The sequence below is a fragment of the Pseudomonas sp. NUPR-001 genome (assembly GCF_052147955.1).
GTDB lineage: Bacteria > Pseudomonadota > Gammaproteobacteria > Pseudomonadales > Pseudomonadaceae > Aquipseudomonas.
Genome location: NZ_CP197353.1, coordinates 4,417,024 through 5,320,000 on the forward strand (window position 1 = coordinate 4,417,024; position 902,977 = coordinate 5,320,000).

841 protein-coding genes, 7 tRNA genes, 2 rRNA genes, 19 pseudogenes and 1 riboswitch (2 of these 870 running past the window's edge) are annotated in these 902,977 nt (G+C 59.8%); of the genes and pseudogenes, 357 read left to right on the plus strand and 512 right to left on the minus strand.

The genetic code is table 11. From position 1 onward, the window contains the following. The 3 genes in view from ACP6KB_RS20125 to ACP6KB_RS20135 are tightly spaced (at most 39 nt apart) and all read left to right on the plus strand, a layout consistent with a single transcriptional unit that may run on beyond the window. A protein-coding gene (locus tag ACP6KB_RS20125; RefSeq protein ID WP_442109041.1) for a TolC family outer membrane protein crosses the window boundary here: on the plus strand, positions 1–330 show its 3' portion. It extends 1,044 nt beyond the left edge of the window; only the last 330 of its 1,374 coding nucleotides appear in the window; the start codon falls outside the window, past its left edge; it ends in the stop codon at positions 328–330. Between the two features lie 39 nt (positions 331–369). Next, positions 370–2,517: a type I secretion system permease/ATPase gene (locus ACP6KB_RS20130; protein WP_442114349.1), complete on the plus strand. Its 2,148-nt coding sequence runs from the start codon at positions 370–372 to the stop codon at positions 2,515–2,517. Positions 2,518–2,528: 11 nt separating this feature from the next. Next, entirely contained in the window at positions 2,529–3,884 is a 1,356-nt protein-coding gene (locus ACP6KB_RS20135) for an HlyD family type I secretion periplasmic adaptor subunit (RefSeq protein ID WP_442109042.1), read from the plus strand. A gap of 108 nt (positions 3,885–3,992) precedes the next feature. Here the strand turns inward: ACP6KB_RS20135 and ACP6KB_RS20140 are convergent, their stop codons facing one another. The 4 genes and pseudogenes from ACP6KB_RS20140 to ACP6KB_RS20155 form a co-directional block, all read right to left on the minus strand. Further along, positions 3,993–4,592: a tRNA-uridine aminocarboxypropyltransferase gene (locus tag ACP6KB_RS20140; RefSeq protein ID WP_442109043.1), complete on the minus strand. Its 600-nt coding sequence runs from the start codon at positions 4,590–4,592 to the stop codon at positions 3,993–3,995. Between the two features lie 77 nt (positions 4,593–4,669). Further along, positions 4,670–5,644 (minus strand): annotated as a pseudogene (locus tag ACP6KB_RS20145) (methyl-accepting chemotaxis protein); the annotation flags it as partial. 279 nt (positions 5,645–5,923) lie between these two features. Then, positions 5,924–6,274: pseudogene (locus ACP6KB_RS20150) on the minus strand (PAS domain-containing protein); the annotation flags it as partial. A gap of 96 nt (positions 6,275–6,370) precedes the next feature. Then, positions 6,371–7,264 (minus strand): LysR family transcriptional regulator, encoded by an 894-nt coding sequence (locus ACP6KB_RS20155; protein ID WP_038613562.1) that lies wholly within the window; start codon positions 7,262–7,264, stop codon positions 6,371–6,373. A gap of 224 nt (positions 7,265–7,488) precedes the next feature. Between ACP6KB_RS20155 and speB the strand changes: the two genes are divergently transcribed. Both speB and ACP6KB_RS20165 read left to right on the plus strand, forming a co-directional pair. After that, positions 7,489–8,439, plus strand: coding sequence for an agmatinase (speB, locus tag ACP6KB_RS20160; RefSeq protein ID WP_442109044.1), 951 nt, complete (start codon positions 7,489–7,491; stop codon positions 8,437–8,439). A 144-nt stretch (positions 8,440–8,583) separates the two neighbouring features. Beyond that, positions 8,584–9,963 carry a sodium:solute symporter gene (locus tag ACP6KB_RS20165; RefSeq protein WP_442109045.1) on the plus strand — a complete coding sequence of 460 codons (1,380 nt, stop codon included), beginning with the start codon at positions 8,584–8,586 and terminating at the stop codon, positions 9,961–9,963. 54 nt (positions 9,964–10,017) lie between these two features. Here ACP6KB_RS20165 and ACP6KB_RS20170 read toward each other — a convergent pair whose 3' ends face one another. After that, entirely contained in the window at positions 10,018–10,143 is a 126-nt protein-coding gene (locus ACP6KB_RS20170) for a PA1414 family protein (protein WP_256205393.1), read from the minus strand. Between the two features lie 123 nt (positions 10,144–10,266). Next, positions 10,267–11,160 (minus strand): putrescine utilization regulator PtrR, encoded by an 894-nt coding sequence (gene ptrR, locus ACP6KB_RS20175; RefSeq protein WP_442109046.1) that lies wholly within the window; start codon positions 11,158–11,160, stop codon positions 10,267–10,269. A gap of 106 nt (positions 11,161–11,266) precedes the next feature. Between ptrR and ACP6KB_RS20180 the strand changes: the two genes are divergently transcribed. Next, entirely contained in the window at positions 11,267–12,448 is a 1,182-nt protein-coding gene (locus ACP6KB_RS20180; protein WP_442109047.1) for a YbfB/YjiJ family MFS transporter, read from the plus strand. On the opposite strand, the gene ACP6KB_RS20185 is transcribed toward ACP6KB_RS20180, so the two are convergent. After that, positions 12,399–13,325 (minus strand): DMT family transporter, encoded by a 927-nt coding sequence (locus ACP6KB_RS20185; RefSeq protein ID WP_442109048.1) that lies wholly within the window; start codon positions 13,323–13,325, stop codon positions 12,399–12,401. The two genes, ACP6KB_RS20180 and ACP6KB_RS20185, sit on opposite strands and share 50 nt — an antisense overlap. Positions 13,326–13,485: 160 nt before the next feature. On the opposite strand from ACP6KB_RS20185, the gene ACP6KB_RS20190 reads away from it, so the two are divergent. Further along, positions 13,486–13,755: a hypothetical protein gene (locus tag ACP6KB_RS20190; RefSeq protein WP_442109049.1), complete on the plus strand. Its 270-nt coding sequence runs from the start codon at positions 13,486–13,488 to the stop codon at positions 13,753–13,755. 67 nt (positions 13,756–13,822) lie between these two features. Here the strand turns inward: ACP6KB_RS20190 and ACP6KB_RS20195 are convergent, their stop codons facing one another. Next, positions 13,823–15,142: a DEAD/DEAH box helicase gene (locus ACP6KB_RS20195; RefSeq protein ID WP_442109050.1), complete on the minus strand. Its 1,320-nt coding sequence runs from the start codon at positions 15,140–15,142 to the stop codon at positions 13,823–13,825. A 141-nt stretch (positions 15,143–15,283) separates the two neighbouring features. Here ACP6KB_RS20195 and ACP6KB_RS20200 point away from each other — a divergent pair, with 141 nt between their 5' ends. Next, positions 15,284–16,585: a mechanosensitive ion channel family protein gene (locus ACP6KB_RS20200; RefSeq protein ID WP_442109051.1), complete on the plus strand. Its 1,302-nt coding sequence runs from the start codon at positions 15,284–15,286 to the stop codon at positions 16,583–16,585. Here the strand turns inward: ACP6KB_RS20200 and ACP6KB_RS20205 are convergent. The 3 genes from ACP6KB_RS20205 to ACP6KB_RS20215 all read right to left on the minus strand — a co-directional run bounded on the left by ACP6KB_RS20205 (position 16,526) and on the right by ACP6KB_RS20215 (position 18,668). Continuing rightward, the gene (locus ACP6KB_RS20205) at positions 16,526–17,404 is read right to left on the minus strand and encodes a carboxylate/amino acid/amine transporter (RefSeq protein WP_442109052.1); all 879 of its coding nucleotides are present in this window, start codon (positions 17,402–17,404) and stop codon (positions 16,526–16,528) included. The genes ACP6KB_RS20200 and ACP6KB_RS20205 overlap by 60 nt on opposite strands. A 199-nt stretch (positions 17,405–17,603) precedes the next feature. Then, positions 17,604–18,203, minus strand: coding sequence for an FMN-dependent NADH-azoreductase (locus ACP6KB_RS20210; protein ID WP_442109053.1), 600 nt, complete (start codon positions 18,201–18,203; stop codon positions 17,604–17,606). 150 nt (positions 18,204–18,353) lie between these two features. After that, the gene (locus ACP6KB_RS20215; protein WP_442109054.1) at positions 18,354–18,668 is read right to left on the minus strand and encodes a 3-phosphoglycerate kinase; all 315 of its coding nucleotides are present in this window, start codon (positions 18,666–18,668) and stop codon (positions 18,354–18,356) included. A gap of 49 nt (positions 18,669–18,717) precedes the next feature. Between ACP6KB_RS20215 and ACP6KB_RS20220 the strand changes: the two genes are divergently transcribed. From ACP6KB_RS20220 to ACP6KB_RS20235, 4 genes are all read left to right on the plus strand, one after another. Next, complete coding sequence (locus ACP6KB_RS20220) at positions 18,718–19,641, plus strand: LysR family transcriptional regulator (protein WP_442109055.1); 924 nt, start codon at positions 18,718–18,720, stop codon at positions 19,639–19,641. Between the two features lie 14 nt (positions 19,642–19,655). Then, positions 19,656–20,468 carry an alpha/beta fold hydrolase gene (locus tag ACP6KB_RS20225; protein ID WP_442109056.1) on the plus strand — a complete coding sequence of 271 codons (813 nt, stop codon included), beginning with the start codon at positions 19,656–19,658 and terminating at the stop codon, positions 20,466–20,468. Continuing rightward, positions 20,462–21,019 (plus strand): peptidylprolyl isomerase, encoded by a 558-nt coding sequence (locus ACP6KB_RS20230; RefSeq protein ID WP_442109057.1) that lies wholly within the window; start codon positions 20,462–20,464, stop codon positions 21,017–21,019. The genes ACP6KB_RS20225 and ACP6KB_RS20230 overlap by 7 nt, the downstream gene beginning before the upstream one ends. 65 nt (positions 21,020–21,084) lie before the next feature. Next, positions 21,085–22,917 (plus strand): ABC transporter ATP-binding protein, encoded by a 1,833-nt coding sequence (locus ACP6KB_RS20235; RefSeq protein WP_442109058.1) that lies wholly within the window; start codon positions 21,085–21,087, stop codon positions 22,915–22,917. A 106-nt stretch (positions 22,918–23,023) separates the two neighbouring features. Here ACP6KB_RS20235 and ACP6KB_RS20240 read toward each other — a convergent pair whose 3' ends face one another. From ACP6KB_RS20240 to hrpA, 6 genes are all read right to left on the minus strand, one after another. Next, complete coding sequence (locus ACP6KB_RS20240; protein WP_442109059.1) at positions 23,024–24,148, minus strand: GNAT family N-acetyltransferase; 1,125 nt, start codon at positions 24,146–24,148, stop codon at positions 23,024–23,026. Positions 24,149–24,346: 198 nt separating this feature from the next. Next, positions 24,347–25,660: an OprO/OprP family phosphate-selective porin gene (locus ACP6KB_RS20245; RefSeq protein WP_442109060.1), complete on the minus strand. Its 1,314-nt coding sequence runs from the start codon at positions 25,658–25,660 to the stop codon at positions 24,347–24,349. A 197-nt stretch (positions 25,661–25,857) separates the two neighbouring features. Beyond that, positions 25,858–26,097, minus strand: a complete 240-nt coding sequence (locus ACP6KB_RS20250; protein WP_442109061.1) for an anti-sigma factor family protein — start codon at positions 26,095–26,097, stop codon at positions 25,858–25,860. Next, positions 26,091–26,702 (minus strand): RNA polymerase sigma factor, encoded by a 612-nt coding sequence (locus ACP6KB_RS20255; protein WP_442109062.1) that lies wholly within the window; start codon positions 26,700–26,702, stop codon positions 26,091–26,093. Before ACP6KB_RS20255 ends, ACP6KB_RS20250 begins: the two co-directional genes overlap by 7 nt. Positions 26,703–26,742: 40 nt before the next feature. Beyond that, positions 26,743–27,864, minus strand: a complete 1,122-nt coding sequence (locus tag ACP6KB_RS20260) for a beta-ketoacyl-ACP synthase III (protein ID WP_442109063.1) — start codon at positions 27,862–27,864, stop codon at positions 26,743–26,745. A 201-nt stretch (positions 27,865–28,065) separates the two neighbouring features. Further along, positions 28,066–31,971 carry an ATP-dependent RNA helicase HrpA gene (hrpA, locus tag ACP6KB_RS20265; RefSeq protein WP_442109064.1) on the minus strand — a complete coding sequence of 1,302 codons (3,906 nt, stop codon included), beginning with the start codon at positions 31,969–31,971 and terminating at the stop codon, positions 28,066–28,068. Positions 31,972–32,529: 558 nt separating this feature from the next. Here hrpA and ACP6KB_RS20270 point away from each other — a divergent pair. Both ACP6KB_RS20270 and ACP6KB_RS20275 read left to right on the plus strand, forming a co-directional pair. Beyond that, positions 32,530–33,894: a glutamine synthetase family protein gene (locus tag ACP6KB_RS20270; RefSeq protein WP_442109065.1), complete on the plus strand. Its 1,365-nt coding sequence runs from the start codon at positions 32,530–32,532 to the stop codon at positions 33,892–33,894. Positions 33,895–33,925: 31 nt separating this feature from the next. Further along, positions 33,926–35,233, plus strand: a complete 1,308-nt coding sequence (locus ACP6KB_RS20275) for an NAD(P)/FAD-dependent oxidoreductase (RefSeq protein ID WP_442109066.1) — start codon at positions 33,926–33,928, stop codon at positions 35,231–35,233. Positions 35,234–35,314: 81 nt separating this feature from the next. Here ACP6KB_RS20275 and fadD1 read toward each other — a convergent pair whose 3' ends face one another. After that, positions 35,315–37,012 (minus strand): long-chain-fatty-acid--CoA ligase FadD1, encoded by a 1,698-nt coding sequence (gene fadD1 / locus ACP6KB_RS20280; RefSeq protein ID WP_442109067.1) that lies wholly within the window; start codon positions 37,010–37,012, stop codon positions 35,315–35,317. 286 nt (positions 37,013–37,298) lie between these two features. Next, positions 37,299–38,987 carry a long-chain-fatty-acid--CoA ligase FadD2 gene (gene fadD2 / locus ACP6KB_RS20285; RefSeq protein WP_442109068.1) on the minus strand — a complete coding sequence of 563 codons (1,689 nt, stop codon included), beginning with the start codon at positions 38,985–38,987 and terminating at the stop codon, positions 37,299–37,301. Positions 38,988–39,195: 208 nt separating this feature from the next. Between fadD2 and ACP6KB_RS20290 the strand changes: the two genes are divergently transcribed. Both ACP6KB_RS20290 and ACP6KB_RS20295 read left to right on the plus strand, forming a co-directional pair. Continuing rightward, entirely contained in the window at positions 39,196–40,140 is a 945-nt protein-coding gene (locus ACP6KB_RS20290; protein WP_442109069.1) for an alpha/beta hydrolase, read from the plus strand. Positions 40,141–40,175: 35 nt separating this feature from the next. Then, complete coding sequence (locus ACP6KB_RS20295) at positions 40,176–40,646, plus strand: MaoC family dehydratase (protein WP_442109070.1); 471 nt, start codon at positions 40,176–40,178, stop codon at positions 40,644–40,646. Here ACP6KB_RS20295 and ACP6KB_RS20300 read toward each other — a convergent pair. The 7 genes from ACP6KB_RS20300 to ACP6KB_RS20330 all read right to left on the minus strand — a co-directional run bounded on the left by ACP6KB_RS20300 (position 40,643) and on the right by ACP6KB_RS20330 (position 45,867). Continuing rightward, entirely contained in the window at positions 40,643–41,884 is a 1,242-nt protein-coding gene (locus ACP6KB_RS20300) for an RNA polymerase sigma factor (RefSeq protein WP_442109071.1), read from the minus strand. The two genes, ACP6KB_RS20295 and ACP6KB_RS20300, sit on opposite strands and share 4 nt — an antisense overlap. After that, a complete protein-coding gene (locus ACP6KB_RS20305; protein ID WP_442114350.1) occupies positions 41,884–42,369 on the minus strand; it encodes an SRPBCC family protein in 486 nt (161 codons plus the stop codon). Before ACP6KB_RS20305 ends, ACP6KB_RS20300 begins: the two co-directional genes overlap by 1 nt. Positions 42,370–42,388: 19 nt before the next feature. Further along, positions 42,389–42,733: a YciI family protein gene (locus tag ACP6KB_RS20310; RefSeq protein ID WP_133217427.1), complete on the minus strand. Its 345-nt coding sequence runs from the start codon at positions 42,731–42,733 to the stop codon at positions 42,389–42,391. Between the two features lie 57 nt (positions 42,734–42,790). After that, a complete protein-coding gene (locus tag ACP6KB_RS20315; protein WP_442109072.1) occupies positions 42,791–43,225 on the minus strand; it encodes a YybH family protein in 435 nt (144 codons plus the stop codon). Positions 43,226–43,474: 249 nt separating this feature from the next. After that, positions 43,475–43,957, minus strand: coding sequence for a GyrI-like domain-containing protein (locus tag ACP6KB_RS20320; RefSeq protein WP_442109073.1), 483 nt, complete (start codon positions 43,955–43,957; stop codon positions 43,475–43,477). A gap of 215 nt (positions 43,958–44,172) precedes the next feature. After that, on the minus strand, positions 44,173–44,829 hold the full coding sequence (locus ACP6KB_RS20325; protein WP_442109074.1) for a LysE family translocator: 657 nt from the start codon (positions 44,827–44,829) through the stop codon (positions 44,173–44,175). Positions 44,830–44,913: 84 nt separating this feature from the next. Next, the gene (locus ACP6KB_RS20330; RefSeq protein WP_442109075.1) at positions 44,914–45,867 is read right to left on the minus strand and encodes a threonine dehydratase; all 954 of its coding nucleotides are present in this window, start codon (positions 45,865–45,867) and stop codon (positions 44,914–44,916) included. Between the two features lie 87 nt (positions 45,868–45,954). On the opposite strand from ACP6KB_RS20330, the gene ACP6KB_RS20335 reads away from it, so the two are divergent. The 3 genes from ACP6KB_RS20335 (at position 45,955) to ada (ending at position 49,059) form a co-directional block, all read left to right on the plus strand. After that, positions 45,955–47,301 (plus strand): aminotransferase-like domain-containing protein, encoded by a 1,347-nt coding sequence (locus ACP6KB_RS20335; RefSeq protein WP_442109076.1) that lies wholly within the window; start codon positions 45,955–45,957, stop codon positions 47,299–47,301. Then, the gene (locus ACP6KB_RS20340; protein ID WP_442109077.1) at positions 47,298–47,921 is read left to right on the plus strand and encodes a DNA-3-methyladenine glycosylase family protein; all 624 of its coding nucleotides are present in this window, start codon (positions 47,298–47,300) and stop codon (positions 47,919–47,921) included. Before ACP6KB_RS20335 ends, ACP6KB_RS20340 begins: the two co-directional genes overlap by 4 nt. 76 nt (positions 47,922–47,997) lie before the next feature. Next, a complete protein-coding gene (ada, locus tag ACP6KB_RS20345; RefSeq protein WP_442109078.1) occupies positions 47,998–49,059 on the plus strand; it encodes a bifunctional DNA-binding transcriptional regulator/O6-methylguanine-DNA methyltransferase Ada in 1,062 nt (353 codons plus the stop codon). Positions 49,060–49,088: 29 nt separating this feature from the next. Here ada and ACP6KB_RS20350 read toward each other — a convergent pair whose 3' ends face one another. Next, positions 49,089–49,346 carry a DUF2790 domain-containing protein gene (locus ACP6KB_RS20350; RefSeq protein ID WP_442109079.1) on the minus strand — a complete coding sequence of 86 codons (258 nt, stop codon included), beginning with the start codon at positions 49,344–49,346 and terminating at the stop codon, positions 49,089–49,091. 284 nt (positions 49,347–49,630) lie between these two features. Between ACP6KB_RS20350 and ACP6KB_RS20355 the strand changes: the two genes are divergently transcribed. Continuing rightward, positions 49,631–50,083, plus strand: coding sequence for a GNAT family N-acetyltransferase (locus ACP6KB_RS20355; protein WP_442109080.1), 453 nt, complete (start codon positions 49,631–49,633; stop codon positions 50,081–50,083). Here ACP6KB_RS20355 and def read toward each other — a convergent pair. The 4 genes from def to ACP6KB_RS20375 all read right to left on the minus strand — a co-directional run bounded on the left by def (position 50,035) and on the right by ACP6KB_RS20375 (position 52,420). Beyond that, on the minus strand, positions 50,035–50,574 hold the full coding sequence (def, locus tag ACP6KB_RS20360) for a peptide deformylase (RefSeq protein ID WP_442109081.1): 540 nt from the start codon (positions 50,572–50,574) through the stop codon (positions 50,035–50,037). The two genes, ACP6KB_RS20355 and def, sit on opposite strands and share 49 nt — an antisense overlap. Next, positions 50,564–51,550, minus strand: coding sequence for a YihY/virulence factor BrkB family protein (locus ACP6KB_RS20365; RefSeq protein ID WP_442109082.1), 987 nt, complete (start codon positions 51,548–51,550; stop codon positions 50,564–50,566). The genes def and ACP6KB_RS20365 overlap by 11 nt, the downstream gene beginning before the upstream one ends. A 155-nt stretch (positions 51,551–51,705) precedes the next feature. Beyond that, positions 51,706–51,885: a CsbD family protein gene (locus tag ACP6KB_RS20370; RefSeq protein WP_128322283.1), complete on the minus strand. Its 180-nt coding sequence runs from the start codon at positions 51,883–51,885 to the stop codon at positions 51,706–51,708. Positions 51,886–51,994: 109 nt separating this feature from the next. Next, positions 51,995–52,420 carry a hypothetical protein gene (locus tag ACP6KB_RS20375; protein WP_442109083.1) on the minus strand — a complete coding sequence of 142 codons (426 nt, stop codon included), beginning with the start codon at positions 52,418–52,420 and terminating at the stop codon, positions 51,995–51,997. Positions 52,421–52,584: 164 nt separating this feature from the next. On the opposite strand from ACP6KB_RS20375, the gene ACP6KB_RS20380 reads away from it, so the two are divergent. Further along, positions 52,585–52,968, plus strand: coding sequence for a hypothetical protein (locus tag ACP6KB_RS20380; protein ID WP_442109084.1), 384 nt, complete (start codon positions 52,585–52,587; stop codon positions 52,966–52,968). On the opposite strand, the gene ACP6KB_RS20385 is transcribed toward ACP6KB_RS20380, so the two are convergent. After that, complete coding sequence (locus ACP6KB_RS20385) at positions 52,969–53,805, minus strand: CvfB family protein (RefSeq protein WP_442109085.1); 837 nt, start codon at positions 53,803–53,805, stop codon at positions 52,969–52,971. A gap of 109 nt (positions 53,806–53,914) precedes the next feature. Between ACP6KB_RS20385 and ACP6KB_RS20390 the strand changes: the two genes are divergently transcribed. Further along, the gene (locus tag ACP6KB_RS20390) at positions 53,915–54,784 is read left to right on the plus strand and encodes a DUF6279 family lipoprotein (protein ID WP_442109086.1); all 870 of its coding nucleotides are present in this window, start codon (positions 53,915–53,917) and stop codon (positions 54,782–54,784) included. Positions 54,785–54,907: 123 nt separating this feature from the next. Here ACP6KB_RS20390 and aceK read toward each other — a convergent pair whose 3' ends face one another. Continuing rightward, positions 54,908–56,623 (minus strand): bifunctional isocitrate dehydrogenase kinase/phosphatase, encoded by a 1,716-nt coding sequence (gene aceK, locus ACP6KB_RS20395; RefSeq protein ID WP_442109087.1) that lies wholly within the window; start codon positions 56,621–56,623, stop codon positions 54,908–54,910. Between the two features lie 187 nt (positions 56,624–56,810). Between aceK and ACP6KB_RS20400 the strand changes: the two genes are divergently transcribed. Beyond that, positions 56,811–57,701 (plus strand): DMT family transporter, encoded by an 891-nt coding sequence (locus tag ACP6KB_RS20400; protein ID WP_442109088.1) that lies wholly within the window; start codon positions 56,811–56,813, stop codon positions 57,699–57,701. 56 nt (positions 57,702–57,757) lie between these two features. Here the strand turns inward: ACP6KB_RS20400 and ACP6KB_RS20405 are convergent, their stop codons facing one another. The 4 genes from ACP6KB_RS20405 to cysK all read right to left on the minus strand — a co-directional run bounded on the left by ACP6KB_RS20405 (position 57,758) and on the right by cysK (position 61,132). Next, positions 57,758–58,639 (minus strand): DMT family transporter, encoded by an 882-nt coding sequence (locus ACP6KB_RS20405; RefSeq protein ID WP_442109089.1) that lies wholly within the window; start codon positions 58,637–58,639, stop codon positions 57,758–57,760. A gap of 107 nt (positions 58,640–58,746) precedes the next feature. Further along, complete coding sequence (locus ACP6KB_RS20410; RefSeq protein ID WP_442109090.1) at positions 58,747–58,878, minus strand: hypothetical protein; 132 nt, start codon at positions 58,876–58,878, stop codon at positions 58,747–58,749. 181 nt (positions 58,879–59,059) lie between these two features. Beyond that, positions 59,060–59,995, minus strand: coding sequence for an aspartyl/asparaginyl beta-hydroxylase domain-containing protein (locus ACP6KB_RS20415; RefSeq protein ID WP_442109091.1), 936 nt, complete (start codon positions 59,993–59,995; stop codon positions 59,060–59,062). 162 nt (positions 59,996–60,157) lie between these two features. Further along, positions 60,158–61,132, minus strand: a complete 975-nt coding sequence (gene cysK, locus ACP6KB_RS20420) for a cysteine synthase A (protein WP_442109092.1) — start codon at positions 61,130–61,132, stop codon at positions 60,158–60,160. Between the two features lie 240 nt (positions 61,133–61,372). Here cysK and ACP6KB_RS20425 point away from each other — a divergent pair, with 240 nt between their 5' ends. Together ACP6KB_RS20425 and ACP6KB_RS20430 are read left to right on the plus strand one after the other, a co-directional pair. Further along, positions 61,373–62,218: an AAA family ATPase gene (locus tag ACP6KB_RS20425; protein ID WP_133217446.1), complete on the plus strand. Its 846-nt coding sequence runs from the start codon at positions 61,373–61,375 to the stop codon at positions 62,216–62,218. 17 nt (positions 62,219–62,235) lie between these two features. Then, positions 62,236–63,414 carry a vWA domain-containing protein gene (locus tag ACP6KB_RS20430; RefSeq protein ID WP_442109093.1) on the plus strand — a complete coding sequence of 393 codons (1,179 nt, stop codon included), beginning with the start codon at positions 62,236–62,238 and terminating at the stop codon, positions 63,412–63,414. 76 nt (positions 63,415–63,490) lie between these two features. Here the strand turns inward: ACP6KB_RS20430 and ACP6KB_RS20435 are convergent, their stop codons facing one another. The 4 genes from ACP6KB_RS20435 to ACP6KB_RS20450 are packed head-to-tail and all read right to left on the minus strand — an operon-like array spanning position 63,491 to position 67,167. Continuing rightward, positions 63,491–64,405 (minus strand): biotin-dependent carboxyltransferase family protein, encoded by a 915-nt coding sequence (locus tag ACP6KB_RS20435; RefSeq protein WP_442109094.1) that lies wholly within the window; start codon positions 64,403–64,405, stop codon positions 63,491–63,493. Next, positions 64,402–65,106 (minus strand): 5-oxoprolinase subunit PxpB, encoded by a 705-nt coding sequence (gene pxpB, locus ACP6KB_RS20440; RefSeq protein ID WP_442109095.1) that lies wholly within the window; start codon positions 65,104–65,106, stop codon positions 64,402–64,404. The genes ACP6KB_RS20435 and pxpB overlap by 4 nt, the downstream gene beginning before the upstream one ends. After that, positions 65,103–65,855 (minus strand): 5-oxoprolinase subunit PxpA, encoded by a 753-nt coding sequence (locus ACP6KB_RS20445; protein ID WP_442109096.1) that lies wholly within the window; start codon positions 65,853–65,855, stop codon positions 65,103–65,105. Before ACP6KB_RS20445 ends, pxpB begins: the two co-directional genes overlap by 4 nt. Positions 65,856–65,880: 25 nt before the next feature. Further along, positions 65,881–67,167 carry an MFS transporter gene (locus ACP6KB_RS20450; protein WP_442109097.1) on the minus strand — a complete coding sequence of 429 codons (1,287 nt, stop codon included), beginning with the start codon at positions 67,165–67,167 and terminating at the stop codon, positions 65,881–65,883. A 142-nt stretch (positions 67,168–67,309) separates the two neighbouring features. On the opposite strand from ACP6KB_RS20450, the gene ACP6KB_RS20455 reads away from it, so the two are divergent. Further along, positions 67,310–68,221 carry a LysR family transcriptional regulator gene (locus ACP6KB_RS20455; RefSeq protein WP_442109098.1) on the plus strand — a complete coding sequence of 304 codons (912 nt, stop codon included), beginning with the start codon at positions 67,310–67,312 and terminating at the stop codon, positions 68,219–68,221. On the opposite strand, the gene ACP6KB_RS20460 is transcribed toward ACP6KB_RS20455, so the two are convergent. Genes ACP6KB_RS20460 through ACP6KB_RS20470 form a run of 3 tightly spaced genes read right to left on the minus strand, consistent with a single transcriptional unit; the run spans position 68,218 to position 70,035 of the window. Beyond that, positions 68,218–68,739, minus strand: a complete 522-nt coding sequence (locus tag ACP6KB_RS20460) for a DUF2937 family protein (RefSeq protein ID WP_442109099.1) — start codon at positions 68,737–68,739, stop codon at positions 68,218–68,220. The two genes, ACP6KB_RS20455 and ACP6KB_RS20460, sit on opposite strands and share 4 nt — an antisense overlap. A gap of 10 nt (positions 68,740–68,749) precedes the next feature. Next, entirely contained in the window at positions 68,750–69,523 is a 774-nt protein-coding gene (locus ACP6KB_RS20465) for a class II glutamine amidotransferase (protein ID WP_442109100.1), read from the minus strand. A gap of 23 nt (positions 69,524–69,546) precedes the next feature. Then, positions 69,547–70,035, minus strand: coding sequence for an MFS transporter (locus ACP6KB_RS20470; RefSeq protein WP_442109101.1), 489 nt, complete (start codon positions 70,033–70,035; stop codon positions 69,547–69,549). 84 nt (positions 70,036–70,119) lie between these two features. Here ACP6KB_RS20470 and ACP6KB_RS20475 point away from each other — a divergent pair, with 84 nt between their 5' ends. Continuing rightward, on the plus strand, positions 70,120–72,171 hold the full coding sequence (locus tag ACP6KB_RS20475; protein WP_442109102.1) for a S9 family peptidase: 2,052 nt from the start codon (positions 70,120–70,122) through the stop codon (positions 72,169–72,171). Between the two features lie 87 nt (positions 72,172–72,258). Here the strand turns inward: ACP6KB_RS20475 and ACP6KB_RS20480 are convergent, their stop codons facing one another. After that, positions 72,259–72,537, minus strand: a complete 279-nt coding sequence (locus ACP6KB_RS20480; RefSeq protein ID WP_442109103.1) for a hypothetical protein — start codon at positions 72,535–72,537, stop codon at positions 72,259–72,261. A 126-nt stretch (positions 72,538–72,663) separates the two neighbouring features. Between ACP6KB_RS20480 and ACP6KB_RS20485 the strand changes: the two genes are divergently transcribed. Both ACP6KB_RS20485 and ACP6KB_RS20490 read left to right on the plus strand, forming a co-directional pair. Continuing rightward, the gene (locus ACP6KB_RS20485; protein ID WP_133217458.1) at positions 72,664–73,035 is read left to right on the plus strand and encodes a YajD family HNH nuclease; all 372 of its coding nucleotides are present in this window, start codon (positions 72,664–72,666) and stop codon (positions 73,033–73,035) included. A 72-nt stretch (positions 73,036–73,107) separates the two neighbouring features. Beyond that, positions 73,108–73,578, plus strand: a complete 471-nt coding sequence (locus ACP6KB_RS20490; RefSeq protein WP_038613734.1) for an RNA methyltransferase — start codon at positions 73,108–73,110, stop codon at positions 73,576–73,578. Between the two features lie 6 nt (positions 73,579–73,584). On the opposite strand, the gene ACP6KB_RS20495 is transcribed toward ACP6KB_RS20490, so the two are convergent. Together ACP6KB_RS20495 and ACP6KB_RS20500 are read right to left on the minus strand one after the other, a co-directional pair. After that, a complete protein-coding gene (locus ACP6KB_RS20495) occupies positions 73,585–74,799 on the minus strand; it encodes a hypothetical protein (RefSeq protein WP_442114351.1) in 1,215 nt (404 codons plus the stop codon). A gap of 54 nt (positions 74,800–74,853) precedes the next feature. After that, the gene (locus tag ACP6KB_RS20500) at positions 74,854–75,303 is read right to left on the minus strand and encodes a YcgN family cysteine cluster protein (protein ID WP_442109104.1); all 450 of its coding nucleotides are present in this window, start codon (positions 75,301–75,303) and stop codon (positions 74,854–74,856) included. Positions 75,304–75,459: 156 nt separating this feature from the next. On the opposite strand from ACP6KB_RS20500, the gene ACP6KB_RS20505 reads away from it, so the two are divergent. Next, positions 75,460–76,053: a nitroreductase family protein gene (locus ACP6KB_RS20505; RefSeq protein ID WP_442109105.1), complete on the plus strand. Its 594-nt coding sequence runs from the start codon at positions 75,460–75,462 to the stop codon at positions 76,051–76,053. Between the two features lie 75 nt (positions 76,054–76,128). Here ACP6KB_RS20505 and ACP6KB_RS20510 read toward each other — a convergent pair whose 3' ends face one another. The 5 genes from ACP6KB_RS20510 to ACP6KB_RS20530 all read right to left on the minus strand — a co-directional run bounded on the left by ACP6KB_RS20510 (position 76,129) and on the right by ACP6KB_RS20530 (position 80,830). Next, entirely contained in the window at positions 76,129–77,061 is a 933-nt protein-coding gene (locus ACP6KB_RS20510; RefSeq protein ID WP_442109106.1) for a D-2-hydroxyacid dehydrogenase, read from the minus strand. Positions 77,062–77,138: 77 nt separating this feature from the next. Beyond that, positions 77,139–77,432, minus strand: coding sequence for a YcgL domain-containing protein (locus tag ACP6KB_RS20515; RefSeq protein ID WP_115088258.1), 294 nt, complete (start codon positions 77,430–77,432; stop codon positions 77,139–77,141). Continuing rightward, the gene (rnd, locus tag ACP6KB_RS20520; protein WP_442109107.1) at positions 77,429–78,562 is read right to left on the minus strand and encodes a ribonuclease D; all 1,134 of its coding nucleotides are present in this window, start codon (positions 78,560–78,562) and stop codon (positions 77,429–77,431) included. The genes ACP6KB_RS20515 and rnd overlap by 4 nt, the downstream gene beginning before the upstream one ends. 95 nt (positions 78,563–78,657) lie before the next feature. Next, positions 78,658–80,295 carry a phosphoethanolamine transferase gene (locus ACP6KB_RS20525; RefSeq protein WP_442114352.1) on the minus strand — a complete coding sequence of 546 codons (1,638 nt, stop codon included), beginning with the start codon at positions 80,293–80,295 and terminating at the stop codon, positions 78,658–78,660. Positions 80,296–80,464: 169 nt separating this feature from the next. After that, on the minus strand, positions 80,465–80,830 hold the full coding sequence (locus ACP6KB_RS20530) for a 5-carboxymethyl-2-hydroxymuconate Delta-isomerase (protein WP_442109108.1): 366 nt from the start codon (positions 80,828–80,830) through the stop codon (positions 80,465–80,467). 115 nt (positions 80,831–80,945) lie between these two features. Here ACP6KB_RS20530 and ACP6KB_RS20535 point away from each other — a divergent pair, with 115 nt between their 5' ends. Further along, positions 80,946–81,173 carry a YdcH family protein gene (locus tag ACP6KB_RS20535; RefSeq protein ID WP_442109109.1) on the plus strand — a complete coding sequence of 76 codons (228 nt, stop codon included), beginning with the start codon at positions 80,946–80,948 and terminating at the stop codon, positions 81,171–81,173. Positions 81,174–81,254: 81 nt separating this feature from the next. On the opposite strand, the gene ACP6KB_RS20540 is transcribed toward ACP6KB_RS20535, so the two are convergent. Further along, entirely contained in the window at positions 81,255–82,058 is an 804-nt protein-coding gene (locus tag ACP6KB_RS20540) for a phytanoyl-CoA dioxygenase family protein (protein ID WP_442109110.1), read from the minus strand. Positions 82,059–82,263: 205 nt separating this feature from the next. On the opposite strand from ACP6KB_RS20540, the gene ACP6KB_RS20545 reads away from it, so the two are divergent. Then, complete coding sequence (locus ACP6KB_RS20545) at positions 82,264–83,664, plus strand: amino acid permease (RefSeq protein ID WP_442109111.1); 1,401 nt, start codon at positions 82,264–82,266, stop codon at positions 83,662–83,664. A gap of 1 nt (position 83,665) precedes the next feature. Here the strand turns inward: ACP6KB_RS20545 and ACP6KB_RS20550 are convergent, their stop codons facing one another. Together ACP6KB_RS20550 and ACP6KB_RS20555 are read right to left on the minus strand one after the other, a co-directional pair. Continuing rightward, positions 83,666–84,562 (minus strand): LysR substrate-binding domain-containing protein, encoded by an 897-nt coding sequence (locus ACP6KB_RS20550; RefSeq protein WP_442109112.1) that lies wholly within the window; start codon positions 84,560–84,562, stop codon positions 83,666–83,668. Positions 84,563–84,691: 129 nt separating this feature from the next. Beyond that, on the minus strand, positions 84,692–86,134 hold the full coding sequence (locus ACP6KB_RS20555; RefSeq protein WP_442109113.1) for an alanine/glycine:cation symporter family protein: 1,443 nt from the start codon (positions 86,132–86,134) through the stop codon (positions 84,692–84,694). A gap of 417 nt (positions 86,135–86,551) precedes the next feature. Between ACP6KB_RS20555 and ACP6KB_RS20560 the strand changes: the two genes are divergently transcribed. Further along, positions 86,552–87,886, plus strand: a complete 1,335-nt coding sequence (locus ACP6KB_RS20560) for a delta-60 repeat domain-containing protein (protein ID WP_442109114.1) — start codon at positions 86,552–86,554, stop codon at positions 87,884–87,886. Positions 87,887–87,941: 55 nt separating this feature from the next. On the opposite strand, the gene ACP6KB_RS20565 is transcribed toward ACP6KB_RS20560, so the two are convergent. From ACP6KB_RS20565 to ACP6KB_RS20590, 6 genes are all read right to left on the minus strand, one after another. Then, positions 87,942–89,315: a DUF1329 domain-containing protein gene (locus tag ACP6KB_RS20565; protein ID WP_442109115.1), complete on the minus strand. Its 1,374-nt coding sequence runs from the start codon at positions 89,313–89,315 to the stop codon at positions 87,942–87,944. Between the two features lie 49 nt (positions 89,316–89,364). Further along, the gene (locus ACP6KB_RS20570; protein ID WP_442109116.1) at positions 89,365–91,320 is read right to left on the minus strand and encodes a DUF1302 domain-containing protein; all 1,956 of its coding nucleotides are present in this window, start codon (positions 91,318–91,320) and stop codon (positions 89,365–89,367) included. A 50-nt stretch (positions 91,321–91,370) separates the two neighbouring features. Then, complete coding sequence (locus ACP6KB_RS20575) at positions 91,371–92,684, minus strand: phospholipase (RefSeq protein WP_442109117.1); 1,314 nt, start codon at positions 92,682–92,684, stop codon at positions 91,371–91,373. Between the two features lie 189 nt (positions 92,685–92,873). Further along, on the minus strand, positions 92,874–94,442 hold the full coding sequence (locus ACP6KB_RS20580) for an FGGY-family carbohydrate kinase (RefSeq protein WP_442109118.1): 1,569 nt from the start codon (positions 94,440–94,442) through the stop codon (positions 92,874–92,876). 21 nt (positions 94,443–94,463) lie between these two features. Continuing rightward, the gene (locus tag ACP6KB_RS20585) at positions 94,464–96,059 is read right to left on the minus strand and encodes a glycerol-3-phosphate dehydrogenase/oxidase (RefSeq protein ID WP_442109119.1); all 1,596 of its coding nucleotides are present in this window, start codon (positions 96,057–96,059) and stop codon (positions 94,464–94,466) included. Positions 96,060–96,063: 4 nt separating this feature from the next. Further along, positions 96,064–97,659: an FAD-binding oxidoreductase gene (locus ACP6KB_RS20590; RefSeq protein ID WP_442109120.1), complete on the minus strand. Its 1,596-nt coding sequence runs from the start codon at positions 97,657–97,659 to the stop codon at positions 96,064–96,066. A gap of 210 nt (positions 97,660–97,869) precedes the next feature. On the opposite strand from ACP6KB_RS20590, the gene gliR reads away from it, so the two are divergent. Both gliR and ACP6KB_RS20600 read left to right on the plus strand, forming a co-directional pair. Then, positions 97,870–98,895 (plus strand): AraC family transcriptional regulator GliR, encoded by a 1,026-nt coding sequence (gliR, locus tag ACP6KB_RS20595; protein ID WP_442109121.1) that lies wholly within the window; start codon positions 97,870–97,872, stop codon positions 98,893–98,895. Positions 98,896–99,040: 145 nt separating this feature from the next. Further along, entirely contained in the window at positions 99,041–99,442 is a 402-nt protein-coding gene (locus tag ACP6KB_RS20600) for an ACT domain-containing protein (protein ID WP_442109122.1), read from the plus strand. Between the two features lie 199 nt (positions 99,443–99,641). On the opposite strand, the gene ACP6KB_RS20605 is transcribed toward ACP6KB_RS20600, so the two are convergent. The 13 genes and pseudogenes from ACP6KB_RS20605 to ACP6KB_RS20665 all read right to left on the minus strand — a co-directional run bounded on the left by ACP6KB_RS20605 (position 99,642) and on the right by ACP6KB_RS20665 (position 113,277). Then, a complete protein-coding gene (locus ACP6KB_RS20605; RefSeq protein WP_442109123.1) occupies positions 99,642–100,091 on the minus strand; it encodes a DUF6386 family protein in 450 nt (149 codons plus the stop codon). A gap of 258 nt (positions 100,092–100,349) precedes the next feature. Next, positions 100,350–100,820: an SMI1/KNR4 family protein gene (locus ACP6KB_RS20610; protein WP_442109124.1), complete on the minus strand. Its 471-nt coding sequence runs from the start codon at positions 100,818–100,820 to the stop codon at positions 100,350–100,352. A gap of 14 nt (positions 100,821–100,834) precedes the next feature. Beyond that, positions 100,835–101,688 (minus strand): annotated as a pseudogene (locus tag ACP6KB_RS20615) (type IV secretion protein Rhs); the annotation flags it as partial. Positions 101,689–102,143: 455 nt separating this feature from the next. After that, positions 102,144–102,662, minus strand: coding sequence for an SMI1/KNR4 family protein (locus ACP6KB_RS20620; RefSeq protein ID WP_442109125.1), 519 nt, complete (start codon positions 102,660–102,662; stop codon positions 102,144–102,146). Between the two features lie 12 nt (positions 102,663–102,674). Further along, a complete protein-coding gene (locus ACP6KB_RS20625; RefSeq protein WP_442114353.1) occupies positions 102,675–102,989 on the minus strand; it encodes an HNH endonuclease in 315 nt (104 codons plus the stop codon). A gap of 66 nt (positions 102,990–103,055) precedes the next feature. After that, positions 103,056–104,777: pseudogene (locus ACP6KB_RS20630) on the minus strand (RHS repeat-associated core domain-containing protein); the annotation flags it as partial. Between the two features lie 15 nt (positions 104,778–104,792). Continuing rightward, positions 104,793–105,053 carry a hypothetical protein gene (locus ACP6KB_RS20635; RefSeq protein ID WP_442109126.1) on the minus strand — a complete coding sequence of 87 codons (261 nt, stop codon included), beginning with the start codon at positions 105,051–105,053 and terminating at the stop codon, positions 104,793–104,795. Continuing rightward, the gene (locus tag ACP6KB_RS20640; protein WP_442109127.1) at positions 105,040–105,552 is read right to left on the minus strand and encodes an imm11 family protein; all 513 of its coding nucleotides are present in this window, start codon (positions 105,550–105,552) and stop codon (positions 105,040–105,042) included. Before ACP6KB_RS20640 ends, ACP6KB_RS20635 begins: the two co-directional genes overlap by 14 nt. A 140-nt stretch (positions 105,553–105,692) precedes the next feature. Further along, positions 105,693–106,160, minus strand: coding sequence for a hypothetical protein (locus ACP6KB_RS20645; protein WP_442109128.1), 468 nt, complete (start codon positions 106,158–106,160; stop codon positions 105,693–105,695). Further along, positions 106,157–110,314, minus strand: a complete 4,158-nt coding sequence (locus ACP6KB_RS20650) for an RHS repeat-associated core domain-containing protein (RefSeq protein WP_442109129.1) — start codon at positions 110,312–110,314, stop codon at positions 106,157–106,159. Before ACP6KB_RS20650 ends, ACP6KB_RS20645 begins: the two co-directional genes overlap by 4 nt. Positions 110,315–110,320: 6 nt before the next feature. Beyond that, on the minus strand, positions 110,321–110,788 hold the full coding sequence (locus ACP6KB_RS20655) for a DcrB-related protein (protein WP_442109130.1): 468 nt from the start codon (positions 110,786–110,788) through the stop codon (positions 110,321–110,323). Positions 110,789–110,824: 36 nt separating this feature from the next. Next, a complete protein-coding gene (locus ACP6KB_RS20660; RefSeq protein WP_442109131.1) occupies positions 110,825–111,409 on the minus strand; it encodes a DcrB-related protein in 585 nt (194 codons plus the stop codon). A gap of 11 nt (positions 111,410–111,420) precedes the next feature. Further along, the gene (locus tag ACP6KB_RS20665; RefSeq protein ID WP_442109132.1) at positions 111,421–113,277 is read right to left on the minus strand and encodes a type VI secretion system Vgr family protein; all 1,857 of its coding nucleotides are present in this window, start codon (positions 113,275–113,277) and stop codon (positions 111,421–111,423) included. Positions 113,278–114,002: 725 nt separating this feature from the next. On the opposite strand from ACP6KB_RS20665, the gene ACP6KB_RS20670 reads away from it, so the two are divergent. From ACP6KB_RS20670 to ACP6KB_RS20795, 26 genes and pseudogenes are all read left to right on the plus strand, one after another. Beyond that, positions 114,003–115,433, plus strand: a complete 1,431-nt coding sequence (locus ACP6KB_RS20670; RefSeq protein ID WP_442109133.1) for a DUF6861 domain-containing protein — start codon at positions 114,003–114,005, stop codon at positions 115,431–115,433. Positions 115,434–115,440: 7 nt separating this feature from the next. Continuing rightward, entirely contained in the window at positions 115,441–115,737 is a 297-nt protein-coding gene (locus ACP6KB_RS20675; RefSeq protein ID WP_442109134.1) for a hypothetical protein, read from the plus strand. A gap of 134 nt (positions 115,738–115,871) precedes the next feature. Next, positions 115,872–115,925, plus strand: a pseudogene (locus ACP6KB_RS20680) (hypothetical protein); the annotation flags it as partial. A gap of 862 nt (positions 115,926–116,787) precedes the next feature. Then, positions 116,788–117,276 (plus strand): hypothetical protein, encoded by a 489-nt coding sequence (locus tag ACP6KB_RS20685; RefSeq protein WP_442109135.1) that lies wholly within the window; start codon positions 116,788–116,790, stop codon positions 117,274–117,276. Positions 117,277–117,334: 58 nt separating this feature from the next. Further along, positions 117,335–117,628 (plus strand): annotated as a pseudogene (locus tag ACP6KB_RS20690) (immunity protein Tsi6 family protein); the annotation flags it as partial. Positions 117,629–118,020: 392 nt separating this feature from the next. Continuing rightward, positions 118,021–118,329: a hypothetical protein gene (locus ACP6KB_RS20695; protein ID WP_442109136.1), complete on the plus strand. Its 309-nt coding sequence runs from the start codon at positions 118,021–118,023 to the stop codon at positions 118,327–118,329. An 84-nt stretch (positions 118,330–118,413) separates the two neighbouring features. Continuing rightward, positions 118,414–118,731: a hypothetical protein gene (locus ACP6KB_RS20700; protein ID WP_442109137.1), complete on the plus strand. Its 318-nt coding sequence runs from the start codon at positions 118,414–118,416 to the stop codon at positions 118,729–118,731. Positions 118,732–118,835: 104 nt separating this feature from the next. Further along, positions 118,836–119,396, plus strand: coding sequence for a DUF6966 domain-containing protein (locus tag ACP6KB_RS20705; RefSeq protein WP_442109138.1), 561 nt, complete (start codon positions 118,836–118,838; stop codon positions 119,394–119,396). Between the two features lie 486 nt (positions 119,397–119,882). Next, positions 119,883–120,632 (plus strand): hypothetical protein, encoded by a 750-nt coding sequence (locus tag ACP6KB_RS20710; RefSeq protein ID WP_442109139.1) that lies wholly within the window; start codon positions 119,883–119,885, stop codon positions 120,630–120,632. A 64-nt stretch (positions 120,633–120,696) separates the two neighbouring features. Then, positions 120,697–121,233 carry a type VI secretion system contractile sheath small subunit gene (gene tssB, locus ACP6KB_RS20715; protein ID WP_442109140.1) on the plus strand — a complete coding sequence of 179 codons (537 nt, stop codon included), beginning with the start codon at positions 120,697–120,699 and terminating at the stop codon, positions 121,231–121,233. A gap of 14 nt (positions 121,234–121,247) precedes the next feature. Beyond that, entirely contained in the window at positions 121,248–122,750 is a 1,503-nt protein-coding gene (tssC, locus tag ACP6KB_RS20720) for a type VI secretion system contractile sheath large subunit (protein ID WP_442109141.1), read from the plus strand. A 26-nt stretch (positions 122,751–122,776) separates the two neighbouring features. Further along, the gene (gene tssE / locus ACP6KB_RS20725) at positions 122,777–123,259 is read left to right on the plus strand and encodes a type VI secretion system baseplate subunit TssE (RefSeq protein WP_442109142.1); all 483 of its coding nucleotides are present in this window, start codon (positions 122,777–122,779) and stop codon (positions 123,257–123,259) included. Further along, on the plus strand, positions 123,259–125,079 hold the full coding sequence (tssF, locus tag ACP6KB_RS20730) for a type VI secretion system baseplate subunit TssF (RefSeq protein WP_442109143.1): 1,821 nt from the start codon (positions 123,259–123,261) through the stop codon (positions 125,077–125,079). Before tssE ends, tssF begins: the two co-directional genes overlap by 1 nt. Beyond that, positions 125,043–126,113, plus strand: coding sequence for a type VI secretion system baseplate subunit TssG (gene tssG / locus ACP6KB_RS20735; protein ID WP_442109144.1), 1,071 nt, complete (start codon positions 125,043–125,045; stop codon positions 126,111–126,113). The genes tssF and tssG overlap by 37 nt, the downstream gene beginning before the upstream one ends. Beyond that, positions 126,110–128,707: a type VI secretion system ATPase TssH gene (gene tssH, locus ACP6KB_RS20740; protein WP_442109145.1), complete on the plus strand. Its 2,598-nt coding sequence runs from the start codon at positions 126,110–126,112 to the stop codon at positions 128,705–128,707. The genes tssG and tssH overlap by 4 nt, the downstream gene beginning before the upstream one ends. A gap of 24 nt (positions 128,708–128,731) precedes the next feature. Continuing rightward, positions 128,732–129,451 (plus strand): type VI secretion system lipoprotein TssJ, encoded by a 720-nt coding sequence (tssJ, locus tag ACP6KB_RS20745; RefSeq protein ID WP_442109146.1) that lies wholly within the window; start codon positions 128,732–128,734, stop codon positions 129,449–129,451. Further along, on the plus strand, positions 129,448–130,791 hold the full coding sequence (gene tssK / locus ACP6KB_RS20750) for a type VI secretion system baseplate subunit TssK (protein ID WP_442109147.1): 1,344 nt from the start codon (positions 129,448–129,450) through the stop codon (positions 130,789–130,791). The genes tssJ and tssK overlap by 4 nt, the downstream gene beginning before the upstream one ends. Beyond that, a complete protein-coding gene (gene icmH, locus ACP6KB_RS20755) occupies positions 130,788–131,504 on the plus strand; it encodes a type IVB secretion system protein IcmH/DotU (RefSeq protein WP_442109148.1) in 717 nt (238 codons plus the stop codon). The genes tssK and icmH overlap by 4 nt, the downstream gene beginning before the upstream one ends. Before the next feature lie 30 nt (positions 131,505–131,534). Next, positions 131,535–135,344 carry a type VI secretion protein IcmF/TssM N-terminal domain-containing protein gene (locus ACP6KB_RS20760; protein ID WP_442109149.1) on the plus strand — a complete coding sequence of 1,270 codons (3,810 nt, stop codon included), beginning with the start codon at positions 131,535–131,537 and terminating at the stop codon, positions 135,342–135,344. Continuing rightward, positions 135,341–136,249 carry a type VI secretion system-associated protein TagF gene (tagF, locus tag ACP6KB_RS20765; protein ID WP_442109150.1) on the plus strand — a complete coding sequence of 303 codons (909 nt, stop codon included), beginning with the start codon at positions 135,341–135,343 and terminating at the stop codon, positions 136,247–136,249. Before ACP6KB_RS20760 ends, tagF begins: the two co-directional genes overlap by 4 nt. Then, complete coding sequence (tssM, locus tag ACP6KB_RS20770; protein WP_442109151.1) at positions 136,246–138,738, plus strand: type VI secretion system membrane subunit TssM; 2,493 nt, start codon at positions 136,246–136,248, stop codon at positions 138,736–138,738. The genes tagF and tssM overlap by 4 nt, the downstream gene beginning before the upstream one ends. 144 nt (positions 138,739–138,882) lie before the next feature. Next, positions 138,883–139,401: an Hcp family type VI secretion system effector gene (locus ACP6KB_RS20775; RefSeq protein WP_442109152.1), complete on the plus strand. Its 519-nt coding sequence runs from the start codon at positions 138,883–138,885 to the stop codon at positions 139,399–139,401. 92 nt (positions 139,402–139,493) lie between these two features. Beyond that, complete coding sequence (gene tssA / locus ACP6KB_RS20780; RefSeq protein WP_442109153.1) at positions 139,494–140,588, plus strand: type VI secretion system protein TssA; 1,095 nt, start codon at positions 139,494–139,496, stop codon at positions 140,586–140,588. A gap of 422 nt (positions 140,589–141,010) precedes the next feature. Then, complete coding sequence (locus tag ACP6KB_RS20785; protein WP_442109154.1) at positions 141,011–141,760, plus strand: hypothetical protein; 750 nt, start codon at positions 141,011–141,013, stop codon at positions 141,758–141,760. A 74-nt stretch (positions 141,761–141,834) separates the two neighbouring features. Further along, on the plus strand, positions 141,835–142,170 hold the full coding sequence (locus tag ACP6KB_RS20790; protein ID WP_442109155.1) for a hypothetical protein: 336 nt from the start codon (positions 141,835–141,837) through the stop codon (positions 142,168–142,170). Positions 142,171–142,242: 72 nt separating this feature from the next. Next, complete coding sequence (locus tag ACP6KB_RS20795) at positions 142,243–142,863, plus strand: hypothetical protein (protein ID WP_442109156.1); 621 nt, start codon at positions 142,243–142,245, stop codon at positions 142,861–142,863. A 247-nt stretch (positions 142,864–143,110) separates the two neighbouring features. Here the strand turns inward: ACP6KB_RS20795 and ACP6KB_RS20800 are convergent, their stop codons facing one another. The 19 genes and pseudogenes from ACP6KB_RS20800 to dapA all read right to left on the minus strand — a co-directional run bounded on the left by ACP6KB_RS20800 (position 143,111) and on the right by dapA (position 153,367). Then, positions 143,111–143,638: a lysis system i-spanin subunit Rz gene (locus ACP6KB_RS20800; RefSeq protein ID WP_442109157.1), complete on the minus strand. Its 528-nt coding sequence runs from the start codon at positions 143,636–143,638 to the stop codon at positions 143,111–143,113. Then, positions 143,635–144,066, minus strand: coding sequence for a lysozyme (locus ACP6KB_RS20805; protein ID WP_442109158.1), 432 nt, complete (start codon positions 144,064–144,066; stop codon positions 143,635–143,637). The genes ACP6KB_RS20800 and ACP6KB_RS20805 overlap by 4 nt, the downstream gene beginning before the upstream one ends. 61 nt (positions 144,067–144,127) lie before the next feature. After that, positions 144,128–144,415, minus strand: a complete 288-nt coding sequence (locus ACP6KB_RS20810; protein ID WP_442109159.1) for a tail fiber assembly protein — start codon at positions 144,413–144,415, stop codon at positions 144,128–144,130. 482 nt (positions 144,416–144,897) lie between these two features. Continuing rightward, the gene (locus ACP6KB_RS20815) at positions 144,898–145,383 is read right to left on the minus strand and encodes an HK97 gp10 family phage protein (protein ID WP_442109160.1); all 486 of its coding nucleotides are present in this window, start codon (positions 145,381–145,383) and stop codon (positions 144,898–144,900) included. A 3-nt stretch (positions 145,384–145,386) separates the two neighbouring features. Next, positions 145,387–145,557, minus strand: coding sequence for a hypothetical protein (locus ACP6KB_RS20820; RefSeq protein ID WP_442109161.1), 171 nt, complete (start codon positions 145,555–145,557; stop codon positions 145,387–145,389). An 8-nt stretch (positions 145,558–145,565) separates the two neighbouring features. Then, entirely contained in the window at positions 145,566–145,892 is a 327-nt protein-coding gene (locus tag ACP6KB_RS20825) for a phage head closure protein (protein WP_442109162.1), read from the minus strand. Next, the gene (locus ACP6KB_RS20830; protein ID WP_442109163.1) at positions 145,892–146,191 is read right to left on the minus strand and encodes a head-tail connector protein; all 300 of its coding nucleotides are present in this window, start codon (positions 146,189–146,191) and stop codon (positions 145,892–145,894) included. Before ACP6KB_RS20830 ends, ACP6KB_RS20825 begins: the two co-directional genes overlap by 1 nt. Next, a complete protein-coding gene (locus ACP6KB_RS20835) occupies positions 146,192–146,410 on the minus strand; it encodes a hypothetical protein (RefSeq protein WP_442109164.1) in 219 nt (72 codons plus the stop codon). Between the two features lie 76 nt (positions 146,411–146,486). Next, positions 146,487–146,963, minus strand: a pseudogene (locus ACP6KB_RS20840) (terminase large subunit domain-containing protein); the annotation flags it as partial. After that, entirely contained in the window at positions 146,960–147,493 is a 534-nt protein-coding gene (locus ACP6KB_RS20845; protein ID WP_442109165.1) for a terminase small subunit, read from the minus strand. The gene ACP6KB_RS20845 and the pseudogene ACP6KB_RS20840, both read right to left, overlap by 4 nt. A gap of 158 nt (positions 147,494–147,651) precedes the next feature. After that, positions 147,652–147,990 (minus strand): HNH endonuclease, encoded by a 339-nt coding sequence (locus tag ACP6KB_RS20850; RefSeq protein WP_442109166.1) that lies wholly within the window; start codon positions 147,988–147,990, stop codon positions 147,652–147,654. Between the two features lie 3 nt (positions 147,991–147,993). Further along, positions 147,994–148,176 (minus strand): hypothetical protein, encoded by a 183-nt coding sequence (locus ACP6KB_RS20855; RefSeq protein WP_442109167.1) that lies wholly within the window; start codon positions 148,174–148,176, stop codon positions 147,994–147,996. 131 nt (positions 148,177–148,307) lie between these two features. Next, positions 148,308–148,535, minus strand: a complete 228-nt coding sequence (locus ACP6KB_RS20860) for a hypothetical protein (RefSeq protein WP_442109168.1) — start codon at positions 148,533–148,535, stop codon at positions 148,308–148,310. Positions 148,536–148,576: 41 nt separating this feature from the next. Beyond that, positions 148,577–149,554, minus strand: a complete 978-nt coding sequence (locus ACP6KB_RS20865; protein ID WP_442109169.1) for a tyrosine-type recombinase/integrase — start codon at positions 149,552–149,554, stop codon at positions 148,577–148,579. 110 nt (positions 149,555–149,664) lie between these two features. Continuing rightward, a tRNA-Ser gene (locus ACP6KB_RS20870) sits at positions 149,665–149,754 on the minus strand. Between the two features lie 93 nt (positions 149,755–149,847). After that, complete coding sequence (purC, locus tag ACP6KB_RS20875; protein ID WP_028943109.1) at positions 149,848–150,558, minus strand: phosphoribosylaminoimidazolesuccinocarboxamide synthase; 711 nt, start codon at positions 150,556–150,558, stop codon at positions 149,848–149,850. A 29-nt stretch (positions 150,559–150,587) separates the two neighbouring features. Next, positions 150,588–151,346 carry an MBL fold metallo-hydrolase gene (locus ACP6KB_RS20880; protein WP_442109170.1) on the minus strand — a complete coding sequence of 253 codons (759 nt, stop codon included), beginning with the start codon at positions 151,344–151,346 and terminating at the stop codon, positions 150,588–150,590. Continuing rightward, complete coding sequence (gene bamC, locus ACP6KB_RS20885; RefSeq protein ID WP_442109171.1) at positions 151,347–152,462, minus strand: outer membrane protein assembly factor BamC; 1,116 nt, start codon at positions 152,460–152,462, stop codon at positions 151,347–151,349. Positions 152,463–152,479: 17 nt separating this feature from the next. Next, the gene (gene dapA, locus ACP6KB_RS20890; protein WP_442109172.1) at positions 152,480–153,367 is read right to left on the minus strand and encodes a 4-hydroxy-tetrahydrodipicolinate synthase; all 888 of its coding nucleotides are present in this window, start codon (positions 153,365–153,367) and stop codon (positions 152,480–152,482) included. 260 nt (positions 153,368–153,627) lie between these two features. On the opposite strand from dapA, the gene ACP6KB_RS20895 reads away from it, so the two are divergent. Both ACP6KB_RS20895 and ACP6KB_RS20900 read left to right on the plus strand, forming a co-directional pair. Further along, entirely contained in the window at positions 153,628–154,188 is a 561-nt protein-coding gene (locus ACP6KB_RS20895; RefSeq protein WP_442109173.1) for a glycine cleavage system protein R, read from the plus strand. Between the two features lie 11 nt (positions 154,189–154,199). Beyond that, the gene (locus tag ACP6KB_RS20900) at positions 154,200–154,673 is read left to right on the plus strand and encodes a peroxiredoxin (protein WP_442109174.1); all 474 of its coding nucleotides are present in this window, start codon (positions 154,200–154,202) and stop codon (positions 154,671–154,673) included. Positions 154,674–154,794: 121 nt separating this feature from the next. Here the strand turns inward: ACP6KB_RS20900 and ACP6KB_RS20905 are convergent, their stop codons facing one another. The 3 genes from ACP6KB_RS20905 to ACP6KB_RS20915 all read right to left on the minus strand — a co-directional run bounded on the left by ACP6KB_RS20905 (position 154,795) and on the right by ACP6KB_RS20915 (position 156,847). Beyond that, on the minus strand, positions 154,795–155,061 hold the full coding sequence (locus ACP6KB_RS20905) for a DUF3077 domain-containing protein (protein WP_442109175.1): 267 nt from the start codon (positions 155,059–155,061) through the stop codon (positions 154,795–154,797). 451 nt (positions 155,062–155,512) lie between these two features. Then, positions 155,513–156,583 (minus strand): AI-2E family transporter, encoded by a 1,071-nt coding sequence (locus tag ACP6KB_RS20910; protein ID WP_442109176.1) that lies wholly within the window; start codon positions 156,581–156,583, stop codon positions 155,513–155,515. A 24-nt stretch (positions 156,584–156,607) separates the two neighbouring features. Next, positions 156,608–156,847, minus strand: coding sequence for a sulfurtransferase TusA family protein (locus tag ACP6KB_RS20915; protein ID WP_442109177.1), 240 nt, complete (start codon positions 156,845–156,847; stop codon positions 156,608–156,610). A gap of 103 nt (positions 156,848–156,950) precedes the next feature. Here ACP6KB_RS20915 and ACP6KB_RS20920 point away from each other — a divergent pair, with 103 nt between their 5' ends. After that, positions 156,951–158,384 carry a M48 family metalloprotease gene (locus ACP6KB_RS20920; protein WP_442109178.1) on the plus strand — a complete coding sequence of 478 codons (1,434 nt, stop codon included), beginning with the start codon at positions 156,951–156,953 and terminating at the stop codon, positions 158,382–158,384. Between the two features lie 79 nt (positions 158,385–158,463). Here ACP6KB_RS20920 and nadA read toward each other — a convergent pair whose 3' ends face one another. The 4 genes from nadA to ACP6KB_RS20940 form a co-directional block, all read right to left on the minus strand. Continuing rightward, positions 158,464–159,522 (minus strand): quinolinate synthase NadA, encoded by a 1,059-nt coding sequence (nadA, locus tag ACP6KB_RS20925; RefSeq protein ID WP_442109179.1) that lies wholly within the window; start codon positions 159,520–159,522, stop codon positions 158,464–158,466. 237 nt (positions 159,523–159,759) lie between these two features. After that, a complete protein-coding gene (locus ACP6KB_RS20930) occupies positions 159,760–161,259 on the minus strand; it encodes a YdgA family protein (protein ID WP_442109180.1) in 1,500 nt (499 codons plus the stop codon). A gap of 52 nt (positions 161,260–161,311) precedes the next feature. Continuing rightward, on the minus strand, positions 161,312–162,181 hold the full coding sequence (locus ACP6KB_RS20935) for an isocitrate lyase/PEP mutase family protein (RefSeq protein WP_442109181.1): 870 nt from the start codon (positions 162,179–162,181) through the stop codon (positions 161,312–161,314). A gap of 92 nt (positions 162,182–162,273) precedes the next feature. Next, positions 162,274–163,185, minus strand: a complete 912-nt coding sequence (locus ACP6KB_RS20940; protein WP_442109182.1) for a helix-turn-helix domain-containing protein — start codon at positions 163,183–163,185, stop codon at positions 162,274–162,276. Positions 163,186–163,358: 173 nt separating this feature from the next. Here ACP6KB_RS20940 and ACP6KB_RS20945 point away from each other — a divergent pair, with 173 nt between their 5' ends. The 5 genes from ACP6KB_RS20945 (at position 163,359) to ACP6KB_RS20965 (ending at position 169,067) form a co-directional block, all read left to right on the plus strand. Continuing rightward, on the plus strand, positions 163,359–164,717 hold the full coding sequence (locus ACP6KB_RS20945; protein ID WP_442109183.1) for a glutamine synthetase family protein: 1,359 nt from the start codon (positions 163,359–163,361) through the stop codon (positions 164,715–164,717). A 50-nt stretch (positions 164,718–164,767) separates the two neighbouring features. After that, the gene (locus ACP6KB_RS20950) at positions 164,768–165,856 is read left to right on the plus strand and encodes a polyamine ABC transporter substrate-binding protein (protein ID WP_442109184.1); all 1,089 of its coding nucleotides are present in this window, start codon (positions 164,768–164,770) and stop codon (positions 165,854–165,856) included. 14 nt (positions 165,857–165,870) lie between these two features. Beyond that, positions 165,871–167,166 (plus strand): NAD(P)/FAD-dependent oxidoreductase, encoded by a 1,296-nt coding sequence (locus ACP6KB_RS20955; protein ID WP_442109185.1) that lies wholly within the window; start codon positions 165,871–165,873, stop codon positions 167,164–167,166. A 102-nt stretch (positions 167,167–167,268) separates the two neighbouring features. Next, complete coding sequence (locus ACP6KB_RS20960) at positions 167,269–167,679, plus strand: hypothetical protein (RefSeq protein ID WP_442109186.1); 411 nt, start codon at positions 167,269–167,271, stop codon at positions 167,677–167,679. A gap of 8 nt (positions 167,680–167,687) precedes the next feature. After that, positions 167,688–169,067 carry a DUF1254 domain-containing protein gene (locus ACP6KB_RS20965; RefSeq protein WP_442114354.1) on the plus strand — a complete coding sequence of 460 codons (1,380 nt, stop codon included), beginning with the start codon at positions 167,688–167,690 and terminating at the stop codon, positions 169,065–169,067. A 7-nt stretch (positions 169,068–169,074) separates the two neighbouring features. On the opposite strand, the gene ACP6KB_RS20970 is transcribed toward ACP6KB_RS20965, so the two are convergent. From ACP6KB_RS20970 to ACP6KB_RS21070, 21 genes are all read right to left on the minus strand, one after another. Beyond that, complete coding sequence (locus ACP6KB_RS20970; RefSeq protein WP_442114355.1) at positions 169,075–169,731, minus strand: peptidoglycan DD-metalloendopeptidase family protein; 657 nt, start codon at positions 169,729–169,731, stop codon at positions 169,075–169,077. Next, positions 169,709–170,386, minus strand: a complete 678-nt coding sequence (locus ACP6KB_RS20975; RefSeq protein ID WP_442114356.1) for a CatB-related O-acetyltransferase — start codon at positions 170,384–170,386, stop codon at positions 169,709–169,711. The genes ACP6KB_RS20970 and ACP6KB_RS20975 overlap by 23 nt, the downstream gene beginning before the upstream one ends. Before the next feature lie 99 nt (positions 170,387–170,485). Next, positions 170,486–171,379, minus strand: coding sequence for a glycosyltransferase family 2 protein (locus tag ACP6KB_RS20980; protein WP_442109187.1), 894 nt, complete (start codon positions 171,377–171,379; stop codon positions 170,486–170,488). 203 nt (positions 171,380–171,582) lie between these two features. Then, positions 171,583–171,658, minus strand: a tRNA-Lys gene (locus ACP6KB_RS20985). Between the two features lie 61 nt (positions 171,659–171,719). Beyond that, entirely contained in the window at positions 171,720–172,394 is a 675-nt protein-coding gene (queC, locus tag ACP6KB_RS20990) for a 7-cyano-7-deazaguanine synthase QueC (protein ID WP_442109188.1), read from the minus strand. Positions 172,395–172,408: 14 nt separating this feature from the next. Continuing rightward, positions 172,409–173,056 carry a 7-carboxy-7-deazaguanine synthase QueE gene (gene queE / locus ACP6KB_RS20995; protein WP_442109189.1) on the minus strand — a complete coding sequence of 216 codons (648 nt, stop codon included), beginning with the start codon at positions 173,054–173,056 and terminating at the stop codon, positions 172,409–172,411. 159 nt (positions 173,057–173,215) lie between these two features. Next, a complete protein-coding gene (gene ybgF, locus ACP6KB_RS21000) occupies positions 173,216–174,031 on the minus strand; it encodes a tol-pal system protein YbgF (protein ID WP_442109190.1) in 816 nt (271 codons plus the stop codon). Between the two features lie 6 nt (positions 174,032–174,037). Beyond that, positions 174,038–174,535, minus strand: coding sequence for a peptidoglycan-associated lipoprotein Pal (pal, locus tag ACP6KB_RS21005; RefSeq protein WP_028943075.1), 498 nt, complete (start codon positions 174,533–174,535; stop codon positions 174,038–174,040). A gap of 52 nt (positions 174,536–174,587) precedes the next feature. Beyond that, entirely contained in the window at positions 174,588–175,838 is a 1,251-nt protein-coding gene (tolB, locus tag ACP6KB_RS21010) for a Tol-Pal system beta propeller repeat protein TolB (RefSeq protein ID WP_442109191.1), read from the minus strand. A gap of 47 nt (positions 175,839–175,885) precedes the next feature. Next, positions 175,886–176,962, minus strand: coding sequence for a cell envelope integrity protein TolA (gene tolA, locus ACP6KB_RS21015; protein WP_442109192.1), 1,077 nt, complete (start codon positions 176,960–176,962; stop codon positions 175,886–175,888). Continuing rightward, positions 176,962–177,414 (minus strand): protein TolR, encoded by a 453-nt coding sequence (tolR, locus tag ACP6KB_RS21020; protein ID WP_065761580.1) that lies wholly within the window; start codon positions 177,412–177,414, stop codon positions 176,962–176,964. The genes tolA and tolR overlap by 1 nt, the downstream gene beginning before the upstream one ends. Before the next feature lie 14 nt (positions 177,415–177,428). Next, positions 177,429–178,124, minus strand: a complete 696-nt coding sequence (tolQ, locus tag ACP6KB_RS21025) for a protein TolQ (RefSeq protein WP_133216835.1) — start codon at positions 178,122–178,124, stop codon at positions 177,429–177,431. 2 nt (positions 178,125–178,126) lie between these two features. Continuing rightward, the gene (gene ybgC, locus ACP6KB_RS21030) at positions 178,127–178,582 is read right to left on the minus strand and encodes a tol-pal system-associated acyl-CoA thioesterase (RefSeq protein WP_442109193.1); all 456 of its coding nucleotides are present in this window, start codon (positions 178,580–178,582) and stop codon (positions 178,127–178,129) included. A 126-nt stretch (positions 178,583–178,708) separates the two neighbouring features. Further along, the gene (gene ruvB, locus ACP6KB_RS21035) at positions 178,709–179,764 is read right to left on the minus strand and encodes a Holliday junction branch migration DNA helicase RuvB (protein ID WP_442109194.1); all 1,056 of its coding nucleotides are present in this window, start codon (positions 179,762–179,764) and stop codon (positions 178,709–178,711) included. Continuing rightward, positions 179,765–180,373, minus strand: coding sequence for a Holliday junction branch migration protein RuvA (gene ruvA / locus ACP6KB_RS21040; RefSeq protein ID WP_442109195.1), 609 nt, complete (start codon positions 180,371–180,373; stop codon positions 179,765–179,767). It lies immediately after the preceding gene. 108 nt (positions 180,374–180,481) lie between these two features. Further along, on the minus strand, positions 180,482–181,006 hold the full coding sequence (gene ruvC / locus ACP6KB_RS21045; RefSeq protein ID WP_442109196.1) for a crossover junction endodeoxyribonuclease RuvC: 525 nt from the start codon (positions 181,004–181,006) through the stop codon (positions 180,482–180,484). Between the two features lie 133 nt (positions 181,007–181,139). Next, on the minus strand, positions 181,140–181,886 hold the full coding sequence (locus ACP6KB_RS21050) for a YebC/PmpR family DNA-binding transcriptional regulator (RefSeq protein ID WP_442109197.1): 747 nt from the start codon (positions 181,884–181,886) through the stop codon (positions 181,140–181,142). Positions 181,887–182,008: 122 nt separating this feature from the next. Then, positions 182,009–183,784, minus strand: a complete 1,776-nt coding sequence (aspS, locus tag ACP6KB_RS21055; RefSeq protein WP_442114357.1) for an aspartate--tRNA ligase — start codon at positions 183,782–183,784, stop codon at positions 182,009–182,011. Between the two features lie 94 nt (positions 183,785–183,878). Then, entirely contained in the window at positions 183,879–184,100 is a 222-nt protein-coding gene (locus ACP6KB_RS21060) for an FmdB family zinc ribbon protein (RefSeq protein ID WP_442109198.1), read from the minus strand. A gap of 93 nt (positions 184,101–184,193) precedes the next feature. Then, entirely contained in the window at positions 184,194–184,523 is a 330-nt protein-coding gene (locus ACP6KB_RS21065) for a ribbon-helix-helix domain-containing protein (protein ID WP_442109199.1), read from the minus strand. A gap of 244 nt (positions 184,524–184,767) precedes the next feature. Then, positions 184,768–185,241 (minus strand): Dps family protein, encoded by a 474-nt coding sequence (locus ACP6KB_RS21070; protein WP_442109200.1) that lies wholly within the window; start codon positions 185,239–185,241, stop codon positions 184,768–184,770. Positions 185,242–185,563: 322 nt separating this feature from the next. Here ACP6KB_RS21070 and ACP6KB_RS21075 point away from each other — a divergent pair, with 322 nt between their 5' ends. Continuing rightward, entirely contained in the window at positions 185,564–186,151 is a 588-nt protein-coding gene (locus tag ACP6KB_RS21075; protein WP_442109201.1) for a cold shock domain-containing protein membrane protein, read from the plus strand. A 294-nt stretch (positions 186,152–186,445) separates the two neighbouring features. Here ACP6KB_RS21075 and ACP6KB_RS21080 read toward each other — a convergent pair whose 3' ends face one another. Together ACP6KB_RS21080 and ACP6KB_RS21085 are read right to left on the minus strand one after the other, a co-directional pair. Beyond that, entirely contained in the window at positions 186,446–186,652 is a 207-nt protein-coding gene (locus ACP6KB_RS21080) for a SlyX family protein (protein ID WP_442109202.1), read from the minus strand. Between the two features lie 3 nt (positions 186,653–186,655). Then, positions 186,656–187,087: an HIT family protein gene (locus tag ACP6KB_RS21085; protein WP_442109203.1), complete on the minus strand. Its 432-nt coding sequence runs from the start codon at positions 187,085–187,087 to the stop codon at positions 186,656–186,658. Between the two features lie 802 nt (positions 187,088–187,889). Here ACP6KB_RS21085 and ACP6KB_RS21090 point away from each other — a divergent pair. The 3 genes and pseudogenes from ACP6KB_RS21090 (at position 187,890) to ACP6KB_RS21100 (ending at position 192,059) form a co-directional block, all read left to right on the plus strand. Beyond that, positions 187,890–189,201, plus strand: a pseudogene (locus ACP6KB_RS21090) (OprD family porin). A gap of 170 nt (positions 189,202–189,371) precedes the next feature. Then, the gene (locus tag ACP6KB_RS21095; RefSeq protein ID WP_442109204.1) at positions 189,372–191,087 is read left to right on the plus strand and encodes a proline--tRNA ligase; all 1,716 of its coding nucleotides are present in this window, start codon (positions 189,372–189,374) and stop codon (positions 191,085–191,087) included. A gap of 18 nt (positions 191,088–191,105) precedes the next feature. Beyond that, positions 191,106–192,059, plus strand: coding sequence for a hypothetical protein (locus ACP6KB_RS21100; protein WP_442109205.1), 954 nt, complete (start codon positions 191,106–191,108; stop codon positions 192,057–192,059). A gap of 61 nt (positions 192,060–192,120) precedes the next feature. On the opposite strand, the gene dinB is transcribed toward ACP6KB_RS21100, so the two are convergent. Then, positions 192,121–193,191, minus strand: a complete 1,071-nt coding sequence (gene dinB / locus ACP6KB_RS21105; RefSeq protein ID WP_442109206.1) for a DNA polymerase IV — start codon at positions 193,189–193,191, stop codon at positions 192,121–192,123. Positions 193,192–193,411: 220 nt separating this feature from the next. Between dinB and ACP6KB_RS21110 the strand changes: the two genes are divergently transcribed. From ACP6KB_RS21110 to ACP6KB_RS21125, 4 genes are all read left to right on the plus strand, one after another. Continuing rightward, positions 193,412–193,488: transfer RNA gene (locus ACP6KB_RS21110), tRNA-Met, on the plus strand. Between the two features lie 131 nt (positions 193,489–193,619). Beyond that, a tRNA-Met gene (locus tag ACP6KB_RS21115) sits at positions 193,620–193,696 on the plus strand. Positions 193,697–193,904: 208 nt separating this feature from the next. Then, positions 193,905–196,547 carry a bifunctional lysylphosphatidylglycerol flippase/synthetase MprF gene (gene mprF, locus ACP6KB_RS21120; protein WP_442109207.1) on the plus strand — a complete coding sequence of 881 codons (2,643 nt, stop codon included), beginning with the start codon at positions 193,905–193,907 and terminating at the stop codon, positions 196,545–196,547. Then, positions 196,547–197,842 (plus strand): virulence factor family protein, encoded by a 1,296-nt coding sequence (locus ACP6KB_RS21125; RefSeq protein WP_442109208.1) that lies wholly within the window; start codon positions 196,547–196,549, stop codon positions 197,840–197,842. Before mprF ends, ACP6KB_RS21125 begins: the two co-directional genes overlap by 1 nt. A 120-nt stretch (positions 197,843–197,962) precedes the next feature. Here the strand turns inward: ACP6KB_RS21125 and ACP6KB_RS21130 are convergent, their stop codons facing one another. Next, positions 197,963–199,861: a potassium transporter Kup gene (locus ACP6KB_RS21130; protein WP_442109209.1), complete on the minus strand. Its 1,899-nt coding sequence runs from the start codon at positions 199,859–199,861 to the stop codon at positions 197,963–197,965. Positions 199,862–200,115: 254 nt separating this feature from the next. Between ACP6KB_RS21130 and rimO the strand changes: the two genes are divergently transcribed. The 5 genes from rimO (at position 200,116) to tsaA (ending at position 204,313) form a co-directional block, all read left to right on the plus strand. Beyond that, positions 200,116–201,453 carry a 30S ribosomal protein S12 methylthiotransferase RimO gene (rimO, locus tag ACP6KB_RS21135; protein ID WP_442109210.1) on the plus strand — a complete coding sequence of 446 codons (1,338 nt, stop codon included), beginning with the start codon at positions 200,116–200,118 and terminating at the stop codon, positions 201,451–201,453. Positions 201,454–201,792: 339 nt separating this feature from the next. Further along, positions 201,793–202,263 (plus strand): GNAT family N-acetyltransferase, encoded by a 471-nt coding sequence (locus tag ACP6KB_RS21140; RefSeq protein WP_442109211.1) that lies wholly within the window; start codon positions 201,793–201,795, stop codon positions 202,261–202,263. Between the two features lie 130 nt (positions 202,264–202,393). Beyond that, positions 202,394–203,104, plus strand: coding sequence for an rRNA pseudouridine synthase (locus ACP6KB_RS21145; RefSeq protein ID WP_442109212.1), 711 nt, complete (start codon positions 202,394–202,396; stop codon positions 203,102–203,104). Positions 203,105–203,151: 47 nt separating this feature from the next. Further along, the gene (locus ACP6KB_RS21150; protein WP_442109213.1) at positions 203,152–203,613 is read left to right on the plus strand and encodes a DUF1456 family protein; all 462 of its coding nucleotides are present in this window, start codon (positions 203,152–203,154) and stop codon (positions 203,611–203,613) included. Positions 203,614–203,620: 7 nt separating this feature from the next. Then, a complete protein-coding gene (tsaA, locus tag ACP6KB_RS21155) occupies positions 203,621–204,313 on the plus strand; it encodes a tRNA (N6-threonylcarbamoyladenosine(37)-N6)-methyltransferase TrmO (protein WP_442109214.1) in 693 nt (230 codons plus the stop codon). 133 nt (positions 204,314–204,446) lie between these two features. On the opposite strand, the gene fpr is transcribed toward tsaA, so the two are convergent. Further along, positions 204,447–205,226, minus strand: coding sequence for a ferredoxin-NADP reductase (fpr, locus tag ACP6KB_RS21160; RefSeq protein WP_003222277.1), 780 nt, complete (start codon positions 205,224–205,226; stop codon positions 204,447–204,449). Between the two features lie 119 nt (positions 205,227–205,345). On the opposite strand from fpr, the gene ACP6KB_RS21165 reads away from it, so the two are divergent. Then, the gene (locus ACP6KB_RS21165; protein ID WP_442109215.1) at positions 205,346–206,272 is read left to right on the plus strand and encodes a LysR family transcriptional regulator; all 927 of its coding nucleotides are present in this window, start codon (positions 205,346–205,348) and stop codon (positions 206,270–206,272) included. On the opposite strand, the gene ACP6KB_RS21170 is transcribed toward ACP6KB_RS21165, so the two are convergent. From ACP6KB_RS21170 to ACP6KB_RS21180, 3 genes are all read right to left on the minus strand, one after another. Beyond that, on the minus strand, positions 206,269–206,634 hold the full coding sequence (locus ACP6KB_RS21170; protein WP_442109216.1) for a diacylglycerol kinase: 366 nt from the start codon (positions 206,632–206,634) through the stop codon (positions 206,269–206,271). The two genes, ACP6KB_RS21165 and ACP6KB_RS21170, sit on opposite strands and share 4 nt — an antisense overlap. Positions 206,635–206,710: 76 nt before the next feature. Then, positions 206,711–207,361 (minus strand): response regulator transcription factor ErdR, encoded by a 651-nt coding sequence (erdR, locus tag ACP6KB_RS21175; protein WP_442109217.1) that lies wholly within the window; start codon positions 207,359–207,361, stop codon positions 206,711–206,713. Between the two features lie 190 nt (positions 207,362–207,551). Next, a complete protein-coding gene (locus tag ACP6KB_RS21180) occupies positions 207,552–208,322 on the minus strand; it encodes a tRNA-uridine aminocarboxypropyltransferase (protein WP_442109218.1) in 771 nt (256 codons plus the stop codon). Positions 208,323–208,559: 237 nt separating this feature from the next. Between ACP6KB_RS21180 and ACP6KB_RS21185 the strand changes: the two genes are divergently transcribed. Continuing rightward, on the plus strand, positions 208,560–208,976 hold the full coding sequence (locus tag ACP6KB_RS21185; RefSeq protein WP_442109219.1) for a quorum-sensing-regulated virulence factor family protein: 417 nt from the start codon (positions 208,560–208,562) through the stop codon (positions 208,974–208,976). Between the two features lie 2 nt (positions 208,977–208,978). Here the strand turns inward: ACP6KB_RS21185 and ACP6KB_RS21190 are convergent, their stop codons facing one another. Next, the gene (locus ACP6KB_RS21190; RefSeq protein WP_442109220.1) at positions 208,979–209,179 is read right to left on the minus strand and encodes a hypothetical protein; all 201 of its coding nucleotides are present in this window, start codon (positions 209,177–209,179) and stop codon (positions 208,979–208,981) included. A 391-nt stretch (positions 209,180–209,570) separates the two neighbouring features. Here ACP6KB_RS21190 and ACP6KB_RS21195 point away from each other — a divergent pair, with 391 nt between their 5' ends. After that, positions 209,571–210,689 carry an LOG family protein gene (locus ACP6KB_RS21195; protein ID WP_442109221.1) on the plus strand — a complete coding sequence of 373 codons (1,119 nt, stop codon included), beginning with the start codon at positions 209,571–209,573 and terminating at the stop codon, positions 210,687–210,689. 13 nt (positions 210,690–210,702) lie between these two features. Here ACP6KB_RS21195 and recX read toward each other — a convergent pair whose 3' ends face one another. The 22 genes from recX to ACP6KB_RS21305 form a co-directional block, all read right to left on the minus strand. Further along, entirely contained in the window at positions 210,703–211,170 is a 468-nt protein-coding gene (recX, locus tag ACP6KB_RS21200) for a recombination regulator RecX (RefSeq protein WP_442109222.1), read from the minus strand. Positions 211,171–211,178: 8 nt separating this feature from the next. Continuing rightward, entirely contained in the window at positions 211,179–212,249 is a 1,071-nt protein-coding gene (gene recA, locus ACP6KB_RS21205; protein WP_442109223.1) for a recombinase RecA, read from the minus strand. Between the two features lie 103 nt (positions 212,250–212,352). Further along, positions 212,353–212,835, minus strand: coding sequence for a CinA family protein (locus ACP6KB_RS21210; RefSeq protein WP_442109224.1), 483 nt, complete (start codon positions 212,833–212,835; stop codon positions 212,353–212,355). A 60-nt stretch (positions 212,836–212,895) separates the two neighbouring features. Then, positions 212,896–213,381 carry a lysis protein gene (locus tag ACP6KB_RS21215; protein WP_442109225.1) on the minus strand — a complete coding sequence of 162 codons (486 nt, stop codon included), beginning with the start codon at positions 213,379–213,381 and terminating at the stop codon, positions 212,896–212,898. Next, positions 213,378–213,929, minus strand: a complete 552-nt coding sequence (locus ACP6KB_RS21220) for a glycoside hydrolase family 19 protein (protein ID WP_442109226.1) — start codon at positions 213,927–213,929, stop codon at positions 213,378–213,380. The genes ACP6KB_RS21215 and ACP6KB_RS21220 overlap by 4 nt, the downstream gene beginning before the upstream one ends. Positions 213,930–213,957: 28 nt before the next feature. After that, positions 213,958–214,974, minus strand: a complete 1,017-nt coding sequence (locus ACP6KB_RS21225) for a phage late control D family protein (RefSeq protein ID WP_442109227.1) — start codon at positions 214,972–214,974, stop codon at positions 213,958–213,960. 68 nt (positions 214,975–215,042) lie between these two features. Continuing rightward, positions 215,043–215,249 carry a tail protein X gene (locus tag ACP6KB_RS21230; protein WP_442109228.1) on the minus strand — a complete coding sequence of 69 codons (207 nt, stop codon included), beginning with the start codon at positions 215,247–215,249 and terminating at the stop codon, positions 215,043–215,045. Next, positions 215,224–216,069 carry a phage tail protein gene (locus tag ACP6KB_RS21235; RefSeq protein WP_442109229.1) on the minus strand — a complete coding sequence of 282 codons (846 nt, stop codon included), beginning with the start codon at positions 216,067–216,069 and terminating at the stop codon, positions 215,224–215,226. Before ACP6KB_RS21235 ends, ACP6KB_RS21230 begins: the two co-directional genes overlap by 26 nt. A gap of 9 nt (positions 216,070–216,078) precedes the next feature. Further along, on the minus strand, positions 216,079–218,154 hold the full coding sequence (locus ACP6KB_RS21240) for a hypothetical protein (RefSeq protein ID WP_442109230.1): 2,076 nt from the start codon (positions 218,152–218,154) through the stop codon (positions 216,079–216,081). A gap of 140 nt (positions 218,155–218,294) precedes the next feature. Beyond that, positions 218,295–218,597 carry a phage tail assembly protein gene (locus ACP6KB_RS21245; protein ID WP_442109231.1) on the minus strand — a complete coding sequence of 101 codons (303 nt, stop codon included), beginning with the start codon at positions 218,595–218,597 and terminating at the stop codon, positions 218,295–218,297. A 9-nt stretch (positions 218,598–218,606) separates the two neighbouring features. Further along, positions 218,607–219,116, minus strand: a complete 510-nt coding sequence (locus tag ACP6KB_RS21250) for a phage major tail tube protein (RefSeq protein ID WP_442109232.1) — start codon at positions 219,114–219,116, stop codon at positions 218,607–218,609. Positions 219,117–219,132: 16 nt separating this feature from the next. Further along, positions 219,133–220,299 carry a phage tail sheath subtilisin-like domain-containing protein gene (locus tag ACP6KB_RS21255; RefSeq protein ID WP_442109233.1) on the minus strand — a complete coding sequence of 389 codons (1,167 nt, stop codon included), beginning with the start codon at positions 220,297–220,299 and terminating at the stop codon, positions 219,133–219,135. 87 nt (positions 220,300–220,386) lie between these two features. Next, on the minus strand, positions 220,387–220,785 hold the full coding sequence (locus ACP6KB_RS21260) for a phage tail assembly chaperone (protein ID WP_442109234.1): 399 nt from the start codon (positions 220,783–220,785) through the stop codon (positions 220,387–220,389). 5 nt (positions 220,786–220,790) lie between these two features. Further along, positions 220,791–220,958 carry a hypothetical protein gene (locus tag ACP6KB_RS21265; RefSeq protein ID WP_442109235.1) on the minus strand — a complete coding sequence of 56 codons (168 nt, stop codon included), beginning with the start codon at positions 220,956–220,958 and terminating at the stop codon, positions 220,791–220,793. Between the two features lie 226 nt (positions 220,959–221,184). Beyond that, on the minus strand, positions 221,185–223,290 hold the full coding sequence (locus ACP6KB_RS21270) for a phage tail protein (RefSeq protein WP_442109236.1): 2,106 nt from the start codon (positions 223,288–223,290) through the stop codon (positions 221,185–221,187). Next, a complete protein-coding gene (locus tag ACP6KB_RS21275) occupies positions 223,290–223,892 on the minus strand; it encodes a phage tail protein I (RefSeq protein ID WP_442109237.1) in 603 nt (200 codons plus the stop codon). The genes ACP6KB_RS21270 and ACP6KB_RS21275 overlap by 1 nt, the downstream gene beginning before the upstream one ends. 1 nt (position 223,893) lies before the next feature. Beyond that, on the minus strand, positions 223,894–224,775 hold the full coding sequence (locus ACP6KB_RS21280) for a baseplate assembly protein (RefSeq protein ID WP_442109238.1): 882 nt from the start codon (positions 224,773–224,775) through the stop codon (positions 223,894–223,896). Continuing rightward, positions 224,772–225,098 (minus strand): GPW/gp25 family protein, encoded by a 327-nt coding sequence (locus ACP6KB_RS21285; protein WP_442109239.1) that lies wholly within the window; start codon positions 225,096–225,098, stop codon positions 224,772–224,774. The genes ACP6KB_RS21280 and ACP6KB_RS21285 overlap by 4 nt, the downstream gene beginning before the upstream one ends. Before the next feature lie 70 nt (positions 225,099–225,168). Continuing rightward, on the minus strand, positions 225,169–225,729 hold the full coding sequence (locus ACP6KB_RS21290) for a phage baseplate assembly protein V (protein ID WP_442109240.1): 561 nt from the start codon (positions 225,727–225,729) through the stop codon (positions 225,169–225,171). Further along, the gene (locus ACP6KB_RS21295) at positions 225,726–226,232 is read right to left on the minus strand and encodes a hypothetical protein (RefSeq protein ID WP_442109241.1); all 507 of its coding nucleotides are present in this window, start codon (positions 226,230–226,232) and stop codon (positions 225,726–225,728) included. The genes ACP6KB_RS21290 and ACP6KB_RS21295 overlap by 4 nt, the downstream gene beginning before the upstream one ends. Before the next feature lie 90 nt (positions 226,233–226,322). Further along, positions 226,323–226,676 carry a phage holin family protein gene (locus tag ACP6KB_RS21300; protein WP_442109242.1) on the minus strand — a complete coding sequence of 118 codons (354 nt, stop codon included), beginning with the start codon at positions 226,674–226,676 and terminating at the stop codon, positions 226,323–226,325. A gap of 469 nt (positions 226,677–227,145) precedes the next feature. Beyond that, positions 227,146–227,889, minus strand: a complete 744-nt coding sequence (locus tag ACP6KB_RS21305; protein WP_442109243.1) for a LexA family transcriptional regulator — start codon at positions 227,887–227,889, stop codon at positions 227,146–227,148. Between the two features lie 159 nt (positions 227,890–228,048). Here ACP6KB_RS21305 and mutS point away from each other — a divergent pair, with 159 nt between their 5' ends. Further along, a complete protein-coding gene (gene mutS, locus ACP6KB_RS21310; RefSeq protein WP_442109244.1) occupies positions 228,049–230,616 on the plus strand; it encodes a DNA mismatch repair protein MutS in 2,568 nt (855 codons plus the stop codon). Between the two features lie 140 nt (positions 230,617–230,756). Beyond that, positions 230,757–231,080: a ferredoxin FdxA gene (gene fdxA / locus ACP6KB_RS21315; protein ID WP_003252355.1), complete on the plus strand. Its 324-nt coding sequence runs from the start codon at positions 230,757–230,759 to the stop codon at positions 231,078–231,080. 1,051 nt (positions 231,081–232,131) lie between these two features. On the opposite strand, the gene rpoS is transcribed toward fdxA, so the two are convergent. The 8 genes from rpoS to ACP6KB_RS21355 all read right to left on the minus strand — a co-directional run bounded on the left by rpoS (position 232,132) and on the right by ACP6KB_RS21355 (position 239,303). Further along, the gene (rpoS, locus tag ACP6KB_RS21320; protein ID WP_442109245.1) at positions 232,132–233,139 is read right to left on the minus strand and encodes an RNA polymerase sigma factor RpoS; all 1,008 of its coding nucleotides are present in this window, start codon (positions 233,137–233,139) and stop codon (positions 232,132–232,134) included. Positions 233,140–233,246: 107 nt separating this feature from the next. After that, positions 233,247–234,134: a peptidoglycan DD-metalloendopeptidase family protein gene (locus ACP6KB_RS21325; protein ID WP_442109246.1), complete on the minus strand. Its 888-nt coding sequence runs from the start codon at positions 234,132–234,134 to the stop codon at positions 233,247–233,249. A 180-nt stretch (positions 234,135–234,314) separates the two neighbouring features. Beyond that, the gene (locus ACP6KB_RS21330) at positions 234,315–234,971 is read right to left on the minus strand and encodes a protein-L-isoaspartate(D-aspartate) O-methyltransferase (RefSeq protein ID WP_442109247.1); all 657 of its coding nucleotides are present in this window, start codon (positions 234,969–234,971) and stop codon (positions 234,315–234,317) included. Positions 234,972–234,991: 20 nt separating this feature from the next. Next, on the minus strand, positions 234,992–235,741 hold the full coding sequence (gene surE / locus ACP6KB_RS21335; protein ID WP_442109248.1) for a 5'/3'-nucleotidase SurE: 750 nt from the start codon (positions 235,739–235,741) through the stop codon (positions 234,992–234,994). Further along, positions 235,729–236,787, minus strand: coding sequence for a tRNA pseudouridine(13) synthase TruD (truD, locus tag ACP6KB_RS21340; RefSeq protein WP_442109249.1), 1,059 nt, complete (start codon positions 236,785–236,787; stop codon positions 235,729–235,731). Before truD ends, surE begins: the two co-directional genes overlap by 13 nt. Further along, on the minus strand, positions 236,784–237,257 hold the full coding sequence (ispF, locus tag ACP6KB_RS21345) for a 2-C-methyl-D-erythritol 2,4-cyclodiphosphate synthase (protein ID WP_442109250.1): 474 nt from the start codon (positions 237,255–237,257) through the stop codon (positions 236,784–236,786). Before ispF ends, truD begins: the two co-directional genes overlap by 4 nt. 76 nt (positions 237,258–237,333) lie before the next feature. After that, positions 237,334–238,182, minus strand: coding sequence for an S-formylglutathione hydrolase (fghA, locus tag ACP6KB_RS21350; RefSeq protein WP_442109251.1), 849 nt, complete (start codon positions 238,180–238,182; stop codon positions 237,334–237,336). A gap of 8 nt (positions 238,183–238,190) precedes the next feature. After that, the gene (locus ACP6KB_RS21355) at positions 238,191–239,303 is read right to left on the minus strand and encodes an S-(hydroxymethyl)glutathione dehydrogenase/class III alcohol dehydrogenase (protein ID WP_442109252.1); all 1,113 of its coding nucleotides are present in this window, start codon (positions 239,301–239,303) and stop codon (positions 238,191–238,193) included. A gap of 107 nt (positions 239,304–239,410) precedes the next feature. On the opposite strand from ACP6KB_RS21355, the gene ACP6KB_RS21360 reads away from it, so the two are divergent. Next, complete coding sequence (locus ACP6KB_RS21360) at positions 239,411–240,325, plus strand: LysR substrate-binding domain-containing protein (protein ID WP_442109253.1); 915 nt, start codon at positions 239,411–239,413, stop codon at positions 240,323–240,325. A 14-nt stretch (positions 240,326–240,339) separates the two neighbouring features. On the opposite strand, the gene ispD is transcribed toward ACP6KB_RS21360, so the two are convergent. The 23 genes from ispD to rpsB all read right to left on the minus strand — a co-directional run bounded on the left by ispD (position 240,340) and on the right by rpsB (position 266,270). Continuing rightward, a complete protein-coding gene (gene ispD / locus ACP6KB_RS21365) occupies positions 240,340–241,047 on the minus strand; it encodes a 2-C-methyl-D-erythritol 4-phosphate cytidylyltransferase (protein ID WP_442109254.1) in 708 nt (235 codons plus the stop codon). Beyond that, positions 241,044–241,322 (minus strand): cell division protein FtsB, encoded by a 279-nt coding sequence (ftsB, locus tag ACP6KB_RS21370; RefSeq protein WP_442109255.1) that lies wholly within the window; start codon positions 241,320–241,322, stop codon positions 241,044–241,046. The genes ispD and ftsB overlap by 4 nt, the downstream gene beginning before the upstream one ends. A 163-nt stretch (positions 241,323–241,485) precedes the next feature. Further along, entirely contained in the window at positions 241,486–242,775 is a 1,290-nt protein-coding gene (gene eno / locus ACP6KB_RS21375) for a phosphopyruvate hydratase (protein ID WP_442109256.1), read from the minus strand. Between the two features lie 154 nt (positions 242,776–242,929). Continuing rightward, complete coding sequence (gene kdsA / locus ACP6KB_RS21380) at positions 242,930–243,775, minus strand: 3-deoxy-8-phosphooctulonate synthase (RefSeq protein ID WP_442109257.1); 846 nt, start codon at positions 243,773–243,775, stop codon at positions 242,930–242,932. 3 nt (positions 243,776–243,778) lie between these two features. Next, entirely contained in the window at positions 243,779–245,407 is a 1,629-nt protein-coding gene (locus tag ACP6KB_RS21385) for a CTP synthase (protein ID WP_442109258.1), read from the minus strand. Positions 245,408–245,678: 271 nt separating this feature from the next. Beyond that, positions 245,679–246,974 (minus strand): tRNA lysidine(34) synthetase TilS, encoded by a 1,296-nt coding sequence (tilS, locus tag ACP6KB_RS21390; RefSeq protein ID WP_442109259.1) that lies wholly within the window; start codon positions 246,972–246,974, stop codon positions 245,679–245,681. A 71-nt stretch (positions 246,975–247,045) separates the two neighbouring features. Then, positions 247,046–247,993 (minus strand): acetyl-CoA carboxylase carboxyltransferase subunit alpha, encoded by a 948-nt coding sequence (locus ACP6KB_RS21395; RefSeq protein ID WP_442109260.1) that lies wholly within the window; start codon positions 247,991–247,993, stop codon positions 247,046–247,048. Positions 247,994–248,091: 98 nt separating this feature from the next. Then, positions 248,092–251,613: a DNA polymerase III subunit alpha gene (dnaE, locus tag ACP6KB_RS21400; protein ID WP_442109261.1), complete on the minus strand. Its 3,522-nt coding sequence runs from the start codon at positions 251,611–251,613 to the stop codon at positions 248,092–248,094. Between the two features lie 108 nt (positions 251,614–251,721). Beyond that, positions 251,722–252,351: a ribonuclease HII gene (gene rnhB / locus ACP6KB_RS21405; protein WP_442109262.1), complete on the minus strand. Its 630-nt coding sequence runs from the start codon at positions 252,349–252,351 to the stop codon at positions 251,722–251,724. Further along, the gene (lpxB, locus tag ACP6KB_RS21410; RefSeq protein WP_442109263.1) at positions 252,352–253,479 is read right to left on the minus strand and encodes a lipid-A-disaccharide synthase; all 1,128 of its coding nucleotides are present in this window, start codon (positions 253,477–253,479) and stop codon (positions 252,352–252,354) included. Between the two features lie 2 nt (positions 253,480–253,481). Continuing rightward, positions 253,482–254,258 (minus strand): acyl-ACP--UDP-N-acetylglucosamine O-acyltransferase, encoded by a 777-nt coding sequence (gene lpxA, locus ACP6KB_RS21415; protein WP_442109264.1) that lies wholly within the window; start codon positions 254,256–254,258, stop codon positions 253,482–253,484. Next, positions 254,255–254,695: a 3-hydroxyacyl-ACP dehydratase FabZ gene (fabZ, locus tag ACP6KB_RS21420; protein WP_038613986.1), complete on the minus strand. Its 441-nt coding sequence runs from the start codon at positions 254,693–254,695 to the stop codon at positions 254,255–254,257. Before fabZ ends, lpxA begins: the two co-directional genes overlap by 4 nt. 110 nt (positions 254,696–254,805) lie before the next feature. Continuing rightward, positions 254,806–255,861, minus strand: a complete 1,056-nt coding sequence (gene lpxD / locus ACP6KB_RS21425; RefSeq protein WP_442114358.1) for a UDP-3-O-(3-hydroxymyristoyl)glucosamine N-acyltransferase — start codon at positions 255,859–255,861, stop codon at positions 254,806–254,808. Between the two features lie 2 nt (positions 255,862–255,863). Further along, positions 255,864–256,367, minus strand: a complete 504-nt coding sequence (locus ACP6KB_RS21430) for an OmpH family outer membrane protein (RefSeq protein WP_038996736.1) — start codon at positions 256,365–256,367, stop codon at positions 255,864–255,866. Positions 256,368–256,411: 44 nt separating this feature from the next. Continuing rightward, positions 256,412–258,760, minus strand: a complete 2,349-nt coding sequence (gene bamA / locus ACP6KB_RS21435) for an outer membrane protein assembly factor BamA (RefSeq protein WP_442109265.1) — start codon at positions 258,758–258,760, stop codon at positions 256,412–256,414. A 74-nt stretch (positions 258,761–258,834) separates the two neighbouring features. After that, entirely contained in the window at positions 258,835–260,187 is a 1,353-nt protein-coding gene (rseP, locus tag ACP6KB_RS21440; RefSeq protein ID WP_442109266.1) for an RIP metalloprotease RseP, read from the minus strand. 42 nt (positions 260,188–260,229) lie between these two features. Further along, on the minus strand, positions 260,230–261,420 hold the full coding sequence (ispC, locus tag ACP6KB_RS21445) for a 1-deoxy-D-xylulose-5-phosphate reductoisomerase (protein ID WP_442109267.1): 1,191 nt from the start codon (positions 261,418–261,420) through the stop codon (positions 260,230–260,232). Continuing rightward, positions 261,417–262,232: a phosphatidate cytidylyltransferase gene (locus ACP6KB_RS21450; RefSeq protein WP_442109268.1), complete on the minus strand. Its 816-nt coding sequence runs from the start codon at positions 262,230–262,232 to the stop codon at positions 261,417–261,419. Before ACP6KB_RS21450 ends, ispC begins: the two co-directional genes overlap by 4 nt. Then, on the minus strand, positions 262,232–262,987 hold the full coding sequence (gene uppS, locus ACP6KB_RS21455; RefSeq protein WP_442109269.1) for a polyprenyl diphosphate synthase: 756 nt from the start codon (positions 262,985–262,987) through the stop codon (positions 262,232–262,234). The genes ACP6KB_RS21450 and uppS overlap by 1 nt, the downstream gene beginning before the upstream one ends. A gap of 17 nt (positions 262,988–263,004) precedes the next feature. Continuing rightward, positions 263,005–263,562 (minus strand): ribosome recycling factor, encoded by a 558-nt coding sequence (frr, locus tag ACP6KB_RS21460; protein ID WP_442109270.1) that lies wholly within the window; start codon positions 263,560–263,562, stop codon positions 263,005–263,007. Continuing rightward, positions 263,559–264,302, minus strand: coding sequence for a UMP kinase (pyrH, locus tag ACP6KB_RS21465; RefSeq protein ID WP_010224848.1), 744 nt, complete (start codon positions 264,300–264,302; stop codon positions 263,559–263,561). The genes frr and pyrH overlap by 4 nt, the downstream gene beginning before the upstream one ends. A 181-nt stretch (positions 264,303–264,483) precedes the next feature. Further along, positions 264,484–265,347 carry a translation elongation factor Ts gene (gene tsf, locus ACP6KB_RS21470; protein ID WP_442109271.1) on the minus strand — a complete coding sequence of 288 codons (864 nt, stop codon included), beginning with the start codon at positions 265,345–265,347 and terminating at the stop codon, positions 264,484–264,486. Between the two features lie 188 nt (positions 265,348–265,535). Beyond that, positions 265,536–266,270 (minus strand): 30S ribosomal protein S2, encoded by a 735-nt coding sequence (gene rpsB, locus ACP6KB_RS21475; protein WP_038614011.1) that lies wholly within the window; start codon positions 266,268–266,270, stop codon positions 265,536–265,538. A 456-nt stretch (positions 266,271–266,726) separates the two neighbouring features. On the opposite strand from rpsB, the gene map reads away from it, so the two are divergent. From map to dapC, 3 genes are read left to right on the plus strand one after another with little or no spacing between them, the layout of a single operon-like run. Further along, the gene (gene map / locus ACP6KB_RS21480) at positions 266,727–267,509 is read left to right on the plus strand and encodes a type I methionyl aminopeptidase (protein ID WP_128322427.1); all 783 of its coding nucleotides are present in this window, start codon (positions 266,727–266,729) and stop codon (positions 267,507–267,509) included. A 21-nt stretch (positions 267,510–267,530) separates the two neighbouring features. Next, positions 267,531–270,230 (plus strand): [protein-PII] uridylyltransferase, encoded by a 2,700-nt coding sequence (locus ACP6KB_RS21485; RefSeq protein WP_442109272.1) that lies wholly within the window; start codon positions 267,531–267,533, stop codon positions 270,228–270,230. Positions 270,231–270,252: 22 nt separating this feature from the next. Continuing rightward, positions 270,253–271,446, plus strand: a complete 1,194-nt coding sequence (gene dapC / locus ACP6KB_RS21490) for a succinyldiaminopimelate transaminase (protein ID WP_442109273.1) — start codon at positions 270,253–270,255, stop codon at positions 271,444–271,446. Between the two features lie 63 nt (positions 271,447–271,509). Here the strand turns inward: dapC and ACP6KB_RS21495 are convergent, their stop codons facing one another. Then, on the minus strand, positions 271,510–273,156 hold the full coding sequence (locus tag ACP6KB_RS21495) for a Na+/H+ antiporter (protein WP_442109274.1): 1,647 nt from the start codon (positions 273,154–273,156) through the stop codon (positions 271,510–271,512). A 231-nt stretch (positions 273,157–273,387) separates the two neighbouring features. Between ACP6KB_RS21495 and ACP6KB_RS21500 the strand changes: the two genes are divergently transcribed. Genes ACP6KB_RS21500 through ACP6KB_RS21515 form a run of 4 tightly spaced genes read left to right on the plus strand, consistent with a single transcriptional unit; the run spans position 273,388 to position 276,494 of the window. Then, the gene (locus tag ACP6KB_RS21500; RefSeq protein ID WP_442109275.1) at positions 273,388–273,750 is read left to right on the plus strand and encodes an ArsC family reductase; all 363 of its coding nucleotides are present in this window, start codon (positions 273,388–273,390) and stop codon (positions 273,748–273,750) included. A gap of 42 nt (positions 273,751–273,792) precedes the next feature. Continuing rightward, positions 273,793–274,827, plus strand: a complete 1,035-nt coding sequence (gene dapD, locus ACP6KB_RS21505; RefSeq protein ID WP_442109276.1) for a 2,3,4,5-tetrahydropyridine-2,6-dicarboxylate N-succinyltransferase — start codon at positions 273,793–273,795, stop codon at positions 274,825–274,827. 54 nt (positions 274,828–274,881) lie between these two features. Then, a complete protein-coding gene (locus ACP6KB_RS21510) occupies positions 274,882–276,087 on the plus strand; it encodes an aminotransferase class V-fold PLP-dependent enzyme (protein WP_442109277.1) in 1,206 nt (401 codons plus the stop codon). Further along, entirely contained in the window at positions 276,084–276,494 is a 411-nt protein-coding gene (locus tag ACP6KB_RS21515) for a SufE family protein (RefSeq protein WP_442109278.1), read from the plus strand. Before ACP6KB_RS21510 ends, ACP6KB_RS21515 begins: the two co-directional genes overlap by 4 nt. On the opposite strand, the gene tcdA is transcribed toward ACP6KB_RS21515, so the two are convergent. Then, the gene (tcdA, locus tag ACP6KB_RS21520) at positions 276,473–277,300 is read right to left on the minus strand and encodes a tRNA cyclic N6-threonylcarbamoyladenosine(37) synthase TcdA (RefSeq protein WP_442109279.1); all 828 of its coding nucleotides are present in this window, start codon (positions 277,298–277,300) and stop codon (positions 276,473–276,475) included. The two genes, ACP6KB_RS21515 and tcdA, sit on opposite strands and share 22 nt — an antisense overlap. A gap of 290 nt (positions 277,301–277,590) precedes the next feature. On the opposite strand from tcdA, the gene ACP6KB_RS21525 reads away from it, so the two are divergent. The 4 genes from ACP6KB_RS21525 (at position 277,591) to ACP6KB_RS21540 (ending at position 282,650) form a co-directional block, all read left to right on the plus strand. Beyond that, positions 277,591–280,179, plus strand: a complete 2,589-nt coding sequence (locus ACP6KB_RS21525) for a glycosyltransferase (protein ID WP_442109280.1) — start codon at positions 277,591–277,593, stop codon at positions 280,177–280,179. Positions 280,180–280,291: 112 nt separating this feature from the next. Further along, positions 280,292–281,443, plus strand: a complete 1,152-nt coding sequence (dapE, locus tag ACP6KB_RS21530) for a succinyl-diaminopimelate desuccinylase (protein ID WP_442109281.1) — start codon at positions 280,292–280,294, stop codon at positions 281,441–281,443. Then, on the plus strand, positions 281,443–282,255 hold the full coding sequence (locus tag ACP6KB_RS21535; protein WP_442109282.1) for a putative RNA methyltransferase: 813 nt from the start codon (positions 281,443–281,445) through the stop codon (positions 282,253–282,255). The genes dapE and ACP6KB_RS21535 overlap by 1 nt, the downstream gene beginning before the upstream one ends. Positions 282,256–282,272: 17 nt before the next feature. Then, positions 282,273–282,650: a hypothetical protein gene (locus ACP6KB_RS21540; protein WP_442109283.1), complete on the plus strand. Its 378-nt coding sequence runs from the start codon at positions 282,273–282,275 to the stop codon at positions 282,648–282,650. A gap of 87 nt (positions 282,651–282,737) precedes the next feature. Here the strand turns inward: ACP6KB_RS21540 and ACP6KB_RS21545 are convergent, their stop codons facing one another. After that, positions 282,738–282,947, minus strand: coding sequence for a cold-shock protein (locus ACP6KB_RS21545; RefSeq protein ID WP_028942973.1), 210 nt, complete (start codon positions 282,945–282,947; stop codon positions 282,738–282,740). A 221-nt stretch (positions 282,948–283,168) separates the two neighbouring features. On the opposite strand from ACP6KB_RS21545, the gene plsB reads away from it, so the two are divergent. Genes plsB through ACP6KB_RS21560 form a run of 3 tightly spaced genes read left to right on the plus strand, consistent with a single transcriptional unit; the run spans position 283,169 to position 286,787 of the window. Then, the gene (plsB, locus tag ACP6KB_RS21550) at positions 283,169–285,655 is read left to right on the plus strand and encodes a glycerol-3-phosphate 1-O-acyltransferase PlsB (protein WP_442109284.1); all 2,487 of its coding nucleotides are present in this window, start codon (positions 283,169–283,171) and stop codon (positions 285,653–285,655) included. An 11-nt stretch (positions 285,656–285,666) separates the two neighbouring features. Continuing rightward, positions 285,667–286,065 (plus strand): YbaY family lipoprotein, encoded by a 399-nt coding sequence (locus ACP6KB_RS21555; RefSeq protein ID WP_442109285.1) that lies wholly within the window; start codon positions 285,667–285,669, stop codon positions 286,063–286,065. A gap of 32 nt (positions 286,066–286,097) precedes the next feature. Then, complete coding sequence (locus tag ACP6KB_RS21560) at positions 286,098–286,787, plus strand: DUF4197 domain-containing protein (protein WP_442109286.1); 690 nt, start codon at positions 286,098–286,100, stop codon at positions 286,785–286,787. Positions 286,788–286,879: 92 nt separating this feature from the next. Here ACP6KB_RS21560 and ACP6KB_RS21565 read toward each other — a convergent pair whose 3' ends face one another. Both ACP6KB_RS21565 and ACP6KB_RS21570 read right to left on the minus strand, forming a co-directional pair. Beyond that, entirely contained in the window at positions 286,880–289,945 is a 3,066-nt protein-coding gene (locus ACP6KB_RS21565; RefSeq protein WP_442109287.1) for an efflux RND transporter permease subunit, read from the minus strand. 5 nt (positions 289,946–289,950) lie between these two features. Then, positions 289,951–291,051, minus strand: coding sequence for an efflux RND transporter periplasmic adaptor subunit (locus ACP6KB_RS21570; protein ID WP_442109288.1), 1,101 nt, complete (start codon positions 291,049–291,051; stop codon positions 289,951–289,953). A 192-nt stretch (positions 291,052–291,243) separates the two neighbouring features. Here ACP6KB_RS21570 and ACP6KB_RS21575 point away from each other — a divergent pair, with 192 nt between their 5' ends. Then, on the plus strand, positions 291,244–291,879 hold the full coding sequence (locus ACP6KB_RS21575; protein WP_442109289.1) for a TetR/AcrR family transcriptional regulator: 636 nt from the start codon (positions 291,244–291,246) through the stop codon (positions 291,877–291,879). Here the strand turns inward: ACP6KB_RS21575 and ACP6KB_RS21580 are convergent, their stop codons facing one another. Then, positions 291,880–292,662, minus strand: coding sequence for a class I SAM-dependent methyltransferase (locus ACP6KB_RS21580; protein ID WP_442109290.1), 783 nt, complete (start codon positions 292,660–292,662; stop codon positions 291,880–291,882). Positions 292,663–292,756: 94 nt separating this feature from the next. On the opposite strand from ACP6KB_RS21580, the gene ACP6KB_RS21585 reads away from it, so the two are divergent. Continuing rightward, entirely contained in the window at positions 292,757–293,377 is a 621-nt protein-coding gene (locus ACP6KB_RS21585; RefSeq protein ID WP_442109291.1) for an energy transducer TonB, read from the plus strand. 3 nt (positions 293,378–293,380) lie between these two features. Here ACP6KB_RS21585 and ACP6KB_RS21590 read toward each other — a convergent pair whose 3' ends face one another. The 7 genes from ACP6KB_RS21590 to ppc all read right to left on the minus strand — a co-directional run bounded on the left by ACP6KB_RS21590 (position 293,381) and on the right by ppc (position 300,625). After that, positions 293,381–294,076, minus strand: a complete 696-nt coding sequence (locus ACP6KB_RS21590; RefSeq protein WP_442109292.1) for an extensin-like domain-containing protein — start codon at positions 294,074–294,076, stop codon at positions 293,381–293,383. Positions 294,077–294,081: 5 nt separating this feature from the next. After that, positions 294,082–294,912 (minus strand): isocitrate lyase/PEP mutase family protein, encoded by an 831-nt coding sequence (locus tag ACP6KB_RS21595; protein WP_442109293.1) that lies wholly within the window; start codon positions 294,910–294,912, stop codon positions 294,082–294,084. A 33-nt stretch (positions 294,913–294,945) separates the two neighbouring features. Continuing rightward, positions 294,946–295,815, minus strand: coding sequence for a DUF72 domain-containing protein (locus tag ACP6KB_RS21600; protein ID WP_442109294.1), 870 nt, complete (start codon positions 295,813–295,815; stop codon positions 294,946–294,948). 3 nt (positions 295,816–295,818) lie between these two features. Next, on the minus strand, positions 295,819–296,106 hold the full coding sequence (locus tag ACP6KB_RS21605) for a hypothetical protein (protein ID WP_133216939.1): 288 nt from the start codon (positions 296,104–296,106) through the stop codon (positions 295,819–295,821). 225 nt (positions 296,107–296,331) lie between these two features. Then, positions 296,332–297,006, minus strand: coding sequence for a tRNA (adenosine(37)-N6)-threonylcarbamoyltransferase complex dimerization subunit type 1 TsaB (gene tsaB / locus ACP6KB_RS21610; protein WP_442109295.1), 675 nt, complete (start codon positions 297,004–297,006; stop codon positions 296,332–296,334). 86 nt (positions 297,007–297,092) lie between these two features. Continuing rightward, positions 297,093–297,743, minus strand: coding sequence for an adenylate kinase (gene adk / locus ACP6KB_RS21615; RefSeq protein WP_442109296.1), 651 nt, complete (start codon positions 297,741–297,743; stop codon positions 297,093–297,095). 254 nt (positions 297,744–297,997) lie between these two features. Continuing rightward, positions 297,998–300,625, minus strand: a complete 2,628-nt coding sequence (gene ppc / locus ACP6KB_RS21620; protein WP_442109297.1) for a phosphoenolpyruvate carboxylase — start codon at positions 300,623–300,625, stop codon at positions 297,998–298,000. 136 nt (positions 300,626–300,761) lie between these two features. Between ppc and ACP6KB_RS21625 the strand changes: the two genes are divergently transcribed. From ACP6KB_RS21625 to ACP6KB_RS21635, 3 genes are all read left to right on the plus strand, one after another. Beyond that, a complete protein-coding gene (locus tag ACP6KB_RS21625) occupies positions 300,762–301,106 on the plus strand; it encodes a pilin assembly protein (RefSeq protein WP_442109298.1) in 345 nt (114 codons plus the stop codon). A gap of 249 nt (positions 301,107–301,355) precedes the next feature. Continuing rightward, entirely contained in the window at positions 301,356–301,769 is a 414-nt protein-coding gene (locus ACP6KB_RS21630) for a DUF4398 domain-containing protein (RefSeq protein ID WP_442109299.1), read from the plus strand. 48 nt (positions 301,770–301,817) lie between these two features. Then, the gene (locus ACP6KB_RS21635) at positions 301,818–302,606 is read left to right on the plus strand and encodes an OmpA family protein (RefSeq protein WP_442109300.1); all 789 of its coding nucleotides are present in this window, start codon (positions 301,818–301,820) and stop codon (positions 302,604–302,606) included. A gap of 135 nt (positions 302,607–302,741) precedes the next feature. Here the strand turns inward: ACP6KB_RS21635 and ACP6KB_RS21640 are convergent, their stop codons facing one another. From ACP6KB_RS21640 to prfB, 7 genes are all read right to left on the minus strand, one after another. Beyond that, a complete protein-coding gene (locus ACP6KB_RS21640) occupies positions 302,742–303,071 on the minus strand; it encodes a hypothetical protein (RefSeq protein ID WP_442109301.1) in 330 nt (109 codons plus the stop codon). Beyond that, the gene (locus ACP6KB_RS21645; RefSeq protein ID WP_442109302.1) at positions 303,068–303,991 is read right to left on the minus strand and encodes an alpha/beta hydrolase; all 924 of its coding nucleotides are present in this window, start codon (positions 303,989–303,991) and stop codon (positions 303,068–303,070) included. The genes ACP6KB_RS21640 and ACP6KB_RS21645 overlap by 4 nt, the downstream gene beginning before the upstream one ends. After that, positions 303,963–305,240, minus strand: a complete 1,278-nt coding sequence (locus ACP6KB_RS21650) for a flavohemoglobin expression-modulating QEGLA motif protein (RefSeq protein WP_442109303.1) — start codon at positions 305,238–305,240, stop codon at positions 303,963–303,965. Before ACP6KB_RS21650 ends, ACP6KB_RS21645 begins: the two co-directional genes overlap by 29 nt. Before the next feature lie 37 nt (positions 305,241–305,277). Further along, entirely contained in the window at positions 305,278–305,823 is a 546-nt protein-coding gene (locus ACP6KB_RS21655) for a hypothetical protein (RefSeq protein WP_442109304.1), read from the minus strand. Between the two features lie 28 nt (positions 305,824–305,851). Next, positions 305,852–306,556 (minus strand): TetR/AcrR family transcriptional regulator, encoded by a 705-nt coding sequence (locus ACP6KB_RS21660; protein WP_442109305.1) that lies wholly within the window; start codon positions 306,554–306,556, stop codon positions 305,852–305,854. A 156-nt stretch (positions 306,557–306,712) separates the two neighbouring features. Next, positions 306,713–308,215 (minus strand): lysine--tRNA ligase, encoded by a 1,503-nt coding sequence (gene lysS, locus ACP6KB_RS21665; RefSeq protein ID WP_442109306.1) that lies wholly within the window; start codon positions 308,213–308,215, stop codon positions 306,713–306,715. A 93-nt stretch (positions 308,216–308,308) separates the two neighbouring features. After that, positions 308,309–309,404, minus strand: a protein-coding gene (gene prfB, locus ACP6KB_RS21670; RefSeq protein ID WP_442109307.1) for a peptide chain release factor 2 whose coding sequence is annotated in 2 segments (ribosomal slippage) — positions 308,309–309,331 and positions 309,333–309,404 — 1,095 coding nt in all. Because the reading frame shifts where the segments join, the coding sequence is not laid out codon by codon here. A 246-nt stretch (positions 309,405–309,650) separates the two neighbouring features. On the opposite strand from prfB, the gene ACP6KB_RS21675 reads away from it, so the two are divergent. Continuing rightward, positions 309,651–310,055, plus strand: a complete 405-nt coding sequence (locus ACP6KB_RS21675) for a hypothetical protein (RefSeq protein WP_442109308.1) — start codon at positions 309,651–309,653, stop codon at positions 310,053–310,055. Positions 310,056–310,144: 89 nt separating this feature from the next. On the opposite strand, the gene ACP6KB_RS21680 is transcribed toward ACP6KB_RS21675, so the two are convergent. The 8 genes from ACP6KB_RS21680 to ACP6KB_RS21715 form a co-directional block, all read right to left on the minus strand. Next, complete coding sequence (locus ACP6KB_RS21680) at positions 310,145–311,149, minus strand: diguanylate cyclase (protein ID WP_442109309.1); 1,005 nt, start codon at positions 311,147–311,149, stop codon at positions 310,145–310,147. Positions 311,150–311,200: 51 nt separating this feature from the next. Next, on the minus strand, positions 311,201–312,214 hold the full coding sequence (locus ACP6KB_RS21685) for a chemotaxis response regulator protein-glutamate methylesterase (RefSeq protein WP_442109310.1): 1,014 nt from the start codon (positions 312,212–312,214) through the stop codon (positions 311,201–311,203). Next, entirely contained in the window at positions 312,211–314,502 is a 2,292-nt protein-coding gene (locus ACP6KB_RS21690) for a hybrid sensor histidine kinase/response regulator (protein ID WP_442109311.1), read from the minus strand. The genes ACP6KB_RS21685 and ACP6KB_RS21690 overlap by 4 nt, the downstream gene beginning before the upstream one ends. After that, a complete protein-coding gene (locus tag ACP6KB_RS21695) occupies positions 314,499–315,161 on the minus strand; it encodes a chemotaxis protein CheW (RefSeq protein WP_442109312.1) in 663 nt (220 codons plus the stop codon). Before ACP6KB_RS21695 ends, ACP6KB_RS21690 begins: the two co-directional genes overlap by 4 nt. Then, positions 315,158–316,420, minus strand: coding sequence for a CheR family methyltransferase (locus tag ACP6KB_RS21700; protein WP_442109313.1), 1,263 nt, complete (start codon positions 316,418–316,420; stop codon positions 315,158–315,160). The genes ACP6KB_RS21695 and ACP6KB_RS21700 overlap by 4 nt, the downstream gene beginning before the upstream one ends. After that, positions 316,417–316,950, minus strand: a complete 534-nt coding sequence (locus ACP6KB_RS21705; RefSeq protein WP_442109314.1) for a chemotaxis protein CheW — start codon at positions 316,948–316,950, stop codon at positions 316,417–316,419. The genes ACP6KB_RS21700 and ACP6KB_RS21705 overlap by 4 nt, the downstream gene beginning before the upstream one ends. A 7-nt stretch (positions 316,951–316,957) precedes the next feature. Next, a complete protein-coding gene (locus ACP6KB_RS21710; RefSeq protein ID WP_442114359.1) occupies positions 316,958–318,520 on the minus strand; it encodes a methyl-accepting chemotaxis protein in 1,563 nt (520 codons plus the stop codon). Between the two features lie 189 nt (positions 318,521–318,709). After that, positions 318,710–319,441: a tellurite resistance TerB family protein gene (locus ACP6KB_RS21715; RefSeq protein WP_442109315.1), complete on the minus strand. Its 732-nt coding sequence runs from the start codon at positions 319,439–319,441 to the stop codon at positions 318,710–318,712. A gap of 217 nt (positions 319,442–319,658) precedes the next feature. Between ACP6KB_RS21715 and ydcS the strand changes: the two genes are divergently transcribed. From ydcS to ACP6KB_RS21745, 6 genes are all read left to right on the plus strand, one after another. Further along, on the plus strand, positions 319,659–320,810 hold the full coding sequence (ydcS, locus tag ACP6KB_RS21720) for a putative ABC transporter substrate-binding protein YdcS (protein WP_442109316.1): 1,152 nt from the start codon (positions 319,659–319,661) through the stop codon (positions 320,808–320,810). Positions 320,811–320,903: 93 nt separating this feature from the next. After that, complete coding sequence (locus ACP6KB_RS21725; protein ID WP_442109317.1) at positions 320,904–321,944, plus strand: ABC transporter ATP-binding protein; 1,041 nt, start codon at positions 320,904–320,906, stop codon at positions 321,942–321,944. Continuing rightward, positions 321,945–322,859 (plus strand): ABC transporter permease, encoded by a 915-nt coding sequence (locus ACP6KB_RS21730; RefSeq protein WP_442109318.1) that lies wholly within the window; start codon positions 321,945–321,947, stop codon positions 322,857–322,859. Further along, positions 322,849–323,655 carry an ABC transporter permease gene (locus ACP6KB_RS21735; RefSeq protein ID WP_442109319.1) on the plus strand — a complete coding sequence of 269 codons (807 nt, stop codon included), beginning with the start codon at positions 322,849–322,851 and terminating at the stop codon, positions 323,653–323,655. The genes ACP6KB_RS21730 and ACP6KB_RS21735 overlap by 11 nt, the downstream gene beginning before the upstream one ends. A gap of 18 nt (positions 323,656–323,673) precedes the next feature. After that, the gene (locus ACP6KB_RS21740) at positions 323,674–325,098 is read left to right on the plus strand and encodes a gamma-aminobutyraldehyde dehydrogenase (protein ID WP_442109320.1); all 1,425 of its coding nucleotides are present in this window, start codon (positions 323,674–323,676) and stop codon (positions 325,096–325,098) included. Between the two features lie 13 nt (positions 325,099–325,111). Beyond that, positions 325,112–326,974, plus strand: a complete 1,863-nt coding sequence (locus tag ACP6KB_RS21745; protein ID WP_442109321.1) for an NAD(P)-binding protein — start codon at positions 325,112–325,114, stop codon at positions 326,972–326,974. 95 nt (positions 326,975–327,069) lie between these two features. Here the strand turns inward: ACP6KB_RS21745 and ACP6KB_RS21750 are convergent, their stop codons facing one another. From ACP6KB_RS21750 to ACP6KB_RS21760, 3 genes are all read right to left on the minus strand, one after another. Next, on the minus strand, positions 327,070–328,176 hold the full coding sequence (locus ACP6KB_RS21750; RefSeq protein WP_442109322.1) for an NADH:flavin oxidoreductase/NADH oxidase: 1,107 nt from the start codon (positions 328,174–328,176) through the stop codon (positions 327,070–327,072). 116 nt (positions 328,177–328,292) lie between these two features. Next, entirely contained in the window at positions 328,293–330,002 is a 1,710-nt protein-coding gene (gene recJ / locus ACP6KB_RS21755) for a single-stranded-DNA-specific exonuclease RecJ (RefSeq protein ID WP_442109323.1), read from the minus strand. A 102-nt stretch (positions 330,003–330,104) separates the two neighbouring features. Further along, complete coding sequence (locus ACP6KB_RS21760) at positions 330,105–330,647, minus strand: YaeQ family protein (RefSeq protein ID WP_442109324.1); 543 nt, start codon at positions 330,645–330,647, stop codon at positions 330,105–330,107. 130 nt (positions 330,648–330,777) lie between these two features. Between ACP6KB_RS21760 and ACP6KB_RS21765 the strand changes: the two genes are divergently transcribed. Together ACP6KB_RS21765 and ACP6KB_RS21770 are read left to right on the plus strand one after the other, a co-directional pair. Further along, a complete protein-coding gene (locus tag ACP6KB_RS21765; protein ID WP_442109325.1) occupies positions 330,778–331,977 on the plus strand; it encodes a CaiB/BaiF CoA transferase family protein in 1,200 nt (399 codons plus the stop codon). A gap of 47 nt (positions 331,978–332,024) precedes the next feature. Continuing rightward, a complete protein-coding gene (locus ACP6KB_RS21770; protein ID WP_442109326.1) occupies positions 332,025–332,909 on the plus strand; it encodes a TIGR02285 family protein in 885 nt (294 codons plus the stop codon). Positions 332,910–332,975: 66 nt separating this feature from the next. Here ACP6KB_RS21770 and ACP6KB_RS21775 read toward each other — a convergent pair whose 3' ends face one another. The 5 genes from ACP6KB_RS21775 to xerD all read right to left on the minus strand — a co-directional run bounded on the left by ACP6KB_RS21775 (position 332,976) and on the right by xerD (position 339,162). Then, complete coding sequence (locus ACP6KB_RS21775; RefSeq protein WP_442109327.1) at positions 332,976–334,274, minus strand: EAL domain-containing response regulator; 1,299 nt, start codon at positions 334,272–334,274, stop codon at positions 332,976–332,978. 213 nt (positions 334,275–334,487) lie between these two features. Further along, entirely contained in the window at positions 334,488–335,897 is a 1,410-nt protein-coding gene (gene thrC, locus ACP6KB_RS21780) for a threonine synthase (protein ID WP_442109328.1), read from the minus strand. Positions 335,898–336,000: 103 nt separating this feature from the next. Beyond that, positions 336,001–337,305 (minus strand): homoserine dehydrogenase, encoded by a 1,305-nt coding sequence (locus tag ACP6KB_RS21785; protein WP_442109329.1) that lies wholly within the window; start codon positions 337,303–337,305, stop codon positions 336,001–336,003. A gap of 81 nt (positions 337,306–337,386) precedes the next feature. Continuing rightward, complete coding sequence (gene dsbC, locus ACP6KB_RS21790; RefSeq protein WP_442109330.1) at positions 337,387–338,121, minus strand: bifunctional protein-disulfide isomerase/oxidoreductase DsbC; 735 nt, start codon at positions 338,119–338,121, stop codon at positions 337,387–337,389. A gap of 144 nt (positions 338,122–338,265) precedes the next feature. Then, on the minus strand, positions 338,266–339,162 hold the full coding sequence (xerD, locus tag ACP6KB_RS21795; protein WP_442109331.1) for a site-specific tyrosine recombinase XerD: 897 nt from the start codon (positions 339,160–339,162) through the stop codon (positions 338,266–338,268). A gap of 76 nt (positions 339,163–339,238) precedes the next feature. Between xerD and ACP6KB_RS21800 the strand changes: the two genes are divergently transcribed. Next, positions 339,239–341,035 carry a cation:proton antiporter gene (locus tag ACP6KB_RS21800; protein WP_442109332.1) on the plus strand — a complete coding sequence of 599 codons (1,797 nt, stop codon included), beginning with the start codon at positions 339,239–339,241 and terminating at the stop codon, positions 341,033–341,035. A 72-nt stretch (positions 341,036–341,107) separates the two neighbouring features. Here ACP6KB_RS21800 and ACP6KB_RS21805 read toward each other — a convergent pair whose 3' ends face one another. The 6 genes from ACP6KB_RS21805 to ffh all read right to left on the minus strand — a co-directional run bounded on the left by ACP6KB_RS21805 (position 341,108) and on the right by ffh (position 345,169). Continuing rightward, on the minus strand, positions 341,108–341,515 hold the full coding sequence (locus ACP6KB_RS21805) for an acyl-CoA thioesterase (RefSeq protein WP_442109333.1): 408 nt from the start codon (positions 341,513–341,515) through the stop codon (positions 341,108–341,110). Between the two features lie 95 nt (positions 341,516–341,610). Then, on the minus strand, positions 341,611–341,961 hold the full coding sequence (gene rplS / locus ACP6KB_RS21810) for a 50S ribosomal protein L19 (RefSeq protein ID WP_010220244.1): 351 nt from the start codon (positions 341,959–341,961) through the stop codon (positions 341,611–341,613). Positions 341,962–342,003: 42 nt separating this feature from the next. Next, positions 342,004–342,756, minus strand: coding sequence for a tRNA (guanosine(37)-N1)-methyltransferase TrmD (trmD, locus tag ACP6KB_RS21815; RefSeq protein ID WP_442109334.1), 753 nt, complete (start codon positions 342,754–342,756; stop codon positions 342,004–342,006). Between the two features lie 3 nt (positions 342,757–342,759). Continuing rightward, positions 342,760–343,296 carry a ribosome maturation factor RimM gene (gene rimM, locus ACP6KB_RS21820; protein ID WP_442109335.1) on the minus strand — a complete coding sequence of 179 codons (537 nt, stop codon included), beginning with the start codon at positions 343,294–343,296 and terminating at the stop codon, positions 342,760–342,762. 5 nt (positions 343,297–343,301) lie between these two features. Continuing rightward, positions 343,302–343,553: a 30S ribosomal protein S16 gene (rpsP, locus tag ACP6KB_RS21825; protein WP_133216979.1), complete on the minus strand. Its 252-nt coding sequence runs from the start codon at positions 343,551–343,553 to the stop codon at positions 343,302–343,304. A 239-nt stretch (positions 343,554–343,792) separates the two neighbouring features. Next, positions 343,793–345,169 carry a signal recognition particle protein gene (gene ffh / locus ACP6KB_RS21830; RefSeq protein WP_442109336.1) on the minus strand — a complete coding sequence of 459 codons (1,377 nt, stop codon included), beginning with the start codon at positions 345,167–345,169 and terminating at the stop codon, positions 343,793–343,795. Between the two features lie 196 nt (positions 345,170–345,365). Between ffh and ACP6KB_RS21835 the strand changes: the two genes are divergently transcribed. From ACP6KB_RS21835 to ACP6KB_RS21845, 3 genes are all read left to right on the plus strand, one after another. Continuing rightward, positions 345,366–346,178, plus strand: coding sequence for a cytochrome C assembly family protein (locus tag ACP6KB_RS21835; RefSeq protein WP_442109337.1), 813 nt, complete (start codon positions 345,366–345,368; stop codon positions 346,176–346,178). Between the two features lie 13 nt (positions 346,179–346,191). Then, positions 346,192–347,406 carry a transporter associated domain-containing protein gene (locus tag ACP6KB_RS21840; RefSeq protein ID WP_442109338.1) on the plus strand — a complete coding sequence of 405 codons (1,215 nt, stop codon included), beginning with the start codon at positions 346,192–346,194 and terminating at the stop codon, positions 347,404–347,406. Positions 347,407–347,672: 266 nt separating this feature from the next. Further along, positions 347,673–348,977, plus strand: a complete 1,305-nt coding sequence (locus tag ACP6KB_RS21845; RefSeq protein ID WP_442109339.1) for an MFS transporter — start codon at positions 347,673–347,675, stop codon at positions 348,975–348,977. 93 nt (positions 348,978–349,070) lie between these two features. Here the strand turns inward: ACP6KB_RS21845 and purT are convergent, their stop codons facing one another. The 5 genes from purT to ACP6KB_RS21870 form a co-directional block, all read right to left on the minus strand. Further along, positions 349,071–350,252: a formate-dependent phosphoribosylglycinamide formyltransferase gene (gene purT, locus ACP6KB_RS21850; RefSeq protein ID WP_442109340.1), complete on the minus strand. Its 1,182-nt coding sequence runs from the start codon at positions 350,250–350,252 to the stop codon at positions 349,071–349,073. Between the two features lie 94 nt (positions 350,253–350,346). Next, positions 350,347–350,814, minus strand: a complete 468-nt coding sequence (locus ACP6KB_RS21855) for a VUT family protein (RefSeq protein WP_442109341.1) — start codon at positions 350,812–350,814, stop codon at positions 350,347–350,349. 63 nt (positions 350,815–350,877) lie between these two features. Next, positions 350,878–351,090, minus strand: coding sequence for a DUF1289 domain-containing protein (locus ACP6KB_RS21860; protein WP_442109342.1), 213 nt, complete (start codon positions 351,088–351,090; stop codon positions 350,878–350,880). Further along, on the minus strand, positions 351,090–351,614 hold the full coding sequence (locus ACP6KB_RS21865) for a gamma carbonic anhydrase family protein (RefSeq protein ID WP_442109343.1): 525 nt from the start codon (positions 351,612–351,614) through the stop codon (positions 351,090–351,092). The genes ACP6KB_RS21860 and ACP6KB_RS21865 overlap by 1 nt, the downstream gene beginning before the upstream one ends. A 43-nt stretch (positions 351,615–351,657) precedes the next feature. Then, the gene (locus ACP6KB_RS21870) at positions 351,658–352,257 is read right to left on the minus strand and encodes a CoA pyrophosphatase (protein WP_442109344.1); all 600 of its coding nucleotides are present in this window, start codon (positions 352,255–352,257) and stop codon (positions 351,658–351,660) included. A gap of 133 nt (positions 352,258–352,390) precedes the next feature. Here ACP6KB_RS21870 and ACP6KB_RS21875 point away from each other — a divergent pair, with 133 nt between their 5' ends. The 4 genes from ACP6KB_RS21875 to ACP6KB_RS21890 all read left to right on the plus strand — a co-directional run bounded on the left by ACP6KB_RS21875 (position 352,391) and on the right by ACP6KB_RS21890 (position 359,997). Then, positions 352,391–352,945: an NUDIX hydrolase gene (locus ACP6KB_RS21875; RefSeq protein ID WP_442109345.1), complete on the plus strand. Its 555-nt coding sequence runs from the start codon at positions 352,391–352,393 to the stop codon at positions 352,943–352,945. Positions 352,946–352,964: 19 nt separating this feature from the next. Then, the gene (locus ACP6KB_RS21880) at positions 352,965–353,522 is read left to right on the plus strand and encodes a L,D-transpeptidase family protein (protein WP_442109346.1); all 558 of its coding nucleotides are present in this window, start codon (positions 352,965–352,967) and stop codon (positions 353,520–353,522) included. Positions 353,523–353,700: 178 nt separating this feature from the next. Next, a complete protein-coding gene (locus tag ACP6KB_RS21885) occupies positions 353,701–355,422 on the plus strand; it encodes a ShlB/FhaC/HecB family hemolysin secretion/activation protein (protein ID WP_442109347.1) in 1,722 nt (573 codons plus the stop codon). Between the two features lie 30 nt (positions 355,423–355,452). Further along, positions 355,453–359,997, plus strand: coding sequence for a hemagglutinin repeat-containing protein (locus ACP6KB_RS21890; protein ID WP_442109348.1), 4,545 nt, complete (start codon positions 355,453–355,455; stop codon positions 359,995–359,997). 105 nt (positions 359,998–360,102) lie between these two features. Here the strand turns inward: ACP6KB_RS21890 and ACP6KB_RS21895 are convergent, their stop codons facing one another. Then, positions 360,103–360,414: an NGG1p interacting factor NIF3 gene (locus ACP6KB_RS21895; RefSeq protein WP_442109349.1), complete on the minus strand. Its 312-nt coding sequence runs from the start codon at positions 360,412–360,414 to the stop codon at positions 360,103–360,105. Positions 360,415–360,416: 2 nt separating this feature from the next. After that, positions 360,417–364,316, minus strand: coding sequence for a phosphoribosylformylglycinamidine synthase (purL, locus tag ACP6KB_RS21900; RefSeq protein ID WP_442109350.1), 3,900 nt, complete (start codon positions 364,314–364,316; stop codon positions 360,417–360,419). A gap of 245 nt (positions 364,317–364,561) precedes the next feature. Between purL and mltF the strand changes: the two genes are divergently transcribed. Then, positions 364,562–366,022: a membrane-bound lytic murein transglycosylase MltF gene (gene mltF, locus ACP6KB_RS21905; protein ID WP_442109351.1), complete on the plus strand. Its 1,461-nt coding sequence runs from the start codon at positions 364,562–364,564 to the stop codon at positions 366,020–366,022. Positions 366,023–366,102: 80 nt separating this feature from the next. Here mltF and tadA read toward each other — a convergent pair whose 3' ends face one another. The 4 genes from tadA to ACP6KB_RS21925 form a co-directional block, all read right to left on the minus strand. Then, positions 366,103–366,585 carry a tRNA adenosine(34) deaminase TadA gene (gene tadA, locus ACP6KB_RS21910; protein WP_442109352.1) on the minus strand — a complete coding sequence of 161 codons (483 nt, stop codon included), beginning with the start codon at positions 366,583–366,585 and terminating at the stop codon, positions 366,103–366,105. After that, a complete protein-coding gene (locus tag ACP6KB_RS21915) occupies positions 366,585–367,964 on the minus strand; it encodes a multicopper oxidase family protein (RefSeq protein ID WP_442109353.1) in 1,380 nt (459 codons plus the stop codon). Before ACP6KB_RS21915 ends, tadA begins: the two co-directional genes overlap by 1 nt. Before the next feature lie 128 nt (positions 367,965–368,092). Then, a complete protein-coding gene (locus ACP6KB_RS21920) occupies positions 368,093–369,571 on the minus strand; it encodes an APC family permease (RefSeq protein WP_442109354.1) in 1,479 nt (492 codons plus the stop codon). A gap of 55 nt (positions 369,572–369,626) precedes the next feature. Further along, on the minus strand, positions 369,627–371,120 hold the full coding sequence (locus ACP6KB_RS21925; RefSeq protein ID WP_442109355.1) for an aldehyde dehydrogenase: 1,494 nt from the start codon (positions 371,118–371,120) through the stop codon (positions 369,627–369,629). A 245-nt stretch (positions 371,121–371,365) separates the two neighbouring features. On the opposite strand from ACP6KB_RS21925, the gene ACP6KB_RS21930 reads away from it, so the two are divergent. From ACP6KB_RS21930 to ACP6KB_RS21940, 3 genes are all read left to right on the plus strand, one after another. Further along, a complete protein-coding gene (locus tag ACP6KB_RS21930) occupies positions 371,366–372,121 on the plus strand; it encodes a FadR/GntR family transcriptional regulator (protein WP_442109356.1) in 756 nt (251 codons plus the stop codon). Further along, complete coding sequence (locus ACP6KB_RS21935; RefSeq protein ID WP_442109357.1) at positions 372,118–372,843, plus strand: cache domain-containing protein; 726 nt, start codon at positions 372,118–372,120, stop codon at positions 372,841–372,843. The genes ACP6KB_RS21930 and ACP6KB_RS21935 overlap by 4 nt, the downstream gene beginning before the upstream one ends. A gap of 69 nt (positions 372,844–372,912) precedes the next feature. Then, a complete protein-coding gene (locus tag ACP6KB_RS21940; protein WP_442109358.1) occupies positions 372,913–373,398 on the plus strand; it encodes an ester cyclase in 486 nt (161 codons plus the stop codon). A gap of 93 nt (positions 373,399–373,491) precedes the next feature. Here the strand turns inward: ACP6KB_RS21940 and ACP6KB_RS21945 are convergent, their stop codons facing one another. From ACP6KB_RS21945 to ACP6KB_RS21970, 6 genes are all read right to left on the minus strand, one after another. Further along, complete coding sequence (locus tag ACP6KB_RS21945; RefSeq protein ID WP_442109359.1) at positions 373,492–376,104, minus strand: dermonecrotic toxin domain-containing protein; 2,613 nt, start codon at positions 376,102–376,104, stop codon at positions 373,492–373,494. A gap of 164 nt (positions 376,105–376,268) precedes the next feature. Then, positions 376,269–377,546, minus strand: a complete 1,278-nt coding sequence (locus tag ACP6KB_RS21950) for a DUF4303 domain-containing protein (protein ID WP_442109360.1) — start codon at positions 377,544–377,546, stop codon at positions 376,269–376,271. Between the two features lie 798 nt (positions 377,547–378,344). Beyond that, positions 378,345–379,922 (minus strand): glutamine-hydrolyzing GMP synthase, encoded by a 1,578-nt coding sequence (gene guaA, locus ACP6KB_RS21955; protein ID WP_442109361.1) that lies wholly within the window; start codon positions 379,920–379,922, stop codon positions 378,345–378,347. 126 nt (positions 379,923–380,048) lie between these two features. Beyond that, positions 380,049–381,518 (minus strand): IMP dehydrogenase, encoded by a 1,470-nt coding sequence (guaB, locus tag ACP6KB_RS21960; RefSeq protein ID WP_442109362.1) that lies wholly within the window; start codon positions 381,516–381,518, stop codon positions 380,049–380,051. A gap of 85 nt (positions 381,519–381,603) precedes the next feature. Continuing rightward, the gene (locus tag ACP6KB_RS21965; RefSeq protein ID WP_442109363.1) at positions 381,604–382,161 is read right to left on the minus strand and encodes a sugar ABC transporter ATPase; all 558 of its coding nucleotides are present in this window, start codon (positions 382,159–382,161) and stop codon (positions 381,604–381,606) included. An 18-nt stretch (positions 382,162–382,179) separates the two neighbouring features. Continuing rightward, complete coding sequence (locus ACP6KB_RS21970) at positions 382,180–382,962, minus strand: sulfite exporter TauE/SafE family protein (protein ID WP_442109364.1); 783 nt, start codon at positions 382,960–382,962, stop codon at positions 382,180–382,182. Between the two features lie 102 nt (positions 382,963–383,064). Between ACP6KB_RS21970 and ACP6KB_RS21975 the strand changes: the two genes are divergently transcribed. From ACP6KB_RS21975 to leuA, 4 genes are all read left to right on the plus strand, one after another. Then, the gene (locus tag ACP6KB_RS21975; RefSeq protein WP_442109365.1) at positions 383,065–383,946 is read left to right on the plus strand and encodes a LysR family transcriptional regulator; all 882 of its coding nucleotides are present in this window, start codon (positions 383,065–383,067) and stop codon (positions 383,944–383,946) included. A 101-nt stretch (positions 383,947–384,047) separates the two neighbouring features. Then, on the plus strand, positions 384,048–385,427 hold the full coding sequence (gene xseA / locus ACP6KB_RS21980) for an exodeoxyribonuclease VII large subunit (RefSeq protein WP_442109366.1): 1,380 nt from the start codon (positions 384,048–384,050) through the stop codon (positions 385,425–385,427). Between the two features lie 3 nt (positions 385,428–385,430). Next, positions 385,431–386,255: a peptidoglycan DD-metalloendopeptidase family protein gene (locus ACP6KB_RS21985; protein WP_442109367.1), complete on the plus strand. Its 825-nt coding sequence runs from the start codon at positions 385,431–385,433 to the stop codon at positions 386,253–386,255. 453 nt (positions 386,256–386,708) lie between these two features. Next, complete coding sequence (leuA, locus tag ACP6KB_RS21990) at positions 386,709–388,385, plus strand: 2-isopropylmalate synthase (RefSeq protein ID WP_442109368.1); 1,677 nt, start codon at positions 386,709–386,711, stop codon at positions 388,383–388,385. A gap of 81 nt (positions 388,386–388,466) precedes the next feature. Here leuA and ACP6KB_RS21995 read toward each other — a convergent pair whose 3' ends face one another. Then, complete coding sequence (locus ACP6KB_RS21995; RefSeq protein ID WP_442109369.1) at positions 388,467–388,649, minus strand: hypothetical protein; 183 nt, start codon at positions 388,647–388,649, stop codon at positions 388,467–388,469. On the opposite strand from ACP6KB_RS21995, the gene ACP6KB_RS22000 reads away from it, so the two are divergent. Genes ACP6KB_RS22000 through ACP6KB_RS22010 form a run of 3 tightly spaced genes read left to right on the plus strand, consistent with a single transcriptional unit; the run spans position 388,632 to position 392,119 of the window. After that, complete coding sequence (locus ACP6KB_RS22000; RefSeq protein ID WP_442109370.1) at positions 388,632–389,963, plus strand: hypothetical protein; 1,332 nt, start codon at positions 388,632–388,634, stop codon at positions 389,961–389,963. The genes ACP6KB_RS21995 and ACP6KB_RS22000 overlap by 18 nt on opposite strands. Positions 389,964–389,972: 9 nt before the next feature. Then, a complete protein-coding gene (locus ACP6KB_RS22005) occupies positions 389,973–391,115 on the plus strand; it encodes a merozoite surface protein 3b (protein ID WP_442109371.1) in 1,143 nt (380 codons plus the stop codon). Continuing rightward, positions 391,112–392,119 carry a DUF6384 family protein gene (locus ACP6KB_RS22010; protein ID WP_442109372.1) on the plus strand — a complete coding sequence of 336 codons (1,008 nt, stop codon included), beginning with the start codon at positions 391,112–391,114 and terminating at the stop codon, positions 392,117–392,119. The genes ACP6KB_RS22005 and ACP6KB_RS22010 overlap by 4 nt, the downstream gene beginning before the upstream one ends. A gap of 123 nt (positions 392,120–392,242) precedes the next feature. Here ACP6KB_RS22010 and ACP6KB_RS22015 read toward each other — a convergent pair whose 3' ends face one another. Genes ACP6KB_RS22015 through zwf form a run of 3 tightly spaced genes read right to left on the minus strand, consistent with a single transcriptional unit; the run spans position 392,243 to position 395,104 of the window. After that, positions 392,243–392,917: a bifunctional 4-hydroxy-2-oxoglutarate aldolase/2-dehydro-3-deoxy-phosphogluconate aldolase gene (locus ACP6KB_RS22015; RefSeq protein WP_442109373.1), complete on the minus strand. Its 675-nt coding sequence runs from the start codon at positions 392,915–392,917 to the stop codon at positions 392,243–392,245. A gap of 17 nt (positions 392,918–392,934) precedes the next feature. Further along, the gene (gene pgl / locus ACP6KB_RS22020) at positions 392,935–393,648 is read right to left on the minus strand and encodes a 6-phosphogluconolactonase (protein ID WP_442109374.1); all 714 of its coding nucleotides are present in this window, start codon (positions 393,646–393,648) and stop codon (positions 392,935–392,937) included. After that, positions 393,635–395,104 (minus strand): glucose-6-phosphate dehydrogenase, encoded by a 1,470-nt coding sequence (gene zwf, locus ACP6KB_RS22025; protein ID WP_442109375.1) that lies wholly within the window; start codon positions 395,102–395,104, stop codon positions 393,635–393,637. The genes pgl and zwf overlap by 14 nt, the downstream gene beginning before the upstream one ends. A gap of 213 nt (positions 395,105–395,317) precedes the next feature. Between zwf and hexR the strand changes: the two genes are divergently transcribed. Then, positions 395,318–396,178 carry a DNA-binding transcriptional regulator HexR gene (gene hexR, locus ACP6KB_RS22030; protein WP_174242320.1) on the plus strand — a complete coding sequence of 287 codons (861 nt, stop codon included), beginning with the start codon at positions 395,318–395,320 and terminating at the stop codon, positions 396,176–396,178. Here the strand turns inward: hexR and ACP6KB_RS22035 are convergent. From ACP6KB_RS22035 to edd, 10 genes are all read right to left on the minus strand, one after another. Next, positions 396,171–397,025: a D-hexose-6-phosphate mutarotase gene (locus ACP6KB_RS22035; protein ID WP_442109376.1), complete on the minus strand. Its 855-nt coding sequence runs from the start codon at positions 397,023–397,025 to the stop codon at positions 396,171–396,173. The two genes, hexR and ACP6KB_RS22035, sit on opposite strands and share 8 nt — an antisense overlap. A gap of 110 nt (positions 397,026–397,135) precedes the next feature. Next, the gene (locus ACP6KB_RS22040; RefSeq protein ID WP_442109377.1) at positions 397,136–398,482 is read right to left on the minus strand and encodes a carbohydrate porin; all 1,347 of its coding nucleotides are present in this window, start codon (positions 398,480–398,482) and stop codon (positions 397,136–397,138) included. Positions 398,483–398,536: 54 nt separating this feature from the next. Then, the gene (locus ACP6KB_RS22045; protein WP_442109378.1) at positions 398,537–399,691 is read right to left on the minus strand and encodes an ABC transporter ATP-binding protein; all 1,155 of its coding nucleotides are present in this window, start codon (positions 399,689–399,691) and stop codon (positions 398,537–398,539) included. Between the two features lie 6 nt (positions 399,692–399,697). Next, complete coding sequence (locus ACP6KB_RS22050; RefSeq protein WP_442109379.1) at positions 399,698–400,543, minus strand: carbohydrate ABC transporter permease; 846 nt, start codon at positions 400,541–400,543, stop codon at positions 399,698–399,700. After that, the gene (locus ACP6KB_RS22055) at positions 400,536–401,444 is read right to left on the minus strand and encodes a carbohydrate ABC transporter permease (protein WP_442109380.1); all 909 of its coding nucleotides are present in this window, start codon (positions 401,442–401,444) and stop codon (positions 400,536–400,538) included. Before ACP6KB_RS22055 ends, ACP6KB_RS22050 begins: the two co-directional genes overlap by 8 nt. A gap of 63 nt (positions 401,445–401,507) precedes the next feature. Beyond that, positions 401,508–402,770 (minus strand): ABC transporter substrate-binding protein, encoded by a 1,263-nt coding sequence (locus ACP6KB_RS22060; protein ID WP_442109381.1) that lies wholly within the window; start codon positions 402,768–402,770, stop codon positions 401,508–401,510. Positions 402,771–402,914: 144 nt separating this feature from the next. Beyond that, complete coding sequence (locus ACP6KB_RS22065; protein WP_442114360.1) at positions 402,915–404,309, minus strand: ATP-binding protein; 1,395 nt, start codon at positions 404,307–404,309, stop codon at positions 402,915–402,917. A gap of 43 nt (positions 404,310–404,352) precedes the next feature. Continuing rightward, a complete protein-coding gene (locus tag ACP6KB_RS22070; protein ID WP_442109382.1) occupies positions 404,353–405,069 on the minus strand; it encodes a response regulator in 717 nt (238 codons plus the stop codon). A 50-nt stretch (positions 405,070–405,119) separates the two neighbouring features. Further along, positions 405,120–406,100, minus strand: coding sequence for a glucokinase (locus ACP6KB_RS22075; protein WP_442109383.1), 981 nt, complete (start codon positions 406,098–406,100; stop codon positions 405,120–405,122). Further along, positions 406,097–407,923: a phosphogluconate dehydratase gene (gene edd, locus ACP6KB_RS22080; RefSeq protein WP_442109384.1), complete on the minus strand. Its 1,827-nt coding sequence runs from the start codon at positions 407,921–407,923 to the stop codon at positions 406,097–406,099. The genes ACP6KB_RS22075 and edd overlap by 4 nt, the downstream gene beginning before the upstream one ends. Positions 407,924–408,190: 267 nt before the next feature. On the opposite strand from edd, the gene gap reads away from it, so the two are divergent. The 8 genes and pseudogenes from gap (at position 408,191) to ACP6KB_RS22120 (ending at position 417,085) form a co-directional block, all read left to right on the plus strand. After that, positions 408,191–409,192, plus strand: a complete 1,002-nt coding sequence (gene gap, locus ACP6KB_RS22085; RefSeq protein ID WP_442109385.1) for a type I glyceraldehyde-3-phosphate dehydrogenase — start codon at positions 408,191–408,193, stop codon at positions 409,190–409,192. A gap of 152 nt (positions 409,193–409,344) precedes the next feature. Next, positions 409,345–409,863 (plus strand): RNA polymerase sigma factor, encoded by a 519-nt coding sequence (locus ACP6KB_RS22090; RefSeq protein ID WP_442109386.1) that lies wholly within the window; start codon positions 409,345–409,347, stop codon positions 409,861–409,863. 68 nt (positions 409,864–409,931) lie between these two features. Continuing rightward, a complete protein-coding gene (locus ACP6KB_RS22095) occupies positions 409,932–410,894 on the plus strand; it encodes a FecR family protein (protein WP_442109387.1) in 963 nt (320 codons plus the stop codon). Between the two features lie 120 nt (positions 410,895–411,014). Next, positions 411,015–413,609, plus strand: coding sequence for a TonB-dependent receptor (locus ACP6KB_RS22100; RefSeq protein WP_442109388.1), 2,595 nt, complete (start codon positions 411,015–411,017; stop codon positions 413,607–413,609). Positions 413,610–413,745: 136 nt separating this feature from the next. Next, a complete protein-coding gene (locus tag ACP6KB_RS22105; protein WP_442109389.1) occupies positions 413,746–414,360 on the plus strand; it encodes a biliverdin-producing heme oxygenase in 615 nt (204 codons plus the stop codon). A gap of 59 nt (positions 414,361–414,419) precedes the next feature. Beyond that, positions 414,420–414,845: a YbaN family protein gene (locus ACP6KB_RS22110; protein WP_442109390.1), complete on the plus strand. Its 426-nt coding sequence runs from the start codon at positions 414,420–414,422 to the stop codon at positions 414,843–414,845. A 299-nt stretch (positions 414,846–415,144) separates the two neighbouring features. After that, a pseudogene (locus ACP6KB_RS22115) lies at positions 415,145–416,227 on the plus strand (PDC sensor domain-containing protein); the annotation flags it as partial. A 102-nt stretch (positions 416,228–416,329) separates the two neighbouring features. Continuing rightward, positions 416,330–417,085 (plus strand): methyl-accepting chemotaxis protein, encoded by a 756-nt coding sequence (locus ACP6KB_RS22120; RefSeq protein ID WP_442114361.1) that lies wholly within the window; start codon positions 416,330–416,332, stop codon positions 417,083–417,085. Positions 417,086–417,207: 122 nt separating this feature from the next. Here the strand turns inward: ACP6KB_RS22120 and arcD (ACP6KB_RS22125) are convergent, their stop codons facing one another. Then, positions 417,208–418,635: an arginine-ornithine antiporter gene (gene arcD, locus ACP6KB_RS22125; protein WP_442109391.1), complete on the minus strand. Its 1,428-nt coding sequence runs from the start codon at positions 418,633–418,635 to the stop codon at positions 417,208–417,210. 440 nt (positions 418,636–419,075) lie between these two features. Between arcD (ACP6KB_RS22125) and arcD (ACP6KB_RS22130) the strand changes: the two genes are divergently transcribed. From arcD (ACP6KB_RS22130) to ACP6KB_RS22185, 12 genes are all read left to right on the plus strand, one after another. After that, on the plus strand, positions 419,076–420,503 hold the full coding sequence (gene arcD / locus ACP6KB_RS22130; protein ID WP_133217027.1) for an arginine-ornithine antiporter: 1,428 nt from the start codon (positions 419,076–419,078) through the stop codon (positions 420,501–420,503). A 31-nt stretch (positions 420,504–420,534) separates the two neighbouring features. Beyond that, the gene (arcA, locus tag ACP6KB_RS22135) at positions 420,535–421,791 is read left to right on the plus strand and encodes an arginine deiminase (protein ID WP_442109392.1); all 1,257 of its coding nucleotides are present in this window, start codon (positions 420,535–420,537) and stop codon (positions 421,789–421,791) included. Positions 421,792–421,861: 70 nt separating this feature from the next. Beyond that, complete coding sequence (locus ACP6KB_RS22140; RefSeq protein ID WP_442109393.1) at positions 421,862–422,872, plus strand: ornithine carbamoyltransferase; 1,011 nt, start codon at positions 421,862–421,864, stop codon at positions 422,870–422,872. A gap of 101 nt (positions 422,873–422,973) precedes the next feature. After that, positions 422,974–423,906: a carbamate kinase gene (arcC, locus tag ACP6KB_RS22145; protein WP_442109394.1), complete on the plus strand. Its 933-nt coding sequence runs from the start codon at positions 422,974–422,976 to the stop codon at positions 423,904–423,906. Between the two features lie 54 nt (positions 423,907–423,960). Beyond that, entirely contained in the window at positions 423,961–424,323 is a 363-nt protein-coding gene (locus ACP6KB_RS22150) for a DUF5064 family protein (RefSeq protein ID WP_442109395.1), read from the plus strand. A gap of 105 nt (positions 424,324–424,428) precedes the next feature. Then, positions 424,429–425,937, plus strand: a complete 1,509-nt coding sequence (locus ACP6KB_RS22155; protein WP_442109396.1) for a sigma-54-dependent transcriptional regulator — start codon at positions 424,429–424,431, stop codon at positions 425,935–425,937. A gap of 275 nt (positions 425,938–426,212) precedes the next feature. Further along, complete coding sequence (gene gcvH, locus ACP6KB_RS22160) at positions 426,213–426,596, plus strand: glycine cleavage system protein GcvH (RefSeq protein ID WP_442109397.1); 384 nt, start codon at positions 426,213–426,215, stop codon at positions 426,594–426,596. A 9-nt stretch (positions 426,597–426,605) separates the two neighbouring features. Next, positions 426,606–429,461 (plus strand): aminomethyl-transferring glycine dehydrogenase, encoded by a 2,856-nt coding sequence (gene gcvP, locus ACP6KB_RS22165; RefSeq protein ID WP_442109398.1) that lies wholly within the window; start codon positions 426,606–426,608, stop codon positions 429,459–429,461. A gap of 82 nt (positions 429,462–429,543) precedes the next feature. Then, positions 429,544–430,920, plus strand: a complete 1,377-nt coding sequence (locus ACP6KB_RS22170) for an L-serine ammonia-lyase (protein ID WP_442109399.1) — start codon at positions 429,544–429,546, stop codon at positions 430,918–430,920. Between the two features lie 28 nt (positions 430,921–430,948). After that, entirely contained in the window at positions 430,949–432,073 is a 1,125-nt protein-coding gene (gcvT, locus tag ACP6KB_RS22175) for a glycine cleavage system aminomethyltransferase GcvT (protein WP_442109400.1), read from the plus strand. A 350-nt stretch (positions 432,074–432,423) separates the two neighbouring features. Further along, on the plus strand, positions 432,424–432,636 hold the full coding sequence (locus ACP6KB_RS22180) for a cold-shock protein (protein WP_010220199.1): 213 nt from the start codon (positions 432,424–432,426) through the stop codon (positions 432,634–432,636). A 225-nt stretch (positions 432,637–432,861) separates the two neighbouring features. Beyond that, positions 432,862–433,347 carry an RDD family protein gene (locus ACP6KB_RS22185; RefSeq protein ID WP_442109401.1) on the plus strand — a complete coding sequence of 162 codons (486 nt, stop codon included), beginning with the start codon at positions 432,862–432,864 and terminating at the stop codon, positions 433,345–433,347. 126 nt (positions 433,348–433,473) lie between these two features. On the opposite strand, the gene lptG is transcribed toward ACP6KB_RS22185, so the two are convergent. Together lptG and lptF are read right to left on the minus strand one after the other, a co-directional pair. Next, entirely contained in the window at positions 433,474–434,535 is a 1,062-nt protein-coding gene (gene lptG, locus ACP6KB_RS22190; RefSeq protein ID WP_442109402.1) for an LPS export ABC transporter permease LptG, read from the minus strand. Further along, positions 434,528–435,643 carry an LPS export ABC transporter permease LptF gene (lptF, locus tag ACP6KB_RS22195; protein ID WP_442109403.1) on the minus strand — a complete coding sequence of 372 codons (1,116 nt, stop codon included), beginning with the start codon at positions 435,641–435,643 and terminating at the stop codon, positions 434,528–434,530. The genes lptG and lptF overlap by 8 nt, the downstream gene beginning before the upstream one ends. 286 nt (positions 435,644–435,929) lie before the next feature. On the opposite strand from lptF, the gene ACP6KB_RS22200 reads away from it, so the two are divergent. From ACP6KB_RS22200 to rlmF, 5 genes are all read left to right on the plus strand, one after another. Beyond that, the gene (locus ACP6KB_RS22200; RefSeq protein ID WP_442109404.1) at positions 435,930–437,423 is read left to right on the plus strand and encodes a leucyl aminopeptidase; all 1,494 of its coding nucleotides are present in this window, start codon (positions 435,930–435,932) and stop codon (positions 437,421–437,423) included. Positions 437,424–437,474: 51 nt separating this feature from the next. Further along, entirely contained in the window at positions 437,475–437,906 is a 432-nt protein-coding gene (locus ACP6KB_RS22205) for a DNA polymerase III subunit chi (RefSeq protein WP_442109405.1), read from the plus strand. Positions 437,907–437,908: 2 nt separating this feature from the next. After that, complete coding sequence (locus ACP6KB_RS22210; RefSeq protein ID WP_442109406.1) at positions 437,909–438,259, plus strand: DNA polymerase III subunit chi; 351 nt, start codon at positions 437,909–437,911, stop codon at positions 438,257–438,259. 165 nt (positions 438,260–438,424) lie between these two features. Beyond that, positions 438,425–441,271, plus strand: a complete 2,847-nt coding sequence (locus ACP6KB_RS22215; protein ID WP_442109407.1) for a valine--tRNA ligase — start codon at positions 438,425–438,427, stop codon at positions 441,269–441,271. A 102-nt stretch (positions 441,272–441,373) separates the two neighbouring features. After that, complete coding sequence (rlmF, locus tag ACP6KB_RS22220) at positions 441,374–442,315, plus strand: 23S rRNA (adenine(1618)-N(6))-methyltransferase RlmF (RefSeq protein WP_442109408.1); 942 nt, start codon at positions 441,374–441,376, stop codon at positions 442,313–442,315. Between the two features lie 141 nt (positions 442,316–442,456). Here rlmF and ACP6KB_RS22225 read toward each other — a convergent pair whose 3' ends face one another. After that, positions 442,457–442,738, minus strand: coding sequence for an HU family DNA-binding protein (locus ACP6KB_RS22225; RefSeq protein WP_009398256.1), 282 nt, complete (start codon positions 442,736–442,738; stop codon positions 442,457–442,459). A 409-nt stretch (positions 442,739–443,147) separates the two neighbouring features. On the opposite strand from ACP6KB_RS22225, the gene yejK reads away from it, so the two are divergent. Beyond that, complete coding sequence (gene yejK, locus ACP6KB_RS22230) at positions 443,148–444,155, plus strand: nucleoid-associated protein YejK (protein ID WP_442109409.1); 1,008 nt, start codon at positions 443,148–443,150, stop codon at positions 444,153–444,155. On the opposite strand, the gene ACP6KB_RS22235 is transcribed toward yejK, so the two are convergent. Then, positions 444,136–444,435: a GIY-YIG nuclease family protein gene (locus ACP6KB_RS22235; protein ID WP_442109410.1), complete on the minus strand. Its 300-nt coding sequence runs from the start codon at positions 444,433–444,435 to the stop codon at positions 444,136–444,138. The genes yejK and ACP6KB_RS22235 overlap by 20 nt on opposite strands. A gap of 143 nt (positions 444,436–444,578) precedes the next feature. Between ACP6KB_RS22235 and ACP6KB_RS22240 the strand changes: the two genes are divergently transcribed. After that, positions 444,579–445,358, plus strand: a complete 780-nt coding sequence (locus ACP6KB_RS22240; RefSeq protein WP_442109411.1) for a hypothetical protein — start codon at positions 444,579–444,581, stop codon at positions 445,356–445,358. 2 nt (positions 445,359–445,360) lie between these two features. Here ACP6KB_RS22240 and ACP6KB_RS22245 read toward each other — a convergent pair whose 3' ends face one another. The 3 genes from ACP6KB_RS22245 to ACP6KB_RS22255 form a co-directional block, all read right to left on the minus strand. Continuing rightward, positions 445,361–445,828, minus strand: coding sequence for a nuclear transport factor 2 family protein (locus tag ACP6KB_RS22245; protein ID WP_442109412.1), 468 nt, complete (start codon positions 445,826–445,828; stop codon positions 445,361–445,363). A gap of 75 nt (positions 445,829–445,903) precedes the next feature. After that, positions 445,904–447,184 (minus strand): CynX/NimT family MFS transporter, encoded by a 1,281-nt coding sequence (locus tag ACP6KB_RS22250; RefSeq protein ID WP_442109413.1) that lies wholly within the window; start codon positions 447,182–447,184, stop codon positions 445,904–445,906. 12 nt (positions 447,185–447,196) lie between these two features. Continuing rightward, entirely contained in the window at positions 447,197–447,856 is a 660-nt protein-coding gene (locus ACP6KB_RS22255; protein WP_442109414.1) for a FadR/GntR family transcriptional regulator, read from the minus strand. Positions 447,857–447,995: 139 nt separating this feature from the next. Here ACP6KB_RS22255 and ACP6KB_RS22260 point away from each other — a divergent pair, with 139 nt between their 5' ends. After that, positions 447,996–449,264, plus strand: coding sequence for an alkaline phosphatase family protein (locus ACP6KB_RS22260; protein ID WP_442109415.1), 1,269 nt, complete (start codon positions 447,996–447,998; stop codon positions 449,262–449,264). Here the strand turns inward: ACP6KB_RS22260 and hisC are convergent. The 10 genes from hisC to ACP6KB_RS22310 form a co-directional block, all read right to left on the minus strand. Then, on the minus strand, positions 449,212–450,258 hold the full coding sequence (gene hisC / locus ACP6KB_RS22265; RefSeq protein WP_442109416.1) for a histidinol-phosphate transaminase: 1,047 nt from the start codon (positions 450,256–450,258) through the stop codon (positions 449,212–449,214). The genes ACP6KB_RS22260 and hisC overlap by 53 nt on opposite strands. A gap of 2 nt (positions 450,259–450,260) precedes the next feature. After that, the gene (gene hisD, locus ACP6KB_RS22270) at positions 450,261–451,586 is read right to left on the minus strand and encodes a histidinol dehydrogenase (RefSeq protein ID WP_442109417.1); all 1,326 of its coding nucleotides are present in this window, start codon (positions 451,584–451,586) and stop codon (positions 450,261–450,263) included. 126 nt (positions 451,587–451,712) lie between these two features. Continuing rightward, positions 451,713–452,348, minus strand: coding sequence for an ATP phosphoribosyltransferase (hisG, locus tag ACP6KB_RS22275; protein ID WP_442109418.1), 636 nt, complete (start codon positions 452,346–452,348; stop codon positions 451,713–451,715). Between the two features lie 105 nt (positions 452,349–452,453). Beyond that, on the minus strand, positions 452,454–453,719 hold the full coding sequence (gene murA / locus ACP6KB_RS22280) for a UDP-N-acetylglucosamine 1-carboxyvinyltransferase (protein ID WP_442109419.1): 1,266 nt from the start codon (positions 453,717–453,719) through the stop codon (positions 452,454–452,456). Positions 453,720–453,743: 24 nt separating this feature from the next. Further along, positions 453,744–453,983, minus strand: a complete 240-nt coding sequence (locus ACP6KB_RS22285; RefSeq protein WP_028942843.1) for a BolA family protein — start codon at positions 453,981–453,983, stop codon at positions 453,744–453,746. Positions 453,984–454,098: 115 nt separating this feature from the next. Beyond that, complete coding sequence (locus ACP6KB_RS22290; protein WP_442109420.1) at positions 454,099–454,404, minus strand: STAS domain-containing protein; 306 nt, start codon at positions 454,402–454,404, stop codon at positions 454,099–454,101. After that, a complete protein-coding gene (locus tag ACP6KB_RS22295; RefSeq protein WP_442109421.1) occupies positions 454,401–455,039 on the minus strand; it encodes an MlaC/ttg2D family ABC transporter substrate-binding protein in 639 nt (212 codons plus the stop codon). Before ACP6KB_RS22295 ends, ACP6KB_RS22290 begins: the two co-directional genes overlap by 4 nt. Positions 455,040–455,048: 9 nt before the next feature. Further along, the gene (mlaD, locus tag ACP6KB_RS22300) at positions 455,049–455,516 is read right to left on the minus strand and encodes an outer membrane lipid asymmetry maintenance protein MlaD (protein ID WP_442109422.1); all 468 of its coding nucleotides are present in this window, start codon (positions 455,514–455,516) and stop codon (positions 455,049–455,051) included. After that, positions 455,516–456,313: a lipid asymmetry maintenance ABC transporter permease subunit MlaE gene (gene mlaE, locus ACP6KB_RS22305; RefSeq protein WP_442109423.1), complete on the minus strand. Its 798-nt coding sequence runs from the start codon at positions 456,311–456,313 to the stop codon at positions 455,516–455,518. Before mlaE ends, mlaD begins: the two co-directional genes overlap by 1 nt. Continuing rightward, entirely contained in the window at positions 456,313–457,122 is an 810-nt protein-coding gene (locus ACP6KB_RS22310) for an ATP-binding cassette domain-containing protein (RefSeq protein ID WP_442109424.1), read from the minus strand. Before ACP6KB_RS22310 ends, mlaE begins: the two co-directional genes overlap by 1 nt. Positions 457,123–457,367: 245 nt before the next feature. Here ACP6KB_RS22310 and ACP6KB_RS22315 point away from each other — a divergent pair, with 245 nt between their 5' ends. From ACP6KB_RS22315 to ACP6KB_RS22360, 10 genes are all read left to right on the plus strand, one after another. Then, a complete protein-coding gene (locus ACP6KB_RS22315; protein WP_442109425.1) occupies positions 457,368–458,342 on the plus strand; it encodes a KpsF/GutQ family sugar-phosphate isomerase in 975 nt (324 codons plus the stop codon). Next, complete coding sequence (locus ACP6KB_RS22320; RefSeq protein ID WP_442109426.1) at positions 458,343–458,867, plus strand: KdsC family phosphatase; 525 nt, start codon at positions 458,343–458,345, stop codon at positions 458,865–458,867. Positions 458,868–458,875: 8 nt separating this feature from the next. After that, positions 458,876–459,448: an LPS export ABC transporter periplasmic protein LptC gene (gene lptC / locus ACP6KB_RS22325; protein ID WP_442109427.1), complete on the plus strand. Its 573-nt coding sequence runs from the start codon at positions 458,876–458,878 to the stop codon at positions 459,446–459,448. Further along, positions 459,435–459,959, plus strand: a complete 525-nt coding sequence (lptA, locus tag ACP6KB_RS22330) for a lipopolysaccharide transport periplasmic protein LptA (protein WP_133217060.1) — start codon at positions 459,435–459,437, stop codon at positions 459,957–459,959. Before lptC ends, lptA begins: the two co-directional genes overlap by 14 nt. Then, positions 459,960–460,685, plus strand: a complete 726-nt coding sequence (gene lptB, locus ACP6KB_RS22335; protein WP_442109428.1) for an LPS export ABC transporter ATP-binding protein — start codon at positions 459,960–459,962, stop codon at positions 460,683–460,685. 179 nt (positions 460,686–460,864) lie between these two features. After that, on the plus strand, positions 460,865–462,358 hold the full coding sequence (locus tag ACP6KB_RS22340; RefSeq protein WP_442109429.1) for an RNA polymerase factor sigma-54: 1,494 nt from the start codon (positions 460,865–460,867) through the stop codon (positions 462,356–462,358). Between the two features lie 77 nt (positions 462,359–462,435). After that, complete coding sequence (gene hpf, locus ACP6KB_RS22345) at positions 462,436–462,744, plus strand: ribosome hibernation-promoting factor, HPF/YfiA family (protein ID WP_133217063.1); 309 nt, start codon at positions 462,436–462,438, stop codon at positions 462,742–462,744. 12 nt (positions 462,745–462,756) lie between these two features. Then, positions 462,757–463,221 (plus strand): PTS IIA-like nitrogen regulatory protein PtsN, encoded by a 465-nt coding sequence (gene ptsN / locus ACP6KB_RS22350; protein WP_442109430.1) that lies wholly within the window; start codon positions 462,757–462,759, stop codon positions 463,219–463,221. A 3-nt stretch (positions 463,222–463,224) separates the two neighbouring features. Beyond that, a complete protein-coding gene (gene rapZ, locus ACP6KB_RS22355) occupies positions 463,225–464,079 on the plus strand; it encodes an RNase adapter RapZ (protein ID WP_442109431.1) in 855 nt (284 codons plus the stop codon). A gap of 20 nt (positions 464,080–464,099) precedes the next feature. Next, a complete protein-coding gene (locus ACP6KB_RS22360) occupies positions 464,100–464,372 on the plus strand; it encodes an HPr family phosphocarrier protein (protein WP_442109432.1) in 273 nt (90 codons plus the stop codon). 16 nt (positions 464,373–464,388) lie between these two features. Here the strand turns inward: ACP6KB_RS22360 and ACP6KB_RS22365 are convergent, their stop codons facing one another. The 6 genes from ACP6KB_RS22365 to pmbA form a co-directional block, all read right to left on the minus strand. Continuing rightward, the gene (locus ACP6KB_RS22365; RefSeq protein ID WP_442109433.1) at positions 464,389–465,282 is read right to left on the minus strand and encodes a ZIP family metal transporter; all 894 of its coding nucleotides are present in this window, start codon (positions 465,280–465,282) and stop codon (positions 464,389–464,391) included. 11 nt (positions 465,283–465,293) lie between these two features. Further along, positions 465,294–465,905, minus strand: a complete 612-nt coding sequence (locus tag ACP6KB_RS22370) for a superoxide dismutase (protein ID WP_442109434.1) — start codon at positions 465,903–465,905, stop codon at positions 465,294–465,296. Positions 465,906–465,907: 2 nt separating this feature from the next. Next, positions 465,908–466,369 (minus strand): hypothetical protein, encoded by a 462-nt coding sequence (locus tag ACP6KB_RS22375; protein ID WP_442109435.1) that lies wholly within the window; start codon positions 466,367–466,369, stop codon positions 465,908–465,910. Positions 466,370–466,389: 20 nt separating this feature from the next. Then, entirely contained in the window at positions 466,390–467,766 is a 1,377-nt protein-coding gene (gene fumC, locus ACP6KB_RS22380; protein ID WP_442109436.1) for a class II fumarate hydratase FumC, read from the minus strand. After that, entirely contained in the window at positions 467,759–468,160 is a 402-nt protein-coding gene (locus ACP6KB_RS22385) for a FagA protein (protein ID WP_442109437.1), read from the minus strand. Before ACP6KB_RS22385 ends, fumC begins: the two co-directional genes overlap by 8 nt. 232 nt (positions 468,161–468,392) lie before the next feature. Further along, a complete protein-coding gene (gene pmbA / locus ACP6KB_RS22390) occupies positions 468,393–469,739 on the minus strand; it encodes a metalloprotease PmbA (RefSeq protein WP_442109438.1) in 1,347 nt (448 codons plus the stop codon). 108 nt (positions 469,740–469,847) lie between these two features. Here pmbA and yjgA point away from each other — a divergent pair, with 108 nt between their 5' ends. Beyond that, entirely contained in the window at positions 469,848–470,369 is a 522-nt protein-coding gene (yjgA, locus tag ACP6KB_RS22395) for a ribosome biogenesis factor YjgA (RefSeq protein WP_442109439.1), read from the plus strand. A 42-nt stretch (positions 470,370–470,411) separates the two neighbouring features. Here the strand turns inward: yjgA and tldD are convergent, their stop codons facing one another. The 8 genes from tldD to mreB form a co-directional block, all read right to left on the minus strand. Further along, positions 470,412–471,851, minus strand: a complete 1,440-nt coding sequence (gene tldD, locus ACP6KB_RS22400; protein ID WP_442109440.1) for a metalloprotease TldD — start codon at positions 471,849–471,851, stop codon at positions 470,412–470,414. A 2-nt stretch (positions 471,852–471,853) separates the two neighbouring features. Continuing rightward, positions 471,854–472,705: a carbon-nitrogen hydrolase family protein gene (locus tag ACP6KB_RS22405; RefSeq protein ID WP_442109441.1), complete on the minus strand. Its 852-nt coding sequence runs from the start codon at positions 472,703–472,705 to the stop codon at positions 471,854–471,856. A gap of 14 nt (positions 472,706–472,719) precedes the next feature. Further along, positions 472,720–476,529, minus strand: coding sequence for a YhdP family protein (locus ACP6KB_RS22410; RefSeq protein WP_442109442.1), 3,810 nt, complete (start codon positions 476,527–476,529; stop codon positions 472,720–472,722). Between the two features lie 85 nt (positions 476,530–476,614). Then, positions 476,615–478,072 (minus strand): ribonuclease G, encoded by a 1,458-nt coding sequence (rng, locus tag ACP6KB_RS22415; RefSeq protein WP_442109443.1) that lies wholly within the window; start codon positions 478,070–478,072, stop codon positions 476,615–476,617. A 76-nt stretch (positions 478,073–478,148) separates the two neighbouring features. Then, entirely contained in the window at positions 478,149–478,751 is a 603-nt protein-coding gene (locus ACP6KB_RS22420) for a Maf family protein (protein ID WP_442109444.1), read from the minus strand. A 34-nt stretch (positions 478,752–478,785) separates the two neighbouring features. Next, positions 478,786–479,274, minus strand: a complete 489-nt coding sequence (mreD, locus tag ACP6KB_RS22425) for a rod shape-determining protein MreD (RefSeq protein ID WP_442109445.1) — start codon at positions 479,272–479,274, stop codon at positions 478,786–478,788. Further along, entirely contained in the window at positions 479,274–480,305 is a 1,032-nt protein-coding gene (gene mreC, locus ACP6KB_RS22430; RefSeq protein WP_442109446.1) for a rod shape-determining protein MreC, read from the minus strand. Before mreC ends, mreD begins: the two co-directional genes overlap by 1 nt. Positions 480,306–480,505: 200 nt before the next feature. Continuing rightward, a complete protein-coding gene (gene mreB / locus ACP6KB_RS22435; RefSeq protein WP_008371426.1) occupies positions 480,506–481,543 on the minus strand; it encodes a rod shape-determining protein MreB in 1,038 nt (345 codons plus the stop codon). Positions 481,544–481,743: 200 nt separating this feature from the next. Here mreB and gatC point away from each other — a divergent pair, with 200 nt between their 5' ends. From gatC to ACP6KB_RS22465, 6 genes are all read left to right on the plus strand, one after another. Continuing rightward, positions 481,744–482,031, plus strand: coding sequence for an Asp-tRNA(Asn)/Glu-tRNA(Gln) amidotransferase subunit GatC (gene gatC / locus ACP6KB_RS22440; RefSeq protein ID WP_133216665.1), 288 nt, complete (start codon positions 481,744–481,746; stop codon positions 482,029–482,031). 16 nt (positions 482,032–482,047) lie between these two features. Continuing rightward, positions 482,048–483,499, plus strand: a complete 1,452-nt coding sequence (gatA, locus tag ACP6KB_RS22445) for an Asp-tRNA(Asn)/Glu-tRNA(Gln) amidotransferase subunit GatA (protein ID WP_442109447.1) — start codon at positions 482,048–482,050, stop codon at positions 483,497–483,499. Between the two features lie 11 nt (positions 483,500–483,510). Next, the gene (gatB, locus tag ACP6KB_RS22450) at positions 483,511–484,956 is read left to right on the plus strand and encodes an Asp-tRNA(Asn)/Glu-tRNA(Gln) amidotransferase subunit GatB (RefSeq protein WP_442109448.1); all 1,446 of its coding nucleotides are present in this window, start codon (positions 483,511–483,513) and stop codon (positions 484,954–484,956) included. Positions 484,957–485,055: 99 nt separating this feature from the next. After that, positions 485,056–485,427, plus strand: coding sequence for a septal ring lytic transglycosylase RlpA family protein (locus ACP6KB_RS22455; protein WP_442109449.1), 372 nt, complete (start codon positions 485,056–485,058; stop codon positions 485,425–485,427). Between the two features lie 62 nt (positions 485,428–485,489). Beyond that, on the plus strand, positions 485,490–486,533 hold the full coding sequence (locus tag ACP6KB_RS22460; protein WP_442109450.1) for a calcium/sodium antiporter: 1,044 nt from the start codon (positions 485,490–485,492) through the stop codon (positions 486,531–486,533). 10 nt (positions 486,534–486,543) lie between these two features. Next, positions 486,544–486,921: a carboxymuconolactone decarboxylase family protein gene (locus ACP6KB_RS22465; protein ID WP_442109451.1), complete on the plus strand. Its 378-nt coding sequence runs from the start codon at positions 486,544–486,546 to the stop codon at positions 486,919–486,921. A 21-nt stretch (positions 486,922–486,942) separates the two neighbouring features. Here ACP6KB_RS22465 and ACP6KB_RS22470 read toward each other — a convergent pair whose 3' ends face one another. The 4 genes from ACP6KB_RS22470 to ACP6KB_RS22485 form a co-directional block, all read right to left on the minus strand. Continuing rightward, positions 486,943–488,316 (minus strand): amino acid permease, encoded by a 1,374-nt coding sequence (locus tag ACP6KB_RS22470; RefSeq protein WP_442109452.1) that lies wholly within the window; start codon positions 488,314–488,316, stop codon positions 486,943–486,945. A 50-nt stretch (positions 488,317–488,366) separates the two neighbouring features. Further along, positions 488,367–489,308: an AEC family transporter gene (locus tag ACP6KB_RS22475; protein ID WP_442109453.1), complete on the minus strand. Its 942-nt coding sequence runs from the start codon at positions 489,306–489,308 to the stop codon at positions 488,367–488,369. A gap of 155 nt (positions 489,309–489,463) precedes the next feature. After that, positions 489,464–490,024 (minus strand): response regulator transcription factor, encoded by a 561-nt coding sequence (locus ACP6KB_RS22480; protein ID WP_045184713.1) that lies wholly within the window; start codon positions 490,022–490,024, stop codon positions 489,464–489,466. Beyond that, positions 490,024–491,280, minus strand: a complete 1,257-nt coding sequence (locus tag ACP6KB_RS22485; RefSeq protein ID WP_442109454.1) for an ATP-binding protein — start codon at positions 491,278–491,280, stop codon at positions 490,024–490,026. Before ACP6KB_RS22485 ends, ACP6KB_RS22480 begins: the two co-directional genes overlap by 1 nt. 202 nt (positions 491,281–491,482) lie before the next feature. On the opposite strand from ACP6KB_RS22485, the gene ACP6KB_RS22490 reads away from it, so the two are divergent. The 13 genes from ACP6KB_RS22490 to ACP6KB_RS22550 all read left to right on the plus strand — a co-directional run bounded on the left by ACP6KB_RS22490 (position 491,483) and on the right by ACP6KB_RS22550 (position 507,061). Continuing rightward, on the plus strand, positions 491,483–492,199 hold the full coding sequence (locus ACP6KB_RS22490) for an SIMPL domain-containing protein (RefSeq protein WP_442109455.1): 717 nt from the start codon (positions 491,483–491,485) through the stop codon (positions 492,197–492,199). A 317-nt stretch (positions 492,200–492,516) separates the two neighbouring features. Continuing rightward, a complete protein-coding gene (locus ACP6KB_RS22495) occupies positions 492,517–494,142 on the plus strand; it encodes an ABC transporter substrate-binding protein (RefSeq protein WP_442109456.1) in 1,626 nt (541 codons plus the stop codon). Between the two features lie 253 nt (positions 494,143–494,395). Continuing rightward, the gene (locus ACP6KB_RS22500; RefSeq protein ID WP_442109457.1) at positions 494,396–495,988 is read left to right on the plus strand and encodes an ABC transporter substrate-binding protein; all 1,593 of its coding nucleotides are present in this window, start codon (positions 494,396–494,398) and stop codon (positions 495,986–495,988) included. 221 nt (positions 495,989–496,209) lie between these two features. Beyond that, positions 496,210–497,532: an OprD family porin gene (locus ACP6KB_RS22505; protein WP_442114362.1), complete on the plus strand. Its 1,323-nt coding sequence runs from the start codon at positions 496,210–496,212 to the stop codon at positions 497,530–497,532. A 77-nt stretch (positions 497,533–497,609) separates the two neighbouring features. Next, positions 497,610–499,205 carry an ABC transporter substrate-binding protein gene (locus tag ACP6KB_RS22510; protein WP_442109458.1) on the plus strand — a complete coding sequence of 532 codons (1,596 nt, stop codon included), beginning with the start codon at positions 497,610–497,612 and terminating at the stop codon, positions 499,203–499,205. 74 nt (positions 499,206–499,279) lie between these two features. Further along, positions 499,280–500,290, plus strand: a complete 1,011-nt coding sequence (locus tag ACP6KB_RS22515) for an ABC transporter permease subunit (RefSeq protein WP_442109459.1) — start codon at positions 499,280–499,282, stop codon at positions 500,288–500,290. Between the two features lie 10 nt (positions 500,291–500,300). Continuing rightward, positions 500,301–501,230, plus strand: coding sequence for an ABC transporter permease subunit (locus ACP6KB_RS22520; RefSeq protein ID WP_442109460.1), 930 nt, complete (start codon positions 500,301–500,303; stop codon positions 501,228–501,230). Between the two features lie 10 nt (positions 501,231–501,240). Next, entirely contained in the window at positions 501,241–502,209 is a 969-nt protein-coding gene (locus ACP6KB_RS22525; RefSeq protein WP_442109461.1) for an ABC transporter ATP-binding protein, read from the plus strand. Continuing rightward, positions 502,209–503,177, plus strand: coding sequence for a peptide ABC transporter ATP-binding protein (locus ACP6KB_RS22530; protein ID WP_442109462.1), 969 nt, complete (start codon positions 502,209–502,211; stop codon positions 503,175–503,177). Before ACP6KB_RS22525 ends, ACP6KB_RS22530 begins: the two co-directional genes overlap by 1 nt. 95 nt (positions 503,178–503,272) lie before the next feature. Further along, complete coding sequence (locus ACP6KB_RS22535) at positions 503,273–504,082, plus strand: helix-turn-helix domain-containing protein (protein WP_442109463.1); 810 nt, start codon at positions 503,273–503,275, stop codon at positions 504,080–504,082. Positions 504,083–504,146: 64 nt separating this feature from the next. After that, positions 504,147–505,553, plus strand: coding sequence for an NAD(P)/FAD-dependent oxidoreductase (locus tag ACP6KB_RS22540; protein WP_442109464.1), 1,407 nt, complete (start codon positions 504,147–504,149; stop codon positions 505,551–505,553). A 32-nt stretch (positions 505,554–505,585) separates the two neighbouring features. Continuing rightward, complete coding sequence (locus tag ACP6KB_RS22545; protein WP_442109465.1) at positions 505,586–505,927, plus strand: cupin domain-containing protein; 342 nt, start codon at positions 505,586–505,588, stop codon at positions 505,925–505,927. A gap of 54 nt (positions 505,928–505,981) precedes the next feature. Beyond that, positions 505,982–507,061, plus strand: a complete 1,080-nt coding sequence (locus ACP6KB_RS22550) for a polyamine ABC transporter substrate-binding protein (RefSeq protein ID WP_442109466.1) — start codon at positions 505,982–505,984, stop codon at positions 507,059–507,061. A 71-nt stretch (positions 507,062–507,132) separates the two neighbouring features. On the opposite strand, the gene ACP6KB_RS22555 is transcribed toward ACP6KB_RS22550, so the two are convergent. After that, complete coding sequence (locus ACP6KB_RS22555; protein WP_442109467.1) at positions 507,133–508,716, minus strand: peptide chain release factor 3; 1,584 nt, start codon at positions 508,714–508,716, stop codon at positions 507,133–507,135. 331 nt (positions 508,717–509,047) lie between these two features. Between ACP6KB_RS22555 and ACP6KB_RS22560 the strand changes: the two genes are divergently transcribed. From ACP6KB_RS22560 to ACP6KB_RS22575, 4 genes are read left to right on the plus strand one after another with little or no spacing between them, the layout of a single operon-like run. Beyond that, positions 509,048–509,761, plus strand: coding sequence for an ABC transporter permease (locus tag ACP6KB_RS22560; protein WP_442109468.1), 714 nt, complete (start codon positions 509,048–509,050; stop codon positions 509,759–509,761). A 14-nt stretch (positions 509,762–509,775) separates the two neighbouring features. Next, positions 509,776–510,684, plus strand: a complete 909-nt coding sequence (locus tag ACP6KB_RS22565) for a glycine betaine ABC transporter substrate-binding protein (RefSeq protein WP_442109469.1) — start codon at positions 509,776–509,778, stop codon at positions 510,682–510,684. After that, positions 510,681–511,334: an ABC transporter permease gene (locus tag ACP6KB_RS22570; RefSeq protein ID WP_442109470.1), complete on the plus strand. Its 654-nt coding sequence runs from the start codon at positions 510,681–510,683 to the stop codon at positions 511,332–511,334. The genes ACP6KB_RS22565 and ACP6KB_RS22570 overlap by 4 nt, the downstream gene beginning before the upstream one ends. Next, a complete protein-coding gene (locus tag ACP6KB_RS22575) occupies positions 511,331–512,485 on the plus strand; it encodes an osmoprotectant ABC transporter ATP-binding protein OsmV (protein ID WP_442109471.1) in 1,155 nt (384 codons plus the stop codon). Before ACP6KB_RS22570 ends, ACP6KB_RS22575 begins: the two co-directional genes overlap by 4 nt. Positions 512,486–512,553: 68 nt before the next feature. Here ACP6KB_RS22575 and ACP6KB_RS22580 read toward each other — a convergent pair whose 3' ends face one another. The 3 genes from ACP6KB_RS22580 to ACP6KB_RS22590 form a co-directional block, all read right to left on the minus strand. Continuing rightward, positions 512,554–515,007 (minus strand): TonB-dependent siderophore receptor, encoded by a 2,454-nt coding sequence (locus tag ACP6KB_RS22580; protein ID WP_442109472.1) that lies wholly within the window; start codon positions 515,005–515,007, stop codon positions 512,554–512,556. A gap of 109 nt (positions 515,008–515,116) precedes the next feature. Further along, positions 515,117–516,097, minus strand: a complete 981-nt coding sequence (locus ACP6KB_RS22585; protein ID WP_442109473.1) for a FecR family protein — start codon at positions 516,095–516,097, stop codon at positions 515,117–515,119. A gap of 17 nt (positions 516,098–516,114) precedes the next feature. Next, positions 516,115–516,603: a sigma-70 family RNA polymerase sigma factor gene (locus tag ACP6KB_RS22590; RefSeq protein ID WP_442109474.1), complete on the minus strand. Its 489-nt coding sequence runs from the start codon at positions 516,601–516,603 to the stop codon at positions 516,115–516,117. A 660-nt stretch (positions 516,604–517,263) separates the two neighbouring features. Here ACP6KB_RS22590 and ACP6KB_RS22595 point away from each other — a divergent pair. Beyond that, entirely contained in the window at positions 517,264–518,427 is a 1,164-nt protein-coding gene (locus ACP6KB_RS22595; protein WP_442109475.1) for a type III PLP-dependent enzyme, read from the plus strand. 153 nt (positions 518,428–518,580) lie between these two features. Here ACP6KB_RS22595 and ACP6KB_RS22600 read toward each other — a convergent pair whose 3' ends face one another. Then, on the minus strand, positions 518,581–519,339 hold the full coding sequence (locus tag ACP6KB_RS22600; protein WP_442109476.1) for a tetratricopeptide repeat protein: 759 nt from the start codon (positions 519,337–519,339) through the stop codon (positions 518,581–518,583). Between the two features lie 3 nt (positions 519,340–519,342). Beyond that, a complete protein-coding gene (locus ACP6KB_RS22605) occupies positions 519,343–520,023 on the minus strand; it encodes a Fe2+-dependent dioxygenase (RefSeq protein WP_442109477.1) in 681 nt (226 codons plus the stop codon). Positions 520,024–520,241: 218 nt separating this feature from the next. Between ACP6KB_RS22605 and ACP6KB_RS22610 the strand changes: the two genes are divergently transcribed. Continuing rightward, positions 520,242–522,542: a TonB-dependent receptor gene (locus ACP6KB_RS22610; RefSeq protein WP_442109478.1), complete on the plus strand. Its 2,301-nt coding sequence runs from the start codon at positions 520,242–520,244 to the stop codon at positions 522,540–522,542. Positions 522,543–522,646: 104 nt separating this feature from the next. Next, entirely contained in the window at positions 522,647–525,199 is a 2,553-nt protein-coding gene (locus tag ACP6KB_RS22615; protein WP_442109479.1) for a PepSY domain-containing protein, read from the plus strand. Positions 525,200–525,268: 69 nt separating this feature from the next. On the opposite strand, the gene ACP6KB_RS22620 is transcribed toward ACP6KB_RS22615, so the two are convergent. From ACP6KB_RS22620 to trmJ, 21 genes are all read right to left on the minus strand, one after another. Then, on the minus strand, positions 525,269–526,060 hold the full coding sequence (locus ACP6KB_RS22620) for an amidohydrolase (RefSeq protein WP_442109480.1): 792 nt from the start codon (positions 526,058–526,060) through the stop codon (positions 525,269–525,271). Beyond that, positions 526,048–527,196, minus strand: coding sequence for a pyridoxal phosphate-dependent aminotransferase (locus tag ACP6KB_RS22625; RefSeq protein ID WP_442109481.1), 1,149 nt, complete (start codon positions 527,194–527,196; stop codon positions 526,048–526,050). The genes ACP6KB_RS22620 and ACP6KB_RS22625 overlap by 13 nt, the downstream gene beginning before the upstream one ends. A 147-nt stretch (positions 527,197–527,343) precedes the next feature. Beyond that, the gene (gene der / locus ACP6KB_RS22630; RefSeq protein ID WP_442109482.1) at positions 527,344–528,807 is read right to left on the minus strand and encodes a ribosome biogenesis GTPase Der; all 1,464 of its coding nucleotides are present in this window, start codon (positions 528,805–528,807) and stop codon (positions 527,344–527,346) included. Positions 528,808–528,923: 116 nt separating this feature from the next. Next, positions 528,924–530,066 carry an outer membrane protein assembly factor BamB gene (gene bamB / locus ACP6KB_RS22635; protein WP_442114363.1) on the minus strand — a complete coding sequence of 381 codons (1,143 nt, stop codon included), beginning with the start codon at positions 530,064–530,066 and terminating at the stop codon, positions 528,924–528,926. A 1-nt stretch (position 530,067) separates the two neighbouring features. Then, positions 530,068–530,709 carry a YfgM family protein gene (locus tag ACP6KB_RS22640; protein WP_442109484.1) on the minus strand — a complete coding sequence of 214 codons (642 nt, stop codon included), beginning with the start codon at positions 530,707–530,709 and terminating at the stop codon, positions 530,068–530,070. 39 nt (positions 530,710–530,748) lie between these two features. After that, positions 530,749–532,038, minus strand: coding sequence for a histidine--tRNA ligase (gene hisS / locus ACP6KB_RS22645; protein ID WP_442109486.1), 1,290 nt, complete (start codon positions 532,036–532,038; stop codon positions 530,749–530,751). A 24-nt stretch (positions 532,039–532,062) separates the two neighbouring features. After that, positions 532,063–533,172, minus strand: a complete 1,110-nt coding sequence (ispG, locus tag ACP6KB_RS22650; RefSeq protein WP_442109488.1) for a flavodoxin-dependent (E)-4-hydroxy-3-methylbut-2-enyl-diphosphate synthase — start codon at positions 533,170–533,172, stop codon at positions 532,063–532,065. Between the two features lie 3 nt (positions 533,173–533,175). Beyond that, on the minus strand, positions 533,176–534,216 hold the full coding sequence (locus ACP6KB_RS22655; RefSeq protein WP_442109490.1) for a RodZ domain-containing protein: 1,041 nt from the start codon (positions 534,214–534,216) through the stop codon (positions 533,176–533,178). After that, positions 534,216–534,974 carry a type IV pilus biogenesis/stability protein PilW gene (gene pilW / locus ACP6KB_RS22660; protein WP_442109492.1) on the minus strand — a complete coding sequence of 253 codons (759 nt, stop codon included), beginning with the start codon at positions 534,972–534,974 and terminating at the stop codon, positions 534,216–534,218. Before pilW ends, ACP6KB_RS22655 begins: the two co-directional genes overlap by 1 nt. A gap of 13 nt (positions 534,975–534,987) precedes the next feature. Continuing rightward, the gene (gene rlmN, locus ACP6KB_RS22665) at positions 534,988–536,133 is read right to left on the minus strand and encodes a 23S rRNA (adenine(2503)-C(2))-methyltransferase RlmN (protein ID WP_133216619.1); all 1,146 of its coding nucleotides are present in this window, start codon (positions 536,131–536,133) and stop codon (positions 534,988–534,990) included. Between the two features lie 28 nt (positions 536,134–536,161). Further along, positions 536,162–536,587 (minus strand): nucleoside-diphosphate kinase, encoded by a 426-nt coding sequence (gene ndk, locus ACP6KB_RS22670; RefSeq protein WP_128322646.1) that lies wholly within the window; start codon positions 536,585–536,587, stop codon positions 536,162–536,164. A gap of 91 nt (positions 536,588–536,678) precedes the next feature. Beyond that, complete coding sequence (gene iscX / locus ACP6KB_RS22675; RefSeq protein ID WP_028942766.1) at positions 536,679–536,879, minus strand: Fe-S cluster assembly protein IscX; 201 nt, start codon at positions 536,877–536,879, stop codon at positions 536,679–536,681. A 12-nt stretch (positions 536,880–536,891) separates the two neighbouring features. After that, complete coding sequence (fdx, locus tag ACP6KB_RS22680) at positions 536,892–537,233, minus strand: ISC system 2Fe-2S type ferredoxin (RefSeq protein ID WP_442109495.1); 342 nt, start codon at positions 537,231–537,233, stop codon at positions 536,892–536,894. A gap of 3 nt (positions 537,234–537,236) precedes the next feature. After that, complete coding sequence (gene hscA / locus ACP6KB_RS22685; RefSeq protein ID WP_442109497.1) at positions 537,237–539,099, minus strand: Fe-S protein assembly chaperone HscA; 1,863 nt, start codon at positions 539,097–539,099, stop codon at positions 537,237–537,239. A 42-nt stretch (positions 539,100–539,141) separates the two neighbouring features. Continuing rightward, complete coding sequence (hscB, locus tag ACP6KB_RS22690) at positions 539,142–539,663, minus strand: co-chaperone HscB (protein ID WP_442109499.1); 522 nt, start codon at positions 539,661–539,663, stop codon at positions 539,142–539,144. Positions 539,664–539,671: 8 nt separating this feature from the next. After that, positions 539,672–539,995, minus strand: a complete 324-nt coding sequence (iscA, locus tag ACP6KB_RS22695; protein WP_442109501.1) for an iron-sulfur cluster assembly protein IscA — start codon at positions 539,993–539,995, stop codon at positions 539,672–539,674. 28 nt (positions 539,996–540,023) lie between these two features. Continuing rightward, positions 540,024–540,410, minus strand: coding sequence for a Fe-S cluster assembly scaffold IscU (gene iscU / locus ACP6KB_RS22700; RefSeq protein WP_002552476.1), 387 nt, complete (start codon positions 540,408–540,410; stop codon positions 540,024–540,026). A 46-nt stretch (positions 540,411–540,456) separates the two neighbouring features. Next, a complete protein-coding gene (locus ACP6KB_RS22705; protein ID WP_442109503.1) occupies positions 540,457–541,671 on the minus strand; it encodes an IscS subfamily cysteine desulfurase in 1,215 nt (404 codons plus the stop codon). 42 nt (positions 541,672–541,713) lie between these two features. After that, complete coding sequence (gene iscR, locus ACP6KB_RS22710) at positions 541,714–542,205, minus strand: Fe-S cluster assembly transcriptional regulator IscR (protein WP_133216612.1); 492 nt, start codon at positions 542,203–542,205, stop codon at positions 541,714–541,716. A 153-nt stretch (positions 542,206–542,358) separates the two neighbouring features. Then, positions 542,359–543,141: a serine O-acetyltransferase gene (gene cysE / locus ACP6KB_RS22715; RefSeq protein ID WP_442109505.1), complete on the minus strand. Its 783-nt coding sequence runs from the start codon at positions 543,139–543,141 to the stop codon at positions 542,359–542,361. Then, positions 543,142–543,915 carry a tRNA (cytosine(32)/uridine(32)-2'-O)-methyltransferase TrmJ gene (gene trmJ / locus ACP6KB_RS22720; RefSeq protein ID WP_442109507.1) on the minus strand — a complete coding sequence of 258 codons (774 nt, stop codon included), beginning with the start codon at positions 543,913–543,915 and terminating at the stop codon, positions 543,142–543,144. 145 nt (positions 543,916–544,060) lie between these two features. Between trmJ and suhB the strand changes: the two genes are divergently transcribed. After that, positions 544,061–544,879: a type III secretion system regulator SuhB gene (gene suhB / locus ACP6KB_RS22725; RefSeq protein ID WP_442109509.1), complete on the plus strand. Its 819-nt coding sequence runs from the start codon at positions 544,061–544,063 to the stop codon at positions 544,877–544,879. Between the two features lie 130 nt (positions 544,880–545,009). Here the strand turns inward: suhB and ACP6KB_RS22730 are convergent, their stop codons facing one another. From ACP6KB_RS22730 to queA, 6 genes are all read right to left on the minus strand, one after another. After that, positions 545,010–545,558: a glycine zipper 2TM domain-containing protein gene (locus ACP6KB_RS22730; protein WP_442109511.1), complete on the minus strand. Its 549-nt coding sequence runs from the start codon at positions 545,556–545,558 to the stop codon at positions 545,010–545,012. Positions 545,559–545,678: 120 nt separating this feature from the next. Then, a complete protein-coding gene (gene secF, locus ACP6KB_RS22735; protein WP_442109513.1) occupies positions 545,679–546,590 on the minus strand; it encodes a protein translocase subunit SecF in 912 nt (303 codons plus the stop codon). A gap of 9 nt (positions 546,591–546,599) precedes the next feature. After that, entirely contained in the window at positions 546,600–548,465 is a 1,866-nt protein-coding gene (gene secD / locus ACP6KB_RS22740; protein ID WP_442109515.1) for a protein translocase subunit SecD, read from the minus strand. A 63-nt stretch (positions 548,466–548,528) separates the two neighbouring features. Next, complete coding sequence (gene yajC / locus ACP6KB_RS22745) at positions 548,529–548,864, minus strand: preprotein translocase subunit YajC (protein ID WP_010223473.1); 336 nt, start codon at positions 548,862–548,864, stop codon at positions 548,529–548,531. A gap of 47 nt (positions 548,865–548,911) precedes the next feature. After that, positions 548,912–550,027: a tRNA guanosine(34) transglycosylase Tgt gene (gene tgt / locus ACP6KB_RS22750; protein WP_442114364.1), complete on the minus strand. Its 1,116-nt coding sequence runs from the start codon at positions 550,025–550,027 to the stop codon at positions 548,912–548,914. A 14-nt stretch (positions 550,028–550,041) separates the two neighbouring features. After that, positions 550,042–551,091: a tRNA preQ1(34) S-adenosylmethionine ribosyltransferase-isomerase QueA gene (queA, locus tag ACP6KB_RS22755; protein WP_442109517.1), complete on the minus strand. Its 1,050-nt coding sequence runs from the start codon at positions 551,089–551,091 to the stop codon at positions 550,042–550,044. A 108-nt stretch (positions 551,092–551,199) separates the two neighbouring features. On the opposite strand from queA, the gene ACP6KB_RS22760 reads away from it, so the two are divergent. Next, positions 551,200–551,284, plus strand: a tRNA-Leu gene (locus tag ACP6KB_RS22760). A 68-nt stretch (positions 551,285–551,352) separates the two neighbouring features. Here the strand turns inward: ACP6KB_RS22760 and sodC are convergent. From sodC to ACP6KB_RS22790, 6 genes and pseudogenes are all read right to left on the minus strand, one after another. Next, the gene (sodC, locus tag ACP6KB_RS22765) at positions 551,353–551,865 is read right to left on the minus strand and encodes a superoxide dismutase [Cu-Zn] SodC (protein ID WP_442109519.1); all 513 of its coding nucleotides are present in this window, start codon (positions 551,863–551,865) and stop codon (positions 551,353–551,355) included. A gap of 842 nt (positions 551,866–552,707) precedes the next feature. Beyond that, positions 552,708–552,899, minus strand: a complete 192-nt coding sequence (locus ACP6KB_RS22770) for a YhfL family protein (protein ID WP_133216705.1) — start codon at positions 552,897–552,899, stop codon at positions 552,708–552,710. Between the two features lie 116 nt (positions 552,900–553,015). Then, the gene (locus ACP6KB_RS22775) at positions 553,016–554,140 is read right to left on the minus strand and encodes an agmatine deiminase family protein (RefSeq protein ID WP_442109521.1); all 1,125 of its coding nucleotides are present in this window, start codon (positions 554,138–554,140) and stop codon (positions 553,016–553,018) included. A 36-nt stretch (positions 554,141–554,176) separates the two neighbouring features. Beyond that, a complete protein-coding gene (locus tag ACP6KB_RS22780; RefSeq protein WP_442109523.1) occupies positions 554,177–555,280 on the minus strand; it encodes an extracellular solute-binding protein in 1,104 nt (367 codons plus the stop codon). 1 nt (position 555,281) lies between these two features. Beyond that, positions 555,282–556,190 carry an N-carbamoylputrescine amidase gene (gene aguB / locus ACP6KB_RS22785; protein ID WP_442109525.1) on the minus strand — a complete coding sequence of 303 codons (909 nt, stop codon included), beginning with the start codon at positions 556,188–556,190 and terminating at the stop codon, positions 555,282–555,284. Positions 556,191–556,194: 4 nt separating this feature from the next. Further along, positions 556,195–557,246 (minus strand): annotated as a pseudogene (locus tag ACP6KB_RS22790) (agmatine deiminase family protein). A 132-nt stretch (positions 557,247–557,378) separates the two neighbouring features. Between ACP6KB_RS22790 and ACP6KB_RS22795 the strand changes: the two are divergent. Both ACP6KB_RS22795 and ACP6KB_RS22800 read left to right on the plus strand, forming a co-directional pair. Continuing rightward, entirely contained in the window at positions 557,379–558,248 is an 870-nt protein-coding gene (locus ACP6KB_RS22795) for a LysR family transcriptional regulator (RefSeq protein WP_442109527.1), read from the plus strand. Between the two features lie 284 nt (positions 558,249–558,532). Beyond that, positions 558,533–558,769 carry a hypothetical protein gene (locus ACP6KB_RS22800; protein WP_442109529.1) on the plus strand — a complete coding sequence of 79 codons (237 nt, stop codon included), beginning with the start codon at positions 558,533–558,535 and terminating at the stop codon, positions 558,767–558,769. Positions 558,770–558,863: 94 nt separating this feature from the next. On the opposite strand, the gene ACP6KB_RS22805 is transcribed toward ACP6KB_RS22800, so the two are convergent. After that, positions 558,864–560,075 (minus strand): YeeE/YedE family protein, encoded by a 1,212-nt coding sequence (locus ACP6KB_RS22805; RefSeq protein WP_442109531.1) that lies wholly within the window; start codon positions 560,073–560,075, stop codon positions 558,864–558,866. Between the two features lie 100 nt (positions 560,076–560,175). Here ACP6KB_RS22805 and ACP6KB_RS22810 point away from each other — a divergent pair, with 100 nt between their 5' ends. Continuing rightward, on the plus strand, positions 560,176–560,652 hold the full coding sequence (locus ACP6KB_RS22810; protein ID WP_442109533.1) for a GNAT family N-acetyltransferase: 477 nt from the start codon (positions 560,176–560,178) through the stop codon (positions 560,650–560,652). Between the two features lie 11 nt (positions 560,653–560,663). On the opposite strand, the gene ACP6KB_RS22815 is transcribed toward ACP6KB_RS22810, so the two are convergent. Both ACP6KB_RS22815 and ACP6KB_RS22820 read right to left on the minus strand, forming a co-directional pair. Further along, positions 560,664–561,305, minus strand: coding sequence for a DUF1109 domain-containing protein (locus ACP6KB_RS22815; RefSeq protein WP_442114365.1), 642 nt, complete (start codon positions 561,303–561,305; stop codon positions 560,664–560,666). Beyond that, positions 561,305–561,874, minus strand: a complete 570-nt coding sequence (locus tag ACP6KB_RS22820; protein ID WP_442109535.1) for a sigma-70 family RNA polymerase sigma factor — start codon at positions 561,872–561,874, stop codon at positions 561,305–561,307. The genes ACP6KB_RS22815 and ACP6KB_RS22820 overlap by 1 nt, the downstream gene beginning before the upstream one ends. A 203-nt stretch (positions 561,875–562,077) precedes the next feature. Here ACP6KB_RS22820 and ACP6KB_RS22825 point away from each other — a divergent pair, with 203 nt between their 5' ends. The 4 genes from ACP6KB_RS22825 to ACP6KB_RS22840 are packed head-to-tail and all read left to right on the plus strand — an operon-like array spanning position 562,078 to position 564,471. Continuing rightward, positions 562,078–562,353 carry a BufA1 family periplasmic bufferin-type metallophore gene (locus ACP6KB_RS22825; protein WP_442109537.1) on the plus strand — a complete coding sequence of 92 codons (276 nt, stop codon included), beginning with the start codon at positions 562,078–562,080 and terminating at the stop codon, positions 562,351–562,353. A gap of 30 nt (positions 562,354–562,383) precedes the next feature. After that, complete coding sequence (gene bufB, locus ACP6KB_RS22830; RefSeq protein WP_442109539.1) at positions 562,384–563,217, plus strand: MNIO family bufferin maturase; 834 nt, start codon at positions 562,384–562,386, stop codon at positions 563,215–563,217. Beyond that, positions 563,214–563,960: an HvfC/BufC family peptide modification chaperone gene (locus tag ACP6KB_RS22835; RefSeq protein WP_442109541.1), complete on the plus strand. Its 747-nt coding sequence runs from the start codon at positions 563,214–563,216 to the stop codon at positions 563,958–563,960. The genes bufB and ACP6KB_RS22835 overlap by 4 nt, the downstream gene beginning before the upstream one ends. A gap of 37 nt (positions 563,961–563,997) precedes the next feature. Next, entirely contained in the window at positions 563,998–564,471 is a 474-nt protein-coding gene (locus tag ACP6KB_RS22840; protein WP_442109543.1) for a DoxX family protein, read from the plus strand. Here the strand turns inward: ACP6KB_RS22840 and phnE are convergent. The 4 genes from phnE to ACP6KB_RS22860 are packed head-to-tail and all read right to left on the minus strand — an operon-like array spanning position 564,468 to position 567,698. Further along, positions 564,468–565,235 carry a phosphonate ABC transporter, permease protein PhnE gene (gene phnE / locus ACP6KB_RS22845; protein WP_442109545.1) on the minus strand — a complete coding sequence of 256 codons (768 nt, stop codon included), beginning with the start codon at positions 565,233–565,235 and terminating at the stop codon, positions 564,468–564,470. The two genes, ACP6KB_RS22840 and phnE, sit on opposite strands and share 4 nt — an antisense overlap. Beyond that, positions 565,232–566,059 (minus strand): PhnE/PtxC family ABC transporter permease, encoded by an 828-nt coding sequence (locus ACP6KB_RS22850; protein ID WP_442109547.1) that lies wholly within the window; start codon positions 566,057–566,059, stop codon positions 565,232–565,234. The genes phnE and ACP6KB_RS22850 overlap by 4 nt, the downstream gene beginning before the upstream one ends. Continuing rightward, positions 566,053–566,847 (minus strand): phosphonate ABC transporter ATP-binding protein, encoded by a 795-nt coding sequence (locus tag ACP6KB_RS22855; protein ID WP_442109549.1) that lies wholly within the window; start codon positions 566,845–566,847, stop codon positions 566,053–566,055. The genes ACP6KB_RS22850 and ACP6KB_RS22855 overlap by 7 nt, the downstream gene beginning before the upstream one ends. Further along, entirely contained in the window at positions 566,844–567,698 is an 855-nt protein-coding gene (locus tag ACP6KB_RS22860) for a putative selenate ABC transporter substrate-binding protein (RefSeq protein ID WP_442109551.1), read from the minus strand. Before ACP6KB_RS22860 ends, ACP6KB_RS22855 begins: the two co-directional genes overlap by 4 nt. A gap of 123 nt (positions 567,699–567,821) precedes the next feature. On the opposite strand from ACP6KB_RS22860, the gene selD reads away from it, so the two are divergent. Continuing rightward, complete coding sequence (gene selD / locus ACP6KB_RS22865; RefSeq protein WP_442109553.1) at positions 567,822–568,856, plus strand: selenide, water dikinase SelD; 1,035 nt, start codon at positions 567,822–567,824, stop codon at positions 568,854–568,856. Further along, positions 568,856–569,959, plus strand: coding sequence for a tRNA 2-selenouridine(34) synthase MnmH (gene mnmH / locus ACP6KB_RS22870; RefSeq protein WP_442109555.1), 1,104 nt, complete (start codon positions 568,856–568,858; stop codon positions 569,957–569,959). Before selD ends, mnmH begins: the two co-directional genes overlap by 1 nt. A 12-nt stretch (positions 569,960–569,971) precedes the next feature. On the opposite strand, the gene ACP6KB_RS22875 is transcribed toward mnmH, so the two are convergent. After that, complete coding sequence (locus ACP6KB_RS22875; RefSeq protein ID WP_442109557.1) at positions 569,972–570,352, minus strand: lysozyme inhibitor LprI family protein; 381 nt, start codon at positions 570,350–570,352, stop codon at positions 569,972–569,974. Positions 570,353–570,414: 62 nt separating this feature from the next. After that, positions 570,415–571,317: a LysR family transcriptional regulator gene (locus ACP6KB_RS22880; RefSeq protein ID WP_442109559.1), complete on the minus strand. Its 903-nt coding sequence runs from the start codon at positions 571,315–571,317 to the stop codon at positions 570,415–570,417. Between the two features lie 89 nt (positions 571,318–571,406). On the opposite strand from ACP6KB_RS22880, the gene ACP6KB_RS22885 reads away from it, so the two are divergent. After that, positions 571,407–571,889, plus strand: a complete 483-nt coding sequence (locus tag ACP6KB_RS22885; protein WP_442109561.1) for a DMT family transporter — start codon at positions 571,407–571,409, stop codon at positions 571,887–571,889. Here the strand turns inward: ACP6KB_RS22885 and ACP6KB_RS22890 are convergent. From ACP6KB_RS22890 to ACP6KB_RS22900, 3 genes are all read right to left on the minus strand, one after another. Beyond that, entirely contained in the window at positions 571,882–572,439 is a 558-nt protein-coding gene (locus ACP6KB_RS22890) for a hypothetical protein (protein WP_442109563.1), read from the minus strand. The genes ACP6KB_RS22885 and ACP6KB_RS22890 overlap by 8 nt on opposite strands. Continuing rightward, positions 572,436–572,963 (minus strand): GNAT family N-acetyltransferase, encoded by a 528-nt coding sequence (locus ACP6KB_RS22895; RefSeq protein WP_442109565.1) that lies wholly within the window; start codon positions 572,961–572,963, stop codon positions 572,436–572,438. Before ACP6KB_RS22895 ends, ACP6KB_RS22890 begins: the two co-directional genes overlap by 4 nt. Positions 572,964–573,074: 111 nt before the next feature. Then, on the minus strand, positions 573,075–573,449 hold the full coding sequence (locus tag ACP6KB_RS22900) for a YkgJ family cysteine cluster protein (RefSeq protein ID WP_442109567.1): 375 nt from the start codon (positions 573,447–573,449) through the stop codon (positions 573,075–573,077). 188 nt (positions 573,450–573,637) lie between these two features. On the opposite strand from ACP6KB_RS22900, the gene ACP6KB_RS22905 reads away from it, so the two are divergent. After that, entirely contained in the window at positions 573,638–573,823 is a 186-nt protein-coding gene (locus ACP6KB_RS22905; RefSeq protein WP_442109569.1) for a TonB-dependent receptor domain-containing protein, read from the plus strand. A gap of 88 nt (positions 573,824–573,911) precedes the next feature. On the opposite strand, the gene alaC is transcribed toward ACP6KB_RS22905, so the two are convergent. The 8 genes from alaC to ACP6KB_RS22945 form a co-directional block, all read right to left on the minus strand. Beyond that, on the minus strand, positions 573,912–575,126 hold the full coding sequence (gene alaC, locus ACP6KB_RS22910) for an alanine transaminase (protein WP_442114366.1): 1,215 nt from the start codon (positions 575,124–575,126) through the stop codon (positions 573,912–573,914). A 144-nt stretch (positions 575,127–575,270) separates the two neighbouring features. After that, positions 575,271–576,404 carry a hypothetical protein gene (locus tag ACP6KB_RS22915; RefSeq protein WP_442109570.1) on the minus strand — a complete coding sequence of 378 codons (1,134 nt, stop codon included), beginning with the start codon at positions 576,402–576,404 and terminating at the stop codon, positions 575,271–575,273. Between the two features lie 152 nt (positions 576,405–576,556). Then, the gene (cyoE, locus tag ACP6KB_RS22920; protein WP_442109572.1) at positions 576,557–577,444 is read right to left on the minus strand and encodes a heme o synthase; all 888 of its coding nucleotides are present in this window, start codon (positions 577,442–577,444) and stop codon (positions 576,557–576,559) included. An 11-nt stretch (positions 577,445–577,455) separates the two neighbouring features. Then, a complete protein-coding gene (gene cyoD / locus ACP6KB_RS22925) occupies positions 577,456–577,788 on the minus strand; it encodes a cytochrome o ubiquinol oxidase subunit IV (RefSeq protein ID WP_442109573.1) in 333 nt (110 codons plus the stop codon). Then, positions 577,789–578,418 (minus strand): cytochrome o ubiquinol oxidase subunit III, encoded by a 630-nt coding sequence (locus ACP6KB_RS22930; protein ID WP_442109575.1) that lies wholly within the window; start codon positions 578,416–578,418, stop codon positions 577,789–577,791. Between the two features lie 3 nt (positions 578,419–578,421). After that, positions 578,422–580,440: a cytochrome o ubiquinol oxidase subunit I gene (gene cyoB / locus ACP6KB_RS22935; RefSeq protein WP_442109577.1), complete on the minus strand. Its 2,019-nt coding sequence runs from the start codon at positions 580,438–580,440 to the stop codon at positions 578,422–578,424. A 3-nt stretch (positions 580,441–580,443) separates the two neighbouring features. Beyond that, positions 580,444–581,388 (minus strand): ubiquinol oxidase subunit II, encoded by a 945-nt coding sequence (gene cyoA, locus ACP6KB_RS22940; RefSeq protein WP_442109579.1) that lies wholly within the window; start codon positions 581,386–581,388, stop codon positions 580,444–580,446. Positions 581,389–581,951: 563 nt separating this feature from the next. After that, positions 581,952–582,458: a disulfide bond formation protein B gene (locus tag ACP6KB_RS22945; RefSeq protein WP_442109581.1), complete on the minus strand. Its 507-nt coding sequence runs from the start codon at positions 582,456–582,458 to the stop codon at positions 581,952–581,954. A gap of 236 nt (positions 582,459–582,694) precedes the next feature. On the opposite strand from ACP6KB_RS22945, the pseudogene ACP6KB_RS22950 reads away from it, so the two are divergent. The 9 genes and pseudogenes from ACP6KB_RS22950 to ACP6KB_RS22990 all read left to right on the plus strand — a co-directional run. Then, positions 582,695–582,790, plus strand: a pseudogene (locus ACP6KB_RS22950) (YebG family protein); the annotation flags it as partial. 81 nt (positions 582,791–582,871) lie between these two features. Continuing rightward, positions 582,872–585,148: a hypothetical protein gene (locus tag ACP6KB_RS22955; protein WP_223123679.1), complete on the plus strand. Its 2,277-nt coding sequence runs from the start codon at positions 582,872–582,874 to the stop codon at positions 585,146–585,148. Further along, positions 585,141–587,249 carry a hypothetical protein gene (locus ACP6KB_RS22960; protein WP_191832352.1) on the plus strand — a complete coding sequence of 703 codons (2,109 nt, stop codon included), beginning with the start codon at positions 585,141–585,143 and terminating at the stop codon, positions 587,247–587,249. Before ACP6KB_RS22955 ends, ACP6KB_RS22960 begins: the two co-directional genes overlap by 8 nt. Continuing rightward, on the plus strand, positions 587,246–587,773 hold the full coding sequence (locus ACP6KB_RS22965) for a hypothetical protein (RefSeq protein WP_191832353.1): 528 nt from the start codon (positions 587,246–587,248) through the stop codon (positions 587,771–587,773). The genes ACP6KB_RS22960 and ACP6KB_RS22965 overlap by 4 nt, the downstream gene beginning before the upstream one ends. Next, on the plus strand, positions 587,757–589,115 hold the full coding sequence (locus ACP6KB_RS22970) for a tyrosine-type recombinase/integrase (protein WP_280042726.1): 1,359 nt from the start codon (positions 587,757–587,759) through the stop codon (positions 589,113–589,115). The genes ACP6KB_RS22965 and ACP6KB_RS22970 overlap by 17 nt, the downstream gene beginning before the upstream one ends. Positions 589,116–589,226: 111 nt before the next feature. Further along, entirely contained in the window at positions 589,227–589,481 is a 255-nt protein-coding gene (locus tag ACP6KB_RS22975; protein WP_191832355.1) for a YebG family protein, read from the plus strand. A gap of 910 nt (positions 589,482–590,391) precedes the next feature. Next, positions 590,392–591,066: a heavy metal response regulator transcription factor gene (locus ACP6KB_RS22980; protein WP_191832356.1), complete on the plus strand. Its 675-nt coding sequence runs from the start codon at positions 590,392–590,394 to the stop codon at positions 591,064–591,066. Then, positions 591,063–592,481, plus strand: a complete 1,419-nt coding sequence (locus tag ACP6KB_RS22985) for a heavy metal sensor histidine kinase (protein WP_191832357.1) — start codon at positions 591,063–591,065, stop codon at positions 592,479–592,481. Before ACP6KB_RS22980 ends, ACP6KB_RS22985 begins: the two co-directional genes overlap by 4 nt. A gap of 598 nt (positions 592,482–593,079) precedes the next feature. Further along, positions 593,080–593,295 (plus strand): hypothetical protein, encoded by a 216-nt coding sequence (locus ACP6KB_RS22990; protein WP_191832358.1) that lies wholly within the window; start codon positions 593,080–593,082, stop codon positions 593,293–593,295. A gap of 19 nt (positions 593,296–593,314) precedes the next feature. Here the strand turns inward: ACP6KB_RS22990 and ACP6KB_RS22995 are convergent, their stop codons facing one another. The 6 genes from ACP6KB_RS22995 to ACP6KB_RS23020 all read right to left on the minus strand — a co-directional run bounded on the left by ACP6KB_RS22995 (position 593,315) and on the right by ACP6KB_RS23020 (position 601,181). Further along, positions 593,315–593,542 carry a hypothetical protein gene (locus ACP6KB_RS22995; RefSeq protein ID WP_442109585.1) on the minus strand — a complete coding sequence of 76 codons (228 nt, stop codon included), beginning with the start codon at positions 593,540–593,542 and terminating at the stop codon, positions 593,315–593,317. A gap of 499 nt (positions 593,543–594,041) precedes the next feature. After that, positions 594,042–594,365 carry a DUF2790 domain-containing protein gene (locus tag ACP6KB_RS23000; protein WP_191832360.1) on the minus strand — a complete coding sequence of 108 codons (324 nt, stop codon included), beginning with the start codon at positions 594,363–594,365 and terminating at the stop codon, positions 594,042–594,044. Positions 594,366–594,602: 237 nt separating this feature from the next. Next, positions 594,603–597,725: an efflux RND transporter permease subunit gene (locus tag ACP6KB_RS23005; RefSeq protein WP_038614575.1), complete on the minus strand. Its 3,123-nt coding sequence runs from the start codon at positions 597,723–597,725 to the stop codon at positions 594,603–594,605. Between the two features lie 11 nt (positions 597,726–597,736). Continuing rightward, complete coding sequence (locus tag ACP6KB_RS23010; RefSeq protein ID WP_038614576.1) at positions 597,737–598,078, minus strand: P-II family nitrogen regulator; 342 nt, start codon at positions 598,076–598,078, stop codon at positions 597,737–597,739. Positions 598,079–598,092: 14 nt separating this feature from the next. Beyond that, on the minus strand, positions 598,093–599,682 hold the full coding sequence (locus tag ACP6KB_RS23015) for an efflux RND transporter periplasmic adaptor subunit (RefSeq protein WP_038614578.1): 1,590 nt from the start codon (positions 599,680–599,682) through the stop codon (positions 598,093–598,095). A 218-nt stretch (positions 599,683–599,900) separates the two neighbouring features. Then, positions 599,901–601,181: a TolC family protein gene (locus ACP6KB_RS23020; protein ID WP_191832361.1), complete on the minus strand. Its 1,281-nt coding sequence runs from the start codon at positions 601,179–601,181 to the stop codon at positions 599,901–599,903. A 399-nt stretch (positions 601,182–601,580) separates the two neighbouring features. Here ACP6KB_RS23020 and ACP6KB_RS23025 point away from each other — a divergent pair, with 399 nt between their 5' ends. From ACP6KB_RS23025 to ACP6KB_RS23035, 3 genes are all read left to right on the plus strand, one after another. Continuing rightward, the gene (locus tag ACP6KB_RS23025) at positions 601,581–602,924 is read left to right on the plus strand and encodes an OprD family porin (protein WP_038614579.1); all 1,344 of its coding nucleotides are present in this window, start codon (positions 601,581–601,583) and stop codon (positions 602,922–602,924) included. Between the two features lie 506 nt (positions 602,925–603,430). Further along, positions 603,431–604,105, plus strand: a complete 675-nt coding sequence (locus ACP6KB_RS23030; protein WP_038614581.1) for a heavy metal response regulator transcription factor — start codon at positions 603,431–603,433, stop codon at positions 604,103–604,105. Positions 604,106–604,650: 545 nt separating this feature from the next. Continuing rightward, positions 604,651–604,830 carry an ATP-binding protein gene (locus tag ACP6KB_RS23035; RefSeq protein ID WP_038614583.1) on the plus strand — a complete coding sequence of 60 codons (180 nt, stop codon included), beginning with the start codon at positions 604,651–604,653 and terminating at the stop codon, positions 604,828–604,830. Between the two features lie 4 nt (positions 604,831–604,834). Here the strand turns inward: ACP6KB_RS23035 and ACP6KB_RS23040 are convergent, their stop codons facing one another. Further along, positions 604,835–605,278 (minus strand): MerR family transcriptional regulator, encoded by a 444-nt coding sequence (locus ACP6KB_RS23040; protein ID WP_191832362.1) that lies wholly within the window; start codon positions 605,276–605,278, stop codon positions 604,835–604,837. A gap of 67 nt (positions 605,279–605,345) precedes the next feature. On the opposite strand from ACP6KB_RS23040, the gene ACP6KB_RS23045 reads away from it, so the two are divergent. The 6 genes from ACP6KB_RS23045 (at position 605,346) to chrA (ending at position 609,746) form a co-directional block, all read left to right on the plus strand. Next, positions 605,346–606,164 (plus strand): cation transporter, encoded by an 819-nt coding sequence (locus ACP6KB_RS23045; RefSeq protein ID WP_191832363.1) that lies wholly within the window; start codon positions 605,346–605,348, stop codon positions 606,162–606,164. Between the two features lie 23 nt (positions 606,165–606,187). After that, a complete protein-coding gene (locus tag ACP6KB_RS23050) occupies positions 606,188–606,622 on the plus strand; it encodes a copper chaperone PCu(A)C (RefSeq protein WP_262405544.1) in 435 nt (144 codons plus the stop codon). A gap of 9 nt (positions 606,623–606,631) precedes the next feature. Next, the gene (locus ACP6KB_RS23055; protein ID WP_038614586.1) at positions 606,632–607,066 is read left to right on the plus strand and encodes a disulfide bond formation protein B; all 435 of its coding nucleotides are present in this window, start codon (positions 606,632–606,634) and stop codon (positions 607,064–607,066) included. Next, positions 607,063–607,731, plus strand: coding sequence for a DsbA family protein (locus tag ACP6KB_RS23060; RefSeq protein ID WP_038614587.1), 669 nt, complete (start codon positions 607,063–607,065; stop codon positions 607,729–607,731). The genes ACP6KB_RS23055 and ACP6KB_RS23060 overlap by 4 nt, the downstream gene beginning before the upstream one ends. Before the next feature lie 4 nt (positions 607,732–607,735). Beyond that, entirely contained in the window at positions 607,736–608,197 is a 462-nt protein-coding gene (locus tag ACP6KB_RS23065) for a methyltransferase family protein (RefSeq protein WP_038614588.1), read from the plus strand. A 154-nt stretch (positions 608,198–608,351) separates the two neighbouring features. Beyond that, positions 608,352–609,746: a chromate efflux transporter gene (gene chrA, locus ACP6KB_RS23070; RefSeq protein WP_191832364.1), complete on the plus strand. Its 1,395-nt coding sequence runs from the start codon at positions 608,352–608,354 to the stop codon at positions 609,744–609,746. A 44-nt stretch (positions 609,747–609,790) separates the two neighbouring features. Here chrA and ACP6KB_RS23075 read toward each other — a convergent pair whose 3' ends face one another. From ACP6KB_RS23075 to ACP6KB_RS23095, 5 genes are all read right to left on the minus strand, one after another. Continuing rightward, positions 609,791–609,922 (minus strand): YHYH domain-containing protein, encoded by a 132-nt coding sequence (locus ACP6KB_RS23075; RefSeq protein WP_191832365.1) that lies wholly within the window; start codon positions 609,920–609,922, stop codon positions 609,791–609,793. A 129-nt stretch (positions 609,923–610,051) separates the two neighbouring features. Then, positions 610,052–610,792 (minus strand): TraX family protein, encoded by a 741-nt coding sequence (locus ACP6KB_RS23080; RefSeq protein ID WP_191832366.1) that lies wholly within the window; start codon positions 610,790–610,792, stop codon positions 610,052–610,054. After that, on the minus strand, positions 610,792–611,229 hold the full coding sequence (locus ACP6KB_RS23085; RefSeq protein WP_191832367.1) for a YqaA family protein: 438 nt from the start codon (positions 611,227–611,229) through the stop codon (positions 610,792–610,794). The genes ACP6KB_RS23080 and ACP6KB_RS23085 overlap by 1 nt, the downstream gene beginning before the upstream one ends. A 12-nt stretch (positions 611,230–611,241) precedes the next feature. Next, entirely contained in the window at positions 611,242–612,378 is a 1,137-nt protein-coding gene (locus ACP6KB_RS23090; RefSeq protein WP_191832368.1) for a nickel/cobalt efflux protein RcnA, read from the minus strand. Between the two features lie 7 nt (positions 612,379–612,385). Further along, positions 612,386–612,703 carry a metal-sensing transcriptional repressor gene (locus ACP6KB_RS23095; protein WP_191832369.1) on the minus strand — a complete coding sequence of 106 codons (318 nt, stop codon included), beginning with the start codon at positions 612,701–612,703 and terminating at the stop codon, positions 612,386–612,388. A 511-nt stretch (positions 612,704–613,214) separates the two neighbouring features. Between ACP6KB_RS23095 and ACP6KB_RS23100 the strand changes: the two genes are divergently transcribed. From ACP6KB_RS23100 to ACP6KB_RS23110, 3 genes are all read left to right on the plus strand, one after another. Continuing rightward, complete coding sequence (locus tag ACP6KB_RS23100; protein WP_442109594.1) at positions 613,215–613,952, plus strand: HupE/UreJ family protein; 738 nt, start codon at positions 613,215–613,217, stop codon at positions 613,950–613,952. 12 nt (positions 613,953–613,964) lie between these two features. Then, a complete protein-coding gene (locus ACP6KB_RS23105) occupies positions 613,965–614,621 on the plus strand; it encodes a transmembrane anchor protein (protein WP_191832371.1) in 657 nt (218 codons plus the stop codon). A gap of 279 nt (positions 614,622–614,900) precedes the next feature. Beyond that, the gene (locus ACP6KB_RS23110; protein WP_191832372.1) at positions 614,901–616,082 is read left to right on the plus strand and encodes a Fic family protein; all 1,182 of its coding nucleotides are present in this window, start codon (positions 614,901–614,903) and stop codon (positions 616,080–616,082) included. 232 nt (positions 616,083–616,314) lie between these two features. Here ACP6KB_RS23110 and ACP6KB_RS23115 read toward each other — a convergent pair. Next, positions 616,315–616,464 (minus strand): annotated as a pseudogene (locus ACP6KB_RS23115) (diguanylate cyclase domain-containing protein); the annotation flags it as partial. Between the two features lie 56 nt (positions 616,465–616,520). Between ACP6KB_RS23115 and ACP6KB_RS23120 the strand changes: the two are divergent. Beyond that, the gene (locus ACP6KB_RS23120; RefSeq protein WP_191832374.1) at positions 616,521–616,853 is read left to right on the plus strand and encodes a DUF2790 domain-containing protein; all 333 of its coding nucleotides are present in this window, start codon (positions 616,521–616,523) and stop codon (positions 616,851–616,853) included. 71 nt (positions 616,854–616,924) lie between these two features. Here the strand turns inward: ACP6KB_RS23120 and ACP6KB_RS23125 are convergent, their stop codons facing one another. The 7 genes from ACP6KB_RS23125 to ACP6KB_RS23155 all read right to left on the minus strand — a co-directional run bounded on the left by ACP6KB_RS23125 (position 616,925) and on the right by ACP6KB_RS23155 (position 622,401). Continuing rightward, positions 616,925–617,380 carry a DUF411 domain-containing protein gene (locus tag ACP6KB_RS23125; RefSeq protein ID WP_191832375.1) on the minus strand — a complete coding sequence of 152 codons (456 nt, stop codon included), beginning with the start codon at positions 617,378–617,380 and terminating at the stop codon, positions 616,925–616,927. Continuing rightward, positions 617,370–618,161 carry a c-type cytochrome gene (locus tag ACP6KB_RS23130; protein ID WP_280042751.1) on the minus strand — a complete coding sequence of 264 codons (792 nt, stop codon included), beginning with the start codon at positions 618,159–618,161 and terminating at the stop codon, positions 617,370–617,372. The genes ACP6KB_RS23125 and ACP6KB_RS23130 overlap by 11 nt, the downstream gene beginning before the upstream one ends. Positions 618,162–618,170: 9 nt before the next feature. After that, positions 618,171–619,250, minus strand: a complete 1,080-nt coding sequence (locus tag ACP6KB_RS23135; RefSeq protein WP_280042754.1) for a copper resistance protein B — start codon at positions 619,248–619,250, stop codon at positions 618,171–618,173. Next, on the minus strand, positions 619,240–619,569 hold the full coding sequence (locus ACP6KB_RS23140; protein WP_038614600.1) for a hypothetical protein: 330 nt from the start codon (positions 619,567–619,569) through the stop codon (positions 619,240–619,242). The genes ACP6KB_RS23135 and ACP6KB_RS23140 overlap by 11 nt, the downstream gene beginning before the upstream one ends. A 14-nt stretch (positions 619,570–619,583) precedes the next feature. Continuing rightward, positions 619,584–621,398 (minus strand): copper resistance system multicopper oxidase, encoded by a 1,815-nt coding sequence (locus ACP6KB_RS23145; protein WP_191832378.1) that lies wholly within the window; start codon positions 621,396–621,398, stop codon positions 619,584–619,586. A gap of 186 nt (positions 621,399–621,584) precedes the next feature. Beyond that, positions 621,585–621,791 carry a co-regulatory protein PtrA N-terminal domain-containing protein gene (locus ACP6KB_RS23150; RefSeq protein WP_191832379.1) on the minus strand — a complete coding sequence of 69 codons (207 nt, stop codon included), beginning with the start codon at positions 621,789–621,791 and terminating at the stop codon, positions 621,585–621,587. Positions 621,792–622,041: 250 nt separating this feature from the next. Then, positions 622,042–622,401, minus strand: a complete 360-nt coding sequence (locus ACP6KB_RS23155; RefSeq protein ID WP_191832380.1) for a co-regulatory protein PtrA N-terminal domain-containing protein — start codon at positions 622,399–622,401, stop codon at positions 622,042–622,044. A 192-nt stretch (positions 622,402–622,593) separates the two neighbouring features. Between ACP6KB_RS23155 and ACP6KB_RS23160 the strand changes: the two genes are divergently transcribed. From ACP6KB_RS23160 to ACP6KB_RS23195, 8 genes are all read left to right on the plus strand, one after another. Next, positions 622,594–623,271, plus strand: coding sequence for a heavy metal response regulator transcription factor (locus tag ACP6KB_RS23160; protein ID WP_191832381.1), 678 nt, complete (start codon positions 622,594–622,596; stop codon positions 623,269–623,271). Then, positions 623,271–624,665: a heavy metal sensor histidine kinase gene (locus ACP6KB_RS23165; RefSeq protein ID WP_280043375.1), complete on the plus strand. Its 1,395-nt coding sequence runs from the start codon at positions 623,271–623,273 to the stop codon at positions 624,663–624,665. The genes ACP6KB_RS23160 and ACP6KB_RS23165 overlap by 1 nt, the downstream gene beginning before the upstream one ends. A gap of 295 nt (positions 624,666–624,960) precedes the next feature. Then, the gene (locus ACP6KB_RS23170; RefSeq protein WP_191832382.1) at positions 624,961–625,302 is read left to right on the plus strand and encodes a hypothetical protein; all 342 of its coding nucleotides are present in this window, start codon (positions 624,961–624,963) and stop codon (positions 625,300–625,302) included. 99 nt (positions 625,303–625,401) lie between these two features. Beyond that, on the plus strand, positions 625,402–626,658 hold the full coding sequence (locus tag ACP6KB_RS23175; RefSeq protein WP_191832383.1) for a TolC family protein: 1,257 nt from the start codon (positions 625,402–625,404) through the stop codon (positions 626,656–626,658). Beyond that, the gene (locus ACP6KB_RS23180) at positions 626,655–628,139 is read left to right on the plus strand and encodes an efflux RND transporter periplasmic adaptor subunit (protein ID WP_191832384.1); all 1,485 of its coding nucleotides are present in this window, start codon (positions 626,655–626,657) and stop codon (positions 628,137–628,139) included. The genes ACP6KB_RS23175 and ACP6KB_RS23180 overlap by 4 nt, the downstream gene beginning before the upstream one ends. Next, positions 628,136–631,294: an efflux RND transporter permease subunit gene (locus ACP6KB_RS23185; RefSeq protein ID WP_191832385.1), complete on the plus strand. Its 3,159-nt coding sequence runs from the start codon at positions 628,136–628,138 to the stop codon at positions 631,292–631,294. Before ACP6KB_RS23180 ends, ACP6KB_RS23185 begins: the two co-directional genes overlap by 4 nt. After that, the gene (locus ACP6KB_RS23190; RefSeq protein WP_191832386.1) at positions 631,291–631,653 is read left to right on the plus strand and encodes a copper-binding protein; all 363 of its coding nucleotides are present in this window, start codon (positions 631,291–631,293) and stop codon (positions 631,651–631,653) included. The genes ACP6KB_RS23185 and ACP6KB_RS23190 overlap by 4 nt, the downstream gene beginning before the upstream one ends. A 261-nt stretch (positions 631,654–631,914) precedes the next feature. Further along, positions 631,915–632,124, plus strand: coding sequence for a hypothetical protein (locus ACP6KB_RS23195; RefSeq protein ID WP_262405545.1), 210 nt, complete (start codon positions 631,915–631,917; stop codon positions 632,122–632,124). Between the two features lie 29 nt (positions 632,125–632,153). Here the strand turns inward: ACP6KB_RS23195 and ACP6KB_RS23200 are convergent, their stop codons facing one another. Then, positions 632,154–632,396 carry a GDCCVxC domain-containing (seleno)protein gene (locus ACP6KB_RS23200; RefSeq protein WP_191832387.1) on the minus strand — a complete coding sequence of 81 codons (243 nt, stop codon included), beginning with the start codon at positions 632,394–632,396 and terminating at the stop codon, positions 632,154–632,156. A gap of 125 nt (positions 632,397–632,521) precedes the next feature. Between ACP6KB_RS23200 and ACP6KB_RS23205 the strand changes: the two genes are divergently transcribed. Continuing rightward, positions 632,522–633,511, plus strand: coding sequence for an arsenic resistance protein (locus ACP6KB_RS23205; RefSeq protein WP_191832388.1), 990 nt, complete (start codon positions 632,522–632,524; stop codon positions 633,509–633,511). 58 nt (positions 633,512–633,569) lie between these two features. On the opposite strand, the gene ACP6KB_RS23210 is transcribed toward ACP6KB_RS23205, so the two are convergent. After that, positions 633,570–634,661, minus strand: coding sequence for a flavin-containing monooxygenase (locus ACP6KB_RS23210; protein ID WP_191832389.1), 1,092 nt, complete (start codon positions 634,659–634,661; stop codon positions 633,570–633,572). A gap of 41 nt (positions 634,662–634,702) precedes the next feature. Next, positions 634,703–635,041 (minus strand): ArsR/SmtB family transcription factor, encoded by a 339-nt coding sequence (locus ACP6KB_RS23215; RefSeq protein ID WP_191832403.1) that lies wholly within the window; start codon positions 635,039–635,041, stop codon positions 634,703–634,705. A gap of 115 nt (positions 635,042–635,156) precedes the next feature. Between ACP6KB_RS23215 and ACP6KB_RS23220 the strand changes: the two genes are divergently transcribed. The 8 genes from ACP6KB_RS23220 to arsJ are packed head-to-tail and all read left to right on the plus strand — an operon-like array spanning position 635,157 to position 641,020. Next, positions 635,157–635,570 carry an arsenate reductase ArsC gene (locus ACP6KB_RS23220; RefSeq protein WP_191832390.1) on the plus strand — a complete coding sequence of 138 codons (414 nt, stop codon included), beginning with the start codon at positions 635,157–635,159 and terminating at the stop codon, positions 635,568–635,570. A gap of 8 nt (positions 635,571–635,578) precedes the next feature. Beyond that, the gene (locus tag ACP6KB_RS23225; RefSeq protein WP_191832391.1) at positions 635,579–635,935 is read left to right on the plus strand and encodes a metalloregulator ArsR/SmtB family transcription factor; all 357 of its coding nucleotides are present in this window, start codon (positions 635,579–635,581) and stop codon (positions 635,933–635,935) included. 19 nt (positions 635,936–635,954) lie between these two features. Then, a complete protein-coding gene (locus tag ACP6KB_RS23230; RefSeq protein WP_191832392.1) occupies positions 635,955–636,425 on the plus strand; it encodes an arsenate reductase ArsC in 471 nt (156 codons plus the stop codon). 18 nt (positions 636,426–636,443) lie between these two features. Further along, positions 636,444–637,505 carry an ACR3 family arsenite efflux transporter gene (gene arsB / locus ACP6KB_RS23235; RefSeq protein WP_191832393.1) on the plus strand — a complete coding sequence of 354 codons (1,062 nt, stop codon included), beginning with the start codon at positions 636,444–636,446 and terminating at the stop codon, positions 637,503–637,505. Positions 637,506–637,509: 4 nt separating this feature from the next. Next, a complete protein-coding gene (arsH, locus tag ACP6KB_RS23240; protein WP_191832394.1) occupies positions 637,510–638,226 on the plus strand; it encodes an arsenical resistance protein ArsH in 717 nt (238 codons plus the stop codon). 11 nt (positions 638,227–638,237) lie between these two features. Beyond that, positions 638,238–638,741, plus strand: a complete 504-nt coding sequence (locus ACP6KB_RS23245; protein ID WP_191832395.1) for a cyclin-dependent kinase inhibitor 3 family protein — start codon at positions 638,238–638,240, stop codon at positions 638,739–638,741. Between the two features lie 32 nt (positions 638,742–638,773). Further along, positions 638,774–639,778 carry an ArsJ-associated glyceraldehyde-3-phosphate dehydrogenase gene (locus tag ACP6KB_RS23250; protein WP_280042767.1) on the plus strand — a complete coding sequence of 335 codons (1,005 nt, stop codon included), beginning with the start codon at positions 638,774–638,776 and terminating at the stop codon, positions 639,776–639,778. A gap of 9 nt (positions 639,779–639,787) precedes the next feature. After that, the gene (gene arsJ / locus ACP6KB_RS23255) at positions 639,788–641,020 is read left to right on the plus strand and encodes an organoarsenical effux MFS transporter ArsJ (protein ID WP_280042769.1); all 1,233 of its coding nucleotides are present in this window, start codon (positions 639,788–639,790) and stop codon (positions 641,018–641,020) included. 24 nt (positions 641,021–641,044) lie between these two features. On the opposite strand, the pseudogene ACP6KB_RS23260 reads toward arsJ, so the two are convergent. After that, a pseudogene (locus tag ACP6KB_RS23260) lies at positions 641,045–641,388 on the minus strand (pyridine nucleotide-disulfide oxidoreductase); the annotation flags it as partial. A 294-nt stretch (positions 641,389–641,682) separates the two neighbouring features. On the opposite strand from ACP6KB_RS23260, the gene ACP6KB_RS23265 reads away from it, so the two are divergent. Next, the gene (locus ACP6KB_RS23265) at positions 641,683–643,089 is read left to right on the plus strand and encodes a Shedu immune nuclease family protein (protein WP_442109606.1); all 1,407 of its coding nucleotides are present in this window, start codon (positions 641,683–641,685) and stop codon (positions 643,087–643,089) included. 87 nt (positions 643,090–643,176) lie between these two features. Here the strand turns inward: ACP6KB_RS23265 and ACP6KB_RS23270 are convergent, their stop codons facing one another. The 6 genes from ACP6KB_RS23270 to ACP6KB_RS23295 all read right to left on the minus strand — a co-directional run bounded on the left by ACP6KB_RS23270 (position 643,177) and on the right by ACP6KB_RS23295 (position 650,072). Beyond that, positions 643,177–644,895 carry a UvrD-helicase domain-containing protein gene (locus ACP6KB_RS23270; protein WP_191833608.1) on the minus strand — a complete coding sequence of 573 codons (1,719 nt, stop codon included), beginning with the start codon at positions 644,893–644,895 and terminating at the stop codon, positions 643,177–643,179. Continuing rightward, positions 644,892–646,769, minus strand: a complete 1,878-nt coding sequence (locus ACP6KB_RS23275; protein ID WP_191833609.1) for an ATP-dependent nuclease — start codon at positions 646,767–646,769, stop codon at positions 644,892–644,894. The genes ACP6KB_RS23270 and ACP6KB_RS23275 overlap by 4 nt, the downstream gene beginning before the upstream one ends. A gap of 325 nt (positions 646,770–647,094) precedes the next feature. Next, the gene (locus ACP6KB_RS23280; RefSeq protein ID WP_191833610.1) at positions 647,095–647,283 is read right to left on the minus strand and encodes a hypothetical protein; all 189 of its coding nucleotides are present in this window, start codon (positions 647,281–647,283) and stop codon (positions 647,095–647,097) included. Between the two features lie 15 nt (positions 647,284–647,298). Beyond that, positions 647,299–647,562: an antitoxin Xre/MbcA/ParS toxin-binding domain-containing protein gene (locus tag ACP6KB_RS23285; protein ID WP_367619275.1), complete on the minus strand. Its 264-nt coding sequence runs from the start codon at positions 647,560–647,562 to the stop codon at positions 647,299–647,301. Positions 647,563–648,132: 570 nt separating this feature from the next. Then, a complete protein-coding gene (locus ACP6KB_RS23290; RefSeq protein ID WP_191833613.1) occupies positions 648,133–649,518 on the minus strand; it encodes a DEAD/DEAH box helicase in 1,386 nt (461 codons plus the stop codon). After that, complete coding sequence (locus ACP6KB_RS23295) at positions 649,515–650,072, minus strand: hypothetical protein (protein ID WP_191833614.1); 558 nt, start codon at positions 650,070–650,072, stop codon at positions 649,515–649,517. Before ACP6KB_RS23295 ends, ACP6KB_RS23290 begins: the two co-directional genes overlap by 4 nt. 105 nt (positions 650,073–650,177) lie before the next feature. On the opposite strand from ACP6KB_RS23295, the gene ACP6KB_RS23300 reads away from it, so the two are divergent. Both ACP6KB_RS23300 and ACP6KB_RS23305 read left to right on the plus strand, forming a co-directional pair. After that, positions 650,178–650,384, plus strand: a complete 207-nt coding sequence (locus tag ACP6KB_RS23300) for a helix-turn-helix domain-containing protein (RefSeq protein ID WP_038616969.1) — start codon at positions 650,178–650,180, stop codon at positions 650,382–650,384. Positions 650,385–650,868: 484 nt separating this feature from the next. After that, entirely contained in the window at positions 650,869–651,048 is a 180-nt protein-coding gene (locus ACP6KB_RS23305; RefSeq protein WP_442109610.1) for a YebG family protein, read from the plus strand. Positions 651,049–651,051: 3 nt separating this feature from the next. Here the strand turns inward: ACP6KB_RS23305 and ACP6KB_RS23310 are convergent, their stop codons facing one another. Then, positions 651,052–652,074 carry a Leu/Phe/Val dehydrogenase gene (locus tag ACP6KB_RS23310; protein ID WP_442109612.1) on the minus strand — a complete coding sequence of 341 codons (1,023 nt, stop codon included), beginning with the start codon at positions 652,072–652,074 and terminating at the stop codon, positions 651,052–651,054. A 125-nt stretch (positions 652,075–652,199) separates the two neighbouring features. Here ACP6KB_RS23310 and ACP6KB_RS23315 point away from each other — a divergent pair, with 125 nt between their 5' ends. Next, positions 652,200–653,006 (plus strand): SirB1 family protein, encoded by an 807-nt coding sequence (locus tag ACP6KB_RS23315; RefSeq protein ID WP_442109614.1) that lies wholly within the window; start codon positions 652,200–652,202, stop codon positions 653,004–653,006. A gap of 30 nt (positions 653,007–653,036) precedes the next feature. On the opposite strand, the gene maiA is transcribed toward ACP6KB_RS23315, so the two are convergent. From maiA to hmgA, 3 genes are read right to left on the minus strand one after another with little or no spacing between them, the layout of a single operon-like run. Continuing rightward, on the minus strand, positions 653,037–653,663 hold the full coding sequence (gene maiA / locus ACP6KB_RS23320; protein ID WP_442109616.1) for a maleylacetoacetate isomerase: 627 nt from the start codon (positions 653,661–653,663) through the stop codon (positions 653,037–653,039). 12 nt (positions 653,664–653,675) lie between these two features. Beyond that, positions 653,676–654,968 carry a fumarylacetoacetase gene (gene fahA / locus ACP6KB_RS23325; RefSeq protein WP_442109618.1) on the minus strand — a complete coding sequence of 431 codons (1,293 nt, stop codon included), beginning with the start codon at positions 654,966–654,968 and terminating at the stop codon, positions 653,676–653,678. Positions 654,969–654,971: 3 nt separating this feature from the next. Next, entirely contained in the window at positions 654,972–656,273 is a 1,302-nt protein-coding gene (hmgA, locus tag ACP6KB_RS23330; RefSeq protein WP_442109620.1) for a homogentisate 1,2-dioxygenase, read from the minus strand. A 173-nt stretch (positions 656,274–656,446) separates the two neighbouring features. On the opposite strand from hmgA, the gene ACP6KB_RS23335 reads away from it, so the two are divergent. Then, positions 656,447–657,232, plus strand: a complete 786-nt coding sequence (locus ACP6KB_RS23335; RefSeq protein WP_442109622.1) for an IclR family transcriptional regulator — start codon at positions 656,447–656,449, stop codon at positions 657,230–657,232. A gap of 274 nt (positions 657,233–657,506) precedes the next feature. On the opposite strand, the gene ACP6KB_RS23340 is transcribed toward ACP6KB_RS23335, so the two are convergent. The 5 genes from ACP6KB_RS23340 to ACP6KB_RS23360 all read right to left on the minus strand — a co-directional run bounded on the left by ACP6KB_RS23340 (position 657,507) and on the right by ACP6KB_RS23360 (position 661,174). Next, the gene (locus ACP6KB_RS23340) at positions 657,507–657,857 is read right to left on the minus strand and encodes a hypothetical protein (RefSeq protein WP_442109624.1); all 351 of its coding nucleotides are present in this window, start codon (positions 657,855–657,857) and stop codon (positions 657,507–657,509) included. Between the two features lie 121 nt (positions 657,858–657,978). Continuing rightward, complete coding sequence (locus ACP6KB_RS23345; RefSeq protein ID WP_442109626.1) at positions 657,979–658,890, minus strand: SDR family oxidoreductase; 912 nt, start codon at positions 658,888–658,890, stop codon at positions 657,979–657,981. Between the two features lie 129 nt (positions 658,891–659,019). After that, a complete protein-coding gene (locus ACP6KB_RS23350; RefSeq protein ID WP_442109628.1) occupies positions 659,020–659,925 on the minus strand; it encodes an alpha/beta fold hydrolase in 906 nt (301 codons plus the stop codon). 186 nt (positions 659,926–660,111) lie between these two features. After that, entirely contained in the window at positions 660,112–660,798 is a 687-nt protein-coding gene (locus tag ACP6KB_RS23355; protein ID WP_442109630.1) for an LrgB family protein, read from the minus strand. Continuing rightward, positions 660,788–661,174: a CidA/LrgA family protein gene (locus tag ACP6KB_RS23360; RefSeq protein ID WP_442109632.1), complete on the minus strand. Its 387-nt coding sequence runs from the start codon at positions 661,172–661,174 to the stop codon at positions 660,788–660,790. Before ACP6KB_RS23360 ends, ACP6KB_RS23355 begins: the two co-directional genes overlap by 11 nt. Before the next feature lie 97 nt (positions 661,175–661,271). On the opposite strand from ACP6KB_RS23360, the gene ACP6KB_RS23365 reads away from it, so the two are divergent. Continuing rightward, a complete protein-coding gene (locus tag ACP6KB_RS23365; protein WP_442109634.1) occupies positions 661,272–662,159 on the plus strand; it encodes a LysR family transcriptional regulator in 888 nt (295 codons plus the stop codon). Here the strand turns inward: ACP6KB_RS23365 and ACP6KB_RS23370 are convergent, their stop codons facing one another. After that, the gene (locus ACP6KB_RS23370; RefSeq protein ID WP_442109636.1) at positions 662,160–662,615 is read right to left on the minus strand and encodes a flavodoxin; all 456 of its coding nucleotides are present in this window, start codon (positions 662,613–662,615) and stop codon (positions 662,160–662,162) included. A gap of 140 nt (positions 662,616–662,755) precedes the next feature. On the opposite strand from ACP6KB_RS23370, the gene ACP6KB_RS23375 reads away from it, so the two are divergent. Continuing rightward, positions 662,756–663,214, plus strand: a complete 459-nt coding sequence (locus ACP6KB_RS23375; RefSeq protein ID WP_442109637.1) for a PAS domain-containing protein — start codon at positions 662,756–662,758, stop codon at positions 663,212–663,214. 71 nt (positions 663,215–663,285) lie between these two features. After that, positions 663,286–663,903 carry a hypothetical protein gene (locus tag ACP6KB_RS23380; RefSeq protein WP_442109639.1) on the plus strand — a complete coding sequence of 206 codons (618 nt, stop codon included), beginning with the start codon at positions 663,286–663,288 and terminating at the stop codon, positions 663,901–663,903. Here ACP6KB_RS23380 and ACP6KB_RS23385 read toward each other — a convergent pair. Beyond that, positions 663,888–664,838, minus strand: coding sequence for a MerR family transcriptional regulator (locus ACP6KB_RS23385; RefSeq protein WP_442109641.1), 951 nt, complete (start codon positions 664,836–664,838; stop codon positions 663,888–663,890). The genes ACP6KB_RS23380 and ACP6KB_RS23385 overlap by 16 nt on opposite strands. Before the next feature lie 225 nt (positions 664,839–665,063). Here ACP6KB_RS23385 and ACP6KB_RS23390 point away from each other — a divergent pair, with 225 nt between their 5' ends. From ACP6KB_RS23390 to ACP6KB_RS23405, 4 genes are read left to right on the plus strand one after another with little or no spacing between them, the layout of a single operon-like run. Continuing rightward, positions 665,064–665,633, plus strand: coding sequence for an antibiotic biosynthesis monooxygenase (locus ACP6KB_RS23390; protein ID WP_442109643.1), 570 nt, complete (start codon positions 665,064–665,066; stop codon positions 665,631–665,633). A gap of 56 nt (positions 665,634–665,689) precedes the next feature. Further along, complete coding sequence (folM, locus tag ACP6KB_RS23395; RefSeq protein WP_442109645.1) at positions 665,690–666,388, plus strand: dihydromonapterin reductase; 699 nt, start codon at positions 665,690–665,692, stop codon at positions 666,386–666,388. Positions 666,389–666,412: 24 nt separating this feature from the next. Then, positions 666,413–666,709, plus strand: a complete 297-nt coding sequence (locus tag ACP6KB_RS23400; RefSeq protein ID WP_442109647.1) for a DUF1244 domain-containing protein — start codon at positions 666,413–666,415, stop codon at positions 666,707–666,709. After that, positions 666,702–667,040, plus strand: coding sequence for a HopJ type III effector protein (locus ACP6KB_RS23405; RefSeq protein ID WP_442109649.1), 339 nt, complete (start codon positions 666,702–666,704; stop codon positions 667,038–667,040). The genes ACP6KB_RS23400 and ACP6KB_RS23405 overlap by 8 nt, the downstream gene beginning before the upstream one ends. Here the strand turns inward: ACP6KB_RS23405 and ACP6KB_RS23410 are convergent. The 7 genes and pseudogenes from ACP6KB_RS23410 to ACP6KB_RS23440 form a co-directional block, all read right to left on the minus strand. Continuing rightward, on the minus strand, positions 667,027–667,974 hold the full coding sequence (locus ACP6KB_RS23410) for an alpha/beta hydrolase family protein (protein ID WP_442109651.1): 948 nt from the start codon (positions 667,972–667,974) through the stop codon (positions 667,027–667,029). The two genes, ACP6KB_RS23405 and ACP6KB_RS23410, sit on opposite strands and share 14 nt — an antisense overlap. Positions 667,975–668,033: 59 nt before the next feature. Then, a complete protein-coding gene (gene fabV / locus ACP6KB_RS23415; RefSeq protein WP_442109653.1) occupies positions 668,034–669,233 on the minus strand; it encodes an enoyl-ACP reductase FabV in 1,200 nt (399 codons plus the stop codon). A 169-nt stretch (positions 669,234–669,402) separates the two neighbouring features. Next, a complete protein-coding gene (locus ACP6KB_RS23420; RefSeq protein WP_442114367.1) occupies positions 669,403–670,116 on the minus strand; it encodes a methyl-accepting chemotaxis protein in 714 nt (237 codons plus the stop codon). A gap of 141 nt (positions 670,117–670,257) precedes the next feature. Continuing rightward, positions 670,258–671,400: pseudogene (locus tag ACP6KB_RS23425) on the minus strand (HAMP domain-containing protein); the annotation flags it as partial. A gap of 266 nt (positions 671,401–671,666) precedes the next feature. Further along, a complete protein-coding gene (gene ampE, locus ACP6KB_RS23430; protein ID WP_442109655.1) occupies positions 671,667–672,500 on the minus strand; it encodes a regulatory signaling modulator protein AmpE in 834 nt (277 codons plus the stop codon). Next, positions 672,497–673,063, minus strand: a complete 567-nt coding sequence (ampD, locus tag ACP6KB_RS23435; protein ID WP_442109657.1) for a 1,6-anhydro-N-acetylmuramyl-L-alanine amidase AmpD — start codon at positions 673,061–673,063, stop codon at positions 672,497–672,499. The genes ampE and ampD overlap by 4 nt, the downstream gene beginning before the upstream one ends. Before the next feature lie 78 nt (positions 673,064–673,141). Beyond that, positions 673,142–675,328, minus strand: a complete 2,187-nt coding sequence (locus tag ACP6KB_RS23440; protein WP_442109659.1) for a DUF1631 domain-containing protein — start codon at positions 675,326–675,328, stop codon at positions 673,142–673,144. A gap of 149 nt (positions 675,329–675,477) precedes the next feature. Between ACP6KB_RS23440 and nadC the strand changes: the two genes are divergently transcribed. Continuing rightward, a complete protein-coding gene (nadC, locus tag ACP6KB_RS23445) occupies positions 675,478–676,326 on the plus strand; it encodes a carboxylating nicotinate-nucleotide diphosphorylase (protein WP_442109661.1) in 849 nt (282 codons plus the stop codon). A gap of 63 nt (positions 676,327–676,389) precedes the next feature. On the opposite strand, the gene trxB is transcribed toward nadC, so the two are convergent. Together trxB and ACP6KB_RS23455 are read right to left on the minus strand one after the other, a co-directional pair. Continuing rightward, entirely contained in the window at positions 676,390–677,346 is a 957-nt protein-coding gene (trxB, locus tag ACP6KB_RS23450; RefSeq protein WP_442109662.1) for a thioredoxin-disulfide reductase, read from the minus strand. Positions 677,347–677,480: 134 nt separating this feature from the next. After that, positions 677,481–678,080 carry a peroxiredoxin gene (locus tag ACP6KB_RS23455; protein ID WP_442109664.1) on the minus strand — a complete coding sequence of 200 codons (600 nt, stop codon included), beginning with the start codon at positions 678,078–678,080 and terminating at the stop codon, positions 677,481–677,483. A gap of 266 nt (positions 678,081–678,346) precedes the next feature. On the opposite strand from ACP6KB_RS23455, the gene cysZ reads away from it, so the two are divergent. Beyond that, positions 678,347–679,072, plus strand: a complete 726-nt coding sequence (cysZ, locus tag ACP6KB_RS23460; protein WP_442109666.1) for a sulfate transporter CysZ — start codon at positions 678,347–678,349, stop codon at positions 679,070–679,072. Between the two features lie 108 nt (positions 679,073–679,180). Here the strand turns inward: cysZ and ACP6KB_RS23465 are convergent, their stop codons facing one another. Further along, positions 679,181–680,497 carry a methyl-accepting chemotaxis protein gene (locus ACP6KB_RS23465; protein ID WP_442109668.1) on the minus strand — a complete coding sequence of 439 codons (1,317 nt, stop codon included), beginning with the start codon at positions 680,495–680,497 and terminating at the stop codon, positions 679,181–679,183. Positions 680,498–680,674: 177 nt separating this feature from the next. Between ACP6KB_RS23465 and ACP6KB_RS23470 the strand changes: the two genes are divergently transcribed. Next, positions 680,675–681,892, plus strand: a complete 1,218-nt coding sequence (locus ACP6KB_RS23470; RefSeq protein ID WP_442109670.1) for a glycosyltransferase family 4 protein — start codon at positions 680,675–680,677, stop codon at positions 681,890–681,892. Here the strand turns inward: ACP6KB_RS23470 and ACP6KB_RS23475 are convergent. The 3 genes from ACP6KB_RS23475 to ACP6KB_RS23485 form a co-directional block, all read right to left on the minus strand. Next, positions 681,861–682,964, minus strand: a complete 1,104-nt coding sequence (locus tag ACP6KB_RS23475) for an NADH:flavin oxidoreductase (RefSeq protein WP_442109672.1) — start codon at positions 682,962–682,964, stop codon at positions 681,861–681,863. The genes ACP6KB_RS23470 and ACP6KB_RS23475 overlap by 32 nt on opposite strands. Positions 682,965–683,114: 150 nt before the next feature. Next, on the minus strand, positions 683,115–683,597 hold the full coding sequence (locus ACP6KB_RS23480) for a glutathione peroxidase (RefSeq protein ID WP_442109674.1): 483 nt from the start codon (positions 683,595–683,597) through the stop codon (positions 683,115–683,117). A gap of 154 nt (positions 683,598–683,751) precedes the next feature. Next, positions 683,752–684,237, minus strand: a complete 486-nt coding sequence (locus ACP6KB_RS23485) for an FKBP-type peptidyl-prolyl cis-trans isomerase (protein WP_128322723.1) — start codon at positions 684,235–684,237, stop codon at positions 683,752–683,754. Between ACP6KB_RS23485 and ACP6KB_RS23490 the strand changes: the two are divergent. The 4 genes and pseudogenes from ACP6KB_RS23490 to ACP6KB_RS23505 form a co-directional block, all read left to right on the plus strand. Next, positions 684,206–684,322: pseudogene (locus tag ACP6KB_RS23490) on the plus strand (DUF3565 domain-containing protein); the annotation flags it as partial. The gene ACP6KB_RS23485 and the pseudogene ACP6KB_RS23490 sit on opposite strands and share 32 nt — an antisense overlap. 171 nt (positions 684,323–684,493) lie before the next feature. Beyond that, positions 684,494–686,590: a phosphate acetyltransferase gene (gene pta / locus ACP6KB_RS23495; protein WP_442109677.1), complete on the plus strand. Its 2,097-nt coding sequence runs from the start codon at positions 684,494–684,496 to the stop codon at positions 686,588–686,590. 2 nt (positions 686,591–686,592) lie between these two features. Continuing rightward, entirely contained in the window at positions 686,593–687,495 is a 903-nt protein-coding gene (locus ACP6KB_RS23500) for an acyltransferase (RefSeq protein WP_442109679.1), read from the plus strand. Positions 687,496–687,553: 58 nt separating this feature from the next. Further along, positions 687,554–688,132: a hypothetical protein gene (locus ACP6KB_RS23505; RefSeq protein WP_442109681.1), complete on the plus strand. Its 579-nt coding sequence runs from the start codon at positions 687,554–687,556 to the stop codon at positions 688,130–688,132. A gap of 164 nt (positions 688,133–688,296) precedes the next feature. Here ACP6KB_RS23505 and ACP6KB_RS23510 read toward each other — a convergent pair whose 3' ends face one another. The 15 genes from ACP6KB_RS23510 to ACP6KB_RS23580 all read right to left on the minus strand — a co-directional run bounded on the left by ACP6KB_RS23510 (position 688,297) and on the right by ACP6KB_RS23580 (position 707,256). After that, a complete protein-coding gene (locus tag ACP6KB_RS23510) occupies positions 688,297–688,992 on the minus strand; it encodes an OmpA family protein (RefSeq protein ID WP_442109682.1) in 696 nt (231 codons plus the stop codon). A 96-nt stretch (positions 688,993–689,088) separates the two neighbouring features. Beyond that, positions 689,089–689,733: an MBL fold metallo-hydrolase gene (locus ACP6KB_RS23515; RefSeq protein ID WP_442109684.1), complete on the minus strand. Its 645-nt coding sequence runs from the start codon at positions 689,731–689,733 to the stop codon at positions 689,089–689,091. 72 nt (positions 689,734–689,805) lie between these two features. Further along, a complete protein-coding gene (locus ACP6KB_RS23520) occupies positions 689,806–690,549 on the minus strand; it encodes a hypothetical protein (RefSeq protein WP_442109686.1) in 744 nt (247 codons plus the stop codon). A 76-nt stretch (positions 690,550–690,625) separates the two neighbouring features. After that, on the minus strand, positions 690,626–692,302 hold the full coding sequence (locus ACP6KB_RS23525; RefSeq protein ID WP_442109688.1) for a DUF5666 domain-containing protein: 1,677 nt from the start codon (positions 692,300–692,302) through the stop codon (positions 690,626–690,628). Beyond that, positions 692,299–693,135 carry a DUF6502 family protein gene (locus ACP6KB_RS23530; RefSeq protein ID WP_442109690.1) on the minus strand — a complete coding sequence of 279 codons (837 nt, stop codon included), beginning with the start codon at positions 693,133–693,135 and terminating at the stop codon, positions 692,299–692,301. Before ACP6KB_RS23530 ends, ACP6KB_RS23525 begins: the two co-directional genes overlap by 4 nt. 9 nt (positions 693,136–693,144) lie before the next feature. Next, a complete protein-coding gene (locus ACP6KB_RS23535; protein WP_442109692.1) occupies positions 693,145–693,831 on the minus strand; it encodes a hypothetical protein in 687 nt (228 codons plus the stop codon). 225 nt (positions 693,832–694,056) lie between these two features. Then, a complete protein-coding gene (locus tag ACP6KB_RS23540) occupies positions 694,057–694,749 on the minus strand; it encodes a sensor histidine kinase (RefSeq protein ID WP_442109694.1) in 693 nt (230 codons plus the stop codon). Next, positions 694,746–696,353 carry a response regulator gene (locus ACP6KB_RS23545; RefSeq protein ID WP_442109696.1) on the minus strand — a complete coding sequence of 536 codons (1,608 nt, stop codon included), beginning with the start codon at positions 696,351–696,353 and terminating at the stop codon, positions 694,746–694,748. The genes ACP6KB_RS23540 and ACP6KB_RS23545 overlap by 4 nt, the downstream gene beginning before the upstream one ends. A gap of 106 nt (positions 696,354–696,459) precedes the next feature. Beyond that, positions 696,460–697,539: a diguanylate cyclase domain-containing protein gene (locus ACP6KB_RS23550; RefSeq protein ID WP_442109698.1), complete on the minus strand. Its 1,080-nt coding sequence runs from the start codon at positions 697,537–697,539 to the stop codon at positions 696,460–696,462. An 80-nt stretch (positions 697,540–697,619) separates the two neighbouring features. Further along, positions 697,620–698,204, minus strand: coding sequence for an MliC family protein (locus tag ACP6KB_RS23555; protein ID WP_442109700.1), 585 nt, complete (start codon positions 698,202–698,204; stop codon positions 697,620–697,622). Between the two features lie 74 nt (positions 698,205–698,278). Beyond that, positions 698,279–701,002 (minus strand): LuxR C-terminal-related transcriptional regulator, encoded by a 2,724-nt coding sequence (locus ACP6KB_RS23560; RefSeq protein ID WP_442109702.1) that lies wholly within the window; start codon positions 701,000–701,002, stop codon positions 698,279–698,281. 205 nt (positions 701,003–701,207) lie between these two features. After that, entirely contained in the window at positions 701,208–702,572 is a 1,365-nt protein-coding gene (locus tag ACP6KB_RS23565) for a DUF1329 domain-containing protein (RefSeq protein WP_442109704.1), read from the minus strand. A 27-nt stretch (positions 702,573–702,599) separates the two neighbouring features. Then, complete coding sequence (locus ACP6KB_RS23570; RefSeq protein WP_442109706.1) at positions 702,600–704,483, minus strand: DUF1302 domain-containing protein; 1,884 nt, start codon at positions 704,481–704,483, stop codon at positions 702,600–702,602. 337 nt (positions 704,484–704,820) lie between these two features. Beyond that, the gene (locus tag ACP6KB_RS23575) at positions 704,821–706,503 is read right to left on the minus strand and encodes a fatty acid--CoA ligase (protein ID WP_442109708.1); all 1,683 of its coding nucleotides are present in this window, start codon (positions 706,501–706,503) and stop codon (positions 704,821–704,823) included. Between the two features lie 123 nt (positions 706,504–706,626). Beyond that, a complete protein-coding gene (locus ACP6KB_RS23580) occupies positions 706,627–707,256 on the minus strand; it encodes a LysE family translocator (protein ID WP_442109710.1) in 630 nt (209 codons plus the stop codon). Positions 707,257–707,482: 226 nt separating this feature from the next. On the opposite strand from ACP6KB_RS23580, the gene ACP6KB_RS23585 reads away from it, so the two are divergent. From ACP6KB_RS23585 to ACP6KB_RS23605, 5 genes are all read left to right on the plus strand, one after another. Further along, a complete protein-coding gene (locus tag ACP6KB_RS23585) occupies positions 707,483–708,061 on the plus strand; it encodes an NAD(P)H-dependent oxidoreductase (RefSeq protein ID WP_442109712.1) in 579 nt (192 codons plus the stop codon). Positions 708,062–708,072: 11 nt separating this feature from the next. Then, a complete protein-coding gene (locus ACP6KB_RS23590) occupies positions 708,073–708,444 on the plus strand; it encodes a MerR family transcriptional regulator (protein WP_442109714.1) in 372 nt (123 codons plus the stop codon). A gap of 27 nt (positions 708,445–708,471) precedes the next feature. Continuing rightward, positions 708,472–709,437 (plus strand): 2-hydroxyacid dehydrogenase, encoded by a 966-nt coding sequence (locus ACP6KB_RS23595; protein WP_442109716.1) that lies wholly within the window; start codon positions 708,472–708,474, stop codon positions 709,435–709,437. Positions 709,438–709,486: 49 nt separating this feature from the next. After that, positions 709,487–710,485, plus strand: coding sequence for a methyltransferase (locus ACP6KB_RS23600; RefSeq protein ID WP_442109718.1), 999 nt, complete (start codon positions 709,487–709,489; stop codon positions 710,483–710,485). Positions 710,486–710,523: 38 nt separating this feature from the next. Next, a riboswitch (yybP-ykoY riboswitch) is annotated at positions 710,524–710,645 on the plus strand. Positions 710,646–710,732: 87 nt separating this feature from the next. Beyond that, a complete protein-coding gene (locus tag ACP6KB_RS23605) occupies positions 710,733–711,320 on the plus strand; it encodes a TMEM165/GDT1 family protein (RefSeq protein ID WP_010225776.1) in 588 nt (195 codons plus the stop codon). A gap of 86 nt (positions 711,321–711,406) precedes the next feature. Here ACP6KB_RS23605 and ACP6KB_RS23610 read toward each other — a convergent pair whose 3' ends face one another. Then, the gene (locus ACP6KB_RS23610; protein ID WP_442109720.1) at positions 711,407–712,222 is read right to left on the minus strand and encodes a M48 family metallopeptidase; all 816 of its coding nucleotides are present in this window, start codon (positions 712,220–712,222) and stop codon (positions 711,407–711,409) included. A gap of 1,246 nt (positions 712,223–713,468) precedes the next feature. Here ACP6KB_RS23610 and ACP6KB_RS23615 point away from each other — a divergent pair. Together ACP6KB_RS23615 and ACP6KB_RS23620 are read left to right on the plus strand one after the other, a co-directional pair. Continuing rightward, positions 713,469–713,663, plus strand: a pseudogene (locus ACP6KB_RS23615) (HAMP domain-containing protein); the annotation flags it as partial. A 111-nt stretch (positions 713,664–713,774) separates the two neighbouring features. Next, on the plus strand, positions 713,775–714,518 hold the full coding sequence (locus ACP6KB_RS23620; RefSeq protein WP_442114368.1) for a methyl-accepting chemotaxis protein: 744 nt from the start codon (positions 713,775–713,777) through the stop codon (positions 714,516–714,518). 42 nt (positions 714,519–714,560) lie between these two features. On the opposite strand, the gene ACP6KB_RS23625 is transcribed toward ACP6KB_RS23620, so the two are convergent. The 3 genes from ACP6KB_RS23625 to ACP6KB_RS23635 are packed head-to-tail and all read right to left on the minus strand — an operon-like array spanning position 714,561 to position 715,640. After that, a complete protein-coding gene (locus tag ACP6KB_RS23625) occupies positions 714,561–715,184 on the minus strand; it encodes an SOS response-associated peptidase (RefSeq protein ID WP_442109722.1) in 624 nt (207 codons plus the stop codon). A gap of 13 nt (positions 715,185–715,197) precedes the next feature. Beyond that, entirely contained in the window at positions 715,198–715,458 is a 261-nt protein-coding gene (locus ACP6KB_RS23630) for a putative signal transducing protein (RefSeq protein ID WP_442109724.1), read from the minus strand. Further along, the gene (locus ACP6KB_RS23635; protein WP_134064296.1) at positions 715,458–715,640 is read right to left on the minus strand and encodes a CPXCG motif-containing cysteine-rich protein; all 183 of its coding nucleotides are present in this window, start codon (positions 715,638–715,640) and stop codon (positions 715,458–715,460) included. Before ACP6KB_RS23635 ends, ACP6KB_RS23630 begins: the two co-directional genes overlap by 1 nt. Before the next feature lie 121 nt (positions 715,641–715,761). Between ACP6KB_RS23635 and ACP6KB_RS23640 the strand changes: the two genes are divergently transcribed. After that, on the plus strand, positions 715,762–716,928 hold the full coding sequence (locus ACP6KB_RS23640; RefSeq protein ID WP_442109726.1) for a 1-acyl-sn-glycerol-3-phosphate acyltransferase: 1,167 nt from the start codon (positions 715,762–715,764) through the stop codon (positions 716,926–716,928). 72 nt (positions 716,929–717,000) lie between these two features. Here ACP6KB_RS23640 and ACP6KB_RS23645 read toward each other — a convergent pair whose 3' ends face one another. Continuing rightward, positions 717,001–717,261, minus strand: coding sequence for a hypothetical protein (locus ACP6KB_RS23645; protein WP_133212023.1), 261 nt, complete (start codon positions 717,259–717,261; stop codon positions 717,001–717,003). 149 nt (positions 717,262–717,410) lie between these two features. Then, the gene (locus ACP6KB_RS23650) at positions 717,411–717,995 is read right to left on the minus strand and encodes a YajG family lipoprotein (RefSeq protein WP_442109729.1); all 585 of its coding nucleotides are present in this window, start codon (positions 717,993–717,995) and stop codon (positions 717,411–717,413) included. Between the two features lie 176 nt (positions 717,996–718,171). On the opposite strand from ACP6KB_RS23650, the gene ACP6KB_RS23655 reads away from it, so the two are divergent. Continuing rightward, the gene (locus ACP6KB_RS23655) at positions 718,172–718,405 is read left to right on the plus strand and encodes a hypothetical protein (protein WP_442109731.1); all 234 of its coding nucleotides are present in this window, start codon (positions 718,172–718,174) and stop codon (positions 718,403–718,405) included. A 606-nt stretch (positions 718,406–719,011) separates the two neighbouring features. Further along, entirely contained in the window at positions 719,012–720,517 is a 1,506-nt protein-coding gene (gene mqo, locus ACP6KB_RS23660; protein ID WP_442109733.1) for a malate dehydrogenase (quinone), read from the plus strand. 53 nt (positions 720,518–720,570) lie between these two features. Here mqo and ACP6KB_RS23665 read toward each other — a convergent pair whose 3' ends face one another. From ACP6KB_RS23665 to ACP6KB_RS23680, 4 genes are all read right to left on the minus strand, one after another. Continuing rightward, a complete protein-coding gene (locus ACP6KB_RS23665; protein WP_133212031.1) occupies positions 720,571–720,858 on the minus strand; it encodes a PA4642 family protein in 288 nt (95 codons plus the stop codon). A 70-nt stretch (positions 720,859–720,928) separates the two neighbouring features. Further along, complete coding sequence (locus tag ACP6KB_RS23670; RefSeq protein ID WP_442109735.1) at positions 720,929–721,396, minus strand: hypothetical protein; 468 nt, start codon at positions 721,394–721,396, stop codon at positions 720,929–720,931. Positions 721,397–721,510: 114 nt separating this feature from the next. Beyond that, entirely contained in the window at positions 721,511–721,981 is a 471-nt protein-coding gene (locus ACP6KB_RS23675; protein WP_442109737.1) for a WbuC family cupin fold metalloprotein, read from the minus strand. A 4-nt stretch (positions 721,982–721,985) separates the two neighbouring features. After that, on the minus strand, positions 721,986–722,543 hold the full coding sequence (locus ACP6KB_RS23680; RefSeq protein ID WP_442109739.1) for a hypoxanthine-guanine phosphoribosyltransferase: 558 nt from the start codon (positions 722,541–722,543) through the stop codon (positions 721,986–721,988). A gap of 163 nt (positions 722,544–722,706) precedes the next feature. Here ACP6KB_RS23680 and upp point away from each other — a divergent pair, with 163 nt between their 5' ends. Together upp and ACP6KB_RS23690 are read left to right on the plus strand one after the other, a co-directional pair. Further along, positions 722,707–723,345: a uracil phosphoribosyltransferase gene (gene upp, locus ACP6KB_RS23685; RefSeq protein WP_403044306.1), complete on the plus strand. Its 639-nt coding sequence runs from the start codon at positions 722,707–722,709 to the stop codon at positions 723,343–723,345. 2 nt (positions 723,346–723,347) lie between these two features. Next, positions 723,348–724,610, plus strand: coding sequence for a uracil-xanthine permease family protein (locus ACP6KB_RS23690; protein ID WP_442109741.1), 1,263 nt, complete (start codon positions 723,348–723,350; stop codon positions 724,608–724,610). A gap of 66 nt (positions 724,611–724,676) precedes the next feature. On the opposite strand, the gene hemH is transcribed toward ACP6KB_RS23690, so the two are convergent. Together hemH and ACP6KB_RS23700 are read right to left on the minus strand one after the other, a co-directional pair. Then, the gene (gene hemH / locus ACP6KB_RS23695) at positions 724,677–725,690 is read right to left on the minus strand and encodes a ferrochelatase (RefSeq protein ID WP_442109743.1); all 1,014 of its coding nucleotides are present in this window, start codon (positions 725,688–725,690) and stop codon (positions 724,677–724,679) included. 13 nt (positions 725,691–725,703) lie between these two features. After that, positions 725,704–726,609 (minus strand): TIGR01777 family oxidoreductase, encoded by a 906-nt coding sequence (locus ACP6KB_RS23700; protein ID WP_442109745.1) that lies wholly within the window; start codon positions 726,607–726,609, stop codon positions 725,704–725,706. A 186-nt stretch (positions 726,610–726,795) separates the two neighbouring features. Here ACP6KB_RS23700 and ACP6KB_RS23705 point away from each other — a divergent pair, with 186 nt between their 5' ends. The 5 genes from ACP6KB_RS23705 (at position 726,796) to ACP6KB_RS23725 (ending at position 731,927) form a co-directional block, all read left to right on the plus strand. Then, complete coding sequence (locus ACP6KB_RS23705) at positions 726,796–727,782, plus strand: NAD(P)/FAD-dependent oxidoreductase (protein ID WP_442109747.1); 987 nt, start codon at positions 726,796–726,798, stop codon at positions 727,780–727,782. Between the two features lie 118 nt (positions 727,783–727,900). Further along, positions 727,901–728,869: a YbgA family protein gene (locus tag ACP6KB_RS23710; RefSeq protein WP_442109749.1), complete on the plus strand. Its 969-nt coding sequence runs from the start codon at positions 727,901–727,903 to the stop codon at positions 728,867–728,869. After that, on the plus strand, positions 728,859–729,755 hold the full coding sequence (locus ACP6KB_RS23715) for a MerR family transcriptional regulator (protein WP_442109751.1): 897 nt from the start codon (positions 728,859–728,861) through the stop codon (positions 729,753–729,755). Before ACP6KB_RS23710 ends, ACP6KB_RS23715 begins: the two co-directional genes overlap by 11 nt. Positions 729,756–729,784: 29 nt before the next feature. Then, complete coding sequence (phrB, locus tag ACP6KB_RS23720) at positions 729,785–731,266, plus strand: deoxyribodipyrimidine photo-lyase (RefSeq protein WP_442109753.1); 1,482 nt, start codon at positions 729,785–729,787, stop codon at positions 731,264–731,266. After that, a complete protein-coding gene (locus tag ACP6KB_RS23725; RefSeq protein WP_442109755.1) occupies positions 731,223–731,927 on the plus strand; it encodes an SDR family NAD(P)-dependent oxidoreductase in 705 nt (234 codons plus the stop codon). The genes phrB and ACP6KB_RS23725 overlap by 44 nt, the downstream gene beginning before the upstream one ends. 37 nt (positions 731,928–731,964) lie before the next feature. Here the strand turns inward: ACP6KB_RS23725 and ACP6KB_RS23730 are convergent, their stop codons facing one another. The 6 genes from ACP6KB_RS23730 to hemA form a co-directional block, all read right to left on the minus strand. Beyond that, positions 731,965–732,483, minus strand: a complete 519-nt coding sequence (locus ACP6KB_RS23730) for an acyloxyacyl hydrolase (protein WP_442109757.1) — start codon at positions 732,481–732,483, stop codon at positions 731,965–731,967. 116 nt (positions 732,484–732,599) lie between these two features. Further along, positions 732,600–733,400, minus strand: coding sequence for a glutamate racemase (gene murI, locus ACP6KB_RS23735; RefSeq protein WP_442109759.1), 801 nt, complete (start codon positions 733,398–733,400; stop codon positions 732,600–732,602). Further along, a complete protein-coding gene (locus ACP6KB_RS23740; protein WP_442109761.1) occupies positions 733,393–734,148 on the minus strand; it encodes a molybdopterin-synthase adenylyltransferase MoeB in 756 nt (251 codons plus the stop codon). The genes murI and ACP6KB_RS23740 overlap by 8 nt, the downstream gene beginning before the upstream one ends. Then, positions 734,142–734,972, minus strand: a complete 831-nt coding sequence (gene prmC, locus ACP6KB_RS23745; protein WP_442109763.1) for a peptide chain release factor N(5)-glutamine methyltransferase — start codon at positions 734,970–734,972, stop codon at positions 734,142–734,144. Before prmC ends, ACP6KB_RS23740 begins: the two co-directional genes overlap by 7 nt. After that, positions 734,973–736,055 carry a peptide chain release factor 1 gene (gene prfA, locus ACP6KB_RS23750; RefSeq protein WP_442109764.1) on the minus strand — a complete coding sequence of 361 codons (1,083 nt, stop codon included), beginning with the start codon at positions 736,053–736,055 and terminating at the stop codon, positions 734,973–734,975. It abuts the gene before it with no gap. Then, the gene (gene hemA, locus ACP6KB_RS23755; protein WP_442109766.1) at positions 736,052–737,329 is read right to left on the minus strand and encodes a glutamyl-tRNA reductase; all 1,278 of its coding nucleotides are present in this window, start codon (positions 737,327–737,329) and stop codon (positions 736,052–736,054) included. Before hemA ends, prfA begins: the two co-directional genes overlap by 4 nt. A 176-nt stretch (positions 737,330–737,505) precedes the next feature. Between hemA and ACP6KB_RS23760 the strand changes: the two genes are divergently transcribed. The 8 genes from ACP6KB_RS23760 (at position 737,506) to ychF (ending at position 744,323) form a co-directional block, all read left to right on the plus strand. Further along, positions 737,506–739,233: a tetratricopeptide repeat protein gene (locus tag ACP6KB_RS23760; protein ID WP_442109768.1), complete on the plus strand. Its 1,728-nt coding sequence runs from the start codon at positions 737,506–737,508 to the stop codon at positions 739,231–739,233. A gap of 4 nt (positions 739,234–739,237) precedes the next feature. Further along, positions 739,238–739,855, plus strand: coding sequence for a lipoprotein insertase outer membrane protein LolB (lolB, locus tag ACP6KB_RS23765; RefSeq protein ID WP_442109770.1), 618 nt, complete (start codon positions 739,238–739,240; stop codon positions 739,853–739,855). 1 nt (position 739,856) lies between these two features. Next, positions 739,857–740,702, plus strand: a complete 846-nt coding sequence (gene ispE, locus ACP6KB_RS23770; protein WP_442109772.1) for a 4-(cytidine 5'-diphospho)-2-C-methyl-D-erythritol kinase — start codon at positions 739,857–739,859, stop codon at positions 740,700–740,702. Between the two features lie 34 nt (positions 740,703–740,736). Beyond that, positions 740,737–740,811, plus strand: a tRNA-Gln gene (locus tag ACP6KB_RS23775). A gap of 47 nt (positions 740,812–740,858) precedes the next feature. Beyond that, positions 740,859–741,800: a ribose-phosphate pyrophosphokinase gene (locus ACP6KB_RS23780; protein ID WP_009405962.1), complete on the plus strand. Its 942-nt coding sequence runs from the start codon at positions 740,859–740,861 to the stop codon at positions 741,798–741,800. 140 nt (positions 741,801–741,940) lie between these two features. Then, positions 741,941–742,540, plus strand: a complete 600-nt coding sequence (locus ACP6KB_RS23785; protein ID WP_442109774.1) for a 50S ribosomal protein L25/general stress protein Ctc — start codon at positions 741,941–741,943, stop codon at positions 742,538–742,540. Between the two features lie 76 nt (positions 742,541–742,616). Continuing rightward, complete coding sequence (gene pth, locus ACP6KB_RS23790) at positions 742,617–743,201, plus strand: aminoacyl-tRNA hydrolase (RefSeq protein WP_442109776.1); 585 nt, start codon at positions 742,617–742,619, stop codon at positions 743,199–743,201. A gap of 21 nt (positions 743,202–743,222) precedes the next feature. Next, the gene (gene ychF, locus ACP6KB_RS23795; protein WP_442109778.1) at positions 743,223–744,323 is read left to right on the plus strand and encodes a redox-regulated ATPase YchF; all 1,101 of its coding nucleotides are present in this window, start codon (positions 743,223–743,225) and stop codon (positions 744,321–744,323) included. Between the two features lie 132 nt (positions 744,324–744,455). Here the strand turns inward: ychF and ACP6KB_RS23800 are convergent, their stop codons facing one another. Continuing rightward, positions 744,456–745,505 carry an AraC family transcriptional regulator gene (locus tag ACP6KB_RS23800; RefSeq protein WP_442109780.1) on the minus strand — a complete coding sequence of 350 codons (1,050 nt, stop codon included), beginning with the start codon at positions 745,503–745,505 and terminating at the stop codon, positions 744,456–744,458. A 134-nt stretch (positions 745,506–745,639) separates the two neighbouring features. Between ACP6KB_RS23800 and ACP6KB_RS23805 the strand changes: the two genes are divergently transcribed. From ACP6KB_RS23805 to ACP6KB_RS23815, 3 genes are read left to right on the plus strand one after another with little or no spacing between them, the layout of a single operon-like run. Then, on the plus strand, positions 745,640–746,329 hold the full coding sequence (locus tag ACP6KB_RS23805; RefSeq protein WP_274126685.1) for an OmpW/AlkL family protein: 690 nt from the start codon (positions 745,640–745,642) through the stop codon (positions 746,327–746,329). Positions 746,330–746,359: 30 nt separating this feature from the next. Next, positions 746,360–747,979 (plus strand): GMC family oxidoreductase, encoded by a 1,620-nt coding sequence (locus ACP6KB_RS23810; RefSeq protein WP_442109782.1) that lies wholly within the window; start codon positions 746,360–746,362, stop codon positions 747,977–747,979. A 3-nt stretch (positions 747,980–747,982) separates the two neighbouring features. After that, positions 747,983–749,410 carry a coniferyl aldehyde dehydrogenase gene (locus ACP6KB_RS23815; protein ID WP_442109783.1) on the plus strand — a complete coding sequence of 476 codons (1,428 nt, stop codon included), beginning with the start codon at positions 747,983–747,985 and terminating at the stop codon, positions 749,408–749,410. 39 nt (positions 749,411–749,449) lie between these two features. Here ACP6KB_RS23815 and ACP6KB_RS23820 read toward each other — a convergent pair whose 3' ends face one another. After that, positions 749,450–750,118 (minus strand): hypothetical protein, encoded by a 669-nt coding sequence (locus tag ACP6KB_RS23820; protein ID WP_442109785.1) that lies wholly within the window; start codon positions 750,116–750,118, stop codon positions 749,450–749,452. Positions 750,119–750,212: 94 nt separating this feature from the next. On the opposite strand from ACP6KB_RS23820, the gene ACP6KB_RS23825 reads away from it, so the two are divergent. The 6 genes from ACP6KB_RS23825 (at position 750,213) to ACP6KB_RS23850 (ending at position 759,000) form a co-directional block, all read left to right on the plus strand. Then, positions 750,213–751,967, plus strand: coding sequence for a SulP family inorganic anion transporter (locus ACP6KB_RS23825; RefSeq protein WP_442109787.1), 1,755 nt, complete (start codon positions 750,213–750,215; stop codon positions 751,965–751,967). Between the two features lie 114 nt (positions 751,968–752,081). Continuing rightward, positions 752,082–752,891 (plus strand): polyphosphate kinase 2, encoded by an 810-nt coding sequence (gene ppk2, locus ACP6KB_RS23830; RefSeq protein ID WP_442109789.1) that lies wholly within the window; start codon positions 752,082–752,084, stop codon positions 752,889–752,891. 396 nt (positions 752,892–753,287) lie between these two features. After that, the gene (gene kdgD / locus ACP6KB_RS23835; RefSeq protein ID WP_442109791.1) at positions 753,288–754,199 is read left to right on the plus strand and encodes a 5-dehydro-4-deoxyglucarate dehydratase; all 912 of its coding nucleotides are present in this window, start codon (positions 753,288–753,290) and stop codon (positions 754,197–754,199) included. Positions 754,200–754,305: 106 nt separating this feature from the next. Further along, the gene (locus ACP6KB_RS23840) at positions 754,306–755,682 is read left to right on the plus strand and encodes an MFS transporter (RefSeq protein WP_442109793.1); all 1,377 of its coding nucleotides are present in this window, start codon (positions 754,306–754,308) and stop codon (positions 755,680–755,682) included. Positions 755,683–755,751: 69 nt separating this feature from the next. Further along, the gene (garD, locus tag ACP6KB_RS23845; RefSeq protein WP_442109795.1) at positions 755,752–757,305 is read left to right on the plus strand and encodes a galactarate dehydratase; all 1,554 of its coding nucleotides are present in this window, start codon (positions 755,752–755,754) and stop codon (positions 757,303–757,305) included. A gap of 111 nt (positions 757,306–757,416) precedes the next feature. Next, positions 757,417–759,000: an aldehyde dehydrogenase (NADP(+)) gene (locus ACP6KB_RS23850; protein WP_442109797.1), complete on the plus strand. Its 1,584-nt coding sequence runs from the start codon at positions 757,417–757,419 to the stop codon at positions 758,998–759,000. A 71-nt stretch (positions 759,001–759,071) separates the two neighbouring features. Here ACP6KB_RS23850 and ACP6KB_RS23855 read toward each other — a convergent pair whose 3' ends face one another. The 3 genes from ACP6KB_RS23855 to ACP6KB_RS23865 all read right to left on the minus strand — a co-directional run bounded on the left by ACP6KB_RS23855 (position 759,072) and on the right by ACP6KB_RS23865 (position 762,607). Continuing rightward, the gene (locus ACP6KB_RS23855) at positions 759,072–759,815 is read right to left on the minus strand and encodes a FadR/GntR family transcriptional regulator (RefSeq protein ID WP_442114369.1); all 744 of its coding nucleotides are present in this window, start codon (positions 759,813–759,815) and stop codon (positions 759,072–759,074) included. A 73-nt stretch (positions 759,816–759,888) separates the two neighbouring features. Then, complete coding sequence (locus ACP6KB_RS23860) at positions 759,889–761,046, minus strand: MFS transporter (protein ID WP_442109799.1); 1,158 nt, start codon at positions 761,044–761,046, stop codon at positions 759,889–759,891. 343 nt (positions 761,047–761,389) lie between these two features. Further along, complete coding sequence (locus tag ACP6KB_RS23865; RefSeq protein ID WP_442109801.1) at positions 761,390–762,607, minus strand: MFS transporter; 1,218 nt, start codon at positions 762,605–762,607, stop codon at positions 761,390–761,392. 169 nt (positions 762,608–762,776) lie between these two features. On the opposite strand from ACP6KB_RS23865, the gene ACP6KB_RS23870 reads away from it, so the two are divergent. The 8 genes from ACP6KB_RS23870 (at position 762,777) to ACP6KB_RS23905 (ending at position 772,082) form a co-directional block, all read left to right on the plus strand. Next, a complete protein-coding gene (locus tag ACP6KB_RS23870; protein WP_442109803.1) occupies positions 762,777–763,376 on the plus strand; it encodes a FecR family protein in 600 nt (199 codons plus the stop codon). A 77-nt stretch (positions 763,377–763,453) separates the two neighbouring features. After that, positions 763,454–763,530 (plus strand) — tRNA-Met (locus ACP6KB_RS23875). A 252-nt stretch (positions 763,531–763,782) separates the two neighbouring features. Next, complete coding sequence (locus tag ACP6KB_RS23880) at positions 763,783–764,280, plus strand: RNA polymerase sigma factor (RefSeq protein WP_442109805.1); 498 nt, start codon at positions 763,783–763,785, stop codon at positions 764,278–764,280. Between the two features lie 43 nt (positions 764,281–764,323). Further along, a complete protein-coding gene (locus tag ACP6KB_RS23885; protein ID WP_442109807.1) occupies positions 764,324–765,304 on the plus strand; it encodes a FecR family protein in 981 nt (326 codons plus the stop codon). Positions 765,305–765,477: 173 nt separating this feature from the next. Further along, positions 765,478–768,564, plus strand: a complete 3,087-nt coding sequence (locus tag ACP6KB_RS23890) for a TonB-dependent receptor domain-containing protein (protein WP_442109809.1) — start codon at positions 765,478–765,480, stop codon at positions 768,562–768,564. Positions 768,565–768,747: 183 nt separating this feature from the next. Further along, positions 768,748–769,710, plus strand: a complete 963-nt coding sequence (locus tag ACP6KB_RS23895; protein ID WP_442107591.1) for an IS30-like element ISPsme1 family transposase — start codon at positions 768,748–768,750, stop codon at positions 769,708–769,710. A 16-nt stretch (positions 769,711–769,726) separates the two neighbouring features. Further along, positions 769,727–770,488, plus strand: coding sequence for a Slam-dependent surface lipoprotein (locus ACP6KB_RS23900; protein WP_442109811.1), 762 nt, complete (start codon positions 769,727–769,729; stop codon positions 770,486–770,488). 94 nt (positions 770,489–770,582) lie between these two features. Next, the gene (locus ACP6KB_RS23905) at positions 770,583–772,082 is read left to right on the plus strand and encodes a surface lipoprotein assembly modifier (protein ID WP_442109813.1); all 1,500 of its coding nucleotides are present in this window, start codon (positions 770,583–770,585) and stop codon (positions 772,080–772,082) included. A 48-nt stretch (positions 772,083–772,130) separates the two neighbouring features. Here ACP6KB_RS23905 and ACP6KB_RS23910 read toward each other — a convergent pair whose 3' ends face one another. Together ACP6KB_RS23910 and ACP6KB_RS23915 are read right to left on the minus strand one after the other, a co-directional pair. Next, entirely contained in the window at positions 772,131–773,084 is a 954-nt protein-coding gene (locus tag ACP6KB_RS23910; RefSeq protein ID WP_442109815.1) for a FecR family protein, read from the minus strand. Between the two features lies 1 nt (position 773,085). Further along, positions 773,086–773,703: a LysE family translocator gene (locus tag ACP6KB_RS23915; protein ID WP_442109817.1), complete on the minus strand. Its 618-nt coding sequence runs from the start codon at positions 773,701–773,703 to the stop codon at positions 773,086–773,088. A 169-nt stretch (positions 773,704–773,872) separates the two neighbouring features. Between ACP6KB_RS23915 and ACP6KB_RS23920 the strand changes: the two genes are divergently transcribed. Further along, positions 773,873–774,751 (plus strand): LysR substrate-binding domain-containing protein, encoded by an 879-nt coding sequence (locus ACP6KB_RS23920; protein ID WP_442109819.1) that lies wholly within the window; start codon positions 773,873–773,875, stop codon positions 774,749–774,751. Here the strand turns inward: ACP6KB_RS23920 and ACP6KB_RS23925 are convergent. Continuing rightward, entirely contained in the window at positions 774,739–775,356 is a 618-nt protein-coding gene (locus tag ACP6KB_RS23925) for a D-Ala-D-Ala carboxypeptidase family metallohydrolase (RefSeq protein WP_442109821.1), read from the minus strand. The two genes, ACP6KB_RS23920 and ACP6KB_RS23925, sit on opposite strands and share 13 nt — an antisense overlap. Positions 775,357–775,442: 86 nt before the next feature. Between ACP6KB_RS23925 and ACP6KB_RS23930 the strand changes: the two genes are divergently transcribed. Further along, a complete protein-coding gene (locus tag ACP6KB_RS23930) occupies positions 775,443–776,582 on the plus strand; it encodes a hypothetical protein (protein ID WP_442109823.1) in 1,140 nt (379 codons plus the stop codon). An 88-nt stretch (positions 776,583–776,670) separates the two neighbouring features. Here the strand turns inward: ACP6KB_RS23930 and can are convergent, their stop codons facing one another. From can to ACP6KB_RS23945, 3 genes are read right to left on the minus strand one after another with little or no spacing between them, the layout of a single operon-like run. After that, complete coding sequence (gene can / locus ACP6KB_RS23935) at positions 776,671–777,306, minus strand: carbonate dehydratase (RefSeq protein WP_442109825.1); 636 nt, start codon at positions 777,304–777,306, stop codon at positions 776,671–776,673. A 12-nt stretch (positions 777,307–777,318) separates the two neighbouring features. Continuing rightward, positions 777,319–777,771, minus strand: coding sequence for a ribosomal protein S18-alanine N-acetyltransferase (rimI, locus tag ACP6KB_RS23940; protein WP_133215307.1), 453 nt, complete (start codon positions 777,769–777,771; stop codon positions 777,319–777,321). Continuing rightward, positions 777,764–778,555: an energy transducer TonB gene (locus tag ACP6KB_RS23945; RefSeq protein WP_442109827.1), complete on the minus strand. Its 792-nt coding sequence runs from the start codon at positions 778,553–778,555 to the stop codon at positions 777,764–777,766. Before ACP6KB_RS23945 ends, rimI begins: the two co-directional genes overlap by 8 nt. A gap of 179 nt (positions 778,556–778,734) precedes the next feature. On the opposite strand from ACP6KB_RS23945, the gene mksB reads away from it, so the two are divergent. The 3 genes from mksB to mksF are packed head-to-tail and all read left to right on the plus strand — an operon-like array spanning position 778,735 to position 783,534. Further along, entirely contained in the window at positions 778,735–780,012 is a 1,278-nt protein-coding gene (mksB, locus tag ACP6KB_RS23950) for an Mks condensin complex protein MksB (RefSeq protein WP_442109829.1), read from the plus strand. Further along, a complete protein-coding gene (gene mksE / locus ACP6KB_RS23955) occupies positions 780,002–780,703 on the plus strand; it encodes an Mks condensin complex protein MksE (RefSeq protein WP_442109831.1) in 702 nt (233 codons plus the stop codon). The genes mksB and mksE overlap by 11 nt, the downstream gene beginning before the upstream one ends. Beyond that, positions 780,700–783,534 (plus strand): Mks condensin complex protein MksF, encoded by a 2,835-nt coding sequence (gene mksF / locus ACP6KB_RS23960; protein ID WP_442109833.1) that lies wholly within the window; start codon positions 780,700–780,702, stop codon positions 783,532–783,534. Before mksE ends, mksF begins: the two co-directional genes overlap by 4 nt. A 63-nt stretch (positions 783,535–783,597) precedes the next feature. On the opposite strand, the gene ACP6KB_RS23965 is transcribed toward mksF, so the two are convergent. The 5 genes from ACP6KB_RS23965 to rplU all read right to left on the minus strand — a co-directional run bounded on the left by ACP6KB_RS23965 (position 783,598) and on the right by rplU (position 787,276). Then, on the minus strand, positions 783,598–784,053 hold the full coding sequence (locus tag ACP6KB_RS23965; RefSeq protein ID WP_442109835.1) for a CreA family protein: 456 nt from the start codon (positions 784,051–784,053) through the stop codon (positions 783,598–783,600). Positions 784,054–784,063: 10 nt separating this feature from the next. Then, a complete protein-coding gene (gene proB / locus ACP6KB_RS23970) occupies positions 784,064–785,182 on the minus strand; it encodes a glutamate 5-kinase (protein WP_442109837.1) in 1,119 nt (372 codons plus the stop codon). Positions 785,183–785,257: 75 nt separating this feature from the next. Beyond that, on the minus strand, positions 785,258–786,481 hold the full coding sequence (cgtA, locus tag ACP6KB_RS23975; protein ID WP_442109839.1) for an Obg family GTPase CgtA: 1,224 nt from the start codon (positions 786,479–786,481) through the stop codon (positions 785,258–785,260). Between the two features lie 193 nt (positions 786,482–786,674). Continuing rightward, positions 786,675–786,932 carry a 50S ribosomal protein L27 gene (rpmA, locus tag ACP6KB_RS23980; protein WP_128322830.1) on the minus strand — a complete coding sequence of 86 codons (258 nt, stop codon included), beginning with the start codon at positions 786,930–786,932 and terminating at the stop codon, positions 786,675–786,677. 32 nt (positions 786,933–786,964) lie between these two features. Next, positions 786,965–787,276: a 50S ribosomal protein L21 gene (gene rplU / locus ACP6KB_RS23985; protein WP_038614793.1), complete on the minus strand. Its 312-nt coding sequence runs from the start codon at positions 787,274–787,276 to the stop codon at positions 786,965–786,967. Between the two features lie 252 nt (positions 787,277–787,528). Between rplU and ACP6KB_RS23990 the strand changes: the two genes are divergently transcribed. From ACP6KB_RS23990 to ACP6KB_RS24000, 3 genes are all read left to right on the plus strand, one after another. Continuing rightward, positions 787,529–788,497 (plus strand): polyprenyl synthetase family protein, encoded by a 969-nt coding sequence (locus tag ACP6KB_RS23990; protein WP_442109841.1) that lies wholly within the window; start codon positions 787,529–787,531, stop codon positions 788,495–788,497. A 144-nt stretch (positions 788,498–788,641) separates the two neighbouring features. Further along, positions 788,642–788,983, plus strand: coding sequence for a zinc ribbon domain-containing protein YjdM (locus ACP6KB_RS23995; protein WP_133215287.1), 342 nt, complete (start codon positions 788,642–788,644; stop codon positions 788,981–788,983). Positions 788,984–789,116: 133 nt separating this feature from the next. Next, the gene (locus ACP6KB_RS24000; RefSeq protein ID WP_442109843.1) at positions 789,117–789,359 is read left to right on the plus strand and encodes a PA4570 family protein; all 243 of its coding nucleotides are present in this window, start codon (positions 789,117–789,119) and stop codon (positions 789,357–789,359) included. Positions 789,360–789,413: 54 nt separating this feature from the next. Here the strand turns inward: ACP6KB_RS24000 and ACP6KB_RS24005 are convergent, their stop codons facing one another. The 5 genes from ACP6KB_RS24005 to ACP6KB_RS24025 form a co-directional block, all read right to left on the minus strand. Next, positions 789,414–790,031, minus strand: a complete 618-nt coding sequence (locus ACP6KB_RS24005) for an FKBP-type peptidyl-prolyl cis-trans isomerase (protein WP_442109845.1) — start codon at positions 790,029–790,031, stop codon at positions 789,414–789,416. 86 nt (positions 790,032–790,117) lie between these two features. Beyond that, the gene (locus ACP6KB_RS24010; protein WP_442109847.1) at positions 790,118–790,423 is read right to left on the minus strand and encodes a DUF6482 family protein; all 306 of its coding nucleotides are present in this window, start codon (positions 790,421–790,423) and stop codon (positions 790,118–790,120) included. Positions 790,424–790,571: 148 nt separating this feature from the next. Then, a complete protein-coding gene (locus ACP6KB_RS24015) occupies positions 790,572–791,060 on the minus strand; it encodes a TIGR00645 family protein (RefSeq protein WP_133215279.1) in 489 nt (162 codons plus the stop codon). Between the two features lie 126 nt (positions 791,061–791,186). Further along, complete coding sequence (locus ACP6KB_RS24020) at positions 791,187–791,528, minus strand: PA4575 family protein (RefSeq protein WP_442109850.1); 342 nt, start codon at positions 791,526–791,528, stop codon at positions 791,187–791,189. A 159-nt stretch (positions 791,529–791,687) separates the two neighbouring features. Next, positions 791,688–794,141, minus strand: coding sequence for a Lon protease family protein (locus ACP6KB_RS24025; protein ID WP_442109852.1), 2,454 nt, complete (start codon positions 794,139–794,141; stop codon positions 791,688–791,690). A gap of 279 nt (positions 794,142–794,420) precedes the next feature. Between ACP6KB_RS24025 and ACP6KB_RS24030 the strand changes: the two genes are divergently transcribed. The 4 genes from ACP6KB_RS24030 to ACP6KB_RS24045 all read left to right on the plus strand — a co-directional run bounded on the left by ACP6KB_RS24030 (position 794,421) and on the right by ACP6KB_RS24045 (position 797,925). After that, positions 794,421–794,909, plus strand: coding sequence for a DUF3015 domain-containing protein (locus ACP6KB_RS24030; RefSeq protein WP_442109854.1), 489 nt, complete (start codon positions 794,421–794,423; stop codon positions 794,907–794,909). 76 nt (positions 794,910–794,985) lie between these two features. Further along, on the plus strand, positions 794,986–796,839 hold the full coding sequence (locus ACP6KB_RS24035) for an Lnb N-terminal periplasmic domain-containing protein (protein WP_442109856.1): 1,854 nt from the start codon (positions 794,986–794,988) through the stop codon (positions 796,837–796,839). Between the two features lie 153 nt (positions 796,840–796,992). After that, the gene (locus ACP6KB_RS24040) at positions 796,993–797,346 is read left to right on the plus strand and encodes a hypothetical protein (protein WP_442109858.1); all 354 of its coding nucleotides are present in this window, start codon (positions 796,993–796,995) and stop codon (positions 797,344–797,346) included. Between the two features lie 81 nt (positions 797,347–797,427). Next, on the plus strand, positions 797,428–797,925 hold the full coding sequence (locus ACP6KB_RS24045) for a GreA/GreB family elongation factor (protein WP_442109860.1): 498 nt from the start codon (positions 797,428–797,430) through the stop codon (positions 797,923–797,925). Here ACP6KB_RS24045 and gdhA read toward each other — a convergent pair. Together gdhA and ettA are read right to left on the minus strand one after the other, a co-directional pair. After that, the gene (gene gdhA / locus ACP6KB_RS24050) at positions 797,922–799,259 is read right to left on the minus strand and encodes an NADP-specific glutamate dehydrogenase (RefSeq protein ID WP_442109862.1); all 1,338 of its coding nucleotides are present in this window, start codon (positions 799,257–799,259) and stop codon (positions 797,922–797,924) included. The genes ACP6KB_RS24045 and gdhA overlap by 4 nt on opposite strands. 265 nt (positions 799,260–799,524) lie before the next feature. Continuing rightward, entirely contained in the window at positions 799,525–801,216 is a 1,692-nt protein-coding gene (gene ettA, locus ACP6KB_RS24055) for an energy-dependent translational throttle protein EttA (RefSeq protein ID WP_442109864.1), read from the minus strand. 145 nt (positions 801,217–801,361) lie between these two features. On the opposite strand from ettA, the gene ACP6KB_RS24060 reads away from it, so the two are divergent. The 6 genes and pseudogenes from ACP6KB_RS24060 to ACP6KB_RS24085 all read left to right on the plus strand — a co-directional run. Beyond that, positions 801,362–802,627, plus strand: a complete 1,266-nt coding sequence (locus ACP6KB_RS24060; protein ID WP_024014373.1) for a site-specific integrase — start codon at positions 801,362–801,364, stop codon at positions 802,625–802,627. After that, on the plus strand, positions 802,624–804,213 hold the full coding sequence (locus tag ACP6KB_RS24065) for a tyrosine-type recombinase/integrase (RefSeq protein ID WP_024014374.1): 1,590 nt from the start codon (positions 802,624–802,626) through the stop codon (positions 804,211–804,213). Before ACP6KB_RS24060 ends, ACP6KB_RS24065 begins: the two co-directional genes overlap by 4 nt. Continuing rightward, a complete protein-coding gene (locus tag ACP6KB_RS24070; protein WP_024014375.1) occupies positions 804,210–806,420 on the plus strand; it encodes a hypothetical protein in 2,211 nt (736 codons plus the stop codon). The genes ACP6KB_RS24065 and ACP6KB_RS24070 overlap by 4 nt, the downstream gene beginning before the upstream one ends. Positions 806,421–806,422: 2 nt before the next feature. Then, on the plus strand, positions 806,423–806,815 hold the full coding sequence (locus ACP6KB_RS24075; RefSeq protein ID WP_024014376.1) for a hypothetical protein: 393 nt from the start codon (positions 806,423–806,425) through the stop codon (positions 806,813–806,815). A 440-nt stretch (positions 806,816–807,255) separates the two neighbouring features. Beyond that, positions 807,256–808,686 (plus strand): IS1182-like element ISPa7 family transposase, encoded by a 1,431-nt coding sequence (locus ACP6KB_RS24080; protein ID WP_023098450.1) that lies wholly within the window; start codon positions 807,256–807,258, stop codon positions 808,684–808,686. Between the two features lie 398 nt (positions 808,687–809,084). Next, positions 809,085–809,639: pseudogene (locus ACP6KB_RS24085) on the plus strand (DinB/UmuC family translesion DNA polymerase); the annotation flags it as partial. A gap of 163 nt (positions 809,640–809,802) precedes the next feature. Here ACP6KB_RS24085 and ACP6KB_RS24090 read toward each other — a convergent pair. The 10 genes from ACP6KB_RS24090 to ACP6KB_RS24135 all read right to left on the minus strand — a co-directional run bounded on the left by ACP6KB_RS24090 (position 809,803) and on the right by ACP6KB_RS24135 (position 822,008). Next, the gene (locus tag ACP6KB_RS24090) at positions 809,803–810,765 is read right to left on the minus strand and encodes an SdiA-regulated domain-containing protein (protein WP_023102015.1); all 963 of its coding nucleotides are present in this window, start codon (positions 810,763–810,765) and stop codon (positions 809,803–809,805) included. Between the two features lie 38 nt (positions 810,766–810,803). Beyond that, on the minus strand, positions 810,804–811,157 hold the full coding sequence (locus ACP6KB_RS24095) for a TraR/DksA family transcriptional regulator (protein ID WP_014597086.1): 354 nt from the start codon (positions 811,155–811,157) through the stop codon (positions 810,804–810,806). A gap of 6 nt (positions 811,158–811,163) precedes the next feature. Continuing rightward, positions 811,164–812,015 (minus strand): universal stress protein, encoded by an 852-nt coding sequence (locus ACP6KB_RS24100; protein WP_017244583.1) that lies wholly within the window; start codon positions 812,013–812,015, stop codon positions 811,164–811,166. A 13-nt stretch (positions 812,016–812,028) separates the two neighbouring features. Further along, positions 812,029–813,516 carry a SulP family inorganic anion transporter gene (locus ACP6KB_RS24105; protein ID WP_008567161.1) on the minus strand — a complete coding sequence of 496 codons (1,488 nt, stop codon included), beginning with the start codon at positions 813,514–813,516 and terminating at the stop codon, positions 812,029–812,031. A gap of 346 nt (positions 813,517–813,862) precedes the next feature. Then, positions 813,863–814,927, minus strand: coding sequence for a hypothetical protein (locus ACP6KB_RS24110; RefSeq protein WP_008567162.1), 1,065 nt, complete (start codon positions 814,925–814,927; stop codon positions 813,863–813,865). Between the two features lie 3 nt (positions 814,928–814,930). After that, complete coding sequence (locus tag ACP6KB_RS24115) at positions 814,931–815,179, minus strand: acyl carrier protein (RefSeq protein ID WP_008567163.1); 249 nt, start codon at positions 815,177–815,179, stop codon at positions 814,931–814,933. Beyond that, a complete protein-coding gene (locus ACP6KB_RS24120) occupies positions 815,176–817,077 on the minus strand; it encodes an HAD-IIIC family phosphatase (RefSeq protein ID WP_023102014.1) in 1,902 nt (633 codons plus the stop codon). Before ACP6KB_RS24120 ends, ACP6KB_RS24115 begins: the two co-directional genes overlap by 4 nt. Before the next feature lie 21 nt (positions 817,078–817,098). Then, positions 817,099–818,637 carry an MBOAT family O-acyltransferase gene (locus ACP6KB_RS24125; RefSeq protein WP_017244581.1) on the minus strand — a complete coding sequence of 513 codons (1,539 nt, stop codon included), beginning with the start codon at positions 818,635–818,637 and terminating at the stop codon, positions 817,099–817,101. 580 nt (positions 818,638–819,217) lie between these two features. After that, on the minus strand, positions 819,218–820,129 hold the full coding sequence (rfbD, locus tag ACP6KB_RS24130) for a dTDP-4-dehydrorhamnose reductase (protein WP_017244580.1): 912 nt from the start codon (positions 820,127–820,129) through the stop codon (positions 819,218–819,220). A gap of 916 nt (positions 820,130–821,045) precedes the next feature. Further along, positions 821,046–822,008 carry an IS30-like element ISPsme1 family transposase gene (locus ACP6KB_RS24135; protein WP_442107591.1) on the minus strand — a complete coding sequence of 321 codons (963 nt, stop codon included), beginning with the start codon at positions 822,006–822,008 and terminating at the stop codon, positions 821,046–821,048. A 72-nt stretch (positions 822,009–822,080) separates the two neighbouring features. Here ACP6KB_RS24135 and ACP6KB_RS24140 point away from each other — a divergent pair, with 72 nt between their 5' ends. Next, positions 822,081–822,644 (plus strand): hypothetical protein, encoded by a 564-nt coding sequence (locus ACP6KB_RS24140; protein WP_442109869.1) that lies wholly within the window; start codon positions 822,081–822,083, stop codon positions 822,642–822,644. A gap of 364 nt (positions 822,645–823,008) precedes the next feature. Here ACP6KB_RS24140 and ACP6KB_RS24145 read toward each other — a convergent pair whose 3' ends face one another. The 7 genes from ACP6KB_RS24145 to ACP6KB_RS24175 all read right to left on the minus strand — a co-directional run bounded on the left by ACP6KB_RS24145 (position 823,009) and on the right by ACP6KB_RS24175 (position 828,709). After that, on the minus strand, positions 823,009–823,617 hold the full coding sequence (locus ACP6KB_RS24145; RefSeq protein WP_023102011.1) for a cupin domain-containing protein: 609 nt from the start codon (positions 823,615–823,617) through the stop codon (positions 823,009–823,011). Positions 823,618–823,768: 151 nt separating this feature from the next. Next, positions 823,769–824,482, minus strand: a complete 714-nt coding sequence (locus tag ACP6KB_RS24150; RefSeq protein ID WP_023102010.1) for a DUF1989 domain-containing protein — start codon at positions 824,480–824,482, stop codon at positions 823,769–823,771. A 27-nt stretch (positions 824,483–824,509) separates the two neighbouring features. Then, entirely contained in the window at positions 824,510–825,742 is a 1,233-nt protein-coding gene (locus ACP6KB_RS24155) for a M20 family metallo-hydrolase (RefSeq protein WP_023102009.1), read from the minus strand. Beyond that, positions 825,739–826,545: an amino acid ABC transporter ATP-binding protein gene (locus tag ACP6KB_RS24160; RefSeq protein WP_023102008.1), complete on the minus strand. Its 807-nt coding sequence runs from the start codon at positions 826,543–826,545 to the stop codon at positions 825,739–825,741. Before ACP6KB_RS24160 ends, ACP6KB_RS24155 begins: the two co-directional genes overlap by 4 nt. 4 nt (positions 826,546–826,549) lie before the next feature. Beyond that, positions 826,550–827,185, minus strand: coding sequence for an amino acid ABC transporter permease (locus ACP6KB_RS24165; RefSeq protein WP_023102007.1), 636 nt, complete (start codon positions 827,183–827,185; stop codon positions 826,550–826,552). 11 nt (positions 827,186–827,196) lie between these two features. Continuing rightward, entirely contained in the window at positions 827,197–827,853 is a 657-nt protein-coding gene (locus ACP6KB_RS24170; RefSeq protein WP_023102006.1) for an amino acid ABC transporter permease, read from the minus strand. Between the two features lie 10 nt (positions 827,854–827,863). Beyond that, complete coding sequence (locus ACP6KB_RS24175; RefSeq protein ID WP_023102005.1) at positions 827,864–828,709, minus strand: transporter substrate-binding domain-containing protein; 846 nt, start codon at positions 828,707–828,709, stop codon at positions 827,864–827,866. A gap of 790 nt (positions 828,710–829,499) precedes the next feature. Here ACP6KB_RS24175 and ACP6KB_RS24180 point away from each other — a divergent pair. Continuing rightward, on the plus strand, positions 829,500–830,984 hold the full coding sequence (locus ACP6KB_RS24180) for a DUF1254 domain-containing protein (RefSeq protein ID WP_011911464.1): 1,485 nt from the start codon (positions 829,500–829,502) through the stop codon (positions 830,982–830,984). A 37-nt stretch (positions 830,985–831,021) separates the two neighbouring features. Here the strand turns inward: ACP6KB_RS24180 and ACP6KB_RS24185 are convergent, their stop codons facing one another. Beyond that, positions 831,022–832,062, minus strand: a complete 1,041-nt coding sequence (locus ACP6KB_RS24185; protein WP_003302555.1) for an AraC family transcriptional regulator — start codon at positions 832,060–832,062, stop codon at positions 831,022–831,024. A 173-nt stretch (positions 832,063–832,235) separates the two neighbouring features. On the opposite strand from ACP6KB_RS24185, the gene ACP6KB_RS24190 reads away from it, so the two are divergent. Next, positions 832,236–834,089, plus strand: a complete 1,854-nt coding sequence (locus tag ACP6KB_RS24190) for a DUF1302 domain-containing protein (RefSeq protein WP_003302556.1) — start codon at positions 832,236–832,238, stop codon at positions 834,087–834,089. 10 nt (positions 834,090–834,099) lie between these two features. Beyond that, positions 834,100–835,455 carry a DUF1329 domain-containing protein gene (locus ACP6KB_RS24195; RefSeq protein ID WP_036999587.1) on the plus strand — a complete coding sequence of 452 codons (1,356 nt, stop codon included), beginning with the start codon at positions 834,100–834,102 and terminating at the stop codon, positions 835,453–835,455. A 78-nt stretch (positions 835,456–835,533) separates the two neighbouring features. Here the strand turns inward: ACP6KB_RS24195 and ACP6KB_RS24200 are convergent, their stop codons facing one another. After that, entirely contained in the window at positions 835,534–836,481 is a 948-nt protein-coding gene (locus ACP6KB_RS24200; protein ID WP_003302559.1) for a LysR family transcriptional regulator, read from the minus strand. Between the two features lie 92 nt (positions 836,482–836,573). Between ACP6KB_RS24200 and ACP6KB_RS24205 the strand changes: the two genes are divergently transcribed. Next, positions 836,574–838,538 (plus strand): alkyl/aryl-sulfatase, encoded by a 1,965-nt coding sequence (locus ACP6KB_RS24205; protein WP_003302560.1) that lies wholly within the window; start codon positions 836,574–836,576, stop codon positions 838,536–838,538. A 595-nt stretch (positions 838,539–839,133) separates the two neighbouring features. On the opposite strand, the gene ACP6KB_RS24210 is transcribed toward ACP6KB_RS24205, so the two are convergent. Together ACP6KB_RS24210 and ACP6KB_RS24215 are read right to left on the minus strand one after the other, a co-directional pair. After that, positions 839,134–839,889: an inositol monophosphatase family protein gene (locus ACP6KB_RS24210; protein WP_313450970.1), complete on the minus strand. Its 756-nt coding sequence runs from the start codon at positions 839,887–839,889 to the stop codon at positions 839,134–839,136. Positions 839,890–840,076: 187 nt separating this feature from the next. Next, complete coding sequence (locus ACP6KB_RS24215) at positions 840,077–840,541, minus strand: hypothetical protein (RefSeq protein WP_125850681.1); 465 nt, start codon at positions 840,539–840,541, stop codon at positions 840,077–840,079. An 85-nt stretch (positions 840,542–840,626) separates the two neighbouring features. On the opposite strand from ACP6KB_RS24215, the gene ACP6KB_RS24220 reads away from it, so the two are divergent. The 4 genes and pseudogenes from ACP6KB_RS24220 to glyA all read left to right on the plus strand — a co-directional run bounded on the left by ACP6KB_RS24220 (position 840,627) and on the right by glyA (position 846,754). Next, on the plus strand, positions 840,627–840,938 hold the full coding sequence (locus tag ACP6KB_RS24220) for a helix-turn-helix domain-containing protein (protein ID WP_024014395.1): 312 nt from the start codon (positions 840,627–840,629) through the stop codon (positions 840,936–840,938). A 557-nt stretch (positions 840,939–841,495) separates the two neighbouring features. After that, a pseudogene (locus ACP6KB_RS24225) lies at positions 841,496–842,423 on the plus strand (diguanylate phosphodiesterase); the annotation flags it as partial. Positions 842,424–842,494: 71 nt separating this feature from the next. Further along, positions 842,495–845,323 (plus strand): annotated as a pseudogene (locus ACP6KB_RS24230) (sensor domain-containing protein); the annotation flags it as partial. 177 nt (positions 845,324–845,500) lie between these two features. Then, on the plus strand, positions 845,501–846,754 hold the full coding sequence (gene glyA, locus ACP6KB_RS24235) for a serine hydroxymethyltransferase (RefSeq protein WP_442109877.1): 1,254 nt from the start codon (positions 845,501–845,503) through the stop codon (positions 846,752–846,754). Between the two features lie 54 nt (positions 846,755–846,808). On the opposite strand, the gene yjiA is transcribed toward glyA, so the two are convergent. From yjiA to ACP6KB_RS24250, 3 genes are all read right to left on the minus strand, one after another. After that, the gene (gene yjiA, locus ACP6KB_RS24240; protein ID WP_442109879.1) at positions 846,809–847,771 is read right to left on the minus strand and encodes a GTPase; all 963 of its coding nucleotides are present in this window, start codon (positions 847,769–847,771) and stop codon (positions 846,809–846,811) included. A 103-nt stretch (positions 847,772–847,874) separates the two neighbouring features. Next, complete coding sequence (locus ACP6KB_RS24245; protein ID WP_028944033.1) at positions 847,875–848,072, minus strand: YbdD/YjiX family protein; 198 nt, start codon at positions 848,070–848,072, stop codon at positions 847,875–847,877. Between the two features lie 18 nt (positions 848,073–848,090). Then, positions 848,091–850,157, minus strand: coding sequence for a carbon starvation CstA family protein (locus tag ACP6KB_RS24250; RefSeq protein ID WP_442109881.1), 2,067 nt, complete (start codon positions 850,155–850,157; stop codon positions 848,091–848,093). A 182-nt stretch (positions 850,158–850,339) separates the two neighbouring features. Here ACP6KB_RS24250 and ACP6KB_RS24255 point away from each other — a divergent pair, with 182 nt between their 5' ends. After that, the gene (locus ACP6KB_RS24255) at positions 850,340–850,705 is read left to right on the plus strand and encodes a PilZ domain-containing protein (RefSeq protein ID WP_442109883.1); all 366 of its coding nucleotides are present in this window, start codon (positions 850,340–850,342) and stop codon (positions 850,703–850,705) included. A gap of 262 nt (positions 850,706–850,967) precedes the next feature. After that, positions 850,968–852,488, plus strand: a complete 1,521-nt coding sequence (locus ACP6KB_RS24260; protein ID WP_442109885.1) for a nucleobase:cation symporter-2 family protein — start codon at positions 850,968–850,970, stop codon at positions 852,486–852,488. 82 nt (positions 852,489–852,570) lie between these two features. Here ACP6KB_RS24260 and radA read toward each other — a convergent pair whose 3' ends face one another. Continuing rightward, complete coding sequence (gene radA / locus ACP6KB_RS24265) at positions 852,571–853,938, minus strand: DNA repair protein RadA (protein ID WP_442109887.1); 1,368 nt, start codon at positions 853,936–853,938, stop codon at positions 852,571–852,573. 174 nt (positions 853,939–854,112) lie between these two features. On the opposite strand from radA, the gene mscL reads away from it, so the two are divergent. Next, positions 854,113–854,526 carry a large-conductance mechanosensitive channel protein MscL gene (gene mscL, locus ACP6KB_RS24270; protein WP_442109889.1) on the plus strand — a complete coding sequence of 138 codons (414 nt, stop codon included), beginning with the start codon at positions 854,113–854,115 and terminating at the stop codon, positions 854,524–854,526. A 52-nt stretch (positions 854,527–854,578) separates the two neighbouring features. Here the strand turns inward: mscL and ACP6KB_RS24275 are convergent, their stop codons facing one another. After that, positions 854,579–855,355, minus strand: a complete 777-nt coding sequence (locus ACP6KB_RS24275) for a ferredoxin--NADP reductase (protein WP_442109891.1) — start codon at positions 855,353–855,355, stop codon at positions 854,579–854,581. A gap of 230 nt (positions 855,356–855,585) precedes the next feature. On the opposite strand from ACP6KB_RS24275, the gene ACP6KB_RS24280 reads away from it, so the two are divergent. After that, on the plus strand, positions 855,586–856,293 hold the full coding sequence (locus ACP6KB_RS24280; RefSeq protein WP_442109893.1) for a LuxR family transcriptional regulator: 708 nt from the start codon (positions 855,586–855,588) through the stop codon (positions 856,291–856,293). An 87-nt stretch (positions 856,294–856,380) separates the two neighbouring features. Beyond that, positions 856,381–857,505: a methyltransferase gene (locus tag ACP6KB_RS24285; protein WP_442109895.1), complete on the plus strand. Its 1,125-nt coding sequence runs from the start codon at positions 856,381–856,383 to the stop codon at positions 857,503–857,505. A 65-nt stretch (positions 857,506–857,570) separates the two neighbouring features. On the opposite strand, the gene ACP6KB_RS24290 is transcribed toward ACP6KB_RS24285, so the two are convergent. The 3 genes from ACP6KB_RS24290 to ACP6KB_RS24300 are packed head-to-tail and all read right to left on the minus strand — an operon-like array spanning position 857,571 to position 860,189. Then, positions 857,571–857,726, minus strand: coding sequence for a DUF2474 domain-containing protein (locus tag ACP6KB_RS24290; RefSeq protein WP_442109897.1), 156 nt, complete (start codon positions 857,724–857,726; stop codon positions 857,571–857,573). A 12-nt stretch (positions 857,727–857,738) separates the two neighbouring features. Next, the gene (gene cydB, locus ACP6KB_RS24295) at positions 857,739–858,746 is read right to left on the minus strand and encodes a cytochrome d ubiquinol oxidase subunit II (protein ID WP_442109899.1); all 1,008 of its coding nucleotides are present in this window, start codon (positions 858,744–858,746) and stop codon (positions 857,739–857,741) included. 3 nt (positions 858,747–858,749) lie between these two features. Next, on the minus strand, positions 858,750–860,189 hold the full coding sequence (locus ACP6KB_RS24300; protein ID WP_442109901.1) for a cytochrome ubiquinol oxidase subunit I: 1,440 nt from the start codon (positions 860,187–860,189) through the stop codon (positions 858,750–858,752). A 357-nt stretch (positions 860,190–860,546) separates the two neighbouring features. Here ACP6KB_RS24300 and ACP6KB_RS24305 point away from each other — a divergent pair, with 357 nt between their 5' ends. The 3 genes from ACP6KB_RS24305 (at position 860,547) to trmA (ending at position 864,396) form a co-directional block, all read left to right on the plus strand. Beyond that, positions 860,547–861,767 carry an MFS transporter gene (locus ACP6KB_RS24305; protein ID WP_442109903.1) on the plus strand — a complete coding sequence of 407 codons (1,221 nt, stop codon included), beginning with the start codon at positions 860,547–860,549 and terminating at the stop codon, positions 861,765–861,767. 251 nt (positions 861,768–862,018) lie between these two features. Continuing rightward, on the plus strand, positions 862,019–863,314 hold the full coding sequence (locus ACP6KB_RS24310; protein WP_442109905.1) for an NCS2 family permease: 1,296 nt from the start codon (positions 862,019–862,021) through the stop codon (positions 863,312–863,314). Next, complete coding sequence (gene trmA / locus ACP6KB_RS24315) at positions 863,311–864,396, plus strand: tRNA (uridine(54)-C5)-methyltransferase TrmA (protein WP_442109907.1); 1,086 nt, start codon at positions 863,311–863,313, stop codon at positions 864,394–864,396. Before ACP6KB_RS24310 ends, trmA begins: the two co-directional genes overlap by 4 nt. A gap of 61 nt (positions 864,397–864,457) precedes the next feature. Here trmA and ACP6KB_RS24320 read toward each other — a convergent pair whose 3' ends face one another. After that, the gene (locus ACP6KB_RS24320) at positions 864,458–865,615 is read right to left on the minus strand and encodes an alkaline phosphatase family protein (protein WP_442109909.1); all 1,158 of its coding nucleotides are present in this window, start codon (positions 865,613–865,615) and stop codon (positions 864,458–864,460) included. Between the two features lie 161 nt (positions 865,616–865,776). On the opposite strand from ACP6KB_RS24320, the gene ACP6KB_RS24325 reads away from it, so the two are divergent. Continuing rightward, complete coding sequence (locus ACP6KB_RS24325; RefSeq protein WP_442109911.1) at positions 865,777–866,640, plus strand: shikimate dehydrogenase; 864 nt, start codon at positions 865,777–865,779, stop codon at positions 866,638–866,640. A gap of 36 nt (positions 866,641–866,676) precedes the next feature. Here ACP6KB_RS24325 and ACP6KB_RS24330 read toward each other — a convergent pair whose 3' ends face one another. Together ACP6KB_RS24330 and quiC are read right to left on the minus strand one after the other, a co-directional pair. Next, positions 866,677–867,345, minus strand: a complete 669-nt coding sequence (locus ACP6KB_RS24330; RefSeq protein WP_442109913.1) for a TetR/AcrR family transcriptional regulator — start codon at positions 867,343–867,345, stop codon at positions 866,677–866,679. A 77-nt stretch (positions 867,346–867,422) separates the two neighbouring features. Beyond that, a complete protein-coding gene (quiC, locus tag ACP6KB_RS24335) occupies positions 867,423–869,327 on the minus strand; it encodes a 3-dehydroshikimate dehydratase QuiC (protein ID WP_442109915.1) in 1,905 nt (634 codons plus the stop codon). 302 nt (positions 869,328–869,629) lie between these two features. Between quiC and ACP6KB_RS24340 the strand changes: the two genes are divergently transcribed. Continuing rightward, the gene (locus ACP6KB_RS24340) at positions 869,630–870,970 is read left to right on the plus strand and encodes an MFS transporter (protein ID WP_442109917.1); all 1,341 of its coding nucleotides are present in this window, start codon (positions 869,630–869,632) and stop codon (positions 870,968–870,970) included. Here the strand turns inward: ACP6KB_RS24340 and ACP6KB_RS24345 are convergent. The 3 genes from ACP6KB_RS24345 to ACP6KB_RS24355 all read right to left on the minus strand — a co-directional run bounded on the left by ACP6KB_RS24345 (position 870,967) and on the right by ACP6KB_RS24355 (position 873,576). Beyond that, complete coding sequence (locus tag ACP6KB_RS24345) at positions 870,967–871,845, minus strand: DMT family transporter (protein ID WP_442109919.1); 879 nt, start codon at positions 871,843–871,845, stop codon at positions 870,967–870,969. The two genes, ACP6KB_RS24340 and ACP6KB_RS24345, sit on opposite strands and share 4 nt — an antisense overlap. Before the next feature lie 15 nt (positions 871,846–871,860). Then, on the minus strand, positions 871,861–872,676 hold the full coding sequence (locus tag ACP6KB_RS24350; protein ID WP_442109921.1) for a sugar phosphate isomerase/epimerase family protein: 816 nt from the start codon (positions 872,674–872,676) through the stop codon (positions 871,861–871,863). Between the two features lie 123 nt (positions 872,677–872,799). Continuing rightward, the gene (locus ACP6KB_RS24355; RefSeq protein ID WP_442109923.1) at positions 872,800–873,576 is read right to left on the minus strand and encodes an IclR family transcriptional regulator; all 777 of its coding nucleotides are present in this window, start codon (positions 873,574–873,576) and stop codon (positions 872,800–872,802) included. 178 nt (positions 873,577–873,754) lie between these two features. Here ACP6KB_RS24355 and ACP6KB_RS24360 point away from each other — a divergent pair, with 178 nt between their 5' ends. Further along, positions 873,755–875,473 (plus strand): FAD-dependent oxidoreductase, encoded by a 1,719-nt coding sequence (locus ACP6KB_RS24360; protein ID WP_442109925.1) that lies wholly within the window; start codon positions 873,755–873,757, stop codon positions 875,471–875,473. A 134-nt stretch (positions 875,474–875,607) separates the two neighbouring features. Here ACP6KB_RS24360 and pcaG read toward each other — a convergent pair whose 3' ends face one another. After that, on the minus strand, positions 875,608–876,213 hold the full coding sequence (pcaG, locus tag ACP6KB_RS24365) for a protocatechuate 3,4-dioxygenase subunit alpha (protein WP_442109927.1): 606 nt from the start codon (positions 876,211–876,213) through the stop codon (positions 875,608–875,610). Positions 876,214–876,223: 10 nt separating this feature from the next. Beyond that, on the minus strand, positions 876,224–876,943 hold the full coding sequence (gene pcaH, locus ACP6KB_RS24370) for a protocatechuate 3,4-dioxygenase subunit beta (RefSeq protein WP_442109929.1): 720 nt from the start codon (positions 876,941–876,943) through the stop codon (positions 876,224–876,226). Positions 876,944–877,143: 200 nt separating this feature from the next. Here pcaH and ypfJ point away from each other — a divergent pair, with 200 nt between their 5' ends. Together ypfJ and ACP6KB_RS24380 are read left to right on the plus strand one after the other, a co-directional pair. Further along, positions 877,144–878,025, plus strand: a complete 882-nt coding sequence (ypfJ, locus tag ACP6KB_RS24375; RefSeq protein WP_442109931.1) for a KPN_02809 family neutral zinc metallopeptidase — start codon at positions 877,144–877,146, stop codon at positions 878,023–878,025. Between the two features lie 200 nt (positions 878,026–878,225). After that, positions 878,226–880,145 (plus strand): methyl-accepting chemotaxis protein, encoded by a 1,920-nt coding sequence (locus ACP6KB_RS24380; protein ID WP_442109933.1) that lies wholly within the window; start codon positions 878,226–878,228, stop codon positions 880,143–880,145. Between the two features lie 74 nt (positions 880,146–880,219). Here ACP6KB_RS24380 and ggt read toward each other — a convergent pair whose 3' ends face one another. The 3 genes from ggt to ACP6KB_RS24395 form a co-directional block, all read right to left on the minus strand. After that, positions 880,220–881,887: a gamma-glutamyltransferase gene (gene ggt, locus ACP6KB_RS24385; protein ID WP_442109935.1), complete on the minus strand. Its 1,668-nt coding sequence runs from the start codon at positions 881,885–881,887 to the stop codon at positions 880,220–880,222. Between the two features lie 117 nt (positions 881,888–882,004). Continuing rightward, positions 882,005–882,901 (minus strand): LysR substrate-binding domain-containing protein, encoded by an 897-nt coding sequence (locus tag ACP6KB_RS24390; RefSeq protein ID WP_442109937.1) that lies wholly within the window; start codon positions 882,899–882,901, stop codon positions 882,005–882,007. Between the two features lie 67 nt (positions 882,902–882,968). Continuing rightward, complete coding sequence (locus ACP6KB_RS24395) at positions 882,969–883,559, minus strand: NAD(P)H-dependent oxidoreductase (protein ID WP_442109939.1); 591 nt, start codon at positions 883,557–883,559, stop codon at positions 882,969–882,971. A 196-nt stretch (positions 883,560–883,755) separates the two neighbouring features. Between ACP6KB_RS24395 and ACP6KB_RS24400 the strand changes: the two genes are divergently transcribed. Next, complete coding sequence (locus ACP6KB_RS24400) at positions 883,756–884,070, plus strand: putative quinol monooxygenase (protein ID WP_442109941.1); 315 nt, start codon at positions 883,756–883,758, stop codon at positions 884,068–884,070. Here the strand turns inward: ACP6KB_RS24400 and ACP6KB_RS24405 are convergent. Continuing rightward, positions 884,060–884,824, minus strand: coding sequence for a sulfite exporter TauE/SafE family protein (locus ACP6KB_RS24405; RefSeq protein ID WP_442109943.1), 765 nt, complete (start codon positions 884,822–884,824; stop codon positions 884,060–884,062). The genes ACP6KB_RS24400 and ACP6KB_RS24405 overlap by 11 nt on opposite strands. 77 nt (positions 884,825–884,901) lie before the next feature. Here ACP6KB_RS24405 and ACP6KB_RS24410 point away from each other — a divergent pair, with 77 nt between their 5' ends. After that, positions 884,902–885,807: a LysR family transcriptional regulator gene (locus ACP6KB_RS24410; RefSeq protein WP_442109945.1), complete on the plus strand. Its 906-nt coding sequence runs from the start codon at positions 884,902–884,904 to the stop codon at positions 885,805–885,807. Between the two features lie 127 nt (positions 885,808–885,934). On the opposite strand, the gene mmsB is transcribed toward ACP6KB_RS24410, so the two are convergent. Both mmsB and ACP6KB_RS24420 read right to left on the minus strand, forming a co-directional pair. Beyond that, positions 885,935–886,822 carry a 3-hydroxyisobutyrate dehydrogenase gene (gene mmsB, locus ACP6KB_RS24415; RefSeq protein ID WP_442109947.1) on the minus strand — a complete coding sequence of 296 codons (888 nt, stop codon included), beginning with the start codon at positions 886,820–886,822 and terminating at the stop codon, positions 885,935–885,937. Positions 886,823–886,833: 11 nt separating this feature from the next. After that, positions 886,834–888,360: a CoA-acylating methylmalonate-semialdehyde dehydrogenase gene (locus ACP6KB_RS24420; protein WP_442109949.1), complete on the minus strand. Its 1,527-nt coding sequence runs from the start codon at positions 888,358–888,360 to the stop codon at positions 886,834–886,836. Between the two features lie 137 nt (positions 888,361–888,497). Here ACP6KB_RS24420 and ACP6KB_RS24425 point away from each other — a divergent pair, with 137 nt between their 5' ends. Then, positions 888,498–889,445: a LysR family transcriptional regulator gene (locus ACP6KB_RS24425; RefSeq protein ID WP_442109951.1), complete on the plus strand. Its 948-nt coding sequence runs from the start codon at positions 888,498–888,500 to the stop codon at positions 889,443–889,445. Here ACP6KB_RS24425 and ACP6KB_RS24430 read toward each other — a convergent pair. From ACP6KB_RS24430 to ACP6KB_RS24465, 8 genes are all read right to left on the minus strand, one after another. After that, positions 889,442–889,942: an OmpA family protein gene (locus ACP6KB_RS24430; protein ID WP_442109953.1), complete on the minus strand. Its 501-nt coding sequence runs from the start codon at positions 889,940–889,942 to the stop codon at positions 889,442–889,444. The two genes, ACP6KB_RS24425 and ACP6KB_RS24430, sit on opposite strands and share 4 nt — an antisense overlap. Positions 889,943–889,945: 3 nt before the next feature. Then, positions 889,946–891,217 (minus strand): diguanylate cyclase domain-containing protein, encoded by a 1,272-nt coding sequence (locus ACP6KB_RS24435; protein ID WP_442109955.1) that lies wholly within the window; start codon positions 891,215–891,217, stop codon positions 889,946–889,948. Further along, positions 891,214–891,789 (minus strand): YfiR family protein, encoded by a 576-nt coding sequence (locus ACP6KB_RS24440; RefSeq protein WP_442109957.1) that lies wholly within the window; start codon positions 891,787–891,789, stop codon positions 891,214–891,216. Before ACP6KB_RS24440 ends, ACP6KB_RS24435 begins: the two co-directional genes overlap by 4 nt. 113 nt (positions 891,790–891,902) lie before the next feature. Then, a complete protein-coding gene (gene recD / locus ACP6KB_RS24445) occupies positions 891,903–893,984 on the minus strand; it encodes an exodeoxyribonuclease V subunit alpha (protein ID WP_442109959.1) in 2,082 nt (693 codons plus the stop codon). Continuing rightward, complete coding sequence (gene recB, locus ACP6KB_RS24450; RefSeq protein ID WP_442109961.1) at positions 893,981–897,661, minus strand: exodeoxyribonuclease V subunit beta; 3,681 nt, start codon at positions 897,659–897,661, stop codon at positions 893,981–893,983. Before recB ends, recD begins: the two co-directional genes overlap by 4 nt. After that, complete coding sequence (gene recC / locus ACP6KB_RS24455; RefSeq protein ID WP_442109963.1) at positions 897,658–901,137, minus strand: exodeoxyribonuclease V subunit gamma; 3,480 nt, start codon at positions 901,135–901,137, stop codon at positions 897,658–897,660. Before recC ends, recB begins: the two co-directional genes overlap by 4 nt. Before the next feature lie 206 nt (positions 901,138–901,343). After that, positions 901,344–901,459, minus strand: a 5S ribosomal RNA gene (rrf, locus tag ACP6KB_RS24460). 129 nt (positions 901,460–901,588) lie between these two features. Continuing rightward, positions 901,589–902,977, minus strand: a 23S ribosomal RNA gene (locus ACP6KB_RS24465) (it continues 1,502 nt past the right edge of the window).

Here is a 902,977-nt window from a genome sequence, read left to right on the forward strand (position 1 = left end):
CTGGCGCTGTCCTGGAACGCCATGACCAACGCCCGCAAGCAAACCCCGACGGCACGCGAATACGCCGACACCACCACCCGTGTGCGCGCGGCCTATCAGGATCAGTTCGGCCTTGGCCAGCGGACCCTGCTCGACTTGCTCGACAGTGAAAACGAGCTGTACAACGCCAATCGCCGCTACACCGAAGTGCGCTACACCGAGGAATTCTCGATGTACCGGGTGCTGGCCAACATGGGCGAATTGCTCAACAAGCAACGGATCTCACTACCGCCTGAGGCCATCGCCAAGAGCGAAGTGAGAAGCGAGGCGCGTTTGCCCGACATGCGTTAATCCCCCGACTCGCTGCAGGAGTAGGCCATTGTGACCAGCATGCAACCTGCGAGCTCGGCGGCGGATCCGCGCCTGAGTTTCGACGACCCGTTACTCGATGGACTGCTGATTCTGTGCAAGCTGCATGGGTGCACGGTCAGCCGCACCGGCCTGAGTGCCGGGCTGCCGCTGGCCCAGCAACGCCTGGGCCTTGACCTGCTGCCACGGGCCGCTGCCCGCGCCGGTTTGCAGGCGCGGGTGCTGCGCCGGGAACTGGGCGCCATTTCCGCGCTCAACCTTCCGGTGCTGCTGCTGCTCAAGGAGGGCCGCTGCGCGGTGTTGCGCCGCTGGGGCGATGACGGCAGGGCGTTGATCCTGCCGAGCGAAGCCGAAGGCGGCGAACAATGGGTCAGCCGTGAAGAGTTGGCCGAAGCCTACAGTGGCGAGGCGTTGTTCGCCCGCCCCCGGCATGAGCTCGAAGACCTCCGCACGCCGTTGATGCCACGGGTCAACGCCTGGTTTCGCGACACCCTGAAGCTGTCGCGCTGGCTGTACAGCGATGCGGTGTTGGCCAGTTTGCTGATCAACCTGCTCGGTCTGATGGTGCCGTTGTTCGTCATGCAGACCTACGACCGTGTGGTGCCCAACCAGGCCATCTCAACCCTGTGGGTATTGGTCGCCGGCTTGTTGATCGGCACCCTGTTCGAATTGATTCTGCGCGTGGTTCGCGCCCATTTGCTCGATCAGGCCGGGAAGAAAACCGACCTGATCCTCTCTGCCACCTTGTTCGAGCGCATCACCGGCATGTCGATGAAGGCGCGCCCGGCCACCGTCGGCGGCTTTGCGCAAAGCATTCATGACTTCCAGGGCTTGCGTGAGTTTCTCACCGCCGTGACCCTGACCAGCGTCATCGACCTGCCCTTCGTCGCCCTGATGCTGCTGGTGATTGGCCTGCTCGGCGGCTGGCTGGTGATCATTCCGCTGATTGCCTTCCCGCTCACCATCATTTTTGCCCTGTTGATCCAGGTGCGTCTGCGCGACACCGTACAAAAAAGCCTGGCCCTCGGAGCCGTGCGTCAGGCTTTGTTGATCGAAACCCTCGGCGGCCTGGAAACCCTCAAGGCCTGCAGTGCCGAAAGCGAGCGTCAGTACCAGTGGGAAAGCACCCATGGCGCCCTTACCCGGCTCGACGCCCATGCCCGCAACCTGTCGGCGCTGGCCACCAACGGCACCCTGTTCATCCAGCAGTTCTGCGGCATGGCCACCATCGTCGCCGGGGTCTACAGCATCATTGCCGGCAACCTCAGCGTCGGTGCGCTGGTCGCCAGCTACATGCTCGGCAGCCGGGTGCTGGCACCGCTGGGGCAAATCGCCGGGCTGATCACCCGCTACCAACAGGCGCAGCTGACCATGCGCAGCACCGACGCCCTGATGGCATTGCCGCAGGAACGCCAGGCCGGACAGCAACCGCTGGAGCGCACGCAACTGCGCGGCGCCCTGGAAGTCAGCCATGTCACCTTCCGCTATGCCGGGCAGAACGCCGCCGCGCTCAACGCAGTGAACTTCAGCGTCAAACCCGGCGAACGCATCGGCATCATCGGTCGCAGCGGCTCGGGCAAAAGTACCCTGTCGCGTCTATTGATGGGCTTTTACGAGCCGGACGAAGGGCAGATCCTGCTCGACAACCTCGACCTGCGCCAACTCGACATCGCTGACCTGCGCACGCAGATCGGCTACGTTGCCCATGATCTACCGCTACTCGCCGGTAGCCTGCGCGACAACCTCACCCTCGGTGCACGCTATGTCAGTGACGCGCGCATGCTGGAAGTCGCAGAGCTGACCGGCGTCAGCGAACTGGCACGCCAGCATCCGCAAGGTTTTGACCGCCCGGTGGGCGAACGCGGCCAGTTGCTTTCCGGTGGCCAGCGCCAGGCCGTGCTGCTGGCCCGGGCGATGCTACTGGAGCCGCCGATCATGATCCTTGACGAACCCACCAGCCACATGGACAACGCCAGCGAAGATCAGCTGCGCCAACGCCTGCATGGCTGGGTGCAGGGCAAGACCCTGCTGCTGGTGACTCACCGTACCTCGATGCTCAGCCTGGTTGACCGCCTGCTGGTGCTGGACAACGGCAAGGTGGTGGCCGACGGGCCGAAAGAAGCGGTTATCGATGCTCTGCGCAAAGGCCGGGTCGGGTCGGCCATCTAGGGGGTCCAGTCATGTCCATCAGCCAAGGCCTGCGCAGTTACTTCCAGAGTTTCGGCAAAACCGCCGAACACGACTACATGCCGGATCTGGCCGGCGCGACGTTACAGGACTCACCGCGCCTGTCGCGCGTCACCGTGTGGCTGGCAGCGGCGCTGCTGCTGGTCGCGCTGGTGTGGGCCTGGTTTGCCGTGCTCGACGAAGTGACCATGGGCGAAGGCAAGGCCATCCCCTCCAGCAAGGTGCAAGTGATCCAGAACCTGGAAGGCGGCATCGTCACCGAGATTTTTGTCCGTGAAGGGCAAGTGGTGAACAAGGGCGATACCTTGCTGCGCCTGGACGACACCCGCTTTCAGTCCAACAAAGGTGAGAGCGAGGCCGATCGCTATGCCCTCACTGCCCAGGTCGAACGCCTGTCTGCCGAGGCCGAAGGGCGCCCATTCGAGGTGTCGGAAGAGGTACGCAGCAAGGCGCCGCAAGTGGCCGAAGACGAGATGTCGCTGTATCAATCCCGGCAGCGGCGCCTGAGCAGTGAAAAGCAGACGCTCAATGAACAGCTGCGGCAGAAAACCCAGGAGCTGGCCGAGTTCCGCTCCAAGGCCGAACAATACCGCTCAGCCTTGGCCCTGCTGCAGCAGGAACTGAATATGTCGACACCGCTGGTAGGCACCGGAGCCATTTCACCGGTCGAGATCCTGCGCCTCAAGCGCAGCACCGTGGAAGCCCGTGGTTCGCTCAACGCCACCACCCTGGCGATTCCCCGGGCTGAAGCGGCGGTGGCAGAGATCAAAAGCAAAATCGAAGAGTCGGAAGCGGGATTCCGCTCGGAGGCAGCCAAGGAACTCAACGAGAAACGTACCGACCTGTCGAAGATCACCGCTTCAAGCATTGCCATCGATGACCGCGTTTCGCGTACCACGGTGGTCTCGCCCGTGCACGGCATCATCAAATTGCTCAAGGTCAACACCATTGGCGGTGTGGTTCAGCCGGGTAGCGACCTGGTGGAAATCGTACCGCTGGAAGACAACCTGCTGATCGAAGCCAAGGTCCGCCCGCAAGACGTAGCCTTCCTGCACCCGGGGCAGTCGGCGATGGTCAAGTTCAGCGCCTATGACTACACCATCTATGGCGGGCTGAAAGCCAAGCTTGAGCTGATCAGCGCCGACACCGTGACCGACGACAAGGGCAACTCGTTTTACCTGATCCAGGTGCGGACTGATAAAAACCATCTGGGCGGTGACAACAAACCCTTGCTGATCATCCCCGGCATGACTGCCACCGTGGACATCATCACCGGGCACAAAAGCGTGCTGGACTACCTGCTCAAACCGGTGCTCAAAGCGCGGACCGAAGCGATGCGTGAGCGTTGATCGATCGCCTGTGGGAGCGGGCTTGCCCCGCGATTGCGGTTTGTCAGCTACATCGCATCGCGGGGCAAGCCCGCTCCCACAAAGCCTGTAGGTTTACCCGCGAGATCGTCAGCGCAGGTGGTTGCGCTCGAAAGTCTCGCGGCCCATCGCCGCAATCTGCCCCTCGATCAGGGCTTCGAACGGCGTGAGCAAGGCATCGAAACTCAGCGGCGCCTCCAGCACATTCAACGCCTGCACCACCGCCTCCAGCGTCGACAACGCCCCTTCTGCCGGCGCTTTGCGCAAGCGATAACGCGAAGGCAGCACCTGAGCCAGGGTCACCCGTGGCAAGCCGGCCAGCAGTGGATTCACATGCAGCAACTTACTCGCTTTGCGCCACGTACCATCTGGCACCACCAACAACCACGGCCGCTCATCTGCAGCACCACTGTAAGTCATCAGCGGCTGCGCGCCCTCCCCCGGAAACAGCAAGGCACTGCGATACCCTGGCACTTCGATCAACCCAGCCAGATCCTCGAACACTTCACCCACCCGCAGCTCGCAATTACGCAAACCCAACGCCGCCAGTTTTGCGGTGTTGAGGGCGTGACGCACTTCACTGGGATGCTGCAACAGCAGCACGCGGGTACGGCTATCGAGCGAGGGGATCAGCGGGCAAAGGCAATGGGTTTGTGGGCGCAGGCAGCGCTCGCAGTGGATTCTGGACATCGGGTTCTCCTGGGCAGGCAAAGTGTGCCACAGCACCCCCGAAAAAAGCCCACTTCCCTGTGGGGAAACGAAAAGCTTCAGCGGTTGAAACGTTCGGCCAGGCTGTACAGATAGTCGGCCATGCGCTCCAGGTCCTGACTGATCTCGGCGCCCTGCTTGGCCTGCCCGGCACTGTGATCGCACAGTTGAGCAATGCGGGTGATCTGCTGATTGATATCTTCAGCCACATGGCTTTGTTGCTCGGACGCCGTGGCCATTTGCTGACTCATGCCGGTAATCCGGCTAACCGCTTGCGTGATCCCCACCAACGCCGACTGCACCGCTTCGACACGCTGCACACTTTCCCGGGAGATCTGCTCGCCTTTGCTTGCCGTCGATACCGCGCGCTGCGCCCCGTCACGCAGCGAAGCAATGATCTGATGGATTTCCTCGGTGGAGCTGCGGGTACGTTGCGCCAGCGAGCGCACTTCATCGGCCACGACGGCAAAACCACGCCCCTGCTCTCCGGCTCGCGCCGCTTCAATGGCGGCATTGAGTGCCAAAAGATTGGTTTGCTCGGCAATCGAGGTAATCACATCCACCACGCTGCCGATCGACTGGGTCTGCTCGGCCAGGGCGTTGACCGCCTGACCAATGTCGTTCACCGCATCGCTCATGCTGCCCATGGCCCGCAAGCTTTGCTGGGCCAGGTCACTGCCCTGCTGCGCCAGTTGATCGGCATCTGCCGCTGCGGTGGCGGTGTTCTGCACGTTGTGGGTAACTTCCTGAATGGTCGCCGCCATCTGCGCAATCGCCGTTGCCGACTGATCGGTCTCACTGCGCTGACGGTCGAGCATCTGTGCCTGAGCACCGGACAAATCGGACGACTGCGCCGCCCGTGACTTGACCCCGACACCAGCGTCCACCAATCGGGTCAGGGCGGTTTGCAAGCGCGCTTCTTCGCTGATGATGGCCAGGTCCAACTGCCCCTGCAGCCCGCGGTTGTCGCTGTAGGTCAGGGCCACAATCGGGCTGGTGAAGGCTTTCGGGTGCTCCGCCAGGGTGCGTTTGATCACCCGGTTCTGACGTGACTCGATCAGGTACCAGGCACTGAACAGGCTGGTCATCAGCACACCCAAGGCAGCGTACTGCGGCAACCACAGGTAACCGGCCGTCGATAGCAGCCCGGCACCGAGCAGCGGCCAGCCATGCTCGACAACCTCACCCACCCGCGCCGCCAGGGGCACTGCCGCACGCCCCTGGCGCAAGCGTGCATACAACGCCGTTGCACGGCGGATCTGCTCACGGCTCGGCACCGAACGCACCGACTCGTAACCACTGATCCGCCCGTTCTCGTAAATCGCCGTCACATAGGCGCTAACCCAGTAACAGTCGCCGTTCTTGGCCCGGTTCTTCACCACGCCCATCCATGGCTTGCCCTGCTTGATGGTCTCCCACATATGGCCGAACACCTCCGGTGGCATGTCCGGATGCCGTACCAGGTTGTGTGGCTGACCGAGCAACTCGTCGTAGGTGAAGCCGCTGATGGCGACAAACGCGTCATTGCAATAGGTGATGCGGCTGTTGAGGTCCGTGGTGGAGATCAGCCGTTGTTCGCTGGGGAAGGTTCTTTCGTGTTCAGTGACGGGCAAATTCATCCGCATAGGTGCGATACCTGCCGAAAGATGATGGGAAAGTGACATCAACGCAGTACAGGTTTAGCAGAGCATTTGCGGGAAAGTAGCCGGTTTGCCGAACAAATTTCCGGTTCTATTGACGTTTTTCAGGTGTCATTTCGGTCAGGCCGGGGTTAGCTGCGCCTTGAGCAAGTCGCGGAAGGTCTGAATCAAGGGTTCACGGCTGCGCCCACGGCGAATGATCATGGAGAACGGCGCCTGATAGCCGAAGGTTGCCGGTGACAACACGCGCAAATCGCCCTTGTCGGCCCAGGCCTGGGCATAGTGTTCTGGCAGGTAGCCGATGTAGGCGCCAGACAGCACCAGGATCAGCTGCGCCTCCATACTTTCCACGGTCGCCGCACTGTGCTTGAAACCATGGCGGGCCAGCTCGGCCTGGCTCCAGTAGCCGCGCCCGACCATGCGCTGCTGAGTAATGACCTGCTCGGGAATGCGCCGTTCATGGAACAGCGGGTGGCGGTTACTGCAGTACAACCAGTGCTGCTCGCGGTACAGCGGTTGATAGACCAGCCCGCTCATGCGCGTCGAAAACGCGCCGATGGCCAGATCCAGACGGTTGTCTTGCACGCCCAACTGCAACTCGTAGGGGCTGGAGACCGACAAGTGCAAATGCACCGCCGGGTGCTCCTGGCTGTAAGCACCAATCGCTTCGGCCAGCGGCAAGGCGCGGTCGCCTACCGTCGAGTCGATCACCCCAAGGTTCAGCGTACCGCGCAACTCGCCTTTAAGCGCCGCAGCGTATTGCTCGAAGCCGTCCATTTCAGCCAGCAGGCGCAGGGTTTCCTGGTGGAACAGTTCGCCCTTGCTGGTCAGGCTGAAGCCGCCGCGCCCGCGATGACACAGCACGATGCCCAGCGCCGCCTCCAGCTGGCTCATGTAGGTACTGATCGCTGAGGTAGACAGGTTGAGCTCGCGCTGGGCGTTAGCGAAGCCTTGATGGCGCACAACACTGACGAAAATGCGCAGAAGTTTCAGGTCAGGCAGTGCAGAGGCCATGGTTTACAGGTCCGGAAAGGCAACAGGATGGCAAAAGTCTAACCAGATCGCCGCCATTAGTTTAGAAAAATCTGAACTAAGTATTTGCCTGTAGCGATTCTTTTCACTCACTACCTTTTGCAAACTCTGCCGCAATGCACCTGCTTGCCAGCGTTTCAGGGCTTTTTATGGCCCCGCAAGACAGGTTCCAACAACTAGAACAATCGAATCGATGAGGCCCGACCGTGGACAAGATTCTGCACCAACCACTGGGCGGCAACGAAATGCCGCGCTTCGGCGGCATCGCCACCATGCTCCGTCTCCCGCACCTGCCAAGCGCCGAAGGCCTTGATGCTGCTTTCATCGGCATTCCCCTGGACATCGGCACTTCGCTGCGCTCCGGCACCCGTTTCGGGCCACGGCAGATCCGCGCCGAATCGGTAATGATCCGCCCGTACAACATGGCCACCGGTGCTGCGCCGTTCGATTCGCTGTCGGTGGCCGATATCGGTGACGTGGCGATCAACACCTTCAACCTGCTTGAAGCCGTGCGCATCATCGAAGAAGCCTACGACGAGATCCTCGAGCACAACGTCATCCCGATGACCATGGGTGGCGACCACACCATCACCCTGCCGATCCTGCGTGCGATCCACAAAAAGCACGGCAAGGTAGGCCTGGTGCACATCGATGCCCACGCTGACGTCAACGATCACATGTTCGGCGAGAAAATCGCTCACGGCACCACCTTCCGCCGCGCCGTGGAAGAAGGCCTGCTGGACTGCGACCGCGTGGTGCAGATCGGCCTGCGCGCCCAGGGCTACACCGCTGAAGACTTCAACTGGAGCCGCAAACAAGGCTTCCGTGTGGTCCAGGCTGAAGAGTGCTGGCACAAATCGCTGGAACCGCTGATGGCTGAAGTTCGCGAGAAAGTCGGTGGTGGCCCGGTGTACCTGAGCTTCGACATCGACGGTATCGACCCGGCCTGGGCCCCAGGTACCGGCACCCCGGAAATCGGCGGTCTGACCACCATCCAGGCCATGGAAATCATCCGTGGTTGCCAGGGTCTGGACCTGATCGGCTGCGACCTGGTGGAAGTCTCGCCACCTTACGACACCACCGGCAACACCTCGTTGCTCGGTGCCAACCTGCTCTACGAAATGCTCTGTGTCTTGCCGGGCGTTGCTCGCCGCTGACCGACAGGCACCAGGAGCTACAACGAGGCAGGAGCCATGATCGCCGGTGTGCACGCACAGCCGGCGAAGCAGACGAATGACCGGCGCCAGGCTTGCCTGGCGTCAGGATCGCTCTCACCATAATAAAGATAATTGGAGACACCCATGGCCTTAGACTTATTCGTTGTCTTGATCTATGCGGCCGGCATGCTCGGGCTGGGCTGGTACGGCATGCGCAAAGCAAAAACCCACGAAGACTACCTGGTAGCCGGACGTAATCTGGGCCCAAGCCTGTACATGGGCACCATGGCCGCCACCGTTCTCGGCGGCGCGTCGACGGTAGGTACGGTAAAGCTGGGCTACGTGCACGGTATCTCCGGCTTCTGGCTGTGCGCGGCCCTGGGCCTGGGCATCATTGCCCTGAACCTGTTCCTGGCCAAGCCCCTGCTGCGCTTGAAGATCTTCACCGTGACCCAAGTGCTGGAGCAGCGCTACAACCCTATGGCCCGTCAGGCCAGTGCGGTGATCATGCTGGCCTATGCGCTGATGATCGCGGTGACCTCGACCCTGGCGATCGGTACCGTACTGCAGGTGCTGTTCGACATGCAGTTCTGGGCTGCCATCCTGCTCGGCGGTGGCGTTGTCGTGGTGTACTCGACCATCGGTGGCATGTGGTCGCTGACCCTGACTGACATCGTTCAGTTCGTGATCAAGACCGTTGGCCTGATGTTTGTCCTGCTGCCAATCTGCCTGTACCGCGTCGGTGGTTGGGACGAGCTGGTCGCCAAGCTGCCAAGTGCCAGCTTCAGCCTGACCACCATCGGCTGGGACACCATCATCACCTACTTCCTGATCTACTTCTTCGGCATCCTCATCGGTCAGGACATCTGGCAGCGGGTGTTCACCGCCCGCGACGAGAAGGTCGCCAAGCGCGCCGGTACCGTTGCGGGTGTCTACTGCGTGGTCTATGGCCTGGTGTGTGCGCTGATCGGTATGGCCGCCCATGTGCTGTTGCCAGACCTTGCCAATGCCAACAATGCCTTTGCTGCGATCGTTAAGTCCGCCCTGCCAGATGGCATCCGCGGCCTGGTAATTGCTGCTGCGCTGGCTGCAATGATGTCCACTGCCAGTGCCGGTCTGCTGGCTGCTTCCACAGTGCTGACCGAAGACCTGCTGCCCAAACTGCGTGGCGGCAAGCAGTCGAGCCTGGCGGTCAACCGCCTGTTCACCCTGCTCACCGGTATTACCGTACTGGGTATTGCTCTGGTGGTTGAAGACGTGATCAGCGCCTTGACCCTGGCCTACAACCTGTTGGTCGGCGGCATGCTGGTACCGCTGATCGGTGCGATCTACTGGAAACGGGCAACCACCGCTGGCGCAATCACCAGCATGGCCCTGGGCTTTGTCACCGCCCTGGCGTTCATGGTCAAAGATGGTATGGACGCCAACACCCCGATCTACTACAGCCTGGCGATCGCCTTGGTCAGCTTTGTGGTAGTGAGCGTAATGACTCGCCGTCCGGCGGGTGCTGTGAATCTGGCCTGATTGGCCTAACGGTGGCCGTCGCATCAGCTAGATGCGGCGGCCCAAGCCAGGCGCCTAGCGACGTGGCTGGCGCTTGCGCTGCTCCTCATCGGTAGGGATCGGCACTGGCTGTAATGGCGGTGGAATCAAACCCAGAGCCGCAGCCAGGTCATGAAGCCAGTTGAACAGATTATTTCTCATAACTCCCCCTCACGGGTCAGCCTGCACGGCATTTCAGTCCTGCGATGCTTCATACAGATCATAGTCCTATGTCGTACTTTACGCATGCTCTAGGACTACAAGTTGGGTCGAAGTTGATCTTAATCAAGCGCTGACCGCCACTTGCGCCGACCGTTCAACTGTTTCCCCTTGTTGCAGGTCGATCCAGGCGCTCAGATTCGCCCCGCACATCCCTTTACGCCACATCAACCAGGTAGTGGCCAGATCAAACGGCGCTTGCAAGCGGTGCGCGGCGACACGCTCGCGACCTGGCAAGCTGTCGAGCATCGACTGCGCCATCAAGGCCACCCCCGATCCGGCGATCACACAGGCCAGCATGCTCGGGTAAGACTCGATCTCCATCACCCGCCCCATCACCGCATGATCATGTGCATACCAGGCCTCCAGGCGCATGCGGTAGGAGCAGCCCTGACGAAAGGTAAATACCGCACGCCCAGCGACATCCACAGCGCTGCGAACCGGAGGGTGATCGGGCTCGGTGATCAGCACCAGGGTTTCATCGCAGAGCGGTACACCATCCAGCCCGGCCAGGGCCAGCGGGCCGTCCACCAAAGCGGCGTCCAGGCGGCCGCTGAGCAAGCCCTCAAGCAGTTCGCCGCTGGGCGCCGCCTGAACCTGCAGGTTCACCGCCGGATAGTCCTGGTGATAACGCGCCAGCAGCGCCGGCAGGTGAATGGCGGCGGTGCTGTACATGGTGCCAAGGGCAAAATCCCCCGCCGGTTGCCCGCCCTGCACGGCAGCGAACGCTTCATCACGCAGCGCCAGCATGCGCCCGGCGTAATCGAGCAGCACCTTGCCCGCCGGCGACAGCTGCAAACGCTGACGCTCGCGGCGAAACAACTCGACGCCCAACTGCTCTTCAAGCTGACGCAAGCGCGTAGACAGGTTCGACGGTACCCGATGCAAGCGCTCGGCGGCCCGGGTGATCGAGCCCTCCTCGGCGACCGCCTGAAAAATGCGCAGTTGGCTGAGCTCCACGAGTTATTCTCCAGAACAGAACAAGTTAGTCATGATTATTCAATTTTACTGAAAGTCAATCACTCTTAGCCTGACGGTCATCGCCCACCGCCTCAGGAACATCGCCATGCCGCCGCTCATTCAACTCCTCGCCAGTGCCATTGCCCTGATGATGGCCATGGGTATCGGACGCTTCGCGCTGACCCCGCAATTGCCGCACCTGCTCAGCGAAGGTCAGATCAACCTGACCGCCGCGGGTCTGATCGCTGCGGCCAACTACCTGGGTTATTTTCTTGGTGCCCTGGATGCCATGCGCGCCCGCCGCCCGGGTCAGGTCCGCGCCCGCTTGCACGTCGGCTTGTGGCTGTGTGTGGTGCTGACCCTGGCCTCGTTCTGGGCCAATGGCTTCTGGAGTCATCTGGCCTTGCGCTTCGGTACCGGAGTGGCCAGCGCCTGGGTGCTGGTGATGCTCACCAGCCTCAGCCAGCAGGTAGCCGCGACGCACAACCGTGCCCGACTGGGCGCCATGGTGTTCGCCGGGCCTGGCGTGGGGATCATGCTCACCGGCCTGCTGGCGCTGCTCAGCAACCTGTACGGCCTGGGGTCTGCGCCCCTGTGGCTGATCTATGCCGCTACCGCCCTGTTCCTGCTGCTGGCGGCGCTGCCGTTCCTACCGCGTGTGCACGCTACAGCGCCCGGTGCCAGCCCCACTGCCGGACATGGGCCAACGAGGGAGATTGCACGTTTAGGGCTGATCTATGCGCTCTACGGAATCGGCTACATCATCCCGGCTACGTTCATGTCACAAATGGCCAGCGCACGCTTTCATGGCCAGTGGCTGGCTGACCTGTTCTGGCCAGGATTCGGATTGGCCGCCGCCGTCGGTGTCATCGTGGTCAGCCTGCGCCGAGCGCACTGGGGCAGCACCTCACGCTGGTTATTGGCGACACTGTGGTTGCAGGCTGCCGGGGTGTTCGCCTGCCTGCTGGGCAATGGCCTTGGTCTGGCCCTGGGCGTGCTGTTGTGCGGCACGCCGTTTCTGGCCTGCATGCAGCTGGTGATGCAGCGCTCGCGAGAGCTGTCGCCCCATGCCAGTCAGCGTAACACCGGTTTGCTGACCGCCTGCTTTGCTCTCGGCCAGCTCAGCGGCCCCTTGCTCGCGGCCTTGAGTAACCAGTTCGCCGCAGGCCTGCAACCGGCGCTGATGGTCGCCGGCAGCGGCCTGCTCGTGGCGGGGGCGCTGCTATGGCGCAGCCAGCCTAGCCGAGCCACTTGCGCAAGTGGCGGCGCACCCACTGCTCAGCACTAACCAGGGTAACGCCGAGCAACACCATTACCGCGCCCAGCACGAAGTTCAGGCTCAGCGGCTCATCCAGCAGCAACACACCGAAGGTCACCCCGAACAACGGGGTGATGAAAGAGAACACCGCCAGGTTCGACGCCAGGTAACGGCGCAGCAACCAGAACCAGGTCAGGTAACTGAAGAACGACACGATCAGGCCCTGGAACAGCAAGCTGCCGATCGCCAGCGTGGTGAAGTGCACCTGCGTGACCTGACCACTGAGCACCGCAATCAGCAACAGGCCGACAAAACCCACCGCCAGTTGATAGAACAGCGTCAGGGTCGCCGGTGCTTCCGACAGCCGTGAGCCGCGCACCACCACCGTGGTTGCGCCCCAGGCCAGACCGGCCAGCACGCCAAAGGCGTCGCCCAGCAACATTCGGCTGTCCATGTCGGACCATGACACACCGCCAGCGAAGGCGTAGGCAATACCGCCAAAGGCCAGCACGATACCCAGCCACTGCAATGGCCGCAGGCGCTCGCTGGGCAACAGGAAATGCAGGCCCAGGGCCGTGAATACCGGGGCGGTGTAGAGGAACACCGACATATGCGCGGCTGAAGTCAGCTTCAAGCCTTCAGCGATGAACAAGAACTCCAGGCCGAACAAGGCACCGGCCAACAGGCCGCCACGCCAGGTGTGGGCTACCTGATCCCAGCCACCGCGAAAGCACATCAGCAAGCCAACCAGCACGGCCGCCATCCCCGAGCGCAAGGCCTGTTGCATCACTGGCGCGATATCTGGCGCTGCGAGCTTGATCATCACCTGCTGAATGCCCCAGATCAGGCATAGCACCAGCATCACTTGCAGGGCGAAGGCATCGGTATTGCGACGGGTGGCGCTCATTGCCAGCACCGGCTAATGGCTAACAGCATGGAAAAATCTCGGCAGTGTGGATCCAACGGCAATTATCCACGGCGGCGGCGCTTGATTGCCAGTCTTTGTGTTTGAACTTTGCCTGCCGCCAGGGCATCAACCGCAACACCCAGTCAGCGGAGCGCTGCCGATGAAAACCCTATTGAACATTGCTGCCGCCGCCAGCCTGTTGCTGGCCCTGCCCAGTTGGGCGTGCACGCTTGAAGAGGCGACGGAGAAACGTGAAGAACTGGCCAAGGAAGTCTCGCGGCTGACGGAGCAGAATCCGCAGAAGGCCAAGGAGATCAATGATGAGTTGAAAGGCATGAAGCTGGAGAGCGCCAGCAAAGACTTGCCGGACAAGTGTCAGCTGATCAATAAACGGTTGCAGGAGCTGCGGGAAGCGCAGAAGCAGGTTTGAAGCCATCGCGGGGCAAGCCCGCTCCCACAGAGCGTTGTAGGAGCGGGCTTGCCCCGCGATTCAGGCGTTACTCAGCAGCCGGCTTACGACGCTTGAGTGGCGCCAGGCCGTCAGCACTGGCCAGCGGCGCATTCGGTTTTGGCTTGGCCGTCGGCTTGCGCTTGGCAACGACTTTCTTGTCGCCCTTCTTGTCGGTCTTTTTCTTCTTCACGCCTGCGGCCTTGCCCGACGCCTTGACCTTCTTCGGCCCGCTGTAGGTGCCTTTGACTTCCTTGATGACACGACGCTCGAAGCTCTGCTTGAGGTAGCGCTCGATGCTCGACATCAGGTTCCAGTCGCCGTGGCAAATCAGCGAAACCGCCAGGCCTTCGTTACCGGCGCGGCCAGTACGGCCGATACGGTGCACGTATTCATCACCGCTGCGTGGCATGTCGAAGTTGATCACCAGGTCCAGGCCGTCAACGTCCAGGCCACGCGCAGCGATGTCGGTTGCCACCAGCACTTTCGCGCCGCCTTGCTTCAGGCGCTCGATGGCCAGCTTGCGGTCTTTCTGGTCTTTGTCGCCGTGCAGAACGAAGGCTTTGAAGTCTTTGGCCACCAGGTGACCGTAGATGCGGTCGGCCATGACCCGGGTGTTGGTGAAGATGATCGCCTTCTGGTAGGTCTCGTTGGCCAGCAGCCACTGCACGATCTGCTCTTTGTGCTGGTTGTGGTCAGCGGTGATGATCTGCTGGCGGGTACCGTCGTTGAGCTGGCTGACGGTGTTGAGCATCAGGTGCTCAGGCTCTTTGAGGACCTTGGTGATCATGTCGCGCAGGCCTGCACCGCCGGTGGTGGCGGAGAACAGCAGGGTCTGTTCGCGGTTCGGGCACTCGCCGCACAGGCGTTCGACGTCTTCGGCAAAGCCCATGTCGAGCATGCGGTCGGCTTCGTCGAGCACCACCACCTGCACGTGCTCAAGCTTCAGGTTGCCGGCGTTCAGTTGCTCAAGCATACGGCCCGGGGTGCCAACCAGGATGTCCGGCACCTTGCGCAGCATGGCGGCCTGTTCCTTGAAGTCTTCACCGCCGGTGATCATGCCGGCCTTGATGAAGGTGAACTGGGCAAAACGCTCGATTTCCTTGAGGGTCTGCTGCGCCAGCTCACGGGTTGGCAGCAGCACCAGGGCGCGGATCTCGACACGTTTTTGCTTCAGATCGACCAGGCGGTTAAGCACCGGCAGCACGAACGCTGCGGTTTTGCCGCTACCGGTTTTCGCCGTTACCCGCAGGTCACGCCCCTGCAAAGCCAGAGGAATGGCGGCCGCCTGCACTGGAGTCGGCTCTACGAAGTTCAGTGCAGCAACGGCTTTGAGCAGGCGTTCGTGCAGGGCGAATTGGGAAAACACGGGTGTACCTCGGGCATGTGCAGAAATTCAGCCGTATAGGGTAACGTTTTCCAGCGCCTTAGCCGAATTTCTTTTGGCACTGTTGGACCTTTCCGGGCTCTAATAGTCGCTCTTTTTCACTTCGGACACGTCAACTACCGCATGGCTATTGAACAGTTCTGGCAAAACGCCCTCGATTTGTGGGGCACCCTCGACCAACATCCCGTACTGCACGCAGGCCTTGGCCTGGGCCTTCTGCTGGCCATCGCCCTGGTGCTGGGCCGGGTGGCACGCTTTCTGATCCTGCATGCTGTCAAACTACTGGCCAGACAGCCGGCACTGCACTGGGTCAACGACCTGCTGCAAAACAAGGTGTTTCATCGCCTGGCGCAAATGACGCCGTCACTGGTGGTGCAATTCGGCCTGAAACTGGTGCCGGAGCTCAACGCCACCAGCCAGCATTTCCTCGGCAACGTCGCGCTGGCCTTCACCATCCTGTTCCTGATGCTGGCGATCAGCGCCCTGCTCGATGCCCTGCTGGACATCTATGCACGCACTGAACACGCACGCACCCGCTCGATCAAAGGCTACGTACAACTGGCCAAGATGGTGCTGTACGTGTTTGGCGCGATCATCATCGTCGCCACCCTGATCGACCGCTCACCGCTGTTGCTGCTGTCGGGTCTGGGTGCAATGTCGGCGGTCATTCTGTTGGTGTACAAAGACACCCTGCTGTCGTTCGTCGCCAGCGTGCAGTTGACCAGCAACGACATGCTGCGGGTCGGCGACTGGATCGAAATGCCGCAAGTCGGTGCCGATGGCGATGTGGTGGACATCACCCTGCATACGGTCAAGGTACAGAACTTCGATAAAACCATCGTTTCCATTCCGACCTGGCGGTTGATGTCCGAGTCGTTCAAGAACTGGCGCGGCATGCAGCAGTCAGGTGGGCGACGGATCAAGCGCAGCCTGTTCATCGACGCTGGCGGCGTACGTTTTCTGAACAACGATGAAGAACAGCGCCTGAGCCAAGTGCGCCTGCTGACCGATTACATGACCCGCAAACGCAGCGAGCTCAAGGCCTGGAACGAGGCTCAAGGCAATGTCGCCGAGCTGTCGGCCAACCGTCGGCGCATGACCAACCTCGGCACCTTCCGCGCCTATGCCCTGGCTTATCTGAAGAGCCACCCGGAAATCCAGCCGAACATGACTTGCATGGTCCGCCAGATGCAGACCACCGCCCAGGGCGTGCCGCTGGAAATCTACTGCTTCACCCGCACCACCGCCTGGGGCGATTACGAACGCATCCAGGGTGACATCTTCGACTACCTGCTGGCGGTCATGCCGGAGTTCGGCCTGAGCCTGTATCAGCAGCCTAGCGGCAACGACCTGCGTGCCGGGCTGCTACCGTCGAGCCTGCCCAGCCCACAGCGGACGCTGACTGCCGAGACGACCGAGCCATAGCGAGGCGAGGATCACCGCCCCACCGATGAACAACCTGCCCAGCGGCTCGTGCTGATTCCAGATCAGCAAGTTGAGCAGCAGCCCCACTGGCACGTGCAGGTTGTTCATCACCGCCAGGGTCGCGCCGGATACCAGGCAGGCCCCCTTGTTCCACCAGTACAGGCCCAGCGCCGTCGGGCACAGCCCGAGGAACAGCAACACCAGCCATTGCACATCGGTGCTCGGCAGGTGCTGGCTGTTGCCGAATGCCAGGAACGCTGGCAATACCACCAGCAAAGCGCCCAGGTAGAAATAGCCAAAGCGCCGGTAATGCGGCAGGTCGCTGGGGTTACGAGCAATCAGATGACGGTACAGCACCTGACCGGCGGCATAGGTGAAGTTGGCCAGTTGCAGCAACAGGAAGCCGATGAAGAAGTCCGGGCTGATGCTGTCGAAGCGGATCACCGCCGCACCTGCCACGGCTACCAGGGCTGCCACCAGTGCCCAAGGGTTGAAACGCCGGTTCAGGGCGTCTTCGATCAGGGTTACGTGCAAAGGCGTGAGGATGGTGAACAGCAACACCTCCGGCACCGTCAACACCCGGAAGCTCAGGTACAGGCACACATAGGTGATGCCGTACTGCAGCGCGCCGATCAACAGCATCGAACGCATGAAGCGCGGCTCAACCTGACGCCAGCGGGTCAACGGCAAAAACACCAGGCCAGCCAGCACCACACGCGCCAGCACTGCGAAATAGCTGTCGACGTGCCCCGCCAGGTACTCGCCAATCAGGCTGAAAGAAAATGCCTGGATCAGCGCGACGATCAGTAAATAGCCCATGTTTGCCCCTTGCAGTGAAGGCGGCGACCTTAGCTTTTCACCGATCGCGGGGCAAGCCCGCTCCCACCGGGGCTGTGCTCAACCTTCGGTGGGAGCGGGCTTGCCCCGCGATTTTCAGGCATAAAAAAGCCCGGTCATGGACCGGGCAGGCACACCCAAGGGAGCAACAGGTGTCAGGCGGGAAAATTCAGTTGCTGACTCAGGCCACCGCAGCCAGTTGAGCCTTGGCGTGATTGAGGCCCTTCTCATGGAAGTCACCGCCCAGGTTCAGGCCTTCAGCGTGAATGAAGGTGACGTCATGGATACCGATAAAGGCCATCACCTGACGCAGGTACGGTTCCTGATGGTCGCTACTGGCACCTGCGTGGATACCACCGCGGGCGGTCAGGATGTAGGCCTTCTTGCCGGTCAGCAGGCCTTGCGGGCCGGTTTCGGTGTACTTGAAGGTGATGCCGGCACGCAGCACGTGGTCCAGCCAGGCTTTCAAGGTGCTCGGGATGGTGAAGTTGTACATCGGTGCAGCCAGCACCAGCACATCAGCCGCCAGCACTTCGTCAGTCAGCTCGTTGGAACGGGCCAGGGCCTGCAGTTCGTCGCCGCTGCGCTGGTCTTCAGGCTTCATCCAGCCACCGAGCAGGTTGGCGTCCAGGTGCGGCACCGGGTTGACGGCCAAGTCACGCAGGGTGATCTGGTCGCCAGGATGGGCGGCTTGCCACTGGCTGACGAAATCGCGGGTCAGTTGCCGGGAGATCGAGTCCTGCTGGCGGGCGCTGCTTTCGATAACGAGTACATGGGACATGGGGTTGCCTCCATCGGCAAATGCGGTAAGTCGATGGAGGTAAGATTAATCAGCTACTGATCGATTAAAAAGCGTAAAATCTGGGTGCAATCTATCAGTTTATTTGTTTTATTGTGGCAGTACGCTAGCCTCTACAGCACAACCCGCGACTTACTGCGGCTTGCAGTCCAGGCTGATACGCAGCTTGATGATTTCGCGGTTGAACTTGGCCGTGACGTCTTTGCTTTGCTTGGCCGGCACCTGTACCCGGCGCACCCTGGGGGCTTCCGGGCCATTGCGGAACAGTACCTTGCACTGCGCGGCCACTTCGCCGTAGTTGTTTAGGGTGATCGACCCCATGTCACGGTCAGTGTCGTACGTGGTGTAGTCGAGCTTGACGCCATCGAGCTGTTTTTCCACATCGATGGGGTACGCCAAGGCTGTGAGCGGAAGCAGGGCCAGCAGTACAGCACAACATTTCTTCATACGACGCTCTCCATGAAAGAGCGCCAGCTTAGGACAACAGGAGCCGAAGATGAAAGCGCCGCGCGTTACCCTGGATCAGTGGCGGACCCTGCAAGCAGTGGTCGACCACGGTGGTTTTGCCCAGGCGGCCGAAGCGCTGCACCGTTCGCAATCTTCGGTGAGCTACACCGTGGCGCGCATGCAGGATCAACTCGGCGTGCCATTGCTGCGCATCGACGGACGCAAGGCGGTGCTGACCGAAGCCGGTAACGTGCTGTTGCGCCGCTCCCGGCAACTGGTCAAGCAGGCCAGCCAGCTGGAAGACCTCGCCCACCATATGGAACAGGGCTGGGAGGCTGAAGTACGCCTGGTGGTCGATGCCGCTTACCCCAACGCCCGCCTGGTGCGCGCACTGAGTGCCTTCATGCCGCAAAGCCGCGGCTGTCGCGTACGCCTGCGTGAAGAAGTGCTGTCCGGGGTCGAGGAAGTCCTGCATGAAGGCATCGCTGACCTGGCCATCAGCGGTTTCAATATTTCCGGCTATCTGGGTACCGAGCTCAGTTCGGTGGAGTTCGTCGCCGTCGCCCACCCGGAGCACAGCCTGCATCGCCTGGGCCGTGAGCTGAACTTCCAGGACCTGGAAAGCCAACTGCAAGTGGTGATCCGTGACTCGGGCCGCGCCCAGCCGCGCGACGTCGGCTGGCTTGGCGCGGAACAGCGCTGGACCGTCGGCAGCCTGGCCACCGCCGCGACCTTTGTCAGCAGCGGCCTGGGCTTTGCCTGGCTGCCCCGCCACCTGATCGAGCGGGAGTTGCGCGAGGGCGTACTCAAGCCCCTGCCACTGGATCAGGGTGGCAGTCGCCATCCACTGTTCTACCTTTACTCCAACAAGGACAAACCCCTGGGCCCGGCCACGCAGATTCTTATCGAATTGTTGCGCAACTTCGATACCGCGCCGCTGGACGTGCCCTTCGCCGCCCCCGCCCAAGCCTGACAGGAATCACGCCCATGGCCTATTTCGAACATGAAGGTTGTTCGCTGCACTATGAGGAATATGGCCAGGGTGATCCGCTGGTGCTGCTGCATGGCCTGGGCTCCAGTTGCAAGGACTGGGAGATGCAGGTGCCAACACTGGCCCGGCACTACCGGGTGATTCTGCTCGACATCCGCGGCCACGGCCGCTCCGACAAACCCCGCGAGCGCTACAGTATCCAGAGCTTCAGTGCCGACCTGCTGGCACTGCTCGAACACCTGCAATGCGGCCCGGTGCACCTGGTTGGCCTGTCGATGGGCGGCATGATCGGCTTTCAGTTTGCCGTCGATCATCCTGAGTGGTTACGCAGCCTGTGCATCGTCAACAGTGCTCCTGAAGTCAAACGCCGCACCGCCCAGGACTGGATCTGGTGGGCCAAACGCTGGGCCCTGGCCCGTGCGCTCAGCCTCGAAGCCGTCGGCAAGGGCCTGGCGGCGCGCTTGTTCCCCAAACCGCAGCAGGCCGACCTGCGCCGCAAGATGGCCGAACGCTGGGCGCAAAACGACAAACGCGCCTACCTGGCCAGCTTCGATGCCATTGTCGGTTGGGGCGTGCGCGAACGTCTGGGGCAGATCCGCTGTCCTACCCTGGTTATCAGCGCCGACCAGGACTACACCCCGGTCGCCCTGAAAGAACATTACGTGCGCCTGATGCCTCAGGCGCGGCTGGCGGTCATCGAAGATTCGCGGCACGCTACACCCTTGGATCAACCCCAGGTTTTCAACCAGACGCTGCTGCAGTTTCTGGCAGCGTCCACCACCTCTCAAGGAACATTGAGCCCATGCTGAAAAAACTTCTGCTTGCCACCTGCTCGGTCGTCTTCGCCGCCAGCGTCATGGCTGCCGACAAAGCCCCCCACGTTCTGCTCGACACCAGCTTCGGCCAGATCGAAGTGGAACTCGACCCGGTCAAGGCACCGATCAGCAGCAAGAACTTTCTGGAGTACGTGGACAGCGGCTTCTACAACAACACCATTTTCCACCGTGTGATTCCTGGCTTCATGGCCCAAGGCGGTGGTTTCACCGCTGACATGCAGCAAAAGCGCACCAACGCCCCGATCAAGAACGAAGCCAGCAACGGCCTGCATAACACCCGCGGCACCCTGTCGATGGCGCGCACCTCCGACCCGAACTCGGCCACCAGCCAGTTCTTCATCAACGTGGCGGATAACGATTTCCTCAACCCCGGCCGCGATGCGGGCTATGCGGTCTTCGCCAAAGTAGTCAAAGGCATGGACGTGGTCGACCAGATCGTCAACTCGCCCACCACCGTCAAGCGCGGCATGCGCGACGTACCGGCCGACCCGGTGTACATCAAGTCGGCCAAACGCATCGACTGACCCACTGCCTCACAAGGACGTGAGCCAAGGCCTGAGGGTCTACCTGAACAGGAGTTGCCTTTTTCATGTTGTTCCGTCGTTTCGAAAAGCTGATCGATATTTTTCGTGAAGCCCCCAGCGCGTCGCCGCCCAGTACGGTATTGCCGTTCTACCTGTACTACCTGCGGCAGGTGTGGCCCAGCTTTGCTGCGCTGCTGGTGGTCGGCCTGATCGGCGCAATCATTGAAGTGGCACTGTTCAGCTACCTGAGCCGGATCATCGATCTGGCTCAGGGCACCCCTAACATCAACTTTTTCAGCGAACACGCCGGTGAACTGATCTGGATGCTGGTAGTAGCGCTGTTGCTACGCCCAGTGTTCGTTGGCCTGCACGACCTGCTGGTGCACCAGACCATCAGCCCCGGCATGACCAGCATGATCCGCTGGCAAAACCACACCTACGTGCTCAAACAGAGCCTGAATTTCTTCCAGAGCGATTTTGCCGGGCGCATTGCCCAGCGCATCATGCAAACCGGCAACTCACTGCGTGACTCGGCCGTGCAGGCGGTGGACGCACTGTGGCACGTCCTGATCTATGCCATCAGTTCGCTGGTGCTGTTTGCCGAGGCCGACTGGCGCCTGATGCTGCCGTTAATCAGCTGGATCCTCTGTTACATCGGCGCGCTGTACTACTTTGTGCCACGGGTCAAAGCCCGTGCGGTGGTGTCGTCCGATGCCCGCTCCAAACTGATGGGGCGCATCGTCGATGGCTACACCAACATCGCGACCCTCAAGTTGTTTGCCCACACCGATTTCGAACAACAGTACGCCCGCGAAGCCATCAGCGAGCAGACTGAAAAGACCCAACTGGCCTCCCGCGTGGTGACCAGCATGGACGTGGTCATCACCAGCCTCAACGGCCTGCTGATCGTCACCACCACCGGCCTGGCCCTGTGGCTGTGGAGCCAGTCGCTGATCAGCGTTGGCGCCATTGCCCTGGCCACTGGCCTGGTCATCCGCATTGTCAACATGTCCGGATGGATCATGTGGGTGGTCAACGGCATCTTCGAAAACATCGGCATGGTTCAGGACGGCCTGCAGACCATCGCCCAACCGGTGACCGTGACCGACCAGCCCAACGCCCCGGCGCTGAACGTCGAACGTGGGGCAGTGAAGTTCGAGAATGTCGGCTTTCGTTACGGCAAAGGCAGCCGCATCATCGATGGCCTCAACCTGGAGATCCGTCCCGGCGAGAAAATCGGCCTGATCGGCCCCTCGGGCGCGGGTAAATCGACCCTGGTCAACCTGCTGCTGCGCCTGTACGACCTGGAAAGCGGACGCATCCTCATCGATGGCCAGGATATCGCGCTGGTATCACAAGCCAGCCTGCGCGCGCAGATCGGCATGATCACCCAGGACACCTCGCTGCTGCATCGTTCGATCCGCGACAACCTGCTGTACGGGCGCCCCGACGCCAGCGAGGAAGCGCTGTGGGAAGCCGTGCGCCGCGCCCGCGCCGACGAATTCGTCCCGCTGCTGTCCGACGCCCAGGGGCGCACCGGTTTCGATGCCCATGTCGGAGAGCGTGGGGTCAAGCTCTCGGGCGGGCAGCGTCAGCGCATTGCCATTGCCCGGGTGCTGCTCAAGAACGCCCCGATCCTGATCATGGACGAAGCCACCTCAGCCCTGGACTCGGAAGTCGAAGCGGCGATTCAGGAAAGTTTGGAGACCCTGATGCAAGGCAAGACGGTGATCGCCATCGCCCACCGCCTGTCGACCATTGCACGCATGGATCGCCTGGTGGTGCTGGAAAAAGGCCGGATTGCCGAGATGGGCAGCCATGCCGAACTGCTCGCCCAGCAGGGCTTGTATGCACGCTTGTGGCACCACCAGACCGGCGGATTCGTGGGCATCGAATGAACCAAACTGTGGGAGCGGGCTTGCCTGTGGGAGCGGGCTTGCCCCGCGATGCGGTGTCACAGGCAGATCGCTATCGCGGGGCAAGCCCGCTCCTACAGGCAAGCCTTCAGCCTTGGCGATAGGGCAAGGCGCTGCGTGCCTCTTCGGCATAGGCCAACACCCCTGCCCGCTCTTGCTGCAGAAATTCGTCTACCGCCCGGCGCAATCCTGGATGCAGCAGATAGTGCCAAGACCGAGTAATCACCGGCTCAAAGCCACGAATCAGTTTGTGCTCGCCCTGTGCACCGGCATCAAAGCGCTGCAGCCCCTCGGCAATGGCAAAGTCCATGCCCTGATAGAAACAGGTCTCGAAGTGCAATCGATCGAACTCATCCACGCAGCCCCAATAGCGGCCATACAGGCTATCGCCACCGACCAGGCTGAACGCCATGGCAACCTCGCGCCCGCCCTGGCGCGCCATGACCACGCGGATGGCCGACGGCATGCGCTCAGCCAGCAGGCTGAAGAATGAACGCGTCAGGTACGGTGCCCGGCGACGCACCGCGTAGGTGTTGGCGTAACAGGCGAAGACAAAATCCCACTGCGCCTCGCTCAACTCATCACCGCGGTACCAGCGAAACTCGATGCCCTGCCCGGCCACTTGCTCACGCTCCTTGCGCATCTGTTTGCGCTTGCGTGAGCTGAGGCTGTCGAGAAAGTCCTGAAAATCCCGATAGCCCTGGTTGCGCCAGTGGAACTGACACCCCAGACGCTCCATCCAGCCCGCTCGCGTGCGCATGAGCGCGTCGCCTTCGGCATCGGTGAAGTTGATGTGTGCCCCCGACAGCCCTTGGCCTGCCAGGTCCTGGCTGAGCTGATCGATCAGTTCGCCAGCAGCCTGCGCGCTGCCCAACAGCCGCGAGCCTGTGACCGGCGAAAACGGCACCGCACCAAGCAGCTTGGGGTAATAGGCAATGCCGGCCCGCTCACAGGCGTCGGCCCAACCGTGATCGAACACGTACTCACCGAAGGAGTGGGTTTTCTCGTAAGCCGGCAACGCCGCCTGCACCTGCCCTGCCGCATCGGTTAGCAAGCGATGCGCGGGCGTCCAGCCAGTACGTGGGCTGACGCTGCCGCTGTCTTCCAGACTGCTGAGGAAGGCATGGCGTAAAAACGGTTGTGCACCCGGCACCAGGGCATCCCAGCTGGCAGGTGAAAGTTCGGCGAGTTTTGACAGGATTAGGCTAGGCATTGGCGCAGTCTGCCTCTTCACGCCAACGAAAAAAAGGTGCTTCACGGATTATTGGACTGAACCAGTGGGAGCGGGCTTGCCCCGCGATTGCGGGCTGCCTGCCACATCGCAATCGCGGGGCAAGCCCGCTCCTACCCGAGACAAAAAAAGCCCCGCACAGGCGGGGCTGAAGATCTAACGGATGAGGAGCGGTATGGCTTAGAACACGTACTGCGCGCGCATGACGAAGCCGTCGCCGCTGTCGTCGCCGACACTGTTTTCGGCGTTGTCGACTTTGGCTTTGACGTATACGCCGCTGAGCTTGATCGATTCGTTGGCGTACCAGTTCACACCGACGTTGTGCACCTTGGCTTCGATGTCGCTGACATCGGCGAATGCACCGTTGTCATCGTCAGTGCTCAGGTGGTCGTAGCGGTAGAACACTTCCCAGGCGCCGATCTGCTTGTTCTGCGGCTTGATCGCATCGAATTTGCCCAGCTTGTAGCCACGCGCTTCGCCGGTCAGGGTGTAGGCCAGTTGACCGTAGTAGCCAGTCGATTTGATGTCAGAGAACGCGTCGTCGTCGGCCTGAGTGTCACGCTTGATGTATTCGCCCTGTACCGAGAACGGGCCCATGGCCCATGCCGCTTCCAGGTTCCAGGCCTTGTCGGTGTCAAAAGCACCGGCAGGGGTGTTGTTGGCACCACCGAGGACCAGACGGTTACCGTTGTCACCGGCATCCTGACCACCATCGGTGCTCACCCCGCGCATGCCCAGACGGCTGCGGATGCGGCCATCGAACGCGGTGTCGGAGAGATCACGCTGGGCGTAGTTGATACCGAAGTGCAGGACGTTACCCGCTTCGTGCATCGGCGCGAAAACGCCGCGCAGGTTGAACTGCTTGGTGCTGTCGCCATCCTTGTCCTGGTTGGTGGCATCTTTGGCGAACACACCTACCGAACCGTACAGCGAGTCACCGGCGTTACCCGATGCCTGCAGACCCATGCCGCCGTTGTGCGAGTTGGTCCAGTCAACCAGGTCGTAGGCAGCGGTACGCTCTTGCGCGGTGACCCACTTGGAGCTGGTGGCTTTTTCCAGACCGAATTCAGGGTCGAAACGACCCACCTTGATCGACACTGGCTTGAAGCCGTTGTAGGCCAGCGAGGCTTCGTCGAAGTAGCCATCTTCGGAGCGGTTGTCGCCACCGGAGTTGTGCGAGAAGTCGTAAGCGATGGCGTAGGCCCAGTCGGTGTACATCACACCGCCCAGTTCCAGGTAGGCGCGGCGGAAGTAGCCAGCGTCGGCAGTGTTGCCGTTTTTGGTGTAGAAACCGTCAAAACGGCTGTAGTCCGCCTGAACACGACCGCCCAGCTTGAAGCTGAATTCCTTGTCGGTGGTAGCGACCTCGAGGCCACCTTTGGTCTTGACTACGATATCGGCGCCGTCGGTGGTCACGGTACCCGCGAAAGCCTGGGCGGTAACGGCCATGGCCAAGGCGCTGGCTGCGAAACCTGCGAAGTGCTTACGGATCATCGAAGAAGCTCCCCTACTTTATGGTCTTGATAATGTTGGAAAAACACGCGGCTTGAGCCACTTGTGCTGGGGAGGAATCTTGGCGGGGGGTTATGTCAGATCAGTGGCTTTTATATAAATGTTTTATTACAGGGGAACTTTTTTACTTCGAATACGAATAAGCAGAAAAGCCCCATTGCAGGGCCTTTCAGCGGGTTTCAGGGCTGTTTTGGCGGCTGTTGCGCGCGGGTCATGCGCTGGACGATTTCGTCAACATCGTCTACCGCAGGCTCCGGCATCGCCTTGATGGTTGCCTGAGTCAGGCGCAATTGTTTGATGAAGCGACGGCAGTTTTTACAGAACAACAAGTGCTGGCGGGCCAGCAGCTTTTCACCCAGGGCCAATTGCCCATCCAGGTAATCGCTTGAGCAGGCCACCAGTTCCTTGCAACTCAGCATTGGCCGGTCTCCTCAAAGTGTTCAAGGGTGGCAAAGACTTTCAGCCTCGCCCGGTGCAGCAGCACGCGGACATTGGAGAGCGATAGGTCGAGAAGATTACAGATCTCCTCCAGCTCCAGGCCCTGACGCTCGCGCAGCACCAGTACGCTGCTTTGCAGTTGCGACAGGCTGAGCAGGGTGTGCTCCAGGCACTCGCGCAACTCATCCTGGCTGAGCAGCGCTTCAGGCGAGTCAGTGTGCCAGGAGGAAGGCGCCAACAGCCAATGACCATCACCGGCAAAGCGCTCATCACCGACAGTGCCATGCGGGGCAGGCAAGTCATCCAGCAACACTTCGCGGCGGTTCTGCTTGTAGCGGGTTTTGGCAGCATTGGCGGTGATGGTCAGCAGCCAGGTCTTGAGGCTGGAACGCCGCTGAAAACCCGGCAGGCCGCGTACCACGGCCAACCAGGCATCCTGCACCGCTTCGTCGGCCTGACGGCTGCCAAGAATGGCGTAGGCCACCGCGCGCATGGCGCCCTGGTAGGTGTTGACCAACTCCTTGTAGGCCTGTTGATCTGCTCGCAACAGGCGCTCTAGCAGGCGCGTTTCGAAATCGGCAGACATTGCCACCTTATCCTTAGCAGGCGTTGTATTACCCGCCGATTCAGCGCTTGCGCAAAATCACGCTGCCGATCGAATAGCCAGCACCAAAGGAGCTGAGCACGCCCAGGGAACCTGCGGGCAGGTCGTCCTGATGTTTGTGCAGGGCAATCACCGAGCCGGCTGAACTGGTGTTGGCATAGCTGTCGAGAATCACCGGTGCTTCGGATTCCAGGGCGTCACGGCCGAGCAGTTTCTTGACGATCAGGTGGTTCATGCTCAGGTTGGCCTGGTGCAGCCAGAAGCGTTTGACGTCGCTGACGCTGATGCTGTTGTCGGCCAGGTGCTGGGCGATCAGCTCGGCCACCATCGGGCAAACTTCACGGAACACCTTGCGGCCTTCCTGAACGAAGAGTTTGTCGGCAGCGTCGATACCCTCTTCGGCAGCACGGTTGAGGAAGCCGAAGTTGTTGCGGATATTGTTGGAGAACTGCGTCAACAGTTTGGTGCTGACGATATCGAACTGATGCGCCGAAGTGGCGAGGTCGGCACGTTCCACCAACACGGCGGTGGCAGCATCACCAAAAATGAAATGGCTGTCACGGTCGCGGAAGTTCAGGTGGCCGGTGCAGATTTCCGGGCTGATCACCAGAATCGCGCGGGCCTGGCCCAGTTGCACGCTGTTGCAAGCCGTCTGGATACCGAAGGTGGCCGATGAGCAGGCAACGTTCATGTCGAAGCCAAAGCCGTTGATGCCCAGTGCCTGTTGCACTTCGATGGCAATCGCCGGGTACGGGCGCTGCAGGTTGGAGCAGGCGACGATCACGGCATCGACGTCGGCGGCCGTACGGCCGGCGCGTTGCAAGGCCTGCTCAGCCGCAGCGACACCCATCTGGCAGAGAATCGACGGCTCGTCGTTGGAACGCTCCGGCAAACGTGGCTTCATGCGCTGCGGATCGAGAATACCGGCTTTGTCCATGACAAAGCGACTCTTGATGCCCGAGGCTTTTTCGATGAAGGCGGCGCTGGACTCTGCCAGTGCCTGCACCTCGCCGCGCTCGATGGCCTGGGTGTTGTCAGCATTGAACTGCTTCACATAAGCGTTGAACGATTCCACCAGCTCTTCGTTGGAGATGCTGTTGGCCGGGGTGTACAGGCCGGTGCCGCTGATGACGACGTTATGCACGGTCGTTCCTCTGTTAAGGGTCGATGCCCGCCGGGCAACGGCCTGTTCGATTCGGTCAGCTAGCACGTTAGTGCCAACTTATGTGCGTACTCAACCCGCCAGCGGACGCGCTGCCGGGCACTGCATTCGGTATCGGTTGCTGCCGGCAAGATCGGCGCAGCAGCAACGAATATCGGCCAAGTGTGCCACAAGTAAAGGGCTTTAGGCTTCTACCAGACTCCACTGCTTGCTGAGTCTTTTGTCAGAAACCGGCACTTTTGTACCCAGTTGCTGAGCGAACAGCGACACCCGATATTCCTCCAGCCACCAGCGGTAGAGGGTCAGCTGCTCATCGCGCTTGCCTTCCTGGGCGTGCTTGTCTGCGCGCGCTTTAAATTGCGCCCACAGATTGCCCAGCTCACCGCTCCAGACCCGGTCCTTCTGCACCTGGCTGCCCAGCTTTTCCAGGCGCAGCTCGATGGCCTTGAGGTAGCGCGGCAGTTCCTTGAGCCACAGCCCAGGCGTTTCGCGGACAAAGCCTGGGTACACCAGGTTGCTCAGTTGCAGCTTGATGTCATTGAGGGCGACGGCCTGAGCCAGATCGATCTTGCCTTTGAAGCGCTTCTGCAAGCCGTGCCAGAGTTTGAGGATTTCCAGGGTCAGGCGGGCCAGACGCTCGGCATGCTCAGTCCAGCTACCGCGCTTGCGCTCGGCCAGCGAGGCCAGCCCAGCACCATCGCGCGGCAGGCTGCTTTCACCGTCGAGAATGCAGCTGTCGAGGCTGGCCAGGAGGATGTCTTCGACCAAGGCCTCGATTCGTCCCAGCTCGCGGTACAGCAAGCCCAGTTCGGTCAACCCCGGCAATTTGCCGCGCAGGAACTTGGCCGGCTCGGCCAGTTGTTGCAAGAGCAAACGCTGCAAGGCGCGGCGATGCTGGAACTCGGCTTCGGCCAGGGTCGAGAAGCGCCCTTCCTTGACCGTGCCGTTTTCTTCGACCAGCGCCGGGTACACCGTCATCGACAGGCCGGCAATCTTCTGCTGGGCCGTCTCGGCGACCTGGGCAAAGGCCTTGGCCTGTACCGGCTGCTGGCTTTTCTCGGTCTGTGGCACTGCCAGTGCGGCCTGGCTTGCGGCAACGAAACGTGCGGTCAATTCGGCCAGGTCGCGGCCTTCGCCGAGGAACTTGCCTTGGCCATCGACCACTTCCAGGTTCATTTTCAGGTGATTGTCCACCTGCCCCGCCGCTTCGGCCCAGGCTTCATCGCTGACTCGCGCGCCGGTCATGCGCAGCAGTTCACGGCCCAGCGCCTGCGGCAACGAGCCCTCGGCGAAAGTCATGCGCTGCAAGGCGGCCCTGACAAAGTCCGGTACCGGCACGAAATTCTTGCGCAAGGCCTTGGGCAGGTTGCGCACCAGGGCAATACATTTGGCTTCCAGCAAGCCCGGCACCAGCCACTCCAGGCGCTCGCCCGGCAAACTCGGCAACAACGGCGCCGGCACACGCACAGTCACACCGTCGCGCGGATGGTTGGGCTCAAAGTGGTAGCTGAGCGCCAGGCTCAGGTCACCCAGACGCAAGGTATCGGGATACTGCGCGGCAGTGACCTCGCTGGCCTCACGCGCCAGCACGTCTTCCTCGCGCATGATCAGCAGTTGCGGGTCTTTCTGGCTGTGGACCCGGTACCAACTGTCGAAGGTCGCAGTCTGATGAATCTCGGCGGGCAAGCGCGCTTCGTAGAAACCGTACAGGGTTTCGTCATCGGCGAGAATGTCGCGACGCCGGGCCTTGGCCTCCAGTTCGTCAAGCTGTTCGAGCAGACGGCGATTGGCGCTCAGGCACTTGGCCTTCGACTGGATTTCCCCGCCCACCAGCGCCTCACGGATAAACAGCTCCCGGGACATCACCGGATCGACCGGGCCAAAGTGCACCGGGCGACGGCCCACCACGATCAAGCCATAGAGCGTGACCTGCTCGTACGCCACCACCTGGCCGCGCCTCTTCTCCCAGTGCGGCTCGAAATGGTTTTTCTTGATCAGGTGGGTGGCCAGCGGCTCGATCCAGTCCGGCTCGATTTTCGCCACCATGCGCGCATAGAGCTTGGTGGTTTCCACCAGCTCAGCAGTCATGATCCACTGCGGGCGCTTTTTACCCAGCCCGGACGACGGGTGAACCCAGAAGCGCCGTTGACGCGCGCCCAGGTAGTCACCGTCTTCGCTCTTCTGGCCAATCTGGCTGAGCAACCCGGAGAGGATCGCCTTGTGCAGTTTCGGGTAGTCGGCCGGTTCTTTGTTGAGGCTCAACTGCAGGTCACGGCAGATCAGGCTCAGTTGCCGATGGGCATCGCGCCACTCACGCAGGCGCAGGTAGTTGAGAAAGTTCTTCCGGCACCAGTTGCGCAGCGGGCTGGCGGTCAGGGCCTGGCGTTGCTCTTCAAAACCACGCCACAGGTTGACCAGTGCAGCAAAGTCCGAGTCGCTATCTTTCCACTGCGCATGGGCCTGATCGGCCGCCTGTTGGCGCTCTGGCGGGCGCTCTCGCGGGTCTTGCACCGACAAGGCACTGGCAACGATCAACAGTTCATTGAGGCTGCCTTGCTTGGCACCTTCAAGCAGCATGCGCCCCAGTCGCGGGTCGACCGGCAAGCGCGCCAGCTGCCGCCCCAGCGGCGTGAGCTGGTTTTCCCGGTTGACCGCTGACAGCTCCTGCAGCAGGTTGAAACCGTCGCTGATGGCCTTGCCATCCGGTGGCTCAATGAAGGGGAACGCATCGATTTCACCCAGGCGCAGGTGCAGCATCTGCAGGATCACCGCCGCCAGGTTGGTTCGCAGGATCTCCGGATCGGTAAATTCAGGCCGCGCGTTGAAGTCTTCTTCGCTGTACAGGCGCACGCAGATACCCGGCTCAACCCGGCCGCATCGGCCTTTACGCTGGTTGGCACTGGCCTGGGATACCGCCTCGATCGGCAGGCGCTGAACCTTGGCGCGGTAGCTGTAGCGACTGATTCGCGCGGTACCGCTGTCGATCACGTAACGAATGCCCGGTACGGTCAACGAGGTTTCGGCAACGTTGGTCGCCAGCACCACACGGCGGCCGGGATGGGATTGGAAAATCTTCTGTTGCTCGGCCGGTGACAGGCGCGCATACAACGGCAGGATTTCGGTGTGGCGCAACTGCGCCTTGCGCAGCATTTCTGCGGCATCGCGAATCTCCCGCTCGCCGGGCAGGAACACCAGGACATCGCCCGAGCCCTTGCCTTGGCTGCGTTCGAATGCAGCGATTTCGTCGAGGGTGGCGAGAATCGCCTGGTCCACGGTCAAATCGTCTTCGACCTGATTGCCCTCTTCATCCTGCTCGCTGGTCAGCGGCCGGTACCAGGTTTCCACCGGATAGGTACGGCCAGACACTTCGATGATCGGTGCATCGTTGAAGTGTTTGGAGAAGCGCTCCAGGTCGATGGTCGCCGAGGTGATGATGACCTTGAGGTCGGGGCGCCGTGGCAGCAGGGTTTTCAGGTAGCCGAGCAAAAAGTCGATGTTCAGGCTGCGTTCATGGGCTTCGTCGACGATGATCGTGTCATAGCGCTCAAGAAAACGGTCGTGCTGGGTTTCTGCCAGGAGAATACCGTCGGTCATCAGCTTGACCAGGGTGTTGGCATCGCTCTGGTCTTCGAAACGCACCTGATACCCCACCAGCGCCCCCAGCGGTGTGCCGATTTCCTCGGCCACCCGGGTAGCGACGCTGCGTGCGGCAATCCGCCGTGGCTGGGTATGGGCAATCAGGCCATGCTGACCACGGCCAAGTTCCAGGCAAATCTTCGGCAACTGGGTGGTTTTACCCGAACCGGTTTCGCCAGCAATGATCAACACTTGATGCGCCGCCAACAGCTTCTTGATTTCGTCACGCTTGGCGGCAATCGGCAGGCTGTCGTCATAACGAATGCTCGGCACACTGGCCTTGCGCGCCGTGACTTGGGCGCAAGAGGCCTGGACCTTCTCGACCCACTGCGCCAGCTTGGCTTCGTCGGGGCGTTTGCGCAGTTCATGCAACTGCCGGCGCAGGCGATGGCGCTCGGCAATCATGGCGTGATCGAGGTTTTTCAGCAGTTGATCGATAGCGTGGTCAGTCATGGGGGCTTTTTAGTCGTGCAGGTGAGCCTGCTTTTTCATGATCGGCATAGGAAGGGTTGCGATTGTCGCAGATTTACCCCCGCTCGGCACCGCACCCGTAAAGGCCAGGTGACTGTAGGAGCGGGCTTGCCCCGCGAAGCGATGTGACAGAAAGATCGCGATCGCGGGGCAAGCCCGCTCCTACAGGCAGGGCCTGATGGATAAGCCCACCTCAAGCCCCCTTTGTTTAGCCGCCCACAACCTAAAGGTATACAAAGGCTGATTTAATGAACCTTCACTGGCGTGGGAGTATCCCGGCATGACTTCGCCCCTGTGCCTACCCCGCCCGCTATCGCGCCCTTCGTTCCCGAAGGTACGGGCCCGCTCCGGGGAAAATCCGCTGGTTCATATCATTCTCGCCTTTTGGGCCTTGTGGCACTGCCGCCATGCCCGCCCACCAGACGCCCTGCTCGCACTAGACTGAATCGAACGGCCAGTCCCTGGCCGACCCTATTTGTCATGACTGTTGCCCTTCGGCGGCTGCAGTCCTGTGCGCCTGACAGCGCGAGCGAGAGCACCATGCAATTTGCCCCCATCGAGCAAGCCCGAACGTTCCTGGCCAACAACCCTGATATCGAGATGATCGAACTGTTCATTCTCGATGCCAACGGCGTACCACGCGGCAAGCTGCTGCACCGCGAAGAGCTGCTGGCGGTGTATGAAAGCGGCCGTCCGCTGCCCAGCACCATCCTTGGCCTGACCCTGAACGGCGACGATGTGGAAAACTCAGGCCTGGTGTGGGACGTCGGCGACATCGACTGCCGTGCCTATCCGCTGGAAAACAGCCTGGTGCGCCTGCCCTGGCGGCAGATTCCCACGGCGGCAGTACAGGTCAGCATGCACCCTACAGAAGGCATGCCGGCAACCATCGCCGATCCGCGCCACCTGCTGGTCAAGGTTATCGACGCGCTTAAAGCCGAGGGTTACCACCCGGTGATGGCCTGCGAGCTGGAGTTCTACCTGCTCGACCAGAAACGCGACAGCCACGGTCGCCCGCAGGCCGCACTGGACGCCGACGGCGGGCGCCCGCGCAGCACTCAGGTGTATGGCTTGCGCGAGCTGGAACAGATCGAACCGTTCCTCGCTGACCTGTATAGCGCCTGTAAAGCCCAGGGCATTCCAGCGCGCACGGCCATCTCCGAATACGCCCCCGGCCAGGTCGAAATCACCCTGGAGCACGGCGATGCATTGCTGGCCATGGACCAGGCCGTGCGTTACAAGCGCCTGGTCAAAGGCGTAGCGCACAAGCACGGTATGCAGGCCTGCTTCATGGCCAAGCCGTTCGATCACCTGGCTGGCACCGGCATGCACATGCACGTCAGCCTGGCCGATGCCCAAGGCAATAACCTGTACGCCAGTGAAGACAAGGCCGGTACACCGCTGCTGCGGCATTCGGTCGGTGGCATGCTCAAGCACCTGCTCGACTCGCTGCTGCTGTTCTGCCCCAACGCCAACTCCTACCGCCGCTTCCAGGCCAACAGCTATGCGCCGCTGGCCCCAACCTGGGGTGTCGATAACCGCACCGTAAGCCTGCGTGTACCCGGCGGCCCGGCCAACAGCCGACATGTCGAACACCGCATCTGTGGCGCCGACGCCAACCCTTACCTGGCGGCTGCAGCGATTCTGGCCAGCCTGCACCACGGCATCCGCCAGCAGCTTGATCCCGGCGCGCCGGTGGAAGGCAATGGCTATGCCCAGGCCAAAGAACTGCTGCCTACCGACTGGCTCACCTCGCTTAAAGCGCTGGAGTCGTCGGAGTGGGCACGTGAAGCATTCGGAGAGGCCTTCCTCGGCGTGTACCTGGCAGTCAAACGCGCTGAGTACCGGCAGTTCATGGCCGAAGTTGGCGAGCAGGATTGGCGCTGGTACCTGACCCAGGCCTGATGTCTTTTTATTTTTGCGCCAAGGATTTGTTATGAACGCAGCCGCAAATACCGGCACCGCTCAACGCAGTGCCTCCTACTACACCGCCAGCCTCAATGACAGCACCGAATACCCAACGCTCAAAGGTACGGTAAAGGTCGATGTGGCGATTATCGGTGGCGGATTTACTGGCGTGGCCAGCGCCGTAGAGCTGGCCGAGCGCGGCCTGAAGGTGGCCATTGTCGAGACCAACCGCATCGGCTGGGGTGCCAGCGGACGCAACGGTGGCCAGGTCACCGGCAGCCTGTCGGGCGATGAGGCGATGCGCAAGCAGATGCGCGAAAAGCTCGGCGCAGACGTCGATGACTTCATCTGGCACCTGCGCTGGCGCGGCCATCAAATCATCGAACAGCGTGTCGAGCGCTACGGCATTGCCTGTGACCTTAAACGCGGCCACTTGCATGCCGCCATGAAAGCCTCGCACCTGCAGGAACTGCAGGCGTTCGAAGCCGAAGCACAGCGCCGCGGCATGGGTGAGCAGGTGCAGTTGCTCGACCGCAAGGCCGTGGCCGAACACCTGCAAAGCCCGCTGTACATAGGGGCGCTGAAGAACCTGCGCAACCTGCACCTGCACCCGCTCAACCTGTGCCTGGGCGAGGCGCGCGCCGCCCACAGCCTGGGCGCGCTGATCTTCGAAAACTCCGAGGTGCTGGAGATTGTCCACGGCCCGCAACCGGCCGTTGTCACCGCGCACGGTCGGGTCGAGGCCAAGCAGATTCTGTTGGCCGGTGACGTGTATCACAAGCTGGAAAAGCGTCAGCTCAAAGGCAAGATCTTCCCGGCCATGGGCGGCATTGTCACCACCGCACCGCTGGGTGAGCTGGCTGCGCAGATCAACCCCCAGGACCTGGCGGTGTATGACTGCCGCTTTGTGCTTGACTACTACCGCCTGACTGGCGATGGCCGCTTGTTGTTCGGCGGTGGTGCCAACTATTCGGGCCGTGACTCACGGGATATCGCTGGCGAATTGCGCCCCTGTATCGAGCGCACGTTCCCGGCGCTCAAGGGCGTGCCGATCGAGTTCCAGTGGAGCTGTGCCATGGGTATCGTGGTCAACCGCATTCCGCAGTTGGGCAAGCTTTCCGACAATGTCTGGTACTGCCAGGGTTATTCCGGGCACGGTATCGCCACCAGCCATATCATGGGCGAAATCATGGCCGAGGCACTGACCGGAACGCTGGAGAAGTTCGATACCTTCGCAGGCTGCAAACACATCAAGGTGCCGATGGGCGATGTGCTGGGCAACCCGTTGCTGGCGGCGGGGATGTGGTATTACCAGATGCTTGAGAAATTGCGTTAAGGCTGAAAAGCATCGCGGGGCAAGCCCGCTCCCACAGTGGATACCTGTAGGAGCGGGCTTGCCCCGCGATCATTCATTGCCTCAAGCGATCTTCTTCAGGCCCAGCTTCTTCAACTCTTCATCACGCAATTCACGACGCAGGATCTTGCCAACGTTGGTGGTTGGCAGCGCATCACGGAACTCGATGAAACGCGGCACCTTGTAGCCGGTCACATTGGCACGCATGTGGGTCATGACTTGCTCTTTGGTCAGCGTCACACCCGGCTTGGCAACGATAAACACCTTGATCACTTCGCCAGATTTTTCGTCCGGCACACCGATCGCGGCACACTGCAGCACGCCCGGCAGGGTCACCAGCACGTCCTCCAGCTCGTTGGGGTAAACGTTGAAACCCGACACCAGAATCATGTCTTTCTTGCGGTCGACAATGCGCATGTAGCCATCAGGCTGGATCAGGGCGATGTCACCGGTCTTCAACCAGCCTTCGCTGTCGAGGATCTCGGCGGTAGCTTCCTGGCGCTGCCAGTAGCCCTTCATGACCTGCGGGCCTTTCACGCACAGCTCACCAATTTCGCCCAGCGGCAGTTCGACACCGGCATCATCGATGATTTTGCACAGGGTCGAAGGAACCGGAATACCGATGGTCCCGACCTGGTTCTGCTCGGCCGGATTGACCGTTGCCACCGGGCTGGTTTCGGTCATGCCATAACCTTCACAGATGGCGCAGCCGGTGACCGCTTTCCAGCGCTCGGCAACACTCAGCTGCAAGGCCATACCACCGGAGAGGGTGATTTTCAGCGCCGAGAAATCCAGCTTGCGGAAGTTTTCGTTGTTGCACAGGGCTACGAACAAAGTGTTCAGGCCGACAAAGCCACTGAACTTCCACTTCGACAGTTCCTTGACCATCGCCGGCAAATCGCGCGGGTTGCTGATCAGGATGTTGTGGTTGCCGATCAGCATCATCGCCATGCAATGAAAGGTGAAGGCATAGATGTGATAGAGCGGCAACGGGGTGATCAGGATCTCGCAACCTTCGTTGAGGTTGGAGCCCATCAGCGCCCGGCACTGCAGCATGTTGGCCACCAGGTTGCGGTGGGTCAGCATGGCGCCCTTGGCCACACCGGTAGTACCGCCGGTGTACTGCAACACGGCAACATCGTTGCTGCCCGGGTTGGCTTCCTGCACCGGCTTGCCAGCACCTTTGCTCAATACATCATTGAACTTCAGGGCCTGCGGCAAGTGATAGGCCGGCACCATTTTCTTCACGTACTTGATCACGCTGTTGATCAACAGACGTTTTACCGGTGGCAGCATATCGGCCACTTCGGTGACAATAACGTGCTTGACTTGGGTCTTGGGCACCACCTTCTCGGCCAGGTGCGCCATGTTGGCCAGGCACACCAGTGCCTTAGCGCCGGAGTCGTTGAACTGGTGCTCCATTTCCCGCGCGGTATACAACGGGTTGGTGTTCACCACGATCAGGCCCGCACGCAGGGCACCGAACACCGCAACCGGATACTGCAACACGTTGGGCAGTTGCACGGCGATACGATCGCCGGGCTGCAGGTCTGTATGGTGCTGCAGGTAGGCGGCAAAGGCCCCCGACAACTCGTACAGCTGGCCGTAGGTGAGGGTTTTGCCCAGGTTGCTAAAGGCTGGTTTGTCAGCAAAGCGTTGGCAGGACTGTTTCAATACTGCCTGGATGTTCGGGTACTCGTCAGGGTTGATCTGCGCCGCAACCCCGACTGGGTACTTATCCTTCCAAAAATTTTCGATCATGGAAGCCCACTCCTCAAGCACCAGCGAATTCTTCACCGCAGTCGATGCGATTATTATTGATATAAGATTACGGTTTATTGCAAACCAGATCATCAAAAGCGGGCCGAGAGTAGCAGCTTTACCAAGGGTCGCCTAGAGCTAAAGCAGCCCGGATAGTCACAAAAATGACTCTTGATCAACGCGTAGTCATTTTTAGAGTAAAAAGACTAGCAGGAGCGGATTTGCCCCGCGATTGCGGGGTTGCCCGCACAATCGCATCGCGGGGCAAGCCCGCTCCTACAAGGGGTTAGGCGATGTCGCGCAGCTCGCGGCGCAGGATTTTACCGACCGCCGTCATCGGCAATGACTCACGCAAAACAATCTGTTTCGGCACTTTGTAGCCGGTGAAATTGGCCTTGCAGTAGGCTTTGAGCTCTTCCAGGCTGACCCCGCCTTCACGCGGCACCACAAACAGCTTCACCGCTTCACCGGAGCGCTCGTCCGGGATGCCGATGACCGCGCAGTTGGCCACTTGCGGGTGGCCCATGACCACTTCTTCGATCTCGTTCGGGTACACGTTAAATCCCGAAACAATAATCATGTCTTTTTTGCGGTCGACGATGCGGGTAAAGCCGTCGGGATCGATGACGGCGATATCACCGGTCTTGAACCAGCCCTCGCTGTCCAGCGCCTCGGCCGAGGCCTCCGGATGCTGCCAGTAGCCCTTCATGACCTGCGGCCCTTTGATGCACAGTTCGCCGCGCTCACCCAGCGGCTGCTCGATGCCGGCATCGTCGACGACCTTGAATGCCGTACCCGGCACCGGAATCCCCACCGTGCCCAAACGTGCCAGCTTGCCATAGGGGTTGGTACTGGCCACCGGCGAGGTTTCAGTCAAGCCATAGCCTTCGACGATGCGGCAACCGGTGAGGCTTTCCCAGCGTTCGGCGGTGGCGGTTACCAATGCCGTGCCGCCCGAATTGGTGACTTTAAGGGCAGAGAAGTCTAGGTTCTTGAACTCTGGATGATTCATCAGCGCCACGAACAAGGTGTTCAACCCCAATAGCCCGGAGAACTTCCACTTCTTCAGCTCTTTGATGAAGCCCGGAATGTCCCGCGGATTGGTGATCAGCACGTTGTGGTTGCCGGTCACCATCATGCACATGCAGTTCGCGGTAAACGCATAGATATGGTAGAGCGGCAGGGGTGCAATCATCACCTCCTGGCCCTCTTTGATCAGGCGCTGCCCATCGTCGCCATGCTGGGAAAACACTGCCAGCACCTGGAGCATGTTGGCCACCAGGTTGCCGTGGGTCAGCATCGCGCCCTTGGCCAGGCCAGTGGTGCCGCCGGTGTATTGCAGCACGGCGATGTCATCGAGGCTCAGGGCAACCTGTTTCGGTACCGTGCCACGCCCCTGGCGCAGTGCCGTCTTGAACGACACGGCCTGAGGCAGTTGGTAGTCCGGCACCATCTTTTTCACCTTGGCGACGATGGTGTTGACCAGCCAGCCTTTGGCGGCGGGCAGCATGTCGCCCATCTTCGCTTCGATGAGGAAGTCGATGCTGGTGTCGGGCAGTACTTCTTGCACCAGCTTGCCGAACATGTTCAGGTAAACCAGCGCCCGGGCCCCGGAATCCTTGAACTGGTGGCGCATTTCACGCGCGGTGTACAACGGGTTGGTGTTAACCACGATCAGCCCGGCACGCATGGCGCCGAACACCGCAATCGGGTACTGCAGCACATTGGGCATCTGCACTGCGATACGGTCGCCCGGCACCAGGTCGGTGTATTGCTGCAGGTAGGCAGCAAAGGCCGCTGAGTAACGATCCAGCTCGGCAAACGTCAGGGTGACCCCGAGGTTGGTGAAGGCCGGACGATCAGCAAATTTTTTGCACGAGCGCTCAAACACCTCGACCACAGACTTGTAAGCATTCATGTCTATGCTTGAAGGAACGCCTGCGGGGCGCTTGTCATTCCAGAAATCAGCCTGCATTTATTCTTGTCCTCATACCTTAGCCGCTCCTGCCCTCTTGCCTGCTTGGCATAGAAGGTGTTGTGCCGACGTTAGCAGGTATGAGGCATACGGCAAATACGCCAAGCGCTGTCATTAACATTGTGAATCTTGTTTGTCGCTGCCCTTCGATTGCACGCTTGGGTTATACACTGAGCTGACTTCTCATCTGTGCGCACAAGGACTCGCCATGCACCACGATGCGTTCTGGCTACCGGCCAGCGATCACTGCAGCTTGTATGTCTACCAATGGCTGCCGAGCACGCCAATCAAGGCGGTGGTGCTGCTGGCCCATGGTATGGCCGAACATGCCGGTCGCTACCAACGCCTGGGCCAGGCCCTGAGCGCGGCGGGCTTTGCCTTGCTGGCCCACGATCAGCGCGGTCATGGCCGCACTGCTGAACTGGGCACCCTTGGCCTGTTCGCCCGCCATAATGGCTGGAGCGCGGTAGTCAATGACCTGGGATTGCTCAGCCAGCACATTGGTCAGCAATTTCCTGGCACTCCGGTGTTCCTGTTTGGCCATAGCATGGGCAGCTACATCGCCCAGGCTTACCTGATGCACCATGGCGCCAGTCTGCAAGGGGCGATTCTCAGCGGCTCGAACTTCCAGCCTCCGGCGCTGTACCGCGCAGCCTGCCTGATTGCTCGCCTGGAAGCCTGGCGCCAGGGGCCACTGGGGCGCAGCGGGCTGATCGACTGGTTGTCGTTCGGCTCATTCAACAAAGCCTTCAAACCCACCCGCACGGCCTTCGACTGGCTCAGCCGCGACAGCGCCGAAGTCGATCGCTACGTGGCCGACCCGCTGTGCGGCTTTCGCTGCAGCAACCGCTTGTGGATCGATTTGCTGATGGGCCTGGAGCAAATCAGCTTGCCGGCCAACCTCAAACAGATCGATCCGAACCTGCCGATTCTGGTAATGGGCGGTGAATGTGATCCGGTCAGTGCCGGCAAGCGTCTGAAGGATCTGGCCGGTGCTTTGCGCCTGGCAGGCAATCAGCATGTGCAGTTGCAGCTTTACCCGCAAGCGCGACATGAACTGCTTAATGAAACCAACCGTGACGAGGTCACGGCCGCCGTCATCGACTGGCTGGAGCACACGTTGGCCCTGTGCCGCCCTGCCCGCAGCGAATGATGGTTGTGCCCTTGTCCCACGCAGGAACCTACTCGATGACCCAGGTCACCAACACGCCTTACGAAGCCCTTGAAGTCGGCCAGACCGCCAGTTTCAGCAAGACCGTCGAAGAACGTGACATCCAGCTGTTCGCAGCCATGTCCGGTGACCACAACCCGGTGCATCTGGATGCCGAGTTCGCCGCCAAGAGCATGTTCAAGGAGCGCATCGCTCACGGCATGTTCAGTGGCGCGCTGATCAGCGCTGCGGTGGCCTGCGAGCTGCCTGGCCCAGGCACCATTTACCTGGGTCAGCAAATGACCTTCCAGAAACCGGTGAAAATTGGTGACACCCTCACCGTGCGCCTGGAAATCCTCGAGAAGCTGCCCAAGTTCAAAGTGCGCATTGCTACCCGCGTGTTCAATCAGCACGACGAACTGGTGGTCGATGGCGAAGCGCAGATCCTGGCGCCACGCAAACAGCAAACGGTTGACCTGGTCAGCCCGCCAGCGATCAGCATTGGCTAACGCGACAACTCACTCAGGCGCCGTTCGATAAACCGCCGTTCGGCGCCTTGCAGAGTCAGACCCAGCGCCGTCTGGTAGGCATCACGCGCCTGATCCAGTCGCCCCAGTTGCCGACACAATTCGGCACGGGCGGCATGGGCCAGGTGATAGTCCTGCAACTGGCCGCGCGCCAGAATCGCCTCCACGGCCAGCAACCCCGCCAGCGGCCCGTCACGGCTGGCCAGGGCAGCGGCGCGATTGAGCTCCACCACCGGTGATGGCCAACCGCGCAACAGCACGTCATACAACCCCACGATTTCTTCCCAGTCGGTTGCTTGGGCACTGGCCGCTTCGGCATGCACGGCAGCAATCGCCGCCTGCAGGCTGTACACCCCGAAACGCTGGCTGCGCAATGCCTGTTGAACCAGCTGGCTACCCTCGGCAATCAACTGGCGGTTCCACAGGCTGCGGTCCTGTTGATCGAGCAGGATCAATTCACCGTTGGCATCACTGCGCGCGGCTTGGCGCGATGCCTGTAACAGCATCAGCGCCAACAACCCCAAGACCTCTGGGTCCGGCAGCAGTTGCTGCAGCAATCGTCCCAGGCGGATGGCTTCATCGCTGAGGTCATTGCGCATCAGCTGGTCACCCGAGGACGCCGAATAGCCCTCGTTGAAAACCAGATAAATCACACGCAAAACGTTGTCCAGACGCTCGGGCAGTTCCGCCAGCGACGGTACTTGATAAGGAATCTGCGCATCACGGATCTTGGCCTTGGCCCGTACGATACGCTGGGCAATGGTGGCCGGGCTGAGCAGGAAGGCGCGGGCGATTTCCTCGGTGGTCAGGTCGCAGACTTCTCGCAGGGTCAACGGCACCTGCGCATCATCGGCCAGCGCAGGATGACAGCACGTGAAGATCAGGCGCAGACGGTCGTCTTCCAGCTCCTCGGCTGTCACCTCATCCTCCTGTAGCGCCTCCAGCGCCATCATCAATTGCGTCTGCGAGCGATCGAAACGCGCCCGTCGCCGCAGGCCATCAATGGCTTTGAAGCGGCCGGTAGACACCAGCCAGGCGCGTGGATTAGTGGGGATGCCATCGCGTTGCCAGCGCTCGACGGCGACGAAAAACGCTTCGTGCATGGCCTCCTCGGCCAGGTCGAAATCCCCCAACAGACGAATCAGGGTCGCCAGAATCCTTCGCGACTCGTGCTTGTAGACCGACTCGACTTCGCTGCGTACCGAGTCCGCGACCGTCATCAGCCCGGCATCTGCTTGGTCACCAAGGTCACCAGACGATCCAGGCTTTCGCCCCAGCCGCGATGAAAGCCCATTTCCTCATGGGCCAGGCAATCGGTCGCGCTCCAGTGCCAGGCGCGTGCGGTGTACTGGGTTTTGCCCTTGACGTCTTCAAAGGTCACCACCGCGGTCATGAACGCCTTGTTCGACGGCACCCAGCCCGGCCCGAAGGCATCGGTGAAGACGATCCGCTCCGGGCTGACAATTTCCAGAAACACCCCCTGATTGGGGTACTCGGCACCGTCCGGAGCCTGCATCACCGTGCGAAACAAACCACCCACCCACAACTGCATTTCACACAAAGGCGTGGTCATGCCGTTGGGGCCCCACCAGCGTGCGAGCAGATCGGGTTCGGTCCAGGCCCGGAACACCTTGCTGCGCGGCGCGTCGATCAGGCGGGAAAGAAACAGCTCGTATTGCGCTGCCCCGGGTGGTTGAAAGCTCATCATGTGGTTCTCCTGCGCTTTAGGGTTGCAACTCGCGGATCGGCCTCACTTCGATGCTGCCTACCCTGGCGGCAGGAATGCCCTTGGCAATGTTCAGGGCTTCGTTCAAATCACGGGCATCTACCAGATAAAAACCCGCCAATTGCTCTTTGGTTTCGGCAAATGGCCCGTCGGTCAGGCTCATGTGCCCACCCCGCACCCGCACGGTGGTGGCGGTCTGCACCGGCTTGAGTGCTTCGGCCGCCAGCATCCGCCCGCTGCCCTGTATCGACTCGGCATAGGCCATGCATTCGGCATCGGCGGGACTGTCGGGCAGGCTGTGCAGCAGCCCTTCTTCACAATAGACCAGGCATAGGTACTTCATCGTCATCTCCAGCGCAGCGGCAAAGTGCAATTCGGCATAATGCTCAAGGTGCTCAGCTCAAGGCTTGAGCGAGAACAGCGCGGCGCCGGTCTCCATGTCGAACGGTGCCGACCAGTGCTCGTGAATGACTTTCCATTGCCCGTTGATCCGTTTGTATCCAACGCTGACGCGCATGTAGCAGCTTTTATCCTCACCGCCCTCTTCACTGGCCGGGCCGCAACGATTGAGCCAGTGCGCCAGGGCCAGCTCTGGGGTGGCATGAATCTGCAGCTGTTCCATTTCAAAGATCATGTCGCCAGGGCAATGCTCCATGCAGGCCTGCCAATGGGCCACATAGGCCGCCTTGCCTTTGAACTGCAAGGCTTTGACCGCGTCGAAGGCGACGATGTCGTCAGCGTATGGCGCGGTAATGGCCGGGATATCACGGGCGCGGACGGCAGGAATCCAGCGTTCGATCAGTTGGCGGACTTCGTTTTCGGCAGCACTGCTCATGGTCATGTCCTCATGGGGGTCGACAAAGGTCAGGCGCCGAAGCAATCAGCGCATTCACAGATGGTCGAACGACGAAGTGAGGAATCGACAGGCTCAGTAAAAGTTTTCGCTACTTTACGGAAGGCTGGTAGGAGCGGGCTTGCCCCGCGATTGCGGTCTTTCAGTTAAATCGCATCGCGGGGCAAGTCGGGTCGCCGCACCGCCGCTCCCACTGAATAGCCATTCAAGACATTTACTCCTACCTGGCTATTACCGAAGCGGCAGCCAGATTTCCATCACGCTACGGCTGTCGAACGGATCGAAATCCTCGCCGTAACGCTCGAACTCCGGGGCCTGCGCGGCTTGCTCGCCCGACGCTGGCAACCAGTCGTTCCAGATGGCCTGGAACGTCGCCTTGAGGTTGTCGAGGCTGCCGTGATGTTCGAACACCGCATAGCGCTGGGGCGCGAGGTGAACCTGCTGGAAGTCGGCAGGCAGCACTTGGCCATCGGCAACCTGCACGCCGGCAATGTAGTCGAAGTGGCCTTTACCGTCGGCGTTGCAGCACACGCCATAGGTATGCGCCCCCAGCTGGCCGGGCACCCGGCCGATGTGCGGTTCGAAACGCTGCCACAACTGAGGAATACTGCTGATCGTAGCCGCCGTGAAGCGCCCGCCGATACCGGCAATGATCAAGGCATCGGCCTGTTCAAAGCGTACGGGGTGCACTGCAGCATCAATCGGGGTCGACATATCCTTTGCCTTATTTGAACAAGGAGCCCCTCGCGGGGCTCCGGGTTGATCTCATGGGAGGAAACCACTGGCTGCCGAGCGTTTGGCACGTTTGGCGGCACGTTTTTCTTCAGCGGTTTTCATAGGTTTTTTCTTGGCCATTTTTTTCGCATCAAGACCTTTCATGTCGAAGATCCTCCGGCCTGACGGCGCCTGCACACGGGCACCCCGAGTGATTATAGACCCGCTGTGGCCGCCGGCACGGCGAGGATGAACTCGCGGTAGCCGGACACAATCACATAGACCGCGAAGTAGCCAAAAATCGCCGACGACAACAGGTAACTCCAGGTGAGCAAGCGGTTACCCAACAGCCGCCCGCCATGACTGGCAATCAAGCACAACGACACACACCACAGCACCCCGGCGGCAAAAAAGCCGGACAAAAACAGGCCGGCATCCATCAGACTGCCACCGCCGGATCGCGAAATCAGCACACCGCCGACCGCCGCGAACCAGAGGATCGAACTGGGCGACGACATCGCCAGGAAGATTCCGCGCAAAAACTCACGCCAGGACGACTCCACCACCACTTCCCCGGGTTGCACATGGCCTTCCCCGCGCCAGGCTGCCAGAAACATCTTCACCGCAAACCACACCAGCATCACCGAGCCGCCCAGCCACAGCACCCAGCGCACGGTCTCGAACTGCAGCAACACAGTCATGCCCGCCAGCGCTGCGATCGCAAACAGCAAATCGCCGACACAGGTCCCCAGGCCAAGCCAGAACCCCTGAAGGAAACCGCGCTGCATCGCCAGGGTAATCATGGCGATATTGGCGATACCAATATCCAGACACAGGGAAAGGCTGAGCAGAAATCCATTGGAAAAGGGCATGGGTATTCCATTAGCGGGCAGTGAAGACGGGCGCTATTAGAACGGGAATAACCATGGTTGTATTGGAAAAAGTTGCCCTTTGCCTTAGCCCGCCAACACCTGCGCATACCGCTGCCGATCAACATTGGCGCCACTGAGGACCACCGCCACCTTGCGCCCCTGCTGACGTTCGCGCTCCTGAAGCAATGCCGCCAGCCCCGCCGCCCCTGCGCCTTCTGCGGTGTTGTGCGTATCTTCGTGGTAGATGCGCATGGCCTGGGCGATCTCGTCATCGCTGACCCTGACGATCCGCGCGGCATGCTGGTGGATGATCTCGAAGGCTTCCGGCACCGGCATGCGGCAGGCCATGCCGTCGGCAAAGGTGTTGGCCGTGGCGGTGGTAACGATGCGGCCTTGCTCGAAACTCAAGGCAAAGGCGTCGGCGGCGCTGGACACCACACCCACGATCTCGGTCCGCAGCCCCAGCAGGTTGCGCGCCTGGATCAACCCGCAAATGCCGGAGCCCATGCCAATCGGCACATACACACAATCGAGCTCGGCCACCGCGTCGAACAGTTCCAGTGCATAGGTGGCAACCCCGCGCACCAGTTGCGGGTGGAACGACGGCACCATTTCATAGCCATGCAGTTGCGCCTGACGCGCGGCTTCTTCCCGGGACTGATCGAAATCAGCACCGTACTCGATCAGTTCAGCGCCTTGCGCGCGCATCGCCGCGTTCTTTTCTCGGGAGTTGCCTTGTGGCACCACGATAATGATCGGCAACCCGGCATTGCGCGCGGCCAGGGCCATGCTCTGCCCGTGGTTACCACGGGTGGCAGTGACCAGGCCACGCACCTGCGGCTTGTGCTCAAGCAGCCACTGCACATACAGCAGGCCGCCGCGTACTTTGAACGCACCGGTCGGCGCATGGTTTTCATGTTTGACCCACACCTCGCAGCCCAGGCGCTCGGCCAGTCGCGGCCAGGCATATTGAGCCGTGGCAGGCACATGGGCATGCACCAGGCGGGCAGCTTCACGCAGGGCACTCAGGTCGAACATGGAACACCTCGGTCGCAGTGGATTTGACCTGATCCTAGCGCCGGGCCATTGTATGGGTAAAACCTTATATTGCATGGCCAACAATAAATGTGGACCCCTACCCTCCCCGACAGCGAGCAACCGCGTTACCTGGCACTGGTCGATGCGATTGCCGACGCCATCGAGTGCGGCGACCTCAAGGTCGGTGAACGCCTGCCGCCACAACGCCGCCTGGCCTGGGCGCTCGGGCTCAATCCCAGCACCACCCAACAGGCCTACCGTGAAGCGGCGGTAAGGCACCTGGTCAGTGGCGAGGTCGGGCGCGGCACTTACGTGCTGGCCGGCAGTAAAGAAGCCACGCTGTTCCACCTCAAAGAACAAAGCGGCCCGTCGCAACTGATCGACCTGTCCACCAACGTGCCAGTGATCGATCCCCACAGCGATGACATCGAACGTACCGTGCAGACGTTGCTGCACGAGGGCGCGGTGCGCAGCCTTGAGCATTACCTGAGCGCCGACGCATTGTTGATGGCCCGTGCGCAAGGGGCGGCGTGGCTGGCCAATCGCGGCTTGCACCTGAGTGCCAGTCAGGTTCTGTTATGCGGCGGCGCGCAACAGGGGCTGTTCAGCCTGCTGCTGTCGCTGTGCCAGGCCGGTGAGCCGGTGCTGGTCGAGGCCCTGACCGCTCCCGGCATCAAAGCCGCCTGCCGCCAACTGCGCCTGCCCCTGCACGGTATCGCCCAGGACGACCAAGGCATTCTGCCAGACGACCTTGACCGGGTTGCCCGGGCAACCGGAGCGCGAGTGGTGGTGCTTACCCCGAGCCTGCAGAACCCTACCGGTGCCTGCATGGGCCGTGAACGCCAGCAGGCCGTGGCCGAGGTGGTGCGTCGGCATGGCCTGCTGCTGATCGAGGACGATGTCTATGGCGCGCTGACCGATCAACCGCCGCTGTGGCCCTTGCTGGGGCAACAGGGAATACTGATCAGCAGTTTGTCGAAAACCGTCGCAGCGGGGCTACGTCTGGGCTGGATCGTCGCTGACCCGCTGCTGCTGGCCAGGGTTGATCCGCATGCCCAGGCCACCCATTGGCAGGTATCGCCGCTGAACCTGCAGATTGCCTGCCGCTGGATCAGCGACGGCACAGCAAACCGCAGGCTGGCCTGGCAACGCGAGGAGGTTGCCCAACGCTGGCGCCTGGCGCGCAAGCTGCTGGGCAGTGAGCGGCTTTACGCCCAGCACCCTTCGCCACATATTTGGCTACGCTGCCCGCTGCCAGCCCAAACCCTGGTGCAGCGTTGCCGGGCCAATGCAGTCGAAGTGGTGCCAGTCGATGTATTTGCGGTGAAACAGAGCGAGTTGTCGGCAGTGCGCATCAGCCTTTCAGCCGCCAGCAGCCGTGCACAGTTGAAACAGGCCCTGGTGCGGGTAGCCCAGGCGATGGAGGCAACATGAGTGGTGTGTTTCGTCAGGCCGAGCAATTTCTGGCCGCCCTTGATCCACAGTGGGCCGCGCACATTCAGGCCATCGGCCCGTGCCTGCACCAACCGCGCCCGGAACGTGATCCGTACCAGGCACTGGTACGCGCCATTGCCTACCAGCAACTGCATGTGAAAGCCGGCGATGCCATTCTCGGGCGCTTTCTGGCGCTGTATCCAGGGTGTGACTTTCCCAGCCCGGAGCAAGTACTGGCGACGACACCGGAACAACTGCGCGCCTGCGGTTTTTCCGCCAACAAACTGGCCACGATCCAGGGCATCGCCAAGGCGCGCCAGCAAGGGCTGGTGCCCGACCACCAACAGGCGCTGACACTCGACGATGAGCAATTGATCGAACGCCTGGTGAGCTTGCGTGGCGTCGGCCGCTGGACCGTGGAAATGCTGCTGATCTACACCCTCGAGCGCATGGACATCCTGCCCGCCGATGACTTTGGCGTACGCGAGGGCTACCGCCGCCTGCAAGGCCTGGACGCGCAACCCAACCGCCGACAGATGATCGAGCTTGGAAATGCCTGGCGCCCCTATCGAACCATTGCCGCCTGGTACCTGTGGCGCGTGCCGAGTACACGAATTTGAACGCAAGACCCGGAGTTTCCATCGCGGCTCACTCCCCTACTCTGGACCTGTCCCTACTCACCCAGAGCATCCCGGCATGAGCCAAGACAAACCCCGCATCAGCGAAACCGACCCACGCTGGCAAGCGATCCTGGCCCGCGACGCAGCAGCCGACCAGCGCTTCGTGTATGGCGTGCGCACCACGGGTGTGTATTGCCGACCCAGCAGCAGTGCGCGGCGACCACGCATCGAGAACGTCGAGTTCTTCGACACCCCGGCACAAGCCGAAGCCGCCGGCTATCGCCCGAACAAACGGCACGCGGCAGACCAGACGCTAATGGCCGAACAACACCGGGCACAGGTCACCCGCGCCTGCCAGCTGATCGTACAGGCCGAGTCGGCCCCCAGCCTCAACCAACTGGCCGAGCAGTTGAACATGAGCCCTTATCACCTGCACCGTGTGTTCAAGGCCATCACCGGCGTCACCCCCAAGGCGTACGCTTCGGCGCATCGAGCAAGTAAAGTGCGCACACAGCTACACAGCGCCGGTAGCATTACCGATGCGCTGTACCAAGCCGGGTTCAATTCCAACAGCCGCTTTTACGAATCCAGCAATGCCCGTTTGGGCATGACCCCGGGGTCTTACCGGGCCGGAGGGGCTAACACCACGATTCGTTTTGCCATTGGCCAATGCTCTTTAGGGGCGATTCTGGTGGCGCAGAGTGACCGCGGTATCTGCGCCATTCTGCTCGTCGATGATCCGCAAGTACTCCTGGAAGATCTGCAAGACAAGTTTCCCAACGCGAACTTGCTCGGTGGCGATGCCGAGTTTGAATCGCTGGTGGCCAGAGTGGTGGGATTGATAGAACTACCGGCGGTCGATCTGGATCTACCGCTTGATTTGCGTGGCACTGCTTTTCAGGAACGGGTCTGGCAGGCCTTGCGCAGTATCCCGGCAGGCACCACCGCCAGCTACGCCGAAATTGCCCAACGGATAGGCTCGCCCAAGGCGGTGCGCGCCGTCGCTCAGGCCTGCGCCGCCAACGCCCTGGCCGTGGCCATTCCCTGCCACCGCGTGGTGCGCAGCGACGGCAACCTCTCAGGTTACCGTTGGGGCGTTGAGCGCAAGCGCCAACTGCTGGAACGTGAACGTCAGTAAAGCGCTAAGGGTTGCTCGGGCCGGGTTGATCAGCCGTTGCTGCAACCATTACCCATGGCGCGGTACTCAAGGGTATGACGCTGCCCCTGGTGGTCTTCATAGACCATGGTGGCGGGTACTACTTCACAGACATTGGGAAGCGTCGACAAACTGATCACCTTGGCAATATCCAGGTTGGTCGAGTAGTCGTATTGTTCATACACCGGCTGAGTATTGGCTGTTTTAACTTCATCAGCCAGGGCAAAAGAAGAAACACCAACAAGCGCAAGTACAAGTAAACTTTTCATAATAATAAGCCTGCAAAGCAATCAAACTAATCGATTGACTTCATTGGCCAACAGGGGCGCGGAGAAGTTGCTATATCTGACACTAGGACATAACACGAAGTACCGGTCCCGCTGCTATTTCTTGTGGGGACAAACATAGTTTACAAGTTGCCAAACACGGTTAAATCCCTGAACTTAACATTCACTGTTACCGAATCGGTAACAATCCGCCGGGATTCTCACCCTCGACAGGCGCCGTCACTGCGTGTAAAAGCCCGAGCCAGAGCCGCTGCCGGGACATTGCCATGACCACCTTACGCTACTGCCTGCTGACCGAAGCCGAACGGCCGCTGCTGAATAAATTCTACAAAAGCCAGGGTTCGTCCATGCGTGCAGCCGCTCAAGGGCAGCTTTGGGTGGCACGGGCAGAGGCAATCATCGCCGCGTTGTGCCTGAGCGCAGTACCGGGTGGCAATTGGCTGACAGGCTTATGGGTAGCGCACGATTTCCGAGGCCAGCAGATTGCCCGAGGTCTGGTCGACGCGGCGCTGCAGCGCTGCGAAGGCAGCGTCTGGCTGTTCTGCCACCCCGACCTGTTGCCCTTCTATCAACGCCTGCAGTTCGACCCTTGCACAGACATGCCTGCGATTTTGGCTGAACGCCTGGAACGCTACCAGCGCAGCAAGCGCTTGCTGGCGATGCTGCGTACTCAGTCGTCGCTGGCAGGGTCTAGCCCGGGAAACAACACGTCGGTGTAGCCGAACTTGTTGAAGTCATGGATGCGCGACGGGTACAAACGCCCGATCAAGTGATCACATTCGTGCTGCACGACGCGGGCATGAAAACCGTCGGCCAGGCGATCGATCACCTGGCCTTGCGGATCGATGCCTTCATAGCGAATGCTGCGAAAGCGCGGCACAACACCGCGCAAGCCCGGCACCGAGAGGCAGCCTTCCCAACCGTCTTCGACTTCGCTGCCTAATGGGGTGATCTGCGGATTGAGCAGGATGGTCTGCGGCACCGGCTCTGCATCCGGGTAACGCTCGCTGCGTTCGAAGCCGAAGATCACCAACTGCAAATCGACACCGATCTGCGGCGCCGCCAGGCCTACACCGCCGACGTGGCGCATGGTTTCGAACATGTCAGCAATCAGCTGCTCGAGTTCGGCGCTGCCGATCAGGTGCGCAGGTACCGGTGGCGCGATACGCAGCAGGCGTTCATCGCCCATTTTCAGAATGTCACGAATCATGGGATGTACGACTCAAGGGTTCACCTTCCGGCGTGGCCGGGTGGTCGAGCGAATGATCGCGGCCCAGCCCGGAAACATGCTTTTTATCATGATCCTCCGTCAGCTCGCCTGCTTCTTTTTCACCCGGATTTTTACCTTCAGTAGACATATGCTCGATCACCGCATTCATCTCCGCGCCTAACAACAGCACGGCAGCAGAAATATAGAAATACAGTAGCAACACAATAATCGCGCCGATACTTCCATACATCGCGTTGTAGTCTGCGAAGGTTTTTACGTAATAACCAAAGCCTAACGAGGCAACAATCCACACCACCACCGCCAGCACGGAGCCGGGGGTAATAAAGCGAAACTCCTGTTTGACGTCGGGCATCACGTAGTAGATCAAGGCGACCGCCACCATCATCAGAATGATGATCGCCGGCCAGCGCAATATCGTCCACAAGGTGACAATGAACTCCTGCATGCCAATCTGCGCGGCAATCCACTCCATCACCTGCGGCCCCAGCACCATCAGGGCGGCCGCTGCCAGCAACATTCCGGCGATACCCACGGTGTAGATGATCGACAAGGGAATGCGCTTCCACACCGGGCGGCCTTCAACCACGTCATAGGCGGCGTTCATCGCCCCCATCATCAGCCGCACACCCGCTGAGGCCGTCCACAGGGCAATGACAATACCCACCGAGAGCAAGCCGCCTTTGGACTGCTGCAATTGGTCGATCACCGGGTTGACCTGCTCCAGGGCCTGGGGCGGCAACACCAACTCCGACTGCAAGCGCAACCAGGAGAAAAAGTCCGGCAGGTGCAGAAAACCAATCAGGGCGATGAGAAACAACAGGAAGGGAAACAGCGAAAACAACATCTGGTAGGCCAATGCCGAGGCATAGGTAGACATCTCGTCATCGAGAAATTCCTTGACGGTGCGCACCAGCACGCGATGCAACGGCAAGCCGCGCAAGTCGGGGAAAATCATAGCGTCTCCTTTCGCCACTGGAGGGTCATGGCCACGGTTCCTCATTAAGGTCTGCAGTAAAGTCTAAACGACGATCAACGCAAAGTTGCTATTGATTGCTGCAGATAGCACAACGGCCACTTATCGCGGCCGTTGCGGAACTGCTCCTACATCAATCAAGGCTTTTTCACTGCATCCTTGACCTTACCGGCCACTTGCTGGGCTTCGCCTTTGATTTCCTGAGCCTTACCCTCGGCGCGCAGCCGGTCGTTGTCGGTGACCTTGCCGATGCCTTGCTTGATGTTACCAACCGCTTCGTTGGCCATGCCTTTGACTTTGTCTTTAGTGCCACTCATGGGAGTTCTCCTGAAGGGGAAAAACGGGCTGTCAGCGTTGACAGTCAGTGGACCCATGGCCGATTGGCAGAGTTTCAATTATTTTCCCGGCGGCCAACTCCCTGGCCGGTCAGCGGTTCAACGCCTGGCACTGGTTGCGCAGGTCACTGTCTTTGATGCTGCCGCAGCCGCCCTTGCCTTGCTTGGCATAGCAATAATTGCGTTGGTCACTGTCAGAGATCGATCCGCAACCGCTACCACGGGTTTCGGCGTAGCAGGCATTGCGCAGGTCAGCATCGCCGATCGAGCCACAGCCGCTGCCGCTTTGACGGGCGTAGCAGTAGTTGCGCTGATCGCTGTTGGAGATCGAGCCGCAACCACTGCCGCGGGTTTCGGCGTAACAGGCGTTGCGCAAGTCAGCATCGCGGATCGAACCACAACCACTGCCGCCTTCCCGGGCATAGCAATAATTGCGTTGGTCAGCATCGCGGATACTGCCGCAGCCGGCATAGGCATAACTGCTGAGCAGCATCAGCAGCGCTATCAAGACTTTCATGGGTAATCTTCCGTGGGGGCAGGTCAATACTGGCAACACCTTAAGATGCCATCAAATTGAGATCAAACCCTGTGTAAAGTTCCGCCCACGCGCACGCCGCTTTATGTTTGCGTGCGATCCCAGCACAATAGTCGACCTTTCAAGCGTCACCCGTAGGAACCTGCATGAAACTCGACAAACCCGCCGCCATCGCCCGTCGCAATCTGGAACTGGGAAAACCGGTACTAACCAGCGACAACACCCTGTTTGCCGTGCTCGACAACAAGCGCAGCCTGTGGTGGTTTGATGTGCCGGTGAAACTGGTATTGCGCAAAGGCGCGGCCGACTGGGTCAACCTGCTGCTGCACACGCCTGAAACTGACGAGTTGCAACATTTGAAGGTGCCGGTGAACTTCCTCAAGGCGCATCTGGAAAAAGTGGAAGTGCGCCACCCCGGCAAGCGGCGCTCCACCATCAGCCTGGCCCTGAGCGCCGACCGCGACTCGTTGCTCCAGGACCTGCGCCCGGGCGGCGAAAACCTGAACTTTGCAGGCTTTCGCCAGGCCTGATCAGAGCAGTTCGATGCGGTCAGCGTGGATGACGATGCGGCCATCCTTGTACAAGGCGCCGATGGCCTTTTTGAAGTTGCCCTTGCTGACCCCGAACATATCGCTGATCACCTGCGGGTCACTCTTGTCGCTGACCGGCAGCACGCCATTGGCGTCCTTGAGTTTGCTCAGGATCTTGTCGTTCAGGCTGCTGGCCAGCGCCTGGCCGACCGGCTGCAGGCTCAGGGCAATCTTGCCGTCGCTGCGCAGCTCCTTGATGTAGCCCTTCTCCTGCTTGCCCGAACGCAGGAACTTGAACACCTCGTTCTTGTGAATCAGGCCCCAGTGCTTGTTGTTGATGATCGCTTTGAAGCCCATAGGGGTTTCTTCGACCACCAGCAAATCGACTTCCTGGCCGGTGCTGTAGTTGGCTGGCACCTTGTCCAGATAGCGATCCAGACGCGCAGTGGCGGTGATCCGCCGCGTGCGTTTGTCCAGGTAGGCATGCACCACGCAGTACTCGCCCTGGCGCATCTGGCGCTTTTCTTCGGAGTACGGCATCAACAGGTCTTTAGGCAAGCCCCAGTCGAGGAAGATACCGATGCTGTTGATTTCCTTGACCTTGAGGCTGGCGAACTCGCCGACCTGCAGTTTGGTCTTTTCAGTGGTTGCGATCAGCTTGTCTTCACTGTCCAGGTAGACGAAGACGTTCAGCCAATCTTCGACCTCGGTGGGCGTGTCCTTGGGAATGTAGCGGTTAGGCAGGAGGATTTCGCCATCCGCGCCGCCATCCAGGTACAGGCCGAAGTCCGTGTGTTTCACGATTTGCAAACTGTTGTAACGCCCAACTAAAGCCATTTCCGGAAATCCTCATTGCGAGCCCGGCATTCTACACCCAACCGGCAAAAGGAACCGCAATGAGCCATGCTGTTCTATAAACACAAGCAAGCCACTGCAAGGATTTGCCATGTACGCCTGCCTGTCCAAGTACTTGCGCCCCTGCCTGTTTCTGCTTGTCCCGGCCCTCCTGGCCGTGGCCTGCAGCCGCATTGACCTGGCCTACCGCAACCTTGATGTGCTGGTGCCCTGGTCGCTCGACGACTACCTGAACATGAACCGCGAGCAAAAAGCCTGGCTCAACCAGCGCCTCAAACAACACCTGGCCTGGCATTGCCGCACCCAGTTGCCGGGCTATCTGACCTGGATCGATGAAGTCCGACAAATGGTCGTCAGCGGTCAGGTGACCGATCAGCAGGTACAGGCCCGCACCCAGGAGGCCAAGCAGGCCATTGCCAAAGTGGCCGACCAGGTCACGCCTTCTGCGGCGCAGTTGCTCAAGGCGATGAACGACGAGCAGGTGCGCGAGATGCGTCAGGCTTTTGCCGAAGACATCCGCGAGCGTCAGGCCAGGTTGGCCAAAACACCCTTGGCCCGCCAGGTGGAAGCGCGAGCCGAACGCATGGAGAAGCGCTTGACGCCCTGGTTGGGCGAGCTGAATACGCAGCAGCAAGTGCGGATCATGCTCTGGTCGCAAAGCCAGGGCGAACAGAGCCGTCAATCGATTGCCAACCGGGCCAACTGGCAGGCGCAGTTCAGTGCGGCCATGGATCAGCGCAACAGCGCGGCTTTCGAGCCGCGCCTGGAGCAGCTGTTAAAACACCGCGACAGCCTCTGGACCCCGGAATACCGCGTGGTCTACCAGCGCAGCGAACAGGCCGCGCAGCAGTTGCTGGTAGACCTGATGGCGCAAAGCAGCGCACAGCAGCGCCAGCACCTGGAGCTCAAGCTCAGCCAGGTGCGCAAAGACTTCAGCGAGCTGAAATGCCTGAAAAGCTAACCCACCCTCAAAAAAATGCAGACACTGTGGGAGCGGGCTTGCCCCGCGATAGCGATCTATCTGTCACATCGCTTCGCGGGGCAAGCCCGCTCCCACCGATCCTGCTTGGACAGTTGCTCCCACCTACCGCGGTTTGCGGCGGTAGGGGAAGACGTCGATCACTTTGCCGCCGCGGATCGCTTCCTGCAGGCTCTTCCAGTAATCGGCATCGTACAGCTCGCCATGCAGTTGGCTGAACAGCCGACGCTGACCGCTGTCGGCAAACAGGAACGGCGGAAACTCTTCCGGGAACACGTCATGCGGGCCGATCGAGTACCAGGGCTCACCAGACATTTCGTCTTCCGGGTAACGCGGCGGCGGGATGTAGCGGAAGTTGACCTCGGTGAGAAAACAGATTTCGTCGTAGTCATAGAACACCACCCGGCCATGGCGGGTGACGCCAAAGTTCTTCAGCAACATATCGCCGGGAAAGATATTCGCCGCCGCCAGTTGCTTGATGGCCATGCCATAGTCTTCCAGCGCTTCGCGCACCTGGGCGTCGTTGGCGTGCTCCAGGTAGAGGTTGAGCGGGGTCATGCGCCGCTCGGTCCAGCAGTGGCGCACCAGCACGGTGTCGCCCTCCACCGCCACCGTCGACGGCGCCACCTCCAGCAGCTCGGCCAGGCACTCGGGCTCGAACTTGCTCAACGGAAAGCGAAAGTCGGAAAACTCCTGGGTATCGGCCATCCGCCCAACCCGATCAACGCTTTTCACCAAACGGTACTTCTCGATCACCGTGGCCCGATCCACGCTCTTGGACGGCGAGAAGCGGTCTTTGATGATCTTGAACACCGTATTGAAGCCCGGCAGAGTAAATACGCTCATGACCATACCGCGCACACCCGGGGCCATGATGAAACGATCGTCAGTGCTGGCCAGATGGTTGATCAAAGCACGGTAAAACTCGGATTTACCATGCTTGTAGAAGCCGATCGAGGTGTACAACTCGGCGATGTGCTTGCCCGGCAGGATGCGCTTGAGAAAGCTGACAAAGTCAGCCGGTACCGGCACATCCACCATGAAATACGAACGGGTGAAGGAAAAGATGATCGACACTTCAGCTTCATCCGTGATCAACGCATCGATCTCGATGCCATGCCCCTCGCGGTGCAGCAAAGGGATCACCAGTGGCCACTGTTCATCCTGGGTATATAGGCGCCCAACCAGGTAAGCGCCCTTGTTGCGATACAGCACCGGTGAAAACAGCTCCACCGCCAGTGCCGGGTCTTTGCAGACCCAGTCCGGCAGGCTCTCGCGCAACTGCCCTTCGAGCCGCGCCAGGTCCCCTTCGAGGTCACCGTAGGCGACGTCAAAGCAATAGTCGTCGAAGATCTGCGTCAACACACTGGCCAGGCCACTTCGGGGCCGATAGGTGCGCGTTTGTGCCGCTCGCTCGTGACTGCGCAACGATGGCCTGGTGGTGTGAATGAACATCGAGCCGTCACTGATCAGGTCGTGACTGAACAGGCTGCAGAAGATCGAGTTGTACCAGGTCTCCGACAGTTCATCGTCCAGCCGTGGATCAATCAGGCCGATGTAGGCGCTTTTCACCAACGGCCACTGCGCTACATCCAGCAGCACTTCGTCCTCGAATGCCTGATGCAGCCAGCCGCTTACCTCGCTGACCTTTTCCTCATACAGATTGATACGCGCAGCCGACGCGCTCTGGGTCTGTGGCCACTGCGCTTGCTCGAAGCGGGCACGGGCGCCGATGGTGATCTGACGAAAATGCTCACGGTAATCGTCGAAACCATCGAGGATCATCCGGGCGATAGCGGCGGCCGGCCAGTGCTGGGGCATACATCAGACCTCTGCGGGAATGTCGAAGCCTGAGCTTAGCCAGTCGCCGTGAGCAGGGAAAGCCTGGCGGCACGGCGGTAATGGCCAAAATTAACGACACAGGAATTTCAACGCAAGAAAGGGAGAGAGCCTGCAATGGGTTATGGCGTAAACTCGCGCCCCGCCCCATTGGATCCAGAGCCGCCACATGAGCCCCATCGCCATCACCCGCCTGTTGATACTTGCCGCTGTGTGGGGGGCCAGTTTTCTGTTCATGCGCATCATTGCGCCGGTGCTGGGCACCATTCCCAGTGCGTTCTTTCGCGTATCGATTGCCTGTGTGGGGCTGCTGGTCATTCTCGCTCTGCTGCGGGTGCGCTGGGACTTCAACGGCAAACTCAAGGCCTGCCTGGTGCTGGGCATGATCAACTCGGGGATCCCGGCCACGCTCTATTCGGTAGCGGCCCAGGTGTTGCCGGCCGGTTATTCGGCGATTTTCAATGCCACTACGCCGCTGATGGGCGTGTTGATTGGCGCGTTGTGCTTTCGTGAGCCAATGACCCTGACCAAACTCAGCGGGATTTTCCTGGGGTTGTTCGGCGTCGGCATCCTCAGTGGCGCGGGGCCGGTGGCGTTTGACCATCAACTGCTGCAAGGCGCCCTTTCGTGCCTGGCGGCGACCACTTGCTACGGCTTTGCCGGCTTTCTGGCGCGGCGCTGGCTCGACCAGCAGGGCGGTCTCGACAGCCGACTGTCGGCGCTGGGCAGCATGATGGGGGCGACGTTGTTGCTGTTGCCGCTGTTTGCCTACAGCGTGATGACGCAACCACCGGCAAGTTGGGGCGGTTGGCAGGTGTGGCTTTCATTGTTGGGGCTGGGCCTGGTGTGCACGGCGTTTGCCTACATTCTGTATTTCCGCTTGCTCAGCGAGATCGGCCCGGTCAAAGCCAGTACGGTGACCTTTATGATTCCGGCCTTCGGGGTGCTGTGGGGCGCGTGGCTGCTGGATGAGCCGCTGTCGATGGCACACCTGTACGGTGGCGTGTTGATTGCTGTGGCGTTGTGGTTGGTGCTTAAACCCACTGCAGTGCGTGCCTGATCGCGGGGCAAGCCCGCTCCTACCGGTAGGAGCGGGCTTGTCCCGCGAAAGCGAGGTCAATCAACCTGAAGCTGTAACCCCGGCTTGCGGAACACGAACAGCAACCCGATCACGATCAGCCCCATACCCAGCACACTCAATGCCGCCAGGCGGTTACCGAAGATCAGGTAGTCCATCAGTGCCGTCACCGCTGGCACCAGGTAGAACAGGCTGGTGACATTGACCAGATTGCCACGGGCGATCAGCCGGTACAGCAGCAGGGTCGCCAGCAGCGAAACCACCAGCCCCATCCATAGCAAGGCCCCGATAAAACTGCCGGTGAACTCGACGTGCAGCGGCTGCAGCGGCGCAATCAGCGCACACATCAGCAGCCCGGCGATGTACTGCAGCGGCAAGGTTCCCATCGGGTTGCTGGTGATGCGCTTTTGCATGATCGAGCCCCAGGTCATGCTCGCCAGCGCCAGCAAGGCGAACAGCATCCCGGTCAGGGAAACGCCGCCCAGATTGATGCTCTGGTAAACCACCATGATCAGCCCGCTCAAGCCCAACCCCAAGCCGAACAGGCGACTCCAGGAACGCTGACGCTCCATCACCACCACAGTGAGGATGGGTTGCACCCCCATGACCGTGGCCATCACGCCAGGGGTAACCTGAGTGTTCAGTGCCAGCAAATAGAAGATCTGATAGGCGCCGAGCAACACACACCCGGTCGCCAGCGCCTGCCACACCGCCGCTCGCCCGCGCGGCCAGCGCAACTTGAGCAACGGCGCGAGCAGCAGCAAGCCGCACAGGGCCAGCGCCGAGCGCATCAACAGAAAGGCAAAGGGACTGGCATGGGCAAGGCCCAGCTTGGAAACGATCGCCCCGCTACTCCAGAGCAGGACGAACAGGCTGGTGGTGGCCGCCGAGGCCACGGTTTCTTTCGATAGAGCAAACATGAATGCCACCTGTAATTCGGGCAAATAAGCCGAACGGTGCCGCCCGCGCGGGGCAACTAACCGTATTCAGTAGGGTGCAAAAGTGTCGGGACGCAGCGATTGGCCGCTTAGCCCAGCACTACCACGCGACTGACAGGTGGTGGGTAGTGACTGATCATGGCCGGCTGCTGAGCCCCACGCACGACTACCACCGCGTTGGGCGCGGTAGCGAATACGGTGCTGAGTGGGGAAGCTGGCATGAGCAGGTCTTCGGTGAGGTGAAGTGGATCTGACTATAGCGGTGAGTTTATCGCGGGGCAAGCCCCCACCTGGCCTGTGGGAGCGGGCTTGCCCCGCGAACACGGGCGAAGCCCGTGCCATTCACCGCAGTGCCTGCTTCGCGGGGCAAGCCCGCTCCTACAGGAGCCCCGCGATGCTTTATCAGAACAACCAGCGGTACAACAGGTATGCCACCACCACCGCCAGCACCGGACGCAGCACCCGGTACATCTTGGGATTGGCACGCTTGAATTGCTTGACCTGGCCACTGATCACGTTGCTGAAGCGCTTGCTCCAGGCATACGCCTGGTTGATCCCGCCGACCCGTTCGTCATCGGTGTTCTGCGGCGCGGTAGCACGGCCGAGGAAGGCACTGACCTTACGGTTGATACGGGTCATCAGCGAGCTGTTGAGCGGGCGCTCGACGTCGCAGAACAGGATCACCCGCGTCGTTTCGGTTTCGTTCTTCACCCAGTGCACGTAAGTTTCATCGAACATCACGTCTTCACCGTCGCGCCAGGCATAAGGCTGACCATCAACGTAGATCCGGCAGTTGTCTGAGTTCGGCGTCGACAGGCCCAGGTGATAACGCAAGGAACCGGCAAACGGATCACGGTGCGGGTTGAGGTGACTGCCACCAGGCAGCAGCGCAAACATCGCGCCCTTGACGTTGGGGATGCTGTTGACCAGTTCCACGGTTTTCGGGCACAGCACCTCAGCCGACGGCAACGCTTTGTCGTACCACTTCAGGTAGAAACGCTTCCAGCCTTTCTTGAAGAAGGAACCGAAGCCTGCGTCGTTGTCTTTCTCGGCAGCCCGGATGTAGCCCTCATCGAACAGGTGCATGGCCTCTTCGCGAATGACTTGCCAGTTGTCCTTGAGCACGTCCAGCTCGGGAAAGCGTTCGCGGTCCAGGTATGGCTTGGATGGCACGCCAGAGAACAGGTACATCAAGGCGTTATAAGGGGCGAACAGCGCCGAGTGGTTGACGAACTGGCGCAGCATTGGCAAGCGCGCCTTGCCGCGCAGGTGTACGTACAGCGTGCTGCCGAAAAACAGCAGCAATACACCGGCCTTGGCGACAAAGGAAAAAGTCATGCATCACTCCTTGGAATTTCGATCAGGCTATCGCTGCCTGATTAATCGAGCATCATAAACTGATCCGGCCCCGGTAAAAATAACCGTTGCCAGCATTCAGTGTTAAGGATTGTGCAATAAACCCCGGCGCATTTTTTTGCGCCGGGTCAGCCTCGAAGCCCGTTACTGCAGGTTTTCCTGGTCGGTGAACAGGTCGCTGAAGAGCATGCTCGACAAGTAGCGCTCACCGGAGTCGGGCATAATCACCACGATGGTCTTGCCTTGCATTTCCGGTTTTTCTGCCAGGCGCACCGCCGCCGCCATGGCCGCACCACAGGAAATCCCGCAGAGAATCCCCTCTTCCTGCATCAAGCGCAGGGCCATGGCCTTGGACTCCTCGTCGCTGACCAGCTCGACCTGGTCGACCATGCTCAGATCAAGGTTGTTCGGCACAAAACCGGCACCGATGCCCTGGATCTTGTGCGGGCTTGGCTTGATCTCTTCACCGGCCAGCGCCTGGGTGATCACTGGCGATACCCGTGGCTCTACCGCCACCGAAAGGATCTGTTTGCCCTGGGTCTGCTTGATATAACGCGAAACGCCAGTAATGGTGCCGCCGGTGCCGACACCAGCGACCAGTACATCGACCGCGCCGTCGGTATCGTTCCAGATTTCCGGACCGGTGGTTTTTTCGTGGATCGCCGGGTTGGCCGGGTTATCGAACTGGGCCGGCATGAAGTATTTGGACAGGTCGCTGGCGACGATTTCGGCGGCCTTTTCGATGGCGCCTTTCATGCCCTTGGCAGGTTCGGTCAACACCAGTTCGGCGCCGAGGGCCTTGAGCACCTTGCGGCGTTCGATACTCATCGACGCCGGCATGGTCAGCATCAGCTTGTAACCACGGGCTGCAGCGACGAACGCCAGGCCGATGCCGGTGTTACCCGAGGTCGGCTCGACGATGGTCATGCCGGGCTTGAGCTTACCGCTGCTTTCGGCATCCCAGATCATGTTCGCGCCAATCCGGCATTTGACTGAATAGCCCGGGTTGCGCCCTTCAATCTTGGCCAGAATGGTCACCCCACGCGGGGCGATGCGGTTGATCTGAACCAGCGGCGTGTTGCCGATGGAGTGCGCATTGTCAGCAAAGATACGGCTCATGACGGGGGTCCTTTTAGCACCGGAGCAGAAAACTTCAAGGGTAAGCCTGCCTCTTGGGCGAGTCCACCCCTGACACCTTTTGCAAGGTTCTGGCCCTGACCAAGTCAGCAAGTGACGCTCCATTCAGAGACTGAATAGAGCGTCTGCGTTCCCAGTCGCCCGGAGCCCGCGTTATAGTCGCGTATAACAATTTTTCCGCCAGGGGCTGCTTACCCCGGCGCTACGGTAGAGGATCGGTTCATGAAGTTCGAAGGCACCCGCTCATACGTCGCCACAGACGACCTGAAACTGGCAGTCAACGCGGCGATCACCCTGGAGCGGCCGTTGCTGGTCAAGGGCGAACCCGGCACCGGCAAAACCATGCTCGCCGAACAGCTGGCCGAATCCTTTGGCGCCAAGCTGATTACCTGGCACATCAAATCGACCACCAAGGCCCATCAAGGCCTCTACGAGTACGATGCGGTCAGCCGCCTGCGCGATTCGCAACTGGGCGTCGACAAAGTCCATGACGTGCGCAACTACCTGAAGAAAGGCAAGCTCTGGGAAGCGTTCGAATCCGAAGAGCGGGTGATCCTGCTGATCGACGAAATCGACAAGGCCGACATCGAGTTCCCCAACGACCTGTTGCAGGAACTGGACAAGATGGAGTTCTACGTTTACGAGACCGACGAGACGATCAAGGCCAAACAGCGCCCGATCATCATCATTACCTCGAACAACGAGAAAGAACTGCCCGACGCCTTCCTGCGCCGCTGCTTCTTCCACTACATCGCCTTCCCGGACCGCGACACCCTGCAGCAGATCGTCGATGTGCACTACCCCAACATCAAGAAAGACCTGGTCAGCGAAGCGCTGGATGTGTTCTTCGATGTGCGCAAGGTGCCAGGCCTGAAGAAAAAGCCGTCCACCTCCGAGCTGGTCGACTGGCTCAAGCTGCTGATGGCCGACAACATCGGCGAAGCCGTGCTGCGTGAGCGCGATCCGACCAAAGCCATCCCGCCCCTGGCCGGTGCCCTGGTGAAAAACGAACAGGACGTGCAACTGCTTGAGCGCCTGGCGTTCATGAGCCGTCGCGGTAACCGCTGAGTCGGGAGGCAATTGCCATGCTGCTCAATCTGTTCAATGAAATGCGCGCGGCCAAGGTGCCGGTGTCGGTGCGCGAACTGCTGGATCTGCTCAATGCACTCAAGCAGCGGGTAACCTTCGCCGACATGGACGAGTTCTACTTCCTGTCGCGGGCGATCCTGGTCAAGGACGAGCGCCACTTCGACAAGTTCGACCGTGCGTTCTCCGCCTATTTCAAAGGCCTGGAGAACCTTGACCGGCATCTGGAAGCCTTGATTCCCGAAGACTGGTTGCGCAAGGAATTCGAACGTTCGCTGACCGATGAGGAGCGCGCGCAGATCCAGTCGCTCGGGGGCCTGGACAAACTGATCGAAGAGTTCAAAAAGCGCCTGGAAGAACAGAAGGAACGCCATGCCGGCGGTAACAAATGGATCGGCACCGGTGGCACCAGCCCGTTCGGCTCAGGCGGCTTCAACCCCGAAGGCATTCGTGTCGGCGATGCCGGCAAACGCCAGGGCAAAGCGGTCAAAGTCTGGGATCAGCGCGAATACAAGAACCTTGATGATCAGGTCGAACTGGGCACGCGCAACATCAAGCTGGCCCTGCGCCGCTTGCGTAAGTTTGCCCGTCAGGGGGCGGCTGAAGAGCTGGATATCGACGGCACCATCGACCACACCGCCCGCGATGCCGGCCTGCTGAACATTCAGATGCGCCCGGAGCGACGCAACAGCGTGAAATTGCTGCTGCTGTTCGACATTGGCGGTTCGATGGATGCGCACGTAAGAATCTGCGAGGAGTTGTTCTCGGCCTGCAAGACCGAGTTCAAGCACCTGGAGTACTACTACTTCCACAACTTCGTCTATGAGTCGGTGTGGAAGAACAACATGCGCCGCACCTCGGAACGCACCTCGACCATGGACCTGCTGCACAAGTACGGCGCTGACTACAAAGTGGTGTTTGTGGGCGATGCGGCCATGGCGCCTTACGAGATCACCCAACCGGGGGGGAGCGTCGAGCACTGGAACGAAGAAGCCGGCTACGTGTGGATGCAGCGTTTCATGGAGAAATACAAGAAGCTCATCTGGATCAACCCCTACCCCAAGGACACCTGGGGCTACACCGCCTCGACCAACATCGTGCGCGAGTTGGTCGAAGACCGGATGTTCCCGTTGACCTTGCGCGGCCTTGAAGAAGGCATGCGCTTCCTGTCCAAGTAACACCACCCGGTAGGAGCGGGCTTGCCCCGCGATAGCGGTGTGTCAGGCAAACCGAAATCGCGGGGCAAGCCCGCTCCTACCAGCGCTGCAGATAATCTCGATGCTGCTGCCAGGCCAGCGCCTGCACCACCGGCCTGAACCGTACCACACTCCCCGGCAACCGCTGCGCCAGCCTGGCCAGGGCCAGCGGCGTCAGCGCCCCGAGGCGCGGGTAACCACCAATGGTCTGGCGATCATTGAGCAGCACAATCGGCTGCCCATCCGGTGGCACCTGCACTGCCCCCAACGGAATCCCCTCGGAAATCATCGGCGCCCCTTGATACTGCAAGGCAGGCCCTAGCAAGCGCATGCCCATTCGATCAGCGCGGCTGTCGAGGGTCCATTCTCGGTTGAATGCCTCGAACAGGCTGGTGCCGCTAAAATCACCGATCTGCGCGCCGAGCACCAAGTCGAGCGGGCTGTCGTCACTCAGGTCTGGCCGCAGTGCCTCGGGGACGACCTGCAGTTCAGGTGCAGCCCCTCGGTACTCCAGTGTTTGCCCCTTTGCCAGCGCTGATCCCAGGCCATCGAGCCCACCCAGTTCCTCGCGCACCACACTGGCACAACTGCCCAACACCTGCGGCGCCGTGAAGCCACCCGGCGCCGCCAGATAGGCACGCGCACCCTGCAACGGCTGATTCAGGCGCAAGCGCTGGCCGCGTTTGAGGGTAAAACTGGCCCAGGGCTTGAGTGCTTCGCCGTCGATTCGCGCATCCAGATCAGCCCCCGCCAAAGCCAGGCAGCAATCCTCTTCAGCCACCAGGCTGAAGCCACCGAGGGTGACTTCCACCACCGCCGCATCGCCCGGATTGCCCAGCAGCCAGTTGGCCCAGCGCATCGACACCCAGTCCAGCGCGCCGCCCTGGGTCACGCCCAAATGGCGCACGCCAAAGCGCCCAGCATCCTGCAACAGGCACAGCGGGGTGCTGGCCTCAATCGACAAGCGGCTCATGACAACGCCTCCAGCGGGGTATCGTCGCCGCCCAGGTTGATGAAGGTGGCGTGATCCACGGCGACAAAGCGCACCCGGTCGCCCGGCTGCAACAGGCTGTAGCCATCACGCTCACGGTCGAACAGCTTGCTCGGGGTGCGCCCTATCAGGTTCCAGCCACCGGGAGACACTGCAGGATAAGCAGCGGTCTGGCGCTCGGCAATGCCGACGCTGCCGGCCGCCACACGCTTGCGCGGGGTCGCCAGGCGTGGCGCCGCCAACGCTTCTTCAACCAGGCCCATAAAGGCAAAACCCGGGGCAAAGCCCAAGGCAAACACCTGATACTCGCGTTCACTGTGGCGGCGCACGATATCGGCCACGCTGGTGCGGCAACGCTCGGCCAACAGGCTCAGTTCCGGCCCCACACTCAGGTCATACCACACCGGCACCTCATGTTGCCGCCCGCCACTGCCGTTGTCGGCTTGCAGATGCTCCAGTGCTTCGCGAACCAGTATCCGCGCCTGCTCCGGCGACAGTTGCAGCAAGTCGAAATGCACCATCACCGTGGTGTAGGACGGCACCAGATCAATCAGCCGCTCGGCGAACACCGCGCGCAAACGCTGAGCAGCAGCCAGCATCCACGGCATGTTGGCCTCATCGATGGCGTCGAACAGGCGCACCATCAGGCAGTCGATGGCCACCGTTTCAATGCGGTAGTTCATACCGCCACCAGCGCATCAAGGGCCTGGCGGATCTGCTGTACCGCTGCCACCGAACTGTCGTTATCGCCGTGCACGCACAAAGTATGGGCCTGCAGGCGCAGTTCACTGCCGTCCACGGCGATCAAGGCTTCGCCGCGGGCCAGGCGCAAGGCCTGGTCAACAATGCGCGCCGGATCATGATGCACCGCACCCGGCAGACGCCGCGACACCAGGTGACCGGCCGCATCGTAGGCGCGGTCGGCAAACGCCTCGAACCACAGGCTGACGCCGTATTCATCACCCAACGCCTGGGCAGCGCTGTTATCGGCCGTAGCCATCAGCATCAGCGGCAAGTCCCGGTCATAGCTGGCGACCGCTTCGAGCACTGCACGCAGTTTCAGCGGGTCGGCCATCATGTCGTTGTACAGCGCGCCATGGGGTTTGACGTAGGCAACCCGGGTTCCCTGGGTACGGCAGATGCCATCCAGTGCACCGATCTGGTAATGCAGCAGATCGCGAATTTCCTCGGCACTGCAAGCCATCGAACGGCGGCCGAAGCCGGCCAGGTCCTGATAGGCCGGATGGGCGCCGATGCGCACGTTGCTGGCCACAGCCAGGGCCACGGTCTTGCGCATGATGCCAGGGTCGCCGGCATGGAAACCGCAAGCGATATTGGCGCAATCGACAAAGGGCATGACCTGGGCGTCCAGGCCCATGGTCCAGCTGCCGAAACTCTCACCCATATCGCAATTCAGTAATAGGCGGCTCACGTCTGTGACTCCTTCAGGCTCGGCCTTAGTGGGCTTCAAGTTCTTTGCCGCGGGTTTCCGGCAGGCTCAACGCTGCCAGAATTACCACTCCGTAGGACACGGCGGCAAATCCGCCGATACCCAAGCTCAGTGGCACCTTCTGGCTGAGCATACCGATCAGCAGCGGGAAGAACGCCGCCAGTGCGCGGCCGATGTTGTAGCAAAAGCCCTGCCCCGAACCGCGAATACGGGTAGGGAACAGTTCAGTCAGAAACGCCCCCATGCCGCTGAAAATACCCGAGGCGAAGAAGCCCAGTGGAAAGCCCAACCACAGCATCACGCCATCGCTGACCTGCATCTGGGTGTACAACAGCACGATAATGAACGAGCCCACGGCGAACAGAATGAAGTTCTTTTTCCGGCCCAACAGGTCGGTGAGATAAGCGCTGATCACATAGCCGACATAAGAGCCGACGATCACCATGGCCAGATAGCCGCCGGTACCGAGCACGCTCAGGCCACGCTCGTTCTTGAGGAAGGTCGGCAGCCAGGAGGTGATCGCGTAGTAACCGCCCAGCGCACCGGTGGTCAGCAGCGAGGCACGAATCGTGGTGAACAGCATGCCCGGGGCAAAAATTTCATAGAAATGCGACGGCGCTTCGGTTTTTTCCGCGGCCTTGGCCTGACGGTAGATTTCCGGGTCTTTGACCAGGCGGCGCACAAAAATCACAAACACCGCTGGCACGATGCCCAGCAGGAACAGGGCACGCCAGGCATCTTCCGGCGGCAGCAGGCTGAACAGCACTGCGTAGAGAATGGCGGTCAGGCCCCAACCAATGGCCCAGCCCGACTGCACCATGCCCACGGCTTTGCCGCGATCCTTGGCGCGAATCACTTCGCCGATCAGTACCGCGCCTGCAGTCCACTCACCGCCAAAGCCGAAGCCCATCAGGGTGCGTGCGATCAACAGTTGCTCATAATTCTGGGCAAAGCCGCAAAGGAAGGTGAAAAAGGCGAACCACAGCACCGTCAGTTGCAGGGTGCGTACCCGGCCGATACGGTCGGAGAGGATGCCGGCGATCCAGCCGCCCAGCGCCGACGCGATCAGCGTGGTGGTGTGAATCAAGCCCGCTTCAGCGGTGGTGATGCCCCACAGGGCGATCAGGGTGGGGATGACGAAGCTGAGCATCTGGGTGTCCATGCCATCGAGGCCGTAGCCGATCTTGCAGCTCCAGAAGGTCCGTCGTTCCTGTTTGTTGATATTGCGGTACCAGTCAAAAGGACCGGCCACTGACCTGGATTCGACCTGTTGCTGCACGCCCGATGGGTTCATGGTTGCCTCAGCTTGTTGGTATTGTTTTAAAGGCGGCGATCTTTGTCGCAACCTGACTGTCATTTTTCGATGGGCACGTTTTGTCGTCCAACGAGAAAAACCAACGGTCTGGCATAAGAAAAATTTGATCAGTGAGTGCCGCATGAACCTCAAGTTCCTTGAAACCTTCGTCTGGGTCGCCCGGCTCAAGAGTTTTCGCCTGACCGCCGAAAAGCTCTTCACCACCCAGGCGTCGATCTCCAGCCGTATCGCTGCACTCGAAGCCGACCTTGGGGTCAAGCTGCTGCTGCGTGACTCACGCGGGGTGAGCCTGACCCCTGAGGGCAGCAAGGTCCTGGAGTACGCCGAGCAGATGCTCGACACCGCCAAAGCGCTCAAGCAATCGCTCGACAGCGACCGCGCCAAGGTCGGGCGTGTACGCCTGGGGGTGATGGACACGGTCATTCACACCTGGATGAGCCCGCTGGTCTCGGAACTGATGGAGCGCTACCCACAGGTAGAAATCGAATTGGTCGCCGATACCGCGCTCAATTTGCGCGAACAGCTGCAAAAAGGCTTTCTTGATGTGATTCTGCAAACCGACCTGCTGCGCCAGGAATCGATCCGCAGCCTGGACCTGGCGCGCTACCCGATGGGCTGGATCGTTGCCAGCCAGTCCATCTACAACCGCGACTACGCCTCGCTGGCCGAATTGGCCCGCGAGCGCATCGTGACCTTTTCGAAAAACTCCCGGCCACACCAGGAAGTCCTCAGCCTGCTACAGGCCGAAGGCGTCAGTGCACCACGTTTGAACTGTGTGAACTCGGTGGCCGCCATTACCCGCTTGTTGCGTGACGGCTTCGGCATCGGTGCCCTGCCCCCCGCACTGGTCAGCGAAGAACTGGCGCGCGGCGAACTGACCCTGCTGCCGCTGGCGCAGCAGCCGCCAAGCCTGGAACTGGTGGTGGCCTGGCAGACTGGGGTCGAACTGGTGGATGAAGTGGTAGCGCTGTGCCGCAATGTGCTTGAACGCTATGCCGCCAACGCCGGCCCTGAGCGGATCCGGCTGGTTTAGCGCCAGCTCTCCGCCACCGCTTTGCGACGGCCACCAAGCAGCACCCAGCCGATCAGCAACAGCAGGCTTTCCACCAGCAGCGCCAGCAGCAAAGCACAGCTCAAGCCCCAGGCCAGCGCCTCGGGAGCGAGCAGAATCTGGTAGCTGTAGCCTTTGAGGGTTTCCTCACGCAACTGGCTGTCGGCATTCACCAGCACATGCCAGGTCCGCTGCAGCCAAGGGCCCTGAAGAATCTGCCATTCACTTTCAAAGCGTCGATTGCGGATCAACAGGCTGTCGATGCTGTTGGCATCGCTGTTGAACACCGGATCATCGCTGCTGCGGTAATGACGCACCAAGGCCTGCAGGTCACCATTGAAGAAGCGCCGGGCGGTTGCTTCGAAGCCTTTCAGGCCTTCGCGGGACTCCAGCAAATGCGCCTCGACGCGCTGGCTGTAGTCATTGATCAGGCCAGGTACCTGCAGCCCTACCAGCAAGCCGAAGGTGAACAACAGCAACCGCAGGTAACTTCTGAACATGACCTATCCCTTAGCGTTGTCCTTGAGCGATGCACTCACCACGGCGCCACAAGGCCCATTGACCCGGTTCGTAACGCTGCCAGGTTTCGTTCTCGGTCAGCGCTTCGGTGGCGATTACCGTGACCACATCATTGGGTGTGGTTTCGGCCTGAAAGTCGACGATCATGTCGACATCCTTGAGCCGCGCCGGGCCGAAGGGCGCGCGGCGAGTGATATGCACCAGCTTGGTCGAGCAGAAGCAAAACAGCCAGTCGCCATCGCTGAGCAGGCAGTTGAACACACCCTTGCCACGGTACTCGGCACAGGCCTCAACCAGCACCGGCAGCAGCTCTTCAACCTCCACCGGCTCGGGAAACGCCTCGCGCACACGGTTGAGCAGGTCGCAGAAGGCCGCTTCGCTGTCGGTATCGCCAATCGGTCGATAGAAGCTTGCCTGACCTTTGAACTCGCCCAACTGGCCGTTATGGGCGAAGCACCAGTTGCGTCCCCACAACTCACGCACGAAGGGGTGGGTGTTGGACAGGCAGACCTTGCCAACGTTGGCCTGGCGAATATGGCCGATCACCACCTCGCTTTTGATCGGGTAGCGCTGCACCAGATTGGCCACTTCCGACTCACAGCTGGCCGCAGGGTCCTGGAACAGGCGCAAGCCGCGGCCTTCGTAGAAGCCGATACCCCAGCCATCGCGGTGCGGCCCGGTGCGTCCACCGCGCTGCATCAGCCCGGTGAAGCTGAAGACGATGTCCGTCGGCACGTTGGCACTCATGCCCAATAGTTCACACATGCTTGGCTGCTCCCGAGCAAAGACTACAAGCGCGGTTCAACCCGCGGACGGTTGCCACCCTGCGGCGCCTGGGGCGCATCGCGATAACGGTCGCGGCTGTCGGCGCTGAACGCCTCGTCGGCCACCGCCGGCCCGGCATCACGCTGTACGGCGGCTTCGGCCTGCTCGCGTCGCGCTTTGGCGCGTTTTTCCAGCGGCCAGCGCAGCACCACGAACACGCCGTACAAGGCGAATGCGATCATGCCGTACATGGCCAGGTCGGCGGCGGCACGCAAGGCGTTGTTACCGACCTTGAACAGCAGGTCGAGCGCGGTAATGGCAATGGCGGGGGCGAACTTGTCTTTGACCGGGTCGATGATGGTCGGGGTCAGCAGCAGGACTGCCATCAGCACCCGCAGCGGTTCACGCAACCAGCGCCACATCCAGCGGGTCAGGCGAAAGCCCACCGCCAGGCAACCCAGGGCAGCCAGGGCGTAGAGGCCCCAGGCGAGCAGATAGTCGTTCTCGGTCATGGTGTCCGTGGCAAGCTAAGCAAATAGACGCTTATGATAAACACATTTGAGCGCGCAGGCGCCCCCCAGCCAAGAGATCACCGCATGTCCGCAGACGCCACCGCCCCCCTCGCCCCGATTGCCCGCAAGGCCGAAGGCGCTGATCCTTATGCCTGGCTTCAGGAACGCGACAGCCCCGAAGTCATCGACTACCTGAACGCTGAAAACAGCTATCAGCAAGCGCAACTGGCCGACCAGGCCGCGCTGCGCGAACAGCTGTTCGAAGAGATCAAAGGGCGGATTCTGGAAACCGACCTGTCGCTGCCCTCGCCCTGGGGTCCTTACCTCTACTACAGCCGCACCACGGCCGGCGAAGAGTACCCGCGCCATTACCGCTGCCCACGCCCGGCGGACGACTCCAACAGCGTCGATGAAAGCCAGGAAGAACTGCTGCTGGACCCGAACCAACTGGCCAACGGCGGGTTTCTTTCGCTCGGTGCCTTCAACGTCAGCCCCGACCACCAGCGCCTGGCCTATAGCCTCGATACCAGCGGCGACGAGGTCTACACCCTGTACGTCAAAGACCTGACCAGCGGTGAAATCGAGCAACTGCCGTTCGAAGAGTGCGACGGCAGCATGACCTGGGCCAACGACAGCCAGACCCTGTTCTTCGCCACCCTCGACGACACCCACCGCCCGCACAAACTGCTGCGCCATCGCCTCGGGCGCGAAGGTAGCCAACAGGTATTCGAAGAAACCGACGGGCGTTTTTTCCTGCATTGCTACCGCGCCAGCTCCGAGCGTCAGCTGATCCTGCTGCTCAACAGCAAGACCACCAGCGAAGCCTGGGTGCTCGATGCCGAACAGCCTGACGGCGACTTCACCTGCCTGGCGGCGCGGGTCGAAGGCCATGAGTACTTCCCCGACCATGGGCAGCTTGACGGCCAATGGCGTTGGTTCATCCGCACCAACCAGGATGGCATCAACTTCGCCCTGTACCAGGCCGACAGCGAACAGGTCCCGACCCGCGCGCAATGGCAGTTGTTAGTGCCGCACCGCGATACGGTGATGCTCGAAGGCCTGAGCCTGAACGCCAGCGCCCTGTGCCTGAGCCTGCGTGAAGGCGGGCTGCCAATCATTGAAGTGCACCCGCAGGGCCTTGCGCCTTACCGGGTCGAACTGCCCGATGCGGCCTACAGCCTCTATGTGCAAGACAGCCTGGAATTTGTCAGCAGCCGCATCCGTCTGCGTTACCAGGCCCTGAACCGCCCGGCGCAGGTACGCCAACTGGAGCTGGCCGACGGCAGCCAGCAGGTGCTCAAGGAAACCCCGGTACTCGGCCCGTTCGACCCGGACGCCTACGTCAGCCAGCGCTTGTGGGCCACCGCCAGTGACGGCACCCAGGTGCCGATCAGCCTGGTGCAGCGACGCAGTGACCTGGGCAAGCCGGTGCCGCTGTACCTGTATGGCTACGGCGCCTACGGCGAAAGCCTCGACCCGTGGTTCTCGCATGCGCGCCTGAGCCTGCTCGAACGCGGCGTGGCCTTCGCCATTGCCCATGTGCGTGGCGGTGGTGAGCTGGGCGAGGCCTGGTACCGTGCCGGCAAGCAGGAGCACAAAACCAACACCTTCAACGATTTCATCGCCTGCGCCGAACACCTGATCGCCCAAGGCGTGACCCGCGCCGACCAATTGGCCATCAGCGGCGGCAGCGCGGGCGGCCTGCTGATCGGCGCGGTGCTCAACCAGCGTCCTGAACTGTTCAAGGCAGCCATTGCCGAGGTGCCGTTCGTCGACGTGCTCAACACCATGCTCGACCCGGAACTGCCGCTGACCATCACCGAATACGACGAGTGGGGCAACCCGGAAGATCCCGAGGTGTACGCGCGGATCAAGGCTTACGCGCCCTACGAGAACGTCAAAGCCCAGGCCTACCCAGCCCTGCTGGTAGTGGCGGGCTATAACGACAGCCGCGTGCAGTACTGGGAAGCGGCCAAGTGGGTGGCCAAGTTGCGCGTTACCAAGACGGACAACAACCTGTTGCTGCTGAAAACCGAAATGGATGCCGGCCACGGTGGGATGAGTGGGCGCTATCAGGGTCTGCGGGATGTGGCGCTGGAATACGGCTTCGTCTTCAAAGTGCTGGGTATCGCCTAGTGGGAGCGGGCTTGCCCCGCGATGCGGTGTACCAGACAGACCGCAATCGCGGGGCAAGCCCGCTCCCACAAGGGGTGCAAGACAGGCTTAGTCCGCTGGTGACTTGTATTTGCTGTCTTGGGGCGTCAGCCCCGGCAAAGGCTGGTCCCTGGGCGGAGCCGGTACTTTGATGGCCGGCAGCAGCGGCGAGCCCGGCTTCGCATCGCCCGCACGCGGGATGCTGCTGGGGGTAATCTGTGGGTACGGGGTCGGGGTCGCGGTGCCCGGCGCCCCCGGTACCGGGGCGATCGTTCGCGGCTGCAAATCGGCAGCCAGCACCGGCTGCAGGCAGGCAAGCATGAGGATGGCAATGGTCGAACAGCGCATGCGCAGTCTCCTTGAAACACCTCCTCACAGGCTACGCCCAAGTTCAGCGCTTTGCCTGTCCGAACAGACCATCAGCACGCTAAACTTCAGGGTATAACCGTACCAAGCCCGATAAAAGGTAATCCCATGAGTTCGTCATCCTCTGCCGCCGCCACCGCACGGCTCGACCGTATCCTCGCCGACGCCAAGCGCGACAAGGAGATGGGCTATCGCGACAAAGCGCTGAAAATGTACCCGCACGTCTGCGGCCGTTGCGCCCGCGAGTTTTCCGGCAAGCGCCTGAGCGAGCTGACCGTGCACCACCGTGACCACAACCACGACAACAACCCCCAGGACGGTTCCAACTGGGAGTTGCTGTGCCTGTACTGCCACGACAACGAGCACTCGCGCTACACCGACCAGCAGTACTTCAGCGAAGGCTCCACCAGCAGCCCGACCACCGCCAAGGCCACCCACAACCCGTTTGCAGGGCTGGCCAGCCTGCTGAAAAAGGACTGATCACAATCCCCTGCCCCACGGCGGCCGGCAAGCCCGTATAATCGCGTTCTTTTTTGCGAAGGGCCCCGGCACGTGGCGAACAAACGGTACAGCTGCATTGGTCTGTTCAACCCCAAGTCAGCGGAGAACGTCGGTTCAGTGATGCGCGCGGCGGGTTGCTACGGCGTCAACTCGGTGTTTTACACCGGCAAGCGCTATGAGCGCGCGCGCGACTTCGTCACCGACACCAAGCGCGTGCACTACGACATTCCGCTGATCGGCATCGACGACCTGCAAAAAATCATTCCGCTGGGCTGCACGCCGGTGGCGGTAGAGCTGGTCGACGGTGCCCGACCTTTGCCTGAATACACCCACCCCGACCGCGCCATCTACATCTTCGGCCCCGAAGACGGCTCGCTCGACCCGAGCGTGCGGGCCTGGTGCGAAGAAACCATCTACATTCCAACCCAGGGCTGCATGAACCTCGCCGCCACGGTCAATGTGGTGCTCTACGACCGCCTGGCCAAGGGCCTGAACACGCGCTCCGGGCCAAAGTTCAAGTAATCCGCATTAGCGCAGCAGTTTGCTCGACAACACTTCAGACTGACGCCCCAGCACACTCTCGCTGAGCTGGATGAACTCTTCGGTGCTGACGGTGCTCAGGCGCATCAGCGCACGGGTGACGTCGTCCAGCGAGCGCTGGTTGTGCGAATGCAGGCGGATTTCCCGGTCCAGTGCCTGCAGCAGCAGTACACCGCGCGCGGTCACGGCACTGTCAACCTGCTCGCCGCGCAAGCTGGTGACTTTGCCGCCACGCAGCTCAAGCCCGGCCTGCAGCGCCTGATAGCGATCGTCCGTAATACCGCCAGCACGGCGCAGCAATTCGATGGCGTAATACTCGTTGATACTCTCAGCGATCCAGTCGCTGGCCTGGCGGTCGTTGATCTGCGCAAAGACATGCACCAACTCGCGCAACAACGGGCTTGACCCGGTTTCACTGACCAGCGGCCGGCTGCTGTGCAGGTAAATCGAATGATGGCCGGCCCGCGTACCGCGCCACAGCTGATCGCGAGCCCCGACCAGCAGCAGTTTCGGCGGATTGCGCGGGAACACCGCCTGCAATTGCGGCCAAACGAAGGTCAATAGCGTCAGGTTATCCAGACGGCGCATGCCCTGCCCTTGCGGCGCGGCCACACTGACTTCGGTTTCACCCAGGCGCGCGCGCCGGGTACCGATGCTGCCAGCGACCATCCAGCCAGTGGGGCGGTCGAACAGGCGCGAGACGTTGTCGATACGAAAGCGCTGTTTACCAATACGTGGCCAAGGCGTCTCGACGCTCTTCCAGCCGCTGGGCAGTTCAAACGTCAGACGGGCCACCAGCTCGGTGCCATCCTGCTGGTCAAGGCGCGCTGGCGGCACCAGGTCATCGCCGCGAAACAATGCCCAGTCGGGGGTTATCCGGGTTTCGTAGCTGCCGTTGCCCAATCGATGAGCCAGCTTTACACGGTAGCTCAGCTCGCTCTTGCCGGGCGCCGGTTGCCACTGCCCGCGCAGGCCTTCGCCTTGCAGTTGCCATTGGCCGTCGGCCTTGAAATCGCTGTAGGCATGCTGCTTGCCCAGGTCGAAATCCAGGCTGCGCACCGCAGCGCCCTCGGCCAGGGTCAAACGCACCTCGGCCTGCTGGCTGTCGGGGAGCAGACGAACGTGATAATCCAGATTGACCTTCTTCGCCCAGGCCGGTGAGCTGGCCAACAGACCCACAGCCAACAGCCAATGGCACTGCACACGCATACAGAAACTCCTTGTTCCCCAACGCGATGTCCGGCGAGCCAGAGCGGCTCAGCCGGCGCGAAAAATCAGATGCTCTTCCCAGTCATCCTCATCGACGCTGTTCTCGCTCAACATGCGTCCAGACTGGGAAATACGCTGTTTGTGTACCTGTTCGCGGTCGCCGCACACCAAATGGTGCCAGTCAGGCAGATCCTTGCCTTCGCTGATCAGGCGATAGCCGCAGGTGGTCGGCAACCATTTGAACTGATCGGCCTTGCCGGGCGTCAGCTGGATGCAATCGGGTACCACCTTGAGTCGATTCGGGTAGTCGCTGCACTGGCAGGTGTTGAGGTCCAGAAGTTTGCAGGCGATACGGGTGTAATAGACGCTGTTGTCGTCTTCGTCTTCGAGCTTTTGCAGGCAGCACAGGCCACAGCCATCACACAGCGACTCCCATTCCTGGCGGTCGAGCTGTTCGAGGGTTTTACGCTTCCAGAAGGAATCGGCGCTGGCAATCATGTAACGGATGTCCTGTTTCAATAGAGGCGCCGCAGTGCGGCGGCGCCAGTCTAGGGCGAGTCTTGCGCCATTGCCAGACCGCTTGTCAGGGCCGACACGACACAGTAGTTTGGCCCAGGTTTTCAATTCCCCATTCCAGCTGCCAAGGAACTCGCCATGAGTGCTAATCCTCGCGTTGCCGACCACGCCATCGACGATCAATTCATCCAGCGCTGGTCGCCTCGCGCCTTCACCGCCGAACCGATCAGCGAAGCCACCCTGCTGAGCTTCCTCGAAGCCGCCCGCTGGGCGCCTTCGGCGTACAACTCGCAGCCATGGCGGTTCCTTTATGCGCGTCGCGATACGCCGAACTGGCAGCGTTACCTGGGCCTGCTCAACGAGTTCAACCGCAGCTGGGCGCAACACGCCTCGGCGCTGGTGATCGTGATCTCCAAGACCACCTTCGCCGCCCCTGGCAGCAGCGAAGAAAAACCGGCCTTGTGGCACACCTTCGACACCGGTTCTGCCTGGGGTCACCTGGCCCTGCAGGCCAGCATCAGTGGCTGGCACACCCATGGCATGGCGGGCTTCGACCAGGAACTGACCCGCAAAGCGCTGAAAATCCCTGAAGGCTACGACCTGCACGCCGTGGTCGCCGTGGGCAAGCTGGGCGACAAAGCCAGCCTGGCAGAGGCCCTGCAGGCCCGTGAAATGCCTAGCCCGCGCCGTCCGCTGAGCGAACTGGCAGCTGAGGGCGATTTCAGCTTGTAACAGCAGGTAGGAGCGGGCTTGCCCCGCGATTGCGGTGTGTCAGTGACGTTGCATCGCGGGGCAAGCCCGCTCCTACTAATAGCCCCGCAAGAAATCCACTTCCCCGCGCAATGCCTGCCCTGCTTCATACGCCCGCAGATTCTCGACAAACAGCCGCACCATCGCCGTCGGCGAGGTCGGTGCCGAGCTGTGTCCGGTCAACAGCAGGCCAAGCGCCGTCCAGAACGGATGGCGGGCCGGCAACGGCTCCTGACGACACACATCGATCACCGCCCCGGCCAGATGCCCAAGCTTCAGGGCCTCGACCAGGTCGCCGTCCACCACGGCAACACCGCGACCGGCATTGATGAACAACGCATCAGGATTGAAACGGGCAAACAGCGCAGCATCGTACAGGTCATGGGTCGCCGGGGTATCCGGCAACAGGTTGACCACATAATCAACCTCGCCCACCAGCCGCCCCAGTTCGCTGAGCGCCGCCACTTCGATAAAGGGCGCCTGCTCACGTGCCTGGCTGGCGACGCCGTACAACTTGACGCCAAAGGGCAGAAGAAACTCGGCAACGCGCTGACCGATGTCACCGGTACCGACGATCAACACCCGGCGCCCTTCCAGGCTGTGCCCGGTGCGATCATCCCACTTGCGTTCCACCTGGCTGACCAGGCGCGCCAAGACCTCACGCTCGTGCCCCAGCATGTAGGTCAGCACGTACTCGGCCATGACCTGGCCGAAGATGCCAACCGCACGGGTCAGGCGATAGTCACGTTGCAAGCCGCTGGCCAGCAACGGGGTGATCCCGGCCCAGGTCGACTGCAGCCATTGGGGCTGGTGCCCCTGGCGCAACAACGTCGCGAGCAAATCGGGCTGTCCCAGCCACACCGGGCACTGGCCAGCCTGGTCAGCCAGTTCGGCCGAGTCTCCACTGGTCAGCACCTCAAGGTCCGGGGCGGCCTCGCGCAGCAGGCGGGCGTAAAGGGCATGATCCTGTTCAGCGATCAAAACACGCATGTTCGTACAACCTTGGCAGAAACACTGAAGGCCGCCAGGCCCTGGGCCGTGGCGGTATCACAGCAAACAGGCCGGGCTCAGACCGGGTCGTTGCGACGCAGCAGCTCTTCGGGCAGGTGCTCGATGTACTCGTCTTCGGCGGGCGGCATCTGCAGGTGGTAACCCTGCTGCTCGAGGTTTTCCAGGACCTTGGCGATATCTTCGCGGGCCAGTTGGCGCTCTGGGGTGAGGACCAGGTCGAAGGCGTGCACCGGCTTGCCGAAAAATGGCAGCAACCCTTCAGGGACGCGCTCCAGGCCATCGGCCTTGAGGACGTAAAGGTACATTTCGTTCTTGCGCGGGCTCTTGTAAATCGAGCAGATACGTTTCATTGCGGTTCTCCAGCGCTGGCCAGACAGTCGAGCAGCGCTTGCCCCATACGTTCACGGCGCCAGCCGCGCAACGAATCGGGTAGTTGATAAGGCCCAGAGGGATAACCACTCTTGAGCAGCGACTCCAGGATCTTCTTGCGCAACATCAGCTCGGGAGCAATGTTCAGGCGCTCGGCCTCAGCCTGGCCAATGGCGCGCAGTTGTTTGAGCAGCGCCGAGGCTTCGATCGGCAGCGGCTCGGGCACCGCGGGCGGCCATTGCGCAGGCGGCAGGCTGGCGGCCTGCTTGATCAGTTGCAACAGGAACTCGCCATCCTGACGAATGGTGCGCGGATGCATGTCTTCGATTTTCGCCAACGCCGACAGCGAATCCGGCTGGGTTTTGGCCATTGGCCACAAAGCATTCTCACGCAAAATGCGGTTGCGTGGCAGGTCGCGGGCGCGCGCTTCCTGCTCACGCCACGCACACAGCTCGCGCAGAACCGCCAACTGTGCCCGGGAGAGTTTCCAGGCCAGTTTGGCGTCGCGGTACAGCTCACGCGGGTCGGTTTCCCGGCGCAGTTGGGCAACCAGTTCGGCGCCGTCTTCCAGCACCCAGGCGTGCTTTTCGTCCGACAGTTGCGGGCGCAGGCGCTCGTACAGTTCGGCCAGGTGTACCGCATCTTCAGCGGCGTAGCTGACTTGGGTGTCCGACAACGGCCGCTGCAGCCAGTCGGAACGCGTCTCGCCCTTGGGCAGTTCGATACCCAGCACTTCTTGTACCAGGCGCGAATAGCCCATGGAAAAGCCCAGGTTCAAATAGCCGGCGGCCAACTGGGTGTCGAACAGTGGCGTAGGCAAACTGCCAGTCAGGCGTGAGAGCACTTCAAGGTCTTCACTGCAGGCGTGCAGCACCTTGATCACGCTGGTGTCTTCCAGCAACTCGGCCAGTGGTTGCCAGTTACCGATACGCAGCGGGTCGATCAGGTAGGCACGCTCGCCGTCGCCGATCTGGATCAACCCGGCAATCGGATAAAAGGTTTCAACCCGCATGAACTCGGTGTCGACTGCCACGAAGGGCAGTTGGCGCCACTGCAGGCAGTGTTCAGCCAGGCTGCTATCGTCGCAAATCCAGTGAATATCGATGGCCACAAGGCTCTCCCACTAACAATGGCGCGCAGTATATACGGCGTAGGCCATTGCCGGTAAACCTGTGGGAGAGGTAGTCAGCCACCTCGCATAACGGGTCAGGCCCGCTTCTGAAGCGTCGGCCGGCAACGAGCGAACATGTCTAATTGTTGATCGTAGACCGCCGTACGCACCTGCAACAGACCGAGCATGGAATGGAACAGATTGTCCTGGCTCAGGGGTTGGTCACGCTCCTCGTTCAGACAATCGGTATCAACAGCGAAATCCTGGCGATAACTGTCAGAAAACCAGGCCAGCATCGGTACATGCTTCTGCTGCTCCGGCGCCAGCATATAAGGCGTGCCATGCAGGAACAGGTTGTATTCCCCCAGCGACTCGCCATGGTCAGACAGGTAAAGCATGGCGGTATCGACCTTGTCTTGCTTGCTGCGCAGGATATCAATCAGCGACGCCAGCACATGGTCGGTGTAGACCAGGGTGTTGTCGTAGGCATTGATAATGCTTTGCTCGCTGCATTGGTTCAGCGCGTTGCTCAGGCACACCGGAGTAAAACGCTCAAATTGCATCGGGTAGCGCTTGAAGTATTCCGGACCATGGCTGCCCATCTGGTGCAGCACCAACACGGTGTCTTGTTGCAAGTTGTCGATCATCGAAGCCAGTCCTTGCAACAGGATCTCGTCATGGCATTCGCTGTCGGTGCACAGCGGTGAATCCTTGGTATTGCTGACATCTTCGAATTGCACCCGGTCGCAGGTGCCCTTGCAGCCAGACTGATTGTCACGCCAATGCACACTCAGGCCGGCGCGCTGCAGTACATCAAGCAAGCCTTCCTGGCTCTTGGCCTTGCTGGCTTTGTATTCGTCACGGGTGAAACCAGAGAACATGCACGGCACCGACACCGCTGTTTCGGTACCGCAGGAGTGGAAATCACTGAACGCAATCAGCCCTTGCTCCTTGCTCAATTGCGGCGTGGTGTCACGGCTGTAGCCCAACAAACCAAAGTTCTGGGCCCGTGCGCTCTCGCCCACCACCAGTACCGTCAGCGACTTGCGGGTGTGTTGTTGCCAGGCTGGGTCACGCTGGGCGTCCTCGCCGATTTTGACAAACGGCTTGGTCGCCGTGCCGAGCTGTTCACCGACATAACCGAAAGAGGCGCCGACCACATTACTTGGCACCAGCATCAGGCGAATTTCATGATGGTTGCGAAACAGCGAAGCCAGCCCCTGATAGTTGAGCAACGCCACTACACCCAACAACGCCACGCAGGCAATACTCGCAACGAACTTACCAAACAGCTCACGGTACCAGACGCGAAATTTGATCGGTGTCTTGTACAACAACAAGGACGGCACGACACCCAACAACAAAATATAAACACCTAATTTTAACGAGAGTAAATCACGCACTTCCGCCGGATTAGTTTCAGCGGTATTTCGCAACATGCCCACATCAATCAATACACCGTATTGATTCATGAAATAAGCCGCGCCCGCACCGGCCACAAACAACACCACCAACACCGGCTTCAGCACCCGGCGAAACGCCACGAAGGTCAGCACCAGGTTGAATGCGCAGAAGATCAATACTGCAAAGGCCAGACGCAGCAGGACACCTGAGACACCAGGTTCAACAACGCTGGACAAGTGACTCCAGAGTACCGAGTTGTAGGCAACAAGCAGGTACAGACTGGCAAGCAACGTAACCCATTCGGCCCGCAGTGGTTTGATCTTCAAGATGATGCTCGCTTGGTAATTATTCGGTAAACGCGCCGTTGCAGCGCACTTCTCAGACCAAGCGAACGTTAATTAGAGCGGTATGAATTTTTTGTGAAAAAGACGCCAACATTTAGTGGGCTGGCGTCTATTTAATCATTACATTTTTTTCACATTAGTTATGCACGCAGCACTAACCCGGCAGGTGTAGTTTTGAATAAGAGTCCCGATCAATATCCAGCACCTCGACACACAGCTGGATATCCACCCCCGCCGTGCCCGGCACCTCCTCGTGGAGCACCGCCAGCAGGCTCGCTGACAATTGTCGCTTCACCTCGGCAGAGCGGCCGCTGAGGATCGCCAGCTTGATATGGGCGAAGGCCCGCGCGCTCATCGCCGTGCCCACCCGGTAATGGGCCAGCGCCACCGCACGGCTTTTGATATCCAGCTCATCGGCGAACTGACCGCTGCCAACCAGGGCATGGTTCAGGCGCAACAACAGGCGGTCGACGTCCAGCGCAGGCAGGTTTTCGCTGTATTCCACGTGTAGATGAGGCATTGCAGGGGCCTTGGGCTCAGAAATGTTGCAACAGACTACCTCAACCACGGAACCCGACAAACACGGCTATTCTCATAGTTCATGACTTCCACCCCAACCCCCGAGAGGTGAAGAAATGCCGACCAAGCACGATCTGCTCGCAGACTTGAACATCAAAAAAGATGAGTTCGACGCCAAGAAGAAAACCGATTCACGGTTAAGCGAGCTGCACGACAAGTACAACGCCATCGATGCCGAAGTGCTCAAGGCAGAATCCAGCAGCGCCAGTGATGATCAAGTCACGTTGCTGCGAAAAAAACGCCTGCTGATCAAGGACGAAATAGTGTCCCACCTGAAACCGTAACACCTGTAGGAGCGGGCTTGCCCCGCGATAGCGGTTTGTCAGGTACCACGCTATCGCGGGGCAAGCCCCCTCCTACGTGCGTCAGGGCCGGGTCCAGACGACTGGGAACCAATCTTCACGCATACGCTCGCCGGTGCTCAGGCCAATCCCCGGAAACGGTGGCGAAGTGCGCCCCGGGCGCTGAATGTAGCGCACGTCATCCCCCATAAAGCGTGTTGAAAACGCCCGCCGACGATTACTCCCAGCGTTACCGGCAGCGCCGTGCACGGTGCGAAAATCGAACACCACCGCATCCCCAGGCTCAAGCTCCGGCGAGAGAATCTCATACTCGCCGTTCTCCACATCCGGCATGTCCATGAACAGGCTTTCACCGGAGCCGGCATCGGTAGCACCATAAAAATCCTTGTTGCTGGCCCAGCTTTTCGGCCGCACTGGCTTGGGCCAACGATGCGACCCCAGCACCACGCTCAGGGTGTTGTGGCGGGTGACCGGATCCAGCGGAATCCAGTAGCTGGCGGTCTGCAGGCCATCGACACAGTAGTAGGGTAAGTCCTGGTGCCAGGGCGTCGGTTTGGAGGTGCCAGGCTCCTTGACCAGAATATGCTCATGGAACACCTGCACTTCACGCGATTGCATCAGTTCACCGGCAATCGCCGCAGCTGGAGAACGAAGCACGAAATCGGTGAAGGCCGGAATGCGCTGCCAGTTGCAATAGTCTTCAAAGAAGCGCCCGCCTTCACCGCTGCCGACGTTCTCGATGGCAAAGGCGCTGGGGTCCGCGAGATTCTGTTCGAAACCTTCACGCAAGCGCTCGATCCAGTCGCTGAATACACCGCGTAACACGATCGCTCCATCACGTTGAAACTGTTCGATATCGGCTTTCATCGGGGGCAGTCCTCTCTTGTTGTAGTGAACAAAAGTATTGGACGCCGTTCTTGGCCCGGTAAACGACACTTTGCCTATTCGCCACTATCAGCATTCTGTATGGCCCGCCTTATTGTCAGGCCCGGCAATTGGCCGGTTAATAACCCTGCCTGTCTCCTTCGGCGCCTTGCCACTGAACAATAAGAACAATGAGGAGTTACCTGGGATGAACGATCACAACACCGTCCTGCGGCGGGGTTTGAGCACCCGTCATATCCGCTTTATGGCGCTCGGTTCTGCAATTGGCACCGGGCTTTTCTATGGTTCCGCTTCGGCGATCAAACTGGCAGGGCCTTCGGTGCTGCTGGCGTACTTGATTGGCGGGGCGGCCATTTACATGATGATGCGCGCCTTGGGCGAGATGGCCGTGCGCAATCCGGTGTCGGGCTCGTTCGGCCAATACGCAAGCCAGTACCTGGGCCGCTTTCCCGGCTTTTTGACCGGTTGGAGTTATGCCTTCTCAATGCTGGTGGTGTGCCTGGCAGACGTCACCGCGTTCGGCGTTTACATGGGCTTCTGGTTCCCGGAAACACCCCGCTGGATCTGGGTATTGGGCATCGTGTTTTTCATCGGTGCCTTGAACCTGTGTAGCGTCAAAGTGTTTGGCGAACTGGAGTTCTGGCTGTCGCTGCTGAAGGTCACCGCGATTGTGTCGATGATCCTTGCCGGTGCCGCAGTGCTGATGTTCGGCATCCAGTTGGGCGGCTCGGGCGAGACAGTGGCCACGGTCAGTAACCTGTGGAGCTACGGTGGCTTCTTTCCCAATGGTGTGGGCGGCATGATCGCCTCGTTCACCGTAGTGATGTTTGCCTTCGGTGGCGTGGAGATGATCGGCATTACCGCCGGTGAAGCCCGCGACCCGCAGCGGGTCATCCCGAAAGCCATCAACTCGGTGCCGCTGCGCATTCTGCTGTTCTACGTGTTCACCCTGTTCGTGCTGATGTCGATTTACCCCTGGACCCGGATCGGCAGCGAAGGTAGCCCCTTCGTGCAGATCTTCAGCGGCCTGGGCATCGAGTCAGCGGCAACCTTGTTGAACATCGTGGTGATTTCAGCGGCGGTGTCAGCGATCAACAGCGATATTTTCAGTGCCGGACGCATGATGTACGGCATGGCCCAGAACGGCCAGGCACCGGCCAGTTTCTCTCGCCTGTCACGCTTTGGCGTACCGTGGATGACCGTGGTGGTGATGGCGATTGCCCTGTTGTTCGGGGTGCTGCTCAACTACCTGGCACCAGAAAACCTGTTCCTGATCCTGGCGGCGGTAGTGACCTTCTCGATCGTTTGGGTGTGGCTGATGATCCTGCTGTCGCAGATGGTCATGCGCCGTGGCATGCGCGCTGACGAAGTGGCCAAACTGCACTTCCCGGTGCCGCTGTGGCCGGTAGGCCCGGCTTGTGCGGCGCTGTTCATGCTGTTCATCTTCGGCGTTCTGGCCTGGTTCCCGGATACCCGCATGGCCCTGTATGTCGGTATCGGCTGGTTGTTGCTGCTATCGCTCGGCTACTGGCTGTGCCTGGCGCGCAAAGGCAAAGCCCTGGCGCCCGCGGCTGATCCGGCGAGTTAAGTCAGACCGCGAACTGCTCGCTCGCCCAGTCGAGAAACGCCTGCGCCGCCGCAGACGGGCGCATGGCGCTGGACTGGGCCAACACCACTGGCTGAGGGCTGACGCTTTCGAGCAGCGGCCGACAGGCCAGTGGTTTGCCGTCGTAACTGCAATCCCCCACCGGCCGCGTGCACGACAACGCCACGCCATAACCATGGGCGACCAGCCCGCGCTGCATCTCGAAGGTCTGGGTCAGCTGTGTTGCTGCGGGTTGCAGATCGTGGGCCCAGAACAATGAGAGGAAATACTCGCGGGTTCTGGCGATGTCTTCGAGGATCAGGCACTCGGCGGCCAGATCGACCAGCGAAACCTTCTCCTGCGACGCCAACGGGTGATCGGCAGGCAGCAGCGCATACGGCGCCAATTGCGCCAATACACGTTTCTCGATTGGTGAATCCAGGCCGACATCGTAGGTCAGTGCCAGCTCGGCCTTACCATCGCTGAGTCGGCGGTTGACTTCGGCCAGGTCGGCTTCGAACAGGGTGATGGTGACTTCGGGATAGCGCAGGCGAAAGCCGCTGAGCAGACGTGGTGCGTAGTAAGGGCCCAGGTCCTGGAAACAGATCAGGCTCAAGGCACCGCGCACAGCGGGTTGTTCCTCGCTGCGGCCACTGATTGCCGTGGCCAGGTTGAGCATCTCCCGTGCCTGCTCCAGCAGCGTGCGCCCCGTCGGGGTCAGCTCCAGGCCGCGGCTGACCTGACGGTGAAAGAGTTTTTCGCCGAGGGTCGCTTCCAGCTGCGACAACGCCAGCGACACCGAGGGTTGGGAGATGTGCTTGGCGCGCGCCGCTGCGCTGACGCTACCTTGCTCGGCAGCGGCAACGAAGTACTCCAATTGACGCAAGGTGAAACCAATCATCGCAGCGCCCCGACAGTTGCTTGCACAGTCGGGGCATTATGGCGGGTTTGCCCGCAACCCGGTAGGAGCGGGCTTGCCCCGCGATAGCGGTCCGTCTCTCACACCGCCTCGCGGGGCGAGTCCATTTAATTACACGCGTTCTTTTACCGCTTCCTGCGGCGGCTCGCTGCTGTGCGCGCTGCCCCAGATTTCTGCGTCGATCTTGCCTTCAAGCTCCGGGTAGTCCTTGGCGTTGAACTCCGGCGTACCTACCGCGTTCTGGGCAAAGTAGTCGCGGGTCAGCTTGATCACTACACCCGACAGCAAGCAGATCGCAATCAGGTTGATAGTCGCCATCAGGCCCATGGCCGCGTCAGCCGCATCGAATACGGTAGCGACACTTTCGTAAGCACCCCAGACCACCATCAACAGCGCAGCAGTACGCAGCACGGTCAGGCCCAGCCGGGTGTTCAGCTTCAGGTACACCATGGCGTTTTCGGCATAGGTGTAGTTACCAATGATGGAGGTGAAGGCAAAGAAGAAGATCGCGATGGCGATGAAGTACTGCCCAGCCCAGCCGATGTGCTCGTTCATGGCCGCCTGAGTCAGCGGCGTGCCGGTCATGTCAGGGCCAGGCACCACACCGGAAAGCAAGATCATGATGGCTGTGGCGGTGCAGATCAGCAGTGTGTCGATGAACACGCCCAACGCTTGCACAAAGCCTTGCGAGGAAGGGTGATGCGGATTGGGGGTGGCGACCGCCGCGATGTTCGGCGCCGAGCCCATGCCCGCTTCGTTGGAGAACAGCCCGCGCTTGACGCCGTTGAGCAATGCCCCGGCCACACCGCCGACTGCCGACTCAAGGCCGAAGGCGCTCTTGACGATCAGCATCAGCACGCCAGGCACTTCGCTGATGTTGGTGACGATCACGTACACCGCAACCAACAGGTAGGCGCCCGCCATGAACGGCACGATCCATTCGGCAATACGGGCAATCTTCTTGATGCCACCGAAAATCACCAACCCGGCCAGCACGGCAACCACCACGCCGGTGGTCAACTTCGGCACGCCAAACGCGCCAAGGGTGGCATCGGCAATCGAGTTGGCCTGCACCGCACCAAACACCAGGCCAAAGGCAATGATCAGGCACACCGAAAAAATCACCGCAGCCCACGGCGCATTCAGCCCCCGGGCAATGTAGAACGCCGGGCCACCGCGATACTCACCGTTGCTGTTACGGACTTTGTACAACTGCGCCAGGGTGCTTTCGGCATAGGCCGTAGCCATGCCCAACGAAGCGACCACCCACATCCAGAACACTGCGCCCGGGCCACCGAGGGTAATGGCCACGGCGACACCGGCCAGGTTACCGGTACCGACCCGCGAGGCCAGGCTGGTACACAACGCCTGGAACGGGGTAATGCCCGATGCATCATTGGCAGGTGCGCGCAGCACCGAGCGAAAGAACTCGGGCAAATGGCGAAACTGGATAAAGCCCAAGCGGACAGTGAAGAAGATACCTGCAGCCAGCAGGCCATAGATCAGAACATACCCCCAGAAGAAGGTATTAAGTGCGTTGATCACGGCGGTCATTGTCTGTTCCCAAATAAAGCGCAGGGCCGGTTAAGGGCCCTGCTCAGTCTGTAAAGCTACCGACGTCGAGAGCGACTCGGGCTTACTTAAATGTGCGAAGCCTGTAGCCAAGGCAGTAGCCCGCAGTTTCAACAACCTGTTTAGGCATCACCGGCTTGGTGACGAACGCTATCGAGCGTCAACGCCCGAATCGACCAACCTGCACGGACAGGTGAGTTGGCGATTGTGATGAAGGCCGACATGATAGCAGATCCCGTCGCCGCCATCGGCGATGAGGCATTTGCAGCGCCTCAACACCTCGTAGAAGCCGCAAGCATTAACCAACGGCAATGCTCTGGTCACCTGACATTTCTATCAGTATCGAGCAATCGCGGCAGACGGTAGCCTCGTGTTCACCCACGACTTGAGGTGATCAACATGGCCGGACAATTGGACCCTGAGTATGGCAACAATGGCGCCGCCCCAATTCCTGCAACGCCACCTCGTAATCCGGATACGGAAACCCTGCAGACACTCACCCAGTGCGTAGACGCAAACGGGGTCAGCGCATTTTGTGGATACCTCGCCGATGAACCCAGCGATGAAAACCCGCTGTTCACTCGACTGCTGGCGAACGGCGAGTGGGATGAGGTTACCGGGCATGTACCGCCAGAACCAACAGGCGATCCGAATGAGCCCGACGGCCTGTTCGCGTTTAAAACCCTGAACTCAGTTGAAATCGGCAGCGAAACTAACTACCTGACTGTTTCGGCGCCGGTCTACTTCAACTATAAGAAAGGCACTTATCTGGAATACTTTGCAGTAGGGCGCTTCGATGAAGACTTCAGAGCCGTCCCGGACTTTGGTTACAGAGGCTTTGCTTACCCACACCCAGGAGCACCTTGGGAAATTCTCAGCAACAAAATGCTACGCTCACAGTGCAGCCACTATAGTTCTACCCGCGCGCTGCTTTACTGGACCAGGCGCCCCATTGCACTTATCAACAATACAATCCGGGTGATCTATCCACAGTTCATCTCTGACATAGATGATAATGAGTCGACTTCCACCTGGATAGCACTGCTGTCGCCACAAACAGGTCAATTGGCTGCGGGGTTAGGCAACAACCGTGACAAGTACCAGATGCCACTCACTGATGCCTGGGGTGAACCGCTTGAGTTGCATCGCGCTGTTTTTCTGAATGACGGCGGTTTTCTGTTGCTGGCACGCACGCAAGACACCCGTAACGTTGTGCTGCGCCGCTACTTCGACAACGGCCTGCCCGACGAAACGTTTGCCAACGGTGAAGGTCAAGTAGTGCTTCCCAGCTCGTACAGCAAGCGCTACGGCATGGGCGTAAAAAACAATCGAGTTATCGTTTCCGAAGGGACTCAATACGATGTGGATGAACCTTCAACTGTTTACTGCTACCGCCTGGACGGTTCAATCGACGAAACCTTCAACGCCGGTGAGGCACTGAGACTTGGCAGTGGCTTAAAACTCGATCACGCACAGTTCGACGCACAAGGGCGAATTGTATTGGCAGGCACCCAGTATCTTCCGCCACCCGACAGCGCTCTGAATGTGGTGCGATTGCTACCTTCCGGTGAGCTCGACGAGACGTTCGGCGAAGGTGGATTTTATGACGGAGCCCCCTACTATGCTGCCGCCAACGACCTGTTCGTGACCGACAATAAAATACACGTGCTGTCACTGTTTCCCGTGCAAGGCGCTGCCCCCTTCTATGAAGTCATGCTGAAAATCCTTGATTGAGCCTCGGCTAGCCGTTCATCGCGGGAGGGGGCCGCGATGAACGGTGCCCTCACCTTTACCGCGTACCGCGCTGGCGCAACGCCGACGGCATGAAGTAGGCGTCTTCAGGTATCGGCTGGGAGAAGTCCACGGTTTGTGGCTCTTCGTTGTCCAGGTTCTGCACGTAGTAACGCCGCGCCTGCAAGTCATGGAACACGTCCAGCGAACTCCAGGTGGTAGGCAGGTCGTAGAAGTTTTTCAGGTAGCCCATCGACACCCGCCACAACTGCCCACGGCCGTCATACTGATCAACCAGGGCCGCCCCCCAGCTATCTTCGTCGAGAAACAGCACGCGCTTGGAGTAGATATGCCGCGCGCCACTTTTCAGCGTGCCTTCGACGACCCACACCCGGTGCAACTCATAACGAGTGTGCTTGGGGTTCAGATGCCCAGGCATGAGCAGATCGGCGTACTTCACTTCAGGGCTTGATACTTTGTAGTTGTTGTACGGAATGTAGATTTCTTTCTTGCCCACCAGCTTCCAGTCATAACGGTCTGGCGAGCCGTTGAACAGGTCGGTGTCATCCGCCGTACGCAGGCCGTCGGACGAGGCGATCGGCACGTCGTACGCCAGGTTCGGGGCGCGCCGCACACGGCGTTGACCGGCGTCGTAGATCCAGGCCTGGCGTGGGTCGGCGACCTGGTCGAGGGTCTCATGCACCAGCGTCGCGCCACCGGCCAGTCGCGCCGGGCTTTTCACGAAGGTCAGGTAGTAGAACAGGATGTTTTTCAGATCAGCAAACTGCCCGCCCGGGCGGTAGTAGTTGAACATCCCTTCCTGTTGCGAGGTCACCAGGGCGAAGCTGCCATTGCGCTGCACCGGTGCTTCAGATGCCCGCCGCACCACATAAATGCCGCGGTAGCGGGTGATATGGTTCCACAACGCCTCTACGCCATCTTTGGGGATCGGGAACGGCACACCGCCGTAGGCGTCGCTGAAGCCATTGCCGCCTTCGAGCAACTTGGCCGAGGTGGCGTTCTTGAAGGTGTTGTCGTACAGCCACTGCGGTGCTGCACCGGAACGGCGGCTAGGGTAGACCGGCATCTGGAAGGTGTCGGGGTAGCTGTTGAACAGGGCGATCTGCCCGGCACTCAACTGGTCTTTGTATTGCTCCAGATTGGCCTTGGTAATGGTGAACAACGGCTGGTCTGCGGCAAACGGGTCAACATGGTGCTTGCCCGGCACATAACCGGCCGGCGCCTGGGTGATACCGCCGTCCCAGGCGGGGATGGTGCCGGCAGCGTTACCGGCACGCTCGGCGCCCATCGGCGTCAAGGTGGTTTTCAGTTGTTCGGCCTGCTGGGGCGAAACCGCCGCCAGCGCCGTGCCAGCCGCCAGGCTCAGAACCAATGCCAGGCTGGTCTTGAGCAATCGTGGTGTGTGCAGCATAAACATTCTCCGAGTTGAAACCGAGCCTCAGGCCTTGGGGGCTGAGCGCTTACAGGAAGTACTTGAGGTTGAAGCCGACGTTGTCACGGTCGCGAATGCCGTTGTTCTGGCCACCGCCATAGAACTCGGTGTACTGCAGTTCTGCTTCGAACTTGTTCTGGTAGTTGGCCTTGACCCCGAGGCTGTACGCCTTGCGGCCCTCGATGGTGTTGCCGGCCTGGTAGCTGTTGCCCTCGAAGTCATCCTTGTAAACGATGTAGGGCGAGAGGTTGACCCCGGCGTAGACATCGTTCCAGGTGGCGTTGAGCATCGCCGTGTAGCTGTAGGAATTGCGGTTGACCTGATCCCCACGATCACCACCAGACACGTACGAGGTATTGCCGCTACCGGCGTAATAACGGCTGCTACCGTCATAGGCGGTGTAATGCAGGCTGCTGCCGCGCAAGTGCTCGGACGCCACTTCGAAGACGCCGTAGATCGAGTCAAACGACAGCCCCGGGCCGAAGCTGTAGATCGTGCCCAAGGATGCGTTGAAGGCTTCCACCCGTTCGGCGTTGTTGATCTGACTGTCGAGCTGAACCCTCTGCCCGCCGACGTTGATGGTTTGCCCGGCGGCAGCGGCAGCAGCGCCATTGGCCAGGTCGCCGATCAAATCGTTGGTGGCCGCGATGCCGATCGGCAGGTTGGGCCGGTACGCCAGCTCACCGAACACCGAGGCCTGGCCGACGGTGGTGTTGAAACTGAAGCCGTACATGCGGATGTCTTCGGCGTAACGCCGATGGGCCTGGATGTTGCCCATGACGTCGGCAGTGGCCAGACCACCCGCCAGCGCTCCGGCCTGGCTGCCCGCCACACCGGCCAGCATATTGGCCAGGGCGTTCATGTCGATGCCCTGATAACCGCCCAGATCTGCCGAGATGGTCGGTTCCTTGGCGTGGTAGTTGACCATGTACAGGCCGAACTCGGTGCTGTTGAGCTCTTCAGCGATGTAGCGGAAAGCAAAACCGAACTGGCCGTCGTTGCGGGCGTTGATGTCTTTGCCGATGGTTGCCACCTTCAGCGTATTGCCAAAGGCGGGTGTCACACCGTTGGCATACAAGCCGGTGCTGCCCAGCACCTGACGGAAGAACGGGTCGTTACCCAGGGCTTCGTAGACGTTGATGACGTTGCCGAAACCCGGCACTGGCGAGTCCAGCGCGGTGCCGCTGAAGTCGTTGTAGGCGGTGTTGCCACCATCGGCAAACAGGTCGGTCTGCGAATAGAACGTGCCGACCGGGTCGATGCGGGTTTCTTTCCAGTTGGTCTGGTAGAAGCTCTCCATCGTCAGGTTGTCGGTCAGGCCGATGTTGAAACTCACCGCCTCCACCGGCATCAGCACCTCTTTGACCTCAGCACCCGGCAAGCGGAACTTCGCCGCGTCCACCGGGTTGGTGGTGTTGATGCCGCCGCGATAGAACATGCCTTCGCCCCAGTTGAACACCTGGCGTCCCACACGCGCGGTCAACGGCATCTGCGCTACATCCCAACTGCCATAGACATAGGCGTCGAGCATCTCGATGCGGCTGCCGGCGATGTCGCGAGTCTCGTCGGTGAAATGGTCGTCGTTGGGGTAGCTCTGGCTTGGCTGCGACGGGCTGTTGTTGCGGTAGTAGTCGTTGCGTTTGTCCATCAACTGGGTGTCGTAGAACGCGGTACCGCGCATGAACACACCGTAGTTCTGGTAGTTGGCTTCCAGCTCCGAGGTGATCTTGTACACCTCGGAAACCAACCCGGTATCGAAGTTACGGTTACCGTCGTTGGTGTTGATGTCATCGTTGCTTTTGTCCCGCCCCTGCACCCGCCACAAGCGGCCGTAAGACAAGGTGGTGTCGAGCGAGCCGGTGACCTGGTTGTCGAGCAACTTGAACTCGACCGCCTGTGCCCCTTCGACGGCGAACAGCTGCAACAGCCCTGCCAGCCCTACCCCGGATATCACTGCGCCGGATTGGCGTAATCGAATCCCCATGGTGTGTTCCTCCCTTTGCAGATCTTGTTGTTTTTGTGTCTGGTCAGCGGCTACGGCGCTGCGTTGCCAACAACCGATGGCGCCAGCCCGGCTCCGACATAGATGCGGCTGTGCGCACCGAAATGCCCGAGCAAGGCAAACAGTTGCTGGTTCATTGGCGGGTGGTCGTAGTGTTCGCGCTGCAGCTGATTACCCGCACTGAAACTGCTGGTGGCCGGCGCGCTGGCCAGCCATTGACCAATGGCCTCATCGAACGCCGCCCCGGCGTCGGCCGACTGCGCGCTGACCACCTCGCGCAGGTAGTCCACTGAATACGCGGGGTAGTCGGCGTCTTGCGCGGTGTCGACATAGGCCTGGATCATCGGATGCAGCGGTTGAGCACTGCGCAGCAGGCGGGAGAGCCAGGCGGCCTGATACTTCTCCACCTCCATGTGGCGCGTGGCGGCCTGTTCGATGGCTTCGCGCTTATCGCTGTCATCGCCAGCCAGGGCCTTGCCTTCCATCAGCAGCATGCTCAGCAACCCCACCCCGGGCAGCGGTTTGGCGTGATACGGCTGGGTCAGGTCTTGGACGTGGTGCAGGCCCCAACCGAGAAAGCGGTAGCCCCAGTAAGGATGGCCAGTATCGAAGGCCAGGCGCGCCAGGCCCAGGTACTGGTAAGCGCGCCAATCTGGCCAGCTGCGCTCCAGAAAACCGGCGGCGGCATACACCACCGGGTTTTCGTGAAAAAAGCCCATATGGAACGGTGCCTGCGAGCTGTACTGGAAGCGCTCATCACCGAATGGCTGCGGGCCGAAGCCATACAGCGCCGCCACCTCACCCTGGTTGTCACTGAACAGATTGATGTCGTGACCGTAATCCGGCTCGTCGGCGGCGCTGGCCAGCACCGCCAGGGGTGCCACTTTTTCGCCATTGGCCAGGGCGATAAAACGCTGCTGATTCCAGGGTGATAGGGTCTGCTCGACCATCACCTGCTCGGCCTTGAGGTGTGTACGCTGCGGTTGGTCCTGCCCGGACAACGGCTGGATAACCATGGCCAGGTGGATCTGCGGGTTGATACGCAGGGCCATGAGAAACGCCTGACGCGGATTGCTCCCTGCTTCGGCGGGCAGTTTCAGCGCATCGGGGCGTGGCGGGTACTGGGTGAAATGCTGACGAGCGAAGCGCTCCTGTTCGTCCAGCAGTTGCACGATGGCCGGGTACTGCTGAGTGAGAAACTGCTCCAGCGGCTCGACTTCTACCAGCGGCGCATCGCGCAAAGCGGGCAGGTTCTGCAAGGCGAGATAACTGCCTACCGTATGGTTCGACCAACCCCAGGCGGACGGCGCGATGCTGCACAGCAGCAGGAGAGTTTTCAGCTTCATTGCTTTTGTTCTTATAGGAAGTGCTTGAGGGCTGAGCCTAACAACCGGCCCTGCCCCTGACACTGTCCGATGTCGCCAAAAAAACTCTCCAATAGCGCCACAAGCAGCCTCTGTGGGAGCGGGCTTGCCCCGCGAAGCGATGTACCAGACAGACCGCAATCGCGGGGCAAGCCCGCTCCTACAAAGGGCCTAGGCCGGGTAGCCGGTGATCTGCCGGATACTCTGGTACAGCGGCTTGAGCCGACGGTACATGCGCAGGTACACCTCGTTGTACAACCGCTCATACACCTGCTGCGCTTCAGGCTGCGGCTGGAACACCGCACCGACACGGGTCATCGCCGCAATCGCCGTAGAAAAGTCGGCGTACAAGCCCAGCCCCACCGCACAACAAATCGCCGCGCCCAGGCCAGAGGCTTCATACACATGCGGACGCTCTGCCGGCAGGCCGAAAATATCCGCCGTCAGTTGCATCGCCGCGTCGCTTTGCGAGCCACCACCGGCAACCCGCAAACGGTTGATCGACTGCTTCGAGCGCTTCTCGAGTTTGTCCTTGCCCTGACGCAGGGCATAGGCCAACCCTTCCAGGATCGCCCGGTAGATATGCGCACGGGTGTGCACATCGCCAAAGCCAATCATCGCGCCTTTGGCTTCCATGCCCGGCTCACGAATGCCCGGCGACCAGTAAGGTTGCAGCATCAGCCCCATGGACCCGGGCGGCACCGCATTAACCAGCTCATCGAACAGTTGCTCCGGCTCCAGCCCCTGCTCTTTGGCCTGCTGCATTTCCCGCAGACCGAACTCGTGCTTGAACCAACTGACCATCCAATAGCCGCGGTAGATCATCACTTCGCAGTTGTACTGATCCGGAATCGACGCCGGATACGGTGGAATCAACGGCACGATCTCCAGGTAGCGCGAGCGCGTCGTGGTAATCGTCGCCGTGGTGCCATAAGACAGACACACCGTAGAGGCATCCACCACCCCGGCACCCAGCACCTCACAGGCTTTATCGGCACCCGCCGCAATCAACGGAATGCCCTCGGGAATGCCGGTCACCCGGCTCGCTTCGGCACTGATGTGCCCCAGGGTTTCCCCCGGTTTGAGCAAGCTCGGCAATTGCTCCGCACGCACAGCCAGCGCCTGCCACTTCCAGTCTTTGGGCGCGGCCCAGCGCAGGCGTTTGAAATCGAATGGCAGGTAGCCGACACAGCAGCCCACCGAGTCAACGAAACGGCCGCACAGACGATGGGTGAGAAACCCCGAGAGCAGCAAAAATTTGTCGGTCGCCGCCCATACCTCTGGCTGCTGTTGGGCGATCCAGTTGGCCTCGGCCTGGGCGCGGAAATAATCCACGGTGGCCTGCGCCCCGACCAGTTTGAACAACCAGCCCCACGGTCCCTTGATCCCGCCCTCGACCTCGGCCTGACGCTGATCGAGCCAGAGAATCGCCGGGCGCAGCGCATTGCCCTGGGCGTCGACGTTGATCACCGTGCCGCGCTGGGTGGTCAGCGACACACCGGCAATCTGCGAGCGATCAACATTGGTTTGCTGCCACAGCAACTGGCAGGCTTCCCCCAGTTTGGCCCAGTAGTAATCCGGTTCCTGCTCGGCCCAGCCGGGATGAGCCGAGGTGTAGGCCTGCAGCTCGACCTTGCCCTTGCCCAACAGGTTGCCCTGCAAATCGAACAACAACGCGCGCACGCTCTGGGTGCCATTGTCGATTGCCAGCAGGTAGCGCTTGTTCTTATCGTTATCCATGGAGCTCTCTTCAAGGGGCAATCAATGTGTGGCGTCCGGCAAGCCATGATGGCGTTGCCACAGATCCCGATAGCGCTGCTCTTCCGTTTCCCAGCGTAGGTCGTCCCAGCCCAGGCGTGACTGACACAACTGGCGAATGGCCGGCAGATACGCCTGCGCCCCTTGCGCCAGCAGCAGGCCGATGCGGGTGCGGCGCAGCAACAGATCATCCAGGTGCAGCACCAGTTCGGTGTCGCAGGCCAATGCCAACTCCGCCCACAGCGTGTTGCTGGCACCGACCGTGGCGCAGCCCAGTTGCTCCAGCAACAACGCCAAGCGTGGCAGATCGCGGCCATAACGCCCGGACACGCGACGCCACTGGCTGCTGCTGAGGGCGGGAATCGGCAACGCGGGCACCGGCGCAAACACCGCCGCGCCGTCGTCGCTGAGCTCGCGCCCGAGCATCTGCGCGCACACCTTGAGCACTTCCAGCGCCTGGGGTCGGAAGGTGGTCAGCTTGCCACCGGCGAGGGTCACGCAACCGGGTTCCTGCCACAGCACATGCTCACGAGTTTCATTGGACGGGCTGCCCTGCTGCCCACCCTGCGCACTGCCGACCACCGGGCGAACACCCGACCAGGTCGACAGCACATCGCTGGCAACCACCTCGGCCTGGGGAAACTGCTGGGCACAGGCAGCCAACAGGTAATCGAGTTCTTCGCCGCTGATGCTGGCGCTGTGGTCGAGATCCTCCTGGTGATCGAGGTCGGTGGTGCCGACCACCGTGGCCCCTTCCCAGGGAAATACAAACACCGGCCGCCGGTCGCGGGCGTGTAAAAAGGTAAAAGCCTGCGCCACCGGCAAACGCCAGCCAGGCAACACCAGATGGCTGCCACGCAGCGGTCGCAATTGATGGGGCGCGTCGCTCGGGCGCAGGCGTTCGGCCCAGGCGCCGGTCGCCACCGCCAGGGCGCGGCACTGCAGTTGCAGCGACTCACCGCGCTCAATGTCTTCAACTTGTACGCCACACACCCGGCCGTTTTCACGCAGCAGTTGCTGAACACGCATGCCATTGAGCGCCAGTGCGCCATCGGCGCGTGCTTCGGCCAGCACACGCATGACCAGGCGCGCGTCGTCGGTCAGGGCATCGACAAAACAGGTGCCACCCAACAGCTTCTCTTGCTTCAACCCCGGCGCCAGAAAACTCAGCTGCTGCGCGTTGTGAAAGCGATGATTGCGCCGTCCGGCCAGGGCGTCGTACACGCTCAACAGCCCACCGAACACACGCGGCCCGGGAAAACCACCGCGGTAGTGCGGCATCAAGAAGCTCGCCGGCTCCACCAGCCCCGGCGCCTCATCGAGCAGGCGCTGGCGCTCGTGCACCGAGTCGCGGGTCAGGCGCCATTGGCCCTTGGCGATATAGCGCAAGCCGCCATGGACCATCTTCGACGATCGGCTGGAGGTGCCCCAGGCAAAGTCGCGCTGCTCCAGCAACAGGCAGCGCCAGCCACGCCGCGCGGCTTCGCGCAGAATCCCGGCGCCACTGATACCGCCACCAATGACGATCAAGTCCCAGGTTTCAGCCGCCAGGGTTGGCAGCACCTGCTGACGCCACGCGGCATTCCAGTCCTGGCTCATGCCGTCACTCCTGCAACAGGGTGCCGGGATTCAAACGCCCGGCCGGGTCGAAGTGCTGGCTGAGTACCTGCAGGGCATCCAGCGTCAATGCGCCTTTCTCGCGCAACAGGTAAGGGGCATGGTCTTTGCCCACGCCATGCTGGTGGCTGATGGTGCCGTGGTTGTCGACGATGGTCTGGCTGGCCGCATGCTTGAGTGCCTGCCAACGCGCCAGGGTCGCCGCATAACTCTCAGCCGGGCGGAACACATAGGTGGTGTAGATACTCGAGCCTTCGCCATACACGTGCGACAAATGAGTGAACACATGCACCCGCTCGCCCTCTGCGGCCAGGCCATCACGCAAGCTGCTTTCGATACGCGTGAGCAGGTTGTCGACGTTGCTCCAGTCGGTGGCCGTTTCCAGCGTGTCGACCACATAACCGGCGTTCCACAGGTTCTCGCGCAGGTAGGGAAACCGAAAGCGATTCTGTGCCCACTTCTTGCCCAGCAACGTACCAGTGAACACCCCGCCGAACGCCTTCAAATGCTTGCGCGCCTGACGCAGCGACAGGGCATTCTGCTGACGGTTGCCGGTAACGCCGAAGGTCAGCAGGCACTTCCCCGCGCCAGCACCACGCAGGGCCAGGTACTTCTCCAGCCAGGCGATCTGCTGTGGGTGCCCGGCCAGGGCCAGTTGGGTCTCGGTTTCCACCGTATTCGACAAGCGCAGCATCGACAGCGGCACACGCGCCTGGGCCAGCTCGCGGATGGCTTGCAGGGCACGCTTCCAGTCCGGCAGGAACACCCCGTAAAAACGCTCATCGGCAGGCAGCGCGCAAACCCGTACCTTGACCTCGGAAATGATCCCGAAGCGGCCCTCACTGCCAAGCACCACTTCGCGCAGGTCAGGCCCGGCGGCCGAGGCCGGAAAGCTGGCGATCTCCAGGGGGCCGGCGAAGGTTTCCAGGGTGCCGCCGGCAAACAATTGCTCGATCCGCCCATAGCGCAACGACTGCTGACCACTGGAGCGACTGGCCACCCAACCGCCCAGGGTCGACAGCTCCCACGACTGCGGAAAATGGCCAAGGGTATAACCGCGGGCGCGCAACTGGCTTTCCACTTGCGGCCCGGTGGCGCCGGGGCCAAAGGTGGCCAGCAGGCTCTGCTCGTCAAGATCGAGCAAGCGGTTCATCCGCGCCAGTGAGACCGTCAGCACCGGGCGCGTGGAAGTCGGCGGGTTGATGTGCCCGGCAACCGAGGTACCGCCACCGTAAGGAATCAGGCACAGGTTCTGCGCCTCAGCCAATGCCAGCAACTCGCGTACCTGTTCGGCACTCTGTGGAAACGCCACCGCATCGGGGTAAGTGCCCAGCCGCCCTTCACGCAACGCCAGCCAGTCCGGCAGGCTCTGGCCACGGGCATGCAGCAGGCGATCGTGGGTCTCTACGCTGTACAACGGGTGCGCGGCCAGGCGCGACGCCGGAACGCGAGCCAGGGCCGTATCCAGCGAAGCATCGGGCAACGCCGCGCCAGCCCCCACCCGCGCGGCGAGAAACCCCGCGCCCTGGGCCGGCAGCTCGACCACCGTAGTTGCATCCCCCCAGCCGTTCCAGCGTCGCATGCACGTGTCCTTTTATGGTTCTTATTTGGTTACAGTTATGGCGCCTATAGTAGCCAGTTGCTCCAAGCTGTCACGGTCGCATCCGGCCAGCCGAAGTAGCCAATTGAGCCAACCCGCACACGCCTGCAGCCATTTACTTTGGCGGCGCTTTCAACTTACCTTGCAGGGCTTACCGCTGCGCCAGCCGGCCCCGATCAAAGGAACCCGATCATGCACTCCCTCGGCTACACCTCGCTGCCGCCCCTGCTCAAGTACGTGCGTCATGCTGAACAGCTGGGCGTTGCCATTGAACCGGCGCTAGCAGTGGCCGGTTTGCAGGCCGAACACCTGAGCGACAACAGCCTGCGGCTGCCGGGCGAAGTCCACGAGCACCTGCTCGACTACTTCTGCGAACACTCCGGCGACCCGTTGTTTGGGCTCAACTCGGCGCGCTTCGTGCTGCCCAACTCCTGGAGCGTGCTGGGCTACATCACCATGAACTGCGCCACCCTGGGCGATGCCATGAACCGCATCATGCCGTTCGAGAAACTGGTTGGGGACATGGGCGTGAGCCGCGCCGAACTGCAGGGTGAGCAGGTACACCTGATCTGGAACTGCCGCCACCAGCGCCCGCGCATCCGCCGCCACCTGGTGGAAAACGTGCTGGGCTCGTGGCTGCAATATGCGCGCTGGATCGCCGACACCCAACTGTCACCGGCGGCGGTATGGCTTGAACATGCGCAGCCAGCAGACACCGAAGCGGCTCAATACGAGCAGTTCTTCGACTGCCCGGTGCTGTTCGACCAGCCCTACTCGGCACTGATTGTGCCGCTGCCCTACCTGCAACTGCCGTTGCGCCAGGCCGACGCGCACCTGCTGCGCACCCTCGAAGAACACGCCCTGAGCCTGATGGCCAGCCTGGAAGATGCGTCGCTGGAGCAACGCGTGAAAAACGTTTTGCGTCAACTGCTCAAAGAAGGCCTGCCACGCAAAGAACAAGTGGCAGAACACTTCGCCATCTCAGTACGCACCCTGCAACGCCAGTTGCACCAGGCCAACACCTCTTACCAGCAGATCCTCGACAGCCTGCGCCAGGAACTGGCCGAACACTACCTGCTGCACAGCACCTTACCGATCCAGGACATCGCCCAGTACCTGGGCTTCACCGAACCGCGCTCGTTCCACCGCACCTTCAAAAGCTGGCGCGGCATACCACCGGGCGAGTTTCGCCAGACCTACCGGGAACCGACCGGCTAAGCAAAGCGCTGCCAGCGCTAGCGCTTTTGCTACTGCAGCAGCGCGCAGACTCATCACTTTCTCTAATCAACAATTACGAGTATTCATTCAACTAATAGCGCCAGGCACGGCAGACTACCCCACTTACCTGTACTGGAGCTGATCGATGGCTGGCGAAAAATCCATATCCGCGTTACTGCAAGGCATGAGCCCTCACCTCAACCAGGGCGAATATGTGTTCTGCAGCGTTACAGACTTTTCAGGGCTTGCTCCCGAGCAGATCATCGGTAGCTTCCGCGAGCAGGAAGGCCTGACGCTGATCGTCGAACGCAGCCGCGCCGATGCACTGGGATTGAAATACGACTTCGTCGCGGCGTGGATTACCCTGACCATCCACTCGGCACTGGATGCAGTGGGATTGACCGCCGCCTTCTCTGCAGCCCTGGGCAATGCCGGGATCAGTTGCAACGTGATTGCTGCGTACTACCACGACCACGTGTTTGTGGGCGTTGATGACGCTCAGAAGGCTATGTCGGTGCTGGAGGGGTTGTCGCGGGCTGCGGGATAACCTGCCTCACACCCTACAAGCTTGCTGGCGCTACGCGCACCGGGTTGGCTATTAGTGCAGGGTGTTACTTGAACCAGTCGGGGGCTCTTCGGCCAGGGCAATTTTACTGGGGACATCAACCCTCTATAACTTTCCGCCTAGCGCCCTCTTGCAAGCAACAATCTTATATCCACTTCAGAAAGCCGCACCTCAGCAGAGGTTAAACTGTGAACCTTACCGGACTTGCAAATTCGTTATAGGACCTAGTAGAAGGCGAGAACGCCAAACAGATTGCCTCTCCTTCAACCTTGTATTTCATATAATAGCTACCTATTTCAAAATCGAGAAACACTCCTTGAATTGCATCTGACCCATCAGGCTCTAACCCCCCTCCAGTAGCATCCTCCCCTGCACCAATGAAAACGCGCCCAGAAGGAAATTTCAAATAAACACCACCAAACTCCCTAAGCAAATCCTCCTGTATCTTTACTTGATACCTACCATCTCCCCCCACATTCAAAAAAGCAATATTGCCCTCGTTCATCTCTAAAAGCTCATCAACCTGAATACTCCACCAATCACATGTATCATCTATTCGATGCTGTATTGCTTGAAGATCAAACACAACCAAAGTCGCAGTATCAGTAACCACAGAAAACCCTTGATTCATATATCACTCCAAAAATCATCTCAAAAATAACATTTCCGAATTTCCAACCAACCCACCCACCAACAATCAAATCAACAGGATTGATCCTTTACAAACCTGGGCTTTCAACTAATCTCCTTGACACTTAGGCACGCCTATCGCATACATTGAGCACCAGTATAAATGGCTGACCTTGCGGTCTTTCGCCAGGCCACTGCAACCGGTTTTTTAAGCAGATCACAACCAACTCTTTGCGCATCGAGAAACCTGACTAACCAATTATAGCTCTTTGATTGCTTGACCAACCATATCGCTAAAAAACCCTTGAAAACTATGATAAATAATATTTTTCTCTTTTGTCCGCTTGAAGGAGGGTTTCGTTTCTACTATAACAGGTTCCCCAGACTCACCGATGACCGAGGTATCTATTGAGTAAATTGGACCATACCCTGAAGCTTTAACTACAATCATCGAATCGTCTGCATCACCATCTGCACGAGCACTTTTTGTGGCAAAGGCAACACTAGGGATAGCTACTGCATCAACACCGCCCTTGGTAATCCCATAATAGGTATCACCTGCAAATGATAAGGCTCCATATTTCTTGAGAAACTCAACATATGACTCAGGAAACTTTACACCCAACGCCTTTTCGAACTCCCTTATCACTTCATCGGTTGCACCACCAGAAAATGCAGGATCCTCTCCGCTCGCATTAATTTTCAACTCCAGCTTTTCAATATAGCTCATATGCGTACCAGTTAACCCGCGAAATCGTATTGGTAATGGCGGCGTTCTAGGTTGTAGGCATGTTCCACCTGTAGCAACGTGTTAACGCCAGTGTTATGCATCTTTGAAAAGTTGTCGGCAGGCAGCATTGACGCGGACGGCCACGTTTGCGCCACATCGCGTCGTAACCAAAGCAACTGATAAGTTTCCCCTGAGTCCGATACATCTCGCGGTGCAGGTCATCACGCCCCATATCGCTAATCACTTGGCCGCCCAAGTTCAGCTGGTGCAGGTGGTCACTGCCGTGACTCGCACTTCGTCGCTGAGCCGACTGATCGTAAGCAAAGCTGTAGGTGGCGCTGTTCTCGTTGACCAACGCGGTCAGGCGCAGGGCCTTGTCGTATTCGTAACGCACCCGCTGGCCTTTGGCATCCTGCCGGCTGCTCGGCAGCCCGCGAGCGGTGCGTAGCAGGCGGGTGGTCTGGCCCTTACCGTCGGTGTGGCTGAGCACCTGGCCGTAGACGTTGTAGGCGAAGGTTTCCGCGCTGCCGTCCGGGTAGTCGATGCGCAGTACTTCGCCGTCGGGTTTGCGCTCCAGTGTGGTGGTCTGGTTCAGCGCGTCGGTGACGGCGACCAGGTGCTGGCGTTCGTCGTAGCGGTAGTAGGTACTTTTGCCCGAGCAGTCCTGATAGCGCTCGACTTGCGCCAGGGTGTTCCACCACAGGTATTTGGACTTGTAGGTCGCGTCGATGATGGTGTGCGGCAGGCCATCGTCGCCGTTGAGGTATTCGGTCAGGTTCCCCAAGGCATCGGTTTCGGCAAGCAGGTTGCCCTTGTCGTCGTAGCGCGCCTGCCAGGTGCTGCCATCCGGGTAGGTGACTTTCGTCACCAGCCGGGTCAGGTGGTGGTATTCGTAGGTGGTCTTGCGACCGAGCGGGTCGCGCTCTTCCAGCAGGCGGGCGAATTCGTCGTAGGTGAAGCTGAGCTGGTTGCCGTCCGGCAAGCTCAGGCCGACCATGTTGCCGTGTTCGTCCAATTTTATTACGAGTTGGCGGCCAGCTAGATATCAAGCCTGAGGTGGACTTTATGACAAAAAAAATGAGGCGAAAGTCGCCTCACTGAATTACTCCAATTTTTAAAGATCAGCCGCACTCGATACGTAAAAAAACATATCCAACCGCGACCATCAATCAAAAAAACCAACTTCCAGATTAACCAACCAACTTAACCCGCAAACTATACAATTAATTCCCAGCCCCACAAATTAGCGGCAGACGACGCAGGTACACTTTCCAGACTCAAGCAAATCTTGTCGCAAGCTGATTTTAACGAAACCCGTAAAAATCACGCTTCCTCAATCATAGCCACATCTCCACCAAGGGAGGAGACGAGCGTATCGAACAACCCATCAATATCTTTTGCTACCAAATACAGGTGACCACACTCACCCTGCTCTGCGATGTCATATTTATTAACTGAATCGCCCTCATGCAAGTGAGTTCGATCCCAGTAATAAACACCTTCCCGGCCGGGCTCACTTATCAGTACGTAGGGATTCCCACCCCCATCCTCGCCAATGGCAAACACGCCTTTTATGAAACTCAACTCGTCAATAAATTCACTATTGAAACTAACCAAGTCGTTACACTCCTCCTCCGGAACGACCCCGAAAAGTCGGTCAAAGCTGATAACACCCTCATCAATGGCTGGCAACGGCAATTGACCGAAATCTGGCTCAGTCAAATAAAAACCGTTCATACGCTTTAGCAACTGCCTATAGCTATCAGGCAGCACTACTTTCAGCGCAGACTCAACTGCATTTATCTCAGAATCACTTAGGCCAGCTTTATATACAATCGGCATAATTTCACCCAATTAACAAGAAGTCTTCATATTTTTGACACCACCGGAGTGGGTAAATCTGTTATGTATCTTTTTAGGGACCTCTTGCATCGTCTTCATATTTTCATGGTGATGCCAAGTGTTCTTTGAATAATCAGCCTTTCCTTTAGGTGCAAGAGCATCCGACTTACCGAAATCGCCACCAGGGTTCTTACCATGATTCCCTTTCAGGTCAGGGACATCGACCTGCTGCCGTTGATACGGTGTGAAATCCGGATGACCTTCAGGATACCTTACGATATTACCTTCCCAGTCTTGATAAACCCAAGTACGACCTTCAACTTCCATGTGAACCGACCCGCCCTTATCCAGCCATTTAGCTATATCGGGGGAGTGAGATGGCTTTGCATTCCAACCCCACGGGTCGATCCATGCAATTGGATTTACTGCATATTGATAGAGGTTTATACCTCCGGACAGACCTATTGGGTCCTGTGTGATGAAGCGGCCCGATTCAGGATCATAGAATCGGAATGTATTGTAGTGTAGACCTGTCTCTGAGTCAGAGTACTGCCCCTGAAGCCGCAAGTTCTGCTCAACTTCATTGACCGTCAGTTGTTCAATCGCGCCCCAGGAGCGATAGGTTGCCTGCCAGACAATCTCGCCCTCGCTGTCGGTCAGCTCCAGCGGCGTACCAATCTGATCAGTATGGAAGTAGTAGACCTTCTGCTCTTCCCCTTCCGCCTGATCAACCCGCGCCAACGGCGCATAGCTTCCCGGCTCATACAGGTACAAGATGCTCTGCCCAGGCGTCTCCTCGCGCAGCATCCGCAGCCCTTGCCAGAGGAAGCGTTTCTGCTCAACCTCACCGTTGAGTTCTGCCTGCTTGCCAACCCGCCGCCCCAAGCTGTCGTACCGATACCGTCCGGTACTTTCCAGCTTGCCATTGACCAGCGTCTCAGCCCGCACCAACCGGTTTTCACAGTCATAGCTAAAGCGCTGCAACTTGCTATGTCCCGAGCGCTTCTCAATCAGGTTGCCCCACGGGTCGTAGCGGTATTCCTGATCCCGCCACCGACTGATGCGGTTGTCCTTGACCTTGTCGAACTGCCGGGCATTGAAGTCCAGGCGGTTGGCGGCTGGGTCGTAGCGGAACTCTTCACTGCCAATCAACGAGCCGGTATCACGACTGTGCAATTGGCCATTGGCTTCGTACTCGTATTTGATCTCGCCGCGTAGCTTGTCCAGCGTGCGCACCAGTTCGCCTGCCGGGTCGTATTGATAGCGGCGGTGAATCGGGTTGTAGGCATGCTCCACCAGTAGCGACGTGTTAATGCCGGTGTTGTGCACCTGGGACAGCTTGTCGGCAGGCAAGGTCGAGGCAAACTGCCACGCCTTGCGCCCCATCGCGTCGTAACCAAAGCAACTGGTGAGCTTGCCCTGGGTCCGGTACACCTCGCGGTGCAGGTCATCACGCTCCATGTCGCTGATCACCTGACCGTCCAGGTTCAGTTGGTGCAGGTGGCCGCTGCCGTAGTACAGGTGGTTGACCTTGCGGCCATCCGGCAGGGTCAGTGTGGTGAGGTTGCTGAGGGGGTCGTATTCATAGGTGAGCGTGCCATCCGGGGTGACCTCTTGCGTCAGACGCCCCAGCCGGTCGTAGGCGTACTCCAACTTTTCTTCGCTAACGCCGAGTTGCTTACCGAGCCCAGTCGGTTGCCGCTCGATGCTCAGCAAGCGGTCGCCATCGTCGTACTGGAAGGTTTGCTGCGTATCGCTGTTGATCTTGGTAATCAAGCGCCCAATGCGGTCGCGTTCGAACAGGGTATGGCGCTGCGGGCGTTCGGCGTTTTCGCCGTAGCCGATCTCGTCGAGCCGGGTCAGGTGGCCGCCGTCGTTGTAGCTGAAGCGCCGGGTCAGGTTATCGACCCGCACTTCTTCACTGAGCCGATCCGACAGGTCGTAAGCAAAGCTGTAGGTGGCGTTGTTCTCGTTGACCAACGCGGTCAGGCGCAGGGCCTTGTCGTATTCGTAACGCACCCGCTGGCCCTTGGCATCCTGCCGGCTGCTCGGCAGCCCGCGGGCGGTGCGCAGCAAGCGGGTGGTCTGGCCTTTGCCGTCGGTGTGGCTGAGCACCTGGCCGTAGACGTTCTAGGCGAAGGTTTCCGCGCTGCCGTCCGGGTAGTTGATGCGCAGTACTTCACCGTCGGGTTTGCGCTCCAGTGTGGTGGTCTGGTTCAGCGCATCGGTGACGGCGACCAGGTGCTGGCGTTCGTCGTAGCGGTAGTAGGTGCTCTTGCCTGAGCAGTCCTGATAGCGCTCGACTTGCGCCAGGGTGCTCCACCACAGGTATTTGGACTTGTAGGTCGCGTCGATGATGGTGTGCGGCAAGCCAACATCATCCGACAGCATCAAATCTCACTAAAAGCTTCTTACTTTCAACCTTACGTACAAAAGTCTCCGACACAATCGGGTCAATCCATATCACGCCTTCAACAAATAAAAAATCCAGACCACCAGTCTTTAACTCATCAATACAAAGCTTTTTTATACCTCGAACCTTGTAGTCATTATCCAGCTCACCCGCCTTAACCTTATTTAAAATCATGGTTTTCCCAGAGTACTCTGACTGCTCATAGTCAAAGCATGAGACCTTCTCGTCAACATGGATAAGAAAGTACTCCTCCTCAACAGGCTTTCCGCTAAAATATTTCACTTCAGCACGAATAAAACTCGCCTCAGAATTGACTTCATTAAAAACATTTTTCAATTCTCCAGATACGAAAAATGCGCCACATGTTGTCAAAAAGAAGTCAGAGCTCAGATTGCGAACCCTCTTATCCAAGATCACCTCTATGGACAAACCTGATATAGACAAAAGCCTCCCGACTTGATAGTAATCTTCAAGCACTGGAAAAATAATACCTCACCATCAGTGTACCCTCCATCTACCACCTCATGGCACATTGAGTAATAATTCATAACACCTCCTAAACACTCAAAACCTAAAATCCCCCACGGACTAACGCCACGTCATCTACCAACAAAAACCTACCCTATAAATGACAAGACTTGCTTAGCATACTCCCCTGCCTTCGGAACCCTAGACTCTTTTAGGTATTTCTCTAAGTACCTCCCCCCTTTTTTCGCAAGCAGAAACTCTATCGCATTAGCCAACAAAAAGCCTGGGGCATAACCTAAATTTTCGCTTTCAAACTCATCATCTTCTTCATCAGGTTCTTCACCCACAGGATATTCCTGCTCTTCTGAAGCCCCGTCTAAAGCCTTATACTTTCTAATTGAATAGTCTCTTATTTCATCTGATCCAGCCTCAAATACAGCTTTAAGCTCTTCAATCGACAACCCCGATCGATCAAAAGCCGCCGCATCAAAATCACAAAACAACTCCGAAAGCTCTTCACATATAGTAATACCCACATCTTTCTTTAGTTGGGAAACTATATTCTGATAAGCCTCTGAATTGACAACGCCACTTACAACATCTGAACTAGTACTCACCAAACATTTACTCCCTTAATAACTTTTATCAAATCGTACCCAACATGGCGATACAAATCTACGGCCTCATGCTCCCACGGAGTTAGCGAAAGTAAGTTTTCTTTATCATGTACCCCGGCCCCACCAACTCGCTGCGGGATGTCATTATGATGAAGCTCCAAAGTCATTTCCTTTTTGGTCACCGCGAAGGTTTTCCTGTTCCTTACTAGAACAGTCATTTTAGGAGCTTTACCTTCCGCCATCCGAGCAAGGTTGGCAGGAGAATATGCCTGAGTAGGGGCTTTAGCCTCAGCTTTCCAGTAGTTCTTACGCGCAGTCCCCCAGCACTCCCATCCCCAAGGATCAATCCAGCCCGTTGGGCTCGGTACGTATCGATAAAGGTTGAACCCTCCATCCAATCCAATCGGATCCTGCGTTACAAACCGCCCGACCTCCGGATCGTAGTACCTGAACGTGTTGTAGTGCAGCCCCGTCTCTGAGTCAGAGTACTGCCCCTGAAACCGCAAATTCTGCTCGACTTCATTGACCGTTAGTTGCTCAATCGCGCCCCACGACCGATACGTCGCCTGCCAGACAATTTCTCCATCGCTGTCCGTCAGCTCCAGCGGCGTACCAATCTGATCAGTATGGAAGTAGTAGACCTTCTGCTCTTCTCCCTCCACCTGATCAACCCGCGCCAGCGGCGCATAGCTTCCCGGCTCATACAGGTACAGGATGCTCTGCCCGGGCGTCTCCTCGCGCAGCATCCGCAGCCCTTGCCAGAAGAAGCGTTTCTGCTCAACCTCGCCGTTGAGTTCTGCCTGCTTGCCAACCCGCCGTCCTAGGCTGTCGTACCGATAACGCCCGGTACTTTCCAGCTTGCCATTGACCAGCGTCTCAGCCCGCACCAACCGGTTTTCACAATCGTAGCTAAAGCGCTGCAGCTTGCTGTGCCCCGAGCGCTTCTCAATCAGGTTGCCCCACGGGTCGTAGCGGTATTCCTGATCCCGCCACTGCTTGATGCGGTTGTCCTTGACCTTGTCGAACTGCCGAGCATTGAAGTCCAGGCGGTTGGCGGCAGGGTCGTAGCGGAATTCTTCACTGCCAATCAATGAGCCGGTATCGCGGCTGTGTAACTGGCCATTGGCTTCGTACTCGTATTTGATCTCGCCGCGTAGCTTGTCCAGCGTGCGTACCAATTCCCCCGCAGGATCGTACTGGTAGCGCCGGTGAATCGGGTTGTAGGCATGCTCCACCAGTAGCGACGTGTTAATGCCGGTGTTGTGCACCTGTGACAGCTTGTCGGCAGGCAACGTTGACGCAAACTGCCACGCCTTACGCCCCATGGCGTCGTAACCAAAGCAACTGGTGAGCTTGCCCTGGGTCCGGTACACCTCGCGGTGCAGGTCATCACGCTCCATGTCGCTGATCACCTGACCGTCCAGGTTCAGCTGGTGCAGGTGGCCGCTGCCGTAGTACAGGTGGTTGACCTTGCGACCATCCGGCAGGGTCAATGTGGTGAGGTTGCTGAGGGGGTCGTATTCATAGGTGAGCGTGCCATCCGGGGTGACCTCTTGCGTCAGACGCCCCAGCCGGTCGTAGGCGTACTCCAACTTTTCTTCGCTAACACCGAGTTGCTTACCGAGCCCGGTCGGTTGTCGCTCGATGCTCAGCAAGCGGTCGCCGTCGTCATACTGGAAGGCCTGCTGCGCATCGCTGTTGATCTTGGTAATCAAACGACCAATGCGGTCGCGTTCGAACAGGGTATGGCGCTGCGGGCGCTCGGCGTTTTCGCCGTAGCCGATCTCGTCGAGCCGGGTCAGGTGGCCGCCGTCGTTGTAGCTGAAGCGCCGGGTCAGGTTATCGACCCGCACTTCTTCACTGAGCCGATCCGACAGGTCGTAAGCAAAGCTGTAGGTGGCGTTGTTCTCGTTGACCAGCGCGGTCAGGCGCAGGGCCTTGTCGTATTCGTAGCGCACGCGCTGGCCTTTGGCATCCTGCCGGCTGCTCGGCAAGCCGCGGGCGGTGCGCAGCAAGCGGGTGCTCTGGCCCTTGCCGTCGGTGTGGCTGAGCACCTGGCCGTAGACGTTGTAGGTGAAGTGTTCTGCTGTGCCGTCCGGGTAGTTGATGCGCAGTACTTCGCCGTCGGGTTTGCGCTCCAGTGTGGTGGTTTGCTTCAGCGCGTCGGTAACGGCGACCAGGTGCTGGCGTTCGTCGTAGCGGTAGTAGGTACTTTTGCCTGAGCAGTCCTGATAGCGCTCGACTTGCGCCAGGGTGTTCCACCACAGGTATTTGGACTTGTAGGTCGCGTCGATGATGGTGTGCGGCAAGCCGTCGTCGCTGTTGAGGTATTCGGTCAGGTTCCCCAGGGCATCGGTTTCGGCGAGCAGGTTGCCCTTGTCGTCGTAGCGCGCCTGCCAGGTGCTGCCATCCGGGTAGGTGACTTTCGTCACCAGCCGGGTCAGGTGGTGGTATTCGTAGGTGGTCTTGCGACCGAGCGGGTCGCACTCTTCCAGCAGGCGGGCGAATTCGTCGTAGGTGAAGCTGAGCTGGTTGCCGTCCGGCAAGCTCAGGCCGACCATGTTGCCGTGTTCGTCCAGGTCGATGGCGTAGCGTTCGCCACCATAGTCCCGGCTGGCAATCACGCGGTGGTCGGCGTTGTACTGCACCTGCAGCTCGCGCCCGAGCACATCAGTGGCCCAACTGCTGCGGGCGTCGAGGTCGTAGCGAAAATGGAAGTGCTCACCATCGCTGGTCCAGTGCTCCACCACGCGTGGCGCACCGCCAAGGGTTTGCCAGCGGTAGTGGCAGCCCAGGCCCAGGGCGTTGCTGTGGCTCACCATCACGTCTTCGGCGTAGCTGAAGCGCCGCACCGAATCGCCGTTGCGGTTGATCACTTCACTCAGTTGGCCGTGTGCGTCGTAGCGGTACTGGGTGAGCGTTTCAACCGGCTGGTTGTTCACCACACGCTTGATATCGGTCAGACGGCCCAGCGGGTGATCGTAATGCAGGTGCACGCGGGTGCCGCCGGTGGCGCTGATGTCGGTGAGTGTGCCGTCGGGCGTGCGGGTGAAATGCAGGAAGTGGCCGAGGGCGTTTTCGATACGCTGCAGCGGGACGTTGCGGTTGTCGTCTGGCACTTCACCGAAGTAGAAGAACAGGTTGTCGAGGGTTTGCAACAGGTAGTGACCGCCCTCGCTGCACACCAGGTACACCTGCTCGTGCGGGTTGTAGATACGCTCGCCCGGTTGCAGGGTAACGAACGGGACTTCCCGGCCCTGGTTGTCGGTAAGGTAGATGAAGCTGCCTTGGCGGCGCAGGCTCTGTTCCCAGGGCAGCACCCAGCCGCGACCGAGCACGCTGTCGACGGTGAGGTCGCTGGCGTAGAAACGCGACCATTCAATCGGCATCAGGCCGGGCAGGCTGAAGTCGATTTCATCGGGAATCAATTTGCGCCCGGTGGTGAGATCGACCGGGTTGCCGATCAGCCCGCCAATCGCCTTGCGCGCCACCGGCTCCACCACGTAGCGGCTGGCCACCTCGCCAGCAACGAAGCCTGCGGTGAACTTCAAGGCGCAGGGCATAACCGCTTTCATGCCGGCCTGGGTGCCGGCCTTGAGCAATTGAGCAATCCCCCCGGCGGCACCGGCAATGGCCATCAGCACATCCACGGTGGTGCGCAGCCATTGCGGGATTTCGTCGTCGACTGGCAGGTAGCGGTAGGTGCCGCCGCCGATGATGACGTTGTCCGAACCGCCAGAAATCGTAGCGCCGCAGGTCAGCTTGTCGCCCTTGCGCGCCGCCGCCACGCTGTTGATGAAGACGTTGGTCGAGCCTTCGGCAATCTGCACCGGCCCTGGATGCTTGTCGCAGGCGCCGATGCTTTTCTCGACGCGCGCCGCTTTACGGCTATTGATGAACACATTGGGGGAGGCAGTGGTAATCGTCCCGGAGGGGGATGAAAACAGACTGCCTATCGCCTCCCCGGCGGCAGTCAGCAAGCTGCCTCCGATGCCCGCTGCGAGGCCGGCCAGCAAGGCCACGCCAAACCCGCAAGTGAACGTGGCGATGGCCACTGTAGCCACCAGCGCAATGCCCAGGGCAGCTCCGATCAGGAACCCGCCCAGCGCGCTGGTGTGCGATATGTCGTCGCCGAACCTGGCCGCTTCGAACATGAGGAATTACTCCTGTTCGCCGTGCTCGGCACTGGTGTTGGCAGGCGTGCGCGGGGTGAAGCTGGCGAGCAGGTTGTCCCAGTCCTGATTCTGCTGGGGGCTGAAGTCGGCTTGTGCGGTGGTGGAGAAAATCAGCGCACGCCCGGGGCTGATGATGAAGGCGGCCTGGCGCTGGTACAGCGGGCGACCCTGGTTCATGTAATAGGCGTCGATCTGCACGCCAGCGATTGGCGCAGTGGCCGAAAGCGAGACCGCCTTGTTGCCCATGCGTGTGTAGCCGCGCAACTTAGAGGTCAGCATTTTGACCTGGCGATCCACATAGGCCTGCAATGTTTCGTCAGGCAGCAAGACGTCACGCGAGACAGTGATGCTCAACGGTGCAGGAACACTGGCCCCCAAGACGAACATGTTGACCGTGCGATCCTCAAAACCTGCTGGCAGCGCAATGCCGCCTTCCTGCAACGCGTAATCCATACGATGAAAATTCCTGATAGCAAAAATAGTGGGGGGTCAGCGCAGCGCGAGGTTATCGAGCATGCGGTCGAATTCAGCCAGCCACTGGCTCAAGCCCGGCTTGGTCGGGTCAATCACGCAGGAGATGTCCAGCCATTGCGCGGCGTCGCTGCCTTCGACAGGCACCAGCGTCCCGACCAGGCGCCCGTGTCGGGGCTCATGACCGGCAGCGAAGTGAAAGTCCAGCGCCTTGGCCGGGCTGCCTGCCACATGGCAGTCGCGCTGACGAATCACGCGCAGCTGTGGGTTCACTTCACGCAAGGCTTGAATTGCAGCGTCGAACAGTTGCTCCAGCGTCTGCGTGGAGCGCACATCGCGGCGGCGGATGTTGAGGGTTACCGATTCCCCTTCGTGCTCGAGGGTGGTCTGGACGTCGCGAAACCGGAAACCCACCGGAAATAGCAGATTGAAACCGCCGAAGGTAAAACCGCTGGCGACGTTCTGCAGGGCAACTGGCAGCGGTTCTGGTTCGGGCAGAGGGGCTGGTACGCTGGCTGCTTGCGCCAGCTCGGCCAGGCGACTTGCTTGCTGCTCGGCTTCGCGCCGCGCAGAAATGCGGTCGTAGATAGAGGACCTGCTCATCGTCAGCAGCCTCAGTCGTTGATCCGCACGGCGGCGCCGGTGATCTGCGTGGTGTCGGTGCTGGTGGTGGTAATGACCTTGCCTTTGATCTCGATACCTTCCGGGGTCAGCGTAATGCTGCTAGCCCCCACCTGCAGGATGATGTGCTGTTTGGCGCTGACCTGAATGAACTGGTTGTCCACCTGCAAGGTGTACGAGCCTTCCTGAACATTGACCAGCGTGTCTTTCTTGATGATTTCCTGATGCGCACCACCGACCGTGATCGTCCGGTTATTGCCCACATCATGGGTCTCATCCAGTTCGATCTCGGTGTCCATGTTCCGCTCGGCGTGCATGATGATCTGCTCGGCGCCAGACTTGTCTTCGAAGCGGAAGAAGTTCGCGGTACCGCCATCGCCTTTCATCGAGCGGGTCAGAAAACCACTCTGCGTCTTGTTCGCCGGCAGCGACCACGGCGGCGTGTTGCTGCTGTTGTACAGGCTACCCATGATCAACGGACGGTCTGGGTTACCGTCGAGAAACACCACCACGACTTCATCGCCAACCCGTGGGATCTGGATGCTGCCGAAACCGCCGCTGGCGCCGGATTGGGCGACGCGCACCCAGCATGAGCTGTGGTCGTTGAATTCGCCGTTGCGGTCCCAGTGGAACTGGATCTTCACCCGGCCCAGTTCGTCGGTGTAGATCTCTTCGCCGGGTGGGCCGACGATGATGGCTGTTTGCGGGCCAGCGATGCTCGGCTTAGGCGTGCTCAGTTGTGGACGAAACGGAATTTTCTTGCGCACGCAGATGAAGGTGTTGAAGTAGCTGGCCTGCTGGCCGCTGAGGTAGTTGTTGTGGCCTTCACTTTCCACGCGCATCAGCAAGAATTGACGGTCTTCTACGGCGCCCTGATCGTGGGAGTAGTGTTGTAGCAACTCGAAGGTGTAGCCGGGCTTCATGGCGCGGCAGTTGCTCGCGCCTTCGAACTTCTTGCCGCGCAGTTCAAGGGCTTCAATGCGCAAGCGCAACAGGGTTTCGCCTTCGTCGTAGGTGCCGTGGGTGTACTGGCCGGGGAAGTCGTAGATTTCAAAGCTCTCGACATCACCCTGCTTGTTCACACTGTTCATCGCCACCGGCAGGCGGTTGTTGGGTTGGCGGTAATCGAAGGTTTGCGTGGCCATCTTGCCGGACTGCAGCTGGCGGTTACCGCTCCACTGGGTGATGGAGTCGGCGGTCTCGGTAACCGAAGCGCTGTGGAAACGGATTTGCGGTTGCTCGGGGATATCCACCAAGGTGCTGGAGTCATCGCAGATGATCATCGTGTGACCTTCGGCGGTGTGCTCGAAGTAGTAGAACATCCCCTCTTCCTCCAGCAGCCGCTGGACGAAGTTGAAGTCAGACTCGCGGTACTGGGTGATGTAGGTATAGCGCTTCTGCGGTCGGGTCAGGCGGAACTCGTGGCGGGAAAACGCCGGGCACAGGGCGAACACCTGGGTGACCACTTCCTCGACCGTATTGCCCTGGAATATCCGGGTGTCGAAGCGGTTCTTGAGCATCGAGAACCACGGGTTGAGGGTGGCAGTGTAGCGGGCCATACCGCCGTCGCTGCCGATGCTGGCGAAGCGCGTGAGGTAACCGGTGATATAGCGTGGGCCGCCAGCTGCCAGCTCAATTTCGATGCTGACGTGCTGGCCCATCATCGACTTCAACGGCACGCCGGAGTCTTCACACACCAGCAGCAATTCGTAGTTGAATGCCCGCGACAGGCCCTCTGCGCCCTTGAAGGTTTCCAGCAGCAGTTCCTGCTCGGGGTTGGCCAGGTTGTGAAACTTGAACAGGCGGCGGTTCTGCGGCGACAGCAGCGCGGTGGCCAGGTCCATGATCATTCTAAATCTCCTTGAAAACACGGCCAGCACGCTTGCGCGATGCTCAGCTACAACTCTGATCTTGCGGGCGCATCAGGCAGGCGCGCGTCATGCGTGTAGCCTGTGGAATCATGCGACTGCCCGCTGCGCGGAAAGTGCCATCACTCACCTTGATTTAATGCGACCTGGTTCACATTCCCGAATACCAGGCGAGCAGAAAGGCCCAAAGGAGACACTGGCAAAAGCTACCCTGTCAACTCGCTGCAGCCCACATGGCACACGGGATACAGCGAAATTCAGCAGTAGCATATAGCCACCACCGACACCCTTCACCGGTTGCCCTGGGCAGCCGTGTCCCTTGCCGAATCGCCCGTGGCAGAAGGACTTAGGGGCGTGCACAACGGCGCAACACAAGGGCTTGTGCATGCGCACCAATCACGTCGAATTGCTACCTGCCGCCCGAACGAAAAATCGAAGAAAAATGTTACATAACGTGGCCTGGTTCAACTTTCTCAGCATTTTTTCGCCCTGGCCTAAAGCTTCCAAGAACGCCAGCAGTTCTGGCGCTCGCGGCTATCACTTAGACCAGACAGGCCTAGCGATATTTAATTGCCATCATTGCTGTGCAGGGTCGGCATGAGAACAATGAGCACCCGTCTGGACCTTCTCGCAAGCGCTGAGGTCTGACGCGAAATGCAGCGCAGGACGCCGAAGCGCTGCCTACTGCCATGGACAGTGAAGCGAAAATGGACCTTTTAGCCAACACCCCCAGTTGGGGAGACATCGAGCGCAACCTCGAGCAGAAATTCAGCGCACTCAACCAGAGCGTCGATAGCGGCCTGAACAGTGCCCACGAGGCCTGGGATGGTTTCAGCCGACGGGTGAGCAACGGCGCCAATCAGACCTATGGCTACCTCGGTGGCGAGCGCATCGACAACGTGCGCCAGGCCATGGCCCTGTCCTACCCGATCATTCAATACAACCTCAAGCGCAAGTGGTCCTCGATTGGCATCGAGCAGATCCTGCCGGTGCTGTTGCAACTGGTCAAAGAGGTCTCCATGATTCTCGGCGGCAGTGTAGCGGTGGGCACCCTGGCCGGTGGTGCGGCCGGTGCGTTCGCCTTTGGTGTCGGCGCGGCCCCTGGAGCCGTGGCGGGCGCCGGTATTGGCCTGCAGGTGGGTAACCTGATCCTCATGGGGCTGGGGCTGTCGGCGATTGCCGAATACTTCTACCAAGGCCTGCCAGCATGCCTGTCGACCTTGCAGCAAGGGATGGCCACCGCCTGGTTTGCCGAGGATGGCCTCAAACCTGCCGGCCTTGACCCAAGCGGCGGCTCCGCAGCGCAGGCCGAGGAGCGTGTCGAGCGCGCGGCGCGTCAACTGGCCCGCGGACAGGAGCAATTAGTGCTGCTGTTGTTGACCGCCATCGTCACCTACCTGACGCGTGGGCAGATGAAGGCCGGGGTGATGAGCAGCATGGAAAGCATTGCCACACGCAGTGCCCGTTTGCAGGCCGAGATTTCCAACAAGCAGTTGGCGGCCTGGTTGGCGAAAAACGAGCAGAAGCTGCTGACGCAGGCGGAGCTGTTGGTGAAAGAACCCACACCGCTTAATCGGACCTATCCCGAATCTGCTCCTTCGTCGCAACACGCTCCAGCCCCCCAGAAGATCGACAACACACCTTTAAATGCCATTGAACGCCCGCTGCTCGGGAAAACGACTTTGCCAGGCAGGGTAATTGGTGAGTTTGACATGGTCAGCAATCCTGGTCCTCTGGCAGAAATCAGAGGAAATCCAGCCGCAAACTTTTCTGGGGGCCGCTATCGCGCCATCGAGCTTTATGAGGATACGGTGCTTCATCGCGGCGGAGACATTAATGGGAAGTCACTAGGGCAATGGTTTACAGAAGCTCCCCCTACATCCGTTGCTCAAGTTCGGATTGACACCGCTGTCAAACCTCAATGGATTGATGGATTGACTGGTGAATTGACGGGAAGCTCACCAATTAATACCGTGTATTCGGTTAAGATTCCTGCAGGTAGCATCGTTTACGAAGGCCCCGTAGGCAACCAAGGCGGCATTTATGTCGGAGGTCAGAATATCCATCAGATTTTCGTGCAAGAACCTTGGAAAATGCCAGGCGTTGAAACGCTGGGACAGCCAACTCCATTAAAGTAAAGTCAAAATGAATAACATTAAAGCGGCAGAACTCCTGAAAGAACTTAAAGAGATTTATCACCGAGAAGGCTGCTACAGCTTCGACGGAGGTATAAACTCTACAATCAAGGCACTTTCAAACAGCGTCACTCGGAACGACCCGCATTGGGAGCGTGCAGCCTCCCTATATAGAACTATGGCCGGATCCAAGTCGGGCTTCTCAGATGTTTACGTTGACGCTGGCACTTCGCAGGAACGGGTCGCAGCCAATATCAAGCTGGACAATATTCGGCAAGATCTATGGGAGGCTTTTGAGAGGGTTTGATTGATAGTGTCGATCTCGTCGCACAGCTGAGCAGGGCTTGCGCTCGCAATCCACTCTACGGGATTCTGTTCAATAAACTCGACTAAGCAAAAGCCGTTTTTGAAGGGCGGGAGCCAGACAAATACAAGCTCCAACTCAGCATAGGCACCATCGCATCGAAGGAGTTCGAAGAAAATGATCCCGATTGAAGGACGCCTACTACGTGGCCATTCAGTCTGCTCGCGGACTCAAGATCCAATTTCCCGATTGTTTGCCCACGCGACTCCCGCCTTTCAGCTTGCCAAAGTTTTAATAATGACCACACACCAACCCTATGAATTCCACGAGCGATCCCCACTTCTATTTCGCCTCGTGGCTTTTCTTACTTGTCTATTGACCGCTACCCTAGGCTTACTATCAGCCTACTGGCTCAAGAGCGACGTACTGCCGTTACTCGGCAATCTTTTTAGAAATGCACCCATCGTGATTACGCCATACTTGGGCTTTATGCTGATCGCCATGTGCACAGCTAGCCCAATACTTGTCATAACCTCGGCATACGCATGCTGGCACGCCAAAAAATTTGATCCGCCGGCCAACACTCGACTACACCGATTTCAATACAACTCATATAAATTGACACTATGGTCAATGATCTGCATAGCGCCGGTACTGGCGATACTAGTAACACTAGCCTTGTGGGCCAAGGGATACACACCCTGTCAAAAGTTACTAATTTCCGGTTCGGCCTGGAAAGTGTATTGGGTCAACGATTCGCGATATTGCTTCAAGCCTGACTCCTATACTAGCGACAATAAGCCCTGTAAGCGCATAGGGGATAAGAATGTATGTGTCCAGTTTGATGAGTGACAATAATTACCAAGCTGCTTGTTTCGAACAGTTTGATCGTGTCTTGCTCACGTACTGCAGGGTAGCCATCAGCATCGAAGTTTCGCAGCGCACTATAATGCGACCCACCTATCGCCTGCCCGAGCCCTGACGATGGCATCGTACTCCACACAGTTGCCCCCTGGCCTTTCGCCTCTCAAGCTCAGGCTGCTAGCCGTCGGCATGATCGCCACATTCCTGCTGGTAGGCGCCATCTCGGTTTATGCGTACATCCACTACCTGTTCCCGCTGTACGGCAGACTGCTGCGCGGCGCTCCCGTCGTGGAAACCCCGTACCTCGCGTTCGGTCTGCTCATGGCGCCGCCGGCACTGGCCATCCTGCTCGTTGGCAGTACGATTTGCGCCTGGACCGGAGAAAAGTTCGACCCTGCCCCTGGTTCACGGCTGCACCGTTTCCAGACACTGATGTTCGGGGTGTCGCTGAAGACGCTGATCTATGTAGTCCCTGCCGTGATGGTTTTAACGACCGTGGCATTGCTGGCCAGGGGATATTCGCCCTGCTCGAAACTGTTGATATCAGGTTCTGCCTGGCAGCTGTTCTGGGTCAATGATGAGCGGGTATGTTTCAAGCCAGACCATTACATCAACGACAACTGGCCATGCAAGGTGATCGATGGCAAGGACGTCTGCGTTCAGGTCGATGGCCGTTGACAGCGTCGGTGGTTGAGAAACGAATAGTCGCGCTTGTACGACCAATGCCAGGTAAGCCATGAAACCCACAACGCCCCTCGACTATGTGCAGAAGGCTATCGATCTCACTGAAGAGCGGAAAAGGGTTTGCCCTCGCAATCCACTTTACGGGATGCTGCTCAATCAATTGGACTTGGTAAAAGCCGTGTTCGAAGGGCGCGAGTCAGACAAATCCAAGCTCCACCAACTCAGCATGGGCGCCATCGCAGCAAAGGAGTTCGAGGACAATGATCCCGAACTTGCCCGCGTCTTGAAGGACGCCTACTACGTGGCCATTCAGTCTGCTCGCGGCCTCAAGATCCAGCCGCCCGATCGATTGCCAACGCACAGATCCGGCCGCCCTGTGAATACTGATCGCTTGAAGCTCAAATCGCTGGCACTGCGGGCCATCCTCGACAACCTCAAGCTGCACATCCCAGCCGCCAGGCGGTTGGGTGTCGAACTGGAACCGCTGCTGGAGTTGGCTGAGCAGCAGATGATCCTGACGCCCATGGAATGGCATGAAATACCGGGTCGCTGCCTGCTCACCGAAGAAGGGCTGCAGCAGTACGCCGAGCTTGAACACGCCTTTGCAGAGTTTCGTATCGAGTTGACGGGCGGCGAGTCCCCTGTCCTGCGTCGGCTGATGGCGAACATGGGTGGAAAGCCAACGGAGGGGTAACGGGGTATGGGTGGGAAATTTACGTTATGGGCTGGGGTACTGCCATGAACCAGGATGCACTTGAATATGCCGCTATCCATCTGCGCAACCTGCTAGAGCGGTACCAGCTCCAAGAGCCTGCTGCAGCGCTCTTACTACGTGAGCTGAATGGCTTGATTGATCGCGCTTTGAGACAGGAAATTACTGCGCCTATGGAGCCGCGGGATATCCCCGGCCATCGCTACTTTACTGAAACCCCATTAGGTTCATATCGTGACCTCGAGGAGCTATACGCTTCATTTTATGTGGAGCTCATCGACGGCCGAAGTTCAAGAGCCTTTCAGATGCTACAAGCCAAAATGAATAGGCCCTGATCACTCAACGAGTGAGAGGCGTCACCTGCGTCTATCCTCGTAACGCCATGAAATTGAACTCGTCTATAGGCAAGAGGCAATTGCATGAACACTGATCGCTTGAAGCTCAAATCGCTGGCACTGCGGGCCATCCTCGACAACCTCAAGCTGCACATCCCAGCCGCCAGGCAGTTGGGTGTCGAATTGGAACCGCTGCTGGACTTGGCGGAGCAGCAAATGATCCTGACGCCCATGGAATGGCATGACATTCCGGGTCGCTACCTGTTCACCGAAGAAGGGCTGCAGCAACACGCCGAGCTTGAACACGCTTTTGCGGAGTTTCGTATCGAGTTGACGGGCGGCGAGTCTCCTACCCTGCGTCGATTGAAGGCAAGCATGGGTGAAAGGCCAACGGAGTGGTAACGGGCTGCCGGTGGGAAATTTACGTTGCGGGCTGGGGTACTGCCATGAACCTGAATGGACTTGAACACGCCACTAGGCTCTGTACAAAACTCAGGACACTCTCGATGACAACCCACCCCAGGACATTCAGCGACACCTTCACCAGCCTTGAATTCCGCTTCTCCCTGGGCAGCGAGACAAGCACCAACTGCCGTTATCTTTCCATCCCCGTCAGCAACGGCATGGTCGATTACGAGGAGCACTATGCCATCGAGGATGCACATTTCCATGCCTGGATGCGTGAGCCTTGTGCGGCGCTGCCAATGGTTATCCGCTGCCGTCGCCGGCAGATGGATCATGCGTTGTTGATGCCGCCAGGTGCCAACCGAGGGACTTCGGGTGAGCGCGGTTTCAGCGTGGTGGAAATCGCGACGATCATGGGGCGGATTGCCCAATTGCTGCGTGATGGGCATTGCCCCAGTTGGGCCAGTGGCATCGAGGATCAACGCGCACGGTTGTCGCACGAGAGTGATGAAGTGCGCAGGAGCATCTTGGGGATGTATGGCGGCATGGGGTCGATCTGCGATCTGGTGCTGTATCGCGACGGCGTGCTGTTGCGACAAGCCACCGATGAGCTGCATGAGCTATTGGGATGGCTGCATGAATGGGGCGCGAGGCTCGTTTAGCCAGCGGTATACCTGTAGGAGCGGGCTTGCCCCGCGATTGCGGTCTGTCAGTCATAGCGTATCGCGGGGCAAGCCCGCTCCTACAGAGGCTTCGGCGCGACGTATTTCGTCGCAATGCCATCACTGATTCTCCATTTGTCAAGCCCCGCCCGAGGCCTGCAATGCGACAAAAAATGAGACTCACCTCACATTTTCTTAAATAATTTCTCAGCTATTTTCTCGGCTGTTTTTCCCGCCTAAGACCCACGCCTTACAGGGCCTGCCCCAGATTTTTCGCACCCTCCGCAGACATGAGATGTCAATGAGACACCATTGCGCCCGTTCATAAAACAGGGAAAAAATCGCCGCCCTCGCTGGAACTAATTCCAGGACGAGCTGCCCTATTCGGCATTACTGGCAACACGATATTCATGTGCCAGTACCGTGCCTCAGGCTTGCGCCCGCGGCGTTTCAGGACGAACACCACGCTTCATGGATGATGTACCAATGACACAGACGTTTGACGTCGAAGCACTGATCAAACTGCGTACCCAGACGCGGGCAATCTCCGATGCGCTCAAGGCGCAGGCGGCAGATTATCTCGCCACGCTGGCACCGCTGATCCGTCCTCAAACGCTGTTCGGCGAATACCTGCAGGGCGCGCAACGCAGTAGCGGGCGCGAAACCCAGGGCCATTTTCAGTCGCTCATCGAACTCTACGAACGCATCGGCTCGGCCGCACCGTTCCAGCTGGTCAGCGCGCTGGACGTACCGCTCAACCTGATCAGCACCACCCCCGAATTGTTCCCGCTGGAATACGACAAGGTCCTCGAGCAGAGCGGCCAGGTCATCCGCATTACCAGCCCGACGCGCTGGGTGGTGGGCTTTCACGCCTTCGACCTGGCGCAGTTTCGCAACGTCATCAAAGACCCCAACCGCAGCAGCGCCGAGCTGTACCGCTTCGTGGTGCACTACCTGGTGCTGTTCTACTGCCTGAGCAAGTCGCCAGGCCTGGGCCGACTGTTCGAAGGCCTGCGCTACGGGCTGAGCTTCGAGCGCCTCAAAGGCTTTGGCGACCTGCCCTTCTGTGTCATCAGCTCGCCGGTGCGCTCGCAACTTCCTGACGACGCCGTTATCCGCAGCAGCACGCAGATTGCCGGTAACACCAGCTTCGAAGAACTGGTGGGGCGCGACAACATCATGGAAATGAATGACGACATCCGTCAGCGCCTGCTGCTGACGATCGAAGGACTGTAACGCGCAGCGCCCAGCAATGGGCCACGCAATGATTCGCAGCGAATTGCTCGCACTGGAGAACACGATGGCGAAGAAGGAAAGCACCCAGCACAAACTCGACCGCGTTCGCGCACCTCGGGTCCATATCACCTACGACGTGGACATCGGCGATGCCATCGAGAAAAAGGAACTGCCCTTTGTCGTCGGCGTGCTGGGCGACTTCTCCGGCAACCCGCTGGAACCCCTGCCCAAGCTCAAAGACCGCAAGTTCGTGTTCATCGACCGCGACAACTTCAACGGTGTGCTCAAGGGCATCAAGCCCCGCCTGACCTACCGCGTCGACAACACCCTGGCCAAGAACGGCACCCAGTTGGGCGTTGAACTGAACTTCAACAGCCTCGAAGACTTCGAGCCTCAGAACGTGGTCAAGCAGGTTGAGCCGCTGCGCAAGCTGCTGGAGGTGCGCAACAAGCTGGCTGACCTGCGCAACAAGATGGGCGGCAACGACAAGCTCGAAGAGCTGCTGATGGACGTGCTGCAGAACACCGAAAAGCTCAAGACCTTGGGCAAGGAATTCGGCCGTGAAGCCGAAGTGAACCCGTCCAGCGACGATCGCGCCTGAGCAGGAGCCTGAACATGACCGACAAACAAACCGCACCGCAAGAGGCCGGTGATCTGGTCGAAGTGGAAAACTTCGCCCCGCAACCCTCGCTGCTCGACAGCATCATTTCGCAAAGCCGCGTGGCCCGTTCCGAGACTGAACGCAGCCGCACCCGTGACCTGATTGGTGAGCTGGTGAGCCAGGTACTCGAGGGTGAAATGACCCCGAGCAAAGACCTGATCGCCGTGCTCGACGCACGCATCGCCGAGATCGATTCGATGCTCTCCGAGCAGATGAACGAGATCATGCACGCCCGTGAGTTCCAGCAGCTGGAAGCGTCCTGGCGCGGCCTGAAGTATCAGGTCGACCAGACCGAAACTAGCACCACGCTGAAAATCCACCTGCTCAATGCCTCGAAGAAAGACCTGGTACGTGACCTCAAGGCCGCCAGCGAATTCGACCAGAGCGCGCTGTTCAAGAAGGTCTACGAGGAAGAGTACGGCACCTTCGGTGGCGCACCGTTCGGCATGCTGATCGGTGACTACGAGTTCAAGCGCAGCCCCGAAGACATGTACCTGCTCGAAGAGATCTCGCATGTTGCCGCCGCGGCCCACGCGCCGTTCATTTCGGCTGCTTCGCCCGAGCTGTTCGGCTGGGACTCGTTCACCGAAATGTCTGGCCCCCGCGACCTGGCGAAGATCTTCGACACCGTCGAATACGCCAAGTGGAAGTCGTTCCGCGCCTCGGAAGACTCGCGCTACGTTGGCCTGACCTTGCCGCACGTACTCGGCCGCCTGCCCTATGGCCCGGATACCACCCCGGTGGAAGAATTCAACTTCGTTGAAAGCGTCGACGGCCGCGACCACGGTAAGTACCTGTGGATGAACGCCGCCTACGCCCTCGGCACCCGCGTTACCGATGCCTTCGCCCGCTACGGCTGGTGCGTGGCGATTCGCGGTGTCGAAGGCGGTGGTCTGGTCGAGGGCCTGCCTACCCACACCTTCAAGACCGACGACGGCGAAATCGCCCTCAAGTGCCCGACCGAAATCGCAATCACCGACCGCCGTGAAAAAGAGTTGTCGGACCTTGGCTTCATTCCGCTGGTGCACTGCAAGGGCACCGACTACGCCGCGTTCTTCGGCACCCAGTCGGCGCAAAAACAGAAGCAGTACAACACCGACATCGCCAACGCCAACGCACGCCTGTCGGCGCAACTGCAGTACATCTTCGCCACCTCGCGCATCGCCCACTACATGAAGGCGATCATGCGCGACAAGATCGGCAGCTTTGCGTCGCGCATGGATGTGGAGCGTTTCCTCAACCAGTGGCTGGCCAGCTATGTGCTGCTCGACGACACCGCCAGCCAGGAAGCCAAAGCCAAGTTCCCGCTGCGTGAAGCACGTGCCGAGGTGTTCGAGGTACCGGGCAAGCCAGGCGTGTACAAGGCCGTGACGTACCTGCGCCCGCACTACCAGCTCGACGAACTGACCGCCTCGCTGCGCCTGGTCGCCGAACTGCCGCAAGGCGCCCGCGGCTGACCGCCCCGTGTGTACAGGGATGACACATGAGTAACCAGGCCCGCCTGCTGCCCTCACTGCTCGACCGACTGCTGGACGACCGTCCGCACCAGTCGGCCGAGCCGGCAGTGCAGCGCACCTGTTCGCTGGCCGAGTACAAGGCGAGCATCGTCCGCGACCTGGAGGTGCTGGTGAACACCCGCCAGCCCCTGGTCGCCGAGGAGCTCAAGGGCTTCAGCCAACTCGGTGGTTCCATCCTTGAATACGGCATGCCCGACTTCATCAGCCGCAGCGTGCTCGACCCGCAAGATCGCCGGATCATTCAGCAACAGCTGGAGCGCGCGATCAGCACCGGCGACCGACGTTTTCGCCGGGTTCGCGTACAGCTGTTGGCCCAGCAGAACGGCCACCGCATGTTGACCTTTCGCGTGGACGCCGTGTTGCGTCTGCAAGACATCAGCCGCCAGGTGTCATTCGACGCCGTGCTGCAGGTCAACACCCAGGAATACAAAGTGCAGAACCTCAACTGATGCTCGACGAACTGCTGCCCTACTACGAAAAGGAACTGTCGCACCTGCGCTTCCTCGGCCAGGAGTTTGCTACGCAGTACCCGAAGATTGCTTCGCGGCTGCTGATCGAAGGCGACAACTGCGAAGACCCGCACACCGAGCGCCTGATCGAGGCGTTCTCGTTCCTGTCTGCACGGGTGCACAAAAAGCTCGATGACGAGTTTCCGGAAATTGTCGAGTCGTTCCTTGAGGTGCTGTACCCGCACTACCTGCGCCCTACCCCGTCGATGTCGATCGCCGAGCTGAGCCTGGGCAAGCATGAAAAGGTCACCGAGGCCTACCACGTAGCCCGTCATACCGAAATGCACGCCAATGCGGTCGAGGGCGTGGTCTGCAAGTTCCGCACCTGCTATCCGGTGGAGCTCTGGCCGATCGCCGTGCAACAGGCGTCGTTCACTGAAATGGAACGCTCGGCGTTCAACGGCCACAGCGCCGATCTGGTGGCGCGCCTGCGCATTCGCCTGGAAGCGACGGGCGATGCCCTGTTCGGCCAACTGGCGCTGGAGCGCCTGCGCTTCTTCCTCGATGGCGAAGCCACGCTGATGCTGCAGCTGTACGAGCTGCTGTTCAACAACCTGGCCAAGGCCACCTTGAGTTTCCAGGACCAAGGCCGCAACCGTGAAATTGCCCTGCCAGCCAATGCCCTCAGTGCCGTCGGCTATGGCCGCGACGAAGGCCTGGTGGACTACGCCGAGCGTTCGTTCCTGGGCTATCGGCTGCTGCATGAATACTTCACCTTCCCCGACAAATTCATGTTCTTCGACCTCAGCGGTTTTGCCCGCATTCTGCAGGGCAAGGCCATCGAGCACGTCGAGATCAATTTCTACTTTTCCGACTACGACCTCAGCGAGCGCCTGGCGCGGCTGACCCAGAACATCGGGCGTAACAACTTCAAGCTCAACTGCACACCGATCATCAATCTGTTCCGCCAGCAGGCCGAGCCGATCAAGCTCACCCACACTCAGCACGAATACCCGGTTACCCCGGACATCCGCCTGCACAATGCCGCCGAAGTGGTGTCGATCGACCGCGTGCGGCGGGTGCGCAAGCTCGGTGGTATCGACCAGGTCGGCACCTGTCAGCCGTTCTTCGAGCCGCGTGGCGAACAAGATCCGCACACCAGCTTCTGGATCGCCCGCCGCCGCAACCAGGGCGATGCCACCGCCATGAGTATCCGTGTGGTTGACCGCGACCTGGAACTGATCGACGGCAACAGCGACACCCTGAGCATCAACCTCACCTGCAGCAACCGCGATGTGCCGCTGATGCTGCCGTTCGGTGGCGAGCGTGGCGACTTCAACATTCCGGCCAATTCGGTGATCAAGGACATCCGCTGCCTGCGCAAGCCTACCGCCACGGTACGCGTGCCGCTGGGCAAGGGCCTGATCTGGCGGCTGATCGCGCACCTGTCGCTCAACCACCTGTCGTTGGTCAGCCAGGGTCGCGAAGTGCTGCTCGAACTGCTGTCGCTGTACAACTACCGCAACGTCGCAGCCATCCGTAAGCAGATCAACGGCATCAAGGCGATCAGCAGCGAACCGGTGGTGGCACGCATCGGCCACCCGCGACCGAACTTCGTCCGTGGCGTGGGCATCACCCTGACCCTGGACGAGAGTCAATTCACCGGTAGTGGCGTGTTCCTGTTTGCCATGGTGCTGGACCACTTCTTCGGCCAGTACTGCTCGATGAACAGCTTCACCCAACTGACCTTGCGCACCCAACAACGAGAAAAGAGAGTCGTCCAATGGCCAGCACGCACTGGCGATCAGCCCCTGGTCTGATCGATCAGGCCCGAGCCGAGCCGCACCGATTCGAATTCTTTCAATTGGTGCGCCTGCTCCGCCTACATTACAGCCGCACCGGGCGAATGGATCTGGCCACCCGGCCGCACGAAGATCCACTGCGCTTTCGCAGCCAACTGTCGCTGGCGTTTCCGGCCAGTGAGGTCAGTGACCTGCACTTCGAACGTGAAGGCAAAGTGTCGCCGGCCGGGCTACCGCTTTCAGAAATCCAGGTCACCTTCATGGGCCTGGTCGGGCCGTCGGGCGTGCTGCCACGGCCGTACACCGAGTTGTTGCTCGAACGCCACGTGCAGTACCGCGACGATGCCGCCCATGCGTTTCTCGACATTTTCTCGCACCGCATGACCACGCTGTTCTACGAGGCCTGGCAGAAGTACAAATTTCATATCGAGCACGAGCGCAACGGTGCTTCGGGCTTTGATGGCTACCTGCTCAACCTGGTCGGCCTGGGCCCGCGCGCGCAACAGTTGAAGTTCGAGCAGCAGCCGTCGGCGCTGCGCCGCGAACTGTTCAGCTACTTCGCCGGGCTGCTCAGCCAGAAGCCACGCAACGCGCTCAATCTCGAAGTGATGCTGGGCTTCTACTTCTCGCTGCCCGTCAAGGTCAAACAGTTCGCCGGACGCTGGCTGAACCTGCAGCCTGAACAGTGCACCCAGCTCGGCCGCAAGAACGCGCAACTGGGCCACAGTGCCGTAGCCGGTAAGCGCGTGTGGGATTACCAATCGTGCATCCGTATCGAGCTGGGCCCGTTGAGCCTGGCCGATTACCAGCGCGTGCAACCCGGTACCGAGGACTTTCGCAAGCTGGTCGAGCTGGTGCGCTTCTATATAGGTGCAGAGCTGGACTTCGAAATTGCCCCCCGCCTCAAGCGCGAGGCCGTTCCACGCGCCCAGCTGGGCCGTAGCGGCAACGTTGCCCTGGGCTGGCTGGGCTGGCTCAAACGCCCTGAGCGTGACGTAGAACCTTCGCGTTGCGCCGTCTTCCACATTCCTTACGATGGGGTCGCCTTGTGAACCTGAAGTCTCTGTTCGCCAAGCTCAACGAAACCAGCCGCACGGCCACTGAAAGCGCGGCGGCCCTGTGCCTGTCGGAACACCACTACGATGTCGAAGTGGAGCACCTGCTGCTGCAACTGCTCGACTCCAGCGACAGCGACTTGCCGCAGATTCTGCGCCATTACGAGGTGGTCGCCGAGCGCCTGCAGGCACAACTGGTGACCGCCCTGGGCACCTTCAAGAAAGGCAACAGCCGCACCCCGGCACTGTCGCCGCACATCACCCGCCTGATCGAGCACGCCTGGGTACTGGCCTCGATCGAATACGGCGTCGGCCAGGTGCGCAGCGCCCATTTGCTGCAGGCCTTGCTCGACGACGCCGAGCTGCGCCGCGTGGTGATTGCCTCGGCGCCGGAGCTGGAGAAAATCAATGTCGACGACCTGCGCCTGAACCTCACCGCCCTGGTGGAAGGCAGCGCCGAATCCAGGCTCGCCAGCCCCCTGGGCAGCCCCGCAGCGCCGGTAACCGCTAACACCAAGGCCGGAGGCAAAACCCCGGCCCTGGACCAGTACACCATCAACCTCACCCAGAGCGCCCGGGAAGGCCGAATCGACCCTGTGCTGGGGCGTGAGTTCGAAGTGCGGCAGATGGTCGACATCCTCACCCGTCGGCGCCAGAACAATCCGATTCTCACCGGCGAGGCTGGGGTCGGCAAAACGGCCGTGGTCGAAGGCCTAGCCCTGCGCATCGCCCAGGGCGACGTACCGGCCGTACTCAAGACGGTGGCCCTGCACACCCTGGACCTCGGCTTGCTGCAGGCCGGCGCCGGGGTCAAAGGCGAGTTCGAAAATCGTCTGAAGGCGGTGATCGAAGAGGTCAAACGCAGCGTGCACCCGATCATCCTGTTCATTGACGAAGCCCACACCTTGATCGGCTCCGGTGGCCAGGCCGGGCAGAACGACGCCGCCAACCTGCTCAAGCCGGCCTTGGCCCGTGGTGAGCTGCGGACCATCGCCGCCACCACCTGGGCTGAATATAAAAAGTACTTTGAAAAAGACGCCGCCCTCGCCCGCCGCTTCCAGGTGGTCAAGGTTGAAGAGCCAGACGAAGACAAAGCCATCCACATGTTGCGCGGCCTGCTCGGCAAGATGCGCGAGCACCACAAGGTGGCGGTGATGGACGAAGCGCTGGTACAAGCCGTGCGCCTGTCCAACCGTTACATCACCGGTCGCCAACTGCCCGACAAGGCGGTCAGCGTGCTCGACACCGCCTGTGCGCGCATTGCCCTGGCGCAGTCGTCGCAGCCCGGTGCGCTGGAAGACTGCCGCCGGCAGATCGACAACCTGCAGGCCGAAATCGCCGTGCTCGACCACGAAGCCGGCAAAGGTCACGACCATGCCCGCCGCCTGGGCGAACTGCAGGCCGCACTAAAAGTTGAACAGCAACACGAACAACAGCTGAACGAACAGTGGCAACAGGAGCTGGCGCTGGTCGAGCAGCTCAAGGCCCTGGACGCCGCCAACGACGCCGATGCCCAGCAGCTCAACGCCCTGCGCGCCGAGTTGAGCCGGGTGCAAGGCGACCAGCCGTTGGTCCACGCGCTGGTCGATACCGGCGCCATCGCCCAGGTGATCAGCGGCTGGACTGGCATCCCGCTGGGCAAGATGCTGCGTGATGAAATCGACACCGTGCAGCGCCTGCCAGCCCTGCTCGGCGAACGCGTGCTGGGGCAGGACCACGCCCTGCACGAGATCGGCAAGCGCATCAAGATTTCCCGCGCGCGCATGGAAGACCCGAACAAGCCTATCGGCGTGTTCCTGCTGCTCGGCCCCAGCGGCGTAGGCAAGACCGAAACTGCCCTGGCCCTGGCCGACACCTTGTACGGCGGCGAGCGCAACCTGATCACCATCAACATGTCCGAGTACCAGGAGGCCCACACCGTGTCGAGCCTAAAAGGCTCGCCACCCGGCTACGTCGGTTACGGTGAAGGCGGCGTGCTGACCGAAGCGGTACGGCGTAAGCCATACAGCGTGGTGTTGCTCGACGAGGTGGAAAAAGCCCACCCCGACGTGCTCGAACTGTTTTTCCAGGTGTTCGACAAGGGCGTGCTGGACGACGGCGAAGGCCGTGAGATCAACTTCCGCAACACGGTGATCATCCTTACCTCCAACACCGGCACCGAACGGATCATGCAGACCTGCCTGTTTGCCAACCCGTTGCCCACCCCTGAAGCCATCGTTGACGGTTTGCGCAGTGAACTGAACCAAGTGTTCAAACCGGCGTTCCTCGGTCGCCTGAGCATCGTGCCGTTCTACCCGGTGCAAGACCAGGTGCTGGAACGCATCGTCGCCCTCAAGCTCGAACGCATCGCCAAGCGCTTTGCCCGCAACCATCAGGCCGTACTCAGTTACGACGAGGCGCTGGTCAAGGCCATCGCCGAACGCTGCACCGAAGTCGACAGCGGGGCGCGCAACATCGACAACATCCTGTCGCAGACCCTGATGCCCGAACTCGCCCAGCATGTGCTCGAACGCATGGCCCAGGACACGCCAATCGAACGCCTTGTGATTGAGCTGGGCAGCGATGGCGATTTCGCCTATCGCCTGGCCTGACGAGTACCCGGAGGTTTAACCGTCATGCACCACAACCCGACCGTCCTCAAGCGCCTGATCGCCGCCGCCCTGCTGCTGACGCTTGCCGGCTGCGGCGTCACCGACCGTATCGGCAAACGCATGGAAGACAGCTGGGCGGCCGACATGCTGGCCGACAGCGAGAAAGTGATTCTGACCGCCGATGGCGGTAACCAGCTCAACCCTGATGTCGAGGGCAAGCCGTTGTCGGTGGTCATGCGCGTTTACCAGATGACCGACCTCGAACGCTTCGCCTCGGCCGACGCAGACACCCTCTGGGATGCACCGGAAAAAGCCTTGGGCAACACCCTGGTCGAAGCCCGTGAGATCACCTTGCTGCCGGGCATGGGCCAGATCGACCAGTGGCCGCTGGCCAAAAGCACCCGTTACGTCGGCGTCGCTGCGTTCTTCCGTAATGATCAGGATGCCCGCTGGAAGGTCGCCTTCGACGCCAACTCGCTGCGCAAGGACGGTATCTGGTTCTCGTCCGACGGCCTGCGGGTGCTGGTGGACGACACCACGATCACCGCCATGCGCGGCATGGATGTGCTGAACAAACCCGCCACCGCCGAACAGCTTGCCATCGCCCAGCCAAAGGCTGTGGCGCCGAGCCTTGCCGACAAAGCGCAAGACGCCGTCATCGACAAGGCCAGCGACGCCGCCGGCCAGTCAGCGCGCAACGCCATGGATTCAACCTTCAACTCTTTAGTGGATAGCGTCAAATGAGCAAGCAGAGCCGGGTGATGTGGTCAGAAGGCATGTTCCTGCTGCCCCAGCACTTCCAGTATCAGGATGAGTTCCACCAGCATCAGCTGGCCGAGGCAAGCCTGCGCAGCACCCCGTTCCACTGGGGCGTGCAAACCTTGCAGGTGGACGAAGATGCCCTGGCCAACGGCTCGCTGCAGCTCAAGCGCCTGAAGCTGGTGTTCCCCGACGGCAGCCTGTACGACGCACCGCAGCACGACCCGCTGCCGGCCGCTCGCGACCTCAAAGACCTGCTCAAGGCTAACGATCTGAAGGTCTACGCCGCACTCAAGTTGCCCGAGCCGTTTGGCCTCAACTACGTCGAGGACGGTCAGGAGCACAAGGCCTCGCGGCGCTTTCGCAAGCAGTTCGACACCCTGCCCGACCTCAACGAAGGCGAGCTGGAAAACGAAATCACCAGCCTGCGCCTGAACGTGGTGTTGCTGGTCGATGGCGACAGCCTCGATGGCTATAGCCACTGCCCGCTGGCCAAGTTAACGCGCAACAGCATGGGCGGTTTCAACCTCGACCCGCACTTTGTTCACCCTACCCTGCACCTGGGCAGCCACGAGACCCTGGCCGGTATTGGCAAGCGCCTGCTCGGTGCCCTGCAGGCCAAGAGCAAAGCCCTGTCGGGGCGCCGCCGTGAACGTGCCGACCAGATCGCCGAATTCGGCTCCAGCGACGTCACCCTGTTCTGGCTGCTCAATACCGTCAACCGCGCCCACCCGCAACTGGCTCACCTGCTGACTCACCCGCGCCTGCATCCGGAACGCCTGTACCTGTTCCTTGCCGACCTTGCCGGTGGCCTGCTGACCTTCACCCTCGACAGCCAGCTCAGTGACCTCCCCGAGTACGACCACCACGACCCGGCAGCATCGCTGGTCAAGCTCGACGAGATGATCCGAGTGATGCTCGACAACGTTGTGCCCAACCAGTGCATCGTCATCGACCTCAACCAGACCAAGCCGTCCTACTGGCAAGGCCAACTGCGCGATCCACGCCTGGCCGAGGCCGATTTCTATATTTCGGTGCACGCCGACATGCCCGGTGCCAGCCTGCTGGAACTGGTGCCGAGAGCGTTCAAGGTCGGTTCGCCGGAAGACATCGAGGTGGTGGTCAACAGCGCCATGCCCGGTGTCACCCTCAACCATGCGGCTCGCCTGCCTAACGCGATTCCGGTGCGCCTGGACAACCAGTACTTCGCCATCGAGCCGCACGGCCATGTCTATGAGCGAATGATGAGCGCCCAGAGCATCTGCTTCTATGCGCCCAGCGCCTTTACCAACCTCAAGCTCGAACTGATGGCGGTGCTCAAATGACCGAAGCCGTACTGCAGCAGGGCGCCGATTCGGCCGCCCACGACAAGCCGACCCTCAAAGCGCTGGCCCAGGATTTCATCAGCATGGCGCTGATTGTCCGCCGCGGGCGTCAGGTCACCTCGGTGCCGGCCTTCGAGGGTAGCGTCGAGCGCTTCTTCACCAACCTCGAACACGAAGCCCGCGCGGCCAACTATAGCGTCGAACAGGTCAAAGACACCCAGTACGCCCTGTGTGCATTCCTCGACGAAAGCGTGCTGCGTTCGGGCGACAACGAACTGCGTCGGCACTTCGAATTGCAACCGCTGCAGTTCCGCTACTTCGGTGTGCACCTGGCCGGTGAAGGCTTCTTCGAGAAGGTCGACGCGCTGCGGGCCGACGTCAAAGGCAACATCGACGTGCTTGAGGTCTACCACCTGTGCCTGGCCCTGGGCTTTGAGGGCAAGTTCAGCCTCGGCCAGAAAGACCAACTGCGCTACCTGGCCAACACCCTGGGCCAGGATATCGCCCGCTATCGCAAGCCACCAAAAACCCTGGCACCCGACTGGGCGCTGCCCGACCAGGTGTCACAGATGCTGCGCCACGAGGTGCCGTTGTGGGTGTACCTGGCGTTGATCGCGCTGGTCTGCGTCGCGGTGTACCTGACGCTCGACTGGCTGCTCGACAAGGACGTCGCTGCCCTCTCCGAACAAATCCGCCAGCTGTTCAGTGCCTGAGCACACCTCAGGTAGCCGAGTCAGGAAGACATGAAAACACTACTGCGTCTGTTGAAGAGTTTCTGGATTCTCCTGCCACTGTTGTGGCTGGCGAGCCTGTTGATGTGCTGGCTGCTGGCGCCACTGCTGCCGTGGTTGCACAACCATGTAGCGGAGGCCATGGCGATCATCAGCGCCTGCTTCTTGTTGCTGATCGTGTTGCGCCAGTACCAGCGTATCCGCGCCGAACACAACCTGGAAAACCTGCTGCAGATCGAGGTCGACCGCTCGTGGAATGCCACCGGTGAATTCCGTGACCAACAGGTGCTGCGCGAGCGCCTCAAGCATGCCATTACCATGCTGCGCACCGACCGCTCCACCGGTGGCGGTGGCAAGGCGGCGCTGTCTGACCTGCCGTGGTACCTGGTCATGGGTATGTCGGCTGCGGGCAAAACCTCACTGCTGACCCACTCGGGCCTGTCGGCCAGCATCGCCACGGCCAACGACAGCGAAAGCGGCACGCAGCACTGCGACTGGTACTTCAGCCCCGACGCGGTGATGATCGACACCGCCGGCCGCTACCTGCGTGACGACCAGTCGGCCAGTGAGTTCTCGGCGTTCTTGCGCATGCTGCGCAAACAGCGTGGCAAGGCCGCGATCAACGGCCTGGTGCTGGTGGTCAGCCTGCCCGAGCTGCTGGCCGCCAACAGCGATGAGCGCAATGCCCTGGCCGCGCAGCTGGTGGCGCGGGTGGAGGAGTACACCGAGTGCCTGGGCGCCAACCCGCCGATCTACCTGATGTTGAGCAAAACCGACCAGCTGCCGGGCTTCAACCAGGCGTTCGAAGGTCTCGATCTGCATGATCGCCAGCAGCCGCTGGGCATGACCTTCGGCCTGGCCGAGATTCGCAACAACGGCTTGCATGCCGTGCTCGAAACCCGCCTGAAAAACCTGCAGAGCCATATCGGCCAACACGTCGACGCGCAAATGATCGCCCTCGGTGCCGAGGCCGACAGCACCCTGGTGAACTTCCCACAGTACTTTGCCGCGCTGAGCGGCGTGCTCGAACAATTCCTCGAGCATTTCACCCGCGCCCACCGCGCCAGCGCCCCGCTCCTGCTGCGCGGCCTGTACTTCACCAGCGCAGTGCAGACCCACCAGCACCTGGGCCAGGTCTACGAAGACGCCATCGCCGAGGACTTCGCCCTGCAGGCCGCCGACGATGACGGCAGCCAGACCACTGGCAAACCCCAAGGCAACCGTAGTTACTTCATCACCGACACTTTCCGCCGGGTGATCTTCCCCGACCGCGACCTGACCCTGTACCAGTCACGCCAGAACCGCCAGGGCGCGTTCAGCCCGCTGCTGCTGGGCCTGGCCGCCGGCGCTGGTGTGTTGTTCATCGCCTGGCAGGCGCTGTCGTTCGTCAACAACCGGCAATGGCTGGACAGCCTGCGCGGGCAACTGACACACCTGGAGCAGGCCGACGACCGCGAGCAACTGCTGGCCGCCGGTAAAGGATTGCAAGTGCTGCGCCAGCAGATGGCCAGCGTCGAGGCACATCGCCTGCAAGGCGTGCCCCTGCAGCTGGGGGCTGGCCTGTACCAGGGTGAAGCGATCCACCAGGTCACCCGCAGTGCCTACCTGGAACAACTGCGCAGCCAGGCGCTGGAACCGATCTCGCGTAACCTGCAGGTGCAGATGCGGTCCTTCAACACCTTCGCCAGCGGTATCAACCAGGCGCTGGAGTTCACTCCGGCACCCGCGCCAAAACGCCGTAACGGCAAGCCGTTGGCGCCAACAGTCGCCGCCAGCGCGCAGGCAGCACTGGGCACGACCCGCATCGCTGGCTATGCCGCCAAGGTCAATCTGGCGACGGCTAACGATGCCGCTGATCTGTCGGCTACCACCGGTGGCCTGTCGCTCTCCGAAGAAATGCTCGGGCGTCTGGACGAGCAGCAAGTGGCGTCGATCATCGATGCCTACAACACCCTCAAGCTGTACCTGATGCTGACCGAACCCCAGGCGCACCCCGATCCGGCCTTCGTCGCCGCCAGCCTGCCCCAGGCCTGGGCCAGTGCCGCCAACGAAGGCACCTCGGCCGACGCCGGGGTAATCGAAGAAAATGCCCCGCTGTATGTGCAACTGCTTGAACAGGGCCAGGCCCCATCGCTGCCACGCAACGAACAGCTGATCAGCGAAACCCGGCAGAACCTCAAGTCGTTCATGCTCTCCAGCTCGCTGGTCGACCGCGAATACCTGCGCCTGCAACTCGAAGCCAGCCGCCAGTTTCCGGCACTAAGCCTCAACGACCTGGTTGCGCAGCCTGGTCGCGCGCTGCTGCACGGCTCCGCTGGCGTACCGGCGATCTACACCCGCCAGGGCTGGGAAACCTTCGTCAAACCCGAGTTGATCAAGCTGGTGTCGGGCAACCTGCGCAACGAATCCGACTGGGTGCTGGACGGCGAAGGCGGTGACGCCATCGTGCAGAAGGCCAATTTCGTGCGCGAGTTCATGACCCGCTACAAGCGCGATTACACCCAGGCCTGGTACAAGATGATCAGCAACGTTGGCGTACGCCACTTCGCTGACCTGGCCTCGGCCACCCAGCAACTAGGGCTGCTCAGCGACGTGCAAAACTCGCCGGTGAAAAACCTGCTGGCCGCGGTCAACGACAACACCCAGTGGGACCTGCCGATCAAGCGGGAAATCCCAAGCCCCGGCGCCGTCCGCGTGGATGGTTTCTGGAGCAAGGTCAGCGGCCTGTTCGACGACAAGGACACCCTGGCCACTACCGTCGCCCCGGTGTTGCCGGCAATCGACGACGGTAGCCTGGCCAAGCGCTTCGAACCGGTGTCGCGGGTGTTCGCCGCACACAACGCCGAAGGTGCTGACAGCACCATCATGGACCGCTACCTGGCGGCACTGCGCAAGCTCAAAGTGCGCATGAACAACATCCAGCGCTCGCAAGACGTGGGCAAAAGCAGCAAGCAGTTGATCAGCGAAACCCTGGAGGGCCAGCCGAGCGAAGTGACCACCGTGCGCAACTACGTGGAAACCAGCGTCGACACCAGCCAGGACGGTTTGTCGCGCTCGCTGCAGGCGCTGTTCAGCCTGCCTATTCAGTACGCCTGGGAAACCTTGCGCGACCCGGCCGGCCAACAGATTGCCAAGGCCTGGGCACAGCAGATTGCCAAGCCGTGGGAGCAGGTCATGGCGCACCGCTACCCCATCGCCAACGGCAGCCGCAACGAAGCGTCGGTCAAAGACCTGCAACGCTTCGTCGATCCCGACAGTGGCTTGTTGCCCACCTTCAAACGCAATGAAATCGGCAACCTCTCCGGCGGCGAAGGCCTGGGCCTGGGCGATGGCAAGGCAGCGGCGCTGGTCAATCCGGGCATGCTCAGAAGCATCGACAAGGCCAGCTCGGTGGGCCAGGTGATCGCCAGCTTGTCTGATCGCGACAACGGCTTCGAGATCATGCTCGATCCGTCGGCCAACTTCACCGACATCGTCTTCACCCTCGACGGTCAGGAGCAGCATTACCGCAACGGCCGCAGCAGCTGGAGCCGGTTCGCCTGGCCTGGCACCAGCAACGCACCGGGCGCACGCCTGGACGTGATCACCCTGAGCGGCGCACGCATTACCGTGTTCGACTTCCCCGGACGCTGGGGCCTGCTGCGCATGAACGAAAGCGCCCGGGTCGAAGACCTCGACGGCATCCAGCAACGCTTCAGCTGGAACACTGCCAACGGTCGGGTGAGCCTGGTGGTGCGTAACTTCGGTGGGGTCAAACTGACCGACCTGGGTGACGTCAAGGCGCTGAGCGCCCTCAACGACAGCGGCCGGGGCGTGCAATGATCGGCTGCTTCGGCAAGCTCCCGTCGAGCGCGGATTTCGTCAGCCTGCATGGCGCGGCGGAAGAAGTCTGCGAGTTCGACGCCTGGCTGCAGTCTTCGCTGGCGGCCATGCGCCACTGCGATGACTGGCAGGCGTTGTTCGACCCGCTGCCGATGTGCTTCTTCAGCTACCGCGCGCGCAGTGGCAACTGGCTGCTGGGCGGCATGCTCAGCTCGTGCGATGCCAGCGCGCGGCGCTACCCGTTTTTCATCTTCCAACTGCTCAAGGGCCAGGAAGGTGAAGCGCTGCTCAACCCGTTCACCCTGGGCGAGCTGTTCAGCGCGCAAATCAAGCCATTGCTGCACCAGGCGGTGCAAGGCTGCGAGCCTGCCACCTTGTTCGAGCGCATCAAGGCGCTGCGCCCACTACAGGCTCAGGACCTGGACCTGTTCCGCCGCGTGCATGCCAAGTTCCTCCATGACTTCAGTTTCAACGACATTGCCCGGGCGCTGCACGGCTCCTGGCCGAGTTTTGACAACGCCACGGCGCTGGCGCACCTGCAAGCAACATGGGCATCGCTGCACGGCGATTTCGACGGTGGCATCGAGCTGCCACTGCCTGCTGAGCGCGGCCTGAAGAACCCCACCGCCGACCTCTGGCTGACCTGGCTGACGCGCATGAGCGGGCGCCACGACATACCGGCGGTAAGCCTGCTGGCCGACGATTTCATGCACCCGCGGCTGTTCTGCTTCCCGTCGCGTCACACCAGCAGTGCCTATCGCCTGCTCAGTGGCAGCGCCGAGCCCCGTCAGCATCTGCAACTGCTCAGCCCGATGCCATCGGCAGCCCGCTTACACGATTACGACCGACCTCTTGAACACGTCATCGACCAGTTCGTCGATGCGCTGGATGCGACGCCTGTATGAACAAGATCAAGTACTACTGTCTGCGCTACCAACCCTACCTGCTGGGGGTGGCCTTCTTCCTGGCAATCTTCGTGGTCTGGGCTATCGGCCATGCCTTGGGTTTCGCCTCGTTGCACAGCCTGCTGGCCGGTATCGGCGTGTTCCTGCTGCTGTCGGCGGGCTATGTACTGCTGCTGTACCGCGGCGTCGGCCAGCATCACAACCTCGAAGGACTGCTGCGCGACGACGCCGACCAGGCCGTGCTCAACGCCTCACCGGCTGACCGCGAAGAAGTCAGCCTGTTGCGCGAGCGTCTGCTGCAAAGTATCGAGCGTCTGCACAGCAACAAACCGCGCGCAACGGCGGCCAAAGACGCCCTGTATGCCTTGCCCTGGTACCTGGTGATCGGCCAGCCTGCGGCGGGCAAGAGCACCATGATCCTGCAGTCGGGCCTCAACTTTCCCTACGCCGAACGCGAAGGCGCGCGGGTCGCAGGCCTGGGCGGCACGCGCAACTGTGACTGGTTCTTCAGCGCCGAAGCCGTGCTGCTGGACACCGCCGGGCGCTACATGAACAGCCCGGAAGAAGCCGGCAAGTGGCGGGGTTTTCTGCAGCTGCTGCGCCAGCACCGTCAGCGTCGGCCACTCAACGGCCTGATCGTCAGCGTCAGCATCGCCGACATCCTGCAGGGCTCGGCCGAGGATCGGGAGCGTGTGGCCAAACGCCTGCGCGAGCGCATCCAGGAAAGCTGCGCGCTGCTTGAAGTGCGCCTGCCGATTTACCTGGTGTTCACCAAGTGCGACCTGATCCCCGGCTTCACGCCGTTCTATCGCCAACTGGACGACACCGCCCGCGGCGAAGTCATGGGCAAGACTTTCTCGCACAAGGGCTATGAGCAGGCCGACTGGGGCCAGCGCTTCGGCAAGGCCATGGACGAGCTGAGCAGCTACTGGCAGCAGGTGGCGAACCAGCAACTGGTGCAGCAGGACATCCTGATCACCCGAGAGAACCACGCCGCCTATCGCTTCCCGCTGGAGCTGGCCGCGCTCAAGCCGCGCCTGCAGCAGTTCGTCGACAGCTTGCTGCGTGCCAACCCTTACCAAAATGCCGAACTGCTGCGCGGCTTCTACTTTACCGCCGCGCTAGAGGCCGACGAGGCCCAATGGGGCAGCCATGGCCAGCACGTCGCCGAGCGCTTTGCCCTTGAGCACGGCCAAGGGGCGGCAAGCAATGCCAGCCACGCAGCACCGATGTTCATCAACAGCCTGTTTCGCAAGGTGATCATTCCCGACCAGCATCTGGTGGCGCTGTACACCAGCAATCAACGCCAACGGCGGCGCAAGGCCACCTGGGTTGCCGCCGCCAGCCTGGCAGGCCTGGTGCTGTGCAGCCTGTGGGGCTGGTCGTACTTCAATAACCGCAGCACCCTGGCCAGCCTTGCCAGCGAACTGGCCCTGGCCAAGACAGAAGACAAAAACGCCAGCGGCCAGTACACCGCCTGGCACAGCCTCGATCGCCTGCGTTTCTGGAGCGAGCACTATTACCAGCAGCACCACCAGCAGGGTGTGCCGCTGCGCATGCGCCTGGGCTTGTACCAGGGCTATTCGGTGGAGCCGCTGCTGCGTGCCCGCTACTTCGCTACCCTGCAGAACGTGATGCTCAAGCCCACGGCCGACAACCTCACCCGCACCCTGTACCTGCTGACCACGCTCAAGGTTTACCAGCGCAATACCACGCAGTTGCAAGCGGTGAGCGGCATCGACAGCGTCGAGGCCGAGGCTTTGCCACACGACAACCGCGCGCAGACGATTGCCGACTTCGGCAAAGCGACCCTGGACACCTACGTGATGCTCGCGCCTGCGCAACGCGAAAAGGCTGATCCGGCGTTCCTCAAGGCGCACCTGCCCGATTACTGGTACCCGGCCATCGCCCGTCACACAGGCCAGAGCATGGCAGACGCAAGCGATGCCAGCGGTAACCAGGACTACCTGTACGCCAGCCGCCAGATCACCTTCTACAGCGACCAGATCCGCGAGCCGGACGTGCCGCGCATCCTCGACAACGCCTTCCTGATGTCCAGTACGCGCAACTACATCAACAGCCTGCAGGCCCAGTCGCTGCGCTCGATCGAGACCATCACGCTGGAGTCCGACACCCTGTTCGCGTTTGGCCGGGCCGACTTCCAGAGCCTGCGCAATGAAGGCCAGAACCAACTGAGTGCGATCGCCAGCAAACTGCTGAACACCCCCAATATCGGCAAGATCATCATCTCGGGGCATGCCGACCAACTCGGCGACAAGCAAGGCAACCTGCAGGTTTCCAAGCAACGCGCACAAACCATCCGCACTTACCTGGTCGGCAAGGGTGTACCTGCCGAACTGGTCGTCGCCCAGGGTGAGGGCAGCCGCAAGCCGCTGGTCAATTGCGATCTGCAACAACCACGAACACAACTGATCAAGTGCCTGGAGCCCAATCGCCGGGTGGAAATCGAAGTGCGCGGACTCAACTGAGGCCGCGTCGCAAGAACCGGTCGCCCGAGCCTCACCGGAGGAGGCCCGGGTGGCGGCAAGCTACCTCTGCTGGCGTGATCACAGAGGTCAAAACCAAAGGGCGCATGAGTGTCCCTTTAAATGATGTTAATGGAGAGTTTCACAATGGCTTTTGACGCGTATATCCAAATCGACGGCATCCCAGGCGAAGTACTGGATGAAAAACACAAGGACTGGATCGAAGTGCTGGGCTACGAGTACGGCGCCACCCAGGCCACCTCGGCGACCGCCAGCTCCTCGGGCGGTGCATCCTCCGAGCGCGTAGCACTGAGCGACTTCAAGATCCGCAAGGCTGTCGACAAGGCCTCGGCCAAGCTGTTCGAACACTGCTGCACCGGCAAGCACATTGCCAAACTGAAGCTCAACGTCAACCGCGCCGGTGGTGACAAAGTCACCTACCTGACCATCGACATGGAAGAAGTTGTGGTGTCGTCGGTCAAGTTCCTCGCCGGCGGCAACCAGGCCGGTGAAGACAAGGCGGTCAGCGACCTGCCAATCGAAGAAATCAGCTTCAACTTCGCCCGTATCAAAACCACCTACACCCAGCAGAACCGTACCGACGGCCAGGCTGGCGGCAACATCGTCGGCGGCTGGGACCGCACCGCGAACAAAGTTTTCGCCTAAGCGTTTGTTTGCGATGGGCCGTACACACGGCCCATACCACGCAGCGTGCCGGCCTGGCCGGCGCGCTTCCCCTCCCCTGATCAGAGTGCTTTATGCCTGAATTCCTCAATGACCTTTCGCTGGCCGAACTGACCGCGCCGATCAACGGTGGCAGCGGCGAAGACTTGAGCTTCTCCGCCTTGTTCGACCAGATCAAGGAGGCACGCCGGGCAGACCCTGACTACTTGACCCAGGGCGACTGGCAAGCCGACCTGAAGACCGCCGACTGGGAGAAGGCCATCAACCTCTCCGCCCAGGGGCTGGCGCAACAGAGCAAAGACCTGATGCTGGTGGCCTGGCTCAGCGAAGGCCTGGCCCAGCGCGAGCATTTTCAGGGCATTACCTTCGGCCTTGAACTGACCGCGCGGATCCTCGACACCTTCTGGGACACCGCCCACCCCTCACTCGAAGACGGCCTGGACGAACGGGCTGCGCGCCTGTCCTGGCTGAAAACCACCCTCACCGACATTGCCGGTGGCTTGCCCATTACCCAAGGGCAGCATTTCGGCGTGCTGCGCTATGACGAATCACGCCATGTAGAGAACCTTGCCTTGCAAAATGCCAAGGCGATGCAAAGCGCATTGGACGAGGGCAAGATCAACGCCGAGATCTTCCAGCGCTCAGTGGCACTGAGCGACACCGAACACCTGCGTACCAAGGCCCAGCAAATCGCCGCCAGCTTGCAGGCCTGCAATCACCTGCAAGCGACCACCGACCGCCTGTTCGGCCACGAAGCCCCGAGCTTCGCCAGCCTTGCCGACATGCTGGCGCGGGCCGGCCAACTGGCAGAAAAGCTGCTCAAGGACCGCGGCGTCGAACTGCACCCGGTGGCCGTGGCAACACCCGAACCCAGCGCCGCAACGCCCCCTGCCGCCGAATCAGGTGAACCGATGACCACCAGCCCCCAGGCCACCGCGCCCGCGCCAATGCGCACCACGCCACTGACCCGTGATGAAGCCTTCACCATGCTCGCGGGCATCGCCCAGTTCTTCAAACAGAGCGAACCGCAAAGCCCGGTCCCCTACCTGATCGAGCGCGCCATCAAATGGGGCAACATGCCGCTTGAAGGCTGGCTGAGTGACGTGATCAAGGACAGCAATGTAGTGGACAACATTCGTGATGTGCTGGGGACGCGCGAACAGCGATAAGGCGGCCAGAAAGCCTCGGCGGGGGCACTGGCAATTGCAACGCCAGTGCCTGGCGCACTAAATGCAGTCGCCAAAAACACAAAACCCCTGGCTTCTCGTGAGAAGTCAGGGGTTTCGCGCTTTACATGTATGGCGGAGAGATAGGGATTTGAACCCTAGGTACTGTTGCCAGTACAACGGATTTCGAATCCGTTTTAAACCTCATAAATTATTAATCTTTTTTCATCAAACTCAATAATTTCAACACCTTAAACAACACACAACACAACAGCACTCCACATAATTCGGGGGACCAATTCCCCCAAAATTCCCCCAAGATTCTTGATAGCATTTCGGCACCATATTGGCTGGACAGCGGCTTTTGCGCCGCGATCCAGCCTCGGAGCTAGCGCGAAACTCCCTGCTTTCAACAGGAATTGGAAATGGAAATTAAGAACAACCCGGTAGGACGCCTCTATGCCATTTTGCGCGAGGCCAGTGGTCACGGTGATGGGTCGCCAACTCACGCTGTTTGGCAGACAGTGCTTGGTGTGCCTAATGGGGACACTGGAGCGCTACTGAAAAGCATTGCGAATCTGATCCACCTCCAAGGCGAGGCTAAGCAAGCCTTAATTGACGGGATCCCTGGCGACCAAACCATCTATCTCGCTCCTTTTGCAAAGATTGATAATCTTTTCAAAAAAATTGACCTCACATCTAGGTGGGCTCAGCACAGACAACATCTAGACGAGGCCACTCTGAGCGCTTTGGCATTTGGGGATCACGTCCTTGAGCCTCAGTTTGGCAAGACGACCTTAAATGCTGATCTGGTAAAAACGTTCGTTGAGCAACTGGATAAACTGCTGCTGCAGTGCATTGACTCTGACCTACCCGTTGCACTAAAACGCTTCTTCAAGGATAACCTTGAGTCGCTGCGCCAGGCTCTGCTCTCTTACAAAATTTATGGAGCACAGGGAATTGAAGACGAAATAGACCGCATTTGGGGGACGATGAGCCGCCACAGTGCAGATATTAGCGATCAGGTGAATGGCTCTTCAAAAGGGCTTATGAAATCCATATTTGAGCTCATCGGCAATGTAAACAACTCGATACAAATAACAGAGACAACTCTAAAACTAGCCGGACCAGTAATTGCCCCATGGCTGCCTTTCCTGGCCTCAATCAGCTCCTAACCCAAAGCCCAGAAAATATGCCAGACAAGCAAATAACCAGCTGGCATTAAGCAGTATTGCAATGAGAATTATATATGAGACCTAGTAAATTAAAAATTACATTTGAAATACCCGATAACGAGGAACTTAGACCCTTCATAGGCGTCGATACTATGGATCTTGTAGATACCGCCATCGAGCAGGGCTTACCCGAGCAGTCAACGCTTTTGAGTCTGATCCATCAAGCTGGAGGAGAGTTTGACCTTCAATCACTTCTTGAAGAGCATGTCATGTCGTGGGAGCCAGAAAGCCGACCTGAAGCCGCAGAAGTCGTAGCCAACTGGCTAGAGTCAGTAGCTGCTGTCTTCAGGCGCGGGAGCCAGGACTTGCTATTAGAGCTAAAGCATCGCGAGCAACCCATAACGCGCTGATCGAGAACTGCTGCTTGTCCCTTTTCAGCTCAATAAATCCCCATCATCCATGGCCAGAACAACGAGAAACCAATGGACGGAGCTCAATTTTTTAAGGAACAGTATGAGGGCCTAGCAAATAGGTATGTCGGGCTGACTTCTGACATCTACCTAGTCCCGCCAGAAATAATTGGTGACGGGTCAGACCTTCTAGAGAGATATAAAGTCGAGTTCGATGAGAAGCTTTACTTTGAGGACTCTGCGATTGAGTTTGAGTCGCCATCCGAGTACGGTGCAGGCGGCGCAGGCGGCTACACTATTAACTTCCTAAAATCCGGAAAAGGCTGCAGCGCGGTTTTCATTAACGAAAACGCTCTAACCCCCGATGCTGCCGAGAATATAAAATGGCTTTGGCGATACAACGCATTGCACCATGAGCTTATGCACGCACTGGATTTCAACAGGCAAAAAAACTTCAACACTGCAGAAAGAACTATGGATCTGGTGGGCGCCGAGGCATTTGCTGACTTCAAAACATTACAGCACTTGAGTAGCAAGCTCTCCAATGGCTTCATGAAAATCGCATTAAAAGAGTACGCATCCAACTCAATAACTATGAACGAGAGGGGAGGAATACGATCAAAAATTTATGAGCGTCTCACTAAAAAAATAGACGCCAAAACAATAGAGCACTGGGCTTCAATAAGCATTTGAATTAATTCCTTGAGTGAGCTTGAAATGATCACACTCACCAAGCTAAACCTTTTAGGTGGATGGCGGTTCGCTAGCGCGAAGTCCACATTGGCAACATCCTCCGCGCCACTTCTAATTGCCCATATGCTTACTACAAGGGACAGAAAAATCAACTCACTGCCTCCCTCGAATATTAATCATTAGATGAACCGAAGAAGGCAATTGAGAGAAATTCCTGAGATCCTGACACTCTTCAGGCGGTGCAGGCTCAAGGAAGCATAGTGCGCACGTACGCTTGGCACGCTCGCAGAGCGATTAATCCTTCGTCACCGTCTCCGGTGATGACGACAATTCGTTGAGCATGCGCTGGGTCAAGTTCGCCTCGCGCGGCTCCATGAACCACGCCGCCGGCGTTGGTGGTGGCTGACACTCCACTGCCACCACTTGGGGTGGCGAGTAGGACTGACAGCCGGAGGTCAGCAGTAGCGAGGCGATCGCGCAGCAGAGAAATATTTTTCTGTGCATCACTAAATTCCTTGAAGTGGGTTTCGTCTAATGACTTGAGGCGAGCCTCAAGCACCTGCCGCCGCCCCTGCTCTCCCTTCTGCCAATCGATCACAGCCATGGCAGCAGCCTCTCGCTCCCGCTGGTAGGCCAATCCCTGGTCGGCCAATTCTTGGCGCACCTCAGCAGCGTCGAGCTGGCTCGCTCCTACGCGAATTTGCTGGGCTCCAGCGACCACCAGCAACGCCAGAACCCACCAGCACCAGCCCGGGACAAGCTTCAGCCAGTTCATGCTGCCTCCAAAAACAGCATCCGCTCGGCCTCGCGGCGCCGCACCAGCCCTGGCAGCACCTTACCGCCCGCCTTGTTCCAACGTGGGAATTGCTCGGCGGCGCCGGCGTAGTCTCCGGCATTGAGCTTGCGCAGCAGCGTCGACGACTCAAGATTGGCCGCGCCGAGGTTGTAGGTGAAGCTGAGCAAGGCATCCCACTGATTGGCGTTCAGCGGTACCGTCACCAGGCGCGAGACTTCCGGCTCGAAGCGCTGCACATCATTGAGCAGCATGCGTTCGGCCTGTTCCTTGGTGACCGACATGCCAGGCTTAACCCCACGGGTGGCGCCATAGCCGATGGTCCAGACGCCGACGGCGTCCCGATAGGCCAGCGTGCGCAGGCCCTCAAAGGACTTGATCAGGCTTAAGCCCCGTTGCGATGTACGCATTCTCTTTTCTCCAGGCAAAAATAAACCCGCTCGATGGCGGGTGCTTTGGGTGCGGTAAAAGTCAGGCCGGTGGCGCTGGCCAGTCGATTGTGTCGGGGTAGCCTGGCTGCTCAGGTACGCGAATGAGCGCGATGCGGTATTTCTTCCAGGCCTTCAGGGTATCGGCCTCAGCAGTGGTGGCCTCTTCAAGGTCCACGGCGTCCTGCAGCGGAGCAATGGCAGCATCGGCGACCCGGCGCAGGGTCAAGGCTTCTTGCTCAGCGTCCTTGACCTTCATCAGCGGCAACATGGTAGCGATCTCTTCATCACTGGCCTGCCACCAACCGACCGCGCCATATTTGGCATGCACCAGCGTGGTTCCATCGGTCCAGTGAACCGCCCTGGGCAATGCTGAGCGCAGTAGTGAGACCAGTCAGAGATGTAATGTCACTGTTTGAACCCCGCGCTGCCGCTCCGATGTTCTGGAGCAGCGTAGGCACAGAGGTAGCCCCGCCGAACAATGCCAACGTACCGCCAAAATCGTTGACGATCTGACGCAGTCGGTCCGCTGATTCCTTCACGTAACCCTGCATTGGCGCCAGACCGTAGGAGCCGCCAGCAACAGTGGCCCCCTGGTACGCAGGCAGAATGCTGAGCACCATAGCGCTGGTGATGTTAGTCACTTCGTACCAGCGGCCATCGGGCCCCTGAAGCGCATCGCCAACCCGGGCGTTCGCTGGAAAGTTGGTGCCAGTACCGGTCACCGTCGTTTGGCCGGCCGTGATCGCGACCGTGCCTGTTCTGTACCAGGGCATGGAAGATCTCCAATTTGAAAAGTGATTTAAAGGGGTTTCATTGGGCGGGAGGCAAACAGCGTGCCGGCCGGGCCGGAATATCCGGATACTTGCCGAAGAAGGTGGTGCCGTCGCTCTTATTCTTCGTATCCCGACGCCCAAGCCGATTCTTGCCGCTAAGCTTCGAACGGTCGCGATTGGTGGTATGAGTTCCGCCGACAGCGTTGATATCAGCACGGTGGTACAACTTGCCTGAGTACCCTTTGGTGCCGTACTCGATGAAGCGTAAGTAGAAGTAGCGCTGATTGTTGAGTTTGCCGCGCAGGCCAATCTCAGCATTCAGGCCGCTGGACGATACGAACGCCGTCAGCGCTGCTGCGGCATCGCCTGTGTCTTTCGGTACCAGGCTTTTCATCGTCCCCAGGATACGGTCAGCTGCCACCTGCATTGCCGGCTTTAGCTCGTTGTCCACGTTCCTGTGAATGTTGTGCAGCAGCCGACGAAGCTTGAAGTCGCCGGACATTCGAGATCGGCGAACCGCCATGGGTCACTCCTTGGCCGGCTCGGCCTTGGCTGGTTTCACGGCCTTTTCTACGACTTCCTCGGCATAGCCGCGGACAATCAAGCCTTTGCCGATATCAGCCGAGACTTCGAAGGTTTCACCCTTCGCACGGTCGCCGACGGCGCCCGAGAGCACACCCAGTGCACGGATTTTCATTGTTCACCTCATGGGTTCGGGACGCTGGAGCAGAGCAGCCGCAGCATGTCCCGTTCGTTGTTGGGCAGCGGGGCCTCGACTTTGTAGGTCTTGCCCGTGCGTTTTTCGGCTAGCCGCCAGCCGGCCTCGATGTCCGACCGAGGGCGGATGCGAATCTCGGCGCTGATCACCACCTGCAACTGCTCGGCCACAGGCGAAACCCGGCCGGTCGGAGTAGTGACCTCCGCCCAAATCTCACCCGCCTCCAGCCAAGTTTCATCAAAGCCGCCGGAGCTGTTCTGCTCCCTGTGAAGCTTGAGCACCCGGCAGCGGTGTCGCATGGGTCCGGCTCTCATCAGAAGCGTTTCCTGTACCAGAGCAGCCTTTCGACTGCGAGAGGCATGGCGGTGGCGATGGTGCCCACGGCCACGGCCTCGCGATTGGCGTACCAGTGACCGACCAGCAGCAGGACTGCCTGCTCGACATCGCTGGTCAGCCCCATTTCCTCGGGCTCAACTGGGTCTGTTTCGACCAGCTTTCGGTCGCAGTGCTGCTCGACGTGTGCCTTGGCCGCTGCGACGTAGCCGCCAATCAAGACATCTTCTTCGTCGCCGTCGACCCGCAAATGCATCTTCACGCTAAGCAGGTCGAGCATCTACTTGGCCTCTTTCGGCGCGACTGGCTTGGCTTCCTTGGGCTTGGCCAGCCGCGGCTTACCATTGGCATCGATCTCAACTGCCAGGCCCTTACCGATCAGTGTGTGAGCGTATTCGTCATCGGCTTCTTCGAAAGTCGCGCCGGCCTTGATCTTGTTGGAGTCGGCGCCCAACAGCGCGCCATTACCAACGAAGCCCCACAGAATCTTGATTTTCATGCTGCCTCCAGAAACGAAGAGGCCGGCAATGCGCCGGCCTTCGTTGGGGTTGGGTTACACGCCAGTCGGGAACCGGCCTTTGAGTGACCGTACGTAGGTGATCCTGCACCTTTAGTAGAGCGTCGAGCTCCTCATCTGCCCGCACCATGTCGCGGATCGGGATATAGGAGTTGTCAGCGATTTCCTTCGTCGGCGCCAGGATGATGAACTCACCCGAGGGCCGCCAATTCAGGATCAATGCCGTGAGCATGATTCCGGCGGCGATCGTGGACTTGCCGTTCTTCTTGCTGATCAGCAGCATGAACTCGCTGACCAGGCGCCGGCCTTCATCCGGGTCGTAGGCCCCGAAGATGGCGGCTACGAACTGATTGACCCAGTCGCGCACAGTCTCCGACATCAGCGGGCTGCCGGTGGCATCGACCATGCGGAGTGCACCGAACACATCGAGGGCTTCCTCGGCCTCGGCCGGGAACAGCGGCTTGAAGGGAATCAGGCTCTGGCGCGCAACGATGCGCTGCTCCCAATCGGGGCATGCAGTTGTCCAGTCCGTCATTTCACCGACCTCAGCGGCCCACGCCGGGCGCCGAACTTACCGGTCGAGGCCTGCTCAGCTTTGGCCTGGGCCTGGTCCTTCTTGCCGCTCTCCCCTTTGCGAGGATGCACGAATGGCATCAAGGCCTTGGCTGCATCGACGCGCAGCTTTGGCTCAGACTCCAGGTCGTTCATCACCGACAGCAGAAAGTCCTTCGGGTCGCGGTGCAGTAGCGCCTGCATAAGGTCGAAGCCGGCCGGCTCCGGGTCGTCGTGTTCGTCCTTCGCTGGGGCCGACTCGGTCGCCGTCTCAGCCTGCGGGGAGGGTTCCGGCGCATGCTTAGCTTTAACATGCGCTTTAACATCTGGCGGCATCAGACCCAGGGCGCGGAGCTTGGCCAACTCGGCCGCCACATCCTTGTCCTTAACCAGCCGAGACCCCGACGCAGACGCTGTCTTCTCCGAATAACCAGCCGCCACAGCTGCGTCCCGATTGGACGCACCTTCCCTAAGCGCAGCGATGAATGCGCGCTTTCGGGATGTTAAAGCCATTTAACAAAAGTCCTGTGGGGGAAAAAAATCTGTACGTGGGGTCGAGGGCGGTCTAGCTACATGAGAATTACTATCATTTGACCACCCCCTACCCTACCAGCACGTCAATGGCGTGCTTCGATGGCGCCTCAGCCCGCTGCGCGCCATTCTGCTGACGGTCAGCCAAGCAGGCCAGCAGCCTCCTCGGCCTGCTTCACCGAGTCGTGACAGGTCTTGCAAAGCGACTGCCAGTTAGTCTGATCCCAGAAGAGATCCTTGTCGCCGCGGTGCGCGACGATGTGGTCAACGATGTTGGCGGCAGTCGTTCGGCCTTGCCGAGCGCAGTAGACGCACAGCGGGTTGTCGCGCAGGTACTGCTCTCGGGCCTTCTGCCACTTGTAGTCGTAGCCGCGCTGGGAGCTGGTCATGCCGCTCCTCCAGCTGCCTGGTGACACCACCTTGACCCGCGAGCCTGCACTTTCCTTGATCCGAGAACCCAGCGTCTTGAGCCTAGCCATCAGTTACGCCTCAAGGGCGAGCTTGATCATCGCCATAGTCGCGCCGATCAGTGCAGCCGGCGAGCTGGCAGCGAGCGCGAGCACTTCAGCCTCGGCCTTGGCCACCTCGGCCTGCTCTTCCTTCGGCATCTCGCTGACCATGCCCTTGAGTTGGTAATACTCGGCCTTGCTACTGGCTTGGCTCATTGCGCTCTCCAGTGGTGATGCCGGCCTTCTTGGCCAGGAACTGTGTATACAAACCGAAGCCAGGACGCAAGCGGAAAGACCCGCCATCTCTACGGACTGTGGCCTAGCATGTTTTCCGCGCTGCCCGTTATTTAGTTTGCAGCCTTAGTAAAGCCGTCCTTTACCCAGATGACGATTCTGCAAACGATGAACGGGCTTAAGTACGCAGCTAACGAAATAGCCGCCGTGTATGCAAGATGATCAAGGCGCATATCTAGCCATTGAAGCGGCGTTTTACCGATGAAAAATAGCCAGCCAATAACCGCTATAAGCCCTACGACAATACATACTCTGCGAATCCCTTCCGGCAAACTAAACATCTTCACTCCTTTGATAACTTGCACTGATTTGAAAATTGAAATTAACCAAGCTTTTCGGCGAGGTCCTGCGGGCTGAGGTGGGTGTAACGCTTGAGCATTGCCAGTGTTTTGTGGCCAGTGATACTCGCGACCTCCATCATGGTGAAGCCGCGCTCGAAGAATCGACTGGTCGCCTCGTGACGAAGATCATGAAGGCGCAGCCCTTCTATTCCAGCAGCCTCACAAGCCCTGGGAAAGTAGTTGCTGATTGTGTTGAGGGCTAGATTGAAGTATCGGCCGCCGTTGATCGGCGTGGGTAGCCCCTCGAGCAGAGTGATTGCCCGAGAGGACAGCGGTACCGCCCGACGCTCACCGTTCTTCGTGTCTTCTAGGTAAGCGACCTTGCCTCGCACTTGGTCGCGGCGCAGCAGCAGCAATTCAGATCGGCGCATTGCCGTCTCTACCGCCAATTCAATGAACACCGGAAGCTGGGCATTCATCTGACCTGCAGACTTGTAGAGAGCAGTGAGCTCTGCTGGCGTTGGGCGCCGATCACGCTCCTTGCTGCCCTTCGGCATGCGGATCGCCCGGCACGGGTTGGTCAGTCCTTCAATGCCCCATTCCTTGGTGGCCACCGTGTAGAGATGGCTGATCACGGCCAGGTTGAGGCGTACTGTCGCCGTCGACTTCCCTTCCTTCAGTTCGGCATCGCGGTAGGCCGCCATGTCGCTTGAGCGGATGGCTGCCAGACCTTTGGTGGCGAGCTTGTGCTCCTTCCACTTCTTGATGCGGACCTCTTCCTGCTTGGCGCCCTTCTTGGTCGAGGTCACCTCGGACAGGTATCGGTCCAGCGCCTCGGCCAGGGTAGTGCTCTCGGCCTCGCGCATATCGACAAAGCGCGCACGCGACATATCACCTTCGATCTCGGCAGCCCAGCGCTGAGCTTCCGCCTTAGTGTCGAAGGTGGCGGAAAGAGTTGGATATCCTTTTCTGCGGATCTGGGCGCGCCAGGCGTCCCCGCGTTTCTCGTAGTAGGCCATGGCGGGGATGATAGCGGACGCTTGGGGGAATATCACCCTCCCCCAATTCCCCCAAATTTCCCCCAAACGAAAAAAGCCCCGAGGGCTATAAGCGCTCGGGGCCTTTAATATGGCGGAGAGATAGGGATTTGAACCCTAGGTACTGTTGCCAGTACAACGGATTTCGAATCCGTCCCGTTCGGCCACTCCGGCATCTCTCCAGTGGCGCGCATGATACCAGCAGTTTGCCGAAAGGCAAAGCCTGTTTGCGAAAAAAATTCGCGTGGTATCAGGCGCTTGCGTGAACTTGCCGCTTACAGCGGCACGCCCAGGCGCTTGGCAACTTCTTCGTAGGCTTCGATAACGTCGCCCAGACCCTGACGGAAGCGGTCTTTGTCCATTTTCTTGCGGGTTTCTTTGTCCCACAGGCGGCAGCCGTCCGGGCTGAACTCATCACCCAGAACGATCTCGCCGTGGAATACGCCGAACTCCAGCTTGAAGTCGACCAGCAGCAGGCCTGCGTCGTCGAACAGCTTGTTCAGCACTTCGTTGACCTTGAGCGACAGGGCTTTCATTTTTGCCAGTTGCTCAGCAGTGCCCCAACCGAAAGCCACTACGTGGGATTCGTTGATGAACGGATCGCCTTTCTCGTCGTTCTTGAGGAACAGTTCGAAGGTCGAAGGCTCGAGCTTGATGCCCTCTTCCACGCCCAGGCGCTTGACCAGGCTACCGGCGGCGTAGTTACGCACAACGCATTCAACCGGGATCATGTCGAGCTTCTTGACCAGGCACTCGTTGTCGCCCAGCAGTTTGTCGAACTGGGTAGGAATGCCGGCTTCTTCAAGCTTTTGCATGATGAAGGCGTTGAACTTGTTGTTCACCATACCCTTGCGGTCGAGCTGTTCGATACGCTTGCCGTCGAACGCCGAGGTGTCGTTGCGAAACAGCAGGATCAAGCGGTCAGCGTCGTCAGTTTTGTAAACCGACTTGGCTTTGCCGCGGTAGAGTTCTTCACGTTTTTCCATGATGGGCTCCGCTTGCTAAATAAGATGGGCTAGACGATTTCGCGCCAGTCGAGCCCGCAATCCTGGTTGGCCACTTGCAGCCAGTCCGGGTCGCACCCGAGGGTGTCGACGAAACATTGCCGGGCCAGCTGTGGCTGGTTGTTCTTGCTACTGAGGTGGGCCAGCACCAGATGCTGCAGGTTCTGCCAACCCAACTCCGACACCAGGCGCGCGGCCTGATGGTTGTTCAAATGTCCGTAGTCGCCACCCACCCGCTGCTTGAGAAACATCGGGTAAGGCCCGCGTCCGAGCAAGTCGCGACAGTGGTTGGCCTCGATCAGCAAGGCATCCAGGCCCTGGTAACGTTCCAGCAGCGCGGCGTCGTAGGAGCCAAGGTCGGTCAGTACGCCGAAACGGCGGCTGCCGTCGTCAAACACATACTGCAACGGCTCCAGCGCGTCGTGGCTGACACCCACCGCCTGGATACACAAACCACCGATCTGCAGGTGCTCATCGGCTGCCAGAAACCCTGCTGCCTCAACCGGTTTGCGCATGCCCCGCAGGGTGCCGCGGCTCAGGTAGACCGGTACATTGTAGCGCCGTGCCAGCAACCCGACCCCATGCACGTGGTCGGCATGTTCATGGGTCACCAGCACCGCACTCAACTGCTGGGCTGAAACGCCGAGCAGCGCCAGGCGCCGCTCGGTTTCGCGCAGGGAAAAGCCGCAATCAACCAGAACAAGGGTATTGTCACTGGCGATCAGCGTGCCATTTCCCTGGCTTCCACTTCCAAGTACGGCGAAGCGCACTTAACCCAGGTTGTCCTGAATCACGCTCAGCACGCGACGGGCAACATCTGCCGGGGCCACGGTGTTGATGTTCTTCTCGACAGTAACCTGGACGCTGTCACCGACCTTGCTCAGACGCACCTGGTAACGTTCGGCACGGGCTTCACGCTCTTCAGCGCTTGGCGCGCTGCCGAACAGCTTGCCGAAGAAGCCAGGCTCCTGGTCTTTGGCCTCGGCTTTTTCAGCCAGGTTGATGTAGTACAGGCCCAGGCTGCGGTTGATGTCTTCAATGCGCCATTCGCCCTGCTCCAGCGCCCGGCCCACACTGGACCAGGCACGGTCAAGGTCGGCGCCCAGGTTCAGTACCGGGTTGCCGCTGCCGTCTTCGCTCAGGGTTACGCGGCTTGGTGCGTCGAAATCACGTGCAGCGAGCAACGACACCGAACCGCCCTTCTCGGCGCTGCGGGTCATGCTGGCAAGCATTTCGTCGACCAGCATGGCGTCGACACCGGTGTTCTGCGAACTGCTCGGGAACGCCGTATCAGCCGTGCTGCCCGCCGGGCGCTCGATGCTGACGATGTAGACTTCACTGGTGTTGCGCTGAACGCCTGGCTCGATGCGCACACGGGCACGCACTTCGTTGTCACGGCTGCTCGAGGCACTGGCCAGACGATTGGCCATGGCACCGGAAAGTTCGTCAAAACGCTGCCAGGTGGTGTTGAACTCACCGGTTTGCGGACGTTCTTCAGCGATACGGAAACCGTTGTCTTCAAAGAACTGCCGGGCCACTGGCCAGACTTCGGCCGGCGAACGCTGGGCCAGTACCCAACGGCTGCTGCCGCTCTTCTGCAGGCTGAAGTCGCTGATGTCGGCGCCTGCGCTCAACGGCTGCGGACGTGGCACCTCGAACTCGCCCTTGACGTTGTCATCGGCGACGTTACGCGGGATCGGCAACAGCGGGTCAAGGCGCTTGGCGCTGCTGATGTCCGGTGGCAGCTGCATCGGCGCCTTTTGAGTGGCCTCCAGGTAGTCGCTGCCGCGGTCACGGAAGTAACCCTCTTCGCCCCACAACCAGCCACAACCGCTGGTGCTGGAGATGATCAAGGCAAGGGCGGAAAGTCCAGCCAATCGCTTCATGCGGTGTACGTCCTCAATTAATACTGCAGGCCGCACTGGCGCATCGCCTGGCGTACCGTGTCGTGACAGGATTCGCTCAGCCAGGTCAGCGGCAGGCGGATGCCTTTGTGCATCAGGCCCATTTCCACCAAAGCCCACTTCACCGGAATCGGGTTGGCTTCGATGAACAGGTCTTTGTGCAGCGGCATGAGTTTTTCGTTGATTGCGCGAGCCTTCTCGGCATTGCCCTCAAGGGCGGCCTCGCACAGATCGGCCATTTCGCGCGGGGCGACGTTGGCGGTAACAGAGATGTTGCCTTTGCCGCCCATCAGGATCAGCTCGACAGCGGTCGGATCATCGCCAGACAGCACGATGAAGTCCTTGCTCACGCCGTCAAGGATGGCCTTGGCGCGCTTGAGGTCGCCGGTGGCTTCCTTGATACCGATGATGTTCGGCACGGTGGACAGGCGGATCACCGTCTCGGCCTGCATGTCGCAGGAGGTGCGGCCGGGAACGTTGTACAGAATCTGCGGGATGTCGACGGACTCAGCGATGTGCTTGAAGTGCTGGTACAGGCCTTCCTGGGTCGGCTTGTTGTAGTACGGTACTACCAGCAAGCAGGCGTCGGCGCCAGCGCTCTTGGCGTTGCGGGTCAGGTGCACGGCTTCGGCGGTGGAGTTCGCACCGGTACCGGCGATCACCGGAATAGGCTTCTTGCTGTGCTTGACGCGCTCGACCACGTGCTTGATGACCAGGATGTGCTCTTCGACATCCAGGGTCGCGGACTCACCGGTGGTGCCGACTGCAACGATCGCATGGGTGCCGTTTTCCAGGTGGAAGTCTACAAGTTTGTCGAGGCTGTCCCAATCAAGACGCCCTTGTGCATCCATGGGTGTGACCAGTGCCACCATACTGCCCGCAATCATGAAACTGCTCCTGCCGGAAAAAGAGAGCGGTAATGGTACTGGCGCCAAAGGCCTTGCACAAGCGAAGCTGGAGGCTTGAGCATTCCCCTCGGCGGCCATTTTCGCTACCCTTCTCTCTTTGATCGGTACACAGCGGCCCGCCGGGCTGCCGACAACCTGCGCAGGCAGTGCCCAAAGCCTCGATCCTGAGCCCCGGGACCACGCCCACCCGCCATTCTGACCCGTCAGGTACCGACCGCTCATCGCTTTAGGAATGCTGCATGTCCACCCCCACCATTCGCGAACAATTCCTTGTCATCAGTGCCCTGGGCGCCAACCCCATGGAACTGACCAACATCCTGTGCCGGGCCAGTAACGACAATCGCTGCTCGGTGGTGACTTCGCGCCTGACTCGTCACGGCGAGTGCAGTGCCCTGGTGCTGCAGGTTACCGGCAGCTGGGACGCCCTGGCGCGCTTCGAGGCGGCCCTGCCGGGGCTGGCCAAGAAGCACACCTTCACCGTGAATGTGGTCAGAAGCGCCGAGCTTGAAGTGCGGCCGCTGGCCCTGCCGTACGTGGCCTATGTGAGCGCGGCCTATCGCCCGGACATCATCAATGAGCTGTGCCAGTTCTTCATCGACCACCATGTCGAGCTGGAAAACCTCACCTGCGACACCTACCAGGCCCCACAGACCGGCGGCACCATGCTCAACGCCACGTTCACCGTGACCCTGCCGGCCGGCACGCAGATCAGCTGGTTGCGTGACCAGTTCCTGGACTTTGCCGATGCCCTGAACCTGGATGCGCTGATCGAACCTTGGCGCCCACAGAACCCACTGTAAGGAAATTACCCATGGCCGTTGCACTCGATCAAGCCGTTGCCGACTTCCAGGCCCAGGCCACCAGTGGCCAGAGCGTCAGCCTGGCGCAGCTGAAGGGCAAGCAAGTGGTGCTGTACTTCTACCCCAAGGACAGCACCCCAGGCTGCACCACTGAAGGCCAGGGTTTCCGCGACCAGCATGCGGCCTTTGAAGCGGCCAACACCGTGGTGTTCGGTGTTTCACGTGACGGCATCAAGTCGCACGAGAACTTCAAGGCCAAGCAGGCGTTTCCGTTCGAGCTGATCAGCGACAAAGACGAAGCGCTGTGCCAACTGTTCGACGTGATCAAGCTGAAGAAGCTGTACGGCAAGGAATACATGGGCGTAGACCGCAGCACCTTCCTGATCGACAAGAACGGTGTGCTGCGCAAGGAATGGCGTGGGGTCAAAGTACCGGGGCATGTGGATGCGGTACTGGCTGAAGCTCAGGCCCTGAACAAGGCCTGATATTGATCGCAGCCCCCTGCTGTGGGAGCGGGCTTGCCCCGCGATAGCAGTGTGTCAGCCAGATCGCCTCGCGGGGCAAGCCCGCTCCCACCTGGAGTGTGGGCTTGCCCCGCGACAGGCCTCAACCTCTCCTCAGCCCCATGTGCACATCATCGATAATTGCCTTGGCAAACCCGCTGAGGTAATAGGCAGCCCACACCGTGCTGTCGTCTTCGTCCATAACACCAGCCATGATCAATTTGTGCACGCAGCCAAGCAAGGTTGAAGCCTGCTCCAGCGCGTAGTCACAGGGAACGCCCGGTGCAATTTGAAACAAATCGATAGGTGGCTGCTGGCTGCTGATAAAGGTTGCGATGCCAACCGTCTCAGGGCGCGATTCGTTGTTCATGCCTGCGCCCTCCGTTTCGTGGAGTGGTAAGGGCTGGTAGCAAGAGAAAGTGGTGGGTCGGGGACTAACTTTTTCATGGCGTAACTCCTAGTTCCATCAGGAGCTGCCACCTCTCCTTCTCACAGGAAAGGGTGGCAGCCGTACGCGGGGTGAGAAACCGAGGGAACATAGGAAAACTCGGCCAGACCGAAGTCTGCCCGCGCACGGCCGCCATTAACTGCATGCCGCTATATTCATCATCGGGTTCTCACGCCCGGTCGCCAAAACAGACGACCAGAGGAAATTAGCCCTGATGCACTTTCCGTACAACAGCGAAAAGGCGGCAGCGTGCGTAGGATAGTTCCGAAAGCTATCCGGGGTAATTGTTTTGATGCCGGAATTTATCGCGGGGCAAGCCCGCTCCCACCTGGAATTACTGACTCTGTGGGAGCGGGCTTGCCCCGCGATGCGGTTACAACAACGGCGCAACCACCGGCTCACGCCTCGGCCAGGCATCCAGTACGGCCTTGAACAGCGTCGCCAGCGGGATCGCAAAGAAGATCCCCCAGAAGCCCCACAGCCCGCCAAACAGCAACACCGCACAGATGATCGCCACCGGGTGCAGGCTGACCGCTTCGGAGAACAACAGTGGCACCAGTACGTTGCCATCCAGCGCCTGGATGATTGCATACACCGCCATCAGGTAGATGAACTGATCACCCCAGCCCCACTGGAACAGTGCAATCAACGTCACCGGCACTGTAACCACCACCGCACCGACATACGGCACCACCACCGACAAGCCCACCAGCAACGCCAACAGCGCCGCATAGTTGAGCCCCAGGGCAATGAAGGCGATATAGGTCGCCACCCCGCAAATCAGAATTTCGATGCCTTTGCCGCGGATGTAGTTGGCAATCTGCCGGTTCATTTCTTCCGCCACCCGGGTCATCAGCGCCCGCTCACGGGGCAGGTAACCACTGACCCAGCGCGCAATCACTTCGCGGTCTTTGAGGAAGAAGAACACCAGAATCGGCACCAGCACCAGGTAGATCATGATGTTGACCAGCAGCGGCAGGCTGGACAGCGAAAAGGTCAGCGCCCACTGGCCGAATTTGCCGATTTCGCCGCGCATGGCTTCGATGGCCTGCAGTACCTGCTCATCAGAGACCAGGTGCGGGTAGCGCTCGGGCAACAGCAGCAACAACGACTGCCACTTGCCGAGCATGCCCGGCAATTCGTTGAACAAGGTGATCAACTGATGCCAGAGCAACGGCACCAGCACCAGCAAGAACACCGCCAAGGCGCCCATGAACAGGGTGAACACCAGCCCCACTGCATAGCGGGTCGGCACCCGCAGGCGCTCCAGGGCGTTGACCAGCCCCTGCATGAGAAACGCCAGCACCATCCCGGCAAGCACCGGCGCCAGCATGCCGCCAAGCGTCAGGACCGCGGTAAACGCCAAAAACAACAACACCGCCAGCACCACTGCTTCTTCATCCGAGAAGTAGCGCTGCATCCAGTCGCGAAGCACCTTGAACATTAACAATCCTTAGGAGAGAAAAACTCAGGCTTTACGCAGCCAGTAGGTGTACACACCTGCCTCGGCTGTTTCGAGCAACAGCGTATGACCGGCCAATTTGGCAAAAGTGCGAAAGTCACGCTGCGATCCGGCATCGGTGGCCAGCACCTTGAGCACGGCGCCACTGGCCAGGCGGTTGAGTTCCATTTTTGCCTTGAGCAACGGCAACGGGCAGTTCAGGCCGCAGGCATCAAGTTCGGCGTCATACGTCGGGGTAGTGCTCATCGGGGCTCCGGGCAGGTTCGTTCAAGCTTCGTAGAATACCGCCACTGGTCGCCAACGTGTGAGCCAGCTACAGTAAGGTTCTTTGTCGACCAGAGCTTCGTGCATGAATTTACTGCGCCCCACCCTGCTGACGCTGGCCTGTTTGATGGCGCTCCCCAGCCATGCCGACGACCTGCCGTCACTTGGCGACGCCAGTTCTGCCATTGTCTCCCCACAACAGGAACACCAGCTGGGCCGCGCCTGGCTCAGCCTGCTGCGGGGCAATGTCAATCAACTGAACGATCCCCAGCTCAAGGATTATGTCGAGACCAGCGTCTATCGCCTGGCAGAAACCAGCCAGTTACAAGACCGACGCCTGGAATTCATCCTCATCGACAGCCGTGAACTCAACGCCTTCGCCGCCCCTGGCGGGATTGTCGGGGTCAACGGCGGTCTGTTCCTCAATGCCCAGACCGAAGGCGAATACGCCTCGGTACTGGCGCACGAATTGGCGCACTTGTCGCAACGCCACTTTGCCCGTGGAGTCGAGGCTCAGCAGCGTATGCAGTTGCCGATGATGGCGGCCTTGCTGGCCGGTATCGTCGCTGCGGCTGCCGGCGCCGGTGATGCCGGTATCGCCGCGATTGCCGGTACCCAGGCCGCTGCCATTCAGGAACAACGGCGCTTCTCCCGGCAGAACGAACAGGAAGCCGACCGCATCGGTATCCTTAACCTGGAGAAGGCCGGCTACGACCCGCGCAACATGCCGAGCATGTTCGAGCGCCTAATGCGGCAGTACCGCTACGATGCCAAGCCGCCTGAATTCCTCCTGACTCACCCGGTAACCGAATCGCGTATCGCCGACACCCGCAACCGCGCGGAACAAGCGCCCAAGGGCGGCACCGAAGACAGCCAGCGCTATCAGTTGATTCGCGCCCGCGTTGCACTGATCTACGAAGGCACGCCGGGCCTGGCTGCCAAGCGCTTCCGTGCCCAGCTCGATGAAAACCCGAACCTCGATTCGGCGCGCTACGGCCTGGCGATTGCGCTGATCAAAGGCGGACGCCTGAACGAAGCACGCGACGCGCTCAAGCCTTTGCTGGACAAGGCCCCCAACGACATCACCTACAACCTGGCGCAGGTTGACCTGGACATCACCAACAACCGCCTGGGCGATGCGCAGCAACGGGTTGAGCGCATGCGCTCGCTGTACCCGGCGAACTACCCGCTGCAGCAGGCGCGGATTGATCTGCTGCTCAAGCAGAACCGCCCAGCGGACGCCGAGAAAGCCCTGGATGCCTTGCTCAAGAACCGTCCGGACGACCCTGATGTTTGGTACGACGTGGCCGAGGTGCGTGGGTTGTCAGGCAATACCATTGGCCTGCACCAGGCCCGTGCCGAGTACTTTGCTTTAGTAGGCGATTATGATCAGGCGATACAGCAGCTTGACTATGCCAAGCGGCGGGCGGGCAACAACTACGTGTTGGCGTCGAAAATCGATGCGCGCCAGCGTGAGTTGCTGGAGCAGCAGCGGATGATCAAGGAAATGATGCGCTGAGGGTTTGAGAAGCATCGCGGGGCAAGCCCGCTCCCACAGTGAACACCTGTAGGAGCGGGCTTGCCCCGCGATAAATCACTCAAGCATTACCAGACAGCTTCATGCGCGCAGCCTGGGTGAAATCGAGCATGCGCTTGAGCGGCTTGATCGCCTGTGGAATCAGCGCAGGCTCCACGAAGATCTCATTGCTACCCTCACGCAGGCACTGCAAGGTGCGCTCCAGGGTGTTCATGGCCATCCACGGGCAATGCGCGCAACTGCGGCAGGCCGCGCCGTTACCGGCAGTAGGCGCCTCGATGAAGACCTTGTCAGGGCACAGCTGCTGCATCTTGTAGAAGATGCCGCGGTCGGTGGCCACGATGAAGGTTTTGTTCGGCAGGGTTTGCGCCGCAGCAATCAGCTGGCTGGTAGAACCCACGGCATCGGCCAGGTCGATGACCGACTCAGGCGATTCCGGGTGCACCAGGATCGCAGCATCGGGGTACAGGGCTTTCATGTCGGCCAGCTGGCGCGATTTGAACTCTTCGTGAACGATGCAGGCACCGTCCCACAGCAGCATGTCGGCACCGGTTTGCTTCTGGATGTAGCGCCCCAGGTGCTGGTCTGGGCCCCAGATGATCGTTTCGCCGTTGTCCATCAGGCTCTCGACGATCTCCAGTGCGCAACTGGACGTCACCACCCAGTCGGCACGGGCTTTGACCGCCGCCGAGGTGTTGGCATACACCACCACGGTACGCTCCGGGTGCTTGTCGCAGAACGCGGAAAACTCTTCTACCGGGCAACCCAGGTCGAGCGAACAGGTCGCTTCCAGGGTCGGCATCAGCACGCGTTTTTCCGGGTTGAGGATTTTCGCCGTCTCGCCCATGAAACGCACACCGGCAACGATCACCGTGCTGGCTTCGTGCTTGTTGCCGAATCGGGCCATTTCCAGCGAATCGGACACGCAGCCGCCAGTCTCCTCGGCCAGTGCCTGGATCACCGGATCACAGTAGTAATGGGCGACCAACACCGCGTTTTGCGCCTTGAGTTCGGCGGCGATGGCGGCGCGGTATTCGGCCTCTTGCTCGGGCGTCAGCGGCTTGGGCTGCTTGGCGTCGAGGTGGGCTTGGACCAAAAGGCGTTCGGAAATCTGGGTCATGATCGCTGGACCTGCAGGCGCTTGTGCGCGTAAGTCGAGTGTATCACCGAGCCCTGGCAAATCGGTTACAGGCTCTGCAGGCAAGGCGCTCAATGGCAGTGCAGGCAGAACCAAAGACCTTCTGCGGCCTCGGGTTTTTATGGGATGCCGAAGGCTACAGATAATCGGATGAATTCAAAAGGTTTTTTTAGTCAAACAAGCCCCGAGGCGACCAGACAGCCGCCCCGGAGCCGGTGATCAACCCTCAGCGCCCTGCATGGCACTGATGTTGGCCATAATGAGACTGGCGAACTGCTCGACGGTCATTTTCTGGCCGTTGAACTCCACCATGCCGTTGGCATAGTGCAGGTTGGCAAGGATATCGTTGCCCTGCACCGTGGCCATCTGGCTTTGCTGGGCAATCATGGCGACCATTTCACCAGCCTGCGACGCCTGCTGAGCCAGCACCTGCGCATCGCTCTGCCCTTGCAGGCGGGCCTGCAGCGTGGCCAGGTCACCGACCATCGGCTTGGACACCTGCAGCTTGCTCTGCAACTGAGAGATCAACTGCTTGTACAGTTCAGCTGGCGGCAGCTCCAGAGAGGAAGGCTTGTCCAGCACCACGCTCAAGCTGAAGCGGCTTTCACCGTTGGCGGTCTTGAACGAGAACTCATCCAGGGCGATTTGTGGCTTGGCCGCCAGCACTTGTTGCAGGTTGGCGGTGAACTGGGTTCTTTCCTGCTCGGTCATCGGCAACGACGGCAAGGCCTCACCTTCCAGGGCTGCCGCCTGGAACTCCGGCAGACGAGTCTGATACCAGGCAACCAGAGCCTGAATAGCCGGGATGTCGAAGTTCTTCACGCTCCAGAGCATCTGGGTCGAACCAATCGGATTGCCATCAAAGTTGATGTCACCGATTTTGTAGACCATGTTGCCGGAGAACTTGTCGCCGTCAGCGCGGTACTCGTTGTTCTGCTCCAGTTGCTTGAAGCGCAGCGCTTTTTCCTCCTGGCCAAGCAACGCACTGACCTCGCCCAGGCCCATGCTCATGGTGCCAACATAAAAACCGTACGCGCTGCGGCTCATGTCGCCGCCCAGCTTGAGGTCTTTGAGCTCCACCTTCAGCGGGGTACCGTTCGCCTCGGTCAGGTTCAGGAACAGGCTGGCCGAATCGCCAGTGAAGGTGACCTGCTCACCATTGCGAGTACCGGTGCCTTGAATCTGCAGCCCGGAGAACTTCACCTGGGTTTCGCCCGCCTCGCTCACCTGCATGGGCGGCATGATCAGGGTGCCGTCGGTTGAGCCGTCGTAACCCAGGGTGCTCTGGCCGTACAGCGGCGCAACACCACCACTGGCGGCAAACAGGCCCTCGGTGAAGGCGTCCTTTTCTACGGCAAAGTTGCTGGTGGCCATTGCTGGCATCAGCTTGAGCGACTTGACCCGAGACCAAGGAAAAGGGCCGTGCTCCATATGATCGACAAAGCTCATTTCGAAGCTTTGTAGTTCATCACCGACCATCAGGTCTTTGACCTTGAAGCGGTAATGCGCGGTACTGGTGAACAGTTGCGTGTCCAACGACGTCAGTTCCAGGGTCATGCTGCCACCCACCCCGCTCGATTGCTTGAGCTGAATGTTGGCTTGGGTCATGGCCTGTTCGAGCACGCCTGGCAATTGCTTACCGGTGTACCAGGCTCCTGCCGTCGCCACTGCGGCCACGGCAACCACGAGCCCTGAAAGTACACCCACTGTCTTCTTCATGAATTGTCCCGCTTGTCCATTTGTTAAGAGTTGTTGCAGCAAGGCCGGTGGCCTATTCGTTTACGTCCATGTACTCACGGGCCCAGACGATGTAGTCGCCCGGTACGGTGTAGGTATGGGTAAGTTCGGTGGCGCTCAGGTCCGAGGCGCTACTGGTGATCCGGCGCTGTTCGCGCAGACAGTCGTAGGTTGCTTTGATCGCCGCGAAGTAAGCGCCATGGCCGTCGACGGCAATGCGCACACCCAATTGTGCCAAACGCGCGTCATCGTGCAACTGTGGATTGCCATAGGTGACCAGCATCAAGGGCACGCTCAGGTGCTTGGCGATCTGCTCAAGGTGTTCGAAATCACGAATGCCGACCATGCACAGGGCATCGGCGCCAGCGTTCTGATAGGCCACGGTACGGGCGATCACTTCTTCAACCGGAATCAGTGCAGCGTTGGTCCGGGCGATAATCGACAGCTCCGGATCGACGCGCGCCTCCAGGGCTGCGCGAATTTTGCCAACGCCTTCGGCAATGCTGATCAGGTCGGTGGATTTGCGCCCGAACTGGGCAGGCAGCAAGGTGTCTTCGATGGTCAGCGCGGCGATACCGGCACGTTCCAGTTCAGTCACCGTGCGCATGACGTTCAGGGCGTTGCCGTAGCCATGGTCGGCGTCGGCAATCACCGGCAACTGGGCCACCCGGCCAATACGCGTGGCCTGCTCGGCGAACTCGCTGAGGGTGATCAGGGCAAAATCAGGTGCAGCCAGCACCTGCAGGGAAGCGACCGAACCACCGAGAATGCCCACCTCGAAACCCAGGTCGGCGGCGATACGTGCTGACATCGGATCAAACACGGAAGCCGTGTGGTAACAGGCGGGAGAAGCAAGGAGTTGACGAAACGCGCGACGCAGGTCTTGGTGGGAGGCTCTTGGCATGGTCTTTCCGATTTATCGACTTCATTTATTGGAGAGAACATACCACTGCAGGCCCTCTGACCGACAGCATCAGATAGCCGGCTTTTCCCTGCTCAAGTGCGCTGCTGCGTTCGTTTCAGCGTCTCACTGGGCAACTCTTTGAACAGTTGCTGGTAGCTGCTGGAGAAACGCCCCAGATGCCAGAACGACCAATGCATGGCTACTTCTGCCACGGTACTGGAACCCGCCCGACTGCCTAGCAACTCACGGCGCGCACTGTTCAGGCGGCGCAAGCGCAGCCAATGTGCCGGGGTCATGCCGGTGAACGCCTTGAACGCCTGCTGCAGTTGACGCAACGACACCCCGGCAACCTGCGCCAGCTCCAGCAAGTTAAGGGTTTCCTCTGGACAATCGGCGGCCCACTCGCCCACCCGGCGCATGATGTTGCGCTCTTCCGAACGCCGCCACAAAGCGCCACGATCCAGGCAAATGCACGCGTTATCGAGGATAAACAAGCAGTCTTCGAACAGCTGTTCAGCGAGGGCTTCGCGGCTCGGCGGATCGATCTCCTGCCCAAGACGCGTCAGGGTGCTGCTCAGCCAGCGGCCGAACAGCGCGTTCTGCGTAGAGTTGAGTGGCGCCATGAACAGACCTTCAAGGCGGCCGATGTCCAGGCGATGGCGCTGAACGAACTCGGGGCCGAACACCACCGCCACTTCCTGGTAGTTCTCCGGGGTGATCCAGATGTTGCGGCTTTCGCCATTGAGCAGGTACAGGCTGTTGTCGGTGCGGTCGAAACAGAACGCCAGGGCCCCCGGTGGCGCGCTGAAATTCTGCTCGACCCGGGTATTCATGAACTCTTCGTAAATTTCCACCCCGTGCAAGTCCAGGCAGCGCACTTGGCCTGCGAAATGCCCCGGCGACATCTGCTGGTAATGCTGAGTCCAGCTGGGCGTGGCACGCACCTGTTCGCCGACATCGGCAGTGCTGAATGCTTGTACTTGAAGCGAATTTTCCGCGCTCATGAGCTGCTCTTTACGCACTCTTTTGGTGCGTTTTGTCTTGCAGAAAGTGGATAGATGGATGTGCAAAGCTCGCCCAAGATAAACCGCAACGCGCTGCAGGGGAAGTCGTCCAGACGGCATACCGGCCTTGAACGCTGGTCCTGGCGCGTAATAAAACCAATAACGAGGTCTTTATGAATGCCCCTTTCGATCAGCTGTCTGCGTGGCTGAAAGAACACAAGATTACCGAAGTCGAGTGCGTGGTCAGTGACCTGACCGGTATCGCCCGCGGCAAAATTGCACCCACCAACAAGTTCCTGCATGAGCGAGGCATGCGCCTGCCGGAAAGTGTGTTGTTGCAAACGGTAACCGGGGATTTCGTCGACGACGATATCTACTACGACCTGCTCGATCCGGCCGATATCGACATGATCTGCCGCCCGGACTCGGCTGCGGTCTACGTGGTGCCATGGGCGCTGGAGCCCACCGCCATCGTCATCCACGACACCTTCGACAAGCAAGGCAACCCGATTGAGCTGTCGCCGCGCAACGTCCTGAAAAAGGTCCTCAAACTGTATGCCGACAAAGGCTGGCAGCCGATCGTCGCACCGGAAATGGAGTTCTACCTGACCCAACGCTGCGAAGACCCAGACTTGCCGCTGCTGGCACCACTGGGTCGCTCTGGCCGCGCCGAAAGCGGTCGGCAGTCGTTCTCCATCGATGCTGCCAACGAATTCGACCCGCTGTTCGAAGACGTCTATGACTGGTGCGAAGCCCAGGGCCTGGACCTCGACACCCTGATCCACGAAGACGGCCCGGCGCAGATGGAGATCAACTTCCGTCACGGCGACGCCCTCGACCTTGCCGACCAGATCACCGTATTCAAGCGCACCATGCGCGAAGCGGCGCTCAAGCACAACGTCACCGCCACCTTCATGGCCAAGCCCGTGGGCGATGAGCCCGGCAGCGCCATGCACCTGCACCAGAGCGTGGTCGACATCGCCACCGGCAAGCCGATCTTTGTCAACGACGACGGGCAGATGAGCGAGCTGTTCCTGCACCACATCGGCGGCCTGCAGAAGTACATCCCCAAGGTACTGCCGATGTTCGCCCCCAACGTCAACTCGTTCCGCCGCTTCCTGCCCGACACCTCGGCACCGGTAAACGTCGAATGGGGTGAAGAGAACCGCACCGTGGGCCTGCGTGTACCTACCTCAAGCCCAGAGGCGATGCGCGTGGAAAACCGCTTGCCGGGTGCCGACGCCAACCCCTACCTGGCGATTGCCGCCAGCCTGCTGTGCGGCTACCTGGGCATGGTCGAGAAGATCAACCCCAGCGCCCCGGTACAAGGCCGCGCCTATGAGCGACGCAACCTGCGCCTGCCGATCACCATCGAAGACGCCCTGGCCAACATGGAAGACTGCCCGAGCGTCGAGCAGCACCTGGGCAGCAAGTTCGTCCGTGGCTATGTCGCGGTCAAACGCGCCGAACATGAAAACTTCAAACGGGTCATCAGTTCCTGGGAGCGTGAATTCCTGCTGCTCAGCGTCTGAGCAATACCGCGTTACCCACATCGATAAAACAATTTAAAAAAGGTGTCGATATGCGTTCATTGAAAACAGTTGCAAGTGCAACCCTGGCGCTGCTGGTCAGCGCCGTGGCCCAGGCCCAGCCCAGTGTCAGCGTGTACAACTGGACCGACTATATCGGTGATACCACCCTGGCGGACTTTCAGGGCAGCACCGGTATCAAGGTCATCTATGACGTGTTCGACTCCAACGAAACCCTGGAAGGCAAGTTGCTGGCCGGTCGTACCGGCTACGACGTGGTCGTGCCTTCCAACCATTTCCTCGCGCGCCAGGTGTCTGCTGGCGCGTTCCTCAAGCTCGACCGCAAGCAATTGCCGAACTGGAAGAACCTCGACCCGGTGCTGCTAAAGGCCTTGGAAGAGAACGACGCCGGTAACCAGCACTCGGTTCCCTACCTGTGGGGCACCAACGGCATCGGTTACAACGTCGACAAGGTCAAGCAGGTGCTGGGCGTCGATCACATCGACTCGTGGGCGGTGATGTTCGAACCGGAAAACCTGAAAAAGCTCAGCAAGTGCGGCGTGTCGTTCATGGACTCGGCTGACGAGCTGTTCCCGGCGGTGCTCAACTACATGGGCATGGACCCACGCAGCAGCAACCCGGAAGACTACAAGAAGGCCGAAGCCAAGCTGCTGACCCTGCGCCCCTACATCACCTACTTCCACTCCTCGAAGTACGTCTCGGACCTGGCCAACGGCGATATCTGCGTCGCCTTCGGCTACTCCGGCGACGTGTTCCAGGCAGCCAACCGCGCCAAAGAAGCCAACAACGGCGTGAAAGTGGCCTACTCGATCCCCAAGGAAGGCAGCAACCTGTGGTTTGACCTGCTGGCCATCCCTTCCGATGCCAGCAACCCGAAAGAGGCCTACGCCTTCCTCAACTACTTGCTCGACCCCAAGGTGATCGCCAAGGTCAGTGCCACGGTCGGCTATGCCAACGCTAACCCACCGGCCAAGCAGTACATGGATGCCGAGCTGGTCAATAACCCTGAGATCTACCCGCCGCAGGAAGTGCTGGACAAGCTCTACGTATCCAACACCCCGACTCCGGCGATCATGCGCCTGATGACCCGCTCCTGGAGCAAAGTGAAGTCGAACAAATGAGCCAGGACACCGCAATGAATACTGCTGCACAACATGCCAGCTCCTACTACCGGGCATCGGTCGGTTCGATGCCCGAACACCCAGCCCTCAACGCCGATCTGATTGCCGATGTGTGCGTCATCGGCGGCGGCTTTACCGGCGTCAACACCGCCATCGAACTGGCCCAACGCGGCCTGTCGGTGATCTTGTTGGAAGCCCGGCGCATTGGCTGGGGCGCCAGCGGGCGCAACGGCGGCCAGCTGATCCGCGGCATTGGCCATGAGGTCGAAGGGTTTGCCCGCTACGTCGGCCAGGACGGCGTCAAATACCTGCAGCGCGCCGGTATCGACTCGGTCGAGGTGGTGGCCGAGCGCATTCGCGAACACAACATCGACTGCGACCTGCGCTGGGGCTTTTGTGAACTGGCCAATACACCCGCGCAATACGCGGCCTTTCGTGACGAACAACACAGCCTCGCTGCCTTGGGCTACCGGCACGAAACCCAACTGGTCAGCCCTGAGCAGATGCATGAGGTGGTCGCCTCCTCGGTGTACGCTGGCGGCCTGATTGACCGCGGCTCGGGCCACCTGCACCCGCTCAACCTGGTGCTGGGCGAAGCGCGCGTTGCCGCTTCGCTTGGCGTGAGGATTTTCGAACACAGCCCGGTGCTGGAGATCAATCATGGCAGCACCGTGCAGGTTCGCTGTGCGCACGGCAGTGTGCGCGCCGGCAGCCTGGTGCTGGGCTGCAACGCGCACCTGGAGGAACTGGAACCACGCCTGAGCGGCAAGGTGCTACCGGCCGGTAGCTACATCATTGCCACCGAGCCGCTGTCACCGGCGCTGGCCAATGAACTGATCCCGCAGAACCTGGCACTCTGCGACCAGAAAGTCGGCCTGGATTACTATCGCCTGACAGCAGACAAACGCCTGCTGTTTGGCGGTGCCTGCCATTACTCCGGGCGCGACCCGCTGGACATTGCCGCGTACATGCGCCCGAAAATGCTCAAGGTGTTCCCGCAACTGGCCAATACCCGCATCGAGTTCCAATGGGGTGGCAAGATCGGCATTACCGCCAACCGTTTCCCGCAAGTCGGCCGCCTGTCCCAGCACCCTAATGTGTACTACGCCCAAGGCTATTCCGGTCACGGTTTGAACGTCACACACTGGACCGCACGCTTGCTTGCCGAGGCCATTCATCTCGGCCACAGTCAGGGCATGGACGTCTTCAGTGCTGTACCGCACATGACCTTCCCCGGCGGCAAGGCATTGCGCTCGCCGCTATTGGCCCTGGGGATGATGTGGTACCGGCTGCGCGAAGCACTGGGCTGAGTGCAGCGATTTCTCTGCGGCCGCTTGCGAGCACCTTAATTGCAGCTATTTTCAATTAAGTTCTGGTCTCAACCGATGATCGGCTTCGGAGGGAATCGACAGATGAATACCGCTCGCTGGCGCCTGGCTCAGGGCGCACTGCTGGCTGCCCTGGCGTTAACCGTTGGCGGCTGCACCAACATTGATGCGCGCACCACCGAATACGTTGGTGCACCGCATTTTGCCCCGACCAACGCCGGCGCGGTCGAGGTGCTGCGCACCGAGCCGTTGCGCCCGCATGACCGCCTCGGCGAGATTGTCGTCGACGCCAGCGTCGAACCACCACCGCCGATTACCGAGGTCGAGCAGAAGCTGCGCGAGCAGGCTGCCAGTATCGGTGGCGACGCCGTTGTGGTGGTCTATGACCGCATCCAGCCGGTGTCCGCCTACGTCAGTGGCCCGCTGTGGGACCGCGATATTCACTCCATTGAAGGACGCAAACTCAAAGGCATTGTCATCAAGTACAGACAATGAGACGAAGACTGCTGGGCCTGCCTGTGGCGTTGCTGCTATCGATCGCCACCGCCCAGGCCGAGTTCAATGCCAGCCTCGACGAAGCCCGGCAGATCGCCAAGGAAGCCTATCTCTACGGCTTTCCCGTAGTAGAGATGTACAAGACCCTGTTCACCCAGGCCGTGGACATGGGTAGCCCAGGCTATAAAGCCCCGTTCAACCAGATTGCCAACAGCGACGAGGTGTTCGTAACGAACGACGGCGCCCCAAACCTGGACACGCGCTACTCATGGGTATGGATGGACCTGCGCAGCGAGCCCCAGGTACTGACCCTGCCGCCGATCGAAGACAACCGCTACTACTCCACGCAACTGATCGACCTCTACACACAGAACTTCGCCTACCTGGGCACCCGCAGCAGCGGCAACAAAGGCGGCCACTTCTTGATCGCCGGGCCAGCCTGGCAAGGGCCCACACCTGACGGCATCGACAAGGTGATCCACAGCGACAGCCAGATCGTCTATGCCCGCTACCGCACCCAAGTGTTCAACGAGGCAGACCTGAGCACTGTCAGGGCGATCCAGCAAGGCTACAACGTCGAAGCGTTGAGCAGCTTCCTCGATCAGTCGCCTCCTCCGATCCTGCCGGCTGTCGCGTGGATCAGGCCACAGCCCGGCATCAGCGACAGCCCGGCACTGTTCCGTTACCTGAACTTCATGATGGCCTTCGCCCCCGCGCAAGACAGCGAAAGCGAACTGCTGCAGCGCTTCAGGAAAATCGGCATCGATATCGACAAGCCGTTCGAGGAAAGCACCCTGGATGCCGAGCAATACCAGGCGCTGCAGGCGGGGATTGACGACGGCAAGGCAGCGTTTGCCGCATTCAGGAAGGACTTTATCGATACCCATAAAGTGAGTAACGCCGACCTGTTTGGCCGCGATGAACAGCTCGACAACCCGTACCTGTACCGCTATGCCGGCGCTGCACTCGAGCTATTCGGTGATTCCGTCGAAGAAGCCACACAGATGAACTACGCCAGCGATGCGCGGGGCCAGCCCCTGGATGCCGGCACATACGCCTACACCTTGCACTTTGCCAAAGGCCAATTGCCGCCCGCTCGAGCCTTCTGGTCACTGACCCTGTACGACGGCGATAGCCGACTGCCGATCGACAACCCGCTCAAGCGCTACCAGATCACCTCACGGATGCTCGATCAACTCAAACGCGATGCGGACGGCGGCCTGACCCTTTACCTGCAGCACGAAGCACCCGGGAGCAACCTGCAGAGCAACTGGCTGCCGACGCCGGACGGGCGCTTTTACGCCATGTTGCGGCTGTACATGCCTGGCCCGCAGGTTGCCAGCGGACAGTGGAAACTGCCAGCGCTGACACCTCAGAAGTTGCCGTAGCTGACCCTCAGCTGGAAGCAGGCAGCACGCTCAACGGGTCCAAGGGCTTGCCGTTCTGACGAATCTCGAAATACAGCTGCACGCGATCGGCATCCAGGTCACCCGCTTCGGCAATCTTCTGGCCCTTGCTGACGGTTTGGCCTTCCTTGACCAGCAACTTGCTGTTGTGGCCGTAGACACTGGCATGCGAGGTGCCGTGCTGAAGGATGATCAGGTTGCCGTAACCGCGGATATTGGTGGCAAACGCAACCTTGCCACCCAGACTGGCGAACACTGGCTGCCCTTGGCGAGCGGCGATACGAATGCCCTTGCTGAGTTTGTCGGCCGCCGAGTACCGGCCAATCACCGCCCCTTCCAGCGGCCACGCCCAACCACGCAAGGTCACCTTGGAGGCCGGAGCAACCGGCTTCTGTTTGCTCGCGGTGCGGGTTGCAGGGCGCGTAGTGGTTTTGGCGCCGCCAAAACGGATGGTCTGGCCAACGTTTACCGCATAAGGCGGATTGATGCCGTTGTAGCGCGCCAATTCCTTGAAATTCCAGCCATGGCGTGAGGCGATCGAATACAGGGTATCGCCACGCTTAACCTTGTAACTGCCCGCCACCACCTTGTTGGCAGAAACACTCTGGCTGGGGGGCTGAGAACTACAAGCAGATATCGCCAGCATCAGGGCGATCAGAACAATTCTGAACAAAACACCACATCCTTTCCCACACACCAGTAAGCCTGCGACCGCACATCAAGCAGAGGCAGCTGCTACGCGTTGCGCCCTTAATGTAGGCGATAAAACTGTCCAGATCGGAGCTGCACAACATTCTGGACACCGCTTTGACTTCATCCATCGGCCAGTCCCACCACGCCGCCTCCAGCAGCAAGGTGCGCACCTCTTCCTCAAAGCGCCAGCGGATCTGCTTGCAGGGGTTACCGCCGACCACCGCAAAGGGTTGCACATCACGGGTGACCATCGCCCCAGCCGCCACAATCGCGCCGTGACCAATGGTCACCCCGGAGAGGATGACTGCATTGGTGCAAATCCAGCAGTCGCTACCAATGACCACATCGCCTTTGCTCGGCGCGTAATCCTTGATGTCTTTGACTTCATCGACCATTGCCGGAAAGGGATAGGTGGTAAGCCAATCCGTGCGATGCTCACCACCCAGCAAAATCTGCACACCCGCAGCGATCGAGGTGTAGGAGCCCACCTTGAGCACCGCGTCGTCGCCAAACTCGACCACTTCGGGAATCCCGTAGGTGCCTACGCCCACGGTGTATCGCGGGTACTGCAGACGGATTTTCTCGGCCGAACGTTCAAGCTTGTCCATCGCGCGCAGTCGCTTGCGCTCTCGCCGATTCTTCAGGATGTCGAGAAGCTTCACACAGGATTCCTTGCTGGCAGCAATTTTGCTTTTATTAGAGGGGCATCAGCGGTGCAGCACCAAGCGCTTCAGGCGCCTGAACGTTGTTCGGTTGTAGTGCTTCAGCGGAATTGAACGCAACAGGCGCCAGGCGTACTTCTTGTCCGACACCACCGCGTACTTCAACGCTTTGTGCACCAACACCGCCCTGCCCTTCTCATAGCCTGGATGGGACTTGAACGGCGCCATGGCCCGCATATCGGCATCAAGCAACACCTTGAAGCGCTTCGACAGGTTATTGGGGTGACGACGGTAGCGTGTTACACATACCGGTATCTCATGCACCTCGTAACCCTTGCTGGCGATGCGCAGGGTCATCTGAAAGTCCTGAACCTTGATCGTCGGGTCGTAGAAGTTGGCAGCCTTCATGGCCTCCATGCGGTACAGCGCCCCCGGCGCGCCCATGACCACCGCCCCGCTGACAATCTCATCGAAGCTGTATTTCTTCACTTTGGTGCGGTGCTGCGTCTTGATCTCGACACCGTCACTGTCCATGTAGGAGATCAGTGCGCCCACACACCCGACCTTAGGGTGTTCGTCGAGGTAACGCGCTCTCACGCTGATCGAATGAGGCAGCATGATGTCGTCCAGATCAGGCGTTGAAACGTAAACGCCCTTGGCATGGGCCAGGCCATTGTTCAGGGTAGCGCTGACCCCTTGGTTGGCCTGGGTGAAGAGCTGAAAGTCGTAGGTCTGCTGCAACGCGCGCAGCATGGCGACACTGTTGTCGGTCGAGCCATCGTCGACGATGATTACTTCGAAGTTGCCATAGTCCTGAGCAAAAATGCTCTGCAGGGCCACCTCAAGGTACTTCTCGGCGTTGTAGCAAGGGGCGACGATCGACACCAGCGGCTGTGTAGGCGCGGCCTGGGGATCTGCGTTGATACGACCATCAGTCATTGTTGCTTCATGCCTCATGCCTGACCCGGCTAGCGGATCTGTTCCTGATTGGAGCCAAATTTGAATTGGGCACCATGATGCGTGAAGTCGGCGCCGTTGTCATGAGCTGTGCCGACCTACAGTTCAACTGCCCGAAGTTTTTAACAGTCAGAAACGACAAAGCCCGCGACCTTTTCAGGACGCGGGCTTTGACTTACAGCGTATGGTGGGTCGTGTAGGATTCGAACCTACGACCAATTGGTTAAAAGCCAACTGCTCTACCAACTGAGCTAACGACCCGTTGGATGGCGCGTATAATACTGATTTCTAACAGGAAATCAACACCCCATCGCAAAATAATTTAAAAATATCGTGTTGGGTCTTCTACACCCGCCGCTTTAAAGCCGTCGGCGCGCAGGCGGCAGCTGTCGCATTTACCGCAGGCACGGCCTTCGTCGTCGGCTTGATAGCAGGAAACCGTCAGGCTGTAATCGACGCCACGGGCAACACCGGCCTGGACGATCTGCGCCTTGCTCAAGTTTTGCAGCGGCGCCTGGATGCGAAAACCTTCGCCCTCGACACCGGCCTTGGTGGCCAGGTTGGCCATGCGCTCGAACGCCTCGACGAACTCCGGACGGCAATCAGGATAGCCCGAATAGTCCACCGCGTTGACACCGATAAAGATATCCCGCGCCTCAAGCACCTCGGCCCAGCCCAGCGCCAGGGACAGGAACACGGTGTTACGTGCTGGCACGTAAGTCACCGGGATACCCTCACTCGGCGCCTCAGGCACGTCAATACTGCTGTCGGTCAGGGCCGAACCGCCAATGCCGTCCAGGTTCAGGCCAATCACCTTGTGCTCAACCACCCCCAGGTCACGGGCAACCCGTGCAGCGGCGTCGAGCTCGGCACGATGACGCTGGCCGTAGTCGAAGCTCATGGTGTAGCAGCTGTAGCCGTCGGCCTTGGCCATGGCCACCACAGTGGCCGAGTCCAGGCCACCGGAAAGCAGAATTACCGCACGTTTCTCAGTCATTGCATTCACTCCTGTCAGCGTCCCGGCTCGTCATTCCACAGCAGCTTGTGCAGCTGCAGTTGAAAACGAACCGGCAAATTGTCGGCCACGATCCAATCGGCAAGGTCAGTTGCACTCACCTGGTGGTGGCTTGGCGAGAACAGCACTTCACCCGCTCGCTTTTCCAGGCCGTACTGAATGAGTTTGGACACCGCCCAGTCATAGTCTTCACGCGAACAAATGACGAACTTGACCTGATCATTCGGGGTCAGCAGCTCGATGTTCTCGTAACGATTACGGTGCACTTCCTCGGAACCCGGGGTTTTCAGGTCAACGACCCGACTGACCCGCGTGTCGACCTTGGAAATATCCAGCGCGCCGCTGGTTTCGAGGGAAACGTCATAGCCCGCGTCACAAAGCTGCTTGAGCAGAGGAATGGCATTGGGCTGGGCCAGCGGTTCGCCGCCGGTGACACAGACATAGCGCGGCTTGAAGCCGGCGACCTGTTCGAGGATCGAGTCGAGGGTGCGGATGCTGCCACCGCTGAAGGCGTATTCGCTGTCGCAATACTGGCAGCGCAGCGGGCAGCCGGTGAGACGGACAAATACCGTGGGCAGCCCGGCGGTACGCGTTTCACCCTGCAAAGAGTAAAAAACTTCGGTAATACGTAATGTTTCTTGCATAGTCGCCACGGGCGTAACAGCTAAACAGGCTGTCCGCCTCCGTCAGGCACCGCTGAAAACCCGTCATCGCGTAGTTTACAGCAGCGTATTTCAATAAAAGGGCGGTGATTCTAACGAAAAAACCCGCGACTAGCGCGGGTTTCTTTTGTAACGCCTGACTTAGAGCTTCTGCAGATCGCGCTGAGCCAGTTGTGCAGCGGAAGTCCCCGGGTACTGGGTAATGACTTGCTGCAGTATGCCTTTGACCCGGTCAGTGTGACCCAGGCGGCGTTCTACGTCGGCCAGCTTGTACAGCGAATCAGGCACTTTGTTGTGCTTGGGATACAGCTGGCTGACCTTGGCGAAGGCTTGACCGGCGGCTTGCAGGTCGCCCTTTGCCAGGTTCACTTCACCCAACCAGTATTGGGCGTTGCCCGCATACTGACTGTTGGGGTACTTGCGCAGGAAGGCGTTGAACGCCTGACTGGCCTTGTCGAAATCCTTGGCTTTGATCAGGTCGAAAGCTGCATCGTAATAGAGCTTTTCCTTGGCCGGATCGCCAGGTTCGCCACTTGCGGCAGGTGGCTGCGCAGCAGCGGCACCTGCAGCAGCGCCGGCGGCGGCTTCGCCACCAGCGGCAGAATTCTGTGGAGCCTCGGTTGGAGCACCGGTTCCGATACGCCGATCCAGGTCCTGATAACGCTCCAGGCTTTCCTGTTTCATGCGCGCAACATCGTTTTGCAGCTCTTCGATGATGCCTTGTTGACGCGATAGCTGATCCTGCATTTGTTGCAGCTGCAGGAACAGCTGACCCTGCGCCGAGGCAGGGGCCGTAACCCCTCCCCCGGCGTAGGCGCCGTTCGTACCATAACCCGCCGGTGGATAGCTGCTTGCGCCGCTATAGCCAGCGTTGTCATCAACAACAGGAACCTCAGCCCACGCCACGAGTGGCAGGCTGAGCGCCAGGACGGTTACAGCACGACGGCACATTCGCATATCGAATTACTTACGCAGTTCGACGCGACGGTTTTGAGCCCAGGACTGCTCGTCGTTGCCGGTAGCAACTGGACGCTCTTCGCCGTAGGAAACCAGTTCCAGTTGGGCAGGAGAAACGCCTTGCAGAACCAGGTAGCGTTGAACGGCTTTCGCACGACGCTCGCCCAGAGCCATGTTGTATTCGCGAGTACCGCGCTCGTCGGTGTTGCCTTCCAGCACGACGCGAGCGCCGTTGCCTTTCAGATCCTTGGCGTGAACGTCCAGAGCGCGCATGGCTTCTGGCTTCAGGTCCGAGCTGTCGTATTCGAAGTAGAAGGTGGTGATTGCGCGCAGAGCAGCTTCTTCGCTCAGGCTGCCGTCAACAGCGCCAGTGTTGGCACCGTAGCCAGCGTTAGGATCAACAGCGCCTTGACCAGCGTCGTCGCCGCCTTTCGAAGAGCAACCTACAGCCACGGCCATAGCCAGGGCCAGCGCAGCAAACTTACCAAACTTCAGCATTTCCATCGTGAAACTCCTAATGAACCCCAATGTGTTAAGTACAACGTAAAGCGCCGCGTCAGTTCAGGTAAGGGGACCAGGACGGTTCTCTGACTTCGCCTTGAGCGGTAGGAAGCGGGAGCCTCACGCGTCCGTTGAGAGAGACGAGCATCAAGACTCCCCGGCCCTGCTGGCGGGTGGCGTAGATTAGCATGGTGCCGTTGGGCGCAACAGTAGGAGACTCATCAAGACTTGTTTCAGAGAGAATCTTTACACTGCCGCGTTGCAAATCTTGTGCAGCCACCTTGAAGTTGGTGAAACCTTGTTGACGATGAATCATCACCAGGGTCTTTTCATCCGCCGAAAGTTTAGGGTTAGCGTTGTAGTTACCTACAAAAGTTACGCGCTCGGCACCGCCACCGGAAACATTGGTTTTATAAATCTGTGGTTTGCCGCCACGGTCGGAAGTGAAGTAGATGGTCGAGCCATCTTTACCCCAGAACGGTTCGGTGTTGATACCCGGGCCTGCGGTAACACGCGACAACTGACGCGAGCCCATGTTCATCACGTAGATGTCCGGGTTGCCGTCTTTGGACAGCACGAACGCCAGGCGCGAACCATCTGGCGACCAGGCTGGTGCACCATTGAGGCCTTCGAAGTTGGTGATCTGCTCACGACGGCCAGTATCGATGTGTTGAACGAAGATGCGCGGACGCTTCTGCTCGAACGACACATAGGCAATACGCTTGCCATCCGGCGCAAAGCGCGGCGACAGGATCGGCTCGCGCGATTGCAGCAGGGTTACCGCACGGGCACCGTCGTAGTCCGAACGTTGCAGGGTGTAACGGGTGTTGTTAGTGGAGAAACGCTCGGCCGTCACGTACAGCATACGGGTCGAGAAAGCGCCCTTGATGCCGGTCAGCTTCTCGAACGACTGGTCGGCAATGTAGTGCGACATATCGCGCAACTGATCAACCGTGCCCGAAACGCTACCGGTCAGCACTTGCTGCTCGGTGGCGACGTTGAACAGCGCGTATTGCACCTGCAGACGACCACCGGCCGGCACAATGCTGCCAACCATGACGTACTGGGCGCCCAGGGCTTTCCAGTCGCGGAAGATCACTTCGCTGGCCTGGCTCGGCTGGCTGATCATGTTCTGGCGTGGGATCGGCGAGTAATAACCAGAGTTGCGCAGGTCATTACCGATGATGTCAGCCATGTCTTCAGGCAGCACGCTACCGCCCTGCAGACCGAAGGGTACGACTGCGATAGGCGTGGCGCGATCACTGCCGCTGGTGACCAGAATGTTCTTTTCTTCTGCGACGGCCATTCCTGCTGCGCAGCAGAGAACGACCAGCAGTCCTCGAAGAAGTTTAATCACAAGGCTAGATCCTCAGGTGTGAATGTCATCTTGAATGAACGATAGGGATTGAATTCGCTCGGTTTCAAGCCCTGCATTTCGGTTAAACGGCCGATGTTCTTGACCGCGGCAACTGCCGAGCTGTCAAACGGACCATCGCCACTGGAGCGCGCTACGCTCACCGAAGTAATGGTGCCATCAGGCAGCATGCCGATCTGCAGAACCACCGTCATGTTCTTGCGTGCAGAAGGTGGACGTGCCCAGCCCTCAGCCGCCCGCGCACGGATCAGGTCGTCGAAGTCGCCGGCTACCTGGTCACCCTGCTCGTCAGCCAATGCCTGTTGCCGCTCGGTGGTGTCAGACAGCAGCTCGGCCAGGGCCTGGGCTTTCTTGTCTTCCGCCGCTTTACGGGCTGCATCCTGAGCCTTCTTCTTGGCCGCATCAGCTGCGGCTTTCTTCTTGGCGTCTTCAGCGGCCTTTTTCTTGGCCTCTTCAGCCACGGCTTTCTTCTTGGCATCCTCGGCCGCCTTCTTCTTGGCGTCCTCGGCGGCTTTTTTCTTGGCCTCTTCAGCGGCTAGCTTCTTGGCCTCTTCGTCAGCCTTTTTCTTGGCTTCCTCTTCGGCCTTCTTCTTGGCGATGTCAGCCTGTTGCTTCTCAGCGGCTTTTTTCGCCTCTTCAGCTTTCTTGGCTTCAGCCGTTTTCTTCGCCTCGTCTGCCTTCTTGGCTTCCTCGGCTTTCTTGGCTTCGGCCTCAGCGCGCGCTTCTTCAGCCTTTTGAGCGGCTTCTTCCTTCTTTTGTTCCGCAGCTTTCACCGCTTGCTGCTCGACCTTCTTCTGCTCCATCTGCTCTTCTTCGGTCTGGCGCGAAGCGGTTTTCTTCGCTTCACCCGCAATCTTCTGATTGGTCTGGGTGGTGGCCTGACTTTTCGATTTCAGCTGGTACAGGGTTGCCTGGACAATAGGCTTGGCCGGCGGCAGTTCCGGGGTAAAGGCGAAGCTGACGAACAGCATGCCGAACACCAGAACGTGCAGCGCAATGGCCCAGACGCTGGGCCAGAAATAGCTTTCCGAGGCGGATGGCTCTCGCTGTTGCATCAGGGCGCCTCGGTAATCAGGCCAACGTTACCGACACCTGCCTTCTGCAACCCGCCCATGGCACCCATGACCGCGCCGTAGTCGACGGATTTGTCGCCACGGATGAAGACCTGGGTCTGTTTGCCCTGGTCGCGCCCGGCGGCGATGATCTTGGTCACCGCGTCGGTCATTTGCGGCAAGGTCATGGCCTTGTCCATCTGCTTGTCGGTGTCGACTTCACTGCCAAGGTTCCAGTAATAGGTCTTGTCAGCCTTGATCGAAATAGTCAGGACCTGGACGTTGTTGTCCTGCGGCAAGGCTTCACTGGAAACCTTGGGCAGGTCGACCTTCACGCCCTGGTTGAGCATCGGTGCGGTCACCATGAAAATGACCAGCAGTACCAACATCACGTCGATGTAGGGCACCACGTTCATCTCGGCGACCGGCTTGCGTTTGTGGCGAACTCGGGCCATGGGCTTTTACCTGATCACTCTTCGCTGGTGTGCACTTTGCGGTGCAGGATGGCCTGGAACTCGTCGGCAAACGTGTAGTAACGGCCGATCAAGACTTCACTGCGGGCAGCGAAACGGTTGTAGGCAATTACCGCTGGAATGGCGGCGAACAGGCCGATCGCGGTAGCGATCAGTGCCTCGGCGATACCCGGGGCAACGGTGGCCAGGGTCGCTTGCTGGGCAGTGGCCAGGCCACGGAAGGAGTTCATGATGCCCCATACGGTACCGAACAGGCCGATGTACGGACTGGTGGAACCCACGGTGGCCAGGAACGGCAGGCTCTGCTCGAGCTTTTCTTCCTCACGGGAAATGGCAACGCGCATGGCGCGGCCAACACCTTCCATTACCGCGTCAGGATCAACACCTGGCTGCTGACGCAGGCGGGAGAACTCCTTGAAACCGGCACGGAAGACTTGCTCGACACCCGAATCCGGATCCGGGTTGCTACCGGCCTGACGGTACAGTTTGGACAGATCGATGCCCGACCAGAAACGCTCTTCGAAGCTGTCCAGCGCTCGACGACCGGCGCGCAGCATGGTGCTGCGCTGAAAAATCATGATCCATGACGTTACCGATGCGGCAACCAGAGCCAGCATGACCAGCTGCACCACGATGCTGGCATTGCTGACCAGGCTCCACATGGAGGTATGGTCGACGACGTTAGCTTCCACGCTTAATCTCCTGCATTTGAATGAATACCCGGCTCACCAGCCTCGGCGAAGGCCGCTCGCAGTACTGGGGGAATAGCCCGGGGTTTGAAAGTGTCGGCGCGCACACAGGCCACCAGGAACTGCCCTTCGCAGAGCAGCGTTGCATCTTTTTCGCGCCACACCTGCTGCACGAAACGCAGGCTGGCGCGATTCAACTCAAGCACTTGCGCGGTAACCCGCAACTCGTCGTCCAGCCGCGCAGGCGCGTGATAACGCGCCTCGCTGGAGTGGACCACGAACAGCAGGTTCTCCTGCGCCAATGCCGACTGGGCAAAGCCCAAGGCACGTAACCGCTCGGTGCGGGCACGTTCCATGAATTTCAGGTAGTTGACGTAATACACCACACCGCCTGCGTCAGTGTCTTCGTAATAGACCCGACAGCGATGTGCGAACGACTCAAGCCCATTTTGCGCGCGCATACTCTAGTGCTTACTCCTCAGCTTGCCAATCCGCCCCGGCAACTGTTTTTTCATCGATTATGTCGTATTGCCAGCGTGGCGCTTCCATGACTGCCGATAGGACCACGAAAACCGCAGATAAATCTGTCATTCATCGGTCTGGGCGGAAAAACCTTCGCCATTGACCGACTCGCCGAGCCGATTGGGGATGTTCAGGCCGAAATGCAGGTAGGCGTGCCGGGTCACTACACGCCCCCTTGGCGTACGCATGATGTAACCCTGCTGGATCAGATAGGGTTCAAGGACATCTTCAATAGTGTGACGCTCTTCACTGATGGCCGCCGCCAGGCTGTCGACACCGACCGGACCGCCATCGAATTTCTCGATCATGGTCAACAGCAAGCGCCGGTCCTGATGGTCGAAACCACGCTCGTCAACATCGAGCAGGTTCAGCGCCATGTCGGCAATCGACTTGGTAATCTGGCCTTTACCGCGCACCTCGGCAAAATCGCGCACGCGGCGCAGCAAGCGGTTGGCGATCCGCGGTGTGCCGCGGGCACGCCGGGCAATCTCGAAGGCGCCCTGGTCTTCAATCGGCAAACCCAGAATGCCACCGGAGCGACTGACGATGGTCGCCAGGTCTTCGGTATTGTAGAACTCCAGGCGCTGAACGATACCGAAACGGTCGCGCAACGGGTTGGTCAGCATGCCGGCCCGGGTGGTGGCGCCAACCAGGGTGAACGGTGGCAGGTCGAGCTTGATCGAACGTGCCGCCGGCCCCTCTCCGATCATGATGTCGAGCTGGAAGTCTTCCATGGCCGGGTACAGCACTTCTTCGACGACCGGCGACAATCGATGGATTTCATCGATGAACAGCACATCGTGCGGCTCAAGGTTGGTCAGCAACGCCGCCAGGTCGCCAGGACGCTCGAGGATCGGCCCCGAAGTGCTCTTGATCGACACGCCCATCTCCTGGGCGATGATGTTGGCCAGGGTGGTTTTGCCCAGCCCCGGCGGGCCGAAGATCAACGTGTGGTCCAACGATTCGCTGCGCCCACGGGCCGCCTGGATGAACAACGCCATCTGCTCACGCACCACCGGCTGACCAATGTATTCGGCCAGGCGCAACGGGCGGATCGCCCGGTCCTGAACCTCTTCACGGTCGCGCCCGCTGGCGGCTATCAGTCGATCTGCTTCAATCACTTAGATCATTCCCTTCAGGCTGCGGCGGATGAGTTCTTCGCTGCTCAAGCCCTTGGCATTGACGGCAGCCACTGCCTTGCTCGCCTCTTGAGGTTTGTAACCCAGGGAAATCAAGGCACTGACTGCATCGGTTTCGGCGCTGGAGACACTCGCAACAGGCGACGGCCCATTCGGCACCAGGGCGAACATCGCTGGCGAGGTTTCCCAAGCCTTGAAACGGTCCTTGAGTTCGACCAGCAGGCGCTCGGCAGTCTTTTTACCCACGCCAGGTACCTTGACCAGCGCCGAAGCATCCTGGGCCTGCACACAGCGTACCAGTTCGTCGACTTCCAGGCCCGACATCAATGCCAGGGCCAGTTTCGGGCCGACACCGTTGAGGCGGATCAGCTCACGAAACAGCTCGCGTTCGCGCTTTTCATAGAAGCCGTACAGTAAATGGGCGTCTTCACGCACCACCAGGTGAGTGTGCACGGTAACCGGCTCACCGACTTTCGGCAGGCGGTACAGGGTGGTCATGGGCACTTCAAGCTCATAGCCCACGCCATTGACATCGACAATCAGGTGCGGCGGCTGCTTTTCAGCCAGTGTGCCGCGCAAACGTCCAATCACGTTGCAATCCTTCCTTATGGGCGCCGGCAAATAACCGGTCAACCCTAGCAGCAAATGCAACAGCCTATGCCATTGCTCGGTCAAAATTTGTTTCAGCGCATGATGCGATCAGAGCCGCAGGCGTCCACTGCGCCGACGTGCGGTACCCAGGCCGTGAGGTATCAGGCTGGAGCGGGTATGGGCATGGCACAAGGCGATGGCCAGCGCATCGGAGGCGTCGATCTGCGGTTTTTGCGTCAACTTGAGCAGGTGCATGACCATCATCTGCACTTGTTCCTTATTCGCTCCACCTGTTCCGGCAACGGCTTGCTTGACCTGGGTTGCGCTGTACTCAGCGATTTCCAGGCCTTCCTCAATGGCCGCCACGATGGCCGCGCCACGGGCTTGGCCCAGCTTGAGCGCGGAGTCGGCATTGCGCGCCATGAACACGCGCTCGATGCCCATGGTCACCGGGCCGTATTGGCTGATGATCTCGCGCACACCGCGAAACACTATCTGCAAGCGCTCAGGCAACTCGCCACTACCCGTTCGAATGCACCCGGAAGCCACGTATTCGCAGCCACGCGCCCCTTGGCGCACCACACCGTAGCCAGTAATGCGCGAGCCAGGGTCGATGCCAAGAATCAGAGTCATATCGCCTGCATACTCATTGTAAAGACAGAAGCCGGATCCACCTGCAGGTGAATCCGGCCTTGAAAACAGCCATGTAGGAGCGGGCTTGCCCCGCGATTGCAGCAATCGCGGGGCAAGCCCGCTCCTACAGGGGTTAGCTGAGTTGTTCCATGACCGCGTCAGGGATTTCAGCGTTGGAATAGACGTTCTGCACGTCATCCAGGTCCTCGAGCATGTCGATGAGCTTGAGCACCTTTTGCGCACCGTCCAGGTCCAGCTCGGCGCTGGTGGTCGGCTGCATGACGATTTCGGCGTCTGCGGCCTTGAAACCTGCTTCTTCAAGGGCGTTACGCACAGCGTAGAAGCTGGCGAAAGAGGTGAACACATCGAAGGAGCCATCTTCATTGCTGACCACATCATCAGCATCGGCTTCCATCGCTGCCTCCATCAACGCATCTTCGTCGACCCCGGCAGCAAAGCTGATCTGACCCTTGCGCTCGAACAGGTAGGCCACAGATCCGTCGGTACCCAGGTTGCCACCACATTTGCTGAAGGCATGACGCACGGCGGCAGCAGTACGGTTGCGGTTGTCGGTCATGGCCTCGACCATGATCGCTACGCCACCTGGACCGTAACCCTCATAGCTGAGTTCTTCAACGTTATCGGCTTCGGTCGCGCCAGCACCGCGGGCAATCGCCCGGTCGATGATGTCACGACTCATGTTGGCTCCCAGCGCCTTGTCCAGCGCCAGGCGCAGCCGCGGGTTGGAGGCCGGATCGCCGCCGCCCTGTTTGGCGGCGACGGTCAGCTCACGAATCCACTTGGTGAAGATCTTGCCTCGCTTGGCGTCCTGGCGCTCTTTGCGGTGCTTGATGTTTGCCCATTTGGAATGACCAGCCATAACGCACTCCGAATCCTTTGAAACAATGCCAAGCCCCTGCCCGGCGCTAACCTGGCAGGGGCCATAAAAATCAGTACGGCTTAACGCAAAGGCGCATCCATGTGGATGCGCCCGGGGTCTACTTACTCAGCCTTGGGCTGTTCGCGCAGACGAATGTGCAACTCGCGCAGGGCCTTGGCGTCAACCAGGCCTGGGGCCTGGGTCATGACACACGCAGCACTCTGGGTTTTCGGGAAGGCGATCACTTCACGAATCGACTGAGCGCCGGTCATCAGCATGACCAGACGGTCCAGACCGAAGGCCAGGCCACCGTGCGGTGGAGCACCGAACTTCAGGGCGTCGAGCAGGAAGCCGAACTTCTCTTCCTGTTCTGCCGCTTCGATACCCAGCAGACGGAACACCGCCTGTTGCATTTCCTTGCGGTGGATACGGATCGAACCGCCACCCAGCTCGGTGCCGTTGAGCACCATGTCATAGGCACGCGACAAGGCGGTGGCTGGGTTGGCCTCCAGCTCTTGCGGGGAGCACTTCGGCGCGGTGAACGGGTGGTGCAGCGCGGTGAAGCTGCCGTCGTCGTTTTCTTCGAACATCGGGAAGTCGACAACCCACATCGGTGCCCACTCACAGGTGTGCAGATTGAAGTCGTTGCCGACCTTGATCCGCAGGGCGCCCAGCGCCTCGCTGACGATCTTGGCCTTGTCGGCGCCGAAGAACACGATGTCGCCGTCGACCGCACCAACGCGATCGAGGATCACGTTGAGGTTGGCCTCAGGGATGTTCTTGACGATTGGCGACTGCAGGCCTTCAACGCCCTTGGCGCGCTCGTTGACCTTGATGTACGCCAGGCCCTTGGCACCGTAGATGCCGACGAACTTGGTGTACTCGTCGATACGGCTGCGCGGCATGCTCGCACCGCCAGGTACGCGCAAGGCAGCAACACGGCTCTTCGGATCGTTGGCCGGGCCACTGAACACCTTGAACTCGACTTCCTTGAGCTGGTCGGCAACGTCAACCAGTTCCAGCGGAATACGCAGGTCTGGCTTGTCGGAACCGTAGCGGCGCATGGCTTCTTCGAAGGTCATGTGCGGGAATTCGCCGAATTCCAGGTCCAGGACTTCCTTGAACAGCTTGCGGATCATGTTCTCGGTCAGGCCCATGATCTCGTCTTCATTGAGGAAGCTGGTCTCAATGTCGATCTGGGTGAATTCTGGCTGGCGATCGGCACGCAGGTCTTCGTCACGGAAGCACTTGGCGATCTGGTAGTAGCGGTCGAAACCGGCCACCATCAGCAGTTGCTTGAACAGCTGTGGGGACTGCGGCAGTGCGAAGAAGCTGCCCGCATGGGTACGGCTCGGCACCAGATAGTCACGTGCACCCTCTGGCGTGGCGCGGGTGAGGATCGGCGTTTCAACATCGAGGAAGCCGTTTTCGTCGAGGTAGCGACGGATGCTCGAGGTGATGCGCGAGCGCAGACGCAGCTTCTCGGCCATTTCCGGACGACGCAGGTCGATAAAGCGATAGCGCAGGCGGGTTTCTTCGCCAACGTCGGAGTATTCGTTGAGCGGGAACGGCGGGGTTTCGGCTTCGTTGAGCACGGTCAGCTCGTAACCCAGCACTTCGATGGCACCGGAGGCCATGTTGGCGTTTACCGCGCCAGCCGGACGGGCGCGCACCTTACCGGTGATCTGCACCACGTACTCGCTGCGCACACGGTCGGCGGCAGCGAAGCTGTCAGCGCGATCCGGGTCGAAAACGACCTGTGCCATGCCTTCGCGGTCACGGATATCGAGGAAAATCACCCCGCCGTGGTCGCGGCGACGATGGACCCATCCGCAAAGGGTAATTTCCTGACCTTCCAGGCTCTCGTTCAGTTGGCCGCAATAATGGCTGCGCATCATGATGGTGGTTTCGCTTCTCGTCATTCGTGTGTTCAGTGGAGGCCTTGGCGCCACAAAGGGCTAATAGTGCAAGACCCTGCCGGTGCAATTCAACTCAGTCAGCTTTGTCGCCGCCTGCCAGGTTCTTTTTTGCACCGGTCTTGAAGTCGGTTTCGTACCACCCGGTACCGCCCAGGCGGAACCCCGGGGCAGAAATCAGCTTCTTGAGCTCGGGCTTCTGACACGCCGGGCAATCGCTCAGCGGCGCGGCGCTGATCTTCTGAAGGACTTCCATCTGGTGATCACAGGCAGCACATTGATAGTCGTACAGGGGCATAGGCGTGTCTCGTTAACCACAGCTCAAGCTGCTTCAGGCAGTAAAGAGCGGGATTATATATGGTTAAGGAGTGCTGTGCAGCCCGGCAACCGACTAGCGTGTTACCTGCGGCCCCAACAGAAAGACCACACAGACCACCCGGATCAGCCCGCTGAAATTTCTCACCCCGCCATGGCGCAGGTGTACCTCGCGATCGACGTAGGACAGCACTGCATTGACCGAGCACTGGTTGAGTTCAGCAATCCGCTCAAGGATTCGCCAGTAAACCGCCTCCAGTCGCAGACAAGTGGCAAATCCGTTCAAACGCACCGAGCGCGACATCGGCTGAGCCAGGCTCATATTGAAGCTCTCTTCGAACGGATCGAACCCTTGCTTGTCCAGCCCACCTGTCGCACGCCCGCCACGGCTCATCCATGAAGACATATAAAGCACCACGCACTCTGACTAACCAGGAAGTAACCCCGAGCAATTCTGTTCACTCAGGGACATACCCTAATAAAGCGCTGTAGTGCGGTTTGCTTCCAGCAGACCGACCCACTCTCACTGTAGGACTGCTCGACAACTTACAAGGGATCGCATAACGAAAGAACAGCTTCCCGGATAACGATAAATGCCCGGGGCAACCATCCACCCGGGCATTTATTTCAGCAGAGAATTATCCAGCTGATTATTTATCTTCGAGCAACGAGCGCAGCATCCATGCGGTCTTCTCATGCACCTGCATGCGCTGGGTCAGCAGGTCTGCAGTCGGCTCGTCACTGACCTTCTCGAGCAACGGGAAAATGCTGCGCGCCGTACGCGTCACGGCCTCCTGACCTTCGACCAGCTGCTTGATCATTTCATTGGCAGGCGGCACACCCTCTTCTTCCTTGATAGAAGACAAGCGGGCATAGATTGAATAGGCACCCGGCGCAGGAAAGCCCAAGGCACGAATACGTTCGGCAATGGAGTCGACCGCCAAGGCCAGTTCGTTGTATTGCTCTTCAAACATCAAGTGCAATGTTCGAAAGGCCGGCCCGGTGACGTTCCAGTGAAAGTTATGGGTCTTCAGATAAAGTACATAAGTATCTGACAAGAGCCGCGACAATCCATCGACAATGGACTTGCGATCCTCTTCGCTGATACCGATATCAATAGCCATGCGATTCCCCTTTCATGATGTTTGATGATCAAGCAGGTACACCCCACTGTATCAAGACTTACCAGCAACTGCAGCCTTGCAGCTGCGACACAGGGCTGCAGGTAACCAAGGCGCTGAACGCAAGCAAGCGACACACGGTTTGCCGATGATTTGAGAAGCCCAGGGGTTTGCTGTTAAATAGGCGCCGTGCCACCCCTGACGATAGTCACAACAGGGGCGCATAGGCTGACCTTATTTTTCACGTTTTTGCGCTTCTCATACCCATGCGCGCCGTGACGTCAGCTCTTCCTGTGATATGCCTTATCAATGTGAGCCAACCAACATGTTCAAGATCGTCCACCTGTTGACGGGCGCTGCAGCTTTGCTGCTGTCCTTCATACCTAGCTTAAGAACCGACGCAGTCCCGCTACTGCAGCAACCGGAAGCCGTTTACCTGGCCCTGTTCGGCTTGCTGAACCTGCTCCTCGCCCCGGTAGTGCCGCAACATTACAAAGGCGCCCGGCTACAGCTGCAACGCCTGAGCAGCGCTCTACTGGTGCTGGCTGTGGTGCTGCAAACACTGACGCTGCTTGCCCGCCCGGAACTGGGCAATTTGCCAGCACTGGGCTGCACGCTGCTGGCTGTTACCCTACATCTGGTTGCCGGCTTCCTCAAAACGGGCAGCACGCACAACCAGCACAGCCAATACGACATGAGCAACCGCGATACCGGCACGGTCAAGTGGTTCAACACGTCCAAGGGTTTCGGCTTCATCTCCCGCGATTCGGGTGATGACATCTTCGTGCACTTTCGCGCCATTCGCGGCGAAGGCCATCGCGTTCTGGTCGAAGGTCAGCGCGTTGAGTTTTCGGTCATGAACCGCGACAAAGGCCTGCAGGCCGAAGACGTGATTGCCGCCCCACGGCGCTGAAACGCTATCCATAAAAAACCGCGGCGCCTGGGCGACCGCAGTTTTTTTATGGTTCTTCACGGATTTCCGGGGCAGGATTGGCCTTGGCTTTGAGGGCTGCGAGCTTATCCAATTGCGGTGGTGCCGAGTGGAAGTGCCTGGAGGACTTGTCGCGGTGGGAGCCAGCGGTTTTGCCTCCTTTCTCCAAGAAAAAAGGCGGAAGGGGCCAGCCCAGCCACCCCTTCAAATGGATAAGCCCACAGCCCTCGAAGCCAATCCGTGAAGAACCTTTTTCATGCCTGAAGGCAACGCCACTCAATAATGAGGCGGTGGCGCCTCTTCTTCGCTGCTTTGATACTGCCCGACCATTTCCTCATAACGCTTGAGCAAAGCCGCCATCTGCAGCTGCAGACGCTCAACCGCCCGCTGCTGCTCGACCAGCACATCGTTGAGGGCCTGGATCGTATCGTCCTGAAACGCCAGGCGGCTTTCCAGCTCGGTTACCCGCGCTTCAAGTGTCATTGCTCACACCTCGACGAATCTGATGTCGTCATTATTACTGAGCACTGTTTTCAGACGCTCGCGCACGTGTGCAACCTGATCTGACTCATAAGCTACAGCAGGCTTGTTTCCCCACACCGGAGCTGGCCAGGCTGGATCGTTGCGCTTGCGCACAATGACATGCATGTGTAGTTGGCTGACTACATTACCCAGGGTTGCGACATTCATTTTGTCTGCGGCAAAACTATCTTTCAGGGTTTCGGCCAGAAAGGTGGTTTCTTTCCAGAGTTGCGCCTGATCGCTGTCACTCAATTGAAACAATTCACTGATATCTGCACGACGCGGCACCAGAATGAACCAGGGATAGTTGGCATCCTTGCTCAGCAACAGCCGACAAAGAGGAAAATCTCCCAACACAAAGGTGTCTTCTTGAAGACGTTGATCCAAATCAAACACGGAGAATCTCCTACAACTATTTAATACTTTGCCTGCGAGCCACAGCAGTGCGAATGCTGCAGGATACCGCTAACCGCCTCCCGGAGCATGACCAAAGGCGTATGTTCCGAGAAAAAACGCACCACACCGGGGCTCACCTCTGCCGCCGTCCGACAAACGGGCAGGTAACAGCCCGAAACGTAACAAAGCGCTACTTTTCGCACCAAAATGAGGCTCCCCTTGTGCGACCAGCCCCCAAAACATCCGCAAAGTACTCAGCTAGCGGCTTTAACGGTAACGACTTAACCCAAAGGACAGCTTTTTTCTTATTCCCGCCCCGCCTGCTGGTTCGAACCAAAAGATCTTAGCCCCCCGGATTTGCGGCACCGTGCAGCCTCCAGCTGCGCCCGGCGTGAAAATTTTGTGAACGGCAGCAGCTTTTGAGCACACTTTTTGCTTTCTCATTCGCCACAGTCGGCACGACACCTGCATTGAGTCGGTGAAGCGCGACAAATAACAACAGTTGCATGGGTTAACCAGGGAGTTCGGGAGTCGGGGGGTTAGATTGTTTTTGCCTACCCTTAAACCGCCTAGAGCAGCGCTGGAGTTGAACGCCCCGCAAAACCGGGACGTGATTTGCGACAGGGACATAACCGTTAGCGACATGACCGTAAAGTTACCGAAAGGTTCTTTTCCCCCATATCGCCAACAACAGTCAGCGTGATATACATTTCCGCCGACACAAAAAGAAAGAGCCGCGCCGCATAAAAAAACCAATCGGCGACGGCAGTACTCTTCCTAAAAACCAAAGGAGCAAGTCACGATGCGCGTGATGAAGTGGAGCATGATCGCCCTGGCTGTTTGTTGCAGCAGGCACCTCGCAGATGGCAATCGCCTCGTCTCAGAGTGAATCCAAGGGCTTTGTTGAAGACAGCTCGCTGAACGTTAAAACTCGCATGCTGTATTTCAGCCGCGACTTCCGTAACGTTCCTAACGATGAACAAAGCCGCGTTGAAGAGACCGGCCTGGGCTTCCTCGGCACCTTCGAGTCCGGCTTCACCCAAGGCACTGTCGGTTTCGGCGTTGACGCCATCGGCATGCTCGGCCTGAAACTGGACAGCGGCAAGGGCCGCGCTGGTACCGGTCAGTTCCCTACCGGCTCTGACGGCCGCTCCGAAGACTCCTTCTCCGAAGGCGGTGGCGCAGTCAAAATGCGCATTTCCGACACCGTCCTGAAGTACGGTACTCAGTTCACCTCCATGCCAGTACTGGCAACTGACGACAGCCGCCTGCTGCCTGAAACCGTTGAAGGTTTCTTGCTGACCAGCAAAGAAGTCAAAGGCCTGGAACTGAACGCCGGTCGCTTCACCGCACTGAACGCACAATCGCAGTCTTACCACGACAGCATTGGCGGCCTGGACGATGACCGCAACAAGAACCCTGGCCTGACCCAGGCTGACGTGGTCGGCGGTACTTACGCCTTCACCGACACCCTGAGCTCCAGTGTCTACTACTCCCACGTAGAAGATCACTTCCGCAAATGGTACGGCAACATCAACTGGGCCCTGCCGATCAACGATAACCAAGGCCTGGTGTTCGACTTCAACATCTATGACACCAAGTCCATTGGCGACAACCGCACCGGTGCGTTTGCCACCCGTGGCGGCGAGCTCGACAACACCGCATTCAGCCTGTCCGGCGCCTACAACATTGGCGCGCACACCTTCACCCTGGCCTACCAGGCGCTGAGCGGTGACGGTGACTACGCCTACGGCATCGACGGCGGCGGCTCGATCTTCCTGGCCAACTCCATCGCCCGTTCCGACTTCAACGCCGAAGACGAAAAATCCTGGCAGGCACGCTACGACCTGAACTTCGCTGAGTTCGGCGTTCCAGGCCTGACCTTCATGACCCGCTACGCCCGCGGTACCGATGCCAAGACCCGCACCACCGACGACGGTAAGGAATGGGAACGCGACATCGACATCAAGTACGTGCTGCAAGAAGGCGCAGCGAAGGACCTGAGCTTCCGCGTTCGTCAGGCCACCTACCGCTCTGGCGATGGCGTTTACTACGGATCGCCATCGATCGACGAACTGCGTCTGATCGTCGAGTACCCGCTGAGCATCCTGTAAGCCCCGGGCTTTCAGTATTCCCAGCACGAAAGAGCCCGGCACTGCCGGGCTTTTTCTTGTCTCGATTCGGGCTGACAACGCCGTCGTGCTCCGGCATCCTGTACGCCACCGAATCGCCCCCGTACAATGCGGGGTCATTTTAAGTCTTAAGCAACCGACAACGGCCTACCATGCGCACCAGTCAATATTTGCTCGCTACTCAAAAAGAAACCCCGTCCGACGCGGTCGTCATCAGCCACCAGCTCATGCTGCGGGCCGGCATGATCCGCAAGCTCGCATCCGGCCTTTACACCTGGCTGCCGATGGGCCTTCGGGTTATGCGCAAGGTCGAGACCGTGGTCCGCGAGGAAATGAACGCCGCCGGCGCCCTGGAAGTGCTGATGCCAAGCATCCAGCCTGCCGAACTGTGGCAGGAGTCTGGCCGCTGGGAGCAGTACGGCCCCGAGCTGCTGCGCCTGCAAGACCGTCATGGGCGCGATTTCTGCGTCGGCCCGACCCACGAAGAAGTGATCACCGACCTCGCCCGCAACGAGCTCAACAGCTATAAACAGCTGCCATTGAACCTGTATCAGATCCAGACCAAGTTCCGTGACGAGATCCGTCCGCGCTTTGGCCTGATGCGTGGCCGCGAATTCATCATGAAGGATGCCTACTCCTTCCATGCCGACCAGGCTTCCCTGCAGGAAACCTACGACCGCATGCACCTGGCCTACAGCAACATCTTCACCCGCCTGGGCCTGGACTTCCGCCCAGTACAAGCCGACACCGGCTCGATCGGCGGTAGCTACTCCCACGAATTCCACGTACTGGCCGAATCCGGCGAAGACGATGTGATCTTCAGCGACAGCTCCGATTACGCTGCCAACATCGAGAAGGCCGAAGCCATTCCACGGGAAACCGTGCGCCCGGCGCCAACCGAAGAGCTGCGCCTGGTCGACACGCCGAACGCCAAAACCATCGCCGAGCTGGTAGAGAACTACAGCACGCCGATCGAGAAGACCGTCAAGACCCTGATCGTGCATGCCGCCGAAGAAGGCAAGCTGGTTGCGCTTATCGTCCGTGGCGACCACGAACTGAACGAGATCAAGGCTGCCAACCTGCCAGAAGTCGCCAGCCCGCTGGTCATGGCCAGCGACCAGGAACTGCGTGACGCCATCGGCGCCGGTGCAGGCTCGCTCGGCCCGCTGAACCTGCCAATCCCTTGCATCATCGACCGTTCGGTTGCGCTGATGAGCGACTTCGGCATCGGTGCCAACATCGATGACAAGCACTATTTCGGCGTCAACTGGGAGCGCGACCTGCCAGTTCCACAAGTGGCAGACCTGCGAAATGTCGTTGAAGGCGACCCAAGCCCGGATGGTCAGGGCACGCTGGTGATCAAGCGCGGCATCGAAGTCGGGCATATCTTCCAGCTGGGCACCAAGTACAGCGAAGCACTCAAGTGCCAAGTCCTGGGCGAAAACGGCAAGCCTGTGACCCTGAGCATGGGTTGCTACGGTATCGGTGTTTCGCGCGTGGTGGCGGCTGCCATCGAGCAGAACTATGACGAAAACGGCATTATCTGGAGCGACACCCTGGCCCCATTCCAGATCGCTCTGGTACCGCTGCGCTACGAAACCGAGCAGGTGCGTGAAGCGACCGACACGCTCTATAAAGAGCTGACCACCGCTGGCTTCGAAGTACTGCTGGACGACCGTGACAAGAAAACCAGCCCGGGGATCAAGTTTGCCGACATGGAACTGATCGGTATTCCGCACCGGATCGTGGTCAGCGACCGCGGCCTGGCCGAAGGCAACCTGGAATACAAGCACCGCACAGAGCGTGACGCGCAAGCACTGCCACTGGCTGAGGCGCTGTCGTTCCTGCAAGCCCGCATTCGTCGCTAAGCCAACGCAAGAGTAATCATGTTCAAGCGAAGTACCTTTCCCCTGGGGGGCGCCGCACTGTGCGGCGCCCTGTTACTCAGCGGTTGCGCCAACCAGATGTCGCAGCGCAGCGAGCATGAGGAACGCATCGAGCGCAAGCTGCTCGAACACAGCCTGCAAGTCGATGTCGGGGACCCGAAGGTGCTCGAACTGCCGCAGCGGCGTGTGCGCATTCACGAACAGAAAAACTTCGAAGTCACCGAGTTCGAAGTTACCCGTCGTTATGACCGCTACACGCCCTACCAACCCTGGCGGGAAATCTACGAGATCCCGTTGGGGGCGGTGGCAGTGGTTGCCGGCGTTGGTGCCAATGTGGTCAATATCTTCGCGCTGGGCAACCTGCCCGACAGTGTCACGCGCGACTGGTTCAGCTACGGCGTCGACGGCCTCAACCCGTTCATGAATGCTCAGTCCAACGGTCGCGCCCAGCAAAACCTTGCCGGGATCACCGAGATTCAGAAGGACAAGCGCCAGGAATACACCAGCCTGCCGTGGAGCGACCGTCCGGTTGAAGTCAAGGCTGGCAAAATAAGCCATACCCTGACCACTGACCGCAACGGGGTGTTGCTTCTGAACCTGCTCGACAGCCCGTTCTCCGAACAGAACCTGACTCACATTGGCACGTTGCACCTGCAAGTCGCCGATGAGGACAACAATGTCCGTGGCGATGCCAGCCTGCTGATCAGCAGCACCTTGCGCAGCAAACTGGTGGAAGCCCACGACTTGATTTTTGATGACCTTGAAGACGACGAAGTCAACCAATGGGTACATCGGGTCAAGCGCTTGTCTGAGCTGGGGCTGGAAGAAGAGGCCAGCGAGCTGGAACAGAGCCTGATCGAACTCACGCGCAACGATCCTGAGTTGCAGCAGGAGTTTCTTCAGGCACTGACCAAGGATGCCGGCCGCCTGGTGGCCGATCCTGGCGTGCATTGATTGACTTATCGCGGGGCAAGCCCACTCCTACCGTAGGAGCGGGCTTGCCCCGCGATAGCATTCACACACCATCGCGACCAAACAGTTCCAACTGCTCATGACCCGCGCGTAAATCCTGCAAACGCACACCAATGCCCAGCAGCCTTACTGGCTTGCCGCCACGGGCAAATGCCTGGCTTAGCAACTGCTGGTAACTGGCAAGGTCACGCCCGGCGCCAGACTGCTCCAGGGTCGTCTGGGTAAAATCGTGAAACTTCACTTTGACGAAAGGTTTACCCGGCCGGTAGCTATCGTCGATGCGTGCCACCCGCCCTGCCAGGGAGGCCATCAGTTCCGGGAGTTTTTCCAGGCAACTGTTCAGATCAGGCAAATCGGTGTCGTAGGTATTTTCCACACTCACCGACTGACGGCGACTGTCATTGTGCACAGCACGATCATCGATCCCCCGCGCCAGCCCCCACAAACGCTCGCCAAAGCTGCCGAACTCACGGGCCAGGGCCAGGCGACTCCAATCACGTAGCTCCAGGCAAGTACTGATGCCCAGGCGCCCGAGTTTGTCCGCTGTGACCTTTCCTACGCCATGCAGCTTACTGACCGGCAGCGCGGCAACGAAGGCCTCGACTTCATTGGGGGTGATGACAAACTGACCATTGGGCTTGCGCCAGTCGCTGGCTATCTTGGCCAGGAACTTGTTCGGCGCTACGCCCGCCGAGACGGTGATGTGCAGTTGCTGGGCAACCCGACGGCGAATATCGGCAGCAATGCGTGTTGCGCTGCCAGCAAACCAGCTGCTATCCGAAACATCCAGATAGGCTTCATCCAGTGACAAAGGCTCGATCAGGTCGGTGTAGTCGCGAAAGATCGAGTGAATCTCCCGGGAGGCTTCTTTATAGGCATCCATCCGTGGCTTGACGATCAACAGATCAGGACACAGTTTCAGTGCATGCCGGGACGACATGGCTGAGCGCACACCATAGGCCCGCGCCTCATAGTTGCAGGTAGCGATGACCCCACGCCGGTCAGCCGAGCCCCCTACCGCCAACGGACGCCCCACCAGACGCGGGTCGTCACGCATTTCGATAGCCGCGTAAAAACAATCGCAATCTATATGGATGATCTTGCGCTGGGACATCTGCGGCCTAGGCCATAGCTGAAAATGGTGTAAGTAGTATCTCACCGCTGCGCACCAATACACCACTTAACACTGGATGAATATACACATTAACTGTCAGAAGGCCCCGCCCACCGGCCTCACAGGCTTCGTTGAACGCGCTAAGCATTTGAACAAAAAAGGATTTCTTCAAATGAGCGCTTGACACGACAGCGCATAACTGTAGAATTCACCTCACAGGCGCGGGATGGAGCAGCCTGGTAGCTCGTCGGGCTCATAACCCGAAGGTCGTCGGTTCAAATCCGGCTCCCGCAACCAGATTCAGAAAAGGCCACTCTTCGGAGTGGCCTTTTTCTTTGCCTGAAAAAAGGCATCGGCATAAATATATTGAAAATCAACAGTTAAGCGTTGACAGCCTGAGCAAAGGCTGTAGAATGCGCCCCATCAGACGCGGGATGGAGCAGCCTGGTAGCTCGTCGGGCTCATAACCCGAAGGTCGTCGGTTCAAATCCGGCTCCCGCAACCAAACATCGAAAAAGGCCACTTTGCAAAAAGTGGCCTTTTTTGTATCTGCGTTTCAGCCCCCCTCCTCTCAGCCCGCGCGGCAATATAAATTTTCTTTAACTATCCTCTTGGTATGCAGCGGCCCGATCATAGTGGCCATGACTTTCCATAGGGATTGGTACCTTGGCTGGATTCTTTCCTCCTGGCGTGCGCCCTTCAAGAGATGTTTGATGCGCAGCCACACACCCGACACCGAAGCTCCTGTCACTTCCGCTCTGCCCGTTGCCGCACAACGTTTGCGCTGGATTGAGCGCTTGAGCCGCTACAAGCAGCCCATCGGCCTGGCAGTGACGTTACTGCTGTTCAGCATTGCCCTGATCGCTTGTCGCCATCTGCTCAGCGAACTGGACATCTATGCTCTGCATGATTCGCTGCTCAGCGTGCCGCCCGCCTCGCTGGGCGGCGCGCTGCTGGCAACCGTGGTGGGTTTCGTTATCTTGCTGGGTTACGAGTGGTCGGCCAGTCGCTACGCAGGTGTCAAACTGCCGCCCCAGACCTTGGCCATGGGTGGTTTCAGTGCTTTTGCCATTGGTAACGCCATAGGCCTGTCACTGCTCTCCGGTGGCTCGGTGCGCTACCGGCTTTACGCGCGCCAAGGCATTGGTGCGGCAGAAGTTGCGCGCATGACCCTGTTCGCCAGCCTTTCGCTAGGCTGTGCCCTGCCACCACTGGCCGCCATGGCCACCTTGAGCAACCTGCCGGCAGCGGCAACAGCCTTGCATTTACCCCAAGCATTGCTGGCAGGCATCGCCCTGGCAGTGCTAGGCCTGGCGGCCCTGCTGGTTCACGGCCTGTACCGCCGGCGTCTGCCGGAACAGCCACAGGCCGACAACTTGCTGGTGCGGGTCGGGCGTCGCACCCTGCGCCTGCCCGGTGCACGCCTGACGGCCCTGCAACTGCTGATCACCGCTCTGGACGTGGCCGCTGCGGCAACCGTGTTGTACCTGCTGCTGCCTGAAGCGCCACCCTTTGGGGCTTTTCTTCTGGTATACCTGCTGGCCCTGGCAGCCGGGGTGTTGAGCCACGTACCCGGTGGTGTCGGGGTGTTTGAAGCGATCCTGCTGGCCGCCTTTGCCGATCAACTCGGTGCTGCGCCACTGGCTGCGGCCTTGCTGTTGTATCGCCTGATTTATGTTGTGCTGCCATTGCTCCTGGCCTGCGCCTTGTTGTTGGCCAGCGAGGCACGACGCTTTTTGCTCACCCGCCAGGCCATACGCGCAGCATCCGGACTGGCCGCCCCGGTGCTGGCGGTGCTGGTGTTTCTCTCTGGCGTCGTCCTGTTGTTCTCTGGCGCCACACCGGAAATCGACGAGCGCCTGGAGCACCTGGGTTTTCTGATTCCCCATCGCCTGATCGATGCCTCGCACTTCGGCGCCAGCCTGATCGGTGTGTTGTGCCTGCTGCTGGCCCAGGGCCTGCGCCGCCGCCTGTCTGCCGCCTGGATGCTAACCACCATCTTGCTGCTGGTCGGCGCCCTGCTCTCACTGCTCAAGGGCTTTGATTGGGAAGAGGCCAGTATTCTGACCTTCACCGCCTGCCTGCTGGCGCTGTTCCGTCGCTCCTTTTACCGCCCCAGCCGCTTGCTTGAGCTGCCGTTCTCGCCGACCTACCTGGTCGCCAGTGCCTGCGTACTCGCGGCGTCGATCTGGCTGCTGTTGTTTGCCTATCAAGACGTCCCTTACAGCCATCAGCTGTGGTGGCAGTTCACCCTGGACGCCGATGCCCCTCGCGGCTTGCGCTCTGCCCTGGGCAGCGCGATTTTGCTGGTGGTCGTCGCCCTGACATGGCTTCTGCGCACCGCACGTCCGGTCATTCACTTGCCAGGCGCCGAGGAGCTGCAACGCGCCAAACAGATCCTGCAGGCCTCGGACCAACCCGATGGCGGCCTGGCGCTAACCGGCGACAAGGCGCTGCTGTTCGATCCTGAAGATGATGCGTTTCTAATGTATGCCCACCGCGGTCGCAGCCTGGTTGCCCTGTACGACCCGATTGGCCCAGCGCAGAAACGCGCCGAGATGATCTGGCAGTTCCGCGACCTGTGTGACGTTCACCATGCCCGCCCGGTGTTCTATCAGGTGCGCGCGGAGAATCTGCCGTTCTACATGGACATCGGCCTGACCGCGATCAAGCTGGGCGAAGAGGCACGGGTCGACCTTCATCGCTTCGACCTGGAAGCCAAAGGCAAGGAAATGAAAGACCTGCGCTACACCTGGAATCGAGGCGGCCGCGATGGCCTGAGCCTGGAAGTGCATGAACCAGGACAAGCGCCACTGGAGGAGCTAAAAGCGATTTCCGATGCCTGGCTAGGTGGCAAGAACGTGCGTGAGAAAGGTTTCTCCCTCGGTCGTTTCAGCCCCGAATACCTGCAACATTTTCGCATTGCCCTGATCCGCTTCGAGGGCCGCCCGGTGGCGTTTGCCAACCTGCTGGAAACCCACAGCCGCGAACTGGCAAGCCTCGACCTGATGCGCGCCCACCCACAAGCGCCAAAGCTGACCATGGAGTTCATGATGGTCGGCCTGATCCTGCACTATAAAAGCCTGGGTTACGCCCGCTTCAGCCTGGGCATGGTGCCACTTTCCGGCTTGCAACCACGTCGTGGCGCGCCATTGACTCAACGTTTGGGCTCGATGGTGTTCCAACGTGGAGAGCAGTTGTACAACTTCCAGGGGCTGCGCCGCTTCAAAGACAAGTTCCAGCCCGACTGGGAACCCCGCTACATGGCCGTGCCGGCCGGACTCGATCCGCTGGTGGCACTGGCCGACACCGCCGCCCTGATCGCAGGCGGCCTGACCGGATTGGTGAAACGCTGATGATTCGACGCTACTGGCCGTACTTCCTGGCAACCCTGGCCCTGAGCTTGCTCGCTGCCGTTCTGGGCTTCTGGCTGTGGACCCGCCCTGCACCCGAGCCACGCCTGGAACACTTGACCCTGGGCGATGGCAGTAGCCTCACCCGCACGACGCCTGGCACCCACACCAAAGCCCACGTGGCCATCGCGGTCACTCAGGATCAAGCGCTGACCGACAAGCAACTGCTGAACCTGAGCCAAAGCGGCGAAGCACAGATCGTACAAGTCATCCTGCCACCCAGCGACTGCACCTTACAGCAAACTGCACTGAATCAGGCCCTGCAACAATTGCAGGGCCCGGCCTCCGTGGTCGCGGGTATCGGCCCAGGTGCCGCACAAGCCTGGCAGTGGTTGGCGACACAGAATGACGACAAAGCCCTGGCGATCTCGGTAGATTTCAATATCGAGCGCGCCGGCTGCGCCAGCCCTTTACCGAAGTCGGCAGCCCACGGCCACTGGAATGTGGCCTGGAACGACAACCCCGACGACGCCAGCGCAGCGTTTGTACGCGACCAAGCCAATGCCGAAACCAGCATCAGCGATTACGACATCCACCTGCCGCAAGTGCTCAAGGCGCAGCTGACCCAGGCTTTGCTGGGTGAAGAAGGCAACGCCATGAGCATCCCGGTGGTCGAGGTACCCGCCGGGCAGACCACCGATACTGTGACCCTGTTCCTCTCCGGTGATGGTGGCTGGCGTGACCTGGACCGTGATGTTGCCGGCGAGATGGCAAAACTCGGTTATCCCGTGGTCGGCATCGACACCCTGCGCTACTACTGGCAGCACAAAACACCCGAACAAAGCGCCATAGACCTCTCGGAGCTGATGCAACACTACCGTCAGAAATGGGGCACCAAACGCTTTGTGCTGACCGGCTACTCCTTCGGTGCCGACGTTCTACCGGCGATTTACAACCGCCTTCCCGAGGAAGACCAGAAGCGTATCGACGCGGTGATTCTGCTGGCCTTCGCCCGCAGTGGCAGCTTTGAGATCGAGGTCGAAGGCTGGCTGGGCAACGCTGGCAAAGAAGCGCCTACCGGACCGGAAATGGCCAGGCTACCGGCGGCGAAAGTGGTGTGTATCTACGGTGAAGAAGAAGCTGACGAAAGCGGCTGCACCGACCACACCGCCGTTGGCGAACGCCTGAAACTACCAGGCGGCCATCACTTTGACGAGAACTACCCGGCACTGGCCAAGCGCTTGATCAGCGATATCGAAACCCGCCAGGGCAAAACCAGCGTCGCCGAACAGAACTGACCCTTTATCAACTGTCTTGCACTACCTGTGGGAGCGGGCTTGCCCCGCGAACACGGGCGAAGCCCGTGCCATTCACCGCAGTGCCTGCTTAGCGGGCCAAGCCCGCCCCTGCAGAACCCGTTATATTTCAACTTGGGTGCCCAACTCGATCACCCGGTTCAACGGCAAGTTGAAGAAGCGCAAAGTACCGTTGGCATTCTTCAACAGGAACGCAAACAACATCGCCCGCCAACGCGCCATCCCCACCAGCCGCGACGGAATCACCGTCTCCCGGCTGAGGAAATAGGTAGTGCGCATCGGGCTGAAGTCCAGCCCCTCCAGATGGCATAGCTTCAACGCGGCCGGCACATCCGGTTCGTCCATGAAGCCAAAGTGCAGCAGCACGCGGTAAAACCCCTCGCCATAGGCTTCAATTTCAAACTGCTGCTGCGCCGGCACCCTCGGCATGTCTTCACTGATCACCGTCAACAGCACCACCTGGTTGTGCAGCACCTGGTTATGCAACATGTTGTGCAGCAACGCATGGGGAACGGCATCCTGCCGGGCGGTGAGGAACACCGCCGTGCCCTCGACCCGGTGCGGCGGCTGCACGCGAATACTGCTGATAAACAGTGGTAACGGCAGGCTGCCTTCATCCAGGCGCTCAACCAAAATCTGCTTACCGCGCTTCCAGGTGGTCATCAAGACAAACAAGGCGATCCCCGCCAGCACCGGAAAGGCCCCGCCCTGCACCACTTTCGGCACGTTGGCGGCAAAGAACAGGCCGTCGACAAACAGGAAGCTGAGCAGTACCGGTACCGCCAGTATCGGTGGCCACTTCCACAGCAACAGCATGACGGTCGACACCAGCAGCGTGGTCATCAGCATGGTCCCGGTCACTGCCACGCCATAGGCCGACGCAAGCGCGTCAGACGACTCGAAGGCGAGCACCAACAGGATCACGCCAACCATCAGCGCCCAGTTCACCGCGCCGATATAAATTTGCCCTTGCTCGTCATGCGAGGTGTGCTGGATTTGCATGCGTGGCACATAACCCAGCTGGATAGCCTGGCGCGTCAGCGAGAAGGCCCCGGAGATCACCGCCTGAGAGGCAATCACCGTTGCCATCGTGGACAGGCCGACCAACGGTATCAAGGCCCAACTTGGCGCCAGCAAGTAGAAAGGGTTACGCGCCGCCTCCGGGTTCTGCAAGAGCATCGCGCCCTGCCCGAAGTAGTTGAGTACCAATGCCGGCAGCACCAAGGCAAACCAGGCGCGTGCAATCGGTTTGCGGCCAAAGTGGCCCATATCGGCATACAGCGCCTCGGCCCCGGTCAAGGCCAGCACCACTGCGCCGAGAATGGCGACGCCCATACCAGGGTGAACAATGAAAAAGCGCACAGCCCACACCGGATTGAACGCTTTGAGCACTTCAGGGCTCTGGGAAATGCCATGCACGCCCAACGCCGCCAGGACCAGAAACCAGACGACCATTATCGGGCCAAACAAGGTACCAATCCGTGCAGTGCCATGCTTTTGAATCAAAAACAACCCAACCAGCACAACCAGTGCAATCGGCACAACCCAGTGGTCGATCCCGTCGAATGCCAGCCCCAGGCCTTCCACCGCTGACAACACCGAAATGGCCGGGGTGATCATGCTGTCGCCATAAAACAGCGCAGCGCCAATCAGGCCGCACACCACCATTACCGCACGCAACTTGGGGTACGGCGCTGACGCCCGCCGGGCCAGGGCGGTCAGGGCCATGGTGCCACCTTCACCCTGGTTGTCGGCACGCAGGACGAACACCACGTACTTGAACGAGACAACCCAGATCAACGACCAGAAGATCAACGCCAGGATGCCCAGCACGCCGTCATGATTGACCGGCACGCCATAATTGCCGGAAAACACTTCTTTGAGGGTATACAGGGGGCTGGTGCCGATATCACCGTAAACCACCCCGACTGCCGCCACCAGCAGGCTCAGCGGCCTGGCCGCCGAATGCCCCGATTGCGCCTGATCGCTTGCCTGAACCATCCGTCGCTCCTGCAACCAAGACCCGTGGGCCAGTAAAACGTTAAAATGCTCGCAGCCACACCACGCGCGCTTGCAGAGCCCGATGTAAACACAGGCATATCGTCGCGAAGCATAGCTTAGCGTTCGTCGCTTTTCTGCTGGTCAAGTGACTTTGCGCCCGCTAGAATTGCGCACTTTTTGATCAGAGGCGCTGCTAGCGCCCAACAGGACAGCGCGCTTGTGGCACGACTGTCCCCCTTACACCGAGGTTAGTCATGTCCACCACTCCTACGCCAACCACGCCTAAGGTCGGCTTCGTATCTCTGGGATGCCCCAAGGCCCTGGTCGATTCCGAGCGCATCCTGACCCAGCTGCGCATGGAAGGCTATGAAGTCGTGCCCACCTATCAGGACGCCGATGTGGTGGTGGTCAATACCTGCGGCTTTATCGACAGCGCCAAGGCCGAGTCCCTTGAGGTCATCGGTGAAGCCATCAAGGAAAACGGCAAAGTCATCGTTACCGGCTGCATGGGTGTCGAGGAAGGCAACATCCGCGACGTGCACCCAAGCGTGCTGGCCGTAACCGGCCCGCAGCAGTACGAACAAGTGGTTACCGCAGTGCACGAAGTGGTACCACCGCGCCAGGACCACAACCCGCTGATCGACCTGGTGCCGCCGCAAGGGGTCAAGCTGACGCCGCGCCACTACGCCTACCTGAAGATCTCCGAAGGCTGCAACCACAGCTGCAGCTTCTGCATCATTCCATCGATGCGTGGCAAACTGGTCAGCCGTCCGGTGGGCGACGTGCTGAGCGAAGCCGAGCGCCTGGTCAAGGCCGGGGTCAAGGAAATCCTGGTGATTTCCCAGGACACCAGCGCCTACGGCGTCGACGTCAAGTACAAGACCGACTTCTGGAACGGCCGTCCGGTCAAGACCCGCATGCTCGAACTGTGCGAAGCCCTGAGCAGCCTGGGTGCCTGGGTGCGCTTGCACTACGTTTACCCGTACCCGAACGTCGACGACATCATCCCGCTGATGGCCGCCGGCAAGATCCTGCCGTACCTGGACATCCCGTTCCAGCACGCCAGCCCGAAAGTGCTCAAGTCGATGAAGCGCCCTGCCTTCGAAGACCGCACCCTGGCGCGCATCAAGAAATGGCGCGAACAGTGCCCGGAGCTGATCATCCGCTCCACCTTCATCGTCGGCTTCCCAGGCGAAACCGAAGAAGACTTCCAATACCTGCTCGACTGGCTGACCGAAGCCCAGCTCGACCGCGTCGGCTGCTTCCAGTACTCGCCAGTCGAAGGCGCCCCGGCCAACGACCTGGGCCTGGATGTTGTTCCGGACGACGTCAAGCAAGAGCGCTGGGATCGTTTCATGGCCCATCAGCAGGCAATCAGCACCGCCCGCCTGCAACTGCGTATCGGCCGCGAAATCGACGTGCTGATCGACGAAGTTGAAGAAGAAGGCTCGGTAGGCCGCAGCTACTTCGACGCGCCGGAAATCGACGGTAATGTGTTCATCGATGGCAACCACGGCTTCAAGCCGGGTGACACCGTGCGCTGCCGGGTGACCGACGCCGACGAGTACGACATGTGGGCTGAACCCATCTGACCGTAGCGGTTGAAAATAGCCCTGCCGATTCTGGCGGGGCTTTTTTTTGCTTCTTCACGGAGAGCGTTGAGGGCTGTGGGCTTATCCATTTGATGGGGTGGCTGGGCTGACCCTGCCGGTGGGAGCGGGCTTGCCCCGCGATTTGCTGTATCGCACCAGATCGCGGGGCAAGCCCGCTCCCACCGCGACCAGCCCTCCAGGTGCCACCACAGCAATTGGATAAGCCCACAGCCCTCAACGCTCTCCGTGAAGAACCCAAAAAAGGATCTTTACGGAATGCCGGGGAAGAATCTTTTTTTACAACTATCGTTCTCTCAATTACCCAAGGAGAACAACGCAATGTACAGGCACAACAACGTGCAGACTCCAAGCTTCAGCGACTACCCGGAGCTGGCGCGTGTCTGGGAAGCGTCGGTGCGTGCGACCCATGATTTCCTGCCCGAAAGCTATATCTGCCTGTTGCGTGAACTGCTACTGAGCCAGTACCTCGATGCAGTGATGCTGATCTGCTGCAAGGATGCCCGCCAGCGCATCACCGGTTTTGCCGGGGTGGCCGCCGGGCGCGTGGAAATGCTGTTTATCGATCCGGCCCTGCGTGGCCAAGGCCTGGGCAAACGCCTGTTGCGTTATGCCATCGACGAACTCAATGCCGACCAGTTGGACGTTAACGAGCAAAATCCCCAGGCATTGGGTTTTTACCTGCGTCAGGGCTTCGAAGTTGTAGGACGCTCGGAAACGGATGGCATGGGCCAACCCTATCCCTTACTCCACCTAAGGCTGATTCAGGCAGAATCCGTCAAAACTGGCTGACAGAAAGCGTAATACTTTTCTGAAATGCAGTGAAATCGCAGATTAATGCCCGGACGGGCGAATGTAGCCGGGCCTGAGTGCGCCCGGACGGTTACAATAGGCATCTTTCCCTATGCCTACGGCTGTCGTCATGTCTGAACCCATTCGCCTTTCCAAACGCCTCATCGAACTGGTCGGTTGCTCCCGCCGGGAAGCAGAACTGTACATCGAAGGCGGCTGGGTCACTGTCGATGGGGCTGTGGTTGACGAACCGCAGTTCAAGGTAGCCGACCAGCGCGTCGAGCTGCTGGCCGGCGCCCGCGCCGAAGCCCTGGAACCGGTCACCCTGTTACTGCACCAACCGGCCGGGCTGGACATCGAGAGCGCCTGTCGCAGTATCACAACCAGCAACCTGTCGGCCGAGCACAGCCAGGGGCGTCGCCCACTCAAGGGGCATTTTGCCCGTTTGAGCTGCGTCGCCCCCTTGCAGGACGGCGCCAGCGGCCTGCAAGTGTTCACCCAGGATTGGCGGGTAACGCGCAAGCTCAACGCCGACCTGGCCAAGCTTGAACAGGAATATGTGGTTGAGGTCAGCGGTGAAATGATCGCCCACGGCCTGGAGCGACTTAACCGCGGGTTCACCTGGAAGGGCAACGAACTGCCGAAGATCAAAGCCAGCTGGCAAAACGAGACGCGCCTGCGCATGGTCCTGAAAAACCCGCAGCCGGGTCTGATTGCCTTGCTGTGCAGCAGCGTTGGCGTCACGCCGCTGAGCATGCGCCGGATTCGCCTGGGCGGCGTTTCCATGAGCAAGCTGCCGCTGGGCCAGTGGCGCTACCTGGCGAGCAGCGAAAGATTCTAGCAACAAGGCGCCGCCACCCGGGCAGCGCCCCGAACAGGATTGTCACCATGATTCACAACGATGTACTGCGCAGCCTGCGCTACCTGCTGGACGTCAACGACGCCAAACTGGCCGATATCATCAAGCTTACCGGCTTCAATGTCAGCACCAGCGACATTGCCGGCTACCTGAAAAAAGAGGATGAAGAAGGTTTTGTTCGCTGCCCCGACGAAGTCATTGCGCACTTTCTCGATGGCCTGGTGATGTTCAAGCGCGGCAAAGACGATAGCCGCCCTGCGCTGCCCATCGAACTGCCGGTGACCAACAACATCATCATGAAGAAACTGCGGGTAGCGTTCGAGCTGAAGGAAGACGACCTGCACGCGATCCTCAAGGCTGCCGATTTCCCGGTGTCCAAGCCAGAGCTGAGCGCTTTGTTCCGCAAAGTCGGGCATAACAACTACCGGCCCTGCGGTGACCAACTGCTGCGTAACTTCCTCAAGGGTCTGACCCTGCGGGTTCGTGGCTGAGCCGCCGATGAACTACAGCGTTGCACCGATCGGTTTTGTTCGTTCCTGCTTCAAGGAAAAGTTCGCCATCCCGCGCCAGCCTCAACTGGCGCCTGCGGCGCGTGGCGTGCTGGAGCTGCTACCGCCGTTTGACAGCGGTGATGCCGTGGCCGGGCTCGAACAGGTCAGCCATGTGTGGATCCTGTTCCTGTTTCACCAGGCCCTGGAAGACAAACCCCGGCTCAAGGTGCGCCCACCGCGCCTGGGTGGCAATACCTCCATGGGTGTGTTTGCCACCCGCGCCACCCACCGACCGAATGGCATTGGCCAGTCGGTGGTGCGCCTGGAAAAAGTAGAGGCCGGGCGCTTGTTGCTGTCGGGCATCGACTTGCTCGATGGCACCCCGGTGCTTGATATCAAGCCCTATGTGCCCTATGCCGACGCCGTCAGCACGGCGACTAACCAGATGGCCAGCGCGCCGCCTGCGCCAATTGCCGTCAGTTGGAGCGACAGCGCCCTGCCCCAGGCTTGTGAGCACGCCCAGCGCCTTGCAGAGCCGCTGGTAGAACTGATCGAACAGTGCCTGGCCCAAGACCCGCGCCCGGCGTACCAGATCCCGGCGCCGGAGCGTGTATACGGGGTGAAGTTCTGGGATGTGCAGGTGCGCTGGCACTATCCGCAGCCGGATCAGATCCGCGTGTTGGAAGTGGTGTTGGATTAGTGACCTGTAGGAGCGGGCTTGCCCCGCGATACCGGTTTGTCTGTCAGATTGCATCGCGGGGCAAGCCCGCTCCCACACCAGAGGTCAATAAAAAAAAGCAGGCCTAGGCCTGCTTTTTTTGTTTCAGCGTTGCTTACTTCTCAACGAAGGCACGCTCGATCAGGTAGTCGCCTGGCTCACGCATACGCGCCGAAATCTTCAGACCGAAGCTGTCGAGCACTTCGCTGGTTTCGTCGAGCATGCTCGGGCTACCGCAGATCATTGCACGGTCGTCCTGAGGATTGATCGGCGGCAGGCCGATGTCGCTGAACAGCTTACCGCTGCGCATCAGGTCGGTCAGACGCCCCTGGTTCTCGAACGGCTCGCGGGTAACGGTTGGGTAGTAAATCAGTTTATCGCGCAGCGCCTCACCGAAGAACTCATTCTGCGGCAGGTGCTCGGTGATGAACTCACGGTAGGCGACTTCGTTGACGTAACGCACGCCGTGAACCAGGATCACTTTTTCGAAACGCTCATAGGTTTCCGGATCTTGGATGACGCTCATGAACGGCGCCAGGCCAGTGCCGGTGCTCAGCAGGTAGAGGTGCTTGCCTGGGTTGAGGTCGTCCAGCACCAGCGTGCCGGTAGGCTTCTTGCTGATGATGATCTCATCGCCTTCCTTCAGGTGCTGCAGCTGCGAGGTCAGCGGGCCATCCGGCACCTTGATGCTGAAGAACTCCAGATGCTCTTCCCAGTTCGGGCTGGCAATCGAGTAGGCGCGCATGAGCGGGCGGCCGTTGGGCTGTTGCAGGCCGATCATCACGAACTGACCGTTCTCGAAGCGCAGACCCGGATCGCGGGTGCACTTGAAGCTGAACAGGGTGTCGTTCCAGTGGTGAACACTGAGGACACGTTCGTGGTTCATGTTGCTCATGTACGGGCTCCTGAAATAAAACGCAGCGCTAACCTAGAGCGCGATTGCGCGATAGTTTAGTGCGAGCGACAATATCTGTTAAATGAATTATCAAGATATGTCTTATCGGTTATATAGATATGCGATTTACGCTTCGTCAACTCCAGGTGTTCGTCGCCGTAGCCCAGTATCAGAGCGTCTCGCGAGCCGCAGGCATACTGGCGCTATCGCAATCGGCTGCCAGTACATCGATCACCGAACTTGAGCGCCAGTCCAGCTGCCAGCTGTTTGACCGTGCCGGTAAACGCCTGAGCCTCAACGCGCTGGGCCATCAACTGCTGCCACAGGCCGTGGCCCTTCTCGATCAGGCCAAGGAAATCGAAGATTTGCTCAACGGCAAATCCGGCTTCGGCTCCCTGGCGGTCGGCGCCACCCTGACGATTGGCAATTACCTGGCCACGCTACTGATCGGCAGTTTCATGCAGGTCCACCCGGAAAGTCAGGTCAAGCTCCATGTGCAGAACACTGCGCATATCGTGCAACAGGTCGCCCACTATGAAATTGATCTGGGTCTAATCGAAGGCGATTGCAACCATCAGGATCTTGAAGTGCAACCCTGGGTGGAAGACGAGCTGGTGGTGTTTTGTGCCCCGCAACACCCACTGGCCAGCCGCGGCCGGGCCAGCCTGGAAGAGCTCACGCACGAAGCCTGGATTCTGCGCGAGCAAGGCTCCGGTACCCGTCTGACCTTCGACCAGGCGATGCGCCACCACCGCTCCAGCCTGAACATCCGCCTGGAGCTTGAACACACCGAAGCTATCAAGCGTGCTGTGGAGTCTGGCCTGGGCATTGGCTGTATTTCACGCCTGGCACTGCGCGATGCCTTCCGGCGTGGCAGCCTGGTCGCGGTGGAAACTCCGGAGCTGGACCTCGCCCGACAGTTCTATTTCATCTGGCACAAGCAGAAGTACCAGACTTCCGCCATGCGCGAGTTTCTTGAACTGTGCCGTAACTTTACCGCCGGTGTGCGGCGTAGTGATCAGATCGTTCTGCCCAACATCGCTTAGAGCAGAATCACCGCCCACACCAGTCCGACTATCGTCAGCGCTACCATTTGGGCAGCGCTGCCCATGTCCTTGGCATTTTTCGACAATGGATGACGGTCCAGGGAGATCCGGTCGATGGCGGCCTCGATAGCCGAGTTGAGCAGTTCAACGATCAGCCCCAGCAGGCACACGGCAATCAGGATCGCCCGTTCGGCGCGGCTGACATCCAGCCAGAACGCCACGGGGATCAGCACCACATTGAGCAGCACCAGTTGGCGGAACGCCGCTTCACCGGTAAAGGCTGCGCGCAGACCGTCAAACGAGTAGCCGGCAGCATTGAAGATACGTTTGAGGCCGGTCTGGCCCTTGAAAGGCGATGACATAAAGGTCACTTCATCCACTGAAAAATGCGCAGCAGCCTAGTTTAGGTCGGGTCAAAAAAGCGTGAAGACTGTGACTTCAGCTGGAAGAAACCGATTCCAATTGTTGCAACAGCAGGGCCGCCTGAGTGCGCGTACGCACGCCAAGCTTGCGGAAAATCGCCGTCACATGGGCCTTGATGGTCGCTTCCGAGACGTTCAGCTCATAGGCAATCTGCTTGTTGAGCAACCCTTCACAGACCATGGTCAACACCCGGAACTGCTGCGGCGTGAGGCTTGCCAAGCCCTCACTGGCGGCCTTGGCCTCTGCCGAGACATCAACTTTTTCGAAAGCCTGCGGCGGCCACCAGACTTCACCGTCGAGGATCTTCTTCACCGCATCCTGAATCACTTCCAGTGAGCTGGACTTGGGAATGAAGCCACTGGCGCCAAACTCTCGCGATTTCACTACGACGGCGGCCTCTTCCTGAGCCGACACCATCACCACCGGAATTTGCGGGTATTGCCCGCGCAGCAGCACCAGGCCTGAGAAACCGTAGGCACCCGGCATGTTCAGGTCCAGCAGTACCAGGTCCCAGTCGGACTTTTCTGCGAGGTGGGTTTCCAGCTCGGCGATGCTTGCCACTTCTACCAGGCGAACATCGGGCCCCAGCCCCAGGGTTACAGCCTGACGCAGGGCACTGCGAAACAGCGGGTGGTCATCGGCAATCAGGATTTCGTACGTGGCCATTAATCTAATGATCCTGTTCTGTGCAGGCGCAGGGAGGAAGAATAGGCGCCTGGCGGGCAACTCAAGGTGTTGACGGCATAGACCGCACACCCAAAAGGCACTTCAAGGCCAGGAACAGCGATGTTTCAAGCCTTGTACATGCCCGAATCGGCGCCAAGGATGCCGAGCCAGAACCGGGTGGTCAAGTTGATTACCCGGTCAAGCCATGCACACATTGGTCGCCAGCCTGGCCATTATGACGCAATGCGCCACAAAGGAAGGTATGCAAACGCTGGTGCACGGCATCCTGCTCATCTACCGGCCACTGATGCTTGGCGCTCAGGTAGTGGGTGCTGAATACATCCAGGTAGGCATCCAGGGCTTGCGCGGCGTGCTGATCACCCGCCAGCTCCAGGCACATTGCAGCTACCTCAGCAGTGCAAAAGTGATCGTCACGCTTGGAGCGCCGCAAGCGGTAGCGCGACAACTGCTCGGGTTGCAAGCTGAGCACCGGGAAGCGATCCAGGTACGGGCTCTTGCGAAACATCTTGCGCGCTTCAGTCCAGGTCGCATCCAGCAAGATGAACAACGGTCGCTTGCCAGGCTCGCGCACCACCTCGCTGACGACCCGCTGCGGCTCGACGAACTCCCCCGGAAAAACAATGTAGGGCTGCCAGTGCGGTTGATCAAGCAAGGCTAGCAGTTGTTCATCGACAGCCGTTCGCTGCCAGCTGAACGCCGAGGTGTCGCTGATCAGGTCAGCGATCAACCAGCCGGTGTTACTCGGTTTCAACGGCTCGGTGTCGTGCATCAGCAGGCACATGGCTGAATCGGAAGGCACTTGCGGACGCCAGGCGCACAGGCAATGGCTGAAAATCACTCGGCAATGCGGGCAACGAGGCGCCCGTGATCCGCGCGCAACGAACGGTTTGACACTGCGCGCCAGGCGCTCGGCGCGCAAGCGCGATACGGCATGACTCATGGCAACAGACTGTATAGGCAAGAAAGAGAGGGCACAGCGCGAACTCGGCAAGACAAGGAAACCGCGCCAGTTTAACAGAGCCCGCTGAGCGGCAGATGGTATTTGCCGTGCAGGCTGCCTGCCGACTCCCCTATAATCCTTCCCCTGTCGTTACCTGCTGGCGCCCCGCTCTGCACGTGAGGGAACACCGTGCGCAGTTGCCGGTCAAATCGCCAGTTACCGAACCAGGAGAAATTCATGCTGCGCTTCATCGCCCCGACCTTGAGCCTTTTGCTCGCCCTGCCGCTGGCCGCCACCGCCGCTTCCAAGCAGGAATACGAACTGAGCAAAATGCTGCAGAAAGTAGCTACGGAAAGCAGTGTGGGCACGCCGCGAGCGATCAACGAGGACATTCTTGATCAGGGCTATACCGTTGAAGGCCGGCAGTTGATCAACCACCTGAGCGTACGCGCCAGCCACGCCCAGCAAATGCAGGCCAACCCGGAAAAAGTGCGCGACCAACTGGGCGCCAGCGTGTGCAAAAACACCGGCTACCGCCAATTGCTGGCCAAAGGTGCAGTGCTGACCTACCGGTTCACCGAATACAAGACCAACCGCCAGGTGGGCGAACAAGCGTTCGATGCCAAAAGCTGCGGCATCAAGCTGAGCAAATAAGCCTAGGCCAGCTCCTCGCTGTCGCGCCGCTGCTTTTCATCGGCGCGCAGTTCAGCCACCAGGGCCTGGACGTAACGTGAGTGCCGCTTGCCGCCCCCCAAGCGCCGCAGACACTCTTCTTCAAGGCTCAGGTTATTGGCCTGGGCCGAGCGCTCGAGCTGCTCAAATAGCTGGGCATCGAGCTCCAGATTAAGCCGTTGCATAATAAAGCCTCCCTGCACAACTACAGTCTCTCACGCCTCCAGTTAACCAGACCCACGCCTGGCCTGGCCCCTGACTGACGAGCGGTCTGCCTCACCTCCTCTGCTACCTCCCACAGTGAAGATCCTTTCGGCACAAATAGCCATCAACGTCTAGATTGATAGCAAGCGCCCGCCCGTTTCAGGGCTCGCACAGGGGGATGCCTGCCTACGCCTTGCCTTTGCAGGGCGGAGCAAAACGACAATGAGCCCACCACCACTGCACTAAGACCTTGCAGGTCTACTGCAATGCTCGAGGCGCACACTCGAGCCACAGCAGCCAGCGACACACGCAGTGTCGCGGCCGGACACACTAAGTTCCGGTCAGAGGTTTTGCTGCAGAAGGAGACGTTGAATGCCGTACCAACCGAACGAACTGCTGGCGAGTCACTTCAAGAACACCGGAATCGATCTGAGCAAGCTGGAAGAACAACTCAAGCAGGTTGCTCCAGACAGCCCCAACCTACCGCTGTACCGCGACATGATGCTGACAGTCCTGCGTATGGCCCAGGACGACAGCAACCGCTGGAACGCCAAAATCACCCTGCAAGCCTTACGCGAGCTGGACCACGCCTTTCGCACCCTTGAGCAGTACAAGGGGCGACGCAAGGTCACGGTGTTCGGTTCGGCACGTACCCCGATCGAACACCCGATGTATGCGTTGGCCCGTGAGCTGGGCGCCACCCTGGCGCGCTCGAACCTGATGGTGATCACCGGTGCCGGTGGTGGCATCATGGCCGCTGCGCACGAAGGGGCTGGGGTTGATCACAGCCTGGGCTTCAACATCACCCTGCCGTTCGAGCAGCATGCCAACCCCACGGTCGACGGCACGGACCGGCTGCTGCCGTTTCACTTTTTCTTTATTCGCAAACTGTTCTTCGTCAAAGAAGCCGATGCTCTGGTGCTCTGCCCAGGTGGTTTCGGCACCCTCGACGAAGCGCTGGAAGTGCTCACGTTGATCCAGACCGGCAAGAGCCCGTTGGTACCGGTTGTGTTGCTCGATTCCCCTGGCGGTAACTTCTGGCAGGACGCACTGAACTTCATTACCCGCCAATTGGAAGAGAACCGCTACATCCTGCCCAGCGACCTGAAACTGTTGCGTCTGGTGCAAAGTGCCGAAGAAGCCGTGGAAGAGATCAACCAGTTCTACAGCAACTACCACTCAAGTCGTTGGCTGAAGAACCAGTTCGTGATTCGCATGCATCATCCACTCAGCGAGGGGGCATTGCTCGACCTGCAAGAAGGCTTTGCCGACCTGCGCCTGAGCGGCCAGTACCACCAGCATGCCTATTCAGGGGAGCATCATGACGAGGCCCGGTTCAGCCACCTGACGCGCCTGACGTTCGCCTTCAATGGCCGCGACCAGGGGCGCCTGCGCGAGCTGGTGGACTTTATCAACCTCTCGGAAAACTGGGCCAAGCCTGAACCAATGCACACCACACAACGCGCCCGTGAAGCCTTGAAGGTCACCTAGCCCTGGCGTTGCGCTAATCGTCCAAGCCTCGGCCGCTCAACAGGCGGCCGACCATCTCCATGGAAAAACCACGGTAGACCAGAAAACGGGTTTGCTGTGCGCGGGCGCGCGGGTCGCCAGGCAACTGGCCAGAAAACTTGCGCTGCCAGACATCCTGCAATTGCCCTGCCCAATCCACCGCGCATTCGCGCAGGGCCTGGTCGATATCGCTGCGTTGCAGGCCGCGCTGGCTGAGTTCTTCGCGAATACGCGCCGGGCCATAGCCAGAGCGCGAGCGGTAGCTGATGAAGCTTTCCAGATAGCGGGCTTCACTGAGCAGGCCCTCTTCCGTCAAACGGTCGAGTTCCTGGTCGATCAATTCGGGGGGAGCGCCGCGCTGACGCAGTTTGCGCGTCAGCTCGACTCGACCGTGCTCGCGGCGTGCGAGCAGGTCCATGGCTGTCCGCCTTACGGCGACGGGAGTATCGAGTACGACGGACATGACAACGATCAGTAGCCAGCTTCGGCGTCGGCCAGATCGTCTTCAGGCTCAGCATTGACGGCAGCCGCTTTACCAGCCGCATCAACCGCGCCAGCGCTCAGCAGTTTGTCGCGGATCTGCTTCTCGAGGGTGGCGGCAATTTCCGGGTTCTCTTGCAGGAACTTGGCCGAGTTGGCCTTGCCCTGACCGATCTTGCTGCCCTGGTAGCTGTACCAGGCACCGGATTTTTCCAGGAAGCCGTGCAGCACGCCGAGGTCGATGATTTCGCCATTGCGGTAGATGCCCTTGCCGTACAGAATCTGGAATTCAGCCTGACGGAATGGCGGTGCCACCTTGTTCTTGACGATTTTGACGCGGGTTTCGCTACCAACCACTTCGTCGCCTTCTTTCACCGCGCCAGTACGGCGGATGTCCAGACGAACCGAGGCGTAGAACTTCAGCGCGTTACCACCGGTGGTGGTTTCCGGGCTGCCGAACATGACGCCGATCTTCATACGGATCTGGTTGATGAAGATCACCAGGCAGTTGGCGTTCTTGATGTTACCGGTGATTTTACGCAGCGCCTGGGACATCAGACGGGCTTGCAGGCCCACGTGCATGTCACCCATTTCGCCTTCGATTTCAGCCTTGGGTACCAGAGCAGCCACGGAGTCGACGATGATCACGTCAACGGCGTTGGAGCGCACCAGCATGTCGGTGATTTCCAGGGCCTGTTCGCCGGTGTCCGGCTGCGAGACCAGCAGGTCGTCGACATTGACGCCCAGCTTGCCGGCGTACTCGGGATCGAGGGCGTGCTCGGCGTCGACGAAGGCGCAGGTCGCGCCCATTTTCTGGGCTTGAGCGATCACCGACAGGGTCAGCGTGGTTTTACCGGACGACTCAGGACCGTAGATCTCGACGATACGGCCTTTTGGCAGACCGCCAATGCCCAGGGCAATGTCCAGGCCCAGGGAACCGGTGGAAATGGCCGGAATCGCCTGACGCTCGTGGTCGCCCATGCGCATGACCGCGCCTTTACCGAATTGACGCTCGATTTGCCCCAGGGCCGCAGCCAAGGCGCGCTTCTTGTTGTCGTCCATTGAAGTCCTCACGTAATCGATAGGGCCTGACGGCCAGAACACCTGTATAAGTAGCCAGTATTATTCCACAGGCTTTTGTTCCCGCCTACCCCCGATGTGCGATTTACTCTGCACCAAGCTGTAACAAGCCCTCTAGCGCGGCGATTACCGTTTGTCGGCGGACCTCATCGCGGTCACCATCAAAGTGCCTGCGCTCGCTGCTCACATGGTTGCCGTCGGCCCAGGCCAGCCACACCGTGCCCACCGGTTTTGCCGGTGAACCACCGTCTGGCCCGGCCACGCCACTGACCGCTACCGCGAAACGCGCACCGCTGGCCGCCTGGGCACCACGCACCATGGCCTCGACCACCTCCTGGCTGACCGCGCCGACCTGTCCGAACAAGCTTTCCGGCACCTGCAGTTGGCGGGTCTTCTGCTGATTGGAGTAGGTCACATAGCCGGCTTCGAACCAGGCCGAACTGCCTGGAATCCGCGTGATCGCCTCGGCAATACCGCCGCCGGTGCAGGATTCGGCCGTGGTCACCTGGGCCTTGAAGCGTCGCAGGTGTTCGCCCAAACGGGCAGATAGTGCAGTGATCGGGTCCATGGCACGCTCCTGGAAAGATTGCTGCCTACCCTACACCAGCAGGCGCTGGCCGACACAGCTTCAGTGTTGCAGCGTTTGCACATACGCCTGACAGGCACGCAGAACGATCAGTCCCAGATCTCCCCGGTCGGTGATGGCGATAATTCGTCGAGCATGCGCTGGCTCAAGTCCGGCGCGTACGGGGTCATGATCCATGCCGGTGGCGGCGGAGGTGGCTGGCACAGCGGCAACGGGGTCGGCACCCAGGAGGACTGACAGCCGCAGATCAGCAGTAGCCAGGCGGTCACGCAGACGAGCTTGAGCCTGTTGAGCATCGAGTAGCTCCTGATAATGGGATTGATCGTTGGCCTGGATCTGCTGCTCCAACACCTGACGTTGCTGACGTTCGCCAAGCTGTTGACGCGCGAGGTTTTCAGCCTGCTGCTGGCGCTCCAGAGCATGAGCCTGCGCTTGCTGCGCCAGCTGCTTGCCGTAACGCCATGCCTGCACCTGCCAGACCAGCGCGCAGACCAGCAGCACCAGCAACAGCGCTGGCAAGCGCCTCAACACAGCACTTCCCGAGCCCGCACCCAGAGCTTCAGGCGATCCTCCAGACCATTGAGCCCGCCGTTGATGTGACGGGTGATGCGGTTGAACTCCGCGCGGTCGGCCAGAGCGTTGAGCCCGCGCGAATGCCAGAACCAGGCTGCCGACTCGCACGCCCAGCGTGGCTGCTCCAGTAGCTGCGGTAAGTCCAGCAATCGTTCATCGCCAAACAGCGCCATGCTGCAGGCATGGTAGTTGTTGCGACCGGTAATCTGGATCAAGCCTCGGCCGCAATACAGCTGGCCATCGCCATCGGCCTCAGGTGTATTGCCCAGTCGCAAGGCGAGATTGCCGGTGTCATAACGCGACAGGTAGCGCTCACCGCCCAGCTCTTTGACATAACGCAACTGGCCGGACTCATGCCCGACCTGCGCCAGAAACGCCGCCACGCGTCGCGGCGAATCAATCTCCCAGCGCTGCATGGCGGCATTCAGCGCGGGTACAAAAACGCCCGCTTGCTGGCGGGCATTGGGGAAAATCGACAACAGTGTTTTTTCAGTAATGTCCATATGTACCTCCTCTGTATCGGCCATCCATTCACTTGCGCGGCTTGGTACCCTTGGCCCTGGCTTTGCCCTGCTTGCCGCCATTGCACTCGACCGTGGTCGTCCAGCCGGCGTTGCTGAACACCTGTTCCACTGACTCCACCAGGTACTCACCATCGAGCCCGGCCTTGAAACCTTTGAGATCAACGCTGCGTTCGGTAAACAGATCGGTACGCCCCGGCATTTCCAGGCGCACATTGGCAGTACTGCGATTGAGCGCTGCCAGCCGGGCTTTGGCAGCCTGCTCTGCCGACGCCTTGTCTGGGTAAAGGTGGCGGTCGGTATGCACCGGCGCTGCCCCTTGTGGTGCGTCGGCGTTTGCCAGTTCGATTACCCTGGCCTGGCCATTGCGCGGGTCTTGATGGCGGGCCTGTACGGCCTTGTATGTGCCCTTGTCCGCCAGACGAATCTGCCAATGGGTGACATCCGCGCGGCGCAGGCCGACAATCCCCAGAGCCTTGCCGTTTGCGCTGTGCCCGCCCTGGCGCGGCAGCACCAGCAAGGTGCCATTGGCGAGCTTGGCCGTGCAGTCGTATTGCTTGGCCAGGCGGGTAATGAAGTTGAAATCGGACTCATTGAACTGATCGACCCGCTGCAATCGGGTCTGCACCGGGCACGCCGGTTGCCAGCCATTGCGCGCGGCGATGTCACGCACAACCTGCAGCAATGGAACATCCTCCCAACTGCCGCTGCGTATGGTCTTGCCGGTGCCGCGCATGTCACTGGCCTTGCCCCGGATAATCACGCTATCGGGTGGCCCGGACAGCTCGACTTCATCCACGGTGTAGCGCCCCAGACGGGTCAGTGTCTGGCCGGCGTACCCCAAGTGAATTTCAATGACCGCCCCGCGCGCGGGTAACATCACGGCGCCGTCTCGGTCATCGATACGCAGCTCGAAATCGTCCGACTCCATGCCCGGTTTATCGGTTGTTCGCAGTGACAATAATCGGTCGTTGATCAACGTGGTGATGTCGTTGCCATCAGCGATGATTCGAAAAACGGGTTGCATGGCTCAGGCTCCAGAAAAGCAAACCCCGCACATGGCGGGGTTCGGTAGCGGTAAAAATGAGCAGGCCGTCAATCCCATAACTGAACCGTGGCATCACTGGCGATGGGCAATTCTGGCAGCAGAATCAGAATGCCGGCACGCAATGGTTGGGCCTGGTCAGCCAGGCCTTGGTTGGCGTTGAGCACCGCTTCGACGCTACCGTTCAGGTGCCCGTAGAAGTGCTGACACAGGGTGTCGAGTACATCCCCTTCAGAGGTTCTGCAGATCGTCGCCATAGCTCACAAACTCCAGGGTGAAACCTTGTTTACGCGGGATGCCGCCGGCCAGCAGGTAGCGCTGTTCTTCGTCGATGCTGGTCAGGCACCAATTACCCAACACCTGACCGTAGCCCGTCACCAGGCTCAACGGGCGTAACAGTCGGCCGAAGCTGCGCAGTGTCTGCAGCTGGCCAAGCCCGCCTTTGAGCGCTGGAAACACTGCGCCGCGGATGTTGATTTTTTCCTCCCCAAGACTCACTGCCTGCTGGGCAGCGCTGCGCGTCAGGCGCTCTTGCCCGACCCAGCGAAAACTGGTCTGCCGACGCAGCTCTTCGAATGCGGCGGTGTCGAGGTTGAAGTAATAAGCGGGCGACACGCCATCCAACGGTTGCAAGATCAACAGATGAGGAAAGGGTTTGACCGCCTCCGCTGCCGGGGTGACATCGGGCATAAAGCTGCCGACAGGCAAAATGTTACTCAGCGATGGATGGATCTTGCCGGCAATCTGATTGATCTTCGCCGCCGCCTTGGCGACCTGCTCGCCGAACACCTGGACCTGTCCCTGCACCTGGACCACCTTCGCCAACCCTTGGTTGTACTTGTCCACGACCTTTTGCACAGTCTTTTGTGCGGTATCAATGGCGCGCAGGGTGCGTTGCAGCTTGGCGCCAATCACCGGCCCGACATAGGGGATGGCTTCCAGATCGGCAACCACCGCCTTGATGTCGCTGACGGCACCATTCATGGGTTCCAGCACTTTGTCGATGCTATGGCGCCCATCCTCTCCGGCCTTGACCACGTGGCGCAGGGCTGACTGTAGTTGTTGCATGTAAGTCATGGGGGCTCCTTAAACGTAGACATGCGGCACGTCGGACAGTTGCCGGGAAGTCGCCATGCGCATCAGTTCCTCCAGCTCACGACGTACCATGGCTTGCAAGTTCTGCGCGAGCTGAGTGGGATCGGAAACGCTGCCTTGAACAGTGATGGGCATGTTGGGCGTGAAGGTGAATTGCTGATTAACCGCAGGTGCCGTAACGAGTTCAGGGTTCGCTTTGAGCAGCATTGGTAAGGCCTGACTCTCAGGTGCAGCGCTGGCCAGTGAACGCACCAAATCGCCCGGTCGTGCTGCAGCCAGTGCGTTATCGGTAGGCTTGTCAGCTAATGGCTGCTCACTGCTGGGCGTCACCAGGCGCTTGCCCAGCCAACCGCCAATGGCATCGCCCGCCATACCACCAAGCATGACACCAATGGACGTTCCGACCACTGGAATAACCGAGCCCACAACACCACCGATCACCGATCCCAACAAGCCGCCAGCCGCAGCACCGTAACCCTCGGCTTTTTGTTCTGCGGTACCCGCAGTCAATGCCGTGGAGATGACCCTGTCACCGGCCTCCTGAACCGCGGGGCGACGAAAGCGATTGATCAGGCTGCCAACTTTGCCAACCGATGCTGCCTGCTTACTCGGTTGAGCAGAAACAGCGCCAGCCGATGCCGGTGCGAACCCCACTCCGCTACGTCGCCTTTTTCCAGAGGGCGGGACTTTCGAAGCCTGTGAGTGAGCTTTGTTCTGCCGGTCCCGAACAGGACGAATTCGCTTCCTCTCTTGCAAGCCAGTACAACAACCGATGTCACTGGCGTTGACGACGAACACATTAAGCGGATCGTTGAACGCAAAGGCACTAGTCGGACCTGCGCTTGTCTCAGGGCTGCCCTGTACTGCCTCCTCCGGTATCGGCGAACCTTTAAACCGATGGCGTACCTTATCCAGCAGACTGCGAACGACAGTGCCGCCTTTGAGCGCCAGCAATGTCGTGCCAAGCGCTGCCACACCGACAGTCAGCCATTTGACTGCATCCGGCGCTTGGGCGAATGCGTTTGCCTTTTCTTCGACGACCCCAGCCACCCAGTCCGATAACGGCCGAACGGAATCCCCCAGGCTGAGGAGCGCGTTATCGACACCATCGGACGCTTCGCTCAAGCGCCGCTCTGAAGTGTCTCGGCGTGCCTCCATATCCGCGTCAAGGATGCTGGTAGCCCCCTCAACTTGAGGCTTCTCAAACGTTGCATCCAACTGCTGATGCTGCGCATCCGCAAGGGGAGCAGCAGCGCCCTCCCCCGACCCCTTGCGCTGGGACACTATGATCTCCAGTGCCCTTTTCAGCTCATCCGGCCCGGCTATTTTCGGGTGACTCAGCAGTTCGCTGATCAAGCGCGTAGTGTCCCCAATAGCGGCATCCTGCCCAACTGAGAACGTCGCCGCCACGGGTGCGTATTCCAGGGCTTTGTCCAGCCCCATGCCCGTGCCATACAACTGTTTGATCAACATCGCGGCCTGATTGCGTTCCATCCCGGTGTCGGTGGTGATCTTCTTCACCGCGGCAATCACGTCCTGCTCTGTCAACGAAATCTTTACGCCATCAGCCTTCACACTTGCGCCTTGCGCAGAAGACTTTTCATCCTTTGGCAGACCCGCACTGATGGTGATATCACGGATGATCTTCTGGAACTGCGCACTGATCTGAGTGGGCAACAAAGCCGCCCGCCCGTAGGTAATCGCCTGACCGACTATTGGCAGCCCCTCAAAGGCTGACAGGTTGTCCCTTTCAGGTGTTGCCTCGGTTGTTGCCGAACCGCTACTGCCCTCCTGCACCAGCACTGGCTGCGGCTTGCGCAGCGCGATCAATTGCTGTTCAAGCAGACTCAGTGTTGTGTCCAGATAAGGTCGCAACTCCGCCAATCCGCAACAGCTGCCCGCCGCTGCAGGTTTCATCTGGTCAGGCAGGCGTAATCCTTCGGCGGATATTCTTTCCAACACCTGGGTGTTTTTCTTGATCTGGTCTTCGACCCGTTTGAGCGCGATACCTATCGTGAAGATAACGGAGGCACCCAGCTCCAGTGTCGATATGAAACTCCTTACCATCTGCTCCCCCTATCGCCAGGTCACCGGCTTAATCCGTGAGCCACCAGACCATGTCGCTGAACGACATGGTCATGATTTCGGCGGCGGAAAAGTTCAGCTCTTTGGCGAGCCGCTTTGCCGCCGCTCTCTGCACGGCGGGGTCAAACCTCGTCGTCTTGCACCAGACGAAAATAACCGGCCTGCAAACGGCTGTAGTCCTTCAGGGCAAGCCCTTCCAGATCCTTGATACCGACTTCGGCCAACGAGGCGAACAGGTTCAGTTCGCGCTGTTCATCATCGTTATTGGCCGTCGATTGCGCCGCACGAATGTCACGCACCGTTGGCGCACGCAGCGACAGGCTGTCAACCTGCACGCCGTTGGCTTCGGAGCGTTTGCTCAGTGTCACGACTACACGTTCGGCACTCACGCTCAACCAGCCTGGGGTCTTGTTTGCCTGGCTCATACAGCCTCCTTACAGGCCCAGGGCCGAGCGTTGCGCGGCGAGTTGATCAACGCCATTGATGACGCGCTTCATACCCAGCGGATCAATTTCGTAAATCAGCTGACTGTCCACTTCCAACTTGTAGTAGGTCAGCGCCACGTTGTGTTTGATCTCAGCCTTGTCGCCTGCCTTCCAGTCGCCCATGTCGACTTCTTTGAGGGCTCCGCGCAGGGTCACGACGACCGGCGTGACACGCCCCTTGAGGCCTTTGAAGGCACCGCGGAAGGTACCGCTGAACGACGAGCCGTCGGCCAGGCCGAAGAACTTCAGCGACTCGCGACGCACGCCGGTGGTGACGAAACCGGCTTCCTGCTTTTCCATGCCCATGTCGAGTTCGATCGGCATGTCCATGCCGCCGACACGGTGCTCTTCCATCTTCAGGGTCAGTTTGGGCAGGGTCAGGCTGGGTACATCGCCCTGGAAGCTGACGCCATCGACGAACAGGTTCAGGTTGGCCAGGGTTTCGGGAATCATTGCCATGGTTGTTGCTCCTTGATTAAGCGGCTTGGTCGAGGACTTCGGTCAACCACTGGTTGGTGACCTCGACACGGAAATTCGGGTTTTCGGCAGGCGGCACGTCGGTGAAGCGGATGTTCCAGTACACCTTGCCCTGCTCCAGCTGGCTGGCGGTGTTGAGCTCGGCGTCGGCGAACACCTCGAAATTGATGATTGCGCCCTGGGCCTTCAGATCACGCATGAACGCCTGCAGACCTTCGGTCACGTCCTTGACGTAGGTCGCGGTGATCGATCGGTCGACTGCCCACTTGTGGCCGTAGAGGATTGCGTCCATGACGATGTCCATGGTCCGCACGCGGGTGACGAATGCCCATTTCGGATCGCTGCTCAGGGTGCGGTTGCCCCACAGGCGGTAGCCGTCATCACGAATGATGGTGGTGATGTTGGCGTTGTTGAGCAGGTTGGCCCGGCAGGTGGCGTCGCCATCCAGATACTCGATGGAGCGGCTGGTGCCGGTGAGGCCGACAAACTCTTTGTTCGATGGCGAAGCCCAGAAGCCATACTCAGTGTCGGTCCAGGCAAACAGACCGGCGACCCAGGCCGAGGCTGGTGCATCGACGGTGGCATCTGCGGTGGTGTCCCAGTACTGCACGCCTGGATCGACCAGGAACGCGCGCTTGGCGCCGAAGTTTTCGGCATAGGCAATCGCCGCTTCATCGGTGGTGTTAGGGCCATCGAGAATCGCCAGGCCACGCAGCTTGTCAGCCAGGGCTACCAGTGCGGTGCCGATTGCCAGGGTCGCGCTGTGCTTGGGTGTAACCAGCAGCCGAGGCTGAGTGTTGAAGCGGCTTTTGCCATCGAGCAGCGCCTGCAGACCGGTACGCTTACCATCGGCCAATACTCCGCCGATGATCGCCGAGGTTTGCTCGGCAGCATCCTCGAATTTGGCCACGCCACAGGCAACGATGACCGCCTTGGCGCGGCTATAGATCGCTTGGCAGGCCTTGGTGATGGCTGCATCGGCACCGAAGGCGGCGATAGCTTCACGCTCGCTGGTGATCAGCACCAGATCATTGACCTTGGCGCTGGCAGTCGGGCCTTCGGTGAAGGTGTCGACCAGACCGATGATCGAGGAAGAAGGCAGTGCGATAGTGCGCGCGCCGGTGTCGACGTTGGTAACGGTAACGCCGTGGAAGAATCCACTCATAAATAAATCTCCAGAAATGCGAAGGCCCCGCGGTGCGGGGCCTGGTGTGGTGTTGCGGAAAAGAAAACGCCCCGTGGGTGCGGGGCGTTATTGGATGTGTTCGGCTAGCCAAAGTGGCGCCGTGGGACGTAGTTCAACGTCGGGGAAATTCTGCGATTGCGGCCAGTCGCGCAGTGTCTGTAAGTAGGCCAGCAGATCCATAAATTGCTCACTGCTCAAAGTCGTTGGCCTGCTGATTTCTTGTTCGTCACGATGGCGATCTCGCAGCCACTGTCGAGACGCCAACTCACCATCACGCCACTGACGTTCAGCGGTGGCCAGCTCCGACAAGCCAGCAACCCGCTCGGAAAACACATCATTTTCGAACAGCCATCCCGGCAGAACTTCTGCCGAGCACGGCCACCATTTCAGGTCAGGATGAAAACGCCCCTCGGGGTCAATGTCCGTCACTTCCATGACGATGCCGTTTTCTACTCGTGCCCACATAATTATCACCACTGAATAAGTACGGTGCCAGCGCCACCGGCGCCGCCGTTATAGCCATAAGTGGCGCCAGATCCACCGCCACCACCGGCGCCGCCTTGGGTGCCCGGATTGTTGCCTTGTGTAGCGCGCGCGCCCGCGCCGCCGCCGGAGCCGCCCCAGGTCCCATAACTCACGTGACCGGGGCCGGTTCCCGTGTTGTAGTCCCCACCAATGCCCCCGCCGCCGGGCCCAGGCCCATTTGAAACGGAGTTGCCTACACCCATTCCGCCAGTCCCGCCGGTCGCGGAGAAGATAGTGCCGAACGACGACGTGCCACCGGATTCACCCACTCCACCAGCCACCGTAGCACCGGCACCGCCGTCGCCGACGGTAACCGTCACCGAAGAAATTCCGTCGAGGTTAACTAGTTTCTGCGCAAAGCCGCCCCCCCCCCCCCCCGCCGGACCCCATATTGGCTGTACCGGAACGCCCGCCACCACCACCGCCGCCGATCACAGTGACCCAGGCCTTTTTAACTCCCACGGGGACAGCCCAGTTGAATACACCGGCTGCTCTGTAGCCCAGCGTGCCACGAAAAGGCAGGTGCGAGTGCTGGGTAATTTCAGTCCATGTCGGCTGTACGCCGGCAGTAATTTTCACTCCCACGAACACTCTGGTAACCGCGTAAGTGTTGATGATCGCAATGAACGTTTTGTAGCCCGGGTTACTGTAACCACCACCCACCACAACCGACATTGATGTATCTCCAGTATCCGCTGGACCTCCAATACTGGCTTGAGAGTTATTCGATGAAAACGCGCGGTACAGCCCAGGCCGCAAATCGACGCTAAAGTCGGTAATTAGCGGTTGGTTGGCAGCCTCCGGTCCAAGCCCATAGGTATCGAGTAAGGCCCGGACCCGCTCAACGGTCGTGATCTGCTCCCACTTGGTCCAGACACCTTTAGCGTTACGCGTGCGCATACATGTAATCGGATCGATGGCGTTGACCAGGGAGTCCCAAAGCTGGGTGGCCATATTGCTGCTGCCACGCTCCATATGGAGCACAGTGCCATTCGGGATCTGCCCGACCCCTTGCGGGGCAGGGTATATCGGTTTCACCCCAGTGGTCTCGGCTGAAACCATGTACACGCCGTTGTCCACGAGTTCATCAATATTGCCGGTGTAGCTGAACGCCGCATTACCCAAGCCGAATCGCGCCAAGATTGCCCGAACCGTAGCCGCGTTGGCGATCTTGGTGCTGATGTCGGTACCCGTCAATGTCGGGACGGTGGGCGCTCCGGTGAGTGCCGGGCTTGCCAAAGGAGCCTTGAGGGCCAGCAAATTGGTCATCGACGTGGCAAAGTTAGGATCATTGCCGAGGGCGTCAGCCAGCTCTTTAAGAGTATCCAATGCTGCGGGCGACGATCCCACCAGCGCCGAAATAGCGGCCTGCACAAATGCGGTGTTAGCTGCCAACTGGCTGTTGTTACCCGCCGCAACGTTCGGGACACTCACCGATCCGGTGAAAGTTGGGCTCGCCAAGTTAGCTTTGAGCGCCAAGGCTTGATCAACGTGGGTTTTGGTGTAGACGTCAGTCAGACCATAACCGGCGACAGTGGTCGGATTGGTTGCCGCCACCACGCGCCCATAAGCGTCCACCGTAACGCTTCGATAGGTGCCCGCAGCAACACCGGTGCGGCCAAACGCCATTTCAAACACCAACGCCGTCACACCTAGCGTGACCGGGCCATCAGCCACCAACTGCCAGGCACTGTCGGCATTAACAGAGCCCTTCTCCACCAGCACCAGCAGGCCGGGGGTGACTTTGTCACTCGCTCCCGCATCCGCGCAACGGGTCCAGGGGCCGCCCGCAACCACTTGATACAGACCATTGTCTTTCGCAGCGGCCTGATGCTTGACCAACACCCGCGCCCCCGCCGTCAGCGCCACCCCATCGACGGTCTGCAGCCCACTCAACGTGATAGCCGCCGTGGTAGCCACCAACACCGAATGTTTGAAATCCTGCTTGGCCAGTTCCTCGGTAACCCACTCACGGGTAGCCAGTACAACGCTCGGATCAATCTTCAACTGCACATTGCTGGCGCTACTCACCACCAGGTTCATCCGCACCACTTGAGTACGGCCTGAGCCCTGACTGAGCAGCGGCTTGTAGGTCGGCGCACAGTTGGCCACCGCAACCATATCGCCATCGGCGTCGTACAACGCGATCTCACGAATCCAGCGGCCACCGACGTCTGCCGGAATCACCTGTTCAGCCACAATGATCGAGCTGTCTTTGTCGTCGACCTTGAGCTGATTGAGCGGAGCCCGGCGCCATTCATTGAGCAAGGCCCGGGCTGCGGCATCGGGCATTGGCAGCGCCGGGTTCTCGACGCCGTTCGGGTTACCGTCGCCAACGGCCATCTGGGTAATTTTCCAGGGAATACCCAACGCATCAGCGTTGGCTTGTTTCGCTGCGCCCACGTTGGTGAGCAGCGCATAGAACTGAGAAGTCTGATCGACCATTAGTAGATGTCCATATAGTCAATGGTGTGCTCTCGGCCGCCGCGCCCGATGCTGCCGGTCACTGCAATGTCTGTGGCTGCAGGCGGGTAGATGTCGAGCGTGTCGCCGTCATAGAGTGAGGTGCCCATGTACAGGGCACCGGCGGTTTCCAGGCTGATGACCAGCCCGGTCATGTGTCTGCTGACGGGCCTGGCGTCATCGATCAGCCAGGTCAGTTCCTGGTAGGTTTCGTCGCTGATGCCGGCGTCAGAGACACCAATTTTCAAGGCAAAGGTGCCAGGCACGCCTTGAGGCTGAGTCTGAAACCACTCTTCAACCTCAATCAGGTAGCCGAACGGTTCCACCACCCGGCGCAAGGCGCCGATGGTGCCTTTGTGGGCATGTACGTTGAAGGCCGAGCGAATCACCGAGCGCTTGATGCTGTCAGGCCAGGCTTCGTCCCAGCGATCCACCGACCAGGCCCAGGCCAGTTGGTGCAACAGGTGAGGTGGACAAGTGTCCGGGTTGTACAGTGCATGCAAGGGTATGTCGGTGATTTCCGCACTCGCCGCCTCGATGGCGCGCTCGAGTTCAGTGCTGTTGAGCGGGAGCAAGCTGTTCATGTCAGCCTCCTCGCGTCACGGTGATCGCTTCACACCAGGCGGCTTGCGCCAGGGTCGGGCGCAGATCGGTCCAGTCGTTCAGATCAACCCGGCTGACGCCATTGATATGCAGTTGAGCGTCTACCCCTGAGCGTGCGACTTCAACGCCCAAACGCCGCCGAGGATTGACCCAGGCCTGCAGACGGCGCTTGCACTCGGCCAGGGTAGCTTCGATTTCCGGGCCATTGCCGCTCATGTGCACCACGGCATTGATGCGGTACGGCAAGATCGCAGCGCTCTGCACCGTCAGTCGGTCTGCCACTGGTCGCACGTCGTCATCGTTTAGTGCGGCGCGCACGGTTTCCAGTAGCGCAGCCCCGGCCACGCCATTGCCCTCCAGTGCCAGCACAGTTACCACCACAACAGCAGGCGACGGGCTCTGCGCCGTAGCATCGGCCACTAAGCCAGAAGCATTGCGGGCATGCAGGATGTAGCTGTTGCGTGGCCCGGCCGTGGTCAACCCTTCGTAAACCAGTTGAATACGCTCGCGCAGCGCATCATCTTCCTCGAGCACTTGCGGGGTTGGTGGCACCGTACTCAAGTCCTGGGGCTGGACCACCAACCGCTGCAGGTGCACATTGGCCGCCAGATGGTCGAGGTCACTGCCTTGCGCATAAGCCAACAGCAGAGACTTGGCCGCATCGTTGACCCGTGCGCGATTAAGCAGCTTGCGATAAGCACCGACTTCCAACAGCTTGGTCACCGGATCGCTCTCGAGCAGTGCGTCCCAGTTGTCGCCCATATGTGAGCGAAAAGTGCTCAGGTCCTCCTGGAAGATGTCCTCGAAATCGAGGTCTTCCAGTACCTGTGGCGCGGGCAACGCCGAAAGATCCAGGCTACTCATGCCATTACCTCCAGCGTCTGGCTGTCACCCAGGTACTGCCCATTGAGCTGCAGGGTGATCTGCCCGCCAACCACCGCCAACACCCGCACCGTCTCAAGTTTCAGGCGTGGCTCCCAACGGCTGAGGGACCTGGCTACTTCGGCTTGTACCGCACTTTTCCAGCCGTCATTGACGGGCAGATCGACAAAGCGCCGCAGCGCGCTGCCATAGTCCGGGCGCATGCGGCGGCTGCTCAGCGGGGTGGTCAGAATGTCTTCAATCGATTGACGCACATGCTCGATGCCCGACAGCGAGGCACCGGTGCGGCGATTCACTCCGATCATCGGGTTACTCCTTCATTGTTCTGGACATGATTTCTCCAGGCGTAAAAAAGCCCGCATTGGCGGGCTGAGTTCAGTGCTTGTGGTTGGCGCTGTTGCCAGCGGTGTCGATGATCTTTCCCGCGCCAAGGATGTCGCCGGTTACCCGTAAAAGCCCGTTGATCTGCACCTCACCGGTCAAGGTAATGTGGGTGGCTTTGGCCTCGATGGAATTGGCGGTAACCACTGCCGAGCTGGCGCCAACCTTGAGGGTCAGGGTGCCCGTGGGCAGATCGATGGTGTAGCTGTTGGCTTGCCAGTCGTAGACCAGCGAGCCACCGTCTTCGAAACGCCACACCTCAACGTGGTCGCGGTTATCCGCGGGATCACCAGCATTGCCGTACAGGCCCGGAATAAAGGTGCCTTGAGCAGGCTCTCCGCTGGGGTTTAGTAGAACGCCTTGTTCACCGAGGCTGGGTGAGCGCCAGTGCCGCGCTTTACCTGCGGCCTGGCTGTGCCAGCGGACCCAGGCGCTGGTCCAGCCGGCACCGTCGGATACCCGTACCCTGGCAGCGGCAAGATCGACCCCAACCACCTGGCAAGGGATGATCATTGCAGCCAGCATTCGATCATGGGCGGCACTGGCGTAGCTCATGCCAAGTCCTCCGGTGACTGGTAAGCGTCTTCGTTGCCAGGACCGGTATCCGGGCTGAAAGCAAAAGCCAATGGCCCTGGCTCATCGGGCCATGGCCAGGACACAGCACCCAAGCGCACCACTTGCTGCCATTGCACCAGCCAGGTCGTCGCCGGCATTGCTACAGCGGGCACTGCGCGCACATTCGTGGCACCTTCAACAAAGTCCAACGCCCAGAACTGCTTGCGCAGCAACACGGCAAGTTCGCTTGCCAGAGTGACAGCCAGCAAGGGTGCCTGCGCACTGGCTGGGTCAACCAAGATACGGGCCTCGAAGCCTGCGCTGATGCCCGAGCGGCCATCGCCCGGATCTACGCCTGGCTCAAGGCCGGTGATGGCGAAGAGCAACGCGGGCAGGACTGTGGAGGCGTCGGCTACCGCATAAGCGCCAACCGTCTCAAGCGTCGGAATAGCGACCTTGATAGCAGCGGTAATCGCTTCATGTAATGTCGTCAGTTCGTTCATATGCCCTCCTGGGCGACAGTCGCAACGGCCAGTGTGGAGGCGCGCGGCGCAGGATTGATTGGCCAACGGTGTCACCAGGCCGCGAGCACCTCACTCCTTTGTGCCTTGTTTATGGAACTCAGAAGGCTGCGCTTCGACCCCCAAGCGCCTCGCCGCCCAACGCTCATACAAGCCGATCGCCACATCCGCCCCGGCCATCGCCGTCAGGCAACCAAAAGCACTAGCTGTCCAGATCGACATGCCGCTGGCATACAGCAGCATCACCGTGGATACGCCGCAGACCATGCAGGCCCCCGAACGTAAAAGCAGGCGGCGAAACAGCGCCCAGCCTCGGGTGCCGGCTTTGTCTGCACGCCACATTTCTCCGGAAAGGCCACCCAGCAAAGCGAGGATGATCACCAGCCAGATCGGCATTTCCAGTAACGTCTGTTGCTCGTTTGTCACTGCCCTGTCTCCTTATGCAATGGCGCATGGGATTTCGCCCATCGCCGTTGTTGTGCAACCGATTTCTCGGCATTCCAAAAAGCCCGGTTCGCCAGGCTTTTCAGTAATGCGTTGATGAACCGCCCGCCACGACTGGTGCGCTGGACCGTTCCGCTTCATGTTGTTCTTCCGACCGCGGCCGCCTGCCCGCCGGATAACTGTTTACGGTGCTTTACGCTGCACACCCGGGTCAGTTGCCAACCCTCTGAACAGTTCAGGCCTGTTCATCGCTGCCTTTGTCACTGCCGGTGTCGACCGGCTTGAGACAAAGATTATGCACTGATGCATATGCAGTCAATGCATTTATGGAAACATTTATGCATGGGAAAATGCAAATATGCATGTAGTCCTTATGCCGTAGGGCTTGCAGCACTTTTCAGCAGACGAAAAAAAACCCGCCTAAGCGGGTTTCTGATGATCTGCGGGCAGTTCAGCGAGCGTACATGCCCCACCAGAACACATGACCGAGGATGCTGATCTGCTCTTCCTGCATCTGCTGGAAGCTGTAGTCCTCGTCCGGATGTTCTTCACGATTGAAGCTGCGCAGGCGAATGCCGGTTGGCAGGCGATAGAGCTGTTTGACCCGCAACTGACCGTTGTGATTGATGGCGTACAAGTCACCATCAACGATATCGCCAATGCCGCTCTTGCCAGCGTTCACCCCAACCGTGGCGCCGTCGCGCAATACCGGCAGCATGCTGTTGCCACGCACGGTGACGCACTTGGCCTGGTCGAACTGCACGCCATTGTGACGCAGGCTGCGCTTGCCGAAGCGCAGGCTGGCTTTCTCGCTTTCTTCGATGACGAATCGTCCTGATCCTGCTGCCAACTCGACCTCGCGAAGAAACGGAATGGAAACCTCATCGTCCTCGATGGGGGTGTCGTCATCCCACAGGCTGATATCGTGCAACTCGGCATGACTGCGGGTTAGCGGAGCTTCGCGACTCTCGCCAAGCTCGACGCGGCCGCGCAGTTGATCGGTGCTCACGCCGAAGTACTCGGCGATTTTCGACACATGCTTGTCGGAAGGATCGACGATCTTCTCGCTGAGAATGCGCGACAAGGTGGATTGCGGCACGCCGGTACGCCGGTGCAACTCCGTGGGGGAGATACCGTGGCGGTCGAGCAGTGCTCTTAAGACGGAAGCTACGTTGCGTTTTTGCATAATCTGCATAATGCGGGCGCTTTATGCAAAATGCAATTGCCGATATGCAGCTGAATGCATGGACAAATGGTCACAGCGGGGGTGTTGGCCTCGGCATCCGGCGCAAAATCCCTGTAACATTGCGCGCTTGCCTTTGGTCTTAACGACGCTGCGAGCCAAGTTTCTGTAATGAGCGATCTTTCCGCACACACCCCGATGATGCAGCAGTACTGGAAGCTGAAAAACCAGCACCCGGATCAGCTGATGTTCTACCGCATGGGCGACTTCTACGAGATCTTCTATGAAGATGCGAAGAAGGCCGCAAAACTCCTGGACATTACCCTGACGGCCCGCGGGCAATCGGCGGGCCAGTCGATCCCCATGTGTGGCATTCCCTTTCACGCAGCCGAGGGCTACCTGGCCAAGCTGGTGAAGCTGGGCGAATCGGTGGTGATCTGCGAACAGGTCGGCGATCCGGCAACCAGCAAAGGCCCGGTGGAACGTCAGGTGGTGCGGATTATCACCCCCGGCACCGTCAGCGACGAAGCCTTGCTCGATGAGCGCCGCGATAACCTCATTGCCGCGGTGCTGGGTGATGAGCGTCTGTTCGGCCTGGCCGTACTGGATATCACCAGCGGCAACTTCTCTGTGCTGGAGATCAAAGGCTGGGAAAACCTGCTCGCTGAGCTTGAGCGCATCAACCCGGTGGAGTTGCTTATTCCAGACGACTGGCCACAAGGCCTGCCGGCAGAGAAACGCCGCGGCGCCCGCCGTCGTGCGCCGTGGGATTTCGACCGTGACTCGGCCCGCAAAAGCCTCTGCCAGCAGTTCGCAACCCAAGACCTCAAAGGCTTCGGTTGCGAGAAGCTGACGCTGGCGATCGGCGCCGCCGGTTGCCTGTTGGGCTACGCCAAGGAAACCCAACGCACCGCCCTGCCCCACCTGCGCAGCCTCAAGCATGAGCGCCTGGACGACACCGTAGTGCTCGACGGCGCCAGCCGCCGCAACCTTGAGCTGGATGTAAACCTGGCTGGGGGCCGCGACAACACCCTGCAGTCGGTCATCGACCGCTGCCAGACCGCCATGGGCAGCCGTTTGCTGACCCGCTGGCTGAACCGCCCATTGCGCGACCTGAAAGTGTTGCAAGCCCGGCAAGGTTCGATTCGCTGCCTGCTCGATAGCTACCGCTTTGAGAAACTGCAACCGCAGCTCAAGGAAATCGGCGACCTCGAGCGGATCCTCGCCCGTATCGGCCTGCGTAACGCCCGCCCTCGGGATCTGGCGCGCCTGCGCGACGCCCTCGGTGCGCTGCCTGAGTTGCAGAACGCCATGGCTGAGCTGGAAGCGCCACACCTGGCGCGCCTCGCCGCCATTACCGGCACCTACCCGGAATTGGCCGACCTGCTGGAAAAGGCCATCATCGACAACCCGCCAGCGGTAATCCGCGACGGCGGCGTGCTCAAGACCGGCTACGACAGCGAGCTGGACGAGCTGCTGGCGATGAGCGAGAACGCTGGCCAGTTCCTGATCGACCTGGAAGCCCGCGAGAAAGCTCGCACCGGTCTTGCCAACCTGAAAGTCGGCTACAACCGCGTGCACGGCTACTTCATCGAACTGCCCAGCAAGCAGGCCGAACAGGCACCGGCTGACTACATTCGCCGCCAGACCCTCAAGGGTGCCGAGCGGTTTATCACCCCGGAGCTGAAAACCTTCGAAGACAAGGCGCTGTCGGCCAAAAGCCGCGCCCTGGCCCGCGAGAAGATGCTCTACGACGCCCTGCTCGAGACCCTGATCGGCCACCTGGCGCCGCTGCAGGACACCGCAGCAGCCCTGGCCGAACTGGATGTACTGAGCAACCTCGCCGAGCGCGCGCTGAACCTTGACCTGAACTGCCCGTCGTTCGTCGATGAGCCGTGCATGCGCATCACCCAGGGCCGCCACCCGGTGGTCGAGCAAGTGCTGACGACGCCGTTCGTGGCCAACGACCTGGCATTGGACGACAACACCCGCATGCTGGTGATCACCGGCCCAAACATGGGCGGTAAGTCTACTTACATGCGCCAGACTGCACTGATCGTGCTGATGGCCCACATTGGCAGCTTCGTCCCGGCCGCCAGTTGCGAGTTGTCACTGGTCGATCGGATCTTCACCCGTATCGGCTCCAGCGATGACCTGGCCGGTGGGCGTTCGACCTTCATGGTCGAGATGAGCGAAACCGCCAACATCCTGCACAACGCCACCGACCGCAGCTTGGTGCTGATGGACGAAGTCGGCCGCGGTACCAGTACCTTCGACGGCCTGTCGCTGGCCTGGGCGGCGGCAGAGCGTTTGGCTCAATTGCGCGCCTACACCCTGTTTGCCACGCACTACTTCGAACTCACCGTGCTGCCGGAAAGCGAACCGCTGGTGGCCAACGTGCACCTGAACGCCACCGAACACAACGAACGGATCGTGTTCCTGCACCACGTGCTGCCAGGGCCGGCCAGCCAGAGCTACGGCCTGGCAGTGGCGCAATTGGCCGGTGTGCCGACGCCGGTGATCCAGCGTGCACGTGAGCATCTTGGCCGTCTGGAAACCGCCAGCCTGCCACATGAAATGCCTGCTGCACCCAAAGGTGCAGCTGATGTACCGCACCAAAGCGACCTGTTTGCCAGCCTGCCTCACCCAGCCATCGAGAAGCTTGGGAAGCTGGACCTGGACAACATGACGCCGCGTCAAGCTATCGAAATGCTCTATACACTAAAGACTCTGTTATAACGCGAGCCCGCACAAGCTGATAGAATCCCGCGCGGTTTGGTGGTGCTGCAGGTTACTAGCCTGGCCTGCAGCCGAAGGACCAAACCGAGCGACCCTGTCTGGATGGGTATCGCTGCCGTCGCCTGAGGAGAGAATTAGAAATGACCTTCGTCGTCACCGACAACTGCATCAAGTGCAAGTACACCGACTGCGTAGAAGTCTGTCCGGTGGACTGCTTCTACGAAGGCCCGAACTTCCTGGTCATTCACCCGGATGAGTGCATCGACTGTGCACTGTGCGAGCCTGAATGCCCTGCCCAAGCCATTTTCTCGGAAGACGAAGTGCCAAGCGGCATGGAAAACTTCATCGAGCTCAATGCCGAGCTGGCAGAGATCTGGCCAAACATCACCGAGCGTAAGGACGCCCTGCCGGACGCTGAAGAGTGGGATGGCAAGCCAGGCAAGATTGCCGACCTGGAGCGCTAAGCGCTGCGGATCAAAAAAGGCCCTTCGAGGGCCTTTTTTTATGCGGCTGTGGGAGCGGGCTTGCCCCGCGATGCAGTGTCATTGGCGAAACGCGATCGCGGGGCAAGCCCGCTCCCACCGCGACAAGCCCTCCAGTCACCTCCACTCGGTCTCCTGAAGTCGCTAAGTTACGGTTGGGGGACTTGTAGGTTTGTCGCTTGTCGCTTTGTTTTTGCATTTGCTTTGCGTGCGCGTTAGTTCAGGCGCCGCGATTTGCGACTTCAGGAGGCTGAGTGGAGGTATTGCGGAGTGAGGTGACGGGCAGGAGCCCGTCAAGCGCTTCGGGCCATGGATGGCCCGTTAGCGCGGTCCTCGCGGGAGCAATGCCGGAGCGAGGGAACCCGGAGCGCAGCGTAGGGCCGGATGCAGGAGCGAGCGGTTTGCCTACTTTTCCAAGAAAAAGTAGGCCGCCGTAAGGGCGGAAGGGTCCAGTGGTGCCACCACAGCAATTGGATAAGCTCGCAACCCTCAAAGCCAAAGCCAATCCTTTCCCGGAAATCCGTGAAAAACCCAAAAAAAAGGGGCGGTTTGACCCGCCCACATTTTTTCCGTAGTCCCTTTATTCCCTGTCATCGTCCTGATGAATCGCGTCCTGCGATGTCCTTGGCCGTCATCCTTGAAAGCCTGTGTCAGTCCGTAGACACAGTTCAGATACTAGCGACTGCAGTAATTCCGGCAACGGGCCAAAGCTCTCAAAAAGCTGCAGAAACCCAACTGCAACAAAGTAAAAATCTCTTATCTATCAAGCAGCTACAAAAAAACTCACACTGGAAACGACAACGATTTACTAGAACCTATAGCAATGGCTTACATAACGAGTAAGCAAAAGCCTACATGGAAAACAACAGTAGCAACCTCGCTGGCTGCTTTTGGCTAAACCCGGATGTTTCCGCTGCAACGACAGGACATATCCAAACCAGGACGCGTTGCCGACACAAACAAAAACGCCTCGATCATATCGAGGCGTTCTTTGCTGCAGCATGCTTACTGCCTATAGCGTGTAGCTTACCGCTTACTGAAACAACGACTCACTGGACAGGCCGTTCTTCTCAAGGATCTCGCGCAGACGCTTGAGGCCCTCGACCTGAATCTGCCGAACCCGCTCACGGGTCAGACCGATCTCCAGCCCTACATCTTCCAGGGTACTGCTTTCATGCCCGCGCAGACCGAAGCGGCGAATCACCACCTCACGCTGCTTGTCGGTCAGTTCACCCAGCCATTGGTCAATGCTCTGGGACAAGTCATCGTCCTGAAGCAGTTCGCAGGGATCGGTGGGGCGATCGTCAGTCAGGGTATCGAGCAGGGTTTTGTCTGAATCTGGCCCCAAAGACACGTCTACCGACGACACGCGCTCGTTGAGCCCCAGCATGCGCTTGACTTCACCAACGGGCTTCTCCAGCAGGCTGGCGATCTCTTCCGGGGACGGTTCGTGATCGAGCTTCTGGGTGAGTTCGCGCGCCGCGCGCAGGTAAACGTTGAGTTCCTTGACCACATGAATGGGCAAGCGGATGGTACGGGTCTGGTTCATGATCGCCCGTTCGATGGTTTGCCGGATCCACCAAGTGGCGTAGGTAGAGAAACGGAAACCACGTTCAGGGTCAAACTTCTCGACCGCACGAATCAGGCCCAGGTTGCCCTCTTCGATCAGGTCCAGCAGCGAAAGCCCGCGATTGACATAGCGCCGGGCGATTTTCACCACCAGCCGCAGGTTACTTTCGATCATGCGCTTGCGGCCGGCCGGATCACCACTTTGCGACAAGCGCGCAAAATGGACTTCTTCCTCTGGCGACAGCAAAGGCGAAAAGCCGATTTCATTGAGGTACAACTGGGTTGCATCAAGCGCCCGAGTATAATCGATGTACTTGTGCTGCTTGAGCGAAGAGCCTTGTTTAGCCCTGGTCCGAACCGAAGGTACAGCAGGTTCGTCTGACACCACATCCGTTTCCAAAACGATGCCCGTCTCCATCAGGAGCACTTCATCGTCGATGTCAAACTCCGGCACTTCTTTACTGAGAGCCATTGTTATAGTCCTTTGCTGAGTTCGAACTCAGACTCGAGCGGCGCCCAGATCCTTGGCATCGCTGGAGCCTGTCCCCTCTACGCGAGGAACAGGCCGGGTACTAGCAATCAACGACGCGGCAGGAATTGCAGCGGATCAACAGGTTTGCCCTGGCGGCGAATCTCAAAATGCAGCTTCACCCGGTCTGTGCCCGTGGAACCCATTTCGGCAATTGTCTGCCCAACTTTGACCTGCTGTCCCTCCCGAACCAAAAGCCTGCGGTTGTGACCGTAGGCACTGACGTAGGTATCGCTGTGCTTGATGATGATCAACTCGCCGTAGCCCCGCAAGCCACTTCCGGCGTAGACAACTGAACCATCAGACGCAGCAAAAACAGGCTGTCCCAAATCACCGGCGATATCAATGCCTTTATTCAAACTGCCGTTTGAAGCAAATTTTCCAATCAGTACGCCACTGGCCGGCCACCCCCAGCCACCCACTGCGCGCTCTGCGGCAGACACCTGAACCGGTGCCGGTGTGGTGGTGGCGACTACAGGCGCCGGAGCCGGTGCAGGCGTCACTGGGGTGGTCGTTACAGGCTTGGCTGGTGTGCCTGCCGGGCGCGTGGTGATGGTGGTCTTGCTCGACGGCGAGGACGAGGTGGTCACCACGGTGGTGGCGCCTCTGGCCGGCCCGTTGGTGCCGCCGTCAAAACGGATCGCCTGGCCAGGACGGATGGTGTAAGGCGCTGCAATGTTGTTGCGCGCTGCCAGGGCCTTGTAGTCCCAGCCATAGCGAAAGGCGATGGAGTAAAGGGTATCGCCAGGGCGAACGACGTACTGGCCGCTGGTGGTAGCGGGACGCTTGGGCGCCGTTGCAGTACGGTCGACCACACGAGCACCGCTGCTGGTGGACGTGCTGGAGCAACCCGACACCAGCGAACCTACGGCAAGTGCAATCAGCAGAAGCTTGAAGCTCGAATTTCCTCTGCACTGCTGAATGATTGTGTGACTCACCCGCCGCTCCCTCTCATGGTGACTGCTGTGAAAATGCAATATTGTTGCAATTATAACCGAGGGCATACGCCTTGCGGATGCCGGGCATGCGCAAAATGTGAACCCCGACCGAACAGGGTAGCCCGCCAGATAGACAGGGCAAAGCCAGAGGAATTCGCTTGCGCTGAAAAAAAGTCCTGATCAGGCCAGAGGACCGGTCAGCAACGGCACAAAACGCACAGCACCCAGTACCTGCTGCGAGAAACCATGCTCTTCACGCACGATCAGCATCAAATGCTGGGTGTCGCCTGTCGGCCCCACGGGAATGACCATGCGCCCACCCGGAGCAAGTTGGTCAAGCAATGCCTGGGGAACTTCCTGAGCCACTGCGGTGACGATGATGCCATTGTAAGGTGCCAGCGCCGGCCAACCCTCACAGCCGTCGCCCCAACGGAATACCACGTTACGCAGGTTGAGTTCGGTCAAGCGCTCCTTGGCGCGATCCTGCAGGACCTTGATGCGCTCTACCGAGAATACCCGTTCGACCAGTTGCGCGAGGATCGCCGTTTGATAACCCGACCCGGTGCCAATCTCCAGCACCTTGTCCAGCGGGCCCGCCTGTAGCAGCAGCTCACTCATGTGCGCGACCATGAACGGCTGAGAAATCGTCTGGTTGTTGCCGATCGGCAACGCGGTGTCCTCATAGGCGCGGTGTGCCAGTGCCTCATCGACGAACAGGTGCCGGGGCGTACGGCGCAGCACGTCGATGACCTTGGGGTTGGACACACCTTCTTCGATCAACCGCTGAATCAGCCGCTCACGGGTTCGCTGCGAGGTAAAACCGATACCATGGCGCATCAGATCCTCCTGTTCACGCATCAGAGCAGCCCCTCCAGCCAACCATCCAGACGCTCGAAAGCATCATTGAAGGTGCGGTCGAGCTGCAATGGTGTGATCGAAACATACCCTTGCATCACCGCATGAAAATCCGTGCCGGGGCCACCATCTTCGGCATCCCCCGCCACCGCGATCCAGTAGCCTTCCTTACCCCGTGGATTAACCACCTTGGTCGGCGCCGCAGCACGGGCGCGATGCCCCAGACGTGTGAGCTGAATGCCGCGGATATGCTCAAGCGGCAAGTTGGGAATATTCACATTGAGCACGGTTCGCGGCGGCAATTCCAGGCTCTTGTGCGCCTCGACCAGCTTACGCGCAAAGTACGCCGCCGTCGGCAGGTTGTCGGGCAGGCGCGAGAGCAGCGAGAACGCGAAGGAGGTACCACCCAGGAAGCGCCCCTCAAGGGCAGCGGCCACGGTGCCGGAATACAGCACATCGTCACCCAGGTTCGCACCCAGGTTGATCCCCGACACCACCATGTCCGGGGTCGTCTCCAGCAGACCATTGAGCCCCAGGTGCACGCAGTCGGTCGGCGTCCCGTTGAGGCTGATGTAGCCATTGGCCAAGGTTTGCGGACACAGCGGCCGGTCGAGCGTCAGCGAACTGCTGGCGCCGCTTTTGTCTTGATCCGGGGCAATGACCACACAGTCGGCATAGTCCGCCAGCGCAGCATGCAGCGCTGCAAGTCCGGGGGCGGTGACACCATCATCATTCGAAATCAGAATACGCATGGGCTGTCCGTCTGCCCTGCCGACACCAGATCAACGAGCTCGCGCACCACCACGGTGGCAAAGCATCCGGCCGGAAGGACGAATTCCAGTTGCAGAATATCAGGCTCGGGATAATGCCACGTCAGACCGCCAATGGGCAGTCGCAGGATACGACGCTCATGGCTCATGCCTGCCCGCGCCAACCATTGGCACAACGCTGCGTGCTGCTCACCGATTCGCTGTTCCAGCGCACCAGCGACACCCGCCGCAGTTGACTGCCCTTCGCCCCACAGCGGGCCGGTAGGGTGCAAGTCGAGAATAGCCAGGCGCGGATCGGAACACTCCGCCTCGCCGGCCGGAAAAAAGCTGCGGCTGTCGGTAAAGGCTAACAGGTCACCGACCTGAGCCTGCTGCCAGCTGCCATCGGCTACACGCTGTGCCAGGACCTGGTTGAACAGATAGCTGCGTGCACTTGAGAGCAGCCGTGAGCGCACATTGCGCTGCTCCGGCAAGGCCTGGCGCTCCGCCCAGTCGCGGGCATCGTGCACATTGCCACCCTCATGACCGAAGCGTTGCGCGCCAAAGTAATTGGGAACTCCCTGAGCTTTCAGTTGCTCAAGGCGGGCGTCCAGCGCCGGGTGATCGGCGTTCAGGCCGGTCAGGCGCAAGGTGAAGCCGTTGGCCGAATGCGCACCGCGCTGCAATTTGCGCGAATGGCGGGTCTGCTTGAGGATGCTCAGGGTTTCGTTTTCCGCCGCGCTCAAGTCTGGATCGGCCTTGCCCGGCAGGTGCAGGCTGAACCATTGACGGGTCAGGGCCTGGCGATCCTTGAGGCCGGCATAACTGATATTGCGCAGCGGCACACCGGCTGCACGGGCCAGGCGGCGGGCAGCTTCTTCGGTATTGAGGTCGCGTTTTTCGACCCACAACCACAGGTGCTCGCCCGTACCAGACAAAGGAATGTCGAGGACTTCGTCAACCTGAAAGTCTTCAGCGACGGCCTTGAGAATGGCGCTGCCAAGTGCCGGGCCCGATGCACGCGGGCCGAGAAGTTCCAGTTCGGTCATGCTGGCAGCAACAAGGCGACGGCGTGAACCGCAATGCCTTCTTCGCGACCGGTGAAGCCAAGCTTCTCGGTAGTGGTGGCCTTGACGTTGACCTGATCGAGCTCGACCTGCAGGTCTTCGGCAATCAATGCGCGCATGCTGTCGATATGCGGTGCCATCTTCGGCGCCTGGGCGACGATGGTGGCGTCTACGTTGCCGACCTGCCAGCCTTTGGCCTGCACGATCTTGACCACGTGACGCAGCAACACACGGCTGTCAGCGCCCTTGAACTGCGGATCGGTATCAGGGAAATGCTTGCCGATGTCGCCCAGCGCAGCGGCGCCCAGCAGCGCATCACTCAGGGCGTGCAGCAACACGTCGCCATCGGAATGGGCCAGCAGCCCGAACCTGTGCGCAATGCGCACCCCACCCAAGGTGATGAAATCGCCTTCCGCGAAGCGGTGCACATCGTAGCCGTGGCCAATACGCATAAAAAAACGCCCTGATTGAGTCAGGGCGTGATTCTACCTGCTTTGGCGAGCCTTTGGCTCATTTGTAGGGAAGCTCCTACAACAAACCCAGTGCCACCCCATGATGGCGCAGATGCTCGTCGATAAAGCTGGCAATGAAGTAGTAACTATGGTCATAACCTGGCTGCAAACGCAGCTCCAGAGGATGGCCAACTGCCTTGGCCGCCTGCAGTAACGCCTGCGGTTTTAGCTGGTTTTCCAGGAAGTCATCACGATCCCCCTGATCGATCAGCAACGGCAAGCGTTCCTGCGCCTCGGCGATCAGTACAGTGGCATCCCATTCGCGCCAGCGCGTGCGGTCTTCGCCAAGGTAGCGGGAAAACGCCTTCTGCCCCCACGGACAATCCATCGGGTTGCTGATGGGCGCGAACGCCGACACCGAGTGATAGCGCCCGGGGTTGCGCAGTGCGCACACCAGCGCGCCATGGCCGCCCATCGAGTGACCGCTGATACCACGGCGATCGGAGGCAGGGAAATGCGCCTCGACCAGCTTCGGCAGCTCTTGCACCACGTAATCATGCATGCGGTAGTGCTGAGCCCAAGGTTGCTCGCTGGCGTTCAGGTAGAAACCCGCGCCCAGGCCAAAATCCCATGCACCGTCGGGATCGCCCGGCACCTGAGGCCCACGCGGGCTGGTGTCGGGAGCCACGATGATCAGTCCCAGCTCGGCGGCGAGCTTGTGCGCGCCGGCCTTTTGCATGAAGTTCTCGTCGGTGCAGGTCAGGCCGCTGAGCCAGTACAGTACCGGTAGCTTTCCGCCCTGCTCCGCCTGCGGCGGCAGGTAGACGGCAAACACCATGTCGCAACCGAGCACTTCGGAGCGGTGCCGGTAGCGCTTGTGCCAACCACCGAAGCTCTTCTGACAGGAAATGTTTTCCAGGCTCATGGCAAACCTCAGAAGTGGATGACGCTGCGGATGCTCTTGCCTTCATGCATCAGGTCGAAAGCTTTGTTGATGTCTTCCAGGCCCATGGTGTGGGTGATGAAGGTGTCCAGCGGGATTTCGCCTTTCTCCGACATCTCCACGTAGCTTGGCAGCTCGCTGCGGCCACGTACGCCACCGAACGCCGAACCGCGCCAGACCCGGCCGGTCACCAGCTGGAACGGACGGGTAGAGATTTCTTGACCGGCGCCAGCCACACCAATGATCACCGACTCACCCCAGCCCTTGTGGCAGCACTCCAGGGCCGCGCGCATCAGTTGCACGTTGCCGACGCACTCGAAGGAGAAGTCCACTCCGCCGTCAGTGAGGTCAACGATGACTTCCTGGATCGGGCGGTCGTAGTCTTTCGGGTTGACGCAATCGGTAGCGCCGAGCTGCTTGGCGATTTCAAATTTGCTCGGATTGATGTCGACGGCAATGATGCGCGAGGCCTTGGCCTTGACCGCGCCGATGATCGCCGAAAGCCCGATGCCGCCCAGGCCGAAGACTGCCACGGTGTCGCCCGGCTTGACCTTGGCGGTATTGAGCACAGCACCGATACCGGTGGTCACACCACAGCCTAGCAGGCAGACCTTCTCCAGCGGCGCTTCTTTCTGGATCTTGGCCACGGAAATTTCCGGCAGTACGGTGTACTCGGAGAACGTCGAGGTGCCCATGTAGTGGAACAGTTGCTGGCCTTTGTAGGAGAAGCGCGTGGTGCCGTCCGGCATCAGCCCTTTGCCCTGGGTCGCACGAATCGCTTGGCACAGGTTGGTCTTGCCCGAGCGGCAGAATTTGCACTGGCCGCATTCTGGGGTGTACAGCGGAATGACATGATCACCCACCGCCACCGAGGTCACGCCCTCGCCCACCGCCTCGACAATAGCGCCGCCTTCATGGCCGAGAATCGACGGGAAGATACCTTCCGGGTCGGCACCGGAGAGGGTGTAGGCATCGGTATGGCAAACACCGCTGGCGACCACACGCAACAGCACTTCGCCCGCCTTGGGCATGGCCACATCGACTTCGACAATCTCCAGCGGTTTCTTGGCCTCGAAGGCAACGGCGGCACGGGACTTGATCATCAATCTTCTCCAGCTAAGGGGTCAGTTCAAGCTGGAAGTGTAATTCATCGCCATTTGCTTAATAATCCAGGCAAAGACAAAACATTATTGCTGTTCAGGGATAATCGATGAGTAGCCGCTGGGAAGGTATCGACGAGTTTGTCGCAGTCGCCGAATCAGGTCAGTTCACCGCGGCGGCGGAGCGCCTGGGGGTTTCGTCTTCGCACATCAGCCGCCAGATCGCCCGCCTTGAAGACCGCCTGCAGACGCGCCTGCTGTACCGCAGCACGCGCAAAGTCACTTTGAGCGAAGCCGGGCAAACCTTCCTGCAGCACTGCCAACGCCTGCAAGATGGTCGCGAGGAAGCCTTACGCGCGATGAGCGATCTGACCAGCGAACCCAAGGGCTTGTTGCGCATGACCTGCGCGGTTGCCTATGGCGAGCGCTTTATCGTGCCGCTGGTCACGCGCTTCATGGCGCTGTACCCGCAATTGCGGGTCGATATCGAACTGAGCAACCGCACCCTGGATTTGCTGCACGAAGGGATGGACCTGGCGATTCGCCTGGGCCGGTTACAGGACTCACGCCTGATTGCCACGCGCCTGGCGCCGCGCCGCATGTACCTGTGCGCTTCACCGGCGTATCTGGAGCGGTACGGTCGGCCGCACAGCGTGTCGGAGCTGGCCCGGCACAATTGCCTGATTGGCAGTTCAGATATCTGGACCCTGCAGCAGGACGGTCGGGAGCAAGGTTTGCGGGTGCAAGGCAACTGGCGCTGCAACAGCGGCCAGGCGGTACTGGATGCGGCGTTGCAGGGCGTGGGGTTGTGTCAGTTGCCCGATTACTACGTGCTTGAGCACCTGAAAACCGGGGCGTTGGTGTCGCTGCTTGAGGCGCAGCAGCCGCCTAATACGGCGGTGTGGGCGTTGTATCCGCAGCAGCGGCATTTGTCGCCGAAGGTGCGTAGGCTGGTGGATTATTTACGTGAGGGGTTGGCGGGGTTACCGGAGTATCGCGGGGCAAGCCCGCTCCCACAGGGGTGATGTAGAGCCCGCGATTACTTACGCTGACTCCAACGCTGACGCAACCACTCCAGGTCTTCCGGCCGGGTGACCTTGATGTTATCGCTACGCCCTTCGATCAACCGCGGTGATTGCCCGGCCCATTCGATCGCCGATGACTCATCGGTGATTGCCACATCCGCCACCAGGCTATCGGCCAGCGCCCGGTGCAGCGCGCCAAGGCGGAACATCTGCGGGGTATACGCCTGCCATACCGTGCTGCGATCAATGGTCTTGCTGACCCGGCCATCGGCGTTGGCACGCTTGAGCGTGTCGCGGGCCGGCACGGCCAACAGCCCACCAACTGGATCGTCCGCAAGCTCGAACAGCAAGCGGTCGAGGTCGCTGCGCGCCAGGTTCGGGCGAGCGGCGTCGTGCACCAGCACCCAGTCACTGTCGGCAGCGCCTTGGGCGTGCAGCAACAGCAAGGCGTTGAGCACCGAGTCTGCGCGCTCCTGGCCACCAGCGGCACGCTGGATGCGCGGGTCACTGGCACAGCGCAAGCCCGGCCAGTAAGGATCGTCAGCAGCAACGCTGACTACCACCCCTTTGACACAGGGATGGTCAAGAAAACAGTCGAGGCTATGCTCGAGAATGGTCTTGCCGCCCAACTGCAGGTACTGCTTGGGACGGTCGGCAGCCATGCGGGCACCAACACCCGCAGCGGGAATCACGGCCCAGAAGGCCGGCAAGGTCTGGTTCATTGGGCAAGCTGGTAGAGGGTTTCGCCCTCTTTGACCATACCCAATTCATGGCGAGCCCGTTCTTCGACGGTTTCCATACCTTTCTTCAACTCCATGACTTCTGCATCAAGCACGCGATTACGCTCCAGCAAACGCTCGTTTTCGGCGTGCTGGTCAGCAATCTGTTGCTTGAGTTCGGCGACATGGGCCAGGCTGCCATTGCCTACCCACAAACGGTACTGCAGGCCACCGAGCAGCAGGAGCAGAACGAGGAACAACCAATAGGGACTGCGCATCAGGGTATCCAGTGGAAAAAGACTGCCACCTCTGCAGGGCACTGATGGCACGAAGCCTGGCCGAAGCCAGGCTTTGTGTATTCAGACCTGCTGCAATGGCATGCAGAACACTCAGTATGGTTGTTCTGCACACCTTGGCTGCTGTCTTTTTACCATCTCTTGCTTAGCCGCGAAACTCGGCACGACCACGGTACACAGCCTTGCTGCCCAGTTGCTCTTCGATACGCAGCAGCTGGTTGTACTTGGAAACGCGGTCGGAACGGCACAGCGAACCGGTTTTGATCTGGCCAGCAGCGGTACCTACAGCGAGGTCGGCAATGGTCGAATCTTCGGTTTCGCCCGAACGGTGCGAGATGACGGCAGTGTAACCGGCAGCCTTGGCCATCTGGATGGCTTCCAGGGTTTCGGTCAGCGAGCCGATCTGGTTGAACTTGATCAGGATCGAGTTGCCGATCTGCTTGTCGATGCCTTCTTTCAAGATCTTGGTGTTGGTCACGAACAGGTCGTCACCGACCAGTTGTACCTTGGCACCGATCTTGTCGGTGAGGATCTTCCAGCCAGCCCAGTCGGACTCGTCCAGACCGTCTTCGATCGAGATGATCGGGAAACGCTCGGTCAGACCCTTCAGGTACTCGGCAAAACCTTCGGCGTCGAACGACTTGCCTTCGCCGGACAGGTTGTACTTGCCGTCTTCGTAGAATTCGCTGGCCGCGCAGTCCAGTGCCAGGGTCACGTCGGTGCCCAGCTTGTAACCAGCGTTGGCCACAGCTTCAGCGATGGCGCCCAGGGCGTCTTCGTTGGAAGCCAGGTTAGGTGCGAAACCACCTTCGTCACCTACAGCGGTGTTCAGGCCACGGGCCTTGAGCACGGCTTTGAGGTGATGGAAAATTTCGGTGCCCATGCGCAGGCCATCCGAGAAGGTCTTGGCGCCAACCGGCTGAACCATGAACTCCTGAATGTCGACGTTGTTGTCGGCGTGCTCGCCACCGTTGATGATGTTCATCATCGGAACCGGCATCGAGTACTGACCCGGGGTGCCGTTGAGGTTGGCGATGTGCGCGTACAGCGGCAAGTCCTGATCCTGTGCAGCGGCCTTGGCAGCAGCCAGCGACACGGCGAGGATGGCGTTAGCGCCCAGGTTGGCTTTGTTCTCGGTGCCGTCCAGCTCGATCATGGCGCGGTCGAGGGCTTTCTGGTCAACCGGATCTTTACCCAGCAGCAGGCTACGGATCGGGCCGTTGATGTTGGCAACAGCTTTCAGTACGCCCTTACCCATGTAACGGCTCTTGTCGCCATCACGCAGCTCCAGCGCTTCGCGCGAGCCAGTGGAAGCACCGGACGGCGCGCAGGCGCTGCCGATGATGCCGTTGTCGAGCAGCACGTCCGCTTCTACGGTAGGGTTACCACGCGAATCGAGAACTTCACGACCTTTGATGTCGACGATTTTTGCCATTGTTGTAAGCACTCCAGAATTGACGAAAACAACGCAGCTGAAAAAAATCTTTGCCGTTCGCCTGGCTGTTGAAAACGGGCAGGCCTGACGAAAGCGTGCCCCTGACCCGTGGGTCAGGGGTTGAACGAGCGGTACTTTACCGGAGAAATGAGGATTACGCGGTTTCTACCGTCGGAAAACTCTTCACCAGATCGTCCAGTTGCTTGAGCTGGGCCAGGAATGGCTCCAGTTTGTCCAGGCGCAGGGCGCATGGACCGTCGCACTTGGCGTTGTCCGGGTCAGGGTGGGCTTCAAGGAAAAGCCCGGCCAGGCCCTGGCTCAGACCGGCCTTGGCCAGGTCGGTAACCTGGGCACGGCGGCCACCGGCGGAATCGGAGCGACCACCCGGCATCTGCAGGGCGTGGGTCACGTCGAAGAACACCGGGTATTGGAACTGCTTCATGATACCGAAGCCGAGCATGTCAACCACAAGGTTGTTGTAGCCAAAGCTCGAGCCACGCTCACAGAGGATCAACTGCTCGTTACCGGCTTCCTCGCACTTGGTCAGGATGTGTTTCATTTCCTGAGGTGCGAGGAACTGGGCTTTCTTGATGTTGATCACTGCGCCCGTTTTGGCCATGGCCACCACCAGGTCGGTTTGACGCGACAGGAAGGCAGGCAACTGGATGATGTCGCACACGTCTGCCACGGCTTGCGCCTGGTGCGGCTCGTGCACATCGGTAATCACGGGCACGTTGAAGGTGCGCTTGATCTCTTCGAAGATCTTCATCCCCTCTTCCAGGCCTGGGCCACGGTAAGAGTTGATCGACGAACGGTTGGCCTTGTCGAAGCTGGCCTTGAACACGTAAGGGATACCGAGCTTCTCGGTAACCCGCACGTACTCTTCGCAGACCTTCATAGCCAGGTCACGGGACTCCAGCACGTTCATGCCGCCGAACAGAACGAACGGCTTGTCGTTGGCGATCTCGATGTTACCGACGCGGATGATCTTCTGAGTCATGTATCAGGCCTTGTTCTTTTGAGCCAATGCAGCCTTGACGAAACCGCTGAACAGCGGGTGACCGTCACGCGGCGTCGAGGTGAACTCAGGGTGGAACTGGCAAGCGACGAACCACGGATGATCCTTCGACTCGACCACTTCGACCAGCGCGCCGTCGCCGGAACGACCAGAAACCTTCAGGCCCGCTTCGACCAGCTGTGGCAGCAGTTTGTTGTTCACTTCGTAACGATGACGATGACGCTCGACGATCACGTCCTTGGCGTAGCAATCGTGGACTTTGGAGCCGCTTTCCAGCTGGCACTCCTGAGCGCCCAGACGCATGGTGCCGCCCAGGTCGGAGGCTTCGTCACGGGTCTCAACAGCGCCGGTGGCATCTTCCCACTCGGTGATCAGACCCACTACCGGGTGACCGCTGTTGCGATCGAACTCGGTGGAGTTGGCATCTTTCCAGCCCATGACGTTACGGGCGAACTCGATCACAGCGACCTGCATGCCCAGGCAGATACCCAGGTACGGAACCTTGTTCTCGCGAGCATATTGCACGGCAGTGATCTTGCCTTCGACACCGCGCAGGCCAAAGCCGCCCGGTACCAGGATCGCATCGGCACCTTCGAGCAGGCTGGTGCCCTGGTTCTCGATGTCTTCGGAGTCGATGTAACGCAGGTTGACCTTGGTACGGTTCTGGATACCGGCATGGCTCATCGCTTCGATCAGCGACTTGTAGGCGTCCAGCAGTTCCATGTACTTGCCGACCATGGCGATGGTGACTTCATGCTCAGGATTGAGCTTGGCATCAACCACCTTTTCCCACTCGGACAAGTCAGCGCCATTGCACTGCAGGCCAAAGCGCTCTACGACGAAGTCGTCCAGGCCCTGGGCGTGCAGCACGGCAGGAATCTTGTAGATGGTGTCGACGTCTTCCAGCGAAATCACCGCACGTTCTTCAACGTTGGTGAACAGGGCGATCTTGCGACGCGACGACACATCGACCGGATGGTCGGAGCGGCAGATCAGCACATCAGGCTGCAGGCCGATGGAGCGCAGCTCTTTGACCGAGTGCTGAGTCGGCTTGGTTTTGGTCTCGCCAGCGGTGGCGATGTACGGCACCAGCGTCAGGTGCATGAGCATGGCGCGCTTGGAGCCTACTTCAACGCGCAGCTGACGGATTGCTTCGAGGAACGGTTGCGACTCGATGTCACCTACAGTACCGCCGATTTCCACCAGGGCCACGTCGGCATCGCCAGCACCCTTGATGATGCGGCGCTTGATCTCGTCGGTGATGTGCGGAATGACCTGGATGGTCGCACCCAGGTAATCACCACGGCGCTCTTTGCGCAGCACGTGCTCGTAGATACGGCCGGTGGTGAAGTTGTTGTTCTGGGTCATGGTCGTGCGGATGAACCGCTCGTAGTGGCCCAGGTCCAGGTCGGTTTCGGCGCCGTCGTGGGTAACGAACACTTCACCGTGCTGGAACGGGCTCATGGTGCCCGGGTCGACGTTGATGTACGGGTCCAGCTTGAGCATGGTGACCTTGAGCCCCCGCGCCTCCAGGATGGCCGCCAATGAAGCCGAGGCAATGCCTTTCCCCAATGAAGAAACAACACCGCCCGTGACGAATATGTAGCGCGTCATGTAAAACCCTAGAAGTCTGCGTTAAAGCGGTCTGCGCCGCCGGGGAAAGCGAAGGAAGGCCGAAGCCCCCGATCACCTGCGTCAATCACAGTGCTACTTAAAAAACTGCCGCGTCTGGACAGACCGGGGGCTATAGACCCGGTACGGAGCTCGCTACACATTTTTAGAATCGCCCAGCAAAGAACTGCTTGGTAATCGGCAACTGCCGTGATTTCAGGGAAGCCACAGAAGTTGTATCAAGAAGGGAGCGTAGTCTACCGGAATGTGCCTTTCATCTCAAACCTTGCGCGCTCGTCGGTACACACCACTGCAATTGCCAGGCTCCCTGGCTCAGTTGCGGCAGGTTGGCCACTGCCAGCAACTGCTCGCCACAATAGAGCAAAGGCAGGCGGCCACGGACGAATGCCGGTAGCTGCAGCTCGTTGAGCAGGCGCTTGAGATCACGCTGGCCCCGCCCCTGAATCGTCAGGGTTTCGCCCCCCTGCCGATAGGCAATGTGCAACGCCCCCTGCGGCAACGTGCCGCTGAGGCTGACGCTGCCATTATCACTCAGCGCCAGCGGCGTAGCCGGATCGGCCCAGTGTTGCGGCGCCTGCGGCGCACTCAGCCAGGGCCCAGCCAGCCACCAGATGCGTGAGTGACTGCGATGCAGCTCGCCGTCGGTCAGACGCCATCGTGGCCGCCCGTCGGATGCTGCATCACGCAGTGCCTCCCAGCCGGCCCAATGCCGGGTATCGGGCAAACGCGTGCGTTGCGCCAGCCAGAACTGCAGGGCGTTGCGCTGACGGGCAGGCGACAACTGGCGCAGCACGTCCAGGTCCAGCGAATCGAGGCCGAGCCAGTCGAAAGGGCTCGCGGAAGCCGCCAGTGCCAGATCCTGAATTGCCAATTCATCCAGCAGGCCTTGCGCCTCACTCAAGTGCTCTGCACTTCGCGCCAGGCTTTGCGCCGCCTGCGGCCAACGGTGCAGCAGTGCCGGGAACACCTGATGACGCAGGTAGTTGCGGGAAAACTGCAGGTCGTCGTTGGACGGATCCTCAACCCACAGCAGACGCTGTGCCTGAGCATAACGCCGCAGCTCTTCGCGTGCGACGCCAAGCAGCGGCCGAACCAGCTCCCCCTGACCGAGCGGGCGCTGCTCAGGCATCGCCGCCAAGCCACGCAACCCGGCACCACGCAGCAAGCGAAACAACAGGGTTTCAGCCTGGTCTTCACGGTGCTGCCCGGTCAACAGCACTTCGCCCGGACGCAGGGCATCAGCGAAGGCCGCATAACGCGCCTCGCGGGCACCCTGCTCCAGGCTGGCACCCAGGCTGACCTTGACGTGGATGATCTGTAGTTCGATGCCAAGATCGTCGCACAGCCGCTGGCAATGGGCTGGCCAGGCATCAGCAGCCGCTTGCAGGCCGTGGTGGATGTGGATGGCGCGGATCGCAGGCAGGGGATGTTGGCGGGACAGGCTGGCCAACAGGTGCAGGAGCACTGTGGAGTCGAGGCCGCCAGAGAGGGCGACGCACCAGGCGGGGGCCTGGAGCCAGGGGGATAGTACGCGCTTGAGATCGATCATCGGTTTGCAACCGATCGCGGGGCAAGCCCACTCCCACCGTGGGAGCGGGCTTGCCCCGCGATGACCTCAAATCAGAGCCCGTAGCTCATCAGACGGTCATAACGGCGCTTGAGCAGCGCGTCGTTGTCGAACTTCTTGAGCATGTCCAGCTGCTCGATCAGATCACCACGAATGGACGCCGACATTTTAGCCGGATCACGGTGGGCACCACCCAGCGGCTCAGGGATGACCTTGTCAACGATACCCAGGCCTTTCAGGCGCTCGGCGGTAATACCCATGGCTTCGGCAGCGTCAGAGGCTTTTTCGGCAGTCTTCCACAGGATCGAAGCGCACCCTTCTGGCGAAATCACCGAGTAGGTGGAGTACTGCAGCATGTTCAACTGGTCGCATACACCAATGGCCAGCGCACCGCCGGAACCACCCTCACCGATAACGGTGGCGATGATCGGGGTTTTCAGGCGCGCCATGACCCGCAGGTTCCAGGCAATCGCTTCGCTCTGGTTACGCTCTTCAGCGTCGATACCCGGGTAAGCGCCCGGGGTGTCGATGAAGGTGAGGATTGGCATCTTGAAACGCTCAGCCATTTCCATCAGGCGGCAGGCCTTGCGGTAGCCTTCCGGACGCGGCATACCGAAGTTGCGGCGCACTTTCTCACGCACTTCACGGCCTTTCTGATGACCGATCACCATCACTGGTTTGTCATCCAGACGCGCGATACCACCGACAATCGCGGCGTCGTCAGCGAAGTGCCGATCACCGTGCAGCTCGTCGAACTCGGTGAAGATGTGGTCGATGTAGTCCAGGGTGTATGGACGACGTGGATGACGCGCCAGGCGGGCGATCTGCCAGCTGGTCAGGTTACCGAAGATGCTTTCGGTCAAGGTGCTGCTTTTGTCTTGCAGACGGGCGATTTCATCGCCGATGTTCAGCGAGTTGTCATTGCCAACCAGGCGCAGCTCTTCGATCTTGGCTTGCAGGTCAGCAATCGGCTGTTCGAAATCCAGAAAATTCGGGTTCATAGGCATCCGTCTAGGGTCTACGGCCAGGCGGCCGGCCGGTTGATCCGTTTGGCGCCCTACCTTAAGGGATCAGGCGCATTCAGGTCGAGATTAAAAATTCATCGATATTGCAAAAAGACGTTCTCACGCCCGAACTGGTCACGCAGTGCCTGAATCAGACCATCTGCCGGGTCGATTCGCCAGCTTTCACCAAACTGCAGCATCGCCCGGGCATCGCTGCCGGTGTACTCCATCGTCACCGGGCAAGCACCCCGGTGCTGGCGCAGCAGATCGCCCAACCAGTTAAGACGATCGCCCTTGAGCGCGTCGCGGTGGATTTTCAGGCGCAAGCTTTCTGCCAGGTTCGTTCGCGCATCTTCCATGCTCATGACCCGCTTGACCCGCAAGCGCAGGCCGCCGGAGAAGTCATCGTTGCTGACCTCGCCTTCGACCACCACCATGGCGTCGGTCTGCAACAAGGCCTGCGCGGCCATGAAGGCATCGGCGAACAACGAAGCCTCGATGCGGCCTGAGCGGTCATCGAGGGTGACAAAACCCATCTTGTCGCCCTTTTTGTTCTTCATCACCCGCAGGGCAATGATCATCCCGGCGACCGTCTGGGTATCGCGGGCCGGTTTCAGGTCGATGATGCGCTGGCGGGCGAAACGGCGGATCTCACCTTCATATTCGTCAATCGGGTGACCGGTCAGGTACAGGCCCAGGGTGTCTTTCTCACCCCGCAAGCGTTCCTTGAGCGTCAGTTCGCGGGCCTTGCGGTGATTGGCATAGACATCGGCATCGGCTTCAACGAACAACCCGCCAAACAAGTCGGCATGCCCGCTGTCGGCAGTGCGTGCGGTTTGTTCGGCAGACTTGATCGCTTCTTCCATGGCTGCCAGCAACACCGCGCGGTTGCGGTCGATGTTGGCCTGATAGGCCTTGAGCTCATCGTGGAAAAACGGCCCCAGGCGATCCAGGGCGCCACTGCGCACCAGCGCGTCGAGGGTGCGCTTGTTGATGCGCTTGAGGTCGACGCGCTCACAGAAATCAAACAGATCCTTGAACGGACCGCCCTGGCGCGCTTCGACAATGGCCTCTACCGGCCCCTCACCCACGCCCTTGATCGCCCCCAGGCCATAGACGATACGACCATCATCATTGACCGTGAATTTGAAGTCGGAGGTGTTTACGTCTGGCGCATCGAGGCGCAGCTTCATGCTGCGTACTTCCTCGATCAAGGTAACGACCTTGTCGGTGTTGTGCATATCCGCCGACAGTACCGCAGCCATGAACGGCGCCGGGTAGTGGGTTTTCAGCCAGGCGGTCTGGTACGACACCAGGCCATAGGCGGCGGAGTGAGATTTGTTGAAGCCGTAACCGGCGAATTTCTCTACCAGATCGAAGATGTTACCCGCAAGGTCGCCATCGATACCGTTGCTGGCACAACCCTCAATGAAGCCGCCACGCTGCTTGGCCATTTCCTCGGGCTTTTTCTTACCCATGGCCCGGCGCAGCATGTCCGCGCCACCCAGGGTATAGCCAGCCATCACCTGGGCAATCTGCATCACCTGTTCCTGATACAGGATGATGCCGTAGGTCGGCGCCAGTACCGGCTGCAGGCCGTCGTACTGGTAGTCCGGGTGCGGGTAAGCCAGCTCGGCGCGACCGTGCTTACGGTTGATGAAGTCGTCCACCATGCCCGATTGCAGCGGGCCGGGACGGAACAGTGCTACCAGTGCAATCAGGTCTTCAAGGCAGTCGGGCTTGAGCTTTTTGATCAGCTCTTTCATACCCCGCGATTCAAGCTGGAATACCGCCGTGGTTTCGGCCTTTTGCAGCAGCTCGTAGGTTTTCTTGTCATCGAGCGGGATGAAGTCGATGTTCAGGTCATCCAGGCCCTGCTTGGCCTGCTCGCGGTTGATGGTTTCCATCGCCCACTTGATGATGGTCAGGGTCCGCAGGCCGAGAAAGTCGAACTTCACCAGGCCCGCTGCCTCGACATCATCCTTGTCGAACTGGGTGACCAGGCCGCCGCCCTCTTCATCACAGGCGATCGGCGAGAAGTCGGTGAGCTTGGTCGGCGCGATAACCACACCACCGGCGTGCTTACCGGTACCACGACAGACACCCTCAAGCTTGAGGGCCATGTCCCAGATTTCCTTGGCATCCTCATCGGTCTTGAGGAAGTCGCGCAGCACTTCCTCCTGCTCGTAGGCCTTTTCCAGGGTCATGCCGACTTCGAACGGGATCATTTTCGACAGGCGATCAGCCAGGCCGTAGGACTTGCCTTGTACCCGCGCCACGTCGCGCACCACCGCCTTGGCGGCCATGGTACCGAAGGTGATGATCTGGCTGACCGCATTACGGCCATAGGCGTCGGCCACGTACTCGATGACCCGGTCGCGGCCATCCATGCAGAAGTCGACGTCGAAGTCGGGCATGGAAACCCGCTCGGGGTTGAGGAAACGTTCGAACAGCAGGTCGTAGGCCAGCGGATCGAGGTCGGTAATCTTCAATACATAAGCGACCAACGAACCGGCACCCGAACCCCGGCCCGGGCCTACCGGCACACCGTTGTTCTTGGCCCACTTGATGAAGTCCATAACGATCAGGAAGTAACCGGGGAAGCCCATCTGGATGATGATATCCAGCTCGAACTTCAAGCGATCGAGGTAAACCTGACGTTTTTCTTCGTAGTTTGGCGTGGTGTCTTTCGGCCACAACACCGCCAGACGCTCTTCCAGACCTTCATGGGAGACATGCCGCAGGTAATCGTCGATGCCCATGCCATTGGGGGTGGGGAAGTCCGGCAGGAAGTGCTTGCCCAGCTGGACCTGGATATTGCAACGCTTGGCAATTTCCACGGTGTTGGCCACGGCGTCAGGCAGATCGCTGAACAGCTCGGCCATTTCTTCCGGGCTTTTCAGGTATTGCTGATCACTGTAATTGCGCGAGCGGCGCGGGTCGTCCAGGGCGCGGCCTTCACCGATGCATACGCGGGTTTCATGGGCGTCGTAGTCCGACTGCTTGATGAAACGCACATCGTTGGTCGCCACCAAGGGCGCGTTGAGCTTGTCGGCCAGAGCCACTGCGGCATGCAGGTATTCTTCGTCACCGGCGCGGTTGGTGCGCTGCACTTCGACATAGAAGCGCTCTGGGAACATCGCCATCCAGTCTTGCAGCAAGGCCTGGGCTTCGTCGAGGTTGCCACTGAGCAACGCCATGCCGATATCGCCCTCTTTGCCCGCAGACAGGGCGATCAGGCCCTCACTGGCCGCTGGGATCCAGTCACGCTCGATAATCACCAGGCCATTACGCTGGCCTTCGACCCAGCCGCGAGAGATCAACTCGGTCAGGTTGCGATAGCCCTTTGCATCCATGGCCAGAAAGCAGATGCGTGACAGCGGCGCGTCGGGATCGGCATTGGCCAGCCACAGGTCGGCACCGCAGATCGGCTTGATCCCCGAGCCCATGGCGTTTTTGTAGAACTTGACCAGCGAACACATGTTGCTCTGATCAGTCACCGCCACCGCCGGCATGTTCATCGCGGCCAATGCCTTGGCCAGCGGCTTGATCCGCACCAGGCCATCGACCAGCGAGAATTCAGTGTGCAGGCGAAGATGAACGAAAGAAGCCGACATGATGATCCTATAGCAGCACAAAACAACAAGGCCCGGATTGTACCGGGCCTTGATGAAAACATCAGCCAGCGCGGGGTAATCCCGGCTACTGAAACTTGTCCGGGTACGTCAGCTTGCGGCGAACCCGTTACTCAGCGCCTCCCGTGCCTCCAGCGCAGCGCGCACCGGTGCGAAAGAGCGACGATGAATCGGTGTCGGCCCCAGACGCGCCAACGCCTCAAGGTGCACCGGGGTCGGATACCCCTTGTGCCCACCGATGCCATAACCCGGATAGATTAGCTCGAACGCTGCCATTTCCCGGTCACGGGTAACTTTGGCGAGGATCGAAGCGGCAGCAATCGCCGGCACCTGGCTATCCCCCTTGACCACTGGCGATGCAGGCACCGACAGCTTGGGGCAACGATTACCGTCGATCAGCGCCAGTTTCGGCGTGACATCCAGGCCTTCGACCGCGCGCTGCATGGCCAGCATAGTGGCGTGCAGAATATTCAGCTCGTCGATTTCCTCGACTTCGGCGCGGGCAATGCAGAAGCTCAGGGCTTTTTCGCAAATTTCATCAAACAGCTTTTCGCGGCGCGCCTCGGTGAGCTTCTTCGAGTCGTTAAGGCCAAGAATCGGCCGCTGCGGATCGAGAATCACCGCAGCGGTTACGACTGCGCCACACAGCGGCCCACGGCCGACTTCATCGACGCCGGCCACCAGGTCTTCGACCAGCGTGAAGTCCAGTCCCATTTGCATCTATCGGCTTTCCAGCAGGGCCAGCACCGCTTCAGCTGCCTGATTAGAGGCATCGCGGCGCAGGGTTCGGTGAATCTGATCAAAACCTTCAGTCTGCTGCACACCACCTTCGACCAGCGGCGCCAGGGTCTGGGCCAAGGCTTCAGGCGTGGCCGCTTCCTGCAACAACTCGGGCACCAGCATGCGCTGTGCCAACAGGTTCGGCAGGGACACGTAAGGGCTTTTGACCAGGCGTTTGAGAATCCAGTACGTCAGCGGCGCCAAACGGTAGGCCACCACCATAGGGCGCTTGAACAACAACGCCTCAAGGGTCGCGGTACCCGAGGCGATCAACACCGCATCGCAAGCGGCCAAAGCCTGGTGCGAGCGTCCGTCGAGCAGGGTCAAGGGCAGGTCGCGACCTTCAAGCATCTGTTCAAGTTGCGCACGACGCTCGGCATTGGCACAAGGCGTGACAAAACGCACGCCTGGTACCAATTCACGCAAGCGCTGCGCGGTATCGAGGAACAAGGCGCCCAAACGCCCCACTTCCCCGCCGCGACTGCCAGGCATCAACGCCACCAGCGGCCCGTCACTGAGCCCCAGTTGTTCACGTGCTGCCCGGCGATCAGCCTCAAGCGGAATGCTGTCAGCCAGCGGATGGCCGACAAAACGCACTGGCACACCCTTCTCTTCGTAGAACTTGGCCTCGAAGGGAAACAGCGTGAGCATCAAGTCGCAGCCTTCACGGATTTTCAGCACACGCTTCTGCCGCCAGGCCCAGACCGATGGACTGACATAGTGCACGGTCTTGATCCCGGCCTTGCGCAGGTTCAGCTCGATGTTGAGGGTAAAGTCGGGCGCATCGATACCGATGAATACGTCCGGGCGCTCCTCGATCAGGGTCTGGATCAGCAGCTTGCGGCGCTTGAGCAGCTCACGCAGGCGCCCCAGTACCTCGACCAGGCCCATCACCGCCAGGCGTTCCATGGGGAAGTAAGACACCAGGCCTTCAGCCTGCATCAACGGCCCGCCGACACCGATGAAACGCACCTGAGGATGGCGCGCCTTGAGCGCACGCATCAGTCCGGCACCGAGAATATCGCCGCTGGCCTCGCCAGCCACCAGCGCTACACAGTACTCAGCCATGATCAGCGCGTGATGCCGCGGGTAGAGTTCTGGATCGACTGGAGGAATACGTCGACTTCAGGGAACTGCGAGGCAGGCTCAGCCAGCTCGGCAATCGCTTGTTCAACAGTAAGCCCCTGACGGTAAACCACCTTGTAGGCACGACGCAGGGCGTGAATTGCCTCTTCGCTGAAACCACGACGGCGCATGCCCTCGAAGTTCATGCTGCGGGCCTCGGCGGGGTTACCGAATACCGTGACATAAGCCGGTACATCCTTGCCGATGGCGGTACCCATGCCGGAAAAGCTGTGAGCGCCGATATGGCAGAACTGATGCACCAGGGTAAAGCCGGAAAGGATTGCCCAGTCATCAACGTGCACATGCCCGGCCAACGCGGTGTTATTGACCAGAATGCAGTGGTTGCCGATGACGCTGTCATGGCCGATGTGGGCGTAGGCCATGATCAGGTTGTGATCGCCCAACGTGGTTTCCGAACGATCCTGCACGGTGCCACGGTGGATGGTGACGCCTTCACGGATGACATTGTGGTCACCGATCACCAGGCGCGTTGGCTCACCCTTGTACTTGAGGTCGGGGGTATCTTCACCTACCGAGGAAAACTGGTAGATGCGGTTGTGCCGACCGATACGGGTTGGTCCCTTGAGGATGACATGCGGACCGATGACGGTCCCCTCCCCGATCTCGACGTCCGGACCGACGATAGACCAAGGGCCTACTTCGACGCCGTCGGCAATCTTTGCCGACGGATCGATGATTGCCCGAGGGTCAATCAAACTCATAGTTTACGTTCCGCACAGATGATCTCGGCCGAGCATACCGGCTTGCCGTCGACCGAAGCCTGGCACTCGAACTTCCAGATCTGGCGCTTGCAGCTGATGAACTTGGCCTCGAGGATCAGTTGATCGCCTGGCAGCACCGGCTGACGGAAACGCAGTTTGTCGGAACCCACGAAGTAGTACAGGGTACCGTCCGCCGGTTTCACGTCGAGCATCTTGAAGCCAAGGATACCGGCCGCCTGGGCCATGGCTTCGATGATCAGCACGCCCGGCATGATCGGGTGCGCCGGGAAGTGACCATTGAAGAAAGGTTCGTTGATGCTGACATTCTTGTAGGCACGAATGCGCTGGGCCTCGACGTCCAGGTCCACTACCCGGTCCACCAGCAGGAACGGGTAACGGTGAGGCAGGTATTCGCGAATCTCGTTGATGTCCATCATTTCGGGGGGAAGCCTGTAGTAAAGATAGGGAGCGCCCGCTTTGGCCAGGCGCTCCTTTTGCAAATCAAAGAGTCAGCCTGTGGCTATTCACTCTCGATCAGGAAATGGTATCAGCCTTCTGATGAAGTCTGGCTGCCTGAGGTCACGACCTCGATACGCTTTTCCACCTGTTGAAGGCGTTTAGCCATCTCGTCTAGCTGACGTATCCGTGCAGCGCTTTTGCGCCACTCGCCCAGCGGCTGCATTGCCGTTCCGGAAGAATAAGCCCCAGGCTCGGTGATCGAGCGCGTGACCATGGTCATACCAGAAACGAAAACGCCGTCGCAGACGTCGATATGCCCCACCATGCCAACACCGCCGGCGATGGTGCAATGCTTGCCAATCTTGGTACTGCCGGAAATGCCGACACAGGCCGCCATTGCCGTGTGATCACCAATCTGTACGTTATGGGCGATCTGGATCTGGTTGTCGAGCTTGACGCCATCACCGATCCGGGTATCAGCCAGGGCACCACGGTCGACTGCAGTGTTAACACCGATTTCGACATCGTCACCGATGCTCACACCGCCGATCTGGGCAATCTTCTGCCAGACACCTTTTTCATTGGCAAAGCCGAAGCCTTCACCGCCAATGACCGCGCCAGACTGAATGACCACGCGCTTACCGATGCGCACGTCGTGGTACAGCGTAACGCGTGGGGCCAACCAGCCACCTTCACCGATCACGCAACGGGCGCCGATGAAGCACTGCGCGCCGATAGTAACGCCCGGCCCGATCTGTGCACCACTTTCGATGACCGCACCGGCACCAACGCTGGCGCTGGCATCAACCTGGGCATCGTCAGCAACCACGGCGCTGGGATGAATTCCCGCTACAGCCCTGGGCTTTGGATCAAACAGGTGAGAAACACGTGCGTAAGCAAGGTACGGGTCAGGGACGATCAGAGCGTTGCCGCTAAAACCCTCAGCATCGGCAGCCTTGAGCAGCACAGCGGCGGCATGGCTGTCACCGAGGTACTTGCGGTACTGCGGATTGGCGAGAAAGCTCAATTGACCCGGCCCGGCTTCCTGAAGGGTTGCCAGGCCAGTGATTTCCAGCTCCTCGGGGCCACTCAAGGTGGCGCCGAGGAACTCGGCCAACTGGCCGAGTTTCATGGTCACAGTCATGCTCAACGGGACTGGTTCATGCGCTCGATGACTTGGCGAGTGATGTCGTACTGAGGTTTGACATCAATCACCGCGCCACGCTCGAGCACCAGGTCGAAACCGCCCTTCTTGATCACTTCTTCAACTGCGCCATCAAGCTTTGGCTTCAGCTGCTTGAGCATTTCACGGTCAGCAACGGCCTTGGACTCGTTCAGCTCCTTGGACTGGAACTGGAAGTCACGGGCTTTCTGCTTGTATTCAAGCTCCAGACGCTCGCGCTCTGGCTGGGCCATTTTGTCGCCACCCGCACGGATACGGTCGGCAATGCCCTTGGCGCTGCTTTCCAGGTTCTTCAGCTTGGTCAGCTGTGGGCCGAATTTCTTCTCGGCATCAACGGCGTATTTCTTCGCCGCATCCGACTCCAGCAGTGCCATCTGATAGTTCAGAACGGCAACTTTCATTTCGGCGAAAGCCGGGGTTGCGATCAGGGTCGCAGCCAGTACTGCCAGTTGGGTCAACTTACGCACGATGCACTCCTACAGAATCCGATGTCGTTAGCAGAGGGCCGACCTTAGAAGGTCTGACCCAGAGAGAATTGGAACACCTGGGTATCGGCTTCGTCCGGCTTCTTCACTGGCATGGCCAGGCTGAAGCTCAACGGACCAAGCGCGGTGATCCAGGTCACACCCAGGCCGACGGAGCTGGCCAGACCCGACAGGCCGACCTTCTCGCAATCCGGCTGGGAGCCGCAGTTGGTATCGAACACGTTACCCACATCCCAGAATACCGAGGTGCGCAGCGAGCGTTGGTCCTTGACGAACGGCAGCGGGAACAACAGTTCTACACCACCCTGGACGAGGACGTTACCACCGAACGGCAGCGGATCCTGATCCGGGTCGGCGACGGTACCCGGGTTGTGACCGTCACTCGGCGTACTGCGCGGACCCAAGCTGCTGTCCTTGAAGCCACGAACCGAGTTGAAACCACCGGCATAGTAGTTCTCGTAGAACGGCAGACCCGACGTACCACCGAAACCATCACCATAGCCCAGTTCAGTGTGCAGACGCAGGGTGTAGTCGTTAGTGATTGGCTTGAACAGCTGACCACGGTAGTCGAGTTTGAAGAACGACAAGTCGCTGCCTGGGGTGGTTGCCTCAAGCACCAGGCTTTGAGAGTGACCACGGGTAGCCAGCACGCCCTTGTTCAGGGTCGACTCGGACCAACCGGCCGAAGCCTTGAAGTTCAGGTACTTGTCGCCTTCTTCTTCAACGAAATCAAAGATCTCGTCAACGGTGTACTTACCGGTTTTGATCTCGTCCTGCTGCGCCGTCAGGCCGAAGGTCAGGCGCGAGGTTTCGCTGATCGGGTAACCCACGCTGACGCCTGCACCCAGGCTGTCGACCGCATAGCTGGCAACGTCAACGTCGAGGTCGTCGTAGTCAGTGGTGCGATAGAACGCGTTGTAACCCAGGCTGACGCCATCAGCAGTCCAGTAGGGGTCAACGAAGCCGAAGTTGTAGCGACTCTGGTATTCGCTGCGGGTCAGGCCGATGGACACCTTGTTACCGGTACCGAGGAAGTTGGTCTGGCTGATCGAACCACCGAGGATCAGGCCGGCGCTCTGGGCGAAACCGACGCTGGCGGTGATCGAACCGGAGGCTTGCTCTTCAACACTGTAGTTGACGTCGACCTGGTCGTCGGTGCCCGGAACGGCCGGGGTCTCGACGTTGACTTCCTTGAAGAAGCCCAGACGCTCCAGACGGGTCTTGGACTGGTCGATCAGGTAGGTCGAAGCCCAGCCGCCTTCCATTTGACGCATTTCACGGCGCAGCACTTCGTCTTCAGACTTGGTGTTGCCACGGAAGTTGATACGGTTGACGTAGGCACGCTTGCCCGGATCGACCACGAAGGTGATGTCGACAGTGTGGTCTTCGTCGTTTGGCTGTGGCACGCCGTTGACGTTGGCGAAGGTATAGCCTTCGTTACCCAGACGACGGGTGATCAGCTCGGAAGTGGTGGTCATCACCTTACGCGAGAACACCTGGCCCGGCTGCACCAGCATCAGCGACTTGACCTGGTCTTCCGGCACCTTGAGGTCACCGGACAGTTTTACGTCACGAACGGTGTACTTCTCGCCTTCGTTGACGTTGACCGTGATGTAGACGTGTTTCTTGTCTGGCGTGATCGAAACCTGGGTGGAGGCGATGTCCATGTTGATGTAGCCGCGGTCCAGGTAGTAGGAACGCAGGCGCTCCAAGTCACCGGAAAGTTTCTCACGGGCATACTTGTCATCGTTTTTGAAGAACGACAGCCAGTTGGTGGTCTTCAGCTCGAACAGGTTGACCAGGTCTTCCTCAGGGAAGACGGTATTGCCAACTACGTTGATGTGCTGGATTGCAGCAACCGTGCCTTCGTTGATCTTGATCTTCAGACCTACGCGGTTACGTGGCTGCGGCACGACTTCGGTGTCGACCTCTGCCGAGTAGCGGCCCTGGGCAACGTACTGGCGCTGCAGTTCGTTACGCACACCTTCAAGGGTGGCGCGCTGGAAGATCTCGCCTTCGGCCAGACCCGATTGTTTCAGACCTTTCATCAGGTCTTCGGTGCTGATGGCCTTGTTGCCTTCGATTTCGATGCTGGACACCGAAGGACGCTCGACTACGGTAATAATCAGGACATTGCCGTCACGGCCCAGTTGGATGTCCTGGAAGAAACCGGTCTTGAACAGCGCACGAGTGGATTCCACCAGGCGACGGTCATCGGCCTCATCGCCGACGTTCAATGGCAAAGCACCGAAAACGCTGCCCGCGGAAACCCGCTGCAGACCATTGACGCGAATATCGGAGATGGTGAAGGACTCGGCGTGAACTTCAGCGATCATCAGTACGGCGAGAACCGCAGTTAGCAGCAGACGTTTCATGAAGTCCTTTCTTATTCCAACTGGCAATAAACGACCCGCCGCGGGACGCGGCAGGTTCGCAATTGAGCGAAGCTTTACAGTCGACCCAAATCGTTTATCAGGGCAAGCAACATCACCCCGACTACCAAACTGATACCGATCTGGACCCCCCAACCTTGCACCCGATCTGAAAGCGGACGACCACGCGCCCACTCAATCAGGTAGAACAGCAAATGCCCCCCATCCAGTACTGGAATGGGCAGCAAATTAAGAACCCCCAGGCTAATGCTCAGGTAGGCGAGGAAATTAAGGAAATCCCCAACACCTGACTGGGCTGAAGCGCCCGCCACTTTAGCAATGGTTATCGGTCCGCTCAAGTTTTTTACCGAGAGCTCGCCGAACAGCATTTTCTTCAACGATTCGAGGGTCAGCACACTCATGTTCCAAGTGCGCGAAAGCCCCTCACCTACGGCCTCCAATGGCCCATAGCTCACCTCGCGAAGCATGGCATCCGGCCACTTAACTGGCTTTACGCCAGCCCCGAGATAACCGCTGATCGACTTACCTTCACCACGTGTGGCCAGGGTCACCGGGATATCCAGGGTCGCGCCGTTACGCTCGACCTGCAGCAAGACCTTGCTGCCAGCACGGCCACGCACGGAGTCGACAACCTGCTGCCAGTCATTCAAGGCCTGACCATCAAGGCTGAGCAGGCGGTCACCGGTTTGCAGGCCAGCCGCCTTGGCGGGCCCTTTAGGGTCCAGCTCAGCGAGCACCGGCGACAGTGCCGGACGCCACAGACGCAAGCCAAGGGAGCGAATTGGGTCAGGCTCGTCCGCACCTTTGAGCCAATTATCCAGGGTCAGCACATGCGCGCTGTCGACGGTCGCGCCCTCTTCGCGCACATTGATGTGCAACTGGCCGCTCTCGCCCAGACGACGAATCAGCTGCAGGTTGACCGCCGACCAACCCGTGGTCGCCTTGCCATCAATGGAAACAATTTCCTGGCCAGCTTTCAGCCCAGCGGCCTCGGCGATACTGCCTGCCTCGACACCACCGATGACCGGACGCTCCTGTTGAGTGCCAAGCATTGCCAGCACCCAGAAGAACAGAATCGCCAGGAGAAAGTTGGCGATCGGCCCCGCCGCCACGATTGCAATGCGCTGACGCACCGACTTGCGATTGAATGATTGCTCGATCTGGTCGACCGGCACTTCACCCTCACGCTCATCGAGCATCTTGACGTAGCCACCCAGCGGAATGGCAGCCACCACGAATTCGGTACCATGACGGTCGTGCCAGCGCAGCAAAGGCGTGCCGAAACCCACGGAAAAACGCAGCACCTTGACGCCACAACGCCGGGCCACCCAGAAGTGACCGAATTCGTGAAAGGTGACCAGCACACCCAATGCCACCAGGGTGCCGATAATCATGTAGAGCGCACTCATATCTTTCTCCGAATGACGTTCAGCCCAGCCAGGTCACTGGCCTCAGCACCCGTGTTGGTTCAACCACTGCCCCGCCAACCGCCGGGCGCGCTGATCGGCAGCAAACACCGCATCGAGCGACTGCACAGCAACGACCGGCTCCTGGTCGAGTACTTGTTCGATCATACTCGCGATCTGCGGGAAACGAATGCGCCGCTGGAGAAATGCCTCCACGGCAACTTCATTGGCCGCATTGAGCATTGCCGGCGCACTGTTGCCCGCCTCGGCCGCCTGACGCGCCAGACGCAAACAAGGGAAACGTTGCTCATCAGGTGCCTGAAAGTCCAGGCGTGCAACGGCAAACAGATCGAGCGGCGCTACACCGGAATCGATGCGCTGCGGCCAGGCCAGTGCATTGGCAATCGGCGTGCGCATGTCCGGGTTACCCAGTTGTGCCAACACCGAGCCATCGACATAGTCGACCAAGGAGTGAATCACGCTCTGCGGATGCACCACCACCTCAACCTGAGCTGGACGCGCATCGAACAGCCAGCACGCCTCGATCAGCTCCAGGCCTTTGTTCATCATGCTGGCCGAATCGACCGAAATCTTGCGCCCCATGGACCAGTTGGGATGCGCACAAGCCTGCTCCGGAGTGACCTGAGCCAGCTCGGCCAAGGGTGTTTCGCGAAACGGCCCACCAGAGGCGGTCAGCAGGATACGCCGCACACCGACCTGGGACAGGCCGCGGGCGTAGTCACCCGGCAAGCATTGGAAAATCGCGTTGTGCTCGCTATCGATCGGCAACAACACTGCGCCACTGCGCTGAACCGCCTGCATGAACAGGGCGCCGGACATCACCAGCGCTTCTTTGTTAGCCAACAGCACCTTTTTGCCTGCTTCGACGGCCGCCAACGTTGGGCGCAAACCCGCCGCTCCGACAATCGCTGCCATTACGGCATCGACTTCAGGGCTTGCCGCCACTTGGCACAAACCCTCTTCGCCTTCGAGCACTTCGGTACGCGAGCCAGCCGCCGCCAGTTGCTCACGCAACTGCTGCGCCGCCTCGGCCGACGGCACCACGGCAAACACTGGCGAATGGCGCAGACACAGCGCTAGCAGCTCTTGCAGTCGCGAGTAACCACTAAGCGCGAACACCTGATAACGCTCCGGATGACGAGCGATCACATCCAGAGTGCTCAAGCCGATCGAGCCCGTGGCACCCAGTACGGTAATACGTTGCACGCTGCTCACATCACGCCCCAGTTGGCTGCCCAGAGCAGCACCGCAAACAGCGGGATGGCCGCAGTCAGGCTGTCGATACGGTCCAGAACGCCACCGTGGCCGGGCAACAGATTGCTGCTGTCCTTGATGCCGGAGCGACGCTTGAACATGCTTTCGGTCAGATCGCCGACCACCGACACCAGCACCACGACAGCAGCGCCCAACAGGCCCAGCAGCAACGCGCTGACGCTCCAGCCGCGATTGATCCCCACGACCAGGGTAATGACCAAGCTTAGCGCCAAACCACCGTAGACACCCTCCCAGCTCTTGCCAGGACTCACCTGCGGTGCCAGCTTGCGCTTGCCGAAGGCACGTCCGGAGAAGTAGGCGCCGATATCCGCACCCCAGACCAGCACCATGACCGCCATGATCAACCAGTTGCCCAACGGCCAATGCTTGAGCAGCACCAGGCCTTGCCAGGCCGGCAACAGAATCAGCAAACCGATCAGCAAACGACAGGCCACACTGGACCAGAGTTCGCTGGTACGCGGGTAGGTCAGCACCAGCCAGGTCGCTACACCCCACCACAGCACCGAAGCCCCTAGCACCCAGGGCGCCAGGTCCGGCATGAGGTAGAGCAGCATCAGCAGGCCTGCCACCACGGCGGCATAGGCTACGCGTACAACTTGCGCAACCAGACCTGCCAGGCGCGCCCACTCCCAGGCCCCCAGGGTCACCACCAGGCCGATGAACAGGGCGAAATCGCCGCCATCGAGCAGGAAGAAGCCGCCCAGGGCAATGGGCAGCAGGATCAGCGCTGTGATGATGCGTTGTTTAAGCATTAAGCACGGGCTCCAGCTTCGACCTGCTCGCTGGTTTTCCCGAAACGGCGCTGGCGCGAAGCGTAATCGGCCAGCGCAGAGCGCATGGCCTCGTGTTTGAAGTCCGGCCAGTACAGGTCGGAGAAATACAGTTCGGCGTAGGCCAGCTGCCACAACAGGAAGTTGCTGATGCGATGCTCGCCACCGGTACGAATGCACAGATCGGGCAGCGGCAGGTCGCCGGTTGCCAGGCAGGTTTGCAGGAGTTCGGGGGTAATGTCGTCCGGGCGCAGATGCCCGGCCTGAACCTCACGCGCCAGGCGCTGAGCGGCCTGGGCGATATCCCACTGGCCGCCGTAGTTGGCAGCGATCTGCAGGATGAAGCGATTACTGCCAGCGGTCAGCGCTTCGGCTTCGCGCATGGCGGCCTGCAGCTCAGGGTGAAAGCGCGAGCGATCACCGATGATGCGCAGACTGATGTTGTTGTCGTTGAGGCGCTTGGCTTCTCGGCGCAAGGCCGAGAAGAACAGCTCCATCAACGCACCGACCTCTTCGGCCGGTCGCTGCCAGTTTTCACTGGAGAAGGCGAACAGGGTCAAGACCTCGACCTTGGCCTCGGCACACACCTCGATGACCGCGCGCACTGCGTCGACACCCGCCTTGTGCCCGGCTACCCCCGGCAGCAAGCGCTTCTTCGCCCAGCGATTATTCCCATCCATGATGATCGCGACATGGCGCGGCACCGATGAGGACACACCCTGTTTGGTCTTTTCCATTAAAAAAGTCCCGACCTTTAAACGGCCATCAGGTCCTTTTCTTTCTCTTCGGTGGCCTTGGTGATCTGGGCCTCGGTATCTTTCGTCAGCTTGTCGATATCAGCGATGGCGCGACGCTCTTCGTCTTCACTGATTTCCTTGTCTTTGACCAGCTTCTTCAGTTCACCCAGAGCATCGCGGCGGATGTTGCGCACAGCAACGCGAGCGTCTTCGGCCGCACTGCGGGCCTGCTTGGTGAAGCCCTTACGGGTTTCTTCAGTCAGGGCTGGCATGGTGATCAGCAGCAACTCACCCAGGTTGGTCGGGTTGAGATTCAAACCGGCGCTCTGGATGGCCTTGTCAACGGCAGCGAGCATGTTGCGCTCGAAAGCCACGACCTGCAGGGTGCGCGAATCTTTCACGGTGACGTTGGCGACGCCGCTGATCGGGGTGTCGACACCGTAGTAAGGCACCATCACGCTTGCCAGGATGCTTGGGTGTGCCTTGCCGGTACGAATCTGGCCGAACGCATACGCCAGAGACTCCAGGGATTTCTGCATGCGCGCTTGGGCGTCTTTCTTGATTTCGTTGATCATTTTTGAACTTCCTCGATCAGAGTTCCTTCAGCGCCACCATGCACGATATTCAGCAAGGCGCCGGGCTTGTTCATGTTGAAGACGCGCAACGGCATCTTGTGGTCGCGGCACAGACAGATTGCCGTCAGGTCCATTACGCCCAGCTTGCGATCCAGCACTTCATCGTAGGTCAGATGATCGAACTTCTCGGCATGCGGGTCTTTGAATGGATCTGCAGTGTATACACCATCGACCTTGGTTGCCTTCAATACCACGTCGGCATCGATTTCGATGGCGCGCAGGCAGGCTGCGGAGTCGGTGGTAAAGAACGGGTTGCCAGTACCGGCAGCGAAGATTACAACTTCTTTGGAGTTCAGGTGGCGCATGGCTTTGCGGCGATCATAGTGATCGGTCACGCCTACCATGGAGATCGCCGACATGACGATAGCGGTGATGTTCGCGCGCTCGAGCGCATCACGCATGGCCAGGCCGTTCATTACCGTGGCCAGCATACCCATGTGGTCACCGGTAACGCGATCCATGCCAGCCGCGCTGAGCGCTGCACCACGGAACAGGTTGCCACCACCGATCACCAGGCCGACCTGAACGCCGATACCGACCAGTTGGCCGACTTCCAGCGCCATGCGATCCAGGACCTTGGGGTCGATCCCGAACTCTTCCGAGCCCATCAGGGCCTCGCCGCTAAGCTTGAGTAGAATGCGTTTATAGCGAGCTTGATAACCACTGCCCTGCTGAGCCATTGCGAATCTCTCCTGCGGCGTTTTGAAAAAATCTTGCGGGCTGTTTTCAGCCTGCGCGTAACTCTAGTGTGGCGCAGCTACTGCGCCAGCGGGAGGCAGTCTCGTAAACCACCTGCGCTTTGACAAAGAGGCTGCGCGCGTGAGCGGGCAGCCTCTTCGGGGCGACAGAAGTGAATCTGTCTTATTGCTTGGCAGCAGCCAGCTGAGCAGCAACTTCTTCAGCGAAGTTGTCAACTGGCTTCTCGATGCCTTCGCCGACTTTGAAGTAGGTGAAGGAAACGATTTCAGCACCGGCTTTCTTGGCCAGTTCGCCGACCTTGATTTCCGGGTTCATGACGAAGGCTTGCTCAACCAGGCTAGCTTCGGACAGGAACTTGGAGATACGGCCTTTGACCATGTTCTCAACGATGTTCTCTGGCTTGCCTTTGATCTTCTCTTCGTTCAGCTGCAGGAAGACGGCCTTTTCACGCTCGATGGCTTCTGGCGAAACTTCCGACGGCAGCAGGAACTCTGGGTTGCTTGCCGCTACGTGCATGGCGATTTCTTTGGCCAGCTGGACGTCGCCGCCCTTCAGGACAACCGCAACACCGATTTTGTTACCGTGCAGGTAGGTACCGACAACGTCACCTTCAACACGTACCAGACGGCGGATGTTGACGTTCTCGCCTACTTTGGCAACCAGTGCTTCACGAGCAGCTTCGCGCGAAGCGATCAGCGGAGCGGCATCGGTCAGCTTCTCGGCGAAAGCTTGTTCAACGCTTTCAGCAACGAAGTTTTTGAAGTCGTCTTGCAGAGCCAGGAAGTCGGTCTGCGAGTTCACTTCCAGCAGGACGGCAGACTTGTCGTCAGCCTTGATGGCGATGGCGCCTTCAGCAGCAACGTTACCGGCCTTTTTAGCAGCCTTGATGGCGCCCGAAGCGCGCATGTCATCAATGGCTTTTTCGATGTCGCCGCCAGCCTTGGTCAAGGCTTTCTTGCAGTCCATCATGCCTTCGCCGGTACGCTCGCGCAGTTCTTTAACCAGCGCTGCAATAATCTCTGCCATTTCAAATTCCTCTTGGATAGGTTTTCAACCATTCCACCCGATACTTGACGGGCGTTCAATTCTGTAAATCCGCTTATCAGCAGTCATGCCAGACAAGCATGCAACGGCGATACTGACAAACGGATTTCAAGGTGGCAAAAAGGGGGCCTAGCCCCCTTTTTGCGTGCCAAGTAGACGCCAGGCGTCAATTACTCAGCAGCTGGTGCCGCTTCTTCAGCGTAAACTTCGGTACCACCGGCAACGTTGTTGCGACCACGGATAACGGCGTCAGCCATCGAACCCATGTACAGCTGGATAGCGCGGATGGCGTCATCGTTACCTGGGATGATGTAGTCAACGCCTTCTGGGCTGCTGTTGGTATCGACAACGCCGATAACCGGGATGCCCAGCTTGTTGGCTTCGGTGATAGCAATGCGCTCGTGGTCAACGTCGATCACGAACAGGGCATCAGGCAGGCCGCCCATGTCCTTGATACCGCCCAGGCTGCGATCCAGTTTTTCCAGGTCGCGGGAGCGCATCAGGGCTTCTTTCTTGGTCAGCTTGGCGAAGGTGCCATCTTCGGCCTGGGTTTCCAGGTCGCGCAGACGCTTGATCGAAGCACGGATGGTTTTGTAGTTGGTCAGCATGCCGCCCAACCAGCGGTGATCGACGTACGGCGAACCGCAACGTGCTGCTTCTTCAGCAACGATCTTGCCAGCGGAACGCTTGGTGCCGACGAACAGAATCTTGTTTTTGCCCTGGGCCAGACGCTCGACGAAAGTCAGTGCGTCGTTGAACATTGGCAGGGTTTTTTCAAGGTTGATGATGTGAATCTTGTTGCGCGCGCCGAAAATGTACTTACCCATTTTCGGGTTCCAGTAACGGGTTTGGTGACCGAAGTGCACACCGGCCTTCAGCATATCGCGCATGTTGACTTGGGACATGATAGTTCCTTGATAAGTCGGGTTGGGCCTCCACGTATCCCAATGACCAACCCAGGATCCGTGGATCAAGGGCACCCAGGTCATCGTGTCGACACGTGTGTGGGTTTAAGCTTTGGGGGCTATCCCCGCAAAGCGGCGCATTTTATACCACACAAGCGCGGCAAACGGAACCCGAATTAACATCGCTGAAAGCAGCTGCCTTGAATGGCCTGGTAGGAGCGGGCTTGCCCCGCGATTGCGGCTTGCCAGCCACCTCGCTTCGCGGGGCAAGCCCGCTCCCACCCTAGAAGGTGCAAGGCAACTGCAGTGAGCAGCATTTCGTCCGTCACTGTCTTTTGCACCGCCACGCTAATCGCGCCAGAATGCCTCTATATAAAGGTTGTATCGCCGCTGCTCTGGTAGAATCCGGCCTTTCCTCAGATTATTCGCGCATTCAAGCGCCGTAGAGAGCCTGCAATGACCGTTACCATCAAAACCGCCGAAGACATCGAAAAGATGCGCGTCGCCGGCCGCCTGGCCGCCGAAGTGCTGGAGATGATCGAAGAGCACGTCAAGCCTGGCGTCACCACCGAAGAACTCGACCGCCTGTGCCACGACTATATCGTCAACGTCCAGAAGGCGATTCCCGCGCCGCTCAACTACAAAGGCTTCCCCAAGTCGATCTGTACTTCGGTCAACCACGTGGTGTGCCACGGCATCCCGGGTGACAAACCACTCAAGGACGGCGACACCCTGAACATCGACGTGACCGTGATCAAAGACGGCTATCACGGCGACACCAGCCGTATGTTCCACGTCGGTAACGTGCCGGTCTGGGCCGAGCGCCTGTCGCAGGTCACTCAGGAATGCATGTACAAGGCCATCGAGCTGGTCAAACCGGGCTGCCGCCTGGGCGACATCGGCGAAGTGATCCAGAAGCACGCAGAAAAGAACGGCTTCTCGGTGGTCCGCGAATTCTGCGGCCACGGTATCGGCAAGGTGTTCCACGAAGAGCCGCAGATTCTGCACTACGGCCGCGCCGGTACCGGCATGGAGCTCAAGGAAGGCATGACCTTCACCATCGAGCCGATGATCAACCAGGGCCGTGCCGACACCAAGGTACTGGGCGACGGCTGGACGGCCATCACCAAAGACCGCAAGCTCTCGGCGCAGTGGGAACACACACTGGTGGTAACTGCCACGGGCTACGAAATTTTCACCCTGCGTAAAGACGACACCATTCCCCGCACGTCGGCCTGATTCAAACAGGAAAGTGACTCGATGCCCCAGGTGGATCCCGAGCTGTTCGATCGCGGCCAGTTCCAGGCGGAACTGGCCCTCAAATCCAGCCCTATCGCGGCCTTCAAGAAGGCCATCCGCCAGGCGGGCGAAGTGCTCGACAAGCGCTTTCGTGAAGGCCGCGAGATCCGCCGGCTGATTGAAGACCGCGCCTGGTTCGTCGACAACATCCTGCAACAGGCCTGGAACCAGTTCGACTGGAGCGATGAGGCCGATATTGCCCTGGTGGCGACCGGCGGTTATGGCCGCGGCGAGTTGCACCCCTACTCCGACATCGACCTGCTGATCCTGCTCGACAGTGCTGATCACGAAGTATTTCGCGATTCGATCGAACGCTTGCTGACCTTGCTCTGGGACATCGGCCTGGAAGTAGGCCAGAGCGTGCGCTCGATCGACGAATGCGCCGAGCAGGCCCGCGCTGACCTGACGGTTGTCACCAACCTCATGGAAAGCCGCACCATCGCTGGCCCCGAGCGCCTGCGCCAGCGCATGTTGGAGGTCACCAGCACCGCACACATGTGGCCGAGCAAGGAATTCTTCCTGGCCAAGCGCGCCGAACAGAAGGCGCGCCACCACAAGTACAACGACACCGAATACAACCTGGAACCCAACGTCAAAGGCTCGCCCGGCGGCCTGCGCGATATCCAGACAGTACTGTGGATTGCCCGGCGCCAGTACGGCACCTTGAATCTGCACGCCTTGGCCGGTGAAGGTTTTCTGCTGGAAAGTGAAAATGCCTTGCTGGCTTCTTCCCAGGAGTTCCTGTGGAAGGTCCGCTATGCCCTGCACATGCTTGCCGGCCGCGCCGAAGACCGCCTGCTGTTCGATCATCAGCGCAGTATTGCCGCGCTGCTCGGCTTCAGTGACGAGAACCCCAAGCGCGCCATCGAGCAGTTCATGCAGCAGTACTACCGGGTGGTGATGAGCATTGCCGAGCTCAGCGACCTGATCATCCAGCATTTCGAAGAAGTCATTCTCGACGACGACACTGGCAGCACCCAGCCCCTCAACGCCCGTTTCCGACTGCACGATGGTTATATCGAGGCGGTACGGCCGAACGTGTTCAAGCGCACGCCGTTCGCCATGCTGGAAATCTTCGTGCTGATGGCCCAACACCCGGAAATCAAAGGCGTGCGTGCCGACACGATTCGCCTGCTGCGTGAACACCGGCACCTGATTGACGACGATTTCCGCAACGATATTCGCAACACCAGCCTGTTTATTGAACTGTTCAAGTGCGAAATCGGCATTCATCGCAACCTGCGGCGCATGAACCGCTACGGCATTCTGGGCCGTTATCTGCCCGAGTTCGGGCTGATTGTCGGGCAGATGCAGCACGACCTGTTCCATATCTATACCGTCGATGCGCACACCCTGAACCTGATCAAGCACCTGCGCAAATTGCAGTACACGCCGGTATCAGAGAAGTTCCCGCTGGCCAGCAAGCTCATGGGGCGCCTGCCGAAGCCCGAACTGATCTACCTGGCTGGCCTTTACCACGACATCGGCAAAGGCCGTCAGGGCGACCACTCGGAGCTGGGCGCCGTGGATGCTCAGGCGTTCTGCCTGCGCCACCAATTGCCGGTATGGGACAGCCGCCTGGTGGTCTGGCTGGTGCAAAACCACCTGGTCATGTCGACCACAGCTCAGCGCAAAGACCTTTCTGACCCACACGTGATCCATGACTTCGCCCAACAGATGGGCGACGAGACCCGTCTGGATTACCTCTACGTGCTGACCGTGGCCGACATCAACGCCACCAACCCCAGCCTGTGGAACTCCTGGCGCGCCAGCCTGTTGCGCCAGCTGTACACCGAAACCAAGCGCGCCCTGCGCCGCGGCCTGGAGAACCCACTGGATCGCGAAGAACAGATTCGCCAAACCCAGAGCGCGGCACTGGACATCCTGATCCGGGAGGGCACCGACCCGGACGATGTCGAACAGCTCTGGGCGCAGCTGGGCGATGACTACTTCTTGCGTCACACCGCCGCAGACGTAGCCTGGCACAGTGACGCCATCCTTCAGCAGCCGGCCGATGGCGGCCCGCTGGTACTGATCAAGGAAACCACCCAGCGCGAGTTTGAAGGCGGCACCCAGATCTTCATCTACGCGCCCGACCAGCACGACTTCTTCGCTGTAACCGTAGCGGCCATGGACCAGCTCAACCTGAACATCCATGACGCACGGATCATCACCTCCAGCAGCCAGTTCACCCTCGACACCTACATTGTGCTCGACAACGATGGCGGCTCGATTGGCGACAATCCGCAACGGGTCAAGGAGATCCGCGACGGCCTGACCGACGCCCTGCGCAATCCGGACGATTACCCGACCATCATCAAGCGTCGCGTACCGCGCCAGCTCAAGCACTTCACCTTTGCCCCGCAGGTCACCATTCACAACGACGCCCAGCGACCGGTCACCATCCTCGAACTCAGCGCCCCCGACCGCCCGGGCCTGCTGGCGCGGATTGGCAAGATCTTCCTGGAGTTCGACCTGTCACTGCAGAACGCCAAGATTGCCACCCTCGGCGAACGGGTCGAAGACGTGTTCTTCATCACCGATGCCGACAACCAACCGCTGTCTGACCCACAACTGTGCAGCCGCCTGCAGGATGCCATCGTCGAGCAATTACGCGTCGACCAGGCCGCAGCGACAACCGTTTCCCGCCTGACCATTTAACGTTTGACGAGACCCAGCGCCGATGAACACCGATTTGCTCCAGCTTCAGCCCTACCCGTTCGAGAAACTCCGCGCCCTGCTCGGCAGCGTCACGCCCGCCGCCGACAAACGCGCTATTGCCCTGTCGATCGGTGAGCCCAAGCATGAATCGCCAGCGTTCGTCGCCCAGGCCCTGGCCGACAACTTGCCGCAAATGGCCGTGTACCCGACCACGGTGGGCCTGCCTGCCCTGCGTCAGGCCATCACCCGCTGGTGCGAACAGCGCTTTGGCGTGCCCAGCGGCTGGCTGGATGCCGACAAACACGTGTTGCCGGTCAATGGCACCCGCGAAGCCTTGTTCGCCTTCACCCAGGCGGTGGTCAACCGCAGTGCCGACGGCCTGGTGATCAGTCCCAACCCGTTCTATCAGATCTACGAAGGCGCAGCCCTGCTGGCCGGTGCCACCCCGCACTACCTGCCATGCCTGGACAGCAACGGTTTCAACCCCGACTTCGATGCAGTCTCAGCCGACACCTGGAAGCGCTGCCAGATCCTGTTCATCTGCTCCCCGGGCAACCCCACCGGTGCCCTGGTGCCGATGGACACCCTGAAAAAGCTGATCGCCCTGGCTGACGAGCACGACTTTGTGATTGCCGCCGACGAGTGCTACAGCGAACTGTACTTCGACGAACAAAGCCCGCCACCAGGCCTGTTGAGCGCCTGCGTAGAGCTGGGACGCAGTGATTTCAAGCGTTGTGTGGTGTTCCACAGCCTGTCCAAACGCTCCAACCTGCCGGGCCTGCGCTCAGGCTTTGTTGCCGGTGATGCTGAAATCATCAAACCGTTCCTGCTGTATCGCACCTATCACGGCTGCGCCATGCCAGTGCAAACCCAGCTGGCGAGTATCGCCGCCTGGAACGACGAAGAGCACGTGCTGGCCAACCGCGACCTGTATCGCGAGAAGTTCGATGCGGTGCTGGACATTCTGGCGCCAGTACTGGATGTACAGCGCCCGGATGGCGGCTTCTACCTGTGGGCCAAGGTACCTGGCGATGATGCAGAGTTCTGCCGCGGCCTGTTTGAAACTCAGCACGTAACGGTAGTACCGGGCTCCTACCTGTCGCGCGAAGTGGATGGCGTTAACCCAGGCGCCGGGCGTGTACGTATGGCGCTGGTTGCGCCGCTGGCCGAGTGTGTCGAAGCGGCGGAGCGGATTCGCGACTACCTGAAGGCTTGAGGTCGCATCGCGGGGCAAGCCCGCTCCTACTAGTGGGAGCGGGCTTGCCCCGCGAAAACATCGCTACTTGACCTTCCCCAGATTCGCCTCACTCAGGTCCAGCTCCTCCAGCACCTGACGCACCACGTCATCCCCAACCTGATGATGGCGGTGCAGCTTATACAGCTCCAGGCGCTGGGCGCGCAGGGCACGCAGGCGCAGGCGCCGCTCCAGCAGATCCATCTGCTCCGCCAGTGCCTGGGCCTCTGCACTGTCGTTGAAACTGTCCAATTGATGCCGGTACTCTGCCATCAGACGCGCTTTCAGCTCAGCCGCCAACGCCGCCTGAGCCGCATCCGGGGTAGCGCCCGGCTCAACCAGTTCTTCAGCTTCCAGCGCGTGAATCGCCGCTTCGGCGGTCTGTCGCCAGACCTCCTTGGCCTCCTGACGCATGGCGTCATCCGGGCTTTTGCTCATCCCTCGCAGCAACAGGGGCAAGGCAATACAGGCCGAGGCCAGCGACAACAGAATCACCCCGGCCGCAATGAAAATCAGCAAGTCGCGTTCAGGAAAGGCTTCGCCCGCACTGATCAGCAACGGCACCGACATGACACCGGCCAAGGTCACCGCCCCCCGCACCCCACCGATGGTCAACAGCCAGCAGGATCGGGCATTGGGCGCCACCACCAGGTCGGCCTTGCCGCGCCAGCGACGGATCACCCCGATCAAACGCCAGATGCTCTGCACCCAGACAAAGCGCAACGCCACCAGCACGGCAAAAATCGCCACCACATCCAGGCAGCGCCAGAGCAAGGTTGGCATCAAGGTCGCCTCATGGCTGGTCACTGCCTTGATGATGTCGGGCAACTGCAAACCCAACAGCAGGAAGATCAGGCCATTGAAGCTGAACTCCAGCAACGACCAGACGCTGCGGTTGAGCAAACGTGTGCTGGTCTGGCGCGGCAACAGATCAAGCCAGCTTTGCATCATCCCCGCCGCTACGGCGGAGAGAATCCCGGAAGCGCCCAGGCGTTCGGCCAGTACGTAGGCGGCAAACGGCAACAGCAACATGAACACCACATGGGTGGCCGGGTCGTCCCAGCCACGGGCGATCATCCAGGCGCGCAGGCGCCCAACCAGCCAACTCAGGGCTACACCGGTGGCCAAACCACCGAGGGCCACCAGCACAAAAGTCACGCTGGCCTCGGCCAACGAGAACGCACCAGTGATCGCTGCAACCAAGGCAAACTTGAAGGTCACCAGGCCAGTGGCGTCGTTCATCAGCGCCTCACCTTGGAGCATGTGCATCAAGGGCGTCGGCAGGCGGTCCTGGGCAATGGCCGATACCGCCACGGCATCGGTGGGCGACAGCACTGCCGCCAGGGCAAAGGCCACGGGCAGCGGGATGCTGGGCAGAATCCAGTGAATGAAATAACCGGCACCGACCACGGTAAACAGCACCAAGCCTACGGCCAGGGTCAGAATCGGGCCACGCAAACGCCAAAGGTCACGCTTGGGCATGCGCCAGCCATCGGCGAACAGTAGCGGCGGCAAGAACAGAAACAGAAACAGCTCAGGGTCCAGGGCTACGTGAAGCCCCAGGGTCGGCCAGGCCAGCAATGCCCCGGCAGCGATCTGTACCAGCGGCAACGGCAACGGGATCACCCGCCCGACAAGTTTGGAGACACTCACCAGCATCAGCAGGATGAGAACGGTGTAGGCTGATTGCATACGGCGTGTACCCTTCGATTCAGACAGTCAACGGCGCTTCTGTTACCCGCAGGCAGGCATTGCCATTGAATCGACATAGTAGACGTTCAGGATGCGGGCGCGCCGCTGCACAAAAGTCGCAGGCGGCGTCGAAACCTGTAACACAATGCTACAAAGTACATCGGTGAGACCAACCCAACGCGGTCGACCGTGGCATAATCCTTCACCATTTTTTCCCAGGAGGGGCAAGACATGACCAAACGCGACACGCCATTGCACCTTTATGGAATCAAAGCCTGCGATACCATGAAGAAAGCCCGTACCTGGCTGGAAGATAAAGGCCTGGGTTACGACTTTCACGACTACAAAACCCAGGGTATCGACCGCCAAAGCCTGACCCGCTGGTGCGACGAGCACGGCTGGGAAATCGTGCTCAACCGCGCAGGCACCACGTTTCGCAAACTCGAAGACGCCCAGAAGGCCAACCTCGACCAGGCCAAGGCCATCGAGTTGATGCTGGCCCAACCCTCGATGATCAAGCGCCCGGTGCTCGATCTTGGCGAGCGTACGCTGGTCGGCTTCAAACCGGACCTGTACGCCGCCGCCCTGCAGTAATGCGGCGCCACGCTTTCATTCAATTTCGCAAGAGGTAACTGCATGTCCACTACCCTGTTCAGCCTGGCCTTCGGTGTCGGCACCCAGAACCGCCAAGGTGCCTGGCTGGAAGTTTTCTACGCTCAACCGCTGATCAACCCGAGCGCCGAACTGGTTGCAGCTGTAACCCCGGTGCTGGGTTACGAAGGTGGCAACCAGGCCATCGCCTTCAGCAATGCTCAGGCTGCACAGCTGGCTGATGCCCTCAAGGGTGTCGACGCCGCCCAGGCCGCCCTGCTGACCCGCCTGGCTGAAAGCAACAAACCGCTGGTTGCGACCCTGCTGGCCGAAGACGCCGCCCTGAGCTCCACCCCGGAAGCCTACCTGAAGCTGCACCTGCTCTCGCATCGCCTGGTCAAGCCTCATGGCCTGAGCCTGGCCGGCATTTTCCCGCTGCTGCCAAACGTTGCCTGGACCAGCCAGGGTGCCGTCGATCTGGCCGAACTGGCCGAACAGCAGCTGGAAGCGCGCCTCAAAGGCGAACTGCTGGAAGTGTTCTCGGTCGACAAGTTCCCGAAAATGACCGACTACGTCGTGCCTGCCGGCGTGCGTATCGCCGACAGCGCCCGTGTGCGCCTGGGCGCCTACATCGGCGAAGGCACCACCATCATGCACGAAGGCTTCGTCAACTTTAACGCTGGCACCGAAGGCCCGGGCATGATCGAAGGCCGCGTTTCGGCCGGTGTGTTCGTCGGCAAGGGCTCGGACCTGGGCGGCGGTTGCTCGACCATGGGCACCCTGTCCGGTGGCGGCAACATCGTCATCAAAGTGGGTGAAGGCTGCCTGATCGGCGCCAACGCCGGTATCGGCATTCCGCTGGGTGATCGCAACACCGTTGAAGCCGGCCTGTACATCACCGCCGGTACCAAGGTGAACCTGCTCGACGAGAACAACCAGCTGGTCAAAGTGGTCAAGGCCCGCGACCTGGCTGGTCAGACCGACCTGCTGTTCCGCCGCAACTCGCTCAACGGCGCGGTGGAGTGCAAAACCCACAAGTCGGCGATCGAGCTGAACGAAGCGCTGCACGCCCACAACTAAGTGGTACCATCGGGTCTGGCCTACCGCCAGGCCCGATATTCAGGTCCGATCATCATGTTCCAGCCCTCCCCGTGGCGCGCCGACTTTCCGGCTATCGCCGCTCTGCAACGCCAGCACCAGACCTACCTGGACAACGCTGCTACCACGCAAAAACCACAACTTCTGCTCGATGCTCTGAGCCATTATTACGGCCACGGCGCCGCCAACGTGCACCGTGCCCAACACCTTCCCGGCGCCCTGGCCACCCAGGCCTTTGAACGCAGCCGGGAAAAAGTCGCTGGCTGGATCAATGCCAGTGATAGCCAACAGATCGTGTTCACCCATGGCGCAACCTCCGCCCTGAACCTGCTGGCCTACGGGCTGGAGGGGCTGTTCGAAGCCGGTGACGAAATCGCTGTCAGTGCGGTGGAACACCACGCCAACCTGTTGCCCTGGCAGCAACTGGCCCGGCGGCGCCAGCTCAAACTGGTGATTCTGCCGCTGGACAACCGCGGCCTGATCGATGTGCAAGCGGCCCTGCAGTTGATTGGCCCACGCACCCGCCTGCTGGCGCTCAGCCAACTGTCGAATGTCCTCGGCGCCTGGCAGCCATTGGCGCCTCTGCTGGCTCACGCCCAGGCCCAAGGCGCGCTGACCGTGGTCGATGGCGCCCAGGGTGTGGTGCATGAACGCCAGGACATGCAGCAACTGGGCTGCGACTTTTACGTGTTCTCCAGCCACAAGCTGTATGGCCCCGACGGGGTCGGCGTACTGTATGGTCGCAGCGAAGCGCTGGCACGTCTGCGCCACTGGCAATTCGGCGGTGAGATGGTGCAGGTTGCCGACTACCACAGCGCCAGCTTTCGCCCGGCGCCGCTGGGTTTCGAAGCCGGCACACCACCTGTCGCCAGTGTGATCGGCCTGGGCGCCAGTCTCGACTACCTGGCGGGGCTCGATGCCAACGCCGTCGCCGAGCACGAAGCCGGCTTGCATCGTTACTTGCTGCGCGGCCTCAATGATCGCGAAGGCATACGTTTACTCGGCCAGCCGCAACTGGCGCTGGCGAGTTTCGTGGTCGAAGGCGTGCACAACGCCGACCTCGCCCATATGCTCACCGAACAGGGCATCGCCGTGCGCGCCGGGCACCACTGTGCCATGCCGCTGCTGAAAAGCTTCGAGCTTGAAGGGGCGATCCGTGTGTCGCTCGCCTTGTACAACGACTCCGACGACCTGCAACGCTTCTTCGACGCACTGGATCAAGCCCTGGAGTTGCTGCGATGACTCTGCCTGCCAATGCACGGAGCGCACTCGGCGCCTTCGAACAGGCGTCCGGCTGGGAGCAACGGGCTCGCTTGCTGATGCAATGGGGTGAACGCCTGGCGCCGTTGAGCGAGGCGGAAAAGTCCGAAGCCAATCGCGTTCATGGCTGTGAGAGCCAAGTGTGGCTGGTGGCCGAACAAACGGCTGGCCACTGGCATTTCAAAGCGGGCAGCGATGCGCGGATCATTCGCGGCTTGCTGGCGCTGCTGCTGGTGCGTGTCGAAGGCTTGTCGAGCGCCGAACTGCAGCAACTGGACCTGCCCGGCTGGTTCAACCAACTGGGCCTGGGCCGCCAACTTTCGCCTTCACGCAGCAACGGCCTGAACGCCGTGCTGCAGCGCATGGCTCAATTGGCTGCGGGCGTCTGAGCCTTGGCCTGGCGCTCGCAAGGGCGCCTTGCCCCTGCTACCAGCTTCTCTACCGCTTTGCTGGCGGCGACCATGCCGAAGGTTGCCGTCACCATCATCACCGCGCCAAAGCCTCCGGAACAGTCGAGCTTGACGCCCTCGCCGACAAAACTCTTCTGCAGGCAGACACTGCCGTCGCCCTTGGGGTAACGCAGCTGCTCCGTAGAAAACACACAGGGCACGCTGTAGTTACGGGTAACTGTGCGGGAAAACCCGTAGTCGCGGCGCAGGGTTGAGCGCACGCGCGAGGCCAACGGGTCATTGAAGGTTTTGTTCAGGTCGGCGACACGGATCTGGGTCGGGTCGATCTGCCCACCTGCGCCACCGGTACTGATGATGGTGACCTTATGGCGCTTGCACCAGCCAATCAGCGCCGCCTTGGCCATGACACTGTCGATGCAATCGATCACGCAGTCGATGTGCTCGCCAATGTACTCGGGCAGGGTTTCCTTGGTAACGAAATCCACCACCGCGTGCACGGTGCACGCCGGATTGATCGCCCGCAGGCGCTCCGCCATGACTTCAGCCTTGGCACGGCCAATGTTGCCCTCCTGAGCGTGCAACTGGCGATTGGTGTTGCTGACACAGACATCATCGAGGTCGAACAGAGAGATTTCGCCTACGCCGCTGCGCGCCATCGCCTCTGCCGCCCAGGAGCCGACACCGCCGATGCCGACGATTGCCACATGGGCCTCGCGCAGGCGCTGCAGGCCGCTGTCACCGTATAACCGGGCAACACCGGCAAAGCGTGGATCATCTGTACTCATGGCCATACCCCGAAAAAACCGGCGCGCATTATAGGCCTGTTCCGCCCTGATGCCATCCTGCTTCAGACCCGTTGACCATGTAGGAATTAGTAAAGTCAGCGGTAATCCTGCTTTAATGTCCTACGCAACTCCTAGTCTTGGAAGACAACAGCACGGGCCTCAGAACTTCAGCACCCGAAGTCAATCTAACCATTGCCGCCAGATTGCTCCTACAAAGCATAGGCGGACAAAGCGCAGAATCCGCGCCTTTTGGCGCCCGCCCGTTCCACCTTTCGGAACCCGAACTATCTATGTCATCGCGTAAATTTGGTATCAACCTGGTGATAGTCATGGCCATCGCCGCGCTATTCACCGGGTTCTGGGCCCTGATCAACCGCCCTGTTTCCGCCCCCAACTGGCCGGAGCAGATTTCTGGCTTCTCCTATTCGCCGTTCCGTCTTGGCGAAAGCCCACAAAAGGGCCAGTACCCCACTGAGGACGAGCTGCGCCAGGACCTTGAGCAACTGAGCAAGCTGACCGACAGTATTCGTATCTATACCGTCGAAGGCACTCAAGCTGAAATTCCGCGCCTGGCTGAAGAATTCGGCCTGAGGGTGACCATTGGTGTGTGGATCAGCCCTGACCTTGAGCGCAACGAGCGGGAAATCCAGAAAGCCATCGAGCTGGCCAACAGCTCGCGCAGTGTCGTGCGGGTAATGGTCGGTAACGAGGCGCTGTTCCGCGAAGAAATCACCCCCGAAGCCTTGATCCAGTACCTGGACCGGGTGCGTGCGGCGGTGAAAGTCCCCGTCACCACCAGTGAACAGTGGCATATCTGGAAAGACCACCCGGAACTGGCCAAACACGTCGACCTGATCGCAGCGCATATTCTGCCGTACTGGGAATTCATTCCGATGAAAGACGCCGGTCAGTTCGTACTGGACCGCGCCCGTGATCTGAAACAGCTGTTCCCACGCAAACCGCTGCTGCTGTCCGAGGTAGGCTGGCCCAGCAACGGGCGCATGCGCGGTGGCGCTGATGCCACCCAGGCCGACCAGGCCATTTACCTGCGTACCCTGGTGAACAAACTCAACCGCCAGGGTTACAACTACTTCGTCATTGAAGCCTATGACCAGCCGTGGAAAGCCAGCGACGAAGGCTCGGTGGGCGCCTACTGGGGCGTGTTCAACGCCGCGCGTCAGCAGAAATTCAACTTTGAAGGCCCGGTAGTAGCCATTCCGCAATGGCGCGTACTGGCCGTAGGCTCGGTGGTGCTGGCGATGCTTTCGCTGACCCTGCTGCTGATCGACGGCTCGGCGCTGCGCCAGCGTGGCCGTACCTTCCTGACCTTTATCGCCTTCCTCTGTGGTTCGGTGCTGGTGTGGATCGGCTACGACTACAGCCAGCAATACAGCACCTGGTTCAGCCTGACCGTGGGCTTCTTGCTCGCGCTCGGTGCGCTCGGGGTGTTCATTGTGTTGCTGACCGAGGCGCATGAACTGGCCGAGGCGGTGTGGACGCACAAACGCCGCCGCGAGTTCCTGCCGGTACAGGCCGACAGCGCCTACCGGCCGAAAGTCTCGGTGCATGTACCGTGCTACAACGAGCCGCCGGAAATGGTCAAACAGACCCTCAATGCCCTGGCAGCCCTGGACTACCCGGACTACGAAGTGTTGATCATCGACAACAACACCAAGGATCCGGCGGTCTGGGAGCCGATCAAGGCGCATTGCGAGCTGCTCGGCGAACGCTTCAAGTTCTTCCACGTCTCGCCCCTGGCGGGCTTCAAGGGCGGCGCGCTGAACTACCTGATCCCGCACACCGCCAAAGATGCCGAAGTGATCGCGGTGATCGACTCGGACTACTGCGTGGACCGCAACTGGCTCAAGCACATGGTGCCGCACTTCGCCGACCCGAAAATTGCCGTGGTGCAATCGCCGCAAGACTACCGCGATCAGCACGAAAGCACCTTCAAGAAGCTGTGCTACAGCGAGTACAAGGGCTTCTTCCACATTGGCATGGTTACCCGTAATGACCGCGACGCGATCATCCAGCACGGCACCATGACCATGACCCGGCGCTCGGTCCTGGAAGAGCTGGGCTGGGCGGACTGGTGTATCTGTGAAGACGCCGAACTCGGCCTGCGGGTGTTCGAGAAGGGCTATTCGGCCGCCTACTCCCACGAAAGCTACGGCAAGGGCCTGATGCCCGATACCTTTATCGACTTCAAGAAACAGCGCTTCCGCTGGGCCTATGGTGCGATCCAGATCATCAAACGCCATGCCGCCAGCCTGTTGCGCGGTAAAGACTCGGAGCTCACCCGTGGCCAGCGCTATCACTTCCTGGCCGGCTGGTTGCCGTGGATTGCCGATGGCATGAACATCTTCTTCACCGTCGGCGCCCTGCTATGGTCGGCGGCGATGATCATCGTGCCGCAACGGGTTGATCCACCGCTGCTGATCTTCGCCATCCCGCCGTTGGCGTTGTTCGTGTTCAAAGTCGGCAAGATCGTGTTCCTCTACCGTCGCGCGGTCGGGGTTAACCTCAAGGATGCCTTCGCCGCTGCTCTGGCCGGTCTTGCGCTGTCGCATACCATTGCCAAGGCGGTGTTGTACGGTTTCTTCACCAGCAGCATTCCGTTTTTCCGCACGCCGAAAAATGCCGACAGCCATGGGTTTATGGTGGCGCTTTCGGAAGCACGCGAAGAACTGTTCATCATGTTGCTGCTGTGGGGCGCTGCGGCCGGTATTTACCTGGTGCAGGGCTTGCCGAGCAATGACATGCGCTTCTGGGTGACCATGCTGCTGGTGCAATCGTTGCCGTATCTGGCGGCGCTGATCATGGCGATGCTGTCATCGCTGCCCAAACCCGTGGATGCCGCCCAACCCGCCCAAGCCTAACAACCTTCCGGTGGGGGCAGGCCCGCTCCCACCGGTCACCCTCATCTGACCGATTTGCTATAAGATAACGCCCCTCGAATTCGTGCCCTGCCTTGCCCCCGGAGTTTCTTCAATGACGGCCCCAGCCGACCTTTCGCCTACCCTAGAACTGGCCTGCGACCTGATCCGTCGCCCTTCGGTGACCCCGGTCGATGCCGACTGCCAGAAACAGATGATGCAGCGCCTGGGCGATGCCGGTTTCATGCTGGAACCGATGCGCATCGAAGACGTCGATAACTTCTGGGCCACTCATGGCAGCCAGGAAGGCCCGGTACTGTGCTTTGCCGGTCACACCGACGTGGTGCCCACCGGCCCGGTGCAAGCCTGGCAAAACGATCCGTTCGATGCCCTGATCGACGCCGACGGCATGCTCTGCGGCCGTGGCGCCGCTGACATGAAAGGCAGCCTGGCGGCCATGGTCGTGGCCACCGAGCGCTTTGTCGCCGACTACCCGAACCACCGCGGCAAGGTCGCGTTCCTGATCACCAGCGACGAAGAAGGCCCGGCCCACCACGGCACCAAAGCGGTCATCGAGCGCCTGGCAGCGCGCAAAGAGCGCCTGGACTGGTGCATCGTCGGCGAACCGTCGAGCACCAGCCTGGTCGGTGACGTGGTCAAGAACGGTCGTCGCGGCTCGCTCGGCGCCAAACTGACCGTGCGCGGCATTCAGGGCCATGTGGCCTACCCGCACCTGGCCAAGAACCCGATTCATCTGGCCGCCCCGGCCCTGGCAGAACTGGCCGCCGAGCACTGGGACGAAGGCAACGCGTTCTTCCCGCCTACCAGCTTCCAGATCTCCAACCTCAACTCCGGTACCGGCGCAACCAACGTGGTGCCGGGCGAGCTGACCGCGCTGTTCAACTTCCGCTTCTCCACCGAGTCGACGGTTGAAGGCCTGCAAGCCCGTGTCGCAGCGATCCTCGACAAGCACCAGCTCGACTGGCATGTCGACTGGGCGCTGTCCGGCCTGCCGTTCCTGACCGAGCCGGGCGAGTTGCTCGACGCCGTGGCGGCCAGCATCAAGGCTGTTACCGGCCGCGAAACGCAACCATCGACCAGCGGTGGCACCTCCGATGGCCGCTTCATCGCCACCCTGGGCACCCAGGTGGTCGAACTGGGCCCGGTCAACGCCACCATTCACCAGGTCAATGAACGCATCCTGGCCAGCGACCTCGACGTGCTGACCGAAATCTATTACCAGACCCTGACCCGGTTGCTCGCCTGATGCTCACCTGCCCGCTCTGCAGCGCTGCGCTGAGCCCGGTCGATAACGGTGTGGCCTGCCCGGCCGGACACCGCTTCGACCGCGCCCGCCAGGGCTATCTGAACCTGTTGCCGGTCCAGCACAAGAACAGCCGCGACCCTGGTGACAACCAGGCGATGGTTGAAGCACGCCGTGACTTTCTCAATGCCGGGCACTATGCCCCGGTGGCCCGCCGCCTCGCCGAACTGGCTGCCGAGCGCGCCCCCGCGCGCTGGCTGGACATCGGTTGTGGCGAGGGGTACTACACTGCGCAGATCGCCCAGGCCCTGCCGGCCGCCGATGGCTATGCCCTGGACATCTCGCGCGAGGCCGTCAAACGCGCATGCAAACGCAACCCGGCGCTGACCTGGCTGGTGGCGAGCATGGCGCGGGTGCCGCTGGCCGATGCCAGCTGTCAGTTCCTGGCCAGCGTGTTCAGCCCCCTCGACTGGCAGGAGGCCTTGCGCCTGTTGGCGCCGGGCGGAGGCCTGATGCGTGTCGGCCCCACCAACGAACACCTGATCGAGCTGCGTCATAAACTCTATGATGAAGTGCGCGACTACGCTGACGACAAGCACTTGGCCCTGGTACCTGCTGGTATGCAGCACGCCCACAGCGAAACGCTGAAGTTCAAGCTGAGTCTTGCCGATGGCAAGTCCCGCGCCGACCTGCTGGCCATGACCCCTCATGGCTGGCGCGCCAGCGCGGAAAAACGAGCAGCCGTCATCGAGCAGGCCGAGCCTTTCGAGGTCACGGTATCGATGCGTTACGATTATTTTGTGCGCCAAGACTGAGCACACCCGGAGCCCCCATGCGCCAACCCGATATCGAGATTTACCTCAAAGACGCCGACGTCGATCACAAGCAGATCGCTGCCTGGCTCAGCGAAACCCTGGGCACCTGCAGCGATTGGCAGCAAAAAGGTCAGACCTACAAGTGCATGGCCGGTAACATTCCAGTTACTTGGTTACCGAAGGCTGTAGGCAAATGGAACAGTCTTTACCTGGAAAGCGATCAGACGCCGTGGGCAGATGACATCGCTTGCGCGCGTGCCGCCTTCGCTGCCTTGCAGGTCGAAGTGCGCTGCGCACCGGGAAGCTGGGTCGAAGAAGAAGGTGAAGAAGATGCCGATCGCTGGATCCGCATCAGTGCCGACGGTGAAGAAGAAATCACCTGGCGCACGCAGTAACTTCAGGTTCAACGCTGCAAGCTACAAGTTACAAACCTGGCACGGCCGGCTTGCAGCTTGTAGCCTCAAACATGCGATCTAAAGCGCTTACAGCCCGATTACGTCTTCTGCCTGCAGGCCTTTCTGGCCTTGGGTCAGACTGTATTCAACCTGTTGCCCCTCGATCAACGTGCGATGCCCCTCACCACGAATGGCACGATAGTGAACGAACACATCGGCGCCACCTTCACGCTGAATGAAGCCATAACCTTTGGCGTCATTGAACCACTTAACACTTCCAGTCTCACGAGACGACATCTGAACTACTCCGGGTTTTTATTTTGGAATCGCCTTGTAAGCAGAGGATCACCTGCCTCTGCCGACACAGCTTGAGGATTACTCCTGCAAGCTGCGGACCGAGTATATGTCAGGCTCGAAATAATTTTTATGACCGTCGAGCATTTTGCTGAACTTGCGCAGATACGTCACACTAACCGACTGAGCAAACACTCGAAAAATTTACCCAGAGCACACACTGTATGACCCGTTCTCCCCTGCGCCGCCTGATCTTTGGCGCTCTGCGTCGCCTGTTGTACCTGTGGGTGCGTTCCGAGACTATCAATCAATCCTCCTTCACCCTGAACCTGGATCGTAGCCGTCCGGTGTTCTACGCCCTGCAATCGCCATCGCTGACCGACCTGGCAGTGCTCGACCGCGAATGCACTAAAGCCGGGCTACCCCGCCCGGTCTTGCCCGTAAACGTTGGCTCGCTGCAGGAGCCAGCGGCGTTTTTCTACCTGACCCCGGAACCTGACTGGCTTGGCCGTCAGGACAAGCGCGGTGCGCCACCGACCCTGTCGCGGTTGGTCAGTGCGGTCAGCCAGCATGCCGAGGAAGATGCGCAGATCATTCCGGTCAGCGTGTTCTGGGGCCAGTCACCAGCCAGTGAGTCGAGCCCCTGGAAACTGCTGTTCGCCGACAGTTGGGCGGTGACCGGCCGCCTGCGCCGCTTGCTGACGGTGCTGATTCTGGGACGCAAAACCCGCGTGCAGTTTTCTGCGCCCATTCATATGCGCGAACTGGTCCAGCACAACAAGGGCCACGAACGCACGGTACGCATGGCCCAGCGCATGCTGCGGGTACACTTTCGCAACCTCAAGACTGCCGTTATCGGCCCGGACATTTCGCACCGGCGCAATCTGGTCAAAGGCCTGGTCCACGACCCGCTGGTTCGCCAGGCCATCGCCGACGAGGCCGAACGCGAAAACATCCCGCTGGCCAAGGCTGAGGCCCAGGCCCTGCGTTATGGCAACGAGATCGCCTCGGACTACACCTACACCGCGATCCGTTTCCTTGAAGTGGTACTGAGCTGGTTCTGGAACAAGATCTACGACGGCATCAAGGTCAACCATATCGAGCAGGTGCAAGGCATTGCGCCGGGCCACGAGGTCATTTATGTGCCCTGCCATCGCAGCCACATCGACTACCTGCTGCTCTCTTACCTGCTGTTTCGCAATGGCCTCACACCACCGCATATTGCCGCCGGGATCAACCTGAACATGCCGGTGATCGGCGGCCTGCTGCGTCGTGGCGGGGCGTTTTTCATGCGTCGCACCTTCAAGGGCAACCCCCTGTACACGGCGGTGTTCAACGAATACCTGCACACCCTGTTTACCAAGGGTTTCCCGGTGGAGTACTTCGTCGAAGGTGGCCGTTCGCGTACCGGGCGCATGCTCCAGCCGAAAACCGGCATGCTGGCCATTACCCTGCGCAGCTACCTGCGCTCGTCGCGCACGCCGATCGTCTTTGTACCCGTGTACATCGGCTATGAACGCGTGCTCGAAGGCCGCACCTACCTGGGCGAGCTGCGCGGTGCTAGCAAGAAGAAAGAGTCGATCTTCGACATCTTCAAAGTGGTTGGCGCACTCAAACAGCGCTTCGGCCAGGTGGCAGTGAACTTCGGCGAGCCGATCCGCCTCGGCGCCTTCCTCGACCAGCAACAGCCTGGCTGGCGTGAACAGACGCACGCCCCGCAGTTCCGCCCCGCCTGGCTCAATGAAACCACCTCGCGCCTGGGTGAGAAGGTGGCCCGCCATCTGAATGAAGCGGCAGCGATCAACCCGGTCAATCTGGTGGCCCTGGCGCTGCTCTCCACCAGCCGTCTGGCCCTGGACGAACGCGCCCTGGCGCGGGTTCTGGACCTGTACCTGGCGCTGCTGCGCACAGTGCCCTACTCACCGCACACCACCTTGCCGGACGGTGACGGCCTGGCCTTGATCAGCCACGTCAAAGGCATGGACCTGCTGGCCGAGCAGAGCGATGCGCTGGGCAAGATCCTCTATCTGGACGAGCAAAACGCGGTATTGATGACCTACTACCGCAACAACGTGCTGCACATCTTCGCGCTGCCCGCGTTGTTGGCGAGCTTCTTCCAGAGCAGTTCGCGGATGAGCCGCGAGCTGATCCTGCAATATACCCGGGCGCTGTACCCGTACTTGCAATCGGAGCTGTTCATTCGCTGGGAGCTCGACGAACTCGATGCGGTCATCGATCAATGGCTGGAGGCTTTTGTCGAACAAGGCCTGCTGCGCTACGAGAACGGCGTGTACATGCGCCCGGCACCAAGCTCACGCCAGTTCGTGCTGCTGACCTTGCTGGCGCGCGCCATCACGCAAACCCTGCAGCGCTTCTACATGGCCACGGCACTGCTGCTCAACAGCGGCCAGCACACGCTGAGCGCTGAAGAACTGGAAGACTTGTGCGTGGTCATGGCCCAACGCCTGTCGATTCTGCATGGCCTCAACGCGCCAGAATTTTTCGACAAAACCTTGTTCCGTCATTTCATTCAGACCCAGATCGAGCAGGGCGTACTGCGCCCGGATACCCAAGGCAAGCTTGGCTACCATGAGAAACTCAGCGAACTGGCCGAAGGGGCGGCCAAGCGGGTGCTGTCGGCGGAAGTTCGCCTGTCAATCCGCCAAGTGGCCCTGCATCGCAGTGAAGACGCCAGCGAATCCCCGGCATAAAGGAGTTACCGATGAAAAAACTGTCCCTGATCCTGCTTGGCAGCCTGCTGGCCGCCTGCAGCAGCACGCCTGAGCCTTCCAAGGCCAGCCTCGACGGTGAAGTGTTCTACCTGCAACGCATCGCCCTGCCGCCTGCCGCCACCCTGAGCGTCAGCCTGCAGGACGTTTCGCTGATGGATGCCCCGGCCGTGACCCTGGCCAGCCAGAATGGCCCGATCAAAGGTAACGTGCCACTGCCCTTCCACCTCAGCTACGACCCGGCCCAGGTCAAGCCCGGCCACCGCTACGCCGTTAGCGCGCGCATCGAGCTGGACGGCAAACTGCTGTTCATCAATACCGAACACCACGGTGTGAAACTCGACGGCTCCGACTCGCAACCCGTACGCATCAAGGTTGATGCGGTTCGCTGAATGTCGCTCTGACTCTAGATAAGGAAGCTGCCATGCTCCGCTCTGCTCTTAAATTCACCGGCCTGTGCGCCGGCGTGCTGCTCTCGGCCAACGCACTGGCACTGTCGCTCAGCGACTTGTCGCAAAAAGACGCCTCGGGCGGCCTCAAAGATGCCCTGACCCAAGGCGCCCAGGTGGCGGTCAAGCAACTGGGTACGCCCGGTGGTTTTAGCAACAACCCTGAAGTGCGCATCGAACTGCCGGGCAACCTCGGCAAAGTGGCGAAGAAAATGAAGCAATTCGGCATGGGTGCCGAAGTCGAACAGCTGGAAACCAGCATGAACCAGGCGGCTGAAGCGGCGGTGCCGCAGGCCCAGGCGTTGCTGGTCGAGGCAGTGAAGAAGATGACCGTTGACGATGCCAAAGGCATTCTGGCTGGCGGCAACGACTCGGCCACCCAATACCTGAACAAAACCAGCCGCGAACAGCTGCGCGCCAAGTTCCTGCCGATTGTCAAAAAGGCCACTGATCAGGTTGGCCTGGCCCAGCAATACAACAGCTTCGCCGGGCAAGCGGCAACCTTGGGAGTGCTGGATGCCAAGAATGCCAATGTTGAAGGCTACGTGACCGAGCAGGCGCTCAATGGCCTGTTCGAGATGATTGCCAAGCAGGAAGAAAGCATTCGCCAGAACCCGGCACAAGCCGCTACGGGCTTGGCCAAGAAGGTGTTTGGCGCGCTGTAAGGCATTTCGCAGTGTGGGAGCGGGCTTGCCCCGCGAAGCGATTTGTCGGGTAGATCGCTTCGCGGGGTAAACCCGCTCCTACAGGGGCTTATTCAGGTCTTCTTCACTCTGAACCAGGCGGCATACAGCGCCGGCAGGAACAACAGTGTCAACGCCGTCGCTACAATCAGCCCACCCATGATCGCCACCGCCATCGGCCCGAAGAATACGCTGCGTGACAGCGGGATCATTGCCAGCACCGCCGCCAGTGCGGTCAGTACAATCGGCCTGAAGCGCCGTACCGTCGCCTCGATAATCGCCTGCCAGCGGTCCAGCCCGGCGGCAATGTCCTGTTCGATCTGATCGACCAGAATCACCGAGTTACGCATGATCATCCCCGACAGGGCGATGGTCCCCAGCATGGCGACAAACCCAAACGGCTGGCGGAACACCAGAAGGAACAAGGTCACGCCGATCAGCCCCAGCGGCGCGGTAAGGAACACCATCACCGTGCGCGAAAAGCTGCGCAACTGCAGCATCAGCAGGGTCAATACCACTACAATGAACAACGGCACACCGGCGTTCACCGACTTCTGCCCACGAGCTGAGTCTTCCACGGTGCCACCGACTTCCAGCAAGTAGCCATCAGGCAGCTCGGCACGCACCGGTTCCAGGGTCGGCAGGATCTGTTTGACCAGAGTGACCGGCTGTTCCTTGCCATAGATATCGGCACGCACCGTCACGCTCGGCAGGCGGTTGCGATGCCAGATGATCCCCTCTTCGAAACCGTACTCAAGCGTCGCCACCTGCGACAACGCCACACTGCGGCCATTGTCGGTCGGCACTGCCAGGCTTGGCAGGCCAGCCAGGTCCTTGCGTTCCTGCGCCGTGCCGCGCAGGAGGATTTCGATCAGTTCATTGTCTTCGCGGAACTGGCTGACCGAAGAGCCGGTCAGCGAGCTTTGCAGAAATTTGGCGAGATTTGCCGTGCTGACCCCCAGCGCCCGGGCACGATCCTGATCGATGTTGAGGTACACCACCTTGCTCGGCTCTTCCCAGTCCAGGTGCACGTTGACCACATGCGGGTTCTCGCGCACCTTGGCCGCCACCTTGCGCGCCAGCGCACGGACTTGCTCGATGTGCTCGCCGGTGACGCGGAACTGCACCGGATAGCCCACGGGCGGGCCGTTCTCCAGACGCGTAACCCGCGAACGCAGGTCAGGGAACTGCTCATCCAGGGTACTGATCAGCCAACTGCGCAGGGCTTCACGCTCTTCGATGGTCTTGGCCAGTACCACGAACTGGGCAAAGCTGGCAGCAGGCAATTGCTGGTCCAGCGGCAGATAGAAACGCGGCGAACCGGTGCCGATGTAAGCCACGTAGTTGTCGATACCGGCACGTTCCTTGAGCAACGCTTCGAGGCGTTTGACCTGTTCGGCAGTGTTGTTGAGCGAAGCACCTTCGGCCAGTTTCAGATCGACCATCAGTTCCAGACGCCCGGACGCCGGGAAGAACTGCTGCGGCACGAAACGGAATAACAGGATGCTGCCGATGAACAACGCCAGGGTAGCGACGATCACGGTTTTACGCCGTTCCACGCACCAACCCACTAAACGCCGTACTCGCTGGTAGAACGGCGTGGCGTACGGGTCCGGGCCACCGCTTGTGGTGCCGTGCTTGGCGGCATGCAATTTGGCCAGATCGGGCAGCAGGCGTTCTCCCAAGTACGGCACAAACACCACCGCGGCAATCCACGAAGCCACCAGGGCGATGGTCACCACCTGGAAGATCGAGCGGGTGTACTCACCAGTGCTGGACTGGGCCGTGGCAATCGGCAAAAAGCCTGCGGCGGTAATCAACGTACCGGTGAGCATCGGGAACGCGGTGCTGGTCCAGGCGTAGCTTGCCGCTTTGATACGGTCGAAGCCCTGCTCCATCTTGATCGCCATCATTTCAACGGCAATGATCGCGTCGTCCACCAGCAGCCCCAGGGCCAGCACCAAGGCCCCGAGAGAGATTTTGTGCAGACCGATGCCCAGGTAGTACATGGTGGCGAAGGTCATCGCCAGCACCAGTGGAATGGCCAGCGCCACCACCAGGCCGGTACGCATCCCGAGCGAGAAGAAGCTCACCAGCAACACAATTGCCAACGCCTCGACCAGCACCCGGACAAACTCGCCAACCCCGGTTTTCACCGCCGCCGGCTGATCGGAGACCTTGCGCAGCTCCATACCCGCTGGCAGATTGCTGGCAATGCGGGCGAACTCGGCTTCCAGGGCTTTGCCCAATACCAGAATGTCGCCACCGTCTTTCATCGACACGGCAAGGCCAAGGGCATCCTGGCCCATGAAGCGCATCCGCGGCGCGGGCGGATCGTTGAAGCCGCGGCGCACGTGTGCCACATCACCGATACGGAAGGTGCGGTCGCCGACACGGATCGGGAACTGTTCGATCTGCTCAACTGTGTCAAAGCGACCGCTCACCCGCAGCTGCAAGCGTTCGCTCGGGGTTTCGAAGAAACCGGCGGTAGTGACTGCGTTCTGCTCCTCCAACGCTTGCTGCACAGCGGCCAAAGGCAGGCCCAGCGTAGCCAGCTTGAGGTTGGACAGCTCGATCCAGATCTTTTCGTCCTGCAGCCCGAGCAGCTCGACTTTGCCGACGTCCTTGACCCGCTGCAGCTGAATCTGCACGCGGTCAGCGTAATCCTTGAGCACGGCGTAATCGAAACCTTCGCCGGTCAGCGCATAGATATTGCCGAAGGTGGTGCCGAACTCGTCGTTGAAAAACGGCCCCTGAATGCCGGGCGGCAGGGTGTGGCGGATGTCCGCGACCTTCTTGCGGATCTGGTACCACAACTCGGGAATATCGGCCGAATGCATCGAGTCACGTGCCACGAAAGTGACCTGGGATTCACCGGGGCGCGAGAAGGAAACGATCTTCTCGTACTCACCGGTCTCCATCAGCTTCTTTTCGATACGCTCGGTGACCTGGCGCGATACTTCCTCAGCACTGGCGCCCGGCCAGTTGGTGCGAATCACCATGGCCTTGAAGGTAAAGGGCGGGTCTTCGCTTTGCCCCAGTTTGGTGTACGACAAGGCGCCAACCAGCGCCAACAGAATCATCAGGAACAGCACGATCTGCCGGTTGCGCAAGGCCCAGGCGGAAAGGTTGAAACCCATCGGACTTACTCCTTGGCCGCCAGATTCACCACACGATTGGAACGATCCACCGGACGTACCTGTTGCCCCTCCTGGAGCACATGCACGCCGGCCGCCACTACCCAGTCCGAAGCGTTGAGGCCTTCGAGTACCGGCACACTGTTTTCGCCGTATGCCCCGACCCGCACCGGCACACGTTTGAGGGTGTTGTTGGCCTCTACGCGCCAGACGTAGGTCTGGCCGTTCTCGGCGGTCAGCGCCGACAGCGGCACCGCCAGGGGCACCTGTTCGCCATGCTCGATGTAAACCCGGGCACTTTGGCCGAGTTCTGCCGGGACCTTACCGGCCGTGAAAGCGATGCGCGCCGCGAAGGTGCGCGAACGCGGATCGGCCGAAGGCGACAGTTCGCGGATGCGCCCGTTGAAACGTTGATCCGGTTGCGACCACAGCTCGACCGACACCGGCTGGCCGACCTTGAAGCGCCCGAACTGCTGCTCCGGCAAGCCGATCAATACTTCTCGCTCGCCATCGGCGGCGAGGGTGAACACGGTCTGGCCAGCGGCAACCACTTGCCCGACTTCAACCTGACGCTTGGCGATCACCCCGTTTTGCGAAGCACGCAAGACCGCGTACTCAGCCTGATTGCCGGCCACATCAAACTCGGCACGCACCTGCTTGAGGCGGGCAACGCCAGCGCGGTAGAGGTTTTCCGCATTGTCGTACTGGGAATGGCTGACCATCTGCCGATCGAGCAAGGTTTTGTAGCGATCACGCTCGGCCTTGACCAGGTTCAGGTTGGCTTCGGCGGCCGCCAATTGTGCACGGCTGGCCTCCAACTGCAGGCGCACATCTTGTGGGTCCAGCTCGGCCAGTGGCTGATCGGCCTTGACCCGCTGCCCCTCCTCCACCAGGCGCTTGCTAACCTTGCCGCCAATGCGAAACGCCAGGTCAGGTTCAAAGCGCGCATGCACTTCACCCGGGTAACTGTCGGCGGTGGCACTGGCCGACTGCGGCTGCACCACCATGGCGGGGCGCAGGGAAGTCTGGGGTGCGCTTTCCTGTCCACATGCAGAAAGCAGCAAAGCAAGACCGACAGGCAGAGCGAGGGGCAAGGCATGGCGCAACATGATGAATGACCTTTCGCGAGTGGCGCTTTGAATATTTATACTGGCGAGTATATTAAATCAGCGAACCACAACCGGGAAGCGTGCGCCCAAGAGAAAAAACGTATTAACAGGCTTTTGTTATGACGATATCTGCCTGCTCGTAACGGGTCGGCGATGTACCATGGTCTCTTACCGGAATCTGTATAAGCCCTCATGCCCAACGACCTAACCGCTCCCGTCGGCCCCGGCCGCCCCAAGGACCTGGCCAAACGCCAGGCCATTCTCGAGGCGGCCAAACAGCTGTTTCTTACCCTTGGCTATGCCAACACCAGCATGGATGCGGTCGCGACAGCGGCAGGTGTTTCAAAATTGACGGTCTACAGCCACTTTACCGACAAAGAGACGCTGTTCAGTTCAGCGATCTACGCCACCTGCACCGCGCAGCTGCCGGAGCTGATCTTCGATTTACCCGACGGCGTGCCGCTGGAGCACGTGCTGCTCAATATCGGCTGTGGTTTCCAGGCCCTGATCAGCAGCGACCAGTCAGTACAGTTGACCCGCCTGATCATGACCCTGGGCGCTCAAGACCCCAAACTCAGCCAGATCTTCTTCGAAGCCGGCCCGCTGCGGGTGCTGCGCGAAATGGAGTCGCTGCTGCGGCGCGTCGATCAACTGGGCCTGTTGCGCATCGAGCATCCCGACCAGGCGGCGGAACACTTTTTCTGCCTGCTCAAGGGCGCGCCGAACTATCGCTTGCTGCTCGGCTACGCCCCGGCACTGGACGCCGAGGCGGCCCGCGCCCATGTCACGCAGGTGGTGAGTATGTTTCTACGCGCCTATCGCCCCTGATCAAGCCTTGAGGGCTTTTTTCGGGTAGATGTCGTAGCGGCTCGACTTGCCTTCCAGGCTGTGGCTGGGCTTGGGTCCGTCGATAATCGGCGCCTTGCGCGGGCGCTTGACCACCACCCGGTGGCTGGCCAGCGCCAGTGCCGCTTCGAGCAGCGCCGGCGCGTCGAGGTCATCACCGACCAGCGGGCGGAACACCCGCATCTCCTTTTTCACCAAAGCGCTTTTGTCGCGGTGCGGGAACATCGGGTCAAGGTAGATCACCTGCGGCGGCTCGCCCTGCCAATTGCGCATGCGCTCGATGGCATTGCCGGTGAGCAGGTGCATACGCGCGACAATCGGGCCGACTTCGGCATCCGAGGCGGCGCGGGCCAGGCCGTCTTCCAGCAGCGCGGCAACCAGCGGCTGGCGCTCGATCAAGGTCATCTGGCAGCCCAGGCTGGCCAGCACGAAGGCATCTTTGCCCAGCCCTGCCGTGGCATCGAGCACCTGCGGGCGCACGCCTTGAGCGATGCCCACCGCCTTGGCGATCATCTGCCCGCTACCGCCGCCGAACACCCGCCGGTGCGCTGCCGCGCCTTCGACAAAGTCCACACGTACCGGCCCTGGCGCTTGCGGGCCCAGTTGCTGGATCTGCAGCCCGCTGGCACCCACCTGCACGGCAAACGCTGCGTTGTCGTCCGCAAGCGGCAGGCTCAGGCGCTGCGCCCATGCCTGGGCCGAAGCCTGATAATCGGCTGCCAACGCCTCGACCCGGATACCGCCGTCCGCCAGTTGCTCCACCATCAAATCCTGTACTCAAAAAAATTAAATGATCGTCGGCCACGGCCGATAACGAAGTATTCGCTATTTTGCCAGACCTTCACGGCCCGCGACTGCCATGACCGACATTCTTCAGCTCAGCTCAGGTTACATCTCGACGGTAGGCAACTACGGTCGGCACAACACCCAGGCACTGGGCGGCGTCAGCCACCTGTGGCAGGACTTCTTTGCCCGTGCCCTGGCTGAGCAGCAAGCTGAAGATAGCGACGGTCAATTCACGGCCATCGAGACCGTCGACGAAGTGACTGGCGAACCTGTGGGTGGCAGCCAAGTACTGGCGCATATCAATCGTCAGCGTTTGTGCGATGTGCAAGACACCGAGATCGCCCCACCTGAGCCGTTGTTCCTGCCGATTGCCGAGTTCGAACCGGAACTGCTGGAAAAGCTTGCGCCGCCCTACAGCGATGTCGAATTGATCGAGCAGCAGCGTCAGCTGGACATCAGCAACAGCTGGGTTCGCCCGGTGGTGATGAGCCAGGGCCATCCGCTGCCTGAACCCGGCCCTGGGCCGGCCCCCAAAGCGCTGTTCCTACCAATCGCCGAATTCGAGATGGACCTGCTCGACAACGCCCCGGAGCCGTTCGACGAACCTACCCTGGTGGCCCAACAATCGGCGCTGGACTTCGACACCCGCTGGGCACGCCCGGTGGTGTTGAACAACGTGCGCATCGCAGCCTGAGCCTCATCGGCAGATCTGCCAGAACCCCATGTCCAGATGAAAGTGATTCCGGTGGGCGGCGTTGTAGTCCGGCCCCAACACGGTATTGAAGCTATCGCAGGCACTGGCGTGCACATCCCTTAGAAAGCGCGCCTTGCGCCCCTCCCCCGGCCAGTCCTTGAGCAACTGAATGCGCTGACCATCGGCCAGACGAAACCCGGCGATGTCCAGGGCGTTGGCCGAGGCATGCTGGCTCAGCCGCCCGACCTTGCGGTTGTACATATTGCGACAGGCATAGCTACCCAGATGATCGACCTGCACCACCGGTTGCGCGAACGCGCGTTGCGCCGCCGGTTGCAGCGCATGGCGCTCAAACAGGGCGTAAGCCACCGCCAAGGGGCAACTGGCGACGAAGCTGCTGCTCAGGCGCACCGATGAGCCCTCGACGCGCACCACGTTTTCCAGCGGGCACGGCGCCCCCGCCGGGCTGTCGGCCTGTTTGCGATAGCGCAGCTCCGAGGTTGCCAGGGCTTGCGCACACAGCTGCGGATCGTCGCGCAAGCGCCCCAGTTTGTAGGGCGTCAGCAGGTTCGCGGGATCACGTACATCCAGGGTCGCCCAAGGGTTCCACGCCGCCGGCAGGCGCCAGCCCAATTGCCAGGCCGTCACCACAAACGCCACCAACAGCAGACATAACAGCGCGACGAGCGTCTTGCGCAACGCAGTCAACGCCTGAACAACTGATTGAGCTGGGCAAAAGGCAGCGCCTGATCGGCATAGTCGAAACGACCGTCTGCGCGAATGCCTTCAGCGGCGCGCAGAAACGCGCCATAGGCCGCCCTGGCCAATGACGAACCGACACTGATGCGCTTGACGCCCAGCGCCTGCACATCGGCGAAACTAAGCGCCATGCCACTGACACCCATCAGCAGGTTCACAGGCTTGGGCGCTACCGCCTGCACCACACGGCGGATCTCTTCAGCCGTGCGTAGCCCCGGTGCGTAGAGCACGTCAGCGCCTGCTTCGGCGAAGGCTTGCAGGCGGGCGATGGTGTCGTCCAGGTCTTGCTGGCCGTGCAGCAGATTGTCGGCACGGGCGCAAAGCATGAAGGGGAAATCCAGGCTGCGGGCAGCGGCCACTGCCGCTTCGACTCGCTCGACTGCCAGGTGAAAACCGTAGATCGGCGCCTCGCTGTTACCGCTGGCGTCTTCGATGGAGCCCCCCACCAGCCCGGCTTGCGCAGCCTGCACAATGGCAGCGGCACAGCCTTGGGGGTCATCGCTGAAGCCGTTCTCAAGGTCTGCCGCCACCGGCAACGCGGTCGCATCGACAATGCTGCGGGCGTTCGCCAGGGTTTCGTCGAGCGTCAGCGCGCCTTCGGCATCCGGCCGGCCAAGCGAAAAGGCAAGCCCGGCACTGGTGGTGGCCAGTGCCTCAAAGCCCAGGCTTGCCAACAGTTTGGCCGAGCCGGCATCCCAGGGGTTGGGAATGACAAAAGCGCCCTCGCGTTCATGCAGGGCTTTGAAGGCTTCGGCACGTAAGGTCTGTACATCCATGATCACGGCTCCCGGGCAGGCGGCAGGTCGCGTTCAGAGCAGGCCGAGTTGTTCAGCCTCGGGGGCTCTGTCCAGTTCAGGCAAAGCCGCCAGCCCAGGCAAACGCTCCATCAAGCCTCGATGAAAACGCTGCGCCAATGCTGCGGCCAAGCGGTTATCGGCAGTATGCAGGAAAACATAGGGGCTGCGACCTTCTTCGATCCAGGCCGCTACTTTGTCCAGCCACGGCAACAGAAACGGCTCGTTTGCCTCCAACTGCGGATGGCCAATGAAACGCACTTGCGGATGCTGGCTGAAAGCAGTCGGTCGCGGCGGTACCCGTGGCTTTTTCGACTGGGCATGCACAACACCCGGGTCATCCGAGGTGCAGCTGAACAACGCGCGCGGATCCAGGCAGATGCGTTCGACGCCGCGCCCTTGCAGCAAACGGTTGAGCTGGCGTTCCTCATCGCCTCTGGCGAAGAACGCACGGTTGCGCACTTCCACAGCAATTGGCACGTCGACTTCATTCAGAAAGGCAATCAGCTCAGCGATCCGCGCCGGGCCAAAGGTTGAGGGCAGTTGTAACCAGAACGGTGCCACGCGCGCGCCCAAGGGCTTGAGCAACTCAATGAAGGAGTGCGCCACAGGCAGCTGCTCGCGCAAGTCACCGGCATGGCTGATGTCGCCAGGAAACTTGGCTGTGAAGCGAAAATGCGCGGGCATGGTTTGCGCCCAGCGTTCAACCGTGGCCGGTGCCGGGCGGGCATAAAAGGTGGTGTTGCCTTCTACGGCATTGAATACCTGGCTGTACAGGCCAAGAAACTCGCTGGTCTTGGCGTCAGCCGGATAGAGGTAGTCACGCCAGGCGTTTTCACTCCAGGAGGGACAACCAAGAAAATAGGGAAGCGTGGACAGACTCATCCATCAAATGTACAGGTCCAGCCCCAGCACTTCCATCTCCCAGTCAACGAAACCTGCAGTGGTCAGGTAGCTAGCCAGGGCCTGAGCGGTGCGTTTGTTGCGCGCGCGAGGGAAAATCATGTCCTGCTGGCGTGCTGGCAAACCCGCCGTGCGCGCCTGGCCGCTGCTGGCCTGAGGCTGTACTTCGAACTCGCCCGGCAGATCCTCGTCCACGTCATCGTTACGAACCGGTGCTTTGCGCGGAGCCCGCTTGATGGGGTAGGACTGTGAGGAAAAACCGTCTATGCGCATGGCGATCTTCTCAAGAACAATGATGGCAATTTAGCAGCATCAGAATTCCTTCGCTAATGCCCGAACGATAACTAGACCACAGTTTGGGCCAAAGGTTTTATTTGCACTTGGAATAATAGACGAGTAGGAGCGGGCTTGCCCCGCGATGCGATGTAACTGACAGACCACAATCGCGGGGCAAGCCCGCTCCCACAGGTGGTGCAAGTCAGTTGCTCCCACCGGGTGTTACCGCGCTTTCGGGGTTGCCACGTTATCGCGCAGGTAGACAGGCTGAGCCTGGTCAGCCGCAATCGCCTCGCCCCGCTGCCAGGCAAAGGTCGCCAGGGTCAGCAAGTCTTCGGCATGCGGCAGCAGGCTGGCATCCTGGCCGCTCAGGGCCACTGGAATGCGCTCGGCATAACCCCAACCGGTACCGGCGCCAAACCACTCGCCACTGACGCCTTCCGGCAGAACAGCGCGCTCGGGGGCCAGTACCGCTTCGTTACCCAGCAGGCGCATTTCACCGTCGACCGCCTGATAGCAGCCCCAGTACACCTCATCCATGCGCGCATCGATGGCGGCCGCCACCTGCGTTACACCCTGCTCACGCAAGGCACGCTGGGCCAGCACCGCCAGGTTCGACACCGGCAACACCGGACGCTCCAGGGCGAAAGCCAGGCCTTGCACCACACCGATGGCAATACGTACGCCAGTGAAAGCGCCCGGGCCACGACCGAAGGCAATGGCATCCACGGCAGACAAGGTGGTGCCAGCATCGGCCAGCAGTTGCTGGATCATCGGCAGCAGTTTCTGGGCGTGCAGGCGTGGAATCACCTCGTAATGGCTGGAAACCTTACCGTCGTGCAGCAAGGCAACGGAGCAGGCTTCAGTGGCGGTATCCAGGGCCAGCAAGGTGGTCATCGGGGTATCCAGGCGAATGAAAAAAGAGCGGCATTATAAACAACAACGGCCCGCAAGCGGGCCGTTGTCTGCGTACCAAGCGTCAATCAGCTCAGTGCAGCCAGAACCTTGGCGGTGATGGCTTCAACCGAACCGACGCCTTCAATGTGGCTGTACTTCGGTTTGCCCGCATTAGCAGCCGACAGCTTCTGGTAGAAGTCCACCAGGGGCTTGGTCTGGCTGTGGTAGACCGACAGACGATGACGCACGGTTTCTTCCTTGTCGTCGTCGCGCTGGATCAGGTCTTCGCCAGTGGCGTCGTCCTTGCCTTCGACTTTCGGCGGGTTGTACTGGATGTGGTAGGTGCGGCCCGAGGCCAGGTGCACGCGACGACCCGCCATGCGGCCGACGATTTCTTCGTCGTCCACGGCGATCTCGACCACGGCATCGATATCGACGCCTGCAGCAACCATCGCTTCAGCTTGCGGAATGGTGCGGGGGAAACCATCGAACAGGCAGCCGTTGGCGCAATCTGGCTGAGCGATACGCTCCTTGACCAGGCTGATGATCAGCTCATCGGAAACCAGCTGACCGGCGTCCATGACTTTTTTCAGTTCCAGACCCAGCGGGGTGCCAGCTTTGACCGCGGCACGCAGCATGTCGCCGGTGGAGATCTGTGGAATACCGAACTTTTCGGTGATGAACTTTGCCTGAGTACCTTTACCGGCCCCGGGAGCTCCCAGCAGAATCACGCGCATATTGTGCTCCTCATTTTTGTAAGCAAATCAATGGAGTCGGCGCAGAGGGCCAAGTCCGGAATTTGGGTGATGACTACAAATCAGTCAAAAGGCTGCTCAAGATACACAGCGCCTTCGAGCCACACAAGCGCCCGAAAGTTGGAAAAAACCACACACACTCACCGCACAAAGCACAGGTTGCGCCGAGCGCAACCCATTGCTTTGCAAGCATTCTCCCCTCTCTGTCGAGGCAATTGATGACACTGCGCGCTGGCTCAACCGGTATTGCGCAAGCCGGCCGCGATACCCGCCACAGTGACCAGCAGGGCCTGCTCCAGCGGGCTGTCCAGAGCGGCTTCCTGCTTGCGCGAACGTGCCAGCAACTCGGCCTGCAATAGATGTAGCGGGTCCAGGTAGGTGTTGCGCAAGCGGATGAATTCCAGGGTTTCCGGGCTGTGTGCCAGTAGCACCGGCTGCCCGGTCAGACCCAGCACCACCTGGCACGCCTGCGACAATAGGTCGCGCAGATGCGCACCCAAAGGTCGCAGTTCTGGTTGCACTAGACGTTCGTCGTAGGAGCGGGCGATATCGGCATCGGCCTTGGCCAGAACCATTTCCAGCATATCGATACGGGTGCGGAAGAACGGCCACTGCTCGCGCATTTCGGCCAACAGCTCGCCCTGCCCGCGCTTCAGCGCGTTGTTCAACGCTGCCTCCCAACCCAGCCAGGCGGGCAGCATCAGACGCGTCTGCGTCCAACCGAAGATCCATGGAATCGCCCGCAGGCTTTCGATTCCCCCGGCGCGGCGCTTGGCCGGACGGCTGCCCAACGGCAAGCGCCCCAGTTCCTGCTCTGGTGTCGATTGGCGGAAGTACTCGACGAATTCGGGGTTGTCGCGCACTACGCCACGGTAGGCCTTGACCCCATCAGCGGCCAGCTCGTCCATCAGCGTACGCCAGGCCGGCTGCGGTGGTGGTGGCGGCAATAAGGTCGCTTCCAGAACGGCGGCCAGGTACAGGTTGAGGTTTTGTTCGGCGATGTCTGGCAAGCCGAACTTGAAGCGGATCATCTCGCCTTGTTCGGTGGTGCGGAAGCGCCCTGCTACCGAACCTGGCGGTTGCGACAGAATGGCCGCGTGAGCCGGGCCACCGCCGCGCCCCACCGTGCCACCGCGACCATGGAACAACAGCAGCTCGACCTGCTGCTCGCGGCAGATGCGTACCAGCGTTTCCTGGGCCCGATACTGCGCCCAGGCGGCTGCCGTGGTGCCCGCGTCCTTGGCCGAGTCGGAGTAACCGATCATCACTTCCTGAGGGCCGTGCAGCGCACTGCGGTAGCCCGGCAAACCGAGCAGGCGCTCCATCACCGGGCCAGCGTTATCGAGGTCGGCGAGGGTTTCGAACAGCGGCACCACCCGCATGGGCCGCTGTACCCCGGCCTCTTTGAGCAGCAACTGCACCGCCAACACATCAGAAGCCGCACCGGCCATGGAGATCACGTAAGAGCCCAGGGAAGCCGCAGGCGCAGCAGCGATCTCACGGCAGGTGGCCAGCACCTCTGCGGTATCGGCCTGGGGTTTGAAGTAAGCCGGCAGCAGTGGGCGACGGTTGTTGAGTTCCTGCGCCAGAAAGGTGATGCGCGCCTCTTCATCCCAGTCGGCGTAACGGCCAAGACCGAGATACTCGGTGATCTCACTGAGCGCGGCGGTGTGCCGAGCCGCATCCTGACGCACATCCAGACGTACCAGGAACAGGCCAAAAGTCACCGCCCGGCGCAGGCAGTCAAGCAACGGGCCGTTGGCAATCACGCCCATGCCACAGGCGTGCAACGACTCGAAACACAGGTGCAAGGGTTCGAACAGGTCGCGGTTGTCGTGCAATACCTGGGGCGAAGGCGTCTGCGCCGAGGTCAAGGCGCTGTGCGCCCAACTGCGGGTTTCGCGCAGGCGGTCGCGCAATTGCTTGAGTAGCACGCGGTACGGCTCGGCGGCATCGCCCACCTTGGCCCGCAGCGCGTCACTGGCCTGCTGCATGGACAATTCGGCGGCCAGCGATTCGATATCGCGCAGGAACAGGTCTGCGGCCATCCAGCGCGCCAGCAACAGCACCTCTCGGGTTACTGAAGCGGTGACATTGGGGTTGCCGTCACGATCACCGCCCATCCATGAGGCAAAGCGGATCGGCGCAGCTTCGAGCGGCAGGTGCAGGCCTGTGGCCTGGTGCAACGCCTTGTCGACTTTGCGCAGATGATGCGGAATAGCGTGCCACAGTGAGTGCTCGATCACCGCAAAGCCCCACTTGGCTTCATCCACTGGCGTTGGCCGGGTGCGCCTGATTTCCTCGGTGTGCCAGGCTTCGGCAATCAGCCGCTGCAGGCGCTCACGAACGTGCTCGCGCTCGGCGGGGATCAAGTCGCGATGATCTTGCGCCGCCAGTTGCGCGGCAATCGCATCGTACTTCTGGATCAGGGTGCGGCGCGCCACTTCAGTGGGGTGGGCGGTCAACACCAGTTCGATGTTCAACTTGCCAAGTTGGCGCGCCAGCGCGTCGTCACTGTGCCCGGCGGCTTTGAGCCGCGCCAGCAGTTCGGGCAACACCCGGGCTTCGAAGGGTGCTGGCTGATCGGCGTCACGACGACGAATCAATTGGTACTGCTCGGCGATGTTGGCCAGGTTGAGAAACTGGTTGAAGGCGCGTGCCACCGGCAGCAGTTCGTCTTCGGCCAGGTCGTTGAGGGTTGAACTCAACTGCTCACCAGCCCCACTGCGATCGGCCTTGGCGCTGCGCCGAATGTCTTCGATTTTTTGCAGGAACACCTCACCGTGTTGTTCACGAATGGTGTCTCCCAACAACTCGCCCAACAAATGAACATCTTCACGCAAGCGCACATCGATATCAGTCATCAGCCTTAGTCTCCGGCATTCCTGGAAAACCGCTCTGGCCCCAGAGTGCCCCAGTACCGGTCATGCTTTCAAGGCAGACCAAAGGCTGCGCAGTAGCTACGCTGAAATCAGATCCCTGAGGATTGAAGAGGTCATCATGAAAATTCGCGAGCTTGCCAAGTACTGGGAACAGAACGCCAAAGGCCGCCTCAGCCCCACTGGCCACGTTCTGCATCTGGATGTGGAGTCGACGGCACGTTTGGCGGCCCTGGCCGAAATGTACCCCAAGCGTCGCCCCGAAGAGCTGCTGGGCGAACTGCTTGGCGCAGCCCTTGAAGAGCTGGAAGCGAGCTTCCCGTACATCCAGGGCCAGCAGGTGATTGCCACCGATGAAGAGGGCGACCCGCTGTACGAAGACATCGGCCCAACACCGCGCTTTCTGAAATTGTCGCGTCGCTACCTGCAGGACATAAACAGCCACAACGACGAATCAAGCCACTGACCCCCCGCCTCTTGAGCCGATAACGGGCGCCTGCGCAGGCGCCCGCGTACCACGGCGCACCTCGGAAGTTCCGAAAAAAACGACTGACCGATCAGTCAGTAAAAGCCGTAATTTTGCGGCAATTTTTTCTGAACTATCGAAAAAACACCTCGGTCACAGCCAGTAGCCATCACGGCAATTCCCTCGCGCCGACGGCGACGAGGCGCCTATGGACTGTTACGGAATTCACTGTTCATCAGGAGTGATCCAATGGAGCTGACCACTATGAAGACCCGTACTACTAATCCCTCTCCCACTCACCTGCGCGGGCTCAAGCTGAGCCTACTGGCACTGGGCAGCAGCCTGGTGCTGGCCGGATGCGCCGGCAAGCCACCCAGCGAGCAGTACGCGGTGACTCAATCGGCGGTGAACTCGGCTGTCAGCGCCGGCGGCACCGAGTTTGCCGCCGTGGAAATGAAAGCGGCGCAGGACAAACTCAAGCAGGCGGAAATCGCCATGCACGACAAGCAGTACGCCGACGCCAAACGCCTGGCCGAGCAGGCCGAGTGGGATGCGCGGGTTGCCGAACGCAAGGCGCAGGCGGCCAAGGCCGAAAAGGCCGTGCAGGATGCCCACGAGGGCGTTCAGGACCTGCGTGAGGAAGGCATGCGCAGCACGCAGTGATGCTGCGTTGCCGCCCCCTGTTCTCGTAATTGATCAAAGGATGACCTTATGCGCACCCAGATGATGATTCCCGCCCTGCTGGCCCTGAGCGTTGCTCTGGCGGCCTGCTCGACACAACCGAACGCCAACCTGGAGTCGGCCCGCAGCAACTTCTCGACCCTGCAGAGCAACCCGCAGGCGAGCAAAGTCGCCGCCCTTGAAACCAAGGACGCCCAAGACTGGCTGAACAAAGCCGATGCGGCGTACCAGAACAAAGAAGACGTGCAGCACGTCGATCAGTTGGCTTACCTGACCAACCAACGCGTCGAAGTGGCGAAGCAGACCATTGCCCTGCGCACGGCAGAAAACAAACTGCAAGACGCCTCGGCCCAGCGCGCCAAAGCCCGCCTGGATGCGCGCGACGCGCAGATCCAGAAACTGCAGGACAGCCTCAATGCCAAGCAGACCGATCGCGGCACCCTGGTGACCTTTGGCGATGTACTGTTCGACTTCGACAAGGCCACGCTCAAGAGCAGCGCCTTGCCTAACATCACCACCCTTGCGCGCTACTTGCAGGAAAATCCGGATCGTCAGGTGATTGTTGAGGGCTACACCGACAGCAAAGGCAGCGCCAATTACAACCAGTCACTGTCCGAGCGCCGCGCTGGCGCTGTGCGTATGGCGTTGGTGCGTGCAGGGGTAGAACCGGCACGCATCGTTGCGCAGGGATATGGCAAGGAGTTTCCGGTGGCGGACAACGCCAGCAACTCAGGCAGGGCGCAGAATCGCCGGGTCGAGGTGACCATCTCCAATGACAACCAGCCAGTGGCACCGCGCACGGTCAGCCAGGCGCATTGATTGATCACTGGTGGCAACTACCTGTGGGAGCGGGCTTGCCCCGCGATTCGGTGTGGCAGACGAGCCGCAATCGCGGGGCAAGCCCGCTCCTACAGGTGGTGCAAGACAGTTGCTCCCACCTCCCCCGGGATGCGTTTATTCCTCAACCTGCTGCGGCGTTTCCTGCCCCAGGCAACGAACCGCCTGCTTCTTGCTGTCCACCAGCACGCCGGTCAGGCCTTTTTGCGAGGTGTCGAACAACACCAGTACGCCATCCACACACTGGGCCACCTGGTTGGCCGGCTTCAACGAGATCTTGTAGTCCTCCCCCGGCACTGTCTTGAGCATGGTGAAATCCGACAGCAGCAGCGCGTCTTCAGGCTTGGCGAAATGCAGGTAGCCGTAGTACCACAGCGCGCCAACCGTACCGATGATGCTGCACACACCGGTGATAATCAGGGGAATAGCGTTACGTTCTTCACTCATTGTGACGTCTCGTCAGGGTAATTGGGGACTTCGGCCAAACGGCGTAATCCATTGAAATGTGCCGGGTCGTCCAGAAAGCGCAGCATGACCTGACGCCAGGTGCGGTCGGCAAAGGTCTGCACATGGCCACCGCGGGTCAGTTGTAGCACCCGGGGTGGTGGCGCGGCCTGGTACAGCTGGATGCCGTTGGTAAGCGGCACGATGGCATCATCGATGCTGTGGAAAAACAGTTTCGGTGGCGTTTTCAACTGACTGATCGAATGGATCGCACTGTCACCGTCGGGGACCAGCCACGACAGCGGCACCTGAAAGGGCCAGGTCATCCATGAGTTGCTCAGGGCGAATTGTCCGACCTGACGGTAACTGGCCGGTACGCCGTCAAACACCAGGGCCTTGAAGCGCTTGGCCTGCTGTGGGTGCTGGGCCAGGTAATGAATGGCCATGGCGCCACCGAGGCTCTGCCCCAGCAGTACCTGCGGCTTACCTTGCACTTCGGGTGCCTGGTCCAGCCAGTTGAGCGCTGCCTCGATGTCCTGGTAAACCTCAGGCAACGTTGGTTCGCCCTGGGACAGGCCATAGCCGCGATAGTCCAGCAGCAGTACCTGATAGCCCTGCTTGGGCAGCCACCAGCTGCCACCCAGGTGCCAGGCCAGGTTGCCACCGTTGCCATGCAAGTGCAGCACCGTGCCTTTGACCTCCACACCCGCCTTGGCCGGCAGCCACCAGCCATGCAGGCGCGTGCCGTCGGCGGCGGTGAGGGTGATGTCACGGTACTCCAGCTTGGCCTTTTGCGGGGTAAAGGGTTGGCCAGGCTCAGGGTAGAACAACAGTGAACTGCAACCACCCAGACTCAGTAACACCAGCAGCAGGCCGATGAGCCTGCAGCGGGTATCAGAGAATATTCGAGTAATCGGCTTCAATCCGGTCCAGGCTCAGGTGGTTGAGGAAGTTGGAGAAACACATCCACGCCGACAGCGCATTGAGGTCGCGAAACTGCTCCGGCAGGTACTTGGGCGGTTCAACCAGGCCCTCATCGACCAATTGGCGCAAGGTACGCATGTCTTCAAGGGTGGTCTTGCCGCAGAACAACAGCGGGATCTGCTCAAGCTTGCCTTTACGCACGGCCAACTGAATATAGTTGTAAACCATGATAAAGCCCTTGAGGTAGGACAAGTCCTTGGTAAATGGCAAGCCATTGGGCACCGAACCCCGGAATACCCGGCTGGCATTGCCGTAACTCTCCGGCATGCCGAACCCCTGGGCGCGGAAGAACTCGTAGACCTGCATGAAGTCGGCGCCCTCCTCGACCATGTGAATGGCGCGGGTACGGTTGGTCAGCTTGCGCAGGCGGCTCGGATAGGAGGCAAAGGCAATCACCTCCATAAGAATCGCCAGGCCTTCCTGGGTCACGGTCGACGAGGGCGGGCCCTTGGCCAGGAAGGTACAGATCGGCTGGTTCAGGCCATTGAGGGTGGTACCGACATGCACCAGGCCTTCGTGCACTTCCAGGGCACGAACATCACGGCTGTTGAACATGGCGTCGGCGCGAATCTTGATGTAGTCCGCCCCTGCCGCCGCGTCGGCGACAATGCCATCAGACTCGAACACGCGGATGGTGTCTTCGGCTTCGTTGAACACCTTGTTCAGGCGGCCTTGCAGCATCTCCACTGCCTGTTTGGCGGTAAGGTTCTTCGGTTCGTCCTTCAGGTCGCCACGGCCGTCGATGTTGTTCAGGTAGTCCGAAAGCATCAGCCCCAGGTCAGCCAGGGTCGGATCGCCAGCATGAAATGCATCGGACGCCGCCCCATACAGCTCCTGGGAGATCAGGCCGAAATCCTCGGTGCCACGCGCCTCCAGCATGCGCACTACCATGCGGTATTCCTTGCACATGCGCCGCATGATTTGCCCAACCGGGTTGAACTGACCCAGTTGCCGGGTGATATCGCGCTCGATGTTCTGGAACTCAAGCTTGACTGCGCTGGAATCGAACGACAGCGGCCGCCCCAGGTAATAGGCGCGGTCCACCTGCGGCGGCTCCTTGCCTTTGGTCTTGAGAAAAGCCTGGCGGATGCTGTCGTCCCACTTCACTGCATCGAGCACGCGAATGGGCGTTTGCGCCAGGACAATGCGATCAGACAGGGCACGAATTGTCTGCTGGTACTCGTCCACCCTAAACTCCTTGAATGGTCTGTATGACTTGCCTTGACTACTTGCCAGCGCGCTGGAAACGCGCCACTTCGATGAACAGGTCGGAGTTGGCCGGGTCATCCAGGTAGGCCAGAACCCGCTCGGCCGGGCTGTCGATCAACACGCCTTCGCCGTTGTCTTCAGGTACCTCATAGGTACGCCCGCTGAGCTCTTTCTTCGCCACCGCCTGATTGACCTGCTCGACATCGAGGTTGTAGATCACCAACTCTTTGCCATCGACAACATCGAACCCGCCGATCAGGAAGTTACCGCCCAGGCGCTTGGGCACACCGGCCGAGAGGTACCAGCGATTACCGTGTTTGGACACGGTAAAGGCGTACTCATCGCGCTTCTTGTCCTTGCCGACAGCCACTGCCTTGTAAGCATTACCACCGCTGCGGCTGATGGTCAGGCTCAGGGGTTCGCCCCAGGCGTCCTTGCTCGACCATTTGCCCAGCAGGGCCTTGGGCGCCGCTTCGTTGGCCGGCATTGGCTCATTGAAGGTCACCAGACAACCACCCAGCAGCAAAAACGACAACGCCAACAGCAGACTTCTGGCTTTCATCGGGTTCTCCTTGAAAAAGAGTCGCGTCTCACACAGCAGCCAGCACCAGATGCAGATACCGGGTAAGGATAGCGAGCATCTGCGCTTGCGCATCGGCGCGTGAGGCGTCGAGCAGGCCCTGATATTCCATCTGCTCGATAATCGCCGTCAACACCAGCGCATCTTGCTGGGGTTGGCGCGAGCCCAGCACCTGCAACATCTGCCCGGCGCCACGCAGCAGAATCTGCTCGTGCAGCTTGACCAGCTCGGCCAGGCGCGGGCACAACAGTGCCTCCTGGCGAAAGGCCTGCTCAGCCATCAGGAAGTCACGACGATTGTGCAACTGCCGCTGCACGTAGTCGGCGGTCATCTTTGCGATTTCATCGGCCAGGCGCGCGCGGCACTGCGGGCTTTGATCGCCTTGGGCGAGCAACTGGCGCAGGACGATTTCGGTGTGTTCCCACAGCTTGGCCATGTAGGCCGCACTGCGTTCCACGTACTGGGCGAAGGTATCGGTGAGCAGGTCTTCAATGTCTTTGAAGTAGTACGTCGTTGCCGACAGTGGCACACCGGCTTCAGCGGCTACCGCGCGGTGCCGCACACCGCGAACACCTTCGCGCACGACAATGCGCATGGCGGCATCGAGAATGTCCTGACGGCGCTGTTCACTGCCCTGGCGACTGGCCTTGCGGCCCTGATACTGAACACTTTCGGCAACCGACGTGGCAACGCCAGCGGCGCCTTGTTGGGCCATTGCAGGAGTCACAGCTGATTCACCCCTAAGGTGTGGAAGGTGCTGTAGGAGCGGGCTTGCCCCGCGATCGCCGTGTGTCGGCACATCGGATCGCGGGGCAAGCCCGCTCCTACCGGCAACAAAAAGCCGCCCCGAAAGGCGGCTTGTTCAATAGGCTCAGGCCTGTGGGCGCATGTGCGGGAACAGGATCACATCGCGAATCGATGGCGAGTTGGTCAGCAGCATCACCAAACGGTCGATACCGATACCTTCACCAGCGGTTGGCGGCATGCCGTATTCCAGGGCACGTACGAAGTCGGCGTCGTAGTGCATGGCTTCGTCGTCGCCAGCGTCCTTGTCGGCCACCTGGGCCATGAAACGCTCGGCCTGGTCTTCGGCATCGTTGAGCTCGGAGTAGGCGTTGGCGATCTCACGGCCACCGATGAACAGCTCGAAACGGTCGGTGACGTTCGGGTTTTCGTCGTTACGACGAGCCAGCGGCGACACTTCGAACGGGTATTGGGTAATGAAGTGCGGCTGCTCCAGCTTGTGCTCGACCAGCTCTTCGAAAATCATCACCTGCAGCTTGCCCAGGCCTTCGAAGCCCAGCACCTTGGCACCGGCTTTCTTGGCGATTTCACGCGCCTTGTCGATGTCTTGCAGGTCGGCAGCGGTGATCTCAGGGTTGTACTTGAGGATCGAGTCGAACACCGACAGGCGCACGAATGGCTCGCCAAAGTGGAACACCTTGTCACCGTACGGCACGTCAGTGCTGCCCAGTACCAGCTGAGCCAGTTCACGGAACAGCTCTTCGGTCAGGTCCATGTTGTCTTCGTAGTCAGCGTAGGCCTGGTAGAACTCGAGCATGGTGAACTCGGGGTTGTGCCGGGTCGAAACGCCTTCGTTACGGAAGTTGCGGTTGATTTCGAAGACTTTCTCGAAACCACCGACCACCAGACGCTTGAGGTACAGCTCCGGCGCGATACGCAGGAACATGGCCATGTCCAGGGCGTTGTGGTGGGTTTCGAACGGCTTGGCCGCGGCACCACCCGGGATGGTCTGCAGCATCGGCGTTTCGACTTCGAGGAAGTCACGCTTGATCAGGAAATTGCGAATGTGGTTGATGACCTGCGAGCGCACGCGGAAGGTGTCGCGCACTTCTTCGTTGACCATCAGGTCGACGTAACGCTGGCGGTAGCGCTGCTCGGTGTCGGTCAGGCCGTGGTGCTTGTCGGGCAGCGGGCGCAGCGACTTGGTCAGCAGGCGCACGTTGGTCATTTCGACGTACAGGTCGCCCTTGCCGGAGCGCGCCAGGGTACCTTCGGCGGCGATGATGTCGCCCAGGTCCCAGGTTTTCACCGCAGCCAGGGTTTCTTCCGGCAGGGTTTTGCGGTTGACGTAGACCTGGATGCGACCGGTCATGTCCTGGATCACCATGAACGAGCCACGGTTGAGCATGATACGGCCGGCAACTTTGACCGGAATCGCTGCAGCTTCCAGCTCTTCCTTGGTCTTGTCGACATACTGTTTCTGCAGGTCGTTGCAGTAGCTGTCACGGCGGAAGTCGTTGGGGAAGGCATTGCCCTTGGCGCGCTCGGCAGCAAGCTTTTCCTTGCGCAGCGCGATCAGGGTGTTTTCTTCCTGTTGCAGGTCTTGCGGGTCGGTCTTGAGGTCGCTCATGTCGTCATTCTTTCCATCAGGTGTTCGTTGCCCCTCGCGGATGAGGGATCGCGGGGCAAGCCCGCTCCCACGGGCCCACCACGGCGTAAATGCTTACAGCCCCTGCTTGAGGCTTGCTTCCAGGTATTGGTCGAGGTCACCGTCCAGCACCTTCTGGCAGTCGCTGCGCTCGACGCCGGTACGCAGATCCTTGATGCGCGAGTCATCAAGCACGTAGGAGCGGATCTGGTGGCCCCAGCCAATGTCCGACTTGCTGTCTTCCAGGGCCTGCGATGCAGCGTTGCGCTTCTGCATTTCCAGCTCGTACAACTTGGCCCGCAACATTTTCATCGCGGTGTCTTTGTTGGCGTGCTGGGAACGTTCGTTCTGGCAAGCCACCACGGTGTTGGTCGGCACGTGAGTGATACGCACGGCCGAGTCGGTGGTGTTTACGTGCTGACCACCGGCACCCGAGGAGCGGTAGGTGTCGATACGCAGGTCAGACGGGTTGATTTCGATATCGACCTTGTCGTCGATCTCGGGCGAGACGAACACCGCCGAGAACGAGGTATGGCGACGGGCGCCGGAGTCGAACGGGCTCTTGCGCACCAGGCGGTGAACGCCAATTTCGGTACGCAGCCAGCCGAACGCGTACTCGCCCTTGATGTGCACGGTGGCACCCTTGATGCCGGCGACGTCACCTTCGGAAAGCTCAATGATGGTCGCGTCGAAACCGCGCTTGTCGGCCCAGCGCAGGTACATGCGCAGCAGGATGTTGGCCCAGTCCTGCGCTTCGGTGCCGCCGGAACCGGCCTGGATGTCCAGGTAGGCGTTGTTCATGTCCATTTCGCCGCTGAACATGCGACGGAACTCAAGCTGGGCCAGGTGTTCTTCAAGGCTCTGCAGCTCGGTCACGACGTCGCTTACGGCGCCTTCGTCATTCTCCTCGACGGCCATGTCGAGCAGGTCTTTGCAGTCGGCCAGGCCACCGGACATCTTGTCCAGGGTCTCCACGACCTGCACCAACAGGGCGCGCTCACGGCCCAGGCTCTGAGCGTACTCGGGCTTGTTCCAGACGGCAGGGTCTTCCAGTTCGCGGTTGACTTCGATCAGGCGGTCAGCTTTTTGATCGTAGTCAAAGATACCCCCGAATAGACTGGGAACGCTCGGTGAGGTCCTTGATGGTATTCAGGATCGGTTGGATTTCCATGGGCGGGCAACTCTCGTGCGGAATCGGTAGAAAAGCCGGGGATTATAACCGAGTCTGCGGTTCGGCGGCAGTCCGTCGGGCGGCTTCGATCAACCTGCTGCCAGCGGTAAAACCCTGTCCTGCTGCGCTGTCGGTAGGGGCACCTGATATTTCTGTCAGTAGCGCTTGCCGCCGAACGAGGATGCAATGGGCAGGCTGTGCGAGCGCAATCGCACTATCGCTCAAGCCTCCAGGAGTGGGATCGACATGAGTACACAAACGCCCTTCAGTCGTAAGAAAATGCTGGAAGTCATTACGCTGGAACTTCCAAAACCAGTCAAACCGCCCTATTTCCCCGACGCCGAAGACGGAACGCTTCACTGGAACCGGCTTCCACTGAATACGCCGGTCATATTCGACTATCCCGGCCACTCCGGGTTGGAGGGGCTGCAAGCGCTGGAAATCACATTGATCTTCAACAACAACGACTGGTACAAAAAAGCCTTTCCCGGGGCGCAAGAACAAGCGCCATTTACCGCCGACGACACCATCAATAAGAACCGCCTCAGCGGCGAGGAAGTCATTGTCGAATGTCTTATAAAGTGGGTATTTAGCGACAGAATCGAAGAGCTGAGAGGCATTCGAGAAAGGTATGCCATTTCTCGGGACTAAGCGCCCTGTAGGAGCGGGCTTGCCCCGCGATTGCGATGTGTCAGTCACATCACATCGCGGGGCAAGCCCGCTCCTACGGGTGTGTGGGGTTAGGCTACCCCTACCTGATTGCGCCCATTGTTCTTGGCCAGATACAAGCCCTTGTCCGCCGCCGAGATCAGTTGTCGGCAATGGCTGCCAATGGTCGGGGTCTGGGTGGCCAGGCCGATACTGACGGTCAGGTGCGAGTTGGGCTCAGGCATATCGTGGGCAATGTTCATCGCCGCCACGCTCTGACGCAGCTTCTCCGCTACCAGGCGCGCACCACCCGGCGACGTGTTCGGCAAGATCAGCACAAACTCTTCGCCACCGTAACGGGCCGGCAGGTCGCTTGGGCGTGAACAGGAGTTGCGGATCGCCTCGGCCACTTTGCGCAAGGCTTCATCGCCCGCCAGGTGACCGAAGGTATCGTTGAACGCCTTGAAGTAATCGACATCGATCATCAACAACGACAGTTGCGTCTGTTCACGCATCGCCCGACGCCATTCCAGCTCCAGGTACTCATCGAAATGCCGGCGGTTCGACAGACCGGTCAGGCCGTCTGAATTCATCAGGCGCTGCAGTACCAGGTTGGTGTCGAGCAACTGCTGCTGGCTGACACGCAAGGCGCGGTAGGCCTCGTCGCGTTGCAGCAGAGTCAGGTAGGAACGCGAGTGGTAGCGAATGCGCGCTACCAATTCGATGTTGTCGGGCAGCTTGACCAGGTAGTCGTTGGCTCCGGCCGCAAAGGCCGCGCTTTTAACCAACGGATCTTCCTTGGTCGACAGGACAATGATCGGGATGTCCTGGGTTGCCGGGTTGTTGCGGTACTCACGCACCAACGTCAAGCCGTCAAGCCCGGGCATGATCAGGTCTTGCAGGATCACGGTCGGCTTGATGCGGATCGCCTGGGCCACCGCCTGGTGCGGGTCGGCGCAAAAGTGGAAGTCGATGTTGTCTTCATGAGCCAGGCCGCGTCGCACCGCCTCACCGATCATGGCTTGATCGTCGACCAACAGGACCATTGCCGAATTTTCATTCGTGGCCGGGAATCCGTCGAGCGGTAATTCATTCATACGCTGTCACCTGGTCACTGCCGGATACCCGACGTGGCACAATACATATCGTCATTTTGGAAAAATTTCCATCAATCGTGCAGCAATCCGTTCTAAAGGACGAATTTCCATGGCCGCGTCGATTGCCGCCGCAGCCTTGGGCATGCCGTACACGGCGCTGCTTTGTTGGTCCTGAGCAATGGTCAGGAAGCTCTGTTGGCGCATCAGTTTCAGGCCTTGAGCGCCATCTCGCCCCATGCCTGTCAGCAGTACGCCCACTGCGTCGCCGCGCCAGTAGCGGGCCACGCTTTCAAAAAATACGTCGATCGAAGGCCGGTAGATCTCGTTGACCGGCTCGGCGGTGTACGCCAGGTTGCCGCTCTTGAGCAGGCGAATGTGATGGTTGGTGCCCGCCAGCAATACCTGCCCGGCCTGCGGTGGCTCGCCCTCGCAGGCCAGGCGCACCCTCAGCCCTGAAGCACTGCTGAGCCATTCGGCCATGCCGGCGGCAAACACTTGATCAACGTGCTGAACCAGGACAATGGCGGCAGGAAACTCTCGCGGCAAGCCTTTGAGCAAGACTTCCAATGCCGCCGGCCCTCCGGCCGATGAGCCAATCGCCACCAGGCACTGGCGCTGCGCCACCTCACGCAGCGGTGCCGCGATCGGCCGCGGTGCGTTGCTGCGCTGCTGACCGATCAACCAACCGATATTGAGGATCTTGCGTAACAGCGGCGCCGACGCTTCCTTGGGGTCACCGGCGCCCAGGCTCGGGGTATCGACCACGTCCAGCGCGCCATAGCCCATGGCTTCGAACACGCGGTGCACGTTCTGTTGCCGGTCGACGGTCACGATCACAATTGCGCAGGGCGTCTCGGCCATGATCCTGCGCGTGGCTTCGACCCCGTCCATCACCGGCATGATCAGATCCATGAGGATCAGATCGGGTGTCTGTTCCGCACAGCGCTTCACGGCCTCGGCGCCATTGCTGGCGACCCAAATCACCTGATGCGCGGGCTCAAACGCCAACGCCCGGCGCAGGGCCTCCACGGCCATGGGCATGTCGTTGACGATAGCGATTTTCATCCTTGCGCTCCCCCGATCAACTCGACCACCGCATCCAGCAAGGCGTCATCATGAAAACTGGCCTTGGCCAAATAGTAGTCGGCTCCAGCCTCCAGTCCACGACGACGATCTTCTTCCCGATCCTTGTAGGAAACCACCATCACCGGCAAGGTCTGCAAACGACTGTCCCGCCGCAACAAGCTGACCAGTTCGATACCATCCATGCGCGGCATATCGATGTCGGTGATCAGCAGGTCGAAATCCTCGCTGCGCAAGGCGTTCCAACCGTCCATGCCATCGACTGCAACCGCGACTTCATACCCGCGATTACTGAGCAACTTGCGCTGCAGCTCGCGCACGGTGAGCGAATCATCAACCACCAGAATACGTTTTCGCGCCGCCTCACGGACATTGCGCTGGCCACGCTCGATGCGTTCCAGGCGCCCGGTACTGAGCAATTTATCGACCGAGCGCAGCAAGTCTTCAACGTCGATGATCAACACCACGCTACCGTCATCGAGCAAGGCCCCGGAAGAGATGTCCTGCACCTTGCCCAACCGTGGATCGAGCGGCATCACCACCAGCACACGCTCGCCGATCAGGCGCTCGACCGCGATACCGTAGAGCATGTCACGCTCACGGATGACCACCACTTTGATCGTCTGGCCTTCGGCTTCACGCGCGGGGCGATTGAGCAACTGGCTCGCCGCGACCAGGCCGATGTGCCGCCCGTCATGCCAGAAGTGCTGCCGCCCCTCGATCTGCACGATAGCGTCAGTCGACAGCTCCAGGGTGCGCTCAATGTGCGCCAGCGGAAAAGCATAGGCCTCATCGGCCACTTCAACCACCAGGCTGCGCACCACCGACAGCGTCAGCGGTACCTCCAGCTGGAAGCTACTGCCCTGCCCGCGGGTCTGGGTCAGCACGATAGAGCCGCGTAGCTGACGCACCATATGCTGCACAGCATCCAGGCCAACGCCACGCCCGGACACTTCGGTAACCTGGTCGCGCAAACTGAAGCCCGGCAGGAACAGGAACGTCAGCAACTCGGCTTCGCTCATCTGCGCCACGGTTTCGGCGGGCGACAGTTGACGCTCGATAATGCTCTGACGCACCCGCTGCAGATCAATACCGGCGCCATCGTCGCTCAGTTCCAGGACCAAAAGGCCGGCCTGATGGGAGGCGCGCAAGCGGATCTGCCCTTCCAGTGGTTTGCCGGCCAGCAAGCGGCGTTCCGGCAGTTCGATGCCGTGGTCAACCGCATTGCGTAGCAGATGGGTCAATGGCGCTTCGAGTTTTTCCAGAATGTCGCGATCAACCTGGGTTTTCTCGCCTTCGATTTGCAGGCGCACTTGCTTGCCCAATGAGCGTCCCAGGTCGCGAACCATACGGCTTTGCCCGGTCAGCACATCGGCAAACGGGCGCATCCGGCAGGCCAGCGCGGTGTCATACAGTAATTGCGAGCGCTGGTTCGCTTGCCAGCCGAACTCATCGAGGCCTGTCACTTGCTGCAGGAGAACCTGTTGGGTCTGCTGCAACAACTGTTGAACCTGGGCCAGCGCCTCGTGAACTTCCGGACTCTGGTCGCTGTGTTGCAACTGGCCTCTAAGCCCGTCAAGCGCCTGAATGCTTTGATTGTGCATACGCTTGAGGCGCTGCATGGTCGCCAGGTAGGGCTTGAAGCGCTGAGTCGCAACCAAGGCCTTGCTCGACAGGTCAAGCAAGCTGTTAAGGCGCTCGGCGGTGACCCGCAAGACGCGCTCGCCACCCTCTTTGTTGCGCGCCCCTTTACGCGGGGCGAGCACCTCCGGCTCAAGCTCAGCCACAGCGGGCTCAAGCACCGGCTCTGCCATCACCGGCAGCGGCTCGCTGACCGGCAATGGCGCGGGCGCCTGGGCTACGCTTGGCGCCGGTGTGGCGGCAGGGTCAAGCAGCGCGGCCATTTGCACGAGGAACGCCTGCACCGCCGGTTCCAGCGAAGCATCTCCCGGTGTGGCGATACGCATCAGCAGGTCGGTGCCTTGCAGCAGCGCGTCGATATGCTCCGGGCGCAGCAGGATCCGGCCTTCCTGAGCGCTTACCAGGCAGTCTTCCATCACATGGGCAACACTTACCCCGGCATCGACACCGACAATCCGCGCCGCCCCTTTCAGGGAGTGGGCTGCACGCATGCAGGCTTCCAGCTGATCGGCCTGGGTCGGGTTGCGCTCCAGTGCCAGCAGACCGGCGCTGAGCACCTGGGTCTGTGCCTCAGCCTCCAGGCCGAACAGCTCGAGCAACGACGCATCCCGCATTTGCTCTGGGGTCATGAAAGGCTCCGGTTCACAGCCGTCAGCAGCTGTTCTTCATCCAGTACGCGTACACTGCGTCCACGCCATTGCAGCACGGCTGCGGTAAAGTCCGTCTCGCCCTGCTCATGCACCAGGCGTTCAGGGTCCAGGCCGTGGATACCGTCAACTTCATCGACGCGTACCACCACCGAACCACCGGGGGCGCCAAGGATCAACATGCGCGGCATCACCCGATTCGAGGTGCTGCCAGTGGCGCTCGACGCCATCCCCAGCAGGTCAGGCAGCGACAAGCACGGCACCAGTGCTCCGCGAACATTGGCAACCCCCTGCAGCACCTGCGAACGCTGGTGCGGCAATGAGTGCACCGGCTGTAGCGGTGCAACTTCTACCAGGCAGCGCGTGGCCAGCGCCAGCCACTCTTCACCCAGGCGAAACAGCAACATCGAACGGCCGGCCCGCGCTTGCTCTACCTGCACCTGCTCGTGTGCATCTTGAGCCAACGCGTAGCGATCCAGCAGGCGCGTGGCGGCATGCGCATAGGTATCGCAGTTGCGGCAGTGAATATGGTCAATCAACAACGGGCAGCTTTTATCGCCGCGGATGCCGATGCGGTTCCAGCAGTCATCAATAGCGCTGGCGTCACTGGCGACAACATGTACCTGATCGTCTGCAATCATTGTTCAGCCTCTCGATCAGCTTGGCGTGCAGCACGCTCCTGCAAACGACGGGCCCCTGCGCTATCGCCCTGGGATTCAAGCAATGCTGCCAGGTGTGCCAATGCCTCGGCATGCTGCGGGTCAAGGTACAGGGCCTTGCGGTAATGGCTGAGCGCCTCACCGGCGTCACCGGCTATATCGCTGAGCAGGCCTTGCCAGTAGAACACCTGAGCATGCGGTGGGTATTGCTTCAGGTAGCGCGCACACGCGGCCTGGGCTTCGGTGCTGTTGCCGGTATTGGCCAAGTGGGCGATCTGCGCCAGCAGCTCGGCACTGCTGTCAGTCGTATTTTTTTGAGCAGCCACAGGCGCTGGCGTCGCCTTGAACGGGCGCACAGGTGCCGGCAACGGCCGTGGTGCAAGGGGAACCGCTGGCGGTATTGGTGCCATGGTCAGCGGTTTGCTGACAAACGAAGGCTCTGCTTCGCTCTGGCGTACATAAGCAAACGACTGGGCAATCCCCAGCGGACGCATGCCCATGCGCGCCAACAGGCTGCCTTCGGCGGGCCCGATAAACAGTACGCCCTGCTCGTGGATCAGGCTCTTGAGCACCTCGAACACCCGTTGTTGAGTCGGTACATCGAAATAGATCAACAGATTGCGGCAGAACACAAAGTCATAACTGCCAGCCCGCGCCTTCAGCGCAGGATCGAGCACGTTACCGACCTGCAGCTTGACCTGCTGGCGTACCCGTTCATGCACCACATGAACATCATCGCTGAGGTCAAAATGCCGCTGGCGAAACTCCAGCTGCGCGCCGCGAAAGGAGTTGCGCCCGTAGCGCCCTTGCTCGGCGCGACTGATCGACAGTGGGCTGATATCAATCCCTTCAACACGGAACGAATGCCCGGTGATGCCCGCGTCCAGCAAGGTCATGGCAATCGAGTAAGGCTCTTCACCGGTCGAACACGGCAAGCTGAGAATGCGCAGCGGTCGAGTACCGGCCAGCTCGGCCAGGCGCTTGCTGGCCAACCCCGCGAGCGCGGTAAACGACTCTGGATAGCGGAAAAACCAGGTCTCGGGAACGATCACCGCTTCAATCAGCGCCTGCTGCTCCTCGGCCGACTGCTGCAAGCGCAGCCAATAGTCGTCCAGATCAAAAGCATCCACAGCGGTGCAACGTTGGCGCAACGCGCGCTCAACCATTGGCGCGCCGATCGAGGCAACATCCAGGCCGATGCGCTCCTGCAAGAAACGAAAAAAACGTTGTTGACTGCTCATGGCTGTTCCATACGCTCAACCTGTTCGTCAGGCACGGGATACAGCAGCGCTCGCACCGCTTCGCTGAGCAGGTCCTGGACACTGATGCGCTGCACCAGGCCATGGGCGTCTTCACGCACCGGCCCCAGGTAAGGGGCCTGCTGGTTGTCCAGGCCGTAGGGCTGAAATTCGTCGGGCTGGCAACGCAATGTGTCGGTGGCCTGCTCGAGAATCAACCCCAGCAGCAGTTCCGGCCGCTGCGGGTCAACCCGATAATGCACCAGCACCAATCGGGTACTGGTGCGTATAGGGGCGGGCAATCCAAAACTCAAGGCGCCGATATCAATCACCGGTACCAATGCGCCGCGATGGGCCAATACCCCGGCAACCCAGTCCGGGGTGTGGGCGATGGGCTTTAACGGCAAACGCGGCAACACCTCGGCGACCTCATGGGCGTCAAGGGCGAAGCGCTGCTCAGCGATTCTGAACAACAGGTGCAAGACCCCGTGGGAACTTGCGCCGTTGCGGTGACGGGACTGAAGATCGGTCATCGGCGGATCAGACTTTGAACCGCGATACACCGCCACGCAGGCCGCTTGCCACCTGACTCAACTCATCGATGGCAAAGCTGGCCTGGCGCAGCGACTCCACGGTCTGGCTGCTGGCATCACCCAACTGCGCCAGCGCATGATTGATCTGCTCGGCACCAGTGGCCTGGGCCTGCATCCCCTCGTTGACCATCAACACCCGCGGCGCCAAGGCCTGGACCTGATGGATGATCTGGCTCAGTTGCTCGCCGACCTGCTGCACCTCGAACATGCCGCGGCGCACTTCTTCGGAGAATTTGTCCATGCCCATGACCCCGGCAGACACTGCCGACTGGATTTCACGGACCATCTGCTCGATGTCATAGGTTGCGACTGCGGTCTGGTCGGCCAGACGCCGTACCTCGGTGGCCACCACGGCAAAGCCGCGGCCATACTCACCGGCTTTCTCTGCCTCGATGGCGGCATTGAGCGACAGCAGGTTGGTCTGATCGGCCACTTTGACGATGGTCACCACCACCTGATTGATGTTGCCGGCCTTCTCGTTGAGGATCGCCAGCTTGTTGTTGACCAGATCGGCGGCGCCCATCACCTGATGCATGGTCTCTTCCATGCGTGCCAGGCCTTGTTGGCCGGAACCGGCAAGAATCGAAGCCTGATCCGCAGCGGAGGTCACCTCGGTCATGGTCCGCACCAGGTCACGCGAGGTGGCCGCAATTTCCCGCGAGGTGGCACCGATTTCGGTAGTGGTGGCGGCGGTTTCAGTAGCGGTCGCCTGCTGCTGCTTGGAGGTAGCCGCGATCTCGGTAACAGACGTGGTGACTTGCACCGACGAACGCTGCGCCTGCGACACCAGGCTGGTGAGCTCGCCCATCATCTCGTTGAAGCCGGTTTCCACTGCGCCGAATTCGTCTTTGCGCTCCAGGTTCATGCGCACACTGAGGTCGCCACTGCTGAGTTTGTCCAGGGCATGCACAATGCGTTGCATGGGCGCGGTAATTGCGCGCATCAGCAGCAAGCCGCAAATGGCGGCGGCAATGATTGCCAGCACCAGCGAAATGATCATGCTGAATTTAGCCGTGACCACGGCCTCAGAGATCGAATCCGCCGCGTCTGTGGCCGATTGGCGGTTGCGTTCGATCACGCTGTTCAAGTGATTACGTCCGGCAGTCCAGGCCGGCGTCAGCACCTCGTTGATCAGGCGATCGGCTTCGCTGTACTGCTTGCGACGGTAGGCATCGAGGACCGTTTCGATGGACTTGATGTAGCCCTCTTCGAAACGTACGAACTCGTCGAAACTGGCTTGATCCGCCGGATCCTTGATAGTCCCTTGATAGCTGGCCATGTGCTGTTTCAAGCGCGCTTCGTAGCTCTTGTACAGGTCCATGTCAGCGGTGGTGAGCTCACGGTCATCACTCAAGCCCACCAGCTGCTGGGTCAACACGTAACTGTCGACCCAGGCACTGCGTATCATCGAGCTGTAGTAGACCCCGGGAATGCTATCGGAGCGAACTTCTTCCTCGCCGGCTTCGATCGTCACCAGCCTTGAGTAGGCAGCCACCACCATCAACAGCATGATGGCGATAATCACGGCGAAGCTCGCCAGAATCCGTTGGCGCAAGGTCCAGTTTTTCACAGTCAGCCCTCAAGTGTTCTACGCGCGCAGAAAAATGCGCAGAGTATAGCCTAGGCACTGTGGGCATTTGCGGCTGACTTGCAGGCTGGAATGGGCCAAAAGGCCAGCACTCTGGCCAGTGGCCCGCAATCATTGGCCGATAGCGTGTTTCACCTGATTTTCCAGTTCAACTTTCAACGTCGGATCGAGTTTGAGCTGGCGTGCCAGTTCCTCCAGGTAGGCGCGTTCCATGAAATGCTCTTCGTCCACCATCATGACGCTGGCAATGTACATTTCAGCGGCCATTTCCGGTGTTCTGGCGGCGCGCGCGACGTCGGCCGGGTCCAGCGGCTTGTTGAGTTCGGCGTGCAGCCAGTGCTGCAGTTCCTGGTCGTTGTTGGAAAGCTTGACGAACTCGCCTTCGATCAACGCCCGCTCGCGCTCATCGACATGGCCATCGGACTTGGCTGCCGCCACTAGGGCCTTGAGGATCGCCTGGCTATGCTGCTCGACCTGGGCAGGTGGCAAGCGATCGAGGGTCTGCGGCTCGCCTTGCACGGCAGCGCCCTGCTTGGCCTGCCAGTTGCCGTAGGCTTTGTAGGCCAGCACGCCAAGCGCTGCCAGACCACCATAGGTCAAGGCTTTGCCGCCGTATTTGCGCGCTTTTTTGCTGCCCATCAGCAGGCCCATCGCACCGGCTGCCAACGCGCCGCCGCCAGCGCCAGACAACAAACTGCCCAGGCCACCGCCACCTTTGCCACCCAGCAGGTCGCCTAGCCCACCACTTGCAGATGGTTTGCCGGCAGACGTTTTTCCAGACTGGTTCTGCAGCAGTTCCTGACCGGATTTGAGCAGTTGATCAAGCAAGCCACGGGTGTTCATCGGGCACCTCCTAGGACACGAAAATAATTCCCAAGAGTACTGCCGCAAGCTGAAGCTAAGCTGAATGCATTTGCTTCCAGATGTTGCTCGATGTGTACGAAAAACGACATGGCTGAGTAAGCCATTGCTACATACCCGAAGATCAGCACTACGCTTAAAGCGATGTGCCAGCGCTTTCATGACTGCCCCGATGATAATTTGAACAAGAGGGAACACCATGCTCGTGAACAACACCGCTTTGCTCAGCACCCTGAGTATCGCCTTGCTGGCCAGCGCCAGCCTGCAGGCCGCTGAGCCGCTCAAAGCTGTAGGGGACGGCGAAGGCCAGCTGGATATCGTCGCCTGGCCCGGCTACATCGAGCGCGGGGAAAGCGACAAAGCTTACGACTGGGTCAGCGGCTTCGAAAAAGAAACCGGCTGCAAAGTCAGCGTCAAGACTGCCGCCACCTCCGATGAAATGGTCAGTTTGATGACCAAAGGTGGTTACGACCTGGTCACCGCCTCGGGCGATGCATCACTGCGTCTGATTGCCGGTAAACGCATTCAACCGATCAATACCGCACTGATCCCCAACTGGAAAAACCTCGACCCGCGCCTCAAAGACGGCGCCTGGTACGTGGTTAACGGCCAGGCCTACGGCACGCCTTATCAATGGGGCCCTAACGTCTTGCTGTACAACACCAACGTGTTCAAAACACCACCCACCAGTTGGAGCGTGGTGTTCGAAGCGCAAGACCTGCCAGATGGCAAACCGAACAAAGGCCGGGTTCAGGCCTACGACGGGCCGATCTACATCGCCGATGCCGCGCTGTACCTGAAATCGGCCAAGCCTGAGCTGGGCATTCAGAACCCCTACGAGCTCAACGAAACCCAGTACAAAGCGGTGCTTGAGCTGCTGCGCCAACAGCAGCCACTGATCCATCGCTACTGGCATGACGCGACCGTGCAGATGAGCGATGTGAAGAACGAAGGGGTGGTCGCTTCCAGCTCCTGGGGTTACATGGTCAACACCCTGAAGGCCGACAACCAGCCAGTGTCGTCGGTGATTCCGAAAGAAGGCGCCACGGGCTGGGCCGACACCACCATGCTGCATGCCGAGGCCAAGCACCCCAACTGTGCGTATAAGTGGATGGACTGGTCGCTGCAGCCCAAGGTACAGGGTGACGTAGCGGCCTGGTTTGGATCTCTGCCTGCGGTACCGGCTGCATGCAGCGGTAGCGAGTTGCTGGGAGCCGAAGGTTGCAAGACCAATGGTTTCGACAACTTCGACAAGATTGCCTTCTGGAAAACTCCGCAGGCTGAAGGTGGCAAGTTCGTGCCGTATAGCCGCTGGACCCAGGACTACATTGCGATCATGGGCGGGCGTTAAGGCCCTGTTCGCGGGGCAAGCCCGTTCCCACTGGCCTGTGTGGGAGCGGGCTTGCCCCGCGATGCATTCACCCACCACCGGGAGTATCGCAGCATGACCCTTGCCGTCCAGTTCACCGACGTGTCTCGCAGTTTCGGTGAGGTAAAGGCCGTTGACCGGGTGTCGATCGACATCCGCGACGGCGAGTTTTTCTCCATGCTCGGCCCTTCCGGCTCGGGCAAAACCACCTGCCTGCGTCTGATTGCCGGCTTCGAACAGCCCAGCGCCGGTTCCATCCGCATTCACGGCGCCGAAGCCGCCGGGCTACCGCCGTATCAGCGCGACGTCAACACCGTGTTCCAGGATTACGCCCTGTTTCCACACATGAACGTGCGCGATAACGTCGCCTACGGCCTGAAGGTTAAGGGCGTCGGCAAACAGGAACGCCTGGCCCGCGCCGAAGAGGCCCTGGCCATGGTCGCCCTGGAAGGCTACGGGCAACGCAAGCCGGTGCAACTGTCGGGCGGCCAGCGCCAACGCGTGGCCCTGGCCCGCGCGCTGGTCAATCGCCCACGGGTGTTGCTGCTCGACGAACCACTGGGCGCACTCGACCTGAAACTGCGCGAACAAATGCAAAGCGAACTGAAGAAGCTGCAGCGCCAGCTGGGCATCACCTTCATCTTCGTGACCCATGACCAGACTGAAGCGCTGTCGATGTCTGACCGCGTCGCGGTGTTCAACCGCGGGCGTATAGAACAGGTCGATACACCGCGCAACCTGTACATGAAGCCGGCAACGACCTTTGTTGCCGAATTCGTCGGTACCTCCAACGTGCTACGAGGCGAGCTGGCGGCCCAGTTGAATGGCAGCCAACAGCCCTTCTCGATCCGCCCGGAGCATATCCTGCTGGGCGAACACGCCACGGCAACCGATGACGTGCAGATCAGCGGCCTGTTGCACGATATCCAGTACCAGGGCAGCGCCACCCGTTACGAACTGAAGCTGGACAACGGCCAACTGCTCAGCGTCAGTCAGGCCAACAATCAATGGCAGACCCAGGCTGTGCCCTGGCAACCCGGACAGCGCCTGCAGGCGCGCTGGGCACGCGAAGCCATGACGCCGCTACAGGAAACCGTCGTGGCCGAGGGTCCGTAAATGAACCTGGCCCTGCGACGCTTCTCCAACCTGCTGTACCGGCGCCCCAACCTGTACCTGGCGTTGCTGTTGATACCGCCCTTGATCTGGTTCGGAGCGATTTACCTGGGCTCATTGTTGAGCCTGCTGTGGCAGGGTTTCTACACGTTCGACGACTTCACCATGGCGGTCACGCCGACCCTGACCCTGACCAATTTCGCCGCACTGTTCAACCCGGCCAACTTCGACATCATTCTGCGCACCCTGACGATGGCCATTGCCGTGTCGATCGCCAGCGCCACCCTGGCCTTTCCGATCGCCTACTACATGGCGCGCTACACCAGCGGCAATATCAAGGCCTTCTTCTACATCGCGGTGATGATGCCGATGTGGGCCAGCTACATCGTCAAAGCCTACGCCTGGACGCTGTTGCTGGCCAAAGGCGGCGTGGCCCAGTGGTTCGTCCAGCAGTTCAACCTGGAGCCGCTGCTGCAGTTCATTCTGGGCATCCCGGGCGTGGGCGGCAGTACCTTGTCGACTTCGCACCTGGGGCGTTTTCTGGTGTTTGTCTACATCTGGCTGCCGTTCATGATCCTGCCGATCCAGGCCTCGCTGGAGCGTTTGCCGCCGTCGTTGCTGCAGGCTTCGGCAGACCTCGGTGCCACGCCGCGGCAAACCTTCATGCAAGTGATTCTGCCGCTGTCGGTACCCGGCATTGCGGCCGGTTCGATCTTCACCTTCTCGCTGACCCTGGGCGACTTCATCGTGCCGCAACTGGTTGGCCCACCCGGCTACTTCATCGGCAGCATGGTCTATGCCCAGCAGGGTGCGATCGGCAACATGCCGATGGCGGCTGCCTTCACCCTGGTGCCAATCGTGCTAATCGCCATTTACCTGTCCATCGTCAAACGCCTGGGGGCTTTCGATGCACTCTGAACGCGCATCCTGGGGCCTGCGCCTGGCCGCCTGGGGCGGGCTGGTGTTTCTGCACTTCCCGATCCTGATCATCTTTCTGTATGCCTTCAACACCCAGGATGCGGCGTTCAGCTTTCCGCCCCAGGGTTTTACCCTGAAGTGGTTCAGCGTGGCCTTTTCCCGGCCTGACGTCCTTGAAGCCATCAAGTTGTCGCTGCAGGTCGCCTGCCTTGCGACCTTGATCGCTTTGGTGCTGGGCACCCTGGCGTCAGCGGCGCTGTACCGGCGCAGTTTTTTTGGCAAGGAAAGCATTTCGCTGATGCTGATCCTGCCGATTGCCCTGCCGGGGATCATTACCGGTATCGCCCTGCTTTCAGCGTTCAAAACCCTGGGTATCGAACCTGGGATTTTCACCATCGTCGTTGGCCACGCGACCTTCTGCGTGGTGATCGTCTACAACAACGTCATCGCCCGCCTGCGCCGTACGTCCCATAGCCTGATCGAGGCATCGATGGACCTCGGCGCCGATGGCTGGCAAACCTTCCGCTACATCATTCTGCCCAACCTGGGCTCGGCGCTACTGGCTGGCGGCATGCTGGCCTTCGCCCTGTCGTTCGATGAAATCATCGTCACCACCTTCACCGCCGGGCACGAGCGCACCTTGCCGATCTGGTTGCTCAACCAGCTCAGCCGGCCGCGCGATGTGCCGGTGACCAATGTGGTCGCCATGCTGGTGATGCTGGTGACCATGCTGCCGATTCTCGGCGCTTATTACCTGACCCGCGGCGGCGAAAGCGTTGCCGGCAGCGGCAAATAACATTAGGAGGACCTGAACATGCAAACCCGACTGCTGATTAATGGCCAACTGATTGCCGGTGAAGGCAACGCGCTGGCAGTGCTGAACCCGGCACTGGGCAGTGTCCTGGTGGAAATCAACGAGGCCAGCGAATCCCAGGTCGATGCTGCCGTACGCGCCGCCGACCACGCCTTCACCAGCTGGTCGCAGACCACCCCCAAAGACCGTTCGCTGTTGTTGCTGAAACTGGCGGACAGTATCGAGGCGCATGGCGAGGAGCTGGCCCGCCTGGAGTCCGACAACTGCGGCAAACCCTATGCCGCAGCACTGAACGACGAAATCCCGGCGATTGCCGATGTGTTCCGCTTCTTTGCCGGCGCCAGCCGTTGCCTGGCGGGCTCCGCCGCTGGCGAATACCTGCCCGGGCACACCTCGATGATTCGCCGCGACCCGCTGGGTGTGGTCGCCTCGATTGCCCCGTGGAACTACCCGTTGATGATGGTCGCCTGGAAGATCGCTCCGGCCCTGGCTGCCGGTAACACCGTGGTGCTCAAACCGTCGGAACAGACACCGCTGACCGCCTTGCGCCTGGCGCAACTGGCCGCCGACATCTTTCCTGCCGGGGTGCTGAATATTCTGTTTGGCCGTGGCCCGAGCGTCGGCACGCCGCTGGTCACCCACCCAAAAGTGCGCATGGTGTCGCTGACCGGCTCGATCCCCACCGGCGCCAACATTATTGCCAGCACTGCCGACAGCGTAAAACGCATGCACATGGAACTTGGTGGCAAGGCGCCGGTAATTATCTTCGACGATGCCGATATCGATGCAGCAGTCGAAGGCATTCGTACCTTCGGCTTCTATAACGCCGGGCAAGACTGCACCGCCGCCTGCCGTATCTACGCCCAGAGCGGTATCTATGAGCAGTTCGTGGAAAAGCTCGGCAAGGCTGTGGCCAGCCTCAAGCATGGGCTGCAGAACGATCCGCAAACCGAGCTCGGACCGCTGATCACCGCGCAACACCGCGATCGCGTAGCCGCCATGGTCGAACGTGCCATCGCTCAGCCGCACATACGCCTGATCACCGGTGGCAAGGCCGTGCCCGGTGATGGCTTCTTTTTTGAACCGACGGTGCTCGCCGACGCCCAGCAAGACGACGAGATTGTCCGCCGTGAGGTGTTCGGCCCGGTGGTCTCGGTGACTCGTTTTGACGATGAAGACCAGGCGCTGACCTGGGCCAATGACTCGGACTACGGCCTGGCCTCGTCTCTGTGGACCGGCGATGTCGGACGCGCTCACCGCCTTTCAGCACGCCTGCAGTACGGCTGTACCTGGGTCAACACGCACTTTATGCTCGTCAGCGAAATGCCCCACGGCGGTCAGAAACTGTCTGGCTACGGCAAGGATATGTCCCTGTACGGGCTGGAGGACTACACCTGCGTTCGGCATGTGATGTTCAAACACTAAGGTAAGGAAACCCATGGAAATTACCCGGCGCGACTTCATCAATGGAGTCGCTATCGGCATCGCAGCCGGCCTGACGCCGCTGCAACTGCTGCAAGCGGCCGAAGGCGGCCGCTACTACCCGCCAGCGCTGACCGGCCTGCGCGGCAGCCACGTCGGCGCCTTCGAAGTGGCCCACCAGATGGGCTGGGAGAAGACTACCTTCGATACCGACGCACTGCCGATCAGCGAAACCTACGATCTGGTGGTCGTCGGTGGTGGCATCAGCGGGCTGGCAGCCGCCTTCTTCTATCGGGAAAAACACCCGTCAGCGAAAATCCTCATCGTTGAAAACCACGACGACTTTGGCGGGCATGCCAAGCGCAACGAGTTCAGCGCCGGTGGGCGGATGATTCTTGGCTACGGTGGCAGCGAAGCCTTCCAGTCACCCAATCATCTGTACAGCGCCGAGGTCAACGCGCTGCTGAAAAAGCTCGGAGTCGACATCAAGCGCTTTGAAACCGCCTTCGACCGCAGCTTCTATCCAGACCTGGGTTTGTCACGCGGGGTATTTTTCGACAAAGAACACTTTGGTGAAGACAAGCTGGTTAGCGGCGACCCGACGCCGATGGTGGCTGACGACATCGCGCCCGAGCAGCTTAACGCGCGCTCGGTGCGCGATTTCATCAATGACTTCCCGCTGTCGCCAAGCGACCGGCAAGCGCTGATCGACCTGCACGAAGCGCCCCGCGACTACCTGGCCGGCAAATCGCAGGCAGACAAGACGACCTACCTGGAACGCACCAGTTACCAGGATTTTCTGCTCAAGGACGTCGGTCTGTCAGCGACGGCGGTGAAGTACTTTCAGGGCCGTACCAATGACTTCATGGCCCTGAGTATTGATACGGTAGCGGCGGCAGACGCCTACTACGTTGGCTTCCCCGGCTTTGCCGCCATGAACCTGGAGCCGATCGGCGAGGAAGCCCAGGCGGAAATGGAAGAACCGTACATCTATCACTTCCCCGACGGTAACGCCTCGCTGGCACGCTTGCTGGTACGCAGCCTGATTCCGTCGGTGGCTGCGGGCAACGATATGGAAGACATCGTGCTGGCCAAATTCGACTACAGCCAGCTTGACCGCGCAGGACAGCCGGTACGCTTGCGCCTGAACAGTACCGTGGTCAGCGTGCGCAATCACGAGGGTGGAGTGAATGTCGGCTACAGCCGAGACGGGCAACTGGCCCAGGTGCGCGGCAAACACTGCGTGCTGGCCTGTTACAACATGATGATCCCGTACCTGTTGCGCGACCTGCCCGCCGAGCAGGCCCACGCCCTGAGCCAGAACGTGAAGTTGCCGCTGGTCTACACCAAGGTCATCGTGCGCAATTGGCAGGCCTTTCAAAAGCTCGGCGTGCATGAAATCTACGCCGCCACCCAACCGTACAGCCGGATCAAACTGGACTACCCGGTCAGCATGGGTGGCTATGAACACCCGCGCGATCCGGCGCAGCCCATCGGCTTGCACATGGTCTATGTGCCAACCAGCCCCGACAGCGGCATGAACAGCCGCGACCAGGCGCGTGCCGGCCGTGGGCGCCTGTATGGCACCCCATTCGAAGAACTGGAAACGCAGTTGCGCGAACAACTGCAACGCATGCTCGGCCCGGGCGGTTTCGACCACAACCAGGACATTCTGGCGATCACCGTCAATCGCTGGCCGCACGGCTATGCCTGCTTCACCAATACCCTGTACGACGATCCTGAACAGACCGAGCAATGGATGGAACTGGCGCGCAAACCGTTGGGCAACGTCAGCATTGCCAACTCGGATGCGGCCTGGAGCGCCTATGCCCATGCCGCAATTGACGAAGCCTGGCGAGCAGTCGGAGAACTCACGTAGGAGCGGCGGTGCGGCGATCCGACTTGCCCCGCGATAGCGATTCTTCTGATAGAACGCAATCGCGGGGCAAGCCCGCTCCCACCGGTCAGTTCAGATCAATCGCGCAAATCTGACTCATGAATAGGATTGGCCCGGCTGGTCGCACGCTGATACTGCGCCGGCCAGGTTGCCTTGTTGCCGCCCAGGTCATCATCGGCATGCAATGGCCAATAAGGATCACGCAGCAGCTCGCGCGCCAGGAAAATGATATCGGCCTGCGCCGTACGCAAGATGGTTTCAGCCTGCATCGGGTCGGTAATCATGCCGACCGTCCCTGTGGCAATCCCTGCCTCTTCCCGCACTTTGGCAGCAAACTGCGTCTGGTAGCCTGGGCCGGTAGGAATCTCGGCATTCACCGAGGTACCACCGGACGACACGTCGATCAGGTCCACACCCAAAGCCCGCAAGCGCTTGGCCAACGCCACGGTTTCATCCGGGTTCCAGCCATCTTCCACCCAGTCGGTCGCCGACAGCCGCACAAATACCGGCAATTCCTCCGGCCAGACTTCGCGCACGGCTTCCGTCACCTGCAAGGTCAGGCGAATGCGGTTTTCGAAGCAACTGCCGTATTCATCCCGGCGCTGGTTGCTCAAGGGTGATAGGAACTGGTGCAGCAAGTACCCGTGGGCGGCATGCACTTCAACCACCTTGAAACCTGCTTTCAACGCACGCTGTGCAGCATCGACAAACGCCTGGATAACCTCATCGATCTGCGCCTTGGTCATTTCCGCAGGGGGGGTGTGCTGTGGATCGAAGGCGATCTTCGAGGGCCCGATGGGCAGCCAGCCGCCCTCTTCGACTTTGACACTGCCCGATTTACCCAGCCAGGGCCGATGGGTACTGGCCTTGCGCCCGGCATGCGCCAGTTGAATACCCGGTACCGCGCCCTGGGCGGTTATGAAACGGGTGATACGTTGCAACGGCGGGATCTGTGCGTCATCCCACAGGCCCAGGTCCTGGGCGGTGATGCGGCCATCGGCGGTGACCGCCGTCGCTTCAGTGAGAATCAGCCCGGCACCGCCCACCGCACGGCTGCCCAGGTGAACCAGGTGCCAGTCATTGGCCAGGCCATCGACACTGGAGTATTGGCACATCGGTGAAACTGCAATGCGATTGGGCAAGGTCAGGTGGCGCAGGGTGTAGGGCTCAAGCAGCAGGCTCATGGGGCACCTCTCAAATCAAGTGGTAAGGCTCCAGATGGTTGACCGGCCGACCACAGAATCTTCCCCGCAGGTTCATCGACCAATCATTTTGAGCCTAGACCACTTTGCCCCCGGGGTTAGCGCGGTTCCATATGCGCGATCATCAGCTGTACGCTTTCCTGACCACGGAACTCGTTGACATCCAGCTTGTAGGCCAGCTCGACCCAACGCACGGTCGGGTTGGGCCACACCTCGCGATCGACACCAAAGGCAATGCCGTCGAGCCTGACCGAACCGCACTCGCTTTTAAGCACCACTTTCAGGTGACGTTCGCCCACTACCCGTTGCTCAACCAGTTGAAACACCCCATGAAACAGTGGCTCGGGGAAGTGCTGGCCCCACGGCCCGGCATGGCGCAGGGCACGTGCCAGTTCCAGGTGAAACTCTTCAACCGCCAGCGTGCCATCCGACAACAGTCGCCCGGTCAGGTCGTCTTCGCGCAGTTGCCTGCGTACTTCTTCATCGAACGCCTGGGCAAAGGCCGGGAAGTTGTCAGCCGGCAGCGACAAGCCAGCGGCCATCGCGTGGCCACCGAACTTGCTGATCAGTTGCGGATGACGCGCCGCGACCGCATCCAGCGCGTCACGAATGTGAAAACCCGGCACCGACCGCGCCGAGCCCTTGAGCATGCCCTCACCGGCATCGGCGAAAGCAATGGTTGGCCGGTGATAGCGCTCTTTCAGGCGCGAGGCAAGAATACCGATCACGCCCTGATGCCAGTCCGGTTCAAACAGGCACAGGCCGAAGGGCATCGACTCCAGCGGCAAGTCTTTGAGCTGGGCCAAGGCCTCGCGCTGCATGCCCTGCTCGATGGACTTGCGGTCCTGGTTCAGCTCATCCAGTTGACCGGCCATCTCCCGCGCCAGGTTCGGGTCGTCGCTGAGCAGGCATTCAATGCCCAGGCTCATGTCGTCCAGACGACCGGCGGCATTGAGCCGCGGCCCGAGAATAAAGCCAAGATCGGTAGAGGTGATGCGCGCATGGTCGCGGCGGGCGACCTCGAGGATTGCCTTGAGTCCCGGCCGTGCCCGCCCTGCCCTGATCCGTTCCAGGCCCTGATGCACCAGGATGCGGTTATTGGCGTCCAGCGGCACCACGTCGGCAACGCTGCCCAATGCCACCAGATCGAGCAATTCGCCGATGTTCGGTTGCGCTGCGTTGTCGTAGTGGCCGAGGCTGCGCAGGCGCGCGCGCAATGCCATCAGCACATAGAAAATCACCCCGACACCCGCCAAGGCCTTGCTCGGGAAGGTGCAGCCTGGCTGGTTGGGGTTGACGATGGCATCGGCCAACGGCAGTTCATGTCCGGGCAAATGGTGATCGGTGACCAGCACCTTGAGCCCGGCAGCCTTGGCCGCCGCCACGCCTTCGACACTGGAAATGCCGTTGTCGACGGTGATCAACAACTGGGGTTGGCGCTCAAGGGCAACCTGGACGATTTCCGGGGTCAGGCCGTAACCGTATTCAAAACGATTGGGCACCAGGTAATCGACATGCGCTGCGCCGAGCAAACGCAAACCCAGCATCCCCACGGTACTGGCGGTGGCGCCATCGGCGTCGAAGTCGCCAACGATCAGAATGCGCTGGCGTTCGGCCAGCGCTTCGACCAGCAAGTCGACCGCTGCATCGATGCCCTTGAGCTGCTGGTAGGGCAGCAGGCGTGCCAGGCTTTTGTCCAGCTCTGCGGCACTTTGCACGCCACGGGCGGCGTACAGACGGGTCAGCAGCGGTGGTAGATCGCCGAGAGCGGGCAGGATGGCTGGCAAGGGGCGTGGTTCGATGCGCATGAGGGTTCTTTCGGGGGAGTTGGGTAGGTTATCGCGGGGCAAGCCCGCTCCCACAAGGCCTTCTGTAGGAGCGGGCTTGCCCCGCGATCAGCAGGTCAAGAATCAGCCGCGCTCACCGAGCAACCACTGCAATTGGACTTCATGCTGGCCACGGTCGTCAGTCACGAACACCGTGCCTTCACTGATCATCACGTCCCATTTGATCGCCCGCGGCATGTCGGTGGCCAGGGTTTCCAGGACCTCTTGCGGAACAGCGGCAATGTTCAGGTTCTTGAGGTTCTTCACTGCCGGAATCACCTTGTTTTCCCACACGCGCAGGCTGCCGTAGGCCAGCAGGCTGGTACGCTCGGTGCGGCGCGAACACCAGGTCAGGCGTTCGGCATCCGGTTGACCGACTTCGATCCAGTGCAGGATGCGGTCATCCAGACTCTTCTCCCACAGCGCAGCTTCGTCGACATCCGACAGGCCGCGACCAAAGCTCAGTTGCTCGTTGTACCACAGGGCATACGCCAGCAGGCGCACGGCCATGCGCTCCTCGGTTTCCGACGGATGCCGGGCGATGGTCTGCTTGACGCTTTCGTACACGCCGCGGTCGAGGTCGGTGAGGTTCAGTTCAAACTTGTAGGTGGTGGACGGCTGGGCCATGGACGGGCTTCTTGCGGCAAGGAAAGTCGCCCAGTCTAACCGATCCGCAGGCTCCTTGCGCCGCGGCAGTATCTGCACAGGCGCAGCTGTGATAAAAACGGGAGTTCTGACCAGCTGCCACGGACGCCTTATGCCTACGCCCAGCAAACCCCTCGCCGGCCTTAAAGTCATTGAACTCGGCACCTTGATCGCCGGCCCGTTTGCCTCGCGCATCTGCGCGGAGTTCGGCGCGCAGGTGATCAAGGTCGAATCGCCCGACGGCGGCGACCCGCTGCGCAAATGGCGCAAGCTCTATGAAGGCACGTCACTGTGGTGGTTTGTCCAGGCTCGCAACAAACAGTCGCTGACCCTCAACCTCAAGCACGCCGAAGGCATTGAGATCCTGAAAAAGCTGCTGGCCGAAGCGGACATCCTCATCGAAAACTTCCGCCCCGGGGTGCTGGAAAAGCTCGGGCTGGGCTGGGACACCTTGCACGCCCTCAATCCGAAGCTGGTCATGGTGCGCCTGTCCGGCTTCGGCCAGACCGGGCCGATGAAAGACCAACCCGGCTTTGGTGCGGTCGGTGAATCCATGGGCGGGCTGCGCTACATCACCGGTTTCGAAGACCGCCCGCCAGTACGCACCGGGATTTCCATCGGCGATTCGATTGCCGCGCTCTGGGGTGTAATCGGTGCACTGATGGCCTTGCGTCATCGCGAGGTCAATGGCGGTGCAGGCCAGGTGGTCGATGTCGCCTTGTATGAGGCGATCTTCGCGATGATGGAAAGCATGGTGCCCGAGTTCGATGTGTTCGGTTTTATTCGCGAACGCACCGGCAACATCATGCCCGGCATCACGCCTTCGTCCATTCATACCAGTGCCGATGGCAAGCATGTGCAGATCGGCGCCAACGGCGATGCGATCTTCAAGCGCTTCATGCAAGCGATCGGCCGTCAGGACCTGGCCGACGACCCGGCGCTGGCCAGCAATGACGGCCGCGACCTGCGTCGCGACGAACTGTACGCGGTGATCGACCGTTGGGCCCGTAGTGTGCCGCTGGACACCTTGATGCAGGTGCTCAATGACGCGCAGGTGCCCGCCAGCAGAATCTTCAGCGCTGAAGACATGTTCAGCGACCCGCAATTCCTCGCCCGCGAAATGTTCCTGCAGGCCAAACTGCCCGACGGCAAACCGTTCAAGATGCCGGGGATCGTGCCCAAGCTCTCGGAAACGCCGGGTTCCAGCGAATGGGTCGGCCCGGAACTGGGCGCGCACACCGAACAATTGCTCGGCGAGCTGGGTTATGACGCACCGGCCATCGCCCGCCTGCGTGAGCAGGGCGCGGTATGACACGTCGCAACTAATCCTGTTACCAGCCTGAGGGTGGAGACTCGTACATGAGCAAACGCGGGCGCCTGCGCTGTCGTACGCTGTTGTCACTGCTGAGCTGTACCTTGCTGAGTGCCATTCCCGCTGCGGCCTGGGCCAAGGAGCGCATGCTCTGGGTGCTGCGCGACCTGCCGCCCCTGACCATTTTCGAAGGCTCGAGCAAAGGCCAGGGGGTGGTGGACCAGCTGCTGCCCCTGCTGATCGAGCAGATGCCCGAGTACGATCACAGCATCATCCGGGTCAATCGCGCACGCGGCAATCAAATGCTCCAAGAGCACCGACTCACCTGTGACCCTACCCTGCTATGGACCCCGGAGCGCGCGCAGTATGTGCATTTTTCACAGCCGAGCCTCGGGGTGCTGAGCAGTGGGTTGGTGGTCCGTAAGCAAGACCAGCCACTGCTCGCGCCTTACGTGAACAATGAGGAGGTCGACCTGCGTACACTGCTTGCCGGTACGCCGCTGAAACTGGGGGTGGTTGCCGAGCGCAGCTACAGCCCTCCGGTGGACGCCCTGCTCAAAACCCTGCCCACCGAGACGCTCAGCCGCCACTACGGCAATGATGCAGTCAGCAACTTGCTCGAGATGCAAAAGCGCCAGCGTCTGCAGCTGTTGCTGGGCTATTGGCCAGAAGCGCGTTACCTGATTCAGCAACAGGGCTGGCAAACCAGCGACTACCGCTTTTATCCCATTCAAGGCGTGGCCCGTTACCAGTTCATCCACGTCGGCTGCGCCGATACGCCATTGGGGCGTGAAGCCATCGGCCATATCAACCAACTGCTCACGTCACTGCGCCGCGATACATTGCCAAACCTGTACGCACAGTGGCTGGACCCGAACCTGCGTGAGCGCTATCTGCAAGACAGCCAGCAGTTTTTCCCCGATTCGCCATGAGCAGGCAAAAAGAAGCCCCGGACGTTGGGGAGACCGCCCGAGGCTAAATCGAAGTCTGATGGGACTTCATCTGACTGTTGAGGAGCACCGGAGCAAAGCGCCGCTCAACTGTCCTTGCATGCTCTGATTGCTGGCTGCGCTAAAGGTTCCTTCGCAGTCATCGTGCAAAGCACTTTCATTGCGAGTGGCGATCCACTCGAGCAACGCCTCCCCCGGCATTGGCCGGGCGATGAAGTAGCCTTGCAGGACCGGCTGCCCCAGTGCCTTGATCGCCTGCAGGTCGTCAGCAGTTTCCACGCCTTCAACGACCACGTTCAGGTTCATGCGCTGCGCCATGATCAAGGCACCGGCCACCACGGCGGCCTTGCGGCCATCCTGGCCCATGCCGCGAACGAACTCGCTGGGCAGCTTCAACTCGCTGAAGGGTAATTCGAGCAGACGCTGCATATTGGATTCGCCCATGCCAAAGTCGTCGATAGACAACTGGCAGCCCAGAATGCGCAGATGCAACAAGCCTTCAAGCTGACGATCATTCAATGTGCTGCCTGCAGTTTCGACAATTTCCAGGGTCAAGTCATTGGCCGCAACCGCATGGCGTTGCAACGCGGCCTTGACCTGCTGATGAAAGTCTTCGCGCAGCAACAGTTGTGGAGCAATATTGACCGCCACCGGCAGAGCTTTGCCAGTCGATGCTTGCACTTGTGTGCTAAATGCCAGCGCGTGGTCCAGTACATGCCAGCTCAAGGTGTCAATCAGGTCGGCGCGTTCAAACAACGGAATGAACTGCGCTGGCGACAAGGTCCCCAGGCGAGGGTGCTGCCAGCGTACCAGCGCCTCAGCGCCGACCAACGCGCCGTCCAGGGCAACCTTGGGTTGGTAGTGAACAACCCACTGCTCTTTACTGTGCGCCAGTTCGGATGCGCTCAGGTCCAACAGTTTTTTTGGAAGCTGCACAGTGGCAGGCTGAGGCTCGCCAGGCGCCTGCTGCAGATAACGGCGCAACAGCTGGTTCAGGAGCAGGCAACTGGCCGGCTTTTGCACGCTGCCCAGTACAGTCAGGCCCATCTGCTCAGCCAGCGCCGCTACACCGTCGATCACACTCATCTCAGCGCTACTCAAAATGACCAGCGCACGGGCCAGGTTGTTTTCGGCCAGGTGGCGAATCAATTGCAGGCCGTCTGCACCTTCGATCTGCAAGTCGCAAATGGCGATATCGACCGGTCCCCGATGCGCTAGCGCCTCGCAGGCGACCGCCACGGACTCTGCGGTCAGCACGTCAAATACGCCGTTGGCATTGAGCATCTGATGCAAGGCCATCAGTTGGAATGGGTGATCCTCCAGAATCAGGACCTTGAGTGAGCGCATGTGCTTTACCCCACTGTTGCAGTCAGGCGTCACTCTAGACAAACGGTTTATTGCTACCTATCAGAAATTTCCTAAAGTTGTGAAGGACGAATCTAACTGCGTGGGACCGGGCTTGCCCCGCGATGCGATGTGCCTGGCAAATCGCAATCGCGGGGCAAGCCCGCTCCCACCGCCAAAAAAAAGCCCGTCAGTGACGGGCTTCGTTCGGCTCGATCAGAGCGGCTTGCCACGGTTGCCATGCTGGCTGACAAAGGCCTGTACCGCCTTGAGGTCGTTGGCCAGCACCGTGCACTTCTCTTCACGGGAGAACAGGTCGCTCAAATGCGCTGGCAACTCCAGCGCCTTGCCGACACCGGCCTTTTCCACCGCTTCAGGGAACTTGACCGGATGCGCGGTACCCAGCACCACCATTGGCGTATCCAGGCTGCGGCGGCATTCGCGGGCGGCTTTAACGCCGATGGCGGTGTGCGGATCCAGCACTTCACCAGTCTGGGCGAAGACTTCAGCGATGGTTTCGCAGGTTTGCGCGTCGTCTACGGCCAGCGAGTCGAACAGCTTGCGCGCTTCGGTCCAGCGATCTTGTTCGACGCTGAAACCGCCACCTTGCTTGAAGCTGTCCATCAGACCGGCAATGGCTGCACCATTACGACCGTGCAGGTCGAACAGCAGGCGCTCGAAGTTGGACGAGACCATGATGTCCATCGACGGCGACAGGGTCGCGTGCAGGGTTTCCTTGACGTACTGATTGCCGCTCATGAAGCGGTGCAGGATGTCGTTGCGGTTGGTAGCGACGATCAGCTGGCTGATCGGCAGGCCCATGTTGCGCGCCAGGTAGCCAGCGAAGATGTCGCCGAAGTTGCCGGTAGGTACCGAGAACGCGATCGAACGCGCCGGGCCACCCAACTGCAGGGCTGCGTGGAAGTAGTAAACGATCTGGGCCATGATCCGCGCCCAGTTGATCGAGTTGACCGCCACCAGGCGAGTGCCCTTGAGGAAGCCCTGGTCAGCGAAGCTGGCCTTGACCATTTCCTGGCAGTCGTCGAAGTTGCCTTCGATGGCGATGTTGTGGATGTTCTCACCGAAGATGGTGGTCATCTGCCGGCGCTGAACTTCCGACACACGCTGATGCGGGTGCAGGATGAAGATGTCGACGTTGTCGCAACGACGGCACCCTTCGATGGCGGCCGAACCGGTGTCGCCACTGGTGGCGCCGATGATCACCACGCGCTCGCCACGCTTGGCCAGCACGTGATCGAGCAGGCGACCGAGCAGTTGCAGGGCAAAGTCCTTGAACGCCAGGGTCGGGCCATGGAACAGCTCCAGCACCCATTCGTTGCTGTTCAGCTGACGCAGCGGCGCGACGGCGGCGTGAGCGAACTCACCGTAGGTTTCTTCGAGGATTTTCTTGAAATCGGCATCGGCAATGCTGCCGGTGACGAACGGGCGCATCACCCGGAATGCCAGCTCGTGATACGGCAGGCCAGCCCAGGAAGCAATTTCTTCTTGCGTGAAACGTGGCAGATTTTCCGGCACGTACAAGCCGCCATCGCTGGCCAGGCCTGCAAGCAGGACGTCTTCGAAATTCAGGGCCGGTGCCTGGCCGCGGGTACTGATGTAGCGCATGTGTGCAAACCTTTATGTGAGCTTCAAGTTTCAAGCTTCAAGCCGCAAGTCCCCGTTATCGGGCGTTACCTTGCAGCTTGCAGCTGACCGCTTGCAGCTAATGTCAATTCAGTTGTTCGACGCGGATACGTACCACGTTGCCGACCACATCCTGCAAGGCTTCCAGGGCGGTAATGGCGTCGTTCATGCGTTGTTCGACCACACTGTGGGTGAGCAGGATCATTGGCACCAGGCCGTCCTGTTCCTCGACTTCCTTCTGCATGATCGACTCGATGTTGATGCCACGCTCCGAGAGGATGCTTGCGACCTGGGCCAGCACCCCTGGGTGATCCTTGGCCTGGATGCGCAGGTAGTACGCCGATTCGCAGGCTTCGATCGGCAGAATCGGATGTGCCGACAGCGCATCGGGCTGGAAGGCCAGGTGCGGAACGCGGTTTTCCGGATCGGAGGTCATCGCGCGGACCACGTCGACCAGGTCGGCGATTACCGACGAGGCGGTAGGCTCCATGCCGGCGCCAGCGCCGTAGAACAGGGTCGAACCGGCGGCATCGCCATTGACCATCACAGCGTTCATCACGCCATTGACGTTGGCGATCAGACGGTCGGACGGGATCAGCGTCGGGTGTACGCGCAGCTCGATACCGTTGGCAGTGCTGCGTGCTACGCCCAGGTGCTTGATCCGGTAACCCAGCGCCTCGGCGTAGTTCACATCAGCGGTGGTCAGCTTCGTGATGCCTTCGGTATAGGCTTTGTCGAACTGCAGCGGGATACCAAAGGCGATCGAAGCCAGAATGGTCAGCTTGTGCGCCGCATCGATGCCTTCGACGTCGAAGGTCGGGTCGGCTTCGGCGTACCCCAGGGCCTGAGCTTCTGCCAGCACGTCGGGGAAGGCCCGGCCTTTCTCGCGCATTTCCGTGAGGATGAAGTTACCGGTACCGTTGATGATCCCGGCTACCCAGTTGATGCGGTTGGCCGACAAGCCTTCACGAATCGCCTTGATCACCGGAATACCACCGGCCACGGCGGCTTCGAAAGCGACGATAACGCCTTTCTCGCGCGCCTTGGCAAAGATCTCGTTGCCGTGCACAGCGATCAGCGCCTTGTTGGCGGTAACCACGTGCTTGCCATTGTCGATGGCTTTGAGCACCAGATCGCGGGCCACGGTGTAGCCACCGATCAACTCAATGACAATGTCGATTTCCGGGTTCGTGGCAACATCGAATACGTCAGCGGTAATGGGGGTACCGGTAATCTGGCAATTCGGGTTTGGCGAACGCATGGCAATCTGTGCCACTTCAATACCACGCCCGGCACGGCGGGCGATCTCCTCGGCGTTTCGCTGAAGTACATTGAAGGTTCCGCCACCGACGGTCCCCAACCCACAGATGCCTACTTTGACCGGTTTCACTGTGAACTCCCCATTGAACGAACGGCCTGCAGCCGTTCGTGAAAACAGCCGCCTCCCCATGGTGGCGGCTTGCTTGTTGATTTATTTGCTGCCGGCCAACGCCAGCTTGGCAACCTGTGGCGCCGGTTGGTAACCCGGGATCACCTGGCCGTCCTCAAGGACGATGGCCGGGGTTCCGTTGACACCAATCGACTGGCCCAGCTGGAATTGCTTGGCAACCGGGTTGGCGCACTTGGCAGCCTTGATTTCTTTGCCGTCGATCATTTTGTCCAGTGCGCCTTTACGGTCGCTGGAGCACCAAACGGCTTGCAATTGTTCATCGCCCGGGGAACCGAGACCCTGGCGCGGGAAGGCAACGTAACGCACTTCGATACCGCGGCGGTTCAACTCAGGGACTTCGGCGTGCAGCTTGTGGCAGTACGGGCAGGTCGTGTCGGTAAACACAGTGATGTGCGATTTGGTTTCGCCCTTGGCAGGATAAACCACCATCTCGGCCGCTGGAATAGCATTAATGCTCTTGGCGATGGCCTGACGCTCGGTTTTTTCGGTCAGGTTGACCGGTTTACCGTCCTGAATCTGAAACAGATAGCCCTGCACCACGAACTGGCCGTCGGCGCTGGCATACAGCACGCGACCACCTGCGAGCTTGACTTCATACAGACCGTTCAGCGGGCTGGTGGCAACACTCTCGACGGGCACGCCGATGTCCAGCGTCTGCAAGGTCTTGCGGATCGCCTGCTCGGCGTTGTCGGCGGCAGCGGCAAAGGTGCTGACCAGCGCCAGGGCGGCGGTGGCGATAATCTGGGTCACGCGCATGGAAACTCCTGAAGGCGGGCAAAGGGTCGGTCACGCAGCACGCAGACTGAAATGGCGGCGCTCGGACGGCCCTTGATACAAACCGTCCAAGCCTACCACAACCTGTCGGCACAGACCGACCCCGCACGCGACACGCGCCAGCGATCAACCTCTGGGGTGATGACGGGCATGCAGCTCCTGCAAACGTGCCCGGGCGACATGGGTGTAGATCTGGGTAGTCGACAAATCGCTATGCCCCAGCAGCATCTGCACCACACGCAGATCAGCGCCATGGTTGAGCAAGTGAGTGGCGAAGGCATGGCGCAGGGTATGCGGCGACAGGCTCTTGCTGATACCCGCCACCTGGGCCTGATGCTTGATCCGATGCCAGAAGGTCTGGCGGGTCATCTGCTCGCCGCGCAGGCTGGGGAACAGCACATCGCTCGGGCGCCCGTTGAGCATTTCATTGCGCCCATCGCGCACGTAGCGCTCCAGCCATACCACCGCCTCTTCGCCCATCGGCACCAGGCGCTCTTTACTGCCCTTGCCCATCACCCGCAGCACGCCTTGGCGCAGGTTGACCTGATCCAGGGTCAGGCTAACCAGCTCTGTGACGCGCAAGCCGCAGGCGTAGAGCACTTCCAGCATGGCACGGTCACGCTGGCCAATCGCTTCACTCAGATCCGGTGCTTGCAGCAACGCTTCTACGTCGGCCTCAGACAGCGACTTGGGCAGCGGCCGACCTAGCTGTGGCATGTCGACCTGCAGCGTTGGATCAACAGCGATCAACTTTTCGCGCAGCAAATAGCGGTAAAACCCGCGTACGCCAGAGAGAAAGCGCGCCGTCGAGCGCGGCTTGTAGCCCTGATCCAGGCGCCAGGCCAGGTGATCGAGAATCAGCTCGCGCCCGGCGTCAGGTAATGCCACACCGTGCTCCTGCAGCCAACCATTGAACAGCGCCAGGTCACTGCGGTAGGACTCGCGGGTATTGTCGGCCAGGCCTTTTTCCAGCCACAGGGCATCAAGGAACTGGTCAATCAGGGGATGCTCTAGTGCGGGCATGACAACTCGAAGGCAAAAGACATAAACGAAAAATAAACGCTAGTCTTCCACAACACGGTTGGCATAGGGAATTGGAATGAGCGAAGAACAGATTTTGCTGACCTTCGGCGGCATCGGAGCTGCCGCCCTCGCCTGCCAGTGGTTGGCCTGGCGCCTGAAACTACCGGCCATTCTCTTCCTTCTGCTCAGCGGTATTCTGGCCGGCCCGGTGCTGGGCTGGCTCGACCCGCAAGAAATGTTCGGCCCGCTGCTGATGCCGCTGGTGTCGCTGGCGGTGGCACTGATTCTGTTCGAGGGCAGCCTGACCCTGCACTTGTCGCAGTGGAGCGAGATCGGCTCGGTGGTGCAGCGCATGGTGACCCTCGGCGCGCTGTCGACCTGGATCATCATTACCCTGGCAACCCACTGGCTGCTCGGCTTTGACTGGATGCTGGCGACCTTGTTCGGCACCTTGACCCTGGTCACCGGCCCAACAGTGATCGTGCCGATGCTGCGCGTGGTACGGCCGAAATCAACCATTGCCAATATCCTGCGCTGGGAAGGCATCGTCATTGACCCGATCGGCGCCCTGCTTGCCGTGGTGGTCTACAGCTTCATCATTGCCAGCGCCGCAGGCGAAGGGCTGAGCCACAGCCTGATGACCTTTGCCGGAGTGATTCTCTGCGGCAGTGCCTTTGGCGCCGCTGGCGGCTGGATTCTCGGTCAGATCATGCGTGAACAGTGGCTTCCCGAATACCTGCACAACCTCGCCTCACTGGCTGCCGTGCTGGGAATTTTCATCGCCTCCAACCAGGTCATGCATGAATCCGGTTTGCTGGCGGTGACCATCATGGGGATGTGGCTGGCCAATATGAAAGGGGTGGATGTCCGGCAGATTCTGCACTTCAAGGAAAACTTGAGTGTGCTGCTGATTTCCGGGCTGTTCATCCTCCTGGCGGCACGCCTGGACCTGAACGCCCTGATCGGCCTGGGCCCGGCCGTGCTGGCGCTGTTGCTGGTGATCCAGTTGATTGCACGGCCACTGAACGTCGCCCTGTCGACCTGGGGCTCGCAACTGAACTGGCGTGAGCGCACCCTGCTCAGTTGGATTGCGCCGCGCGGGATCGTTGCCGCAGCAGTGTCGGCGATCTTCGCTGTACGGTTATACGAGGCAGGGCACCAGGGCGCTCTACTACTGGTGCCACTGACCTTTGCGGTGATCATCGGCACGGTGGTATTGCAAAGCGCAACGGCACGGCCACTGGCCCGCCTGCTGAAAGTTGCCGAACCGGCCCCCAGCGGCTTTCTGATCGTCGGTGCCAACCCACCTGCCCGGGCCATCGCCAAAGCCCTGCAGCAACTCGACTGCCGCGTGCTGCTGACCGACTCCAGCTGGGAGAATATTCGTGCCGCGCGCATGGAAGGATTGCCCACCTACTTTGGCAACCCTGCCTCGCAGCATGCCGATGCGCACCTGGACCTGGTTGGCCTCGGCCACCTGCTCGGCCTCTCGCCTTCAGGGGAGCTGAACACTTTGGCCTGCGCGCGCTTTCGTCATGACTTTGGTCATGCGCGCTTGTTCGTGCTGGCCAGCGGCCTGGAAACCCGGCGCAGTGACAAGCATCGCGCCAGTGACGAACACCGTGGTCATGTTCTGGGGAGTCAGGCGCTGACATACGTACAGCTCGCCAACCAGATGCACCACGGCGCCGAGTTGTACAGCACGCACCTGACCGATGCTTTTGGCTGGGAGGACTATCAGGCCCTGCATGGCGAACGGGCGACCTTGCTGTTCGCCCGCGACGCCAGCGGCTGGGTGCATGTGTTCGGGCCTGACAGCGTGCTCAAGCCCAGCGCCGGGTGGACGGTGGTGGCGTTGATTCAGCCGGAGTGACCGCAGGTGGGAGCGGGCTTGACCCGCGATTGCGGTTTGTCTGTCATGCCCTCTCGCGGGGCAAGCCCGCTCCTACAGGCCGGGTAATACGGGGACCGGGCGTTTGTCTTCATCGATCGCGACAAAGCTGAACAGGCCATGTATGGCCTTCTCGCGGCTGTCGCAGCTCATGCTTTCGACAAACACTTCAACCTCAACCTTGAGGCTGGTATTGCCCACCGTCGCTACGCGGCCTACCAGTTCAACGATGGAACCTGCAGCAATCGGGTGTTTGAAGTCGATACGGTCAGTAGACACGGTGACCAAAGGCAAACGGCAAAAACGCGTTGCGGCGATGAACGACACTTCGTCCATCCAGGCCAGGGCAGTGCCACCAAACAAGGTGTTGTGGTGGTTGGTGGTAGACGGGAACACCGCTTTGGTGACGCGGGTCACCGACAGTTCGGTACGGCGTTCGATTTCCTGCTCTCTGGGGCTCATAACACTCACATCGGGGACAAATTACAGACAACAAAAAAGCAGCCCGAAGGCTGCTTTTTTTCGCATGGCGACCGTAGCCGCCGGTCAAACTGTCATCAGGACAGTTTTTCCTTGATGCGAGCGGCTTTACCGGACAGGTCGCGCAGGTAGTACAGCTTGGCTTTACGCACGTCACCACGACGTTTCACGGCCAGGCTGTCGATTTGCGGGCTGTAGGTCTGGAAAGTACGCTCAACACCAACACCGTTGGAGATCTTGCGAACAGTGAAAGCACTGTTCAGACCACGGTTACGCTTGGCGATGACAACGCCTTCGAAAGCCTGCAGACGCGAACGGTCACCTTCCTTCACTTTCACCTGAACGACGATGGTGTCGCCCGGGGCAAAGGTAGGGATCTCTTTGCTCATCTGCTCAGCTTCGATCTGCTGAATGATTTTGTTGGTCATGCTGTGCTCCTAAGGTAAATCGTCGGATCTACCATCGATACGTTAACTATCGTCCCGCTCTCGGAGGTACTCCTCGAGCAGCTTCTTCTCTTCTCCAGAAAGTGAGCGACTTTCCAGAAGATCGGCGCGTCGTTCATAGGTCCGCCCAAGGGACTGCTGTAAACGCCATCGCCGGATGTGTGCATGGTTGCCACTAAGCAACACGTCGGGAACACGCTGATCCGCATACACCTCCGGTCGGGTGTAGTGCGGGCAATCAAGCAGACCATCAGTGAAGGAATCTTCCTCCGCCGAGTCCACATGCCCTAAAGCTCCGGGCAGCAGCCGCGTAACCGCATCAACCAGGACCATTGCCGGTAGCTCGCCACCAGACAATACGTAGTCCCCAATCGACCACTCTTCATCAACATGAGCTTCAATAAAGCGCTCGTCGATGCCTTCATATCGACCGGCTATCAGAATCAACGATTCATGCCTCGCCAGGTCTTTGACCGCCGACTGTGTCAGCTTGCGGCCTTGCGGGCTCAGGTAAATCACCTTCGCCGCCTCTCCGGTTGCCTGCCTGGCATGTACCAGGGCGTCTTCCAGAGGCTTGATCTTCATCACCATGCCCGGACCACCGCCAAACGGCCGATCATCCACCGTATGGTGACGATCTGTGGTGTAGTCCCGCGGGTTCCAGCAGGTCAATTGCAACAACCCCTGTTTCACCGCTCGGCTGGTAATGCCGTACTCACTGATGGCCGAGAACATCTCGGGGAACAGCGTGATGACGTCTACGCGCAGGCTGGCCATTGCTTAGAAGTCCGCGTCCCATTCCACCCTCATTTCGCCTGCATCCAGGTCGATTGCCAGCACGCATTGCTCTGTATAGGGCAACAACCGCTCGCGATCATCCAGGCTGCCCGCGCAGGGCTTGACCACCAATACATCGTTCGCGCCGGTCTCCAACAGGTGATCAACCTTGCCGAACAGTTGTTCGTCCTGGTTGATGACTTTCAGACCTACCAACTGGTACCAGTAGTACTCGTCGCTAGGCAGGTTGGGCAAAAGGCTCCGCGAGATACAAATCTCATAACCGCTCAGAAGACGGGCTTCATCACGATCATCGAGGCCTTTGAGCTTGGCGACCAGATCCTTTTGAGTGGAACGGCCACTGACCAGCTCTACCTGTTTCACCACGCCTTCGCGCCGAAGCGTCCAGTTGCGGTACTCCAACAGGTTTTCAATCGGATCAGTAAAGGAATACACCTTCACTTCGCCGCGAACGCCGTGAACCGAGAAAATCTTGCCAACAACGATCAGGTCATTAGCACTTTCTGGCGTCGCGTTCATATTGCTCAGGCAGCAGCCTTGGCAGCTTCCTTCAGCAGCTGAGCAACACGCTCAGACGGCTGTGCGCCAACGCTCAGCCAGTGAGCAACGCGGTCTTCTTTCAGGGACAGACGAACTTCCTGACCACGAGCGATAGGGTTGAAAAAACCAACCTGCTCGATGTGCGAACCGGTAACCGGGTTACGCGAGTCGGTCACGGTCAGGGTGTAGAATGGGCGCTTTTTGGAGCCGCCACGGGCAAGACGGATGGTTAGCATTGAACATCGTTCCTGTAGTCGGTGCTGCAAATCATAATGCACAGCGGGCACACGGGTGCCCGAAAGGCCGCATATTCTCAAGGAATATCCGGACTTTTGCAAATGCCTTTTTACCAATGGTTAAAAGGCTTGCCTGCTGATCTGCGGTTTGCGCTGCCCTCTCTATAAAGGCAGCAGTGTCCCGCCAACGGCGGGGTTCCGATCGCCGGCCCACTTTCGCGCCGACGATCTGAATCGGGTTACAGCTTGGGCATGCCGCCGCCGGGCATCATACCGCCCAGGCCGCGCATCATTTTGGCCATGCCGCCTTTGGCAGAAAACTTCTTCATCATCTTCTGCATTTGCTTGTGCTGCTTGATCAAGCGGCCGATGTCCTGCACCTGGGTGCCGGAACCCATGGCAATCCGACGCTTGCGCGAACCGCTGATCAGCTCAGGGTCACGGCGCTCGGCCGGGGTCATGGAGTTGATGATCGCTTCCATTTGCTTGAACTGCTTTTCGGCGGCGCCCTGGGCATTGCCCATCTGCGCCAGATTGACACCGCCGATGCTTGGCAGTTTGTCCATCAGGCCACCGAGGCCGCCCATGTTCTTCATTTGTTGCAGCTGATCGCGGAAGTCTTCGAGGTCGAAGCCCTTGCCCTTCTTCAGCTTCTTGGCCAGTTTGTCGGCCTTTTCTTTGTCGAGGGTCTGCTCGGCTTGCTCGATCAGGCTGAGCACGTCACCCATGCCGAGGATGCGCGAGGCAATACGGTCAGGGTGGAACGGCTCGAGCGCTTCGGTCTTTTCACCCATACCGATGAACTTGATCGGCTTGCCGGTAATGGCGCGCACCGACAGCGCCGCACCGCCACGGGCGTCACCGTCGACCTTGGTGAGGATCACGCCGGTCAGCGGCAGTGCGTCGCCAAAGGCCTTGGCGGTGTTGGCCGCGTCCTGACCGGTCATGGCGTCGACCACGAACAGGGTTTCGATCGGCTTGACCGCGGCGTGCAGGTCTTTGATCTCGGTCATCATTTCGGCGTCGATGTGCAGACGACCGGCGGTGTCGACGATGACCACGTCGATGAATTTCAGCTTGGCTTCGCGGATCGCCGCTTCAGCAATGGCCACAGGCTTCTGGCTGATGTCGGACGGGAAGAAAGTAACGCCGATATCACCCGCCAGGGTTTCCAGCTGTTTGATCGCCGCCGGACGATAAACGTCGGCCGAGACCACCATGACCGACTTCTTCTTGCGCTCTTTAAGAAAGCGCGCCAGCTTGCCGGCGGTGGTGGTTTTACCCGCACCCTGCAGACCGGCCATCAGCACCACGGCCGGCGGCGCAGCATTGAGGCTCAGCTCTTCGTTGGCCGCCCCCATCATCTCTTCGAGCTCGGCCTGGACAATCTTCACGAAGGCCTGGCCTGGGGTCAGGCTGCGCGACACTTCGGTGCCGACCGCACGCTCTTTGATCTTGTTGACGAAATCCTTGACCACCGGCAGGGCGACGTCAGCTTCGAGCAGCGCCATGCGCACTTCACGCAGCGTGTCTTTGATGTTGTCTTCAGTCAGCTTGGCCTTGCCAGTGACATGGCGTAGCGTCTGTGACAGACGGTCGGTCAGGTTTTCAAACATGGTGATCCTTTCAGGCTCTGTAGAACCGAGGTTTATCAGCTGCCTCTGGCGTATTCGACGGGCCTTGGGCAGGGGCAGGTCGGCGATTATAACGAAGACTCGGCCCAGCGCACACCTCGCCGTCGGCTAGCAGTCTTCCTTGGCGGACGCGTTCTATGCCAAACTCAACTCTTTTCGGGCTTGCCTAACAGGACTTATGCTCCCTTTGTCACCCAGCTTGCTACCCAATTTGATCGCCGCCTGCCTGTACGCGGCCGCGACCTTCTATCAAGGCTCCCGTCTGGCGCAAGGCGCCAAGGCTGACAAACGCCTGCTCGGCGTGCTCGGCCTGCTGGCCGTTATTGCCCAGGGCACGGCGCTCTGCTGGCAGTTACTCACGCCGCTGGGCCTGAGCCTGGACTTCTTCAGTGCCGCCAGTCTGATTGCCACCGCAGTGATTGCCCTGACCCTGCTGGCCTGCCTGCGCATTCCGGTGGAAAACCTGCTGCTGTTGCTGTTCCCACTGGGCATGCTCACGGCACTGACGTCGCAGTTCGCGCCACCGGGCACCGTGCCATTGATCAATGAAGAGCCGGGCATCCTCGCGCATATCCTGCTGTCGATCCTGGCCTATGGCATGTTCACCATTGCCGTGTTCCAGGCGTTGTTGCTGCTGCTTCAGGATCACCAGCTCAAGCACAAACACCCATCGGGGCTGATCAAGAACTTCCCGCCCCTGCAAACCATGGAAAGCCTGCTGTTCGACTTTCTCTGGGCCGGCTGGGCGTTGCTGTCGCTGTCGCTGATTTCCGGCTGGCTGTTCCTCGACAACCTGTTTGCCCAGCACCTGGTGCACAAAACCTTGCTGGCCTGCCTGGCATGGATTGTCTTCGCCGTGCTGTTGTGGGGCCGTACGCGCCTGGGCTGGCGTGGTCACAAGGCAATCCGCTGGACCCTGGCCGGTTTCTGCCTGCTGATGCTGGCCTACTTTGGCAGCAAGCTGGTGCGTGAATTCATCCTGCATATCTGACGGGCACAGGTAAATGGACGCTCTGCCGTTAGGACCCTTACTTGCCATAATGGCATTGGCCCTGCTCTGGTCGGCACTGTTCACGGCGGTGGATGCCGCCCAGCAGCAACTCAACGCGGCACGGCGCAACGACCTGACGGGTGAACACCCGGAGCTGGCGGTAACCCCACAGTCTCTGGTGCTCTGCTCGACCCTGGGCAAACTATTGGTGCTGGCCCTGGCCTGCTTACTGGGCCAACGCTACAACGGCGAACAGGGCTTTTGGCTGGCCGGCGTGAGTGCCGCCGCCCTGCTGCTGGTACTGGCCGAATACCTGCCGCGACAACTGGCCCGCCGTAACCCGCACACCTTCATTACCTTGGGCAACAGTCTGCTCAAGGCACCCCTGAAGCTACTCCAGCCCCTGGCCTGGTTGCTCGACAGCTGCGCCCGGCTGTTACTGCGCCCCTTCCGCGTTCAGGCCCATGCGGTCAGCCTGCATGAGTTGCACGAAAGCGATGCCGACAACGAAGAACACCCACAGGCCGAGCACCGCCTGAACCTGCCGGAAAGCCTGCTGGCGCTGGATAAAGTCACCGTCAATGACATCCTGGTGCCGCGCAACGATGTCGACGGTATCAACCTCGACGAGCCGATCGAAAAGATCATCGAGCAACTGATCATCAGCCGCCATACCCGGCTGCCGGTGTATCACAGCGACATCAACCAGGTGGAAGCGGTACTCAACACCAAGCTGATCAGCCACCTGCTGCCCAAGGCCGAGCTGAGCCGCGAAGCCCTGCATGCCGCCTGCTACGACCCGTACTTCGTCCCCGAAAGCACGCCGCTGCAAATGCAGCTGCTGAACTTTCACAAGCAACAGCGGCGCCTCGGCGTGGTGGTCGACGAATACGGTGAGGTACTGGGCATCGTCACCCTTGAAGACATTCTCGAAGAGATCGTCGGCGAGTTCGAAGACGAGCACCACCAGGAAAACCCGCACATTCACCCGCAAGCCGATGGCCGTTTCGTTATCGAAGGCGCGGTGTCGATACGCGAGCTGAACCGCAGCCTCGGCTGGCACCTGCCCAGTGACGGCCCGAAAACCCTCAACGGTCTGGTCACCGAAGCCCTGGAAAGCATCCCGCCGAGCGCTGTGTGCTTGAAAATCGGCCGATATCGCCTGGAAATTCTCGAAACAGAAGACAATTGCGCCAGCCGCATACTGGTCTGGACTGTCCCTCGCTAGCTATACTCCCATCACGCTTACCCAGCCTGGCCGTCACGCTTGCTACCCGCTTTCAGCGCCTCCCGGCCAGTGCGCACCACTGAATAACGCGCTTTTACCGGCACTGCTTCACACCCCGCAACAGTGCCCGCGCCGCCCCTACCCCCAACGGGCGTATGCTCAGTCACGCGATCAACAACAATACGCTCGGGCCATTGTGTGCCGCTGCCTGCCTGTGCAGCTCGGCTGCAGTGCCCGTGGAGCACTCGACTGTCAGGGACAATCGCATGACAACCAGCAGCACATACTCCGAAACCACTCAGGCCAGCCCCGGCAATTCCCCGGCACGGGTCGCCACTGCCAGCTTCATCGGCACTGCCATCGAGTTTTACGACTTCTACGTTTATGCCACCGCCGCCGCACTGGTGATCGGGCCGGTATTTTTTCCGCAGACTTCTGGCACCGCGCAGATGCTCTCGGCCTTCCTTACCTTCGGTATCGCCTTTCTCGCTCGCCCTCTGGGTTCTGCGCTGTTCGGCCACTTCGGTGACCGTATCGGGCGTAAATCGACCCTGGTCGCCTCGCTGTTGCTGATGGGCGTGTGTACCACACTGATCGGCGTGCTACCGGGCTACGACAGCATTGGTGCCTGGGCGCCGATCCTGCTGTGTGTACTGCGCTTCGGCCAGGGTTTGGGGCTGGGCGGTGAATGGGGCGGTGCAGCCCTGCTGGCCACTGAAAACGCGCCCAAAGGCAAACGCGCCTGGTTCGGCATGTTCCCGCAGCTGGGCCCCTCCATTGGTTTTCTGGCAGCCAACGGCCTGTTCCTGGCCCTAGCCATGCTGCTCACCGACGAGCAGTTCCGTAGCTGGGGCTGGCGCATTCCCTTCCTGCTCAGCGCAGCACTGGTGATCGTTGGCCTGTATGTGCGCCTGAAGCTCGAAGAAACGCCGATCTTCGCCAAGGCCGTAGCCCAGCACCAACGGGTGAAAATGCCGGTTGTCGAGCTGTTCTCGCAATACTGGATGCCGGTGCTGCTGGGTTCGGCGGCGATGGTGGTGTGCTACGCGCTGTTCTACATCTCGACGGTGTTTTCGCTCAGCTATGGTGTCTCGACCCTGGGTTACAGCCGCGAAACCTTCCTCGGCCTGCTGTGCTTCGCAGTCTTGTTCATGGCCCTGGCCACGCCGCTGTCGGCCTGGCTCAGTGACCGTTATGGGCGCAAGCCGGTGCTGATTGTTGGTGCGGTACTGGCGATTCTCTCGGGCTTTGCCATGCAGCCGCTGTTGACCTCGGGCTCCACTGCCGGAGTGGCACTGTTCCTGGCCATCGAGCTGTTCTTGATGGGGGTGACGTTCGCACCGATGGGCGCGCTGCTGCCTGAGCTGTTTCCGACCCATGTGCGTTACACCGGGGCGTCGGCGGCCTATAACCTCGGCGGTATTGTCGGCGCGTCGGCAGCACCCTTCTTCGCCCAGAAGCTGGTGGCGATGGGTGGATTGAGCTGGGTGGGGGGCTATGTGTCAGCGGCGGCGCTGTTGAGCCTGATTGCTGTGTTATGCCTGAAAGAAACCCGGCATTCGGAGCTGTAAGGCTCATAGGGTTTGATTTGTGGGAGCGGGCTTGCCCCGCGATGCGATGTCACAGATAAATCGCATCGCGGGGCAAGCCCGCTCCCACCGGGATTACAACTCTACCTTGACTGCCTGGGAAGCACGGGTCGCCTTGGCGCGTGCAGCCTCGATCGACTCATCACGGGCCAGGCACACGCCCATGCGGCGCTGGCCGTTGACTTCAGGTTTGCCAAACAGACGAATGGCGGTATCCGGCTCGCTCAACGCGGCACCGAGGTTGGCGAACGCGGTTTGTTGCGACTGCCCTTCCACCAGGATCACCGCCGAGGCCGACGGCCCGAACTGACGGATCAACGGAATCGGCAAGCCAAGAATGGCCCGCGCATGCAGGGCGAATTGCGACAGGTCTTGCGAGATCAAGGTCACCAGGCCGGTGTCATGTGGACGCGGCGACACTTCGCTGAACCACACCTGATCGCCTTTGATGAACAGCTCTACGCCAAACAGTCCGCGGCCACCCAGCGCCTCGGTCACGGCCTTGGCCACACGCTCGGACTCGGCCAGGGCTTTCGGGCTCATGACCTGAGGCTGCCAGGACTCCTGATAATCGCCCTTCTCCTGACGATGACCAACCGGTGCGCAGAAGGTGGTGCCTCCGACATGACGCACGGTCAGCAAGGTAATTTCGTAGTCGAAATCGATGAAGCCTTCGATGATCACCCGACCCTTGCCTGCACGGCCGCCTTCCTGCGCGTAGTCCCAGGCTTTCTGGACATCGTCGTTGCTGCGCAGCAGGCTCTGGCCTTTGCCGGAGGAACTCATCACCGGCTTGACCACGCACGGGAAACCGAGATCTTCGACCGCCTTGCGGTAGTCTTCGAAGGTGTCGGCGAAGTGGTAGGGCGAGGTCGGCAAGTCCAGCTCTTCGGCCGCCAGGCGGCGAATGCCTTCACGGTTCATGGTCAGCTGAGTGGCACGCGCGGTGGGCACCACGTTGAAGCCTTCGTTCTCCAGCTCAACCAGGGTCGCAGTAGCGATGGCTTCGATTTCCGGCACGATGTAATGCGGCTTTTCAGCCTCGATCACTGCGCGCAGGGCGGCGCCATCGAGCATGTTGATCACATGGCTGCGATGCGCCACCTGCATGGCCGGCGCATCGGCGTAACGGTCCACGGCAATCACTTCAACGCCCAGGCGCTGCAGCTCGATCACCACTTCCTTGCCCAGCTCGCCGCAGCCACACAGCAGTACGCGGGTCGCTGTTGGCGACAATGGGGTTCCGATACGGGTCATTTCAGGTCCTCAGAGGGAAGGATTCCAGGGCCGCCCTTCAAGGGGCAACCCGGTGAAAAGGAGCGCCATTTTACATGAAGCCGGGCGCAGGGCCTCAACCGGCAAGGGCACGCTTGCGCAGACGCCAGGCCATGATCAGCCACACCGCTGTAACGCCTGCGAACTTGGAGGCCAGGGCGGTACCAACGACCGCAGGGGTCAAGGCGCCGATCATGCCAAAGAAGATGAACGTGTCGATCGGGATGCTCAGCGCTGAACTCAACCACAAGCGGTCGTGCAGCGGGCGCTTGGTGATGCTGAACACCAGCCAGTCGATCAGCTCCGAGACCGCAAAGGCAGTGGCACTGGCCAGGGCGATGGCAGGCTCGGAGGTGACATACGACAGCACCAGCGCTACCAGCATGGCAACCAGCGCGCCATGACCATAGCGGGTCTGCACCATGTCGCGGAGGATAAATACCAAACCGCCCCAGGCCGACCAGATGACATCCAGGTGCGGGGCGCTGGAGAAGGCGTAGTTGATCAGCACAACGCTGCTGATATAGGCAATCAGAAAAGGCATGGGATTAACCGCAGGGCAAGCGCTACAGGGTACTTGAGCAACCGCCTGCGGCCAAGTGGTGGATCAGCAGGTAGCGCCGCTGACGTTGAGGATCAGCCCGGCAGCCACGGCGCGCTCGTGGCACAGCTTGAGCACCTGACGGCGCTCGTTGTTGTCCATCCGCCCCCAGCGGGTAATTTCCATGGCGCTGCGCTGACAGCCGGTGCAGATGTCAGCGTCATCCAGGGCACAGATATGCACGCAGGGTGAGGCAACCGGGCGCTCAGTACTGCTCATCAATCCTCCTGGGGTGCCAGATCACGGGCATAGCGCTCGGCGTTATGCACGTAATGCGCAGCGCTGGCCTCAAGCATCTTCTTCTGCGCCTCGGTCAGCTCACGCACGACCTTGCCCGGCGAGCCCATGACCAACGAACCGTCGGGGATTTCCTTGCCTTCAGGGATCAACGCATTGGCGCCGATGATGCAGTACTTGCCGATACGCGCACCGTTGAGGATGACCGCATTAATGCCTACCAGGCTGTAGTCGCCCACCGTGCAGCCGTGCAGCATGGCGTTGTGGCCGATGGTTACCCCGGTGCCCAGGGTCAGCGGCGAGCCCATGTCGGTGTGCATCACCGTACCGTCTTGCACGTTGCTGTTCTCACCGATGTCGATCAGCTCGTTGTCACCACGCAACACCGCGCCAAACCAGACGCTGGCCCCCGCTTGCAGGCGTACCTTGCCGATCAGCGTGGCAGTGGGCGCCGCCCAGCTGCGTGGATGGGTTTCGACCCGCAGGTCGCCCAGACGGTATTTCATGCGTAGTTCCTCACGGTCCGGCAGTGGTGGCGGGTGAGCCCGCTCAAATTGGAATGAAGCGCTCAGGCGGTTGATGCAGATTGATCCGGGCATCGTAAAGCAAGTTGACCAGCTCGACGATCATGATCGCCGACAAGCCCCAGATTTTGTACTCGCCAAAGCGATAGCTGGGCACATACCAACTGCGCCCCTGGTAATCGATACGGTGGGTGTGGTCACGCGGATCCTGGCGGAAGAACTCCAGCGGCACGGTAAACACTGCGGCAATTTCCGCATCATTGGCCTGGTATTCGACGAAATCGGGTATCAGCCCGACGAAAGGCGTGACCTTCAAACCATGCAGGGAGATCAGCGGGCTCAAGGGACCGATGATTTCCACCAGCCCGGGCGGCAGGCCGATTTCCTCTTCAGCTTCGCGCAAGGCGGTGAATACCAGATCTGGGTCTTCCGGGTCGCGGCGCCCGCCGGGAAACGCAACTTCGCCACCATGGGTAGACAGCCCCTTGGCGCGCAGGGTCAATACCAGCTCAGGCTCTTCACTACGGGTAATGGGCAATAACACCGCTGCCTCGGGAAAACGACGATCGGTTTCCAGGGTGCCCGGCGTATGACTGCTCACGCGGCGAAGTAGCTCGTCCAGCATTGCTCTCTCTCGATTCCAAAGCCCGGTCTGCATGATGCACCAAAGCCGCGAGTCGCCCAAGCCCCGAGGTGAACCGGCTTGCAGCCGCAGCGAAAGTCGCGCAAAGATAAGCACAACCTATAGGAATAAAAGCATGAAATTCTGTAGTGCGTGCGGTAATCCGGTAATTCAGCGCATACCCGAAGGCGATACACGTCTGCGCTATGTGTGCGAGCACTGCCAGACCATCCATTACCAGAACCCCAATATCGTCGCGGGCGTGTTGCCGACCTGGGGTAGCCAGGTGTTGTTGTGCCGCCGGGCCATCGAACCGCGCCGCGGTTACTGGACCTTGCCGGCAGGTTTCATGGAGAACGGCGAGACCCTTGAGCAGGCCGCCCGTCGCGAAACCATCGAGGAAGCCTGCGCCCGCGTCGGGGCAATGAGCCTGTATCAGCTGTTCGATTTGCCACACATCAACCAGGTGCATGTGTTCTTTCGTGCCGAACTCGCCGACCTGGCGTTTGCCGTGGGCGTCGAAAGTCTGGAAGTGCGACTTTTCGACGAAAGTGAAATCCCGTGGGATGAGCTGGCTTTCCGGACCGTCAGTCGTACCCTAGAATGCTATTATCGCGACCGCATCGAGCAGCACTACCCGATTGGCAACGAATGTTTGCCGCCCTTGCTCGTTCCGTCACTCAACACCTAGTTCTCAGGGATATCGTTTCATGCGCTGGTTGCTTGCCCTTTTCTGCCTCAGTGTGGCTTCGGTGTCACAGGCAGGGTTTACCGAAACGATTGTGACCAAGCCTATCCAGAAGGTCGCGCCCTCCCCGCTCAAACCCACACCCGGTACGCCTGCGCTGATCGAAAAGATCCTGGTGATCAAGTCCGAACGTCGCCTGCAGCTGATCAGCGGTGGCTCCCCCCTGAAAACCTATCGCATCTCGCTGGGCAAGCAGCCCAAAGGCCCAAAACTGCAAGAGGGCGACAAACGCACGCCTGAAGGCCTTTACTGGATCGACTGGCGCAAGGAAAGTGACCGCTACAACCTGGCCATGCATGTGTCCTACCCGAACATCAGTGATTCGGCGCGGGCCCGACGTGAAGGCGTACCGCCTGGTGGCATGATCATGATCCACGGCACACCGCTGGATGAAGAATACCCCGAAGAATTCTTCCATACCCTGGACTGGACCGAGGGCTGTATCGCCATGACCAACCGCGACATGCGTGAGGTCTGGGACATGGTGCCAGACGGCACGCTGATCGAAATTCGCCCTTGATCTGACCTCCGCATCTCCCTTCCGGCGCTTGCGCCGGAAATTCCCTACCCGGTTCAAGCTTGAGCCTTACCGGCTGATCGGCTTCGTACCGCATCCATACGAATAGCAGCGTCCATAGAATCCGTGCAATCGGATTGCCTGGTGTGTTTTCAGCACCCACTACCCTGGACGCTACTGTATGCCCACTACCCTACGCCGCACCGCTGCACGCCTTTGCCCGCGGCAAATAACCTGCCTGGTCCTGGGCATTGTGGGCTCGCTTGCGTGGACGGCGCAATCAGCCAACGCTGACAGCCTGCCCGCCGTGCAACAACTCCAGGACCTGCGCCTGCAGCGCGAACAGCTGGAGCAACGCCAGCGCCTGCGAACGCTACAACGCTCGGATCAACCCGCACCTGCCACAGCTAACGCCGACGCACCTGCCCCGGCCGACAGCGGCCCCTGCTGGCCTGTGCACGGGGTCCGCCTGGCCGGCAATCAGCAGCTGTCTGCTGCCGAGCTCGCCGACACCTTGCGGCCGCTGATCACGCCGTGCATAAGCGCTGCCCGGATCAACCAGATGCTCAAAGCCATTACCCAGCACTATGTCCAGGCCGGGTATGTGGCCAGTCGCCCCTACCTGGCCAGTCGCCCGGTGGCCGGAGGCACGCTGGACATCGTGATCGTCGAAGGTTTTGTCGAGTCGATCGAACTGAGCGGGCCCGACCTGCCCCTTTCACTGAACAGCGCCTTCCCAACCCTGCTGGGCAACCCCTTGCGCCTGACCGAACTGGAACAAGGCCTGGATCAGTTGAACCGCCTGAAAGCCTTTGACCTGGGCCTCGACCTGCTACCCGGCAGCAGCGAAGGCGCGACCCGGGTGGTGGTGGTCCCCCGCCAGATAAACCGCCGCTGGCACCTGGGCAGCAGCGTCGACAATCGCGGTAGCGAATCGACCGGGCGCGAGCGCCTGAGCTTCAGCCTGGGCCTGGACAGCCCGCTGCAGCTCAATGACTTCCTGCAGCTTTCTACCAATACCACCGTGCACACCGGCCCCAGCTACAGCCGTGGTTACGGCATTTACTACAACATCCCTTACGGCGCCTGGAGCTATGCACTGGGCTTCAACCAGGTGCACTACCAGGCACCACTCCCCGGTCGCGACCTGCGCAGCAGCGGCCGAAGCGACTTCTACAGCCTGGGCCTGGAGCGCAGCGTATGGCGCAACCAGCGGGGATTGCTCAGCGCCAGCCTGCGTCTTGAGCACAAGCGCCTGGACAATCGGCTGGGCGATCAACGCCTGCACGTGCAAAGCCCGACACTCACCAGCATTGAGGCAGGGCTGAACGCTCTCTGGCTCGAAGACGGTCTGTGGAGTGCTTATCTGGGCATCAGCCAGGGCGTGGACGGGTTTGGTGCCGACCATGACGTTTTGTTTCGTCACGCTCCGCAACCACACTTTCGCAAGTACCGCGCAAGCCTCCTGCACCTGCGCCAAGGCCGAGATCCGAGCTGGCCGTGGCGCTGGCAAAGCGAGCTGAACCTGCAATACAGCCCCGATGCCTTGCCCGCCGTCGAGCAGCAACTACTCAGCGACAGCACCGGCGTACGCGGCTTTCGCCAGCAAGTGATTTCCGCTGCCAGCGGTGCGATCTGGCGCAACACCCTCAGCCAGCCTCTGGCCCTGGACCTGCCCCGCGGTCTGGTGCTGCGCCCACAACTGGGCGTGGACATGGGCTGGAGCAAATTTGACCACGGCAAGCCGCCGCAACGCGCGCTCGGTGCCCACAGTGGCGTTGAACTGAGCCTGCCCGGCAGCCGCCTCACCCTCGACTACCAGCGCGCGCTGTATGCCAGCGCAACACACCGCCAGCAGCTCGAATCGGGCTATTGGCTGCTGGAGTGGGTACTGAACATCTGATGTCCACAACAACAAAGAGAGACGACCCTGATGTCCACCAAAACGCGGCAACCTTGTGCACCCCTTGAGCGACTCAACCCCAATCACCTGCGCTGGGTGATTGCCCTGACCCTGCTGACACCTTACGTCAGCCTTGCAGACAACGGCCTGCAAGCCGCTAGCGGAGCGAGCGGTACCCCCTTGATCAACAACCAGCATGGCGTGCCGGTGATCGACATCGTTGCCCCCAACGCCAACGGCCTGTCGCACAACCAGTTCCTCGACTACAACGTCAACAAGCCCGGTGTGGTGCTCAACAACGCGCTGCAAGCCGGACAGTCACAGCTGGCTGGTGCCCTGGCTGCCAACCCGCAGTTCCAGGGGCACGCGGCCTCAACCATCCTCAATGAAGTGATCAGCCGCAACGCCTCACGCATCGAAGGTGCGCAGGAAATCTTCGGCCGCCCGGCCGACTACATATTGGCCAACCCCAACGGCATCACCCTCAACGGCGGCAGCTTTATCAATACCACCCGCGCAGGCTTTCTGGTCGGCACCCCTGAGCTTGAGAACCAGCGCATCAAGCACCTCGACACCCGCACGGCCAGCGGGACCTTGACGATTCTCCAGGGTGGCCAGAGCAACCTTGACGGTGCGCTTGACTTGATCGCCCCACGCATCTACGGCGTGGGGCCGTTGACTGCTGGCGCGGACCTGAACCTGACGGCTGGGCGCAACCTGATACGCGACACTGATCGCCAGGTGCTCGAACACCTCGCCGCCGCCACTGGCAGCCTTGACGCCAGCCTGCTCGGCGCCATGCAGGCCGGGCGGATCCGCATCGTCAGCACCGCCGAAGGCGCCGGTGTGCGTGTAGGGGCACACCTGCAAGCACGCGAAGGCATCGCCATCGACTCAAAGGGTGGCCTAGAGATCAGCGGGACGGCACAACAGCGAAGCCGTCTGAGCACCGAGCAAGGCGCGGTGAACTTGCACGCCGCAGACGATCTCAGCATTACTGCTGTTGAGGTCAAGGGACCACAGATCCACGCCGAGGCCGGAAACAACCTGACCCTCGACACGCAGGTACGCGAGGCAACCAAGCGTGACCGTGACCACTACAAGAAGCGCTGGTTGTTCGTCACCACCGAAACCTTCAACCGCGACACCACCCGCACCGACCGCGAGCATCAGGGCAGCCAGTTGCACGCCAGCCAGGACATCAACCTGAAGGCCGGCAAGGACATCAATCTGCTTGCCGCCAACGTCCGGGCCGAGGGTGATCTCAGCGTCAACGCCGGTGATGCACTGAACATCAGCGCCGCGATCGACAGCCATCAAGTCGACGAACAGATCCGTCATCGCAAACACCTGTGGCGGGGCGATAAGAACAGCAGCAAATACCAGGAGAAGGTCAAGGCCAGCGAGTTGTCCGCCAGGCAGATAGCCCTGACGTCGGGGGGGCAGACAAAAGTGCAAGCAAGCACGCTGACCAGCAGCGCGGATATGACCCTCAAGGCTGGCGCTGTAGAGGTCAGCACAGTGTCCCTGAAAAATACCAGCCAGACCAAGGACTACGGTGGCGATCTGGTCTCCGGGAGCTTTTTTGGCAAGGACGGAAAAACCGACGCCGAGGGGCAGACCGCCAGCGGCAGCACCCTTCAAGCTGGCGGCGCACTGACAGTAATGGCCGACCAGGTTCAGATCAAAGGCTCGAAGGTCAACAGCAAGGGCGATGCGCTGCTGCTCAGCGAAAAAGGCTTGTTGACGGTCGAAGCCGCGCAAAGCCAGTCCACCGTCAGTCAGCAGGAGAACGACAGCAAACTGTTCGGGCTGATCGCCGATAAAACCCGGCGCGAGGAGCAGCACAAAGACGTGCTGATCAGCGACCTGGATTCGCAAAGCAACCTGCGCCTGGCCAGCGCCGATGAGCTGCGTGTACTCGGTGCCAAGCTCAACGCCAAACAGCAACTGCAGCTGCAAGCCGAGAAAGACATTACCGTCAGCGCGGCCGAGCAATCCCAGAACGTCACCCGCCACCAGCAAAGCCAAGGTTTCACCGCCAGCGCCGGCCAAGTGCCGCTTGCCGGTGAGGACAAGCCCGACTCGCACCAGTACAGCGCCTCGGTTGGCTATAACGTGAACACGGTGGAAAGCACTCAAAACGAAACGACACAGATCGCCAGCACCCTTTCCGCCGGGAGCGTGCAAATCGAGAGTAAAAAGGACGCCAACCTCCAGGCGGCAACCATCAGCACCACCGCAGGCGACCTGCAAATCACCGCTCAGAACGTCAACCTTGCAGCGCGTCACAACCAGCAATCAACTACCAGCGAACCCCGTCAAAGCGGCGGCAACCTCAGGGTCGGCGGGGGTATCGACAACATCAATAGCGCCTTCGAGGGCTACCACAAGGAAAAAAACCTTGAGGAAAACGCCAGCCAGGCGCAACGCACCCAGTTGGCTGCCAGTGGCAACCTGAACATCACCACCGGCACACTGATCAGCGAGGCCGCGAAACTGACTGCAGGCAATGCCTTGGTGATTAACGCCGACACCGTGGAAAACCGTGCGGTAGACGACACCAAGAGCTCCCGACTCACAGAGAAGAACTGGCAGGCCAGCCTGGGCGCCAGCGTTGCTTATCAAGACCTGACCCGCCCGATTGAAAACCTGATCCTTGGCAAGGAAGCCAGTCGCTTCCAACAGGCCTCGGTTGAAGATGCACTGACAGCGCCAAGCCTGGGGGCCGAACTCAACGGCGCGCACCTGAACCGCGCCTCAACCGAACAATCCAGCAGCGCTCAGGTCAGCGAACTGAAAGGCGCCAGCATCGCCGTCAAAGCCGACACGCTCAACGACACAGGTACCCGCTACCGAGCAGAACAGGGACCACTGTCGATCCAGGCTGGAGCGCACAATTTCGCCGCCGCACATGACAGCAGCAGCAAAACCATCAATCGCCTGGATGTCGAGGGCACCGTCCGCGTCGACACCACCACCGGCAGCGATGTCAACGTGCGCCTCTCGGGCAAAGGCGGCTCGCTGGAGCACGTCGAAACCAAGCTCACCGCCCGGCCCGGCAGCCTGTATGGGCAAACCGGCATCCAGATTCAACTGGGGAGTGACGGCGTCTACGAAGGCACTCAATTCGATGCCGGCGACGGCGCATTGAAACTGCTGGCCGATGGCAACCTGCACCTGAATCAGGCCAACGACAGCCAGCACAGCAGCGTGAAACAACTTGAAGGCAACGCCTGGGCCAAAGGCGGTAACACTCCGGTCGGCAAAGCCCTCGACCTGCGTGGTTACCTGAACCACAAGACCCTCGACAGCACCGACACTCAGGCGCGGGTCGCAACAATAGATGCCAAAGGCGACGTACAACTGCAAGCCGGGGGCGATCTGCAACTGACCGGCACCCGGATCGGCACCAGCACTGCCAACGTCAACAACATCGACTTGAGCAGCACCGGCAAACTTCAGGTCAAGGCAGCCACCGATACCCACAAAGCCCAGGGCAACACCCTGCGTGGCGGGCTGGAACTGCAAGCCAAAGGCACCACTGATGGCAAGGGTGGAGCCATTGGCGGGCACTTCGGTAACGGACGCATCGACGAAAACAGCAGTACGGCCAGTGGCGCCCAGTGGTTTGCCAAAGAGCAACTGACACTTAGCAGCGCCGCCTCACAAGCTGACGCCGTGCACCTGCAAGGGGTCAATGCTACCGCTAAACAGGTGAATATCAGCGCCAACAACGGCGGTATGCTGATTGAAGCAGCCAGCAGTTCGGAGCAGCGCAATAACCTCAACATCACCGCGGGTGCCGGATTCAACGCCGCTCCCGGTGCAACGTCTGAGCAAAACAAGCGCGGTTTGCATGGCCGAGTACAGGTGAACATCGACCGCCGTGACAACCTGACCTACGAAAACAGCCAGTGGCGCGCCGGGCAGATCACCCTCAGCAGCCTGGCGGACACTCGCCTGCAAGGGGTTCGTATGGACGCCGAGCGCATCGGTGGCCAGATCGGCGGTGACCTGCAGATTGCCAGCCTGCAAGACCGCGTCAATGCGTTGAAGGTCGAGGTGGACGGACGACTGAGCAAGGAGAAGAACCCGCAAGGCTATACCAACGCCGCCAACGCACTGGCCGGGCCGTTGAGTGGCAAAACCGACAAACATGTCGGACCTGTCGTGCAGGCAGTCGAACCAGGCTTGTCGCCAACATTGAACGTCAAGGTCGAGCACACCCAGCGTGAAAGCGTTGCCAGTCAGGCTGTACTCAGCGGCCGAGACGGCATCGCCCTGGCGGTCGGAGGCGAAACGACGCTCACCGGTGCGCGCCTGCAATCGGTTGCAGGCAAGGTTGAGTTGGGTAACGGAGCGGTAACTCAAGAAACCCTGAACGGCCGCGACTACCGCCGTGAAGTGGGTATCAACGCCTCTAACGCACCCGTCGATCTCACCACCGGTTTGATCGATGCGTATCGTGGGTCAAGCGGCACTGGAGGGGAAAACAGCGTGGATCTTGGCGTGCTTCGCACCAGCGGTCATGACCGCAGCACTACCCTGGCATCAAGCATCACCCAGCGCTGAGGCTGCTAAGGCAATAACCGGTAGGAGCGGGCTTGCCCCGCGAGGCGATGTGGCTGAAGGACCGCTATCGCGGGGCAAGCCCGCTCCTACTCCCGATTTCCGGCCTCAGAATTCGGCGAGCTGCCAAACCTCATAAGCCGGTGTTTCATAAGGATGAGCCTGCTTGAGTGCAGCAACCACCGGCCTGATCAGCGCGTCAGCCACCACCAACTCCACCCGCCACTCTTCGACCTGTTCGACCACCCCGCTCTGCCCGATGAACGGCTGGCTGCCGTCCAACGGGCGGAACTGACCCTGGCCCAACACCTGCCAGGCACAGCAGTCGTAGTCGCCGATGCGTCCGCCGCCAGCGGCGAACACAGCGGCCTTGACCACTTCTACATGGCTGGTCGGGACGAAGAAGGCGAGCTTGTACACCCTTAGTTCACCCAGACCCGCGCATTACGGAACATACGCATCCAGGCTGCGTCTTCGTTCCAATCATCCGGACGCCAGGAGTTCTGCACCGCACGGAACACCCGCTCAGGGTGCGGCATCATGATGGTGACGCGACCGTCGCGGCTGGTCAGACCGGTAATACCGCGCGGCGAGCCGTTCGGGTTGGCCGGATAGGTTTCGGTGACCTTGCCATGGTTGTCAACAAAGCGCAGCGCTACGCAACCGGACAGGTCCGCCTGCAGCAGGGCTTCCTCGCTTTCGAATTCGGCATGGCCTTCACCGTGGGCGATGGCGATCGGCATGCGCGAACCGGCCATACCCTGCAGGAAGATCGAGTTCGACTCCTGAACCTGAACCATGGCCACACGGGCTTCGAACTGCTCGGAGCGGTTGCGCACGAAGTGCGGCCAGTACTCGGTACCCGGAATCAGCTCGTGCAGGTTGGACATCATCTGGCAACCGTTGCACACGCCCAGGGTAAAGCTGTCGGTACGCTCGAAGAAGCCCTGGAAAGCGTCACGGGCACGGCTGTTGAACAGCGCCGATTTCGCCCAGCCTTCACCGGCACCCAGCACGTCGCCGTACGAGAAGCCGCCACAGGCCACCAGGCCTTTGAACTCATTCAGGTCGACACGACCGGCGAGGATATCGCTCATGTGCACGTCGATAGCGTTGAAGCCCGCGCGGTCAAAGGCTGCAGCCATTTCGACCTGACCGTTGACGCCCTGCTCACGCAGGACCGCAACCTGAGGACGCACGCCTTTCTTGATGTAAGGCGCGGCGATGTCGTGGTTGACGTCGAAGCCGAGCTTGGCGCTCAGGCCCGGATTGTCTTCTTCCAACAGACCGTCGAACTCTTGATCAGCGCAGTCGGCGTTATCACGCAGGCGCTGGATCTGGTAGCTGGTTTCAGCCCACTGACGTTGCAGCAGACGACGGTCGCCTTTGAACAGTTCTTCACCAGCGAACTTGATCAGCACTTCGCTGTTGTTGATCGGCTGACCGATCACCGCAACGCAGTCTTCGCCCAGGCCGGCAGCACTGAACTGCGCCAGCACTTCGCCGGTAGCGTCCTGGTGTACCTGAATGACCGCACCCAGCTCTTCGTTGAAGAGGATGGCGGCGATCTTCTCGCGTTTGCTGGTCAGGGTGTCCAGTTCCAGCTCCACACCGCAATGACCGGCAAAGGCCATTTCCAGCACGGTGGTCATCAGACCGCCGTCGGAACGGTCGTGGTAGGCCAGCAGATGACCGTCGGCGTTCAGGCCCTGGATCACGGCGAAGAACGCTTTGAGGTCTTCAGCGTCGTCGACGTCCGGTGCCTGGGCACCCAGCTTGCCATGGGTCTGCGCCAGGATCGAGGCGCCCATGCGGTTCTGGCCGCGGCCCAGGTCGATCAGGATCAGATCGGTTTCACCCTTGTCCATGCGCAGTTGCGGGGTCAGGGTCTTGCGAATGTCGGTCACCGGGGCGAAACCGGTAACAATCAGCGACAGCGGCGAGGTAACGGACTTCTCGGTGCCCTCTTCGCTCCACTTTGTCTTCATCGACATCGAGTCTTTGCCGACTGGAATGGTCAGGCCCAGCTCAGGGCACAGGTCCATGCCGACGGCTTTGACGGTGTCGTACAGACGCGCGTCTTCACCCGGGTGACCGGCTGCAGACATCCAGTTGGCCGACAGTTTGATGTCGGAGAGTTTTTCGATGCGCGACGCGGCCATGTTGGTCAGCGTTTCACCGATGGCCATGCGGCCCGACGCCGGGGCGTCGAGCAGGGCCAGCGGGGTACGCTCACCCATGGCCATCGCTTCACCGGTGTACACGTCGAAGCTGGTGGCGGTGACGGCAACGTCGGCCACCGGAACCTGCCACGGGCCAACCATCTGGTCGCGGGCAACCAGGCCAGTAATGGTGCGGTCGCCAATGGTGATCAGGAAGCTCTTGCTGGCTACGGCCGGGTGACGCAGCACGCGCTCGACCGAATCTTTCAGCGCCAGCGTGCTTGGATCGAAATCGTCGCCCACTTCCGCCTCGCGGGACACCGAGCGGTGCATGCGTGGCGGCTTGCCCAGCAGCACTTCCAGCGGCATGTCGACCGGGGTGTTGTTGAAGTGGCTGTCGGTAACGGTCAGGTGCGCTTCTTCGGTGGCTTCGCCTACGACCGCGAACGGGCAACGTTCACGCTCACAGATGGCCTTGAAGCGCTCGAAGTCGCCCGCGCTGACGGCCAGCACGTAACGCTCCTGGGATTCGTTGCTCCAGATTTCGTGCGGGGCCATGCCCGGCTCGTCGTTGGGCACGTTGCGCAGCTCGAAGCGACCACCGCGGCCACCGTCGTTGACCAGCTCAGGGAAGGCGTTGGAAATACCGCCAGCGCCAACGTCGTGGATGAAGGCGATCGGGTTGTTGTCGCCCAGTTGCCAGCAACGGTCGATGACCTCCTGGCAGCGGCGTTCCATTTCCGGGTTTTCGCGCTGTACCGACGCGAAGTCCAGATCAGCGGAGCTGGCGCCAGTGGCAACCGAAGAGGCTGCACCACCACCCAGGCCGATCAGCATGGCCGGGCCGCCGAGCACGATCAGCTTGGCACCGACGGTAATCTCGCCTTTCTGGACGTGATCTTCGCGGATGTTGCCCATACCGCCAGCGAGCATGATCGGCTTGTGATAGCCGCGTACTTCTTCACCGTGCGGGGTGTTGATCGACTGCTCGAAGGTACGGAAGTAACCGGTCAGGGCCGGACGGCCGAATTCGTTGTTGAATGCCGCGCCGCCCAGCGGGCCATCGACCATGATGTCGAGGGCGTTGACGATGCGCTCAGGCTTGCCGTACGGCTTTTCCCACGGTTGCTCGAAACCCGGGATACGCAGGTTGGAGACGGTGAAACCGGTGAGGCCAGCCTTGGGCTTGGCACCGCGGCCGGTGGCACCTTCGTCACGGATTTCACCACCGGAACCGGTGGACGCGCCGGAGAACGGCGAGATGGCGGTCGGGTGGTTGTGGGTCTCGACCTTCATCAGGATGTGCACCGGCTCCTGCACCGCGCCGTACTGGCGGGTGTCAGGGTTCGGGAAGAAACGCCCGGCAACACTACCGACGATCACCGAAGCGTTGTCCTTGTAAGCGGACAGCACGCCTTCGTTGTGCATCTGGTAGGTGTTCTTGATCATGCCGAACAGGCTCTTTTCCTGAGCCTGGCCGTCGATGTCCCAACTGGCGTTGAAGATCTTGTGGCGGCAATGCTCGGAGTTGGCCTGGGCGAACATCATCAGTTCGATGTCGTTCGGGTTACGCGAAAGGCCCTGGAAAGCGCTGACCAGGTAGTCGATTTCGTCTTCCGCCAGGGCCAGGCCCAGGTCGACGTTGGCTTTAGCCAGTGCAGCACGGCCACCACCGAGGATGTCCACCGAGGTCATCGGCTTGGGCTGGGCATGGCTGAACAGACCGGCGGCATCTTCCAGACGACCGAGAACGATCTGGGTCATGCGGTCGTGCAGCTGCTGGGCGACGAGGGCCGCGTCGGCCTCGCTCAACTCACCGGCGACGTAGTAGGCAATGCCACGTTCCAGACGCTGGACGTTTTCCAGGCCGCAGTTGTGGGCGATGTCGCTGGCCTTGCTCGACCAGGGCGAGATGGTGCCGAAGCGTGGCATCACCAGGAACAGGCGACCGGTCGGCTCCTGTACCGGTACGCTCGGGCCGTACTTGAGCAGGCGCGCGAGCACTTGCTGTTGGTCGGCAGTCAGATCGCCGTCAACCTCGGCGAAATGAGCGAATTCAGCGTACAAACCACTAACAGCGGGGACTTTCTGACTCAATTGCTCGAGTAATTTACCGTGGCGAAAGGCAGAAAGGGCAGGAGCGCCGCGCAGGATCAACATCGTCGGGACAGCCTCAGGAAGGGGGTGTGCTTAGAGGCCGTGCATTCTAGCCTAAATCCGAGGCTTTCGGCACCCGCAACACAGCATTCTGACGCGGCCGCGTGTCGGCGGATCAATCCGGACTCGGGGGTCAAAAAACTGCCTGCTCCGCGCGGTTCCCTCGGCGCTGAGGCAAACCGTGCTAGCAGACAAGCAAATCGTTGTCGAGATATGGCGGGGCCTGTGCTTTGCGTATACTGCAACCTATGTTCGCCCAAACTGCTTTGCGCCAGCGCTGCGCCAGATGGCTCATCGCAATCGGACTCTTCCTGATGCTCGGTGCCTGTGTTGAAAAACCCAGCACCCTAGAGCGCGTCAAGGAGGACGGTGTACTGCGCGTGATCACCCGCAACAGCCCGGCCACCTACTTCGAAGACCGCAACGGTGAAACCGGCTTTGAATACGAGCTGGTCAAACGCTTTGCCGACGAACTGGGCGTCGAGCTGAAGATCGAAACCGCCGACAACCTCGACGAGTTGTACGACCAGCTCGGCAAGCCCTCCGGCCCGGTGCTGGCTGCAGCGGGCCTGGTCAGCAGCGAGCGGCGCAAGGCCCAGGTACGGTATTCGCACCCCTACCTGGAAGTGACCCCGCAAATCATCTACCGCAACGGCCGCTCACGCCCGACCAATGCCAAAGGCCTGGTCGGCAAGAAGATCATGGTGCTCAAAGGCAGCTCGCATGCCGATCAACTGGCAGAGCTGAAAAAGCAGTATCCGGCGCTTGAATATGAAGAATCTGACGCGGTGGAAGTGGTTGACCTGCTGCGCATGGTCGATGAAGGTCAGATCGACCTGACCCTGGTGGATTCCAACGAATTGGCGATGAACCAGGTGTATTTCCCCAATGTACGGGTAGCCTTCGACCTCGGTGACTCGCGCGACCAACGCTGGGCAGTGGCGGCCGGTGACGACAACAGCCTGCTCAACGAGATCAACGAATTTCTCGACAAGGTTCAGAAGAACGGCACTCTTCAGCGCCTGAAAGACCGTTACTACGGCCATGTCGATGTGTTGGGCTACGTCGGTGCCTACACCTTCGCCCAGCACCTGCAGCAGCGCCTGCCGCGCTATGAAAAACACTTCAAGGCATCCGCCAAGAAAGAACAGGTCGATTGGCGCCTGTTGGCCGCCATCGGCTACCAGGAATCGATGTGGCAGGCTGAAGTCACCTCCAAGACCGGCGTCCGCGGGCTGATGATGCTGACCCAGCGCACCGCTCAAGCCATGGGCGTGTCCAACCGCCTGGACCCGGTGCAGAGCATTCGCGGTGGTGCCAAGTACTTCATGCATGTGAAGGAACAGCTGGACGACTCGATCAAGGAACCGGACCGCACCTGGTTTGCCCTGGCGGCCTACAACGTCGGCGGTGGTCACCTGGACGACGCACGCAAACTGGCCAAACGCGAAGGTTTAAACCCGAACAAGTGGCTGGATGTGAAGAAAATGCTACCGCGCCTGGCGCAGAAGCAGTGGTACAGCAAAACCCGCTACGGCTATGCCCGGGGTGGTGAGCCTGTGCATTTCGTCGCCAACATCCGCCGGTATTACGACATCCTCACCTGGGTGACCCAGCCGCAGCTGGAAGGCAGCCAGGTAGCCGACGGCAACCTGCACGTGCCGGGCGTCGACAAAACCAAACCGCCTGAAACCACCCCGCCCCTGTAGGAGCGGGCTTGCCCCGCGAAGCAGCTTCACTGACCCACCGCAATCGCGGGGCAAGCCCGCTCCCACAGTTGTGATGCAAGTCAGGCTTTGGCGCGGCGCGCCTTGAAGAACTCGGAGAGAATCGCGCCGCATTCTTCTGCCAGCACCCCTCCCTCGAACAATACCCGGTGGTTGAGAAAGCCCTGGGTAAAAAACTGCCCCTGGCTCTGCACCACGCCCGCCTTGGGCTCCAAAGCCCCGTATACCACCCGGGCAATGCGCGAATGGACAATCAAGCCGGCACACATGCTGCACGGCTCCAGCGTCACGTACAGGGTGCTACCCGGCAGACGATAGTTGCTCGCCGCCTGGGCAGCAGCACGGATCGCGACCATTTCGGCATGGGCACTGGGATCGCTGCCGCTGATCGGGCAGTTGAAACCGCGGCCAATCACCTGCCCATGCTGCACCAGCACCGCACCCACCGGCACCTCGCCCATGGCCGCGCCCTGCTGCGCCAGTTCCAGCGCCTCGCGCATGAAGGCCTGATCGCGGCTGCGGTCGATGATCTGTGGTTGACGCATCAAACCACCTCGATCGCGGCCATCAGGCCGGTTTCCATGTGGTCGATCACATGGCAATGGAACATCCAGGTGCCAGGGTTATCAGCAACCAGCGCCACCTGAGCGCTCTCGTTCTTGCCCAGCAGGTAGGTATCGGTGAAGTACTGCTCGGGGAATTTGTGCCGGTTCGAGGTCAGTACCTTGAAACTCATGCCATGCAAATGGATCGGGTGCTGGTACTGAGTCATGTTCTTGAGCTCGAAAATATAGCTCTTGCCCTTTTGCAGCGTAGCAATCGGCCGCTCGGCACAGGTTTTGTCGGTGATGTCCCAGGCCTGGCCGTTGATCTGCCAGAGGCTTGGCGGCTTGCCGTTCTGAGTGTTCACCGACACCGAGCCTACCCATTCAAAATTGAAGTTGAGCTTCTCGGCATTGGCCAGGTCGGGCTCGGCAATCGGGTTGGCCGGCAGGGCTGGCGGCCAGTCACCTGGTGCCTCGCTGCTGGCCACTGAACGCAAGGTACCCAGGCGCACCGAGCCATCGCGCAACGACAGCTCCTCACCGGCAGGTGGCATCTTGATCGCCAGGCAAATGCGCATGCCCGGGCCAAGCCAGTAATCCTTGCCCAACGGCCGTGGGCTGATCGGGTTGCCATCGAGCGCGTAGATCTTGGCTTCGAAATTGCCCTTGAGGTTGATCCGGTAAGTCAGGGTGTTGTCGAGGTTGAGCAGGCGCACCCGCACGATTTGCCCTTCGGGCATCTCGACCACCGCATTGGCCTGGCCATTGATGGTGATCAACCGCCCGGCCGTGCCACCACGAGCGGCTTCACGGGGGATGCTGAACGGCAGGTAGGCGCCCTGCTCGTCCACATGCCAGTTTTTCAGGCTCAAGGTGCGTTCATGCTTGAAGCCGGTAGGCTCACGCTCTTCAACGATCAGCGGGCCCACCAGGCCTTTGCCGAGCTCTTCGGAGCTGTTCACGTGCGGGTGATACCAGTAACTGCCGGCATCCGGCACGCGGAATTTGTAATCGAAATATTCGCCCGGCAACACCGGCAGTTGCGAGACGTACGGCACCCCGTCCATTTCCAACGGCAGGCGAATGCCGTGCCAGTGAATGGTGGTGGCCACCGGCAGATGGTTAATAAAGCGCACCCGCAGCCATTCGCCCTGGCGCACCCGCAACTCGGTGCCCGGTGCCGACGGGCCGAACGCCCAGGCCTCGGTTTTATGCCCGGAAACCAGTTCGACATCCAGCGGTGCGGCAATCAGCTCGTAATCATGCCCGGCATTCGGGTCGGTGCGCCCCAACCAGTAACGGGATGCGCCACCGGCGCCCAGACCGATTGCCACCAGGCCGGTCAGGCCACCGAGAATTTGTCGCCGGGTAAAAGACATGCAGCACGTACCTCGTATTGCCAGAAACAACACGCCGGCACCTTGCCAGGTACCGGCGATGAAGGGCGAATACGATACACCTGCAATTGCGAAAGATTAAGTGAAGAGTTGCCGCAGGGCCTGACGCCTCAGTTCCTGTGCAACGTCCAGGCATCGGCAAACGGTGCCGAGCCTTTGTCGTAGGGTTTGAACATGACCATGTAGACCAGGCCAATGCCAATCACCACCGCCGACGTCAGCACGATGCCGTAGTTGCTGTACCACGGCGCATCCGGGGTACGTGGCCAGGACATGTTGATGATCGCCAGCAGCCCGTAGACCAGCGCCAGGATGTTCACGATCCAGCCCCAGCCGCCGAGGGTGAACTGGCCGGCAGGTTTCCAGCCTCGCAGCCGGGCAAACAGCGCGCCGCCAACAATCATCTGGAAGGCCAGGTAAATGCCGATGGCGGCAAAGCTGACGATGATGGCGATGGCATTTTCCAGGTAGAAACCGGCGCAGACGATGGCCGCCGGAATCACCCCACAGGTGATCAATGCCGCCGTGGGCACACGGGTATTGGGGGACAGGCGCTTGAGCACGCCGCTGCCCATGACCATTTCGTCGCGGGCAAAGGAGTACAGCAAACGGCTGGCCGCCGCCTGCAGGCTCAGCACACAAGAGACGAAGGAAACGGTGATGACCGCTGTGACGATCTTCCAGCCGGTCGGCCCGAAGGCGTTGCCCATGATCGTCGACATCGGGTCTTTGTCTTCGCCAGACAACACCTTAGCAATGTCCGGAACCGCCAGAATCAGTGCCAATGCGGCGAAGATCGCTGCACCGCCACCGATGTAGATGGTCATGCGCATGGCCTTGGGAATACGCTTGCTCGGGTTTGGCGTCTCCTCCGCGACATCACCGCACGCTTCAAAGCCGTAATAGAGGAACATTCCCGCCAACGAAGCGGTGAGGAACGCAGGCCAGTAGCTGCCATCGATGCTGATGTCGAAGGTATTGAACAGCACCGACAGCGGCTGATGACGCTCGAAGATCAACAAGTAACCGCCGATCACCAGCGCGCCGAGCAACTCGCAGATGAACCCGAACATCGCCACTCGGGCCAGCAGCTTGGTGCCGCTCAGGTTCAGCAAGGTTGCCATCACCGTCAGCGCCAGCGCCACAAAGGTGTTGGTCACCGGGCTCGGTTCGAAGCCCAGCATCGCAGCGATGTAAGGGCCAGCCCCGAGAGCGACGGCAGCAATGGTCACGCACAGTGACACCGAATAGATCCAGCCGACCATCCATGCCCAACGCTTGCCCACCAGACGCCGGGCCCAGGGATAAACACCACCGGAAATCGGAAACTGCGATACCACCTCACAGAAAATCAGGCAGACCAGCATCTGCCCGAATCCAACCAGCAAATACGACCAGAACATCGGCGGCCCGCCTGCCGCCAGGCACAGGCCGAACAGCGTATAGACGCCGACGACCGGTGACAGGTAGGTGAAGCCCAGCGCAAAGTTTTCCCACAGGCTCATGCTTCTTTCGAAGTTCGAGGTGTAGCCAAGCGCCTTGAGCTGGGCGGCATCGCGGTCCGCTGCAGTAAATTCGGGACTGTTCATGTTGTTATCCTGAGGACAGGGTCCTGTCGGCTGTTATTGTTTTTGCTGTGCAGACTTACAACTTGATCCAGGTCGCTTTGAGTTCGGTGTACTTGTCGAACGCGTGCAGTGATTTGTCGCGGCCATTGCCCGACTGTTTGAATCCGCCGAACGGCGCCGTCATGTCGCCGCCGTCGTACTGATTGATCCACACACTACCGGCGCGCAGGGCTTTGCCAGTCAGGTGAGCTTTGGAGAGGTCGCTGGTCCACACCGCCGCCGCCAGGCCGTACGGCGTATCGTTGGCGATGGCGATGGCTTCTTCGGCGCTATCAAAACTGATCACCGAGAGCACCGGGCCAAAAATTTCTTCCTGAGCAATCTTCATGGCGTTGCTGACGCCATCGAAAAGGGTGGGCTCGACGTAGGTGCCACCGGTTTCCTGCAGTGTGCGCTTGCCGCCCAGCACCAGTTTGGCGCCGTCGTTCAGGCCAGATTCGATATAAGACAGCACGGTGTTCATCTGCTGGTTATCGACCAGGGCACCGACGTTGGTTTGCGGGTCCAGCGGATTGCCCGGCGTCCAGCCTTTGAGCGCCTCGACCACCAGTGGCAGAAAGGTGTCTTTGATCGAACGCTCTACCAGCAGGCGCGAACCGGCGGTGCAGACCTCGCCCTGGTTGAAGGCAATCGCGGCGGCGGCCGATTCGGCGGCGGCCTGCAGATCGGGAGCGTCAGCGAAGACGATGTTCGGGCTCTTGCCGCCGGCTTCCAGCCAGACGCGCTTCATGTTCGACTCACCGGCGTAGATCAGCAGTTGCTTGGCGATTTTGCTCGAACCGGTGAACACCAGCGTATCGACATCCATGTGCAGGGCCAGAGCCTTGCCCACGGTGTGACCATAGCCTGGCAGCACGTTGAATACCCCGGCAGGGATACCCGCTTCGATGGCCAGCTGGGCAATACGGATGGCGGTCAGCGGAGACTTTTCCGAGGGTTTGAGAATCACCGAGTTGCCGGTCGACAGCGCCGGGCCGAGTTTCCAGCAGGCCATCATCAGCGGGAAATTCCACGGCACAATGGCGGCGACGACGCCCACCGGCTCGCGGGTCACCAGCCCGAGCTGGTCTTGCGCGGTGGCCGCCACTTCGTCGTAGACCTTGTCGATGGCCTCACCACTCCAGCTCAGCGCTTGCGCAGCACCCGGCACATCCACCGCCAGCGAGTCGCTGATCGGTTTGCCCATGTCCAGGGTTTCCAGCAGCGCCAGCTCGTCGGCGTTGGCTTCGAGCAACGCGGCAAAACGCAGCATGATCTGCTTTCTGTCCACCGGCGCCATGCGCGACCAGACGCCCGAATCAAAGGTGGCGCGGGCCACTTCAACAGCACGATCGACATCGGCGGCAGAGCAGCTGGCAACCTTGGCCAACAGGCGGCCATCTACCGGGCTCATGCAATCGAAAGTATCTCTGTCGATGCTGTGGGTGTAGTCGCCACCGATAAATGCGCGCCCTTCAATCTTCAGTGCCCGTGCGCGAGCTTCCCAAGTGCCAAGCGTTGGAGTGGTCATGACGGTACTATTCCCCTGTGTCGATGCTCATGCCTGTCAGCGCTGCCGGGGGATCCCGGAGCCAGGCTTTTTGTTAAACATATGAAACCGTATCTTATGTTCAAAAAACTGCCAAACTGCGTGTCGTTTTTGCCTGAAAACGACACGTATCGGACTGTTAACGGCTTGAAACAGGCTTTTTTGTTGCATGACACGCGGTAGATGTCTAAAAGAAATCTAGTTCCATATTTTTTGCGGCGACCAGGATGACTGAAGCGAATAAAGTGAACCGCCTGTCTTTGTTACAGGTGAGCCAGGAAGGCAAACCCGAGGAAGTCGCTCGCCGCCTGATCGAGGTCATCGACCTCGGTCTGATCAGCGAAGGCGAGCAATTACCCAGTGAAAGCGAGCTGGCCAGCCGCTTCGGCGTGGCCACCGTTACCTTGCGCGATGCCTTGGCGATCTTGCGCCAACGAGGCGTTGTCGCTACTCGGCGCGGAAGAAATGGCGGCAGTTTTGTCTGCGCCCCGGTGGAGGTGTCCGATGAGTTTCTCAACGCCAGGCTGAGCGCCATGAGTTCGCTGGAACTACGCGATCTGTGCGACGAGCAGATCGCTATTTCCGCCACCGCCGCAGCCCTTGCCGCAAGCCGCTCCTCCAGCGCCCAGCAGCAACGCCTGGAGCACTTCGTGACAGCGCTGCAGGAGGCCACCAGCCGCAGCGAACTGCGTCGCGCTGATGCGCGTTTTCACATCGAAGTGGCGGTGGCCGCGCAATCGGTGCGCCTGACCCACGCAGAAATGCGCCTGCAGTCAGAGATCGGTGAGCTGCATTGGATCTGCACCAGCGACCTCCAGAAAAACACGGCGCTGGCCGAACACCGGGCCATCCTCCAGGCAGTCGTGGCCGGAGAATCCAACCTGGCCAGTGCACTGACAGAGGCCCATGTCAAAGAAGGCATGAAGCGCTTGATGGATTTGCGCTTCCAATTGCTGGCGCAGCAAGAGAGCAGACAGTCATGATCGCAACACCACAAAGCGATGAAGTTCGCCAGTGCACCCAGCGCCTGGAACAGGTGTTCAGCACCATCTTCGAGCAACTCGACACCTTGGCCGAACAGGTGGTGACGGTGTGGGACGCACTTGCCGTCGAGGGTAGAAAGCCCACCTCCAAAGACCTGGCGTTTCTGCAGACGACCATCGAGCAGCGGCTGTCAAACAACGACACCTACACCCACGGCACCGGCGTGGTGGTGGAACCGGGCGAGCTTGCCGATCAAGAACTCTTCCTTGAATGGTTTTATCGCCCGGTCAGCGGCAAAATCGCGCCGCTGATGCTTAACTTCAATCGCCAGAGCGAAAGCTTCTACAACTACCAGGGCATGCCCTGGTTCACCCGGCCCAAGTCGACCTTGCAGCCATCGGTCGAAGGGCCCTTCGTCGACCTCTACGGCACCGAACTGTATGTACTGGCCTTCTCTGTACCGATCGTCGCAAGCGGGCATTTTGTTGGCGTTGCGGCAGCAGACATTGCCATGCACGAATTCGATCAACTGCTCACCCGCTGCCTGCTGCGCATGAACAATGAAGCGTTCATCATCAACGGCGAAGGCCGCATCGTCGCAGCGAACTCCACCAACTGGTTTGTCGGCAACATGGCCAGTCGCCCGGCCGCGGCCAAGGTGCACAAGCTCAATCCACTCTCGATTGACTGGTCGCTGGTGGAACTGCCAACGCCGCGCTAGGGCGCTGCATGGCTGGGCAAAACCGATTTGCGCGTTTCTAACAACAGCAATAATCGAAGAGGAAATACCATGCAGCGGCTATCGCTTCGCCTTGTCAGCCTCCTGGCCATTCTCCTGTTTACCCAGTTGTCGTTTGCAGCGGATAAAGACAAAACCCTGGAGGTCATCACGGCCTACATGAGCGCCTGGAACAAACACGACCCTGATGCGGCGGCACAGTATTTTGCCGAAGACGGGGAGTTTCTCGATGCCTCCGTCGGAGTGCCAAAAGTCGGCAGAGAAGCGGCCAGGGTCGAGGTGATCAAACTGTTTATCGATGCCGTGCCAGACCTGAAATGGAAAATGCTCGGGCAGCCGATCGTCGACGGCGACAACATCGCCTTCGAGTGGCAGTTCGACGGCAACAACACCGGCGCCTGGGCGCCCGAGACACCGGCGACCAACAAGCCGCTGTCGTTCAAGGGCGTGAGTTTCATCAAGCTCAAGGACGGCAAGATCGCCTCGCAGCATGACTACTACGATGCGTTGTCGTTCAACAAACAACTAGGCTGGTAACCGTCGGTAGGAGCGGGCTTGCCCCGCGATGCGGTGAAACAGACGAATCGCAATCGCGGGGCAAGCCCGCTCCCACCGTTCGCAATTCAGGGCCTAGAGCCTGGGGTGAACTACACCTGGCGGTGCGGTGGCCGGGTCGAGGAATTCAACGGGCGTGAGCCTGGTCTGTAGCGCCAGCCGCAAATCACCCTGCACGATGCCATCGGGATTGCCCATGCTAGGCAGGAAATACTCGCCTGGATCAAGCGTTATACCGGTCGCCTGCCCAGGGCCGGCATCAACGATACGCAAGCCGGGCACCCCTTGCAGCTCGGCGACGCCGGGTACTTTTTTGTAGAAGTTGCTGTGCGTATTGCCGACCAGGGCTACCCATCGCTCAGTGGGCCTGGCGGCCTCTCTGATCGAAATCGTCTGATGGGCGTAGTAATTCATCATTTTCTGGCGCAACGGGTTACCCCAATACACCGCATCCAGCCCGTCCAGCCGATAGCTCGCGACACAGTCGATCGCTTGCACACTGATTCGGTTGGCTCGCGCCTTTCTCACCAGCTCCAGAAAGTTGTAGCGAGCACCCGGGTCAGTGAAATGGCCCTCATCCAGTTCCCGCAGGTAACCCTCCAGGTTGCGCGTCATTCGCCCGGTACGGGCAAAGGCATCCAAGTCGAGTTGGTGCATGTCGCTCATCACGTGCTCAAGATAGAGCGTGCGTACTCCGCTGTCATACAACGGTTTGAAGTTGTCCATCAGCCAGCGCTTACTGGCGACCGAGGCATGCGACTCTCCAATCACCAGGCCTTTATGCCGCTCAAGCAACTCGATGAACGCCCGTTGTGGTGGAACCGATGCGGCAGGCTCCGTCACTTCGACGTAAGGCAATTCGGGCCAGCCGGCAAAGAATCCACTGGCATCTTCACTCAACTGTTGGCGGACTCGCTGCAAGCTGTCGCACACGTCATTCAAGGGCGACTGCGGATCAAAAAAATCACCGGAGAGCATCCGCCGGTTACTCATACTGATCAGTTCACGCATGGCCGGACGGGATCTGACCGGTACCTCATAGCTCCCTGCTGGAACCTCGAAAGCCGAATAATCAACAACTTCAGCTGGCGGCTCAGGCGTCAATCCGCCCAGACACTGGCCGCCACCGCGCAAGCAGGGAGACTCGAACACTTCCCACTGCCCCGCCTCATTCATACGGACAGGAATACCGCCCGCGAAGGAAAACGGATCTTCCTCGGCAACAATCATCCAGCTGCCCAGCGTCGAGTCGTAACGCACGCGATACGACAGTCCGGACATCTCGATGTATTGCCCACCATCAGCAAGGGTACTGACACCCCGCAAGGAGCCTGCCGCGGCGGGAGGAACATTGACCAGCGCATTCCCAGTAAAATCTTCCAAGGCTTGCTCGGAACTGCTGCCCAACGGAATCAGAAAGGGAAGATTAAGCACTATGTCGACACTCGCCAGAATCGCTCCCAACACACCTGCGTGGCGCTCTTCAATAGTGTCGCCATCAACCGCCTGCTCAGCGTTCAGCGCTACTCGGGCTACCCCAACCGCAACCAGCAACAGCGCCAGCGGCCAGCCCGCCGGTACCATAGGGCCAAGCAGGCGAGCCACTGCATTGAGGTAACCGATCCACAATTGAACGCGTAACTCGGAATTGGTACGCAAGACCGCGTCGACTTCGTTGCACATACGCTGCCTGGCGCTATCACGAACCCAGGTAAACACCTCGCCTCTGATCGGCTCCCACCGCACGTGCGCAGCAAACTGCTCGACACTTCCCTTCGCAAAGCCCTGTAGCTGGCTGCGCAATGCTCGCAGGCTTTGCGACTCAGCGGTAAAGTGCGCCAGCAACTGCTCAGTACTGTCGGGCACCTGAAGCCAGCCGAACAGGTACTCAGCCAGTGCCTGCTCGCTGTCGAACCCCTTGAAAGACGGTACGTTACCCGGCAAGTAAAGGACGTGATGGCCGTCCTGCACCTGCAGCCAGATCGCGTCAGTGGATGGCTTGCCGCACAGGCTCAACGTGCCAATCTGGACGCCCGCCTGCGGCGGTTGCATCTGTTCGAAGTGCTGCAGTTGTGGGGCGATGCCACTGTCGAACCCAATAGCGTCGAACACCTGCTGCAACTGTAATGCGTCCAGTTGCCCGCTCAAGCCCGCTTGCAAGGCTTCAGACAAATAGTTGAGCTTGGCCAGGGTGCGAACATCGTCGCTATGATTCTCCCAGAACGTGGTTGCTTTACGTTGGTATACGGCACCGAAATCCAGCACCCAAAACGCATTGAGAACGCGCTGAGGTTCCAGGCGCACCTCATTGCTCTCGTCGTAATAACCGGCCTCGGGGCCCTCAGAATAGAAACCACCGTACGTAGACAGCAGGTCCGAAGCGTCCTGATCACCGACACGAAATCGCCGTATGACCAACTCGGTCAAGCTCAGCGATTGCTCCGGGGGACCGCCGTGCTGCCAGCCGGTAAATGTCCTGCTGCTGCTCATTGCCCCGGTAAAGCGATGCCAATAGACCTGATCCGGATCCAATTCGGGCAGACCTTCAGCACCGAGCAGATCAAGCGCAGCCTGACGAGCATCTGCCTTCATGTCAGGGAAGGCGAGCACCACTCGCCGGGCAATCGCCGAGAGTTCGTTGTGCAAGGTCAACGTCAAAGATGTTTCGTTCATCGCAGCGGCTTCCATGTTTAGGGAAGCCCACTGTGCGATTTCTCAAGGCGCCACGGCGTTACATGTTTACTGCGTTAAAAAAACGCTTTCATTGTCTACGGCGCCTGGCATTTTGACTCTGTCTGGCTCCCACTGCTCAGAATCAGACTCCAGCAACCGCCCGACCGGGCACACGCTCATCACCGAGTTGAATCGGTAAGATGAGCCAGGCTGGGTTTCATAGCCTTCAGGCCAAGGCCCGCGAGGTGCCGCACCTGCTCATCGGTATCCTGTGTTGCCAGGCGTAGTGCCTCGACGGCTCGAAGCGTGTCGTCGGGCAGCAGGCCACGGTTATTCAATCCACTCACAGCATGACGACGAATGGCTACGTGTGGTGAAAGCAAACCGCGCAAGGCTTCGCTGACATCGGCCGTGGTGGTATCGATCCGGCCGTAGACGTCTTCAAGGGTCTCTTCAACAGCAGCCCGAAGCTCTGGACGCTGATCAAGCAAGCGCTCAACGGGTGTGTAGTTCAGCACCGGTGGCTGCACGCCCCGCCAGCGGAATCCGTCAAAGTTGGCGCAAATCCCCGCGACAGCGACGTCGGGCGCTTGCTGCATAAGCCAGTCGAAATCCTCAAGGTAACCCAAGGCATTTGTGCACCAGTTGCGGGTCGACTGCTTACAGGCCTCAATCGCCTGTCGGCGCAGGGCCTGGATGACGGGCTCTTCAGCCATGCCGGCCAGCCCGAGAATACGCGCGGCAGCGCTAGACGCTTTGTGCCCGTTGAGCCGTTCGATAAGCGCTGCCTGTGCGGGACGGCCGTTGGCAATCAGCCAGCGCTCTGCGTCTTCCCCCGAAATGCCCTCCAAACAATGTAAGCGGCTGACGTAGAAGGCGACCTGCTCGGCAAGCGGCAAGGCAGCAACATCGCGCAAGGTGTTTTCAATGGCCAATTCAACAGGGAAATTATCCTCGAACTGTTGGCGGGTCATGCTGCGCTTGGCCAAAGGCATATAGCCAGCAACGTCATGAAAAATCACCACGAAGCCTGGCGTCACACCAGGATGCTGACTGAAATGGCGGCCCAGCGACCTGGCGGCACGACTAACGGTGACCAGCAAGCGTTGCTCAGCCGCTTGCCATTGGCGCGGGCCAAGCCGATTGGCGTGGGTTTGCAACTCATCATCGAGCCGCGTGAACGGCTCACCCGCGCAGATTTCCCAATCCCAGCGCCAGTCCGCCGGGTTCCACTTCACCGAACTGAAGCTTTCATCTTCCTCGTCGGGGTAGTCTTCGCTGAGTGCTTGCAGGCTGTTTGCGGCAAAGCTGGGCAGCGACAGAACCGCCTCTTCTTCTCGGTAGCTGGCATGAAACGCTGCGGCGTACAAAGGGCTGCCCTGCTTATCGAGCAGCGTTTGCAGTGTCTGTCTGGCGGCGTCGAACAGCGCCTGTTCCAGAGCCTTCCAATTCATCATTCAGGTCCTTGCTGACAAATGAGTTCAGCCGAGCAAATCGAGCATTCCCTCAAGGGTGTTTTCCAGGCGGGCTAATTCAATGTGCTTGCCATCGCCATATTCAGCGATATGCAGCGCACATTCAACGATCACCGTGAGCCCCAATGGTGCTCGATGGCCGGGGTATTTGCGCAGCAGGACGTTGAACCTCGAGTGATCGAAGCCCGCGAAGGCCGGATGTTGGGTGTCGTGCTGGATGTGTATGTCTCCAGCGATGGCCGTTGACGGCTGCAGGCTTCGAGCACTCTTGCGATGGTCTCAGTTGCTCCTGGGAGCCTCTGGCTATTGCGTTTCAGTGGGCTGTAGCACTTCGACATCATCGCCAGCGAAATGCTCAGTGGTTACAGGTGCATTGGGATGCATCGAGTGTGAACCGTTTCTCCCGACTAACTGGGTATATCCCAAGGCGTCATCGTCAGCGATTTGTTCGGTGGCTATAGGCGCGTTGGGATGCATCGAGTGTGAACCATTTCTGACGACGGCCTGGACAAATCCAGATTCGTCGTCGACAGCGTCGTAGGGCTCTGCAAACGCTGTCATGCACGATGCCGTGAGTAGTGCAAAGGTCATCGCGCTCCTTATGGTAGTACTCATTGTCATACGCCTCCGTTTAGAGTCGCATCTGGTAGTTTGAACCTCTGAAACAAAAGCAGGACTGCAGGTGACCGACGGCTAGGCCCCAAAAAGCCGAAAGCCCGCTGTTAGGCGGGCTTCAGGGTGTTTCACGCTAGCGCAGGCCGGTCAGTGCCCGGCGTGGGATCATTCCCACTCGATCGTTGCTGGCGGCTTGCTCGACACGTCGTAAGTAACGCGGGAGATGCCTTCGATCTCGTTGATGATCCGGCCGCTGACGGTTTCCAGCAGTTCGTACGGCAGGTGTGCCCAACGCGCGGTCATGAAGTCCACGGTTTCTACGGCACGCAGGGCGACAACCCAGGCGTAACGACGGCCATCACCGACGACACCCACCGACTTGACCGGTTGGAATACCACGAATGCCTGGCTGGTCTTGTGGTACCAGTCGGCTTTGCGCAGTTCTTCGATGAAGATGTGGTCGGCGCGACGCAGCAGGTCGGCGTATTCCTTCTTCACTTCACCCAGAATACGCACACCCAGGCCCGGGCCTGGGAACGGGTGACGGTAGACCATGTCGTACGGCAGGCCGAGTTCCAGGCCGATCTTGCGTACTTCGTCTTTGAACAGTTCGCGCAACGGCTCGACCAGCTTGAGGTTCATTTCCTCCGGCAGGCCACCGACGTTATGGTGCGACTTGATCACGTGGGCTTTGCCGCTCTTGGCGCCAGCCGACTCGATGACGTCAGGGTAGATGGTGCCCTGGGCGAGGAACTGGATGTTGTCCAGTTTGCTGGCCTCGGCATCGAAGATGTCGATGAAGGTACGGCCGATGATCTTGCGCTTCTTCTCTGGGTCCGCTTCGTCAGCCAGGTTGTCCAGGAACTGCTTTTCAGCGTCGGCGCGGATCACTTTGACGCCCATGTTCTCTTTGAACATGGCCATCACCTGGTCACCTTCGTGCAGGCGCAGCAGGCCGTTGTCGACGAAAACGCAGGTCAGCTGGTCGCCGATGGCGCGGTGCAGCAGCGCAGCAACTACCGAGGAGTCGACGCCGCCGGACAGACCCAGCAGGACGTTGGCCGAACCCACTTGCTCACGTACCTGGGCAATGGCGTCTTCAACGATGTTCGACGGGGTCCACAGGGCTTCACAGCCGCAGATGTCCTGGACGAAGCGCGAAAGAATGCGACCGCCTTGTTTGGTGTGGGTCACTTCCGGGTGGAACTGCACGCCGTAGTAGCCCAGGGCATCGTCGTACATGCCAGCGATCGGGCAGCTCGGGGTGCTGGCCAGGACGCTGAAGTTACCCGGCATCTGGGTGACCTTGTCGCCGTGGCTCATCCACACGTCCAGGCCCAGTACGCCGTCATCGTCGACATGGTCTTCGATGCCGTCGAGCAGACGGCTCTTGCCGACCACGTCAACGCGGGCATAACCGAATTCGCGCAGCTCGGAACCTTCAACCTTGCCGCCCATTTGCTCGGCCATGGTCTGCATGCCGTAGCAAATGCCCAGTACCGGGACTTTCAGGTCGAACACAGCTTGCGGGGCGCGCGGGCTGTTGGCTTCGTGCACGGACTCAGGGCCGCCGGCAAGGATGATGCCGCGCGGGTTGAATTCGCGAATCGCTTCATCGTCCATGTCGAACGGGTGCAGTTCGCAGTACACGCCGATTTCGCGCACGCGGCGGGCGATCAGCTGGGTGTACTGGGAACCGAAGTCGAGAATCAGGATACGGTGAGCGTGAATGTCGAGGGCCATGACTCAATCTCTGATGCAGCTGCAAGCTTCAAGCCGCAAGCTGCAAGTTGTTCGGGGGGAACGCGGTAGCTGCTGCAGCGCAACTACCGCTTAAAGCTAGAAGCTTGTAACTGACGACTGGAGGCGTTAGCCGACCCGGTAGTTTGGCGCTTCTTTGGTGATTTGTACGTCATGCACGTGGGACTCGGCCATGCCGGCACCGGTGATACGCACGAACTCTGGTTTGGTGCGCATCTCTTCGATGTTGGCGCTGCCGGTGTAGCCCATCGAGGAGCGCAGGCCACCCATCAGCTGGTGGATGATCGCGGTCAGGGTGCCCTTGTACGGCACACGACCTTCGATACCTTCCGGTACCAGCTTCTCGGCACCGGCCGAGGAGTCCTGGAAGTAACGGTCCGAGGAACCCTGGGCCTGGGACATGGCGCCCAGCGAGCCCATGCCACGGTAAGCCTTGTAGGAACGGCCCTGGAACAGTTCGATCTCGCCGGGTGCTTCTTCGGTACCGGCGAACATCGAGCCCATCATCACCGCGGAAGCGCCAGCAACGATGGCCTTGGACAGGTCGCCGGAGAAGCGGATGCCACCGTCGGCGATCAGCGGAACACCGGTGCCTTCAAGGGCTGCGGCAACATTGGCGATGGCGCTGATTTGCGGCACACCGACACCGGCAACGATACGGGTGGTGCAGATCGAGCCAGGACCGATACCGACCTTGACGGCGTCAGCGCCGGCTTCGGCCAAGGCTTTGGCCGCAGCGCCGGTAGCGATGTTGCCGCCGATGACCTGAACCTGCGGGAAGTTCTCCTTGACCCAGCGAACGCGATCGATCACGCCTTTGGAGTGGCCGTGAGCGGTGTCGACCACCACCACGTCAACGCCGGCGGCAACCAGTGCGGTAACGCGATCGCCGGTGTCTTTACCGGTGCCGACCGCAGCGCCAACGCGCAGACGACCCTGGTCGTCCTTGCTGGCCAGCGGGTAGGCCTTGGCTTTTTCGATGTCGTTGACGGTCATCATGCCTTTGAGGGCGAATTTTTCGTCGACGATCAGCACGCGCTCGATGCGGTGCTTGTGCAGCAGTTCACGCGCTTCGTTCTTGTCAGCGCCTTCCATGACCGTGACCAGACGCTCTTTAGGCGTCATCACTTCACGGACAGTGGCGTCCAGGCGGCTTTCGAAGCGCACGTCACGGGAGGTGACAATACCGACCAGGTCGCCATTGTGCAGTACCGGAACGCCGGAAATGTTGTTCAGACGGGTCAGTTCGAACAGGTCACGCACCGTGGCATCAGCCTCGATGGTGATCGGGTCTTTGACCACACCAGCCTCGAACTTCTTGACCTTGCGCACTTCGGCAGCTTGCTGCTCGATGGTCATGTTCTTGTGGATGATGCCGATGCCACCTTCCTGGGCCATGGCAATGGCCAGGCGGGCTTCGGTCACGGTATCCATGGCGGCGGAAACCAACGGAATATTCAGCTCGATGCCACGGGTCAAACGGGTCTTGAGACTGACTTCATTGGGTAGTACCTCGGAATAACCAGGCACTAGGAGAATGTCGTCGAAGGTCAGGGCTTCTTGGCTGATACGCAGCATCGCGGGGGCTCCCGGGCGGGAAAAATGGAAGCGCGCCATTATACTCATCCAGAGCCTTTCGCTCAATGCAAAGATCGGCCTTCGGTCAGTTACCGGCGCGGCTTACCTCAACGACCGCCACCGGCTGATCCAGCCAGTCGGCGAAGTCATCGAGAAAAGCCTGCTTGAACTGTGCCGCGCTCCAGTTATTGAAGATGAAACCCAGGTTGGAAAACGCGCAAGGTTGCAGAAACAGAAAGCCATTGATGTCGTCTTCGTGACCACACAACGGGCAAATGAAGTTGTCGGTTTGCCCCGGCATCCATTCTTCCAGGCTTTCGAACAGCGCCACGCCCACCTCGCGGCGGCACTCGGCGCAGCCGGCCTCTTCGAGAAAGCCATCGAGCGGGGTATAGATGCAACGTTTGCTGATCACTTCCAGGCCATTGACGGCCTGACCGTAAGGCAGCAATTCCGGCCGCTCCACCACTTTGCGCGCGCCTTCAGCAATGGCGTAGGCCATACGGTTGCCGGTGCTGCCGCAGGTGCTCAGTTGTTCCTCGATGATTTTCTCGCGCACCAGCCAGCGCAGAATCGCCCGGGCGCGGGGCTCATGCACAGGAACCGTGGAAATCTTCGGGACAATGATGCTCTGGGTAATCATGACGGCAGCCAAACATGCTCAAAGCGGCCAGTTTACCTCACTCAGGTAGCGACCGATCAGGGCAATGCCGCTGGCCAGCACCAGCCAGCTGACCAGCCGCACAAAGGCGTCTCGTGACATGTTCAAGGTCAGACGCCGGCCCAGGTACACACCGATCAGCATCACCGGCAGCAAACACAGCGCCAGCACTATCAACGGAAGGTCGGCATACACCCCGGCGATCAGAAACAGGCTCAGGCGCACCACCGTGCTGCAACTGATCAGCGCACTTTGAGTCGCCCGTGCCTGCTCGTTGGAGGGCAAGCGGGCGTTGAGATAAATCGCATAGAGAAACCCACCGCTGCCAAACAAGGCACCAAACAGGCCGCCCGCGGTTCCCATAGGTACCGCCCAGGCCGCCGCAAGCTGTGCTGGCCTGGCCTTCACCGCCAGGCTGTACAAGGCGTAAGCGCTGATAAAAAGGCCCATCAACAGCAACAACAGGTCGGATTTGAGCGTGAGCAAAAACATCACACCGAGGGTGCATCCCAGGGCCATGCACGGTAGCAGGCGCAGCAATTCGCTACGGGCCACCGCTCTGCGTGCTGGCAGCCAGTTACCAAGGGCGGCGACGAAATCCAGTAGCACCAGCAACGGGATGATCTGCGACAGCGGCATGAAGTTGATCAACACAGGTCCCGCTATCAGCGCGGTACCGAAACCCGCGATGCCGAAAACGATGTAAGCGGCACCGACACCGAACAGAATTGGCAGCCAGTCGAAGGCGCTGAAGGGTAATTGGGAAAGCAGAGCCGAGAGCATGGTGGTCGCCAACAGTGAAGGTGAAGAAACTTTACCCAGCCGCTAGCCATGCCGACTAATATGCATTTTCGCCAGCAGACATCTCGAAACGGCATAGCACTAATGATCTCCACCCGTCAGTTGCGCTACTTCGTTGAAATCGCCGAGAGCGGCAGCTTCAGCGCCGCCGCCGAGCGCCTGTTCATCGCCCAGTCCGCCCTGAGCCGGCAGATCAAAGAGCTGGAGTCGCAGCTCGATACCTTGCTGTTCGAACGCACTGCTCGCCAGCCGCGCCTGACCGCTGCCGGCCAGGCCTTCTTGCCAAGAGCCCGTACCTTGCTGATCGACCTGGAAAAAGCCCAACAGCTGGCTCGGGATGTCGGCCAGGGGGTGAGCGGCAATCTGCGCTTGAATCACTCGAGCACCGTGCCCTTGACCGGGCCGTTATTGAGCCGCCTCAGCAGTTATCTGCATGAGCATCCAGGTGTGGCCATGGACATCGCGCAGCAGTCTTCTGAAATGCAACTGCAGGAACTTGCGCAAGGCCGTCTGGAAATCGGCCTGTTGCGCCTGCCAGTGTTGCGCCAGCACGAAGGGCTGTGTGTCCAGCCGCTGTTCGAAGAACCTTTGTTGCTGGCCGTCGCCGAGAATCATCCGCTGGCCGGAGAAACCCGCGTTTGTCTGGCGCAACTGCGTGACCTGCCGTTTATCTCCATCCCCCACCATCAGCGTGGCGGCTTGAGCTACCTGTCTGCCGAATTGTGCATGCGCGCCGGATTCTTCCCGCAAGCTGCGCGAGTGGTGTCACGCAAGACAACCCAGTTGCAGTTGATCCAGGCCGGATTCGGTGTGGCCTTGTTACCCAAGTCCATGCAGGAAATAGCACCGCCATCGCTGAAGTTCATTGCCCTGGCGGACGAAGGCTGCGCCAGCACCGTGGCCTTGGCCTACCGCCAGGACGCCGGAACATTGGTCAGGCAATTCGTCGAACACATGACCCCGTAGGCGCGGGCTTGCCCCGCGCTACGATCTGCCTGACAGATCACAATCGCAGGACAAGCCCGCGCCTACCGCGCCAGTGCAACATTGCTTTATGATGCTGCCCCATGATCAAAGACCCTTTCGAAAGACTCGGCCTGGACCGCGAAGTCCTCACCGTCAGCCAGCTCAACGGCCGCGCCCGGGTGCTGCTCGAAGACGTGTTCCGTAATGTCTGGGTTGAAGGCGAAATCTCCAACCTCGCCCGCCCGGCGTCCGGCCATGTCTATTTCACCCTTAAAGACAGCGGTGCTCAGGTGCGCTGCGCACTGTTCCGCCAGAACGCCGTGCGCGTGCGCCAGGCCCTGCGTGACGGCCTGGCAGTCAAGGTGCGCGGCAAGGTCTCGCTGTTCGAAGGCCGTGGCGACTACCAACTGATCCTCGATACGGTCGAACCGGCCGGCGACGGCGCACTGCGCCTGGCCTTCGAAGCGCTCAAGGAAAAGCTCGGAGCCGAAGGGCTGTTCAGCGCCGAACGCAAGGTCGCCCTGCCCGCCCACCCGCAACGCATCGGCATTGTCAGCTCGCCGACAGGTGCGGTGATCCGCGACATCATCAGCGTGTTCCGCCGCCGTGCCCCGCAAGTCGAACTGACCCTGATCCCGACCGCCGTGCAAGGCCGTGAAGCCATCAATCAGATCGTGCGGGCCTTGCAACTGGCCGATGCCGGCGGCTTCGACGCGCTGATCCTGGCCCGTGGCGGTGGTTCGCTGGAAGACCTCTGGTGCTTCAACGAAGAGCCAGTGGCGCGCGCGATTGCCGCCTGCGTCACGCCGATTGTCAGCGCCGTCGGCCACGAGACGGATGTGTCGATCAGTGACTTTGTCGCCGACGTACGCGCACCCACGCCTTCAGCTGCGGCCGAGTTGCTGGCGCCGGACAGCAGCGACCTGCAGCGCCGTATCGACAGCCTCAAGCGTCGCCTGCTGCTACGCATGCAGAGCCGCCTGAGCCACGACCGCCTGCGCCTGGATGGCCTGACCCGACGCCTGCGCCACCCCGGCGAGCGCCTGCGTCAACAAGCGCAACGTCTGGATGACCTGGACATGCGCCTGCGCCGCGCCTTCGAACAACGCCTCAACCAACGCCGCGAGCGCCTGGCGCGCCTCGATACCCGCCTGGCTGCGCAGCATCCCGGACGCACCCTGGCCTTGCTCAAGCAGCGCCTGGACAGCCTGTCCGAGCGCTTGCCGCGGGCCATGCGCGAAACGCTCAAGGACCGTCGCCAACGCCTCCAGGCGCACATGCAAACCCTGCACGTGGTCAGCCCGCTGGCCACCCTAGGACGCGGCTACAGCATCCTCCTCGATGAGCGCGGGCAGGCCATTCGTAGCGCCACCCAGACCCAAAACGGCCAGCGCCTGACTGCCCGCCTGGGCGAAGGTGAGCTGCAGGTACGCGTTGAAGACAATCACCTGACCCCGGTCACGCTTTCATTACTGGACTGAACCATGCCCCGTTTGTTTGCCCCGTTGATGCTGCTGTGCCTGATGTTCGCCAGCAGCGCCCAGGCCAGCTACATCACCCGTCAACTGAACAAACCGGTACCCGGTGGAGTTGCGGTTGTTAACCTTGGCCCGGCAGCCCAGGCGCCCAGCGCACGCTTTGATGGCAAGCCGGTGCTGGTGGTCAAGGAGCAGGACAACTGGCTGGCCATCGTCGGCATCCCGCTCACGCAAAAGCCCGGCCAGGCGAAGATCACCCAAGGCACACGCACCCTCAGTTTCAACGTAGGCAGCAAGAAGTACCCGGAACAGCGCATCACCTTGAAGAACAAGCGTCAGGTCAATCCTGATCCGGCCGACCTCAAGCGTATCGACGCCGAATTGGCCGAACAGCTCAAGGCCTACCGCAGTTTCAGCCCTACCCTGCCGAGCAACCTGATGCTCGACAAACCGGTCAATGGCCCACTGTCGAGCAAGTTCGGCGTGCGCCGCTTCTTCAATGGCGAAGAGCGCAACCCGCATGCCGGGCTGGACTTCGCCGTGCCTGCTGGCACACCGATCAAAACCCCGGCCAACGGCAAAGTGATTCTGGTGGGCAATTACTTCTTCAATGGCCAGACAGTGTTCGTCGATCATGGCCAAGGCTTTATCAGCATGTTCTGCCATATGTCGAAGATCGACGTGAAGCCCGGCCAGCAGCTCAGCCGCGGCGCAGTGGTCGGACGGGTCGGCGCAACCGGCCGGGCAACAGGCCCGCACATGCACTGGAACGTCAGCCTCAACGACGCGCGGGTAGACCCAGCCATCTTCATCGGTGCCTTCCAGCCCTGATTCCTATGGGTGAACTGTCTTGCACCACCTGTGGGAGCGGGCTTGCCCCGCGATAGCGATTTGTCTGTTTCACCGCATCGCGGGGCAAGTCGGGTCGCCGCACCGCCGCTCCCACAGGATGATCAAGGCAGTTGCTATGACAGCGGATTTCCCAAGCTGGCAAGTCATCGCAATAAAATATGATCCCACCTCAATAAATCGCTATAAAATTTCGACTTCTTTGATTTTTTAAGCATTCCTCTCAAATTTTTCGCAACACTTGCCATCTTTAACCTCACTGGGTAGGGTTGAAGACATGAAAACCTTTCAGACCCTCATTCTGCTTCGTCAACACCGCAGCCTCTGCCTGGTCAGTGCACGACTACCAAGCTGAATCGCGTCGCCTCGCCTTTTCATCTCGTTTTCGTTCGGCAGGCCACCTTCATCAGGCCGCACACTAAAGGATTGCTTTTCATGACCATGCTCAAAGACCCTTCGAAAAAATACAGTGCCTTCCCTACCGTCAACTTGCCTGACCGTACCTGGCCATCGAAGACCATCACCCAGACGCCTATCTGGTGCAGCTCCGACTTGCGTGATGGCAACCAGTCGCTGATCGAGCCGATGGATGCGGTGAAGAAGCTGCGTTTCTGGAAGACCCTGGTCAGTGTCGGCGTGAAAGAGATCGAAGCCTCTTTCCCTTCGGCATCGCAAACCGATTTCGACTTCGTTCGTACCCTGATCGAAGACGGCCATATTCCTGATGACACCACCATCCAGGTGTTGACCCAGGCCCGTGAAGACTTGATCGCCCGTACCTTCGAATCGCTGCGCGGTGCGAAAAAGGCCATCGTCCACCTGTACAACGCCACCAGCCCATCGTTCCGCCGTATTGTCTTCAACCAGGACAAGCAAGGCGTGAAAGACATCGCGGTGAACGCGGCCAAGCTGTTCGTCAAATATGCCGCCCAGCAGCCAGAAACCCAGTGGACGTTCCAGTACTCGCCAGAGACCTTCAGCGCCACTGAACTGGAGTTCGCCAAGGAAGTCTGTGATGCGGTGATCGAGGTGTGGAACCCGACGCCTGAGCACAAGATCATCCTCAACCTGCCGGCTACCGTCGAAGTGTCGACGCCGAACATCTACGCCGACCAGATCGAGTGGTTCGGCCGCAACGTCAACCGTCGCGACAGCGTGATCATCAGCCTGCACACCCACAACGACCGTGGTACTGGCGTGGCCGCCACCGAGCTGGGCCTGATGGCCGGTGCCGACCGTGTCGAAGGCTGCCTGTTCGGCAACGGCGAGCGTACCGGTAACGTCGACCTGGTGACCTTGGCCCTGAACCTCTACACCCAAGGCCTGGACCCACAGTTGGACTTCTCCGACATCGATGGCGTGCGCAAGGTGGTCGAGGAATGCAACCAGATTCCGGTGCACCCACGTCATCCATACGTTGGTGACCTGGTTCACACCGCGTTCTCCGGCTCGCACCAGGATGCGATCCGCAAGGGTTTCACCCAGCAGAAAGACGACGCCAAGTGGGAAGTACCGTACCTGCCGATCGACCCGGCCGACATCGGCCGCAGCTACGAGGCAGTCATCCGCGTCAACAGCCAGTCGGGCAAAGGCGGTATTACCTACCTGCTGGAACAGGAATACGGCATCAGCTTGCCACGCCGCATGCAGATCGAGTTCAGCCAGGTGGTACAGGGTGAAACCGACCGTCTGGGCCTGGAAATGACTGCCCAGCAGATCTACAACCTGCTGCACCGCGAATACTTGCAAGCCAACTCGCCGTACGCGCTGGTCAGCCATCGCCTGCAGGAAGAGAACGGCAACAGCAAGGTTGAGGTTGAAGTGTCCAGCGAAGGTGAAACCACCCTGCACTGGCACGGCAAAGGTAACGGTGCCCTGGAAGCACTGGTCGCAGGCTTGCCGGTAGCCGTGGAAATCATGGACTACAACGAGCACGCCATTGGCGCCGGTACCAACGCCAAAGCCGCGGCGTACATTGAGCTGCGTGTTGCCGGTGGTCGCCCGGTGCATGGTGTGGGTATCGATGAAAACATCACCACTGCCAGCTTCAAGGCCCTGTTCAGCGCCCTGAACCGCTCGTTGACGCAACAGGCTGCCGCCAAAGCCGCCTGACGCTGAGCCCGCTGCACTAGAGCCCGCCTGCTTCAGGCGGGCTTTTTTGTGCGCCGATTTTAAAACGCCATCACTTTGACCTCAGCCGTCGTTATACTGCGGACCCGCTTCATTTTCGTAGACACCACCTGTAAGGACGCAGATGAACCACGCCCAGCCTTGCTCCAGGGTCAAGCCATGAAGGGCATGGCTTCCAGCACCCTGATGGCGATCGTCGAAGATCATTCCCGTAGCTATGAACTGCGCATGAACGAGATCGATCATGCCCACCTCCCCCTCGTGGGACGCTACCTGCGCATCGATCAGGACCTCATCGACTACCTCAGCCCCATTGTTGCAGACACCTTCAGCCCCCTACCCGGCGCCCCTGCAAAGCTGGCCCAACTGCTGAACGCGAGCCGTGCCGAACACGAACGCCTGCGCAAGCTGTTGGCCGAGCAGGAACGGGAAATCACCCAGGCGCTGCGCAACGACAGGGAAGTTCGCGCGCAACGTGATGAAGTTGACCGCCAGGCACTGGCCAGGCTGCAACACTCACCCGAATACCAGCGCGTGTCGCAGCAACTTCAGCACGCACTGGACGCCGAACAGCAGGCTGAAATCGACTTCATCGAAGTGCGCGACGAATGCAACGTCAAACTCCCACAGTACCAAGCGCACCCGATCTACAACTTCCTGCGTGATCGTCACTACGGCACTGCCGAGTACAACGGCGGGCCTGTGGCACGCGTACTCGACGGCTGGCTGGCCAAACGGGTCAACTTTCGCATCAATCTGGAAAACGAACAGATCCTGCTGGAAATGCAGGACTATAACGAAACACTGCAAAGCGAACGGCAGGCCAATCTGGAAGCACTGCAGGAGGAGATGTACGACCTGCAGGCTGAGGCACAGCGCACCGCCGGCAAAGAAGCGCTCAACGTCAAACAGAAGCTGCTGGCCCGCCAGATCTTCGCAGCCAAGCAGCGTGCCCGAGAACTGCGGGAAGAACTCGTGCCACTGCTCGTCAACGAAGACCCGGACTTTCTGGCCGGTTTGCAACTGATCAGCGAGCAGACGCGTGGCAAGGACATGAAGGACTTGCTGGAAGAACTGGCCCCGGCACTGGCCTCAAATCCACAGGCGGGCGCACGGCTGCAGGCACTGCGTGCGGAACGCTTGCACATCGTCCAGGCGCTGGACAACTGCCACGAGCGGCAAGTCGCGGCCGAAGACGCTTGTGAGTTGGCCAAAGACCTTGAAAGCCAACTGCGTATTCACCTGTTCGGCAGCCTGAATTGCGACGAAGACTGCGACTGCAACTGCCATTGCACTCCACACCTCAACGGCTGTTCATATGACTATTGCAGTGTTCAAGATTGCGACTGCGATTGTCACGAGGAGTGCTTCTGCCTCTACGACTACGACAATGGCGGACAGCTCGACGCCTCGCTGGATGTTGCTCAACTACTGAGCAGCTACATGAAGCGCGAAATTACCCTGGATTACCTGCTGGGCCTGCTCGATACCCAGTTCCTTCCTGACAGCGAAACCTCCCCCCACGTACACTCGGCAGCCGCTGGCTGCGCCACCTCGTAAGGACACCCCATGAGCCAATACCTGGAAAAGGCCCTCAGCAACCTGCGCAGCATCGGCATCAACTTCCTTCAGCCGACTCAACAAGCGCCGGTGCTTGCTCTGCTCGATCGCATTGCCGACTACGACAACACGCGGGTCACTTCGATTGCCACCGTGCTGCAGCAATCGACCGCGTTTAACACGATGGTGCGCGAGCAGATCGAGGGCATGGACATCTCCACCCGCTTCATGGACATCACCGACAGTTTCACCTCGGTGCGTGAAGATGCCGCAGACATGGCCGGCTGGATGGATGACGGTCGCCTGGACACCGTAGAACGCCTCAAGCTGGCGTGGATGAACGTGCGTCGCGGCTCGATCCCCAGCCGCTTCAACGACATCCGCGAGCACTACCTGCAAGTGTGCAAGTCGGCCAACGACCAGATTTCCCGCGAGAACGTCATCCTTGAGTCCTACATGGACTTCCGCCTGGCAATGAAAACCGCAGAAGTCGATGCCCAGGAAGTCCTGGCGCTGGCTGGCAAAGTGTTGGCCGAACGCACCCAGCAGCTCGATGCCGCCAACAGCGCGGTAACGGCAGCCGAAGGCCAGGAACCGGCCCGCCGCGCTGCCCTGGAACTGAGCCGCGACGAAGCCGTGCGCGCCTTGCAGAACGAAGACAAGCGTTATCAGATCATCAAGGACATCGCCGATGACCTGCGTGTGGGCTACAACACCGCAGAGATGGTCTTTGCCCGTATCAGCCAGGTACACGTGATCAAAGAGCGTCAGTACCAGCGCATGGTGTCGTTCTTCTCCACCAACGAAGTGGTACTCACCAGCCTGGCGGTGTCGTTCACCGCCAACAGCGGTATGGCCGAAGCCACCCAGACCCTCAACGCCACCACCGAAGGCATAAGCAAAGGCCTGGAAGCGCTGGGCGAAATCGGCAACCAGCAACTGGGCGCGGCCGTTAAAGCCAGCTATGGCTCCACCTTGCGCGTCGACGCCGTGCGCTCGCTGGCCCAGGCCATGCTGACCTTCCAGAACGACATGAAAGGCCTGACCGACACCTACCGTGCCGAGTCGACCAATGCTGCCCGGGAAATCGCAGCCTGCGTCGAAGACGCCAAGCGTTCCTTTGCCGACTTGCTGGCCAAGGCCGGGCAATGAAGCGGGGATCACTCTCCGAACAGATGGGGGCCATGGCCCTCGTCGACCAGCTTCGCCATCAGCAACGCCAGATGCGCGAGCACCTGGATCTGCATCGGCGCCGCACGGAAGTCGCCGAGCGGATCAGGGCGTATTACCAGCAGCAGGGCATCGAGTGTGACGATGCGCTGGTGGAACAAGGCGTGCGCGAATTCTTCGACCGCCGCCTGATGTTCGAAGCCCCTACGCTGTCGAAAACAGAACAGCTGATCGCTTGGCTGTTCATGTGTCAGACGCAGTTCAAGAAAGGCTTGATCTGGCTATTGCTTCTGGCGCTGGTTGTCGCCATCAAGACTTGGACGATGCTTGACGACAAACCAAGCGCTACCCAAGCACCGGCCAAGGCCCAGGCCGTTCAGGCGCCAAAAGCTGCTGAAAGCGTGCCTGAAAGCGCCAACATGCAACGCTACAAGGCACAGCTCAAGCGCTTGGCCAGCATGCCGCTCAACGCGGATCTGCAAACGCAGATGAACGCCTATGCGCAACGTGTGAAGACCATTATCGACAAAGGTGACCCTGAGTACGTAGAGAATGTACTCGTGGAAATGCAACAGCAGATGGACTTTCTCGGTAACGAATATCTGCTGGAGCTAGTGGACCGATCAGGCGAACAGACCGGTTTTGAGCATTGCGCCGATCGCGCACTGTGCAAGACGTCGAAAACCGCCGGACGCAAGTGGTACCTGATGGTCCAGGCGGTCGATGCTCAAGGGAATGTCGGTCACATCCCGTATTTTCGTAAAGATGTTGAGGAAATGCGGGTTCACACCTCCATCGCGGTGCCGGTGAGCCACGCCGCGTATCTACAGGCTGTGAAGGACAAACACGACAACGGCCGCGTGGACCAACGCGATATTGGCTACAAACCTGCTTACACCATGGACCTGGCGTTCGATGAGCGCGCGCTCAATGAGCCACTGATCGATGAAGACTCGCCGGGGCTGAACATTACTCACAGCTTCTGAGAACCCAATCGCGGGGCAAGCCCGCTCCTACCGGTCTGTGGGAGCGGGCTTGCCCCGCGATGCGCAAAAAAAAGGGGCGCCGACCAAGCGCCCCCAAACCGTGTAGCACACAACGAATTCGATTTAGCCCAACAACTCCATGGCCTGCGCACTACACTCGGTAATCCGCGACCACTCGCCGTTCTTGATCCAGTCACTGTTCAGCATCCAGGTACCGCCCACACACATCACATTGGGCAACGCCATGTAACTTTGTACATTGCTCAGGTTGACCCCACCGGTCGGGCAAAAACGCACATCGCCAAACGGGCCGGCAAAGGCTTTGATCGCTGCTACGCCGCCGCTGATCTCGGCTGGAAACAGCTTGAAGCGCCGGTAGCCCAGGCAATAACCCATCATGATTTCCGACGGTGTACTGATACCCGGCAGCAACGGAATGTCGCTATCCACGCCCGCTTCGAGCAAATCCTGAGTAATCCCAGGGGTGACGACGAACTGCGCCCCGGCCGCTTCAACGGCGGCAAACGTCGTGCGATCGAGCACGGTGCCGGCACCGATGCACAGCTCCGGACGCTGCTCGCGCAACACCTGGATGGCCTTCAAGCCATGCGCCGAACGCAGGGTCACTTCCAGGGTCTTGATGCCACCCGCGGCCAAGGCATCGGCCAACGGCAGGATGTCGCTTTCGCGGGCAATGGTGATCACCGGCAGAATGCGCGCCTGGGTGCAGATCTGATCGATCCGGGCAATCTTGTCGGTCATCGAAACTCCCGGCTGTTTCAGTTCATGCGTGGTCATAACGGCGGATCCTTGGCTCATGGGCACCAGTAAATATCCAGAGGGTCTTGTAGAAAGGCGCGAATCGGCATCGCGGCAATGTCCGAGCCCTGCAGTGCGGCGCGCAGGGTAGCGAGTTTGCCTGGGCCTTGCACAGACAACACGGTGAATCCGGCCTGGGCGAGCAAGGCGCGGGTCATGCTCAGGCGCTGATGCGGCACACTCGGCGCCAGCATCGGCAAGCAGCGCCGCGAGCTGTGACGGTCGAGGCCTTCGCTGAGATTCGGGCTGTTGGGGAACAACGAGGCGGTATGCCCGTCGTCGCCCATGCCCAGTACCAATACGTCGATTGCGGTCAGCTTGGCCAAGGCCTGGTCAGCCTCGACCGCAGCCGCTTCGAGGCTGGCTGCAGGGCGATAAAGGCTGAGAAAACTCGCCTTGGCCGCCTTGCCGGTCAACAAATGACGCTTGAGCAGCCCGGCATTGCTGTCGGCATGCTCAACCGGCACCCAACGCTCATCGGCGAGGGTAACCAGCACCTTGGACCAGTCCAGCGGCTGCTGAATCAGTGCCTGAAAAAATGCCACCGGACTACGCCCGCCAGACACCACCAGGGTCGCCTGGCCTTTCGCCGCAATTGCAGCGTTCAGGCGTGCGGCGACATCCTTGGCCAAGCCTTCGGCCAATTGCGCAGCACCGCTAAAGTCGTGCGCCGTTACGTTAGCCGGCAGTTCAAGTTCAGATATCGCCATACCACGACCTCCCATCACGCGTAATCAGTGCAATCGAGCTCATCGGCCCCCAGGAGCCAGCGGCATAAGGCTTGGGCGCATCGCCACTGTGCTTCCAGCCGGCGATCAACTGATCACACCATTTCCACGCGTATTCGATTTCATCCTTGCGTACAAACAGGTTCTGATTGCCGCGCATCACTTCCAACAGCAAACGCTCATAGGCATCGGGAATCCGCGCGCTGCGCCAGGTGTCGGAAAAATTCAGCTGCAACGGCCCGCTGCGCAGTTGCATGCCCTTGTCCAGGCCCTGCTCCTTGGTCATCACCCGCAGGGAGATGCCTTCGTCCGGCTGCAGGCGGATGATCAGTTTGTTACCGATCTGCAAACGCTGTTCCGGGGCGAAGATGTAGTGCGGGGTCTCTTTGAAGTGGATGACAATCTGCGAGAGCTTTTGCGGCATGCGCTTGCCGGTGCGCAGGTAGAACGGCACACCCGCCCAGCGCCAGTTGCGGATATCGGCGCGCAGGGCGACAAAGGTCTCGGTGTCGCTCTGGGCGTTGGCGTTGTCTTCTTCCAGGTAACCGGGCACGGATTTGCCTTCGCTGTAACCCGCAATGTACTGACCGCGCACCACATGGGTGCTCAAACCTTCACCCGTGATCGGCGCCAGCGCCTTGAGCACTTTGACCTTCTCATTGCGGATGCTGTCGGCAGAGAGGTCACTGGGCGGGTCCATGGCGATCAGGCAGAGCAGCTGCAGCAGGTGGTTCTGGATCATGTCGCGCAGTTGCCCGGCTTTGTCGAAGTAGCCCCAGCGCCCTTCGATCCCGACCTTTTCAGCCACGGTAATTTCTACGTGGGAGATCGAATTCTGGTTCCACTGGGTTTCGAACAGGCTATTGGCAAAGCGCAGGGCAATCAGGTTCTGAACGGTTTCCTTGCCCAGGTAATGGTCGATGCGATAGACCCGATCTTCCGGGAAGTACTGCGCCACGGCATCGTTGACCCGCCGCGACGAGTCCAGGTCATGGCCGATCGGTTTTTCCAGCACTACCCGGGTACGGGCACTGAGGCCGACCTTGTCGAGGTTCTCGCAAATACCGCCGTACACCGCGGCAGGTGTGGCGAAATAGGCGATCAGTTGATTGCCGTCATCGACCTGCTCGGCCAGCGCCTGGTAATCCTCGCCCTTGAGGAAATCGACATGCACATAGCTCAGGCGTGCGAGGAAGCGCTGCAACACCAGCGGCTCGATCTGCCCGGCCGGGACGAACTCGCGCAAGTGCGCCTCGATCGACGCCAGGTGCTCGGCCACGCTGCCCGCCTCGCGGGCCAGGGCCAGCACCCGCGTATTGCTGTGCAACAGGTCGGCGCGGTCGAGCTGGTAGAGCGCCGGAAACAGCTTGCGCAACGCCAGGTCGCCAAGGGCGCCAAACAGGGCAAAGGTGCAAGGTTCAACGCTGATCGATGCCATGATGTTGGTTCTTTTATCAAGTTGAGCTAGAAATACCGTTTTCATTCCCAGTTTTCAAGGAATAATGTAGTAAAAACCACAACATTTTACTCAGTGGCAGATTCAAGTGGTGCGCCCTCCATGCCACCAGTACGATAAGCCACCGCGTCAACCGCTCACGGCTTCTGCCGTCGGGCCGCCTCATCGACCCAAGGACACATACCCATGGACCGCGTGCGAAACCTCCTGGAACAGATCCAGGGCCGCCTCGAAGAACTGAACAAGGCTGAGCGTAAAGTCGCCGAAGTCATTTTGCTCAACCCCCAGCAAGCCACGCGCTTCAGCATTGCCGCCCTCGCCCAGGCCGCCAAGGTCAGCGAACCAACGGTCAACCGCTTCTGCCGCTCGTTCGGCGTCAGTGGCTACCCTGAGCTGAAACTGCAACTGGCGCAAAGCCTGGCCAGCGGCGCCGCTTACGTCAGCCGCGCGGTTGAAGCCGATGACGACCCGGCCTCCTACACCCAGAAAATCTTCGGCAGCGCCATTGCCTCGCTGGACAGCGCCTGCCAGCAGCTCGATCCGCAGCTGATCAGCCGCGCGGTCGACATGCTGATTCAGGCACGCCAGATCCACTTTTTCGGCCTCGGTGCTTCAGCGCCGGTGGCACTGGATGCGCAACATAAGTTCTTCCGATTCAACCTCGCCGTTTCGGCCCACGCCGACGTGCTGATGCAACGCATGCTGGCCTCGGTGGCACACACCGGTGAGCTATTTGTCATCATCTCCTACACCGGCCGCACCCGCGAGCTGGTCGAAGTCGCACGCCTGGCCCGGGAAAACGGCGCCTCGGTACTCGGCCTGACCGCCGCCGACTCGCCGCTGGCCAAAGCCAGCAGCCTGAGCCTGAACATACCGCTGCCAGAAGACACCGATATTTACATGCCGATGACTTCGCGCATCATCCAGTTGACCGTACTCGACGTATTGGCCACCGGCATGACCTTGCGCCGCGGCGTCGACTTTCAGCCGCACCTGCGCAAGATCAAGGAAAGCCTCAACGCCAGCCGTTACCCGATCGACGACGAACTCAACTGAGCAATTGCGCCTGCAAACGCAGGTGAGCCTGCTCACCTGGCGCCAAACTCAAGCTGTCACTGCTGCCACTGGCGGCCTCAACACAGACGAAGCCCAGCGTTTCACTGCTACTGACCCCCATCAATGGCCGACTGCCGGGGTGCCAGACGATGGTGTCCTCACTGTCACCGGTATCGATGCTCAACTGCCGCTGCCAGGCCGGGTCGTGTAGCTGGACGTTCGCCGCATTGGGGAAGACCCGCTGACAGCCGCCAAACACCTTCAGGGCGCCTTTCTGGCGACAGGCCTGACGGTTCAAACGGTCATAACCCTCAATGTTTTCTAGCCCAGACAGCGCTATCTCAGAAACGTCACTAATACGCCAGTAAGCCAGCAGAGCATGACTCAGCTGACAGGGTTGGCTGTCTTGATGTTCGGTACTTAACTGCAATTCCATGCGTTTGCCCAGCCTGGCCGACAGATCGACCTGCCAGTCGCACAGCTGTAGCCGCCACTTGAGAGTCACGCCGTCTGGGTCTTCGCTGCTGTCGATCAGCTTCCAGTCGAGCAACCGCGCCCAGCCGTGGGCTGGCCACATGTCTTCGCTGGGGTGACGGCCATACCAGGGCCAGCACACCGGAACACCACCGCGAATGGCACCAACCTGTGGCCACTGGGCTGCACACCACAACCAGGGGCGTTCGCCTGTGGGCTGGAAATGCAGCAACTGCGCGCCCTGGCGGCTGAACACGGCCTGGCACTGGGGATGATCGATGATCAGCACATCGCGCTGCTGGTAACGCTCCCACTCGAAGGTCGGTCTAGGCCTCTGCGAAGTGAAGAAGCGTTGTAGCGGGTGCTCGGGCATAACGGGGACTCTTGTTGTTAGTTTGGGCCTTTATCGCGAAACAAGCCCGCTCCCACCAGGTAGGGGCGGGCTTGTTTCGCGATCAGCTCGTAAATTTACAACATATTGCCTCAGAACGACGACTGAATCTTCAAGCCGGCGACCAGCGCGTTATCCACCTCGTCTACCCCACCCGGGCTTTTGATGTACTGCAGGTTGGGGCGCACGGTCAGCCAGTTGGTGACATGCACACCGTAATACAGCTCGGCGTTGTACTCGGTCTTCTGGATTGGCACGAAGTTGGGGTTGTCGTAATCATCAATACCGCTCTGCTGGTTGAGCAGTTCAGCGCGGTCTTTCACATCGTCGTTGACGTGGATGCGTGCCACGCCAAAGCCGATGTCATCCTTGGGCCGGGCATCGAAGGCGCCCTTGTAGACCAGCCCAACCTGCTGATAGTTGTCGACCACGTTGGTGGCTTTGTCATGCACGGTGAAGTTGGCGAACAGGCTGAGGCCACGGCTGGCATCGCCGTTATGCGCGGTGACTTGCTGCTGCGCCACCACCCACCAGCCATGTTTGCTGGAGTGCGACTTGAAGTCGTTGCCGGTAATGGCCTGCGGCTGGCCATTGACGTCGTCGAACACATCGTCGGCCTTGGCCGTGCTGTAGTAGTAACCCAGACGGTATTCACCCGGCAGTGCGTTGACCTTGGGCGACCACACCAGTTCGAACGGCAGGATCATGCCCTTGGTGCCACTGCCACTGAGCTTGAAGCCGTTACCGGTCTCGAGGTTGGAAGGGTTTTGCTCATACACCCCGACCTGGGCGAAAAACTCCGGAGTGAGGTTGTATTTGACCCGCAGCGCCCACTGGCTCACCGGCCAGTTGTACCAGACGCTCCCCACCCAGTTGCCGACCTGTGAGCCGCAAAACGCCAGGTTCTGGAAATCGCAGGGAAAGCTGTTGAAGTCCTCGCCTTCGCCAAAACGCCCAAGCTTCACGTCCAGGGCGCCGTCGAAGTACTTCTGCTTGATCCACATCTGGGTCAAGCGCCAGGTCTGACCACGGCCCCAGACTTCCTGCACGGAACTGAACTGCCCGGCACGCGGGTCGCTGATGCGGTCGTTGGACAGGTTGCGCCCGCTACGCTCGGTGATCGCCAGCTTGAACTCGGCGTCGTGCCAGCCGAGGATCTTCTCCAGATCCAGGTGAGCGCCAAGCGCGAACTGGTCACTGTACCGTGCCGTTTTGTCGTCGTTGTAGCCACCGTTGAGGTTGCCTGCCACCTCACCGACGTAGTCCAGGGTGAAGTCGTAGCCCTTTTCCAGCAGCTCGGTACGGGTTCCGCCCCAATCACCGCTCATCCATTTCGAATCGGCAGAAAAAGCCTCGGCCGCGTGCGCCCCGCAACTGACGCCCAATGCCGTCAACAGTCCCAATGGCAGCAGCGGCGTGATGCGTTTGAAGTGATCCATCCCGTGTGTCCTCATTTTATTGTTGTTGGTGGGCTTGTATGACGTGCAACCGGTTCAACGACCCTTGAACTGCGCGACCTTGTCCTGAGCAGAACGCTGCGCGACATTCACGCCCAGGCGCTCGCCGCTGGCGGCATCGAACAGCAGTACCCGCGCCGGGTCGAACTGCAGGTTCAGGGTGTCGCCGACCTGAACCGCAACATCCGGCGTCAGGCGGCAACACACCTTGGTCTGGTTGAGGGTGACGAACACCAGTAGGTCGGGGCCGGTCGGTTCGGTGATCTGCACCTCGGCGTGAATACTCGGCAAACCATTGGCCTGCGCCGGGGCCAGGGCGATCTGTTCAGGGCGGATGCCGAGGATCACCTCGCGCTCCTCAAGCCCGGCATCATTGAGCCCTAGCGGCAGTTCACAACGGGCCTGGCCGCTGTCGAGCAAGGCCTGCAAGCGGCCGTCCTTGCGCTGCAAGCGCAGAGGAATGAAGTTCATCGGCGGCGAGCCAATGAAACTGGCAACAAACAGATTGGCCGGATCGTTGTAGATCTGCTGCGGGGTACCGAACTGCTGGATCAGCCCGTCCTTCATCACCGCCACCTTGTCGCCGAGGGTCATGGCTTCGATCTGGTCGTGGGTGACATACACCGTGGTAGTTTTCAGGCGCTGGTGCATGAGTTTGATCTCGGTACGCATCTCCACCCGCAGCTTGGCGTCGAGGTTGGACAGCGGCTCGTCGAACAGGTAGATCTTCGGCCGCCGCGCCAGTGCCCGACCCATCGCCACACGCTGTTGCTGACCACCGGAGAGCTGGCCCGGCTTGCGCGTGAGCAGGTGCTCGATCTGTAACAGCTTAGCCACCCGCGCCACTTCTTCATCGATCGCCGCCGCCGACAGCTTGCGGATCTTCAGGCCGAAGGCGATGTTGTCGCGCACGTTCATGGTCGGGTACAGCGCGTACGACTGAAAGACCATGGCGATATCGCGGTCCTTGGGGCTCATGCCACTGATGTCGGCAGCGTCCACCAGGATCGCCCCGCCGCTGATCTGTTCAAGCCCGGCAATGCAGTTCATCAAGGTTGATTTACCGCAGCCAGAGGGCCCGACCAGAATCAGAAACTCCCCGGAGTCGATCGCCAGATCGATGTGCTTCAAGGTGTCCGGCTGACCGCTGCCGTAGGTTTTGTTGACGTTGCGCAGTTCAAGCGTTGCCATGTTGATTCACCCCTTGACCGCGCCGGCAGTAAGCCCGCGCAGGAAATACTTGCCAGCCAGCACATAGACCAACAGGGTCGGTAACCCGGCGATCATCGCCGCCGCCATGTCGACGTTGTATTCCTTGACCCCGGTGCTGGTGTTGACCAGGTTGTTCAGGGCCACGGTGATCGGTTGCGCGTCGCCGCTGGCGAACACCACACCGAAGAGGAAGTCGTTCCAGATCTGGGTGAATTGCCAGATCAGGCAGACCATGATGATCGGCACCGACATCGGCAGCAGAATGCGCAAAAAGATGGTGAAAAAGCCCGCCCCGTCCAGGCGCGCCGCCTGCACCAGCGCATCGGGCACACTGCAGTAGTAGTTGCGGAAAAACAGCGTGGTGAAGGCCAGGCCATAAACGATGTGCACCAGCACCAGACCCGTGGTGGTACTGGCCAGGCCGAGCTTGCCGAGGGTGAAGGAGGCCGGTAGCAGTACGGTCTGAAACGGCAGGAAACAGCCGAACAGCAACAGCCCGAAAAACAGCTGCGAACCGCGAAAGCGCCACATCGACAGCACATAGCCATTGAGCGCACCGAGCAGGGTCGAGATCAGCACCGCCGGCACGGTGATTTTCACCGAATTCCAGAAGTAGCCACCGACGATGTCCCAGGCTTTGATCCAGCCCATGCCGGTGACCACCTCGGGCCAGCTCAGCAGGTTGCCGGTGCGGATGTCATCCGGCGATTTGAAACTGGTCAGCAGCATCACAATCAGCGGGATCAGGTACAGCGCGCAGGCCAGCAACAACGTCGCGTAGATGCTGATGCGGCTGAAGCTGAACCTACGGGGAGCCAGGGATCTAGTCATGGCGCTTGTTCCTCAGTTCCGAGTACAGGTAAGGCACCAGGATCGACAGGATCGCCCCGAGCATCAGGATCGCACTGGCCGAACCCATGCCCATTTGCCCGCGGCTGAAGGTGAAGGAATACATGAACATCGCCGGCAGGTCCGAGGCATACCCCGGCCCGCCTGCGGTCATTGCCGCAACCAGGTCGAAGCTCTTGATCGCGATATGCGCAAGGATCATCAAGGCGCTGAAAAACACCGGGCGCAGGCTGGGCAGCACAATGCGCAGGTAGATGCTCGGCAAGCTGGCGCCGTCGACCTGAGCAGCGCGAATGATCGACTGATCGACACTGCGCAAACCCGCCAGAAACAGCGCCATGACAAAGCCCGAGGCTTGCCATACCGCAGCGATCACCAGGCAGTAGACGACCCGGTCCGGGTCCACCAGCCAGTCCAGGCGAAAGCCTTCCCAGCCCCAGTCGCGGAGCATCTTGTCCAGGCCCAGGCCTGGGTTGAGCAGCCACTTCCAGGCAGTGCCGGTGACGATCATCGACAGCGCCATGGGGTACAGGTAGACCGTGCGGATAAACCCTTCGCGACGGATACGCTGGTCCAGCAACACCGCCAGCAGCACGCCGATCACCAGGCTGATGGCAATGAACAGACCGCCGAACACCAGCAGGTTCTTGCTCGCCACCCACCAGCGGTCGTTTTCCAGCAACCGGGTGTATTGCGCCAGCCCCACCCACTTGTAGCTGGGCATGAAGCTGGAGTTGGTAAAGGACAGGATGAAGGTCCAGAGGATGTAGCCATAAAAGCCCACCAGGACGATCAGCATGCTGGGCGCCAGTACCAGTTTGGGCAGCCAGCGTTGCAAAGCATCGACGGGCGAGGCCTTGTTGAATGTGGCAACAGTGTTCATGGGGTGGCTCCGTGTTGGAGGGTATCGCGGGGCCCGGTGGGAGCGGGCTTGCCCCGCGATCGTTTACTTGGCCGACTTGATCGCCGAATTCAGTTGCTTGACCGCCGTTGCAGGGTCCGCTTTCGGGTCGTTGAGGAAGTTGGTGACCACATCGAAGATCGCCCCCTGCACCGCCAGGGAAGTCGCCATGTTGTGCGCCATGCTTGGCTGCAGGCCATCGCCTTGCTCGGCGTATTTGAAGTCCACGGCGGACTTCTGCGTGCAGGCGTCGAACTGGCTCATGTCCATGTCCTGACGCACCGGCAGCGAGCCTTTGTTCTGGTTGAACACCGTCTGGAACTGCGGTTCAAGTGCAACCTTGGCCAGGTCATTCTGGGCCTTGATGTCGTTCGGGTTCTTGAGCTTGAACATCGCCAGCGAGTCGATGTTGTAGGCAAAACTGCCTTGAGTGCCTGGGAAGGCCACGCATTGGTAGTCCTTGCCGGCTACCTTGCCCGCCGCCGTCCATTCGCTCTTGGCCCAGTCGCCCATGATCTGCATGCCAGCCTTGCCACTGATGACCTCGGCAGCGGCGATGTTCCAGTCACGCCCGGCGCGATTAGGGTCCATGTAGGTACCCAGGCGCTGCAGGGTCTTGAACACCTCGACCATTTGCGTACCGGTCAAGGTCGCTTCATCCAGCTCGACGAAGGCCGCGTGATAGCCCTTGGGGCCGAGGATGCTCAGTGCCAGGTCTTCGAATACGGTGCTGTCCTGCCAGGGCTGACCGCCGTGGGCCAGGGGAATGAATCCCGCCGCTTTGAGCTTGTCGGCAGCCGCGAAGAGTTCATCGAGGGTAGTCGGTACGGTGGCGCCCGCCTTGGCAAATACCTCGGGGTTGATCCACAGCCAGTTGACCCGGTGGATGTTCACCGGCACGGCCACGTAATGGCCGTCGTATTTCATGATCTGCGCGACTTTCTTCGGCAGCAGGGTGTCCCAGTGATTGGCCTCGGACACTTCATCGAGTTCGGTGAGCAAACCCAGCGCCCCCCACTCCTGAATATCCGGGCCCTTGATCTGTGCAGCGGCAGGCGGGTTGCCGGAAATGGCGCGGGTCTTGAGCACGGTCATGGCCGCTGCGCCGCCACCACCGGCGACGGCGTTGTCCTTCCAGATAAAACCGTCTTTCTGCACCTGCGCCTTGAGTGTTTCAACGGCCTTGGCTTCGCCACCGGAGGTCCACCAGTGCAGCACTTCAACGGTACCGGCATCAGCGGCCAGGGCGCTCAGGGGCAACAAGGAGGCAAGAGAAACGACAGCAGCGAGACGATTGATCGCATTCATGGGGCGGAACCTTTTCTTGTTGTTATGCAGGTGCAAGTCGTGGTGCTTGCGCTTGCATCGGAGTCTAACCAGCCGCTTGGCGGGCGGAGGTAACGAAGGGATGCGCAAATGTCACAGGCTGGTGACATTTGTCGGAAGGCTCTGTCAGTCGTGGCTACGGGGCAGGCTCAAGGTCACGCGCAAACCGCCTTCACGCAGGTTGCGCAAGCTCACTTCGCCGCCGTGGCTGTGGGCAATATTGCGCGCGATACCCAGGCCCAGACCGTAGCCCTGCTGCTGCCCGGCCAGGCGAAAATGCGGCTCGAACACCTGCTCCAGACGCTGCTCGGGCACGCCCGGCCCCTCATCGTCGACCTGCAAGACAAACCCTGACTCACTGTCGAGCACCCGTAAGTGCGCACGCTCACCGTATTTCAGGGCGTTGTCGATCAGGTTGCCCATGCAGCGCCGCAGTGCCAGCGGCTTGCCCGGATACGGCGCCAGCGCCCTACCCTCAAGCGTCACCCGGCCACTGGCCAGGTACGGCTCGACCAGGCAATCGAGGGCATGGTTGAGATCAACGGGTTCGATGTTTTCGTGGATGTCGGTGTCTTTGACGCATTGCAACGCGCCTTTGACCAGCATCTCCAGCTCATCCAGATCACGACTGAACTTCAACTGTTGTTGCTCGTCTTCAAGCAATTCAACACGCAGGCGCAGACGGGTAATCGGCGTGCGCAAGTCATGGGAGATGGCGCTGAACAACTGGCTGCGCTCGGTCAGGTATCGGCTGATACGCTCACGCATGCTGTTGAACGCCCGGCCGACTTCAACCACCTCACTGCCGCCACCTTCCAGCACCGGCTCGACCTCAGCGCCGAGCGACATCTCCCGCGCGGCACGTGCCAAACGCTTGAGCGGACGGCTCTGCCAGTGCACCAGCAAACCGATGAACAGCAGCAGGAAAAAGCTGGTGAGGCCAATGAACCAGATCTGCTGACGAGGCAAGCCTTCATCTTCGAGGCTGGTATAGGGCTCGGGCATCAGCGAGGCGATATACAGCCATTCACCCTCAGCCAGACGGATCTGGGTGACCAGTATCGGTGGATTGACCGGTTCCAGGGTCAAGGCGTAGTGCGCCCAGGAACGCGGCAGCTCATCGAGCTTCAGACCACTGTTGAAAATCCGCAGGTCTTGCGGGCTGACGAATTCAAGGGAGATGTCCATCTGCGCCCCCAGGCGCTGGCGCAGCACTTCATCTACCGCGCTGATTACCGCCTGCTTGCGCGGTGTAGCCGGCAGCGTCTGCATGTCCAACGGTTTGTCGTTGAGCGACACCACAAAACGTGTGCCGCCCATACTGCGCAATTGGTCGAGGACCATCGGCCGGTAAGCCAGCGGCAGTGAGCGGAAGTAACTGACACTGGCACTCATCGAATGCGCCAGGCTGCGGGCGCTGGCGACCAGGCCCTCCATCTGGCTGGCGCGCAACTGCGACAGCCAGATCAAGCTCGACAACCCTTGGGCCAGCAGCACCACCAACAGCGTCAACAGCAGCATCCGCCCCAGCAACGAGCGCGGCAGCGGCAGGCGCCAACGCCCTTCAGTGCGCGGGCGCAACACTGGCCGCCAACAGGTAGCCACTGCCGCGCACGGTGCGGATCAGCCGCGGCGGTTTTTGCGTATCACGCAGGCGTTGACGCAAGCGGCTGACCGCCATATCGACGATGCGATCCAGCGGCATCGGCTCGCGCCCGCGGGTGGCGTTGCCGATGGTGTCGCGGTCGAGAATCTGCTGCGGGTGATCGAGGAACAACTTGAGCAAGGCGAAATCGGCACCGGACAGAATCACCTCTTCACCATCGCGATGAAACAAGCGGTGGCTGATGGTATCCAGGCGCCACTCATCGAAGGCCAGCACATCACCGCCGTTGCGCTCCTGACCAAAGCCGGCACGGCGCAACAGCGCCTTGATACGCGCCTGCAATTCACGCGGGCTGAAGGGTTTGCCCAGGTAATCATCGGCGCCCAGCTCCAGGCCGATGACCCGGTCGGCCTCATCGGAACTGGCGGTGAGCATGATGATCGGCACCTGAGACTGTTGCGGGTGCTGACGCAGCCAGCGGCACAGGCTGAAACCGTCTTCATCGGGGAGCATGACATCCAGAATCACCAGATCGTACTCAGCGTGCTGCAGTGCCTGGCGAAAGCCCTGGCCGTCAGCCACGGCCTGCACACTGAAGCCGGCACGGCTGAGGTAGGTTTGCAGCAGTTCGCGGATGTCCTGATCGTCGTCGACCAGCAGTATCGACTTGCTCACAGCTCGGTTCCTTGTAGGAGCGGGCTTGCCCCGCGATCGCGGTGTGTCAGTTATATCGCATCGCGGGGCAAGCCCGCTCCCACCGACTGCTGCAATGCCACGCCAGCACCGAGCAGACCGGAAAACTCGGCGGTCACCAGCCACACCGGCACCTCGTTGAAGTAGCCGCTCATGCAGCCTTTCTCAGCGAAACTGCGGGCAAACCCGCTGCGCAGAAACAGCTCGGCGAAACGCGGAATGATGCCGCCAACAATGTAAACGCCACCACGGCCGCCAAGGGTCAACACGTTATTGCCGGCCACGCGCCCGAGAAAACAACAGAACTGCTCGATAACCGCCAGGGCCACAGGCTCACCTGCCAACGCTGCCTCGGTAATCGCAGCCGGGGTTTGCAGGGTTGCACTGTAGCCGTCCAGGGCGCAGATCGCCTGGTACAAACGTAACAAGCCGCCACCGCTGAGCACGGTTTCGGCACTGACATGCCCGGTGTCGTTGGCGATGTGCTGGCGGATCTGCGCCTCGCGGGCATTGCCCACCGGCAGGTCGACATGGCCACCTTCGCCTGGCAGGGCGAGCCAGCGGCCATCGTCCAATCCCAACAGGGTCCCCACCCCCAACCCGGTTCCAGGGCCGATCACCACTGCCGGGCGCCCGGCTTGCGCCGTGCCCTGGCAAACCGTGCGGTACTCATGTGCCTGCAGGCGAGTCATGCCCAGGGCCATGGCGGTAAAGTCATTGATCAGCAACAACTGCTCGACCTGCAAGCTCTGGCAGAACGCCTGACGACTGAGGCGCCAATGGTTGTTGGTAAAGCGAAACTCATCGCCACTGACCGGGCCGGCCACCGCCAGGCAAACTGCACCCTGGTCACCTTTGCTCAACCCCTGCGCCTGCAGGTAAGCACCGATGGCCTGCTCCGGGCTGGTGTAATCCGCCGTGGCATATACCTGCACCGCATGCATCTGGTTGTTTTCCCAGAGCGCAAAGCGCGCGTTGGTGCCGCCGATATCACCGACCAGGGCGCGCTTCATTTCAGCGTTTCCAGGGCCGACGTGAAGGCGCTGGCGCCCTGCTCTGCCGGGCTCAGGGCCATGCGCATGAAGCCGAACAGCTCACGCCCGCAGCCCAGATCGCTGCCGCCTGGCGCCGCCGCATTAGCCCGATCGGCCCATTCAACGGCATCGACTTGCACCGTCAGGGTGCCAGCAACCCCGTCGACGCGAACAATGTCGCCGTCGCGCACGCGCGCCAGCGGGCCGCCGTCGAAGGCTTCCGGGCAGACATGAATGGCCGCCGGGATTTTCCCCGAAGCCCCCGACATACGCCCATCGGTAACCAGCGCGACTTTGAAGCCGCGGTCTTGCAACACGCCGAGGAACGGGGTCATCTTGTGCAGCTCCGGCATGCCGTTGCAACGCGGGCCCTGGAAGCGCATCACCGCAACAAAATCACGCTCCAGCTCACCGGCCTGGAACGCATCGGCCAGGGCTTGCTGGTCATGGAATACCCGCGCCGGTGCTTCCACCACCTGGTGCTCAGGGGCGACCGCCGAGACTTTCATGACGCCACGGCCGAGGTTGCCTTCCATCACCCGCAGCCCGCCTTCCGGAGAGAATGGCCGGGCCACCGGGCGCAAGATCGCTTCGTCCAGGCTCGCTTGCGGCCCTTGGCGCCAGACCAGCTTGCCGTCCTGCAAGAACGGCTCCTCGGTGTAGCGGCGCAAGCCATGGCCGGCCACGGTGTTGACGTCTTCATGCAGCAGCCCGGCATCGAGCAACTCGCGAATCAGGAAGGCCATGCCGCCGGCCGCCTGGAAATGGTTGATGTCGGCTTTGCCGTTCGGGTAAACGTGCGACAGGGTCGGCACCACTTCCGAGAGGTCAGCCATGTCTTGCCAGGTTAGTTGGATACCGGCGGCCTGGGCAATCGCCGGCATGTGCAGGGTGTGGTTGGTCGAACCGCCGGTGGCGTGCAGGGCAACGATGGAGTTGACCAGCGCCTTCTCGTCGACGATTTCGCCCAGCGGCATGAAGTCGCCGCTGGCCTTGGTCATCCGCGTGACCTGCTGCGCCGCCTCGACGGTAAGCGCATCGCGCAGCGGCGTGTACGGGTTGACGAACGATGCCCCCGGCAAGTGCAGGCCCATCACTTCCATCAACAGTTGGTTGGTGTTGGCGGTGCCGTAAAAGGTGCAGGTACCCGGGCTGTGGTACGACTTCATTTCCGATTCCAGCAACTCTTCGCGGCTGGCCTTGCCCTCGGCATAGCGCTGACGCACATCGGCCTTTTCCTTGTTGGAAATGCCTGAAGGCATCGGCCCGCCGGGGACGAAAATGGTGGGCAAGTGACCGAAGCGCAGTGCGCCCATCAACAGGCCCGGAACGATCTTGTCGCAAATTCCCAACATCAGCGCCGCATCGAACATGTTGTGCGACAGGGCAATGGCCGTGGACATGGCGATCACTTCGCGGCTGGCAATCCCCAGCTCCATGCCCGGCTCACCTTGGGTGACGCCATCGCACATGGCCGGTACACCACCGGCAAACTGCCCCACCGAACCGATGTCACGCAGCGCCTGTTTAATCTGTTCGGGGTAATGCTGGTAAGGCTGGTGGGCCGAGAGCATGTCGTTGTAGGAAGACACGATAGCGACATTGGCCGCATTCATCATGCGCAGGCTGTTCTTGTCCTGGGTGCCACATCCAGCGACACCGTGGGCGAAGTTGGCACATTGCAGCTTGGCCCGCATCGGCCCGTCACTGGCTGCCCCGCGAATCAACTGCAAGTAGCGCTCACGGGTGGGACGGCTGCGAGCGATCAGCCGTTGGGTGACCTCAAGAATGCGCGGATGCATGTACTGAACTCCAGGCTATCGGTGGTTGCGACCTCTGCGGCGGTTTCCCTAATCAGCATTCGCCACCTAGGCTCAAAGGCAGGGGTGGCTGCTGGGGGAGGAACAGCTTGGCCGATCGCTCGTTGTAGATTAAATAAAATACTGCCAGTAAAAAGGCTTGTTTTCTATTTTTTTACGAATAATCTTGTAATTCCAACAACAAAATCAGATTCAGTGAAGCAGTAGCTCATTTTTTTGGGCTTCACCCGGTCTGCCAGAGGTAGCTCTATGACCCTTCGTATCGCAATCAATGGCTTTGGCCGCATTGGCCGCAACATCCTTCGCGCACTCTATACCCAAGGCTACCGCCAGGACCTGCAGGTCGTCGCCATCAACGACCTGGGCGACAGCGCCATCAATGCCCACTTGCTCAAGTACGACAGCGTGCATGGCATCTTCGCGGCCAGTGTCGAGTCCGACCATGAAAGCCTGACCGTCAATGGCGACCGCATTGCCGTCAGCGCCATTCGCAACCCGGCCGAGCTGCCGTGGAAAGCCGAAGCCATCGATGTGGTATTTGAATGCACCGGGCATTTCACCGACAGGGCCAAAGCTGCCGCCCATCTTACTGCCGGGGCGCGTAAAGTCATTATCTCGGCACCGGCCAAAGGTGCCGATGCGACCGTTGTGTATGGGGTCAACCACGACATTCTGCGCCCTTCGCACCAGATCATTTCCAGCGCCTCTTGCACCACCAACTGCCTGGCGCCACTGGCTCAGGTACTGCACCGCGAGCTGGGTATCGAGCAGGGCCTGATGACCACCATTCATGCCTATACCAATGACCAGAGCCTGACCGATGTGGCCCACAGCGACCCGTTCCGCGCCCGCTCGGCCACCCAGTCGATGATCCCGAGCAAAACCGGTGCTGCCGAAGCGGTAGGCCTGGTGCTGCCGGAGCTGGCGGGCAAACTCACCGGCATGGCCGTGCGCGTACCGGTGATCAACGTGTCGCTGGTCGACCTGACCGTCAACCTCAAGCGCGACACCAGTGTCGAAGAGGTCAACAACCTGTTCAAAGAAGCCAGCCGCCACTCCAAAGTGCTGGGTTACAACAGCCTGCCGCTGGTGTCGTGCGACTTCAATCACAACCCGCTGTCGTCGATTTTCGACGCCAACCACACCCGCAGTAACGGGCGGATGCTCAAAGTGCTGGCCTGGTATGACAACGAATGGGGCTTCTCCAATCGCATGCTGGATAACTGCCTGGCGCTGTTTAACGCGGTGTAATGCTGTGGGAGCGGGCTTGCCCCGCGAAGCGATGTGACTGATACACCGCAATCGCGGGGCAAGCCCGCTCCTACATGCACACAAGCACCTACACTTGACCAATGCGTTTATGATAAGCATTATCATTCGCTTCGTATTGCTCAGGTACCGCTGTGAGCCAGTCCCAGTTCAACACTGTTTTCCTCGCTCAGCGGGTCAGCCTGCTGCGTACTTTGCAGCGCATGGTGGATAACCCCAGCACTGCCGAGGACCTGTTGCAAGAGACTTACCTGCGCGTAACCCGGGCGCTGGGCGAACGGCCGATCGAGCATCTGGAGCCGTTCGTGTTCCAGACCGCCCGCAACCTGGCGCTCGACCACTTGCGCGCACGCCGGGCGCAATCGCGCAACCTGGTTGACGATGTGCCCGAGCAGGTTCTGCACAACGTCGCCGCACCCACCAGTAGCGCCGAAGACGCCGCCCATGCCGAACAATTGCTCCAGCGCCTGAGCGTCAGCCTCGGGCAACTGACCGCCCGCCAGCAGCGAATCTTTATCCTCAGCCGTCTGCACGGCGCCAGTTACCTGGAGATTGCCGAACAGCTAAATGTTTCCGCCAGCACGGTTCAGAAGGAACTGAAACTGATCATGGCCATCTGTGTCGGCGTTGCCAGTCGTCTGAACCGCGATTGACCTTGGCTTGCCACACACGCCGATACGCTTGATCATAATTAGAATTACAAGACCACCCAGGATCTACCGTGACCGATAGCGCCCCTCATCGCCCTTCGCCGCCAGATTCGGCTGCCTGCGACAGTGCCATGGACCAGGCGCTGGACTGGCTGATCCGCCTGCAATGCGCCAGCGCCGAAGACACCCAGGCATTCGAAGCCTGGCTGGAAGCCGACCCTGCCAACGCCCAAGCCTATGTTGAAGCCGAAGCCCTGTGGCAAGGCGACAGCGTCCGTCAGGCTGCCAGCCAGATGGCCCAGAGCTACCGCCCTTCACGCCTGGCGCGTTTACGCCCGCACTGGAAGCCGTTGGCCGCTGCGGCGGTGCTGCTGATTGGCGTGTTCACCGTCGGCAACCTGCCCATGCGCCTGCAGGCCGATCACCTGACCGTGGTCGGTGAGCGCCAGCGCCTGCAACTTGAGGACGGCTCCAAAGTACTGCTCAACACCAACTCAGCATTCTCCAGCGACATCAAGGCCGGCCAGCGCGTCGCCCGTTTGTATCAGGGCGAAGCCTTCTTTGAAGTGGCCGCAGGGCTCGGCCAACCCCTTGAACTGCAAGCCGGGCCGCTGCGCGCCAGCGTTCGCGACAGCGACTTTGCCGTGCGTTACCTCGATGGCGAGGCTCAGGTGCGTGTGCAACGTGGCGACATCGACCTTCAAGCCAGCAGCGACCAACGCATTCGCCTGTCCAGCGGCGACAGCATCCGGGTCGGACCCAATGGCTTTGGTCAACGTGAACGCGTCGATACGCAAAAAGACCTGGCCTGGGTCCAAGGCCGGCTGATTTTCGAGAACTGCCCGTTGAGCCAGGTCATCGCCGAACTGCGCCGCTACTACCCGGGGCTGATCATCTCCCGCAACGAGCGTCTGGAGCAGGTGGCGGTCACTGGTAACTACCGCCTGGACCAACCCGTGGAAACCTTGCGCTCGCTGGCCCACATCACCTCGGCGCAACTGCATGAGTTCCCGGCCGTGGTGATTTTGAACTGACTGGAAAGTATTTTTACGCGATGCCCTGAAGCGATTCGTCTCGTTATAGCCAATGCAACTGATTCTTATTTTTGAGATCGGTCAGCACCTATAACATTCGCGCGACAGGGAGCGCTTTCGATGTCCACTGGTTTCACTCGTCGGTCTTCAGACACCTCACGTACGCCTGGCCTGCAACGTTGCACGCTCTCCCTGTTGACCCTGGCCATGCTGGCCAGCGGCGCTTGCAGCCTGCCTGCACTGGCCGCCGAACCCGCCCAGGCCAGCGCTGCACGCAGCGGCGACTACCGCTTTGCGATCGGCCAGCAGCCGCTGGTGTCGGCGCTCAATGCCTTTACCGCCGTCACTGGCTGGCAGGTCGGGCTGCCGGCCGAACTGGCCGAAGGCGTTGCCTCGCCAGGCGTGCAAGGTTCGCTGAAAGCAGAAGTCGCCTTGCAGCGCCTGCTGGTTGGCACCGGTTTGAACTTCCGCACCCTCAGTGCCGGCAACGTAGTGCTCGAACGCAGCAACTCCAACGCCATCGCCCTGCAACAGATCACGGTCAGTGCCACCCGTAGCGCCCAGGACATCAGCCAGGTGCCCAGCACGGTAACCGTGCACACCCGCGAACAACTCGACCGGCAGAACGTCAACAGCATCAAGGATCTGGTGCGCTACGAGCCCGGTGTATCGGTGAGCGGCACCGGCCAGCGCAGCGGTCTGAATGGTTACAACATTCGCGGTATCGACGGTGAGCGGATTCTCACCCAGATCGACGGTGTCTCTGTACCGGATGGCTTTTTCAACGGCCCTTACGCCCAGACCCAGCGCAACTACGTCGACCCGGAAATCGTCAAGCGCGTAGAAATCCTCCGTGGCCCGGCTTCGGTGCTGTACGGCAGCAACGCTATCGGCGGTGCGGTGAGTTACTTCACCCTCGACCCCGAAGACATCATCAAGCCCGGCCAGGACGTTGGCGCGCGCCTGAAGACCGGCTACAGCTCGGCCGATGAAAGCTGGCTGACCTCCGGCACCGTCGCGGGCCGACACGGCGAGTTCGATGGCTTGCTGCACCTGAGCCAGCGCAACGGTCACGAAACCGAATCCTATTACGGCAGCAACAATGGCATTGGCCTGGACCGCACCGGTGCCAACCCACAGGATGTACGCACCACCAACGTCCTGGCCAAGCTGGGCTGGGATTACGCCGACGATGCGCGCCTGGCGTTGACCTACGAGAACTACAAGGACGACCGCGACAGCAATCAGAAAAGTGCCATCGGCGGTCCGTTCGGCAATGGTCGTCCGCTAGGCATGTACCAATCGCGTACCGGCAATGAGACCGTCACCCGTGAACGCTTCGGCATTGCCCATGAGTTTGCCGTGGACAGTCTGGTTGCCGACAACATCAAGTGGAGCCTGAACTACCAGATCGGCAAGACCGAGCAGAGCACCGAGGAGCACTTCGTCCCCTTCGTCCGTGATGTGCTGCGTACCCGAAACACCACCTACAAGGATCGCCAGTGGGTGTTCGATGCGCAACTGGACAAAGGCTTCGCGGTGGGAGAAACCGAGCATCTGCTGACCTACGGCACCACCCTTAAACAACAGAAAGTCACCGGTGCACGCAGCGGACAAGGCACCTGCCTGGCCCGCGGCGTCAACTGTGCCGCGGCAGGTGCGCCGAGCCCTGATGACTTGCTGCTCAAGTCCAGCGACTTCCCGGACCCGACCATCAACACCTACAGCCTGTTCGCCCAGGACGAAATCCGCTGGAACCAATGGACCTTCCTGCCCGGCGTGCGCTACGACTACACCCAGCTCAAGCCGCACCTGACCGAAGAGTTTCTGCGCACGGTCAACCCGGCTAACAGCTATGGCACCAACGATGAGGAAAAAACCTGGCATCGCCTGTCGCCCAAACTCGGTGTGACCTACGCCTTCAACGACAACTACACCTGGTACGGCCAGTACGCCGAAGGCTTCCGCACACCGACTGCCAAAGCGCTGTACGGGCGCTTCGAAAACCTCTCCACCGGGTACGTTGTCGAACCCAACCCGGACCTTGAGCCGGAGAAAAGCAAAAGCTACGAAACTGGCCTGCGCGGCAACTTCGACGCGGGGAACTTCGATGTCGCAGTGTTCTATAACAAGTACCGCGACTTCATTGATGAAGACGCCATCGCACCGGGCTCGCTGTCGAGCGTGTTCCAGACCAACAACATCAAACACGCCACCATCAAGGGTGTGGAGTTCAAGGGGCGCTTGAACCTCGATCACTTCGGTGCCGCTCAAGGCCTCTACACCCAGGGCTCGGTGGCCTACGCCTATGGCCGTAACGACGACAATGGCCAGCCGCTCAACAGCGTCAACCCGCTGACTGGCGTGTTGGGCCTGGGCTACGAGCAGGACCGCTATGGCGCCTTGCTGAGCTGGACCCTGGTCAAACACAAAGACCGTGTCGACGACAACGCCTTCAACGCGCCGGACGGTACCAGCAGCCAGTTCAAGACCCCAGGCTATGGCGTGCTTGACCTGGCCGGTTTCTACAAAGTCACCGATGACGTCACTATCAACGCTGGCCTGTACAACCTGACTGACAAGAAATACTGGCAGTGGGACGACGTGCGCGGCTACGACGGTGTCGGCGAAGCTGGCGCGGTCAACCCGGCCAACCTCGATCGCTTGACCATGCCGGGGCGTAATTTCGCCATCAATCTGGTGTGGGATATCTAAACGCTTCGCGGGGCAAGCCCGCTCCCACCAATCCGGTAGGAACGGGCTTGCCCCGCGATGAGGTGAGGATTTTTTACTGTCGTACGTCTTCTCGTTCGTCTAGTCACTAGGCACGCCCATTTCGCAAGGAATCACCATGACCGCCGCTACCCCTACCGAACGCGCCAGCCTGCGTTCGCAACGCCTCAACCAGCTGACCCATGCCCCGCATACCGAGCTGGACGCCCTGGTCAAATCCCACGCGCCGTTCGAAACCCGCGAAAGCTTCGCGCGCTTCGTGGTTGCCCAGTACCTGTTCCAGAACGAACTCAAAGCGCTGTACACCCAGCCAGAGCTGATTGCCATCGTCCCTGACCTGGCTGAGCGCTGCCGTGCCGAACAGGCCGGCCTCGACCTCGCTGACCTGAACACCGAGATTCCCGGCGACTTCCCTGGTGCCGTGCAGAACCCGAGCCTGGGTGAGGCCATGGGCTGGATCTTCGTTTCCGAAGGCTCCAAGCTTGGCGCCGCGTTCCTGATCAAGCGTGCCGTGGTACTGGGCCTGTCCGACAGCTTCGGTGCCCGTCACCTGGGTGAACCAGCCGGTGGCCGTGCCGAGGGCTGGAAACAGTTCACCCGCATCCTCGACAGCCTGGAACTGAGCCCTGAGGAAGAAGCCAAAGCCGAACAAGGCGCCGTAGCAGCCTTCGAGCGCTTCACCGAATTGCTCAAACACGCTTACGCGACTGCGCCTAAAGCCGAATTGGCCTGATGCGTCACACCCGGTTACCCTCGTGGTAACCGGGCCTCACCCGTGCAATCGACGACCTCATGACCCGTCCCGCAGCTTCAAAAATCTCCCGCCTGCTGTATGGCCTTCTGGCCTATGTCAGCTTGGCCATCGGCCTGGTCGCAATCGTCGTGCCTGGCTTGCCAACCACCGAATTCATTCTGCTCGCCGCCTGGGCCGCCACACGCAGCTCACCGCGCCTGAGCGCCTGGCTGGAAAACCACCGACTGTTCGGCCCGATTCTGCATAACTGGCGCAATGGCAAGGTAATCCAGCGTCGCGCCAAACTCAGCGCCACGGTCAGCATGGTGCTCTGCGCCAGCCTGATGCTGGTGTTTCTTGAGCACCGCTGGCCGGTGTTTCTCGCCATTACCGGCATGACCCTGGGCAACCTGTGGATCTGGTCACGCCCAGAAGCCCCGCCCTTGAGCACCAGCGACCGCTCGTCAGTCCGTACTCATGGTTAACGCTATAACGCCGATGACCTGTTATCGCTAAATGGATGTGGCGAAGCGAACCGCCCTGGTTCGCTCTACCTCTGGCCAGTCCTTTAGCGAGTACGTGCACCATGTTCGACACGCTTTCCATCCGCCTTAAAATCGTTCTGCTTTCCGGCTTCTGCCTGCTCGGCGTGGTTGCCCTGGTGGTCGGTATCAACCTGTATCAGTCGAACCAGAGCGATGAGCTGGTGGGTGAAGCCAGTACCAGCATGCTCACCCGCAACGTTCAGGCCCAGCTGCAAGCCCGAGCGGGTGAGAAAGCCGAAATGCTGCGCCGCGCCTTCAGCAGCAACGAGGCCGTCATCACTGCCCTTGCTGACCAAGTCAGTGATCTCCAGCAACTGGCCAGCACGCACGCCTTGAGTGGTGGCGACCTGCGCGACGCGATCAACCAGAGCCTGGCTACCACCTTCAAACGCAACCCGAACGTGCTGGGCATCTGGATGGCATTCGAACCCGGCGCACTGAACGCCGACGACGCAGCCTTCGCCAACGATGCCAAGCACATGAGCAACGAAAGTGGCCGCTTCGCCAGCTACTGGAGCCGTGCCCAAGGTGCCGCCTTGAACACGGTGATCAGTGACGCAGACCTGACCAAGACCGATATCAACCTCAGCGGCACACCTTACAACGTCTGGTACACCTGCTCGCTGCACAGCGCACGCTCTTGCTTGCTCGAACCCTACGCCGACACCGTCGGCGGCAAGCAAATGTTGATGACCAGCATCACCTTGCCGCTGTTGCGCAACGGCAAGGTGATTGCCGTGACCGGCGTCGACATCTCCCTCGACACCTTGCAGGCCGCAGCCAGCAAAGCCCAGCAGTCGCTGTTCGACGGCGCCGGGCACTTGATGATCGTATCCCCCAGCGGGCTGTTGGCCGCCAACAGTGATGACGCCAGCAAGGTCGGCAAGAACATCGCTCAGACCCTCGGTGCCGAAGGTCAACAGGCGGTGCAGAAACTGGCGGGCAACCAGCCGGTCATCCTTGAGCAAGGCGAATCCATCCGCGCCGTCACCCCCGTGCAGCCGGTTACTGACAGCAAAGCGTGGGGCATTGTTATCGACCTGCCCAAGCAGGTGTTGCTGGCCGATGCCATCAGCCTGCAAAACACCCTTGAGCAAGCACGCACCAGCGGGACTATTAAAGTCGTGCTGTTCGCCGCGCTGGCAGGCCTGGGCGGCCTGCTGTTGATGTGGATGACCGCCACCGGCGTCACCCGCCCACTGAATAACGTAGCGAAAATGCTTGAGGACATTGCCAGCGGCGATGGCGACCTGACCCAACGTCTGCGCTACGCCCGTCAGGATGAACTGGGCCGCCTGACGTCAGGCTTCAACCGCTTCCTCGACAAACTGCAGCCGACCATTGCCCAGATCAAGCAAAGCATCACCCAGGCCCGCAGCACCGCCGATCAGTCCTCAGCCATTGCCCAGCGCACCAGCGAAGGCATGCAGGTGCAGTTCCGCGAAATCGATCAGGTGGCCACGGCCTCCAACGAAATGAGCGCCACCGCCCATGACGTTGCCAACAGCGCCGCCAGTGCCGCAGATGCCGCACGAGGCGCCGATCGTTCAGCCAAAGACGGCATGGCAATCATCGAGCGCAGCACCCGCGACATCACCGTGCTGGCTGAAGAGGTGAGCAAAGCCGTTGGCGAAGTCGAAGTGCTGGCGCAGAACAGCGAAAAGATCGGCTCGGTGCTGGAAGTGATCCGCAGTATCGCCGAACAGACCAACCTGCTGGCCCTCAACGCTGCCATCGAAGCGGCGCGTGCCGGAGAAAGCGGACGCGGCTTTGCCGTGGTGGCTGACGAAGTGCGCAACCTGGCACGCCGTACCCAGGACTCGGTCGAAGAAATCCGTCAGGTGATCGAACGTATCCAGAGCAACACCCGCGAAGTCGTCGCCACCATGCACTCCAGCCACGGCAAGGCCCAGGAGAATGCCGGACAGATCCACCAGGCGGTCGAAGCTCTGGACCGCATCAGTGAAGCGGTTACCGTCATTAGCGACATGAACCTGCAGATTGCCAGTGCTGCTGAGCAGCAAAGCGCCGTGGCTGAAGAGGTGAACCGCAATGTCTCGGCGATTCGTGGCGTCACCGAAACCCTGACTGGCCAGGCTGCTGAGTCGGCGCAGGTGAGCAGTCAGCTCAACACCTTGTCGACCCAGCAAATGGCCTTGATGGATCAGTTCAGGGTCTGACAACTGCAGGAGCACCTGCTTTGCACCATCTGTGGGAGCGGGCTTGCCCCGCGAAGCGATGTGATTGACACATCGCAATCGCGGGGCAAGCCCGCTCCCACAAACAAGTCAGCTTTCACCCTTTATAGGGTCAACAGCCCTGCATACAGGCTGTACGCCGCCACCCCTGCCCCCACCAACACCGCCGCAAAAATTACCTTCTCCCAATGCGTGAACAGGCTCTGACCCTGCTCACGCTTGGCCCGGGCGAACAGGATCACACCTGGTGCATACAGCAGGGCCGACAACAGCAAATACTTCAGCCCGCCGGCATACAGCAGCCACACGGCGTACACCAGGGCAACCCCGGCAATGAACAGGTCTTTGCGCCGCGCCCCGGCCTGGCCTTCATAGCTCTCGCCACGCACTGCCAGCAATACGGCATAGGCCGCCGACCACAAGTACGGCACCAGAATCATCGACGATGCCAGGTAGATCAGGCTGGTGTAAGTGCCCGCCGAAAACAGCGTGATCAGCAAAAACAGCTGAATCATCACGTTGGTCAACCACAGCGCATTGGCGGGCACATGGTTGGCATTTTCTTTGGCCAGAAAGCGCGGCATGGTCTGGTCGCGGGCAGTGGCGAAGAGGATCTCGGCACACAACAACGCCCACGACAACAAGGCCCCCAGCAACGAGATGGCCAAGCCAATGCTGATCAGCAAAGCGCCCCAAGGCCCGACGATATGCTCAAGCACCGAGGCCAATGAAGGGTTCTGCAACGCCGCCAGCTCCGGTTGGGTCATGACCCCCAGCGACAACACGTTGACCAGCACCAGCAAGGCCAGCACGCCAATGAAGCCGATCACCGTGGCCTTGCCGACATCCGAGCGCTTCTGCGCCCGACCTGAGTACACGCTGGCGCCCTCGATACCGATGAACACGAACACCGTCACCAGCATCATGTTGCGCACCTGATCGAGCACGCTGCCGAATTTCGGGTTGCTCAGACCCCAGATGTCGCGGGTGAAGATGTCCGCCCGAAAGGCCACCGCAGCAATGACGATGAACATCACCAGCGGCACGATTTTCGCCACGGTGGTCACCTGGTTGATGAACGCTGCCTCCTTGATGCCACGCAGCACCAAAAAGTGCACAGACCACAGCAGCAACGAAGCGCAGGCTATGGCAATGGGCGTGTTGCCTTCGCCAAACACCGGAAAATAGAAGCCCAGGGTGCTGAACAGCAGCACGAAGTAGCCGACGTTGCCCAGCCAGGCACTGATCCAGTAGCCCCAGGCGGACGAGAAGCCCATGTATTCACCGAATCCAGCCTTGGCGTAGGCATACACCCCGGAATCAAGCTCCGGCTTGCGGTTGGCCAGGGTCTGGAAGACGAAGGCCAGGGCCAACATCCCCACCGCCGTGATGCCCCAGCCGATCAACACCGCTCCTACGTCGGCACGCGCAGCCATGTTCTGCGGCAAGGAGAAAATCCCACCGCCGATCATCGAGCCGACCACCAGCGCGATCAACGCACCCAGGCGCAGTTTTTGTCCAGGTTCGGACATGCAAATCCCCTTTCTGTCTCGTCTTTGTAACCTAAGGTGTACATGCTGAATTAAATATGGATTCAGTCTAGTCGTTTATAAATATTCCGTCTTTAAAACTAAATCGCTCATAACTACGACGTCTATGCCAAACAAACTAAATGGTGAGTTTTGTGCACTACCGCCGTCGCTTCAAGTAAATAAGAAAAAATCTCGTCAAAAATTTGCGAAAGCTGTGAAACGGGCTAGTTTCAAATCTCGCAGGCTGTCAGAGCGAATGCTCTAAACACCATGGAGGTGCCTGTGCACGAGGCTTGCAGCATTGCCGTCGGCATACTCCGGGGGAGCTCTTTCAGTCAAGGACAGCAATGGAATGCTCTATTAACTGACCTGAATCAGCTTATGAAAACGTCGCCGGATTTATTCTGGCGTCATCTCTTCTCCTGATACGGAGTTATTCAATGTCAGACGCTCCCGGAAAACTACGACTCGGTGCGCTGGTAGCACTTGTAGTCGGCTCGATGATCGGCGGCGGGATCTTTTCGCTGCCACAAAACATGGCTGCCAGTGCCGATGTTGGCGCTGTTCTGATCGGTTGGGGAATCACTGCCATCGGCATGCTGACCCTGGCCTTCGTCTTCCAGACCCTGGCTAACCGAAAGCCGGACCTTGACGGTGGGGTATACGCCTACGCCAAGGCCGGATTTGGCGATTACATGGGTTTCTCGTCCGCCTGGGGCTACTGGATCAGTGCCTGGCTGGGCAACGTCGGCTACTTCGTGCTGCTGTTCAGTACCCTGGGCTACTTCTTCCCGATTTTTGGCGAGGGCAACACCCCGGCTGCCATCATCGGCGCCTCGGTATTGCTGTGGGCCGTGCATTTTCTGGTGTTGAGGGGCATCAAGGAAGCGGCCTTCATCAACCTGATCACCACCGTAGCCAAGGTCGTGCCGCTGGCGCTGTTCATCCTCATCGCCCTGTTCGCCTTCAAGCTGGATATCTTCACCGCTGACATCTGGGGCTCGATGAACCCGGACCTGGGCAGCGTGATGAACCAGGTGCGCAACATGATGCTGGTGACGGTGTGGGTGTTCATCGGTATTGAAGGTGCGAGCATCTTCTCGGCCCGCGCAGAAAAACGTTCAGACGTCGGTAAGGCAACAGTCATCGGTTTCATCACCGTGCTGCTGTTCCTGGTCCTGGTCAACGTGCTGTCGCTGGGCATCATGACTCAGCCTGAGCTGGCCAAACTGCAGAACCCATCGATGGCCGCTGTGCTTGAGCACGTGGTTGGCCACTGGGGTGCGGTGCTGATCAGCGTCGGCCTGATCATCTCGCTGCTCGGCGCCCTGCTGTCGTGGGTGCTGCTGTGCGCCGAGATCATGTTCGCCGCCGCCAAAGACCACACCATGCCGGAGTTCCTGCGCCGCGAGAACGCCAACCACGTACCGGCCAACGCCCTGTGGCTGACCAACGCCATGGTGCAGATCTTCCTGATCATCACCCTGTTCTCGGCCAGTACTTACCTGTCGCTGATCTACCTCGCCACCTCGATGATTCTGGTGCCTTACCTGTGGTCGGCAGCCTATGCCTTCCTGCTGGCATGGCGTAGCGAGACTTACGAGCAAGCGCTGGCTGAACGCAAGAAAGACCTGATCATCGGCGGTATCGCCCTGATCTACGCCATCTGGCTGCTGTACGCCGGTGGTGTGAAGTACCTGCTGCTCTCGGCGCTGCTGTATGCCCCTGGCGTGATCCTGTTCGCCAAGGCCAAGCGTGAGGTCGGCCAACCGATTTTTACCAACGTGGAGAAATTGCTATTCGCCGCCGTTGTCATTGGCGCCCTGGTGGCTGCCTATGGCCTGTACGACGGCTTCCTGACTCTGTAACCCCCGTATTCGAAACTTGGAGGAAATGAACATGTCCACGGAAAAAGTTAAGTACGGCGTACATTCTGAAGCCGGCAAACTTCGTAAAGTAATGGTCTGCTCCCCAGGCCTGGCGCACCAGCGCCTGACGCCAAGCAACTGCGACGAGCTGTTGTTTGACGACGTCATCTGGGTCAACCAGGCCAAGCGTGACCACTTCGACTTCGTCACCAAAATGCGTGAACGCGGCATCGAAGTGCTGGAAATGCATAACCTGCTGACTGATATCGTTGCCATTCCCGAAGCGCTCAAATGGATCCTTGACCGCAAACTCACCGATGACACCGTCGGTGTGGGCCTGAAAAACGAAGTCCGCAGCTGGCTCGAAGGCCTTGAGCCACGCCACCTGGCCGAGTTCCTGATCGGCGGTGTAGCCGGTGAAGACCTGCCAGAAAGCGAAGGCTCCGGCGTGATCAAGATGTACCGTGATTACCTGGGCCACTCCAGCTTCCTGCTCGACCCACTGCCAAACACCCAGTTCACTCGTGACACCACTTGCTGGATCTACGGTGGCGTGACGCTGAACCCGATGTACTGGCCAGCGCGACGTCAGGAAACCCTGCTGACCACCGCGATCTACAAGTTCCACCCTGAGTTCACCGGTGCCGACTTCGAAGTCTGGTACGGCGATCCGGACAAGGACCACGGCAAGTCGACCCTGGAAGGCGGCGACGTCATGCCAATCGGCAACGGCGTGGTACTGATCGGCATGGGCGAGCGCACCTCGCGTCAGGCCATCGGCCAACTGGCTCAATCGCTGTTCGCCAAAGGCGCAGTCGAGAAAGTCGTGGTGGCGGGCCTGCCGAAATCTCGCGCCGCGATGCACCTGGACACCGTGTTCAGCTTCTGCGACCGCGACCTGGTCACGGTCTTCCCGGAAGTGGTGAAAGAAATCGTTCCGTTCGTCATCCGTCCAGACGCCAGCAAGCCTTACGGCATGGACGTACGCCGCGAGAACAAAACCTTCATCGAAGTGGTCGCCGACTCCCTCAACCTGAAGAAACTGCGCGTCGTCGAAACCGGCGGCAACAGCTTCGCCGCCGAGCGCGAACAGTGGGACGACGGTAACAACGTGGTGGCCGTGGAGCCTGGTGTGGTCATCGGTTATGACCGCAACACCTACACCAACACCCTGCTGCGCAAAGCCGGTGTCGAGGTCATCACCATCAGTGCTGGCGAACTGGGCCGCGGCCGTGGCGGTGGCCACTGCATGACCTGCCCAATCGTTCGCGACCCTATCGACTACTAAAACGACCATCAACCCGGCCGCGCCTACCCGGTAGCGGCCGGGCCGATCACCGAATCCAAGGAGAGTCATCATGGCGTTCAACATTCACAACCGTAACTTGCTGAGCCTGGAACACCACACCACCCGCGAGTTGCGTTACCTGCTGGACCTGTCCCGCGACCTGAAACGCGCCAAGTACACCGGCACCGAGCAGCAACACCTCAAAGGCAACAACATCGCGCTGATCTTCGAGAAAACCTCGACCCGCACCCGATGCGCCTTCGAAGTGGCCGCCTACGACCAGGGCGCCAACGTCACCTACATCGACCCCAACTCCTCGCAGATCGGCCACAAAGAAAGCATGAAGGACACCGCACGTGTTCTGGGCCGCATGTACGACGCCATCGAGTACCGTGGCTTCAAACAGGAAATCGTCGAAGAACTGGCCAAGTTTGCCGGTGTTCCCGTGTTCAACGGCCTGACCGATGAATACCACCCAACCCAGATGATCGCCGACGTGCTGACCATGCGTGAGCACAGCGACAAGCCACTGCACGACATCAGCTACGCCTACCTGGGCGATGCCCGCAACAACATGGGTAACTCGCTGCTGCTGATCGGCGCCAAGCTCGGTATGGACGTACGCATCTGCGCCCCTAAAGCCCTGTGGCCGCATGACGATCTGGTCGAGCGCTGCAAGAAATACGCGGAAGAAAGCGGTGCGCGCATCACCCTCACCGAAGATCCGAAAGCGGCAGTCAAAGGCGTCGACTTCATCCACACCGACGTCTGGGTGTCGATGGGCGAGCCGGTTGAAGCCTGGGCCGAGCGTATCCAGCAACTGCTGCCTTACCAGGTCAACGCCGAGCTGATGAAGGCTACCGGCAACCCACGTACCAAGTTCATGCACTGCCTGCCAGCGTTCCACAACTCCGACACCAAGGTCGGCAAACAGATCGCTGAACAGTATCCAAATCTGAAGAACGGCATCGAAGTCACCGACGACGTCTTCGAATCGCCAGCCTGCATCGCCTTTGAGCAAGCGGAAAACCGCATGCACACCATCAAGGCAATCCTGGTCTCCACCCTGGCCGACCTGTAATCCGTAGGAGCGGGCTTGCCCCGCGAATGCGATGTGTCAGTGACATCGCATCGCGGGGCAAGCCCGCTCCTACAAGCACTTTTCTCAGAAGGAATTTCATCATGCGTATCGTTGTTGCATTGGGCGGTAACGCCCTGCTGCGCCGTGGCGAACCCATGACTGCAGAGAATCAACGCGCCAATATCCGTATTGCCGCCGAACAGATCGCCAAGGTCCATCCGGGCAATGAGCTGGTCATTGCCCACGGTAACGGCCCACAGGTTGGCCTGCTGTCGCTGCAGGCGCAGTCCTATAAGCCGGACGAAGCCTATCCGCTGGACGTTCTCGGGGCAGAAACCGAGGGCATGATCGGCTACATCATCGAGCAAGAACTGGGCAACCTGCTGGCCTTCGAAGTGCCGTTCGCCACCCTGCTGACCCAGGTTGAAGTGGATGGCAACGACCCGGCATTCAAAGACCCGACCAAGTTCATCGGCCCGGTGTACAGCAAAGAGGAAGCCGATCGCCTGGCCAAGGAAAAAGGCTGGGTGGTCAAGGCCGACGGCGACAAGTTCCGCCGTGTGGTAGCCAGCCCGAGACCCAAGCGCATCTTCGAGATTCGTCCGATCAAGTGGCTGCTGGAAAACAAAACCGTCGTGATCTGTGCAGGCGGTGGCGGCATTCCAACCAAGTACGACGCAACCGGCAAGGTGCTCAGTGGCGTCGAGGCGGTCATCGACAAAGACCTCTGCTCGTCATTGCTGGCTCAGCAGCTGGAGTCTGATCTGCTGGTTATCGCCACCGACGTCAATGCCGCGTACATCGACTGGGGCAAACCTACTCAGAAGGCGGTCGCCGAGGCGCATCCCGATGAGCTGGAACGGCTTGGTTTCGCTGCCGGCTCCATGGGCCCGAAAGTCCAGGCGGCCTGCGAGTTTGCCCGTAATACCGGCAAGGTTGCAGTGATCGGTTCGTTGTCTGATATCGAAGACATTGTCAAAGGTACTGCCGGCACCCGTGTCAGCACGGCCAAGCCTGGAATAAGCTACCGTTGATGCAGTTGGGCGGATCTCGGGTCCGCCCGTTTCAACCTTCCAGAGGACTACACCATGGCAACCTTTACCCCTGGTCATCTACACATCGAACGCCATGCATTGAACACGGCCGATGTGAGTTATGACATCAGCCTCGATTATGAGGTCGCCTCAGACCCGAGCAAAGGCAAAGGCATCCAGTTCAAGATGCATGGATCGATTCAAGGCAAAGCCATGGACGAACCGTTTTTCCTGCCCAAGGAAGAAGCCTACAACTTCGCCCGCAATGTGACGCAGATTGCTGAGAAATACGGCATTCCCAAGCACTTGAGCAATATCGGCTCGGTGCACAAGCACTACGATCTGATGTTCGAAGATATCCGCGAAAAACTGAACATGAAATCAGGCGACCCGGTTGACCTGAAAGATTTCGAGTAGCCTCAAAGGCCTCATCGCCGGGCAAGCCCGCTCCCACCGGAGCGGGCTTGCCCGGCGATTTAGGGCATACTTGCCCGCTTCGGCAGCCTTGAACCCGTTTCCCTCATGCGCATTCACGTCAGTTTTATCGACCGCGTCGGTATCACCCAGGAAGTGCTGGCCCTGCTGGGCGCCCGCAACCTCAACCTGGATGCGGTAGAGATGGTCCCGCCCAACGTCTACATCGATGCCCCGACCTTGAGCCCTGGCGTGCTGGAAGAACTGCACGATGCCCTGCTCAATGTCCATGGTGTGCAAACGGTACGCGTGGTCGATATTCTGCCCGGCCAACGCCGCCACCTGCAGCTCGATGCCCTGCTCGCCGCGATGAGCGATCCGGTGCTGGCACTCGATAGCGCCGGCCACATCATTCTCGCCAACCCGGCGCTGATTGCCCTGTATGGCCAGGAACCGGTCGGCCTGTCAGTCGCTGAACTGTTCAACGACGCCGGGCTGCTCGCCACCCTGATCGAAAACGGCTTTCACTTGCCGATGCGTGAAGTGCTGCTCAACGGCCAGACCCTGCTGCTCGATGCCACACCGATTACCAACGCCGGTGCCCTGCTGACCCTGTACCCGCCCAACCGCATCGGTGAACGCCTGTCGGCCCTGCATCACGACCACGCCGAAGGCTTCGATGCCCTGCTGGGCGACTCGCCAGCAATCCGTACCCTCAAAGCCCGTGCCTTGCGCGTAGCCGCTCTCGACGCACCGCTGCTGATCAATGGTGAAACCGGTACCGGCAAAGAGCTGGTCGCGCGTGCCTGCCACGCGATCAGCAGTCGTCACAGCGCACCGTTCCTGGCACTGAACTGCGCAGCGTTGCCGGAGAACCTCGCGGAAAGTGAACTGTTCGGTTACGCTCCCGGCGCCTTCACCGGTGCCCAGCGCGGCGGCAAACCAGGGCTGATGGAACTGGCCAACCAGGGCACCGTGTTTCTCGACGAAATCGGCGAGATGTCGCCCTACCTGCAGGCCAAGCTGCTGCGTTTTCTCAACGACGGCAGCTTTCGCCGCGTTGGCGGCGACCGTGAGATCAAGGTCAATGTGCGGATCCTCAGCGCCACCCACCGCGACCTGGAGAAGATGGTCGCTGACGGCAGCTTTCGTGAAGACCTGTTCTACCGTTTGAATGTCCTCAATCTGCAGGTCCCGCCACTGCGCGAGCGCGGCCAGGACATCCTGCTGCTGGCCCGTTACTTCATGCAACAGGCCTGCACGCAGATCCAGCGACCGCTCTGCCGCCTGGCACCGGCGACCTACCCGGCGCTGCTGGGTAATCGCTGGCCGGGCAATGTGCGCCAGTTACAGAACGTCATCTTCCGTGCTGCTGCAGTGTGCGACAGCAACCTGGTCGATATTGGCGATCTGGATATCGCCGGCACCTCGGTGGCGGGCGAGCACGGCGGCGAAGTCGATAGCCTGGAGCAAGCGGTGGAGGATTTCGAACGTGCGTTGCTGGAAAAACTCTATGCCAGCCACCCGTCTACACGGCAACTGGCAACGCGCCTGCGCACCTCACACACCGCCATTGCCCACCGCCTGCGCAAGTACGGCATCCCCACCAAGGCCTGAATGCAGCCTCAGCTGTAGCGAAAACGCTACGGCGTAATGAAATCGCTACGGAGCGTTTCCAGGGCTGTATGGCAAGGTTTTGATCCACCTGATGTTTTTCTTTTGTCCTGCCGTGTAGCGATTTCGCTACACGGCAAAATTTCATTCATCTCGAATAAAACATAACTCTTTGTTTTTTAACGATTTTTTATTTATGGCCGCAATATTGCTATGGAAACACTACCTATCTGTGCTCAGCGCCGTACCTGAGCCACGCCTGTTCCCGAGGAGTTTCCATGAGCGAGTTGCGTTTTACCGAAGATCACGAATGGCTGCGTACTGAAGCTGACGGCAGCGTCACGGTCGGGATCACCGCTTTCGCCCAGAACGCGCTGGGTGATGTGGTCTATGTGCAGTTGCCAGAGCTGCAAAGCTATGACCAGGGCACCGAAGCCTCGACGGTCGAGTCGGTAAAAGCGGCAAGCGGCGTGTACATGCCGTTGAGCGGCGAAGTGGTCGCAGTCAACCACCAGCTTGAAGCCAACCCTGAGCTGGTCAACGAAGATCCTTTGGGCGAAGGCTGGTTCTTCCGTTTCATTCCAGCCGATGCCGGCGCCGTTGCGCAACTGCTCGACCAGGATGCCTACGACCGCCTGATCAAAGCCAACGCTGACGCCTGAGGACTCGCCATGACCATCAATCTCGGCACTGCCAACGAATTCATCGCCCGTCATATCGGCCCACGCCAGAATGACGAACAACAGATGCTCGCGGCCCTCGGCTTCGACTCCCTGGATGCCATGAGTGCCGCTGTCATTCCTGACAGCATCAAGGGCACCAGCGTGCTGGAACTGGGCGCAGGGCAAAGCGAAGCCGACGCCCTGGCTTCAATCAAAGCCATTGCCGGCAACAACCAGCTGTTCAAGAACTTCATCGGCCAGGGTTACTACAACTGCCACACCCCGGCGCCGATCCTGCGTAACCTGCTGGAAAACCCGGCCTGGTACACCGCCTACACCCCGTACCAGCCAGAAATCTCCCAAGGCCGTCTGGAAGCACTGCTGAACTTCCAGACCTTGATCAGCGACCTCACCGGCCTGCCGATCGCCAACGCCTCGCTGCTCGATGAAGCTACCGCTGCCGCAGAAGCCATGACCTTCTGCAAGCGCCTGAGCAAGAACAAGACCAGCCACGCTTTCTTCGCTTCCGTGCATTGCCACCCACAAACCCTCGACGTGCTGCGCACCCGTGCCGAGCCGCTGGGCATTGAAGTGGTTGTCGGTGACGAGCGCGAGCTCGACGATGTCAGCGCCTTCTTCGGCGCCCTGCTGCAGTACCCAGCCAGCAACGGTGACGTCTTCGACTACAGCGAACTGGTCGCGCGTTTCCACGCCGTCAACGCCCTGGTCGCAGTAGCTGCTGACCTGCTGGCCCTGACCCTGCTGACGCCACCGGGTGAGTTCGGTGCTGACGTCGCCATCGGCAGCGCTCAACGCTTCGGCGTGCCGCTGGGCTTCGGTGGCCCGCACGCCGCCTATTTCTCGACCCGCGATGCGTTCAAACGCGACATGCCAGGCCGTCTGGTCGGCGTGTCCATCGACCGCTTCGGCAAGACTGCACTGCGCCTGGCCATGCAAACCCGCGAACAGCACATCCGTCGCGAGAAGGCCACCAGCAACATCTGCACCGCCCAGGTGCTGCTGGCCAACATCGCCAGCATGTATGCGGTCTACCACGGTCCGCAGGGGCTCAAGCAAATCGCCCAGCGCACCCACGCCCTGACCGCGATCCTTGCCGCTGGCCTCAAGCAAATCGGCGTCAGCGTTGAAACCGAAGCGTTCTTCGACACCCTGACCCTGGCCACCGGCGACGCGACTGCGGCCCTGCACGACAAGGCCCGCAGCCAGCGCCTGAACCTGCGCCAGATCGACGCCCAGCGCCTGGGCCTGTCGCTGGACGAAACCAGCACCCAGGCTGAGGTTGAAGCACTGTGGCAGCTGTTTGCCGACGGCAAGGCCGCTCCAGACTTCGCTGCCCTGGCCGCCAGCACCGCCGCGCAACTGCCTGCTGCCCTGCTGCGTCAGTCAGCAATCCTCGAGCACCCGGTATTCAACCGCTACCACAGCGAAACCGAGCTGATGCGCTACCTGCGCCGCCTGGCCGACAAAGACCTGGCCCTGGACCGCACCATGATCCCGCTGGGTTCGTGCACCATGAAGCTCAACGCCGCCAGCGAAATGATCCCAGTCACCTGGGCCGAATTCGGCGCCTTGCACCCATTCGCACCGGCTGAACAAAGCCAGGGTTACCAGCAACTGACCGACGAACTGGAAGCCATGCTCTGCGCCGCCACCGGTTATGACGCCGTGTCGCTGCAGCCGAACGCCGGCTCCCAGGGCGAATACGCCGGCCTGCTGGCCATCCGCGCCTACCACCAGAGCCGTGGCGATGCCCGCCGCGACATCTGCCTGATCCCGTCTTCGGCACACGGTACCAACCCGGCCACCGCCCACATGGCCGGTATGCGCGTGGTCGTGACCGCCTGTGACGCCCGCGGCAACGTCGATATCGACGACCTGCGCGCCAAAGCCATCGAGCACCGCGAGCACCTGGCTGCACTGATGATCACCTACCCGTCGACCCACGGCGTGTTCGAAGAAGCGATCGGCGAAATCTGCGCGATCATTCACGACAACGGCGGCCAGGTGTACATCGACGGCGCCAACATGAACGCCATGGTCGGCCTGTGCGCTCCGGGCAAGTTCGGCGGCGACGTTTCGCACCTGAACCTGCACAAAACCTTCTGCATCCCGCACGGCGGTGGCGGCCCGGGTGTCGGCCCGATCGGCGTCAAGTCGCACCTTGCACCGTTCCTGCCTGGCCATGGCCATATGCAGAACAAGCAAGGCGCAGTCTGCGCAGCGCCGTTCGGCAGCGCCAGCATTCTGCCGATCACTTGGATGTACATCCGCATGATGGGCGGTGCCGGCCTCAAGCGTGCTTCGCAAATGGCCATTCTCAACGCCAACTACATCGCCCGCCGCCTGGAAGAGCACTATCCTGTGTTGTACACCGGCAGCAATGGCTTGGTGGCACACGAGTGCATCCTTGACCTGCGCCCGCTCAAGGACAGCAGCGGCATCAGCGTTGATGACGTGGCCAAGCGCCTGATCGACTTTGGCTTCCACGCCCCGACCATGTCGTTCCCGGTAGCGGGCACGTTGATGATCGAACCGACCGAAAGCGAGTCCAAGCAAGAACTGGATCGCTTCTGCGAGGCGATGATCCGCATCCGTGAAGAGATTCGTGCGGTGGAAAACGGCAGCCTGGACAAAGACGACAACCCGCTGAAAAACGCCCCGCACACCGCCGCTGAACTGGTCGGTGAGTGGAGCCATCCGTACAGCCGCGAGCAAGCGGTGTATCCGGTGGCAACACTGGTGGAAGGCAAGTACTGGCCTCCGGTCGGTCGCGTCGACAACGTGTTTGGCGACCGCAACCTGATCTGCGCTTGCCCGTCGATCGAGAGCTATCAGGACGTCTGATGGCCTCATCGCGGGGCAAGCCCGCTCCTACTGTGGGAGCGGGCTTGCCTCGCGATCCCCTTCATCACAATAGGGCACGACCATGTCACTGAGCGTCTTCGACCTGTTCAAGATCGGCATCGGCCCCTCCAGTTCCCACACCGTAGGCCCTATGCGCGCTGCCGCGCGTTTTGCCGAAGGCCTGCGGCGCGACGGCCTGCTGACTGCCACGGTCAGCGTCAAGGCCGAACTCTATGGCTCACTCGGTGCCACCGGCAAAGGCCATGGCAGTGACAAGGCGGTGTTGCTTGGCCTTGAGGGCGAGCACCCCGACAGCGTCGATACCGACAGCATTGCCGCCCGCCTGCAGCAGATCCGCAGCACTGGGCATCTGAAACTGCTGGGCGAGCACGACATCGAGTTCAGCGAAAAACAGCACCTGGCGATGATTCGCAAGCCCTTGGCCTATCACCCCAACGGCATGATCTTTCGTGCCTTTGACCAGGCCGGTCTGCAGATTCGCAGCCGCGAGTACTACTCGGTGGGCGGTGGCTTTGTCGTCGATGAAGACGCCGCCGGTGCCGACCGCATTGTCGAGGACAGCACTGCGCTGCCCTTCCCGTTCAAAACCGCCAAAGAGCTGCTCGGCCACTGTGCCGCGCAGAACCTGTCGATCAGCCAGATCATGCTGGCCAATGAGGCGGCCTGGCGCCCGGAAAGCGAAACCCGCGCTGGCCTGCTGCGAATCTGGCAGGTCATGCAGGACTGCGTTACCGCCGGTTGCCGCAACGAAGGCATCCTGCCGGGTGGGCTCAAGGTCAAGCGCCGGGCTGCAGCCCTGTATCGCCAGCTGTGCAGCAACCCGGAAGCCAGCTTGCGCGACGCGCTGTCGGTACTCGACTGGGTCAACCTCTACGCCCTGGCCGTCAACGAAGAGAACGCCTTCGGCGGGCGCGTGGTCACGGCCCCAACCAATGGTGCCGCAGGCATCGTCCCGGCGGTTTTGCACTACTACATGCGCTTTATCCCCGGCGCCAACGAAGACGGTGTGGTGCGCTTTCTGCTCACCGCCGCAGCGATTGGCATCCTCTACAAGGAAAACGCCTCGATCTCCGGTGCCGAAGTCGGTTGCCAAGGCGAGGTGGGGGTGGCCTGTTCGATGGCCGCTGGTGCCCTGTGCGAAGTCATGGGGGGCAGCGTGCAGCAGGTGGAGAACGCCGCTGAGATTGGCATGGAACACAACCTGGGCCTGACCTGCGATCCGATCGGCGGGTTGGTTCAGGTGCCTTGCATCGAGCGCAATGCCATGGGCTCGGTCAAGGCTATCAACGCGGTACGTATGGCACTGCGCGGTGACGGTCAGCATTTCGTCTCCCTCGACAAGGTCATTCGCACCATGCGCCAAACCGGCGCCGACATGAAAAGCAAATACAAGGAGACCGCCCGCGGCGGTCTGGCCGTCAACATCATCGAGTGCTGACACCCTCTCAAGCCCCAAGGAGTCATCAATGTCTACCGATACACTGCTGCAGACCCCGCTGCACGCCCTGCACCTTGAACTGGGGGCACGCATGGTGCCGTTCGCCGGCTACGACATGCCCGTCCAATACCCGTTGGGGGTGATGAAAGAGCACCTGCACACCCGCGAACAGGCAGGCCTGTTCGATGTCTCGCACATGGGCCAGATTCGCCTGAGTGGCGCCAACGCCGCCAAGGCCCTGGAAACCCTGGTACCGGTCGACATCATCGATTTGCCGGTCGGCATGCAGCGCTACGCGATGTTCACCAACGAACAAGGCGGCATCCTCGACGACTTGATGGTCGCCAACCTGGGCAACGACGAACTGTTCCTGGTGGTCAACGCGGCCTGCAAAGACCAGGACCTCGCCCACCTGCGCGAGCACATCGCTCACCAGTGCCAGATCCAGCCGCTGTTCGAAGAACGCGCGTTGCTGGCGCTGCAAGGCCCGGCAGCGGTCAACGTCCTGGAGCGCTTGGCCCCTGAAGTTGCGAAGATGACCTTCATGCAGTTCCAGCCGGTGCAACTGCTCGGCGCCGACTGCTTTGTCAGCCGCTCTGGCTACACGGGTGAAGACGGCTTTGAGATTTCGGTGCCTGCCGAGCAGGCCGAAGCGCTGGCCCGTCGCCTGCTGGCCGAGCCGGAAGTGGCACCGATCGGCCTTGGCGCGCGTGACTCGCTGCGCCTGGAAGCGGGCCTGTGCCTGTATGGCCATGACATGAATGCCCAGACTACACCGATCGAAGCCAGCCTGTTGTGGGCGATTTCCAAGGTCCGTCGCGCAGACGGCGAGCGTGCCGGTGGCTTCCCGGGTGCCGAAAGCGTGTTCGCCCATCAACAAGGTGGGGTTGCGCGTAAACGCGTCGGCCTGCTGCCACAAGAGCGTACGCCAGTGCGTGAAGGCGCCGAGATTGTCGACGAAGCGGGCACTGTCATCGGTACGGTGTGCAGCGGCGGCTTCGGGCCAACCCTGAACGCCCCGGTGGCAATGGGTTACCTGGATGCAGCGCACACTGCACTGGACACAAACGTCTGGGCGATTGTTCGCGGCAAGCGTGTGGCAATGAAAGTCAGCAAGATGCCATTCGTAGCCCAGCGTTACTACCGCGGCTGAATCGTTAGTTGAAACTTTGTGTCATGTAGCGTTCGAGTTTTCGAATTCGAACGCTTTTTATAACAATCGAAAAGCAACGCAACAGCGCTTGGAATGAGGCGGAAAAAAATCGACCGAACGGCTGCTAAAAGGTAGAACGGCAGCGGCTTTGAGGGCTTGTTTTTGCCGACAGAGTTAGCGTAGAGTCACTGCACTGTGTTTGCATGGGTCGCTATGGTTCGTGACCTGGGCAGTAGCGCTGAGATTTGCTACAACCCGTTCGACGTCTCTTACTTTCCTGCAACCCAGCCCAGTACTCTTTCATTTGGAAGAAGCTGTTACTAATTCTAAGTTTCAAAGGAAATAAGACAATGTCCCAACGTCAGAGCGGTACCGTCAAGTGGTTTAACGACGAGAAAGGTTTTGGTTTCATCACTCCAGAAAGCGGTCCGGATCTGTTCGTACACTTCCGCGCTATCCAGGGTAACGGCTTCAAGAGCCTGAAAGAAGGCCAGAAAGTCACCTTCATCGCCGTGCAGGGCCAAAAAGGCATGCAGGCTGACGAAGTTATCGCGGAAGCCTGATTCCCGATTAAAAAGCCCCTGCTGGCAACAGCAGGGGCTTTTTTGTGCCCGCTGAAAACCTGTGGGAACAACTGTCTTGGTCATCTTGTGGGAGCGGGCTTGCCCCGCGATTGCGATTTGCCTGTATCAGCGCATCGCGGGGCAAGCCCGCTCCCACACACACAGATCAACGAATTGGCTGCGTATTCTCGTAGAATGGCGGTTTTGCCAAAGGAGGGCCTGTGTATGCCCAAGCAGTTGTTGCAGCCCCAGGGCGATTTCCCTGCCGTTGGCCTGGGTCGGCGCCTGGCCGCCATGTTCTACGATTTCCTGTTGTGCACCGCGCTGCTGATCGTTACCGCCGGGGTGTACAAGATGATCCAGATGGCGATCATCGGTGAGACGCGCATGCGCGCGTTGACCGACGCTGGCGCCCTGGACGGCGACCCGTTGCTGTCGACCCTTTTGCTGTTCGCCCTGTTCGGCTTTTTCGCCAAGTTCTGGACCCACGGTGGGCAGACACTGGGCATGCAGGTATGGCGCATACGCGTACAGAACGCCGACGGCAGCGCAATCAGCCTGTGGCAGGCGCTGCTGCGCTTCCTCGTTGCCATCGCCTCGTGGCTGTGCCTGGGGCTGGGTTTCATCTGGTCGCTGTTCGACAAGCGCCAGCGCAGCTGGCACGACATCTACTCCGATACCCAACTGGTCCAGCTCCCGAAACGCAAATAGCAGCTGTAGGAGCGGGCTTGCCCCGCGATGCGATATGCCTGACAGACCCCTATCGCGGGGCAAGCCCGCTCCTACAGTGCCCACAAAAAAGCCGACCCTAGGGTCGGCTTTCTTATGCCTGCAAACCTACCCGGCTCGCCGCAACATCCACAGCCCGGCACCGGCGCATATCGCTGCAGGTATCACCACAGCCAGCAACGGCGGGAAGCCGAAGACCTGGCTGGACGGCCCGAGCAGGTCCTGAGCAATGCGGAACACGAAGCCCACCAGTACCCCGGTGAAAACCCGTTGCCCCAAGGTTACCGAACGCAGCGGACCAAAGATGAACGAGATCGCCATCAACACCAGCGCAGCAGTGACCATCGGTTGCAACACCTTGGTCCAGAACGCCAGCCAGTAGCGGGCATTGTTCAGGCCCTGATCAGACAGGTAGTGGATGTAGTCCCACAGGCCGGTGATCGACAGGGATTCAGGCGCCAACACCACGGTGTTGAGCAACTGAGGGGTAACCGTCACATCCCAGCGCTCTACCGGAGCCTTGATGACTTCGGTGTGATCGCCACGGAAATGCGTGGTGGTCACGTCGCTCAATTGCCAGTGATCTTCCTGATACTGGGCACGACGGGCAAAGCTCGAGGTCACCAGATGGCGCTCGTTATCGAAACGGTAGCGCGTGACACCGTACAACAGGCCATTCGGCTGCACCGAGTTGATGTGTACGAACTCTTCACCCTGACGGTGCCACATCCCGCGCTTGGAGCTTTGCGCATCGCCGCTGCCCTGAGCCAGCGAGCGGTCGGCCTGGGCCTTGTTCTCGGTGACCGGCGCCAGGTACTCACCAATCAGGATACCGACCAGCATCAGGACCAGCATCGGCTTCATTACCGCCCAGACGATGCGCCCGATGGAAACCCCGGCCGAACGCATGATGGTCAGCTCGCTGCTGCTGGCCAGGCTGCCCAAGCCAATCAGACAGCCGATCAGTGCAGCCATCGGCAGCATGTCGTACAGACGCCGTGGCGCGGTCAGCAGAACGAAGCTGCCCGCATCCCAGAGGGTGTAGCTGTCGGTGATGTCACCCATCTCGTCGATGAAGGCAAACAACGACGCAAGGCCGAGAATAATGCCGAGCACGGCAATGATCGCCAGCAAGACGCTCTTGCCGATGTAGCGGTCGAGCTTAACCATGAGCCACCTCCGCACGACGCGCGGCGCGCTTGAGGCGCAGTGGCTCCCAGTACATCAGCCCCAGGCCGATGAGCAGGAAGACTCCGTGGACCCACCAGATGCCCAGACCGATCGGCAATTTGCCTTTCTCCAGAGCACCACGTACAGCAATCAGCATGGTCAGGTACGCCATATACAGAAGAATCGCCGGCAGCAGCTTGAGGAAGCGGCCCTGGCGCGGGTTGACCCGTGACAGTGGCACCGCTAGCAGGGTGACCACGAACACCAGCAGCGGCAACGACAGACGCCATTGCAGTTCGGCACGTTCACGACGGCCATCGCTGGCAAGCAGTTCGGACGTCGGAATGGCTTCACGGTCAGTAATTTCTTCGCTGACCTCAGGTTTGGGCAGCAGCACGCCGTAGGTGTCGTACTTGATGGCGCGGTAGTCGGCCTGCCCCGGGTTGCCATCATAGCGGTAGCCGTTTTCCAGAATCAGGTAACGGTTACCGTCGGCACCGATTTCCTGACGGCCTTTTTCAGCGACCAGCACCGATGGCGCGCGTTCCTTGGTCTTGTCCTGAGAGAAGCGTTTCTCGGAAATGAACACCCCGGCCAGGTTGGCGCGGTCTTCGGACAGTTGCTCGGTGTAGGTGACCCGAGAACCGTCGCGCAAGGTCTGGAAGCGACCAGGCACCAGGGTATCGAACTCGGTCAGGGCATCTTGCTGGTTGATGATCTGGGCGACCTGGGTGACGCCCTGAGGCGCCAGGCCGAGGCTCAGCCAGGCCACCAGTACGGCAACCAGGGCCGCCGGTGCCATGGTCATGCCAAGCAGGCGCTGCTGGCTCATGCCAGTGGCCGACAGCACGGTCATTTCGCTTTCAAGGTAAAGCCGACCGTAAGCCAGCAGGATGCCCAGGAACAGGCCCAGCGGCAGGATCAACTGCAAAAACCCTGGCAGACGGTAGCCCATGATCAGGAACAGTACACCCGGATCGAGCATACCTTGGGCCGCCTGGGCCAGGTACTTGATGAAGCGCCCGCTCATGATGATCACCAGCAGCACGGCGCTGACGGCACTCAAGGTCACCAGGACCTCGCGGGACAGATATCGGAAGACGATCAAACCAGACACTCCTGGGTTGTCAGGCTCGGACAGCCAAACAAAAAATCCATAACAGCCAAGAATAGTTGCTGGCTCGCCACAGCGAACCGGCAAAAAAGTTGGCGCATTATCCTGTGATTGGCCGTGCCTGTCACTGGCGATGCTCAATGCTTCATTAACGGGGTTGTCAGGGCGGTCCGAGCAGGCTCAAACTGGCAGCTTTATCACTGGCCTGCAACCACGCGGCCAGCTCGCTAGAAGTGCCCGCACCGACAGCGCGCAAAGACAGATCATTCGGGGAACTGACATGGAACTGGTTGTAAAAAGCGTAGCCGCTGCATCCTTGAAAACCGCCACTCTGGTACTGACGGTCGGTGAAGGCCGCAAACTCGGCGCCAGCGCCAAGGCAGTCGATGAAGCCTGCGGCGGTGCGCTGAGTGCCGTACTCAAACGCGGCGACCTGACCGGCAAGCTGGGCCAGACCCTGCTGCTGCAAAGCCTGGCCAACCTCAAGGCCGAGCGCGTGCTGCTGGTCGGCACCGGCAAAGACAGCGAACTGGGTGACCGCAGCTGGCGCAAGGTGGTATCCGCTGTGCTGGCGGTCCTCAAAGGCCTCAATGGCACGGATGCAGTGCTGGCGCTGGACGATGTCGCGGTCAGCGGCCGCGATGCCTTCTATGGCAAGTCGCGCCTGCTGGCCGAAACCCTGCTCGACGGCGAGTATGTGTTTGACCAGTTCAAGAGCAAGAAAGCCGAACCGCGTGCCCTGAAGAAAATCACCCTGCTGGCCGAGAAGGCCGGTGCCGCCGAGGTCGAGCGCGCCGTCAAGCACGCCACTGCCATTGCCAGCGGCATGCGCTTCGCCCGCGACCTGGGCAATCTGCCACCTAACGTTTGCCACCCAAGCTTCCTGGCCGAACAGGCCAAGGGCCTGGGCAAAGCCTACAAGGGCCTGAAGGTCGAGGTACTCGACGAGAAGAAGATCAAGGAACTGGGCATGGGCGCGTTCTACGCCGTTGGCCAGGGCAGCGACCAGCCGCCACGCCTGATCGTGCTCAACTACCAGGGCGGCAAAAAGAGCGAGAAGCCTTTCGTGCTGGTGGGCAAAGGCATCACCTTCGACACCGGTGGCATCAGCCTCAAACCTGGTGCCGGCATGGATGAAATGAAATACGACATGGGCGGTGCCGCCAGTGTCTTCGGCACCCTGCGTGCGGTGCTTGAGCTGCAACTGCCGATCAACCTGGTGTGCCTGCTGGCCTGTGCTGAAAACATGCCAAGCGGCGGCGCCACCCGTCCCGGCGACATCGTTACCACCATGAGCGGGCAGACGGTCGAAATCCTCAACACCGACGCCGAAGGCCGTCTGGTGCTGTGCGATACCCTGACCTACGCCGAGCGCTTCAAGCCTCAGGCCGTGGTCGACATCGCCACCCTCACCGGCGCCTGCATCGTCGCGCTGGGCAGCCACACCTCGGGCCTGATGGGCAACAACGAGGAACTGGTCAATCAACTGCTCGACGCAGGCAAGCGCGCCGACGACCGCGCCTGGCAACTGCCGCTGTTCGATGAGTATCAGGAACAGCTCGACAGCCCGTTCGCCGACATCGCCAACATCGGTGGCCCGAAGGCTGGCACCATCACTGCCGGTTGCTTCCTGTCGCGCTTTGCCAAGGCCTACAACTGGGCCCACCTGGACATCGCCGGCACCGCCTGGATCAGCGGCGGCAAGGACAAGGGCGCCACTGGCCGCCCGGTGCCGCTGCTGACCCAATACCTGCTTGATCGCGCCAACGCCTGAGTGAGTGCCGCGCGCCTGTGCCCTTGAGCGCAGGCGTGCGGTCGGCAGACCATGAGCAAAAAAGTAGATTTCTATATCCTGCCCAGCGACGCCCCCTCGGCGCGCCTGGATTTCGCCTGCAAGCTGTGCGAGAAGGCTTGGCGCATGGGCCACCAGGTTTACCTGCATTGCGCCGACGCCGGGCAGCGCGACGAACTGGATGCCCGCCTGTGGGCCTTCAAGGGTGAAGCCTTCGTCCCGCATTCGCGTGCCGAAGATCAGCCCCAAGGCAGCGTGGTACTTGGCCTCGGCGACGATCCCGGCAGCCACCAGGACTTGCTGATCAACCTCGACCTCAAGGTGGCGCCGTTCGCCGAACGCTTTGCCCGTATCGCCGAAATCGTCGTCGAAGAACAGACGATACGTCAGGCTGCCCGAGAGAGTTTTCGTTTCTACCGCGAACAGGGCTATGCTCTGCAGGACCACCGCTTACAGCGACTCTGAAGATGACGGACAAACCCACTCCCCTGCCCCAATCCGCACACCTGCTGGACGATCTGGAATCGATCCGTCAGCTGCTGGGCGACGAATCCCTCGAGCCGCCGCTGCTGACCGACACGGTCGAAGAACAGATTCCGCTGCTGCTTGAAGAAGCAGTAGCCGAGCCGCCTGCAGCCCCACAGCCGCCGGCAGACCCACAGGCCCGGCGCCAGGAAACCCTGCTGCACCTGGATGCCGAACTGCGCGCAGCGGCGCAGTTGATCATGCAGGACGTCATCAACGACTTCACCCCGCACATCGAGAACGAGATCAAACGGCGCCTCGATGCCCGGCTTGAACGTTTGCTCAATCCCTGAATCGCGGGGCAAGCCCGCTCCCACAGAAGATTGCACACCGCCTGTGGGAGCGGGCTTGCCCCGCGATGTTTTTTCCTCCTGCCATCACCTCGTGCTACGCCCCGGCACTTATCCCCGTTATACTGCTCGGCTTTCCTGAATAAATGCCATAGGGTCCCGCCGCGCATGGATAAGACCTACCAGCCGCACGCTATTGAAACTTCCTGGTACAACACCTGGGAGTCCGAGAATTATTTCGCTCCGCAAGGCGCGGGCGATTCTTACACCATCATGATTCCGCCGCCGAACGTCACCGGCAGCCTGCACATGGGTCATGGTTTCAATAACGCGATCATGGATGCCCTGATCCGCTTCCGCCGCATGCAGGGTCGCAACACCCTGTGGCAGCCAGGTACCGACCACGCCGGTATCGCCACCCAGATGCTGGTAGAGCGTCAGCTCGAAGCCAAAGGCCAGAACCGCCACGACCTGGGTCGCGAAAAGTTCCTGGAAAAGGTCTGGGAGTGGAAGGATCAATCCGGTGGCAACATCAGCCGCCAGATTCGCCGCCTGGGCTCTTCGGTCGACTGGAGCCGCGAGCGCTTCACCATGGACGACGGCCTGTCGGAAGCGGTGAAAGAAGCCTTCGTACGCCTGCACGAAGACGGCCTGATCTACCGCGGCAAGCGCCTGGTCAACTGGGACACCAAGCTGCACACGGCAATTTCCGATCTCGAAGTGGAAAACCACGACGAGAAGGGCCACCTGTGGAACCTGCGCTACCCGCTGGCTGACGGCGCGAAAACCGCCGATGGCAAAGACTACCTGATCGTTGCCACTACCCGTCCGGAAACCATGCTCGGCGACGCCGCCGTGGCCGTGAACCCGGAAGACGAGCGCTACAAGGCACTGATCGGCAAATTTGTCGAGCTGCCGCTGGTAGGCCGCCGCATCCCGATCATCGGCGACGACTACTGCGACCCTGAATTCGGCACCGGCTGTGTGAAAATCACCCCGGCCCACGACTTCAACGACTACGAAGTCGGCAAGCGCCACAACCTGCCGCTGCTGAACATCTTCGACAAGAACGCCTTCGTTCTGCCGGCCGCCCAGGTCTTCAACCTCGACGGCAGCGTCAACGAAAGCATCGACGCCAGCCTGCCTGCGCAGTACGCCGGTCTCGACCGCTTCGTTGCGCGCAAGCAGATCGTTGCCGATTTCGACGCCGCCGGCCTGCTGGTCAGCGTCGATGACCACGCCCTGAAAGTACCGAAAGGCGACCGTTCCGGCACCGTCATCGAGCCGTGGCTGACCGACCAGTGGTACGTGTCGACCAAACCGCTGGCCGAGCCTGCGATCGCCGCGGTCGAAGACGGCCGCATCCAGTTCGTGCCCAAGCAGTACGAAAACATGTACTTCTCCTGGATGCGCGATATCCAGGACTGGTGCATCAGCCGTCAGCTGTGGTGGGGCCACCGTATTCCGGCCTGGTACGACGAGTCCGGCAAGGTCTATGTCGGCCGTAGCGAAGAAGAAGTACGCGCCAAGCACAACCTCGGTGCCGACGTGGTCCTGAACCAGGACAACGACGTACTCGACACCTGGTTCAGCTCGGGCCTGTGGACCTTCTCGACCCTGGGCTGGCCGCAGCAAACCGAATTCCTCAAGACCTTCCACTCCACCGACGTGCTGGTTACCGGCTTCGACATCATTTTCTTCTGGGTTGCCCGGATGATCATGCTGACCATGCACCTGGTGAAGAACGAGGACGGCACCCCGCAGGTTCCGTTCAAGACCGTCTATGTCCACGGCCTGGTGCGCGATGGCCAGGGCCAGAAGATGTCCAAGTCCAAGGGCAACGTCCTTGACCCGCTGGACATCGTCGACGGTATTACCCTGGACGAGCTGCTGGAAAAACGTACCAGCGGCATGATGCAGCCCAAGCTTGCCGAGAAAATCGCCAAGCAGACCAAGGCCGAGTTCCCGGAAGGCATCGCCAGCTACGGCACCGACGCCCTGCGTTTCACCTTCTGCTCGCTGGCGTCCACCGGTCGCGACATCAAGTTCGACATGGGCCGCGTCGAAGGCTACCGCAACTTCTGCAACAAGATCTGGAACGCGGCGCGCTACGTGCTGGACAAAGGCGAAGACTGCGGCCAGAACGGCGAAGCCTACGAGCTGTCGCTGGCTGATCGCTGGATCATCTCCCAGCTGCAGCGCACCGAAGCCGAAGTGACCCGCCAGCTTGAGCAGTTCCGCTTCGACCTAGCCGCCCAGGCCCTCTACGAGTTCATCTGGAACCAGTATTGCGACTGGTACCTGGAACTCTCCAAGCCTGTGCTGTGGGACGAAAACGCCCCGGTCGAGCGCGCTCGTGGCACCCGTCGCACCCTGGTGCGCGTGCTGGAAGTCGCCTTGCGCCTGGCGCACCCGTTCATGCCATTCATCACCGAAGAAATCTGGCAGCGCCTGGCGCCGCTGGCCGGTGCGCAAGGCAAGACCATCATGCTGCAGCCGTGGCCAGTGGCCAACGAAAGCCGTATCGATGCGGCGGCCGAAGGCGACATCGAATGGCTCAAGGAACTGATGCTCGGCGTGCGTAACATCCGCGGCGAGATGAACATCGGCCCGGGCAAGCCACTGCAACTGTTCCTCAAGAACGCCAGCGCTGAAGACCAGCGCCGCCTGCAGGAAAACGAAGCGCTGCTGAAAAAGCTGGCGAAGATCGAATCCTTCACCGTGCTGGGCGAGCAGGATGAAGCACCGCTGAGCGCCACCGCGCTGGTCGGTGATCTGCAAGTGCTGGTGCCAATGGCTGGCCTGATCGACAAGGACGCTGAACTGGCGCGCCTGAACAAGGAAATCCAGCGTCTGCAAGGCGAAGTCCAGCGTGTGGGTGGCAAGCTGTCCAACGCCGCCTTCGTCGACAAGGCACCGCCTGCCGTCATCGACAAAGAGCGCGCCAAGCTGGCCGAAGCCGAACAGGCCCTGGCCAACTTCACCGAGCAGCATGCGCGGATTGCAGCGCTGTAACACGCGCTGATTTCAGCGACGCCATCGCGGGTCAAACCCGCTCCCACAGGACACCCTGTAGGAGCGGGCTTGACCCGCGATGCGTTCTACCGGACCCACACCATGACCACAGCCAACAAGCCGACCCTGCACCCGCGCAATCGCCACCAGGGCCGCTACAACTTTCCTGATCTGATCAAAAGCAGCCCTGAACTGGGCCAGTTCATGATCACCAACCCCCACGGCAAACCCAGCATCGACTTCGCCAACCCCGAAGCGGTGCGAGTGTTCAACCGTGCTCTGCTCAAGGCGCAGTACGGCATCCAGCACTGGGACATCCCGGCCGACTACCTGTGCCCGCCGATTCCCGGCCGTGCCGACTACATCCATGTATTGGCCGACCTGCTCGCCGAAGACAACAACGGCGAAATCCCACGCGGCGCTCAGGTGCGGGCGCTGGATATCGGCGTCGGTGCCAACTGCATCTACCCCCTGCTCGGCCACAGCGACTACCGCTGGCGCTTTCTCGGCTCGGACATCGACAGCACGGCGCTGGCTGCCGCCAAGGCCATCGTTCACGCCAATGGCCTGGACAAGGCCATCAGCCTGCGCCAGCAAGGCAACCGCAAGCACATCCTGCTGGGCCTGCTCAAAGACGACGAGCGTTACGACCTGACCCTGTGCAACCCGCCCTTTCACGCTTCACGGGACGAAGCCACCCGTGGCAGCCAGCGCAAATGGCGCGCCCTGGGCAAGGCCGATCCCAAGCGCAAACTGCCGGTACTGAACTTTGGCGGGCAGAACAATGAACTGTGGTGCGAAGGTGGTGAAATCCGCTTTGTCAGCCAATTGGTGGCCGAAAGCGCTGCGCTTGGCCAACAGGTGATGTGGTTCACCTCGTTGGTGTCCAAAGCCTCCAACCTGCCGGGCATTCAGGCAGCGTTGAAAAAAGCCGGCGCACTCGAACAGCGCGTGGTCGAAATGGGCCAAGGGCAAAAGCAAAGCCGCATGGTGGCCTGGACCTTCCAGGATGCCACCACCCGCCAAAAACGCTGGTCTCGGTAGGAGCGGGCTTGCCCCGCGATCGCGGTTTGTCTGTCTCACCGCATCGCGGGGCAAGCCCGCTCCCACAGGCCGGTGTTCCCACAGGCACAAAAAAACCGCGTTCGGCTCACACCGGACGCGGTTTTTTCAAGCTGCTTACAATTACTTGTTTACAGCGTCGGTCAGCACTTTGGCTGGCACGAACTTGACGACTTTCTTGGCAGCGATTTCGATGGCAGCGCCAGTCGAAGGGTTGCGGCCGGTACGGGCAGGACGCTCGGTGATTTTCAGTTTGCCAATGCCTGGCAGAGTGATTTCGCTGCCATTTTCCAGTTGATCAGCAACGATCTGACCCAGTTGCTCCAGAGCGTTACGCGCGGTGGTTTTTGGCGCGTCGATAGCTTCGGCGATATCGGCGATCAGTTGGTCTTTGGTCAATGCCATGGTGGTGTTCCTTCCCTATCAAATTCAGTGAGTATGCAGAGTGCTACGTCGGTCATCGAGCCAGACCTGCGGGGGTATCCGGCGGTCCGGTGTTACAGCCACGTCAATCGCGTATGTAGATACGTAAAACGACGTTTGGTTCGACGCGACGTGAGCGGTCTGCCAGCAATGCGCCACACACGGGGCGCAAGACCGGGCAAAACTACCACAGGAATGGATAAATATCCGCTGCTGACAGGGCAAATGTGCAGGTTTTTCGGGGCTTTGCGCGAAAAAACGCAAAAAATTGAACAAAAAACGAACAACCGACATTTCTGCCAACATCTGGCCGCTGAATCACCTCTGCGCTGAGGTACACTTGGCAACTTTGCAACGCGGCCAGCACCGCCCATTTTCAACCGAGAATCCCATGCCGATCCGTCATTGCATTGTCCACCTGATCGACAAAAAACCCGATGGCAGCCCTGCTGTCCTGCACGCTCGCGATTCGGAACTTGCCGAGTCCAGCGCCATCGAAAACCTCCTGGCCGACCTCAACGACAGCTACAACGCCAAACAAGGTAAAGCCTGGGGTTTCTTCCATGCCGAGTCCGGCGCCCACCCGTTCAGCGGCTGGCTCAAGGAGTACCTGGAAGACGGCAGCACCTTTACCGCCTTCAGCCGGGTAGCCGTTGAGCACCTGCAAAAACTGATGGAAGAATCCAACCTCTCCGTCGGCGGCCACGTGCTGTTTGCTCAATACCAGCAAGGCATGACTGAGTACCTGGCGATCGCCCTGCTGCATCACAGCGAAGGGGTGGCGGTAAACGCCGAGCTCGATGTCACGCCGTCGCGCCACCTGGACCTGGGGCAGTTACACCTGGCCGCACGGATCAACCTGTCCGAGTGGCAGAACAACAAAAACTCAAAGCAGTACATTTCCTTCATCAAAGGCAAAAACGGCAAGAAAGTCTCGGACTACTTCCGCGACTTCATCGGCTGCCAGGAAGGTGTCGACGGCCCGGGCGAAACCCGCACGCTGCTCAAGGCCTTCAGCGACTTCGTCGAAAGCGAGGATCTGCCCGAGGAAGCCGCCCGGGAGAAAACCCAGACCCTGGTCGAGTATGCCACCAGCCAGACCAAGGCCGGCGAACCCGTCACGCTGGAAGAGCTGTCCGGGCTGATTGATGAAGACCGTCCGCGCGCCTTCTACGAGCACATTCGTAACAAGGACTACGGCCTGTCAGCGGAAATTCCTGCCGACAAACGCACCCTGAACCAGTTCCGCCGCTTCACCGGCCGCGCTGAGGGCTTGTCGATCAGCTTTGAAGCCCACCTGTTGGGCTCGAAGGTCGAGTACGACGAAGAGGCCGGCACCCTGATCATCAAAGGCTTGCCGACACAGCTGACCGATCAGCTCAAGCGCCGCAAGGACTGAGCCCTGCCCAGGAGGCCACCAGCGCCTCCTTGGCACTCTTGCGCAGCTTCTTCACCAGGCGCTCGTGGCGCAGCGCCTGGGACTTGTCTGGCCACTGCTCGACGTACACCAGCGCCTGTGCCGGACTGGTCAGAAAATACCGCGCGCCACGCCCACGCTGATGCATCAAAAAGCGCCGCTGCGGATCGTCACTGATCCCACAATACAGCGCACCATTTTCCGCCCGTACCAGGTAAACATACCAGGGCTTGCTTACCCGATCCGGAACATTTTCACTCACGACGCGTACTCCGTTTGTCACTAGTTTGGTGAGGCCTAGTCAAAAAGGACTTCACCATGTACAGATTATCCGCACCTTGTTTTGCCCTTTGCTTACTGTCGTTCAACGCTCTGGCCTTCATTGGGCCGCAGACGGCGGCAGACATGCAAAAAAGTTTCGACACCACACCTGAGCACTGTGGCAGCAATGCCATTGCGGCCCATGAATGCTCTGGTGTATTGGTCCGATCAACCCGCCCGTCCCCGTCCTACCACACGTGGCATCATAGCCAGAACTCGAAAACCAAAGGCAGCGTTTCCTTCTCCTACTTGCGTTCCGATATCCCGATTGAACGCCTGGCCGAAGACGGTCGCAGCGGCTTCACCCTCTATCCTCTGCAACAGCGCCCTCAAGACTCACTGCCATACGAGGTACTGTGCACATGGCCAACCGATGGTGACAGCTGGACTCGTGATTCCCGTGGTTGTGGCGACAACAGCCGCACCACGCAAGTTGAAACGCTTTGCCACCAACAGGGCATAGCGACAGCCGAAGACTGGATCGTCAATTACCGCGGCAATGCTGACCACAAGAGCCAGTGCGCGTTCGACGCACAGCATGCAAATGCGGCAGAACGTGCCAGTACGTTCTATCAAGGCCTTCGCGTAAAACAGCTGTACCGGGACGAACTGCCCTATCCCTGGAATGAAGTCATGATCGGCGCCTGGGACGAAACCAAGTCCTCTACCCTGCCGATCCAGTCATTCTTCTACATTGCCGGGCTGCCCAATGCGCTGGAACAGGCACGTGCCGATCAGCAGGACTGGCTCGACACTAACGCCAACTTCATTCCGGTGATCCGCATTGAGCTGCCGAAAACACCAGAAGACACCACGACGTTCAGCTACCGCGAGGAGGACCAGGCCGTTGATGCAATGCTCTGAGACTACTGACGCTGGAAGCTGCGTAACCCTTTGAGTGCCTGAGCGCGCACTTTGTTACGCAGCAACGGCGACCAACCCAGTAGCAATCCCGGCAGGCCCAGCGCCTGCCGCGACCAGCGCCATAGATCGAAATGGTCGTGATGTTCACAGATTTTGCCGTCGCGAATGACGAAGCGCGCCTGTATATCGTTGACCACAACACGACCGGTCTGGCTGAACAGGTAGGTGGCGACCCAGTGGGCCGTGCCGCTACTGTCATCGGCCCGTACGCTATCGAATGTCAGGGTAAAGTCCTTGGCGCGGGAGGTAAGCATCCGCCACATATCGCCTGCATCCTTAGCGCGCAACGTGCCAAAGGCCGGATCACTGAAGAGGATGTCGTCGCTGTAGCAAGCCACCATCGCCTCAGCGTCCAGACGCTGGAACGCCTGATAGAAGCGGGTAATCAAGACAGTGTTGGCTTCACTCATTGGGCGGGTCCGTTTCCGATGGAAGAGACCCGCACCATAATCTGCTCACGTAGCAAAAAGCTAGCTACTGCGGCCTCACACCCGCTCGCTGACGACCTGAACATGCAGATTGCGCCCGGCCTTCAAACCGAAGGCAATCGCCCCCACGCCCAGCACTGCGAAAATCCAGCCCACGGCATTCCAGCCACCGGTCAAGTCATGCACCAGCCCAACGGCGAACGGCCCCATCGAGGCCAAGGTATAACCGACACCTTGCGCCATGCTCGACAGGTTAGCCGCTACATGGGCATCACTGGAGCGCAGCACGATCAAGGTCAGCGCCAGGGCAAAGGTACCGCCCTGGCCCAGCCCGAGCACGATGGCCCAGCCCCACAGGCCATCGAGCGGCGCATACAGGCAGCCAAACAGGCCAGCCAGGGCCAGTAGCATGACCACAACAATGGCCAGGCGCTGATCCTTGCCGCGGGTGGCCAGCCACGGCGCACTCAGCGAGCTGATCAACTGCACGATCACCGAACCGGACAACACCAGCCCGGCCTGGGTCGGGGTAAGGCCACGGCCGATCAGAATCGACGGCAACCAGCCGAACACAATGTAGGCCAGCGAAGACTGCAAGCCCATGTACAAGGTGACCTGCCAGGCCAGCGGGTCACGCAGCAGGCCACGCACCCGATAAGCGACATGATGCGCACCATGGCCCTGACGCGCCTGAGGCAGCCAGATGAGCGCCGCCAGTACCGCGGGTATCAACCAGAAACCCAGGCCCCATGACCAGCTGTCGCCAAAGTGCTCACTCAGCGGCACCGTAGCACCCGCGGCCACCGCTGCGCCCAGGCACAACGCCATGGTGTAGACCCCGGTCAAAGTACCGGCATGCCGGGGAAAATCGCGTTTGACGATACCCGGCAGCAGCACGCCGATCACGCCGATGCTTGCGCCGGCCATGATACTGCCGACAAACACGCCCGTGCTGCCGAAGGCGCTGCGTACTGCAATCCCGGCGGCCAGGGTCAGGAGGATACCGAGGATGACCCGTTCACTGCCGAAGCGCCGGGCAAGTATCGGTGCCAACGGCGCGAACAGGCCCAGGCATAACACGGGCAAAGTGGTCAGCAAACCGGCCTGGGAAGCGCTCAGCCCCAGGCTTTCGGACACCAGGCTGAGCAGCGGTGCCATGCTCGACAACGCCGGGCGCAGGTTCAACGCCACCAGCAACAGGCCAAGCAGCAACAGCCAGGGGCGCTTGAGCAGCACCGGCTGCTGTTGTACCTGTTCATCGTCGGCTTCGGCATCAATCAGCAGTTCTTCGAGCTCGGTATCGCGCGCCGCATGGGTGCGGGTCAGTTGTTCGGCCATGGCCTTGTTACCTCAGGATTCTATAAGGGTGCGCGTCAGGTGCTTGGCCCGCTGCACATCGCGCTGCTCGATGGCATCGAGGATCTGCCCGTGCAGGTCGAATACCGACTGGCAACGGGGTGCGTGGGACATGTTCTGTTGCAGTGCGTTGGCGACCACACCGGAGAAGTAACGGTACAGCTCGCTTAATGCCGGGTTGTGGGCGGCATCCACCAGACGCTGATGGAACAGCAGATCGCAGGCGACATAGACATCGACCTCACCATGAAAATGCGCTGCACTGCCTTCCAGCGCTTCGCGCAACCCACACAGGTCAGCCTCGGTACGGCGTATAGCCGCCAGGCCGATGGCCTCCACTTCAAGAATGTGCCGAGTCTCCCGGGCATGTTCCGGTGAACAGCGAGACATCGCCTGCACCGCCTGCAGAGGATCGAGCTGGGTACGCAGGTAGCTGCCATCACCCTGGCGAACCTCAACCACGCCACTGAAAGCCAGCACACGCATGGCTTCACGCACGGTATTGCGGCTGATGCCCAACTCCACCGCCAGCTCCGGCTCGGTCGGCAAACGCTGACCTACCTGCCATACCCCTTCGAGAATACGCAGGCGCAATTGCTCGACGGCCAGATCAACCAAAGAGCGGCGCACCAGCTCTTTTCCATTACTTGCCACTGACTCACCCAATCATCCTACGAATTCTTGCAGCATAGCTGATCAGCACGATTGTCGGAACCACCTGTCATTTTTGCCAGTTGCGGCACTTGCCGGGCTTTGTGACGCTGCACCAGGCCTCTCTCAGGTGGACCAGCCCATGTCAAAGCTCAAAGGTGTGTCTGTACTCGCCGCGCTGGCTGCCCTGGCAGTCATTGCAATCTTCCAGTTCAAGCCTGATTCCACTGTGCAGGCGCGCTCGCCAAAGACATTGCTGATCGGTATGGATGGCGTGCAACTGCAGCGCTACGAACAGCTCGGCAGCAACCTTAATCTGCAGCGCCTGCACTACAACAAGGCCTACGCGGGCGGCGTTACCGGCAGTTCAAGCCGACAATCGACCATCAGCGGCCCAGGCTGGACCACCCTGCTCAGCGGGGTTTGGGCGAACAAGCATGATGTAATTTCCAACCAGACCAATCTGCGTGTGAACCCTGAGTTTCCCAGCCTGTTCAGACGCGTGCGCGACGCGTCACCGAGCGCGTACATCGCCAGCATCGTCCATTGGGCACCGATCAACACCGCGTTTCTGCTCGAAGACGTCAAATCCAATGACCTGGTTGAAACTCAAGCCTCCGATGCGCGGGTGATCGCCAGGACACTGGAAGTCCTCTCCCAGACCCGCGCAGACTTCACCTTCATTCAGCTCGATGAGCCTGATCAAGCAGGCCATGACGCCTGTTTTGGAGCGGGTTACAACAATGCCTTGCGTGTCGCCGACAACCAGTTAGGGCAACTACTCGACGCAGTCGAAGCGCGCGCCCGGGAAAATCCCGATGAAGACTGGCTGGTGCTCGTCACCACCGATCACGGCCGCGATACGCAAGGCTGCGGCCACGGTGGCGATTCGGAACAGGAAAAGACCGCGTTCATTGCCAGCAACAAGCCACTGAACGCCGAGCTCACCTCGCCTAGCCCACCCGCAGAAAACCCGGGGCCCAACGACCTGTACGGTTTTACCAACCAGGCTGCAGTGGCGCCTACGGTTTTGCGCCATATGGGCATCACGCTACCAACGTCATGGCGCCTGGACGGCACGCCACTGCTGGGAGAAACCGGAGTGCGCAAGGCTCGCGCCGATCAGGCAACGGCTCGCCTGCTGTGGAACAGCCAGGAGAGTGGGGAGGTGGTTATCGAGAAAAACGGGCAGCGCGTTGCGCAAGTGAAGGCCGATGTTCAGCAGTGGGTTGATCCCCAAGGCATGAATGACAAGGCCGATTACACCCTGACGCTGAACGGTACACCGGCGGCCGTCAGGATCGCGGGGCAAGCCCGCCCCCACCTGGTGGGAGCGGGCTTGCCCCGCGATGGCTGTATCAGTTCAACGCATCAAGCAGCGCCTGATTCATCTCCGGCGTGCCAATGGTGATACGCAGGAACTGGTTGATCCGCGCCTGCTTGAAGTGCCGCACAATCACGCCCTGCTCGCGCAGCTTGGCTGACAATTCAGCAGCATCGTGCTGCGGATGACGGGCAAAGATGAAGTTGGCGGCCGACGGCAACACTTCAAAACCACGGGCCACCAGCTCAGTGACCAGTTGCTCGCGGCTGTCGATGACCTTGCGGCAAGTGTCGTCGAAGTACGCACGATCAGCGAACGCCGCCGCTGCACCGACAATCGCCATACGATCGAGCGGATAGGAGTTGAAGCTGTTCTTGATCCGCTCCAGCGCCTCGATCAGGTCAGGATGGCCCACGGCCAGACCCACCCGCAGACCAGCCAGGGAACGCGACTTGGACAGCGTCTGGGTGACCAGCAGGTTGTCATAGCGATCAACCAGGCTGATCGCCGTTTGCCCGCCGAAATCAATGTAAGCCTCGTCGACTACCACGACCGTTTCCGGGTTGGCTTTGAGCAGTTGCTCGATCGCCTCCAGCGCCAGCAGGCAGCCGGTCGGGGCATTGGGGTTGGGGAAAATGATCCCGCCGTTCGGCTTGGCATAGTCCTCGACGCGGATCTGGAATTGCTCATCCAGCGCTACCGTTTCGTAGGGAATGCCGTACAGGCCACAATACACCGGGTAGAAGCTGTAGCTGATATCCGGGAACAACAGCGGCGCGCCGTGCTGGAACAAGCCGTGGAAAATGTGCGCCAGCACTTCGTCCGAGCCATTGCCGAGGAACACCTGGTTGCCTTTGACCCCGTAGTACTCGGCCACCGCCTGCTTGAGCAGGTCGCTGTTCGGGTCCGGGTACAGGCGCAGATTGTCATTGAGCTCACCGCGCATCGCTTCCAGCGCCTTGGGCGACGGGCCATACGGGTTTTCATTGGTGTTGAGCTTGACCAGCCTGGCCAGCTTCGGCTGCTCACCCGGAACGTAAGGCACCAGGTCCTTGACGAAGGGGCTCCAGAATTTACTCATGTTCAGTTCCCCTTGTTGTCGGAAACGATACGGTATTCAGCACTACGGGCGTGGGCAGTCAGCGATTCACCACGCGCCAGCACCGAAGCGGTGTGACCCAGTTCCGAGGCGCCTTGCTCGGAGCAGAAGATGATCGACGAACGCTTCTGGAAGTCATACACCCCCAGTGGCGAGGAGAAACGCGCAGTGCCCGAGGTTGGCAACACGTGGTTCGGACCTGCGCAGTAGTCGCCCAGCGCTTCGCTGGTGTGGCGGCCCATGAAAATCGCCCCGGCGTGGCGGATCTGCGGCAACCAGGCTTGTGGATCAGCCACCGACAGCTCCAGGTGCTCCGGTGCGATGCGGTTGGCAACGTCCATGGCTTGCTGCATGTCACGCACCTGAATCAGCGCGCCGCGGCCATTGATCGAGGTTTTGATGATCTCGGCACGTTCCATGGTCGGCAGCAGCTTGTCGATGCTGGCGGCGACTTTGTCGAGGAACGCGGCATCCGGGCTGACCAGAATCGCCTGGGCGTCTTCGTCGTGTTCGGCCTGGGAGAACAAGTCCATGGCAATCCAGTCCGGATCGGTCTGGCCGTCACACACCACGAGGATCTCCGACGGCCCGGCAATCATGTCGATACCAACCTGACCGAACACATGGCGCTTGGCAGTGGCGACATAAATGTTGCCAGGGCCGACTACCTTATCCACCTGCGGCACGCTTTCGGTGCCGTAGGCCAGTGCCGCGACCGCCTGGGCGCCACCAATGGTGAACACCCGGTCGACACCGGCAATGCAGGCAGCCGCGAGCACCAGTTCGTTGACCTCACCACGCGGGGTTGGCACCACCATGACCACTTCGGCAACACCGGCCACCTTGGCCGGAATCGCGTTCATCAGTACCGACGAAGGATAGGACGCTTTGCCGCCCGGCACATACAGACCGGCGCGGTCCAGCGGCGTGACCTTCTGGCCAAGCACCGTGCCGTCGGCTTCGGTGTAGCTCCAGGAGTCCTGCTTCTGCCGCTCGTGGTAGATACGCACGCGGTTGGCCGCCTTCTCCAGGGCTTCGCGCTGGGCAGGGGTGATGCGCGTCAGGGCCAGCTCAAGGCGCTCACGGCCCAGAATCAGGTCGTCGATCGATTTGGCATCAACACCATCGAAACGCTGGGTGAACTCGACCAGCGCCGCATCGCCACGCTCACGCACAGCCTTGATGATGTCGAGGACTCGCTGGTTGACCGCGTCGTCAGACACGCTTTCCCAGCTCAACAGATGATCCAGATGTCGGGCGAAATCCGGGTCAGCGGCATTGAGTCGGGCAATTGCAGTGGACGTGGTCATAGCGAGGGCCTCAATAAATGGCGAATGCTCAGGCGCCCTAAGCTACCAGTCCATCCGCGCGGGCACCCGAGAAAATTGGCTATGACGCGGATAGACGGGCGCGACAGCGAAGGTCGCGCGCAGGTATCAGCCGCGGTGTCGCGATTCGACAGCTTGGCGCAAGGTGTCGATCAGGCTCTGGATGCGGGCGTGCTGCATCTTCATCGAAGCCTTGTTGACCACCAGCCGGGAACTGATGGTGGCAATCATTTCCTGGGGTTCCAGGCCATTGGCACGCAGGGTGTTGCCGGTATCGACAACGTCGATGATCTTGTCAGCCAGGCCGATCAGCGGCGCCAGCTCCATCGAACCGTAGAGTTTGATGATATCGACCTGACGGCCTTGTTCGGCATAGTAACGCTTGGCGACATTGACGAACTTGGTCGCTACACGCAGACGGCCTTTGGGCTCGGCGGCGCCGATTGCACCGGCGGTCATCAGTTTGCACTGGGCAATCTTCAGATCCAGCGGCTCATACAGGCCTTGGCCACCGTACTCCATCAGCACGTCCTTGCCGGCCACACCCAGATCGGCGGCGCCATGCTCGACATAGGTCGGCACGTCGGTCGCCCGGACGATCAACAGGCGTACGTCGTCCTGCGTCGTGGGGATGATCAGTTTGCGGCTTTTGTCCGGGTTCTCGGTCGGCACAATACCGGCTTCTGCCAGCAACGGCAGGGTATCGTCGAGAATCCGACCTTTAGATAGCGCGATGGTCAACATGGGAAACGTCGGTCCTTATGCGGCTACAGCCGGCCGGACCTGATGGCCCGACCGCATTCAATTCGGTGCAGCAGTTGGATGGCGCGTCCCTGCGCCGCTCACAGACTAGCCCGGTACGCGACGGATTTTCGCGCCCAGCATCTGCAGTTTTTCTTCGATGCACTCATAGCCACGGTCGATGTGGTAGATGCGGTCGATCAGGGTGTCGCCTTCGGCAACCAGCGCCGACAGCACCAGGCTGGCCGAAGCCCGCAGGTCGGTAGCCATGACTGGCGCGCCCTTGAGGGTTTTGGTGCCGGTAACGATCGCAGTGTTGCCTTCAACCTGGATCAGGGCGCCCATGCGGTGCATTTCGTACACGTGCATGAAGCGGTTTTCGAAGATCGTCTCGATCACCGCACCAGTGCCTTCGGCAATGGCGTTGAGCGAGATGAACTGCGCCTGCATGTCGGTCGGGAACGCCGGGTAAGGAGCGGTACGCAGGTTGACAGCTTTTGGCCGCTTGCCGTGCATGTCCAGCTCGATCCAGTCTTCACCGGTGGTGATTTCGGCGCCGGCTTCCTTGAGTTTTTCAAGGACCGCTTCGAGGATGGTCGGATCGGTGTCCTTGACCTTGACGCGGCCACCGGTAACGGCAGCGGCGACCAGGTAGGTACCGGTTTCGATACGGTCGGGCATGACGCGGTAGGTTGCCGAACCCAGGCGCTCGACGCCGTCGATGGTGATGGTGTCGGTACCGGCACCCTGAACCTTGGCGCCCATGGCGTTGAGGAAGTTGGCCAGGTCAACCACTTCCGGCTCGCGCGCAGCGTTCTGCAGCACGCTGCGGCCTTTGGCCAGGGCGGCTGCCATCATGATGTTCTCGGTACCGGTCACACTCACGGTATCGAAGAAGAAGTGCGCGCCACGCAGGCCGCCTTCAGGCGCCTTGGCCTTGATGTAGCCGCCTTCGACCTCGATTTTCGCGCCCATGGCTTCAAGGCCACGGATGTGCAGGTCAACCGGACGCGAACCAATTGCGCAACCGCCAGGCAGGGCCACTTCAGCCTCGCCGAAACGGGCAACCATCGGCCCCAGTACCAGGATCGAGGCGCGCATGGTTTTCACCAGCTCGTACGGCGCGACCAGGGTCTTGATGGTGCGTGGGTCGATCTCTACGGCGAGCTTTTCGTCGATCACAGGCTCGATGCCCATGCGCCCGAACAGTTCGATCATGGTGGTGATGTCGTGCAGGTGCGGCAGGTTGCCGACCGTTACCGGGCCATCGCAAAGCAGGGTACCGGCCAGAATCGGCAGGGCCGCGTTCTTGGCACCGGAAATGCGGATTTCGCCATCAAGACGAGTACCGCCAGTAATAATCAGTTTATCCATTTCTGTCTCGCCGCCAATTTAGGCTCAGTTGCGCTCAGCCCAGGCTGCGCTGCTGAAAAATTTCATGGTTACCGCATGGATGCTGCCATCGGTGATCCACGGATTAAGATGAGCATAGATCTGCTGCTGACGCTTGACCGGGCTCAGGGCCGCCAACTCGTCGCTGATCACGTTCAACTGGAAGTTGCAGCCTTCGCCTTCAACTTCGACCCGGGTTCCCGGCAACTTTTCTTCAAGGAAGTTCTTAACTTCTACGGCCTGCATGCTCAACCTCAATCGGCGCCCAGTGCGCGCGGGTCGGCCATCATACAAAAAAGCCCCTCGCCTGCGAACCCCGTAAACGGAGACTCTGACGGAGGGGCCAGTTACTTGCTGGTGGTCATTGACCGGCCAGCACTTCTTCGAGGTCATAAACCTCAGCGATTTCGCGCATGTCCTGCGGCATGGCGCGCACCTCGACCGCCTTGCCAGCCGCCTTGCCATCACGCATGAATGCCAGCAACAAGGACAGGCCAACGCTGCTCGACTTCTCTACCTGCGCGCAATCAAGCACCAGGGTTGCGGCCTTGCACGACGCGATCAAGGCCTGGCCCTGTTTGCGCAATACCGGCCCGCTGCGGTAGTCGAGCACTCCGGCCAGGCTCAGCAGGCCTGGCTCGGTCATCGCCACACTGCTCTGACTCATTGCTCTTGCTTCTCGGCGGCTTCCTTGGCCTTGGCCACTTCGCCCGCCCAACCGTCGATGGTCTTGTCCAGGTCGTTGCCATTGCGATTCATGGCATCGGCGAACTGGTCACGGAACAGCTTGCCGATGTTGATGCCATTGACGATGACGTTACGCACTTTCCACTCACCATTGAGCTTGGTCATGGTGTAGGAAACCGGGTAGATAGCGCCATTGTTGCCCTTGACGGTCATATCGACGCTGGCACGGTCCTCGCCATCGGCCTTGGCGTTGCCCACGGTGATGCCCTGGTTGTTGTACTCAAGCAAGGCATTGCCATAGAACTGCATCAGGCTGCGCTTGAAGTTCTCCTGGAAGCGCTGCATCTGCTCCGGAGTGGCTTTGCGCGAGTACTTCACGGTCATGATGCTTTTCGAGATGCCATCGGCATCCACCACCGGACCGAGGTTGTTGTTCAAGGCCTCATAGAAGGCACTTGGGTTGGCCTTGTATTGCTCCTTGTTGGCCTTGAGGTCGGCCAGCAACTGGTTGGTTGTGCCCTGAATCACTTCTTTGGGCGACTGGGCAGCTGCGCCAGCCACCAACGGCAATGCAGCCAGCAGTACCAGCAAGCCGCGTCGCAGGATAGAAATCATGGAAACTCCTTATTTAGCTTCTTTGCCAACGGTATTGAGCAGGAACTTGCCAATCAGATCTTCCAGCACCAGCGCCGACTGAGTGTCGTGGATGGTTGCACCATCCTTGAGCATCGATTCTTCTCCGCCCACGCTGATACCAATGTACTTCTCGCCGAGCAACCCAGCGGTGAGGATAGATGCAGTGGAGTCGGTAGGCAGGTTGTCTACGCGTTTTTCCAGCTGCAACGTCACCCGACCGGTGTAGGTATCACGATCCAGATCGATGGCCGTGACCTTGCCGATGGTCACACCGGCCATGGTCACTTTAGCTCTGACCGTCAAACCGGCGATATTGTCGAAGTTTGCATAAACTTTATAGGTATCGCTGCTCGGGCTTGCCGACAGGCCGCTGACGCGCAGGGCCAGCAGGATCAGCGCCAGTATCCCGGCCAGGAGGAACAGGCCGACACCGATTTCCAGGGTGCGGTTTTGCATCAGAAATCTCCAAACATCAAGGCGGTCAGAATAAAGTCCAGACCCAGAACTGCCAATGAGGCATAGACCACGGTCTTGGTGGTGGCACGGCTGATCCCCTCTGAGGTGGGCTCGCAGTCATACCCCTGGAATACGGCAATCCAGGTAACAACAAAGGCAAAAACCAGGCTTTTGATCACGCCATTGAGAACATCGTCGGTGAACGACACGCTGTTTTGCATGTTCGCCCAGAACGAGCCTTCATAAACGCCCAGCCAGTCCACCGCCACCCACGAGCCACCCCAGATACCGACCACGCTGAAAATCAGCGCCAGCAACGGCAGCGAGATGAAACCGGCCCACAGGCGCGGCGCAACGATGTATTTAAGTGGATCGACACCGATCATTTCCAGGCTGGACAACTGCTCGGTGGACTTCATGTTGCCGATCTCGGCGGTCAATGCCGAACCGGCACGCCCGGCGAACAACAAGGCGGTAACCACCGGCCCCAGCTCACGCAGCAAGGTCAGCGCAACCATCTGCCCGACGGCCTGTTCCGAGCCGTACTTGGTCAGGATGCTGAACCCTTGCAGGGCCAGCACCATACCGATGAACACCCCGGAAACGACGATGATCGCCAGCGACAACACACCGACGGAGTACAGCTGCTTGACCAGCAATTGAAAGCCGCCACCGGTCCCGCTGCGCCCGACCAGCGAGTGCAACAGGAACAGGAACGAACGGCCGAGCACGGCCAGCACGTCAATGGCCGAGCGGCCGAAGCGACGAATGCGTTCGAGTAAGGATTTTCTGCGCATCAACGCTTCCCCAGAAGATCGGCGCGGTAATCCGGCGCAGGAAAGTGAAAGGGCACCGGGCCATCCGGGTCGCCTTTCATGAATTGGCGAATGCGCGGGTTATCGGAGCCCATCAACTCGTCCGGCGTGCCCTGCCCCAGCACCTGACCATCGCCGACCACATAAATGTAGTCAGCAATACTGGCGGTCTCGGCCAGGTCGTGAGACACCACGATGCTGGTAATGCCCAAGGCATCGTTGAGCAGGCGGATCAGGCGCACCAACACGCCCATGGCGATCGGGTCCTGGCCAACGAAGGGCTCGTCGTACATGAGGATCTGTGGGTCCAGGGCAATGGCCCGGGCCAGCGCTACGCGGCGCTTCATGCCACCGGACAATTCGTCTGGCATCAGCTCGATGGCACCGCGCAAGCCCACGGCCTGCAGCTTCATCAAGACGATGTCACGGATCATTTCATCGGACAGCTGGGTATGCACCCGCAGCGGGAACGCGACGTTCTCGAACACATCCAGGTCGGTGAACAGCGCACCGCTCTGGAACAGCACGCCCATCTGCTTGCGTGCATCGAACAGGTCGCTGCGCGACAGCGCAGGCAGATTTTGCCCGGCCACCCAGACTTCACCGCTGGACGGGCGCAACTGTGCGCCCATCAGACGCAACAGTGTGGTCTTGCCGCACCCGGAAGGTCCCATGATGCCGGTGACCTTGCCGCGGGGAATGCGAATATCGACATTATTGAAGATACTGCGCGAACCGCGCTTGAAGGTCACACCCTTCAGCTCGACCGCGTAGGCGTTATCAACGCTCATCTAGACTCCTTGCAATGCAGCCTTCTCACTCAGACGCGCGCCCCCTTCATGGAGACACGCACGCCCTGAGCGGGCCGAACAGGCGGCGAACTATACCATCGCTGATAGCAGCGCCCCAAGGCCAGCGCAGTGCTTGTTCAGGCTGGGTTAAGGTTGCTCGGCGACTGTATGACAATCACAAGGTGAGGGATTTGCGCATTACCGCTATAATCGCCGCCTTTTCATCAGGCAATCCGATTTTCGACATGAGCCAATCCAGCGACCTGATCCAATCCGCGCAGCGCACCATTCGTTTCGAACTTGAAGCGGTTGAGGGCTTGCTTGCCCACATCGACGCCGATTTCGTCAAGGCGTGCGAGCTGATCCTGGCCAGTAAAGGCCGGGTCGTGGTGGTCGGCATGGGCAAGTCCGGGCATATCGGCAACAAGATCGCCGCGACGCTGGCCAGCACCGGTACACCGGCCTTCTTCGTTCACCCGGCCGAAGCCAGCCATGGCGACATGGGCATGATCACCCGCGACGACGTCATTCTTGCCCTGTCCAACTCCGGGTCGACCAACGAGATCGTTACCCTGCTGCCGCTGATCAAACGCCTCGGCATCCAGCTGATCAGCCTGACCGGCAACCCTGACTCGCCGCTGGCCAAAGCCGCCGAGGTCAACCTTGATGCGCGCGTCGCCCAGGAAGCCTGCCCATTGAATCTGGCACCGACCTCCTCGACCACTGCTGCGCTGGTACTGGGCGACGCCCTGGCGATTGCCCTGCTCGAAGCACGCGGCTTCACCGCTGAAGACTTCGCCTTCTCGCACCCGGGCGGCGCCTTGGGCCGCCGCCTGCTGCTGAAGGTCGAGAACGTCATGCACGCTGGCGATGAACTGCCTCAGGTGCAACGCGGCACCCTGCTCAAAGACGCACTACTTGAAATGTCCCGCAAAGGTTTGGGCATGACGGTTGTGGTCGAAGCCGACGGACGGCTGGCCGGGATCTTCACTGACGGCGACTTGCGCCGCAGCCTGGACCGCAATATCGACGTGCACAGCACCCTGATCGAAGCGGTCATGACCGTGCATGGCAAAACCGCCCGCGCCGAAATGCTTGCCGCCGAAGCCCTGAAAATCATGGAAGACCACAAGATCAGCGCACTGGTGGTCATCGACAAGGACGAGCGCCCGGTTGGCGCCCTGAACATGCACGACCTGTTGCGTGCGGGAGTGATGTAAATGAGCCACGACCTGCTCCAGCGCGGCAAGGCCATCAAACTGGCTGTGTTCGACGTGGATGGCGTACTGACTGATGGCCGCCTGTACTTCCTCGAAGACGGCAGCGAATTCAAGACCTTCAACACCCTCGACGGCCAGGGCATCAAGATGCTCATGGCCTCGGGCGTAACCACGGCAATCATCAGTGGGCGCAAGACCCCGGTGGTCGAGCGCCGCGCCAAGAACCTCGGCATCCCCCACCTGTATCAGGGCCGTGAAGATAAATTGGTGGTATTGGACGAGCTTCTCGGCCAACTCAACCTAAGCTATGAACAGGTTGCCTATCTGGGCGACGACCTGCCAGACCTGCCGGTGATCCGCCGCGTTGGCCTGGGCATGGCCGTGGCCAACGCTGCAGCCTTTGTCCGCGAGCACGCCCACGGGATCACCCAGGCCCGTGGCGGTGAAGGCGCCGCCCGCGAATTCTGCGAGTTGATCCTGCAAGCCCAGGGCAATCTCGACGCGGCCAACGCCAATTACCTGTAGAGCGACACATGTTCAGTAAAAAAATCCGCACCATTGCGCTGTTCAGTGTGATTACCGCCTTGCTGGTGGCAGTCGGCTACTGGAACATCGGCCCTGAAAGCTTTCTCGACAAGCCGGTAGCCCGTGTCGACGAAAAGGCCATCGACTATTACGCCACCAACGCCCACAGCGTGCAGTTTTTGCCTGACGGCAAAATGCAGTACGAAATGACCGCCGACAAAGTGGAGCATTTGATGGTCAGCGAGGTCACCCTGCTGACCAAGCCCGACCTGCAAATGTACCGTGGCACCACCTACCCTTGGCATGTGCAAAGCGAGAAAGGTGAGGTCAACCCTGACGGCTCAGAAGTGGAACTGATCGATTCTGTGCGGGTTGCCCGCACCGACGAAAAAAACCGCACCATGATCATTACCACCAGCCGGATGACGGTGTTCCCGCAGAAGCAATATGCGCAAACCGAGCAAGCCGTTAGAATCGACGGCGCCGACGGCGTAACTACGGGCAACGGAATGAAAGCGTATTTGAAAGACGGCAGGATGGACCTGCTGTCCAACGTAAGAGGACAGTATGAGGCTCGTTAAAACCCTCCCCTTTTTGCTCAGCCTGAGCGCAGCACTGGGAAGCGCGAGCGCCTGGGCCCTGCCGAACGACCGCGACCAGCCTATCCGCATTCAGGCTGACAACGCGCACCTGGATGACAAGAAAGGGGTTGCCACCTACACCGGCGACGTCATCATCACCCAGGGTTCGATGATGATCAAAGGCAACACCGTAACCATCACTCGCGCCGAATCCGGCGACATCGACGTGGTGACCTCGGTGGGCAACCTGGCCTACTTCGAGCAGCAACAGAGCGCTGCCAAGCCAGACAAGATGCAAGGCTATGCCGTTACCATCCAGTACCAGGCGCAAAAAGACCTGGTGGTGCTGACCGACCGCGCCAAAGTGGTCAATGAAGGCAATACCACCGAAGGCGAGAAGATCGTCTACAACACCAAGTCCCAGGTAGCGACTGCCGGTCGTGGCGGTAACGTCACCACCCCACGTCAGCGTATCGACATGGTGATCCAGCCGAAGAAGAAGGCCGAGTAAATGGCGACCCTCAAAGCCCAGCACCTGGCCAAGAGCTACAAGAGCCGACAAGTGGTCCGCGATGTCAGCATGTCGATCGACAGCGGCCAGATCGTCGGCCTGCTCGGCCCTAACGGCGCCGGCAAAACCACCTGCTTCTACATGATCGTCGGCCTGGTTCAGGCCGATCAGGGCCGCGTCCTGATCGACGACCTGGATGTCAGCCACCAGCCCATGCACGGCCGCGCCCGTGCTGGCATCGGCTACCTGCCTCAGGAAGCGTCGATCTTTCGCAAGCTGTCGGTTGCCGACAACATCATGGCGATCCTCGAAACCCGCAAAGATCTCGATACCGCCGGGCGTCGCAAGGAGCTGGAAAGCCTGCTGCAGGAATTCCACATCAGCCACATTCGCGACAACCTCGGCATGAGCCTTTCCGGCGGCGAACGTCGCCGCGTGGAGATCGCCCGCGCCCTGGCCACTGCGCCGAAGTTCATCCTGCTCGACGAACCCTTTGCCGGTGTCGACCCGATTTCGGTTGGCGACATCAAGCAGATCATCCACCACCTCAAGGCCAAGGGCATCGGTGTACTGATCACCGACCACAACGTCCGCGAGACGCTGGATATCTGCGAAACCGCTTACATCGTCAACGATGGTCAGCTGATTGCCGAAGGCGATGCAGAAACCATCCTGGCCAACGACCTGGTCAAAGAGGTGTATCTGGGCCACGAGTTCCGCTTGTAAGTTCGAAGCGACACAGCGCTTGCCTTGGGTGGCTGGCCCGGTGAAAACCGGCTTAATTGTTACAGCACCCTAGGCAAACGCTCCAATTTCAGGCATATAACTTGCTTAAAATTGGCGCTTCGGTGCCCTAGTAGTGGATGGCGCATGTGCGCCGGCGACAAAGGTGTTAAGCCCCTGCCATGAAACCATCGCTCGTCCTAAGAATGGGCCAGCAACTGACGATGACCCCGCAGTTGCAACAGGCCATCCGCTTACTCCAGCTGTCTACCCTGGACCTCCAGCAGGAAATCCAGGAAGCGCTGGAATCCAACCCGATGCTCGAACGTCAGGAAGACGGCGACGACTTCGACAACAGCGACCCGATGGCCGACAACGCCGAGAACAAGCCTGTTGCCGAAGTTCAGGACACCAGCTTCCAGGAAACCACGCAAACCGTGGACAACCTGGAAGACGGCGAATGGAGCGAGCGCATTCCCAACGAGCTACCGGTCGACACCGCCTGGGAAGATATCTACCAGACCAGCGCCAGCAGCCTGCCCAGCAACGACGATGACGAGTGGGACTTCACCACCCGTACTTCGGCGGGCGAGAGTCTGCAAAGCCACCTGCTCTGGCAGTTGAACCTGGCGCCGATGTCCGACACTGACCGGCTGATTGCCGTCACCCTGATCGACTGCATCAACAACCAGGGCTACCTCGACGAAACCCTCGAGGAAATCTGCGAGTCGTTCGACCCCGAACTGGATATCGAGCTCGATGAAGTTGAAGCGGTGTTGCACCGCATTCAGCAATTCGAGCCTGCCGGCGTCGCCGCCCGCAACCTCAGCGAATGCCTGCTGCTGCAACTGCGCCAACTGCCCGCCAGCACCCCGTGGATGGCCGAGGCACAGCGCCTGGTACGTGACTACATCGACTTGCTCGGCAGCCGCGACTACAGCCAGCTGATGCGCCGCATGAAGCTCAAGGAAGACGAGCTGCGCCAGGTCATCGAACTGGTTCAGAGCCTCAACCCACGCCCCGGCTCGCAGATCGAATCCAGTGAAGCTGAGTACGTGGTGCCCGATGTCATCGTGCGCAAAGACAGCGAGCGCTGGGTGGTCGAGCTCAACCAGGAAGCCGTGCCACGCTTGCGGGTCAACCCGCAGTACGCCGGCTTCGTCCGCCGCGCCGACACCAGCGCCGACAACACCTTCATGCGCAACCAGTTGCAGGAAGCCCGCTGGTTCATCAAGAGCCTGCAAAGCCGCAACGAAACCCTGATGAAGGTCGCCACCCAGATCGTCGAGCACCAACGCGGGTTCCTCGACCATGGCGACGAAGCCATGAAGCCGCTGGTGCTGCACGACATCGCTGAAGCGGTGGGCATGCACGAGTCGACCATTTCCCGGGTCACCACCCAGAAATACATGCATACCCCGCGCGGAATTTACGAGCTGAAGTACTTTTTCTCCAGCCACGTGAGCACCTCCGAAGGCGGTGAATGCTCGTCTACAGCGATCCGCGCGATCATCAAAAAACTGGTTGCTGCGGAAAATCAGAAAAAGCCATTGAGTGACAGCAAGATCGCTGGTTTACTGGAGGCACAAGGTATCCAGGTAGCCCGTCGCACCGTCGCCAAGTACCGCGAGTCCCTCGGCATCGCACCGTCGAGTGAACGCAAGCGACTGATGTAGCCCCTGAGATAACCACCGCAGTTCAGTGGCAGGCGCAACACCTGCCTCTTATGCACGGGCAACAAAGGAGAAGCTGTATGCAAGTCAATATCAGTGGACAGCATGTAGAAGTCACCCAACCGCTGCGCGAGTACGTCGAACAGAAACTGAAGCGGCTGGAAGGACACTTTGACAAGATCACCAACGTAACGGTGATCATGAAGGTCGAGAAACTGCAGCAGAAAATTGAAGCGACGCTGTTTATTCCCGGCGGCGAAGTGGTTGCAAATGCCGAACACTCAGACATGTATGCAGCGATCGACGCCTTGACCGACAAGCTCGACCGCCAACTGAAAAAACACAAGGAAAAACAGCAAAGCCTGCTGCAAGGTGCAGCGGCCCGCTGATCCCCCTCATCCATGATCCGACTTGAAACCATCCTGACCCCCGGCCGTTCCCTGGTGAACGTGCCGGGTGGCAGTAAAAAGCGCGTACTCCAGGAAATCGCCACGCTGATCAACCGGGAAGCCCCGGACCTGGAGATGCAAGACGTTTTTGAAAGCCTGGTTGCCCGGGAGAAACTCGGGTCGACTGGTTTTGGTAATGGCATTGCCATTCCACATTGCCGCCTCAAAGGCTGCTCATCCCCCATCAGCGCCCTGATGCACCTGGATGCACCGATCGACTTCGACGCCATCGATGGCGCCCCGGTCGATTTGCTGTTTGTCCTGCTGGTTCCAGAAGCGGCCACCGATGCGCACCTTGAGCTTTTGCGCCAAATTGCCAGCATGCTTGACCAAAAGGTCGTGCGTGACCGGCTGCGTGCCGCCGATAGCAGTGAAGCCCTGTACCAGGTTGTACTGGACGCACAAAACGGGCTTTAAACTATGCGCCTAATTATCGTCAGTGGCCGATCCGGCTCCGGCAAGAGCACCGCCCTCGCAGTTCTGGAGGACAACGGTTACTACTGCATCGATAACTTGCCGGCAGGGCTGCTTCCGCAATTGGCGGAAAATGCCCTGATCAACACCGAGCTGATGCAGCCCAAAGTGGCGGTATCGATCGATGCCCGCAACCTGCCCAGCCACCTGACACGCTTCCCCGAGCTGCTTGAAGATGCACGCAGTCGGCATATCCAGTGCGATGTACTGTACCTGGACGCCGATGAAGACACCCTGCTCAAGCGTTTTTCCGAAACCCGCAGACGTCACCCACTGACCAACGCCAATCGCTCGCTGGCCGAAGCGATCCGGGTCGAGAGTGACTTGTTGGGGCCGATTGCCGACCTTGCCGACCTGAAAATCGACACCACCAACCTGAACCTGTATCAGTTGCGTGACTCGATCAAACTGCGTCTGCTGAACCAGCCGGAGCCCGGTACTGCGTTTCTGGTCGAGTCGTTCGGCTTCAAGCGCGGCATGCCGGTCGATGCCGACCTGGTGTTCGATGTGCGCTGCCTGCCCAACCCGTATTGGAAACCGGAGCTGCGTGAGCATTCCGGCCTGGAGCAGCCAGTGATCGAGTACCTGGCCGCCCAGCCCGATGTCGAGGAAATGTTCCAGGACATCTCCAGTTACCTGCTCAAGTGGTTGCCGCGCTTCGCCGCCAGTAACCGCGCGTATGTCACCATTGCCATTGGCTGTACCGGTGGTCACCACCGTTCGGTGTACCTCACCGAGCGCCTGGGCCAGTTGCTGCAGCAATCTCTGAAGAACGTCCAGGTTCGCCACCGCGACCTCTAGCCCACAGGACCACCGCCGCGATGCCCGCTCGTGAAATCACCATCATCAACAAGCTGGGGCTGCACGCCCGGGCTGCGGCAAAGTTTGTCGGCGTGGCCGGACGCTTCCCCTGTGCAGTGCGTATCGGTCGTGCGCCAGAAAAAATGATCGACGGCAAGAGCATCATGGCGGTGATGATGCTCGCCGCCGGTAAAGGCACCCAGGTGCACCTGCACACTGAGGGTGAAGAAGAAGACGCAGCACTCGATGCGCTGGTCGAACTGATCAACAACTACTTTGACGAGGGCGAGTAACCGCCCTCGCTTCGCCTCACGCCATCGCCGTATCCATCACCATCATCAAACAGAAGCCAATGCACAGCCCCAGGCTCGCCAGGCGATGATGGCCATTGCTGCGTGATTCAGGAATGATTTCCTGAGTCACCACCAGCAACATCGCGCCCGCCGCACAGGCTAGCCCTAACGGCAGCAACAACTCGGCCACCGTCACCAGCCAGGCGCAGATCACTGCCGCCAACGGCTCGACCAACCCGGACGCCGCACCAATGGCAAACGCCTTGAAGCGCGCCATCCCGGCCCCAGCCAGCACCAGCGCAATGACCAGGCCTTCGGGTACATCCTGCAAGGCGATGCCCATCGCCAGGCTATCGGCATCCGGCATGCCACCGCCCGCCGACACGCCAATGGCCATGCCTTCGGGAATGTTGTGGGCAATGATGGCGATCACGAACACCCAGATCCGTGCAGCGATCACCGGCTGCTGCGTACTGCCCACCAAGGCCTCAGGTGAGGCGCCGGATACTTTTAGATCGACCAGGTAAAGGCAGAAGGCGCCAAGCAGCAGACCGAAACTGATCAGTCCCCCAGCGCCCCATTTCCCCAGGCCAATTGCGGCGGCAGCATCCAGCCCCGGAATGATCAGGGAAAATGCAGTGGCCGCCAGCATTACCCCGGCACCAAAACCTAGCAAGGTATCGGCCAAGGCTACCGGCATGCTCCGGATCACCAGCACCGGCACCGCGCCCAATGCCGTTCCCAGCGCGCACAAGGCACCGCCTTCAAGCGCACGCATCATCCGCGGCTCAAGGTCTAGCCAGGCAAACCCTTTTGCCACCAGCAAGGCACAGCCGACCAGTAGCAACAAGGTCCCCAGCGCCAGGCGAAACAGGCGCACACTACCAATGGACATCACATCCGAGCGCATACCGGTTCGACTCACACGAGGGCGGCGGTGTAGCGACGCTCTACTTCGGACCAGTCGATCACGTTGTAGAAGGCGCTGATGTATTCAGGACGGCGGTTCTGGTACAGCAGGTAGTAAGCGTGTTCCCACACGTCCAGCCCCAGAATCGGCGTGTTGCCGTTCATCAACGGGCTGTCCTGGTTGCCACTGCTTTCCACCACCAGTTTCTTCTCCGGGGTAACGCTGAGCCAGGCCCAGCCGCTGCCGAAGCGGGTGAGTGCAGCCTTGGTAAACGCCTCCTTGAAGGCATCGAAGCCACCCAATTGCTCATCAATCGCCTTGGCGACCGAGCCTTGGGGCTCACCACCGCCCTGAGGCGACATGACCGTCCAGAACAGCGAATGGTTGGCATGGCCGCCACCCTGGTTGATCACTGCGGCCTGCAGGTTCTGCGGCAGTTGTTTGACTGCGGCCACCAGTTGCTCGACCGGCCATTTTTCCCATTCGGTGCCCTCAAGCGCTGCATTGAGGTTATTGATGTAGGTCTGGTGGTGCTTGCTGTGGTGAATCTGCATGGTCTGGGTGTCGATGTGCGGTTCCAGCGCATTGTAGGCGTAAGGCAATGCAGGCAAGGTATGAGGCATTATCAGTGGATTCCGTAATGATGAGCTGAAGACCCTGCGCGTTCCTGACCGGCGATAACCACCGGCTGAGGGCCATGGCGATGGAGCAGGCGCTCAGTACGCGGGTACTGGCCGTACTCACTGATGAAATTCAGTAATTCGGTGTAGGTCTTGCTGCTGTGGCGCAGCGCCGCTTCGCGCAGCGCTGGCGCCAGCCGAGGGTCCTGCATGGCTTGCAACAACCGCTGGTGGATGGCGCAGAGGTACTCTGCGCTCTCCTGCGGCTGGTTCAAACGCAAGTGCAGGTCGGCCAGGTTGTGATGTGCAATCACACACACCGCCACCGCTTCGTCGGCGTCATGCCAGCGCTCGAACAACACCTGGGCCAAGGCCAGGGCCTGGAGATACAACTCGCGGGCATCGACCAGTTCGCCTTGATCGAACAGGCGATTGGCAATTTCGGTGGTGCGTTTCCAGTGCTGCATGACAAACCTCCAGTGCGGTATCAGATACCGCCAGCCGTGAGCTTTTCCGGGTCGAGCAGCACTTCCAGCTGGCTGCGTGGCAGATCGGTGTGCTCCAGGGCCACCTCAATGATCGGACGCCCCTGCTTGTAGGCGGTCTTGGCGATCTCCGCAGCTTTCTGGTAGCCGATGATCGGGTTCAGGGCGGTGACCAGGATCGGGTTACGCGCCAAGGCTTCTTTCAGCTTGGGCTCGTTGACCTTGAAGCTGGCAATCGCTTTGTCGGCGAGCAGGCGGCTGACATTGGCCATCAACTCGATGCTGCTGAGCAGGTTCTGGGCAATGATCGGTAGCATCACATTGAGCTCGAAGTTGCCCGACTGCCCGGCCACGGCGATGGTGGCGTCGTTGCCGATAACCTGAGCGGCGACCATGGCGGTGGCTTCCGGAATCACCGGGTTGACCTTGCCAGGCATGATCGACGAACCGGGCTGCAAGCCTTCCAATTCAATCTCTCCCAGGCCTGCCAGCGGTCCGGAGTTCATCCAGCGCAGGTCGTTGGCGATCTTCATCAGCGCTACCGCCGTGGTTTTCAGCTGACCCGACAGGGCAACCGCAGTGTCCTGCGAGCCGATCAGGGCGAACAGGTTCTGCCCCGGGGTGAACGGCACCTTGGTCAGCGCAGAGAGCTGCTGGCTGAATCGTCCGGCAAACTCAGGATGAGCGTTGATACCGGTACCCACGGCAGTGCCGCCCTGGGCCAGTGCCTGCAGCGCCGGCAAAGTCGACTCCAGGTGCGCGATGGCGCCCCTGATTTGCGCCGCCCAGCCGCCGAGCACCTGGCTCATGCGCACCGGCATGGCATCCATCAAGTGGGTACGGCCGGTCTTGATGAAGGGGTGAACCTCTACCGCCTTGCGCTCGATGACCTGCACCAGGTGCTTGAGCGCTGGCAGCAGCTGCTCATGCAACGCCAGCGCCGCACTCACGTGGATCGTGGTGGGGATAATGTCGTTGCTGCTTTGCCCACAGTTGACGTGATCGTTCGGGTTGACCGTGTCGCCGAGGATCCGGCTGGCCAGGGTGGCGATGACTTCGTTGGCGTTCATGTTCGAACTGGTGCCCGAACCGGTCTGGTAGATGTCCACCGGGAAGTGCTGGATGAAGTCACCGGCCAGCAATTGTTCAACCGCCTTGACGATGGCAGTGCCCTGCCCTTCGTCCAGTTGCTGCAGTTCGATGTTGGCTTTGGCCGCAGCGGCCTTGGCCAGCAGCAGCGCCCGAATGAACTGGGTTGGCATACGCTGCTGGCTGATCGGGAAGTTGTTCACCGCGCGCTGGGTTTGAGCGCCATACAGGGCCTCGGCCGGCACCTGCAGTTCACCCATGCTGTCACGCTCGATACGGGTATTACTCATCATCAAGTCCTTGCATCAGTTCAGCGAAAGAAATGGAAGGCAGCAGCGTGCAGTTGGCCAATTGCAGGGCAAATGGCTGCCAACGCTGGCCGTGCTCACCACCGTCGAGCTTGCGTAGCTGCAACAGTGGCTTCCAGGCCTGGTCCAGGCACAGGCAGCGCCAATGCCAAGGCAGCATTTGGTCGCAAGCGGTGTCCAGAAGCAGGCGGAATGAAGTCAGGGCGACGGTCCAGGCAGAGGTATCGGTGCAACACACCAGATAACGACCTTCGGCCAGGTAGTGATCGATCAAGCGCGGCTCGTCCGGCTCCATCGCGCAACGGATGCGGCGGCTGAGCCAGCGCCAGTTTTCGAGGTAGGGCAATTCGTGAAGGACGGATTTCATGAACATCATCGCCTAGATAATGATATTCATTATTAATTGATAATCAGAATCAGTTCAAGGATGCAAAAGCAGAAAAACAAAAAGCCCGACACAAGGCCGGGCTTCTCTGATGTTGCCTGTAGGTGGGGGCTAATTGCTGTAGGAGCGGGCTTGCCCCGCGATAGCGGTCTGTCAGCCCCATCGCCTCGCGGGGCAAGCCCGCTCCCACAGGTGGAGCAAGACAGTTGCTCCCACAGAGGATCTAGCTGCCAGCCACGGTCATGCGTTCGATCAGTACCGAGCCAGTATGGATGTTGCTACGGGTTTCCAGATCATTACCGATCGCGACAATTTGCTGGAACATGTCTTTCATATTGCCGGCAATCGTGACTTCCTGAACGGCAAACTGAATCTCGCCGTTCTCCACCCAGTAACCCGCCGCGCCGCGTGAATAGTCACCGGTGACCATGTTCAATCCATGCCCCATCAGTTCGGTCACCAGCAGCCCACGCCCCATGCGCCGAATCAGCGCTGCCTGATCTTCAACGCCATGGGTGACGAACAGGTTGTGCACACCACCGGCGTTGGCGGTGCTCGGCAGGCCGAGTTTACGTCCGGAATAAGTACCCAGCACGTAGGAGACCAGCTCACCTTTCTCGACGAACGGTTTGGCGTAGGTCGCCAGGCCATCGCCGTCGAACGCCGAACTGCCCAGGGCACGCATCAAGTGTGGCCGCTCATCCAGGGTCAGCCAGCTGGGGAACAGGCGCTGGCCCATGGCGCCATCGAGGAACGATGACTTGCGGTACAGGTTGCCGCCAGAAATCGCCGACAGGAAACTGCCAAACAAGCCCCCAGCCAGCTCGGCGGAGAACAACACCGGCACCTCGCAGGTCGGTACCGGACGCGCACCCAGGCGGCTGGCAGCCCGCTGCGCTGCGCGCTGGCCAATGCTGCGTGGATCGGCCAGCAATTCACCCTGGCGATTGACGTCATACCAGTAGTCCCGCTGCATCTGCCCGTCGGCTTCGGCAATCATCACGCAGCTCAGGCTGTGGCGGGTCGAGGCATAGCCACCGATAAAACCGTTGCTGTTGCCATACACACGGCAACCCTGGTGGGTATTGAGCGTGGTGCCGTCGGCATTTTTGATCCGCGCATCGGTATCGAATGCGGCCGCTTCGCAGGCCAGCGCTTTCTCAATAGCCTGCTCCGGGGTGATGTCCCAATTGTGATACAGGTCGAAGTCCGGCAGATCACGCGCCATCAAGGCTGGATCGGCAAGGCCGGCGCAATCGTCCTCGGAGGTGTGCTTGGCAATCGCCAATGCCGCCGCGACCGTTTCGCGAATCGCCTCGCTGCCGCTGGCCGAAGTGCTGGCCGAGCCTTTGCGCTGGCCGACGTACAGGGTGATGCCAAAACCCTGGTCACGGTTGAACTCCACGGTTTCCACTTCACGCTGACGCACCGAAGTCGACAACCCCTGCTCCAGCGACACCGCCACTTCACAGGCGCTGGCCCCCTGGCGCTTGGCTTCGGCAATGATCTGCTCAACCTGCTCCTGCAACGCTGGCAGGGCCTGTGGACCTACGCTCTGGACTGAACTCATGGTTTTCTCCACTCAAATTCTGCGTTCGGCACGGGTCAATCTACGACCGGGCCGGACAAGCGGCCCCCGACTGGTTATCATGGCGGCGATTCTCAGCGGACTGCCCCCATGGTTGATTCTTACGACACCGCCTTCGAAGGCGAAAAAAGCAAAACCCAGATCAAGCGCGAAATGCAGGCGTTGGTCGAGATGGGCGAGCGCCTTACCACGCTCAAGCCCGACACCCTGGCCAAACTGCCTCTGACCGACGAGCTGCGCGCGGCCCTCGAAGAGCACAAGCGGCACACGGCGAACGAGGCTAAACGCCGTCATCGCTCGTTCATCGGCAAGCTGATGCGCGACCAGGACATCGACGCGATCAATGCACTGCTTGAGCAACTCGATGCCTCCTCTCGCCAGTACAACGAGCGCTTCCACGGCCTTGAACGCTGGCGCGACCGGCTGATCGACGGCACCGATGAAGTCCTGGAGAAGTTCGTCCAGGAATACCCGGAAGCCGACCGCCAGCAACTGCGCTCGTTGATCCGCCAGGCCCAGCATGAGCTGAAAACCAACAAGCCGCCTAGCGCCAGCCGCAAGATCTTCAAGTACATTCGCACCCTGGACGAGGTTCAACGCGGCCTGCGTTGAGCCCCGCGACCGGGCAGGCGCCCTGCCCGCCCGGTTTCATCCTCATGCGCCCGTGCCACCCACGGTAATCGCATCGATCTTCAGGGTTGGCTGGCCAACGCCAACCGGCACCGACTGACCATCCTTGCCACACGTCCCCACACCACTGTCCAGCGACAGGTCGTTGCCGACCATCGACACCCGGCTCATGGCTTCGGGACCATTGCCAATCAGGGTCGCGCCTTTGACCGGTGCAGTGATTTTGCCGTCTTCGATCAGATAGGCTTCGCTGGTCGAGAAGACAAACTTGCCACTGGTGATATCCACCTGACCGCCGCCAAGGTTGGCGCAGTAGATGCCGCGCTTGACCGATTTGATGATTTCTTCAGGGTCGCTTTCGCCTGCGCGCATGTAGGTATTGGTCATGCGCGGCATGGGCAAGTGGGCATAGGACTCACGGCGACCGTTACCGGTGACTGCCATGCCCATCAGGCGGGCATTGAGTTTGTCCTGCATGTAGCCTTTGAGGATGCCGTTCTCGATCAGCGTGGTGCATTCGGTGGGGGTACCTTCGTCGTCCACGCTCAGCGAGCCACGACGGCCTTCCAGGGTACCGTCGTCGACAATGGTGCACAGGCTCGACGCCACTTTCTCACCCATATGGCCGCTGTAGGCCGAGCTGCCCTTGCGGTTGAAGTCGCCTTCCAGGCCGTGCCCCACGGCTTCATGCAGCAGCACGCCAGACCAGCCGGACCCCAGCACCACTGGCAGGGTGCCCGCTGGCGCCGGAATTGCCTCCAGGTTGACCAGGGCCTGACGCAGGGCTTCACGGGCAAAGCCCATCACCCGCTCGTCGGTGAAATAGCGATAGTCGGTACGCCCGCCACCGCCATGACCGCCACGCTCACGCCGGCCGTTCTGCTCAACGATCACACTGACGTTGAAGCGCACCAGCGGACGCACATCGGCTGCCAGGCTACCGTCGGCGGCGGCGATCAGGATGCGCTCCCAGACCCCGGCCATGCTCACGGTGACTTGCTGAATCCGTGGGTCCAGGGCGCGGGTAGCGGCATCAACACGCTTGAGCAGCTCGACCTTCTCGGCGCGGCTGATCACTTCCAGCGGGTTGTCGGTGCCATACAGTTGGACCACGTCCTGGCTTTTGAAGGCCTGCACAGTGCCGTTCTGCCCAGCGCGGGAAATCGAGCGCGCGGCACGCGCCGCCGATGTCAGCGCTTCGAGGTTGATCGCGTTGCTGTAGGCGAAACCGGTTTTCTCACCGGACTGGGCACGTACACCCACGCCTTGGTCGAGGTTGAAGCTGCCTTCTTTGACGATGCCGTCTTCAAGCGCCCAGGATTCGGAAATCTGCCCTTGGAAATACAGGTCGGCAGCATCGATACCCGGTCCGGCCAACTCTCCCAGCACTGACTGCAGGCTATCGAGGGTCAGCCCTCCCGGCGCCAGCAAGTGCTCGCTGACAGTGGATAACATCTCGCTCATAGTCACTCCGAGGTGTGCGCAGGCCGCAAGGCGTCCTGCGAGAAAAAGCGCCGGTGCAAGGCCACCGGCATCCGCGCCCGAATGGACGCCTGTTCGCTGCTGTCGCGTTCGGCCAGCAGCACGGCCTCGCCGCAGTCCTGTTCGGCGACGATACGCCCCCAGGGATCGACGATTGCCGCATGTCCATAGGTTTCCCGTGGCCCCGGGTGTGTACCGCCCTGGGCGGCGGCCAGCACGTAGCACTGGGTTTCGATTGCCCGCGCACGAATCAGCACATGCCAATGCGCCGCCCCGGTCACTGCGGTGAATGCCGCCGGAGCAGTGATCACTTCGGCGCCGGCGGCGCGCAAGGCGCTGTACAGTTCAGGAAAGCGCAAGTCATAACATACGCTCAAACCCAGCCGCCCGATTGGGGTGTCTGCCACCACCACCTGGCTGCCGTGGGCATAATCGTCAGACTCCCGATAACGGCCGCGGTTGTCGGCAACATCGACATCGAACAGGTGCAGCTTGTCGTAGCGCGCAACCGTCTCGCCATGCTCGTCAATCAGCAGCGAACAGGCGTGCGACTTGGCGTCGGCAAGCCCTTCGGGCGGCAACGGCAGCGTGCCGGCCACCACCCATAACTTGAGGTCGCGGGCAGTCTGTTTCAACCACGGCAGGATCGGCCCCTGGCCCAAGACTTCGGCACGGCCGATGGCAGCACTGTCGCGCCGCCCCATGGCAGCAAAATTCTCTGGCAACACCGCCAGCCGCGCACCGCCCTCTGCCGCCTGTTCGAGCAGGCGCCGCGCCTGCTCCAGGTTGGCCAGGATATCGCTCTGACTGACCATCTGAATGACTGCTGCCTTCATGCACGCTCCTGACATTACTTGTCGAACGGTTTTACAAAGCTGATTTTAGGCTCTTTCACCGGCCCTTCGACGCGATAATGCACACTGGCATAACGCGCCACCCGGTCACCGAGGAGGCGATCGACCAGAAACAGTGCACCACCGACGGCCGGCGCGCCGACAATCAGCGCGGCCAGCGGCAGGTTGTTGGATATCGGCAAGCTCACTTGCAAGTTGGCATCGACGCGGTCGCGCACCATGTCCAACGTACCATCAAGCTCAAAGTTGCTCGACGGCCCGGTGACGGTGATCGGCTCGCGGGTAACATACACACCTTCGCTGGCCACCAGCAGGCCTTTGACCCGGTCATAGCTCAGGCCTTTGTCGAACAGGTCGGAAAAGTCCAGGCGCAAACGGCGGCCAATCGAGTTGAAGTTGAGCAAGCCAAACACCCGCAGGGCCTGAGCGCCGCCTTCGACCTCGACAAACTGGCCTTGGCGCAAGGCCGCATCGAGACTGCCGGAAAGCCGGGCCAGGCTCACCCAGGCGGGCGATCCAGGCCAGCGGGCATCGGCATCCAGACGAAAATCGCGACTGGTGACGGTAGGAGCAAAATTCCACGCCTTGAGCACGTCAGCCAGGTTCTTGCCTTCGAGGCGCCCTTTGTACCAACTGCTACTGGCGCCCGGAGCGCCTTCCCAGGCGCCGCTGCCGTCGATCTGCAGGCCCTTGAGGTTGAGGTCCAGGTCGTTGAGGGTGATGCCTTTGGCACTGGAGCGCACTTTCACTGCTGCGCTGCCGAGCAGGTCATCGCCACGAAACAGCTTGTCGACGTTCAGGTCAATCGACGGAATCTTGCGCGGATCGATGGCCGCCATCGGGTCGGGGGCGTTAGGGACGGTGACCTCGGCGGGATCCTGCGGCGGCAGGTGTAAGGTCTGCAGGTTCACCACCAGCGGTGCACCTTTGGCGTCCGGCATACGAGCGTTGCCGATGACTTCCTTGCTGTCCAGGCGCAACGACCAGTTGTTCGGATTGCGCACCAGACGTACCACCGCCTGGTTCAGTTCAAGGCCGGCAGCCTTGAGGCGGCCGATGCTCAGGTCAACGCCGCGTAACAGCTGACGGGCACTGCCGCTCGGGTCATTACCGGTCATACCGTCCATTTGTTGCTGCCAGGGCGCCAAGTCCAGCTCTGGCAAACTGCCACGCACCTGCACACCCTGCGCACTCGGCAACTGCGCGCTGCCACTGCCGAACACCAGCTCGCCACGTCCCTGATCCAGCTTGTCCATGGGGGCGGCATACAGCGCGTTAGCCACATTGGCATAGCTGAAATTGAAGCGCCGCTCAGGCCCTTGCAAGGACATGCCGAACTGACTGTCGCGGGTTTCATCGGCACTTTTGCCGAACGGCGCTGGCAGGTTGATGGCCAGGCCCTTGAGGCTGGAGTCAACCTTGAGCTGATTGTCACGGCTACCCAGGTTGAGCTGCAGTTGATAGGGAATTTCCCCGGCCAATGGCAGCGCCTGCTTGACCTGCAACCATTGGGTCAGCGCCGACAGGGCCACCTGCCCTTTGGCCTGAACACGCGTTTGCAGCTCACCAGGTTTACCTTCGGCAAAAATCTGTGCGGTGATGGGTTTGTCGAAGACCCGGGCGCTGATGTTCTGTCCGCTGAGCCCTTTGCCGTAATCAAAACGGAAAGCGCCCTTGAGCTGCTTGAGCTCAAGCTCCGGGGCAGCAATTTTCAGGCGTGCGTCGCTGGTATCGAAATCCACCACTACTTGCGGTTGCTGGCCTTTAGCCAAAGGCACGTCGAGTTTGAGTTTGCCTTTGAGTTTGCCTTGACCTTCCCAGCCAGCGAACAGCGCGGCAGTGCCAATTGGTGCTTCCTGGAGGATTTTCAAGCCGTCGCCCAGGCCACCGTCGAATGCGCCGTCCAGGTACATATGGCTGTGCTCACCGCTGGCGACATGCGGAATATTGACCCGCACATCGCTGACCTGGGTGTCGAGCAACTGCCCGCGGCTGGCGTTTACCCGTACCCCGTCGTCGTCGATGAACACCTCACCGTTCACCTGCTGCACTTGCGGCCAGCCAGGCTGGAAGTCGAGCGCGGCGTCATGCACCTTGAAGAACAGGCTGATGCTGCGTGCCTGCTCGGCAGCGCCATGGTTGAGCGAGCCCTGATACTGGAAGTAGCCTTCATCGACCGCGCCCTTGAGAATGGCGGTACGCAGCCATTCGTCGAGCGCCGGGCTCAACACCTCGGGCAAGTACTTGGCGGTGTAGCGGCCATCGCCTTCGACCAGGCCGACACGCAAGTCCATGTAGTCTTCACGCGTTTCATCGAACAACAGGCGAATGAGGAAGTCGCCGGCAATCTTGCCCTCTTCGCCCAGGACTTTCAGGTAGGGGGCGATGAGCGTGAAACCTTCCTGGTCCAGGCGCCAGGTCAGGCGTGCGTTGGCTTTCTGGTAATTCCAGGGTTTGGCGAAGATCGGGTACAGGTGCAGCATGAACGCGTCGGTATCCAGACGCAGTTCACCGTGCCCGAGGTCGCCGCTGATGCTGCCGCTGACGTTCCCCGCCGCTGGCGCACCGTGGTAGGCACTAAAGCCGACCCGTTCGAGATTGGCGGCAAAGCTCAGGCGCTGGTCGCCGGTCGCTTTTGGGCGGATATCCAGCTGGACATTGCGCAGCAGGCCTTTGACGTTCAGCCCCTCAACCACCGCCATTACATTGTCTGGCAGTGGCGCCAAGGATTCGATCAGGGGTGTCAGCGGCGTCAAGTCGAGACGATCCGCCTGGATTTTCCAGGTTTCTTCGCTGGTTTCAGTGGCGGCGCTCTGATTGAGCTGCAGGTGCGACTCCCAGCGGGTCTTGCCCAGGCTCATGGCAAGCGAGTCGAGCTGCACATCAAAGCCCTGGGTCTGACGCTGGAACCAGGCGTTGACGGCGAGGTTCTCGATACTGGCCTGCTCACGGCCGGTATAAGCCCCGCGCAGCTGCGGAGCATTGAGGCGTACCACGGCGCTCTGCACCTGGCCCTTGCCCCAGTTCAACCAGAACTCACCACCGGCCTTGAGTTCCTTGGCCTGCCATTGCCCCAGCATGCGCGGCGGGAGCCAGCGCGCCCAATCGCTCTGTGGCAGGCTGAGGTAGGCTTCGATTTCAGCATCGCGCCAGTGCGCTGCGCGAATACGGCTGCGCAGGCTCAACGCCAGCGGCTGACCATCGGGCAAGGTCAGGCGGGCATCCAGACGCTGGCGTACGCTGCCGGTCTGCAAGCCGAGGTTCACATAAGTAAGGGTCAGCGGGTCGCGCTGGTAGGGCTCGAGGGTGATCTGGCTGTCGAGCACGGTGATCTTCGACACCGCCTGCATACGTTGCAGCACCTGCTGCGGGTCCAGCGGCTGATCATCGGTTTTCGGCAGTCCGTCCAAGCGCCAGGCGCCGTTTTCGTCCTCACGCAGGCTTAGCTGCAGGCCACCCACTTCCAGGTTTGCCAGGCGCAGCTGACGATCCATCAGGCTGGCCCACAGGTCCGGCACCACCTTGACCCCATCCAGGCGCAACGCGGTGACACCCTCGCCAACCTGAATATCGTTAATCGCCAGCACTGGCGCGAGGCCACTCCAGTGACCTTCCAGGCTGCCAATGTGCACAGGCATGCCCAAGGCCTGCTCGGCTTTGTCTTCGGCTTCGGCGCGGTACTCGGCCACCAGTGGCACCAGTTCTCGGCCAAGGCTGACATACAGCGCCACCAGTACCGCCAGCAAGGCGCAGATGCCCAGGCCCCAGCGGGTCATCGCGCCCAGAACGCGGATCAGACGCTCCATGGCAATGGCCCTCCGGATCGTGCCTTAACTATGGCCGCAACCGGGCGCTTTGCCAGCCCTTGCAACAGCCAGGTACCTTCAGACGTCAGAGCAGCACCACATCATATTGCTCCTGGGAGTACATGGATTCGACCTGAAAACGAATGGTGCGACCAATGAAGGTCTCAAGTTCAGCCACATTACCTGACTCTTCGTCCAACAGCCGATCGACCACTTTCTGGTTGGCCAGCACTCTATAGCCTTCAGCCTGATAGGCACGGGCTTCGCGGAGAATTTCGCGGAAAATCTCGTAACAAACTGTCTCTGGGGTTTTCAGCTTGCCGCGTCCCTGACAGCAAAGGCAGGGTTCGCACAGCACCTGCTCCAGGCTTTCGCGGGTGCGCTTGCGCGTCATCTGCACCAAGCCCAACTCGGTAATACCGATAATGTTGGTTTTGGCATGATCGCGCTCAAGCTGCTTTTCCAGGGTCCGCAACACCTGGCGCTGATGCTCTTCATCTTCCATGTCGATGAAGTCGATGATGATGATGCCGCCGATGTTGCGCAGACGCAGCTGCCGGGCAATCGCGGTAGCGGCTTCCAGGTTGGTCTTGAAAATGGTCTCTTCAAGATTGCGATGGCCGACGAAGGCACCGGTGTTGACGTCGATGGTAGTCATCGCTTCTGCCGGATCGACCACCAGGTAGCCGCCGGACTTGAGCGGCACCTTGCGGTCCAGCGCACGCTGGATCTCGTCTTCAACGCCATACAGGTCAAAAATCGGCCGCTCACCCGGGTAGTGCTCCAGGCGGTCAGCGATTTCTGGCATCAGTTCGCCGACAAACTGCGTGGTTTTCTGGAAGGTTTCCCGCGAGTCGATGCGGATCTTCTCGATTTTCGGGTTCACCAGATCGCGCAGGGTACGCAGGGCCAGGCCCAGGTCTTCATAGATTTCGGTAGGTGCGCCCACCGTTTTGATCTGCGCGCCAATCTGGTCCCAGAGCCTGCGCAGATAACGGATATCCATGAGGATTTCATCGGCACCGGCACCCTCGGCCGCCGTACGCAGAATAAAGCCGCCGGCGTTCTGGATGTTTTCCTGGGCAACGCAGTCGGTAACCACCTGCTTGAGGCGCTCACGCTCGGCTTCGTCTTCGATCTTCAGGGAGATGCCGACATGGCTGGTGCGTGGCATGTACACCAAGTACCGCGAAGGGATCGACAGCTGAGTGGTCAGCCGCGCGCCTTTGGAACCGATCGGGTCTTTGGTGACCTGCACCACCAGGCTTTGCCCTTCATGCACCAGGGCACTGATGCTTTCGACCGACGAGCCTTCACGCTGGGAGATTTCCGACGCGTGAATGAAGGCCGCTCGATCCAGGCCAATGTCCACGAATGCCGCCTGCATCCCTGGCAATACGCGAACCACTTTACCCTTGTAAATGTTGCCGACAATGCCACGCCGCTGAGTGCGCTCTACATGCACTTCCTGAAGAACACCGTTCTCCACCACCGCCACGCGTGATTCCATCGGTGTGATATTGATCAGAATCTCTTCACTCATGGCCGGCTCTCGTCAAAGGACTTCAGTAATGATGGATCGCCCGCGGGCGGCTGGCTAGCAGCGTGCTGTACCTCGATTAACGGGCCGACGCCAATTGCCAGCAAGGGACGGCAAATTGCGCCAGCAACTCAGCGGTTTCATTCAGCGGCAAGCCCACCACCGCGGAGTAGCTGCCTTCGATGCGTTGTACGAACACCGCACCCAACCCTTGGATCGCGTAGGCACCGGCCTTGTCCAACGGCTCGCCGCTCGCCCAGTAGGCCTGTGCCTGTGTGCTCGAAATCGGGCCGAAACGCACGTCGCTAGTCACACATACGCTAAGGCAGCGCTGTTGATCCGCCACGGCAACGGCCGTGAGCACTTGATGTTCACGACCCGAGAGCGCCGCCAGCATGTCCAGGGCATCGTCGCGATCGACAGGTTTTCCGAGAATCCGCCCATCGAGCACCACGGCGGTGTCTGCACCCAGTATCGCTACCCGGGTGGCGACATCAGGCGCTAACGCCGCCAGGCCGGCACTGGCCTTGGCCCGGGCCAGACGCTCGACATAAGCGGGTGCAGCCTCGCCCGGCAACGGGGTTTCATCGACCGCGGCGCTGAGGGTGGTGAAGGGAACGCCGATCTGGGTCAGCAGTTCCCGACGGCGGGGTGAAGCAGAGGCCAGGTACAACGGGGTCATCGTGACTTCTCCCTGTCAACGTCGGGTAGCGGGCTTAGTTGATGCTAAGGCGTAAACGCAGCCCACGCAGGGCGAAACTGATCCACGGCCAGAGCAACGCACTGATGACTGCCGACCAGATCAGCGCCAGGGTCGGCAGGCGGTTGCCCGTCAGGGCACTCAGCCACAGCTGCACCAGCTGGGCCAATCCGAATATCACCAGGATGACCAGGCTTTGCTGCCACATCGGGAACATCCGCAGGCGTTGTTGCAAGGTCAGCACCAGGAAGGTGATCAGGGTCAGGACCAGAGCGTTCTGCCCCAGCAACGTGCCGTACAACACGTCTTCGGCCAGGCCCAGGATAAAGGCTGTGGTCATACCGACCTTGTGCGGCAAGGCCAAGGTCCAGAAGGCCAGCAGCAAGGCCAGCCACATCGGCCGGAAGACTTCCATGAATTGCGGCAACGGCGAAACGCTGAGCAGCAGGCCCAACAGGAATGTCAGCCAGACCACCCAGCCGTTTCGGCTGCGAGTACTCACCATCAGTGTCTCTCCCGGGAAGGGGTCGGGGCAGCGCCGCTGGCCGCAGCCGGGGCAGGCGCTGGCGTACTCACCGGTGTTGCAGGTGCAGCAGCGGGCGCCGTGGCTGGCGTAACTGGCGTGGCTGCAGCGGCTCCGGGAGCCGGGGCTGCTGCACCTGGCGCTGTGGCCTCGGTGCTGCCCGGCAGGCCCTGGCGGTCAGCCGCTTCCTGAGCCATGGCGGCATCAGTGGCACGCTGCTCGGGGGTACGGCTGTCGGTGAACACCAGCAACAGGTAGCGGCTGCGGTTCAGCGCTGCGGTGGGGATTGCCCGTACGATCGCGAACGGTTGACCGGAGTCGTGGATCACTTCTTTGACCGTGGCTACCGGATAGCCCGCCGGGAAACGTTGGCCCAAGCCAGAGCTGACCAACAGGTCGCCTTCCTTGATGTCTGCGGTGTCCGCCACATGGCGCAACTCCAGACGCTCAGGGTTACCGGTACCGCTGGCAATCGCCCGCAAACCGTTACGGTTGACCTGCACCGGAATGCTATGGGTGGTATCGGTCAGCAACAGAACCCGTGCGGTGTAAGGCATCAGTTCGACCACCTGTCCCATCAGCCCGCGGGCATCGAGCACCGGCTGGCCAAGCACCACGCCATCACGCTCGCCCTTGTTGATGAGGATACGGTGGGTGAACGGGTTGGGATCAACGCCGATCAGCTCGGCGACTTCGACCTTCTCGTTGACCAGTGCCGACGAATTGAGCAACTCGCGCAGGCGCACGTTCTGCTCGGTCAGGGCGGCCAGTTTCTGCACACGCCCTTGCATCAGCAAGGCTTCGGTCTTGAGTTTTTCGTTCTCGGCGATCAGCTCGGTGCGGCTGCCAAACTGGCTGGCAACACCCTGCCACAGACTCTGTGGGAAGTCGGTGATGTGATAGGACTCCATCAGCACCAGTCCCATCTGGCTACGCACCGGTTTGAGCAGGGTAAAGCGCGCATCGACCACCATCAGGGTGATCGCCAGCACAACCAGCACGAGCACGCGCACACCCAGTGAAGGGCCCTTGGCGAAAAGCGGTTTAATAAGCCGCTCCTCGTGGACGACGATTCAAGAGGTCATTCATACGAACGCACCGGCCTGCTTAGGAATTGACGGAAAATTACGCCCACGCGGACGTAAGCCCAGCACATACAGGTAGCACTGTGAGCACTACCTGTAAACCGGGCGGCATGTGTACTGCGGCCAGCTTACTCGCTGGAAAGCAGGTCCATGGTGTGTTTGTCCATCATTTCCAGGGCGCGGCCACCGCCACGGGCAACACAGGTCAGCGGATCTTCGGCAACGATCACCGGCAAACCGGTTTCCTGGGCCAGCAGTTTGTCCAGGTCACGCAGCAGCGCGCCGCCACCGGTCAATACCAGACCACGCTCGGCGATGTCCGAAGCCAGCTCGGGAGGCGATTGCTCCAGGGCGCTCTTGACCGCTTGCACGATAGTTGCCAGGGATTCCTGCAGCGCTTCGAGCACTTCGTTGGAATTGAGGGTGAAGGCACGTGGTACGCCCTCGGCCAGGTTACGGCCGCGGACATCGACTTCACGCACTTCGCCACCTGGGTAGGCGGTACCGATTTCCTGCTTGATGCGCTCGGCGGTGGATTCGCCGATCAGGCTGCCGTAGTTACGGCGCACGTAGGTCACGATCGCTTCGTCGAAGCGGTCACCACCGACACGTACGGATTCGGCATACACCACACCGTTCAGGGAGATCAGTGCAATTTCGGTGGTACCACCACCAATATCGACGACCATCGAACCGCGCGCTTCCTCGACCGGCAGGCCGGCACCGATGGCGGCAGCCATTGGTTCTTCGATCAGGAACACTTCGCGGGCACCGGCGCCCAGCGCCGATTCACGGATGGCACGACGCTCAACCTGCGTCGACTTGCACGGTACGCAGATCAGCACACGTGGGCTTGGCTGCAGGAAGCTGTTCTCGTGGACCTTGTTGATGAAGTACTGCAGCATTTTTTCGCAAACGCTGAAGTCGGCGATCACGCCATCTTTCATCGGACGAATGGCAGCAATGTTGCCGGGCGTACGGCCCAGCATGCGCTTGGCTTCGGTACCGACCGCGACGACACTTTTCTGGTTGCCGTGAGTACGAATGGCCACAACCGAGGGCTCATTCAGGACGATACCGCGCTCACGCACGTAAATAAGGGTGTTGGCAGTGCCCAGGTCGATAGATAGATCGCTGGAAAACATGCCACGCAGTTTCTTGAACATGGGAAAGTGACCCTAGGCAACGCGTGGGTAAAAAAGTGCGGCAAACTCTAACAACGGCGGGGATTTTGGGCAAGGCGCCAATATGTTAAATTGGCAGTTTTTCCGAGCAAGCCAGCACACGATCGCGGCCTTATGACCGTAAATCTGCCAGCATGTTCCTCATCGCGGACCAATTCCGTTTGTTCCCCCAGGAGATCCCCATGGCGCTTGAACGCTGCGACGTGGAAAAGATCGCTCACCTGGCCCGCCTGGGCCTGAATGAAGCCGATCTGCCACGCACTACCGATGCCCTGAACAGTATTCTGGGGCTGGTCGACCAGATGCAAGCCGTCGACACCACTGGTATCGAGCCGTTGGCTCACCCGCTGGAAGCCAGTCAGCGCTTGCGTGCCGACATTGTTACAGAAAGCAACCATCGTGACAGCTACCAAGCCATTGCTCCGGCGACGGAAGGTGGTCTGTACCTGGTTCCGAAAGTCATCGAGTAAGGGAATAGAGCCTGCCATGCATCAATTGACCCTGGCCGAGATCGCCCGCGGACTCGCCGACAAGTCGTTTTCCTCCGAAGAGCTGACCCGCACCCTGCTGGCGCGGATCAACCAGCTCGACCCGCAACTGAACAGCTTCATCAGCGTCACCGAAGAGCTGGCCATCGGCCAGGCCCGCGCCGCCGACGCCCGTCGCGCCGCCGGTGAAAGCGGTGCCCTGCTGGGCGCGCCGATTGCCCACAAAGACCTGTTCTGCACCCAGGGCGTACGCACCAGCTGCGGCTCGAAGATGCTCGACAACTTCAAGGCGCCCTACGACGCCACCGTCGTCAGCAAGCTCGCCGAAGCCGGCGCGGTGTCGCTGGGCAAGACCAACATGGACGAGTTCGCCATGGGGTCGGCCAACGAGTCGAGCTACTACGGCGCCGTGAAAAACCCATGGAACCTTGAACACGTACCCGGCGGTTCCTCCGGCGGTTCGGCGGCAGCCGTTGCCGCACGCCTGCTGCCGGGTGCCACCGGCACCGACACCGGCGGCTCGATTCGCCAGCCTGCAGCACTGACCAACCTCACCGGCCTGAAACCGACGTACGGTCGTGTTTCGCGCTGGGGCATGATCGCTTACGCCTCCAGCCTCGACCAGGGCGGCCCGATGGCCCGCACCGCCGAAGACTGCGCGCTGATGCTACAAGCCATGGCCGGTTTCGATGCCAAGGACTCCACCAGCATCGACGAGCCAGTCCCGAATTACAGCGCCAGCCTCAACGGCTCGCTCGAAGGCCTGCGCATCGGCCTGCCGAAGGAATACTTCGGCGCCGGTCTTGACCCACGCATTGCCGACCTGGTCCAGGCCAGCGTCAAAGAGCTGGAAAAGCTCGGTGCCGTGGTCAAGGAAATCAGCCTGCCAAACATGCAGCACGCAATTCCTGCGTACTACGTGATCGCCCCGGCCGAAGCCTCGTCCAACCTGTCGCGTTTCGACGGTGTGCGTTTCGGCTACCGCTGCGAGAACCCGGCTGACCTTACCGACCTGTACAAGCGCTCGCGTGGCGAAGGCTTCGGTGCCGAAGTGCAACGGCGCATCATGGTCGGCGCCTACGCCCTCTCGGCCGGCTACTACGACGCCTACTACCTGCAGGCGCAGAAAATCCGCCGCCTGATCAAGAACGACTTCATGGCCGCCTTCAACGACGTCGACGTGATTCTCGGCCCAACCACGCCAAACCTGGCCTGGAAGATCGGCGCCAAGAACAACGATCCGGTCGCTGCGTACCTGGAAGACGTCTACACCATTACCGCCAACCTGGCCGGCCTGCCGGGCCTGTCGATGCCGGCCGGTTTTGTCGACGGTCTGCCGGTTGGCGTGCAGTTGCTCGCCCCGTACTTCCAGGAAGGCCGCCTGCTCAACGTCGCGCACCGCTATCAGCAAGTGACTGATTGGCACACTCGCGCACCTAACGGCTTCTGAGGGACCATCACATGCAATGGGAAGTTGTCATCGGGCTGGAGATTCACACCCAGCTCGCCACCCAGTCGAAGATTTTCTCCGGCAGCGCCACTACCTTCGGTTCCGAGCCGAACACCCAGGCCAGCCTGATCGACCTGGGCATGCCCGGCGTACTGCCGGTGCTCAACCAGGAAGCGGTGCGCATGGCGTGCATGTTCGGTCTGGCGATTGACGCCGAGATCGGCCATCACAACGTGTTCGCGCGCAAGAACTACTTCTACCCGGACCTGCCCAAGGGCTACCAGATCAGCCAGATGGAACTGCCGATTGTCGGCAAGGGCCACCTGGACATCGCCCTGGAAGACGGCACGGTCAAGCGCATCGGCATTACCCGCGCGCACCTTGAAGAAGACGCCGGCAAGAGCCTGCACGAAGACTTCAGCGGCTCCACCGGTATCGACCTGAACCGTGCCGGCACACCGCTGCTGGAAATCGTTTCCGAGCCGGAAATGCGCAGCGCCAAAGAAGCGGTGGCTTACGTCAAGGCCATCCACGCCCTGGTGCGCTACCTGGGCATCTGCGACGGCAACATGGCCGAAGGCTCGCTGCGTTGCGACTGCAACGTGTCGATCCGACCAAAAGGCCAGGTTGAGTTCGGTACCCGCTGCGAGATCAAGAACGTCAACTCGTTCCGTTTCATCGAGCGCGCGATCAACAGCGAAGTGCAGCGCCAGATCGAGCTGATCGAAGACGGCGGCAAGGTCATTCAGGAAACTCGCCTGTACGACCCGAACAAAGACGAAACCCGCTCCATGCGCAGCAAAGAGGAAGCCAACGACTACCGTTACTTCCCCGATCCAGACCTGCTGCCGGTGGTGATCGAAGGTGCGTTCCTCGACACCCTGCGCGCCACTCTGCCAGAGCTGCCACCGCAAAAGCGCGAACGCTTCCAGAGCCAGTTCAGTCTGTCGGCCTACGACGCCAACGTACTGGCCTCCAGCCGTGAACAGGCCGACTACTTCGAACAAGTGGTTGAAGTGTGTGGCGATGCCAAACTGGCTGCCAACTGGGTCATGGTCGAGCTGGGCAGCCTGCTCAACAAGCTGGGCCTGGAAATCGACCAGTCGCCGGTTAGTGCCGCGTACCTGGGCGGCATGCTCAAGCGCATCCTCGACAACACCATCAGCGGCAAGATCGCCAAGGTCGTGTTCGAGAAGATGGCCGCTGGCGAAGGCGATGCCGACCAGATCATCGAGGCCGAAGGCCTGAAACAAGTGACGGACAGCGGTGCGATCGAGAAGGTCCTGGACGAAATGCTCGCGGCCAACGCCGAGCAGGTCGAACAGTACCGCGCCGCCGATGAAGCCAAGCGCGGCAAGATGTTTGGCTTCTTCGTCGGTCAGGCGATGAAAGCGTCCAAGGGCAAGGCAAACCCGCAGCAAGTGAACCAATTGCTCAAGAGCAAGCTCGAAGGGTAATTGCGTCGCCTGCTTTTCGCGGGGCAAGCCCGCTCCCACAGTGTTCACCTGTAGGAGCGGGCTTGCCCCGCGAAGCCACCCCTTGGAGCACTAACACACATGTGGCGTCCCTTCAGCGCACTCGCGCTCTTTTCCCTGCTGGCCGGTTGCGCCAGCCACGATGTAGATCCCCGCGGTTACGACCAGTCCGGCACCGCCTCCTATTACGGCTCCCGCCACCACGGTAAACGCACCGCCAGCGGCGAACCCTTCAATCAAAATGCCATGACTGCGGCCCATCGCAGCCTGCCCTTCGGCACCCAGGTCAAGGTCACCAACCTGAAGAACGACCGCAGCGTGATCGTGCGTATCAACGACCGCGGCCCGCACACCCGTGGCCGATTGATTGACCTGTCACGTGCCGCAGCAGAAAAACTCGGCATGATCCGTAGCGGAACCGCGCGCGTACGGGTACAAAGTCTCAGCGACTGAACCTGATACGGAGCATCACCATTTTCGACCTGGCCGCCTTACCCACCTTCAGCCTGCTACAGATGGCCTTTGGCTTGCTGCTGCTCATTGCCGGTGCCGAATTGCTGGTTCGCGCAGCACTGCGCCTGGCCGCCAGCCTGCAAGTGCGCCCACTGATCATCGGCTTGAGCCTGGTGGCCTTCGGCAGCAGTGCACCGCAGCTTACCGTCAGCCTGCAAGCGGCTTACAGCGGCGCGCCGGATGTGGCGGTAGGCAGCGTGATTGGCAGCAACATATTCAATATCCTGGTGACCCTTGGCCTTGCCGCCCTGATCATTCCCTTGCGCGTCTCGCGCCAGCTGGTGCGCCTGGACATCCCGCTGATGATCGGCGCCAGCCTGGTGGTGTACCTGCTGGCGCTCAACGAACTGCTCGGACGCCTGGAGGGCGCGCTACTGCTGCTCGGCCTGGTGGCCTACCTGGCGGTGCTCTGGCATCAGTCGCGGCACTACGCCCGTACTTTTCCGGCCCCTGGCCCTCGCCCTCAACAAGGGGCAGGCTTCTGGCTCACCAGCCTGCTGCTGATGCTGACGGGGTTGGGTTTGCTGAGCGTGGCCGGGCACCTGTTGCTGGAGGCGGCCGTTGAAGTGGCGGGCGACCTGGGACTGTCGGAGCGGGTCATCGGGCTGACCGTGGTGGCGATCTGCACCTCGCTACCCGAACTGGCCACCTCGCTGATCGCCGCCCTGCGCGGTGAGCGCGAAATTGCCGTGGGTAACGTCATCGGCAGCAACCTGTTCAACTTGCTCGCGGTGCTGGGTCTGACCGCTCTGGTAGCCCCGGAGCCGCTGTCGATCTCACCCAATGCCCTGGATTTTGACCTGCCGGTAATGCTCGGTGTCGCCGTCCTGAGCCTGCCGGTGTTCTACTCCGGCTACCGGGTAACCCGCGCCGAAGGTCTGGTGTTTCTTGGCTTGTACCTGGCTTATGGTCTGCATGTGGTGGCCTTCACCATGGGCATACCACTGGCCACCCGCCTGGAAAAACTGATGCTGTTCTATGCACTGCCAGTGCTCGGGACGTTGCTGCTGTACACGACCCTGCGCGCCTGGCGCCGCCAACACTAAGGAAAACAAGATGGGCGATACCACCAAATCCGGCGAACACGTCCGCCGTCAGGTCATGGGCGACGCGTTTGTCGATCGTGCCTTGGGCAATGCCACTGAGTTCACCCAGCCGCTGCAAGACTTCGTCAACGAGCATGCCTGGGGCAGCGTCTGGAGCCGTGAAGGCTTGCCGCTGAAAACCCGCAGCCTGATCACCCTGGCCGCACTCACGGCACTCAAGTGCCCACAGGAACTTAAGGGTCACGTGCGTGGCGCCTTGAACAATGGCTGCAGTGTCGAGGAAATTCGCGAAGCGCTGCTGCATTGCGCAGTGTACGCCGGTGTACCGGCAGCCATTGATGCCTTTCGCGCCGCTCAAGAGGTGATCGACAGCTACCAGCAGAGCTGATCGATCACCCTCACAAGGCCGTCAGTTGGCAGTAACGGCGGCCTTCTCACCCTTCTTCTTCAGCCAGAAGGCCACCGCCAGCACCGCCAGCCAGGCTGGGATCAGCAGCACCGAAATGCGGATACCCGGCGTCAGGTACATGATCACCAGAATCAGGGCGAGAAACGCCAGGCACACGTAGTTGGTGAGCGGGTAACCCCAGCTTTTATAGAATGTGGTCTGGCCAGCCGCCGCTTTGGCACGGCGGAACTTCAGGTGGGTGATGCTGATGATGCCCCAGTTGATCACCAGCGACGACACCACCAGCGCCATCAACAGGCCAAAGGCTTCGGCCGGCATCAGGTAGTTGATCACCACGCACAAGCCAGTCGCCAACGCCGAAATCCCCAGCGCCGCCAACGGTACGCCACGCGCATTGACCTTGAGCAGACGCTTGGGCGCATCGCCTTGGGTTGCCAGGCCAAACAGCATGCGGCTGTTGCAATACACACAGCTGTTATAAACCGATAGCGCCGCCGTGAGCACCACCAGGTTGAGGATGGTCGCGACCAGGTTGCTGTCCAGGGCGTGGAAAATCATCACGAACGGGCTGCCGCCCTGCACGACTTTCTGCCACGGATACAGTGACAACAGCACCGCCAGGGCACCGATGTAGAAAATCAGGATGCGATAGATCACCTGGTTGGTTGCACGCGGAATGCTGTGCTTGGGGTTGTCGGCTTCGGCCGCCGTGATCCCCACCAGCTCCAGGCCGCCAAAGGAAAACATGATCACCGCCAGCGCCATCATCAGCCCGCTGACGCCATTGGGGAAGAACCCGCCGTATTGCCACAGGTTGGCGACGCTGGCATCAGGACCACCGTTGCCGCTGATCAGCAAGTACCCCCCGAAGGCGATCATGCTGACAATGGCAACCACCTTGATCAAAGCAAACCAGAACTCCATCTCGCCAAACACCTTCACTTGGCTGAGGTTGATCAGGTTGATGATGACGAAGAAGATTGCCGCCGTTGCCCAGGTAGGGAAGCCGGGCCACCAGTACTGGATGTAGATCCCCACGGCGGTCAGCTCGGCCATGCCGACCAACACGTACAGCACCCAGTAGTTCCAGCCGGACATGAAGCCGGCGAATTCACTCCAGTAGCGGTGGGCAAAGTGACTGAAGGTGCCGGAAACCGGCTCTTCGACCACCATCTCGCCCAACTGGCGCATGATAAAGAAGGCAATCAAGCCGGCAATGGCGTAACCCAACAGCACCGATGGGCCGGCCAGCTGGATGGTCTGGGCAATCCCCAGGAACAAACCGGTGCCGATCGCGCCACCCAGCGCAATCAACTGAATGTGGCGATTTTTCAGCCCGCGGTGTAACCGCTCCGGGGTGATCTCTTCTTGCATGTAGTGTCCTCGAGGCTAAGAGGCCGTATTGGAATTATTTTTCACAGGATCTAGATCCAGCCGCCCCACTGCAAGAAAAAGATGCCGATATTGGTGGTAATAGCGGCCATCAGCGTGGTTATTACAATAATTGCCGCCGCTAACTGGTGATTGCCATTGGTCGACCGTGCCATCACATAGCTCGCCGCAGCGGTGGGGCTGCCGAAGTAAAGGAACAAGATACCCAGCTCGGCACCCCGGAACCCACAGAGAAAAGCTCCCAGGGTGGCAAGCAGAGGCAACCAGACCATCTTGAGCAGGCTCACGCTCAGCGCGATCCCGCCACTTTGCCGTAATGACGCCAGCGACAAGGTGCCACCAATACAGATCAACGCCAGTGGCAGGGTCATCTGTGCCAGGTAGTCACTCGAGGTCAGCAGCCAGTTCGGCAGTGCCACTTGAGCGTAGGCCATCACCGCTGCCACCAGCACGCTGATGATCAAAGGATTGCGCAAGATGCTCTTGCAGATGCTCCACGGGTCGGACTTGGCGCTTGGGCTGTACACCGCCAGCACCACCACCGACAACGAGTTGTAGAGCAGGATTACCAGGCCAGCGAGAACCGCGCCCAGCGAAATGCCATAGTCACCGTACATACTGGCCGCCAGTGCCAGGCCGATCACCCCGTTGTTACCGCGAAACGCGCCCTGGGTGTAGATCCCGCGGTCTTCGCGCGGGCAGCGCCAGATGGCCAGGCCCCAGGCCAGGCCGAAACCGATCAGGGTTGCGATGGCGAAGTACAGCAACAGCCCCGGCTGCACCGCCGCGCTCAGGTCGGCGTGATAGATCCCCAGAAACAGCAACGCCGGCATACAGACGTTGAAGACCAGTGCTGACGCGGTATGGATGAAGCCGTCATTGATCGCATTGATGCGTTTAAGCAGCACGCCCATGAACAGCATGGCAAAGACCGGCGCCGTGATGTTCAGCGTCTGGAGAAAAAGGGCGAGCATGCACGGCGATCCTGGTGGCTGTCGTTAGGAGGCTAATGATACGCCAACAACAGCTGTCGCGGAGCATGTAGGAGCGGGCTTGCCCCGCGATGCGGTGTGCCTGATGAACCGCTATCGCGGGGCAAGCCCGCTCCTACAGGAAGTCAGCCCGGGGGTCAGCGCCGAACCGGGCGTTTCTGCAGTTTGCGCTGCAAGGTACGCCGGTGCATGCCCAGCGCCCGCGCGGTGGCCGAGATGTTGCCTTCGTGCTCGGTCAGCACCCGCTGAATATGCTCCCACTGCAGGCGGTCAACCGACATGGGGTTTTCCGGCACCAGGCTGTCGAGGTCAGCGTGCTCGGACAGCAGCGCTGCCAACACGTCATCGGCATCGGCCGGTTTGCACAGGTAGTTGCAGGCACCACGCTTGATGGCCTCGACCGCCGTGGCAATGCTGGAGTAACCGGTGAGGATTACCACGCGCATTTCCGGGTCGAGCTCAAGCAGCTTGGGCAGCAGCACCAGGCCCGAGTCGCCGTCCATTTTCAGGTCCAGGGTAGCGTAGTCGGGCACGTCCTGCTGCGCCAGCACCAAGCCTTCTTCAGCGGAGCCCGCTGTGCTCACGCGAAAACCCCGACGACTCATGGCCCGGGCCATGACGCGGGTAAAGGTGGCGTCGTCATCTACCAGCAACAGGTGCGGGAGCTCTTCGCCTTCAACCTGGATTTCATCACTCATCACACTTCTCCTCGCGCATCACGCGGCAGGCGTAGCTCGGTGAGCGTACCGCCTTCCTCATGACTATAGAGTTTTACCGAGCCGCCAGCACGGGTGACGCTGGCCTTGCTCAAGAACAGGCCCAGGCCAAAGCCTTTGCCCTTGGTAGTAAAGAACGGTTTACCGATGGCCTCGGCAATGGCCGCCGGCACGCCCGGACCATGATCCCGAATGCTGATCACCATATCGTGCGCATCCCAGTCCAGGCGCACTTCAAGGTCATCCGGACAGGCATCAGCTGCATTGTTCAACAGGTTCAGCAGCGCCTGGGTCAAATCAGGCGGCGGCGCCAGGCGCGGCACGCTGCCCTGGCCCAGGCGCTGGAAGCGATAGCTGGCTTCGGGGCGCATCAGGTGCCAGCGGTTGAGGGCTTCATCCAGCCAGGCGGTGACTTCCTGATTTTCCACGGCCATGCGCCGGTTGGCTTCTGCAGCCCGCACCAGGTTTTGCAGGGTTTCCTTGCACAGCTTGACCTGATCCTGCAGCACTGCCAGGTCTTCTTGCAGCAGCGGGTCGCTGTGGTCCTGGCGCATTTCCTTGATCAGTACGCTCATGGTCGCCAGCGGCGTGCCCAGTTCGTGGGCGGCACCGGCAGCCTGGGTAGCGACGGCCAACAGTTGCTCATCGCGCAGGCCCTCTTCACGCCGCTCGGCGCGCAGTTGCTCCTGACGGCGCAATTCTTCGGCCATTTTTGCCGCAAAGAAGGTGATCACCGCAGCGGCCAGGGCAATGCTCAACCACATGCCATAGACCTGCATTTTTTCCCGCGCCATCGGGAAGGTCTCGAGTGGGTAGAACTGCACCAGCAGCAAGCTGTACGCCGCCAGGGCAATGCCCGAAAGAATCAGCGAATACACCCACGGCAAGGTCACCGCAGCAATCGCCAACGGCACCAGGTAATAAGACACGAAGGGGTTGGTCGAGCCGCCGGAGTAGTACAGCAAGGCGCTATGGATCAACAGGTCGCAGGCCAGCTGGAGGGCATATTCCATCTCGGTGACCGGCAACGACAGGCGCAGGCGCAATGCGGTGAACGCACACAGCAAGCTCGACAAGCCAAGCGTGATAACCAGCGACAGCCAAGGTAGCGGCAGCAGCTCGGTCCAGTAGGCAACGCCCACCGAGCCGGCCTGGGCGGCCAATACCAGAATGCGGATGAAAGTCAGGCGCCAGAGGTTCTGACGTGTTGCCGATAACAGTTGTACGGGGGCGAGCATGAGCTCTCCTGATGAGTGCTCCAGGGCGAATCGTGGCGAGTATACCGAAGCTGTGCCGCGCTCTGCAGGCATGCGGCAAAGCGCCACACTTTTTTACAGATCAATGATGGCCTTTTTGAACCTCACTACACTCTTGCGAGTCTCATGGGCCTGCGTGGAATGGATTTCAGTGCGTCCACGCCTCATTTTCAAGGAGTCATACATGCTTAATTCCCGCCGCAGCGCCGCCCTGGTAATGGCCACCAGCCTGCTCGCCAGCCTGCCTGCACTGGCCGAAGCGCCACGTTACAACCAGATCTCGCTGCGCGCTGAAGTCAGCAAGGAAGTCCCGCGCGACCTGATGGTGGTGACCCTGTACAGCGAAGCGCAGAACAGCGATCCGGGCAAGCTGGCCAAGGAAATCACCGAAACCATGAACAAGGCGGTGCAACAGGCCCGCGAGGTCAAGGAAGTTAAAATCAGCCAGGGCAGCCGAAACAGCTATCCGATCTACGACAACAAGGGCCAGAAGATCACCGGCTGGCGTGAACGCGCCGAGCTGCGCCTGGAAAGCGCCGACTTCCCAGCCTTGTCCAAGCTCACCGGCGAGTTGCTGCAACAGCTGAAGATGGGCGGCATGGACTTCTCCATCGCCCCGGCCACGCGCAAAACCAGCGAAGACGAACTGCTCAAGGATGCTGTCAACGCCTTCAAGACCCGCGCTCAACTGGCCACCGAGGCCCTGGGTGGCAAAAGCTACAAAGTGGTCAACCTGAACCTCAACAGCAGTGGCTATCCTCACCCTTACATGCGCAGCGCGCCGATGATGATGAAAGCCAGCATGGATGCCGAAGGCGCAGCACCGAGCCCCGAGATCGAAGCCGGTACCAGCCAGGTCAGCCTCAGTGCCGACGGTACCATCGAAGTGCAAATGCCCTGAGTAGCGTTACTTTTTGTACTGTTTCGCGGCAGCCCTGACTGCCGCGAACAGGGTTACCTGCCGCAACCAAGCGCACCATTCTGGTGCCAGGCGTGACCACGCCTACGCATAACGTCTCCGAAACATATTGAATTACCCCCTCGCAAACGATCAACTCCGTAGAAAATTATACGGATGCGACATTCCTGTACGTTCGTCCCACTGTTTCTCCCGACACATCCTTTTGAGTGTTGCATTGGGTATGGGGCCTGCATAAGTATCCGCAGGTCGGCTCACGAGGCCACCTCAAATTCAAAAATGACAACAATGAGGCCACCATGCTCAAACACGCGGTCATTCCGTTCCTGGTCGGCGCAGGCTTGCTTGCCGGCGCACCTTCTGCCCTCGCGGCAACCAATCTGGTGTTCTGCTCCGAAGGCAGCCCTGCTGGCTTCGACCCAGGTCAATACACCACAGGAACCGACTTCGATGCCTCAGCCGAGACTGTTTTCAACCGCCTGAGCCAGTTTGAACGTGGCGGCACTGCTGTTATTCCGGGCCTGGCAACCAGCTGGGATGTTTCCGACGACGGCCTGACCTACACCTTCCATCTGCGCCAAGGGGTCAAGTTCCACACCACCGACTTCTTCAGGCCCACCCGCGAATTCAACGCCGACGACGTGCTGTTCACCTTCAATCGGATGCTCGACAAGGACATGCCGTTCCGTAAGGCCTACCCGACCGAGTTCCCGTACTTCACCGACATGGGCATGGACCAAAACATTGCCAAGGTCGAGAAGCTTGACGATCACACCGTCAAGTTCACCCTCAACGGCGTCGATGCCGCGTTCATCCAGAACCTGGCAATGAGCTTCGCCTCGATCCAGTCCGCCGAATACGCCGATCAGCTACTCAAGCAAGGCAAACCTGCTGACATCAACCAGAAGCCGATCGGTACCGGGCCATTCGTGTTCAGCAAGTACCAGAAAGACGCGCAGATCCGCTTTAAAGGCAACAAGGACTACTGGCAGCCCGAGGACGTGAAGATCGACAACCTGATCTTCGCCATCACCACCGACGCCTCGGTGCGTATGCAAAAGCTGAAAAAGAACGAGTGCCAGGTCACCCTGTTCCCGCGCCCGGCCGACATCGAGCCGCTCAAGGCTGACCCGAACCTGAAGATGCCTGACCAGGCCGGCTTCAACCTGGGTTACATCGCCTACAACGTGATGGACAAGATCAAGGGCAGCAACGAACCCAACCCGATGGCCCAGCTCAAGGTCCGTGAGGCGCTGGACATGGCGGTGAACAAGCCGGAGATCATCAAGTCGGTGTATCAGGGCGCCGGTCAACTGGCGGTCAATGCCATGCCGCCAACCCAATGGTCGTACGACACCACCATCAAAGACGCACCGTTCGACCCGGAGAAAGCCAAGCAACTGCTCAAGGAAGCCGGCGTCAAGGAAGGTACCGAAATCACCCTGTGGGCGATGCCGGTGCAACGTCCATACAACCCAAATGCCAAACTGATGGCCGAAATGCTGCAGTCTGACTGGAAGAAGATCGGCATCAACGCGAAGATCGTCAGCTACGAGTGGGGTGAGTACATCAAGCGCTCCAAAGGCGGCGAAAACGGCGCCATGCTCATCGGTTGGAGCGGTGACAATGGTGACCCGGACAACTGGCTCGGCACCCTGTTCGGCTGCGATGCGATTGCCGGCAACAACTTCTCCAAATGGTGTGATCCTGAATACGACAAGCTGATCAAGCAGGCCAAGGCCACCTCCGATCAGGCCAAGCGTACCGAGTTGTACAAGCAAGCCCAGCACCGCCTCAAAGACCAGGTGCCGATGACCCCTATCGCCCACTCCACGGTCTATCAACCCATGCGCAACACCGTACAGGACTTCAAGATCAGCCCGTTCGGTTTGAACTCCTTCTATGGGGTAAGCGTGAGCAAATAGCAGCCGCCCTGCCAACCCTGCGATGCCGGTATCCGGCATCCGGGGTTGCCTGTGGCTGACCGGGAAGACGTGAGCAAATGTTACGACACGGAAAAGTCGCAGCATCTCCGAGAAAATTCCTACACACCCTTGCGTAATTGCAACCTAGCAGCGGACACACGTCGCACCTAACGTCGTGAGTACCGCCACGGGTGCTCTGCGCCTGGCTGTGCGCTCTGGACCGCTGAACAACAACAAAGGACAAGGGATCGCCATGCGCCGTACCGCATTTTTTACAACGCTACTAGGCCTCGGCCTGCTTACCCAGGCCCCACTGAGCCTGGCCAAGAATCTGGTGTTTTGCTCCGAGGGCAGCCCCGGTGGTTTCGACACCGCCCAGTACACCAGCGCCACCGACAACGATGCTGCTGAGCCGATCTACAACCGCCTGGTCGAGTTCGAGCGCGGCGCGACTGCGGTCAAACCGGCATTGGCTACCCGCTGGGAAGTTTCGCCCGACGGCCTGACCTACACCTTCCACTTGCGCGAAGGCGTGAAGTTTCACAGCAACAAAACTTTTACCCCCAGCCGCGACTTCAATGCCGATGACGTGCTGTTCACCTTCAACCGCATGCTTGATCGTCAGCACCCGTTCCGTAAGGCCTACCCCACCGAGTTTCCGTACTTTGTCGGCATGAGCCTGGACAAGAACATTGCCCGGGTCGAGAAGACCGCGCCGATGACCGTGGTGTTTACCCTCAACAGCATTGATGCCGCGTTCGTGCAGAACCTGGCGATGAGTTTCGCCTCCATCCTTTCCGCCGAATACGCCCATCACCTGATGGTTTCCGGGCGCCCCAGCGACATCAATCAGCAACCGATTGGCACCGGCCCATTCGTGTTCCAGCGTTACCAGAAGGACTCGCAGATCCGCTATCGCGGCAACAAGGACTACTGGGACCCAAACCAGGTCAAACTTGAACAACTGATCTTCTCGATCAACACCGACCCTTCCGTACGCATTCAAAAGCTGCGCAAAAATGAATGTCAGGTCACCGTGAACCCACGCCCGGCGGATCTCGATGCGCTGAAAAGCGATGCAAAACTGCAGGTGATCGAAAAGCCCGGCTTCAACCTCGGTTACATCGCCTACAACGTGCAACACAAACCCTTCGACCAACTGCAGGTTCGCCAGGCCATGGACATGGCGGTGAACAAGTCAGCCATCGTCCAGGCGGTGTATCAGCATGCCGGGCAACTGGCGGTTGGCAGCATGCCGCCAACGCAGTGGTCGTATGACGACAGTATCAAGGACGCCGCGTACAACCCGGACAAGGCCCGTGAGTTGCTGAAAGCCGCCGGGGTCAAGGAAGGCACCGAAATCACCTTGTGGGCCATGCCAGTGCAACGCCCGTACAACCCCAACGCCAAGCTGATGGCCGAGATGCTGCAGGCCGACTGGGGCAAGATCGGCTTCAAGGTCAAGATTGTCAGCTACGAGTGGGGCGAATACCTCAAGCGCACCAAGGACGGCGAACACGATATCTCGCTGATCGGCTGGACGGGCGACAACGGTGACCCGGACAACTGGCTGGGCACCTTGTACAGCTGCGATGCCATCGGCAGTAACAACTACTCCATGTGGTGCGACCCGCAGTACGACGCGCTGGTCAAGCGGGCCAAGACCATCACCGACCGTGAACAGCGCAGCGTGATTTATCAACAGGCCCAACAGTTGCTCAAGCAACAAGTGCCGATCACCCCGATCGCCCACTCGACGGTCAACCAACCGCTCAGTGCCAAGGTCGAGGACTTCAAGGTAAGCCCCTTCGGGCGCAACGTCTTCTCTGGCGTAAGCCTGGATTAAACCCTGCATCGGTCAAGGGAGTGCGACCCACTCCCGCGACTCCGTGCAGCCTGAATATGCGCGTTTGTCGCAGAACAAACGTTTGCAGCCCTTGTTTCACCGCAAAAAACGCCCGGCTCACAAGGCTAGGCGCCAACTAATAAAAAGATAAGAAAGGGAGCTTTACCTTGAAACGATCCACATCTGCAGTATTGGCCTTGTCCCTCAGCAGCCTGTCGGCCATGGCCCAGGCTGAAACCGTCAGCCAGGACTTCGTGCCTATCAGCGTCAAATCCACCAGCGCGCAAAGCGCAGCCAGCGGCTTCATCGAAGGGCAAAGCCTGTCCGGTTCGACCCGTAACTGGTATGCCCGCGAGCGCGCCACACGCGCGCCGCTGTGGAAGTACTACAAGAGCGATGGCAGCCGCCACGACACCCACAGCCGCGACAACTGGGTGCAAGGCACCATCCTCAACTACAGCTCGGGCTTTACCGAAGGCACCATCGGCTTCGCCACTGAAGTCGCCGCCTACAACGCCATCGCCCTGGAGCAAGGCCGCGCCGCCGTGGCCGGGCCGAACAACCGTACCCTGACCCACAGCGACGGCGATGTCATCGGCCAGTGGAGCAAAATGGGCCTGGCCAACGTCAAGGCCCGTGTTTCCAACACCACCCTGACTGCCGGTCGCCAGTCGGTCGATACCCCGGTGATCGCCTTCATCGGCAACCGTGCGCTGCCATCGAGCTTCCAGGGTGTGAGTATTCACAGCGAAGAGTTCGATAACCTGTCGTTCGACGCTGGCACCTTCGACCGTGTGTCACCGCGTACCGAACAGAGCCTGAGCAAATTTCGCTCCGAGTATGGCAATGGCACGGAAACCGACCGCATCAGCATGGTCGGCCTCAACTACCAGCCGCTCAAGAGCCTGACCACCAGCCTGTACGCCTCCAAAGTCGATGACTTCTGGAACCAGTACTACGTCGGCGCCAATCACGTGCTCGGCGACAGCTCGGTGCTGAGCCTGACCACCGGCTTGAACTACTACAAAACCCAGGACGAAGGCCAACGCAAGCTCGGCGAAATCGACAACGACACCTACAGTCTGTCGCTGGGCCTGACCCATCAGGCGCACAACCTGACCTTCTCCTACCAGCAGGTCAACGGTAACGAATACTTCGACTACCTGCATGAAACCAACGCCATTTTCCTGGCCAACTCCCTGCTCTCGGACTTCAACGGCCCGAACGAAAAATCCATGCAGATCGCCTACGTGCTGAACATGGCCCAGTACGGTGTGCCTGGCCTGAAGTTCAACCTGTACAACGCCCGTGGCTGGGGTATCGATGGCACCCACTACACCGGCACCGCCTACGACGTGAAAAACCTCGACGGCGAAAACCACTACGAGTGGGGCATCGGCACCAGCTACGCGGTACAAAGCGGTGCGCTCAAGGACACGACCGTCCGGGCCACCTATACCGCACACCGTGCCAGCAAAAACCAGGGCGACGGCAGCCTCGATGAGCTGCGCATCGTCACCACCATTCCGTTCAACATTCTTTAAGTGCGCCAGTTGCCACGGCCGGTTCACTGAATCGGGCGTGGCGGCTACGCTGGCTTAATTGATAGCAGGGAGGTTTCATGAAATTGCTACCGCTACAGGCTGCCCTGGCAGCCATCCTGTTGAGTGCTGCGGCGGGCCTGGCGGCCAAGCCGCTGGTGGTGTGTACCGAAGCCAGCCCGGAAGGCTTCGATATTGTTCAATACACCACGGCAGTTACCGCTGACGCATCGGCCGAAACCGTGTTCAACCGCCTGGTCGACTTCAAGCCCGGCACCACTGACATCCAGCCAGCCCTGGCCGAACGCTGGGAGATCAGCGACGACGGCCTGACCTACACCTTCCACCTGCGCCAAGGGGTGAAGTTTCACACCACCGACTACTTCACGCCGACCCGGGAAATGAACGCCGATGACGTGCTGTGGAGTTTCCGCCGTCAGCTGGACCCGAATCACCCGTGGCATAACAAAACCAGCATCGGCTTTCCGTATTTCGAGAGCATGGGGTTCAAAGACCTGCTCAAAAGCGTCGAGAAAACTGACGACCACACCGTGGTGTTCACCCTCACCCGCCCTGAAGCACCCTTCCTGCCTGACCTGGCGATGGCCTTCACCTCGATCTACTCCGCCGAGTACGGCGACCAGTTGCTCAAGGCCGGCAAGACCGCCGAGCTCAACAGCAAACCGATCGGCACCGGCCCGTTCATTTTCCAGCGCTACGTCAAAGACGCCCAGGTGCGCTACAAGCCCAACCCTGACTACTTCCGTGGCAAGCCACCGGCCGATGCGCTGATCTTCGCGATTTCCAGCGACAACAACGTGCGCCTGCAAAAGCTCAAAGCCAACGAATGCCAGGTAGCGCTCTACCCCAAGCCCGATGATGTGCAGAACATCAAGACGGATCCCAAGCTGAAAGTGGCCGAGATGGAAGCGTTGACCACCGGCTACATTTCGCTCAATACCGAGCACAAGTACCTGAGCGATGTACGCGTGCGCAAAGCCATCAACATCGCCTTCGACCGCCAGACCCACGTCGACCAATTGTTCGGCAAGGGCAACGCGCTGGTCGGCGTCAATCCCTACCCACCGACGCTGATGGGCTACAACACCGCCAACCAGAATCCACCACGTGACCTGGACAAAGCCCGCGCCCTGCTCAAGGAGGCCGGTGTGCCGGAAGGTACGGTCCTCACCCTGTTCACCCGCAACGGTGGTGGGCCGACCAACCCCAACCCGCAACTGAGCGCACAGATGCTCCAGGCCGACCTGGCCAAGATCGGCTTGAAGGTCGAAATCCGCGTGATGGAATGGGCCGAAATGCTGCGCCGCGCGAAAAACGGCGAAGCTGACATGGTTTCGACCGGCTGGGCTGGCGATAACGGCGATCCGGACAACTTTCTCACCCCGCTGCTGAGCTGCGATGCGGTGAAAAGTGGTGAGAACTATGCCCGCTGGTGCAATCAGACATTCCAGACGTTGATCGACAAAGCACGCACCATCACCGATACGAATGAGCGCGCAGCGCTCTATGCAAAGGCGCTGGCGGTGTACGATGAGGATCAACCGTGGATCAGCATGGCGCATCCAAAGATGTTTACCGCCATGCGTGCAAACGTGGAGGGGTACCACATCAACCCCCTCACCAATAACAACTTCGCCACTACCCAGGTGAAGTAGAACAAGAACGACCGCCGGCGCCCTACCCGGGTGCTGGCGGGCATGCCTGACCGGCTGATGAGGTACACCAGAAGATGTTAAGTTTTATTGCCCGGCGTTTGGGACTCTTGATCCCGACCTTCTTCGGCATCACCTTGCTGACGTTCGCGCTCATACGGCTGATACCCGGAGATCCGGTTGAAGTCATGATGGGAGAACGCCGGGTCGACCCGGAAATGCACGCCCAGGCCATGGAGCGCCTCGGCCTGAACAAACCGCTGCCCGAGCAGTACCTGGACTACGTCAGCAAGCTGGCCCAAGGTGATCTTGGCGAGTCGCTGCGTACCCGCGAAAGCGTGTGGAGCGAGTTTCTCACCCTGTTCCCGGCGACCCTGGAACTGGCCATTGCGGCACTGTTCTTCGCCGGCATCATCGGCCTGCTGGCCGGGGTGATCGCCGCCCTCAAGCGCGGCTCGCTGTTCGACCACGGCGTCATGGGCATTTCCCTGGCGGGCTACTCGATGCCGATCTTCTGGTGGGGCCTGATTCTGATCATGTTCTTCTCGGTCAGCCTGGGCTGGACCCCGGTCTCCGGGCGCATCGACCTGCTGTACGACATCGAGCCGAAAACCGGTTTCATGCTGATCGATACCCTGCTCAGCGACGAAGAAGGCGCGTTCAAAGACGCCCTGATGCACCTGATTCTGCCGGCCATCGTGCTGGGCACCATTCCGCTGGCGGTGATCGCCCGCATGACCCGCTCGTCGATGCTCGAAGTGCTGCGCGAAGACTACATCCGCACCGCTCGGGCCAAAGGCCTGTCGCCGGCACGGGTGGTGTTCGTACATGGCCTGCGCAACGCCTTGATCCCGGTACTGACCGTATTCGGCCTGCAGGTCGGCACCTTGCTGGCGGGCGCGGTACTGACCGAAACCATCTTTTCCTGGCCGGGCATCGGCAAGTGGCTGATTGAAGCCATCGGCGCCCGTGACTACCCCGTGGTACAGAACGGCATCCTGTTGATTGCCTGCCTGGTGATCCTGGTCAACTTCGTCGTGGACATCCTCTACGGCCTGGTTAACCCACGCATCCGTCATCAGCGCTGAGGGCCATGTCATGACAACTCCACTTGCCAAATCCGTCACTACCCAAGCCACTGCCGTTGACCAGAGCCTGCTCTACCCTTCGCCCTACAAAGAGTTCTGGCAGGCGTTTTCACGCAACAAAGGCGCCGTTGCCGGGCTGATGTTCATGAGCGTCGTGGTGTTTTGCGCGCTGTTCGCGCCGTGGGTCGCTCCGCACAACCCCAGCGAGCAATACCGCGACTTTCTGCTGACTCCGCCGGTATGGCTCGAAGGCGGCACCTGGCAGTTCATTCTCGGCACCGACGAACTCGGCCGTGACCTGCTCTCGCGCCTGATCCAGGGCTCGCGCCTGTCGCTGCTGATCGGCCTGTCGTCGGTGGTGATCTCGCTGATTCCGGGGATTTTCCTCGGCCTGCTGGCCGGCTTCTTTCCGCGCCTCCTCGGCCCATCGATCATGCGCCTGATGGATGTGATGCTGGCCTTGCCCTCGTTGCTGCTGGCCGTGGCCATCGTCGCCATCCTCGGCCCTGGCTTGATGAATACCGTGATCGCGATTGCCATCGTCGCCCTGCCGTCTTATGTGCGTCTGACCCGCGCGGCGGTCATGGGTGAACTGAACCGTGACTACGTCACCGCTGCCCGCCTGGCCGGTGCCAGCCTGCCACGACTGATGTTCGTCACCGTACTGCCCAACTGCATGGCGCCACTGATCGTTCAGGCCACCTTGAGTTTCTCCTCGGCGATTCTCGATGCTGCGGCCCTGGGCTTCCTCGGCCTGGGTGTGCAGCCGCCAACCCCTGAGTGGGGCACCATGCTGGCTTCGGCCCGTGACTACATCGAACGCGCCTGGTGGGTAGTGAGCCTGCCGGGTCTGACCATTTTGCTCAGCGTGCTGGCAATCAACCTGATGGGTGACGGACTGCGCGATGCGCTGGACCCGAAACTCAAGAATGCCGCCTGAGGAGATCGCCATGTCACTTCTAGAAATCAAGAATCTGAACGTGCGCTTTGGCGATGCCAACGCGGTGCCGGTGGTTGATGGTCTCGACCTGACGGTGAACGAGGGCGAGGTGCTGGCCATTGTCGGTGAGTCTGGCTCAGGCAAGTCGGTGACCATGATGGCCTTGATGGGCCTGATCGATGCCCCCGGGCGGATCACCGCCGACGCCCTGACCTTCGACGGCACCAACATGCTCAAGCTCAGCGGCCGGCAACGGCGCAAGGTGGTCGGCAAGGATATGGCGATGGTCTTCCAGGACCCGATGACCGCCCTCAACCCGAGCTACACCGTGGGTTTCCAGATCGAAGAGGTGCTACGCCAGCACCTCGGCCTGCGCGGTAAAGCGGCGCGCCAACGCGCGCTGGAGCTGCTCAAGAAGGTCGAGATTCCAGCAGCCGAAAGCCGTCTGGACGCCTATCCGCATCAACTCTCTGGCGGTATGAGCCAGCGCGTGGCAATCGCCATGGCCATCGCCGGTGAGCCCAAGTTGTTGATCGCTGACGAACCGACCACCGCACTGGACGTAACCATCCAGGCGCAGATCATGGAGCTGCTGCTCAACCTGCAGAAAGAGCAGAACATGGCCCTGATTCTGATCACCCACGACCTGGCCGTGGTCGCCGAAACCGCCAAGCGCGTCTGTGTGATGTATGCCGGGCAAGCGGTGGAAGTCGGTCAGGTGCCTGAGCTGTTCGATGTGCCTGCCCACCCCTACAGCGAAGCCCTGCTGGCGGCGATCCCCGAACACAGTGAAGGCGCCGAGCGCCTGGCGACCTTGCCGGGTATCGTCCCCGGTCGCTACGACCGTCCTGAAGGCTGCCTGCTGTCACCGCGCTGCCCGTATGTGCAGGACAACTGCCGACGCCAGCGCCCTACCCTTGATCCCCAGGCGCACAGCCAGGTCCGTTGTTTCTACCCGCTGAACCAGGAGGTGGCGTAATGACCGTCGTCCTTACCGCCCGTGAACTGACCCGTCACTACGAAGTTTCCCGTGGCCTGTTCAAAGGCCATGCCCTGGTCCGTGCACTCAATGGTGTGTCGTTTGAACTTGAAGCAGGCAAGACCCTGGCTGTAGTGGGTGAGTCAGGTTGCGGCAAATCGACCCTGGCCCGGGCGCTGACCCTGATCGAAGAACCTTCCTCCGGCTCGCTGAAAATTGCCGGTCAGGAAGTCGCCGGGGCCAACAAGGCCGAACGCAAACAACTGCGTAAAGACGTGCAGATGGTGTTCCAGAGCCCTTACGCCTCGCTCAACCCGCGGCAGAAAATCGGTGACCAACTGGCCGAGCCGCTGCTGATCAACACCAACCTGTCGAAGAGCGAACGGCGGGAAAAAGTCCAGGCGATGATGCAGCAGGTCGGCTTGCGCCCGGAGCATTACCAGCGTTATCCGCACATGTTCTCCGGTGGTCAGCGCCAGCGTATCGCCCTGGCGCGGGCCATGATGCTGCAACCGAAAGTGCTGGTAGCCGATGAACCAACCTCGGCGCTCGACGTGTCGATCCAGGCCCAGGTGCTGAACCTGTTCATGGACCTGCAGAAAGAGTTCAACACCGCTTACGTGTTCATCTCCCACAACCTGGCGGTGGTGCGCCATGTTGCCGATCAGGTGCTGGTGATGTACCTCGGCCGCCCGGCGGAAATGGGGCCCAAGGAGGATATCTACAGCAAGCCGTTGCACCCTTACACCCAGGCGCTGCTGTCGGCCACCCCGACCATTCATCCAGACCCGCTCAAACCGAAGATCAAGATCGCCGGTGAGCTGCCCAACCCGCTGAACCCACCAACCGGTTGCGCTTTCCATAAGCGCTGCCCGTATGCCACTGAGCGTTGTGCGGCTGAAGAGCCAGCGTTCCGGCCGGTGGGGACGCGGCAGGTGGCGTGTCATTACGCGGAGCAATTCTTGTAAATCAATCGCGGGACAAGCCCGCTCCCACAGGGATTTTCACCACCGCTGTGGGAGCGGGCTTGACCCGCGATTAAAGCCTCCCTCACTATCTGCCAATGACCCCAAACCCACTCCCCGACGGCCCGGAACAAACCCCGGAAACCGCCGCCACCGTCATGCGATATCACCTGTGTTGGAAGCATCGCGACCTGGACGGGGTAATGGCCTTGTACCATCCAGATATCCAGTACAACGACTTCTTCCTCAACCGCGTGATGCACTACGCCGAGTTGCGCGATTACGTACGCGCCAGCATGCCGCGCGAGGTCGATGAAGATATCGTCCACAGCGACCGTATCCGCGTCGATGGCTGTACCGCCTTTATTCAGTATCAAGTGACGCTGCGCGGCGGCGAAGGCCTGGTGGCATTCCAGTCCAGCGAAGCGATCACTGTGCGCGACGGGCTGATCTGGCGGGTCAATGAATATGCCTCGCTGGTACGGGAAGCCAAGCCGCAACCCGGTCAATCGGATGTGCGCCCGACCATCAGCCGCCTGGGCCTGTCGCCCCGGCAATTGAGCGCCATGGCTCAGGACCTCGAAGACTACTTCCTGCGTCAGCAGCCCTACCTCGACCCGGAACTCGACCTGCAACGGGTAGCCCGCGAGAGCGGTTACAGCCGTAACCAGATCTCCTACCTGCTCAACCAGGTGCTCGGCCAAAGTTTCTACCGCTACGTCAACCAGGCACGCCTGCAGCACCTGCTCAAAGGCCTGGAATTGTCGCCTGCCAACGCCAAGGTCGACGACCTGGCCTTTGCCGCCGGTTTCAATTCGCTGTCGGCTTTCTACAAGTGTTTTCGCCAGCACACCGGGCTTTCGCCCAAGGCCTGGGTCAAGCAGAATTCTCTGCGTGCACGCAGCTAAGACAACGCCCCCCGCCAGCTTCTAGGATCGCCCACAGACCGTAACGGATGTGGAGCCGAACAGCATGCAGGCATGGCGCAAGATCAGCCTTTGGATGGACCAGCTCGATGAGCCACTGAGCCCGCGTGCGGCGCTGCAGCAGGATCTGGACGTGGATGTCTGCATCATCGGCGCCGGTTACACCGGGCTCTGGACTGCCTACTACCTCAAGCAGCAGGCGCCACAGCTGAACATCGCCATCGTTGAAGCCAACATCGCCGGCTTCGGCGCCTCCGGGCGCAATGGTGGCTGGCTGATGGGCAACTTGCTGGGCGAAGACCGTCTGCTGGCGGCCAGTTCCGCCGAGCAACGCCGTGCCTCCTACGACCTGCTGCATGGCATTCCCGATGAAGTGCAACGCGTGCTCGAACGCGAAGCCATCGACTGCGACTACCGCAAAGGCGGGGTGCTGTACTGCGCAGCGCGCTACCCGGAGCAGCAAGCGACCCTGCGCGCTTACCTCGACAAACTCTACAAACAAGGCTTGAACGAAGCCGATTACCGCTGGCTGAGCCCGGAACAACTGGCGACACAGCTGCGCGTGCGTAAACCCTACGGGGCGATCTTCAACCCCAACGTGGCCACCATTCAACCGGCCAAGCTGGTGCGCAGCCTGGCGCGTACGGTAGAAGGCCTGGGCGTGCGCTTGTACGAAAACAGCCCGGTGATCGACTGGCGATCGGGTGAGGTGCGCACGGCGCATGCTCGCGTCAAATGCCAGTGGCTGGTGCCGGCCGTCGAAGGCTACTCGGTCAACCTGCCGCCACTGGGGCATTACCAGATGCCGGTGCAGAGCCTGATCGTTGCCACCGAGCCATTGCCACAAGATGTCTGGGAAAAGATCGGCCTCAACCGTGGCCAGGCCTTCAGCGAAAACAGCCGCCAGGTCACCTACGGCCAACGCAGCGCCGACAACCGCCTGATATTCGGCGCCCGTGGCGGATACCGCTTTGCCGGGCGCCTGCGCGAAAACTTCGACCTCACCACCAGTGAAATCGAACTGCGCCGCTACCTGTTCGGCGAATTGTTCCCACAGCTCAAGGACGTTGCCATCACCCACGCCTGGGGCGGCAATTTAGGGATGGCCCGGCGCTTCCAGCCGCACATGCTGTGTGACCGCAAACAAGGCATCGCCCTGGCCGGTGGCTACGGTGGCGAGGGCGTCGGCGCCAGCAACCTGGGCGGACGCACCCTGGCCGAGCTGATTCTCGAACGGCGCAGCGAGCTGACCGAACAACCCTGGGTCCATGCCGACAGCGCGCTGTCGCGTCTCAAAGGCTGGGAGCCGGAGCCGTGCCGCTGGCTGGGCTACAACGCCATCATCAAGAGTTTCGTCCATGAGGACCAGACCCTCGCCAACCCCGACAGCGCACCGTGGCGCCGCCGCCTGGCCAGTGGTGTCGCGGACTTCATGGAAGGTTTCATGCGCTGACTTTTCGTTCCCCCTGCACAGGATTCACCGGTATGAGCATTACCCAGTTCAAGAACACCGACACTGTCGCCTTACAAGAATCGAACCCGGTCGCCGTGCCCCTCGGTGAGCCTGTATCGATTGCCTCGGTGACCGCTGTCGAGCGCACTGACGGCGTCGAAACCGGAATCTGGGAATGCACCCCAGGGCGCTGGCGGCGGCAGATTGTGCAGCAGGAGTTTTGCCACTTCATCAAAGGCCGCTGCACCTTCACCCCGGATGGTGGCGAGCCGCTGACCATCGAAGCTGGCGACGCAATCATGCTGCCAGCAAACAGCACCGGCATCTGGGACATCCAGGAGACCGTGCGCAAAACCTACGTACTGATTTTCTGATCATTTGATCGCCTGCCTCCTTCGATAAAAACAGACAAAGCAAGGAATCCAGACATGCGCCCATTGCTCATCGCCCCGCTGTTGCTGGCGACATCCATGGCCCAGGCGGCCGACTCGGTGAAGATCTACAACTGGTCCAGCTACATCGCCCCCGATACCCTGAAAAACTTCCAGCAAGCCAGCGGCATCGTGCCGACCTACGACGTGTTCGACAGCAACGAAACCCTCGACGGCAAGCTGATGACCGGCAACTCCGGCTATGACGTGGTATTCCCCTCCAACCACTTCATGGCCCGGCAGATCCAGGGCAAGGCGCTCAAAAAACTCGACAAGAGTCAGCTGCCGAACTGGCAGAACCTCAACCCGGTGCTGCTCAAGGCGTTGGAGGTGAACGACCCGGGCAACCAATACGGCTTCCCCTACCTGTGGGGCAGTACCGGCATCGGTTACAACATCGACAAGGTCAAGGCTGTGCTGGGCGACGATGCACCAGTGGATTCCTGGGACCTGATCTTCAAACCCGAATACATCAGCAAGCTGAAAAGCTGTGGCGTCGCGGTGTTGGACAATGGCCCGGAACTGCTGCCCATCGCCCTGAACTACCTGGGCCTGCCGCACCACAGCCAGGACCCGAAGGACTACGACAAAGCCAAAGAACTGTTGATGAAAGTGCGCCCTTACATCAGCTACTTTCACTCCTCCAAGTACACCGGCGACCTGGCCAATGGCGACGTTTGCGTCGTGGTGGGTTTCTCGGGCGATGTGCTGCAGGCGAAAAACCGTGCAGAGGAAGCGAAGAACGGCATACAGGTCGGCTACTCGATCCCGAAAGAAGGCGCGCCGATGTGGTTTGACATGGTTGCCATGCCGGCCGACGCCCCGGACGAAAAAGCCGGCTACGCCTACATGAACTACCTGTTGCAACCAGAAGTGATGGCCAATATCAGCAACTACGTGCAGTACGCCAACGGCAACCACAAAGCCGATACGCTGGTAGACCCGGCCCTGAAGGCCAACACCATGATCTACCCGAGCGACGAAATGCTCGGCAAGCTGTATGCACTGGAAGCGATGCCAGCCAAGATCGACCGCATTCGTACGCGGATCTGGACCAGTATCAAGGCAGGGAACTGAAATGATCGCGGGGCAAGCCCGCTCCTACCAGATCGGTAGGAGCGGGCTTGCCCCGCGATGCTTTTTACTACTTAGTGATGCTCACGCGTCGCACGGAACTGCACATCGGGCCAGCGCTCTTCCATCAGCGCCAGGTTGACCCGCGTCGGCGCCAGGTAGGTCAGGTGACCACCGCCGTCAACCGCCAGGTTTTCCACAGCCTTGTTCTTGAATTCCTCAAGCTTCTTCTTGTCGTCACAGCTGATCCAGCGCGCGGACCAGACGGTGATCGGCTCGTAAGCGCATTCGACCTTGTACTCTTCCTTCAGACGGCTGGCGACCACATCGAACTGCAGCACACCCACCGCACCAAGGATGATGTCGTTGCTACGTTCAGGGAAGAACACCTGGGTTGCACCCTCTTCGGCCAACTGCTGCAAGCCCTGACGCAACTGCTTGGACTTGAGTGGGTCTTTCAGGCGCACACGACGGAACAATTCCGGGGCGAAGTGCGGGATACCGGTGAAGCCCAGGGCCTCGCCTTCGGTGAAGGTGTCACCGATCTGGATGGTGCCGTGGTTGTGCAAACCGATGATGTCACCAGCCCAGGCCTCTTCCAGCTGCTCACGCTCGGAGGAGAAAAAGGTCAGAGCGTCGCCGATGCGCAGGTCTTTGCCGGTGCGCACATGGCGCATCTTCATGCCCTTCTCGTAGCGTCCGGAACAGATGCGCATGAAGGCGATACGGTCGCGGTGCTTAGGGTCCATGTTTGCCTGGATCTTGAACACGAAACCGCTGAACTTCTCTTCGGTCGGCTCGACGCTGCGCTCGTTGGCAACCCGTGCCAACGGACGTGGCGCCCAGTCGACAACGGCGTCGAGTACATGGTCGACCCCAAAGTTGCCCAGCGCGGTACCGAAGAACACCGGCGTCAGTTCGCCACGCATGAACTCGTCCTGGTCGAACTCGTGGCAGGCGCCCTGCACCAGCTCCAGTTGCTCGAGGAAGCGATCGTACTCATCACCCAGGTGGGCGCGGGCTTCGTCGGAGTCGAGCTTCTCGATGATCTTCACCTCGGTACGCTCGTGGCCGTGGCCCGGGGTGTAAACGATGATGTAGTCACCCGAGAGGTGGTACACACCTTTGAAATCACGGTAGCAACCGATCGGCCAGGTGATCGGCGCGGCCTTGATCTTCAGGACCGCTTCGATTTCGTCGAGCAGTTCGATCGGGTCGCGGATGTCACGGTCGAGTTTGTTGATGAAGCTGACGATTGGCGTGTCACGCAGACGGCACACGTCCATCAGGGCGATGGTCCGTGGCTCAACGCCTTTACCGCCGTCGAGCACCATCAGGGCCGAGTCCACCGCGGTGAGGGTGCGGTAGGTGTCTTCCGAGAAGTCTTCGTGGCCCGGGGTATCGAGCAGGTTGATCATGTGATCGCGGTAAGGGAACTGCATGACCGAGGTGGTGATCGAGATACCACGCTGCTTCTCCATCTCCATCCAGTCGGAGGTGGCATGGCGGTCGGACTTACGCGACTTCACCGTACCGGCAACGGAGATCGCCTTGCCCATCAGCAAAAGCTTTTCGGTGATGGTGGTCTTACCGGCGTCGGGGTGGGAAATAATGGCGAAAGTGCGGCGCTTCGCGACTTCGGCGGCCTGGTTGGTCATGGGAAATCGCCTGACAGGTGGTTCAAAAAAGGGCGCAGATTATAGCCCAGACTTAACCCTGAACTGAACCGTTGGGTAGATTAACACTGGCCAAATGCCGCTTCAGATGGGAACCTTTACGGCTGTGGAGGCGTCCACTCCCCTGATTTGCAATCGGTCATGACCGTTCGTCAGGGTCGGTTTCACTAGCTCTACGAGCCTGACGAGGCTTCGCTCATGGCGTGTTGTTCCGCTCCGGAAAACGCGCTGCTTATCGCGATCACGCTGCCTGTCACCTGGAATGGTGACCGCCACGGGAGTGTGTTCGCCGACAAAAAAAAGGAGTCCGCCTGTGGCTAAACGCTATGGCAAGGGGCTGATGGGATGTGCCTTTGCGCTCGTCATCCTGGCCCTGCTGATCCACTGGATCGGCATTGATACGATCGCGCGCTATCGCGCCGATCTGTGGTTCTACCTGCAGGCACACCTGGTGTTGGTGCTGCTGTCGATGGTGGCGGCGTTAGCCGTGGGCATACCCGCTGGGATTGCCTTGAGTCGACCGCACAGGGTCGACCGCGCCGAACGTTTCATGCAGTTTTTCAATATTGGCAACACCATCCCCCCGCTGGCCGTTCTGGCCATTGCCCTGAGTTTCCTGGGCATCGGCGCAGGTCCGGCGATCTTCGCTTTGTTCCTCGCCTCCCTCCTGCCTATCGTGCGCAACACCTACGAAGGCCTGAAAAACGTTCCCGTCTCGCTCAAAGAAGCCGCCACCGGTATCGGCATGACGCCACGCCAAAGCCTGTGGAAGGTCGAACTGCCCAATGCCGTGCCGATCATCATCGGCGGTGTGCGGGTGGCCCTGGCGATCAACGTCGGCACCGCACCGCTGTCGTTTCTGATCGGCGCCAACAGTCTGGGCAGCCTGATTTTTCCCGGCATTGCCCTGAACAATCAGCCACAACTGCTGCTCGGCGCTGCCTGTACCGCCTTACTCGCCCTGCTGCTTGACGCCCTGGTGGCGCAAGGCAGTCGACGTTGGCTTGAACGCGGCCTGGCCCACTAAGCGAAGGAACTCCAATGAAAAGAATCGCCTTGTTACTGGGCGCGGCCCTGCTGTTCTCGGGATTTACCCACGCCGCGACAAAACCTGTGATTCGCCTCGGCGCGCGGGTGTTCACCGAGCAAACCGTGCTGGCCGAAATCACTGCTCGCTACCTCAATCAGCATGGTTTCGATGTACGCATCACGGGTGGGTTGGGCAGCAATCTGGCGCGCAGCGCGCACGAAACCGGGCAGCTGGACATGGTCTGGGAATACACCGGGGTGTCGCTGGTGTCCTACAACCATATCGAAGAGCGCATGCCCAGCGCGGCGGCCACCTACGCCAAGGTCAAGGCGCTAGATGCGCAAAAAGGCCTGATCTGGCTGACCCCGTCGAAATTCAGCAACACCTACGCCCTGGCCCTGCCGCACAAGATCGCTGAGCAGTACCCGCAGGTAAACACCATCAGCCAGCTGAACCAGGTGCTGCGTGAGGAACAGGACCGCGACCACCTGGTGGCCCTGGATACCGAATTCGCCAACCGTCCCGACGGACTGGTCGGCCTCACTGAAACCTACGACCTGCAACTGACCCGCCGCAACATCCGCCAGATGGATGCAGGCCTGGTGTACACCGCGCTGCGCAACGGCCAGGTGTTCAGTGGTCTGGTGTACACCACTGACGGCCGCCTGAGCGCCTTCAACCTGAAGCTGCTCGAAGACGACAAACACTACTTCCCCGACTACACCGCCGCCCCGGTGGTGCGCAAGGAAGTCCTCGATGCTCACCCGCAGTTGGCAACCCTGCTCAAGCCATTGGCCGAGCAACTGGATGACCAGACCATGCGGGAGCTCAACGCCAAAGTCGACGTCGAGCACCAGAGCCCAGGCAAGGTAGCCGCCGAGTACCTGCGCCAGCATCCACCTGCACAGGAGCAGCCATGACCATGCTCGATACTTTCATTCATCTGGACTGGGCCCAGGTGCTGCAACTGACCTGGCAACACATCACCCTGGTCGGTATTGCCGTGAGCCTGGCGATTCTCTTCGGTGTGCCGCTGGGCATTCTGATGACCCGCTTTCCGGCCCTCGCCGGTCCACTGCAAGCCTGCGCCACGGTGCTGCTGACCATTCCTTCAATCGCCCTGTTCGGCTTGCTGCTGCCGTTCTATTCGAAATTCGGCCAGGGGCTGGGGCCGCTGCCGGCGATCACTGCCGTGTTTCTTTATTCACTGCTGCCAATCCTGCGTAACACCTACCTGGCGCTGACCAATGTCGAGCCCGGTATCCGTGAAGCCGCACGTGGCATCGGCATGACCTTCGGCCAGCGCCTGCGCATGGTCGAGCTGCCCATTGCCGTGCCGGTGATCCTCGCGGGCGTGCGTACCGCCGTGGTGATGAACATCGGCGTCATGACCATCGCCGCGACCATTGGCGCCGGTGGCCTGGGCGTTCTCATCCTGACTTCCATCAGCCGTAGCGACATGTCGATGCTGCTGGTCGGCGCCTTGCTGGTGAGCCTGTTGGCCATCTTCGCTGACCTGCTGCTGCAAATCCTGCAACGTGCCCTGACTCCAGAAGGACTGCGCAAATGATCGAACTTCAACACCTGAGCAAGACCTTCCACGCCAACGGTAAAGACGTCAAAGCCGTCGACGCCGTGAGCCTGACCGTCAATGAAGGCGAGATTTGCGTATTCCTTGGCCCGTCCGGTTGCGGCAAGAGCACCACCTTGAAAATGATCAACCGCCTGATCACCCCGACCTCGGGCAAGGTGCTGATCAACGGTGAAGACACCAGCGGCCTGGACGAAGTGACCCTGCGCCGGCGCATTGGCTATGTCATTCAGCAGATCGGCCTGTTTCCCAACATGACCATCGAGGAAAACATCACCGTGGTCCCGCGCCTGCTCGGCTGGGACAAACAGAAATGCCACGAGCGCGCACGCGAGCTGATGAGCATGATCAAGCTTGAGCCTAAGCAGTATCTGCAGCGCTACCCGCGTGAGCTATCCGGTGGTCAGCAACAGCGTATCGGTGTGATTCGCGCCTTGGCGGCCGAGGCACCGTTGCTGTTGATGGACGAACCGTTCGGCGCGGTCGATCCGATCAACCGCGAGATGATCCAGAACGAGTTTTTCGAGATGCAACGCGCGTTGAACAAGACGGTGATCATGGTCAGCCATGACATCGACGAAGCGATCAAACTGGGCGACAAGATTGCGATTTTCCGCGCTGGCAAATTGATTCAGATCGACCATCCCGACACCCTGCTGGCGCACCCGGCCGATGACTTTGTCAGCAACTTTGTTGGCCAGGACAGCACCCTCAAGCGCCTGCTGCTGGTACGTGCCGAAGACGCCGCCGACAATGCGCCATCGGTGAGCCCGCAAACGCCGGTCAGCGAAGCGCTGGAGTTGATGGATGAGCACGACCGGCGTTATGTGGTGGTAACTGATGCGCAGAACAAAGCCATGGGCTACGTGCGCCGACGCGACCTGCACCGCCAGCAAGGCAGCTGCAGTGACTTCCTGCGCAGCTTCAATGCCACCGCTGCACACGATGAGCACCTGCGCATCCTGCTGTCACGCATGTATGAGTTCAACCGCTCGTGGTTGCCGGTGCTCGATGCCGAGCAAGTGTTTCTCGGTGAAGTCACTCAGGAATCGATTGCCGCTTACCTGAGTTCAGGGCGTTCGCGCGGCGGCAAGACCAGCATCGTCTCACCGGCTGAAGCTCTGGCCTGATCTCTCTGCGCCGCGATTGCGATATGACTGACACATCGCAATCGCGGGGCAAGCCCGCTCCTACGGGATCAGAAGCCTACGCTGGCTTGTACGTAGAAGGTGCGCGGCTCGCCGAGGTAGATACCCGAGTTGTTGTCGCTTGAGCGGGTGTAGTACTGCTTGTCGAAGATGTTCTTCACCCCCGCCGCCAGCTTCAGGTTCGACAGTTCCTGGCCAAAGTCATAACCACCACGCGCAGCCCAGGTCACATAACCTGGAATGTCACCGTACTGGCCATCAGCACTTGGCTCGGTGATGTAGTTGCCGTTGAAGCTGCCGTCTTTGTTCATCCCGGTACCCGGCGCACGCTGCTTCGATTGGGCGAAGGCATCGAGGTTCCAGGTCCAGCGATCGATCTGGTAACGCAACCCGGCAGTCGCCACTTGCCGCGAGTAGAACGGCAGGTCGCGACCCTTGAAGCCGGGGATCTCGCCTTCATAGGTGGCGCGGGTGTAAGTGAAGCCGGCGTTGGCACTCAGGCCCTGCAAGCGCGGATCGAGGCCCGACAGGTCGTAGCGCACCGACGCTTCAATCCCCTGGTGCTTGGTAGCGCCGAGGTTGGTCCAGCCAATGTCGTTGCTGATGTACTGCAGCTCATCGTCAAAGTCGATGTAGAACGCGGTCAGCTCGCCACCCCAGGTGCCGTTGTTGTAGCGCGTACCGATTTCATAGGTCTTGGCTTTTTCCGGCTCCAGGCCATTGGCGGTCTGGTCGCCCTTACCACCCTGGCCAAGCTGGAAGTACTGCAGGCTGCCGAACGAGGTTTCGTAGTTGGCAAACAGCTTCCACTCATCCGACAGGTGATACATCACGCTCAGCGCTGGCAACGGTTCGTTGCTGGAGATGCTGCGGTTTTTCTCCTGCACCCGCTTGCCATCAGTACCGATCACCGGGCGCTCGTGCCAATCGGTGTTGATGTGTTCAAAACGGATACCGGGGGTGATGGTCCAGTTGCCGACATCAATCTTGTCGTCGATGTAGTACGCACTGGCTTCAGTGCCACCGGTACGGTCCTGGTACACATGGCCGTCAGAGCCAGGTGCTGGGGTCGGTACGTTGTCGATCAAAGCCAGGCGAGTCGCCTGCTCGTGCATCGCTTCTTTAAGGTAGCGGTAACCGACGCTGACTTCCTGCGTGGTCGGGCCTGCGAAGAAGATCCGCGACAGGCGAGGCTCGATCCCGAAGGTGTGGTAGCTGCGCGGGTACGACGACAAGGTCTCTTGGTCACGGGCGGCGATACTGCTGCCACGGAAGCTGTCGGTGTAGTAGGTCAACACTTCGAACTGGGTGACATCGTCGATCTGGCGCAGGTACTTGAGCGATACGTCTTTGCGCCGTCCACTGAAGGTGTCGTAGTCACGGTCGGACTGGTACGGGTCGTCATCGAACTGCGCCTGGGTCAGACCGCCGGGCATGTCGGCCTTGGCATCGTAATAGTGAAAGTTCAGCCACAGTTCATCGCTGTCGGTGACCGCCCAGTGGGTTTTCAGCAGCACGTCATCGATGTCGTTGTCGTTGTTGCTGCTGCGGTAGCCATTGCCGTTGACCCCGGAATACAGCAATGCTGCGCCCAGGCCGTTGTCAGCGGTACCACCGAGAAACGCCGACTCGATATGCTTCCAACCACCATGACGGGAGGTTTCCATGGTGGTCGACAGCTCACCTGTAGCCTTCTCCGGAATCGCCCGAGTGACGAAGTTGATGACCCCGCCGACGTTTTGCGGGCCATAACGCACCGAGCCTGCACCACGCACAACGTCGATGCTGTCGAGGTTGCCCGAAGAGATCGGCGCCATCGACAACTGCGGCTGGCCATACGGGGCGAAGGCCGCCGGAATACCATCGATCAGCACAGTGGAGCGTGGCGACAAACGCGAAGTCAGGCCGCGCACACCAACGTTCAGTGCAATGTCACTGCCGCCGGTACCGTTCGAATCCTGCACCTGTACGCCGGGAATGCCACGCAATGCATCGCGCACGTTCATCGCGCCTTCTTCGACCATCGCTTCACGACGCACTACCGTACGCGCCCCCGGATGGTTCTGCACCACCGTTTCCTCAGCGTTTCCCAGCCAGTCGCCTACGACTTTGACGTCGGTGGGTGCCAGCTCAAGGCTGCCCGTGGTCAAAGTACCAGCGGTCTGGGCAGGTTTGAGCACCACGGTGCCCTGGGAAATCTCGTAGGTCAGCCCGCTACCTTGCAGCAGCGTCTGCAACGCCTGCTCCGGCGCCAGGGTGCCCGACACGGCCGGGGCTTGCTTGCCGGCGACCAGCTCAGGGCTGAAGAACAGTTGCAGCGAGGTTTGCTGTCCCAGTTGGCTCAGGGCCGAAGCCAGCGGCTGGGCCTGGATCTGGATAGCGGTTGTAGGCTCGTCAGCATAGCTGCTGGCAATACCGCCACTGACCGCCAGGGCCAGCGCCAGAGGCAGCAGTCGGGTACGCAAGCGTGGTGCAGAACGCGGGGAAAACTTGTTGTTGTTCACGTCTTCGAGAAATCCTGAGGGGCCGGATAAAATGCCATCTGCATGCAAATGGAAATGCTTGGCAGTTGCAGTTGGCCAGGAAGACGAACAACTGAAAAAAAACCTGAATTTATTTTGAAATTATTTCGCTGGAGCCATCGGCATGGGTCTTGATAGCCACGGGCAGGATGCTCGGCAGGGCCCGCAACAACGCATCGGTATCGTCACTGCTGAAGGTGCTGCTCAGGCGTAGCGCGCCTACTTTTCCATCGGCAACGCGCAGGGGTTGAGCGCGATAACGCGAGACTTCCTCAACCACTTCGCTCAATGGTGCGTCATTGAACACCAGCTTGCCGTTGCGCCAGGCGGTCAGTGCAGCAGCGTCCACTGCATAGGGTTTGGCGACCGTGCCGCGGGCATCGATGTGGGAGCCAAGCCCGGCGGTGAGCAATGCCTGGCTGGCATCACTGCCTTGCACGTTGACCGAGCCTTGCTCCACGGCTACCCGAGTGCGCGCCGGGTCCAGGCGCACGTCAAAACGGGTACCGGTGACCGTGACCGTGACCGTGCCCTGAGCGGTACTCACGACAAATGGCCGCGCGCTATCGTGGGCGACACTGAACATCACTTCGCCGGCCGTCAGCTGGATGCGCCGTTGCCCGGCACTGAAGTCGACCGTCAGTTGCGTACGGCCATTGAGTTCCAGATGCGAGCCATCCGGCAGATCGATCTGGCGGCGCTCGTTGAGTGCAGTGTGAAGCTGATCCTGATAGTTGAGCTGATGATGCTGCCAACCGAACCAGCCCAACCCCACTGCCGCTGCAGCCACACTCGCCGCCAAGGCTTGCTGAATGAAGCGCCGACGTGGCAGTTGGCGCACCGGGTCTGCCTGGCACAAAGCCTCAAGACGCGCACGCGGCAGCGCATCGGCTGCGCCCCAGAGCTGGGCGAGCACATCGTATTCGTATTGATGCTGAACGTGCTGTGCCAACCAGGTATCGAGTTGCGCCTGCGCCTCTGCGCTCAGCGCGCCGTCGCAGCGGCGGGCAAACCATTGGGCTGCCTCATCGCGCACGGCTTCTCGGCCACACGGGCACGCATCGTTATTCATGAAAACATTCGCCTGACTCATCTCGTCGACACATCCAGGTGCTCACGCAGATGCCGGAGCGTGCGAATCATATACTTTTCGACCATGTTCTTGGTCAAGCCCATGCGCTCGGCGATTTCCGCCTGGGTCAGCCCTTCGAGTTTCTGCCAGATGAACACCCGTCGGCAGTTCAGCGGCAACTGCGCCAGGGCCCGCTCAACGCTGTCTGCCAGCTCGATGGCATGCATGTAAGCCTCCGGGTCGCCACTGAGGTCGCTGCCGGGATCGATGATGTCTTGTTCAACGGCCTGACGGCGGTCTTCGCGGCGGTAGCCATCCACGGCAATGTTACGCGCGGTCTGGTGCAGATAGGCGCGCGGCTGCTCGACACCGGCCTGGTCATTTTCCAGCACCCGCACAAAGGCATCATGTGCCAGATCCTCGGCCTGCTGGCGATTGCGCAACTTGCGCGTCCAGGTGCCGATCAGCTCATGGTAGTGGTCAACAAAGCCTTTGTGTCGCGACACGATGCAGGGTCTTCGCCAAGCGTGGAGAATGACGCGAATAGTAATGTTTCTTATTAAGTCGGGCAATTGAAGTTCTTGGTGGGCGACGAAGCGTGCTGCGGGCAAAAAAAATTTGCCGCTGGACACCCTGGAAAGCGCTGCAAGGTACGAAAAAAAAATCGAACGGCTGGGCCTTTTTCTCGGTGCAGCAACCCGCTGCTTCTCACGCACCTATTTGAGGCTTTTTTAACGCTTTGGTCGCTAATTTCGCCGATCAGGGGATACACAAGCGAACTTGCCGAATCCCTGAACGTTCTCTGGGTATATCGGTATTTTTAACGCTTTTGTCATCAAATTGAACGCCTACTGTTTACCTGGGTCGGTTACAAAGTGGCTGGCCAAGACGGGGCGACAAACGTGTGCAAAATCGCGACGTTTTTTGTTGATCTTGAGCCCCTCAGGTCCTAAAGTTCGCGCCGAACGTCCATGCTGGAAACGATCCATCCGGCTCAAGTACTGACGACGAGACAGCAAGGTCACCCGTAGCTCGCTTTATCACGCACGGTTGACCTTTTTGCTTTCGGCGACATGCCTTGGGAAGTAGGCGAACCAAAGTGGGGATACGGAGGGCGTTCAGTTGCAGCCACTTTTTTATTCAGTTTGCCCATGGAGTCCCTAAGCATGTCGATTCAGGTCGAAGACTACTTCGCGCGCGATACCTTCCAGAAAATGAAGGCATTCGCCGACAAGCAAGAAACCCCGTTCGTGCTCATCGACACGCAGATGATCAGCCAGGCCTACGATGACCTGCGCGCCGGTTTCGAATTCGCCAAGGTCTACTACGCGGTCAAGGCCAACCCTGCCGTCGAGATCATCGACCTGCTCAAGGAAAAAGGCTCGAGCTTCGACATCGCCTCGATCTACGAGCTGGACAAAGTGCTTGGCCGTGGCGTCAGCCCTGATCGCATCAGCTACGGCAACACCATCAAGAAGTCCAAGGACATCCGCTACTTCTTCGACAAGGGCGTGCGTCTGTATGCCACCGACTCCGAAGCCGACCTGCGCAACATCGCAAAGGCGGCACCGGGTTCCAAGGTTTACGTGCGCATTCTCACTGAAGGCTCGACCACTGCCGACTGGCCGCTGTCGCGCAAATTCGGCTGCCAGACCGACATGGCCATGGACCTGCTGATCCTCGCCCGCGACCTGGGCCTGGTGCCTTACGGCGTATCGTTCCACGTTGGTTCGCAACAGCGTGACATCAGCGTCTGGGATGCGGCGATCGCCAAGGTCAAAGTGATCTTCGAACGCCTGAAAGAAGAAGACGGCATCGAACTCAAGCTGATCAACATGGGTGGCGGCTTCCCGGCCAACTACATCACCCGTACCAACAGCCTGGAAACCTACGCTGAAGAAATCATCCGTTTCCTCAAGGAAGACTTCGGTGACGACCTGCCGGAAATCATCCTTGAGCCAGGCCGTTCGCTGATCGCCAACGCCGGCATTCTGGTCAGTGAAGTGGTGCTGGTAGCACGTAAGTCGCGTACCGCTGTCGAGCGTTGGGTCTACACCGACGTGGGCAAATTCTCCGGCCTGATCGAAACCATGGACGAGTCCATCAAGTTCCCGATCTGGACCGAGAAGAAAGGTGAAATGGAAGAAGTGGTTATCGCAGGCCCGACCTGTGACAGCGCCGACATCATGTACGAGCACTACAAGTACGGCCTGCCGCTGAACCTGGCCATCGGTGACCGCCTGTACTGGCTGTCGACCGGCGCCTACACCACTAGCTACAGCGCCGTAGAGTTCAACGGCTTCCCGCCGCTGAAAGCCTTCTATCTGTAATGAAGAACGGGCCGAAAGGCCCGTTTTTTTGGCTAAGGCTTCACCGGCCCTTTGTGGGGGCAACTGTCTTGCACCACTTGTGGGAGCGGGCTTGCCCCGCGATTGCGGTTTGTCTGACACACCGCAATCGCGGGCCAAGCCCGCTCCCACCGATCAAGCCTGTGCTTGCAACTGCGCCAAACGTGCGGCATACGCCTGTGCCAGGCTGCGAATTTCAGGCTGCTCTGCGTGCTCCAGCGCAGGTCCGGCTACTCGCAGAAAATTCGCGTTACCGCCCTCCAGCGCTTGCTGCAACCACATCAAGGCATCTTGTGTGCGCCCTTGAGCGGCCAATACCCCGGCATGGCTGAACTGCCCACGAAAATCCCCGGCCTCAGCCGAGCGTTGATACCAGCGCTGTGCACCCTGAACATCACCCGGACAATGCACGCCATCTTCCAGATAACGACCCAGTAGATTCATCGACTTGGCGTGGCCCTGCTCGGCCGCCTGCCGGTAACAGGCCAGTGCCAGCACATGATCCTGACTGACACCACGGCCTGTGGCCAACAGGTTGGCGTAGTTGTAGAGCCCCCAGTCCAGCCCACGCTGTGCTGCCTGCCGGTAGTGACGTGCGGCCTGAGCCTGATCAACTTCACCGCCCCAGCCATGCTCCAGGCAGCGCCCGAGCATGTTGTCAGCCATGACGCTGCCCCCCTCGGCGGCAATGGCAAACCAGCGCCGCGCCAGGCTTGGGTCTTTCTCGATGCCACGGCCGTCGAGCAGGATCTGCCCCAGCAACAATTGCGCCTCGACGATGCCCTGCCCGGCCGCCGCCAATATCGCCTGGGCTGCCTTGGCTGGGCTGTGTTCAAGCATCTGGCTGAACTGCTCGCTGTCCAGTTCCTGGCGGTTACGCAACGCAAAAGCCATGACTCAGACCTCGACCCAGCGGCGCAACAGGTTGTGGTAGGTACCAGTAAGTTGGATCAACGCCGGGTGCTCGGGCATGTCGGCGGTCAGCGCCTGGATGGCGTTGTCCATCTCGAACAGCAAGGCGCGCTGGCTGTCTTCGCGCACCAGGCTTTGTGTCCAGAAGAACGCAGCGTAGCGTGCACCCCGGGTCACCGGGTTGACCTTGTGCAGGCTGGTGCCCGGGTACAGCACCAGATCGCCTGCGGCCAGCTTCACCTGCTGTACGCCGTAGGTGTCCTGAATCACCAGTTCACCACCGTCGTAATCCTCAGGGTTGCTCAGAAACAGCGTTGAGGACAGGTCAGTACGCACCCGCTCGTGGCTGCCACGGGGCTGACGCAAGGCGTTGTCGATGTGAAAACCGAAATTGCCCCCTTCGCGATAGCAATTGATCAACGGCGGAAACACCTTGTGTGGCAATGCCGCCGACATGAACGTCGGGTGCTGCCACAAGCGTTCGATCAAGGCCGTGCCGATTTCCTTGGCCAGCGGATGGCCTTCGGGCAGTTGCAGGTTGTGCTTGGCCTTGGCCGACTGATAGCCCGCGGTGACCTTGCCGTCTGCCCATTCGGTCTGCTCCAGCGCTTCACGAATACGCATGACTTCCTCGGTGGAGAACAGTCCGGAGATGTGTAGCAGCATGGCGCAGGCACCTGTGAGCAAAAGAGATGCCAATGGTATTGATTCCCATTGATCAACCACAAGCCTTTTCAGATGGGTGCGACGTTTCAGCTCAGCAATCCGGAAGTTACAAATTGTAAAGATTGTAAATTTCGAACAAATAGCAATCCTTCTCAATTGTTACTCATATTTGTTTACATTATATTTCGCGGCCTTTGAAACCGGGGAAGGGGACCACCATGCCGCGTCACTACGTGCCAACCGCTGTCAGTTCACCACGCTTGCTCGCCTCCGCCATCGGCGTGGCACTCACTGCCACCTCTGCAGCGCACATGGCGTATGCCGCAGAAGCCGAGCCAGCCAAGAACGGCGCGATTGCCCTGGACGCTACCAGCGTGACCGGTCAGGCCGATGCGGCAAACACCGACTACAAGGTGGAAAGTGCCTCTTCGCCGAAGTACACCGCGCCGCTGATCGATATCCCGCGCAGCGTGACGGTGGTCCCTCAGCAAGTCATCAAGGACACCAACGCCCTCACCCTGCAGGACGCCTTGCGCACTGTACCGGGTATCACCATGGGTGCCGGTGAAGGTGGCAACCCGTCCGGCGACCGCCCGTTCATTCGCGGCTTCGACTCCCAAGGTTCGATGTACCTGGACGGCGTGCGTGACACCGGCTCGCAAACCCGTGAAATCTTTGCCATTGAATCGGTAGAAGTGGCCAAGGGCCCTAACTCGGCCATCGGCGGTCGCGGCGCTGCAGGCGGCACCATCAACCTGGTGAGCAAGCGCGCGCACCTGGGTAACTCCACCGACGGCGCATTCACCTGGGGCTCGGACCAGACCCAACGCTACACCTTCGATGGCAACTACCAGTTCCTCGACACCGCGGCGTTCCGTCTGAACCTGATGAGCCACGAAAGCAATGTCGCCGGTCGCGATGAAGTCAACTACGACCGTTGGGGCGTGGCGCCGTCGCTGGTATTCGGCCTGGGCACAGAAACCCGCCTGTACCTGGACTACTACCACGTAGAAAGCAACGACCTGCCAGACTCCGGTATCCCTTACAGCCTGAAGTCCGGTAGCTCGGCCAACCGTACTTCGGCGAACCCCGACAAGCCGACTGACGGCGGCGACAGCAACAATTTCTACGGCCTGGTCGATCGCGACTTCTACAAGAGCCGTGCAGACATCGCCACCATCGCCCTGGAACATGACCTGAGCGACTCGCTGACGATCAAGAACACCCTGCGTCACGGCAGCACCCTGCAGGACTACATCTACAGCCAGCCGGACGACAGCAAGGGCAACATCCTCAAAGGCGAAGTATGGCGCCGTCCGAACAACCGCGTGGCGAACACCACCACGACCACCAACCAGACCGACCTGTTCGGTGAGGTGTACATCGGCGGGTTCAAGAACACTTTCTCTACCGGTATTGAGCTGAGCCGCGAAGTCTCGAACAAAGAAGGCTACGACGTTACCGGGTTCAAATCAGGCGATTGCTCCACCGGCGAAGGTTTGATTCCGGGCGTGTGCACGTCATTCCCTAACCCCGACCCGAATGAAGCATGGGGCGGTAGCGTTGCGCGTAACGATCTGGGCACCGATACCGCTGGCAGCACCCGTGCCATTTACCTGACCGACACACTGGAGTTGGACCCGGCCTGGTTGCTGACCATGGGCCTGCGTTACGACCACTTTGAGACCAAGGCCAAGACCAAAGCCTTGAATAAACAGGGTGCCGTTACTCAATTCAAAACCGAAGACACCAGTGAGTTCATCACCGGTCAACTGGGCCTGACCTGGAAGCCTGCTGAAAACGGCAGCATCTACATTTCCTACGCGACCTCGGCGACGCCTGCCGGTGCTTCGTTGGGTGAAGGCAGCGACGGCAACCCTTTGCTGACCGCTACCACCACCAGCGAGCTGAAACCGGAAGAAACCACCAACTATGAAATTGGTACCAAGTGGGATCTGCTGGATCAGCGCCTGAACCTGACGGCTGCGGTCTTCCGCACCGAAAAAGAGAACGCCCGCGTACTGGTCGACGCCAACACCTACCAGAATGCTGGTAAAAGCCGCGTCGACGGCCTGGAACTGACCGCTACTGGCAAGCTGACCAACAACTGGCAAGTGTTCGCCGGCTACACCTACCTCGACTCCGAGCTGGTCGACGGTGGCTCCCAGAGCGTGAAAGGTGTGCTGGTCGACGGCTACAACGACGGCAACCAGATGCCTAACACGCCGAACAACAGCCTGACCTTGTGGACCACCTACAACGTCACGCCGAAGCTCACCGTCGGTGGTGGTGCGTTCTACTCTGACGACGTCTTCGGCAACGTCACCAACAGCGTGATGGTCGATTCGTACTGGCGTTACGACGCAATGGCCAGCTACAAGCTGACCAAAAACGTCGACCTGCAGTTGAACGTGCAAAACCTCACCAACGAGGTCTACTACGACAAAGCCTACGGCGCTCACTACGCCAACCAGGCCCCGGGCCGCACTGCCCTGCTGACCACCGCCGTGCACTTCTAAGCACGCTGACCAGCAAGCCCCGTTCACTTCGGTGAGCGGGGCTTTCGTGTATCAGGGCATAATACGCGTCGCATTCGCATTTGCAGCAAGACAAGGTGATAGATGTGCTGAAGAAATCCCTGTTTCAACTGCACTGGTTCTTCGGCATCACTGCCGGCCTGGTGCTGGCCTTGATGGGAGTTACCGGGGCAATCTGGGCGTTCCAGGATGAACTGCTGCGCCTGTTCAACCCCGACGTGCTCAAGGTCGAGGTACGCCAGGAAGGCGTGTTGCCAATGCCCGAACTGGTGCGCCGGATCGAAGCCGAGCAAGGTGACAAGGTGGCGATGCTGTCGGTGGCCTCTGAAGGCGACACGGCCGCACGCGTGTTCTTCACCCCACCGCCCGGCGAGCGCCGCGGCTTGATGCGCTACGCCGACCCCTATACCGGCAAACTCCAGGGCGAGGTCAGCGGTCAGGCCTTCTTCGACCTAATGCTGCAACTGCACCGTTTCCTGGCCATGGGCGACACTGGCCGACAGATCACCGGTGCCTGCACCTTGATGCTGATTTTCTTCTGCCTATCCGGCTTGTACCTGCGCTGGCCGCGCCAGGCGCTGAACTGGCGCACCTGGCTGACCCTGGACTGGGCCCGGAAAGGCCGCGCGTTCAACTGGGATCTGCATGCCGTGTTCGGTACCTGGTGCCTGCTGTTCTACCTGCTGTTCGCCCTCACCGGCCTGTTCTGGTCGTATGAATGGTACCGCGAAGGCCTGAACAAACTGCTCGCCGATGCCCCGGCGGCAGGCGAACAGCACAAGCGTGGTGAAGGCCGCGGGCGCCCAGGCGGCGCACCGGGCAAAGACGCCAAGCCGCTGGTGGTTGACTATGACGCGGTGTGGGCCAGCCTGCAGGCTGTCGCCGGCCCGAAGATGAGCAACTACAACCTGCGCCTGCCACCAGCCGGCGGCCAGCCCGCGATGTTGTTCTACCGCCTTGAAGGCGCCGCGCACGAACGCGCCTTCAACACCCTGACCTTCGACCCGGCCAACGGCCAGGTGAAAAAGGTCGAACGCTATGACGACAAGTCCTTCAAGGCGCAATTGCTCGCCAGCGTCTACGCGTTGCACGTGGGCAGCTATTTTGGCCTGACCGGACGCATTCTGTTTGCCATCGCCAGCCTGACCATGCCGCTGTTCTTCGTGACCGGCTGGTTGCTGTACCTCGATCGTCGGCGCAAAAAACGCCAGGTACGTGCGGCGCGCAGCAACCTGCGGCCTGCCGAAACGCAAGGCAACAGCTGGTTGGTGGGCTTCGCCAGCCAGAGCGGTTTTGCCGAACAACTGGCCTGGCAAACCGCTGGCCAACTGCAGGCCGCCGGGGTGCCCGTGCAGGTACGTCCACTGGCCGAGCTGACCGAAAATGATCTGCACCAGGCTGAACGCGCGGTGTTCGTGGTCAGTACCTTCGGTGATGGTGAAGCCCCCGACAGTGCGCGCGGTTTCGAGCGCAAAGTGCTCGGCCAACCGTGGGCGCTGAGCAACCTCAACTACGCCCTGTTGGCCTTGGGCGACCGCCAGTACCCACAGTTCTGTGGGTTCGCCCGCCGTCTGCAGGCATGGCTTGGCGAGCGTGGCGCCACCAGTGCCTTCGCCCCGGTGGAAGTCGACAGTGCCGACCCGGCGTCCCTGCAGCTATGGCAGCAGAAACTGGCACAACTGACCGGCAGCACGCCACCCGCCGCGTGGCAGGCACCGGTATTCGACAACTGGACGCTGACTCAGCGCCAGTTGATGAACCCCGGCAGCCAAGGCTCGTCGGTTTACTTGCTGGGGCTGACGCCGCCGCAACCCACGCAGTGGCAGGCCGGTGATCTGGTGGAAATCCTGCCGCGCAACAACCCGCACAGTGTTGAGCAGTTCCTGCGCGGGCTGGGCCTGGATGGCCAAGCGCGGGTCGAGGTCGACGGCCTGCAGGAGAGCCTGCTGCAAGCGCTGGGCAGCCGCCAGTTGCCCAGCAGCCGCGAGCACTTGGTCGGCTTGCACGCCCAGGCCCTGGTGGATGCCCTGATTCCACTGGCAGCGCGTGAATACTCGATTGCCTCGATCGCCAGCGATGGCGTGCTGGAACTGATTGTGCGCCAGGAACGCCACCCCGATGGCAGCCTGGGCCTGGGTTCAGGCTGGCTGACCGAATACCTGGCGGTGGATAACAGCGTCAGCTTGCGCCTGCGCAACAACAGCGGCTTCCACGTGCCGGCGCCGGCAACACCGATGATCTTGATCGGTAACGGCACCGGCCTGGCCGGCTTGCGCAGCCTGCTCAAAGCCCGCATCGCAGCCGGTGAGCAGCGCAACTGGTTGTTGTTCGGCGAGCGTAACCAGGCGCACGACTTCCTCTGTGGTGATGAACTGCAAGACTGGGTGCGTACCGGTGAACTGGCGCGGTTAGACCTGGCCTTCTCGCGCGATCAGGCACACAAGGTCTACGTGCAGGATCGCTTGCGTGAACAGGCAGTTGAATTGCGTCGCTGGCTGGATGAGGGCGCGTCGATCTACATCTGCGGCAGCCTGCAAGGCATGGCCAGTGGTGTCGATGCAGTGCTCAATGAAGTGCTTGGGGCTGCTCGGGTCGAGCAGTTGATCGAGGCGGGGCGTTATCGGCGCGATGTGTATTGAGTGATCGCGGGGCAAGCCCGCTCCTACAGGAATAAACGCTGTAGGAGCGGGCTTGCCCCGCGATTGCGTTCAATGCAGTTCGAAGGTATCGGCATCCAGATTAGCCGGAAAGCGCGTGCGATACGCCGCCAGATCGGCCGAGCTCAACACCACGGTAAACACCCCGTCCGCCTCCCCCGCACTCAGCAAGCTCTCGCCCTGAAAGTCCAGGACCTGGCTGTCGCCCGAATAGGCGAAACCCTTACCATCAGTACCTACCCGATTCACCGCCGCCACATAACACAGGTTCTCAATCCCCCGAGCTGGCAACAAACGGTTCCAGTGCTGACGACGTGCCGCTGGCCAGTTGGCGGTGTACAGCAACAGGTCGGTGTCTTGCGCGTCACGGCTCCACACCGGGAAACGCAGGTCATAGCAAATCAGCGTGCGCACCCGCCAGCCCTTGACCTCGAACTGCACCTGACGCTCGCCCGGGGTGTAGTGCTTGTGCTCACCGGCCATGCGGAACAGGTGGCGCTTGTCGTAGAACAGGATCTCGCCATCCGGTCGGGCCCAGAGCAAGCGATTGCGGTGGCTACCATCAGCGGTCTGGATAATCACACTGCCGGTTACCACTGCATCGAGCTTCTTCGCCTGGCTTTTCAGCCACTTATAGGTCGGGCCGTTTTCCGGTTCGGCCAGGCTCTCGGACTCCATTGAAAAGCCTGTGGTGAACATCTCCGGCAGGATGATCAGGTCAGCCCCTCGGGCTTGCTCCAACAGGGTTTCGAAATGCTCGTAGTTGGCCAGACGGTCGTGCCAGGCCAAGGTGGTCTGGACCAAGGCAACTTTCAGATTAGGCAGAGCACTCAGATCGCGCATAGCTTCTCCGCTGCCTGGCGCAGCGTCTCCTCGCGTTTGGCAAAACACAGGCGCACCAGGCGCTGTTTGGGAATGGCTTGCTGGTAGAACACCGACACCGGAATGGTCGCCACGCCGTGCTCACGGGTGAGCCACAGCGACATCTCGACATCGTTGAGGTCCGGGCGAATCGCCGAGTAGTCGACCAGCTGAAAGTAGGTGCCGCGGGTTCGGCTGAACTGGAAACGCGACGCTTCCAGCAGGTCGCAGAACAAGTCGCGCTTGGCCTGGTAAAAACCCGGCAGCTCTTCGACATGCTCAGGATGCTCGGCCATGAAGTCGGCCAATGCCCATTGCAACGGTGTCACACCGCAGAAGTTGACGTACTGATGGACCTTGCGCAACTCGCTGCTCAAGGCCGGTGGCGCGACCACATAGCCGGTTTTCCAGCCGGTAACATGGTAAGTCTTGCCAAACGAACTGACCACGAAGGCACGCTGGTACAGCGCTTCAACGCTCAGCACACTGGCATGCTGCACACCGTCGAACACCAGGTGCTCATACACTTCGTCGCTGATCAGGTAAATGTCGCGCTCGGCAATCAACAACGCCAGCTTGTCCAGGTCGTCGCGGCTGATCAGCGCACCACTGGGGTTGTGTGGCGAGTTGAGAATGATCATGCGCGTACGTGGGCTTAGCGCGTCGGTAAGCTTCTGCCAGTCGATGGCAAATTGGCCGTCAGTGAGCTGCACATGCATACAACGCCCGCCGGCCAGTTCAACCGCAGGCTCGTAGCTGTCGTAGCACGGGTCGAAGACAATCACTTCATCACCACTGCGAACCACCGCATGGATAGCGCAGAAGATCGCCTCGGTAGCGCCTGGGGTGATGGTGATTTCTGTCTCGGCATCGACACTGACGCCATAGCTACGAGCAATTTTGCTCGCCACTTGCTGACGCAACGCCGGCAGGCCGGTCATCGGGCAATATTGGTTGTGACCGGCACTGACATGCCGACCTACCGCATCAAGCAGGGCTTGCGGGCCGTTGAAATCAGGGAACCCTTGAGACAGGTTCAAGGCGCCGGTTTGCACGGCGAGTTGGGACATGGTGGTAAAGATGGTCGTGCCGACATTCGGCAACTTGCTGCTGATCATGGAGCCCTCTTTTCCTGCAGAACAATCCGGCGTTCAAGGGAACGAGCATAGCGGATTGAATGGTCAGGAAAAAGGTTGTAACCGTCGCAGCCTGATCGCGGGGCAAGCCCGCTCCTACTGTAGGAGCGGGCTTGCCCCGCGATACACTCAGCGCTTGTCTCTGCGCTTCTTCTCAGCTTTCTTGTGGTGCGACATCAAGCGACGCTTCTTGTTGACCTGACGGTCAGTCAAGGTGTTCTTGTTGCCTTCATACGGGTTGTCACTGCCTTTGTACTCGATACGGATCGGCGTACCGACCAGCTTGAGTACCCGGCGGTAGGTGTTTTCCAGGTAGCGCGAGTAGGACTTGGGTACTTTCTCGACCTGGTTACCGTGGATCACGATGATCGGCGGGTTGGCGCCACCCAGGTGGGCGTAGCGCAGCTTGATCCGGCGACCATTGACCATCGGCGGCTGGTGATCGCTGACCGCGTCTTCGAGGATCTGGGTCAGGCGGCTGGTCGGCCAGCGGGTCACCGCCGACTTGAACGAAGCCTGTACCGATTTGTACAGGTTGCCCACGCCAGTGCCATGCAGCGCCGAGATGAAGTGGATGTCAGCGAAGTCGACGAAGAACAACCGGCGCTCAAGCTCGGTCTTCACATAGTCGCGCTCGCTCGGCTGCATGCCGTCCCACTTGTTCAGGGCGATGACGATGGCACGACCGGCTTCCAGGGCGAAGCCCAGCAGGTTGAGGTCATGGTCAACCACGCCTTCACGGGCGTCCATGACGAAAATCACCACGTTGGCGTCTTTGATCGCCTGCAGGGTTTTGACTACGGAGAACTTTTCAACTTCTTCGTGGATCTTGCCGCGCTTGCGCACCCCGGCGGTGTCAATCAGGGTGTACTTCTCTTCATCACGCTCGAACGGGATGTAGATACTGTCACGCGTGGTGCCCGGCTCGTCGTACACCACCACACGTTCTTCGCCGAGCATGCGGTTGACCAGGGTCGATTTGCCGACGTTCGGACGACCGATGATGGCGATCTTGATCCCATCTTTTTCGCTCGGCCCCGGAATGCGCACGGCTTCCTCGCCTTCGGCGACGTCCTCGTCGAGGGCTTCGTCTTCCTTGTCACGTGGGACTTCGCCCAGCACCAGCTCCATCAGGCCGTTGATGCCGCGGCCCTGAGAGCCAGCCACCGGAATGGCGTTGCCCATGCCCATCGGCGCGAACTCGGCGCGGGCGGTGTCCGGATCGATGTTGTCGATCTTGTTGGCCACCAGGAACGACTGCTTGTTGCGCTTGCGCAGGTGCTCGGCAATCATCTGGTCGGCTGCGGTCATACCGGCGCGAGCGTCGACCAGGAACAGCACGTAGTCGGCTTCTTCGATGGCCATCAGCGATTGCTCGGCCATTTTCTCGTCCATGCCCACTTCGTCGCCGGTGATACCACCGGTGTCGATCAGGATGTAGGTGCGGCCCTGCCAGCGGGCTTCACCGTACTGGCGGTCACGAGTCAGCCCGGACAGATCGCCGACGATTGCATCGCGGGTCTTGGTCAGGCGGTTGAACATGGTGGATTTACCGACGTTCGGTCGGCCCACCAGGGCGATTACGGGAACCATGCGGCTCTCCATTGCATAAATTCAGAAAATACAAAGGCCGCTGCACTGCAGCGGCCGGAGTTCGGGCGGCACCCAAAGTGCCGCAGCCCGAGGCCTGTACGGCCTCAAGCATAGCCTCAGCGGATGGTCAGCGCCTCGAGCTTGCCGCTGTTGCCGTACACATAGATGGTGTCACCCACCACCAGCGGACGGGCACGCAGGCCATCGCTATCGATACGCTCACGACCGACGAAGCGACCATCAACCTGGCTGAGCAGGTGCAGGTAGCCTTCCAGGTCACCCACCGCTACGTAGCTGGAGAACACTTCCGGCGCCGACAGCTGACGACGGGCCAGCGAATCGTTGGTCCACAGCGCACTCGAAGAGCGCTCATCGATACTTTCCACGGTACCCGAAGCCAGGCTCACGTAGACGTTACCGAAGCCCTGGGCCACACCGTTGTAGCTGGAGGCATCGCGCTGCCACAGCACCCGGCCGCTTTCCAGATCAAGGCCGGCAACGCGCCCCTGATAGCTGGTCACGTACAGGGTACCGCCAGACAGCAGCAGGCCACCGTCGATGTCGACAACACGGTCAAGCTCAGAGCGGCCTTGCGGAATAGCGACACGCTGTTCCCACACCGGCACACCGTTACGGGTATCGAGTGCGACGACTTTACCAGTGGACAGGCCCGCGACCGCCAGATGGTTGGTCACGATTGGCGCACCGGTACCGCGCAGGGTCAGTACTGCCGGAGTGCTTTCGTAGATCCAGCGGCGATCACCGGTGCTGGCGTCCAGGCCAATCACGCGGTCGTCCTGGGTTTGCACGACCACAACGTCACCGTTGCTGGCAGGCGGCGCCAGTACTTCACTGGTCACCCGCGAGCGCCAGCGCTCTTCACCAGTGCTGGCATCCAGCGCGATCACATCGCCACGCAGGGTGCCGAGCATGACCAGGCCATAACCGACACCTACCGCGCCGGAAACAGGCAGTTCAAGGTCCTTTTTCCAGGCCACGTCACCGTTGTTGCGATCCATGGCCATTACGATGCCGGTTACATCGGCAGCGTAGATACGATCATTCTCGATCGCCGGGACCAGCATATTGAAGGATTCGCCCTGACCGTCACCGATCGAACGGCTCCACTGCTTCTTCAGGACCACTTCCTCGGTGAACTTGGTCAGCTCGGCCGGTGGCAATTCCTTTTTGCTATTGCTGCTGCAACCCACGGCCAGAAGGGCCAGGGTCAGCACTGCTGCATGTTTCCAACCGATCACGTCACGCATCCCCTTTGGCCAGGTCGTCGAGCTTGAGTTGCAAACCACCGATCGCAGCGTCATCAGACAGCGCGGCCTTGGCCTTTTCATAAGCGGCATGCGCATCAGCAGCACGCCCCAGCTGTACCAGCAAGTCACCTTTGAGCTCTTCGCGGCTGGCCAGGAACGCTTTATCGGCGTCGCCATCGAGCAGTTTCAGTGCGTCTTCAGCCTTGCCCTGGGCAGCCATCACACGTGCCAGGCGCTGACGGGCGATTTCGCCCAGGGTCGCGTCGGCTGGCTTGTCGACGATAGCCTTGAGTTCGGCTGCAGCATCATCAAGCTTGTTGGCCTCGACCGCGACCTTGGCCACGAACAGGCTGCCGTACTGGGCGTAGGCAGAACCGCCAAACTCGTTCTTGAGTTTGCCGGACAGTTCAGCAACCTTGGCAGCATCCGGTTCGCCACTTGGCGTCAGGGTGGTTTCCAGCAGGGCCTGATAAAGGTTCGAGGCGCCTTGCGACTGGTTGCCCTGGTACTTCTGGAAGGCTTGCCAGCCAAACACTATCACCAGTGCCAGCAGGCCGCCGGTTACCAGTGGCTTGCCGTTGCGCTGCCACCAGTCCTTGAATGCCGCCAGCTGTTCATCATCGGTACTCGACACCCCAATACTCCTTTTCACCAAATCGGCTGTTGAACCGCTTCACGCCTGCGCGAGGGAAGCTTCCAGGTGCTCTGCCAGAGCATCCCAGGCAATGTTTTGTTGTTCGCCCTGGCCACGCAGGGGTTTGAAACCTACCACTTGTTGCGCCAGTTCGTCGTCCCCCAGGATCAAGGCGAACAGCGCATTACTCTTGTCGGCCTTCTTGAACTGGCTCTTGAAGCTGCCAGCACCGGCGTTGACCTGCAAACGCAGGTTCGGCAGGCGATCACGCAGACGCTCGGCCAGGGTCAAGCCCGCCAGCTCCGCCTGCTCGCCGAAGGCGCACAGGTAGACGTCGACGGTGCGGTTGATCGACTCCGGCACTTGTTCCAGGGTTTCCAGCAGCAAAATCAGACGCTCGATACCCATGGCGAAACCAACACCCGGGGTCGGCTTGCCGCCCATTTGCTCAACCAGGCCATCGTAGCGGCCACCGGCACACACAGTGCCTTGCGAGCCGAGTTTGTCAGTGACCCACTCGAACACCGTCTTGCTGTAGTAGTCCAGACCACGCACCAGCTTGGTGTTGATCACGAACGGAATACCGGCGGCATCCAGTCGGGCCTTCAGGCCTTCGAAATGCACCCGCGACTCTTCGTCCAGGTAGTCTTCAAGCTTCGGCGCGCCGACCAGTACCGCCTGGGTGTTGGCATCTTTACTGTCGAGGATGCGCAGCGGGTTGGTTTTCAGGCGACGCTGGCTGTCTTCGTCCAGTTGCTCCAGACGCGCCGAGAGGAACTCGACCAGCGCATCACGGTAGCGAGCACGCGCTTCGCTGGTGCCCAGGCTGTTGAGTTCAAGCTTGACTGCGTCACGGATGCCCAAAAGGCCCCACAGGCGCCAGGTCAGCACGATCAGCTCGGCATCGATGTCCGGGCCGTCGAGGTTGAAGACTTCGACGCCGATCTGGTTGAACTGGCGATAACGACCTTTCTGCGGGCGCTCGTGGCGGAACATCTGGCCGATGTACCACAGCTTCTGCACCTGGCCACCGCCAGTGATACCGTGTTCGAGCACAGCGCGCACACAGGCTGCGGTGCCTTCCGGGCGCAGGGTCAGGGAGTCACCGTTACGGTCGGCAAAGGTGTACATCTCTTTTTCGACGATGTCGGTCACTTCACCGATCGAGCGTTTGAACAGCTCGGTGAACTCGACGATCGGCGTGCGGATCTGACGATAGCCGTAGGTGTCCAGCAGGCCGGCCACGGTGCTCTCGAAGTAGCGCCACAGTGGAGTCTGCTCGGGCAGGAGGTCGTTCATGCCACGGATGGCTTGCAGCGATTTGCTCACGAAAAGTCCTTACGAATCTGGGTATCAGCCACGGGCGATCAACGCCGCGTCGGCTTCGGCCTTTTCGGCCGCTTTCTGGCGGATGAGCCTTTCCAGCTCATCGACCAGGTTGTCATTGGTCAGCTTCTGCGACGGCTTGCCATCGATGTAGATCAGGTTCGGCGTACCACCGGTCAGCCCGACATGGGCTTCCTTGGCTTCACCAGGACCGTTGACCACACAGCCAATCACGGCCACGTCCATCGGTACCAGCAAGTCTTCCAGGCGCCCTTCCAGCTCGTTCATGGTTTTCACCACATCGAAGTTCTGCCGCGAGCAGCTCGGGCAGGCGATGAAGTTGATGCCACGCGAACGCAGGTGCAGGGACTTGAGGATGTCGTAACCGACTTTGACTTCCTCAACCGGATCAGCCGCCAGGGAAATGCGAATAGTATCGCCAATTCCTTCGGCGAGCAGCATACCGAGGCCGACAGCGGATTTCACCGTGCCCGAACGCAGACCACCGGCTTCGGTGATGCCCAGGTGCAGCGGCTGAACGATCTGTTTGGCCAACAGGCGGTAGGCTTCGACGGCCATGAACACGTCGGAGGCCTTGACGCTGACCTTGAAGTCCTGGAAATCCAGGCGGTCGAGGTGCTCGACATGACGCATGGCCGACTCGACCAATGCGGCTGGAGTAGGCTCGCCGTATTTTTTCTGCAGGTCTTTTTCCAGGGAACCGGCGTTGACGCCGATGCGGATCGGAATACCGCGGTCGCGCGCAGCATCAACCACTGCCTTGACGCGATCTTCACGGCCGATGTTGCCCGGGTTGATACGCAGGCAATCAACACCCAGTTCAGCCACGCGCAGGGCGATGCGGTAGTCGAAGTGAATGTCGGCGACCAACGGCACGCTGACCTGCTGCTTGATGCGGCCGAAGGCCTCTGCGGCGTCCATGTCCGGTACCGAGACACGGACAATATCGACGCCAGCATCTACCAGGCGATTGATTTGCGCCACGGTGGCAGCAACGTCATTGGTGTCGGTGTTGGTCATGCTCTGGACGGCGATGGGGGCATCGCCGCCGACAGGTACATTACCTACCCAGATTTTTCGCGATTCGCGACGTTTGATCGGTGATTCGCCGTGCATGACTTATTGTCCCAACTTCAGGCGAGCAGTCTCGCCACTGGTGAACGGCGCAACGTCAACAGGCTGGCCGTTGTAGCTGACCTGCGCACCCCGGGCAAAGCCCAGGCGTACTGCAAACGGCGGTTTGCCGGTCAGGTCCAGGCTGTCGCCCTTGCGCTTGATAGCGCTGAACAGCACCTTGCCGTTGCCGTCAGTGACCGAAGTCCAGCAATCGGCAGTGAATTGCACATGCAGCTTGGCACTGCCGGCTGGAGCCGGAGCCGATGCTACAGGGGCCGGGGTAGCGGCTGGGGTAGCAGCGGCGACCACCGGAGCGGCAGGCACGACCGGAGCAGGTGTTGGCGCTGGTGCTGGCACTGCGGCAACCGGTGCGACAGGCGCTACCGCGGTGGCTGCAGGTACGGCAGGAGCAACTGCAGTGCTCTCTGGCGCCTGTGGCGCAGGTGCGGTTTCAGCGGATTCCGTGGTCGCCGGGGCTGGATCCAGCGTCAGCGGTGTGGTCTGTGCTTGCTGCGCAGCGTTGACCGCCTGGTCTTCCGGCTCGTCCAGTGGATGGATCTGGGTGGTGCCGTCGGCGCTTTCGACCTCGACGTGCTCCAGGGCCATGTTGACCAGGTCTTTGCTGCGCTGGCTGCTTTGATCCTGCCACCAGAAGAAACCACCGCCGATCACCACGACCAACAGCAACAGGCTGACCACACGCAGAATATTGTGCGACAGACGTACCGGCTCTTCGATACGCCCCAGCGCGTGCACATCGCTGCCCTGGGCGTCGGTCCCCGTGCACTGGTCGAAGGCTTGCACCAGGACAGCCTGGTCCATATCCAGCAGTTTGGCGTAGGCGCGGATGTAGCCACGGGCAAAGGTGTGCCCTGGCAGCTTGTCGAAGGCGCCGGTTTCAAGGTTGTTCAGGGAACTCACGGTGAGGTTCAACTTGTGAGCCACTTCGGCCTGCGACCAGCCCCTGTTCTCTCGGGCCTGACGCAGAGTTTCACCTGGATTCTCGCGAGTCGCTGCTGCTACTTCGGGATGCGCCGCTTTCATCATTGCTCCGACAGGTATTGCTGATATTCCGGCGTACCGGGATAAAGTCGTTGTAATTGCAGGCCCAACTCCTTGGCCATGTTCCGTTCATCGAAGACGCTGGCCAGGCGACTGCCCAGCAACAAGCTGCGGGCACTGTGGTCGCTCAGCTGGCTGAAACGATCGTAGTAGTCTCGGGCCGGCACATAATGCCTGTCTTCGTAAGACAACTCAGCCATTTCCAGCAACGCGCGTGGTTGCTGCTGGTTGAGCCGTAACGCTTTTACCAGATACTCCTGGGCCTGATCGCGCTGACCAAGCCGCAAGGCCGTCAGGCCAAGGCTCTCGAATACCCGTGAACGCTCAGGATACAGGGTATCGGCTGCGGCTTGGGCAAACATCTGCTGCGCCAGCGCGTATTGCCCCTGAGCATAAAGGAAACTGCCGTAATTGTTACGGACTCGTGTGTCGTCCGGGCGACTGGCCAGGGCCTTTTGATAGTGCTTCTGGGCCAGCTCCGGCTCGTCTTCGGCCTGATACACCAAAGCCAGGGCACCGTTTGCAGCGGCGTCCTGGCTATCGAGATCAAGCGCCTTTTTCAGAGGCGCTTTGGCTTGTTCGGTCAAACCTTGTTGCAAATATCCCAACCCCAACTGAACGTAGGCCTGACCGGCCTGCGCTCGACCCTCGCGACTCGTCAGCGTGTCCGGACTCCCGCTGGACACGCAGCCTGCAAGCAGGGCGAGCGACAGGATCGACAGCGCGACGCGCAAGGTCATGGAGTTCCTCTCTTCAGTTGCGAACGGCGCTGTCTTGCAGGTCGCCGTCGGCGTTCAACTGACGCACGGCGATGTAGCGCTCGCTGCGGCGGGTGCGGTCCATCACCTGCCCAACCAACTGGCCACAGGCCGCATCGATGTCTTCACCACGGGTGGTGCGCACCGTCACGTTGTAGCCGGCATGATGCAAGTGGTCCTGGAAACGGCGGATGGCGTTGTTGCTCGGCCGCTCGTAACCGGAATGCGGGAACGGGTTGAACGGAATCAGGTTGATCTTGCACGGTACGTTCTTGAGCAGCTCGGCCATTTCCACGGCGTGTTCGAGCTTGTCGTTGACGTCCTTGAGCAAGGTGTACTCAATGGTCAGTACACGCTTTTCGCCCAGTTGCGACATGTAGTTCATGCACGCTTCGAGCAGAACCTTGAGCGGGTACTTTTTGTTGATCGGCACCAGTTCGTTGCGCAGCGCATCGTTCGGCGCGTGCAGCGACAGGGCCAGGGAGACGTCGATGTGCTTGGCCAGCTCTTCGATCATCGGGACCACGCCGGAGGTGGACAACGTCACCCGGCGCTTGGAAATACCGTAGCCGAGGTCGTCCATCATCAGGTGCATGGCGGCGACTACGTTGTCGAAGTTCAGCAGCGGCTCGCCCATGCCCATCATCACCACGTTGGTGATGGCACGGTCGATTTTTGCCGGTACGGTGCCGAACGACTTGTTGGCAATCCACACCTGGCCGATGACTTCGGCGGCGGTGAGGTTGCTATTGAAACCTTGCTTGCCGGTGGAGCAGAAACTGCAGTCCAGGGCGCAACCGGCCTGAGATGAGACACACAAGGTGCCACGCTTGCCCTGGGGGATGTACACGGTCTCGACGCAGCTGCCGGACGCCACACGCACGACCCACTTGCGGGTACCGTCGCTGGAGATGTCCTCGCTGACCACTTCCGGACCGCGAACCTCGGCAACTTCCTTGAGCTTTTCGCGCAAGGCCTTGCCGACGTTGGTCATGGCGTCGAAATCATCGACGCCAAAGTGGTGAATCCATTTCATTACCTGACCGGCACGGAAACGCTTCTCCCCGATTGAGTCGAAGAATTTTTCCATTTCCGGCTGGGTTAGCCCCAACAGGTTAGTTTTGCCAGTCGATGTCGTCATGGATTCACCCTCACCCGTAAGCTTTCGCTTAGCGAGTGGTTACCTCGGTAGCTGCGAAGAAGTAAGCGATTTCGCGAGCAGCAGCGGCTTCGGAGTCCGAACCGTGAACAGCGTTGGCGTCGATGGATTCAGCGAAGTCAGCGCGGATGGTGCCTGGAGCAGCTTCTTTAGGGTTGGTAGCGCCCATCAGCTCACGGTTCAGAGCGATAGCGTTTTCGCCTTCCAGAACCTGAACAACTACTGGACCGGAAGTCATGAAGGCAACCAGGTCGCCGAAGAAACCACGAGCGCTGTGCTCAGCGTAGAAGCCTTCAGCTTCGGCTTTGGACAGTTGCTTGATTTTCGAGGCAACGATTTTCAGGCCGGCGTCTTCGAAGCGAGTGGTGATCTTGCCGATCACGTTCTTGGCAACGGCGTCAGGCTTGATGATGGAGAAAGTACGTTGAACAGCCATGGTGAAACTCCAGAAACGTTGAGTGAAGCGAAAAATTAAACCCGCGAATTATACGCGGGTTCTGGGGGATTGCCTAACCTGCTGAGCGCGCTCAGTCGGCTTCTTCGATCCAGGCCGCCTGGATGGCTTCGAGAACCTTCTCGCCACCACGTTGCGGATCGTCACTGAATTCCGGCAAGGCCAGCACCCACTGGTGCAGATCGACGAAATTCACATAACGAGGATCGACTTCCGGCTTGCTTTCGGCAAGCTGAATTGCAATTTCAAGTACATCAACCCATTTCAGGCTCATGTCAGCTCCAGATCAATGCGGCGCTTCGGCGGCGTGGTTGAGGGAGTACTTGGGAATCTCGACGGTGATGTCTTCGGTCCCGACCTTGGCCTGGCAGGTCAGGCGCGAGGTAGGCTCCAGGCCCCAGGCGCGGTCGAGGTAGTCCTCTTCCAGCTCGTCGGCTTCGTTGAGCGAATTGAACCCTTCACGAATGACGCAGTGGCACGTGGTGCAGGCACAAACGCCGCCGCAGGCGCTTTCAATCTCGATATGGTTGTCGTGGGCCACTTCGAGAAGGGAGGTACCGGTCTCGGCCTCTACGACCATACCGTCCGGACAGAACTTCTCGTGGGGCAGAAAAATCACCTGCGGCATCAGTTATTCCTCGATCTCATTCAGGTTGCGCCCGGCCAACGCGGCTTTTACCGTCGAATCAAGGCGACGGGCGGCAAAGGCATCGGTCACCTGCGACAGACGCTTGGTCTGCTGCTCGATGGCGGCGCCATCGGTGCCGTTGATCAAATCACGCAAGTCTTGCATCTGTTGTTCTATGGCCAGACGCTCTTCGGCATCCAGCAGGCGCTCGCCATCGGCATCCAGCGCGCCTTGCACCGCTTCAAGCAGGCGCTCGGCATCCACTTGGTGCTCGCGCAACTGACGCGCCACCTTGTCGAAACCGGCATGCTCGAAAGAATCCTTGAGCATGCGGGCAATTTCGCCGTCGGTCAGGCCGTAGGAAGGCTTGACCTGGATGCTCGACTCGACGCCCGAGCCCAACTCCCGCGCCGAAACGCTGAGCAAGCCATCGGCGTCGACCTGGAACGTCACGCGAATTTTCGCCGCACCGGCCACCATCGCCGGAATGCCACGCAGTTCGAAGCGCGCCAGCGAGCGGCAGTCACTGATCAGTTCACGCTCACCTTGCAGCACGTGAATCATCATCGCCGACTGGCCGTCTTTGTAGGTGGTGAACTCCTGGGCACGGGCAACCGGGATGGTGGTGTTGCGCGGAATCACCTTCTCCATCAGCCCGCCCATGGTCTCCAGCCCCAGGGACAGCGGAATCACGTCCAGCAGCAGCAACTCGCCACCATCGCGGCGGTTACCGGCCAGGGTATCGGCCTGGATTGCAGCACCAATGGCAACCACCTGGTCCGGGTCGATATCCGTCAGCGGTTGACGACCGAACAGCTCACCAACAGCGCTGCGCACGCGGGGCACTCGGGTCGAACCACCGACCATCACCACCGCACTCACCTCTTCCAGCTCAATGCCGCTGTCGCGCACGGCGCGGCGGCAGGCTTTGAGGCTGCGGGCGATCATCGGCTCGATCAGCGCATCGAAGGCGGCACGAGTCAGCTCGGCTTGCCAACCTTCGTAGCTCACCGTCACAGCATCGGCGCCGGTCAGGGCTTCCTTGGCTGCACAAGCGGTTTCCAACAGGCGACGCTGAGCACTGGGGTCGAGGTCGGACGACAGCCCGGCGGACTGTACGATCCAGCTGGCGATGGCATGGTCGAAATCGTCGCCACCCAACGCGGTATCGCCACCGGTTGCCAGCACTTCGAACACACCGCCGGTCAGGCGCAGGATCGAAATATCAAACGTACCGCCACCCAGGTCATAGATGGCCACTACGCCTTCGGCGTTCTGGTCCAGACCGTAGGCCACTGCGGCCGCAGTCGGCTCATTGAGCAGGCGCAATACGTTCAGGCCAGCCAGACGCGCGGCATCTTTGGTGGCCTGACGCTGGGCGTCATCGAAATAGGCAGGCACTGTGATGACCGCACCGACCAGCTCGCCACCCAGGGTTTCTTCCGCACGCTGGCGCAAAACCTTGAGGATGTCAGCCGAGACTTCCACCGGGCTCTTCGGACCCTGGACGGTGTCGATGAACGGCATGTGCGACTCGCCGCCGACAAAGCGGTAAGGCAGTTGCTCACCCAGCTGCTTGACGTCGGCCAGACCACGACCCATAAAGCGCTTGACCGACAACACGGTATTGAGCGGATCGCTGGAAGCAGCATCGCGCGCCTGCTGACCGACATCGATGTGGTCAGCGTGATAGCGCACTGCCGAAGGCAGGATGACCCGACCTTGGGCGTCAGGCAGGGGCTCGCTACGGCCGCTGCGCAAGGCGGCAACCAGGGAGTTGGTGGTACCAAGGTCAATCCCCACCGCCAGGCGGCGCTGGTGCGGCTGAGGACTCTGACCGGGTTCGGCAATCTGCAGTAGGGCCATGCTTATCTGAATACCAGGGGCGCCGCCAACGGCAGCGCCGAGTTAATCGTCGAGGCGCTCTTCCAGCTGGCGCACTTCATAGGCGAGCTTGTCGAGAAACTGCATGCGGCGCATCAGGCGCTCGGCCTGTTCACGCTGCGCAGCATCATCCCAGCAGGCGGCGAAGTCCTCGTTGAGCGCTTCCTGAGCGGCCTTCAAGCGACGCTTGAAGGTGGCGACGCCATCGAGGTCGGCACTGTCCTGCAGGTCTTCGAGTTCTTCGCGCAATTGCATCTGCTGCAACAGGAACTCGGGATCGTGGACGGTGACTTCCTGCGGCACTTCATGACCGCCGATCGCCAACAGGTAGCGGGCACGCCGGGGCGCGCTCTTGAGAGTCTGGTAGGCCTCGTTCAGTGCAGCCGAACGCTCCAGCGCCAGGCGCTGTTCACGTTCGGAGGCATCGGCGAAGCGATCCGGATGGACCTCGCGGGCCAGCTCGCGGTAGCGAACGGCCAACTTGTCGAGGTCCAGGCGGAAGCCAGGTTGCAGGTCAAACAGGGCGAAATGACAAGGAGTACCCACGCGCAGCCTCAAACGTTGAAGCTTTCGCCGCAGCCACACTCACCGCGCACGTTGGGGTTGTTGAACTTGAAGCCTTCGTTCAACCCTTCCTTGACGAAATCCAGTTCGGTGCCGTCGAGGTACGTCAGGCTCTTCGGATCGATGATGACCCGCTGGCCGTGACTTTCGAAAACCTGGTCTTCGTCTGCCAGCTCATCGACGAATTCCAGCACATAGGCCAGGCCCGAGCAGCCGGTGGTGCGTACGCCAAGGCGAATACCCACGCCTTTGCCGCGTCCATCAAGGGAGCGCCGCACGTGGTTGGCGGCGGCTTCTGTCATGCTGATAGCCATCGAGACTCCTTACCTGCAACAGGCGAACTTAGAGCAAACCTTTCTTCTGCTTGTAATCGCGAACAGCCGCCTTGATGGCGTCTTCGGCGAGTACCGAGCAGTGGATCTTCACTGGCGGCAACGCCAGTTCTTCGGCCAGCTGGGTGTTCTTGATGGTTTCGGCTTCATCCAGCGTCTTGCCCTTCATCCACTCAGTGGCCAGGGAGCTCGAAGCGATGGCCGAACCACAGCCGTAGGTCTTGAACTTGGCGTCTTCGATGACACCCTGCTCATTGACCTTGATTTGCAGACGCATTACGTCGCCGCACGCAGGAGCGCCGACCATGCCGGTGCCGACATCCGGGTCTTCGGCATTCATCTTGCCGACGTTACGCGGGTTTTCGTAGTGGTCGATGACCTTTTCACTGTATGCCATGGTGCAATTCCTTCCTCATCAGAGAGCCGCTCTTGCCGGCGACTACTTAGTGCGCAGCCCACTCAATCTTGGAGATGTCGACGCCGTCTTTGTACATATCCCACAGCGGCGACAACTCGCGCAGCTTGGTCACGGCCTCGCAAACCTTCTGCGCGGCGTAGTCGATTTCTTCTTCGGTGGTGAAGCGACCGAAGGTAAAGCGGATCGAGCTGTGTGCCAGTTCGTCGTTGCGGCCCAGGGCGCGCAGCACGTAGGACGGCTCGAGCGAAGCCGAAGTACAGGCCGAGCCGGACGAAACGGCCAGGTCTTTGAGCGCCATGATCAGCGACTCGCCTTCGACGTAGTTGAAGCTCAGGTTCAGGTTGTGCGGGATACGCGCAGTCATGCTGCCGTTGATGTACAGCTCTTCCAGGCCTTCGACCTGCTTGTAGAAGCGGTCGCTCAGGGCCTTGATGCGCACGTTTTCGCTGGCCATCAGCTCTTTGGCAATGGCGAACGCTTCACCCATGCCAACGATCTGGTGAGTTGCCAGGGTGCCCGAACGCATGCCGCGCTCGTGACCGCCGCCGTGCATGGTGGCTTCCAGGCGCACACGAGGTTTGCGGCTGACGTACAGCGCGCCGATACCTTTAGGGCCGTAGGTTTTGTGAGCGGAGAACGACATCAGGTCGACTTTCAGCTTTTGCAGGTCGATTTCAACCTTGCCGGTCGACTGCGCGGCGTCAACGTGGAACATGACACCGCGTGCGCGAGTCAGCTCGCCGATAGCGGCGATGTCGTTGATAGTGCCGATTTCGTTGTTGACGTGCATGATCGACACCAGAATGGTGTCATCACGCAGGGCAGCTTCGATCATGGCCGGGGTGATCAGACCATCGGCGCCTGGCTCGATGTAGGTCACTTCGAAGCCTTCACGCTCCAGCTGGCGCGTGCTGTCCAGGACAGCCTTGTGCTCGATCTTGGAGGTGATCAGGTGCTTGCCCTTGGTGCCGTAGAAGTGCGCGACGCCCTTGATTGCCAGGTTGTCGGATTCAGTGGCACCACTGGTCCAGACAATTTCCCGCGGGTCGGCGTTGACCAGGTCAGCGACCTGGCGGCGGGCGTTCTCGACCGCTTCTTCGGCCTTCCAGCCAAAGACGTGGGAGCGCGACGCCGGGTTACCGAAGTTTCCGTCGACCAACAGGCAGTCGCTCATTTTTTGAGCAACGCGAGGGTCGACCGGTGTGGTCGCGGAGTAATCGAGGTAGATCGGCAACTTCATTGAATATCTCCTATCAGGCGGTCGCGTCGCGCGTCGAAACGGTCATTCGACGGCGGACGTCTCAATCTTGTCCAGCTGCGGTGCCCGGCCTGCGATACGACGCAGGTCCTGACGCTGGGCGACTTCTTGTACTTCACGGCGAGTAACAAGGTCAGCCAGGCTGATGCCGCTGAGAAACTCGTGAATCTGCTGGCTCAGGTCACACCACAAGTGGTGTGTCAGGCAGGTATCGCCGGAATGGCAATCACCCAGCCCCTGGCAGCGTGTTGCGTCGACCGATTCATTAACCGCGTCGATGACCTGGGCAACCTGAATGCTCTCCATGCTTCGCGATAGCTGATAGCCACCGCCAGGGCCGCGCACACTGGAAACCAGGCTGCTGCGGCGCAGCTTTGCAAATAGCTGCTCCAGATAAGATAGGGAGATGCCTTGGCGTTCGGAAATGTCGGCCAGAGACACCGGCCCATGCTGCGCGTGCAACGCCAGGTCGAGCATGGCGGTCACGGCGTATCGGCCTTTTGTAGTCAGTCGCATGGCTAGTAGGTACCACGGGGTTTCAGGATGGGAGCGAGTATGCTATTCCCGAGCATTTAAGTCAACTATAAGACCTAGTGCTTTAGTCGGGTTTACCGTTGGACGGCGGCCGAATGATAGCAAACTAAGGGGCGTCTGCGCACGCCCCATCTGTCAATGCGTCGAGGCGTCGCTTCGGGCCTGATCCTTGATCTGGGCAAAGTCCTCTTCGCGCAATGCCGGCAGGTCCTTGGCGCAGTAGTCACTGCCAAGGTTCTTCAGCGCTCCGCACATACCTTCAAGACGCCCATCGACCGCCTGCAAGTGGTCGAGCAACTGACCAATGGCGCGCGCTACCGGGTCCGGCATGTCCTCACTCACCCCGTAGGCGTCAAAACCGATCTTCTCCGCCATCGCCTTACGCTTGGCTTCAACCTCGGCGTCGGTCTTGATGATGATCCGCCCTGGAATGCCAACTGCCGTAGCACCCGCCGGCACCGCCTTGGTGACCACAGCGTTAGAGCCTATCTTGGCACCGGCGCCGACAGTGAATGGCCCCAGCACCTTGGCCCCAGCCCCCACCACCACGCCATCTTCCAGGGTCGGGTGACGCTTGCCTTTATTCCAGCTGGTACCGCCCAGGGTCACCCCTTGGTACAAGGTGACATCATCACCGATCTCGGCGGTTTCACCGATCACAATGCCCATGCCGTGGTCGATGAAAAAGCGCCGCCCGACCTTGGCCCCCGGGTGAATCTCGATACCGGTCATCCAGCGTCCGAAGTTCGATACCAGTCGCGCCAGCCATTTCCAGTCACGCTTCCACAGCGCATGCGCAGCCCGATGCAGCCAGATCGCATGCATGCCCGGGTAACAGGTCAGCACTTCAAAGGCATTGCGCGCCGCCGGGTCACGGTGGAAAACGCTCTGAATATCTTCATGCAGACGCTCGAACATTTACTGATCCTTGCGCTTATGCGGCTCGCCACGGGCCACTTTCTGGGTCTCCGTGAGAATGCCGCGCAAAATACTCATTTCCGAACGATTGACCGAGCTACGCCCATACAAGCGACGCAGGCGCGGCATCAAGTGCTTGGGCTTCTCCGGGTCGAGAAAGCCGATATCGACCAAAGTCTTTTCCAGGTGCTGATAGAACAGCTCCATCTCATCCATGGTCGCCAGCTCGCTACTGCGCACCGACGTCACTTCGAATTTCTCGACCTTTGAAGGCTGGCCCTCGGCGGCCAACCAAGCCATGCGCACTTCGTAGGCCAGCACCTGCACGGCAGCCGCCAGATTCAACGAACTGAAATCCGGGTTGGACGGGATATGCACATGGAAGTGGCAACGCTGCAGCTCTTCGTTGGTCAGACCGGCGTACTCACGGCCGAACACCAAGGCAATTTCCTCGCCTTGGGCAGCGTGCTCGATAACCTTGCTACCGCATTCGCGCGGATCGACCAACGGCCAGGGGATGCGCCGCTCGCGGGCACTGGTGCCGAACACCAGGTTGCAACCGACCAGCGCCTCTTCCAAGGTGGCGACCACCTGCACACCGGCAAGCACATCATCGGCACCCGACGCACGGGCATCGGCCTCGTGGGACGGGAAGTCCAGCGGATCGACCAGCACCAGGCGCGACAAGCCCATGTTTTTCATGGCACGCGCAGCGCCGCCGATATTGCCGGGGTGGCTGGTATTAACCAGAACAACACGAATATTTTGCAGCAAGGCGAGCGCTCACAGACACGGGATAGAAGGCGTAAATCTTACAGAACCGACCGACTTTACGCTACGAAAGCAAATGCCACCCTTCTTCGCGCAAAGTTTTCTGCTAGAATGTCCGGCTTTCTTTAACGACCCAGGTGAAACGTCCATGCAGCCTATGCTGAATATCGCGCTGCGCGCCGCCCGCAGCGCCAGTGAATTGATTTTCCGCTCCATCGAGCGCTTGGATACCATCAAGGTTGATGAAAAAGACGCCAAGGATTACGTCTCGGAAGTCGATCGCGCCGCAGAGCAAAGCATCATCAATGCCCTGCGCAAGGCCTACCCGAACCACACCATCCGTGGCGAAGAAACCGGCCTGCACGCTGGCAGCGGCGAAGAAGGCAAGGACTACGAGTGGATCATCGACCCACTGGACGGCACCACCAACTTCCTGCGCGGCGTTCCGCACTTCGCAGTCAGCATCGCCTGCAAATACCGTGGCCGCCTTGAGCACGCCGTGGTACTGGACCCTGTCCGCCAGGAAGAATTCACCGCCAGCCGTGGCCGTGGCGCGCAACTGAACGGTCGTCGCCTGCGCGTCAGCCCACGCACCAGCCTGGAAGGCGCACTGCTGGGTACCGGCTTCCCGTTCCGCGACAACCAAATGGCCGACCTGGACAACTACCTGGGCATGTTCCGCGCCCTGGTTGGCCAGACCGCCGGCATCCGCCGCGCCGGCGCTGCCAGCCTCGACCTGGCCTATGTTGCCGCTGGTCGTTTCGACGCCTTCTGGGAGTCGGGCCTGTCGGAGTGGGACATGGCAGCAGGCACCCTGCTGATCCAGGAAGCAGGCGGCCTGGTTAGCGACTTCACCGGCGGCCACGACTTCCTTGAGAAGGGCCACATCGTTGCCGGTAACACCAAGTGCTTCAAAGCTGTGCTGACTGCTATCCAGCCGCACCTGCCAGCCTCGATCAAGCGTTAAACCTCGATCGAGCACAAAAAAAGCACCCCTCGGGGTGCTTTTTTTGTGCCTGTTGTAGGAGCGGGCTTGCCCCGCGAAGCGATCAGTCTGACGTACCGCAATCGCGGGGCAAGCCCGCTCCCACAAGCCGTTATTGGCCTGGCTGTGCCTCGCTGAGGATCAGCTTGCCTTCTTTATCCAATGGGATCTGCGCGCCCGGGTCGCGATCCATGCGGACCTGCCCGACCTTGTCGCCAATCGAATACTTGACGTCATAGCCCACCACCTTCTCGCTCAGGTCGTTGACCGTGTTGCAGCGCGTTTGCGTTGTGGTGTAGGTATCACGCTCCTGCATACCTTCCTGCACTTTGTTACCGGCATAACCACCACCGACAGCACCGGCCACCGTGGCGATCTTTTTACCGGTACCACCACCAATCTGGTTACCCAGCAAACCACCCGCCACAGCACCCAATACGGTACCGGCAATCTGATGCTGGTCCTTGACGGGCGCCTGACGCGTCACCGTTACGTCCTTGCACACTTCGCGCGGCGTTTTGACGGTCTGCTTGACCGGTTGCACCGCCATTACCTCAGCGTACTCCGGCCCACTCTTGACCAGGTTGTAGGTAGCTACAGCACCTCCGGCAGTCACACCGACAGCCCCCAGAACCGCACCCACCAGCATTGACTTGTTCACGTGAACCTCCTGATCGTACCTGCAGGACATTGCCCGCCTTCTCCCTGCCTTGGAGCATAAAAAAAGGCGCGAGTTCAATACTCGCGCCTTCTTGTACGACCAGCTGTGTGGGAAAAGTCCTTACGGACGATCATCCACCCCTTCAGCCTTGGCTGGAGGAATCAGGTCTTCACTGGTCAGATTCAGCCAGATCAGCACCACGTTAGCGATGTAGATCGACGAGTAGGTACCCGCCATAACACCGATGAACAGTGCCAGCGAGAAGCCCCACAGGTTGTCGCCACCAAAGAACAGCAGCGCAGCAATGGCCAGCAAGGTCGACACCGAGGTCGCCACGGTACGCAGCAAGGTCTGGGTGGTCGAAATGTTGATGTTCTCGATCAGCGACGCCTTGCGCAGAACCCGGAAGTTCTCACGCACTCGGTCGAATACCACGATGGTGTCGTTGAGCGAGTAACCGATAATCGCCAACACCGCCGCCAGTACTGTCAGGTCGAAGGTGATCTGGAAGAACGACAGGATACCCATGGTCACGACCACGTCGTGGATCAGCGACAGGATCGCACCCAGGGCGAACTTCCACTGAAAGCGGAACGCCAGGTAGATCATGATGCCGCCCAGGGCCAGCAACATGCCCAGGCCACCCTGGTCACGCAGCTCTTCACCCACCTGCGGACCCACGAACTCGACGCGCTTGACCACTGCCGGGTTATCACCGCTGACTTTCTGCAGCGCTTCAGCAACACGGTTACCCAGCATCGGGTCATCACCCGGCATCCGCACCAGCAGGTCAGTGGTGGCGCCGAAGCTCTGCACCACTGCATCCTGGAAGCCGGCCTTGACCAGCTCTTCGCGCACCTGCCCGAGGTTGGCCGGACGCTCGTAGGTCAGCTCGATGAGCGTACCGCCGGTAAAGTCCAGGCCGAAGTTGAGCCCTTTGTAGAACCAGCTGAACAGCGCCAGTACGGTAAGAAGCAGGGTGACGCCGAACGCAACGTTGCGCACACCCATGAAGTTAATGGTACGTAACATGGCAGCCCCTTAAACCCACAGCTTCTTGATATCACGCCCACCGCAGGTCAGGTTGACCATTGCACGGGTCACCATAACGGCCGTGAACATCGAGGTGAAAATCCCGAGGGACATGGTTACCGCGAAGCCCTTGACCGGGCCAGTGCCCATGGCAAAGAGAATACCGCCGACCAGCAATGTGGTCAGGTTGGCATCGACAATCGCGGTATAGGCACGGTTGAAGCCTTCGTGGATGGCGCGCTGCACCGACATGCCATTGGCCAGCTCTTCGCGAATCCGCGAGAAGATCAGCACGTTGGCGTCGACCGCCATACCCATGGTCAACACGATACCGGCGATACCCGGCAGGGTCAGGGTTGCCCCCAGCAGCGACATCAACGCCAGCAGCATGACCATGTTACCGGCCAGGGCGATGGTGGCGATCAGGCCAAAGAAGCGGTAGATCGCCATGATGAACAGCGATACGAACAGCATGCCCCACAGGGATGCATCGATACCCTTGGTAATGTTGTCAGCACCCAGGCTCGGGCCGATGGTACGTTCTTCAGCGAAGTACATCGGTGCGGCCAGGCCACCCGCACGCAGCAGCAGGGCCAGCTCGGAGGATTCGCCCTGACCGTTGAGGCCAGTGATACGGAACTGGCTGCCCAGCGGCGACTGAATGGTCGCCAGGCTGATGATCTTCTTCTCTTCGGTGAAGGTCTGGACGGCGACGTCTTTTTCTACGCCATCGACCATCTGCTTCACATAGCGCGTGGTTGGACGCTGCTCGATGAAGATCACCGCCATGCTGCGACCGACGTTACTGCGCGTTGCGCGGTTCATCAGTTCGCCACCATGACCATCCAGACGGATGTTCACTTGCGGACGGCCTTGTTCGTCGAAGCTGGCTTGCGCGTCGGTTACCTGGTCACCGGTGATGATCAGGCCACGCTCGACCGCAGCCGAACGCCCACCCTCACGGAACTCGAAGGTTTCGGTGGTCGCTTTCGAGGCACCCGGCTCAGCCCCCAGACGGAACTCCAGGTTGGCGGTTTTACCGAGAATACGCTTGGCTTCGGCGGTGTCTTGCACGCCTGGCAGCTCGACCACGATACGGTTGGCGCCCTGGCGCTGTACCAGCGGCTCGGCAACACCCAGCTCGTTGACCCGGTTACGTACCGTGGTCAAGTTCTGCTTGATCGAGTATTCACGGATTTCCGCGACCTTGGCCGGGGTAATCGCCAGACGCAGCACCGACAGGCCATTACGCTCGGTGGTGGTCAGCTCGAAATCATTGAAATTCTTGCGGATCAGGCTACGCGCCTGTTCGCGGGCTGCATCATCGGCGAAGCCCAGCTGGATACCGCCATCTTGTTGCGGCAGGCTGCGGTAGCGAACACGCTCCTTGCGCAGCAGGCTTTTGACTTCACCTTCATAGACTTTCAGACGGGCCACCATGGCCTTGTCCATGTCTACTTCAAGCAAAAAGTGCACACCACCGGACAGGTCCAGACCCAGCTTCATCGGGCTTGCACCCAGATTACGCAGCCATTGCGGAGTGGTTGGGGCCAGGTTCAGCGCAACTACATAGTCATCGCCCAGTGCCTTGCGCACAACATCCTTGGCTGGAAGTTGGTCTTCCTGGTTGGTCAGGCGCAGCAGTGCACCCCTGCCCTTCTCGCCCAGGCTCGCGGCCTTGACCTTGATACCGGCATCGACGAGCGCTTTGCTTGCGCGATCCAGATCTGCCTGAGTGACCTGCAGCGCCGTACTGGCACCGCTGACCTGGACGGCCGGATCATCAGGGTAGAGGTTGGGAGCGGAATAAATAAAACCGATCGCCAGTACCACCAGGATCAGTGCGTATTTCCACAGAGGGTATTTGTTCAGCATCACGCCGCCCGTTCAAGACGCGGGGCGCCTTGCGCGCCCCGTCGATTGGTAAAAAACTGAAACTTAGATCGCTTTGAGCGTACCTTTTGGCAGGGTCGCGGCAACGGCGCCCTTCTGGAACTTCAGTTCAACATTGTCGGAAACTTCCAGCACTACGAAGTCATCGGCAACTTTGACGATCTTGCCAGCGATACCGCCGTTAGTGACAACTTCATCACCTTTTTGCAGGTTGCTCAGCAGGTTCTTCTGCTCTTTGGCACGTTTGGCCTGTGGGCGCCAGATCATCAGGTAGAAGATAACCAGGAAGCCAACCAGGAAAATCCACTCAAAACCGGTTCCGGCTGGGCCGGCGGCAGGGGCAGCGGCGTCCGCGTAAGCGGCGGGGATCAGAAAGCTCATTTAGCACTCCAGTTGCAAGTCAGTACTTGTTAGGGATCGACAGAACATCAGTCCAAGGGCGGCACAGGAAGCCCGCGCTTGGCGTAAAAGGCATCGACAAAGGCGGCCAATGTACCTTGTTGAATAGCCTCGCGTAAACCAGCCATCAATCGCTGGTAATGGCGCAAGTTATGGATGGTATTCAACATACTGCCCAACATTTCGCCGCACTTGTCCAAGTGATGCAGATAAGCACGGGAGAAGTTCTGGCAGGTGTAGCAGTCACAGGTCGGATCCAGTGGCGAATCATCATGGCGATGGAACGCGTTACGGATTTTCAGCACGCCGGTATCAACGAACAGATGGCCGTTGCGCGCATTGCGCGTAGGCATCACGCAGTCAAACATGTCGACGCCGCGGCGCACACCCTCAACGAGATCTTCCGGCTTGCCTACCCCCATAAGGTAACGAGGTTTGTCAGCAGGCATTTGGGCCGGCAGGTAATCCAGCACTTTGATCATTTCGTGCTTGGGTTCACCCACCGACAAGCCGCCAATGGCCAGGCCATCGAAGCCAATCTTGTCCAGCCCCTCAAGCGAGCGCATGCGCAGGTTCTGGTGCATGCCGCCCTGAACAATCCCGAACAACGCCGCCGTGTTGTCACCGTGGGCGTTCTTCGAACGCTGAGCCCAGCGCAGCGACAGCTCCATGGAGATGCGCGCGACATCTTCATCGGCCGGGTACGGGGTGCATTCGTCGAAGATCATCACCACGTCGGAGCCCAGGTCACGCTGTACCTGCATCGACTCTTCCGGGCCCATGAACACTTTCGAGCCATCCACCGGCGAGGCGAAGGTCACACCTTCTTCCTTGATCTTGCGCATGGCGCCCAGGCTGAACACCTGGAAACCGCCGGAGTCGGTGAGGATCGGGCCTTGCCACTTCATGAAATCGTGCAGGTCGCCGTGGGCCTTGATCACCTCGGTACCCGGGCGCAGCCACAGGTGGAAGGTGTTACCGAGGATCATGTGCGCGCCGATAGCCTCGATATCCCGAGGCAGCATGCCCTTGACCGTGCCATAGGTACCCACCGGCATGAACGCCGGGGTTTCGACCACGCCACGGGGGAACGTCAGGCGGCCGCGACGGGCCTTGCCGTCGGTGGCCAGCAATTCGAAGGACATACGACAGGTGCGACTCATGCTTGATCCTCGGGGCCGCGCGGCGCCGGATTGCGGGTGATGAACATGGCATCACCGTAACTGAAGAAGCGGTACCCGTGCTCGACCGCCGCCGCATAGGCAGCCATGGTCTCGGGGTAACCGGCGAAGGCTGAAACCAGCATCAACAGCGTGGATTCAGGCAAATGGAAGTTGGTGACCAGCGCATCGACCACATGGAACGGCCGGCCTGGGAAGATAAAGATGTCGGTATCACCGCTGAACGCCTTGAGCACACCATCGCGGGCTGCGCTTTCCAGCGAACGCACGCTGGTGGTACCGACCGCAATCACCCGCCCGCCACGGGCACGGCAGGCTGCCACGGCATCCACCACATCCTGGCCGACTTCCAGCCACTCTTTATGCATGTGGTGATCTTCGATGCGCTCGACCCGCACCGGCTGGAACGTACCCGCGCCAACGTGCAAGGTAACAAAGGCGGTTTCCACGCCCTTGGCGGCGATTTTGGCCAACAGCTCTTCATCGAAGTGCAGCCCGGCGGTAGGCGCGGCGACCGCACCGGCGCGCTCGGCATACACGGTTTGGTAACGCTCGCGGTCGGCGCCCTCATCGGGGCGGTCGATATAAGGCGGCAGCGGCATGTGCCCGACACGGTCGAGCAGCGGCAGCACTTCTTCGTTAAAGCGCAGCTCGAACAACGCATCGTGACGGGCCACCATCTCGGCCTCGCCACCACCGTCGACAAGAATCTGCGTACCGGGCTTGGGCGACTTGCTGGAACGCACATGCGCCAGCACGCGATGACTGTCCAGTACCCGCTCGACCAGAATTTCCAGCTTGCCGCCGCTGGCCTTCTGGCCAAACAGCCGCGCCGGAATCACCCGGGTATTGTTGAACACCATCAGATCGCCCGGACGCAGGTGCTCGAGCAAATCGGTGAACTGGCGATGAGCCAGCGCCCCGCTTGGCCCGTCGAGGGTCAACAGACGGCTGCTGTGGCGCTGCGCCAGCGGATGGCGAGCAATCAGAGAATCAGGGAGCTCAAAGGCAAAATCAGCGACGCGCATGATGGTGTTCGGTTTGACAGGGCCGCAAAGTTTAGCCGAAAAGACAAAAATTCACCATGAAACGTGATTGACCAACGGTAGGCACCTCTCTATACTTCGCCGCCACAAGCCCTGATGGCGGAATTGGTAGACGCGGCGGATTCAAAATCCGTTTTCGAAAGGAGTGGGAGTTCGAGTCTCCCTCGGGGCACCAAACGCTAAAAAAGCCGACTGAAAAGTCGGCTTTTTTTATGCCTGCGATTTGTCCGAAACCCTGCCCCGTTATCGCACCACACCACACGCCACACGCGCCCCGCCGCCGCCCAGCGCCATCGGGTGGTCGCTGTGGTTATCGCCACCGGCATGCACCATCAGCGCGTGCCCGGCGAACTCCGCAACCTTCAGGCGCGGCGCCAGTACGGGATACGTCGCGGTGCCCTGCGCACTGACATACAGCGCGGGCAGGTCGCCTTTATGCCCGGCATCGTCGTAAGGCCCCTTGTGGCTGTTGGTGGCCCCCGGGTCCCAATGCCCGCCCGCAGCACCAGCCGGCAGCGGTTTGCCATCGACCATCGTGGCGTCGCAAGACGGCTTCTCATGCAAATGAAAGCCATGCACACCTGGTGGCAGGTCGCGAAGGTCAGGGGTCAGCAGCGTCCCGTAGGACACCTGCTTCAAGGTAATCATGCCGATCGGTTTGGCAGTACCGTCCGTGCCCACCAAAGCCATCTCCACCGTCTGCGCCTGGGCTACAGCCGCGGCGCTGAGGAGTGCGCCAAACAAGAATACTTTCATCGTGTTGCTCCATGGTTTTCAGTCGTACTGCGGCAGCCACAAGCGGCCTTTGCTGCCGAGCTGGCGCCCACCTTAACAAGCTGATCACCGAAGCAAGCCGTGCATTACGTTTCCAACCTTGTCTGCCAGAGCGTGTGCGACCGGCAGTGAATAAGGTTCTTCACGGATTGTCAGGGAAGGGTTGGCTCTGGCTTCGAGGGCTGTGGGCTTATCCATTTGATGGGGCGGCTGGGGTGGCCCCTTCCGCCTTTACGGCGGCCTCCTTTTTTCTTGGAAAAAGGAGGCAAAACCGCTGGCTCCTGCATCCGGCCCTGCCGGTGGGAGCGGGCTTGCCCCGCGATCTGGCGCGATACAGCAAATCGCGGGGCAAGCCCGCTCCCACCGCGACCAGCCTTCCCTTCGATAGCTCCACGCTTTTAGCTTCTGGCTTTTGCATCCGCGCTAGTTCAGGCGCCGCGGTCTGCGACTTCAAGAGGCTGAGTGGAGGTATTGCGGAGTGAGGTGACGGGCAGGAGCCCGTCAAGCGCTTCGGGCCATGGATGGCCCGTTAGCGCGGTCCTCGCGGGAGCAATGCCGGAGGGAAGGAACCAGAAGCGCAGCGTAGGGCCGGATGCAGGAGCCAGCGGCTTTGCCTACTTTGCCCAAGAGCAAAGTAGGCCGCCGTAAGGGCGGAAGGGGCCAGTGATGCCACCGAAGCAATTGGAAAAGCTCAAAGCCAAAGCCAAAGCCAAAGCCAATCCTGCCCCGAAAATCCGTGAAGAACCATAAAAAACCCCCTGCTACATCAGTAGCAGGGGGCTCTCGACTAATCCGCAAACGAACTAGTCAGCGCAACTCTAAAATTACTGCTGTTGTGGCAGCTTATCGATCGGACCGCAGCCGCCAATAACTTTAGAGATGGAAACCGAAGGGTGGAACAGGTAGTCGTACGAGCAGTTTTTTGGCTGGTTGTAGACTTGACCGGTGCAACCCGAAAGAAGTGCTACGCCCGAAACTACAGCAATAGCAACCGATGCTTTCAACAGCTTTTTCATACTAAGTCCTTTAAATTATGAAGCACCGCCTTCTGGCGGAAGCGCGATTATACGCAAAGCCCCCGAAACTCTCCAGTCGAGTTACCCCCTCGCCAGTCAATGGCCAGTTCGACAAGTCAAATCATTGGCAATTGATGGGTAACGCAGTGAATGCCTCCGCCGCCTGCAGCAATCGCATCGATATTGAGCTGCACTACTTCATGCTCGGGATAGAGCTCGCTCAACAAGTCGAAAGCCTTGGTATCAGCGGCCTTGTCACCAAACTGTGGAGCAATCACCGCACCATTGATGACGAAGTAGTTGATGTAACCCGCAGCAAAATCCGGGTTGTTCTTGCTGAAGCGACTATTACGCGGCTTAAGCGGTGGCGATACGGTATGCACTTTGAGCTTTCGGCCATCCGCGTCGGTCGCGTTGTTAAGAATTTCCAGGTGCGCCTTGGTCACTTTGTGATCATACGACTCAGGATCAGTGTCCAGGTTGGCGATGATTACACCCGGCTTAACAAAGCGTGCGTAGAAATCAACGTGGGCATCGGTGATGTCCTTGTTCTTGATACCCGGCAGCCAGATGATTTTGCGCAGCCCCAAACACGCCTTTAGTTCTTCCTCAACTTCAGCCTTGCTCCAGCCCGGATTGCGGTTGGCATTTATCCAGCAACTTTCGGTCATGATCGCTGTGCCGTGACCATCAACTTCGATGCCGCCACCCTCTCCCACCAGCTCACTGCGCAAATAGGTGGCCTGGGCATTATTGGCCACTAACCTCGCCACCCGCGCATCATTGGCATGCTGTTGCTTATCTCCCCAGCCGTTGAAGTTGAAGTCGACCGCCCCCAGGTCACCGGCTTCGGTGATGACGAAGTTGGCGCCGATATCACGCATCCAGATGTCATCCAGTTGAGTGGTGACAAAGGTAGTGTTTTTACTGCCGCACAGTTCTTCAGCCAACTCCCGCTCGCTGGCCCGACACAACACAGTAACCGGTTGATAACGTGCGATAGTGCTGGCGATCAAACCAATGGCTTCTTGTACATCCGCCGTGAAGTCCTCCCAGATCGCCCCCTGCGCACCAAATGAAACAAAGGCGCACTGTTGCCTGTCGCCCTCATCGGGCATGAACCACTGTTTACCGCCAGCAGCCAGCGCCCGAGGGGCGCTAAAGCCCAGGCCCATGGAGGCGACCAAACCTAAGCCTGCAGTCGCTGAAACCTGTTTTATAAACTCACGACGCGTTGGCATCTGGATGTCTCTCTAACGCTTGAATGACCGCAACCGTCAATGTCCCGGTGCTGTTTTGAACTTGGTCCACACCCGCATCCGCGCACGCATGTCGGACTGTGGAATATCTTTGCCGGTCACCAGTCGATCAAAGGCGGCCTCGTCCGGATAGATGTCCGGGTTGTTGCGCATCTGCTCTTCTACATCAGGCCGCGCCTTGGCATTGGAGGTAGGGTAACCGGTGAAGTTGCTGATGGCCGCCATGTTCTGCGGGCGCATCACGAAGTTGATAAAGGTATAGGCGTACTCCGGATGTTTGGCATCGACCGGAATCGCCATGTTGTCCATCCATACCGTGGTGCCTTCTTTGGGGATGCGGTATTGGAAGCTGACTTTCTTATTGGCGGAATCCGCCGTGCGCTGAGCCTGGGTCATGTCGCCGCTGTAGCCCAGCGACAGGCACAGGTTGCCGTTGACCAGGTCGGTGACCGGCTGCGACTGGAACTTGCGAATGTACGGGCGGACTTTCATCAGCAGTTCACTGGCCGCGGCCAGGTCCTCTTTCTTCGCGCTGCGCGGCTCACGCCCCAGATAGTTGAGCACCACCGCCAAAACCTCGTCCGGCGAATCGATCATCGAGATCCCGCAGTCGGCAAACTTTGCCGCCAGTTCCGGCTTGAACAGCAGGTCAAGGCTGTTGACCGGCGCATCAGCCATACGTTGGCGGATCTGCTCGTCGTTGTAGGTCAAGCCGATGGTGCCCCAGGTGTAGGGCACCGTGGCCTTGATCGCGTGCGGGTAATGACTGCGCAGCTTTTGCAAACCTGGCTCGACATCGTTCAGCGCCTCGAGCTTCGAAGGGTCCAGCGCCTGCAGGCTACCGGCACGCATCAAGCGCTCGGCCACGGTATCGCCCGGGAAGATCAGGTCGTAACCGCTGCCACCCGTCATCAGCTTGGCCTCCAGCACTTCGCTGCCATCCATGACGTCGTAGATCACCTTGATTCCGGTTTCGGCGGTGAAGCGCGACAGGGTGTCTTCGGCAAAATAGTCTGCCCAGTTGTACAGGCGCAGGGTCTTTTCTTCAGCCTGAGCCGAGGTCATCGAGGCCCCCAACGCCAGGCCGAGGGAGAGCAGCAAATGCTTGTGGCTGATGTTCATCTCACACCCCTTGGGTCTTCCAGCATGCATTGACTTGACGGCCATCGAGCCCCAGCAGCGGGGCGTACATTTCCGGGCGGCGATCGCGGTAAACGCCCCAGGTCAGGCGCTCTTCACGCATCGTGGCCAAGTCCAAGCGCTGCACCAGAACGCCCGGGGTGCTGCGGTCGGCTTCGGCCAGCATCTTGCCCTTGTGATTGCAGATGAACGACGAGCCGTAGAAGGTCATTTGCAATTCAGGGTCGGTGGTGGCCGCTTCCAGCCCCACGCGGTTGGCCGCCACCACTGGCAAAATATTGGCTGCAGCATGACCGCGCATTGCCATTTGCCAGTGATCACGCGAATCCAGCTCGGCAGCGCCTGGTTCCGAGCCAATGGCGGTCGGGAACAGCAGCACTTCGGCGCCCATCAACGCCAGGCAACGAGCGGTCTCGGGGAACCATTGGTCCCAGCAGATACCGATACCCAGACGCCCGAAGGCCGTGTCCCAGACCCGGAAACCGGTATCGCCGGGGCTGAAGTACTCCTTCTCCTGATAACCGATAGCGTTGGGGATGTGCGTCTTGCGATACACCCCCAGCAAGCGGCCATCGGCATCGGCCACACTCAGCGAGTTGAAGTAGGCATTGCCGGCTTTTTCGAACCAGCTCAACGGCAGTACCACACCCAGTTCCTTGGCCAGGTTCGCAAAGCGTTTGAGCACGTGGCTGTGTTGATACTCTTCAGCCAGTTCCAAGTGCTTGTGGTGCTGTTCAATGCAAAAGTAAGGCGTAGCAAACAGCTCTTGCAGCAGAATGACCTCGGCGCCTTGGGCGGCGGCTTCGCGCACCAGTTGCTCGGCGCGGTCGAGGTTGTGCTGCAAATTCCAGCTGCAAGGCATTTGCGTGGTAGCAACAGTCAGCAGGCTCATCGCTTTACCCCTTCACCGGCCAGGCTGGCTGCTGCTGGGTGATGCAATGCACCCCGCCGCCGCCATGCGCCAGATGATTGATCTGTACCGGCACCACTTCGCGCCCCGGGAACGCCTTGGCCAGCACTTGAGCTGCTTCCTGATCAGCTTCAATGCCGTAGGCCGGCATGATGATCGCGCCATTGGCGATGTAGAAGTTGGTGTACGAAGCGCAGAACACTTTGGCATCAACGTCGACCGCTTCGCTGGCTTCGTACAGCTCCATAATTTCAAAGCGTCGGCCCTGTGCATCAGTGGCCAACTCCAGGGCCCGACGGTTTTCACGGGCAACCTGGGCGTACACCGATCCCTGGTCGTGCGTCGCATCCACCAGCAACACGCCAGGGCGAGCGAATGCACAGACGCCATCAACATGGCCGTCGGTTACGTCACCAGTGACAAAGTCCGGGTCGCCCGGCAGCCAGATGGTCTTTTTCACGCCGAGGAAACGCGTGAAGATTTCTTCGATTTCCGCCTTGCTCATGCCGGGGTTGCGATTGGGATTGAGCAGCACCGATTCGGTGGTGATCAGAGTGCCTTCGCCGTCCACGTGGATGGCGCCACCTTCATTGCTCAACGCCGTGCCAAAGCAGCTCAGGCCCAGCTGATTGAGGATGCGCCGCGCCAGGCCTTCATCCAGGTCATGCGCCGACTTGCCGCCCCAGGCGTTGAAGCGCCAGCTGACACCCGCCAGCCCCTGTTGTGGATGGCAGATAAAGCTTGGGCCGGAGTCGCGGCACCAGCTGTCATTGACCGTCAGCTCGATCAGTTCGACGTTCGCGCCACACAACGCATGGCACTGGCGCGCCCCGAAGGATCGACGACCATCTTCACCGGTTCGAAGCGAGCAATGGCATTGGCAACACGGGCAAAGTCCACCTGAACCTGTTCAAGGGTTACCCCCCAGCCAGACTCCCACAGCGGTTTATTGTGTGGCCAGACCATCCAGGTCGCTGCATGGTTAACCCACTCTGCGGGCATGAACCAACCACTGTTCAGATCGCCATTGCACTGCATGCTTCTCACCTTTCAGTTAAGTGATTTTAATTACTGAAAACCGCGCTTGCGGTAAGAAACTCAATGCTATGGCTTCATAATCGTGACAACAAACGATAGATTTAGCCGACAACTGATCAGTAGAGCTTATCAATGCTAAAGCACTGGCCTCCCTTGAACGCCCTGCGCGGCTTTGAAGCTGCCGCGCGCCTGGGCAGCTTCCACAAAGCCGCCGAAGAGCTGCACCTGACCCAATCGGCAATCAGCCAACAGATCCGCAGCCTGGAAACCTTTCTGGAACAACCGCTGTTCTTTCGCAGCGGCCGCAGCGTCAGCCTGACCGACGCCGGGTACGACCTGCAAAGCACCACCCAGGCCATGCTGCAGCAACTGTCAGTTGGCATCCGCCGTCTGGAGCAATACCGCAAACCCAACCAACTGGTGGTCAACACCACACCGGCATTTGCCCGGCATTGGCTGCTGCCACGGTTGGGCGACTTTCATCGCCAGCATCCGGAAGTTGATTTGTGGTTGTTCACCAGCTTCGACCCGCCAGACATGGCCACTCAAACCATCGACCTGAGCCTGCGTGACGACCTCAGCGCCCAGGCCGAATGCAGCCACCTGACGCTGTTCCGTGATCGCCTGTATCCGGCGTGTCATCCGGATTTGCTTAACACCCCCGCCGAACAGCGCACCACCTTGCACGGCGAACGGGAAATGGACTGGAGCCACTGGGTGGTTGAAGGCGGCGAAGATGTCGGGCAACGCAGCAATGGCCTGAACTTCTCCGACCCTGGCCTGTTGCTCGATGCCGCCTGCGCGGGCCATGGCATCGCCCTGGTCAGCCAGTTACTGGCGGGCCAGGCCCGCACTCAAGGGCTATTGCAGCCACTGTGTGGGCAAACGGTGCGTGGTCCTGACTGGAGTTGTCTGACTCATCGGGACAGCGAGAAAAGCCCACTGACGCGGAGCTTTAGTACGTGGTTGCAGGGGTGTTTGGTGGATGAAAGGGACAGATAAATCTCTATTTCGTGTAGTCCAATTCCCAAGCATAATCCCCGGGCACTTCAGCTGTTGCGCCTGCCTCGGTGGCTGCCTAGTCTTGGTCGGTCGTTGCCAATTCAACGACCGGTTTTGACAGACCGCCCCTTACTTAGGCGCTACAACTGTCTTTATGGCAACTGTATGCGGGGCACACTCGTGTGCGCCAGGTTCCTAAGTCCCTGGTCTGTCAACCTGCGTACAGCTGCCACCCATTCGTTTGACAGCGGTAAGTGGCAGCTCCACAGACTTGGGAGCCAATCGTGCTGAAAATCGTCCCCGATCCCCCGCTTCTTCCCACCGACATTCCACATTGCATCGAAGACGCCCTGGTGTACGCCTCCGAGCATCTGACTTGTGCACTGGCCGTCACTCAGCAAGCCGTGTTGCTGCAACCTGACATGCACGGGCAAGCGCTGGTGCGTGCAGCCGTGCATGAAATGGAGACCGCGCGCAGTCGTGTTGAGCAGGCCCTGGCCTGCATTCAGATGGCGAGCTGACTGTAGGAGCGGGCTTGCCCCGCGATAGCGATCTGTCTGTTACATCGCATCGCGGGGCAAGCCCGCCCCCACAGGTAATTGCTCCCACCGCAGATCAGCAACCACTCAAGGTTGCCGGACGCCGTTCACCTTCAAAGAAAAACGGCCGAATCCGCACACCAATCACGTTGCCAGCATAGGCAGCAAGCAACCACAACCAGCCATGCACACTGCCCGAGGCAATGCCGCTGAAGTACGCGCCGATGTTGCAGCCATAGGCCAGGCGCGAACCGTAACCAAGCAACAGTCCGCCAATCACCGCCGCCACCAGCGAGCGCACAGGGATGTTCAGGTTCGGCGCGAAGCGACCCGCCAGACCTGCCGCCAGCAGCGCTCCGAGCACAATGCCAATATCCATCACCGTGGTGACATCCTCCCACAGCGGTGAGGCCAACGCCTTGGCATTGGCCGGCACCTGCCAGAACGCCCAGCTACCAACGTCTACACCCAATCCACCAAGGGTTTTCGCGCCCCACAAGGCAAACGCAGAGGTGATGCCCCAGGGGCGACCGGCCAAGGCCAGGGTCAGGTAGTTGAGCAATGCCAGCGCCACCGCGCCCCACAACAGCGGCCAAGGCCCACGCAGAAAACGCCGCAGCCCCTGATGCTCGCTGCGCACTGCAGGTTCGAGCTGACCATGACGGCGCTTTTCCAGCAGCACCGTTACCCCGGCAATCACCGCGAACACCAGCAGGCTCAGAAGCAACGCAGGCAGCAGGCCAAAGGCCTGAACAATCGAAGTGGCCGGGAACGACGGCAGCGCGAACCACCAATCAACGTGATGGGTGGCCGTCACCGAACCAATGATGAAGAACAGCAACGTCACCAGCATCCGGGCGTTACCGCCACCGACCGTGAACAAGGTACCGGAGGCACAACCGCCGCCCATCTGCATGCCGATACCGAAGATGAACGCACCGAACACCACCGAGACCCCGGCCGGCGCAACCAGACCTTTGACCGGCTGGCCGAACAAGGTGCCAGCATCCAGCGCCGGGAAGAACAGCAACACCGCGAGGGTGAGCATCACCATTTGTGCCCGCAGGCCTGCGCCGCGACGCTCGTTGATGAACACACGCCAGGCTGACGTGAAGCCAAAGGCGGCGTGGTACAGGGTCAGGCCCAAGGCTGCACCGACGATCAACAGCAACACCTGATTGGTGCCGACTCGGGCCTGCAGGAACAGGGCACCGATGAGTAACAGCGCCAGGGCAAACAGCGGCGCAGCAAGGCGGCGTTCAGGCGCGAGAGGGACAGAGAGGCTCATGGCAATTTCCGGATAGCGGTTTACAGGCGGCAATTGTACCTGCGCAATCCGCCAGGCAGTGTAGGATTCCCCTACCCCTCGTCCTTGAGCGAACCACCTTATGCAACTGACCCATCGCCCCGTCCAGGCCCAGGACATTGCCGTGATCTGCTGCTTTCCCCAAGGCCCGGACGAATTGTTCTACATGTTCCCCAAGGCCCAATACCCGCTAACGCCTGCACAACTGAGCGAGGCCATTGCCCAGCGAGCCGGCTCGACTGTGGTCGAGGGAGACGGCGCGGTGCTGGCCTTTGCCAATTTCTACAAGGCCGAACACGGTGGTGTGTGTGCCCTCGGCAACGTGGTCGTGGCGCCCGCTGCCCGCGGTCATGGTGTAGCGCGCTATCTGGTGCAAAGCATGATTGACCTGGCTCGCAGCCAGTTCGACGCGCGTGAAGTCTGGGTGTCGTGCTTCAACAACAATACAGCCGGGCTGTTGCTGTATCCGCAGTTGGGCTTTACCCCCTTCGCCATCGAGGAGCGTCAGGGCCCCGGCAACACGCGAGTGGCCTTGGTGCAGATGAAGCAGACGCTTTAGCGCGCAAGTACTTACCAGCGCAACAACCGAGGCCCGAGCAAGGCATCGATCACAGTTGGAATCGCCATCCCCAACACGTACCAGACGCCCCAGAACGGCACCTCCATCTCAGGGCAGTGCAGGCAGTAAGCCAGGGTTGCCGACGCGCTGGCCAGTAGTCCTGCGACCCCACCGGCCAGGCGCAATTGGGTGGGGGCCAAGTCTTGCAAGGCGCGGAACAGGGCAATGAAGCCGGGGATCGACAACAACGCGATGTTGAAGGGGCACGTGCGCCAGGTACGGCCAAAGATCTGTGCCAGCTGCTGTTCTTCAGGAACGCCGCTCAATACCACCAGCGTTGCCGCCCAGACACCGAGCAGCGGAACGCCGATACCCGCCCAACGCGGCCCTACCGCAAGGCCAGGACGCACCAGGCGGTTGAAGACCAGCAGCGCCCCGAGCATCAGTGTGGCCGGCAAGGCCAGCTTGGCCCAGAACAGTGGCGTTTGCGCGACCACGGCAATATCGTCACGTACGCCGAACAACAGCACGGTCAGCAGCACGGCGCCAATCAGGGCGACCAGAATCGCAAGGCTCAAACGGCGAGCAAACATACGCTGATCCACCGGTTCGTTGCCCGTGGCAAGCAAAGCAATCAGCTCGTCAGTTTTCATCATGCTCCTCGTATCATCGCGGCCAGCGCCTTGAGCCCCCTGTGTATGCCGATTTTGACTGCCGAGCCGGAGAGCCCGATCAACTTGGCAGTTTCCTCGACCGACATGCCCTCCAGCTTGACATGAACAATCGGCAGCCGTTGCTTGTCTGGCAAACGTTGCAGCAATTTGCTCAGGTCTCGCCTGGCCTGCTCAGGCTCCTGCTGCTCCTGGGCAAAGAAGTCTTCACTGTCGTCGAGTACATCATTCAGTGCATCCCGGCGGCCATAGCCACGCAGGTTATCGGCCAGTTTATAGCGCGCGATGGCCTGAACCCAAGCGGTCAATGGTTGTTCGCGCTGGTAGCTGTGGCGGGCGTTGTGCACCGCCAGCAACACTTCCTGCAGCAGGTCTTCGACATCATCCGGGCGGGTATACAGACGCTTGCGCAGATACCCACGCAGATGCCCGCTCAACTGATGCAGAAATTGCCGATACGCCTGCGCATCGCCATCCAGCCCTGCCACCAGCAAGCCTTGTAGCGATGCTTCACGCATGCGCAACAGTTCACTCTGAGTAGTTCGTTCCATCGAAGGCTCTGGTTACAAGGGAACAGAAGAAAGTGTCTGAACACCAGACAGTGCTGCCAGAAACCATAGCGTTTTCAGCGCGCCCCCGAAAAGACCAAAAAAAATCTTGTATCACTGTAACCGCTTCGCCAGCCCCGGCGAATTACTTCACGAGCCGCGAGCAACGATGCCCGGCCACCCCACCCTTGGAGACTGAAAAAATCATGAAAACTTTCGCCGCTACCGCCGCCGCCCTTGCCTTCGCCTCGATTGCCGGTACTGCCGTTGCTGCCTCCGATGCCCCGGCTCCTGCGATGGAAAAATGCTACGGCATCTCCATGGCCGGCAAGAACGACTGCAAGGCAGGCGCCGGCACCAGCTGCGCCGGCACTTCGAAAACCGACTACCAGGGCAATGCCTGGAAAAACGTCCCGGCCGGTACCTGCACCTCGATCAAGACGCCTCACGGCATGGGCTCGCTGACCCCAAAACAAGCCTGATCTACCGCACCTGCAGAGGGCGACGCGACCATGAACAAACTCTCCTCCCTGGGCGCAGGCCTGGGACTCAAAGCCGAACACTACGAAGCGGCCATAGACTGTACGGCCCCTGGCTTATGGTTCGAAGTGCACCCGGAGAACTACATGGTCGCTGGCCCTCGACTGACCTGGCTGGAAGCCATTGCCGAGCGCCATCCGCTCTCATTGCATGGCGTGTCACTGTCGCTGGCGGCTGATCAGTTGCCTGATATCGACCACCTGCATCGACTCAGGGCGTTGGTCAACCACGTGCAACCGGCACTGCTTTCCGAACACCTGGCCTGGTCCACCTGGCAAGGGCAGTACCATCCTGACCTGCTGCCTTTCCCGCGTAGCCATGAAGCTTTGCAACGCATCGTCGAGAACATCCACTTTGCCCAGGACATCCTCGCCCGCCCCCTGGCCATAGAGAATCCGAGCCACTACGCGCACCTTGAAGGGCATGACTACAGCGAAATCGAGTTCCTCACCGAACTGGCCCGGCGTACCGGCTGCAGCCTGTTACTCGACATCAACAACGTTCAGGTCAGCGCCCACAACATGGGCTTTGACGCCCTGGCCTATCTGGATGCGTTTCCAGCATCGTTCATCAGCGAAATTCACCTGGCCGGTTACAGCCAGGACGCCAACAGCTCGCTGCTGATCGACTCCCACGACACGCCCATCTCTGCAGAGGTTTGGGCACTGTATCTACACGTACTGCAACGAATTGGCCCGCGCCCGACATTGATTGAGCGTGATGACCAGATCCCGTCTTTTGCTGAACTGCTGCGTGAACGCGACACCGCGCAAACCTTGCTCGACAGTGTAGGTGAGCATCCATGAACAACGTATCGCTTGGCGCTTTCCAGTCCGACTTCATCGCCGCCCTGTATGGCCATTCGAATCCGTCCGAGCTATTGCCATTAACCCGTCAGGCTGGCTTTACGGTCTATCGCAATACCGTGCTCAAAGGCTGCGTCGATGCCTTGCAGGCTAACTTTCCGAGTGTTGAACGGCTGGTCGGCAATGACTGGTTTCGTGCCGCTGCAGCGATACATGCCGTGCAGGCTCCGCCTTCCGATGCCCGACTTATTCTGTATGGCGAACAATTCGCCGCCTTTCTCGAACAATTCGAACCGGCTCAAAGCCTGCCTTACCTGGCCGATGTGGCCCGTGCAGACCGTTTATGGATCGAAGTACACATCGCTGCTCAAGACAGCGCCCTGGACGTGGAAGCGATGAGCCGCATCAGCCCCGAACACCTTGGCCAGCAGCAACTGCGCCCACGTACTGACGTGCGTTGGCAGTGGTTCGCCCAGCAACCGATCTACAGCATCTGGCACAGCAACCGCCAGGCCTTGGCCTTACCCGAACCGCTCGACTGGCACGGCGAGGGCATGCTACTGCGCCGCCAGGCCGGCCAGGTGCTGTGGCAGCCGCTTGGCCAAGCCGAGTGCATCTTTCTCGACGCGTGCGCTGCGGGGCTGCCACTGGAGGCCGCTGCCAATCAGGTGCTGGCCTTCGATTCAACCCTGAATTTCACCACTCTGCTCGGCCAGCTTCTGGCGGCCGAAGTATTTGCCTGAACACCTGTCGGCCTGACGGTCGTGACTGGAGAACGCCATGCATACACTCAGCGACATTCCCCATAAACAGCCTGACGCCGGTAGCACTCTTTGGTCACGCTGCGCCGCGCAGTTACAAGGCTTGATCAGCGATTCGTTGATATCACTGGTTGCACGCCTTGGCATTGCCGCGATTTTCTTTCTTTCAGGCCGAACCAAGGTCGAGGGTTTTCTGAGCATCACCCCCAGCACCTTTGAGCTGTTCAGAAGCGAATACGCGCTGCCGCTACTCTCGCCCTGGTTGGCAGCCCATCTGGCGACTTATGCCGAGCACCTTTTTCCATTGCTGTTGGTACTTGGATTGTTCACTCGCTTTACCGGTTTGGCACTGCTGGGGATGACTCTGGTGATTCAGGTGTTCGTTTACCCGGATGCCTGGCCCACTCACCTGAGCTGGGCGGGCTTGCTGTTGGTGGTGATCGGTCGTGGCGGCGGACGCTGGTCGCTGGATCGCTTCTTGGGTATTCGCTAAGCCCGCACGAAACGCTGCCTGAGCACATCACTCAAGGCATCCACCAACAGCACCAGCACCAGCATGGCGATAATCACCGTGCTGGCCTGGGCTTCCTGGAACAGGCTCAGGGTGGTGTAGAGCATCTGCCCCAAGCCGCCCGCACCAACGAAGCCCAGCACACTGGCCATACGGATGTTGTTTTCCCAGCGGTACAAGCTGTAGGCCAGAAGCTGTGGCCAGAGGTTGGGCAACGTGCCAAAGCAGAATGCAGCGACTTGGCTGCCACCCTGCAGGCGGATCGCTGCAGCAGGTTCCGGCGGGGCATTTTCCAGTGCTTCAGCAAACAGGCGACCGAGCACACCCGAGGTGTGCAAAGCCAGCGCCAGGGTACCGGCATTCGGCCCCAGCCCCGCAGCCAACACGGTAAGCGCCGCCCAGACCAACTCCGGTATCGCCCGCAGCGCATTGAGCAATAAGCGTGCAACGGCTTGCAGCAGCGCACCGAAACGCCCTGCCGCCGGCAAGGCCAGCAACAGGCCAAGCATCACCGCCAGCAGCGTTCCCAGGCCAGACATGGCCAAGGTCTCCAGCGCGCCCTTGGCCACGGCGCGCATATGTTCAGGGCTTACATCCGGGCTGAGAAAGCGCACCGCATAGCTGCCCATCTGCCCCAGCCCGCCATTGCCGAACAGCGCCTGCAAGTCGAGATTCAAGTAAGCAAACGAGCCCACCACTGCCGCCAGCAGCGCCAGAATCAGCGAGACGTTGATCAACCGCCTCATGACAACCTCGCCCGCAGCAAACGGCTCAGTTGGTCCGCTAGCCACACCAGCACCAGGAAAGCGAGGAGCATGCTCGCCACTTCAGCGCCCGCGAACATGCGCATCGACAAATCGATTTGCTGGCCCAAACCACCGGCACCGACAAAGCCCATGACCACCGAGGCGCGTATCGCACACTCCCAGCGGTACACGGTATAGGACACAAGCTCCGCCGCCGCATCGGGCAAGATGCCATAGAAGAACGCACTCAAACGACTGCTGCCTGCCTGAAGCAGCGCATGCGCCGGGCGCTGATTCACCGACTCGTAGATCTCCGCATAGACCTTACCCAGCATGCCGCTGTAGGTAATAGCGATGGCCAATACCCCAGCGGTCGGACCCAAGCCCACAGCTCGAACGAACAGCAGTGCCCAGACGACTTCTGGCACGCTGCGCAAAAAAATCAACAGCCCACGCACCGGCAAGCGCACCGTACGCGACCAGAACCCCAACCGGCCTGCGCGTGACGCCGCCCCCATCGACAGCGCCCTGCTCGCCAGCAGGCTGGCCGGGATCGCCAGCACCAGGGCCAAGGCCATACCGGCAGTAGCTACCGCCAACGTCTGTAACGTCGCCGTCCACAATAGGGCGAGAAACTCCGGCTCATGCGCTGGCGGCCAGAACGCGCTGAGAAAATTACCCATCTCACGCCGATTCTCAGCCTGCAACAGAACACCCGGATTAAGCTCACTCAGCTCAATGCCGGGCCAGAGCAACGCGATCGCCAGCAGGGTCAGCAATAACCTGGGAAATGCAGCCGGGTCGCGGCTGTCAGCCGTCAGCATCGTGGAATCTGCAGGTGTGTCGTTGCCACCGGCTGCTGGGGCGAACCGAGTTGCTCGTTGGCATACAGGGCATCGAGCATCTCGCGGGTGACGTCTACGGCGTGTCGATCGAACGCGACCTGCCCATCACGAATGCCGATAACGCGCGGGAAGTGCGCCAACGCCAGCTCTACCGCATGCAAGCTGGCAACCAGGGTAATACCGCGATCACGGGCATACTGATTCAAGGTAGTCAGGCTATGCTCAGCCAGCACCGGGTCCATCGCTGAAACCGGTTCGTCGGCCAGCAGGATGTCCGGTTGCTGGTACAACGCCCGGGCAATACCAACCCGCTGCAATTGCCCGCCCGACAACTGCCCGCACTGGGCAAAAAGCTTGTCAGCCATGCCCAGCCCGGACAGCACCGTTCGTACACCTGGAATATCGCTGGGATGCAACAGATTGAGCAGCCCGCGCAAAGTGCCCCACTGCCCCAGGCGCCCGGCCAGCACTGCGGTTACCACCCGCTGGCGGGGAGGTAGCGGCGGTGCCTGGTGAATCAGGCCGATCCGTGCGCGCAGACGCTGACGAGCCTGCGCGGAGAGCCGCCAGGGCGCCTCTCCGAGCAGCTCGATACTGCCGTCGCTGGGCGCCACTGCGCTGGCGATCAGATTCAGCAAGCTGGACTTGCCGGCGCCCGAAGGCCCAATGATCGCCACCCGTTCGCCGGCCTCAACGCGCAAGTCTATCGCTTGTAATGCCTGAACCTGACCCAAGCGCAGACTCGTGCCGTTGAGTGTGATCGTCACTTGAGCAACTCAGCGGCGCGAGCAGCCTCCTCGATGCCCTTGTAATTGTCCGGGCTGGTTTCGATAAAGCGGCTCGCCGCCTGCAGATCGAGAATCTCTTTGTCGGCTGGCTTGGCGGGGTCAAGGTCAAGGAACGCTTGTTTGATCTTCTCTTTCAAGGCCGGGTCAAGGCTGCCGCGCACCGTCCAGTTGTAGTCGTAGTATTGCGGGGTGGTGGCGAACACCGTGACCTTGTTGGTGTCGACCTTGCCCGAGTCCACCAGCTTTTGCCAAACACTGGCGTTGAGCACGCCGGCGTCGACTTTACCGGCCTGCACCCACGCCGCCGTGGCGTCATGAGCGCCGGAATAGGCAACACGGCTGAAGTAGGTTTCCGGCTTGATGTTGTTGTCCTTGAGCATGAAATAGCGCGGCATCAGGCTACCGGAGGTGGACGAAACCGAACCGAACGCGAAGCTCTTGCCCTTCAGATCAGCCAGGCTTTTGATCTTGGGGTTGGCGGTGATGAATTTGCTGGTGAACTTGGCATCTTGCTCACGCTGCACCAACGGCGTCGCGGTCGGGCTCTTCAAATGCACTTGAACGAAGGTGAACCCGCCCAGCCAGGCCATGTCCAGGCGGTCGGTGGCCAGCGCCTCGACCACTGCCGGGTAGTCGGCTACCGGCACGAACTCAACCTTCATACCCAGTTTCTGCTCCAGGTACTGGCCCAACGGCTTGAACTTGCGCAGCAATTCAGTCGGCGCTTCGTCAGGGATGGCACTGACCTTGAGGGTATCGGCCGCCTGGGCCAGGAAGGATGAGCACGACAGCATGAGACCGGCAAACAGCGCCAGAGGACGTTTGAGCATCAGGGATTCTCCGGTTCAATAGCGGGGAAACAGCCTTCTTCGGGCTGGCTTCCGAATTATAAGAGGCATCGGCGCAAAGACCAGCTTTGCTACAATCGGGCCTCACGATATTTCGAGGTGCGTATGAGCGAGCCGATTCGTCTGACCCAGTACAGCCACGGCGCCGGTTGTGGCTGCAAGATCTCTCCGAAGATGCTCGAGGTGATTCTCGCCGAAAGCGGTACTCAGGCGTTGGACCCGAAGCTGTGGGTCGGCAACGCCTCACGCGATGACGCTGCGGTGTACGCCCTCGATGATGAGCGCGGTGTAGTCTCGACCACCGACTTTTTCATGCCGATTGTCGATGACCCCTACGACTTCGGCCGTATCGCCGCCACCAATGCCATCAGCGATATCTACGCCATGGGGGGCGACCCGCTGATGGCCATCGCCATTCTCGGCTGGCCGATCAATGTGCTGGCCCCGGAAGTGGCCCGTGAAGTGATTCGCGGCGGTCGTGCGGTATGCGCTGAAGCCGGTATTCCGTTGGCCGGCGGTCACTCCATTGATGCCCCTGAACCCATCTTCGGCCTGGCCGTCACCGGTGTAGTGCAAAAGCGCCACATGAAGCGCAATGACACCGCCACCCAAGGCTGCCGTCTGTACCTGAGCAAACCGTTGGGCATTGGCATCCTCACCACTGCGGAGAAAAAATCCAAGCTGCGTGACCAGGACAAAGGCCTGGCCCGTGACTGGATGTGCACCCTCAACACCCCAGGCAGCCGCTTTGGCAAACTGGCCGGGGTCAAGGCGATGACCGATGTGACCGGCTTCGGTTTGCTTGGTCACCTGGTCGAGCTGGCCGACGGCAGCGGCTTGAGTGCGCGCCTTAACTACAGCGCCGTACCGCGCCTGCCAGGCGTCGAGTATTACCTGGCAGAAGGCTGTGTACCTGGCGGTACGCTGCGCAATTTCGACTGCTACGGCGACAAGATCGCCCCGCTGAGCGACGAGCAAAAACACCTGCTGTGCGACCCGCAAACCAGTGGCGGCTTGCTGGTTGCAGTAGCACCGGAAGGTGAAGAGGAGTTCCTCGCTGTTGCGGCTGAACTGGGCCTGAACCTCGCGCCGATCGGCGAGTTGGTTGAGCGACAGCGTTATGCGGTTGAGGTGCTGTAATGCGTGAGAACACCACCGACTACCGCCAGCTGTTCTTGAATGATGTACCGATGATGGACATGCGCGCCCCGGTCGAATTTGCCAAGGGCGCGTTCCCCAATGTGATCAACCTGCCATTAATGAATGATGTTGAGCGGCAGAAGGTGGGCACCTGCTACAAACAGCAAGGGCAACAGGCGGCTATCGCCCTCGGCCACCAACTGGTCAGCGGCCAGACCAAGGATCAGCGCATCGCCGCTTGGGCGGCGTTCGCCCGCGCCAACCCTGAAGGCTACCTGTACTGCTTTCGCGGTGGCCTGCGCTCACAGATCAGCCAACAGTGGCTGCAGAGCGAAGCCGGCATCCAGTACCCCAAGGTGATTGGCGGCTACAAGGCCCTGCGTAATTTCCTGCTGCAAACCACACAGTCTGCGGTAGCCGAATGTGATTTCGTGCTGATTGGTGGCCTGACCGGCACCGGTAAAACCGAAGTGCTGCAGGTGCTGGACAACGCCGTGGACCTCGAAGGCCATGCCAACCACCGCGGCTCCAGCTTCGGTAAACGCGCGACCGGGCAGCCTGTACAGATCAACTTCGAAAACAACCTGGCCATCGATGTGCTGAAAAAACGCGCACGCGGCATTGAGCAGTTTGTGCTTGAAGATGAAGGCCGAATCGTCGGCAGTTGCTCGTTACCGCTGGAGCTTTACCAGGGCATGCAGCACTACCCTCTGGTCTGGCTGGAGGACAGTTTCGAGCATCGCGTTGAACGCATTCTCAGCGACTACGTCACCAACCTGTGCGCCGAATTCGTTGCCCTGCATGGCGGCGAACAGGGTTTCACACTGTTCGCCGAACGCCTGAAGCAGAGCATGGGCAATATCCTCAAGCGCTTGGGCGGTGAGCGCTACCAACGCTTCTCGGCTCTGCTGCAGCAGGCCCTGGACGAGCAGCAACGCACTGCGACGGTCGACCTGCACCGTGCCTGGATCAGCGGCCTGCTCAGCGAATACTACGACCCGATGTACGCCTATCATCGTGACAGCAAGGCTGAGCGTATCGAGTTTTCCGGCAACCAGGTTGAAGTGCGCGAGTACCTCAAGGCTCGCGCAGCCAGGCACTGATGGTCTTGACCGTTAATACCCGTTCAACCCTGACAACTCGGTGGCGCGGGCCTTGGTCATTTCAAGCACACACCCTGCACCATTGAGTTGATCGATGGTGCCGCCAGTGAGCCGATAATACAGTTCGCAATTGGCGTCCCGGTACTTGATCCACGCCCGTTGGGCATCACGCAACTGCCCTTGTTGCGCTGGCTCGAGGGCGGCCATGGCGCTTTTGTAAGCAGCGTTCAGGCGCGCATCTTGCTGTTCGATCTCGGCACCGATGCACGCTTTGCTCGCCACTGTAGTTGCAGCATTCTGCATGCATTGGCTGTAGGCGGCCGAGTCGCTCTGGGCATTGGCAAAGGGGACAATGGCGCTCATCAGCGTGAGCGCCAGCAGTGAATGCTTCATCCACACAACTCCATGTAAGGGCCGGTCAGAATGCCGGGCAGCAGACGCTTGCACAAGCCCTCCTAGCGAGCACACACCTGCGCCACCCGTTCGCGTAACCAACGGTGCCCCGCTTCACCCTCGCGCCGCTGATGCCAGGCCTGCTGAAAGCCAAATGCCTTGATCGCCAGTGGCGGTTCGAAGCGGCGTAAGCGCGGGTCGAGCTTGCCGTTGTCGAGGCTACGCCGGGCAACGGTGAGCACCAGATCAGTGCCGGCAATCACCTCCTGCGCCGCCGCCCAATGCGGCAACGCCAGTGCGACTCGGCGACGGGCCCCGATCGCGGTAAGCGCCAGATCGATTTCATTGTCGATGCCAGCGCGCACCGCCACCAACACATGAGGGCGGGCCAGCCAATCGGCCAGATTCAAACCGCCGCGAGCAGGCAACCCGCCGCGGTCGGCAATGCAGGTAAAGCGTTCTTCGAACAGCGTTGCAACGCGCAACTCAGCAGGCAATTGTGGAAACACGCCGAGCGCCAGATCGGCTTCGCCATCGAACAAATGGCCCAGCATCGCCTCACGGCTGCCCTGAATTACCACCAGATCAATTCCCGGCGCTTCCTCACGCAGCACTCGCATCAGTCCCGGCAACACCACACGGGCGCCGTAGTCCGACATAGCCAGACGAAAACTGCGCTGCGCCTTGCGCGGGTCGAAACCGGGCTGGGCAAGCAATCCATCGAGTTGTTCCAGGGCCTGCTGCAACGGCTCGATCAAGGCCTGGGCACGGGCTGTGGCCTGCAGGCGCCCTCCGCGGCGTACCAACAACGGATCGGCGAACAGTTCGCGCAGCTGTGCCAAGGCATGACTCACCGCCGGCTGGCTGCGATGCAGGCGCAACGCCGCGCGCGACACGTGTTGTTCGGCCAGCAAGGCATGCAGGGTCAGCAGTAGGTTCAGGTCAATACGGCGAAGATCATCCATAGAACGAATAACTCCCGTGCAGCATTCGAATTTCCATTAACGCAGTGCATAGCCAAGACTTTAACAAGCCATCTTCAAGGAGTCTTGCTATGAGCTTGTCGTTCACCCCTGCCGCTTTGCTGCCGCTGCTTATCGCCTTGCTAGCGGGGGCCGCAGTACCTTTCCAGGCTGGCAGCAATGCGGCCTTGGGCCGCCTGCTCGGGCATCCGCTGTGGGCCAGTCTGGTGTCGTTGGGCATCAGTGTGTTGCTGGTGATTCCAGCGCTGCTGGTGCTGCGCGCGCCGCTCCCGCAAGTGGGCGCCTTGAGCCAAGCGCCCTGGTGGGCCTGGCTAGGCGGTGTGGGAGGTGTTGCCTACATCACCGCAGCGTTGATGCTCACTCCGCGTCTGGGGGCGGCCGGGTTTATCGTCTGTGTGATTGCCGGTCAGGTGGTGTCATCCCTGCTGATCGATCAATGGGGCCTGATGGGCCTGGCGCAGCGACCGGTAAACGGCGTGCGCCTGGCCGGGGTCGGCCTGATTGTGCTCGGTATGCTGGTGGTGCAGTGGGGGACGTCGACTGCCGCTAGATAGTGTCCGGGTCAAGCGGCTGGACCGCCGCTGGTGGTTCTAAAGCACGATCCATTTCGAACCGCAGACTGGGCGCTTGCAGGGCAACGTTGATCACCACCCCGAGCACCACCAGCAGCACGCCATCCAGCCAGTGCCAGCCCGGTATCGTCAGGCCCTGACGCACCTGGTGACACCACCAGGCCTGCCCCAGGCAAAAGCCGATGATCGCTAGCAGCCAGATATAGAACCCCGGTGCAAAGTGCGTCAGGTTGACGAAGTTGTAGCTGCGGTTGTCGGGCAGTCGGTCGATCCCCAGGCAGGTCAGGGCCAGGTACAACGCGCCCAGCCCCAGCGCCAGCGATACCCAACGCCAACGCCGGTGCAGGAGTATCGCCAATCCCAACAAAGGATTGGCGAACCAGCCGAACATCCCGAACACCAGACCCCAAGGGCCGTACAGCAGCGCCTGCAAAGCATGCAGGCGCCCGTCACCACTGAGGTACATGGCGTTGAAGCCAAGGCTTACCAGGAACAGCACCAGGGTGAGCGAAACGTAACGCCTGGCAATCATCCGGCATCACGCTCAAGCAGCAGGCCGTAGAGCCCCGAATCGGACAGCTCCCCAGCCACGCACCAGCGCTCACGCAGCACGCCTTCAAGGGTAAAGCCCAAGCGCTCGAGGGTGCGTGCCGAAGCAACGTTGCGTGGATCGATTTCCGCTTCAAGACGGCGCATGTTCAGCTCACTGGCCAGGTACTGAACAAACAGCTCCAGCGCCTCACCCATGAAGCCCTGCCCTTGTGCAGCCGTGGACAGGCAATAGCCGATCTCACCGCGGCGCGAGGCGCTTTCAAGACTGGAACACTGGCACATGCCAATCAACTCGCCGTTGTCACGGCGGTAGATGCCAAGCTTGAGCAATTCGCCTTGCGCGTAGGCCTGGCGATCCGCTGCCAGTGCTGCCTGCGCTTGTTCAAGGTGAGCCCAGGGCGCGTGGTTCCAGTAACGCATGACCTGAGGATCAGCCATGATCTGCAGCCATGCACCGGCATCCTCGGCAGTCATCGGCCGCAACTGCAAACGCGGGCTAGGCAAGCAAAGGTCCTGGGGAAATACGTAGGGGTGCGACACGGGGGGAGAACTCCTGTTCTGTCCGAAGAGTCGCACAGTCTACCCTAACGCTGTTGCGCGCTGGGCTGGAAGCCTTCAGGCGACCTCAGCGCCCTCATCGGGCCACAGCGGCTCGTTGGCTTCCAGGGGTGGCAAGCCATAGGCAGCCCGCGCAGCATCGCAGCTCGGGTTTGCCTGACCGTTGACCCAGGCGGCATCGAATTCGCGACACGGGCTGGAACGCTGTTCGTAAAGGCTGCAACTGACGCCTTTGCCAATCTCGCCTTCAAGGCCAATGCAACGGCAGGGTTTGCTGTCGGTGCCGATCATTGCCACACGCGTGGGGTTGATCTGCACCACCATCTCGTCGGGTACCAGACCTCCCGCCGATTGGCACTCACCCCAGAAAAATGACACACGGAAATACCCGCAGCAGGCGCCGCAGTTCAAACAAGGATTATGTTCGGACATGATGAAAAGACGGGGGGCAAGTTTATCGTTATTGGGAGAAAACCCGCCGCCATTCTATGCTTCGCCAGCGCTTTGAGAAGGGGGGAGATGTAGAAAAATATTGCGCCTGACGGGCGGTTGAAATTGCCCGTTTGCGAAGTTGATGACCGCCGACTGCCAGCCCGCAATAAGATGCGACAATCTCTCAAATGCATCTGATTCGCACAGCTAACTCGACCTATGGCGATGCGCAGAACACCTTCGAGGTACCGGGCTATACGCTGGTCGACGCCATGCTCAAGTATGACTTCGGCAAGGCGGATGCCTCGCTGGAGGGAGTATCGGCGGCGGTCAACGTCAAGAACGTGAGTGACAAGTACTATGTGGCTGGCTGACGGCAGCAACCGCCTGTAGGAGCGGGCTTGCCCCGCGATGCGATGCGTCTGAAAAAACGCAATCGCGGGGCAAGCCCGTTCCTACGGATTACTTCTGGGCCTTGCCCACCCCATCGGCACGGAACATCTGGCGAATACCGCGCACCGCCTGACGGATGCGGTCCTGGTTTTCGATCAAGGCAAAGCGCACATGATCGTCGCCGTAGTCACCAAAGCCGATGCCTGGCGACACACAGACTTTGGCCTCGGCCAGCAGCTTCTTGGAGAACTCCAGCGAACCGAGGTGCGCGTACTCTTCCGGAATTTTCGCCCAGACGTACATCGAGGCCTTGGGGTTCTCGACCATCCAGCCCATTTCGTGCAGGCCTTTGACCAGCACGTTGCGGCGCTGACGATACTGTTCGGCAATATCCCGCACACACTGCTGATCACCTTCAAGGGCGGCAATTGCAGCCACTTGCAGCGGCGTGAAAGTGCCGTAGTCGTGGTAACTCTTGATCCGCGCCAGGGCGCTGACCAGTTCCGGATTGCCAACCATGAAGCCGATACGCCAGCCGGCCATGTTGTAGCTCTTGGACAGGGTGAAAAACTCCACCGCGATGTCCTTGGCGCCTGGCACCTGCATGATCGACGGCGCTTTCCAGCCGTCGTAGACGATATCGGCGTAGGCCAGGTCGTGGATCACCAATACGTCGTACTGTTTGGCCAGCGCCACTACCCGTTCGAAGAAGTCCAGCTCGACGCACTGCGCGGTCGGGTTGGAGGGGAAGCCGAGAATCATCATTTTCGGCTTGGGAATCGACTCGCGAATCGCCCGTTCCAACTCGTTGAAGAAATCCACACCCGGCACCAGCGGCACCGAACGCACCTGCGCACCGGCAATCACTGCACCGTAGATATGGATCGGATAGCTGGGGTTGGGTACCAGCACGGTATCGCCATGATCCAGGGTGGCCAGCATCAGGTGGGCCAGGCCTTCCTTGGAGCCGATGGTGACGATGGCTTCGCTTTCCGGGTCGATCTCGACGTCGTAACGTTCCTGGTACCAGCGTGAGATGGCCCGGCGCAAACGTGGAATACCGCGGGAGGTGGAATAGCCATGCGTGTCTTCACGCTGGGCAACCTGCACCAGCTTCTCGACGATGTGCGGCGGCGTAGCCCCATCAGGGTTGCCCATGCTCAGGTCGATGATGTCCTCACCACGACGGCGTGCAGCCATCTTGAGTTCGGCGGTGATGTTGAAGACGTAAGGGGGGAGACGATCAATGCGCGCAAAGCGGCGCGGCGAACCTTGGTCAGCCATGGCTTCCTCGAAGACGTAAGCGCCCGGAACCGTCCGAGCGACGTTGGCCACTGCGGTGGCCGGTGCCAACAATAGAGCCTGGGTAGGCCGCCTGTCCAGTCGAGGAAGAAAATACCGGGCTGCTTACCCTGGCTCCGGCGGCGGTCAGCGAATTTCCTGATAGGTTGTCATGTCCCACTTGATTGGCGCCGCAAGCGCGCTGTCAGGCTGGAATGCAGCCCCCTGAATACTGGAGAAGGCCGTGTCCTTGTCGCCCAGGCACACAGAGCGCTGGTCATCTTTGGACTCGGTTACCAAGGTGTAAGAATGTTTGTGCATCGCCTGGTACTTGCCATCATCGCTGATCATCGCCTGATGGTAGTTCTGAAGAGCTTTGTCATCGAGCTTGAGCATTTTCTGCAGTTTAACGCCCCAATTCGTCAGGCAGACTTCGGCAAAGTGCCGAACCACCAAGCCAGGTTCGGCCAGCACTTTACCGCCTGTTGCACCATCCGCCGAGGCATTACCCACCAAGGTGGCATGCCGACCTGGCATCGGGTAGACATGGCAACGCGTTCTGACGTGGGCTTTCGGGATCACGCAGGCAAATCCCTTGGAGCGCTCGTCACGGGAAAAGAAGCCAACATACTGCTTCACGTTTTCGCCTAACTGCACGCGATGACGGTCGAAGTTGCCAATACCGGGCACCGGGTCGATCGCGAAAATGTTTACTGGCAGATCCTTCAACTGATTGTCGGCCAGCAAGGCGTTGGCGAGCATATGGCAACTGACGCCACCTCGGCTCCAGCCGACCAGATTGATCTGGGTCGGGATGATGCCGTCCTTGCGGAACTGCTTGATGATCTGCTCCTGGAGCATCTGTGGGGTAATCGGGCGATTGCCATAGTTGTAAGTACGCCAGAACCAGGAGGACGTTGCCGTTGCATCCGGAATCGGCACACCTGCGGCTTTCAAGCGCTTGTAATCATCTTCACTCAGCTCATTGCGCTGCCAGTTGCTCTGGCCTTTGATGATTTGCAGTGCGTGTTGAACATTTTCTTCCCAGCCTTTGCCAAACAGGGTCTGGTTCCAGTTGAAGTAACCACCCGGCTCGACAAACAGATCATCAGATTGCAAATCGCCACTGCCCGGGCCGTCGACCGCGATCCAGTGGGCAAACTCCTTGCCCTGATCGTTCGCTGCCAATGTCGAGACCAGCTCGCCATTCCAGAAGTTGGGGTTTTTATCATCGAATCGATGCGAACCGGTGCCGCAGAAATAAACAGTCATTACGCTCATATGGGGGTCCTCCATGGATGAATGTCACCGCACTCTATCCACAGCGCCTTGCCGCCAGCAGAGGGCAAATCGCCCCGGCAGCAAGGCCTGCGCCACAAACAAAAACGCCCCGGTCCTTGCGGCCCGGGGCGTTTTTGTTCAACCCGTCATACTCAATGTATGTAGGTCATCAGCACATCGGTCGGCACCTGGGTGTCCAGCGACATCATCACGCTCAGGGCAGTGATGGTGAAGATCGAGAACACGAACACCTTACGTGCCCACGCACGATCATCAGCAGCCTTGTAGCCGGTCCAGGCCATGTACAACCAGTACATGCCCATGGCGGCGGCAACAGCCAGGTAGCTGGTACCCGCGTAGCCACCCAGGGTCAGCATCAAGGTTGCGACCAGGAAGGCCACGATGTACCAGAGGATGTGCTTCTTGGCGACCTCGATGCCACGCTTGACCGGCAGAACCGGAATCGAGGCAGCCAGGTAGTCATTGAAGCGGAAGATCGCAATGGCATACGAATGCGGCATCTGCCAGAGGCTGAACATCACCAGCAGGGTCAATGCAGCCAGGTCGAAGCTGTTGCTTACCGCGCAGTAACCGATCACCGGAGGCATGGCACCGGACAGGCTGCCAACCAGGGTGCCGTGCACCGATTTCCGCTTCAGGTACAGGCTGTAGAAACCCACATAAATGATGAAGCCGATCAGGCCGAACAGCGCTGCCAGGGCATTGGCCTGCACGTACAGCAGGCCAAGGCCGACCACCCCGAGCAGGGTGGCGTAGGCCAAGGCGACTTTCAGCGAGATCTGGCCCTGAACCATCGCACGGTTCTTGGTGCGCTCCATCTTGATGTCGATGTCACGGTCGATGCAGTTGTTGAACACGCAACCGGACGCCACCACCAGCGAAGTACCAATCACCGTGGCCAGGAATAGCATGAAGTCGACATGCCCTTGCGCGGCAAGGAAAAAACCGCCTGCCACAGAAAGCACGTTACCGAAAATGATCCCCGGTTTGGTGATTTGGATAAAGTGCTTAATGGACATGCCGTCTTACCTCACTTCGCCATCATGCTGGTGTGGATGCTGAACATGATCCACAGCGACAGGCCCACCAACAGAGCAATGACCATCGCTGTAAACAGGAAGGTCGTCACGTTGGAGCGCTGTGCTTCGGAACGGTCCATGTGCAGGAAGTACACCAGGTGTACCACCACCTGAATGACCGCCAGCGCCACCACGATCATGACCGTGATGTCTTTCGGCATGCTTGGGTACATGACCAGGCCGAACGGAATCGCCGTCAGAATTACCGACAGGACGAAGCCGATCAGGTAGGACTTCACGCTGCCGTGGTTGCCCTCGGCGTGGCTGTTATGTGCGTTAGCCATTTACAGAACCCCCAGCAGATAGACAACGGTGAACACGCAGATCCAGACCACATCGAGGAAGTGCCAGAACAGGCTCAGGCAGCTCATGCGGGTCTTGGAGGTGTTGGTGATACCGTGCTTGCTGATCTGGTACATCAGTACCGCCATCCAGATCAGACCGGCAGTCACGTGCAGACCGTGGGTACCGACCAGCGCGAAGAACGCCGACAGGAAACCACTGCGCTGCGGACCGAAGCCTTCGGAGATCAGGTGATGGAACTCATAGATTTCCATCGCGATAAAGCCGGCACCGAGCAGGAAGGTGATAGCCAGCCAGCCCAGCACGCCGCCCTTGTTGCCTTTGAACAGCTGCAACATGGCGAAACCGAAGGTGATACTCGACAGCAACAGCAGTGCGGTTTCAACCGCGACAAAGTCCAGTTGGAAAATGTCATGACCCGACGGGCCGCCGGCAAAACTGCCGGACAGCACCGCGTAGGTGGCGAAGAGCGACGCAAACAGGATGCAGTCGGTCATCAGGTACAGCCAGAAACCGAAGACGGTCATCTGGCCCGAGTCGTGGTGGTGATCGTCATGCCCATGGTCGTGACCATGAGCATGAGTGTCTGCATTGATTACATGACTGGACATTGATTAAACCTGCTCAAACGATTTGACACGTGCGCCCACCGGCGAACCGGTAGCCAAGCCCAGGGACTTCATGCGCTCGCCTTCGATGCGCGCCACTTCCTCGGCTGGAACCATGTAGCCCTGGTCATCACGCGCAGCGTGAGCAACGAAGACTGCGATGGTCGCAACCAGGCTAGCGCCAACCAGCCACCAGATGTGCCAGATGAAGGCGAAACCGAATACGGTGAGCAGCAGACCCATGAACAGACCGGTAGAGGTGTTGTTCGGCATGTGGATCGCTTCGTACTTGGCCGGAACCTTGTACGCAACACCGGCTTCCTTGGCTTCGTGCCAGGCATCCAGGCCAACTTTCTCAGGCATGTGAGCGAAGTTGTAGAACGGAGGTGGCGACGAAGTCGACCATTCCAGGGTACGGCCGCCCCATGGGTCGCCGGTCACGTCCATGTTGTCCTTGCGGTCGCGAACCGAAACGTACAGCTGGATCAGCTGGCAAGCGATACCGAACAGGATCAGCACGGCGCCGAATACGGCTACGTACAGGTAGGGTTCCCACAGTGGGTTGTCGGAGTGGTTCAGACGACGGGTCATACCCATGAAGCCCAGTGCGTACAGTGGCATGAAGGCCACGTAGAAACCGGAGATCCAGAACCAGAAGGCAGCTTTGCCCCACTTCTCGTTCAGGGTGAAACCGAAGGCTTTCGGGAACCAGAAGGCGAAGCCGGCAATGTAGCCGAATACCGCACCACCGATGATCACGTTGTGGAAGTGAGCGATTACGAACAGGCTGTTGTGCAGAACGAAGTCAGCACCTGGAACAGCCAGCAGTACGCCAGTCATACCACCAATGGAGAAGGTAACCATGAAGCCCAGGGTCCACAGAATCGGCGCGGTGAAGCGCAGACGGCCCTGGTAGATCGTGAACAGCCAGTTGAACAGTTTCACCCCGGTCGGGATCGAAATCAGCATTGTAGCCAGACCGAAGAAGGTGTTGACGCTGGCGCCAGAACCCATGGTGAAGAAGTGGTGCAGCCATACCGCAAAGCCCAGTACCGCGATCGCGCCGGAAGCGTAGATCATCGATTTGTGGCCGAACAGACGTTTACCCGCGAAGGTCGAGGTAACTTCCGAGAACACACCGAAAGCCGGCAGGATCAGGATGTAAACCTCAGGGTGACCCCAAGCCCAGAACAGGTTGACGTACATCATCGGATTGCCACCAAGTTCATTGGTGAAAATGTGGAAATCCATGTAACGGTCAAGCGTCAGCAGTGCCAGAGCAGCAGTCAGGATCGGGAACGAAGCAACGATCAGAACGTTGGCCCAGGTGCAGGTCCAGGTGAAGATCGGCATGTCCATCAGCTTCATGCCAGGCGCGCGCATTTTCAGCACGGTGACCAGGAAGTTGACGCCCGTTAGTGTCGTACCTAGACCTGATAGCTGTAGCGCCCAGATGTAGTAGTCCACCCCCACCCCAGGGCTGTACTGGATCCCCGCTAGTGGCGGATAAGCAACCCAACCGGTCTTGGCGAACTCACCAACACCCAGGGAGATGTTGACCAGCAGCACACCTGCCAGCAGCAGGTAGAAGCTCAGGGAGTTCAGGAACGGATAGGCAACGTCACGTGCACCGATCTGCAGAGGCAGCGCCAGGTTCATCAGGCCGGTGAAGAATGGCATCGCCATGAAGATGATCATGATCACACCGTGAGCGGTGAAGATCTGGTCATAGTGTTCAGGCGGCAGATAGCCTTCGGAGCCACCCGTGGCCATCGCCAGCTGGGTACGCATCATGATGGCATCGGCAAAACCACGCAGCAGCATGATCATTGCGACGATGATGTACATCACGCCGATTTTTTTGTGGTCAACCGTGGTCAGCCACTCGGTCCACAAGTAGGTCCATTTCTTGAAATAGGTGATTGCACCAATCACCGCGAGACCGCCGAGCGCGATCATGGCGAGTGTCACCATGACTATCGGCTCGTGATACGGAATCGCATCCAGGCTTAGTTTACCGAACATCTCTTACTCCTCTGCCCCAGCAGCTGAATGCATACTCACGTCCATCCCTTCGGTACCGGCCGCTTCTTTGCTCTGCTCTTTTTCGTGGACCGGCCGGCCGCGGTTCATGCCTTCGTACTTGTCGACGATGGACTGGAACTGCTCAGGCGAGGCCACGCTGTACAGCGCGACTGGATTGTTTTCGCTAGTTTTGGCCAATTCCGCGTATTCAGCCGCATCCAGCTGTTTAGGCGATTGCTTGACTTCGTTCACCCATGCCTCGAAATCGGCCTGGGAGGTGGCGGTTGCCTTGAACTTCATACCGGTGAAGCCAGCACCGCTGTAGTTCGCCGAGATACCGTCGAACTCGCCATTTTCGTTGGCGATCAGGTGCAGCTTGGTAGTCATACCGGCCATTGCGTAGATCTGACCGCCCAGGCCCGGAATGAAGAACGAGTTCATTACCGAATCGGAGGTCACGCGGAAGTTAACCGGGGTGTTCGCCGGGAAGACGATCTTGTTGACCGTGGCAATGCCTTGTTCCGGGTAGATGAACAGCCATTTCCAGTCCAGGGCGACCACGTCGATCTGCACCGGCTTCACATCGGAAACCAGTGGACGATACGGATCCAGCTCGTGGGTGGTCTTGTAGGTCACATAGCCCAGGGCAATGATGATCAGAACCGGAATGGTCCACACCGCCACTTCGATCTTGGTCGAGTGCGACCAGTCTGGGGTGTAGGTCGCTGCCTTGTTGGAAGCACGGTACTTCCAGGCGAACGCGAGGGTCATGAAAATGACAGGAATCACCACCAGCAACATCAAGCCGGTAGCGATCAGGATTAGGTTCTTTTGCTCAATGCCGACCTGGCCCTTCGGGTCGAGCAGGGTCCAGTTGCACCCACTGAGTAAAAGCATGCCTAAAAAGGGCAGAATGCCAAACAGTCTGGGGTAACGCTTTTTACTCATCTCACGACCTCTAGAGCAGCTTGCTTCAATGCAATTTGTGTTTTGGTCGCCAACACTTCGTCCTGCCAAGCGTTAGCATTTATGGGATCGAATACGGTCATACCTTGAGGCCAGCTGCGGCGGCTCGGCATTGACCGGGTATTACGGTGCTTATTGTTTTGACTTCGTAGGCAACAGGCCTGTATTCAGACCAATTCCATTTGGTGCGGGAAATCACGGAGGGGGGTCAGCCCGGCATCGCCGCAGGCGATGCTCGTCAGAGTCAGCAAAAGAAGCCTTAAGCTCCTTTAATCCTGCGACTCGCAAGCGGTGCCGAACGGAAATTGGGGGCGATTGTAGATAGGTCGACATTCAAAGACTATGACTAATTGAGCAACAGTCTTTTACAGAAACTGTAATAATCAGTGCTAAAAAATCAGTTTCGCGACAGTTTGTCGCACCCTCTGCAATACCCCTGAAGCCTTTGTATTTCAAGGCCTCAGGGTTGATTCAGATCAATGCTGGTGCGACGTTGCAGGAAAGATCCATTGCACATCAGACTTGCATCAACACATGACTTTTGTCTAAGGCTTGCGACGGTTGCGGTAGATGCCCAACGGCACCAGAACCGCCGTCAGAATGAACGCCAACAATGCCCATTGCGCTAGGGAAAGTCCCAATACCGGCGGGTAAGGCGTGGAGCAGAATCCGTCGACCTGGAACACCAATGGCAGCACCGACGCCAGCGGCAAGCCGTCAACAATTGGTTGCAAAGTATCTATTCCGCAGCTGACCGCCGGGTTGGCCAGAATATACACATGGTTACCGGCGGCAGCGATACCGCCAATGGCACTGAGCACCACCAGGCCTTCAAGGACGGTGAGGCTGCGGCGCCCCGGCATGGCGGCACCGATAAAAGCGAACACGGCAATCAACAGCAACGCATAACGCTGCAGGATACACAGCGGGCAGGGTGCCTCGCCGAGAACGATCTGCATATACAAGGCACCGCCGATCATGGCCAGGCAGATCAGCCCCAGCAGTACCAGAAAGCGCCGTTCCCGGTTCAGGCGCGATGATAGCTCGTTCATTACTTATCCTTGGTTGATTGAATGGCTCTACTGCCTGCCCGGAATTCTACACGCTCAAGCAGACCTTGAAGAACGGTAAAAGTGCCGCGCCAGCTAGGCTCAGGCCGACATCGCGGCCTGGCAAAGCAGATTGCTCAATTGCCACTATCTTAGTGCTGTGGATTACCCTATCATTAACACTGTACAAATAAACAGTATCGACTCTATCGATTTTCAAAAGGCATGTGAGGTGATGAATGGCCGTCGAAGTGGTATACCGCAGCAGCCGCGATCTGGAGCGCTTGTTCATGGATAAAGCCGAAGCTGACCGTCACGACAAAATGCTTGTTTTGCGTTCTGCATAATCTTGTCTATACCTAGCACAAGCAGCTTGCTAGCTGCTGGCAAGCCTGTTTTCTCGGCGGGGTATGACATTGACAATTATCAAAGACATAATCGCGCGGGCGGACCATCCGTTTGAAAATCTTGAAGAGCGGCCTCTCTCCCTCTTTGCCAGAGACCATATTCCTCAGGGGCAGCGCATTACTAGCACGCTCCGCTATCTCGAGTGCTACCTTCAGATTACGGATCAAACGCTTACCTATCAGGATGTCGCGTCCACTGCCAGCGATGAGATTCTCGCCACGTTTTGCGGCGCTCTATCAAGCCCGAAATTCGCCACCCTAACTAAAGGGACGATTTCTACAATCATTAGAAAACTTACGGCTGTCGTAAACTGCGTCAGATCCCAACATGACGCCCCGCCCTTTTCAACGTTTGGTTCGGATACGACCGCCAATCCATTATTTATCAAGTATCGTTCAGCCTTTGAAAGCTTACATTTGAATGAGGAGAAAGTCTGGTACTGGTCCGGGTGGGCATGCCTCAACGGAGCAGGGAAAACTGTCAACTTACCCCTCGTCAACGTTTATTACTCATATGGTAGGAAATTCACCCAGCTGTTATACAACATATGCGAAACGTATCTTGCAGGCCGTCGCTTGCCAAACATTCAATTTGTCAGTTTATTTAGCTCGTACCTTTCCATATATCCAAATGAGTTCGACGAAGCGGATTTTAGCAACAAAGATGGCTCCACTCTTTTTTTCAGCGCCCTGTGGAGACACCTTTACCTTAGCTCCGTAGAAAAGAACCTACATCATGAGACTGCCATAGCTTCTTGGCGCTATCAAATTATACCGTTTATCAAAACCCAACTTATTCCGAATGGTCTTTTTGCAAAACCTGATTGTCTCGCCGATCCGGCCCCGACCGATTCACGCGGACAAAACAAAAATCTAAAAGAACGCTCGGGCGGAATTGTAAAAGCCAATCTCTTGACAGAGATCCCCCTCCATATCTCAGATGACGAAGCATTTCGACACCTGAAAAGACGGATCATTTTCTGCCATAGCGCAGCAATTGAATGGTGTAACAGAGTTGTTCAAAGGGTTCAGACTGCCAACAAGAGACTCGCTCTTTTAGCTCGAGATGGCAAACCTATACTTACGGGCTCCAGACTACACGATGAGCCTAACGCCTGGCTCGCGTCGAACGATAATCCAGACCAGCTAAAAAATCTCGCCGCAACCCTAGAAATATATGGATACGACGAACTCCGACGCGTTCTCAAAAACTGCAACGTTTCTCACGGCCCCATTGCTGAAAGCCTAGGACTACCAACCACTGACGCTTTAATACCAATATGCATAAAACTTATTTCATTAGACCCTAAGATCACCCCAAGTTTTCTCACCAGCGTGGCGATCTTTGATAAAAATGGCAAGTGCAGGGGTATAGACTCGGGAGACACAATAGAATACCTGCATGGCCATAAAGATCGGCGCGGCCCCAGCAAATCTGAAATTCGAATTCCACTGAATGAAGAATCAAAGAAAATAGTTCAACTACTAGTTGACATCACTTCACCACTGCGTGCGTCCTTAAAAAAAACAAACGACCCACGATGGCGAAAGCTACTGCTGACCTCCAGGCAATTCGTGGGCCCTCCATGTGAGTTCGGGTGCAAAGCAAAAACTGACGACGGACGAGTAAAGAACCTAGTAAACGAACTCACAACAACCCATGACTTATCCCATTGGAAACCGGAAGAACTCGAGCACTTCGCCAAGGCTATTCTCTGCCCCTCAAAAATGAGAACCACATCCGGCGTCGTACATTTCCTAGAGACTGGCAGCCTCCATTCGATGGCAAAGGTATTAGGTCACGCTAACTACGACCCAAAATTACTAGCGACCTACTTACCCACAAGTATCTTGCATTACTTTCGGGACCGGTGGGTTAGAGTTTTTCAGACAGGGGTAATAGTTCAAGCAATGAAGTCCAGCAAGCTCCTACTAGAGGCGACAAATTTCACTAATGACCATGAGCTCGCCTCATTTCTGGAAAACCACACACTACCTGACATAAACGAAGAAACTCTGCCTATCTTACCAGATCCAACTCGACCAGGCAACACCAAGGTCCTTATATCAATTAGTTTGCCCGTCGCGAGAATACTACTGACCTTGAAAGAGCGTAGAGAAGAAGTCGAATTGAGCGAAAACCTTATGCATTGGGCAGAGTTTTGCGAGCACTTACTTGACCATCTACATTCTGATAAAGACAACAGCTTTGAAGCCCTCGAAGTATTCAAACTTGCGAAGGAACTTGGCCCAATGAGCGACATAGGCATCTCATCAAATGGATAACCTAGACTTCCTCAAAGCAAATATTGAGTACTTTGATAAGTATTTCGGAAGCGAACCCACACCATTCGATTCAGCCCCCTTCCTTAAAAACAAATTTGAAGCGGAAACTTGGGATCTCGACTTTGGTCTATCCGAACCTATGCGCATCGACTTCAGAATCTTGGTCGAAACCGTCCCCCTTACATCTTGCTTGGATGGAGATTTGTGCAGACTTTTTAAAAGGTGGATTTGCGCTGCCGGAACAAACTACAACCCGATGTCCACACTATCAAATTCGACAATGCAAAGGAAGGTTGCAAATACAGTCGGTGTGATTGACTGGCTACTAATTAATAACGACAGCTTCCGCATACACGAACATGGCTTAAAATTGCTTAACAGCAACAATCTTAAGGCGCTGCTTGCAAGCTGTGGCCGCTCACCCAACCTTTCTACTGTGGTGTATGAATGGCCAGAAAAACTTAGAGGCTTCCTGAAAGGTTTAGTTGAGTCAACCCCAAAAATTGAAATTTATCAGGCACTCGAAGATTACCCAATCTTGACGGAGCCATGGGAGGAGTTATCGCAAAGTATCCTAGAAATCGAGGATGCGCTGCGTGACGATTTCCCGCAACGCGAAGATATTTGCACGGTGCGAGCGGCGCTTTGGCTTGCGGGATTTTACATTTGCGGCCCGCGATCAGCACTCACTATCGACACAACAAAAATAGCTAGAATCCTATATGTGAATACATTAGGCGGAGTAAAACACTATCCGATCCCTACTTTTTTCGTGCTAAAGCCTCGCAACTATCAAGTCCCTGAGTTCTCACGGGTTCCCGTACGCGCAAGACATGCAAGTATGACTCCGCCTGCAACCGGAGCGATTCTTTCAACATTTGAAGTTTTAAGGGTGTTACGACAGAACTCTAATCTCACACCAGTTTCAGATCTCGAAATCCCATCCTCGGAATACCTTGAGGAGCAGTTTAACCTAAGCAAAGTAGGACGTTTCACCTCGCTGCCTGTAGCGCTCACCCTAAAGTGCCTTAGAGACTCAATTGAATTCTATCTTGAATATGGCAAAGCAATCATTTCAAGCTACCTAAGGCTAATGGAATCAGTGATAATTATGGGAATACCGTATCAATCCACACGATGCGAGTCTATTGATATATCCCGCTACCTAGATGGAAAATTGAGCGCACTCAATGTAAATGTCTGGAACAAGCAATTTTCTTCCCGCACCAGAAAAAACGACCCTAACTTCAAGGCGAAATTTGACTCGCTTCGATCAACTCCCTCACTCCACGAACTCATGCAGGTACTACTGGGGGCGATCCAAGTCACGCTAGGAGTACTACAGGCTCGGCGTGCTTCGGAACTGAGGAAAATTATCGCAGGCCAATGCCTTTCCTCAGACCACCGATCCCTTGAAACAGTCAATCGAAAAACCGGGCTTTACGGACTGAACGTAAAAATTGTTCGACCAATACCCCATATCGCTGCGGACATGATTCAAAGCTTAGAGACCATGCAGGCAAGCCTAATAAAACTTGGCTTACTCGACCGGCACAGAGAAGTACTAAGCGGGCCATTAAAAAACGGCAGGCTCGAGAACTTGCACCCGCACACATCTCAGTTGAAGTTCGACATTTTTTGCGATTACTTTCAAACTCCCCTAGACGATAGAGGGCGTCGGTTTTATTTGCGGCATCACCAACTTCGACGATTCTTTGCGCAAGTTTTCTTTTGGCATCAAACAGAAAAAGAAGACACTTTGGATATTTTGAGGTGGGTGCTTGGCCACGGCGATAGCGAGATGATTTACCACTACATTACCGAAAGCACACCAGGTCAGGTCTTGAGAGAGGTGAAAGCAGAGTGGGGCGCACGGATGCTTCGCGCAGAGCCCGATAAGGTAAGTAACCTTACCACTTTCATACAAAAGCATTATCAAATATCTGATTTTGCAATACTACCAGAAGAACAAATAGAAGAGTATCTACTCTATTGCATTTCGACCGGATCAGTAAAAATAGAACCAGAATTTCTGACTGGCTCGGACGGCACCCCTTATAGAATCATCGCCACAATTCGAGACAAAGGAAATAATACATGAGTAGCGCTACTCAAGAGCAGTCAATCCAAAATTTGTGCAAACTACTAGTTTTAGTTTCTGCTAATCCGGCCGCATACTTACAAGACTCTGTGCTTCTTTCATCGCTCAAAAGCCAGGGAAAGCTGTCGAGCTATCACTCTGAAAAGCTGGGGATTTCCAAAACATCATTGAACACATTGAAACGTCACTGTGAGCATTACGCTCCTGGTGGGTTTACGCACTTGGATCAGCTACGGGCCAGCGCTTTGAGTGCAGTGACACAGGCTACTACGCCGACCTCGGTAAAACGAAAAAGTCAAAAAGACACAATAGCCAAACTCACACAAGAAAATGCTCAGCTGAATTTGGATCTATTGGCTATAACCAAGCTGCTGCGACTATCCATGCGCCAAACTCGGTCCTTTGCTCAGCTTTGCAACGACAGCGTAGCATCGGCACTTTATGCAAAAGAATCAAGCGAGCTGCTTGATATGCTGTCAACTGTGGGAACGTTAGCGGGCAAGCTTCATGAAAAAGCTCTATAAACATATTAACACCAATCAAAAACTTCCGTTCGCTGTTAAACCTGATCACTCGATCATCCTCAGTGATGCAGGAAATATCCCAACACTTAGATGGCCAAGCGGCTCGTGGTGCATCGAAGCTAACATATGGCTATTGGAGCTCTATGATAGGGGGCTTTCAAGAAGCGACAGAGGTGGTTCACTACTCTCTTACGCCACAAACATTAGCCACCTGATACGTTATTGCGATGCACAAAATACAAGATTTCTTGATCTCACCGATTTGCAATTCAATTTTTTTGTCACAACCCTACTCGGCCAACGCAGAGCGGATGGTACAAAACTACGCACCCAAAACACAGTTAAAAACATTGCAAAAAACTGCGTAGACTTTATCGATTTTTTATCTAGAGAGTTCCATTCACCTAGTCGCTTAACCATTACAGCAATAGAACAAACGATCTTCACTCCCGACGGATCAAAGCTTATTCGAAACTCAAAGTCTCACTCGGCGATACCTCCAATGACAAGGGTCGAGGAGCGTTTCCCAATAAATATTGAGACAATAAAGTGTCTTCGCCTTGCCGCAGCTGCAGACGCATCGGCGTCCCCATATGTCAAATCAAGACGACGTGTCATGATCCGCTGCTTCGAGATGCTAGGGGCGAGGCGCGCGGAGGTAGGGCAGCTTCGGGTGAGAGACGTTAGAGCAGCGGTCCAGACACAACATTTGCGGGTCGTCACTCTAAAAGGTGGTGTCAGACGCAGCATAAACCCGGCTGCGGACGATTCTGGGCGATTCAGAGAAATCCCGATATCTCAGGCAGATTTAAAATTACTTACGGACTACATTGAGTACGTGAGAGCTCCCCTAGCACGTAGACTCAAGACCACGCACGACTATCTATTTCTGAACGAAAGAACTGGGAACCCCCTGACACCAAACGCTTTCACAGCTGAAATTCAACACATCGCGAAGCTAGGAAAAATTTTGGACCCTGTTAGTCCGCACCTATTTCGCCACCGTTTCATAACAAAAATATTTGTTGCAGAAATTCTGAGACAGAAAGCCGACAGCCTTGAGGATTTCAAACAAGCAATACTGGAAACAGAGTCTCTAAAGCGTAAGATTCAGGAGCTAACTGGCCATCGACGTCTTGCATCATTAGAACGCTACATCCACCTAGCATGGGAAGAGGCAATGGCGATATCCAAGACCTCACCGAAGTTCAAAACACTGACGGAGATCGACGCCATACGGGAGCAAGCAACGGCGCTGCTGGCTAACCTTACAGAACAGCGTCCCTCCAAGGAAACTAAAGCATTACTCGACTTGCTGCTGTCATTCGAAGCGCTACTTTGATTCATTTTGATAGTTTTATCTTACAATCGCCTCTGCACAGATGCGACTCAGCATGTAAAATCGATTCTGAGCATCTTGCTCAGCTAAACCTACACCACATGAGGGCCAGACATGGCTGTAGAAACTCTCTACCGTAGCACACGTGATTTGGAGACTACTTTTTTGGACAGGAAGCTTGCTGACGCCCATGACCAAATGCTTGAGCTTAGTGAATCACTGACCCAGCTTCTATTAAAAAATGTTCCTGGTATCTCTGAGGACATTGCTGAGGAAGCGAGCATCTTCATGGCTAAGAATCGAGCTATATTTGCCGTCGCATTTAAAAATAACATTTCGGCTCTTGACGAACTAAACACTACAAAATAATAAAACTACCGCCGTCGTAACCCCTGCCCTGCCGGCAGACGCCGGTTCGAGCGCGGGAGGATGAGTGTCAGCACGCTGCGGACTCCCGAGGCTCGTTTAGGAGCAACTGTTCAATGCCCGTAATATCAGCCGGAATTGTCATCATGCTACCGCACCAGCGACGACAACCTAGCAAACCTTTATTTCGTAAAGATCATCTACTGCTGCGATAGTGAAAATCCGATGGCCGCGAGCAACCGACTGCACGAGACCTGCGACGCCAGTGACCAGCTACTCTAGTTCAGCCTCCACTAAGGCTCGGGCTCTCATTGCCATCATCATGCCACTCTGAAATTAGACACTTCCCAAAAAGCACTACCTCTGATACTTCGGATAGCCTGGCAAAGAAGACTAAAATAAGAATGGCAAGGTAATTACAATGTAGACAAGCAATAGCACCTTCAAATATGCATAGAACATATGCAATCGCACCAACGCCTGCAACCGCCCTATAATAAAATATTCATTAACAGAGTCTTAGGTCATTTTCAACGCGAACCACACCCTAAGTTTACTGCCACCGACACCCTCGGCACATTCAATTTTTTGCTACAAATGCAGCGTTTCCCGGCCTAATCTGCCTGTCAGCCGTGACCATCATCAACCGCGGGATACCATAGAACCCGCTATGCTCAGGTGGGTAAGCCAACATAGATGTCAGAAAGCTTGCAACCATATTACAAATTTGTAGGATTTCGCCAAAGCCCTTTACTTCACGTTAAAATTCACACGCCATAAAGTGACCATGAGGTATGCTTAATATTAGAGACATACTGAGTGCTATGCACTACTCCGACCTACCTTTGCAACCTACAGCGATGTTATTAGTGCACTAGGCAAACTTCTCACCCCTCACATCTTGAGATCAATTATGCGCGTGCTAGTTGTGGAAGACGAAATAAAGACTGCTGAATATCTTCAGCAGGGCCTCTCCGAAAGCGGGTATGTCGTTGATATAGCGCATAATGGTGTTGACGCCCTACACTTATTTAGTCACAACACCTACTCGCTAGTTCTTTTGGATGTGAACCTACCTGGCATTGATGGCTGGGATCTTCTCCAAACGATCAGACATACGAGCCGTGTTCGCATCATCATGCTGACCGCTCGCGGCCGTATCAATGACAAACTCAAGGGCCTAGACGGCGGGGCAGATGATTACCTCGTTAAGCCGTTCGAGTTTCCAGAGCTGCTCGCCCGTATTCGATCGCTGCAGCGACGCGGCGATGAGCTCGTAGAAAAGAGCACACTCAAAATCGGCGACCTGGAGCTGGACTCTGAACGTCATCGGGTGTTCCGGGGGGGAACACGGATTGACCTCACCACGAAGGAGTTTGCCTTGTTGCGCTTGCTGATGAGCCGTACAGGCGAAGCACTGACACGCTCACAAATCATCTCGCTGGTCTGGGACATAAGTTTCGATTGCGACACCAACGTCATTGATGTCGCTATCAGGCGCCTGCGCTCGAAGATCGATGATCCATTTGAAACCAAACTCATTCATACGCTGCGAGGCGTTGGGTACATTTTTGAGGAGCGTGCATGAGGCCATTCAGCCTGGCCGTAAAGCTGGGACTTAAAGTTGGGTTGATGAGCGCGACTTTGTTGCTGATGTTTGCCACCTTCGGCTACCTGATGGTGGGCCAAGCTCTTGAAAGGACGGCACGAAGTGATCTCGTCGTCAAAATGAGCGGGATGGCTCACAATCTGTCCAGCATTACGGACATTTCCGGCGTTACCGCAGACGCACATCAGCTTGTCGACCTGGTCATGGGCCATAACAACCTGTACGTGAGCATTTTCCAGCCGGCACAGAGTCAGACCCCGCTACTCACGATTGGGTCCAAGCAGGTCAACCAAGAGGTACACCAGTTCCGCGCCACTGTACAGATGGAAGAATATGAGTGGCGCGACTCGCTGGACAGACCGATGCTGAGCACGTCGCGCATCATGCAATTAGGAAATGGCAGAGAGGTAAGCGTCTACATGACCATGGACCAGACCTCCAACAAGGCTCTGCTAAAGGCGTTGTTGACCTGGGCTCTAATGGTATCCCCCCTCCTCCTTGCGCTAATCCTCGTCATCGGCTGGTGGACCGTCCGCCGCGGCTTATTGCCACTGACTAAGTTCTTGAAAGTCGCATCAAAGATCTCCACCGAGAGTCTTGAGCATCGACTCCCAACCAATGGCATGCCGGCAGAACTGAAGGAGCTAGCTGATGGGATCAACATCATGCTCGCTCGCTTGGATGATGGCGTGCAGCAGCTCTCGCAGTTTTCTGACGATCTCGCACACGAGCTCCGGGCCCCCCTTTCTAACCTGATGGGCAAGGCCCAGGTAGCGCTGACTAGGGATAGATCACCTGAGGAATACCGTGACGTGCTCGAATCCTGCACTGAGGAACTGGACCGTATGAGCCGTATGGTTTCCGACATGCTCTTCCTAGCCCAGGTCAGCCATCCGGCTTCCTTGGTCGATTTCGAGGCCATTGTGTTGGTGGACGAAGTTCAGCGGGTGTGCGACCTTTTCAGCATCACGGCTGAGGAAAGTGAAGTCCAGCTGCAGATCTCTGGCTGCGCGGACGTAGTGCAAGGGAACAGGCTGATGATTCAGCGTGCAGTCTCGAACCTTCTTTCCAACGCGATCAGATACTGCCCAAGCGGAAGGACAGTCTTTGTCAGAGTCCATAGAGGACCGAGCGGCGTTACACTGAGCGTAGGCAATCCTGGCCGTGGAATCCCCAAAGAACATCTGCCACATTTGTTCGAACGCTTTTATCGAGTAGACAAAAGCCGCGCAAGGAGCGAAGGCGGCACAGGGCTAGGCTTAGCCATTGTCCAATCAATCATGTGCCTGCACCACGGCGTGGCTGATGTAGAAGTTGTCGATGAGAATTTCACATGGTTCCATCTGAGCTTTCCAGAAGAACATGCGAGACATCACGCCAGCGGGGTCACTTAAGTACAAACGGCTCAATTTAGAATTTAACTCAGCGATACACCTTGTAGAAGAGAGGGTCTGTCGATAGGCGGGTCTCTCTCATTCAGCAAAGACCCTTAACGCTCCATGATTTGCGGATCCATAGAGACGCGAAAATCTCTCCATAAGTGCACAAAATAATATACGTTAACTTTCTCCTGAGCGCTTACGGCATCCAAGCTATAGGCCAAATACATGGTCGGGCAAACACATATCAGCGCCAAAATTAAGAATTCAGTCGGTACGGTCAACACATACCTTTTAGCATAAGCAGGCATACGTTTCAGATCTGCAAAAACTACTGGTTGGTCGCTGATAAGCAGTGAACAGTTCGAAAATCATCGGTTTAATTACCTCATCAACAACGAGAAAAGCAAAAGAGTGCGCTTCTGTCACCGCCCCGACAACGCTGAGATAGACACCACGCCCATGAATTTAAGGGCTAAAGACTGTGCACCGCTCCGGAACATGACGGAATTGTAATTATTGACTCATCATGGCGTTAGCTTCTCGTTCCTAAACTGCTAAGCAACAAAGGCAGCCACGCTGGCCAGCCTACTAGTATGTTCAGAGGCTCATCATGAGATTTGTAAAATTTATCGCTGTTGGTAGCTTGCTTCTTGGTCTCATGGGCACTGCTTATGCTGAAGGAGGCTTCGAACGAGCGAAAAGCTTCACCGAAGACTTCCGAGCAGAACAGGCCCGTCTCTGGGGCGATCAGTCGGAAAAAAAGAATGGGCAAGATGCACAGCAACAGAAAGAGCCCGAAAAACGCCAGGAAAAGTCCGACAACTAATCGGAATGGAGCCGGACTCCTAATGACAATATTGACGAACAAAAAGCCAGGTAGTTGCCTGGCTTTTTAATTCTAATTTTGGTTTATCTTTTCTAGCTGGCTCAGCCTTGGCCTCTCCAGCAAAACCGCCCGTCTCAAACTTAACGTTATGCCGTTTACACAACAGCAGCTGAATGACGTTGACTTCAGTGATTTTGCTGTCGCTCACACCAGCGTGCAGTCTGGGCCCGTTAAAATATGCCATCATACGGCCACCTTGTAGAATCCTTGATATTCTCGGACTTATCGTTGCGGTAGAACTCCCACGAGTACGAGTGACGTCCTAGACAGATGGCTGGTGCTGGTTGATTCAACATCCAGCCAAGCCTGTACAGCGTCAAACTGGTTCTGAGGCAAGCTTCGATAATTCCCACAAAGATGATGCTCCACCCCAATGTTGGGTAACGCCACAGCACTGCTCTCCGCCGCGAATAGTAGGGACAAACCAAGCTGAATCGAAATGGTACCATACGGTTTCCGGGCCATCAGACCGATTCCCCATAACTCTTTACTTCTGCAGGGTGAACGAAAACGCCCTACACAGTTCCAAATCCTGAACTGATTAGCTTCGGCCTATCCATCCAGGTCAACGCGCTGCAAAAGAACTCAAGAAAGCGTGACCCGCATCGTTAAAATCGATTTCAAATAAAAAATGCCAGGCACTGCCTGGCATTTTTGAGTTCGTATTTTTTGCAATCAAAGATAACCTACTTATTATTGATACAGGTAGCAAACATTGAGTATCGAAAAGTCTTTAGTGTACCCATGGAGTCTTCGAAGGTCATGAGCCTTGGGTAGACTGAGCAGTTTCGAGGGTCTTGAGACTGCCGTACAAACTTAGCCACGTCGATCTTCATACCGTATTTGTAGTCTTGAATATCCGGCATTGGTTTACCATTTTTCTCGGCGTAGGCAGCTACGGCCTTCTGATGCTCCTGAATGAACTGCAGCTGACGTTCCTCGGAATAAGTATTGGCTTGCGCAGTCACCGAGAAGATAACCAGCGCCGCAGTAACAATAAGCTTTTTCATAATACTCTCTTAAATTAACCATCTCGAGAGTACCTTAGCAATACGTTGGCATCACCGACATGACAAAAAACTTACAATTTTGAAAGCTAATGCCATTCACTTAGTTCTAATCAAGTAGAAAAAGCCCACAACAAGTGTTGTGGGCTATTCAGTGCGAATCGTCAATTTGTGACTTTAAGTAAACAGCATTGCGCTCAAGAGCAGTTTTTTTACTTACACAAAAATAGCGCTGTGAACTTAACGCGTGCGATGGGCCAAGCGGTAGAGCAATGGCAGAACCAACAGCGTCAGCGCCGTTGAGGACAGGATTCCACCAATCACCACCGTCGCCAGAGGCCGCTGAACTTCCGCACCCGTGCCAATGGCAGTAGCCATCGGAATAAAGCCCAGAGACGCCACCAAGGCAGTCATCAGTACAGGTCTCAGACGAGTCAACGCGCCTTCGCGAATGGCCTCATCCAGCCCCATGCCGTTCTCACGCAAACTACGAATGAAGGAAATCATGACCAGGCCGTTGAGTACCGCCACACCCGACAACGCAATGAAGCCCACCCCTGCAGAGATCGAGAGCGGAATATCACGCATCCACAACGCCATTATCCCGCCTGTCAGTGCGAAGGGCACGCCGGTGAATACCAGCAGGCCATCTTTGACATTGCCGAACATCATGAACAGCAGCGTGAACACAAGCAACAGCGATACTGGCACGACAATCTGCAGGCGCTTGGCCGCTGACTGAAGCTGCTCGAAGGTGCCACCCCAAGTAGTCCAATAGCCTGCAGGGACACTCACCGCCTCAGCGATTTTGCTCTCAGCCTCGGCGACAAAAGAGCCGATATCACGGCCGCGAACGTTCGCGGTAACCACCACGCGGCGCTTGCCACTTTCACGGCTGATTTGGTTCGGACCTGGTGCGAAAACCACACTCGCCACATCAGCCAAACGCACAAACCCTGGACCGTCTAAAACATCGCCATTGGCTAGGCGAATAGGCAACTGCTGGATTTTGTCGACGTCATTGCGCCACTCATCGGCCAGGCGAACCTGGATATCGAAGCGCCGGTCACCTTCAAACAGCGCTCCAGCTTCGCGCCCACCGATGGCGGTGGAAATGGCGTCCTGAATCTCCGATACATTCAAACCAAATCGCGCGGCTTTCTCACGGTCGATTTGTATGCTGAGCATCGGTAGGCCAGTGGTCTGCTCAACCTTCACATCGGCTGCCCCCGGAATACCCTCCAGCACCTCAGCGATTTGCTCGGCGGTCTCGTTCATCACGTCCATGTCGTCGCCAAACACTTTCACCGCGACGTCACTGCGCACGCCGGAGATCAGTTCATTGAAACGCATCTGGATGGGCTGGGTAAATTCGTAGTTGTTGCCGGAAACCTGTTCGACCGCTTCCTGCATCGCCGCAACCAGATCGGCTTTGCTGCGATCAGGATCCGGCCACAGCTCGCGCGGTTTGAGCATGACAAAGTTGTCCGCCACGTTCGGTGGCATTGGATCGGTCGCGATTTCAGCAGTTCCCAGCTTGGCGAACACCGTATCAACCTCGGCAAAGGATTTGACCCTTTGTTCAAGCTGCACCTGCATGTCAATCGCTTGCGAGAGGCTGGTGCCTGGAATGCGAAGAGCATGCAGCGCGATATCGCCTTCATCAAGACTCGGCACGAACTCACTACCCATCCGCGAAGCAACCAAGCCTGAAAGCACCATGATGACTGCTGCAATGGTCAACACCAGCGGCTTGCTTACCATGACCCAATCCAGCAACGGCGCGTAGCCTTGCTTGACCCAAATCATCAAGCGGTTTTCTTTCTCGCTGACGTTGCCATTGAGGAACAGCGCAACAGCCGCCGGGACGAACGTCACCGAGAGGATCATAGCCCCCAACAGTGCAGTCACCACGGTAAACGCCATCGGGTGGAACATTTTGCCTTCCACACCAGTCAACGCAAAGATCGGGAGGTACACCACCATGATGATCAGTTGACCGAACAGCAGCGGACGACGCGCTTCCTTCGAGGCAGCGAACACCTCATGGAAACGCTCGTTACGGGTCAGTGCTCGACCCGCGGCGGCTTGGGCGTGGGCCAGTCGCCGCACGCAGTTCTCAACGATCACCACGGCACCATCGATGATGATACCGAAGTCGAGCGCACCGAGACTCATCAGGTTCGCGCTGACCTTGTTGCTGACCATGCCCGTGAAGGTGAACAGCATCGACAGCGGGATCACCATTGCGGTGATCAGGGCGGCACGGATGTTGCCTAGGAACAGGAACAGGATCGCTATAACCAGCAGGGCGCCTTCGATCAGGTTCTTCTTCACCGTACTAATGGCTTTGTCAACCAATACGGTGCGGTCATAGACCGTCTTCGCCATGACCCCTTTCGGCAGGTTGCGATTGATCTCGCTCAGGCGCTGGTCGACAGCCTGCGATACATAGCGACTGTTCTCACCAATCAACATGAACGCCGTGCCGAGTACCACCTCCTGACCGTTTTCAGTTGCGGCACCGGTACGCAGCTCCTTACCCAGGCCCACCTCAGCCACATCACCGATACGGACAGGAACGCCATCGGTGTTCTTGATGATTATGTTGGCGATGTCTGCAATATTGCCAACTTGCCCTGGAGCTCGGATCAGGTACTGCTCGCCGCTGCGTTCGATGTAGCCCGCACCGACGTTGGCATTGTTGCTTTCCAACGCAACTACAATGTCCTGCAGGCTGACGCCATGGGCGACCAAGAGCTCCGGCTTGGGTGAAACTTGGAACTCCTTGGCATAGCCGCCAATGGTGTTGATCTCAGTAACACCTTTGACAGTTCGTAGCTGCGGCTTGACGATCCAGTCCTGAATCTCACGCAGATCCATCGGCGTGTAGGCGCTGCCATCCGCTTTTTTCGCGCCTTCTTGCGCCTCAACGGTCCACATGTAGATCTCACCCAGGCCAGAGGCAATGGGTCCCATGCTCGGTGATAGATCCCTGGGAAGATTGCCACGGGCTTCTTGTATCCGCTCATTCACCAACTGACGAGCGAAGTAGATGTCCGTACCGTCTTCAAAGATGACAGTGACCTGCGAAAGCCCATAGCGCGAGATGGAGCGCGTCTCCTGCAGGTTGGGGAGCCCCGCCATGACCGTCTCAATCGGGAAAGTCACACGTTGTTCGGTCTCCAGCGGCGAATATCCCTTGGCCTCGGTATTGATCTGCACCTGCACGTTGGTGATATCGGGAACCGCATCAATCGGCAATTTCTGGTAGCTGTAAACACCCAACGCTGCCATGCCGAGAATAGCCAGCAAAACCAGCCAGCGCTGATCGATTGCGAAGCGAATTAATCGTTCGTACATGTAAATTTCCCCTAAAGCGCAGCATCACCGCGCTCTCCAGTACGGATGCGCAATGCGTCAGTCAAAGGGGATACGGCGACGATTCCGTCACCGGGTACACCTGTGTGGGCAGCCTTCTCTATGGCCTTGACGATCTCATCGGCAACATCGTCGGAACAAAACGCTAGCAGCACGAGATGCTGATGGGCGTCGGGGTTCCACTCGTCTGCGATGTAACTGTGATCTTTACCATGGCCACGCGGGTGACCATAAGCAGGCAGGATGGTAAACCCAGGCAGATGCGGCAATGCGTGCAACGCTTGCTCGACGGCCTCAAGCCGAACCGGGCGAAAAATGGCAGTAACTTGTTTCATAGCTCAACTCCGAATTAGTGGTCATGGCTCGCGCCGGCTTTGCCTAGCTCAGCTTTGATCAGAAAACTGTTCTTCAGTGCGTAACGATCACCCACCTTCAGACCCGAGATAACTTCTACGAAGCGTCCGTCGGACTTGCCAAGTTCAACAGGCCGAGCCTCCAACTGGTTATCGAAGCGGCCGAATACCACCTGCCAGTCTCGAACGGTCTGGATCGCCTCGACCGCCACAGCAACGGGAACATCGCTCTCCGCAGCAACCACCTCGACGGTCACCGGCAAACCGGGACGCCATACCCGATCTGGATTAGCAAGAACGATGCGAGCCGTTGCGGAGCGGGTTTGTGCCCCAACCAGAGCGCTGACATACGAAATGGTACCCTCCGCCTTGGCTACGAATGCACTGGAGCTCACTACAACTTTTTGCCCTTCGGCGATTACGCCCAGGTCCTTTGCCGCGATGGTTGAATCCACCCACACAGTCGACAAATCCGAAACGGTAAAGACCGCAGAGTCCTCTTTGAGAACTTCACCAACCGATATGCTTTTGCTGGTTATCACGCCATCAATAGGAGAGCGAATCTCGAACTCGGTGAGGTTCTGGCCTTTGGCTGGAGTACCGCCCAGCGAGGCGATTTGTTGCTGGACGCGCTGCACCGCGATAGCGGCTTCCTGCATGGCAACCTGCGCCTGTAGGAAGTCCTGTTCGGCAGAAATTTTCTCTTCCCACAATTGCTTTTCACGCGAGTAGGTCGTGCGGGCAAGCGCCGAACGCTGCTGTGCAGCAAGCAGCTCGCCACGCAGTTCGGCAAGCGCTTGGCTGGATATCTTGGCCAGCACCTGGCCCTTGCGGACCGTATCGCCAGCACTAACTGCCACCGAATCGACCCGACCGGCAAGTTGCGGGGTCACCTGAACCGTACGGTCGCCGTTATAGCGAACCTCACCGAGCACCTGCAGCGTGGAAGCAATTTTCGCGGGACCAGCAGTGGCGAGCGTGACGCCACCCTGCTCAAGCTGCACATCCGTCATGGTCACGCGGGCCTCAACCTGCTCGTAACCGAACGAGTAACTTTTGCCTTTGTGCTTGGCGCTGATGGAAACCTGGAAAGAATGAGGCTCTACGACAACGGCATCGCCACGAAGATAATCATTCTCTTTGCTGAAGCTGATGAGTTGTGGAGCCTGCCCAAGACGCGACAAAGTCACTTGCGCAGTACTGGCAGCTGGGTCTAGAAGCTTTCCGTCCAGGTAGGTATAGAGCCGGAACTGAGGCTCTACGCCTTCCTCAAAAATCGTCACTTCAAGCGCGTAATTACCCTCAGTGAAAAGCTTGCCACCATGCTCGCCCTTGGTGGCCTCTTCGATCTCATGATGCTCTTCATCTGCATGTTCGTCGGCATCTTCATGCACCTCCGCCGAAGCTTCGCCGTGGTGCTCGGGATCTGAGTGAGCCGACGCTTCCTCATGACTTTCACCATGACCATGGCCTTTTTCCCCGGACTGACCCGGGTTTCCACTTAGAATTAGACCCGCCGCGGCCAAACCGATTACGACAACGGCCGCAATCATCAGCCGCTGCTTTCGGGGAGTTGTTGATGCCATTGGTAACTCCAAATTATCAAAAATATTGAACTTGACTCATGTCCCGAAGGTGACAAAACACACTCGATAAACATGAAGTTGTTCTGTAACCAGGCGAGGCGTCATGCCGTATGCCCGAGTGTGCTCAGCCTTCGCACACAGCCCTGCTAATCTCGCGGCGCGCTTCATTGGTGCCCGACTCAATGATTGCCGCATGACGAAGAAAATGTCTGGCAGGCTCAACGAACGCCGGCATCCGAACCGACGTAGCCGTAAACCCGTTCCACCTGAGCACGCGCATTGGTTGCCGCAGCCAACGAGTCGAGGTACTGGCCACGAGAAACGATCAAGGTGCGCTGGGCATCCAGTACCTCGATGAAACCGAATTTGCCCATCTCGAATCCGCGAGTGGCGGTATCCACAGCTTGTTGGGCAGAGGGCAGGATGGTCTGGTCATAGGACTCAACTTCCTGCATGGCGGTAGCCCACTGGTTCAAAGCAGTTTGAGTTTCGCTACGCAACCTCAACTCCACAGCATTACGTTGATCACGGGCCTGATCAGCCCGGCGAGCAGCAGAAAGGATGTTGCCCTGGTTACGGTCGAACAGCGGAAGTGGCATCGATAATCCAACTAAATTGACTCTTTCCCGTTCTGAACGGTCGTACTGGCTACCAATGCTAACTGTCAGATTCGGAATACGCTGGGCCTTCTCCGAGCCGAGCGAAGCGTCATTCTGGTCGATTTTCGCCACGGCCTGACGCATCTCAGGGGTTTGATCCAACCTGGCCAACAACTCCGCTGGCCGTGGCGGTGTGCCCGGAGACAAGGTGGGTGACTCAAGGCGGTCGAAGACCGTAACTGCGCTGCCAGTGATCTGAGCCAACTGCTGATATGCCGTAGATTTCTCCGTTTCGGCACGACGCACCTGCAGCCTGGCCTCGGCTAACTGCACTTGAGCTCGTGTAGCCTCTACCGGTGAGGATTTACCCGCCCGCACGCGGCCATCCACGATACGCAGTCCGCGCTCGGTCAAGTCAAGAGACTGCTTGGCCAGGTCGAGCCCCGTCTGGGCTCGCAGGGCTGCGTAGAACGCTTGCACAACATCGGCTCGTAGACCGTTCACACGACGCTCCAGCTCCATCTGTGCGATCCCCTGGCCGAGCGTAGCAACTTCGATTCTGGCGGCCCGTTTTCCACCAAGTTCCAAGGGTTGGGCAATCGATACGGAGGTGGTACTGGTGTCTCGCTGGGTGTCTTCAACCTCGTATGAAATCTCCGGGTTAGGGATGAGACCAGCCTGCTTACGAGCCCCGTCGGCAATGCCAATTTCCTGCCGTGCAGCGGCCATATCAGGGTTGGAATCCATCGCAGTGGAAAGTGCTTGGGAGAGGTTAATGCTTTGCCCAGCGAGTGCTGCAGGTGTAATCAGGCCCGTAATTAGCGCACAGAGCGCAAGTAGCCTCCAAGGAGACTGTGAGGTCTTTAACAAGACATTTCTATCGTACCGGGGCACTTTCATGATCCTCGTGCGCAAACTTCGATAAAGCTTGGCGAGAATGCAGAAATAGCTGCCAAGCCCCACTGGATTAGGTGATGGCACTCTAATCAGCGATAGCTATCAGAGGGGTGGCTGGAAAATTACAATTTCGTAATCAATCGAAGCTTTGCCCGTAAACCTTGTAGAAACTGCGTATCCAATGGGGTTTAAGGAAGGGCTGTACATGGCAGCGCGAGCGCCCTATACAGTGAATAACAACAACATGACAAAATTGTAATTATCTTATCACTCTCCCGTTATCTTCCGCCTGTAAGTATTGCGCAAGGCGCTTCGCTACGCGCGCCGCCGGGTCAGAACAATCACCTAAACACCCGAGTCGGACAATCATAATAAAAGCTGCCGCAATCGAAGGAGCATTGAATGAGAAGTAAATTGTCGCTTTACCTGGCCGCATGTTCTGCGCTCGCCGGCAGTTATGCAGTTACAGCCCAGGCAGAGGAAAAAGCAGAAGGTTTTATTGAGGGCAGCAGCCTCACCGTTTTGAACCGAAACTTCTATTTCAATCGTGATAACCGTGACAGCTCCGCCCCCACTTACAACAGTGGCAAGGGCAACACGAACGGCTACTCCGAAGCATGGGCTCATGCAATCATCACCAATTTTAATTCGGGCTTTACCCAAGGCACCGTTGGTTTTGGTATAGACGCCTTCGCAATGATCGGCCTCAAGCTTGACACCGGTGACGGCCGAAATGGCGGCCGCAGCTCCTTTGACGTACTCCCGGTCAACAGCGAGGGCGAAGCGCGCGATGAATACACCAAGCTGGGTGGCGCCGCTAAAGTTCGATTCTTGGACACCGTGGTGAAAGTCGGGGACGTGTTCCCTCTCACTCCGGTGGTTGCTTTCGGCGATTCACGCCTGCTGCCGGAAAGCTTCCGCGGCGTTACTGCCGAGAACACTAGCTTTGAGGGCCTCACCATCCAGGCCGGTCGTCTGCATTCGATGAGCCAGCCAGTCTCTAGCGATATGCGCGATAAGTTTGCGACCTTCTATGGTGGCCCAGTTGACTCACCTTGGGTTGGCTACGGCGGTGCTGACTATGACGTCAACGAGAATATCAGCGTGAGCCTCTATGCCAGCCGCCTGAAGGACGTCTGGAACCAGTATTATGCTGGTTCCAGCTTCAGCTACCCCCTCAATGACGACGTCGCGCTGATTGGTGGCCTGAACTACTACCGTGCGCTCGATGAAGGCAAACAGTTGCTGGGCGATTTCGACAACAGCATCTGGAGCGCTAAGGTCGGCGTTCGCTTCGGCGGCCATACGCTGGCTCTTTCTCATCAGCGCAACAACGGCGACGATGACTTCGACTATCTGCGCCAGTCTGACTCCATCTTCCTCGATAACTCAATCCAGTACAGCGACTTCAACTCGCCGAATGAGCGCTCGTGGATGCTACGCTACGACCTGAACATGACCAGCTACGGTATCCCTGGTCTTTCGTTCATGACTCGCTATGGCAAGGGCACTGACGCCGACTACTCCAACGCTAACCAGTTTTACATGCGGACCGATGATAACGGCAATCCACTTACCGACCAGAAGCGATGGGAACGTGACATCGAAGTCAAGTACGTAGTGCAGACTGGGACCGCCAAAGACCTTTCTTTCCGGGTACGCCAGGCTAACACTCGCGCCACGGCATTTGAATCGGACCTAGATGAGGTCCGCCTGATCGTCGAATACCCACTCTCTATTCTGTAAATACCTCATAGGATCAGTGATCCCTGAGCACTAATTCTATTAGGCCGTTGAGCACCACTCGTTCCACTAATTCACCTTAAGAAGCTTAATTGCTCCTTTGGTTAGAGGTGAATATTTGGCGCCCTCTGGGCGCCTTTTTTTTTCGTGGTTAAAATTCGAGAAGCCGTCCAACTTTCACCATCACATGACGATGCAACTCGTGGCTGCACCAATGTTCCGCCTCCTCATCGAGTGAGGTCTCTTTGTAATCAGACCTCAACGCACCCAACACAAAAACCAGAAATAAAAAATACTTCATACTGTCATGCTGCGAACCATAATAGCGGCTGATATCACCTCCAAGCCAAGCTGCGACACAATATATCGCCAGGCTATCAGCCATATTACCAATAAATTACAAATGCGTTATTTAGACCCTGAGTGCCAAAAATTGATTTACTATTTTACTAAATACTACCGGCGCACAGGCGCTATTTAATTGCTCAGCGATATCGAGACAAAACCCCATGCGAATTCTGGTAATTGAGGACGAGGTAAAAACAGCGGAGTACGTGCGACAAGGGCTTACGGAAAGTGGTTATGTTGTAGATTTCGTGCACAACGGCCCTGATGGCCTCTTCCTAGCCAAGCAGCATGAATACGAACTTATCATCCTCGATATTAACTTGCCAGAGATGGATGGTTGGCAAGTGCTCGAGCTGCTACGGCGAAAAAACTGCCCTTCGCGCATTATGATGCTGACCGCAAGAAGTCGCCTTGCAGATAAAGTCAGAGGATTGGAAAATGGTGCGGATGACTACTTGGTCAAGCCGTTTGAGTTTCCGGAGCTCTTAGCCCGCGTACGAGCCTTGATGCGTAGAGCGGATCATCCTGCCTCGGTTGAGATCATTCAAGTAGCAGATCTGGAGCTGGACCAGAGCCGCCATAGAGCCTTCCGAGACGGCCAACGTATTGATTTAACTACGAAAGAGTTTGCTCTGCTGCATTACCTGATGCGCAACTCCGGCGTGGTCTTAAGTCGCACACAAATAATCTCGCAGGTATGGGACATGAACTTCGACTGCGACACGAATGTAGTGGAGGTCTCAATTCGCAGACTCCGAGCCAAAATAGATGACCCCTTTGAAACCAAGCTCATCCATACACTGAGAGGTGTAGGATACGTGCTAGATAAACGTTGAAAACTTACACCACAAACCATACGCCACCCTTAGCACACTAAAAACCCCGTCAAAGCGGGATTTATTTAGCGTGAGAAATCTCGCAGCTTATAATGCTCTATTCAAAGCTTAATCTCGCCTACAACTTCACCAACAGCATCTTCAAAAATTCTATATTTGTGGGTATTTTTCGGACACCCACTTTCAAAATTTAATAACACACCAGCTGATATATCGCTATAACTAGATGAGCTGTCATAGCGCTTCAGCGATACGATTGATCATCTTCTGCAAGCTAGAACCTTCAAGTGAACGTTCTTTTTCGAGGCAGGGATTCTCAGCCCTCACAGATGAAACAATATGCCTCACCACTGATCTTATATTATTTCTACCCATGTCAGGGAAAGCAGTTGAGACACGGACAGCACACGTATTGCAAAAATGAATCAAAGTGTGATTGCCAACGCCATTGAAGCGATGCCGGAGGGTGGCCGGCTAGATATCAGTACCACACTGTCTGCCGATGGGCTAAAGCTCCACTCTCGATCAACGATACCGGTAAAGGCATGACCCGCCAGCAAGAGATGATGGCGTTCAAATCCTTCTACACCATCAAACTGGGTGGGTTGGGTATCGGTTTGATCATGGTCAAGCAGATCATGGAGCGCTTTGGCGGGGAAGTCAGTCTCAGTAGCCAAGAGCAGGCGGGGACCAGTGTTTGTCTCTGTTTCAAAGTCGCGAGCTGATCTCTTACCGTGAAACCGTGTCAGTCGACTCCGGACGCACAGCAGATCGATTCGATAGGGATTCGATAATCCGGCACTCTTCAATCACGCCGCCTTGGCAGCACGCGATCAACCGTGTCAGCTCGCTTTCCAGGCCTTGTAGATCACGGATGCGCTCTCTCACTTGAGCAAGCTGTAGTTCGACTTTGGCATCGACTGCTGCGCAGGAGTGTTCCTTCCGATCCGCCAGGCCGAGCAGTTCGCGTACATCATCAAGGCTGAAACCCAGCCCACGGCTGCGTCGAATAAACAGCAGGCGATCGCGCTCGATTTCCGTGTAGAGGCGGTAGCCCGCGGGAGTTCTGGTGGCTGAAGGTAGCAACCCCTGCTGCTCGTAATAACGGATGGTCACGGCCTTGGTGTCTGTGGCCTTGGCCAACTGACCTACGGTGTAGTTCGGTACAGTCATGGTGCTTGACCTTATAGTTGCTAGAACCTTCATGCTATCGCAATCGGTCATGCGTGAGGATGGGAAAATGGACAGCTGCTGCGAAAACAAAGCCGGCGAACTAGCGCAGTTGCGCGCCCGACAAAGCCGCATTCTCTACATCGTTCTGGCCATCAATGCGGTGATGTTCGTGGTGGAGTTTGCCGCCGGTTTGATTGCGAGCTCTACCGCATTGCTGGGCGACTCGCTGGACATGTTTGGGGACGCCTCGGTTTACGCGGTGACGCTGTTTGTACTGCACCGAAGCGTCCGAGCGCGCGCCGGGGCGGCCTTGTTCAAAGGCGGCTTTATGCTGCTCTTCGGGCTTGTGGTGGTCGCCGACGCTGCTCGCAAGTTGATCATGCAAGAAGTGCCTGAAGCGGATTGGATGGGGGTGGTCGGGTTTATCGCATTGGCTGCCAATGGCATCTGCTTCTATCTGCTGTTTAGCCACCGCAGTGATGACTTGAACATGCGCTCGACCTGGCTGTGTTCACGTAACGACCTGATTGCCAATACCAGTGTGATTATCGCGGCTGGTTTGGTGGCTCTAACTGGCAGCCTGTGGCCTGATATCGCGGTGGGTCTGGCGATTGCTGCACTGTTCCTGCATTCCGCTGGACAGGTCCTTCGCGAAGCCTGGCATGAGTGGAAGCTCAATCCGCAGCCGGAGGTGGTCGCTGAACCTGCTGAATGTTGCGCAGTGGAGCCTACTAAACCTGCTGCTTCCTGCTGCGCCCCGGTATCCAATGCGGTCTCAACGCGCGAAGGGTCAAAGCCTATGCTGGTAAGCCTCTGTGAGCCCGGACAATCCCCGGCAGAGCCGACTGAGGTCAAGTCGTGCTGTGGGCCCAAACACTCCAACTAACTGGCTTCAACACAAGGATAGTCATGATGCAACGGATCGGACGACAGCTGGCTGCTGTGCTATTGCTGCTAACAGCAAATGCTGCAATGGCCCAAGTGCAAGTACAGAACGCGCAGCTTCGGCTGCTACCCGGTGACTTACCGGCCGCAGGTTACTTTACGTTGACGAACACCGGTGCTGAGCCGGTTGCGCTGAATGGTGCGCAAAGCGACATGTTCGGCCAAGTCATGATTCATCGAAGTATCCAGGAAAATGGCATGGCTAGAATGCAGCATATTGATCAGGTACAGGTACCTGCGTCAGGCACCTTGGCCTTTGCTCCCGGTGGTTATCACTTGATGCTGATGCAGCGCCAGAAGCCGCTAGCCCTCGGTGATCAGATTGCGATAACGCTTCAATTTGCTGATGGTCAGACGCTCCCGGTGACCTTTACTGCAGTGCCTCCAGGCGCTAACTGAGGAACGCATATGAACCACGGCGTTACCCCCAGCTCTTGGATGTTGTTACTGCTGGCCTGGCTGCTCGCGCTAGCTTCCACACTAGCGGTGCTATTTGTTGGAGAGGTGATGGGCCAGGAGCCTTGTGTGCTGTGCTGGTTCCAGCGAGCCTTTATGTTCCCGCTTGCGATCATTTTGGCTATTGCTTGCTATCGCTCAGATTTTGCGGTCTGGCGCTATGCGTTACCACTCGCGATCGGTGGTGGGTTGGTTGCGCTGGGGCACAGCCTGCTCTATGCAGGCCTGCTTCCGCAGCCAATTGTGCCCTGTACTGCGACCGGTCCATCCTGCACTGACGCTGGCATGACGCTGTTTGGCGTTGTTCCGCTGCCTCTGTTAGCACTAGCTGCCTTTATGTCCATTTCTGTCCTGCTGCTTATCATCCGTCGGAGCTCTACCACATGAATCGTCGTACCCTGGTCCTGACCATCAGCATTCTGGTGCTGGCTGCCTTTGGTGCGGCTGTCATGTTGTATCAACCAACACCGACCCCACCAGCTCAAACTTCAACGATGCCCCCTGCCGAACCGCCTGTCAGGGCTACGGCCAATCTGGTGCGCTTCCATTCACCTGCGTTCGGTAAGGCAAACGCCCCGGTCACCATTGTCGAATTCTTTGATCCTTCTTGTGAGGCGTGCCGGGCTTTCTATCCCTACGTCAAAAAGATTCTCGCGGAGCATCCTGACGATGTTCGTCTGGTCTTGCGCTATACGCTTTTACACCAAGGTTCAGAAGAGGTTGCCCGTCTGCTCGAGGCATCGCGAAAGCAGAATCTCTACCAGCAAGTGCTGGAGGCGGTTTTGGAGGCCCAACCAGGTTGGCATGATGATCCTCAAGTAGCCAAGGCGTGGGAGGCTGCGCAAGAGGTCGGTCTCGATCTGGATAAAGCCCGTTCAGACATGCGGTCTGCGGGGGTTGATGCGGCGCTTAAAGTCGACATGCAGGATGTTAAAGCCTTAGCCGTACAGGGCACTCCGACGTTCTTCGTAAATGGTCAAAGCCTGAACGAGTTCAGCCCGCAGGCACTGCGTCAATTGGTCCGTGATGAGGTCGCCAAAACCAAGGAGTAATGTCATGCACTGGTTCGAGAACCGTGTCCCGCCCCCCTTGGTAGCGGCGATTTGCGCTTTGTTGATGTGGCTCAGTGCAGCGCAATGGCCGGCCGTAGAGGCGCCTCTGAGTTGGCGCCTTGTCGGCTCCCTTGTGTTATCAGTGATTGGCGCCGGTGTTTGTTTGGCAGGCGTAATTTGCTTCCATCAGGCCAAAACAACGGTCAATCCGTTGAAACCAGCATCGGCTTCAGCCCTGGTTACTTCAGGTATCTATCGCGTGACTCGAAACCCCATGTACCTGGGCTTTGCATTGGCCTTGGCGGCGTGGGCGGTGTTTCTTGCTTCACCCTTCGCTTTGCTGGGAGTTGCGGCGTTCGTCCTGTACATCAATCGTTTTCAGATCCTGCCGGAAGAACGTGCCTTGCGTCGGTTGTTTGGTGACGATCTGGATAAGTATTGCGCTCGTGTTCGCCGCTGGATTTGAAGTTCAGTTTTGCGCCCCTATAAAAAGCTAATGATCGCAAGCTGCTTCGCGAGTACCACCAAAACACCAAAGTCCGAACATCACGAGACAATCGTTTCATGAGCATGTACTTTCGCCAGCTGCTCGCTCGAGCGCCCATCGGAGGGCAACACCGATGACTAAGGACACCCTACCGGTGGATGCGCCTGACTTGGTGCGACCAGCGCCTGTTAGCTTGGCACAAGCACTGTGGTTCTGGCTGAAGCTCGGCTTTATCAGCTTCGGCGGGCCTGCGGGTCAGATCTCGATCATGCACCAGGAGCTGGTAGAACGTCGGCGTTGGATATCAGAACGGCGTTTTCTCCATGCATTGAATTACTGCATGCTGCTTCCTGGGCCAGAGGCACAGCAGTTGGCGACCTATATCGGCTGGCTGATGCATCGCACTTGGGGTGGGGTGATTGCGGGTGGGCTGTTTGTGCTCCCTTCGCTGTTCATTCTAATTGTGCTGTCATGGGTCTATATTGCCTTCGGTGACGTTCCCATCGTGGCTGGACTGTTCTATGGCATCAAGCCTGCAGTCACCGCCATCGTGGTCCATGCCGCTCATAGAATCGGTTCAAGAGCACTCAAAAACGGATGGCTGTGGGCCATTTCTGCCGCTTCGTTCGTCGCGATTTTCGCCTTGAATGTTCCTTTCCCCGTCATTGTCCTGGTCGCGGCACTGCTGGGTTATCTGGGCGGCCGCCTTGCCCCAGAAAAATTTCGCACTGGTGGCCACGGTACCGCGAAGAAATCCTATGGCACGGCTCTGATCGATGATGACACCCCAACGCCTGCACACGCCCGGTTTCGCTGGTCTCGGCTAATGCTGCTGATACTGGTAGGCGTCCTGCTGTGGTTGTTACCCATGGGCCTCCTGACCGCGATGTTTGGCTGGAACGGGACGTTCACCCAAATGAGCTGGTTCTTTACCAAGGCAGCGTTACTGACGTTCGGTGGTGCGTATGCGGTGCTGCCCTATGTCTATCAAGGCGCTGTGGGGCACTACGGCTGGCTGACCCCGACCCAAATGATCGATGGCCTGGCCTTAGGTGAAACCACACCTGGTCCGTTGATCATGGTCGTGGCGTTCGTTGGCTTCGTCGGCGCTTATGTCCAGCAGGTTTTTGGTCCTGAGCAGACGTTCCTAGCCGGTGCCGTAGCGGCGAGCTTGGTGACCTGGTTCACTTTTCTGCCTTCCTTCCTGTTCATTCTGGTCGGTGGGCCCTTGGTCGAGTCGACCCATAACGAACTGAAATTCACTGCGCCACTCATCGGCATCACAGCTGCCGTGGTCGGAGTGATCCTGAACCTGGCGATGTTTTTCGGTTACCACGTACTCTGGCCCAATGGATTTGGAGCAGGTCTGGACTGGCCGTCGCTGGTAATTGCGATAGCCGCTGCCATTGCACTGTTTCACTTCAAGCGCGGTGTCATTCAGGTACTACTCAGCTGCGGTATAGTCGGTTTGCTGGTGTACGTGGTGCGCAATGGACATTGGGGAGCATTCTTTCAACTGTGGTCCTGATGACCACCATTGGGAATGGCCCAGCAACCGCTGGGCTTTGCCGCTTAGTGACAGTGGTAGCCGCCAGTTTTGTGGTTGGTGTGGCAACCCTTGGAATCGGTACCACCACTGTGCGCAAACGCAGCAACCGAAGAGAACGAAAGGACAGCAGCAATAACGAGAGAAACAACTTTCATCAGGCTAACTCCATGCGTAGTTTTTATAGGCGGAATCTTCCACCACGCACAGAGTATGGCTATTTGCCTTCATCAAACAAGAGCTTGCGGGTTCAGTTGTGGGTAAGCCGATGAAAGGCATTCTATGCCTCACAGACACAAGCGGAGAGCTAGCAATGCGACCAAGTGGCCTGGATAGAACCAATACCCCCACTGACGTACCGGTTGTACATTGAAATGCAGGCTCTGGCGCAGGAGCCACAAGCCTAGAAGCGGAGCGGCGCAGGCAGTGCCCAAGGCTAGGATCGACGGAGTGTTTAGATCCAGAGCCCGGGCGACGATGCTGCTGCGAGTATTGATCAATACGCACAGGAGTGCAGGCAGTAACCACAGTATGCCTGGCCGCTTGATCGCAATAAGCACTGTCGCTGGTACAAGGACGCCATAGAACCCGTACATCAGCGTATCGTTGAGCAGATAGGCAAGCGCCCCTGCGGTGATTGCAAGGGCCCCAGCCAACCACGTGCGATGATGAATCCCCCACGTGACCAGCAGCCCCAGTGTCAGAGTCACCAAGACATTGAATAGTCCAGAAGTGCTGATGTAGCGATAGGGAACCTCGGAAATGATCGCGAACAGGATCATCAAGATGAGGTATCGACCATTGGCGGCTGTCAGTAGCTCGCCGGGGCCCGTACGCGCCACATTGGCGGCAATCGCTACGCAAAACAGCGGAAAGGCGAGCCGTCCAACGATAAACAGGTCGCCCATTTCGGGCCACACCAAGCGCAGGTGATCGATGAACATTGTGATCATGGCTAACCACTTGATCAGGTCCTGGCCGGCATTGCGATTCTTGATGACCGGTGCTGTTAGCTCATACGCGCTCATCACGAGCCTCCCAGGACGAGCACTGTGAGCAGTAGATAACGTCCCCCCTTGGCCAGGGTGACGATCAAAAAGAAGCGCCACAGGGGCTCACGCATAATGCCCGCGACCAGGGTTAGAGGATCGCCAATGATCGGAGCCCAGCTGAGTAGCAAGGACCAGTGGCCGTAGCGTTGATAGGACTGCTGGGCTTTTTCGAGCTTGCTCTCACTAACCGGAAACCAACGTTTGTGCCGGAAGTGCTCGATGCTGCGCCCAAGCACCCAGTTAACCAACGAGCCCAAAACGTTGCCGGTTGTGGCCACCAGTAGCAGAGTAAGGGGCAAATATTTCTCGGAGACCAGCATGCCGGCGAGTACTGCCTCTGACTGCATGGGCAGCAAGGTGGCGGCACCGAGTGCCGCCAGAAATAGGCCGATGTAGCTGGTCAGTTCGAACACTGAGCAGGCCCCTCAGCTGTTCAGTCCGATCCAGCCATGGAAGCCTACATAGAGGCCGACACCGATAATCAGGACGCTGGAGAGGTAGGGCGCACGCCGCGCCACGGTACCCAGCCATGGCCAGCGATTGGACGCTTGTCTTGCACCAATCGCTGCTGCGCTCCCTACTGCCACTAGGGTAAGCGCCAAGCCAATGCTGAAGCACAGAACCAATATGGCGCCAAGTGCGACTTCTTTAACCTGGAGGCAGAGCAGCAATACCGTGATGGCTGCAGGGCATGGAATAAGGCCACCGGTCAGGCCAAACATGATGATCTGCCCCGTTGTCACTTCCCGATTGGTAAAGCGCTTACGGATGTCGTTGGCATGAGCACGCTCATGCGCGTCCTGGTAGTCATCGACGGACAGCTCCAAGCCCTCCCGCTCGGAATGTATGTGGCCATGATCGTGCTCGCGGTAATCGAGATCATAGTCATGCGAATGGCCAGCATGCCCGAGACTGAGCCGAGCGCTGAATTCATGGGGTTCAGGAATATCAACCGTGGATTGGAGATACCCTTCCCGCTCGACAAACGCGAATTGCTGGCTCTTCCCGTCGGACCTGGTGGTGGTCAATAGAACTTGAGCAGCCGGCCAGGCATGGCCACTCAGCACTTTCATCCGCCAGTGCGGGGGCATACCGTCTTCGAAGATTGAAAGCTCGATCCGGCCATGGCCGGTATCAATACGGTGAGTCTCATCGTGAAGCCCGTGGTCATGATCACTATGATGGTGATCATCGCCTTGCTCGAACTTGAACATCTGCTCGCCACGCCACGTCCGCCAAAGCATCCACAGGGCAATCACAATGATCAGGGCAGAAGATGCGAGCTGGAAGTAAGGCTCTGTAGTCTGAGCATCCAGCCCCTTACCCAGGTACATGCCACCGATTGCGACCAGCCAGACCACCAGCGTGTGGGAAATCGTGGCGGCAAGGCCCAACAGGATTGCCTGCTTCACAGAGCCACGAATCGCAACGATGAATGCAGCCATCATGGTTTTGGAATGACCAGGCTCAAGCCCGTGGAGAGCACCCAGCAAGATGGCACTGGGAAAATACAGCCAGGCGTGGGCTCCACCCTGCTGTAGCAAATCTGCGAAGTTCGGCATGGGGAACCTAAAGGTACTTGGTGATTTGCTTGAATTCTTCAAGCGATGAGCGATCCCCGTTACTCAATGCCACGACGGTGTCTTCCAGGCAGTGGTCGATGTGATCCTGAATGAGCGTCCGCTTGGCTTGGCAAACCGCTTTTTCAACCGCATGCAGCTGCTGTGCGATGTCGACGCACTCACGGCCCTCCTCGATCATCGCAATGATGCTTCGCAAGTGGCCGTCCGCACGCTTGAGGCGCTTGATGATCGCTTCGTGGCTTTGATGGATATGTGTATGACCATGTGGGTGGTCATGGGCATCGAGGTGCACATGCTCAGTCATGACTTGAGTCTCTGGTTTCGATGAATTACGCTGGCATCGTATCCCCCCCGGGGGGATACTTCAAGCACGCTTCAGATTCTTTGGAATAGGCCTGAAAGGCACCTGTGATGTTTAGTCGTTCTCTATCAACGATGGTGATTCTTGCTCTCGCTCTGGCCGTTATCTCGGCGTGGACGGGGCATGCCTATACGTTGTCAGTGCCCGGTAAACATCCTGTAGCAGAGGTGGTGCAAGGAGCTGAGTATGATCACAGCCATGGAGCATCAACTTGTACACAGTGCTCCGACCATTACCACTCGCCATTAACCCCTGATCACCAGCACGAGACCCCTCAGCTGAGCTCTACGGTGCAGCTTTGTGCACAGCAGAAGCCTCTCGTGCGGCTCACCGCACCAGGGCATTCACTTCCCCGATCTCCAATATTCCTGATCGAGCGCCCCCCCCGTCCTCCGATTGCTTCCTGACCATTGCCGCACAGCGGCTCAAGATCATTGCAACGTAGGATTGATCCATGCACTTGCACCCAACAAGTGGCGGGGATGTGTTCGCTATGCGCCCACATCGACCGCTATTGCTGCTCTTTTTACTTGTCGCATCGCTTTGTTTAGGCATGCCCGAGACGTTGGCTCATGCCGTCGCCGAGGGGGATAAAGGCTTTATTCAGGAAAGCTCGGGCGTGATGCTCTTGCCGTTCATCTACATGGGCGCCAAGCACATGATGACGGGGTACGACCACCTGTTGTTTCTGTTCGGGGTGATCTTCTTCCTGTACCGAATGAAGGATGTCGGGCTCTACGTAACGCTGTTTGCCGCCGGGCATTCGGTCACCCTGTTACTAGGCGTGCTCACGGAAATCAACATCAGCTCGTATGTCATCGACGCCATCATCGGTTTCTCCGTGGTGTACAAGGCGCTCGACAACCTGGGCGCGTTTCAACGCTGGTTTGGCTTCCAGCCGAACACCAAGGTAGCCACGCTGGTGTTTGGCCTGCTGCATGGTTTCGGCCTGGCGACTAAGATCCAGGAGTACGAGATCTCTTCAGATGGCCTGATTCCCAATCTGATTGCCTTCAACGTTGGCGTTGAAATCGGTCAGCTGTTGGCGCTTGGCAGCATTCTCATCCTGATCGGCTATTGGCGGCGGACAGCCAGCTTCTGGCGCCATGCCTACATCGCCAATGTCGCCATGATGAGTGCCGGCTTCCTACTTATGGGTTACCAGTTAACCGGCCTGCTTGTTTCCTCGTAAGGAATTCTGACTATGTTCAATACCCCGCTTCCAACTGCAAGTGAACTGCCCAGCAGCCGTCAGCTCGTCCGTTCCACCGTGATCGCTTTGGCAACTGCCTTGGGTCTGCTGGTGACGGTGGTGATGCCTTCGGAATACGCCATTGATCCCACTGGGGTCGGTCGAGCTTTGGGGCTGACACAAATGGGTGAGCTGAAAATCAGCTTGGCGCAAGAGGCATTGGCCGATGCTGCGCCGCCACAACCAACCGCTGCTATTTCCACGTCCGTGGTCGCCCCAGCGCCGCAACCAGTGGCTCAAGTGCAGCCTATGGCCACCCCGACTGCACAACCCACCACAGCAGCACCTGCGGCAAAAACGGACTACATGACCTTGACGCTCAAGCCAGGCGAAGGCCGAGAAATCAAGCTGGAGATGCGCAAAGGCAGTACAGCCAGCTACGAGTGGACCGCGACTGGCCCGGTCAACCATGACACTCATGGAGAGACCTACAACGCAGCCCAAGGCGACTTCCACAGCTACAGCAAAGCCAAGCAGGTAAAGGGCGACACAGGAGAGATCACTGCTCTATTTGACGGCACCCATGGTTGGTTCTGGCGTAACCGCACCAACAGCGAGGTGACCGTCTCGTTGAAAACCTCTGGCGACTATCTCTCTGTCAAAAAGTAACCCGCTGATACCGCGCTCCAACGAATCGTTGGGGCGCGCTTCATCACTTCCCTTAGGAAAAGAATCTTATGAAGTTCCCAGCTGCGCTGCTCCCAGGGAGCAAGACCTATTCTCGAACTCATAGACTCCATCGCTACGCCTGTCCACAATGAATAGGATCTACAGAATTTCGAGACCTTCGGTCTGGTATGTGAGCACACCCCATCCGTGCGATTCACAATGTCTGCAAAATCTCTTTCGAACAGAGCCTAGGCTTACGACAAAGTAATCATCCGGCAAATGGCACTTACTCCCCTCATCACTCAAGACCGTATCCCAGGTGACCTACAGGATGTGGTCGTTGAGATCATGCGGCTCGACGCAGCACTTCGCATCAACGTCCCCCCACCGCTACGGCTCCCTCTGATGGAGCATCTTCATAAGGTAAACTCGTATTACAGCAACAAAATTGAGGGCAACTCCGCTCTACCGGCAGACGTGTTAAGCACCCATGAAATGCCAACCGACGTCAAAGTCGCAAATGAGTTAGAGAAGATTAAATGCCACATTGAAGCGCAGAAACGCCTGGCGGATGACCCGATCGCAGATTCGCTAATCTGTACCAGGGACGCAGTCGCACGTATGCACCGGGAGCTCTACAAAGGCATACCCGACGTGCTACTGGACATGAAAGTCAACGACGATGGTGAGAGCATCCGTATGGTCCCGGGGCAGTTCAGGGATCGGGGTGTTAGGGTCGGCAAGCACATCCCGCCAACTGCCGAGAAACTTATGTCCTACATGAATTGGTTCGAAACCGCCTACCGGTTGGACCGGCACCACGGCATCTCACCAATTCTGGCTGCTGCAGCTGCGCATCACCGACTGATGTGGATTCACCCATTCGTGGATGGTAATGGCCGCACAGGTCGCCTATTCACCGACCAGTATCTCAAGGCCAGTGGTCTGGGTGGTTCAGACTTGTGGTCAATGTCCCGTGGCTTCGGCCGCAACGCCGAGGCGTACTATGCAGCGCTGAATGCTGCTGACCATGTTCGCAAAGGCGATTTCGACGGACGTGGCGAGCTCTCCGATGCAGGGTTGCTGAAATTCACTCGCTACTTCGTCGAGACCGCTCTCGATCAGGTGAATTATTTCAGCTCCATACTAGAACCACGGATGCTGAATCAGCGGATCGACAACTACTTCCAACAGCGGCATCAGGAAGCTTTCTACACCATAAAAGGTGAGGTGTTGCCGGAGTTCAGCATCAAGGCTTGCGAACTCTACAAGGATTTGCTGTGCCACGGTGATCAGTCGAACGACGCTATCCAAATCAAAATGGGCTTAAGCGAAAGTACAACCCGAACCCTTCTTTCGCAGATGGCCGACGAGGGGTTGATCAAATGGGAGGGACTCAAGTCGGTTTCTCTAAGCCTCTCCCCTTACTCTATCGAGTTCCTGTTCCCGTCCCTCTGGTAATCGATTGGCCTTGAACGTCATAAGCTGAGACTTACTCACCGCCGCCCCTCTGACCTCAAGTCTGATCCCTTTGAGCCCCACTTTCTGAGTCGAGAGCGGTCAATCATGAGCGACTGCTTTCCACCCCCAAAGCAGACCTCCCTAAGTCACCCCCTGAAACGGAGCGCTGATTGCTACCGGCAGAGAAGGGATGTCAATCTGGGCGCAGGTGAGCAGATCAGCTCTCACTGCTGAACAGCATCACTTCGTTTCTGCCGCGCTGCTTGGCTTCGTACATGGCTTGATCAGCGGCCTTGCTAAGGTTGTCGGTATCTTGTGCGTGATGTGGGTACCCTTCAGCTATGCCTGAGCCCGACTTACGAAGATGTAATCGGCCCATCATTCGAACGACAGGTCCATTCCCTTAAGATTCAGTCACGTCAAATAGGAGTGATGAACATGAGAATTTTTAAAGGAATTGCCGCTTTGCTGATCCTGACCGCATCCTCGACCGCATTGGCTGAGGGCGGATCCGACCGATTGCACGGAAAGATGATTCAGGCGAATGAACAAGCTATGCGCGCTTATGCCGCTGCCAATGGAAAAAAACCACCAGAGGTAACCCACTATCGCTACGGGATGAAACTCGACATTGCGAAAGTGATCAGTATGACCTCGAACCGGGGTACCTGTGACGTGATGCCGGCGCAAATGACCTATGAAGACTCGACTGGAAAGCTCAACATTCTTGAGTACCGCACAGCCGGCATAGGTTGCCGCGGTCAGAGTTGACTGATCAGGATGCCCTCCCCACAATAAAAACGGCGCCTACAAGGCGCCGTTTTTATTGGTCTAAGGAAGGGTTAGTGGCCTGGATATTCTGCAACCACTTCATCACCTCCGCTCTTGGTGAGGCCGATGACCTGATAAGCATGCGTAACACCATCCACTTCCATCCCTGGAGAGCCTGCGGGCATCCCTGGCACGGCAATGCCAAGCAGGTCACTTCGCTTTGCCAGCTCTCGAACTTGTTCAGCTGGGACATGCCCCTCAACAAACTTTCCGTCGATCACTGCGGTGTGACAGGACGCTAAACGTGGCACGACCCCGAGATTCTGCTTTACAGCACTCATATCGGTTTCAACGTGATCGATGACCTTGAAACCATTCTGTTCCATGTATGCAACCCACTTTGTACAGCACCCGCAGTTTGCATCTCGGTGCACATCGATCGCGGTTGGCACGGCTGCGTAAACTGGCGGTAGCGTGAGAAATGCAGCAAGGGCGGTCAACCTCAGGAAGCGGCTTTTAACTTTCATGGGGATGCTCCTTTCCATCACTGTGCGTATGAGTCTTCGGAGTCGGCTTGGAGTGATGATCACTATCAGCTTCGGCCGCGTCATGACCGCCGTGATGGTCGGTGTCAGGCTTGGCGCTGGCGGGATCAGCGGAAGGTGAATGATGCGCCTCTGCTTGCCCCATATCGTGATGGCCTCCTGTGGAGGCAGGCTTGCTGTGGTGGCCAGGCTTATTCCCGCCATGCTGACCTTCATGATTGTGCATCTCACTTTCCCCACCGCCGTGCTGGTGCCCGCCACTGGTTGCTACCAGCGCTTTGTACTGCTCAGCGTTCATCTGCGGTAGTTGGTCCAGAAATGCGACAATGCCCCAGATATATTGATCACCCATGCTCTTGCCCCAAGCAGGCATGCCGGTGGCCTTGATACCATGTTTAATGGTCCAGAACGCAGCGGCGGGACCATCGTCTAGGCCAATCTTGGTGAGGTTGGGAGGAGACGGATACAGTGCTTGGCTGAGCTCAGTCTTATCAACCCCTGGGGCGAGATGACAGCCAATACACATGGCATTGTAGTTCCCGGCGCCAGTACGAATCAGGGTTTCATCCTTTAGATTCGGTACCTCGATATCTCGTGCGCGAACCTCGATAGAGCGATCCCGCGCCATGGAGAGGAATGCATGGACTGCCGGAAAGTGAGGATCATCAGCACCAACGTTGACCAGGCCGAAATACGCGACCCCCAGAACAGCCGCACTACCCAAGGCGCCTGCTGCCACAAGCGTTGTAATTGTTTTCTTCATGTCAGGTGCTCAAAACCACATCCGAATGCCAGCAACGAATCGGGCTTCATCCACATCCCCATCTTCTTCGCGAATCAGGTCTGCAGTTTTGCCGTAGGAGCGGCTCCAGGTGACGCCTATGTAGGGTGCAAATTGGCGAACGAGCTCATATCGTAAGCGCAGTCCAACTTCGGTGTTGGCGAGACCGGAACCTACGCCACGCGCAGGATCGTTTTTGCCATAGAAATTAGCTTCTGCGGTAGGCTGCAGGATCAGGCGATTAGTCAGGAGGATGTCGTATTCGCCTTCCAGCCGTGCGGCGCTCTGACCATTCTCACCAATGAAAGCGGTAGCTTCAGCTTCGAATTCGTACAGCGCCATGCCCTGAATACCGAAAGCTGCCCATGTCTGGGGAGATTCTGGTTTGAAATCCTGGCGAACCCCAGCAACCACATCCCACCAAGGACCGATTGAGCGCCCGTATAAAAGCTGTAGCTCGGCATCCTCGGTAACGCCATTTGTGCGCTCGCCCTCAGAACGGATCCATAGCCGGTTGATGTCGCCCCCAACCCATCCCGAAGCATCCCAAGCCAGCGTGCTGCCTTCGTCTGCGTCCTGGTACTCAAGCTGATCCAACAAGAAGAAGCTGTTGATACCGCTATCGTGAACTTCATGACCGCCCAGTGGAGGAAACGCCGCGTTTCGGTCCGCATCAGTCAGTACAGGAATCGGAGTACGACTGGTCGCCGTGGGGGCATTAGCAGAACCGTGGTCCATCTTCGAATGATCCATGGCTCCGTGATCCATACCTTCCATGCTCCCATGGCCCATCTTGCTATGGTCCATGGAGTCCTTGCTTCCCTGCATGGAGCTATGATCCATCTTGCTGTGATCAACAGAAGTGGCCTTTTTCGGCTGCTTGCTTGCCCCCATCTGGCTGTGGTCCATTCCCTGCATCGCGCTTTGTGAAGAGGCTGGATCCGTTTGCATAGACCCATGCCCCATCGCTGAATGGTCCATTTCTTCAGCCGCAAAGCTAGGCGCACCATTCAGTGCGCTGAGGGACACAGCCAATGCCAAGAGCGATGGTCGTGCCAGCCTATTGGTCATCTTTCCCTGCCTTAGCTTTGTCGCCGCCGTGCGAATCCATCATTTCGCTGTGATCCATGCCTTCCATCGACCCATGATCCATACCCTTCATAGATCCATGGTCCATGCCTTTCATAGAGCCATGATCCATTCCTTCGGCTTGCTTACCCTGTGCGCCCTTGGTTCCGGCGTTGGATTTAGCTGAACTCGGGGCGTCAGCAGACTTCTGGGTATGTTGCTCATGATTTTCACTGGACCACGAGGAAGGGGCATAAACAGCCAGAAGACCTACCATGGCGGCAGAGAAGAAAAAGGCGCTACGTTTCATTGGTTTGCTCATCTCAGATCTCCAGATTATTCGTCCACACGGACTTCTCGGAACATGCCCATTTCCATGTGGAGCAGTAAGTGGCAGTGATAGGCCCATCGCCCTAAAGCATCGGCAGTCACGCGATAACTTCGTTTTGAGCCAGGAGGCATGTCGATAGTGTGTTTGCGCACCATGAAGTTACCGTCCTCGTCCTCCAGGTCGCTCCACATGCCGTGGAGATGGATGGGATGAGTCATCATGGTGTCGTTGACCAAAGTGAGGCGAAGACGCTCGCCATACTTGAGGCGCAGGGGCTCTGCATCAGAAAACTTAATCCCATCAAAAGACCATGAGAACTTTTCCATATGTCCGGTGAGGTGTAGTTCGATAGTGCGACCAGGCTCTCGGCCGTCTGGATCAATGAAAGTGCTTCGCAGATCCGCATACGTCAGGACACGGCGTCCATTGTTGCGCAGTCCGATTCCTGGATCGCTCAACTTAGGCGTCGGCGACATCGTCTGCATGTCGACCAAGGGGTTGTTGGTCTCCGAATCTGGGTGAGTCTGCATGGCTCCGCGCATTCCAGACATGCTGCTGTGATCCATGTCGGCCATCTTGCTGTGGTCCATGCCGGCCATGCTGCTATGGTCCATCCCAGCCATCTTGCTGTGATCCATGCCGGCCATGCCAGGCATACCGCCCTGCGTTGACCCGTGATCCATTCCGCCCATATCGCCGTGATCCATGCCCATATCGCTCATCGAGATGAGAGGACGCGGATCAACTGCTGGCACGGGAGCTTGCAAACCTTCACGTACGGCCAATGTGCCCCTGGAGTACCCTGTGCGATCCATGGTTTGCGCGAAAATGGTATAAGCCTGCGCGTCATCCGGCTCGACGATTACATCGTAAGTTTCTGCAACCGCTATTCGAAACTCATCGACCGTCACCGGTTTGACATGCTGTCCGTCGGCTGCGACCACAGTCATTTTCAAACCGGGAATCCGCACATCGAAGTACGTCATGGCCGAGGCGTTGATAAAGCGCAACCGGATCTTTTCGCCCGGCTTGAAGATGCCCGTCCAGTTGCTGCCCGGGGCGTGGCCATTCATGAGATAGGTGTAGGTATAGCCGCTCACATCAGCCAGATCGGTTGGGCTCATGTTCATCTCAGCCCACATTTTCCGGTCCGCCACGGCAGCTGACCATCCCATCTCGCTTACGTCGTTGACGAAATCGCCAACCGTGCGTTTGTGGTAGTTGTAATAGTCCGACTGCTTCTTGAGCTTGGACAGAACTCTGGCAGGGTCCTCATCGGTCCAGTCGCTAAGCATGACCACGTAATCCCGTTCATAGGTGAACGGCTCGGGCTCCTTTGCATCGATGACCAATGCACCGTACACCCCGACTTGTTCCTGTAGCCCAGAATGGCTGTGGTACCAGTAGGTCCCGTTCTGATGGACCTTGAACTTGTACTCATACATGCCATCAGTTGCGATGCCATGGAAGCTCAGGCCAGGCACACCATCCATGTTCGCCGGCAGGATGATGCCGTGCCAATGGATGGAAGTATCCTGCTTCAAGCGGTTGCGAACTCGGAGCGTGACAGTGTCACCTTCGCGCCACCGAAGAATTGGTCCAGGCAGCGAGCCGTTGATCGCCATTGCCGTACGAGCCGCTCCGGTGATGTTGACCGGCAGCTCACCGATGTACAGATCAAAATCGGTGCCTGTCAGCACATTAGGTTGGCCAGGGCTGGTCACGGCCCAGACCGGCGTGCGCCACATGCCCAATCCACCAAGTAGTCCAGTAGCGGCCAGGCCTTTGACGAAGGATCGTCTCGTGGTTTTGCTTTGCATGCCGTAGTGTCCAGTCAGTCAGGTAATTCGCTGATATTCGGGCTGTTCGAGGTCGAAGGTCCCGATTTCCTTAGGATTCCCACAAGCCTTGTAGACTTTTCAGAAAGCACAAGCCGCGGTGGGAAAGAGCAATCTGAAACTGCCACATAACAGATTCCCGAGTGATTACATTTCTGTAAGCTCGGCTCAGCAGCTCTCATGCTTCGCTTGTTTGTGAATCTCAGCTGCTACCGGCGCCTGGTCCTTCTTCTGCTGTGCAAGCTGATTCGTACTCACGGAGGTCTGCCGGGCTGCCTCCATCCTTGCAAAGATGCGGTCGGCACCGCCTTCAGCCAGAGCAAGGCTAGACATGCCAAAGGTGACCATCATCACGAGCGTTTTGATCAAGTTCATCAGTTGTGCCTCAGCGGGTTACGGTGAGCCCCAAGGGCTTCAGGCTTAGGGTCACATTAGCTAGCCTGCGCTTTCAGAAAGCTGAGCTGGGTATTACAGTTCTGTCAGGTTCTTGCGACTGATCATTCCACCCGGCCAAACGTCTGCTGCGGAGACTGAAACGAAATGACTGAATCTGGCCCCAAAAAAACGGCGCCGTTTGGGCGCCGCTAGGCCAAAGGAGCAGAGGGGAACGGCCGTGAATTCGGGGTTATGGATGACACTCCTTGTCCGCCATCATTAGCTTGTGCTCACGGACCATTTGACCAAGGACCTCATCCACCATCTTGTCGTGTTTCTCCATCCACGCTAGATGTTCATCCTTTGACATGCCTGCTTTGGGATGGTCTTGATGCAGCTGGCTCATCAAGTCCTGCAACATGGCCATGTGCTCTTTCATGTGTACATGCCGTTGGCCGAGGTCAGCTTTCTCCGCTTTTACCAGTACGGCCTCGGCCTGGTCCCGAAGTAACTGGATTCTTTCGAGCGCACGGTCGCTTCCACCTTCAGCGAACACAGTTGAAGACAGCAGCATAGCTGTAGCAAGAAGCACTGGTTTGAGCGATTTCACAGGACGATCTCCACCAGGTTGTCAGGGTCACTGCTACCGCTAACGGCAGGCACGATTGCGATGCCTGTCATAACAGACCGTAGACAGGACTCCCTGACAGCTGCCTGATGCCTACATTACTTTTGCGTCAGGTTCTGGTTGGGCGGCTTTTTTGCTGCAAACTGGACATGTACACCATTGGGGTCAAAGCACATGAAACTACTCGTAGCTGAGGATGAGCCAAAAGCCGGAGCCTACTTGCAGCAGGGCCTCGCAGAGGCAGGTTTTACTGTTGATCGTGTCCTCTCGGGTACCGACGCCCTTCAACATGCACTGAGCGAAAGCTACGACCTACTGATTCTCGACGTGATGATGCCGGGGCTAGATGGCTGGGAAGTCCTGCGGATGGTTCGCGCGGCAGGTAAAGACGTCCCTGTCTTGTTCCTGACGGCTCGTGATGGCGTAGACGATAGAGTGAAAGGCCTTGAGCTAGGGGCCGACGATTACCTCATAAAACCATTCGCATTCTCAGAGCTACTCGCTCGGGTCCGTACGCTACTGCGCCGGGGCATCAGCTCGTCAGCTCAAACCACCATGAAAATGGCGGATCTTGAGGTTGACCTTCTCAAGCGGCGTGCCACTCGAAACGGCAAGCGAATTGATCTGACAGCAAAGGAGTTTTCACTTCTAGAGCTTCTGATGCGGCGTCGCGGTGAAGTGCTGCCCAAATCCCTAATTGCATCCCAAGTGTGGGACATGAATTTCGACAGCGACACCAATGTGATCGAGGTGGCGATTCGGCGGCTGCGGGCAAAGATTGATGACGACTTTGCTCCGAAGCTCATTCACACAGCCCGAGGCATGGGCTACATGATGGATACAACTGAGTGATGCTGTCACAGTCCTCACTCGTCAAACGTCTGACCTTGATGATCATGTTCGCGGTCATCGCTGTACTGGCGGTCGCAGGCATCAGCTTCAACATGCTGAGCCAACATCACTTCCGAATGCTCGATGAACAAGCGCTATTCGAGAAGCTGGAGTCGACAAGACACATCCTGTCGATCCAGGCACCGGGAGCAAGGCTTGAAGGGCTACGACCGCAACTAAGCGCATTATTAGGCGCCCACCAGGATCTGACGGCGGAGATCCTCAACTCAGACGGTGCTGTACTGTTTTCAGATCTCAAAACCGTGCAGATCCCCGATCGTTACAAGCGTGCTGAAAAAGAAACCATGTGGGAATGGCAGGACGAATCCCATAACTTCCGCGGCGTCACGTCTCACGTCAAGATCCCAGGCGACCTAGCCCCCGGCACCGTCATGCTGATGCTGGATATCACCAGCCATGCGCATTTCTTTGAAACCCTGCAACGGTGGTTCGGAGTCGGTTTGGTTATCAGCGCGTTGGTCAGCGCAGGCTTGGGTTGGCTAGTCGCGAAAAGTGGGCTGCGTCCCGTCGAGCAGATCACGAAGGTTGCGACGTCCATGTCTGCTAGGTCACTCCAAGAACGCATCCCTCTGGAACCTGTGCCACTTGAACTTCAAGAACTGATCTTGTCCTTCAACGGAATGCTCGCACGCTTGGATGACGCATTCGTTCGCCTATCCAACTTTTCGGCCGACATCGCACACGAGTTAAGAACCCCGGTGAGTAACCTGCTAACGCACACCGAGGTCGTGCTGACCAGGAAACGCGATTTGGACGCGTATGAGGAGAACCTGTACTCGAATCTGGAGGACCTGAAGCGGATGTCCCGCATGATCGATGACATGCTCTTCCTCGCCAAGGCCGACAACGGGCTCATCATTCCTGAGCAGGTCGACATCAAACTTGAAGATCTCGTGTCCAAGCTTTTCGAGTACTACCAATTACTGGCTGAGGATCGAGGAGTACGGCTAAGCCTTCATGGAAGGGGAATCATCACTGGAGACCGTCTGATGATTGATCGAGCTGTCTCCAATATCCTCTCGAACGCCATGCGATACACGCCGGAAGGAAAGGAGATCGCGGTGGAGATCCAGCATTCCGCAGACCAGGTGACACTCACCATCCGAAATAGCGGAGCCACAATTGATTCGCAGCACATCAACAAGATCTTTGATCGTTTCTACCGTGCCGACCCTGCGAGGCGGGAGGGTGGTCCCAACAATGCAGGGCTCGGTCTTGCGATCACCCGTTCCATTGTAGAAGCACACAAAGGTAGAGTCTGGTGCACCTCATCTGAAGGTTTGACCGCCTTTCACTTTGCTTTTCCCGCCGATCAACAGGAAGCGGCCGGGTAGCGAACTCTTGTGCCATCAATGTTGCGCTAACCAATTTCACCAACACTCACCCACATGACCCGTTTGTCACCACTGTGCAGCCAAGCGTGACACCTCGTCTGCTACGGGTAACAGTTTTCAGTCACTCAATTTACAGCCTGGATCTTGAACTCTTCGGGAAAAAGCCGACTGCTCATGGAACCGCCTAGTTGGCCTCATTCTGAGGCATTGTGATGTCTGCGAAACTCGGAACGGTTCACTCTTCCTAAGAGATTTGTAATTGTCCGGTGCGTGAGCAGCGACTAGACTCCCCAACATGAAACGCTACATACGGTGTTGCCTCATTTTCCTGGTTAGCCTGGCGCTTCCCCTCAGTGGGATGGCGGGTATCGAGGCACCGACTGAACCCTGCCCGATGAAGACCATGGGCATGGCGATGATGGACGACATGGGCATGGACTGCTGCAACGATATGAAAAGCCCTGCCGAACACGGCAAGCCCTGCAAGCCGGGCCAGGAATGCAAGACTGGCGGCATGCTGCAAGTCTCGATCATCAAGCCTCCTGTTACCTTGTCCAGCCCCGTCGTGACGTCCGTCTTCGGCGATTTCCTACCTACGCAGCCCCTTTCAGGGGTATGGCGACCGCCCTGCGCCTGATTCCTGTACCACACTGAGTCCCATCGGCCATTGATGCGATGGCATACCTGCGTGCATGTCTGAAGAGGCGCGCGGTGATTCATCACAGGAATCGTGAACATGAACTCTAAGTGCTATTGCACAGGTTGGTCCCTCGTGGCCGGTCTGCTGGCAAGCGTACTGGCATTGTCGAGCGTCGCCGCCCCGCTGACCCTCGATGAAGCCCTGCGGCTAGCCGAAAACAACGCCCCCTCACTGACGGCCCAAGCGGCCAAGCTGCAAGCTGCCAGCAGTGCCGCAATCCCCGCAGGGGAATTACCCGATCCCAAGTTGCTGCTGGGGGTACAGAACTACCCGATTGGCGGTCCCGATCGCTGGAGCCTTGACCAGGACTTCATGACCATGCAAATGGTTGGGGTCATGCAGGAGGTGCCCAACCGCGACAAGCGCCGGGCGCGTACCGCGGTCGCCGAAGCGGCCGTTGATCGAGCCGCGGCTGAAGGTCAAGTCGAGCGATTGAATGTCCGGCAGGCCACGGCATCGGCCTGGATCAGCAGCTATTCAGTCGAGCGTAAAGAGGTGCTGTTCCAGGATTTTTACAAAGAAAATCGTCTGTTGAGCGATACCGTCCTGGCGCAGATCGCCGGTGGCCGAGCCCAGCCTGCCGATGCGATCACACCCAGGCAGGAAGCGGCGCAATTGGCAGAGCAACAGGACGATCTGATTCGCCAGCGAGCACAAGCTCGAGCGGCTCTCAAGCGCTGGATTGGCGCCGCCGCCAATGACCAGCCTGTGGGCCGTCTGCCGGAATGGCCTGTCGATAGCTCGAGCTATTCCCACAAGTTGCAACATCATCCTGAACTGGCAGCGTTTGCACCGATGACCCGCGAGGCTGAAGCCAAAGTGCGCGAAGCCGAAGCGGAAAAGCAGTCCGACTGGAGCTGGGAAGTCGATTATCAGCGCCGCGGGCGGGAGTTTGGCGATATGGTCAGCGTGCAACTCTCATGGGACCTGCCGTTGTTCCCCGGCTCCCGACAAAATCCCAGGATCGCCGCCAAACACGCCGAGCTGAATCAATTGGAAGCCGAGCGCGAAGCTCTTACACGCGAGCATACCCTGCAACTGGAAGCTGATTTGGCTGACTACGAGCGTCTAAACCGTGCCGTGAGCCGCAGCCGGGAAACCCTGGTCCCCCTGGCCAAGGAAAAGGTTGGACTGAGCATGGCCAGCTACCGCGCAGGGAAAGGCGACCTGGCGTCTGTTATCGCGGCCCGACGTGAACTCATCGAGGCTCGCCTTAAACAAATTGACGTCGAAGAACAGCGAGCGCTGACGAATGCTCGCTTGTATTTCAACTACGGGGACACCAGCCGATGAGCACTCGAATCTGGAAAGGGGGTTTGCTGGCAGGCTTCTCGGTGGCCATAGGCCTTGGTGGCGGCTACTGGTTCGCTCAGCAACGCATGAACACAATGCCTGATGCGCTCACACAGCAGGCTCCCAAAACGCAAGACGAACGCAAGGTGCTGTATTGGTACGACCCGATGGTGCCGCAGCAGAAGTTCGATAAACCGGGCAAATCGCCCTTTATGGACATGCAGCTGGTACCACAATACGCGGATGGCACAACCACCGGTGCCGCCATCAGCATCGACCCCGACCTGACTCAGAATCTGGGCATGCGCCTGGCAAACGTCACCCGTGGCGTCCTCGCTTCTAGCCTGGACGTTGTCGGCGTGCTGGCATTCAACGAGCGGGAAGTTGCGGTGATTCAGGCACGTACCGCTGGCTTTGTGGAACGGGTCTATGCCCGCGCCCCAGGCGACCTGCTCACGGTGAATGCACCATTGGCGGATATCCTGGTACCGGAGTGGGCTGCTGCCCAGGAAGAATTCCTCGCACTTAAACATAATGGCGATGCCGACTTGCTGGCAGCGGCCCGCCAACGACTCCGCCTCACGGGAATGCCCGCGGCACTGATTACTCAGGTAGAGCGCAGCGGCAAGGTCCAGCCGAACTTGACCCTTACCAGCCCCATTGGCGGTGTGCTGCAAGAGTTGAATGTCCGTACGGGCATGACCGTGGCGGCTGGCGAGACGCTGGCCCGGGTCAATGGTTTGAGCAGCGTCTGGCTGGCGGTGGCCGTTCCAGAGTCGGAAACTGGATCAATCATCGTCAGACAGACGGTAGAAGCACGCCTGCCAGCCTTCCCGGGGACAGTGCTCAACGGCACGGTCAGTGCGATTCTGCCGGAAACCAATCCGGACAGCCGCACTGTCCGTGTGCGAGTCGAGCTCCCCAACGCTGACGGGCGACTCAGACCGGGAATGACAGCGCAAGTGCGTCTGAACCGTACGACCGAGCAAAGTACGTTGTGGGTGCCGAGCGAGGCAGTCATCCGTACTGGCCGGCGCACGCTGGTGATGCTCGCCGAAGACGCGGGTCGCTACCGTCCGGTAGAAGTGCAACTCGGACTGGAAAACGACGGCAAGACGGTAATATTGAAAGGCTTGCAGGAAGGTGAACAGGTAGTCAGCTCCGGACAGTTCTTGCTCGACTCCGAAGCCAGCCTCAAGGGCATTGTCGCAACCACGCTGGAAGTACCAGCACCACCCACTGCCGCCTCCGCCCTTCATGAGTCAGAGGGGCAAGTCCTGCAGATCAATAGCCAAGATGTCACGCTTGCCCACGGTCCGTTCAAAACATTGGGTATGCCAGGCATGACCATGACCTTTCCGTTAGCAACCCCTGCGCTCATGCAGGGGCTCAAGTCGGGCGACAAGGTTCGTGTATCCGTCAGTCAAACCGATGATGGTTTGCGCGTTGAGCGCCTGGAAAAACTAGGGGATCAGCCATGATTGCGGCTCTTATCCGCTGGTCAGTGGCTAACCGCTTCCTGGTGCTATTGGCCACGCTGTTTGTCACGGCCTGGGGCGTCTGGTCGGTGCAGAGCACGCCCATCGATGCGCTGCCAGATCTGTCCGATGTGCAGGTGATCATTCGCACCCCGTATCCGGGCCAGGCACCGCAGATCGTCGAGAACCAGGTGACCTACCCGTTGGCCACCACCATGCTCTCGGTGCCAGGGGCGAAAACCGTGCGCGGTTATTCCTTTTTCGGCGACAGCTTTGTGTACGTGCTGTTTGAAGACGGTACCGATATGTATTGGGCTCGCTCCCGGGTGCTGGAGTACCTAAGCCAGATACAAAGTCGCCTGCCCGCCAGTGCCAAGCCGGCATTGGGGCCAGATGCCACTGGGGTGGGCTGGATCTATCAGTACGCCCTGGTGGATCGCACCGGTGGACACGACCTAGCGCAACTCCGTGCACTTCAAGACTGGTTTCTCAAATTTGAACTGAAGACCCTGCCCAATGTGGCGGAAGTGGCCACCGTGGGCGGCATGGTCAAGCAGTACCAAGTGCAGCTCGATCCGCTCAAACTGGCCAGCCTCGGCATCACCCAGGCGCAGGTCACCGAGGCGATTGGCAAGGCCAACCAGGAAACCGGCGGCGCCGTGTTGGAGATGGCGGAAACCGAGTTTATGGTTCGTGCGTCAGGCTACCTGAAGACATTGAATGACTTTCGAGCAATTCCACTCAAGCTAGGTGCCGGTGGCGTACCAGTAACTCTCGGCGAAGTCGCAACGATCCAGTTGGGTCCAGAGATGCGTCGCGGTATCACTGAACTCGACGGCGAAGGCGAGACCGTCGGCGGCGTGGTGATTCTGCGCAGCGGCAAGAACGCTCGCGAGACCATCGCAGCAGTCAAAGCCAAGCTCGACGAATTGAAGAAAAGCCTACCGACCGGGGTGGAAATCGTCACTACCTACGATCGCAGTAAGCTGATCGACCGCGCCGTGAAAAACCTCAGCCACAAGTTGCTCGAAGAGTTCATCGTCGTCGCCTTGGTCTGCGGGATATTTCTGTGGCATCTGCGCTCATCCCTGGTGGCCATTATCTCGCTGCCGGTCGGGGTATTGATGGCCTTCATTGTCATGCGCTACCAGGGAATTAACGCCAACATCATGTCCCTGGGCGGGATCGCCATCGCCATCGGTGCCATGGTCGACGCCGCAGTGGTGATGATCGAGAATGCTCACAAGAAGATCGAGGCATGGCACGCGGCCCATCCCGGGCAAGAGCTCAAGGGTGAACATCATTGGCTTGTAATGACTGAAGCTGCGACCGAGGTAGGGCCAGCGCTGTTTTTCTGCCTGTTGATCATCACTTTGTCGTTCATCCCAGTGTTCACTCTGGAAGCACAGGAGGGGCGGCTGTTCGGGCCCCTGGCGTTCACCAAAACCTACGCCATGGCGGCGGCAGCCGGATTATCGGTGACACTAGTGCCGGTGCTGATGGGCTACTGGATTCGCGGACGAATTCCCAATGAGGAACAGAACCCGCTGAATCGCTGGTTGATCAGGCTCTATCAACCCGCCTTGGACGCAGTGCTGCGTCGGCCCAAAGCCACTATGCTGGTCGCCCTGCTGGTGTTTCTCAGCACACTATGGCCGATGTCCCGGTTGGGGGGTGAGTTCCTTCCTCCACTGGACGAGGGCGATCTGCTCTACATGCCTTCGGCGCTGCCAGGGTTGTCGGCGCAGAAAGCGGCGCAATTGCTGCAGCAGACTGACCGTCTGATCAAGACGGTGCCCGAAGTCGAACACGTCTTCGGTAAAGCAGGCCGCGCCGAAACCGCTACCGACCCGGCGCCACTGGAGATGTTCGAAACCACCATTCAGTTCAAGCCGCGTGAGCAATGGCGACCCGGCCTGACCCAGGAAAAGTTGGTGGAGGAACTGGATCGGGTGGTCCGTGTGCCGGGATTAACCAATATCTGGATCCCGCCGATTCGCAATCGCATCGATATGCTCGCCACTGGGATCAAGAGCCCGATCGGGGTGAAAATTGCCGGTAGCAACCTGACAGAGATTGATGCAGCCACTCAGGCGGTTGAGCGCGTGGCCAAGGACGTACCTGGGGTCAGTTCTGCGCTGGCTGAGCGCCTAACCGGTGGCCGTTACATCGACGTGGATATCGACCGCAAAGCCGCTGCCCGCTATGGGCTGAACATCGCCGATGTGCAGTCAATCGTCGCCGGCGCAATCGGCGGTGAAAACATCGGGGAGACCATTGAGGGACTGGCACGCTTCCCAATCAATGTGCGATATCCGCGCGAGTGGCGTGATTCGCTCGGCGCCCTGGAGCAACTGCCGATCTACACCCCACTAGGAAACCAAATCACCCTTGGCACGGTGGCTAGGATCAAGGTCAGCGACGGTCCGCCGATGCTCAAGAGCGAGAATGCAAGGCCTTCCGGATGGGTGTATATCGACGTGCGGGGGCGGGATATTGCCTCGGTGGTCGCCGACTTGCGCCGTGTCGTCAGTGAGCAGGTCAAGTTGCAGCCAGGGATGAGCTTGAGCTACTCGGGGCAGTTCGAGTTTCTCGAAAGGGCCAATGCCCGACTCAAGCTGGTAGTGCCGGCCACTCTGCTTATCATTTTCGTCCTGCTCTATCTGACCTTTGCTCGCCTCGACGAGGCCTTGTTGATCATGGCCACGCTGCCATTCGCTCTGACCGGCGGAGCATGGTTCCTCTATCTGCTGGGCTTCAATTTGTCGGTGGCCACCGGCGTTGGCTTTATCGCCCTGGCCGGTGTGTCTGCCGAATTTGGAGTGATCATGCTGCTGTACCTGAAGAAGGCCTGGGCCGAACGTGAAGACCTCGGTGACAACACAGAGCGTGGGCTGGTCGAGGCGATTCGCGAAGGTGCGGTGCTGCGTGTTCGACCCAAGGCCATGACCGTCGCCGTCATTATCGCCGGCCTATTGCCGATACTCTGGGGCAGCGGGACCGGTAGTGAAGTGATGAGTCGCATCGCTGCACCGATGGTCGGTGGCATGGTCACGGCTCCCTTGCTTTCTCTCTTTGTCATTCCGGCGGCCTATCGCTTGATGCGCCGTCGGCACCTCCCCGTTGTATCCACCAACCCTCAAGGTAAAGCCGTATGAAACTGACCCTGATTGCCGTTGCAAGCACCGTTGTCGCACTGTCTCTTTCCGCACAGGCGGAGGACATGCCGGGAATGAAGAAGGAGGCTATGCCCATGGAGGGCATGCAGATGAAGCAAGAGACCAAACAGGCTCCAGTGGCCAAAGCGGAGGGAACGATCAAGGCTATCGATACTACGAAGCACACAGTGACGATTGCGCATGGCGCCGTGCCGGCCCTGCAGTGGCCCGCCATGACCATGGCATTCAATGCAACAACCGAGCAACTGGCAGGCCTGAAAGCTGGGGATCAAGTAGCGTTTGAGTTTCGTGCCGAGGGTATGGCAGCCACCATAGTGTCGATCAAGCCCCTGAAATAACAATGGCATGGATGGCTGATTCGACCTTCACAAGCAGTTATCGAACCTGCCATCCACCATTCTTGGGCGTACAGGTCAGCGAAAGGTCGGCAGCCCCACGGGATAGTGAAGAGTTGATTGCTCCACCATCCTCTTGATTGACTCCTTGGGTTTGAAGGATGGTTTCATGCGCCTGAAGTAGGCGCCCTTTTCCAACAAGTACCCTGTGTCACCCGTTTGTGGTGACGTAGCCAAATCGACGCGACTGGCGAGGGAGTCGTTGTGCGCAGCAATGGCCGGCCGCTGCCTGAGGCGGATGAGATCATCGTGGCCACGGGTTTACATCCCAATCTGCAGCCCCTAAGTGAGCTGCGGCTGGCAATTGACCAAACCACTCAAAGCCCTGCTCAGTTGGCTCCATTGATCGATCCAAACGAATACAGCTTCGGCACCGTTCGCCCGCATGGTCTCGACGAGTTAGGGACTCGGTGAACAGTCTCGGTCCATCGCCCTGCCAGAGATCAGATCTGGCGGGGTACTTTAGGTGCGTCTAAACCACAGCAACCGCGCTGCTCCTGGATCGGTGGGCACTTCACCGAGCCAAACGAACAGAACACACAACAGTCACCAGGATTCGGGCGTAGCAGGGTCTTGCAGCTGTCACACTCGTAGAAGAACTGGCAGGCGTCCGTGGGCATGACCTCCTGCTTGGCGAAGCCGCAATGCGGGCAGGTCAACACGGATTCAAGGATGATGGCGCTCATAGCTGCCCCACTTATGTACGGTGCCTGCCCTGTAAAATACTGGAGCCGGACCGATGGCGCGAGTAGAGGATGCTCGAAGCGCCATTATGTGGATCAGTATGCGACGTCTTAAACTTGAGAGCCCCATGAACAGAGATACCCTTGAGCAAAACCAGATACCTATCTACTTCGTCGCGGTGATAGTCGCCGCACTCGGTGGGCTTCTGGCTCCATCCTCTGCACAGGGGTTGTCGGCCTTGATTACCCCTAGCATCGCCATACTGATGTACGCGATGTTCCTGCAGATTCCCTTCCTGAATCTGCGAGAAGGACTGCGCAACAAGCCCTTTATGGCAGCGCTCATGGTCACCAACTTCATCCTGATCCCGCTGCTGGTCTGGGGGCTGACCCGCTTTCTGGAAGGCCAGCCAGCCATTCTGATTGGTGCGCTACTTGTCCTGCTGACGCCCTGCATCGACTATGTGGTGGTGTTCACCCACATTGGCCGGGGCGACTCACGCTTGATTCTTTCAGCTACCCCCATCCTGCTGCTACTCCAGCTCGCGTTGCTGCCGCTCTACCTCAGTCTTATGCTTAGCGGTAACTCCGGGGTTGAGATGCAGGTCGGCCCATTCCTCGAAGCCTTCTTGGCGCTGATCGTGGGTCCCCTGATCCTGGCCCTGTTGACCGAGGCCCTGGTCAAACGCTCCACAGTAGTAAAAGTCTGGGCCGATGCCTGGGCCTGGTTGCCGGTACCGGCGATGGCGGCAGTACTGATCGCTGTAGTCGGCTCCCAGATCGCCCCTGTGGTGAACCAGATCGAAAAGCTCGCACCGGTGCTGCCTGTATATATCGCCTTCGCTTTCCTGGCCCCGATGATCGGCGCCTTGGTCGCGAAGATGTTTAAACTGCCCGTCGGAGCGGCCAGGGCGGTGACATTCAGTACCTCGACGCGCAATTCGCTGGTGGTCCTGCCGCTCGCCCTGGCCTTGCCCGAAGAACTGCGCGGACTCGCTGCCGCCGCAGTCATCACCCAGACCCTCGTTGAGCTGGTTTTCGAGTTGATCTATGTTCGAGCGATTCCATCGCTCCTTTGCCGGGATCGATCGACGACCACAGCGTCGCTCAGTCGCTGACTGCGTCACGAAACAGGCGTCTGCAACTTCCAGTTTCGATCCGTTGTCCCGCCAAAGATCAGGCTTGGCGGGGTGAAGCTGATAGCTGAGACGGGTGATCCTTGCCCAGATGATGAAGCAGTCGAGGCATTAGGTAACTGGCGTCAGCACCCACGCCCCTGAGTGTTGCCGAGGCGAAGTTACGTTGCTTCGGCAAGCCTACGAAGTACAAGCCAGGCACCTTGCTGGCTACACCGTTGTGTTGCAGCACACGTCCACTCCGGTCTGCGACCGGGAGGCCTGACAGGAAATCAAGGTTTGGCTGGAAGCCCGTCGCAAAGATCAGCGCATCGACTTGGGTCGTGCTTCTGTCCGGCCAGACAACAGCATCGGATAGCACTTGCTGGAACATTGCCCTACGCCGGAATCGACCGGCGTTGAGGGCCTTCCGGTACTTGCCAGTGTCGAGCACGGGAGTGCTCTGGTCACTCAACCATCGTGTTTGCTCCAGCCTGGTGAATTTCAGCCAAGCATGAAAATCGAGCCCGAGGATTCGCTGCGGGAAGAAACGGATTTTCTCGCGGGTTGCCAGCACTACCTCGGCGACGCCTGCAAGCTCATAAGCGATCTGGACAGCTGAGTTCGCGGCTCCAACCACTACGACGCGCTGGCCAGTAAAGGGCTCTGGCGTTCGATATGCTGAGCTATGCAGACATGTCCCTGAGAAGCCCTCCAACCCAGGAACGCTGGGCGTGAACGGCCGGCTAAATCCTCCCGATGCTACGACCACAGAACGTGCGGTGAGGATCGCTCCGGTGTCGCAGCGAACCTCAAACACCTTTTCCTTCTGCGCTACGCCCACCACTCGGATGCCGCCCTGAAAAGGCAGTCGAAACTCGGCAGCGTAGGCCTCCAAGTACTTCACCACCTCGTCCCGTAGCGGATAGCTCTTGGGGTCACCAGGAAACGGCAGCCCCGGCAGCGCTGAGTGTTCAGCCGGTGAGAACAGCTGCAGGCTGTCGTAGTAGTTACGCCAGTTTCCGCCTGGGCGTATCTGCTCATCAATGATGAGAAAATCCAAGCCGTGATGCTGCAAGTGCCAACCAAGCGCCAAACCTGCTTGGCCTCCCCCAATGACAACCACATCCAAAGTACGACTCAATTCATTCATATGTGCACACTCATGCATATATCAAGAGAAAAAAAGCCACGCTACGGGCAGCACAGCGAAACCAGACCCTTGGTTCGCTGGAGGAGGCCCTCCAAACGCTCGACGATCGCCCCGCCATTCACTTCATAGAAAACCTGTCTGCCCACTTTGGTGGCTTTCACGATGTGAGCGTCGTGCAGCACCTGTAAGTGCCTTGAGATCACAGAGCGCTCCTGCGGCAAAGCTTTGGCTATTTCGCCGACATCCGCCCTCCCTAACTGAAGCACGCGCTTGAACACCGCGACCCTAGAGGGTTCGCAGAGAGCTTTGAAGAAGGCTTCATCCAGCGACTCAATGGCAGCATCGATGGCTTGGGCGCGGAGATTGTCAGTAGTCGTCATGAGAGCAATATATGTGCATGAAGACGCACATGTAAAGCCACCCATCATCACAAGCTTGCGATACATTTGGAAAATCGTATATTTGAAAAACCATATATTAGCAGAGCATCTAGTGATGACTGGCAAGATCCGCGTCCTGTTTGTTTGCACCGCCAACGCTGCTCGCTCCCAGCTCGCCGAAGCATTGCTCCGGCACACAGACCCTGTGCGCTTCGAAGCTTTCAGCGCAGGCACTCAGCCTGGCGTAGTCGACCCGCGAACCTATGCCGCCCTTGAGCACCTCGCCATCGACTCCAGCGCCCTGCGTAGCAAATCCATCGACGAGTTCGCCAGTGAACACTTCGACTACGTCATTACCCTCTGTGACAAGGCCGCCCAGGAATGCCAAGCGCTTCCGGCTTTTGGCGAGCAGCTGGTATGGAGCTTCGAAGACCCTGTCACCAGCGACAAACACGACGCCTTCCGCCACACGCTTCACGAGATTCATGAACGCATCAAGATGTTCGTCCTCGTGAAAACCAAACACTGAGAACCGCTATGACTGACTCGCTGACCCCTACCAAGGTTTTCAAATGCCTCGCCGACGAGACACGCATTCGGATGATGTTGCTGATCGCTCGCGAGGAAGAGCTCTGCGTCTGTGAACTGACCTGTGCGCTGGAAGAAAGCCAGCCCAAGGTTTCCCGCCACCTAGCGCAATTGCGTACGTGTGACCTGCTGGAAGACCGCCGGCAGGGTCAATGGGTTTACTACCGGCTACATCCCGAACTGCCCGCCTGGGTACGCGAGGTCTTGGCAACGACGCTGGAGGCCAATCACGAATGGCTGAGTACCAGCTCCAAACGACTGGACACCATGGGTGGCCGCCCACAGCGCGTGGCCTCCTGCTGCTGATCACTGCCGAGAAAAGCCGATGAAAGCTCTGTTCCTCTGCACCGCCAATAGCTGCCGCAGCATCCTGTCCGAAGCCATGTTCAACCACCTGGCCCCGACCGGTATGAAGGCCTTCAGCGCCGGCAGCCAGCCCAAGGGCGAGGTACATCCGTTGTCCATCGCCGCGTTGCAGCGCGCCGGTATTTCCACCGATGGTCTCAGCAGCAAGTCCAGTGATTCACACGCCGAGTTAGCCCCGGATTTTGTCATCACCGTCTGCGACAAGGCCGCTGGCGAAGCATGCCCCGTGTTCTTCGGGCCGGCAGTAAAAGCTCATTGGGGGCTTTCCGATCCGTCGGACCTGCAAGGTAGTGCCGCCGAACTGGACGAGGCTTTCGACGCCACGCTTGAACACATCAAGCGCCGCATTACGGCATTTCTCGCATTGCCTTTCGAACAACTGGATGCCGCCCAGCTCAAGGCCGAGCTGGCGCGCATCGGAACGCTCTGACGTTAAGGGAGATTCACCATGAGCAAGAGCCGCCTTTCATTCCTCGATCGCTACCTAACGGTCTGGATCTTTTTGGCCATGGGCCTTGGCATTGGCCTCGGCAGTCTCTTCCAGGGACTGCCTGCATGGCTGAACAGCCTGTCGGTTGGCTCGACAAACATCCCCATTGCCATTGGCCTGATCGTCATGATGTACCCGCCATTGGCGAAGGTGAAATACGAGGAGCTGCCACAGGTCTTCAAAGACAAGCGCATCCTCGCCTTGTCGCTGATTCAGAACTGGGTGATTGGCCCGGTGCTGATGTTCGGGCTGGCTGTCGTATTCCTCTCCGACAAGCCCGAGTACATGACCGGCCTGATCCTCATCGGCTTGGCACGCTGCATCGCCATGGTGCTGGTGTGGAACCAGATCGCGGGCGGCAACAACCAGTACGTTGCTGGCTTGGTCGCCTTCAACAGCATTTTCCAGATCCTGTTCTTCAGCGTGTATGCCTGGATCTTCCTGGGCCTTCTGCCGCCGCTGTTCGGCCTGGAAGGTAGCGTCATCGAAACCAGCTTCCTCGAAATTGCCCAATCGGTACTGATCTATCTGGGTATCCCATTCCTGGCTGGCTTCCTGACCCGCAAGATCCTGATCAGCCGTAAGGGCTCCGCGTGGTACGAGGAGCGCTTCATTCCGAAGATCAGCCCGCTGACGCTCGTAGCGTTGCTGCTGACCATCGTCGCCATGTTCAGCCTGAAAGGCGACATGGTGCTGCAACTGCCTCTGGATGTGCTGCGCATCGCCATCCCACTGACCATCTACTTCGTGGTGATGTTCTTCATCAGCTTCTGGATGGGCAAGCTGCTGGAAGCCGACTACCCACGCACCACTGCGCTGGCATTTACCGCTGCCAGTAACAACTTCGAACTGGCCATTGCCGTGGCCATTGCCACTTTCGGCCTTGCCTCGCCGGTAGCCTTTGCCACCGTCATCGGGCCTTTGGTGGAAGTACCGGTACTGATCTCTCTAGTTGGCGTTGCCTTGTGGCTCAAGCGTCGCTGGTTCGATCAGCCATCTGGTGCCTTGTCCCAGGAGTGAAATCATGACCGAACACCATATCCCCAACATCGACAGTGAACTGATCGATCTGCCGTCCTCCGAAAAGCTGGCGATCGAGCAGCAGTCCACTCACAAACCGCGCATCCTGCTGTTGTATGGATCGACCCGCGAACGCTCTTTCAGCCGCCTTCTGACTGAGGAAGCGGCTCGCCTGCTGGAGCACTTCGGCGCCGAGACGCGGATCTTCAATCCGTCCGGCCTGCCGCTGCCGGATGACGTACCCGACGACCACCCCATGGTCAAAGAGCTGCGCGACCTGGTGCTCTGGTCGGAAGGCATGGTCTGGTGTTCGCCAGAACGCCACGGTGCGATGACCGGCGTGTTCAAGTCGCAGATCGACTGGATTCCGCTGAGCATGGGTGCCGTGCGGCCGACGCAGGGCAAAACCCTCGCGGTGATGCAGGTCTGCGGTGGCTCGCAGTCGTTCAACGTGGTCAACCAGCTGCGCGTGCTCGGCCGCTGGATGCGCATGTTCACTATCCCTAACCAGTCGTCAGTGCCGAAGGCCTATCTGGAGTTCGACGAAGCGGGCCGCATGAAGCCTTCTGCGTACTATGACCGCGTCGTCGACGTGATGGAGGAGCTGGTGAAGTTCACCCTGCTTCTGCGTGATCGTGCCGACTACATGGTTGATCGCTATTCCGAACGTAAAGAGTCCGCTGAAGAACTGTCGAAACGCGTCAATCAACGCTCCATCTGAGGCTTTTGAGCATGCAACTGCACCCGTATTCCGTGCTGACTACTCCACAGTTGATCGGCCAACTAATCTTCACCCCGTGCCCTGGTACCAAGGACACGTCGGTCTCCCAGGCTCTGGCAACACTGCGCGATGCCGGCGCGAGCGCACTGGTAACCCTGATGCCGGATGAAGAGTTGCTGCAGAACGAGGTCGATCTACTGCCTGAGGAATGCCAGCTGTTGGGCCTCGAATGGTTCCACCTGCCGGTGGAGGATGATCAGGCTCCCGGTGAGCCCTTTGCTGTCGCCTGGGAAACCCATCGGGAGCGCCTAAAAGAGCTGGTGATGGCTGGCAAATCGATCGCTATTCACTGCAAGGGTGGCTCGGGTCGTACCGGCTTGTTCGCAGCCCGCCTGATGATCGAGTGCGGTATCCCTGTGCACGAGGCCATCGCTCAGGTTCAGGCCCTGCGCCCGCGAGCGATTCAAAACCCTGCACACGTCAACTACATCAATCAGTTCACCAATACCCTCTGACCGCTCGCGAACCGCGACTCGAGAACAAGAAAATGGCAATCAAAGTAGGCATCAATGGGTTTGGACGTATCGGTCGCTTGGCGCTGCGCGCGTCCTGGGACTGGCCGGAATTCGAATTCGTACAGATCAATGACGCGGCCGGGGACGCTGAGACCCACGCCCACCTGATCAACTTCGACTCGATCCACGGACGCTGGCAACGCGAAGCAGGTGCAGAAGGCGACTCGGTGGTGATCGATGGCAAACGCATCAAGGTCACAGCGAACAAGACCATCGCCGACACCGACTGGTCGGGCTGCGACCTGGTCATCGAGGCCAGCGGCAAGATGAAGTCGGTAGCCGTGCTCCAGGCCTACCTGGATCAGGGCGTCAAACGCGTGGTGGTCTGTGCCCCGGTGAAGGAAAAAGGCGCGCTGAACGTGGTGATGGGCGTAAACCAGCACCTGTTCGACCCGGCCCAGCACCGCATTGTCACCGCCGCTTCCTGCACCACCAACTGCCTGGCTCCGGTGGTCAAAGTGATTCACGAGAACCTGGGCATCCGCCACGGCTCGATCACCACCATCCACGACCTGACCAATACCCAGAGCATCCTCGATACCCCGCACAAGGACCTGCGCCGCGCCCGTGCCTCAGGCATGAGCCTGATCCCGACCACCACCGGTTCGGCCACAGCGATCGCCGAGATTTTCCCCGAACTGCGCGGCAAGCTGAATGGTCACGCCGTGCGCGTACCGCTGGCCAACGCCTCGCTGACCGACTGCGTGTTCGAGGTGGCGCGTGAAACTACGGCTGAAGAGGTCAACTTGCTGCTGAAGGCGGCTGCCGAAGGCCCGTTGAAGGACATCTTGGGTTACGAAGAACGCCCACTGGTGTCCATCGACTACCGCACCGATCCGCGGTCTTCGATCATCGATGCGCTGTCGACCCTGGTGGTCAATGGTACCCAGGTAAAAATCTACGCCTGGTACGACAACGAGTGGGGCTACGCCAATCGTGCAGCGGAGCTGGCCCGACTGGTCGGCGCGGCGGAGTAAACGGCGATCATGAAGGCGTTGTCAGCCCTGTCCACACAAGTGCGCCAGTACCTGCTGGTTACCGGCAACTACTGGGCCTTCACCCTCACCGACGGCGCGTTGCGCATGTTGGTGGTTTTGCACTTCCATACGCTGGGCTACACGCCGCTGCAGATCGCCGCGCTGTTCCTGTTCTACGAAATTTTCGGCGTGATCACCAACCTGGTGGGCGGCTACCTCGGCGCTCGCCTGGGGCTCAATCGCACCATGAACATTGGCCTGGGCATGCAGGTGCTGGCCTTGCTGATGCTCACGGTTCCGGCGGCCTGGCTGACGCTGCCTTGGGTGATGGCAGCCCAAGCCTTGTCCGGCATCGCCAAGGACCTCAACAAGATGAGTGCCAAGAGCTCTATCAAGCTCTTGGTGCCAGATAGCCAGCAAGGCACCCTCTACAAGTGGGTAGCCATCCTCACCGGCTCGAAAAACGCGCTCAAAGGCGTGGGCTTCTTCCTCGGCGGTGCACTGCTCGCGCTGCTCGGCTTCTCCATGGCGGTGCTGGCCATGGCGGCGGTGCTGGCATTGATCTGGATAGGCAGCTTGCTGCTGCTGAAAAAAGACCTGGGCAAGGCCAAGGCCAAACCAAAATTCCGCGACATGCTGTCCAAAAGCCGGGCGATCAACATCCTCTCGGCCGCACGATTGTTTCTCTTTGGCGCTCGCGACGTCTGGTTCGTCGTAGCGCTGCCGGTCTACCTGAGCACCACATTTGGTTGGGACTTCTGGTTGGTCGGCGGCTTTCTTGCCGCCTGGATCATCGGCTACGGCATCGTGCAGTCTTTTGCCCCCAGCATCACCGGCAAGCAGCGTGGCCATGTGCCAGACGGCCGAGTAGCCTTCACCTGGGCTATCGCGCTGGCCGGACTGCCCGCACTCATTGCTCTGGGGCTGAGCGCAGGCTGGTCGGGTCAGGTGGTATTGCTTGGTGGGCTGATGCTGTTCGGCGTGCTGTTTGCCGTGAATTCATCGCTGCACAGCTACCTGATCGTTAGCTATGCCAAGGAAGACGGGGTCTCACTGGACGTGGGCTTCTACTACATGTCCAACGCTCTGGGACGACTGCTCGGCACCCTGCTTTCCGGCTGGGTGTTCCAAACTTATGGCCTGGAGGCTTGCTTGTGGGTATCGAGCGGTTTTGTACTGGCTGCCGCTCTCATCTCAATCGCCTTGCCCAGGCACGACGAGACTCCACAGCAGCCAAGCTGAACAGCGACCATCAGGCAGGGGCTCTCATGCCTCCGCCTTTACCAGTAACTGCTCGATTTCAGCGACAGTGCTGCGGGCTGTACGGGTAACCCCGATCAAAGTCGCTGACGTCGATCCCGTCCACTCGCCATAGGCCACCAGCCAACGCCTGGGTTCGCTCACAGCACGAGTCCCTCGACCGCCACTCGCCCTTCCTCGGTAACCACCCCAAGGCTGGCTAGATGCCCTTAAGCCGGTTTGAATCCGGTGCACCAGATCACTGCATCGACTGCCGTCTCCGAACCATCGGCCCAGACCACACCATGAGGTGTGAAGCGCACGAAGGGGCATACAACGTGCAATACGCCCCGTTCACGTGCCTCGACCACGGAAAGTGCCGCAGCAAGAATTTAGCATTGCGGCGCACCTGGTCGGGTAGTGCCCCATTTTCGAGAGCTCGATTTAAAACTCAAGGGTGGCAAATACTGTGCGAGTACGTTCTCGGGACGGCAATGAGGCATCCGCGGTTCTCTCGGGAGAACGGCATTAACCGCCATTTCGGAGCTACTGCCTAGAAATGTGGGTGTGCGGCGACTTCTCTCTTTCGCTAACGCATAGCAGTATACTTCCCCATCTCAAAGCAGCCTCGTGCTGCTGTGGCGTGCCAAGGAGAAGTGGGCGTTATGTATGACGCAGAATCAGTTTTCAATCCAAGTTTCCGCCTTGTTCCTAGCCTGCCAAATGAAGAACTAAGTAGAGACCTCTACATGGAAACCTTCTTCAATCTAGAAGAGCCGGACGCTTGGTACCCGTACCCTGAGAATCGCTGGCACCGCCTTGCCCGCATTTTCCCAGACCGTATCGTCACTTATCCGGTATTCACCAATCCGCATGCACAACGCTACCTCACTTGTAGACACGGCCGAATCAAGACCATTGTTTATGAAATGAAATATGTCCAGGGTTTACCTGAGTCTTCGGATGCAGCTCTCACGCTGATCGACATGTACTTAACGTCGCGGTTATGGAATAGCAGTAACTTTGGTCTTGGCTTGATCAAAGATCTGGAACCCATATGTGCTGGCCTGATGCGTGTGCCCGACCTAAATACCTTGGTAGTGACCCACGACGATCAGATAAAGATTGATCGCAATTGCGCGCGCATTCCAGAGCGGCAGTTGGATGACTTGAGGCGCACGTTCGATAAGGCCAATCGCAGACTGAAGGAACGCATCCGCGTAGCCAAGCAGTGGCATGTTCGCAACGCGCTGCTGGCAAAACTAGCACCCTCGCAATTCCCTGCCTTGGTCCAAGTGACTAGCACCGGTGAAATGGTCGAGTACCGAATGGCCAGCACCAAGCCCTCTCCAGCCATGGAGAAACAGCAACGACAGGCATCGGTGAGAACCGTTAGGCAGAATGCCAGACAGATTGCCAAAGACGCCCCGCATGAGCTACTCAATCTACACGCTGAAATTGAGCGAGTGACGCTCGCTAACATGATCGAGCTCTTCGAGAAGAAGCTTCAGCAACAGCTCACCGAAGCTCATTGGCAGCGTTTTTTTGAAGACAACACGTTCATCTTGTCACTGCTGTTCGCCCGACCGGTAAAGCTGCTTCACACTCAGTTCCATGCGCAAATGTCCGGTATCGATGGCTCCGGTGCTCAAATCGGGGACTTTCTTTTTCGAGAGCTAGGGCAGCCGCTGGCGATTGTTGAGATCAAAAAACCGTCCAGCCCCCTCATGCAATCAAGTGCTTATCGCAACGACAAAGTGTTCGGACCGCATGCGGAACTCAGCGGCGCGGTTACACAGGTTCTCTACCAGCAAACCGCGTTGCGCAGTAATTGGCTGTTTCACCAAAGCAGTTTGCAGGGCTCCCAACCAGATACGATCAAATGCATAGTCATCTGCGGCACCACGCCGACTGAACCCGAACCGCGGCGCTGCTTCGATATCTTTCGACACGCTTGCAAGGATGTGGAAGTCGTCACCTTCGATGAACTTCTGGACAAGCTGAGGTTGCTGCTCCAACACCTCAGCCATGACAAGACTCACAATGAAGGAGACACCGGCAAGCAGAGTTGAAGTGATGGGCGGTAATCCAAGCGTCGCGGACCGTCAAAATGAACTAGCAATCGGGTCATAGGTTAGCTAGCCCATAGCGAGGTTGGTCTACTTGCGAGCCGGGAGTTCTTCAAATCCAGCTGCGATCAAATCCCCGCGTAACGCTTTTAGGCTTGAGTTGGGCACGGCCAACCAAAACAGGTTCCTGGCTCTCGTGACTGCTACGTATCCAATACGCCCTTCCTCGGTAACCGTGCCCGCCAATAACGCTTCAACGTTCGGCTTCTTCGCTACATACAGAACCGCGCCAATGGATTCGCCTTTCACCTGGTGTACAGTCTCGACTCTGATTCCATGGCCGCCCTCTTGAGGCCCCGCAGCGCCGGTGAGCGGAAGTTCCAGCAACCCGGTCTTCGCCAGTTTGTTGCCTAGAGTGCCTACAGCTTTCAACCCAGACTGTTTCTCGATGGCTGCGAGAAGAATCCTGATATTCATCATGAGCTTCGGATGCCACTCAGTTTTGGCTAACAGCAACGATGATGGCAGTCCTGTCTCGGCGTTGCGAATGAAAGCCCATAGCAATCGTCTGAGCCTGAGCATCCACCCTTCATGGGGTGCTCCTTGCAGGTTTGAGCTAAGCCCATTTGGGGGGTTGTTCAGCAATCCCACGACAGCCCGGCATACAAATTTAAAGCACTCTTGGTATCGACCTTGCTGGTCTCGAAGCAAAGACGCTTCTGTGAGCATTGCGATCGTACCTTTCCCAGGAGGGGCGACGTTCCCGGCCAACACCGCGGCGCGCCCCGTCCCTCGGCTGAGAATTACCGCATCCTTGTACTGCATACCCAGTTCATCGATATGAGCCTTGAAAGCATCGAACAGCTTGGGCAGTTCCGATTCCTTGTACCCTACGAAATATGCTCCGCCTTGTTCGGGCTGCCGATCTGGCTCATCGTCCCGGCCGCAGAGCAAATTGGCGATATTGATGATCGGGGGCAGTGAGCGGTAGTTACGAGTGAGCTTGTAGCCAGTCACCCCAATACGATCCGTATAGGTGTTCAGGAAGGCGCCGTCAGCGCCAGCGAAGCCGTAGATGCCCTGGTTTACATCACCAATGAGGGAGACTTGTACCCCAGCACCGATGAGCAACTCCAAGATAGCCTGATGCACAGTGCCCAGGTCCTGGGACTCATCAACCAGAAGCTGCGGATACCGGCCTGCCAGAGCACGTAGAACTGCAGGCTGGTGGACCAAGGTCCGATACACCCAGTACCGGCCGAGTTCATGAGTGTAGGCACCTGTGCGGCCAAGGCGATTGACCGTGTTTAGAGCCTTTCCAGCATCGAGTTTTTCCACGCCGTCACGTGTATCGGTGAAGAAGTAGTGATTGCCATTCTGCATGCCGACTTTGATGTCTTTGACCGGCAGAGGGCGGCCCTCCTCTGGCCAATATTGAAAACTGGCCAAGAAAGGCTCTGAGCCTGACACCAGGTATGCTGCTTGAGCCGCAGCCATTGTTCGGTAAGCATGGGGACGCAATACATGCTGGGTGAAAAACCCATCAAGCGTGTCCACCTCCACGCGTTTGCGATTGGCGTCATCCGGCAGGGCCGAAGCGAGCTGTGCGTACCCCTTGTTGAACGTATTGACCGCAACATTGGAGAAAGACAAAAGCACGACCCGACCACGGCTGTTGTCCATCTTCTGCCGGATGGCAATCAGGCGCCTGATTGCCGTAGCCGTTTTGCCGCTCCCAGCGCACGCCGTGACAGCGATAGGCCCCAACGGCGCATTGATTATGTCCTTCTGCTCTTCGGAGAGCTTCATGGTTTGGCCGCTCCCTGGCAGACATGCTGGATGGCTTTCTGAAGATAGTCAGGGACTGCGCAATCAGGCGTTTTGGCGATCTGCTCAGCAAATGCCTGACCGAATCGGCCCTTTTGCACATTGCTACTACTGTCTTTGCGCTCGAACATCCCGCAAAACAGCGCCTTGGCCTTTGCAGTGTTGTCTGGTTGAGCATCCACGATCTTGCGTAGTGCTTTTGAGATACGTGGGTGGGGGTCGGCTAACGCAGTAAGCATGGGACCGCGATTCGCCTCAAGCAGTGCCAGATCGTATTCCAAGGTTTTCAGACCGTGGAAGACCTTCACAAAAGCGTCTTCGGACTCCTTCATCTTGACGGTGTTGCTAGACAATCTCACATCGTCTCCAAACGATGGATAGACCTCTTTCCTTTTAACCTTTTTCTTCTTCACCGGTTCGGCGACCGGAACTTCCTCTTCAGGCGCATCCGTTTCTTCCATGTAGGCAGCCTCGGCAAGCAGATCCTCAATCCCTTCCGCATCCAGCTCGCCCTCTGCAGGGCCCTGTACCTCTTCTTCTTCGAAAGGATCAGCGTCGGTCACGACAGCGACCGGAATTCGTAGGCCTTTCTCACCAAACAGCGGCAAGAAGGAATCGAAATTGAGCCCCTCGACACTGATCAGACTGACACCGTACTCCCGGAGATCAAGATTCATAAGCTTGGCGAGCGCATCGACAAGCATGAGCTCCGCAGCACCTTCGACGAAAATGACCCGGCGGGCAAAAAACAACTCGGCTCTGGTCACGTCCAGATAACGCTCAAGCTTTTCCCGTTTACCCTTGGCAAATTTGATGTCACGGGGGAAGAAAGTCTCCACGCCGGCATCGCTCTCTACCAGGCATACCAGAGACTCGAGCTTTGAATTGCTGGCAAAATTTGGGGAGTGGCTGGTGACGAACAGTTGCACTGACTTTTCGCCTTCATTCGTCGGCACGCCTGCGAGATACCGCAACAGCACACGCTGCAATTGAGGATGCAGATGCGCCTCTGGCTCCTCGACAATCAAGCTTCGATAGGCTGCGTCAGGGTTTTTGGCCAGCTCGCTGAGCACTACCGCCATGAAAATCAGGTTGTTGAAGCCCAGTCCGTTCTGCTCAATCTCCAAAGCTTCAGCGGTGAGGGAAAGCCGAGCAGAAAGACGCTGGAAATCTGTTGCGCTAAGCCCAACAGCGAGCGTCTGTGCCAGCTGCTCTCCCATCATTAAGCCATGTCGAGACGATATCGCGGTATGGGTGCTTTGGATTGACTCGTTCTGCTGGAGTTTTTCATCCAGTTCTTTCAGCGCCGCGTTGATTGCTTCACGACCTTCATCATCCGTAAGCAAATGCAGCAAACGTGCCAGCTGGCTGTTACGGCTAGGTCGAAGCCCCTGCGCGGCATCTCGCAAAGGCTGCAAATAGACACCACGAAGGTTTTCCATCATATCGGAGGTAAGTGCAACCTCCTGGTGATCGCCGCACCAGCGTTTTACTCTGAAGCGACCCGTCTGATCCGCATCGGTGTACCTGACGTGAACATGCGCCTCCATAGTCTTGTCAGCGCACGGCTTGAGCGCTGCAATAAAGTCCGCTTCATCCTCGTGGCTGAGATCTCTGAAGACAAAATGGAAGTTAATATCGCCAGTCGGTTCGCCTTCAACCGGGCGATGTCGGTCCGAAACATCGAGACGGGGATAGGGTTCATCATGTCCCGCGAGAAGCGTCCGGAGCGCATCCACTACCGCGCTTTTGCCTACGTTGTTTGGCCCTACCAGCACATTCAAACCAGGCTGAAATTTCAGCGTGGCTTCGCGCAGCTTGCGGAAGTTCTTGATGGTCAGCTCAGCGAGGTACATGAAGGTCTCCATCCTTGTTTTTACGGATGAAATACTATTCGAGATGAAATGTGCAATAGGACAGTGCGTCAGATAAAAATGGGAGTTTCAGCGCTGTGTGGATGGAAATGGATCGATCCTTCCCTGGCGAGCGATGACCAGCTGGGGCAGGCCAAACCGCTACGCTGAAGAGGCAGATAAAAAACTAGGCTCGGTTCGAATGAAAATCACTGGCCGTGTGGAAACTGAGGCGGTGACTGATGTGCGTTGCGATGTGTGCGACGGCTCACCCGTCTGGACAACGGCAATCTGCAGTATGGGATGCCCCAAGCACACTGGGATGTCATTATTTCATCGCCTTGCGAATGATGTTGAGTGATCCTCCGGCAAGGCGATCAACAGGTTCTGTATCCGCGCCGCTCACGAGGGCAATGTCCCGGAAGCGGCTTCGTTTTTCGGTGCGTGCGGCCAGCCGGGATAGAGCCTCTATCCGGCAGAGCTCCACCCCCAATTCGCTTCGATTCTCGGATTTCATGATGTCTCGAGTGCGTCAATAGACGCCATACTCAAGCCTCACCAGGTGGTCGACGACTTGTCGGTAGCGATCAGCATCTGCCAGCAGACTACAGGGCGTGCGCATGTCCAAGCCAAGAGCTGGCCGCGACAACCATTCGGATGCTAACCGGTAACTGCCCAAGACGTAGGCCGCCTGGTTCATGACCTGACTTCGACGCGCCACGAAGCACCGGTGCGGGGTGCTCCAACAACCGGCTAGCGAAGGAAAACAGGGTCCTATAAGGATGATCGCTGCCATATAGCTTCCGCCACCACCATGCGCTTTTTGGTCACGTTTACCTTACTCCATTGGCCGCTGCACATCGTCGCCGGCAGGATGACTGGTAGCGTTCATTTATCGGCCGGTGGCACTGCTGATGAGTAGTGATTCCCATCCGGCCTCTCCGAATTGAGGAGCCTTGGGGAGTGCGACGTCGGTAAAAAGTCGCGCTCAAGCCACCAATGACATGGTCATTTTTGCGGTAGGGCTCTCTTGCTCGTTTGGAGCCGGAGGCTTACTGAATAATTTTGGATGGCAAGTGTTGAATGCGTTTTTGCTGCCGTGGTTGGGTTGCGCTGCGTTGGCGATCATATGGCATCTAATCGCGAACAGACGCGCCAATCTTACTGGCGTGACTCAGAAAACTTGAAGTTTTCCAAGAGGGCTCGCGTGACTGCGTCAAGGAAGCGTGAACGACCCAAGCGTTGAAATTATCAGCTTTTTTATTAAGCAAGACGTATTGCCCGGACGCTTACGTTTTAACTATCTAAAAACAATGCTCAGTTTTCGCCTCCTACTCAGAGCCTATGAATAACATCGTCAAAAGGCTTAGTAGATTTCTAGCAACTCCGTACGAAACGTCGGCAAGAAGTGTAGGCTGCACGAGTCTTCAATAGTCGACCACTCAACCCCTACGTCTCTCGCTGCTGTAGTCGGTAAAGGCGACGAAACGCTGATTGTGGCTTGGTCTTCGAGGCACTCAAAACCGCAATACTCAGGGGTTAACTCGACCTCGATACGCCCGCGATGAACATGATGAATCACCGCTAGATCTTCCGGAAGATCTAACGATAGGCGCTCCGAGAACGCTTTCAATGAGGGCTCTGCAAGGACGTAAAGCCAGGCCATGGCATCCTGAGGACCGATTCGGCGAAGAATTCGTCCCAAAACTTGGCGATAGTGCAACTCCGTACGGATACGACTGAGGTAACAGCATACCTGCAGACGAGGAATATCTGTCCCTTCGCTGATCATTCCCACCGCCACAATCCAGCGTCCCGTCCCGATTCGGAACTCGTCGATAGCTTCCTGAGCATCTGGTGTTTGATTGGTTACCACTTGACAACTTTCCCCTAACCGACTTAGTTCATCAGCTATGAGATGAGCATGTCTGATACTGGCAGCTACAATAAGGCCACCGGCATCAAGAGTTTCTAGTCGGATCTCATCCAGTTTTCTGCACCCAAGCTCGAGAATTTGACTGACCAACTCTCGTTGCGACAGCAAATATTCAAACGTCACCGGCGAATCGCCGAGCAGTTCAGCGATACTCGAATAAGTGTTGACCGTGGAGCTTTTCCCGCTCCGAGTCGTTACCTTCACCGCACCGTTATCGATGAGGACAATCCGGGGGGATCGGCATACAAGATCGTTTATAGCTGCCTTGAGTCCATATTTGAAGTCACAGAGTATGCGCCCATCCGGATTGGAGTATCTGGCGAGCACAATCGACCTTTCATCAGAACGCCAGGGAGTGCCTGACAAGGCAAGAGTATACGTAGCCCGCCCTTGAACTCTCTCAATAATCAGCTGCCCCCAAGTGTTCCCGAGCGAAAGTTCCGCTCCAGCGCAGTGATGTATCTCATCGAACACCGCAAAAACACGATACTGATCAAGGAGAGCCCAGAAGCTTTGATCTTGATAATCCATCCCTTGATAGGTCGAAACCGCACCGACAGCGCCAATACGGCCATCGAAACGGAGTCCTAGGTGAGATTCGAACGTGCCCCTGAAGCCCTCTACGGTCTGACAAGACGGCGCGAAGCAAAGGATCAAGTCAATTTTATCGCTGAGCAAGAGACGCCGAGCGACCTCAGCCGCCATCCGCGTCTTACCCGCCCCAGGTGTCGCCTGGCAAAAGAAATGTGGGAATTTTGCGTAGTGCTCCAAGGCCGCGTCTACGCAATCACTCTGCCATTTTCGAAGCGAACTCATACAATGCTCAAAAATTTGAGTGTTTTCTCTACGGCCTTTAGATGCCCGAGAAGTCGGGAGCCGCGGTCGCGTGCTTCAAGGAATTCGTCTTCTACCTGCTCTTTCAACTGCGGCATCTCTTGCATCAACTGCTTATATCGTTCGGCTTCGCCCATGGATGACAGCAGATCCAGCCGTATCTCCTTGGCCAATTCTTGTAGGCGGCGTACAGCCGACTCCTCTACTGGCTCCTCCCCATATGCCGTATCGGCCCGAGCGGGCTGCTCCGAGCTACACCGATCCACCAAGTCGAGAGTGAGATGTTCGGGTTGGGTGAGTACTCGATAGGTTTTACCACGACCCGCACGACTATCCTCTGCGCGCACCCATCCGACACGAATCAGACGGCGTATCTGATCATGGATGTATCGCCAGCACTCGACCATGGACTTGGGAGGTGAAGCGAGCTCTCGAACGTAGGCATCTCGTAACTCACGCGTCGTGAAACGCAAGAGTGCTTCGTCCTGAAATAACTCAAAGATGCGCCTGTCGAGCCTAAACGTAGCCGATTTCATACAGGCACCTGAAAGGTTCAAACAGCAGTGAAATGCGGATTATAAACCGTGGCCTCTGCATCCGTAAACGACGGAAAGTTCCGCCTTGAATTGTTCGAGGCGGTCATGCAAGAGTTGGCGAAGGAGTTGGGCAGACGAATCCGGGAACGGAGAAAGGCCATAGAATTGTCCCAAGAGGCTCTGGCGCTAGCCTGCCAATTGGACCGGAGCTATATGGGCCGCATCGAGCGAGGTGAAATGAACGTCACTGTCGAAAAGCTCTATAGAATCGCCCAGCAGTTAGGCTGTCATCCACGAACCCTATTGCCGTGAAAGTAGCCTGCTGTACAGGCGCTGGGGCTGCCTCCCCATGAACGTCCGAAGACCAACGCAGAAGCGGTCGAGAAAACCCTACTCCCGTAAGAGCCAATGCCTGTGGGATCAGCGACCTTCTAGTTCTCTTGCTAGCTGGACGTTACAGATGCGCCATCTCTAAAGACTGACATTGACGCTGTCTGCGCTAAATTTCGAGAGATGTGGGATTCCGAAGCTTAACTCTGAAAAAAAAAATGAGTTCACTCGCTGCTCCAGTGGCAATTTCAATCTCGACGCTCATCTTCTATTGGTAGGATCCACCGGCCCAGTCGCCGACCGATACGGGGTCGTTGCGGTCCCCAACTCGCCCAGACAAATGAGTAACCAAACATCCCGGCGCTAGCTTACCCGTTGCTGAACGTGGATAAGGAGGTGTCACATCTGCCTTCAAGAAGAATCGATCATTGACAGGATTTAGCCTCACTCTGCTGTAGAAAGCAAAATGCTCGAGCTGGCCGAGCTGCTCGCCGAGGTCCTGAAAAAGGCCGTGCCGTCGCTCAGTGAACAACAGGTCGAAGATGCAGGCATCTATATGGCTAAAAACCGCGACGTGTTTGCCAAAGCGTTCAAGAGCCAGCCAGACGCCCTGTCCGAGCTGCTTTCTGGCACGCCAGACGAGTAACACTCATGTGTTGTAGATCAAGCGCTCGGCAAGCATCTGCGCAACTCGCGCCGGAGAGCGCTTTTCTGCCTGGGCGTGAGCAAACACTTCGGTTAGACGCAAAGGAATGCGCGCCAAATGGCCGGTAATCGTGCTCAACGACTCGCCGCGGTGTTTGAGCGCCACGTAGATCAGCCCACCGGCATTGATGACGTAATCAGGCGCATACAGAATCCCGCGGCTTTCCAGTTGGTCGGCCACCTGCAAGGTGGTCAGCTGGTTGTTGGCCGCACCGGCCACTGCCGCACAGCGTAGCTGCATCACACTCTGGCCATTGAGCACCGGCCCTACCCCACAGGGTGCGAAGATATCGCAGGGCGTGCTGATCAACATCTCGTTGGCCACCGGCCGCGCGTTGAACTGTTCGATCGCCAGTTGCACCTTGCCCTGGTCATGGTCGCTGACCAGTAATTCGGCACCTGCGGCATGCAACTGTTCAGCCAGCGCATAACCGACATTACCCAGCCCCTGTACCGCCACGCGCAAACCTTCCAGGTTGTCGCTCCCCAGGCGCGCCATGGACGTGGCACGAATGCCGGCAAACACGCCCATGGCGGCATGCAGCGAGGGATCACCGACAGCAGTGGTACTGGTGACGTGCTGGGTGGTCTGGGCAATGCAGTCCATGTCCAGGGTCGAGGTGCCGCTGTCGACGGCGGTAATGAACCGGCCTTGCAGGGTGTCGACGAAGCGACCGAAGGCCTCGAACAGCGCAGCACGGTTTTCCACATGGGGGTTACGAATGATCACCGCTTTCCCGCCACCCTGTGACAGGCCCGCCAGCGCCGCTTTGTAACTCATGCCCTGGGCCAGGCGAATGGCGTCGATCATGGCGCTGTCGTCATCGGGGTAAGCCAGATAGCGACAGCCACCCATCGCTGGCCCCAAGTGTTCGCTGTGAATGGCGACCACAGCCTTCAGGCCCGTTGCGGGGTCAATGCACAGGTGCAGCGATTGCGTGTGGGTACTTTGCATCAGCGCGAACATCAGCGGGCTCCTCAGTGAGGTGCTGATCCCAGTATAGGCCGCACATTGCCGCTTGATGACAATGCCCGGACCACTGGACGAAAGGCGTTGCCAGCGCTACAAAATAAGCTGGAGCGGAGATTTTCATGAGCCCACGCCAAGCCTGCCTTGCCTGTCTGGAACGCGATCCGGTTGCCTTGCTGGAGGCAGCGTTATGGGTTGCAGTTGAACACGACAGCAGTGTCCAGCCGCTGGCCATCATGGCTCAGGTCAAAGCACTGCAACAGGAGGTCAGTGCCGGTCTGCCGATGCTGCCGCTCAGCGAACTGGCCCAGCCGCTGTTACGCCAGCTCAACGCCATGGGCTTTCAGCAGGATGAGTACCACCCCCTACGCCCCCAGGCAGCGTTGCTCGATAAAGTACTGGAGCGCCGTCGTGGCCAGCCGCTCGCCCTGGCGTTGCTGACCCTGGAATTGGCGCATGGCTTGTCGATCCCGCTGGAAGGCGTGAATTTCCCCGGGCATTTTCTCTTGCGTGTTCCCGGCGCCGACCACCTGCTTGACCCGTGCGGAGGCCGCAGGCTCTACCCGGCGGATTGCCGTGAACTGCTCGGACGCCAGTTTGGCCCACAGCTGCAGCTCAACGCCGAACACCTGCTTACCGCCAGCCCCAAGCAGATGCTCCAGCGTCTGTCACGCAACCTGCGCCAGTTGCACTCAACCCACGACGACGACCTGGCCGCGCTCAAGGATGCCGAACGCGTGCTGCAGCTAGGCCCCGCCACGGCCAGCGACTACCTGGCCCGCGCCACCCTGTACCAACACCTGGAATGCCCACAGGCCGAGCGCTTCGACCTGGAGCATGCGTTGCTACTCAGTGACGACCCCATACAACGCCTGCGCCTGACCGAACGCCTGGGGCAGTTGCATCCCCCTGCCCCTTCAGTGCACTAGGTTTTTCATACAGAGCCTAGGGACTGCTGCTCACGGCGTGTCGGGCTGCCTTGCCGGATGAGCCTGGATAAACGCCGGGTGCTCCGCCGCCAGATCGGCGACACGGCGAATACGTGGGTAGTCGCTGAGGCCGATGCCGAAACGCTCGGCAGCATACAACTGCGGGAGCAGATAGACATCTGCCAACCCCGGCTCTTCGCCAAAGCAGAAGCCGTCATCGCCGATCAGCTTTTCTACCGCCGCCAGCCCTTGGCTGATCCAGTGCGCGATCCAGGCATTGACCTGCTCTTCACTGAAGCCCGAGCCACGCAGCTGATTGAGCACGCTGACATTGTGCAGCGGATGCACATCGCAACCGATCAACGCTGCCACGCCGCGAGCCTGTGCGCGCTGCACCGCGTCTGCGGGCAACAGCGCCGGCTGTGGATAAACCTCTTCCAGGTACTCGATGATCGCCGGTGACTGCACCAGCAGTTCACCGGAGTCGATCCGCAAGGCCGGCACCCGGCCCTGTGGATTGAGTGAAAGAAAATCCGCCTCAGTCTGTTCGCCCTTGAGCAAGTTGACTGGCACGTACTGGTACTCAAGCTGCTTGAGCGCCAGGGCAATTCTCACCCGGTAAGACGAGGTCGAACGGAAGTAGTTGAATAAATCCATGGCCCTGCCCTCTTACTTGGCTGGAAGAATCTTGCCGCGGCATTCACCAAAGCCGATCGATGCCACGCCCTCACGCACGCAACGGGCACGCAGGATGATCTCGTCACCGTCTTCAAGGAACTTGCGTACTTCACCCGAGGCCAGCTGCACCGGCTCTTTGCCGCCCTGGGTAATCTCCAGCAGGCTGCCGAACTGGCCAGGCTGTGCCCCAGACAAAGTGCCCGAACCAAAGAGGTCGCCCGGCTGCAGCTGGCAACCGTTGACGCTGTGGTGAGCGACCATCTGCGCGACAGTCCAGTACATGCTTAAAGTATTGCTCAATGTCAGGCGATGGGCGGGCAGGTTTTGCTCGCGCATGCGCTCGGTCAGCAGCAGCACCTCCAGCTCGATGTCAAACGCACCGCCAGCCTGGTCACGCTTGTCGAGCAGATACGACAGCGGCTGAGGGTCGCCCTCCGGGCGTGCAGGCTGAGCGCAACGGAACGGCTCCAGCGCTTCGGCAGTGACCACCCAAGGGGAAATCGTCGAGATGAAGCTCTTGGACAGGAACGGGCCAAGCGGCTGGTATTCCCAGGCTTGAATATCACGGGCAGACCAGTCGTTGAGCAGGCAGAAGCCGGCGATGTGCTCAGCCGCTTCAGCCACTGGAATCGCATCGCCCATGTCGTTGCCCTGGCCGATCCAGATCCCCAGCTCCAACTCGTAGTCCAGGCGCGCGCAGGGGCCGAAGCTTGGCTCGCTCTGGCCAGCCGGCAGGGTTTGGCCTTTGGGCCGGCGGACATCAGTGCCAGACGGGCGAATGGTAGACGCACGGCCGTGGTAGCCGATCGGTACGTACTTGTAGTTGGGCAGCAGCGGGTTGTCCGGACGGAACAGCTTGCCGACGTTCTTGGCGTGTTCGATACCAACATAAAAGTCGGTGTAGTCGCCGATCTGCGCGGGCAGGTGCAGTTGGCACTCGCGGCTATCAATCAACAACGGTTTCAGCACAGCCTGATGCTCGCTGTGCTCACCAAGCAGTTCCAGCAGGCGCTCACGCAGGGCGACGCGAGCAACACGGCCGAGGGCGAAAAAGGCGTTCAAGGCACCGCCACGGGTAGCCTCGACGGCAGCACGGGCCTGACCGTCGAACAGGCCAGCAGCCAGTACGGCTTCAAGATCGAGAATTGCATCGCCAATGGCCACGCCACAACGCTTGGCTTGGCCCTGGTGAGTGAAGATCCCCAATGGCAGGTTCTGCAGTGGAAAATCGCGATGCCCGTTGGCGTGTTCGACCCAACTGCGGGCAATAGCGGACTGATTCATGGGTTATCTCCGATGTGGGGTGAAGGTGCTCGGCAAAGTCGCCCAGCATCTATCGTAGTCGGCCTGCAGTTGCGGGCATTCAAGAGCATGGCGGCTCGGACGCAGCACCTGGCTGGTCTCGAACATGAATGCCATGGTGTTGTCGATCTTGTTCGGTGCAAGATCGACGGCAATGGCCTTGGCGCACGTCTCGGCGTCTGGGCCATGGGCACTCATGCAACTGTGCAAGGACGCGCCACCGGGCAGGAAGCCTTCGGCTTTGGCATCGTATTCGCCCTTGATCAGCCCCATGAACTCGTTCATCAGGTTGCGGTGGAACCATGGTGGACGGAAGGTGTTCTCGGCCACCATCCAGCGTGGCGGGAAAATCACGAAGTCGAGGTTGGCCATGCCCGGCACGCTGGTCGGCGAGGTCAGCACGGTAAAAATCGATGGGTCCGGATGGTCGAAGCTGACCGTGCCGATGGTGTTGAACCGGCGCAGGTCGTATTTGTACGGCACGTTGTTGCCGTGCCAGGCGACGACGTCCAGTGGCGAGTGGTTGAGCTCGCAGCCCCACAATTCGCCGAGGAACTTTTGCACCAATTGCACCGGGCCTTGCTGGTCTTCGTAGTGGGCCACCGGCGCGAGGAAGTCGCGAGGATTGGCCAGGCCGTTACTGCCGATCGGGCCCAGGTCTGGAATTCGCAGCGGGGCACCATGGTTTTCGGCAATGTAACCGCGTGCCTGGCTGTCGAGCAGTTCGACGCGGAACTTCAAGCCACGCGGCAGCACGGCAATTTCCAGCGGTTCGACCACCAGCACGCCCAGCTCGGTTACAAGGCGCAGGCGGCCCAGCTCCGGCACCAGCAGCAGTTCGCCGTCGGCGTTGAAGAACACCCGCTCCATCGAGCGGTTCACGCAGTAGTTGTAGATGCTGATACCGGCAGGTTTCTCGCCAGCCGAATTGGCGGCCATGGCTACCCAGCCATCAATGAAATCAGTTGGCTCACTCGGAATCGCCTGTGGGCTCCAGCGCAGGCGGTTAGGCGTTACTGCGCCCAACGGGCCGCCGGCCAACTGCCGCTCCAGACGCTCGAAGCGCGGGTGCAGGGCCGAAGGGCGAATGCGGTACAGCCAGGTACGGCGCTGCTCGCTGCGGCTCATGGTGAAGGCGGTACCGGAGAACAACTCGGCATACAGGCCGTAAGGGGCCTTTTGCGGCGAGTTCTGCCCAACCGGCAAGGCGCCAGGCAAGGCTTCGCTGGCGAATTCGTTGCCGAATCCGCTCAAGTAATCGAGGACGGGGGTGCTTTCGAGGTTCATCGAGCCTCCGGGCCCAATGCAGGCCGGTTGATGGCAGTTGGCTGCAAACCGTTCGCGGTGGCAGTCGCTCTGCGTTATTTTTATCGTAATTACATTACGCATAACGTAATTTGATTGACGAAGACCGTCAAGCTATAAAGACGCCCACCTCGACTACCCGGATCGAATGCACCATGGCCAAAGCCAGCTCCCCCGCCGACAGCGCCGGCAAACAGAAGGTCCGCTCGGCCGAAGTCGGTACCGACATTCTCAAGGCCCTGGCGCAACTGTCGCCCTCGACCTCGCTGTCGCGTCTGGCCGAGCATGTCGACATGCCCGCGAGCAAAGTGCACCGCTACTTGCAGGCGCTGATTGCCAGCGGCTTTGCCGAACAGAACCCGGCCACCAACCACTATGGCCTGGGCCGTGAAGCATTGCGTGTGGGCCTGGCGGCGCTGGGCGGGATGGACGTACTGAAAGTCGCGGCCATGCCGCTGTCACAGCTGCGCGACGCACTCAACGAAAGTTGCTTCATTGCCGTTTGGGGTAACCAGGGGGCAACGGTGGTCAACATTGAACCCGCAGTGCGCGCGGTGACCGTGGTTACCCAGATTGGTTCGGTGCTGCCACTGCTCAGCTCATCGACCGGTCTGGTGTTCGGCGCCTACTTGCCGGAGCGTGAAATCCTCGAACTGCGCGAGCAGGAGCTGGCGGTATCGGGGCACAACGCCAGTGAATATGAAACCTTGTTTGCCAGCATCCGTGAACGCGGCCTGCACCATGTCCATGGCTTGCTGATGCCTGGCGTCGACGCGCTCTCGGCGCCGGTATTCGATGCCATGGGCAAGATTGCCGCCGTGTTGACCGTGGTGGGCCCGACCTCGATTTTCCACGCCGACGAACAAGGCCCGGCCGCTCAGCAATTGCTGGCGGCAGCGAAATTGATCAGCTGGCGCATGGGCTACGAAGAAACGCCTTGAGTGTGCCGGGCACTGTTGCCAGAGGCGCAACAGTGAATGTCACAATTGACTATTTTTCCTTCCAAGTCAGCGTCTTATCCTGTTTACAGCTGGGGCGCAGCCTGCGCTTTCTGGCACCAGGTTCACCGACGTTGATTTTGAAGCTCCTTGATCTGCGTCTTACTTGGCCGCTGCTTTGCAGCGGCCTTTTTTATGCGCGTGTAGGAGCGGGCTTGCCCCGCGAAGCGTTGTGTCTGACCAACCGCAATCGCGGGCCAAGCCCGCTCCTACCGGTTTAATCGTCGCTATCGTCGAAGTGAAAACGATGCAGCACGCGATGGGCAATGGGCGCCAGAATCAATCCGATGCTGGCCACGAATACCAATCCCACATACAAGCCATAAGCCGCGAAGAACAGCTTGCCGCCCATACTCTCGGGCAAGATCACCGGCCCTACCCCACCCAGCAGCAACGTGGCGTTGAAGATCGCATCGTGCAAGGGAATGTGCGGCTCAAAGTACAGGTGCCCAAGCACGCCGAAGAGAATCGAGGCCACCAGCAACAGGCAAGCCGCCAGGGCATGGCGCAACAATCGAAAGCGAAATTGACGGGGCGACAGCACGGCCTCGGTCTTGGACTCGTACATCCTCTGTACTCCTGCATCGGTCATGGCCGCCCAGCATAGGCAGGAACTTGCGGCGACCTCAACCGGCTTGCCCCGCGATGCGGTGTGTCTGAACTAACGATATCGCGGGGCAAGCCCGCTCCTACAGGGCGAACTTTTGCAGGTTGGCCATCATTTGCTGCAACGCCTCCAGGCTGTCGCGCGGGTGCACGGCGTCGGTAAAGTCACCCACCGCCTGCCAGTTGGCCGCGACATCCTCCGGCGTAAAGCCTTGATGCGGGTTGAAGCCCACGCCGAGACTGCGCTCCCAACGCACTTTACCCACCCAGCCACCGCCCACCTCATACAAGCCGCCGCTGTCCTGGCACTGCTCGCTGCCCAGGTAAACCACCAGCGGGCTGATCAGCTCTGGCTTGAGCTGTTCAAAGACTTGCTGCGGAATCAGCCCTTCGGTCATGCGCGTGCCGCCAGTGGGGGCAATGGCATTGACCAGGATGTTGTGCTTGCGCCCTTCAATCGCCAAGGTACGGGTCAGGCCATAGAGGCCGAGCTTGGCCATGCCATAGTTGGCCTGCCCAAAGTTGCCATAGATACCAGAAGTCGAGGCGGTGAAAATCACCCGCCCTGCGTTCTGCTCACGCAGGTGCGGCCAAGCGGCACGGGTCACCTTGTAGGCACCTTCAACATGCACGCGATACACCTGATCCCAGTCGCTGTCTTCCATCTTATGGAAGGTCTTGTCACGCAGGATGCCAGCGTTGTTGACCACCACATCGACGCGGCCAAAGGTGTCCAGCGCCTGCTCGACAATCCGCTGACCATCGGCCACTGAATCGTGGTTGGCCACCGCAGTGCCGCCAGCGTCACGAATCTGCGCTACAACGCAGTCTGCCGCAGAGGCGCTCGCGCCTTCGCCATGGGCCGAACCGCCCAGGTCGTTCACCACAACCTGTGCACCGTGGTGCGCAAACAGCAAGGCATGAGCCCGCCCCAAGCCGCCACCAGCACCGGTCACAATCACCACTTTATCGTCCAGGCGTACCGATTCGTTCATGCTCAACACTCCAGGGAAACCAGCAAGGAATGCCCGAGTGTCGGCCAGCACCTGCCAGCACACAATCAAGCGGGCTCCGGGTGAATGGCAGGCAATAAGGTCAGCCGATGATAAAACCGGCCTGGCCGCTCAGGACCAGGCCACTCTCTGCGCAATCGTTGCCAGCGGCTGTTCGCGAAACGCCAGATAGTGGCGCAGCACCTGTGCCGGTGCTTCGGTGTGGGGGTAGTGGCCGATGCCTTGCAGCAATACGGTATCGGGATTGGGTACCAGTTGCTGGTAGCGTTCCAGCATGTGGGCACCAGAGACGGGATCGACTGCACCGTTGATAAAGCGCAGCGGTACGCCCTCTTTTTGCAGGGCCGCGACCCAGCGCTCACGATGCACCACCCGTTCAGGCAGATAGCCGATCAACTTGTGCAGGATCCGGGTACCGCGGTTGGCTGCCACCAGGCTCCAGCAGTCATCCAGCGCACTTTCACTGGGATGCGTGCACGGGCCATAGACCTGCGTCACGTTACGCACCAAGTCGTCGCGCCCGAACGAGCGAGCCACCAGCCAGCCCAGGCGGCTGAGCAACAGTTTCTGGATCAGCAGGGTTCGATGCCGCTCAGGAAACAATCCACCGTTGAGAAATACGCAACTGGCGATGTTCGCGCGCCCTTCATGATGGCGTGCCAGCAGCTCTTGGGAAACGCTGTCACCGTAATCATGGGCAAATAGATGCACCGGCTGCTCAACCTTCAGGTGTTCGAGCAGAGCCTGCTGCAAATCGGCCTGCTCGATCAGGCTGTAGTTATGATTCAGGGGTTTGGCCGAGTCGCCAAACCCGAGCATGTCGCAGGCAATTAGCCGAAAGCGCTGGGCCAGTGGTGCCCACAGGTAGTGCCAGTCCCAACTGGCGGTGGGAAACCCGTGGATAAGCAGTAGCGGTTCACCTTGCCCTGCTGTCCAGTAACGAATCGTCTGGCCGCGGAACGAAAAGTTCAGGCCCCGGGTACGCCAGACGCACAATGGAATCTCGGCCAAAGGCATCAGCGTAACCCCGGTAAAAAGAGGAGCGTTGTGTTGAGCAAGGCATCAGTTGCGATCATTGCAATCACCTCGGCACATTCGTGTGCTCTACTGCGGGACAGTCTAGTAGGCCCACCGTCGAAGGTAAGTTGCATTGGCAGCCAGCTTATTGACTCTGTGAGTCAGGCCGTCAATAAGCGCGCTCGGTCACACTATAAGTACCAGTAACGGTGCGGCGAACAAGTTGAGTAAGCCGGTCAGCACCATCACCAGGCCTGCCACAGAGCCTTCTTCCCCCCCTACTTCATGCGCCCGGCTGACCCCGGCGCCATGCGCCCCGACCCCGAACAGCGCACCACGGGCTAAGGGTGTGCGCAGCGGCAGGAACTTGAGCAACACGCCACCGAGCATGGCCCCCAGAACACCGGTGAACATCACGAACACCGCCGTCAACTCAGGCACCCCACCTAAATCCTGCGCCAGCGGCATGGCGAACGGTGTAGTAATCGAACGGGGCAGTAACGACAAGCTCACGGCGCTGTCGAGTGACAACAAATGCGCCAGGCCCCAGGAGCTGGCAATGGAGGCCGAACTGCCGACCAGCATGCCCATTGCCAGTGCTGGCCAATGGCGCGCCAACAGGGCGCGCTGTTGCCAGATCGGTATGGCAAACGCCACCGTTACCGGCCCCAGCACCGACATCAACCAGTGGGTGTCACGCGCATACTCGGCGTACGCGGTGTTCAACGGAATAGCCACCGCCAGCAGCAACACTGGCACCAAAATCAGCGGCGACAGCAGGTAGCGCCCAGTGCGCCGATACAACCAGCGGCTGCCCAGGTAGGCCAAAAGCGTCAGCGCCAGCCAGAATAAAGGCATCGGTTCAAAGGTCATGGCGCATTCTCCAGCGGCATACCCATTCCACGGTCAGCGCGGTCAGCACCATGACCACCAGGGTACTGACCCCGATGACCAGCAGAATCCGCCAACCCTCGTCACGTACCAGGCTGCCGTAATCAAGCAGGCTCATCAGCGCCGGTATAAAGAACAGCAGCATTTCAGCCATCAACAAACCAGCGCCCAACTGCAGGGCCGCCGGCTTCAGCCAGCCGAGAGCGAACGCCACTAACAGCAACGCCAGGCCCATCACCCCACCGGGAATCGGCCAGCCGAGCCAGGCCGCCAGTTGGCCGCCGAATGCATACAGGGCCAGAAACACCGTCAACTCGGCAAGCAGGCGCAGGAAGCGTTTGATTGATGCAGGTTTCATCGCAGGGGACCTCTTCAAGGCTTTATTTTAGAGGCCCGTTCGCTACGCTAAAAACGAATTGTTAGACTAGCTTCCATTCCACAATGGAATTTCGATCATGGAATTCAAACAGCTGCGCAGCTTCGTTGAAGTGGTCCGCCACGGCGGCTTCACCCAGGCATCGCAAACCCTGAACATCAGTCAGTCAGCGGTGAGCAAGCAAGTGGCTCAGCTGGAACAGGACCTGGGCGTGGTACTGCTTGATCGACAGGGATCGCAACTGCACCTGACAGACGCCGGAAAGATCGTGCTGGAACGCGGCGAAACCCTGTTGCGTCTGCGCCAGGAACTGAGAAACGAACTCGATGACCTCAGCCATCTGGGCCGTGGTGAACTGCGCCTGGGCCTGCCTTTGCTGGGCAGCGATGCGCTGTTTGCCGGACTGTTTGCCGAATACCGGCGGCGTTATCCGAACATCAGCATTCATTTGCTTGAAGGCGGTAGCCGCAGCGTCGAGCAGGCGGTATTGAGCGGCGAACTGGAACTGGGTGGCAGCTTGACGCCGAACGATCCGGCGTTTGCCTTCCAGCCATTTTGCAATGAAGCACTGGATGCGCTACTGCCGATCGATCACCCACTGGCCAATAATGGCCAGATCAGCCTGGCGCAGTTGGCCGATACGCCGTTTCTGCTGTATCAACGCAGCTTCGTGCTCAATGATCGGCTGCTCAGTGCCTGTCAGCAGTTGGGGTTCACCCCACGCGAAGGTGGGCGCAGCGGCCAGGCTGACTTTCTCGCAGCGCTGGTCGCTGCCGGCCAGGGTGTGGTGTTGCTGCCCCGCGTGGTGGCGCGGGGCCTGGAGCGCCCGGGGGTGGTTCGCCTGGAATTGAGCGAACCCGCAGACTTGCGTTGGGACATCGCTTTCATCTGGCGCCAGGGCGCCTACCTGTCGCGTGCCGCCCAAGCCTGGCTGCAGCTGCTACGCGAGCAACCGCAGCCGGGCTGATCAGCCGCGCAGGTTGCCGATCAGCTCAGCTAGCCACGGCTCGGCGTCAGTTTCCGGGGTGACTGTTTCGCTGGCATCCAGGCGCAACATTGGCTGCACCTCGTTGATGCCCAGTTCGGCGAACAGTTCGCGCATTTGCTCGCCACCGCCACAGAAGGTGTCGCCATAGCTGGAATCGCCCAGGCCAATCACCGCACCCGGCAGCCCGCGCCAGGCGGCTGGCAACCGATCACGTATTTCGCTGAACAGCGGCATCAGGTTGTCGGGCAGCTCACCCATACCGGTGGTCGAAGTCACGGCCAGGAAGGCTTCGGGGGCAAAGCCCTGGAGGTCTTGCAAGGTCGCGCGGGCAGCGTGCCAGGCCTCGAAACCTGCGGCCTTGAGCAGTGCCTCGGCATGCCGTGCGACTTCTTCGGCCGTACCGTAGACCGACCCGGAAAGGATAGCGACTTTCATAGTAGATTCCGAAACTGAGTAAAAACGTAGGATACTAGCATCGGACACTGGCAAAAGGCCGCATTCTTCACGTGTGAGCCCCAGACCAATCCTCTAGAATCAGCCAGCGCGCCTAACCGACTACCTTGCGAACCCTGCCGATGATCAACGCCCAACTGCTGCAACGCATGATTGATGCCTCCAACGACGGCATTGTGGTCGCCGAACAGGAAGGCGATGACGACACCATCTTGATCTACGTGAATCCGGCATTTGAACGCCTGACCGGCTATGAGGCCAACGACATCCTCTACCGCGACTGCCGCTTTTTGCAGAACGATGACCGTGATCAGGCCGCACGCGATGCGATCCGTGCCGCGATCAAGAGCGGCCAGCCAAGCCGGGAAATCCTGCGCAACTACCGCAAGGACGGCAGCGTATTCTGGAATGAGCTGTCCATTACTCCGGTGGTCAACGAGGCCGACCAACTGAAGTATTTCATCGGCATCCAGAAAGATGTCAGCCGTCAGGTCGAGGCCGAACAGCGGGTAAAGCAATTGGAAATCGAGCTGGCGCAGGCACGGGCACGCATTGCTGAACTAGAAAACGACCAACGGTAAAACTAAACCACCGAATGGTTGTCCATGACGGTGACGAAACGCATTCACGACTGACACGTTCGAGTTCGACCATGCAAGCAAACGCCCTCCTGACCCAGGATGAGTTGGATTTCATCAGGTCCATGCAGCACGCCCCACAGCCCGCGTCGGCTGAGTCGTTGTCGCGCCTGATGGTCAATGCTGGCAGCGAAATCAAAAGCCTGCTGACGCAATTGATTGCCCAGGAACAGGTCACCTTGCAGGCGCAGTTCGATAACCACCAGATGACCTTTCCCCTGCACCTGGTCGAAGACGAGTTCCATTCCCTGCAGTTGCAACTGGGTGCACCGCACATCTACGAAGAAGGCCCGATGGTGCGGCCATGGCGCCTGACCCTGGCAACGCCGCTGGCGCTGGAAGATGAGCTGGGCCTGAGTACCGGCCTGTGGGTGCGGGAAATTTCGTTCAAGGGCGTGTTGCTGGAAGTACGTGATCAGCCCAAACCACCGAGCCGCTTCGACCTCTGGTTCGCACCGGATCATTGCGCCCCGATTGCCCTGCACGGCGTGCTGCAGCGCCGCACCGGCCGCAACCTGGCGGCCTACAACCTGAGTGGCAGTCAGCCGTCAGAAATCGAACGGCTGCGCGAGTACATTCTCCAGGCCCATCGTCAGGCCCATCCGGAGTTACACCCTCAGCTGTCCAGGTGACCGGCCAGGTATTGCTGCAAGCGTCGGCGCATCAAACGACCTTCGCTGCCCAGGCAAGCCACTTGCGAACCGATCAAACTATCCTGGGCCAGGTCGGCGGCCTCCCCGGCCAACAGCACGGGGCATTCCACAGTCAAGGCCAGGCGGGCCAGGCGCTTGGGCAGATCTTGCGCTGGCGGGTGGTTTGAGAACAGCACCAGTGCGTGGGGCGTCATGCGCTCACACACCAGGCCCAGCTCTTCTACAGGCTGACCCAGGCCTAACACTGTCACGCCGATATCGCTGCTCCCCAACAGCAATGCCGCGACCAACAACTCCAGCTCACGGCAATGGCCAGGGATCGCCGCGAGCAACACCCTGACTTCTTGCTGTTCGGCAGAGAGTTGCAGCCGCTGCAACACACGCCCACGCAGAAATCCGTCGAGAAACAGCCATTCGCTGAAATGGCCAAAGGCTTCTTTGGTACTGCGAAGCTCCTGCCACACCGGCAAAAAGATGTCCTGGAACGCCACTACCAACGGGTAGCTGCTGAACACCTGGCCGTAAACCTGTTCCAGGCGCTGCGCGTCAAACGCTCTGACGGCCTGGCGCAGTTGCAACTGCCATTGTTTGTAGTCACCCACACAAGCCTGGATAGATACAGGCTCGGATTGCGGTTTCAGGCTTTGGCTGCGGGCAAGCACTTTGCCGACCTTGCTGACCGCCACGCCCCGCTCGATCCAACCCAAAATGGTGCGGACTTCTTCAATATCGGCGTGAGAATACAGGCGATGCCCACTTTCGGTGCGTGTTGGCTGAATCAGCCCATAACGACGCTCCCAAGCCCGCAAGGTGACCGGGTTGATACCGGTCAAACGCGACACTTCGCGAATGGGGAAGAGTTCCTCGTGATTGAGGTCGCCAGGACTCAACGAAGGCTGGGCAGGTTCAAGCATTGCCGGAAAACCACGATATTTGGGGGACGTGGCCCATTCTACTCTGGGCAACGGGAGAGCGACCACGCCCATTTCTTTGAGCAGGTATGACGTCAGCACTGACGAGTCAGGTTAATTCAGGAATAATCTGCGCCCGATTTTTGCATGCAAGCAGATGCCGTCCACCACCCCGGACGCATTTCATGGGCAGGCCACCCGCCACGCCCAGTTGCCAGGAGATACACAATGTCTACCCCTCCGGTTACCTTGATGGTGACACGCCGCGTCGCTGCCGGCCGCTATCAAGACCTCATGAGCTGGCTGCACGAAGGCGAACAGCTGGCCACCGACTTCACCGGCTACCTGGGCTCCGGCGTCCTGGCCCCACCGCCCCAAGGCGATGAATTCCAGATCATCTTCCGCTTCACCAACGAGCAGACCATGCAGGCCTGGGAGCACTCGGCATCGCGCAAGGCCTGGCTGAGCCGCGGCAATGGCCTGTTCGAACAACCGCTGGAACTACGCGCCAGTGGCCTGGACGGCTGGTTTGGCACCAATCCGGTGCAGCGCCCACCGCGCTGGAAACAAGCGGTGGCAATTTGGCTGGCGTTCTTTCCGGTCTCGTTACTGTTCAATCTGCTGTTCGGTCACTGGTTGAGCGCTCTCGAACTGGTGCCGAGAATCTTGCTCAGCACGCTGGGGCTCACGCCGTTGATGGTGTACTTCTTCATTCCGCTGTCGACCCGTTTGCTGGCCAATTGGCTCAATACCCCGGCGCGCCGCCCCGGGCCGCAGGGTGCGCGCAACCCCGCCTAGTTCGGGTATGCTGGGGGCTACCTGAAAAGAACCTGAAAAAGTTGACCGCCCCCACCATGAACAGCCCAATTCTTGTCACCGGAGCCAGCCAGCGAGTCGGACTGGCGCTGGCCGTGAACCTGGCGCAGGCCGGCCATACCGTGGTCAGCGCCAGCCGAAGCAAAAGCCCTGAGGCGGCCCACCCCAACATCATCCAGTTCCAGGCCGACCTGTGCCGGGAAGACGACCGCCTGGCCCTGATCGAACACCTGCAAAACCACTATGACGGCCTGCGCGCCATCGTCCACAACGCCTCACTGTGGCTCGATGATGACCTGGCCAACCTCAACACCATGTTCAAACTGCACGTCGAAGCGCCCTACCACCTGAACCTGGCGCTGGGCGAGCAACTGCTGAAAATGGACAAGGCCGACATCATCCACATCTGCGACGAGACCTCTTCGCGCGGCAGCAAGAGCCACATTGGCTACGCCGCCACCAAGGCCGCATTGCAGAACATGGTGCTGTCATTTGCCGAAAAGTACGCACCAAAGGTCAGGGTCAACGCCATCTTGCCAGGGCTGCTGATTCTCAAGGAGAACAGCGATGAAGCCTACCGCAAGCAAACCCTGAAAAAGGCCCTGCTGGAATTCGAGCCTGGCGCGCAGCCTCTGATCGAGGCCGTGCAGTTTCTGCTCGAAAGCCAATACAGCACCGGCAGCAATGTGGTGATCAACGGTGGCCGCCACCTGAAAAGCCGCATCGCGGTAGACTGACGCATCTTTGTGACGAGAACGACCATGAACGACCAACAGAAACTCGAGCTCGAAGCGGCGGCGTTTCGCCGTCTGGTAGCTCATCTGGACAGCCGCAAGGATGTGCAGAACATTGACCTGATGAACCTCTCCGGCTTCTGCCGAAACTGCCTGTCCAAGTGGTACAAGGCCGCTGCCGATGAGCGTCAGATCGAGCTGAGCATGGACGAGGCCCGCGAAGTGGTCTACGGCATGCCGTACGCCGATTGGAAAGCCCAATACCAGAAAGAAGCCAGCGCCGAACAGCAAGCGGCGTTCGCCAAAGGAAAACCCAATGTCTGATCTGAACACCCTGCGCAGCAGCCTGAAATCGGGCGAACATCAATTCGCCGACACCCTGGCCTTTATCGCCGCCCACTACGACTACCAGCCGCAAGCGTTCAACAACGGTGGCGTAGAAAGCGCTGCCGGGCAGAACGAAGGCTCCTGCAAGACCCTGGGCCTGGCGCTGCTTGAAGGCCTGAGCACTGAAGAAGCGCTGCTGGCCTTTGGCGAGCATTACCGCTCGGTGCTGGCTACCCCTGAAGGTAGCGACCACGCCAACATCCGCGCCCTGATCAAACACGGCCTGAGCGCAGTGAAATTTGCCGAGCAGCCACTCAAGGCTCGCTAAACGCCGTCAGGCATCCTGGCGTGTCGTCGGCCAGTTGCCCCTGCTGCAACCACTGCAGGGCAATTGGCCAGAGCCGTTGCTGGAAGCGGTTGTGGAAAAAAGCGAAATGGCCAATCTGCGCCACATCGATATCGTCAGGTGCGATACGCAGATGGCTACGGTCGCTGGATGTGAAGTAGCCCAGTAAACGTTCGATCGCCGGGATCGTACCGAAAGGGTCATCGGTCAGGCTGATCGCCAGGGTTTGTGCTTTGACCCGGGCAAACGGCAAGTCCGCCACCGTTTTCGCGCTGGGGCGCAGCTCATAGGTTGCGGTCCTGGTCGTCCAATCCTGTACCACGCCTGCAGGCGTGTCCTCCAGCCAGCCCAGGCGCTTGCCCGGAAAATAGCCAAACACCCGCGTCAGCAAGGGCATCACCAGGTGCCATTTGCCCAACAGTTGCCAGCGACTGTCGGCGGCATAGTCCCGCCAGTAAGCGAACTGTGCCCCCACGGTTACCAGCCTGCGCACCTGAACTGACGACGCCGCCAGCCCCGCCGCGCAGCCACCGAAGCTGTGACCGACGACATCAATCGGCTGCCCGGGAAACTCGCGCACCGCGCGCTGCACCATGGCCTCGAAATCCAGCGCCCCCCAATCAGTCCAGGAGGCGTTGAAATGACGCATGGAGGCTGGGCGCGACTCACCGATGCCGCGATAGTCATAGGTCATGACATCGAAGCCGTGGCTGAACAGATACTGGGCAAATCGCGCGTAATAGCTGCAACGCACCGAGGTTGCGGCGTTGATGATCACAACCGGGCGGGTGGTGTCTGGCAGCTCATGGCGCCAACAAAAGCCACCCAGCAGGTAGCCATCGCCTGCACGCTCTTGAAAAGCGCACGCGGTGTTGCTGGCGGCTGGCAAAGGGGGAAATGTTTCGAGGCTGCTCATAGGGAAACCTCAAACAGTCACTCCCGCCGCGCGAACGCAGCGGGGGTGGACAGGGGTGATTACAGCTCGATGCAGTCGAACTGTACGTCAGTGGCAACGTCGGCGTCATAGTCGACATCCGCACGCTCGAAGCCGAACAGGTTGAGGAACTGCTTTTTGTAACCGGCGTAGTCGGTCAATTCAAACAGGTTCTCGGTGGTCACCTTAGGCCACAGGGCCTTGCAGGCATCCTGCACGTCATCACGCAGTTCCCAGTCGTCCAGACGCAGACGGCCTTCGCTGTCCAGCTCTACTGGTTTGCCGTCTTCACGGTACATACGATCACGGAACATGCGGTCGAGCTGGTCTTGAGTACCTTCGTGGACCTTCTTCTCTTTCATGATCTTGAAGACCATCGACAGGTACAGCGGCATTACCGGGATGGCCGAGCTGGCTTGAGTCACAACCGACTTGAGCACAGCAACGTTAGCAGAACCACCAACCTTCGTGCCGAGACGCTTGGCAGTTTCGTCCAGATCCTGCTTGGCTTTGCCCAGCGCACCGTGCCAGTAGATTGGCCAGGTGATCTCGGTGCCGATGTAGCTGAAGGCTACGGTGCGAGCTTGCGGTGCCAGCACGCCTGCTTCATTCAGGGCATCGATCCACAGCTCCCAATCCTGACCACCCATGACGGTCACAGTGTCAGCAATTTCTTGCTCGGTAGCGGGTTCGATGGCCGCTTCGATGATCGTGTCTTTGTTGGTGTCGATAGCGGTCGACTTGTACGGCTCGCCGATCGGCTTGAGTGCCGAACGCACCAGTTCACCAGTCTTCGGCAGCTTGCGCACTGGCGATGCCAGCGAGTAGATCACCAGGTCAACCTGGCCGCCCATTTCGTTTTTGATCAGCTCGATAACCTTGGCGCGTGCTTCGTCAGAGAAGGCGTCACCATTGATCGACTTGCTGTACAGGCCTTCTTGCTTGGCGAACTTGTCGAAAGCAGCAGCGTTGTACCAGCCAGCGGTACCGGCTTTGGTTTCAGTGCCCGGTTTTTCGAAGAACACGCCCAGGGTGTCAGCGCCAAAACCGAATGCCGCAGTGATACGTGCCGCCAGGCCATAACCGCTGGAAGCGCCGATCACCAGGACCTTTTTCGGACCATCCTTGCGCACGCCCAGCTTGCGGGTGGCTTCGATCTGATCACGTACGTTCAGCTCGCAACCGGTCGGATGCGTAGTGGTGCAGATAAAACCGCGAACTTTAGGATGGATGATGGCCAATGTCTGTACCTCTTCAGTGAATATGCTGAGGGAGCCGAATCGCGAGGACTCGAGGTTCCGTTGCTGTGAGGGTGAGACTACACCCGCAGCGTTGCCGACACATCCGACTCCCCGGAATCCTTCAGGGCGCTACTTTGTCACAGCGTGGAAAACTTCAGCAACCGCTGCCTCAGACTCTAAATGCACTGATCAAGCGCTTCAATTCCATCACCTGGGCTGACAACTGGCGGCTGGCATCCTCGGTTTGATGCGCGCCCTGGGTGGTGTGTTCGGCGGCGCGATTGATTTCGACGATGTTCTGGTCAATGTCCTGAGCCACGGCAGTTTGTTGTTCCACTGCAGCAGCGATCTGCTGGTTCTGGTCAACGATACTGCCGACTGCGCCGAGGATGTTCTCCAGCGCCTGCTGTACCTGCTGTGACTGCTCGACGGTGCCAGCCGCCACCTGATGGCTGGCGTCCATGGCCTTGACCGCCGCACCGACACCATTGTGCAGCCGGGAAATCATCTGCTCGATTTCTTCGGTTGAATGCTGGGTACGCTTGGCCAGGGTCCGCACCTCATCGGCCACCACCGCAAAACCACGTCCCTGCTCGCCGGCGCGTGCGGCTTCGATGGCCGCATTGAGAGCGAGTAGATTGGTCTGCTCAGCGATGCTCTTGATCACCTCAAGCACGCGGCTGATCGCCTGGCTGTCACTGGCCAGCTGGTTGATCACCTCCACCGATTGATCGATTTCCCCGGCCAGGCGCACGATATTCCCCTGCTGGGACTCGACCAGACCACGACCACTGACGGTTTCCTGATTGACGCTATGGGCACTGTTGACCGCAGCGGCGGCGCTGCGCGCCACCTCCTGGGCGGTCGCCGACATCTGGTTCATGGCCGTAGCCACCTGTTCGATCTGCCCACGCTGGCCGCTGACCGCCTGATTGCTGCGTGCCGATACTGCATGCACCTGCTCGGTCTGGCGCTCCACCTCTAGCACCGTGCGCCCCACCTGCTCGATCAGGTCATGGATGCGCTGCACTGTGCCGTTGAACACCTGGCCCAACTCCCCCAGCTCATCGCGGCTGTTGGCGCGAAAATTCACGGTCATGTCGCCGGCCGCAACCTTGTCCATCACCGCACCGAGGGTTTTCAGGGTATGCCGGGTTGAGGCGTAGAAGCCGCCGTACAGGTAGACAATCAGCAAAAATACAGCGGCCAGGGCCGATACCAGCAGCACCATGTGCAACTGATGCTTGCCCAGGCGCTGCTGCAATTGCTGGTCGAGGAATTCGCCAGTGGCAGTGTTCAGCGCATAGGTCTGCGCCATCAGGTTGCTGACCTGCTGATAAAACGCAGACCAGGGCGCGTCGAGGGTGTCGGCCATGACCACCTGCTCTTCGATCATCTCGCCCGCCCGCTTCAACGACGCCTGGCTGGCAGCGGCCAAGGTACCGAGTTGCACGTTTGCAGCAGGATCGCTGGCCAATGCATCTTCGACCTTGAGTGCGTAGTTGGCGGCGAGTTTGTCCAGACGCTGCAACACATCTTCAAAACGCGTACTGGTCGCCGAATTGAGAAAGCCCTGGCCCAGCGAATAAGCGCCCATGGCCCGGCCGTCACCGAGTATCTGGGTCACCTCCGGGGTGACAGTGGTCATCAACTCAGTGAGTTGGCGAATCACCGGGTCGCTGTCCTGATTAAGGCCGGCATGGCTGGCGATCAATTTGCTCAGCACCTGGGCCTGGCCTAACAGTTTGTCCAGGTGGGCAACCTTGCTTGTCAGTGAAGACTCCGCCTGCGCGGTCTTGAGCACGCTGAGCATTTCGTCGCGCTTGGCACGAAAATCTGCGGCCTGTTGCTCATCAACGGTCACGGCGTTGAGCCCGGCGAGGCGGCTCTGCACCTGTTGTTGGAGGCGCGATATCTGCGATTCCAGATCCGCTGCCTTCCCCGACTGCCCGAGCACGGCATTGATCTGCACCAGGCTACCCAGGGCCTCCAGATCACCTCGCAAGGCCAGGCTGCTGTTGAGCAGCGCAAGGCTCTGCAACTCGACCTGGGTTGCTCGGAACTGTGCGTAGGAGTCGCGGACCAGATAAAAGTTGGTCACCAGCATGGGCAGGAAAAACAGAATACTAATCAGGCTGAACTTCATCCCGAAGCTCAAACGATTCATCAGCGCGATGGCCGGATACAACAGGCTCTTCACGGGCAGTCCCCTCCGATTCTTATTGTTCTGCGCGCACAATGGCACTAGGCCACTGATGTTTTTCACCAGCCTCTGTATAGCGCATATCGGAACGGGGTTTTGTAACTTAAGGTTAAGCAGCAAAAAATCTGCGTGTAGGAGCGGGCTTGCCCCGCGATTGCGATCCAACAGACACACCGCAATCGCGGGGCAAGCCCGCTCCCACAGCAAGCCCGCACAATTAGTAGTAGGGATCAGCCCAGCACGGTCCACAGGGCGAAGCAGGCGTACCACAGCACCGCAGAACGCAGCAGCAGTTCCCACAGTGAATCCAGCCCTACCAACCCCTCGGGGCCTGCAGGAGCACCTTTAGGCATCTCTCCGGCAACATGACCGACCGCTGCGATCAATCGGGCCGCCGGGATGTTCCAGTGCAACAGCTCATGCAGCATCACCCGGCTGACGGAAACAAAGTTACCCACCAAGGCAAAGCTCACACCCAGCACCCGCACCGGTGCCCAGTCGAAGGCATGGCGCAATTGCTGGGCACGTTCGCGCAGCGCTGCAGATTGGGAATGTTCCGCCGTCAGCGCGAGCAAGCGGTAGGCCAGCGCCGCGGCAGGCCCCAGCAGCACATACCAGAAAATCACCGCAAAAAAGCTCTGGTAGGCTTGCCACAATAGGTGGCCCTGAACCCGTTCCAGCAGCGAAGAAGCATCGTCTCCGGTCACGCCCAGATCGCGCTCGGCCACATGCACCGCAGCCTGCTCATCGCCCCGCCGCCAGGCATCGCGAAACGGGCCAAGCGAGGCTTTGACATCGCCTCGGCCCAGGCTGTAGATCAGCACCAGTAAGTGCAGCGGGAGTGCCAACAAACCATAGGCAACCGGTTCCAGCACTTGATCCAACATGGCCAGCAACAGCACTGGCGCGAGTACCAGGATTGAAAGCACCCACCACGGATGCGCCTTGCTGTTGCGCTCCAGGCGCGCCAGTTCGCTGCGAAAGAAGCCATCGCGTTGCAATTGCTGACGAAAGGCCGAGAACTTCTCGACCCACAGCACCAGTAACAACACCAGAAAACTCATGATTCGCCCCCATTTCCTTGCAAGGCCGCACGATAGCGCGGCCAGTCAAAGGCCGGCCCCGGGTCGGTCTTGCGCCCCGGAGCGATGTCGCTGTGGCCTTGAATCCGTTGTGCGTCGATGGCCGGCCAGGCAGTCTGGATCTGCTGGGTCAACGCCTGCAAAGCCTGGTACTGAGCATCGGTAAATGGCAACTCGTCGGTGCCTTCAAGCTCGATACCGATGGAAAAGTCGTTACACGCCTCACGCCCGGCAAAGCTGGACACCCCGGCATGCCAGGCACGATCCAGGCAAGAAACGAACTGAGTGACCTTGCCGTCACGCTCGATGAGAAAATGCGCAGAGACGCGCAGATGCTTGATCCCTTCAAAATACGGGTGTTCATTGGGGTCCAGGCGGTTCTGGAAAAACTCCTGGACCTTACCGGTAGCGAACTGCGCCGGCGGCAGGCTGATGTTGTGGATCACCAGCAGGGAGATAACCTCGCCTTCGGCACGGGCATTGAAATTCGGCGAGGGGCAATGGGTAATACCGGCGAACCAGCCTGTAGCGCGGTCCAGTTGCATAGAAGATCCTGAGGTACAAGAGCACAGCCCCAGTATGCCCCGAGGCGTGAGCGGATGCATCGTAAAACGTGTAGCACGCTAGCGTGCCTGGTGGCGGCGCAACTGACTGACCACTGACTCCAGCGCCCGGTCGAAAAGCAAGGTGTCGTCGAGCAGGCGCGCATTGCCACGGCGCAAGGCAACCGCCAGTGCCATGGGTGAAAACTCACGCGCCTTGAGGCCGGTGCGGTTGGCGAAAATCAAGGTGTCGGTGCTGTCGATCCGGGCAATCAGTTTGCAGCGCAGCCCCTCACCCTCTTCGATCAGCTCCAACCAGTTGCCGATACGCAGGCGCTGCACTTGCAGTACCGCCGGATCATCATCTGCCAGACGCACCGGGCTCTGGACCGGCGCCGGATGCTCTGGACAGGCCAGAACGATTTCGTCGAGCACCAACACCCGCTCGGACTCCTCCGGGACCGCCTCGAAGCTGGCGTAGCGGCTGTCGAACGCCTGAACGTGCAAGGCTTCCAACTGGGCAAAGAATTCACGGGTGGCAAACGGATCGAACGCAGCGCTGGCCAAACCATCGCGCAAAGCCTTGAGCAGACCGGGTACCACCTCCAGCAGGCGTCGCAATGCCTGCGGTTGGCTGTGCAGTTCGACACTCCAGATCAGCTCATCCATGGTTTCCAGCCCCTGCAGCCAAGCGGGCGAGGTGTCCCCATGTTTAAGACAAGCGAGCAACAGCGTCTGGCTCCAGGCCTCTTCGATCAAGCGCACCACAAATTTGGGTAATGTCTTGCCCAGCAGGCGACGGTTGATTTCCTGTTCCACCCGCTGACGCGCAAGTTGGGCCCGGGCGCGGCCCTCTTCAGCATCGCGGGTACGTTGCTCCAGCAGTTCATTGCGTCGGCGCTCATCACTGTTGAAGGCAAGAAACTCGGCCAGCAATTCGGAAAAAATCGCCGGATCATCGTCAAAGTCGTTGAGCAGACGTTGCACGATCTTTTCCACCCGCACATACAGCGCATCGCGCTGACAATCGTCATTGGCGCCCCAGCCCATGGCGGCGGTAGCCATCTCATTGAGCAAGCGCCGCGCCGGATGGTTGCCGCGGCTGAAGAAGCTTTTATCCAGTACCGCGACTTTGAGCATCGGAATCTGCATGCGCCCGATCAAGGTGCGTAACGACTGCGGCAGGTTGTGATCGCCCAGAATGAAGTCGAAGAGCATGGCGATCAGGTTGATTACATCCTCATCAACGCCCTCGACTTTGCGGTAGGTGCCGCTCTTCATGCTAACCCGAGTCAGTAATTGCTCAAGCTGCTGATGCAGGTCGAAGTCGTCAACCTCGCCACCAAGCGGTACGTAGTGTTGCAGGTGGGAGAGCAGGCGCAACAGGTCGTGAGTACTGATCGGCTGCGTCGGATTGCACGCTTCGACCCGTGGCGCGACCCGCCCGCGCACCCTCGACAGCAGCGTCTGCAGCGAGGTGAACACCGCCTGTTCATTGGCATCGAGCTCAGCCTGCGGCGCCCCGCCCTGGCCGTGGCGGGCGCATTGCGGTGAACGTTCAACCGGGTGCACCGAAACACGCCGCGCCGGCACTGCCTTGAGCTGCGGCAACACACCGGTGGCGACCAATAGTTGATTGGCTTCCGCGTATAACTGATCGGCATCCTGCAGAACATAGCGCTCGAACAATTGCAGGATAATCAGCTTGACCTTGACGCCAACCCCCAGGGTGCGCCCGGCCTGAAGGAAGTACTCGCAGAGCATGGCCGGCCCCAACGGATTGCCCAAGTCATCCAGCGCCTGACTGGTCAACGCCGAAAAGCGCAAGGTCAACTGGTTAAGCGCGAGGCCATCTCGGGTCAGGGCGCGATCGACCATGACCTCCAGGGCCGCAGTGCGCTCCAGCGCCTCTTTACTTTCCGGTGCAGGCGTTGCGTAGCCCCCGGTAATCGTGGGGGCGTTCTGGCCGAGGCGCGCGAACGCCTCATAGAAGCGATCGAGGAAGCCGCGCTCGATGTTCATGCGTTTGTGGCGCAAATCGCGCATCGCTTCGAACAGGGCGTTCTGTGCGCTGTTGCTGGCGGCCTTGTCGGCCATTTCGAACAGGGTATCGTCAGCATTGTCGAACAGCGCCTGCAGGCCTTGGCGCAGTTGCAATGCGGCTTTGTCGCGAACTTGCAGGAGCACTACCGGTAGACGAGCAAGAGGCGCGTTGAACGCCTGATCGATGGTTGCCTTGATCGGCACCACCTTCCCGTCATTGTGCATCCCGAACTCCTTGCAGGGTAATCTTGAAACTGAGCGGCAGATCGTCAAAGCCATGACGTCAAATACAAGTCGCATTATCTGGCAAAATCAAGACACTCGCCAGCACAGGCTGCCCTATAATCGCGAGCACTTAGCTTGTGGAGCCCGCCATGCCGAATTTACGCCTCGCCAACCTGACCGCTGAAATCGAAGCCAACGTGCGCCGTGCGTTGCTGGAAGACATCGGCAGTGGCGACATCACCGCCCAGTTGATCCCGGCCGAGCGCCTGGCCAAGGCCACCATCATTACCCGTGATGACTGCGTGATCGCCGGCAGCGCCTGGGTCGACGCCGTGTTTCGCCAGCTCGATCCGCGCGTGGCAGTGCACTGGCAAGTAAAGGATGGTGATCGGGTGAAGGCCAACCAGCCGTTGTTCCACCTCGAAGGTCCGGCCCGTTCGCTGCTGACAGGCGAGCGCAGCGCGCTGAACTTCCTGCAGATGCTCTCCGGTGTGGCTACCCGTGCGCAGTTCCTCGCCGACCTGGTCGCCGACACCCAGGTGAAACTGCTCGACACCCGCAAAACCTTGCCCGGCCTGCGCCTGGCACAGAAGTACGCGGTGACCTGTGGCGGCTGCCACAACCACCGCATCGGGCTGTTCGACGCCTTCCTGATCAAGGAAAACCACATTGCCGCCAGCGGCGGTATTGCCCAGGCCATCAACGCCGCGCACAAAATCGCCCCGGGTAAACCGGTGGAGGTTGAAGTGGAAAGCCTGGATGAACTCAAACAAGCGCTGGATGCCGGTGCCGACATCATCATGCTCGACGAGTTGAGCCTGGATGACATGCGTGAGGCCGTGCGCCTGAACGCTGGCAAAGCCAAGCTTGAAGCCAGTGGGGGTGTCAATGAAAGCACCCTGCGGGTGATTGCCGACACTGGCGTGGACTACATCTCTATTGGTGCCATGACCAAGGATGTGAAGGCGGTGGATCTGTCTATGCGTCTGAGCCTGTAAAGCATCGCGGGGCAAGCCCGCCCCCACAGGAGAGGGCTTGCCCCGCGATCAGTTCCAGCAGAATCAGGCGTTCTGCAGGCCGTCCAGGTAACGCTCTACGTCCAGTGCCGCCATGCAACCCGCACCGGCCGAAGTAATGGCCTGACGGTAAACGTGGTCGGCCACGTCACCTGCGGCAAACACACCTTCAACGTTGGTGGCGGTAGCGTTGCCGTCACGGCCGCCGTTGACCACCAGGTAGCCGTCCTTGAGGGTCAGCTGGCCTTCGAACAGCGAAGTGTTCGGGGTGTGGCCGATTGCGATAAACACGCCGTCAACCTTGATCTCATCGAAGCTGCCGTCGTTGTTCTTCAGACGCGCACCGGTGACACCCATGTCGTCACCCAGCACTTCGTCCAGAGTGGCGTTGAGTTTCAGCTCGATCTTGCCTTCGGCAACGCGGGCGTTGAGCTTGTCGATCAGGATCTTCTCGGCGCGGAAGGTCTCACGGCGGTGAACCAGGGTGACCTTGCTGGCGATGTTGGCCAAGTACAGCGCTTCTTCAACAGCCGTGTTGCCACCACCCACTACGGCCACTGGCTTGTTGCGGTAGAAGAAACCATCGCAAGTTGCGCAGGCGGAAACGCCCTTGCCCATGAACGACTCTTCCGAAGGCAGACCCAGGTAGCGAGCGCTGGCACCGGTAGCGATGATCAGGGCGTCGCAGGTGTAAGTGGCGCTGTCGCCCTTGAGGGTGAATGGCTTGCTGGCCAGATCAACGGCGTTGATATGGTCGAAAACCACCTCAGTTTCGAAGCGCTCAGCGTGTTCTTGCATACGCTGCATCAGTGCCGGGCCGGTCAGGCCGTGGGCGTCGCCCGGCCAGTTGTCGACTTCGGTGGTGGTGGTCAGCTGGCCACCCGCCTGCATGCCGGTAATCAGCAGCGGCTTGAGGTTAGCGCGGGCGGCGTAGACTGCAGCGCTGTAACCGGCAGGGCCGGAACCCAGGATGATCACTCGCGAATGACGTACTTCAGACATGTCACACTCCTGTCGGGCTGGCACTGACTGGCCAGGCCGTATTGCCGGGATCGCCGGCTGGAATAAAAAAGAACCTGCGAAGCACTTGGGGAAGGCTTTGAGCCGCAGGTTCTGAAAACCGTTAAACCGCAGCCTTACAGGCTGGCAGCGTTCTCTGCCAGGTAGTCGGCAACGCCCTTGGCATCGGCCTTCATACCTTTCTGGCCTTTACGCCAGCCAGCCGGGCAGACTTCACCGTGCTGTTCAGTGAACTGCAGGGCCTCTACCAGACGGATCATTTCGTCAACTTCACGGCCCAGCGGCAGGTTGTTGACGACCTGGTGCTGAACCACACCTTGCTGATCGATCAGGAACGAAGCGCGCAGGGCAACGCCGTCTTCGTGCTCAATGCCGTAGGCACGGGTGATTTCGTGTTTGACGTCGGCAACCATGGTGAACTCGACCTCACCGATCCCGCCCTTCTCGACCGGCGTGCTGCGCCAGGCGTGGTGAGTGAATTGCGAGTCGATGGAAACACCAACCACTTCCACACCCAGCTCACGGAATTTGTCCATGCGGTTGTTGTGGGCAATGATTTCCGACGGGCAGACAAAGGTGAAGTCCAGCGGCCAGAAGAACAACACGACATATTTGCCGCGCAGGGAGGAAAGCTTGAAGCTGTCGACGATCGAACCGTCGCCCAGCACCGCCGCCGCATCAAAATCAGGGGCTTGCTTGTTGACCAGAATGCTCATGGAAACTCCTTGAAGATTAGAATTCGAAGGCGTTGAAAAGATGTGCGCACTTTAGCGAGGCCGCAGAGATTAAGGAAATATCCTTAGACAATCCACCTTATAGGCCCGCTCTATTCATCAGTAAGGGCTGCAGCTGTTTGTCTATGAGGCCCGCTTCGCCAGAGTGACGAGCTTTTGTTACAGCCCGTTTCCCAGATTGCGACGTGCTTTCGTCAACCGCTCAAACTCGGTAAGGTCAGCGCGTTTGCCTTTACCCGGAGCCTTCTATGCAAGCCCCTGTCCTCTCTGGCCCTCAGTACCTGCGTGAAGGACTGAAACTGGTCCTGAGCCCGAGCCTGCGCCTGTTCGTCTTACTGCCACTGGCAGTCAACCTGCTGCTGTTCGTCGGCCTGATCTACTTTGCTGGCCATCAGTTCAGCCTCTGGGTCGATACCTTGATGCCCAGCCTGCCGAGCTGGCTGAGTTTCCTCAATTACCTGCTGTGGCCATTGTTTGTCGCCTTGGTGGCCTTGATGGTGTTCTTCACCTTCACCATGCTGGCCAACATCATTGCTGCGCCGTTCAATGGCTTTCTTGCGGAAAAGGTCGAAGTGGTGGTGCGCGGCACCGATGACTTCCCCGCTTTCAGCTGGGGTGAACTGGCCGCCATGGTGCCACGCACCCTGGGCCGCGAAGCGCGCAAGCTGGGCTATTTTCTGCCACGGGCACTGGCGCTGTTCATCCTGTCGCTGATTCCGGTGGTGAACATCGTTGCCGCACCGTTGTGGCTGCTGTTCGGTATCTGGATGATGGCCATCCAATACATCGACTACCCGGCCGATAACCACAAGATGAGCTGGCAGGACATGCTTGCCTGGCTGCGCGAAAAGCGCTGGCAGAGCCTGGGTTTTGGCGGCATCACCTACCTGGCGTTGATGATTCCGTTCGTCAACATCCTGATGATGCCGGCCGCCGTGGCGGGTGCCACGCTGTTCTGGGTGCGCGAGCGCTAACCTGCGCGCCCTGTGGGAGCGGGCTTGCCCCGCGAAGCGATGTGGCTGGCACACCGCAATCGCGGGGCAAGCCCGCTCCCACAACAAGCCCGCTCCTACAGGCGGTGATTAGTTACTTAGCTGGTTGGAAAACTGCCCCACCGCATTCACCACTTTCATTGCCCCTTCCTGGATCTCGACAATCACCGTGCCGGTCTCTCCGGCCAGGGTCAGGCCTTGCTCAGCCTGGCGTTTGCTGCTGTCGATGATGTCCACCGCGGCCTTGGCCAGTTGCTCGTTCTGCTGCACCACCCGGGCAATTTCTTCAGTGGCACTGCTGGTGCGCGACGCCAGTTGCCGTACTTCGTCGGCCACCACGGCAAAGCCGCGGCCCTGTTCGCCAGCACGGGCGGCTTCAATGGCGGCGTTGAGCGCCAGCAAGTTGGTTTGCCCGGCAATGTCGCTGATGGTTTTGATGATCGAACCAATCACCTGAGACTGTTTGTCCAGTGCCTGAATGCCATCGGCAGCCTGTTGCATGTACGACTCCAGGCCGCGCATTACTTCAACGGTCTGGGTCACCACATCGGTAGCCTTGCGCGCGCTGGTATCGGTCTCCACCGAGGTGCTGTAGGCAATATCGGCTGCTTCAGCGACGGCCATTTCCTGATTGACCTGATCCGTGATCACGGTGGCAAATTTGACCACTTTGTAGAGCACGTCATGGGCATCAATGATCGGGTTGTAAGAAGCCTCCAGCCAAACGACGCGGCCATGCGCATCCACACGTTTGAAGCGCTCGGCAATGAACTCGCCACGGCGCAACCTGTCCCAGAACGCCTGGTAGGCAGTGGAGTTGGCCTCTTCCGGTTCACAGAACATACGGTGGTGTTTGCCGACCACCTGTTCCAGGCGATAGCCCATGGTCTGCAGGAAGCGATCATTGGCGGTCAGAACCTCACCTTGCAGGTTGAATTCGATCACCGCCGTAGAGCGCATCAGCGCCTTGATCAGGCTTTCATGCTCACGCGAAGACTCGATGGTGCGGGTAAGGTCGCTGGAGTGCAGGGTGAAATACTTCAAGCGCCCTTCGCCGCTCTTCACCGGCTGCAGAATCGAGCGCAACCAGGCCTCCTGACCGTTGCCACGCAGCAGGCGGAAGGCACCGTTGAGGTGTTCGCCACGGGTGATGGCGGTTTTCATCCGCTGGTAGAAATCCAGCTGCTTGACGTGAGCCGGTACGATTTCTTCGATGTTGCGTCCGATCAATTGATGACTGCTGTACAGCATCTCTTTCTCGAAATTGCTGTTAACCGATTCGATTCGCCCTTGAGGATCGAGCTGCAACACCAGCATCTCGCTATCAAGGCTGCTTTTGACCTGCTCCATCGACAGCAGCTCTTCGCGCAGCTGGAGGTTTTCTTTTTTCAGTTTGCTGTTGAACATCAACGCTCTCCTGGAGCGAAATCGGTCATTCGAATGTCTCTGCATCGGCTGAATACCGGGCATTCTTGAGCACTTTCCTGGGATTTTTTTCCAGCCGGAAACGCCGAAAATCGGGCGTCATGAATTAGTCACAATTACGTCACAGCAGCGCAATTTTGGCCGCTGAAACTGGTGGCCATGAGCGCACCCTCCCTACACATCACCCTCATCAGCGAAACCTATCCGCCCGAGATCAACGGCGTGGCCAATACCCTGTGGCACCTGAGCGAAGGTCTGCGCCTGCGCGGCCATCAGGTCGAGTTGGTACGCCCACGCCAGGCGAGTGACCCTCTGACGGACGACGACCAGCCGCGCCTGCTCTGTCACGGCTGGCCGCTGCCCGGCTATCCGGGTTTGCAGTGGGGGCAGGTTTCGATGCACAAGCTGATGCGGCGCTGGCGTCGGCAGCGCCCGGATGTGCTGTACATTGCCACCGAAGGGCCATTGGGGCTGAGCGCTTTACGTGCGGCACGTCGGCTGGGAATCGCCGTGGTCAGCGGCTTTCACACCAACTTCCATCAATACTCCAACGAGTATGGCCTGGGGTTGCTGAGCCGATTGCTGACCCATTACCTGCGCTGGTTTCATCGGCGCACACACACCACGCTGGTGCCCAGTGTCAGCCAACGCCTGGAGCTGGAACGCCGTGGCTTCGACAACCTGACGCTCACCGCCCGTGGCGTTGACAGCCAACTGTTCAATCCCGGCAGGCGCAGCCAGGCCCTGCGAGAACAATGGGGACTGGGCAATGATGATATCGCCCTGATCTATGTCGGACGCCTGGCGCCGGAGAAGAACCTTGGCTTGCTAAAGCGCTGCCTGCACGCAGCGCAGCAGAGTTATCCACAGCGGCATATCAAATTGATTGTGGTCGGTGACGGGCCACAGCGCAGTGCCCTGCAAAAACAATTACCCGATGCCCTGTTCTGCGGCGCTCAGCGCGATGAAACGCTGGCAGAACACTATGCCTCGGGCGACATCTTTCTGTTTCCCAGCCTCACTGAAACCTTTGGCAATGTAGTGCTCGAAGCCTTGGCCTCAGGCCTGGCGGTGGTGGCCTACGATCAAGCCGCTGCTGCCCAGCATATTCGACACGGCCATAGCGGCGCGCTGGCCATGCCCGGTGATGAAGATGCCTTCATTGATGCCTGCAACTGGTTGCTGGAAGACGCCGAAGCGTTGCGCAGGGTGCGCTTGAACGCCCGCTGCCATGCCAGCCGGCAAGGCTGGCCGAGCATCATCGAGCAGTTTGAAGGCCACTTGCGCGATGCCTGCCAGCCAGGCCGAAGCGCCCCGGCGCTCCAGCCTGCGGCAACCCTGGCGATCAAACCAGAGTCGTCAACGCCTCGCGGCTGAAGGGCAGAATGTCCTGTTCGCGACCATCGCGCACCTTGGCTGCCCAATCGGCATCGACCAACAACGCCCGCCCCACCGCCACCAGGTCGAACTCATCGTTGTTCAAGCGCGTCAGCAGGTTTTCCAGGCTGGCCGGTTGCGCCACTTTGTCGGTGGCAACCATGAACTGCAGGAACTCGCCGTCCAGGCCCACGCTGCCCACAGTGATGGTCGGTTTGCCGGTGAGCTGGCGCGTCCAGCCGGCCAGGTTCAACTCAGAGCCTTCGAACTCCGGCTCCCAGAAGCGTCGGGTAGAACAGTGGAAGATATCCACACCAGCGTCTGCCAGCGGCTGCAGAAACGCGCCCAGCGCATCGGCACTTTCAACCAGGCGAGCGCTGTAGTCCTGCTGTTTCCACTGCGAGAAACGGAAAATGATCGGGAAGTCCGGGCCCACCGCTGCGCGCACGGCCTGGATCAGCTCAATGGCAAACCGCGAGCGCCCGGCCAGGTCACCACCGTATTCATCGGTACGCTGATTGCTGGCCGCCCAGAAGAACTGGTCGATCAAGTAACCGTGGGCGCCGTGAATTTCCACGCCGTCCATGCCAATGCGTTGCGCATCGCGTGCGGCCTGGGCAAAAGCCTCGATCACTTCGCCAATATCCTCGCGGCTCATGCCTTGGACCACCAACTGACCGTCCTTGACCTTCTCGCTTGGGCCGTAGCCCGGCACGCTGGCGTCTGGCTCGGTACCGAGGCGGCGCACACTGCCCACATGCCAGAGTTGCGGAACGATGCGACCGCCTTCGGCGTGCACGGCATCGACGACCTTTTTCCAGCCCGCCAGCGCGTCTTCACCATGGAAACGCGGCACATTCGGGTAGCCGTTGGCCGCTTTGTGATCGACTGTGGTGCCTTCCGTAATGATCAACCCGACACCGGCGGCAGCACGGCGGCGGTAATATTCGACCACTTTGCCATGCGGCACGCCGCCCGGGCAGAAAGTACGGGTCATGGGTGCCATGACCACGCGGCTCGGCAGCTCAAGGGTGCCCAGTTGAACAGGGGTGAACAGTGCGGTGGCAGACATGCGGCGCTCCAGAGAAGTAGGAATGCGCCTGAGGATAGGGTGAGCCGTCAGTGTGGCCCAGTACTATTGATTTGAGTGATTTAACAGCATCGCGGGGCAAGCCCGCTCCCACCAACCCCGTAGGAGCGGGCTTGCCCCGCGATCAGCGCATCAGGCCAGAGCCTTCTCGATCGCCTGCACCACGGTCGAATCATCCGGCGCAGTGCGTGGCGAGAAGCGCGCCAGCACCCGGCCATCTTTGCCAACCAGGAATTTTTCGAAGTTCCAGGTGATGTCCCCAGGGAACTCGGCACCTTCACCGGCCAGCAAACGGTAGAGCTGATGACGCTCGGTGCCGTTGACTTCCAGCTTGCTGCTCAACGGGAACGTCACACCGTAATTCACACTGCAAAACTGCTTGATTTCATCGTCAGTGCCTGGCTCTTGCCCGGCAAACTGGTTGCACGGCAAACCCAGCACACTGAAGCCTTTGCCTTTGTACTGCTGATACAGGTTTTCCAATGCTGCGTATTGCGGGGTCAGGCCACACTTGGAGGCGACATTGACCACCAGCACTACCTGGCCCTTGAACGGCGCCAGAGGCAACTCCTGGCCATTCAGCGCCTGCAACTTCAGGTCGTGAAATGCACTCATGACGTACTCCCTCTCCAGATCCCGGTTGCCGCTGCGGGCTGCAATCAGTAGCACCAGCCCATTAAAAAAGCGCCCTGCCAAGCCGTCTTCTCCTGCAGGAGAGAGACAAACTTGCCCGGACGCCTTCGCGACTCTCTGAGCTTAGCGCAGAAAATCAGTGGTGATGGCCACCTTCGCCATGGACGTGGCCATGAGCCACTTCTTCTTCGCTGGCGTCACGAATGTTGACGACTTTGACTTTGAAGTTCAGGCGCTGACCGGCCAGTGGGTGGTTGCCGTCGACAGTCACGTCGTCGCCGTCCAGATCACGGATGGTCACGATCTGCATTTGACCGTCTGGCGCGGAAGCGTGGAACTGCATACCGACTTCCAGTTGGTCGACGCCTTCGAACATGCTGCGGTTCAGGGTGCTGACCAGTTCAGCCAGGTATTCGCCGTAGGCGTCTTCCGGCTCGATGGCGACTTCCAGCTCGTCACCGGCAGCTTTGCCTTCCAGGGCTTTTTCCAGGCCTGGAATGATGTTGCCTGCGCCATGCAGGTAAACCAGCGGAGCGCCGCCGGCGGAGCTGTCGATGACCTCACCAGCGTCGTTGGTCAGGGTATAGTCGATGGAGACAGCCTTGTTGGCGGCGATCAGCATGGGGCGAGACCTTTTGCATAAGAATGTAGAACCAACAAGTGTAACCAACGCATCGCCTGAAAGCGAACGCAACCCGGACAAACGGAAATGCTCATGTCCCGGTGGGAGCGGGCTTGCCCTGCGATTGCGGTGTGTCAGTTCGATCGCTATCGCGGGGCAAGCCCGCTCCTACAGCACCCCCACCTATCAGTTGGGTGCCGATAGCGATACCCTTGGCAATTGATTCTTTTTGCACAGCTCACCTCGAGAAGCTCGCATGCAGACATTTTTCATTGCGCCGACCGACTTTGGTGTCGGCCTCACCTCTATTAGCCTGGGCCTGGTCCGCACCCTTGAACGTGCCGGGCTGAAAGTCGGCTTTTTCAAGCCAATTGCCCAGCCGCATCCCGGCGACACCGGCCCCGAGCGCTCCACCGAACTGGTGGCCCGCACCCACGGGCTGAAACCACCGCAGCCGCTGAGCCTGGCCCATGTCGAGCGGATGCTGGGCGATGGTCAACTGGACGAGTTGCTGGAAGAAATCATCACCCTGTACCAACAAGCCTGCATCGGCAAGGACGTGGTGGTGGTTGAGGGCATGGTCCCGACCCGTCACGCCAGTTATGCCGCCAGGGTCAACCTGCACCTGGCCAAAAGCCTGGATGCCGAAGTGATTCTGGTGTCGGCACCGGAAAACGAAGTGCTTACCGAGCTCTCGGGCCGGGTCGAGTTGCAAGCACAACTGTTTGGCGGGCCAAAAGACCCTAAAGTGCTCGGCGTCATCCTCAACAAGGTGCGCACCGATGAGAGCATGAGTGTGTTCGCCGAACGCCTCAAGGAACACTCGCCGCTCCTGCGCGGCGATGACTTCCGCCTGTTGGGCTGCATTCCCTACCAGGCCGACCTCAACGCCCCGCGCACCCGCGATGTTGCCGAACTGCTGGGTGCCCAGGTGCTCAACGCCGGTGACTATGAACAACGGCGGATGAACAAAATCATCATCTGCGCCCGCACCGTGGCCAACACCGTGCCGTTGCTCAAGCCCGGAACACTGGTGGTCACCCCGGGCGATCGCGACGACATCATTCTTGCCGTGAGCCTGGCCGCGATCAACGGTGTGCCCCTGGCGGGGCTGCTGCTAACCAGCGACAGCAAACCCGACCCGCGCATTCTCGAACTGTGTCAGGGCGCCCTGCTGGCCGGCCTACCAATCCTCTCGGTCAGCACCGGCTCTTACGACACCGCCAATCAGCTCAACCAGTTGAACAAGGAAATTCCGGTCGATGACCGCGAGCGCGCGGAAATCATCACTGATTTCGTTGCCAGCTACCTCGACGCTGACTGGCTGCACCAGCGCTGCGGTACGCCGCGCGAGCTGCGCCTGTCGCCAGCAGTGTTCCGCTATCAGTTGATCCAGCGCGCTCAACAGGCCAACAAACGCATCGTGCTGCCAGAAGGCGCCGAACCGATGACCGTGCAGGCCGCGGCTATCTGCCAGGCGCGTGGAATCGCTCGCTGTGTACTGCTGGCCAAGCCCGACGATGTTCAGGCCGTGGCCCGGGCCCAAGGCATCAGCTTGCCCGACGGCCTGGAGATTCTTGACCCCGACCTGATTCGCCAGCGCTACGTCGAACCCATGGTCAGCCTGCGCAAGAGCAAGAGCCTGAATGCGCCGATGGCCGAGCAGCAACTGGAAGACCCGGTGGTGATCGGCACCATGATGCTGGCCCTGGATGAGGTCGATGGCCTGGTGTCCGGCCTGGTCCACTCCACCGCCAACACCATCCGCCCGGCCTTGCAGTTGATCAAGACCGCACCGGGCTGCAGCCTGGTGTCTTCGGTGTTCTTCATGCTATTTCCCGAGCAGGTGCTGGTGTACGGCGACTGCGTGATGAACCCGCACCCCAGCGCCAACGAACTGGCCGAAATTGCCTTGCAAAGCGCCGACTCTGCCGAAGCCTTCGGCATCACCCCACGGGTTGCCATGATCAGCTACTCCAGCGGTGATTCGGCCAGTGGTGAAGAGGTGGAGAAAGTCCGCGAAGCCACCCTGCTGGCGCAGGAAACCCAGCGCAGCCTGCAGATCGACGGGCCATTGCAGTACGACACCGCCGCCAACCTGGAGATTGCCCGGGAACTGGCGCCCAACAGCCAGGTCGCAGGCCGCGCCACTGTGTTCGTGTTCCCCGACCTGAACACCGGCAACACCACCCACAAGGCGGTGCAGCGCAGCGCCGATTGCGTCAGCCTCGGGCCGATGCTCCAGGGCTTGCGCAAACCGGTCAATGACCTGCCACGCGGCGCCCAGGTCGATGACATCGTCTACACCATTGCCCTGACCGCGATTCAGGCCAACCGCTCATTGGATAGTTGAACATGCTCGGATTTCTACCCGCGCCACTGCGCGGGGTCATTGCCTCGCTGCTACTGGGGCTGAACACCATCGTTTGCTGCACCCCGTTGTTCATCGTCAGCCTGTTCAAGTTGTGCCTGCCGTTTGCGCCAGCACAACGGCTGACCGACGAGTTGATGCGCCATATTCATGAAACCTGGATCAGCAACAACAATGCCTGGATCAACCTGCTGGGCAAGGCCCGCTGGCAGGTTGAAGGCCTGAGCGGCCTGGATTACCAGCACAGCTACCTGATCACCAGCAACCACCAGAGCTGGGTCGACATTCTGGTGCTGCAGTACGTGCTGAACCGGCGTATTCGCCCGCTGAAATTCTTCCTCAAGCAGGTCTTGATCTGGGTGCCGGTGATCGGCCTGGCCTGGTGGGCCTTGGGCTTCCCGTTCATGAAGCGCTATTCCAAAGCGTATCTGGCCAAGCACCCGGAGAAGGCCGGCAAAGACCTGGAAACTACCCGTCGCACCTGCGCAAAATTCCGCGGCAAGCCTACGGCCATTTTCAACTTTGCCGAGGGCACCCGCTTCACGCCTGAAAAACATCGCCAGCAGCAGTCGCCCTATCAGCACCTGCTCAAGCCCAAAGCCGGTGGCATCGCCTTTGTACTGGATGCCATGGGTGAGCAATTGCAGTCGATCATCAACGTCACCCTGCACTACCCTGCCGGTGCGCCGGGGTTCTGGGACTTACTGTGCGGGCGGGTGAAGCACATCGTCGTGCATATTGAAGAACTGCCGATTCCGCAGGCGTTTCTCGGCCGCAACTATGACCAGGATGAGGCCTATCGCCTGGCCTTTCAGCAATGGATCAACCAGCTGTGGCAAGACAAAGACGCCCTGCTGACTCAGCTGCGACAAAACAACCGCGTGTGAGTCTGTCAGGAGCATCTATGCTTTTGGCTTCATCAGCCCTCACACGGAAAGTAAGCCTATGAAACCGTTGCGCACCCTGACCCACGCTGTCGCGCTTGCCACCCTCATGACTGCCGCGAGTTTTTCGGTGCAGGCAGACGATGTACTGATCGACGCCGTTGCTAGTGAGAAAATCGTCGACACCAAGGTACTGGCCGTCGATGTGGATAAACGCCTGGTAACGGTCGCCGGCCCCAACGACAGCCAGGTGCCGATCCAGCTGAGTGAAAACGCCAAAGACCTGCATAACCTCAAGGTGGGTGATCTGGTTAACATCAAGGTCAATCGCTCGGTCGCGACTGTGCTGGACACCAAGGTTGGCGGTGAGCCAGGGGTGAGCAAAGAAGCTGGTGTGATTCGCGCCACCAAAGACAACCCCAACCCTGGTGGCGAAGCGTTCCGTCAGGTCAAAGTCACCTCGAAGATCACCAAGATCGACCTGAAAGAACACGAAGTCACCCTGCTGCCGCCTGATGGCCCGCAGAAAGTGGTGAAGGTTGAAGATCCGGAACTGCAGTCGCGGATGAAAAACCTCAAGGTCGGTCAGACCGTCGACATGGTGTTTACCGATGTGCTGAAGATCACCACCAAACACTGAGTTTGACCTTCCCTGGTAGGAGCGGGCTTGCCCCGCGATGCGATGTGGTTGACAGCCCGCGATCGCGGGGTAAGCCCGCTCCTACCGGCAGTCATCTGCTGGGGGCATGCAGCAATGCCAAAAAAAAAGGGGAGCTAAGCTCCCCTTTTCGTTGTGCGTGACGCTTACTGGTACTGCTGACCAGGAATCGGCTTGAGGTTGACCTCTACCCGACGGTTCTGCGCACGGCCATTGGCATCGGCGTTGCTGGCAATCGGCTGGTCCGGGCCCAGGCCGCGGGCAGATACACGGCTGGCATCGACGCCCTGCGAGGTCAGGTAGGACACCACCGATTGCGCACGGCGTTGCGACAGGTCCATGTTGTGCTGGCGGCTGCCAGTGCTGTCGGTGTAGCCGACCACTTCAATGGTGTTCTGGTTGAACTGTTTGAAGGAGTTGGCCAGGTTGTTCAGCGGCGAGTAGAAGCTCGGTGCGATGTTCGCAGAGTCGGTCGCGAAGGTGATGTTGCCAGGCATGATCAGCTTGATCTGATCGCCCTCACGCTGCACTTCAACGCCGGTGTTGGCCATGCTTGCACGCAGGGCCGCTTCTTGTTTGTCGGCATAGTAGCCGTAGCCTGCGGCAGCGGCACCGACGGCGGCAGCACCGATCAGTGCACCTTTACCACGGTTGTTATGGTCGATCGCGGCACCGGCAATGGCACCGGCCAGCGCACCCAGACCGCCGTACTTGGCGGTTTTGCTCATTCCGGTGGAGCCTTGTTGCGCCTGACCCTGCTCGTTGTAAGGGTTCTGGCCAGCGCAGCCAGTCATCAGGGCGGCAACGGTAGCGACGATAATCAAACGACGCATGGTGAACATGGACAAGCTCCTACTGTAATTCGAAAGTGCGGCAAACCGGATAGCGGTTGTATGCCAGGCTTGGATTGCAAAATAGTGGAAAAATTCCCTGGCGATTCAGGCGCGAACGAACGGGTTCTGGCGCATTTCATCACCCAGGCGTGTATCGGGGCCGTGGCCGGTGACCACCGTGGCGTCTTCATCCAGGGTGTACAGGCGCTGTTTGATCGAACGAACGATGGTGGCGTGGTCTCCGCCCCACAGATCCGTGCGGCCAATCCCGCGGCGGAACATGGTGTCGCCAGCGATCAGCAACTTGGCATCGGCGAACCAGAAACTCATCGAGCCCGGTGTATGCCCAGGCGTGTGCAAGGCGACTCCGCAACCACAGGCCAGCTCTTCGTCATCGGCCAGCCAACGGTCTGGCGCAGGTACAGGCGTGTAGGGCACACCGAACATCTGGCACTGCATTTCAAGGTTATCCCAGAGGAACTGGTCATCCTTGTGCAGGTGCAAGGTGGCGCCGGTCTTTTCCTTCAACTGCCCGGAGGCAAGGAAATGATCCAGGTGAGCGTGGGTGTGGATGATGCTCACCACCTTCAAACCATGAGCGTCCAGACGCGCGAGGATCTGCTCATGATTGCCGCCCGGGTCGACAACGATGGCTTTCTTGCTGATCGGGTCGCCAATAATGGTGCAGTTGCACTGCAACGGCCCGACCGGGAAGGTTTCGCGGATGAGCGAGGGTTTTCCGGCTTGCATGGGGTGTTCCTGTGAAATTGTGCTGTTTCGCCTGACGCGTTGGCAGGCATTGTACACAAGGCGCCGGGCCGATCAGAACGCATGAAAAATCATTAATCCACCCTCGGCATCCGGGCTGGCGTCGGAAAAACCCTTGACCGCATAGAGCTGGACCTTCCACTGCTGGCTGAGCTTATGGGTGACAAACAGGGTGAGTTCCTGAATCTGTGAACCGGTAGAAACGACTTTCTGGCGCCAGTCATAGGAAGCCCCCGCCGTGGTACGTACCGCCACCGGGGTAACGAAACCCAGACCGGCAAACACCGGGTCGTCGAAATCACTGTCAGGGGGATCGCCATACTTTTTCCAGCCCAAGGTGGCGAAGCCGGTCACCGGACCGAATGCCTTGGCAATATCCACCTGAGCGGTGTAGTCGGTTTCACCGGTGCCCAGGCATTGGTCTTCATCTGCGGTGGGGAATTTGACCTTGCCGATCAAGTCGACCAGCACACCGCCTTCACTGCCATCGAGCAGGGCGTAACCGGCACTGGCGACGGTGTCGCCCAAACCGCTTTCCACATCTCGGCAACCACCCGGTAACGGGTCGCCATCCGGCCCGACTTCGGGATTGGTGATGCGTAACCAGGGCACGGTGACCTTGTAGGTCATCGGGCCGGTTTCATACTTGCCCACTACCGGGACGTACCAGATTTCCGAGGTGGTCTCGGTGCCATAGTCACCACTTGAATAATCGAGGCCAATGGCTGTGCTGAAGGTATCGGCTACGGCGCCGTGGCTGAAAAACAGACTGGCAAGCAATGTGAGCGTGGGTCTCATCGTCACCTCAAGGTCTCAGCAGAAACACTGTCGGGCTTACCCAGCCTAGTTGCTAATTTGACCCCTGTGCTGGCTTCTAATGATCCGAACGCTCCGGGCGGTCTACTTTCTCGGCCTTCTCGGCTTTTTCCACTTTCTCGGGCTTTTCAACCTTTTCGACTTTCTCGACCTTCTCGGGTTTTTCGACCTTTTCTACTTTCTCAACCTTCTCGGGCTTTTCAACCTTTTCTACTTTCTCAACCTTCTCGGGTTTTTCGACCTTTTCTACTTTCTCAACCTTCTCGGGTTTTTCGACCTTCTCTACTTTCTCAACCTTTTCGGGCTTTTCGACCTTCTCCGCCTTCTCGACCTTCTCAGGCTTTTCGACTTTCTCTGCGTTCTCGACCTTTTCAGCTTTCTCGATCTTTTCCGGCCGCCCGCTGTGGTCCTCTTTCTCGGTCGTTTCCACTTTCTCGACGCGTTCTGACTTTCCGGAGTTATCCACAGCGTCGACCTTGCCATCGTCTTCACGCCCACTGCGCTCATCGCCACCATGGCTGCTGTCGCTACGCACGCTCTGAGTCTCAGCGCTGTGATCGCTGCTACCGCTTCCAGAGTTGTCCGTGCGCTGTTCGCTGTCGTCGTCCGAGTGATTGTTTCGTCCGGAGCGATCGCCAGCCGGTGTCTCGACACGGTCAGCATGAAGCTCGACGCGAGTTGCGCGCACCTCCCGTGCGCCGCTGAGCACGCCACTTACCCGCACGCGCTGATCCAGGGCCAACGCCGTGGGCTGTTCACCGACAAACACCGTGTCGCGCCCCAGCGTCACGTTGAAGCCACCCACTACCAGGCGCCGATCCTGTCGACCTTGCACCAGGCCTTCAACCACGACGTCGCGGACCCGACCGGCAAATGGCAGGCTTGGATCAGTCCGGGTTTGCGCCACTTCCAGCTGACGCCCTGACCACTGGCCACGCACCAGCACTTCCGGCGCCGCTGCAACGCGGCTGCCCAGTTTCAGCCCCTGGAGGCTTCCGTTGCGGTCAATCGAGCCAATCGCACTGGCCGCCTTGAGGCCCGGCGCACGCTCGATGCGGCTGGCCACAACCTCGCCATTGGCGCTACGCAGCCCACTGACCTTGACCGGCTCACCGGGGCGCAGTCCTTGCGCCACCCGTGCACCATTGGCCAGGCGCACGGGTTGGCCCATCACCCGCAGCGGCGTTGAAGCACCGGGCAACGCGGTCAGCGGCCCCTCATACACGTGCAGAATTGCAATCCGCCCAGCCTGCAGGCCGCGCTGGGTGGCGAACGATTCCACGGCAACCACCTGGCCGATGGCCAAGTGTTCCGCGCTGGAGGCAACGCCGTTTTCACTCACGGGTACATCTTTGCTGAAGTGCACTTCCATGCCGTTGAGGCAAATGGAGGCAAACCCGGTGATGGTGCCGACGATCCCGGTGCCACCACTGCCGCCGGGTGAGCCGATCGGCATACCGGTACCGCCGGTTCCACCGGGACGCAGCTGTTGCGGTGCACCACTGCCACCGACCCCGCCATCGTCGTAGTCGATACCGGTACCGCCTGTGCCCCCAGGCCGGGCTCCGGTTCCGCCAATTCCACCAGGCGCCTGTACGCCGGCAGCGTCGGTCATCCCCACTTCATCGCGGCTGATGCACGCTGGCGCTGCACTAGCCCATGAAGGCAGCCCCAGGCTCAACGCGAAGCCCAGGACCATGGCAACGGTGTGAAAACGGCGCAGAGGCGAGGTCATGGATCAGGCGCCGTCGGTGAAGTGGGCTCAGTGTAGAAATACAGCCCGATGGTGATGCGCTGACGCGGGTCAAGGCTGGACAGATCTTGGGCTTCCAGGTCAGCGGCAAGCCGACTGAAGCCGAGCAGCGTCTGCATGCCGTCACCGGCCACCACCTCGCGCAAGGCTTCGACACTGGCTGGGCTCAAGGCATCGTAGTGCACGCTGCGCTCAAAGAAGGGTTGGGCCTGCTCAGTCAGGTTATGCACCGCAGCGCAAGCGTGGTCGTGCAGGTTGTGGCCCAGGTAGGCGGCTTTCTCATCAAAGCCTTTCTGTGGCACAAACGCCTGGGCCTGAAGGTGCACGCAATCCTGATCGTCCAACTGCACCACACCCAGGCGCAACCATTCGTCGAGCACCACCCGCGCGCGAATGTCGGTACTGACCTGCGCCACCAATGCATCGAAAGAGGCCTCGCCGCCAACACTGGCCAACCTCGGTAGAGGCAACGCCTGGCCGGCTTGCTTGCAGAACGGTGCGCAGTTGGTCCAGGCGTTGACCAACTGCGCACCCAGGGTAATGTTCTCCGGCAGCGCCATGCTCGCCGTATCGCCTTCATGACGCAGGCGCCTGACATCCTTACGATGGACGCCGGTGAGCAAGCTGATGCGGCTGTCACTCGCGGCTTTGTCGTCCAGACGAAACTCGCGGTCAGCCACATCGACAAAGACCTCCTTGAGCAGGTCGGCGAACACCGTATAGGTGACGCCTTTGCGAAGCATCAGCCGCACCAGAGGCCGCATGACACGTCGCAAAGCGCTCAATAGCGAAGGAGGAAGCGTTGGTGCTTGCATTGCCTTCAATCAGCTCCTGCCGTTGTCGTCACCAGGTTCGCCGCCGACGTGATTGCCACGGTCATCACCCGGTTCGCCACCCACATGCTCACCACGGTCATCGCCAGGCTCACCGCCCACGTGATTGCCATGGTCGTCGCCAGGTTCGCCGCCAACATGATTACCATGGTCATCGCCGGGCTCACCACCCACATGATTGCCATGGTCATCACCGGGCTCACCACGAGCGTGATTGCCATGATCATCACCAGGCTCTGAATGGTTGCTGCTGCGCCCGGAGTTCGAGTTGCTGGCGTGCCCTTGCCCGGCATCGCCATGGTCGCTGCCGCTATGACCGCTGCCACCGCTGCTACCACTGCCGTTGCCAGCATGGCCACCACCATTGCCGCTTCCACCATGGCCGCCTGACCCTCCGCTGCCGCCGCCGTGACCACCGCCACCACTGCCGCCACCGTGACCGCCGCCACCACCTCCGCCGTGGCCGCCACCTCCGCCACCATGGCCGCCACCGCCACCACCGCCGTGACCACCCCCGCCACCGCCACCGCCATGTCCCCCACCTCCGCCGCCACCATCTTTGGCGTAGGCGCTGGAGCTATGGGAAATCGTATCGGGGATCAAAACGAGGGAGGCCGACAGCACGCCGCCGATGGCCATCGCCAGTAGAGCTTTGTTGAACAGCCGGTAAGTCTGCATCTTCCGTCTCCTGGTCATTCACCGCGAGAAACGCCACATCAAGCCGGGACTGGTTTTGACTTGTTCTGAATTCTTTGCGTGGGAAATTTTCCCACATCAAAAACCTAGACCTCTTTCATCAGCGCTTCAAGCTGCGCGCAAGAAAGCCGACCAGTGGAGCAGACACGGTGGGAGATACCAGTCTTGATCATCCGGTGTGGGAGCGGGCTTGCCCCGCGAGCGATCCTACGGCAGGTAAAGTGTGAACAGCCCACCGCCCAACGGCCCGCCGTTGGCAATCTCGATATGCCCCTTGACCCCATTGCGCTCGTGCAGCGCGGCGATACGCGCGGCAAAGTACAGCCCCAGGCCGGTGCTGCCACTTTGCGCATCAATGCCCTGCACATAGTCGTGTTGGCGTTCAAGCATATAGGTCGGGAAACCCGGGCCGTCGTCGTTGATGCTCAACAGCAACTGCTCGCCTTCTTCGCTGACCGTGATCAACAGGGTGTGACCGGCATAGCGGATGGCATTGTTGAGGATGTTGGCCACCACTGAGCTCACCAGCTCGCGGTCAAAAAAGCCCAACGGGCTGGCAGTTTCGATGCGCCAGCTGGCAAGAATGTCGCGGTGCTGCAGCAGGTTCTGTTGGGCGGCCAACTGCGCCTCGATGAAATCATCCAGCTCGTGATAGTCCGGACACATTGGCAATTGATTGACGCCCAGTTTGTATAGCCCCAGCAACTGCACCAACATGCCATTCAGGTGAGTGAACTCATGCTCCATCACCCCCTGCTCGCTGCCGCTGCGCTGCGCTTCTGGCAAGCGTGCCAACCACTGGCTGTGGGCCTGGGTCAGGGCTGACAGGGAGTTTTTCATGTCGTGTACGGTGGAGGCGATCACCGTGGAAAAATCCAGCCCCTGGTTGTTCTGGTTCATGCGCCAAAGGCTCGAATGTGCAGTTTACGGTAGCGCTCGTAACGGCTATCGCTCTCGGGGATACCGGCGACGCAGGTCAGGCAGGCGCGGCATTCGTCCATGATGGCTTCTGGTGGTGTTTCACCGCCAATGCGCAACAGCGCCTGAGCCGTGTTGAGGGCGATACTGATGTTCTTTGGCTGCAGCTTCAGGGCCCGGCGGAACAGCCCCAGCGCTTCACTGAGTTGCCCGCCCTGATAGCTGCGCACACCTTGACGGTTAAGATCGACAGCCTCGGTTACCGCCCCCAGTACAGAGGCGTCATCGGTCAAGCGCGAAACGCTCTGCATCACCTTGGGGTCGTCGCCGTAGGTCTCTACACAGCTTTTCAGAATCGAAGTGCCAGCTGATTCCTGTCCGAGCTTTTGCAACTGGGTCGCCACCACCAAGGCTGCCTCAACAGAGAAAAACTGCTCCATCTTGTCCAGCCGGGCCATGGCCTGCTCGGTCAGCTTGGCGGCGGTTTCGGCATCACCGGCCTGCTGCAGGCTGGCGGCTTTCATCAGCCGCGCACGCACCTGCAAACCCTGGTCTTCAACGTTTTCCTTGGCCACTTCGCTGAGCACCGTGTTGATCTCGACGCGGGTACGCGCGTCCAGGCCGTTACCGGCATTCTTGTTCATCAGCGCCTGGACCAGGCCGAGGTTGCTCTCCGGGTCTTTGTAGCGTGAACTCTGCCCCTGGTTGACCGCATGCCGATAGGCTTTTGACGAGGTATCGAAGTCGTCATTGCCCAGCGCCAGCTTGCCCAGCATCATCTGCCGGCGTACCGCCAGCGGCGACAAACGCACCGCTTCTTCCAGCACACCCTGAGCGCGCTTGGTTTCTCCCAACGCGACCAACACTTCCGCCAGCCCGTCGTAGAGCCCCGGCATCATCGGGAAGGCCTTCAGAGCCTGCTCGTAAACGCCCTGGGCCTGGGAAAATTGGTTGCGCTTGTGCAGCAGGCTCCCCAGCGCCGCATAGGCCCAAGGCGTGGCCCGGCTGGAGATAATGGTGGTGAGGAACTTCTCCAGCTCGTCGTACCGATTCAACGCCCGCAATGCATCGGCACGGTAACGCAAACACAGGGGCGCAAAACGCGGGTCTTTCTTGCACAGCTCGGCGCACGCGGCCAACACTTCGGCCGGGCGGCCGCGGTCCAGGGCCTGCAGAATCGGCTTGAGCAAGGTCTTGCGCTGCACCAGTTTTTCCAGACGCTGCGCCAGGCCGATACGGTTGAACGGCTTGGTCAGGTAGGCGTCCGGTTCATGTTCCAGGGCACTGAGAACAATGGCCTGGCTGGTTTCGGCAGTCACCATGAGAAACACGCACTCATGGCTGATCAACTTGTCGAGGATCAGGTCCTCAAGCACCTGCTGGCCGTTCTTCTTGCCATCACCGAGGTGAAAGTCCTGAAGGATAAAGTCATAGCGCTTCTGCGCGCACATGCGCAGCGCCTGCTCACCGCTGTCAGCGGTGTCGACATCACGCACCCCCAGCTCGCGCAGCATGGAGCGCGCAGAGCTGCGGAAATCCGAGAAATCGTCGACGATCAGAAAACTTTTTTGGCTGTAGACCTGCATCCACGCAACCTGACATGACAAATAAAAAAAGGATGCACAGACCGCAACAATCACAGGCTGGCTTCGCGGGTGAATCCGGCGTGACCTGAAGGGCTCGTGCCTGGCGTTATGCGCAGACACCTGTGTTGGCAAGGCGGAACTGATTGTCACCGCTGCGTTTGGCCTGATACATGGCCAGGTCCGCCAGGTGAATCAGTGTGTCCATCGTTGCGGCATGATCGGGATAGACCGCCACTCCCAAGCTGGTACCCACCTGCAACATCTCACTGGAAATGATCATGGGAAACGCCAGTGACTCGATCACATTGCTGCAAATCAGGTGCACTTCTTCCTCCACGCCCTCCCCAGGAGAAAACCCTTCAAGGATCAGCACGAACTCATCGCCACCGATCCTGGCCACAGTATCGGCCGTGCGCAGCATTTGCTTGAGCCGTTTGGCGACAAACATCAGCACCTGGTCGCCAATGGCGTGCCCATGAAGGTCATTGATGTCTTTGAAATCGTTGAGGTCGAGAAAGGCTAATGCCACCCGCGTGTTGGTCAGCCGGGCTTTCTCCACGGCCAATGCCAGGCGCTGCTCGAACACCAGGCGATTGGGCAGTCCGGTCAACACATCGTTGTGGGCCAGGTTATGTAGCTGGTTCGCCCAGGCTTTTTCTTCGGTGATGTCGCGAACCACGCCCATCATTTTTACCGCCACACCCTGGGCGTTGCATACCACGTTTCCGGTCTCGCGCAGCCAGCGAATACTGCCGTCGGGCCAGACCACGCGGTACTCCTCATCGTGGTTTTCACCGGTTGCAATGCAGCGCAATTCACCGGCCCGCACCTGGGCGCGGTCATCCGGATGCACGCTGGCGCAAAAGCGCTCATAGCTGGGGACGATTTCCCCGACCTGATAGCCAAACATGGGATAAATAGCATCGGACCAGTAGAGCTTTTCCGTATCGATATCCCAGTCCCAGGTACCGATACGGGCAAAATACTGGCTGCGCTTGTAGCGATCGATATCTTCTGGCAGCACAGCGCTACCCAGCGCTTGCCCCCCGCTCAGCGTATCCAGATGCTGACGGCATTCACGCAACTGCCGCCCGAGCTCACGCCCGCGCAGCAACGCACGTACCCACAGGATCGACACGACCCCCAAACCAATCCATGGCGCGACGATGTACAGCGTCTGCGTCATCACGAAGCGCTCTAAAATGATAGCAAGCAGCCATCATCTTCGATCCTCAGGTCGGCGTAAAGCCTGGCATCGGTGTTGGCTCAGCGCGCCACCTGGCAGGTCAGTTCGGCGCCGTACCATTTCACTTTCGCTTCGCCTTGATGCTCCCAGAACTCGACGCCCTGGGCACCGTACTTGCTGCCACTGGCCGAAGGTTGGGCAATAGCGATGGTTTGGTCATCACCATACGTGAGCACTGCCGCCTGGGGCTCGAGTGTGTTGTAAAACACGGCGGTAAAGGCTTTGCTGTCGTCGTTGCAGTCAAACTCCACGGCTGCGGGCACCTGTACCGCGCCAGACTGGATCTGCAATTTGACGATACGCACCTGATACTGCTCCAGTACGCAGGCATCGACATCACTGGCTTTCCAGCATTCATCACGACCCTTGATCCAGCCGCGCTGGGTGGCCTTGAGCTGCTTTTGCGACTCGCTGTCGGCTTGCCCGAGCACGCGTTTGTAGAGCGCCGCAAGCTCACGATCGAGCTTGCTCAATTGGGGGCTTTGGCACACCTTGAGCGCCACACCTTCGGCCTTGTCACATGAGAATGACGGTCCGTCTGCCGCCAGCGCTAGGGTTGTGGATAACCCGCAGGTCAACAGCACCAGAGTGCAGACACGGAACATGGCAGAGCCTCCAGCAGGAATGATCCTGCCACAGAGTACAGCAGAAACTCCCCTGCTGGCCGCACATCCGCTCGTCAGGCCAGCAAGCCCAACGCCTTGGCCCGCGCAACAGCCTGAGTGCGTCGCTCGACACCCAGTTTGCTGTTGATATGACTGGCGTGGGTTTTGACCGTGTGCAGCGAAATGAACAAGCGCTCACTGATTTCCTGGTTGGAGCAGCCTTGGGCGATCAACTCCAGCACAGATTTCTCCCGGGCGCTCAACGCTTCGCAACTGCCGTTGGACACTTCCGGGGTATCCACCGCCGGTAACAATGACAGCAGGCTGGCCTGGGTCGGGCTGGCGGGTTGTATCAGCAGTTGTTCACGTAACCATTGCGGGTGCTCCTGCAGCAACCGCTGGAACGCCTGCAAGGATCCACCGCGTCCGGCTTCCAGGGCCAATCCCAGCAGATCACGGGCCTGCGAGTCGTTATTGTTGGCCAGCAACAAGCCCATCCATTGGCACAACGCCGTCACACACAGTAACTGCCCGCCACTGGCCTGACCGCGTTCCACCAGCGCTTGCAAGCGCTGCGCAGACAGCGCCAGGCGCCCCTGAGTACGTTCGAGCAAAGCCTGCTGCAGTTCGATATGCAACCCCAGCAGCGGATGAAACTCGGGGGCTGCGGCCGCCTTCTGGCCGCTATAGGTCTGGCTCAGGCGCAACAACCAAGACTCGGCCAGGTCAGTACGCCCCTGCCCCAACCAGAGCTCGCATTTAACCAGGGTAATCATCGCCAGATAGAAAATCGGCGGTACATCCCAGATGTGCATCAACCGCTCAGCCTCGGCCAACTCGGTGAAGGCTTCGGTAAAACGCCCCTCGCGCCCATCCATTGAGGCAATCACGCAATGACCGATCAGCACGCTGATATCACGGCAAGCCCGCGCCTCGGCCAGACCGGCACGTAAACGGCTGCGGCCAGCTTGGGTTTGCATACGCGCGGCCAACAAGTAGCCCTCGTACAAGGTCAGGCGCGCGCGCACCGCATACAGGCGCTGCGCCGATAATCCCTGCAAGCGCTGCAGGCCCTGGTGCACTTCATCCAGGGCGCGCAACACTTCACCACGCGCATGCAGCACCCGTGCACGGTCGTAGTGTGCCAAGGCTTCAAACAGCGGATTGCCAACGCGCTGCGCCAACTCCAGCGCCTCGCGGTTGCAACTGCGCGCCCGTGAAAAGTCAGCCTCGACGATGGCCAGGTTGGAGAGTGTCGACAAACACACCAGACGCTGGCCATAGCGTTTTTGCGGCAGGCTGCGCAGGGCTTCGATGCAATAGGCGCGGGTGCGCTCTCGATCACCACGGCCACGGGCGATGACACCGCTTAACGCCAGCCATTGCGCTAGCATCGAGCGCTGAGCTGTTGCCGACGGCGCAGGCAAAAAGCGCGTCAGATGACTGGCCAGCTCTTCGGCCGCGTCGAGCTGCCCGGCCAGACCCAAGGCCCAGCTGTACAACACAATCAGCCGTGGTGTGCTGATCAACAGGCTGTCGGGCAGGTCCATCTTCCAGCGCAGCAACATCCCGACGTTCTGCTCGGCCAGCAGTTGCTCTTCCGACAGGTTCTGGACCAGGTTGGCAGCGACATCCAGATGCCCGGCGCGCAAGGCCTGCTCTACCGCTTCATCGAGTAAGCCCTGGTTGTGAAACCAACGGCAGGCGCGCAGGTGCAGGCTCGAGAGTGGCAGGCTGGGCTGGCGGCTGCGCAACAGGTCGGAAAACAGATGGTGGTATCGGTACCAACGACCATTTTCATCCAGTGGCACCAGAAACACCTGATGCGTCTGCAGGTAAGCGATGATCTCGGCGCTATCGTGACTCTCACGCAGGGCATCACACAGTTCACTGCAGAAGCGTTCCTGGCAGGCCGTGTCGTTGAGAAAGGCCTGAACCTCGGCGGGCAGAATGTCGATCACTTCTTCAAGCAGGTAATCGCGAATCAGCCCCTCGCCACCGTGCAAGGCCTGAGGCAAGGCACTGTCGCCGCCCGCCTCGCTGCTCGCCAGTTGCCAGAAACGCAGCCCGGCAATCCAGCCGTCGCTGCGCAGGATCAAGTTGTCCAGCGCCTGGCCGCGCAAGCCGCTGGGCTGCTGGCCCAATACAGCCAGCGACTCTTCGGGCGTCAGGCGCAGGTCCTGTTCGCTAAGTTCAAGTAACTGGCGTGACAGTCGCAGGCGCGCCAAGTGCCAATCCGGGCGCAAGCGGCTGGTCACCAACAGGACCAACCCGGGTGGCAGATGATTGAGGAAGAACTGCAGGCAGCGATCGAGCACCGGGCCCTGTGCCAGATGATAGTCATCCAGTACCAGCAACAACGGATTGTGCGGCTGCAGATGTTGAGCCAGCTCATCGAGCAAACCGTCCAGCCACTCTTCAAAGGCGAAGGGTTGATGGCGCTGCCGCATCTTCAGCAGGCCAAGGGCCTGGCCGCCCAGAGCCGGGCAATACTGCTGCAAGCCTTCAAGCAGCCGTTCAAGAAAGCGCCCGGGGTCATTGTCTCGGCGGCTCAAACCCAGCCACAGGCTGCTCCAATGGTTGGGCAAGCCTTGGCAGAACTCGACAGCCAGCGAGCTTTTGCCAAATCCCGCTGGCGCATTGACCAATAACAAACGGCCACCCAGCCCCGACTGCAAGCGCTGGCATAAACGCGCCCGAGGCACATGCCCTTCAGGCAGTGGCGGACGATAGAAGCGTCCCTCCAGGACGTCCATGGCCTGGCTGGCGAACCCTTGCGTACGGGACAGATCAGTCATGGCCGGCTCGTTTTAGTTAGAGATTCTTCGGCGGTACGATCTGGGCAGACTAACGGGTTAAAACGCACATTTGAAGATGATTGCCGCGCATTGCGGCAAAAAGACTACAACAAAAAGCAACAATGCCGTTTGTGTATGACAGGGCATAAACAGAAACGCCCCGGCAAGCCGGGGCGTTCTGGGAGATCACACGGAGGTTTGTAACTTAGCGCACACCTTCCTGGCGAAGCGCTGCGGGCTGGAAGTCGCTGATGCTGGCCGAGAATCCGAAGTCGTAAGCCTTCTTCTCCTCGTTCTTCATGCCCAGTGCCAGATAGCGACCCGACTGCAGGTCGTAAATGGCTTCCAGGGTGTACCACGGCACCTGGACGTTGTAGTAGTCCTGGGAGTGGGCCTCGGAAACGCGCCACAGTTGATCACGACCGTCGTACTGGTCGATCACTGCAGCCTGCCAGGTGTCTTCGTCGATGTAGAAGTCACGCTTGGCGTAGATATGACGCTGACCCGGCTTCAAGGTGGCAACCACGTGCCAGACACGGCGCAACTCGTAGCGGCTCAGGTCCTGGTTGATGTGCCCAGGCTTGATGATATCGGCGTACTTGAGCTTCGGATCGTCGAGCTTGTAGCTGTTGGAGGCAATGTACATCTCTTTCTTGCCTTCCAGCTTCCAGTCGTAGCGGTCTGGTGCACCGTTGAACATGTCCAGGTTGTCGGAAGTACGCAGGCCATCGGCTGCGGTACCCGGGCCATCGTAGGACACTTGAGGCGCCTGGCGCACACGACGCTGACCGGCGTTGTAGACCCACGCTTTACGCGGCTCCTTGACCTGGTCGAGGGTCTCGTGGACCAACAGCACGGTACCGGCCAGGCGCGCTGGCGCGGTTACCTTCTGCTTGAAGTAGAACAACACGTTGCCGGGGTTGGCCGGGTCGTAGCCCTTGATCTTGTCACGGAAGACAAACTGATCCTGGAAGTACACCAGGCTGTAGGAGCCATTGGTTTGCGGCGTGGCCTGGGTCACCAGGCGGGTTACGCTGCCCCCGCGATAGCGGGTGATGTGGTTCCAGATAACTTCAACGCCACTTTTGGGAATCGGGAACGGCACCGCCGTGGTGAAGTTCTCCAGGCCGTTGCCGCCGGCGACCAGGTTGGTGCTGGTGGCGTTTTTCTTGATGTCGGCGAACACCTGATCCGGCACGGTCGATCCGCGGTGGGTCGGGTACACCGGAATCTTGTAGCTGTCAGGGTAGCGCTTGAGCATTGCCACCTGGCCTGGGGACAGCTTGTCTTTGTACTGGTCGACGTTCTGCGCGGTGATGGTGTAAAGCGGTTTTTCACCCGCATACGGATCGGCCAGGAAGCCCTTGGCGTCAACGGCACCGGCATTTTTGCCCAGTGGCTTCCAGGCACTGATCGAACCATCGGCGTTACCAGCCTTCTCCGCGCCCATTGGCGTCAGGGTAGTGCCGAGCTTGGCCGCCTCGTCGGCGGACACTGCCGCCATGACGCTGGTGGCCAGCAGCGACAGGCCCAATACACCGGCTTGCAGCAGATTCTTGGTCATTTTCATGTTCATGCTCATCCTGAATCCGTGTTCTTAGAAGTTCACGCCGAAGCTGAGGGCGATGAAGTCGCGGTCATCCACGGTGCTGTACTTGCCGTCGAAGAAGTTGGTGTACGACAGGCTGGAGGTGTAGGTGTTCTGGTACTCAGCGTCCAGACCCAGGCTGATCGCCTTGCGCCCTTCCTCGAAGTTGCCACCTGGACCCGGGGAGTAGCCAGAAACGTCATGCGACCAGGCCACGTTAGGCTTGAGGTTGACCCCGGCGAACACGTCGTTGTAGTCCCAGATCGCACGGGCGCGGTAACCCCAGGAGGTGCTGGTGGTGAAACCGTCGTTCTCGCATTTACGCGACAGGTTGGTCGTCGGAGCGTTGTTGCCTGCGCCGCTGATGGTCCGGCCGTTGAGGAACTCACAGGTGTTGAGCGGGCCAGTCGGCTCCAGTGGGCCAGGGCCGAACACCGGGTCGCGGCCATAACGCATCTTGTGCGCGCTCTCCAGGCCACCAACGTGGGTCACACCGACCTCACCCACCACGGTCAGACGGCTGGCGCCCATGACCTGGTCGAAGAAGTGAGTGAGTGTGGTCTGGAACTGGGTGATTTCCTTACGGGTATAGCCGTGCTGGTCCTGGCCTGGCACGCCCTTGAGCAGCGACGCGTTGCCCAGGCCTGGGATTGGCGTAACACCGGAGTAAAGGATGTCGGTGGTATTGAGCTGCACCGGCGCGTTCGGGCGGTAGCTCAGCTCACCGCTCCACGCCGTACCGGTAGGCAGGGTGGTGGAGAAGCTCAGGCCGTACAGGCGAATGTCTTCAGGGTACTCGACGAAGTACTGCGAGTTACCGGCAACAATCAGCGGTGCCAATGGCTGCAGGTTAGTCGGCAGGTTTTGCAAGCCGGCATACACCGACGGATCGGCACCCGTGGCACTGAAGATCGGCGCACGGCTGTGGTAGTTCATGAAGTAGGCACCGAACTCGGTGTCCAGCGGTTCGAACATATAGCGAAACGCAACACCGAACTGGCCGCTGTCACGCGCATCACGGTCCGGACCACGGTCGACTTTCACGCCTTCTGCGTTGATATCGACACCCTGGCTTGCAAGGAAGCCCAGTGCCTGTGGTGGCAGGCTGCGGCTGCTGTTGAGCAGACGCAGGTTGTCGGTACAGCCGTCAGCGATGACGTCCGGTTGCGAGAAGAAAGTGCCACAGTTGTCGACGACGGTCTGGTCCCATTCGATCTGGTAGAAGGCTTCTGCCGACAGGTTGTCGGTCAGGCTCTGCGAGACGTAGAACATGTTGACCGGAATCAGGCCTTCCTTGACTTCAGCACCTGGGCGGCGGAACGCGGCAACGTCGATCGGGTTGATCGAGTTGATACCGCCGCCGATGAAGGTACTTTCACCCCAGCTGACCACCTGCTTGCCCAGACGCACCGAGCCTGGCTGGTCGGCAATGGAGTAGTTGTGGTACACGAAGGCGTCGAGAATCTCGCCACCGGCGGACTTGGCGCCCTCTTTGCGATTGGAATCGCTGATGTCCTTGAACGGACGGCTTTCGTCCTTGAGTTCGAAGTCATACCAGTACTTGCCACGGACGAACACACCGGTGTCGCCGTACTTGAGCTCCAGGTCATGGATGCCCTTGAAGATCTTCGAGAAGGTCTCACCGCGTTTGAAGTTCAGGTGGCCATCGTCGGAGGTTTGCGACAAACCTTTACCGCCGTTGTTGACGCCAATCAGATTCTGGTTCGGTTTCTCGGTAGACCAGCTCGCCCCGATAGACAGAGACGAGTCGAACGACCCTTCGATTTCACCGATGTTGAAACTGACGCCGAATGCAGGACCGGCGAGCGTAGAAGCGAGGCTGACAGCCAAGGGCAATTTTGCCCGGCGCCAGAACAGATTTACTGATGTCATCGACGCTACTCCATGTACTTTCTTTATTTTTATGGCAGTGAGTCCTTTGCAGAAACGCCTTAATCGACGGGTGTAAGTGCACCGAAATCGTCGAGCAAGTGGCCAGGCACATGCATGTGCAGCCCCCCATTCCTGAAAATCCCCTGACCCGACTATAGCCAGCAGGTACTCCTGCTAGATCCCTCTAAAGTGTGATTTGTATGTTTACTGATACAACGCTGCAGTAGGAGCAGGCCTACTTGCTGGCTGGGCAAGCATGGCTGAAATTTGTCATATGACAAGGCGAAAATGTGTCTAGCCTGCGGGTCGCACTCGGTCGAGCGCGACCCGCAGCAGCTTAGAGGGTAGAGAGGAAGGCGCTGTTACTGGCTTGCCATTGGGTGATGTCCAGGCGGATGCGCTTCTTGTCGAGCTTGCCGACACTGGTCTTGGGAATTTCAGTAACAAGCGCTATCTGACTGGGGATCGCCCACTTGTTGATGTGCCCAAGTTCAACGAATGGCTTGAGGTGTTCCTTGAGTGCCTTGGCATCGATAACCTGCTGTTCATGCACCACCAACAGGGCAAAAGGCCGCTCGCCCCACTGTGGATCGGCAACCCCGACCACGGCCACTTCGCGGATCGCCGGATGACGGCTGATGAGGTCTTCAAGCTCCAGCGAGGAGATCCACTCTCCGCCGGTTTTGATCACATCCTTGATACGGTCACGAATGTCGATCACGCCCATGCTGTCGAGGGTGGCCACATCGCCAGTGTGTAACCAGCCGCCCTGCCACAGCTCGGCGCCCTTCTCCGGTTCGCGGAAATACCCCATGGTCAGCCAGGGTGCTCGCAGCACCAGCTCTCCCTGGGTTTCACCGTCATGAGGCAGAAATTTCCCTTCAGTATCGACAATTGCAGACTCAACCAGCGGCACCGGTACACCGGCCTTGATTCGGTAGGTAATGCACTCATCTTCGCTACCGGCCAGCAACTCTTCGTTCAGGTGCGCGCAAGAAACCAACGGGCAAGTTTCCGACATGCCGTAAGCGGCGGTCAGTTGAATGCCACGGGCCTTGGCCGCCTCGTACAAGGCGCGGTTCAGCGCACTGCCGCCAATGATGATCTTCCAGCCACCGAAGTCCTGACCTTGCGCGCCTTTGGCATTGAGCAGCATCTGCAGAATGGTCGGTACACAATGGGAAAAGGTGACCTTCTCCTTACGCCACAGCTCGCAGAGCATTTCCGGCTCGTAGCGCCCTGGATACACCTGCTTGACCCCGAGCATGGTGGCCACGTACGGGATACCCCAGGCATGCACGTGGAACATCGGGGTGATCGGCATGTACACATCGTCACTGCCGAGCAAGCGCACGCTGTCGATACTGCCAGTAACCGACGCTGCGGCCAGGGTGTGCAGCACCAACTGGCGGTGGGTGAAGTACACGCCTTTGGGGTTGCCGGTGGTGCCAGTGGTGTAGAAGGTGGTGGCTACCGAGTTTTCATCAAAATCTGGAAAGTTGTAGACCGGGCTCGCCGCAGCCAGCAGTTGCTCATACTCGCCGATCAGGTTCGGCAACTCTGCCGTTTTGCTCTCGGCGTCGGTCAGCAGCAGGGTTTTCTCGACGGTGGTCAGTTGCCCGGCGATGCCTTGATACAAGCCGACAAAGTCGCTGTTGACCAGCACGAAGCGGTCGTCAGCGTGGTTCATGGTGTAGAGGATCTGTTCCGGTGACAGGCGCACGTTGATGGTGTGCACCACCGCGCCGATCATCGGAATGGCAAACATGCATTCCAGGTAACGATGGCTGTCCCAGTCCATCACCGCGACGGTGTCACCGGCCTTTACACCGGCCTCGGTCAGCACGTTGGCCAGGCGCGCGATGCGCTCGTTGAGGGTCAGGTAGCTATAGCGCAATTGATCGCGATAGACGATCTCGCGGGTTTTCTCGTAGCGGCTGCCAGACAACAGCAAGCGTTTGATCAACAGCGGATACTGATAAGCGTCCTCGGCAGGCGCAATGACACGAGTCTGCAACATAAGAGTCCCTTTTCTAGAGTGCACGAGTTGGGCAAGACATGACCCACTCTAGAACGCCACAACGTCGGCCAAATCAGCCAAAGGAATGATTTGGCCGACGTTGTGGCTATAGGCTTATTGCGCTTAATGCATTTCGGTAAAGGCGATCTTCACACCCAGGGCAATCAGCACCGCGCCCATGGTGCGGTCAAACCAGTGGCCCATGCGGGCAAAACCGGCACGCACACGCTGCTGGCTGAACAGCATGGCCACCAGGCAGAACCACAGGCCAGTGGCGACCGCCAGGTACACACCGTAACCGGCCTGGACCGCCAGCGGCGTATGCGGGTTGATCACCACGGTAAACAGCGACAGGAAGAACAAGGTTGCCTTGGGGTTCAGGCCGTTGGTCATAAAGCCGGCAACGAAAGCGGCACGCGGGGTGCGCTCGACCGTCGAAGCCTGCACCGCGTCACTGCCAGGTGCGGCCGGACCGGCACGCAGCGCTTTGTAACCGATGTAGAGCAAATACGCCGCTGCCAGCCATTTGAGCGCATTGAACAGCACAATCGACTGCGACACGATCAGGCCGATGCCCAGCAACGAATAGCCCACATGCAGGAAAATCGCCGAGCCCACACCAAAGGCTGTCCAGGTACCGGCGCGGCGCCCATGGGTCACGCTCTCACGGACCACAACAGCAAAATCGGGGCCGGGGCTGGCCACGGCGAGCAGGTGAATCAAAGCAACGGTGAGAAATTCAGCCCAGTACATGGGGGGCTCCTGGCAGCAGTAGATGAAATCAGCAGATCCGTACATTACGCCCTAGACACACCCCGTAACAACCGCCATCACCCACCCTCCGGTAGGAGCGGGCTTGCCCCGCGATTGCGATGTGCCTGACGAACCGCGAGCGCGGGTCAAGCCCGCCCCTTCCGCTTGACTCTCCCCTTAAGGGCAATCTCTAAGCTGCGCACTTCACCTAATTGAGCTGCCTGCCATGAACACTCGCGTACTGGTCATCCTCGGCCACCCCTCAAACCAGAGCTTTTGCGCCGCCCTGGCCAGCACTTACGTCGCCACTGCACGCGCCCGCGGCCAGGATGTCCAGGTGCTTGAACTGGGGGCGTTGAATTTTGACCCGGTATTGCGCAATGGCTATCAACCGGAACAAGTGCTGGAGCCCGATCTGCTGCACGCCCAGGGCCTGATCCAATGGGCCGAACACCTGGTGTTTGTATTCCCGATCTGGTGGGGTGGCATTCCAGCACTGTTGAAAGGTTTTCTCGACCGCGTGCTGCTGCCTGGGTTTGCCTTCAAGTATCGCAGCCACTCGCCCTTCCCCGAACAACTGCTCAAAGGCCGCAGCGCCGACCTGCTGGTGTGCATGGACACCCCGCCCTGGTATTACCGCTGGGTGTACCGTATGCCGGGCCTGCACCAGATGCGCCGAACCACCTTGGGGTTTTGTGGAATCAGGCCTCAAAAGACGTTAACGTTTGGCCCCATCATCAGCTCAAGTGCAGCGCAACGCGATACCTGGTTACGCCGGGCACGCACGTTGGCCAGCGCCAGGTAAAAGGACGTTCGATGTATATCGGCAAAGCCGCGCAGTTGTCCGGAGTGACGATCAAATGCATACGCCACTACGAGCACATCGGCCTGTTGCCTGCGCCCAGGCGCCAGGGCAACTATCGCATCTATGATGAACAGAGCGTGGCGCTGCTGCACCTGATCAAGTGCGCACAGAAGCTTGGCTTCAGCCTCAAGCAGATGCAGGCAATGGTCAGCGAGAACGGCCCCGGTGACTTGCCGCTGGCGCGCATAAAGCAGGCCATTGCCAGCAAAAAAGCACAACTGCTGGCGCAGATCGCCGACCTGCAGCAGCAACAGCAGAACCTGCTGGCTTTCGAGGCCAGCCTGGAGCAAAGCCGTTACGATTGTTTTACCTATCCGACCTGAGCCCGACCGTCATCCACTGGAGCCTCCATGTCCACCCTTCGCCGCGCCGTTTTCCTCGATCATCACTCTCTGGACCTGGGCGATCTCAGCCTCGATCGCCTGCGCGGCTGCTTCGATGAGCTGCAGCTGTATTCGGCCACCGCGCCGGAGCAAGTCACTGAACGCTTGCTGGGTGCGACCGTGGCCATCAGCAACAAGGTGATGATCGACGCCAGCACCCTCGCCGCCTGCCCCGGCCTGAAGTTGATTCTGGTGGCGGCCACCGGCACCAACAACGTCGACCTGCAAGCGGCCCGCGCCCAAGGCATTGTGGTCAGCAACTGCCAGGGCTACGGCACGCCGTCGGTCGCCCAACACACTCTGGCCTTGCTGCTGGCGCTGGCCACACGCCTGCCGGACTATCAGCAGGCCGTAGCCAAAGGACAATGGGCACGGGCCAAGCAGTTTTGCCTGCTGGATTTCCCGATCGTCGAACTGGAGGGCAAGACCCTCGGCATGCTCGGTCATGGCGAACTGGGCGGCGCGGTTGCGCGCCTGGCTGAAGCCTTTGGCATGCGCGTGCTGCTGGGGCAATTGCCCGGACGCCCGCCGCGCGAAGACCGCTTGTCGCTGGATAAACTGCTGCCGCAAGTGGATGCCCTGACCCTGCACTGCCCGCTCAACGAACACACCCGTAATCTGATCGGCGCCAAAGAACTGGCCCGGCTCAAGCCGGGCGCTTTTGTCATCAACACCGCCCGTGGTGGTTTGATCGACGAGCAAGCGCTGGCCGACTGCCTGCGCGCCGGCCATCTGGGCGGTGCCGCCACCGACGTGCTAAGTGTCGAACCACCGGTGCAGGGCAACCCGTTGCTGGCGGGTGACATCCCACGCCTGATCGTCACCCCCCACAGCGCCTGGGGCGCGGTGGAGTCGCGCCAGCGCATCGTCGAACAGCTGAGTGAAAACGCCGAAGCGTTTTTTGCCGGCAGCCCGCGCAGACAGGTCGGCTAAGGCACACCTGGCTCTGATAAACTGCGCCACTTTTTCAGGAGCCGCCCCCATGGACCCGCGCAGTGAAGTGTTGCTTCGTCAGGCCGAGCTTTTCCAGGGCTCGCTGTTACTTGCCGGCCTGCCTGCCGATGACCTGCTTGGCAAGCTGCCAACAGCCCGTGGCTGGAGCTGGCATGCCGGCGATCAGGCAGCACTCGATGCGCGCTTTGCCGGCCGCAGCCACTTCGGCGTAGAGGCACCCGTCGAAGATTTCGACGCAGCGGTACTGTTTCTGCCCAAATCCCGCGACCTGGCCAATTACCTGCTCAATGCCCTGGCTTCGCGACTGGCCGGGCGTGAGCTGTACCTGGTCGGCGAGAAACGCGGTGGCATCGAAGGCGCGGCAAAACAACTGCATGCCTTTGGCAAGCCGCGCAAACTCGACAGCGCGCGCCATTGTCAGCTGTGGCAAGTCACCGTAGAGCACGCGCCACAAGCCAAACCACTGGAAAGCCTGGCCGAGCGCTTTGAACTGCCATTGGCCGATGGCCCACTGCAGATCGTCAGCTTGCCGGGTGTGTTCAGTCATGGCCGCCTCGACCGTGGCACCGCCCTGCTGCTCGAACACCTTGAGCAACTGCCTGTCGGTCATGTCCTCGACTTCGGTTGTGGTGCCGGCGTACTGGGCGCGACCATCAAACGACGCTACCCGCAAAGCCAGGTCACCCTGCTGGATGTGGACGCCTTTGCCGTGGCCAGCAGCCGTTTGACCCTGGCAGCCAATGGTCTGCAAGGCGAAGTCATCTGCGGCGACGGCATCGATGCGGCACCGCGTGGCCTGGAAGTGATCCTGAGCAACCCGCCGTTCCATACCGGCGTGCACACCAACTACCAGGCGTCGGAGAATCTGCTGAAAAAATCGGCCGATCATCTGAAAAAAGGCGGCGAACTTCGCTTGGTTGCCAACAGCTTCCTGCGCTACCAACCGCTGATCGAAAGCGCCCTGGGCAACTGTGCGGTACGTGCCGAAGGCCAAGGCTTCAAGATCTACCAGGCAACACGCGGTTAAAATCAGGGCTTGCCGAAACGGATTTGCCTAGGCAGAATCCGCTCCGTCCTAGGGGAGTAGTCTCCCGCGAGCACCCAGCTCGCCCGGTACGCGTCAACATACTTGGTCCACAGACCATGGCGCGTGCGACCCACGGTCCGCACAGACGGACCCAGGGTTTGACAAGACCTATGACACGCACACCTTACCCGGGGCGGGAAGGTAGTACGTGTCATAGCCGTGTCGACCCGCCCCCGTAGGAATCCTGATGCTGGAATCATTACTCGTCCCGACCGCAATCGTCGCCCTCGCCGAAATTGGCGACAAGACCCAATTGCTCGCGCTCATTCTCGCCGCCCGCTTTCGCAAGCCTTGGCCAATCATTGCCGGCATCATCGCCGCGACCCTGGCCAACCATGCTGCCGCTGGTGCTGTGGGTGCCTGGGTCAGTACCTTCTTCTCTGCAGCTACCCTGCACTGGATCCTGGCTGCAAGCTTTGCTGCCACGGCCCTGTGGACACTGATCCCGGACAAAATGGACGATGACGAGGCCAGCACGGCACGGCGCTTTGGCCCGTTCCTGACGACGCTGATAGCATTTTTCATTGCCGAGATCGGCGACAAGACCCAAGTCGCAACGGTGATGCTGGCAGCCCAGTACCCGCATTTGATCATGGTAATTATCGGCACCACCCTGGGCATGTTGATTGCCAACGTGCCGGTGGTATTGGCGGGCAACTTCGCCGCCGAGAAACTGCCGCTGACCCTGATTCGTCGCCTGGCTTCGGCGGCGTTCTTCGTACTGGCGGCTGTGGCTGTTTATTCGGCCATGCAAGTCAGCGGCTGGATAGGCTGAATGCAGTTTGTAGGAGCGGGCTTGCCCCGCGATAGCGCTGTGTCAGTCACATCGCTATCGCGGGGCAAGCCCGCTCCTACACAGGGTTACTTTTTGGCGTTTTCGTACAGCGGCATGACTTTCGGAATCGCCGCCCGCAACGAAGCCTGACGGCTGTCAGAGGCCGGGTGCGTGCTCATGAACTCTGGCTGCGAACCACCGGATGCGGCCGCCATTTTGTCCCACAGGGTGATCGCCGCGTTCGGGTTGTAGCCGGCACGCGCGGCCAGCTCCAGGCCAATCAAGTCGGCTTCGTTCTCGTTGGCGCGGCTGTTGGGCAAGGTCATGCCGTACTGCACCACGGTGTCAGCCAGGGCCATGCTGTCCTGGCCCAGGCCCAACAAGGCACCGGCGCCCTGACGGGCCATCTCGATACCATAAGCCTTGGACATCGCTTCACGACCGTGCTCACGCAGGGCGTGGGCGATTTCATGGCCCATGACCGCAGCGATCTCGTCATCAGTCAGCTTGAGCTTGTCGATCAGCCCGGTGTAGAAAAAGATCTTGCCGCCAGGGCCACAGTTGGCGTTGAGCTCGTCGCTCTTGATCAGGTTGACCTCCCAGTTCCACTGCGCGGCATCCGGACGGAACTGCGGCGCCTGGGCAATCAGCCGGTCCGCAATCACGCGAATCCGCTTGGCATCAGCACTGGTCTTGTCGAGCACGCCTTTGCTCGACGCTTCGCCCACGGTTTGCTGATACGACTGGGCATACATCTGGTTGACCTCATCGGTCGACAGCATGCTGAACATATATTGCTTACGCTCGACACCCACGGCACCGCCGCTGGTGGTGTTCACGGCCTGGCATCCGGCGAGCAGTACGCTGGCACTCAGGGCGCTGACAACTAGTAACTTACGCATGAAAACACTCCATTCGAACATGCCGCGTATCCTAGGCCGACTCGAGTGAGCCCGCTACACCCTGAACGAAGATTTCTCCAGACGGCGCTCATGCTTTGTCGCGCCCGCGCCGATAACGCAAGGCAGACGCCTTTTATTGTGGTTGGAGTCCTTCATGAAGTTCAGGTCGATCCAGTTTTCCGTTGCGGCCCTGGCTGGCGCTATTGTCTTGAGTATAGTTGCCGCCCTGGTGCTCTACGCCGTGTATTCCGGCCAGCGCACTCAGGAGCTGGTGCAGACCCGCACCCAGCAACAGTTCGAGGCGGTGATCGAACAGCGCCTGAGCGCCCTGGCCCGGACCCAGGTCAGTGAAATCCAGCGCGGCCTGGAAGCGCCTCTACTGATCGCCCGCGGACTGGCCACCAGCAACGCAATGCTGGGCATGCAGGACGCCAACGGCAGTCCGCTGCTGAAAATCGAACGTGAACAACTGATCGCGCTGCTCAAGCAGACCGCCGTGACCAACCCGCTGATCCTCGGCACTTACCTGGGCTGGGAAGCCAACGCGCTGGACCATGAGGACAGCCGCTTCATAGGGACCTCCATCACCGGTATCGACAGCACCACTGGGCGTTTCCTGCCCTGGTGGTTTCGCAATGATGACGGCAGCCTTGGCCTGGACAAGCTTGCCGACGTCAACGATCAAACCATCCTCGCCACCGGTGTACGTGCCAGCGAGTACTACCTGTGCCCACGCGAGTCGAAGAAGGCCTGTGTCATCGACCCCGCACCTTACAAGGTAGGCGACAAGGTGGTGATGCTCGCCTCCTTCGTCGAACCGATCCTGATCGACGGCCAGTTCCAGGGGATCGCCGGTGCCGACTTGTCGGTGAACTTCATCCAGGAACTGCTCAACACCGCCGACCAGCAACTGTATGAGGGCGCCGGTGAACTGGCACTGGTGTCCGGCAACGGTCGCCTGGTTGCCTTTACCAAAGACCCGAGCAAGTTCGGCGAAAAGGCCAGCGATGTACTTGATGGCGGCGTCGCAACCACCCTCAGCCAGCTCAAAGGCGAGAACCTGCGTTATCAGGTGAACAACGACGCCGGACGCATCGAGCTGTATCTGCCGTTCAAAATCGGCAATACCGATGCCCGCTGGACCCTGCTGCTGGAGTTGCCACTGAGCGCCGTGATGGCCGACGTCAACCAGTTGCAGAACGAACTCAGTGCGCAACGCAGCACCGACCTCACCGGCATGACCCTGATGGGCCTGGCCATCGCCGCCCTCGGCCTGCTGGTGATCTGGCTGCTGGCCCACGGCATTGCCCGGCCGCTGCGCCAGATGGTGGCCATGCTCGATGACATCGCTCAGGGCGAAGGTGACCTGACTCGGCGCCTGAGCAGCGACCGTGCCGATGAACTGGGCTCGATCGCCAAAGGCTTCAACACCTTCCTGGCCAAGCTGCAGGCGATGATCAGCCAGGTGGTGGCCTCAGTGCAGAAAGTCAGTGACTCCTCGGAGCACACCGCCGACATCGCGATCCGCACCAACCAGGGCGTGCACAAGCAAATGGCCGAAATCGACCTGGTGGCCACTGCGGTGCATGAAATGACCGCCACTGCGCAAGACGTTGCGCGCAACGCCACCCATGCCGCTCAGGCCGCCAGCAATGCCGATCAGGCCGCCCATCAGGGCCTGCAGATCGTGCGCAGTACTTCGCACTCGATCAGCGCCCTGGCCGAAGAAATTGGCCGCGCCGTGGGCGTGGTGCAGAACCTCGCCCGCGACAGCGAGAACATCAACGCGATTCTGATCGCCATTCGCGCCATTGCCGAGCAAACCAACCTGCTGGCACTCAACGCCGCGATCGAAGCCGCACGCGCGGGTGAACAAGGCCGCGGCTTTGCCGTGGTGGCCGACGAAGTGCGCAACCTGGCGCAGAAAACCCAGCAAGCGACCGAAGAAATTCAGCAGATGATTCAGCAACTGCAGCAGGGCACCCGCGATGTCGTGCGGGTCATGGAAGACAGCCAGGGCAAGACCGATGACAGCGTGCAGCAGGCCGCACGCGCTGCCGAGGCGCTGGAAAGCATCACTCAGGCGGTGTCGGTGATCAATGACATGAACACCCAGATTGCCAGCGCAGCGGAAGAGCAAAGCGCCGTCGCCGAAGACATCAACCGCAATGTCATCAACATTGGTCAGGTGGCCAACGAGGTGGCCGGTGGGGCTGATGAGTCGAGTAACGCCAGTGCCGAACTGACCAAGCTGGCCGAGCAACAGCGGCGCCTGATCAATCAGTTCAGGGTGTAATCATCGCGGAGCCGGTGGGAGCGGGCTTGCCCCGCGATGCATTCAAGCCGGCGTCAAACACTCCGGCCCATTGAGTTTGGGGTCATTGACGAAGTTGGCCAGCACCCGCTCGCGCAACGTCGCCTGGCTGCTGGCCAGCAGCTCATGCAGGCGCGCCATCGGTGTCTCAGGGTCCAGCCAGGCCGCCTGCCCTGCGGCATTGAGAATCAACGGCCGACGCTGGTCCATTGCCGCCTGGGTAACCACTGCCGTACTCAGCCAGACCTGATCCTGCACCGGGTACGCTTCCCAGATTGCCGCAAAGAACAACGACGAACCTTCTCCCGGGGTCAGCCAGTAAGGCCGTTTGCGCACGTTGCCTCGCCACTCGTAAAAGCCGTTGGCCGGCATCAGGCAGCGACGCAGGCGCAATGCCTCACGAAACATCGGTTGTTCGGCCAGGGTCTCGGCGCGGGCATGGGCGGGTGTGCGCGACAAGTCCGTCAGCCAGGCCGGGGTCAATCCCCAGCGGGCGCGCGCCAAAGTCATCTGGCCCTGCTCAAGCTGACGCTGGATCAGTACAGAGGCACCCGGGGAAATATTCCATTGAGCCTGTTGGTCGGGTGGAAACCCCGGCAGTGCAGCAAAGGCCGGAGACCAGCGAAACAGCGCGTAACGTCCACACATGGGAGATAAAAACCTAGCAAATCAGGGTGCCCGGAATGTGCTCCGGTTCGTCGCCAGCCAATGGCTGGGCTGCATTGTACGCGGCGATCAGCTGGCGTGCGTACTCGGCCTGTTCATCGGCAACCGCCAGCCCCAGCAGGCCCTGCATCGGCAAGTCGCCCATCGCCCCCATCAGGTCACGGCCAACCAGGTGAACCTGAATACCTTCACTGTCGAGCATGCCGATCAGCATTTCGGCCTCCAGCAGGCTTTCCGGCTCATAGATTCGCTGCATCAGTCATTCTCACCGTAAACGTCGAGCATCCACTCTTCTCCGTGCACCTGCAGCACAAACCTGATGGGTTTGCAGCAGACCTGGCAGTCCTCGATGTATTCCTGATCACCGCCAGAGAGGTCCACCGTGGTCTCGACTTCTTCACCACAATAAGGGCAATCGTAGAACGCAGTTTCCAGCATCGCGGCCTCCGCAGTGACTTATGCGTATAATTGCCGGTCTATTTACCGGACCTGAGCGTGTTCGAGCCGTTTTTCGAAACCCGGCCCTACCTATTACCCTAGCCGTTTCCAACAAGAGAGCATGATGGGCGAATTCGATGCCATCCGACCGTACGACGACGCTGAGGTCCCTGCCGTTCTGGCACGCCTGCTCAGCGACCCGGCATTCCTCGATATCCTCACCCACTTCCGCTTCCCGCGCATGGCCGGTGCTTTCGGTTGGCTGCTAAAGCCCTTGATCGCCCGTCGCCTGCGCAAAGAGTTTGCGGGTGTCAGCTGCGTGTCGACCCTGCAGGACAAAGTCGAGTATTACGTTGACCATACCATTGAGCGAGCCACCGACGGCGTGACCTACACCGGCGTCGAGCAGCTCAAGTCCGGCACCGCCTACCTGTTTCTGGCCAACCACCGTGACATCGTCATGGACCCTGCGTTCGTCAACTACGCGGTGTACCACGCCGGCCTGCCGACGCCGCGGATCGCCATCGGCGACAACCTGCTGCAAAAGCCGTTCGTCAGCGACATGATGCGCTTGAACAAGAGCTTCATCGTCCACCGCTCGATCAGCGGCCGCCGCGAGAAGTTGGCGGCTTACCAATTGCTTTCGGCCTATATCAACCATTCGATCCGCAACGACGGTCAGTCGATCTGGATTGCCCAGGCTGAAGGCCGCGCCAAGGATGGCGACGATCGCACCGATTCGGCAATCCTGAAGATGTTCCATATGAGCCGTAAGGATGAGCCCTTCGGTGCGGTGATTCAGTCTCTGCACCTGAGCCCGGTGTCGATCAGCTATGAGTACGACCCCTGCGATCAGGCCAAGGCGCGCGAGCTGTACATCCGCGCTACCACCGGCAGCTACACTAAAGCGCCCGGTGAAGACGACATCAGCATCGCCCAGGGCATCACTGGCTATAAGGGGCGTGTGCACATCAACTTCGCGCCACCGGTAACGGCGTTCTTTGAAGACACCAAACAGTTGGCAGCGGAGATCGATCGGCAAATTCTGGGGGGCTACCGGTTGTTCCCGGTGCACTACCTGGCGTATGCGCAGTGGGCTGATGCAGATCCGGCGCTGGAGGTGCCAGCGGCGGCCAAGGTGTTCCCGGCCGACGAACTGGCCCGGGCCCAGGCAGAATGGCAACGTCGCCTGGATGCCTGCCCGGCTGAGCAGCGGCCATACCTGGTGCAGCAGTATGCGACGCCAGTGCGTAATCAGTATCGGGTCAAGGCGGGGTTGGCGCTTTAAAACATCGCGGGGCAAGTCGGGTCGCCGCACCGCCGCTCCCACAGTGGGAGCGGGCTTGCCCCGCGAATCAATTCAAACCCAGGTACTGAACCAGGACAACAGCAGCGCCAGCGCCAGGAAGGCAAAGCCCAGAATGTAGTAAAAGCGGTTGATACGCTGGGTCATACCATCGACCACCGCTTCATCGCTTGGCGCCCCGGCCAGCGCTTGCGCTTCACGCCGCCGGGCGCTGTGCAACAACAGGCCACCGGGGCAGGTAATCACCAGCGCCAACAGGTTGATCAGCTTGGCCGGATGGGCAGCGATCAGCCCCCAAAGCATTTGCAACGACATTACAGAACCTCGAAGTCATAACTGCGGGCATTCTACCCAAGCAGCGCTGCAACTCCTGACCTTTTCGACCAAATGTAGGAGCGGGCTTGTCCCGCGATGCGATATATCAGACAGATCGCAATCGCGGGGCAAGCCCGCTCCCACCAGAATTACTCGCCGAGGATCTGGCCGATGGCCTGGTCCTTGAACAGACGGGTCAGGGCGTCGCTCAGTACATCACCCACCAGCTTGGTGTTGGTTTCCTGGTTTGGCGCCATGCCAAAGCGCTGGTCCAGCGAGGCGCCGTAACGGCCGCTGTAACGGCGGTTGGCGTTGGAGACGTCGGCCTTGAAGGTCGCACCGATAGTGGCTTCGGTCACGTACATGCCTTCTTTAGGCGACTGGTACTTCAGTTCGGCCAGGGTCACGGTCAGCTGAGGGGCGTTGTAGGCGTTTGGCGACGGCGTGAAGCCCAGCAGGCGCACCGCTGCCTCAGCCTGAGCCTGCAGCTTAGGCAAGACGTCGTTGCTGGTGACAGTGATAGCGCTGGTTTCAGGGTACAGGCCACCGCGTGTGCCCAGGGTTTGTGAAGCACGGCCATCGACCACCTTGACCACCACCGGTTGACCATGGCCGACCGGCGCCAGCTGGGCGGTGAGTTTGGGTTGCGGGCTGAGTTGTTGCGGGCTGTGGGCACAACCGACCAGGGTCAGACTGGTCACCGCGATCAAACCGAACAACAAACGTTGCAACATGCTCATCTCTCCAGAATAGGCAGCAAAGGCCGCCAGTATAACCAGCAGGGCGTAGCCCAGCCATCGCTGTGCCATTAACGAATAAGACAGACGCACGTGCTGTCGGTTCGCTGTCACAATCGATTCATCACCTGGCGATTATTCTGGCGCCCAGAACACGCCTAGAGGAAAACATCATGTCCGGTTTCTGGACTTCACTGTTCGCCCGCCAGCCAATGCGCAGCTTCGCCCGGCTCGACGCCCAAGGGCACTGCCTGGCGTTCAAGCAATGCGCCACGCTGCCGAGTGCTGGCAATTGGGTAGAAATCAACGAAATTCGCCTGGCCTGGCTCAATCGCCCATTGCCTGCCAACGCCCGGGTTTGCCCCCTTCCCCGCCGCAACTGGGTACAACGCAGCCTGACCGCCTGAACCGTGCATCAATAAAAGTCGTTAATAAAGATCATTTCTGCCCGAGACATCGTTATAATCTCCCCCCGATTATAAGGACGTCTCCTGATCGGGCCTCGCAGCACCGCCAATGTTCATCATCGGCATCCTCCGCACCGCCCACAGAGAGCCTTCCACACAGGTCTTGCACCAGCCAGTGTGCCTGCTCCATTGCGGCCCTCTGCTCTGCCTGAACCTGCCCGGCCTGCCATCGCGCAGACCATTTTGAGGTTCACGACTCCAAAAGAGCGTGAAAAAACGGGTTTTCACAACTTCACGAGAGTGTGGCGAGCAATGAACAGTCTGGCATGTGCAAAAGCACCTAAAGTGTCCCGAACAGCCCTGAACAGCTGGCAACAGTGCTCATCCAGGATGAGTGCCTGAGGCCGGTCCATAACGCACGACGGACACCTTGACCATAAGTCGAATTGCCGCACCGGCCGTAAAATGCGTTCATAGGCAACGCAAAGCCCGGTTGGCGGTGTCCGCTGAAGTTGCAAAAACTGCGAAATATCGGACATGGCGATCCTGGCCAAGCCAGGGATCCTATGCTGTCAATTTGGTGCTGTAGATTTTGGAGACGCGTTAATGGCGCAGAACGAAGCAGTCGATGTAGTACTGGTAGGGGCAGGCATCATGAGTGCCACCCTGGCCGTACTGCTCAAGGAACTCGACCCGGCAATCAAGCTGGAAGTCGTCGAGTTGATGGATTCGGGTGCCGCGGAAAGTTCCAACCCGTGGAACAACGCCGGGACCGGCCATGCCGGGCTGTGTGAACTGAACTACACGCCGCAGGCCGCCGACGGCAGCATCGACATCAAGAAAGCGGTCCACATCAACACCCAGTTCGAGGTGTCCCGGCAGTTCTGGGCCTACCTGAGCAAAAAAGGTGCGTTCAGCTCGCCACGGGCGTTCATCAACCCGGTGCCACACCTGAGCTACGTCGAAGGCGAAAAGGGCGTCAGCTTCCTGAAGAAGCGCTTCGAGCTGCTCAAGCAGCACCATGCCTTCGCCGAAATGGAATACACCGAAGACAAATCGGTGATGAACGAGTGGATGCCGCTGATGATGCCGGGTCGCCCTGCCGACCAGACAATCGCCGCCACCCGCGTCATGAAAGGCACCGACGTTAACTTCGGCGCCTTGACCAACAAGTTGCTCAAGCACCTGGCCAGCGCGCCGGATGTCCAGGTCAAGTACTGCAAGCGCGTGACCGGCCTGCGCCGTAACGGCAGCGGCTGGACCGTCAGCATCAAAGACGTCAACAGCGGCAGCAGCCGTGAAGTCGACGCTCGCTTCGTGTTCCTCGGCGCCGGTGGCGCGGCACTGCCGCTGCTGCAGCAATCGGGCATCGAAGAAAGCAAAGGCTTTGGCGGCTTCCCGGTCAGCGGCCAGTGGCTGCGCTGCGACAACCCTGAAGTGGTGAAGAAGCACCAGGCCAAGGTGTACAGCCAGGCTGCGGTAGGCTCGCCACCGATGTCGGTGCCGCACCTGGACACCCGCGTTGTCGATGGCAAAACCTCGCTGTTGTTCGGCCCGTACGCCGGCTTCACCACCAAGTTCCTCAAGCACGGCTCGTTCATGGACCTGCCGCTGTCGGTACGCATGGGCAACATTGGCCCGATGCTCGCCGTAGCCCGCGACAACATGGACCTGACCAAGTACCTGGTCAGCGAAGTGATGCAGTCGATGGAGCAACGTCTGGACTCGCTGCGCCGCTTCTACCCTGAAGCGAAAGCCGAGGACTGGCGCCTGGAAGTGGCTGGTCAGCGTGTGCAGATCATCAAGAAAGACCCGAAAAAAGGCGGCATCCTGCAGTTCGGTACCGAACTGGTAGCGGCCAAAGACGGCACACTGGCTGCGCTGTTGGGCGCCTCCCCGGGTGCTTCGGTGACGGTATCGATCATGCTTGAGCTGATCGAGCGCTGCTTCCCCGAGCAAACCAAGGGTGCCTGGGCAGCCAAGCTCAAGGAAATCTTCCCAGCCCGGGAAAAGGTCCTGGCCGCCGACGCTGCGCTGTATCACAAGATCAGCGCACACAACGACGAGGTCCTGGGCCTGGTCGAAAACAGCCCGGCGCAGCACTACGCGTAACGCGCCGGCATAAAAAAACGCCCTTCGGGGCGTTTTTTTATGCGTGCTGTAAATCAGCCACGTGCCTTGTCGATGATCTCGATGTACTCGGCCGCGTTGCGCTGATCGCGAATCTGATCGACGAAGGTCTTGCCGTGTTCGTCTTTGCCGTCAACGTCCAGCCCGGCTTCGACGAAGAAACCGACAAAACGCTCGAAGTCATCGATGCGCAGGCCACGGTAGGCCTTGATCAGCTTGTGCAGCGAAGGTGAAGTGGCATCCGCCGGTTCGAACTGCAGGAAGGATTTGACGTACTCGTCACTGATCTCATCCCCAATCACTTGCTTCTTGTCTTTACGCATTGCCGACTCCAACTGAACCATCACGGACATTTTCACGGGCGGGCAGTTTACCCTCGCCCAGCACTGGCGCTCAACGCGCGCGTACGGTTCCGGTATGCAGATCGGCCCAGACATGACCATTGGCGTAGCTGAGGAACTGTACGTACACGGTGTTATTGCGTAGCAGGTCGAGAATGACCGGGTATTGGCTGCTTGGATAGTTCAGGCTCAGGACCTTGCGCTTGTCATCGTACACCGGCTTTTTCAGGCTCTTGCTCTCGGCATCGAAACTGATCACCACCTGACTGATCGTCGCCCCTTTGCTCAGAGGCTTGCCTTTCAGGCGCAGGAGCAACGGTGATGTCACCGGAATCGGCTGCTGGTTGGACTGACGCTGATTGCCCACCACCACGGAGTAATCGGTAACCTGAAGCAGCTGCTGGGCCTCGTGAGCCTCTTGGCGCAGCGCCAGGTCATCGGGGGGCAGGAACTGGCTGTGCAAGGGCGCAGCAGCCAAAGGCATGCTCAACAGCAGAAGAAGGGGAACGATTGCGCGCATGACAGGCTCCTTAAGGCGGCCTGGCACTGTAGCACGTTGTAGGAGCGGGCTTGCCCCGCGATGCAGTGTCACAGGCGAACCGCAATCGCGTGGCAAGCCCGCTCCCACCGGCGGCTAGAACTGCGCGCGCATCCAGGCTTGATAGGCGGCCACCCCAGGCTCGCCTTCACGCGGCGCCCAACTGGCCAGCTCACCCTCACCCACCGGACGATAAGGACCAGACTTGCATTCGAACATCATGCTGTCGGCTTCCAGCACCACCAGGCCATGAAAAGTCCCTGGCGCCAGATCGACCCCCAGGCAATCACCCCCGGCTTCCAGCACGCGCTTGTCCATAACCGCACCAGACTCATCAAAGATCAGCAACCCAAGCTTTCCGCGCAGCACGATCAGGCACTCGGCCTTGTCTGCCGAGAGGTGCCGGTGCGGCGGGATGTAAGTTGATGGCTGGAGCCCCACCGCCATACGGTGACAGGGCTCCTGCATGTCATGGAAATTATGGTGCTGGCGACCGCGCGGGTTGGCTGCTGCCTTGCTGGCCAGCTCGGTAAACAACGCTTGGTCGAGAAATCCGGGCTGGCGCATAGGATTAGAGCCCTTTGACCGCGTAGATGCCATTGGCGTTGCGCCAGTAGCCCTTGTAGTCCATGCCATAGCCGAATACATAGCGGTCAACACAGCTCAGGCCACAGAAGTCGGCCTTGAGCTCTGCGCTGGCCTTGCGATCATGGTCTTTGTCGATCAGCACGGCAGTGTGCACGGCACGGGCACCGGCATGTTTGCAGAAGTCGATGATCGCGCTGAGGGTGTGGCCTTCGTCGAGGATGTCGTCAATGATCAGCACATCACGGTCGATGAACGAAACTTCCGGCTTGGCTTTCCAGAACAAATCGCCACCGCTGGTCTGATTGCGATAGCGGGTAGCGTGCAGGTAGGAAGACTCCAGCGGGAACTGCAGGTGAGTGAGCAGCTTGCCCGCGAAAATCAGGCCACCGTTCATCACACAGAACACCACCGGGTTGCTGTCGGCGAGTACTTCGCTGATCTGGGCGCCAACACGGGCGATGGCGGCCTCTACTTCGGCTTCGTTGTACAGGCAGTCAGCCTCTCGCATGACTTGACGGATATGCTCGAGATCAGCGGACATGGCGCTCTCCAGGGGGCTGCAAATAAGAAAAGCGGGCAAAGGTACGCATCCGCAGGCGTCAGATCAAGCATTTATGGACTAACGTCCAGAATGCCTATAGGACACACACGGCTGAATAGATTAATCTACCGCGGTTTTTTTGCCCGCCCCCGGAGCTTTCCCTATGCCTACCCGTGAGATCCGCCATCCGCTGATCCGTCATAAGCTCGGCCTGATGCGCCGCGCTGATATCAGCACCAAGAATTTCCGCGAACTCGCCCAAGAAGTCGGCACGCTCCTGACCTACGAGGCCACCAAAGACCTGCCCCTCGAAACTTACGAGATCGAAGGCTGGTGCGGTAAGGTCCAGGTCGAGAAAATCGCCGGTAAGAAAATTACTGTAGTACCGATTCTGCGTGCCGGCATCGGCATGCTCGACGGTGTGCTCAGCCTGATTCCTGGCGCCAAGGTCAGTGCTGTGGGTGTTGCCCGCAACGAGGAAACCCTCGAAGCCCATACCTACCTGGAAAAACTCGCACCGGAAATCGACGAACGTCTGGCGTTGATCATCGACCCGATGCTGGCCACTGGCGGCTCGATGGTCGCCACTATCGACCTGCTGAAGAAAGCCGGCTGCAAAGATATCCGCGCGATGGTACTGGTTGCCGCGCCGGAAGGTATTGCCGTGGTCGAGAAAGCGCACCCGGACGTGCAGATCTATACCGCGTCGATTGACGAGCGCCTGAACGAACACGGCTACATCATTCCGGGCCTGGGCGATGCCGGCGACAAGATTTTCGGCACCAAGCAGAAGGACGCCTGAACATGCAGGATGAGTTCAACGACCCGCTTTGGCGTCAGGTCGTCTCTGGCGCGCAGATGCTCTTTGTAGCCTTCGGCGCGCTGGTACTGATGCCGTTGATCACCGGCCTCGACCCGAACGTCGCGCTGTTCACCGCGGGCTTGGGAACTCTGCTGTTCCAGATCGTCACCGGCCGCCAGGTTCCGGTGTTCCTTGCTTCGAGTTTCGCCTTCATCACCCCGATCATTCTCGCCAAAGGCCAGTTCGGCCTGGCCGAGACCATGGGCGGGGTGATGGCTGCCGGCTTCGTCTACACCTTCCTCGGCCTTGCCGTGAAGATCAAAGGCACCGGTTTTATCGACCGCCTGCTGCCACCGGTAGTGATTGGCCCGGTGATCATTTCGATCGGCCTGGCAATGGCACCGATTGCCGCCAACATGGCAATGGGCAAGGCCGGTGACGGCACCGAGCTGCTGCCTTATGGCACCGCGATGATGATCTCGATGCCGGCGCTGCTCACCACGCTGATCGTCGCCGTGTTCGGCAAGGGCATCTTCCGCCTGGTACCGATCATCGCTGGCGTGCTGGTTGGCTTTGGCTTGTCGTTCTATTTTGGCGTGGTCGATACCGCCAAGATCGCCGCTGCGCCATGGCTGGCCCTGCCGCATTTCACGGCACCGGCGTTCAACTGGCAAGCGATCCTGTTCATCGTGCCTGTGGCCCTGGCACCTGCTATCGAGCATATCGGTGGCGTAATCGCCGTGGGCAGCGTGACGGGCCGGGATTACCTGAAAAAGCCTGGCCTGCACCGCACGCTGCTGGGTGATGGCATCGCCACCACCACTGCCGGCCTGTTCGGTGGCCCGCCCAACACCACCTACGCGGAAGTGACCGGCGCGGTGATGCTGACCAAGAACTACAACCCGAAGATCATGACCTGGGCGGCGATTTTCGCCATTACCCTGGCATTCATCGGCAAGTTCGGTGCTTTGCTGCAGAGTATTCCGGTGCCGGTAATGGGCGGGATTCTGTGCTTGCTATTCGGCTCGATCGCAGCGGTAGGCATGAACACCATGATTCGCCACAAGATTGACCTGGGCGAAGCGCGCAACCTGGTGATTGTCTCGGTCACGCTGGTATTCGGTATCGGCGGTGTGCTGGTCGGTACCGGTACCGGCCCAGATGACTGGGGCCTGAAAGGCATCGCGCTGTGTGCCATTGTTGCGATCATACTGAACCTGCTGTTGCCGGGTAACGACGGCTGGAAGAACAAGGTTCAGGATTGAATGTATCGCGGGGCAAGCCCGCTCCCACCTGGACTGTGGGAGCGGGCTTGCCCCGCGATCACCCTCTCAAATCTTCTCGCACATACCCTTCAACGCCTGCACCCACTGCGGATGATCATTCAGGCACGGCACCAGCACCAACTCCTCCCCGCCTGCCGCCACGAACTGCTCGCGCCCGCGATCGCCGATTTCCTCCAGCGTCTCGATGCAGTCGGCAACAAACGCCGGGCACATCACCATGAGCTTTTTCACACCTGACTGCCCCAGCTCGTCCAGACGGGTTTCAGTGTAGGGCTCGATCCATTTCGCCCGTCCAAGGCGCGACTGGAACGACACCGACCACTTGCCATCAGGGATGCCCATTTTTTTCGCGAACGCCTGGGCTGTGCGCAAGCATTGGCCGCGATAGCACACGGCAAGCATCTCGGGCGAGGAATCCCGGCAGCAGTCTTGCGCCTGGAAATCATGGGTCCCGGTCGGGTCGAGTTTTTTCAGATGCCGCTCAGGCAAACCATGGAAGCTCAGCAACAGGTGGTCGTAATCCTGTTCGAGATAAGGCCGCGCACTTTCCACCAGGGCGTCGATGTACTCCGGCCGGTCATAAAACGGCTGCAGCACCGCCAACTCCAGCGGCAATTGCTGCTGCGCCAGCACCTGTTTGGCTTGCTCGACCACGGTAGTCACTGTGCTATCGGCGAACTGTGGATAAAGCGGTGCCAAGGTAACTTTACGCACACCCTGTGCGGCCAGACGCTGCAGCACGGTCGGCAATGACGGCTCACCATAGCGCATGGCGATTTCCACCGGCCCGTGTTGCCAATGCTCACGCATGGCCGCCTGCAAACGCCGAGTCAGCACCACCAGCGGCGAGCCTTCATCCCACCAGATCGAGGCGTAAGCATGGGCCGACTGCTCGGGACGCTTGATCAGAATCAGCGAAACCAGCAGGCGGCGCACCGGCCAAGGCAGGTCGATAACGTAAGGATCCATCAGAAACTGATTCAGGTAACGGCGTACATCGGCCACCGAAGTGGAAGCCGGCGAACCCAGGTTGACCAGCAGCAGAGCGTGATCGGTCATGCAACGTCCTAGTTCAGAGGCGCCTGGACAAGTCATCCAGCGCCGATTGCAAATCATTGAAACGGAAAGTGAAACCCGCAGCAAGCAAGCGCACCGGCCGTGCCCGCTGGCCACCCAGCAGCAGCGTAGACAGCTCGCCCAACCCGGTCTTGAGCACCAATGCCGGCAGCGGCATGAGTGCAGGACGGTGCAGGGCGCGCCCCAGACGCTTGGCAAACTCGCTATTGCGCACCGGCTCAGGGGCGCAGGCATTATAAGGACCGCTGGCGTCCTTGTGCTGCAAGAGAAAATCAATCAAGGCGATCTGGTCATCTATATGAACCCATGGCATCCACTGCCGGCCATCGCCGATCGGCCCGCCCAGCCCCAACTTGAACGGTAAACGCAGGCGCGACAAAAAGCCGCCCTCACTGGAAAGCACCAACCCCGTACGCACCAGCACCACACGCACCCCCAAGGCTTGTGCCTGCTGGGCGGTTTCCTCCCAGGCAATGCACAACTGGCTGGCAAAGTCCTCTTTCACCGGTTGCGAGGCTTCGGTCAATTCGCGCTCGCCTCCGTCACCGTACCAGCCAACCGCAGAACCGGAGATCAGCACTTCAGGGCGCTGCTGACGACGCTCAAGCCATGCCAGCAACTGTTCGGTGAGGGTGATGCGGCTACCCCACAGCACGGCACGGCGCCGACTCGTCCAGGGGCGATCAGCAATCGGTGCGCCCGCGAGATTGATCACCGCATCGACCGGTTCATCCTCGCCCAATGCGTCAAGGCGGGCGATACCGCGAACACCCGTCCCACACAATTTCCCCACCTGCTCAGGGCGCCGACTCCAGACCGTCAGACGGTGCCCCTGCTTCAACCAATGCTGGCAAAGTTGTTGACCTATCAAACCCGTACCGCCGGTCAGCAATATATGCATGGCTGTGTCCTCACATGGCGCACCCTGGTCTATTTTTAAGATCAAGGCACTTTTTTGACCGCACGCTCTCGGATAAACATAGGTCAACCTACAGCAGCTAACGGAAGCATCTTATACGCATCTAATAAGTTGTACAGGTTTGACCGACAGCGTAGTCTGTAACCAGCCAGGTTCGAAGAGGCCATCATGACTGTACCTATCGCGATCATCGGGGCCGGCATTGCCGGCCTGTCAGCAGCCCAGGCGTTGCAAAAAGCCGGGCAGGCCGTGCATTTGTTCGACAAAGGACACGGCAGCGGTGGTCGCATGGCCAGTAAGCGCAGCGATGCCGGCGCCCTGGATCTGGGCGCGCAATACTTCACTGCCCGCGACCGGCGTTTTGTCGACCAGGTCCAGCAATGGGTCGCGGCCGGCTGGGTCGCCGAGTGGAAGCCGCAGCTCTACAACTACCAGAACGGTGTGTTGAGCCCATCGCCGGACGAACAAACCCGCTGGGTCGGCGTGCCACGCATGAGCGCGATTACCCGTGGCTTGCTCAAAGACCTGACCGTCAATTTCACCTGCCGGATCGCCGAAGTGTTTCGTGGCAAACACTACTGGCACCTCCAGGACACCGATGGCTGCAGCCATGGCCCCTACAGCCGGGTCATCGTCGCGGTGCCTGCGCCGCAGGCCACGCAGTTGCTGGCCGCGACCCCCAAGCTTGCGGCAACCGCTGCGAGCGTGCAGATGGACCCCACCTGGGCCATCGCCCTGGCCTTCGATACACCGCTGGATACCCCCATGCAGGGCTGCTTTGTGCAAGACAGCTCGCTCGACTGGCTGGCGTGCAACCGCAGCAAGCCCGGGCGTGACGAACACATGGACACCTGGGTACTGCATGCCACCTCCAGCTGGAGCAAACAGCACATCGATCTGAGCAAAGAGGCGGTGATCGAACAGCTCTGGGGGGACTTTGCCGAACTGGTCGGCTGCGTCGTGCCGGCACCGACCTTCTCCCTCGCCCATCGCTGGCTGTACGCCCGTCCGGCCAGCAACCATGAATGGGGCGCCTTGGCCGATGCCGACCTGGGCCTCTATGCCTGCGGCGACTGGTGCCTGTCCGGACGCGTCGAAGGCGCCTGGCTCAGCGGCCAGGAAGCGGCGCGGCGGTTGCTCGAACACCTGGAGTGAGCGCAGCTTTCGGTTTCTAGCGGCCTAGTCCTGTACAAGTTTATTGACTTGTACAAGATGCCTCTTATGATAGTCATGTACATCTATTTTCTTTGTACAAGATTATTTGGAGCTCGCCATGGATTCCTCCCCCGCCATTCGCAAGCCCAGAATCGCTGTCAGTGCCTGCCTGCTCGGTGCCGAAGTACGCTACAACGGCGGGCATAAGGCCTCTCGCCTGTGCAACGCGCTACTCAGTCAACACGTCGATTTCGTCCCGGTATGCCCAGAAGTCGCCATCGGCCTCGGGGTGCCTCGCGCGCCGATCCGCTTGATCGGCGATCCCGCTGCCCCGCATGCCGTGGGCACGCATGACCCGGCGCTCGACCTCTCCGGCCCGCTACGTGCCTATGGACAGCAAATGGCTGCCGACCTCACAGACATCAGCGGCTACATCTTCATGCAGAAATCCCCCTCGTGCGGGCTGGAGCGGGTCAAGGTCTACAGATCCAACGGCAGTCCCACTCATGAGGGCGGCCGGGGCCTGTACGCTGCAGCCTTTTGCCAGCAACGCCCCGACTTGCCGGTCGAAGAAGAAGGACGCCTGTGCGACCCGGTACTGCGGGAAAATTTCATCGGTCGGGTCTACGCCTACGCCGACTGGCAACAGCTGCTGGCGCAAGGGCTCAGCCGTGGCGCGTTGATCGCCTTTCATGCCCGCTACAAATACCAATTGATGGCCAACAACCCGCAGCAGTACAAAGTCCTGGGCAAACTGCTGGGCAGCATGACCCGCGACGACGACCCGCAGGTGCTGGGTCCGCGCTACTTCAGCCAACTCATGGCGGCGTTGCGGCGCTGCGCCAGCCGCGGTAATCACAGCAATGTTCTGCTGCACCTGAGTGGCTACCTGCGCGATGCACTGAGCTGCGAAGACCGGCAAGAGATGCGTCAGCTGATCAACCAGTACCACGCCGGTATCGTGCCGCTGGTGGTCCCCCTGACCCTGCTCAAACACCATTTGCGCAGCCACCCGGATGCGTACCTGCTGCAACAGGTCTACCTGCAACCGCATCCGGAAAGCCTGAGCCTGCGCAATGCAATCTGAGCAGCTGTTGCCGATTCGTGAGGTTACCCAGCAGACCGGCGTCAATCCGGTCACCCTGCGTGCCTGGGAGCGGCGCTATGGCCTGATCGTCCCGCAGCGCAGCGGCAAGGGCCACCGGCTGTACAGCCACGAAGATGTTCAGCGCATTCGCAACATCCTGCACTGGCTGAACCTCGGCGTTGCGGTGGGCCAGGTCAAAGACCTGCTCGACAGCGCCCCCAGCGAAGCCCCGCCAGCGCCAGACAACGAATGGTCACTGCTGCGCCAGCAGATGATCGAAGCCATCGCAAACCTCGCCGAACCCCGCCTTGAGCAAAAACTTAACCAGGCGATGGCGCTTTACCCCGCCACCACACTGTGTGAACAGCTGTTGCTGCCGTTGCTGAGCGCCCTGGAACTGCGTTGGCAGCAACAGTTCGCGGCACGCCTTGAACAAGTGTTTTTCTATTCGTGGCTGCGCAGCAAGCTGGGCGCCAGGGTTTACCACAACAACCATCAACTCAGCGGCTCACCGCTGCTGCTGGTGAACGGCACACACCTGGCCTTCGACCCGCACTTGTGGCTCTGCGCCTGGCTGGTGAGCGATGCCGGCTGCCAGGTGCACGTGCTGGACTGGGTACCCCCGGCCAATGAACTGGCGATCGCCGTGGCACGCCTGCAACCACGGGCCTTGCTGCTGTGCCTTGGCCAAACCGTCAACCTGCGCCAGCTGCAACGTAGCCTGGCCAGCGTCGATATTCCAAAACTCCTGAGTGGCAACGCCATCAGCATTCACCGGGACGCTCTTCAAGCGGGCTCAGACCCTGATCTGCACCTGTTCGATAGCCCTGTTGACGTGCTTAACGGCCTGCAGCGTTTGCGCCTGTTGCAAGCGCGACTGCCATGACCCTTGCCGTTTTTTGATTGGGGAACACCATGCAACTGATCTGGTTGCGCAGCGACTTGCGCGTACACGACAACACCGCACTGGCGGCTGCCTGCGAGCAGGGGCCAACCCTGGCTGTCTGGCTGGTGAGTGCGCAACAGTGGCGCAGCCACGATGACGCCCCGTGCAAAGTCGATTTCTGGTTACGTAACCTGAAGGCCCTCAGCGTGCAGCTTGCTGCACTGAACATACCGTTGTTGATCCGCGAGGCCGACACCTGGGAGCAGGCGCCCGCAGTCCTGATGCAGATCTGCAGCGAACATCAGGTACACGCTCTGCACCTGAACGAAGAATACGGCGTCAACGAAAGTCGCCGCGATCAAGCCGTCAGCGATGCGCTGTCACAAGCAGGCATAGCCGTGCATCGCCATCTGGACCAGTTGTTGTTCAAGCCTGGCAGCATCCTGACCCGCAGCGGTGGCTATTTCCAGGTGTTCAGCCAGTTTCGCAAGGTGTGCTACGAGCGCCTGCACCTGAGCCTGCCGCGCCTGCAACGCACACCAGCGCCCCAGGCACCGCTGGCAATCCGCAGTGACGAGGTGCCCAGCCAGGTAACCGGATTCGCCCCGCCCCCTGACGGCCTGCGCCAGCTCTGGCCCGCCGGTGAAGACGAAGCTCATGAACGCCTGCAGCGCTTTATCGATGAAGCCGTGGACGACTACCAGCAGCAACGTGACATTCCTGGCTGCCCCGGCACTAGCCAGCTCTCCGCCTATCTCGCGGCAGGTGTGATCTCGCCTCGCCAGTGTCTGCACCGAGCCCTGGCGCACAACCAGGGAGAATTCGATAGCGGCAACGTCGGTTTGGTCACCTGGATCAACGAATTGCTCTGGCGAGAGTTCTACAAGCACATTCTCAGCGGCTACCCACGCGTGTCCCGGCACCGCGCCTTCCGCCAGGAGACCGAAGCCCTGCCCTGGCGCCATGCCCCCGACGAGTTGAAGGCCTGGCAAGAAGGTCGCACCGGCATCCCAATCATCGACGCGGCGATGCGCCAACTGCTTGCCACGGGCTGGATGCATAACCGCTTGCGGATGGTCGTGGCGATGTTCCTGACCAAGAACCTGTTGATCGATTGGCGTGAAGGCGAGCGTTTTTTCATGCGTCACCTGATTGATGGCGACCTGGCGGCCAACAACGGCGGTTGGCAGTGGAGCGCCTCTACCGGCACCGATGCCGTGCCCTATTTCAGGATTTTCAACCCGGTAAGCCAATCCCGGCGATTCGACAGCCAAGGCCGTTTTATCAAAACCTGGCTACCCGAGTTGGCCGAGCTCGACGAAAAAAATATCCACAGTCCTATGCTGAGTGGAGATCTTTTTGCTACAAGTAATTATCCACACCCAATTGTGGACCTCGGCAGCAGTCGCCAACGTGCATTGACTGCTTTTAAGAATTTGTCCTCGCGGCAGCTTAAGGATTCGCCACTTGAACATATTCACCGGCAAACGCATATGGATTACCGGGGCTAGCAGCGGCTTGGGGCTGGCATTTGTCGAACAACTGCTGGAGCAGGACGCACTGGTCATAGCCAGCGGCCGGAATTGTGACGCGCTTCACAGTTTGCACCAGCAGTACCGACCCAGATTGGTATTGTTTGAGGGCGATCTGACTGATCCCGCTCAAGCAGATCTAGCGGCCAGGCAGATTGCGGAACGCTGGGGCGCACTCGATTGTCTGATAATCAATGCCGGGGCTTGCGACTACCTGTCACCCGATACATCGGCAAACGCTATATTTGAAGGCATTGCCCGCACTAACCTTGATGCCTCCCGCCATTGTCTGACAGCTGCCGTACCGCTCTTGCAGCGCGGTAGTTCACCTCAAATAGTTGGCGTGCTTAGTCGCTATTCATCGCTGCAGTTGCTCAAACCCAACGAGCCGGAAACTGCGCAAAACAGTTTGATGCAGCTGTTCGAAGAGCAGCGCACGATGCTTGCCGAGCACGCGATCGATTTGACCATTGTCAAACCACAGCGATTGGACGATTCGCATGCGCAGGAAACGGTGATATTAGAGTACTGGAGCGCACACACCGCAGCAGAAGTGATCCTCGATCACCTGTCTGATCGCCAAACCCACCTACTGCTTGAAGCCATGCACCTGAGCACGCTCTGGCCGCTCCCCAGGTAATTAACCGGCCCTGCAATCACGACAGGGCCGGACAGGCTTACAACGGCATGCGGTAATGAATGGCGTAACTTTCTGCACCGTCGTTAGGCGTTTGCAGTCCGCCGTTGGAGTAATGGATGGCGCGCACGCCAACTTCATGCCCACCGGCGAAGCGCAAACCGAAACCAATTCGGTCTTCGAACTGGAAAGACGATCCCAAATCATTGTTTTCAAGCTCAGTGCTTGAAAATGCCGCGACCCCAATACCGGCTTCGATATAGGGTTTTACCGACTCTCCGGCAAACTCGTAAACGAACACCGGCGCAAAAGACAGGCTGTGGTTACTTGCCGTCTCATCACCGTCCCAATAGGTGTAGCCCGCATCCCAATAACCGGTCACTCGACCCACGCTAGTTTGCCACCAACTGGCATCCCAATTCGATTGCAAACCCAAGCGATAGGTCATGGTCGAATCACCGGTTTGCCCAACAGAAAATGAAACATCTGCCGCTTGCGTTGTGAAAGATTGCCCCAGGGTCACGGCTGCAACTGCAGCCAAACAAAGCAGTTTCTTCATGAGAAACGTCCTTTTTTTCCTAATGCTAATGTCGGTTCTTCTGCCTCGTTGGACAGAATTATAGAAATCGGCGCAACGCTGTTAGTTCAACAGAATGTGGGTGCTTAGTGCACTGCTTACACAGTGAAGCTTCGCACACTGTCAGATTTATTCCACAACATTGGAAGTATCTTTCGCAAGTGATCAGGGCTGGCACTGGTCCAGAACTGTGCTTCTCGCGCCGGGCCATCAGCCAGCAAGTACCGCTCTGCCAAAAGCCGTTGCAGCTGACGGGCGACGGCGGCTCCGGTATCGATGATGGCGATCGAGGGCGGCACCATGTGTGCCAACAGCGGCTTGAGGAAGGGATAATGCGTGCAGCCCAGAATCAAGGTGTCACAGCCCGCCTCCAGCAGCGGCTTCACATACCCCGCCAGCAATGCTCGCAGGGTCGGGCTGTTCAGATCACCGGCCTCGATGCACTCGACCAGCCCCGGGCAGGGCTGGGTCACCACATTGACATCGTTGGCAAACCGATCAAGCAACGCGGCAAATTTGGCGCTCTGCAATGTACCGGTGGTCGCGAGTACGCCAACCACGCCGCTGCGGGTTGCCGCCGCAGCAGGTTTTACCGCAGGCTCCATGCCGACCAGGGGCCAGTCCGGGTATTGTTCGCGCAGGTCGGCCACCGCCGCGACGGTTGCGGTATTGCACGCCAGCACCATCGCCTTGGCGCCTTGTTCACGGAAAAACTCGGCAACCAGGCGGCAACGCTGGCGGATAAACTCCGGCGTTTTCTCGCCGTAGGGGATGTGCCCACAGTCGGCGACGTACAGCAGCGTTTCATTGGGTAGCAAGCGCTGGATTTCGGCCAGTACCGACAAGCCGCCGACCCCGGAGTCGAAAACGCCGATTGGCGCTGCTGCGCGATCAGTCATCGCGCCCGCCACATACACCGCAGCCTGGGTCACGCTTGACGCGCAGTTCACGAAAACGCGTGCCGAGGGCGTCGATCAACAGCAATCGCCCCACCAGTGGCTCACCGAAACCGGCCAACAACTTGAGCGCTTCGAGTGCCTGCAAACTACCCACCAGGCCTACCAACGGGCCTACAACGCCGGCTTCACTGCAGGTCAGCTCAGCATCGCTGCCATGACCATACAGGCAGTGATAGCACGGGCTTTGCGGGCGACGCGGATCGAAGACTGACAGCTGCCCTTCCAGACGAATCGCCGCACCACTGACCAATGGCTTGCCCTGCGCCACGCAAGCGGCATTGACCGCCTCGCGGGTGACGAAATTGTCGGTACAGTCGAGCACCACATCCACCGCCTGCACGGCAGCAGCAAGGGAGTCTTCATCCAGGGCGCTGCGGTGGGCCAGCAAGCGCACTTCAGGGTTGATCGCCTGCAGGCGAGCCAACGCGGAATCCACTTTGCTCATGCCAACCGATGCGGTGTCGTGCAATACCTGGCGCTGCAAGTTGGTCAGGTCAACCGTATCGAAGTCGGCCAGATGCAGCTCGCCGACCCCTGCCGCCGCCAGGTACAAGGCAACCGGCGAGCCCAGGCCACCGAGACCGACGATCAATACACGGCTGTCTTTGAGCCGCAACTGGCCGTCGATATCGATCTGAGCCAGCAGGATCTGCCGGCTATAGCGCAACAGCTCCTGATCACTTAGCACGGCAGGCGTCCCAGGCTGATACGTTGATGACCACCCAGATCGACACGGCTTTCGACCTGCTCGAAATTGCTCTGTACCAGCAGTGCGCGTACCGCTTCGGCCTGATCGTAACCATGTTCGAGCAGCAACCAACCGCCGGGCTGCAGGTGCGCAGGAGCCTGATTGATGATCGTGCGCAAATCATCGAGGCCATCGGCACCGGCCACCAGCGCGCTGCTCGGTTCGAAGCGCACATCGCCGGCAACCAGATGCGGATCTTCGGCGGCAATGTACGGCGGATTACTGATGATCAGTTCGTAGCGTTCGCCCTTGACCGAGTCGAACCAGTGGCTGCTACGCACTTGAACGTTATTCAACTGCAAGCGCTGGCGATTGCGCTCGGCCAGTGCCACCGCCTCAAGCACGCGATCCACGGCCATCACCTGCCACTGCGGCCGCTCACTGGCCAGTGCCAGGGCGATCGCCCCGGTACCGGTGCCCAGATCCAGCACACGGGCCGGGTTCGGCGGTAACAATTCCAAGGCTGTTTCAACCAGCAACTCGGTGTCCGGGCGCGGAATCAGGGTATGCGGCGCCACTTCCAGGTCAAGGTTCCAGAAGCCTTGCTGACCCAAAATGTACGCCACTGGCTCGCCGCTACGGCGCCGCTGCAGGTACTCGGCGAAAGTCAGCGCCGCTTCGCTGCTGACGATCCGCTCAGGCCAGGTATGCAGATAACTGCGCGACTTGCCAATGGCAGCGGCCAGGAGCAGCTCCACATCCAGGCGCGCGGTAGGCGAATCCGGTAGCTCCGCGGCGCGGAGCAGGCTGGCGATAATCGTCATTTACTCACCCAGTGCAGCCAGTTGGTCAGCCTGATACTCGGCCAGCAGCGGCTCGATCACCGCGTCAACACCACCGGCCAGTACATCATCCAGGCAATACAGGGTCAGGTTGATACGGTGATCGGTTACCCGCCCTTGTGGATAGTTGTAGGTACGGATCCGCTCGGAGCGATCACCCGACCCCACCAGCAGCTTGCGCTCGCTGGCCATTGCATTCTGTGCCGCGCTGGTTTGCATGTCGTTGAGCTTGGCCGACAGCCAGGACATCGCCCGGGCGCGGTTTTTGTGCTGGGAGCGTTCTTCCTGGCACTCGACGACGATGCCGGTTGGCAAGTGGGTGATGCGGATCGCCGAATCGGTTTTGTTGACGTGCTGACCACCAGCGCCGGAGGCGCGGTAGGTATCGACACGCAAGTCGGCCGGGTTGATCTCGATCGCCACTTGCTCGTCAGGCTCGGGCAGTACCGCCACGGTACAGGCCGAGGTATGGATACGGCCCTGGGATTCGGTTTCCGGCACACGCTGGACGCGGTGGGCACCCGACTCGAACTTCAGCTTGCCATACACATGATCACCCTCGACGCGGGCGATGATTTCCTTGTAGCCGCCGTGCTCACCCTCGTTTTCCGAGAGGATTTCCAGGCGCCAGCCGCGGCGCTCGGCGTAGCGCGAGTACATGCGGAACAGGTCGCCGGAGAAGATCGCCGCCTCGTCGCCACCGGTACCGGCGCGGATTTCCAGGAACACGTTGCGCCCGTCGTTGGGATCCTTGGGCAGCAGCATGCGCTGCAGCTGGTTCTCCATTTCGGCCAGCTGTTCTTTGGCTTCGCGCACTTCCTCTACGGCCATTTCCCGCAGGTCAGGGTCGCTGTCTTTGAGCAGAGCCTGAGCCCCTGCCAGGTCGTCTTGCACTTTGCGCCACTGGGCGTAGGCGGCAGCAACGGGCTCGACTTCGGCATATTCACGGGAATAGGCGCGAAAACGGGTCTGGTCGGAAATGACTTCGGCATCCCCCAAAAGGGCAGTCAATTCCTCGAATCGGTCCTGGAGGGTGTCCAGCTTATTGAGCAGCGACGCTTTCATTGCGGGGTTTTATCCGTCGAACCCTCATTGAGGGCAAAGAGTTCCTGAGCCATGGCCAGCGCATCGAGGCGGCCTTCGGCAGAGAGCTTTTTCAGTTGCACACTGGGTGCATGGAGCAATTTGTTGGTCAGCCCGCGCGCCAGTTGTACCAGCACCTCTTCGGCGCTATTACCATTGGCCAGCAAGCGCTGGGCCTTTTGCAATTCTTCGTCGCGCAGGCGTTCGCTCTGCTGACGGTAGGCCTTGAGCACATCGACCGCAGCCAGTTCACGCAGGCGCTGCATGAAATCTTCGGCGCCTACCGACACTAGCTCTTCGGCCGCCTGGGCCGCACCCTGGCGACTCTTGAGGTTTTCAGCAACCACATCGTGCAGGTCGTCGACGGTATACAGGTAAACGTCGTCCAGCTCGCCGACTTCGGGCTCGATGTCGCGCGGTACGGCGATATCGACCATGAAAATCGGCTTGTGTCGACGCAGCTTCAACGCACTTTCCACTGCACCTTTACCGAGGATCGGCAATTGGCTGGCCGTTGAGCTGATAACGATATCGCTGTTGACCAGTTCTTGCGGGATATCTGCCAGCAACACAGCGTGCGCGCCAAACTGTTCGGCCAGGGTACTGGCCCGCTCCAGGGTACGGTTGGCAACCACGATACGCCGAACGCCCTGCTCGTGCAGGTGGCGCGCCACCAGGGTAATGGTTTCACCGGCGCCGATCAGCAACGCCTGGCTCCGCCCCAGGTCGCTGAAGATCTGCTTGGCCAGGCTGACCGCAGCAAAGGCTACCGACACCGGGTTTTCACCGATGGCGGTGTCGGTGCGTACCTGCTTGGCCGCACTGAAGGTGGCCTGGAACAGACGGCCGAGCAACGGACCAATGGTGCCGGCTTCACGCGCTACAGCGTAGGCCGACTTCATCTGCCCGAGAATCTGTGGTTCGCCCAGCACCAGCGAGTCGAGCCCCGAGGCCACGCGCATCATGTGCCGCACCGCGTCATGGTCTTCGTGGATATAGGCACTGGCGCGCAGTTCATCCAGGCTCAGCTGATGGTATTCAGCCAGCCAGCGCAGAATCGACTCGGCGGCCAGGTGGTCCTGCTCTATATAGAGTTCACTGCGGTTACAGGTCGAAAGGATCGCAGCCTCGCGGCTGGCGGTCAGCCGGCAGAGCTGCTGCAAGGCGTCCACCAGCTGCTCTGGGGTAAACGCCACGCGCTCGCGTACGTCTACCGAGGCAGTCTTATGGTTGATACCGAGGGCAAGAAAGGCCATGCAAGATCGCTGATTGTGACGAGAAGCCGATAATTGTCCTACTTCACAGGTTTCAGAACAACCACCGCTCGCTATTGTCTCTATAGTCTACCTCTACCGAGACCTTCGCTTATGGGTTTGCCCCGGCGCTTGTGTCATGATGATCCGACCGCTGGTAAGCCGCCCAAATCCTGATTATGAATAGATCCTACGCATTGCTCCTTGCCTTGGCCCTGCTCCAGGGCTGCCAGACCTTGGCCCCCGACTCAACGGATGCCCAGACGCCTGCCCTCGATGCCGCGCAAAAGCAGCCGGAAAAGCCTGTGGTCTATGGATCGTTCAGCCAGGACACCGTATTCAACCTGTTGAGCGCTGAACTGGCCGGCCAGCGCAACCGTTTCGACATCGCCCTGGACAACTACGTCAACGAGGCCATCAAAACCCAGGATGCTGGCGTGTCCGAGCGTGCTTACCGCATTGCCGAGTACCTGGGCGCCGACCAACCGGCGCTGGATACCGCACTGATCTGGGCGAAAAACGATCCGGACAATCTCGATGCGCAGCGCGCTGCAGCCATCCAGCTGGCACGCGGTGGGCGCTACGATGAGTCGATGACTTATATGGAGAAGGTGCTGCAGGGTAAGGGCGACACGCATTTCGACTTCCTCGCCCTGTCGGCTGCCGAAACCGACCAGGACACCCGCGACGGCTTGCAGAAGAGCTTCGATCGACTGCTGCAGAAATACCCGAACAACGGCCAACTGGTGTTCGGCAAAGCCCTGCTGCTGCAACAGGATGGCAACGCCAACGCGGCGCTGGCGCTACTGGAAGAGCATCCGCCTGAAGAAGGCGAAATTGCCCCGGTTCTGCTGCGTGCGCGCCTGCTGCAAAGTGTCGGACGGGGCGAAGAAGCCCTGCCGCTGTTGCAAAAAACCATCCGCCAGTACCCGGACGACAAACGCCTGCGCCTGACCTACGCCCGCACCCTGGTCGAGCAGGATCGCCTGGAAGAGGCCAAAGTCGAGTTCACGACCCTGCTTGAGCAGTACCCGGATGACGATGAACTGCGCTACTCCCTGGCCTTGATCTGCCTGGAAACCAAGCACTGGGACGAAGCGACCGGCTACCTGCAGGAACTCATCGAGCGTGACACCCACGTCGATGCGGCGCACCTGAACCTGGGGCGCATCCATGAAGAGCGCAACCAGCCGCAAGCAGCACTGGATGAGTACGCCCTGGTCGGCCCGGGCAATGACTACCTGCCAGCGCAATTGCGCCAGGCCGATATCCTCGTGGCCAATGGCCGCAGCAGCGAAGCCTCGCGACGCCTGGCACTGGCCCGCGACACCCAGCCGGACTACGCCATTCAGTTGTACCTGATTGAAGCCGAAGCCCTGGGCAACAACGAAAAAGACGCGCAGGCCTCGCAGGTGCTGGAGCAGGCTTTGAAGCAATACCCCGACGACAACAACCTGCTGTACACCCGCGCCATGCTGGCGGAAAAGCGCAATGATCTGGCGCAGATGGAAAAAGACCTGCGCAGCATCATTGCCCGCGAGCCGGAAAACGCCATGGCCCTCAACGCCCTGGGTTACACCCTGGCCGATCGCACCACACGTTACGCCGAAGCCAAAGAACTGATCGAGAGAGCCCACCAGATCAACCCGGACGACCCCGCCGTGCTCGACAGCCTGGGCTGGGTGAACTTCCGCATGGGCAATCTGGATGAAGCCGAGCGCCTGCTGCGCCAGGCCCTGGAACGTTTCCCCGACCACGAAGTTGCCGCTCATCTGGGCGAAGTACTGTGGGCCAACGGCAAGCGCCGCGAAGCCCGCCAGGTCTGGGCCAAAGCCATCGAGGCCCAGCCTGACAGCCCCATCCTGCGCAACACCGTATTGCGCCTGACCGGATCCGAGACTCTTTAAGCCTATGTTTTTGCGCCACTGCATCACCTTCACCCTGATCGCCCTGCTTGCCGGTTGTGCCGGCTTTGGTTCCCGTGAAGCCCTTCAGGGCCAGGGCAACCCGCAGCTGTGGCGTGAGCACAAACAACAACTGAGCAGCCTCGATGGCTGGCAGATCAACGGCAAAGTCGGCATCCGCGCGCCAAAAGACTCCGGCAGCGGCACCCTGTTCTGGCTGCAACGCCAGGACTATTACGACATTCGCCTGGCCGGCCCGCTGGGCCGTGGCGCCGCACGCCTGACCGGGCGCCCCGGCGGCGTTGTGCTGGAAGTTGCCAATCAGGGTCGTTTCGAAGCGAAGAACCCTGAGGCACTGCTGGAAGAACAACTGGGCTGGGAATTGCCGGTATCGCACCTGGTCTGGTGGGTACGCGGCCTGCCGGCGCCCGAAAGCAAAAGCCAGCTGACCCTGGACGGCGACAGCCGCCTGGCCAGCCTCAAACAGGACGGCTGGGACGTGCAGTACCTGAGCTACATCGAGCAGAACGGCTACTGGCTGCCGGAACGCCTGAAGCTGCACGGGCAAAATATCGACGTGACCCTGGTGGTCAAGGACTGGCAGCCACGCCAGCTGGGGCACTGATATGTCTGTCTTGACCCTGCCGGCACCGGCCAAACTCAACTTGATGCTGCACATTCTTGGGCGGCGCGCAGATGGCTACCATTTGCTGGAAACCCTGTTTCAGTTTCTCGACTACGGCGATGAGCTTTCCTTCGCCGTGCGCGAAGACGGCGAAATCCGCCTGCACACCGAGATCGACAACGTCCCCCATGACAGCAACCTGATCGTCAAGGCCGCACGCAAACTGCAAGCGCTCAGCGGCTGCCAGCAAGGCGCCGACATCTGGCTGAAAAAAATCCTGCCCATGGGCGGCGGCATTGGCGGTGGCAGTTCGGATGCCGCCACTACCCTGCTCGGTCTTAACCACTTGTGGCAGCTCGACTGCAGCGAAGATCAGTTGGCTGAACTGGGCTTGAGCCTGGGCGCAGACGTTCCGGTGTTCGTTCGCGGGCATGCGGCATTCGCCGAAGGTGTAGGCGAAATCCTTACCCCTGCGGATCCCGAAGAACCCTGGTATGTCGTGCTGGTCCCGCAAGTATTTGTTAGTACAGCAGAAATTTTTTCGCATCCGCAGTTGACACGTGATTCTTTGCCCCTTAAGATGCGCCCCGTTCCCAAGGGAAACAGTCGAAATGACTGCCAACCGGTCGTAGAGCAGCGCTACCCAGAAGTACGCAACTCATTGAATTTGCTCAGCAAATTTACTGAGGCTAGACTCACCGGAACTGGAAGTTGTGTGTTTGGGGCCTTCCCAAGCAAAGCTGAAGCTGATAAAGTTTTGGCCCTTCTTGCAGATACCCAAACAGGGTTTGTAGCAAAAGGAAGCAACATTTCGATGTTGCATCGTGAGCTGCAAAGTCTGCTCTAGGAATCGAGTACAGGGTACTCGCAGCAACAGATACAGGGGCGTCGCCAAGCGGTAAGGCAGCAGGTTTTGATCCTGCCATGCGTTGGTTCGAATCCAGCCGCCCCTGCCATTTTCCTATACTCATCCAGGTATACCCTCAGCCTTCAGGTACTGCGCGTGTCCAAGATGATGGTCTTTACGGGGAACGCTAACCCCGATCTGGCTCGGCGTGTCGTACGTCAGCTGCATATCCCTCTAGGTGATGTTTCTGTCGGTAAATTCTCCGACGGCGAAATCAGCACTGAGATTAATGAAAATGTTCGTGGTAAGGACGTTTTCATCATTCAGCCGACTTGCGCGCCAACCAACGATAATCTGATGGAACTGGTAGTGATGGCTGATGCCTTCCGCCGCTCCTCAGCGTCCCGAATCACTGCCGTGATTCCTTACTTCGGATATGCCCGCCAGGATCGCCGTCCGCGTTCGGCGCGTGTAGCTATCAGCGCCAAAGTCGTCGCTGACATGCTCACCGTCGTAGGTATCGACCGTGTTCTCACCGTCGACCTGCACGCTGACCAAATCCAAGGCTTCTTCGATATTCCTGTAGATAACATCTACGGCTCCCCCGTTCTGGTGGATGACATCGAAGACCAGCGTTTCGAGAACCTCATGATCGTGTCCCCGGACATCGGCGGCGTCGTGCGTGCACGTGCTGTTGCCAAGTCCTTGGGTGTCGATCTGGGTATCATCGACAAACGCCGTGAAAAGGCTAATCACTCCGAAGTGATGCATATCATCGGCGACGTCGAAGGACGTACCTGTATTCTCGTCGACGACATGGTCGATACCGCCGGCACCCTGTGCCATGCGGCCAAGGCCCTGAAAGAACACGGCGCTGCCAAGGTTTACGCCTACTGCACGCACCCTGTCCTGTCGGGTCGGGCGATCGAGAATATCGAGAACTCCGTGCTGGACGAACTGGTGGTTACCAATACCATCCCGTTGTCCGCAGCTGCACAAGCCTGTGACCGTATCCGTCAACTGGATATCGCACCGGTTGTTGCTGAAGCGGTTCGCCGCATCAGCAATGAAGAATCGATCAGCGCGATGTTTCGCTGAGGGTTTTACCCTCGCGAGATCACGTTGACGTAAAGCGCCCCGCCCCAACACTGGTTGTTGGGGCGGGGCTTTTTTGCCAACCCCGCTTTGGCGCTGGTCGCAAACGCCATTCGGGGGCAAGGCTATTTTGGAGATACAAAATGACTGATTTCATCCTGAACGCCCAAGCGCGTACCGACCTGGGGAAAGGTGCGAGCCGCCGCCTGCGTCGTATCGCCTCCAGCATCCCTGCCGTTGTTTACGGTGGTGACAAAGAAGCGCAGTCCCTGACCATCGTGGCCAAGGAAATCGCCAAGCTGTTCGAAAACGAAGCTGCTTTCAGCCACGTCATCGAACTGAACGTTGACGGCGTCAAACAAAACGTCGTTGTCAAAGCGATGCAGCGTCACCCGTCGAAAGGCATCATCCTGCACGCCGACTTCGTTCGCGTTGTTGCCGGCCAGAAACTGACCGCCAAAGTACCAGTGCACTTCGTCAACGAAGAAGCTCCGGTCAAGAAAGGCGGCGAAATCTCCCACGTAGTGGCTGAGATCGAAGTTTCCTGCGAAGCCAAAGACCTGCCTGAGTTCATCGAAGTCGACCTGGCTAACGCCGAAGTCGGCACCATCGTTCACCTGTCGGACCTCAAAGCTCCGAAAGGCGTCGAGTTCGTCGCTCTGGCTCACGGTAACGACCTGGCTGTTGCCAACGTTCACGCTCCGCGTGTTGCGCCTGAAGCTGCAGAAGGCGCTGCCGAGTAATTTACTCAGCACGCCGGTGTTGATCGGGTTACAGTGCCCCGCACTGTAACCCCAACTCCAAGGAAGAGCCCCTGACGTGACCGCCATCCAACTGATCGTCGGCCTGGGAAACCCTGGCCCCGAATACGAACAGACCCGGCATAACGCAGGGGCTCTTTTCGTAGAACGCATCGCTAGCGCCCAGCGTGTCAACCTGACTGCTGACCGCAAATATTTCGGCCTGACGGCTAAGTTCAGCCATCAGGGCAACGACGTCCGTCTGTTGATCCCGACCACCTACATGAACCGCAGCGGCCAGGCCGTTGCTGCACTGGCGAATTTTTTCCGCATCCCGCCAGATGCCATCCTGGTGGCCCACGACGAACTCGACCTGCCTCCCGGCGTCGCCAAGCTCAAGAAAGGCGGCGGCCATGGTGGGCATAACGGCCTGCGTGACATCATTGCGCAGCTCGGCAACAACCAAGACTTTCACCGTCTGCGGCTTGGCATTGGCCACCCGGGTGACAGCAGCAGGGTATCCGGCTTCGTCCTCGGCAAGGCGCCACGCGCCGAGCAGGAAAAGCTGGACGCCAGTATCGATTTTGCCCTCGGCGTGCTGCCGGACATCCTCGCCGGCGATTGGACGCGTGCGATGAGAGAGCTGCACAGCCAAAAGGCCTGACTCTTTGAAGAGGCATTCACCATGGGTTTCAATTGCGGCATCGTCGGTCTGCCCAACGTCGGCAAGTCCACCCTGTTCAACGCCCTGACCAAATCCGGCATCGCGGCAGAGAACTTCCCCTTCTGCACCATCGAGCCGAACAGCGGCATCGTGCCGATGCCTGACGCGCGCCTGGATGCCCTGGCTGCCATCGTCAAGCCGAACCGCGTGCTGCCGACCACCATGGAGTTCGTCGACATCGCCGGTCTGGTAGCCGGTGCTTCCAAAGGTGAAGGCCTGGGCAACAAGTTCCTGGCCAACATCCGCGAAACCGACGCCATTGCCCACGTGGTGCGTTGCTTCGAAGACGAGAACGTCATTCACGTCTCCAACAGCGTCGACCCCAAGCGCGACATCGAGATCATCGACCTGGAACTGATTTTCGCCGACCTCGACAGCTGCGAGAAGCAACTGCAGAAGGTTGTGCGCAATGCCAAGGGTGGTGACAAAGACGCCCTGGCACAGAAAGCCATCCTGGAAAAACTGATCCCGCACTTCACCGAAGGCAAGCCTGCACGCAGCCTGATGAAGAACATGGCAGACGACGAGAAGGCGCTGATTCGCGGCTTCCACCTGCTGACCAGCAAGCCGGTGATGTACATCGCCAACGTTGCTGAAGACGGCTTCGACAACAACCCTCACCTGGACGTGGTCAAGGCCATCGCCGAGGAAGAAGGCGCTGTTGTAGTACCGGTGTGCAACAAAATCGAAGCCGAGATCGCCGAGCTCGACGACGGTGAAGAGAAAGACATGTTCCTCGAAGCCCTGGGCCTCGAAGAGCCTGGTCTGAACCGTGTGATCCGCGCCGGTTACGCGCTGCTCAACCTGCAGACCTACTTCACTGCCGGCGTGCAGGAAGTACGCGCCTGGACCGTACGCGTGGGCGCCACCGCTCCGCAGGCTGCTGGCGTGATCCACACCGACTTCGAGAAAGGCTTCATCCGTGCTGAAGTCGTCGCCTATGACGACTTCATCCAGTACAAGGGTGAAAGCGGTGCGAAAGAAGCCGGTAAATGGCGTCTGGAAGGTAAAGACTACATCGTCAAAGACGGTGATGTGATGCACTTCCGCTTCAACGTCTGATCGCTTCCGCGAAATTAAAGCCCCCGTAATCGCTTGGCGATACGGGGGCTTTTTTTGGGGGAGCGGGCTTGCCCCGCGACGCAATGTCACTGACACACCGCAATCGCGGGGCAAGCCCGCTCCTACAGTGTTTCAGGAGGCGCTGCGCAGCGCCTTGCGGTAATCCCCTGGAGACTGCCCGGTCCACTTGCGGAACGCCTTGCGAAAGTTAGCCGCTTCAGAGAAACCAACCTGGGCAGCCAGGTCGTCCATAGGCATGTCACTCTGTTGCAAGAATTCGATCGCCAGCGCACAGCGCACTTCATCCAGCACGCTCTGGTAGGTGCGTTGGTACTCGGACAGGCGCCGGTGCAGGGTACGAGTCGACATCCCCAACGTCTGCGCCACCGTCTCCACGCCGGGAAAGCGTCCGCTGCGGCTCAGGCAGGCCATGCGCACCGCCTCGATCAGGTCCGACTCATCCGGCAGGCTGGCCACCAGTTGCTGGCAAAAACCCATGCTCATCGCCGAGGTGATCGGGTTGGCGTTGGGGCAAGGCAGCTGCAGCACACTGGCGTCGAAGCGCCACTCCATCACCTCGGCGCCGAACTCCACCGGGCAACGGAAGAATTCTTCATAGCTTCGCCAATGCTCCGGAGCCGGGTATGGCAGTAACAGCCGCCGGGACGGAAAGGGCTTTTCCAGCACGCACTGAACCAGCGACTGGATTGAAGCGAACCAGAACTCGGTCGCCACCGGCATCAGCTCACCCAAGGCATAGAAGCCTTGGCCGATGAACACCCCCTCATCACCTTCCAGGCGGAACGATTTCTCGAAGATCGGCCCGAGCAAGCGGATGTGCCTGACACCGAATTCAACCGCATGACCGAAGGTTTCGCTGCTGACCAAGGCGTAGCCGAAGATCCCGAAGTCGCTCAGGCGTTGCCTCGCACCTGCACGCAGTCCGCTGTCGGGATGGTGCATCAAGCGTTGCATGTTGGCGAAGATCGCCAGCTTCTGCCGATGGGAGATGCGGGTAGCCGGGTCGAGTACCTGTGCCGGTGACAGCTCGGTGCCCTCAAGCAAGCCCTCACCCTCCACGCCCTGGGCCTGCAGTTCAGCCACCAGGGCCGGCAAGCCCAGCATGTTGTGCTGCACAACGTCCATGGCGGTGCCATAGCTACCGACGATCAGCTGGGTCATCCAAAGGCCTCCCTTTCAGCATTGGCAGAAATTAACCCCCACGCTGGCGTATTACAACCTCCCGTCGCGCGACACAACGTTGCATCTTCAGTCTGGTCGATTCACCGAAAAAAATAATAAGACCCGAGGCTGTCATGAGAAGACTGTTTGCCCCTGCGCTTGCCGCGTGCCTGCCGCTGATCCCCCTGCCAGTACTGGCCAGCGAGGCCCCTCTGAACATCGTGCGTATCGGCTATGCCGATATCCAGTTCAACACCGACTCGGGCGATATGACCGGCATGCCTGGTACCACCCCCGACTATGTCCAGGCCACCGTGCGTGACAGCAGCACCCTGGCACTGATCTACGAACGCCGCCTTAGCGGGCCGTGGTCGCTGGTGTTGCAGAGCGGTGCGCCACCGGTCATCGACTTCGATGGCGCTGGCAGTGCCGCGCCGCTGGGCAAGGTCGGCAGCGCCCGCGCCTGGTTCCCGGCAGTGCTGATTGCCTACAACTTCGAGCTGTTTGGCCTGCAGCCCTATGTCGCCCTCGGGGTCAATTACACCTGGTTCAGCGAAGAGAAGATGACCGCGGCCTACACCCGCGCATTCGGTGGCACCTCCAGCACCTCCGAGCTCGACGACTCGTTTGGCGCCGTGGCCAAGGTCGGCGTGGAGATCCCCTTGGCCGACAACTGGAGCGCCGGTTTTTCCTACTCGCGTTACTGGATCGACACCACCGCCACCATCAAGACCCAGACCCCGGGCCTGGGTGAGGTCAAGCGCAAGATCGATGTCGAAGCAGACCCGGACGTCTATGCGTTCACCATCGGTTACCACTTCTGACCTTGCCTCCAACCCTCAAGGAGCCCAGACATGAGCACTGAAGACATGAACGACACGTTCGACTACATCGTCATCGGCGGCGGCTCGGCAGGCTGTGTGATCGCCAGCCGCCTGAGCGAAGACCCGGCCATCAGCGTCTGCCTGATCGAGGCCGGCAGCAGCGACAAAAGCGTACTGATCCAGGCGCCGGTGGGGATGGTCGCCATGCTGCCGACGCGGATCAACAACTGGGCCTTCGAGACCGAGCCGCAACCAGGCCTCAACGGCCGTCGCGGCTACCAGCCACGCGGCAAGACCCTCGGTGGCTCCAGCTCGATCAACGCCATGCTCTACGTACGCGGACATCGCCAGGACTATGACCAGTGGGCGGCACTGGGTAACCAGGGCTGGTCCTATGACGAGGTGCTGCCGTACTTCATCAAGTCCGAGCGCAACCAACGCCTGAACGACGCCTACCATGGCCAGCACGGCCCGCTCAGCGTCGCCGAGGTGAGCTGCCCGAGCGCCTTGAACGCCGCATTTATCCAGGCTGCCGGGATCAACGGCATCCAGCGCAGCGCTGACTACAACGGCGCCCGCCAGGAAGGCGCATTCATGTACCAGGTCACCCAGCACAATGGCGAGCGCTGCAGTGCGGCCAAAGCGTTCCTGACGCCCAACCTGCAGCGTCCGAATCTCAAGGTACTGACCTCGGCTACGGTCGAGCGCGTAGTGCTGAACGCCGCGCGCGCCACCGGCGTGCAATTGCGCCAGGGCGGCAAGCGCATTGTGCTCAAGGTACGCCATGAAGTGGTGCTCAGCGCCGGCAGCTTCGGCTCGCCCCAGTTGCTGATGCTCTCGGGCATCGGCCCGCGCGAGGAGCTGGATAAGCACGGCATCGCGATCAATCACGAACTGCCGGGTGTAGGCGAGAACCTTCAGGACCACATCGACTACGTGTACACCTACCTCAGTCCCGACAAAGCCAACACCTTCGGCTGCTCACCCACCTTCAGCTGGAAAATGCTCAAGGCCATGGCCCAATGGAAGCGTGAACGCAAAGGCCTGGTGACCTCGCCCTTCGCCGAGTCCGGGGCGTTCTTCAAAAGCCATCCGGACCTGGAGGTTCCCGACCTGCAGTTGATCTTCGTCCCGGCCATCGTCGATAACCATGCGCGCAACCTGCGTCTGGGCCACGGCTTCAGTTGTCATCTGACCCTGCTACGGCCGAAAAGCCGTGGCAACGTCCGCCTGGCCAGCGCCGATCCAACAGCGGCGCCGCTGATCGACCCACGCTTCTTCAGCGCACCAGAGGATCTGGAGGTGCTGATGCGCGGTGCCGACATCCAACGCGCCATCCTCGATGCTGCGCCGCTGGCGCCCTATCGTGGTAAGCCCCTGTATGCGCTGGCGCAACACGACCGCAAGGCCGTCGAACAAGACATCCGCAACCGCGCCGACACCCAGTACCACCCGGTAGGCACCTGCAAGATGGGCCACGACCCGCTGGCAGTGGTCGACGACCAATTGCGCGTGCATGGCATCGCCGGTCTGCGCGTGGCCGATGCCTCGATCATGCCGACACTGATTGGCGGCAACACCAACGCCCCGAGCATCATGATCGGAGAAAAAGCCGCCGACATGCTGCTGCGCAGCCGTCGGGAGGGATGAGCCATGAACGATCTGTCACTGCTCAGCGACACGGCTGAAATCGAACACATGCAACGGGTGCTGGAACGGCAGCGTCAAGCGTTCAACGCCCAGCCTTATATTCCGCTCAAGGTTCGTCGCGACAACCTCAAGCGCCTGATCGGTGCCTTGCGCCGTCATCAGCACGCGATCGTCGCTGCCCTGGAAGCCGACTTCGCCGGCCGCGCTGCATTCGAAACCTTGCAGATCGAGGTGCTCGGCCCTCTGCTGCATGCCCGCCATGCCCTCGCCCACTTGAGCCGCTGGATGAAACCTCAGCGGCGCAAAACCGAGCTGTTGTTCCTCGGCAACCGCGCTTGGGTGGAGTACCAGCCCAAGGGCGTGGTGGGCATTATCGGCACCTGGAACTTCCCCCTGTACCTGACCCTGGGACCGCTGATTACTGCCTTGGCAGCCGGCAACCGGGCGATGATCAAGGTCTCGGAGTTCGCTCCGCACAGCCGCCAGGTGCTGAAAAGCATGCTCGCCGAGCTGTTCAGCGAGGATGAGGTCGCGGTGTTCGGTGGCGAACTGGCCGCCGCTCAGGCGTTCACTGCACTGCCACTGGATCACCTGGTGTTCACCGGTGCGCCGCAAGTCGGTCATCACGTGATGCGCGCTGCGGCCGAGCATCTGGTGCCGGTGACCCTGGAACTGGGCGGCAAGTCACCGGCGCTGCTCGGCGAGCATGCGGACCTGCAGGACGCCGCCTTGCGCATCGCCCATGGCAAGGGTTTCAACGCTGGCCAGGTATGCGTGGCGCCCGACTATGTGCTGGTCCCCGAGGGCAAGGCGCAGGTGTTCGCCGAGGCGGTCAGGCAGGCCTTCGAACGGCTGTACCCGGACCCGGCCACCAGTGCCGATTACACCAGCATCATCAGCGAGCGCCATGCCCAGCGCTTACAAGCGCTATTGGCAGATGCCCGCGCCAAGGGCGCAACAATTCTGAGCTGCCGCAGTTCGTCTGACACACCAAGGCGCCTGCCCCTGCAGGTGATCACCGATATCAGCGAAGACATGCGCGTGGCCCAGGAGGAACTGTTTGGCCCACTGCTTCCAGTGATCGAATACCGCGACCTCAACCAGGCCATCACCTACATCCAGGCCCGCCCGCGACCGTTGGCGCTGTACCCCTTTGGGCTGGACAGCCGCCAGACCGAGCACCTGCTCAAGCACACCCACAGCGGCGGCGTGACCCTGGATGACTGGGCCTGGCATGTGTTCCAGCACGACCTGCCTTTCGGTGGCATAGGTAACTCCGGCATGGGTTCCTACCATGGCGAGGAAGGTTTCCGTGCGCTGTCCCATGGCAAGTCTGTGTTTAAGCGCCAACGCTGGTTCCCGACCCAGCTGTTCTATCCGCCCTATGGCCGATGGCTGCAGCGCCTGGTGGTGAAGTTTTACCTCGGCTAGCAAGGAGACTGGCGTGCTGCCCGCCCGGGGGCGCGCCAGTCAACCGCCCAGCGCAATGATCGCGGCCATCAATGCCGTGCCGACCACCGCCAGCAGCGCCCCGCTCTTCCAGCGATTGCCGCCGCAATAGCGCGCCAGCAGCCACCCCGATGCGAACAACATGGCCAGGGCCACAAGGTTGGAGCCACGAATGGCCAGTGCGGTGTTGTCGGTCAACAGAAACGGAATGACGAGTGGGAAGGTCGCCAGCACCACCAGCAAGAAGATCCCAAAGGCTCCTTTGAAATCATCCACACCCAGACGCGGCGCCTCCGGTAGCGGGGCGTGAGCCAGCAAGCGCAGGCGCAGCATCTCCATTTCATAAGCATCTGCCGCCGCAGCAATACGCTCCGGCAACAAAGCGGCAAGCAGCGCCCGCCCCTCTTCGGCAGTGCAGCCGCTGCGCAAGCGCCTGAGCAGGTTCTGGTTGCGGGTGCGCTCGGTCCAGGTCTGCAGCAGGTAAACCACGGCGTCGGCCAGACCCCAGGCCAGATTGCAGCCCAATGCCGCGATCAGCATGGTCTGGGCTTCATCGCGCCCGGAGGTCGCCACACTCAGCGTACCGACGAAGGTCATGGCCATCAGCAAGCCGAAAATCACCTCGGTGACGCGTTCGATTGGATCGAGAATCGGCCGTCGTCGGTCTTGTGTCACACGCACTTCTGTCAATACCGCTCTCCTGAGGATGCGCTACATTCCTGCTGATCGCTTGCAGCTTGTCGCTCAGCTTATCGCACACAAGGACAGCCCCAACAGGAGTTCCATGAAAGACACCGGCCCCTCATCACCTGCGAGCAACCAAGCGCCGGGCAAAGCCGAACAGGGCTGGAGGCGCTGGTTTCCAGGACTGCTAGTGCTGCGCGGCTACCAACCCGCCTGGCTGCGCCGGGATTTGATCGCCGGCCTGGTGCTGACCACCATGCTGGTACCGGTGGGCATTGCCTATGCCGAAGCCTCGGGTGTGCCGGGTATTTACGGCCTGTATGCGACCATCGTGCCCTTGCTGGCCTACGCGTTGTTCGGGCCAAGCCGCATTCTGGTACTGGGGCCGGATTCGGCGCTGGCGGCGATCATTTTGGCCGTAGTGTTGCCACTATCAGCAGGCGACCCCGGTCGCGCCATCGCCTTGGCCAGCGCGATGGCGTTGGTCTCCGGACTGGTGTGTATCGCCGCAGGCCTGCTGCGCCTGGGGTTTATCACCGAGCTGCTGTCAAAGCCGATCCGCCACGGCTACATGAACGGCATCGCCTTCACCGTACTGGTCAGTCAAACCCCCAAGCTGTTCGATATTTCGGTAGACAGTACCGGCCCCTTGCAAGACATCTTCGGCCTGTTCAAAGCCCTTGCCGCGGGCCAGGCCAACTGGGTCGCCTTTGCTGTCGGTGGCGCCACGCTGGCGCTGATTCTGCTGCTTCAGCATTTCAAGCGCGCTCCGGTGATCCTGATTGCAGTGGTACTGGCAACCCTGGCGGTCGGCGCACTGGATCTGGATGCCAGCCATGCAGTGAAAGTGCTGGGTTCGGTCCCGGAAGGCCTACCTGGCTTGGCTATTCCCTGGTTGCGGGCCGAGGATCTTCGGCCGGTATTGATGGGTGGGCTTGCCGTGGCCCTGGTGTCCTTTGCCGATACCAGCGTGCTGTCACGGGCGTATGCCGCCAAGCTGCGCACCCCGGTAAACCCGAACCAGGAAATGCTCGGGCTGGGCGCCGCCAACCTGGCGGCCGGTTTGTTTCAGGGTTTCCCCATCAGCAGCAGTTCTTCACGCACGCCGGTGGCTGAAGCGGCCGGTGCCAAGACCCAACTGACCGGGGTGTTTGGCGCGCTCGGCGTCGCGCTGCTGTTGCTGCTCGCCCCCAACCTGCTGCAAGACCTGCCCAACAGCGCGCTGGCCGCCGTGGTGATCGCCGCGGCGATTGGCTTGTTCGAGTTCAAGGACCTCAAGCGCATCTACCGCATTCAGCAGTGGGAGTTCTGGCTGTCGATCACTTGCTTTGTTGGCGTTGCGACCCTGGGTGCGGTGCCGGGTATCGGCCTGGCAGTGGTTATCGCCGTAATCGAATTTTTGTGGGACGGCTGGCGCCCGCATTACGCGGTATTGGGACGTGTCGACGGCATCCGCGGCTATCACGACATCAGTCGCTATCCACACGCCCGCCGGGTACCTGGCCTGGTGCTGTTCCGCTGGGATGCACCGCTGTTCTTTGCCAACGCCGAACTGTTCCAGACCTGTGTGCTGGAGGCCGTTGCCGCGTCCCCCACCCCGGTTCGCCGCGTGGTGATCACCGCCGAGCCGGTCACCAGCGTGGACGTCACCTCGGCAGACATGCTGATCGAGCTGGGCGAAACGCTGCGCAGGCAAAACGTCGAACTGCGCTTTGCCGAAGTTAAAGACCCCGTACGCGAAAAGCTCAGCCGCCTGGAAGTGCTCGAACACATTGGCAGCGACGTGTTCCAGCCCACCGTCGGTGCGGCGGTAGATGCCTATCTGGAGGAACACCAGATCGACTGGACGCCTTGATCCGCGCCCGGACGCCGGGGCTGACTTCAGTCAGCCGCCGCCCAAAATGCCAGGTCTATACTCCGAACAGCCTGCAACCCCAGGCGTCCCTTTCAGCTGACGAGGCATCGCAACATGGCCAAAAAGAAGGATAAAGAGAAAGACCTTGGACCTATCGGGCGCAAGGACTACGAGCATGAACTCAAAGCCCTGCACGTTGAACTGGTCAAACTGCAGCAGTGGGTGACCGCCAAGGGGTTGAAGGTCTGCATTGTCTTTGAGGGCCGTGATGGCGCTGGCAAAGGTGGCACCATCAAGGCCATCACCGAACGCGTCAGCCCGCGCGTGTTCCGCGTTGTGGCGCTGCCGGCACCGACCGAGCGCGAGAAGAGCCAGATCTACGCCCAGCGCTACATCCAGCACATGCCCTCGGCCGGTGAAGTGGTGATCTTCGACCGCAGCTGGTACAACCGCGCAGGCGTTGAACGGGTCATGGGCTTCTGCTCCGACGACCAGGCGAAAAAATTCCTCGCGGTCACCCCGTTGTTCGAAAAGATGCTGGTCGAGTCCGGGATCATTCTGATCAAGTACTGGCTGGAAGTCAGTGCCGAAGAACAGCAACGGCGCCTGGAAGATCGCATCACCGACGGCCGCAAGATCTGGAAACTGTCGCCGATGGACCTCAAGTCGTTCACCCGCTGGGACGACTACACCCGCGCCCGCGATGAAATGTTTGCGGCCACCGATTCCTCCTGGGCTCCTTGGTACATGGCCCATTCCGAAGACAAGCGCCGGGTACGTTTGAACATCATCAGCCACCTGCTCAAGCAAGTGCCCTACAAGGACATCACCCAGCAAGAGCAGATCAAGCTGCCCAAGCGCGGCAAGATCGGGCAGTACAAAGGGACCAATTACCCGTTCCGCCTGATTCCCGAGCGATTCTGAGCCGGTCTGCCCCGCGATTTGCTCAAAGTGGTCGTAGGACTGATCCTGCGCACTTCGTCGATCTCAGCAGCTTGTCCGGGGAAGTGCAATACACCCAAAAGGCGGGGCGAGGCTTTGCCTGATCTACTCAACATGCAGTCGAACTGAAGCAGAAGACACGCTTAGCGGTGGGAGCGGGCTTGCCCCGCGATGCGATGTAACTGATACACCGCAATCGCGGGGCAAGCCCGCCCCCACCGGAGGTTGCCTTAATAGCCATTCAAGCTGCCCAGGTAGAGGTTGAAGTGCAAAAAAAGAGGACCAGCGGGGCTAGGCACATTTTAAGTTGTACGATAACGTATCTCTACTCGAGTACCACTGCGTCTTCCTTTGTGTCCTACAGGGTGTTCTACAACAATGAATCCACAAGAACTGAAATCCATCCTTTCCCACGGCCTGCTGTCCTTCCCGGTCACCGACTTCAATGCCCAGGGCGACTTCCACCGCGCGGGCTACATCAAGCGCCTGGAATGGCTGGCACCTTACGGCGCCAGTGCCCTGTTCGCCGCGGGTGGCACCGGTGAGTTCTTCTCCCTGGCAGCCAGTGAGTACTCAGAGATCATCAAGACCGCCGTTGATACCTGCGCCAGCAGCGTACCGATTCTCGCCGGCGTCGGCGGCTCGACACGTCAGGCCATCGAATACGCACAAGAAGCCGAACGCCTGGGCGCCAAAGGCTTGCTGTTGCTGCCACACTACCTCACCGAAGCCAGCCAGGACGGCGTTGCCGCCCACGTTGAAGCGGTGTGCAAATCGGTGGATATCGGCGTGGTGGTTTACAATCGCAACGTCTGCCGCCTCAATGCCGTGCAGTTGGAGCAGTTGGCTGAACGCTGCCCGAACCTGATCGGTTACAAGGACGGCCTGGGAGATATCGAACTGATGGTGTCGATCCGCCGTCGCCTGGGTGATCGCTTCTCCTACCTCGGCGGTCTGCCTACCGCTGAGGTGTATGCGGCGGCCTACAAGGCGCTGGGTGTGCCGGTGTATTCCTCGGCGGTGTTCAACTTCATCCCGAAAACCGCGATGGATTTCTACCATGCGATTGCCCGGGACGATCACGCTACCGTGGCCAAAATCATCGACGACTTCTTCCTGCCTTATCTGGACATCCGTAACCGCAAGGCCGGTTACGCCGTCAGTATCGTCAAGGCTGGCGCCAAGATCGCCGGTTACGATGCCGGCCCGGTACGTACGCCGCTGACCGATCTGACCCCAGAAGAGTACGAAATGCTCGCTGCGCTGATGGACAAGCAGGGTGCGCAATAACACCTGACGTACCTGGGCGACACGACGTCGCCGGAGCCGAAGCCTGACCCTTCGGCTCCTCCACAACAGAACCCCGCACAAAAATAATTAGTGGGAGAACATCGGCATGCAAGCGACTAAAAAAACGCATGTGCGCTACCTGATCCTGTTCATGCTGTTCATCGTGACCACGATCAACTACGCCGACCGCGCCACCATTTCCATCGCCGGCTCCAGCCTGCAGAAGGATCTGGGGATCGACGCCGTCACCCTCGGCTACATCTTCTCCGCCTTTGGCTGGGCCTATGTACTGGGCCAGATCCCTGGTGGCTGGCTGCTCGATCGTTTTGGCTCAAAGAAAGTCTATGCCCTGAGCATCTTCACCTGGTCAGCCTTTACCGTACTGCAAGGGTTTGTCGGCTACCTGCCGGTCGCCAACGCGATCATCGCCCTGTTCATGCTGCGCTTTCTGGTCGGTTTTGCCGAAGCCCCCTCGTTCCCCGGTAACGCCCGGATCGTAGCGGCCTGGTTCCCGACGGCCGAGCGCGGCACGGCCTCGGCGATCTTCAATTCGGCGCAGTACTTCGCCACGGTGTTGTTCGCCCCGCTGATGGGCTGGATCGTCCACGCCTGGGGCTGGGAGCATGTGTTCATCGTCATGGGGGTACTGGGCATCCTGTTCTCCATCGCCTGGATGAAGCTGATCTACAACCCCAAAGAGCACCCGATGATCGGTGCCACCGAGCTTGAACACATCGAGCAGAACGGCGGCCTGGTAGACATGGACAAACCCAAGGCCGCTGGCAGCAGCGGGCCGAAATGGGATTACATCAAGCAACTGCTCAGCAGCCGCATGATGCTCGGTATCTATCTGGGCCAGTACTGCATCAACGCCATCACTTACTTCTTCCTGACCTGGTTCCCGGTGTACCTGGTACAGGAGCGCGGCATGTCGATCCTCAAGGCCGGTTTCATCGCCTCGCTGCCGGCAATCTGCGGTTTCATCGGCGGCGTGCTCGGCGGGATCATTTCCGACCACCTGCTGCGCCGTGGCAACTCGCTGACCTTCGCCCGCAAGGCGCCGATCGTGATCGGTTTGATGCTGTCGACGTCGATGGTCATCTGCAACTACGTCGATGCCGAATGGATGGTGGTGGGCATCATGGCCCTGGCGTTCTTTGGCAAAGGCCTGGGTGCGCTGGGCTGGGCGGTGGTGTCCGACACCTCACCCAAACAGATTGCCGGCCTGTCTGGCGGTATGTTCAACACCTTCGGCAACATCGCCTCGATCACCACACCAATCATTATCGGCTACATCATCAGCGCCACCGGCTCGTTCAAATGGGCCCTGGTGTATGTGGGTGCCAATGCGCTGGTCGCGGTGTTCAGCTACCTGGTGATTGTTGGCCCGATCAAGCGTATCGAGCTGCGTGAAGATGCCAGCAAGAACGGCAACCCCCAGCCTCAGCCTGCCACCGGCACGCTCGCTGAATCGCGCCGTTGAGTGAAACGCCTGCGGCTCCGGTCGCAGGCTCGTTGACTAGCCTGAATACAGTATAAGAAGGGCCACCCCATGCACATGATCGAACACGCCGATTCACCCCGTTACGTACGCCTGCATGAACAGGACAACGTTGTTGTCGTGGTGAATGATCAAGGGGTTGCTGAAGGCAGCCGTTTTGCCGATGGCCTGACCGTGACAGAAAGCATCCCGCAGAGCCACAAGGTGGCATTGCTGGACATCGCCAAGGGCGACAAGGTGGTACGTTACGGCCAGGTGATTGGCTATGCCTTGCAAGATTTGCCACAAGGCAGCTGGGTCAAGGAAACCCAGCTGGCAATGCCCTCGGCTCCTCCCCTGGACAGCTTGCCGATGTCTGACGCGGTGCCGGCCGCCCTGCCTCCTCTTGAAGGCTATACCTTCGAAGGCTATCGCAATGCCGACGGCACGGTCGGCACGCGCAACATCCTCGGGATCACCACCACCGTCCAGTGTGTAACCGGCGTACTGGAGCACACGGTCAAACGCATTCGTGAAGAGCTGCTGCCCAAGTATCCGCATGTCGACGACGTGGTGGCCCTGACCCACAGCTATGGCTGTGGCGTGGCGATCAATGCCCGCGACGCTTACATTCCCATCCGGACCGTGCGCAACCTGGCGCGCAACCCGAACCTGGGCGGCGAAGCACTGGTGATCAGTCTGGGCTGCGAGAAGCTTCAGGCCGGTCAGGTCATGCATGAAGACGACCCTTCCGTCGACCTCAGCGAGCCCTGGCTGTACCGCTTGCAGGATGCCAGCCACGGCTTTGCTGAAATGGTCGAGCAGATCATGGAACTGGCCGAAGTACGCCTGAAAAAACTGGACCAGCGCCGCCGCGAAACCGTGCCGGCCTCGGAGCTGATCCTCGGCATGCAGTGTGGCGGCAGCGATGCCTTTTCCGGCATCACCGCCAACCCGGCGTTGGGCTACGCCTCGGACCTGTTGATTCGTGCCGGCGCGACGGTGATGTTCTCGGAGGTTACCGAGGTGCGCGACGCCATCTACATGCTGACCTCACGCGCCGAAACTCCGGAAGTGGCGCAAGCGCTGGTGCGGGAAATGGATTGGTACGACCAGTACCTGCAGCGCGGCGAAGCCGACCGCAGCGCCAACACCACGCCGGGCAACAAAAAAGGCGGTCTTTCCAACATTGTCGAAAAATCCCTGGGCTCGATCGTTAAATCCGGCAGCAGCGCCATCAATAGCGTGCTTGGCCCGGGTGAGCGGGTGTCCGGCAAGGGCCTGGTGTTTTGCGCCACCCCGGCCAGCGACTTTGTCTGCGGGACCCTGCAACTTGCAGCCGGGATGAACCTGCATGTGTTCACCACTGGCCGTGGTACCCCTTACGGCCTGGCCATGGCTCCGGTGGTCAAGGTCTCGACCCGCACCGAACTGGCCGAGCGCTGGCCCGACCTGATCGACATCGACGCCGGGCGTATCGCCACCGGCCGAGCCAGTATCGAAGAACTGGGTTGGGAACTGTTTCACTACTACCTCGATGTCGCCAGCGGCCGCACCCAGACCTGGGCCGAACGTTACCGCCTGCACAACGACATCACCCTGTTCAACCCCGCTCCGATTACCTGACCCGCAACTCACCCCTTGGCCCTGTTTCAGGGCCAAGGCAGTTGGCCTCAATGTCAGCCATGTTATACGACGTCAGTTATCAAACCTTACCTACAGAACCCGGAGATCTTCATGTCCATCGTTCTTGGCCACAACTTCATCGCCGGGGCACGCAGTGCTGCAGGCACACAACAACTGCAAAGCCTCAACGCGAGCACCGGCGAAGCCTTGCCGTTCAGTTTCATCCAGGCCACCGAAGCAGAAGTGGACAGTGCCGCACGTGCCGCCGAAGCGGCCTTTGTTGAATATCGCCAGCTGAGCCCGAGCCGTCGCGCCGAGTTTCTCCTGGCCATCGCCGACGAACTGGATGCCCTGGGCGATGACTTCGTGGCCATTGTCTGCCAGGAAACCGCACTGCCCGCCTCGCGTATCCAGGGTGAGCGTGCCCGCACCAGTGGCCAGATGCGCCTGTTCGCCCAGGTGCTGCAGCGTGGCGACTTCCTGGGTGCGCGCATCGACCTGGCACTGCCGGACCGCAAGCCGCTGCCCCGGGTCGATCTGCGGCAGATGCGCATCGGCGTGGGCCCGGTTGCGGTGTTTGGCGCCAGCAACTTCCCGCTGGCCTTCTCCACCGCTGGCGGTGATACCGCCGCCGCCCTGGCAGCCGGTTGCCCGGTGGTATTCAAAGCACACAGCGGCCACATGGCCACGGCCGACCTGGTCGGCTGCGCCATCACGCGCGCGGCCGAATGCACTGCGATGCCCAAGGGTGTGTTCAACATGATCTTCGGCGCGGGTGTTGGTGAATGGCTGGTGAAACACCCGGCCATCCAGGCGGTCGGCTTCACCGGCTCGCTCAGCGGCGGCAATGCCCTGTGCAAAATGGCAGCCGAACGCCCGCAACCGATTCCGGTGTTTGCCGAGATGTCGAGCATCAACCCAGTGATTCTGCTGCCACAGGCCCTCGCCAGCCGCGGCGAAACCGTGGCCACGGAACTGGCGGCGTCGGTGGTCATGGGTTGCGGTCAGTTCTGTACCAACCCAGGCCTGGTGCTGGGCGTACGCTCACCCGCCTTCAGCGCATTCCAGGCGCAGCTGCAAAGCCAAATGGCCAGCCAGGCCGCGCAAACCATGCTCAATGCCGGTGGCCTGCGCAGCTACAGCAACGGTGTGGAGCACCTGCACGCGCACCCAGGCATTACCCACCTGGCAGGCCGGCCACAAGAAGGTAACCAAGCCCAACCGCAACTGTTCAAGGCCGATGTAGCGCTGCTGCTCAACGGTGATGAACTGCTGCAGGAAGAAGTGTTCGGCCCGACCACCCTCATTGTTGAAGCCGCTGACGACGCCGAACTCAAGGCCGCTTTGCAGGGTCTGCGCGGGCAACTGACTGCCACTTTGATTGGTGAGGCGAGCGACCTGCAGGCCTATCAATGGCTGGTGCCTTTGCTGGAGCAAAAAGTTGGACGCATCCTGGTCAACGGCTACCCGACCGGGGTGGAAGTCTGTGACGCCATGGTGCATGGCGGCCCTTACCCGGCGACTTCCGATGCGCGCGGTACCTCGGTGGGCACCCTGGCAATCGACCGCTTCCTGCGCCCGGTGTGCTACCAGAACTACCCTGAAGCCTTGCTGCCCGAAGCCCTGCGCAACAGCAACCCACTGGGCTTGAAGCGCCTGGTCAACGGCGAGTGGTCAACCGCCTCAATCGCCTGATGTCCGTAGGAGCGGGCTTGCCCCGCGAAGCGATGTAACCGATACACCGCTATCGCGGGGCAAGCCCGCGCCTACATGGCTTCGGCTTGTTCGTGCGCCAGGCGCAGGCGTTCGCGACTGTTGGTCAGATGCAGGCGCATCGCCGCACGGGCCGCTTCGGCATCCTGACGGGCAATCGCTTCATAGATGGCTTCATGCTCATGACTGAGCCGGCTCATGTAATGCTGCTGGTCATCATGGGCCAGACGCGCCGAGTTCAACCGGGTGCGCGGGATGATGCTAGTCCCCAGGTGAGTCATGATGTCGGTGAAGTAACGATTGCCCGTGGCCATGGCAATCTGCAGATGAAACTGAAAATCCGATGCCACCGCATCGCTGGCATGGGCCACGCTTTCGTTGAGGGCATCCAGCGCATCACGCATCGCCGCCAGTTGCTCGGCACTGCGGCGCGCCGCTGCCAAACCTGCCGACTCGACCTCCAGGCTGATGCGCAACTCCAACACCGCCAACACCTCACGCAAGGTAACGATGGTGGCCGGGTCGATACGAAAACCACTCGGGCTCGGCGTATCCAGCACAAAGGTGCCGATGCCATGGCGGGTTTCCACCTGACCGGCTGCCTGCAAGCGCGAGATCGCCTCGCGCACTACGGTGCGGCTGACACCCTGCTCTTGCATGATCGCCGACTCGGTCGGCAATTTATCGCCGCGCTTGAGATGGCCATCACGGATCTGCTCGGTGAGGATCGTTACCAATTCCTGGGCCAGGCTACGCGGTTTTCTGCGGGCGCGTGGCAGTGCGCTCTGGTCTTTCATATCGAACATCTGTCCCGAATATTCTTCAATCCGGATCATAGCGCAATTGGTTGTACGATCACATGCACCCGTGTCATTGCGCCGTTTTCAGCCGGTACGCCTTGCGGTTGGCGCTGCGGGCGAAGCACACGAACAACGCAGCCATGATCGCCAGCGCCATCGGCAGGCCATGTGGTGCGACATTCATGGCCGCGCCACTGAGCAATGGCCCGATCAAGCTGCCCACACCCCACAACAGCCCGACGCTGGCGTTGGCGGTCACCAGGTCCTGACCCTTGAACTGCTGACCAATCAGCACCAGCGCCAAGGTGTACACCCCACCCGCCACCGCACCGAGCACCACCAATGCCGGCCACAGCAGCCATTGCACCTGCAGCAACCAAGGCAATGCCAGGCCGATCAGCATCGCCACCACGCCACACACCAGATGCACCAGGGTCCGTTCGCTGCGGTCTGCGAGCCAGCCCAAGGGCAACTGGAACAGCATGTCGCCGGTGAGGATCACCGTCACCATCAACGCCGCCACGCCCACGGCAAAGCCGTGACTGGAGGCATACACCGGCATCAGCGACAGAATCACCGCATCGAAGAACGAGAAGAACAACACGCCCATGCACAGCGCCGGGGCGACACGGAAAAAGCCTGCCAGCGAGAAGCTCTTGTCGGCATCCTCGCCATGTTCGACATGATCGTTGGGCACCGTCAGCACGATGCACAGCAACGCCAGACCATAGCAGCCGGTGACCACCGCGTTTACCCAAGGGCTCTGCGCCCCCAGCAACGCCAACATCGCCGGGCCGAGCATCTGAAAACCCGTGAAGGCGGTGGCATACAGCGCCATGATCTTGCCGCGGTTGTGCTCCTCGCTCAGCTCATTGACCCAGGACTCGCCAAGAATGATTGCGATCCCCATGCCAATACCCAAGCCCAGGCGCAGCAGCGCCAGCAGGTAGATCGAAGAGAACGCCCACTCGAGCAGGCCGATGCTTAGCGCGCACAAGCCGAAGCACAGCAGGTAGATATTGCGCCGCGTCAGGTGTCGGCAACAGGCATCGACCATAAACGCCGAGAGCATCATCCCCGCCGCTGGAATCGCCGAGAGAATACCGATCTGCAAGGTACTGGCGCCGCTATCGAGCAAACGCAGCGACACCAATGGCAAGCTCGCCCCAAGACTGAAACCGACCACCGAAACAGCGAACAACAAACCCACCAACAAACGCGTATTCATTACCACTCCACACTTACCGGCGCAGGTGCGACATCGCGCCTGCGCAGGCGCACACATGAGCAAAACAGTTCAGATGCGGACGAACACCGCCACGGCAAAAGGCCGGGCGTGCAGCCGCCAACTCAGCAGGTGTGGAGGTGAGGCGAAAAAGTAAAGGCGAACAGCACGCTGCGCCGACGCTTGAGCACAGTATCGCTCGGCCAATCGCAGCAACGGGTCAGGACGACCGGCTGGGGTTGCGCGAATGTAAGGCTGAAGCGGCTCATACGTCGGTTACACAGGAAGGAATGGGCGGCACTCTAGGAGAAGCCATGCCACCCGTCAATAGCCCGTTCTTGAGCCTTCAGCGCTTGGCGGTAGACGGCAGCAGGATCGCCAGCAAACCGAACAGGGGCAAATACGAGCAAACACTGTAGACGTACTCGATGCCTTTGAGGTCGGCCAGGTAACCAAGCAATGCCGCGCCGATACCGCCAAAACCGAACATCAGGCCGAAGAAAATCCCGGCGATCATGCCGACGTTACCCGGCACCAGTTCCTGGGCATACACGACAATCGCCGAGAACGCCGAGGCCAGGATAAAGCCGATGATCACGCTCAACACACTGGTCCAGAACAGGTCGGCGTACGGCAGCGCCAGGGTGAATGGCGCCACGCCGAGAATCGAGAACCAGATCACCGCCTTACGCCCGATACGGTCACCGATCGGCCCGCCAAAGAAGGTCCCGGCCGCCACCGCGCCGAGGAACAGGAACAGATGCAGTTGCGAGCTGGCGACCGAGAGGTCGAACTTCTCGATCAGGTAGAAGGTGAAGTAGCTGGTGAGGCTGGACATATAAAAGTACTTGGAGAACACCAGCAGCCCCAGCACCACCAGCGCCCCGGTGACCCGCCCGCGCGACAGGCCATGGGTTGCAGCCTGCCCGGCCTTGGCTTTGAATAGATTGAGGTGCTCGCGATACCAGCGGCTCAAAGCGTAGGTCACCAACACCGCCGCCACGGCAAACAAGCCGAACCAGGCCACATTGCCCTGGCCGAATGGAATGATGATCGCCGCCGCCAACAACGGGCCGAACGCGGAACCGGCGTTACCGCCCACCTGAAAGGTTGACTGCGCCAGACCATATCGTCCGCCCGAGGCCAGCCGGGCAATCCGCGAGGTTTCCGGATGGAAGGTCGAAGAGCCAATGCCCACCAGTGCTGCAGCCAGCAGAATCATCGGGAAGCTGCCGACGTACGCCAGCATGACAATCCCCACCAGGGTACACAGGGTGCCCAGCGGCAGCAGATTCGGCATCGGCTTGCGGTCGGTGTAAAAGCCCACCCACGGCTGCAGCAACGACGCGGTGATCTGGAAGGTCAGGGTAATCATCCCCACTTGGGCAAAGGTCAGCCCGTAGTTGTCCTTGAGCAAGGGATAGATCGACGGTAGCACGGCCTGGATCAAGTCATTGATCAGATGCGCCAGAGCGCAGGCGGCGATGATCCGCATGACCAGCGGGCTGCTCTGCGCAGTCGTGGCACTTGCGGGCGAAAGGGACGAGGCACTGCTTACAGCCATGACAAAGTCTTCCATCCGGTGGTTGGGATCCAATTATCCAGAATTCGTTAGCAAGCGCACGATTCTTTTCGACGAGCGTCACACCTACATTCTTGCTAATGATTCTCACTAGCTATAGCATCCTTCCGGTTTTCGGCCCTTGGTCCCTGCTCAGAGCATTGCGTCCGCCATGAATTCATCGCCCACTTCCGTACCCTCGACCGGCCCTGGTACACGGATACGCCAGGCAAAACGACGTGAAGCACCACGCGCCTGGCTAGGCTGGGTGATCGCTGCCGGTGTGTTACTGGCCGCCGGATTGCTCGTGTTTACCCAACTGCCCTACCTGCAACGGCTGATCAGTGATGTCGCCACCGCCCCGGGCGAACGTCGGCAGATCCAGTTGGCCGATGGCTCGCGGCTGACGCTGGACGGCGCCAGCGCAGTGAATGTCGATTTGCGCGGAGCGGTGCGCAAGGTGCGCGTTGTTCAAGGCCAGGTGTTCATCAATGTGATGCTTGATGGTCGCCCTTTTGAGGTCGATCTCGGCGACAGCCGGATTCAGGTGTTTGGCACTCACCTGTCAGCCAGCCGCGGCCGTGACCACGACGAAGTGATCTTGCTCAAGGGCAAGCTGGAAGTCATTGGCCAATATGGTGAAAAACGCTTGCTCAGCCAGGGCCAGCGCCTGATCGTCCGGGGTGCGAGCCTGGGCCAGGCGGAAAAAGTCGATGCCGAACGCTTGCTGGCCTGGCGTGACGGCCAGCCTTCCAAGCCCCCTGTCCGCTAAGCAATTGATCACACGATTATTTTTTTGAAAAAGAGTGTTGACAGGTGTCCGTTTAAAGCGAATAATGCGCGCCACTTGGCTACATAGCTCAGTTGGTTAGAGCATAGCATTCATAATGCTGGGGTCCGGGGTTCAAGTCCCTGTGTAGCCACCAAGTACCGAAAAATGGCTTACCGCAAGGTAGGCCATTTTTTTTTGCGTCTGCGATTTGTGGGAGATACCGTCTTGCACTGCCTGTAGGAGCGGGCTTGCCCCGCGATGGCGACCCTCCAGACACATCGCTTCGCGGGGCAAGCCCGCTCCTACAGACACAGCATCAAGCCAACGCAATGCTGGCTTAATGAGAAAGATTGTCATTATACTCCAGCCCTCTCCCGGTCCCGCCCGAGCAAAGGAAAGCGCTGCTGTGCTGGAAAAATTGTTCACCCAACATTCATCTGCTCTGCACCGTTACCTTCTGCGCAAAAAATGCACGCCAAGCCTGGCGGCGGATCTGGTGCAGGAAACCTTTCTACGCCTCGCTCAACTGGATAACCTGGAGAGCGTTCTTCGCGGGCCGTCCTATCTGTTCCGGGTCGCCCACAATCTGATGATCGATCACTATCGGCGCTACGGTGAAAAACGCTTCGACACCGATGCCACGGCGTTTTTCGAAACCCTGGTCGACGAAAGCAGCCGCCCTGAAGAACAGGCCATCGACGCGCTGGAACTGGAGCACCTGGAGAACCTGCTTGAACGCATGCCTGCACGCACCCGCGATGTGTTCCTGTTGCTGCGTGTCGAAGGCATGACCCACAAAGAGACCGCGCGCTATTTACGGATTTCCACAAGCTCTGTACAAAAACACATGGCGATGGCCCTGGCTAAAATCGGCAGGGAGCTGGAACCAGGCCCAGAAGGCTAGGCCTTGTGTACGATAAAAAGCGATAAGGTAGCCAGACAACACCGTGAATGCTTCTCCACAGAATATCGACCCGATAGAGCAGGAAGCTGCCGAATGGGTGGTGCGCCATCGTCAAGGACGGCTGTCGGCGCGCGAACAAAAGGCATTCCAGCACTGGCTGGCGGCCGACCCTCTGCATGCCGCTGCTGCTGAGCGAGCGAATCGCGCCTGGAAGGCCACTGCACAGCTCAAGCGCCTGCCCGGATACAGCAAACCTCAGCGCCCGCCACGCCCGCGCTGGTTTCAGTTACCTCTCGCCACCGGCAGCGCTGCAACCGCCCTGGCCCTGGGCTGCTGGATGCTGCTGGCCCCGCCCTTCTGGCTACAAGCACTGAGCAGTGACTATCACACCGGCTTTGGCGAAACCCAGCAGATCACCCTGGCCGATGGCAGCCAGGTGGAACTGGGCAGCCACAGCATCCTCAATGTGACCTACGACGATCAGACCCGGCTGGTGCGCCTGAGCCAGGGCGAGGCGGTATTCACTCCCGCACCGGTGACGGATCAGGAACGCCGCCCCTTCACCGTACGCACCGCAGGCGCCGATATCACTGCACGCGGCACGCAATACTTGGTCGGTGTGGGCGACAACCGCGAAGGCTGGGTGGGTGTGCTGCAGCATCAGGTCGAGGTCGATCTGACCCATCGCGAGCTGGAAGACGCTGCCGGCTCTGCCCTGCTCGATCAAGGCAAGAGCCTGCGCTTCAGCCCGAGTTCCGGCCTGGTGCCGCTGAATGTCAGCCCGGACGAGCTGGCCAGCTGGCAGGAAGGCCGCCTGGTGTTCCAACGCGAATTGCTCGCCGATGCCGTGGCACGCATCAATCGCTACCGTGCTGGCTTGGTGATGGTCAGGGGCGATGCCCTGCGTAATGTTCAGATCAGCGCGGTGATGCGCCTGGATAACCTCGACGACGCCCTCAAGCGTCTGGCGGCGCAGGCCCATGCACGGATCATCGACCTGCCTGGGTTCACCCTGATCTACTAAAAAAGAATAAAAAACAATAACAATAGATCATAACGATCTATTGCGTTTTTTCCGCTGCACCGTTCTCACTACACGTAAATAAATCTTATTTGCTTTTAGTGAGGCCGGTTTTGCAAACGCAAGGGAATAACAACAAGCGCAAGCTTTCAAAGCGCACCCGCCTGAGCCTGGGCGTGCAGTTAGCCGTTTTAGCAGTGATCGCTGATGCCGCCACACTTGGCGCCGTTCACGCCAACCCGAACATGAGTGCAACGCACGCATCGTCCCAGGGCGCACTCCACGCATTCAACATCCCCTCGCTGGCGCTGGATGAAGCGCTGGTGCTGCTGGCCCGTCAAGCCGGTGCCGAACTGTACATCGGCAGCAGCAACTTCGCCGGCGCGTATGGCAATCCGGTTCAGGGTCGCCTTTCTCTGGAAGCGGCGCTACAGCAATTGCTGGCGAACAAAGCCGTCACTTTCAACGTCACCGGCCAACCCGATCGCCCGGTCATTCAGGTGCAGTCCGGTGCAGGTGCCTCAGGCCTTGAAGAAGGCGACCTGCACCCCACCTACGTACACGGCGCCGAATACCAGGAGTCGCGCGACGTAAAGGGCTACAACGACATCTACGATCAGGACATCTCCTCGGTGTACGCCGGCAAGGAGCAGATCGAACGCTACAAAGGCGCCGCCCCCGCCGACCTATTCAAGGGCATGCTCAACGTCTACAGCGGCGACGCCCGTAACAGCGGCGCGCTGGACCCGAACATCCGCGGCATTCAGGGCCCGGGCCGGGTACCCTTGACCATCGACGGCACCGAGCAGGCACTGACCGTGTACCGGGGCTACAACGGCGCCAACAACCGCAACTATATCGACCCCAACCTGATCGGCAGCATCAAGGTGATCAAGGGGCCTAACATGGAGCGTAACGTCTACAGCGGCGTCGGCGGCGCGGTGGTGGCCAGCACCATCAACGTCGATGACGTGCTCAAGGAAGGCCTTGAGTACGGTGGTGAATTCAAGATCGAGGGCAGTAACAACTCGGTTTCGCCAAAGCTGCCGACGTTGATGACCGGGCAAATGCCAGGCCCAGACTATCAGCACGTTCCGATCTACTCCTACTTCGACCCTTCGCTGTACAAACAACCGCGCACCAGTAGCAGCAACGATCTACTGTCCAGTGACGACTATGCCTATCGCCTGGCCCTGGCCACCCGCCAGGAAAAGTTCGAGCTGTTGACCGCCTACGCCTACCGGGAAAAAGGCAACCACTACGCGGGCAAGAACAAAAGCGACTTCTATTCAACCGGCAAGAAGGTGAACGGCCATTGGGACCACATTCCCAACCTGGCGAACATCTACAAACCGGGCAATGAAGTACCCAACACCTCCAGCAAGATGGAGTCGTGGCTGGGCAAAGCCAAACTCAAGATCGATGAAGACCAGTCGCTGGAATTCGGCTACCGCGACACCGATGCGCTGTACGGTGAAATCCTGCCGTCGCGGATCTCCTTCTTCTCGCCCGGCACCCTGTTCGACGCCGCGACCCATGGCGTGCCGCAGTGGCCGCTGAGCCATGTGGAAAGCAAAGCCTACAACCTGGAATACAAACTCAAGCCTGAGGGTAACCCGTGGGTGGATTTCTACTCCAACCTCTGGGCAACCAACACCCGCAGCGATACCTACAGCAGCGGCGGCGTGCCAAACCACACCACCATGACCGACCCGGTGTTCAGAAACACCGCGATAGCCAACGCCAAGCACGACCGTGTCGGCCTGACCGTCAGCAACAAGTTAAAACTGCTCGACAGCCTCGACTTGACCCTGGGTGGCAGCTACCAGCATGAAAAGCTGGGCTCCAGCGACGACTACTACGACACGGCCATCAACACCACTTTGCGTATGTATCCACGCAAAGGACGCAGGGAAGAACAGGAATACAACTTCAACTTCGATTGGCACCCGGTGAGCTTTGCCCGATTCAATGCCGGGATGCGTTATTCCTCGTACTGGGCCTTTGATGATTACTTGAAGGAGCGCCAGGAGAAGGACGGAAAAACAACCGCTACCGTGGCAACCGGAACGCAGGTTGCTTACACCACAAGAAAGGAACTTACGAGCGCTGAGCGGCAAGCAAAAATTGACAAGACGATTGAAGACAACCAATTCTTCTGGGACATGTTCGGCCTCACCGAAGCACAGCGGCAAGAGGCAATCAATTTAATCAAATCAGAAACCTCTTTCATTGAAGAAACCCAGCATCTAGCCGCCTGGGAAAACAATGGCAAAGGTAAGTACTCTCGCAACAACAACCCTTGCGCAAATTTTCAGGACCCGCGTGAAAAGCTTATTTCATGCAGCAACCATGGATACAACTACGGTGATGTAGATGCAAACGGCAACCCCATTTTCTACGAGAAAGATGTAAGCGCTAAACACCAGAAAGATCACGGTTGGACGCCTTCGCTCGCTGCCACCTTCTACACCTCCGAAAATGGCCGATTGTACCTTCGCTACAGCGAAGCACTGCGTTACCCGAGCATGTTTGAAAGCACCGTCGGGTTCTCTTCTTCCACCAACCCGTGGGGGTTGAAACCGGAGCATGCGCGCAACTATGAGGTCGCCTACGTCCACAACTTGTCCGGCCTCGGCGGCAGTGAAATTGCCGACATCAAGCTGACGTACTACCACAACACCACCAAGGATGTAATCGAGCGCGACCCGATGATGCGTTTCGAAAACCTCGAAAAGCAGACCACCGCTGGCCTGGAGTTTCAGGGCCGATATGACAATGGACGCGTATTCACTGACATGAGCATCGGCCATGTCCTGAAGAATAAAGTCTGTGATGAACATTCTGCGATCATGCTTGACCCGAGCGGCTCTACACCCAATTGCGTGGATGACGGCTTTGTCGGTGGTTATCTTGTGAGTATGGCCATGCCTGAATGGTCAGCCAACTTGGGGGTTGGGGCACGATTCTTCGAGCGAAAACTTGAAGTTGGCGGGCGGGCCATTTATTACAAACAACACGAAAGCAAGTTCTATAACAACTATGGCAGCAGCGCCATGGTCAGTTACTACCTGAACACGCCGATGTCGTGGGACGACATCATTACTTATGACGCCTACATAAATTACAAGTTGAGCGACGACGCTTCCATAGAGTTGACCGGCACCAACTTGACCAACCTTTATTACATCGACCCACTGACGCGCTCGGCCATGCCCGCACCAGGTCGAACGTTGAAAATCGGCTTTACCACTACTTTCTAAATTTCGGGGAGGGGTACTACATGGGAGGCTGAAAAGCTGCTTGGCAAATGCTTGACGTGTTGAATTAACTTTAATTAATCAATGGATCCTGAATTCATAGAATAAGTGCAACGTTTGAAACGATAGGCAGAGAGTCAGCCACCGGTAGAATCCAGGCTCTCACACCGAAGGATTCAAGCGCAGATGACTACGCATTACCGGCAGCTGACTCAGGGCCAACGTTACCAGATTGAGGCCGGTCTGAGCGCCGGAAAAAGCCAGGCAAGCATCGCGAAACAGGTTGGCGTACATCCCTCGACGATCAGTCGTGAGGTTCGCCGCAACAGCTCCCAGAAGACCTACAAAGCGGTTGCTGCGACCCATGAAAGTGATGCCCGTCGAGCGCAGGCGCGCAAGCACTGCAAGCCATTAACGTGGTTCAGCCATTATCTGCCGCTCTGGCTAAAACACGGTATGAGCCCGGAGCAGATTGCTCAGCGCCTGAAGCAAGAGCAGCCGGAGCGCGCGGTCAGTCACGAGTGGATTTATCGGTTTATCGCCACCGACAAACACGCAGGTGGCGAGTTATACAAGTATTTGCGGCACCGCAGGAAGCTGTACCGAAAACGCTACGGAAGCCACGACCGGCGCGGACAGTTGCGTAATCGCGTATCGATAACCGAGCGCCCTGCTGAGGTCGAAGCCCGCGAGCGTCTAGGTGATTGGGAGGGTGACACGGTGCATGGCGTAGGCGGCAATCTGGTCACGCTGGTTGATCGTAAAAGCGGCTACCTGAGCGCCTATCCGGTCAAGCGCAGGACGCGCCGGCAGGTAACGCGGGCGATCAATCTGTTGCTCAAGGGGCATGCTGTTCACACGCTGACGCTGGATAACGGGAAGGAGTTTGCCGGGCATGAACGCATTGCGCATCGGAGCCAGTGCCAAGTCTTTTTTGCAGAACCCTATTCATCCTGGCAGCGAGGCACTAATGAAAATACCAACGGCCTGCTCCGGCAGTATTTTCCCAAGGGCGGCGACTTCAGCAAGCTGACCGTCGAGGCGGTCAGTCGCGTGGTAACGAAGATCAATTTACGCCCGCGAAAACGCCTGGGCTGGAAGACGCCGTACGAAGTTTATGCAGGGGCGAGCGTTGCACTTATGTGTTGAATTCAGGGATGAACAAATGAAATCTTTCAACTACACCGTACTGGCAGTTGCACTCTTTGGTCTGGCTGGCGTTGCTCAGGCTGCGACTTCTTCCGGGCAAAGTTACGATACTGCAATTGTCGTTGGCGGCACCCAAGACGCAGGCATACCCAATCACCCAAGTGCCAACGGTGTTCCGGCGGTTGGCGTCAAAGCCTTCCACAACGGTGCAAAAGTTGCCTTCAGCGGCCTGAAAGGCATGGTCCCCACCGACACTCATGGTGTCACCACCATCACCGCAGCCATGATGCCTCCCTCCCACTCGGCATTGGGCAACTTCGACTTCAAACAGGTTGCCAGCCAGCAGGTGTACTACGGTGAGTGGTCGCAGAGCGGCGCCAACAACGATCCAACTCGCACCGTTTATTACTCTGGTGACACCACCGGCCGCGTACTGCCAACCGCCAGCGTGACCTACGCCGTGCAGGGCATCAACAACTACTCCGGCGGTAACCTGATGTCCGGTGAGCTGACTGCATCGTTCGGCACTGCCGCGCCAACACTGACCGGCTCGTTGAGCAACAGCACCCTGAAAGTTGCGCTCAACGCCAACATCAACACGGCTAACGCCAGCTTCAGTGGTAACGCCTCGGCCCTCAACCCAACCAGCAATGCCATTCTGTCAAGCGGCACCACCCAAGGCAGCTTCTTCGGCGCAGGCGCCACCGCCTCGGTGGCCGGTATCGCCAAGTTTGCCAACCGCAACTACGACACCGCTTTCGGTGGCGTTCGCAAGTAAGTAGCGGGTTGATCCTGAAGTAGCACCATCGAGCAAGTGCCTGCAGGTCGGGCACTTGCTTTTGGTGCATTGAAGCGACTCTGAGAGCCTGGTAATGCCCCAGTTCTATTGCAAGCGATCACTCACGCACCACCTTCTGCCCTTTTCCCTGCTGATGTTCACGACCCAGGCCGCACTCGCCGCCGATCAGGACACCAGCCTGCGCCTGAACCAATCCATCGAGTACCGCGCCAACCAGCAAGAGCGCGAGTTTCTCAAAGACGAACTGCCCAACGACACCGCCGCGCCACTGCTGACCATCGACGGCCAAAGCTACAGCGTTGGCAACAACCTCGATGAACTGGGCCGCGCGGTGTACTTGTCCATCGAGCGCCAGCAATGGCTGCACGCCAAGGACTACCTCCAGCGCTACACCGCCTTGCCCGGCCACGACCCGATGCTCACCGCCTACGCCAACGGTGCCCTGGCCCGCGCTTCAGGTGATCTCGACCAGGCCGAGGACTACTATCGCCAACTGCTGGCGATGCAAGCGGACTTTCTCCCCGGTCGCCTGGAACTGGCGCGGGTGCTGTTCGAGAACCGCAAAGATCGCGAATCGACCACCGCATTCAAACAGATCAGCAGCAGCCTCAGCCCCTCGGATGCGCAGGCCATGGGCCTGGGCAAAACCGTGGACAGTTTTCTCCAGGCCCTGGACCACCGCGAAGACTGGCAAGGCTCGCTGGCCGTCGGCCCAATCTGGGCCGACAACCTCAACCAGTCCTCTGAAAGCACCGTGGTGTACCGCATGGAGACTGATCAGGGCCCCTACCTGATCACCCGCTCGCTGCCCAAGGCGGTGTCGGCCCACGGCGTGGATTACGAAGGCACGCTGAACAAACGCGTGGCCATCAGCGGCCATCACGGTGTGTTCATGCGTTCGCTGTGGTACGGCCAGGCCTACGACAAAGAGAGCAAGTACAACGAAGGCACGCTGATCAACAACGTCGGCTACAGCTACCACGACGCGCGTAACCAGTACTCGCTGGGGCCCTCATACGAGTTCAACACCATTGGTGACAATGCCATGTACAGCGCCTGGGGGCTGCGCGGCGAGTGGATGCACACGCTGTCGGCCACGCGCATGTTCAAGCTTGAAGGCGACTACAAAGACATGGCCTACAAGCACGACATCAACAGCAACCTCGATGGCGATACCAGCTCGGTGTACGCCACCTTGTGGCAGGCCCTGCCCCGGCAATGGACGCTGTTCGGCGGCATCGATTTCAGCGACCGCAACGCCCAGGACCGCACCGCCGCCTACTTTCAGAAGGGCCTGCGCCTGGGCGTCGCCAAGGACTTCGAGGTGGGCTTGAGTGCGGTGCTGTTCGCCTCGTACCGCACGCGCCAGTACGACGCCTACAGCGCCATCCTCGATGACCGGCGCAATGAAGACGAGCAAAGCTACACCTTCATTCTGCGCGCGCCGCGGCTGGCCGTGTATGACCTGGTGCCGAGCCTGACGGTCAAGTACAACAAGGTCGAGAGCAATATCGACTGGTTGTATTCCTACGATAGGAACAGCGTCAGTTTGAAGCTGGAGAAACAGTTTTGAAGATCGCGGGGCAAGTGGGAGCGGGCTTGCCCCGCGAAAAGCCACCCGTCAAGGCTGCTCAACAGAAACACGGGTCACCCAAGGCGTATATTGCTCGATCCTGATCGGCAAACTACGCGCCAGCAAGCGTAACGCCCGCTGACTGTCATCGGCAGGCAGTACAGCCGTTACCCGCATCAGCTGCAGCGCCTTGGCATCGAACACCAGGTAACCCGGGTGATTGCGCGCCAGCCGCTCAAGCACCACGTCCAGGGATTGGTCACGCACCCGCAACTGATGCAGCTCCCACGCCTCATCGATCGCCGCCGCATCGATGCGCTGCAGTGCTCCTGGCCCAGCGCTGTCAAAGCGCAGTTCCTGCCCGGCCTGAACGGCCACACGTTTATCGGCACTGTCGACCTCGGCAGCCGACTCGATCATCGCCACCCGACTGAAGTCAGGTAGTTGCTCGACCACAAAGCGGGCAGACAGTGCACGCACACTGCCGTGCTCGGTCAACACTTGAAAAGGCCGTGCTTCATCCTTGACCACATCCACCCGAATTTCCCCGCGCACCAGGCGGACCGTACGGCGCCGACCATCGAACTGCAGATCAACCGCCGAACTGCCATCAAGGCTGATACGGCTGCCATCGGGCAGTTGCTGCATGCTCCACTGAGCGGTATTGGTGCGAATATCGGCCAACAGGTACGACGGCGGAAACTGCTGCAAGGCGACCCCCACCGCCAGCAACAACAGGGCAGCCAACGCCAACGCCTTGAGCGGCTGACGACGCGTTCGTCGCCGGGCAATGCTCTCCAGCGCCAGCCGTGCGGACTCACGCGGCAAGTCACCCAGCGCCGCCAGGCTGCCTTGCAACCGCTCGATAGCCTGCAAATGCTCAGGATCGGCATCGAGCCAGTCGCGAAAGGCATTACGCTCGGCCGCATCGACGTTGCCGTCCAGACGCACCAGCCATTCGGCAGCTTCTTGCAGCACGCGAGCAGAAGGAGACTTGTTCATATCAACGCACGTTGGCCACTACCACCGCCAGCCCTAGCCCCATTAAAGCGACACCAATTAGCCGATCGACCAGCAACTGCCTGTCCAGCATGATCCGGCGTAAAGATGACGAAGAAAAGAACAGCGCGACCAGGCTGAACCACAGCCAATGGGCCGCCGACATGAACAGACCGTAGCCAAGACTGGTCGCCAACGCACTCCCCGGCTGTACTACCTGAGTGTAGGCACTGACCACAAAGAGCATGGTCTTGGGATTGAGTGCGTTGGTCAGAAAGCCCGAGCGAAACGCTGCCAGTTCACCGAGCTGACTGCGCGGCGTATCGCCTTCCAGAGAAATCCGCGTGGTGTTTGTGAACGACTTGTACCCCAGGTAAATCAGGTAGCCCGCCCCCAGCACCTTCATCGCCAGAAACAATGTCGGGGTCTGGCTGATAATCACGGCAATACCGAGCACGGTGTACAACACATGCACCTGCACACCCAAGGCGATCCCCAACGCAGCGGACAACCCGGCACGACGGCCAAAGGCATAGCTGCTGCGGGTGACCATGGCAAAGTCGGCACCCGGGCTGATCACCGCCAGCACGGTGAACAGCGCAATGGCAAATAGCTCGTTCACAAAAAGCTCCTCGATCTGCTAAAAAAACACACAGAACATTGATTCAACAACACCCCGTAGGAACGGGCTTGCCCCGCGACCCCTCAGCACATACCCCTATTATCAAAACCTTCGCCCAGCAAAAAAAACGATTTATAGTGCGACAAATCCGCTAGTTTTCCTCACACATATGAAGCTCCCAGCCCTCTCTGCCTTTCGCTATTTCGACGTCGCCGCCCAGACCCAAAGCTTCGTGCGCGCCGCCGAGCTGCTCAACGTCACCCACGGCGCAGTGAGCCGCCAGGTGCGGCTGCTGGAAGAGTCGTTGGGCGTGGAATTGTTCGAGCGGCGCAACCGGGCGATCTTCCTCACCCCGGCGGGCCGCGCCCTGCACGGCACCACCCTGTCGGTGTTCGAGCAGTTGCAAGGCGCGGTCTATCGCCTGCAACAACAGGCCCGCGAGAACGTGCTGGTGCTGTCGTGCGAGCCAACCATCGCAATGAAATGGCTGATCCCTCGCCTACCGGCCTTCCATGCCGCACATCCCGACATCCACCTGCACCTGGTCGCCGCCGGTGGCCCCATCGACTTTTCCCGCAGCGGCGTCGACCTGGCCTTGCGCCGCGATGACTTTCGCTGGGACGCTGACCTGCATGCGGTAAAGATCTGTGACGAATGGGTCGGGCCGGTGAGCAGCCCGCAACTGAGCTACCCCGACCAAGGTCTGGACGGCCTGCGCCTGCTGCACAGCGCATCGCGCCCCGGCGCCTGGAACACCTGGTTGCGCCACAGTGGCGAGTCAGACAAGGGCAGCAGTCGCGCCGATTACGAACATTTTTACCTGTGCATCCAGGCGGCCGTCGCCGGGCTGGGCGTGGCCATGGCGTCGTTTCTGATGGTGCAGGACGAAATCGACAGCGGTCAGTTGCAGGCGCCGCGCAGTTTCCTACAGGATCAATCGGCGTATTACCTGCTGTGCCCGCAGGCGATGGCTGGCGATGACAACTGCCTGCGCTTTACCCGGTGGGTCAGCGAACAAGCCAGCGCCTGCCTGGCTCATTTGCTGTGAGTCAAACCGTTCCCCGGCAAGGCACAAAACGAAGAACCAGCAGTGAAATCCCCGCCCCAGGTGCGAAAACCTGCCGTATCGATATGAATGCGCCCTGACGGGTATCGCCCCAGGCCCATGTTCCAGGCCTTACCCTGGGTTTGCCAGAACGTGCACAGCGGGTTGGGATCGGCCCAGGACGGCAGCAGCAGATCAACTGCAAATGACTGGGTATGGGCACTGCCCAGCGCGCCACCGGCGCAGCGATTCAGCCGTGGGTCGCGGTACGCCGATACCACTTCGTAGCGCGGCAATATGCCTTTCTCGGTCAGCGTCTTGAGCAATTGCAGGGTCGAGCGTACGGCTGGCCACTGCGCAGCGGGCGCCACGGCAAAGGGTTGTGCCGAGCACAAGCGCCAGTCACTGGCCGAGCGCAGCAACTGCGAAATCGGCACCACCCCGTACAGGCGCGCGTCCACCAGCATCTCCCGGAACCCGCGTGTTTCATGGTCGCCAGCCCAGTGGGCGAACATGTACAGATCTCGTTCATCGCCCTGCGCCTGGACACTGCTGAACAGCGCCAACAGAACACCCGCGTGAATACCCGCCTTGCGCCACACGGCCATCAGCATTCTCTCCTTCCCTGTACGCGGAAAACGTCTTATGTATGGCAACCCTCCCGTCGCGAGGAGGTCATGACAAGGAGTTAAGCATGTACACCACCGCACGACTGGCACTCGGACTGAGCGCTCTGCTCGGCAGCGCTACCGCCTTGGCCGATAGCCAAATCAATCTGGGTGACGAGGCACGCGTGGCGCGGCTGTTCGCCTACCCCAACAACTGCAACGTGATCTGCTTCCGTGACTGGACGCTGGAAAAAACTGTTGAGCATTACCTGAGCCAAAGCGTGCAACGTGATGGCTACCCCGCCGCTAACGTTCGCGTCAGCCGCGACAATCATCACCTGTACGCAGAGATCCAAGGCGTGCCCAGTGATTACAGCAAGCCACTGGCAGCCTTGCTCGACACAGGTGAACTGGCCTATCAGGGTGCCCGTCAACTGAACAGCGAAGGTAAGTGGGCCTATAACTGGAGCCTGTTCCTGCCGCTGGGCATGGCCCTGGAAAACCGCCGCAGCATTGAACTGCTGCACTTTCCGCCGGACTACTCATTGACCCAGGCCCAGGACTACCTGCGCTCCAACACCACCGACCGCTGGGCCACGCTGCTGACCCACAACGGCATCCCCAGCGAGCAGACGCCGGCTTACCAGACCATCATCGACATCGCCCCAATCGCCGCCCCCGCCAGCGCCGGTAAAGCGCTTGAAGGGGTGTATGGCTACTTCACGGACTACCAGGTGCGCATGGTCCGGGAACTCACCCATACGGGCAGTGGCGCCTCGCTGCCGATGGTCGCGTTTGGTGCGCCGGTGCGTAGCTGGATCGAGCAACAATATGGGCCTGAACTGGGTGTGCTGGGGCTGGTCAGCATCCAGCCGCAAACCGGACAACGCGTGGCCGTATTGGGCGCCAACCACCCCAGTGCGATCTGGTATGCCGCAGACAAGAAAAACCACGATGGTGATCAAGACCAGGCCGACAAAGCGGGCTTGAAAATGATGGGCCAGGATTTGAGTGCAGCCTGCTGGCAGGCGGGCATGGGGCGAAATCCGCTGGCGGATGCCCAGGCCACCTTGGGGGCCTGCACACAGAAATGGCAGGTGACGGCGAAGAAGCAGACCTGCGAGCTGTTCTTTCGCAGCATTCGCGACATGACACCGGTACAGGCTGGTGCCAAGTGCAACACCGGTGCAGTGACGCGCATGCTGCGCGACCTGAAGAACACCTGACTCTTCTGTAGGAGCGGGCTTGCCCCGCGATAGCAGTGTGTCAGTTACATTGCATCGCGGGGCAAGCCCGCTCCCACAGACAGAGTGATCAGTCTTGTGGGCGCAGCCGGTACTGCGGCGGCAACTGCTCAGGGCCACTGATGGTGGTGTTCAGGCTCTTCCAGCGACCATCCTTGATGCCATAGATGCAGCCATGGATCGACAAGCTCTGCCCACGGTGCCAGGCGTTCTGCACAATGCTGGTATGGCCGACGTTGGCCACCTGCTGAATGACGTTGAGCTCACACAGGCGGTCCACCTTGGCTTCGCCTTCCAGCGCCGCCAGCTCGTTGCGTTTCTCGTAGTACAGGTCGCGAATCGAGCGCAGCCAGCCGTCGATCAAACCCAGCTGTCGATCTTGCATGGCCGCACGCACGCCGCCACAGCCGTAGTGGCCGGTGACCAGGATATGTTTGACCTTGAGCACATCCACCGCGTACTGAATCACCGACAGGCAGTTCAGGTCGGTGTGCAGCACCACGTTGGCGACATTGCGGTGCACGAACAGATCACCCGGCAGCATGCCGACGATCTCGTTGGCCGGCACCCGCGCATCGGAACAACCAATCCAGAGGAATTCAGGCGTTTGCTGCCGAGCGAGCTTGGCGAAGAAATCCGGATCTTTCTGTTTGATCGCATCGGCCCAACGCGCGTTGTTATCAATCAGCTCTTGTAGATCGTGCATGCTCGCCTCTTCTCACTCAATCAGGGTACAGGCCATCACCAGGGCATCTTCGCGCCCTCCAGCGACCGGGTAGTAGTCGCGGCGGCGGCCGATTTCGTTGAAGCCGTAGCGCTCATACAAGCGGTAGGCCGACTGGTTGCTGGCACGCACTTCAAGGAAGCACTCACGACCGTTCAGCTCGTAGGCGCGCTTCATCAGCTCTTCCAGCAGACGCAAACCCAGGCCACGACCCTGGCTTTCCGGCTTGACGGTAATGTTGAGCAGGTGCGCTTCGTCGATGATCACGTTGATCACGCCGTGCCCCACCTGTTGCTCGCCTTCGAACATCAACCAGATTTCATAGGACTTTAGCCCGTCGAGAAAAATCCCCCGGGTCCAGGGGTGGCTGAAGGCGGCGTATTCGATTTTCAGTACGGCATCCAGATCCGCCTCGGTCATCCGGCGGAAGCTGATTGTGTCACTCATCACTTGGTTTCCAGCGCGCCATCAGCCGGCGCATGGCTTGCCAGACGTCCGCTTTGCGTTGCGGCTCGTCCATCAACAACTCAAGCCCCGGCAAGGCCCAGGCAGTGCCCAGGCCTTGAACCGGCAGCTCGCGGTAATAGGCCTCGGCGTCTGCCTCACCGGCGTAACGCACGGCAGGCAATCCGATCAGCCAAATGCAAACACTCGGCGTTTCTTCCAGCCGGGCCTGAATAAAGCCCTGGACAAAATCGGTGGCCGCTTGTGGCCCCTGGTCAAGATTGCCACGCACCAGCAACGGCCAACGCACCGGCTCGCCAATGATCTGCGGGCTGTCGGGCAAGCCGGCGGCACGTAGCATGTCTTTGAGCAACAGGTAGGAGGGATCGCGGCTCTGGAACGGCTCGCCAGTCGCCAGCTCTACCAACAGCAGGCAGCTGCCAGCTCGCAACAATTGCAGGGCAAAGCGCGGTGGCGGCAGTGGCTTGGGCTTGAAGACCTCTGCAACTGGTTCAGCCGACTCCACTGGCTTGCTGGCAGCCTTGGGCGAATTGCCAGGGCGCGGAATCTCGATCTTCGGTCGCTCGCCACTGCGCGCCTGCGGCGCATTGACCAACACCGGCGCAGGCGCCGCCGACGGCGCGTCGAACTCGGGCAGCGCCTCAGGCACCAGTGGCTGCAACAGCTCTGGGCGCGAAGGGGCGGCGAACGGCAGCTCGGTACGCGGCAGCCAGTGCACCACTTGCATGGCGTTGAGGTAAGCGCGGCGGCGGGACTCGATTAACAAGAAGGATCGGCCATCTGTGGATAAGTCAGGGCCAGTATTCTAACGTTGTTCGCCGCCGGGCGCCGCTGTTGATCGGCAGAAAACCGCCCAACAGCAGCTTCGAGCGATCAGGGGGTGAATCGACAGGCGCCTGATGCAGTACAATCGGCGCTTTTATTTGGCAACGAGTCGAACCGCCAATGATCGAACCCAAGCGCGTCCTGCGCGCCCTAGCCGAACACTGGGCCTTGCTCGAGCCCCTGTGCGAGCGCTTCGACGGGGGCACCCTGAGCCTCGGCGAACTGCGCCAGCAACTGGCCAACCAGCAGTTGGAGAGCACGCCCCAGGACATCACCAGCCTGCTCGATGTGTGGATCCGCCTGGATATTCTCGTGCCGGTGGCGAAAAGCCCCAACCGCTTCGAGCTCAATGCGCAGATCCACGACTTCCTCGCCTACCTGCGCCGCGAACACCGCCTGGGCCTGTGCCTGGAGATCGAGGCCTACCTGCGTCACCTGGAGCGTCTGGCCGGGCACATTCAGGACGCCTTCGAGATTCGTGACGGCAACGACCTGGCGCGTCAGCTGCGCCTGCTCGACATGCGCGTTCGCGACGTTCTGAAAAAACTCGACAACGACGAACAGGCCCTGGTTGCCGTGGCCGAACGGGCCAAGACCAGCGATCGCCAGATCCCGCTGCGCCAGCGGTATGCCGAGGTGCTCGCGACCTGGGATGAATACGTCGAACCAATGATCCAGCTGGTGAACGCCGACGGCGCCTTCGAACAGGGCGTGCGCAAGGTCGAAACCGTGCTGCTGCGCCTGCTCGGTGAACAGGCGCGCCTGGGCCACCTGGTCGATGACGACATGCTGCTGCGCACCCACGCGCGCATCCTGGAAATGCAGACCAGCGCCCAGCTGACCTTGCGCCATGCCCGCGAACTGCTGCTGCCGCTGCGCGAAGAAGCCCGCCGCCACAACGCCGTGACCCGTGGCGCCGCCCTGGCCCTGTCGGTGATCCGCCGCAAAGGCCTGGACGCCGTGCCGCAGGCTGCCATGCCGATGTTCACCCGGCCGCAGAGCACTTTCCTCGGCAGCGCCAGCCAGGTCGAGGCCTATGTCTACGCCCTGGCCCGCTTCGAACCGAAACCTGCGCGCTTCCCCAAAGCGCACAAGAGCCACAAAGGCGAGGCGCCGCGCGCACCGCGTACGGTCAAGGAAATGCTCGAACGCTGCGAAGACGCCCTGCCACTGCCCGACCTGATGGTCTGGCTGCTGGAGCAAGAGCCTGAAGGCGCCACCGATGAACTGCTGTACTGGTTCTCGCGCCTGTCGCGGGAAAAACGCTTTACCCGCGAGCGCCTTGAACGCCGCGAATACACCACCCGCGAACACCTGGTCAGCCTGCGCTCCTTCGCCCTGACATCGAGCCGCGAACCATCGCCTGAGCCTACTGCGAGCCCTGCCCATGCATCTTGATCTTTCCGAACTGTCCCAGCTCGCACCGATCTTCCGCGAGCTGTTCAAGGGCTTTCACATCAGCCGCCGCGACCCGGAGCTGTACGCCCAACTGTCGAATTTCCAGGACCAGTACCGTGGCCTGTTCAAGGCCCTGGGTTTTGAACTGGTCTGCGACACCCGTGGTTTCTATTACTTCGTTCCCGACCAGGCCGCCGCGCAGGTCAACAAGACCGCCCAGCGCCTGTCGTTGTTCACCTTCATTCTGGTTGAGCACCTGGCCGACCAGGGCCGCGACCCGATGTCGGTGCTCGATGGCGGCAGCCTTGGCCGCGATGAGCTGCCGTCGATGCTGGAGAAGTACCGCGACCTGTTCATCCAGGCCGAAGTGCAAACCCCGGACGAGCTGGAAGAAAAGATCATGCGCCGCATGACCCAGCTCGGCTTTGCCCACGAAGAAAACGGTATCTACCGCTTCCTGCCACCGATGCACCGCTTCCTCGACGTGTGCCTGTCGGTCCAGCAAGACCGCGACCTGGCCGCCAGCCTGCACAGCAACTTGCCGTTGCCAACGCCGGTGCTGGTCGAAGAAGAAAGCCCGGAAGAGCTGAACCGTACCGACGACCCGCTCGACCTCAGCCCGTTTGAAGAAAGCGAAGAAGACGCCTTGGCCCGCGCCATCGCCGAAGAGCAACAGGAGATTGACGCATGAGCCAGGAACGCTACGGCATTCGCCGCTTCGCACTGCTCAACACCGCCGGCTACAGCCTTGGCCTGTTCCCCCTGGAACACCCGCTGTCGGTCTACGGTGCCAACAACCTGGGCAAGAGTGCCTCGATCAACGCCCTGCAGTTCCCGATCCTGGCGCGCATGTCCGACATGAGTTTCGGCAAATACAGCCTGGAGCAGTCGCGGCGTTTCTACTTCGCCAGCGACACCAGCTACATCCTCTGCGAAGTCAACCTGCCCCACGGCCCCCATGTGATCGGCGTGGTCGGTCGCGGCCCGGGTGGCGGCTTCGGTCACCAGTTCTTCGCCTATGCCGGTGAACTGGACCTGGCGCATTACCAGAAGAACGACACCTGCCTGCGCCAGAAAGAGCTGTTCAGCAACCTTGAGCGCAACGGCCTGAAAGCCTACGAGCTCAAGCCCGACGAACTGCGCCGTCTGCTGGTCGGCGGCCACACGACGGTGCCGCTGGACCTCACTCTGATCCCGCTGCGCTCCACCAGCGAGCAAAGCCTGAAGACCTTCCGCGCGCTATTCATCAACCTGCTGCACATGCGCGAAATTACCGCCGCCAAGCTCAAGCAGCTGTTCCTCGATGCCTTCGAGCACAGCCTGCGTTCGGGCAGCGTCGACTACATCGCTGCCTGTGAAGAGGCGTTCCGCGATGTCCGTCGCATGGAGCAGGACTACAACTCGCTGGTAGCTGCCGGCCCGCTGGTCGAGGCCCTGGCCAACGGCGTGGTCCAGCGCGACATCCTGCGCGGCAAGCTGCATCGTCTGTCACCGCTGCTCGACTCGCTGCTCGGCACCTGGCAAGACTACGCCAGCGCCCGCAAAGAAGAGCTGGTGATCCAGGCCGAGCACTATAAGAACGAGCAGGACAGCCTGCAGAACGACCAGCGCGGCGGCACCCAGGAGCTGATGCGTCTGGAGCGTGAAATCACCGGCGTACAGCGCTGGCTCGGCGAGCTGTCAGTACTCAAGCACCGCTTTGCCCTGGTCGATGACGTCAAAGTGCTAGAACAGCAACTGCTGGCCGCCAAAGACGCCCACGACGAGCTGGCCGGTGCGCTGGCGCAATCGCGTCAGTTCAGTGCCGAAGACCTCGAAGAGCGTCTGCGCGACCTGGAAAAACGCCTGAAGTCGGTGAAACAGCAACTCGACCACGCCGACAACAACAGCTACGCACGCCTGCGCGAAGAGTTCTCCCAGCAAGATGTCGAGCGCCTGATGCGCCTGTTCAACGGCGCCCTGTTCAGCTTGCCGCTGGGCGAGCGCGGCATCGAGCTGGACGACAGCGACGTCTGGGTCAAATCCCTGGAGGCGGTGCTCGACGGTTTCAAAGGCGAGCGTTTCGAAGCCCCGGGCCTGTCGATTGACCTGTCGCACATCGAGCCGCCAGCGCTGCAGGCCCTGGCCGACCGTGCCGCCCTGCGCGACCAGAAGGAACGTCTGGAGAAAGAGCTCAAGCAGCTGAAAACCCAGCAGGCTGTGGCCGCCGACCGCGCCGCCAGCAAGACCCAGACCGAAGCCTTGTATCAGCAAGTGCTGGATGCCCAGAAGGCGCTGGAAGACTTCCGCCGCAGCCAGACCCTGGCCGCCGAAGAAGGCGACAAGCTTGAACAACTGGCGCAGATGGAAGCCGCCCAGGACGAACTCAAGCGCTCCAGCGATGCCTTTACCGAGCGCGTCCAGCAACTGTCGGCCAAGCTGCAACTGGTCGGCCGCCAGATTGCCGACATGGAAGCCAAGCAACGCACCCTCGACGACGCCTTGCGCCGCCGTCAGTTGTTGCCTGCCGACCTGCCGTTCGGTACGCCGTTCATGGAACCGGTCGACGACACCATGGACAACCTGCTGCCGCTGCTCAACGACTACCAGGACAGCTGGCAAGGCCTGCTGCGGGTCGATGGCCAGATCGAAGCGCTGTACGCTCAGGTACGCCTCAAGGGCGTGGCCAAGTTCGACAGCGAAGACGATATGGAACGTCGCCTGCAGTTGCTGATCAACGCCTACTCGCACCGCACCGAAGAAGCCCTGACCCTGGGCAAGGCGCGCCGTGCAGCCGTTACCGACATCGCCCGGACCCTGCGCAACATCCGCAGCGACTACGACAGCCTCGAGCACCAGCTGGCCCTGTTCAACCGCGAAATCAACAAGCGTCAGGTCTCCAACCTGGAGAGCTTCCGCATTGTGCTGGCGCCGAACAAAGAAGCCCTCAAGCACATCGACCAGATCATCCACAGTGCTGGTCAGTACGAAGAAGGTGAAACCCTGTCGGTGTTCGACCTCAACGCCAGCGCCGAACAGGACAACAAGAACGAAGAGGCCAAGGAGTACCTGGCACGGCTGGTGGCGGCCAACCACAACCAGTTGGGTCTGAAAGACTTGTTCGAATTGGCCTTCGAGATCACCAAGGTTGGTGGTCAGCCGGTGATCCACACCGACATCGACGGTGCGGCCTCCAACGGCACCACCATGACCATCAAGGCGCTGACCAACATGTACTTGTTGCTGCACCTGATGGACCGCGACCTGGCGGGCCGTGTACGCCTGCCGTACTACCTCGACGAAGCCGCCGACATCGACGAACGCAACCAGGCAGCACTGCTGGAAACCAGCTTGCAGCTGGGCTTCGTGCCGATTCTGGCCAGTGTTAAACCGCAGGTCTCGGCGCACGTTGCCATCGACCTGGAAGGGGGTAGCGGGCCGAACGGGATCTACATCGACGAGGCCGACTGGAAGTACATCAGCCGTCGCGATGTGGAGAAGGCGGTGGTGCGTAAAGAAGAAGAGGAAGAAGCTTCGGTGTGAAGCTGATCGCGGGGCAAGCCCGCTCCCACCAGACCAGTGGGAGCGGGCTTGCCCCGCGATGTATCACTTGGCCCAGGGCAAAATCGGAATCGCCGTCACCGCATTCTGCGGGCTGCCTTCGATCAGCCGATCCGAGTACACCAGGTAAACCAGGGTGTTGCGCTTCTTATCGAGGAAGCGCACTACCTGCATGGTCTTGAACACCAGCGAAGTGCGCTCTTTGAACACTTCCTCGCCATCCTTGAGCTGCCCCTTGAAGTTGATCGGCCCCACCTGGCGGCAGGCGATCGAGGCTTCAGCGCGGTCTTCCGCCAGGCCCAGGCCACCCTTGACGCCACCGGTCTTGGCCCGCGACAGGTAGCAGGTCACGCCTTCCACCTTAGGGTCGTCGAAGGCTTCAACGACGATACGGTCGTTCGGCCCGACAAACTTGAACACGGTCGACACCTGGCCGATTTCCTCGGCCGCTGCCAGTACCGGCACTGCCAGCAGCGCGGCTGCCACTATCCCTTTGAGCACGGTTGTTTCCTCAGACCAGAATCAGGTTGTCGCGATGTACCAACTCGGGCTCGGCGATGTAGCCCAGCAGGCCTTCGATCGCTTCAGACGACTGCCCGATGATTTTCTGTGCTTCCAGGGCACTGTAGTTGGCCAGACCGCGGGCAACTTCAAGGCCATCAGGCCCGACACAGACGACCATTTCGCCACGGCGGAAGCTGCCCTGCACGGTCTTGACGCCAACCGGCAACAGGCTCTTGTGGTCGGTACGCAGCGCTTTCACCGCGCCATCATCGAGCACCAGGGTGCCGCGGGTCTGCAGGTGACCAGCCAGCCATTGCTTGCGAGCCGCGAGCATACCGCGCTCAGGCGACAGCAAAGTGCCCAGGCGCTCACCAGCCTTGAGGCGATCCAGCACGCGCTCCAGGCGCCCGCCAACGATGATGGTGTGGGCACCGGAGCGTGCTGCCAGACGCGCAGCCCGCAGCTTGGTCTGCATGCCGCCACGACCCAGTGCGCCGCCGGTGCCACCGGCCACCGCATCCAGGCTTGGATCGTCAGCACGGGCTTCGTAGATCAGTTGTGCATCAGGGTTGTTACGCGGATCGGCATCGAACATGCCGTCGCGGTCGGTGAGAATCACCAACAGGTCGGCTTCGACCAGGTTGGCCACCAGCGCTGCCAGCGTGTCGTTGTCGCCGAAACGGATTTCGTCGGTGACCACCGTGTCGTTTTCGTTGATCACCGGCACCACACCCAGGTCAACCAGGGTGCGCAGGGTGCTGCGGGCGTTGAGGTAACGCTTGCGGTCGGAGAGGTCGTCGTGGGTCAGAAGAATCTGCGCGGTGTGCCGGTCATGCTCGGCAAAGCTCGACTCCCAGGCCTGCACCAGCACCATCTGACCGATCGAGGCGGCAGCCTGCAACTCGTTCATCGCTGCCGGTCGCTTGGCCCAACCCAAGCGGCTCATCCCGGCGGCAACCGCCCCGGACGATACCAGTACCAGTTCAACACCTGCCTCATGCAACGCCACCATCTGCTCGACCCAGACACCCATGGCCGCGCGATCCAGGCCCTTGCCATCTGCTGTCAGCAGGGCACTGCCGATTTTCACGACCCAGCGCTGCGCACCCGTCACCTTGCTCCGCATCTTCTTCCAACCTATATAGATCTTTAGATACTAAAACGCCGCTCCAGAGAGCGGCGTTTAGTGTACTGCAACGCGTCAGTCGCGCACGTAAATGATTTCCGGACCGTCTTCGTCGTCGTCATCCCAATCATCGTCATCGTCGTCGCCGATGTCGTGCACGCTCTTCACGCCGCTACGGCGCAGCGCACGGGCATCGTCCAGTGCTTGCAGCTGGGCACGGGCTTCGTCTTCGATGCGCTGATCGAGATCAGCCAGCTCTTCGGCGTAGGCCGGATCGTTGGCCAGGCGGTCGGCGCGGTCTTCGAGGTAACGCATGATGTCGCGGCTAAGCTGCTCGGTGCCCTGCTTGGAGATCGCCGAGATCACATAGACCGGGCCTTCCCACTGCAGACGCTCGACCACTTCCTTGACGCGCTCATCACGCTCGTCGTCCATCAGCATGTCGCACTTGTTCAGCACCAGCCAGCGATCACGCTCGGCCAGCGACGGGCTGAAGCGGGTCAGCTCGTTGACGATCACTTCGGCGGCATCGGCGCTGTTGCTTTCGTCCAGCGGCGCCAGGTCGACGAGGTGCAGCAACAGGCGCGTACGCGCCAGGTGCTTGAGGAAACGGATACCCAGGCCAGCACCGTCGGAGGCACCTTCGATCAGGCCAGGAATGTCGGCGATGACGAAGCTTTTCCAACGGTCGACACTGACCACACCCAGGTTCGGCACCAGGGTGGTGAACGGGTAGTCGGCGACTTTCGGCTTGGCGGCCGATACCGAACGGATGAAGGTACTCTTGCCAGCGTTCGGCAAGCCCAGCAGACCAACGTCGGCCAGCACTTTCATTTCCAGTTTCAGGTCACGCTGCTCACCCGGTTTACCCGGTGTGGTCTGGCGTGGCGCACGGTTGGTACTGGATTTGAAGCGGGTGTTGCCCAGGCCGTGCCAGCCGCCCTGCACCACCATCAGCTTCTGACCTGGCTTGACCAGGTCACCGATGACTTCCTGAGTAGCGGCGTCGATCACCGTGGTGCCGACCGGCACGCGCAGGATCAGGTCGTCGCCCTTCTTGCCGGTGCAGTCGGTGCTGCCGCCATTGGAGCCGCGCTGGGCTTCGAAATGACGGGTGTAACGGTAGTCGACCAGGGTATTGAGGTTTTCGTCGGCAACCATGAACACCGAGCCGCCATCGCCACCGTCACCGCCGTTGGGACCGCCGTTCTCAATGAATTTTTCGCGGCGGAAGCTCATGCAACCGTTACCGCCATCACCGGCTTTTACCCGGATCGATACTTCATCAACAAACTTCATAAAAATCGCCTCTCGTCAGCTGGACGAGCTGAGTGACACAAAGACATAAGGCTCTTGCAAAAATGAGCGCGGCGGCCCCCGTCAACGACCGAAACACCAGCGCCGGCAGCCCATACAAACAGCTTTGCAAGAGACTCACCCCACAAACGAAAAAGCCCCGTCGCGAGACAGGGCTTTTCCAGCGTGCGCACGATTACTCGGCGACAACGCTCACGTAACGGCGGTTGAACTCGCCTTTTACTTCAAACTTGATCTTACCCGCGATCTTGGCGAACAGGGTGTGATCTTTACCCATGCCAACGCCGTAGCCAGCGTGGAATTGGGTGCCGCGCTGACGCACGATGATGTTGCCAGGAATGATAGCCTGGCCGCCATACATCTTCACGCCAAGGCGTTTGGCTTCTGAGTCGCGACCGTTACGGGTACTACCACCAGCTTTTTTGTGTGCCATGGTTCAATTCTCCAGAAATGGGATTTAGGCGATTAAGCCGAAATACCGGTGATCTTGATTTCGGTGAACCACTGGCGGTGGCCCATACGCTTCATGTGGTGCTTACGGCGGCGGAACTTGATGATGCGCACTTTGTCGTGACGACCTTGCGAGATCACTTCAGCAACAACCTTGGCACCAGCAACGACTGGAGCGCCGATGTTCACGTCGTCGCCATTGGCAACCAACAGAACGCGGTCGAAAGTTACGGATTCGCCAGTGGCGACTTCCAGTTTTTCGATTTTCAGGTATTCACCTTCGGCGACTTTGTACTGCTTGCCACCGGTAACAATTACTGCGTACATGGGTATTTCTCCGATAATCCTGCTCACCCAGCTCTTTATAGGAAGAGTATTGGCTGGCATGGCTGCATAGGGCTGGAACGGCCCAGTGCAATTGCGTAAGGCAGGTGCTGCCCAGGAAGTTCAGGGTGCGCGATTGTACGCAACGCGCCCGTTCCTTGCAAGTCCCGCCCCCGGCCCGCAAGGACCGCGCCTTGACACACCGGGACCCGCGACCTAGCATGCCGCGCAACCTTTATGGAGCACCTGTGGCCGATGCAACCCCAAGCTTTCTACCGCGCGGTAGCGGACGATTTCAGCGCCGTTGACGAGATTATCAAGAAACAGCTGACTTCGCGTGTACCGCTGGTATCGAAAATCGGCGATTACATCACTTCAGCCGGTGGCAAGCGCCTGCGCCCGTTGCTGGTGCTGCTGTGCGGCAAGGCGCTGGGTCGCGAAGGCGACGATGTGCGCCTGCTGGCCGCCACCATCGAATTCCTGCACACCGCCACCCTGCTGCATGACGACGTGGTCGACATGTCCGGCATGCGTCGCGGCCGCTCCACTGCCAATGCCCTGTGGGGCAACGCACCGAGCGTGCTGGTCGGCGACTTCCTCTATTCGCGCTCGTTCGAAATGATGGTCGAACTGGGCTCGATGCCGGTCATGCAGATCCTCTCCAAGGCCACCCGGGTCATCGCCGAAGGCGAAGTCCTGCAGTTGTCCAAGGTGCGCGATGCCAGCACCACGGAAGAAGTCTACATGGACGTCATCCGCGGCAAGACCGCCATGCTGTTCGAGGCCTCGACCCACAGCGCCGCGGCCCTGGCCGAGGCCACGCCAGAGCAACGCGAAGCCCTGCGCACCTTTGGTGACCACCTGGGCGTGGCATTCCAACTGGTCGACGACCTGCTCGACTACAAAGGCGATGCGCAAACCCTGGGCAAGAACGTCGGCGACGACCTGGCTGAAGGCAAGCCAACCCTGCCGCTGATCTACACCATGCGCGAAGGCACTGCCGAGCAGGCTGCGCTGGTACGTCAGGCCATCCAGAAAGGCGGTATCGAAGACCTTGAAAGCATCCGTGCTGCGGTCGAAGCGTCCGGCTCCCTGGACTACACCGCACAATTGGCACGCGACTACGTGGCCCGTGCAATTGCCTGCCTGGACGTGCTGCCGGCCAGCGAATACCGTGACGCACTGGTTGAACTGAGCGAGTTTGCGGTCGCGCGTACGCACTGATTCCGAGCTGTCTCCTATCGCGGGGCAAGCCCGCTCCCACAGCGTCCTGTGGGAGCGGGCTTGCCCCGCGATTGCTTTCCCCCTCTGACAGACAAAACCCTATACAATGTAGGTCTTGTATCTGTACGTCCTAGAGGAACCCTAGTGAGCACTTTGCCACCCTGCCCTAAATGCAACTCCGAATACACCTACGAAGACGGCGTCCAGCTGATCTGCCCCGAGTGCGCACACGAGTGGTCTGCCACCGGTGAAGCCGAGGCAGCGAGCGATGAAGCGGTCAAGAAGGACTCGGTGGGCAACGTCCTGCAAGACGGCGACACCATCACCGTGATCAAGGACCTTAAAGTCAAAGGCACCTCGCTGGTGGTCAAAGTCGGCACCAAGGTCAAGAACATCCGCCTGTGCGATGGCGACCACGACATCGACTGCAAAATCGACGGTATCGGGCCGATGAAGCTGAAATCGGAATTCGTCCGCAAGGTCTGAAGCCCTGTGGTTTCGGGGCTGGCTGCCAGCCTCGAAACCCCTCGCTGCACCACTGGGCATATTTTTGCCAATAGCCCCTTGCTATTTTGATAATAAGAATTATTCTCATTGGACGCTTCCAAGGAGAATAGCCATGACTTATCTGATAGACGCCTGGCTTGACCGCCCGCACCCTTACCTGCGCATCCTGCATCGGGAAACCGGTGAGGTCTGTGCCGTGCTCGAGCAAGAAGCACTGGACGAGCTGCGCGACCAGGGTGATCTGGACCTTAACGGTTTGAATTCAAGCGAGCCGATTGTGCTCAAGGAACTGGTGAGGAACCTGTTCCTGTTCTGCTATGCGCGGGCGTTGCGCCCGAATGCTGAGCTGTATTGAAAGCATCGCGGGGCAAGCCCGCTCCTACAGGAGCGGCTTGCCCCGCGATAGGTATTACAGAACGTCGAGCAGTTCGACGTCGAACACCAGTACGCTGTGCGGCGGGATGCTGCCAACGCCCTGAGCGCCGTAAGCCAGCTCGCTCGGAACGTACAGGCGCCATTTGCTGCCGGCGTTCATCAGTTGCAGGGCTTCGGTCCAGCCAGCGATCACGCCGCCAACCGGGAATTCTGCTGGCTGGCCGCGCTCGTAGGAGCTGTCGAACACAGTGCCGTCGATCAGGGTGCCGTGGTAGTGAGTGCGCACGCTGTCTTCACGGGTAGGCTTGGCGCCTTCACCGGCGGTCAGCACTTCGAACTGCAGGCCCGAAGCCAGGGTGGTGATGCCGTCACGCTTGGCGTTTTCAGCCAGGAACGCTTTGCCTTCGCCAGCGGCGGCTTCGGCCTTGGCTGCAGCTTCAGCCTGCATGATGTCACGGATGACTTTGAAGCTGGCCGACAGGTCTTCTTCGCTAACGCGGCTGGCCTGGCCATTGAAGGCGTCGGTCAGACCGGCCAGGATGGCGTCCAGGCTGACACCCGGTGGCGGGTTGTCGCGCAGTTGGCCACCCAGTTGACGGCCGATGCCGTAGCTGACGCGGGTTTCGTCGGTAGACAGATTGATTTCGGACATTTGCTTGCTCCGCAGCAGGGCGCACGACAACCGCGCCCTTTATGAAAAGGGCGAGCAGCCTAGCACACTGCGGCAAAGCAGTTCAGCTACCAGGCAGAACGTCGTGGCATCGGTATTTTCAAGTCGCCGTCACCGGTGTTGCTGCCGCCGACCATTTCGTCGTCCATCGACCAGTGCACCAGATGCAGCGGTACCGCAGGCAAGCCGTCGAGCAGACGCTGGGCATCGACCACCGAATGCACTTTCAGACGTTGCCCCTTGGAATCGGACAGTGGGTGAGCGTGGCCTTTGACACGGGCCTCAAGAATGAAATCGCCGCCTTCCAGGGCTATCAGGTTGAGCTCTTCGACATGACCGGCCTTGGCCTCTGTGTTCAGTTGTTGAAGGTTCATTGCGATACCTCGCTACTGGAACGTTGAGCAGGCTTTTCAAGTGACCGTTCATTTTTTGTACAGCCTGCGCCAAAGCACAAGGCAAAAACGCAACCGCCCGTCCGTTTTACAACGGACAGGCGGTCATTTGTGGCGTCAAACAGCGCGATCAGTGCTTGGTCAGCTTGTCCAGGTAGCCCATGGCAAAGGCCGAGACCACGAAGGTCATGTGGATGATGACGTACCACATCAGGTACTCGGTCTCGATGTTCCGCGCGTCCATGAACACCCGCAGCAGATGGATCGAGGAGATCGCCACGATGGATGCTGCCACCTTCATCTTCAGCGAAGAGGAGTCCATCTTGCCCAACCAGTTGAGCTTTTCCTTGCTCTCGTCGATGTCCAGTTGCGAGACGAAGTTCTCGTAGCCGGAAATCATCACCATCACCAGCAAACCACCGACCAGGGCCATGTCGATCAGCGAGAGGATCACCAGGATCAGGTCAGCCTCGGCCAGCGAGAAGATGTTGGGCAGCACATGGAAGATCTCCTGGAAGAACTTCAGTGCCAGCGCCAGCAGGCCCAACGACAGACCAAAATAGATCGGAGCGAGTAGCCAGCGCGAGGCATACATCGCATTTTCGATAATACGTTCCATTGAAAACTCGTCAGGTGGCGAAAATAGCGAGCGCGAGTATAAACAGCCAGCCATGACAGAAAAAGCCCGTGGCACGCTGCCACAGGGGCAGCGCCAGGGAGAAGCGGCAAATACGCGAGTGCGGCGTCAGGTTTCCGGATTGAACTGGAAATCACCAACGTGATGGACGCGCTCACCATTGACCCGCCGCAGCTGGGCTTGCAGGTGCACACTCCAGATCTGCGGATCGTCGGCTACCTGATAACCGTGCAGGGTCAGGCTATCGACGATGGCTTCAAGCACCGACTCGGCCACGAAGGGACCATGAAAAGGCCCTTGGGATTTGATTGCAGAAGGTTGCTCACCGGCCATACCGGCGGCGAATAATAGGGTCCACATGCCGTTGTCGCCGGCCAGTGGGCGAATGCTGCATTCAATGCGGGTCACCAGGCCCAGGCATTGGCGGGTGAGGCTGAGGCTGCGCGGCATGGCGACGATCCTCGGGAAACCCTTGTTCAACCCTGCGGGCAAGGCTGTTTCTATCCTGAAATGACTGCATTCCCTGACTAGAAGAATAGAAGAATTCTGCTCTCGCGTAGAAAAACCGGCGCCCAGCGGTACTGACCGCTGCGGCGCCGATTATTTGACTCAGGACGTCTTGATCTGCGCGGCGGCTTGTTGAGCCAGCGCTTGCTCGGCCTGCTCCTTCTCGGCCTCTTTAAGGTCCTCTTCGCTGATCATTTCGGCGATCACCCGCAAGCGTTCCACCACACGGGCGTTGACGCTGCCCTCGGGGAATTCGCCGTCGGCATTGGGTTCACCGGCCGGCTCGCCCACCAGCAGGCTCAATGCCTCGTCGGCCTGGCTGACGGCATAAACGTGGAACATGCCCTGGCGCACCGCCTGCAACACCCGTTCATCGAGCATCAAGGTGGCAACGTTAGCCCGCGGGATGATTGCGCCCTGTTCGCCAGTCAGTCCGCGTGCTTCACACAAGCGGAAGAAACCTTCGATTTTCTCGTTGACCCCACCTACTGCCTGCACTTCACCGAACTGGTTGATCGAGCCGGTGATGGCGAAGCATTGCTTGAGCGGTGTCTTCGACAAGGCGGAGATCAGCGTACAGACTTCACCCAGCGACGCGCTGTCACCGTCGACATAACCGTAGGACTGCTCCAGGGCAATACTCGCCGAGATGGCCAGGGGGAATTCCTGGGCATAGCGGCTGCCGAGGTAACCGGTGAGAATCATCACCCCCTTGGAGTGAATCGGCTGGCCGAGGTTGACCTCGCGCTCGATGTCGACGATGCCGCTACCGCCCGGATAGACCGTGGCCGAAATACGCGCCGGTATCCCGAACGCCGAATCCCCTACCTCCAGCACGGTGAGGCCGTTGCACTTGCCAACGGCCGCGCCTTCGGTGTCGATCAGGATGATCCCCGCCAGCATGTCGTCGAGAATCCGCGCCGATACCCGGCCGGTACGCGTGGCCTTGGCCTTGAGCGCCCGCTCGATATGACCGGCATCGGTCATCTCGTCGTTGGCCAGGTGACGGATAAAGTCCGCCTCGCTGACCAGCTGGAACAGGTCGCCAATGCGGGCCGACAAGCGCCCCTGGTGTTCAGCCAGACGCGCACTGTAAGTGGCCAGGCGCGCCACGGCGTCGGCGCTTAGCGGCGCCATCCCCTCTTCGCTGGTGCGCGTTTTGAGCAACTGGGCGAACTGCTCCAGGCTCTCGTCGACCATGGGAATGTCTTCGTCGAAATCGACCAGCACCCGGAACATCTCCTGGAAGTCCGGATCGTGGTCCTGCAGGGCGTAATACAGCTGGCGCGAGCCGATGATCACCACCTTGATGTTCAGGGCGATCATCTGTGGGTTGAGGGTGACGGTGGCCAGGCGGCCAAATTCGCCCAACGGCGACTCCATCTTCAGCTTGCGTGACTGCAGGGCACGCTTGAGCGCATCCCAGACAAATGGCTCACCGAGCATCTTCTCCGCTTCCAGAATCAGGAAGCCGCCATTGGCGCGGTGCAACGCACCGGGGCGCAGTTGGCGGTAGGTGGTGTACAGCGCCCCCTGATCAGTGCTGTATTCGATCCGGCCGAACAGGTTGTCGTAGGTCGGGTGCGGCTCGAACACCACCGGCGCGCCGCCACTGGCATGATGGCCTACTACCAGGCTTGGCGAGTACTGCTCTTCCAGCAGCTTGCGCGCCTGGGCATCGGTCTTGCTGTCATCCACCAGTTGCTCGACCACCGTGCGCAGCAGGTTGACTTGCACCCCTTGCAGGTAGGCGCAGACGCCAGCGTTTTCTGCGTATTTTTCCGACAGTGGCGCCAGCAACGGCTGGAGCGCCAGGGTGATGGTCTCTTCGTTGAGTTGGCGTAGCTGATTGTTCGACTCACGCTTCCACTGCGGCAGGCTGGCCAGCTCCTCATTGAGGCGCTCCTCCAGCTCAGCGATGTCTTCATGGAAACGTTCGCGCTCGGCCTCGGGCAGCTGGGCAAACTCCGCCTCGTCCAAGGCCTTGCCGTCGGCCATCGGGGTGAAGGCGACGTTGCTGCTGTCTCGGTACAGGGCGACATCCTTTTCCAGCGAGGCGCGCTCGATGACATCCAGCGCGCGGTCGTAACGCTGATTGAAGGCGCGGTCGATGGCGCTCTTCTTCTGTTGGTAAGACGGGTGCTCGAACACGGCCGGGAACGTCGCCAGCAGGTTGTCGATCAGGCCACCAACGTCGCTGATGAAAGCCCCAGCACTACCTGGCGGCAGTTCCAGTGCACGCGGTTCGCGAGGCTCGTCGAAATTATTGACATAGACCCAGTCCGACGGCGTCTGCAGGCGCTTGCCTTCGGCCTTGAGGTAACGCTTTACGAACGAAAAACGCCCGGTGCCGGGCTCACCCATGACAAACACGTTGTATCCGGGACGTGGCATGGCGACGCCAAATTGCAAGGCTTCGACAGCACGTTCCTGGCCAAGCACACCGCGAAAAGGCTCCAGATCATTGGTGGTGGAAAAGTCGAACTGTTCGGCGGAAAACGGCCGGGTCAAGGCTTCTGGCGCAAGACGCAGGCTCGCAGCGACAGGATCGGGCATCGGGCTTCCTTACTTCGGCGGGGCAGATGAAAGCATTCTGGCGCTGCCTGCCTGCGCCTTGCAAGGCTCATTGGCACAATATGTCGCAGGGGCGAAAACCTGCACTACGTCAACATTCCTCAGCAATTTTTCGCAATAAATCACGGAACCCTTAGATCGTGCCTAAACTCCATAACTGCGCGGCTGGGTAAACAACCGACCCGCCCCTGGCAACTCTGCTGACAGACACGCCAGATCACCCTGACCTTTGGTATCTACGACTAGAAAGAGAACAAAGCTATGAAACGGATTCTTCTGGGTACTCTGTTCACCGCGGTCTCCCTCAACGCCATGGCCCAGGCGCCCGGCGGACCGGACTGCGGTTGGGGCAACATGCTGTTCGAGGGCCAGCGCGGTACTCCGGCCCACTTCCTCGCCTCCACCACCAACGGCACCTCCGGCAACGCCACCTTCGGCATGACCTCGGGCACCAACGGCTGCTCGACCAACGCGGCACTGACCTATGGCGGCAAATCCTGGTTTGCCATGAATGGCATGATGAATGAGCTGTCCGAAGACATGGCAAAAGGCCAAGGCGAAGCCCTGACCACTTACGCCGTGGTGCTTGGGGTAGCACCAGAAGACCGTGCGCATTTTGCAGCGGTCACTCATCAACACTTCCAGGACATTTTCAAAACCGCGGACGTCACCGCTGAAGATGTTCACACCAACACCCTGGCGGTGCTCAAAAGCGATCCACGCCTGGCCAAATACGCAACCCAGGCTTAAGCTCGGCCCACCCGCCCCACACCGGGGCGGGTTGTTTCTTGCCTCTATCGGCATCATTCAGACGTAGTTGCCCGACATGCTCAAACGCCTTGCTTACCTGGCGCTGTGTGCCTGCGCCCCGTTGCATGCTGCACCCTCAATCGATGACGCGCGCCTTGCGCAGTTGGCCTCTGACCGCTACTGGATCTCCCTGGGGCACTATGAAACCGCCAAGCTTGGTGGCTGGCGCAGCTATGTCGATGACCGGCGTTTCTTCCTCGCCGCAGACGGTGCCCATCACCCCGACCAGGAACTACGTGCCACGCTGCAGGCGCTGTATGCACCGGCGAGCCTCGGTGAGCAGCACGCGCAGTGCGTGTTCCCGGCCCGTACCCGCTGGCTGCGTGAGCAACTGCAACTTGATGATCTTCCGGCGCCAGACTGCAAAGAATTCACACAATGGTTCAAGGACGTCTCGCCGCACAGCGCGGTGATGATCTTCCCTGCCGCGTACCTCAATAGCCCGTCCTCGATGTTCGGTCATACCTTGCTGCGTATCGATCAGGCCGATGTGCAGAGCAACGATACGGCCCTGCTCAGCTACGCGATCAATTTTGGCGCCTACATCGAAGGCAACGACAACAGCATCCTCTACGCCTGGAAAGGCCTGATGGGTGGCTATCCGGGGCTGTTTGCCCTGGTGCCCTATCAGGAAAAGCTCTCCGAATACCGCAGTTTGGAAAACCGTGACCTGTGGGAATACCGGCTGAACCTGACGCCGGAAGAAACCGCGCGCATGGTCGAACACATCTGGGAACTCAAGCAGATCCAGTTCGACTACTTCTTCTTCGACGAGAACTGCTCGTACCGTCTGCTGGAACTGCTCCAAGTGGCGCGCCCGAGCCTGGACCTGACCTCGCAGTTCCCGCTGACGGCCATCCCCACTGACACCGTCAAGGCAGTCAAACAGTCGGGCCTGGTCGAGCGCATTGACTATCGCCCGTCACGCGAGCGCGAGCTGCTGGAACGCGCCAAGCCGCTCGATGCCGCGGAGCAACAACAAGTGCTTGCCGTCAGTGCCGACACCGCCTACCTGCAGAGCCCCGAATTCACCGCCCTGCCCCGCGAGCGCCAGGCGCTGGTTCAGGATGCCGCCTACCGCCTCGAACGCTACCGGGCCAACGGCCAGGAGCGTGACCCGGCACGCACACAACGCAGTTTCGAGCTGCTGCGGGCGATCAACCGTAACCCCGCGCCCGAGTTGGACATCGAACGCCCAGGCTTGCCTGAAGACGGCCATCAATCGCGCACCTGGCAACTTGGCGTGGGGACTCGCGAAGACCGCGCCTTCGCCGAATATGGCCTGCGCATGGCCTACCACGACCTCAACGACAACGCCTACGGCTTTCCCCTCGGTGCGCAGATCGAGATCCTCCAGCTCAAGTTGCGTCAGTACGAGAATAACGACTGGCAGGTGCAGCGCTTCGACCTGGCGACCATTCGCTCGCTGACGCCACGCAACGACCTGCTGCAGCCTTGGTCCTGGCAGGTGAGCGGTGGTCTGGAGCGGGTGCTGGGCAAGCATGACGACGACGTGCTGGTCAGCCACGTCAACGGTGGCGCCGGGGGGACCTGGCAGTTGGCCGACGACATGCTCGGGTTTGCGCTGGGTACGGTGAGGGTTGAGCACAATAACGACTTCGCGCAGTTCATTGCTCCAGCGGCGGGTTTCAATACCGGGCTGCTGTGGCGCAACCCGCTGGGCACGCTGAGCGTTGAAGCCAAGGGGGATTACTTCACCAATGGCGAAGTGCGTCGCAGCTTGAGCCTGAACCAGCAGTGGGAACTGTCCCGCGATCTGGGGTTGCGGCTCAGTGCCAAGCGTGAGTTCAGCCAACTGGCAACCGCGCAGAACGAGGTGATGCTGGAATTGAAGTGGTATCACTACTGAACAATGTAGGAGCGGGCTTGCCCCGCGATTGCGAGCTGTCAGTCACATCGCGATCGCGGGGCAAGCCCGCTCCTACAGGTGCTTCATGGTGATTTCACGTGGCGCCGACAATTCCCCACCTAGACTTATCCACAATGCGTGGAGAGTTCGAAGATGCAGCGGTTTGCTTGGGTGCTGGGCGTAATGGTGTTACTCACGGGGTGCCAAATCACCCATGAGCAGTTGATCGATCAAGGCTATCCACCGGCGTACGCCGATGGCTTTCAGGACGGCTGCAGCAGCGGTCGTCAGGCCGCCGGGGTGATGGCCGGGGATTTTCGCAAGGACGTGCCACGCTACCTGCACAATCGCCAGTACGAAACCGGCTGGGACGATGGCTTCCGCCAGTGCCACGCCATGCAGGAAAGCCAGGACCAGCAGGATTACCGCGCACGCCACTGGGATGAGCGCGACGAGCAGTGGCAGGAAGAGAAAGACCGCGATGCGGCACGCGCCTATAAGCGCTAGGGACAAGCTTCAAGCGGCAAGAAAAAGCAGTGCGGGCTACGCTTCAATCGCCGAGCCATCAGCCTGCACAGGGAGCTTGTCGTGAGCCGAGCATTCGTTAATGAAGACCACGCCGCTGCTCAAGCCGATCAACCGGTCGAGCGCCAGATCAGCACACAACCCAACTATGTCACTGCCCAGGGCCTTGCTCAGTTGCAGCAGCGGGTCAGTGAATTGCACGCGCGCCACAACGAGCTGCAAGCTCAAGGTGAACACGCCGACAAGCAGCAACTGGCCGACACAGAGCGCGATCTGCGCTACTTCAATGCGCGTGTACAGAGTGCCCTGGTGGTGCCAAAGGCCAGCGCTTCAGATCGCGTGCAGATTGGTAGCGGTGTGACCTTTGTCGATGAGCACAACCAGACGCATCAGGTGCAACTGGTCGGTGAAGATCAGGCCGATGCGGGCAAGGGCCTGATCAACTGGGGCTCACCGCTGGGCCGGGCGCTGCTGGGGGCTGCGCCCGGTGATGAGGTGTTGTGGCGACGACCGGCAGGGGATCTGTCGATCGAGATCGTCGCCATCACCCCAGAGGCTTAAACCACGCCTTGGGCCAGCATGGCATCGGCGACTTTGACGAAGCCGGCGATGTTGGCACCTTTGACGTAGTTGATACGGCCGTTTTCTTCGCCGTAGTGCACGCAAGCGTGGTGGATCGACTGCATGATGTTGTGCAGTTTGCTGTCCACTTCACCGGCGGTCCACAGCAGGCGCATGGCGTTCTGCGACATTTCCAGGCCGCTCACGGCCACGCCGCCAGCGTTGGAGGCCTTGCCCGGAGCGAACAGAATACCTGCCTCGATGAAGATATCCACAGCATCGAGGGTGGTTGGCATGTTGGCGCCTTCAGCCACGCAGATGCAGCCGTTGCGCAGCAGGGTGCGGGCGTCTTCGCCGTTGAGTTCGTTCTGGGTGGCGCACGGCAAGGCGATATCGCATGGCAGGTTCCATGGGGTCTGGCCCTTGCGGAACTCCAGGCCAAAGCGCTCAGCCAGCTCGCTGATGCGCCCACGCTTGACGTTCTTCAGTTCCATCAGTGCATCCCACTGCTCGTCGGTCAGGCCGGCTTCGCAGAACAGGGTGCCTTCGGAGTCAGACAGCGAGATCACTTTACCGCCCAGGTCCATGACCTTACGCGCGGCGTACTGGGCCACGTTGCCGGAACCCGAGATCGCGACGCGACGACCGTCGATGCGCTGGTCCTGACGCTTGAGCATCTCTTCGGCGAAGTACACGCAACCATAGCCGGTCGCTTCCGGGCGGATCAGGCTGCCGCCGTAGGTCATACCTTTGCCGGTCAGTACTGAGGTGAACTGGTTGGCCAAACGCTTGTACTGGCCGAACATGAAGCCGATCTCGCGAGCGCCGACACCAATGTCGCCCGCCGGAACGTCCAGGTCTGCGCCGATGTGGCGATACAGCTCGCTCATGAAAGCCTGGCAGAAGCGCATGACTTCAGCATCGCTCTTGCCCTTCGGATCGAAGTCCGAGCCGCCTTTGCCGCCGCCCATTGGCAGCGAGGTCAGGGAGTTCTTGAACACCTGCTCGAAGGCCAGAAATTTCAGCACGCCAATGTTGACCGAAGGGTGGAAACGCAGACCGCCCTTGTACGGGCCGATCGCGCTGCTCATCTGGATGCGGTAGCCGCGGTTGACCTGGACCTTGCCAGCATCATCAACCCAGGAAACGCGGAACAGGATGGCCCGCTCAGGCTCGACCATGCGTTCGAGAATACCGGCTTGCAGGTAATGAGGGTTAGCCTCGAGGAAAGGCCAGAGGCTACGTAGCACCTCTTCAACAGCCTGGTGGAATTCAGGCTGGGCAGGGTCGCGCTGTTTCAGGCGCGCAAGGAAGTCTTCGACGGATTCGATCATGTAGACATTCACCAGATAGAGTTGGACTTATGTTTTTTTCCCAACTTTACCAAGAACCGCTCGCACTGGAACAGGGCGCCATGTCGTTTTTATGAAATTTATTGGTGCATTTGTATAAGTGTATACATTCTCTGTAGGAGTGGGCTTGCCCCGCGAACAATTCCACTGACACACCTAAATCGCGGGGCAAGCCCGCTCCTACAGGGCCGAAGAGGCGAAAAAAAACGGGGCCCACAGGCCCCGTTTCAGTGCAAACCCCGAAGCGTTATGCCAGTTTTTTGTGCCGTACCCGGTGCGGCTGGGCAGCAGCTTCGCCGAGGCGCTTCTTGCGATCGGCTTCGTACTCGGTGTAGTTGCCTTCGAAGAACACCGCTTGCGAATCGTCTTCGTACGCCAGGATGTGCGTGGCGACACGGTCCAGGAACCAGCGATCGTGAGAGATCACAATGGCAGCGCCAGGGAAGTCCAGCAGGGCTTCTTCCAGCGAACGCAGGGTTTCTACGTCGAGGTCGTTGGACGGTTCGTCGAGCAGCAGGACGTTGGCGCCTTCCTTGAGGGTCAGGGCCAGGTGCAGACGGCCGCGCTCACCACCGGAGAGGTCTTTGACGAACTTCTGCTGATCGCCACCTTTGAAGTTGAAGCGACCAACGTAGGTACGCGACGGGATTTCATAGGTGCCGATGCGCAGTTGGTCGGAACCGTCGGAGATTTGCTGGAACACGGTCTTGTTGCCGTCCAGGTCTTCGCGGCTCTGGTCAACGCAAGCCAGTTGTACGGTTTCACCGATCTCGATGCTGCCGGAGTCCGGCTGTTCCTTGCCCATGAGCATGCGGAACAGGGTCGATTTACCGGCACCGTTACCACCGATAACACCGACGATGGCGCCTTTTGGCATGCTGAACGACAGGTTGTCGATCAGGACGCGATCGCCATAGCCTTTGGTGACGTTCTTGAACTCGATGACTTTGTCACCCAGTCGCGGGCCAGCCGGGATGTAGATCTCGTTGGTTTCGCTGCGCTTCTGGAATTCCTGCGATTGCATTTCTTCGAAGCGTTGCAGACGAGCCTTGGATTTGGACTGACGGGCCTTGGCGCCTTTGCGCACCCACTCCAGTTCCTCTTTCATGGCCTTTTCATGAGCCGACTGCTGCTTGGATTCCTGGGCCAGACGATCAGACTTGGCTTCCAGCCAGCCCGAGTAGTTGCCTTCGTACGGAATACCGGCGCCGCGGTCGAGCTCGAGGATCCAGCCGGCGACGTTGTCGAGGAAGTAACGGTCGTGGGTAATCGCTACCACGGTGCCCGGGAAGTCGTGGAGGAAGTGCTCCAGCCAGGCGACGGAGTCGGCATCCAGGTGGTTGGTAGGTTCGTCGAGCAGCAGCATGTCTGGGGCCGACAGCAGCAGGCGGCACAGGGCCACACGACGCTTCTCACCACCGGACAGGTGCTCAACTTTGGCATCCCAGGCCGGCAGGCGCAGGGCATCGGCGGCCACTTCCAGCTGGCGCTCCAGGTTGTGACCATCGCTGGCCTGCAGAATGGCTTCAAGCTTGGCCTGCTCGGCGGCCAGCTTGTCGAAGTCGGCATCCGGCTCGGCGTAAGCGGCATAGACTTCGTCCAGGCGCGCCTGGGCGTCCTTGATTACGCTGACCGCTTCCTCGACCACTTCACGGACGGTCTTGGTCGGGTCCAACTGTGGTTCCTGTGGCAGGTAACCGATGTTCAGCTCTGGCATCGGGCGAGCTTCGCCGTCGAACTCTGTGTCGACGCCAGCCATGATCTTGAGCAGGGTGGATTTACCCGAGCCGTTCAGGCCGAGCACGCCAATTTTGGCGCCGGGGAAAAACGACAGGGAGATGTTCTTCAAGATTTCCCGCTTCGGCGGGACAACTTTGCCCAGCCGATGCATGGTATAGACGTAAGAACCTGTTTGTCCGTGTTTGTCGCCTTTTGCCATCTTTAAAAACACCTATGAGTCAGATACTGCGCGGCTTTCGAGTATTTTTAGCATGCGTTGCAAAAAATCAAAAAAGTCACGCTTATGATTGAGGCTGCTTTGATTCGTTACTATACTTGAAAACGTTACGTTTTGGAGGCAAGCCGTGGGTCATCAAATCGTAGAGATAAGGGTTGATGGTGCTAGAGGAAAGGTGTTGGTGCAAGAGCACATGCCTGTTTACTACCCGAACCTTTATATGACCTTGGAGCAGTCAGGTCGGGCATTGAACACACAGCACAAGTATTTAGAGCACATCGGAGTGGTCGAGGACTTTCTGGAGTATGAGTCAATTGACCTGATCGCTCGCCTGGAGGAGCGGCCGAAATCTCGCTACTTAACTGATAGTGAGATTTCACGCTTTGTCGCTGACGCGGCATTACACAAATCAACCCTGGACAAAAAATACAGAGGTGTACATCTGACTCCAACGGCCTACAAAACAGTGGGTAGAGTCCATGCGCAGCAGCGTCTTGAAGCCGTACGCGACTATCTCAAATTTCTGTACGAAAAGCTGGGTGACGAGACGACGCGAGATGCCGCCGCCGATGACGTCGAGCGGCGTTTCAATCGCAAGATAAAGGCAGCCAAGCCTGCCTGGAAAAAGGTCAGAAACAGCGACATGAAGGGGCTGACCAATCAGGAGCGAGATCTCTTGTTAGAGATCATGCATCCTGAGAGCACTAAGAACCCCTTTGCAAATGAAGCGTTGAAGCTGCGCAATTATATTATTTTGCTCTTGGGGCTGGATATGGGGCTACGCCGTTCCGAAATGCTTTTGATTAAGCTCGGAGATATTCGGTGGCACAGCAGACAGCTCTCAGTTGTCAATCTTGAGAGCGAGGAAGTCGACCCGCGCACTTTGGCTCCGCAATTCAAAACCCACGAGCGCATACTGGAAATGGGTGACGATCTTATCTTCGCACTGAAGAAATATGTGGACACCTACCGCATCTCTAAAAGGGGGCCGTCTGCGGCAAAAAAACACCCCTTTCTACTGGTATCTCATCGACGCAATGAAGGTAGGCCACTGAGTATCAAAGCCCTTGATGGCATCCTGCCTCGGGTTGGTAAAGTAGTACCTGAACTGATACATATTCACCCCCATATATTGCGTCATGATGCAGTCCACACATTACTTGAAAGCATGCGAGAGGAGTTGGAAACACTTACCCCAGAGGATCGCACGACAAAGGTTCAAAAAGTTCTTACCTATGCTTTTGGATGGAGTTCTGAATCTAATATGCCAAGCCTCTATGGGGCGAAATTCTGGAAAGAAGAAGCAAATAATGCGATGAAAAAGCGCTCTGATAAATTCAAAGCTATCAGAGAAAGTGTCGAGACCAAGTCTGGCAAGAGACACGCAGAATGAGTCTCGAAGTTTCAGCACTTAAGGCCCCCTCACAGGACTCTCTTGATGCGTGGCTGAATACACCTCGCCTTGCCAAATGTGGCGCGTACTTCACTCCCTCTGAACCGATGTGGTGGCCTGATAGGTCATCCCGTAGCTCGATCAACTGGCAAGCCGCAATCGCCTGCGTTTCATTCGATTGGCAACGCTGGCTACACGCCGCCTTGGCTTATCGCATGGCAGAGGTTTCACAGGGAACTAATGGGCTAGTTGCTTCAATTCTTTCGCGTGCTGCGCAGGTGGGACTAAATCCCCTCAATGAGGATCACCTGATTGATTTGCGCGAGCGTTTTAATATGGGGGAGCTTTCCGCACTGATCGGCTTCATGGGATTTTGGCAAACATGCGAATCGCTCGAACAGCGACCTTCGCAAGCCCTGATTGAAGCTTACAACGCACTACGCAAGAAGAAGCGATCCCAAAATGATGTCATCTTGCGCTTGGATCCTGAGCAGGGGCCTTTCATTCAGACTGAGCAAGACGCCCTGCATCAGTGGGCGCATGAACAGTTCTGTCACGGCAATTTAGACCCTGAGCGCTACCTCTATTTACGTCTAGCGATGATCTATGGGCAGCGTGGCTCACAACTACGCATGATGGTTTTTGATGATTTTATCAAAACCGAGCGGGGCTACCTTATACGAATATTTTGGGCGAAGCAAAAAGACAATGATGCGGGATGGCGAACAGCGTCCGAGACCTTCAACTTAGATGAAGATCTTTACGACACGGTACAGGCCTACAAGGCGATTGTTCAAGCTCAACTTGAGCAGGAATATCCTGGCCGAGCCGATTGGAATAAAGCGATCAAGCATGTACCACTCTTTCGCCGTAAGCTAGATCATAAATTAAGGGATAACAAAACAGTTCCCGTAATAATTGACCTCCCTGATCAAAAATCTTTGGAGCATGCCCCCCAGACTCAGTTTCATATTTCCGGCGGAGTTATAAGAGCTTGGTTATTGCAATTGGAGAGCATGCCTGGATTTCCCATCTCTCCGCGGACACATCAGCCTCTCAAAATTTCTAAAGGCCATCGATTCAGACATACGCTCGGTACCGATCTCTCGAACGCGGGACTGGATGAGTGGTCAATCGCCAGCGCACTGATGCACTCCGGTACACGCACCGTACGTAAATACCGAGCAGTATCTGCTGAGTTAATGAAGCTGATTGACGAGAAGATGAGTGATCATCTCGCGATGGTCGTTGGAGCTTTTACGGGCACCATCGTGACGGATCGTGCTGCTGCAAAAAATGGGGATCGTGAAGACCGAATGATTGAAGACCTTGCCGTCTGCGGTGCCGATAAAGCCTGCCACCTGGATGCCCCATTTACATGTTACGGATGCATTAAATTTCAGCCACTCTTTGACGCAGATCACAGCGCCGCACTTGCGCGACTGGAGCGCCGACGCGCACAAACCATCACCAACGATAAAACTACGGGAGTTCTATGGGATCGCGCCATTCTGGCATGTCGCAAGGTAATTCTTGATTGTAACGCGCTACGCGAATCAGGCAAGGCAAGTGTAGTAGACGTATGAGCAATATCATCGATTTTAAACCCCTTAGCCACCTTAAAGCCGCCGCGCAGTTGGATGCCTTTCTCGCTTGGGCAAAAGCCACTTTGCCCAAGGGAACTCTTAACCAACGAGTTCATCCGGGAATTCGTTGGGATATGGACTCATGGCATAATTCGGGAATTAAATCTTGCGCCTTCACCGCACATGGATCACCGAGAAATTCGAATCCAAAAGACAAAAAATATATGCAGCCGGCGTTCATGGATTTCGCCAAAGCGCTAGTTGTATATTACAGGGTATTTCGAGGAAAGAAATCGGCTAAGGACATGCTCTCCGGCGCAAGAATTCTTGAGGTTGCGTTGGTCGAAGTGACTGGTTCAAGCGACATTACGAGGGTATCGGCCGCTATCTGCAACAGAGCTTGTGAAAAACTCAAAGCTGAATTTCCTGATGGAAATAGTGCATACATTAGGAGCAAGCATCTCGAAAAAATAATCGTGCTGATGAGAGATAAAGGATTACTCGCGCATCCCTTTCGATGGACTTCGCCGCTGCAATATAAGAGCTCAGGCACGCTTAAGGAGCAGCAGAGAAGTCGTGAGAAAAAACTACCGAGCCGCGAGTCAATTCAAGCCCTGGGTGAGCTTTTTAATAACGATTTGACCAGTCCGCTAGACATTATAACCGTCTCAGCATGTGCCCTTTTGCTCAGCCAACCTAGTCGCATCGGTGAATTAGCCGATGTTGAGCGCGATTGCGTGTTATTCAAAAACGATGCTGATGGCGGTCATCGCATGTTCCTGCGCTGGTACGCTGAGAAGGGTTTTGGAGCAACGACTAAGCCCGTTATTGCAGGTATGGAGTCTTCAGTGGAGCGTGCCATTAAGCTTCTGACACCGATCACTGATGAGGCCCGCACGTATGCAGCATGGCTCGAAGATCACCCCGACGAATTTCCGCCGCATGAGGGTGTGCCTCTCAAAGGCCAAGATGATCCGCTCTCTTATGATGAGGCCTGTGCGGCGCTTAAGAGTAAGTTTAATAAGCCACATCCAGCGCGGCAAATTTTTGAAACTAAATGGCTTGATTCCTTGGCAAAACGCACAGCATTAAGTCCCGAAGCTCAGGCGGTACTGGATGAGATACGACAAGGGTGGGATACCGGCAACGGAAAGCGAATCTATGTGAACGGTAAGCTCAATCACTATCAGTTTAATGATAAAGCAGACATTACGTTACGCAAACTCAATATCCTTGTCCGCGAGAAGTACCTACCTAAAGACTTTCCGTACACCACGCCCGCGGAAGACGGTAAAAAGCGCGTGAAGTATCGTGACGCGTTGTTTACGGTGCGAACAGGCAGCTTGCCAGATGAGACAAAAAGTGCCGTCGCAATGCAGCGCGACTTTGGAGTGGAGATCGCTGCCAACAACACGCGAATGACAGCACAACTAGGGGGAGCTTCGCAGTCGCAAAGTATTTTCCAGAGACATGGGTACGGCGACCTTAAGGTGAACACACACGCCTTTCGCCACGAACTTAATACGGAAATGCATAGGGCGGGCCTTTCACAACTGCTGATTGATGCGTTTTCAGGACGCACAACTAAGGGCTCGACCTATAACCATGTAACTATTGAAGAACGAACTCAAGCGGTTGCAGCTGCACACCCTAAAACCAAACACAGTAATGCTGCGAAGTGCTTGGAAAATATTAGAACCAATAAACCTCTAACACTCAGTGATTTGATCGATCTTAGCGAGGGAGACCAAGATCGAGTTATCCATAAAACCCATCTCGGTATTTGTATTCATCAGTTTGAGAGTGAGCCGTGCCCCAAAATGGGCGCATGCCTGACTTGTGGAAACCTGGGCTGTGTCAAAGGTGATGATGTAAAGCTAGCCAATCTCAAGGAAGAGAGAGCTTACCTGAAACAGCGCTATGAGAAAGCTGTGGCTGCCGAAGCCGGTAATGTCTTTGGTGCCTCTGAGTGGCGAAAAAAAGTAGGGGGGGATCTAGTCAAATGCGATGCATTAATCAAGCTCTTAGAGAGCCCGGAGCTCAAGAACGGCGACATTGTGTGGAACCTTGATAATGGCTGGAACCTGACCAAGAATGCTGCTGCAATGGCGGGACTTATCGATGCAAAAACAACTGAAGCGCCGAGACACGCAGCGCTGCCCTCCTTAGATGAGCTATCGGCTATGCTAGACAAAATTGAGGTATAGCGATGGGACATTTAACGAAGAAAGACGAAGCACGCATCATCAAGCTAATTGAAGAGTGGTGTGAACCCAAGCTGACCTGGCCTCTTTTAGTCGAGGCCTGCAAAACCAAGCTAAGCATCAGTCGTGCTCGCCAGTCCTTGATGAAGCTGCCAGCTGTAGACATGGCAATGAAGGTTCGCAAGGCTGCGCTCAAAGCGCCAACTGAGAAGCCAGGCTGGGTTAAAGATATCCACCAAGCCAATGAGCGTATCGAAAAGCTGACTGAAGCCAATCAGCAGCTCAAGGCAGTTAATAAGCAACTTCTTGCACGCTTCCTCACATGGCAGGCCAATGCGGATATGCATGGCGTATCTCAAGCGATGCTGGATAGACCGCTGGTGCATTTCAGGAAGTAATACATGCTGTTCTTGCTTGGCTGCAGCGTATCTCGATGGCATTTTTGCCGGGCTGCTCATACCCGGCCACGGCCTGCCAACTCCCCCATAGCAGCAGATAGCCCTGGTGCTCCTGAAAAGTCAGTGTGGGCACTGTTACAACATGGAATTGTTCAAGCGGGGCTGGCGTGACGTACCACAGAGCCACATAAGCGGCCACTAGGACCGAAGCGTGGGAGACAATGAGGTAGCGAAAATAGGCATGGTCGAGTTCCTTTCGAGAGCCTGGCAGTCCTGGCCGGTTGCAAGGAGGGGTACGACCATAAATTGAGTCTATTCCCTGAGTAGTTTCACGTAAGGAGCTAACTCAAGCCACAGACTCGTGTCGGCCCAGACCGTGTAAAAACGTTGGCATCGTCCTTGCTGTGATTTGATGGATTCAAAATCAGCGGGGGACGCCAATGAAGCGCTTTATCCAGGGAGAGCACCGAGGGCAAAGCACACTGCTTCCCGAGAGCTTGGATGACTACGTGGCGGACACCAACCCGGTGCGGGTGGTCGATGTTTTCGTCGATGAACTCGACCTTGGCCTACTGGGTTTCGAGGGTGTCGTCCCGGCGGAAACCGGCAGACCCGCCTACCATCCTGCTGACCTGCTGAAGATCTACATCTACGGTTACCTCAACCGTATCCAGTCCAGTCGACGTCTCGAACGCGAGAGTCAGCGCAACGTTGAGTTGATGTGGCTGACCGGACGTTTGATGCCGGACTTCAAGACCATCGCCAACTTCCGCAAGGATAACGGCAAGGCAATCCGCGGCGTCTGTCGGCAGTTCGTGGTGCTGTGCCAGCAACTTGGCCTGTTCTCTGAAGCGCTGGTAGCCATTGATGGCAGCAAGTTCAAGGCGGTCAACAACCGTGACCGCAATTTCACCAGCGCCAAGCTTCAGCGGCGAATGGAGGAGATCGAGTCCAGCATCAACCGTTACCTGACCGCACTGGATACCGCTGATCGCCAGGAACCGGCCGTGGCGCAGGTCAAAGCCGAACGCCTCCACGACAAGATTGCGACCTTGAAAACTAAGCTGCGGGAGCTCAAGGAAGTCGAGGTACAGCTCAACGAAACACCGGATAAACAGATCTCCCTGACCGATCCCGATGCCCGCTCAATGAAGACCCGGGGCAGCGGAATAGTCGGCTACAACGTGCAGGCGGCGGTCGACGCGAAGCACCACCTGATCGTGACCCACGAGGTCACGAACGACGGGGTCGATCGAGACCAACTGAGCTCCATGGCCAAGCAAGCGCGAGAGGCCATGGGTGTCGAGGAACTCTCGGCGGTCGCAGACAGAGGGTATTTCAAAGGCGAAGAAATCCTGGCGTGCCATGAGGCTGGAATCACCGTTTTCGTGCCCAAGACGCTGACCTCGGGAGCGACAGCGGCTGGTCGCTTCGGCAAAGGTGATTTCATCTATGACGCAGCCAAGAACGAGTATCGATGCCCGGCTGGGCAAAGCCTGATCTGGCGGTTCTCAAGCGTCGAAAAAGGGCTGAAACTGCACCGCTACTGGAGTTCGCATTGCCAGGGTTGTGCGTTGAAAGAGCACTGTACGCCTAGCTCAGAGCGCCGAGTGAGCCGATGGGAGCATGAGGCAGTGCTCGAAGCGATGCAGAGTCGCCTGGATCAAGCGCCTGAAATGATGCGAATCCGCCGTCAGACGGTCGAGCACCCGTTCGGCACGCTGAAGAGCTGGATGGGCGCCACCCACTTCCTCACCAAGACTCTCGACCGAGTGAGTACCGAGATGAGCCTGCATGTGCTCGCCTACAATCTCAAACGCGTGTTGAACGTGCTGGGCAGCGGTGCCCTGATGGCAGCGATGAAGGCCTGAGGCCTGTTCTACGACTCGTACCGCCCTCCAGCAGGCGTACTGAAGCCGAAAGTGCCATAGCAACCAGAATTATCGATTGCGCCTGATTGGGCCTCCGACGGCCTCCTAGACGCTGAGAAAATCCCCGGAAGTTGATGGTCATCGTTTGCTGCGTTTTTACACGGTCTGGGCCAATAGCGGACGCTAGTGATAAGTCGAATCTACGCCAAAAAGCGGGCAGCGCCTGGCGGCTGGGTAATCCACCATTTCCATTGGCTGCCACCTGGAAATTCTCCCAGACATAAGAGTTCGGCATGGTCCACGTAGTGGTGTGGCGAGACCTTGCGGAGCGATACAGGCCAGCCTTAATGGGTTCGAAGCTGCTCCAGGTCAAAGGCAAGCTGGAGAATCAGTCCGGGGTCGCGTCACCCAAACAGGAAATCTGCTGCTCGCGGATGTTCGGCAAGCGCTTGCGCGAGCTGGAGCCGATCAAGGAGGCAGTGGCGGCGTACGCCGCCCGGGCCAGCGAGAAGCTGAGGGCACAGCAGTCACTGTGCAAGCGTGTCCGAATCAGCATCCGTACCGGCATGTTCAATCCCGACGAGCCCAAGTTCGCAAAAGGCGTGGTGTGTGAGCTGCCGTATCCCACCGACGACACCCGATACATCACCCGGGCGGCGATCGCCGGTTTGGAGCACATCTATCGCGAGGGCTTTTCGTTCAGCAAGGCCGAGGTCCTGCTAATGGATCTGTGCCAGCGTGGCGAGTACACCGACGATCTATTCGCTCAAACCCAGTCCGCTGCGTCGGAGCGGGTTATGGGCGTGCTCGATGCAATCAACGCCAAGTGGGGCCGCAACACCCTCCGGCCCGGCCGCGTAACCACCGCGCCGGACTGGGGCACGCGACGGGAGATGATGAGCCAAAGTTTCACGACCAAGCTGGATCAGTTGTGGGTGGTGCGGTGCAACTAGGCGAGTGGCTGATACGAGTTTTTGCAATGGATGATATCGGCCAAAGCGAAGGTCAGATCAAATCCCACCAAACGGTAGATTTGCCTTCCATTGTAAATCATAGAATCTGTCAGCTTGTAAGAGCGTTGAGAAACGCCCAGCGATGAGGAGTTACTCCTATAAGTCAATCTTGCGCCCGTGTGAATCGGTAAAACAGATTTGGTTCGCTGACGATGTATAAATAGCCGTCCGTGTCGGTCGTTACACCCTCTGCCTGGGGAATACCTTTCTGCAACCCAGCAAAACCGGTGGCCAAGGAGCGAAAACTCACGACTTTCCCCACATCCGTCATTTCAATCAGCAGCTTCGACTCGTCGCTGAGTAGGAGTAGATGACCGCTTCGTTGATCGAACACGACCGAAGATAAGTCAGTCGCGAAAATCTTGCTATTTACCAAGTCCGACATGTCGCGCACATGAAGGGAAAGGCCGCCTTCAAGACTTGCACGTAGTCCGCTCACCTCCAGCAGCTGGCGGGGGTCACGCTCCCGCGTGAGAAATAAACGGTCTCGTTTCAGATCGTACGCAAGCCCCTCAAGACTTTTGTTGTCCTGGTTGCCCAGCGCCAAGGTGAGAGCTGGATACTTCTCGCGGCTTATCGAGCGATTTGAAGAAAGCTCGCCATTATCTTCCAAGGGCACATCCACGATGACCAGACTCTGACGACGCTCCTCAGCGATTGCCAGCTGGCCGTTACCAACGTAGGACACCGCCTCTACATCATGGAACCCGTCCAGGCTGTAGCGTCTCAGCAAATCGCCTTCGCGACTTAGAGCCAGCAGTTCATTAGGTCCGTTGGTAACTGCCCACAACAGATTCTGGTCAGGGTCGAAGGTCAGTCCGGAAAGGTTGTTCTCTACACCAGGAACCGGCTTAGCATCCAGCTCGACCTGATAAGCCGGCAGCCATACTGAGCTCTCATTCCAGTCGTCGGTGTGCCAGTAGGTCTTTACCCAAAAATACAACCGGTCATCAAGATGCTTGGTACGGATTTGAAATATGGCGAAAATTACTAGGAACAGCACCACCCACAGCCAGACGTGGGTTCTTCGCGTTTTAGTGGATCCTTTTTTCTTGCCTATCGACATTCAAATTCTCAATTAATGGGAGTGACGAATCGGAGATTTCAACCTGACTCACCGAGACTGGCACAACTAATACATAGGGATGCAGCCGGGTCGAACTCCAGGCGGCCCGGAGCAATAGGCTCACCGCACTGAGCGCACCAGCCATACTCACCCTCATGCCAGCGTTTTAGCGCCAGTTGCAGCCGCACCCGTTCCTGCTTCGTGCGGCTGCGGATGGCATCGTTCATCGCTTGCTGTTGGAGTGCATCCATTCTCGAAATACGACCTACTTTGCTCTGATCAAGCTCCACCGATTGCGACCGTGCTTCGGCACCTTCCAACAGGCGCTCCAGCTCGGCCGCCTTTCGATCCAGCAGCGCTTTGAAATAGGCGAGATCCAGCGGTTTATCCATAACCAATCAGCGCAGCAGGAGCAGCGGACTTGTGGTGGAACGCAACATACTTGTTGTGGTGCTACCGACCAGGAACTGGCGAATACGGGAATGACCGTAGGCGCCCATCACAAGTAGGTCGATGGCATGCTCGTTCTGATAGGCATGCAGGGTGGGCTCAACTTCACCGCTACGGATCGCGGTATGAACGGTGAACCCTGAGTCGAGCAGGGCTTTTTGTGCCCAGCCAAGCTGCGATACCGATTCTTCGTTTTCCGATCCGACCATAACAATGTGGACTGGCAGCCCCCTGAGCAGAGGGCTGGACGCCAGCATCTCCACGCCTTTTCGCGTGGTAGCGCTGCCATCGAAGGCCACCAACGCGCTTTTGGGCTCCTTGAATGCTGTCGGAGTAACGAGAACTGGCCGATGCATGATTCGAATCACGCTTTCCAGCTGGCTTCCGACGTGCTGACTCAGACTACCGCTGGATTCGCCCTGGCGGCCGATGACCAGCAACCGTATCTCGTCTTCCAATGCCTGGAGGCTTTCCAACAACTCGCCGTGGCGCTGCTTGGATTCCGGTGAGGTAACACCGTTTCCAATCGCGCGCTCTTTGGCGTTCGCTAGCATGATTCGCCCTTGTTCAAGCGCCAATTTGCTGCGCTGTTCATCCAGAGAGGCAAGTTCATCGAGGAGATGCTCGCGGCTGCCGAGTCCGATATTGCCGCTCAGGTTCGCTGCAACCGGATATTGTTGTTGATCTAATACGTGCAGAAAGGTCAGCGGAGCTTGCAAACTCCGACTGGCCCAGGCTGCATAGTCGCAAACCGCTGGAGCCGAAGCGGAACCGTCGATGCAGGCGATTACATTGGTCATTGTTGTTCTCCTTTTAGTGGCCCATTAGTTGATCAATGGCGTCCGGCTTATCGTGCACGCCAAAGCGGTCAACGATAGTGGCGCTCGCTTCGTTGAGTCCCAGCACCTCAACCTCGGTCCCCTCACGGCGGAACTTGATGACTACCTTGTCCAGCGCGGCAACTGCGGTGATATCCCAGAAGTGAGCACGGCTCAGATCAATGGTTACCTTGTCTACTGCTTCCTTGAAATCGAATGCAGCGATGAACTTGTCAGCGGAGCTGAAGAACACCTGCCCGATGACGGTATAGCTTCGATGTTCACCTGCCTCGTCCAAAGACGAAGCGATATCCATGTAATGGCCAACCTTGTTGGCGAAGAACATCGCGGCTAGCAATACGCCGGCGAGTACGCCGTAGGCCAGGTTGTGGGTTGCGACCACGACCACCACGGTTACGACCATGACAATGTTGGTCGACAATGGGTGTTTCTTCAGATTGCGTAACGAGTCCCAGCTGAAGGTACCGATCGAGACCATGATCATCACTGCCACGAGCGCGGCCATTGGAATTTGCTTCAGCCAATCACCGAGGAAGACCACCATCAGCAAAAGGAAAACGCCCGCAGCCAAGGAGGAAAGGCGAGTACGTCCACCGGACTTAACATTGATGATGGACTGACCAATCATCGCGCAACCAGCCATACCGCCGATCAGACCGGACGCGATGTTAGCCACACCTTGACCCTTGCACTCACGGTTCTTATTGCTGGGTGTGTCGGTCAAGTCGTCCACAATGGTCGCGGTCATCATCGACTCTAGTAGTCCAACGACGGCCAGGGCTGCCGAGTACGGGAAGATGATTACCAGCGTCTCGAACGTCAGCGGCACGTCTGGCCAGAGAAAGACTGGCAGCGTATCGGGCAATTGCCCCATATCACCTACAGTCCGAATATCCAATCCAACTGCAATGGCAACAGCCGTCAGCACGATGATGCATACCAGGGGCGATGGGATGAGCTTTCCAATCTTCGGGAGATACGGAAAGAGATAGATGATCCCTAGGCCTGCGGCTGTCATTGCATAGACGTGCCAGGTGACGTTCGTCAGTTCGGGCAGCTGCGCCATGAAGATCAGGATTGCCAGAGCATTGACGAAGCCTGTAACCACTGAGCGTGAGACGAATCGCATCAGCGAGCCGAGTTTCAGGTAGCCAGCAAAGATCTGCAGCACGCCACACAGCAAGGTGGCAGCAAGGAGATATTCGAGGCCGTGGTTCTTCACCAGTGTGACCATCAGCAGGGCCATAGCGCCTGTGGCGGCCGAAATCATACCCGGGCGCCCCCCTACGAAAGCGATAACCACAGCGATGCAGAAAGAGGCGTAGAGGCCAACCTTAGGATCAACTCCGGCGATGATCGAAAAGGCGATGGCCTCCGGGATCAGAGCCAGTGCCACGACGAGGCCGGCGAGAATGTCGCCACGTATATTGGTCAGCCAGTTTTGCTTGATTGTTTGCAGCATCAGTAAATCCAAGGCAATGGACGCAACGGCACCGTGCCGCAGTGGCGTGCCGAGTGTGTCGAGTCGAGTTGTAGGTATCGAGTGACAATTCTTTCGAATGGTCGGATTGCTGCAGGCGCAGCAAGACGAATCAGCTATCAGTAGGCTGATTCAAGGGAGGGGGCGTTGCGCTATGGCGGCGTAGGCAGCCAGATAGAGATTGTCAAAACGTTCATTCTGTCAGTGATTTTCAACAGTCAGAGCTGAATAAGGCAGCAGACCATACCATAGAGCGCATGGTGATGCGACTCGGTGGGCAAGGCCGAACCTCATGTATAGGGTCTCGCTTATCCAGCATTACCGAGAATCATGGCTCGCCGTAGGCATCGTTGCCGGCGAGCACGGAATTCTGGAGTCTGGCCTGATCCCACGCTCGCAGTTGCTCGGCCAGCGCCACGGAAAAGCCCTGCACGGCTGACCAGCGCAGGTGGATGGCATCTACGAAGGCCGCTGGTGGAGCGACCCATTCGCGATCGGCGTTCCAGTATTGCGCGCCGCCATTGCCTGCGATGGCAGCCGTCAGCTTCTCGTCGAAACGGGTGAGGAAGCTGCCGTCGGCATCGATCTTGGCTTTCCACTGCGGGTGCAGGGGCGTGGAAACCACCAGCAGCTGGCGTTGCTCGTTCTTCAGGCGTTTCGACAGTTCGCCCAGGGCGACAAAGCAGCTGTCATCCAGCGCGTCCGGTTTGTCGTAGAACAGGCCGCGATCACCCTGCGGCTCCAGCGGCCCGTCGCCATGGCGGGTGAACACCAGCGGGTCCCATTCGATCTCGTTGGCCCGCTGCGCCTTGACCGTCTGCGCATTGCGCAACAGCGAACGCGGCGAGAAGTAGCGCATGTAGTAACCCCAGCGTGAGGCCCGCTGATAAACGTAGTGATCGGCATCCTCGCGGTCGAACACCGCATCCGGCACTTTCCAGCAGCCGGCGAAGTCCAGCGGATCGACGATCATCACCACTTGGCGGACGCTCGGTTCACGATCCAGCAGCCAGTTGGCGACATAGGTCGACTGGTTGGCGTGCAGGCCGCAGAACGCACCGTTGAGCGGACGCAAGCCGGGCGTCTGTTCGATCAGCACGTCGCCATCGACATGGCGCCAGGCGACCGAGGAACCAACGATCAGCAGGTTCGGATCGGCGATGGGGTTGTGCCGCAGAAAGTGTAGCTTTTCGTCCACACACAGGCTGTTGGAGAAGGCCGGTGGCGGCAGGTTGTCGGTGTGATTGAGCCAGGCGAGCAGGGCGGCAAAGCCGCCGAGCATCCCGAACAGCCCGGCGAACATGCCCAGCAGGTAGCCGGCACGTATCCGCCGCTGGTCTGCTTCGGCCCGGGCGGCAACGCCGTCCGGGCATGTATCGACGGATCTGGCCATGACTCATCGCCCTCCGAGTTTGGTCTGGATCAGTTGCGCGAAGTGGCCAACGTTCTTCAGCGATTCCAGTTCGGCGGTGCGGAACTTGATGCCGAAGCGTTGCTCGGCGGCCACGATCAGCAGCACATGGGTCTGGCTGTCCCAGCCATCGATGTCGTCGGCGGTGGTTTCGGACGTGAGGACGATATCGTCATCGTCGAACACGTCATGGAAGACCTGGGTCAGCGCCTGGAGAATTTCCTTTTCGTTCATGCTTGCACCTGGATGTGATGGTTGATGGAAGCGCGCGAGGCCAGCTCGTAGCGCCAGAAACTTGCATCGGCGATGGCGTCGGCAGGGGCGGGGCGCTGCTCGAAGCCCAGCCGCGGATAGTGTTCGGCAACCATGCCGTTGCGTTCGGTGGGGCGGTATTCGCCGACCAGTGCACCCCAGCCGGCAGTTGCTGCCGCATCGGCCAGCACCTCCAGCACGGCCATCTCGACTTCACGCCCCAGCACGCGGCAGCTCATCAGCCAGCTGTCGATCAGCAGTTCGTCAGCCTCGATGGCTGTATCCGGTCGCGCCAGCACCACGCTGATCAGGCCGTTATCGCCGAACTTGTCTTCCAGCCGCAGGGCCAACGCGATAGTTTGCGGATCGCTGGCCATGCGCTCGACTTCGGCTTCGGTATAGCGGCGGGTGGTGAGGTTGAACTGATTGGTCTTGTTGATCAGCTGGGTGGCTCGGGCCAGTTCGGTGGCGCCGATGTGGCTGACGCGCAGCACCATCTGCAGCCCGCGCAGGTAGCCTTCCATGTCCGTGGCCTGATTCAGCGCGGCCTTGCGTTCGGCATTCAGCGCATAGCTGCGGCCGCGCTCGGCGTCATCGGAGGTAAAGGACACGGCCTCGAAATAACCCGCGGCGGCGATGCGTGCGGGGTAATCGGCGACATCGTCGGGCAGTTCCGGTACGGCGACTTCCGGCAGCTCGCGGCGCACGATGTCGCGCTCGGCGGGGTTGTCGTCGACGAACACCAGGCTATCCAGACCGATATCGAGCATGCTCGCGATGCGCCGCAGGTTGCCGGCCTTGTCTTCCCAGTTGGCTACGAATGCTGCGATATCGCTGCGCTTGAGGGCCATCTCGGTATGTTCAAAGGCTGCTTCGGCAACGTGCAGGTCGTTCTTGCTGCACACCGCAAGAATTACCCCGCGGCGCGCCAGTTGCGCGGCATAACGCTGGAAGGCGAGAAACGACTCGCCACTGGGGCTGCCCAGGCCGAGCTGGATACCGTCGATGCCGTCATCACCGATCACACCGCCCCAGAGGGTGTTGTCCAGATCGAGTACCAGGCATTTGCGCGACAGCCCGGCAGTGGCCGCTGCGATCCGTGCCAGCTGCTCGCCATAAAGCGGTGCCAGGGTCGGGCTGACCAGCTGCTTGGCCTGATGCCAGCGCACCGGCTCGCCCAGGCCGTCGCCATAAGCGGCTGCGTGCCAGGCCAGATCGAGCAGCAGCACGCCATCCTCGCGGGCAGCGGCTCGGATGGCGGCATTCAACCGTTCGATGACTGCCCGCGGCGAAGCCGGCACCAGTGCTTCGTAAGAGCCGAACAATGGCGGCGCCACTGGCACCAGGGTTTGCTGCACCACCTGCGCGGCATATCGCTCGCGGGCCCGGCGCCAGAGCAGGCGCAGCTCATCGACGCGCTCCGCCACGGCGGCATCCACCTCCGCCTGGCTTGCCTGCAGGGGCAGTTGCAGCGGCGCGTCATGGGCGTCCAGCGCCAGCACCACCAGTTGCGGGGCGAAGGCGTTCAGCGCCGGGTCATCGGCCAGCAGCGCCTGGCGATACATGCCGTAGGGCGCAACGTGCAACGACAGCGCCAGCCGCCGCTGCAGACCGGCCACGCGGATGGCCGGCAGCAGGTGATCGACCGTATGCGAGGACAGCAATGCCACCCGCAGTGGCGTCAGGCGTGCCGCCGCGGCGTGCTGCTCGATGCCGGCGGCAGCCAGCTTGTCCAGTCGCGCGGTGAGGGTGAAATCCCGTTGATGAGCGGCCAGCTTGACGGCTTCATGCAGCCGCTGCAGCGGATCTTCGATGCGTTTGGCTTGGCCGATGGCGCCGGACAGATCCGGGTGTGTCGGCAGCCAGGAGAGCTGTTGCATACCTGGGACTCCTTGTCGTGGTCAGAACTGGAAGTAGAGGAACTCCGTCGGTGCCATGGAGAAGGCGATCGCCAGGGCGAAGAAACCGAGGACGCCTACGGCCATGCCGTGGATCGCCGTCGGCCGCCAGGCGCTGACCGGCAGCAGCCGTTCGGTCCAGTGCGGCTGGGGCTGGAAGTTGAGCGCGGTGCGGAAATGGCCCATCCACTGCTGCACGTTGGGCATGCCCCAGACGAAGACCAGCAACGCGGCGATATAGACGAAGTCGGAGCGATCCATCGCCGTGCTGGTCGGGCTCAGGCCGAGCATGCCGGCAAGGATCGCCATGGCGGTCGGCACGTCGCTGGCGCGGAAGAACACCATCGCCACCACCACGCAGCCAAAGGTCAGCGCGACGGCCGCGGCCTTGTGCCACCAGATGTCGCTGTCCAGCTTCCAGCCCTGACGCGCCTTCCAGGCACGCCAGCCGTGGGCGACCACCAGATAGAAGCCGTGCAGCAGGCCGAAGGCGACGAAGTGCCAGCCGGCGCCGTGCCAGATGCCGGAAATGAACATGGTGAAGACGGTGGGGTAGGCGACCAGCGCAAAGAAAGTGCCGGCGGTCATCTTGCCCCGCCGCGGCTGAGGCTTGCCGGCCGCCATGCGCGCGCGGGTCACGCGCAGCACGATGGGGTTGTAGATGTAGGCGGTGAGGAAACGCGTCAGCGTCATGTGCCAGCGCGACCAGTAGTCGATGACGTTGCGCGCCTTGAACGGGCTGTTGAAGTTCGCCGGCAGGCTGATGCCGAACAGCAGCGCCAGCCCGATGGCCATGTCGCTGTAGCCGGAGAAGTCGAAGTAGATCTGCAGTGTGTAGGTCAGCGCGCCGGTCCAGGCGTCGTAGAAGGCCGGGATGGTGCCGTCGGCGGCCAGGCTGAAGACCGGGGTGGCTTTCAGCGCGAGGGTGTCGGCGATCACCACCTTCTTGAACAGGCCGAGCAGAAACACCGTGGCGCCCAGCGACAGGTTGTCGATGCGCGCGCGGAAGCTGTCGCGGTCGTTGAACTGCGCAAGCATTTCAGCGTGGTGGGTGATCGGTCCGGCGATCAGCTGCGGAAAGAAGCTGATGAACAGGCAGTAGTTGGCGAAGTCGTGTTCTTCCACCACGCCGTCATGGGCATCGACCAGGTAGGCGATCTGTTGGAAGGTGAAGAAGGAGATCGCCAGCGGCAGGATGATGTCTTCCACCCGCCAACCGAGATCCAGCGCTGCGTCCAGCGTGCCGAGCAGAAAGCCGGTGTACTTGTAGTAGACCAGCAGCAACACGTTGGCCGCGACCGCCAGCCCGAGCACCAGACGTGAGGGGTGCCGGCGCAGGTAGCCACCGAGCAGATAGTTGACCAGCATGCTGCCGACCAGCAGCGGTACGTAAACCGGGTTCCACCAGCCGTAGAACACCAATGAGACGACGGTTAGCCAGATCACCGCGAGCCGCTGTCGGCCGGATCCGGTTAGCACGAAGAATCCAATCAGCACCACCGGAAGAAAGCCGGCGATGAATTCCACCGAATTGAAAAGCATCTTTCCCTATCCCTGCTCAGCGTACGTGCATCGCTGCCCAGGCCGCCGGCAAGGCGGGGCGAGTCATCCATAAAGTCCTAGCGCCACGCCACCGACAATCCATCCTGGTCGGCTTTGCGACATCCTCGGTCCCTCAGTGGGTGCTCGCTCGGGTTACGGCCACCTTGGCCGGCTACCCCTGAGCTCCTATGACTCGGACGTGACGGTGTAAAAAAAAGTTTCAGCGTTTGTTGCACCGCCGAGCGTTTTATTGCCGCAGGTCAAAAGAGCCCCGGCGGACGCGGCCTGCAGCCCATTTCCGTCGGTCGGGAACGTTCCCGGCATTTTTCAAGGCTCGGAAAATTTGAGCGCGAACGAGTTACTGGCGTGTTCGGGCGACCGTTCAGCGCCGGTCAAATTCCGACGAAGGGAGCGGCTCAGGCCGCGCGTATAAAGTACGAAGAAGAGTCGAGTCGCGCCCTAGTATTCGCGGAGGTTGTAACGCAAGGACGGCGGCGCCGTCGACGAGCCGCTGCTCAACATCGACAGCGGCTTACGGCAGGTGATGCTTGGCGCCCGTGCCTCTCGATAGCGATTGCCGTTAACAGCGAACCGATGAGATGTGCAGCCGATCAGAATCCGCTTTTAACGATTGGAGGGTCGCCTGAAGATCGGCACGCCAAGGCGTCGGCGATATCCCAAATGTGCTCTCAAAAAGGCGACAGTCCAGCACGGACCAGGCAGGGCGCTTGGCTGGCGTTGGATATTCTTCTGTTGTGATAGGCGTCAATCGCGGAGAGCGTCCAATAATTCCTGCTCTGGATACATGATCGAATATGGCTTGAGCAAACTCGAACCAGGAGCAATGTGACTGACCGCTGAAGTGATAGAGCCCCCATGGCAGCTTTCCGTCTGATTGATAACGCTGAGCGAGTTCAAGCAGGACCGAAGCGATACGCTCGCTACTGGTTGGGCACCCTACCTGGTCATCGACGATACGCAGCTCCTTTTCGCCTGTCAGACGCAGCATCGTGTTCAGGAAGTTGCTTCCATATGCCCCATAGACCCAGCTGGTCCTTAAGATCAGGTGCTTCTCCACCTGCTGCACCTGAGCCTCTCCATCACGTTTACTCGCACCATAGACGCTGAGGGGGGCTGTTTTGTCGTGCTCCACATAAGGGCGGCTGTGCTTCCCGTCGAAAACGTAGTCGGTGGAAAGATGGAAAATTGGAATACCGTGGCTGTCAGCGTGTCGTGCCAAGTTTCCTGCACCGTCTCGGTTAACTCGATAGGCAGCTTCCACACTCGTCTCAGCAGCGTCGACGCCGGTAAACGCGGCGGCATTGACGATAAGGTCTGGCTTCAGTAGCTCGATCTTCTCCAAGACAGACTGGCCGTTGCCAACATCAAGCTCGGCTTTAGACATGCCGATAATGCTCCACCCATACTCGGTGCCTTGTTCGACTAGATTGCGTCCTACCTGACCGTTGCAACCGGTGACTAATATCTTCACTTTCAGGGCTCTTGAGAAATAAAGAACGTTCTTTATGAGATGAAATAATCGATGGTTCAATCACTTAGCGTCAGATCGTAGCTCTGCATTTCCCAGCTACGCCTGATTCGTGTGAAAACCTTGCTGTACAGACATCTAAAATACTTTAGCCATAATCGCAGAGCATGCAGGAGGCCATTGCATTGATTATGCGGACCCAATGGGACAGGTAATGAATTGAGGTGTGAGGGACGGCTATCCATTGCCAGAGACTCTATCAAGTGACCCATGATCAGACGCTCAGCGCATGGTTCTGGTTCCCGCGAGACCGTGCTTGAACTGCGAAGCTGTTCCTGGTGCGATCGAAGATGTGGGGGTGAGGTAGGCGCTATAGCGGATCAGTGAGCGCATGTAGTAATGCCAAGCGACTACCTGGTTGCAATATCAGTGCAGCTCCTTTGGAAGGCTGAATCGGACACCTGCTTGACCGAAGCGGTCGCTTGCTGGGCGGTAGCTTTCGGCCAGAAGCAGCCAACAGCGGACATCAGGCGCCTACAGAAATAGGGGCTATTCAGTTGCTGCCTAGATTGATGAAAAGGCCATGTATGCTACAAGTTTGATGAACAATTGAGATGACCAGTTTGCAAAGGAGTGTGAGCAGTGATTGGATGGTTTATGGCTGGCAACCGCATGGCTTCGCTAGCAGGAAAATGGGCGGATGCTACGAGCCTCAATCCGGGCGATAATGGCCAAATAGCTCTGTTTGCTAGGGAGTTGATGAGGCGAACTGGTCTTCGTGCAGAGGATGCGTGGATTCGGAGCCTAATCAAGTGGATTCGCAATCACCCTGACTCGGAGTCGAGAGTCGTCCTCGCCACGGCTCTGATCCGCTTTCTAGATATTTATGAGCATAGCGCTGGGTTTTCGCCACCTGAATTCAACACATAAGTGCAACGCTCGCCCCTGCATAAACTTCGTACGGCGTCTTCCAGCCCAGGCGTTTTCGCGGGCGTAAATTGATCTTCGTTACCACGCGACTGACCGCCTCGACGGTCAGCTTGCTGAAGTCGCCGCCCTTGGGAAAATACTGCCGGAGCAGGCCGTTGGTATTTTCATTAGTGCCTCGCTGCCAGGATGAATAGGGTTCTGCAAAAAAGACTTGGCACTGGCTCCGATGCGCAATGCGTTCATGCCCGGCAAACTCCTTCCCGTTATCCAGCGTCAGCGTGTGAACAGCATGCCCCTTGAGCAACAGATTGATCGCCCGCGTTACCTGCCGGCGCGTCCTGCGCTTGACCGGATAGGCGCTCAGGTAGCCGCTTTTACGATCAACCAGCGTGACCAGATTGCCGCCTACGCCATGCACCGTGTCACCCTCCCAATCACCTAGACGCTCGCGGGCTTCGACCTCAGCAGGGCGCTCGGTTATCGATACGCGATTACGCAACTGTCCGCGCCGGTCGTGGCTTCCGTAGCGTTTTCGGTACAGCTTCCTGCGGTGCCGCAAATACTTGTATAACTCGCCACCTGCGTGTTTGTCGGTGGCGATAAACCGATAAATCCACTCGTGACTGACCGCGCGCTCCGGCTGCTCTTGCTTCAGGCGCTGAGCAATCTGCTCCGGGCTCATACCGTGTTTTAGCCAGAGCGGCAGATAATGGCTGAACCACGTTAATGGCTTGCAGTGCTTGCGCGCCTGCGCTCGACGGGCATCACTTTCATGGGTCGCAGCAACCGCTTTGTAGGTCTTCTGGGAGCTGTTGCGGCGAACCTCACGACTGATCGTCGAGGGATGTACGCCAACCTGTTTCGCGATGCTTGCCTGGCTTTTTCCGGCGCTCAGACCGGCCTCAATCTGGTAACGTTGGCCCTGAGTCAGCTGCCGGTAATGCGTAGTCATCTGCGCTTGAATCCTTCGGTGTGAGAGCCTGGATTCTACCGGTGGCTGACTCTCTGCCTATCGTTTCAAACGTTGCACTTATTCTATGAATTCAGGCCAGAAACAAAGGGCGCTGCAAGACAGGCTGCGAATGATGTTCTGCGTATTAGAGAAGCCCAGCCGCAAGCTACTTATACCTTAGCTCCTCCCGCGCACCGGACCGCACCGGCCAAGACTTTTGATCCGTTGGCATTGAGCCGTCAGGTTGGCTCTGTCATCACAGATGATACGACTAAGTGGGAGGTGTTCACTGCTGCACTCGACTATATCAAAGAGGTCTATGGCCACGAATGCAGCAAAAAGGCTGACGTGGAAAATAACTTTGCCCATATTACTCAAAACGCTTCGCTGTCTGTTTTGGGTTGCTATGCCGTGGTAGGGCGTTTAGTCGTTTTTTATTTCTTTGACGAATTGCGCAAGGTAGTTCAGCAAGGAAAATTCAAAGGCTTCAACATGACTTGGACTGTAAAGCTACTAGACCAAACACGTGATTGGTCTGCAGCGAATAATGAGCAAGATTGGGTGGATGCTCGCTGCGTGGCTGTAGATCGCGCGCTGAGTGAAAACATTCAATACTTCCATCGCCATATCAGCTAAAGAGCGTAATTGACCACCCATTTGCATTCGACTTGACCAGTCGCTTGCATCGGACGTGACCAGTCCACTGGCCAAGCCTGACAGGTGTAAATCAACTCTAAACTGCCGCTCACCAAGGGCGGAAATCGGCCAAAAGCGGGCTTTAGATGGCAGTCCCACTTGACTGTCAAGGTTCGCTACGGTGTTAGCTGCGGCTTCCAATGCATCAACTGACTCGACCGGAGATGGCTGGACGGCAACGGTTCCCGTTGTCTCGTAGGGCGCTGACTGGACGCTAGAGAGGGCATCTGCCGCGGCCTCTTGGCGAGTAGCGCCTGGCTGGCAGCTCGTTGCGCCATTTCCTGGCAGGCAGAGGGACACACGATCAGAACGTAACTGGGGTATTGACCCAGAGAATACGCGCTTCGCTATCGCCACCGTTTCGGTAACCATGGGGTAGGTTGCTGGGGAAATGAAAAGCATCGCCCGCCGTCAGGCTGTAGGTGTGCTCACCGATAGTAAGCTCGATACTGCCCGTGAGTACGTAACCCATTTCCTCGCCGGGATGCTCAATCAGACCATCGCTGGCCACCCCTGGAGCCACAATATGGATATTGCCCTGCAGCAGGCCGCCCTTCTGCAGATGGGTGATGCGCTCCAGACCGATCTCGCCATCCTTGTTGCGTTTGACGAAACGCTTCACCGGCCTGTCTCCAGCACGCAGCACCGGCTCATCGGATACCCACTCCTCCGATGTAAGTGTCGACACGTTGCTACCCAGGGCCCCTGCCAGGCGGTGAAGCATCGCCAGCGAAGGTGACGCAGCATCGTTCTCCAGCTTGGAGATCAGACTCTCCGAGCAGCTGGCGGCGACGGCCACCTGCTTGAGGGTCAGCCCGGCAACCTTGCGTGCATGGCGCAGGCGCATGCCCAGGCTGGGCAGACCGTCGGTGTGGTGAGCCTTGAAAGAAGGGGTAGGACTGGGTTTACGCATGCGCATCTCAATCAATGAGTGACGAAGGGGAGCAGCCATGAGCGGCGCAGTATCGTCCAAGGCGGGCGCGAAGTTTAAGCCGTGCCCACCTCACCGCCACTGCTAGCCGTCAAGCCAAGCCCGTGCCAGAGGGCTCAAACCTGCCAGCCGATTAGCCGGCACTGACCACAAAGTGCACTTCCACCGGATTCAGGTCGTTGATCGGCACGATGTCCTGTGGGCAGGCCGACATGACCACCACGCAGTCTATAGCTGCCTGGATCTCCACGTAGTCACCGGCCTTGGATACCGGAGGCAGCCACTCGATGCTGTAGTCCGAATTGACCGGAATGTTCATCCACAGGTTGAATGGCTGAGGGACTTCGCGGGCACGCAAACCGATGGCCTGCAAGGCCAGGCGCATATTGTCGGCGCAGCTATCGTGGTAACCCTCAACACCGAGGTTGGTGTAGCGATGCAGATCGCAGGCGGCGATCAGGGTGTCGTGCACGCCTGGCGAGGTGTCGGTGAGCAGCGTGCCGATGGACCGGCGGCGGTTGCTGAACAGCTCGTCACCCGCCTTCGGAATGATTCGGTCGATATGCGCGCGGGCATGTTCCATGGAGAGAAATTCACTGAGGTCTTTGGCATTGAACAGCCAGGTGTCGCACACCTGGGTGCCGTGGGTGTTGATGATCTTGATGACCTCACCCGCCTTCAAGCGCACGGCACGGCCGCAGCGTGCCGGCACGGTGTATGTCTTGCCGAGTTCCGGCGTACCGTCGGCCGACAGCGGCTCGTTGAGGGTGGCGTTGGTGCCCAGCGAGGCGCCGTTGTCGAGCTGGCAGCAGGCGGGGTAATCGTGGGCGTGGTTCGAATGGCTCATGGTCGCTCCTAGGTGGGCAAGGACAGGTCAGGCTTGTTCAGCCAGTTGGACGAGGCTCCAGGCCAGCGCACGGGCGCCGACTTCGAGCTGGGAAGGTTCGGTGTATTCCTTGGGGTTGTGGCTGATGCCGTCGCGGCTCGGCACGAATAGCATGCCGGTCGGGCAATGCGTCGCCAGGTACATGGCATCGTGAAAGGCGCCCGAGCGCAGGCTCAGGGATGCTTCGCCAGTGGCGTCGGCGGCCTGCTGAAGCACGTCGACGACAGCTGCATCGAACGCCACTGGCGGATGACTAAAGAGCATCTGCAGTTCGGCCTGCGCGGGCAGGCAATCGGCCAGCGCCGCGTCGAAGGCGTCCAGCACGGCACTGTCGGCGTGCCGGAAGTCGATGCTGAAAGTCACCTCTCCGGCTATTGTGTTGATCGAGTTGGGCAGCACGTGCCAGCGTCCGAAGGTCAGGCGCTTGTCGGTGCCCGCCAGGCGCTCGGCCAGGGCGTCGATGGCTGGCAGGCAGCCGGTAGCCAGCAGCATCGCATCCTGACGCATGTCCATCGGCGTGGTGCCGGCATGGGCGGAGGCCCCATGGCAGCGGACCTGGTACCAGCGCACACCCTGAATGCCGGATACCACGCCAAGCGGCACACCCGCGCGTTCCAGCACCGGCCCCTGTTCGATATGCAGTTCGATGAAAGCATGCGCGGCGATCCTGTCGCGCAGCGGTAGCCCGGCGAAACGTCGGGCATGCTCGTCCAGAGCCTCACCGACACTGACGCCCGAAGCATCCAGGCTGTCTCGATAGGCAGCCATGCGGGTCGGTTCGACGAAGGCGCTGGAGCCCATGGCTCCGGGGCTGAAACGACTTCCCTCTTCGTTCGTCCACACCACCAATTCGATGGGGCGGCGCGTGCGCAAGCCCTGATCGTGCAGCGCCAGCAGGCACTCCAGACCGGCCATCACGCCGTAGCAGCCGTCCAGATGACCACCGCTGGGCTGGGTATCGATATGGCTGCCGGTCATCACTGGCGGCAGATCCTCCAGGCCGTCGAGGCGGATGAACAGATTGGCGCAGGCATCCGTCCATACGCGGCAACCGATACGCTGCGCCTCGCCGATCAGCCAGGCACGCGCCTCGAAATCTTCTGCGGAAAGCGCTTGGCGATTCATCCCGCCGGCCTGTAACGCGCCGAACCCGGCCAGGGTATCGAGCAGGCCATGCAGACGCTCGGCACGCACCGCCGCCATCACCCGTTCGGCATTCATTGGCACATCTCCTGGCGTGGCGTCAGGCTGCGGTTGAACCAGGGTTTGAGGAACTGCCTCAGGCGGTCGGTGGCGGGTGCCTGGAACATCGTCGCCGGCGCACCGGTTTCGACGATCTGCCCAGCTTCCATGAACACCACCTGGCTGGATATCTGTGCGGCGAAACTCATCTCGTGGGTTACCATGACCATGGTCATGCCGTCGCTGGCCAGGCCGCGAATTACCTGCAGTACCTCTTCTACCAATTCCGGATCAAGCGCCGACGTCGGCTCGTCGAGCAGCATTAGGCGAGGCTTGACCGCCAGCGCCCGGGCGATACCGACGCGCTGTTGCTGCCCACCGGACAGTCGTGCCGGATAGGCGCCAATCTTGGCTGCCAGGCCAACCCTTTGCAGAGCGGCCTCGGCCAGCGAGCGCGCGTCGGTTCGGTTCAGACGCTTGCCCAGCAGCAACGGCGCCATGACGTTTTCGAGCACCGTCATGTGCGGCCAGAGATTGAATTGCTGAAACACCATGGCCAGCGGTCGACGTACCTCGGCGATGATGGCGGCGCTGTCTTGGTCGGTTGGGCGCCGTCCGGGGCCGCTGTAACCAAGCAGCTGGCCATCGATCCATACCTCGCCCTGGTCATAGGCTTCGAGGAAATTCATGCAGCGCAGGGCAGTGGTCTTGCCGGAGCCGGAGGGGCCGATGAGCGAGACGATCTCACCAGCCCGGACACTGAGGTCGAAGCGCTGCAGTACGGTATTGGCGCCGTAGGACTTGCCCACGCCGCGCAGTTCAAGAAGGGGCAGGTTGCTCATCGGGTCATCCTCGCAGGTAGCGCGTTGCGCGACGGCCGAGCGCAGCGGCGGCGAAACCCACCAGCAGCGTCAGCAGCCAGTACGAAAGCACCAGCAGCACGTAGGGCACGACATAGGAAAAGGTGTTGGACACGATCTGTCCGGCGGTCATGGTCAGCTCCGGCACGGTAATGATCGACGCCACCGCGCTTTCCTTGATGGTCAGGATCACCTGATTGCCCAAAAGCGGCAGCGCGAACGCCAGCGCCTGGGGCGTCTGAATGTGCCAGAAGGTCTGGATGCCGCTCAGACCATGCACCTGCGCGGCCTCTAGCTGACCAATCGGCACGCTGGCCCAGGCCGAACGAAGCAACTCGGCGAAATAGGCCGCGCTGTAGAGGCACAGTGCAAGAATGCTGGCCTCGATGGCGTCCAGGGTCACACCAAGCACTGGCAGACCGAAGTAGATCAGCAACAGTTGCGCGAGGAACGGTGTGCCGCGCACCAGCCAGACATACAACCGATACACAGCAATGAAGCCAGGTACCGCCAGGCGCAACGCGTTGAGGGTAAAGCCCAGCAGCAGGCCCAGCGCCGCACCGGAAAAACTGATGCCAAGGGTGACCAGCAGCGCATGGCCGAAATCGGGAAGGTGATTCATCCAGTTCTCCATCAGCTGCGCGCCTGCCAGCGACGCTCCAGCTGGCGCCCGAGCAGAGCCAGCAGGCTGGTCAGCGCCAGGTAGAACAGTGCGGCGACGAGATATACCTCCAGCGGGCGGTAAGTCTGCGAAACCAGTTGCTGGCTGACCCGCATCAGGTCGGTGATGGAGATCACCGAGACCACTGCCGACACCTTGATCACATCGATCAGCTCGGAAATCAGCGCCGGCAGGGTCAGACGTACCACTTGCGGCAACTGGATGTGCAGCAGCGTGCGCCAGCGACCGATGCTGAACACCGCAGCGGCCTCCAGCTGCCCTGCCGGGATAGCAGCGAAACCGCTACGCAGGATTTGCGATTGGTAGGCCCCAGTATTCAGGGCCAATGCCAGACCGGCGGCGACCAGCGCCGGCACGTCCATGCCCAGCCCGGCAGGCAAATAGAAGAGCAGCAGCAACTGCGCCAACATCGGCGTGCCACGGAAGAAACTCACATAAACCCTGGCGAACGCTACGCAACCTCGGCTGCGACTGCTGCCCAGCAGATAGATCAGCACGCCGAGAACGAAGCCCAGCAGCATCCCGGCCAGGCACAGCCACAGTGTGGTGAGCGCACCGTCGAGCAGAGCAGGCCAGTAGAGTGCGAAGCGAACGCCGAAGTCATCCATGGTCAGCGACTCAGATGCTCGGCTCGGGCATGGCGTCGGCCGGCACATCCATGGTGAAGCCGAACCATTTTTCCTGCAGGGCCTTCATGGTGCCGTCACGGTTAGCACGGGCGATACCGTCGCTGAACAGTTTGACCAGGCTGGCGCTGTCGGCATCCTTGCGGCCGACCCAACCGTAATAGGTCTGCGGGCCGAGCATGTCGCTGAGCGTGCTGAACACGCCAGGACGCGACTTGATCAGCGGGCCGAGGTTGGACAGCGACTGGGCAACGCCATCCAGGCGGCCCAGCGCTAGATCGGCGTACGCCTCGTCGAAGCTGACGTACTCACGAATGGCCTTGAGGCCAGGCTGGCCGGCGTCCTTGAGTTTCTGGTCATAGGCCTGCAGAACCTGCAATTGGCCGGAGCCGCTCTGCGAACCGACCACCTTGCCGTTGAGATCGTTCAGGCTGCTGATCGAGTCGTCATTGCCACGCTTGAGCAGTGCAACGGTGGACTCGGCGATCGGCACGGTGAAGGCGAATTGTTCGAAGCGCGCCTTGTTGACGGTCACAGAGGTCACCACGAAATCGAACTTGCCTGTATCCAGACCCGGCAAAATGCCTTGGAAGGGTAGGTCGAGTTGCTTGACCTTGACCTCCGGCAGATCCTTGAGCACGTAGGTCATCAGATCAGCGCCATAGCCGACGATCTTGCCGTTCTCCACCGATTCGAACGGTGCGAAGCGGGCTTCGGTGGCGATGGTAATTTGCTTCTTCTGCTGGACGCGTTGCAGCAGGTCGTCGGCGTGGGCCAGGGAGCTGGCGAGCAGAGTGGCCAGGGCAAATGTCAGGTTTTTCACGGCACGGCGTTGCATGGCGAGACCTCTTCTTGAAGAGATGGATATTTATTCAAGCAACTTGAATAAATGTACATGAGCATGAATCGTGCCAGCCTGTGGACAGGTTGCCGGATGGGAAAAATGGGCTGAGCGAAGATCATTGCGCACCATTGGTGAGCAGATGGGAGATTAGATGGGCCGCGATGGTGCTCGCCGAAAGTGTCGTCTGGTCTCGATCATCAGCACGCCTTGCGGCCGGTCTCAACCGTGAGCCAGGGCGTCCATCATCTAAGCTCTAGCGATGCAGGACCAGATCGATGAAGGTTGCCCTAGCAGTGGTCCAGTTGGGGCGGGTACAGACCCCGGCGTTTAAGCCGGTAGATGGCAAACGGCTTCCAGATTCACTCCGTCAGAGGCCAATATATAAGGCGCGTAATAGTTGGAGTGGTAATGGGGTCTGATGCCGGGTGCTCAATTATCGCGTCCGCCAGCTGCCGAAAAGAGACACTGCTGGTCGGCTGCTATCGGCCAAAAGCGGCCTGTAGCAGGCAGCGTAAAAGGTCAGGAGCTGACGGCCACCGAACAATGTCTCCGTCCATGGCAGTTGGTTGCAATAGGTCTGAAGCGACCCTTGGCTCAGGATTGAATCGGTTTGCCTGCAGCTGCGCGAACCTCACCAATGCAGCTGCCTTGATGAGAGACTTGGGCGCTGTGGCTTGCTTAGGCTTGTCTGCGCAGGTCAAAAAACTGGCAACCAGAGTTGAGACCCACCAGCCAACCAACCCTAGAGTGGTATTCCCGATACTTTCAATAACAGGGAATGCGTATGAAACTCAAACTCTTGGCGACGGTTCTAGTGGGCGCCGCTCTGACCGCCGGGTATCAGTACCTTGCCGTCCCCGACCTGCAGAAGAAAGACCCCGACGCCGGCCTCAGCCGTGATGAAATCCGGCAGCGCGATGAACGTGCGCAGGAGAACTGGGCCTACTCACTGGGGCTGCAGGCCTATGTCTGGGGCCTGCCGCTGACCATCACCGACCGTGAACGCCTGCTGCGACTGAATGAGCGCAAGCTGAAATTCGTCACCGAGCGCCAGATCTGCCCCTGCGCCCCCATCAACCAGATTGGCCACATGACCAAGCTGGCTACCTCGCAGGATGAGCTGCCTTATACACCCAACAACGACACGATCTACAGCGGCGTCATGCTGGAGCTCAAGGATGATCCGGTGATCCTCAGCCTGCCGGATGTCCAGGACCGCTACTGGAGCGTGCAGGTCGCCGATGCCTATCTGGAGAACCTGCCCTATATCGGCACCCGGGCGACCCAGGGCAAGGGCGGTCACTATCTGTTCGCCGGCCCTGACTGGCAGGGCGAAGTACCCACAGGCGTCGAACTGCGGCGCCTGTCGACCAACTCCGGCGCCCTCGCCCTGCGCTACGGGGTGAGCAAGGAAGATCCTCAGGACCTGCCCCGCGTGCTGGAACTGCAGAAACAGGTGCACACCACCTCGCTCAGCAATTGGGGCAAGCCCGATGGCTTTGGCAAGGTGACCACCGTGAAGATGTCCCGCAAGGAATACAGCGGCGACCTGGCCCTCTTCGAGCGCATGGTCGATCTGCTGAATGAGAACCCACCGCGTTCGGAGCAGCGCGCTGCCGTGTCCATGTTCCAGAGCATCGGCATCGAGCTTGGCAAGCCCTTCGATGCCAGCCGGCTGCACCCGGCCACGGTGGCTGGCCTTAAGCGTGCACTGGCCGACAGCCAGGACCTGATGACTTGGAAGGTGAAGTACCGCGGCACGCCCTACCCGACCCGCTGGAACAACCTGCACGAGGGCAGCTACGGCTTCCACTTCATCAACCGCGCAGAGGGTGCGCTCGAAGGTCTGATGGTGCATGACCGCGAAGAAGGGGTGTACTTCAGCACCTATGAAGATGGCACCGGCCAGTTGCTTGATGGCCAGCAGCGCTACATCTTGCACTTCGAGCGTGATGCACTGCCCCAGCTTCAGGACAAGGGTTTCTGGTCCATCACCCTGTACGGCACCAACTTCCAGCTGGTGGACAATGCCATCGACCGCTACTCCATCGGTGACCGGACCCCGGGACTGACCTACAACCCGGACGGTTCACTGACGCTATATATCCAGCACCAGCCCCCCACCGGGCTCGAAAGCAACTGGCTGCCTTCACCTGATAAAGGGTTGTTCCGTTTGAACTACCGCATCTATCTGCCCGATGAGAAGACGCGCAATCCAAAGACGCTGCAGCAGTTCATTCCGCCCATCCAACCCCAGGCGCGCAGCTGAGCCCAACATGCCGGGGCGCCCTCTCGCCCCGGCTGACTCAGTGGCGCTCCCTGAGCGCGCGCCGGTACTGTCCGGGACTGCCACCGGTCCAGCGCTTGAAGGCACGGTTGAAGCTGCTCTGGTCGATAAAACCCAGATTGAATGCAATCTCGTTCAGGCTCATCCCCGACATGCCCAGATAGCGCAGCGCCAGGTCCTGTCGAATCTCATCCTGCAGTTCTTTGAATGATGTGCCCTCCTCGGCCAACTTGCGATGCAGGTTGCGGCCACTCATGTTCAGGCGCTCGGCAATGTGCTCTAGCCCAAGCTTGTCGCTACTGAGCAAGGCGATGATCTCCTTGCGCACTTGCAGGCTGACCTGCTCGTGGCGCATTCGCCCCAGATAATCGCGCAACAACTGCTCGTTCATTCCAGCAATCATGGCGTTGGCCGCCGGCAGCTCCCGATCCAGCACGCCGGAAGCCATCAGCATGACATTCGCCTCGGCGCCAAAGTACACGGGCACGCCGAAAAACTGTTCAAAAGCCTCTAAGCGGTGAGGTACCGGACGGCACAAACGAACCTCGAGCAGCCCTTCGGCAGCACTGGCTCCAAGTAACTCGCGAAAGGTTCTGAACAACACCCCCATGAAGGCATCAACAGGGAAAAATGGCCGCTGTGCCGAACCGGAGCTATCAGAGCCCAGTATCAATGCCACCCCCACAGGGCTCTCGACCACCTCGATTGCCGCGATGGTAGTGACCACCCGCACATAGCGCTGCAGCCGATCGAGCGCCTCTCGCAGGGTGGAGCTGGCCTGCAGCGCAAAGATCAGGGCATTGAGGTGAGTCGGATAGAGATTGGCAGCGACCTGAAGACCAAAAGAGTCATCGCCGGTCCGTTCGACACAAAGCCGCCAGAGCTTCCACATGTTGACCACGGCAACTCGCAGCTCTGGATCACGAATCACCCTGGGATCGATACCGGCCTCCAGCATCAGCGGCACCGCCTCGATGCCATACCCCTGCAGCGCTCGCTGAATAGCCAGCGCCCAGGTGGCAATGGTCGTATGGGCTAGTTCGTGGGGCGGACTGCTCATCCGAATTCCTGTCTGAAATTGTCAAAAACGCGGCTGTGCGCGCCAAGAAACAAGGGACTTACGCGGCCTATCTTAAGCCCCCCGGCAAGCGGGGCAACCGTTTGCACTCACAACAACAAAAACAGTTTCCGAGGCATACCATGCACCAATTACGCAGAGGCCATGGCGCCCTTGTGTTTACACTGCTGGCCGTCAACAGCACGCTCTGCCACGCCGCTACCTTCGAACTCGACAACGGCATCAGCGGCCGCTGGGACACCAGCCTGTCAACTGGCATGAGCATCAGCACCAGCGATCCAGACAGGAATCTCCTGCCCACTGTCTATGACGGACGCGCCGCCGGCATCAACGGTAACGACGGGCGCATGAACTTCAAAGCCGGAGACACCATATCAAGGGTGGTCAAAGGTACCACCGAACTGGCGCTTAGCCGGGACAACCTCGGGCTGCAGATCAGCGGCAAATTCTGGCACGACGACCTGCTGGAAAACGGCGACGCCCGCTTCAAGGACTTCGACGACTCGGGCTTCGATTCGCTGGCCAAGTTTTCCGGCGCCGAACTGATGGATGCCTACGTCTGGGGCGAATTCCAGCTCAATGACCGGCCGCTGGATCTCCGTCTCGGTCAGCAGGTCCTGAGCTGGGGGGAAAGCACCTTCATCCAGGGCGGCCTCAATGTGATCAACCCGATCGACGCCAACGCCCTAACCACGCCCGGGGTCGAGATCAAGGAAGCGCTGATTCCGGTCAACCTGTTCAATCTGTCGCTTGGCATCAGCGAGAATCTCTCGACCAGCGCCTTTTACCAACTGGAATGGCGCGCCACGGTACAGCCAGGTTGCGGCACCTTCTTCGCCCAGTCGGATGCCAGTCAGCCAGGCTGCGGCCCACTGTATGCCGTTTCAGGTCGAACGGAAGCGCAACAGGAGAACATGCAGCTGGTCAATCCGCTGCTGCCGGCCGGGGCCAACATGGTTATTCCGCGAATCAGCGACGATACCCCCGCAGATGCCGGGCAGTGGGGGGTGCGCCTGGACTACTTCGCCGAAGAGCTGAACAGCACCGAGCTTGCCTTCTACGTGATGAACTATCACAGCCGGCTGCCCTATACCAATGCGATCACCGCCGACTATTCCAAGCGTCCGGGCAGCGGCTTCTTCCTACCCGGAGTTACCAACAACCCGCTCTATGGTGGCAGCAACGCCAAGCCGCTGGCCCAGGCGCCGCTCTACCAGATGGCCTTCCCCGAAGACATCCGGCTGTACGGCATCAGTTTCAACACCTCAGGACCCTGGGGTATCTCTATGTCCGGCGAGCTGAGCCACAGGCCCAACCAGCCGATCGCCATCAACGGTCAGGACTTTCTCTACGCCAGCGGCTTTCTCGACACCGAGTCACCCATCGTCGACGAACTGTTTGGCCTGGACATTCAAGCCCCGGGAAGCGGCCCTATTCTGGCCAAAGCCGCCGGCCTCTATGGGACACAGGTGCAGGGCTATCGGCGCAAACCGGTTAGCCAGCTGCAACTGACGGCCATGCAAACTTTCAGCGACATCTGGGGCGCAGATAACCTGCTGTTGATTGCCGAAGTCGGCACCGTGCACGTGGCGGATCTGGAGCCGGTCGAGACCCTGGCCTATGGCCGCGACGCCGTCTACGGTTCCGGCGTAGAAGGTGCCGCCATTGCCTGCAAGAACCCGGCGTTGAAGCAGGACTACTGCCAACGGGAGGGATATACCACGCCCTGGTCCTGGGGCTATGCAGCCCGAGCCAACCTGACCTACAACGACCTGCTGCCGGGCACCGTGGTCACCCCATCGTTGGCCTGGCGTTATGACGTCGAAGGTTATGCCCCCTCTCCGGCTCCGCAATTCGTCGAAGGCCGCCAGGCCGTCACACTGGCCGTGAACTTCGACTATCTGGAGCGCTACAACGCCGCCGTCAGTTACACCGACTTCTTCGGTGGCGACTTCAATCCGCAGACCGACCGCGACTTCATCTCATTCACCCTTGGCGCCAAGTTCTGAGGACTTATCCATGCTTAATAGCCCAATCTCCCGCCACACACTCCTGGCACTAAGCCTGATGATCAGCATGCCCGCTTTCTGTGCCGTCTCGGCCGAACAGGCGGCACAGCTAGACCAGCAACTAACGCCCATGGGCGCCGAACGTGCTGGCAATACCGACGGCAGCATCCCCGCCTGGGACGGCGGATACAAGCCATCGACCTCAGGCGGAGCGCTGGTCGATCCCTATGCCGCCGAGCAACCGCTACAGCGCATCGACTCCGGCAACATGGCGCAATTCGCCCAGTGGCTGAGCCCAGGCACGCAAGCCATGCTCCGTCAGTACCCGCAGAGCTTCCATCTGCAACTGTATCCCTCGCACCGCAGCGCGGCCTATCCCGAGTCCATCCTGAAACAGAGCCGGCAAAACGCCACCCGGATCAGACTGAACGCCAGTGGTAGTGGCCTGGAGGGTGGCTACACCAGCGGCGTGCCGTTCCCCGTCCCCCTGCGTGCCGAAGAGGTTATCTGGAACCATGTCACCCGCTACCGTGGCGGGGCGGTCAAGCGCGAGGTTCACCGCATGCCGGTGCAAACCAGCGGTGCCTATCAGGCCAGCCTCATCCGCCAGACACAGGTCTTTGCCAGCAATGTCCGGGACAACACGCCAGACAGCAATCTGCTCTTCTATTTCATCGGCCAGACCCTGGCTCCGGCGCGCCAGGCCGGCAACATCGCCCTGATTCACGAGCCCCTGGATCAGGTACAAACCCCACGCCAGGCCTGGGCTTACAACGCCGGACAGCGGCGTGTCCGGCGAGCCCCTACACTGGCCTACGACTCACCACAGAACAGCTCGGATGGCCTGGCCACATCGGACAACATGGATATGTACAACGGTGCGTTCGATCGCTACGACTGGACCCTCAAAGGCAAGCGCGAACTGTTGATTCCTTACAACAACTACCGACTGCACGACAAAGGGCTGAAGTACGCACAAATCATCCAGCCTGCGCATTTGAATAGCGACTACGTGCGCTATGAGCGGCATCGGGTCTGGGAGGTAGAGGGAAAGCTCAAAGCAGGCCAGCGCCACATTTACGACAAGCGCACGTTTTTCATTGATGAGGACACCTGGCAGATTGCCCTAGCGGACCATTACGACGCCCGTGGTGAGCTATGGCGAGTATCGGCAGCCTACCAGTTGAACTTCTACAACGACCTGGTGCCCTGGATGACCGCCGAGGCTATTCATGATCTGCAGTCTCGCCGTTATCTGGTCAGCGGCCTGAGTAATGAGACCCCGAGCGAGGCCAGCTTCGGCCATGAGGCTCTGCGCCAAGACTTCAAGCCAGATGCCTTGCGCCGCTTGGGCGGGAAGAACTGAAGGATCGGTCTTCGGCGAGTCAGCCACCGGCGTCGGACGACGATCTGCTGCAGGTTGACCGCCTTGCCATGCCCTTCCCTAACGGGCCAACCAAGCATCTTGGCGCTGGCGCACGGTGGTATCGTGGGCCAGAAGCACCTCGATAAAGCATTGCGCAGCAAGTGATAGGCGTCTGCCGCGCAGATGAGCAATCCCGAAACGCCCGCGCAGGCCAGGGTCAAGGCTGCGTAAAGCCTGTAAGTCGCCGCGCCGCAGTTCGTCTTCCACCATAAACCAAGGCAATATTGCCAGCGCCTCACAGCCCTGTAGGAGCTGTTTGATAATGGCCGAGCTATCGCAGGTGATGGCCAGCTTCCACTGCTCACGCCAGGTGTTCTGTAAGGCTCTAGGTAGGCGCTTGAGCAGCTGCTCACGAATATCCTCGGGAAGGTTGGGTCCGGCCAGTGGATACTTCAACAGCATCTCCAGACTAGGCTCGGGGTGCTCAAGCAAGGGATGACCGGCGCGGCACATCGGCAGCGTGTGGTGCTCACCAAGGGCCTGTATCGTATAGCTGGGGTCGTCCTCGATCTCGTGCAAGTCGGCCACCAGCAGATCTATTTCCCGGCGTTGCAAACGCGCGGGCAGTTCTTGCCAGGGTGCCAACACCACCTCCAAATGCACGCCGGGGTGCGCGCGGTTCAAAATGGCCAGCACCGGGGCGACAAGCGCGGCGCCGGCAAACGGACCTACTCCCACACGCAACTCACCTTGCTCCAGGCCGCGCGCCAATTGTAGGTCACGCTGCAAGTCCTGGGCGTGCAGCAGCAGTTGCCGGGCATGCTGCAATAACAGTTCGCCCATCGTTGTGGGGGTCACTTCGCGGTGGCTGCGATCAAACAGCTGCTCGCCAACCTGAGCTTCCAGCGCTTGCAGGCTGCGGGTCAGCGCCGGCTGGGAGAGGTGCAGCGCCTCTGCGGCGCGGGCAAAGTTGCCATGTTCGACCAGGGCCAAGGCATGACGCAGGTGACGGAACTCTATATTCATGTCTTTTGCTCATCAATTAAATGATTTGATTGCATTGGACGCATAGTAGATCGCACGCCATGCTCTGACCAGACACTCTCTGGAGAACGCCGATGAACCTGCCCTATCGCTGGATGCTAACCAGCACCTTGTTGCTACTCAGTGCATGCAGCGACGGCCCTGCGCCCAGTCACAGCGCCGCCACGCCACGCACGCAAGCTGCCCAGGCCGAGGTGGCGCAGAGCTATGACCTGAGCCATGTCGAGGGCCTAGCCCAGGCACGCCGCGGCCTAATTGCCACGCCTCAGGGCCAGGTGCGCGATGCCGAAGGCGAAGTGATCTGGGACTTCGATAGCTTTGCGTTTATCCAAGGTGAGGCCCCCACTACCGTCAACCCCAGCCTGTGGCGGCAAGCGCTGCTGAATAACCAGGTTGGGCTGTTCAAAGTCAGCGACAAAATCTATCAGCTACGCGGCTTCGACCTAGCCAACATGACGCTGATCGAAGGCGACAGCGGCTGGATTGTCATCGACCCGCTAACCAGCCGGGAAACCGCCGCCTTCGCTATGGACTTCGTTGCACAACATCTGGGCTCACGCCCGGTGAGCGCGATGATCTTCAGCCACAGCCATGTCGATCACTTTGGCGGTGCTCTCGGCGTGATCAGCGCCGAAGACGCCAAGGTGCGTCAGCTACCGGTGATTGCCCCGGCTGGGTTTATGGAAGAGGCCACCAGCGAAAACCTGATGATGGGCATCGCCATGGCCCGCCGTGCCACCTTCATGTACGGCAAGCGCCTACCGCGCAGCGCCGAGGGCCTGGTAGACAACGGCCTGGGCAAGGCGGTTGCCTTCGGGCACATGGGCATTCTGCCGCCCACCCAACTGATCGACGGCCGCGAACAGACGCTGGACGTGGATGGAGTGCGCTTCGTCTTCTACAACGTACCCGAGAGTGAAGCCCCGGCGGAAATGACCTTCAGCCTGCCGGAGCTGAACGCCTTTGGCGGCGCCGAGCTACTCTCGCAAACCCTGCACAACCTGTACACCCTACGCGGCGCCAAGGTACGCGATGCCTTGCAGTGGGCCAACTACATCGACGCCAGCCGCGCGCAAGCCGCTGGCGCCGAGGTGCTGTTCAACCAGCACCACTGGCCAGTGTGGGGGCAGGACAACATCCAGACCTTCCTCACCACCCAGCGTGATGCCTACCGCTACCTGCACGATCAAACTGTTCGCCTGATGAATGCCGGCCTCACCGCGCCGGAGATCGCCGAGCAACTGCACCTGCCGCCCAGCCTCGACCGCCATCTGAACGTGCACGACTACTACGGAACCCTCAAGCACAACGTGCGCGGCATCTATCAGTTCTACCTAGGCTGGTTCGACGCCAACCCGGCCAACCTCGACCCACTGCCGCCGGTGGCCGCCGCCGCCAAGTACGTGGCCCTGGCCGGCGGCCGTGAGCCGCTGCTGGCAGCCGCCGAGCAAGCCTATGCCGAGGGCGATTACCGCTGGGCCGCGGAGCTGGGCAAACATCTGCTCTATGCCGATCCGGACAACCAGGGCGCCCGCGATCTGCAGGCACGCAGCTTCGAGCAACTGGGCTATCAGGCCGAGTCGGGGCCCTGGCGCAACTTCTACCTGAGTGGCACCTATGAGCTGCGCCACGGCCTGCCGGAAGAGGGTTTCACTCCGGTAATGATGCTCGATATGCTCAAACACACCGCTCCCGAGCGCTTCCTGGACGTGATGGCCACCAAGCTCAATGGCACGGCGGCAGCCGACAGCGCGCTGCGTATCAACCTCAACTTCACCGACAGCGGCGCGCGCTATCACTTGTGGATCGAGAACGCCGTGCTGCATCACCGCCGTATGAATGAAGGCGAAGTCGCCGAGGCCGACGCCAGCCTCAACCTGAGTAAGGACTTCTTCTTGCAGATAATCAGTGGGCAAGCCGGCGCCGCAGCCCTGCTCAGCTCCGATCAGGTGTCGATCGACGGCAACCCCCTGGCCCTTGGGCGCTTCTTCAGCCTACTGGATCAGCCAGACGGACGCTTCCCCATTGTCACGCGGTAGTAATTGGACTATGCCAACCAATTGCGCCGAGATAAAGTGGCGGGCTTGGCCGTACCCGCAAACAGGTCCAGCTATCGTAGAGCCCTCGATAGTTAGACTTAAGCCCCATGTTGCTGTGAGTGGAGCTGGCCGTTTTCACTCTGACTGGCTGCACAGGTGTTTTGAATCATCTTGGATAGGATGCTTCGGGCCGGAAGTAGCACCTAGCTAACGGCTGCTTTTGGCCGATAGCTGCCCGCCAGTAGTCGCAGTTGTGGCCTGGGTGTATCCTAAGGTTACTTGCTCCGAGACTTTGTTGGCATCCGCCTCCCCTTGGAGACACATGAAAAAGCCCGCCTTATGGCGGGCTTTTTGTTTGGCACTTAGTGGCCGTAATCCCCCGCTTGCGACAAGCAGATATTGGCCGGAAGAATGTTTGCCAAACGCGACCGTACTTAGTGGTGCAAACGCCTAGCCGCTAGCCCGTTACTCCATGCTTCGCCCAGTCTTTGTACTGGGCTTTTTGTCCTCAGCCTTATCGACCCACTTTGTTGCTCAGCCGTAATACAACAAGTGAATCGCATCGAGTTCTTTATGCAAATGAGCCCGGGGCTAATCAGGTGAAGAGCCGTTCCCAGCTTCGCTGCACGAGCTGCCTGCATGGATCAGGAGCGCCGCCAAAACAGCGTGTGGAGACTTGCGACAGGTTCGATTGATAGGTTATCGGGTAGCCGTCCTGATTCAGCAAAACACCTTGAGCCCCAATCAGCAGCGCATGCCCCGCTACTACGTCGTGCGCTCCAACAGGAACCAACGACATACCCGCAATAGCTTCCCCGGCAGCAGTAAGCGCGAGCCTGTAGGCAATGCTCGGCATGGGGACAAATCCAGCTGGGGCACACAGTTCTGTGTTGAGCTCTGGTCTTGTTTTGGCCGCGGTGCTAACTAGTACTTCAGATCCAGCAGTTAGAGCTTGGTCGCGGAGGCAGGGCTGAATAGGTTGACCATTCCTTATTAGGCCGGTCAGTCCAGCTTCCCAGGCAATGCAGTCAGGGCCTCGATCAGTCACAGGGGCATAGACTACCCCGAGAACTGGTTGCGAGTTGCGTAGCAGGCCCACGGAAATAGCCGACCCACGTTTACCCTTCAGGAAGTCGGCGGTTCCGTCATTTGGATCGACTACCCAGCAAAACTCGGCACCAGTGAGCCGGCTGCCCGTCTCTTCCCCCCAGAAGTCGCAGCTGATCAGTTCAAGGAGGTCCTTTCGGACAGCTCGTTCTATCTCGATGTCGACATCTGCTTTATCGCCAGAGCCTCGGGGGCCATCTGGCCGTTCCCACTCAGCCGCCAGGATCCGCCCTGAAGCGCGCACAGATTTGATTACCTGGGATAAGTATTTCAATACCCGCCTCTATAGGATGGTCGATTGCTACCAGCAGAATACTCCCGGAGCTTGCTTCGTGTAGACGAGTTGCCAGGTCACCAGTCCAAATCCGTAGAACACTCATTGCCTGAGGACTATGCTGTCATTCGACCCGCAGATGAAATTGCAGTCCCTATTAGCGCTTTGCTGCTTGGTCGGTAGGGCCCAGCATCGACGGCGATACAGGGCTTACAAACACTACCTGGATCTGTGACGCATCTGCAGTCCGTGCCCGCTCATCTTCAAAAAGAACTCTGCCATCGCGGAGGCGATAGACCAAGCTGGATCTGCCCTCAAGGCCAACCTTGGCGATCTCGATTAGCTCGTCCATCTGCCAATTGCCTGTTCCATTTAAATGCCCAGGGCTGACCAACAGGACACGTTCGATCTGGAGTTGGTGCTCTGTGCTGTCCGCAAGCTCGATCAAATCAGTTAAGTCGTAAACATAGAACGTTGTGGAGCGATGCTCGGCGCCATCGAACTCGATTAATGCAACGTGAAACCACGGATAGGTCGTGGGGTACTCAACGTAACGCCAGGAGTGTCCTCCCCGGACTAGCGCGCCCATGGGGACTTCGGCGTGATCGAAAGTAAGGAACATGAACTTATCCGGCAAATTGTCTCCTGCAGATTGTAGCTCTAAAGAATACAAAATTGCTTCATCGTTCCTTTTGCGGAGTCGGCAAATGGAACTGAAAAAGGCTTTCGGATTGGCGCTACGGCAATTCCGAAACTCGAAGGGTCTGACCCAGGAGGATTTTTCACGTCTCAGCAGTCGGACTTATATGAGCACGCTTGAGAGAGGCCAGAAGATGCCCAAGCTCGATAAGGTCGACGATCTCTCCCGGATGATCGGCATTCACCCCGTGACACTTCTTGCGGGGTGTTACCTCAACCTTGAAAACGAGCTAACCATGGATGAGCTGCTTGATAGAGTCCGTGATGAGCTGCAACAAACCCTGTTGGTGGCTCCAGCCGGGGCGCCACCTAATGCGTGAAAATGCGCCCGGAATTTAACCTTTCCTGCTGCACATCGGTTGCTCAGGTCTAGGCAGTTCTGGCCTCGGCAGGCCTGAAGAAAAAAGACCACCATAGCACTAACAAAAAGTTAAGTTTTGAGAGCAAATTCGACCTTGAATCGGTAAAACCTAACTAAAAATCCCACTCAAACGCAGAACCCAAAGAAATCGAGGAGCTGAATAGCTTGGAGGCCAATGAAAATGCGGATTTACCCCAGCAACGAAAACATGACTAAAAACTAATGAGGCAGATGGGTGTATTGAGCCATGGAAAAACCTAGCGTCAGAGACGAAAAAAAGTGCGCGAAACAGATGAAGGGAGCCATAGCCCCCAGGAAAGGGCCAAAGCTACCGCAATGCGCCTTGTTGGGCAAACCGCCGACGAACAGAGCTGGCACTTTGCCACGTTTGCAGGCATGCTAGCCGCCCTTCGGGCGTCGGCTTATAGTGCGCATCCGGAGTAGCCGCCAGGGACCGTGGCGCTTGCAAGCCAGCAGCTCTAAACCTGCCATCCAGCCATCCCGCAGGATCATCGCTTGACCAATCTCTCTCAGCCGACACCCCTGCGCACGCCATCCAGCGCATCCGGCTCTCCTTTACGAGGCTCCTTGAAAGGCGCGTTGGCTCTGCTGGTGTTGCTGCTGCTCGGTCTGCTGCTTTGGCAACTGGTCGACCAATACCGTCACACCCAGGCCGACCAATACCAGCACAGCCTCAATGCCAGCGCCGAACTGGCTGACCACATGGCGCTGAACATGTCGTTCAAAGCGCAAGTGGCACAGAATATTGTCCAGCCTTACCGTTCGTCGCCAAGTCCTGCGCAGCTACCCGTGGTGTTCGACCAGGTAAAGGCACAGATACCTGCGTTGCACAGCCTGGCATGGCTCGATGCCAGCGGCAAAGTGCTCGCCGACAGCCTCGCGGGTACACCCGACCTTAGCGCGTTGGATGAACTCCTGCGCCTGAGCCAGGGCCGCAGCTTTTACTTCAGCAACTCCGCCGACAATCGGCAGGTCTACCTGTTGCTGCGCCAGCCGGGCGATGAGTCGGGCTACTGGCTGCTGCGCCTGACGTCAGCGTACTACAGCGAACTGACGCCGGCCCAGGGCCGCCCCAGCCACCCCTTGTGGCTCCTGGAAAACAGCCGCAGCGGTGAGGTGATCAACCGCCACCCGCCTATCCCGGGCAGTGATGAGCCGCTGCACAGCGTGATGCTCGCCTTTCTCGACAACAGCACCTGGCAACTGCGCGGCCTGTTCGATGCAGGGCTGGCGCGCGAACAACTGTTGCCGGCACTGATCGGCAAATGCCTGCTTGGCTTGTTCTGCGCCCTGCTGCCTTTGCTGGCGTTGATCAACATGCGCCGTCGGCACCGCATGCTGCAGGAGAGCCGTCGGCGCTATCACGATATTTTCGAAGGTGCTGGCGTTGCCTTGTGCGTGCTCGACCTGTCCGGCCTGAGCGCACAGCTGGAGCGCCATCGCCTGCGCAATCGCCAGGCCCTGCGCCAGCGCCTGACCTTTGATCGCGCGCTGCGCCGTACCTTGTTGCAAGAGCTGAAGGTGACCGAGGTCAACCAGGTAGCCCTGCAACTGCTTGGGGTCAATTGCTGCGACGACGCCTGGCGTTGCTTGGTCGAGGGTAGCGAAGCCGGTATCGAAGGCATTGGTGTGCAGTTGCTCGAAGCGGTGCTGGACAACCAGCAGCAGCTGGAACTCGAGGTGCTCCTGCCGGTTGCAGGCGGCCAGGACCTGCACCTGTGGCTGATGGTGAAGTTCCCTGAACAGTGTCGTGATTCCGAAGCGGTCATTCTGAGCATCAGCGACATCACCAGCCGCAAGCAGGTCGAGCTGTCGTTGCTGGAGCGCGAAAGCTTCTGGTCGAACGTCGTGCGTACCGTGCCCGACCAGTTGTATGTGCAAGATGTGCAAAGCAAACAAATGCTCTTCAGCAATCGCAACCTCGGCTACACCCTGGGTTACGACCGTACGCAACTGGCACAGATGGGCGAACGTTTCTGGGAGATCCTCCTGCACCCGGACGATGCTCAACAGTACCGTCAAGTTCGTCAGCAACTGCTTGGCTCCGGCTGCGTCGAGCAACTGCATTGCCAGTTGCGCTTTCGCCATCAGGATCAACGCTGGCGGCGTTTCGACATTCGTGAACAAGCCCTGACCCGCGACAGCAATGGTGTAGTGACGCGCATTATCGGTTTGGGCAAGGACGTCACCGACCAGATCGAAGCCAGTGAGTCACTGCGTGACAGCGAGCAGCGTTACCGCATGCTGGCGGAAAGCATCAGCGACGTTATTTTCTCCACCAACAGCCAGCTCGAGCTCAACTATGTCAGCCCATCGGTGCAGGCGGTGCTGGGCTACGAGGTGCAGTGGATCTTCGACAATGGCTGGCATTCGACCATTGCCAACCCGGCGCAGTTGACCGGCATTTACCATTTGGTCGAGCGGGTCAATCGGGCCTTGGGTAACCCTGAGCAACTGGAACAACTGCGCACTCAATTGCCCAATCAACTGTTCCTGTTTGACTGCCTGCGCGCCGATGGCCGCAAGATTCCGATCGAGCTGCGTCTGGTGCTGGTGTGGGACGATCAGGCACGCTTCGAAGGTATCCTCGGGGTTGGCCGCGACATCAGCCAGCAGCGCCGCGCCGAGAAAGACCTGCGCATGGCGGCCACGGTTTTCGAGCACTCGACCTCGGCAATCCTGATCACCGACCCGGCCGGCTATATCGTTCAGGCCAACGAAGCGTTCAGCCGCGTCAGCGGCTATGCCGTAGCCGATGTACTCGACCAACTGCCCAGCATGCTGACGGTAGACGAGCATCAGGAAGCCCACCTGCGCTACGTGCTCAAGCAGCTCAATCAACGGGGCACCTGGGAAGGTGAAGTCTGGCTCAAGCGCCGCAGTGGCGAGCACTACCCGGCCTGGGTCGGCATTACCGCAGTACTCGACGACGAAGGCGACCTGGCCAGCTACGTGTGCTTCTTCACCGACATCAGCGAGCGCAAGGCCAGTGAACAACGGATTCACCGCCTGGCCTACTACGACGCCCTGACCCACCTGCCGAACCGCACGCTGTTCCAGGACCGCCTGCATACCGCCTTGCAACAGGCCGAGCGGCAGAAAGCCTGGGTGGTGCTGATGTTCCTCGACCTGGACCGTTTCAAGCCGATCAACGACTCCCTCGGCCATGCCGCAGGCGATCGCATGCTCAAAGACATGGCCGAACGTTTGCTGGATTGTGTCGATGACGATGACACGGTGGCGCGCATGGGCGGTGACGAGTTCACCCTGCTGCTGCAGCCGCGGGCCACGCGGGAAATGGCCTTGAACCGTGCCATCCATGTGGCTGAGCAGATTCTCAGTAGCCTGGTGCGGCCGTTCGTGCTGGAAAACCGCGAGTTCTTTGTCACCGCCAGTATTGGCATTGCCCTGAGCCCACAGGATGGCAGTGAGCTCAGTCAGTTGATGAAGAACGCTGACACCGCCATGTACCACGCCAAAGAGCGTGGCAAAAACAACTTCCAGTTCTACCAGGCCGACATGAACGCCAGCGCCCTGGAACGCCTGGAGCTGGAAAGCGACCTGCGCCATGCCCTGGAGCAGAACGAGTTCATTCTTTATTACCAGCCACAGTTCAGCGGTGACGGTAAGCGCCTGACCGGTGCCGAAGCGCTGTTGCGCTGGCGTCACCCGCGTCGCGGCCTGGTGCCACCGGGCGACTTCATTCCGGTCATCGAAGAGCTGGGCCTGGTGGTGGATGTTGGCGACTGGGTGCTCAAGGAGGCCTGCCGCCAGCTCAAAGTATGGCATCAAGCCAAGGTCCGGGTACCCAAGGTTTCGGTGAACATCTCGGCCCGCCAGTTCTCCGACGGCCAGCTCGGCACACGGATCGCCACTATCCTCAAGGATACGGGCCTGCCGCCGGCCTGCCTGGAGCTGGAACTGACCGAGAGTATCCTGATGCGCGAAGTCAACGAAGCCATGGCGATCCTCGACAGCCTGAAGAAGCTCGGCCTGAGTATTGCCGTCGATGACTTCGGCACCGGTTACTCGTCGCTCAACTACCTCAAGCAGTTCCCCATCGATGTACTGAAGATCGACCGCACGTTCGTCGACGGCCTGCCCGAAGGCGAACAGGATGCGCAGATTGCCCGGGCGATCATCGCCATGGCCCACAGCCTGAACCTGGCGGTTATCGCCGAGGGTGTGGAAACCCACGAGCAACTCGAGTTTCTGCGCGAGCATGGCTGCGATGAGGTGCAGGGTTATCTGTTCGGGCGGCCGATGCCGGCCAACCAGTTCGAGGCCCAGTTCAGCAACGAAACCCTGTTTATGTTTGAGTGAGATCGCGGGGCAAGCCCGCTCCCACAGTCCGGTGGGAGCGGGCTTGCCCCGCGATCCTTTCACCTTCTCATTCATAATGAAGCCCACTTGTCTGCGACATGACGCCCTTTCATATGCCAGACAAAAGCTGATGAGGTAGAATGCGCGCTTATTTCAGCACGATCCTTGAGGACCGCCATGTTCAGCCGTGATTTGACCATTGCCAAGTACGACGCCGATCTCTTTGCCGCTATGGAGCAAGAAGCTCAGCGTCAGGAAGAGCACATCGAGCTGATTGCCTCGGAAAACTACACCAGCCCGGCTGTCATGGAAGCCCAAGGCTCGGTTCTGACCAACAAATACGCCGAAGGTTACCCAGGCAAGCGCTACTACGGCGGTTGCGAATACGTCGACGTGGTTGAGCAACTGGCTATCGACCGTGCCAAGGAACTGTTCGGCGCCGACTACGCCAACGTCCAGCCACACGCCGGTTCGCAAGCCAACAGCGCCGTTTACCTGGCCCTGCTGTCGGCCGGCGACACCATCCTGGGCATGAGCCTGGCCCACGGTGGTCACCTGACCCACGGTGCCAACGTCAGCTCCTCGGGCAAACTGTACAACGCTGTTCAGTACGGTATCGATGCCAACGGCCTGATCGACTACGACGAAGTCGAGCGTCTGGCGGTCGAGCACAAGCCAAAAATGATCGTTGCCGGTTTCTCGGCCTACTCGCAGGTGCTGGACTTCCCACGCTTCCGCGAAATCGCTGACAAAGTCGGTGCCTACCTGTTCGTCGACATGGCCCACGTTGCCGGCCTGGTCGCTGCAGGCGTGTACCCGAACCCGGTGCCATTTGCCGACGTGGTTACCACCACTACCCACAAGACCCTGCGCGGTCCACGTGGCGGCCTGATCCTGGCCCGTGCCAACGCCGACATCGAGAAGAAACTGAACTCGGCCGTATTCCCAGGCGCCCAGGGCGGCCCGCTGGAGCACGTGATTGCCGCCAAGGCAATCTGCTTCAAAGAAGCCCTGCAGCCTGAGTTCAAAGCCTACCAGCAGCAGGTCGTGAAGAACGCCCAGGCTATGGCCGGCGTGTTCATCGAGCGTGGTTTCGACGTGGTTTCCGGTGGTACTCAGAACCACCTGTTCCTGCTGTCGCTGATCAAGCAGGAAATCTCCGGTAAAGACGCCGACGCCGCCCTGGGTCGCGCCTTCATCACCGTCAACAAGAACTCGGTACCAAACGACCCACGTTCCCCGTTCGTGACCTCCGGCCTGCGCTTCGGCACCCCGGCTGTCACCACTCGCGGCTTCAAAGAGGCTGAGTGTAAAGAACTGGCTGGCTGGATCTGCGACATCCTGGCCGACCTGAACAACGAAGCAGTGATCGACGCTGTTCGTGAAAAGGTCAAGGCCATCTGCGCCAAGCTGCCGGTATACGGCAACTGATCGCAGTCGCTTGATGTAAAAAAACCCGGCGCCTACGCCGGGTTTTTTTTGCTCCTACAGGGCGGCGAAGCCCTCGCGGATCTTGGCCTCGGGCAATTCGTCGGCAATAAACACCATCACGCTTTCGCGCGCCTCACCGGGTTGCCATTCGGTATCCCAGTCAAAGCCATAGAGTTTCAGCACACCCTGGAACACCAGGCGCCGATCTTCACCGGCAATGTTCAACACGCCTTTGTAGCGCAACAGCTGCTTGCCATGCTCTTCGAGCAACTGGTTCATGAAGTCGCTGAGGCGGTCGATGTCCAGCGGTGCCTCCGTGCGTAGCACCAGGCTGGAAATGCGATCAGGCGTAACGGCCTGGCTGACGGGACGCAAACTCAAGCCGCCCCCAAGGTCGGCATTGAGGTTGAAACCGCGCACATCGAGCAATTCGGCCAGGTCGATGCGGCCGTGGTCGACCACCCGAATCGGCGCACGGCGGTTGATTCGCCCAAGGCGCTCGCTCAGCGCCACAAAACTGTCTGCGTCAACCAGGTCGGTCTTGCTCACCAGCAGGCGGTCGGCAAAGCCCACCTGAGCCTGGGCGATGGCTTGGGTCAGGTGCTGCTCGGCATGCGCCGCATCGACCAGGGTGATGATGCCGTCGAGCAGGTAGCGCTCGCGCAGCTCTTCATCGATGAAAAACGTCTGAGCTACCGGTGCCGGGTCGGCAAGGCCGGTGCATTCGATCACCAGGCGGTCGAAGGCAATCTCGCCGGCGTCCAGGCGTTCCAGTAGCAGGACCAGGGCTTTGGTCAGGTCGGTATGTATGCTGCAGCACACACAGCCGTTGGCCAGGGTCATGACCTGTACCGGTTCATCGCCTAGCAACTGGCTATCGATGCCAGCGTCACTGAATTCGTTCTCGATCACGGCGATTTTCAGGCCGTGCTCAGCCTTGAGGATGTGTTTGAGCAGCGTGGTTTTGCCAGCACCGAGAAAGCCGCTCAGCACTGTTACGGGAATAGGAGAGTGCAAACGCAGTTACCTCGGTTGGAATTTGATGCGGGGGTCGCGGGGCAAGTCGGGTCGCCGCACCGCCGCGCCTACGAGGAGCCCGGCTAGCCGGGCTCCCACAGGATCAACAGCACTTAGGCCCACCCTTGCCACCGTAACGCGCCTCTTGGCGTTCGCGGAAGAACGCCTCGTAGCTCATCACCGGTTTGTCCGGGTGTTTGGTCTGCATATGCTCGACGTAGTTGTCGTAGTCGGGCATGCCGACCATCAGGCGGGCTGCCTGCCCCAGGTACTTACCCAGTCGACCGAGATCGTTGAACATCACTGCATTCCTCTTCGATTAGGCATCTGGCAGCGCCTGGAACGGGGACTCTTTGTCAGTCCGTTCTTTTTTACCCAGGGCACCGAAACCGACCTTGAGTGCAAAGAACAGAATGCTGAAGACCACAATCAGGAACAGGATCGTCAGGCCGGCGTTGGTGTAGGCGTTGAAGATCACATGCTGCATCTGGCCGATGTCCTTGGCTGGCGCCAGTACCTGCCCGGCGTCAAGCGCCACGCTATACTTGTTGGCCAGGGCCAGGAAGCCGACCGCCGGGTTTGGATCGAACAGTTTGATGAAGCCCGCGGTGGTGGTGCAGATCAGCAGCCACAGTGCCGGCAGCAGGGTGACCCACATGTAGCGCTGGCGCTTCATTTTGATCAGCACGACGGTGCCGAGCATCAGGGCGATACCGGCCAGCATCTGGTTGGAGATGCCGAACAGCGGCCACAAGGTATTGATGCCACCCAGCGGGTCGATCACGCCCTGGTACAGCAGGTAACCCCACAGCGCCACGCAACCGCCAGTGGCGAGCAGGTTGGCACCCCAGTTCTCGGTACGTTTGAGGGCTGGAATGAAGCTGCCCAACAAGTCCTGGAGCATGAAGCGACCGGCACGGGTACCGGCGTCCACTGCAGTAAGGATGAACAGCGCCTCGAACAGGATCGCAAAGTGGTACCAGAAGGCCATGGTGTTTTCACCCGGCAGCACCTGGTGCAGGATCTGCGCGATACCTACCGCCAAGGTCGGGGCACCACCGGCACGGGCCAGGATGGTGTGCTCGCCGATGTCTCGGGCGACCGCCTCCAGTGCATCCGGGGTAATGGTAAAGCCCCAGCTGCTGACCGTCTGCGCCACTGCCACAACGTCAGAACCGACCACTGCCGCCGGGCTGTTCATGGCGAAGTAGACGCCTGGCTCGATCACCGACGCTGCAACCATGGCCATGATCGCCACGAACGACTCCATCAGCATGCCGCCGTAGCCGATGTAACGGGCGTTGGTTTCGTTATCCAGCAGCTTGGGCGTGGTACCCGAGGAGATCAGGGCGTGGAAGCCCGACACCGCGCCACAGGCAATGGTGATGAACAGGAACGGGAACAGCGTACCCTTCCAGACCGGACCGGTACCGTCGGTGAACTGGGTCAGCGCCGGCATTTTCAGCTCGGGAGCGATGATCAGGATACCGATGGCCAGGCCAACGATGGTGCCGATCTTGAGGAAGGTCGACAGGTAGTCACGTGGTGCCAGTACCAGCCACACCGGCAGCACTGCGGCGACAAAGCCGTAACCCACCAGCATCCAGGTGATCTGCACGCCAGTGAAGGTGAACGCCGGGCCCCACACCGGATCGGCGGCAACCACGCCACCCAGCCAGATCGACGCCAGCAACAGCACCACACCGATAATCGAGATTTCACCGATACGGCCCGGACGGATGTAGCGCATGTAAATGCCCATGAACATCGCGATCGGGATGGTCGCCATCACCGTGAACATCCCCCACGGGCTCTCGGCCAGGGCCTTGACCACGATCAGCGCCAACACCGCGAGGATGATGATCATGATCAGGAAGCAGCCGAACAGGGCAATGGTGCCGGGAATCCGGCCCATTTCTTCGCGGACCATGTCACCCAGCGAACGACCGTTGCGGCGGGTGGACATGAACAGGACCATGAAGTCCTGCACCGCACCCGCCAGCACCACACCGGCAATCAGCCAGAGCGTACCGGGCAGGTAGCCCATCTGCGCAGCCAGCACCGGCCCGACCAGGGGGCCTGCACCGGCAATTGCGGCAAAGTGGTGACCGAAAAGGATGTGTTTGTTGGTCGGCACATAGTCCAGACCATCATTGTTGAGCACCGCCGGGGTAGCCCGACGCGGGTCCAGCTGCATCACCTTGGTGGCGATGAACAGGCTGTAGTAGCGATAGGCGACCAGGTAGATGGCCACCGATGCGACGACGATCCACAAGGCGTTGATGGCCTCGCCACGGCGCAGGGCGACCACACCCAGCGCACAGGCTCCTATGACTGCCAGCGCCAGCCACGGAATGTGGCGTAGCAGGCTATTATTGTTGTTCATGGTTTGCTTCCAGCTAGTGGATAAAAGACAGCCTTTCGAGTCTAGCGATACTGACAGGAAAGACCACCCCCCACGTTGGTCTAGAGCCTCTAACGCGGGTTGAACAAAGCTCGTTATGCGCCCTTGTGCGGAGCTTGGCAAGTGCTGAGCTATAGTCAGGAAGAACCCCGGAGTGCCCGAACATGAGCGACCATCCAGAACGTCGACGCTTCAAACGTGTTCCCTTCGATGCGCCCACCGAACTGGTGCAGGGCGAACAGCGCTGGCCAGTCAACCTGCTGGACATTTCACTGAAAGGCATATTGATCGAATCACCCGAACCCTGGGATGCAGATCCCGAGCAATTGTTCGATGCCGTGATTCATCTGAATGCGGATGCCGAGGTGCAAATGCAGGTGCAACTGCGGCATGTGGATGAGCAACAGCTCGGCTTCATCTGCCAGCACATTGACCTGCACTCCCTGGAACATTTGTGCCGCCTTATAGAGCTGAACCTGGCCGATCGCACTGAACTGGAGCGCGAGTTCCACGAACTGATCGAAGTTTAGAAACTCTTAGCTTCCTAACTACCCGCCCCTCGCTTTCTTTCCTGTCCAGTCAGACAGCTTTCCCCTTCGAGACCACAGTGCCTGCAAGAGGCCCTGTGGTGCTTGCGCTCGGCCGTTGGAACAGAAACTGCATCCAACCCTTGACCCAAGACCTTAGTAGGACTGTTCCTACGCAAATCAAAAAATTGTATACAATTGTTCTGGCATTCAGATGTAGGACTTGTCTACAGTAGCGACACAACAATAAACAGAGACCCGCCCCATGAATACGTCCTCCCCTAGCACGTCTTCAGCGTCACGTCCTGAAGACGAGAACCTGGGCCTAGGTGCCAACCTGGCGTACGGCCTGCAACATGTTCTGACCATGTATGGCGGCATCGTCGCCGTGCCACTGATTCTCGGCCAGGCAGCTGGCCTGACGTCGGCGGACATTGGCCTGTTGATTGCCGCATCGTTGTTTGCCGGTGGTTTGGCAACCCTGTTACAAACCCTTGGTCTGCCGTGGTTTGGTTGTCAGTTGCCGTTGGTGCAAGGGGTTTCGTTTGCCGGGGTCGCGACCATGGGCGCGATCCTCAGCAGTGAAGGCGGTGGCGGTTTGCCTGGGGTATTGGGCGCGGTAATGGCCGCATCGCTGATCGGCTTTCTGATCACACCGGTGTTCTCACGGATCACCAAATTCTTCCCGCCACTGGTCACCGGTATCGTCATCACCACCATCGGCCTGACCCTGATGCCGGTTGCGGCACGCTGGGTGATGGGCGGCAACAGCAAGGCGCCGGACTTCGGCAGCATGGCCAACATCGGCCTGGCCGCTCTGACCTTCGCGATCGTGCTGATCCTCAGCAAGCTGGGCAGCGCCACCATCTCGCGCCTGTCGATTCTGCTGGCCATGGTCATCGGTACCCTGATTGCCTGGTCGCTGGGCATGGCTGACTTCAGCAAAGTCCTCGACGGCCCGCTGGTGGCAATGCCATCACCTTTCCACTTCGGTATGCCGACCTTCCACATCGCCGCAATTCTGTCGATGTGCATCGTGATCATGGTGACCCTGGTGGAAACCTCGGCAGACATCCTCGCCGTCGGTGAGATCATCGACACCAAAGTCGACTCCAAACGCCTGGGCAACGGCCTGCGCGCTGACATGGCGTCGAGCATCCTGGCCCCTATCTTCGGTTCCTTCACCCAGAGCGCATTCGCCCAGAACGTCGGCCTGGTTGCCGTCACCGGGGTCAAGAGCCGCTACGTGGTAGCGACAGGCGGGGTCATTCTGGTGGTGCTCGGCCTGCTGCCGATCATGGGCCGGGTAATTGCTGCCGTACCGACTTCGGTACTCGGTGGTGCTGGTATCGTGCTGTTCGGTACGGTGGCCGCGAGCGGTATCCGCACCCTGTCCAAGGTCAGCTACAAGAACAACGTCAACCTGATCATCGTCGCCGCTTCGCTGGGCTTTGGCATGATCCCGATCGCCGCGCCAAACTTCTACGCGCAGTTCCCTAACTGGTTCGAGACCATTTTCCACTCCGGCATCAGCTCGGCGGCGATCATGGCCATTGTCCTCAACCTGGTGTTCAACCACTTCACCGCCGGCAACTCCGATCAACAATCGGTCTTTGCTGCCGCCTATGAGCGCACCATTCACTACTCGGATATCTCCGCCCTGCGTGACGGCGACTATTTCGAAGATGGCAAGCTGTTCAACGCCGAAGGCAAAGAGGTACCGGTGATGACCGAAGGTGAGCATGGCGAGCCACCGACACGACGCGCCGCTGTCTCGGAACACTGATCAGTGTAGGAGCGGGCTTCCCCGCGATAGCGATGTATCAGCCACATCGCATCGCGGGGCAAGCCCGCTCCTACAGCCGCCCCTACTCGAACAAGGCATCCAAGGCTTGTTCAAGACGCGTCACGGCAATCACCTGTAGCCCCGCCGGGGCTTCCTTGGGGGCATTGCCTTTGGGCACGATGGCCCGCTTGAAGCCATGCTTGGCCGCCTCTTTCAGGCGCTCCTGACCACTGGGCACAGGGCGCACCTCGCCCGACAATCCCACCTCACCGAATACCAGCAGGCCGTTATCCAGCGGGCGATTACGCAAGCTGGACATGATCGCCGCCATCAACGCCAGGTCAGAGGCCGTCTCCAGCACTTTCACCCCGCCCACGACGTTGAGGAATACGTCCTGGTCATGGGTCGGAATGCCGCCGTGGCGGTGCAGCACCGCCAGCAGCATGGCCAGACGGTTCTGGTCCAGGCCGAGGGTTACCCGCCGAGGGTTGGACAAGTGGCTGTCGTCAACCAGCGCCTGCACCTCGACCAGCATCGGTCGAGTGCCTTCCCAGGTGGCCATGACCACACTGCCGGGCACCTCTTCCTGAGCCCGGGTAAGAAAGATTGCCGAGGGGTTGGAGACTTCCTTGAGGCCACGGTCGGTCATGCCGAACACGCCCAACTCATTGACCGCTCCAAAACGGTTTTTCACCGCGCGCAGCAAGCGCAGCCGACCATCGGACTCACCCTCGAAATACAGCACTGTATCGACCATATGCTCGAGCACCCGCGGGCCGGCCAGCGCACCTTCTTTGGTCACGTGACCAACCAGGAAGATCGCCGTGCCGCTCTGCTTGGCGTAACGCACCAGCAATGCGGCGCTTTCACGCACCTGCGACACGCCACCGGGGGCCGACTGAAGCTGTTCGGTGAAGATGGTCTGGATCGAGTCGATGACCATGACCTTGGGTTTCTCTACCCGCGCAGTGGCGATGATCGCCTCGATACAGGTTTCGGTCATCACCCGCAATTGATCCTGTGGCAGGCCCAGGCGTCGGGCGCGCATGGCAACCTGCTGCTGGGACTCTTCGCCGGTGACATATAAAGCTGGCATACGCGTGGCAATTGCACACAGCGTCTGCAACAGGATGGTCGATTTACCGATACCAGGGTCGCCACCGATCAGCACCACCGAGCCATCGACCAGACCGCCACCCAACACCCGGTCCAGCTCGGCGCTGGCGGTGGTGAAGCGGGGAATTTCTTCGACGCTGACTTCGGCCAGGGTCTTGATCTGCGCCTGCTGGCCAGCCCAGCCGGTGCGCCCGCTAGGCGGTGCAGCGCCGCCACTTTCCAGCACAGTCTCCACCAGGGTGTTCCAGGCACCGCATTCGCCGCACTGCCCGGCCCATTTCGGAAAGGTCGCGCCGCACTCAGTGCAGCCGTACATGCGCTTGGCCTTGGCCATGGGGACGGTCCTCGGAAAAAGTGAGCATGATAGCCGACCTCGGTGGCCGCGACCGCCACTGAAACGCACAAAACTATTCGATCTAACTACAGCGCAAAGCAGCAGCGCAGAGCATGAAGCGCGTAGCTGAATTACACTGGGTTGACCAAACTCATCTGTTACAAGGAATAAACCATGGGCGTGCTCAGTGAATTCAAGGCCTTCGCGGTCAAAGGGAATGTGGTCGACATGGCCGTCGGTATCATCATCGGCGCCGCCTTTGGCAAAATCGTTTCATCTTTCGTAGGTGACGTGATCATGCCGCCAATCGGCCTGTTGATTGGCGGTGTGGATTTCAGTGACCTGGCGATCACGCTCAAGGCGGCCGAAGGTGATATACCGGCGGTGGTGCTGGCCTACGGCAAGTTCATCCAGACGGTACTGGACTTCGTCATTGTCGCCTTCGCGATCTTCATGGGCGTCAAGGCCATCAACCGCCTCAAGCGCGAAGAAGCAGCCGCCCCTGAAACGCCACCTGCGCCAACTAAAGAAGAAGTCCTGCTCACCGAGATCCGCGACCTGCTCAAGGCGCAGAACCGGCAGCCCTGAATCCAAAACAAAAACGGCGCCCCTGGCGCCGTTTTTGTTTTGCCCAGTCGACTTACCAGTAGTTTTCCACCGCTACCTGCCCAGGGCGGCGGCTCAGGCTCAGGTTCAGCCCACGCTGCTTGAGCACCTGGCGCGTGTCGTCAATCATCTGTGGATTACCGCAGAGCATTACCCGCGAGTGCTCCGGTGTCAGTGCCAAGCCGGCGGCGCGCTCAAGTTCACCATTCTCGATCAGCGTGGTGATGCGCTCATTCAGCGCGCCCGGATACTGCTCACGCGTAACCACGGGAATGAACTGCAACTTGCCAGCGAATTCAGCCAGATAGTCGCGCTGCTCAAGACCGGCGATCAGGTCCAGATACGCCAGCTCTTTCGCCTCTCGCACCGAATACACCAGCTTGATCGACGCGAAACGTTCCCAGGCTTCAAAATCCTGAAGGATCGAGACGAACGGTGCGATACCGGTGCCGGTCGCCAACAACCACAGGTCCCGGCCGTCGGCAAATCGATCCAGCGTCAGAAAACCAAAGGCCTGACGGTCGATCAGCAAGCTGTCACCTTCCCTCAGTCGGCTCAGCTCGCTGGTGAACTCCCCGCCCGGCACCACAATAGAAAAGAAGTCCAGGTGTTCGTCATGCGGCGCCGACACCATCGAGTAGGCGCGCCACACCACACTGCCATCGGCCTTGGTGACACCCAAGCGCGCGAACTGGCCGGAACGAAAGCGAAACCCCGAATCGCGGGTGGTACGCAAGCTGAACAGGCTGGGGGTCAGCGGCTGGACGTCGAGTAACGTCTGGCGAGTGAACTTTTCAGCGCTGGCAGTCATGACTTACTCCAAAGAACAGATGCGCCCAGTGTCGCCCAAACGCGCCTGGATAAACACCGCTGGATTGTAGTGGCATCACCTGATGCTCAACTGCACACATCTGACAAAGTACCGTTCGGCATCAAAGACAACTGCTTGTTACGAAAAACTCAGCAAGGCACTCGGGTATTTCCTACACTGCCCTTCACTATCTTGGATCCTAGATTGTCTTCACAGGGAGGTGTGACGCCATGCGCGACTGGAAGCAAGAGCAGCTGCAACAATTACGCAGCGAAACGGATGAACAACGGATGTTCGAGGTGGTGGCGTCTCTGGCAGCACAACTGGGCATGGAGTTTTTTTCCTTTACGCTGCGCGCACCTCAAGCAGCCACGCAAGCGCAGTTCAAGTCTTACAACAACTACCCTGCCGCCTGGAATGAGCGCTACGAGCGCTGCAATTACCTGAGCATTGACCCGACCGTCGCCCATTGCCGTCAATCGATGCTGCCGATACTTTGGGACGATGAGGTGTTTCGAGAGACGCCCGAATTCTGGCAGCAGGCCCAGCTCAATGGGCTGCGTTATGGCTGGAGCCAATCGGCTCACGACCTGCGCCACAACGAAAGCATCCTGAGCGTGGCACGTAGCCACAGGCCGATAGAAACCCAAGAGTTTCATAAAGCTGCTGGGCAGATCATGTGGCTGTGTAACCTGCTGCATACGCTGATACTGGGTCGCCAACCCGCGCCGCCTCCCCTTTCGGTGCGCCTGTCTGCCCGTGAAACCGAAGTGCTGAAATGGTCAGCAGCCGGCAAAACCGCTGCCGACATCTCCTGCATCCTCACCCTCTCGCAAAGCACGGTGAATTTTCACATTCGCAGCATCATTAACAAGCTCGGCTGCAGCAACAAAGCCGGCGCCATTGCCATCGCTGCCAAGAACGGCCTTCTGGAATAACCCCCTGCCCGTCAAAGCCCTGTAGAATCATGCCCCTGTAATGCGTGGCCAACGGCGCCGCGCGCCCCTGCCTCAGAGCCTTTTGCCATGCCCTTGTTGACCAGCCCTTTTGCCGAACTCGACCTGCTTCGCCAGCCCGAGCAAGCCAACGATCCCCTGCAAGCGTTCGACGCCGCCGACGAATACCTGTTGGAACACCTGGCAGAACAGTCACCAGCCCCCAGCGCCCGCGTACTGGTACTCAACGACAGCTTCGGGGCCCTGGGCATCAGCTTGAGCCGTCATGTGCAGGTCAGCAGCAGCGGCGACTCGCACTTGGCCCGCCTGGCACTGGAGAAAAACCTGGTACGTAACGGCCAGGCCTTCGACGCGGTACCGTTCATTCCTGCCAGCAGCCACTGGCAAGGGCCGTTCGACCGTGTGCTGGTGCGCGTGCCCAAGACCCTGGCCTTGCTGGAGGAACAACTGATCCGCCTGCAGCCACATCTGGCGCCCGGCGCCCAGGTGATCGCCGGGGCAATGATCAAGCACCTGCCGCGTGCCGCTGGTGATTTGCTGGAAAAGTACATCGGCCCGGTCCAGGCATCGCTGGCGCAGAAAAAAGCCCGCCTGCTGATTGCCACGGCGCAGGACAAAGGCCCGTTCAGCTCCCCCTACCCCACGCGCTACGCGCTCGACGCACCGCGCCTGGAATTGCTCAATCATGCCAACGTGTTCTGCCGCGAAGGCCTGGACATCGGTACTCGGGCGTTTCTCCCGCACCTGCCCGGTAACCTGGGCAGCGCCCGGGTAGCCGATCTGGGTTGCGGCAACGGCGTGCTGGCGATTGTCAGCGCACTGAACAACCCGCAGGCGCAGTACACCCTGGTCGATGAGTCGTATATGGCGGCGCAATCAGCGCAGGAGAACTGGCAGGCGGCGCTGGGTGATCGTGCGGTCAGCATCCGCGCTGACGATGGCCTGGCCGGTCAACCGGCGCAGTCGCTGGACGTGGTGCTGTGCAATCCGCCGTTCCACCAACAGCAGGTAGTTGGCGACTTCCTCGCCTGGCGCATGTTCCAGCAGGCCCGCGAGGCACTGGTGGTGGGTGGGGCGCTGTATATCGTCGGTAACCGCCACCTGGGCTACCACAGCAAACTGGCACGACTGTTTCGTGGGGTTGAGCAGGTTGCGGCAACGCCCAAGTTCGTGGTGCTCAAGGCGCGTAAGTGATGTAAAAAAATCGCGGGGCAAGCCCGCTCCTACCGGTAGGAGCGGGCTTGCCCCGCGATCAGTTGCTAAGGCGTGCTCAACCCAGCGGCTGCCATGAACATGCGCATCAACCAGGCCACAATCCCCAGCGCCGTGACGCTGCCAGCCCAGATAACGGCCAGCCAGCCCAAACGATGCAAGAGCGGCTTCTTCTCTTCTTCAAAACTGTCTTTGCTATTCATCGCCAGGCACTCCTAGTGATAGCCATCCTCGTGGGTCACCTTGCCGCGGAACACGTAGTAGCTCCAGAAGGTGTAGCCAAGGATGAACGGAATGATGAACAGTGCCCCCACCAGCATAAAGCCCAGACTTTGCGGCGGCGCCGCAGCATCCCAGATCGAGATCGATGGCGGGATGATGTTCGGCCACAAGCTGATGCCAAGGCCACTGTAGCCAAGGAAGATCAGTGCCAGGGTCAGCAGAAACGGGGTGTAGTGTGCATTACGTGCCACCGCCCGCAGCAAACCGTACAGCGTCACCAGCACCAGGATCGGCACCGGCAGGAACCAGAACAGGTTAGGCAGGGTGAACCAGCGCGTAGCGATTTCCGGGTGCGCCAGCGGTGTCCAGATGCTGACGATACCGGTCACTGCCAGCAGCACCAGGGCCAGAGGACGGGCCAGGTCATGCATTTGCAGTTGCAGCTTGCCTTCGGTTTTCATGATCAGCCAGGTGCAGCCGAGCAAGGCGTAGGCAACGATCAGCCCCAGCCCACAGAACAGACTGAATGGCGTCAGCCAGTCAAAGGCTCCCCCGGCGTAGCTGCGGTCGACCACCTTGAAGCCTTCGATGAAGGCACCCAGCGCCACGCCCTGGAAGAAAGTGGCAGCCAACGAACCACCGATGAACGCTTTGTCCCACAGGTGACGTTTCTCGGCCGTGGCCTTGAAGCGAAACTCGAACGCCACGCCGCGGAAAATCAAACCGACCAGCATCAGCATCAATGGCAGGTAGAGTGCCGACAGCACCACGGCATAGGCCAGCGGGAAGGCGCCGAACAGCGCCGCCCCGCCTAGCACCAGCCAGGTTTCATTACCGTCCCAGACCGGTGCGACGGTGTTCATCATCACGTCACGGTCCTGCTCGCCTTTGACGAAGGGGAAGAGAATGCCAATCCCCAGGTCAAAGCCATCCATGACCACGTACATCATGATGCCGAAGATAATGATCACGGCCCAGATCAGTGGAAGATCAATACCCATGACTCAGTTCCCCTTGTTCAGGCTGGTGTGTTCGCCGTCATCGTGATCGTCATCGGCAGCCGACAACGGTCGCGCAGGTGTACGGTGCTGACCAGGCCCTCCCTTGATGGTTTCTTTACCCTCGCCGGTTTTTGGCCCTTTGCGCACCAGGCGCATCATGTAACCCAGGCCCGCACCGAACAGGGCGAAATAGACCACCACGAACATCACCAGCGTCACGCCCAACTGGACATAGCTGTGGTTCGAAACACCATCGGCGGTACGCATCACGCCATAGACCACCCAAGGCTGACGCCCGACTTCAGTGGTGAACCAGCCTGCGAGGATCGCAATCAGGCCAGAAGGCCCCATCCACAAGGTCAGGTAGAGGAAAGGACGCGAGCTGTAGAGTTTGTCGCGCATGCGCAGCCAGACACTCCACAAACCGACAAAGATCATCAGCATGCCCAGACCGACCATGATCCGGAACGACCAGAACACCACGGTGGAGTTAGGCCGATCTTCCTTCGGGAACTCCTTCATCGCCGGTACTTGCTTGTCCAGGCTATGGGTCAGGATCAAGCTTCCGAGTGCCGGAATTTCCAGTTTGAAGTGAGTGGTTTCAGCTTCCATGTCAGGAATGCCGAACAGGATCAGCGGGGTCGGCTCGTCACCGACATTCTCCCAGTGGCCTTCGATCGCCGCGATTTTCACCGGCTGATGCTTGAGGGTGTTCAAGCCGTGGAAGTCACCAATCACTGCCTGAATCGGCGCGACGATCAGGGCCATCCACATGGCCATCGAGAGCATTTTGCGAATCGCCGGGTTGTCACGGCCACGCAGCAAGTGCCAGGCCGCCGATGCGCCGACGAAGAACGCCGTGGCAACGAACGCCGCCGTCGCCATATGCATCAGGCGATACGGGAACGAAGGGTTGAAGATCACCGCGAACCAGTCAACAGGGACGACGACGCCGTTGACGATCTCGTAGCCCTGCGGGGTCTGCATCCAGCTGTTGGAGGCAAGAATCCAGAAGGTGGAAATGATCGTACCGATGGCAACCATGACGGTTGCGAAAAAGTGCAGGCCACGGCCTACGCGGTTCCAACCAAAGAGCATGACACCCAGGAAACCGGCTTCGAGGAAGAAAGCGGTAAGCACTTCATACGTCAGAAGTGGCCCGGTGATAGAACCGGCAAAGTCGGAGAACTTGCTCCAGTTAGTGCCGAATTGATAGGCCATGACCAGGCCGGAGACCACGCCCATACCGAAGTTGACGGCAAAGATTTTCGACCAGAAATGGTAAAGGTCACGGTAGACGCTGTTGTTGGTTTTGAGCCACAACCCCTCAAGCACAGCCAGGTAACTTGCCAGGCCAATGGTGATGGCTGGAAACAGGATGTGAAAGGACACGGTAAATGCAAACTGGATTCGGGCGAGATCTAGAGCCTCTAATCCGAACATAGTGCTTCCTCTGTCAGGTAATCCGGCGTCAGGCGATGCACCTTGGCGCCAACTGCCCCCACGGTAGTTCAGTGCGGCTAGTTGGAGTTGTTCTAAAACTTCACAACGCAGGGAATTCGGCCGTTAGGCCCAACCGTTGCAAATGAAACTATTGATCCAGATCAACGGCTGCTTGAAAAGGATAGTCCTGAAAGGCCCGCGAGGTTGTGTGGTTGATTGCCGCAGATCAGTTCCGTTGATTTTTTGGCGCCCCAAAATGGTGCACTCATTCGCGCCCGGGGGTGACCTGGCAACTAGTTGTTACAAACTAGTGGTAATCTGCTCCACTGTTTCCCTCGCCAAGGCTCTGTTCCGCCAATGTCAGCCCCTGCGCCGCTGCTTTTGCGTCACCACCGCCCTTTCCTCGCCTTCTGGCTGGCCCGGGTCTGTACGGCCAGCGGCTTTCAGATGCTGACCGTGGCGATTGGCTGGCACCTGTACCAACTGACGGGTAATGTCCTCGATCTGGGCCTGGTCGGCCTGGTGGAGTTCGCTCCACGGGTACTGTTCATGCTGCACACCGGGCATGTTGCCGACCGCTATGACCGCCGTCGCATCGCCGCCATCTGCCAGAGTGCCCAGGCCCTGATCGCCCTGGCCCTAGTGGTGGGCAGCAGCACTGACAACATCAGCCGCGAGCTGATTTTCATCCTGGCTTTTCTGCTCGGCAGCACCCGCTCGTTCGAAATGCCAGCGACCCAAGCACTGCTGCCGAATGTGGTGCCATCTTCGTTGTTTCCACGCGCCGTGGCGGCCTCGGCGTCGGCCATGCAAGCGGCCACCATCGTCGCCCCCGCCGTGGGAGGCTTTCTCTATGCTTTTGGCAGTGTGTGGGTCTATGGCCCGACCGTGGCGTTGTATGTCACCGCCTGCATCCTGACCCTGAGCCTCAATGTCCGACCACAAGTGCCGCAACAAGGGCGCGCCAGCCTCGACTCGCTATTGGCCGGAATACGCTTTATCCGCAGTCGCCCGGACATCCTCGGCGCCATTTCCCTGGACCTGTTCGCCGTGCTGCTCGGCGGTGCTACTGCCTTGTTGCCGGTATTCGCCAAAGACATCCTGCTCACCGGCCCCTGGGGCCTGGGCCTGCTGCGTTCGGCACCGGCAGTCGGCGCGCTGTTGATGTCGCTGTGGCTGGCGCGCTTCCCGGTCGAGCGCAAGGTGGGCCGGGTGATGTTCACTGCGGTCGGCATCTTTGGTGTGGCCACTATCGCCTTCGGCCTGTCGACCTCGTTCTGGTTCTCCCTCGCGGTGCTGGCCGTGCTCGGCGCGGCCGACATGATCAGCATGGTCATTCGCGGCGCTTTCGTGCAGCTGGAGACGCCGGATGAAATGCGTGGCCGGGTCAGTGCGGTGAATGGCTTGTTCATTGGCGCGTCGAACCAGCTGGGCGAGTTCGAGTCGGGGTTGACCGCGCATTGGTTCGGCACGGTACCAGCGGTGTTGCTGGGCGGGGTCGGGACGCTGGTGGTAACCGGGGTGTGGATTAAGCTGTTCCCAAGCCTGGCGCAGCGCGATCACCTGCACAACCGCTGAAAAACTGTCGTGTAAGGCATTGTGGGAGCGGGCTTGCCCCGCGAAGCGGTATGACTGACGAGTCGCAATCGCGGTACAAGTCGGATCGCCGCACCACCGCTCCCACCATGATCGTGCAATGACGAGCATGCTGGTATGATGCGCGGCTTTTTTCCGACTCAATCACAATCAACACGCCGTACGGTACGGTCTGTGCTTTGCTGATGGGGTCGATACATTCACGGCGCCGGGGCGCGCCACGGGGAGCAGGCATGCTGGAAAGGCTGTTTCAACTAAAAGCACACAACACCAATGTCCGCACCGAAATTCTCGCGGGCGTGACCACCTTCCTGGCCATGGCCTACATCCTGTTCGTCAACCCGAGCATTCTCGGCGAGACCGGCATGGACAAAGGCGCGCTGTTCGTAGCCACCTGTCTGGCCGCCGCCATCGGCTCGACCACCATGGGCCTGATCGCCAACTACCCGATTGCCCTGGCACCGGGCATGGGCCTGAACGCATTTTTCACCTACACCGTAGTCCTGCACATGGGCCACACCTGGCAGGTAGCGCTGGGGGCGGTGTTCATTTCGGCGGTGTGTTTCTTCCTGCTGTCGATCTTTCGCATCCGGGAGTGGATCGTCAATAGCATCCCGCTGCCGTTGCGTTCGGCCATCGCTGCCGGTATTGGCCTGTTTCTGGCGCTGATCGCCCTGCATAACGCCGGTATCGTCGTCGATAACTCGGCAACGCTGGTGGGCCTGGGTGACCTCAAGCAACCCGCCCCCATCCTCGCCACCCTGGGCTTCTTCCTGATTGTCGCCCTTGAAGCGCTGAAGATCCGCGGCGCGGTGTTGATCGGTATTCTGGTGGTGACCGTTGCCTCGATCGTATTGGGTGTTACCCCGTTCAACGGTGTGGTCTCGATGCCGCCTTCGCTGGCGCCAACCTTCCTGCAACTGGACATCAAAGGTGCACTGGATGTCGGCCTGATCAGTGTGATCTTTGCCTTCCTGTTCGTTGACCTGTTCGACAACTCCGGCACCCTGATCGGTGTTGCCAAGCGTGCTGGCCTGATGCGCAAAGACGGCCACATGCCGAAGATGGGTCGCGCCCTGATCGCCGACAGTACTGCGGCCATGGCCGGTTCCCTGCTGGGTACCTCGACCACCACCAGCTACATCGAATCGGCTGCAGGCGTGAGTGCGGGCGGCCGCACCGGCCTGACCGCTATCGTCGTCGCCATCCTGTTCCTGCTGGCGCTGTTCTTCGCACCGCTGGCCGGTAGCGTACCGGCCTTCGCCACCGCCCCTGCGCTGTTGTTCGTCGCCGTGTTGATGGCCTCGGGCCTGGCTGAAATAAACTGGGACGACATCACCGAAGCCGCGCCCGTGGTAGTAACCGCCCTGGCCATGCCGCTGACCTATTCGATCGCCAACGGCATCGCCTTCGGTTTCATCACCTGGACGGCGATCAAACTGATCTCTGGCCGTGGCCGTGACCTGAACCCGGCGCTGGTGATTCTCTCGGTTCTGTTCGTCGTCAAGTTGGGCTGGTTCAACGCATGAGTGCAGTTTTCGACCCTTCGACCTACACCCAGCAGCTCGACGCCAAGGTCGAGCGCCTGCGCGAGCTGCTGGCGCCTTTCGATGCGCCGGAGCCGGCGGTGTTCGATTCACCACGCGAGCACTATCGGCTGCGCGCCGAGTTCCGCCTGTGGCGTGAGAATGAACAGCGCTTCTATGCGATGTTTGCCCCTGGCGAGAAGTACACGCCGATTCTGATCGAGGACTTCCCGATCGCCAGCCTGCGCATCAATCAGCTGATGCCGCAGCTCAAGGCCGCCTGGCAAGCCAGCTCGGCGCTGAGCTTCAAGCTGTTCCAGGTCGAATTCCTCACCACCCTGGCTGGTGATGCAATGATCACCCTGTGCTACCACCGTCCACTGGACGAGCACTGGGAGACGGCAGCGCAGCAGCTGGCCCAAGACCTGGGCGTGAGTATCATCGGCCGCTCCAAGGGCAAGCGTGTGGTGATCGGTCGCGACTACGCGGTTGAAGAACTGCAGATTGCAGGGCGCAGTTTCCGTTACCGTCAGCCAGAAGGCGCGTTCACGCAGCCTAACGGCGCGGTGAACCAGAAGATGCTCAACTGGGCCTATGAAGCGCTCGGCGAGCGGCAGGACGATCTGTTGGAGCTGTACTGCGGCAACGGCAACTTCACCCTGCCCCTGGCGACCCGGGTGCGCAAGGTGCTGGCCACGGAAATCAGCAAGACTTCGGTCAACGCTGCGCTGCATAACCTCGACGACAACGCGGTGAATAACGTGCGCCTGGTGCGCCTGTCGGCCGAAGAGCTGACCGAAGCGCTGAATGAAGTGCGCCCGTTCCGTCGTCTGGAAGGGATCGACCTGAAGAGCTATGAGTTCGGCAGCGTATTCGTCGACCCGCCGCGTGCCGGGATGGACCCGGACACCTGCGAGCTGACCCGACGCTTCGACAACATTCTGTACATCTCGTGCAACCCGGAAACCCTGGCGGCGAATATCGCTCAGTTGCACGATACGCACCGTATCGAGCGTTGTGCGTTGTTTGACCAGTTTCCGTATACCCATCACATGGAGAGTGGGGTGTTGCTGGTTCGGCGTTGAGTGTTTCGCGGGGCAAGCCCGCTCCTACACAACCTGTAGGAGCGGGCTTGCCCCTCGATCCCTAGCACATCAATAGCGGTACCCGCTGGTCGTCATCAGTCAGTGCGCCGTGGTGCCCTCGCCACTGGCTGGCATGCTTCTCCACCTCGCTGCGAATAATCCCCCCTGCCCCCGTCGGCACCACAATCAGGTCGCCGATCCGCGCTTCGGCCTGGCTCAACATCACATCGCCAAACAGCCCCTTGGCAATCGCCTGGGCCTTGGACATCACCCGGTATTCATCGCCCAGGCGGTTTTGCCAGCGCTCGTGTACCCGATCCTGCTGGGTTGGCACATACACATGACGGGCACGGATATCACCGGCGATGGCGCGCACGCCGTCCTGCAACACCGGGTCGAGATCGAAGTCGCGCACCTGTGCGTTATCCAGCGCCAGCATGCCGTGGTCGGCGATCACCATCAGTTGCACGGAATCCGGCAGTTGGTCGGCGATGGCCCGCGCCAGCTGATCGGCGATTTCCAGCTGTTTGAGCCAGGCTTCGGAGCCTGGGCCGAACAAGTGCCCGGCGAAATCCAGGTCACCGAAATAGGCGAAGCAGAAGGCAGACCCGGAACGCGCCAAGGCGGCATTGATCAACTGCGGATAGGCGTCATAGGCCGGCGCCGGGAGGATCTGCCCGGCCTTGTAGATCGCCTGGCTGAACGCCGAGTTGGCATAACGCCCGAGCATCACCGTGCTGATGGCGATCCCCTGCGCACTGGCCAGGCTCCAGGCATCCGCGGGCACGATAAACGCCTCGGGCGCAGGGGCCGAACCTGGCTGCGCTTCGGCATGCAGCGCTGCGGTGGTCCACGACAAGGGCGACAGTTCGGTGTGTTCATCAAGAGCAAAGCTGCAGCCGACAATGCCATGGGCACCGCTGCCCAGCCCTGAACTCACCGAGGCCAGGCTGGCGGCCGTGGTCGCCGGAAAGCCGACGCGAAAATGCCCGTCCGGCTGCATTAACGAGGCCAGAAACGGCGCGTGCCGGGCATGGGCCTGCAACAGGTTCCAGCCCAAACCATCAATCAGCAGCAGGCAAGTCGCCTGCGAGCGATCAAGGTGGAAGCTGTTGCGAAAGCCCCGACCACCCAGGGCGGCGAAGATCGACTGCGTCAGGCTGGCCAGGCCCGGCCAGGTTTCTCCCATCAGCTGCAAATCGTTGAACGGCATCGCCATGTCTCCCTCCGTGGTCTGGTGCAAAGCAACAGGTGTAGCACAGGCTGTGCGATCAGCGCACACAAAAACAGCGCAAGGCGTGCTCATCGATTGACCAAATTAACCATTCGGTACATTTTCAATGCACGCGTCTTCCCAAGAACAACATTGGAGTTTCCCTCATGAATCCGGCTCACTCTGCAGGCATCCTCGCCGGCTTGATCGGTGCTGGCATCCAGGCCTCGCGAACCCCGGCGCTGCACGAGCACGAAGGTCATGCACAGGGCCTGAACTACCTGTACCGGCTGATCGACCTGGATCAGCTCAAACTCGACAGCAGTGCCCTGGAACAACTGCTCACGGCGGCCGAGTGCATGGGCTACACCGGATTGAACATTACCTACCCGTGCAAGCAGGTCATCCTGCCGTTGCTCGATGAACTGTCCGCCGAAGCCCGGGGTATTGGTGCCGTCAACACCGTGGTGCTCAAGGACGGTAAACGCATCGGCCACAACACCGACTGCCTGGGCTTTGCCGAAGGTTTTCGCCGTGGCTTGAGCGATGCACCACGCCGCCAGGTGGTGCAGATGGGTGCCGGAGGCGCGGGTGCGGCGGTGGCCCATGCGCTGCTGGCAGAAGGGGTTGAGTGCTTGATCATCTTCGATGTCGAGACGGACCGGGCCCAGGCGCTTGTGGATAACCTCAATACGCATTTCGACGGTGCCCGGGCCCGTGTCGGGCATGATCTGGACAGCGCCATGGCCAAGGCCGACGGGCTGGTCAACAGCACGCCGATGGGCATGGCCAAACTGCCGGGGATGCCGGTTCCCAAAGCGCTGCTAAGAGCCGATCTGTGGGTGGCGGAAATCGTCTACTTTCCGCTGCAAACCGAGCTGCTGCGCGAAGCCAGGGCGCTGGGCTGTCGCACCCTGGATGGCTCGAACATGGCGGTGTTTCAGGCGGTGAAGGCGTTTGAACTGTTCAGCGGGCGTGAGGCGGATGCTTCACGGATGCTTGGGCATTTTCAGCAGATGGGGGCTGAGTAGGATCGCGGGGCAAGCCCGCGCCTACATCCCCGCGATTCAGGCCTTCAGAAAGCGCAACACCGACTCACAGATCATCTCGCGATGCCGCGCCTTGAGCGCTGCATCCTCAAAGTCGACCTGGAAAATTTCGCCAAAGGTGTTGCGGTTCGAAACCCGGTAAAAGCAGAACGAACTGATCAGCAGGTGCACATCCAGCGCGTCCAGCCCCTGGCGGAAAACACCTTCGGCAGCGCCGCGGCGCAGAATCTCGTCCAGTGCGATCAGCACGGTTTTGTTCATCGAGCGAATCGCCGAGGAGCGCTTCACGTACTCGCCGTGGTGCATGTTTTCGTTGCAGACAATCCGCACGAAATCGACGTTGCGATCATGGTGATCAAAGGTGAACTCGATCAACCGGCGAATACCCTGGCGCGGCTCAAGCTCGGCCAGGTGCAGGCTGCTTTCGGTGTTGCGAATATCACCATAAAGCTTCTCCAGCACTTCGACATACAACTGCTCCTTACTGTTGAAGTAGTAGTAGATCATGCGCTTGGAGGTCTGGGTGCGCTCGGCAATGGCATCAACCCGGGCGCCCGCCAGTCCTTGCTGGACGAACTCGCTGATTGCCGCTTGAAGAATGTTCTCGCGGGTCTTTTCCGGATTGTTTTTGCGCCCCTTGCGCGCCACTGGTTCAGGGGCTGCGCAGAGTGCTGGAATTGTGGTCATACGGGACTCGTGGCCAACAGTTAACCCGGTGATTATGAGCCCCGGGTGCAAAGGAAGAAAGCCTGCCGGCCGCTTCGCTACAAACGCGCTTGCGCCGGTGAACCGCCTCGCGCCTTGGCCATGGCTGCCAGGCGCACGGCAACGTTGGCAGCGCCATAGCCGCTGTACCCGTTGCGCCGTTGCAAGACTTCGAAGAAAAACCGTTCTTCGAATGGCTCGGTGTACACGTGGAACAATTCGCCGCCTTGAGCATCACGGTCATAGAGCACGTTGTAATAGGCCAGCTCGCTGAGGAACTGGTCATCAAAATCAAAGCGTGCAGCCAGATCGTCGTAATAATTGAGCGGGATGTCGAGCAAGGCTACGCCCGCCTCCTTGGCCTTTTTCACGGCAGTGAAAATATCGTCGCAGTCGAAGGCAATGTGATGCACGCCCGAGCCACGGTAATGCGACAGTGCATGAGCGATGGCCGTGTTGCGATTCTCCGAGATGTTCAACGGCAAGCGAATCGAACTGCAGCGGCTGCGCAATGCCCGGCTTTTCACCAAACCATAGGGATCAGGCAGGACCACCTCGTCATCGGCAGTGAAATCCAGCAGGCTCTTGTAGAACAGCGCCCAGCTGTCCAGGCCATCGGCCGGCAAGGCCAGGGCCATGTGGTCTATACGCTTGAGCCCGAGGCTGTTGCCCTCAGCCTGCGCCAGGCTGAAATCGGTGTCGTAGATAGTCCGCCCTTGCGCGTCCTGATCGACCAGATAGATCAAGCTGCCATCTGGCGCCCGCACGGCCGCCAGTTCTCGCTCATTCGGCCCGACCAGCCCACGATACGGCTGGCCCTGATAAGCCACCGCCCGAGCCAGGGCCTGGGCACTGTCCTTGACCCGGATTGCCGTGGCGCACAATGAAGGGCCGTGGCTTTCAAAAAAGTTATGGGCAAACGAATAGGGCTCGGCGTTGAGAATCAGGTTGATATCGCCTTGGCGCAGCAAGCTGACATTCTTCGAACGATGCATGCCAGCGCGGGTGAATCCCAGACGCTCCAGCCAGTTGCCGAGCTTGGCGCCGAGGGCATCATCCACGGCAAACTCGAGGAACTCGATGCCGTCGTAGGCGCTGGCTGCAGGTGGCGCGAACAGCAGGTCGTCGGGTTGCTCAAGCGGCTGTGCCAGGCGCTGGCGGGTCTTCTCTTCAAGGTACAGCAGTGAGCGCAGACCATCGGCGGCGGTGGCCCGCGGCGGCGCTGCGCGGAATCCATCGTTGAAGATTTCCAGCGACAACGGCCCGCGGTAACCGCTGCTCAGAATCGGCGCCAGGAACCCGGCCAGATCGAATTCGCCCTGCCCCGGGAAGCAGCGAAAATGCCGGCTCCACTCCAGCACGTCCATGGCCAGCAGCGGCGCATCGGCCATTTGCACAAAGAAGATCTTGTCGCCGGGTACTTGGGCGATAGCACTGGGGTCGCCCTTGAGCGACAGGGTATGAAAACTGTCGAGAATCATCCCAAGGTTAGGATGATCGGCGGCCTGCACAATGTCCCAGACCTGCTGCCAGGTCTTCACATGGCGGCCCCAGGCCAACGCTTCGTAGCCGATGCGTAAATCACGGGCCCCGGCGCGTTCGGCCAGCAGTCGCAGGTCGTCGACCAGTACCTGGCGCTCGCCCAGCGAATCGGCAGCCACGTTGCTACACACCAGCACCAGATCGGTGCCCAGCTCCTGCATCAGGTCAAACTTGCGCTCGGCGCGGTCCAGGTTGCGTGCCAGCCGCTCACGGCGGCAGCCTTCAAAGTCGCGGAACGGCTGGAACAAGGTGATTGCCAGGCCCAGGTCCGCGCAGCGCTGGCGAATTTCCCGCGGGCTGCCGGCGTAGTAGAGCAAGTCATTCTCGAAGATCTCTACCCCGTCAAAGCCTGCGGCAGCAATGGCTTCGAGTTTTTCAGGCAAGGTACCGCTCAAGGACACAGTGGCAATCGAACGCTGCATTTTTATGGCTCCGATGGGTAGGCAAAACCCGGATGCTGCGATTATTGGCGGTGTACACTTTTTGCTCAATTAAAAAGGTACTAACTGGTTAGTTTTGTGTGCGATTATCGCCCAAAATAGCGTTCGGTGAATTGACCCTTTTTTGACCACAGGCGCACCATTTCGACACCGGGCAGAAATGTTCGACGCGCCAAAAGCGCCTCGACGCCTGCCATTTCAAACGACAGCCGCACACCCCGGCGTCCTTTGCGTTGCATTACCCATGCTTGACCCATAAACATAAAAATACGGGTACCCCTCCCATGATCCATTCGCACAGCACCCGCATAGCCCAACCGCTGGCCAGCGGTCCGCACGCCGGCATCGGCGATAAAATCCGTGGCGCCATGGCGGTCGGCAAGACCCGTTGGGTCATGCTTGCCCTGGTGTTCTTCGCCACCACCCTGAACTACATCGACCGCGCCGCCCTGGGCGTCATGCAGCCGATTCTGGCCAAGGAAATGAGCTGGACGGCGATGGATTACGCCAACATCAACTTCTGGTTCCAGGTCGGCTATGCCATCGGCTTCGTCCTTCAAGGGCGGTTGATCGACCGCATCGGCGTCAAGCGTGTGTTCTTCTGCGCCGTGCTGCTCTGGAGCCTGGCGACCGGTGCCCATGGCCTGGCGACTTCGGCGGTGGGCTTTATGGTTTGCCGCTTCATTCTTGGCCTGACTGAGGCGGCCAACTACCCGGCCTGCGTCAAAACCACCCGCCTGTGGTTCCCGGCGGGTGAGCGGGCTGTGGCTACTGGCATCTTCAATGCCGGCACCAACGTTGGTGCGATGTTCACCCCGATGCTGCTGCCGTTGGTGCTCACCATTTGGGGCTGGCAGGCCGCCTTCCTCGGCATGGCCGCGCTGGGCCTGGTGTGGGTCGTGTTCTGGGGCTTGAAGTACTTCAACCCGGAAGACCATCCAAGCGTCAGCAAGGAAGAACTGGCCTACGTGCAAAGTGAAGTGGAGCCGGAACAGAGCCGCGTACCCTTTTCGCGCATCTTGCGTATGCGCGGCACCTGGGCCTTCGCCTTGGCTTACTCGATGACCGCACCGGTGTTCTGGTTCTACCTGTACTGGTTGCCGCCGTTTCTCAACCAGCAGTACAACCTGGGCATCAGCGTGACGCAGATGGGTATCCCGTTGATCGTCATCTACATCAGCGCCGACTTCGGCAGCGTCGGAGGCGGCATTCTGTCTTCGTTCCTGATTGGACGTGGCATGGCACCGGTCAAGGCGCGCCTGCTGTCGATGCTGCTGTTTGCCCTGACCATCATCGGTGTGATCTTTGCCGCTGGCGCCAGCAGCCTGTGGGTCGCGGTACTGGCGATTTCGCTGGCAATCGCCGCGCACCAGGCCTGGACCGCCAACATCTGGAGCCTGGTGATGGACTACACGCCCAAGCACATGATGAGCACGGTGTTCGGCTTCGGCGGCATGTGCGCCGCGATTGGCGGGATGTTCATGACCCAGTTGGTGGGCTACATCCTGACCACCACCAACAACAACTACACCTTGCTGTTCACCATGATCCCGGCGATGTACTTCATTGCCCTGATCTGGATGTACTTGATGGCGCCGCGCAAAGTGCCGAACGTCGAAGCTTAGGGTTTGCGCTGCAACCAGGCAGCGCCCAGCCCACTCAGGCAAATCAGCGCAATCCCGACCAGCCCGGCCATGTCCGGGCTGTGTCCGAACAGCACCAGGCCGAGCAATCCGGCAAACACGATCTGACAGTAACTGAACGGCGCCAGCATCGCCGGTGGGGCATGGCGGAAAGCCTGAGTCAGAAACAGGTGCGCCGTCATGCCGCAAGTGCCCAGCGCCACGGCCATCAAGCCGTGAATGAAGCTTGGGGTTTGCCAGAACATTGGCACGATGGCGCTCATCACCAGGGTATTGAGCACGCCGGTGAAGAAGTTGCTGGTGGTCGGGCTATCGATGCCACTGAGCTTGCGGGTCAGCAACTGGTAGAAGCAGAAACACAGCGCTGAGCCGAACGGTAGCAGCACCGCAGGCGTGAACAGTTCGCCGCCCGGGTGAATGATCACGGTGACCCCGACAAAACTCACCAGCACCGCCACCCACTGCCCACGGGTGACCTTCTCGCCCAACAACGGCAACGACAACGCCGTTACCAGCAAAGGCGCGAGGAAGTTGACCGCCGTGGCTTCGGCGAGCGGGATGTATTGCAGGGCCGTGGTAAACAACAGGCTGGTGCCCAGCAGGCACAAGGCGCGCAACGCTTGCAGCCCGGGGCGGCGGGTGCGCAACACACGCAGCCCGGACTGCGGCAGGAAGATCGCCATCATCAGCAGGGTATGCACCAGATAACGGGCCCAGACCACCCAGAGAATCGGATAGAACCCAGCCAGGTACTTCGACAAGGCGTCATGACTGGCAAACAGGAAGGTCGCCAGCACCACCAGCAAAATGCCCCGCAATGGCTGGTTGGCATCGTTAAGCGCAGAGGAACGGGGCATGAGATCAGCTCGCGGTCAGTGCTGCACAAGCAGCTGATGGGTCTTGTCCAGGGCCATTTGTGCCCGTTGCAGAGCGCTGACGCCCTGTTCATACAAGTGCCGGGTGGGAATTTCCAGGCTCAAGGGGATCGAGGGCGGCAAGCTATCCAGCAGCCCTGGCAGGTCGCAATCGCCGTCCCCCGGAAAACGCCGCTCATTACGGGCTTGTCGCAAAATCTCGGCCATGTCTTGGGGACGCGGCCCCGCCACGTCGCACAATTGAGCATAACGCAGGCGTGACGGGGCCAGCTTGCGCAAGTCATCCAGCGACGATTCCGAACGATCGAAATGGAAGGCATCGACCAACACACACCCATTGTCGCGCCCGGCCTGCTCGACAATGCGCACGGCTTGATTGAGGTTCTTGGCATCGGTCCAGGGCATGAACTCAAGGTGTGGGTGCAAGCGGTAGTGTGCGGCCAGCTCACACAGCGCGGCGAAACGCTCGGTCAGACGCTGCTCATCAGGATCGTTGCCGGCCACCAACAGCTCGCTGGCTCCGAACTCGGCGCCCACTGCCAGCAAGGCCTCGAAGTCGGCGACGCAGGTGTCGGGTTTGAGCCGCAGGATTTCCACATCCAGCACGTTGATGCCGGTGTCACGCAGGCGGGCGGCAGTTTGCCGACGCAAACCGGCGTCGGTCACCAGCGGAAAGTGATGTTCCTCGGGTGTGGCGGGCTCAAGGCGCAGGCCGACATGGCTGTAACCGGCGCGGGCGGCAACTTCGACCATGTCCACAGGGGACAGCTCGAGCACGGTCAGGGCAGCGAGGGACATCACGCGTTGACTCATGGTTGTGATCTCTGAAAGTGGAATTCACTTATTTAGAACCATGTTCCACTTTCAGTGCAAGGGAAATAATAGGATCGCGGGGCAAGTCGGGTCGCTGTCCCGCCGCGCCTACAGGGTCGGGAATCAGGTGAAGAGTTCGGAGGCTGGGCTGGCTGCTGATAATTCTGCGGCGGCGGCCAACAGGGTGGGTGCCAGTTCATGCAGGCGGGCTTCGCTCATGCGTGCGCTGGGCCCGGCAACACTGAGGACACCCACGGCATGGCCATCCACCGGGTTACGCACCACGGCGGCCAGGGCCGAGGTGCCAACCGCCGAGCTTTCTACCACCCAGGCATACCCATGCTCGCGCGCCAGCCGCAGGCGCTCGAGCAGTTCGGCATTGGAGCGCGGCGCGTTGGGGCCGAACGCTTCTGGCTCGGCGATCCCCTGACGCTCGACCAGCAACAAGGCTTGCGCATCGCTCAGGCTGGACAGCCAGGCATGCCCGGAGGCGGTGTAGAACAACGGCGCGTCGCGCCCCATGTCGGGGTCATAGCGCAGGCCCGAACGGGCGCCCTGGGCCTTGGCAATCCAGGTTTGCCGGTCGCCATCGATCACTCCAAGGCGCACCAGTTCACCACTTTGCTGCGCCAGGCGATCGAGGATCGGCTGAACAATGTCGGCGCCGCTGCTGCCCAGGTAGCGAAAGCCCATGGCCACCAGGCGCGTGCTCAGGTGGTAACGCTGGCTCTCGGCGTTTTGCCGTACATAACCCAGGCGCATCAGCTCGGCGAGCATGCGGTGGGTGGCGCTCTTAGGGATATCCAGCTCTTCGGCCAGGGTCTGCAGGGGCAGCCCACGGGGTTCGCTGGTAAGGCGTTCGAGAAGGCTGAACGCGCGTTCGATCTGACTGCCGGCCATGGTTCACGGTCCTTGAAAATTGTGCCGATTCTAAAGAGCCACGGGCAAAGCGCAAAACACTGTCCGATCTTCGCCCACTTTATACGCTCAGCGCTTGGATGAGCAGCACATGGAAAACTAGAATATGGAATCTTGTTCCAGAATATAACAAAACCCATTGTTCGAGGAGAGACTGCCCATGGCTACCGGTTCCCCCACGCCCGCACAGGTCGATTGCGATGTACTGGTCATCGGCTCCGGTGCGGCCGGTTTGTCAGCTGCAGTGACGGCAGCATGGCATGGGCAGAAAGTGATTGTCGTGGAAAAGGATGCGGTGTTCGGCGGCGCTACGGCCTGGTCGGGCGGCTGGATGTGGGTGCCGTGCAACCCGCTGGCGCAGCGGGCCGGGATCATCGAAGCGCGTTCCCAGCCACGCACTTACCTTGAGCACGAATTGGGGGAACGCTTTGACGCCAGCATGATCGACGCCTTTCTTGAGGCTGCGCCACGCATGGTGTCTTTTTTCGAACGCCATACCGCGCTGCAATTTGCCGATGGCAACGGCATTGCCGATATCCATGGTCGAACCCCGGGTGCCGGTACCGGTGGGCGTTCGGTGATTGCCGCGCCCTATGACGGACGCGAGGTCGCCAAACTGCTCAAGCGCCTGCGCAAGACAATGCGCGAAACGTCGTTCCTGGGCATGCCGATCATGGCCGGCAAAGACCTCAACGCGTTCCTCACCCTGACCCGCTCGTGGCGCTCCCTGCTGCATGTGAGCAAGCGCTTCTGCCGCCACCTGCTCGACCTGGCGCAATACGGCCGGGCGATGCAACTGGTCAACGGTGTAGCGCTGGTTGCACGTTTGGCCAAGTCAGCGCAAGACCTCGGCGTGTTGCTCTGGGAGTCGGCCCCTGCCAGGCAGTTGCTACAGGAACAGGGCCGGGTCAGCGGCGCGGTGGTCGAGACGGCGCGTGGGCCCGTCAGCATTCATGCGCGAAAAGCCGTGGTGCTGGCGGCCGGTGGATTCGCCAACGACATCGAGCGGCGCAAAGCGCTGTTCCCGCGAACCCCAACCGGCCACGAACACCTGGCCCTGCCGCCGCTGGGCGCCAGCGGTGATGGCTTGCGCCTGGGCGAAAGTGCCGGAGGCCAGGTAGCTGACGACCTGCACAGCCCGGTGGCCTGGGCGCCGGTTTCGCGGGTTAACCACAAGGACGGCAGCAGCGGACACTTCCCGCACATTATCGAACGCGGCAAACCCGGCATCATCGGGGTGTTGGCCAACGGCAAACGCTTCGTCAACGAAGCTGACGGTTACTACGACTATGTCAGCGCCATGGTCGCCCAGGCACCTGGAGAGAAGGTCGAATCCTGGTTGATCTGCAGCCACGCCTTTCAACGCCGCTATGGCCTGGGCATGTCGCGGCCGTTTCCCTTGCCTGTGCAGCCATTCATCCGTTCCGGTTATCTGAAGTGCGGCCACAGCATCGAGGCCCTGGCCACGGCGTGCGGCATCGATCCACAAGGGTTGTCTGCCACACTTGCCGAATACAACCTGCACGCGCGCAACGGCGAAGACCCGCTGTTCGGCCGCGGCTCGACGTCTTACAACCGTAAACAGGGTGACGCCCTGCACGGGCCCAACCCTTGCGTCGCGCCGATCGAGCAGGGGCCGTTCTACGCGGTGAAAGTCGAGCCAGGCTGCTTTGGTACTTTCGCCGGGCTCAAGACCAACGAGCATGCCCAGGTGCTGGACAGCCAGCGTCAGCCGATCAGCGGCTTGTATGCGGTGGGGACGGACATGGCCAGCATCATGGGCGGGTTTTACCCGGCTGGCGGGATCAATCTGGGGCCAGCGGCAACCTTCGGCTACATCGCCGGGCGGCATATTGCCGGGGTGACGGAGTACGAATGATCGCGGTGAACGCAACACCATCCGGTAGAAGCGGGCTTGCCCCGCGATAGCGGTGTGTCAGTGCTATCGCTTCGCGGGGCAAGCCCACTCCTACCTGTGGGAGCGGGCTTGCCCCGCGATAAAACCAACCGCAATCAGAAGTCGAAGAACACCGTCTCGCCTTCGCCCTGAATACGGATATCAAAGCGGTAGGCCAGCTTGCCGTCCACTTCACAACGGCTCGCCACCAAAGTCTCGCGCCGCTGCGGCTGTTCGATCAGGTTGAGCACCGGGCACTGGGCATTGGCCTGGGCCTCGTCATCGAAGTACAGGCGCGTGTGCAGGTGGATGTTGATACCACGGGCAAACAGGCTGATGTTGATATGCGGTGCCATCGGCACCCCGGCAGCGTTACGCACGACGCCAGGCTTGATGGTGTGCAATGTCCACTCACCGGCGTCAAAGGTGGTCGCCGTGCGGCCAAAACTGTTGAACGGCTGTTCCAGGTCGAAGTCGCCCTGGTACTGACCATTGTGGTCGGCTTGCCAGAACTCCAGGAACGAGTCCCTGACCAGGTGGCCGTTGCCGTCATAGACATTGCCGAACACCAGAATGTGTTCACCCGGCGCATCGGTGCGGGCCATGCAGTTCCAGATTTCCTGATCGCGGGTTGGGTTGCCTGCCGCTTCCAGGGCCAAGCCGATGTGTACGTAAGGGCCTGCGGTTTGCGAAGGCGTTTCCGGCAGCAATTGAGTAGGCATGGGACGCTCCTCAGCAGTTTTCGAAGTGAGTCTTGCGCTGGCCGCGCAGGACGATGTCGAAGCGGTACGCCAGGCAGTCCATCGGGTTGGCGTTGCTCATGTCCAGGCGCGCAATCAGGCTCTGCACCGCATCCGGATTGGCAATCGATTTGACGATCGGGCACATCGGAATCAGCGGGTCGCCTTCGAAATACAGCTGGGTAATCAGACGGGTCGCAATCGACGGGCCGCTGATCGAGACATGCACATGCGCCGGGCGCCAGTCATTGGGGCCGTTACGCCATGGGTACGGGCCCGGCTTGATGGTGCGGAAACTGTAGTAGCCCTCGCTGTCGGTCAGCGCGCGGCCGACACCACCGAAGTTGGGGTCCAGCGGCGCCAGGTAGCGGTCGTTCTTGTGGCGGTAGCGGCCACCGGCGTTGGCTTGCCAGATTTCCACCAGGGTGTGCGGGATTGGCTTGCCGTACTGGTCGCAGACACGGCCGGCAATAATGATCCGCTCACCGATCGGCAGCCCACCGTTGTTGAAATTGAGCAGCAGGTCGTGATCATGCTGACCGAACTTCAGGTGAGAAAAGTCCGGCCCTGTGCTTTCGCTGATCGACTGAGGAATGCTCACCAGCGCCTGACGCGGCGAACGGGCAATGGAAGTTTTGTAATCCGGCGTGAAGGCCTTCGGGTGCCAGTTACGATCACGGATAGCGAAGCGACTGTTGTCTTGCACAGACATGCCGTTCTCCTGTCTTGGAATTATTGGAACACCTGAGCGTGGCAGGCGAGCTTGCAGTTTCCGGCATGTCCGCTGTGGAGAACATTGAAAAGAACCCCTGCATGCATAACCAATAGGTTATGAAAGACGCAGTAATCCCACGGAGCTACGCCGGGTGAACTAATCTTCTAGCTCATGTTTTCAAGCGCTGGAGAGCACTCATGCAATGGCGAAAAGGCAGGCGTAGCGACAATGTGGTCGATGCCCGTGGCGAGGGCGGTGGCGGCATGCGCTTCGGCGGTGGCAAGGGCCTGAGCATCGGGGCGATTCTGTTGATAGTCGGCATCGGTTGGATCACCGGGCAAGACCCGCTACAGATCCTCGGCCAATTGACCGGGCAGATGGGCCAGACCAGTGCGCCGGTCAGCACCGGCACCGGCAAGGCGCCACCGGCCAACGATGAGCAGGCCGAGTTCGTCGCCTCTATCCTCGGCGATACCGAGGACACCTGGCGGGCGATCTTCGCCCAGGCTGGCCGTCAGTACAAAGACCCGACCCTGACCCTGTTCAGCGGCCAGATCAACTCAGCCTGCGGCTTCGCCTCCTCGGCGGTCGGCCCGTTCTATTGCCCGGCTGACCAGAAGGTTTACCTCGACATGAGCTTCTTCCGCGAAATGGAGCAGCGCTTTGCCGCAGCGGGCGATTTCGCCCAGGCGTATGTGATTGCCCACGAAGTCGGTCACCATGTGCAGACCTTGCTTGGTGTGTCGACCCGGGTTCAGGCGGCGCGCCAGCGTGGCGAACGCATGGAAGGCGACAACGGCCTGCTGGTGCGTCAGGAGTTACAAGCCGACTGCCTGGCCGGTGTCTGGGCTTACCAGGCCCAGCAGCGCCTGAACTGGCTTGAGCCCGGCGATATCGAAGAAGCCCTGAACGCCGCCAATGCCATTGGTGACGACCGCTTGCAGCAGCAAGGCCAGGGTAGCGTAGTACCGGATTCGTTCACCCATGGCACCTCGCAGCAGCGCGTACGCTGGTTCAAGACCGGCTTCGCCAAAGGCGACATCAGCCAGTGCGATACCTTCTCCGCCCGCGCACTTTAAAGGCGCCCGCCTGACCCGCGGCAGGGCCCTTCCCTGCCGCGGAAACACTCTGAAACTTCCCCTGAATATTTTTGCTGAAAAAGCGTTTCAGCTCCGCCGCAAGTGGCCGATACACCTTGCTCAGAGCATCGGCTGGCCATCAAAAACAACAACCTTCCAGCGATATGGATCAAGACGCACAACGTTCCTGGAGGGATTACATGAATAGATGGTTTGCCAATATCAGCCTCAACCTGAAACTCGGCCTGGGCTTCGGCCTGGTGCTGCTGCTCACCGGCCTGTTGGCCTTGACCGGCTGGAACAGCATGGGTGGGCTGATTGATCGCAGTAACTGGATGAGTGACATCACTCAGCTCAACAGCGACCTGGCCGAACTGCGTGTCACCCGCCTGCAGTACATGCTGACCAACGGCGACGATGCCGCCGCTGGTAATGTCCAGGTCAAGCTCAACGCCTTCAGTGCACAGCAACAAAAGCTGCTCAAGAACTTCAAGAGCCCAGAGAACGTCAAACTGCTCCAGGACCTGGGCCTGACCATCAGCGAGTACCAGGTTTCGATCAACAAAATGCGCGCAGGCTACAAAACCAGCCTTGCCGCACGCGATGCGATGAACCTGGCCGCTTCCCGTGCCATCGAGCTGGTCGAAGCGATCAACCGCGACATCCTCGCCCTGCCCGAAACTGACGCCAGCCGCCTGGAGCAGTTCCGCACCATCACCCAGGCCAAGGAGCAACTGTTCCAAGTGCGTCTGGCCGTGCGCAGCTACATTGCCGATATCAGCAGCGAAACCGAACAACTGGCGCTGCGCCAGCTTGATAATGCGCTGGCCGAGATCGCCAGCCTGAACCGTCAGATGCCAGCCGAAGCGGCGCGTATCCAGCAGTTCGAAAGCGCCGTACTGGCCTACCGTGAGGCTGTTCGCCAGTTCCGCGACGCCACCGCCGACGTTGCCGTCGCCCGTCAGGAAATGACCGTACAAGGTGCAACCATCGTCAAGACCAGTAATGCGCTGTACAAGATCCAGATTGAACGCCGCGACAGCGAAAGTGCTCAGGCCCGCACCCTGCAACTCACCGCAACCCTGCTGGCCTTGCTGGCCGGCGTGCTGGCGGCGGTCATCATCACTCGCCAGATCACTCGCCCGCTGCGCGAAACCCTGGCCGTGGTCGAACGCATCGCCACTGGCGACCTCAGCCACAACCTGCACGTCACCCGCCGCGACGAACTGGGCGTACTGCAACAAGGCATTCAACGCATGGCGGCGACCCTGCGTGACCTGATCGGCGGCATCCGCGATGGTGTCACCCAGATCGCCAGCGCCGCGGAAGAGCTGTCGGCGGTCACTGAAGAAACCAGCGCCGGGGTCAACAGCCAGAAAATCGAGACTGATCAGGTTGCCACGGCCATGCACGAAATGGCGGCCACCGTGCAGGAAGTCGCGCGTAATGCCGAGCATGCCTCCTCTGCGGCCACCGACGCCGATGCGCAAGCGCGGGCCGGTGATCAAGTCGTGGCCGAGGCGATCAGCCAGATCGAACGCCTGGCCGAAGAAGTGCAGCGTTCCACCGAAGCCATGGCCCTGCTGCAACAGGAAAGCCAGAAGATCGGTAGCGTCATGGACGTGATCAAATCGGTGGCCGAGCAGACCAACCTGCTGGCGCTGAATGCCGCCATCGAAGCGGCCCGTGCCGGTGAAGCCGGTCGTGGCTTTGCGGTGGTGGCCGACGAAGTGCGCGGCCTGGCCCAGCGTACGCAGAAATCGACCGAAGAGATTGAAGAGCTGGTCGCCGGTTTGCAGAGTGGGACGCAGCAGGTGGCCAATGTGATGCTGGGTAGCCGTAACCTGACCGAAAGCAGTGTCGACCTGACGCGCAAAGCCGGCGCTTCGCTGGAGAGCATCACCCGCACGGTGTCGAACATCCAGTCGATGAACCAGCAGATCGCCGCTGCTGCTGAGCAGCAGAGCGCCGTGGCTGAACAGATCAGCCGCAGCATCGTTAACGTTCGTGATGTGTCAGAGCAGACAGCGGCGGCCAGCGATGAGACGGCGGCCTCCAGTGTTGAGTTGGCGCGGTTGGGTAATCAGCTGCAAACGTTGGTCAGTCACTTCCGCGTGTAAAAAATCGCGGGGCAAGCCCGCTCCCACCGGATAAGTCTGGTGGGAGCGGGCTTGCCCCGCGACAAATTCAACGCTTACTTAACCACCTGCCCCACCCCACGCCCACGTGGGTCAGAAGCGGTTTCCAGCGCGGTGCCATTGACGCGAATGGCCTGGATATCGCCCATCTCCCAGCCCTGATCCTCCAGGGTGTAGCCCATCTTCTTCAGCTCATCAGCGACCTTGCCGGTCAGTGGCGCATAAGCGTCGAAGTAAATGGTGTCTTTGGGCAGCAACTGGTGATGCACGCGCTGCGCCGCCACCGCTTTCTCCAGCGGCAGGTTGTAGTCGTACAGGTTGTTCAGCACCTGGAAGATCGAGGTGAAGATCCGCGAACCACCCGGCGTACCCAGTACCAGGGTGACCTGGCCATCACGGGTCACCAGGGTCGGCGCCATCGACGACAGCATGCGCTTGCCCGGCTCGATGGCGTTGGCGTCACCACCGACTACACCGAAGGCGTTAGCCACACCCGGCTTGGAGCTGAAGTCGTCCATCTCGTCGTTGAGCAAGAAGCCTGCGCCCTTGACCACCACACCACTGCCGTAGTCCCAGTTCAGGGTGTAGGTGTTGCTGACGGCGTTGCCGTCTTTGTCAACGATGGAGAAGTGCGTGGTCTGGTGCGGTTCCAGGCCTGGGCGGACTTTCTCGGTTTCCGAGATGGCGTTCGGGTTGACCTCTTGAGCGCGCTTGGCGATGTAGTCCTTGGCGATCAGCTTATCCACCGGCACCTTGGAAAACGCCGGGTCTCCCAGGTAGTCGGCACGGTCAGCGAACACGCGCTTTTCGATTTCCGCCAGCAAGTGAATGTAGCGCGCCGAGTTCAGCTCCACGCCTTTGAAGTCAGCCGCACGGTTTTCCTTGATGCCCAGCAGCTGCGCCAGCGCGACACCACCCGAACTTGGCAGCGGTGCGGTGTAGACCATGTTGCCGCGCCATTCGATGCCCATCGGCTCACGCCACACCGCCTTGTAATCCTTGAGGTCGTCTTTGCTGATCAGGCCTTTGTCCGCCTGCATCTGCGCAACCAGCAGGTCGGCGGTTTTGCCCTGATAGAACTCACTGACGCCCTTGTCGGCAATGCGCTCCAGGGTTTGCGCCAGCTCCGGCTGCTTGAAGGTCTCGCCAACTTTCATGGTGCCGAAGTAGTCATTGAAGTTGGTGCTGTCCTTGAACAGGCCCAAGGCATCTTCGCGGTACTGATACTGCTTGGCAGCAATCTTGAAGCCGTTCTTCGCGTAGCCCACCGCCGGGGTGATCAGCTCAGCCCAGGGCAGCTTGCCAAACTTTTGATGCGCCTCCCACAAGCCCATCACCGTACCGGGTACACCAGCTGCGCGGGCACCGACCAGGCTCAGGTTCTCGATAATTTCGCCTTTTTCGTCCAGGTACATGTTGCGGCTGGCAGCCTTGGGCGCAATTTCGCGGTAATCAAGGAAGTAAGGCTTGCCGTCCATGTACAGGGTCATGAACCCACCGCCGCCGATGTTGCCGGCTTCGGGGTAGGTCACGGCCAGGGTGAAGGCCGTGGCGACGGCGGCGTCTACCGCGTTACCACCTTTTTTGAGGATTTCGGCGGCCACCTGTGCACCATATTGATCGGGTGCAGCCACCGCGCCACCTTCCAGTGTCACGGCGTAAGCCGATGAGCTGGCGATTATCGCGGCACTCAGGGCCAGGGATCGGAACATCACAACGTGCATGAGCGCTTCCTTGGTGTTGTTTTCGTTGAACAGCCATTAAGGCTTATGTCGGAAAACTAATCAAACACCGCTGGCGTTTTCGCCGCTCGCAGGAAGGTTCTGTCGCAAGCCGATTATTCAGCAGGCGTAGGCCGCCAGCTTGTGCTGGATGAAGTCGAGGAAGCACTGGATGCGCAGGGCAAGCTGCGAGTTGCGGTAGTACACCGCGTTGATCGGTTGGCGATAGCCGCTGTTGTACTCGGGCAACACCACCTGCAGACGCCCGCTGCGGATATCTTCATGGGTCATGAAGTGCGACAGGCAGGCGATGCCCTCACCGGCCAGCGCCAGCTCGCGCAAGGTTTCGCCGCTGGAGGCCGAGACACTCGGGCGGATCAGCAAGCGGTCACCCTCGACATGGCGCAGCGGCCAATGATTGAGGGTTTCGGTCTGGGTAAAACCGAGCAGCGAATGCGCCTGCAAATCTTCGACCCGCTCGGGGGTGCCATGCCGCGCCAGGTACTCGGGGCTGGCCAGCACGATCAAGGGGCTGCAGCCCAGCGAACGGGCATGCAGGCTGGAGTCGGCCAGCTCGCCGATGCGGATGGCAACGTCGGTGCTCTGCTCGATCAAGTCGATGATCTGGTCACTGGTGTTGAGTTCCAGCTGGATCTGCGGATACAACGCGCGGAACTCACCGACCCACGGCACGATGGCATGCAACATGAACGGCAAGGCCGCATTGATTCGCAGGCGACCTGAAGGCGTTTGATGGTGCAGCGACAGGTGCTCTTCAAGCTCATCCATTTGCTGCAGGATCGCCTTGGCCCGCTCGAAGAAGAATCGCCCTTCTTCGGTCAGGTCCATGCGCCGTGTCGTACGGTTGATCAACGTGGTGCCGAGCTTGGCTTCCAGGCGCGACAACGTTCGGCTGACCGCCGAAGGCGTCTGCGCATTGAGCTCGGCGGCGGCAGAAATCGAGCCGCACTCGATCACCGAGACGAACACCTGCAATTCATCGGACCTGACTTTCACGGCTGTATCCCGGAGATGGCAACAACCGTGATAGATAGCCGCTTGCCACGGCCTGCGCAAGACTTCATCAGGCCGGGATCTGGAAAACCCGGGCCAGATGTTGCTCGTAGGCCGCCACGGCGGCTTCGACATTCGGGCGCTTCATCACATCGACGGCCAGGTAGGTTGGCAGTGCGCTCATGCCGAGGAACTGGTTGGCCTTGTGGAATGGGAAATACACCGCATCCACACCTTTGCCTTCGAAGAAATCCGTGGGGTCGTCGAACGCCTGCTGCGGAGCGTTCCAGGTCAGCGAGAGCATGTACTGCTTACCGTGGATCAGGCCACCACTGCCGTACTTCTGCGATGCATCGGAACGGGTGCGACCGTCATTGGCGTAGAGGCTGCCGTGACCGGCGGTAAACACCTCGTCCAGGTATTGCTTGACGGTCCAGGGTGCGCCCATCCACCAACCTGGCATCTGATAGATGATCACGTCAGCCCAGAGAAACTTCTGCACTTCTTCAGCGTTGTCATAACCGCCGTCGATGTAGGTGGTCTTGATATCGAAACCGGCGCGATCGAGAAACGCCAGGGCCGCTTCATGCAGGGTCTCGTTGAGACGGCCATCGGAGTGGGCGAACTTTTTACCGCCATTGAGCAGCAGAACTTTTTTCATCACGTGCCTCATCTGTGGTTCGATCCGCGGCGGTGTCTGGAACGGCCCGGCTCGGGTGAATTGGAATGGCGGCAGATTAAGGAAAGCAAGGTGATGGAAAAACCGTCGATGGTGCAAAAAACTTTTGACTGAAAAGCACGAATCAAGCAGACATTATTGAAATAAAATCAGCGCATCCCCACCAGAGGTCAACCTCATGAGCGAACCTTACGGCTTCATTCTCAAAGCCAAGACCCGCCCGGAAAAAGCTGAAGCCTTCGAAACCCTGTTTCGCGCCTATGTCGAACCGAGTCGTGCCGAGCCCGGGTGCATCGAGTACCACATGCTGCGTGACAAGCAAGACCCGAGCCTGTTCGTGTTCTACGAAATCTGGGCCAGCAAGGCTGCACTGGACGAGCACTCAGCACTGCCGCACATGCAGCAGTTCTTCGAAAAACGCATGGACTACCTCGAACGCGACTTCGACATTCAACTGATCGACATGCTCAGCCCATCCTCGGCTAGCCGTTAAACAGCAGGTGTGCGCCAAGTAGTGCCAGGCCGACGAAGAAGCACCGTTTGAACAGCACGGCACTGATGCGCTGGCGCAACCACTGGCCAGCGAGCATGCCCAGTAGCGCCGGAAACAGCACCAGCAAGGATGCCCCCAACGCCTCGACACCGAGCGAATCTTGCCCGGCCAGGCCCAAGGCCAGTGCCAGGGTCGAAACCGTGAACGACAGGCCCAACGCTTGCACCATCTCGTCACGGTTCAACCCCAGGCTCTGCAAGTACGGCACCGCCGGGATCACAAACACCCCGGTGACCGCAGTGACCACGCCGGTGGCCAGCCCACACATCGGCCCTGCCACACGCTCCCATGCCGGGGGCAAGCACACAGCCGGGCCGAACACGCCATACAACGCATAGACCAGCAACGCTGCACCCAGCGCGTGCGCTGCCCACGCGCCAGTGTTGATGCCCAGCCAGGCGCTGCCAGCCACGGTTCCGACAAAGATCATCAGCAACATTGGCCACAATCGACGCAACAGGGCTGACAGGTGAGCGCCTGCGCCGAGTTGCCAGAGGTTGGTCAGTGTCGACGGCACAATCAGCAACGCGGCTGCCTGCGCTGGCGGCATAGCCAGCCCGAGCAGGCCCATGGCAACGGTGGGCAGCCCCAGGCCGATCACCCCCTTGACCGCACCGGCCAGCAGAAACGTGAACACCACCAGCAGCGACAGCGCCGGGCCGAGTGCCTGATAAAAGCCAAATAAGGTTGTCATAGGCCCATCCTGCCTGTGCAGCGGGCCGCTGAAAATCTGCCATATACTGAGTCAGACTATTGCTCAGGCAGAGGCACATGCATTTCGATCTGATTGACCTGCAACTGTTCCAGCACACCCTGGAGTGCGGCAACATCACCGCTGGCGCCCAACGCAGCCACCTCTCGCTACCGGCTGCCAGCGCGCGGATTCGCGCCATGGAGGCATCCCTGGGTACGCCCTTGCTGGAGCGTAATCGCCGTGGCGTACAGGCAACCTCGGCAGGCCAGGCGCTGCTGCAGCACGCGCGCTTGATCGGCCAACAGGTGGAGCGTTTGCAGTTCGATCTGGCGCAGTACGCTCAAGGCCTGCAAGGCCAGATCCGCCTGCTGTGCAATACGGCGGCGCTGAGCGAATACCTGCCTGAACGGCTGGCAAGCTTTCTCGCCAGCTACCCGGCCATCACCCTCGACGTTCAGGAGCTGCCGAGCCTGCGCATCGTCCAGGCCATCACCCAGGGCGCGGCGGACCTTGGCATCATCTCCACTGCCGCCAGCCACGAGCATTTGCAGACACAGTTCTTTCGCGACGACCCATTGGTATTGATCATGCCGCCTGCTCATCCGTTAGCGGCACACGGCGACCTGCGTTTTGCCGACACGCTGGAACAGGGATTCGTCGGGTTGTCGTCTGACAGCGCGTTGGCGCTGCATCTGGAGCAACAGGCCTTGCAACTCGGGAGACGTATGCAGGTGCGGGTCAGGGCCGAGAGCTTCGACGGGGTCATCCGCATGGTGGCTCACGGTGCCGGGCTAGGCGTGGTGCCACTGGCCGCCGTGCGCCGCTGGCAAGGCGTGCTGGAACTGCGCAGTGTGGCGTTAAAAGACCCCTGGGCCAATCGCCAACTGTTGCTCTGCGCCCGAGACTTTCTGAACCTGCCCGGCCACAGCCAAGCCTTGGTCGGCCACTTGGTAGGAGCGGGCTTGCCCCGCGATACGATGTGACAGACAGCCCACCATCGCGGGGCAAGCCCGCTCCTACCCAAAAAAAATATCGCGAGCCCCCTCCTCACCCACCCGGTGCGCAGTTACAGGTGGGTGTGGAACGGGAGTCGCGATAAAGTCCGCCTCGTTACTCTGGTTTGCGGTAACTCTCGACAATGGCCGAGAAGTCCTTGCCGCCGTCACCGCGCAGGCTCATGGCCTGGTAAAGCTGTTGTGCTACGGCACCGAGAATCACCGGCTGATGCGCCTGACGCGCCGCTTCAGTGGCCAGCCCCAGGTCCTTGAGCATCAGCTCGGCACCGAACCCTCCGGTATAACCGCGAGACGCAGGTGCCGTCTCGATGATCCCCGGCCACGGGTTGTAGGTATCAGAACTCCAGCAACGCCCGGTGGAACTGTTGATGATGCCCGCCAGCACTTTGGTGTCGATGCCCAGCGCATTGCCCAGGGCCATGGCCTCGGACACACCGACCATCGAGATGCCCAACAGCAGGTTGTTGCAGATCTTGGCAATCTGCCCGGTCCCTACCGCACCGCAATGCACAATGTTGCGGCCCATCTGCGCCAGCACCGGTTGCAGCGTGGCGAACAGCTCATCGCTGGCACCGACCATAAAGGTCAGGGTACCCGCCGCTGCGCCACCGGTACCGCCAGACACCGGGGCATCAGCCAGGTCTACGCCCTGTTTGGCCGCCGCTGCGGAAACATCACGGGCGGTCTGCGGGTCGATGGTGCTGCAGTCGACCACCGGCGTACCGGCACGCACACCGGCCAACACGCCGTCTTCACCCAGGTACACACCGCGCACATGGGCCGCAGCTGGCAGCATGGTGATCACCAGCTCGCTCTGCTGCGCGGCATCACGCGGCGAGCTGCTGATTTGCCCGCCCAGCTCGGCAAGCTCGGCCAGCACCGTCTTGTTCAGGTCGAACAGGTTCAGTTGATGCCCGGCCTTGATCAGGTTGCGTGCCATGGGCGCGCCCATATTTCCCAGGCCGATAAATGCGATACGCATGATGCAGCTCCTTAGCGCAGGCTGATGGTGGTGTTCACACCGTCGTTGACGCTGTCGTCATCAAACCAGCGGCTGGTGACGGTCTTGGTCTGAGTGTAGAACTGCACCACTTGCTTGCCGTATGGGCCCAGATCACCCAGCTTCGAGCCGCGGGAACCGGTGAAGCTGAAGAACGGTACTGGCACCGGAATCGGGATGTTGATACCCACCTGGCCCACATCGATTTCGTTCTGGAATTTGCGCGCCGCAGCGCCGCTTTGGGTAAACAGGCCAGTGCCGTTACCGAAGGGGTTACGGTTGACCAGGGCAATCGCCTCATCGAGGGTATCGACCTCCAGCACCACCAGTACCGGGCCGAAAATTTCCTGGGTGTAGATCTGCATGTCGGTGGTCACCCCGGAGAACAGGGTCGGGCCGACAAAGTTGCCTTGCTCGTAGCCCGGCACGCTGACGTCGCGGCCATCGAGTTCCAGCTTGGCGCCTTCCTTGATGCCGCTCTCGATCAAGCCCAGCACACGCTCCTTGGCACGCTTGGAAATCAGTGGGCCAACGTCAGTGCCTGGCTCGCTGCCGGCGTTGACCTTGAGGTTGGCCGCCAGTTCTTTCAGTTCCGGCAGCCACTCACGCGCCTTGCCCACCAGCACCGCCACCGAGGTAGCCATGCAGCGCTGACCGGCAGCACCGAAACCGGCGCCGACCAGGGCATTGAGGGTTTGCGTACGGTTGGCATCTGGCAGCACCACCGCGTGGTTCTTCGCGCCCATCATCGACTGCACACGCTTGCCATGCTGGCCCGCGAGGTTGTAGACGTGGGTGCCCACTTCGGTAGAACCAACGAAGGAAATCGCCTTGATATCGGTGTGAGTGCACAGGGCATCGACCACCTGCTTGCCGCCGTGTACCACGTTCAGTACACCGGCTGGCACACCGGCTTCCAGCGCCAGCTCGACCAGCATCATGGTCGACAGCGGGTCCTGCTCGGACGGCTTGAGCACGAAGGTGTTGCCGCAGACGATCGCCATCGGGAACATCCACAGCGGGATCATCGCCGGGAAGTTGAACGGGGTAATACCGGCGCACACACCGATGGGCTGGCGCAGGGTGTAGGTATCGACACCACCGGCAACGTTCTCGGCAAACTCGCCCATCTGCAGGCTGCCAATGCTGCAGGCATGCTCCACCACTTCCAGGCCGCGGAAAATATCGCCTTCGGCGTCGGCAATGGTTTTGCCCTGCTCGGCGCTGAGCACCACGGCAATGCGCTTGGAGTGCTCACGGATCAGCGCTTGCAGCTTGAGCATGATGCGCATACGCGCGCCAATCGGGGTATCACGCCAGGTTTTGAAGGCACGTTGGCCGGCAGCGATAGCCGCGTCGACTTCTTCAGCGGTGGCAAACGGCACACGCGCCAGCACTTGCTGGGTGGCCGGGTTGACCACGTCACGCCACTCAGTGGTTTTCGACTCGACCCACTGGCCGTCGATCAGCAGCTTGACCTGCTCGACCTTGGTCTGGTCGGGAGTAAGGGATGCGTTCATGTGCGTTCTCCTGAAATTGTTGTTTGGGAGAGATCGACGCCGCCGGGTCTGTCACGACGGACGCTTGGGTCTAGGGGCTGATTTGGAGTATAGATGTGCAAAGATCCTATAAGAACGAACATAAAAACCGGACCAACATGCAAAAAAACATCACCTCCCTGGGCTCCCTGAACTGGGATGACCTGAAGTTCTTTCTTGAAGTGGCGCGAACCCGCAAGGCCAGCAGCGCGGCCAAACGCCTGGGCGTGGACTACACCACGGTGTCGCGGCGCATCAGTTCGCTGGAAGGTGCGCTGGGTACCCTGCTGTTCGAGAAATCGCGGACCAACGGCTTTGTTCTCACCGCTGAAGGGCAGCGCCTGCTGAGCTATGCCGAGTCAATCGAAAGCACCCTGCACATGGCCTGTGAGCAGGTGTCAGGGTCCGGTGTGGCGCTCTCCGGGCATGTGCGCATGGGCTGTACCGAAGGCTTTGGCAGTTTCTTCGTCACCCCGCAACTGAGTCATTTCGTCGACACCTACCCGGCGATCTCGGTAGACATCCTGCCGCTGCCGCACTTCATCAGCCTGTCCAAGCGTGAAGCCGATATCGTCATTGCCCTGGAACGCCCGGAGCATGGCCCCTACGTGTGCTGCAAGCTGTGTGATTACCGCCTGCGCCTGTACGCCACCCAGGAATACCTCGACAACCACGCGCCGATCACCCGCAGCAGCGACCTGGCTGACCATCAGTTCATCAGTTACGTCGACGACCTGGCTTTCAGTTCAGAGTTGCTGTACCTGGCCAACCTGATCCCGGCGGCCAGCGCCAACCTGCGCAGCACCAGCGTGATTGCCCAGTATGTGGCTGCGCAACAAGGCCGTGGGCTGGCGATTCTCCCGTGTTTTCTGGCCGCACAGGATCCGCGCCTGGTGGCGATCCTGCCGCAAGAGGTGGAGATTACCCGGCAGTTCTGGATGTACTGCCGCGAGGACTTGAGGAAACTCAAGCGAATTACCCTATTGTGGGATTACATCCGCAATGTCACTGAGCGCAACGCACCACTATTGATGGGTGAGTCGCGCCAGATTGTCTTCGCTGATTAGTCAGATGCAACCACGATAGCAACGCGGCGGTTTTCCATACGCCCGGCGCTGGTGTCGTTGCTGGCCACCGGAACGCGGCTGCCCAGGCCACGGGTTTCGATGTTTTCCGGGCGCATGCCGATAGCGCTCAACGCATTGGCAACACTCTTGGCCCGGCGCAGTGACAGTTGCTCGTTGTACGCGGCACGGCCGGAAGCGTCGGTGTGTCCGTCAACCCGCACGCGCTGGATATCCACCGACAACAGCGACTTGCCAAGACGCTCGACAATGGCCTGGCTCTCGCTGTTCAGGGCATCCAAGTCGCTGCCAAACAGCACTTTGCTCGACAGGCCGAATTCCCAGCCTTCGTCGGTCAGGCGAAAGCCTTCGTGCTTGAGCAAGGCGATCTGTTCAGGCGTCAGGCCTTTGGGCGGCACGCTCTGGCAACCGGTCAAGGCCAGCAGCACCAGGGCCAGCCAGGCAAAGTGAAAGCGCAGATATCGACTCAGGTGGATCACAATTCAGCTCCTGTTTTTTACATGATGGGCAGAGCGTTCCGTCTCTGCCGCTTGCCACTGGCCACGCGTGGTGCGCTTGGCCTGATACATCGCCGCATCGGCGGCACTGAGCAAGTCTGCCGGTGTCGTGCCGTCATCCGGGAAGAAAGCAATGCCGACACTCAGCGAGGTCGTGATGCTGTGGCCTTCAGCCAGGCGAATCGGCAAACGCATGCTGCCGATGATTTTCTCGGCGATACGCTGGGCATCTTCGCGGCTGTGCAAAGGCGTCAGCAGCACGGCAAATTCGTCACCGCCCAGGCGCGCGACCAGATCGCCTTCGCGTAACTGCGCCCGCACCCGAGTGGCGACGCTGACCAACACTTCGTCACCAGCGGCATGACCATGGCTGTCGTTGATGGCCTTGAAGTTGTCGCTGTCGAGAAACAGCAACGCCATGTGTTCCTCAAACTTGCTGGCGTTGCGCAGGGAGCGGCTGAGCCGGCCTTCGAAGAACGAACGGTTGGGCAAACCGGTGAGGCTGTCGTGACTGGCCTGGTGAGCCAGGCTTTCGTTCTCGCTTTGCAGGTGGCTGTGCCAGCTTTCCAATTCATCGAGCAAGGCGTTGAAGTCGTTGCCCAGCTCATTGAGCTCGGCGATCTGCGCCTCGGGTACGCGGCGGTCAAAGCGGCGCTCACGGCGCGCCGCATGGGCGACCGTCGCCAGGCTGCGCAGCGGCCCAACGATATCGCCGAACATGCGCCGCGACAGGTACAACGCCCCGAGGGCGCTGAGCAGCGTGGCAAAGACAATCCCGGCCAGACCGCTGAGCAGAAAGCGCACCAGACTGCCCCCTTGGCCTTCCAGCTCGATCCGCCCGACCTGCTGGCCCTGATGCATCACGGGTAGGATGACCGGTTCTTCCAGCAAGCTACGCGCCACCTGTTGCTCCACTTGCGCAAGCAGGCTGTCATTGTTGCGCTGCCAACGGGCAAGCAACTGATTGCTGTCGTCGAAAACTTTGACGTCTGCCACTTCTTCCGTGGCGGCGATCATCGACAGGGCTTCATTGGCAGCGCTGCTGTCGTTGAACACCACGGCGGCTTCGACCGTGTAGTTGATCGAACGGGCGATCAGGTGCAGGTTGTGGTTGGCATATACACGCAGCGCCAGCACGCCGAGTACGGTCAAGGCCACCCCGGCCAAGCCTACGGCCAGCAACGCCACACTCAGGTGACGACGCCCGAGCACGGCGCGCAAGGTCGGGCGCTGACGGCCCCAGCCAAAGCCGATCATGGCTGCGCCGCCCGTCGTCGCGACAATTGCAGCACGGAGGGGTGAATACGCACACCACTGCGCGCCACCGAATCCAGGTTGACCTCGAACGCCACCTGGCGATCGCTGACGCGCAGGCAGAACACACTGCCCACCGTGCACGGGTCATCGGCTTCGCTGATGCTCAACACCGGATGACCGCTGATTGCGTTGAAGAGTTGGCTGCGTTCGCTGGGATTCAACTCGCCGAGGTAAATCGCATCGCATTCGCTGGAAATGCGCGAGTCTGCGGCCAACAGGCGGCGAACCTGTACAGGGCGGCCGGTGGGCTGTGTCGTGCCCTTGACCAGATCGTCGGCATACTCGGTAGGGCCGACCAGGCACAGGCGCAACTGCTCTGGCTCTACCGGCCAGCGGGCATAACTGAGAATTCCCAGTACCACCTGAGTCACGGCAGCAGCGCGTTGTTCGGCCATGGTTGCAGTGGCGGGCGCCTCAGCGCAGACGAGCGGGCTTAGCAGCACCAGTAACGCCGCGATCAGCGAGCGCCCCCGGCGCGTCACACGTCCCGGTGTCGGGGCCGCCACTTTCATGAAGGAAGTCTCTTAAGTCCCAGCGGGATGATGCCGTAACGATAGCATAATGGTCGATTTTCCAGCGAGTAGGCTGGCCCCTGAGGATCCGCTCAAAGGCCGAATCGCCCTGTTCAAACCTGCTCTAGCATCAAACCGGAAATGCGCTTGACCTTGCGCCGTACCGCGTCTTCGAACACGCCCAGGCGCGGCTCGATCAAAGTGAAACAGTTTTTCGCCCGGGTGATACCGGTGTAGATCAACTCCTTGGTCAAAACCGGGTTCAAGGCGTCCGGCAGCACCAAGGCGGTATGGGAGAACTCCGAGCCTTGCGACTTGTGCACGGTCATGGCGAACACCGTCTCCACCTCATTGAGGCGGCTGGGCAATACAAAGCGCACGCCGCCGCGGCCATCGTTACGGGCAAATGCCACGCGCAGCACCTGCTGCCCGGGTTGCTGTTCATCCGGCAGGCGCAGGGCGATCCCGATGTCACCGTTCATCAGGCCCAGGCCATAGTCGTTGCGGGTCATCAGCACCGGCCGCCCCTCATACCACGGCTGCTCGGCATCAATCAGCCCGGCGGCGCCGAGTACCCGGCTAACCCGCTGGTTCAGCCCTTCGACACCCCAGGGGCCTTTACGCACGGCACACAGCAACTGGAAGGTTTCAAAGCCTTGCAGCACGGCCATGGCCCACGCCTCCCAGCGTGGGTCATCGACCGGCGTCGTCAGCGCCGGGCGTTGACGACCGATGACTTGCAGATAACTGCGATAACCCTGTGGGCCATTCTCGCCGCGGCCAAGCCCTTCCAGCAGCAGACGATCCAGGGCGCGATCCTGTTCACCGCGCAAGGTCAGGCCAAACACATCATCCTGGGTCTGCTTCAACAAGGCCCGCGCCTGATCGGCATCCTGCAGGTTGACCAGCCGCGCCAGCCGACCAATACCGCTGCTCTCACCAAAGCGCCGGGAAAAGCGCAGCATCACCACCTGCTGGGCCAATGGATACTGCTCGGCGGTACCTGCCTGCAGCTCACTGCTCGTCAGGCTTTCGCCGCTGACCTGCTCCAGCCAGGCCTGAGTCTGCGCGCTGTAGCGGCCAGCCTCGGCATCGCGGCAGAGGTCACCCAGCACGGCACCCGCTTCCACCGACGCCAACTGGTCCTTATCGCCCAACAACACCAGACGAGCATGGGGCGGTAGCGCCGCCAGCAAGTTGGCCATCATCTCCAGGTCGATCATCGAGGCTTCATCGACGACCAGAACATCCAGCGGCAACGGGTTGCCCGCATGGTGGCGAAAATGTCGCGAGCCCGGGCGGCTGCCCAATAGCCGGTGCACAGTCGAGACGTCGGTAGGAATGTTTTCCCGCACCTGCGGCTCAACTTCCAGGCGCTCAACCTGCTGGCCGATCGACTCGGTCAAACGCGCTGCGGCCTTGCCGGTCGGTGCCGCCAGACGGATGCGCAAGGGGCGACCCGCTTCTACTGCCGGCGCCTGCAACAAGGCGAGCAAACGCACTACCGTCGTGGTCTTGCCGGTGCCGGGGCCGCCAGTAATGATGCTGAAGGCGCCACGGGTAGCCAGTGCGCAGGCCAGTTTCTGCCAATCCACCTGCCCTGGCTGAGCGCCCGCTACGAACAGTTGCGCCAGCCGCGCAGGCAGATCGGCCGGACTCGGCTCGACCTGCTCCAGACGCTGACGCAGGGCACTGTCGATCTGCCGTTCATAGGCCCAGTAACGGCGCAAGTACAGGCGCTGAGCGCTGAGCACCAGAGGCCGCGAACCCTCTTCAGCCCGGCCACCCTGGGCGACGAGACGGCTGCTGGCCAGGCGCTGCAGCCAGGTGCTCAAGGCCAACTGTTCAAGCAACTGCGACGGCAACAACAACGGACCTGCCAACGCATCACCTTCCGGCGGCAGCGACAGGGCAAAGTCCGGCTCGGCCAGGGTCTCGGCCAAGTCCAGGCACACATGCCCGTGCCCCAACTGGTGACTGGCCAGGGCCGCGGCCAGCAGTACCAAGGGATCGCCGCCGGGATCACGCTCCTCAAGGAAGCCGACAAAGGCCCGGTCCAGGGCGCGCAACCAGCCACGTTCGACCCAACGGTCAAGCAGCGCCAACAGGTCGGCGCTGTTACTCAAAGGCTCGAGTGCCGCCAGATGCGCAGCATCCAGCGGCGTCGGCAACAGGTCGTCGAGGGTACGGCTCATGGTGCTTCTCCCAGGAACAGGTCATGTTGCTGCGGTACGCTGACGCCACGGAACAAAGCATCGAGGCGCTCGATCAGCTCCCGTGGCGGTTTGACGAAATACACCCCGCCAGACGCCGCATGCACACCACGCAAAAAGACAAACAACGCACCGCCGACATGGCGGTCGTAGTCGTAATCGACCAGCCGTGCGCTGAGCTGGCGATGCAGGGCCAGCAGGTACAACACGTACTGCAGGTCATAACGGTGACTGAGGATCGCCGACTCCATGGCCAGCTCGCTGTAGGCCTGTTCGTCCGGGCCGAGCCAGTTAGACTTGTAGTCGGCCACGTAGTAACGCCCGTCGTGCTCGAAGGCCAGGTCGATGAAGCCTTTGAACATACCGTTGAGCTGGGCCGGCTGGGCAGCGACCCGTGCGGCGCCTTGATGGGTGTACTCACACACCAGACGGTCGAGCTGGAGCACATCGACCTTGTGGCTGGCAAACCAGAACTCCATCTCGATCTGGTACTGCGTCAGCTGGTTCAACGCCAAGGGTGGGCTTTCTGGCGCCAGGGCCATGGGTTGCACCAACACATGCTGCAGCCAGTCGCCGAGGGTGTTGATCCAACCCGTCCAGTCGCGACGGTTGCAGCGCTGACCGACCATGCGCTTGAGCGCTTCATCGTTAGCCGTTACCTGAGCAAAGCCTTCATGCCCTGCCCATTCGAGCAGGCCGTGGAGGAAGGTCCCGGGGTTGGGGCCGCGCGGGAAGCGGTGGATATCACCACTGCCCGGCATCACTTCGCGCAACTGCTGTGGGTCGGGACGTTCGTCATCCAGCAGTTGCTGGGCCTGAGAGCTGTCTGCCGTCAGCGTCAGCGCCTCTTCACCAATGCGCAGCGCACTGTAGGAAGCAATCCACCAGTTTTCCGCCGCACGGCGCTTGGGTTGCCGCGCAGGCAACAGTTCGGCCTGGTTACGCGGTGCGCTGTAGCACTGCTCATTCGGCTCAGGCATGGCGCTGCTGGCGATAGCCTTGCATCCGCCCTGCAAGGCCTGCAACCAATCACTCAGTTGGCTGGAGGCAGCCAACGGCAGGCCGCCGCCGAGCAGATAGCCCAGGGCCGAGCGGTGCAGCAACGACGTCTTGCCGGTACCACGCTTGAGGTCGGCAACCCCGAGCCAACAGGCGTGCTGGGCGCGGGTCAGGGCCACGTAGAGCAGGCGAAGGTCTTCGGCCAGGCGCTCATCGTCGGCCAAGGCAATCTGTTCGGCATTCGGCGTCAGGGTCAGGTGGGCCTGGCCATCGCTGTCGTGCCAGGCCAGCGGCAGGCGTTGGCCGTCCACCGGTTTACTGGTGCAGATGAATGGCAGGAACACCAGCGGGTATTCCAGGCCCTTGGACTTGTGGATGGTGACCACTTTGACCAGTTGCTCATCGCTTTCCAGACGCAGAATCTGCTCTTCACCGGCCTGTCCGGCACTGGCCAGATGCTCGCCCAGATGGCGGATCAGCGCTTGCTCACCATCCAGCTCGCTGGCTGCCTGCTGCAGCAACTCGGCCAGGTGCAAGAGGTTGGTCAGCACCCGCTCACCGTCACTGCGGCCGATCAACACCTGTGGCAGCTCAAAATCGTGCAGCAGATGGCGCAGCATCGGCAACACGCCCTGGCTGCGCCAGATCAGCCGGTACTGGCGGAACTGCATGACCCAGCGCTCCCACACCCGCTCATTCTGGTTCAACTGCTCCAGCGCCGACAGCGGTAGGTTGAGGGTGATGCTCGCCAGCGCCGCCTTGAGCAAACGTTCGGCATCGGGTTCGGCACAGGCCTTGAGCCAGGCCAGCAGGTCCTGAGCTTCCTGCGCGGCGAATACCGAGTCCTTGTCCGACAGGTACACGCTGCGGACATCGCGGGCCGCCAGTTCGGCGCGAATCAGTTGTGCTTCGCGGCCGTCACGGACAAGGATGGCAATGTCAGACGGCATGCAGCCGCGCAGCGACTGGTCGGCCTGGAGGAAACCACTACGGCCCTGTTGTCCACCATTGAGCAGCGCGACGATCTGACTGGCGCAACTGGCAGCGAGCTGCTGGCGGTAGACCGCGCCGGATACCGGCTCTTCACTACCCAACTGCCAGAGGTTGAGCGCCGCAAGCGTCTGCCCATCGACTTGAAATTGCTCGCTGCGCCCTTTGGCCTTGACCTCGACGAAGGGCACCGGGTTGTCATCGCTGCTGCGAAACAGGAAGGCGCCGCGCCCCTGTTCGCGCAGTTCGGCTTGCATGAACACATGGTTGACCGCACTGACCATCGCCTCGCTGGAGCGGTAGTTGGTATCCAGGCTGTGCAAGCGCCCGGCGGTGGCGCGACGCGCTTGCAGGTAGGTGAAGATATCCGCACCACGAAACGCGTAGATCGCCTGCTTGGGGTCACCGATCATGAACAGGCCAGTGTCCTGGACGTTCTCCTCAATGCAGTAGATGCGTTGAAAGATCCGATACTGGACTGGGTCGGTGTCCTGGAATTCATCGATCAGGGCGACCGGAAACTGCTCGCGGATCAGACCGGCCAGACGTTCGCCGGCATCGCCATGCAAAGCGTGGTCAAGACGCACGAGCATGTCGTCAAAGCCCATTTCCGCACGGCGGCGCTTTTCCTGTTCAAAGCGTGCACCCACCCAGGCGGCGGCATGCTCCAACAAACAGGCGTCAGGGGTTGGCAAGGCTTTGAGTTGCTCTTGCAAACCTTCCATAGCCTGCAGTGCGGGGTGGCTCGGCGCCTCGCCCTTCCAGGCTTCGGCCATGCCCGCTCGGGTAAAGCGGGTAAAGCCGGTACCCAGATCAAGCTCCAGCGCTTGCTCATCACTGGCCCACGCGGCCAGCTTCTCGCACCAGGGCTCGAAGTAACGCGCTTGCATCTTGCGCCCGTCCACCTGCTTGGCGGCCAGGCCGTCGCGGCAGATCTGCAGCAGTTGCGCAGACCACTGCAGCCAAGGCGCCTTGAGCGTGCGCAATTGCTCGGCGCGCTGTTGCAGCACGGCATCGATCAACGCCTGCGGCTCTTCGCCAGTGTTGTCGATGTGCTTACGACCAAACAGTGCGCGTACTCGCGGCAACAGTGCATCCGGGCTGACCCACTGGCTGCGCACCCAGGCCAGGGCGTCACCTTGCATGCTGTAGCAAAAGCGCCGCCAGTAGTCGCGCATGACCTGAGCGAGCAATTCACTGTGGTCAGTTTCCAGGGTTTGCGTAAACAGGCTGCCGCTGTCGAACGCATGCTCACGCAGCATACGTTGGCACCAACTGTGGATAGTCGAGACAGCCGCCTCATCCATCCATTGCGCCGCCACATCCAGGCGATTGGCGCAGGCCGGCCAAAGCTCAGGTTGATAGTCGTCACGCAGTAGCTGCAGCAACGGGTCGGCTTCACTCAGTTCACCACGGAAGAAGCGCGCGGCTTCTGCCAGACGGGTACGAATACGCTCGCGCAGCTCCTTGGTGGCCGCGTCGGTAAAGGTCACCACCAATACCTGTGGTGGCAACAGCTCACGGCCAAAACCCTGCTCGCCGCCATGGCCAAGCACCAGGCGCAAGTACAGTGCGGAAATGGTGAAGGTCTTGCCGGTACCGGCGCTGGCTTCGATCAGTTGGCTGCCATGCAACGGAAACGTCAGGGCCAACGGTGCACTGCGACTCATTGGCCGTTCTCCTCATTGCTCAGGGTCTGCCAGGGCGCTTCCAGCATCGGACGGTACAAGGCTTCACACCAGCCTTCGAACTCTTCACTGGCGGTGAGCGCGGCGAAATCGTTGAACTGACGTGCCAGGGCGGTGCTTTCACTGCGCTCGCCAAAGCTGTTCTGGCCATCGCCTTCATAGGCCTTGGCCGCAGCAGCCAGGGCTTTGTCCGGGTCACTTTGGGCCAGCCAGGCAAAGGCGGTTTTGACACCCACCGGCAGCGGCGCCCCCATGCCGGTCTGACGCGCCAGGAGCAGGTCACCGAACAATTCGGTGGCCCGCGATTGCTCTAGTGGAGCCAACAGCAGGGTAATGTCAGTGGCAACCACCGCACTGTGCAACGGCAGGCCAACGGCGCAGGCGGCCAGGTGCATGACCCAGGTCGCGGTCAGCCGATGCCACTTCAGCGAGCGGCCGCTGCTGATGCCATTAGGTAACGTGGTAATACTCAGCAACGACTGATCGTCGCGCTGATAGACCCGCCCGAGCCAACCTTCGAGCTTGAGCTGGCGATACTCGAAGCGAATCGGCAATGCACTGTCCAGGGCGTTGGGCCACTGACGCAGCAGCTGTTGATGACGTAGCAGCAGATCGGGCAACGGCTCGACCAGTTCAGCTTGCAGGCATTGCCCGAAGCCCGCCAACGGCAGCATGCCACTACCCTGCAGACGACGAGCCTGACTACCGAGTGCCTGGGCGGCGTCGTCAGGTGCGGCCAGGGCGGCTGCCAGCAGACTTTCGCTGAGGCTATAGCGTTGCAAGGCGTCGAGTACGAAGGGCTCCTCATCCGCCAGTGGTGCTTGCGCCGACTCGAAGAACACCTTCAAACGCTGGCTGAAAAAGTGGCGTACCGGGTGGCGCAGGAAGTCTTGCAGCAAGGTCAGACTCAAGGCTTCGTCGCTGCTGTACGGCGGCAACGCATCGTCGGCCTTCGATTGTTCTTCGCCAGGCAGGTGCAAAGCTCGCCATTCCAGGGCGTAACTGAACAGGTTGCTGCCTTTGTGGAAATAGCGAGTACTGAACGGTTGCAACGGGTGCTCTACGGTCAAGGCATGCAGCAACTGCTCGCCAGCATCGAGCTTATCACCGGTGGTTGCTCCCTCCAGCCGCCAACCGGCAGCGAGGTGGTCACGCAATTGCCCAATCAACACCGAGGCTGGGCGCTCACTGTTGTCGCGGATACTGCGGCCGACCCAGCTGACGTAGAGCTGATCGCGGGCCGACAGCAGTGCTTCGAGCAACAGGTAGCGGTCGTCTTCACGGCGCGAACGGTCGCCGGGCCGGTAGTCACTGCCCATCAGGTCGAAGTCCAATGGCGGCTGCGCACGCGGGTAATCGCCGTCGTTCATGCCCAGCAGGCAGACCACCTTGAACGGGATGGCGCGCATCGGCATCAGGGTGCAGAAATTCACCGAACCGGCGAGGAAGCGTTGCGACAGACGCCCTTGATCAAGGCCGGCCAGCCAGGCTTCGCGAACCACCGTCAATGGCAGCAAGTCTTCAAGCGCAACCGACTCGCAGGTTTGCAACCAGTCCTCGCGCAAGGTTTGCAGTTGCACCAGCAAATAATCGTCATGCTCGGTTTCGGCCAGGAAGAACACCTGCAACAAAGCATGCAGACGCTCACCCCATTGCTGCGCAGTCGCCGGCTTGGACAACTGCTGGTAGGCAACTTCCAGAGCATCGAGCAAGGCTACCAGCGGGCCGATCAGTGCTGCATCCAGGCCCCCGATTTCGTCGAACGGTTCGATGCCATCACAACTTTCACCCACACCGACGGCATAGCCGAGCAGCATGCGTCGCAAACCGAAGCGCCAACTGTTCTGCTCAAGATCTGCGGGCAAACCGAGATTGGCACGTTGCTCGGCGTTCAACCCCCAACGGATGCCCGCACCCTCGATCCAGCGGTGCAAGGTTGCCAGGTCGCTTTCCTTGATGGAGAAGCGGGCACGCAAGGCCGGTACGTCCAGCAGGTCGAGAATTTCGCTGACGGCAAATCGGCTATCGGGCAACTTCAGCAGGTGCTCAAGGGCAATCAGCAGCGGGTCGCGGCCACGCTGGCCTTGGTCCGTCAGGGTGAAAGGAATGAAGCGTGGATCATCGCGGCCCAGTTGACCAAACACCGCGCGGATATGCGGGGCGTAGGTGTTAATGTCTGGCAGCATGACGATCACATCGCGCGGACGCAACTGCGGATCGGCACTGAAGCGTGCGAGCAACTGGTCATGCAGTATTTCCACTTCACGCTGCGGACTGTGCGCGATATGAAAACGTACCGAGGGGTCCTTGTTCGGTTTGACCGCCGGCCACAAGGCGCGGGTTTCGGCTAGTGGGCGCAGTTCCAGAATGTCGTCCTGCAACTGATTGAGCAGGGTTTTTGGCTGACTTTCACTGAACAGATCGATACGCCCATCAGTGAAGGCTGCGCTATAGCTTGCAGGATCATCGTAACTGTCGAGCAGGTTGATGTAGTCGCGGCCCTGCTTACCCCACGCAGCCAGCAACGGGTGTGCGTGCTGATGCAACGATTGGGCGTCGATCAGGCTGGGCATACCCTGCTTGCGTTGCTGGCGCTTGTACTGGTGTCGCAGCAGGTCTTTGTCGGCAACGATGTCGGCCCAGTGATGACGGCAGGGGTTGTGTACACACAACAGCACCTGACTGAAACGTGCCAGGCCAGCCAAGGCTTCCAGCGCCTGGGCGGGCAAGGAAGAAATGCCAAATACGATCACTCGCGAAGGGAGACCAGCGGGTGCATGTTCAAGGCGGTTGATGCGTTCGATGAAGCGCTGGTGCACACCGGCACGACTCTGCGCCATGCCCTCCTCGCCGACATCCAGCAGCAGCGCACGCCACAACTCCGCTTGCCAGCAGTTGGCCGGTGGTAGTGGCTTGCTGTCCCCCCGCGCGGTATTGAGCACATGCCGCCCGGCTGCCCAGTCTTTCAGCCAGTCGGCACGGTACACCTGATATTGGTCGAACAGGTCGGCCAGGCGCTCAGCCAACTGGTAGCGCTTGCGCAAATCGGTGTCGTCGGTGAGAAAGCGCTGCAGGGGTTCGAAGTGCGGCTTGTCGATCACTTCAGGCAACAGGCGCATCAAGCGCCACGTCAGTGGTGCCTTGTCGAGCAGGGAAACCTCTGGGATCTCATCTCGCCCCAGAACACGGCGATACAACTGCCACATGAAACTGCCGGGCAACTGCACCTCGACTGCGGCGGCAATGCCACAGCCGCCCAGGTCGTCATCCTCGGGGTCTTCAGCAAGAGCCAGCTTGAGCCACTGGGCAATGCCGTTGCTTTGCACCAGAACAATCTCATTTTCCAGCGGAGCGAGGGGATAGCGCCGCATCCAACTCACAACCAAGCTGCGCAGTTCATCCAGGCGGTTGCCGTGAACCACCATGAATCCTGGTAGGAGTGAGTTTGCTTGCGACATTGGACATCCTTGAGGCTGGGCGGACAGGCGCAAACCATAGCATGGCGCTGTAGGAGCGGGCTTGCCCCGCGATAGCGATCTGCCTGACACACCGCTATCGCGGGGCAAGCCCGCTCCCACAAGAAGAAGCCCATCCCAGCAGATTTTGGTCGGCGGAAAAGACAAAACCCCTACCTGCGTACGCAGATAGGGGTTTCGGAATTTAATCTTGACGATGACCTACTCTCACATGGGGAAACCCCACACTACCATCGGCGATGCATCGTTTCACTGCTGAGTTCGGGATGGGATCAGGTGGTTCCAATGCTCTATGGTCGTCAAGAAATTCTGTTGCCAGAAGGTCTTGTTAGACACTCCAGCGAATTGGGTATGTGACTTTGTGGTTTTGCAAACTTTCGGTGACTTTCGTCTTCACCACCACAATCTGCGCTGCAGATTGCTTGGGTGTTATATGGTCAAGCCTCACGGGCAATTAGTATTGGTTAGCTCAACGCCTCACAGCGCTTACACACCCAACCTATCAACGTCGTAGTCTTCGACGGCCCTTCAGGGAGCTCAAGGCTCCAGTGAGATCTCATCTTGAGGCAAGTTTCCCGCTTAGATGCTTTCAGCGGTTATCTCTCCCGAACATAGCTACCCGGCAATGCCACTGGCGTGACAACCGGAACACCAGAGGTTCGTCCACTCCGGTCCTCTCGTACTAGGAGCAGCCCCTCTCAAATCTCAAACGTCCACGGCAGATAGGGACCGAACTGTCTCACGACGTTCTAAACCCAGCTCGCGTACCACTTTAAATGGCGAACAGCCATACCCTTGGGACCGGCTTCAGCCCCAGGATGTGATGAGCCGACATCGAGGTGCCAAACACCGCCGTCGATATGAACTCTTGGGCGGTATCAGCCTGTTATCCCCGGAGTACCTTTTATCCGTTGAGCGATGGCCCTTCCATACAGAACCACCGGATCACTAAGACCTACTTTCGTACCTGCTCGACGTGTCTGTCTCGCAGTCAAGCGCGCTTTTGCCTTTATACTCTACGACCGATTTCCGACCGGTCTGAGCGCACCTTCGTACTCCTCCGTTACTCTTTAGGAGGAGACCGCCCCAGTCAAACTACCCACCATACACTGTCCTCGATCCGGATAACGGACCTGAGTTAGAACCTCAAAGTTGCCAGGGTGGTATTTCAAGGATGGCTCCACGCGAACTGGCGTCCACGCTTCAAAGCCTCCCACCTATCCTACACAAGCAAATTCAAAGTCCAGTGCAAAGCTATAGTAAAGGTTCACGGGGTCTTTCCGTCTAGCCGCGGATACACTGCATCTTCACAGCGATTTCAATTTCACTGAGTCTCGGGTGGAGACAGCGCCGCCATCGTTACGCCATTCGTGCAGGTCGGAACTTACCCGACAAGGAATTTCGCTACCTTAGGACCGTTATAGTTACGGCCGCCGTTTACCGGGGCTTCGATCAAGAGCTTCGCGTTAGCTAACCCCATCAATTAACCTTCCGGCACCGGGCAGGCGTCACACCCTATACGTCCACTTTCGTGTTTGCAGAGTGCTGTGTTTTTAATAAACAGTCGCAGCGGCCTGGTATCTTCGACCGGCATGGGCTTACGGAGCAAGTCCTTCACCCTCACCGGCGCACCTTCTCCCGAAGTTACGGTGCCATTTTGCCTAGTTCCTTCACCCGAGTTCTCTCAAGCGCCTTGGTATTCTCTACCCAACCACCTGTGTCGGTTTGGGGTACGGTTCCTAGTTATCTGAAGCTTAGAAGCTTTTCTTGGAAGCATGGCATCAACCACTTCGTCGCCTAAAGGCAACTCGTCATCAGCTCT

What these genes read in the sequence shown, in the direction of transcription:
- ACP6KB_RS23910 (WP_442109815.1), bottom strand. Translation starts at nt 773,084, where the DNA reads ATGAACAAGTCTCCTTCTGCTCGCGTGCTGCAAGAAGCTGCCGAATGG.
- ACP6KB_RS24400 (WP_442109941.1), top strand. Translation starts at nt 883,756, where the DNA reads ATGAGCGAACCTTACGGCTTCATTCTCAAAGCCAAGACCCGCCCGGAA.
- ACP6KB_RS23265 (WP_442109606.1), top strand. Translation starts at nt 641,683, where the DNA reads ATGTATGACGCAGAATCAGTTTTCAATCCAAGTTTCCGCCTTGTTCCT.
- ACP6KB_RS20945 (WP_442109183.1), top strand. Translation starts at nt 163,359, where the DNA reads ATGAATGCCCCTTTCGATCAGCTGTCTGCGTGGCTGAAAGAACACAAG.
- ACP6KB_RS21360 (WP_442109253.1), top strand. Translation starts at nt 239,411, where the DNA reads ATGAGTAGCCGCTGGGAAGGTATCGACGAGTTTGTCGCAGTCGCCGAA.
- ACP6KB_RS22815 (WP_442114365.1), bottom strand. Translation starts at nt 561,305, where the DNA reads ATGAAAACTGACGAGCTGATTGCTTTGCTTGCCACGGGCAACGAACCG.
- ispF (WP_442109250.1), bottom strand. Translation starts at nt 237,257, where the DNA reads ATGCGTATTGGCCACGGCTACGATGTGCACCGCTTCGCGGAAGGCGAT.
- ACP6KB_RS22575 (WP_442109471.1), top strand. Translation starts at nt 511,331, where the DNA reads ATGATCGAACTTCAACACCTGAGCAAGACCTTCCACGCCAACGGTAAA.
- ACP6KB_RS23655 (WP_442109731.1), top strand. Translation starts at nt 718,172, where the DNA reads ATGTCCGGTTTCTGGACTTCACTGTTCGCCCGCCAGCCAATGCGCAGC.
- ACP6KB_RS20170 (WP_256205393.1), bottom strand. Translation starts at nt 10,143, where the DNA reads ATGAGAAATAATCTGTTCAACTGGCTTCATGACCTGGCTGCGGCTCTG.
- ACP6KB_RS21600 (WP_442109294.1), bottom strand. Translation starts at nt 295,815, where the DNA reads ATGAGTCTGTCCACGCTTCCCTATTTTCTTGGTTGTCCCTCCTGGAGT.
- ACP6KB_RS23870 (WP_442109803.1), top strand. Translation starts at nt 762,777, where the DNA reads ATGAATTCATCGCCCACTTCCGTACCCTCGACCGGCCCTGGTACACGG.
- pyrH (WP_010224848.1), bottom strand. Translation starts at nt 264,302, where the DNA reads ATGGCTCAGCAGGGCAGTGGTTATCAAGCTCGCTATAAACGCATTCTA.
- ACP6KB_RS20275 (WP_442109066.1), top strand. Translation starts at nt 33,926, where the DNA reads ATGAACGCAGCCGCAAATACCGGCACCGCTCAACGCAGTGCCTCCTAC.
- ACP6KB_RS23515 (WP_442109684.1), bottom strand. Translation starts at nt 689,733, where the DNA reads ATGCAAGCCGGAAAACCCTCGCTCATCCGCGAAACCTTCCCGGTCGGG.
- trxB (WP_442109662.1), bottom strand. Translation starts at nt 677,346, where the DNA reads ATGTCTGAAGTACGTCATTCGCGAGTGATCATCCTGGGTTCCGGCCCT.
- fadD2 (WP_442109068.1), bottom strand. Translation starts at nt 38,987, where the DNA reads ATGCAGGCTGATTTCTGGAATGACAAGCGCCCCGCAGGCGTTCCTTCA.
- ACP6KB_RS22540 (WP_442109464.1), top strand. Translation starts at nt 504,147, where the DNA reads ATGCAGGCATGGCGCAAGATCAGCCTTTGGATGGACCAGCTCGATGAG.
- ACP6KB_RS20600 (WP_442109122.1), top strand. Translation starts at nt 99,041, where the DNA reads ATGGCTGGCGAAAAATCCATATCCGCGTTACTGCAAGGCATGAGCCCT.
- ACP6KB_RS23170 (WP_191832382.1), top strand. Translation starts at nt 624,961, where the DNA reads ATGAAACGCTACATACGGTGTTGCCTCATTTTCCTGGTTAGCCTGGCG.
- ACP6KB_RS21235 (WP_442109229.1), bottom strand. Translation starts at nt 216,069, where the DNA reads ATGACTTACATGCAACAACTACAGTCAGCCCTGCGCCACGTGGTCAAG.
- ACP6KB_RS20760 (WP_442109149.1), top strand. Translation starts at nt 131,535, where the DNA reads ATGAAAACACTACTGCGTCTGTTGAAGAGTTTCTGGATTCTCCTGCCA.
- ACP6KB_RS20340 (WP_442109077.1), top strand. Translation starts at nt 47,298, where the DNA reads ATGAGTGGTGTGTTTCGTCAGGCCGAGCAATTTCTGGCCGCCCTTGAT.
- ACP6KB_RS23100 (WP_442109594.1), top strand. Translation starts at nt 613,215, where the DNA reads ATGCACTTGCACCCAACAAGTGGCGGGGATGTGTTCGCTATGCGCCCA.
- ACP6KB_RS24255 (WP_442109883.1), top strand. Translation starts at nt 850,340, where the DNA reads ATGAGCGACCATCCAGAACGTCGACGCTTCAAACGTGTTCCCTTCGAT.
- ACP6KB_RS23270 (WP_191833608.1), bottom strand. Translation starts at nt 644,895, where the DNA reads ATGAAGCTCTCCGAAGAGCAGAAGGACATAATCAATGCGCCGTTGGGG.
- ACP6KB_RS21555 (WP_442109285.1), top strand. Translation starts at nt 285,667, where the DNA reads ATGAAAAAACTGTCCCTGATCCTGCTTGGCAGCCTGCTGGCCGCCTGC.
- dsbC (WP_442109330.1), bottom strand. Translation starts at nt 338,121, where the DNA reads ATGCGCGTGACCCAGATTATCGCCACCGCCGCCCTGGCGCTGGTCAGC.
- fahA (WP_442109618.1), bottom strand. Translation starts at nt 654,968, where the DNA reads ATGAATCAGTCCGCTATTGCCCGCAGTTGGGTCGAACACGCCAACGGG.
- arcC (WP_442109394.1), top strand. Translation starts at nt 422,974, where the DNA reads ATGCGTATCGTTGTTGCATTGGGCGGTAACGCCCTGCTGCGCCGTGGC.
- ACP6KB_RS21760 (WP_442109324.1), bottom strand. Translation starts at nt 330,647, where the DNA reads ATGGCCCAGCCGTCCACCACCTACAAGTTTGAACTGAACCTCACCGAC.
- ACP6KB_RS22035 (WP_442109376.1), bottom strand. Translation starts at nt 397,025, where the DNA reads ATGCCCGAGCACCCGCTACAACGCTTCTTCACTTCGCAGAGGCCTAGA.
- ACP6KB_RS23225 (WP_191832391.1), top strand. Translation starts at nt 635,579, where the DNA reads ATGACTGACTCGCTGACCCCTACCAAGGTTTTCAAATGCCTCGCCGAC.
- ACP6KB_RS23135 (WP_280042754.1), bottom strand. Translation starts at nt 619,250, where the DNA reads ATGACCAATAGGCTGGCACGACCATCGCTCTTGGCATTGGCTGTGTCC.
- tolR (WP_065761580.1), bottom strand. Translation starts at nt 177,414, where the DNA reads ATGGCCCGAGTTCGCCACAAACGCAAGCCGGTCGCCGAGATGAACGTG.
- ACP6KB_RS23125 (WP_191832375.1), bottom strand. Translation starts at nt 617,380, where the DNA reads ATGAAAGTTAAAAGCCGCTTCCTGAGGTTGACCGCCCTTGCTGCATTT.
- ACP6KB_RS24115 (WP_008567163.1), bottom strand. Translation starts at nt 815,179, where the DNA reads ATGAACGAAAAGGAAATTCTCCAGGCGCTGACCCAGGTCTTCCATGAC.
- ispE (WP_442109772.1), top strand. Translation starts at nt 739,857, where the DNA reads ATGTCTGTCTTGACCCTGCCGGCACCGGCCAAACTCAACTTGATGCTG.
- ACP6KB_RS23925 (WP_442109821.1), bottom strand. Translation starts at nt 775,356, where the DNA reads ATGGCCGTGTGGCGCAAGGCGGGTATTCACGCGGGTGTTCTGTTGGCG.
- ACP6KB_RS23010 (WP_038614576.1), bottom strand. Translation starts at nt 598,078, where the DNA reads ATGAAACAAGTTACTGCCATTTTTCGCCCGGTTCGGCTTGAGGCCGTC.
- ACP6KB_RS21080 (WP_442109202.1), bottom strand. Translation starts at nt 186,652, where the DNA reads ATGACACTTGAAGCGCGGGTAACCGAGCTGGAAAGCCGCCTGGCGTTT.
- ACP6KB_RS20685 (WP_442109135.1), top strand. Translation starts at nt 116,788, where the DNA reads ATGATCGCCACATTCCTGCTGGTAGGCGCCATCTCGGTTTATGCGTAC.
- ACP6KB_RS24185 (WP_003302555.1), bottom strand. Translation starts at nt 832,062, where the DNA reads ATGAGCAGTCCGCCCCACGAACTAGCCCATACGACCATTGCCACCTGG.
- ACP6KB_RS22510 (WP_442109458.1), top strand. Translation starts at nt 497,610, where the DNA reads ATGAAATTGCTACCGCTACAGGCTGCCCTGGCAGCCATCCTGTTGAGT.
- ACP6KB_RS21845 (WP_442109339.1), top strand. Translation starts at nt 347,673, where the DNA reads ATGACAACCAGCAGCACATACTCCGAAACCACTCAGGCCAGCCCCGGC.
- ACP6KB_RS21950 (WP_442109360.1), bottom strand. Translation starts at nt 377,546, where the DNA reads ATGATGAATTGGAAGGCTCTGGAACAGGCGCTGTTCGACGCCGCCAGA.
- pta (WP_442109677.1), top strand. Translation starts at nt 684,494, where the DNA reads ATGCAGACATTTTTCATTGCGCCGACCGACTTTGGTGTCGGCCTCACC.
- ACP6KB_RS20585 (WP_442109119.1), bottom strand. Translation starts at nt 96,059, where the DNA reads ATGAGCCAGGACTGGAATGCCGCGTGGCGTCAGCAGGTGCTGCCAACC.
- ACP6KB_RS23245 (WP_191832395.1), top strand. Translation starts at nt 638,238, where the DNA reads ATGCAACTGCACCCGTATTCCGTGCTGACTACTCCACAGTTGATCGGC.
- rpmA (WP_128322830.1), bottom strand. Translation starts at nt 786,932, where the DNA reads ATGGCACACAAAAAAGCTGGTGGTAGTACCCGTAACGGTCGCGACTCA.
- ACP6KB_RS23855 (WP_442114369.1), bottom strand. Translation starts at nt 759,815, where the DNA reads ATGAAAGACCAGAGCGCACTGCCACGCGCCCGCAGAAAACCGCGTAGC.
- ACP6KB_RS22045 (WP_442109378.1), bottom strand. Translation starts at nt 399,691, where the DNA reads ATGGCAACGCTTGAACTGCGCAACGTCAACAAAACCTACGGCAGCGGT.
- ACP6KB_RS24195 (WP_036999587.1), top strand. Translation starts at nt 834,100, where the DNA reads ATGCTTAATAGCCCAATCTCCCGCCACACACTCCTGGCACTAAGCCTG.
- thrC (WP_442109328.1), bottom strand. Translation starts at nt 335,897, where the DNA reads ATGCGCTACATCAGTACCCGCGGCCAGGCACCGGCCCTGAATTTCGAA.
- ACP6KB_RS20820 (WP_442109161.1), bottom strand. Translation starts at nt 145,557, where the DNA reads ATGAAAATCCGTGCACTGGGTGTGCTCTCGGGCGCCGTCGGCGACCGT.
- ACP6KB_RS22840 (WP_442109543.1), top strand. Translation starts at nt 563,998, where the DNA reads ATGCATACACTCAGCGACATTCCCCATAAACAGCCTGACGCCGGTAGC.
- ACP6KB_RS20390 (WP_442109086.1), top strand. Translation starts at nt 53,915, where the DNA reads ATGTACGCCTGCCTGTCCAAGTACTTGCGCCCCTGCCTGTTTCTGCTT.
- ACP6KB_RS23475 (WP_442109672.1), bottom strand. Translation starts at nt 682,964, where the DNA reads ATGTCTGCCACCGCACTGTTCACCCCTGTTCAACTGGGCACCCTTGAG.
- ACP6KB_RS23360 (WP_442109632.1), bottom strand. Translation starts at nt 661,174, where the DNA reads ATGAAACCTGCATCAATCAAACGCTTCCTGCGCCTGCTTGCCGAGTTG.
- queC (WP_442109188.1), bottom strand. Translation starts at nt 172,394, where the DNA reads ATGACTGAGAAACGTGCGGTAATTCTGCTTTCCGGTGGCCTGGACTCG.
- ACP6KB_RS21220 (WP_442109226.1), bottom strand. Translation starts at nt 213,929, where the DNA reads ATGGACATTACTGAAAAAACACTGTTGTCGATTTTCCCCAATGCCCGC.
- ACP6KB_RS24065 (WP_024014374.1), top strand. Translation starts at nt 802,624, where the DNA reads ATGAGTCTCGAAGTTTCAGCACTTAAGGCCCCCTCACAGGACTCTCTT.
- ACP6KB_RS23275 (WP_191833609.1), bottom strand. Translation starts at nt 646,769, where the DNA reads ATGTACCTCGCTGAGCTGACCATCAAGAACTTCCGCAAGCTGCGCGAA.
- ispD (WP_442109254.1), bottom strand. Translation starts at nt 241,047, where the DNA reads ATGAACCAGACCTTGCCGGCCTTCTGGGCCGTGATTCCCGCTGCGGGT.
- aceK (WP_442109087.1), bottom strand. Translation starts at nt 56,623, where the DNA reads ATGCCCCAGCACTGGCCGGCCGCCGCTATCGCCCGGATGATCCTCGAT.
- ACP6KB_RS20330 (WP_442109075.1), bottom strand. Translation starts at nt 45,867, where the DNA reads ATGTTCGACCTGAGTGCCCTGCGTGAAGCTGCCCGCCTGGTGCATGCC.
- yejK (WP_442109409.1), top strand. Translation starts at nt 443,148, where the DNA reads ATGCCGATCCGTCATTGCATTGTCCACCTGATCGACAAAAAACCCGAT.
- ACP6KB_RS23455 (WP_442109664.1), bottom strand. Translation starts at nt 678,080, where the DNA reads ATGAGCATTCTGGTCAACAAGCAAGCCCCTGATTTTGATGCGGCGGCG.
- iscX (WP_028942766.1), bottom strand. Translation starts at nt 536,879, where the DNA reads ATGAGCCTGAAATGGGTTGATGTACTTGAAATTGCAATTCAGCTTGCC.
- cgtA (WP_442109839.1), bottom strand. Translation starts at nt 786,481, where the DNA reads ATGAAGTTTGTTGATGAAGTATCGATCCGGGTAAAAGCCGGTGATGGC.
- ACP6KB_RS22610 (WP_442109478.1), top strand. Translation starts at nt 520,242, where the DNA reads ATGCCGCGTCACTACGTGCCAACCGCTGTCAGTTCACCACGCTTGCTC.
- ACP6KB_RS24015 (WP_133215279.1), bottom strand. Translation starts at nt 791,060, where the DNA reads ATGGAACGTATTATCGAAAATGCGATGTATGCCTCGCGCTGGCTACTC.
- ACP6KB_RS22555 (WP_442109467.1), bottom strand. Translation starts at nt 508,716, where the DNA reads ATGACCAACCAGGCCGCCGAAGTCGCGAAGCGCCGCACTTTCGCCATT.
- lptB (WP_442109428.1), top strand. Translation starts at nt 459,960, where the DNA reads ATGGCGACCCTCAAAGCCCAGCACCTGGCCAAGAGCTACAAGAGCCGA.
- ACP6KB_RS24215 (WP_125850681.1), bottom strand. Translation starts at nt 840,541, where the DNA reads ATGTTCCTTACTTTCGATCACGCCGAAGTCCCCATGGGCGCGCTAGTC.
- ACP6KB_RS21710 (WP_442114359.1), bottom strand. Translation starts at nt 318,520, where the DNA reads ATGCTGTTGATGGTGGTGGCTGCCTACTCAAGGCTGGTGACGATCGAA.
- ACP6KB_RS24180 (WP_011911464.1), top strand. Translation starts at nt 829,500, where the DNA reads ATGAAACTCAAACTCTTGGCGACGGTTCTAGTGGGCGCCGCTCTGACC.
- trmA (WP_442109907.1), top strand. Translation starts at nt 863,311, where the DNA reads ATGAGTGCAGTTTTCGACCCTTCGACCTACACCCAGCAGCTCGACGCC.
- ACP6KB_RS22285 (WP_028942843.1), bottom strand. Translation starts at nt 453,983, where the DNA reads ATGCAGGCCGTAGAAGTTAAGAACTTCCTTGAAGAAAAGTTGCCGGGA.
- trmD (WP_442109334.1), bottom strand. Translation starts at nt 342,756, where the DNA reads ATGGCCAGCCTGCGCGTAGACGTCATCACGCTGTTCCCCGAGATGTTC.
- lpxA (WP_442109264.1), bottom strand. Translation starts at nt 254,258, where the DNA reads ATGAGTTTGATTGACCCTCGGGCAATCATCGATCCGTCGGCAAAGATT.
- hisC (WP_442109416.1), bottom strand. Translation starts at nt 450,258, where the DNA reads ATGAGTAAATTCTGGAGCCCCTTCGTCAAGGACCTGGTGCCTTACGTT.
- ACP6KB_RS21535 (WP_442109282.1), top strand. Translation starts at nt 281,443, where the DNA reads ATGCTCACCTGCCCGCTCTGCAGCGCTGCGCTGAGCCCGGTCGATAAC.
- ACP6KB_RS21880 (WP_442109346.1), top strand. Translation starts at nt 352,965, where the DNA reads ATGCGCTGGTTGCTTGCCCTTTTCTGCCTCAGTGTGGCTTCGGTGTCA.
- ACP6KB_RS21240 (WP_442109230.1), bottom strand. Translation starts at nt 218,154, where the DNA reads ATGGTAAGGAGTTTCATATCGACACTGGAGCTGGGTGCCTCCGTTATC.
- ACP6KB_RS23160 (WP_191832381.1), top strand. Translation starts at nt 622,594, where the DNA reads ATGAAACTACTCGTAGCTGAGGATGAGCCAAAAGCCGGAGCCTACTTG.
- ACP6KB_RS21730 (WP_442109318.1), top strand. Translation starts at nt 321,945, where the DNA reads ATGAACCTGGCCCTGCGACGCTTCTCCAACCTGCTGTACCGGCGCCCC.
- ACP6KB_RS21170 (WP_442109216.1), bottom strand. Translation starts at nt 206,634, where the DNA reads ATGTCATCGCCTTTCAAGGGCCAGACCGGCCTCAAACGTATCTTCAAT.
- ACP6KB_RS20430 (WP_442109093.1), top strand. Translation starts at nt 62,236, where the DNA reads ATGCTGCTCAATCTGTTCAATGAAATGCGCGCGGCCAAGGTGCCGGTG.
- garD (WP_442109795.1), top strand. Translation starts at nt 755,752, where the DNA reads ATGCACATGATCGAACACGCCGATTCACCCCGTTACGTACGCCTGCAT.
- ACP6KB_RS23050 (WP_262405544.1), top strand. Translation starts at nt 606,188, where the DNA reads ATGATGCAACGGATCGGACGACAGCTGGCTGCTGTGCTATTGCTGCTA.
- pcaG (WP_442109927.1), bottom strand. Translation starts at nt 876,213, where the DNA reads ATGCCTACTCAATTGCTGCCGGAAACGCCTTCGCAAACCGCAGGCCCT.
- ggt (WP_442109935.1), bottom strand. Translation starts at nt 881,887, where the DNA reads ATGCACGTTGTGATGTTCCGATCCCTGGCCCTGAGTGCCGCGATAATC.
- ACP6KB_RS22905 (WP_442109569.1), top strand. Translation starts at nt 573,638, where the DNA reads ATGCATCTGATTCGCACAGCTAACTCGACCTATGGCGATGCGCAGAAC.
- fdxA (WP_003252355.1), top strand. Translation starts at nt 230,757, where the DNA reads ATGACCTTCGTCGTCACCGACAACTGCATCAAGTGCAAGTACACCGAC.
- ACP6KB_RS23350 (WP_442109628.1), bottom strand. Translation starts at nt 659,925, where the DNA reads ATGCCTTTGGCCGAGATTCCATTGTGCGTCTGGCGTACCCGGGGCCTG.
- hmgA (WP_442109620.1), bottom strand. Translation starts at nt 656,273, where the DNA reads ATGAACCTCGAAAGCACCCCCGTCCTCGATTACTTGAGCGGATTCGGC.
- ACP6KB_RS23625 (WP_442109722.1), bottom strand. Translation starts at nt 715,184, where the DNA reads ATGTGTGGACGTTACGCGCTGTTTCGCTGGTCTCCGGCCTTTGCTGCA.
- ACP6KB_RS23150 (WP_191832379.1), bottom strand. Translation starts at nt 621,791, where the DNA reads ATGAACTTGATCAAAACGCTCGTGATGATGGTCACCTTTGGCATGTCT.
- edd (WP_442109384.1), bottom strand. Translation starts at nt 407,923, where the DNA reads ATGCATCCGCGCATTCTTGAGGTCACCCAACGGCTGATCGCTCGCAGC.
- arcA (WP_442109392.1), top strand. Translation starts at nt 420,535, where the DNA reads ATGTCCACGGAAAAAGTTAAGTACGGCGTACATTCTGAAGCCGGCAAA.
- ACP6KB_RS20815 (WP_442109160.1), bottom strand. Translation starts at nt 145,383, where the DNA reads ATGGCGGTTCGCCGATCTCGAATGTCCGGCGACTTCAAGCTTCGTCGG.
- tssA (WP_442109153.1), top strand. Translation starts at nt 139,494, where the DNA reads ATGCCTGAATTCCTCAATGACCTTTCGCTGGCCGAACTGACCGCGCCG.
- mmsB (WP_442109947.1), bottom strand. Translation starts at nt 886,822, where the DNA reads ATGCGTATCGCATTTATCGGCCTGGGAAATATGGGCGCGCCCATGGCA.
- ACP6KB_RS20800 (WP_442109157.1), bottom strand. Translation starts at nt 143,638, where the DNA reads ATGAACTGGCTGAAGCTTGTCCCGGGCTGGTGCTGGTGGGTTCTGGCG.
- ACP6KB_RS22520 (WP_442109460.1), top strand. Translation starts at nt 500,301, where the DNA reads ATGACAACTCCACTTGCCAAATCCGTCACTACCCAAGCCACTGCCGTT.
- ACP6KB_RS21100 (WP_442109205.1), top strand. Translation starts at nt 191,106, where the DNA reads ATGTTCAAGCGAAGTACCTTTCCCCTGGGGGGCGCCGCACTGTGCGGC.
- ACP6KB_RS22155 (WP_442109396.1), top strand. Translation starts at nt 424,429, where the DNA reads ATGCGCATTCACGTCAGTTTTATCGACCGCGTCGGTATCACCCAGGAA.
- ACP6KB_RS20205 (WP_442109052.1), bottom strand. Translation starts at nt 17,404, where the DNA reads ATGGGCTATTTACTGATCGTCGCGCTGATCCAGGCATTTTCTTTCAGC.
- ACP6KB_RS22530 (WP_442109462.1), top strand. Translation starts at nt 502,209, where the DNA reads ATGACCGTCGTCCTTACCGCCCGTGAACTGACCCGTCACTACGAAGTT.
- ACP6KB_RS23040 (WP_191832362.1), bottom strand. Translation starts at nt 605,278, where the DNA reads ATGACTGTACCGAACTACACCGTAGGTCAGTTGGCCAAGGCCACAGAC.
- ACP6KB_RS21995 (WP_442109369.1), bottom strand. Translation starts at nt 388,649, where the DNA reads ATGATCGATCTCGTTCATGCGCAGTTCATAGCTACGGGAATGATCTTC.
- ACP6KB_RS22370 (WP_442109434.1), bottom strand. Translation starts at nt 465,905, where the DNA reads ATGCCTCATACCTTGCCTGCATTGCCTTACGCCTACAATGCGCTGGAA.
- ACP6KB_RS23440 (WP_442109659.1), bottom strand. Translation starts at nt 675,328, where the DNA reads ATGCACAATGACGGGAAGGTGGTGCCGATCAAGGCAACCATCGATCAG.
- dapA (WP_442109172.1), bottom strand. Translation starts at nt 153,367, where the DNA reads ATGATTGCGGGCAGTATGGTGGCACTGGTCACACCCATGGATGCACAA.
- fumC (WP_442109436.1), bottom strand. Translation starts at nt 467,766, where the DNA reads ATGAGTAATACCCGTATCGAGCGTGACAGCATGGGTGAACTGCAGGTG.
- ACP6KB_RS20565 (WP_442109115.1), bottom strand. Translation starts at nt 89,315, where the DNA reads ATGCTGCACACACCACGATTGCTCAAGACCAGCCTGGCATTGGTTCTG.
- ACP6KB_RS22525 (WP_442109461.1), top strand. Translation starts at nt 501,241, where the DNA reads ATGTCACTTCTAGAAATCAAGAATCTGAACGTGCGCTTTGGCGATGCC.
- hrpA (WP_442109064.1), bottom strand. Translation starts at nt 31,971, where the DNA reads ATGACTGACCACGCTATCGATCAACTGCTGAAAAACCTCGATCACGCC.
- ACP6KB_RS23620 (WP_442114368.1), top strand. Translation starts at nt 713,775, where the DNA reads ATGGCCGAAATCGACCTGGTGGCCACTGCGGTGCATGAAATGACCGCC.
- ACP6KB_RS21245 (WP_442109231.1), bottom strand. Translation starts at nt 218,597, where the DNA reads ATGAGCCAGGCAAACAAGACCCCAGGCTGGTTGAGCGTGAGTGCCGAA.
- mlaD (WP_442109422.1), bottom strand. Translation starts at nt 455,516, where the DNA reads ATGCAAAACCGCACCCTGGAAATCGGTGTCGGCCTGTTCCTCCTGGCC.
- ACP6KB_RS23800 (WP_442109780.1), bottom strand. Translation starts at nt 745,505, where the DNA reads ATGACCCAGCTGATCGTCGGTAGCTATGGCACCGCCATGGACGTTGTG.
- ACP6KB_RS22420 (WP_442109444.1), bottom strand. Translation starts at nt 478,751, where the DNA reads ATGACCCCGTTGTACCTGGCCTCTGCTTCACCCCGCCGTCGGGAACTG.
- xerD (WP_442109331.1), bottom strand. Translation starts at nt 339,162, where the DNA reads ATGCCCGCACTAGAGCATCCCCTGATTGACCAGTTCCTTGATGCCCTG.
- uppS (WP_442109269.1), bottom strand. Translation starts at nt 262,987, where the DNA reads ATGGAAAAGACCAAACAGGGTGTGTCCTCATCGGTGCCGCGCCATGTC.
- ACP6KB_RS20140 (WP_442109043.1), bottom strand. Translation starts at nt 4,592, where the DNA reads ATGTCCAGAATCCACTGCGAGCGCTGCCTGCGCCCACAAACCCATTGC.
- chrA (WP_191832364.1), top strand. Translation starts at nt 608,352, where the DNA reads ATGACTAAGGACACCCTACCGGTGGATGCGCCTGACTTGGTGCGACCA.
- ACP6KB_RS24000 (WP_442109843.1), top strand. Translation starts at nt 789,117, where the DNA reads ATGACTTATCTGATAGACGCCTGGCTTGACCGCCCGCACCCTTACCTG.
- ACP6KB_RS24155 (WP_023102009.1), bottom strand. Translation starts at nt 825,742, where the DNA reads ATGAATGCCGAACGGGTGATGGCGGCGGTGCGTGCCGAGCGTCTGCAT.
- ACP6KB_RS24395 (WP_442109939.1), bottom strand. Translation starts at nt 883,559, where the DNA reads ATGAAAAAAGTTCTGCTGCTCAATGGCGGTAAAAAGTTCGCCCACTCC.
- ACP6KB_RS20305 (WP_442114350.1), bottom strand. Translation starts at nt 42,369, where the DNA reads ATGAGCTTTCAACCACCCGGGGCAGCGCAATACGAGCTGTTTCTTTCC.
- bamC (WP_442109171.1), bottom strand. Translation starts at nt 152,462, where the DNA reads ATGAAGCGATTGGCTGGACTTTCCGCCCTTGCCTTGATCATCTCCAGC.
- ACP6KB_RS23520 (WP_442109686.1), bottom strand. Translation starts at nt 690,549, where the DNA reads ATGAGACCCACGCTCACATTGCTTGCCAGTCTGTTTTTCAGCCACGGC.
- ACP6KB_RS21705 (WP_442109314.1), bottom strand. Translation starts at nt 316,950, where the DNA reads ATGACCGATCTTCAGTCCCGTCACCGCAACGGCGCAAGTTCCCACGGG.
- ACP6KB_RS22795 (WP_442109527.1), top strand. Translation starts at nt 557,379, where the DNA reads ATGCTAAAGCACTGGCCTCCCTTGAACGCCCTGCGCGGCTTTGAAGCT.
- ACP6KB_RS20250 (WP_442109061.1), bottom strand. Translation starts at nt 26,097, where the DNA reads ATGCTGAGTTGCAAGGAACTGGTGGCCTGCTCAAGCGATTACCTGGAT.
- ruvC (WP_442109196.1), bottom strand. Translation starts at nt 181,006, where the DNA reads ATGACTCTGATTCTTGGCATCGACCCTGGCTCGCGCATTACTGGCTAC.
- gdhA (WP_442109862.1), bottom strand. Translation starts at nt 799,259, where the DNA reads ATGATCGAATCCGTCGAAGACTTCCTTGCGCGCCTGAAACAGCGCGAC.
- ACP6KB_RS20955 (WP_442109185.1), top strand. Translation starts at nt 165,871, where the DNA reads ATGAATACTGCTGCACAACATGCCAGCTCCTACTACCGGGCATCGGTC.
- ACP6KB_RS20135 (WP_442109042.1), top strand. Translation starts at nt 2,529, where the DNA reads ATGTCCATCAGCCAAGGCCTGCGCAGTTACTTCCAGAGTTTCGGCAAA.
- ACP6KB_RS22320 (WP_442109426.1), top strand. Translation starts at nt 458,343, where the DNA reads ATGAGCCACGACCTGCTCCAGCGCGGCAAGGCCATCAAACTGGCTGTG.
- ACP6KB_RS21145 (WP_442109212.1), top strand. Translation starts at nt 202,394, where the DNA reads ATGTCTGAACCCATTCGCCTTTCCAAACGCCTCATCGAACTGGTCGGT.
- ACP6KB_RS20460 (WP_442109099.1), bottom strand. Translation starts at nt 68,739, where the DNA reads ATGTTCAGAAGTTACCTGCGGTTGCTGTTGTTCACCTTCGGCTTGCTG.
- ACP6KB_RS22535 (WP_442109463.1), top strand. Translation starts at nt 503,273, where the DNA reads ATGACCCCAAACCCACTCCCCGACGGCCCGGAACAAACCCCGGAAACC.
- ACP6KB_RS21255 (WP_442109233.1), bottom strand. Translation starts at nt 220,299, where the DNA reads ATGAGTGGATTCTTCCACGGCGTTACCGTTACCAACGTCGACACCGGC.
- ACP6KB_RS22570 (WP_442109470.1), top strand. Translation starts at nt 510,681, where the DNA reads ATGACCATGCTCGATACTTTCATTCATCTGGACTGGGCCCAGGTGCTG.
- hemH (WP_442109743.1), bottom strand. Translation starts at nt 725,690, where the DNA reads ATGACCGATCACGCTCTGCTGCTGGTCAACCTGGGTTCGCCGGCTTCC.
- nadA (WP_442109179.1), bottom strand. Translation starts at nt 159,522, where the DNA reads ATGACCCAGATTTCCGAACGCCTTTTGGTCCAAGCCCACCTCGACGCC.
- ACP6KB_RS20410 (WP_442109090.1), bottom strand. Translation starts at nt 58,878, where the DNA reads ATGCCAGCTTCCCCACTCAGCACCGTATTCGCTACCGCGCCCAACGCG.
- murI (WP_442109759.1), bottom strand. Translation starts at nt 733,400, where the DNA reads ATGACTGATCGCGCAGCAGCGCCAATCGGCGTTTTCGACTCCGGGGTC.
- ACP6KB_RS22200 (WP_442109404.1), top strand. Translation starts at nt 435,930, where the DNA reads ATGGAACTGGTTGTAAAAAGCGTAGCCGCTGCATCCTTGAAAACCGCC.
- ACP6KB_RS23525 (WP_442109688.1), bottom strand. Translation starts at nt 692,302, where the DNA reads ATGACCTCGCCTCTGCGCCGTTTTCACACCGTTGCCATGGTCCTGGGC.
- ACP6KB_RS24170 (WP_023102006.1), bottom strand. Translation starts at nt 827,853, where the DNA reads ATGGATGACTTCGGCGTTCGCTTCGCACTCTACTGGCCTGCTCTGCTC.
- pmbA (WP_442109438.1), bottom strand. Translation starts at nt 469,739, where the DNA reads ATGAGTTCAGTCCAGAGCGTAGGTCCACAGGCCCTGCCAGCGTTGCAG.
- ACP6KB_RS21920 (WP_442109354.1), bottom strand. Translation starts at nt 369,571, where the DNA reads ATGAACAGTCCCGAATTTACTGCAGCGGACCGCGATGCCGCCCAGCTC.
- ACP6KB_RS23760 (WP_442109768.1), top strand. Translation starts at nt 737,506, where the DNA reads ATGAATAGATCCTACGCATTGCTCCTTGCCTTGGCCCTGCTCCAGGGC.
- ACP6KB_RS24420 (WP_442109949.1), bottom strand. Translation starts at nt 888,360, where the DNA reads ATGAACGCATCCCTTACTCCCGACCAGACCAAGGTCGAGCAGGTCAAG.
- mreD (WP_442109445.1), bottom strand. Translation starts at nt 479,274, where the DNA reads ATGGTGAGTACTCGCAGCCGAAACGGCTGGGTGGTCTGGCTGACATTC.
- ACP6KB_RS23405 (WP_442109649.1), top strand. Translation starts at nt 666,702, where the DNA reads ATGTCTGATCTGAACACCCTGCGCAGCAGCCTGAAATCGGGCGAACAT.
- ACP6KB_RS22250 (WP_442109413.1), bottom strand. Translation starts at nt 447,184, where the DNA reads ATGGCCGAACAACTGACCCGCACCCATGCGGCGCGCGATACCGAGCTC.
- ACP6KB_RS21385 (WP_442109258.1), bottom strand. Translation starts at nt 245,407, where the DNA reads ATGACGCGCTACATATTCGTCACGGGCGGTGTTGTTTCTTCATTGGGG.
- ACP6KB_RS22595 (WP_442109475.1), top strand. Translation starts at nt 517,264, where the DNA reads ATGTCGATTCAGGTCGAAGACTACTTCGCGCGCGATACCTTCCAGAAA.
- tssF (WP_442109143.1), top strand. Translation starts at nt 123,259, where the DNA reads ATGCTCGACGAACTGCTGCCCTACTACGAAAAGGAACTGTCGCACCTG.
- ACP6KB_RS20510 (WP_442109106.1), bottom strand. Translation starts at nt 77,061, where the DNA reads ATGCGTGTTTTGATCGCTGAACAGGATCATGCCCTTTACGCCCGCCTG.
- ACP6KB_RS24105 (WP_008567161.1), bottom strand. Translation starts at nt 813,516, where the DNA reads ATGCTGCAAACAATCAAGCAAAACTGGCTGACCAATATACGTGGCGAC.
- pal (WP_028943075.1), bottom strand. Translation starts at nt 174,535, where the DNA reads ATGGAAATGCTGAAGTTTGGTAAGTTTGCTGCGCTGGCCCTGGCTATG.
- ACP6KB_RS23035 (WP_038614583.1), top strand. Translation starts at nt 604,651, where the DNA reads ATGACCCGCCAGCAAGAGATGATGGCGTTCAAATCCTTCTACACCATC.
- map (WP_128322427.1), top strand. Translation starts at nt 266,727, where the DNA reads ATGACCGTTACCATCAAAACCGCCGAAGACATCGAAAAGATGCGCGTC.
- gcvP (WP_442109398.1), top strand. Translation starts at nt 426,606, where the DNA reads ATGACCATCAATCTCGGCACTGCCAACGAATTCATCGCCCGTCATATC.
- ACP6KB_RS20405 (WP_442109089.1), bottom strand. Translation starts at nt 58,639, where the DNA reads ATGTTTGCTCTATCGAAAGAAACCGTGGCCTCGGCGGCCACCACCAGC.
- ACP6KB_RS23505 (WP_442109681.1), top strand. Translation starts at nt 687,554, where the DNA reads ATGAAACCGTTGCGCACCCTGACCCACGCTGTCGCGCTTGCCACCCTC.
- ACP6KB_RS22985 (WP_191832357.1), top strand. Translation starts at nt 591,063, where the DNA reads ATGAGGCCATTCAGCCTGGCCGTAAAGCTGGGACTTAAAGTTGGGTTG.
- ACP6KB_RS23140 (WP_038614600.1), bottom strand. Translation starts at nt 619,569, where the DNA reads ATGAGCAAACCAATGAAACGTAGCGCCTTTTTCTTCTCTGCCGCCATG.
- ACP6KB_RS22475 (WP_442109453.1), bottom strand. Translation starts at nt 489,308, where the DNA reads ATGCTCGCCCTTTTTCTCCAGACGCTGAACATCACGGCGCCGGTCTTT.
- ACP6KB_RS20500 (WP_442109104.1), bottom strand. Translation starts at nt 75,303, where the DNA reads ATGATTGCCAGCGCCGATTCCTTCTGGAAGCGTAAAACCCTCGAACAG.
- arsB (WP_191832393.1), top strand. Translation starts at nt 636,444, where the DNA reads ATGAGCAAGAGCCGCCTTTCATTCCTCGATCGCTACCTAACGGTCTGG.
- zwf (WP_442109375.1), bottom strand. Translation starts at nt 395,104, where the DNA reads ATGGCATCGATCAGCGTTGAACCTTGCACCTTTGCCCTGTTTGGCGCC.
- ACP6KB_RS20795 (WP_442109156.1), top strand. Translation starts at nt 142,243, where the DNA reads ATGGACGGAGCTCAATTTTTTAAGGAACAGTATGAGGGCCTAGCAAAT.
- ACP6KB_RS20785 (WP_442109154.1), top strand. Translation starts at nt 141,011, where the DNA reads ATGGAAATTAAGAACAACCCGGTAGGACGCCTCTATGCCATTTTGCGC.
- ACP6KB_RS21495 (WP_442109274.1), bottom strand. Translation starts at nt 273,156, where the DNA reads ATGCAATCAGCCTACACCGTTCTCATCCTGCTGATGCTGGTGAGTGTC.
- ACP6KB_RS24425 (WP_442109951.1), top strand. Translation starts at nt 888,498, where the DNA reads ATGCAAAAAAACATCACCTCCCTGGGCTCCCTGAACTGGGATGACCTG.
- rseP (WP_442109266.1), bottom strand. Translation starts at nt 260,187, where the DNA reads ATGAGTGCGCTCTACATGATTATCGGCACCCTGGTGGCATTGGGTGTG.
- ACP6KB_RS21855 (WP_442109341.1), bottom strand. Translation starts at nt 350,814, where the DNA reads ATGCCTTTTCTGATTGCCTATATCAGCAGCGTTGTGCTGATCAACTAC.
- cydB (WP_442109899.1), bottom strand. Translation starts at nt 858,746, where the DNA reads ATGGGTATTGATCTTCCACTGATCTGGGCCGTGATCATTATCTTCGGC.
- ACP6KB_RS20270 (WP_442109065.1), top strand. Translation starts at nt 32,530, where the DNA reads ATGCAATTTGCCCCCATCGAGCAAGCCCGAACGTTCCTGGCCAACAAC.
- ACP6KB_RS23900 (WP_442109811.1), top strand. Translation starts at nt 769,727, where the DNA reads ATGAAATCTTTCAACTACACCGTACTGGCAGTTGCACTCTTTGGTCTG.
- ACP6KB_RS21565 (WP_442109287.1), bottom strand. Translation starts at nt 289,945, where the DNA reads ATGGGTTTCAACCTTTCCGCCTGGGCCTTGCGCAACCGGCAGATCGTG.
- ACP6KB_RS21695 (WP_442109312.1), bottom strand. Translation starts at nt 315,161, where the DNA reads ATGATTGCAGACGATCAGGTACATGTTGTCGCCAGTGACGCCAGCGCT.
- dapC (WP_442109273.1), top strand. Translation starts at nt 270,253, where the DNA reads ATGAACACCGATTTGCTCCAGCTTCAGCCCTACCCGTTCGAGAAACTC.
- ACP6KB_RS21280 (WP_442109238.1), bottom strand. Translation starts at nt 224,775, where the DNA reads ATGAGTAGCCTGGATCTTTCGGCGTTGCCCGCGCCACAGGTACTGGAA.
- ACP6KB_RS22485 (WP_442109454.1), bottom strand. Translation starts at nt 491,280, where the DNA reads ATGCTCGCCCCCGTACAACTGTTATCGGCAACACGTCAGAACCTCTGG.
- ACP6KB_RS20915 (WP_442109177.1), bottom strand. Translation starts at nt 156,847, where the DNA reads ATGAGCACTACCCCGACGTATGACGCCGAACTTGATGCCTGCGGCCTG.
- ACP6KB_RS20180 (WP_442109047.1), top strand. Translation starts at nt 11,267, where the DNA reads ATGCCGCCGCTCATTCAACTCCTCGCCAGTGCCATTGCCCTGATGATG.
- ACP6KB_RS21915 (WP_442109353.1), bottom strand. Translation starts at nt 367,964, where the DNA reads ATGTCTTTTACCCGGCGACAAATTCTCGGTGGCCTGACCGGCCTGGTG.
- ACP6KB_RS20920 (WP_442109178.1), top strand. Translation starts at nt 156,951, where the DNA reads ATGAATTTACTGCGCCCCACCCTGCTGACGCTGGCCTGTTTGATGGCG.
- ACP6KB_RS22565 (WP_442109469.1), top strand. Translation starts at nt 509,776, where the DNA reads ATGAAAAGAATCGCCTTGTTACTGGGCGCGGCCCTGCTGTTCTCGGGA.
- ACP6KB_RS21975 (WP_442109365.1), top strand. Translation starts at nt 383,065, where the DNA reads ATGATCTCCACCCGTCAGTTGCGCTACTTCGTTGAAATCGCCGAGAGC.
- ACP6KB_RS21450 (WP_442109268.1), bottom strand. Translation starts at nt 262,232, where the DNA reads ATGCTTAAACAACGCATCATCACAGCGCTGATCCTGCTGCCCATTGCC.
- ACP6KB_RS21545 (WP_028942973.1), bottom strand. Translation starts at nt 282,947, where the DNA reads ATGTCGTCTCGTGAGACTGGAAGTGTTAAGTGGTTCAATGACGCCAAA.
- ACP6KB_RS21585 (WP_442109291.1), top strand. Translation starts at nt 292,757, where the DNA reads ATGACCGACATTCTTCAGCTCAGCTCAGGTTACATCTCGACGGTAGGC.
- ACP6KB_RS22515 (WP_442109459.1), top strand. Translation starts at nt 499,280, where the DNA reads ATGTTAAGTTTTATTGCCCGGCGTTTGGGACTCTTGATCCCGACCTTC.
- ACP6KB_RS21675 (WP_442109308.1), top strand. Translation starts at nt 309,651, where the DNA reads ATGAGTACACAAACGCCCTTCAGTCGTAAGAAAATGCTGGAAGTCATT.
- tssB (WP_442109140.1), top strand. Translation starts at nt 120,697, where the DNA reads ATGGCGAAGAAGGAAAGCACCCAGCACAAACTCGACCGCGTTCGCGCA.
- ACP6KB_RS21740 (WP_442109320.1), top strand. Translation starts at nt 323,674, where the DNA reads ATGCAAACCCGACTGCTGATTAATGGCCAACTGATTGCCGGTGAAGGC.
- yjgA (WP_442109439.1), top strand. Translation starts at nt 469,848, where the DNA reads ATGGTTGATTCTTACGACACCGCCTTCGAAGGCGAAAAAAGCAAAACC.
- ACP6KB_RS20940 (WP_442109182.1), bottom strand. Translation starts at nt 163,185, where the DNA reads ATGAGCGCGGAAAATTCGCTTCAAGTACAAGCATTCAGCACTGCCGAT.
- ACP6KB_RS22625 (WP_442109481.1), bottom strand. Translation starts at nt 527,196, where the DNA reads ATGATCAGCAGCAAGTTGCCGAATGTCGGCACGACCATCTTTACCACC.
- ACP6KB_RS23210 (WP_191832389.1), bottom strand. Translation starts at nt 634,661, where the DNA reads ATGAATGAATTGAGTCGTACTTTGGATGTGGTTGTCATTGGGGGAGGC.
- ACP6KB_RS20865 (WP_442109169.1), bottom strand. Translation starts at nt 149,554, where the DNA reads ATGGCCTACTACGAGAAACGCGGGGACGCCTGGCGCGCCCAGATCCGC.
- ACP6KB_RS23290 (WP_191833613.1), bottom strand. Translation starts at nt 649,518, where the DNA reads ATGAGTTCGCTTCGAAAATGGCAGAGTGATTGCGTAGACGCGGCCTTG.
- ACP6KB_RS22965 (WP_191832353.1), top strand. Translation starts at nt 587,246, where the DNA reads ATGAGTAGCGCTACTCAAGAGCAGTCAATCCAAAATTTGTGCAAACTA.
- tssG (WP_442109144.1), top strand. Translation starts at nt 125,043, where the DNA reads ATGGCCAGCACGCACTGGCGATCAGCCCCTGGTCTGATCGATCAGGCC.
- rpsB (WP_038614011.1), bottom strand. Translation starts at nt 266,270, where the DNA reads ATGTCCCAAGTCAACATGCGCGATATGCTGAAGGCCGGTGTGCACTTC.
- ACP6KB_RS22055 (WP_442109380.1), bottom strand. Translation starts at nt 401,444, where the DNA reads ATGAACACTGTTGCCACATTCAACAAGGCCTCGCCCGTCGATGCTTTG.
- ACP6KB_RS20910 (WP_442109176.1), bottom strand. Translation starts at nt 156,583, where the DNA reads ATGTTCAAGGTGCTTCGCGACTGGATGCAGCGCTACTTCTCGGATGAA.
- ACP6KB_RS21745 (WP_442109321.1), top strand. Translation starts at nt 325,112, where the DNA reads ATGGAAATTACCCGGCGCGACTTCATCAATGGAGTCGCTATCGGCATC.
- ACP6KB_RS21270 (WP_442109236.1), bottom strand. Translation starts at nt 223,290, where the DNA reads ATGGTCGATCAGACTTCTCAGTTCTATGCGCTGCTCACCAACGTGGGC.
- ACP6KB_RS20400 (WP_442109088.1), top strand. Translation starts at nt 56,811, where the DNA reads ATGAGCCCCATCGCCATCACCCGCCTGTTGATACTTGCCGCTGTGTGG.
- ACP6KB_RS21875 (WP_442109345.1), top strand. Translation starts at nt 352,391, where the DNA reads ATGAAATTCTGTAGTGCGTGCGGTAATCCGGTAATTCAGCGCATACCC.
- ACP6KB_RS21180 (WP_442109218.1), bottom strand. Translation starts at nt 208,322, where the DNA reads ATGAGTCATGCCGTATCGCGCTTGCGCGCCGAGCGCCTGGCGCGCAGT.
- ACP6KB_RS22655 (WP_442109490.1), bottom strand. Translation starts at nt 534,216, where the DNA reads ATGAAAGCGGCGCATCCCGAAGTAGCAGCAGCGACTCGCGAGAATCCA.
- gcvH (WP_442109397.1), top strand. Translation starts at nt 426,213, where the DNA reads ATGAGCGAGTTGCGTTTTACCGAAGATCACGAATGGCTGCGTACTGAA.
- ACP6KB_RS21805 (WP_442109333.1), bottom strand. Translation starts at nt 341,515, where the DNA reads ATGAGCCCCAGAGAGCAGGAAATCGAACGCCGTACCGAACTGTCGGTG.
- ptsN (WP_442109430.1), top strand. Translation starts at nt 462,757, where the DNA reads ATGATCCGACTTGAAACCATCCTGACCCCCGGCCGTTCCCTGGTGAAC.
- ACP6KB_RS20320 (WP_442109073.1), bottom strand. Translation starts at nt 43,957, where the DNA reads ATGTCGACCCCGATTGATGCTGCAGTGCACCCCGTACGCTTTGAACAG.
- tilS (WP_442109259.1), bottom strand. Translation starts at nt 246,974, where the DNA reads ATGATCGATCTCAAGCGCGTACTATCCCCCTGGCTCCAGGCCCCCGCC.
- ACP6KB_RS22835 (WP_442109541.1), top strand. Translation starts at nt 563,214, where the DNA reads ATGAACAACGTATCGCTTGGCGCTTTCCAGTCCGACTTCATCGCCGCC.
- ACP6KB_RS23630 (WP_442109724.1), bottom strand. Translation starts at nt 715,458, where the DNA reads ATGCAGCGAATCTATGAGCCGGAAAGCCTGCTGGAGGCCGAAATGCTG.
- ACP6KB_RS21735 (WP_442109319.1), top strand. Translation starts at nt 322,849, where the DNA reads ATGCACTCTGAACGCGCATCCTGGGGCCTGCGCCTGGCCGCCTGGGGC.
- ACP6KB_RS24245 (WP_028944033.1), bottom strand. Translation starts at nt 848,072, where the DNA reads ATGTTCAACGATCTCGGTCGACTGGGTAAGTACCTGGGGCAGGCAGCC.
- ACP6KB_RS21605 (WP_133216939.1), bottom strand. Translation starts at nt 296,106, where the DNA reads ATGCGCATAGACGGTTTTTCCTCACAGTCCTACCCCATCAAGCGGGCT.
- ACP6KB_RS22585 (WP_442109473.1), bottom strand. Translation starts at nt 516,097, where the DNA reads ATGAATAACGATGCGTGCCCGTGTGGCCGAGAAGCCGTGCGCGATGAG.
- ACP6KB_RS22375 (WP_442109435.1), bottom strand. Translation starts at nt 466,369, where the DNA reads ATGCAGCACTGGAAACGCACCACCGAAATTGCCAATCGCCTGTTCGAT.
- ACP6KB_RS22490 (WP_442109455.1), top strand. Translation starts at nt 491,483, where the DNA reads ATGCTTAATTCCCGCCGCAGCGCCGCCCTGGTAATGGCCACCAGCCTG.
- ACP6KB_RS23680 (WP_442109739.1), bottom strand. Translation starts at nt 722,543, where the DNA reads ATGTCCGCTGATCTCGAGCATATCCGTCAAGTCATGCGAGAGGCTGAC.
- ACP6KB_RS22410 (WP_442109442.1), bottom strand. Translation starts at nt 476,529, where the DNA reads ATGGAGCGTCTGATCCGCGTTCTGGGCGCGATGACCCGCTGGGGCCTG.
- fabZ (WP_038613986.1), bottom strand. Translation starts at nt 254,695, where the DNA reads ATGATGGACATCAACGAGATTCGCGAATACCTGCCTCACCGTTACCCG.
- ACP6KB_RS23640 (WP_442109726.1), top strand. Translation starts at nt 715,762, where the DNA reads ATGATGGGCGAATTCGATGCCATCCGACCGTACGACGACGCTGAGGTC.
- ACP6KB_RS24090 (WP_023102015.1), bottom strand. Translation starts at nt 810,765, where the DNA reads ATGTCGATAGGCAAGAAAAAAGGATCCACTAAAACGCGAAGAACCCAC.
- ACP6KB_RS22455 (WP_442109449.1), top strand. Translation starts at nt 485,056, where the DNA reads ATGTGGCGTCCCTTCAGCGCACTCGCGCTCTTTTCCCTGCTGGCCGGT.
- bamA (WP_442109265.1), bottom strand. Translation starts at nt 258,760, where the DNA reads ATGAAACGTCTGCTGCTAACTGCGGTTCTCGCCGTACTGATGATCGCT.
- ACP6KB_RS23095 (WP_191832369.1), bottom strand. Translation starts at nt 612,703, where the DNA reads ATGACTGAGCATGTGCACCTCGATGCCCATGACCACCCACATGGTCAT.
- ACP6KB_RS22295 (WP_442109421.1), bottom strand. Translation starts at nt 455,039, where the DNA reads ATGATTTCTATCCTGCGACGCGGCTTGCTGGTACTGCTGGCTGCATTG.
- ACP6KB_RS20665 (WP_442109132.1), bottom strand. Translation starts at nt 113,277, where the DNA reads ATGATCATGGACCTGGCCACCGCGCTGCTGTCGCCGCAGAACCGCCGC.
- ACP6KB_RS20660 (WP_442109131.1), bottom strand. Translation starts at nt 111,409, where the DNA reads ATGAGCAGGTCCTCTATCTACGACCGCATTTCTGCGCGGCGCGAAGCC.
- ACP6KB_RS23535 (WP_442109692.1), bottom strand. Translation starts at nt 693,831, where the DNA reads ATGCAGACTTACCGGCTGTTCAACAAAGCTCTACTGGCGATGGCCATC.
- ACP6KB_RS22770 (WP_133216705.1), bottom strand. Translation starts at nt 552,899, where the DNA reads ATGAAAAAGCTGTTGAAAGCATCGGTTGCTATTGCTGTAGTTTCGGGC.
- ACP6KB_RS22960 (WP_191832352.1), top strand. Translation starts at nt 585,141, where the DNA reads ATGGATAACCTAGACTTCCTCAAAGCAAATATTGAGTACTTTGATAAG.
- tssE (WP_442109142.1), top strand. Translation starts at nt 122,777, where the DNA reads ATGAGTAACCAGGCCCGCCTGCTGCCCTCACTGCTCGACCGACTGCTG.
- rimI (WP_133215307.1), bottom strand. Translation starts at nt 777,771, where the DNA reads ATGAGTGACACAATCAGCTTCCGCCGGATGACCGAGGCGGATCTGGAT.
- cyoA (WP_442109579.1), bottom strand. Translation starts at nt 581,388, where the DNA reads ATGAGTAAAAAGCGTTACCCCAGACTGTTTGGCATTCTGCCCTTTTTA.
- ACP6KB_RS23500 (WP_442109679.1), top strand. Translation starts at nt 686,593, where the DNA reads ATGCTCGGATTTCTACCCGCGCCACTGCGCGGGGTCATTGCCTCGCTG.
- ACP6KB_RS23530 (WP_442109690.1), bottom strand. Translation starts at nt 693,135, where the DNA reads ATGCAAGCACCAACGCTTCCTCCTTCGCTATTGAGCGCTTTGCGACGT.
- quiC (WP_442109915.1), bottom strand. Translation starts at nt 869,327, where the DNA reads ATGCAGCGTTCGATTGCCACTGTGTCCTTGAGCGGTACCTTGCCTGAA.
- ACP6KB_RS21750 (WP_442109322.1), bottom strand. Translation starts at nt 328,176, where the DNA reads ATGAGCCTGCTGCTTGAGCCCTACACCCTGCGCCACCTGACCTTGCCC.
- ACP6KB_RS22915 (WP_442109570.1), bottom strand. Translation starts at nt 576,404, where the DNA reads ATGAGCGTAATGACTGTTTATTTCTGCGGCACCGGTTCGCATCGATTC.
- ACP6KB_RS20610 (WP_442109124.1), bottom strand. Translation starts at nt 100,820, where the DNA reads ATGAGCTATATTGAAAAGCTGGAGTTGAAAATTAATGCGAGCGGAGAG.
- ACP6KB_RS24250 (WP_442109881.1), bottom strand. Translation starts at nt 850,157, where the DNA reads ATGAACAACAATAATAGCCTGCTACGCCACATTCCGTGGCTGGCGCTG.
- ACP6KB_RS21290 (WP_442109240.1), bottom strand. Translation starts at nt 225,729, where the DNA reads ATGAGCTACGCCAGTGCCGCCCATGATCGAATGCTGGCTGCAATGATC.
- ACP6KB_RS23560 (WP_442109702.1), bottom strand. Translation starts at nt 701,002, where the DNA reads ATGACTGATCTGTCCCGTACGCAAGGGTTCGCCAGCCAGGCCATGGAC.
- ACP6KB_RS21945 (WP_442109359.1), bottom strand. Translation starts at nt 376,104, where the DNA reads ATGGAAGCCGCTGCGATGAACGAAACATCTTTGACGTTGACCTTGCAC.
- ftsB (WP_442109255.1), bottom strand. Translation starts at nt 241,322, where the DNA reads ATGCGCAGTCCCTATTGGTTGTTCCTCGTTCTGCTCCTGCTGCTCGGT.
- fghA (WP_442109251.1), bottom strand. Translation starts at nt 238,182, where the DNA reads ATGAGCCTGGAAAACATTTCCTGTCAGAAGAGCTTCGGTGGTTGGCAC.
- ACP6KB_RS22205 (WP_442109405.1), top strand. Translation starts at nt 437,475, where the DNA reads ATGAGCAAAAAAGTAGATTTCTATATCCTGCCCAGCGACGCCCCCTCG.
- radA (WP_442109887.1), bottom strand. Translation starts at nt 853,938, where the DNA reads ATGGCCAAGGCCAAGCGCATGTACGGCTGCACTGAGTGCGGCGCGACC.
- ACP6KB_RS23595 (WP_442109716.1), top strand. Translation starts at nt 708,472, where the DNA reads ATGTCCACCCTTCGCCGCGCCGTTTTCCTCGATCATCACTCTCTGGAC.
- ppc (WP_442109297.1), bottom strand. Translation starts at nt 300,625, where the DNA reads ATGACTGATATCGATGTGCGCTTGCGTGAAGATGTTCATTTGTTGGGC.
- ACP6KB_RS22805 (WP_442109531.1), bottom strand. Translation starts at nt 560,075, where the DNA reads ATGAGCCTCTCTGTCCCTCTCGCGCCTGAACGCCGCCTTGCTGCGCCG.
- ACP6KB_RS20540 (WP_442109110.1), bottom strand. Translation starts at nt 82,058, where the DNA reads ATGAAAGCCGATATCGAACAGTTTCAACGTGATGGAGCGATCGTGTTA.
- fpr (WP_003222277.1), bottom strand. Translation starts at nt 205,226, where the DNA reads ATGAGCAACATGAACCACGAACGTGTCCTCAGTGTTCACCACTGGAAC.
- gatB (WP_442109448.1), top strand. Translation starts at nt 483,511, where the DNA reads ATGCAATGGGAAGTTGTCATCGGGCTGGAGATTCACACCCAGCTCGCC.
- ACP6KB_RS21500 (WP_442109275.1), top strand. Translation starts at nt 273,388, where the DNA reads ATGACCAAACGCGACACGCCATTGCACCTTTATGGAATCAAAGCCTGC.
- ACP6KB_RS22460 (WP_442109450.1), top strand. Translation starts at nt 485,490, where the DNA reads ATGGCCTTTGGCTTGCTGCTGCTCATTGCCGGTGCCGAATTGCTGGTT.
- recD (WP_442109959.1), bottom strand. Translation starts at nt 893,984, where the DNA reads ATGAGCCGTACCCTCGACGACCTGTTGCCGACGCCGCTGGATGCTGCG.
- bufB (WP_442109539.1), top strand. Translation starts at nt 562,384, where the DNA reads ATGAACAAACTCTCCTCCCTGGGCGCAGGCCTGGGACTCAAAGCCGAA.
- nadC (WP_442109661.1), top strand. Translation starts at nt 675,478, where the DNA reads ATGCCGAATTTACGCCTCGCCAACCTGACCGCTGAAATCGAAGCCAAC.
- ACP6KB_RS23345 (WP_442109626.1), bottom strand. Translation starts at nt 658,890, where the DNA reads ATGAACGAATCGGTACGCCTGGACGATAAAGTGGTGATTGTGACCGGT.
- ACP6KB_RS20825 (WP_442109162.1), bottom strand. Translation starts at nt 145,892, where the DNA reads ATGAGAGCCGGACCCATGCGACACCGCTGCCGGGTGCTCAAGCTTCAC.
- ACP6KB_RS23600 (WP_442109718.1), top strand. Translation starts at nt 709,487, where the DNA reads ATGGACCCGCGCAGTGAAGTGTTGCTTCGTCAGGCCGAGCTTTTCCAG.
- ACP6KB_RS22005 (WP_442109371.1), top strand. Translation starts at nt 389,973, where the DNA reads ATGAGCCAATACCTGGAAAAGGCCCTCAGCAACCTGCGCAGCATCGGC.
- prfA (WP_442109764.1), bottom strand. Translation starts at nt 736,055, where the DNA reads ATGAAAGCGTCGCTGCTCAATAAGCTGGACACCCTCCAGGACCGATTC.
- arcD (WP_442109391.1), bottom strand. Translation starts at nt 418,635, where the DNA reads ATGTCCGAACCTGGACAAAAACTGCGCCTGGGTGCGTTGATCGCGCTG.
- secD (WP_442109515.1), bottom strand. Translation starts at nt 548,465, where the DNA reads ATGCTGAACAAATACCCTCTGTGGAAATACGCACTGATCCTGGTGGTA.
- ACP6KB_RS20225 (WP_442109056.1), top strand. Translation starts at nt 19,656, where the DNA reads ATGGCCTATTTCGAACATGAAGGTTGTTCGCTGCACTATGAGGAATAT.
- ACP6KB_RS24310 (WP_442109905.1), top strand. Translation starts at nt 862,019, where the DNA reads ATGCTGGAAAGGCTGTTTCAACTAAAAGCACACAACACCAATGTCCGC.
- ACP6KB_RS20300 (WP_442109071.1), bottom strand. Translation starts at nt 41,884, where the DNA reads ATGACGGTCGCGGACTCGGTACGCAGCGAAGTCGAGTCGGTCTACAAG.
- ACP6KB_RS20580 (WP_442109118.1), bottom strand. Translation starts at nt 94,442, where the DNA reads ATGGATAACGATAAGAACAAGCGCTACCTGCTGGCAATCGACAATGGC.
- ACP6KB_RS21840 (WP_442109338.1), top strand. Translation starts at nt 346,192, where the DNA reads ATGGACGCTCTGCCGTTAGGACCCTTACTTGCCATAATGGCATTGGCC.
- ACP6KB_RS20555 (WP_442109113.1), bottom strand. Translation starts at nt 86,134, where the DNA reads ATGACCGCCGTGATCAACGCACTTAATACCTTCTTCTGGGGGTATGTT.
- ACP6KB_RS21860 (WP_442109342.1), bottom strand. Translation starts at nt 351,090, where the DNA reads ATGAGCAGTACTGAGCGCCCGGTTGCCTCACCCTGCGTGCATATCTGT.
- ACP6KB_RS21775 (WP_442109327.1), bottom strand. Translation starts at nt 334,274, where the DNA reads ATGCGCTCACTCAAGGTCCTGATTCTGGAGGATCACCCATTCCAACTG.
- ACP6KB_RS21640 (WP_442109301.1), bottom strand. Translation starts at nt 303,071, where the DNA reads ATGAGTGAAGAACGTAACGCTATTCCCCTGATTATCACCGGTGTGTGC.
- hscA (WP_442109497.1), bottom strand. Translation starts at nt 539,099, where the DNA reads ATGGCCCTACTGCAGATTGCCGAACCCGGTCAGAGTCCTCAGCCGCAC.
- purC (WP_028943109.1), bottom strand. Translation starts at nt 150,558, where the DNA reads ATGGAAAAACGTGAAGAACTCTACCGCGGCAAAGCCAAGTCGGTTTAC.
- ACP6KB_RS21570 (WP_442109288.1), bottom strand. Translation starts at nt 291,051, where the DNA reads ATGTTGCGCCATGCCTTGCCCCTCGCTCTGCCTGTCGGTCTTGCTTTG.
- ACP6KB_RS23130 (WP_280042751.1), bottom strand. Translation starts at nt 618,161, where the DNA reads ATGAAGAAAACAATTACAACGCTTGTGGCAGCAGGCGCCTTGGGTAGT.
- ACP6KB_RS21885 (WP_442109347.1), top strand. Translation starts at nt 353,701, where the DNA reads ATGCCCACTACCCTACGCCGCACCGCTGCACGCCTTTGCCCGCGGCAA.
- ACP6KB_RS24410 (WP_442109945.1), top strand. Translation starts at nt 884,902, where the DNA reads ATGCATTTCGATCTGATTGACCTGCAACTGTTCCAGCACACCCTGGAG.
- hisD (WP_442109417.1), bottom strand. Translation starts at nt 451,586, where the DNA reads ATGACCACGTCCACTGCAATTGCCCGACTCAATGCCGCTGACCCGGAT.
- ACP6KB_RS24040 (WP_442109858.1), top strand. Translation starts at nt 796,993, where the DNA reads ATGCAGCGGTTTGCTTGGGTGCTGGGCGTAATGGTGTTACTCACGGGG.
- tssM (WP_442109151.1), top strand. Translation starts at nt 136,246, where the DNA reads ATGAACAAGATCAAGTACTACTGTCTGCGCTACCAACCCTACCTGCTG.
- ACP6KB_RS23335 (WP_442109622.1), top strand. Translation starts at nt 656,447, where the DNA reads ATGGCCAAAGCCAGCTCCCCCGCCGACAGCGCCGGCAAACAGAAGGTC.
- tssC (WP_442109141.1), top strand. Translation starts at nt 121,248, where the DNA reads ATGACCGACAAACAAACCGCACCGCAAGAGGCCGGTGATCTGGTCGAA.
- ACP6KB_RS23175 (WP_191832383.1), top strand. Translation starts at nt 625,402, where the DNA reads ATGAACTCTAAGTGCTATTGCACAGGTTGGTCCCTCGTGGCCGGTCTG.
- ACP6KB_RS23375 (WP_442109637.1), top strand. Translation starts at nt 662,756, where the DNA reads ATGATCAACGCCCAACTGCTGCAACGCATGATTGATGCCTCCAACGAC.
- ACP6KB_RS23470 (WP_442109670.1), top strand. Translation starts at nt 680,675, where the DNA reads ATGAGCGCACCCTCCCTACACATCACCCTCATCAGCGAAACCTATCCG.
- ACP6KB_RS20165 (WP_442109045.1), top strand. Translation starts at nt 8,584, where the DNA reads ATGGCCTTAGACTTATTCGTTGTCTTGATCTATGCGGCCGGCATGCTC.
- ACP6KB_RS23420 (WP_442114367.1), bottom strand. Translation starts at nt 670,116, where the DNA reads ATGAACCAGATGTCGGCGACCGCCCAGGAGGTGGCGCGCAGCGCCGCC.
- tsaB (WP_442109295.1), bottom strand. Translation starts at nt 297,006, where the DNA reads ATGACCACCTTGCTGGCCCTGGATACCGCCACTGAAGCCTGCTCCGTT.
- ACP6KB_RS21230 (WP_442109228.1), bottom strand. Translation starts at nt 215,249, where the DNA reads ATGGCGACGATCTGCAGAACCTCTGAAGGGGATGTACTCGACACCCTG.
- sodC (WP_442109519.1), bottom strand. Translation starts at nt 551,865, where the DNA reads ATGAAAGTATTCTTGTTTGGCGCACTCCTCAGCGCCGCGGCTGTAGCC.
- ACP6KB_RS20930 (WP_442109180.1), bottom strand. Translation starts at nt 161,259, where the DNA reads ATGAAGAAGACAGTGGGTGTACTTTCAGGGCTCGTGGTTGCCGTGGCC.
- ACP6KB_RS22385 (WP_442109437.1), bottom strand. Translation starts at nt 468,160, where the DNA reads ATGATGTTCATGAAATCCGTCCTTCACGAATTGCCCTACCTCGAAAAC.
- ACP6KB_RS21075 (WP_442109201.1), top strand. Translation starts at nt 185,564, where the DNA reads ATGTTCAAGATCGTCCACCTGTTGACGGGCGCTGCAGCTTTGCTGCTG.
- ACP6KB_RS22605 (WP_442109477.1), bottom strand. Translation starts at nt 520,023, where the DNA reads ATGCTGCTACACATCTCCGGACTGTTCTCCACCGAGGAAGTCATGCGT.
- ACP6KB_RS20900 (WP_442109174.1), top strand. Translation starts at nt 154,200, where the DNA reads ATGGCCGTTGCACTCGATCAAGCCGTTGCCGACTTCCAGGCCCAGGCC.
- ACP6KB_RS23300 (WP_038616969.1), top strand. Translation starts at nt 650,178, where the DNA reads ATGCAAGAGTTGGCGAAGGAGTTGGGCAGACGAATCCGGGAACGGAGA.
- ACP6KB_RS23930 (WP_442109823.1), top strand. Translation starts at nt 775,443, where the DNA reads ATGTACACCACCGCACGACTGGCACTCGGACTGAGCGCTCTGCTCGGC.
- ACP6KB_RS21575 (WP_442109289.1), top strand. Translation starts at nt 291,244, where the DNA reads ATGCCCAACGACCTAACCGCTCCCGTCGGCCCCGGCCGCCCCAAGGAC.
- ACP6KB_RS20560 (WP_442109114.1), top strand. Translation starts at nt 86,552, where the DNA reads ATGGCCGGACAATTGGACCCTGAGTATGGCAACAATGGCGCCGCCCCA.
- ACP6KB_RS22930 (WP_442109575.1), bottom strand. Translation starts at nt 578,418, where the DNA reads ATGTCCAGTCATGTAATCAATGCAGACACTCATGCTCATGGTCACGAC.
- ACP6KB_RS22290 (WP_442109420.1), bottom strand. Translation starts at nt 454,404, where the DNA reads ATGAGTCAGAGCAGTGTGGCGATGACCGAGCCAGGCCTGCTGAGCCTG.
- ACP6KB_RS21930 (WP_442109356.1), top strand. Translation starts at nt 371,366, where the DNA reads ATGACTGAAGCGAATAAAGTGAACCGCCTGTCTTTGTTACAGGTGAGC.
- lptA (WP_133217060.1), top strand. Translation starts at nt 459,435, where the DNA reads ATGAGGCTCGTTAAAACCCTCCCCTTTTTGCTCAGCCTGAGCGCAGCA.
- ACP6KB_RS21515 (WP_442109278.1), top strand. Translation starts at nt 276,084, where the DNA reads ATGACTCTGCCTGCCAATGCACGGAGCGCACTCGGCGCCTTCGAACAG.
- ACP6KB_RS20235 (WP_442109058.1), top strand. Translation starts at nt 21,085, where the DNA reads ATGTTGTTCCGTCGTTTCGAAAAGCTGATCGATATTTTTCGTGAAGCC.
- ACP6KB_RS21560 (WP_442109286.1), top strand. Translation starts at nt 286,098, where the DNA reads ATGCTCCGCTCTGCTCTTAAATTCACCGGCCTGTGCGCCGGCGTGCTG.
- ACP6KB_RS20415 (WP_442109091.1), bottom strand. Translation starts at nt 59,995, where the DNA reads ATGACTTTTTCCTTTGTCGCCAAGGCCGGTGTATTGCTGCTGTTTTTC.
- ACP6KB_RS24285 (WP_442109895.1), top strand. Translation starts at nt 856,381, where the DNA reads ATGCCCTTGTTGACCAGCCCTTTTGCCGAACTCGACCTGCTTCGCCAG.
- ACP6KB_RS23700 (WP_442109745.1), bottom strand. Translation starts at nt 726,609, where the DNA reads ATGCATATATTGCTGACCGGCGGTACGGGTTTGATAGGTCAACAACTT.
- ACP6KB_RS23055 (WP_038614586.1), top strand. Translation starts at nt 606,632, where the DNA reads ATGAACCACGGCGTTACCCCCAGCTCTTGGATGTTGTTACTGCTGGCC.
- ACP6KB_RS20455 (WP_442109098.1), top strand. Translation starts at nt 67,310, where the DNA reads ATGAACCTCAAGTTCCTTGAAACCTTCGTCTGGGTCGCCCGGCTCAAG.
- ndk (WP_128322646.1), bottom strand. Translation starts at nt 536,587, where the DNA reads ATGGCTGTTCAACGTACTTTCTCCATCATCAAGCCTGACGCCGTTGCC.
- ACP6KB_RS21140 (WP_442109211.1), top strand. Translation starts at nt 201,793, where the DNA reads ATGTACAGGCACAACAACGTGCAGACTCCAAGCTTCAGCGACTACCCG.
- ACP6KB_RS20950 (WP_442109184.1), top strand. Translation starts at nt 164,768, where the DNA reads ATGCGTTCATTGAAAACAGTTGCAAGTGCAACCCTGGCGCTGCTGGTC.
- ACP6KB_RS21685 (WP_442109310.1), bottom strand. Translation starts at nt 312,214, where the DNA reads ATGAAAATCGCTATCGTCAACGACATGCCCATGGCCGTGGAGGCCCTG.
- ACP6KB_RS22850 (WP_442109547.1), bottom strand. Translation starts at nt 566,059, where the DNA reads ATGCTGACGGCTGACAGCCGCGACCCGGCTGCATTTCCCAGGTTATTG.
- ACP6KB_RS23105 (WP_191832371.1), top strand. Translation starts at nt 613,965, where the DNA reads ATGTTCAATACCCCGCTTCCAACTGCAAGTGAACTGCCCAGCAGCCGT.
- hpf (WP_133217063.1), top strand. Translation starts at nt 462,436, where the DNA reads ATGCAAGTCAATATCAGTGGACAGCATGTAGAAGTCACCCAACCGCTG.
- can (WP_442109825.1), bottom strand. Translation starts at nt 777,306, where the DNA reads ATGCACGATCTACAAGAGCTGATTGATAACAACGCGCGTTGGGCCGAT.
- ACP6KB_RS23065 (WP_038614588.1), top strand. Translation starts at nt 607,736, where the DNA reads ATGCACTGGTTCGAGAACCGTGTCCCGCCCCCCTTGGTAGCGGCGATT.
- cyoB (WP_442109577.1), bottom strand. Translation starts at nt 580,440, where the DNA reads ATGTTCGGTAAACTAAGCCTGGATGCGATTCCGTATCACGAGCCGATA.
- ACP6KB_RS22105 (WP_442109389.1), top strand. Translation starts at nt 413,746, where the DNA reads ATGACCGCCGCTACCCCTACCGAACGCGCCAGCCTGCGTTCGCAACGC.
- ACP6KB_RS20700 (WP_442109137.1), top strand. Translation starts at nt 118,414, where the DNA reads ATGAACACTGATCGCTTGAAGCTCAAATCGCTGGCACTGCGGGCCATC.
- ACP6KB_RS21130 (WP_442109209.1), bottom strand. Translation starts at nt 199,861, where the DNA reads ATGGTTCAGGCAAGCGATCAGGCGCAATCGGGGCATTCGGCGGCCAGG.
- ACP6KB_RS20335 (WP_442109076.1), top strand. Translation starts at nt 45,955, where the DNA reads ATGTGGACCCCTACCCTCCCCGACAGCGAGCAACCGCGTTACCTGGCA.
- ACP6KB_RS21305 (WP_442109243.1), bottom strand. Translation starts at nt 227,889, where the DNA reads ATGCAGATTATGCAAAAACGCAACGTAGCTTCCGTCTTAAGAGCACTG.
- recA (WP_442109223.1), bottom strand. Translation starts at nt 212,249, where the DNA reads ATGGACGACAACAAGAAGCGCGCCTTGGCTGCGGCCCTGGGGCAAATC.
- ACP6KB_RS23090 (WP_191832368.1), bottom strand. Translation starts at nt 612,378, where the DNA reads ATGCCGAACTTCGCAGATTTGCTACAGCAGGGTGGAGCCCACGCCTGG.
- ACP6KB_RS23675 (WP_442109737.1), bottom strand. Translation starts at nt 721,981, where the DNA reads ATGCGCCAGCCCGGATTTCTCGACCAAGCGTTGTTTACCGAGCTGGCC.
- ACP6KB_RS24160 (WP_023102008.1), bottom strand. Translation starts at nt 826,545, where the DNA reads ATGAGCAACCTGCCCCTTCTTGAACTGCGCGGCGTGGGCAAGTCCTAC.
- ACP6KB_RS20290 (WP_442109069.1), top strand. Translation starts at nt 39,196, where the DNA reads ATGCACCACGATGCGTTCTGGCTACCGGCCAGCGATCACTGCAGCTTG.
- cyoE (WP_442109572.1), bottom strand. Translation starts at nt 577,444, where the DNA reads ATGTCCATTAAGCACTTTATCCAAATCACCAAACCGGGGATCATTTTC.
- ACP6KB_RS23020 (WP_191832361.1), bottom strand. Translation starts at nt 601,181, where the DNA reads ATGAAAGTGCCCCGGTACGATAGAAATGTCTTGTTAAAGACCTCACAG.
- ACP6KB_RS20485 (WP_133217458.1), top strand. Translation starts at nt 72,664, where the DNA reads ATGAGTTCGTCATCCTCTGCCGCCGCCACCGCACGGCTCGACCGTATC.
- ACP6KB_RS23705 (WP_442109747.1), top strand. Translation starts at nt 726,796, where the DNA reads ATGACTGTACCTATCGCGATCATCGGGGCCGGCATTGCCGGCCTGTCA.
- ACP6KB_RS23390 (WP_442109643.1), top strand. Translation starts at nt 665,064, where the DNA reads ATGTCTACCCCTCCGGTTACCTTGATGGTGACACGCCGCGTCGCTGCC.
- tolA (WP_442109192.1), bottom strand. Translation starts at nt 176,962, where the DNA reads ATGCAACAGCGAGAGCCATCCGCCTCGGAAAGCTATTTCTGGCCCAGC.
- ACP6KB_RS21630 (WP_442109299.1), top strand. Translation starts at nt 301,356, where the DNA reads ATGGAGCTGACCACTATGAAGACCCGTACTACTAATCCCTCTCCCACT.
- ACP6KB_RS23220 (WP_191832390.1), top strand. Translation starts at nt 635,157, where the DNA reads ATGACTGGCAAGATCCGCGTCCTGTTTGTTTGCACCGCCAACGCTGCT.
- ACP6KB_RS21185 (WP_442109219.1), top strand. Translation starts at nt 208,560, where the DNA reads ATGCTGCGCTTCATCGCCCCGACCTTGAGCCTTTTGCTCGCCCTGCCG.
- iscU (WP_002552476.1), bottom strand. Translation starts at nt 540,410, where the DNA reads ATGGCATACAGTGAAAAGGTCATCGACCACTACGAAAACCCGCGTAAC.
- ACP6KB_RS22110 (WP_442109390.1), top strand. Translation starts at nt 414,420, where the DNA reads ATGACCCGTCCCGCAGCTTCAAAAATCTCCCGCCTGCTGTATGGCCTT.
- ACP6KB_RS20530 (WP_442109108.1), bottom strand. Translation starts at nt 80,830, where the DNA reads ATGCCTCATCTACACGTGGAATACAGCGAAAACCTGCCTGCGCTGGAC.
- tsf (WP_442109271.1), bottom strand. Translation starts at nt 265,347, where the DNA reads ATGGCAGAGATTATTGCAGCGCTGGTTAAAGAACTGCGCGAGCGTACC.
- ACP6KB_RS23920 (WP_442109819.1), top strand. Translation starts at nt 773,873, where the DNA reads ATGAAGCTCCCAGCCCTCTCTGCCTTTCGCTATTTCGACGTCGCCGCC.
- ACP6KB_RS23550 (WP_442109698.1), bottom strand. Translation starts at nt 697,539, where the DNA reads ATGACGCAGACGCTGTACATCGTCGCGCCATGGATTGGTTTGGGGGTC.
- ACP6KB_RS21525 (WP_442109280.1), top strand. Translation starts at nt 277,591, where the DNA reads ATGTCATCGCGTAAATTTGGTATCAACCTGGTGATAGTCATGGCCATC.
- ACP6KB_RS20380 (WP_442109084.1), top strand. Translation starts at nt 52,585, where the DNA reads ATGAAACTCGACAAACCCGCCGCCATCGCCCGTCGCAATCTGGAACTG.
- ACP6KB_RS23370 (WP_442109636.1), bottom strand. Translation starts at nt 662,615, where the DNA reads ATGAAAGTCGCTATCCTTTCCGGGTCGGTCTACGGTACGGCCGAAGAA.
- ACP6KB_RS22075 (WP_442109383.1), bottom strand. Translation starts at nt 406,100, where the DNA reads ATGAAGCGCGCCCTGGTCGGTGATATCGGCGGCACCAACGCGCGCTTT.
- ACP6KB_RS22775 (WP_442109521.1), bottom strand. Translation starts at nt 554,140, where the DNA reads ATGCCAACGCGTCGTGAGTTTATAAAACAGGTTTCAGCGACTGCAGGC.
- rpsP (WP_133216979.1), bottom strand. Translation starts at nt 343,553, where the DNA reads ATGCTAACCATCCGTCTTGCCCGTGGCGGCTCCAAAAAGCGCCCATTC.
- ACP6KB_RS23545 (WP_442109696.1), bottom strand. Translation starts at nt 696,353, where the DNA reads ATGCAGGTCTACAGCCAAAAAAGTTTTCTGATCGTCGACGATTTCTCG.
- ACP6KB_RS22980 (WP_191832356.1), top strand. Translation starts at nt 590,392, where the DNA reads ATGCGCGTGCTAGTTGTGGAAGACGAAATAAAGACTGCTGAATATCTT.
- ACP6KB_RS24275 (WP_442109891.1), bottom strand. Translation starts at nt 855,355, where the DNA reads ATGACTGCCAGCGCTGAAAAGTTCACTCGCCAGACGTTACTCGACGTC.
- ACP6KB_RS24440 (WP_442109957.1), bottom strand. Translation starts at nt 891,789, where the DNA reads ATGAAAGTGGCGGCCCCGACACCGGGACGTGTGACGCGCCGGGGGCGC.
- ACP6KB_RS23605 (WP_010225776.1), top strand. Translation starts at nt 710,733, where the DNA reads ATGCTGGAATCATTACTCGTCCCGACCGCAATCGTCGCCCTCGCCGAA.
- ACP6KB_RS20210 (WP_442109053.1), bottom strand. Translation starts at nt 18,203, where the DNA reads ATGTCCCATGTACTCGTTATCGAAAGCAGCGCCCGCCAGCAGGACTCG.
- ampD (WP_442109657.1), bottom strand. Translation starts at nt 673,063, where the DNA reads ATGCAACTGGACCGCGCTACAGGCTGGTTCGCCGGTATTACCCATTGC.
- ACP6KB_RS20200 (WP_442109051.1), top strand. Translation starts at nt 15,284, where the DNA reads ATGGCTATTGAACAGTTCTGGCAAAACGCCCTCGATTTGTGGGGCACC.
- ACP6KB_RS24035 (WP_442109856.1), top strand. Translation starts at nt 794,986, where the DNA reads ATGCTCAAACGCCTTGCTTACCTGGCGCTGTGTGCCTGCGCCCCGTTG.
- ispG (WP_442109488.1), bottom strand. Translation starts at nt 533,172, where the DNA reads ATGCACGGCGAATCACCGATCAAACGTCGCGAATCGCGAAAAATCTGG.
- lptG (WP_442109402.1), bottom strand. Translation starts at nt 434,535, where the DNA reads ATGGTTAAGCTCGACCGCTACATCGGCAAGAGCGTCTTGCTGGCGATC.
- recC (WP_442109963.1), bottom strand. Translation starts at nt 901,137, where the DNA reads ATGTCGCAAGCAAACTCACTCCTACCAGGATTCATGGTGGTTCACGGC.
- ACP6KB_RS22340 (WP_442109429.1), top strand. Translation starts at nt 460,865, where the DNA reads ATGAAACCATCGCTCGTCCTAAGAATGGGCCAGCAACTGACGATGACC.
- ACP6KB_RS24095 (WP_014597086.1), bottom strand. Translation starts at nt 811,157, where the DNA reads ATGGATAAACCGCTGGATCTCGCCTATTTCAAAGCGCTGCTGGATCGA.
- ACP6KB_RS20255 (WP_442109062.1), bottom strand. Translation starts at nt 26,702, where the DNA reads ATGTCTGCCGATTTCGAAACGCGCCTGCTAGAGCGCCTGTTGCGAGCA.
- ACP6KB_RS23145 (WP_191832378.1), bottom strand. Translation starts at nt 621,398, where the DNA reads ATGCAAAGCAAAACCACGAGACGATCCTTCGTCAAAGGCCTGGCCGCT.
- ACP6KB_RS24325 (WP_442109911.1), top strand. Translation starts at nt 865,777, where the DNA reads ATGAATCCGGCTCACTCTGCAGGCATCCTCGCCGGCTTGATCGGTGCT.
- ACP6KB_RS21295 (WP_442109241.1), bottom strand. Translation starts at nt 226,232, where the DNA reads ATGAACGAACTGACGACATTACATGAAGCGATTACCGCTGCTATCAAG.
- suhB (WP_442109509.1), top strand. Translation starts at nt 544,061, where the DNA reads ATGCAGCCTATGCTGAATATCGCGCTGCGCGCCGCCCGCAGCGCCAGT.
- ACP6KB_RS21395 (WP_442109260.1), bottom strand. Translation starts at nt 247,993, where the DNA reads ATGAACCCGAATTTTCTGGATTTCGAACAGCCGATTGCTGACCTGCAA.
- ACP6KB_RS23555 (WP_442109700.1), bottom strand. Translation starts at nt 698,204, where the DNA reads ATGTTCCGTGTCTGCACTCTGGTGCTGTTGACCTGCGGGTTATCCACA.
- ACP6KB_RS23215 (WP_191832403.1), bottom strand. Translation starts at nt 635,041, where the DNA reads ATGACGACTACTGACAATCTCCGCGCCCAAGCCATCGATGCTGCCATT.
- ACP6KB_RS23015 (WP_038614578.1), bottom strand. Translation starts at nt 599,682, where the DNA reads ATGGCATCAACAACTCCCCGAAAGCAGCGGCTGATGATTGCGGCCGTT.
- ACP6KB_RS21260 (WP_442109234.1), bottom strand. Translation starts at nt 220,785, where the DNA reads ATGTGGGCACGAGTAGAAAACGGCATCGTCATGGAAGTGACGGACATT.
- ybgF (WP_442109190.1), bottom strand. Translation starts at nt 174,031, where the DNA reads ATGCGAATGTGCCGTCGTGCTGTAACCGTCCTGGCGCTCAGCCTGCCA.
- ACP6KB_RS24260 (WP_442109885.1), top strand. Translation starts at nt 850,968, where the DNA reads ATGAATACGTCCTCCCCTAGCACGTCTTCAGCGTCACGTCCTGAAGAC.
- ACP6KB_RS23230 (WP_191832392.1), top strand. Translation starts at nt 635,955, where the DNA reads ATGAAAGCTCTGTTCCTCTGCACCGCCAATAGCTGCCGCAGCATCCTG.
- ACP6KB_RS22405 (WP_442109441.1), bottom strand. Translation starts at nt 472,705, where the DNA reads ATGAAGGCAGCAGTCATTCAGATGGTCAGTCAGAGCGATATCCTGGCC.
- ACP6KB_RS21125 (WP_442109208.1), top strand. Translation starts at nt 196,547, where the DNA reads ATGATTCGACGCTACTGGCCGTACTTCCTGGCAACCCTGGCCCTGAGC.
- ACP6KB_RS20670 (WP_442109133.1), top strand. Translation starts at nt 114,003, where the DNA reads ATGGACCTTTTAGCCAACACCCCCAGTTGGGGAGACATCGAGCGCAAC.
- ACP6KB_RS22315 (WP_442109425.1), top strand. Translation starts at nt 457,368, where the DNA reads ATGAGCCAATCCAGCGACCTGATCCAATCCGCGCAGCGCACCATTCGT.
- ACP6KB_RS22705 (WP_442109503.1), bottom strand. Translation starts at nt 541,671, where the DNA reads ATGAAGTTGCCGATCTACCTCGATTACTCCGCGACCACACCGGTCGAC.
- ACP6KB_RS20215 (WP_442109054.1), bottom strand. Translation starts at nt 18,668, where the DNA reads ATGAAGAAATGTTGTGCTGTACTGCTGGCCCTGCTTCCGCTCACAGCC.
- ACP6KB_RS21680 (WP_442109309.1), bottom strand. Translation starts at nt 311,149, where the DNA reads ATGAATGAATTACCGCTCGACGGATTCCCGGCCACGAATGAAAATTCG.
- ACP6KB_RS21095 (WP_442109204.1), top strand. Translation starts at nt 189,372, where the DNA reads ATGCGCACCAGTCAATATTTGCTCGCTACTCAAAAAGAAACCCCGTCC.
- ACP6KB_RS24355 (WP_442109923.1), bottom strand. Translation starts at nt 873,576, where the DNA reads ATGGCCGGCAGTCAGATCGAACGCGCGTTCAGCCTTCTCGAACGCCTT.
- ACP6KB_RS24435 (WP_442109955.1), bottom strand. Translation starts at nt 891,217, where the DNA reads ATGATCGGCTTTGGCTGGGGCCGTCAGCGCCCGACCTTGCGCGCCGTG.
- ACP6KB_RS23120 (WP_191832374.1), top strand. Translation starts at nt 616,521, where the DNA reads ATGAGAATTTTTAAAGGAATTGCCGCTTTGCTGATCCTGACCGCATCC.
- ACP6KB_RS20970 (WP_442114355.1), bottom strand. Translation starts at nt 169,731, where the DNA reads ATGCTGGCGATATCTGCTTGTAGTTCTCAGCCCCCCAGCCAGAGTGTT.
- pgl (WP_442109374.1), bottom strand. Translation starts at nt 393,648, where the DNA reads ATGGCGATATCTGAACTTGAACTGCCGGCTAACGTAACGGCGCACGAC.
- ACP6KB_RS21510 (WP_442109277.1), top strand. Translation starts at nt 274,882, where the DNA reads ATGTTCCAGCCCTCCCCGTGGCGCGCCGACTTTCCGGCTATCGCCGCT.
- der (WP_442109482.1), bottom strand. Translation starts at nt 528,807, where the DNA reads ATGGTTCCCGTAATCGCCCTGGTGGGCCGACCGAACGTCGGTAAATCC.
- ACP6KB_RS22225 (WP_009398256.1), bottom strand. Translation starts at nt 442,738, where the DNA reads ATGGCATTGACCAAAGACCAACTGATCGCCGATATCGCCGAAGCTATC.
- fdx (WP_442109495.1), bottom strand. Translation starts at nt 537,233, where the DNA reads ATGCCGCAGGTGATTTTTCTGCCCCACGAGAAGTTCTGTCCGGACGGT.
- ACP6KB_RS21540 (WP_442109283.1), top strand. Translation starts at nt 282,273, where the DNA reads ATGCGCCAACCCGATATCGAGATTTACCTCAAAGACGCCGACGTCGAT.
- folM (WP_442109645.1), top strand. Translation starts at nt 665,690, where the DNA reads ATGAACAGCCCAATTCTTGTCACCGGAGCCAGCCAGCGAGTCGGACTG.
- rng (WP_442109443.1), bottom strand. Translation starts at nt 478,072, where the DNA reads ATGAGTGAAGAGATTCTGATCAATATCACACCGATGGAATCACGCGTG.
- def (WP_442109081.1), bottom strand. Translation starts at nt 50,574, where the DNA reads ATGATTCGTGACATTCTGAAAATGGGCGATGAACGCCTGCTGCGTATC.
- ACP6KB_RS20385 (WP_442109085.1), bottom strand. Translation starts at nt 53,805, where the DNA reads ATGGCTTTAGTTGGGCGTTACAACAGTTTGCAAATCGTGAAACACACG.
- guaB (WP_442109362.1), bottom strand. Translation starts at nt 381,518, where the DNA reads ATGCTGCGTATCAGCCAAGAAGCCCTGACCTTCGACGACATTCTCCTA.
- ACP6KB_RS24330 (WP_442109913.1), bottom strand. Translation starts at nt 867,345, where the DNA reads ATGACCACAATTCCAGCACTCTGCGCAGCCCCTGAACCAGTGGCGCGC.
- ACP6KB_RS21210 (WP_442109224.1), bottom strand. Translation starts at nt 212,835, where the DNA reads ATGGACCCGATCACTGCACTATCTGCCCGTTTGGGCGAACACCTGCGA.
- ettA (WP_442109864.1), bottom strand. Translation starts at nt 801,216, where the DNA reads ATGGCAAAAGGCGACAAACACGGACAAACAGGTTCTTACGTCTATACC.
- maiA (WP_442109616.1), bottom strand. Translation starts at nt 653,663, where the DNA reads ATGGATTTATTCAACTACTTCCGTTCGACCTCGTCTTACCGGGTGAGA.
- ACP6KB_RS23280 (WP_191833610.1), bottom strand. Translation starts at nt 647,283, where the DNA reads ATGAAATCCGAGAATCGAAGCGAATTGGGGGTGGAGCTCTGCCGGATA.
- ACP6KB_RS24120 (WP_023102014.1), bottom strand. Translation starts at nt 817,077, where the DNA reads ATGCAACAGCTCTCCTGGCTGCCGACACACCCGGATCTGTCCGGCGCC.
- ACP6KB_RS23825 (WP_442109787.1), top strand. Translation starts at nt 750,213, where the DNA reads ATGAAAGACACCGGCCCCTCATCACCTGCGAGCAACCAAGCGCCGGGC.
- ACP6KB_RS22975 (WP_191832355.1), top strand. Translation starts at nt 589,227, where the DNA reads ATGGCTGTAGAAACTCTCTACCGTAGCACACGTGATTTGGAGACTACT.
- ACP6KB_RS23645 (WP_133212023.1), bottom strand. Translation starts at nt 717,261, where the DNA reads ATGTCGTTGCAAATGCTTTGGGGGCTGATCGCTGCCCATCCGGCCAAG.
- ampE (WP_442109655.1), bottom strand. Translation starts at nt 672,500, where the DNA reads ATGAGTTTTCTGGTGTTGTTACTGGTGCTGTGGGTCGAGAAGTTCTCG.
- tsaA (WP_442109214.1), top strand. Translation starts at nt 203,621, where the DNA reads ATGAACTACAGCGTTGCACCGATCGGTTTTGTTCGTTCCTGCTTCAAG.
- ACP6KB_RS20190 (WP_442109049.1), top strand. Translation starts at nt 13,486, where the DNA reads ATGAAAACCCTATTGAACATTGCTGCCGCCGCCAGCCTGTTGCTGGCC.
- ACP6KB_RS23785 (WP_442109774.1), top strand. Translation starts at nt 741,941, where the DNA reads ATGACTGATTTCATCCTGAACGCCCAAGCGCGTACCGACCTGGGGAAA.
- ACP6KB_RS22365 (WP_442109433.1), bottom strand. Translation starts at nt 465,282, where the DNA reads ATGCGCTCGGATGTGATGTCCATTGGTAGTGTGCGCCTGTTTCGCCTG.
- ACP6KB_RS20705 (WP_442109138.1), top strand. Translation starts at nt 118,836, where the DNA reads ATGACAACCCACCCCAGGACATTCAGCGACACCTTCACCAGCCTTGAA.
- ACP6KB_RS21970 (WP_442109364.1), bottom strand. Translation starts at nt 382,962, where the DNA reads ATGCTCTCGGCTCTGCTTTCCCAATTACCCTTCAGCGCCTTCGACTGG.
- arcD (WP_133217027.1), top strand. Translation starts at nt 419,076, where the DNA reads ATGTCAGACGCTCCCGGAAAACTACGACTCGGTGCGCTGGTAGCACTT.
- pxpB (WP_442109095.1), bottom strand. Translation starts at nt 65,106, where the DNA reads ATGAACTACCGCATTGAAACGGTGGCCATCGACTGCCTGATGGTGCGC.
- ACP6KB_RS21925 (WP_442109355.1), bottom strand. Translation starts at nt 371,120, where the DNA reads ATGACCACTCCAACGCTTGGCACTTGGGAAGCTCGCGCACGGGCACTG.
- ACP6KB_RS22970 (WP_280042726.1), top strand. Translation starts at nt 587,757, where the DNA reads ATGAAAAAGCTCTATAAACATATTAACACCAATCAAAAACTTCCGTTC.
- ACP6KB_RS23990 (WP_442109841.1), top strand. Translation starts at nt 787,529, where the DNA reads ATGCAACCCCAAGCTTTCTACCGCGCGGTAGCGGACGATTTCAGCGCC.
- tolB (WP_442109191.1), bottom strand. Translation starts at nt 175,838, where the DNA reads ATGGCCGTCGCAGAAGAAAAGAACATTCTGGTCACCAGCGGCAGTGAT.
- ACP6KB_RS21870 (WP_442109344.1), bottom strand. Translation starts at nt 352,257, where the DNA reads ATGCTGGACGAGCTACTTCGCCGCGTGAGCAGTCATACGCCGGGCACC.
- iscR (WP_133216612.1), bottom strand. Translation starts at nt 542,205, where the DNA reads ATGCGACTGACTACAAAAGGCCGATACGCCGTGACCGCCATGCTCGAC.
- ACP6KB_RS23200 (WP_191832387.1), bottom strand. Translation starts at nt 632,396, where the DNA reads ATGAGCGCCATCATCCTTGAATCCGTGTTGACCTGCCCGCATTGCGGC.
- ACP6KB_RS22885 (WP_442109561.1), top strand. Translation starts at nt 571,407, where the DNA reads ATGAGCTTGTCGTTCACCCCTGCCGCTTTGCTGCCGCTGCTTATCGCC.
- ACP6KB_RS22140 (WP_442109393.1), top strand. Translation starts at nt 421,862, where the DNA reads ATGGCGTTCAACATTCACAACCGTAACTTGCTGAGCCTGGAACACCAC.
- ACP6KB_RS23180 (WP_191832384.1), top strand. Translation starts at nt 626,655, where the DNA reads ATGAGCACTCGAATCTGGAAAGGGGGTTTGCTGGCAGGCTTCTCGGTG.
- ACP6KB_RS23850 (WP_442109797.1), top strand. Translation starts at nt 757,417, where the DNA reads ATGTCCATCGTTCTTGGCCACAACTTCATCGCCGGGGCACGCAGTGCT.
- ACP6KB_RS23865 (WP_442109801.1), bottom strand. Translation starts at nt 762,607, where the DNA reads ATGGCTGTAAGCAGTGCCTCGTCCCTTTCGCCCGCAAGTGCCACGACT.
- ACP6KB_RS21890 (WP_442109348.1), top strand. Translation starts at nt 355,453, where the DNA reads ATGTCCACCAAAACGCGGCAACCTTGTGCACCCCTTGAGCGACTCAAC.
- surE (WP_442109248.1), bottom strand. Translation starts at nt 235,741, where the DNA reads ATGCGTATTCTGATTTCGAATGATGATGGTGTCACCGCCCCCGGACTT.
- ACP6KB_RS22880 (WP_442109559.1), bottom strand. Translation starts at nt 571,317, where the DNA reads ATGGATGATCTTCGCCGTATTGACCTGAACCTACTGCTGACCCTGCAT.
- frr (WP_442109270.1), bottom strand. Translation starts at nt 263,562, where the DNA reads ATGATCAACGAAATCAAGAAAGACGCCCAAGCGCGCATGCAGAAATCC.
- ACP6KB_RS23000 (WP_191832360.1), bottom strand. Translation starts at nt 594,365, where the DNA reads ATGAAAAAGCTTATTGTTACTGCGGCGCTGGTTATCTTCTCGGTGACT.
- ACP6KB_RS21165 (WP_442109215.1), top strand. Translation starts at nt 205,346, where the DNA reads ATGCGATTTACGCTTCGTCAACTCCAGGTGTTCGTCGCCGTAGCCCAG.
- yajC (WP_010223473.1), bottom strand. Translation starts at nt 548,864, where the DNA reads ATGAGCTTTCTGATCCCCGCCGCTTACGCGGACGCCGCTGCCCCTGCC.
- ACP6KB_RS20980 (WP_442109187.1), bottom strand. Translation starts at nt 171,379, where the DNA reads ATGACTGATGGTCGTATCAACGCAGATCCCCAGGCCGCGCCTACACAG.
- ACP6KB_RS24350 (WP_442109921.1), bottom strand. Translation starts at nt 872,676, where the DNA reads ATGAGTCAACGCGTGATGTCCCTCGCTGCCCTGACCGTGCTCGAGCTG.
- aguB (WP_442109525.1), bottom strand. Translation starts at nt 556,190, where the DNA reads ATGAGCCTGCTGACTGTTGCTACCACGCAAATGCCTTGCAGCTGGAAT.
- ACP6KB_RS20315 (WP_442109072.1), bottom strand. Translation starts at nt 43,225, where the DNA reads ATGAGCAGTGCTGCCGAAAACGAAGTCCGCCAACTGATCGAACGCTGG.
- ACP6KB_RS21835 (WP_442109337.1), top strand. Translation starts at nt 345,366, where the DNA reads ATGCTCCCTTTGTCACCCAGCTTGCTACCCAATTTGATCGCCGCCTGC.
- ACP6KB_RS24320 (WP_442109909.1), bottom strand. Translation starts at nt 865,615, where the DNA reads ATGGCGATGCCGTTCAACGATTTGCAGCTGATGGGAGAAACCTGGCCG.
- ACP6KB_RS21485 (WP_442109272.1), top strand. Translation starts at nt 267,531, where the DNA reads ATGCCCCAGGTGGATCCCGAGCTGTTCGATCGCGGCCAGTTCCAGGCG.
- ACP6KB_RS21195 (WP_442109221.1), top strand. Translation starts at nt 209,571, where the DNA reads ATGCCGTACCAACCGAACGAACTGCTGGCGAGTCACTTCAAGAACACC.
- recB (WP_442109961.1), bottom strand. Translation starts at nt 897,661, where the DNA reads ATGAGTCGCAGTGCACCGTTGGCCCTGACGTTTCCGTTGCATGGCAGC.
- ACP6KB_RS23355 (WP_442109630.1), bottom strand. Translation starts at nt 660,798, where the DNA reads ATGACCTTTGAACCGATGCCTTTATTCTGGCTGGCGCTGACGCTTTTG.
- ACP6KB_RS23045 (WP_191832363.1), top strand. Translation starts at nt 605,346, where the DNA reads ATGGACAGCTGCTGCGAAAACAAAGCCGGCGAACTAGCGCAGTTGCGC.
- ACP6KB_RS23110 (WP_191832372.1), top strand. Translation starts at nt 614,901, where the DNA reads ATGGCACTTACTCCCCTCATCACTCAAGACCGTATCCCAGGTGACCTA.
- prmC (WP_442109763.1), bottom strand. Translation starts at nt 734,972, where the DNA reads ATGACGATTATCGCCAGCCTGCTCCGCGCCGCGGAGCTACCGGATTCG.
- ACP6KB_RS23250 (WP_280042767.1), top strand. Translation starts at nt 638,774, where the DNA reads ATGGCAATCAAAGTAGGCATCAATGGGTTTGGACGTATCGGTCGCTTG.
- ACP6KB_RS22170 (WP_442109399.1), top strand. Translation starts at nt 429,544, where the DNA reads ATGTCACTGAGCGTCTTCGACCTGTTCAAGATCGGCATCGGCCCCTCC.
- ACP6KB_RS23400 (WP_442109647.1), top strand. Translation starts at nt 666,413, where the DNA reads ATGAACGACCAACAGAAACTCGAGCTCGAAGCGGCGGCGTTTCGCCGT.
- ACP6KB_RS20350 (WP_442109079.1), bottom strand. Translation starts at nt 49,346, where the DNA reads ATGAAAAGTTTACTTGTACTTGCGCTTGTTGGTGTTTCTTCTTTTGCC.
- ACP6KB_RS23305 (WP_442109610.1), top strand. Translation starts at nt 650,869, where the DNA reads ATGCTCGAGCTGGCCGAGCTGCTCGCCGAGGTCCTGAAAAAGGCCGTG.
- aspS (WP_442114357.1), bottom strand. Translation starts at nt 183,784, where the DNA reads ATGATGCGCAGCCATTATTGCGGCCAACTGAACGAGAGCCTGGAAGGT.
- ACP6KB_RS20310 (WP_133217427.1), bottom strand. Translation starts at nt 42,733, where the DNA reads ATGAAGTACCTATGCCTGGTCTATTGTGAAGAAGGGCTGCTGCACAGC.
- lysS (WP_442109306.1), bottom strand. Translation starts at nt 308,215, where the DNA reads ATGAGCGACCTCAAGACCGACCCGCAAGACCTGCAACAGGAAGAAAAC.
- ACP6KB_RS23715 (WP_442109751.1), top strand. Translation starts at nt 728,859, where the DNA reads ATGCAATCTGAGCAGCTGTTGCCGATTCGTGAGGTTACCCAGCAGACC.
- cysZ (WP_442109666.1), top strand. Translation starts at nt 678,347, where the DNA reads ATGCAAGCCCCTGTCCTCTCTGGCCCTCAGTACCTGCGTGAAGGACTG.
- ACP6KB_RS24020 (WP_442109850.1), bottom strand. Translation starts at nt 791,528, where the DNA reads ATGCCGCGCAGCCTCAGCCTCACCCGCCAATGCCTGGGCCTGGTGACC.
- ACP6KB_RS21285 (WP_442109239.1), bottom strand. Translation starts at nt 225,098, where the DNA reads ATGATCGGAGTGAATCGCCGCACCGGTGCCTCGCTGTCGGGCATCGAG.
- fadD1 (WP_442109067.1), bottom strand. Translation starts at nt 37,012, where the DNA reads ATGATCGAAAATTTTTGGAAGGATAAGTACCCAGTCGGGGTTGCGGCG.
- tadA (WP_442109352.1), bottom strand. Translation starts at nt 366,585, where the DNA reads ATGCGTCAACCACAGATCATCGACCGCAGCCGCGATCAGGCCTTCATG.
- ACP6KB_RS22120 (WP_442114361.1), top strand. Translation starts at nt 416,330, where the DNA reads ATGCAGGTGCAGTTCCGCGAAATCGATCAGGTGGCCACGGCCTCCAAC.
- ACP6KB_RS23510 (WP_442109682.1), bottom strand. Translation starts at nt 688,992, where the DNA reads ATGTTCACCATGCGTCGTTTGATTATCGTCGCTACCGTTGCCGCCCTG.
- ACP6KB_RS24135 (WP_442107591.1), bottom strand. Translation starts at nt 822,008, where the DNA reads ATGACTACGCATTACCGGCAGCTGACTCAGGGCCAACGTTACCAGATT.
- ACP6KB_RS21725 (WP_442109317.1), top strand. Translation starts at nt 320,904, where the DNA reads ATGACCCTTGCCGTCCAGTTCACCGACGTGTCTCGCAGTTTCGGTGAG.
- ACP6KB_RS22810 (WP_442109533.1), top strand. Translation starts at nt 560,176, where the DNA reads ATGCAACTGACCCATCGCCCCGTCCAGGCCCAGGACATTGCCGTGATC.
- murA (WP_442109419.1), bottom strand. Translation starts at nt 453,719, where the DNA reads ATGGATAAACTGATTATTACTGGCGGTACTCGTCTTGATGGCGAAATC.
- lptC (WP_442109427.1), top strand. Translation starts at nt 458,876, where the DNA reads ATGTTCAGTAAAAAAATCCGCACCATTGCGCTGTTCAGTGTGATTACC.
- ACP6KB_RS23860 (WP_442109799.1), bottom strand. Translation starts at nt 761,046, where the DNA reads ATGAATACGCGTTTGTTGGTGGGTTTGTTGTTCGCTGTTTCGGTGGTC.
- ACP6KB_RS22480 (WP_045184713.1), bottom strand. Translation starts at nt 490,024, where the DNA reads ATGAGTGATGAAATCCAGGTTGAAGGCGAAGAGCTCCCGCACCTGTTG.
- ACP6KB_RS20545 (WP_442109111.1), top strand. Translation starts at nt 82,264, where the DNA reads ATGAACGATCACAACACCGTCCTGCGGCGGGGTTTGAGCACCCGTCAT.
- ACP6KB_RS22860 (WP_442109551.1), bottom strand. Translation starts at nt 567,698, where the DNA reads ATGCTCAAACGTCCTCTGGCGCTGTTTGCCGGTCTCATGCTGTCGTGC.
- ACP6KB_RS20895 (WP_442109173.1), top strand. Translation starts at nt 153,628, where the DNA reads ATGTCCACCCCCACCATTCGCGAACAATTCCTTGTCATCAGTGCCCTG.
- rplS (WP_010220244.1), bottom strand. Translation starts at nt 341,961, where the DNA reads ATGACCAACAAAATCATTCAGCAGATCGAAGCTGAGCAGATGAGCAAA.
- alaC (WP_442114366.1), bottom strand. Translation starts at nt 575,126, where the DNA reads ATGGCTGACCAAGGTTCGCCGCGCCGCTTTGCGCGCATTGATCGTCTC.
- ACP6KB_RS20835 (WP_442109164.1), bottom strand. Translation starts at nt 146,410, where the DNA reads ATGAAAATCAAGATTCTGTGGGGCTTCGTTGGTAATGGCGCGCTGTTG.
- ACP6KB_RS21330 (WP_442109247.1), bottom strand. Translation starts at nt 234,971, where the DNA reads ATGCGCCATGGTATCGGTTTTACCTCGCAGCGAACCCGTGAGCGGCTG.
- ACP6KB_RS24340 (WP_442109917.1), top strand. Translation starts at nt 869,630, where the DNA reads ATGATCCATTCGCACAGCACCCGCATAGCCCAACCGCTGGCCAGCGGT.
- ACP6KB_RS22015 (WP_442109373.1), bottom strand. Translation starts at nt 392,917, where the DNA reads ATGACCACGCATGAACTGAAACAGCCGGGAGTTTCGATGACCGACAAG.
- ACP6KB_RS22875 (WP_442109557.1), bottom strand. Translation starts at nt 570,352, where the DNA reads ATGAAGCATTCACTGCTGGCGCTCACGCTGATGAGCGCCATTGTCCCC.
- ACP6KB_RS22050 (WP_442109379.1), bottom strand. Translation starts at nt 400,543, where the DNA reads ATGACTAGATCCCTGGCTCCCCGTAGGTTCAGCTTCAGCCGCATCAGC.
- secF (WP_442109513.1), bottom strand. Translation starts at nt 546,590, where the DNA reads ATGTTACGTACCATTAACTTCATGGGTGTGCGCAACGTTGCGTTCGGC.
- ACP6KB_RS23610 (WP_442109720.1), bottom strand. Translation starts at nt 712,222, where the DNA reads ATGCGTAAGTTACTAGTTGTCAGCGCCCTGAGTGCCAGCGTACTGCTC.
- ACP6KB_RS20245 (WP_442109060.1), bottom strand. Translation starts at nt 25,660, where the DNA reads ATGATCCGTAAGCACTTCGCAGGTTTCGCAGCCAGCGCCTTGGCCATG.
- ACP6KB_RS20695 (WP_442109136.1), top strand. Translation starts at nt 118,021, where the DNA reads ATGAACCAGGATGCACTTGAATATGCCGCTATCCATCTGCGCAACCTG.
- ACP6KB_RS20130 (WP_442114349.1), top strand. Translation starts at nt 370, where the DNA reads ATGCAACCTGCGAGCTCGGCGGCGGATCCGCGCCTGAGTTTCGACGAC.
- ACP6KB_RS22900 (WP_442109567.1), bottom strand. Translation starts at nt 573,449, where the DNA reads ATGTCCGAACATAATCCTTGTTTGAACTGCGGCGCCTGCTGCGGGTAT.
- recX (WP_442109222.1), bottom strand. Translation starts at nt 211,170, where the DNA reads ATGTCCGTCGTACTCGATACTCCCGTCGCCGTAAGGCGGACAGCCATG.
- ACP6KB_RS22890 (WP_442109563.1), bottom strand. Translation starts at nt 572,439, where the DNA reads ATGATTGCCAGGCGTTACGTTTCGCTCACCCTGGTGCTGTTCCTGGTA.
- ACP6KB_RS21275 (WP_442109237.1), bottom strand. Translation starts at nt 223,892, where the DNA reads ATGAACAGCTTGCTCCCGCTCAACAGCACTGAACTCGAGCGCGCCATC.
- ACP6KB_RS20355 (WP_442109080.1), top strand. Translation starts at nt 49,631, where the DNA reads ATGACCACCTTACGCTACTGCCTGCTGACCGAAGCCGAACGGCCGCTG.
- upp (WP_403044306.1), top strand. Translation starts at nt 722,707, where the DNA reads ATGCCTACCCGTGAGATCCGCCATCCGCTGATCCGTCATAAGCTCGGC.
- ada (WP_442109078.1), top strand. Translation starts at nt 47,998, where the DNA reads ATGAGCCAAGACAAACCCCGCATCAGCGAAACCGACCCACGCTGGCAA.
- ACP6KB_RS24220 (WP_024014395.1), top strand. Translation starts at nt 840,627, where the DNA reads ATGGAACTGAAAAAGGCTTTCGGATTGGCGCTACGGCAATTCCGAAAC.
- ACP6KB_RS21625 (WP_442109298.1), top strand. Translation starts at nt 300,762, where the DNA reads ATGAAAATTCGCGAGCTTGCCAAGTACTGGGAACAGAACGCCAAAGGC.
- ACP6KB_RS22360 (WP_442109432.1), top strand. Translation starts at nt 464,100, where the DNA reads ATGCCCGCTCGTGAAATCACCATCATCAACAAGCTGGGGCTGCACGCC.
- ACP6KB_RS23205 (WP_191832388.1), top strand. Translation starts at nt 632,522, where the DNA reads ATGAACAGAGATACCCTTGAGCAAAACCAGATACCTATCTACTTCGTC.
- ACP6KB_RS24005 (WP_442109845.1), bottom strand. Translation starts at nt 790,031, where the DNA reads ATGTCCGAAATCAATCTGTCTACCGACGAAACCCGCGTCAGCTACGGC.
- pcaH (WP_442109929.1), bottom strand. Translation starts at nt 876,943, where the DNA reads ATGTCTGTGCAAGACAACAGTCGCTTCGCTATCCGTGATCGTAACTGG.
- ACP6KB_RS23295 (WP_191833614.1), bottom strand. Translation starts at nt 650,072, where the DNA reads ATGAAATCGGCTACGTTTAGGCTCGACAGGCGCATCTTTGAGTTATTT.
- gliR (WP_442109121.1), top strand. Translation starts at nt 97,870, where the DNA reads ATGCACTCCCTCGGCTACACCTCGCTGCCGCCCCTGCTCAAGTACGTG.
- ACP6KB_RS22060 (WP_442109381.1), bottom strand. Translation starts at nt 402,770, where the DNA reads ATGAATGCGATCAATCGTCTCGCTGCTGTCGTTTCTCTTGCCTCCTTG.
- ACP6KB_RS22780 (WP_442109523.1), bottom strand. Translation starts at nt 555,280, where the DNA reads ATGAACATCAGCCACAAGCATTTGCTGCTCTCCCTCGGCCTGGCGTTG.
- dnaE (WP_442109261.1), bottom strand. Translation starts at nt 251,613, where the DNA reads ATGTCGGCTTCTTTCGTTCATCTTCGCCTGCACACTGAATTCTCGCTG.
- ACP6KB_RS23385 (WP_442109641.1), bottom strand. Translation starts at nt 664,838, where the DNA reads ATGCTTGAACCTGCCCAGCCTTCGTTGAGTCCTGGCGACCTCAATCAC.
- ACP6KB_RS22990 (WP_191832358.1), top strand. Translation starts at nt 593,080, where the DNA reads ATGAGATTTGTAAAATTTATCGCTGTTGGTAGCTTGCTTCTTGGTCTC.
- ACP6KB_RS22495 (WP_442109456.1), top strand. Translation starts at nt 492,517, where the DNA reads ATGCTCAAACACGCGGTCATTCCGTTCCTGGTCGGCGCAGGCTTGCTT.
- ybgC (WP_442109193.1), bottom strand. Translation starts at nt 178,582, where the DNA reads ATGCGCGCGCAAAATGGGCTTGAGTCGTTCGCACATCGCTGTCGGGTC.
- ACP6KB_RS24300 (WP_442109901.1), bottom strand. Translation starts at nt 860,189, where the DNA reads ATGTTCGGATTAGAGGCTCTAGATCTCGCCCGAATCCAGTTTGCATTT.
- ACP6KB_RS24165 (WP_023102007.1), bottom strand. Translation starts at nt 827,185, where the DNA reads ATGAATCACCTTCCCGATTTCGGCCATGCGCTGCTGGTCACCCTTGGC.
- ACP6KB_RS24125 (WP_017244581.1), bottom strand. Translation starts at nt 818,637, where the DNA reads ATGCTTTTCAATTCGGTGGAATTCATCGCCGGCTTTCTTCCGGTGGTG.
- ACP6KB_RS22010 (WP_442109372.1), top strand. Translation starts at nt 391,112, where the DNA reads ATGAAGCGGGGATCACTCTCCGAACAGATGGGGGCCATGGCCCTCGTC.
- ACP6KB_RS20710 (WP_442109139.1), top strand. Translation starts at nt 119,883, where the DNA reads ATGACACAGACGTTTGACGTCGAAGCACTGATCAAACTGCGTACCCAG.
- ACP6KB_RS22820 (WP_442109535.1), bottom strand. Translation starts at nt 561,874, where the DNA reads ATGGAACGAACTACTCAGAGTGAACTGTTGCGCATGCGTGAAGCATCG.
- ACP6KB_RS20370 (WP_128322283.1), bottom strand. Translation starts at nt 51,885, where the DNA reads ATGAGTGGCACTAAAGACAAAGTCAAAGGCATGGCCAACGAAGCGGTT.
- ACP6KB_RS21985 (WP_442109367.1), top strand. Translation starts at nt 385,431, where the DNA reads ATGCCCCGTTTGTTTGCCCCGTTGATGCTGCTGTGCCTGATGTTCGCC.
- ACP6KB_RS22995 (WP_442109585.1), bottom strand. Translation starts at nt 593,542, where the DNA reads ATGATGGCATATTTTAACGGGCCCAGACTGCACGCTGGTGTGAGCGAC.
- ACP6KB_RS23025 (WP_038614579.1), top strand. Translation starts at nt 601,581, where the DNA reads ATGAGAAGTAAATTGTCGCTTTACCTGGCCGCATGTTCTGCGCTCGCC.
- ACP6KB_RS21660 (WP_442109305.1), bottom strand. Translation starts at nt 306,556, where the DNA reads ATGGCCCAACAAGGCGCCGCTGGCGTTGCCACGTCGGTTGCCGAAAGT.
- ACP6KB_RS21770 (WP_442109326.1), top strand. Translation starts at nt 332,025, where the DNA reads ATGAGCAAACGCGGGCGCCTGCGCTGTCGTACGCTGTTGTCACTGCTG.
- ACP6KB_RS23310 (WP_442109612.1), bottom strand. Translation starts at nt 652,074, where the DNA reads ATGTTCGCGCTGATGCAAAGTACCCACACGCAATCGCTGCACCTGTGC.
- ychF (WP_442109778.1), top strand. Translation starts at nt 743,223, where the DNA reads ATGGGTTTCAATTGCGGCATCGTCGGTCTGCCCAACGTCGGCAAGTCC.
- ACP6KB_RS22600 (WP_442109476.1), bottom strand. Translation starts at nt 519,339, where the DNA reads ATGGCTTTTGCGTTGCGTAACCGCCAGGAACTGGACAGCGAGCAGTTC.
- ACP6KB_RS20465 (WP_442109100.1), bottom strand. Translation starts at nt 69,523, where the DNA reads ATGTGTGAACTATTGGGCATGAGTGCCAACGTGCCGACGGACATCGTC.
- ACP6KB_RS22500 (WP_442109457.1), top strand. Translation starts at nt 494,396, where the DNA reads ATGCGCCGTACCGCATTTTTTACAACGCTACTAGGCCTCGGCCTGCTT.
- ydcS (WP_442109316.1), top strand. Translation starts at nt 319,659, where the DNA reads ATGCTCGTGAACAACACCGCTTTGCTCAGCACCCTGAGTATCGCCTTG.
- ACP6KB_RS20860 (WP_442109168.1), bottom strand. Translation starts at nt 148,535, where the DNA reads ATGTTTAGTTTGCCGGAAGGGATTCGCAGAGTATGTATTGTCGTAGGG.
- leuA (WP_442109368.1), top strand. Translation starts at nt 386,709, where the DNA reads ATGACCATGCTCAAAGACCCTTCGAAAAAATACAGTGCCTTCCCTACC.
- glyA (WP_442109877.1), top strand. Translation starts at nt 845,501, where the DNA reads ATGTTCAGCCGTGATTTGACCATTGCCAAGTACGACGCCGATCTCTTT.
- ACP6KB_RS20975 (WP_442114356.1), bottom strand. Translation starts at nt 170,386, where the DNA reads ATGGACAAGCTTGAACGTTCGGCCGAGAAAATCCGTCTGCAGTACCCG.
- ACP6KB_RS24380 (WP_442109933.1), top strand. Translation starts at nt 878,226, where the DNA reads ATGAATAGATGGTTTGCCAATATCAGCCTCAACCTGAAACTCGGCCTG.
- ACP6KB_RS24175 (WP_023102005.1), bottom strand. Translation starts at nt 828,709, where the DNA reads ATGCAACGCCGTGCCGTGAAAAACCTGACATTTGCCCTGGCCACTCTG.
- ACP6KB_RS20845 (WP_442109165.1), bottom strand. Translation starts at nt 147,493, where the DNA reads ATGGCTTTAACATCCCGAAAGCGCGCATTCATCGCTGCGCTTAGGGAA.
- ACP6KB_RS20325 (WP_442109074.1), bottom strand. Translation starts at nt 44,829, where the DNA reads ATGCCCTTTTCCAATGGATTTCTGCTCAGCCTTTCCCTGTGTCTGGAT.
- mreB (WP_008371426.1), bottom strand. Translation starts at nt 481,543, where the DNA reads ATGTTCAAGAAACTGCGTGGCATGTTTTCCAGCGATCTATCTATCGAC.
- ACP6KB_RS23185 (WP_191832385.1), top strand. Translation starts at nt 628,136, where the DNA reads ATGATTGCGGCTCTTATCCGCTGGTCAGTGGCTAACCGCTTCCTGGTG.
- ACP6KB_RS23485 (WP_128322723.1), bottom strand. Translation starts at nt 684,237, where the DNA reads ATGCTGATCGCCGCCAACAAGGCTGTCTCCATCGACTATACCCTGACC.
- proB (WP_442109837.1), bottom strand. Translation starts at nt 785,182, where the DNA reads ATGCGGAGCAAGGTGACGGGTGCGCAGCGCTGGGTCGTGAAAATCGGC.
- ACP6KB_RS22100 (WP_442109388.1), top strand. Translation starts at nt 411,015, where the DNA reads ATGTCCACTGGTTTCACTCGTCGGTCTTCAGACACCTCACGTACGCCT.
- ffh (WP_442109336.1), bottom strand. Translation starts at nt 345,169, where the DNA reads ATGTTTGAAAACCTGACCGACCGTCTGTCACAGACGCTACGCCATGTC.
- ACP6KB_RS21580 (WP_442109290.1), bottom strand. Translation starts at nt 292,662, where the DNA reads ATGGTGGAGCAACTGGCGGACGGCGGTATCCGGGTCGAGGCGTTGGCA.
- ACP6KB_RS23810 (WP_442109782.1), top strand. Translation starts at nt 746,360, where the DNA reads ATGAGCACTGAAGACATGAACGACACGTTCGACTACATCGTCATCGGC.
- ACP6KB_RS23480 (WP_442109674.1), bottom strand. Translation starts at nt 683,597, where the DNA reads ATGAGTGCATTTCACGACCTGAAGTTGCAGGCGCTGAATGGCCAGGAG.
- purT (WP_442109340.1), bottom strand. Translation starts at nt 350,252, where the DNA reads ATGACCCGTATCGGAACCCCATTGTCGCCAACAGCGACCCGCGTACTG.
- ACP6KB_RS22180 (WP_010220199.1), top strand. Translation starts at nt 432,424, where the DNA reads ATGTCCCAACGTCAGAGCGGTACCGTCAAGTGGTTTAACGACGAGAAA.
- ACP6KB_RS21150 (WP_442109213.1), top strand. Translation starts at nt 203,152, where the DNA reads ATGATTCACAACGATGTACTGCGCAGCCTGCGCTACCTGCTGGACGTC.
- ACP6KB_RS22945 (WP_442109581.1), bottom strand. Translation starts at nt 582,458, where the DNA reads ATGAACGAGCTATCATCGCGCCTGAACCGGGAACGGCGCTTTCTGGTA.
- ACP6KB_RS21250 (WP_442109232.1), bottom strand. Translation starts at nt 219,116, where the DNA reads ATGGCAATGATTCCCGAAACCCTGGCCAACCTGAACCTGTTCGTCGAT.
- ACP6KB_RS23030 (WP_038614581.1), top strand. Translation starts at nt 603,431, where the DNA reads ATGCGAATTCTGGTAATTGAGGACGAGGTAAAAACAGCGGAGTACGTG.
- ACP6KB_RS22245 (WP_442109412.1), bottom strand. Translation starts at nt 445,828, where the DNA reads ATGAGTGAAGCCAACACTGTCTTGATTACCCGCTTCTATCAGGCGTTC.
- ACP6KB_RS23710 (WP_442109749.1), top strand. Translation starts at nt 727,901, where the DNA reads ATGGATTCCTCCCCCGCCATTCGCAAGCCCAGAATCGCTGTCAGTGCC.
- ACP6KB_RS23410 (WP_442109651.1), bottom strand. Translation starts at nt 667,974, where the DNA reads ATGAGCAGCCTCGAAACATTTCCCCCTTTGCCAGCCGCCAGCAACACC.
- guaA (WP_442109361.1), bottom strand. Translation starts at nt 379,922, where the DNA reads ATGGCCCTCGACATTCACGCTCACCGTATCCTGATTCTCGACTTCGGT.
- ACP6KB_RS24360 (WP_442109925.1), top strand. Translation starts at nt 873,755, where the DNA reads ATGGCTACCGGTTCCCCCACGCCCGCACAGGTCGATTGCGATGTACTG.
- ACP6KB_RS20435 (WP_442109094.1), bottom strand. Translation starts at nt 64,405, where the DNA reads ATGAGCCGCTTGTCGATTGAGGCCAGCACCCCGCTGTGCCTGTTGCAG.
- ACP6KB_RS21635 (WP_442109300.1), top strand. Translation starts at nt 301,818, where the DNA reads ATGCGCACCCAGATGATGATTCCCGCCCTGCTGGCCCTGAGCGTTGCT.
- cyoD (WP_442109573.1), bottom strand. Translation starts at nt 577,788, where the DNA reads ATGGCTAACGCACATAACAGCCACGCCGAGGGCAACCACGGCAGCGTG.
- tldD (WP_442109440.1), bottom strand. Translation starts at nt 471,851, where the DNA reads ATGAGCGAGATGTTATCCACTGTCAGCGAGCACTTGCTGGCGCCGGGA.
- ACP6KB_RS24405 (WP_442109943.1), bottom strand. Translation starts at nt 884,824, where the DNA reads ATGACAACCTTATTTGGCTTTTATCAGGCACTCGGCCCGGCGCTGTCG.
- ACP6KB_RS22260 (WP_442109415.1), top strand. Translation starts at nt 447,996, where the DNA reads ATGTCAAAGCTCAAAGGTGTGTCTGTACTCGCCGCGCTGGCTGCCCTG.
- ACP6KB_RS21700 (WP_442109313.1), bottom strand. Translation starts at nt 316,420, where the DNA reads ATGAGCAGTCAACAACGTTTTTTTCGTTTCTTGCAGGAGCGCATCGGC.
- ypfJ (WP_442109931.1), top strand. Translation starts at nt 877,144, where the DNA reads ATGCAATGGCGAAAAGGCAGGCGTAGCGACAATGTGGTCGATGCCCGT.
- ACP6KB_RS24305 (WP_442109903.1), top strand. Translation starts at nt 860,547, where the DNA reads ATGTCAGCCCCTGCGCCGCTGCTTTTGCGTCACCACCGCCCTTTCCTC.
- ACP6KB_RS20470 (WP_442109101.1), bottom strand. Translation starts at nt 70,035, where the DNA reads ATGACCGAGAACGACTATCTGCTCGCCTGGGGCCTCTACGCCCTGGCT.
- ACP6KB_RS24030 (WP_442109854.1), top strand. Translation starts at nt 794,421, where the DNA reads ATGAAACGGATTCTTCTGGGTACTCTGTTCACCGCGGTCTCCCTCAAC.
- ACP6KB_RS20620 (WP_442109125.1), bottom strand. Translation starts at nt 102,662, where the DNA reads ATGCCGATTGTATATAAAGCTGGCCTAAGTGATTCTGAGATAAATGCA.
- tssK (WP_442109147.1), top strand. Translation starts at nt 129,448, where the DNA reads ATGAGCAAGCAGAGCCGGGTGATGTGGTCAGAAGGCATGTTCCTGCTG.
- hemA (WP_442109766.1), bottom strand. Translation starts at nt 737,329, where the DNA reads ATGGCCTTTCTTGCCCTCGGTATCAACCATAAGACTGCCTCGGTAGAC.
- tgt (WP_442114364.1), bottom strand. Translation starts at nt 550,027, where the DNA reads ATGTCCTTCGAATTGCTGGCCACCGACGGCAAGGCCCGTCGCGGCCGC.
- ACP6KB_RS20635 (WP_442109126.1), bottom strand. Translation starts at nt 105,053, where the DNA reads ATGCTGTCGGATGATGTTGGCTTGCCGCACACCATCATCGACGCGACC.
- cysE (WP_442109505.1), bottom strand. Translation starts at nt 543,141, where the DNA reads ATGTTCGAGCGTCTGCATGAAGATATTCAGAGCGTTTTCCACCGTGAC.
- erdR (WP_442109217.1), bottom strand. Translation starts at nt 207,361, where the DNA reads ATGGCCACGTACGAAATCCTGATTGCCGATGACCACCCGCTGTTTCGC.
- ACP6KB_RS22620 (WP_442109480.1), bottom strand. Translation starts at nt 526,060, where the DNA reads ATGCGCGATCTGAGTGCTCTGCCTAATCTGAAAGTTGCCTTGGTCCAG.
- ACP6KB_RS22065 (WP_442114360.1), bottom strand. Translation starts at nt 404,309, where the DNA reads ATGCTGCTGTTGACGCTGTTGGTGGTGCTGCTGGCCCAAGGGTTGTCG.
- ACP6KB_RS21065 (WP_442109199.1), bottom strand. Translation starts at nt 184,523, where the DNA reads ATGTCTTCATGGATGAGCCGTGGCGGGCGTGCGACAGGTGGGCTGGAC.
- purL (WP_442109350.1), bottom strand. Translation starts at nt 364,316, where the DNA reads ATGTTGATCCTGCGCGGCGCTCCTGCCCTTTCTGCCTTTCGCCACGGT.
- ACP6KB_RS20450 (WP_442109097.1), bottom strand. Translation starts at nt 67,167, where the DNA reads ATGAACCCATCGGGCGTGCAGCAACAGGTCGAATCCAGGTCAGTGGCC.
- adk (WP_442109296.1), bottom strand. Translation starts at nt 297,743, where the DNA reads ATGCGCGTGATTCTGCTGGGAGCTCCCGGGGCCGGTAAAGGTACTCAG.
- ACP6KB_RS21070 (WP_442109200.1), bottom strand. Translation starts at nt 185,241, where the DNA reads ATGGCTATTGATATCGGTATCAGCGAAGAGGATCGCAAGTCCATTGTC.
- ACP6KB_RS23635 (WP_134064296.1), bottom strand. Translation starts at nt 715,640, where the DNA reads ATGCTGGAAACTGCGTTCTACGATTGCCCTTATTGTGGTGAAGAAGTC.
- ACP6KB_RS20425 (WP_133217446.1), top strand. Translation starts at nt 61,373, where the DNA reads ATGAAGTTCGAAGGCACCCGCTCATACGTCGCCACAGACGACCTGAAA.
- ACP6KB_RS20155 (WP_038613562.1), bottom strand. Translation starts at nt 7,264, where the DNA reads ATGGCCTCTGCACTGCCTGACCTGAAACTTCTGCGCATTTTCGTCAGT.
- tssJ (WP_442109146.1), top strand. Translation starts at nt 128,732, where the DNA reads ATGCACCACAACCCGACCGTCCTCAAGCGCCTGATCGCCGCCGCCCTG.
- ACP6KB_RS21060 (WP_442109198.1), bottom strand. Translation starts at nt 184,100, where the DNA reads ATGCCCCTGTACGACTATCAATGTGCTGCCTGTGATCACCAGATGGAA.
- phrB (WP_442109753.1), top strand. Translation starts at nt 729,785, where the DNA reads ATGCAACTGATCTGGTTGCGCAGCGACTTGCGCGTACACGACAACACC.
- pilW (WP_442109492.1), bottom strand. Translation starts at nt 534,974, where the DNA reads ATGACCTTGCGCGTCGCGCTGTCGATCCTGTCGCTCGCCCTGCTTGCA.
- ACP6KB_RS20570 (WP_442109116.1), bottom strand. Translation starts at nt 91,320, where the DNA reads ATGGGGATTCGATTACGCCAATCCGGCGCAGTGATATCCGGGGTAGGG.
- ACP6KB_RS23575 (WP_442109708.1), bottom strand. Translation starts at nt 706,503, where the DNA reads ATGTTGCAGACTCGTGTCATTGCGCCTGCCGAGGACGCTTATCAGTAT.
- ACP6KB_RS23815 (WP_442109783.1), top strand. Translation starts at nt 747,983, where the DNA reads ATGAACGATCTGTCACTGCTCAGCGACACGGCTGAAATCGAACACATG.
- ACP6KB_RS21595 (WP_442109293.1), bottom strand. Translation starts at nt 294,912, where the DNA reads ATGGATGTACAGACCTTACGTGCCGAAGCCTTCAAAGCCCTGCATGAA.
- ACP6KB_RS22470 (WP_442109452.1), bottom strand. Translation starts at nt 488,316, where the DNA reads ATGCAAGAAGAGATCACCCCGGAGCGGTTACACCGCGGGCTGAAAAAT.
- rnhB (WP_442109262.1), bottom strand. Translation starts at nt 252,351, where the DNA reads ATGCAAATGGGACTGGACTTCACGCTGGTCGAAGACCTGGTGGCCGGC.
- gatA (WP_442109447.1), top strand. Translation starts at nt 482,048, where the DNA reads ATGCATCAATTGACCCTGGCCGAGATCGCCCGCGGACTCGCCGACAAG.
- ACP6KB_RS23340 (WP_442109624.1), bottom strand. Translation starts at nt 657,857, where the DNA reads ATGTACGAGTCCAAGACCGAGGCCGTGCTGTCGCCCCGTCAATTTCGC.
- ACP6KB_RS22210 (WP_442109406.1), top strand. Translation starts at nt 437,909, where the DNA reads ATGACGGACAAACCCACTCCCCTGCCCCAATCCGCACACCTGCTGGAC.
- truD (WP_442109249.1), bottom strand. Translation starts at nt 236,787, where the DNA reads ATGACCGAACTGGAACTTCTCGGCCCGCGTGCATCGGGCCCGGCACTT.
- tcdA (WP_442109279.1), bottom strand. Translation starts at nt 277,300, where the DNA reads ATGAGTACAGATGATCCACGCTTTGCCGGTGTTGCCCGGTTATACGGT.
- ACP6KB_RS23580 (WP_442109710.1), bottom strand. Translation starts at nt 707,256, where the DNA reads ATGTACTGGGCTGAATTTCTCACCGTTGCTTTGATTCACCTGCTCGCC.
- gap (WP_442109385.1), top strand. Translation starts at nt 408,191, where the DNA reads ATGACCCTTCGTATCGCAATCAATGGCTTTGGCCGCATTGGCCGCAAC.
- ACP6KB_RS23315 (WP_442109614.1), top strand. Translation starts at nt 652,200, where the DNA reads ATGAGCCCACGCCAAGCCTGCCTTGCCTGTCTGGAACGCGATCCGGTT.
- ACP6KB_RS20480 (WP_442109103.1), bottom strand. Translation starts at nt 72,537, where the DNA reads ATGCGCTGTTCGACCATTGCCATCCTCATGCTTGCCTGCCTGCAGCCG.
- ACP6KB_RS20365 (WP_442109082.1), bottom strand. Translation starts at nt 51,550, where the DNA reads ATGATTTTCCCCGACTTGCGCGGCTTGCCGTTGCATCGCGTGCTGGTG.
- ACP6KB_RS22185 (WP_442109401.1), top strand. Translation starts at nt 432,862, where the DNA reads ATGCCCAAGCAGTTGTTGCAGCCCCAGGGCGATTTCCCTGCCGTTGGC.
- icmH (WP_442109148.1), top strand. Translation starts at nt 130,788, where the DNA reads ATGACCGAAGCCGTACTGCAGCAGGGCGCCGATTCGGCCGCCCACGAC.
- ACP6KB_RS20650 (WP_442109129.1), bottom strand. Translation starts at nt 110,314, where the DNA reads ATGTTCGAAGCGGCCAGGTTCGGCGACGACATATCGCACACCAGCGCG.
- rlmN (WP_133216619.1), bottom strand. Translation starts at nt 536,133, where the DNA reads ATGACGACATCGACTGGCAAAACTAACCTGTTGGGGCTAACCCAGCCG.
- ACP6KB_RS21715 (WP_442109315.1), bottom strand. Translation starts at nt 319,441, where the DNA reads ATGAACACCCGTGGCTTGCTTGATCAACTGCTCAAATCCGGTCAGGAA.
- ACP6KB_RS23190 (WP_191832386.1), top strand. Translation starts at nt 631,291, where the DNA reads ATGAAACTGACCCTGATTGCCGTTGCAAGCACCGTTGTCGCACTGTCT.
- ACP6KB_RS22545 (WP_442109465.1), top strand. Translation starts at nt 505,586, where the DNA reads ATGAGCATTACCCAGTTCAAGAACACCGACACTGTCGCCTTACAAGAA.
- ACP6KB_RS21355 (WP_442109252.1), bottom strand. Translation starts at nt 239,303, where the DNA reads ATGATCAAGTCCCGTGCCGCCGTTGCCTTCGAGGCCAAGAAACCGCTG.
- ACP6KB_RS20220 (WP_442109055.1), top strand. Translation starts at nt 18,718, where the DNA reads ATGAAAGCGCCGCGCGTTACCCTGGATCAGTGGCGGACCCTGCAAGCA.
- ACP6KB_RS20240 (WP_442109059.1), bottom strand. Translation starts at nt 24,148, where the DNA reads ATGCCTAGCCTAATCCTGTCAAAACTCGCCGAACTTTCACCTGCCAGC.
- ACP6KB_RS21225 (WP_442109227.1), bottom strand. Translation starts at nt 214,974, where the DNA reads ATGCAACCCGTTTTTCGAATCATCGCTGATGGCAACGACATCACCACG.
- rapZ (WP_442109431.1), top strand. Translation starts at nt 463,225, where the DNA reads ATGCGCCTAATTATCGTCAGTGGCCGATCCGGCTCCGGCAAGAGCACC.
- ACP6KB_RS20185 (WP_442109048.1), bottom strand. Translation starts at nt 13,325, where the DNA reads ATGAGCGCCACCCGTCGCAATACCGATGCCTTCGCCCTGCAAGTGATG.
- arsJ (WP_280042769.1), top strand. Translation starts at nt 639,788, where the DNA reads ATGAAGGCGTTGTCAGCCCTGTCCACACAAGTGCGCCAGTACCTGCTG.
- ACP6KB_RS24205 (WP_003302560.1), top strand. Translation starts at nt 836,574, where the DNA reads ATGAACCTGCCCTATCGCTGGATGCTAACCAGCACCTTGTTGCTACTC.
- phnE (WP_442109545.1), bottom strand. Translation starts at nt 565,235, where the DNA reads ATGAGGCGGTTGATCAACGTCTCGCTGATTCTGGCGCTGCTGGCGGCA.
- ACP6KB_RS20575 (WP_442109117.1), bottom strand. Translation starts at nt 92,684, where the DNA reads ATGAAGCTGAAAACTCTCCTGCTGCTGTGCAGCATCGCGCCGTCCGCC.
- lpxD (WP_442114358.1), bottom strand. Translation starts at nt 255,861, where the DNA reads ATGACTGTGACCATGAAACTCGGCCAGTTGGCCGAGTTCCTCGGCGCC.
- selD (WP_442109553.1), top strand. Translation starts at nt 567,822, where the DNA reads ATGAGCGAGCCGATTCGTCTGACCCAGTACAGCCACGGCGCCGGTTGT.
- iscA (WP_442109501.1), bottom strand. Translation starts at nt 539,995, where the DNA reads ATGGCTATCAGCATGACAGAAGCCGCCGCCAACCACGTGCGGCGCTCC.
- dinB (WP_442109206.1), bottom strand. Translation starts at nt 193,191, where the DNA reads ATGTCCCAGCGCAAGATCATCCATATAGATTGCGATTGTTTTTACGCG.
- ACP6KB_RS20655 (WP_442109130.1), bottom strand. Translation starts at nt 110,788, where the DNA reads ATGGATTACGCGTTGCAGGAAGGCGGCATTGCGCTGCCAGCAGGTTTT.
- dapD (WP_442109276.1), top strand. Translation starts at nt 273,793, where the DNA reads ATGTCCACTACCCTGTTCAGCCTGGCCTTCGGTGTCGGCACCCAGAAC.
- ACP6KB_RS24145 (WP_023102011.1), bottom strand. Translation starts at nt 823,617, where the DNA reads ATGCGTAAACCCAGTCCTACCCCTTCTTTCAAGGCTCACCACACCGAC.
- tagF (WP_442109150.1), top strand. Translation starts at nt 135,341, where the DNA reads ATGATCGGCTGCTTCGGCAAGCTCCCGTCGAGCGCGGATTTCGTCAGC.
- mksB (WP_442109829.1), top strand. Translation starts at nt 778,735, where the DNA reads ATGATCGAACCCAAGCGCGTCCTGCGCGCCCTAGCCGAACACTGGGCC.
- ACP6KB_RS23075 (WP_191832365.1), bottom strand. Translation starts at nt 609,922, where the DNA reads ATGAAAGTTGTTTCTCTCGTTATTGCTGCTGTCCTTTCGTTCTCTTCG.
- queA (WP_442109517.1), bottom strand. Translation starts at nt 551,091, where the DNA reads ATGCGCGTCGCTGATTTTGCCTTTGAGCTCCCTGATTCTCTGATTGCT.
- ACP6KB_RS23665 (WP_133212031.1), bottom strand. Translation starts at nt 720,858, where the DNA reads ATGCGTAAAGACAAGAAGCAAGTGATTGGGGATGAGATCAGTGACGAG.
- ACP6KB_RS23080 (WP_191832366.1), bottom strand. Translation starts at nt 610,792, where the DNA reads ATGAGCGCGTATGAGCTAACAGCACCGGTCATCAAGAATCGCAATGCC.
- ACP6KB_RS24100 (WP_017244583.1), bottom strand. Translation starts at nt 812,015, where the DNA reads ATGACCAATGTAATCGCCTGCATCGACGGTTCCGCTTCGGCTCCAGCG.
- ACP6KB_RS20905 (WP_442109175.1), bottom strand. Translation starts at nt 155,061, where the DNA reads ATGAACAACGAATCGCGCCCTGAGACGGTTGGCATCGCAACCTTTATC.
- ACP6KB_RS20505 (WP_442109105.1), top strand. Translation starts at nt 75,460, where the DNA reads ATGAGTGCTAATCCTCGCGTTGCCGACCACGCCATCGACGATCAATTC.
- ACP6KB_RS20605 (WP_442109123.1), bottom strand. Translation starts at nt 100,091, where the DNA reads ATGAATCAAGGGTTTTCTGTGGTTACTGATACTGCGACTTTGGTTGTG.
- ACP6KB_RS20790 (WP_442109155.1), top strand. Translation starts at nt 141,835, where the DNA reads ATGAGACCTAGTAAATTAAAAATTACATTTGAAATACCCGATAACGAG.
- ACP6KB_RS24075 (WP_024014376.1), top strand. Translation starts at nt 806,423, where the DNA reads ATGGGACATTTAACGAAGAAAGACGAAGCACGCATCATCAAGCTAATT.
- ACP6KB_RS23540 (WP_442109694.1), bottom strand. Translation starts at nt 694,749, where the DNA reads ATGAACCAGAACAACCAGGGGCTGGATTTTTCCACGGTGATCGCCTCC.
- ACP6KB_RS21865 (WP_442109343.1), bottom strand. Translation starts at nt 351,614, where the DNA reads ATGAAATACCGTCTGGGCGACCTGCGGGTCGAAACCCATCCACGCAGC.
- ACP6KB_RS23005 (WP_038614575.1), bottom strand. Translation starts at nt 597,725, where the DNA reads ATGTACGAACGATTAATTCGCTTCGCAATCGATCAGCGCTGGCTGGTT.
- ACP6KB_RS24010 (WP_442109847.1), bottom strand. Translation starts at nt 790,423, where the DNA reads ATGAACCTTCAACAACTGAACACAGAGGCCAAGGCCGGTCATGTCGAA.
- lolB (WP_442109770.1), top strand. Translation starts at nt 739,238, where the DNA reads ATGTTTTTGCGCCACTGCATCACCTTCACCCTGATCGCCCTGCTTGCC.
- ACP6KB_RS23690 (WP_442109741.1), top strand. Translation starts at nt 723,348, where the DNA reads ATGCAGGATGAGTTCAACGACCCGCTTTGGCGTCAGGTCGTCTCTGGC.
- ACP6KB_RS20960 (WP_442109186.1), top strand. Translation starts at nt 167,269, where the DNA reads ATGAATACCGCTCGCTGGCGCCTGGCTCAGGGCGCACTGCTGGCTGCC.
- ACP6KB_RS23905 (WP_442109813.1), top strand. Translation starts at nt 770,583, where the DNA reads ATGCCCCAGTTCTATTGCAAGCGATCACTCACGCACCACCTTCTGCCC.
- ACP6KB_RS23730 (WP_442109757.1), bottom strand. Translation starts at nt 732,483, where the DNA reads ATGAAGAAACTGCTTTGTTTGGCTGCAGTTGCAGCCGTGACCCTGGGG.
- ACP6KB_RS24280 (WP_442109893.1), top strand. Translation starts at nt 855,586, where the DNA reads ATGCGCGACTGGAAGCAAGAGCAGCTGCAACAATTACGCAGCGAAACG.
- ACP6KB_RS24070 (WP_024014375.1), top strand. Translation starts at nt 804,210, where the DNA reads ATGAGCAATATCATCGATTTTAAACCCCTTAGCCACCTTAAAGCCGCC.
- ACP6KB_RS21190 (WP_442109220.1), bottom strand. Translation starts at nt 209,179, where the DNA reads ATGCAACGGCTTAATCTGGAGCTCGATGCCCAGCTATTTGAGCAGCTC.
- ACP6KB_RS20550 (WP_442109112.1), bottom strand. Translation starts at nt 84,562, where the DNA reads ATGATTGGTTTCACCTTGCGTCAATTGGAGTACTTCGTTGCCGCTGCC.
- mqo (WP_442109733.1), top strand. Translation starts at nt 719,012, where the DNA reads ATGGCGCAGAACGAAGCAGTCGATGTAGTACTGGTAGGGGCAGGCATC.
- ACP6KB_RS24345 (WP_442109919.1), bottom strand. Translation starts at nt 871,845, where the DNA reads ATGCCCCGTTCCTCTGCGCTTAACGATGCCAACCAGCCATTGCGGGGC.
- ACP6KB_RS22465 (WP_442109451.1), top strand. Translation starts at nt 486,544, where the DNA reads ATGGGCGATACCACCAAATCCGGCGAACACGTCCGCCGTCAGGTCATG.
- ACP6KB_RS20475 (WP_442109102.1), top strand. Translation starts at nt 70,120, where the DNA reads ATGTCCGCAGACGCCACCGCCCCCCTCGCCCCGATTGCCCGCAAGGCC.
- ACP6KB_RS24025 (WP_442109852.1), bottom strand. Translation starts at nt 794,141, where the DNA reads ATGCCCGATCCTGTCGCTGCGAGCCTGCGTCTTGCGCCAGAAGCCTTG.
- arsH (WP_191832394.1), top strand. Translation starts at nt 637,510, where the DNA reads ATGACCGAACACCATATCCCCAACATCGACAGTGAACTGATCGATCTG.
- ACP6KB_RS20295 (WP_442109070.1), top strand. Translation starts at nt 40,176, where the DNA reads ATGACCCAGGTCACCAACACGCCTTACGAAGCCCTTGAAGTCGGCCAG.
- xseA (WP_442109366.1), top strand. Translation starts at nt 384,048, where the DNA reads ATGATCAAAGACCCTTTCGAAAGACTCGGCCTGGACCGCGAAGTCCTC.
- mnmH (WP_442109555.1), top strand. Translation starts at nt 568,856, where the DNA reads ATGCGTGAGAACACCACCGACTACCGCCAGCTGTTCTTGAATGATGTA.
- ACP6KB_RS24150 (WP_023102010.1), bottom strand. Translation starts at nt 824,482, where the DNA reads ATGAGCCATTCGAACCACGCCCACGATTACCCCGCCTGCTGCCAGCTC.
- ACP6KB_RS21655 (WP_442109304.1), bottom strand. Translation starts at nt 305,823, where the DNA reads ATGAAAGCCAGAAGTCTGCTGTTGGCGTTGTCGTTTTTGCTGCTGGGT.
- hisG (WP_442109418.1), bottom strand. Translation starts at nt 452,348, where the DNA reads ATGTTGACCATCGCGCTATCTAAAGGTCGGATTCTCGACGATACCCTG.
- ACP6KB_RS23650 (WP_442109729.1), bottom strand. Translation starts at nt 717,995, where the DNA reads ATGTTGCAACGTTTGTTGTTCGGTTTGATCGCGGTGACCAGTCTGACC.
- ACP6KB_RS23805 (WP_274126685.1), top strand. Translation starts at nt 745,640, where the DNA reads ATGAGAAGACTGTTTGCCCCTGCGCTTGCCGCGTGCCTGCCGCTGATC.
- ACP6KB_RS22310 (WP_442109424.1), bottom strand. Translation starts at nt 457,122, where the DNA reads ATGAGCGTTGATAACGCCTACGCGGTCGAGCTGAAGGGTGTGACCTTC.
- ACP6KB_RS20675 (WP_442109134.1), top strand. Translation starts at nt 115,441, where the DNA reads ATGAATAACATTAAAGCGGCAGAACTCCTGAAAGAACTTAAAGAGATT.
- ACP6KB_RS24200 (WP_003302559.1), bottom strand. Translation starts at nt 836,481, where the DNA reads ATGAATATAGAGTTCCGTCACCTGCGTCATGCCTTGGCCCTGGTCGAA.
- ACP6KB_RS20590 (WP_442109120.1), bottom strand. Translation starts at nt 97,659, where the DNA reads ATGCGACGCTGGAACGGCTGGGGGGATGCAACTACGGTGGTCGAGCTG.
- gatC (WP_133216665.1), top strand. Translation starts at nt 481,744, where the DNA reads ATGGCGCTTGAACGCTGCGACGTGGAAAAGATCGCTCACCTGGCCCGC.
- ACP6KB_RS20375 (WP_442109083.1), bottom strand. Translation starts at nt 52,420, where the DNA reads ATGAAAGTCTTGATAGCGCTGCTGATGCTGCTCAGCAGTTATGCCTAT.
- ACP6KB_RS23585 (WP_442109712.1), top strand. Translation starts at nt 707,483, where the DNA reads ATGAACACTCGCGTACTGGTCATCCTCGGCCACCCCTCAAACCAGAGC.
- mutS (WP_442109244.1), top strand. Translation starts at nt 228,049, where the DNA reads ATGAGCGATCTTTCCGCACACACCCCGATGATGCAGCAGTACTGGAAG.
- recJ (WP_442109323.1), bottom strand. Translation starts at nt 330,002, where the DNA reads ATGCGCATCGAACCACGCCCCTTGCCAGCCATCCTGCCCGCTCTCGGC.
- ACP6KB_RS23840 (WP_442109793.1), top strand. Translation starts at nt 754,306, where the DNA reads ATGCAAGCGACTAAAAAAACGCATGTGCGCTACCTGATCCTGTTCATG.
- ACP6KB_RS21050 (WP_442109197.1), bottom strand. Translation starts at nt 181,886, where the DNA reads ATGGCTGGTCATTCCAAATGGGCAAACATCAAGCACCGCAAAGAGCGC.
- mltF (WP_442109351.1), top strand. Translation starts at nt 364,562, where the DNA reads ATGTTCGCCCAAACTGCTTTGCGCCAGCGCTGCGCCAGATGGCTCATC.
- ACP6KB_RS20515 (WP_115088258.1), bottom strand. Translation starts at nt 77,432, where the DNA reads ATGAAACGTATCTGCTCGATTTACAAGAGCCCGCGCAAGAACGAAATG.
- ACP6KB_RS22505 (WP_442114362.1), top strand. Translation starts at nt 496,210, where the DNA reads ATGGCCCAGGCTGAAACCGTCAGCCAGGACTTCGTGCCTATCAGCGTC.
- ACP6KB_RS22000 (WP_442109370.1), top strand. Translation starts at nt 388,632, where the DNA reads ATGAACGAGATCGATCATGCCCACCTCCCCCTCGTGGGACGCTACCTG.
- ACP6KB_RS20855 (WP_442109167.1), bottom strand. Translation starts at nt 148,176, where the DNA reads ATGAGCCAAGCCAGTAGCAAGGCCGAGTATTACCAACTCAAGGGCATG.
- ACP6KB_RS23165 (WP_280043375.1), top strand. Translation starts at nt 623,271, where the DNA reads ATGCTGTCACAGTCCTCACTCGTCAAACGTCTGACCTTGATGATCATG.
- rimO (WP_442109210.1), top strand. Translation starts at nt 200,116, where the DNA reads ATGTCCACCACTCCTACGCCAACCACGCCTAAGGTCGGCTTCGTATCT.
- plsB (WP_442109284.1), top strand. Translation starts at nt 283,169, where the DNA reads ATGACCCGTTCTCCCCTGCGCCGCCTGATCTTTGGCGCTCTGCGTCGC.
- mscL (WP_442109889.1), top strand. Translation starts at nt 854,113, where the DNA reads ATGGGCGTGCTCAGTGAATTCAAGGCCTTCGCGGTCAAAGGGAATGTG.
- ACP6KB_RS22215 (WP_442109407.1), top strand. Translation starts at nt 438,425, where the DNA reads ATGGATAAGACCTACCAGCCGCACGCTATTGAAACTTCCTGGTACAAC.
- ACP6KB_RS20230 (WP_442109057.1), top strand. Translation starts at nt 20,462, where the DNA reads ATGCTGAAAAAACTTCTGCTTGCCACCTGCTCGGTCGTCTTCGCCGCC.
- ACP6KB_RS23060 (WP_038614587.1), top strand. Translation starts at nt 607,063, where the DNA reads ATGAATCGTCGTACCCTGGTCCTGACCATCAGCATTCTGGTGCTGGCT.
- ACP6KB_RS21935 (WP_442109357.1), top strand. Translation starts at nt 372,118, where the DNA reads ATGATCGCAACACCACAAAGCGATGAAGTTCGCCAGTGCACCCAGCGC.
- queE (WP_442109189.1), bottom strand. Translation starts at nt 173,056, where the DNA reads ATGCAAGAAACATTACGTATTACCGAAGTTTTTTACTCTTTGCAGGGT.
- rimM (WP_442109335.1), bottom strand. Translation starts at nt 343,296, where the DNA reads ATGAACGCGACGCCAGAAAGTGCTAATGACCTGATCGTTGTTGGCAAG.
- ACP6KB_RS21965 (WP_442109363.1), bottom strand. Translation starts at nt 382,161, where the DNA reads ATGATTACCCAGAGCATCATTGTCCCGAAGATTTCCACGGTTCCTGTG.
- ACP6KB_RS20625 (WP_442114353.1), bottom strand. Translation starts at nt 102,989, where the DNA reads ATGGAAGTTGAAGGTCGTACTTGGGTTTATCAAGACTGGGAAGGTAAT.
- ACP6KB_RS24290 (WP_442109897.1), bottom strand. Translation starts at nt 857,726, where the DNA reads ATGAATAGCAAAGACAGTTTTGAAGAAGAGAAGAAGCCGCTCTTGCAT.
- mksF (WP_442109833.1), top strand. Translation starts at nt 780,700, where the DNA reads ATGAGCCAGGAACGCTACGGCATTCGCCGCTTCGCACTGCTCAACACC.
- rpoS (WP_442109245.1), bottom strand. Translation starts at nt 233,139, where the DNA reads ATGGCTCTCAGTAAAGAAGTGCCGGAGTTTGACATCGACGATGAAGTG.
- ACP6KB_RS20775 (WP_442109152.1), top strand. Translation starts at nt 138,883, where the DNA reads ATGGCTTTTGACGCGTATATCCAAATCGACGGCATCCCAGGCGAAGTA.
- ACP6KB_RS20850 (WP_442109166.1), bottom strand. Translation starts at nt 147,990, where the DNA reads ATGGCTAGGCTCAAGACGCTGGGTTCTCGGATCAAGGAAAGTGCAGGC.
- ACP6KB_RS20535 (WP_442109109.1), top strand. Translation starts at nt 80,946, where the DNA reads ATGCCGACCAAGCACGATCTGCTCGCAGACTTGAACATCAAAAAAGAT.
- ACP6KB_RS21690 (WP_442109311.1), bottom strand. Translation starts at nt 314,502, where the DNA reads ATGACCCCAGAGCAAATGCGGGATGCGTCGTTGCTCGAGCTGTTCGGC.
- ACP6KB_RS23590 (WP_442109714.1), top strand. Translation starts at nt 708,073, where the DNA reads ATGTATATCGGCAAAGCCGCGCAGTTGTCCGGAGTGACGATCAAATGC.
- ACP6KB_RS24110 (WP_008567162.1), bottom strand. Translation starts at nt 814,927, where the DNA reads ATGGCCAGATCCGTCGATACATGCCCGGACGGCGTTGCCGCCCGGGCC.
- dapE (WP_442109281.1), top strand. Translation starts at nt 280,292, where the DNA reads ATGACGGCCCCAGCCGACCTTTCGCCTACCCTAGAACTGGCCTGCGAC.
- ACP6KB_RS22550 (WP_442109466.1), top strand. Translation starts at nt 505,982, where the DNA reads ATGCGCCCATTGCTCATCGCCCCGCTGTTGCTGGCGACATCCATGGCC.
- cysK (WP_442109092.1), bottom strand. Translation starts at nt 61,132, where the DNA reads ATGAGCCGTATCTTTGCTGACAATGCGCACTCCATCGGCAACACGCCG.
- mlaE (WP_442109423.1), bottom strand. Translation starts at nt 456,313, where the DNA reads ATGCGCAGAAAATCCTTACTCGAACGCATTCGTCGCTTCGGCCGCTCG.
- ACP6KB_RS22150 (WP_442109395.1), top strand. Translation starts at nt 423,961, where the DNA reads ATGGCAACCTTTACCCCTGGTCATCTACACATCGAACGCCATGCATTG.
- lpxB (WP_442109263.1), bottom strand. Translation starts at nt 253,479, where the DNA reads ATGGCTGAGTACTGTGTAGCGCTGGTGGCTGGCGAGGCCAGCGGCGAT.
- ACP6KB_RS23565 (WP_442109704.1), bottom strand. Translation starts at nt 702,572, where the DNA reads ATGAAAATGACCAAGAATCTGCTGCAAGCCGGTGTATTGGGCCTGTCG.
- ACP6KB_RS23895 (WP_442107591.1), top strand. Translation starts at nt 768,748, where the DNA reads ATGACTACGCATTACCGGCAGCTGACTCAGGGCCAACGTTACCAGATT.
- ACP6KB_RS23465 (WP_442109668.1), bottom strand. Translation starts at nt 680,497, where the DNA reads ATGTTCAACAGCAAACTGAAAAAAGAAAACCTCCAGCTGCGCGAAGAG.
- gcvT (WP_442109400.1), top strand. Translation starts at nt 430,949, where the DNA reads ATGTCTACCGATACACTGCTGCAGACCCCGCTGCACGCCCTGCACCTT.
- ACP6KB_RS22825 (WP_442109537.1), top strand. Translation starts at nt 562,078, where the DNA reads ATGAAAACTTTCGCCGCTACCGCCGCCGCCCTTGCCTTCGCCTCGATT.
- mprF (WP_442109207.1), top strand. Translation starts at nt 193,905, where the DNA reads ATGCGCAGCCACACACCCGACACCGAAGCTCCTGTCACTTCCGCTCTG.
- ACP6KB_RS24080 (WP_023098450.1), top strand. Translation starts at nt 807,256, where the DNA reads ATGAAGCGCTTTATCCAGGGAGAGCACCGAGGGCAAAGCACACTGCTT.
- ACP6KB_RS20805 (WP_442109158.1), bottom strand. Translation starts at nt 144,066, where the DNA reads ATGCGTACATCGCAACGGGGCTTAAGCCTGATCAAGTCCTTTGAGGGC.
- ACP6KB_RS23285 (WP_367619275.1), bottom strand. Translation starts at nt 647,562, where the DNA reads ATGGCAGCGATCATCCTTATAGGACCCTGTTTTCCTTCGCTAGCCGGT.
- ACP6KB_RS20935 (WP_442109181.1), bottom strand. Translation starts at nt 162,181, where the DNA reads ATGCCAAGAGCCTCCCACCAAGACCTGCGTCGCGCGTTTCGTCAACTC.
- ACP6KB_RS22040 (WP_442109377.1), bottom strand. Translation starts at nt 398,482, where the DNA reads ATGGATCACTTCAAACGCATCACGCCGCTGCTGCCATTGGGACTGTTG.
- ACP6KB_RS22240 (WP_442109411.1), top strand. Translation starts at nt 444,579, where the DNA reads ATGCAAAAAAGTTTCGACACCACACCTGAGCACTGTGGCAGCAATGCC.
- ACP6KB_RS21800 (WP_442109332.1), top strand. Translation starts at nt 339,239, where the DNA reads ATGAGCGAAGAACAGATTTTGCTGACCTTCGGCGGCATCGGAGCTGCC.
- ACP6KB_RS23570 (WP_442109706.1), bottom strand. Translation starts at nt 704,483, where the DNA reads ATGACATCAGTAAATCTGTTCTGGCGCCGGGCAAAATTGCCCTTGGCT.
- ACP6KB_RS23380 (WP_442109639.1), top strand. Translation starts at nt 663,286, where the DNA reads ATGCAAGCAAACGCCCTCCTGACCCAGGATGAGTTGGATTTCATCAGG.
- ACP6KB_RS20830 (WP_442109163.1), bottom strand. Translation starts at nt 146,191, where the DNA reads ATGCTCGACCTGCTTAGCGTGAAGATGCATTTGCGGGTCGACGGCGAC.
- rplU (WP_038614793.1), bottom strand. Translation starts at nt 787,276, where the DNA reads ATGTACGCAGTAATTGTTACCGGTGGCAAGCAGTACAAAGTCGCCGAA.
- eno (WP_442109256.1), bottom strand. Translation starts at nt 242,775, where the DNA reads ATGGCAAAAATCGTCGACATCAAAGGTCGTGAAGTTCTCGATTCGCGT.
- kdgD (WP_442109791.1), top strand. Translation starts at nt 753,288, where the DNA reads ATGAATCCACAAGAACTGAAATCCATCCTTTCCCACGGCCTGCTGTCC.
- mksE (WP_442109831.1), top strand. Translation starts at nt 780,002, where the DNA reads ATGCATCTTGATCTTTCCGAACTGTCCCAGCTCGCACCGATCTTCCGC.
- ACP6KB_RS21940 (WP_442109358.1), top strand. Translation starts at nt 372,913, where the DNA reads ATGCAGCGGCTATCGCTTCGCCTTGTCAGCCTCCTGGCCATTCTCCTG.
- rlmF (WP_442109408.1), top strand. Translation starts at nt 441,374, where the DNA reads ATGACCACAGCCAACAAGCCGACCCTGCACCCGCGCAATCGCCACCAG.
- ACP6KB_RS23670 (WP_442109735.1), bottom strand. Translation starts at nt 721,396, where the DNA reads ATGCGCGCAATCGTTCCCCTTCTTCTGCTGTTGAGCATGCCTTTGGCT.
- ACP6KB_RS21765 (WP_442109325.1), top strand. Translation starts at nt 330,778, where the DNA reads ATGCCTACGCCCAGCAAACCCCTCGCCGGCCTTAAAGTCATTGAACTC.
- kdsA (WP_442109257.1), bottom strand. Translation starts at nt 243,775, where the DNA reads ATGACTCAGAAGATCATCCGCGTCGGTAACATCGAGATCGCCAACGAC.
- ACP6KB_RS23365 (WP_442109634.1), top strand. Translation starts at nt 661,272, where the DNA reads ATGGAATTCAAACAGCTGCGCAGCTTCGTTGAAGTGGTCCGCCACGGC.
- ppk2 (WP_442109789.1), top strand. Translation starts at nt 752,082, where the DNA reads ATGGCCAAAAAGAAGGATAAAGAGAAAGACCTTGGACCTATCGGGCGC.